An 894954-nucleotide genomic window follows, 5' to 3' on the forward strand; every position below is an offset into this window, starting at 1 on the left:
GATCAGATCGGTGTCGCGCTTCGCCACAGCTCGCGTGATACGACCGCGATCTATGCCAAGGTCGATATCGAGATGCTGGCAGGTGTGGCCCAGCCTTGGCCGGAGTGCGCATCATGATGCATTCCCATGTCGATCGCTTCGTTCAACTGAACCGCGCCCTTGGAAAGAAGTTTGCCGCGCAAGAGACGTCCTTGCGCTCTTTCGCGGATTTCGCTGCAGACCGATCAGCCAGCCACGTGACAACTACCCTGATATTGGAATGGGCTGGTGGCGCCTCGACGCCAGGTGCCGTGCAAATCCGGGTCGATCAAGCCCGGGCGTTAGCCGTATTCCTGCATGCGGAAGATGCGCATCACGAGATACCGCCGTTGAATCTGCTGGGCCGTTCACGACGGCGGCGGCCCGCCCCGTATATCATGACGCAGGGCCAGATCAGTCGGATCATGCGGGAAGCGCTTCTGGTGCCGGGCCTGACATCAATCAGCCCGCTGACTTACCACAATCTTATCGGTTTGCTTGCATCGACAGGTTTGCGGATTTCGGAGGCTTTGTCCCTCCGGTGCGACGACCTGACCGACGACGGTCTCATGATCCGGCATGGCAAGTTCGGCAAGAGCCGCCTCGTGCCGATACATGCTTCGACCCGCGCCGCGCTTGACCGCTATCTCGAAGCCCGAGGCGTCGTGCGCAATCCCGGCGATGATCTTTTCGTACTCGGCCATGGCCGTGCCCCGACGGCGACCAGGGTCCACGTGGTCTTCGTCCGGATCGTCCGCAAGCTCGGATATCGCACTCCGACTGGTCCCGGACCCCGGCTGCACGATCTGCGCCATACATTCGCGGTGCGATCTCTGGAAGCCTGCGGGAACGATCCGCAGGCGGTCATGCGGCACATGAAGGCCCTGAGCACGTATCTCGGCCATGTCGATATCGCCAACACCTATTGGTACCTTGAGGCCACGCCAGTGCTGCTGGAGATGATCGCCTCGACCGCCGAAGAGACCTGGATCGGAGGTGCAGCATGACCCCGCTCGCTCCCGATCTTTCGGCCTTCATGCAAACCCATCTTCCGGGCGAGTGCGGTGCAAGCCGACATACCATCGCAGCCTATGCCCACGCGTTCACCCTCTTGCTGCGGTTTGCCGCTGGACGGCTCAAGCGCTCCCCTTCGGAACTCGCAATCGAAGACCTCGATGTTCAGATGATCAGGGCGTTTCTTGAACACATCGAGGTAGGGCGCGCCAATTCCGTCCGGTCCCGCAACGCGCGGCTGGCGGCGATCAAATCGTTCTTCCGTTTCGTCGAACATCGCCACCCGGCCTGTCTCGAGCAGGCGCTGATGATCCGAGCCCTGCCCGTCAAGCGCACGGATACAAGGCTCATCGACTACCTGACCCGGGAAGAACTCCAGGCCCTGCTTGCCGCACCGAACCGCCATACGCTTGGGGGACTGCGTGACCGGGCGATGCTGCACCTGGCCTATGCTGCGGGCTTGAGGGCGTCCGAGCTGCTCGCAGTGCGAATGGGCGATTTTCCTGAAGGCTCGTTTTCCAGCGTGCGGATTCTTGGCAAGGGTCGGCGGGAGCGGATTCTGCCGCTCTGGAAAGAGACCCAGGCCGCCATTCGCGCGTGGCTGGCTGTCCGGCCAGGCGATGCGGGGCCGGAACTATTCCTGAACCGTGATGGTCGCCAGATGACACGGGACGGGTTCGCCTACAGGCTCCGGCAGCATGTGGTGACAGCTGAACGCTCGGCGCCGTCGATCGCCGCAAAGCACGTCACCCCGCATGTGCTACGACACAGCTGTGCGATGCATACACTTCAGGCAACCGGCGATGTCCGCAAGGTCGCGCTCTGGCTCGGTCATGCCAGCATCCAGACAACGGAGATGTATCTGCGCGCAGACCCGACCGAGAAGCTCGCGCTCTTGGATGCCCATCACGCACCGTTGATCAAACCGGGCAAGTTCCGGGAACCCTCGGACAAGCTGATGCAGATATTGGCGGCGGCCACGCAGCGTTCCTGACCGGACGCGTAACAACTGGCGTCCCGCGTCCGGCGGGGCGCTATTCCATCACATAGCCGAGCGCCCGATAGCCTGTTCGTCGCTTGGTCGCCATTCTGGACAGGACCGGAACCGAACTGTCGACATAGTCGACCACCAGGACGTCTTTCTTTCCGTCATGTTGCCGATGCAACCTGCCGACATATTGCGCCAGCGTGCCTTTCCAGGCGATCGGCATGGTCAGGAACAGGGTGTCGAGCCGCGCATCATCGAAGCCCTCACCGATGTAGCGCCCTGTCGCGAGGATCAGCCGTTCCTCATCGTCATCGACAGTCAGCCCCGCATGCGCTGCCTTCCGGTCCTTTGCGGACATGCCGCCGCGGAGCACGATAATGTTTTTCGCAAATCGGGAGAACCGGTCCTGAAGATACTGGAGGTGATCCTTCCGTTCGGTCAGCACGATCGGCGAGCGTTTGGCCTCCAGTGATTTCAGCACATCGTCGAAGATCAGATCGTTTCGAGCAGGGTCCTCCGCTAACGCGGCATAAATTGCAGGTATGGATGGGCGCTCCGCCATGGCGAGGGGCTCCGGCAAACGGAATCTCGTGTGACGTTCACGCGCCCGATGGTGAATGCCGCTTTCGGCGGCCTGCGATTTGGCGCTCACCTGATGGCGCACGGGGCCGCATTGCATGAAGATGATCGGATGATGTCCGTCTTTTCGGACGACGGTCGCCGACAACCCGGTGACGTAGCGCGCCTTCGATCTGCGGGCGACCAGTTCAAAGCTTGACGCAGACAGATGATGGCATTCATCGACGATAAGGTGTCCGTAGTCGGCAACAATGTCGTCTACTTCGCCTTTGCGGACCAGGCTCTGGATCAGCGCCACGTCGATCACACCGGTAGGTTTGCGTTTGCCGCCGCCGATGGTGCCGATCAGCTTCGGGTCGATCTGCAGAAAGGACTTCAGCCGCTCGACCCATTGGTTTAGCAGTTCCCGGCGGTGAACCAGCACCAGTGTATTGCGTGCACGATGTGCGATCAGCGCCGCGGCCACGACCGTCTTGCCGAATGCGGTCGTGGCGGCAAGCACACCGGTATCATGTTCGGCCAGGGCGTCAAACGCGCGCGTTTGCGGCGGGCGAAGTTCGCCACGGAAGCGGACCGTCTCCGGCAAGCGGGTTCCGTCTGCACGTAAATCGTCCAGGTCGGCTGTCGCACCGTGATCGGACAGGAACCCGATCGCTTCGTCGAAGCAGCCGCGCGGCAGGGCGACGTGTCGGGGATGTAGTTCGGCACAGGACACAATTCGCGGCTTGCCGAATGTCGGCAGCCGCATCGCCTGGGCGCGATAGAATTCGGGGTTCTGGAACGCGGCCAGCCTGACCAGTTGGGCAATCATGGCCGAAGGCAGCTCTGACCGGTCGAGATAGATCTGGTCTGCGACTGTCACCTTGATGGTTTGCGGGATGGGCACATCCAGACGTCGTGGCGTGCTGTGGCGTGACGGAGACATCTTCCAGGGCTCATTCGCCTGTTCGTCATCCACCGGCATGCGCACGCCCAACACCCGCCCGGAAAGCTCCGCCGTTTCGACGAGGTCACTCACCGCTGACGCCGACATTCTCGGCAGGGAAGACAAAAAGGCCCACTGATCGTCAAATGGCCGCATTCCCGCGTCCACAAAGACGCTGTTGCCAGCCTTGCGCGCAGTGTTCTGAAGCGGCAGTGCGATCAGATTGCCGAAACCGCCGAGCGGCATGATATCCTGGTTTGGAAACAGCCGGTCATAGGAGGCAAAGCCAATCTCCGGCCGCCTTTCCATCGTTTCCGTGATCAAAACCGATCCGAGCTGGCGCGCCAGACGGGCGGACACGGGTTCTGAGAAGAAGATCCAGACATGACCGCCGTTGCCCGATCTCGACCGCTCCAGCGCTGCAGGGACTCCCTTTGCTCGGCAGGTTTCCAGCAGCGCACTGGCGTCTTCCGCCCAGGATGCCTTGTCAAAATCCGCAGCAAGAAACCAGCATGTATCACCCTGGAGCAGCGGGTAGACGCCCGCGACAAAATCCCCGCTGCGTCCATCATCACCGCGCAGGTGTTTTTCCATGATGCACTCATTCGGAGGGATGAATTTCTGATGTGGGCACTCGCCGCATTTGACCTTCGGCTTGCCGCAAATGCCTTTCACCCATTCGTTGGCACAAGCAGGCGAATATCCTGAGCGTTCGGTCTTCCTGTTTTCCCACCGCACAGGAAACACGTCAGGCCGACCGGCGAATAGACTTCGGAACAGATCGACCTTTTCATGCGACGGCGAACTGTTCGTCACCGGAGCGTCCTCGAAGGAAGGCTGTTTCACGGCTGGCGCGTGCTCAGCGGCGAGGCGAACCTCGAGGGACGCCATCTCGCGCTGAAGCTGCTGCCGTTCGGCATCCAGATTGGCTAGACGCGCTCGAACCCGCGCCATTTCCGCCTCGATGTTGCTCTTTTCTGCCACCGCGGTTTCCACCCAATCCTTTCCGTCCCGTCCAGCATAAAGCGGGAAAGCGGCTCGCGTAAGCAGGCTTTCTCGATCGTCAGCACGGCCGCCGAGCGGAGAGTTGGAGGGGGAGTTCATGGGGGATGTCCTTCTGCGGTTGAGAGCAGAGGCATCATGATTATCCAAAGTGGAAACCCGAAAATGAATCAGCAGAACAACAGGTTGAAATCCCGAACTCCGCATAACGGTGACGCGGCATATTATGTTCTGGGCTACCTCGAACAGGCATTCCCGATCCACGCGCAAAAGCTCGTGGAGATCGACGGCAACATGGTCGCGGAACCCTTGCGGGATGAGGCGGGCGCGCTCGTTGTCTCGCGCGAGGCGCTCGCTCTGCGGGATGCGGCCATGATGGAATTGATGGCGCTGGCCCCGATCCCCTCGGCGCTCGATCAGATCCTATGGGCCTTTGGTGAAGAGGCTGTCTCCGAAGTCACGGGCCGGTCCATCCGGCCCCTCAAGGCCGAGGATGGTCATCTCTTCATCGAAAAGCGCGCCGCCAGCAGCAATTCCTCCGAAACCCAAGCCTTCATGGACGCCGAAAAGGATATCCTGATCTTCTCCGATGCGGGCGGCACGGGCCGGTCCTATCACGCGGCGCAAACGGCGAAGAACCAGAAACGGCGGCGGCACTACCTGCTGGAGCCCGGCTGGCGCGCGGATGCGGCCATCCAGGGGCTGGGACGCACGCATCGCTCTGCCCAGGTCAGCGCGCCGTTCTTCCGGGTCTGCACCTCCGATGTGCATGGCGAGAAACGCTTCACCTCAACTATAGCCAAGCGCCTCGACCAGCTGGGGGCCTTGACCAAGGGTCAGCGCGAGACCGGCTCGCAGGGCATGTTCCGCGAGGAGGACAATCTCGAAAGCCCGATCGCACGGGCCGCGCTGCGTGGGTATTTCGCCGATCTTGCCGCCGGGCGCGCCGAGGCGATGAGCTACGAGAGCTTCACCGACTGGACGGCCCTGCGGCTGATCGACAAGGACGGGGTGCTCCTTGAGGAGCTTCCCCCGATCCAGCGGTTTCTGAATCGGGTGCTTGCCCTTCCCATCCACATGCAGAACGCGCTCTTTGCCGAGTTCATGAGGCGGATTGCCGATCAGTCTGAGCGGGCGCGCGCGGCGGGCACGCTCGATCTCGGCGTGGAAACCCTGCGCGGCGAAAAGATCGAACAGGTCTCCACAGAGGATCTCTGGACCTGCCCGAAATCCGGCGCCGTGACGCGGATCATCGGACTTGAGGTGACGGACCCGGTCCACGTCCTTGGGGCAGAAGAGGCCATGTCGCGCAATCCCGACAAGCTGCCGATGGTCAATCGCGCTTCAGGTCGGGCGGCGCTCCTCTCGGCACGGCCCATGCAGATGTATGACGAGGACATCGTCACGCTGATGCGGAAGGCGGTGCGGCCAAGCGGCTCGAGCTACCTCGAGGAGACACGGTTCGAGGCCTCGGCTTGGGAAGAGATCGGCAAGCCTGAGTTCGCACGGCTTTGGGATGCGGAGGCTGCGTCCCTGCCAAAAACCACCACGACCAAGCTCTACCTGTTGACTGGGCTGCTGCTGCCGATCTGGAAGGATATCCCGACCACGAATGAGCGCATCTACCGTGTGACGCCAGACGGAGCGATAGCGATGATCGGGCGCACGTTGAGCGAAGAAGGGGCGGCCGCGCTCCGCGCCCGCTTCCTCGTCTGCAATCCGCAAACGCCGCAAGAGATGCTGACTGCCGCCTTCGGCACCTCCGCGCCGGTCGATCTGGGCCGGGGTCTGACGCTGACCCGTCGCCGGGTCGCAGGCGAGATGCGCCTCGAGTTCTCTGGTGCGGATCGGGGCATGATTGAGGGTCTCAAGGCCCTCGGCTGTTTCACCGAGATCATCGCTTTCCAGCTACGGGTGTTCCTGCCGCATGGGGACGGGATCGACACGGGAAGCATTCTGGCCCGGATCGTGGGGCAGAGGCCTGCCATCACGGCAGACCAACCCGCCTGAAAAGCCAAAGCAGGCTTTGGGTGGGGCGTCGCGGATCGGGATTTGACCGGTCTGCGCGTTCCTGGTGCGCGGGCAGGCCAATGGCACGCCTGCGCGCGCCCCAAATTCAGACAAGAGGACAGACCCATGACCAATCCCCAGATCGACTATGCCGCGCTTGCGGCTCAGTGGCGCGCGGAGCGTGAAACCACCTTGAAGGCATCCCGAACGGAGCTGCTCGCGCAACTACGTGCGCTTGGCATCAGCGAGGTCACTGCCGAATACGAAGGCTATGGCGACTCCGGCAATGTCGAGGATGTGACGGTGCAGCCTGCAGAGGTCAAACTGCCGGAGGCGCTTGCCACAGAGGTTAGCGACTTCGCCTGGTCGCTCGCCTATCACCATCACCCGGGGTTCGAAAACAACGAGGGCGGCTATGGCACGCTGACCTGGGACATCACCGCCGACAGTGTCACCTTGGATCACGCGGACCGCTATGTCGAATGCTCGCACAGCTATGTCGAGGGTCTTTGAGATGGCGCATCCGCTTCATCATGCTGAAAGCTCTGCCCGAAAATTCGGCGGGGTGCCATCTGACTATCAGTCTGTGCACGATTGGTTTGACGCCTCGAAAGAGCACCTCGCGCTCTTCACGCACCGAGCCATGCGCCACCACGCTCAAGGCCTATTCGAGGCCGAACGTGTCTTCGGCCTGACCCTGACCAATAGCGCGGGTCGGGACATACCCGTGCGCTGGATCGGCGAGCAGCATATCCGCGAAGACTGTCAGGGCCGTATCCCGAGCATGGCGGACTGGCTGCGACGGATCCAGCCCGAGCCATGGATGGCCAATGGCCACACCGGCATGCCGGCGATGAGCCCTGCGGCGACCCAAGGGTTGCCTGGGCCTCCGAGGTTGCCGCCGGAAGAACGGTTCTTGGCCTGAAGGATTGGATGGCGGCGCGCGCGACGCAAGCCACGCAAGGTGCCTGACAGCTCTCGGCCGTTGGCCAAACAAATGCTGCATGGAAGCCCGGTTGGACGACCGGGCTTCTTGCGTCGTTTCCCCACCATTCTTCTTGAGGAGGTTCGCATGACATTCGAAGACATCAAGGCCGCCGTCGATGCCGGCCAGACCGTGCACTGGGCCAATACCGGCTACGTTGTCCACAAGGACCGGTTCGGTCAGTACCTCATCACCTATGTGCCGAATGGTAGCTGCATCGGTCTGACCGACCGGGGCGGGCACCGGTTGAACGGAAAAGAGGCGGAGTTCTTCATCGCGCGATTGGAGGACGGCGCGGAAAATCCGGGCAGCCAATCAAGACCAGACCGGCACGGGAGGGGCGTAGCACCCGGAGGCGCGGGGGCATTACCACTCGGACGGCAGCTCTGACCCGTGGGCGGGGCTGAAAGGAAAGCAGGCTTTCTGATTTGTGATCCCACGAGGGGTCGAGAATGCAATCCCGGATGCGCTGGCAAGGACGTCAGACACCGGCCAATCCAAAAGGAACCATCCCATGTTCGCAGGAACCCTCACCCGCAATGTCGAGACCGCAGCCGCTCAGTACACCGGCATGATCCACTCGACGCGCTTTGACATCGCCATCCAGTTGGAGGCGCGGGCCAAGATGTCCGAACGCAGCCCGGATTTTGACGTGACGGCAGTCAACAAATCAGGCCGCAAGGTGCGCATCGGCACGGCCTGGAACGAGACCGGCAATACCAGCGGCAACCCCTACATCTCGATGCAGATCGATGTCGGCTTCGGCCCGTTCCGGGTCAACGCGGTGCAGACGAAAGAGGCGCGTGCGGCCCAGAGCGGCGAATTCGAGATCATCCCGCTGGTCTCGAACGGCCTGATGAAATCCGGCTCGATCTCGGGCGAGCTCACCGCCATGGACGCCGACAACGCATTCACCGGCTACATCGCCAACATGATGTTCGATCTGGAGTTCATGCTGATCGAGAACGGCTACAAATCCGAGGAGACTCACCCTGATTATCGCATCGAGGTCAGCTCGCCCCGGGGCACGCCGATCCGCGTCGGCTCGGCGTGGATGGCCAAAAGTAGCCGCACGGGCAATGACTACTTGTCACTGCTGATCAACACGCCTGATGGCGACCTGCGCGTCAACGCCGTGCAGAACGAAGAGCAGCGCGGCGGGCAGACCTTCTCGATCATCCCGTTCATCGACAGCGGTGAGCAGCCGCAGGACGCGGGCGCGGGGTTGTCGCTGGTCGCATGATCAACGCGCGAGGTTAGACGAACCGCACAGAAAGGGGAGCCGTGGGATCACGGTTCCCCTTTTTCTGTACTGGTGTGGTTGAATGAACCCGGCGTACATTGCAGATGTTCGTGTCGCCCGCAGCTAATGCAACCGAAGAGCCCGAGTCGGCCATTGTGATTTTGTGCTGCGTGCGCTCGCAGCGTGATAAATGCGGCATGAGCGAAAAAGTTCGTGCTGCCGCGCAGCGGTTCAACCGGCCATTCGTGGATGTCGCGGCATAGATCAGGCGTCGAATTTACAAGATGCCGGACAAAACCGACCATGGAACTCTTCTGATGAGCGACCGCTTTCACTATGTTGCACTCTAAGTGAAGTGTTGCATTGCGCTGTACCGCCGTTCGCTGCTTCCAAAACAAATGACTGCGTTCTTGTGTAAAGCCGACATGGTCACTTTTTCCCTTGACCTGTCTATAGCTTCACACTTTAGGACGACCACAACGGTCAAGAATCGGTGTGAATGGACAAAGAAGCGGATGGTGCAGATTTCGGAACTGGCGGAGAGTGTGGGCCTGTCGCGCGCGACGCTACTCTACTACGAGAAGCTCGGTCTGCTGAAGGGCAAGCGGCAGGCGAACGGCTATCGTGTCTACACCGATGCCGACCGGCAGCGGCTACGGCTGATGCAGCAGCTTCAGGCGGGTGGATTGAGCCTGGAGGAATGCCGAGCCTGCCTTGATGGCAAGCTCGATCACGATGTTTTGGAACAACGGCTAGAGACCCTCGAGCGTGAGATCGCCGAGAAGACACGGTCGCGCGATCTGCTTGCGGCACTTCTCGGGCGTTCGAGCCTGAAGGGATGGCATGAGGAGGTTGAGCGGGTCGCGCCTGACCTGCATCGCGCCTGGCTGATGACACAAGGATTTTCCAGCGAGGAGGCCGCGCGTGTCGCGTGGGTATCGAAGGACATGAACGCACACGATGATTACATGGCCAGCTTCATGGAGGTGTTCTCCGAGCTCGACTGGTGGGGACCGGCAACACCAGCGGCGACGCGACGCGCACTTGGAATGGTGCCCTTCGCGCCACAAACGATCCTCGAGATCGGGTGCGGCCCCGGCATGGCGACGATGACACTAGCGGAAGCGACGACCGCCCAGATCACTGCAATCGACACGGACGACGGCGCATTGGATCGACTGCGGGCCCGGGTGGCGACACGGGATCTGGGCGAGCGGGTCACGGTGCGCAATCTGGATATGGCACAGCTTCCAGTGCCGGATCAGCCTTGGGATGTCATTTGGGCCGAGGGCAGCGCCTATATCATCGGTGTTGAGCGCGCGTTGACCGACTGGCGCAAGCTCCTGCGCCCCAACGGCGTATTGGTTTTTTCCGAGATGATGTGGCGCACACAGACGCCGTCGGACGAGCTGCGCGCCTACTGGGCCTCGGAATACCCAGCCATGACGCATGTTCCGGAGCGGCTCGCCCAGGCAAAGCACGCCGGTTACCGCGTGCTCGGCCATTTCGACATGGGGCGAGAGGCGATGGACACCTACTACCGCCCGCTGGAGGCACAGGTCGCGGCAATGGAGGCGCGTCTCGCGGGAAGCCGTGTGCTTGAAGACCTGCGCGCAGAACTGGCCGCCTATTACGCTTGCGACGGCCTCGTGAGTTTCGAGATGTTCGTGCTGCAGAAGCCCTGAAAAGGTGGCGCGATCTGAATTTCAAATACAACTGGGCGGGTCTCACCCCGCCAACGGAGAGAAGACAATGGAGTTTTCAACGGACTACGAGACCCACGCCGAGAGGATCGTGGACCTCTTCGGGGCGACCTTCACGGCGTCAGAGGGCGCGGAAGAAGGCGCGCTGATCGGCGGCCTAGTGCGTCGCCTGATCGCAGAGACACCCGGTGACGACCTTCGTGTGTTCACCGCATGGGAAGACCGCGCGCTCCTCGGCGGCATCCTCTTCTCACGTCTGGCTTACGAAGGCGATCCGCGCACGGTCTTCATGATGGCACCCGTGGCGGTGGCCACCGAGCATCAAGGCAAGGGCCTTGGGCAGCAGTTAATTTCCCACGGCCTCGACGTGCTCAAGCAGGAGGGTGTGGATATTGAACCGCCCCGGGTTTACCGGAGAGTTTGTGGTTCAATGATTACGCTGCTTTTTCGTCAACGTTCAAGTTTGCGTAGAATGCCTCCTCTGCTTCGTTCGGTGTAATGTATCCGATGGCGCTGTGCAGGCGCGTTTTGTTATACCAGTCGACCCACTTGAGAGTTTCCCATTCGACTTGGCCGACCGATTTCCATGGACCGAGAAACTTGATGACCTCGGTCTTGAACAGGCCGATGATGCTTTCGGCCAGGGCGTTATCGTAGCTGTCACCAACGCTGCCCACCGAAGTATCAATCCCAGCCTCGGCCAGCCGTTCGGTGTATCGGATCGACAGGTATTGGCTGCCACGATCGCTGTGGTGGATGAGCTTGTCCGCCTCGGACGGGGCGCGCTGGCAGATGGCCTGGTTCAAGGCATCGAGCACGAAACCGGTGGTCATCGAGGTCGAGACGCGCCAGCCGACGATTTTGCGGGCGAAGACGTCGATGACGAAGGCCACATAGACCATGCCCTGCCAGCTGGAGACATAGGTGAAGTCACTGACCCAGAGCTGGTTCGGCATAGCGGCCACGAAAGCCCGGTTCACCTTGTCGTCCGGGCAAGGTTGTGCCGTATCGGGGTTGGTCGTGGTCACTTTCTTGCCCCGCACAACCCCTTGTAATCCCATAGCCTTCATAAGCCGCTCCACAGTGCAGCGAGCGATATCGTGCCCGCTGCGGCGTAACTGGTGCCAAACCTTGCGCGCGCCGTATCGGCCCCGACTGCCATCGAAGGCCTCTTTTATGGCGGCCATGTCCAGTTGATCCTGCTTAGCCCGATCCGATGCCAGGTCCGGATCACGCTCCACGGCCTTGAGGGCGTAATACGTCGATGGTGCGATCCCCAGAACCCGGCAGATCGGCTCGACACCATGGACACGACGGTGATCGTCGATGAACACGATCATTTGCGAAACGGGCGGTCGAGCTCCGCCGCTGCGAAATATGCGCTGGCCTTCTTCAGGATCTCGTTGGCCTGGCGCAGTTCACGGACCTCACGCTCAAGTTCCTTGATCCGATCCTTCTCGGCAATTGTCAGCCCAGCCCGCTGCCCGGCATCGCGTTCGGCCTGCTGACACCAGACGCGCAGGCTGTCCGGTGAACAGCCAAGCTTCGGCGCAATTGCCTTATAGGCTGCCGTGTCGCTGGCATAGTCAGCACGGTTCTCTCTGAAAAGCCGAACACCACGTTCACGCAGTTCGGCAGGATAGGCGGGGGTATGTCGATTCTTTGTCATAGGGTTCATCCTTTGAGTGTTTTACTCTCCGGTAAACCCAGGGCGGTTCATATCGCCGTCACCTATGGCGATCCAGCTTTCTACGGTAGGGTCGGGTTCGCACCCGTCTCGGAGGTTGTCTTGTCCGCGCCCCACACGCTCCAGCAGCCGGAAGGCTGGATTGCCCAATCCCTGACTGACGCGCCGTTGACGCCAGTGAATGGTCCGGTGCGCTGTGTCGCTGCCTTCAACGATCCGGCGTTGTGGTAGCGTGATGGTCCGTGATTACTCGGCCTTCTTGCTTGGCGCGAAGACGACGCAGCGCACACCCACCGTCTTGGAGGGGCTGGGCTGGAGTCCGGTCTTCGCCAGGCAGATCGACGCCGACGCGCTGACCGCGACGCCTCCTGTACGTGTGCTCTCTGTGCATCGCAGCGGCTTGCAGGTGGCGGGCGATGGTATCGAAGAGACAATTCCACCGGGACCAGAGGCCACAGTGGGCGACTGGCTCCTTATGGAACGCGCACGTCCCCGCTCAAGCCAGGTGTTGGACCGCAAGAGCCTGATCAAGCGTCGCGCGCCGGGCACGGGGCGCGAAGTGCAACTGATCGCAGCGAACATCGACACGGTTTTCGTGGTCACTTCCTGCAACACCGATTTCAACATCGCCCGGCTAGAGCGCTATGTCGCGCTGGCCTTTGAGGCCGATATTGAGCCTGTGATCGTGCTGACCAAGGCGGATCTCGCAGAGGATCCCGCGTCCTATGTCACTGCCGCTCGAGCCATATCGGACCGGGTTCCGGTGGTGGCGCTCGACGCCCGCGGCGACGAACCTGCTCAGGCGCTCGTCGACTGGTGCAAGCCCGGCCGTACGGTCGCCTTTCTCGGCTCATCCGGCGTGGGCAAATCCATGCTCTCCAACGCGCTTCTCAGTGCGCAGGCCATCGCCACCCAGGGCATCCGGGAGGACGACGCGAAGGGCCGACACACGACGACACGCCGTGAACTGCACGTGACCCCGGGCGGTTGCCTCGTGCTTGACACGCCAGGCATGCGCGAGCTGCAACTGACTGAAGCCGCAGAGGGGATCGCAGGTGTCTTCGAAGACATCGAGGCTATGGCCGCGCAATGCCGCTTTGCCGATTGCCAGCATGAGACAGAGCCGGGCTGTGCCATCCGAACCGCTGTCGACGATGACAGGCTAGACCCCGCCCGCCTCGCGCGCTGGCGTAAGCTTCAGGCCGAGGACGCCTTCAACTCCGCCAGCCTAGCAGAGCGTCGTGAAAAGGACCGGGCATTCGGAAAAATCGTGCGCAGCGCGGTAGGGGCAAAACCGCGCAATAAAAAATAATCTGTCGCGTCGCTGTCCATACTTGCAAAGGCGCGCAACCAAGCCAGAATTTCGAAAAATGCCATACGGTCGCTCCCTCAATGTGAGCTTTGGGGGCCTAAGTGCAAGAGTTGTTGACGGTCTGAGAGTTCCGCTAAGGTCTGTGAGTTCTGAAGCGATTTCGCGGTCTACCCGTAGGCGGCCATTCGTTCACCGCGCAGCATCGGTCATTCTGGGCTCACTGCCGACTTTCGCTGCATTTTTGCCCAATGGCTGCTTTGGCGCAACGGTCAAACTTTGCGAACTCCGCTCCCTGCGCATAGCGGACATTCAAATTATTTGACGTTGCACGTGCAGCAAACGTCTGCCGGCAATCATGCCGAGCGGATCAATCTTGAAACACGGATACCCTCAAAAAGCCGCCCAATCGCGCGGACCATTGGGCGGCTTGTCCGGGGACGTTACCGCGTCTCCGATCGCATCTGGTGCTGTGCGGCCCAGTCAGCATACCCCAGCGTGGTCTGACGCGCGGCGACAGCCTGACGCCATGCCGTGATATCGGCATCGGTGATATCCATCTCGACATCCGGCAAGATTGCACCGTTCACCATCCAGCTTTCGATGGGCAGGTTTTTCAGCCAATCCGAAACCGTGGGGATGCACCGACAATCCTCGCGGACATGTTGCTCGCCGATGAACCGCACCGGCACAACGCGTCCGGCACTATTGGTTATGGTCGCGCCAAAGACCTGCTCGCTTTCCCATATGCCACTGGCATGATGACGCAATGCGCGATGACCCGGCAGGGCTAGGTGCTGCTTTGTTGCATCGAACCACGCGTGCACGGCAAGGTAATCATCGGGTTGGCCGCTGAACTTGCGGGCCGAGCTCTCCGCGTGATGATAGGAATGCGCCATCATCACAGGTCCTCATATGTGTAGAGGTTGTAATCGGTGAACCGTTCGCGGTGCTCGATCTGGATCTTGTCTGCGTCGATCTCCCAGACCACTTCGCCATCACCGCCGTCGTTGTTTTCGAAGCCGGGGTGAAGCGCATAGGCCATCGACCAGATAAAATCCCGCAATGCCTCTTCCTGTGCCGTCTCGATCATCGCGGTGACCGGGGTGAACGTGATATCTTCGACATTGCCGCTATCACCATAGGCATCGTATTGCGCGTCGACGCGCGTCACACCTTTGCTTTGCAGAAACGCGTGCAACACGGCGCGATCCTTGGCATTGCGGGCATCCCGTACCGCCTTGTCCTTCTCCATGAACGCCATGATATCGATCGCATCGATCATCGGTGTATCGGTTGGTGTTTCGTTCTCGCTGGTCATGTCCGGGTCTCCTTCAAAATGGACTGTTGAACACCCTGACACGAAGAAAACTTTCACCTTTCCAACCACGGCTCCGCCAAAGCCTGCGGGTTTTTTTGTTGCGCAAAAGATAGTTTACGCTCTAGCGTTTGTCCCGAGATCGGCCGTTCAGCCGATGGATGGACGAGTGCCGCCTTATGTCAGTTTTAACAATCAGACAGACCGTCATGATGTGGGGTGGATTTGGGCGTGGATTTCCAGTGACCCCCGCTGTACGCGCGATGGATGTAACGGCAGTTATTCGCGAGGTGCGGCCTTCCTGGGGACCAGCCAATCGCATTGCCAGTGTTCATATCGGGGTTGAGAAGTTTTTCTGGCCACGGCCCAAGGCAGACGAAGTTGCACTTCGGCGTCAGATTATCGATGCTCGCCGTGTTCTGCGCGAACAGGGCTTCACTCACATCGCAGTCACAGGACCTTTCCTGATCGATGTTCGCAGCCGGACGCTACTTGCAGAAGCAACAGCGTTTCGCAATGCGCGCGCGGTCGCCAAGCCGGTGCAATGGATATACCAAGCGCGCCTTTGGGGCGCCTGTCGGTTAAACCCGCGCAGGGCCAAAGCCCAAGGCGAACGCCTGCGCCAACTGAGGGCTTTTGCAGGACCCGGCTTTGCGACTTACGGAGTGTTCTGCCTGTAGCGGCTCTGGCGTCGGCGGTTGTTCACCGCAGTTTGGGCAATCCGCGGCGTCATCGGGGCGAACCCCGCCACAATACGGACATTTCACTGCGTCAGCATTATTGTGTGATCGTCACCTCAAAAGATATAGTAAATATACCTTTATCATCTTATGTAGAACAGATGAAGTTCGAGTATGACCCCGACAAGAGCACCGCGAACCGTGAAAAGCACGGGATCGACTTTGATGAGGCCCAGGCTCTCTGGAATGATCCTTATCTGATCGAGGCCCCTGCCAACGTCACGGATGAGCCACGCTTTCTGGCGGTTGGCATGATCGGGGCCAGACACTGGACGGCTGTCTACACATACCGGAGCGACCGGGTGCGGATCATCTCCGTGCGCCGCGCTCGCAAGCAGGAGATTGACCACTATGAAGGCGACTGAATTCGACGAACGCTTCGACGCGGGCGAAGACATGTCCGCCCATGTCGATTGGACAAAGGCGCGCCGCCTCAATGTCGAGGCAAAGCGGGTGAACGTGGATTTCCCGACCTGGGTCGTCGCCGGTCTGGACCGGCAGGCTCAGAAGCTCGGCATCACCCGTCAGGCGCTGATCAAGATGTGGATCGCAGAACGCCTCGAATGAGGGCCGTTGCGATCAGGCACGAATAAAGCCAAGGCTTGTCGCCATCCACAAGACAGCATCGTAAAGCCGACCGATGGCGGCAAGAAAGACCGATAGTTCATGAATTTGTTCAACCGTAAGACTCTGAAGCGCCACATCAAAGCCGATCCGATCCCGTCAGACCATCTGGCTGCGCTGGAAGCCTGGGCAGAGCTGATCAGCTCGGGCCGGATTGGGCGTCTGAAGGAAACCGCCCTGCATGGGCAGTTCGCCTCCAAGATCGTTGAAGATGTTCTCGGCTACCATGGTCCGGCTGGCGGGGCAGATTACAACGTCTCAACCGAACAAAATATTCTGCGCGGCAGCGTCGATCTGGCGCTTGGCCGCTTTGGCGGCAAGACGCCAGACATCGTGGCACCATTCGAGCTGAAGGGCGCGGATACCCGCGACCTCGATGCAATCATGCCGGGCCGGAACAAGAGCCCTGTTCAACAGGCGTGGGAATACGCCATGAACGCGCGCGGCGTGAAATGGGTGCTGGTCTCGAACATGATCGAGCTGCGCTTCTACGGTTTCGGGGAAGGCACCTCGGCCTATGAGGAATTCCGCCTCGACCAACTGACAGACCCCTCAGAATACGCGCGCTTCATGCTGCTTCTGTCGGCGGAAAATCTGCTGTCTGGCCGCACGGCTGATCTGCTGAAAGAAAGCCGCCGCGAAGACAAAGACATTACCGACAGCCTGTATCAGGATTACAAGGACCTGCGCCTCAAGCTCCTGAGTGCTGTCCAAAAGGCCGATGTCGCGATTGCGCCTCTCGATGCGATCGCCCTCGCGCAGAAGATCCTTGATCGGGTGCTGTTTATCGCCTTTGCCGAAGACACCGGCCTTCTGCCAGACAACACGCTGGAAAATGCGTTTGTCGCCCGTGACGCTTACAATCCCCGCCCCGTCTGGGACAATTTCAAAGGGCTGTTCCGCGCCATCGACGAGGGCAACAGCAATCTGAAAATCCCGCGCTACAACGGGGGGCTGTTCCGCAAAGACCCTGTGATCGACGGGCTGAACATACCCGATGACATCTGCGAAGGGTTCAAAACCCTGGGCGAGTATGACTTCGCCTCCGAGGTCTCGGTCACGGTCCTAGGCCATATCTTTGAACAGTCCATCGCGGACGTTGAACGCCTGCAAGCGATCGCGCGCGGTGAAGAGGAAGAGCCCGAGAAAACCACCGGCACAAGCGGGCGGCGCAAGCGCGACGGGGTGGTCTACACCCCTGATTACATCGCGCGCTTCATCGTGGCCGAAACCCTGGGAACGCATCTGCGGGAAATTTTTGAGGACACCTTGCGCGCTCACGCCAAGAAGGGCGCGGATGTCACCGACTACGAAAACATCCCCTGGCGGAAAAAGTCGGCCGAGCTGGAAGCCTGGCAAGCCTATCGCGATCGCCTGAAAACCTTGCGCATTGTCGATCCCGCCTGTGGCTCCGGTGTGTTCCTGATCATGGCCTTTGACTTCATGAAGGCCGAACTGACCCGCGTGAACGACAAGATCAAAGACCTGCTGCCCAAGGCCGAACATTTTGGCGATCTGCTCGACTATGTCCCAGACAGCGAAATTCTGACCGACAACCTCTTCGGCGTGGACGTAAACGAGGAAAGCATCGAGATCACCAAGCGTCGCTCTGGATCAAGACCGCCCGGCGCGGCAAGGTGTTGGACAGCCTGTCGGGCAGCATCCGCGTCGGTGACAGCCTGATCGAGGATAGCAACTTCGCCTATCTCGACCACGCCTTCACCTGGGAAACGGCCTTCCCCGGCGTCTTTGCCGAAGGCGGCTTCGACGTGGTCCTGGGCAACCCGCCCTATGTGCGGATGGAATTTCTGAAGCTGCTGAAACCCTATCTGGAAAAGCGCTATGAGGTCGTTTCCGACAGGGCCGATCTTTACTGCTACTTCTTCGAACGTGGCCTGCGCCTGCTGAAACCGGGCGGGCGCTTGGGCTATATTTCCTCAAACACCTTCTTCAAGACCGGATCGGGCAAGCCCCTGCGCGAATATCTGCGGCGCGAGGCGATCCTCGAATGCGTTGTCGATTTTGGCGACCTCCAGGTCTTCGAAGGGGTCAACACCACACCCGCCATTCTGACCATGAAGCGTGGATCGGCACCGAAGGGGCATGACCTGCGGTTCTGGCAACTGGACGCCCTGCCAGAAACCAACTTTCAGGCCACATGGGAAAAGGCCGCAGGGCCATATCCGCAGGCCGCCCTTGGGGCCGGTTCATGGGAACTGGAAAACACCGCCTTGCGCACCCTGCGCGACAAGATCAGAACAGGTAAAAGGACCCTGAAGGACGTCTACGGATCACCGCTCTACGGAATCAAGACGGGCCTAAACGCCGCCTTTGTGATCGACAGCGCCACCAAGGAACGCCTCTGCGCCCAGGACCCCCGGTCAGCTGATCTTCTGAAGCCCTTCCTTGAAGGCAAAGACCTTCAACGCTGGCGGGCGGTCCCGCGCGGTCTTTGGCTGATCTACATTCCCAAGAACCGGATCGAGATTGACGACTACCCGGCCATCCGCGACTGGCTACTACCCTTCAAGGCCGGTTTGGAAGCCCGCGCCACAAAACAGGAATGGTTCGAGCTGCAACAGGCGCAAGAAGCCTATGCGCCCCACTTCGCTGCGCCCAAGATCAGTTATCCCCACTTCTCGCAGGGCCGGAAGTTTTCCTTTGAGCCGCAAGGCTACTTTTCAAACGACAAAACCTATCTCATTCCATCTGAAGACAAGGCACTTCTAGGATTGTTGAACTCTACCCTGATCTGGGGTGTGCTACGCGGCATTTGCACCGCAATGCGCGGGGGCGAGTGGCGCTTAGAGCTACGGGTTCAGTATCTGGAACAAGTGCCCATCCCGGCGTGGAACGATAAGGCGCGGGCCGATCTCGCCGTAGCAAGTGAACGAGCCAGCAAGGCGGCACAGGAACGCCTGACCCTGCAAACCGCCTTGACCCGCCGCATCCCCGATCTCTGCCCGCCTGAACGCGAATTCAAGCTGACCAACAAACTCAAGGAATGGTGGACCATGCCCGACTTCGCCGCCTTTCGCGCCGAGGTGAAGAAAGTGTTCAAGGCCGACATCCCGCTGGCCGATCGCTCCGACTGGGAAGACTGGATCAACCGCGACCGCGCCGAGATCGCCCGCCTGACCGCCGAAATCGCCCAGGCCGAAGCCCAGATCGACAGCATCGTCTATGACCTGTTCGATCTGACCGAAGACGAAATCGCGCTGCTAGAGGCTGCAATATGACCGATACGCCAGCACGAAGTGATACAGCTCTCTATGCTGATGCTGTCGCAGCGATCACAGCACATCAACACCGCGCAACCGTAACAAAAATAAACTCGTGTGAGGGGCAGTAGTGGATTTTGCTCTCGCGCAATTGGCGCTTATTTTCATGCCCGGCATTATTTGGGCGACTATTGATGCAAAGTACGGCGCAGGCTTGAAGCCCCAGCAAACGACGCTTCTGATCCGGGCCTTCATGTTTGGAATGGCAACATACGCTGTTCTGTTCCTGATTTATCTAGTATTCGGAAAGTCTTTTGGGTATCAGGATTTGGTAAACGGCCCAGAAAGTGTGAATTTCTTCGAGCTGAAGGATGAAATCGCGTGGTCGGTTCCGCTTTCATTCTCCCTCGCGGTCTGTTGGTTGTGGATTGTCAAATTTCGGCTTTTGGTAAAGCTTCTGCATAAGATCGGAGCTACTCGACGCTATGGTGATGAAGATGTGTGGAGCTACACTCTCAACTCTGATCAAGCGAACGTGGAATACGTTCACTTCCGAGACCTTGAGAACGGATTCATTTTCGCGGGCTGGGTGAACGCATATTCGGAAAGCGAAGATTTTCGCGAGATTTTGCTCGCAAGCGTGATCGTGTATGATGAAGCCGGAAACGAGATTTCACGCCCCCCGTTTCTCTACCTGTCGCGCCCAAAAAACAGCATCTGGATGGAATTTCCCTACCGAGCTGAAGGATACAAAGATGTCAGAGAAGAAAATAATCATCAGAGATGGCAGCATCCAAAAGGGTGGGCAAAACGTGGCGACTTCACAAGTGACGTCACGCCCCCCACCTCCTACCCCGACTCGTCCGGCGGGCGGCTCTGATAAGAAATAGATTTAGCACCGCCCGGGGGCGTCTGCGGCAAGCGCTAGGCGTGTAAGTTTGTGACCTTCAGGTAGAGCTACCCACCCTGAAACAGCCCACATCCTCGCACTTATAGTCTGTGTGCTCTTTAGCACGATAGGGTATGCCGTGCAACTATGCAATGAAACGTACAGTTTTTTAACAATTCATAGTTGCGGCGCATAATAATGATTATGTTATTTAAGACGGTTCACCTGCGTAGCCGCGGCACCAAAGACACGCTCATCTGCTTGCATAAATCGCTATCACGCTCTATGTGGTCCCATGAACAACAAACATCGCAGGACACTTGATAACGTCTTTTCAGACCCAGTGTCTGGAACGATCGAATGGTTGGCAATCGAAAAGCTGCTTATTGCGGCAGGCGCTGAAATAATCGAGGGCAACGGTTCCCGGGTGCGCTTTGTAAAGGACGGTGTCGTTGAGACGTTCCATCGTCCGCACCCAGCGAAGGAAGCAAAACGTTATCAGGTTCGTTCCGCACGCGCGTTTTTGGAAAGGATTGGGGTTACTCCATGACAAATACTATGACTTACAAAGGCTATGCTGCCCGCGTGGTTTACGACGACGAAGACGGGATCCTGACGGGTCAGATTGCTGGCATTCGTGACGGTGTTGGCTTTCATGCCGACAGCGTCGAAGAGCTAAAAGAAGCGTTCTATGAGGCCGTCGATGATTACGTTGAGACCTGTGCGAAGATTGGGAAAGAACCACAAAAGCCCTACTCCGGCCGCGTCATGTTCCGCGTTGACCCAGAAGTTCACCGGAAGGCTGCATTGGCGGCGGAACTGTCAGGTAAGAGCCTCAACCAATGGGCCGAAGAAGTGCTGAACCGTGCAGCACAAGGCCATCCAGGTTAACATCTTCCCCATTTATCAAACGGAAGATGTCAGTTAGTGTATCAGGTCAACGCTGCTCACTGTTGGGTTCTGTCTCTGTATAGCGCTCGAGTAACGCCTCAATCACCTTCCAGTACGGCTGGTTAGTCTCAATACTAATAGTTCTTAACTGAGCCAATATACGTTCGGGTCCAGTTATTAGGATTTTGCCTTGCGGCTCCTTGTTCAACTGCCGTCGATCCTTGGGTTCGTGCGTACCAACGCTTGCAGTATCTCTTGGAATAAAGCCGATTTCTTGCCCCGCCTTTACAGCAGTTTGAACATTCTGTTTCGAAGTATTGCTGGTTCGCTTGGGCAATTTCGGAGGTGTAAATGTTTCGTCAGTCTCATCGAAGCCATAGTCAGACATTGTTTATCTCCGCCAGTTCTAGGATGATTTCTTTGGTGAATGCGTTAGCATTTTGAATTGCTTTGTCTACGTTTGCTACTTTTTTGTCAAAAAGTTCACTAAGCAGGTCAGCCTCACGGAATATCCGTGTGTACGCCGATCGTCTGACGATTGACGTTTTCAGAATTTCTACATTTGGTAACGATCGGCGCACATCCCGCTCATCATTTGTTTGAAATGCTGCATTTGTCCTTGTAAACACGAGTCTGTACTTCACTTCACGTCCAATCATTTTCGACGTTCGTTTCACCAGTTGGAGCGCCCTCCCCGCTTGCCTGGTCTCCATTGGCGTTGGTTCAAACGGAATCACACACATGTCACTTTGTGACAGAGCAAAGGTTACCAATTGACTGGCAGTCCCCTCCATATCCAAGCAGACAATATCGTATTTTGCTGATAATCGCTCTACAACTTCGATGATTTCATCTTCTGATCGACATGACTCAACGTGAAATGGGACCCCCCTATCCTCTTCTCTACGTTTCTTAGCCCATCCGACGAGATTTAGATTTGGGTCACAATCCAGGAGTGCCACGGTGTACCCCATCTGAGCAGCAGCTTCTGAAAAGAGCAGACACGTTGTTGTTTTGCCTGTGCCACCCTTGGGGTTAGCGAATGTAACGACTGACATGAAGTTAACCTCATTTTGATATCATATAATGATACTAGCACCTGCATATTAATGTCAATATAATATTAATCGCATAGCATCAAGAATATCATATTAATATTATAACGGTTCGATAAGATATTGCTATCATGTTGGTATTAGGTCAATATGAATGTAATATGCCTGAATGACACGTGAAACTGGGGATATAACCCCCCCCCTGCCCCAGCCTTGCAACACTTCCTCGGACCATAATTGGGTCATATATACAAAATGCGAACCCAAAATCGTTGTTCGCGTGTCGTGGGGAGAGCGATGCGCAGCGCCGTGTAAAACACGAGCGCTCCTTCGCTAATGGCCATCTCAGGCGGCACCGGCAGACCGCTTCATCAGCCCGTTCAGCAGGTTACGCCAGCCGTCCGCGTTATCTCACCTGGAACCCGTCGCTACTCATCCGTACGGCATTGCCAAGTTGTTTGTGCTGCTCGACTTGGGTAGAGGTGCAGCATGCAAATCCCATCGTCCATGCCGCGCCTGAAGGGCTTTCGTTATCCGCGTGAGGTCGTTGCTTATGCGGTTTGGGCGTACCACCGCTTTGCCCTGAGCACGGCGGATGTGGAAGACCTGTTGGCGGAGCGCGGCGTGATTGTCAGCCGCGAAGCTATCCGCCTTTGGGTCAACCGGTTTGGCACGCATTTTGCGGGCTGTATCCGTCGGGATCGATTACGTCCGAACGACAAATGGCACATGGACGAGGTTGTGATCACGATCAATGGCGTGAAGCACTGGCTGTGGCGTGCGGTGGATGCCAACGGCGACACACTTGATATTCTTATGCAAACACGGCGCAATGCCAAAGCCGCAAAGCGCTTTCTGGCAAAGCTGATTGCTCAATTTGGCCAACCGAGGGTGATCATCACCGACAAACTGCGTAGCTACATCAAACCAATCGCACGCCAGGCACCGGGAGCCGATCACCGTGCCCACAAGGGGCTTAACAATCGAATAGAAGGCAGCCACAGGCCGACGCGGCGACGAGAGAAAATCATGGGCCGATTTAAATCGCCAAGACAAGCGCAACGTTTCCTTGCAGCCCATGACCAGATCAACACGATCTTCAAACCTCGCCGCTATCGCCTCACCGCTAACTCCTATCGTCATGCAAGGGCAGATGCGTTCAACCTCTGGGCCGACTATGCCCGCGAGATGACCGCCTGACGGGCTTGGCTCAGGTTGCATTCGGTTCGGTAAAAATAACTTGGCAACGCCCTTGGGGGTCCAGCCCAACCGGCCTATCCGCGCGGAAGCCAGCAATTTGCGCGGCGTGCCGTCGGGTTTTGTGCTGTCGCAGACAATCTGGCCGGTGAAGCCTGTGATATCGGCGATCATCCGGGCCAGATCGAGGATGCTGATATCGTGCCCTGATCCGATGTTCAGATGGCTTTGCGTGGGCTGGGTTTCGGCGGCCAGCGCATCGGCATCCAGCCCCATCACAAAGACGGCGGCCGCAGCCAGATCATCGACATGCAGGAATTCGCGCCGGGGCGTGCCACTGCCCCAGATCGTCACGCGGTCAGCCCCGCTTTGCGCCGCCGCATGGAACCGCGCCAGCAGGGCGGGCAGGACATGCGCATTCTGGGGGTGAAAATTATCGCCCGGTCCATAAAGATTGGTCGGCATGATCGACCGGTAATCGGTGCCATATTGCTGGTTATAGCTTTCGCATAATTTGATCGCGGCGATCTTGGCCACCGCATAGGGGGCGTTCGTGGGTTCCAGCGGACCGGTCAGCAAGGCCTCTTCGGTGATCGGCTGGGGTGCATCGCGCGGATAGATGCAGGATGATCCCAATTGCAGCAGATGCTGCACGCCTGCGGCATGGGCGGCATGGATCACATTGGCGGCGATCATCAGGTTGTCATGGATGAAATCCGCCGGATAGGTGGCATTTGCCATGATCCCGCCGACACGGGCAGCGGCCAGCACCACCGCATCGGGGCGCTGGGCCTGCATGAAATCGCGCACCGCGCGCTGGTCGGTCAGGTCCAGCTGCTGCCGGTCCGCCGTGATCAGATCATGCCTGCCGGTCACCGCCAGTTGCCGCAGGATCGCGCTGCCGACCATGCCGCTGTGACCCGCGATATAGATGCGCATCCGTCTAACCCTGCATCGCCATCGGCAGGTCCAGCCCATAATCGCGCAGCACCGCCTGCCTGCGGGCGGCGCGGTAATCTTCGGCGACCATTTCGGCGCACATCTGGCGCGCGCTGATCTGCGGGGTCCAGCCCAGCTGTCTGCGCGCCTTGGACGGATCGCCCAGCAGCGTATCGACCTCGGCGGGGCGGTAATAGCGCGGATCAATCCGCATGATCGTATCCCCGACGCGGATCTTGGGGGCCAGATCGCTGCGCACGGCGGTGACGACGGCGGTTTCCGTGCGCCCCTTGCCGGTAAAATCCAGATCAAGGCCCAGTTCCGCCGCAGACCAGCGGATGAAATCGCGCACCGAATGCTGCACACCTGTCGCGATGACGTAATCCTCGGGCTGGTCTTGTTGCAGCATCATCCACTGCATCCGGACGTAATCCTTGGCATGGCCCCAATCGCGCAAGGCGTCGATATTGCCCATATAAAGGCAGTTTTCCAACCCCAGCGCGATATTGGCCAGACCGCGCGTGATCTTGCGGGTCACAAAGGTTTCGCCGCGCCTTGGGCTTTCGTGATTGAACAAGATGCCGTTGCAGGCATGCAGGCCATATGCCTCGCGGTAGTTCACGCAGATCCAATAGGCATAGAGCTTTGCCACCCCATAAGGGCTGCGCGGGTGAAACGGCGTGGTTTCGGTCTGCGGCGATTGCGTGACCTGCCCGTATAATTCCGAGGTCGAGGCCTGATAGAACCGTGTTTTGGACTCCAGCCCCAGAAACCTGATCGCTTCAAGCAGGCGCAGCGTGCCCAAGGCATCCACGTCGGCGGTATATTCGGGGGCTTCAAAGCTGACAGCGACATGGGATTGCGCGGCAAGATTGTAAATCTCGTCCGGCTGCACCTGTGCAATGATCCGGGTCAGGTTGGAGGCATCGGTCAGATCGCCATAATGCAGCATGAAACGGGGATGATCGGTTTGCGGGTCCTGATAGATGTGGTCGATCCGTGCCGTGTTCAGGCTAGAGGCGCGGCGCTTGATTCCATGTACCTCATAGCCCTTGGCCAGCAGGAATTCCGCAAGATAGGACCCGTCCTGCCCCGTCACACCCGTGATCAGCGCGCGTTTTGTCATCAGCCGGCCCCATTGCAAGGTTCAGTCACCACTTTGTCGCCAAGCAGGCTTAAGGATTGATTAACGCCGTAACGGTGCTGCAGCGGGGATTTAAGCATTTGGGCGTAGATTGCGGCTTCCCCCTTCAGAAAGGTGCCAGCTGATGTCTGACCAATCCCCCCGCCTGTCCTTGCCGTTCATCCTGCCCGCCCAAGCGCAAAAGCATGTCACCCATAACGAGGCGATCGAATTGCTGGACCTGATCGTGCAGCTGACGCTGCTGTCGGTGTCGCAGGCCACGCCGCCCGCCGCCCCGCAGGAAGGCCAGGCCTGGGCCGTGCCTGCCGGTGCCACGGATGACTGGGCAGGGCAGGAGAGTATGATCGCCACTTGGCGTGGTGGCGGCTGGCTGTTTGTCGCGCCGCAGGATGGCTGGGTGGCCTGGGTTGCGGATGCGGCGGCTATTCATGTGCGCGCAGGCGGGGTCTGGGTCGCGCAGGGCGATTTGCAGGATCTGCCCGGCATCGGGATCAATACCACCGCCGATCCGGTCAACCGGCTAAGCCTGCGCGCGCCCGCTGCCTTGTTCGACAATGAAGGTGGCGGCCATCAGATCAAGATCAACAAGGCGGCAGCGACCGATACCGCCGCCATGGTGTTTCAGACAGGCTATGGCGGGCGGGCCGAAATGGGGCTGGCGGGCAGCGATGATTTCAGCATCAAGGTCGCGCCCGATGGTGCAACCTGGCGACCCGCGATCACCATTGCCGCAGCCACGGCGCGCGTGCAGCTGGCCGAGGCTCTGCAGCTGGCACCGGGGGCTGAGCCTGTGACGGCTGCGGCAGGCGATATCTATTTTGATTCTGCAACTGCAAAGCTGCGCTGCTTTGACGGAACCGGCTGGCACGATCTGTTTTGAACCGATCATATGGCCAGACTGCATTGGGGCCGGATCGGTGACGGTGTGGCCTGCGGGATTTTGCGTCGAATTTATCAGAAAAATGACACAGATGCGCGCAAATCGCGGCCCGCATGCGTCATGCCGTCCTTATCGGGGCTTCGCGACCCGATTCTGGTCGCATGGCGCTTGCGACACCGTAGGACGTCTGCTACATCGCGCAAGATTTTGATGCTTTCGTGTAAACGAAGGCTTAATGAGCTGCCCCTTTGCTGTCCTTTTTCGGGTCGTCGTAAAGCTGGGCCAAGACATCGGAAGGGTGGACGTGTCCGAAACTGCTGGTATCTCCACAGGCATCGCCGCGCGCTATGCGACGGCCGTGTTTGACCTCGCCAAGGAAGGCAAGGACATCAAGGCATTGGAAACGGATGTCGCGGCGCTGCAAGCCGCGATCAATGACAGTGCGGATTTCAATACATTGCTGACATCGCCCCTGTATAACCGCGACGAACAGGGTGCGGCCGTTGCGGCCATCGCGAAAAAGATGAAACTGTCGAAAACCGTCGGCAATGTGCTGTCTTTGCTGGCGGCCAAGCGGCGGTTATTCGTGCTGCCACATATGCTGGCCGTGTTGCAGGATCGTCTGGCCGAAGAACGCGGCGAGATTACCGCCGAAGTCACGACCGCGAAATCCTTGACCAAGGCGCAGAGCGACAAGCTCGCCAAGACGCTTTCGGGCCAGGTGGGCAAGACCGTTACCATCAAGCAAACCGTCGATGAAAGCATCATCGGCGGTCTTATCGTAAAAGTGGGCTCTCGGATGATCGACACGTCGATCGCCGCCAAGCTCAACGCACTCCAGAACACCATGAAAGAGGTCGGATAATGGCGATCCAAGCGTCGGAAATCTCTGCGATCCTGAAGGACCAGATCAAGAACTTCGGTCAAGAAGCCGAAGTGGCCGAAGTCGGCCGTGTGCTGAGCGTCGGCGACGGGATTGCCCGCGTCTACGGGCTGGACAATGTGCAGGCCGGTGAGATGGTCGAATTCCCCGGTGGTATCCGCGGAATGGCATTGAACCTTGAGACCGACAATGTCGGTGTCGTGATCTTCGGGTCCGACCGCGAGATCAAGGAAGGCGATGTCGTCAAGCGCACCAAATCCATCGTGGACGTTCCCGTCGGTGATGAATTGCTGGGTCGCGTTGTGGACGGTCTGGGCAATCCGCTGGACGGCAAAGGCCCGATCAAGGCGAAAAAGCGCGCTGTCGCTGACAGCAAGGCCCCCGGCATCATCCCGCGCAAATCGGTGCATGAGCCAATGGCAACCGGCCTGAAATCGGTCGATGCGATGATCCCGATTGGCCGTGGCCAGCGCGAATTGATCATCGGTGACCGTCAGACCGGTAAAACCGCCGTGGCGCTGGATACGATCCTGAACCAGAAATCGTATAACGACGCCGCCACCAACGAATATGACAAGCTTTACTGCGTTTATGTCGCCATCGGCCAGAAACGGTCCACCGTGGCGCAGCTGGTGAAAAAGCTCGAAGAATCGGGTGCCATCGAATATTCGATCGTCGTGGCTGCCACCGCATCCGACCCCGCGCCAATGCAGTTTCTGGCACCCTATGCCGCAACCGCCATGGCCGAACATTTCCGCGACAATGGCCGTCATGCGCTGATCATCTATGACGATCTGTCCAAACAGGCCGTGTCCTACCGCCAGATGTCGCTGCTGCTGCGCCGCCCACCAGGGCGCGAAGCCTATCCCGGCGACGTGTTCTATCTGCACTCGCGCCTGCTGGAACGTTCGGCCAAGCTGAACGAGGATAACGGCGCCGGGTCGCTGACCGCGCTGCCGATCATCGAAACCCAAGGTGGTGACGTGTCTGCGTTTATTCCGACCAACGTGATTTCGATCACCGACGGTCAGATCTTCCTTGAAACCGAATTGTTCTATCAGGGCATCCGCCCTGCCGTGAACACCGGTCTGTCGGTGTCGCGCGTGGGTTCCTCTGCCCAGACCAATGCGATGAAATCCGTGGCTGGTCCGGTGAAACTGGAACTGGCACAATACCGCGAAATGGCGGCCTTTGCGCAGTTCGGGTCCGATCTGGATGCCGCAACCCAGCAATTGCTGAACCGTGGCGCACGCCTGACCGAATTGATGAAGCAGCCGCAATATGCGCCGCTGACCAATGCGGAAATCGTCTGCGTGATCTATGCCGGCACCAAGGGCTATCTGGACAAGATCGCCATCAAGGATGTCGGTCGCTTCGAGGCTGGTCTGCTGAAATATCTGCGCACCACCGGCAAGGACGTGCTGGACATGATCACCAAGGAAGATCCGAAAATCAAAGGTGACGCCGAAGCCAAGATCAAGGCCGCTCTGGACGCATACGCCGCCGACTTCGCGTAATCCTAAGATAAGGAGACGAAAACGTGCCTAATCTTAAGGATCTGAAAAATCGGATCGCGTCGGTCAAATCGACCCGCAAGATCACCAAGGCCATGCAAATGGTCGCGGCTGCAAAACTGCGCCGCGCCCAGGATGCGGCCGAGGCGTCGCGCCCTTATACCGAACGGTTCACAGCCGTGATGGCGCAGCTTGCGGCCTCGGTCGGCGGGTCGGATACCGCGCCGAAATTGCTGTCGGGCACCGGCAGCGATCAGGTGCATCTGTTGGTCGTGATGACCGCTGAACGCGGTTTGTGCGGCGGTTTCAACGGCAACATCACCAAGCTGGCGAAAACCCATGCGCAAAAGCTGCTGGCCCAAGGCAAGACCGTCAAGATCCTGACGGTCGGCAAGAAAGGCCGCGACGCGCTCAAGCGGGACTTTGGCAGCTATGCGGTGGGCCATGTCGATCTGTCGGCTGTCAAACGCGTAGGCTATATCAACGCGCAGGACATCGCACGCGACGTGCTGGCCCGTTTCGATGGTGGCGAATTCGACGTTGCGACGATCTTTTTCGCGCGCTTTGAAAATGTCGTCACACAGCACCCGACGGCGCAGCAGATCATCCCCGCCAAGTTCGAACAGGACGCGGATGCGGATGTGACGCTTTACGATTACGAACCCGGTGAAGAGGAAATCCTTGCCGATCTGTTGCCGCGTGGCGTGGCCACGGCGATTTTCAGCGCTTTGCTGGAAAATGCGGCGTCCGAACAGGGCGCGCGGATGTCCGCCATGGACAACGCCACCCGCAACGCTGGCGACATGATCGACAAGCTGACCATCCAATATAACCGTTCCCGTCAGGCCGTCATCACGAATGAGCTGATTGAAATCATTTCGGGCGCGGAAGCGCTCTAGACCCCGGAGAAAACCACTATGGCAAATGCAAAAGGCAAGATCACGCAGGTCATCGGCGCTGTCGTTGACGTGCAGTTCACCGATCACCTGCCCGAGATTCTGAACGCCCTGATCACCGATAACAACGGCAAGCAACTGGTGTTGGAAGTGGCGCAGCACCTGGGTGAAAACACAGTGCGTGCCATCGCCATGGACAGCACCGAAGGTCTGGTCCGCGGTCAGGAAGTGATTGACCAGGACAACACGATCACCGTGCCCGTGGGCGACGCCACCCTTGGCCGCATCATGAACGTCGTCGGTGCCCCCATCGACGAAAAAGGCCCCATCGGCGAGACCGAGCGCCGCTCGATCCATGCAGATGCGCCCCCTTTCGAGGCCCAGTCCACAGCATCCGAAGTGCTGGTCACCGGCATCAAGGTCATCGACTTGCTGGCCCCTTACGCCAAAGGCGGCAAGATCGGCCTGTTCGGCGGTGCCGGCGTGGGCAAGACCGTTCTGATCCAGGAATTGATCAACAACATCGCCAAGGTGCATTCGGGTTATTCCGTATTCGCGGGCGTGGGTGAGCGGACCCGTGAAGGCAACGACCTTTACTATGAATTCATCGAATCCGGCGTTATCAACATCGACGACCTGACCAAATCCAAAGTGGCGCTGGTCTACGGCCAGATGAACGAACCACCCGGTGCGCGTATGCGCGTCGCGCTGTCAGGTCTGACCATGGCGGAATCCTTCCGTGACCAATCCGGTTCCGACGTGTTGTTCTTCGTCGACAACATCTTCCGCTTTACGCAGGCCGGGTCCGAAGTGTCGGCGCTGTTGGGCCGTATCCCGTCCGCCGTGGGCTATCAGCCGACGCTGGCCACCGATATGGGCCAGATGCAGGAACGCATCACCTCGACCAAATCCGGTTCGATCACATCCGTGCAGGCGATCTATGTGCCTGCCGATGACTTGACCGACCCTGCGCCAGCGACCTCGTTTGCGCACCTCGATGCGACCACCGTTCTGAACCGTGCGATCTCGGAAAAGGGTATCTACCCCGCCGTTGACCCGCTCGATTCCACCTCGCGCCTGCTGGACCCTGCGATCGTGGGCGAAGAGCATTACCGCGTGGCAGCCGATGTGCAGAACATGTTGCAGCGGTACAAGTCGTTGCAGGACATCATCGCCATCCTCGGGATGGACGAATTGTCCGAAGAGGACAAGTTGACCGTGGCCCGCGCGCGCAAGATCGAACGCTTCCTGTCGCAGCCGTTTGACGTGGCGCAGGTCTTCACCGGTTCGCCCGGTGTGCAGGTGCCGCTGGAAGACACGATTGCATCGTTCAAGGCCGTGGTTGCGGGTGAATACGATCACTTCCCCGAAGGTGCGTTCTACATGGTCGGTGGCATCGAAGAAGTGAAAGCCAAAGCCGAGAAAATGGCCGCCGCCGCCGCATAAGGAGCTGCCGATATGGCAAATGTACAATTCGATCTCGTCTCGCCAGAGCGCCGTCTGGCCTCTGTCGCGGCGAGCGAGGTACGCATTCCCGCAACGGAAGGCGACATGACCGCGATGGCAAACCACTTGCCCACGATCACCACCCTGCGCCCCGGCCTTTTGGTGGTGGTGCATGATGGTGGCGCGGACGAATATGTCGTCTCTGGCGGTTTTGCCGAGATCAACGCGGAATCGGTCTCCGTGCTGGCGGAACAGGCGCTGCCCCGGTCCGAGGTCACGCAAGAGGTCTATGATCGCATGATCGCAGAAGCGCATGACACGCTTCGCAAGGCCCGCGACGCCCAGAACGAGGATGCCGATGTTGTGGATGCTGCCGCCAAGCTGCTGGCCGATATGGTCGCAGTGGGCACCCATATTGGTCTGGACCCCAATCAATCCAGCTTTGGTTGAACGGATCACAGACAGAAAAAGGCCCCGCATTGCGGGGCCTTTTTGCATTTCCGGGGGTCTTTATTCGGCGGCGTAAAGGCCTTCGTAGATCGGCCCCAGCGTCTTGTGATCGAACAGTGACGACACCGATGTGCCATTGGCCGTGTTCAGGATCGCTTGGGCGAACATCGGCGCGGTGGGCACGATGCGGATATTCGCACAGCCCCGCACGGCGGCATTGGGGGCAATCGTATCTGTGATAACAAGGCTTTTCATCACGGATTTGGAAATCCGGTCCACCGCAGGGCCGGACAGGACGCCATGGGTGATATAGGAATGCACCTCGCGCGCGCCGTTATCCATCAGCACTTCGGCGGCCTTGCACAGGGTTCCGGCGGTATCGACAATATCGTCCACGATCACGCAGACCTTGTCTTTCACCTCGCCGATCACGGTCATTTCGGCAACTTCGCCGGGCTTGCCGCGCCGCTTGTCCACGATGGACAAAGGCGCGTCGATCCGCTGCGCCAGATCGCGCGCGCGCGCCACGCCGCCAACATCGGGCGAGACCACCATCACATCATCCATCACGTCGCGGAAATGGTGTTTGGCATCCAGCGCATAGATCGGCGAGGCATAGAGGTTATCGACCGGGATATCGAAAAAACCCTGAATCTGCGTGGCGTGCAAATCCAGGGTCAGGATACGTTCGATACCGGCTTCGACCAGCATATTGGCCACCAGTTTCGCGGTGATCGGCGTGCGCGCCTTGGACCGGCGGTCCTGGCGGGCATAGCCGAAATAGGGGATCACGGCGGTAATCCTTGCCGCAGATGACCGGCGCAGCGCATCGGCGATGATCAGCAGCTCCATCAGATTGTCATTGGCGGGGTTCGATGTGGGCTGGATGACGAACATATCCTCGCCACGGACATTTTCGAAGACTTCGACGAAAATCTCGCCGTCGTTGAACCGTTCGACGCGGGCATCGACCAGGCTGACCTCGCGGCCACGGTGCATCGTCATCCGGCGGGCGATGGCGGTGGCCAGCGGCAGGTTTGCATTCCCGCTGATCAACTTGGGTTCCATTATGATGGGCATCGGAAAGGTCCTTTGGCAGCTGGGACAGACATGTCGGTCAAAGATTCGGAGCGTTGACACCGACTAGCACAGGCGTACCGTCGCGCATAGATTCTGCTAGCCAAGGATAGCCAAATTGCCACATATCGACTGCTACTTCGCCACAATGTCGCCCTACACCTATCTGTGTGGCCTGCGTCCCGCTGAAATTGCCCGTAAACATGGCGCGACGATCACCTATAAGCCGCTCGATATCATGGCGCTGTTTGCGCGCACGGGGGGTGTGCCGCCCAAAGACCGGCATCCGAACCGGCAGGCCTATCGTCTGCAAGACCTCGAACGCCGCGCCAGGGTGGCCGGGCTGCCGTTGAATGTGAAACCGGCTTTCTGGCCCACGAATCCCGCGCCATCCTCATTCGCGATCATTGCCGCGCAAAATACCGGCGCCGATGTCGGCGGGCTGGTCCATGCGATCACCCGCGCCTGCTGGGCCGAGGATCGCGATATCAGCCAGGACGACGTGATCCGCGCATGTCTGGAGTCTGAAGGCTTTGACCCCGCCTTGGTGGACCGCGACATGATGACCAGCGCTGATACCTATGCGCAGAACCTTGAACATGCCGTGCTGGCCGGGGCCTTTGGCGCGCCGTTCTTCATCACCGATACCGATGCCCGTTTCTGGGGCGAGGATCGCCTGACCGATCTGGATATGCATCTGTCCGGCAAGATCTGATGCATAAGGTCACGCTTGGTCGTGGCGCGCCTGTCGTCATGGTCCATTGCATGCTGGCGCGGCATGAAAGCTTGCTGCCGCTGGCGGGGGCCATTGGCGGGCAGGCCCGGTTGTTCGATCTGCCGGGCCATGGCCGCAGCCCGGATTGGGACGGCGCGCAGGATTACCAGGCGCAGGCCGTGGCCTGGGCTGCTGCCTGTTGCGATGGTCCGGCCCATCTGATCGGTCATTCCTTTGGCGCGACCGTGGCCTTGCGGCTGGCGCTGGACCGGCCCGATCTGGTTACCCGCCTGACCCTGATAGAACCTGTCTATTTCGCCGCCGCCCGTGGCACGCCGGCCCATGCCGATCACGCCGCCGGGTTCCGGCCATTTCTGGATGCGATGGCGGCGGATGACCATTCCCGCGCCGCCGCGACATTCAACGCGCTTTGGGGCGCGCTGCCCTGGGACAGGCTGCCGCCGCGCACCCAAAGCTATCTGATGGACCGGATCCATCTGGTCAGGGCCAGCGCCAGCGCGATCGAGGATGACAGGGGCGGGATCACGACAGCGGCCTGTCTGGCGCAGGTGACGGTTCCGGTGACGCTGATCCGCGGGGCGGACAGCCCGCCGGTGATTGCCGCGATCCATGCCGCCTTGGCAGATCGTCTGCCGGATGCGGTGGATCATGTCGTGGCGGGGGCAGGGCATATGCTGCCCTTGACCCATATAGCCGAGGTGGCCGCCCTTATCCGTGCAGCAGACCAAGGAACTGGCTGACCCCATCCGCCGTCATCGACCAATCGGTGACCAGACGGGCGGTCAGCATTTCATCGGGATCGCCCTGATCGGGATCGCCCGACATGACGTAATAGACAGCCCCCGCAGCCAGCATCCGCTGATGATCCTGGCGGGGCATCTCGAAAAAGATGATATTGGCAGCGGGGTCGCACAGCATCCGCGCCACGTTGTGTCGCCGCAGCCCTTCGGCCAGTTGCGCACACCGCGCATTGGCCGCGCGCGCCATGTCAAGCCAGAGCCCGTCCGCCAGATAGGCCTGCATCTGCGCTGACAGATAGCGATGCTTGGACAGCAGATGCCCACCGCGTTTGCGGCGCAGCTCGAATTCCCATGCCAGTTTGGGGTCAAAGATCACGCAAGCCTCGACGCCCATCGCGCCATTCTTGGTGCCGCCGAAACTGACCGCGTCAATGCCCGCTTTCCATGTCATTTCCGCAGGTGTGCAATCGAGGGCGACCAGCGCATTGGCAAAACGCGCGCCGTCCAGATGGGCGGGCAGGCCGTATTCGCGCGCGATATCGGTCAGCGCCTTGATCTCAGCCAAAGAATAAACGGTGCCTTTTTCCGTCACCTGTGTCACCGACACAGGCCCCCGCTGCGGCCCGTGAACGCCGCGCGTTTCCTCGGCCTTGATCTTGGCGCGCAGGGCGTCGGCGGTCATTTTACCAGCCGTTGTGGGTACCAGGGTCAGTTTGGCCTGGGTGTAGAATTCGGGCGCGTTGCATTCATCTTCGTGGATATGGGCGACATCGGTGCAGAAAATCGTCTGCCAGGGCTGGCACATCGTGGCCAGCAGCAGCGCATTGGCCGATGTGCCGTTGATCACCAGATAGACCGCCGCCTCGGGGGCTTCGAAAATATCGCGGATCTGCTGGCGCACCTCGGCCATGATCGGGTCGGCACCATAGCCCAAGGCATAGCCGGAATTTGCCTTGACCAGCGCATCCATCACCTTGGGATGCGCGGGGCCTGCATTGTCAGAGGCGAAAAACATCTACAGCGGCTCCTCGATAATGTAATCTTCCCAATCGTCTTCATCGACTTCGAATTCGGGGATGGTCATGCCCTGCACCGACACGCCCGCGCGATGCACGGACTGCGGATCGCCCGACACCAGCGGATGCCAGTCGAACAGGTCGCGCCCTTCCGCGACAAGGCGATAGGCGCAGGTCTGCGGCAGCCAATACATGTTGTCGGCCAGGGTTTTGGGCGTCAGCACGATACATTCGGGCACAAATTGGTGCCGGATCGCGTAATTGGCGCAAAGGCAGCTTTCATTATCCAGCAGGCGGCAGGCGACGCGGGTCATCGCGACCTCGCCTGTGTCTTCATCCTCGAGCTTGTTCAGGCAGCATTTGCCGCAGCCGTCGCAAAGCGCCTCCCATTCTTCACGGTTCAGCTTGTCCATCGGCTTTTTGGTCCAGAACCGGGGGGCAAGGCCGGTGCGGGCGATATCAGCGCACATCGGTCAGGATATCCCGCGCTGTCGCGCAATCAGCGTCCATCTGGGTAATCAGCGCATCAAGGCTGTCGAATTTCAGTTCCGGCCGCAGGTAATCGACCAAGGCGACCGACAGATGGGTGCCGTAAAGATCGCCCTTGAAATCAAAGATGAAGGTTTCGCAATTGGGTATATTTTCCCCGAACATCGGGCGCACGCCGATGGATGCGGCACCGGAATATGTGCCTTTGAACGCCCCTTCGAGCACATCGACCTTGACCGCATAGACCCCGAATTTCGGCGGATGCAGCCCGGCAATCGACATATTCGCGGTCGGATAGCCCAGTTCGCGCCCGCGTTGATGGCCGCGGATCACCGCGCCTTCGATCCGGTGCCAATGGCCCAGCATGGCCGCGGCATCGCGCGGGCGGCCATCGGTCAAGGCCGCACGGATCGCGGTGGATGAAATATTCGCCCCCGCGATCGCGATGATCGGGGCGATGGTCACGCCAAACCCCATTTCCGCGCCAAAGGCCTGTAGATCAGCGACCGTGCCTTTGCGGTCCTTGCCGAAACAGAAATCCGCACCCACGACGACATGGACCAGACCCAGCTGGTCATGGATGATCTTTTGTGCGAAATCACGCGGTGTCAGGCTGGCAAGGGCGGTGTTGAACGGCACTTCATAGAGCTTTTCGACACCCAGTTTCGCCAGACGGTTGGCGCGGGCCTCGGCGTTCATCAGCCGGAACGGCGCAGTGTCGCGGGCGAAATAGCTGCGCGGATGCGGCTCGAATGTCATGATCCCCAAGGGCGCTTTGGCCGCATCGGCCGCAGCACGGGCGATATCAATCACCGCGCGATGCCCGATATGCACACCGTCGAAATTGCCAATGGCCGCGGCGGCGCCACGGTCGGCTGGATCAATGAAAACGCTGTCGCGGATGATACGCATAAAGCTGCGTATCCCGACAGGCAGGGCCGTGCAAGATCAGTCGAACTTACGCGACGGCGCCAGCACGGTGGCATCGCCTGTCAGCACCTTTTTGTTGTTCACGATGCAGCGCGTGTTCATCGTCACGCGGCGGCGGGAATGGTCGATCTCGGTCACCTCGACCTCGGCTGTGACCAGATCGCCGGGGCGGACAGGGGCAAGGAATTTCAGGCTTTGCCCCAGATAGACCGTGCCATGGCCGGGCAATTGTTCCCCGATCACCGCCGAGACCAGCCCCGCCGTCAGCATCCCATGCGCGATGCGCCCGCCAAAGATCGTGTCCTGCGCATAATCTTCGTCCAGATGCACAGGGTTCCGGTCGGTCGATACCTCTGCAAAGAGTTCGATATCCCGGTCGGTGATGACCTTGGACAAAGACCGGACCATGCCGATTTCGATATCTTCGATACAGATCGTGCCGCGCGGTGCATTGTCCAACATGTCCGGTCCTTCAAGTAACAAAAAGCCATATAAAAGCTAGATATTGAAACTTTATTACTTTGCAAACGCAGAAAGATCAAGGGGTCTAGCGCAGGAAACCGATCGCATAGGTGGCGGATGTTTGTGCCAGCGTCAGAAACTGGTCCAGGGCCTTGGCCTCTGGCTGCGTTTTGGTCTGGGTTTCAACCATCGCCAGACCGCCGGTGATGAACAGCGAATCGATCTCTTCCTGCATCGCGCCCAGAATATCGGTATGCACACCATCGCCGATGGCGATGATGCGCGGGTCTTGGGGCAAGTCCGCCAGCTGCGCCATCCTGCGCCGTGCCAGATCATAGATCGGCGGATGCGGCTTGCCGAAATAAAGGCTCTCGCCGCCCATTTCGGTATAAAGCGCGGCCAGCGCGCCGGCGCACCATTCGCGCACCTCGCCCCGGTCCACCACGATATCGGGATTGGCGCAGAGCAGTTTCAGCCCCTTTGTTTTCGCATAAAGAAAATCGGCACGGTTCACGGCGATATCGGCCATCGGATCGAACGGGCCGCAGCAGACGATGCCTTCGGCCTGATCCAGCGGCACGCGCTGGATATCAACGGGGTTTTCGATGATCCGCAGCGGCGTGAAGAAATCATCATCACGCGGGCTTTCGCCCATGAAATAGACCTTTTGACCGACGATGCCGCGAAACATCGCCGCGCGCGCGCTGTCGCCCGATGTGGCGATAGCGTCCCAGGCATCCTCGGGGACGCCCATTGCGAAGATCTGCCGCGCGACCGATTCCCATGGGCGCGGCGAATTGGTGACCAGCACCACCTTGCCGCCGCCCGCGCGAAAGGCCTGCATCGCCGCGACCGCCTCGGGGAAGGCGCTGATCCCGTTATGCATACAGCCCCAGAGATCGACAAAGGCGACATCATATTGGTCCGCAATCGCGGCGAAATTGTCGATAATCCGGGTCATGGTGGGCCTTTACAGGGTCAGGGCAGGAATGATCTGCAATTTGCGGCTCATGATGCCGGGCAGGACAACAATGTCGCCATCCACGGTTGCGCCGAATGACTTTTCCGCCAGCACCTTGGTCAGATCATTGGGGACCAACAATGTGGCTTCTTCGTTCAGGATATCGACGATGAACAGCACGACCTGATCGACACCATCGGCCGCAGCCACGCCGGGCATGGCGGCCATCAGGCTGTCCTTGCGGTCCAGCAGCACGCGCGGCGAGGTGGTTTCCAGAACGGAAATCCGGAATTTGGTGCCTGCGACGGCATATTCCTTGCTGTCCATGCGCAGCAATTCTTCGTCGGAAAAGGCAGAGACATCGGATTTCGCGGTGAACATCTCATCGGCATAGCCGTTCAGGTCAAGCCCCAGATCGGCGGCCAGCTGTTCGGCCAGTTCCTTGTCCACCGGCGTTGTCGTGGGCGACCGGAACGCCAGCGTATCGGACAGGATGCAGGACAGCATCAGCCCTTTGATACCTTCGGGCATATGGGCCGCGTGATCGCCCATCATCTGATGCATGATCGTCGCGGTGCAGGCCAGCGGGCGGATCGTGATGTTGATCGGCGCTTTGGTTTCCAAACCCCCGACCAGTTTATGATGGTCGATGATCGCCACCACATCGGCGGCATTGATCCCTGCGGGCAATTCGGCAGGGTTGTTGGTGTCCACGATCACGCATTTCTGGCCTGCCTCCACATCACCGATGATCTGCGGCAGATCGAAACCCCAGCGTTTGGCAACAAAGGCGGCCTCGGTATTGGGATTGCCCAGCAGGACGGCCTTGGCGGGGATGCCGGTATGGTTCAGGAACCAGTCCCAGATCAGCGGCGATCCGGTGCTGTCGGTGTCAGGGGATTTATGGCCGAAAACGAGCGTTGTCATGATCAGGACTTTCATTGGATACGGATTTGGCCCGTATATAGAAGCGACGGCAGGCAGTGTCACCCCATGCAATCCTTGTTATAGAAGCCTTTGATGACACTTGTGCAGGTGCCTTCCATGTCCCCCAACGCCCCGCGAGAGGCCGATCTTTACCCGCCCGTCAAAGCCTATCTTCAGGCCCGCGGCTATGATGTCAAAGGCGAGGTGGGGGCCGCCGATATTGTGGCGCGGCGCGGCGATGATCTGCTGATCGTGGAATTGAAACGCGGCTTCACCTTGGGGCTGTTCCATCAGGCGGTGGACAGGCTGGCGCTGACCGATCTGGTCTATGTCGCAGTGCCTGCGGGCGGGCGGGCCAAGGCGCTGGCGGCCAATGTCAAACTGGCGCGGCGGATCGGGTTCGGGGTGATGACGGTGCGCTTGCGCGACGGGTTCGTGACGGTGCTGGCCGATCCCGGCCCCTATGCCGCGCGGTTGTCAAAGCCGAAACGCGCGCGGCTGTTGCGTGCTTTTGACCGCTTGCAGGGCGATCCGAACGCAGGCGGTGCGACGCGCCACGGCATCATCACCGGCTACCGGCAGGATGCTTTGCGCTGCGCGCGGTTTCTGGCAGTGCATGGCCCGTCACAGGGCGCCAAGGTCAAGACCTGGGCCGAGGTGCCGCAGGCCACGCGGATCATGGCGGATAATCACTATGGCTGGTTTCACAGGGTCGCGCGCGGCGTGTTCGATGTGACGCCTGCAGGGCGCAAGGGGCTGGCCGATTACGGTGATGAACTGGATGATGCGGCAGGCTGATCCGGTCAGTCGCGCCGTGCCAGATCCCAGCCATCGTTTTCCAGCAATTGCAGCACGCCGAAATCGCCGAACAGATGCGCCGCACCAAAGGCAAGGACTGCGCGGTCATGGTCGGCCATCGCCTGTGCGATCACGGGCATCCAGTTGCGGTTGCGCTGGACCAGCAGCATGTCTTCCATCTCGGCAAAGATCGCGGCACCGGTTGCGGGATCAAGCCCCGGTGTATCAGCCACCGCAAGGCGCGACATTTCCCACAGCCGCCCGATCTGATTGCTGAAATAGCTGTCCAGCATGGCGACGAACATCTGTTGTTGCATCTCGGGGCTGACAAGGCTGAGCCGCAGCATGTCGATCTGTTCCTCCATTGTGCCGGTCTGGAACATCTCGAACAGGGTCGTATAGGGTTCCAGCGCCTGCATCGGAATGTCATTTGCGCTGGCCAGATCGCTGATCATGGCGTCCAGCCCCCTGATCCCCTGCGCCAGATCCATCATCGCGCAGGGCGGGATGGCCAGCAGCAGCGACAGATACCAAGGCTGCATCTGCGCAACCATGAACCCCGGCACGCCCCGGTCGCTGGCCGCTTTGGACAGCTGCGCCCAGGTCTGCGCATCCAGCAGGTCGGGCAGGGTCGGGCCGTGCGTGATCATGACCATCTCGGGCCGTGCGGCCAGCATGGTTTCCAGCGCGCGCTGGTCGTCGGGGGTTGCTTCGAGCAGGACGACATCGGCAGCCAGCACATCCGCCGCGATCATGTCAAAGATCGGTTCCAGCCGCGCGTCGTAGATATGCATCGTGCCGACCAGGGTGATGGCCTTGCCATCTCGCGTGGCATCCCAGATCAGCCCTTCGGCATAGGGCAGATCGGCGGTGGCCTGATCCAGCTGCGCCAGCTGATCCTGGGTCAGCAGGTCGATATAGCTGGTGCCGACGCATTGCGCCGCTGCATGGCTGGCCGTCAGCAGCAGGGCGGCGGCAAGGGCGTGTCGAAACATTGCGTCATTCCTCTGGGTTGTGGCGGGGTCAGTTTAAAACAGGCGCGGGCCGGGTCAATTGCCCTGCGCGCGCCCGCCCGTTATTCCGCCGGATCGGCCCAGGGGGCGGCAACATCAACGGATAGCAGCGGCATGGCCCCCTGCCGTGCGGTCAGGCCGATCCTGCCGTGATGCGTGACACCGGGCAGATGCAGCGGCGCCAGCGCGTCCAGCAGCGCACTATATCCATGCAGCCGCGCGCCGCCGCAGGCCTTGATCCGCCGGGCGATCCTGGCATCGCAGCCCAGCAGCTCTGCCGCGCCAAGAAAGAGCGTCAGCACAGGTGGCTGTGCGGCCTTATGGCGGGTCGCCAGCGCGAAATGCAGATCGCCCAGCGGCAAGGGCGCGCCGGGTGCCGCATCGGCCAGCCCCTCAATCGCCCGCGCCAAAAGATCGGGCGAGACCTGCGCGATCTCGGCCAGCAAGGGCAGATGCGCCAGCGTCGCGCGCTTGATCGTGCCGTGCAACGTCCTGATGCCCGTGCTGCCATCACAGGCAAGCTGCGTCAGCCTGACATCATGCCTGCCGATCCCCGACAGGGCGGTGCTGATCGCGGGGGTCAGCAGCGCGCCCAGATCCGCCGCCGCCGCGGGCAGTTCGACAAGCAGGCGCATCTCGCGCTTTTGCGCATGCTGCGTGATGGCAAGCCGCGCGCCATAGATCAATGGCCCCGCACCCTGCGCCGCCGCCAGCACGTCGCGCAGCGCCGGTTGGGGCAGCGGATAACCTAGATCGGCCATGATCCGGCAGGCTTTGTCCAGCCTGTCCTGTGCCGGTTTGCCGGGATCGTCGATTTCCGTGGTGATTTGCAGGCCCCGCCTGCCGCTGGCAAAGACCACATTGGTTGGCGCGCCGGTGCGGGTCAGCGCGCTGGGCTGCCAATCGGCCCAGCCCGAATGATCCATGACGCCCAGATCATGCAGCAGCCTTTCCATGGCGTCGCCCGTGGTCCCGAACCGGCGCAGATAGGAACACCATTCAAAGTCCCGGCGCGACGGAATGGCAGGTGCAAAATTGAACATCACGACACCTTCGTCTATTGGCGGCAGATCATGCGCCTGATCAATCTGGCCAGCCTGCCATCGCGATCACGGCCATCATCATGCCGTCGGGGTGGCGGGTCGGCCACGCTGTCTGGGATCTTTGTATGTGTGCAAGATCGCGCGGCGCGATGCGATATTTTATCGCAGCCCTGCCCCCGGCGGCCATGGCGGGGGCCGCCATTTACCAATTTTTCACAATTTCCGGTGTTCCGATTGCATGCGCAGAGATGATCATGAATGATACATTATCCGCTGCTTGCCGATTGTCCTGACCGCAAGCATCCCGCACCGGCCTTGCAACCTGCTTTACAATTGTGACGTTAATCATGCGCATTCTCTTGGTTGAAGACGAGCCCATGCTCGCGCAGCAGATCAATACCGTTCTGGTGACCGAAGGCTATGCCGTGGATATCGCCGATGACGGTATCACCGCCGAGCGTCTGGCCCTCTTGCAGTCCTATGATACGATCGTGCTGGATATGGGGCTGCCCGGCCGCGACGGGATGCAGGTGCTCAGGAACTGGCGCGCTGCTGGTATGCGCGCCCCGGTCCTGATCTTGTCGGCGCGCGATGGCTGGACCGAACGGGTCGATGGGCTGGATGCCGGTGCTGACGATTATCTGACCAAGCCATTTCACATGCCAGAACTTTGCGCCCGGCTGCGGGCGATGATCCGGCGCAAATCCGACCAGCCCAGCCCGGTTTTCGAACAGGGTGATGTCCTGTTCGATTCGCGTATCAATCAGGTCATGCGCGCCGGAAAAAGCGTCAGGCTGACCGCGCAGGAAATGGTGGTCCTGGCCTATCTTTTCCATAACGCGGGGCGGTTGGTGTCGCGCAGTGAATTGTCACAGCATCTCTATCATCATGATGGCGAGCGCGAGTCCAATACGATTGCCGTCTTTATCAACCGTCTGCGCAAGAAACTGGGTGACAGCCTGATCGATACGGTGCGGGGCCGGGGCTATATGATCAAGGCGCCCGAATGACATCTTTGCGCGGTCGGGCCGTGATCGGCGGCATTCTCTGGGCGGCGGTGACAATCTCTTTGGGGTTCGCCGGGCTGCAATCCTTCATTGATCAAGGCGCCGAAGAACGGTTCGACGAATTGCTGCTGGCCCGCCTGTCACAGGTGGTCGCGGCCGTCGAAAATGTGGCCGACACCCCCGAGGCAATCGCGGGCGCGGTGGGTGATCCGATGTATCTGCGCCCGATGTCGGGGCTTTATTGGCAAGTCGAAAACGAAGCCGGTCAGCTGTTCCGCTCGCAGTCTTTGGGCGATCATATCTTGCCGCGCCCTGCGATGGCCGTTGACGGGATCATGACAGAGCGCTTGCTGGGCCCGCTGCGTGACCCGCTGCGCGGCATGTCCCGCCGCCTGGTGCTGGATGATGGCAATATCTGGCATGTGCAGGTGGCAAAATCGCTGCGCAGCCTGCAAAGAGAATTGGCCCAATTGCGTGAAATCATGCTGACGGCCTTTACCTTCGTCGTGGTGATCGGTGTCGTCGGCGCCTTGTTGCAGGTCACCGTCGCGCTGCGCCCCATCGAAAAGCTGCGCCGCGATGTGCAGCAACGCTGGACCAGCGAGGGTGGCATGGACCACGGCAAATACCCAGAGGAAGTCGCCCCGCTGGTCTATGATATCGACACGCTTCTGACCCGCAACCGCGAGATCGTGCAGCAATCGCGCAAACAGGCGGCCGATCTTGGTCATGCGATCAAGACCCCCGCCGCGATCATGCGCAACGAACTGGACGCGCTGGCGCGTCAGGGCCAGCCTGTGGATGCGGCGATTGCCGCGCTGGACCGTCTGGATGCCCAGCTGAAACGGGCCTTTGGCCGGATGCGCGCGCAGACCGGCATCGCCGCCTTGCCCGCCGTCACCGAGATGGACCGGTCCTTGGGTCGGATGGTCTGTGCTTTCACCGATATGGCGGCGCAGCGCGGCCTGACGCTGACCGCGCATTATCCACCCGGCCAGCGGCTGCGGATCGACCCGACCGATCTGGATGAAGTGCTGGGCAACCTGCTGGACAATGCGCTGAAATGGGCTGACAGCACGATCCGTTTGACGGCCAGCCCGCAGGCGGATGGCGTGGTCATCACGCTGGAAGATGACGGGCCGGGGATTCCGGCGGACCAGATCGCGCTTGCGATGGGCAGTGGCCAGCGGTTGGACAATGCCAAACCGGGGACCGGCCTTGGCCTGTCGATCGCGGCGGATCTGTTGCAGGCCTATGGCAGCGCGCTGGTGCTGGATCGCTCTGTGAATTTGCATGGGCTGCGTGCGGCGTTCCGGCTGCACAGCGTCCAGCCGCAGGGTTGACAAGCGGGCGTTTTCCCCTTGCATGTCCCGACCAGGACAATGCGCCAAAACGGAGACCGCCCATGCCCCGCCTGACCAAGATCCTGATCCTGGCCGTGCTGCTTTTCGGCGGTTACTGGTTTGCCGGATCGCAGCTGCTGCAAGCCGCACCCGACAGGGCGGCCCGCCTTTTGGCGGCGCAAGGTGTCGATATGCAGGTCGGCTCTGTCGCGACAACCGGTTTCCCCGCAAGGTTCGAGACAAGGCTTGGCGATCTGCAGCTGACCCATGCTGCATGGGCATGGCAGGGCACGGGGCTAGAACTGCAGGCCGATAGCCTGCGCCCGCTGGCGGTCAATGTCACTTTGCCGCCGGAACAGGATCTGCGCATCGCGGGCCAATCCTTGCAGATCACCAGCGCGGCATGGCAGATCGCAGCCGCGCTGCGCCCCACGACACGGCTGCCCTTTGATCGCGCCAGCCTGCGGATGGACCGGTCCGAAATCGTGTCGCAGGCCGGTTGGCAAATGGGGCTGCGCGCATTGGTCATGACCCTTGCGCTGGCCCCGGATCAAGAGACGATCTATGATGCCACGCTGACCGCCGAGGCCATCACCTTTCCCGCCTTGATGCGCGACCAGATCGACCCGCAAGGCCAGCTTGGCCCGCAATTGGACGCTCTGCGCGGTGCGGCCCGCCTCACCCTTGCCCGCCCGCTTGATCGTAATCTGCAAGGGCAGCTGCCGGATCTGGACCATATCGCGCTGGATGATCTGCAAATCGACTGGGGGCCGGTCACCGTGCAGATGTCGGGCGATATCGCGGTGGATGCGGCCGGTATGCCCACGGGGGTGATCATGCTGCGCACGCGGCAATGGCAAACCGTCATTGATCTGTTGATTGCCTCTGGCGTCATTGACGCGGGGCTGGCCCAGACCGTCACCCGGTTTGCGGGCTTCATGGTGGATGGCGAAGGCGTGCTGAACCTGCCCCTGACGTTTCAGGACGGGGTCGCGCTGGTCGGGCCGGTGCCGGTTGGCCCTGCCCCACGTTTGCGCTAGGCGGGGCTGAACAAGCCTGTCAGCGCGCGGCGCACCAAGGCGGTAACGGATGGGCGCGGGCTGGCGTGAAACGGCAGTGGGCGGCAGACCTCGATCGCCGCGACCCCGACACGGGCGGTCAATGCGCCGTTGACCACGCCTTCGCCGAACCGCCGCGACACTTTGGCCAGCAGCCCGCCCCCTGCGATGGTGCCGATCAGATCATCCCCCACCGCCAGGGCCCCTGTCGCCAGCAGATGTGTCAACACCCCGCGCGTCAGCCGCCAGCTGCCCAATGTGCCCGAGCGCCCGCCATAGATTTCCGCGATCCGCCGGATCATCCGCAAATTCGCGCTCAGCGCGGTGATCAGATCGGCCAGCGCCAGCGGCACAAAGGCCGTGACCATCGCGACTTGGCGGGCCGCGCCTTCCACCTCGCGCAGGGCGCGCTGGTCCAAAGGGTGCAGCAGCGTGGTTTCCGCCAGCCCCAGCAGCGCATCGGCATCCAGCATATCGCCCTGCCTTTGCGCCAGTTCTGCCTTGCCCCAAGCGGTGTCGTCACGCCCGGCATAAAGCTGGTCCAGCGCGCCGATCACCTGCCGCGCGCTGTGAAGGTCATTGCTGACCAGCGCATCCCGCGCGCTGATCTGCAGGGCGTCCAATTTGCGCAAGCGGCTAAAGGCCGATAATTCACGCAGCCCGATGATGACCAGCACCAACAGCAAAAGCCCGATCAGGACGGTCGCGATCCCGCCCAGCACCGGCGCGCGCGCCAGCAATCCGGTGACGTAATCCCACGCCGCCAGCGACACGACAAAGCCTGCCAGCAGCAGGGCAAGGCCCCAGAACCAGCGCGCCAGCGGCGATGGCGGGCGGCTGGCGACCACGGCAAGGCGTTGCATCGCGGCGCCCTGCACTGCGTCGGGGACAGCGGGGGCGGTGTCGGGGCGGGCCATGTCCTGCCCGTCAAGATCAATCAGAACCGGTTTGCGGGTCATAGCCTGTCGCCCAGCAGGAATTGCGCGGCCCGGTCCAGCCGGATATGCGGCGGCCCGTCACCGGGGCGCAGGGTCAGCCGGGCAGGCGCGAAATTCATCACGCTATAATCGGCATCGAGCCATTTACCCGCGCCTTCGCGTGCGGGGGCCAGCAGATGCGCGGGATCATCGGGCAGTTTGCCGGGATAGAACGCTGCCTGCTTGCCGCCCTCCAGCAACCGGCCGCGCACGACATCAAGGCGGCCATCCGCATGATCGACGGTATCCTCGACCGTGGTGCGCAGGGCGGCAATCGCCATCGCGGCGGTCTGCGCGCCCGCAAAATCCGCACGGTCGCGCGCATCGCGCAGCAGGGCCTGCGTGATCGCGGTCAATTGCGGATGCTGGGAATGGTGCAGATGATCGGCCTTGGTCGCGGCGAAAAGGATCTTTTCCACCCGCCGCCCTTTGAAGATCCGCGTCAGAAAGGCATTCCGCCCCGGTTTGAAGGCCGACAGGACAGCCGCCATCGCGCGGCGCAGATCCTCCAGCGCGGCAGGCCCCGCATGGATCGCGCCCAGCACATCGACCAGCACGATCTGCCGGTCGATTTTCGCGAAATGGTCGCGAAAGAAGGGGCGCACGATATTGGCTTTATAGCTGTCAAACCGCCGCGCCATTTCGCGCCCCAGGGATTTGCGCGCGAAACCGTCGCCCGGCAGCGGGGCAAAGGTCAGCACGGGCGATCCGGCCAGATCACCGGGCAACAGGAACCGCCCCGGCGTGCAATCGGAAAATCCCGCCGCGCGCGCGGCATTCAGATGCGCTGTAAAGGCAGCGGCAAGTTCAGCGGCCTGCGGTTCTGCCAAAGCCGCATTGCCATCGGTCTGCCCCGCCAGCGCCAGATAGGCATCACCGCCGGGGCGGCCCTTGGCGCGGTCCAGTGCTGCCTTGGACCATTGCGCATAGCTCAGATCCAGCAAGCCAAGGTCCAGCAGCCATTCGCCCGGATAATCCACGATATCGAGATGCACCACACGCGGCCCTGACAGCCCCGCCAGTAATCCACCCGGCTGCACCCGCAGCGACAGGCGCAATTCGCTGATCTGGCGTGTGCCTTCGGGCCAGCTGGGGTCCGGCGCGGTCAGACGGGCGAGATGCGTTTCATAGGCAAAGCGCGGCAATGTATCATCGGGCTGCGGTTGCAGAAAGGCAGTCTTGATCGCACCATTGGCGGCGGCGGTCAGCTGCGGCATCCGCCCGCGATCCATCAGATTGGCGACCAGCGAGGTGATGAACACGGTCTTGCCGGCCCGCGACAGGCCAGTGACACCCAGCCGGATCACCGGTTCGGTGAAAGGCGCGCTGAGCGTGCTGGTCACACCTTCGACGCCCCGTGTGATCTGATCGGCGATTGCGGCGATACCCAAGACCGGCCCTTTCCTCGTTCGCAAACAGATAAGCATGGCATGCGCGGATGTGTAGGGATTGATTTTGCGCACCGGCTCGCCTAATCGGGGACCTATGCCGCGTTATGCCCTTCTTGTTGAATATCACGGCGCGCCGTTTGCGGGATGGCAGCGGCAGACCAGCCTGCCATCCGTGCAAGGCGCGATCGAGGCGGCTTTGGCCAAACTCGAACCCGGCCCCCATACAATCGCCGCCGCAGGGCGCACCGATGCGGGGGTTCATGCGACAGGGCAGGTCGCGCATTGCGATCTGGCGCGCGACTGGGACCCGTTTCGTCTGTCCGAGGCGTTGAATTACCATCTCAAGCCCGATCCGGTCGCGATCCTTGATTGCGCGGTCGTTGCTGATGATTGGCATGCGCGGTTCGATGCGGTGGAACGGCGCTATCTGTTCCGGCTGATATCGCGGCGCGCGCCGCTGACGTCCGAGGCGGGGCAGATGTGGCGGGTCAATCACGATCTGGACGCAGAGGCGATGCAGGCGGGGGCGGATCACCTGCTGGGCCAACATGATTTCACGACGTTCCGGTCGTCGATCTGTCAGGCGAAAAGCCCGGTCAAGACGCTGGATGAATTGCGTATCGAGGTCGTGCCGCGCCCTGTGGGCACCGAATACAGGTTTCATGTGCGCGCGCGGTCGTTCCTGCATAATCAGGTCCGCAGCTTTGTCGGCACGCTGGAACGGGTCGGCGCGGGGGCTTGGCAGCCGGGTGATGTGGCCCTTGCCTTGGCTGGGCGGGACCGTGCCGCCTGCGGGCCGGTCTGTCCGCCGCAGGGGCTGTATCTGGCAGGGGTGCGCTATCCCACCGACCCTTTCGCCCGGGGCTAGGCGGTGCCGGAACCAATCGGCGCAGCGGACGTTTGCTTGGGGGATTGGTCAAGCCGGACCCATTGGGCTAGGTCTATCGTCAGAGGCGACCAAAGCTTTGAGAAAGGCGCTGCGTGAAAAGCAAGCTCTGGATAGCAATTGCCCTTGTTCTTGGCGCGAGCGGGGCCATTGCGCAGGATATCCGCCTGATCGCGACCACCGCGCGCGAGGCGTTGAACCGCGCCTCGCTGTTGCGCGCGCTGGACGAGACCGCGGTGCCGCAGGATTATATCGCCGCCGCGCGCGCGGATTACCGCCGCCTGCTGACAGCGCTTTATGCCGAAGGATATTATGGCGGCACGATCTCGATCACGATTGACGGGGCCGAGGCTGCGAACCTTGCGCCTTTGGCTGCCCCCGCCAGCATTGGCGAGATCGTGATCACTGTTGACGCAGGTGTCCCATTCACCTTTGGCGAGGTCGCCATTGCGCCTTTGCCGCCCGCTGCTGATATCCCCGCCGATCTTGGCCCGCGCGTGCAGGCCCGGTCGGGGGTGATACGCGCGGCGGCGCAGCAATTTTTGCGCAGCTGGCGCGATCTGGGCTATCCGCTGGCGCAGCTGGACAGCCAGCAGATCATCGCCCGACACCCGGATGCAAAGCTTGATGTGACCATCGGGCTTGATCCCGGACCGCAGCTGCGGTTCAGCGCGTTGGAGGTTTCGGGCAACCGGCGGGTGCGCAGCGAACGGGTGCGCGCCATCGCGGGGCTGCCCGAAGGTGCGATCTATTCCCCCGCCGCCGTGGATCAGGCGCAGGCGCGTCTGCGCCGGACAGGGACGTTCAACAGCGTATCGTTGATCACCGCCGATCAGGCTGGCCCGGGCGATACGATCGGATTGCGCGCGCAGTTGGACGAGGCCAAAAGGCGGCGGATCGGCTTTGGTCTGGAGCTGTCGTCGGTCGAAGGGGTGACGGTGTCCAGCTTTTGGCTGCATCGCAATCTGCTGGGCGGGGCCGAACGGTTGCGCGTCGAAGCGGTCGTGTCGCAGATCAATGCCGATGCGGAAGGTATGGATTACGCGCTGCGCGGCAGCTTTGGCCGCCCCGCGACATTCGGCCCTGATACCGATTTCTTTATCAACGCCGAAGCCTCGCGGCAGGATGAAGACACTTTCCTGATCGATGCGGTCGAGGTTGAGACTGGCCTGACCTGGTATCTGCGCGATGATCTGACCCTGCAGGGCGGGATCGGCGTGCTGACCGCGCGTGAAGACACCGATCTGGGGAAACGCGATTACACTTTGCTGACCCTGCCGCTGCGCGCCACGCTTGACCGGCGCGATGCGCCCTCTGACGCCAGCGCGGGCTATTACCTTGACGCGCGCGTGACGCCTTTTGCCAGTTTTGACCGCGATCTTGACGGCGCGCGGTTTTATGGCGACGCGCGGGTCTATCGGTCTTTTGGTGCTGATGACGGCTTTACCCTTGCCGCGCGCGGCCTTGTCGGCAGCCTGCTGGGGGCGCCAATAGCCGAGGCCCCGGCGGATTTTCTCTATTTCTCGGGCGGGGGCGGCACCGTGCGCGGGCAGCCCTATCAATCGCTGGGCGTGCAGCGGCAGGTCGGCGGGCAAACCGTCACAAGCGGCGGGGCGTCATTTCTGGCCGCACAGCTAGAGGCGCGCTATGCGATCCGCGACAAGATCGCGCTGGTCGGGTTCTACGATACCGGTTTTGTCGGAGAGACCGCCATCCCTGGCGAAACTGGCGATTGGCATGCGGGTGCAGGCGTTGGTCTGCGCTACAAGACCGGCATCGGCCCAATCCGGCTGGATATCGGCACACCCGCCAGCGGCGATGATGCGGGCGACAGCGTGCAGGTCTATATCGGCATAGGACAAGCGTTTTGAAGCATCTTTGCCTGATCTTGCTGCTGCTGGTCCTGCCTGTGTCCTTGGTCGCACAGACCGCGCAGGATGACCGCGGCTATCTGACCCGCCTGATCGAGGACAACCTGTCAGGCGCGGATCGTAATGTCACGATCACCGGTTTCGAAGGCGCGCTCAGTTCCGAGGCGCGGATCGCGCAGATGACCATTGCCGATGCCGAAGGTATCTGGCTGACGCTTGAGGATCTGGTTTTGCAATGGAACCGCGCATCGCTGTTGCGCGGCGCGATCAGCGTGCAGCAATTGCGCGCGGGCCGCGTGATCCTGTCGCGCGCGCCGCTGGGCGGTGACACTGGCCCCTCGCCCGAGGCGCAGCCCTTTGCCCTGCCGGACTTGCCGGTCAGCCTGTCGATTGACGTGCTGGACATCGCCCGGATCGAGATCGCCGAGGTCTTTCTGGGCGAACCTGTTGTCGCCAGCCTGCAAGGATCGGCGCAGCTGGCGGGCGGCGAAGGCAGTGCGGATATTCTGGCGACCCGGCTGGAGGGCAAGCAAGGTGCGTTCCAGATCGCGGGCAGCTATTCCAATGAAACCGATATCCTGTCGCTTTTGCTGGACCTGAACGAAGGCCCCGACGGGATCGCGGCGCGCCTGCTTGATTTGCCGGGGCGGCCCTCGGTCGCGCTGACGGTGCAGGGCGCGGGGCCGCTGGATGATTTTGGCGCAAGCCTGGCGCTGGCGACGGATGGCCAGGACCGTCTGGCGGGGGATTTCCGCCTGGCGACGCAGGATGATGGCCGCCAGCAAGTGCGGCTGGATGCCGGGGGGGACATTTCCGCGCTTTTCGCGCCGGAATACCGTGATTTCTTTGGCAGTGACGCGCAGGTGCGGGTGGCGTTCAACCGGGCTGCCGACGGCCGCATCGATATCCCGCAGATCACGCTGGATGCAGGCCGCGCGCGCCTGTCCGGCAGCATGCGGATCGGGGCGCAGGGCTGGCCAGAGGTGATCAATATCACCGGCGGCATCACCCCTGCTGCGGGCGAGGCTGTGCTGTTGCCGCTGCCGGGGCCGCGCAGCTTTGTCGATGGTGTCACGCTGGAATTGGCCTATGACGCGGCCATATCCGACGCCTGGACCCTGGATATGACGATCAACGGGCTGGCACGGCCGGGCCTGTCGATTGCACGGCTGGGCCTGCAGGGGGGTGGTATCCTGCAATCCGGCGAGGGCGATCTGGAGGGGCGGGTCACCGCCGATCTGACCTATGGCGCGCAGCGCCTTGCCTTTGACGATAGCGCGGCGGCGCAGGCCCTGGGTGATGCGGTGCAAGGCGCGCTGGCGCTGGAACGGATCGAAGGGCGCCCGATGAACATCACCCGCCTGTCGCTGGCAGGGGCGGGTATCGATCTGTCGGCCGAGGCCGAAATCGCAGGCGCGGGCCAGGGTTTTCAGACCGAGGCTGCCATCGCCTTGCAGGTGGCCGGGCTTGACCGCTTTGCCACGCTGCTGGGTCAGGATCTGGGCGGCAGCGCCCGTTTCGATATCGCCGCCGATCTGACCCCGCTGGACGGGCTGTTCCGCATCGGCCTGACAGGCAGCACCGAGGATCTGCGCATCGGGGTGGCGCAGGCCGATGCGGTGCTGGCCGGCAATGGCAGCATCGCGGCCACGCTGGTGCGCGATCGTGACGGGACACGGCTGCAAGATCTGCGCGTGGCAACTGACGCGGCAGAGATCACCGCCAGCGCCACCGCGACCAGTGCCGGATCGGTGGCGGATGTCACCGCGCGGCTGCGGGATCTGTCGGTCGTGCTGCCTGAACTGTCCGGCGCGGCCTCGACAAAGGGGCGGGTGACGCTGTCGGCGGATGACCAGATCGCGTTCACGCTGGCGGGTGATGCGCCTGCTGCAACCTACCGGATGACCGGCACGGTTGCGCCGCTGGCTGATGAGAGGCAAAGACTGGATATCGCGCTTGCCGCCGATGTCAGCGATCTGTCGCTTTATGCCGGTGTCGCGGGGCGCCCGCTGGCGGGGGCAGCGGCGGTGCATGTTGAAGGTTTCGTGCTGGATGATGGATCGCGTTTCACGTTGGATCTGCGCGGCGACACAGATGACCTGATCACCGGGGTCACGCGGCTTGACCCGCTTTTGGCGGGAACGGGCGAGATCGCCGCCCAGATCGTGCGCCCTGCGGATGATGCGCTGCAGATTTCGGATCTTTCGGTGCAGACCCCGGCCATGACCCTGCGCGGCGCGGCAGATGTGCGGCGGGACGGGCCGATGACGGCCGATCTTGCGCTGCAGATCGCGGATGCCCAGCTGATCGATCCTGCGCTGCAAGGGCCGCTGGCCCTGACGCTTGACGCCGCGCCGACCGCTGACGGGCAAACGGCGGCGCTGTTGCAGATCGCGGGGCCTGATACCGCCCTGCGCTTTGATGCGGTTGTGGCTGGTCGCGCCGCCGATTTCGTCACCACCGGCGCGCTGACGGCGCAGGTGGCCGATCTTGCCGCCTATGCCGGGCTGGCCGGGCGGCCCTTGCGGGGCAGTATTGACCTGAGCGCAGAGGGCCGCGTGGTGCCTGACCTGAGCGCATTTGATGCGCAGGTCAGTCTGCGCAGCGAAGATCTGGCCATCGGCAATCCGACGGCGGATGCGCTTTTGGCCGGAACCGGCCGGATCACCGCCGATATCGGCCGGGCCGATGGCGTGCTAGAGGTGCGCACGCTTGAGATCTCGACGCCGCAAGTGTCCTTTGTCGGCGCGTTGAACAGCAATGCGGGGTTCCGGCAGGGCCGGTTCAACGCCAGTTTGCGCGACGTGGGCCTGTTGACCGACCAGATCAGCGGGCCGGTGCGCGCCACCGGCAGCGCATCGCTGGATGCGGCGGGCAATTGGGGTGTGGATGCCACCGGCACCGGACCCGGCGGGCTGACCGCGCAGGTGCAGGGCACAGTCGCGCAATCGGGTGCGCTGTCACTGGCGATCACGGGCGCGGCCCCCTTGGCGCTGGTCAATACCGCGATCGAGCCGCGCCGGTTAAGCGGGACCGCCAATTTCGACCTGCGCGCAGAGGGGCCACCGGGGCTTGATGCGTTCAGCGGGCAGATCACCTTTGCCAATGGTCGCCTTGCCGCGCCGACGCTGGGGCAGGCATTAAGCGCGATCACGGGGGCGGTGCGGCTGGATAACGGGACAGCGCGTGTTGATCTGCGCTCTGGCGTCGAGGGCGGCGGCAATCTGGCGATCACCGGCCCTGTCGGGCTGGGCGAGGGCAATCAGGCCGATCTGACCATCCGCCTGAATGATGTCGTTTTGCAAGACCCGCAGCTATACCGGACCAGTGTCGCGGGCATGATTACCCTGCAAGGCCCGTTGCGGGGGGGCGCGCGGATCGACGGACAGCTGGCGCTGGGCCAGACCGATGTGCAAGTGCCGTCCTCGACGATCAGCACGCTGGGCGCCTTGCCCGAGGTTGTCCATTTGCAGCCTGACCGCGCAGCTGTGACCACGCTGGCCCGCGCGGGCCAGTTGCCAAGCGGGGCGCAGGCCAATGGCACCGGCACCGGCACGCGGCGCGCCTTTCCGCTTAATATCGTGATTGACGCGCCGTCGCGGATTTTCATCCGCGGTCGTGGGCTGGATGCTGAACTGGGCGGCCGGCTGACCATCGGTGGGACCAGCGCCGAGGTGATCCCCGTCGGACGGTTCGATCTGTTGCGCGGGCGGATCGACATCTTGCAACAGCGCTTTGAGCTGACCGAAGGCAGCGCGTCGCTACAGGGGGAATTTGAACCCTATATCCGGCTGGTCGCCTCGACCACCAGCGCGACTGGGACCCAGGTCAGCATCGTCATTGAAGGCCCCGCCAGTGAACCGCAGGTCAGTTTTGAATCCGTGCCCGACCTGCCGCAGGATGAAATACTGGCGCAGCTGATTTTCGGCCGCGATCTGCAAAGCATCAGCCCCTTGCAGGCGGTGCAGCTGGCGGGGGCGATCAGCACGCTGGCGGGCGGCGGTGGCGGCGCGGTTGACCAGCTGCGCCAGAGCCTGGGGCTGGATGATTTCGACGTCACCACCGACGAGCAAGGCAATGCCGCCCTGCGCGTCGGGCGCTATCTGTCCGAAAACGTCTATACCGATGTCACCATCAGCAGCGATGGTGGCACCGAGATCAATCTTAACCTCGATATCACCGATGAAATCGTGGCCAAGGGCGGCGTTGACGAGGAAGGTGACACCGGTATCGGGATTTTCTTTGAGCGGGACTATTAGCAATCGTGCGTGCTTGCCGGACCAGACCTGCGCCTGTGAACAGCGCCGGGACTGGTCAGGGCGGCGCGCAGGTATTAGCTGTCGATGACGCCAAGAGGAATGACTGATGTCCGATGAACTTTCCCTGATCAGCCGTGAAAAACTGCCCGATGCCTTGCGCGTGCTGCTGGCGGATTACCCGCGTGAGGCCTGGGAAAATGACCCCGGTTTCGATGGGCTGATCCGTTTTTGGCTGGACCGGCACCTGATGTTCCGTCGCCTGATGGCCGAGATGGGCAGCGTCACGGAAAAGCTGCTGGACCGCAAACTGGCCCCCGACCAATTTGCCGCGAATCTGTCGCGCTATGGCGGCATGTTCGTCAATGGCCTGCATGAACACCACACGATCGAGGATAGCGTCTATTTCCCCAAGCTGATGCAAAAGGACAAGCGGATCAGCCGTGGCTTTGACATTCTGGATGCCGACCATCACGCGCTGGACGAGTTTCTGGCCTCTTTTGTCACCAGCGCCAATGGCGTGTTGCAGGCGGCTGGCCCGCGCGATGCCTTGCAGGACAAGGCCGCTGCGTTTCAGGCAGAGCTGACCCGGCTGGAAAAGCTGCTGAACCGCCATCTGGTTGACGAGGAAGAACTGGTCGTGCCGGTGCTGCTGCGCTACGGCAGCCCCGATATGGGCTGATCATCTCAACCGAAAGGCGGCAGAGCGGCCAGCGCCCTGATCCACGGTGAAACGGATCAGGTCGTCGTTGATCTCGACCAATTGGCAATTATAGGGGATCAGCGATCCGCCCCAGTAAAGCTCGCGGCAGAAATAGCCGTCCTGCCAGCTCCAGGTGCCTTCGACGCCCCAGCCGATAGCGCTGCCGATCACCTGGCCGCTATCGAGAACATTCAGCGTGATCCCGTAAAAGCGGTGGCGCAATTCCTTGCCGTTGACCAGCGACAGAAATGTTTGCTCGTCGGTCACGGGCGCATAACTTGCCGATGCTGCGCCGGCTGTCAGCGACAGACCAAGCGCCAAAATCAATCTCTTCATGGTCACCCTCGGATGCATTCCTTGGTTTTACGCAAGGATGATCCGGTCGGTTCACTCGGGCCGGTTGTTTTGGCGGATCTTGGCCTGTGCGGCGCGTTACAGCCCCAGCACATCCATCATGTCATAGGCGCCGGGGGCCTTGTCCTGCCCCCAAAGTGCGGCCTTGAGCGCGCCCCGCGCAAAGATCGCACGGTCGGTCGCCAGATGGCGCAGCACGATCCGTTCGCCGGCGGCGGCAAAGATCACGTCATGTTCGCCGACGATGTCACCGCCCCTGATCGCGGAAAACCCGATATCGCCGCGTTTGCGCGCGCCGGTCATCCCGTCGCGGCCTGCGTCGCGGACATCGGACAGCGTCACGCCGCGCCCCGTGGCCGCAGCCTCGCCCAGCATGAGCGCCGTGCCAGAGGGTGCATCGACCTTTTGATTGTGATGCGCCTCGACGATCTCGATGTCGAAATCGGGGTCGAGGGCTTCGGCCACCTTTTGCGTCAGCTTGACCAGCAGGTTGACGCCCAGTGACATATTGCCCGCCCGCACGATCACCGCATGGCGTGCGGCGGCGTCGATGGCCTTGATGTCGGCGTCCGACAGGCCCGTGGTGCCGATCACATGCACCGCGCGCGCCTGTGCGGCCAATGCGGCAAAGCCCAGGGTCGCGGCAGGTGCGGTAAAGTCGATCACGGCCTGCGCGCGGGCGAACGCCTCTAGCGCGTCATCGGTGACGGCAACACCTACAGGTTGGCCGCCCATCGCCGTGCCGATATCCTGCCCGATCCAGTCGTGGCCTGCGCGTTCCAGCACGCCCGCCAGATGGCATTTGTCGGACGCCAGCACCGCCTTGACCAGCATCTGGCCCATGCGCCCCGATCCGCCTGTGATCACGATTCCCGGTGTGTCGGTCATATCCGCCCCCAAATTGTTCGTCCCGTCTTAGCGGCGCTTTGCCCCCGGTGCAAAGCCTTGCTTGGCTTTGCCGGTCACAGTGATTACATGCGGGGCATGGCAAAGAACACACAACGCGATGGCAAGGCCCCGACGCAGCGCATGTTGCGCGTGGGCGAGATGATCCGCCGGACCCTGTCCGAAATCCTGCAACGGGGCGAGGTTCACGACCCCGACCTTGCGCGCATGTCCATCACCGTGGGCGAGGTGCGGATGTCACCCGACCTGCGGATCGCGACCGCCTTTATCCTGCCGCTTGGCGGGATCGGCAAAGAAGAAGCGCTGGACGCCCTGCGCCGCAACCGTCACGAGGTTCGGCATCTGGTGGTCAAGGGCGGCACGATGAAATTCGCGCCCGAATTGCGGTTCCAGCTGGATGGCACCTTTGACCAGATGGATGCGACCCGCGCCCTGCTGGCCGAGGATCACGTCAGGCAGGATCTGGACGAGTGAGACTGGCGCTGGCGTTGCTGATCGGTTGGTTTGCCCTGCCTGCGGCGGCTGTGACCTGCGAGAACATCACCTATCTGGGCAAAAGCTATACCGCCTGCGATGTCGATCCGGCAGTGGATGATCTGCGCCTGTTTCTAAAGGATGAGGATCGCATCCTTGGCAGTTTCCGCGCCATCGAAGGCTTGGCCGGTGTGACCGCGCTGCCTTTTGCGATGAATGCGGGCATGTATCATGCCGACCGCGCGCCCGTGGGCCATTACGTCGAAAACGGGGTGCAGGTGATGCGCGTCATCCCCAATGCCGGGCCCGGCAATTTCGGCCTTTTGCCCAATGGCGTCTTCTGCATCACCGATACCACCGCGCAGGTGATCGAAACGCTGCGCTATGTCGCCGAATCGCCTGCCTGCCGCGATGCGACGCAATCAGGCCCGATGCTGGTGATCGATGGCGCGCTGCATCCACGGTTTCTGCCCGATGGCACGTCGCGGTTTTTGCGCAATGGTGTCGGCACGAGCGTTGACGGGGACCGCGCGGTTTTCGTGATCTCGAACGAGGCGGTCAGTTTCCACGAATTTGCCAGTTTTTTCCGCGATCATCTGCAATTGCCCAATGCGCTCTATTTCGATGGCAAGGTGTCGCGGCTGCATGCGCCCGCGCTGGGACGGTCGGATTTTGGCGCTCAGATGGGGCCGATCGTAGGCGTGGTCGAATAGGCCAAGGCGATGATGCGGTCTACATCCGCGCTGCTGGGCAAGGTGCGCACATCTGCAACAGCGATCCAGCCCGCATCCGTCACATCATCGGCGGCAACAGGCGTGCCGCTGACGTAATCACATAGCACCACTGCCAGCAGGAAATGGAACTGCAAGGCGCCCGCAGCATCGTGCAGGATGATGTCGAGATTGGTCAGATAGCGGACCGGGCGCGCGATCACGCCGGTTTCCTCGGCCAATTCGCGCGCGGCGGCGGCCAGCGCGGTTTCGCCCGCATCCACATGCCCGCCCGGAAAGCCCCATAACCCCGCATCCGGCGGGTTCTTGCGGCGCACCAGCAGGACCTTGCCCTGATGCAGGACAACAGCAATCGCACCAAGGCGGGGCAGCGCAGGTTCTTTCATGCCCGCAGCCTATGCTTGCCGCGGCCCAAGCGAAAGCGACATTGCCCCTTGGCGCGCGATGTGATTGCACACATATATACCGCAAGCCCGCTGAAGGAGACCGCCATGCTCGAATTGAACGCCCAACCACAGGCCCCAGTTGACCTGATCAAGGACGGCACCGATGCCAGTTTCCCGCAGGATGTGATCGCGGCCTCGCAGGATGTGCCGGTCATCGTGGATTTCTGGGCGCCATGGTGCGGCCCCTGCAAGACGCTTGGCCCCGCCATCGAGGCCGCCGTGACCAAGGCCGGCGGGCGCGTCAAACTGGTCAAGATCGACGTGGACCGCAACCCGGGCTATGCCGGTCAGCTGCGGGTGCAGTCGATCCCCACGGTCTATGCGTTCTATCAGGGCCGTCCGGTGGACGGGTTCCAAGGCGCGCTGCCGCCTTCCGAGATCAACGCTTTCGTGGATAAGATCGCGGCTTTGGCGGGCGAGCCTGACAACGGGCTGGCCGATGCGATTGCGGCCGCCGACCAGATGCTGACCGAAGGTGCCGTGACCGATGCGGCCGAAACATTCGCCGCGATCCTGCAAGAAGACCCCGCCAATGCCGCCGCCTATGCCGGGCTGGTGCGCTGCTATCTGGCGCTGGATGATATCGATCAGGCCGAGGCGGCGCTGAACGGCGCACCTGCCGAAATCTCGACCGATCCCGCGCTAGAAGCCTTGCACGCCCAGATCATCCTGCTGCGCGAGGCGGCGAATGCCGGACCTGTCGGTGAATTGCAGGCGCTGGTCGATGCGGACCCCGCCAACCATCAGGCGCGGTTTGATCTGGCCGTGGCGTTGCATGCCAATGGGCAGGTGGAACAGGCGGTGAATGAATTGCTGGACCTGTTCCGCCGCGACCGTGACTGGAACGACGGGGCCGCAAAAACCCAGCTGTTCAAGATTTTCGACGCCCGCGATGCCAAGGACCCGATCGTGCTGGCCGGGCGGCGCCGGTTGTCGTCGATGATATTTGCCTGAGGGCAAAGGCGGACTATGTCATGCCAATGATATCATCAACTGATCTGCCGGAGACGATTCCGGTATTCCCCCTGCCCGGCGCGCTGCTTTTGCCGCGTTCGCGCTTGCCGCTGCACCTGTTCGAGCCGCGCTATCTGGCGATGCTGGACGATGTGATGAAAACATCCTCGCGGTTGATCGGGATGGTGCAACCCTATGACGCCCCCGGCGCGGCGGGCAAGCTGCACAGCATCGGCTGCGCGGGCAAGCTGACCGCGTTTTCGGAAACCGAGGATGGGCGCTATATGATCACCCTGTCGGGCGCGTCGCGGTTCCGCATCGTCGAAGAGGTCGAGGGTTTCACCCCCTATCGCCGCTGCAAGGTGAACTGGAACGGGTTTTCGCGTGATCTGGGTCCAGTGGAAAAGGATGAAAACTTTGACCGCGACAGTTTCATGAAAGCATTGAACCGCTTTCTGGTGGATCATGGGTTATCGACCGATTGGGACAGTCTGAGCGAGGCAGAGGATGAATTGCTGATCAATTCGCTGTCGATGCTCTGCCCTTTCACCCCCGAGGACAAACAGGCCCTGCTGGAAGCCCCGTCGCTGTCCACGCGGCGCGAAACCCTGCTGACGCTGATGGAATATTCCCTGCGCGGCGGCAATGGCGAAGGTGTGATGCAATGAGCGATACCGGTTTCGACCCCAAGATGCTGGAGGCGCTCGTCTGTCCCATCACCCACGCCACCCTGCGCTATGACGCCGAGCGGCAGGAACTGGTCAGCGAGAACGCCCATCTGGCCTTTCCGATCCGCAACGGGATTCCGGTGATGCTGGTGGATGAGGCGCGACAGCTCGCGTAATCTGCCAGCGCTATATGCCGGGCGGTCGATGTCGTTGACAATGCTTGGTCCCTATCCGTAGACCTAGCCACAGTGTTTGCAGTGGTGTCAGGGTTAAGGTTGTGGATTTTCAAGTTGCGAGTTTCTGGTTCGGATCGCCTTTGTCATATGTGGAAAGAGTCTGCATCCAGTCCTTCCTGGACCATGGCTATACGTTCAATCTCTATGTTCTCGACCTGCAGATGGAGGTGCCAGAGGGTGTGATCCTGCATGATGCAAGGACCATCTATTCGGATGCGGAATTCCAGAAAGAACCCACATCCCGGCGGCGGGCGGCGGTTTATTCCGATGTGTTTCGTATATATCTTTTGCAAAAGACCGATCATGTCTGGGTCGATCTGGACATCTATTGCGTCAACCCGTTGGATTTTTCGTCCGATTACCTATTCGGTGTCGTCAGGCGCAAAAGCGCGGTCAACAATTGCGTCCTGCGCCTGCCGCGAGATTCGCTGGCGTTGAAACTGATCCTGACATTCCTTGCCTCAGAGGCACCGCTGCCCCATTGGCTGGGGCCTGACAAGATCAAGTCGCTTGTCACCAAATATCAGACTGACGGACAGCTTTCGCTTTATGATCTGCCCTGGACAACAACCGGTCCCAGCGTCACCCGTTGGGCATTGAACATGACTGGTGAAATCGGGCGCGGACAGCATTGGCATACATATTGGCCAGCGCGGGGATTCCTAGACCCCGAAAGACCGATTGACAGCTATGAGCAACCCTGGGTGCGGTTTCACCATTTCCAGGGCGAGACACGCACCGATCTGCGCCATCACTGCGGCGGCATCCCGCCGCGCGGAAGCTATATCGATATGATCTGTCAGCGGCACCAGATCGACGTGAACCGCTATCCCGTGACCTAACCCTGCATCAGCCGTGGCAAATCGCCGTTCAGCCCGGCCGCCTGCCGCATGAAGCCGCGGCGCAGGCGGGGGGCGCTGTTGACCAGCCCCATGCCGATATCGCGTGCGGCGCGGATCAAAGGATTGTCATTGGAAAACAGCCTGTTGAACGTATCTGTTGCCAGCGCCAGCGTCGTCGTATCGAACCGCCGCCATGCCTGATAGCGCTGCAAGGTCTGGGCGCTGCCGATATCCTCGCCCCGGCTGCGGGCCTGCGCCAGCACATCGGCGAGTGCTGCCACATCGCGCAGACCGGCGTTCAGCCCTTGGCCGGCAATCGGATGGATGCCGTGGGCCGCATCGCCGACCAGCGCCAGACGGTCGGCAATCAGGCTGTTGGCCAGTGTCAGGTTCAAAGGATAGCTGAAGCGTGCGCCGGTCAGGCTGATCTGTCCCAGAAAGCTGCCAAAGGCGGGTTTCAGCGCGTCCAGAAACGCCGCATCATCCATTGCGATCAGCTCTTGTGCGCGGGCGCGCCCTTCGCTCCAGACGATGGAGGAGCGGTTTTCCGTCAGCGGCAGGATCGCAAGCGGGCCTGCGGGCATGAAAAACTGATGCGCGATCCCGCCATGCGGTTTGTCATGCGCCACAGCGCAGACCACGGCGGTCTGCCCGTAATCCCAGCCGCTGCGCTTGATCCCGGCGCGTTCGGCGGTGCCGCTTTTGCGCCCATCCGCGCCGATCAGCAGGCTGGCGTCCAGCCTATCGCCATTGGCCAGCGTGACCTGCACGCCGCCCGGCGTCACCGTCTGCGCCACCACGGTTTGCCCTGCCAGATGGGTGATCCGGTCATCTGCTGCCAGCGCATCAAGGAAAGCGCGGCGCAGATGCCGGTCCTCGACAAGGTATCCCATCGGGCCTTCCTCGATCTCGGCATGGTCGAAATGCATCATCCAGGGGCTGGGGCCTTCGCCTGCGCGCCCGTCGGTGACCTTGATTTCCAGCATCGGCTGGGCATGGGCGGCGATCTCGGGCCAGATGCCGATGCCGCGCAGCAACCGCATCGAGGTCAGCGCCAGCGCATAGGACCGCCCGTCAAAGCCGGGGTCCTTGTGGATAGGCAGGGGCTGGCTGTCGATCACCGTGACGGTGAACCCCGCCTGTGCCGCAGCCAAAGCCAAGGCAGGCCCGTTCAACCCGCCGCCCACGATAAGGATATCTGTTTTCATAAGGCGCAATATGGGCGCTTGCGCGGGATTGTCCATGCGCCTTTGCGCCGCTACGGTCCCGCCAAACAGGAGTTTGAATGATGCAGGACTGGCGCTGGATGACTGCCGCGGATCTGGGGCGCGGGATTGCAGCGGGGGCGATTGACCCCGTGGCGCTGACCGAGGTCTATCTTGCCGCCATTGATGCGCATGAATACCGCGACCGGATCTATGCCCGCGTCACCCATGCCCGCGCCCGCGCCGAGGCGAAAGCGGCGGCAGAGCGCGCGGCCTCGGGGTTCCGGCGCGGGCCTTTGGACGGTGTGCCGGTGTCGTGGAAGGATCTGTTCGACAGCGCCGGTATCGGGACCGAGGCAGGCACCGCCCTGATGGCGGGCCGCGTGCCCATATCCGATGCCGCCGTGCTGGACACCGCGACGGCGGCGGGGCTGGTCTGTCTGGGCAAGACCCATATGTCGGAAATTGCCTTTTCCGGGCTGGGGTTGAACCCGATCACCGCCACGCCGCCTTGTGTCAATGACGTGGCTGCCGTGGCGGGCGGGTCGTCATCGGGGGCGGCGGCCTCGGTGGCCTTTGGCCTTGCTGCGGCGGGGATCGGCACGGATACGGGCGGGTCGGTGCGCATCCCTGCGGCCTGGAACGATCTTGTGGGGCTGAAAACCAGCCATGGCCGGCTGTCGCTGGAGGGGGTCGTGCCGCTCTGCCTGACCTTCGACACGGTCGGCCCGCTATGCCGGTCGGTCGAGGATGCCGCATTGCTGCTGGCCGCATTGGAAGGGTCGGGCCCTGTCGATCTGGGCGGCGCTGATCTGACCGGCATGCGGTTGATGGTGCTGGACACAATCGTGCCCGAGGATATGCGCGACGCCCCCCGCGCGGCATTCGCGGCGAGTGTCGCGAAATTGCGCGCAGCAGGCGCGCAGATCGAGCATCGCTATTTTTCGCAGCTTTTCGATGCGTTCAATATCGCGGGCAATCTTTATGCCGCTGACAGCTATGGCTGGTGGCGTGACCGGGTCGAGGCGCATCCTGAAAAGATGTTTCCCCAGATCCTGGAGCGGGTGCGCGGCGGCAAGACAGTCTCTGGTCCCGATTTTGTCGAGGGCTGGAACATCTTGCGCCGGATCCGCAAAGAATATGCCGCCGAGACCGCGCCATTCGATGCTGTCATCATGGCCACCGCGCCGATGCTGCCGCCGCAGGCTGCGCGATTATTGACCGATGATGCCTATTACAAATCCGAAAACCTGCTGGCCTTGCGCAATACACGCGTGGCGAACCTGTTGGATGTCTGTTCGATCACGCTGCCCACGGGTGTGCCGTCCTGCGGGATCATGTTCAACGGGCAGACCGGGTCCGAGGCGCGGCTGCTGCGGCTGGCGGCAGCGGCGGCGCGGGCGTTGCGATAAAAGATGTTGGGATAAAAGATTTTGGCCTCCGGCGGGGATATTTGGGCTCGGAAGAGGGGCAAAGCCGTCTGAAAAGCCACAAATTCCGGTTCCTGCAAGGCTAGTTCTGGACACAAGCGCCTTTGCTGCGTTAGTTTGCTTTGAAAGCGGGGCGAAATGATCCCGCGAATTGAGGCAGTTATGGATTTCCCCGCGCGGTTCTCGGATCTTCCGGTCGCGACCTGGCCACGCTTGCGTGCGCTGTTGGACGTGCCGACACAGGCCCCCGACGTCATCAACATGACGATCGGAGAGCCGCGCCATGCCTTTCCCGGCTTTGTCGGTCCGCTGCTGGAACGGCATCTTGGCGGGTTCAACAGCTATCCCAGCAATGAAGGCCAGGCCGATCTGCTGGCGGCGATGGCGGGGTTCTTGCAGCGCCGTTACGGGCTGGATCTGCCGGTTGATTGCATCATCGCGCTGAATGGCACGCGCGAGGGGCTGTATAATGCCGCGATGGCGCTCTGCCCTGAAACCAAGGCCGGCCAGCGCCCTGTCGTGCTGATGCCCAATCCGTTTTATCCCGTCTATGGTGTGGCCGCCCTGTCCGTGGGGGCCGAGCCTGTCTATGTCGCCGCCACATCGGCCAGCGGCCATCTGCCCGATTTTGCCAGCCTGCCTACCGAGACGCTGGACCGCACGGCGATTGCCTATATCTGTTCACCCGCCAACCCGCAGGGGGCTGTCGCCTCCGAGGCCTATTGGCGCGCGCTGATCGGGCTGGCGGAAAAGCATGATTTCATGATCTTCGCCGATGAATGTTATTCCGAGATCTACCGCGATGCGCCGCCGCCCGGTGCGTTAGAGGTCGCCATGGCGATGGGGGCTGATCCTGACCGCGTGGTGATTTTTCAATCCTTGTCGAAACGATCAAACCTGCCCGGTCTGCGCTGCGGGTTTGCCGCGGGTGGCCCGAATGCCATCGCGCGGCTGCGCCAGCTGCGTGCCTTTGCCGGTGCGCCTTTGCCCGGCCCTTTGCAATCGGTTGCGGCGGCCGTTTGGGCGGACGAAGCCCATGTTGTGGAGAACCGGGCGCTCTATCACCGCAAATATGAAATTGCCGATGACATCCTTGGCCATGTGCCGGGCTATCAATCGCCGCAGGCGGGGTTTTTCCTGTGGCTGCCGGTGGATGATGGTGCCGCGGCGGCGGTCAAGCTGTGGCAGCAGACCGGCGTGCGGGTGCTGCCGGGGGCCTATCTGAGCCGCGATGTCGCCGGCCAGAACCCCGGTCACGGCTATATCAGGGTCGCCATGGTGGCCCCGACACAAGAAATGCAGCGCGGTCTGACTTTGATCCGCGACTGTCTATACACATAGGAGATCCCCGATGGCATCTTATCAGTCCCGGCAGCGCGATCCGCTTTTCGACAGCAATACGCAGGCCGCGTTGGAAAAACGCAGCCGCGAATTGGTGGGCCTTGCACTGATCGTGGTGGGGGCCTTGTTCTCGGTGGTGATCGGGACCTATTCGCCCGATGATCCAAGCTGGATTTCCGCGACCGATGCGCCGGTGCAGAACTGGCTGGGCCATGTCGGGGCCTCGGTTGCGGCGCCTTTGATGATGGTGATCGGGCTGGGGTCGTGGATCATTGCCGCGACGCTGATTGCGGCGGGCCTGCGGTTTTTGTTTCATTACGGCCAAGACCGTGTGATCGGCCGCGCCATGTTTACCCCCGTGGTTGTCGTGGTGGCCTCTGTCTATGCCGCGACGCTGGCCCCATCGCAGGATTGGCCTGCCAATTTCGGCATGGGTGGGTTGTTTGGCGATACCGTGCTGGGCGTTTTGCTGACGGTTCTGCCGTTTGGCACCGTGTTCGGGGTCAAGTTTCTGTCGTTGCTGACTGCGATCGTGCTGGTGGCGCTGTTGACTTTCCTGCTGGGTTTCACCCGCCCCGAATTGCGCAAGGGGCTGCGCTTTGTCATGCGCGGGACGGTGTTGATCTATGATTTCGCGCTGCGGATGATGGGCAAAGGTGCGGTTTTGTCGGCGCAGGGCGCGCATGTGGCGACGGCGGCTGTGCAGGCCCGCCGGGCGCAAAGCCGGATGTTTGCTGATCCGCAGGTGACTGATGAGCGCATCAGCCCGCAGGACCCCGCGATGGTCTCTGACTTCGAGAGCCGCTTGCGCGCGGCTGCCGTGGTGCGCGCGCGTCCCGCCTTTGCGACCGAGGAACCGCCTGTCACCGCCTCGCAGATCCCTGCCGCGCCGCCGCCGCTGACAGCGCCGGCGCGTCATATGGCCCCCGAAGCCCCCCCCGCTGCGGGCGGGTTCCTGTCTGGCCTGTTGCGCCGCAATGACCCGATGCCGCCGCCTGAATTGGTCACGCCTGAACCGCGTCTGACGGATGCCGAACCTTTGGCCGATACCGCCCGCGTCAGCGCGCGCATCGCCGATGCCATCCGCAGCCGCACCGCGCCTCCACCCGCGCCGACCGGTCTGCGGATCGAGCCGTCCCTGACCGCCGGGCGCGGGCCGAAGCCGCTGGTTTATGCGCCTTACCCGCCGCTGGTCGTGCCTGAACCGCAACAGGATGATGCGTTGTTCGACGATGCGGATGATGATGAGGATGATCTGTCCTATATGGCGACTCCGCATATGCCGGTTCCGCCTGCGCCAGCCTTTGTCGCGCCACATGCTGTCGTGCAACACCCGCCCAAACGCGCTGTGCAACCGTCGCGTCAGGCCGTGGCCGAGGCGCAGCCTGCGCTGAATTTCGATGATCCCTATGCCGATTACGAACGCCCGCCGCTGTCGCTGTTGACCAATCCGATCGAGATCCAGCGCCACCATCTGAGCGACGAATCGCTGAGCGAAAATGCCCGCATGCTGGAAAGCGTGCTGGATGATTACGGCGTCAAGGGCGATATCATCGCCGTGCGCCCCGGCCCTGTGGTCACGATGTATGAACTTGAACCGGCGCCGGGCCTCAAGGCTAGCCGCGTGATCGGGCTGGCCGATGATATCGCGCGGTCGATGTCGGCTTTGTCCGCGCGGGTATCGACCGTGCCGGGCCGGTCGGTGATCGGCATCGAATTGCCCAATGAGAACCGCGAAAAGGTGGTGCTGCGCGAGATCCTGTCGCATCGCGATTTCGGTGATGGCAACCAGAAACTGCCGCTGGCTTTGGGCAAGGATATTGGCGGCGAGCCGATTATCGCGAACCTTGCCAAGATGCCCCATCTGCTGATCGCGGGGACCACGGGGTCGGGCAAATCGGTCGCGATCAACACGATGATCCTGTCGCTGCTGTATAAGCTGACGCCGCAGGAATGCCGGATGATCATGATCGACCCCAAGATGCTGGAACTGTCGGTCTATGACGGCATTCCGCATCTGCTGTCGCCCGTTGTCACCGACCCCAAAAAGGCGGTTGTCGCGCTCAAATGGGTCGTGGGCGAGATGGAAGAACGCTATCGCAAGATGTCCAAGATGGGCGTGCGCAATATCGACGGTTTCAACGGCCGCGTGAAAGAGGCGCTTGCCAAGGGCGAGATGTTCAGCCGGACCGTGCAGACTGGTTTCGACGATGAAACCGGTGATCCGATCTTCGAGACAGAGGAATTCCAGCCGGAACTGCTGCCCTATATCGTCGTCATCGTGGATGAGATGGCCGATCTGATGATGGTCGCGGGCAAGGAAATCGAGGCCTGTATCCAGCGCCTTGCGCAGATGGCGCGCGCCTCGGGTATTCACCTGATCATGGCCACGCAGCGCCCCTCGGTCGATGTCATCACCGGGACGATCAAGGCCAATTTCCCGACCCGGATTTCGTTTCAGGTGACCTCGAAAATCGACAGCCGCACCATCTTGGGTGAAATGGGGGCCGAACAATTGCTGGGCATGGGCGATATGCTTTACATGGCGGGCGGGTCCAAGATCACCCGCGTCCACGGCCCCTTTGTCAGCGATGAAGAGGTCGAGGAAATCGTCAACCACCTCAAAGGCTTTGGGCCGCCTGAATATATGTCCGGCGTGGTCGAAGGGCCGTCAGATGATCACGAATCCAGCATTGATCTGGTGTTGGGTCTGGGCGACGGGTCCGATCTGGAAAACGCGCTTTACGACACTGCCGTGGCAATCGTGATCAAGGATCGCAAATGTTCCACCAGCTATATCCAGCGCAAATTGGCCATCGGCTATAACAAGGCCGCGCGTCTGGTCGAACAGATGGAAGAAGAAGGCGTGGTCAGCGCCGCCAACCATGTCGGCAAACGCGAGATTCTGGTGCCGGAGCAGCATTAACGGATCGTTAAGCCATATTAATGCCATCAACCTCGCGTTTCATAGTGGATGGGTCCGCATGAAAGATGCGGCCTGCCAGTGTTGCTGCGTGAGGGTAAGGTTTTGGTTGATCGGACAATTTTTATTCTGCCAACGGCGCATGTCGCTGTTTCGAGTGGGCAACTGTCGGGCGTGACGCAAGGGACGGGGGCCCACCTTCTGGGCCAGACCATCACGCTGAAAAACAATAAGTGGGAAGCGGTGAACCTGACCGACAGCACGGTCGATTCCGGGCGTGGTTCGAGCGCCTCGCGGACCGGATTGGAATTCAGCGATAACGACGGCCGGCAGCGGTTGAATGGCGAGCAAACCATCGATGGCGCCACTTATGCCGATCGACTGGTCATCGAGAACGAATTTGCTCTGATAGTGCGTGACCCGGATGGCAATCTATACCGCCTGCTTGTCGTCAATATTCGTGAACCCCAGCCTTCATCGGCCACTTTTGCAACCGTCGAAGGGCTGGCCTTTGTCTCCAGCAGCACCGGCGGTTCTGCGGGGGGCTTTCCGCCGATCAATGTGCCGCTGACGGTTTTTCAAAATATTGAAACGCCCTCTGACACTTATGCCAGCCTTGCCGCGCCGCCCTGTTTTGTCGCAGGCACGCAGGTGCTGACGCCTGACGGATATCGTTTGATAGATGATCTGGCTGTCGACGATCTGGTCATGACGCTGGATCACGGGGCGCAGCCGATCCGCTGGGTCGGTGTCGCGCGCCTGCCGATGGCGGTGCTGGTCAATGAACCAAAATTCCGGCCCGTGACAATCAAACAAGATGCCTTTGCGGCGGGCTGCCCGCATTGTGACCTGCGGGTCTCACCCCAGCACCGCATTCTGGTCACAGGCTGGCAGGCTGAATTATTGTTTGGCGAGGGCGATGTTCTGGTGCCCGCGATCAAGCTGGTGAATGACGGCACGATCCGCTCGGCCGGACCGGATGGGGATGTCACCTATATCCACCTGATGTTTGACTGCCACGAGGTGATCTGGGCCGATGGTCTTGCCAGCGAAAGTTTCTTGCCCGGACTTGTCGGCGCCACTGATGCGCCTGACACAAGGGCCGAACAGGATGCATTATTCCCGCAGATGGCGACAGAACAGGTGCCGCATCTGACCGCGCGGCCCTGTATCTCGGATAAACGCACGCGGTTGCTGCGTGACAGCCTGACCCACTGACCACAGCGTCAGGATACGAAAAAACCCCCGCTGCTTGCGCAATCGGGGGTCAATCGTTTCAACAATCGGGGATGCTTTACAGCATGCCTTCGCGTTGCAGTTTCTTGCGCGCCAGCTTGCGCTGACGGCGGATCGCCTCGGCCTTTTCACGGGCTTTGCGGATCGACGGCTTTTCGAAATGTTGCTTGAGCTTCATTTCACGAAAAACGCCTTCACGCTGAAGCTTTTTCTTCAGAGCGCGCAACGCCTGATCGACGTTGTTATCACGAACACTTACCTGCATGTGGTTTTCACCACCTCTCTAAGTTGGATTTGCATAATTGCAGGAATTGGCCGTCTAGCAAAGTTGGGCTAGTTTGTCCAGTATGCCAACGAAGAGGAGGACCGCCATGACACCGACCCCCACCCAATCGGTCAAGATCCAGCTGCTGGATGCGATCATACCGCATGTGGCATTCGACGGCTGGGCGCCGGCCGCCTTTGACGCGGCCATCGCCGATAGCGGCGTGGACCCGGCTTTGGCGCGCAGCTTATGTCCGCGCGGTGCGATTGATCTGGCCATCGCCTTTCACGAACAGGGCGATCAGGCGATGGTGGCGGCGCTGCATGCGGCGGATCTGACGCATATGCGGTTTCGTGACAAGGTCGCCCATGCGATCCGCCTGCGCATCGCGGCCATCCCCGACAAAGAGGCGGTGCGGCGCGGGACGGCGCTCTTTGCCTTGCCGCATATGGCCGCCGATGGGGCAAGGCTGATCTGGGGCACGGCGGATCAGATCTGGACCGCGCTGGGCGACACATCCGAGGATGCGAATTGGTATACCAAGCGGCTGACCTTGTCGGGTGTCTATGCGTCGGTCGTGCTGTATTGGCTGGGCGATGACAGCACCGGCGGCCAGGCCACGGATGCTTTTATCGACCGGCGGATCGATGATGTGATGCAGGTCGAAAAGGTCAAGGCGCGGCTGCGCGACAATCCGGTGCTGAAGCCGCTGACATTGCCGTTTGGCCGGTTGATGGCGGGGATCAAGGCGCCACGCCGCAATATCGACCCCGACCTGCCGGGTATTTGGCGCGACCCGACATGATGCAGGCCGTCGAGATTACCCAGCCGGGCGGGCCAGAGGTACTGGCCCTGACCGAACGGTCGATCCCGCAGCCGGCCCATGATCAGGTCGTGATCAAGGTTGCCTATGCGGGTGTGAACCGGCCTGATGCCTTGCAGCGCGCGGGCCTCTATAATCCGCCCGCCGGTGCCAGCGACTTGCCCGGTCTTGAAGCCGCGGGCGAGATTGCGGCCCTGGGGGCGGGTGTGACCGGTTGGAAGATCGGTGACAGGGTCTGTGCCCTGCTGCCCGGTGGCGGCTATGCCGCCTATGTTGCAACCGCTGCCGCGCATTGTCTGCCAGTGCCGGCCGGGCTGACGCTGGCGCAGGCGGCTTGCCTGCCCGAGACGTTTTTTACCGTCTGGTCCAATGTGTTTCAGCGCGGCCGCCTGCAGGCGGGGGAACGGTTTCTGGTCCATGGTGGCAGTTCCGGCATCGGGACCACGGCAATCCAGCTGGCGCATGTGTTCGGGGCGCGGGTTTTTGCCACGGCGGGATCTGACGATAAATGTGCCGCCTGTCTGGCTTTGGGGGCCGAGGCCGCCTTGAACTATCGCGAGGTCGATTTCGTCGCGCATATGAAACAGGCCGGGGGTGCCGATCTGATCCTTGATATGGTTGGTGGTCCCTATATCCAACGCAATCTGGCGGCTTTGGCGGATGATGGTCGGCTGGTGCAGATCGCATTCCTGCAAGGTCCCAAGGTGGAACTGAACCTTGCGCAGATGATGACGCGTCGGCTGACCCTCACCGGATCAACGCTGCGCCCGCAATCCGACCTGGCCAAGGCGCGGATCGCCCAGGATTTGCGTCAACATGTCTGGCCATTGATCGCCGCAGGGCGGGTGCGCCCGGTCATGGATCAGGCTTTCGCCCTGGCCGATGCTGCCGCCGCCCATGCGCGGATGGAAAGCAGCGCGCATATCGGCAAGATCGTGCTGCAGGTTGCGGGGGAGCGCTAAAATTTTTCGCAGAAAAATTTCATGCGGGCGGCAGCAAAATTTTTCGTAGAAAAATTTCCCGCCCGCGGCACCTGACAGATGTTTCCGCAGAGGGGCTTCAACCTGTCAGGGCAAAGCCAACCAGCGCCGCATGATCGCAAACCATCAGCTGGGTCATCTTTTGTAAGGGGCCATGCCTGCACGGGCCAGCGCATCGGCGCGTTCGTTTTCGGGGTGGCCCGCATGGCCCTTGACCCATTCCCAGCGGACCTGATGCCGCGCGGTGGCGAGGTCCAGTCGCTGCCACAGATCGACGTTCTTCAGCCCGCCTTTCTTGGTCCAGCCATTGCGTTTCCAGCCGTGAATCCACTTGGTGATCCCGTCTTTGACATAGGCGCTATCGGTGACGATCGTGATCTCTGATTGGCGCGCCAGCGCCTCTAGCGCTGAAATGGCGGCCAGCAATTCCATCCGATTGTTGGTTGTCAGCGCCTCACCGCCCGAGAGCGGACGTTCTTTGATCACGCTATCGCCCTCGCGCGCGATCAGCAGCGCACCCCAGCCGCCGGGGCCCGGATTGCCTGAACAGGCACCGTCCGTATAGGCGTAAAGATCCGCCATCACAGCACCAGCGGCAGGAAGGACAGCACCACCAGCGCCGTCAGCAGGCTGCGCAGCTGCATCCACCAGCGCGGCGCAAGCCCCATCTGCCAGAAATGCCAATCCAGCAGCAGCAGGGCCAGAAACCCGACGATCAGGTTGACAGCCGCCCCCGTCGGCCCGCCCCCTGTCATGAAAAAGGCCCAAAGCGCGGGGATGACGGACAAGATATAGCTTGCGGTGGCAAGCCGGCCCGTGGCCTTGGTGGCAAAGCCCCATAACACGCCCGACATGAAGGACAGGATCACCGCACCATAGAATAATTGCACATAGGGGCCGATGAACCGCGGCCCAAACAGGGCTGCCCCCCAGAGACCCAGATCGGGGCGCAACAATGTCAGCGCGCCCCAGAAAAACGGGATCAGCCCGGCAAGGCCAAGCAAAAGGGCGGATCGGGGAATGGTCTGCATCCGCTTAGGCCGGTTCCCGCAGCACGCGCGGCACTTTGAATTCGACGTCTTCCTTGGCGGTTTCCACCATTTCGACCGTCACGTCATAGCGGTCGCGGAAAGCGTCGATCACCTCGTTGATCAGCACTTCGGGCGCGGATGCCCCCGCGGTGATACCCATCGAGGCGATGCCTTCCAGCGCGCGCCAGTCGATATCGGCTGCGCGCTGCACCAGTTGGGAATAATTGCAGCCTGCCCGCGCGCCGACCTCGACCAGCCGTTTGGAGTTGGATGAATTGGGCGCGCCCACGACCAGCATCGCGTCGCATTTCGGGGCCATGGCCTTGACCGCTTCTTGTCGGTTGGTAGTGGCGTAACAGATGTCTTCTTTATGCGGGCCGATGATCGCGGGGAAACGGGCCTGCAGGGCCGCAACGATATCGGCGGTATCATCGACCGACAGCGTGGTTTGCGTCACGAAGGCAAGGCGCGCGGGGTCGCGGACCTGCACATGGGCCACATCCGCGACGGTTTCGACCAGCAAAACCTCGCCTTGCGGCAATTGCCCCATCGTGCCGATGGTTTCGGGATGGCCGGCGTGGCCGATCATGAGCATCTGCAACCCGTTATCGGCGTGGCGCTGTGCTTCGATATGGACCTTGCTGACCAGCGGGCAGGTGGCGTCGACATAGATCATCTCGCGCTGGGCGGCGGCGGCGGGCACGGCCTTGGGCACGCCATGCGCGGAAAAGATCACCGGGCGGTCATCGGGGCAATCATCCAGTTCTTCGACAAAGACGGCCCCCTGGTCGCGCAGCGCATCGACGACGAATTTGTTATGCACGATCTCGTGGCGAACATAGACCGGCGCGCCCCATTTCTGGATCGCCATTTCAACGATCTTGATGGCGCGGTCCACGCCCGCGCAAAAGCCACGGGGTGCGGCCAGATAAAGGGTAAGGGGCGGTTTGGTCATCGCTTTCTCCTGCTGGTGCCAGAGGTAAAGCCTGATGCCCTGCGGGTCCAGCCCTTGCCGCGCGCAATCAGCGATTTGCCGCAGCGGTCAGCCGCCAGAACCGCAGCGGCAGGATGATGGCGACAAGGGTGATGCCGATCCCATAGCCGGCCCAGATGCCCAGCGGGCCAAGCTCTGCCCAGAACCCCAGCAGGGCTGCCAGCGGCAGCGCAAAGAACCAGTAGCTGGCCAGCGTCAGCCGCGTCGGCCAGACGAAATCCATGATCCCGCGCAGCGCACCCAGCGCGGTCGATTGCACCCCATCCGCGACCTGGATCAGGGCCACGATCACGAACATCGCGGTGGCAAGGGCAACAACCGCGCTGTCAGTCGATAGCGCAGCGGCGATCCGGCTGCCTGACAGGATCAGCGTGATCGTGACCGCGATCATCCAGGTCGTGACAACGCCGATGGCGGCTATGGCGATGGGGCGCAGCCGTGTGGGATCACCGGACCCGCTGGCCTGTCCGATGCGGATGGCGACGGCCGCCGCCATGCCAAGGGGCAGCATGTAAAGCACGCCACCAACGGCCTGCACGATCTGGTTGGCGGCCAAGGCGGTGGCGCCAAAGATGCCCAGCATCAGCCCGATCACGGCAAAGGCGGCCCCTTCACCGGTATATCCGATGGCCAGCGGCAAACCGTCCCGGGCCAATCTGCGGCGCAAGGCCGGATCGGGCCGCGCGCGCAACAGCCCGTGCCGCGCCAGCCAGCTGATCGCGACCAGCAAAGCCAGCGTTTCCGCGATCAGGCTGGCCAGCCCCGCGCCGATCAGCCCCAGCCCCGGCCAGTCGCCAACCCCCCAGATCAAGAGATAATTCAGCGGGATGTTCAGAACGACAGCCAGAAAGGCGAAACCGGCGGCTGTCCAGGGTCTGTCCATCGCATTCAGCACCTGCGCGATGACCATCAACAGCGCCACAGGCACCAGCAGCGCCGCCATCGCCAGCCAATAGGGGGTGATGATGGCCAGCACATCGGGCGGTTGGCCGATGAATGGCAGGCTGACAAGGATCAGCCCCATAAAGACCGCCGCGACCAGGCCCATCAGCGGGGCCAGAACCAGCCCCGCGCGCAGCGCAGCAGCCACCGCATCCGCCTGTGCGCCGCCATGCCGATGCGCCGCCTCGATCCCGACGGCAGAGACGAAACCATAGATGGCCGAATAAAAGATGATCATCGCCGCCGTCGTCAGCGACGCCGCCGCCAAAGGCAATGTGCCCAAAGGCGCGATCATAAGTGTATCGACCACGCCGATCAGCGTCGATGCGGCAAGCCCCGCCACGATCGGCAAGGCCAGGCGCAGCAATGGCGCGACTTCGGTCTGCGCGATGGCGGCGCTGGGCTGGGTTGGCATGGTCAAGGTCCGATGCGGAAATCAGACGCATCTTCTGGCGATGCCACAGCAACATGCAAGCCACAGGTTAACGCATACCCCCAGATTGTGCCGCCCAAGGGAAAAACCAGCCATGCGCGGCGATGATCGGTGCCGACCGCCGCTGCGCATGGTGCGTTTGCTGCATTTTTGGACGCTTGGCCGCGGCTATCCTAGCTATCGGTGCTACTGGCCTCGGCCATGTCGGTGCGTGGTTCGCGGGTGGGCCGGCCGATGACCTCGCGCAATTCGTCAAGCTCGATGAAATTATCCGCCTGACGGCGCAATTCATCGGCGATCATCGGCGGCTGGCTGCGGATCGTAGAGACGACGGACACCCGCACGCCCTTGCGCTGCAAGGCTTCGATGAGCGGGCGGAAATCGCCGTCGCCGGAAAAGATCACCGCGTGGTCCAGATGCGGCGCCAGTTCCATCGCATCCACCGCCAGCTCGATATCCATATTGCCCTTGACCTTGCGGCGGCCCATGCTGTCCGTGAATTCCTTGGCCGGTTTGGTGACCATGGAATAGCCGTTGTAATGCAGCCAGTCGACCAGCGGGCGGATCGGCGAATATTCGTCATTTTCCAGCAGCGCGGTATAATAGAAAGCGCGCAGCAGCTTGCCCCGCCGCATGAATTCTTGACGCAACAACTTGTAATCTATGTCAAACCCCAGCGCGCGCGCCGCCGCATAGAGGTTGGACCCATCAATAAAGAGCGCAAGACGCTCGTCTCGGTAAAACATGAAACACCTTTCGACTATTATCCTTGATCATCGTTGTGATGCGAGTGGAGGTTGATCAAGTAAACGCCGATCTTATATAGCGGTTCCATTGTGACAAGAGGCGCATTGCGGGATGATCGGCCAGATTGCGCTTATTGCTTTGGGCAGCAACGACGATTCCTTTCAAGGTGCCGTGGCGGAAAATGTCGCTTGGGCCGTGGGGCGCGTCAGCGCGATGGCCCAGGGTCCGGTGCGCGTCAGCCCGTTCTATGCAACCCCGGCCTATCCTGCGGGGTCAGGCCCTGATTTTGTCAATGCGGCGATGGCCTTTACAACCGTGTTGGATGCCGAGGCCATGCTTGCCGGGCTGCATGCCATCGAGGCAGAGGCTGGGCGTTTGCGCAGGATCCGCTGGGGGCAGCGCAGCCTGGACCTTGATCTGATCGCGCTGGGGGATCAGGTGCTGCCCGATGCCGCCACGCAGGCCCATTGGCGCCAATTGCCACCCGATGCGCAGGCGCAGATCGCACCTGACCGTCTGATCCTGCCGCATCCGCGCCTGCAGGACCGCAGTTTCGTCTTGGTGCCGCTGGCCGATGTCGCCCCTGATTGGCAGCATCCTTTGCTGGGGCTGAACGTGCTGCAAATGCGCGACCGGCTGCCAGAGCCCGACCGCGCCAGCGTTGTCGGCATCGCAAGACCATCGGCCAAAGGTTGAAAATACAGGCAACCCGCCGCCGCTGACCCTTGTCAATCCCTTTTGAACGCACTAGGGATGCAGCTTCCGAAGCTTCCTGTCCGGAGATCTGTCATGGCCCGCGTTACCGTCGAAGATTGCGTCGATAAAGTCCCAAACCGTTTCGAGCTTGTCATGCTTGCAGCGCATCGTGCGCGTGAAATCGCCGCCGGCTCGATGATCACGGTGGCCCGTGACAACGACAAGAACCCTGTCGTCTCGCTGCGCGAAATCGCCGAAGAAACCCAACAGGCGGATGATCTGCGCGAACGCATGATCGAGGCCAACCAGACCCAGATCGAGATCGACGAACCCGAAGAGGACAGCATGTCCTTGCTGATGGGCGCCGAAGCCGACCGCCCGGTCGAGGACGATATGTCCGAGGAAAAACTGCTGCGCGCGCTGATGGAAGCGCAAGGCCAGCGCTAGGGCGGGCTGTTCAGCCTGCCAATGATAGGCGCGGAACCAGATGACGAATGCTGACAGTCTGATCTCTCTGGTTCGCGCCTATAACCCGAAAACAAACCAAGCCCTGCTGCGCGATGCTTTTGCCTTTGGTGCCGATATGCACGAAGGCCAGTTTCGCCATTCCGGCGAGCCTTATTTCACCCATCCCGTCGCGGTCGCCCATATCCTGGCCTTGCAGCAGATGGATGATGCGACGCTGGTCACCGCCCTGCTGCATGACACGATCGAGGATACCAAGGCATCCTTTGCGATGGTCGAAACCCGATTCGGCCGCGAGATCGCCGAATTGGTCGATGGTGTAACGAAGCTGACCAACCTGCAATTAACCTCGACCCAGACCAAGCAGGCGGAAAATTTCCGTAAACTTTTCATGGCGACCAGCCGCGATCTGCGCGTCACCTTGGTGAAACTGGCCGACCGTCTGCATAATATGCGCACGATCAAATCCATGCGCCCCGAAAAGCAGGCCCAGAAAGCCCGCGAAACCATGGAAATCTTTGCGCCGCTTGCTGGCCGCATGGGGATGCAATGGATGCGCGAGGAATTGGAGGATCTGTCCTTTCGCGTGCTGAACCCCGAGGCGCGCAATTCCATCATCCGCCGTTTCATCACCTTGCAGCGCGAGACCGGCGATGTGGTGCAGAGAATCACCGCCGATATGCGGGTGGAGCTGGAAAAATCCAATATTCTGGCCGATGTCGCGGGCCGCGCCAAGAAACCCTATTCGATCTGGCGCAAGATGCAGGAAAAGGATCAGGGTTTCAGCCGTCTGTCCGACATCTATGGGTTTCGCGTGATCGTCGCGACAGAGGCCGATTGCTACCGCGTGCTGGGCACGATCCACCAGCGCTGGCGCGCCGTGCCGGGGCGGTTCAAGGATTACATCAGCCAGCCGAAATCCAACGGCTACCGCTCTATCCATACCACCGTATCGGGCCGTGACGGCAAACGGGTCGAGGTGCAGATCCGCACCCGCGAAATGCATGAAGTCGCCGAAACGGGTGTCGCGGCGCATTGGTCCTATAAAAACGGTGAACGTGTCGAAAACCGCTTTGCGGTGGACCCGGTGCGCTGGATTGCGTCGCTGACCGACCGGCTGGATGATGACCAGAACCACGAGGAATTCCTCGAGGCCGTCAAGCTAGAGATGTATCAGGATCAGGTCTTTTGCTTCACCCCCAAGGGCGAGGTGATCAAGCTGCCGCGCGGCGCGACGCCGATTGATTTCGCCTATGCGATCCACACCCGCATCGGGTCGGCCTGCGTGGGTGCCAAGGTGGACGGGCTGCGGGTGCCGCTTTGGACGCGGCTCAAGAACGGCCAATCGGTCGAGATCATCACCGCCGAAGGCCAGACCCCGCAGGCGACATGGATCGACATCGCCGTGACAGGCCGCGCGAAAACCGCGATCCGCCGGTCCTTGCGCGAGGAAGACCGCGAACGCTATGTCCGGCTGGGCCGCGAACTGGCGCGCGTGGCGTTTGAAAACGTGCGCAAGAAATCCACCGAAAAGGCGCTGCGCACTGCCGCCAAGGCGCTGGCCATCGACAGTGTCGCGGAATTGCTGGCCCGCCTGGGCAGCGCCGAGGTGACAGGCAGCGAGGTCGTGCGCGCGATCTATCCCGAGCTGGCCCATGTCACTGGCGACGAGGTCGATCAGGGCCGCGCTGTCGTGGGTCTTAGCCCCGATCAGGTCTATAAGCGCGGGGCTTGCTGTCAGCCGGTGCCCGGAGAGCGTATCTTGGGCATCACCTTTCGCGGCCAAGGCGTCACGATCCATGCCATCGATTGTGCCGCCTTGGTCGATTACGAAGACCAACCCGAACGCTGGATCGACCTGCATTGGCAAGAAGGCACCCATGCCGCCGTCAATACCGTGACCTTTGACGCGACGATCACCAATGACATGGGCGTGTTGGGGCGTATTTGCACATTGATCGGCGAACAGAACGCCAATATCTCTGACTTGAAATTCATCGACCGCAAGCCTGATTATTTCCGCTTGTTGATCGATGTCGATTTGCGGGATGCTGAACATCTGCACCGTGTGATGACCGCGCTCGAGGCGGAAAGCAACGTGTCATCCATCATCCGGCATCGTGATCCGGGCCTTGCGGGGACAATGCGTGGCTGACAGGCCAGAAGGGAAGTCGTGTCTTGGTATTCAAGCGCAGGGATAGGCGGCCGATCTGGAAGATCGTGCTGGACTTTGTCTATCCGCGCGGCGGCTGGGCGCGGGCCTTTGGCTATGTAAAGCACCGGTTGCGCCGGTTGCCCGACACCCCGGAAAAGATTTCCCGTGGCATCGCTGTGGGTGTCTTTGCGGCCTTTACGCCGTTCTATGGCCTGCATTTTGTGATTGCGATCCTGCTGGCGCGGATTGCGCGCGGCAATATGCTTGCGGCGCTGCTGGGGACGTTTGCGGGCAACCCGCTGACCTATATCCCGATCGGGATCGCCTCGCTGGGGACAGGGTATTGGTTGCTGGGCCGGCCTTTCAACGCCGCCGTCTTCGGATTATACACCAACGGCCCCAAGGATTACTGCACGCTTGGCTGTCAGTTCAGCAATGCGTTTTCGGATATCACCCATAATTTCATGGCGATCTTCACGATTGCCACCGCCGATTGGACCGGTCTGATCGCCTTTTATCACGAGGTTTTCGTCCCCTACCTGATCGGCGGCATCGCGCCGGGCTTGTTCTTTGGGCTTCTCAGCTACTATCTGTTCGTGCCGATCATCGCGGTCTATCAAAAACGGCGCCGCAAAGTGTTGCAGGCCAAGCTGGACCAATTGAAGAAATGACCTCTCTCGGCTGAAAGGGAAAACCATGACCAATCTGCGGCTCGGCGTGAATATCGACCATGTGGCAACCGTGCGTAACGCGCGCGGCGGGGATGTGCCTGATCCGGTGCGCGCCGCGCTGATGGCGCAGGATGCGGGGGCCGATGGCATCACCGCCCATCTGCGCGAGGATCGCCGCCATATCATCGACGCCGATATTGAACGGCTGATGGCCGCATTGCGCGTGCCGCTGAACTTTGAGATGGCGGCCACGGCCGAAATGCAGGCGATTGCCCTGCGCCACAAACCCCATGCTGTTTGTCTGGTCCCCGAAAAGCGCGAGGAACGCACAACCGAAGGCGGGCTGGAAGTTGCCGCGCAGCAAAGCGCGCTGGCAGATTACATCACCCCTCTGCGCGATGCCGGATGCCGCGTGTCGCTGTTCATCGCCGCCGACGAGGCGCAGATCAGGGCCGCGCACCGTATTGGCGCGCCGGTGATCGAATTGCATTCAGGCGCCTATGCCGATGCTTGGGCCGAAGGCGACTGGGCCACGCGCGACGATGAATTGCGCAAGATCACAGATATGACCGCCTTTGCCACCGATCTGGGGCTAGAGGTCCATGTCGGCCACGGGCTGACCTATGATTGCGTCACGCCCATCGCCGCCTTGCCGCAGGTGGCGGAACTGAATATCGGGCATTTCCTGATCGGCGAATCCATCTTTCGCGGTCTTGCCCCCGCGATTGCCGAAATGCGCCGCTTGATGGACGCCGCGCGCGCATGATCCTGGGCATCGGCACCGATCTTGCGAATATCGACCGGATCGCGGCCACGCTGGACCGGTTCGGCGACCGGTTCCGCAACCGTGTCTTTACGCCCGTCGAACAGGCCAAATCCGAGGCCCGCCATGACACGCCCGGCACCTATGCCAAACGCTGGGCCGCGAAAGAGGCGTGTTCCAAGGCGCTGGGCACCGGGTTGCGCATGGGGATCGCGTGGAAAGACATGGCGGTGTCGAACCTGCATACCGGCCAGCCCGTGATGGCCGTGACCGGCTGGGCGCGCGACAGGCTGGACCAGATGACCCCGCCCGGCCACGAGGCGGTGATCCATGTCACGCTGACCGATGATCACCCTTGGGCACAGGCCTTTGTGGTGATCGAGGCGCGGCCCATCGCTTGACTCCACCCCTTTGCGGGATCATGTAGCGTCAAACCCAAAAAGGAACGGAAAATGGCCGAAAAGACAGGCTTTGTCAGCAGCGTGAAAGAGACGATCAAGACGATCTTTTGGGCGCTGATCATCGCGGGCGTGTTCCGCACCCTGTTCTTTCAACCCTTCTGGATTCCGTCGGGGTCGATGAAGGACACCTTGCTGATCGGGGATTTCCTCTTTGTCAACAAGATGGCTTATGGCTATTCCTATGCGTCCTGCCCGTCGGTCCGTGTGCCGGCGGTCGGGATCGACATCGGCGCGGATGATTTCTGCGGCTGGTTCGCCGATAGTGACGACCGGCTGTTCGGGTCCGATCCGGAACGCGGCGATGTCGTGGTCTTCCGGCATCCGGTGACGGGCATGGATTTCATCAAACGCGTCGTCGGTGAGCCCGGTGACCGTATCCAGATGATCGACGGCGTGCTACATATCAATGATACCGCTGTCGGTCTGGCCGATGCGGGCCTCTTTACCGAGATCATGGAACCCCAAGGCCCGATGGGTGGCCGCCCGATGTGCGCCAATGACCCTGTCGGCATGGGCGCTGAATGTCTGAAACCGCGCCAGATCGAAACGCTGCCCAATGGCACCAGCCATGCGATCCTGAACATCGGCACGCGGGCCACCGACAATACCGGCGTGTTCACCGTGCCTGCGGACCATTTCTTTTTCATGGGTGACAATCGCGACAATTCCATCGACAGCCGCGTGCCGCAAACGCTGGGCGGTGTCGGTTTCGTGCCGCGCAGGGATATCGTGGGCCGCGCTGATCGGGTGTTGTTCTCATCCGCGGGCCGGTCGATGCTGGCCTTCTGGACATGGCGCAGCGACCGTTTCTTCAAGGCGGTCGAGTGAAACTCTCGGCTGATCTGGCTGCCTTTTCGCAGCGTCTGGGCTATCACTTCGTGAGGCCGGAATTGCTGGTGCGGGCGGTGACCCATTCATCCATGGTCAGCGTGCACCGCGATGATAACCAGCGGCTTGAATTTCTGGGCGACCGCGTGCTGGGCCTTGTGATGGCCGAGGCCTTGCTGAAGGCTGATCCCTCTGCCCCCGAAGGCCTGCTTGCGCCGCGCTATAACGCGCTGGTGCGCCGTGAAGCCTGCGCTGATGTCGCCCGGCAGATCGACCTTGGCGCGGTGATCAAACTGGGCCGCTCCGAGATGAAATCGGGGGGCCGCCGTAAAGAGGCTTTGCTCGCCGATGCGATGGAGGCGGTGATCGCCGCGATCTATCAGGACGGCGGGTTCGAAGCAGGGCGCAAGGTCGTGCTGGATCTCTGGGGCGCGCGCATCACCGATGTCGCCGATGATGCCCGCGACGCCAAGACCGCCTTGCAGGAATGGGCGCAGGCGCGCGGCGAAGCCCCGCCCAGCTATACCGAGGTGGCGCGCACCGGCCCTGACCATCAACCCGCCTTTACCATTGCGGTGCAGCTGGCCTCTGGCCAGTCCGAAACAGCGACCGCAGGGTCGAAACGGCAGGCGGAACAAGCCGCCGCCGCCGCCCTTTTGAAGAAAGTTGACCCATGACCGATGCAGCGACCAAAGCGGGCTTTGTCGCCCTGATCGGCGAACCGAATGCAGGCAAATCCACCCTGCTGAACCGGATGGTCGGCGCCAAAGTGTCGATCGTCACCCATAAGGTCCAGACCACCCGCGCGCGGATTCGCGGTGTCGCCATGGCCGGGCAGGCGCAGCTGATTTTCATCGACACGCCCGGCCTGTTCAAACCCCGCCGCAGGCTGGACCGCGCGATGGTCGCGGCTGCCTGGGGCGGAGCTGCGGATGCCGATGTCGTCGTCTTGATGATCGAGGCCCATCGCGGCATGAGCGAAGGCGTCAAGGCGATCCTGGCCAATCTGCCCGACCGTATGGGCAAGACCAAGGTCGCGCTGGCGATCAACAAGATCGACAAGGTGAAATCCGAAAGCCTGCTGGCCCTGACCCGCGACATGAACGAGGCGTTTGCTTTCGCCGAAACCTTCATGATTTCCGCCGAACGCGGCCATGGTTGCGATGACTTGCGCGCTTGGCTGGTCGAACAGGTGCCCGAAGGGCCGTGGCTTTACCCCGAAGACCAGATCGCCGATCTGCCGATGCGTATGATTGCTGCGGAAATGACCCGCGAAAAGCTGACCCTGCGGCTGCATCAGGAATTGCCCTATGAGCTGACCGTCGAGACCGAGAATTGGGAAGAACGCCCCGATGGGTCTGCGCGGATCGACCAGCTGATCTATGTTGCGCGTGATGGCCATAAAGGCATCGTGCTGGGCAAGGGCGGCGAGACGATCAAAGCCGTCAGCCAGGCCGCGCGCGCCGAGATCACCGAGTTTCTGGGCCGTCCCGTGCATCTGTTCCTGCAGGTCAAGGTGCGTCCGAACTGGCTGGAAGAAAAAGAGCGCTATTCCGAAATGGGGCTGGATTTCAAAGACGGCAACGCATGAGATTGACCGCCGACATCTGGGTGTCGGCCTATCTGACACGGCTGCGGCTGGCGGCGATCCCGGCCTTTGTCGTCGCGCGCGGCGATGCCACGGCGGGGGCAGTCATGGTCAAGCTGAACATGCTGGACGGGCGGGCCTGTTGTTACCAGCGCAGTTTCGATCTGATGACGGGCGCGCGGTCCTGGGTTGTGCTGGCCGAAGGGCCAGAGCCGGAGGTCGATCAATCGATCCAGCGCCAGCGCGGTTTTGATCCGGATCTTTGGGTGATCGAGGTCGAGGACCGGCAGGGCCGGCATCTGCTGGAGGAGGACGGGTTATCATGACTTTTATGCCTCTGGCAGGAGTATTTTTGGAAAAAAGAAGGTGCTGGCGCGATGATTTCATGGCGCGATGAAGCCGCGATTTTGGCGATGCGCCCGTTTGGCGAAAGCAGCGCCATTATCGAGGTGTTCAGCGCCGATCATGGCCGTCATGCCGGTGTGGTGCGCGGCGGGACCAGCCGCAAGATCGCGCCGCTGATCCAGCCCGGCGCGCAGGTGATGGTCAGCTGGACAGCGCGGCTGGATGATCATCTGGGCAGTTTCACGGTAGAGCCTGTCCGGTCACGCAGTGCCGCAGCCATGGCGGACCGGCTGTCGCTGGCGGGATTGAACGCGGTTTGCGCCTTGTTGCTGATGGTTTTGCCCGAACGCGAAAGTCATCCGCTGCTGTATCAGCGCAGCATCGCCTTGCTGGATTTGCTGGGCCAAGGCGCGCTATGGCCTTTGGCCTATCTGCGCTGGGAACAGGCCTTGCTGGAAGAGATGGGATTCGCGCTGGATCTGTCGGCCTGCGCCGCCAGCGGTGTGAACGAGGATCTGGCCTTTGTATCACCCAAATCCGGCCGCGCGGTCAGCCGCGATGCCGCCGGGGTCTGGGCGGATCGCTTGCTGCCCTTGCCCCCGGTTCTGGCTGGCAAGGGTGATGCCTCGGCGGCAGAGATCGCCAAGGCGCTGGGCACGACCGGGTTTTTCATTGAAAACCGTCTGATCAAGGGTTTGGGCGACCGCCCGATGCCAGCTGCCCGCGCGCGGTTGATCGATGCGATCCTGCGGCTGGAGGGCTAGGCGCGCCCCGGGCGGCCGACATGTTACCCCAACAAGCGCCGCGCGATCACCTGGGCCTGGATTTCAGCCGCCCCTTCGAAGATGTTCAGGATGCGCGCATCACACAGGATGCGGCTGATCTTATATTCCAGCGCGAAACCATTGCCGCCGTGGATTTGCAGCGCATTATCCGCACAGGCCCAGGCGACCCGTGCGCCCAAAAGCTTGGCCATGCCTGCTTCTAGGTCACACCGCCGGTCGTTGTCTTTTTCATGCGCGCTGAAATAGGTCAGCTGCCGCGCGATGGTGATTTCCACCGCCATCATCGCCAATTTACCCGCAACACGCGGGAAATTGATCAGCGCCGCGCCGAATTGCTTGCGGTCCTGGGCATATTGCATGCCCACATCCAGGGCCGATTGCGCCACACCCACGGCGCGCGCGGCGGTTTGGATGCGCGCGGATTCGAATGTCTGCATCAGCTGTTTGAAGCCTTTGCCGGTCTCGCCGCCCAAAAGGTTATCGCCTTTGACCATGAACCCGTCGAAGGCCAGTTCATATTCCTTCATGCCGCGATAGCCCAGCACCTCGATCTCGCCGCCGGTCATGCCTGGCGTGGGAAAGGGGTTTTCTTCGGTGCCGGGGGTCTTTTCGGCCAGAAACATCGACAGGCCGCTGTAATCGGTTGTCGCGGGATCGGTGCGTGCCAGCAGGGTCATCACATGGGTGCGGGTGGCATGGGTGATCCATGTCTTGTTGCCGGTGATTTCCCAATCATCGCCCTTTTTGACCGCGCGGGTGCGCAAGGACCCAAGGTCTGATCCTGTATTGGGTTCGGTGAACACGGCCGTCGGCAGGATTTCGGCCGAGGCCAGACCGGGCAGCCAATGCTGTTTTTGGTCTTCCGTGCCGCCGCACAAGATGAGCTCGGCTGCGATTTCGGTGCGTGTCGCCAATGACCCCACGCCGATATAGCCGCGCGAGAGTTCTTCGGACACCACGCACATCGAGGCTTTGGACAGTCCGAAACCGCCGTATTCTTCGGGAATGGTCAGACCGAAGACGCCCATTTCGGCCATCTCGTCGATGATCGCCAGCGGGATCAATTCATCCTTGAGGTGCCAATCATGCGCATGCGGTTCGACCTTTTCCAGGCTGAAACGCCGGAATTGCGCGCGGATCATTTCCAGTTCCTCATCAAGGCCAGAGGCCCCGACCGTCAGATTTGCCGCCTGATCCTGCATCAGCGTGACAAGGCGCATCCGCGCGGCCTGAGTATTGCCTTGCGCGCAAAGGGTCATCACGGCGGGGATCATCATCGCGCGCATCTGGTCGGGTGCCAGGCCGATATCTTGCGGGCGCAGAATCTCGCCCTGGCTCATCGGGATGCCGCCGCAGATCTGCGAGAGATATTCACCAAAGGCGATCTGGTGGATCAATTGTTCCACCTCGCCGCATTTGCCATCGGCGGCCAGACGCCCCGCCCAATCCTGCATCTGGTGCAAGGATTGCGCATAGGTCGCAAGCCAGGCCAAGCCATGCGCCGCCGTTTGATGCGTATCGAGCAGCGCGCCCGAGATACGCCCCTCTTGGCTGACCTTGGCGCGCAGGATGTCTTTGGCCTGCGCCAACAGCTTGTCCACGGCGGGCAGGGCCGCGCCGGTCAGATCCAGCAGGTCATCCAGAATCGGGTTCGAGGTCAGATGCAGGTCCTGTCCGTCATGGGGCATGGCATGTCTCCGGTTCATGTGCAGGTGCAGAGATAATCACTTTGCAGTCGCAGCGCAATATTAATTCGAAAAAAGCGATTGCGTTGAATGAAAATGTCGCACCCGATTTGGTGATGCCAAGCGTCGCAGAACGGCATATGACGCAGCATGTCACATTTTTTCGCGGCTATCACGCCTGAATTATTCGTCTTTGCCTGTGTCGTCACCTTCCTTGGCGGGTTCGTGAAGGGCGCGGTGGGTTTTGCCATGCCGCTGATCATGGTCTCGGGGATGGGGATCGCCATCGCGCCTGAACTGATCATCGCCGGAATTGTCCTGCCGATCGTGGTCAGCAATATCTTGCAGGTCGGGCGCGCCGGTCTGGGCCAGGCCCGTGATGCGGTGGTAGAACATTGGCGCTATATCGCGGCGGTCTGTGTGATGATCCTTGTTTCGGCGCAATTCCTGCGCCGTATCCCGACCGATACGCTGTTCATCGTGCTGGGCGTGCCTGTGGTGATCTTGTGCCTGATCCAGATCGCGGGCTGGCGTCCGGTCATACCGGCGCGGATGCGGCGTCCGGTGGAATATGTGGCGGGGATTCTGTCTGGGGTTCTCGGCGGGCTGACCGGCACTTGGGGGCCGCCCACGGTGTTGTATCTGCTGGCGCTTGGCACGCCGCGCGACCGGCAGATGTCGGTGCAGGGGGTGATTTACGGGCTGGGGTCGGTGATGCTGTTTCTGGGCCATGTGCAATCAGGCGTGCTGAATGCGCAGACATGGCCGTTTTCGGCGGCGCTGGTGGTGCCGGGGATGTTGGGCATGTGGGTCGGGTTCCGGTTGGGCGACCGTTTCGATGCCGATAGGTTCCGGCAGGTCACGCTTTGGGTGCTGGTGATCGCGGGGGTGAACCTGATCCGGCGCGGGGTGATGGGCTAGGACAGCAGATCGTCGTCGCCGCAAGCTGCGGCCAGACCGGGCAAGGCGCTGGGTGGGACCACCTCGAAATTGACGGAAAAGAGCTGCTCATCCCCCAGAACCGCCGTGAAGGTCCATGTGCCGGTGATGCGTTCGTAATCTTCGTCGAATTGGTAAAAGGTTGTCGATGGCCCGGTCCCGCTGATCCAGGAGTGATAGCTTTGCCGGGTCACCCCCGCATCGCCCATTGGCGGATGGGTCACGATGATCGTCACATCGGACAGACCTAGGGGGTCCACCGCCTGCACCTTGACCCCAAAGCCGACGCCAATGACTGCGGGGACCTGGGTGATTTCGGCGATGAAGGGCGGGGTTTGTGCGATCAGCTGCGTGCTGCCAGCGATCGTATCCGGTGCCGGCGCGGTGCCCGTGACAGGCGGGCCGCAAATGACGCCCGCGCGCAGCGAGGCAATCGCATCTTGCGCGACAGCGGCGGGCGGCAGCGACAGGGCGAACAGCAGGGCGAGCATCAGGCGCATGGCGCAACCATAGTCGGATGCGCCGCGATGTCGAGATGGTCGTAAGGTGGAACAGGTTCCACCTTACCCGTGTCAGCCGATGGCGGCTGCTTTCACATCATCATCAATAAAGGGCACATATTTCGCGAAATTATCGCTGAACATGCCCACAAGCTTGGCCGCCTGCGCATCATAGGCCGCCGCATCCGCCCAGGTCGCGCGCGGATCAAGCAGGCGCGCATCCAGACCCTCGACCGCCACCGGCACTTCGAACCCGAAATGCGGGTCCTTGCGGAAGGTGCTTTCGATCAGCGTGCCATCCAGCGCCGCCGCCAGCAGGGCGCGCGTCGCCTTGATCGGCATCCGGCTGCCAGTGCCATAGGCGCCACCGGTCCAGCCGGTGTTCACCAGCCAGCAGGTCGCGCCATGGCTTGCGATCTTGGACCGCAGCAGATTGCCGTAAACCTCTGGCCTGCGCGGCATGAAAGGCGCGCCGAAACAGGTGCTGAAGGTCGGTTCCGGTTCGGTCACGCCGCGTTCGGTGCCCGCCACCTTTGACGTGAACCCCGACAGGAAATGATACATCGCCTGCGCCGGTGTCAGCCGCGCGATGGGGGGCAGCACGCCAAAAGCATCGCAGGTCAGCATGATGATATTCTTGGGATGCCCGCCCAGCGCCGTGTCAGAGGCATTGGCGATATAATTCAGCGGATAGGCGCAGCGCATATTCGCGGTCAGGCTGTCATCCTCGAAATCCAGATCAAACGTTTCGGGATCGAAGACCATGTTTTCGATCACCGTATGCGGCATGAAACAGGTGGCGTAGATATCGGGTTCCGCCTCGGCGCTCAGGTTGATGGTCTTGGCATAGCAGCCGCCTTCGAAGTTAAAGGTGCCGCGATCCGACCAGCCATGTTCGTCATCCCCGATCAGCACGCGGCTGGGGTCAGCCGACAGCGTGGTCTTGCCGGTGCCGGACAGGCCAAAGAACACGGCCGTATCGACAGGATTGCCGGGCGCATGGTTGGCGCTGCAATGCATCGGCATGATGCCTTTTTCGGGCAGCAGGTAGTTCAGCAGGGTGAAGACGGATTTCTTGTTCTCGCCTGCATATTCGGTGCCGCCGATCAGGATCAGCTTGCGGTCGAAATTCAGCGCGATCACCGTGTCGGTCCGGCAGCCATGGCGCGCAGGATCGGCCTTGAAGCTGGGGCAGTTGATGATCGTGAATTCAGGGGTGAAACCGGCCAGCTCGGCCGCATCGGGGCGGCGCAGCAAATGCCGGATGAACAGCCCGTGCCATGCCAGTTCGGTCACGACGCGGACATCCAGACGATGCGCCGGATCCGCCCCGCCGAACAGGTCCTGCACATGATAGGTGCCGCCCTGCATATGCGCGATCATATCAGCATAAAGAACGTCGAAATCCGCAGGCGCCATCGGGGCGTTATTGTCCCACCAGATCGTGTCCTCGACAGATGGCGTGCGCACGACGAATTTATCCTTGGGCGACCGGCCTGTGTGTTTGCCCGTCGTCACCAGCAGGCTGCCACCCTTGCCTGTGACACCTTCGCCAGCGGCCACGGCCGCATCATGCAATGCGGCAGCAGAGCTGTTGTAATAGACAGAACCCAGCCCTGTGATGCCTTGGTCCTCAAGTTTCATCTGCGGGTTGACCGTACCTTGGTCCATGGGTTCGCTCCTTTTCGAATGGGCAATCCTGCCCGCGATGGGCTTGCATACCACCAAGCTTTCCTGCCTTGATAGGGGGTGAGCGAAGCGTTAGCGCAACCAAATGCATGTTAGCGCAACCAAATGTGTCTGGCCCCGCCAGGCGGCCCGCGGCATGGTAAATTTGGTGCGATCACAGGCGATCCTGCCGCGCGCAAAGCTTTGGGGATTGATTCGCCTCGTTAAACAGCGGAAAATCGCGGCGTGTTATGAGTTCGCTAAATACATAAAGGTAGTATGTCCATGTCGAGAATTGCCCTGGTTGACGATGACCGCAACATATTGACATCGGTGGCGATGACGCTGGAAGCGGAAGGGTTCGAGGTTGAGACCTATAATGACGGGCAGGCGGCATGGGATGCATTCAACAAGCGGATGCCCGATATGGCTGTGCTTGACATAAAGATGCCCCGGATGGACGGGATGGACCTGTTGCAACGGCTGCGACAGAAAACCTCGATGCCGGTCATTTTCCTGACCTCCAAGGATGATGAGATCGACGAGGTGCTGGGCCTGCGGATGGGCGCCGACGATTACGTCAAAAAGCCGTTTTCGCAGCGTCTGCTGGTGGAACGTATCCGGTCGCTGCTGCGCCGTCAGGATGCGATCGCCGGCGAAGAGATCGAAGAAACCGAAGAGACCAAGGTCATGGTGCGCGGTGATCTGGTCATGGACCCGCTGCGCCATGCGGTGAAATGGAAAGGCCGTGACGTGTCATTGACCGTCACCGAATTTCTGCTGTTGCAGGCTCTGGCCCAGCGCCCCGGTTTCGTCAAAAGCCGCGATCAGCTGATGGATGTGGCCTATGATGATCAGGTCTATGTCGATGACCGCACCATTGACAGCCATATCAAACGTCTTCGCAAGAAGATGCGCAACACCGATGACCAGTTTTCCGCGATCGAGACATTGTATGGCATTGGTTACCGCTACAACGAAGACTAGGGGATGACCTCTGTCCCCGAGATTGACGTCCGCGACCTCAAATCGGTGCGCCGGGCGACGCTGCCGCCCGATATCGTGCTGGGCGAGGATTGGGTCGATCCCGAGGTTACGCGCGGCGGCATGCCCTATCTGGATGCGCCAAAGCGCGGGATCATCGCGCTGCGCAAATCCCCCATCGCGCGCAAGATCGTCGTTTTCAACCTGATCGCGATGTTCATGATGATCGCGGGGGTGTTGTATCTGAATGCATCGCGCGACACGCTTGCCTTGCAGCGCGCCAATGGGCTGATCTCCGAAGCCCAGCTGATCGCCGATGTGTTCGAGGTGCAATTGCCCCGCCGTGCCGCCGTGAACCTGGTCTCGGGCCATGGGATAAACGCCGCCGACACCCTGGCCAGCCTGCACCTGCGCGGCGGGATGGAGGTGTCGGTCTTTGCACCTGATGCCACGCTGGTCGCGCGCACAGCCGGCCCGCTGGCCGAAACCGCCAATCCCGACGCGCGGATCGGCCGGACCTTTATCAGCGATTTTCTGGGCACAATGACGGGCGGGCTGTTTGGCCTGTTCAACACGGCTGCGCCAGCGCCTGACCAGCAGATGCTTGCCACCGCAACGCCCGAATTGATCGCGGTTGCGGTGCAGGGCAAGACCCAGCTCAATATCACCGAGGTCCGGGGCAGCTCGGTGCTGGTCGTGGCCACGCCCATCATGCAGGCTGGCACGCCGGTCGGTGTGATCGTGGCGGCCACGGCGGCGGGTGAAGTGGACGGCCTTGTGCGCCGCGAACGCGAAGAGGTGCTGCGTCTGCTGATTGTCGGGATCGCGGTCAGCATCGGGCTTAGCCTTGTGCTGGCCTCGACCATCGCCAATCCGCTGGCCGATCTGGCCACGGCCGCCGAAGCGAGCCATCAAAAGAATGCGCGCAGGCTGGCCCCGGTCCGCGTGCGCATCCCCGATCTGACCGCCCGCCCGGACGAGATAGGCCGCCTGTCGGGGGCGCTGCGCGGGATGGTCTCGGCGCTTTATGACCGGATCGAAAGCAACGAACAATTCGCCGCCGATGTCGCCCATGAAATCAAGAATCCGCTGGCCTCGCTGCGGTCGGCTGTCGGAACGATGCGTATCGCCAAACAGCCCGCCCAGCGCGAGCGTATGCTTGACCTGATCGAACATGATATCAAACGCCTTGACCGTCTGATCAGCGATATTTCCAACGCCTCGCGTCTGGACAGCGAATTGGTCAAGGAAAAAGAGGAAACCTTTGACCTGATCAACATGCTGCATCATGTGAACGCCCATCTGGGCAAGGATGCAGAGTCCCGTGGCATCGCCTTTATCGCCGATGTGCCGCGCAGGCCGATCTTGGTGCAGGGGCTCGAAGGACGGCTGGCGCAGGTCTTTGTGAACCTGATCAGCAATGCAATTTCCTTTTGTGAAGACGGGGATGCGATCCGCGTCTGGACCCGCACCCGCGAAAACCGCGTGCTGGTCGTCGTCGAGGATACTGGCCCCGGCATCCCCGATGCTGCGCTGCGCAAGATTTTCCAGCGGTTCTATTCCGAACGCCCCGCCGGACAATTCGGCAATAATTCTGGGCTCGGCCTCGCGATTTCGAAACAGATCGTCGAGGCCCATGGCGGCGTGATCTGGGCCGAAAACATTCGCCCGCCCGACAGCGACCCCGATTGCGCGCCCGATGGTGCAAGGTTCGTCGTTGGATTGCCGCTGTGACGGATCGTCATGATGCCGCCTGAAACGCATCACGCCAGCTGCGTTGCGCTGGGCGACAGCGCAGTGTTGATCCTTGGCGCGGCGGGGCGCGGCAAATCCACGCTGGCGCTGCAATTGATGGCGCTGGGCGGGGTGCTGGTCGCGGATGACAGGGTGCGGCTATGGGCCGACGGCGACCGGCTGCTGGCGGCATCGCCGCCCGCCATCGCAGGGCTGATCGAGGCGCGCGGCGCAGGCATTCTCAAAGCCGCCTGTCAGCCGCGCGCAGAGGTCGCACTGGTCGTCGATCTTGACCAGACCGAGGACCAGCGCCTGCCGGACCGGGACCAGATCCGCCTCTGCGGCTGCGACATTCCCTTGATAAAACGGATCGACGGGCCACATTTCCCAGCGATCATTGTACAAATCCTCAAGGCCGGCTGGAGCGACCGATGACAGATACCCCCCGGATATTGCCGATGACGGTCCTTGTGACCGGGCCGTCCGGTGCGGGGCGGTCCACCGCGATCAATGCGCTCGAGGATCTGGGCTATGAGGTGATCGACAACCTGCCGCTGTCGCTCTTGCCGCGTCTGCTCGACGGGCCGCCGCCGGGTCGGCCGCTGGCGCTGGGTCTGGACGTGCGCAACCGCGATTTCGGCACCGATGCGCTGATCGCCACCATTGACCAGCTGGCCGCGCGCAGCGATCAGGTGATGCAGGTGCTATATCTGGATGCCGCCGAGGAAGAGCTGGTCAAACGCTATTCCGAAACCCGCAGACGGCATCCGCTGGCACCTGCGGGCCCGCCCATGGCCGGGATCGCGCGCGAACGCGACCTTCTGGTGCCAGTGCGCAGCCGTGCCGATGTGCTGATCGACACCACGGGCCTGTCGCCACATGATCTGCGTGCGGAAATCGACCGCTGGTTCGCCACCGCCGAAGGGCGCAATCTGGGTGTCACGCTGCATTCGTTTTCCTATAAGCGCGGGCTGCCACGCGGCATGGATATCGTCATGGATTGCCGATTCCTGCGCAACCCGCATTGGGACCCGGATCTGCGCGCGCGTGACGGGCGCGACGATGATGTGGCGGCCTATGTCGCCGCCGATCCGCGATTCGACGACTTCTTCACCCGGGTCAAGGCGCTGGTCGATCTGGTCCTGCCCGCGCATAAAGACGAAGGCAAAAGCCACCTCTCCATCGGCTTTGGCTGTACCGGAGGGCAACATCGTTCCGTCATGATCGTCGAACGCATGGCACAGGCCCTTGCGAAAGACGGGTGGCATGTGTCTAAACGGCATCGAGAGATGGAAAGGCAGGACAGATTGCTCAGCAAGGAACGACAGGCTTGATCGGGATCGTCATCGTCGCACATGGCGGGCTGGCGCAGGAATACCTGTCCGCCGTCGAACATGTCGTGGGGCGCCAGTCGGGGATGGTCAGCATCGCCATCGGGCCGGATGACGACCGCGCGCTGAAACAGGCCGAAATCTGCGAGGCTGCCGATGCCGTCGATGCGGGCGCGGGTGTCATCATCGTGACCGATATGTTCGGCGGATCGCCCTCGAACCTGTCGCTGCGCGCCTGCAGCCCGGCCAACCGCAAGATCCTTTATGGCGCGAATCTGCCGATGCTGATCAAACTGGCCAAATCGCGCAAACGTTCGGTCCCCGATGCGGCCGAGGCGGCGATTGCCGCGGCGCATAAATATATCAACAGCCACAATGGCGGCCTTTCCCAATGACGACAGCGGTCCTGAAGATCGAGAATATCAAGGGGCTGCACGCCCGCGCCTCGGCCAAGCTGGTCGAGGTTGTCGAACGATTCGATGCCGATGCCACCGTGCGCAAGGATGGCGAAACCGCCAGCGGCGACAGTATCATGGGGCTGCTGATGCTGGCCGCCTCGATCGGCACCTATATCGAGGTCGAAACCCGCGGTCCGGACGCAGAACCTCTGCTGGCGGCGATCACAGCGCTTGTCGCGGATAAATTCGGCGAAGGCGACTGAGCGCCCAAACCCCCATCTTCCGAGCGTAAATATCCCCGCCGGAGGCATCAAATCTTTTTACGACAGACCGGCTCAGCGCGTCGGCACCGGTGTCTCGCCCCGGTAATCATAGAACCCGCGCTGGGTCTTGCGGCCCAGCCAGCCGGCCTCGACATATTTGGTCAGCAAAGGGCAGGGGCGGTATTTGGTATCGGCCAGCCCGTCATGCAGCACGTTCATGATCGCCAGACAGGTATCCAGCCCGATGAAATCCGCCAGTTCTAGCGGCCCCATCGGATGGTTCGCGCCCAGTTTCAGCGATGTGTCAATGGATTGCACCGATCCGACGCCTTCGTATAGCGTATAGATCGCCTCGTTGATCATCGGCATCAGGATGCGGTTGACGATGAAGCCGGGGAAATCCTCTGATGCGGTGCTGGTCTTGCCCAGCCGTTCGACGACCTGCTGACAGGCGCGAAAGGTCGGCTCGTCCGTGGCGATCCCGCGGATCAATTCGACCAGCTGCATGATCGGCACCGGGTTCATGAAATGAAACCCCATGAACCGCTCGGGCCGGTCCGTGCGCGAGGCCAGCCGCGTGATCGAGATGGACGAGGTATTCGACGTCAGGATCGTCTCGGGCTTCAGATGCGGCAGCAGGTCCTCAAAGATCGCGGCCTTGATCGTTTCGCGCTCGGTTGCGGCCTCGATGATCAGATCGCTATCGCCCAGATCGGTCAGGGTCTGGGTCGAGGCGATCCGGCGCATCGCCTGGGCCTTGGTCTCGGCGGTGATCAGCTCGCGGCTGACCTGGCGTTCAAGGTTCCGGTCGATCTGGGCCAAAGCGGCCGCCAGCGCATCGGCGCTGATATCGGTCAACAGCACGTCATAGCCCGCCACGGCAAAGACATGGGCGATGCCATTGCCCATCTGCCCAGCCCCTACAATTCCCACACGTTCGATCGCCATGACTTTTCCTTTACGGGTTCGCTCGCACCATAGGCCGCGCGACGGGCAGGCTTCAAGCCGGACAGATGCAGGAAATTTGTCAGAAATCCAAACATTAGCCTTTTGGCAAACCTATTGCGCGACTTTGGGTCAGCGCAACAACGGGGGCACAGATGCGGCACGACTCGATTGATATGGGCGATCTGTCCTATTCGCCCTGCCGATACGGCAATTCGCGAATCCTGTTCCGGGGGCCGCGCAAGCCATTGGACCGGCCCTATCTTGCCTTCATCGGCGGCACGGAAACCTATGGAAAATTTATCGAAAAACCATTTCCAACGCTGGTGGAAACCGCGCTGCGACAGCCCAGCGTGAATTTTGGCTGCGTGAATGCCGGGCTTGATACTTTCGTGAATGACCCCACGATCATGAAAATCTGCAATGGGGCGGATATGACGGTGGTGCAGGTGCTGGGGGCCGATAATCTGTCAAACCGGTTCTATGCGGTGCATCCACGGCGCAATGACCGGTTTCTGCGCGCGTCAAGCGTGTTGCAGGCGCTTTATCCCGAGGTTGATTTCAACGATTGCGCCTTTACCAGCCAGCTGCTTGCGCGCCTTTTCGCGACATCGCCAGACCGGTTCGACATCGTGGTGCATGAATTGCGTCAGGCCTGGCTGGCGCGGATGCAGACCATGCTGCGCCAGATCGGCCCGCAATGCATTTTGCTATGGTTCTCGGATGAACCGATCGACAATGCCGATTGGATGGGGCGTCCGGCCCAATTGCGCGCCGCCCCCTTGTTCATCACTGCCAACATGATCGATGCGCTGACACCCTTGGTGCGCGCGGTGGTGACGGCCATTCCCTCGCCAGAGGCTTTGGCCCAGGGTGCGAATGGCATGCATTATCCGCCCTCGCAGGCATCTGCGGCCGCCGAAATGCTGGGCCTGCGCTGCCATGTCGAAGCCGCGTCCAAGCTGGTCATGGCGCTGCGCGACGAAATGTTCGCGATCTGAAACGCGCAAGGGCCGGTGTTGCCACCGGCCCTTGCAGCATGCCCCAGCGCCGGGGTCACAATTTGCCGGTCAATTCCGGCAGCGCCTCGAACAGATCGGCGACCAGACCGTAATCGGCGACCTGGAAAATCGGTGCTTCTTCGTCTTTGTTGATGGCGACGATGACCTTGCTGTCCTTCATCCCGGCAAGATGCTGGATCGCGCCGGAAATCCCGACCGCCACATAAAGATCAGGTGCCACGACCTTGCCGGTCTGGCCGACCTGCCAATCATTGGGCGCATAGCCGCTGTCCACGGCGGCGCGCGATGCACCGACAGCAGCGCCAAGCTTATCCGCCAGCTTCTCGATCAGGGCGAAATCGGCCTGCGATCCCAGCCCGCGCCCGCCCGAGACGACAACGCCGGCCGATGTCAGCTCTGGCCGGTCAGAGGCGGCAACCTTGTCTTCGACCCATTCCGACAATCCCGCATCGCCGGTTGCCGTGATGGCGTCGACGCTGGCCGCGCCGCCCATATCCGCGGCGTCGAAACCCGCGGTGCGGATCGTCATCACCTTGGTTGCATCCGTCGATTTGACGGTCTGGATCGCATTGCCCGCATAGATCGGACGCTCGAATGTGTCGGCATCGATGATGCCCGTCACTTCGGAAATGACCATCACATCCAGCAAGGCCGCAACGCGGGGCATCACGTTTTTCGCATCTGTCGTGCCGGGGGCGGCGATATGGGTGTAATCCCCCGCCAGTGACACGATCAATGCGGCGGTCGGTTCGGCCAGACGGTGGCCAAGGGCCGCGTCTTCGGCGCAAAGCACGCGGGTCACGCCTGCGATCTTTGCGGCTTGCTCTGCCGCCGCCTTGGCCGAGGCACCGGCGCAAAGCACGGTCACATCACCCAAAGCCTTGGCCGCGGTCACGGCCTTTGCGGTGGCATCAAGGGCCAGCGTGCCGTCAGTCACTTCACCAATCAACAGAACAGCCATTACACAGCCCCCGCTTCTTTGAGTTTCTCGACCAGTTCATCCACCGATTTGACCATGATCCCGGCCTTGCGCGTGCCGGGTTCGACGGTTTTCACCACGCTCAGGCGCGGGGTGATATCGACACCGTAATCGGCGGGCGTCTTTTCATCCAAAGGCTTTTTCTTGGCCTTCATGATATTGGGCAAAGAGGCATAGCGCGGTTCGTTCAGACGCAGATCGACGCTGATGATCGTGGGCATCTTGACCTTGATGGTCTGCAAGCCGCCGTCGACTTCGCGGGTGACGGTCGCATGATCGCCGTCGATGCTGACCTCGGATGCAAAGGTCGCCTGTGACCAGCCCAGCAATGCCGACAGCATCTGGCCAGTCGCATTCATGTCATTGTCGATGGCCTGCTTGCCGCAGATCACCAGACCGGGGTTTTCCTGCTTGACGATACCGGCAAGAATTTTCGCAACGGCCAAAGGTTCGATATCCTGATGCACGTCTTCGCTGGCCACGACCAGGATGGCGCGGTCGGCCCCCATGGCAAGGGCGGTGCGCAGCGTTTCCTGGGCCTGCTTGACGCCGATGGACACGGCCACGACCTCTTCGACCTTGCCGGCTTCGCGCAGGCGGATCGCCTCTTCGACGGCGATTTCGTCGAACGGGTTCATGGACATTTTGACATTGGCAAGATCGACACCGGAACCATCCGCCTTGACGCGGACCTTCACGTTATAGTCGATCACGCGCTTGACAGGTACGAGCACCTTCATCTGCGTTTCTCCCATAGAATAATTCATGCGGTCTGCTGCACTTGTTATCCGCTACCGTCCGGTGACAACAGTGCAAAATCGACGCGGCAAGTGTCAGGGACGCCACGTTTGTGAGGTGCGGGTCAAGTAAGGTGGGTTTAAACCCACCTTCGCTTAGCGGTTCGCCCCCGGAATCCACAGCACATCGGCCCGCCCGTCGTCATTGGCGATGCGCGAGGCCTGAAAGAACCAATCCGACAGCCGGTTCAGATATTTTGCCGCCGCCGGATTGACCGCCTCGGCCCCGGCCAGTTCCACCGTCAGTCGTTCCGCGCGCCGCGACACTGTCCGGCACAGGTGCAGATGCGCCGCCAGCGCCGATCCGCCCGGCAGCACGAAACTGCGCAAAGGTGCGACCTTGGCGGTCATCGCGTCGATCTGGCTTTCCAGCCGCGCGACCTGTGTATCGCTCATGCGCAGCACCGGATAACCCGCCTCGCCATCCTTTTCCATGTCGGGGCGGCACAGATCCGCACCCAGATCGAACAGATCGTTCTGGATCATCGCCAGATGGCTGTCCATCTCGCCGGTCGCATGCAGGCGCGCCATGCCGACAGTGGCGTTGGTTTCATCCACCGTGCCATAGGCGTTCACCCGCAGCGCATGTTTGGCCACACGATCACCATTGCCCAGTGCCGTCTGCCCGGCATCACCGGTTTTCGTATAGATCTTGTTCAGCACCACCATGTGGTCAGCCCCCTTGTCCGCGAAGATAAACGAATAGCACGAGCAGGATCACCGCCACGAATTGCGCACCGATCCGCCAGCGCATGATCTTGTTTGCATTCTTGCGATAGAAATCGCCGCCCTTGCCGAAGGACCCGATGCCCAACAACAAGATGCCCAGCACCAGCAGCACCGCGACAGCCACAAGCCAGAAAAGAGGGTCGTTTGCCATGATGGTCTTCCTTTGATCCTGTCAGCGCGACCTAGCGCCACGCGCAAAGATAGCAAACCCCTATCCGCGCAACAGCACCGCATCAAGCAATCGCGTCGGCAGCATCCGCCGCATCAGCCCCGCCAGATAGGTGGGTCGCGTGACATAATAGCGCGGCTTCGGCTTGGCCGCCGTCACCGCATGCAGCAATTTGGCGGTCACCGCACTGGCGGGCAGTTCAAACCGGTCGGGCCCGCTGTCGGTATAAAGCCGCGCCAAGAGGGTCTTATATTCATCCGCGCGGGCCGATTCTTGCCAATTGATCCAGCGTTCGAAATGCGGGATCGCATTCTTGCGGATATCCGATGTGATCGGGCCGGGCTCGATCAGGATCACCTTGATCTGCGTGCCCGCCATTTCCAGCCGCAGCACATCGGTCAACCCTTCGAGCGCGAATTTACTGGCGACATAGGCCCCTCGCCAGCGGATGCCGACCAGCCCCAGCACCGACGAACAATGCACGATCCGCCCATGTCCCTGCGCGCGCATCACCGGAATGACCGCGCGGGTCAGCGCATGCCAGCCAAAGAAATTCGTCTCGAACAGGGCGCGCAATCCATCAACCGGCAGATCCTCGACAGCGCCCGGCAGCGCATGGGCGCCGTTGTTGAACAGCGCATCCAGCGTGCCGCCTGTCGCCGCCAGCACCTCGGCCAGACCTGCGGCGATACTGGTCTGGTCTGTGTAATCGATGCGGGGGCTTTCAAACCCCAGCGCCACCAGCCGCGCGCAATCCTCGGCCTTGCGGCAAGATGCGAAGACGCGCCAGCCCGCCGCCCGCATGCCCTGCGCCGCGTCAAGCCCGATGCCCGAAGAGGCGCCCGTGATCAGGATGGATTTCTGCACCATGGCGCAGCTTTGGCGAAACCCGCGCAAAAGGGCAAGCAGCCCGGCATTGCCATTTCCCCGCTTTACGGGTGAATCCTTGATCGCTACACCCCCTTGCATGAGTGATGAGAACGAGACCGCCCCCGGCCCCAATGACGTGACCGAATCGCTGCGCAGCGCGATCGGCGACCGCTATCTGACCTATGCTTTGTCCACGATCATGCACCGCGCGCTGCCCGATGCGCGCGACGGGCTGAAACCGGTCCACCGCCGCATCCTTTACGCGATGTCGCGGCTGCGCCTGTCACCTTCGGGCGGCTTTCTGAAATCCGCCAAGATCAGCGGCGACACGATGGGCGATTTCCACCCCCATGGCGATGCCGCGATCTATGATGCGATGGCGCGTCTGGCGCAGGATTTCAACGTCCGCTATCCGCTGGTCGACGGGCAGGGCAATTTCGGCAATATCGATGGCGACAACCCCGCCGCCTCTCGGTATACCGAGGCGCGGATGACCGCCGCCGCCGAGGCGCTGCTCGAAGGTCTGTCCGAAGATTCGGTCGATTTTCGTGACAATTACGATGGCCGCCTGACCGAACCCTCGGTGCTGCCCGCCAGTTTCCCCAACCTGCTGGCCAATGGGTCCAGCGGCATCGCCGTCGGCATGGCCACGAATATCCCGCCGCATAACCTGCATGAATTGATCGACGCCTGCCTGCATCTGATCAAATCGCCGGGTGCCGCCGATGACAGCCTGCTGACGCATATCCTCGGCCCCGATTTCCCCACCGGCGGCGTCATCGTCGAACCGCCAGAGAATATGGCCGAGGCCTATCGCACCGGGCGCGGCTCGTTCCGCCTGCGCGCCAAATGGGAGGTCGAGGATCTGGGCCGCGGCCAATGGCAGATCGTCGTGACCGAGATCCCCTATCAGGTGCAGAAATCGAAACTGATCGAAAAACTGGCCGAGGTGATCCAGACCAAAAAGGTCCCGCTGCTGGCTGACGTGCGCGACGAATCGGCCGAGGATCTGCGCGTCGTGCTGGAACCGCGCGCGCGGTCGGTCGATCCCGAGATGCTGATGGGCATGCTGTTTCGCAATTCGGACCTCGAAATCCGGTTCAGCATGAACATGAACGTGCTGATCGACGGGCTGACGCCCAAGGTCTGTTCGCTGAAAGAGGTTTTGCGCGCCTTTCTGGATCACCGCCGCGATGTGCTCTTGCGCCGCTCGCGCCACCGGCTGGGCAAGATCGACCACCGGCTTGAAGTGCTCGACGGCTTCATCATCGCCTTCCTGCATCTGGACCGGGTGATCGACATCATCCGCTATGACGACGACCCCAAATCCGCCCTGATGGCCGAGGATTGGGCGCATGCGCATATCCGCGCGACATCCGAAAAGGATTATGTCGGGCCAAAAGCCACCGACCCCGAAATCGCCCTGACCGAAGTGCAGGCCGAAGCGATCCTGAACATGCGGCTGCGGTCGCTGCGACGGCTGGAAGAACTCGAACTGATCGCCGAACGCGACGCGCTGGCCGCCGAACGCGCGGGGATCGTGGCGCTTCTGGGGGATGAGGCGCTGCAATGGGCGCGGATCGCGGATGAATTGCGCGAAACCCGCAAACAATTCGGCCGGACCAGTGCCGGTGGCGCGCGCCGGACGCAATTCGCGCTGGCCGCCGAAGTGGCCGATGTGCCGATCGAGGCGATGATCGACCGCGAACCGATCACCGTGGTCTGTTCGCAGATGGGCTGGGTGCGGGCAATGACCGGCCATATCGACCTGACCCGTGATCTGAAATTCAAGGATGGCGACGGACCCCGTTTCACCTTTCACGCCGAAACCACCGATAAATTGCTGGTCTTCGGTGCGAATGGGCGGTTCTACACGGTCGCGGCGGCCAATCTGCCGGGTGGGCGCGGCATGGGCGAACCTTTGCGCCTGATGATCGACCTGCCGAACGAGGCCGAAATCATCGACATCCTGATCCATAAACCGGGTGAAAAGCTGCTGGTCGCCTCGGCCGATGGCAATGGCTTTATCGTGCCCGAGACCGAGGTCGTGGCCCAGACCCGCGCCGGCAAACAGGTGCTCAACCTTGGCAGCAGCACCGCGCGGCTCTGCCAGCGGATCAGCGGCGATCATGTCGCGGTGGTCGGCGAAAACCGCAAAGTGCTGGTCTTCGGCATCGATGAATTGCCCGAAATGACCCGTGGCAAAGGCGTGCGGCTGCAAAAGTACAAGGATGGCGGGCTGTCGGATGCCACGACATTCACATTGGCAGAGGGGCTGATATGGCTGGACCCCGCCGGACGGACGCGCACGCAGACAGAGCTGGATGAATGGATCGGCAAACGCGCCAGCGCCGGACGGATGGCACCTCGCGGCTTTCCACGCGACAACCGCTTTACCTGATCATCTTCCGAGCTGAAATATCCCCGCCGGAGGCATAAAAGTCAAAAGCACCGCGCGCGGCGCATTGCGCTTGATTTCCCGCCCGTTTCCCAATACATCGCCCGCGATGTTGAAACGGGCCGCCGCGGCCCCTCTGAAATTAAGGTCCTGAAGAATGGCAAAGGCAAAGTTTGAACGCAACAAGCCGCATGTGAACATCGGCACGATCGGCCATGTTGACCACGGCAAGACGACGCTGACGGCGGCGATCACCAAGTATTTCGGCGATTTCAAAGCCTATGACCAGATCGACGGCGCGCCCGAAGAAAAGGCCCGTGGGATCACGATCTCGACCGCGCATGTGGAATACGAATCCGAAGCGCGTCACTACGCCCACGTCGACTGCCCCGGCCACGCCGATTATGTGAAGAACATGATCACCGGTGCGGCACAGATGGACGGTGCGATCCTGGTGGTGAACGCCGCTGACGGCCCGATGCCACAGACCCGCGAACACATCCTGCTGGGCCGTCAGGTCGGCATTCCTTACATGGTCGTCTATATGAACAAGGTCGACCAGGTGGATGACGCCGAACTGCTCGAACTGGTCGAGATGGAAATCCGCGAACTTCTGTCCAAATACGACTACCCCGGCGATGATATCCCCGTCATCCCCGGCTCTGCCCTGGCAGCGATGGAAGGCCGCGATCCTGAAATCGGCGAAAACTCGATCCGCGCGCTGATCGCGGCTGTCGACGAATATATCCCGACACCAGCACGCGCAGTTGACCTGCCGTTCCTGATGCCGATCGAAGACGTGTTCTCGATCTCGGGCCGTGGTACGGTTGTGACCGGCCGTGTGGAACGCGGGATCATCAACGTTGGCGACGAAATCGAAATCGTCGGTATCCGCGACACCAAGAAAACCACCTGTACTGGCGTGGAAATGTTCCGCAAATTGCTGGACAGCGGCCAGGCTGGCGACAACATCGGCGCGCTGCTGCGCGGTGTTGACCGTGAGGGCGTGGAACGCGGCCAGGTGCTGTGCAAGCCCGGTTCGGTCAAGCCCCACACCAAATTCGAAGCCGAAGCCTATATCCTGACCAAGGAAGAAGGCGGCCGTCACACGCCGTTCTTTGCGAACTACCGCCCGCAGTTCTATTTCCGCACCACGGACGTGACCGGCACGGTTGTTCTGCCTGAAGGCACTGAAATGGTGATGCCGGGCGACAACCTGAAGTTCGAAGTCGAGCTGATCGCGCCAATCGCGATGGAAGACGGCCTGCGTTTCGCGATCCGCGAAGGCGGCCGGACCGTCGGCGCCGGTGTTGTGGCGAAGATCCTGCTGTAAGCAAAGGTAAGGTGGGTCAAGACCCACCCGACACCAAACGAAAGGCCGCCCCGCAACGGGCGGCCTTTTGCATGTCACCGCCATGGCAATCTGGCCGCGCTTGAAAAAGCCGCTAGCGCCGGATCAAAGCATCGGCCCGCGCGGTTGTGGCATCGATGAAAAGGCGCATCCGTTCGCGCAGCGCGGCGCGCGCGGCCTCATCGGATTTGCGCGGGATCTTTTCGTCAAACCGCGCAAAGACCACCGCCCCGCGCCCGAACAGACGCGGCACCAGCATCCTGTCCCAGCTGTTCAACCGCCGTCCGCGCGTCGTCGCAAAAGCATAGCAGAACACCGGCACGCCCGTCACCCGCGCCCATTCCAGCGGCGCATCCTTGACCAGCTGCGCCGGACCCAGCGGCCCGTCGGCTGTCAACCCGATGCTGACCCCCGCGCGCACCCGTTTGAGCACGATGCGCGAGGCGGCCAGATTTGCGGTCTTGCGCGACATTTGTATCGATTGCAGCCCGACACGGCGTTGCAGCGCACCCGACACGCGCCCGATGGGCGAGGCATCGTAAAGGCTGGTCAGCGGACCATCCGCCACCGGCCAATGCAAGGCGCCCATGACCGAGCGGCCATGCCACATGACTAGCAGGACAGGCCCCTGCGCAAGCGCCGCGCGCAGATCATCCAACCCGGCGACCTGCCAGCGCGTCGTGCGATTGCACAGCGCCAGATAGCTGCCCGCCAGCCAAGCCAGCGCCGTGGCCAGCATGTGTGATTTTTCGATCCGTCTGCGCAGGGACAAAGGCAGCCTTTCGGTCTTGGGTTGATCCTCTGTTTCGACATTTCTGCCGCCGAAGACAAGTCTGCGCGACCTTGGCTCTTGATCCTGTCCGGATTTGCGACTAATCCGACAAGCGGCCATAGGGGTATAGCTCAGTTGGTAGAGCGACGGTCTCCAAAACCGTAGGTCTGGAGTTCGAGTCTCCATGCCCCTGCCAGGCCCAGATCGGACCGCATCGGCGCGGACCGGTCCAGATCGGCCAAGACGGCCAAGATCGGCCAAGATCGAACAGGCCCGTGCCGAAGGATCACCGCCGCCATGTTGAACCCCGCCTTGTCCGTGGCTTTCCATATCGGGGCGCATAAGACGGCGACATCGCATTTGCAGCGGTCCATCGGGGCCGAGGCGGATGCGCTGGCCGCACAGGGTGTGCACTGGTTCGGTCCGCGTTACCTGCGCAAATGGGACCAGACGCTGCCCGATCTGGCGCGCCTGAACGATGGCCATGCCCTGTCCGGCCCGTTGGGGTCATTGCTGCAGACAGCGCAGCGCGTGGTCTTGAGCGAAGAAAACCATATCGGCGTGCTGAACGATCCGCGCCGCAAGCCCGTCACCTGCCGCTATCCCAAAGCGGCGCAACGGATCGGCGCGGTGGCACAGGGCCTTGGCCGCGATATCGATGTCTTTCTGGCAATCCGGCAGCCGACCCGCTTTGTCAACGCGGCCTATTGCCAGCAATTGATGGGCGGCAAGGTGATTCCGATGGCGCAATATCGCAAGATCAACCCGCTGCAATCTGTCGATTGGGCCGATCTGGTCGCGCGGCTGCGCGCCGCCTCTGGCGTGGGGCGGCTGGTCGTGTGGTGCTATGAGGATTACGCTACCCATTTCAACGCGATCTGTGCGGGTTTGCTGGGGCCTGCCGCTGCGGCGCTGGTGCGCCCGATCGCGCATCATATCCACCGCAGCCTGTCCGCCGCCGCCGTGGCCGAGATTTTACATCGGCATGCGCTGGGTGGTTCGGGCGATCTGGGCGTTGGTCTGCGCGGGCTTTTGCCGGTCGAGGACGGCTATCCGCCCTTTGACGGTTTCACCCGCGCCGAACATGCGGCAGGCGACGCCAGCTATCGTGCGCAGATCGCCGCCATCGGCGCGATGCCAGGGGTGACATTGCTGGACCCGCTTTGGGCGGCTGGCCCCATGCGGGCTTGAATTCGGCCCCGCGACCCCGTATGTCGCACCCAGTTTCGATAAAGGACCGTGCCGATGGCCATCGCCAATCCCGTGAAGTTCATTCAAGAAGTCCGCGCCGAGGTGGCCAAGGTCGTCTGGCCCACCCGCCGCGAGGTGGTGCTGACCACGATCATGGTCTTTATCCTTGCCGCGTTGACGGCCGTGTTTTTTTCGCTGGTCGATTTCGTGATCCGCTTTGGCCTGTCCGGCGTGCTGGGCTACTTCGGCGGCTAGGGCGTCGCGGCTTATTCTGCCCCGCCCCTCTTGAAAACGGGTGATGGCGGCGGTAAAGGCAGGCAACTTCGGAAATATGGCGTGCGGCGAATCGAGTTGCACGCCGCTTTTATTTTCGACACCGGCGCAGGCGTCGGATCAATGTGAACCAGGGGCCGGTCCGGTCTCGTGACGACAAGGTGCTCTGACAGATGGCTAAACGCTGGTATTCGGTAAGCGTTCTTTCGAACTTCGAAAAGAAGATCGCAGAGGCAATCCGCGCAAAGGCGGAAGAAAAAGGCCTGTCCGACCAGATCGACGAAGTCTTGGTGCCCACCGAAGAAGTCATCGAAGTGCGTCGCAACAAGAAAGTGACGACCGAACGCCGTTTCATGCCCGGCTATGTGCTGGTCCATATGGAAATGTCGGATGAAGGCTATCACCTGATCAACTCGATCAATCGCGTCACCGGGTTTCTGGGGCCACAGGGCCGCCCGATGCCGATGCGCGACGCCGAAGTGCAGGCCATCCTTGGCCGCGTTCAGGAAGGCGAGGATAGCCCACGCACCCTGATCCATTTCGAGATCGGCGAGAAGGTCAAGGTCAACGACGGGCCGTTCGAGGATTTCGACGGCATGGTCGAATATGTCGACGAAGAACATCAGCGCCTCAAGGTGACGGTGTCGATCTTTGGCCGGGCCACCCCGGTCGAGCTGGAATTCACGCAGGTTTCCAAACAATAACCTTGCGTGTTCAGACGTGGGAGGCAGCGGATCATATCCGGGCCGAACCACGGCATCACCGCCCCGATGGGGCAAATGTAGGGTGGGCTTCAGCCCACCGCTGAAAAAAGGAGAGGCCAGATGGCCAAGAAAGTAGTCGGCATGCTCAAGCTGCAAGTTGCAGCTGGCGACGCCAAGCCAAGCCCGCCGGTCGGCCCAGCATTGGGTCAGCGCGGCATCAATATCATGGAATTCTGCAAGGCGTTCAACGCCAAGACCGCAGATATGGAAAAAGGCGCGCCTTGCCCGACCGTGATCACCTATTACGCGGACAAGTCCTTCAGCTTCGAGATCAAGACGCCGCCTGCGTCTTATTACATCAAGAAAGCGGCCAAGCTGTCCTCGGGGTCCAAGACCCCCGGTCGTGCAACCGCCGGTTCGATCACCGCCAAGCAGGTGCGCGAAATCGCCGAAGCCAAGATGAAAGACCTCAATGCGACATCCATTGAAGGTGCAATGCAGATCATCATGGGCTCTGCCCGTTCGATGGGCGTGGAGGTCAAGTAATGGCAAAGCATGGTAAGCGCACAACCGCAGCCCGCGCCGCCTTTGACGGCAAAGTGAATGTGTCGGTCGCCGAAGCGATAGCGCTGGTCAAAGGTAATGCATCCGCAAAATTCGACGAAACCGTCGAAATCGCGATGCAGCTGGGTGTTGACCCGCGTCACGCCGACCAGATGGTCCGTGGCACGGTGACCCTGCCCAACGGCACCGGCAAGACCGTCCGCGTGGCTGTTTTCGCCCGTGGCGACAAGGCCGAAGAGGCGAAAGCCGCTGGTGCCGATATCGTTGGCGCCGAGGATCTGATGGAAACCATCCAATCCGGCAAGATCGATTTCGACCGTTGCATCGCGACCCCTGACATGATGGCCATCGTCGGCCGTCTGGGCAAGGTGCTTGGCCCCCGCAACCTGATGCCAAACCCGCGCGTCGGCACTGTGACCATGGATGTCAAGGAAGCTGTCGAAGCAGCCAAGGGCGGCCAAGTGCAGTTCAAGGCCGAAAAAGCAGGCGTCGTGCATGCCGGTATCGGCAAGGCGTCGTTTTCTGCCGAACAGCTGCAGGAAAACATGCGCGCTTTCGTGGATGCCGTCGGCAAGGCCCGTCCAACGGGCGCCAAGGGCACCTATATGAAAAAGATCGCCGTCAGCTCGACCATGGGCCCCGGCGTGACGGTTGATGTTGCCTCGGCGACCGGCAACCTCTGATCCGATTGTCGGGTTAATCGCAGAACGGCAGGTCATCACGGCCTGCCGTTTTCTTTTTTGTCGCCATTTTTTGGTGTGACAGGAATGCGATGAAAGCTGGTTCTTGCAGCGGCGGGGCCAGCAGCTTGCCCTGATAATAGACGCAGCCGATGCTGCGCACGGCGGCGATATCATCGGCGGTTTCGACACCTTCGGCGGTGGCCGCAATGCCCAAGGCGCGGGTCATTTCAAGGATGGCCGCAACCACCTTGCGTTTGCGCGGATCGCGCAGCGCCGTGCGGATCATGCTGCATTCAATCTTGAGCCGGTCTGGCTGCACCTTCAGCAAGCCGATGATCGACGCCCGCCCGCTGCCAAAATCATCGGAATGTATTTCGACCCCCATGTCGCGCAGCTGTTGCAGATTTTCCTTGATCTGCGGCACTTCGCGCCGGTCGTCGAAATAGATCGTTTCCAGCAATTCGATCGACAGGCCGCATCTGCGATCAATCCAGGAACTGGCCACATCAGCGGGCAGGCGCGGGTCCATCAGGCGCGGTGCGCTGATGTTCACCGACATTGATGGCAGGTTAATCCCGCGCGCCTGCAATTTATCCACCGCCGCCAGCGCCAGGCGCAGCACCTGCCGGTCGATATCTTCGATCATGCCCATTTCGGCGGCGATATCCAGAAAATCGGCCGGATACAGCAAGCCGCATGCGGGGTGATGCCAGCGCACCAGCGCCTCTGCGCCGACGATTTCGCCGGTGTTGATATCGGCCTGCGGTTGGAAATAGGCGGTAAATTCGCCGCGGGCCAGCGCGCCCGGGATGGTGGCTGCAATCTGGCGTTTGACCTGCATCCGCTGGGTGATTTGCGGTGTGATCTGGCAGACCTGGTTGCGCCCGTTGCGTTTCGCCTCGTAAAGCGCGACATCGGCATGGGCGATCACCGTGGCGGCGGTATCCTGCCCCGCGATGCCGGGGGCGATCCCGATGCTGATGCCGATCGTGACCTGCCGCTGCGCCAGATCGATCGGGCAGGTGAGGGCGGTGACGATCGCAGTCCCGATCTCATGGGCGAGATCGGCCGCGATATCCTGCGTCAGCAAGACCATGAATTCATCGCCGCCCACGCGGTAGGCTTGCCCCCGGTCGCCCGCCGCCGCCGAGATCCGTTGCGCGGCGGTGACCAGCACCGCATCCCCGCTTTGGTGCCCGAGCGTGTCATTCACCCATTTGAACCTGTCCAGATCAAGGTGCAGCAAGGTCACCTGCCCACCCGCCAGACCCAGACAATGTTCCAGCGCGCGTTCAAAGGCACGCCGGTTCGGCAGCCCTGTCAACGGATCGTGATAGGCCGCCTGTTCCAAGGCCTGCCGCGCGGCGTCAAGTTCGCGATTGCGGATGGCCAGCGCGGCATTGCTTTGTTCCAGCTGCATCATGGCCATCTTTTCGCGGGTGATATCGTGCCCGGTGCCGCGATAGCCGGTAAATTCCCCCGCCTGGTCAAACTGCGGTTGACCGGCGATGCGCAGCCACATCACCGACCCGTCCGTCGGCCGGATGATGTGATATTCGAAATTGCGAAATGCACGATGCGCCCGCAAATCATCGAGATGCGCCTGCCATGCCGGGCCAGAAGGTTCTGCCGCAAAGATATCACGTTCGCGCCCCAGGATATCCGCCCTGCGCAGCCGGGTGACCTGTTCCATCTGGTTGGAAAAATAAATGAACCTGTGCCGACGGTCGGTTTCCCAGAACCAGTCAGAGGCAATTCCTGCAAAATCTTCGAGGTTGCGGAAATAGGGTGGGTTCTGCGTTGTCATCCGCTGGACCATAGAGCGTATTTCTTGCACAAAGGTTTACCCCGCGCGGCTGCCGGCCGGCGCTCTGGCCCAAATCGGCCCTTGGCAAACAGGCGTTCAGACGATAACCACCCGTTAGGCCCGAAAGTTTGATTCGTTCGGGCCTTTATTCGTCCGAGACGGTGGGTTGGTCGCAAGACCGTTAATTCCTGCCTGAGACGGGATAGACCAGAATTTTTCGAGGCTCTCCTCGGTTCAACTTGGCTCGCCCCGTTTACGTGGACACCGACTGTCGGGTGGTCCGCTGCCCGGCAAAAACGAGAGCCGGTGCCAGACTATTTGGCACCTTAATTGGAGTGAAACTGTGGATAGAGCACAAAAAGAACAATTGGTCGATGAACTCGGCCAGATCTTTGAAAGCTCTGGCGTTGTAGTGGTCGCCCACTACGAAGGCATGACAGTTGCTGAAATGCAGGACCTGCGGGCGCGTATGCGTGACGTCGACGGGGCCGTACGCGTTGCCAAGAACAAGCTCGCCAAGATCGCCCTTGAGGGTAAGCCATGCGCAAGCATCGCCTCTTACCTGACGGGCATGACCGTGATCGCCTATTCCGAAGACCCTGTCGCAGCAGCGAAAGTGGTCGATGCCTTTGCCAAGACGAACGATAAATTGGTCGTTCTGGGCGGGGCAATGGGTGACACGGCACTGGATCCAGCTGGTGTGAAAGCCGTTGCCGGGATGCCAAGCCGCGAGGAGCTTATTGCTTCCATCGTGGGCTGCATCGGGGCACCTGCCGCCAACCTTGCCGGGGCCATTGGCGCGCCTGCTTCGAACATCGCGAGCATTCTTTCGACCATCGAAGAGAAAGCTGCGTAAAGCATCTGAATTGACTTGGGGTGATCGCCTCACGTTGGAACACACTTAAAACGAACGGAAAGCATAAAATGGCTGATCTGAAAAAACTGGCTGAAGAGATCGTTGGTCTGACCCTTCTGCAAGCACAAGAACTGAAAACCATCCTGAAGGATGAATATGGCATCGAGCCCGCTGCTGGCGGCGCTGTGATGATGGCTGGTCCTGCTGCTGGTGCAGCAGAAGCTGCCGAAGAAAAGACCGAATTCGACGTCGTCCTGAAAGACGCCGGCGCACAGAAGATCAACGTGATCAAAGAAGTGCGCGGCATCACCGGTCTGGGCCTGAAAGAAGCAAAAGACCTGGTCGAAGCTGGCGGCAAGGTCAAAGAAGGCGCTTCCAAAGCCGAAGCCGACGAAATCAAAGCCAAGCTGGAAGCAGCTGGCGCGACCGTCGAACTGGCGTAAGGCGGGGTTAACCCCGCCCTACGGTGATTTCCGATCATCGTGGGCGATTGAAAACGGCTGGACCTGCAATTTGCGGGTCCAGCCAAACCTGTCTTAGCGGTCGGCCATGCGTGGCCCACCCCTTGGGCTAGGTTGAAAAGTCGGGAGGCAGCCGGTGGGACGGCAGCCACGAATAGACTTGAAACCCCCGGTCAAATGGATGTGGCGGCGCAGCCCGGGCGCGGCACGTTCGAGAGACAAACAAAAGGTGATATCGCACATGGCTTCCTCCTTCCTTGGTCAGAAACGCCTGCGCAAGTATTACGGCAAAATCCGTGAAGTGCTTGAAATGCCGAACCTCATCGAGGTTCAGAAATCTTCCTATGATCTGTTCCTGCGTTCCGGCGACAGTGACGCGCCGCTGGACGGCGAAGGCATCAAAGGTGTGTTCCAATCGGTTTTCCCGATCAAGGACTTCAACGAAACCGCCGTGCTGGAATTCGTGAAATACGAGCTGGAAAAGCCCAAATACGACGTCGAAGAATGCATGCAGCGCGACATGACCTATGCCGCACCGCTGAAGGTGACGCTGCGTCTGATCGTGTTCGAAGTGGACGAGGACACAGGGTCCAAATCGGTCAAGGACATCAAGGAACAAGACGTGTTCATGGGCGACATGCCCCTGATGACGCCGAACGGCACATTCGTCGTGAACGGCACAGAGCGTGTGATCGTGTCCCAGATGCACCGCAGCCCCGGCGTGTTCTTTGACCATGACAAGGGCAAGACCCATTCGTCTGGCAAATTGCTGTTCGCCTGCCGCATCATTCCCTATCGCGGCAGCTGGCTCGATTTCGAATTCGACGCCAAGGATCTGGTGTTCTGCCGGATCGACCGTCGTCGCAAACTGCCTGTGACCACCCTGCTTTATGCGCTGGGGCTGGACCAGGAAGGCATCATGAATGCCTATTACAACACCGTCGATTACGCGCTGGACAAAAAGGCGAATGCCTGGACAACCAAGTTCTTCCCCGAGCGCGTGCGCGGCACCCGTCCGACCTATGACCTGGTCGATGCCGATACCGGCGAGATCATTGCAAAGGCCGGCGAAAAGGTGACCCCGCGGTCGGTCAAGAAGATGATCGACGAAGGCAAGGTCAAGAACCTGCTGGTGCCTTACGAACATATCGTCGGCAAATATGTCGCCCGCGACATCATCAACGAAGAAACCGGTGCGATCCATGTCGAGGCCGGTGACGAGCTGACGCTGGAAATGGACAAGACCGGCGATGTGATCGGCGGCACCCTGAAAGACCTGATCGATGCGGGCATCACCTCGATCCCCGTGCTGGACATCGACAACATCTCTGTGGGTGGCTACATCCGCAGCACGATGGCGGCCGACAAGAACATGAACCGCGAAACCGCGCTCATGGATATTTACCGCGTCATGCGCCCTGGTGAACCACCGACCGTGGATTCCGCATCGGCGCTGTTCGACACGCTGTTCTTTGACGGTGAACGCTATGACCTGTCCGCCGTGGGCCGCGTCAAGATGAACATGCGTCTGGACCTTGATGCCGATGACACGATCCGCACATTGCGCCGTGAAGATATCGTCGCCTGTATCAAGGCGCTGACCGAATTGCGCGACGGCAAGGGCGACATTGACGACATCGACCACCTTGGCAACCGCCGTGTGCGGTCCGTGGGCGAGCTGATGGAAAACCAGTATCGCGTCGGCCTGCTGCGCATGGAACGTGCGATCAAGGAACGCATGTCCTCGGTCGAGATTGACACGGTGATGCCGCAGGATCTGATCAACGCGAAACCTGCTGCCGCTGCGGTGCGCGAATTCTTCGGCTCTAGCCAGCTGTCGCAGTTCATGGACCAGACCAACCCCTTGTCCGAGGTGACGCATAAGCGTCGCCTGTCCGCACTTGGGCCCGGCGGTCTGACCCGCGAACGTGCCGGGTTCGAGGTCCGTGACGTTCACCCGACCCATTATGGCCGGATGTGCCCGATTGAAACGCCCGAAGGTCCGAACATTGGTCTGATCAACTCGCTGGCCACTTTCGCCCGCGTGAACAAATACGGCTTCATCGAAACGCCCTACCGCAAGGTCGTCGACGGCAAGGTGACGGATGATGTGCAATACATGTCCGCGACCGAGGAAATGCGCCACACCGTGGCACAGGCCAACGCGTCGATGAATGACGATGGGTCGTTCCGCAACGATCTGGTCTCGACCCGCGTGAACGGCGATTACACGCTGGCCCCGCGCGAAAATGTGGACCTGATCGACGTGTCGCCGAAACAGCTGGTTTCGGTCGCCGCCTCGCTGATCCCGTTCCTTGAAAACGACGACGCCAACCGCGCGTTGATGGGCTCGAACATGCAGCGTCAGGCTGTGCCTTTGCTGCAGGCCGAGGCGCCATTGGTCGGCACCGGCATCGAAGAAGTCGTGGCGCGCGATAGCGGCGCTGCGATCATGGCGAAACGTGCCGGTATCATCGACCAGGTCGATGCGCAGCGGATCGTGATCCGTGCGACATCCGATCTGGAACTGGGTGATGCGGGCGTCGACATCTACCGGATGCGCAAATTCCAGCGGTCCAACCAGAACACCTGCATCAACCAGCGTCCGCTGGTGAAGGTCGGCGATCTGGTCCAGAAAGGTCAGGTCATCGCCGATGGCCCGTCCACCGATCTGGGTGAATTGGCGCTGGGCAAGAACGTGGTCGTCGCCTTCATGCCGTGGAACGGTTACAACTACGAAGACTCGATCCTGATCTCCGAACGCATCGTGCGCGATGACGTCTTCACCTCGATCCATATCGAGGAATTCGAAGTCGCCGCGCGTGACACGAAGCTTGGGCCAGAGGAAATCACCCGCGACATCCCCAATGTCGGCGAGGAGGCTTTGCGCAACCTCGACGAAGCGGGCATCGTCTATATCGGGGCCGAGGTTGGGCCTGCGGATATTCTGGTCGGCAAGATCACCCCAAAAGGCGAAAGCCCGATGACGCCGGAAGAAAAGCTGCTGCGCGCCATCTTTGGTGAAAAGGCATCTGACGTGCGTGACACATCCTTGCGCCTGCCGCCCGGTGACTTTGGCACCGTGGTCGAGGTGCGTGTGTTCAACCGTCACGGCGTGGAAAAAGACGAACGCGCGCTGCAGATCGAGCGTGAAGAAGTCGAACGCCTGTCGCGCGACCGCGATGATGAACGTGTCATTCTGGACCGCAACATCTATGCCCGTCTGTGGGATATCATCGGGGGCAAGACAGCTGCCAAAGGGCCAAAAGGCTTCAAGGCGGGGTCTGTCGTCACCGAAGAGAGCGTGTCCGAGCTGAGCCGTGGCCAGTGGTGGCAGCTGGCGATGGAAGACGAGGATGACGCGAAAATCGTCGAGGCGTTGAACCAGCAATATGAAATCCAGAAACGCGCGATGGATGCACGGTTCGAGGATAAGGTTGAAAAGGTCCGTCGCGGTGACGATCTGCCGCCGGGTGTGATGAAGATGGTCAAGGTCTTCGTCGCGGTGAAGCGCAAGCTGCAACCGGGCGACAAGATGGCCGGTCGTCACGGCAACAAGGGCGTCATTTCCAAGGTTGTGCCGATGGAAGACATGCCGTTCCTTGCGGATGGGACACCGGTGGATTTCTGTTTGAACCCGCTGGGCGTGCCGTCGCGCATGAACGTCGGTCAGATCCTTGAAACCCACATGGGCTGGGCCGCACGCGGTCTGGGTATCCATATCGACGAAGCTTTGGGGGAATACCGCCGGTCCGGCGATCTGACCCCTGTGCGCGAGGCCATGAAGATCGCCTATGGTGATGATGTCTATGACGAGGGCATCGCCGGCATGGGCGAGGATGATCTGGTCGAGGCTGCGGGCAATGTCACGCGCGGTGTGCCGATTGCGACCCCCGTTTTCGACGGGGCGAAAGAGGCTGACGTGAACGATGCGCTGCGGCGTGCCGGTTTCGACACTTCGGGTCAGTCGGTCCTGTTCGACGGTCGCACTGGTGAACAATTCAGCCGCAAGGTGACGGTGGGTGTCAAATACCTGCTGAAACTGCATCACCTTGTGGATGACAAAATCCACGCGCGTTCCACCGGGCCTTACAGCCTTGTCACGCAGCAGCCTCTGGGTGGTAAAGCCCAGTTCGGCGGCCAGCGTTTCGGGGAAATGGAAGTCTGGGCATTGGAAGCCTATGGCGCGGCCTACACGTTGCAGGAAATGCTGACGGTCAAGTCGGACGACGTGGCCGGGCGGACGAAAGTCTATGAAAGCATCGTCAAGGGCGAGGATAATTTTGAGGCTGGCGTGCCTGAATCCTTCAACGTGCTGGTGAAAGAAGTCCGTGGTCTCGGGCTCAACATGGAACTCCTGGATGCGGAGGATGAGGAATAGGTGCGCATGAATGCACACCCTACGGATGACACGTAGGGTGTGCGCTTTGCGCGCACCACGACCTGCCCCACCGCACCCCAATTCAAGGAATTGAAGATGAACCAGGAACTGACAAACAACCCGTTCAACCCGGTTGCCCCGGCGAAGACGTTTGACGAAATCAAGGTGTCTCTGGCATCGCCCGAACGGATCCTGTCGTGGTCCTTTGGCGAGATCAAGAAGCCCGAGACCATCAACTACCGCACGTTCAAGCCTGAACGGGACGGTCTGTTCTGCGCGCGGATCTTTGGCCCGATCAAGGATTACGAATGCCTCTGCGGCAAATACAAGCGCATGAAATATCGCGGCGTCGTCTGCGAAAAATGCGGCGTGGAAGTGACCCTGCAAAAGGTCCGCCGCGAACGCATGGGCCATATCGAACTGGCCGCACCTGTTGCGCATATCTGGTTCCTGAAATCGCTGCCAAGCCGCATCGGCCTGATGCTGGATATGACGTTGCGCGATCTGGAACGGATTCTGTATTTCGAAAACTACGTCGTGATCGAACCCGGCCTGACGGACCTGACCTATGGCCAGCTGCTGACCGAGGAAGAATTCAACGACGCGCAGGACCTTTATGGCATGGACGCGTTTCAGGCCAATATCGGCGCCGAAGCGATCCGCGAAATGCTGGCCCAGATCGATCTGGAATCCGAGGCTGAACAGCTGCGCGCCGATCTGAAAGTGGCGACAGGTGAACTCAAGCCCAAGAAGATCATCAAGCGCCTGAAGATCGTCGAGAACTTCCTTGAATCTGGCAATCGCCCGGAATGGATGGTTCTGACCGTGATCCCCGTGATCCCGCCGGAACTGCGCCCGCTGGTCCCGCTGGATGGCGGCCGTTTTGCGACCTCTGACCTGAACGATCTTTATCGTCGTGTCATCAACCGCAACAACCGCCTGAAGCGCCTGATCGAACTGCGCGCGCCTGATATCATTGTGCGCAACGAAAAGCGCATGCTGCAGGAATCCGTCGATGCTTTGTTCGACAACGGCCGTCGTGGCCGCGTGATCACGGGTGCCAACAAGCGTCCGCTGAAATCGCTGTCCGATATGCTCAAGGGCAAGCAGGGTCGTTTCCGCCAGAACCTTTTGGGCAAGCGCGTCGACTTTTCGGGCCGTTCGGTCATCGTGACCGGGCCAGAGCTGAAGCTGCACCAATGCGGGTTGCCCAAGAAGATGGCGCTCGAATTGTTCAAACCGTTCATCTATTCGCGGCTGGAGGCCAAAGGCCTGTCCAGCACCGTGAAACAGGCCAAGAAACTGGTCGAAAAAGAACGGCCAGAGGTTTGGGATATCCTGGATGAAGTCATCCGCGAACATCCCGTCATGCTGAACCGGGCGCCCACGCTGCACCGTCTGGGCATTCAGGCGTTCGAACCGGTCCTGATTGAAGGCAAGGCGATCCAGCTGCACCCGCTGGTCTGTACTGCTTTCAACGCCGACTTTGACGGCGACCAGATGGCTGTGCATGTGCCCCTGAGTCTCGAGGCGCAGCTGGAAGCCCGCGTGCTGATGATGTCCACGAATAACGTGTTGTCGCCTGCCAACGGCGCGCCGATCATCGTGCCATCGCAGGATATGATCCTTGGCCTTTATTACACGACCATCATGCGCGAAGGCATGAAGGGCGAAGGCATGTCGTTCAGCAATATCGACGAGGTTGAACATGCGCTTGCTGCGCGTGAAGTGCATCTGCACGCCAAGATCACCGCGCGGATGATCCAGATCGACGACGAAGGCAACGAAGTGCTGGAACGGTTCGAGACAACACCGGGCCGTCTGCGTCTGGGTGCCTTGTTGCCGCTGAACGCCAAGGCGCCTTTCGCGCTGGTCAACCGCCTGTTGCGCAAGAAAGAGGTGCAGCAGATCATCGACACCGTCTACCGCTATTGCGGCCAGAAGGAATCGGTCATCTTCTGCGACCAGATCATGACCATGGGCTTCCGCGAGGCGTTCAAGGCGGGCATTTCCTTCGGCAAGGACGACATGGTCGTGCCGGATACCAAATGGACGCTGGTCGATGAAACCCGCGATCAGGTCAAGGATTTCGAACAGCAGTACATGGACGGTCTGATCACCCAGGGTGAAAAGTACAACAAGGTCGTCGATGCCTGGTCGAAAGCCAACGATAAGGTCACCGAGGCGATGATGACCACCATTTCCACCGCCGGCCGTGATGCCGATGGATCGGAAAGCGAGCCGAACTCGGTCTATATGATGGCCCATTCCGGTGCGCGTGGCTCGGTCACGCAGATGAAACAGCTGGGCGGGATGCGCGGCCTGATGGCCAAGCCGAACGGCGAGATCATCGAGACGCCGATCATCTCGAACTTCAAGGAAGGTCTGACCGTTCTTGAATATTTCAACTCGACCCACGGTGCCCGCAAGGGTCTGTCGGATACCGCGTTGAAGACAGCGAACTCGGGGTATCTGACGCGTCGTCTGGTGGATGTCGCACAGGATTGCATCGTCCGTCAGGTCGATTGCGGCACTGACCGTGCGATCACCGCCGAAGCGGCCGTGAATGACGGTGAGGTCGTGTCCTCGCTGGCCGAACGTGTGCTGGGCCGTGTGTCCGCCGATGACGTGCTGAAGCCCGGCACCGACGAGGTGATCGTCCACGCAGGCGAGCTGATCGACGAACGCAAGGCCGATATGATCGACGCCGCTGCCATCGGCAAGATGCGCATCCGTAGCCCGCTGACCTGCGAGGCCGAGGATGGCGTTTGTGCCATGTGCTATGGCCGTGATCTGGCGCGCGGTACCCGCGTGAACATCGGTGAAGCGGTCGGCATCATCGCCGCCCAGTCCATCGGTGAACCCGGCACCCAGCTGACGATGCGGACCTTCCACATCGGCGGCGTCGCACAGGGTGGGCAGCAGTCCTTCCTCGAAGCATCGCAGCCCGGCAAGGTTACTTTCCGCAATGCCATGTTGCTGGAAAATGCCGCTGGTGAAAACGTCGTCATGGGCCGGAACATGGTCATCGCGATCGTTGGACCCGAAGGCGAGGATCGCGCGACCCATAAGGTCGGTTACGGTTCCAAAGTCTTGGTCAAGGAAGGCCAAGAGATCCTGCGCGGCGACAAGATCTTTGAATGGGATCCTTATACCCTGCCGATCATCGCTGAAAAATCGGGAACGGCGAAATATGTCGATCTGATCAACGGGATCGCCATGCGCGAAGACACCGATGATGCAACGGGCATGACCCAGCGCATCGTGTCCGACTGGCGCGCTGCCCCCAAGGGCAACGAGCTGGCGCCGAAGATCATCGTCGTCGGTGCGGATGGTGAAGTCGTGCTCAAGGATGACGGCAACCCCGTATCCTATGGCATGTCGGTTGATGCCGTCCTGTCCGTCGAAGACGGCCAAGAGGTAAAAGCCGGTGACGTGATCGCCCGTATCCCGCGCGAAGGTGCCAAGACCAAGGACATCACCGGTGGTCTGCCGCGTGTGGCCGAATTGTTCGAAGCCCGTCGTCCCAAGGATCACGCGATCATCGCCGAAATCGACGGCTATGTGCGCTTTGGCAAGGACTACAAGAACAAGCGCCGCATCGCGATTGAAAGCGCCGATGATCCGGATCTGAAGGTCGAATACATGGTGCCCAAGGGCAAGCACATTCCCGTCGTGGAAGGTGACTTTGTCCAGAAGGGTGATTACATCATGGATGGCAACCCAGCCCCGCATGATATTCTTGCGGTCATGGGGGTCGAGGCCCTGGCAGTCTATATGATCGACGAAGTGCAGGACGTGTATCGTCTGCAGGGCGTCAAGATCAACGACAAGCACATCGAAGTCATCGTGCGCCAGATGCTGCAGAAATGGGAAATCCAGGACAGCGGCGATACGGTTCTGCTGAAAGGCGAAACCGTGGATAAGGCTGAATTCGACGAAGCCAATGCCAAGGCGCTCAAGCGCGGCGACCGTCCGGCAACGGGCGAGCCGATCCTGCTGGGCATCACCAAGGCATCCTTGCAGACACGGTCCTTCATCTCGGCGGCCTCGTTCCAGGAAACCACGCGCGTGCTGACCGAAGCATCGGTGCAGGGCAAGCGGGACAAGCTGATCGGCCTGAAGGAAAACGTCATCGTCGGCCGTCTGATCCCGGCAGGCACAGGCGGGGCGACCCAGCAGATGCGCAAGATCGCCGCCGACCGCGACAATGTCGTGATCGAGGCGCGCCGCGAAGAGGCCGAACAGGCCGCAGCGCTGGTCGCACCGGTGCGCAACGAGGAAACCGATGTTTTCGGTGCCCGCAGCGAAGCGTCCGACGACAACGACGCATAAACGCGCCTTAGGCTTGTCCAAGGGGCCCCCGGAACTGCCGGGGGTCCCTTGTTTTACCCAGTAAAGTAGGCAGTTATGGCCTTATTCGTCAGACGACTTCTTGTCCGCGCCGGCCTGTGCGCAAAGAAAACCACGGCCGTCGGCAGGAGTGTTTTTCCACTGACGTTTCCGCCGGATGTGGCGGAGCATGTGCGCGAATGCTATCAACAGGCGCAGGGCATTGTTGAATATGGCAGCGGTGGTTCGACCAAGCTCGCGGCAGAGCTGGGCGTGTCATGCCTCTCGGTCGAATCTGATCCTGACTGGGCTGCCGCATTGACGCGTCATCTTGATTCTATGTCGGATGAACCAGCGTCAGCGCAGGTCATGCATATCGATATCGGCACCACAGAGGCCTGGGGCTATCCGACTGATCCGTCGCACTGGGATCAATATTGGCGCTATCCGTTGCAAGTCTGGGAACAGGATCCCGCGCCCAGCCATGTTCTGATCGACGGGCGTATGCGCAAGGCGTGCTTTGCGGCGACCCTGCTGAACATCCGGCGCGAAACAACGATCCTGTTTGACGATTATACAGACCGTCCGTTTTATCATGGGGTCGAAGACATCCTCGCGCCGACCCTTACGATTGACCGTATGGCAGAGTTTCACGCAAGACCCGGAATGCTGGACCAGGCAGGGTTCGCGGCTTTGATCTCGTGGTTCTTTGACCTGAGATAATCGCAGCCTGAACAATCTCTCTGGTGGCGGTCATGCGACGCTGATACCTCCATCCGATGAAGGTCGTTTCAGATAATATCCGCGGCGCGCTGCTGATGACGGGGGGCATGTGCGCCTTTACCGTCAACGATGCTTTCATGAAATCCGTCTCTGATCAGATCCCGCTGTTTCAGGCGGTTTTCTTGCGGGGAATCGGCGCGATCATCTGCCTGACCTTCATGTGTCGCGTGATGAACCAGCTGCATTTCAACCTGCTACGGCGCGATTGGGGACTGATCGTATTGCGCACTTTGGGCGAGGTTGGCGGCACCTATTTCTTTCTGACCGCGCTGTTCCATATGCCCATCGCCAATGTCAGCGCGATCCTGCAGGCGCTGCCGCTGGCCGTCAGCCTGGCCGCGACGCTGTTTCTGGGCGAGGCGCTGGGGTGGCGGCGGCTGGTGGCGATCACCATCGGCTTTGTCGGTGTGCTGTTCATCATCCAGCCGGGCGGCGCGGATTTCAGCAGCTACAGTATCTATGCGCTGATCGCGGTCGGCTGCATCACATTGCGCGACCTGGCGGTGCGACGGATGTCCGTGCGGGTGCCGGTGGTTTTCGTGGCGCTGATCGCGGCAATCGGTGTTACGGCCTTGGGCGCCATCGGGTCGCTGTTCATCACATGGGCACCGATGGCGACGACATCGGCCTTGCAAATCGGCGGGGCCACGATCTGCCTGATCTTTGGCTATATCTTTTCGGTCAGCGCGATGCGGTCGGGCGAGATCAGCTTTGTCGCGCCCTTCCGCTATACCAGCCTGCTCGTGGCGCTGCTTCTTGGGATGGCGGTGTTTGACGAATGGCCGAATGCGCTGACGGTCATCGGTGCGTCAATCGTGGTTGCCACCGGGCTTTTCACGCTCTGGCGCGAAAGACGGCTGCGGATCCGGCACAACCTGTCGCCCGATCGCATTCGCTAGACCCCGGCGGGAATCGTTGTGCTGCCGCGCGGGGCCAAAGACCTGGCGCAGGGGGGTGGCGCGCTGCCATAACCTCTTTTTTTATGGGCGATGGCTGCGCCCGCTGGCCCGATCCGGCCCTGTTGACAGCCCCAGCGCAAGGGCCTATACGCCGCTCATCCGGGCGGGGTTTTCCCATTTGTCCCGATATCACATCTGTCGTGGCCAAGAACCGGGCGCTTATTGCCTTGTTCCTCTGGATACAGACCGCACCGAACCTCCGGTAAGGGTTCGACGCGGAATTTTTGTGCTTTTCATAGGTGAAAAGCATGTTTTGAAACCCGCGTTTGCCGGACGCATAAATGTGAATAGATGGGAACATCACACGATGCCAACGATTCAGCAGCTGATCCGCAAACCGCGCCAGCCAAAAGTCATGAAATCCAAGTCGCAGCACTTGGAATCCTGCCCTCAGAAACGCGGCGTCTGCACGCGCGTTTACACCACCACACCAAAGAAACCGAACTCGGCCATGCGGAAAGTCGCCAAGGTGCGTCTGACCAACGGCTTTGAGGTGATCTCTTACATCCCCGGTGAAAGCCACAACCTTCAGGAACACTCTGTCGTCCTGATCCGTGGCGGCCGTGTAAAAGACCTTCCCGGTGTGCGTTATCACGTCCTGCGCGGTGTTCTGGATACCCAAGGCGTCAAGAACCGCAAACAGCGCCGTTCCAAATATGGCGCGAAGCGTCCGAAGTAAGGGAAAGATCACATGTCACGTCGTCACGCCGCTGAAAAGCGCCAAGTTCTGCCAGACGCCAAGTTTGGTGATATCGTTCTGACCAAGTTCATGAACAACCTGATGGTCGATGGCAAGAAAGCTGTCGCCGAACGGATCGTCTACAACGCGTTTGATCGTGTTGAAGGCAAGCTGAAAAAATCGCCTGTGGAAGTGTTCCACGAGTGTCTGGACAACATCAAACCATCCGTCGAAGTGCGTTCGCGCCGCGTCGGTGGTGCGACCTACCAGGTGCCCGTCGAAGTCCGCCCCGAGCGTCGCGAAGCGCTGGCAATCCGCTGGCTGATCGCCGCTGCGAAAAAGCGCAATGAAAACACCATGGAAGAACGTCTTGCAGGCGAATTGCTTGACGCGATCCAGGGCCGCGGCACGGCCGTGAAAAAGCGCGAAGACACCCACAAGATGGCCGACGCGAACAAAGCGTTCAGCCATTACCGCTGGTAAGAGGGACGATCTGACATGGCACGCGACTATCCACTGAACCGCTACCGCAACTTCGGTATCATGGCGCATATCGATGCGGGCAAGACGACCTGTACCGAACGGATCCTGTATTACACCGGCAAGTCCCACAACATCGGCGAAGTGCATGATGGCGCGGCGACCATGGACTGGATGGAACAGGAACAGGAACGCGGCATCACGATCACATCCGCTGCGACCACCACATTCTGGCAGCGTCAGGACGATCCCTCCGCTGACGGGATTTCCGACACCAAGTTCCGCATGAACATCATCGACACCCCCGGCCACGTTGACTTTACCATTGAAGTCGAACGTTCGCTGGCTGTGCTTGACGGTGCGATCTGTCTGCTGGACGCCAATGCCGGTGTCGAACCCCAGACCGAAACCGTCTGGCGTCAGGCCGACCGTTACAAGGTGCCGCGGATCGTTTTCGTCAACAAGATGGACAAGATCGGCGCTGATTTCTTCAACTGCGTGCGGATGATCGCTGACCGGACAGGTGCTGTGCCTGCCCCGATCCAGCTGCCCATCGGTGCGGAAACCGAACTTGAAGGCATCATCGACCTCGTGACCATGGAAGAATGGGTCTATCAGGGCGAAGATCTGGGTGCATCCTGGGTCCGTCAGCCGATCCGTGACAGCCTGAACGATATGGCGCTGGAATGGCGCGGCAAGCTGATCGAGCTGGCCGTGGACATGGATGACGACGCCATGATGGCCTATCTCGAAGGGCAAGAGCCTGACGTGGACACATTGCGCAAGCTGATCCGCAAGGGCACGCTGGCGATGAAATTCGTCCCCGTTCTGGCTGGTTCCGCCTTCAAGAACAAAGGTGTGCAGCCGCTGCTGAACGCTGTCATCGACTATCTGCCCAGCCCGCTGGACGTGGTCGATTACATGGGCTTCAAACCCGGTGACGAAACCGAAACACGCTCCATCCCGCGCCGCGCGGATGACAGCATGCCGTTCTCGGGCCTTGCGTTCAAAATCATGAACGACCCCTTTGTGGGTTCCTTGACCTTTACCCGGATCTATTCGGGCAAGCTGGGCAAGGGCGATGCGATGCTGAACTCCACCAAAGGTGGCAAGGAACGTGTCGGTCGCATGATGATGATGCATGCCATCAACCGCGAAGAAATCGACGAAGCCTGGGCCGGTGACATCATCGCGCTGGGTGGTCTGAAGAACACCACGACCGGCGACACGCTGTGTGATCCGTCCGAACCCGTCGTGCTGGAAACGATGACCTTCCCAGAGCCGGTGATCGAAATCGCGGTCGAGCCAAAGACAAAGGCCGACCAGGAAAAAATGGGTATCGCGCTGGCACGTCTGGCCGCCGAGGATCCATCCTTCCGCGTCGAAACCGATTTCGAATCCGGTCAGACCATCATGAAGGGCATGGGCGAATTGCATCTCGACATTCTGGTCGACCGCATGAAGCGCGAATTCAAGGTCGAGGCCAATATCGGTGCGCCACAGGTGGCTTATCGTGAAACTATCGGCCATGAAGTCGAACATACCTATACTCACAAGAAACAATCCGGTGGGTCGGGCCAGTTCGGCGAAGTGAAGCTGCTGATCCAGCCCACAGCCCCCGGCGAAGGTTACTCGTTCGAGTCCCGCGTTGTTGGTGGTTCGGTGCCCAAGGAATACATTCCCGGCGTCGAAAAAGGGATCAAATCGGTCATGGATTCCGGTCCATTGGCAGGCTTCCCCGTGATCGACTTCAAAGTGGCTTTGCTGGAAGGCAAATATCACGATGTGGATTCCTCGGTCCTCGCCTTCGAGATCGCAGCACGGATGTGTATGCGTGAAGGGATGCGTAAGGCCGGTGCGAAACTGCTGGAACCGATCATGAAAGTCGAAGTTGTGACCCCCGAGGAATATACCGGCGGGATCATCGGCGACCTGACATCGCGTCGGGGCATGGTGCAGGGGCAGGATAGCCGCGGCAATGCCAATGTGATCGAGGCTTTCGTGCCGCTGGCCAATATGTTCGGCTACATCAACACCTTGCGGTCGATGTCGTCGGGGCGCGCCAACTTTACGATGATCTTCGATCATTATGAACCGGTGCCGCAGAACATCAGCGACGAGATCCAGAAGAAATACGCTTAACGGTGCGGCGGGGATAACCCCGCCCTACCACCCCCCGTAGGGCGGGGTTATCCCCGCCGCCCAATCATCAAGTTGAAGGAGCCAGCAAAATGGCAAAGGCAAAGTTTGAACGCAACAAGCCGCATGTGAACATCGGCACGATCGGCCATGTTGACCACGGCAAGACGACGCTGACGGCGGCGATCACCAAGTATTTCGGCGATTTCAAAGCCTATGACCAGATCGACGGCGCGCCCGAAGAAAAGGCCCGTGGGATCACGATCTCGACCGCGCATGTGGAATACGAATCCGAAGCGCGTCACTACGCCCACGTCGACTGCCCCGGCCACGCCGATTATGTGAAGAACATGATCACCGGTGCGGCACAGATGGACGGTGCGATCCTGGTGGTGAACGCCGCTGACGGCCCGATGCCACAGACCCGCGAACACATCCTGCTGGGCCGTCAGGTCGGCATTCCTTACATGGTCGTCTATATGAACAAGGTCGACCAGGTGGATGACGCCGAACTGCTCGAACTGGTCGAGATGGAAATCCGCGAACTTCTGTCCAAATACGACTACCCCGGCGATGATATCCCCGTCATCCCCGGCTCTGCCCTGGCAGCGATGGAAGGCCGCGATCCTGAAATCGGCGAAAACTCGATCCGCGCGCTGATCGCGGCTGTCGACGAATATATCCCGACACCAGCACGCGCAGTTGACCTGCCGTTCCTGATGCCGATCGAAGACGTGTTCTCGATCTCGGGCCGTGGTACGGTTGTGACCGGCCGTGTGGAACGCGGGATCATCAACGTTGGCGACGAAATCGAAATCGTCGGTATCCGCGACACCAAGAAAACCACCTGTACTGGCGTGGAAATGTTCCGCAAATTGCTGGACAGCGGCCAGGCTGGCGACAACATCGGCGCGCTGCTGCGCGGTGTTGACCGTGAGGGCGTGGAACGCGGCCAGGTGCTGTGCAAGCCCGGTTCGGTCAAGCCCCACACCAAATTCGAAGCCGAAGCCTATATCCTGACCAAGGAAGAAGGCGGCCGTCACACGCCGTTCTTTGCGAACTACCGCCCGCAGTTCTATTTCCGCACCACGGACGTGACCGGCACGGTTGTTCTGCCTGAAGGCACTGAAATGGTGATGCCCGGCGACAACCTGAAGTTCGAAGTCGAGCTGATCGCGCCAATCGCCATGGAAGACGGCCTGCGTTTCGCGATCCGCGAAGGCGGCCGGACCGTCGGCGCCGGTGTTGTGGCGAAGATCCTGCTGTAAGCACAGGTAAGGTGGGTCAAGACCCACCCGACACCAAACGAAAGGCCGCCCCGAAACGGGCGGCCTTTTGCATGTCACCGACGCTTGCGGTCTTTGACGTCATCAAAAACAGGCGTGATCGCCGTGGCGACCAAAGCCGCGGCCAGCGGCAAAGTCGCGGCATAGCCCAGCGCCTGAAACCCGATTGCCCCGGCCAGCCCGCCCACAAAGAACGCGATCAGCAGGATCGCCAGCATCGGCATGCGCTGCGGTGTCGGGGCAAAGGCGGTGCCTGTCGCGGCTTTGCGAAATACCCAGCGTCCCATATCAATCCCCAGATCCGTGGCGATGCCGGTGATATGCGTGGTGCGGATCACGGCGCCGGAAATCTTGGTAATGACGGCATTTTGCAGACCCATGACAAAGCACAACAGCAAAATGGTCACGGTGACAAAGACGCCCTCGATATCGGCAATCTGACTGCCCAGAAGGCCGAAGGCCATCAGCAGCGTTGCCTCGAGCAGCAGCGGGATCGCGAATTCGCTTTGGAGCTGGCGGCTGCGGGCATAATTGACCAACAGGGCGGTGCAGGCCGCGCCGCTGATGAATGTCGCCAGACAGGCCAGCCCGAAGAGCGCGATCCGGTACTGTCCCAAGGCAATGAGATCGGCCATTTCCGACACGATCCCCGTCATATGCGAGGTATATTGCTGCACCGCAAGAAACCCGCCCGCGTTGATGGCACCGGCCACGAAGGCCAGCAGATAGCCCAGGCCACGATTGCCCGATTCGGTGCGCGATGTCCCGGTCAGATGCCGCGACAGATTCCTTACCATCGTGCTGCCTTTCGTGCTGCATCCGGCCCCCAAATGGCAGCGGATGCCGGCAGACAGCACCACCATTAGTGTTGAAACGCAAGGCCGCGTGGATCGCGCGGATTTCTGCAATCAGCCCTTGCCAGCTTGGGCGCAACCCCCTATACGGCCCCAATCCGACAAGGGTACGCGATGCGTGCCCTTTTTACGTTGGACCAAAAGACGCGACGAGGGTTCTGGATGAGCCATGATCCTCCTCTCCGATCTGGACCCTATTCAAAAGGGTGATGAAATGGCAGCCAGCCAAACCATCCGTATCCGCCTTAAGGCGTTTGATTTCCGCGTGCTTGACGCAAGCACCGCCGAAATCGTCAGCACAGCCAAGCGCACAGGCGCTTCTGTTCGCGGCCCGATCCCATTGCCGAACAAGATCGAAAAGTTCACTGTTCTGCGCGGCCCGCATATCGACAAGAAATCCCGCGATCAGTTCGAGATCCGCACGCATAAGCGCCTTCTCGACATCGTTGACCCGACACCGCAGACCGTGGACGCGCTGATGAAGCTCGACCTGGCCGCTGGCGTCGATGTCCAGATTTCCGTGTAAGGAGGATTATTGATGCTCCGTACAGGACTTATCGCAAAGAAACTGGGCATGACCCGGTTGTTCATGGAAGACGGCAAGCAGATCCCTGTGACCGTTCTTTCGCTGGAAAACCTGCAGGTTGTCGCACAACGCACCGCTGAAAAAGACGGCTATGTCGCTGTCCAGCTGGGTGCCGGTGCTGCCAAGGCCAAGCGCACAAGCCAGGCCATGCGTGGCCATTTTGCCGCTGCCAAGGTCGAACCAAAGCGCAAGGTTGCCGAATTCCGCGTGGCCCCCGAGAACATGATCAACGTCGGTGAAACCATCACCGCGAACCATTATTTCGAAGGCCAGTTCGTGGACGTGTCCGGCACATCCATCGGTAAAGGTTTTGCCGGTGCGATGAAGCGGCACAATTTTGGCGGTCTGCGTGCATCGCACGGCGTGTCCGTCAGCCACCGTTCGCACGGGTCCACCGGCCAGTGTCAGGACCCTGGCAAGGTGTTCAAAGGCAAGAAAATGGCCGGCCACATGGGCTCTGCCCGCGTGACGACCCAGAACCTGCAAGTCGTGCGCACCGATGCCGACCGTGGCCTGATCATGGTCAAGGGCGCGGTTCCCGGGTCGCGTGGCGGTTGGGTGACGTTGAAGGATGCGGTCAAAAAGCCGACACCTGAAAACGTGATCTATCCCGCAGGTCTGAAGTCGCTGGATGAAGAAGCCAAGCGTCTGGCCGAAGAAGCTGCCGCAGCCGCCGCCGCTGAAGAAGCCGCAGCCGCAAAGGCCGCTGCCGAAGCAGAACAGGCCGCGCTGGAAGCTGCTGAAGCCGCCGCAAACGAAGCCCCGGCTGATGCCGATACGACAGAGGGTGATAAAAATGAAGGCTGATGCAATCAAACTGGATGGCGGCAAGGCTGGCTCGGTCGAGCTGAATGACGCGATCTTCGGTCTGGAGCCTCGCAAGGACATCCTGCACCGTGTCGTCCGCTGGCAGCGCAACAAGGCCATGGCAGGCACACATGACGTGCTGGGCCGGTCGGAAGTGTCCTATTCCACCAAGAAGATCTATCGTCAAAAAGGCACCGGCGGCGCACGTCACGGGTCCAAAGGCGCGCCGATCTTCCGTCACGGTGGTACCTACAAGGGCCCGACCCCGCGCAGCCACGCCCATGACCTGACCAAAAAGTTCCGCGCCTTGGGGCTGAAGCATGCTTTGTCCGCAAAAGTCGCGGCAGGTGAGCTGGTCATCGTGGACAGCATCGATGTGAAAGACGCCAAAACCTCGGCGCTGGCCAAAATGGTCGGCAGCTTGGGCTGGAAGCGCGCGCTGATCATCGACGGGGCCGAAGTGAACGCAAACTTCGCCCGCGCTGCTGCAAACATTGAAACCATTAACGTTCTCCCATCCATGGGTGCCAACGTTTACGACATCCTCAAGTCGGACACGCTGGTCCTGACCAAGGCGGGTGTCGCAGCACTGGAGGCTCGTTTGTCATGAGCGTGAAAGCTGAACATTACGACGTGATCCGCAAGCCGATCATCACCGAGAAAGCAACCATGGCCTCCGAGGCCAATGCGGTTGTGTTTGAGGTCGCGATCGACGCCAACAAACCGCAGATCAAACAGGCCGTCGAGGCGCTGTTCGGTGTGAAGGTCAAGGCCGTGAACACGACGATCACCAAAGGCAAGGTCAAGCGTTTCCGCGGTGCCCTGGGCACCCGCAAGGACGTGAAAAAGGCCTATGTGACCCTGGAAGCAGGCAACACGATCGATATCTCCACCGGGCTGTAAGGCTTAGGCGAGGTCGAAGAAAGAAAGCCCTCGCGGGAACGCGGGGGCTTTTTTGTTGGGTGCGCATCCTGCGCACCGATGCGGAAGGTTGGTGCGCATAATGCGCACCCTACCTCTTGCCACCCTCACCCCTCCCCGCTATACGCCACCAATCACGGCCTCGGATTCGTTCCGGGGCCTTGTGTCCTATGCGCAGGCCAGGGTTTACCCCGGCAAACGTAGGTCGGGGGTCACCCCGACAACCCTTCACTTGGGGACCTTCGGGGCCCTGTAAACCATAGTCCCGGACCTGTCCGGGACGCCAAGCAAACGGAAGAAGCAAACATGGCACTCAAGTCGTACAAACCGACGACGCCGGGCCAGCGTGGGCTGGTGCTGATCGACCGTTCGGAGCTTTGGAAAGGTCGCCCTGTCAAGGCCCTCACAGAGGGTCTGACGAAATCGGGCGGACGGAACAACACCGGACGGATCACAATGCGTCGCATTGGTGGGGGCGCAAAGCGTCTTTACCGCATCGTCGATTTCAAGCGCAACAAGCTGGATATGCAAGCTGTCGTTGCCCGCATTGAATATGACCCGAACCGGACAGCATTCATTGCGCTGATCCAGTACGAGGACGGCACACAGACCTACATCCTGGCCCCGCAGCGTCTGGCAATCGGTGACAAGGTCATCGCCTCGGCCAAGGCTGACATCAAGCCCGGCAATGCGATGCCTTTCTCGGGCATGCCTATCGGGACAATCGTCCATAACATCGAGCTGAAAGCAGGCAAAGGCGGCCAGATCGCCCGTGCAGCCGGCACCTATGCCCAGTTCGTTGGTCGCGATGGCGGCTATGCGCAGATCCGCCTGTCATCCGGCGAATTGCGTCTGGTCCGCCAGGAATGCATGGCCACCGTCGGTGCCGTGTCGAACCCTGACAACAGCAACCAGAACATCGGTAAAGCCGGTCGCAACCGTCACAAGGGCATCCGCCCATCTGTGCGCGGTGTCGCGATGAACCCGATCGACCACCCGCATGGTGGTGGTGAAGGCCGCACATCCGGTGGTCGGACGCCTGTGACCCCATGGGGTAAGGATACCAAAGGTACCCGCACCCGTAACAAGAACAAAGCATCGCAGCGCCTGATCGTGCGCACGCGTCATGCCAAGAAGAAGGGTCGGTAATTATGGCTCGTTCCGTCTGGAAAGGCCCGTTCGTCGACGCCTATGTCTTGAAAAAGGCAGAAGCAACGCGCGAAAGCGGCCGCAACGAAGTGATCAAGATCTGGTCGCGTCGTTCCACTATCCTGCCTCAATTCGTTGGCCTGACCTTCGCGGTCTACAACGGCAAGAAGCACATCCCTGTCAACGTCACGGAAGACATGATTGGTCAGAAGTTCGGTGAATATTCGCCAACCCGCACCTATTACGGTCACGCCGCCGACAAAAAAGCGAAGCGGAAATAAGCCATGAGCAAGGATAAGAATCCCCGCCGCGTGGCTGATAACGAAGCAATGGCAAAACTGCGCATGCTGCGTACTTCCCCGCAGAAACTGAACCTTGTTGCTGCGCTGATCCGCGGCAAGAAAGTCGAAAAGGCCCTGCAGGACCTGACTTTCTCTAAAAAGCGGATCTCGGACGATGTGAAGAAATGTCTTCAATCGGCCATCGCCAATGCCGAAAACAACCACAACCTGGATGTTGACGCGCTGGTCGTAGCAGAGGCTTATGTCGGCAAGAACCTGATCATGAAACGCGGTCGCCCCCGGGCCCGTGGCCGTTTCGGCAAGATCGTCAAGCCGTTTTCAGAACTGACCATCAAGGTGCGTCAAGTTGAGGAGCAATCATAATGGGTAACAAAGTCAACCCAATCGGGATGCGTCTTCAGGTCAACCGCACCTGGGACAGCCGCTGGTTCGCAAACACCAAGGAATACGGTGATCTGCTGCTGGAAGACCTCAAGATCAAGGCGTTCATCCGCAAGGAATGCGCACAATCCGGCGTCAGCCGCGTGATCATCGAACGCCCGCATAAAAAGTGCCGCGTCACGATCCATGCCGCCCGTCCCGGTGTGATCATCGGCAAGAAAGGTGCGGACATCGAAGGTCTGCGTCAGAAGCTGGCGAACCTGACCAAATCGGAATTGCACCTCAACATCGTTGAAGTTCGCAAGCCCGAACTGGACGCAGCGCTGGTCGCTGAATCCATCGGTCAGCAGCTGGAACGCCGGGTGTCTTTCCGTCGTGCGATGAAACGTGCCGTGCAGAACGCGATGCGCATGGGCGCCCTGGGTATCCGGGTCAACCTTGCCGGTCGTCTGGGTGGTGCTGAAATCGCGCGGACCGAATGGTACCGCGAAGGTCGCGTGCCGCTGCATACTTTGCGTGCGGACATCGACTATGCGCTCTACGAAGCCATGACGCCCTATGGCATCATCGGCATCAAGGTCTTCATCTACAAAGGTGAGATCATGGAGCATGACCCGCAGGGCCACGACCGTAAACATGCCGAGCTTCAGGAAGGCGCTATCCCGCGCGGTCCTGGCGGCCCGCGTCGCGACAGGTAAGGAGTAGACAAGATGCTGCAACCAAAGCGCACGAAACACCGCAAGCTGCACAAAGGCCGGATTCGTGGTGAAGCAAAGGGCGGGTCTGACCTGAACTTTGGCACCTATGGCCTGAAAGCGACCGAGCCAGAGCGGATCACCGCTCGCCAGATCGAGGCGGCACGCCGCGCCATGACGCGTCACATGAAGCGTCAAGGCCGCGTCTGGATCCGGATTTTCCCGGATCTGCCCGTGACCTCCAAGCCCATCGAAGTGCGTATGGGTAAAGGTAAAGGTTCGATCGACTTCTGGGCATGCAAGGTCAAACCCGGCCGTGTGATGTTCGAAATCGACGGCGTCAGCGAAGAAATCGCCCGCGAGGCCCTGCGCCTTGCTGCGATGAAGCTGCCGATCAAGACACGCACCGTGGTGCGCGAAGATTGGTAAGTCGGGGTTAACCCCGACCTACGTCACTGCATGAAGCCCCCGTCGAGACATCGGCGGGGGCTTTTGCGTGGTCATGCTGTATCGGGGCGCAGTGGGCCGAATGTCAGGCTTGCCCGCGCGGGGCACGGCGATCTTGCAAGAAGGCCGCGCGCGTGCGCTGGAAGGCGGCGATCAGCCGTTCATCATTGCGGCAGATATCTTGCAGCTGCTGGGCAAAGGCGGCGTCGGTCTGGCCGTAAAACGCCTCTGCGGCGCGGTCTGCTGCGGTGTTGCGGGGGGCTTGCGGCATTGTCAGATTCCTTCACGCGGTCATTGGCGTCACATTGCGCGGACCGTCAGTCCATCATAGGCAGACCACCAAAAGATTAACGCGGGCCTGCCCCGTGGCGAAGATATCTATAGTTAAGCCCAGGCGTAGTTAAAGCTGACGCTGATCCGCTCTTCTTCCTCGGCCATGTTCATTGGCACCTCGTGGCGCAGCCAGCTTTCCCATAGCAAGACGTCACCGACGGCGGGGGCGACATAGACAAACTGGCGCAATTCCTCACGCGCGGCTTTCTGGCGGGGTGGGGCGGCCATCATCATCGCCAGGCGCGGATCTTCGAATTTGATTGCGCTGGCGCCCTGCGGCATCGCCACATAGGTGGTGCCGCTGATCACAGCATGGGGATGGATATGGCCGGTGTGGATACCGCCGGGGGGCAGGATATTGATCCAGATATCTTCCAGCTTCAGCATCTTGTCGCCCAGATCGAAATCGAGATCCTTTGCAAAGGCCGCGACATGTTTGTCCAGCAAGGCGACCAGGTCCTTGAAGATCGGGAACCGCCAGGGCAGATCGGTCAGCGAGGCATAAGAGGTATAACCCGGATAGCCCTGTTCTTCGCACCATTGCTGGCCGGCCTCGTCATCATCGGCGATGACCAGGCAAGAGTTTTCCAATTCCACCGGGTCGATCGCGCCATGGGCGGATAGCGGGGCATGATAAAGGCGGGTGGCGAACAGCGATCTGATATGGGTCATGGGCCTGTCTTATCCGCTTTGCCCGCAGCGGTATAGAGCAGGCATCACCGGCCTTGCCCTGCCTTGCGCGATTTGCGCAAACCGCTGTGCTGCAAGGGGTTGCTTTATCGCGGAATGGGGTCTAAACGGCGCACTTCTACCCCCACTCCATCGGGAATCGGGTAACGCTTTGCGCGGCCTGCCGATGATGTTGAAAAAGGAAAATGGCATGGATGCCACTGAACTGCGGGCTAAAACGCCCGATCAGCTGCGTGAAGAGCTGGTCAAACTGAAAAAAGAATCGTTCAACCTGCGCTTTCAGCAGGCCACCGGCCAGCTTGAAAATACCGCTGGTTTCCGTGCGGCCCGTCGCAATGCCGCACGCGTCAAAACAATTCTGAACGAAAAGGCCGCTGCTGCGGCTTCGGAGGCTTAAGAGAATGCCTAAGCGTATCCTTCAAGGTGTTGTCACAAGCAACCAGAACGCCCAGACCGTGACCGTCCAGGTCGAGCGTCGCTTCAAGCACCCTTTGCTGCAGAAAACCGTCCGTAAGTCCAAGAAATACCGGGCGCATGACGAAAACAACGCATTCAACGTCGGTGATCAGGTCCGCATTCAGGAATGTGCGCCGAAATCGAAAACCAAACGCTGGGAGGTTATTGCTTCTTAAGCGGTAACCCTACAGCTCAACGAAACCCTGGGGCTCCGGTCGGAAATCGGAAAATCCCCAAAGGTCGGAAGGAAACCAAATGATCCAGATGCAGACCAATCTGGATGTAGCTGACAACAGCGGCGCTCGCCGTGTTCAGTGCATCAAGGTTCTGGGTGGTTCCCACCGCCGTTACGCCAGTGTCGGTGACATTATCGTCGTATCGGTGAAGGAAGCCATCCCACGCGGTCGCGTGAAAAAAGGTGACGTGCGCAAAGCCGTCGTCGTGCGCACCGCCAAAGAAGTGTTCCGTGAAGATGGCACCGCCATCCGCTTTGACAGCAATGCCGCTGTCATCCTCAACAACAACAACGAGCCGATCGGCACCCGTATCTTCGGGCCAGTTGTTCGCGAGCTGCGCGCAAAGAACTTCATGAAAATCATCTCGCTTGCTCCGGAGGTGCTGTAACCATGGCTGCGAAACTCCGTAAAGGCGATAACGTGATCGTTCTTGCCGGCAAAGACAAAGGGATGAAGGGCACGATTGCTGCCGTTGACCCCAAGTCCGGCAAAGCTGTTGTTGATGGTGTCAACATGGCGATCCGTCACCAGAAACAATCCCAGACCAGCCAGGGTGGCCGCACGCCAAAAGCGATGCCGATCCAGCTGTCGAACCTGGCGATCGTTGACAAGAATGGCAAACCGACCCGCGTTGGTTTCCGCATGGACGGCGAAAACAAAGTGCGTTTCGCCAAGACGACAGGGGATGTGATCTGATGCTTGACGCTGCAAACTACACCCCCCGCCTGAAGGCTGAATATGTCTCCAAGATTCGCGCCGCGATGAAGGAAGAATTCGGCTATAAAAACGAGATGCAGATCCCGCGTCTGGACAAGATTGTCCTGAACATCGGCTGCGGCGCAGAAGCTGTCCGTGACAGCAAGAAAGCCAAATCCGCGCAGGAAGATCTGACAACCATCGCCGGTCAAAAGGCGATGACCACGAAGGCCAAGAAATCCATCGCTGGTTTCCGCGTGCGTGAAGACATGCCATTGGGCGCGAAAGTCACCCTGCGCGGTGACCGGATGTATGAATTCCTTGATCGCCTGATCACGGTCGCAATGCCCCGTATCCGCGACTTTCGTGGTGTCTCTGGTAAATCCTTTGACGGTCGCGGCAATTACGCCACCGGCCTGAAGGAACATATCGTATTTCCCGAAATCAACTTCGACAAGATCGATGAGATGTGGGGAATGGACATCGTTATCTGCACCACAGCGAACACTGACGCTGAAGCAAAGGCATTGTTGAAGCTCTTCAACATGCCATTCAACAGCTAAGCGTTAGGGAGATTTGACAAATGGCTAAGAAATCCATGATCGAGCGCGAGAAAAAGCGCGAAAAGCTGGTGGCGCAATATGCTGGAAAGCGTGCGGCGTTGAAGGCAATCATCAACGACCAGTCCAAGCCGGTCGAAGAGCGTTTTAAGGCGACGATGCAACTTGCAAAATTGCCGCGCAATTCCTCGGCTGTGCGTCTGCACAACCGTTGCCAGCTCACCGGGCGTCCACATGCCTATTACCGCAAACTCAAGATCAGCCGGATCGCGCTGCGGAACCTTGGTTCCAATGGCGAAATCCCCGGCATGGTCAAGTCGAGCTGGTAAGGAGAATTTGATATGAACGATCCTATCGGTGATATGCTGACACGCATCCGCAATGGCCAGATGCGCGGCAAGGCTGCGGTGGAAACACCGGCGTCGAAACTGCGCGCTTGGGTGTTGGATGTGCTGGTCGCAGAAGGCTATATCCGCGGTTATGACAAGAAGGACGGCAAAGACGGCCATCCTGCTTTCAATATCGAACTGAAATATTACGAAGGCACACCTGTCATTCGCGAAGTGAAGCGGGTCTCCAAGCCCGGTCGCCGCGTTTATCTGGGTGCCGATGACCTCCCATCCGTCCGTCAGGGCCTGGGTGTGTCGATTGTCTCCACCTCCAAAGGTGTGATGACGGACGCGAATGCACGGGCGGCCAAAATCGGCGGCGAAGTGCTTTGCACAGTGTTCTAAGGGGAAAACATGTCTCGTATTGGTAAAAAACCGGTTGAGCTGCCCTCTGGCGTCACTGCCTCGGTGTCCGGTCAAACCGTCGAAGTCAAAGGCCCCAAAGGGACCCGCAGCTTCAAGGCAACGGATGATGTCACCATCACCGTTGATGGCAATATCATCACTGTCAAACCACGCGGCACGTCCAAGCGGGCGCGCCAGCAGTGGGGCATGTCGCGCAGCCAGGTCGAAAACCTGGTGACCGGCGTGACCACGGGTTTCAAGAAAGAGCTTGAAATCAGCGGTGTGGGTTATCGTGCGCAGATGCAGGGCAATACCCTGAAACTGGCACTGGGCTACAGCCATGATGTGAATTTCGACGTGCCCGCGGGTGTCACCGTGACAGCCCCCAAGCAGACCGAAATCATCGTGGAAGGGATCGACCAGCAGCTTGTTGGCCAGGTCGCGGCGAATATCCGTGAATGGCGCAAACCCGAGCCTTACAAAGGCAAGGGCATCAAGTACAAAGGCGAATTCATCTTCCGCAAAGAAGGCAAGAAGAAGTAAGGAACGCACAAATGGCAAACAGCAAAAGAACACTGTTTCTGAAGCGCCGTATGCGCGTTCGGAACAAACTGCGGGGCGTAACAGCCAACCAGGGGCGCGCGCGTCTTTCGGTACACCGCAGCAACAAGAACATCAGCGTCCAGCTGATCGACGATGTGAATGGTGTGACGCTTGCGTCGGCATCCTCGCTCGAAAAGGATCTGGGCGTTGTCGGCAAGAACAATGTCGAAGCCGCTGCCAAGGTGGGTGCCGCGATTGCGGAACGCGCCAAGAAGGCGGGCGTCGAACAGGCCTATTTCGACCGTGGCGGTTTTCTGTTCCACGGCAAGATCAAGGCCCTTGCCGATGCGGCCCGCGAAGGCGGGTTGAAGATCTAATGTGGCGGTGCGCAGGAATGCGCACCCTACGCAGCTCTGTAGGATGTGCCTGTGGCGCAGCCTCGATGATCCGGCTTCGACCGCGATTGGATAACGCCCTCGGGCATCAAGATAAGGACGCCACCTATGGCAGAACGTGAAAACCGCGGGCCACGTCGCCCCCGTGAAGAACAAGCACCCGAGTTTGCCGACCGTCTGGTCGCGATCAACCGGGTGTCCAAGACCGTCAAAGGTGGTAAGCGTTTCGGCTTTGCCGCGCTTGTCGTCGTCGGTGACCAGAAAGGCCGCGTCGGTTTCGGCAAAGGCAAAGCCAAGGAAGTCCCCGAGGCGATCCGCAAGGCCACCGAACAGGCCAAGCGTCAGATGATCCGCGTCGCCCTGCGCGACGGCCGCACGCTGCACCACGACATCGAAGGTCGCCATGGTGCTGGCCGCGTCGTGATGCGCACAGCCCCAGCCGGTACCGGTATCATCGCCGGTGGTCCAATGCGCGCCGTGTTCGAGATGCTGGGCGTGCAGGACGTTGTGTCCAAGTCGATCGGGTCGCAGAACCCTTATAACATGATCCGCGCCACGATGGATGGCCTGCAAAAAGAGCAATCTCCGCGCAATGTGGCCCAGCGCCGCGGCAAGAAAGTCGCTGACATTCTGCCCAAGCGCGAAGATGCCGCCGACACATCCGCACAAGTCGCCGAGGAGGCTTAAACCATGGCAAAAACGATCGTCGTCAAGCAGATCGGTTCCCCGATCCGCCGCCCCGAAAAACAGCGTGCTACGCTGATCGGCCTAGGCCTGAACAAGATGAACCGCACCCGCGAGCTGGAAGACACACCTTCCGTGCGCGGCATGGTCAACAGCATCCCCCATCTCGTCGAGATCATCGAAGAGCGCGGGTAAGCGATAGGTCTGGTGGATCAGAATCCACCTTACAAGTTTGAAAACGCCCTCGGGAAACCGGGGGCGTTTTTTATTGGCAGCTTTGGATCTATGCGTGAAACAGGCGGATCGCATCGCAGGGGGCCGTGCCGCAGGCTGATGAAAGCCTTTGCGCGGCATCTGCGGCATCAGCTGATCCTTGGCAGATCTATGCGGGGCGCGCATTGCTGCGCGCGCCCGGTTCTTATTGGGCAATCAGATTGCGCAATCAGATATCGAACCGCAGGGGTTTGACCTGCTTGAACTTGCCCGTGGCCTCCAATTCGGCAATCGCCTTGGCGGGCAGCGGCGCGTCGAGATAGAGCAGGGCAATCGCCTCGCCTTTGGCCTCTGACCGGCCAAGGGTGAAGTTGGCGATATTCACCTCATTGGCCCCCAAGGTGCTACCCAGCACACCGATGATGCCCGGCACGTCGTTATTGGTGGTATAGACCATGTTTTCGCCGACCTCGGCATCAATATTGATGCCTTTGATCTGGATGAACCGTGGCTTGCCATCGTTGAACACGGTCCCTGCGATCGAGCGCTCGCGGCTTGGCGTGACGACGGTGACCTTGATATAGCCCTCGAAGGCGCCGGATTGATCCTGCTTGGTGGTGGAAATCTTCACGCCGCGTTCCTTGGCGATCACCGGGGCAGAGACCATGTTCACGTCAGGGTTCGTCGCCTTCATGATGCCCGCAACGGTAGAGGCCGTCAGCGCCTTGAGGTTCATTTCCGAGGCCGTGCCGTCGAACAGGATATTGATCGCGACGATGGGTTCATCCGTCATCTGGCCGATGAAATTGCCCAGATGGCCGGACAATTTGATCCATGGGCCCATGACCTTTGCTTCTTCGGCCGTGACCGATGGCATGTTCAGCGCGTTGCTGACGGCACCGGTCAGCAGGTAATCCGACATTTGTTCGGCGACCTGCAGGGCCACGTTTTCCTGCGCCTCGGTGGTGGCGGCACCCAGATGCGGGGTGACCACGACATTGGGCAGGTTGAACAGCGGGCTTTCGGTGGCGGGTTCCACCGCGAAGACGTCAAACGCGGCACCGGCGACATGGCCCGCCTTCAGCGCATCGGCCAAGGCTTCTTCATCGACCAGACCGCCACGGGCGCAATTGACGATCCGCACGCCTTTTTTCAGCTTTGCGATATTGTCGCGCGACAGGATATTGCGGGTCTGCTCGGTCAGCGGGACATGCATCGTGATGAAATCGGCCCGCGCCAGCAGATCATCCAGTTCGAGTTTCTCGACCCCCAGTTCGGTGGCGCGGTCTTCGGACAGGAAGGGGTCATAGGCCACAACCTTCATCCGCAGACCCAGCGCGCGGTCGATCACGATAGACCCGATATTGCCCGCGCCGATCACGCCCAGCGTCTTGTTGGTCAACTCGACCCCCATGAAACGCGACTTTTCCCATTTGCCGGCATGGGTGGATGCGTTGGCTTCGGGGATTTGACGCGCGACAGCCATCATCAGCGAAATCGCATGTTCGGCGGTGGTGATCGAATTGCCGAAAGGGGTGTTCATCACGATGATCCCCTTTTTCGACGCGGCGGGGATATCGACGTTATCGACACCGATTCCGGCGCGGCCGATCACCTTGAGGTTGGTGGCGGCGGCGATGATCTTTTCGGTCGCCTTGGTTGCGGACCGGATCGCCAGACCATCGTAATTGCCGATGATTTCAAGCAGCTTTTCCTTGTCATTGCCAAGTTTCGGCTGGAAATCCACGTCGATGCCGCGATCACGAAAGATCTGCACGGCGGCTTCGGACAATTCGTCAGAGATAAGTACTTTGGGTGCCATCTTGGGCGCTCCTTAAAAATGGGGGTATCCGCGCCCCGGATATGATCCGGGGCCTTTGGTGAAGGTCCCGGGTCACGCCCGGGACGGGGTCATTGGTTTGAAATCTCGGCGTGATAGGCCCATTCGAGCCAGGGCAGCATCGCCTCGATATCCGAGGTTTCCACCGTGGCACCGCACCAGATCCGCAGACCGGCAGGCGCATCGCGATAGGCCCCGATATCGAGCGCGATGTTTTCCGCCTCCAGCCGCTTGGCCACGGCCTTGGCAAAGGCTTCGCCATCACTGATGCGCGGATCGGTGAATTTCAGACACACCGATGTGTTTGACCGTGTGGCCGGATCAACGGCCAGATTGTCGATCCAATCATGCGCGGCGCAGAAATTCCAGATCGCACGCGCATTGGCATTGGCGCGGTGGATCAGCGCATCCAGCCCGCCGATGGACCGGCCCCATTTCAGCGCGACAAGGTAATCCTCGACCGCCAGCATCGAGGGCGTGTTGATCGTCTCGCCTTTGAAGATGCCCTCGATCAGCTTGCCTTTGGATGTCAGGCGGAAAATCTTGGGCAGCGGCCAGGCAGGGGTGTAGCTTTCCAGCCGTTCCACCGCGCGCGGGCTGAGGATCAGCATGCCATGCGCGCCTTCGCCACCCATCACCTTTTGCCAGCTGAAGGTGGTGACATCCAGTTTGTCCCAGGGCAAGTCCTGCGCAAAGGCGGCAGAGGTGGCATCGCAGAGCGTCAGGCCCGCCCGGTCGCCGGGGATCATCTCGCCATGCGGCATCCGCACGCCTGATGTTGTGCCGTTCCATGTGAAACAGACGTCATTGTCATAATTCAGCGCGGCCATATCGACGATTTCGCCGTAAGGGGCTTCATGCACGGTCGCTGCGATTTTCAGCTGCTTCACCACATCGGTGACCCAGCCTGCGCCAAAGCTTTCCCAGGCGACCATATCCACATGGCGTTCGCCCAAAAGCGACCACATCGCCATTTCATAAGCGCCGGTATCCGATGCCGGCACGATCCCGATGCGGTAATCCGCGGGCACGCCCAGAATCTCGCGGGTCAGGTCGATGGCCTCGGCCAGTTTGGCCTTGCAGATGCTGGCACGGTGCGACCGACCCAAAGGGGCGTCGCGCAAAGCATCCAGTTTCCAGACGGGGGGTTTGGCACAGGGGCCGGACGAAAAACGCGGGTTGGCCGGCCGCGATGCCGGTTTGGTCGTAACCATTGCTGGTATCCTCTCAGATAATCGCCCTTCGTTGGGGAAGGGTGTCCCACCGCCGCAGATAGAGTGTGTCGCGCACTTTCACAATCCGGAAAATACAGCTAGACCGCCGCTTGACCCGCTTTTTGCGACATCGCTGCCGCCAATCGGAAACTACGTCTCAAAGGACAAGATCATGTTCACCGCAACTTTGCTGACCAATCCCGTAAGCCGTGGTCTTGACCCGGCCTTGGTCGAGAATCTGCGCAATGCATGGGGCGGCGGTGACGCGCTCTGGCTGGCCCCCGACGAGGCTGCCGAATTCATGCTGCCGGTCGTGCCCGCCAATCGCTGGGAGATCTGGGCCGATCTGCAAGGCCATGGCGTCGATCTGGTGGTCCAGCCAGCGCGGAACCGCCGCAAAAAGATGCTGCTGGCCGATATGGACAGCACGATGATCCAGCAAGAATGTATCGACGAGCTGGCAGATGAGGCGGGCGTCGGTGCCCATGTCGCAGGGATCACCGCGCGCGCGATGAACGGCGAGCTGGATTTCGAGGCCGCCTTGCTGGAACGCGTCGGCCTGTTGCGCGATCTGCCAGAGCCGGTGATCGCGCAGGTGCTGGCCAGCCGGATCACCTATATGCCCGGCGGCGCGGTGCTGGTCGCCACGATGAAGGCGCAGGGCGCTTATGCGGCGCTGGTGTCGGGCGGGTTCACGGCCTTTACCGCGCAGGTTGCCGCTGCTTTGGGTTTTGACGAAAACCGCGCCAATACCCTGTTGGTGGCGGATGGCAAGCTGACCGGCGATGTCGCGCGCCCGATTCTGGGCAAGGCCGCCAAGGTCGCGGCGCTGGATGAGATCACCGCCCGACTGGGCATTGCCGCAGCTGATGTGCTGGCTGTGGGCGACGGGGCCAATGATCTGGGGATGCTGTCGCGCGCGGGCGCAGGCGTGGCGCTGCATGCAAAACCCGCCGTGCAGGCGCAATGCGATATCCGCATCAATCATGGCGACCTGACGGCGCTGTTGTATCTGCAAGGGTATGGCAAGGATGACTTTGTCGTCTGACGCCCCTTGTGCTGGGTTGTCTCTTTCCGCCAGATAGCGCCATGAAAAAGCCATTGCACCCCGCCACCATCGCCGCCCATGCCGCAGGCGCGCTTGACCCGCAATCAGGTGGTGTCGTGCCGGCCTTGCAGCCCTCGACCACCTTTCTGCGTGACGAGGATTATGCGCTGGTCCGTCCCGACAATATCTATTCGCGCGACAATTCCGACAATTTGCGCCAGGCTGAGGCGGTGATCCGCGCGCTGGAACATGCGCAGGACACGCTGCTGTTTCCCTCGGGCATGGCTGCCATTGCCGCCGTGTTCCGCGCGCTGCCGAACCGTGCCACGGCGATTGTGCAATCGGGCATCTATTGGGGCACCACCGCCTGGGTGCGTGACTTTTGCGCCCGCCGCGAGATCAGCTTGATCGAAGTGCCTGCCGCCGATCTGATCACCACCTGTCAGGGCCAAGCCGCCGATCTGGTGCTGATCGAGACACCCTCGAACCCGTGGCTGCTGACGGTCGATATCGCCGCCGTGAAGGCCGCGACCAAGGGTCTGTTGCTGGTCGATGGCACTGCGGCGACGCCGATCCTGACCCGCGCGCTGGATCACGGCGCCGATATCGTGATGCATTCCGCGACCAAGGCGATCAATGGCCATTCCGATGTGCTGGCGGGGGTTTTGTCCACTGCCGCCCCCGAGACAGGCGTCTGGCAGGCGATCAAGGCCGACCGCAAGATGGCCGGCGCGATCCTTGGCCCGTTCGAGGCGTGGTTGCTGACCCGCGCCATGCGCACCCTGCCTTTGCGCGTTGAACGCATGTCGCAGAATGCGCTGGCGCTGGCGCAGCACCTGATGGCGCATGAGGCGGTCGCGGATGTCTTTTATCCCGGTCTGCCGCATCATAGCGGCCATGATATCGCGCTGCGCCAGATGCAGGGCGGGTTCGGCAGCCTGTTGTCGGTGCTGGTCAAAGGCGGGCGCACGGATGCGCTGCGTGTGACGGGCAAGCTGGATCTGTTCTTGCGCGCCACGTCACTGGGCGGCGTGGAAAGCCTTGTCGAACACCGGCACACGATTGAACCGCATACCGGCATTCCCGAAAACCTGATCCGCGTCAGTACCGGGATCGAACATATCGCCGATCTGATCGCGGATTGGGACCAGGCGCTGGCTTAATCCTCGACCGGGCCGCCTGCCTCTTTCCATGCGCCGATCCCGCCGACATTGATGACATTGGGATAGCCCATATCCTTGAGCGTCTTGCCCGCAAGAGCCGCCTGTCCGCCAAGGCCGCAGACCAGATAGAAGGTGGCATCCTTGTCAAAGATCGGCTTGTGAAACTGCGATGTCGGATCGGCGGCGAATTCGAGAAAGCCGCGCGGCACGCGGTGCGCGCCTTCGATCGTGCCTGATTTCATGATATCGCTGCTGTCGCGCACGTCGATGAAGGTGCCGCCACCTGCGGCATGTTTGGTGATCGCATCTTCGCTGCTGATGCGGGTGACGATGGCATTGGCTTCGTCAAGATAGTCTTGTGCGGTTTTCATCATTTTATCCTGTCTGTTTGTGACGTTGAAAAAAACGCCCGGGCACAAGGCCCGGGCAAGTCCAACAGGGAGGGTGGTGATATGACCCGATCACCGGCGGGATATTCATGAAACGAGCCGATAGCCGCCTTGTTCCGTCACCAGCAAACGCGCATTGGATGGATCGGGTTCGATCTTTTGGCGCAGCCGGTAGATATGGGTTTCCAGCGTATGGGTGGTGACACCGGCATTATAGCCCCAGACCTCGTGCAGCAGCACGTCGCGGGCGACGACGCCATCGGTCGCGCGATACAGGTATTTGAGGATATTGGTTTCCTTCTCGGTCAGGCGCACCTTCTTGTCATCTTCGGTGATCAGCATCTTCTGCGCGGGCTTGAACGTATAGGGCCCTAGCTGAAAGATCGCATCCTCGGATTGTTCATGCGTGCGCAGCTGGCTGCGGATACGGGCCAGCAGGACCGGAAACTTGAACGGTTTGCTGACGTAATCATTGGCCCCGGCATCCAGACCCAGAATCGTATCGGCATCGCTGTCCTGCGCGGTCAGCATGATGATCGGGCATTTCACGCCCTGTTTGCGCAGACGACGACACAATTCGCGCCCGTCGGTATCGGGCAGGCCGACATCCAGAATCATCAGATCGTACAGACTTTCCTTGGTCTTGACGATGGCGCTGGCCCCGTCGTCCGCCTCGAACACGTCGAAATCTTCGGTCATCAACAATTGTTCGCCCAGCGCCTCGCGCAGGTCGTCGTCGTCGTCCACCAGCAAAATCTTTTTGAGTTGCCCCATGACAGCCTCCATCATTACATCATCGATTTGTGAACAGATACGGATCAAACAAGATTTCCGGCCGATGGTTCACACGGACGTGTCATCAGGCGGGGTTTTGTTTCACTTTGCGTCGAAACGGGCTATCAGGTGAAACAATTGACAGGTGCATGATGACAGGTTTTTCCCCCGATATCACCGAACGGCTGGCCCGCGCGCGGGCTGACCTGCGCATGGGCGTGCCCGTGGTGCTGGATGGCGGGGCGGTCATGCTTGCCGCCGAGACGCTGGATGCCGACAGGCTGGCGCATCTGCGCAGCTTGGGCGGTGCGCCCGTGCTGGCCATCACCGGCTGGCGGGCGCAGACGCTCAAGGCGCGCGCCTATGACGGCGATCTGGCGCGGATTGCGCTGCCTTGCGATGTCGGGCTGTCATGGGTCCGGTCTGTTGCTGACCCTGCCGATGATCTGCGCGCGCCGATGAAAGGCCCGCTGCGCAGCCTGCGCGAGGGCGATGCCGCGCTACACCGCGCCGCCATCGCCCTGACCAAGGCCGCGCGGTTGCTGCCCGCCGCCTTGGTGCTGCCGGTCGATGATGCGGCCGGTTTCGCCAAGGCGCATGACCTGACCCTGATCCCAGGTGCCGCCGCGCTTGACCTGACCCTCAGCCCGCTGCGCCCCGTCATCAGCGCCCGCCTGCCGCTGGATGTCTCCGAGGCAGGCCGGTTGCACATCTTTCGTCCCGACGACGGGGCCGAGGAACATTACGCGGTCGAGATCGGCCAGCCTGATAGGTCACAGCCGGTGTTGTCGCGGCTGCATTCTGCCTGTTTCACCGGCGATCTGCTGGGGTCGCTGAAATGCGACTGCGGCCCGCAATTGCGCGGCGCGCTGGCCCAGATGGGCGCCGAAGGATCGGGCGTGCTGCTGTATCTTAACCAAGAAGGGCGTGGGATCGGCCTTGCCAACAAGATGCGCGCCTATTCCTTGCAGGATCAGGGGTTCGATACGGTCGAGGCCAACCACCGGCTGGGTTTCGAAGATGATGAACGCGATTTCCGTATTGGCGCAGAGATTTTGAAGAAAATGGGTTTTAGCGCAGTGCGGCTGCTGACAAACAACCCCGCCAAGGTCGCGCGGATGCAAAGCTGCGGCATCACGGTGTTCGAGCGGGTCCCGCTGAAAGTGGGCGAGAACCGGCACAACACCGGCTATTTGGCGACCAAGGCCGCGAAATCAGGACATTTATTGTAATCGGGCGCGCTTTGCCGGACAAAGCCGCGCTGCGATGACGCGTGAACGCGGCTGTGGCGTGGGCTTGCGCTGGGCGGATGATTGCTGACATCGGCCTTGCGCATAAAAGTGTTATAATATAGCATAAATCTGGATTGCTGAAGCCGGACCTCTCCAATGCCAGATTTGTTTCCCGTTATGTTTTTCACCGGTTGTCGGCATGGGTTCAGGCCGCCCTTTTTTCACCGTCTAGGCGGCATGGTGGCGGCGCATAAAGACCGCGCTGCGACAGGGCGCTGCGCTGCGGTTCTTGCGCCTTTGCTACCGCTTGGCAGCGATCTTGGCCCGCCCGCAAGCGCCAAGGTGATCGCATGAGCTGCCCGCCCGGGACACCGGCGACCTTGGCGCTTGAAAGGCTATGCTGGGGCGACGGTATTCTGCATCCGGTCACCCTGCGGCTTGGTGCGGGCCGGGTTCTGGCCGTGCTGGGGGCCAATGGCGCGGGGAAATCGACGCTGCTGCGCCTGATCTATCGCTATAACCACCCGCAAGCCGGGCGCGTGCTGGTCGATGGGGACGATATCCACCGCCTGCCGGCGCGCCGCGTGGCCCAAAGAATTGCCGCCGTCCTGCAAGAACAGCCGACCGATTTAGCCCTGACCGTGGCCGAGATTGTGGCGCTGGGGCGTGCGCCCCACCGGCGGGGGTTTGCCGGTCCTTCCGCGCGCGATCTGCATCTGGTGGACCATGCGCTGGAACGGCTGTTGTTGCAGGATTTCGCGCATCGCGCCTTTGGGACATTATCCGGCGGTGAACGCCAGCGCGTCATGGTCGCCCGCGCGCTTGCGCAGGAACCGGGGCTGATCGTGCTGGACGAGCCGACCAATCATCTTGATATCCGCCACCAGCTCGAGGTGCTGCGGCTGGTGCGCGATCTTGGCGTGACCGTGGTGGCGTCCTTGCATGATCTCAATCTGGTGCATGGCTTTGCCGATGATGTGCTGGTGCTGGCAGAGGGCCATCCGCTGGCATTCGGTCCGGTGGATGCCGTGCTGACGCCTGATCTGATCGCCCGCGCCTTTGGTGTCGTTGCCACACGGCGCGGCACTGCGCGGTTTGATTTTTCCCTTCCCGACAGTGTTCAAAAGGAACATATCGCATGAAATATCTGCCCTTCGTTGCCGTGCTTCTTGGCCTTGCCGGACCCGCGCTTGCCCATCCGGTCACCGTGCAAAGCTGTGACCGCGAGGTCACCTTTGACGCGATCCCGCAAAGAGCCGCCTCTAACGATGTGAACCTGACAGAGATGATGCTGGTGTTGGGGCTGACAGATCGGATGGTCGGCTATACGGGCATTTCCGGCTGGAACAAGCTGGACGCGGATATGCGCGCCGGAATAGCGGCCTTGCCGGAACTGTCCGAAAAATACCCCTCCAAAGAGGTGCTGATCGGCGCCGATCTCGATTTCTGGTTTGCAGGCTGGAATTACGGCATGCGCATCGGTGGCGAGGTGACGCCCGAGACGCTCGCCCCGTTCGGCATTCCGGTCTATGAGCTGACGGAAAGCTGCATCCACATCATGGCGCGTGACGGGATCGCGGTTGATGACATGTTCACCGATATCCGCAATCTTGGCACGATCTTCGGCGTGGCTGACCGGGCCGAGGCCCTGATCACCGGCTGGCAGAGCGAACTGGACGCGATCGCCGCCACGCTACCGCAGCAGGACCCGCTGCGCGTCTTTGTCTATGACAGCGGCGAGGATACGCCCTTTACTGCGGGGCGCTATGCGATGCCCAGCGCGATGATCGCGGCAGCGGGTGGGCGCAACATCATGGAGGATGTCGACAGCAGCTGGACCCGCGTTGCATGGGAACCCGTGGTAGAACGTGATCCGCAGGTCATCGTGATCGTCAACTACGGCGATGTGACGGCAGAGCAGAAGATGGATTTCCTGCGCAATACGCCCGCCTTTGCCGGTATCGATGCTGTGGTGAACAATCGCTTCGTCGTGCTGGATTATGTCGAGGCGACGCCGGGGCCGCGCAATATCCGGGCCATCCGCACACTTGCCCAAGCCTTTCACGGTCAATGACGATGCGCGGCACCCCGGGGCCTGACACTGCGGTGCCGCTGCTGGCGGCGCCGCCTGCGCGCTTATCTGTGCTGGCGCGTCCGGTCAGGGCGGGCGTCTGGTGCTTTGGGCTGGCTATGTTGGTGGTGTCGCTGTCGGCGGCGGTCAGCATCGGGGCTGTGCCGGTGCCACTTGCGACCGTCTGGGGCGTGATCCTTGACCGGCTGGTGCCGGGGATCGTCACGCCGGACTGGACGGCAGGGCGCGCGGCGATCGTTTGGGATATACGATTGCCGCGCGCTTTGCTGGCGGCGCTTGTCGGCGCCGGATTGGCGCTGGTGGGGGCCGTGTTGCAGGCGGTGACGCGCAATCCGCTGGCCGATCCGCATCTGCTCGGGATTTCCTCGGGGGCTGCCTTTGGCGCTATTCTGGCCTTGCTGCATACAGGGATGTTCCTTGGCGGTGCGACCGTGCCTTTGCTGGCCTTTCTGGGGGCGCTGGCTGCGACGCTTTTGGTGCTGGCAGTGGCCAGTTTCGCGCAGGCGACCAGTGCCGACAGGCTGGTGCTGACGGGGGTGGCGGTGTCGTTCATTGTCATGGCGCTGGCGAATGTGCTGATCTTTCTGGGCGATCCACGCGCCGCGCATACGGTGGTTTTCTGGATGCTGGGCGGGCTTGGCCTTGCGCAATGGGCGCATCTGGTGTGGCCGTTTCTTGTGCTGACAGGGGCAGCCCTTTGGTTCCGGATGGTGGCCGGGTCGCTGAACGCCATGAACATCGGCGACGAGACAGCCACGACCCTGGGCATCGCCGTGGCGCGTTTCCGATTGGCCGCCTTTGTCGTCGCGGCGCTGGTGACGGGGGTCATGGTCGCTTTTTCCGGGGTGATCGGTTTTGTCGGGCTGATGATCCCGCATATCATGCGGCTGGTTGTCGGCGGCGATAATGCCCGCCTGCTGCCTGCGTCGATGCTGGCGGGGGCGATCTTTCTGATCTGGGCCGATATCGCCGCGCGCACTATCATGCGCCCCGAGGATATGCCCATCGGTATCGTCACAGGCCTTGTGGGCGGGCTGTTTTTCGTCTGGCTGTTGCGGCGAAAAGGGGCGCAGCGTTAGCGCGCAGGGCGAAACGCGCTTCACATCATGCTGAGATTTATGTTATATGACAACATTAATGCGGCGGTGGATCACATGTCCCGCCCGCCCTGACACCAAAGACCGGAGTATCCCGCAATGGCTGCGTCAAATCTTGTTCCTGTTACCGTGCTGGCCGTCTGTTGCTGGCAGAGGATGAAGGGCGCGTGATGTGGGCCGATCTGTCTGCGATCTGAACAGCGCTTGCGCCATTGATCACGAATAGCGAAAGGCGCTACTGCCAGTCATCACCGCTGATCTGCATTTTCTTAATTCTTGAATAGAGCGTCGTTGGCTGGATCCCCAGCAATTGCGCCGCGCCATCCTCGCCTGCGACCTTGCCGCTGGTGCGCCGCAGCGCCGAGATCAGGTTATTGCGCTGCGCGGCGGCCATTTGTGCTTCGGACAAGACGGTCAGATCCGGGCCAAGCGCCTGGGGTGGGGCGACAGCCAAGTCGATCTGCAACTTGCCCCCAGTGGATAGAATGCTGCCGCGGTCCATCACGTTTTGCAATTCACGCACATTGCCGGGCCAATCATAGGCGACCAGCTTTTCCATTGACAGCTTGGAGACGACGGGCGGTTTGATGTTCAGCCGCTTGCAGGACAGTTTCAGGAAATGTGTGGCCAGCGCGGGGATATCCTCGCGCCGGTCGCGCAGCGGCAGGCAGGTGATCGGAAAGACGTTGAGAAACATCCATAGTTCCTCGCGAAACCTGCCGCGCCGGGCGAGCGTTTCCAGATTGCGGCGGCTGGCGGCGATGACGCGCAGGTCGATCGCGCGGGCGCGGGAATCGCCAAGCCGGGTGACGCTCTTTTCCTGCAAAGCATGCAAAAGCCGCCCCTGCAGGTTCAGCGGCAATTCATCCACATCATCCAGAAACAATGTGCCGTTATGGGCCAGTTCCAGCACCCCCGGTTTATCGCGCAGCGCCCCCGGAAAGGCGCCGCGGATCTGGCCGAACAATTCGGCCTCGATGGCGTCAGTGGTCATTGCGCTGCATTTGAAATGGATCAACGAGCGCCTGCGCCGCGGGCTGCCCTTGTGAATGGCAGAGGCCACAAGCGCTTTGCCGGTGCCCGCCTCGCCAGAGATAAGAACCGATGCTTCGGTCCCCGCGACAAGGTCGATCTTGCTAAGCAATTGCAGGATCGCGGGTGAACTGCCGATGATTTCGTGATGCGCGCGTTCGGTGGCGATCGTTTCCTGCAGATAGGCGTTTTCCTGTTCCAGCTGGTCGCGCAGGGCCTGCACCTGTTCCATCGCATTGCGCAGCTTGCTTTCGTTTTCCTTGCGTTCGGTGATGTCGCGAAAGATCACCACCGCCCCCGCAAGCACGTTCTGGTCATAGATCGGGGTCGAGACATATTCGACGCGGATCGGCTTGCCATCCTTGCGCCAAAAGACTTCATCCTCGATCCGGTTGACCTGTTCAAAGCGGAATGATTGGTAGATCGGGCAATCATGGGCGGGATAGATTTCGCCGCTCAGATGATGATGGTGGATCATCGAATGGATGTCGCGGCCCAGCAGGTCTTGCGCGCTCCAGCCCAGCATTTCGCGGGCGGCGCGGTTGACGAAGGTGGTCTTGCCATCGGCATTGACGCCATAGATGCCTTCGCCCGCGGCATTCAGGATCAGCTGGTTCTGGCGTTCCAATTCGCTGAAAAACGCCTGCGCACGCTGCCATTCCAGCAGGCCAAGGCGCTGCACCTCGCTGGCCTCGGCGATCTGGTCGTGGCGGGACATCTCATTCAGGTCGATCAGGGTCAGCATGACCATATGCGCGCCCTGACCGATCAGCGTGCCGCGCAATTCGCACGACAAGGGCAATTGGTCACTGTCCTGCAAGGGAATGTCGCGCCGCCATGCGCGATGACGATGCGCCACCTCGTCCAGAAACACGACAAAGCCTGCGAAATTCCCCGCGATATGGGGCGCAAAGCGAAAACCATGGTCTTGTGGTTGGGTGAACAGGCGCATGGCCAGCCGGTTCGCCGCGACCACAACATCGCGTTCGGTATCCAGCACCAAGGCGGCATGCGGCACCGCCTCGAGCAGCGAATCAAGTCCAAGCGTGGGTATATCCATGACCCGGACGATGCCCGCGCTGATATGCGCAGCGCAATACGATATTTCGTAAATTATGAAATATCGTAAGTGGATATCTTGGGATGTGACATTAAATCACTGTTAATAAACATTTTTATAATATGAAAAAACGCAGCGACATATATTTCGCTGCGCTGCGGCACGCGTATCCTTGGCCTCAAGTGACCGAATTCACAAAAAAGAGGGACAGCATGTCGAATAAAAGCCTTGGAAATCCGTTCTCGCACAAGACCGATCTCAGACATGGCGCAGGATGCGGATGTGACAGCTGTGCGGCGGATAAACACGCCTCTGCCGAAGCGCCCACCACAAGCGAGGCCATGCTGGAACGCGCGGTCGAAAGCGCGATTGTCCGGTCCGTGTTCGGACATAACGACATCAGCCGCCGGTCGATGATGGGCATGCTGGGTGGTGGGGCCTTTGCGGCCGCGCTCGCCTCGGTCTTTCCGATGGATCAGGCCAAGGCGATGATCCTTGACGAACTCGGCCCCCCGGAAAAGCCCGATCTGCGGGTGGGTTTCGTGGCCATCACCTGTGCCACGCCGATCATCATGGCCGAACCGATGGGGTTCTACAGCCGCTATGGCCTGAACGTCGAAGTCGTCAAAACCGCTGGCTGGGCCGTGGCGCGCGACATGTCGCTGTCGGGCGAATATGATGCCAGCCATATGCTGACGCCGATGCCTTTGGCGATGACGCTGGGCGCGGGGTCGACGGCGACGCCCTACATCATGCCCGCGGTCGAAAACATCAACGGCCAGGCCATCGTGCTGTCAAACGAACATCTGGACAAGCGCGATCCGCAGCAATGGAAGGGCATGACCTTTGGCGTGCCGTTCGAATATTCCATGCATAACTTTCTGCTGCGCTATTACGTGGCCGAACATGGGCTGGACCCCGATCAGGATATCCAGATCCGCGTGGTGCCGCCGCCTGAAATGGTCGCCAACCTGCGGGCAGGAAATCTGGATGGCTATCTGTCCCCCGACCCGTTCAACCAGCGCGCCGTCTGGGAAGGCATTGGTTTCATCCACATGCTGACCAAGGATATCTGGGAAGGCCATCCTTGCTGCGCCTTCGCCGCGCCGCGCAAGTTTGCAACGGAAATGCCCAATACCTATGGCGCGCTGCTGAAATCCATCATTGACGCGACGCAATATGCCTCGAACCCTGATAATCGTGTCGAGATTTCGGCCGCGATTGCGCCGACCAATTACCTGAACCAGCCTGTCGAGGTGATCCAGCAGGTGCTGACCGGCACCTATGCCGACGGTCTGGGCAATGTGCAGCGCGTGCCTGACCGGATCGATTTCGACCCGTTCCCGTGGCAGTCGATGGGGGTCTGGATTCTGACCCAGATGAAACGCTGGGGCTATATCGAGGGCGATGTCGATTACAAAGCGATTGCCGAACAGGTCTATCTGGCCTCTGACGCGCGCAAGGTGATGACCGACCTGGGCTATGACGCGCCAGAGGTGAATTACAAATCCCACATGATCATGGGCAAAACCTTTGATCCCGACCAACCCGAGGCTTACGTCGACAGCTTCGCGATCAAGCGGGGTTGATGATGCGGACCCTGTCCCTGAATGCGCGCGCCGCGATCCTGTCTGCTGTGCTATTGGTGGTCTTTCTTGGCGCATGGGAGGCATCGGTCACCCGGCAAGTCATGGGCGAGGCCCTGACCGAATATGACATTCTGATGGGGGTCGGCCAGCCGCGCGCTGCCGTGCCGCCGCCCAGCGATGTTCTGGTCAAGGCATGGGAACAGCTTAGCGATCCATTCTATGATGCCGGTCCCAATGATAAAGGGATCGGTATCCAGCTGGCCTATTCGGTCGGTCGCGTGCTGTCGGGGTTCGGGCTGGCCGTGATGGTCGCCCTGCCGCTGGGGTTCCTGATCGGCATGTCGCCTGTCGCCTATAAGGCGCTGAACCCGTTCATTCAGGTGTTACGCCCGATTTCACCCCTGGCATGGATGCCACTGGCTTTGTTCATCATCCAGGATGCCAATGCCAGTGCGGTTTTCGTGATCTTCATCTGTTCGATCTGGCCGATGCTGCTGAACACCGCCTTTGGCGTCGCGGGCGTCCGGCAGGATTGGGTCAATGTCGCGCGCACGCATGAACTGGGCAGCTTGCGCACGGCTTTCACCGTGATCCTGCCAGCCGCAGCACCCACCATCCTGACCGGGATGCGCATTTCCATCGGCATCGCCTGGCTGGTGATCGTCGCGGCCGAGATGCTCGTGGGGGGGACAGGCATTGGCTATTACGTCTGGAACGAATGGAACAACCTCGATCTGACCTCGGTCATCTTTTCGATCCTGATGATCGGGCTTGTGGGCATGTTGCTGGATGCGTTTTTCGCCGCATTGCAACGCGCCGTCACCTATGCCGAATGAAAGGCCGCTATCATGAGCAAACATTTCCTGAGTATCGAACGGCTGACCCAGACCTTCCCCGACGGGGCAGGCGGCACGCTGACAGTGTTTGAAAACGCAAGCTTCGGCATCGACAAGGGCGAATTCGTCTGCATCCTTGGCCATTCGGGCTGCGGCAAATCCACCATCATGAATGTGCTGGCGGGCCTGGCCGAACCCACATCCGGCGTGGTCAAGATGGACGGTTTCGAAGTCGCAGGCCCCAGCCTTGACCGTGGGGTCGTGTTCCAGAACTATTCGCTGCTGCCATGGCTGTCGGCGCTGAAAAACGTGACCTTCGGCGTCAAGGCGCGGTATCGCGACTGGTCGCAGGATAAGGTCGTGGACCATGCCACCAAATATCTGGCCATGGTCGGTCTGGAAGGCGACGTCATCCACCGCAAACCCAGCCAGTTGTCGGGCGGCATGCGCCAGCGCGTGTCCATCGCGCGGGCCTTTGCCAACCAGCCCAAATTGCTGCTGCTGGATGAACCTTTCGGCGCGCTGGATGCCCTGACGCGCGGCACCATTCAGGAAGAATTGCTGAAAGTCTGGAGCCAGACCGAACAGACCGTGTTCATGATCACCCATGACATCGACGAAGCGATCCTGCTGGCCGACCGTATCCTGTTGATGACGAACGGCCCTTTTGCACGCGTCGCGGAATCGGTGGAAATCACCATCCCGCGCCCAAGGGTGCGCACCGATATCGTGAACCACCCCAATTATTACGCGATCCGCAACCATCTGGTGCAGTTCCTTGGCAAGCGATCAAAAGAACTCGCAGGCCAGCAATCAGATGGTGCAACCCAAAGCCCAGCACCCGTGCGCATCGATATGACCCAGCCCGCAGCTGACGCAGATCCAAAACCCGGCCCTTCCCGTCTTCAGGCGGTCAACGGCTGAATCCGCCCAGATTTCAATAAAAGGAAACGCATGATGAAAGACCTGATTACCGCCGCCGAGATGCTGACAAAGGAAGATGTCACCAGCCTGATCCTGCTTGCGAAAAAGCGCAAGAAACTGACCTGGGACGCCATCGCCCAAGGGATCGGCCTGTCGCCGGTGTTCACCCATTCCGCCTGCATGGGCATGAACGCCATGCCCGCTGACAAGGCTGCTGCGCTTGTCGCCTTTCTGGACCTGCCCGCCGAGGCGCAGGACGTGCTGGAGGAATACCCCACCAAGATCTGGGAACAGGCCGTGCCGACGGACCCCTGCATCTATCGCCTGTATGAAATTGTCGGCGTTTACGGCCCGACCATGAAGGCGCTTATTCAAGAAGAATTCGGCAATGGGATCATGTCTGCCATCGACTTTGACATGGTCATCAGCCGCGTCCCCAGCCCCAAAGGCGACCGGGTAAAGGTCGAGATGTCGGGCAAATTCCTCGCCTACGCCAATTGGTGATCATGCGGGGGTCTGGCCCTCTGACACATTTGGGTGGCCAGACCCCGTAATGCTGCCGACGAACGCCGCAACAGCCGCATGTCATCAGACTGGCGGTTGCCGCTCATCCACGCCTCGTCGCGCAAGATAGAGATGAGACTCCCCTTTACACCTTGTCGCGAAAGCCGCAGGCTAGGCCCGCAATGCAAGATGTTGCCAAACGTTCACCAGTCGCTCTTTGCGTTGGATTGGTGAAGAACCACGGGAGCAAAGTGAATGAAATATATCAAAACAGCAGTTTTTTCCACAATGATGGCGGTCGGCATGGCCAGCGCATCTTTCGCGCAGGACTTGGAGTTCTTTACAATCGGCACCGGCGGCACGGCGGCCACCTATTATCCCGTGGGCGGTGTGATCGCCAATGCGATTTCCAACCCACCAGGGTCGCGCGGCTGCGATGAAGGTGGCAGCTGCGGCGTGCCTGGCCTGATCGCCTCGGCCGTGTCGTCGCGCGGATCGGTTGATAACGTCAACGCGATCACATCTGGTTTGCGAAACTCGGGTTTTGCCCAGTCTGACGTGGCGTACTGGGCTTACACAGGCACCGGCACCATGGAAGGTCAGGCGCCAGCGGAAAATCTGCGCGCGATCGCGGCCCTGTTCCCAGAGCATATCCACCTTGTCGTTCTGGCCGATAGCGGCATCGATTCGGTCAATGATCTCGAAGGCAAACGCGTTTCGCTTGATGAGCCCGGATCGGGGACATATGTCGATGCCAACCTGATCCTTGAAGCCTATGGTCTGTCCAACGAAATGGTGACGGCCGAAGCGCTGAAGCCTGATGCAGCCGGTGACGCGCTGCGCAATGGCCAGATCGATGCCTTCTTCTTTGTCGGTGGCTATCCAACCGGTGCGATTGTCGAACTCGCCTCGGCGGTCGATATCAAACTGGTGCCGATTGATGGTGACGGCGCTGCTGGCCTGACCGAGGAATACGGGTTCTTCTCTGTCTCGGACATTCCCGATGGGGCCTATGACGGTGTCGCCGCGACAACAACCGTTGCTGTGGGCGCGCAGTGGATCACCTCTGCCGAGCAGGATGAAGAGCTGATCTATCAGATCACCGCTGCCTTGTGGAATGACAAGACCCGCGTGTTGCTGGATGTTGGCCACGCCAAAGGTGCCTCGATCAACAAGGACACTGCGCTGGACGGTATCGGCATTCCGCTGCACCCCGGTGCCGAACGTTTCTACCGCGAAGCCGGTTTGTTGGACTAAGCTTTCACACATAACGACGGGCGGCCCTGATCATGCGGGGCCGCCTTTTTTTGTGGCGCCCCATTGCCACCACAAGGACAGTCCCGATGAAGACCACAGAACTCACTGCCGCCGAACTGGCCGAGATCGAGCGTAAATATGATCCCGAGACGGCATTTCGCGCGACAGGGTGGTATCTGGGTGTCGTTGTATCGGCTTTGCTTGTGGCAATGTCGGTTTACCATTTCTACGCGTCAGGCTTTGCGCTGATCCCAGAGCTGATGCACCGTGGCATTCACATCTCATTTGTTCTGGGTTTGGTTTTCATCCTCTTTGGCTGGCGTAAAGCGCCGACAACACAGGTGGCCCCAGCGCGCTGGTGGCGCTTTCAGGGCGTGCCTTATCTTGACCTGCTTTGGGCTGTTCTGGCGATATCCGCCGCGATGTATCTGCCGCTGCTGCCGCCGGAAATCGTTGCGCAGCGCGTGGGCAATCCCAACCAGACGGATATTTTCATGGGCACGGCGCTGCTGCTGCTGACGCTCGAGGCTGCGCGGCGCTCTGTCGGGCCGACATTGCCGATTATCGGCATCGTTTTTATCCTGTTTGCGCTTTTCGGCCCCTATGCTCCGGGTGCGTTGAAACATGGCGGCACAAGCTGGCTGGGATTGATCAACCATCTTTATATGACCAATCAGGGCATCTACGGGATCGCCATCGGGGTCATGGCGAAATATGTCTTCTTGTTCATCCTGTTCGGCGTGCTTGCGACCCGCATCGGGTTGGGGCAGCTTTTTATCGACCTCGCGATGGTGATCGCTGGGCGCTATGCGGGCGGCCCTGCAAAAGTGGCCATCTTTTCGTCGGCCTTCATGGGCACGATTTCCGGCTCTTCAATCGCCAACACCGTGACGACAGGCGCTTTGACGATCCCCGCAATGAAGAAAGTCGGCTATTCGGGCCGTTTCTCTGCCGCGGTAGAGGCCACCTCGTCAACAGGTGGGCAGATTACGCCGCCGATCCTTGGGGCGGCGGCGTTTATCATGGTCGAATATCTGGAAATCCCGCTGCGCGACATTCTGGCCGCGGCACTGTTTCCGGCGCTGCTGCATTATTTCGGCATTTTCATCATGGTGCATCTCGAGGCAAAGCGGCTTGGTCTGCGTGGCCTGACTGCCGAGGAAATGCCCAAGCTGGGGCTGGTTCTGAAACAGCATTGGCTGTCTGTCATCCCGCTGATCATTCTGGTTTACATGATCCTTGCCGGGCGGACGCCCGATTATGCCGCTGTCTATGGCATCATCGCTTGTGTCGTGGTCGGTGTGTTGAACCCGGTCAACCGGCTGACCCTGTTGGATTTTTGGAATGCGCTGGCTGACGGTGCCAAAAACACGCTTGCGGTCGGGGCTGCGGCCGCCACCGTGGGGATCGTGGTCGGTGTTGTGACATTGACCGGCGTTGGCTTTCGGCTTGGCTATGTGGTGGTGCAGACAGCGTCAGATATGGGCGCTTTCATCGGGCAGATCTGGCCGTTCTCGATTGCGACCGTCGCGCAATGGTCGCTGTTTTTGTCACTGGTCCTGATCGCTGTGGCCTGCATCATCATGGGGGCAGGGATCCCGACGACAGCCACCTATATCATCCTTGTGGCCGTCGCGGCACCTGCACTGGCCGTGCAGAATATCGAACCCATCGTGGCGCATTTCTTTGTCTTCTATTACGGGGTGTTGGCGGATATCACGCCGCCTGTCGCGCTTGCCGCTTATGCGGCCGCAGGCATCGCGGGGTCCAATCCGTTCCAGACCGGAAATACCGCCTTCCGTTTGGGTATCGCCAAGGCGCTGGTGCCTTTTGTCTTTGTCTATTCGCCAGCCTTGTTGCTGGTGGCTGACGGCTTTACCTGGTCCGCCTTCACCATCACGCTGATCGGCGCGATGCTGGGCATTGCAAGCCTGGGCGTAGCCTTTTCCGGCTATCTGTTGACCACCTTGCGTCTATGGGAACGGTGGTGGGTCGCTGTCGTGTCATTGCTGTTCATTGCGCCGGGCATTTTGACGATGGGCCTGGGGATCGCGTTGATGTTGCCGATCCTCTTGCTGCAAGTCAGCCGCGCAAAGGCGGTGCCGCAAGCCAAAGTGCAAAATACCGACTGAAAGAAATCCAAGGCGTCACCACCGCCAAGATGAACGGCCAGGGCCGCCGCCTGTGACCATTGCCAAAGATTGTTGACAATCGACAATTTTAGCGCAGTGTAGATTTCAGACAGAAGGAGTGGTGCTCAAATGGTCTCGTCACCGGTCAAGCGCGAAACGATGAGCGCGCAGATTTCCGTGCTGTTGCGACGCGCGATCCTGACAGGTGAACTTGGTCCCGGCGAACCTGTCGTGGAAAGCGCGCTTGCCTTGCGTCTTGGCGCCAGCAGGGGGCCGCTGCGCGAAGCCATGCGCCAGCTGATTGACGAAGGCTTGCTGGTCAACGTGCCCTATACCGGGACCCGCGTTGTCGATATTTCAGTGCAGGACGTGAATGACATTTACGCCATGCGCACCTGTCTGGAACAATTCGCCTTCGCGCAGATCTGGGACCGGCGCAGCGACGCATTCAAGGCCGAATTGATCGCGTTGAACCGCGCGCTGAAATCCGCAATCGACCGGCAGGATCATGTTGCAGCCATCGAGGCCGAGCTTGATCTGCACGGGCTTGCCTATGCTTATGCGGGCAACCGGCTGCTGCTGAATAGCTGGACGGGACTTCGCGGGCATCTGCAGATGTATTGGGCCGCGCATCACAATGCGCATGGCACGACCGGCCCCAAGCGCGAAAGCCATGATGATTATGTAAAACATGCTTTGGGCGACAGTCTGGCGGCGATGCAGCAGGAATTGAGCGCACATATGCGCCGCGGGCTGGAGACCACGAAAGCCTTTGTGGAAAGCCGCAAAGAGAGTCTGAAAGACAATGGACCATCATAAACCAGCAAGGAGAAAACGATGCAAAGACGGATGATATTCAGCGCTGCGATTGCAGCCGTTACGCTAGGCTTTGGCACGCTTGCCCAGGCCCAAGACAGCACGATGGATCAGGTGCGCGACAGCGGTGTTCTGCGGGTTGGCGTGACCCAGGCGCCGCCTTGGTACGCCAAGGATATCACCAGCGGCGAATGGACCGGCGGGCTTGGCGTGTCCATGGGCAAGGCGATGGCAGAAACCTTGGGCGTCACCTTCGAACCCGTCGAGGTCACATGGGGCACTGCCGTTGCGGCCTTGCAGGCAGACCGGATCGACATGATGTTCGTGCTTGATGCAACGGATGAGCGCAAAGCAGCTGTCAACTTTCCCGACACACCGCTGCTTTATTATTCGCTTGCCGTTCTGGCCCGTGATGACCTTGAGATCACCAATTGGAGCGATCTGAACTCCCCTGAGATCAGCATCTCTGTTCCGCAGGCCACAAGCATGGATGCCTTTCTGACCGAAAATGCACCGGATGCCGACATTCAGCGTTTTCCCGGTAATGCCGAGGCCATCGCCGCCTTTCAGGCGGGGCGTGTCGATGCGGTGACGCTGTTCCATCCGCCATTGATTGCTGCACGTCAAAAGCTGGGCGCAGGTCAAATCATCGTGCCGCAGCCGGTTGAATCGCGCCCCTCTTCTGTGGCTGTTCGTCAAGAAAGCGACACCACTTTCGTGGATTGGGTCGATGAACAGATCGACGGCTATTACAAATCGGGTCAGACCCAGGTCTGGTACGAAGAATTCCTCAGCGACTTTGGTCTCGATCCGTCCACCGTTCCCGCCATCATCCGCGAACGGCTCTGATCACAGTGGCAGGGCAAACCAGAGATGTATGAATGGGACTTCACTGTCGTCATCGAGAACGCTGATCTGTTATGGCAGGGGCTTCTCGGGACGTTGAAGATCACGGGCACAGCGCTGGCCTTCGGGCTGCCGCTGGGTCTGGCGCTTGCGCTGTCACGCCTGTCACCGCGCAAGTGGCTGGCCTGGCCCGCGGGCTTTGTGATCGAATTCTTTCGCACGACACCCCCGCTGGTACAATTGTTCTGGTTCTTTTTTGCCCTGCCGATCCTGATGGATATTCGCATGACGCCCTATCTTGCGGCGGCGATCACTTTCTCGATCCAGTCCTCTGCCTTCTTCGCCGAAGTGTTCCGCGCCGGGATTGTGTCTATCGAACGCGGTCAATGGGAAGCGGCCCGCGCGATTGGTATGGAACGCCCGCAGGCCATGCGCCGCATTATCCTGCCGCAAGCAATCAAACGCATGATTCCCGCCTTCACCGAGCGGTCAATCGAGCTGATGAAGACCACAACGCTGGTGGCGACAGTATCTTATGCGGATCTGCTGTATCAGGCCAACGAATTGGCGCAGAAATCCTTTCGCCCGATCGAGGTTTTGACGGCAACCGCATTGATCTATTTCGTCGTGATCTTCGGGGCGAGCCTGTGCGTCCAAGCCGTCGAACGCAAACTGGCGATCAGCGGCGACAGCACGGTGCGCTGATATGGACTATATCTGGGATTTTGGATCGGTCTGGGACTATCGCGCGGCCCTTTGGGTCGGGCTGGTGAATACGCTGCGCATTTTCGCCATTTGTCTGGTCGCGGGGCTGTCCTTGGGCCTTGCGATTGGTTTGGCGCGCTATTCCACACGGCGCTGGCTGCGCTGGCCCGCCGCCTGTTTCATCGAATTCTTCCGCAACACGCCGGTTCTGGTGCAGATCTTTTGGTTCTACTTCGCATTCCCAATCCTTGCGCCCTTTGAGATATCGGCGCTGATGGCCGCAGCCCTTGGTATCACGCTGAACTCTGCCGCATTTTCTGCCGAGATTTTTCGCGGCGGCATACAGACAATCGACCCCGGCCAATGGGAGGCAGGGCGCGCCATCGGGATGCGCTATCGCGACATCATGGCCCGCATCATCCTGCCGCAAGCCGTGCGCCGGATGCTGCCTGCGCTGACCAATCGGGGCATCGAAATCTTCAAGATGACAACGCTCGCCTCTGCCATCGCCTATGCCGATGTTTTGCATCAGGCGCGGTTGATCGCTTCGGTCAATTTCAACCCGATCGAGGCCTATACCGTCGTCGCGCTGGCGTTTTTCGTGATCCTCTACCCGATTGTGCGCGCCACCTATGTGCTTGAACGGCGTCTGGCCAAAGGAGACTGACAGCATGACCCAGCAGCCGATCCTCAAGATACGGGGGCTACACAAGTCCTTTGGCGACAACCATGTGCTGCGCGGCATTGATCTGGATGTCAATCAGGGCGATTGCATTGCGATTCTAGGGGCGTCCGGCTCTGGCAAAAGCACGTTTCTGCGCTGTTTGAACTTCATGGAAATCCCCTCGGACGGCGAGATTACCCATGCCGGCAAAACCATCGGCACGATGCGCGCGGGCAAATCCCGCATCTATCCGGAAAGCGAATTGACCAAGCTGCGCCAAAAGGTCGGGATGGTCTTTCAGCAGTTCAACCTGTTCCCCCATATGAATGTTTTGGGCAACATCACCGAAGGCTTGCGGATCGTGCAGCGCATGGACAAGACCAGCGCCGAGGCCCGTGCTTATAACGAGCTGACCCGCGTGGGCCTGGCCGAAAAGGCACAAGAATATCCCTCGCGCCTGTCGGGCGGTCAAAAGCAACGCGTCGCCATTGCCCGTGCGCTGGCCCTCGCGCCGGATCTGATGCTTTTTGACGAACCGACATCGGCGCTTGACCCGGAACTGGTCGGCGAGGTTCTCAACGTCATTCGCGGCATTGCTGATGAAGGGCGCACCATGTTGCTGGTCACCCACGAGGTGGGGTTTGCCTATCACGTCGCCAACCGGGTCATCTTTATGGCCGAGGGCCTTATCCAGGAAGAGGGCCCCCCGAGCAGGTTTTGAAAAACCCGCAGAACCCCAAGACCCAGGCGTTTCTCGCACGCCACAAGCAATTCGCATTCTAGGCAGGACCAACATGACCAACACATCCCAGGAAAGCGCCCAAAGCTACGCGCCCGACGCCCGCAACGACAGCGTCGAAGTCTATGTGAACGGGTCGTTTTTTGCCCGCGACAAGGCCATGGTGCCTGTCTTTGATAGTGGCTTCGTGCTCGGCGATGGCGTGTGGGAAGGGATGCGCCTGGTCAAAGGACAGCTTGTGGCCATCGATGATCACATGGCCCGCCTCTATGAGGGCGCGAATGCAATCCAGCTGGATATCGGGATGCAACCCGACGCCCTTGTCGGCGAGATTTGGAAGACGTTGCACCATAACAACATGCAGGACGGGGTGCATATCCGCCTGATGATCTCGCGGGGGCTGAAATCGACGCCAAATCAGGACCCCCGCTTTATCATCGGTTCCGCGACCATCGTGATCGTTGCCGAATATAAACGCCCCAATGCCGCCCTCAAGGCGGTTGGCCTCAAGCTGATGACCTCGACCACGCGCTGCTCTACGCCGGATGTCTTTGATCTGCGGCTGAATTCCCATTCGCGGCTGAACTTTATCCAGGCCCTGTTGCAGGCGATCAATATGGGCGCAGATGAAGCATTGATGCTTGATGACCGCGGCTTTGTGGCCAGCTGCAATTCGACCAACTTTTTTATCGTCCGTGGCCAGGAATTATGGACATCGACAGGCAGTACCTGTTTCAACGGGATCACACGGTCAAAGGTGATCAAGCTTTGGCGCGATGCCGGAAAACCGGTGTTCGAAAAAGACTATACACTTGCCGAAACCTATGCCGCCGACGAAGCCTTCGTGACAGGAACTTTGGGGGGGATCACGCCTGTCTCTCGCATTGATGGGCGCAAGATTGGTCAGGGGCAGCCGGGGCCGGTCACGTCCGAAATCTCGGACCTCTATCGCAGGTCTATTGGCGAATGACGCCATAGACGCCGCGCTGGCAAGCTGACCTTGGCATATTCCTGCTGACACAAGCAGCACGGCCCGCTATCCCTGCGCCCATGAAGCCCACCGACCTTGTCCTGACCCCCAGCCATCTGCGTTTTCTCAACCGGCGCTTTCCCTGCACCATCGGGCGGGGCGGGCTTGCCAAGCGCAAGAAAGAAGGCGACGGGGCCACGCCCCTTGGCACGCACCGGCTGGTGGGGATGCTCTACCGTCCCGACCGGATGGCGCGGCCTGCCGATTGGGCGCTGCCGATCAAGCCCGGTGATCTGTGGTCTGACGATATCCGCGACCCCGATTACAATATGATGTTGCGCGCGCCGCACCCCTTTCGCCACGAACGCCTGCGCCGGGCCGATCCGATGTATGATCTGATCATCCTGACCGACTGGAACTGGCCCTATGCGGTCAAGGGGCGCGGATCGGCCATTTTCATCCATCAATGGCGGGGCAAGGGGCGGCCCACGGCGGGCTGCATCGGGCTTGACCGGCATCACCTGCGCTGGATCGCCGCGCGTATCCGGCACGAAACACGGCTTGTTATCGCATAACCGCTGGACCTTATGGCTATCTCTTGATCAAAGAAACAGGAGCAGCCCGTGACACATCAAGGCCCTTTCATGACCATCGACGAAATCGCCAATCTTCCCTACCGGCCCTGCGTCGGGATCATGCTGATCAATCCGCGCGGCCATGTCTTTGTTGGCCAGCGCCTTGATCGTGATAGCGATGCCTGGCAAATGCCCCAAGGCGGCGTCGATCCGGGCGAAAACACCCGCAGCGCCGCCCTGCGCGAGCTCGAGGAAGAAACCGGCATTCCCCCCAATCTGGTCAGCATAGAGACCGAAACCACCGGGCTGATCCCCTATGATCTGCCGGTCGAACTGGTGCCCCATATCTGGAAAGGGCGCTATCGCGGGCAGGAACAGAAATGGTTCCTGATGCGGTTCCACGGGCAGGACAGCCAGATCAATCTGCAAACCGCCCATCCCGAATTTTCTGCCTGGAAATGGGTGCCACCCGCCGATCTGGTCGCGGGAATCGTGCCGTTCAAACGGGCGGTCTATGAACGGGTCCTCGCGGAATTCGCATCCCATCTTTGACCCGGCCGCCGCCCTGATGGCGGCGCCGGGCTTGATCATCTTCCGAGCCCAAATATCCCCGCCGGAGGCATAAAAGTCCTTATTTGCGGCTGCGCTTGACCTTGCGGGCGATCTTGGCGGCCTTCGCCTTGGTGCCCGCCTGTTTGCGGCGGGCAGGCTTGCCACGGGTCAGGCCTGGGCCGCGCGGCATGTCGCGCTCATCCAGCGTCAGCAATTCCACGATCAGACCGCCGGTCACGGGGGCGGCCTCGATCAGTTTCACCGTCACCCGCTGACCCAGCCGGATCAGAATGCCGCTATCCGACCCCATCAGCGTCTGGCTGTCGGGATCGTAATGGAAATATTCGCGCCCCAGACTGCGGATCGGGATCATGCCATCGGCACCGGTCTCATCCAGTTTCACAAAGACACCGAATTTTGCGATCCCGCTGATCCGCCCGCCCATTTCCACCCCGATCCGGTCGGACAGAAAGGCCGCCAGATAACGGTCGGTGGTGTCACGTTCGGCCGCCATCGACCGGCGTTCGGTATCGGAAATCTTTTGCGCGGTATCGCCCAGGTTCTCGACATCCCAGGGCGACAGCCCGTCCTGGCCCCAGCTATGGGCGGCCACCAGCGCGCGGTGCACGATCAGATCGGCATAGCGGCGGATGGGCGAGGTGAAATGCGCATAAGACCGCAACGCCAGCCCGAAATGGCCGAAATTGTCGGGGCTGTAATAGGCCTGCGTCATCGACCGCAGCGTCGCCATATTGATCAACTCGGCTTGCTCGGTCTCGCGCGCGGCTAGCAACAGCCGGTTCAGATGCGCGGTTTTCAACACCTGCCCCTTGGCCAGCACCAACCCCGAGGCTTGCACAACCTCGCGCAAGGCATCCAGCTTGTCGGGGTTCGGTTCTTCATGGACGCGGAACAGCAGCGGAGATTTCCTGTCGATCAGCGTCTCGGCGGCGGCGACATTGGCCAGCACCATGAATTCCTCGATCAGCCGGTGCGCGTCCAGCCGTTCCTTGAACTGCACCGAGGTCACCTTGCCCGCATCATCCAGCACGATCTGGCGTTCGGGCAGGTCCAGCTCCAGCGGCTGGCGCTGGGCGCGCGCTTTGACCAGCGCGGCATAGGCGGCATAGATCGGCTGGATGATATCCGTCAGCAGCGGTGCCGTCTTGTCATTCGGCTGGCCGTCGATTGCATCCTGCACTTCTTCATAATTGAGCGAGGCCACCGATTTCATCAGCCCACGATGGAATTCATGCCCGATCTTCTGTCCATGCGCGTCGATCCGCATGGCCACAGCGATACAGGCCCGGTCCACACCTTCGTGCAAAGAACATAGATCACCCGACAACCGGTCCGGCAGCATCGGCACCACGCGGTCGGGGAAATAGGTGGAATTGCCACGCTTGCGCGCCTCATGGTCCAGCGCGGTATTGGGCCTGACATAGGCGGCCACATCGGCGATGGCGACCCAGATGATGAACCCACCGGCATTCTTGGGGTCGGGGTCCGGTGCGACATAGCAGGCATCGTCATGGTCGCGCGCATCCCAGGGATCGATGGTGATCAAGGGCAGATCGCGCAGGTCCTTGCGGCCTTTGATGCCCATTGGCTTGGCGGCATCGGCCTCGGCCACGGCATCATCGGGGAAATGGTCGGGGATGCCATGCTGGTGGATCGCGATCAACGACACGGCACGCGGGGCAGTGGGATCACCCAGCCGCGCTACAATACGGGCTTTGGGCAGGCCAAGGCGGCCTTTGGGACCGGCCTGTTCGGCCTCGACCAGCTCGCCGTCCTTGGCGCCACCCGTGGCACCGGCGGCGACGACCCATTGTCTATCCGCACCCTTGTCGATGGGCAGTACGCGCCCGCCTTCGGAGCCTGCACGAAACACGCCCAGGATACGCATCGGATTGGCCCCGATCCGGCGGATCATGCGCGCGGTATGGGTGTGATCCTCGGTCTTGTCGACCGTCAGCCGCCCCAATATCCGGTCGCCCGCGCCCAAGGCCGGATCGCTGGAGCGCAGCATCATCAAGACACGCGGTTCCGGCCCTTGGCCTGTCCATTCCAGCGGGCGGGCAAAGAGATCGCCATCCGCATCGGGTGCCATGATTTCCAGCACGGCCACAGGCGGCAGGTCTTCGACATCGCGGTAAGAGGACCGGCGCTTGGTCAGCTTGCCCGCCTCTTCCAATTCCTTGAGAACGCGCTTGAGGTCGATCCGCGCCGCGCCCTTGATCCCGAACGCGCGCGCGATGTCACGCTTGGCGGTCTGGGTCGGGTTATCGGCGATGAAGGCGAGGATTTCGGATTTCGAGGGGATCTGTGTCATCTCGCTGCCCTAGCATGGCGCAGGCAGGGCGTCATCACATTTACCTGTAAGGTGGATTCAAATCCACCTTACGCGGTATTGCGCATGACCAACGGCCTGTTACTTACGCGAAGTGCGGGGCATGTTACGCAACAGATACATGCCTGTTTCCACCGGGTCTGTCGTCCGTGACACGAAGGACAGCTTGTCAACAATACATCCGGTCGGTTCGACAAGGCGCGATGCATCACGTCGCCACCACCCCTGCTCTTGCGGGTTGTTGAAATAAAGATGGTTCGCAATCACATATCGCTCATCCAGAAGCGTCTGTGCCTGCGCCACCCGGGCCAGCGCATTGTCTGCAAGACAGGTCATTTCATAGGTCACATCAAGAATAGCGGCACTCCGCCCCGCTGGGGTCGTGTTATAGGACCCGCTCACCCCCCGCAGAAAGCTGTCGTCCGTAAACGAAAACGCGACGGTTGCAGCGCCTTCGGGCAAAGCGGGTTCTTCAACCGCAGGTCCGGTGCAGGCTGTCAGGCCAAGAGCAGCGGCGAATACCAGATAGAATTTCATTCTATGCCTGCTTGATAGGGATGTCCGCTGAAAGCTTGCTGTGACATCCCCCGCTGGGCAATATGTGAGAGATATTATTCTCCCTCAGGTTGCAAAGTAATCACGCAGGATGCGGCTGTAGATCGCCTTGAGCTGCAGGATCTGGTCCACCGCCACCCGTTCATCGACCTGATGCATCGTCTGACCCACCAGCCCGAATTCCACGACAGGGCAATGATGCTGGACAAACCGCGCATCCGACGTCCCGCCCGAGGTCGACAGCACCGGATCGCGGCCGGTTTCGGCCTTGACCGCGCGGCCCACCAGATCGGACAGCGCGCCGGGCGGTGTGATAAAGCTTTCGCCCGAGACTTTGACCTGCATCGCGATCCGCACGCCGAAATCGGCGGCGACCTGATCGGCGATGCCCTGCATCCAGTCCGTCAGGCTGGCCCCGCTATGCAAGTCGTTGAACCGGATATTCACCCCCGCCCACGTCTGCGCGGGGATCACATTGGTCGCTGCATTGCCGGTGTCGATTGTCACCACCGCAAGGGTCGAGGGATCAAAATGCGCGGTGCCTTGGTCCAGCGGGTGGCTGGCCAGAATATCTACCAGCCGCGCGATCGCCGGCAGCGGATTTTTCGCGCGATGCGGATAGGCAGAATGGCCCTGCACACCGGTCACGGTAAAGGTGGCGTTCAGCGACCCGCGCCGCCCGATCTTCATCGCCTCGCCCATGACATCGGGGCAGGTCGGCTCGCCCACCAGACAGACCGACATGGTTTCGTTATTGGCGGCCATCCAGTCCAGCAGGGCGGTGGTGCCATCGCGCGCGTCGCCTTCCTCGTCCCCGGTGATCGCCAGAATGATTGCGCCATCGGGGGGCGTGTCGGCCACGAAATCCAGTGCTGCGGCGGCAAAGGCCGCGACGCCCGATTTCATATCGGTGGACCCGCGCCCGTAAAGATAGCCGTCCTTGATGACCGCGCCGAAAGGCGGCACCGTCCATGCGGCCGCGTCCCCCAAAGGCACGACATCGGTATGGCCGTTGAAGCCAAAGGTCCGGTTCGCGCCCTGCCGCCCCCAACGCGCGAAAAGGTTGGACACATCGCCCCGATCAACGCGGGTGCAGGTAAAGCCGCCCTCGGTCAGCAGCTTTTCGAGCAAGACCAGCGCGCCGCCTTCGACGGGCGTGACGGATGGGCAGCGGACCAGATCGGCGGTCAGGGCGACGGGATCAATCATGGGATTTCTTGAACGCTTGTTGCGCGGCGGGGCTGGCCTCTGTCTGGTACTGGGCGCGCCAGTCGTCATAGGGCATGCCATAGAAAATTTCGCGGCCTTCATCCTTGGTCATGGCAATGCCGCGCGCGTTCGCGGCTTCTTGATACCAGCGCGACAGGCAGTTCCGGCAGAAACCGGCAAGGTTCATCATGTCGATATTCTGCACGTCCACGCGGTCGTTTTGCAGATGCTGGCGCAGGCGGCGAAAGGCGGCGGCCTCCAGTTCGATCCGTGTCTGGTCGTCCATATTTATCTCCTTCATAGCTGGCTGTCTTTGAGGACATCTTGCAGGATCGGCGCGAGCCTGTCGGCCCAAGCCATCTGGCCCGCCTCATCCGCGATCAGGTCTTGGCGCAATTCGATCAAGACATTGGGGCGGCCATGTTGCAAGGCGTGCCGGTCAATCGCATCGCCGGGCAAATGACCTGCATAGGGTTCGTTTTCGCCGGTGCACCAGCCCTGCGCGCGGCAGGCGGTGATAAAGGGCTTTGCCAATCTTTCGTCATGCGCGAAGAGAACGCCAACCTCCCACGGACGCGGTGCGCGCGACCGCAGGCGCGGGGTAAAGCTGTGGATCGCGCAGATCACCGGGGCCTGCATCTTTGCGGCCAGATCGGCATAGGCGTCATGATAAGGCCGGTAGAGCCGGTCCAGCCGTTCGGACAAATCCTGCGGCCCCGCATGGCGGTTGGCCGGAATGATCGTGCCATCGTAAAGGCGCATCAGCAGGGTCGGGTCATCCTCGCCCCGGTTGGGGTCGATCACCAGCCGCGAAAACCGCGACAGGATCGCGGGGCTGTCCAGCAAGGCCGCCAGATGCCGCGTCACCCCCGCCGCCCCGATGTCATAGGCGATGTGGCGGCCCATATCGGCGGCGGGCAGGCCCAGATCACCGCCATTGACCCAATCGGGCACATGATTGGTCGCGTGATCGCAGCTAAGCAGCCAGCGACCGGCGCGACCGGCGCCCTCGATCTGATAGGCGGGGTGTGTCATTCTCATGTCACTGCATTTAGGCTAGTTGTCGCCGGAAGGGAATTGCGCAATAAGGGCACAAAGACTGCCGTTACCGCTAACGGGCATTACCAAAGGGATTGAGTATGAAACGCCACCGCAATGTCAAGATCGTCGCCACGCTTGGCCCAGCTTCCAACGATTACGCGATGATCCGAGCCTTGCACGAGGCCGGCGCCGATGTGTTCCGCCTGAACATGTCGCATGGCGATCACGCAGAAATCCGCGCGCGGCATGCGATCATCCGGCAGGTGGAAAAAGACCTCGACAGCCCGATTGCCATTCTGGCGGATTTGCAGGGGCCGAAACTGCGCGTCGGCGTCTTTGCCAAGGGCGAGGAAGAATTGGTCCCCGGTGCCGCGTTCCGGCTTGATCTGGACAAGGCCGAAGGTGATGCGACCCGCGTCTGCCTGCCGCATAAGGAAATCTTTGACGCGCTGGAACCGGGCGCGCATCTGCTGGTCAATGACGGCAAGATCAAGCTGCGGGTAAAAGATTGTGGCGCGACCTTCGCCGATTGCGAGGTTATCGTCGGCGGCACTATTTCAAACCGCAAGGGCGTGAACGTGCCGGATGTGGTGCTGCCGCTGGCGGCATTGTCGGACAAGGACCGCAAGGATCTGGAATTCGTCTGCGAATTGGGTGTCGACTGGCTGGCGCTGTCCTTCGTGCAGCGCCCCGCCGATGTGGACGAGGCGCGCGCGCTGGCCAAAGGCCGTGCCGCGATCCTGTCCAAGATCGAAAAGCCCGCAGCGGTCAAGAATTTCGACGACATCCTTGCCGTCAGTGACGGGATCATGGTCGCGCGTGGCGATCTGGGGGTGGAACTGCCGGTCCAGAACGTGCCGCCGATCCAGAAACAGCTGGTGCGCAAATGCCGTGCTGCGGCCAAGCCCGTGATCGTGGCCACACAGATGCTCGAATCCATGATCGAAAGCCCGATGCCGACCCGCGCCGAAGTCTCTGACGTGGCCACCGCAATCTATGAAGGCGCCGATGCGATCATGCTTTCGGCGGAATCGGCGGCGGGGTCTTATCCGATCGAGGCGGTGACCACGATGGATAACGTGGCGACCGAAGTCGAAGCCGACCCCACCTATACCGAGATCATCGAAGCCTCGCGCCGGGCCGTGCGCACCAGCGTCGCCGATGGCATCGTCTCAGCCGCCCGCGAAATCGCCGAAGCGACCAACGTCAAGGCGATCTGCTGCTTTTCGCAATCGGGGACCACGGCGCTGCTTGTGGCGCGGGAACGTCCGCGCGTCAGGATCATCGCGCTGACCAGCAATATCGGCACCGCGCGGCGGCTGTGCCTGTCATGGGGGACCAATTGCGTGGTCACCGGCGAGGTCAACCGCTTTAAGGATGCGGTCATTGCCGCCGTGCGCGCGGCGCTTGCGCAGGGCATGGCGACCAAGACCGATATGATCGTGGTCACCGCCGGTGTGCCTTTCAACACGCCCGGATCGACCAATATCGTGCGCGTCGCACCTTGCGAGGAACGTCTGATCTATGCGTCCGAAACCGAATAAGACGTGGCCCCGGTGACCGGCAGGGTGATCGTTTCGGTCATCCGCTGTGATCTGGGCTGAACTGGCTTGCACCTTGGGCGGTTGCGTCATATAGGACAGCCTTCACCCGCGCGTCCGGCCAGTATGGCATGCCGAGTCGCGCGTAAGACCGACCTTAAGAGGAGACGGAAATGCCGAAGATGAAAACGAAATCGAGCTGCAAAAAGCGGTTCAAGGTGACGGCCACGGGCCGCATTCTGGCCGGTCAGGCCGGAAAGCGCCACGGCATGATCAAGCGCACCAACAAATTCCTCCGCAACGCGCGTGGCACCACGACGTTGAGCAAACAAGACGAAGGTATCATCAAGCCGATGATGCCTTACGCACGTTAATTAGAGGGATTTGAGATATGCGCGTTAAAGGCGGAACCGTCACCCATCGTCGTCACAAGAAAGTTCTTGATGCGGCAAAAGGTTATTATGATCGCCGGTCCAAGACCTTCAAGGTCGCCAAGCAGGCCGTCGACAAAGCCAACCAATATGCCACCCGCGACCGGCACAACCGCAAGCGCAATTTCCGCGCTTTGTGGATCCAGCGGATCAACGCCGGTGTGCGTTCGGTCGATGCGACCCTGAACTATTCCAAGTTCATCAACGGTCTGGCGCTGGCCGGTATCGAAGTCGACCGCAAGGTTCTGGCCGATCTGGCCGTGAACGAACCCGAAGCGTTTGCGACAATCGTTGGTCAGGCAAAGGCAGCGATGCCTGCATAAGGTTCGCTGCTGTGTGATACGAAAGGCCGCCCTGTGATGGGGCGGCCTTTTGCGTTTGCGCCCCACACCTTGCGCGAACCCCGCCCTTTCGCTAACCCCTGCACAACCAGATCAAGAGGCGCGACATGGACGACCTGAAAGCCAAATACCTTTCCCTGATTGCCGCCGCCGGTGACGAGGCCCAGATCGAGGACCTGCGCGTCAGTGCCTTGGGCAAAAAGGGCGAGATCAGCCTGCAGATGCGCGAACTGGGCAAGATGACCCCCGAGGAACGCCAGAAAGCCGGCCCCGCGCTGAATGCGCTCAAAGACGAGATCAACAGCGCCTTGGCTGCGAAAAAAGCTGCCCTTGGCGATGCCGCCCTTGATGCGCGGCTGCGCGGCGAATGGCTCGACGTGACCCTGCCATCGCGCCCCCGCCGTCAGGGGACGATCCATCCGATCAGCCAGGTCACCGAAGAAGTCACCGCGATTTTTGCCGATATGGGGTTCAGCGTGGCCGAAGGGCCGCAGATCGAATCGGATTGGTATAATTTCGACGCGCTGAACATCCCCGGCCACCACCCCGCGCGGGCGGAAATGGACACGTTCTACACCCACCGCAGCGAGGGCGATAACCGCCCGCCGCATGTGTTGCGCACCCATACCAGCCCCGTGCAGATCCGCAGCATGGAGGCGTCAGGCGCCCCCACCCGCATCATCTGCCCCGGCCGTGTCTACCGCGCCGATTACGACCAGACCCACACGCCCATGTTCCATCAGGTCGAAGGGCTGGCCATCGACAAGGACATCTCCATGGCCAACCTGAAATGGGTGCTGGAGGAATTCGTGAAATCCTATTTCGAGGTGGACCACGTCGATATCCGCTTCCGCGCGTCGCATTTCCCCTTCACCGAACCCTCAGCCGAGGTGGACATCCGCTGTTCATGGGAAGGCGGCACGCTGAAAGTGGGCGAAGGCGATGACTGGCTCGAAATCCTTGGCTCCGGCATGGTGCATCCCAAGGTGCTGCAAGCGGCAGGCGTGGACCCGACCCAATGGCAGGGCTTTGCCTTCGGCATGGGCATCGACCGGATCGCGATGCTGAAATACGGCATCCCCGATCTGCGGGCGTTCTTTGATAGCGACCTGCGCTGGCTGCGGCATTATGGCTTTGCGGCGCTGGATGTGCCGACACTGCATGGTGGGTTGAGTAGGTGAAACGGCTAGTTGCAATGACCGTTGCTGTGCCTAATATACCTTTGTAGCGAAAGGTTGCGTCAATGTTTGGATGGCTGAGAAAGAGAGAAAGGCGTGAGCATATCAAGCTTCTGAAACAGAATGTGCTGGCTGCTCAGTACCTCTCGGAGTTTCAGTCGCAGCGACTGGCCATGGATCCGTCGGCAGACACCGACTTTTTGTCTACTTTAAAACTCGCCGCATTTTCTTCGGATCAGTATCTGTTCGATTTGGAGAGCTATAGGTTGATGGATCCAGATCGTTTCAACGAACAGTACGGAGCAAACAAAAATTTTCGGCGGCTCTACGACCAAATACTCTATGGCAGGAAAGCGTTTGCCCGCCAGTTTGGAAAAGCCGCAGAGAAACTTGAGCCATTTGACCAAAAATTTCAGCCTAATGAGGGATGGGACATTTTTCTTGAGAGATTTCCCACGTCAATGGAGGAAAGGTTTAAGGGTCAGTAGCAAGTTAATCGTCGTCTGCTAACACTTCTCGGCACATTGTAGCAGAAGTCCGAAACTCTACTTTTCCTGCGCCGCCGCCCTGACCGCGCTCAGCGTGGCGCCTGTGCTCAACGCCTCTTCATCCACCTTGCAGGCGATGATCGCAAAGGTGCCTGCGGCCTGCGCGCGCGCGAAAGCGGCGGCGAAATCGGCAGAGGTCGTGACCGTCTCGCCATAGCCGCCATAGGCACGGGCGAGGGTGGCGAAATCGGGGTTGGCCAGCATCGTGCCGGACACGCGGCCGGGATAATGCTTTTCCTGATGCATCCGGATCGTACCGTAACGGCCGTTATCCATCACCACGATGATCGGTGTCGCGCCGTGCTGCGCGGCGGTGGACAGCTCGTTGCAGGTCATCTGGAAACAGCCGTCGCCCGCAAGGCAGACCACCGTCCGGTCGGGATATTCCAGCGACGCCGAAATCGCCGCCGGAAAGCCGTAACCCATCGACCCAGACGTTGGTGCCAGCTGTGTGCCGTGTTTCTTGTAGACGAAATAGCGGTGCAGCCATGCCGCGTAATTGCCCGCGCCGTTAGTGACAATCGCATCATCGGGCAGATGATCCGACAGCCAAGTGATGACCTGTTCCTGTTTCAACGCGCCGGGGCTTTCCTGCGGGCTGATCCAGGTGTCGTAATCGGCGCGCGCGGCGGCGGTCCAGTCGGACCAGCCACCCACAGGGCTGGCCGCGACCAGCGCGCGCAGGGCGGCGGGGGCGGTTGCCACCACGCCGATATCGGGGGCATAGACGCGCCCGATCTCATCCGCATCGGCATGGATATGGATGATGGTTTTCTGCGGGGCGGCGGGATCGACGAGCGTGTAGCCCTGCGTCTCGATATCGCCGAAACGCGTGCCGATCAGCAGCAGCAAATCCGCCTCGCGCAGACGCGCGGCAAGGCGCGGATTGATCCCGACGTTCAGATCACCGGCATAGCAGCCATGCCGGTTGTCGATGTAATCCTGCCGGCGGAAACCCACCGCGACAGGCAGCTGCTGCTGTTCGGCAAAGGCTTGCAGATCGGCCTGCGCCTGCGCGTCCCAATGCGGCCCACCCACCACGACCAGCGGGCGTTTGGCCTGTCCTAGCGCTTGCAGGATGGCCTCTGTTGCCGCGCTGGGCATCTGGGCCTCATGCACCTCGCCCAGCCGGATATCGGGCACATCGGCCATATCGCTCAGCATGTTTTCCGGCAGGGCCAGCACGACAGGGCCGGGCCTGCCAGACATGGCCACACGAAAGGCGCGGCCAATATATTCGGGCAGCCGGTCGGTGTCGTCGATCTGGGCGACCCATTTGGCGATGGGGCCGAACATGGCCTTGTAATCAACCTCTTGAAAGGTCTCGCGGTCGGTGTGGCGGTTGTCGATCTGACCCACGAACAGCACCATCGGCGTGCTGTCCTGCATCGCGATATGGATGCCCGCACTGGCATTTGTCGCCCCCGGTCCGCGGGTGACGAAACACACGCCGGGCTGGCCTGTCATCTTGCCATAGCTTTCCGCCATCATCGCGGCCCCGCCTTCCTGACGGCAGACGATATTGGTGATGCCGCTGTCATAAAGCCCGTCGAGGGCGGCGAGAAAGCTTTCGCCCGGCACCGAAAACACGCGCCGCACCCCCAGTTTCACCAATTGATCGCTGAGTATCTTGCCGCCGTGCCGTTCCATGATCTGCTCCTTGCCGTTTTGGCCGGATCATCTGTGAAAGCCGCGCCTTGCGCAATCGCACAATCGGGTTAGGTCTAGGCGCGAACAAGGAAAGATGAACAGATGACGACATTACTTGGCATTTCGGGATCGCTGCGCAAGGCGTCGACCAACACCATGCTGATGCGCAATGCTGCAGATATTTTTGGGGCTGACAGCTTTGTCGAAGGCAACATCCGCTTCCCGCTTTATGATGGTGATCTGGAACAGGCCGAGGGTATCCCCGCCGCTGTCCAGACACTTGCCGACCAGATCGCTGCCGCCGATGCAGTGATCATCGCGACACCCGAATATAACAAGGCCATTTCGGGCGCGCTGAAAAACGCGCTCGACTGGGTCAGTCGGACCAAGGGCGGCGTCTGGAAAAACAAGCCGCTGGCGATCATGTCCGCGACAGGCGGGCGGGCAGGCGGCGAGAGGTCGCAGTTTTCGCTGCGCTTGGCGATGATGCCGTTTCGCCCGCATATCCTGCAGGGGCCAGAGGTGCTGGTCGCCAATTCCGCGCAGGAATTCGACGAGAATGGCAAGCTGACCGGCGAGATCTATATCAAGCTTTTGACGGAATTGATGGGTGATCTGCGCGCATTGACCTGATCCGCACGACAGCACTGGCAATTATGCCATGCGCCACCTACATCGGCCAGAACCACAGTAAAAGGTGATTGGTGATGGGTGCAGGTGGCAGCGATGGCGGAACGGGGCAATTTCTGATCGGTCTGATCATGATGATTGGCGGCGGTTATCTGCTGCTGAACGGGATCGTCATACGGCCCAGTCTGGGCGGGCGAATCTTCGGTCTGGGTGGTATGCCGGTCACATCGGGCATGATCCTGATCCCGCTGATGTTCGGAATCGGGCTGATCTTTTACAATGCCAAAAGCCGGATCGGCTGGATCATCGCGGGCGCATCGCTGATCGCGCTGATTTTCGGCGTGATCGCCAATACATCCGTGCAATTCGCAAGGCTGAGCGTGTTTGACCTGTTGGTCATTATGGTGCTGCTGGTGGGCGGTCTGGGCCTGTTCCTGCGCAGCTTGCGCAAATCGGGCTGACCGTGCCTGCCATCAATCAATAACCCAGCGCGCACCCATCCTTGCGCGGGTCACTGCCGCCTTCCAGCACGCCATCCGCATGGATCATGATCGCCTGTGATCCGCCGATCGCTGTGTCCGGCTTCTGCAGCTGATGGCCCATCGCGGCCAGTTCCGCCTTGACCGGATCGCTATAGCCGTTCTCGACATTCAGCACAGCGCCTTCGGCAAAGCTGCGCGGCGCGTCAATCGCGGCCTGCGGCGACAGGCCGAAATCGGTGACATTGGACACGAACCGCGCATGGCCGGTCGCCTGATATTGCCCGCCCATCACGCCAAAAGGCATGATGACCTTGCCGTCTTTTTTCAGCATGGCCGGGATGATCGTATGCATCGGGCGCTTGCCGCCGCCGACCTCGTTCGGATGCCCCTGTTGCAGGGTAAAGCCCGCGCCCCGGTTGTGAAACAGAATGCCGAACTTGTCCGAGGCAATGCCCGACCCAAAGGCATGGAACACCGAATAGATCAGCGACACGGCCATCCGGTCCTTGTCGACGACGGTGATATAGATCGTGTCTTTATGCACGGCCTCTGCGCCCGGCAAACCTGCGGGCATGGCGCGTTTGGGGTCGATTAGCGCTGCCAGCTTTGCCGCCGTTTCGGGCCCGGTCATGTGATCCAGCCGCGTCATGTAATCCGGATCAGCCATAAAGCGGTTGCGCGTGTCATAGGCAAGCTTGGTCGCCTCGGCCTCGATATGTGCGCGCTGGGCGCCCCAAGGGTCCATCGCGGCGATATCGAACTGCTTGAGGATGTTCAGCAGCAGGATCGCGGTCGCCCCTTGGCCATTGGGTGGATGCTCGCACAGCTCTAGCCCGCCATAGCCGCCGCTGATCGGATCGGTGTAATCGCTTGCGGTGGCGGCGAAATCTTCCAGCTGATGGGTGCCGCCTTGGGCGCGCAGGGCGGCGACCATATCCTCGGCCACCTCGCCTTCATAGAAACCGGCGCGGCCTTCCATGGCGATACGGCGCAGGGCCTCGGCCTGGCGGGGGGCGGCAAAGACCTGACCGGGGCGCGGCGGCTTGCCGTCCAGCAAAAACAGATCGCGCGCTGTGCCCGACAGGTTGCCATCGGCCCTGGCCCAGTCGGATGCGACACGTTCCGCCACCGGCACGCCGGTTTGCGCATAATGGATCGCGGGGGCGAGCACGGCTTTCAGCCCCAGCTTGCCCCAATCTTTGGACAAACGACAAAAGGCATCCACCGCCCCCGGCACGCTGACAGCATCGGCACTATAGGGCGCGATGACCGGACCCTTGGCGCGCAAGGCATCCGCATCAATACCCGCAGGCGCACGGCCCGATCCGTTCAGCGCCAGCACGCGGTCTTCACCCGGAGGGGTGAAAAGCACAAAGCAATCGCCGCCGATACCTGTCATCTGCGGCTCGCAGATACCCAGCAGCACCGCCCCCGCGATGGCCGCATCCATGGCATTGCCGCCTGATTCCAGCATCTGCACCGCGACCTTGGCCGCCAAGGGATGCGACGTCGCACACATGCCATTGGTGGCGTAAACGGCCGACCGGCCCGGTTTGTGAAAATCGCGCATCTGCTGTCTCTCCCTGCGATATGCTGGCGAGCCTACGACAATCGCGGCGGTCTGCAACGGCAAACTGGGGGCTTTTCCTTTGGGCGGCGGGGGCCTAGTTTCGGGGCAATCAAGGAAAGGTTCACCGATGCAGGATGTCGTGATCACCGGGGCCGCGCGGACGGCAATGGGCGGCTTTCAAGGCGTTTTCGCGGCTGTCGACGCGCCGACATTGGGCGGTGCCGCGATTCGGGCCGCGCTGGAAAATGCGGGCCTGGCCGCGGTGGACGAGGTGCTGATGGGCTGCGTCCTGCCCGCGGGTCTGGGCCAGGCCCCGGCGCGACAGGCCGCCTTTCTGGGTGGATTGGGCGAAGAGGTGCCCGCCACCACGCTCAACAAGATGTGCGGATCGGGTATGAAGGCTGCGATGATGGCCTATGACCAGATCGCGGCAGGCGGTGCCGATGTGATGATCGCAGGCGGCATGGAAAGCATGACCAACGCCCCCTATCTGATGCCGAAACTGCGCAGCGGTGCGCGGATCGGGCACGCCCAAGTGATCGACAGCATGTTCCTCGACGGGCTCGAAGACGCCTATGACAAGGGCCGCCTGATGGGCACCTTCGCCGAGGATTGCGCCACGACCTATCAATTCACCCGCGCGGCACAGGATGAATATGCGCTGCAATCGCTGGCGCAGGCGCTGGCCGCCCAGGACAGCGGGGCCTTTGATCATGAAATCACCCCCGTCACGCTGAAATCCCGCGCGGGCGAGATCAGGGTCACCGCTGACGAACAACCCGCCAAGGCGCGGCCCGAAAAGATCCCCACGCTCAAACCCGCCTTCCGCGAGGGTGGCACGGTGACAGCGGCCAATGCATCGAGCATTTCCGACGGTGCCGCCGCCCTCGTGCTGGCGCGCGGCGATACGGCCACCAACATCCGCGCGCGGATCATGGGCCATGCCAGCCATGCGCAGGCCCCCGGTCTTTTCACCACGGCTCCCGTGCCAGCGGCGCAAAAACTGCTGGCGCGGCTTGGCTGGACCACCGATGATGTCGATCTGTGGGAAGTGAACGAGGCTTTTGCCGTGGTCCCCATGGCCTTCATGCGCGAAATGAATATCCCCCGCGACCGCGTCAACGTGCATGGCGGCGCCTGTGCGCTGGGCCATCCGATTGGGGCCTCGGGTGCGCGGATCATCGTGACCTTGCTCAACGCGCTGGAAACCCGCGGCTTGCGGCGCGGGATCGCTGCGATCTGTATCGGCGGTGGCGAAGGCACGGCGATTGCCATCGAACGCCCGTAACATCTTTCGAGATTAAATATCCTCCGGGGGACATGCCGCAGGCATGGGGGGTGGAAAACCCCCTGCATCATCAGATCAGGACACAGAATGCGCGTTGATTACCCAAGCTTGCAGAAAACCATCGCCGCCCTCACCGCAGGCGAGACCGATAGCGTGGCGCTGATGGCCACTGTCGCCTGCGAGGTCCATCACAGCGATGAGCGGTTCAACTGGACGGGGTTCTACCGGGTTGTCGCCCCTGAATTGCTCAAGATCGGTCCTTATCAAGGCGGGCATGGCTGCCTGGTGATCCCCTTTGCGCGTGGCGTCTGCGGCGCTGCGGCGCGCACGGGGGCGGTGCAATTGGTGCCGGATGTCGATGCCTTTCCGGGCCATATCGCCTGCGCCAGCAGCACGCGGTCGGAAATCGTGCTGCCGGTTTTTGATGGCAGCGGTGCCCTGATCGGGGTGTTTGATATCGACAGCGACCAGCCCGATGCCTTTTGTCAGGCGGATGCCGATGCGCTGACTGACATCCTGCACAGCGTCTTTGCGCGCTAAGGCATTTGCCGCGGCCAAGGCCGCGTCAAGCCTCCGGCGGGGATATTTGGGCTCGGAAGATGTCGGGGATGGGCGCTTTTTTGGCGCAAAAGGCGTTTGCAGAATGGTGGGAACCCCCTAGCGTGAAAATTGATGGAAGATTTTCACGCCCCCGCGTCGTTTGACCTGCAAGGAGCCGATCTGCGGGCCCTGCGCCGGGCGCGCGGCCTGACGCTGGCGGCGCTGGCGCAGCGCGTTGACCGCTCTGTGGGGTGGCTCAGCCAGGTTGAACGTGATCGGTCCAATGCCAGCCCCGATGATCTGGCTGCGCTGGCCGATGTGCTGGATGTCTCGACATCCAGCCTGCTGGCCGTTTCTGGCAGCACCGAAGAGGCGGGCAAAATTGTCCGCCCGCATACCCGCCGCCCGATCGGTAACCGCACCGCGGGTTTGACCGAGGCCTTGCTTTCGCCCGATCTGACCGATGATTTCGAGGTGATCCATTCCCGCTTTGCCCCCGGCGCGCGGCTGGATCATGCCGTCAGCCGTCCAACGCAAGAGATCGGTTATGTCGTTGCCGGTCGCTTTGATCTGTGGATCGACGGCACGCTGTTCCAGCTGTCGCCGGGCGACAGTTTCCGGCTGCGCGGCGATCTGTTCCGCTGGGCCAATCCCTATCCCGAAACCTGCGAGATCATCTGGGTGATCTCTCCGCCCGTTTATTAGAAAGGTGCCGCCCATGTCCGATTTTCCCACTTCGGCCCGTGTGGTCATCATCGGCGGCGGGGTCGTGGGGGTGTCCACGCTCTATCATCTGGCCAAGAAGGGCTGGACTGATTGTGTCTTGCTGGAAAAGAACGAATTGACCGCAGGGTCCACCTGGCATGCGGCGGGCAATTGTCCGTCCTTCAGCACGTCCTGGGCGGTGATGAATATGCAGCGCTATTCGCTGTCGCTGTATAAAAATCTGGCGGCAGAGGTCGATTATCCGATGAATTACCATGTCACCGGATCGATCCGGCTGGCGCATTCCAAGCAGCGGATGCAGGAATTCGCCCGCGCCCGCGCGATGGGCAATTACCAGGGGCTGAACCTTGCGCTGATGACACCCGAGGAGGCGCAGGCGGCCTATCCGTTCCTTGAAACCCATGATCTGGCGGGGGCGCTTTATGATCCCGATGATGGCGATATCGATCCCGCGCAGCTGACCCAGGCGCTGGCCAAGGGTGCGCGGCAGATGGGCGCGCGGATCGAACGGTTCTGCCCTGCGACAGGTGTGACGCAGACGCCGGATGGCTGGATCGTCCACACCGACAAGGGCGATATCGCCTGCGAAAAGGTGGTCAATGCCGCGGGGTATTATGCCCAGCGTGTCGGCGAATGGTTCAAGCCATATGGCGGGCGCACCGTGCCGATGGTGACCATGTCGCATCAATATTTCCTGACCGATGAAATCCCTGAACTGGCCGCATGGACCGCTGCCAATGGCCGCAAAGTGCCTTTGCTGCGTGATGTGGACAGCAGCTATTACCTGCGCCAGGACAAGAACGGGCTGAACCTTGGCCCTTACGAGCGGAACTGCCGCGCGCATTGGGTCACGCCTGACGACCCGCAGCCTGATGATTTCAGTTTCCAGCTTTACCCCGACGATCTGGACCGTCTGGAATGGTATATCGAGGATGCGATGGCGCGCGTCCCGATCCTTGGCACCGCTGGCGTGGGCCGCGTGATCAACGGCCCGATCCCCTATGCGCCCGATGGTCTGCCTTTGCTGGGTCCGATGCCCGGCGTCAAGAATGCCTATGAGGCTTGCGTCTTTACCTTTGGCATCACCCAGGGCGGGGGCGCGGGCAAGGTGGCGGCGGAATGGATCGTGGATGGCCAGCCCGAATGGGACATGTGGTCTTGCGATCCGCGCCGCTATACCGATTACACTGATCAGGATTATTGCCATGCCAAGGCCGTTGAAACCTATGGCCATGAATATGCGATGCATTTTCCCTATCATGCCTGGCCTGCGGGGCGCGACAAGCGCCTGTCGCCTTTGCATGCCAAGATCAAGGCTCTTGGCGGTGTGATGGGGGCTTATAACGGCTGGGAACGGGCCAATTGGTTTGCGGGGCCGGGCGATGACCTGTCCGAGGACGCCACCCAGACATGGGGCCGTGCTGGCCCTTGGCAGCCGCGCATCGCCGCCGAATGTGCCGCCGTGCGCGACCATGCCGGTGTGATCGCCATATCCGGTTTCACGCGTCTGGCTGTGACAGGTCCGGGCGCGCGGGCGCATGTGGACCGGCTGACAGCCTCGACCCTGCCCAAACCGGGGCGCGTGGGCCTTGCCTATTTCCCCGATGATCGGGGGCGTATCCTGACGGAAATGTCGGTGATCCCGCAGAGCGATGATGAGATCTGGCTGATCACCGCCTCGGTGGCACAATGGCATGACCGCGATGTCTTGCTGCGCGATCTGCCCGATGGTGTCACTGTCCACGACCGCAGCGACAAATACGAATGCCTGCTGGTGACCGGGCCAAAGGCGCGCGCCATGCTTGCACCGCTGACCGATGCCGACCTGACCCTGCCCTGGCTGTCGTTCCAGAAGGCGCAGGTCTGCGGCAAGCCCTGCCACCTGCTGCGCGTGTCCTTTGCGGGCGAGCTGGGCTGGGAGGTTCATTGCGCCAATGAAGATGCCGCCGCGATCTATGAGGCGATCCTTGGAAATGGCGCTGTCCCCTTTGGCATGTTCGCCTTGAACGCGCTGCGGATCGAAAAAGGCTATCGGGCGTGGAAAGGCGATTTGTCGACCGATTATTCCCTGCTTGAAGGCGGGCTGGACCGCTTTGTCAATTTCGACAAGCCCGATTTCGTGGGCAAAGCCGCCTTGCTGGCGGAAAAACAGCGCGGCGTGGCCAAACGCTTTGTCACGCTGGTGCTGGATGATGCGGGCGCATATGACGCGCCATATATGGCGACGATTTCGCATGATGGTGCCGTCGTGGGTGAAACCACGTCAGGCGCCTTTGGCTACCGCGTGGGCAAATCTATCGCGCTGGGGATGCTGCGCGCCGATCTGGCGGTGGCAGGCACCAAGGTTGCGATTGATATCTACGGCACGCAGGTCAGCGCCACGGTGCAAGCTGATGCGCCGTTGTGGGACCCTGCCAATGCAAGGATCAGGGCGTGATATTGAAAGTTTGGAACAGGTAGAAAAAATGACGAAAATCACGCTTCTTGACGGTGGGATGGGGCAGGAACTGATCCGCCGATCAGGCGAAGCGCCAACGCCCCTCTGGTCCACGCAGGTCATGATCGACCATCCGGGGCTGGTGGCGCAGGTGCATGAAGATTACCGCGCAGCGGGGGCAACAGTGCATACCACCAACAGCTATGCCGTGCACCGCGACCGGCTGGCAGGTACCGGATACGAGGATCACTTCGAAGCCCTGATCGCCGCCGCCTTGGAAGAGGCGCAGGGTAGCGGGCGCATCGCAGGATCGATCGGGCCTTTGATCGCAAGCTACCGCCCCGACATTCACCCCGCGCATGATGTCGCTGTACCGCTTTATGCCGAGGTGGCGACCTTGCTTGCGCCCGGTGTCCAACTGCTGCTTTGCGAAACCGTGGCCTCTGTCGCCCATGCCCGTGCGGTGCTGGCCGCAACCCTGCCTTTGGGCAAACCCGTCTGGCTGTCGGTGACCATTGATGACGAGGACGGCAGCCGCCTGCGTTCGGGCGAGCCTGTGGCTGACGTGCTGGAGGCAGCGCAGGGCGCAAGCGCGCTGCTGGCGAATTGTTCCGCGCCAGAGGCGATGGCCGCCGCGATGGCCGCCTTTGCCAAAGGCGATCTGCCCTTCGGGGCCTATGCCAACGGGTTCACCCAGATCACCAAGGATTTCCTGAAAAACAAACCCACCGTGGATGCGCTATCGGCGCGCCGTGATCTGGGGCCAGAGGCCTATGCCCATTTCGCGCTGGGCTGGATCGACCAAGGGGCCACCATCGTCGGCGGCTGCTGCGAGGTCGGCCCTGCCCATATCGCGCGACTGGCGCAGGCGATTGTTGATGCCGGACATGAGGTGATTTGATGCTGCCCAAACATGCGCGCGTGGTGATTATCGGCGGTGGGGTGATCGGTTGTTCGGTCGCCTATCATCTGACCAAACTGGGCTGGCAGGATGTGGTCCTGCTGGAACGCAAACAGCTGACATCGGGCACCACATGGCATGCTGCTGGGCTGATCGGGCAGTTGCGGGCGACCGCCAATATGACGCGTCTGGCGAATTATTCTCAAGAGCTTTATGGCGGGCTAGAGGCGGAAACCGGCATTGCCACGGGGTTCCGGCGCGTCGGCTCGATCACCGTCGCCCTGACCGACGAGCGGCGCGAAGAGCTTTTCCGCTCTGCCGGTATGGCGCGCGCCTTCGGGGTCGAGATCGAGGAGATTTCACCAGCCGAGGTCAAGAACCGCTATCACCATCTGAATATCGACGGGGTGACGGCGGGGGTGTTTCTGCCCAAGGACGGGCAGGGTGATCCGGCCAATATCACGCGGGCCCTGGCCAAGGGCGCACGGATGCGCGGCGCGGTGGTCGCCGAACAGACCAAGGTCACGGCGATCAACCGCAGCGGCCGCCGGGTCACCTCGGTCGATTGGCAATCGGGCGAGGATAAAGGCCAGATCAGCTGTGACATGGTCGTCAATTGCGCGGGTATGTGGGGCCATCAGGTCGGCCGCATGGCGGGCGTCAATGTCCCGCTGCATGCCTGCGAACATTTCTATATCGTCTCTGAACCGATCTCTGGGCTGACCCAGATGCCCGTGCTGCGCGTGCCCGATGAATGCGCCTATTACAAGGAAGACGCGGGCAAGATCATGCTGGGCGCCTTCGAGCCGAACGCCAAACCCTGGGGCATGGCAGGCATTTCCGAGGATTTCGAATTCGACCAGCTGCCCGAGGATTTCGACCATTTCGAGCCGATCCTTGAAATGGCCGTGAACCGGATGCCGATGCTGGCCGATGCGGGGATACATACATTCTTTAACGGGCCGGAAAGTTTCACCCCCGATGACGCCTATCATCTGGGCCTTGCGCCAGAGATGGACAATGTCTGGGTCGCCGCCGGTTTCAATTCCATCGGGATTCAATCGGCCGGTGGCGCGGGCATGGCACTATCGCAATGGATGGACGGGGGCGAAAAACCCTTTGATCTGGGCGATGTCGATATTTCGCGGATGCAGCCGTTTCAGGGCAACAAGACCTATCTGTTTGAACGTTCCAAGGAAACGCTGGGTCTGCTTTACGCGGATCATTTCCCCTACCGCCAGAAAGCCACCGCGCGCGGCATCAGGCGCACGCCGTTCCACCGGCATTTGCTGGATCAGGGCGCGGTCATGGGCGAATTGGCGGGGTGGGAAAGGGCAAATTGGTTCGCCACGCCGGGGCAAGCCCCGGCCTACGCCTATTCCTGGCAGCGGCAGAATTTCTTTGCCAATGTGGGTGCGGAACTGGCCGCTGTGCGCGGCAATCTTGGCATGTATGACATGTCGTCTTTTGGCAAGATCAGGGTCGAAGGGCGGGATGCCTGTGCCTTTCTCAACCATATCTGCGGCGCGCAGATGGATGTGGCTGTGGGCCGGATCGTCTATACCCAGTTTCTGAATGCCAAGGCGGGGATCGAGGCCGATGTCACCGTCACCCGCCTGTCGGAAACCGCCTATCTGGTGGTCACCCCTGCGGCGACGCGGCAGGCCGACCAGATATGGATGCAGCGCCATCTGGGCGATTTTAATGCGGTCATCACCGATGTGACAGCGGGCGAGGGCGTGCTGGCCGTGATGGGCCCCAACAGCCGTGCGCTGCTGCAAAAGGTCTCGCCCAATGATTTTTCCAACGACCACAACCCCTTTGGCACCGCGCAAGAGATCGAGATCGGCATGGCGCTGGCCCGCGTCCACCGCGTGTCCTATGTCGGCGAGCTTGGCTGGGAAATCTATGTCAGCGCCGATATGTGCGGGCATGTCTTCGAGGTGCTGCACGCCGCCGGGCAAGATATGGGGCTAAAGCTGTGCGGGATGCATATGATGGATGCCGCGCGGATGGAAAAAGGTTTTCGCCATTTCGGCCATGACATCACCTGCGAGGATCATGTGCTGGAGGCGGGCCTTGGCTTTGCCGTCAAGACCGACAAGCCCGCCTTTATCGGCCGCGACGCCGTGCTGCGCAAACGCGATGCGGGGCTGGCACGGCGGTTGGTGCAGTTCAAACTGACCGATCCTGCGCCGCTGCTTTATCACAATGAACCTGTGCTGCGCGACGGGCAGGTGGTCGGGCATCTGAGCTCTGGCGGCTATGGCCACCACCTCGGCGCGGCGGTTGGCATGGGCTATCTGCCCTGCGCGGGCGAAAGCGTCGATGACCTGCTGGCCAGCCGCTATGAGATTGACGTGATGGGTGTTAAGGTGATTGCTCAGGCGCAGATGAGACCGTTTTACGATCCATCTGGCGCGCGGGTGAGAATGTGAGCGACAGGCCAAAGCCAGCCATCCGCAAGGCCGTTTTGGCCGATGTCCCCGCAATCGTCGCTTTGCTGGCCGATGACGACCTGGGCCAGCACCGCGAAATGGTGACTGATCCTGTCGATCCTGCCTATCTTGCGGCTTTTGCCCGGATCAGTGCCGATCCCAATCAGGTGTTGGCCGTGATGGTAGGCGCGGACGGAGTGATCCTCGGGACATTGCAGATAAGCTTTCTGCATTATCTGACCCATCGCGGTGCAACCCGTGCTCAGATCGAAGGTGTCCGCATCGCCAGCGGCGCGCGGGGGATGGGCGCGGGCGAGGAGCTGATGCGCTGGGCCATCGCGCAAGCACGCGACAACGGGTGCCGCGTGGTGCAACTGACGACCGACAAAAGCAGGCCTGCAGCGCATGCGTTTTACAGCAAGCTCGGGTTTGCACCGTCGCATCTTGGGTTCAAGTTGGCGTTGTAGAAGTTACCGCAGCACGAACCCGCCGGGCCAGCGCAGGGTGGTTTCCATCACGACCTCTTGTTCGCTGCCCGCAGGCACGCGCAGGTCCCATTCCACGATGCCGCGCTGCCCTTCGGGGTCGCGGCGGGTGACGGCGGGGGTGGCGGTCAGGCTGACTTGCAGATCGTCTTGTTCGGAATAGGGCACAGCATCGCGCAGCAGCACGTCCCAATCCTGCCCGGTCAGGTTTTCCACCGTCAGGATCGTGCGTTCGACCAGCTGGTTGGACGCGGAAAAGACGCCCCTGTCGCCTTGGGACCGCTCTGGCGTGATCCGTGTCAGGTGCAGGCCATCCAGCGGGCCAAAGCCCAGCTCCAGATCGGCCCCCGCCGCCAGAAGGGGCAACTGGCTGAACCCGATCATCGTGCCATCGGCATGCAGCATCACGCGCCCCGGCAGCAGCATTTCGTCGGTCAAGTTGGTGAATTCCGCCATACGGTAGGCATTGGCATCGGTCATCGGCGTCGCCTCGGCCCAGATATCGGCGTCAAAACGCAGCTGATCCAGCGGCAGGCGCAGATCCTCGACCCCGTTGCGGATATCGACGCGGTCTGGATAGACATAGGTCACCGCCGCGCCGCTGAAATCGGCCTGCGCGGTGATGGGTTCTGCCTGCATCATCGGGGCGGGCATCATGGCGCTGTTACGCTGCAAGGTCATCGCATCGGCGGCCATGCCCTCGGCGCGTTCGCGTTCCAGCGCCTCTTCGGAAATGATCCGGCGCAGTTCGGCCCAAGCCCCGCCGGGGGCGATCTGCTCGCCGGGGCGGGCGGTGGACAGGATCAGCTGCACATCCAGCCAATCCTGCCCCGTCGCCTGACTGATGACGACCGCGCGGTCGATGTCCAGCTGCGGATCATCGCCCGTGGTCAGGCGCAGGTCATAGACCGGTGACCAATTGGCGAAACCTTCGGTCGTGGCGATTTCCAACGTGACCTCGCCTGCCTCGGCGGCGTCGAGCGTGAAGGTCAGGACCGAGCCCTGATCCTCGGGGGCCAGCAAGGCGGCCAAGGCGCGGCGGGCCTCTTCCAACGCCTCGGCATCATCTTTGCGCGCGCGGATCGCGGCTTGCGCCTCTTGTTCGGCGGCAAAAGCGGCCATCCGCAGGGCCAGCGCCTCTGATCCGACCATCTGTGCCAGGGCCTGCACATCGGCGATGCTGGTCAGGGCCTCGCCCGCGCTGGCCTGCCCAAGGCTTTGCAAAAAGGCGATCTGATCCTCGGCGGCCTGCGCGCGCAGCCGGATCGCGGCAATCGCGACATCGGTTTGGCGCAGCACCTCTTCCAAGCGATCAACCTCGGCGCGGGCGGCGATGATGGCGGGGCTGGACTGGTCGGGCGTCACCGGCAGACGGTCAAAGGCAAGGTTCACCGCCCCCAGCCTGACCTGCCCCGGCGCGGCAATGCGCAGACCATCGGCGGACAGGTTCTGCGGCAGACCGGGGATGATGATATCATGCTGGCCCGCAGGCAGATCAAGCGTCACCAACCGCGTGACGCTGGCCAGACCGGGATAGATCGTGACGGTATCGACACGGGCAGCGCCGGTCATCGTTTCGGCAAAGGCGGGTGCGGTCACGGCGATCAGGCTGGTCGTGATAAGAAGGCGGATCATAGCAAATCTCCAGGATGTTTGCTTGAACCCTACAAGGCGGCGCGGCCCCTCGCATGCCCCGAAATCAACCATCGGCAGATTTCGCCGCATTAAAAAAGAGGCGCTGGATCAGCGCCTCTTTCGGTTGGATCTATCCGGCGATCAGCCTTTTTTCAGACATTCGCGGCCCAGCACTTCGGCGATCTGCACCGCGTTCAGCGCAGCCCCCTTGCGCAGGTTGTCGGACACGCACCACAGGTTCAGCCCGTTGTCGATCGTGCTATCCTGCCGGATGCGGCTGATGAAAGTCGCGTAATCGCCGACACATTCGATCGGCGTGACGTAGCCGCCGTCTTCGCGCTTGTCGATCACCATGATACCGGGGCTTTCGCGCAGGATGTCGCGGGCCTCGTGTTCATCAAGGAAATCCTCGAATTCGATATTGATCGATTCCGAATGGCCCACGAAAACCGGCACGCGCACGCAGGTCGCGGTGACCTTGATCGCGGGATCAAGGATCTTCTTGGTCTCTGCGACCATTTTCCATTCTTCCTTGGTCGAGCCATCGTCAAGGAACACGTCGATATGCGGGATCACGTTGAAGGCGATCTGCTTGGTGAATTTGGTGGGCGGCTTGCTGTCAGTGGGGTTGTAGATGCTTTTGGTCTGGTCCCACAGCTCGTCAATGCCGTCCTTGCCGGCACCGGATACCGATTGATAGGTGCTGACAACGACCCGCTTGATCCGCGCGCGGTCATGCAGCGGCTTCAATGCCACAACCATCTGGGCGGTCGAACAATTGGGGTTGGCGATGATGTTTTTCTTGGCATAGCCGTGAATCGCCTGCGCGTTCACTTCGGGCACGATCAGTGGCACATCGGCGTCATAACGATAAAGCGAGGAATTATCGATCACCACGCAGCCGGCCTTGGCGGCCTTGGGCGCATAGGTCTTGGTCGCCTCTGATCCCACGGCAAACAGCGCCATGTCCCAGCCGGTGAAATCGAAAGTCTCAAGATCCTTGGTCTTGAGGGTGGTATCGCCAAAGCTGACTTCGGTGCCCAGCGACCGGCGGCTGGCAAGTGCGACGATTTCATCCACCGGAAAAGTCCGTTCGTGGAGGATGTTCAGCATTTCGCGGCCCACGTTGCCCGTGGCGCCGACAATGGCGATTCGATAGCCCATTTGGCTGGCTCCTTGTTTGCAAGTGCTGCCTCTTACCGCGTGTTTTCCCTAAGGAAAAGGGCCGTTGCCAAGTGTAAATCAAACTGGACAGGGGGACATGGCAGGGTAAGGTCGCCAGATGACGATCAGCACGCCCGATTTTGCCCTTCCGGCCCCGCGTGGGCTTTGCACCGATTGCGGCGTGTCGCGGATGGCGGATGCCAGTGCCTGTGGGCGGGCCTGCCAGTTCATCAAGCCCGATTATCCCGCGCTAGAGGCCCGCGTGCATGGCCGCGCCGCTGGCCCGGATGGGGATGAGCCGTTCTTTGGCGTCACCGGGGCGATGTATCGCGCGGCGCTGACACAGCCCCGCCAAGGCGCGCAATGGACCGGCCTGACCACGCGGCTGGCCGAACGCTTGCTGGAAACCGGCGCTGTCGATGCGGTGCTGACGATGGTGCCCGATCCCGCCGACCGCTGGCGCCCGCGTCCCGCGATCATCACCGAGGCCGCCGAGATGGCCGAAGCGCGGGGCATGCGCATGGGCTATGCGCCTTTGCTGGCCCTGTTGGAACCGGCGCATGCGGCGGGGCATCGCCGGATGGGCGTGATCGGGATACCTTGCCAGATCTACGCGCTCCGCGCGCTAGAGGCGGAATTGGGGTTTGATCGCATCTATGTCATCGGCACGCCCTGTTCGGATAATACCACGACCGAGAATTTCCATGGCTTTCTGGCCCGGCTGACCGATGCGCCCGACACGGTGACCTATCTGGAATTCCGCGCCGATTATCATGTCGAATTGCGCTTTACCGATGGCAGTCGCCGGCTGATCCCGTTCCTGAAACTGCCGATTGCCGATCTGCCGCGCGATTTCTTTCCCACCACCTGCCGGACCTGCGTGGATTACACCAACCGGCTGGCCGATATCACCGTGGGCTATATGGCGGGCGAGGGGGAGCAATGGCTGATCGTTCGTAACGCGCGCGGGCAGGAAATGCTGGATTGCTTGGGGTCCGAGGTTACGCTGACCGCCCCCGGATCGCGCGGCAAGCGGGCGGGGGCGGTCAAAGGCTTTGTCGCAAATACGCGGCTGGCGGCGGGGGGCCTGCCTTTGCGCCGGATGCCGGATTTCCTGCGCGGGATCATGGGTTGGCTGATGCCCAAGATCGGGCCGCGCGGGCTGGAATTCGCCCGTGCGCGGGTCGAGATGAAAGCAGCGGAAACCATTCTGCACCTGCGCCGCGAAGAACCGGCCAAGATGAAGAACATGGTTCCCGCCCATGTCTGGAACCTTGCCGCCCCTTACGGGCTGACGCCAGAGGCGGGCGAGACCCCATCCCCACCCGCGAATGACGGTGATCCGCGCTGAATAGCGTGCGCTTGCGTCAAAATGCCTAGACCGGCAGCGCCGTGGTCTGGCGCACATTGCGCAGCGCAAAGGATGATTGCATCTGCGCCACACCCGGCAAGGTCGCCAGATGTTTGCGGTGGATGCGGGCGAAATCTTCGGTATCGCCGGCCACGACCTTCAGCAGGTAATCCGCCGTGCCGGCCATCAGGTGACATTCCAGCACATCGGGCACTTTGGCGACGGCCTTTTCAAAAGCATCCAGCAATTCATCGGCCTGACCGCTGAGCGTGATTTCGACAAAGACGGTCGTGGGCCGCCCCATCTTGCGCGGGTCCAGAAGCGCGACATAATCGCGGATATAGCCGTCTTTTTCCAGTCGCTGCACCCGCCGGTGACAGGCCGAGGGCGACAGGTTCGCGACCTCTGACAGCTCTGCATTGGAAATGCGCCCCGATTTTTGCAGAACCTCGAGGATTCGGCGGTCGATGCTGTCAAGCTCCATGTGATGCACGATCCTTTCGTCTAACGCCCGTCTGGCGCGTGATCCTAGCGTGAAACAGCCTTTGACCCAAGAGAAGATTCCAAGAAATTGCAACCACAGCCGCGCAGGATGAACCCATAACGCGGGAGGTGTGCAATGCTGATTGGCTGTCCGAAAGAAATCAAACCACAGGAATTTCGTGTCGGGGTGACGCCCGATGCGGCGCAAGAGGCGGTCGCCCATGGCCATAAGGTCATGATCGAGACCGGCGCAGGCGATGGCGCGGGGTTCAGCGATGCGGATTATACCGCGGCCGGGGCGCAGATCGCGGGAACGGCGGCGGATGTATTCGCCAGCGCCGATATGATCGTCAAGGTCAAGGAACCGCAGGCCGGTGAACGCAAGATGCTGCGCGCAGGGCAGATCCTGTTCACCTATCTGCACCTTGCCCCCGATCCCGACCAGACGCGGGATCTGATGGCCTCGGGCGCGACCTGTATCGCTTATGAAACCGTCACTGATGATCGCGGTGGCTTGCCGCTGCTTGCGCCGATGTCCGAGGTTGCGGGCAGGCTCGCGCCGCAGGTCGGCGCTTGGACGCTGCAAAAGGCCAATGGCGGGCGCGGCGTGCTGATGGGCGGTGTGCCGGGTGTCGCACCTGCGCGGGTTGTCGTCATTGGCGGCGGTGTCGTGGGGACCCATGCCGCGCGCATCGCGGCGGGGATGGGCGCGGATGTCACCGTGCTGGACCGGTCACTGCCGCGTCTGCGTTATCTGGACGACAGCTTTGGTGGCCAGTTCAAGACCAGCTATGCCAGCAAGGCCAATACGATCGCTTTGGCGCGCGCGGCGGATATGATCATCGGGGCCGTGCTGATCCCCGGTGCCGCGGCGCCCAAGCTGATCTTGCGCGCGCAACTGGCGGAACTGAAACCGGGGGCGGTGCTGGTGGATGTGGCCATTGACCAAGGCGGCTGTTTCGAGACATCCCGCGCCACGACGCATCACGACCCGATCTATGAGGTGGACGGGATCATGCATTATTGCGTGGCCAATATGCCCGGCGCTGTGGCGCGCACATCGACCATCGCGCTGGGGAATGCGACCATGCCATTCATGCTGGCATTGGCGGATAAAGGCTGGCGTCAGGCCTGCGCCGATGATCCGCATCTGCTGGCGGGATTGAACGTGCATGCGGGGCAGCTGACCTATGACGCCGTCGGTGCCGCGCTGGGGATTGCGGTGCTGTCGCCCGCGCTGGCCTTGAAGGCGTGACGCCAAAGGCCCGCTGACCGGCGGGCCTGTCGCGGGTCGTCTGTCGCGGATCAGGGGCGCTTGGCCAGCGCGTCGCGGATCTCGATCAGGATATCCAGTTGCGACGGGCCGGTCTTGACCTCTGGCGCGATGTCATCGGGCTTGTCCGCGATGGATTTGATGCGATTGACCGCCTTGACCAGCATGAACACCACGAAAGCGATGATCAGGAAATTGATCGTTGCGGTGATGAAATTTCCATACATGAATTGCGCGTCGCCCAAGCCAAAGCTGAGACCGCTAAAGTCGATCCCGCCGATGATCAGCCCGATCAGCGGCTGGATCAGATCATTGACAAGGCTGCTGACGATGGCGGTAAAGGCCGCGCCGATGATGATACCGACGGCCAGGTCCATCACGCTGCCCTTGGCGATGAAATCCTTGAATTCGTTAAGCATGGGATAATCCTCTGATTGACTCGTTCTGCGCATAACTGGGGCGTATGTTAACGACACCGCATCAGAAAGCCACGGGTTTTGCCGTGGCCTAGGCCGGGCTTAACCCCGGCTTACGCGGGGCAAATGACTGGCCAGCCTGCCGCCCGACATCGCGCCGGTTTACGCCCGCGCGGGGGGCAGGCTGCCATGCAGCACATAGATCAGTAGATCGACCACCTGCTGCGGCGTTTCCACCACGGCCAGCGCTGCGGCATCGACCTCTTTGAGCGCATGTTGATGATCCGGCCCATGCATCACGATCAGTGATTTCCCCATCGCCGCCGCATAGCCCGCGTCAAAAGCCGCGTTCCATTGCTTATATTGATCCCCAAAGCGGACCACGACGATATCGGCGGTTTCAATCCCGTGTCTGGTGCGGATCGCGTTGAGCTTGGCGCCTTTATGATCATGCCAGACCTTCTGCGTCTCTGGGCCCATGATTGCCACGCCGCAATCGTCGGATGCGGCATGATCGGTCACAGGACCCGAAAAAGCGACGTCAAGGCCGGCGGCCCCTGTCACGATATGGTCGCGCCAGTCGGTGTGGATTTCGCCGGACAGGTAGATGTGCAGTGTCATTGATCGTGCTCCTTTGCTCGTCCCCGACACTAGCGCCTTATGCCGTGCTGGCCACCCCCGGCTTGCGCGCCACTATATAGCGTGCGGGGGTTGCGAAATCTCCGCTCTCGACAATCTCGAACCCTGCATCGCGCACGGCCTGTTCCAGCTCTGCGGCACTGAACTTGCGCAGATAGGGGGCCTTGCCGACCAACTGCGCTAGCGGAATCACCGCGCTGATCAGGGTCCACTTCAAACCGCGCCCTTTCAGCGTCGCGGTCTTGGAAATGAAAAAGCCGCCCGGCGTAAGCAGGTCGTAAATCCGCGCCATGCGCCGTTCCATATCGGGAACGAGGTGGAAAAACGAATGCGCAAGTATCGCGTCGAACTGGCCCGTTTCCGGCAGATCGCCCGTCACATCGAAGCTCAGATCAGCGCCCGCAACGGGTAGTTTGCCCCGCGCGATGCGGATCATCTCGGGCGAGATGTCGGTCCCAAGATAGCTTGCCACATCAGGCGCCAGCAAAACGGCGGTCGATCCGGTGCCGCAGGCGATTTCCAGCACATTGTCCGTCGGTCGCAGATAACTGCGGGTGCGGCCAAGCGTGTATTCATAGGCGGCAGGATTGCCGATCTTCGACGCCTCATATTTATCAGCGGCGCGGTTCCAGAATGTGGCGGTGTCGATCATCGGTGGCTCCTACTTCCTGTCTGGTTGGTCAGCCATGGCGACCTTTACACACCAGCCCGCGGATCAGGCTGGTGTTCGATGTGCTGGCAGACCACTTAGCCGCGTAGGTTGCCGCCGGTCGCCTTGGTGACCTTGTCCACGATCCTCGCGCTGACAGCCTCGATCTCGGCTTCCTTCAGCGTTGCGGTCGTGGGTTGCAGGCGCACGGTGACAGCGATGGATTTCTTGCCCTCACCCAGATTGCCGCCGATGAATTGGTCAAAGACCCGCACATCGCTGATCAGCGCCTTATCAGCACCAAGCGCGGCATTGACCAGCGTCAGGGCCTCTATCTCGGCATCGACGACGAAGGCGAAATCGCGTTCGACCGCTTGCAGATCGGCGGCGATCAAGGCAGGGCGCGTCGCGGTCTTGGTTTTCGGCACAGGCACCTCGTCGGGCCAGATCGTAAAGCCGACGGCGGGGCCTTTGATATCCATCTCGCGCAGCACCTTGGGATGCAATTCGCCAAAGACTGCCAGCACCTTTTTCGGGCCAAGGCAAATCATGCCGTGCCGTCCGGGGTGCCACCAATCTGCCGCGCCGCGCAGGATTTGCACCTTGGCGGGCGCGCCGATGGCGGCCAGCACGGATTCCGAATCGGCCTTGGCGTCGTAAAGATCGACGGCGCGCGATGTGCCATGGACCTCTTTGCTGGCGGTCTTGCCGATCAACACGCCGGTGATCAGGTTGTGCTGGTCTCCCGGCTCGCCGCCGTGGAAACCGGCACCGACCTCGAACAGGGCGATATCCATGAAACCGCGCGCCTGATTGCGGGCAGCGGCGCGCAAAAGGCCGGGCAGCAGGTTGGGGCGCATATGCGACAATTCGCTGGAAATCGGGTTTTCCAGCATGGTTGCATCATCGCCGCCACCAAACAGCGCCGCCGCCTGCGCATCGACGAAACTATAGGTGACGCATTCATTATACCCCAGCGCCGCCATGGTCCGGCGCGCGGCCTGCTGACGCTGCTGGCCGGTGGTCAGGATCGGTTTGGGGACGCCGGCATCCATGCGCGGCAAAGGCTTGCCTTCCAGCTTGGTCAAGGATGCGATGCGCGCGACCTCTTCGACCAGATCGGCATCGCCCAGCACATCGGGGCGCCATGACGGGACATGGGCCATGTCGCCTTCGAGACGAAAGCCAAGTGCGGTCAATGTCTGGCGCTGGGTGCTTTCGGGAATATCCATGCCGACAAGGCTGATGACACGCTCCGCATCCAGACGGTAGGCGCGGGATGTGTCGGGCACCGCGCCTGCGATGATCAGCTCTGACGCCTCGCCGCCCGCGTGATCGACGATCATCCGCACGGCATGTTCCAGCCCTTCGGGGGTGAAGGCAGGATCAATGCCACGTTCAAACCGGTAGCGGGCGTCGGAATTGATCTTGAGCGCGCGGCCGGTATAGGCGATCTGGACCGGGTCCCAATAGGCGCTTTCGACAAAGACATTGACCGTCTCATCGGTGCAACCCGTGGCATCGCCACCCATGATGCCCGCGATGCTTTCCACGCCCTGATCGTCGGAAATGGCGATCTGACCGGCCTGCAAAGTATAGGTCTTGTCGTCGAGCGCCAGGATCGTCTCGCCGCCCTTGGCGCGGTGGACGCGCAGGTTGCCCTGCACCTTGTCGGCATCAAAAACATGCAGCGGGCGGTTCAGGTCATAGGTGAACCAATTGGTCACATCGACAAGGAAACTGATGGGCCGCAGGCCGATGGCGCGCAGCTGCGTTTGCAGCCATTCCGGGCTGGGCCCGTTCTTGACGCCGCGGATCAGGCGGCCACAGAAAACGGGGCATCCGTCGCGCGTATCGTCATCAATGGATACGGTCATATCGGCGCTAAAGCTGGCAGGCACCGGATTGACGCCCAGCGGCTTCAGCGTCCCCAGCCCCCGCGCCGCCAGATCGCGCGCAATGCCGCGCACGCCCAGCGCATCGGGGCGGTTGGGGGTGATCGCGATCTCGATCACCGGGTCGACGCGGTCGGGCTGGTTGGCGGACAGCCAATCGGTGAACCGCTGGCCGACGCTGCCCGAAGGCAATTCGATGATCCCGTCATGTTCCTCGGACAACTCCATCTCGCGTTCGGAACACATCATGCCATGGCTTTCGATGCCCCGGATCTTCCCCACGCCGATGGTGGTGTCGATGCCGGGGACATAGGTGCCGGGGCTGGCGATAACGACGGTGATGCCCGCGCGCGCATTGGGCGCACCACAGATGATCTGGGTCAGACCGTCCTTGGTCTGCACTTGGCAGACACGCAGCTTGTCGGCATCGGGATGCTTTTCCGCGCTTTCCACATAGCCGATGGTGAAATCGGCCAGACGTTCGGCGGGGTTTTCCACGCCTTCGACCTCTAGCCCGAGATCGGTCAGGGTTTCGGCGATCAAATCGACCGAGGCATCGGTTTCAAGGTGGTGTTTCAGCCAGGACAGCGTGAATTTCATCTGTTCATCCAAGAAAAGTCATTTGCAAGCGATCTAGCCGATCTCGCCGCAATGCGAAAGGCCCGTAGGGTGGGTCATGACCCACCTTACCGTCGCCGATGCGCCGCCGCCCATTTGCTGACCGCCCAGGCGGGCAGCAGGATCACCGCCCAGCCCGCCGCATTGATGATCGTCAGTCGCAAGGCCAGATCGCGCGGCATATCCGATGTCCACATCGCGATATGCGCGCCGATGATCAGGATCAGCAGGCAGGCGATCCACAGGCGCATGTCAGAGCGCGCGCCCGGCCAGATCCTCGACCAGCGTGAAATGCTCGAACACCAGCATCATCTCGGGATCGAAACCGCCGTTACGTTTGAAATAGGCCTTGTGATCCTTGCGCCAGCCCAAAAGGCTGTCATTCTCGCCCTCGGCCAGCGCCATCTCTTCGGTCACGTCGCAGAACCGGATATGTTGCACTTTGGTCGTGCGGATCACCAGCGCGGGCGTGCCATCCCAATTGGCGGCAATGTCGCAGCGCCCGACGACCGGCATGGAATCGGGATCATCGGCGAATTCCGAGGCCGCCCCGCAGGTCGCGGTTTTCTTGCGCTGTCGGACAAGGCCGATCAGATATTGGCATAATTCGGGCGTATCGCCGAAACGGAACGTGCCCGCGCCGGGATAGATGTCTTGCAGGTCTTCGGTATCATCGGTCATGGGTGTCTTTCGGGGCTGTCGCGATGGTCTGTTCTACGCTGTAACGCCTGGACAGCCAAGCCACCTAGCTGGGCAGCGCGAATTGCCGCGCCTTTGGGTCCCAGCGCAGCCCGGTATTGCGGGCCAGCCGCTTGCAGCTGTCGTCCAGCCCGATCCGGTTGGACCAGCGCGCCATCGACCGCACGGGGATTGCGTGGATATCGCCGAACCCGTCCACCAGGACGCATTCTTCGGGGCCGGGACCGGTGCCATTGTCACGATGGCCAAAGACGAAATTTGCGGGGTTCATGTCGCTGGCGCGGATGTCATTGGCATAGATACGGGCGATCGTGTCGTTCAACAGCGCCAGTTGCGCGGGTGTCAGACTGCCTGCCTGCGCCTTGGCCCCCAGCGTTTCGCCAAGCCGGCCATCGGGCTGCATGACCCGTTCGGTGATGCAGCCCAGACCTTCATTCGTGGGGGTAAAGCCGAACATATGGGCGATGGGCGCGTGAAAATCCGGCTCTGGATGGGTCAGCATGACGCGCAGATATTCGGCATATTCCTTGCGGATCTGGCGCAGCCGGGTGCTGGGCAGCAGCCGGTCCATGATCCCGTTGAAATTATTGCGCCGCGGCATCGTGGTGGCGGGCCGCAGCACCTTGATCAATTTGGTCGGATCAAGCGGATGCAGATAGACCGCGCGCTGCACGCCCTTTGCGACAAGATCCGAGGATCGAAGAACCATTGCACCCATCGCCTGTCTATATCTGAACCGGTCGGTTCAGTGCAAGCGATGTAACGATTTTATGCCCGATTTGTGACGCTAGAATTCCACACCGATCTGCGCCTTGATGCCCGATCGGAACGGATGTTTGACCAGTTCCATCTCGGTCACCAGATCGGCCAATGCGATCAGATCCTCATGCGCGTTGCGCCCCGTCAGCACGACATGGGTCATCGGCGGTTTGTGGTCGCGCAGAAAGGCCACGACATCGCCGATGGCGACATAATCATAGCGGATCGCGATGTTGATTTCATCCAGCAGAACCATGGTATTGGTCTCGTCCAGGATCAGCTCTTTGGCCTTGGCCCAGGCAGCCTGCGCCATTTCGATATCGCGCGATTTATCCTGCGTTTCCCAGGTAAAGCCTTCGCCCATCGTGTGAAACGCGCAGATATCGCTGAATTTTGCCAGAATCAGATCGCGTTCCCCGGTGGACATGCCCCCTTTGATGAACTGGACGACGGCGCATTTCATATCATGCGCAATACAGCGAAAGATCATCCCGAAGGCCGCCGAGGATTTGCCCTTGCCCTTGCCGGTATGGACGATGACCAGACCTTTCTGGTCGGTCTTGGTCGCCATGATCTTGTCGCGGGCGGCCTTTTTCTTGGCCATTTTCATCGCGTGGCGGTCGGGGTCATCGGTCATTGGCTGTCTCCTTTGCGCAGATCATAGCAGGCCCGCGATGCGCGCGCGCGCAGAATTCGAGGCGGGCTGCCACAGGTTGCGGTCAATCGCCTCTTGCAGGCGTTCGGCTATCTCGCGCAATGCGGGGGCATTGGCATCGGCGATGAAGGTGCGGGTGGCGTCATCGGCCAGAAAGGCGGCCTCGACCAGGTCGAAATGGTGGTTGCGCACGGCCCCGGTAGTGGCGGCGAAAGCGAAAAGGTAATCGACCGTCGCCGCGATCTCGAAAGCACCTTTATAGCCGTGGCGTTTTACCCCTTCGATCCATTTGGGATTGACCACGCGCGACCGCACAACGCGGCCGATTTCATCATCCAGCGTGCGGATGACAGGGCGTTCGGGGCGGGAATGGTCATTGTGATAGATCGGCCGGTCGCGCCCTTGCAATGTGCTGACGGCGGCGGCGGCCCCGCCTTCGAATTGGTAGTAATCGTCGCTGTCCAGAATGTCGTGTTCGCGGTTGTCCTGATTTTGCACGATGGCGTCGACCTGGGACAGGCGCGCCTTGAAGGCGGCCTCGCGCCGGTCGCCGCTGGCCTTGGCACCGTAAGCATAGCTGCCCCAGGTCAGATAGGCGGCGGCGAAATCGGTTTTATCCGACCAGATCCTTTCGTCGATCAGCGCTTGCAGCCCCGCGCCATAAGCGCCGGGTTTGGACCCGAAGACGCGGGTGGGGTCCTCGCCCGCTTTGCTGCGCGCGGCGGCAGGGTTCAGATCGGCGGGCTCGTCGAGGTCCTGCACCGCGCGCGCGGCACTGTCGACCAGCGCGATCAGCTGCGGAAAAGCGTCACGGAAAAACCCCGAGATACGCAGGGTCACATCGACGCGCGGGCGGCCCAGCACGGATTGCGGCAGCACCTCGAACCCCGTCACACGCCGGTTGGCGCTGTCCCATGTCGGCTTGACGCCCATCAGCGCCAAGGCTTGCGCGATATCATCGCCGCCGGTGCGCATATTGGCGGTGCCCCAAGCGGTGACCAGCATGGCGCGCGGCCAGTCACCATGGTCCTGAAGGTGCTTTTCGATCAGCAGGTTTGCCGATTTCCATCCCAAGGCCCAGGCCGTCGGTGTGGGCACGGCCCGGCTGTCGACACTGAAGAAATTGCGCCCCGTGGGCAGCACATCAAGCCGCCCGCGTGTGGGCGCACCCGACGGGCCGGGGGGGACAAAATGGCCGGCAAGGGCGGTCAGCAGGGCCGATCCTTCGGCAGGGCCGCAAGCGCGGACCCTGGGCAGGATATCGTCGTGGATGGTTCGGAGAACGGCCTGCGCCGCGCCAGGGGTAAACCCCGGGACGCCCCGCCCGCCGTCCCGCACAAGCCGCTGCGACAGGTTTTCCAGCCGTTCGACGGTATCGCCATTGCTGCGCCATGTCGTGTCATCGGCCAATGCCTCGGGCTTTTCCGCCGCCGGGGCTGCCATATCACAATCCAGCGGGTCGATGCTCAGGCCAAGATCCGCAGCCAAGGCCCGCAGCAAGGATGCATTCTGCCCCTTGCCATCGCCACGCGGCACCCGGGCGAGGGCGATGGCCAGGTCCAGTTCCTGCTGGCCTGAGGGCGATTGGCCAAAGATATGCAGCCCGTCCCTGATCTGCGCCTCTTTCAAATCGCAAAGGTAGGCGTCGAGCTTGCCAAGATCGCCATCCTTGTCGCCGGTGAAACCCACATCCCGCGACAGCCCCGTCGCATCCGACAGCGACAGGATCTCGCGCCGCAGATGGGTCATGCGGCGCGGATCGACGCCTGCGGCCTCGTAATATTCATCAACCAAGGCTTCCAGATCGCGCATCGGCCCATAGCTTTCGGCGCGGGTCAGTGGCGGGGTCAGGTGGTCGATGATGACGGCGGACGTGCGCCGTTTGGCCTGTGTCCCTTCGCCCGGATCATTGACGATGAAAGGATAGACATGCGGGGTGGGGCCAAAGACCGCCTCGGGCCAGCAGGTTTCCGACAGGGCGACGGATTTGCCGGGCAGCCATTCCAGATTGCCATGCTTGCCCATGTGGACGATCGCATCGGCGCCCCAATGGTGCCGCAGCCAGAAATAGAAGGCGAGGTAATTATGCGGCGGGACCAGATCGGGGGAATGATAGGTATCGGCCGGGTCGATATTATAGCCGCGCGCGGGCTGCAGCCCTACGATCACATTGCCGAAAGCGTGGATGGAGAGCGCGAAACCTGCGCCGCTGGCGCGGCTTGCGGCCTCCGGCGGGGATATTTCGGCTCGGAAGAAAGGGTCGTCTTCGGGTTGACCCCAGCGGGTGGTGATCTGTTCCTTGATATCCCACGGCAGGGCGTCGAAATGCTGGCGGTATGTGTCGAGGGCGAGCAGCTCGCCGCCCGCTTTGTCGGCGCGGTCGGTCAGCCAGTTGGTGGGGCCTGCCATGATCTGCGCCATCAGCGCGGCGCTGTCGGCGGGTGGGGTGGTCTGGTAGCCCGCCTGCGCCAGCAGGTGCAGCGTGTGGATCGTGGCCGCAGGCGTGTCGAGGCCGACGCCATTGGCCAGACGTCCGTCCTTGTTGGGGTAATTGGCGAGGATCAGGGCGACTTTTTTATCCTTGGTGGGGGTTTGCCGCAGGCGTGCCCAGTTGCCGGTTAGCTGCGTGACGAAATCGACGCGGTCGCCGCGCGCCTGATAGGTGGCGATGGGGCATTCGGTGGCGTCGTCGAAAAACGCCTCGCCCTTGAAGCTGATCGCGCGCGACAGGATGCGCCCGTCAACTTCTGGCAGGGCCACGTTCATGGCGATGTCGCGCGCGGTCAGGCCGTGCAGGCCCTCGGCCCATGACGCCTCGGAGGCACCCGACAGGATCACCTGAAAGATCGGCGCATTGTTGGCCAACAGCGGGTTTTGCGGGCTGTCGTCGCCGTCATGTGGGCTGCCCACCGCAAATGCGGTGCAGTTCAGGATCACATCGGGCGGGGCAATGGTGAACAGATGGTCCAGCGTTGCGGTGCTAACGGGGTCTTTCAGGCTGGCCACGAAAATGGGCAGCGGGTTCAGGCCGGCGCGCGACAGGCTGCGGGTCAGGCGGTTGATCGGGTTCAGCCCGCCGCCCTGCACCAAGGCGCGGTAGAAGATGATCGGCACGACGGGCGCGTCAGCGGTCCATGCCGCCTGTGCATTCGTCAGATCGGCGATGCCCGCCCCCGGCCAGTAGACGCCGGCGCGCAGCAAGGGGGCAGCGGCGGCGGGTTTTTCGGTGCTGTCCAGCATCGCCTTTGCATAGGCCAGCGCATTGATACTGTTCTGCGGCCCGCCTTCGACCAGATAGGACCAGAGCGCGTCGTAATCCGTGCCGCTGACGGTGGACAACCCGCGCAATTCGGGGTCGGGTTTATCGTCGCCAGGCAGGAACGCCACCGGCACGCCCGCATCATGCAGTCGCGCGGCATATTGGGTCAGGCCGTATTTCCAGTAGGCTGCACCACCCAGCACGCGGGCGATCACCAGACGCGATTTGGTGGCGCAATCGTCAAGATGCAGATCGACCGACATCGGATGTGCCAGATGCAGCATATTGGCCAGCCGCAAGGTAGGCGGGTTGGTCATTTCGGCCCGTGCTTCGGCCAGGGCGGCCAGTTCGGTATCGGCAGCAGAGATGATGACTACATCGGCAGGCGTCTGGCCCAGATCGACCGGTTCGGTCCCGTCCGAAATCGCACCGGGGGTGGCGGCGAGCAGGTGCATCAGCTTTTGCCCTGTGCTAAGAGGCGGTCAAACACGAGGATAGACCCATGGATTACAACGCTGCAGGAGCACCGAAGATGGCGAAAAAAGGCCCCAAGCACGAGGAACACAACGCGCCGGGATCGAAGAAAAAGCCCTTTGGCGCGCGTCCCGACAAGGCCGAATTGCTGGCGCGGATGAAAAAGGCCGCCGAGGAAAAGAAGGGCTGAGATCACAGCCGCTTTTCCATGAAAACCGAACTGGCGATCTCTGGATAGTCGCCGAACGGTCCGCAAGGCGTGAACCCATGCCTTGCGTAAAGCCTGTGTGCTGCATGCAGGATGTTGCCGGTTTCCAGTTTCAGTAGCGGCAATGATAGGCTGCGCGCCTGATCCTCGATCTGGCGCAGGATTGCATCAGCGATACCTTTGCCGCGCGCAGTCTCATCCACGAACATCGACTTGATCTCGCCATAGCCGTCGCAGACCCGCAGCGCGCCGGTGCCCAGAATCGTGTCACCAATACGGCCGGTGTAGAAATGGATGTCGCTGGCCACCAGATCGTCGATGGACAGGTAGAAATTATCCTCTGGCGGGAACAGCGCCTGCATCAGCGCATGGCTTTGCTGTAGCAGGGCTGTGGCCTGCGCATCATGCGGATCTGTGATGCTGACGATGATCATGCTTGCAGGGCGGCGGTGATGGCGGATTGGTTCAGCCCGGCCTCGCCGATCACGACAAGCCGGGTTTGCCGGGGGGCATCGCCGAAGGGCTGGTCGAAATAGGTTTCCACGCGGGGGCCGACGGCCTGCAGTGTCATTCGCATCGGTTTGCCCGTGATTGCGACGAAACCTTTCAGGCGCAGGATGTTATTGGCCTTGATCGCGGCGCTGACCTGGGCGGCAAAGGCTGCGGCATCGGCTACCTCGTCACGGGTGACGATAAAGGATTCAAACTCGTCATGGCCGTGGTCATGGTGGTGATCGTCGTCGTGGTCATCCGCGTCATCATCATGGTGGTGATGGTGGTGGTGGATTTCGTGGCGGGATTCCAGATCAGCCTCTGCCCCGATCCCTTGGCCCAGCAGCACATCGACAGGCAGCGCACCCATGCTGGTTTTCACTACCTGCACACCGTCGCGGCTGTCGGTGCGCAATTGCGCGGCAAGGCTGTCGGCCTCGTCTGCCGTCAGCAGGTCGGTCTTGTTCACCACGATCATATCGGCGCAGGCGATCTGGTCCTCGAAGAGTTCCGACAAAGGCGTTTCATGGTCGAGGTTGTCATCGGCGGCGCGCTGGGCATCGACGGCGGCGATGTTATGGGCGAATTGGCCGTCCTGCACGGCGCGGCCATCGACGACGGTGACAACGCCGTCCACGGTGACGCGGGTGGAAATGCCGGGCCAGTTGAAGGCGCGCACCAAGGGTTGCGGCAGGGCAAGCCCCGAGGTTTCGATCACGATATGATCGGGGGCGGGATTGCGCGCCAAAAGCGCCTCCATCGTGGGGATGAAATCATCGGCGACGGTGCAGCAGATGCAGCCGTTGGACAATTCCACGATATCATCCTTGGCGCAGACCTCGTCGCCGCAGCCTTTGAGGATGTCGCCATCCACGCCCAGATCACCGAATTCGTTGATGATCAGCGCGATGCGCTTGCCTTGGGCGTTTTGCAGCATGTGCCGGATCAGCGTGGTTTTGCCAGAGCCGAGAAAGCCGGTGACGATGGTGGCGGGGATTTTGGCGGGCATGGGGTATCCTTGGCGGCGGGGAACAGAAAAAGGGACGGCCCTTGCGGGCCGCCCGATAAATCGCGGAACGCGGCTTTAGCCGGTGATCGCAGAGACGATCGGCCCTTCGATGATTTCCAGCGCAAGGAACAGGCCGACGCCTGCGACCATCGCGCCACCCAGACGGGCGGTCATCGCGCTGGCGTCGACCGCGCCCAGTTTGCGCGTGGCCCAGCCTGCGCCGATGGCGATCAGATATTGGATCGCGCCCAGCCCGATCAGATAGCCGACCAGCACAGCGCCGCCGACGCCGCCTTCTTGTCCGGCAATCGACCCGCCGAAGGCAGAGCCGTGGAACAGGCCGAATGTCGCGAAGACCAGCAGCGCATTTGTCGTCGACAGGGTTTTGCCCGACAGGACGATCCCGCCGATGACCAGAAGCGACAGCACGATCACGGTTTCAGCGAGCGGCAGGGCGATCCCCGCATACATCAGGCCACAGCCCGCCAGCATCGCGCCGATATAGGCGGCAGGCGTCAGCAGACGGTTGGCGGTAAAGGTTGCAGCGATGCCCATCGCCGCGACAAAGAACAAATGGTCAAAGCCCAGCACCGGATGGCCGACGCCCGACAGCAGCCCATGGGTGAAGGTTTCCATTGGCAAGCCACCCAGCGGGTGATGCGCAAGGGCTGGCGATGCCGCAAGGCTGAGGCCTGCGATGGTCAGAAGTTTTTTCATTTTCGTCCCCTTTGGATCGACTAAAGGGGGGATTTCATGGGAAGCACGACCCTCCGGCCAATGCAGAACCCCCACGGAACACCCCGTCCGTTGTTGTTGGCCGAGGCGGTCGCCCCGGTGCATGGCTGGTCTCCTGGCTTGCGGGTCGATGCGCCTTGTTGCCTTCCCGGGCGGACCCAGTGGCGTTTCAACAAGGCACTCTCCGCATACAGTCGCGGGGGCGGCTGTGGCTTGGCATCTCCCTGACAGGATCGGTGCGTCCACATTCCCATTTGATCCCCTGACGCTGCGCGCCGTGCGGGGAACCATGCCTGTCCGTTGTGCCTGCATCGGCGGCCCGCGGTCAAGGCCGTAAACCGACGTTGACAGGGCCAATAGCGCCTCCGGCGCTGCCTCCGGCGGGGATATTTTGGCTCCAAAGAGGGGAATTTCACAATATCTTGTGGATAAAAGGCTGCAAATGACCTGATCTAGACAGGTTTCGTTGACTCGCACCCGTGTCAGGCGTCAGGCTTTCTGGCAGCGGAGAATCAAGGGCAGCGGATAGTGCGTTTCAGCAAACTGCGATTGAATGGCTTCAAAAGCTTTGTCGATCCCACGGATCTGATCATCGCCGATGGTCTGACCGGGGTGGTCGGCCCGAATGGCTGTGGCAAGTCCAACCTGCTGGAAGCCCTGCGCTGGGTGATGGGCGAACATCGCGCCTCGGCCATGCGGGGTGGCGGCATGGAGGATGTGATCTTTGCTGGTGCCGCGACCCGCCCTGCGCGCAATTTTGCCGAAGTTTCGCTGATCATCGACAATGCCGAACGGCTGGCGCCCGCTGCCTTCAACGATGCTGACCAGCTGGAGATCATCCGCCGCATCACCCGCGATGCCGGATCCGCCTATAAGGTCGGTGCCAAGGATGTGCGCGCGCGCGATGTGCAGATGCTGTTTGCCGATGCCTCGACGGGTGCGCATTCGCCCGCCTTGGTCCGGCAGGGCATGATTTCGGAGCTGATCAACGCCAAGCCAAAGTCGCGCCGCCGTATTCTAGAGGAAGCGGCCGGGATTTCCGGCCTGTATCAGCGCCGCCACGAGGCCGAGCTGAAGCTGAAAGGCGCGGAAACCAACCTGACCCGTGTCGATGACGTGATCGACCAATTGGCCGCACAGCTGGCACAATTGGCGCGTCAGGCGCGGCAGGCGGCGCGCTATCGCGAGATCGGTGAAAGCCTGCGCCGCGCCGAAGGCATGTTGCTGTTTCGCCGCTGGAAAGAGGCCGATGATGCCTTGCTGGAGGCCACGACCCTGTTGCAAGACCGCACGACCGCCGCCGCGCAGGCCGAACGTGCCGCGCGCGATGCGACCAAGGCGCGTCAGGGGGCCGAGGATGCTTTGCCCGCCCTGCGCGAGGAAGAGGCGATTGCAGCGGCCGTCTTGCAGCGCCTGCAGGTCCAGCGCGATGCTTTGCAGGATCAAGAAGACCGCGCCCGCGACATGATTGCCACCCTGCGTGCGCGCATCGACCAGCTGACCCGCGATATCGACCGCGAGGCCGGGCTGAACAAGGATGCCGGTGAAACCATCGCCCGGCTGGAATGGGAAGCCCGCGAGATCGCCAAGGCAGGTGAAGGCCACGAGGCCCGGCTGGAGGCCGCACAAGGCGCTGCGCGCGCGGCGGCGGGTGTCTTGCAAGAGGCCGAGGCGGCCTCGGCGCAATTGGCCGAAGATGTCGCCCGTCTGGCTGCGCGCCACCAATCGACGCAGCGCCTGATCGACGACCATCGCGCGACCATGGCCAAGAACGAGGCCGAGGCCGCCAAATCCAAGGCTGCATCACAAGAGGCCGCGACCGCCTTGGCCAAGGCCGAGGCGGATTTTGCCGCCGCTGGTCTGGCCGAAGCCGCAGCCCTTGCCGCCGCCGATGCCGCCGAAGAGGCGTTGGCCGCTGCCGAAGCCGCCCGTGCCGTGACCCAGACGCAGGAAAGCGAGGCCCGCGCCGCCCGCTCCGAGGCCGAAGGCGAGGCGAATGCCCTGCGCGCCGAGGTGACCGCATTGGCGCGTCTGGTGGATCGCGACCGTGCCGAGGGCGGGCAGGTGCTGGATCTTCTGTCGGTGCAAAAAGGCTATGAAAAGGCGCTGGGTGCGGCGCTGGCCGATGATCTGCGCGCCCCTGCGGTGGCGGGGGATGCGCCGACCGGCTGGGCCAGCCTGCCCGATTATGCGCAGGCGCAGCCCTTGCCTGCGGGTGTGTCGTCTTTGGCGGATGTCGTCACCGTGCCGCAGGTGCTGGCCCGCCGCATAGCGCAGATCGGTCTGGTCGATGCTGCCGATGGTGCGCGTTTGCAGGCGGATTTGCAGCCCGGTCAGCGGCTTGTCTCGCTGGCGGGTGATCTGTGGCGCTGGGACGGGTTCCGGTCGGGGGCCGAAGATGCGCCTTCGGCGGCGGCGCTGCGGTTGCAGCAGCTTAACCGGCTGGCCGAATTGCAGCGCGATCTGGATGCCGCGGCCGCCAAGGCGCAGCAGGCGGTGGCGGCGCATGACGCGCTGACCCATGCTTTGCAGGATGCGACTGCTGCCGACCAGGCTGCCCGTGCTGCCCGCCGCGATGCTGATCGTGCCGTGGCCGATGCCAATCGTGCCGCCAGCCGTGCCGAGGCGGATCGCAACCTGTCGCAGGGGCGGCTGGAAAGTCTGGGTCTGGCCCTGCGCCGGATCGAGGAAGAGGCGATGGGCGCGCGCAAATCCTTGGCCGAGGCCGAACAGGCCGCCGCCGCATTGGGCGATCTGGCAGCCGCGCGCGCATCGGTCGAGGATGTCAAGATGACGGTCGAAGCCGCGCGTATCACGATGATGTCGCGCCGGTCCGCATCCGAGGAATTGCGCCGCGAGGGCGACGCCCGCCTGCGCCGCGCGCAAGAGATCACCAAGGAAATCAGCGGCTGGAAACACCGGCTGGAAACCGCAACCAAGCGCAGCGCCGAGCTGGCCGAGCGCAAGGCCGCATCCGAGGCGGAACTGGCCGCAGCCTCTGCCGCACCAGAGGAGATCGCCGCCAAACGCGCCGAACTGGCCGATGCGATCGACACGGCAGAGATCCGCCGCCGTGCCGCGGCCGACAAGCTGGCCGCGGCCGAGACCGTGCTGCGCGATGCAGGCCATGCCGAGCGTGATGCCGAACGTCTGGCGTCAGAGGCGCGCGAGGCCCGCGCCCGTGCCGAGGCCCGCGCTGATGCCGCGCGTGAAACCATCGCCTATGCCGCCGAGCGGATCATGGAAGCGCAAGAGGTCACGCCTGCGCAATTATTCGCGGCTTTGGGCGTGCCGGTAGAAGATATGCCCCCCGTCGCCACGGTCGAGGCCGAGGTCAATGCGCTGAAGCGCCAGCGCGATGCATTGGGGGCGGTCAACCTGCGCGCCGAAGAAGACGCCAAGGATGTGCAGGTCGAACATGACGCGCTGGTGGGCGAAAAGGCCGATTTGCTGGCTGCTATCGCCGCGCTGCGCACCGGGATTGCCAGTCTGAACAAGGAAGGCCGCGAACGCTTGTTGACGGCTTTTGAACAGGTCAATGACAGTTTCGGGCTGCTGTTCACCCATCTCTTTGGCGGGGGCGAGGCCAAACTGGTGCTGGTCGAATCCGATGATCCGCTGGAGGCGGGGTTGGAAATCATGTGCCAGCCGCCCGGCAAGAAGCTGAGCACCTTGTCGTTGCTGTCGGGGGGTGAACAGACGCTGACGGCGCTGGCGCTGATCTTTGCGGTGTTTCTGGCGAATCCCGCGCCGATCTGTGTGCTCGACGAGGTGGATGCGCCGCTGGATGATGCCAATGTCACCCGGTTCTGCGATCTGCTGGACGAGATGTGCCGCCGCACCGATACGCGGTTCCTGATCATCACCCATCATGCCGTCACCATGAGCCGGATGGACCGGCTGTTTGGCGTGACCATGGGCGAACAGGGCGTGTCGCAGCTGGTGTCGGTCGACCTCAAGCGGGCGGCGGCGATGGTGGCCTAAGGACTTTTATGCCTCCGGCGGGGATATTTAGGCTCGGAAGATGGGTTAGAGGCGGTTCAATAGATCAAGCGTCGGCCAGGCATCTGCCGGAAGGCCGAGGCGGACCTGTTCTGCCTGCACGGCGTTGCGCGTCATGGCCCCGAGAATCCCGTCGATGCCGCCCACATCATGGCCCCGTGCTGTCAGCCGTTGCTGCAACAGCCGCATCTGGTCACCCGTCAGCGCGGGCGACGGATTGCCTGCGTCATAGACCGGCGCGCCGCTGAGCCGGGTGGCGAAATAGGCGGCGGTCGTCACATAGACAAAGCTGCGGTTCCAGTCGAAATAGACGTCGAAATTGGGATAGGTCATGAAGGCCGGTCCGTTGCGCCCCATCGGCAGCAGGATCGCCGCAGGCAGGTTGGCGGGGCCAAGCCCGCCTTGGCGTGCGGTCACGCCCATGGCGGCCCAGTCGCTGACCGGGCGTTTTTTCGTCAGGCCGGTCTGTGACCAGTCCAGATTGGCGGGCACCACGATTTCCTGCATCCATGGTTCATTTGGCCGCCAGCCGAGCGAGGACAGCACATTCGCGCCGGTCATCAGCGCGTCAGGGGCGGAGTTTTTCAGGTCGACCACGCCGTCCCCGTCGCCATCCATGCCTTTTTCGACAATCTCGCGCGGGAGTTTCTGCAGCTGGCCGATTTCACCGGCCCAAGCGCCCAAAGTGGTTGCAGGGTCCATGCCCCCGCCCCGGTAAAGTTCGATCCCGGCGATCAGTTGCGGGCGGAACAGCTCTGGCCGGCGGCAATCATGCGCCAGCGTCAGTAGGGCGTTGCGGGTGTTGAAGTTGCCCTGCACCGCGCCGTAATCGGTCTCGAAGGCCCAGAAGGCCAGCAGCACGCCGCGCGGGATGCCAAAGCGGTTTTCGATCTGGCGGAAGGTTGCATCGAACCGCTGGCTGTTGCGCGCGCCGTTATCGATCCGGTTCTGGCTGATCAGATTGCGCGAGAACTGGATGAAATCCTGTTGGAACACGCCTTGCGCGCGGTCGGCGCGCAGCACGGCATCGTCAATCTGCGCGCCTGCGAAAAACGCATCCGCGGTGACGGCGGGGATGCCTGTCGCCACGGCCTCGGCTTTGACGCCTGCGATGAAGCTGTTGACATCGCCGCCGCAGGTCTGGGCTGTTGCGGCCCCTGTCAACAGGGTCAGGGCGGTGGCAAGGGCAAGGCGCATGGCGGGCTCCGGGTCTTTGGGTCGGCGCGAGCCTAGCAGGGCAGACAGGTGGTGCAAGATGCCGGTGGCCCGATCGGCGGAAACCGGTCAGGCGGCGGTGATCAGCGCCAGGACCAGCATCACCGCCCATGTTTTCCACAAGATGGTGACAGCGCGGTCGATGTCATCGGGGGTCAGGTCGTGTTCACCGCCTGCGTTGACGAAAGGATAATCGCGCAGCTGCCCGTCATAGCTACGCGGCCCGCTGAGCGCGATATCCAGCCCATGCGCCATGGCGGCCTCTGGCCAGCCGGCATTGGGCGAGCGGTGCAGCGGCGCCTCGGCCAGGATACCGCGCGGGTCGGGGCGGTGTGTGACGGCCCAGATCAGAGCAGCCGTCAGCCGCGCGGGGATCAGGTTGAGCAGGTCGTCGAACCGCGCCGCCGCCCAGCCGAAATCGGCGTGGCGCGGTGTGCGGTAGCCGATCATGCTGTCGGCGGTATTGACGATCTTGTAGATCAACAGCCCCGGCAGCCCGGCGATCAGGAACCAAAAGGCCGGCGCGATCACCCCGTCAGAGAGGTTTTCCGCCGCACTTTCGATGGCCGAACGGGCGACGGCGGGCCGGTCCATGCCGCGCGTGTCCCGCCCCACGATCATCGCCACCGCGCGTTTGCCATCGCCCAGCGACAGCCGCAAAGCATCGCCGACCGCACGGACATGATCGGCCAGCGATTTTTGCGCCAGCAGCATGGCGATGACCAGAATGTCGATGATCTTGCCGGGCAGCGCGTCAAGGACCAGCCCCAGCAGCCCCGCGCCGATGACCAGCCCCGCCAGCACCGCGCTGCCTTTGGCCTTGCGGTCGGGGCCTGCGTTGAAACGCAGGTCACACCAGCCGATCAGCCGCCCCATCAAAACAGCCGGATGGGGATAGCGCGACCAGAGCCATTTCGGCTCTCCAAACAACGCATCCAGGATCATGCCAAGAAACAGGGTCACAATGCGGCCTCGAGTTGCGCCCAGCGGTCGGGGGCGGGCAGGCCAAGGCGCAGCCAGTCGCGTGCATAGGGAAAGACGCGCGACCAGACATGGCCTTTTGCCAGCCGGTCCTGCCAGCGTGCTGCGTCATCCACCTGGTAAAGCCGGAACAGGGATGTGCCGCCCAGCAATGTGGCACCCTTGGCCGCCAGGCAATGATCAAGCCTGTCCGCATCCTGCGCCAGCCTTGCCCGTGTCGCATCGGCCCATTGTGGATCGGCCAGCGCCTCTGCCCCGATCGTCAGCGCGGGGCCGGACACTTGCCACGGACCCAAGATATCCGCCAGCCGCGCGATCACGGCAGGATCCCCGATGGCAAAGCCGAGCCGCAGGCCCGCCAGCCCCCAGAATTTGCCAAAGCTTTTCAGCACAAGCGTATTCGGGCGGCTGGCCAGATGGACCAGTGATCTTTCCGGCATCACGTCGCAGAAGCTTTCGTCGATGATCGTGATCGGGGTGGTGAAATCGGCCGCGCGCCAGATCGCCCCGTCGGGGTTGTTGGGATGTACGGCCACCAGCGCCTGGCGCGGCACCTTGCCAATGGTCCAGCCCGCGGCGCGAAAAGCGGCTTCATGTTCGTTATAGGTGGGGCCGGGGATGCAAACCTCGCCCTGGGCAAAGACGCGTGGCAAGGCCGCGATGATGGCCGAGGCCCCGGTTGCCGCAAGAACACCCGCCTCTGCAGGCACGCCCCAAAAGCCGCGCGCCAGATCATGCAGGCGCGCAAAGGCGGCCTTGTCGGGCAGCGCGGTCCAGCTATCGGCGGCGAATTGTGGCAGCGGGTATGGCTGCGGGTTGATCCCCGTGGACAGATCGAGCCATGTCGCCCGGCTGCCGCCATAGCGCGCAATGGCGGCATCAAGCCCGCCGCCATGATCGCGCGCCATATTCATTCGCTGTCGGGCAAGGGCGGGTGGCGTGTGACGAAATGGCCTTTGATGCTGTGTGGCCAGTCGCGGAACGGGACCTGACCTGTCGCACTTTGGGCATGGGCCTGCGCATAGGCCACGATGCCTGCTGCGGCCTCGTCATCAGGGATAAAATCGCCCAGCGTGTAATTCAGCTTGTCACGGGATTGAATGGCGACGTTGCAGCCGGACTTGCAGCCCATCAGGCACGACACCCGGCGTGTTTTCACCCCTGCCACCCCAGAGGCTGCTGCCTCGATCAGCCCTGCCAGCGCTTCGCCGTCGGTCTGGGCCATCGCGGCCGCATCCCAGCCTTCGCGCTTGCACGTGTCGCAAATGGTTATCCAAGTCGTCATTTTTCGCAGCCTTTTTTGATCCTCGCCTTTCAAGCGGATAATCGCATGATCCGCAAGGTCAGTCGAAAGATACTATCTTTTGACAAGATAGTATGTTCGTGGATGATGGGTCCGCGCTTGGGGACGGCTGGCCCCCCGTCATCCGGATTCGCCGGAGAACCAGCAAGGATCGACCCAATACATGCATGTTCTGATCATTCATGGCAATGGCGGGCTTGCTGCAATCTGGCAGCGGCATCTGGAAATGCTTGGTGCGCAAGTCACGCAGGCGCCGACCAGCGCGGCGGCGCTTGGCGCGCTGGAAACAATCGGTTTCGACGTCATCGTTTTGGATGTGATGCTGGACGGCGGCAGCGCGCTGGCGGTCGCCGATATGGCGCAGTTTCGCCAACCATGGGCCAGCGTGGTCTTTGTCACCGATACGACCGTTTTCTCTGACGGCTCTATTTTCGGCTATAGTGGCAATGCGCGCGCTTTTATCCAGACCGCGACCCCGCCTACAGACCTGGCCGCGATCGTCTATCATTACGGCGGTCTTAGCTCCGGCCGTGCGGCGCTGAAAGATCGATGACCGGGTTGATCGGGATGATCCGGTTCGGATTGATCGTGTCATGGCTGTAATGATAATGCCGCACGATATGATCCATATTCACCGTCGCAGCCACACCCGGCACTTGGTAAAGGTCGCGCAGATAGCCTGACAGGTTTGGATAATCCGCGATCCGCTTGCGATTGCATTTGAAATGCAGGTGATAGACCGGATCGAACCGCAACAGCGTGGTCCAGAGCCGCCAATCCGCCTCGGTCAGCCTATCGCCCATCAGATAGCGGGTCTTGCCCAGCCGGTCTTCGAGCCAGTCGAGGCTGTCGAACAGCGGATAGACCGCGTCTTCATAGGCTTGCTGCGTGGTGGCAAAGCCGGATTTGTACACGCCGTTATTGACCGTGTCATAGATCCGGTCGTTCACGGGGGCGATGGCGTCGCGCAATTGCTCGGGCCAGTAATCATCAGTATTGCCGGTGATCCCGTCAAAGGCTGAATTGAACATGCGGATGATTTCCGACGATTCGTTGGACACGATGGTTTCGCGCTTTTTGTCCCATAGGATCGGCACGGTGACGCGGCCGGTCATATCGGGCAGGGCGCGCAAATAGATCTCGCGGGCGTAATCATAGCCGAACAAAGTATCGCCGGTCGCGCCCTTGTCGTCCTTTTGAAAGGTCCAGCCATCGCCCAGCATATCAGGATGCACGGCAGAGATGCTGATGTGATCCTCCAGCCCTTTGAGGCTGCGAAAGATCAAGGTCCGGTGCGCCCAGGGACAGGCATAAGACACATAAAGATGATACCGCCCTGTTTCTGCGGCAAAGCCACCCTCGCCCGAGGGTCCGGCAGATCCATCCGCCGTGATCCAGTTGCGAAATGACGCGACACTGCGTTCGAATTTGCCGCCGGATGTCTTGGTATCGTACCAGACGTCATTCCAGACGCCGTCAACCAATTGGCCCATGATGATGCTCCTTTGTTGGCCCCGACCTAACCGCTTGGCGGCAATGAACCAAGCCGAATGATGGCGCAGCGATGGTGCGTCTGCGCACAGTGAGGCGCATTGCCGGGCAGGTCGTCTCACGCCCGCTTTGCGTCGCTTAACCGTTTGCCCCCTCTGCATGGGACGTCTATACCGCCCCCAGACGACGCCCTTACAGGGCCAGAGCGGTTGGAGACAGCGCGGTCGACCCAAACGGGGACCAGCCTGTCGCATCGTCGCACCCGTGGCTTGCGGGTCTCTGGTCGTATTGGGCACAGAAAACGCGGTCAACCGCAAGCGGCAAGGGAAAACGGCATGAAAACAGGCGTGATGATTTGTGGCCATGGCTCGCGCAGCCAATCGGCCGTTGATGAATTCGCCGTGCTGGCGGAAAAGCTGCCGGCCTATCTGCCAGACGATTGGATCACCGATTACGGCTATCTGGAATTCGCCAATCCGGTGATCCGCGACGGGCTGGACCGGCTGCGCGCAGCCGGTTGTGACCGGATTCTGGCGGTGCCGGGGATGCTGTTCGCCGCGATGCATGCCAAGAACGATATCCCCACCGTGCTGAACACCTATGCCGCCAAGCATGGCATCAGCGTGAATTATGGCCGCGAATTGGGCATCGACCCCAAGATGATCGCCGCCGCCGCTGGCCGCGTGCAAGAAGCCGTGGACCGCGCCAATGTCAAACACGGGCCAGTCGCGCTGACCGATACCTGCCTTGTCGTCATCGGGCGCGGGGCCTCTGACCCTGACGCCAATGGCAATGTCGCGAAAATCGCGCGGATGCTGCAGGAAGGCATGGGCTTTGGCTGGTGCGAAATCGGCTATTCCGGTGTCACCTTTCCCCTGGTTGAACCCTGCCTGCAACATGCCGCAATGCTGCCTTACAAGCGGATCATCGTCTTCCCCTATTTCTTGTTCTCGGGCATCCTGATCGACCGGATCTACGGGTTCACCGATCAGGTCGCCGCCGAACATCCGGGCATCCAGTTCGTCAAAGCCGGCTATCTGGGCGATCATCCCAAGGTGCTGGAAACCTTTGCCGAACGGATCCTGGAACAAGACAGCGCCACCCCGCCGCCCAATTGCGGCATCTGCGGGTATCGCGCGCAGGTCTTGGCGCTCGAGGATGGCCACAGCCACAAGATCAGCGCCGCCGACCGCAGCCATCCGGCCTTTGGCGCGGTGCCGCCCGCAACTTGCGTTTTGTGCAAATACCGCACGCAGGTGCTGGGCTTTGAATCCGAGGTCGGCGCCGTGCAGGAAAGCCACCACCACCATGTCGAAGGCCAAGGCGCCAGCGCGCCGGGGTCGAACGTGGCCGATTGCGCGCTGTGCGATACGTTCTGCACCGGCATGTGCCGCCTGATCGCGCAGGACCATCACCACGATCACCACCACCATGACCATGACCACCACCACGCGCCTTACCCCCATGCCAAACACCCGCATGGACCCGAAAGCGCGCGCAAGACGCTAAAGCGTTGAGCGGGAAAGGTATCGCCTTGCGCCCCTATGAAACCGACCCCAAGGCGATCTATGCGCAAAGCTTTGCCACCGTGCGGACCGAGGCGCGGCTGGACCGTTTCGCGCCTGCGCTGCATCCGCTGATGACGCGGCTGATCCATGCCTGCGGGATGGTGGAAATCGTCGACAGGCTCGCCTATTCCGCGCAGGTCGCCGAGGCAGGGCAAGCCGCCCTGCGTGCGGGCGCGCCTGTGCTGTGTGATTGCGAAATGGTCGGCGCGGGGATCATCCGGCGCTATCTGCCTTCAGGGAACGAGGTGATCGTGACGCTGAACGATGCATCCGTGCCCGCGCTTGCCGCCAAGATCGGCAATACCCGTTCCGCCGCTGCCGTGGAATTGTGGCGCGACCGGATCGAGGGCGCGGTGGTCGCCATCGGCAATGCGCCCACGGCGCTGTTTCACCTGCTGGAGCTGCTGGATGCGGGCTGGCCGAAACCGGCGGTGATCCTTGGCTTTCCCGTGGGTTTCGTGGGGGCGGCAGAAAGCAAGGCGGAACTTGCCCGCGATGCGCGGGGCTGCGATTACATCGCCCTGCGGGGCAGGCGCGGTGGCTCGGCCATGGCCTCTGCGGCGGTTAATGCTCTGGCAGCGGGATTGCCCGAAGATGTCTGATCCATGGCTGCATATCGTCGGGATCGGCGAGGATGGCATGGCCGGGCTTTTGCCCGCCACCCGCGCCGTGGTCGAAGCGGCCGAGGTCATCATCGGTGGCGACCGGCACCATGTGCTGGCCGAAAATTTAGCGGCAGAGCGGTTGGCATGGCCGCATCCGTTTGATGCGCTGATCACGACGATCAAGGGGCTGCGCGGGCGGCGGGTGGTCGTGCTGGCAACGGGGGATCCGTTGTGGTTTTCCGTCGGCGCAAGGATCGGGCGCGCGATTGATCCGGCCCAGATCGTCTATCACCCGCAATTATCGGCCTTCCAGCTGGCGGCGGCGCGGATGGGCTGGTCGCTGCCGGATGTCGAAACACTGACCGTGCATGGCCGCCCCGTGGAACAGATGATCGCCTTCATCCAGCCCGACGCGCGGCTGTTGATCCTGACGACGGGGGCTGAAACGCCCGCCCAGATTGCGGCCTTTCTGACTGCGCGCGGCTTCGGGCAGTCGCGCATGACGGTGCTGGCCGCGATGGGCGGCAAGGACGAGGCGCGCTTTGACGGGCTGGCCGAAAGCTGGGCGCATGAGGTGCCGGCCTTCAACACGCTGGCGGTTGACTGCATCGCCGCCCCTGATGCCGCGCTTTTGCCGCGTGTGCCGGGGCTGGCGGATGAGTTGTTTCAATCCGACGGCACCATGACCAAGCAAGAGATCCGCGCCGTGACGCTCGCCAAGCTGATGCCGATGCGCGGGGCGCTTTTGTGGGATATCGGCTGCGGCTGCGGCTCTGTGGCCATCGAATGGATGCGTGCTGCGCGCTATGCCCGCGCCATCGGGATCGAGCCGCGCGCCGATAGACGCGCCTTTGCCGCGGCCAATGCGCTGGCCTTGGGCGCGCCGAAACTGGAACTGATCGACGGGCTGGTGCCAGCGGCGCTTGATGGATTGGACGCCCCCGACGCGATCTTCATCGGTGGCGGGCTAAGCCGTGTGACATTCGAGGCCGCTTGGGCCGCCCTGCGCCCCTTGGGCCGGTTGGTCGCCAATGCGGTGACGCTTGAAAGCGAGGCCGAACTGATCGCCTTGCACAAGGCCTATGGTGGCGATCTGGTCAAACTCGCGGTGCATCGGGCCGAACCTGTTGGGCGGCTGACCGGCTGGCGGCCATTGATGCCGGTCACACAATGGAGCCTGGTGAAAAGATGATATGCATGGACAGGAAGGAATGATCATGCCTCTTGATCTTTGCGACTTCTTTTTTCCAAAAATACTCCGGGGTGAGGCGCGCAAGCGCCGAGGGGCTGCGCCCCTGAAGCGGCTCCGCCGCTTGCCTCCGGCGGGGATATTTGGGCTCGGAAGATGGGTGAAATGACGGGCGTGCTTTATGGCGTGGGTGTGGGACCCGGTGCGCCTGACCTGATCACCTTGCGCGCCGCGCGGCTGATCGCTGGGGCCGGGGTCATCGCCTATCCGACATTGGCGGGGGCGGCGAGTTTCGCGCGTGCGATCGCGGCCGATCTGATCGCGCCTGCCGCCCGCGAGATCGTGATGGATGTCCCGATGAGCGTAGAGCGCGCGCCCGCGCAAGCCGCCTATGACGCCGGCGCGGCAGAGATCGCGGCGGCGCTGGATGCGGGGCAGGATGTGGTCTGCCTTTGCGAAGGGGATCCGTTCTTTTACGGGTCTTTCATGTATCTGTTCGCGCGCTTGTCGGGGCGCTACCGCGTCGAGGTTGTGCCGGGTGTGACATCGATCACGGCATGTGCGGCGCGTGCGGGCAAGCCACTGGTGGCGCGCAATGAGCGTTTGACCGTCTTGCCCGGCCCCTTGCCGCAAGATGAATTGCGCGCCCGCATCGATGGCGCGGAAAGTGTCGTCATCATGAAGGTCGGCCGCCATTTGCCCAAGATCCGCGCGGTGATTGCGGATCTGGGGCTGACGGAGATGGCGGTCTATGTCGAACGCGCCACCCTGCCGGACGAGGTCGTGTTGCCTTTGGCTGATGCGCCCGAACGCGCACCTTATTTTTCGATGATCCTGCTGACCAAAGGGGCTGATCCATGGCTGTGAAACCGGTTGTTCTGACGCTCTCTGCCGCGGGCGAGGAGGTGGCGCATCGTGTCGCCGCTGTTCTGGGCGCGCAGGTGCATGGTCGCGCAGGGCGCGTCGCGCAGGCGGATGCGTTTTTCCCCAATGCGCTGGATCACGCGCGCGGTCTGTTTGCGGCGGGTGTGCCTATCGTGGGGGTTTGTGCGGCTGGTATCCTGATCCGTGCCGTCGCACCCTTGCTGGCGGACAAGACGGCGGAACCACCTTTGATTGCGGTGTCCGACGATGGCGCGGTGGTGGTGCCTCTTTTGGGCGGCCATCGCGGGGCGAACCGTTTGGCGGCGCAGATCGCCGACGCGCTGGGCGCTGTGGCGGCGGTGACGACGGCGGGCGATGTGGCGCTGGGCGTGGCGTTGGATGAACCCCCCGCAGGCTGGCGGCTGGTCAATCGCGCGGATGCCAAAGGGGCGATGGCAGCGCTCTTGGCGGGGGGCGGGGCGCAGGTCGTGGGCGAGGCAGCTTGGCTTGCGGATTTGCCCAAAGGCGATGCCGTCCGCCTGTCCGGCACGATGCAAGCGCAGCCCGATCTGGGCGCGGATCATCTGCAATTCGCGCCGCAGCGTCTGACACTGGGTCTGGGCTGTGCGCGTGATTGTCCCCCGGCCGAGATGGCGGCTTTGGTGGCCGAGGTGCTGGCCGAGGCCGGTGTCGCGCCCGAGGCGGTGCAATCCGTCAACACGATCACGCTGAAGGCGGATGAGCCGGCGATCATCGATCTGGCGCGGGCGCTTGATGCGCCTTTGCGCCTGTTCGAGGCGCCAGAGCTCGCGGCATTGACCCCGCGTCTGGCCAACCCGTCCGAGGCGGTTTTCGCCGAGGTCGGCACCCATGGCGTGGCCGAGGCGGCGGCACTGGCGCAGGCGGGCGCGGAGGCGACATTACTGATCGCCAAGCGCAAGACCGCGCATGCGACCTGTGCGCTGGCGATCGCACCCACCCCGATCACTGCGCTGGCGGGCCGCGCGCGCGGGCGGCTATCCGTTGTCGGGATCGGGCCGGGGCAGGCGGCATGGCGCACGCCCGAAGTCTCGCGATTGGTGGCCGAGGCCGAGGAATTGGTGGGCTACGGGCTATACATCGATTTGCTCGGGCCTTTGGCTGTGGGCAAGCAGCGGTCGGATTTCCCGCTGGGGGGCGAGGAGGATCGCTGTCGCTATGCGTTGGAACAGGCAGGCCAGGGCAAGAATGTGGCTCTGGTCTGTTCGGGCGATGCAGGAATTTACGCGATGGGCGCGCTGGTGTTCGAATTGCTGGATCGCAGTGCTGACCAGATGGGCGTGTCAGATGCCGCGCGGCGGGTCGAGGTGATCTGTTCGCCCGGTGTCAGCGCCTTGCAAGGGGCGGCGGCGCGCGCGGGCGCGCCTTTGGGCCATGATTTCTGTGCGATTTCGCTGTCGGATTTGCTGACGCCGCGCGGTGATATCATCAAGCGCTTGCAGGCCGCCGCCGAGGGCGATTTTGTCATCGCCTTCTACAATCCGGTGTCGCTGCGCCGTCGCACCCTGCTGGCCGAGGCGCGCGATATTTTGCTGCAACATCGCCCTGCCGATACGCCGGTGATGCTGGCCTCGTCGCTGGGCCGGCCGGAAGAACATATCCGCTATCGCCGTCTGGATCAGCTGGATGTCGACGAGGTCGATATGCTGACGGTGGTGCTGGTGGGGTCGTCGCATTCAAAGCTGGCGCAGCTGGGAACCGGGCCGCGCATGTATACGCCGCGCGGTTATGCGCGCAAGATTGATGGCGATCTGGCGGCAGGATGACATATTCCGCCTGCCGGCGGGAGTATTTGGGGAAAAAAGAAGATGACGGTCTATTTCATTGGGGCAGGCCCCGGCGATCCGGAATTGCTGACGCTGAAAGCGGCGCGGGTGATCGGGGCATGTCCGGTCTGTCTTTATGCCGGATCGCTGGTGCCCGAGGCTGTTGTCGCCTGCGCGCCTGCGGATGCGCTGGTGATGGATACCGCGCCGATGACGCTGGATGATACCCATGGCGTGATATTGGCGGCCCATGCCAAGGGGCAGGATGTGGCGCGGGTGCATTCGGGTGATCCGTCGCTTTATGGCGCCATTGCCGAACAGATCCGCCGGTTGAAGGCGGATGGGATCGATTACCAGATCATTCCGGGTGTGCCGGCCTATGCCGCGGCGGCGGCGGCGCTGGGCACGGAACTGACCGTGCCGGAAGTTGCGCAATCCATCATCCTGACGCGGATGTCGATGAAATCCACGGGCATGCCTGCAGGCGAGACGCTAGAGAATTTCGCGCGGTCCGGGGCCACGCTGGCGATCCATCTGGGCATCCGCGCGCTGCGCGAGATCGAGCGGCAGCTGGTTCCGTTTTATGGCGCGGATTGTCCGGTGGCGGTGATCTACCGCGTCGGCTGGCCGGATCAGATGATCCTGCGCGGCAGGCTGAGCGATATTCATGCCCAGGTCCGGGCTGCGAAAATCACGCGCACGGCGCTGATCCTGGTGGGACCGGCACTGTCGGAAAACCACGGCTTTCCGGATTCCGCGCTTTATGATGCCGCCAAACCGCATGTGCTGCGCCCGCGCGTCAAGGCGGATTGACTGGCGCGTGCCTGCATCACGCTGCGCTGCGGCGGATCGCGTTACTTGATTTTTACCTTTCTGTGCGCAGACTTAGCGCATCAGGGGGGATTCGAATGTATACGTTTTTACCGGAAGCCGTGCGCCAGGGATTGGAAGATGCCCGCAAAGCCGCCTTGCGCCGCAAGGACAGGTTGTCGGTCTGCGATGGTGATGCAACCTATCGGATCAGGCGGTTCTGGGACGGTGGATTTGCGCTGGATCTGAAAGGGTCCGACAAATTGCGCGGCCATGTGGATATCTATGATGGCCCCCGGCATCTTTACCAATGTCTTGTGGTCTCTGCCGTCGCGGATGACGAGGAACGCGTGTTCGAGTTCAAATGGCTGACCCCTGTCGCCGACCGTCCCGCCGCCGATTTCGTGCAGCCCGATTTCGTGCCCGCCGCCCTGATCGAAAGCCGCAATTGACGCCTGTCACTGCAGGTCGCGGAAGGCCTGTTGTAGCCGCTGCACCGCCTCTTCGACCACATGGCGTTGGGTGGCGAAATTGATCCGCATGAAGCTTTCGCCACCCGTGCCAAAGGCCGGGCCGGGCGAGACGGCGATTTTCGCATCATCGCGGATGCGCGACACGATCTGCGCGTGATCCATGCCCGTGCCCGAAAAATCCACCCAGGCCAGATAGGTCGATTGCAGCGGCATCGACCAGATTCCGGGGATCGCGCGCAGACCGTCCTGCAACAGGTCCCGATTGGCCTGCAGGTGATCCATTTGCGCATCGGCCCAGGCCGCGCCTTCGGGGGAATAGGCGGCGGTGATCATCGCGATGGCAAGGCTGCCGGGTTTGTAATCCATCATCGCCTGCCAGGCCTGCGCCTGCCCGCGCAGATGCGCATTCGGGATGATCATATTGCCGGTGCGCTGGCCTGCGATGTTGAAGGTCTTGGACGCCGCCGTCAGATAGACGGTATTATCGGCGAAATCGGGGGCGGCCACGGCCATCGGCACGAAATCATGGTCGCGGTAGACCAGATCGTGGTGAATCTCGTCGCTGATCAGTAGCATCCCGTTGTCGCGCGCAAAACCCGCGACGGCGCGCAGTTCATCGCTGGTCCAGACCCGGCCCGAGGGGTTTTGCGGCGAACACCAGATCAGCAGCTTTTCGCGGCCGGTCAGCCGCGCCTTGGCGTCATCAAGGTCAAGCGCATAGCTATCGCCGTCGCGCACCAGCGGGCAGGTGGTCACGACACGGCCCGCGCGGGTGATCTTATGCGCGAATTCATGGTAAACGGGGGTAAAGATCGCGGCCGCATCGCCCGGTTCGGACCAGAGTTGCAGCGACAGCGCGATCGCATTGCCCAGACCTTGGGTCGTGACGATCCAGTCAGGGTCAACGGTCCAGCCATGCCGGTTCTGCATCCACCATGTGATCGCATCGGTATAATCCGTCCCGTCGATCCCGTAGCCGAACACGCCATGGTCGCGGGCCCGGTCGATGGCGGCCAGCACGCAGGGTGCGGTCTGGTAATCGCTGTCGGCGGTCCACATCGCCAGCCCGTCCTGCGGCGAGACCCCAAAGAGTTTCTCCATCAGGTCCCATTTGGAACTATTGGTGTTGCGGCGGTCGATGGGCGTATTGAATGACATGCGCGGTTCCTTTTGCTTGGGCGCAGCCTATCCCGCTGGTGGCGCTGTGCAAGCGGTCCGCGTTGCATTTCTGCCCGCCGCGGCCTAAATGCGCTGGCATGAGTATTCGCCCCATTCTGATTCATCCCGATCCGCGCCTGAAAAAGGTGACAGCCCCTGTTGCATCCATTGATGATGATCTGCGGCGGCTGGCCGATGACATGCTTGAAACGATGTATGACGCGCCCGGTATCGGGCTGGCCGCGCCGCAGGTTGCCGTGATGCGCCGCGTCATCGTCATGGATTGCCAGAAAGATTCCGAGGCGACGCCCGAACCCATGGTGCTGATCAACCCCGAGATCGTCTGGACCTCGGAGACGACATCCGTCTATGACGAAGGCTGTTTGTCGATCCCCGAACAATATGCCGAAGTCACCCGTCCGGCGGAGGTCGAGGTGGCGTGGCTGGGTCTTGACGGCAAGCCGCAGCGCGCCCGCTTTGACGGGTTATGGGCGACCTGCGTGCAGCACGAGATCGACCATCTGGATGGCAAGTTGTTCATCGATTACCTCGGCCCGCTGAAACGCCAGATGATCACCCGCAAGATGCAGAAACTGAAACGCGAAATGGCCCGGGGGTAACGGCATGGCACTGGATTTGCGGTTTGACGGCGATCCGGTGCTGCGTGCCGTGGCAGCGCCCGTGCTGGCCTTCGATGATGATCTGGAACTGCTGGTGGCTGAAATGCTGGCGTCCATGTATGCCGCCCCCGGTCGCGGGCTGGCCGCCCCGCAGGTGGGGGTCTCGCAGCGGGTCTTTGTCATCGACACGACATGGAAAGACGGCGATGCCAATCCGCAGGCTTTCGTCAATCCGCAGATCATGGCACGGTCCGACACCACCGCCACCGGGGTCGAGGCCTGCCTGTCGATCCCCGGACGCAGCTTTGCCGTCGCCCGTCCGACTTGGGTTGAATTGCGTTGGCAGGATATCGGCGGCGCGGTGCAGCAAGGCCGCTTTGACGGGGTCGCGGCGATCTGCATCTGCCATGAATATGACCATCTGGATGGTGTGCTGATCAGCGATATCGGGGTGGCGCAATGATTCATCGCCCTTATGTCCCTTGGCCGCATCCGGTGCTGCGCAGGCCCGCGCAGTCTGTTGCCGCGATCACGGATGAGATCCGCGCGCTGTGGGATGAGATGATCGTGGCGATGGATGAGATGCCCGGCGTCGGGCTGGCCGCACCCCAGTTGGGCGTCGGGCTGGCCTTGGCGGTCGTCGATGCCTCGACCGCGCGGGGGCAGGCGGTGCGCATGGCGAACCCAAAGATCCTGCATAGTTCGGTGGAATTTCGCGACCACGAGGAAGGCTCGCCCAATCTGCCCGGCGTCTGGGCGCGGATCAGCCGTTCGCGCGCGGTGACGGTGCAATATCTGAATGCGGATGGCGCGGTTGAAGACCGCGATTTCGTCGGTCTCTGGGCGACGTCGGTGCAGCACCAGATCGACCATCTGGCGGGTCAGATGTTCTTTGACCGCATGACCAAGATGCGCCGGGACATGCTGATCAAGAAAGCGCATAAAATCGCGGCCAAAACGGCCATCTAAAGCAAGGGAAACGCCATGCGCATCATCTTTATGGGCACGCCCGCGTTTTCGGTCCCGGTGCTGGAGGCGCTGGTCGCCGCAGGCCATGACATCGCCGCTGTCTATACGCAGCCGCCGCGCCCTGCTGGGCGTGGCAAAAAGGACCGCCCGCAGGCGGTGCATCTGCGCGCTTTGGATCTGGGCCTGCCGGTCCGCCACCCTATATCCTTGCGCAACCCCGATGATCAGGCCGACTTTGCCGCGCTGCAGGCCGATATCGCCGTTGTCGTGGCTTACGGGTTGATCCTGCCGCAGGCGGTGCTGGATGCGCCGCCTCTGGGGTGCCTGAATATTCATGCGTCACTGCTGCCGCGCTGGCGCGGTGCGGCCCCGATCCACCGCGCGATCATGGCGGGGGATGCGCAGACCGGCGTCTGTATCATGCAGATGGAGGCCGGGCTGGACACCGGCCCCGTGCTGCTGCGCGAAACGACTGATATTGCGCCCGATGACACGACCGGTGCCCTGCACGACCGGCTGTCCGCGATGGGCGCGCGGTTGGTCGTCGACGCGTTGAACCGCTTGCCCGATCTGACATCGGAACCACAGCCCGAAGATGGCGTCACCTATGCCGCCAAGATCGACAAGGCCGAAGCACGCGTGGATTGGGCGCAGCCCGCCGCAGCCGTGGCGCGCCAGATCAACGGGCTGTCGCCCTTTCCAGGTGCCTGGTGCGATGTGGCGGGCGAAAGGGTCAAGCTGTTGGGCGCTGTCGTGACAGATGGCGATGCCGCCCCCGGCACGGTGCTGGACGGGTTTACCATCGCCTGCGCCACGGGCGCTGTCAGCATCACCAGCGCCCAGCGCGAAGGCAAGCGCGCCATGCCCGTGGCAGAGGTTTTGCGCGGGCTGACCTTGGATGACAGGCTGGCTTGATTGACTGGCTTGATCGGCCGCGCGGGCTGGGCTAGCAATAGCGCGTGGCGATGGCGTCGCTACCTTTGGCTTTGTCCGTCCTGAACGCCGGGACCCATAAGGAAAGGGTCCGCCATGACAGCGCGTCCACAATTCTATAAATTCCACCAAGGTGAAAAAACCCTGCCTTTCGCCCCTGCCGAATATGAGGCACGGCTGGCAGGTCTGCGGGCCATCATGGAAAAGGCCGGGGTCGAGGCGGTGTTATTCACCTCGATGCAGAATATCGCTTATTATTCCGGTTTTCTTTATTGCAGCTTTGGCCGCCAATACGGGCTGGTGGTGACGCCAACCGATTGCGTGACGATCAGCGCAGGCATTGACGCCGCCCAGCCGTGGCGGCGGTCCTATGGCGATGCGATCACCTATACTGATTGGGACCGCAGCAATTACTGGCGCGCGGTGCGGTCGGTGACGGGCTTGGGCAAGGTGCTGGGCTACGAATCGGACCATCTGACCGTGGCGGTCCGGATGGCGCTGCGCGACAATCTGCAACCCTCGCGGCTGGTCGATATCGCAGCGCAGACCATGGCGCAGCGGATGCGCAAATCGCCTGCCGAACTCGATCTGATCCGCGCCGGTGCGGCCGTGGCCGATGTCGGCGGCTATGCGATCCGCGATGCGATCAAACCGGGTGTACGCGAGATTGATGTGGCGATGGCGGGCCGCGACGCGATGGAACTGGAAATCGCCGCCCGTTTTCCGCAGGCCGAATACCGCGATACCTGGGTCTGGTTTCAATCGGGGATCAACACCGATGGCGCGCATAATCCGGTGACATCGCGCCGGTTGGAACGGGGCGATATCCTGTCGCTAAACACCTTTCCAATGATCAGCGGCTATTACACAGCGCTGGAACGCACGCTTTTCGTGGGCGAGGCCGATCCCGCCAGCCTGGCGATCTGGGAAGCAAATGTCGCCGCCCATGAATATGGCATGTCGCTATTGGTGCCGGGGGCCGTCTGTGCAGAGGTGACCACCAAGATCAACAGCTTCCTGGCTGACCGCGACCTGCTGCAATATCGCACCTTTGGCTATGGCCATTCCTTTGGCGTGCTGTCGCATTATTATGGCCGCGAGGCGGGGCTGGAACTGCGCGAGGATATCCCCACCGTGCTGGAACCGGGCATGGTCATCTCGATGGAACCAATGCTGACGATCCCCGAGGGCCAGCCGGGGGCGGGTGGCTACCGCGAACATGATATCTTGTTCATCACCCCGGATGGCAACGAGGATATCACCCGCTATCCCTATGGTCCGGCCTTCAATATCGTCGCATGATATCGGCGCAGAATGGTTTGCCCCCCGGTTGAGGGGGTAAACTGTCACGCAAAATCACGATTTGTCGATCAATGGCACCTTTTTGCCTGTCACGCGTTTCGTTCTCTGGCGCGGCGGTGGTAACACTCTGCCTGACACAGAAGGAATGCCGGATGACCTTGTCCTATGATATCAGCCGCCGCGCTTTTGGGGCGATGTTGCTTGGCACGACCGCCGCTTGTGCGCCACGGATCGACGATGCCATCGCCGAACCTGCCGTGCCAGTGCAGCAAGATTGGGTCGCAGGCTATGGCCCGATCTTTGATGCGGGCTACAACCTGCCGGGGATTCCTTCGCGCTATCTAGAGGGCGTCAACCGCCGGATGACAGGGCTTTATCAGGGCGAGGCACCGCCGAATTCGCTTGATGTCGATCCCTATGCCAAGTTTCTGTATCATGTGAAGGACGATGGCACCGCGACACGGTATCCTGTGGGCGTGGGCCGTGCGGGCCGGTCGATCCGGGGGCGTGCGACGATGCAGTTCATGCGCGCATGGCCCGGCTGGACACCGACGCAGAACATGCTGCGCACCGAACCCGAGGTTTACGGCGATTTTCGTGCGGGCATTCCCGGTGGGTTGCGCAGCCCGCTGGGGGCGCGCGCGCTCTATCTGTTTCGCGGCGGGCGCGATACATATTACCGCATCCATGGCACCAATGATCTGCCGTCGATCGGCAATTCGGGCTCGGCGGGATGTATTCGGCTGTTCAATCAGGACATCATCCACCTTTATGACCAGATCACCGCCCCGATGCCGGTGCTGATCCGCACGCCAGAGGAATCCCTGCGCGTCGATCCCGAGAATTACAATCGCGGGGTGGAACTGCCGCCCACCGTGATTTCAGCCGAAGAGCTGCTTGGCCCCGAAGCCGACGCCCTGGCCCGGCCGCCCGATCTTGACGCTTTGTCGCCGGGCATGATCTGAGGGCGGGCTAAAGCCGGATCACATAATCCTTGACCGTTGTCTCCACGACCTCCCATGTGCCGGTGAAACCGGGGCGGATGATATAGCTGTCACCTTTGGTCAAGACCAAAGGATCGCCACCATCGGGCGTGATGATGGATGTGCCAGCGGTCAGGCTGAAATATTCCCATTCGTCATAGGCGATACGCCATTTGCCCGGTGTCGCTTGCCAGATCCCCGCGTAAAGACCATCGGCCTCTTCGATGCTCCAGGTCGTGAACACCGGATCGCCCGCGATCAGCCTGTCGGCGGCGGGCTTGCCGGTTTCGGGAATAATGTCGTCCTTGGTCACCTTTGCGATGGCGGCTGGCATCATGGGGTCCTTTCATGGCAAGACTGCCACAGCATTGGGTGGCATCGGCCCGCCCTGTCAAGAACCGGTGCAAGCGGAAAGGCATCAGACGCATGGGCAGCATCATGTCGGACGGGTTGGTCCTGCCTGCGGTGCTGCTGGCGCTGCTGGCCTATGTCGTGCCACGCCTGATCGCCCCTCTCCTGCCCGAAGGCCTGCCCGCCCTGATGGCGAATGCGGTCCTGTCCGCTTTGTCCATGTGCATCCTGAGCGGAGTTTTCTTTTTCGGCCTTTATGTCTGGCAAGGCGTGCCCGCGCGCGAATTGCTGGCCCATGGATGGGGGCGCAATCTGGCGACCTTTGGCAGGCTGGGCGTGATCTCGGGGATCATCTGGGCGCCGATCATGGTGCTGTCGGTTGCGGGTCTGCCGCGCAAATGGGTCCACAAGACGTGGTAAGCTGGCTATGCTATCTTGGCATCGGGCAAAGCGACATTACTTGTCACCGCAGTGACACAGGACGGGACAGCAGGATATGGCATTCATCAAACTGGTGATTTTCGGCTTCATCGCATTGACGGTGATCTATTGGTCCATCGCGATCTATGCGCGGTCGGTGCGCAAAGAGAACCTTGAAAAATCCTTTGACGCCGCCAATCCGGGCAGCCTTGACCTTGCTGCGCGGGACGCGTTTGTCAGCGCGGGCATGACCGCCTATAACGCGTCGATCCGCCCGAAACTGGTGGGGTTGGTCTATGTGGTGCCGACGCTTGTGATCGGATCCATCATCTATCTGATCAACCTGAACTGAGGATCGCCATGGCCCGCGTCAAATTTGTCTTTCGTCTGCTGGTTCTGGCAGCTGTGGCCATGTTCCTGCATTACGTCCTGCCCCAGCATGATGTGGTCAAGGTGACCTCGACCGAGGTAATCCGCACCGATGTGGGGGCGTTCAACCGCATCTTCTTTGCCAGTGCCGACAGCGGGTCCGCGACCGCCGATACCCGCGACTTGCGGCTGATCAATACCCAAAAACAGAACACGTTCCTGCTGGGGTTTATCCCGCGCGATTCGTCGCGGGTCATGGTCTATCGCAATGAAGATACCGGCTGGATCTGGCCGCCTTATTTCAAGTTCAATTCCGCCGATCTACAGGCCGAGGCCGCCAATCTGGCGCGCGGTGACGCTTGGGTCGTGGTCACGCATTATGGTTGGCGCAATCGTTGGCTCAGCATCTATCCGAACGCCGTGGGTCTGCGCGTCGTCGACAGCCCCGATGTGACGATCATCCCGTGGTTCAATATCGCCTTTTTCGTCTTTCTGCTGATCGCCCTGCTGATGCTGCGCGCCATGTGGCGGCAGCTATGGGAACGCGCGGTCGATCCGGTGCTCGATTCCGCGACCCATCGCATCGACGAGGCGCAGGCCGGTCTGGCCGAACGCCGCAACCGATGGTTCGGGCGCAAATAGCTATTCGCCGTAGGGAATCCAGATATTCTTGACCTCGGTCGCCGCCGCCAGCCAGTCGCGCGCGGTCGGGGCGATGGACGTGCCGTTATTGACCCATGTCCGCTTGAGGTTGCTGGCGCTGCCCTTTTCGATCACGGCTGAAATATCCGTGCCTGAAAATGACCAGACCGCGTCGATGTCGTGATGCTTGGCGGCATGGCCCGCCAGATCGGCATGATCGCCGGTCAGGATATTGACGACACCGCCGGGCAGATCGGAGGTTTCCAAGATCTGGTAGATCTCGGCCACGATCAGCGGGAAGGGTTCGGACGCCACCAAGGTCACGCGGTTGCCCATGCTGATCGCCGCCGCCATCGGTGTGACCAGCCCCAGCAGCGGCGATGCATCCTCGCAGAACACCGCGATATTGCCGACCGCTTCATGCATCGCCAGCGCCACGCCCCTTATCGGCACGCCGTGGACCTTGCCGTCGTATTTGTCAGCCCAGGCGGCAAAGGTGAACAGCGCGTGGATGGTCTGTTCTACCTCGTCCGTGCCGGATTTGCCGGTCAGGTCCTTGATGCGCTTGGCCAGTTCATCGCCCCGCGCCGACAGGTTTTCAGCGATGTAATACAGGATTTGCGCGCGCAGATGGCCGGTGGATTTGGTCCAGCCTTTCGCCGCATTCATCGCCTCGACCGCATTGCGCAAATCCTTGCGGTTTGCCTCTGCCACATGGCCCAGCAATTTGCCGCGCGGGTTGAACACCGCATGCGAATAGCCGCCATCAGGCCGCGCCTGTTTGCCCCCGATGTATAGCTTCGCCGTCCGGTCCAGCGGGTCGGTGGCTGTGCCGCCAGCGGAGCCAAAGGGCGCGATGCGTTTGACCGGCTTGGCGCTGGTCTTGGGCCGGGTATAGCCTGCCAGCCCTTCCCAGCCGCCTTCGCGCCCAAAGCCGCTTTCGCGGATACCGCCGAAACCGGCAGCCGCATCCATCATATTGGTCCCGTTGACCCAGACGATCCCCGCCGCCAGCTTTGGTGCGATATCCAGCGCAAGGTTGATATTCTCTGACCAGACCGAGGCCGCAAGGCCATAGCGCGTGTTATTGGCGATCTCGACCGCCTCGACCGGGGTGCGAAAGGTCGTTGCCACCAGCACGGGGCCAAAGATTTCTTCTTGCATCAGATGGGACGCGGGCGACAGGCCGGTGATCAGCGTGGGGGGATAGAAACAGCCCTCGGGGGCCTTGGTCTGATAGGTCTCGCCTTCACGATTGCCGCTGACCATCGCGGTGATCTGCGCCAATTGCACCGGATCGACGATCGCGCCGATGTCGATGCATTTATCCAGTGGATCACCGATGCGCAGCCCGTCCATGCGCGCTTTCAGCTTGGCATAGAAACGATCTGCGATGCCTTCTTGGACCAACAGGCGCGACCCGGCGCAGCAGACCTGACCCTGATTGAACCAGATCGCATCGACCAGGCCTTCGACGGCGCTATCCATATCGGCATCGTCGAACACGATATATGGCGACTTGCCCCCCAGTTCGAGCGATAGCGCCTTGCCTGTCCCCGCCGTGGCCTGCCGGATTTTGCGGCCGACCTCGGTTGATCCGGTAAAGGCGATCTTGTCGACATCTGCCGTGACCAGCGCGGCACCTGTTTCGCCATCACCCATGACGATATTGACGACACCGGCAGGCACGCCCGCCTGCATGCAGATATCGGCGAAAACCATCGCGGTCAGCGGGGTATATTCGGCAGGTTTGAGCACCACCGTGTTGCCCATCGCCAGCGCAGGCGCGATTTTCCATGCCAGCATCAGCAGCGGGAAATTCCACGGGATGATCTGGCCGCACACGCCGAGCGCTTCGCGGTCGGGCAATTCGTCCTGCATCAACTGCGCAAAGCCCGCGTGGTGATAGAAATGCCGGATCGCGAGTGGTGTGTCGATATCGCGCGCCTCGCGGATCGGCTTGCCGTTATCCAGCGTTTCCATCACCGCCAGCAGGCGCGCATGTTTCTGCATCAGCCGCGCGATGGCATAAAGCACGCGGGCACGTTTGTGGCCGGATTTGGCCCAAGCCGGTTGCGCCTTGCGCGCGGCCGCCACGGCAGCGGCGATATCGGCGGGGGTGCCTTTGGTGACACCGGCTAGCTTTTCGCCCGTCGCGGGGTTGGAGGTCGCGAAATCATCGCGCGCGGCGGTCCATTTGCCATTGATGAAATGGCCGACAAGATTGTCATGTTGGGCCAGCCACGCCAGCGCCTCGGATTTGCTCTCAAGCGCGGGGCCGTAATCCATCGTGGTAAAGATATCCTTGATCGTCATGGCCTTATCCAATCGCGTGCCGCCACTGGGCGGAATAGCCCCCCGTGACGTGGTGTTCGAGTTGCCGTTCGATATCGCCCAACAGGCTGGATGCGCCAAAGCGGAACAGATCGGGTTGCAGCCAGCGGTCGCCCAATTCCTCCTTGATCATCGATAGATACACCAGCGCATCCTTGGCCTTGCTGATCCCGCCCGCAGGTTTGTAGCCGACCATCACGCCGGTCCGGTCATGATAATCGCGGATCGCGCGGATCATCGTCAGGGTGACGGGCAGGGTGGCGTTGACGGGTTCCTTGCCGGTCGAGGTCTTGATGAAATCCGCCCCCGCCATCATGCAGACCAAGGATGCCCGCGCGACATTGCGCAATGTGCCCAGCTCGCCCGTGGCCAGGATCGCCTTGACATGGGCGTCACCGCAGGCCGCGCGCATTTGCTGCATTTCATCATAAAGCGCTTGCCAGTCGCCAGTCAGCACATGGCGGCGGCTGATGACGATGTCGATTTCCTGCGCACCGGCGGCAACGCTTTCGCCGATTTCCGCGATGCGCAGATGAAACGGCGACAGGCCAGCGGGGAAACCGGTGCTGACAGCCGCAACCGGAATGCCCGAGCCTGCCAGCGCATCCACAGCCGTGGCGACCATGTCGTGATAGACGCAGACTGCCCCCGTGGTCAGGCCCTGCATGCCCAAAGCGTCCAGAATATCCGCGCGCACCGGCTGGCGCGCCTTGGCGCACAGGCGGCGCACGCGGCCCGCGCTGTCATCGCCCGACAATGTGGTCAGGTCCATCAGGCTGATCGCCTTGCATAGCCACGCCGCCTGATAATCCTTCTTCACGCTGCGCCGCCCCGGCAGGCTTGCTGCGCGCCGTTCGATGGCCGATGTATTGGCCTGCACCGCCATGACCCAATCAAGGTCAAGGGTGGTGCCTGCGTTACGGGCAAGATGCAATTGCGGCAGATGGGTCACGGTGGGCGGGGTGGTGGTTTGGTGCAAGGGAGCCTCCTGCATTGTCATAGATAGGTGGCACTTTGCGGATGACTTGGCAAGTTTTGACCAGCTGGTCAAACACTATGACGGCTGCACGACCCGACGTTGCCGTTTCTGGCGATATTGCAGCGGGGTGTCGCCATAGGCGGCGCGGAAGAGTTTGTGAAAATGCGACATGTTCGGGATGCCGCAATCGGCGGCGATCTGGCTTACTGTATCGGCATCGGTGGTCAGCGCGCGGGCGGCGTGATCCATGCGGATCTGGTTCATGAAATCGGACGGGGTCATGCCGAAATGCTTGCGCATGCTGCGGCTGACATGCGGATGCGCCTTGCCGGTCAGCGCCACCAACCCCGCCGCCCCGTCGCGGAACACGGCCGGATCACGCGCCGCGCGGCAGGCCCGCAGCAGCCAGTCGGGGGCATCGGCCGGAAAATTGTCGCGGGTCAGATCAGCACAAAGCGGCAGCAAGAACGCCTCGGCCGCGATCGTGTCACAGCGGCTGCGTTCCAGCTGCACGGCGGCATGGTTCAATGCCGCCAGTTCGCGCATGTCGCGGTGATGCTGGGCGATGCCATTGGCGGACCAGAACAGATGCCCCGCCAGCGACGGATGCCGCTGCGCCAGCGCCTGGACCAAGCCCGGATGCAGGCAGAGCGAGACCACCAGCGCATGGTCGCCGCGTCCTTGCAGCGCATGGCTCTGGCCGGGGCCGATGAAAACAACGCTGCCTTCGGCCAGGGTTTGCGCGCCCTCGGGCAGGTGATGGCGGACCTTGCCATTCTGCACCCAGAACAATTCGTAAAAATCATGCCCATGCAGCGCGCGTGGCCGTTCCGCCGTCAAGGTGGCCCTTGTCAGATGGACTTGCGCATCAAGGCGCAGGATATCGGCATGGCGCAGGACCGGGTTCATACCGCGAGGCTAGCACAGGTTTTTCTGCGGCGCAGCATTTATTCACGGCTGCATCCGGGGCGTGACAAGCCCGCCGCCGCGGTCTATGTCGCTGCCCAGATAGCAAAGGGGCCTGCGCCATGACTTTCGACCGTTCCATCAAGATCGCGCCGTCGATCCTGTCGGCTGATTTTGCCAATTTCGGCGCGGAATGCCGCGCGATCGAGGCGCAGGGCGCCGATTGGGTCCATGTCGATGTGATGGATGGCCATTTCGTGCCCAATATCACCTTTGGCCCTGCCACCTGTGCCGCGATCCGCCCCCATATCAAGGGCGTGATGGATGTGCATCTGATGATCGCCCCCGTCGATCCTTATATCGAGGCTTTTGCCAAGGCCGGGGCCGATATCATCACCGCTCATGTCGAGGCAGGCCCCCATATCCACCGCAGCATGCAGGCGATCCGCGGCGCGGGGGCCAAGGCCGGTGTGGCCTTGAACCCCGCCACGCCCGCCGCTGCGGTGGAATATCTGCTTGATATGGTCGACCTGGTCTGCGTGATGACGGTGAACCCCGGTTTCGGCGGGCAGAAATTCATCCATAGTCAGGTGGACAAGGTCCGCCAGCTGAGCGCCATGATCGGCGACCGCCCCATCCATATCGAGATTGATGGCGGCGTCGATCCTGTGACTGCGCCATTGGTCGCTGCAGCCGGGGCTGATGTGCTGGTCGCCGGATCGGCGGTGTTTCGCGGCGGGTCGGTCAGCGATCCGGCCCCCTATGGTGCCAATATCCGCGCGATCCGTGACGCGGCAAGGGTCTAGGGGGCTGCCGCCCCCGCGGATTTACGTCAAATCGCGCCTAGCGCGAATTGACGGACTCGAACGATGATCAGTCTGTTGCGGCGCGGTACCATGCGGCGAGCGTGGCGCGGTCCTCATCCGGCAGGCCGGTGATGTTGGCGGGCGGCATCGCATGGCTGATCCCCGATTGCACATAAATCGCGCGGGCGTGGTGGGCGATATCGGCTTCGGTTTCCAGAAACACGCCTTTGGGCGCCCAGTGCAGATTGCCCCAGACCGGTTCGCGCGCATGGCACATCGAACAGCGCCCGATGACGATGTCATGCGCCTCCTCGAAGCCCGCCGCAGAGGCGAAGCGTTGTTCATAGGCTGTCAGCGCGCGCGCCTCGGCCTCTTCATAGCTGTCGTGGCCGGGGAAGGTCGACAGCCACGCGATCGCGATGAATAGGATCACGGTGACCACCCATGTCCATGTCGGCTTGCCTTTGCGCGCATGCATGGAATTGAAATAATGCCGGATCGTGACCCCCATCAGGAACACCAATGCTGCGATGATCCAGGCGTATTGCGTCCCGAACGCCAGCGGATAATGGTTCGACAGCATCAGAAAGATCACCGGCAGCGTCAGGTAATTGTTATGGGTCGAGCGTAATTTCGCGATCTTGCCATATTTCGGATCTGGCTTGCGCCCGGCCTTGAGGTCCGCGACCACGATTCGCTGGTTCGGCATGATGATGGCGAAGACATTGGCCGTCATGATCGTCGCGGTGAAGGCCCCCAGATGCAGCAAGGCGGCCCGTCCAGTGAAGACCTGGTTATAGCCCCAGGACATCACCACCAGCAGCGCGAAAAGCAGCAGCATCAAAGTTGTTGGTGTTTCTCCCAGCCGCGATTTGCAAAGCTGGTCATAGATCACCCAGCCGATCCCCAGCGAGGCGGCCGAGATCAGCACGCCCTGCCAGATCGCCAGATCCGCCTTGGCCGGATCGATCAGGTATAATTCCGCCCCGACCCAATAGACCACCGCCAACAGGGCCGCACCCGATAGCCATGTCGCATAGCTTTCCCATTTGAACCAGGTCAGGTGGTCGGGCATCGCATCGGGGGCGACGAGGTATTTCTGGATATGGTAGAACCCGCCGCCATGGACCTGCCATTCCTCGCCATCGGCGGGGCCTTGGATGTTGCGGTTCAGCCCCAGATCAAGTGCGATGAAATAGAACGACGACCCGATCCAGGCGATGGCCGTGATCACATGCAGCCAGCGCAGGGCAAAGGCCAGCCATTCCCACAAGATCGCCACATCATACATCTGTCGGCTCCTTTTAGCGTCAGCACCCGATCTTGTCGCCTTGTGCCGCCTTGTGCCAGCGGAAAATGCCTGCGGCGGCACTGTGCCGATGCGGGCTTGCAAAACTGCCCAAAGCTCCGGCACAAAGCTTGTGACTGATCCTGCAGGAGGCCCAGGTGCAACGCTACCCCCGTGATATGACCGGCCATGGTGCCGAACCGCCCGTCGCCAACTGGCCCGGTGGCGCGCGCATCGCCGTGCAGATCGTGCTGAATTACGAAGAGGGCGGCGAGAACAACATCCTGCATGGCGATGCCGCGTCAGAGGCCTTTTTGTCCGAGATTGTTGGCGCCGCCGCCTGGCCCGGCCAGCGGCATTGGAACATGGAAAGCATCTATGAATATGGCGCAAGGGCCGGGTTCTGGCGCTTGCACCGGATGCTCGCTGATCTGCCGGTCACGGTTTACGGCGTGGCGACAGCCTTGGCCCGCGCCCCCGAACAGGTCGCGGCCATGCAGCAGGCAGGCTGGGAAATCGCCAGTCACGGGCTGAAATGGATCGAATACAAGGACGCCCCCGAAGATGTCGAACGCGCCGATATGCTGGCGGCGATCCGCCTGCATACCGAGGTCACAGGCAGCCCGCCGCGCGGCTGGTATACGGGGCGCTGTTCGGTCAATACCGTGCGCCTTGCCGCCGAGACCGGACAATTCGCCTATGTTGCCGACAGCTATGCCGATGATCTGCCCTATTGGATGGAATATGGCAGGCGCGACCAGCTGATCGTGCCTTATACGCTCGATGCCAATGACATGCGTTTCGCCACGCCGCAGGGGTTCAACGCAGGCGGGCAGTTTCTGGATTACCTCAAGGCCAGTTTCGATACGCTCTACCGCGAAGGCGGGCGGATGTTGTCCATCGGTCTGCATTGCCGCCTGATCGGCAGGCCCGGCCGGGCCGAGGCGTTGCGCCAGTTCATCGACTATGCGCAGGGGCATGAGGGCGTCTGGTTCGCGACCCGCGCCCAGATCGCCGACCATTGGGCGGCGACGCAGCCACATGTCCGGTTCGCCCGCCCGTCACAGATGGACCGCGACGCCTTTGTCGCGGCTTACGGCGGCATCTTCGAACATTCGCCCTGGATCGCCGCAGAGGCGCATGCGCTGGAACTGGGGCCTGCGCATGACACGGCGCTGGGCCTGCACAACGCGCTCTGCCGCGTGTTCCGGTCAGCAGGTGACGACGCGCGGCTGGCCGTGCTGAACGCGCATCCTGATCTGGCAGGCAAGCTTGCCGCCGCCAAACGCCTGACGCCTGACAGCACGGCCGAACAGGCCAGCGCGGGGCTTGATGCGCTGACCGATGCCGAACGTGCGGGCTTTCAGGCGCAGAACGCGGCCTATCTGGACAGGTTCGGCTTTCCCTTCATCATCGCGGTGCGCGACCATGACAAGGCCGGGATCATGGCGGCCTTTGCCGCGCGGTTGCAAAACGACCGCGCATCAGAACTGGCCGAGGCCTGCCGCCAGGTCGAACGGATCGCGCTGCACCGCTTGCGCGGGCTGTTGCCACGATGACGGATATCCGTGTCCAGCCGCTGACCGCCGCCGCCTTTGCGCCTTACGGTGATGTGCTGGATTGCAAGGGCGCGCCTGACCGCATCATCAATGCGGGGCTTTGCGGCCGGTTTCATGACCGCGCGCAGATGGATATGGGCGATGGGCGGGCGGGCATCAGCCTGTTCCGCTCAGAGCTGCGGGCCTTGCCCTATCAGCTGGATCTGATCGAACGGCATCCCCTGGGATCGCAGGCCTTCATCCCGATGAGCATGGATGGCTTTCTGGTCGTGGTCGCGGGCGATGATCTGGTGCCGCAGGCCTTTGTCACGGCACCGGGCGAAGGGATCAACTTTCACAGGGGCACATGGCATGGCGTGCTGACGCCGCTTGCGGGGCCGGGGCTCTTTGCGGTGATCGACCGGATCGGCGCAGGGGCCAATCTGGAAGAACACCACTTTGCCGCGCCTTACCGGATCATTCCCTAGAAATCGACGATTGTCGCAACGCCCTTGGCCACCGCCAGATCGACGACGGCGGAGGCAACCGCCAGATCCTGCAAGCCGACACCCGTGCCGTCGAAAATCGTGATCTCATCTGCGCTGGTGCGGCCTGGATGGGTGCCGTTGATCACCGCGCCCAAAGGCGTGATCTTATCCGCAGCAACGATCCCCGCGGCCACCGCATGCTGCGCTTCACCGATGGTCACGGATTGTGCGATCTCGTCGGTAAAGACCGTTGCGCGGCCAAAGATCGCCGCTTCCAGTTCTTGCTTGCCCTTGGTGTCGGTCCCCATGCAGGCGATATGCGTGCCGGGGCGGACATGGGCATCCAGCAAGGATGGGGCATGGGCAGAGGTGATAGAGATGATGACATCGGCCTCTGCCCCCAGCCTGTCAAGGTTGACCGCCTCGAAAGGCAGATCAAGCTCTGCCGCGACAGATGCAAGGCGCGCCAGCATTTCGGGGTGGTAATTCCAGCCGATGATCCGCTCAAAGGCGCGCTGTTCCACGGCGGCACGCAGCTGGAACAAAGATTGATGACCCGCGCCGATCATGCCCAGCACCCGCGCATCCGTTCGCGCCAGATGGTTGATCGACACCGCCGATGCCGCCGCCGTGCGCAGCGCGGTCAACAGATTGCCCCCCACGATGGCACGGCACTTGCCGGTATCGGCATCGAACAGGAACACCGTGGATTGATGGTTGGTCAGGCCCTTTGCCTCGTTGCCAGGCCAATAGCCGCCCGATTTCAGCCCAAGCGCCAGCCCATCGCGATCAAAGCCCGATTTGAACCCGTAAAGCGCATCGGCATGGCCGATCGCCTCGCGGATCACCGGAAAATTATAGGCGCTGCCCTTGGACATCGACGCGAAAACCTGTTCGACCGCGCGATAGGCATCGGCGCGGGTCATCAGGCCAGCGATTTCTTTTTCGGGAACGATGATCATGGGGCACCTCTTGCGCCGGGGTGCTGCTGCGCCCCCGGCTTCTTTTTTCCAAAAATACTCCCCGCCGGGAGGCCGCCTACGTCAGTAGGCCTTCCCACGCGCGGAAACAGGCCAGACCACCTCGACCTTGCCGCCGCGCAGCCCGACATACCAGTCATGGACGTTGCAAGTCGGGTCGCAATGGCCGGGAACCAGTTTCAGCTTGTCATTGACCTTCAGCACACCGCCCGGATCCGCAACAACGCCGTGTTCATCGGAACATTTGACATAAGTCACGTCATCGCGGCCATAGATCAGGGGCAGGCCGCTATCGACCGACTGCACCTTCAACCCTGCATCGACGATGGCCTTGTCGGCCTTGGCGTGGCTCATCACGGATGTCAGGATGAACAAAGCGTTTTCCCATTCGCCCTTGTCGATCCGCTTGCCGTCCTTGTCCAGGATGCGGCCGTAATCGGCATCCATGAAGGCATAGGACCCGCATTGCAATTCGTTGAACACGCCCGATGCGCTTTCGAAATAATAGGATCCGGTCCCGCCGCCGCCGACGATATCGCTCTCGATGCCTTCGGCTTTCAACAGATCAAGCGTCTCGCGGACCTGCTCGATGGCGATCTGCGTCTTGGCCTGCCGTTCGTCGTATGAATCGAGATGCTGCATCGCCCCCTGATAGGCCTGAATGCCTGCATATTTCAGGCCGGGTGCGGCATTGATCGCTTTGGCCAGTGTGACAACAGGCGCGCCATATTGCACGCCGCAACGGCCGGCGCCCACGTCGATTTCAACCAGACATTCGATCTGGGTGCCATGTTTCTGCGCAGCCGCCGACAGATCGGCGATATTTGCGATGTCATCGACGCAGCAGATCGCGCGCGCGCCCAATTTGGGGATGCGCGCCAGACGGTCGATCTTGGCCGGGTGGCGGACCTGGTTGCTGACCAGCACATCCTTGATGCCGCCACGGGCGAAAACCTCGGCCTCGGATACTTTCTGGCAACAGACACCGACCGACCCGCCCAGTTTTTCCTGCAACAAGGCCACATCGACGGATTTATGCATCTTGCCATGCACGCGGTGGCGCATGCCGTGGGATTTGGCGAAATCGCCCATCTTCTTGATGTTGCGTTCCAGCGCATCCAGATCCAGCACCAGGCAAGGTGTCTGGATATCGGCCTCGTCCATACCGGGCAGGGCGGGGATGTCATAGCCGACATCGAGATTCTTGAGGTTGCTCATATCGTTCATGTGGTGCTCCCTTCGCCTTAGATCCAAGGCAGTTTATCAAGATCGACATTGCCGCCGGTGATGATGACACCGACACGTTTGCCTTTGAAAAATTCGCGGTTCTTGATGATCGTGGCCAGCGGCACTGCACAGCTGGGTTCCATCACGATCTTCATCCGTTCCCAGGTCAGTTTCATCGCGGCGATGATTTCCTGCTCTGATGCGGTGAAAATATCCGTGACATGATTGCTGACGAAATGCCATGTCAGGTCTTTCAGCGGCACTTTCAGGCCGTCGGCAATGGTGACCGGCGCATCATCGGCGATGATATGGCCTGCCTTGAAACTGCGATAGGCATCATCGGCCTGTTCAGGTTCCGACGCGATGATCTGCACCTCGGGCGCGATATGCGACAGGGTCAGGCAGGTGCCCGAAATCATGCCGCCGCCACCGATGGGGGCGACCATCATGTCCAGACCGTCGGTCTGTTCCATGAATTCGCGGCTACAGGTGCCTTGGCCTGCGACCACGCGGGGATCGTTATAAGGATGCACGAAATCGCCACCCGTGCGGGCCTGCACCTGCGCGAAAACTTCCTCGCGCGATGTGGTGGAAGGTTCGCATTCCGTGATGATCCCGCCATAGCCGCGCACGGCGGCCTTTTTCGCGTCAGGTGCGGTGCGTGGCATGACCACATGGCAGGGGATACCCCTGCGCCCTGCGGCATAGGACAGCGACAGCGCATGATTGCCCGATGAATGGGTGCAGACACCTTTGGCAGCCTCCGCATCCGACAGGCCGAACACGGCGTTCGACGCGCCGCGCACCTTGAAAGCGCCGGCTTTTTGAAAATTCTCGCATTTAAAGAATAATTGCGCGCCGATCAGATCATCCAGATAGCTGGATGTCAGGACCGGCGTGCGGTGGATATAGGGCCGGATCCGGTCATGGGCGGCGATCACATCGTCATAGGTCGGGATATACATATCAAGGTCTTTCATCACGCGGCAACCTGCAAGGCCTGGCCTGTCGTGCGGCGGTAATGGTCTTGCGCCGCCGCCACGCCGGACCCCAGCTTGATATCAAGTCCCAGATCGACCATGCACATTTCCGCCGTGGCAATGCCGGACAGCGCCATCACATCCGTCATGCTGCCCAGATGGCCGATGCGGAACACCTTGCCCGCAACCTCGCCCAAGCCGGTGCCGAAAGCCACACCATAGGCGCTGGCCGCATGGTTGACGATGCTGGTCGCGTCAAAGCCTGCGGGCGTCTTGATCGCGCTGACAGTGTCGGAATAAAGATCCGGGCGCGCGGCGCATAACTCCAGCCCCCAGCCATGCACCGCCGCCCTGATGCCCGACGCGATGCGCGTATGGCGGGCAAAGACATTGTCCAGCCCTTCGCGCAGCAGCATGTCAGAGGCCAGCAGCAAACCGTTCATCAACCCGACAGGCGGCGTATAGGGAAAGGCGCTGTTGTCATAGCCTTTGGCCATATCGTTCACGTCGAAAAAGGTGCGCGGCAGGGTCGCGGTTTTCGTCGCGGTCCGCGCCTTGGCGCTGAAGCCGAGGATTGCCAGACCCGCTGGCAGCATGAACCCCTTTTGCGATCCGGTCACGGCGATATCGACGCCCCATTCGTCAAAGCGGAAATCCATCGACCCGATGGAACTGACGCCATCGACCATCAGCAGCGCCGGATGAGACGCCGCATCAAGTGCGGCGCGTACGGCCGCGATGTTGGATTTCACACCGGTGGCGGTCTCGTTATGGGTGGCCAGAACGGCCTTGATCTTATGGGATTTATCGGCGGCCAGCGCCTCGGCATAGCGGTCGGCAGGCAGGCCCTGACCCCAAGGCGTTTCCACGATCTGCACATCCAGCCCATGGCGCTGGCACATGTCGATCCAGCGGTGGCTGAACATACCGTTGCGCGCGGCCAGCACGGTGTCACCAGCCGACAGCGTATTGGTGATCGCGGTTTCCCAACCACCGGTGCCGGTCGATGGAAAGATGAACACATCGGCGCTGTCAGATTTCAAAACCTTTTGCACATTGGCGCGGGCCGGATGCAGGATCTGGCCGAACAAGGGCGAGCGGTGGTCGATCGTCGGCATGTCGCAAGCCTTGCGGATCGATTCCGGCATATTGGTTGGGCCGGGGATAAAGACCGGATTCTGAAAGCTCATCGCCTATCCTCCATTAGGGTTGGTCTCTTTGTCGCAGACCCTGCGCTGCGGCTCAATTTTTTTGAAAAACCTCTGCCCTGCGGGACATATCATGGAAAAACAAGCGTTGCCATGGGGTTACATTTTTCATATAGTGAAAATGTATTTCAGAAAGTTTCGCACTTGCAGCATGACGCCCGTAAAACCCGTGGTCGGCCCAAGGCTTGGGATGATAAGGCCGCGCAGAACACGGTCAAATCGCTGGACCGCGCGCTTGAGGTTTTGATCGCGCTGGGCGAGATGCAGGGCGGCACCCTGTCGGAAATCGCAAGCCAGCTGCGCCAGTCGCCTGCCACGGTCTATCGCGTGCTGACCACGTTCCAAGGGCGCGGTTTTGTCGATTTCGACCGGCAGGCGCAGGTCTGGTCCATTGGCGCGGCTGCCTTTCTGACCGGATCGCAATTCCTGCGCCGCACCTCTTTGGTCGAACGCGCCCGCCCGATCATGCGCGACCTGATGGAGGCGACGGGCGAGACCGCCAATCTGGGCATCGAACGCGATGGTAAGGTCCTGTTTCTGGGGCAGGTCGAAACCCATGCGACGATCCGGGCGTTCTTTCCGCCCGGCACGGTCTCGGCGATGCATGCGTCTGGCATTGGCAAGGCGTTGCTGGCGCATATGGATGATGCGCGCCAGCGGCGGGTGCTGGTGGCGGGCAAGCTGGAACAATTCACGCCCCATACGCTGATCGACCCCGAGGCGATGATCGCCGATCTGCATGCAGCCCGGCTGCGGGGCTATGCCTTTGACGGTGAGGAACGTAATCTGGGGATGCGCTGCATCGCGGCGACCGTGCATGACGTCTCGGGCGATGCCGTGGCGGGCTTGTCGGTCTCGGGCCCTACCAGCCGGATCACCGATGACAAGATCGCCCCATTGGCCGATGCCGTGACCGAGGCCGCGGCCCGCCTGACAGCGGCCATCGGCGGCGCGGCGCGCTAGGCGGCAAACCAATGCCGCGTGCGGTTGGCGAACCAGACAAGGGTCAGCATCACCGGCACTTCAACCAGCACACCGACGACGGTGACCAGCGCCGCGATGGAATTCAGCCCGAACAGCCCGATGGCGACCGCGACGGCCAGTTCAAAGAAATTTGACGTCCCGATCAGCGCGCAGGGCGCGGCCACGTTATGGGGCACCCGCCAGACCTTGGCCGCCCAATAGGCCAAGGCGAACATGCCATAGGATTGGATCAGCAAAGGCACCGCGATCAGCGCGATGATGAAAGGCTGGGACAGGATCACCTCGCCCTGAAAACCGAACAGCAAGACGATTGTCGCCAAAAGGCCGATGATCGAAAAAGGTTTCACCCTTGCGGTAAAGCCCGCAACAGTACTGGCCGCGTCACTGCGCCCCCGCGTCAGCCAGACCCGCGTCACGATACCCGCCGCCAGCGGGATCACGACGTAAAGAACGACCGACAGCACCAATGTGTCCCATGGCACGGTGATATCCGTCACCCCCAGCAGCAGCGCGACGATGGGCGCATAGGCAAAGACCATGATCGCGTCGTTCAGGGACACTTGGGCCAGCGTATAATTCGGATCGCCCTTGGTCAGCTGCGACCAGACAAAGACCATCGCCGTGCAAGGGGCCGCCCCCAACAGGATCAGCCCGGCGATATATTGGCCCGATGTGTCGGGCGCGATGAAAGGCGCGAAAAGATAGTCAAAAAACACGACCCCCAACAGCGCCATCGTGAAAGGCTTGATCAGCCAATTCACCGCCAGCGTGATGATCATGCCCTTGGGCCGTTCATGCACCCGCGCCAGTGACGCGAAATCAACCGAGACCATCATCGGATAGACCATCGCCCAGATCAGCACGGCCACCACGAAATTGACCGACCCATATTCAAGCGCCGCCAGAAACCCCACAAGGCCGGGGGCCAGCTGCCCAAAGGCGAGGCCCATGATGATCGCAAGCGCCACCCAGATGGACAGAAACCGTTCAAAAACTGGCATATGACCGATCCTTTGCCGCGACAGCCCAGCGATAGAGGGGCCGCCGTGCTGCGTCAACCAAACCGCAAAGCCCGAGTCGCGCCGGTGGTGAACACCCAGTTTCTGCATCGCAGCGTAAAAATTGTGCAGCCGCCGCATTTTCTGTCCGATTTAACGGCAGACTGCCGATGCATCCTCTGGCCGGGCAGGCCCTGATTGCAAGCCCGCCGCCGAGCACGAATGTTAAGATCACGAAATCGTCACAATGCATGTCCGGCATCACGATCCTCCCAGACTCGGCGCCGGACATGCGCAACATCACTGCTGCTGACCGAGGATATGGTTTGAACAGACCATTTAGCAACCGCCTCATCCTGCGGACCAGAGCACAACCGCTGGAGCCTTCTTCATGATTAAAAAAACTTTATTATCGGCAGTGGCTGTCACTGCCCTGACCACTGCGGCCAATGCACAGGCCGCATGCCCGATCAAGGTGGGCGTCTTGCACTCGCTTTCGGGCAGCATGGCCATTTCCGAAACCACCCTGCGCGATGTGATGCAGATGCTGGTCGCCGAACAAAACGCCAAGGGTGGTGTGCTGGGCTGCGAACTGGAAGCCGTGGTCGTGGACCCGGCCTCCGACTGGCCCTTGTTCGCCGAACTGACCCGCCAGCTGCTGACCGTGGACGAAGTTGACGTGATCTTCGGCGCATGGACATCGGTCAGCCGCAAGGCGCTGTTGCCGGTGCTCGAAGAATTGAACGGCCTGTTCTTCTATCCGGTGCAATATGAAGGGCAGGAAAGCTCGCGCAACGTGTTCTATACGGGGGCCGCGCCAAACCAGCAGGCCATTCCGGCGGTTGATTATTTCATCGACGAATTGGGCGTGGAAAGCTTTGCGCTGCTGGGCACCGATTATGTCTATCCGCGCACCACGAATGCCATTCTGGAATCCTATCTGCTGTCCAAGGGCATCGCGCCCGAAGATATCTTCGTCAACTACACCCCCTTTGGTCATGCTGACTGGTCGACCATCGTGTCGGATGTCGTGGCCTTGGGGGCCGGTGGCAAACAGGTCGGCGTGATTTCCACGATCAACGGCGATGCCAATGTGGGCTTTTACACCGAACTGGCCGCTCAAGGCGTCAGCGCCGATGATATCCCCGTCGTCGCGTTTTCGGTCGGCGAAGAGGAATTGTCGGGTCTCGACACTTCGCGTCTGGTCGGCCATCTGGCGGCGTGGAACTATTTCATGTCCGCCGATACGCCCGAAAACGAGGCCTTCATTTCCGCATGGCATGACTTCATCGGCAGCACCGATCGCGTGACCAATGACCCGATGGAAGCGCATTACATCGGCTTTAACATGTGGGTGAACGCGGTCGAAGCGGCGGGCACCACCGATGTTGATGCCGTGCGCGCGGCGATGTGGGGGCAGGAATTCCCCAATCTGACCGGCGGTATGGCGGTGATGAACGCCAACCACCACCTGTCCAAACCCGTGCTGATCGGTGAAATCCGCGCCGACGGCCAATTCGACATCATCAGCCAGACACCTGAGGTCGCGGGCGAGGCTTGGTCGCCTTTCCTGACCGAAAGCGCGACCTGGACCAGCGATTGGCAGACCCTGGAATGCGGCATGTATGACACCGCGACCAGCACCTGCGTGCAGCTGACCTCGAACTACTAAAGCTGTGTTGGGGGCGCGACCTGCGCGCGCCCCCGATCCGATGACCCGTAACCGAAAGTGCCCCATCATGTTGCGACGCCTTTGCGCCCTTGCCCTGCTGTGGCCATTGCTGATTGGTCCGGCGCTGGCGCAGGATGCCGCCGAAACGCCTTTGCAGGATGTGCTGCAAAATGTGCAGGAAGATGTCGCCAATCCGTCGCGGTCTACCGTGCCGGATGTGTTGCGCGCCCTGCTTGCCGCAGATGCGCCGGGCACGGTTGATTTTCTACGCCTCTGGTCCGACCGCGCGGTGTATGAACGCCCCGGTGACGGGCTGTTCTTTTATGCCACGCCCGCTGGTGGCGATCTGACCCTGATCGACATCGACAGCGGCGCAGAGCTGGCGATTGTCGGCACCCGCGAGGTCAACCAGATCCGCCCCAATGCCGGTGTGCGCCGTGAAATCGGCGCGGCTTTGGTCGCCTTCGAGCTGATGCATCCCGACCCTGCCCGCCGGATCGCGGCCCTTGATGCCGCCGCCCGCAGCCCCGACGCCGATCAGATCGCCGCCATTCGCGCCGCCCGCGCGACCGAGGATGACGCCGCCATCGCCGCCCGTATGGACCGGCTGATCGCCCTGCTGGTCGCGCGGTTTGACCCTGACAGCGCTGCGCGGATCGCCGCGATTGACGCTTTGCGCGGCGATGTCAGCACGCCCGCCCGGTCTGTCCTGAACCAATTGCTGCAAAGCCGCGCCGATGTCGCCCCCAGCCTGCCTGCGGATGTGAACGTCGCCTTGGTCAAGACACCGGGGCAGGACATCACCCTTGCCGCCGCCTATGATGCGCTGGTCGCCGCGGGCCTTGCCCCTGCCGCACCGGGGCGCAATGCGATCCGCGACGCGCTGCGCGTTAATGTGGTCGATGGGGCGGTGGGCGGCGTGCCTGTCCACCAGCTTGACACCGATGCCAACCGGATCATCGCCTATCAGGCGCTGCAGGATGCAGGCACCGTGCCGCCTTTGGTGACGCAGGCCGATATGCAGGCTGCCGTCGCGCAATATGTCTTTTTCGACGCCTATCTGGAACCCGATCCCGCCGTGACCAGTGCCGCCGCCACAGCACAGGCGGCCACCACGACCAAAGTCGCGCTGTTCCAATTCCTCAGCCTGGGTTTTGACGCGCTGTCGCTGGCCTCGATCTTCTTTCTGGCGGCCATCGGGCTGGCGATCACCTTTGGCGTGATGCGGGTCATCAATATGGCGCATGGCGAATTCATCATGATGGGGGCCTATACTGGCTATGTCGTCCAGACGGTCATTCCCAATTACACCACCTCGCTTGTCGTCGCGCTGCCACTGGCTTTTGCGGTGACTTTTCTGGCGGGTGTGGTGATGGAAAGGCTGGTGATCCGGCATCTCTACACCCGCCCGCTGGAAACGCTGCTGGCGACCTTCGGGATATCCATCGCCTTGCAGCAACTGGCGAAAAACATCTTTGGCACGCAGGCCCGCCCGTTGACCGCCCCCGATTGGCTGGCCGGCGCGATACAGATCAACGATCTGGTCTCGGTCGCCGCTGTGCGGGTCGCCATTGTCGTGATGGCGGCGCTGTTTTTGCTGCTTTTGCTTTATATCCTGAACCGCACCCGTCTGGGGCTAGAGGTCCGCGCCGTCACCCAGAACCCCGGCATGGCGGCCAGCATGGGGATCAACCCCGACCGGATCAACATGCTGACCTTTGGTCTGGGGTCGGGCATCGCCGGTGTGGCGGGTGTCGCCATCGGGCTGGTCGCGCAGGTCACATCCGAGATGGGGGCGAATTATATCGTGCAAAGCTTCATGACCGTGGTTGTCGGCGGTGTCGGGTCTGTGTTCGGCACGCTGGCGGGGGCCGCGCTGATCGGGTCGCTGCAAAAGGGCATCGAATGGTTCAACCCCGCCAATACGCTGGCCGCCCAGACCTATATGGTGCTGTTCATCATCCTGTTCATCCAGTTCCGGCCCAAGGGCATCGTCGCCCTCAAAGGCCGCGCGGCAGGGGATTGATCCGATGACGATGGACAGCACCGCCACCCCGCCCAACCGCAGCTTTCTGCGCGATAACCCTTCGGTCCCGTGGTTCATGGGGCTGCTTGGTCTGTTCACCCTGATCGTGACCCTTCTGTCCGAGGGCATGGGGGCGGGCGTGATTTCAACCAATCTTGTGAAGATCCTTGGCATGACCCTTTGCCTCTGCCTGATCGCCATCGCGATGGATGTGGTCTGGGGCTATTGCGGCATCCTCAGCCTTGGGCATTTCGCCTTTTTCGGGCTGGGCGGCTACGCCATCGGGATGTGGCTGATGTATGCGCGCACCGAGATCGTGATCCGCGACAACCTGGCCCAAGGGGCGATCCCCGCGACCGAAACCGAAGTGGCCGAGGCTGTCGCGGCCCAGATTTTCGGCGTTGTCGGCAGTTCTGATCTGCCGCTGATCTGGACCTTTGCCGGATCGCTGCCCGCACAGCTGGCGCTGGTCGTTCTGGTGCCGGGTCTGCTGGCGCTGGTCTTTGGCTGGCTGGCGTTCCGCAGCCGGGTGACAGGCGTCTATCTGTCGATCCTGACACAGGCGATGACATTGGCGCTGTCGCTCTATCTGTTTCAGAACGACACCGGATTGCGTGGCAATAATGGGCTGTCCGGTTTGCAGAATATCCCCGGCGCGCTGGATGTGCCGCAGGCGGTGATATCCGTCTGGTTCTTCTGGGCATCGGCACTGGCGCTGGGGCTTGGCTATCTGCTGTTCGCTTGGGTCGTGTCGGGCAAGTTCGGCTCTGTCATCCGCGCGATCCGCGATAACGAGGCGCGGGTGCGGTTTCTGGGCTATCATGTCGAAAGCTACAAGCTTTTCGTTTTCACCATCACCGCCGTCGTCGCGGGCATTGCAGGCGCGCTTTATTATCCGCAGGCGGGCATCATCAACCCCGCCGAGATTGCGCCCATCGCCTCGATCTATCTGGCGGTCTGGGTCGCGATTGGCGGGCGCGGGCGGCTTTATGGCGCGGTGATCGGGGCGGCTTTCGTGTCGCTGCTGTCCAGCTGGCTGACCGGCGGTGGCGCGCCGAATGTCGATCTGGGGCTGTTTCGCATCGTCTGGACCGATTGGTGGCTGGTGCTGCTGGGGCTTGGGTTTGTCGCCGTCACGCTGTTCTTTCCCAAGGGCATCGGCGGATTGTTCGATTATCTGGTAAGGAAAAAATCATGACCCTGCTGGAAGTCTCGGGCGTTTCGGTCACTTTCGACGGGTTCCGCGCGATCAACAATCTGTCCATTGCGATAGGAGAGCCGGAATTGCGCGCCGTGATCGGCCCCAATGGCGCGGGCAAGACCACGTTCATGGATATTGTCACCGGCAAGACGCGCCCCGATGAAGGCCGCGTGCTGTGGGGCGAGCTGTCCACCGATCTGGTCAAACTGTCCGAAAGCCAGATCGCCAAGGCCGGCATCGGGCGCAAGTTCCAGAAACCCACCGTGTTCGAGGATCAGACCGTGCGCGCCAACCTGTCGATGGCGCTGAAAAACAAACGCGGCCCCTTTGCGGTGCTGGCGTGGAAGGCAGGTGCCGCCGATAATGCCCGGATCGTCGATCTGGCCGCAGAGGTCGGGCTGGCCGACCGCCTTGACCACCGCGCGGGTGACCTGAGCCATGGACAGAAACAATGGCTGGAAATCGGGATGCTGCTGGCCCAAGACCCGCGTCTATTGCTGGTCGATGAACCCGCCGCTGGCATGACCCCTGCGGAACGCGAACATACCACGGATCTGTTGAAACGTGCCGCCCAGACGCGGGCGGTGGTGGTGATTGAACATGACATGGACTTCATCCGCCGCTTGGATTGCCGCGTGACCGTGCTGCACGAAGGGTCCGTGCTGGCCGAAGGGTCACTCGATCATGTGACCCAGAACCAGCAGGTGATCGATGTTTATCTGGGGCGCTGAACCATGCTGAAAGTTGAAAACCTGACATTGCATTATGGCGCATCGCAGATCCTTTGGGGCGTGTCGCTGGATGCGCCGGCGGGGGCGGTCACGGCGGTGATGGGCACCAATGGCGTGGGTAAGACCAGCCTTTTGCGCGCCATCGCGGGGCGGCATCCCTATTCGGGCGGTACCATCACGCTGGACGGGCAGATGCTGCACCACCCCCGCGCGGCACAGGCCGCTCAGGCGGGCATCGCCTATGTGCCGCAGGGGCGCGAGGTATTTCCGCTGCTGAGTGTGACCGAAAACTTGCAAACCGGTTTCGCGTGTCTGCCGCGTAGCGAGCACAAGATCCCCGACCGGATCTATGAGCTGTTTCCGGTGCTGTTCGACATGCGCGACCGGCGCGGTGGCGATCTGTCGGGCGGGCAGCAACAGCAGCTGGCCATCGCGCGCGCGCTGATCGCGCGGCCCAAGGTGCTGTTGCTGGATGAACCGACCGAAGGTATCCAGCCCAATATCATCAAGCAGATCGGCAAGGTGATCGCGCTTTTGCGCGACGAGGGCGAGATCGCCATCGTGCTGGTCGAGCAATATTTCGATTTCGCCTATAGCCTCGCCGACCAGTTCTGCGTGCTGAACCGGGGCGAGGTCGTGCTGTCGCAACCCGCCAGCGCCGTGACGCGGGATGCGATCTTGCAACAGGTGTCTATCTGACGTCTGCGCCCGTGACGGCCAGCATATCCTGCTTTTCCTCGAAATGGCAGGCAACCAGATGGCCGTTCTCGGCATCAATCATCGGCGGGCGGATCTCGGCGCAGAGGGCCTGCGCCTTGGGACAGCGCGTGCGGAACACACAGCCCGAGGGCGGGCGCAGCGGAGAGGGCAATTCGCCTTCCAGCACAGGCCGTTTGCGCGCGCGTTCCAGCACCGGATCGGGGATCGGCACCGATGCGATCAGCGCCTGACTATAGGGATGGCGCGGCCCGGTGGTCAGCGGTTTGCTGGCGGCCATTTCCATCATCCGGCCCAGATACATGACCATCACCTTGTCGGACACATGTTTCACCACGCTCAGGTCATGCGCGATAAAGATCATCGACAGCCCCATATCCCGCTGCAATTCGCGCAGCAGGTTCACCACCTGCGCCTGCACCGACACATCGAGCGCGGAGACAGGTTCATCGCAGATCAGCAATTTGGGTTTCAGGATCAGCGCACGCGCGATCCCGATGCGCTGGCATTGGCCGCCGGAAAACTCATGCAGATAGCGGTTCACCAGATTGGGCAGCAGACCCACACGCTCCATCAGCGCCTGCACCCGTTTGCGGACCTCGGCGCGGGGGACTTTTGGTTCATGCGTGATCAGCGGTTCGGCGATGATATCGCCCACGGTCATGCGCGGGTTCAGGGCCGCCAGCGGGTCCTGAAAGATCATCTGCACATCTTTGCGATGCACGCGGCGTGCCGATGCGGACATCGCCGCCAGATCGTGGCCTTCGAACAGGATCTTGCCCTGGCTTGATGGCACGGTGCCGACGATGGCGCGCGCCAGGGTGGATTTGCCCGACCCGCTTTCGCCGACAACGCCAAGGCATTCACCCGGCGCCAGATCAAGGCTGATCCCGTTCACGGCATGCAGTTTTTGCGGCTTGGTCCAGGGCCAGGCGCCTTGGGAATGGATGTCAAAGGTGACGCTTAGGTCCTGCACGGAAAGGATCGGTGCCATCATGCGACCTCGTCTTTTGGCAGGTGGCAGGCGCGGCGGCGATTGCCGTCGAAACCGTCCAAGCGGGGTTTGTCGGTGGGGCAATGCGGCATCACGGCGGCACAGCGCGGCGAGAACGGGCAACCCGCAGGCAGGCGCGACATATCGGGCGGTTCACCCGCGATGGTCAGCAAGGCGTCATCATCGCGGTCAAGGCGCGGCACGGCGCGCAGCAACCCCGCCGTATAGGGATGCGAGGGGCGTGCGAAGACATCATCGGTCGGCCCTTCTTCCATGATCTGCCCACCATAAAGCACCAGTGTGCGGTCGCAGGCATCGGCCACGATCCCCAGATCATGGGTGATCAGGATGATCGCCGTGCCGAAATCGCGGCGGATATCGGCCAGCACCCGCATGATCTGGGCCTGCACCGTGACGTCCAGCGCGGTTGTCGGTTCATCCGCGATCAACAGGCGCGGTTCGCAGAGCAGCGCCATGGCGATCATGATCCGCTGGCGCATGCCGCCGGAAAATTCATGCGGAAAACTGCTGATCCGCGCTTTGGCATCGGGGATGCCGACCGCATCCAGCATCCGCACGGATTGCGTGATGGCGTCGCCTTTGCTGATCCCTTTGTGCAGGGTCAGCACTTCGGCCATCTGGTCGGAAATGCGGATATAGGGGTTCAGCGATGTCATCGGATCCTGAAAGATCATCGCGACATCATTGGCGCGGATCTTGTTCAGCGCCTTTTGCGGCATCGCCAGCAGGTCCTGCCCGTCGAACAAGGCCTGCCCAGAGGCGCGGCCATTGCGCGCAAGCAGGCCCATGATGGCAAAGGCGGTCTGGCTTTTGCCCGACCCGCTTTCGCCGACGATGGCCAATGTCTCGCCTTTGTCGATGCTGAAATTCACGCCATTCACCGCGTTTACGGGGCCATCGGCCGTCTGGAAGGTGACGGTCAGGTCTTTGGTCTGCAGGAGGGTCATGTCAGCGGTCCTTGGGGTCGAGCGCGTCACGCAGCCCGTCGCCCACGAAGAAGAACGCAAAAAGCGTCACGATGAAGAAAAACAGCGGAAAGGCCAGTTGCCAGATGACGCCATATTGCATCTGGCCCGCGCCCGCCGAAATCAGCGCGCCCAGCGATGTGGCGGGTTCCTGCACGCCCAGCCCCAGAAAGCTGATGAAGCTTTCGGTGATGATCATGGTCGGCACCAAAAGCGTGGCATAGACAATGACCAGCCCCAGCAGGTTCGGCACGATATGGCGCAGGATGATGGTCATCGGGCGCACGCCGATGGCAATGGCGGCCTCGACGAATTCCTTGTTTTTCAGGGTCAGGGTCTGGCCCCGCGCGATCCGCGACATATCCAGCCATGAAATCAGCCCGATCCCGATGAACAGCATCAGGATCGACCGACCAAAGATCACCAGCATCAGGATCAGCACGAACATGAAGGGGATCGCCATCAGGATATCGACGATCCGCATCATGATCCCGTCGGTGCGGCCGCCAAAATAGCCCGCGATGGCCCCGTAAAGCGTGCCGACAATCACCGCGATGGCGGCACCGACAAACCCGACCAGCAGCGAAATCCGCGTGCCCTGCACCGTGCGCGCATAAAGATCGCGGCCCAGTTCATCGACGCCGAAATAATGGCCGTTCGACAGGCTTGGCCCGCCGGCCTGCGCGACATTGCCCATCATCGCCCAGTCGATTTCCTCGGCGCTCCACCTTGCCAGAAGCCCGCCGAAAAACGCAAACAGCGTGATCAGGATCAGCGCGACCAATCCGGCCACTGCCGCCTTGTTGCGCATGAACCGCTGGCGCGCGTCTTTCCACAGCGACCGGCCTTGCACCTCGGCCAAATGGACGGCATCGACCAAACCAGCGCCGGTTGTCTTGTCGGGATACATTGGGCGCCCCTCAATACCGGATCTTGGGGTCGATCCATGCGTAAAGCACGTCGACCAGAAGGTTGAAAACAATGGTCAGCACGCCCACCAGAATGGTGATCCCCATGATGACCGCATAATCGCGGCTAAAGGCCGAATTGACGAAAAACTGCCCGATGCCACCGGTCGAGAAATAGACGTCGATCACGACCGATCCCGTGATCATCAGCACGAATGCAGGCCCCAGATAGGACAAGACCGGCAGCATCGCGGGTTTGAGCGCATGGCCCAGAATGATCCGCCATGTTGGCAGACCCTTGGCACGCGCCGTGCGGATGAAACCGGCGTTCAGCACTTCGAGCATGGATGATCGCGTGATCCGCGCAATCGACGCCATGTAACTGGTGGACAGCGCGATCACCGGCAGGATCAGATATTGCCATTGGCCGCCTTGCCAGCCACCGCCAGGCAACCAGCCCAGCCACAGCGTAAAGACCAGCACCAGAATAGGCGCCATGACGAAATTGGGCAGCACCTGCGCGCCGACCGAAATGCCCACGGCAAGGTAATCCAGCCATGTGTTGTGTTTGATCGCGGCAACCACGCCCAGCGACACACCGACGATCACCGCGACGACGAAGGACCAGAACCCATAGGTCAGCGTGACCGGAAAGCCTTGCATGATGACATCTGTCACCGTCCGGTCGCGGTATTGAAACGAGGGGCCGAAATCAAACCGCGTGACCACGTTCACGACGTAATCATACATCTGTTTCCAATAGGGCTGGTCCAGCCCGTAACGCGCCTCCAGATTGGCCAGCACCTGCGGCGGCAAAGGGCGTTCGCTGTTGAACGGCCCGCCGGGGGCTGCAAACATCAGCATGAACGACAAGATCACGAGGATCAGAATTGTCGGCACGGCAATCGCAAGCCGTTTCAGCACGAAATTGAACATGGCTGTCCCTGTGGTCGAAAAGAGAATACCTGCGCCCCGGTCGCAGGGCGCAGGTCTGATACCGCAAGATCGGCTTATTCGCTCGCGACGAAATAAAGCTCGCGGCTGTACCAATTCTGTTCGACGTTATCGACGGGCCAGCCCTTCAGCGTCGGGTTGAACATGTAGCCATCGGCATAATGATAGATCGGGATGATCGGCACTTCTTCGGCGATGATCTGTTCGACGCGGGTATAATTCGGCTGTGGGTCTTCGGCGGTCTTGGCCGCGGCCATCAGTTGATCGACCTCGGCGTTGGAATATTTCGCATCGTTATAGCCCGAATTGGTGGTGACCAGATCAAGGAAGGTCGAGGCTTCGTTATAATCGCCACACCATGCGCCGCGCGCCATTTCAAAGTTCTGGTTGCCGCGGGTCTGCAAGAATGTCTGCCATTCCTGATTGGCCAGCGTCGTCTGGATGCCCAGCGTCTGCTGCCACATCTGGCCAAGCGCCACGGCGATGTTCCGATGCGCCTCGTCCGTGTTGTAAAGCAATTCGATGCTGAGCGGCTCACCACCGATGCCGTAACCGGCCTCTGTGATCAGCGTGACGGCCATTGCGTTGCGGTCTTCCTGCGTCATGGCGGCAATCGGCAGATCGGGCAAGGTGAAATCAGCTGTGCGCACGGGGGTAAAGTTATAGGCCGCCGTCTGGCCCGCACCCAGCACGTTATTCACGATCACATCGCGGTTCACGGCCAGGTTCATTGCCTGACGGACGCGGACATCTTGAAACGCCTCTGGCCCACCTTCGGACAGGTTGAAGTTATAGTAATAGGAACACAGGCGCGGAATGCTGATCGCCTGATCGGGGTATTCGGCGGACAGACGCTGGAACTGGCCGGGGGGCACCTCGGTCCGGTCAAGCTCGCCGGCCAGATAGCGGGTCAGGCTCTGATTGACATCATTGATGACCAAGGCGGTCACTTCGTCGATGATCGTGTTTTCATTGTCCCAATACATCTCGTTGCGCACACGGACCAGACGTTCCTGCGGGACATGTTCTTGCAGGATATAGGCCCCGTTCGACACGATGTTTTCCGGGCGGGTCCAGGCATCGCCATGCGCCTCGATGGTGGCGGGATGGACGGGGAAGGTGGTGGAATGCGTTGTCATCTGCGCAAAATAGGGCAGGGGCTGGGACAGGGTGACGACAAAGGTGCTGTCATCGGGGGCGGTGACGCCCAGATCGTCCTTGTCCATCTCGCCCGCGATGATGGCCGCGGCGTTTTCGATCGACATCAATTCCATGAACCAGGCATATTCCGATGCGAGTGCGGGATCGACAGCCCGTTTCCACGCATAGACGAAATCGCTGGCCAGCACCGGGTCGCCATTGGACCAGCGGGCATTGTCACGCAGGGTGAATGTATAGGTCAGCCCGTCATCCGAGACCTCGAATCCTGTGGCGACACCGGGGATCAGCTCGCCTTGGGCATTCTGGTTCATCAGGCCTTCGAAGAGGTCGCGCACGACCTCGGCACCGGTCACATCCTCGACCACCTGCGGATCGACGGAGGAATGTTCGTCCAGCACGCGGTAGGTAAAGCTTTGCACCTCGGCCAGCGTTTCGCCGGTTTCGGGATGCGTCGCCTGCGCATTGGCGGCGATGGCCGATAGCAGGACAATGGCGCTGCTGGCCTTGAGTAGCGTTGTAAGTGTCACGAGAATCTCCCTGTTGCCTTTGTTGGAAAGGGCTGCTGTTGGAAAGGGCTGGTGGCGCCTGCCGCAGATTGGTTGTGCCCCGCTTTTGACGGCTGGCCGCGCAACCCTTAGATGTAAAAATTGGATTGACAAGCCCGCATTGCGGGTGTCGCCACGGCATTCCCCGCCAACAAAGTGACCGATGCCTGCAAATGCTCCGACGCTGCCTTGTTAACGGGCAAGATAAATATGCACATGCACCAAGTTTCCTTTTTTCAGAGGTTGTGGCCTGTTGCTGTGCAACATGCAGCGGCGGGCAATGTTCCGCGGATCACGCCGAATATGCGCGGCCCGTCCATCGCGGCGCTGGCCCGTGGCACCTGTCCGGCAGGTGCGCATGGGTCTGCGGCGTCAAAAAACTGACAGAGAGGGGCCATTGCGTGGTGACACGCGCGCCCTTTGGCAAATGAATGACGGATGAATGAAACAGCCCGTCACCCCGCGCCTGTCCAAGCTGCAAGAGGGCGGGATCAGCCTGTTCGCACCAATTGATGCGCTGAATTCATTTCAAAAGGCCAGCGGGCGGCGGCAGGGCGAGGGCGTTTCATGGCCCAGCTTTTGTCGCAAACCGCCTGGCCGCGATCACGCTTAGTGATCGACAATCCCCATATCGCGGCCGATCATGGCCGCATGGGCGCGGTTGCGCGCATCAAGCTTGCGGCAGATCGTGCGCATATGCATCTTGATCCGGGCTTCGTTCATATCAAGGTTATTGGCGATATGCTTGTTGGTCATGCCCGATGCCGCCATCTGCAACACCGCCAGTTCGCTTTCGCTTAACAGGGATTGGCCGCGGGCATCGCCGGGGGCGACGCGGTTTTCGGCGGGGATGAACATCTGGCCCGATTGGATCAGCCGCAGCACGCTGCCCAATGATTGCAGCGGCAGGGTCTTTGGCACCAGACCGCGCACGCCGACCTCGATCGCGCGGGTGACGGTATGGGTGTCGGCATTGGCCGAGAACAGCACGACATTCGCGTCACCAGCGGCCTCGACCACCTTTTTGATGCTGTTGATCCCGTCCATGCCGGGCATGCGCAGGTCCAGCATGACAATGGCATAGGGCGGTTCCGACACGATTTTTTCCAGCGTCGAGGACAGGCTGTCGGAAACTTCGACCTCGAATCCCTCGCTCATCGAAAGAGACAACGAGACAGATTCCGCGATCAATCGGTGGTCGTCAGCGACAAGTATGCGGGTCATGATTGCTGACCTGCGAGAAAACGTATTTGTATCACTAAACGTGCCTCCCTTGATATTTCCACACAGCCGATGCGTGCGTCGAAAGATATTTCTAACCCTATAAAGTGATTTTTCTAAGTCGCGTCTCGCGTTGCCCCGTGTAAAGTTCTTAAACTACCAGAAGGAAAAGTAACACAATAACTTAAGATAACTTTGTATCGAAAGTTATCTTTCTATTGCTTTTGGCCACTGTTACCGCTTTGTTGGGGGGAGTACTCGTGCCGGGGCAAACCTTTCATCGATCATGTGGCGTTTTTGCCACGTTGGCTGTAACCCCGGCAGCGGTCACTGCATGGTATGGTGATATTCCCGCAGTTTTTAAAGGCAAGATCTGTGCCAATCTGCCCTGCACCGGCCTGCGGGCATGCGTGATTTCATGGCGCGGCCGCTTGGTTCGCGGGGCCGCGATCACGGCAGGGCCGGTGGCGTGTTTTGTGTGCGTGGCAAAATAATGGAAATGGTGGATTATCCGCGTGATCGCACCATTTGGTATCTGACCGGTAAATTTTTAGCGTTAAGAATTTCGTAACAAACTCAGGCCGAGGGTCTTTCGGACTGAAAGGGTGTCATGGCGTCCGCTACATCCAATATCTTTGCGCCCGTGAAATCACGTCGTTCTGTCGTCGTGTCGCTTGTTCTTTTGCTGCTGTTATCGACCGGGGCGATGCTTTTGAATGCGGCGTCATTGCATGACCGCCTAAAAGTGATGCGCAGCGCGGCTGTCGAAGGCGGCGCATGGCATCTGGCCGATCTTGACGCGGCCTATCGCGCGCTGGTGATGGCGGCCGATGATCTGTCTGCGCGCCCTTCCGATCCTCTGGCCGACCAAGAAAGCGCCGTGGCCCGGTTGCAGGCTGCGTCCGACCGGTTTTCCCAACATGCTGCGACGGCGCGGCTCATCTTGCCTGACCCTGCCGCCGCATCCGGTCTTGGCGAAAGGCTGATGGCGCTTGATGCGGCGCGCAGCGCGGTTGCGGATCATGTCGCTGCGATCACGCCTGCGGATAGGGCCAGGCTGCCGGCATTGCTGGCGCGCCTAGAGGCGGCAGCGCCGATCATCCGCGATATCACCGCGGCCAGTGCGGCGCAGGCCGCCCGCGCGCGCGATGCGGAACGATCGATGCTGCGCGCAATCTGGGTCCAGACCATCATGGCATCCGCGGCCCTGCTGGGGGGGGCGGTCTGGCCCTGTGGCTGTGGTATGGGGCGGCAAGGCGGATGCCGCATCTGCCCGGCCTTGCGGGCCAGGTGTTTGATGCGTCTTCAGAGGCGATCCTGATCGCCGACGCCGATGGCCGGATCATGCTGACAAATCCGGCAGCGCCCCGCCTCTTCGGGCGGCCGGGTGACGGGCTGACCGGCCTTCACATCGCGGCGCTGATCGCGCTGGATGCAGGTGATGGGCCTGATCTGGCCGCCTTGCCGCCGCAGATGATCGGCGCGGGGGCGCTGCGTGTCACGGCGCGCCGGCCGAACGGGCCGTCTTTTCCGGCTGAAATCTCGGTGACGGCGCAGCCCGGCCCTGATGGCCGCCCGATCCTGATCGCCTTCATCCGCGACGTGACCGGCGTTGCCGCAGCCGAGGACCAGCTGCGCACCGACCGCGAGACCGCCGAGCGCAACGCCGAGGCCAAATCGACCTGTCTGTCGATGATGAGCCATGACATGCGCACCCCCTTGCAAGGGATGATTGCCGCGCTTGACCTGTTGGACCGGGCCGGGATGGACCAGACCGAACGCAATCTGGTGCAGACCGCGCGCGATTGCAGCCTGCGCGCCCTGCAACAGATCAATGACGTGCTCGAGACGACACGGCTGAACTGGCAGCGCCAAGAGGCCCCTTTTGACCCCAAGGCCATCGTCTCTGATATCTTGTATGAATTGACCCCGCTGGCCGCGGCGCAGAATAACCAGCTTAACCTGCGTCTTGATCTCGGCGACCGGCCGCTGCCGTCATTTACCGGCGAGCCTGCCGCCTTTGCCCGTGCGATTTACAACCTTGTGGGCAATGCCGTCAAATTCACGACAAACGGGCGCGTCACGGTCGCGCTGACCTTCCGCGAGACCGCCACCGGAAAGTTCCGGCTTGACGTGGCGGTTGTAGACACAGGTGTCGGAATCGCGTTAGACAAGCAAGATCGTATGTTTAAAGAGTTCAAAATGTTAAATGGTGATCGTGCGCATCAGCGCGAGGGTGCCGGGCTTGGCTTGATTATTGCCAGCGCGGCTGTCCGGCAGATGAATGGCGCCTTGGGCCTCAAAAGCAGGCCGGGCGAAGGCAGCACCTTCAGTTTCAGCATCGATCTGGCCACGGCGGCGATGTCTGGCGCGGCGCCGGCCGCATCCACACCGACCGCAGATGACCCGCGTGATCAACCGCCTGTCAGGTGCGCGAATATCCTAGTCGTTGACGATAATGCCATCAATCTTGGGCTGCTTGCGGCGGTGGTCCGCAAGCTTGGCCATAGCGCTGATGAAGCAACCGATGGCAGCATGGCTGTCGGTCTTGCCGCCATGCGCGCCTATGATGTCATCTTGATGGATGTCAGTATGCCGGTCATGGATGGCTATACCGCGTCTCGCATCATCCGCGCGGGTGGCCCGTCCAGCGCGGCAATGATCGTCGCGGTCACTGCCTATTCCGACATCGAAGACAGCGAGGATGTGCGCGCCGCAGGCATTGACGCCGTCTTGACCAAACCGGCGACACAGGCCGAGATTGCGGCGGTTCTGGATGGGTATTTCCAGCAGAAAACCGCACCCGCTGGCCTGCCTGCCGCGCCATCTCTGGCTGCTGATCCTGCCGGGACAGAGGTGCAGCGCGCCCTTGTCTCCTTGTCGGAAACGCTTGGGGGGGACAATGCGATCAGGTTGATCAAGGCCGGGCTGACAGAGGTCGCCGATCTGCTGAACATGCTGGACGCCGATCCCGATGTGGATGATCAGGTCGCGGCCGCGATCCACCGCGTCGTCGGATCAACCGCCGTTCTGGGGCTATCGGAATTGTCGCAGGCGCTCTCTGCGGCAGAGCAGGCCGCCCATCAGCGCGACCGCCAACAGCTGTTGGCCCTGCGCACAACAATCAAGACCAACAGGGACCGGATATCCGGGGCCTTGGCCGCCTATATCGCCTGATAAATCGCTGTGAATGCCGGGTCTTAGCGGTAAGTGCCGCCCCGGCTTTTGTTGTTCAAAATCCCGCTTTCGATGGCCAGCGCAAGCGACACATCCGTGCAGGGCAGGCGCAAGGATGCATCCGCGATCGCACGTCTTTGCAGCGAGAAATTGTTTTTTGCGAATGTCCGGCTACAGATGATCACCGGCACATCCGGCAAGGCCAGCTTGACCGCGAGCAATTGTTCCACGGCGTCATGCATATCCGCGATCAGGTCGATGTTCAGGACCAAGGCCACATTTTCATCGGGATTATCCATCGCGGTTGCGACCGCCGCATCAATGCTGGCAAAGCTTGTGACCGATTTCGCCGTCAGCGCCACATGGCTGACCTTGGCGGATAACGTCCCGCCGCTCTGATCGACGATATAGATCGCGCTGTCATCAATCAGATCGGGCGCGATCAGATCAAAGCTTGCATGCGTCGCGTCAGAGGACGGATCATCAAGCCGCGTTTGATTGCAGGTTGCGACCTCGCCATCCACCCAGCGCAGGATATCATGCATGACACCGCGCAGACCGCTGGGCCTGTTCAGCTTTGCGTCCAAAGAGTTGATGTTGATAAACGACATGGTCAGATCGGCTCTATCCGTTCATCATCCGCTTTCATTCCGCTGAAAGACACGTTATTTTTACCATCTTACCATCGGATACATCATCAATCCGGAAGTATGGTTTTGCTATCTTTCGACATGTATCGCGCCAAAGATCATCTGATTTGCGGTCTGGACCCGTGCCCAGCGTGGCTTTGCGCAGGCCGCCGCTCATCGCCATGATGGCCCTTGACCTTCCATCTGCTGGAACGCCCATGTTGCTGGGAATGATATCAACCGCCTTGGAGGACAGATGCAGTTCCAGATCGACAATATGGGATGCGGCGGCTGCGCCAGATCCATCACCACGACCATTCAGGCGCATGACCCCGCAGCACAGGTCATGATCGACCTGCCGGCCAAGCGCGTCACGGTGACAACGCAGGCCGATGTCACGGCGATAGAACAGGCGCTGTTGCAGGCCGGTTTCCCACCACAGCGCATCGCATGACCCGCATCGCCCCACCCCACGTGATATTGCGGGTGGCGATGCTGCCGGTCTTGTTGCTGGTCGCGCTATGCGTTTGGCTGCCCGCCGAGGCTGCCGCATCACCCCGCCATGACCGGGCTTTGCATCTGTCCCATGCGCTGCACCATGATGCTGCTGGCGCAGATAGCCAGCAGGGGCCGTCCGTCGTCGCCGATTGCCCGGGGGCTGCGTTTTTCTGCGCGATGATGGGCCTGTGCCATCCGGCCCTGTCGCCTTTCGTTTTTGTCATGCCAGAGCGGTCGGATCGCACCGATCCCGCCGCGCTGGCCGTTGCAGGCAGTTCTGGCCGTGATCCTGCAATCATCACCCCGCCACCCCGGCCTGTGTTCATTTGACCATCCCTGACATTCCGAAACCGAGGAGAAAACAAATGAACACTTTCAAAACACTGCTGGCGAGCGTCATCGCGGCAACCACATGCGCATCTGTGGCATTCGCGCAGGACGCAGCTTTCCAGCTGCCCCAAGAATGCACGACCGTCGCTGCGCCGGGTGCTATGGGTCATGGTGCTATGGACCACGGCGCAATGGACCACGGCGCAATGGGTCACGGGGCAATGGACCACGGGGCCATGGGACATGGCGCGCCATCCGCTGGCATGATGGGCATGGGCGATGCCGGTCTGTAATCCATGCCCGAACATGTGCAGGACAACATGCGCCGCATGATGATCAGCATGCCCGCCATGCGGGATGGCATGATGCATGAAAACGCCGATGTGGCCTTTGCCTGCGCGATGATCGCCCATCACCAAGGGGCCATCGATATGGCACAGGTCTTGATCGCCCATGGCGAAGATCCGCAGATGCTGGCCCTTGCTGATGCGATTATCGCCGCACAGCTGGTCGAGATGGACGAGATGCGCGATTGGCTGGCTGAAAACGCCAAGTGACGCATCGCGCACCGCGCGGCCCCAAACCGCGCGGTGTTGCCCCGACTGCCACGGGATGCCAAGGGGCGCGCAAGGCCGGATGCCCGCATTGGCTGCGCGGCAAAAGTAAAGGATCACCGCTGAAAGCCGTTACTGTCACAAAGGAGGCAGCTTTCACTTGGTTGACATCAAAGCCCATTCCTTGGCCGATGGCGCGCTTTCGGAACGGCGCATGCCGACGGGTCCGTCCGTGCCGGTGCTTTGCGCGGTCGCTGCGGCGGACCGTAATTCCGCGCTGACAGAGCGGTCGGTTGCCAGCGTGCAAACGGCGATCTCGGTCAAGGCGCAGATCATGCAGGCTTTCAGCGGCCTGAGGGCCTCGCTTGAAACGTTGGCCAAGGCGGGGCAGTCGCCGTCCGGCACCGCGGCTGCCGCGCCCAGCCAGACGGCGCTGTCGGCAGGCGATGGCGCGCGGCCGCAAGGCACGGCGCAGATCATTGTCGCCAGATTTGCCCCCCATGTCCGGGCGGATACCCTTTTGCAGCCGCCAACGGGCCCCGTCAAACTGTCCACCGCCCTGTCGGACCATCTGTTGACGATGGGACCGGGCAAACAGACGCTGACATCTGTGGTCCAGAGCCTGAACAGCATCCCCGGTCTAAAGGCCTGGCTTTTGCCGACACAACAGGGCCTTGCATTGGTCGTGAAAAGCCTTCCGGGCACGGCAAATGCGCTGCAACCGGCATCACTCCGGACCCTGTGGGGGCTGTTGCAGGCCTTGTCGCCGCAGGATCAGCCGCTGGTGGTTGCGATGGACGACATCCCCGCCACGGATCGCAGCCCGGCGACCCTGCAGACCCAATTGCCCGGCAAAGAGACGGTTGCCGCCTTGCAAGTCAAGGTCGCGGCCTTGATCCGTGAAATGAACGCGATCATCACCTTTCTGGCGAGCTTCGCCAAACGCGGGGCCAGCAACGGCACCCCGATCAGCGCGCAAGACCGGATATTCGCGCAAGCTCTGCTTGACCGGCTGCGCAAGATCGCGACCCGCCCGGTCTATGGTTTTGCGTCAGATCCTGTCTTGCCCGCCGATGTCGGGGTCGATCTTGGCGCGGATGGGTTGCTGGTTTTCAACAAGGCCTGTTTCAACAGCTTTGCCAGCCATCGCCAGGACCTGCTGGCCGCGATGATCGGCCCGGATGGCGGTCGCGATGATAGGGTCCCATCCCTGACACCCGCAGATCTGCTGGACAAGGGCGTCTATCGGTTGATCTATGACCCGACGCAAAGACCTGTCATCGCAACTTTGGGCGGGGCTGCGCTGCCATTCTGCCATGATCCGCAGGGGCGGCCGGTTCTGACCCTTGGCGCGCCGGATCAGGCGCTTGGCATCGTGCTGGCCAAGGATGCGCCGATGGCAACAGACCTTGTCTACCGGCTCAGCCTGTTTGATCAGCTGGCCGGTATCGCGGGCGCTGCGCAGGACGGCAGCCGCGCCTCTGCCCCCAGCGATCACGCCGCATCCGAAAACCTGATCCTGGCTGTTCTGGCGCAAGCCGCCGATACATCCGATATCACCGCGCCGGCCGTGCAAGACACATTGCCCCCGCAGCTGGCCGAGCTGTTGTTCTACCTGCTGTGGATCGGTCTGTTTGTGCCCCGGGTGGATCGTGACCGGCGCAAGAGGCCGCATCGCAGCCGGGGCCCCATGCCCGATGGCGCATCGCTGCCCATGTTCTGGCAGCCGCTGCCGCAGCCGCAGCCCGATGATCCCTAAACCGCCGAACGCGCGATCACAGATGCGGATATCACGCACCAGCCGCCGGTGACGGCGCGGGCAACCCGCAAAGTGCGGCCATATGCCAGGCAAGGCATTGGTTGGAACTCAGCACGGGCAGCCCCAATTCCTGCGTCAGCGGATCAAGAATATCGCGCGTGCGCAGATTGGTGCAGGACAAAAAAAGCCCGTCCAGCGGCGTCTGCCGCGCCAGCGCGCGGGCGGCATCGGCGATGGATGCGGGGGCGATGCGGGCGACCTTGGCCTCGACATCTTCGCCGAATGACAAGGTTGCAGGCACGGCGATGCCCTTTGCTTCAAAGGCGGCACGGATCGGCGCGGCAACCGATGCGATATAGGGCGAGACAATCCCGATCCGGCCCAGCCCCAGGGCATGGCATTGCGCCAGCGCCGCTGTCAGCGGGTCGGTGACATGGCGGCTTTGCGTTGCGGGGCTGATCAGATCGCGCACCCTTTGCGCCCCGATCAACGTCGTGCCAGAGGTGCAGGCATAGCCGACGACATCCAGCCCGCTTGGCAACAGGCTGGCCGCCGCCGGCAGCGCGGTTTCCATCTGGGCAATGCTGTCGGGTGTCAGCTCTGCGCCCGAGGGAATCCGGCTGATATGCAGCTTGGTGCTTTGCGGGGGAAAAAGGTGGCGGAAATCCTGCTCGATGGTTTCATCGACCTGCAACACGATCAGCCCAAGGCGCGGCAGGCTGTCATCCTCCAGCAGATAGGGAAAGGCGGTCATGCCGCGATCTCTGGCAGGTCAAAAGCGGCGCGGGGGGATAATATTTCCGCGCCCTCTGCATGCAGCAGGATGTTTTCCTCATGCACCATGATCCGCCCTTCGGCTGTCACGCAGCCCGGTTCCAGTGTCAGCACCATGCCTGCGCGCAAAATGGTGTGATCCAGCGGCGTGAATGATGGCCATTCGGTCAGCGTGACCCCAAGACCATGGCCCAATCTGCCGCCCGAGGGTGTCGCGCCATGGCGGCGCAGGCTGTCACAAAGCAGCCCATGCACATCACTGGCCCGCAAGCCCGGGCGCAGTGCGGCCAGCGTGTCCTCGGTCGCCTGCCACAGCGCGGCATGGTTGCGTTTTGCGATATCCGAAGCCGGGCCAATGGCAAAATTGCGGTCGAAATCGCAGAAATAGCCGTCTTTCACCGCGCCCGTGTCCAGCATCAAGACATCACCGCGCCGCAGCGGCGCTGGCCCTGCGGGCGAGATGACATCGCCATAGCCATCCGGCCCAGCGCCGCCTGCGACATAGCTGACCCATTCCGCGCCCTCGGTCAAAAGCGCGATCTGGAAGTCGCGGAAAACAGCTGAAAGCGGGCGGCCCTCGGCCACGAAATCGGGCACGCGGGCGAAGGCGCGGCCTGCAATGGCACAGATCTCGCGGATCTTGGTGACCTCGGCTGCGGATTTGACCTCGCGCACGCGCTGGACACAGGCGGTCGCATCGACAAGCTGACGTGGCGCAAGTGCTGCGCCCAGCCGCGCATAATCTGCCAGCGGCATGCGCAGATGCGTCTCTTGTCCCATGGGCAGGCCGATCCGGCCCTTTGCGGGGACATGTTCGGCCAGAACCCCGGCCAAGAGGCTGACCCCGTCATCATGCGGGTCGGGCGCATCCCAACTGCGGATATCCTGCAACCATGTCCGGCCCATCAGCTCTGCCCCGATCGCGGGGATCACCGCCACCGGATCACCGCTTGGCGGGACCACCACGAACCAGGGCCGCGCTGGGCTTTCCCAGAACCGGGTCAGAAAACCGGTGGTATAGAAAACATCTGCGGGCGTTGTCAGCAAAAGCGCGCCCAGCCCCTGTGCCGCCATCTCTGCTTGCAGCCTGGCCAGGCGGTCCCGGTATTCTTGTGCTGCAAAGATCATCGCGCGGTCAGCCATCCTCTGGCCCTTCGCTGAGGATGGCCATGACGCGGGCCGTGCGCGGCAGTTCCAGCCCCGCCAGCAAGGCCGCGATGCCCGCCGCGCCAGATGGGGTGGTGGGCAGATCATGTTGCGCCAAAAGATCAACCGCGCGCTGGGCCTCATCCTCGGACAGCGTCATAAAGCCATCCGCATCATGCGCCAGACCATGCAGCGCGATCATCGACGGGGTCTTGCAATCCAGCCGTCCCATGCAAGACACGGGGCCGGTGGTCGTCACCAGCGTGCCCGCGCGGATGCTGTCGATCAGGGCAGGGGCGGCTTGGGGTTCGACCACGATGATCTGCGGGCCATCGCCCCAGATATGGCGGGCATGGGCCGCGACCGCCGCCGCCAGCCCACCGACACCCGCTTGCAGCAGGATATGGGTCGGGGGCTGGTCGATCTGGGTTGCGGCCTCGGCGGCCAGTTGCAGATAGCCTTCCATCACGCGCAGCGGCAAAGCACTATAGCCCGGCCAAGAGCTGTCAGACAGCAGCGTCCAGCCATTGGCCTGTGCGGCCTGCGCCGCGGCCTGCATGCTGGCCTCGTAATCGGCGCCGTCACGGATCACCTCGGCACCTTTGGCCCGCAGACGGGCGGCAAAAGGCTCTGGCACGGCGCGGGCCAGATAGATCACCGCGCGCGCGCCAAAGATCTGCGCCCCCGCCGCCACCGACAGCCCGTGATTGCCTGCGCTGGCGGTGACATAGACCCGGCCTTGCAGCGCATGGCGCAGGTCGGGCGCCTGTGTCGCCGCCGCTTCGCGGGCAATCGCATAGGCCGCACCAAGCGCCTTGAAACTGCCCAGGCCCATGCGCCCACGTTCATCCTTCAGCCAGAGCTGGGCGATACCCAGCCGGGCGGCCAGTGCCGGTTCGTTGCGCAGCGGCGTCGGCATATGGGCCGGACAGCGCTGCAACAGCTGGGCGACATCGCTTGCATCGGCCAGCGGCAAAAGCGCCGTCGCCTCGGGCGGCTGCCCGCGCCAGTGATTTTTCGCATATTGGCCCATGCGCGCCCCCTATCCTGCGGCCAGATTAATGCCGATCACAGCCGCGCGGGCATAAATCTTGCGCCGGTTTGCCCCTGTTTTCCGACAGATCAGCGCCATGCGGGCCGGTTTTCGGACCGGGGGTTAAAATCTGCTTCGCTTTGGGCCGGTTTCGCGCGATGCCTGTCGGCATGGATAGATTCGATGCCCGCATTCTAGAAGCTTTGCAGCTGAACGCCCGCGCCACGGCCGAGGCTTTGTCGGACCATGTCGGCCTGTCCGCGGATGCCTGCCGCAAACGTCTGGCACGGCTGCGCGCTTCTGGCGTGATCGAAGCCGAGATCGCGGTGCTGGATCCGGCCTCTGTCGGGCGCGGTCTGATCCTGATCGTCGAGGTCACGCTGCAACATGAACGCAAGATCGCGCTTGACCGGTTCAAGGCCGCCATGCAGGCCGCGCCGGAGGTGATGCAATGCTATTACGTCACCGGACATGCCGATTTCATCCTGATACTCTCGGCGCGCGATATGGCCGATTACGAAGATTTCACCCGACGCCATTTCTTTGCCGAAGATAACGTCCTGCGGTTTCGGACCAGCGCGGTGATGGACCGGGTCAAGACCGGCTTTGCGCTGCCGGTTGATGCGGCATGACGGCACGGATCAGCGCTGCGCGGCATCTGGGGTTCGCGGTCTGAACCGGTCCTGCGGCCGGGGTCAGATAATCTCGTTTTCGGGCAGAAAGCGCTGGGTCAGCACCGTTTCCTGCATCAGCATCAGGCGATGCGCATTCTGCATATGATCAGACAGTATCTGCCTTGCGGCAATGGCATCACCGGCGCGCAGCGCGGCGATCAGGCGCGACTGGTAATCAAGCCCGCTGGACCAAAGCTCGCGGTTGGGCTGGACATACAGGCGGCGTGAAACGGTGATCTCGGCCAGCATATTGGCGGTGAAGCGGATCAGAAACCGCAACAGCGCATTGCCGGACATTTCGGCCAGCAAGGCATGGAACCGCAGCGAGGCAAGATGCTGTTCGCGTTCTTCCTCGGCGGTGCGGGCGGGGTCGGAATAGCAGGTCATCACCTCTTGCAGCGCGGCCAGCTGGGTCTCGCTCAGGCGGCCGGCCAGCGTGGCGGCAAGTTCAGGTTCCAGCGCCTGCCGGATCTGGTAGATATCGTCGATGGTCAGATGTTCGAAATAAAAGTAATTGCCCAGCAGGGCGGTTGCGCGTTCCTCGGACACTTGATGCACGAAAACGCCGCCGCCGGGGCCGGTGCGGGATTTGACCAGCCCCTGTGCCTCTAAGATGCGGATCGCCTCGCGGATCGTGCCTTTGGCCATGCCAAAGCGGTCGATCAGCTCGGTTTCCGAGGGCAGGCGCATACCCGGCCCCCAGCCGTTCTGCATGACCCAGGATTTGATCGCCTCGGCCACCTGTTGCGGCCGGGACAGGCGATCATGGGTCGAGCGGGTGGTGGCAGGCGGCAAATTGGTCTCCTTCAACAACGCGCAATGCGGGCATGACGCTTTTGCACAGATCAGATGCGCGCGGGCATCGTGTGGCAAAGGCGCAGCCCGGCGGCGGGTTCAGCGGATCGGGCAATTCCCCTGACTGCGCCCCCCCCAGCGGTCGGCCCACGACCGGCGCCGAGTCCGCCAGAAGCTTGGTATAGGGATGGCGCGGCGAGGCAAAGACTTTTTCCGCAGGGCCGGTTTCCACCAATGAGCCGAAATACAGCACGGCAATGCGGTCGCTGACCGCCTCGACCACGGCAAGGTCATGGCTGATGAACAGATAGGTCAGGTTCAGCCGCGCCTTGAGATCCGCCAACAGGTTCAGAACCTGCGCCTGCACCGAGACATCCAGCGCCGAAACAGGTTCATCCAGGATCAAGATACGCGGGCTGGCTGCCAGCGCCCGGGCGATGCCGATCCGCTGCGCCTGCCCGCCAGAAAATTCATGCGGATAGCGCGTCAGGAATTCAGGGCGCAGATTGACCGCGTCAAAAAGCTCCGCAATGCGCGCGTCCAGCGCGGCACCTGTCATCGCATGCAGGTTGCGCAGGGGGGCTTCGATGATCTGCCGGATGGTCTTGCGCGGGTTCAGGCTGGAAACCGGGTCTTGGAAAACATATTGGATCAGCCGACCAAAGGCCGCAGGATCGGCGCGGTCCAGCGCGCGGCCTTCAATCTCGATCTGGCCCGATGAGGGCGGCAAAAGCCCGACCAGCATCCGCGCCAGCGTGGATTTGCCGCAACCGGATTCGCCGACGATCCCCAGCGTCTCGCCTGTGTGCAGCTCGAATGACATCGGGTTGACGGCATGGACCCGCGCGCGGGGCGCGCCGAACAGCCGCTTGCCGATGTCGAATGTCCGGGTCAGGTCGGTGGTTTTCAGCGCGGGCGTCATGGGGCGATCTCCGGGAACAGGCAGCGGACCTGACGATCTGCGCCGGTCAGCGGCACATCCTGCGCGCGGCAGGCCTCTTGGGCCTTGGTGCAGCGCGGGGCAAAGGCGCAGCCGGTGGGCAAGGCATCGACGGCGGGCGGCAGGCCGGGGATTGCCGCCAGCGCACGACGCCCGCCGCCCAAGGCGGGAACGCAGGCGATCAGGCGCTTTGTATAAGGATGCGCCGGGGCGGCCAGAACAGCGGCCGTTGGCCCGGTTTCCACGATGCGCCCGCCATACATCACCGCCACGCGGTCGCATAATTGCGCCACAACGCCGAAATCATGGGTGATGAACAAGATCGCCAGCCCGCGACTGCGGCGCAGATCATCCAGCAGGGCAAGGATCTGCGCCTGCACCGTCACATCCAGCGCCGTGGTCGGTTCATCCGCGATGATGACGTCAGGATCATTGGCCAGCGCCATGGCGATACCCACACGCTGGCGCATCCCGCCCGATAATTCATGCGGAAAAGCCTTTGCGCGCTGCGCGGGATTGGGGATGCGCACATCCTCCAGCAGCTTGATCGCCCGACGCTCTGCCGCGGCATGGCTGATGGGGTCATGGACGCGGATCGCCTCGATCAGCTGGTCTCCGATGCGGTATAGCGGATGCAGGGTCGATAGCGGGTCTTGGAAAATATAGGCCACTTTGCGGCCCCGGTAAGCGCGCAGCATGTCATAAGGCGCGCCGATCAGGTCCTGACCGTCAAACCGCACCGCCCCGCCGGCGATCACCCCGGGCGGAGAGGCGACCAGCCCCATCACCGATAGCGCTGTCACCGATTTGCCAGAGCCGGATTCGCCGATCAGGCCCAGACATTCGCCGCGACCCAGATGCAGCGTTACATCATTGACGGCGCGGTAAATGCGCGGGCCGACATGGAACTGCGTTTCCAGCGCGTCGATCTGCAACAGGCTCTTACCCTGCGCGGGGGGCACTTTGGACCGGTCCACCCGCGTTGCAGCTTGCGGGCGGGTCAAGGCCCCCGCACGCAGCCGCGGGTCCAGCGCATCGCGGATACCGTCGCCCAGCAGATTGACCGACATCACGATCAGCAGGATCATCACCCCGGGCACGATGGATGTATGGGGTGCGGAAATCAGCGCCGCGCGGGCCTCGCCCAGCATGGACCCAAGATCCGCCTGCGGGGGCTGGCTGCCCAGCCCCAGAAAGGACAGACCCGCCGTTTCAAGGATCATCCAGCCGATGGTGGTGGACATGGCGATCACGATCACGGGGATGATATTGGGCACCACCTCGGTCAGCAGGATGCGGGTATTGCCCATGCCCGCCAGCCGCGCGGCATCGATGAATTCGCGATGCGCGATGCCCACGGTCACACCCCGGATATTGCGCGCAAAGAACGGGATATTGACGACCGCCACCGCCACCAGCGCGTTAAACAGCCCCGGCCCCAGCACGGCGACAATGGCCAAGGCCAGCAGGATATAGGGAAAGGCCATCAGCATATCGATGCCGCGCATGGTCACATTATCCGTGCGGCCGCCGTAAAAGCCCGCGATCACCCCGATCATGGCCCCCAGAAGCCCCGCCACCAATGCGGCGGCGAAGCCCACCGCCAGCGACAGCCGCGTGCCCCACATCAGGCGCGACAACAGATCCCGGCCCAGATGGTCCGTGCCCAGCCAATGCCCCTCTGACAATGGCCGCAGAAAGCGGTTGGCAGTATTGGTCTCATTCGGCGGATGCAGCGGCAAGAGCGGCGTCAGCAGTGCCAGAACCACGATCACCCCCAGCACCACGGCACCAAAGCCCGCAAGGCGGTTGCGAAAGACAAGTCGCAGAAACAGGGTCATGTGCGGATCCTCGGGTCCAGCAGGCTTTGCGCCACATCGACCAGAATGTTGAAGCCCACATAGCAGGCCGCAACGAAGACCACGCCACCCTGCACCAACAGGATGTCACGTTTCAGGATGGCATCAACCAGCATGCGGCCCACGCCGGGCCATTGAAAAACCATCTCGATATAGACCGCGCCCGACAGCACGAACCCGGCCTGAATGCCCAAGACCGGAATGATGCCCACCATCGCCGCGCGCAGCGCATGGCGCCAGATCACGCGCCGTTCATGCACGCCCTTGGCGCGGGCGGTGCGGATGAAATCCTGGCGCAGCACCTCCAGCATCGCGCCGCGCGACAGCCGCGCGATCACCCCAGTCGCCACCACCGCCAGCGCCAGGGCTGGCATGGTCAGGTGGCGGATCAGGTCCCAGACCCCGCCGCCGCCCCAGACCGCATACATCCCCGAGGCCGGCAACCAGCGTAATTGCACCGCAAACAGCAGGATCATCATCATGCCCAGAAAGAAAGACGGCACCGAGATACCAAGGATCACCACAAAGGTGATCGCCCGATCCGCGAACCCATATTGCCGCGCGGCAGAGACAACACCCGCCGCGATGCCAAGCGCCGAACAGAGCACAAAGGCCGTCCCCGCAAGGATCAGGGTGGCCGAAAAGCGGTCGAGGATTTCATCCAGCACCGGCCGGTTCAGGGCAAAAGAGCGCCCGAAATCGCCTTGCAGCAGATTGCCCAGCCAGATGAAATATTGCTGCCACAGTGGCCGGTCCAGGCCAAGCTGGCGGTTCAGCCGTTCGACATTTTCCGGCGTGGCATAGGCCCCCAGGATCGCGGTCGCCGGATCGCCGGGGATCATCGCCATGATCAGGAAGACGATGATGGTGATGCCGAAAAGCACCGGCACCGCCGAGACCAAGCGTTTCAAGATATAGCTGCCCATTGCGCCTTGATCCCTTTTATTCTCTTTACCAAAGCCGCGCATGGCATGGCCATGGCCATGTCACGGTTTGGCCATGGCCCAGTTTGGCGGGGGCCAGAGGCCCCCGGTCCTGTCAGGTCAGTTTTTGACCACATCCTTGAGCAGCAAGAAGAACGACGGCTCTAGCGCGAAATTCGCCACTGCAGCCGAGGTCACGGCATTCTGTTTCCAGTTTGCCACAAAGACCCAGGGCGCGTCTTCCTGTACGATCACCTGCATTTCCTGGTAAAGCCGGGCGCGTTCCTCTTGATCGGTGGCCACGCGGGCGGCCTCTAGCAGGGCATCGACCTCTGGATTGGAATAATAGCCAGAGTTGAACCCGCCTTCTTCGGGCCAGGCTTGGGTGCGCAGCGCAAGAAATGGCAGCGTGTCGGGATCATTCGTCATCCAGGCCATCTGCGCCATATCGGCCTTGCCTTCCATCCCCGGATTCACCCGGCCAAGAAAGGTATTCCATTCGTAGGTTTCGATCTTCACGTCAAAGCCGACAGCGGCCAGATCGGCCTGGATCGCCGTGCCCATCGGCACCGGGTCCAGCATCCCCGATCCGCCTTCGGTGACATAAAAGGTCAGCGTGGCGCCCTCGGCCCCGGCCTCTGCGATCAGGGCGCGGGCGCGGTCAGGGTCATAGGGATAGGGTTCCAGCGTCTCGTTATAGGCCCAGGCAAAGGCGGGTGGCGTCGGGCCTGCGGCGATTTCGGCAGTGCCTTCGAGCACGTCATTCACCAATGCTTGCTTGTTGATGGCGTAATTGGCCGCCTGGCGCACGCGCTTGTCGGCAAAAGGGCCTTCCTTGGTGTTCAGGATCAGGAACCAGACATGCGGGCCTGCCTGTTCCACCATCTGATAGCGGGCGTCCTGAAACTGCGACAGCGCCACGGGCGGCACCTCGACCATCATGTCGATCCCGCCGGACAGCATTTCGGCGACGCGGGTATTGGCATCGGTGATCGGGCGAAAGACCACGGCCTCGGATGCGGCCACGCCATCCCAGTAATCATCGTTGCGGGTGATGACCACCGCCTCGTTCGAGCGCCATTCGGCAAAGCGGAACGGCCCGGTGCCCGACGGGTTGCGGCCGAAATCCGCGCCATGCTGCATCACGGCGGCGGGCGACACGATCAGGCCGGTCGGATAGGCAAGGTTCGACAAAAAGGGCGCATAGGGTTCGTTCAGGGTAAAGCGCACATTGCGCGCATCCAGGGCCTCGACCTGCTGCACCGCGCTAAAGAAGAACGACAGCGGAAAGGGGCCGGTGTTGTGATATGGGTGATCTTCCTTCAGCATCCGGTCAAAGTTGAACACCACCGCTTCAGCGTCAAAGGCGCTGCCGTCATGGAAGGTCACACCCTCGCGCAGGGTGAAAGTATAGACCGTGCCATCCTCAGAGATCGTCCAGGATTCCGCCAGGGCGGGTTCGACCTCCAGCGTGCCAGAGGCATAGCGCACAAGGCCGTCATAGATATTCATCAAGATGCGGAAATCGTTGACCGCTGTCACGGCATGCGGGTCAAGCGCCTGCGGCTCTGCGATCTGGCCCACGACAAGCACGCCGGCCGGTGTCTGGGCGGCAGCCGGCGTAACCAATGCCGAACTTGCCAGAAGTGCGGCTGTCAGTACCCCAAAGCCACGGCGGGTCAGTGATGAAAAGGCCATATCCGGCGCTCCCTGTTGGTTTGATTATTCTTGGCTATTTATCATGATAAATTGCATTCGTCAAAATTTTCATGATAGATTGGCAAGATAAGGGGAAACAAACAGATGACTTTCTCGATTCTTGCACAAGATTTGAACAGTGGCGCTTTCGGGGGCGCTGCGGCGACCGGGTCGCTTTGTGTGGGCGGCTGGGTGCTGCGGGGCGATTCGCGCGCCGGGATGTCCGCCTCGCAAGGGGCGGCGCCATCGACGATGTGGGGCGAAGATACGCTGCTGCGGATGCGCGCAGGGGACAGTGCCGAACAGGCGATTGCGACCGTGACCTGGCCGGATGAAGGGCGCGCCTGGCGACAATTGGCGGCGCTGGACCGCGCGGGCGGCACGGCCTGCCACACCGGATCTGCCAATACCGCATGGCGCGGGGCGCTGATGGCACCGGGGCTGGTAGTCTCGGGGAATATGCTGGCTGGCCCACAGGTGCTAGAGGCGTTGCGCGGCGGTTTCCTGGCCGCGCCCGGCACGCTGGCAGAACGCCTGCTGGCGGCGCTGGCGGCGGCCGAGGCGGCAGGCGGCGATACCCGCGGCCTGCAATCGGCGGCGCTTTTGGTGGTGTCCGACGATGCGCCCACGCTGACCCTGCGGGTGGATTATTCCGAAAACCCGGTCGCCGCGCTGGACGATCTGCATAGACGCAGCCAGAGCGGTGATTACGCGGCCTGGCTGCCCAGTGTGCCGACCCGCAACAACCCCTGGCGCGGCCATGATTGAGACCGATTGGGGCGCGCTGGCGCAGGATTGGCTGGACCGGCTGGCGGGCTGCTCTGAACCCGGCCCCGGCGTGACGCGATTGCCTTTTACCGGCGCACATCGCAGCGCCTTGGCGCTTTTGACCGCCTTGATGGAACAGGCGGGGCTGGTGGTGCATCTGGATGCCGCCGGAACCTTGATCGGATGCTGCGATGGCCCGGATGATGCGCCTGTTCTTTTGATGGGGTCGCATCAGGATTCGGTGCGCGAAGGTGGGGCCTATGACGGGATCATGGGCGTGGTCTTGCCGGTGCTGGCGCTGCAAAAGCTGCGGCAGGCGGGGGTGACGCTGCCCTTCGCGGTCGAGGTGATGGCCTTCGCCGATGAAGAAGGCGTGCGCTTTCCCACGGCGCTGATGGGGCCGCGCGCCCTTGCCGGGACGTTCGATATGGCCGCGCTGGACCTGCGCGATCGCGATGGGATCACCCTGCGCCGCGCGATGGCAGATTTCGGTCTGAACCCCGATGCCCTGCCGCAATTGCGACGCCACCCGGCACAGGTGCTGGGCTGGGTGGAAATCCATCTTGAACAAGGCCCTGTTCTGGAAACCGCAGCGCAGGATATCGGGATCGTCACCGCGATCTGCGGGATCGAACGCCATATGGTCACATTGACCGGCAAGGCCGCGCATGCCGGCACCCAGCCCATGGATCTGCGCCGCGATGCGCTGGTCGGTGCGGCAGAGCTGACGCTGGCCGCCGAAACACTGGCCCGCAAAACCGAGGGGTTGCTGGCCACGGTCGGGGCCTTGCAGGTCCGCCCCGGCGTGGTGAATGCCGTCCCCGGCGAGGTGACGCTGACCCTTGAAATCCGCGCGCCCGATGATGCGTTGCGCGAACGGGCCGGGGCAGCGCTGACCCAGGCTGCCCGTGATATCGCCACCCGCCGGGGCCTGACCCTGCAGATCCTGCGCAGCTATGCCCAACCGGCCACGCCCTGTTCGCCGCAGATGATCGCAGCGCTGTCCAATGCGGCCGCGTCCGATGGGCGTGCTGGGGCGGTGCAAAGATTGGCCTCTGGTGCGACGCATGATAGCTCTGCCATGGCCGCGCTTTGTCCGGTGGGCATGGTATTTACGGCCTGTCGGGACGGGGTCAGCCATCACCCCGACGAGCATGTCCCCCCCGCCGCCATGGCCGCAGGTATCCGCACCATCGCGCGGTTTCTGCAGCAAATGCAGCCAAGCGATCAGGCGGGCGCATAGCCTGCGGCGATGACGGGCGCACGGCGCTGTTTGGCAAAGGTTCAAGCCTCTTGTCGGGCTCTGCCATGTCACCAGCCCAAGCCAGCCGATTTGTCCGTTGCAAATAATTCATGCGCGCTTTGCGTGATTGTCACACTCACAGGCCATTCATTCGGATGACTGATCACTGGAGGGTGTCATGAGATTGAATTCACTTATTTTGGGGCTCGGCCTGGTGACGGTGTCGGCCCTTGGCGCAGCGGCGGCAGATTGGAAAATTGCCGTAACCGATGTGGAAGGCATGGAACGCCTGCAATTGGAATGGGGTCCGTTCAGAGACGCGCTTGAAACCGCAACAGGTGACACATTCGCATTCTTTCCGGTGAATTCGCGCACCGCTGCCGCAGAGGCGCTGCGCGGCGAGACAGTTGATTTCGTCATCTCTGGGCCTGCCGAATATGTGGTCATCAACACGCTGACCGATGCGACCCCGCTGATCGGTCTGGGCCGCCCGGATTACCATTGCGCGATCATCGTGCGTGCGGATAGCGGCATCAACACACCATCGGACCTTGTCGGGCGGCAGGTCGCCTTTGGCGATATCGGCTCGACCTCGAATATGTTGTGCCCGATGCAATTGCTTGCCGATTACGGCATTGATCCCGTCAACGATATCGAAAAGATCCACACATCGCGCAACATTGCCCATGAAGCGCTGAAAAGTGGCGATATCGATGCCATCGGGATGAACGCCGGCACTTTCATGGGCATCCGCAGCACCGAGACAGAGCTGCCTTACGGGTTCTTCAAGATGATCGCGCGCTCTGGCGATCTTCCCAACGACATGATGATGGTTGGCGCCCATGTCCCACAAGACGCGGCAGTGGCTGTGCGCGACGCAATTCTGGCAAACAAGGCCTTGGTGATCGCGGGGATCACGGCGCATGAGGAGAACGATAAATACATCGGTATGGATCTGGTTGCGATCGATGACAGCGCCTATGATTACGTCCGGTCGATGTATACCAACGCCGGCTATCCCCAGTTTGACAGCTTTATCGGTGACTGATCTGTCGGTTCAGAACGCGGTCGCGCCGATAGCGCGGCCGGACCGGGTTTTGCCACGCAATCTGTCGATTTCGCCGGTGGATATCGAGGCGCGGACCATCGCAAAGACCTATGGTGACACACCGGTTTTTGCGAATGTCAGCTTTCGTTTGGCGCGTGGCGAAGCCGTGGCACTTGTTGGGGCGAATGGCGCGGGAAAATCGACACTCTTGCGCTGTCTCATGGGCCTGATCCCGGTCAGTGATGGTCAGATCACGCTGCTTGACGTTGCCGCGCATAGGGCCAGGGGCCGCGAATTGCGGGCGCTTCGGGCCCGCCTGGGGCTGGTGTCGCAAAAGCATAATCTGGTTCCCCGCATGTCCGTGCTGTCGAATGTGGTGCATGGCTTGCTTGGCAAGGCGCCGGGCCTGCGGCACTGGAACCACGGCTTGGCCCCGAAACCTTCGCGCGATGCGGCCATGACCGCGCTTGAAAAGGTCGGGCTGGCGGATGTCGCGCTGCGCCGCGCCGACAGATTATCTGGCGGGCAGTCACAACGGGTGGCCATCGCACGGGCCATCGTCAGCGCGCCCGAGATCCTTTTTGCGGACGAGCCTTGCGCCTCGCTGGATCCTGCGGCCGGCGAAGACGTGATGGAGCTGTTTTTCCGGCTGGCAAAGGACGAGGGCGTGACGGTCATCTTTACGTCGCATAATGTCGATCATGCCCTGCGATATGGCGACCGGGTGCTGGGCCTTGCGGGCGGAGCGTTGAAACTCGACGTCACAGCCGCATCGCTGAGCCGCGCCGATCTTCGGGGGCTTTATGACTGATCTCACCCCGGCACGTTTTGAACGCCCGACGGCGCTCGCTTTTCTGGGATATGCTTTTGGCATCACCATCGTCTTTTGGTGTCTGGCCGGTGCGGGATTTTCGATCGACAAGGTCGTGTCTTCGCCACCGCGCTTTGCAGATTTTGCGGCGCGGGCATTTCCGCCCAATCTTGACCCTCAGGTCCTGTCCCGGCTTGGCTGGAAAATGGTCGAGACCCTGCAAATCGCCGTCGCAGGGGCTGCGATCGGTGTGATCCTTTCCCTGCCGGTCGCTTTGTTGGCTGCGCGCGGCCTGATCGCGGGGCCTTGGGCGAACCAGATCACCCGGACCCTGCTGAGCTTTATCCGCGCTGTCCCTGATATTGCCTGGGCCTTGGTTTTTGTGGTGGCCGTGGGCCTTGGCCCCTTTGCCGGCATGCTTGCAATTGTCGTCGATACCATCGGGTTTTGCGGCAGGTTCTTTGCCGACGACATGGAAAGTGCAGAGAAAGGCCCCGCGGAATCGCTGACCGCAACGGGGGCACGCAAGATGGATGTGGTCGTCTGCGCGACCATCCCGGCCGCCACACCGGCGTTCATTTCCACCTCGCTTTATGCGCTGGAAAAGGCGGTGCGGTCATCCACGATCCTTGGCCTGGTGGGCGCGGGCGGGATCGGGATCGAACTGAAGGTCGGGTTTGACCTGTTCGACTATCCGACCGCGATGACCGTCATTTTGATGATCGCGGTCGTGGTGATCGGGATCGAACAGGTCAGCGGTTGGGCCCGGACAAGGATCATTGGAGAAGAACGTTGAAGACAGATACAGCAGACCAGCATTGGAATGACCAATGGGCCGGGATCGCTCCGGACAGCAAATGGTTGATCCCTGAACCCGATGTCACGACCTGGGCCAAAGGGCTGGCCGCAGGTGCGCGCATCCTTGATCTGGGGGCGGGCGTCGGGCGGCACGCGCTGTGGCTGGCGGGGCAAGGGTTCAATGTGACGGCGCTTGACAGCGCCCCCGATGGTCTTGCCCAGATCGACAAGACCGGCGGCGTGAAGACCGTGCTGGCGCGGATGGACGCGCTTCCGTTTCCCGATCAGGCGTTTGACCATATCCTCAGCTGGAACGTCATCTATCATGGCGACGAAGACGTGCTTTTGCGCACCATCGCTGAAATCCGGCGGGTCCTGCGGCCGGGCGGCTCTTATCTTGGGACAATGCTGTCCAAACGGCGCCTGCCGCACGAGAAAGCCGCCTATCAAGGCCGCGAGATCAGCCGCAATTCATGGGTGTTCGACGCGCCGGGCACGGACAAGATGCACCCGCATTACTTTTGCTCGGCCGCTGAATTGCTCGCGCTGTTCTCGGGTTTCGAACTGCTTGGCCTGAAAGACCTGGAACATGAGACCCCGGGGTCGTTTCACTGGCACATGATCATGGAACGACTCTGATGGTGATGACATTCCAAGGGGCGCAGGTGTTCCTGCCCGGCGATATTGTCGAAACGAGCGTGACGGTTGACGACGGGCTGATCACACAGATCGGCGGCCCGCCGCAGGGGCGGGTGATCGACGCGCGGGGGATGTATCTTGCGCCCGCGATGATCGATGTGCATGGCGATGCCTTCGAGCGGCAGCTGATGCCACGTCCGGGCGTCTATTTCCCGACAGAGGCCGCCGTGATCGACACCGATCGCCAGCTTGCCTGCAATGGCATCGCCACCGCCTATCATGCGGTCACGCTCAGCTGGGAACCGGGTTTGCGTGACATCGCCCGCGGGCGTGACATGATGCAGGCCCTGCGCGACCTTGCGCCGCGATTGCTGGTCGAAAACCGCATGCAGTTGCGCTGGGAAACCTTTGCCTTTGAGGCGCTAGAGACGATTGAATGGGCCCTCGCCGGACCGCTTTTGCCTGCGCTTGCGTTCAACGACCATACCTCGATGACGATGCGGGCCTTTGACGTCTCCATGCAGGATCGTGCGTTCGAGTTCAGCCCCGATTTCAGCATCGCCGCATTGGATGATGCGCGCATGAAAAAGCGCACGGCGTCCAAGGCCCATCGCGCAGGTTTGACCGATGACGCCTATATCGCGCTTTTGGACAAGGTCTGGGACCGGCGCAGCGCTGTGCCTGACATGATTGAACGGGTTGCCGCCCTGGCCCGCGCCGCAGGGGCGCCGATGCTCAGCCATGACGACACCAAAGCCGAGACCCGTCACTGGTTTCGGGGGCATGGTGCCCATGTCGCAGAATTTCCCATGGTGATGGAAGCGGCAGAAGCGGCGCGCGCGCATGGCGATCTGATCGTCTTTGGTGCGCCGAATGCGGCCCGTGGCGGCAGCCATATCGGCTCTTTGTCGGCGGGTGACATGGTCGAGGCCGGGCTATGCGATGCGCTGGCATCCGACTATTTTTATCCCGCCATGCTGGCCGCTGTCGCACGGCTCGATCTGGACAGGCGCGCGGAGCGCAGCCGCCTGTGGTCCTTGGTGTCGCAAGGGCCTGCGCAGGCGATGGGCCTTGGCGACCGCGGCGAAATTGCCTTGGGCAAGCGCGCCGATCTGGTGCTGATGGACTGGCCAGAGGGTCACATGCCGTCGATCCGTGGAACTTGGGTCGCGGGGCGGGCCGCCTATCTTGGTTTGCCGCGCGGATGATCCACCGCGACTATCTGCCCGCCATCGGTCTGGGGTTCACCCAGATCATGGGCTACGGCACGCTGATGTATGCCTATGCGATCCTGTTGCCCGCGATGGCCGCAGATCTTGGCCTGTCCTTGTCGAACATCTTTGGAATATTGTCGCTTGGGCTGTTCTTTGGCGGGCTTGTCGCCCCTCTGGCCGGGGGTCTGGTCGACCGCATCGGTGGCCGTTGGGTAATGACGGTGGGGACCATCGTGGCGGCCTGTGCGATCATGTCGCTGAGCGCCGTCAAAAGCGTTGCAGGGCTATGCATGGCCATTTTTCTGGCCGAGGCTGCGGGCATGTTCGTCCTTTATAACGTGGCCTTCGCATCGGTCGCGCGGCTGGACCTCAGCGTGCCGACGCAAAGATCCATTTCGATCATCACGCTGTTCGGTGGCGTGGCCTCGACGATTTTCTGGCCCGTGACCCTGGGGCTTTACACGGCATTCGGATGGCAGATGACCTGGGTGTTGCTGGGGGCTGCCTTCCTGATCACATGCACCCCAATCAGCTTTCTATGCTTGCGCGGTGCAGAGATCACACCTGACAGCCCGCGCCGCGACACAGCGCCGAATTGGCCGGAACTGACCGGTGCCGCGCGGCGACGCGGCATGTTCTGGATGGTGGTGTCTTTCGTGTTCTCTGGTTATCTGATGGGGGCCGTGATGACGCTTTGGGTGACCAATGTGCAGGACCTGGGCCATTCTGCTGTCATGGCGGCCCTCGCAGGGGCATTGATTGGGCCATTCAAGACGGTGGGCCGGCTTTTTGAGATGCTGGTCAGCCGGATGATGTATCCGCTCTTTACCTATGCGCTGAGCCTTGGCTTGATGTTGACGGGTTTTGCCGTGCTGCTTGGTGCAGGCTTTACGCTGCCCGGTGTCATGATCGCGGCCGCGCTTTACGGGATGGGTGACGGGATCAAGACCATCGCGCGTGGCACATTGCCCCTGGCGCTTTTCGGCGCCAAAGGCTACGGCGCGCGGCTTGGCTGGATTTCCTTTGCCCAGATGAGCGTCAACGCCTCGGCCCCTTTCGCTTTTGCATGGGTGACACAAGCCTACGGCGGCTGGTGGTCCTTTGCGGCGATGAGCTTGTGCCTATGCGCCGCCCTCGCAACCTTCATCTGCATTCCAGACCCAAGGAGAGACCAAGATGACACAGCTCAAGATCGGCGCATGTCTGAAAATAGCTGAGATCGGCACATACCGCGACTGGTTGTTCGATACAGGCCGCGACATCGAATTGCAGGATTTCATGTCGCATGCCGCACTGACCACTGATCTGGAAGACATGATCGTCGCGGCAAGATCTGCGCTTGCGGGCTATGCGGGGCGGATCGGCATTCACGGCCCCTATGAAGGGCTTGATATCGACAACAAGGATGCGGAATTGCGCCCGCTTATCACGGCGCGGTTCCTGACAGCGCTGCAAGCCGCAGACCGGATCGGGGCGCGGCAGATGGTGCTGCATTCGCCCTATACGCTCTGGTATCAAAACAATATCTTCAGCTCGCCGGATTATGCCACGTCCAAGCTGGGCCGGATTCACGACATCCTGGGACCGGTCGTGCGGGCCGCAGAATCGATGGGGATCACGCTTGTCATCGAGAACATCCATGACGTGCGCCCCGAAACCCGCCGCGCGATGGTCGATAGCTTTGGCTCGAAGGCGATCGCGCTATCCATCGACACCGGCCATGCGCAGCTTGCGCGCGCGATGTCGGGCGCGCCGCCGGTCGAGGATTTTGTGCGTGACGCGGGCCAGCAGCTTGCCCATGTGCATCTTCAGGATGTGGATGGGCATGCAGATCGTCACTGGGCCCCGGGCCGAGGTCAGATCGAATGGACCGCCGTTTTCCGTGCGCTGGCCGATTGCGACAACGCCCCGCATCTGGTGTTGGAACTGCGCGACAAGGCTGAGATCCCCAAGGGTTTTGCCTGGTTGCAAGCTTTGGGACTTGCCGTCTAGCAAGTGCAGGCGCCCGTCACGACCCCGCGAAACCGGATCGGGCCGCCGTCACAGCGCATAGGCAAATGCTGCGACGACAAACGGCACCGGCAGGCTGATCAGGATGCGGGTCAGCGTGGCCTTGCGCCCCATAAAGGACAATTCATAAGCGAAGATCTTGGTCATCGAAAAAAGTGACCAAGAGGTGACATAGCCAATTGTCGCCACAGGCGAAGCCCCGGCCTTGAGCGCTGCGGCACCGATTGCAAAACTGACAAAGGCACCGCCCGGCGTCAGCGGCCCCAGCGCAATAGCCAACACGATCGCAGCGATGCCAGCATCCTCGCCCAGCAGTGCGCGCACCTGGTCTGCGGGCAGCAATTCGGCAAAGAAACCTGCGCCCAGCAGGGCCACCAGCACGCGTGGCGCGGTGAACATAAAGGTATCGAGTGCCGCGCGATAAGATGCGCGCCGCCAGGTCTGATTGGGCAGCCGCCACCACAGCACAAGCGCCGCTCCGCCGATCAGGATGGTGCCGATCAGGATATTCATACCGGCCGCCTGCGCGTGATGGCCCGCGCCACAAGCCCCAGCAGGACCGGAACAGGCAGACAAAGCAGATAGCGGGTCCAGACCAGATGGCTTGGCAGAAATGAAAACTCCCAGATCAATGTCCGGTTCAGGCCCAACAGGCTCCAGCCCGAGACAAAAGCGACCATTGCCCCGAAATCGGCCCCCGCAACGGTCAGGCCCGCCGCAAGGGGAAAGGTCATCATGGGTCCGCCGGGAATGGCGGCGCCGCAGGCTGCCGCGACGGCAAGACCTCGCAGACCGCTTTCCTGGCCGATCAGACGACCCACCCTGTCACGCAGCAGCAGCATCGGTAATGTGGCGGCAATATAGATGCCTGCCGCGATCTTTGGCGCCAGAATGCCCAGCAAACCAAAGGTTTCCGCGATGATATCCAGGGCGCGCGCCACCCCTGCAATCCACAGGACCGCCGCAGCACCGGCCAGCGTGAACCCCAGCAGCACAAGCAAACTGCCGTCAATGACTTTGCGGGGGTGACGCTCTGCAGGCGGATCAGCCGCGATATTTTTCAATGAAAGCATCAATTTCAAGCGTCCGGATATCGGGGAGTGCAGCACGATAAGCGTCGCGGGACCAATCCCAGACGGCTATTTCCATCAGCGCCTCGGCTTGGGGCGGGGTGAACCCGCGCTTGATAAGCCGGGCCGGCACACCGCCCACAACCGTGTAGGGGGCGACATCGCGCGTCACAACGGCCCCCGCACCGATGACGGCACCTGTCCCGATCACAACACCTGCCGTCACCGTCACCCCGTGGCCGATCCAGACATCATGCCCGATGGTCACCCAATCAGCCTTGCGCCATGCAAAGAAGTCCTGGTCGTCGTCGCCCAGCCCGTAAGCCTCTGCCCGGTAAACCGAATGATGCTGCACAGCGCGCCAAGTGGGGTGATTTCCCGGGTTGATCCGCGTTGCATTTGCGATGGAACACATTTTGCCGATGGTCGTCCAGACGATGTGGCAATCCTGGGTGACATATGACCAATCGCCCATCGTGGTTGCGCGCAATACCGTCCCTTTGCCGACCTCGGTCCATGCGCCCAGCTCACAATCGACGACATGGGCGTCGGGGTGGATAGTGGGGGCGGGGTTCAGCCGCTTTTTCGGGGCTGCGGCGCTCATCGTGCTTGCTCTGACTTGCCGATCAGGCGTTGACGGATCATCGCGGACAGCCAGTCGATAAGATAGACCATGGCGATGATCAGGAAGATGATCGACCATGCCTCGTCCCACCGATAGGCCGAAATGCGGTCCGACAGCAAAAACCCGATGCCGCCTGCGCCGACGATGCCCAGAATGGTGCCGGATCGGACATTGGATTCAAAATTGTAGAGCAGGATTGACAAGATCACCGGGTTGACCTGCGACATGATTCCAAAACGCACCTGCTGCAGCCTTGATCCGCCAGAGGCCTTGACCCCTTCGACAGGCTTTTCTGATGTGTTTTCAATGGCCTCGGAAAATAACTTGGCGAAAGTACCGATTTCGCTGACCGCAATGGCAAGAATCCCCGCCAGCGGCCCCAGCCCGAAGGCGCGGATGAAGATCAGCGCCAGGATCAGCGTCTCGAAGGCGCGGATCACATCGTAACCACGGCGCACCCCAAGCCGCAAAAAGTTCAGGCGGTTGATATTCTTGGCCCCCAGAAAGGACAAGGGAAAGGCCACGACAGCCCCCAGCACGGTGCCTAGAAAAGCGATCGCCAGGGTTTCCCCCAGACCGGTCAGGATCGGCGCGAATTCGGCCCAGCTGGTCCAGATATGGGGTGGAAACATGAAGGCCAAGACAGACCCAAGACGCTCTAACCCGACCCAGATGCGCTGTGGCGTGATGTTGAAATCGTAGAGGCACCAAGAAAAGAGCCCAATGAACAAGCTCCATAACGCATAGCGCCGAAGCCGCACAGGCAGCGGCGCACGAAACGCCAGCGGCACGCGCGCGCGGGCGGCATCAATGTCTTTCGGTGTTGGGGTCATGGGTGTTTCTCCATTCCGATGACCCGGTGGCGCAGCTTTTCCGACCCATAATCAATCACCATGACAGTGACGAAAATGATGACGAACAGGGCCGAGAGGTCTGTATATTCCTGCAAGCTCATCGCTGTGCGAAATTCCTGCCCCAGACCGCCGGCACCGACATAGCCGATGATGGACGAGGCACGCACATTGATTTCAAAGCGTAAGAGCGTGTAGCTGATGATATTGGGCAGAATTTGCGGCACCGCCCCATAGCGGATCTGGTCGAACCATGTGCCACCCGCGGCCTTGACCCCGTCAAGCGGCCGCATGTCGATGTTTTCGTTCACCTCAGAGTAAAGCTTGCCCAAAGCGCCGGTCGCATGCAGCCCGATCGCAAGGACGCCCGCCATCGGGCCGACAGAAAAGCAAAAGACAAAGATCAGCGCCCAGACCAGTTCGGGCACGGTGCGCGCAATTTCGAGATAGCGGCGGCTGATCCAAAGCACCCATTTGTTCGGAGACAGGTTGCGCGCGGCGGGAAAGGACAGCAAGAACCCGCCAACAACGCCCAGAACGGTCGCCATGAAAGCGATCAGAATGGTTTCGATCAGCAAGACCAGCCAGATACGCCACCGCCAGAACCATTCGGCCAGATCGCTGCCCAGGGTCTCCCACCGCAGGGTCGGGATCATGTTGACGAGATAATCACCCAGGCGCGGGATACCCGCAGGGATGATCCAGCGCCAGTCGCGTGACCCGTCGGGCAAAGTGACCTGCGTGACCTTAAAGAAATCCCCCAGCCAGGCCGTGATCATGAACAGCACCACAAAGATGGCGCTGCCCAAGAACCAGTTCAGCCGCGCGCTGCGCCTTTTCGCGGCGAATTCCGTCTCAAAACGCGAGATCGCATCGCCTTGCACATCGGACGGGTCGGTCACTGCGGTCATGGTCTGATCCCCGTGGTTATTGGATGGGGCGCGCTTGTGCACGCGCCCCTTGATCGACAGCTGCGGTCTAGCCGCGGCGCTGCGCGCGCAGCCAAGCGCGCATGTCGATGATCCACTGATAGCGGTCATGATCGACGCGCACATAGCCCACTGTCGGGTTGTCGTCCTCGGGATCGTAGGAGGTGTAGAAATTCCATCCCTCGGGATCGGCGCTGGGGAATGCTTCCACCGCGGCGGTAATCTCTTCGATCATCTCTGCGGGCAAGTTGGCGCGCGCGGTCAATGGGCCCGAGGTGATCTCGGGGGATTGCCAGATGACGCAGACTTGACCGGGCTCGATCATCCCCTTGAGCTCCATCCGCTGATAAACGCCGGACAATGCGGAATCTTGCCATGTCGCTGCGGCATCAAAGGTGCCGTTGACGACACCCTGGACACCGGCCTCGTGGCTGCCGGAAAATGGAACCGCCGCGAAATAGGTCGTAGGATCAAGGTCTTCGCGTTCAACAAGGTTGAAATAGGGGACAGCATAGCCACTGGTGGAATCGGGGTCAGCAAAGGCCAGAACCTTGCCTTGCAGATCGGCCAAAGAGGTCAGACCGCTGTCACAGCGCGTCGTGATGATCGAGTAATAGCCGGTCGAGCCGTCCTTGTTCTGCGTGGTCAGCAGCGGGATGATGTTGCCATCTGTCGCCGTATAGGCCGCCGCATAAGAGGATGAGCCGTGAAACGCGAATTCGATCTGGTCGGCGGCCATGGCCTGGATCACGCCATCATAACTTCCGGCAAGGAAAATCTCGATCTTCACGCCAAGCGTGCGTTCAAGGTGGTTTTTCAACGGTGCTGTGCGGGTCAGGCGGTCTTGTTCATTTTCGCCAGACAGGAACCCGATATTCACAGTCTGGTAATCCTCCTTCCAGCCCTCGGCAAATGCCGGAGCCGCGATCAGCGTTGCAAGAGCAGTCACAGTGATGAAACGCATGGTGATATCCCTTTTGGTTGCGTTGTCAGTTGCTTCAAACCGTTTCATTCACGCGCCCCGTGGCGCGCGCGGTGGTCGAGGTGACGGCTTCGTTGAACTCGGCAAAGCCATCGAGCCCGTAGATGTCGCGCACCACGTCGTCGGTGAGCTGTCTGGCTGTGCCATCGAACATCACGCGTCCGGCGCGCATCGCGATGATGCGGTCGCAATAGGCGCGGGCGGTATCGAGCGTATGCAGGTTGACCATGACGGTAATGCCGTCGTCGGTATTGATCCGTTTGAGACCATCCATCACGCGCGTGGCATTGGCCGGGTCAAGCGATGCGATGGGTTCGTCCGCAAGCATGATCTTTGGCCGCTGGACAAGGGCCTTGGCGATTGCGACGCGCTGCTGTTGGCCCCCTGACAATGTGCCGGCCCGCTGCAGCGCCTGTGGCACAAGGTCGAGCCGGTCCAGCGCCTCGATCGCCATGGTGCGTTCGGCGTCGCTGAATTGCATCGCCATCGAACTCAGAAACCCATGTTCGGCCAGCCGCCCGATCAGCACATTGGTCAGCACATCTAGCCGGTCAACAAGATTGAACTGTTGAAAGATCATCGCACAGGACCGCCGCCAATCCCGCAGCGCCTTGCCCCGCAGTGCGGTGATCTCTGTCCCATCAAATGACACCGACCCCGAGCTGGGGTCGATCAGCCGATTGATCAGGCGCAGCATCGTGGATTTTCCGGCGCCAGAGCGCCCGATCACACCGACAAACTGGCCGGGGTTGATCGTCAGACTTACGTTATCGACCGCCTTTGTTTCGCCAAAGCTGCGCGACAAGGAGGTCAGGGTCAAAGAGGCTGTCATGGCAATTCATCCGAATGATTCTGATGCCACCATCGGCCTTGCCGGTAACAGCTAGCTAACTGCTGTATGAAGGTTCCGTGAATGCAGCAGCGTCGCTGTGCGGGTCGAATGAAAGCAGGCCTTTGCTAAAGATCAGCTGCCCGCCGCGCAGGCTGGCAACGACATGGTGGCCTGCCACAATGGCCAGATCGGCGCGTTTGCCCAGCCCGATCCGTCCGCGGTCTGACAGCCCCAGCGCCTTTGCCGGGTTGGCGGTGGCCAATCGTGCGGCACCGGCCAAACCCTCTGGGTTGCTCTCGGCCAGAATCCGGATCGCGGGCAAGATCGTGGCCGGATGATAATCCGCCGCCAGAATATGCAGCAATCCGGCGGCATGGGCCTCGCGTGCGGATAGATTGCCGGAATAGCTTTGGCCGCGCATCGCATTGGGCGCGCCCATGGCGATCATCATGCCGCGCGCAGCACAGGCGGCTGCGGCGTCTTTCGTGACCGGAAACTCCGACAGGATCGCGCCAAGGTCTGCCATCAGGTTGGCCTTGTCGGGCGAATCGTCATCATGGCTGGCCAATGGCACGCCATGGTCGCGGCACAATTGCGCGACAGTCCGCATATTCGTCAAAAGGTCTTCTTGCGGGCGGCTTCGTTCCGCAATCGCCGTGCTGATCATCTGGCGGGCTTCGGTTTCGGACACACCGTGAAAGGCGGCCTTGTTCCGGATATGAACTTCGAGGTTGCGGTATTGCCCCTGGCCTGGCGTGTGGTCCATCAAGGATACCAGATCGACGCTTCCGTCCCCAAGCAGACCAGCCAGCACATTGACGGCATTGTCGAAGGTGATGTCAAATCGTGCATGGATCCGGTGATCGACACGGGCTTGCCCGCGCGCCTTTGACAGGTCACGGATCACTTGGCTGGTATGTTCGAATGACCGGCGCTCGCCCGCGCGAACACCGCGCGAGAATGACACCGCCGCATAAGCCGTTGTCACACCCGAGGCGGCCAGCCGCATATCGAGATGGTGCAGCGCGACATCCATCGGAAAATCCACAAGTGCGCGCGGCTCAAGCTCGACCTCGATCATGTCGCCATGCATGTCGATGAAGCCGGGAAAGATTTCCATTCCCTGCCCCTCGACGCCGCCTTTGACCGGGCCTTCGACGATGTCGGTGATGATGCCATCCTCGATCCGCAAAGAGCCATGCGGCATCACCCTGTCAGGCAGGACAAGCGCGAAATCAGATAACCACATCTTGCCGGTCCTCGTGGCGTGCCGCATCAGGGGTCAGGTCGATCACGCGATCTATCAGATGCGCGACATCATCAGGGTGGTGAAAAACGCCAATCATCGCCGTGCCTTGCGCCTTGAGGTCGGCCAGACGCTGCACCAGCGCCGCGCGGGCATTGGCATCCAGCGACGCGGTCGGTTCATCAAGCAAAAGCAACTTTTGCGGGCGGATCAAGGCACGGGCAAGATTGACCTTTTGCTGTTCACCGCCCGAAAAGGTGGTCGGATAGGCCGGCCAGAGATTTGCCTTGACCCCAAAGGTTTTCAGCCAGTGCCGGGCCTCGGTCAGGCTTTCGTCGGCATCGACACCGGCCAGCCGCAACGGCTCTGCGACCAATGCTTCGGCGCTGACCCGAGGCCGTGCGACCAGAAATTGCGTGACAAAGCCGATTTCGGTCTGGCGCAGATAGGTGATATCGACATCCGCGGCGCGGGCCAGATCGATCTGGCCATGATCGGACCGGAACAGGATCTGTCCGGCCTGCGGCAGATAGCTGCGATAAAGCGTGCGCAGCAGCGTGGATTTGCCCGCGCCATTGGCCCCTTTCAGTAGAACGAATTCCCCCGCCGCCACAGCAAAGGAAACATCATCGAAGGCCGCGAAACCCTGACCCAGATGATGCATGGTAAAGCCTTTTTGGAGGCCGCGAATGTCCAGAACGGGGGTCATAATTTTGCATGCACCAATTGTTGCGTATACGCATGTTGCGGATCCTGAAAGACTTGGTCGGCCAGCCCGGCTTCGACCACTTCGCCGCGCCGCATGACCATCACACGATCCGCCAAGGTCCGGATCACGCCCAGATCGTGACTGACGATCACCATGGTGATCTTGCGGTCCTGTTGCAGCCGTTTCAGCGTATCCAGCACAAGCGCCTGCACACTGACATCCAGCCCCGTTGTCGGTTCGTCCAGCAACAAGAGTGCGGGTTCAAGGGCGATGGCCTTGGCAAGCTGGACCCGCTGCTGCATCCCACCCGACAATTCGATCGGCGGCGCATCAAGCCGTTCAAGCGGAAATTCCGATGCCGCCAAGGCGCTTGTCGCCTTTGCCCGCAGCACGGCAAAGCGTCGCTCGCCCGCCACCAACAGGCGTTCGGCCACATTGCCAGAGCTGGAATGCGTCATCAAAAGCCCAAGATGGGGGTTCTGATAGACAATGCCGATCCGCGTCGCACAGAGCATGCGGCGCGAAAACCGGTCAAGGTCAAAGAGGTTTCCATCCACATCCGGCAGGTCCAGCGTATAGCTGCCGCTTTGTGGCGTTTCTTCCAGGTTCATCATGCGCAGAAGGGTGGATTTGCCAGAGCCGCTTTCCCCCACGATGCCCAGCACTTCACCGGGATAGACGGCGACATGCACATCGCGCAGCGCGACAACCGGCCCGTAGGATTTGTTCACACCGTGCATCTGCACCAAAGGGGCGGCGGTGACGATCCGCGGCGGATCGCGTTCCAAGATCATTTTGACAATTCTCCGTCCTTGTACCAGGTCTCGCCCTGATGTGTCTGTTCGCCCATGCGGTGCTGGATCGCTTTCACGCCGAACTGGCTGTCGGATATCTCAAAGGTGGATGACCCGTCGGCCTGTGGGATTTCATTCATGAAATAGCCCTTCGCCCCCGAGCGCGCGCAAACCAGCTTGCCGTGGTCTTCGACCCGATAGGGCACATCGTCGAAAACCAGCGGTTCGACCCGACAATATGGCGGTACCGCAAAGATGCGCTTTTCGCGGCCAGCAGACAGGATCGTCAGATGCTGCGCCATATGCAGCTTGGGCACATCCCAACGCGGGATCGGCGAGGGTGTCATGACATGGCGTCCATTGACCATCGACGGATAGCTTGCGCCCTGCATGACGCGCCCTGATCGCACGATCTGTTCATAAAGCTGCAACCACATCCGCCCGTAATCGGCATCGGCATGCATCTGTCGCGCAATCGACATATTGGGCTGCACGCCGCGCAAAGGTTCGGGGTTGGGCACCTGCAGCACGAGGATCTGATCCTCGCGCAGGATTTCTTCGGGGATGCGGTGCCGCGACTGGATCAGATCAGCCTGCAACGTGTCCAAGGTCACCGGCGCGCCCGATACCCGTGCCAGAAACCCCCGGATCGAGGCTGCGTTGACGCTGTCATCGGCCCCTTGGTCGATTACTTTCACGCAGGTCCGCGGGTTGATCAAGGTCAACGAAACCTGCAAGCCACCGGTGCCCCACCCCCGCGCCATCGGCACTTCGCGGCTGGCATAGGGCATCTGGCAGCCGGGCACGCAGACCGCCTTTATCATCTTGCGGCGCAATTCACGTTTGGCAGAGGCGTCCAGAAAGCCGTAACTCATCGGCGCCCAAGGCTTTGTCAGGCTGGCAAGGGTCATTCTGCTGGCTCCTGTGCGGCTGCGCGTTTTGCCTTGGCATCCCGCATCGCGTCCAATGATGATTGGAAGGTGACGTAATGGGGCAGTTTGAAGTGGATGCAAAAGCCCGATGCTTCGACGCCTTCGGTGTGATAAAGAAAGAATTCTTCTTCTGTCGCAGAGCCTTTGGGCGCATCTTTGCTGTTCAGGTCGAGTGTCGCGGCCGCGATACATTTTACCTCGTTCCACCCAAGTGTCGCCGCAAAACCCAGACGCAGCTTTTCACCTTGCTTGGATACCACTTCGGCTTGGGACACTTTGACCCGGCCGGCCGAGAATTTTGTGCCATTGGGATGGGTGACGACGACCTCCGCTTCGGCCAAGCGCAATTCGTTGACCGTCGGATGGGCCTGTCCGTAACCGCGCATAGCGGCATAGCCCAGCGCCAGCACACCGCCGGTTTCGGCCCGTGCAAGGCTTTGCAATGTATGGGCGCGCTTGGCAGGAAACAGAAGTGGTTCGCGGGTCAGATCGGCAATCTGCTCTCCTGCGATGGTATCGGGTTTGGGGATATCAACCAGATCGTTTGCCGCCTGCCATGCGCTGACCGACGGCTGCTGCGCAGGGGCCGGATCGGCCGCCGGTTCCACCTGCGGGGGATCAAATGGGGTGCCGGTCAGAACATCCGTCGCCAGCACCCGGTGCGTGTAATCCAGCGTCGGCCCAAGCAGCTGGCCCCCCGGAATATCCTTGAATGCCGCTGAAATCCGGCGATGGGTAAACAGGCTGTCTTGTTCCACCGGCGCCGCGACGCTCAGGCGGGGTTGGGTCGTGCGCCATGCGCGCAAGACCAGCACCGCCTCGTAAAGTTCGCCGCCCGTTTGCGCCAGGGCAAGCGATGCCAGGTCCTCGTCGTAAAGCGATGCTTCGCCCATGACCCGGTCAACCAGATAGGGCAGTGCCTGTTTGATCTCTGCGACGCGGTCCGCGCTGATCTGTCCCAATGCCGCGCGAAACAGACGTTCGGATTGTTCGATTGCCCGCTCGCCGCCGCGGGTTGCCACATATGCCATCAGGCGACCTCTACCTTGGTTGATCGCGGCAAACCGACCAGACATTCGCCGTCGAGGAAAAAGATGTCGAACCCCATCGGATACCGGATCAGCCTGGCCCGTTCCTGCCAGAAGCCCGCAGGCAAACCGTCAAGCTGGATCACCACGGCGCCGTCCACACCGGGGCCGGTCAGGCGTATCCTTGGGCCTTGCGCGAACTTTGCGCGGATCACCAAGGTCGCCCCCTGATCGGGATAGAGGTCGGATCCGGTCCGGCATTGCCCCAAAAGGGTGATATCCTGAAGCCTGCCCAGAAACGCATGATCCGCCTGACACAGATCGACCAATCCGGCCCCGGTCTGCGCCAGAACGGGGATCAGCAAAGGATCGCCAGCATAGGCGGCACATTCACGGTCCAGCAAGGCCGCGATCAAGGCAGCTTCGCCCGGTGCTGGCAGCTGTCGCGGCAGCCCCGGCCGACTGCAAGCCCAAAGGGCGGCCTCGAACGCGGCATTGGCTTGTGTTTCTTCTGCGTCGGGCGCGGGGGTGGTCAGCATCAGAATGTCTCCATATCGACGCGGGTTGCTTGGATGCGGCGCAGCCTGTCGTGGTCATCTTCTGTCTGGCGCGTGGCCTCTTGCTGACAAAAGGCCCTGCATCGTGTGACCTCGATGCCGCTGGCGATGGCCAGATCGACCAGTGCCATGGCCATCGCCGCCTCTAGATCACGGCCGCGGCGCATCCCGTAGCCGTCAATGCCGTCACGCGACACATGCGCCTGGCTGACCAGAACCTCGCCAAGGTGGAACGTGGCCCCGCCAGCGGTATCGCGCATCGGCAACATGACCAGGCCGGTACGGCTTTGCTGCACGTTGATCGGCCCAAGCGGCGCAATCAGGGTTTCGGCAAATTGCTTGATCCGCGCGGCATCTGCACGCGCCAGCGTGGACAAGGTGTGACTGTCGGTTTTCGGGGTCATGCTTGATTACCTGCAACACTGAACCGGACCCGCGACGCGGCCCAGACGACATCGGAAAAAGAAATCGGCGTGCCATCTGGCAGGGCATCGACGGCACGGATGATCGTGACGGATAAATCAGGATGCTGTTGCAGCAGCCGGGCCTCTTGCTGATCGGCTTGGCGGGAATGAAAGCTGGTCTCGGCGCGGATGTAATCCGCGATCCCGTAAGAACGGTAGGTTTCCGTTATCGACCCAAAGACCGCACGCCTGTCAAGAAAGGCCGGAAACCGGTCGACCGCGTGAAAGATTGTGCCGAACGCAATGGGCAGACCATCCGCGAGCGTCAACCGATGCGCGAAATACACCTTTGCATCCGTCGCAAGGCCAAGCGCCTCGCGCACCCGTTCAGGTGCAGTGATGATCCCCGACCTCAGCAACTCGCGCGAGATATCGATCGTCTGGGACGCCAGGTTTTGGCGCAGGCGTGTGCGTTTGCCCAATTCGTAATGCAGCATTTTCGGCGCGCTCACAAAAGTGCCGCGGCCCTGTTCGACGCGGAGCATGCCCTGTTTGGCCAGTGCCGCGATCGCGCGGCGCAGACTATGCCGCCCCGTCCCATATTGCTTGACAAGCTCGGGTTCTGTCCCGATCTGGTCGCCAGGTTGCAGGTGCCCAGCCGCAATATCTTGTGCGATGGCGTCTCGGACATATGTCCAGTCAATCGTTGTCACATCAGCCTCAAATTCATTCGAATGACTTTGCGATATCGCAGGCGTGTAACGCAGGTGTGACGGCGTGATGGCGATTTGACAGAGATCTGGCCCTATAGAGGCGCTGTGAATGTCACGGGATCAAAAAGCAGCGTGATCATTGGACCAGAAACTCTCTGGTAAACCCGTGGCGGCGACGACTGATGGCGCGACCGACCCGCGGCATTGGCGCGCGCCTGCCGGTCTTGGGGCGCGGCGCGGATCCGGGCGGATTTTTTTGGCTGGCTTCGCGGGGTGCCCCAACGATATCATGCGAGCGACATTCACGCATCGATGGGGGGCGACGCCGATGGCCAAAAGACAAACAGACGCTGTGACGCAAACGATCCTGCATCGGATCGAAAACGGATCCCTGATGCCCGGCGATTTGATCGAGGAAAAGGATCTGATCGAGACGTGTAACGTGTCACGCACACCCGTGCGCGAGGCGATGATCCAGCTAGAGACAGACGGGCTGATCGTGCGGCACCCCCGCAAGGGTGTGACCCTGTTTCAGCCGAACACGGACCAATTCCTCGCCATTCTTGAGGTCCACGCCACGCTCGAAGCGCAGGCGGCAGAGCTTGCGGCGGAACGGCTGTCACCGGACACCGAAGCGGTGATCGAAAGTTGCACCCGCGCATGCGAGGCCTTTGCCGAAACCGCCGACCCCGATCAGCACACGACGTATTACGACCTCAACAGGGTCTATCACGCCGCCATCGCAGAGGCGTCTTGTAACCCCTACCTTCTTGAAATGATCAAGCTGAATGCGCGAAAGTTGATGGCGCATTACCGTCTGCGCTACCGCACGCCCGGGACGATTGAGCAATCCGCGCAGGAGCATCGTGCGATCACAGATTCGATCCGTGCCCGCGACAGTGCCGCGGCGCGGACGCAGATGCTTGCGCATTTCAATTACGAACGTGAGACGGTCATGCATATGATCGCGTCGGTCAGGTAGGCGCGGTCTCTGCGACTGCGGCCTCAAAGAAGGCGGCGATGGATTGCGCGAAAACCTCTGTATCGGCGCGCTGTTTCAAAGAGGCGCGCGCGCGGCTGATGACGTCGGTGTCCATCTTGGTGGCATATTCCTCGACCAGGGCCGCGACAAACTCCGGTGTCATTTCGGGGTGGTTTTGGGTGGTATAGACCCGATCGCCAATCGCAAAGCCCGCCACATCGCAATGGGGTGAGGTGAAGAGGCGGCGCGCGCCCGTGGGTAGTTGCGTGACGTGTTCCACATGGGCGCCATACTGCAGCAGCCGCGCGTCACCGTCGTACCACGGGGCCTTTTCGACCACCGCCATTTCGATCAGCCCGAACCCCCAGCCGTTCGGATTTTTTTCGACCGTGCCGCCAAGGGCCAGTGCAATCGCCTGATGACCAAAGCAGGCCCCGAAAAGCGGCAGCCCGGCTGCGTAGGCGATGCGAATCTCCTCGAGAAGACGCGCGACCCAAGGCTGGCTGTCCAACACAGAGGCGGGGCTTCCAGTGATCATGACACCATCGAAGGCAAGGAGATCATCCGGGAAGATATTGTCTTTTACGCGGAAGGACGTAACCGCCCAATCGGGGCGAACACTTTGAATCAACACCTTAAATTTCTCACCATCCTTCGGGTGTTTCTGCGCGAAATCGCTTTCGTCGGTATTTGTCATCAGAACGGCAAGGTGCATTGTTTTTCCTTGGTGGGTCAAATTTTTGTATATTTATATATTGCTCAGGTATACATTACAACAAACAAGGAGACCTCCATGACGATTTGGACCCCCACCGACGACGGACATGCCGATCTGACCAGCCACGACACTTTTACCGCCGGCGCACCGCACAACACGTTCAAAAGGCTGCGTCACGAAGACCCCATTCACTGGACAGAATGGGATCAGGGTAAAGGTTTCTGGTCGATTACGCGGCACGCCGACATCATGGAAATGAACCGCAACACGGCGGTCTTTTCGTCGGAACACGGCATCCGCATGGAGGATCAATCCCCCGAAGAGGTCATCGCGCGCCGCACCTTTCAGGAGATCGATCCGCCAGAGCATATGAAAACCCGCATCAAGCTGGCGAAAGCCTTTTCCAAGGGCGTGATCGAGGGGTTCAACAGCGACATTCGTGACCTCTGCGTCACCATTCTGGACGATGTGCTGCATGAGCGGGAATTCGACGCCACCAAGCGGATCGCGCGCGTTCTGCCCATGCTGATGCTGGGCCGGATCATCGGCACACCAGAGGATGATCTGCCTTGGCTGGTCGAAAAGGGTGACGAGCTGATCGCCAACACCGACCCCGATTTCACGGACCACGTCCTCGACAAGATCACAACGGACGAATTCCGCATGATGCCATTCAACTCCCCCGCAGGTGCAGAGTTATTCGCCTATGCCAAGGAGATGTTGGAGCGTAAAAAGCGCGAGGGCGACACCTCTGGCGTGCTGCACATGATCCTGCAACCCGGCCCCGACGGCGATGTGATCTCGGAAACCGAGTTCCGCAATTTCTTTTGCCTGCTGGTCGCTGCGGGCAACGACACGACGCGCTATTCCATCGCGGGCGGTATTCAGGCGATGTGTCACCAGCCTGAACTGCTGGCCCAGATGCAAGCAGGCGGTGACATCTGGGAAACAGCACCGGATGAGATCATCCGGTGGGCCACTCCTGCGCTTTACTTCCGGCGCACGGCGCTGTCGGATTATGAGATCCACGGCAAGACGATCAAGGCGGGGGACAAGGTTCTGTACTGGTTCTCGTCTGCCAACCGCGATGAGGCGGTGTTTGACGACCCGTTCCGCGTGGACCTGTTCCGCACGCCCAACAAGCACCTGTCCTTTGGGCAGGGCGGCCCGCACCTGTGCCTTGGCATGTGGCTGGCGCGGCTTGAAGTGCGCGTGCTGTTTCAGGAATTGTCCAAGCGCATCACCCATATCGAGGCCGCAGGCCCCCACCAATTCCTGCGGTCCAATTTCGTGGGCGGCATCAAATCCCTGCCGGTCCGCGTCACGCTGGCCTGAGAAAAGAAAATAAAACCACAAAGAACAAACCAACACGGAGAGACCCCATGGCCGAACGACTAAGAGCGATGTTCTGCGATCACCTGAGCATCATGCGCGGCAAATACCTGCCCGCCTCAAAAATCCGCGACGACGAGACACGGTTTTGCCGATCGACCTTCGGGGTCCATTACGACAAGGACTTGCTGCCCGCGCCGGGGTCCATGATGCTCGAAGGTTTGCCGGATATGGCGCTGCACTGGATCCATGACGAAATCCGCGAAGGCTGGGAACGGGACACGAAAATTGTGTTGGGCGATCTCTATGACCACAACGGCCAGCCGCTGGCGCTATGCCCACGCGGTGCGCTGAAACGGGCGGTTGCGGCCTGGGGTGCGCGGGGGCTGTCGCCCAAAGTCGGGATCGAGTTGGAGGCTTTCGCCTTCATCCATAACGAAGACGGCGCGCTGGTCCCTTATAACAGCCGGGGTGCGGTGGTTTATGGCACGGGGCCGTTTACCGACCCGCTGGGGTTCAACGACCAGATCTGGGACATGGCGGACAAGCTGGGCTTCCGGCTGGACATGATCACCGCCGAATACGACACGCCGCAGTTCGAATACACGCTGACCTTCGATGACGCCGTGAAGGCTGTCGATGACATCGTGCTGTTCCGCCAGATGGCGCGGGAAATCGCATTGCAGGCCGGTGTGATCCTGACCTTCATGCCTAAACCGATCCCCCAGGCGGGCGGGTCGGGCATGCATATCAATTTCTCTTTCGTGGATGAAACGGGTCGCAATGCCGTGGCTGGGCAGGGCGGCGGCGGGCCGGAGCACCTTAACGATTTGGCGAAGGGCTGCATCTCTGGCCTGTTGACCCACCACAAGGCGCTGGCCGGGCTGATCGCGCCGACGGGCACATCCTACAGGCGTTTGGCGCCTGCATCCTTGTCGGGCTATTGGCGCAACTGGGGCGGGGACCACCGCAACGTGACCACGCGGATCAGCGCCGAAGGGGGGGCCAAGGCGCGGCTGGAACACCGGATGGCCGATGCCTCTGCCAATCCCTATACTGCCGTGGCCGCCGTGTTGCAGGCCGCCTTGCTGGGGCAGGACCAGACGGCAGAGCTGCCCCCGATTGAGACCGGCGACGGGTTCGAGACGACGGATGCCACCGAAGGCACCGCGACTGATCTGGGCGCTGCGATTGCCGATCTTGCGGCTGACACGGCGCTTTGCGGGGCGGTCGGCGATCTACTGACGCAGAACCACATCTTCATGAAATCGCAGGAGGTCGAGAAGACCGCCGATCTGGACGATGCGGCGCTGCGCGATTTCTACATTTACTACGTTTGAGGAGGCCGCCATGAAAGTCACCTGGACCTTGCAAGACGGCGGGACCCGCACCGCCGACGTCGCCCCCGGCACCAACATGATGGAGGCCGCCGTGGCCAATGGCATCAATGGCGTGGTCGGAGAATGCGGCGGCTGCCTGTCTTGTGCCACCTGCCATGTCTATGTCGCCGACGATTGGGCGGATAAGACCGGCGGGCCGGAGGATTTCGAGGACGCGATGCTGGACGCCACAGAGGCCGAGAGGAAGGCCACCAGCCGGTTGTCCTGCCAGATCGTGGCCGATGACAGCCTTGACGGTCTGCACCTGATCGTTCCCACACCCTGACCGGACTGGGGCGAGAGATGCAGCGCATTGTCATCATCGGGGCCGGGCAGGCGGGATGTTCCGCCGCCTTCGGTTTGCGCAAACACGGGTTTGAGGGAGAGGTGATCCTGCTGGGGGCGGAGGCCGATCCCCCCTACCAGCGCCCGCCTTTATCCAAGGCCTATCTGCTGGGCGACATGGCGCGCGAGAGGCTGTACCTCAAACCACCCGACGCCTATGCCGCCGCGGGGATTGATCTTCGCACGGGCTGCGCCGTGACCGGGATTGATCCGGCGAATATGCGGGTTGAGACAGCGCAGGGGACGCTCGCGGCCGATGCGATCATCCTCGCCACCGGGTCGGACCCGATCCGCCTGCCTCAGGCAGTGACGGGCGGTTTGGCGGGCATTCACTCTGTTCGCGGGCTGGCCGATATTGATGCCATTCGCGATCGGGTCGCCACCAGCACCCACGCCGTGATCATCGGCGGCGGCTACATCGGGCTTGAGGCTGCCGCCGTGGCGACCAAGGTCGGGTTGCGGACGACGGTCGTCGAAATGGCGCCGCGTATCCTGCAACGGGTGGCGAGCGAGCAAACCTCTGACGCGATCCGCGCCCTGCACCAGCACCACGGGGTGACGATCCGCGAGGGGGTTGGGCTGGCCCGGTTTGAAGGCGACGGTGCGGTGACCAGGGCGGTGCTGAGCGACGGGACAGCGCTGCCCTGCGATCTGGCCATCGTCGGTGTCGGCATCCGCCCCAATACCGCCCTGGCAGAGGCCGCAGGTCTGCGGATCGACAACGGCATCTGGACGGACGCGCGGGGACAGACATCGGCCCCGGGCATCTGGGCGGTGGGCGATTGCGCGTCCTTCCCCCACGGCGGTGCATGGCTGCGTCTTGAAAGCGTGCCCCATGCGATTGATCACGCGGATACCGTGGCGGCCAATGTGATGGGGCAGGGCAAAGACTATGCCGCGCGGCCCTGGTTCTGGTCGGACCAGTTTGACGTCAAACTGCAGATCGCGGGGCTGAACAATGGCTATGACGCGGTGGTGACGCGGCGGGGCAACACAAACTGGTCGCTGTCGCATTGGTATTTTGGCGCCGGGCGGCTGCTGGCGGTCGATGCCTTGAACGCGCCGCGCGACTATATGACCGGCAAGCGCTGGATCGAGGCGGGGCAGACACCGGACCGAGCGGGTCTTGCGGACCCTGCGACGGACCTCAAAACCTTGGTTTAACGAAAAAGGGCGCGGCTGGATTGCCGCGCCCTGATCCGTGTTAGGGCAGGCTGATCCGTAGCCCATCCTTGCCGATCCAAAGCGTGCCGGACCAATCGTCCTTCACCGCCGCTGTCCAATCGCTTTCGTTATAAGACGGATCATCCGACGGGATCAGATGCGACAAGGCGAGCGCTTTGACGCCGGCGGCCGTCGCCGTGCGGGCCGCATCATGGGCAAAGGAATGGGACCGCAGCCAATGGGCGTAAAGCTTGTCACTGCCGTTGCCGATGCGCGACATCAAGGCGGGCAGCGCGCTTTCGAGCATCGCCTCGTGGATCAGCAGGTCCGCGCCCTTGGCAAAGTCGGCGAGCCTATCCAGCGGGGCCGTATCGCCCGAGAATACGACATGATGCTCCGCCGTCCGAAACGACAGCGAAAAGCAATCAACCAGCGGCGGGTGGATCGTGCGGATCGCGGACACGGTCAGGCCGCCCGTTTGCATCACGGTGCCCGCGTCGATGGTGTGGAAGGTGACAAGATCGGCAAGCGGTGGCCGCCCCTCGTCCTCTGTGCGCAGGTCGATGTCGCATTTCATCGAGGCAAGGAAACCTGTCCAGTAGGCGTCCAACCCCGGCGGGCCGTAGACCGCGACAGGAGTCTTGAGGCCCGCGGTCCAAGCGGTGTGGATCAGCGGGCCGAGTTCAAGGAAGTGATCCGAATGCAGATGCGTGATGAAGATCAAAGACAGATCCTTCAGCGACATCCCCTGATCGACCAGCCCCCGCGTCACGCCGAGGCCGCAATCGACCACAATCTGCCGCCCCTTGGTGACGTAGAGGTTTGATGTCGGCATGGACGATCCCGGCCGGATCGCAGGCCCGCCCTTGGTACCCAGAAGGGCGACAAAGCTGTCTGACGTAGCGGTGCTCATAGCGCGGCGAAGCCTTTGTCCAGTGCGTTGAGGATCGTGGTGGCGTCGGCCTCTGTCAGCACCAGCGGTGGCGACAGGATCAGGTTCGGGCCAGAGACGCGGACCATCGCGCCGGATTGATAGGCGACCTCTTGCACATTTGTGGCGCTGGCCGCGTCGATGGGTGCTTTGGTGGCGCGGTCACTGACCATTTCGATGGCGGTCATCAGCCCGTGGCCCCCGCGCACGTCTCCGATGACGTCGTATTTTTCCTGCAAAGCCAGGCAGCCTTGATACAGCTGATCGCCCCGCGCGGCGGCGTTGTCGACCACGTTAAGGCGCTGCGTTTCCGCCAGACAGGCCAGCGCGGCGGCGGCCCCGACCGGGTGGCCGGAATAGGTATAGCCGTGGCCGATCTTGGCGGATGGGTTGTTTTCGAACACCTCCTGCATGCGTTGGCCGATCATCAGCGCGCCGAAAGGGAAATAGCCGTTGGTGATGGCCTTGGCGGTGCACATCATATCGGGCTGGATGCCCCAGAGCCGCGCGCCAGACCAAGCACCGGTGCGGCCATAGGCGGTAATGACCTCATCGGTGATCAGCAGGATGCCGTTGCGCGCGCAAACCTCGGCCACCATGGGCGCGAAGCTTTTGTGCGGTGGGATGACGCCGCCCGCACCAAGGATCGGTTCCATGATCATGGCGGCGATGGTGCTGGCACCCTGAAACGCAATCTCGTCCTCCAAAGCGGCAACGCATAAATGCGCCAGCTTTTCGGGATCACTTTCGTTGAACGGGTTGCGGTAGGTGTAGGGCGCGGGGATGTGATGGCAGCCGGGCATCAGCGGCTCATATGCCGTGCGGAAATTGGCATTGCCGTTCACACTGGCACCGCCGAAATGCGTGCCGTGGTAACCCTTTTTCAGGCTGAGGAACTTGATCCGCCCCGGCTCGCCGCGCAGCTTGTGATACTGCCGCGCCAGACGCAGTGCGGTTTCGACGGAATCCGATCCGCCGGAGGTAAAGAAGGCGCGGGTCACGCCGTCGGGGGCGAAAAACGCGCCCAGCTCATACGCAAGCTCGATCGCGACATCGTTGGAAGACCCGCGGAAGGTGGAATAATAGGGCAGGCGGTCCAGCTGGCTGGCGATGGCCTCTTTCACGGGGGCGCAGGAATAGCCGAGGTTGACGTTCCACAGCCCGCCGACCGCATCGACGACTTCGTGACCGTCGATGTCGGAAATGCGCACGCCGTTGGATCCGGTGATGATCTTCGGCGGGTTCTTGATGCTGTCGTCAGGCGACGTCATCGGGTGCCAAAAGCCGCGCCCGTTGTTTTCCTTTAGGAAGTTTGAATCCTTCATGTGGTCTGCTCCGTCCCTGTTTGGCCGCCAAGGGTGGCGTCCCATCTGTCTATGAGGTGTGGGGGGATGCGTCCGCCCCAGTTTCGGGTGATCTCCTTGGACGCCGCGACAAGGCCCTCCATGATTGTGCGTTCGAGTGCGTCGTCGAACCGGGTCGCCACGCTGGCGACCGACACAGAGCCGGCAAAGTGGCCGTCTTGATCAAACAGCGGGGCCGACATGCTGTAGATGTCAGCCTCGAAGGTGCCCATCGACCGGCTGAACCCGGACTGGCGCGCATGGGCCACGGCGCTGGCCAGCGCCTCCTCGGTCATCGGGGTTGAGGCGGTAAACTGTTTCAGCTCTGCCTGCGCGAGGCCGACGAGATCGGCACTGCCGAACGCGAGCGCGCAGAGGCCCGATGCGGTGGCGTGCAGCGGAAAGATGGTGATGTCGATGATCGCCCGCGTGCTGTGTTTTTCCGATTCGCAGGAGTCGAGCGCATAGAGCGTGGAGCCCGACATGACGCTGACGTGGGTCGTTTCCCCCGTGACATTGGCGAGGGTTTGAATGGCGGCGCGGGCGGCGGCCTTGCGCGGGACCGTCTGTTCGCGCAGCTGTGCCAATTGCAACAGGGCTGGGCCAAGGCGGTAATTCTTCGTCTCTGGGTTTTGTTCAATGAGACCAGCGGACTGTAGCGCCTGAAGGTGGCGGTAAGTCGTCGCCTTATCCCGCCCGGCAAGGCGGCGCATTTCGGATAATCCGATTTCGGGGCGGGTGGCGGAAAAGAAGGTCATAAGCTCAATCGCATTTGAAACAGACGACATTTGTACTCCTCTCTGGCGACCTGATTTGGCCCGATCTTAAAAAAGATTTGACAGGTGAAGCCGCGCAAGGCAAGCTTTTTTATGAACCGATGGTTCAATATATGAACCGATTGTTCTACAAGATAAAGAAACCCACAACAGGAAGTTCCAATGTTCAGACTCGCAAAAACAATGACAGCGCTGTCGCTCTCTCTTGCCGCTTTCGCGGGGCCGGTCCTCGCTGAATATCCCGAAAAGCCCGTTGAATTTGTCGTGCCGTGGCCTCCCGGTGATCTAGAGGACGTGCTGACCCGCATGATCGCGAACGACTTTCAAGAAACTTACGGCGTGCCTGCGGCGGTCGTGAACAAGCCCGGCGGCGGCGGTGGCCCCTTCCCCGGTGCCATCGAAGTGGCGAACGCGCCCGCGGATGGCTACACGATCGGGTCTTTCATCATCGCGGTGCCGGTTGTTGGCCCGACCATCGGTATTCCTGAACTGAACCCCGATCCGTTCATCCCGCTGGGCAACTTCCTCACCTATCCTTTCGTGATCGCCGCTGCGGGTGACGCGCCTTATGATGACATGGAAGGTCTGGCGGCCTATGCGCAGGACAATGACGTTGTTCTGGGCCACTTCGGTGCACCGCTGACACCGACGCAGGTGACCATGGCGCTGGCAGGTGAGCTGGGCTTTTCCTACGCCTCTGATGCGCCGTTTGATGCACTGGATTGCAACACGCTGGCCTCTGGCGATGTGGATGTGATCAACACCACGCTTCAGCTGATTTTGCCCTGTCTTGACGACGTCAAAGTGCTCGCCTCCATCGGGGCAGAGCGGATTTCCCTGACGCCGGATACGCCCACCGTGGCCGAACTTGCCCCCGCTCTGAACGTGGCGCTGTGGAACGGTTTGTTCGTGCACAAGGACACGCCCGTTGACGTGCAGGAAAAGATCATCGCCGTCGCCCGTGAGACGGTGATGTCCGAAAAGGCACAGCAGCTGGCCGCCGAAACCGGCGCGCTGGTCTACTGGCAGGACGCAGAGGCCGCCGCCGCACAGATCGCCCAAGACATCGAGACGATGGCGAACATCGGTCAGATGCTGGGCAACTGATCCAACACGATGCGGGCGACCCCGGTCTGGGTCGCCCGCCTTTCACTTGCCAAGGATCGGCCATGCTCAGATTTCAGACGCTTCAGCAAATGTTTCAGCGCAATCGCCGTCCGGGGGATATCGTCTTTGCCTGGTTCGCGCTGATTGTTGCGTTGTTTTTGCTGTCGCAGCTTTGGGATCAGACCGCCTGGCGCAATGGGCAAAAGCTGATCGCGCAGCCGCGGTTCTGGCCTGCCGTATCCTTGGGCGGGATGGTCTTTTTCGCAGCCCTGCACCTGATCGGGTCGATGGTATCGGAGCGGATTGAAGGTCGCTGGCGTGAGGTGTTCACATGGATCCGCGCGGTGGAATTCGCGCTGTGGTTCATCGCCTACGCCGTTATCGTCCCCTACATCGGCTACCTATTGGGGACCGTGGGGTTTGTCGTCTTGCTGAGCTTGCGCATGGGCTATCGCAGCCGGTTTATCCTGATCGCCGCCACCCTATGCGCCGTGCTGATCGTCGTGGTGTTCAAATCACTTCTCCATGTGAGCCTACCGGGCGGCCAAATCTACGAGGTGCTGCCTGGAGGGCTGCGCCAATTCATGCTGACATATTTCTAGGCAGGATCGCTGAGCATGGAAAATCTTTTGGCCGGTGCCGAAATGCTGATGCGCTGGGACGTGGTGCTTGCGCTGTTCATCGGGTCTATCGGGGGCGTCGTGATCGGCGCGATCCCCGGCGTGGGGCCCGCCGTGGCCATCGCCATCCTCTTGCCCGCAACCTTTTCGCTGGACCCTATCGTGGGGCTGACGATGCTTTTGGGGATTTACGGCTCGTCCATGTATGGCGGCGCGATTCCGGCGGTGCTGATCAACACGCCGGGCACGGCGGTCAACGCGCTGACGTCCTATGATGGTTTCCCGATGACCCAGAAGGGCGAGGCGCACCGCGCCGTGTCCATCGCCTATTCCGCATCTTTCTGGGGCGGCATTTTCGGCATCCTGTGCCTGATCCTGCTGTCACCCGTGCTGGCCTGGATCGCCCCGATGTTCGGCAGCCGAGAGATTTTTCTGGCGGCCCTGCTGGGCATCATCCTCGTGATCTTGGCTCACCGGGGGCAGATCATGGTGGCGGGGATGCTGGCGATGTTCGGGATCTTCCTGCAAACGATCGGGCTCGACTCGGTCACTTACACGCAGCGCTACACCTTCGGGCTGTCGTTCCTGAGTTCGGGGATCAACCTGATCGTTGTGGTCCTTGGCCTTTTTGCGCTGAGCCAGGCGTTCTTTCTGCTAACGATGCCGGACAGCACACCCGATGCAAAGCCCGTGACCGGCCGGATGAGCGCAGGCATCAAGGAACTGTTGAAGCACAAGCGCGTCGCCACGGTCGCATCCAGCTTTGGCGTGATCCTTGGCATGATCCCCGGCACCGGCGAATTCACCGCGCAATTCATGAGCTATACCTACGCGCAGAAAACATCGAAAACGCCGCAGTTGTTCGGCAAGGGATCGCCCGAGGGTTTGATCGCCTCCGAGGCTGCGAATAACGCCGTGCCCGCCGCCGCGATGATCCCACTGCTGGCCCTTGGCATCCCCGGTGAGGCGCTGACGGCGATGATGCTGTCGGTGTTCTACGTCCATAACGTCATCCCCGGACCGCAATTGTTTCAGAACAATATCGACCTTGTATATGGCCTTTATATCGCGCTGATCCTGCTGAACGTGATCGTGTTCGTGTTCCTGCTGTTCTCGACCAACCTGATGACAAAGATCATCCGCGTGCCGACACGGTTTCTGGGCGTGATGATCCTCGTGCTGTCGTTCGTTGGGGTCTATGCCCTGCGCAATTCCCTGACCGACTGCATGATCGCCGCGGGGTTCGGCGTGCTGGGGCTGGTGCTGAAAAGGCTGAACCTGCCGATTGTGCCGATCATCCTCGGCATGGTTCTGGGCGGCATCATGGAGGTCAAGCTGCGCTCTGCCATGCCGCGATTGAAGACGCCACTGGACATGATCGACCGGCCCATCGCCTTTATTCTGTTCGTGATGATCCTCTTGGTCATTGCGATGCACATCCGGACCCTTCGCCGCGAATATCGCGCGGACCGGGCCGACGGCGATCATGGCATTCACGACACACACCAAAGGTAGACCAATGGATCAAGCCTCAATCGACGCGCTGCGCACCGCAGCCGTGCCCATGCAAATGCATATCATCAACGGGCAGTCTGTGCCGGCCTCTGACGGACAGCAGATGGAGGTGCTGTCGCCCCTGAACGGCCAGCGCCTGACGATGGTTGCCAAAGGCACAAAGGCAGACATGGACGCCGCCATCGCCGCCGCCCGCGCCGCGTTCGAGGACCGTCGCTGGGCCGGGCAACCGCCCGCCGCCCGCAAGAAGGTGCTGCTGCGATGGGCCGATCTGGTCGAGGCGCATGCGCTTGAACTGGCGGTCTTGGGCGTGCGCGACAACGGCACCGAGATCGGCATGGCCCTGAAGGCAGAGCCGGGATCTGCGGCGGCGACCATCCGTTACTACGCCGAGGCCATCGACAAGAACTACGGAGAAATCGCGCCAACCCAAGAGGGCTTTCTGGGCCTGATCCACAAGGAACCGGTTGGCGTTGTCGGCGCGATCATCCCGTGGAACTTTCCGCTGATGATTGGTGCATGGAAACTCGCGCCCGCGCTGGCGATGGGCAATTCCGTGGTACTGAAACCGGCCGAGACCGCATCGCTGTCGCTCATGCGTCTGGTTGAGCTTGCCCATGAGGCCGGGTTGCCCGCCGGTGTTTTGAATGCCGTCACGGGCGAAGGCCCTGTGGTGGGCGAGGCGATGGCGCTGTCGATGGATGTCGACGTCTTGGTCTTTACCGGGTCTGGCGCGACAGGGCGACGGCTGTTGACCTATGCCGCGCAGTCCAACCTGAAACGGGTCTATCTGGAACTTGGAGGTAAATCCCCTAACATCGTCTTTGCTGACGCCCCCGATCTGGCAGAGGCCGCGAAGGTCACGGCCTTTGGCATCTTCCGTAATGCGGGGCAAGTCTGTGTCGCGGGATCGCGGCTTTTGGTTGAGGCGTCTATCCACGACGATTTCGTGGCCGAGGTCGCCCGAATTGCCGAAGCGATGAAGGTCGGAGACCCGCTCGATTTGTCCACCGCGATTGGCGCGGTCAATTCAGACTCTCAATTGCGCCAGAACCTGCAATTCGTCAGGGCCGCAGTGGACGAGGGGGGCACGCTCGCCAGTGGGGGCAGCCAACTTTTGCAGGGCACCGGCGGATACTTCATGGCGCCGACCATCGTCACCGGTGTCGCGCCCAAGGCAACGCTCGCCCAGAAAGAAGTCTTCGGCCCGGTTCTGGCCGTCACCTCGTTTGAGGACGAAGCCGATGCGGTGCGGCTGGCGAATGATTCCATCTACGGGCTGGCGGGCGGTGTCTGGACGTCGAACCTGTCGCGCGCGCACCGGATGATCGGGGCCGTGCGCACCGGGGTGATGCATGTCAACACCTACGGCGGACCGGATATGACCGTGCCCTTGGGCGGCGTCGGCCAGTCCGGCAACGGTCACGACAAATCGCTGCACGCGCTGGACAAATACACAAATCTAAAGACCGCTTGGATCAAGCTGTAGCGCCTGAGGAGGCACCACATGTCTGACAAAACCATTCTTGTGATCGGCACCTACGACACCAAGGACGATGAGTTGGGATATCTTGCACAGGTCCTGCGCGATCAGGGCGGGCAGGTCGTGACGATGGATGTGTCGGTTCTGGGCGATCCGTCCAGCCCCACGGATTATTCAAAACACGCGGTGGCTGAAGAAGGCGGCAGCAGTATTCAGGCGGCGGTTGACGCAGGCGATGAAAACCACGCCATGCAGATCATGGCAAAGGGTGCCGCGATGATGACCGCGCGGCTTTATGCCGAAGGCCGCTTTGACGGGATGATCGTGTTGGGTGGCACAATGGGCACCGATCTGGCGCTTGATGTCTGCACGGCGCTGCCCTTGGGCGTGCCGAAATACGTGGTCTCGACCGTGTCCTTCTCTCCGCTGATCCCGGCGGAACGTCTGGCGGCGGATACGCAAATGATCCTGTGGGCGGGCGGGCTTTATGGGTTGAACTCGGTCTGCAAAGCCTCTCTCAGCCAAGCCGCCGGGGCGGTGTTGGGGGCGGCCCGCGCGGTGGATGCTCCCGATCTGTCCAAGCCTCTGATCGGCATGACATCCTTGGGCAAATCGGCGTTGAAATATATGGTCCCGCTGAAGCCTGCGCTGGAAGAGCGCGGCTATGAGGTGGCCGTGTTTCACGCCACGGGCATGGGCGGGCGCGCGTTTGAAAGCCTTGCGTCGCAGGGGGCCTTTGCCTGTGTCTTTGATTTTTGCACGCAGGAACTGGGCAATCACCTGCATGGGTCGAACATCTCTGCCGGGGCGGACCGCCTGACGAACGCGGGCAAGGCGGGCATCCCGCAGATCGTCGCGCCGGGGTGCTATGATCTGGTCGATATCGTGGGCTGGCAGGACGTGCCGGACAAATGGTCGGACCACATGATGCACGCGCATAACCGCCTGCTGACCTCGATCGTTCTGAACACGTCCGAACGCCAAGAGGTCGCCCGCGCCCACGCCAGACAATTGGCAACAGCGCAAGGACCGGTCGCGATGATCCTGCCCGACCGGGGCTTGGGAGAATGGGACCGAGAAGGGGAACATCTGCATGACAAAGCAGGGCTCGACGCGTTCCTGACCGAGCTGCGCAAGACACTGCCCGCCAATGTCACGCGTCACGACCTTGACGCGCATATCAATGACGCCGCCTTCGCGGATAAAGCGCTAGAGATATTTGATGTCTGGCGGGCGAAGGGGATCGTGCCATCCGCCTGATAGCGGCTCTGCCATATCGCCACGCCGGCCCGCGCCAGACCCGGTGGCAGCCTGCGCCTGCGCGGCAGGGGGAAGGATCGCCAACGCAAAGGGCTGATCGCCTAGATCTGGTCCTTCAGCAAGGCTTCCAGACCAACCTCCAGTTTGCGAAAGGCCAAGCCGAGCCTGTTTTCAAGATCCTGTTGATGCGCCTTGGCCATTGGCAGCAGGTCGGCCATCATCGCGTGCCCCTTGGGCGTCAGCGACATAATCACAAGTCGCCGGTCGGCGGGGTTTTCCCGGCGTTCGATCAGCCCCTCTTCGCGCAGGCGTTTCGCGGCGCGGCTGACCTCATATTTCTCCATCGCGACGCGGGCTTCAATGTCACGGACGGACACTTCGCCCGAATGGGCCAGATGCACCAGCACGCGCCATTCGGGGATCGAGATGCCGAACCGGTCCCGGTACTGGCGGGCCAGCTCCTCGCTCGTGCGTTTGGCCGCGACCGCCAGCCGATAGGGCGTAAATCCGTATAGATCAAACTCGGGCAGGGGGGGCATGTCCGTGGTCATCGCGCGTCCTTTCGCATCTGCCCATTATCCCCGCCTGGGCGGTTCTTCGCAAGCCTTCATTGCAAATGCTACGAGTCTCTTGACATCGTAGCATTTGCAACGTTTAGTCACATCAAAGATTGAAGCGCCCGTTTTCACGCGCTGGGCGTCACATTCAGGAGGTTTTGACATGACCAAACACGCGCTTCCACAGGACATGATCCGCGCAACCGGCACCACGGGCCCGCATGAGGGGTATATGCCCGGTTTCGGCAACGATTTTGAATCAGAGGCGCTGCCCGGCGCGCTGCCGCAAGGCATGAACTCTCCCCAGAAATGCAACTACGGGCTTTATGGTGAACAGCTGTCCGGCACCGCCTTTACCGCCCATCCGCCAGAGCGGACGTGGACCTATCGCATCCGGCCATCTGTCAAACACTCTGCCCGCTATGAACGCATCGACCTGCCGTATTGGAAATCCGCACCGCATCTGCCCGAAGGGGTTACGTCGCTGGGCCAGTACCGCTGGGATCCGGTAGAACCCGTGGGCGCGGATCTGACATGGCTTACCGGGATGCGCACCATGACGACGGCGGGCGATGTGAACACGCAGATCGGCATGGCGGCCCATGTCTATCTGGTGAATGCCTCGATGGAGGACAGTTATTTCTATTCCGCCGATAGTGAATTGCTGGTCGTGCCCCAGCAAGGCATGCTGCGCTTTGCCACGGAACTGGGCGTGATCGATGTCGCCCCGCAGGAAATCGCGATCATCCCGCGTGGGCTGGTTTACCGCGTCGAAGTGCTGGACGGCCCGTGTCGCGGTTTTGTCTGCGAAAACTATGGCCAGAAATTCGAACTCCCCGCCCGTGGCCCGATCGGCGCAAATGCGATGGCGAACCCCCGTGACTTCAAGGCGCCCGTCGCCGCCTTCGAGGACCGTGAGGTGCCCTCGACCCTGACGATCAAATGGTGCGGGCAATTCCATGCGACCAAGATCGCCCAATCGCCGCTGGATGTCGTCGCGTGGCACGGCAATTACGCGCCCTACAAATACGACCTGAAAACCTATTGCCCCGTGGGTGCGATCCTGTTCGATCACCCGGATCCGTCGATCTTTACCGTGCTGACCGCCCCGTCTGGCGTGCCGGGCACCGCGAACATCGATTTCGTGCTGTTCCGTGACCGCTGGATGGTGGCCGAAAACACTTTCCGCCCGCCGTGGTACCACAAGAACATCATGTCCGAACTGATGGGCAACATTCACGGTCAGTACGACGCCAAGCCTCAGGGCTTTGTGCCCGGCGGCATGAGCCTGCACAACATGATGCTGCCCCACGGGCCGGATAAACAGGCGTTCGAGGGGGCGTCGAATTCCAACCTCGGGCCGGAGAAATTGGAAAACACGATGTCCTTCATGTTCGAAACCCGTTTCCCCCAGCATCTGACGGAATATGCCGGCAAAGAGGCCCCCTTGCAGGACGATTACATTGACTGCTGGGACAGCCTCGAGAAAAAATTCGACGGCACGCCGGGGTTGAAATGATCGCGCGCGGGCGGGTCTGACATGGCGCTGACGCTCTATTCCTACTGGCGGTCCACGACGTCGCTGCGCGTGCGCGCGGCGTTGAACCTGAAGGGCATCGCCCATGACATCCGGCCGGTCGATCTGTTGAAGGGTGACCAGCATGGTGAGGATTTTCGCCAGATTAACCCGCTCGCGGGCGTTCCCGTGCTTGTGCTGGAGGATGGCACGGTGCTGACGCAGTCCATGGCGATCCTCGACTGGATCGAAGAGACCTATCCCGACCCAAAGCTTCTGCCCGCAGACACAACCGACCGCGCCCGCGTGCGTGCAGCTGCACAGGTCATCGCGATGGACGTCCATCCGGTGAATAACCTGAAGGTTCTGCGCCGGTTGAAAGCCATAGGGCAGACGCAGGACGATTGCACAGCCTGGATGCAGCACTGGATGCAGGACGGTTTTGCCGCCTATCAGGCGATGCTGCCAGAGGGCACCAAATACAGCTTTGGCGACACGATCACCCAGGCCGACCTGTGCCTTGTGGGGCAGATGGTGAACGCCCGCCGCTGGGGGCTGGACCTTGCGCCTTTCGACCGCCTCGTCGCCCTTGATGCGGCCGCCCGCGTCCTCCCCGAAATCGCCGCAGCGCTGCCAGAGGCGCAGCCCGACGCCACATTCTGACCAAAAGGATAAACACCTTGGCCTTGATGAAAAGCTGGGTTGCCAGCGCCAATTCTCCCAACACCGATTTTCCGCTGAACAACCTGCCCTACGGCGTGTTTTCCTGCGGCAATGACACGATGCCCCGCTGCGGAGTGGCCATCGGCGACATGATCTTCGATCTGTTCAAAGCCGAAAGCGACGGCCTGCTGGGCGACCTCGCCCCGGTGTTCGACGTGCCCTACTGGAACGACTTCATGGCGCTTGGGCCGGACGCCTGGGCCGGCCTGCGCGCCACGCTGATGGACCTGTTGAAAGACGGGGCAGAGGAACGCCCCGACTATCTGGTCGCGCAATCGGATGTGCGGATGGTGCTGCCGTTTCAGGTTGCCGAATACACCGATTTCTACGCCAGCAAGGACCACGCGACCAATGTCGGCACGATGTTCCGAGGGCCGGAAAACGCGCTGCCGCCGAACTGGCTGTCGATCCCCATTGGCTACAACGGGCGGGCGTCCTCGGTCGTTGTCTCCGGCACGGATGTGCGTCGCCCTTGGGGCCAGATCAAAGGGCCGGATGATGATCTGCCCCGGTTTGAACCCTGCAAGCGGTTCGATCTGGAACTGGAATTCGGCGCCATCGTGGGCCAGCCGTCGGACGGACCTGTCACAGTGGCAGAGGCCGACGCGATGATCTTTGGCTATGTCCTTTTGAACGACTGGTCCGCGCGGGACATTCAGGCCTGGGAATACCAACCACTCGGGCCCTTTCAGGCCAAGGCGACGGCCACGACGATCAGCCCGTGGATCGTGACCAAAGAGGCTTTAGAGCCGTTCCGCACCGCGACCCCCGACCGTGAACGGGATCTGCTGCCCTATCTGCAAGAACCCGGCCCGATGCTCTATGATATTGATCTGGACGTCGCGCTGGCCCCCGATGGTGGGCCGGAAACGGTGCTGAGCCGGACGAACTACAGCGTCATGTATTATTCCTCTGCCCAACAGCTGGCGCACCACACGACGTCCGGCTGTCCAATGCGGGTGGGCGATTTGCTCGGCTCTGGCACGATTTCCGGGCCGCAAAAACACCAGCGCGGCGCGCTGCTTGAACTGACCTGGGGCGGAAAAGAGCCTGTGACGCTCGACGGCGGGGAAATCCGCACCTTCCTTGAAGACGGCGACACCCTGACCCTGCGCGGCGCGGCCAAAGGCGACGGATACCGCGTGGGCTTCGGCGATTGTGCGGGCAAGGTTCTGGCCGCATTTGCCGCCCCCTACAGCCGCTAACACATAGGCGCCGCCAACCGCGCGGCGCAAGAGCAGACAGATTTGAAAGGACACAACATGGCCAAGGCATTCGCATCCGCAGGCGATATGGAAGAAAAGAAGATCAGCTTCACCCAGGTGGGCGAGGGGCTTTATGCCTTCACCGCAGAGGGCGATCCCAACACCGGCGTGATTATCGGCGACGACAGCGTGATGATCGTCGAGGCGCAGGCAACCCCGCGTCTGGCCCGCATGGTGATCGAAAAGGTCCGCGAGGTAACGGACAAGCCGATCAGCCATCTGGTGCTGACCCATTACCACGCCGTCCGCGTGCTGGGCGCCAGCGCCTATGGCGCGCGCGAAATCATCATGTCCGACGTCGCCGCCGCCATGGTCGAAGAACGCGGACAGGAAGACTGGGACAGCGAATTCGACCGCTTCCCGCGCCTGTTTCAGGGGCACGAGGAAATCCCCGGCCTGACACGGCCCACCACAACATTTTCCGACAGCATGACCGTCTATCTGGGCAAGCGCCGCGTCGACATCATGAAGCTGGGTCGCGCCCACACCGCGGGCGATGCGGTCGTCTGGGTGCCCAATCAAGAGGTCATGTTCACCGGCGATATCGTGGAATACCATTCTGCATGCTACTGCGGCGACGGGCATTTCAACGACTGGGAAGAGACGCTCCAAAACATCGCGGCCTTTGAACCCAAATCCATCGCGCCGGGCCGTGGCGATGCATTGCTGGGCGAAGAGATGGTCGCCAAGGCGCTGGAAAGCACAGCTGATTTCGTCCGCTCCACCTATCAGCCCATCGCGAAGGTCGTGGCGCGGGGTGGCACCATGAAAGAAGCCTGGGACGCCTGCCGCGCGGCTTGCGACCCGAAGTTCAGCGATTACGCGATCTATGAACATTGCCTGCCGTTCAACGTGGCGCGCGCCTACGACGAAGCGCGCGGGATCGACACGCCCCGCGTCTGGACCGCAGAGCGGGACAAGGAGATGTGGAACGCCTTTCAGGGCTGAACCACGCGCGAACGGCCTGACCGGTGCAATCCCGGTCGGGCAGGGGCCCCTAGGCCCTAATCTGATGAGGAGAGACCGATGCCGCTTGACGACCGATACCAACTCGCATTCAAACTCTATCCCTACGCGCGGTCTGCCGATCAGGACGCCAAGACGCCCGTGCGCCATCCGGTCGTCGTGGTGGGCGGTGGTCCCGTCGGGCTGGCAACAGCGCTGGATCTTGGGTTGCAGGGCGTTCCGGTCGTGGTGCTGGATGATCACGAAGGCATCGGGCAGGGTAGTCGCGCCATCTGCTTTGCCAAGCGCAGCCTTGAGATTGCCGACCGCTACGGCTGTGCCGGCCCGATGCTGGACAAGGGCGTTGTCTGGAACCTCGGCAAGGTGTTCCATGAGGACCGCAAGGTATTCGAATTCAACCTGTTGCCAGAGGACGGACACAAGTTTCCCGCCTTCATAAACCTTCAACAGCCCTATTTCGAAAAGTTCCTGTTCGAACGCATCCAGGCCGCGCAAGCCGAAGGTGCGCCGATCGAAGTGCGCGGCAAGAACCGCGTGGCCAGCGTTGAAATCCACGACGACCACAGCGTGCTCAGCATCCAGACACCAGAGCAGGACTACACCCTGCACGCCGACTGGCTGATCGCCGCAGACGGTGCGGGGTCTCCGCTACGTGGCATGATGGGCCTCGATTTTGACGGGCGCGTGTTCAAGGACAGTTTCCTGATCGCCGACATCAAGATGCTCAGCGGCAACTTTCCCACCGAACGCTGGTTCTGGTTCGAACCCAGCCACAAGGCCGGGGCATCGACACTGCTGCACAAACAGCCCGACGACATCTGGCGCGTCGATTTTCAGATCGGCTGGGACGTGGACCGCAAGGAAGAGCTGAAGGAAGAAAACGTGCGCAAACGGCTCGACGCGATGCTGGGGGCAGAGGTGGACTACGACATTGTCTGGTCGTCGATCTATACGTTCCAGTGCCGTCGGATGGACAAATTCCGCCACGGCCGGGTGCTGTTTGTCGGGGATAGCGCCCATCAGGTCAGCCCCTTTGGCGCACGCGGGGCCAATTCGGGCATGCAGGACGCCGACAACCTGGGCTGGAAACTGGGCATGGTGGTGCGGGGCGAAGCGCCTGACACGCTGCTCGACAGCTACCATGACGAACGGGCCTACGGGGCGGATGAAAATATCCTCAACTCGACCCGCGCGACGGATTTCATCACGCCAAAATCCAAGGTCAGCCATATCTTCCGCAACGCGGTGCTGGAACTGGCAGAGCAGTTCGAATTCGCCCGCCCGCTGGTCAATTCCGGCCGCCTGTCGATGCCCTGCACCTACGACGGCCTGCCATTGTTCGGGGAGGACAGGCTGGACGGCGGCCCGGACCGCACCCGCCCCGGCAGCCCGTGCCCGGATGCGCCGCTTGGCGATGGGTTTCTTCTCGATGCTCTCGGAAGTGGCTTCACGATCCTGACCCTCAATACAGATGCGCCGACCACCGTGACCGAAGGAGGCGTGACCGCCGCAGCCGTGGCGCTCTCTACTGATGACGACGCAACCGGCGCGCTCTTCGCGCGGTATCTGGGCGATGCGGACAGTGCCGTCTACCTTATCCGGCCCGACCAACATGTGGTTGCCCGTTGGCCTCATTTCGATGAAACCGCCCTGCGCGCCGCCCTGCGCCGCGCCTGCGGCATGGAGTGACCGCCATGACCCTGAACACCAAACCCAACATCTCTGGCCCCGATGAATTCTACGCGGACCTGATCCAGTGCCACGACGGATTGTCCGACGACGAAAGCGCCGCCTTCAACGCGCGGCTGGTGCTGCTGCTGGCCAACCACGTCGGCGACCGCGCAGTTTTGTCCCGCGCATTGGTGGCGGCGAAAGCCCCCCGGCGGTCGTGACGCCAGCGGGATAGCCGAAGAGCAGCAGTGAACTGATGCGGGTTTACCAGAGAGCTTCTGGTCCAATGATGACGCTGCTTTTTCGTCAAGGTTCAACTTTGCGTAGCCTGGCAGGCCGCCCTCGCATCAGTTCGCGGCGTGTAAAGCTGGCAGCTACGATCTGCCGCGTCATGGCTAAGTTACACTTGAATCACATCCGTAAGTCATTGAAATTATTATATCAAAATATTGTTCGACATCCCAGGCGCTTCAAATGCGACTGCAGTCCAACTCTGCCACTGGGTGGTATCCTTTGCCTCTCAAGACGCTTCGAGAAGAAACGCGCAGGCTTCTGCCAAACTAGCGGAAAAACCCGGCCGCGGCGGGATCGCGAGAACGCTTTCTCAAGGGCAAGTGGCGGAGACGAAGGGATTCGAACCCTCGAGACGGTTTCCCGCCTACTCCCTTAGCAGGGGAGCGCCTTCGACCACTCGGCCACATCTCCGCCGCGGGGTCTAGCAGGTATGAAGCGCCAAGAACAAGCGGAAATTGTCGCGGCGCGCGTTTGTTTCACTCCGGCGCAACAAGGCTTTCGCCTGCGGCATTGCGTGGCACTGGTGGCGGGCGGATTGTCAGAATCAATGTGATGAAATAGAACAAAGCATGAACATTTTGATCACAAATTAGGTGCATCGTGTATGGCGTTGCTTCATATGCAGAAAACCGCGACAGGCCAGCTGCCCCCGCCGGGGCTGTCCCGCCTGACCCTGTCCGAAATATTTGTCGAAACGGCGGCGGATGCGGCCGCTTTGGGCTTTGCGCTGGCGCGGTTGCCGCAGGGTCAGCGGCCTGTCCTATGGGTGCAGGATCGCCTGTCGCGCAAGCAAACCGGATTTCCCAGCCTGGCAGGGGCAGGCCCGCGGCGCCCGATCATCTTGGTCAGCCTGTCACGCGCTGTCGATGTGCTTTGGGCGCTGGAGGAAGGTCTGCGCTGCCGCAGCCTTGGTGGTGTGATCGGCGAGATCTGGGGCGATCCGGCGGCGCTGGATTTCACCGCGACCAAGCGGCTGGCCTTGCGGTCCGAGGCCGCCGCCGTGCCTTGCTGGCTGATCCGGCGCGCGGCGCATCCCAATCTGAGTGCCGCGCGCGACCGCTGGCGCATTGGCGCGCGCCCCTCCGCGCCGCATCCGCACGACCGCCAAGCGCCCGGTGCGCCGCGCTGGGCGGTGGAATTGTTCCGCTCGCGCGATGCAAGGCCGGGCCAATGGGTGGCCAGCTATGACCGGGCGGCGGATCGTGTCGATCTGGTTGCCGCAATTTCCGATGGAACGCTGGACGCGGGTGATGGAAAGGCAGGGCAACGCGCCGCCGGATGACATCGCGCTGGTGCTGGCGCGCGAGGGACATCACGGCCCTGTCGTGCATGCCGCCAACCGCCCGGCACGGCTGGCGGGGATCAGGGCGGGGTCGCGCCTGGTGGATATGCGCGCGATCTGCCCTGATTTGCAGGTCGCCTATGCCGATCAGGCGGGGGATCTTGCCGCGCTCGACCGGCTGGTGCTTTGGGCGCGGCGCTGGTGTCCGTGGACCGTGCGCGACGGCGAGGACGGGCTGATCCTTGACACCACGGGGTCCGATCACCTGCTGGGCGGCGAGGCGGCGATGCTGGTCAAGATGGAAACGCAATTGGCCTTGCTGGGTCTGGGCGCGCGTTTGGCCGTGGCCCCTACCTGGGGGGCGGCCTGGGCGCTTGCGCGGTTTGGTCCGGTGCGCGCGATCTGTGGTGCGGATGATCTGGCGGTGAAACTGGGGACTTTGCCTGTCACCGGATTGCGGCTGGATGGTGCGACGGTGCTGCTGTTGCGCCGTCTGGGGTTGAAAACCATCGGCGCGGTGATGGATGTGCCGCGCCTGTCGCTGACCCGCCGTTTCGCCAAGGCCGCCTTGCCCGCCAATCCGCTGCTGCGGCTGGATCAGGCTTTGGGTCAGCTGGCGGAACCTGTGTCCAGCGTCGATCCCGCGCCCCGATTCATGGCGCAAAGCCGCCTGGCAGAGCCGATTTTCGACCCAAGCCCCTATCTGCCCGCGCTTTGCGCCGATCTCTGCGACCAGTTGGATCAGGCGGGCCAAGGCTGCCGGCGACTGCATCTGACCATCTATCGCAGCGATGGCGATATCAGCCATCTCTCGGTGGCTATATCCGCGCTGTCGCGTGATCCTGTGCATCTGCACGGGCTGTTTCGCGACAAACTGGACCGGATCAACCCCGGTTACGGCTTTGATCTGATCACGCTCGCGGCCGCCGATCTGGGCGCGATGCCGCAGGTCCAAAGCCGCCTTGATGGTGGTGCGGATGATGATCTGCAATTGGCGCATCTGCTGGACCGGCTGACCGCGCGTTTCGGGGATCGTGCCGTGACCCGCCCCGTCCTGCGCGCCAGCCACATCCCCGAACGGGCCGAGGCGCGCCTGCCCGCCATGGCCGATATGCCCGCCGATATGCCTGTGCCCGCCAGCGAACGCCCGCTGCGCCTGCTGGACCAGCCCGAAGAGGTGCGCGTGCTTTACGCCGTCCCCGAAGGCCCGCCCGCGCAATTCATCTGGCGCCGCCAGACCCACCGCGTGACCCGGTATGCTGGCCCCGAACGTATCGCGCCCGAATGGTGGCGCGACCGCCCCGGCACCCGCCTGCGCGATTATTTCAAGGTCGAGGATCAGGCGGGCCGCCGCTTGTGGCTTTACCGCGAAGGGCTGCACACGGACGGGCGCGGCGGTGATCCGCGCTGGTTTATCCACGGGGTCTTCGTGTGATGGGCACGGGTTGCGCTGCCTCCGGCGGGAGTATTTCTGGAAAAAAGAAGTTGCTGTGTCATGCCGCAGAATGACCACCAGCATCCCAGACGGGAATTGGAAGGCGGCGGTTTTGCCCCCAATCCGCGCGCGGATTTCGTCGAACTGGGGGTGACGACCTGCTTTTCGTTCCTGCGCGGGGCCTCTGATGCCGTGGATCTGGCGACGACCGCGCATGGCTTGGGCTATGACAAGCTGGGCTGTGCTGATCTTAATACCATGGCCGGGGTCGTGCGCCTGCATGCGGCGGCGCGCAAGGCGGGGATCACCCCTGTGATCGGTTGTCGTTTGGCATTGGTCACGGGCGAGGTATTTCTGGCCTATCCGCGCGATCGCGCCGCTTATGGGCGGCTGTGCCGGTTGTTGTCCAAAGGCAAGATGCAGGATGCGGGCGGCGATTGGCAGGCCAAGGGGGTCTGCGATATCAGCCTTGATGATCTGGCCGCCCATGGTGCAGGCGTCCAGCTGATCGCCGTGCCGGGGGCGGATCTGGGGCATTTCGCTGCCCTGCTGCCGCGTCTGGCGCGCGCCTTGCCGGGGCTGCGCCATATCGCGGCCAGTTATCTGTATCGCGGCGATGACCGCGCGCGGATCAACCGTCTGGATGCTTTGGCGCGCAGGCATGGTCTGTCCATTCTGGCGACCAATGATGTGCATTATCACGCGCCCGACCGTCGCCCTTTGCAGGATGTGATGACCTGCATCCGCCACAAGACCACGATTGCCAAGGCGGGGTTCCTGCTGGATGCCAATGCCGAACGCCATCTGAAATCGCCCGCGCAGATGGTCCGGCTTTTCGCCGATTGGCCCCATGCGATCCGTGCGACCCGTGATGTGGCTGATGCCTGCACCTTTGATCTGCGCGATCTGGCCTATGAATATCCGCATGAAACCGTCCCCGAAGGGCGCAGCGCGCAGGAATATCTGGAGGAATTGACATGGCGGGGGGCGGCGGCGCGCTATCCGGGCGGGGTGCCTGCGGCTTTGCAGGCGACGTTGCGCAAGGAACTGGCGCTGATCGCCAAGCTTGATATCCCGCAGTATTTCCTGACCATCCACGAGATCATCGATTTCGCCCGCAACCAATGCAAGCCGCCGATCCTGTGTCAGGGGCGCGGGTCTGCCGCCAATTCCGCCGTCTGCTATATGCTGGGCATCACCGCCGTGGACCCCGCCAAGAACGACCTGCTGTTTGAACGTTTCATCAGCGAGGAACGCAAGGAACCCCCCGATATCGACGTGGATTTCGAACATGAACGCCGCGAGGAGGTGATCCAGCATATCTATGCCAAATACGGCCGCAACCGTGCCGCATTATGCGCCACCGTGATCCATTACCGCCCGCGCATGGCCGTGCGCGAGGTGGGCCGCGTCATGGGCCTGTCCGAGGATGTCACAACTGCGCTGGCCAAGACGATCTGGGGGTCATGGGGCCGCGAGATCGGGGCCGCGCAGGCCGCCGAGGCGGGGATCGATCTGCGCGATCCGCTGATGGCGCGCACGATCAAGCTGGCCGATCAGATGATCGGCATGCCGCGCCATCTGGGCCAGCATGTGGGCGGGTTCATTCTGACCGAAAAGGCGCTGACCGAAACCGTGCCCATCGGCAATGGCGCCATGCCGGATCGCAGTTTCATCGAATGGGACAAGGATGATATCGACGAATTGCGCATATTGAAGGTCGATGTGCTGGCTTTGGGCATGTTGACCTGCATCCGCAAGGCGTTCGATCTGATCGCCGCGCATCACGGCCAGCGGTTCGATCTGGCAAGCGTCCCGCAGGAGGACGCGGCCGTCTATGACATGCTGTGCAAGGGTGACAGCCTTGGCACGTTTCAGGTCGAAAGCCGCGCGCAGATGAACATGCTGCCGCGTCTGCGTCCGCGCCAGTTTTACGATTTGGTCATTCAGGTCGCCATCGTCCGCCCCGGCCCGATCCAAGGCGATATGGTGCATCCTTACCTGCGCCGCCGCAGCGGGGCCGAACTGGTGGAATATCCCAGCCCCGGCCCGCAGCATGACCCTGACGAGCTGAAAAAGGTGCTGGGCCGCACGCTGGGTGTGCCGATCTTTCAGGAACAGGCGATGAAGATCGCCATGGTCGCCGCCGAATTTTCCACCAAGGAAGCCAATGAACTGCGCAAGGCCATGGCCACCTTCCGGTCGCATGGCACCATCGGCGCGCTAGAGGAAAAGATGGTCGGCCGCATGATCAGGCGCGGCTATGATCCCGAATTCGCGGCGCGTTGTTTCAACCAGATCAAGGGCTTCGGCGATTACGGCTTTCCCGAAAGCCATGCCGCCAGTTTCGCGCTGCTGGTCTATATCTCTGCTTGGATCAAATGCCATTATCCGGATGTCTTTTGTGCCGCGCTGCTGAATTCCCAGCCGATGGGCTTTTACGCCCCCGCCCAGATCGTGCGTGATGCCCGCGCACATGGGGTGATCCTGCGCGCGGCGGATGTGAATTATTCCGATTGGGACAACAGCCTTGAACCGCTGGCGCCCGGTGTCTTTGCCGTGCGGCTGGGTCTGCGCCAGATCGACGGGATGCGCCGCGATATGGCGCAGCGGATCATGGATGCGCGCGGGCGGCCTTTTGATGATCTGAAAGATATGAAAACCCGCGCGAAACTGGATGCAGGCACGGTGCAAAGGCTGGCGGCGGCGGATGCGCTGCGCTCGATGAAGCTGGACCGCAGGCAGGCGTTATGGGAGGCGCGGGCCCTGCGCGATGCGCCCGATCTGCCGCTTTTTGCCGATACCCGCGACGAAGGGGCAGAGGTCCGGTTCGATCTGCCGCAGATGCCCATCTGCGAACAGGTGGTCGCTGATTACCAGACCCTGCGCCTGTCGCTGAAGGCGCATCCTTTGTCCTTCTTGCGCCGCAGCATGACGCGACAGGGCTATCGTCCGGCGGCCGATCTGGCGCAGATGCGCAGCGGGCAGCCGGTGAAACTGGCGGGCGTCGTGCTGATCCGCCAGCGCCCCGGCAGCGCCAATGGCGTCTGCTTCATCACGCTGGAGGATGAAACCGGTGTCGCCAATCTGGTCGTCTGGCCCAAGGTGATGGAGGCCAACCGCAAGACCGTGATGCAGGCGCGCCTGATCGATGTGCATGGCGTGGTGCAGCGCGATGGTGACGTGATCCATGTGGTCGCCCATGTGTTGACCGACCGCAGCGATGCGCTGGAACGGCTGTCCGAGGATCGCATGAACCCGCCCCTGGCCCATGCCGATGAGGTGCGCCGCCCCATCGGGGGTGATCCGCGCGCAAGCCATCCGCGCGATCTGCGGGTGATCCCCAAATCGCGGGATTTCCACTAGGCTCAGATGCCGCGGTTCTGGTCCAGATAGGCCCTGATCTTTTCCAGCTGCGGGATCAGATCGCTGATCATGTCATCGCCCAGATCATCGGTGATCTTGCGGATCGGGTCGGCCATGCTGGCAATCGCTTCGGCATGCAGCTTGCGGCCAGCCTCGGTCAGAAAGACGATCTTGCTGCGCCCGTCGCTGGGATGCGGGGCCAGCCGGATCGCGGCGCGCTTTTCCAGCACGGCGATCGTATGGGTCATCGTCGTTTTGGGCACCTGAAAGGCCGAGGCCAGCGCCAGCGGGGTCTTTGCATCGCCCAGCCGGACCAGATGGTTTAGCAGGGCGAAATGCGACACATGCAACCCGCCGGGTAGCCGGGCCGCAAAGATCGCCCCGGCCAACTGGTTGATGATCCCGATTTCATTGAAGAACCGGAATACGCCTCTGCCTTTTTCGTTCATGTCGCCCTCAGATCAGCTTGGCCTCCAGCGGCCAACGCGGGCTGGGGGCGATGGTCGGACCATAGCCCAGACGGCACAGCATCTGAAGGGTTTCCCCGTCCTGCGCCAGCAGCGCATGTGCGGCGCTGTAATGCAGGGCCATTTCGGGGAATTCCTGCAAGGCCTGGCTGAGCGGTTGCATATCCACGCCCACAGCCGTGGCCGCAAGGTTCAGCCGCAGCCAATCGCGCCCCGCGATGATCTGGTCGGCGCGGCTATTGCCACGGGTTGCCTGCCACAGATGGCCCATGGCGGTTTGGGTATTGGCCAGCACGGCCGCCTTGCCTTGGGCGAACATGCTGGTGGTGGGGTCCGCCATCGCTTCGCGGGTCATCAGGCCGAAAGTGCCCAAAGTCTCGAACAGGGGGCCGGAAAAGTCGATGCCGTCGGGGTTCGCCTCGACCTCGGCCTTGCCGATGCGGAACAGGTCCACACTTTCCTGAAAGGTGTGCGGCGTGTCGATCTCGACGATCATCGCGTCGGTGGTCAATTGGCGCAGCATGGCGATGCTCGGCTCTGATGCATCGCCTGTGACCCGGCTGCCATGGATCGCGGCGCTGGCGATCTGGGCAATCGTCTCGGGCGCGACAGGGCGATTGGTGTCGAAAGGGTCCTTGTTTGACCGGCGCGTCATGACATGGGCGAACAGCGGATCGGGCATTGCGGCACCGGCGCGGAAGGTCGCGATGGCGACAGGGCGGTCGTCCAGCGCCAGATCGTCAGAGCCTTGCGGGAACACCTCAAGGTCCACGGCGAATCCGTCCTGCGCCGCGGCCATGACCAACAATTCCAGAAAACAGCCCAGCCCCACCGTGATCTGGCGGTTGAACGGATCGGTATCGGGCAGCAGGCGGTCGGTATCGACGCGCAGCACCACCTGGCCGGGCCGGGACAGATCGACCAGCCATGGCTGGCGGTTATGCGGATTGGGCGCAAGGATCGCATAGGACAGCGCGCGCATACGCGGCTCTTCATACATCTGGCCCGCGCGGTCCCAAGGTGCCAGGGCGGCGGCGGGCGTTCTGCTGGCGATACTGCCAAGGGTCGCGGTCGCGGCAAGGATGATGCCACCACCGGACAGGGCAAGGAATTTGCGACGGTTCATGTCTGGTCTCCTGTGATTCTGTTAAATGATACGATGTCGTACTAAGTAATGCGATATCGAACTAAATGCAAGCACGCAGCTTGCCCTGTGCCGGTCATCGGCTGTATCCCTGCCGGACATCCGGTGCGAAAGGTCCGCCATGCGGCTTAATCTCAAACAGCTTGAAGCCTTCGTCTGGGTCGCTGATCTGCAAAGCTTTCGCGGTGCCGCCGACAGGCTGGGCACGACGCAGCCCAATATCTCGGCGCGGATCGCGGGGCTGGAACAGGCGCTGGGCACGGTGCTGATGACGCGCGATGCAGGGTCGGTGGTGCTGACGGCCAAGGGGCGTGACCTGCTGGCCCATGCCCGCCGCGTGCTGGATGCCACCGATGCGTTGATCGCGGCGGCGGATCAAAAGGCGCTGATCGACGGCACTTTGCGGCTGGGTGTGACCGAGATGATCGTCCACACCTGGCTGCGCGATTACCTGCGGCGTCTGAAAGAGACCTATCCCCAGCTGAGCGTCGAATTGACCGTCGATCTTTCCGTCAATCTGGAAACCATGCTGGCCGAAAGGCGCATTGATCTGGCGGTGCAGAACGGGCCTTTTACCCGGTTGGTGACCGGCGAGATTGATCTGGGCGCTTACGGGTTGATCTGGGTCGCCAGCGCCAGCCTTGGCCTGCCGGCTGTCGTGTCATCCCAGGCGCTGGCCGCCCATCCGATCCTGACCCATGCGCGCGATACGCATCTGTTCGCGCAGGTCGCTGACCATTTTGCAGCGGCAAAAGTCCCGGTCCGTCTGGTCCCGTCCAGCAATCTGGCGGCCTGTCTGCATATGACCATCGACGGCATGGGCGTGGCGACCCTGCCCGAAGCGATGGCCGCCGATGCGCTGGCGCGCGGTGATCTGGTGCGGGTCGGCTATGACTGGACGCCAGCACCTTTGCATTTCTTTGCCCGCTACGATGTCGGACGCACGCCGCGCGTCGTGGCCGATGCGGCCTTTGTGGCGGCGCGGGCCGCACAGGTCTTTGATCAGGAATCCTGATCCAATCAATCGCATAAAATAATTGGATGTGATGCATTCACGCGCTTAACCTGCCGGTGGCAGCAAAGGGGCAGATCATGCAGCATGCAATCCGGCTTGGTGTCGATATCGGCGGCACTTTCACCGATGTGGTGCTGGAACTGGCGGGCGCCAGCCATTCCACCAAGGTGCTGACCACCTATGCCGCCCCCGAGGATGCGATCATCGCGGGGATGCACCAGGTCTGCGCCAAGGCGGGGATCAGCCCGGCGCAGATCGGCCAGATCATCCATGGCACGACACTGGCCACCAATGCGCTGATCGAACGGCGCGGCGCGCGCACGGCGCTGATCACGACGACAGGCTTCCGCGATGTGATCGAGATGCGCACCGAAAGCCGGTTTGAACAATATGACCTGAACCTGCAATTGCCCGAACCCTTGCTGCCACGCCAGCACCGCTTTACCTTGACCGAACGGGTCGATGCGCAGGGCAAGGTCCTGATCCCGCTGGACCGCGAAGAAATCATCGCCTTGGCCGAGGATCTGGCCAGCTATCATTTCGACTCCATCGCCGTGGGCCTGATCCATGCCTATCTGAACCCCGCCCATGAACGCATGATCCGCGAGGTGCTGGCCGCGCAGCTGCCGGGGGTGATGATATCGCTGTCATCCGAAGTCTCGCCGCAGATGCGCGAATATGAACGGTTCAACACAACCGTGGCCAATGCCTATATCAAGCCTTTGATGAAATCCTATCTGGGCCGCCTGAAATCGCGGCTGGCAGATGAGGGCGCGGATTGTCCGGTCTTTCTGATGCATTCGGGGGGCGGGATCATCAGCCTTGAAAACGCGGCGGAATTTCCGGTCCGGCTGGTGGAATCGGGGCCAGCGGGCGGGGCCGTTTTCGCCGCCCATATCGCGGCGCGTTACGGTTTGGACAAGATCCTGTCCTTTGACATGGGCGGCACCACGGCCAAGATCTGCCTGATCAAGAACCAGACCCCGAAAACCGCCCGTGTGTTCGAGGTCGCGCGCAGTTACCGGTTCAAGAAAGGATCGGGCATGCCGATCTCGATCCCGGTGATCGATATGGTGGAAATCGGCGCAGGCGGCGGCAGTCTGGCCCATGTCGATAGCCTGCGGCAAATCCGCGTCGGGCCGGAAAGTGCGGGGTCCGAACCCGGCCCTGCCTGTTACGGCCGCGGCGGGCAGCGCCCTGCCGTGACGGATGCCGATCTGGTGCTGGGCAAGCTCGACCCCGATAATTTCGCGGGCGGGTCGATCAAGCTGCACAAGGATGCGTCTGACGCGGCGCTGACAGCGCTTGGCGCAGAGCTGGAGATGGACGCGCTGACCGCCGCTTATGGTCTGGCCGAGGTGGTGGATGAAAACATGGCCAATGCCGCCCGCGTCCATGCCGTGGAAAACGGCGAGGATCTGGCCGGCTACACGATGATCGCCTTTGGCGGGGCCGCGCCGCTGCATGCGGGCCGGTTGTGCGAAAAGCTGGGGGTGGCGCGTTTGCTGGTGCCGACGGGGGCCGGTGTCGGCTCTGCCATCGGGTTTCTGCGCGCGCCGTTCAGTTTCGAGGCGACCCGCAGCGCCTATATGAAATTATCCGCCTTTGACGCGGATCAGGTCCGCGATCTGCTGGCCGCCTTGGCGACAGAGGCGACAGGGTTCGTGCGCAATTGCGATGCCGCAGCCGCGATCACGGCGCAATATAAGGTCTATATGCGTTATTCCGGCCAAGGCTGGGAAATTCCTGTCAGCCTGACCGCCGATCAGGCCGCCAATCCCGATGCGGCGCGTTTTCAGGCGCTGTTCGAGGCGGATTATACCGCCCTGTTCGGCCGCATCGTCACTGGTATGGATATCGAAATCACCGTCTGGGCGGTCAATGCGACCACGGCGCGCGCTGCCGCTGATCCGCTGGCCGCCACCCCCGCAGGCCGCGTGATCACGGGCTATCCCACCCGCGCCCTGTTTGACCCGGCTTTGGCGCAGATCGTGCAGGCGCAAATCGCGCCGCGCGCGCAGCTGGCGCCGGGCGACCTTGTCGCTGGCCCGGCGCTGATCACCGAGGATGAAACCACAATGGTCATCCCCGCCAGCCGACATGCCATTGCCCGCCCCGATGGCAGTATCGACATCACGGAGGCGCAATCATGAGCAATGTTGCCAATCAGGTCATGTGGAACCGTCTGATTTCCATTGTCGAGGAACAGGCGCAGGCGCTGGTCCGCACGGCCTTTTCGACATCGGTGCGCGAGGCGGGTGATCTGTCCGCAGGGGTCTATGATGCCGCCGGCCTGATGCTGGCGCAGGCGGTCACCGGCACGCCCGGTCATGTCAACGCGATGGCCGATGCCGTGCCGCATTTCATCCGCCGGATTGGCCGCGACACGATGCGCGAAGGCGATGTCTATATCACCAATGATCCATGGGAAGGCACCGGCCATCTGCATGATTTCACCGTTGTGACGCCGTCTTTCTATCAAGGAAACCATGTCGGGTTTTTCGCCTGCACCGCCCATGTCGTTGATGTCGGCGGGCGTGGCTTTGGCGCGGATGCGGCCAGTGTCTATGAAGAAGGCATCCATATCCCGATCATGCGTTTCGCCCATGCGGGCCGCGTCGATGAGACGCTGATCGCGATCATTCGCGGCAATGTGCGTGAACCGGATCAGGTGGTCGGTGATCTTTATGCGCTGGCGACCTGTAACGAGATCGGCCAGCGGCGGCTGGCGGAAATGCTGGCGGAATTCAGCCTGTCGGATCTGGACGGGATCAGCGATTTCATCCTGACCAATTCGCGCCGCGCCACGCTGGAACGGATCGCCGCCTTGCCGCGCGACAGCGCCACAGGGGCGATGCGGATCGACGGGTTTGATGTGCCGATTGACCTTTGTGTCAGTCTGAAAATCGCGGCGGACCGGATCATCTGCGATTTCACCGGCACATCGGGTGTGGACAAAAAGGGCATCAACGTGCCGCTGGTCTATACCAAGGCCTATGCCTGCTATGCGCTGAAATGCGCGATTGCGCCGGAAATACCCAACAACGCCGCCTCGCTCGCCCCGTTCGAAATCACCGCACCCGAAGGCAGCATCGTCAATGCGGTCCATCCCGCCCCTGTCGCGCTGCGCCATATCATCGGGCATATGATCCCCGATGTGGTGTTCGGCGCGCTGGACAAGATCTTGCCTGCCACGGTCCCTGCCGAAGGGGCGGGCTGTCTGTGCAATTTTCAGGTCAGTCTGCGCCCCGCCAGCGGCCAAGGGCGCAGGGCCGAGGTGCTGACCTTCAATTCCGGCGGGGCTGGCGCGCGGCCAGCCGTGGACGGGCTGAATGCCACCGCCTTTCCGTCCGGCGTGATGACCATGCCGGTGGAGGCCACCGAACATACCGGCCCCGTCATCATCTGGCGCAAGGAATTGCGCCCCGATAGCGGTGGCGCGGGCCAGTATCGCGGCGGGCTGGGCCAGTTCATGGAGGTGGGTCCCGCGCAAGGGTTCGAGGCTGATTTTTCCGCCATGTTTGACCGTGTGCAGCATCCTGCACGCGGACGGCAGGGGGGGGCGGATGGCGCAGCCACAACGATTGCGCTGGATGATGGCCGCGCGATGCAGGGCAAAGGCAAGCAATTCGTCTCTGCCGGGCGGCGCGTTGTGCTGGGCCTGCCGGGCGGTGCGGGATACGGGCCTGCGGCAGAACGCGACCCAGCCCTGATCAAGCGCGATCTTGCGCGCGGCTATATTTCTGCGAAAGCTGCGATGCGCGATTATGGCCTGACCGAGGCCGACGTCGCCGCCGTGCAAGCCCAGGTCACCAAGGGAGAAACCGCCTGATGCAGACCCACGCCAAATCCAGTTACGACGTGGTCATCATCGGCGGCGCGATGCTGGGGTCGGCGGTGGCGTGGTTTCTGACGGATAACCCCGATTTCGACGGCTCCATCCTCGTCGTGGAACGCGACCCGACTTACGCGCAGGCCGCCACATCGCTGACCAATTCCTGCATCCGCCAGCAATTCAGCGCCGCGATCAACGTGCAGATTTCGCAATTCGGCGCGGATTTCGTCAAGAATTTCCCCCGCTATATGGGCAACGACCCCCGCGTGCCGCAGCCGCGCCTGCACAGCTTCGGCTATCTCTATCTGGCTGATACGCCTGCATTCGCCGCCGCCTTGCGCGATGCGCAGGTGGTGCAGGCGGCATGCGGGGCTGGCACCCGCCACATGACCCGTGATGAAATTGCCGCCGCCTATCCGTTCTACCAGCTGGGTGACATCATCGCGGGCAACCATAATCTGGTGGATGAGGGCTATTTCGACGGCAATACCCTGTTCGACTGGTGGCGGCGGTCCGCGCGTGAACGCGGCGTGGACTATGTCACCAACGAGGTCACCGCGATCACCCGCGATGCCAGCGGCACCCGCGTGCAAAGCGTCACGCTGGCCAGTGGCGAGACTATCGCCTGCGGCCAAGTCGTCAATGCCGCTGGCACGCGCGGCGCGCAGGTGGCGGCGATGGCGGGGATCAGCATTCCGGTGGAACCGCGCAAACGTTATACCTTTATCTTCGAGGCGGCCCAAAGGCTTGACCGTGATCTGCCGCTGACGATTGACCCATCAGGCGTGCATATGCGCACCGACGGGCAATATTACATGGCCGGTTGCCCGCCCGAGGATGACCAGCCCGTCGATCCGACGGATTTCACCGAAGATCACAGCATCTGGGAAGATCACGTCTGGCCCATCATCGCCACCCGCATCCCGCAATTCGAGGCGATCAAGCTGCGCAATTCATGGGCGGGGCATTACGATTACAACACGCTTGACCAGAATGCGATTGCGGGGCCGCATACGCAGGTGGAAAACTTCATCTTTGTGAACGGGTTTTCCGGCCACGGTTTCCAGCAATCGCCCGCCATGGGGCGGGGCATCGCGGAATGGATCACCTATGGTGCCTACCGCACGCTGGACTTGACCCCGTTCGGCTATACCCGCATCGCCAAGGGCGAAAAGTTTATCGAAAAAGCGGTGATCTGAACCGCGACGAAAGGAAATGCCATGAAGAAACTTGTCCTGACAGGGGCTGCGGGCCGGCTTGGGTCTTATCTGCGTGAACCGCTGACGCGGATGTGTGACGAACTGGTTTCCACCGATATCGTGGCGGATATCGGCAAGCTCTATGACGGTGAAAGCTATGTGCAGGCCGATCTGACCGATCTGGCCGCGATGGAAGCTATTGTCAAAGATGCCACGATGGTCGTGCATTTTGGCGCCATCGGGGACGAGGCACCATGGGACGATATCCTGCGATCCAACATCATCGGGGCCTATAACGTCTGGGAAGCGGCCTATCGTCAGGGCGTCAAACGCGTGGTCTATGCCAGTTCGGTCCATGCGGTGGGGATGCATCTGAAAACCGACACGATCGGCCTAGACGCGCCGCATCGGCCCGACACCTATTACGGTCTGGCCAAATGTTTTGCCGAGGATCTGGCGAGCCTTTATTGGGACAAGCGCGGCATTGAATCGGTCTGCATGCGGATCTTTTCCTGTGCGCAGGCGACGAATGCGCGCAGCATCGGCACTTGGCTATCCTATGACGATCTGATCCATCTGGTGGAACGGTCCATCGACAGCGCTGTCGTGGGCTTTACCAAGGTCTGGGGCCTGTCGAACAATGACCGCGCAGTGGTGGATAATAGCAAGGCGGGGCATCTGGGGTTCCGGCCCAAGGATAATGCCGAGCAATTCGCCAAGGATGTCTTTGCCAAGACGCCGCCTTTGGACAACAAGGATCTGGCCAATCTGTGCATCGGCGGCCCCTTTGCCACGGTCGAGCTGGGCAATTCCGGCGTCGCGGCGCTGGGCGTGGTCAACGACAAGAAAACCACCTGAGCCTGCGCGCGGTCAGTCCCTGGCCGACCGCGCCACCCACATGCCCGCAAGGATCAGGGTCACGCCGGTGACGCGCGCCCATGTGTTGCCTGCCGTGCCCATGATGATGTCGATCACCACGCCCGAAATCATCTGCCCCGCGATGATCAGCAGCGCGGTCTGCGCCGCACCGATCCGCGCGATCAGCCATGATCCTGCGGCGATAAAGACCACGCCGACCGGCCCGCCCAGATAGGCCCACCAGGGCGCGTCTTGCGGCGCGCCTGCGAACAAGCCGCCAAAGACCAAGGCCGCCAGCGTGATGAACCCCAGCCCCACGATGTGATTCCAGAATGACGATTCCCAGGCCGATGTGGACAGCGCCAGCCGCCCGTTAATCTGGCGCGACAGCGACACCAGCATCCCCGCCAGCAAGGCAAGGGCGGCAAAGCCGATCATGCCGCACCGCCAAGAAAGATCAGCACCAGACTGCCCGCGATGATCAGCGCCAGCGCCAGATAATCACGCAGCTGCGGCAGCCGCCGCGGCAGGCCGAACAGCCCGCGGATGTCTGCAAACAGGCTGAACAGCATCTGCCCCGCCAGCCCCAGCGCGATCGTGCCCGACAGCGCCAATGCCGTGTTCATCGTGGCCGAGGTCAGCATCACGGTCACACCCCCCGCAATCCCGCCCAGATAGGCCCAAAGTGGCGGGCGCTGCCGGCTTGCGCGGGCCGGGCGCAACGCCAGCAGGATCACCACCGCCAGCATTGTGCCCGTCAGATGCGGCACCCAAGAGGCAAAGAGCAGCGATCCATAGCCCGCCAAAGTGCCGTTCAACAGCACCATCAACGACAATAACCCACCCGCGCCAAAGGCGGCGGCGATATGCAAAAGACGCGGGGCAGGGGCGGGGCTGGACATGGTGTGATCTATCGGCCGATCTTTGGGCAAAGGCAATCGGATCTGGCTTTGCGCTGGATCAGGTGGGACAGCAAGCAATAACTGGCAAGCGGCGTGCAATCCGCTGCGCCACGTGCGGAACCAAGGTTCCGCGACCGCAGCACGAGCCAAAGGTCTGCCAACTCATGAAACAAAAACCACGGTACAAAAGGCGCTCGGGTTATCGTTGCTGTCCCGGGATCATCATGACCGGGACTTGTGGTGACAATTTGGCGAAACTTTTACTTTCCTGCGTTCGAGGTAAAAAGAACTGCGAAAAGACGGGCCGTTGACACCACCCGATTCCTGTCTATAAGCCGCGACTTCATTGGTGTTGGTGGACCGTGCAAGCGGAACCCTGTCGGCGTGGCAAAATCCACGCAAAGGACAACGCCCTTCGCAACATAAAGAAGGAGATCAGCGCGTGACCAAACGTACCGCTGCCAAGTATAAAATTGACCGCCGGATGGGTGAAAACATCTGGGGCCGTCCGAAATCCCCCGTCAACCGTCGTGAATATGGCCCCGGCCAGCATGGTCAGCGCCGCAAGGGCAAATTGTCCGATTTCGGCACCCAGCTGCGCGCCAAGCAAAAGCTGAAGGGCTATTACGGCGATCTGACCGAAAAGCAGTTCCGCCGCATCTATGCCGAGGCCGAGCGCGTCAAGGGCGACACCGGCGAGAATTTGATCGGTCTGCTGGAGCGTCGTCTGGATGCTGTCGTTTACCGCGCCAAATTCGTGCCGACTGTGTTTGCGGCCCGCCAATTCGTGAACCACGGCCATGTGACCGTGAACGGCCAGCGCGTGAACATCCCGTCCTACCGCGTGAAAGAAGGCGATGTGATCGAAGTTCGCCAGAAATCCAAGCAGCTGGAAATCGTCCTGGTCGCCGCACAATTGCCAGAGCGTGACGTGCCCGATTACATGGATGTCGACCACAACAAGATGACCGCGACTTTCGTGCGCACCCCCACGCTGGGCGATGTGCCTTATCCGGTCACGATGGAACCGAATCTGGTCGTCGAATTCTACGCCAAGAACTGATCCGACGCTGACGTCGCGATTGCAAAGCCGCCCTTCGGGGCGGCTTTTTCGTTTTGTGCCGCGATCTGCCAAGGTTTCTTTTCCGGCCATGATCCGCTATCCCTTTGTAATGAAAAACAAGGGGATGATGATGGCGCACCCAATCCATGGCCGGATCGACGGGCCGATCGTGATGATCGGTTACGGCTCGATCGGCAAAGGCAGCTTGCCGCTGATCCAGCGCCATATCGCCCATGATCCGGCTTTGCTGAGCGTTATCGAACCCAATCCCGCCGCTGCCCCCCTGCTGGCCGCGCAGGGGATCACGCATCACCAGATTGCGCTGACACCGGATAATTACCGCGCCGTGCTGGGCGGGCTGTTCCCCGACGGGCGCGGCTTTTGCGTGAACCTGTCGGTGGATACATCCTCGCTTGATCTGATGAAATTCTGCCGCGCGCTGGGCGTGCTTTATATTGATACCGTGGTCGAGCCTTGGGCCGGTTTCTATTTCGACACCAATGACAATGCGCAGCGCACGAATTACGCCCTGCGCCAGCAGGTCCGCGATGAAAAAGCCGCCAATCCCGGCGGCACGACTGCGGTGTCCTGCTGTGGGGCCAATCCCGGCATGGTCAGCTGGTTTGTCAAAGAAGGGCTGATGATCCTGTCGCGCGATCTGGACCGCGACGATCCTGTGCCCGCTGATCGGGCCGGTTGGGCGCGGCTGATGCAGGATCTGGGCGTCAAGGGCGTGCATATCGCCGAGCGGGACACGCAGGCCCGCGCCAAGCCGCGCCCGCGCGACGTGTTCGTGAATACATGGTCGGTCGAAGGCTTCATCGCCGAAGGCTTTCAGCCCGCCGAATTGGGCTGGGGCACGCATGAGACGTGGTTTCCCGATGGCGCCCATCGCCATGCGACGGGCTGTCAGGCGGGGATCTGGATCGCGCGGCCCGGCGCCATCACCCGCGTGCATAGCTGGTGCCCGACACCGGGGCCGCAATTCGGCTTTCTGGTCACCCATAACGAGGCGATCAGCATTTCGGATTATTATACCCTTGGCGATCCGGCGGCCCCCGATTTCCGCCCGACCTGCCATTATGCCTATCACCCCTGCGATGATGCGGTCCTGTCGCTGCATGAGATGTTCGGCGCGGGCCGCCAGCAGCTGGTGCATGAGATATTGGACGTGGATGAGATCGTCACCGGCATCGATGAATTGGGTGTGCTGATCTATGGCCACGCGAAAAACGCGCTTTGGTTCGGCTCGCGCCTGTCCAATGCAGAGGCCAAGATGCTGGCCCCTGATCAGAATGCGACGGGGTTGCAGGTGACCTCGGCCGTGCTGGCGGGGATGGTCTGGGCGCTGGAGAATCCGCAAGCCGGGATTGTCGAGACCGATGAGATGGATCACGCCCGCTGTCTGCAGATCCAGCGCCCCTATCTTGGCCCGGTCGAGGCGCATTATACCGATTGGACCCCGTTGCAGGACCGCTGGGAGCATTTCCCCGAAGATATCGACGACACAGACCCGTGGCAATTCCGCAACGTGCTGGCAAGCTGATCCGGGTTTTGGCAAACCCGGAGGCGCTCCGCGCGGGGATATTTTTACTCGGAAGATGATCGCGCTGTCTTGTCTCTGGTCACGGCGTGGTGGCGCGGGTAGAACGTGCCAAACGTTACGCGGAAGACTTTGACATGGCGACTGGCATTCAACCCCAACCCGGCATTCTGGATATCGCGCTTTATGTGGGCGGGGCATCGCAGCTGGATGGGCAGAGCAATGTGCTGAAACTCTCCTCGAATGAGAACCCGCTGGGGGCGAGCCCTGCGGCGGTGCAGGCCTTTGCGCGCGCTGCCCATGATTTGCATCGCTATCCGTCCACCGATCATGCCGAGCTGCGCGCCGCGATTGCCGATATCTGGGCTGTCGATGCCGCGCGGGTGGTGTGTGGCGTCGGCTCGGGCGAGATCCTGAAGCTGTTGGGCGAAGCCTATGCCGGGCCGGGCGCGGAGGTGGTTTTCACCGAACACGGCTTTTCGATGTATCCGATCTATGCCCATGCCTGCGGGGCCACGCCGGTGATCGTGCCTGAGCGCGACCGCGTGGTCGATGTCGATGCGATCCTTGCGGCCTGCACGGATCGCACGCGGCTGATCTATCTGGCAAATCCGGCCAATCCGTCGGGCACGATGATCCCCGAGGCCGAGGTTGCGCGCCTTGCCGCCGGTCTGCCGCCGCAGGCATTGCTGGTGCTGGACGGGGCCTATGCCGAATATGTCGCGGATTTCGACGCAGGCCGCGCCTTGGTTGAGGCGCGCGAGAATGTTGTCATGACCCGCACCTTTTCCAAGATCTACGGTCTGGGCGGGATGCGTGTTGGCTGGGCTTATGGCCCGCAGCCGGTGATTGATGTGCTGAACCGGCTGCGCGGCCCGTTCAACCTGTCGGCACCCGCCCTTGCCGCCGCCGAAGCCGCGATGCGCGACACTGCCCATACCGAGCGTTGCCGCGTCGAAAATGCGCGCTGGCGTGATTGGCTGGCGGCGGGGCTTGCGGAATTGGGCGTGCCGTCCGACCCGTCCAGCGCGAATTTCATCCTTGCGCGGTTTGCCGATACCGCCGAGGCGCAGGCCTGCGATGCCTATCTGCGCTCTCAGGGGATCATCGTGCGGCAGGTGGCGGGTTACGGCTTGCCGCATTGCCTGCGGATCACGGTTGGCGACGAATCCGCCTGTCGCCGGGTTGTCCATGCGGTGGGTCAGTTCAAGGGGTCGCGCTGATGGCGGTGATCTATGACAGGGTCGCGCTGATCGGGCTGGGCCTGATCGCGTCATCCATGTGCCACGCGATCCGGCGCGCGGGTCTGGCGCGCGAGATCGTCGGCTATGCGCGCTCTGCCGAGACCCGCGCCACGGCGCGTGAGATCGCGCTATGCGACCGCGTGACCGAAACCGCGGCAGAGGCGGTGGCCGAGGCCGATCTTGTCGTTCTTTGCGTGCCGGTCGGCGCGATGGAAGCAATCGCCGCCGAGATCGGACCGCATCTGAAGCCCGGCGCCACGCTCAGCGATGTCGGGTCTGTCAAACGGGCCGTGATCGACGCGGTTGCGCCTTTTGTCCCCGCAGGCGTGCATTTCATCCCTGCCCATCCTTTGGCCGGGACCGAACATTCCGGGCCGCGTGCGGGGTTTGCCGAATTGTTCGACAACCGCTTTTGCATTCTGGTGCCGGTGGCGGGCAGTGATCCGGCCGCTGTCGCCCGTCTGGCCGATCTGTGGCGCGGCATCGGCAGCAATGTCGATGAAATGGACGCCGACCACCATGATCTGGTGCTGGCCGTGACCAGCCATACGCCGCATCTGATCGCCTATACGATGGTCGGTGTCGCCGATGAATTGCGCCGGGTGACCGATAGCGAAGTCATCAAATATTCCGCCGCCGGTTTTCGTGATTTCACCCGGATCGCGGCCTCTGATCCGACCATGTGGCGCGATGTCTTCTTGCACAACAAGGACGCGACGCTGGATATCCTTGGCCGCTTTACCGAGGAATTATTCGCCCTGCAACGCGCCATCCGGCTGGGCGATGGCGATCATCTTCACGCCTATTTCACCCGCACCCGGTCTATCCGCCGGTCCATCATCGAGGCCGGGCAGGATACCGACGAGCCCAATTTTGGCCGGAGCAAGGCGAAAAAGACCTGATCCATGCGCCTTTACCCGCCCAACCTGCAGTTCTATAAGGCCCGCATGCAGCGCCTGAAGAACATCGTCATTACTTGCCCGGCGGCCTGAGATCGGGCTGGCCGGGAAAAGGTGTCTGCGCCAGCGCACCGCTTTTCATCTGCATTCTGACCGAAGGACACGCGATATGTGCGCCGAAACCAATGATTACAAAGACACGCTGAACCTGCCGCAGACCGATTTCCCGATGCGCGCAGGCCTGCCCAAGCGCGAACCCGAATGGCTGGCCCGCTGGGCGCAGATCGGCGTTTACGACAAGCTGCGCGCCAAGGCTGCAGGCCGCAAGCCTTTCACCCTGCATGACGGCCCGCCCTATGCGAACGGCAACCTGCATATCGGCCACGCGCTGAACAAGATCCTGAAAGACATGGTCGTGCGCAGCCAGCAGATGATGGGCCGTGATGCACGCTATGTGCCGGGCTGGGATTGCCACGGCCTGCCCATCGAATGGAAGATCGAGGAAAAATACCGCGCCAAAGGGCAGGATAAAGACGCGATCAATGTCGTGGATTTCCGCCAGGAATGCCGCAAATTCGCCGAAGGCTGGGTCGATATCCAGCGCGAGGAATTCAAACGCCTGGGCATCACCGGCAATTGGGACGACCCCTATCTGACGATGGCCTTTCACGCCGAACGGGTCATCGCGGAAGAATTCCAGACATTCCTGATGAATGGCACGCTTTATCAAGGCTCCAAGCCGGTGATGTGGTCGCCTGTGGAAAAGACCGCCCTGGCCGAGGCCGAGGTTGAATATCACGACCGCCAGACCGATGCGATCTGGGTCAAGTTTCCCGTCGTTTCCGCCGCCTCGGCGGAGCGCGACAATATGGCCGCCCTTGCCAATGAGGAAGAAACCCCCGAAGCCCGCCACGCGATCATGGCCGCAAGCATGACCCGCGAGGCGCAGCTGCTGGCCGCCAAAGTGGTGATCTGGACCACGACGCCCTGGACCATCCCGCAGAACCGCGCGATCTGTTTTGGCCCCGGCATCGGTTATGGCCTTTACGAGGTGACAGGCGTGCCCGACGAAAGCTGGGCAAAGGTCGGCGATACCTATCTGCTGGCCGATGCTTTGGCCGCGGATGCGCTGGCGGCGGCAAGGCTGGATGACACGATGTATCGCCGCATCCGCAATGTGCAGATCGACGAACTCGAAGCTTTGGTCTGCGCCCATCCTCTGCGCGGGGTAGATGGCGGCGCGGGCGAATGGGATTTCGACGTGCCCTTGCTGCCCGGCGATCATGTGACCGACAGCGCCGGCACCGGCTTTGTCCATACCGCGCCCAGCCACGGCGATGACGATTATGCCATCGGGGTCAAACATGGCCTGCCGATGACCTATAACATCCTTGATGACAGCTCCTACCGCGCAGATCTGCCGTTCTTTGCGGGCGAGGCGATCCTGAAACCCAATGGCAAACCGGGCGGGGCCAATAAGGTCGTCATCGACAAGCTCAAAGAGGTCACAGCTCTGATCGCGACCCGGCGCATCACGATTTCCGATGCACATAGCTGGCGGTCCAAAGCCCCCGTGATCCGCCTGAACCGCCCGCAATGGTTTGCCGCCATTGACCGCGCCGTGGGCGACGGGAACGACACCTATGGCACCACGATCCGCGAACGGGCTTTGCGGTCCATAGATGAATTGGTGACATGGACGCCCAAGACCGGGCGCAACCGGCTTTATTCCATGATCGAGGCGCGCCCCGATTGGGTGCTGTCGCGTCAACGCGCCTGGGGCGTGCCGCTGACCTGTTTCACCAAGAAAGGCGCGCAGCTGAGCGATGCCGACTTCCTGCTGCGCAATACCGAAGTGAACGCCCGCGTGCTGGCAGCTTTTGAGGCCGAAGGCGCGGATGCCTGGTACAAGGACGGGGCCAAAGACCGGTTCCTGTCCGGCATCGTGGACCCTGACGCCTATGATCAGGTCTTTGATATTCTGGATGTCTGGTTCGATTCCGGATCAACCCATGCTTTCGTGCTGCGCGACCGCGCGGATGGGTCGACCGATGGCATGGCCGATCTTTACCTCGAAGGCACCGACCAGCATCGGGGCTGGTTCCATTCCTCGATGTTGCAGGCCTGCGGGACCAAGGGGCATGCGCCTTATCGCGGGGTGCTGACGCATGGGTTCACGCTGGACCAGAAGGGCATGAAAATGTCCAAATCCATCGGCAATACCATCGCGCCCGAAAAAGTCGTGCAGCAATATGGGGCCGATATCCTGCGGCTCTGGGTGGCGCAGTCGGATTACACGGCCGATCTGCGGATTGGGGATGAAATCCTCAAAGGTGTGGCCGATAGCTATCGCCGCCTGCGCAATACGATGCGCTATATGCTTGGGTCGCTGGCCGATTTTTCAGAGGCTGACCGCGTGGCCCCTGCCGATATGCCCGAACTGGAACGCTGGGTGCTGCACCGTCTGGCCGAACTCGACGAGACCGTGCGCGAAGGTTATGCGCGTTACGATTTCCAGGGCGTGTTCCAGGCGATCTTTACCTTCGCCACGGTGGATCTGTCGGCCTTTTATTTCGACGTGCGCAAGGATGCGCTTTATTGCGACGGTGACACCGCGCGCAGGCGGGCCGCGCGCAGTGTGCTTGATATCCTGTTCCACCGGATCACCCGCTGGCTGGCCCCGATGCTCTGCTTTACAATGGAGGAAGTCTGGCTCGAACGTTTCCCCGGCGACCAAAGCTCTGTCCATCTGGAAGATTTCGCCGAAACCCCCGCCGATTGGCGCGATGATGCGCTGGCCGCGAAATGGGCCATTGTCCGGCGCGCCCGCCGTGTCGTCACCGGCGCATTAGAGGTCGAACGCACCGCCAAGGTGATCGGCGCCTCGCTGGAGGCCGCACCCACCGTCCATGTCAGCGCAGATGTGGCGCGGGTGCTTGACACCACCAGCTTTGACGATCTGTGCATCACATCCGCCATCACGATCAGCACCGATGCCGCCCCCCAAGGCGCATTCTGGCTGGATGACGTGGCCGATATCGCCGTGGTCTTTGGCCATGCGCAGGGTGCGAAATGCGAACGCTGCTGGAAAATCCTGCCCGATGTCGGCACATATGCGCATCCGGGTGTCTGCGGGCGCTGCGATAGCGCTTTGGGATAAAACACAAAAAGGGCGGCCCCAAGTGCCGCCCTTCATTATCTTCCGAGCTCAAATATCCTCGCCGAAGGCCTAAAAGTTCTTTCTTCAGCCGTCCTTGCCATAGATGATCTGCTGCGCGATCCCTGCGAATAACAGATAGACCGATGTGATAATCAGCCCCCAATGCGCCAGCGTTTCGGGGTGGAAATCGACCCAGGCCGCCCAGCCCGCAAAGAATGTCCAACCCAACGCCATCGGCAAGGTCACGTTCCGCCACCGTTTCGTGCGGACGGGATGGACGAATTTCAGCGGGGCGAACATCGCCATCGCCAGCGACGAGACCAACAAAAGCGAGACCCAGAAATTCGGCTCCAGCGCGAAGATCACCAAGACCAGCATATTCCAGCATCCCGGAAAGCCCGAAAAGGAATAATCCTTGGTCTTCATCCGGGTATCGGCGAAATAAAGCGCCGAGGCAAAGGTGATCACGATAATCGCCGTCCAGCCGGTCCAGCCCGGCAAGAGGCCGGATTTGAACAAAGCATAGGCCGGCACGAAGACATAGGTCAGATAATCGATGATCAGATCCAGCAGCACGCCATCAAATACGGGCGCGTTGCGCGTGACAGCGTATTTGCGGGCCAATGGTCCGTCGATCCCGTCCACGAAAAACGCCACGACCAGCCACAGGAACATCAGGTCCCATTTCTGATCCACCGCCGCCAGCATCGCCAGCATGGCGAAAACAGCGCCCGAGGCAGTCAGAAAGTGAACGGAAAGGGCCTTGGCGCGTAAATTCATCGGACCGTCATAGCCAGTTTTCATCATAGGGCAACGGCAATCTTGGGCATTGGCTCAGGCTTTGGGATGGGCGCGGTCATAGACGGCCATCAATTGGGCGGCATCGACGGCCGTATAGGCCTGGGTTGTCGAAAGCGAGGCATGGCCCAGCAATTCCTGGATACTGCGCAGATCACCGCCTGCCGCCATCAGATGGGTGGCAAAGGAATGGCGCAGCGCATGTGGCGTGGCGGTTGCGGGCAGGCCCAGTTGCAGGCGGGTCTGTTCCACGACCTTCTGGATCGCACGCGGCGCAAGCGGACCACCACGGATCGCGCGGAACAGCGGCGCATCGGCGGTCTGCGCGTGGGGGCAAAGCCGCAGATAGCCCGCGACAGCCTCGCGCGCGATATCAAGCACCGGCACGATCCGCGTCTTGCCCCCTTTGCCGGTGATCCGCAGCACGGGCGGCAGCGGCGCATCGCGGCCTTGCAGCGACAGCGCCTCGGAGATCCGCAAACCGCAGCCATAAAGCAGGATGACAACAGCGGTATCGCGCGCCGCCACCCAAGGCGCGCGCGCCTGCAATCCGATCCGGTCGATCATATCGTTGGCGGCCGGGGCCGTCAGCGGGCGGGGCAATTTGGGCTGGAATTTGGGCGCGCGGGTGGACAGCACCGCCGTTGGTTCGAATCCCTCACGCGGGGCCAGCCAGCGATAGAACGATTTCACCGCCGAGAGCGACCGCGCCAGCGAGCGTGCCGCCACACCGCGCCCGCGTTCATGCGCCATCCAGGCCCGCATATCGGACAGGGTCACGCGGGCCAGCGGTGCCAACCCCTGCGCTTCCCCGTTGTGTTGCGTCAGAAACGCCATGAAGCCCAGCACATCGGCGCGATAGGCCTTGAGCGTGTTCTCGGCCACCCCGGCCAGCGCGCGTTCATGGTCCAGCCAGCGATCCAGCGTCACGGTCAGCGCAGGCGAGATGAAAGCCATCAGGCCAGCCAGCGGCGCAGCACCCGTTCCAGAACGCCGGTGAAAAAGGCCAGCAGATCGGTGCCTTGCGACGGGCCGAATTGCGCGGGGTTTTCGCTGCCCATGACCAGCATCGCGGGGCGGCGGCCCTCGCCCAGGTCGAGTTTCAGGCAGGCTTCGGATTGAACAAAGGGCGCGCGGTCGCCGTAAAGGCTGGCCCCGACATTGTGGAATTTACGCAAAGTGACCTGCCGGGCAGGCATGTTGCGGCCCAGCTTGATATAGCTATCGACAAAGCCCGCCTCGACCACGACGATGGCCGGGTCCATGTCGGGATGATCCGCGGGTGTATCCGTTTCCAGCGCCAGCCGGATCGCATCGACGCGCAGCGTATCGGCGACATCGCCGCTCAGATCGGCCAGAAAACCGGCAAAGGTCTGGGCATCCAGCATCCGCAGGATCGCGCGATGCACCTGGTTGGTGCCGGCCAGATTGTCATAGGCGGCGGCGATCACATTGCGATGGGTGTCTTCGAGCCGGTCGAATCGCGCCTCGAGCCGTTCCATCGCGATGCTGCGCAGATCGACGATATTGCCGTTGCGCGCATCGCCATTCGCGCCGACAAGCGCCCGCATCACATCATGGTCGTCCAAGAGGAAATCGGGATTGGCGATAATTTTGGCGCGAAGATCATCCGCCAGTAAAGGGTCTGTCATAGGCCTGCTCTGCTTTTGTTTTGTCACAAACTAGCAGGTCTGCGGGCAGGATGCCGCAACTTTTTTCGGCATTCCGCCAGGGCGTGGCGTTTTTGCCAAGCGGGCAGGTAAGGTGGGTCAAGACCCACCCTACGGCTGTCGCGTCACAGGATCTTGATACCTGCTTTTTCCACATCGGCCATGAACCCTGCCAGACCCTTGTCGGTCAGGATATGGTTCGCCATCGCCTTGATCACCGCAGGCGGTGCAGTGGCCACATCAGCCCCGATTTTGGCGCAATCGGACATATGGTTGGCGGTGCGGATCGAGGCGGCAAGGATCTGCGTCTTGAACCCGTAATTGTCATAGATCGTACGGATATCCTCGATCAATTCCAGACCGTCGATATTGATATCATCCAGCCGCCCGATAAAGGGGCTGATGAAAGTCGCCCCCGCCTTGGCCGCCAGCAGCGCCTGATTGGCCGAAAAGCACAGGGTCACATTGACCATGATCCCCTCATCCGACAAGGTCTTGCAGGTTTTCAGACCGGCCCAGGTCAGCGGCACCTTGACCGCGATATTATCGGCGATCTTGGCCAGCTTGCGGCCTTCGGCCAGCATCGTTTCTGCATCCAATGCGACGACTTCGGCCGATACCGGACCTTTGACAAGATCACAGATTTCCTTGGTGACCTCGAGGATATTGCGCCCCGATTTCGCGATCAACGACGGGTTCGTGGTGACCCCGTCCACCATGCCGAGATCGTGCAGTTCCTTGATCTGGTCAAGCTCGGCCGTGTCGACGAAAAACTTCATAACTTCCCTCCGGGGATGGGTTGGTGTTTGTTGGTCCAGCGTTTACCTGAGGACGCAAGCAGCGTGAACCCTCAAAAGGCGGATATGATCCCTAGCTATTTCCCCCAAGGCGATCTGGTCGGCGTGCTGACGACCCAACCGCTTGACCGGCTGTTGGATTACAAGGCCCCCGAAGGCGGCTGCCATCTGGGTGCCTTTGTCGAGGTGCCGCTGGGGCCGCGCAAGGTGTTGGGCGTCGTCTGGGGGCCGGGGCAGGGCGATTACGACCATGCAAAGATCCGGTCGGTGATCCGCGTGCTGGACGTGGCACCGATGCGCCAGGAAATGCGCGATTTCCTGACCCGTGCCGCCGATTACACGCTGACGCCGATGCCGGCGATGCTGCGCCTTGGCACCCGCGCGCCGGGGCTTGGCGATGCGCCTTCCATGCGCAAGGTTTACCGCCTTGGCCCCCGCGACCCCGACCGCAAAACCGCCGCCCGCGACAAGGTGCTGGGGGTGCTGCGCGATTATGGCGGGCTGGCCTTTACCCTTGGCGAATTGGCCGAGGCGGCGGATGTCGGCACATCGGTGGTCAAGGGGCTGGTCGCCCAAGGGGCGGTCCTAGAAGAAGACGCACCGCGCGACACGCCCTATCCGCGGCTTGATCCCGATTATGGCGGCAAGGCGCTGAACCCCGATCAGGCCGCGGGCGCCGCAGCTTTGCGCACGGCTTTGCGCAAGGATGGCTATGGCACGACCCTGCTGAAAGGCGTGACCGGATCCGGCAAGACTGAGGTCTATCTCGAGGCCGTCGCCGAAGCCCTGCGCATGGGCAAACAGGCGCTGGTGCTTTTGCCCGAAATCGCCCTGTCAGGCGAATTCATCGAACGGGTCGAGGCACGTTTCGGGATGCGGCCCGCCGAATGGCATTCGGGCGTGACCATGACCGAGCGGCGGCGCTGCTGGCGGATGGTCGGGCAGGGCGATGCGCAGCTGGTGGTCGGCGCAAGATCGGCCCTGTTCCTGCCGTTCCAGAACCTGGGGCTGATCGTGGTCGATGAAGAACATGACACCTCTTATAAACAAGAAGACGGCGTGCTTTATAACGCCCGCGACATGGCGGTGCTGCGCGCCGCGCTTTGCGGGGCGCAGGTGGTGCTGGCCTCGGCCACACCCAGCCTTGAAAGCTGGGCCAATGCGCAGGCGGGCAAATATGCGCGGCTGGACCTGACCGCACGGTTCGGCGCAGCTGTCATGCCGGAAATGGCCGCCATTGATATGCGGGTCGAGGAATTGCCGCAGGGGCGGTGGGTTTCACCCACCCTACGCGATGCCATCGCCGACCGTCTGGAGAAAGGCGAACAATCGCTGATCTTTCTGAACCGGCGCGGCTATGCGCCGGTCACGCTCTGCCGGGCCTGCGGGCATCAGATCGGCTGCGATCATTGCGATGCGCGGATGGTCGAACACCGGTTTCAAAACCGGCTGATGTGCCATCAATGCGGCGAAACCAAACCGATCCCCGTGATCTGCCCCGCCTGCGGGGCCGCCGACAAACTTGCCGCTGTCGGCCCCGGCGTGGAACGGATGGGCGAAGAAGTCGCCGCGCTCTTCCCCCAAGCGCGGATCGCGGTGCTGTCATCGGATCTCTATGGATCGGCCCGCGCGATGAAGGCCCATATCGCCGAGATCGCCCAAGGCGGCACCGATATCATCATCGGCACGCAATTGGTCGCCAAAGGGCATAATTTTCCGCATCTCACGCTGGTCGGGGTGATCGACGCCGATCTTGGGCTGCAAGGCTCCGACCTGCGGGCGGCTGAACGGACCTTCCAGCTGATGCGACAGGTCGCAGGCCGCGCCGGGCGCGCCGCAACGCCCGGTGCGGCGCTGTTGCAGACCTATCAGCCCGATCATCCGGTGATCCATGCGATCCTGAACGGGGATGAGGAAAGCTTCTGGTCGGCCGAGGCGACTGAGCGCCGCGCCGCAGGCGTGCCGCCTTACGGGCGGATGGCGGGGATCATCCTCAGCGGGCCGGATCTCAAGGCGCTCTTCGATCTGGGCAATGACATGGCGCGGCGCGACGCGCCCTTGGCCCGGATCGGGGCGCAGGTCTTTGGCCCGGCCCCCGCCCCGATCGCGCGGGTGCGCGGCAAACACCGCCTGCGGCTGCTGGTCAAGGCCGATAAATCCGCGCCACTGCAGTCAGCCCTTGCACAATGGGTCGCGCAATTCCGGCTGCCCGCGAACCTGCGTCTTGCAATCGACATCGACCCGCAAAGCTTCTACTAGCCCATCTTCCGAGCCTAAATATCCCCGCCGGAGGCTGAAAAGTTTTTCTTTTCCGGCACGACCTCGCCCATTTCCTGCCGCCAGTGACGACGGCAGAGCGACACATAGCGATCATTCCCGCCAATGACGATCTGGTCGCCGGCTGTCATCACGCGGCCTTGGGCATCCTTGCGCACAACCATCGTCGCCTTCTTGCCGCAATGGCAGATCGTGCGGACCTCGCGCATTTCATCCGCCAGCGCCAGCAGCGCGGCAGAGCCGGGAAACAGCGCGCCCAGAAAATCCACGCGCAGGCCAAAAGTCATGATCGGCACGCCCAGATCATCCACCGCGCGGGCCAGTTGCCAGACCTGATCGGGGTCCAGAAATTGCGCCTCGTCGATGAAGACGCAGGCGCAGGGGCCAGAGTCCAGCCGGGCCTTGATCTTGGCAAACAGATCCTCGCCGGGGGCGAAAGTATCGGCATCGGCACCAATCCCGATCCGGCTGCCGATCCGGCCACGCCCGGCGCGATGATCCAGCTGCGCGATCATCAGATAGGTCTGCATCCCGCGTTCGATGTAATTATGCGACGCCTGCAACAAGACAGTCGATTTGCCCGCATTCATGGTGGAATAATTGAAATAAAGCTTGGCCATCGCGTTGATTTGCCTTGCCCGCGCCGCCTTGGCAAGACCCTGCGCCCTGTTCAGCCGCGACGGGTGTGATAGATCTTCTGACACGCCCCAGCGAAAGAGACGCCGATGGACCTGTCCGACCTGCCCAATATCACACAAGGCGCCTTGCAGCCCTTGGACCATGCCGCCCTAGCGGGGCCGGATGATGCGGGCCATCCGCCGCGGATCTTGTTGCTCTATGGATCGCTGCGCCCGCTGAGCTATTCGCGGCTCTGCGCCGAAGAAGGCGCGCGGGTGCTGCGCGCGCTGGGCTGCGAGACGCGGTTTTTCGACCCTGCGGGCCTGCCATTGCCCGATGACGGCGTCGATGCCGACCATCCCAAGGTCGCCGAATTGCGCGCGCTTGCGCTTTGGTCCGAGGGCATGGTCTGGTCCAGCCCCGAACGGCATGGCGCGATGACGGGTATCATGAAAACCCAAATCGACTGGCTGCCGCTGTCGCCCATCGGTGGCATCCGCCCGACGCAGGGCAAGACGCTGGCGCTGATGCAGGTTTCGGGCGGGTCGCAATCCTTCAACACGGTCAACCAGATGCGGATTCTGGGGCGCTGGATGCGGCTGATCACGATCCCGAACCAATCATCCGTCCCGATGGCATGGAAGGAATTCGAGGATGGGCGGATGAAGCCATCGCCGCTGTACAACCGGATCGTCGATGTGATGGAGGAACTGGCCCGCTTTACCCTGATGACCCGCAGCCGCGACAAGATGCTGACGGATCGCTATTCCGAACGGGTCGAGAGCTTGCAGGATGTGCATCAGCGGGTCAGCGGTTAGGCCCGTTCCACGATCACCGATCCCACCGAATAGCCGGCCCCGAAGGAACAGATCAGCCCTTTGTCACCTGCCACCAGATCGGCGGAATGTTTGGCAAAGGCGATGATCGACCCCGCCGATGACGTATTGGCGTAATCTTGCAGGATATTGGGCTGCTCATCCGCTGTGGGCACGCGGCCCAGCACTTTGCGGCCGATGTAATCATTCATCGTCTTGTTGGCCTGATGCAGCCAAAGACGGCGCAGGCTGTCGGCAGCCACGCCTTCGGCCTGCAGATGGTCGGCGATATGCTGGCTGACCAGCGGCAGCACCTCTTTAAAGACCTTGCGCCCGTTTTGCATGAATTGCATGTCGCGGCGGTCCTCCATCGCGTCATGGGTGCGGCGCAGATAGCCGTTGTTGTTGCGGATATTGTTGCTGAATTGCGTGGCGCAGCGGGTGGATCGCAGTTTGAAATGCGGGGCGGTCAGGCCCTCGTCGCGTTCCAGCAAAGTCGCTGTCGCCACATCGCCAAAGATGAAATGGCAATCGCGGTCGCGCCATTCCAGATGGGCGCTGCAAATCTCGGGGTTCACCACCAGCGCGCGGCGGATTGAGCCCGCGCGGATCATATCGGCGGCGGTCTGGATGCCGAAGGTCGCGCTTGAACAGGCGACATTCATGTCAAAGGCAAAGCCGCCCGCGCCCAAAAGCTGCTGGATTTCCACCGCAATCGCCGGATAGGCGCGTTCCATATTGGATGCAGCACAGATCACCAGATCGACGTCGGCGGCATCGACGCCCGCCGCCGCCAGCGCCTTTTGCGCGGCGTCCAGACCGATTTCGGCCATATAGCCCGGCGCGTCATCGGGGCGTTGCGGCAGACGCGGAAACATGCGCGCGGGGTCCATCAGCCCGGATTTGTCCAGCACATAGCGCTGTTCGATCCCCGAGGCGGCAAGGATGAAGTCTGCCGAGGAATGCGGTTTCGCCGCAACCGCGCCCGCCGCGATGGCATCTGCATGTTGCGCGTTCCACAGGTCGGCATGGGCGTTGAAGGCCGCGACCAATTCGTCATTGGTAATGGCCTGTGACGGGGTGAAAACCCCGGTTCCGGTGATGGCTGCCTTGTACATATCCGCTCTCGTAAATCCTGCGCCAACCTAGGGCTGCGCGGGCCGGATTGTCCAATGGAACGCGGCGTCGTCTTAGCCCTGCAAGGCGCGCACGCCGATATCGCCCTCTTCGCGGGCCTGCATGGCCAGCACGGCGGCATGGCTGGCGGCGGCGGTGGTGAAATAGGGGATCTTGTCATACAGCGCGACGGCACGGATGTCGCGGCTGTCCTCGACCGCCTGGGCGCCTTCGGTGGTGTTGAAGACCAGCGCGATATGGCCGTCTTTGAGCCGATCAACGATGGTCAGCCCGCCTTCATAGACCTTGTTGACGATCTCGCACTCAATCTGCTGTTCGGTCAGCCAACCGGCGGTGCCGCGCGTCGCCACGATCTGAAACCCAAGCGATAGCAGGATTTTTCCCGCTTCGACCATATCGGCCGTCTTGTCTTCGTCACGGATCGAAATGAACACGGTCCCTGTCGTGGGCAGGTTGGTGCCCGCACCCATCTGCGCCTTGAGGAAGGCACGCGGAAAGGACCGGTCCCAGCCCATGACTTCGCCGGTAGACCGCATTTCGGGGCCAAGGATCGTGTCAACGCCGGGGAAACGGGCAAAGGGCAGCACGGCCTCTTTCACCGAAAACCACGGGGTGTTGGGGTCGGCCAGCGTGAAGGCATCGCCCAAAGGCAGCACATCCATCGGGTTTTCGGTGACCGGATAGGGCGCGCGCAGCGGGAAATTGGACAAAGGCTCGCCCGCCATCAGCCGTGCGGCGATGGATGCAATGGCGCTATCGGTGGCCTTGGCCACGAAAGGCACGGTGCGCGAGGCGCGGGGGTTCACCTCGATTAGATAGACTTCTTCGTTCTTGACGGCGAATTGGATATTCATCAGCCCGACGACATTCAGCGCCTTGGCCAGTTTTTCGGTCTGGCTGCGGATTTCCGCGATCATCGCCGCCGACAGCGAATAGGGCGGCAGCGAACAGGCGCTGTCACCGGAATGCACACCCGCTTCTTCGATATGCTGCATGATGCCGGCAACATGGGTGGCATTGCCGTCGGACAGACAATCGACATCCACCTCGACCGCGCCCGACAGATAGCTGTCAAGCAAGACCGGGCTGTCACCCGATACGACCACGGCGTCCGAAATATAGCGTTCCAGCTGCGCCTGATCGCGCACGATTTCCATCGCGCGCCCCCCCAACACATAGGATGGGCGGATCACCAGCGGGAAACCGATGGTCTTGGCGATCTCGAAGGCCTCGGCGTCGGAATGGGCGATGCCGTTGACGGGCTGTTTCAGCCCCAGTTTCTGCACCAGCTGCTGGAACCGTTCGCGGTCTTCGGCCAGATCGATGGCATCGGGCGTGGTGCCAAGGATCGGGATCCCCGCATCATGCAAAGCATTGGCGAGCTTCAGCGGCGTTTGCCCGCCGAATTGCACGATCACACCATGCAGCACGCCGTTTTCCTGTTCGACCCGCAGGATTTCCATCACATGTTCAAAGGTCAGCGGCTCGAAATAGAGCCGGTCCGATGTGTCGTAATCCGTGGAAACGGTTTCGGGATTGCAGTTGATCATGATCGTCTCATAGCCCTGATCGGTCAGGGCATAGCAGGCATGGCAACAGCAATAATCAAATTCGATCCCCTGCCCGATCCGGTTCGGGCCGCCGCCAAGGATGACGACCTTCTTGCGATCCGATGGGCGGGCCTCGCATTCGACCTCGCCCATGACGGGGGTTTCATAGGTGGAATACATATAAGGCGTCTGCGCCTCGAATTCCGCGCCGCAGGTGTCGATGCGTTTGAACACGGCCGTGACGCCCAGATTATGGCGCGCGCGGCGGACGTTATCCTCTGACCGGCCGGTCAGATTGGCCAGACGGGCATCGGTGAAACCCATCATCTTGATACGGCGCAGGCCGGTTTCGGTCACCGGCAGGCCGGATTTGCGGATCTCGGCCTCGGCGTCAATAATCTCGCGGATGCGGGCTAGGAACCATGGGTCAAATTTGGTGACCGCATGGATATCCTCATCCGACATGCCGTGGCGCATGGCCTGCGCAATGACGCGGATACGGTCCGGGGTCTGCTGGGCCAGTGCCTTGGTGATGGCGGCGGCGTCGGGCGCGCCGGGGATGGCGATTTCGTCGAACCCCGTCAGGCCGGTTTCCATAGAGGCCAGCGCCTTTTGCATCGATTCGTGGAAGGTGCGGCCAATGGCCATCGCCTCGCCCACGGATTTCATCGCCGTGGTCAGATGCGGTTCGGAACCTGCGAATTTTTCAAAGGCAAAGCGCGGGATTTTCGTGACGACATAATCAATCGTCGGCTCGAAAGACGCGGGCGTGACGCCGGTGATATCATTGTCCAATTCATCCAGCGTATAGCCCACTGCCAGTTTCGCCGCGATTTTCGCAATCGGGAAACCGGTGGCCTTGGACGCAAGCGCCGAGGACCGCGATACCCGCGGGTTCATCTCGATCACGACCATGCGGCCATCGGCGGGGTTGATCGCCCATTGCACGTTGGACCCGCCGGTTTCGACGCCGATTTCGCGCAGAACGGCAATGCTGCCGTTGCGCATGATCTGGTATTCCTTGTCGGTCAGGGTCAGGGCAGGGGCGACAGTGATACTATCGCCGGTATGCACGCCCATCGGATCGACGTTTTCGATGGCGCAGACGATGATGGCGTTGTCGGCCTTGTCGCGCACGACCTCCATCTCGAATTCTTTCCAGCCCAGCAGGGATTCATCGACAAGAATCTGCCCAACGGGTGACGCCTCCATCCCCGTGCGGCAATAATATTCATATTGTTCACGGTTATAGGCCACGCCGCCGCCGGTGCCGCCAAGGGTAAAGGCGGGGCGGATGATCGCGGGCAGGCCGACATATTCGATGGCGTCGATGGCCAGTTGCAGCCCCGCCTTGATGTCGCGCTTGCCATTGTCGCCCTTGGGCGCGGTGATGATCGTGGCCTTGGGGTTTTCGATGCCGAGACGGTCCATCGCCTCGCGGAAAAGTTTGCGGTCTTCGGCCATCTCGATGGCTTCGCGTTTGGCGCCGATCATCTCGACCCCGAATTTTTCCAGCACGCCCATATCGGCCAGCGCCAGCGAGGTGTTCAGCCCGGTTTGCCCGCCCATCGTGGGCAACAAAGCATCGGGGCGTTCCTTTTCGATGATCTTGGCGACGATTTCCGGCGTGATCGGTTCGATATAGGTGGCATCGGCCAGGCCCGGATCGGTCATGATCGTGGCCGGGTTGGAATTGACGAGGATCACCCGATAGCCTTCTTCGCGCAGGGCCTTGCAGGCCTGTGCGCCGGAATAATCGAATTCGCAGGCCTGCCCGATAATGATGGGACCCGCGCCAATGATCATGATTGATTTGATGTCGGTCCGCTTTGGCATCGTCCTGCCCCCTGATGTGCAAATTGTCGTGGGTTATAGGGATGACGCGCACATGTGCAAGGGCTTGTCTGGCTGATCCGGCGCAAAGTGAAAATCAGGCTATTTTGACGCCGCAGGCGGGGATACTTGGCCTTGGATTAAGCAGTGGTTGACACGGGCGGGCCAAAGGGGTGTATCGGGCGGGCCTGTATTTTCGCCAAAGGACACCCATCATGCACGCTTATCGCAGCCATACCTGTGCCGATCTGACCGCCGCCGATGTCGGCAAAACCGTGCGTCTGTCCGGTTGGGTCAATCGGGTGCGCGACCATGGCGGGATTTTGTTCATTGATCTGCGCGACCATTACGGGATCACGCAGGTGCTGTGCGATCCCGATTCCGCGGCCTTTGCCGATGTCGAAAAGCTGCGGTCGGAATATTGCATCCGGATCGACGGCGAGGTGAAGGCCCGCGATGCTGCATTGGTGAACCCCAAACTGCCCACCGGCGAGATCGAGGTCTTTATCCGCGAGATCGAGGTTTTGGGCGCGGCCAAGGAATTGCCGCTGATGGTGTTCGGCGATCAGGAATATCCCGAGGAAACGCGGCTGAAATACCGTTACCTCGACCTGCGCCGCGAGGCGATGCAGACCAATATGAAACTGCGGTCCGATGTCGTGGCCTCGATGCGGCGGCGGATGTGGGACAAGGGGTTCCGCGAATATCAGACGCCGATCATCACCGCCTCCAGCCCCGAAGGTGCACGCGATTTTCTGGTGCCAAGCCGCCTGCATCCGGGCAAGTTCTATGCGCTGCCGCAGGCGCCGCAGCAATTCAAGCAGCTGATCATGGTGTCGGGCTATGATAAATATTTCCAGATCGCGCCCTGTTTCCGCGACGAAGACCCGCGTGCCGACCGCAGCCCCACGGATTTCTACCAGCTTGATCTGGAAATGTCCTTTGTCACCCAGCAGGATGTCTTTGACACGATCCAGCCGGTGATTGGCGGGATTTTCGAGGAATTCGGCGGCGGCCGCAAAGTCGACCAGACATGGGAACAGATTTCCTATAAAGATGCCGCCCTGTGGTATGGCACCGACAAGCCCGATCTGCGCAACCCGATCAAGATGCAGGTGGTGTCCGACCATTTCCGCGATTCTGGCTTTGCGATCTTTGCCAAGCTTCTGGAACAGGACGGCACCGAGATCCGCGCCATCCCCGCCCCTACCGGCGGGTCGCGCAAATTCTGCGACCGTATGAATGCCTTTGCCCAGAAAGAGGGTCTGCCCGGCATGGGCTATATCTTCTGGCGCGATCAGGGCGAAGGCATCGAAGCCGCAGGCCCCCTGGCCAAGAACATCGGGCCAGAGCGGACCGAGGCGATCCGCCAGCAGCTGGGCCTCGGCCTTGGCGATGCGGCGTTTTTCCTTGGCGGCAAGCCCAAGGCCTTCGAGGCTGTCGCGGGCCGTGCCCGCACAGTGATCGGCGATGAATTGGGCCTGACCGACAAGGACCGGTTCGCCTTTGCCTGGATCGTGGATTTCCCGATCTACGAACAGGATACTGAGACCGGCAAGATCGATTTCGAACATAACCCGTTTTCCATGCCCCAAGGCGGGATGGACGCTTTGCTGGGTGATCCTTTGGCGGTGCGCGGCTATCAATATGATCTGGCCTGCAATGGCTATGAACTTGTGTCCGGCGCGATCCGTAACCACAAGCCCGAGATCATGTTCAAAGCCTTCGAGATTGCAGGTTACGGCGAAGACGAGGTGCGCAAGCGGTTCGGCGGCATGGTCAATGCGTTCCAATATGGCGCGCCGCCCCATGGCGGTTGTGCGGCGGGGATCGACCGGATCGTGATGTTGCTGGCCGATGCATCCAATATCCGCGAAGTCATCATGTTCCCGATGAACCAGCGCGCCGAAGACCTGATGATGGGCGCCCCGTCAGAGCCGATGAACGAACAATTGCGCGAATTGCGCCTGCGCGTGCTGCCCCCCGAAAGCTAAAGCGGCCCGCTGGCTGCCAGGCGCTGTTGCACCAGCTGCGACAGCGCTGCGATATCGGCGTGCGGGTTCTGCGACCGGTTGCGTGTGATTTCCACAGCGCGCACCGCACGCGACAGGTCATTATCCTTACCATTGCGCGCCACGTCGCCCAGAAATTGCATGACATAGGACAGCGACCGGTCTGGCTGGGGCTGGCCCAGCAGCCGCGCGATCTGCGACAGGTCATCGCGCAGCGCAATCCGGTCCGGTTCCACCCGTTCGTCGGGCAAGGCGCGGGGCCGGGGCGGTTGCCGGTCTGCGGGCAGATGTTGCAGGATCGCCGTCTGAAAAGCTGCCAGATTATCGATCGGTTTGGCCAGGAACCCGTCAGCGCCGGCGCGGATCACCGCATCATGCGCCGTTTCATCCCCGCTGGTGCCAATGATCACCGGAATGCGCGGGCCGCCGCGCGCCAGATCGCGGATCAGGTCCAGCCCCGACCCATCCGGCAGCCCCAGATCGACCAGGCAGACAGAGGGCCGGTAGACGGCCAGATGCCGCTGCGCCGTTTGCAGGCTGTCGGCGCGGCGGATGCGCGCGCCTGACCGCAGGCATAGCAGGCGCACGGCTTCGCTGGCAAAACGGCTGTCTTCGACAAGCAGCACGGTCAGCCCCAGCAAGGGCCGTTGCGCGGTTGGTGTGCGGGTCAGCAAAACGCTGTCGGTGGTATCCATGGCGATTCGTCCTTTCACTGGCGGCCCCGCAGTTTGGACAGGTTAGGGTGAACAGAGCCTTAAGGCGGACATGCGTTGCGCGCTGCGCCGCGCTGCGGCATAAGAAAGCCAGATAGAGGAGGATCGCCATGATCGGACGCCTGAACCATGTCGCCATTGCCGTGCCGGATCTTGCGGCGGCCAGTGATCAATATCGCCAGATGCTGGGGGCCGAGGTCGGCGCGCCGCAGGATGAACCCGATCACGGGGTCACGGTGGTTTTCATCACCCTGCCGAACACGAAGATCGAATTGCTCTATCCTCTGGGCGCGCAATCCCCGATTCAGGGCTTTCTGGACAAGAATCCATCAGGCGGCATTCACCATATCTGCTATGAGGTCGATGACATCCTGATCGCCCGCGACCACCTGCTGGCCCAAGGCGCGCGCGTGCTGGGTGGCGGCGACCCCAAGATCGGCGCCCATGGCAAGCCGGTCCTGTTTTTGCACCCCAAGGATTTCAACGGATGTCTGATCGAGCTTGAACAGGTCTGAAATCGGCGTATCTGAAGCAGAGCAGCGAAAGGAAGCGCCTTGGCTATTACATCTGGAATCGTTCTGTTCATGGTCATCTGGTCGATGGTGTTTTTTATCGTCCTGCCGCTGCGCATGGTCAGCCAGGGTGACACCGGCGAGATCGTGCCGGGCACCCATGCCTCGGCCCCGGCGGATGCGCAGATCGGCCGCAAGGCGAAGATCACCACCTATTGGGCCGTGCCTTTGTGGTGCATCGCCACGGCGGTCATCCTGTCTGGTGTGATTTCCGTGCGGGATATCGATATGTTTGACCGGATGGCCCCTGCCGCTGTCAGCGATTAAGCTTGTGGAACAGCTGGGTAAAGGTTGCAGCCCCCAGCACCGGGATCAGCAGGTTGACAAAGGGGAATGACAGCGGCACCGCCATCAGGCAACCGGCCAGCCAGATCGTCCCTTGGTGCCGTTTGACCATGTTGCGGGCCGCGACCCGCCCGATCCGGCGCATTGCGGCAAGCTGGAAATATTCCCGCCCCAGCAGGAACCCGTTGAGCGCATAAAAGATGAAAAACGCCGCGAATGGCAGCATCACATAAAGGGCAAAGGCCGCCAGATTGGCCATGATCAGCAGGCCAAGAAAGCTGAACGTGTCGCGCAACCCCTCGGCCAGGCCGGTGGCGGGGACCGGGGACAGCTCTGGGTAATGGGTGTCTTCGACCGCTGCGGCGACCTCGTCCAGAAACAGCGATGTGATGGCAGAGGCGACGGGCACCATCAAAAAGACCGACAGCACGATCATCAGCCCCAGCGATCCCCAGCTCAGCAGGTCACCCAGCCAGGTGATCTGCCCGACGCCGGGCAAGGTGATTGGTGCGGCGGTCAGCACACCGATCAGCCAAAGCAGACCGGCATAGATCCCCACCAGCAGCGCAATCGTCAGCCCGATCCCCCGCCACAGCACATTGCGAAACCGCGGATCCGCCATCTGTGCCAGCGCCAGCAGGAAGGACGACAGGATCATGCGGTCATCCAGCGGGTGATCGCGGCGATATCGGGGCGTGGCCGGTCGGGCGGCGCATTGGTTTCGCTGCCCAGATGGATCAGCCCGGCGATGCTTTCGTGATCGGCCAGATCCAGCCCGTCGCGGATGAAATCGCGGTCATGGCTGGGCCAGCCCGATAACCAATTCGCCCCCCAGCCCGCCGCCAGTGCGGCATTGACCAGCGACAGACAGACCGCACCGGCGGAATAGACCTGCTCGATCTGGGGGATCTTGTCGGATGGCTTGGGGCTGCTGACCACGGCGACCACCAGATCGGCCTGCGCATATTGGTCCTGCGCCTTGGCGCTGCGGTCGGGGTCGATACCCAGCGCCGCGCCGCGACTGGCCACCAGACCGGCCAGACGCAGCAAGGCGGGCTTGGTCAGGACGATGAACCGCCAGGGTTCCAGCTTGCCATGATCGGGGGTCCGGGCGGCGGCGGTCAACAGGGTGTCCAGCATGGCCGCATCGGGCACCGGTGTCGTCAAGGTCTTGGCCGGCCGCGACCGGCGCGACAACAAAAAGGCAAGCGCTTCGGGGTTCTGTTCGGGCATGCTGGCTCCTGCGGATGGGTGCCGAAGTGATAGGGCCTCTCTGCGCGACTGGCAACGGGACAGCGGATCTGGCCGCTGATCCGCGCCAGAGGGGCCGATCACCTTTGGGTGTGTTTTTCGTGAGCGCCACATCGGGAACGGATCGGCGCGCTGTCTGTTGTTACCCCAGCTGCGCATGACGCAGACCAAATCGAGACGGAGAAAAGACATGACCAAGATTTTCGCAACAACCGCCCTCGCCCTGACCTTTGCTGCTGGCGCTGGTATGGCGCAGACATTGTCAAACGCCGATGAAATCACCTGCGTGCAATTCCTGGCGATGCCGCTGCTGGAACAGGAGACGATGCTGAGCGAGATCGTCGCCCTGTCGGAGGGCGGCTCTTTGCAAGAGACAACCACAGCCGATGTCGAAATCCTGTGCACCGGCAATGACATGATGCCGGTCGTCGAGGCGCTGGAGACCTCTAGCGATACCTGATGCGGCCAATCATTGATCAAGGCGCGCCCCTTGCGGGTGCGCCTTTGTCATGCGCGTAGCTGGGTTTCCATCTGCGCGATCACATTGTCCAGATAGGCATCGAACCCGGCATCGGGCTGGCGCAGCGGAAACACCCCGGCAAAGGGATCGGCGGCGCAAATGGCGCTGCCCGCCATCTGTTGCAGCACCGCATGTCCGCAAAACGGCACATAGGTTTCGGAATAGCCGCCTTCATGGACCATCACCAGCCGCCCGCCGCAGGTATCACGCGCAAGCGCCATCACCTGTCCGGTCATCTGCGCGAATGTATCCGCCGTGGCCAGCATCCGCCCCAAAGGATCATTCGCCGCTGCGTCATAACCGCAGGCGATGATCAGCACATCAGGCGCGAAATCGCGGATCGCGGGCAGGGCAAGCCGGTCCATCGCGGCCAGATATCCGATATGCCCGGTGCCGGGGGGCAGCGGGATATTGAGGTTGCACCCCGCCCCCGCGCCCGTGCCACGGTCGGCAAAAGCGCCGGTATCCATCGGATAATTGCGGTCTTGATGGATCGAAACGGTCAGCACATCGGCGCGGTCATAAAAGACAGCCTCGGTGCCATTGCCGTGATGCACATCCCAATCCAGCACGGCGAAACGCTGCGCCAATCCGGCGGCGCGCGCCGCTTCGATCGCGATGCCGATATTGTTGAGAAGACAAAACCCGTTGGGAAAATCCGGCAGGCAATGGTGGCCGGGCGGGCGCGACAGCGCATAGGCATTGTCCATCTCGCTGCGCAGCACCGCAAATAGCGCGGCCTTGGCCAGCCCCGCGGACAGGGCCGCAATCTCGTATCCGCCGGGGCCAAAGGGCGTGCGCCGCCCCAATTCGCCGCCACCAGCGTCCGAGAGCGCCTTGAACTGGTCCAGATAATGCGCCGGATGCACGCGCAGCAGATCAGCTTTATCCGCAGGATCTGCGCCTTGCATCACCAGATCGAGGGCCAGACCGGTCACCTCGATCAGGTTCTTCAACCGGCGCTTGGTTTCGGGGCTTTCGGGCAGGCCGCCATCCAGAGGCTGCACCAGCCCGCCCACCGGCAACATGCCCGCGTAATTCCCGCCGCCATGCCAGAAACAGCGTTCGTCCCAGAAAAAGCCTGTCGTCATGACTTGCGCAGCCGGTAGATGCCTTCGGGCAAATCGAGCGCGGCTTGCAGGTCGCGCAGCTGCGTCATGGACATGGTGATCTGCACGTCGCGGTCGTTGCGCGGGTCATATTGGGTCAGGGTCACGCAATCATCAAAAGCATTGATGATCACATCCTCGCGCAACGGTGCCTTGCCCTCGTCGACAAGGGTGACCACGGTCGCGTCATAATCGTGTTCGATGCTAAACATGGACCCAGCCTAGCGGGACATCGGGGCCCAGGCAATCGTCACTGGCAGGACCGGTCCAACATGCTATGATCCGTGCTGATCCCATCAGCAACCGGAGCAAATGCATGCGTCTTGTCGCGGTTCTTGTCGCCTTTGTCCTGGCCGGTTGCGCGCCTATGGGCACAGTCTCGCAGTCGTCCGGTGGGGCGGCTGTCAGCCCGCCTGCCGTAGACAGCGGCCCCTTGCTGCCCGCGGGTCAGACGATGGCGCATTTTCGCATTGCGGTGACACGAATCGAACCTGTGGCCGAACAGATTTGCCGGCAGCGCGGCAATAACAGCAATTGCGATTTCCTGATCCTGGTGGATGACCGGCCCGGCGCGCCGATGAACGCCTATCAGACGCTGGACCGCAATGGCCGCCCTGTCATCGTCTTTACCGCGCGGCTGATTGCCGAGGCGCGCAATGTCGATGAAATCGCCTTTGTTCTGGCGCATGAGGCCGCCCATCACATCGAAGGCCATCTGGCGCGCCAGCAACAAAACGCCGTTCTGGGGGCGACGCTGATCGGCAGCTTGGCCGGGGCCTTGGGCGGCAATTCGCCCGATGCTGTGCAGACCGCCCAGCAATTGGGGGCAACCGTCGGCGCGCGCGCCTATTCGCGCAATTTTGAACTCGAGGCCGATGCCACCGGCACCCGGATTGCCCATGCTGCGGGGTTCGATCCGTTGCGGGGATCGGAATTCTTTTTCCGAATCCCCGATCCGGGCAACCGTTTCCTTGGCACGCATCCGGCCAATGCCGACCGGTTGCGCGTGGTGCGTGCGGTGGCGGCCACGCTTTAGCCCTGTGCCGCCACGCCGGTCGTGATCGCGATGTAAAAGCAGGCCGAGGCGACAAGGACAAACCCGTGCCAGATCGCCGTCGCATAGGATAGGCGCTGGGTGGCATAGAACGGCACGCCGGCGGTATAAAGAAGCCCGCCCAAGGCGATCAGCACGATCGTTGCCAAGGGCACCACCGGCCAGAGCGACCAGATCAGCGCCAGGCTCAGCCAGCCCATGACCAGATAGAGCGCCGGGCCGAACCGCCCCGGCGCGCGCCAGAAAAACAATTTCAGCACCACACCGATCAGCGCCAGCGCCCAGACTAAGGCCAGCACCAGATAGGCAAAGCCGCTGCCGATCATCACCACCAGCGGCGTATAGGTCCCCGCGATCTTGAGATAGATCGCGGCATGATCGACGCGGCGCAACAAGGGCCGGACCTGGTGCCAAGGTGTCAGGTGATAGGCGGCCGAGGCGACAAAGGTCGCCATCAGCGTGGCCGCATAAATCGCGATGGCGGCGATCTGCGCGGTTTCTGCCGTGCCTGCCGCCCAGCCCAGCAACATGATCCCGCCCGCCACGGCACCGATCACGCCGATCACATGGACCGTCCCATCGGCGATACGTTCGGATCTGACTTGGGTCGGGTACATGGCGCTTTCTCCGGGGGGTGTCTTAAAACTGGACGATTCCGCGCGCGGGTCAAATGTTCCGTCAGGTCACGGCCCGGCGCTGGTCTGATCCCGCCCATTTGATCCAGAGCAAGGACCGCAGGACCAACCCGTGCCAGCCTGGCTGCAATGAATGGAGGTTCATGATGCAAATATTGGGTGATATGCGCGCACATTTCCTGCGGGTGATCAAGATGTCCAAGGCCTGCGGGGTCGATCTGTCGACCGCGCTGGACGCACGCCAGATCGCCGCCCCAGAATACGCCGATATGGTCACGCGCTGCCGAGGCTGTAGCCAGGTCGGCAAATGCGACAAGCTGCTGGCCGCGATCCCGGCCCTGCCACAAGCGCCGGACTATTGCGAAAACCGCGATGAATTCGCCAAATTGCGCGGCGTTCAGGCGCTCTGACAGCGCCGTTTGGGGGTGCGACGATCTGAAAGCTTTGTGCCGCGCGCAAAGCGTCCTAAGGTTGATCCATCGTCAACCAAGGGAGACTGACATGCGTGCTATCATCTTCGCCTGTGTGATGCTGCCCGGTGCGGCTTTTGCGCAGGAGACAAAATTGCCGACCCCGACCGACACGCTGGCCCAAAGCTGCCCTATCGGCATGAGTTTCAACGCCACCACGCAAAGCTGCGGCATCATGCCCGCCGCAACGCCCGTGCCCGCCGCCAGCGGTGGGGCCGATTGCGGCTTTTCGGCGGCACGCGAGGTCACGTCCTAAGCCAAGCCAGCCGGAAGGGAACAAAAGCGCATCGCGAGAGCGGTGCGCTTTTTTGTCGGGGTGCCGTGACTTGGGCAGAGCGCAGCGCCGTTCTTCTGGCGGCCTGCCCGAGATAGCAATCCTGCGGTGATGTTGAAACAGGATCGAAAACTACCCGCTCAAACCACCCCACAAATCATATTCCCCCGCCTCCTCCACCACAACCTGCACGATATCACCCACGGACAACCCTTCTGTTCCTTCGTCGATGAACAGGTTGCCGTCGATCTCTGGCGCATCGGCCCAGGTGCGGCAGGTCGCGATGCCGTCTTCGTCGATGTCGTCCACGATGACCTCCAGCCGTTTGCCGACCTTGGCGTCCAGTTTGGCGGCGGAAATCGCTTGCGCCTTTGCCATGAAACGGTCCCAGCGGTCCTGTTTCACCTCGGGGGCCACATGGTCGGGCAGGGCGTTGGAGCGCGCGCCGGCGACGTTTTCATATTGAAAACACCCCACACGGTCGAGTTGCGCCGCGTCCAGCCAATCAAGCAGATGCTGGAATTCCGCCTCTGTCTCGCCGGGGTAGCCGACGATGAAGGTGCTGCGCAGGGTGATATCGGGGCAGATGGCGCGCCAAGCGGCGATTTCATCCAGCGTTTTCGCCCCCGCCGCAGGCCGCGCCATGCGCCGCAGCACATCGGGATGGCTGTGCTGGAACGGAATGTCGAGGTAGGGCAATACGCCATTGGTCGAATCCGCCATCAGCGGGATCAGGTCGCGCACATGCGGATAGGGATAGACGTAATGCAGCCGCACCCAAGCGCCAAGCTGCCCCAGCTCGCGGGTCAGGTCGGTGATATGGCTGCGCAGCTCGCCCCCTTTCCACGGGTTCAGATCGTATTTGCGGTCCAGCCCGTAGGCGGACGTGTCCTGCGAAATGACCAGCAATTCGCGCACCCCTGCCTGCACCAGCTTTTCGGCCTCGCGCAATACCGCATGGGCGGGGCGGCTGGTCAAAAGCCCGCGCATATCGGGGATGATGCAGAATTTGCACTTGTGATTGCAGCCTTCGGAAATCTTCAAATAGCTGTAATGGCGCGGTGTCAGGCTGACGCCGGTCGCAGGCAGAAGGTCGATGAACGGGTCGGGGCTGGGTGGCACCGCCAGATGCACGGCGTCGAGCACTTGTTCATATTGATGCGGCCCCGTCACCGCCAGAATCCGCGGGTGATGTTCGCGGATATAATCGGGTTCGGCGCCCAGACAGCCCGTGACGATGACCTTGCCGTTTTCGCGCAGGGCTTCACCGATGGCATCAAGGCTTTCGGCCTTGGCGCTGTCCAGAAAGCCGCAGGTGTTGACGATCACCGCCTCGGCACCGGCATAATCGGCAGAGATCGCATAGCCTTCGGCGCGCAGGCGGGTCAGGATACGTTCGCTATCAACCAGCGCCTTGGGGCAGCCAAGGCTGACCATGCCGATGGTCGGCTGGCCGTCGCGGCGGATGTCGGTCACCTGCGCGCGGGCAAGATCGGGGCGGAGAGAAGGCGGATTCTGTGTCATAGCCCCCTATAGACGGTCCTGGAGGCGCTGGTAAGGTGGGTCTTGACCCACCTTACGGGGATTTTAGCGCCGCCGGTCGCGCCGGGCCGACATCGGCTGGAACGCGACGCCGACATGCGCCTCGCAATAGGGTTTGCCCTGCTGGACCGGCAGGCCGCAGAACCAGAAATCTTCGGTCGCGGGATCGCCCACGGGCCATTTGCAGGTTTTCTCGGTCAATTCCATCAAGGTCAGCCGTTTGGCGGTCTTTTCGACCTCGTTGACCTTGGCCAGCGCCTCGGGGCTGATTTCATTGGCCGAAGGCTGCGGCGGCAGCGGCTGGCCTGCGGGAATGATCGCACGGCGGGCGGCGGAAATCGGGATTCCGTTTTCGTCCAGCTCCAGCTCTTCCTTGATGGCGACGGCCATGCTTGGCTTGGCCTTGGGGGCGGGCTTGCTGACCGGCTTGGCGCTGGGCGCTTCGGCGGTTTCGGCGGGCTTTTCCTTGGGCGCGGGTTTGGCGGCAGGTGCGGCTGCACCGGTGCCCGCGCGGTTGGACAGGCCCAGCCTATGGACCTTGCCGATCACCGCATTGCGGGTGACGCCGCCCAATTCCTTGGCGATCTGGCTGGCCGACTGTCCGTCGCCCCACATCTTCTTGAGCGTCTCGACGCGCTCGTCTGTCCAGGACATATGACTTCCTTCGGTTTCGCGGGCCAGATACCCCTCGGGGTCGCGCCACGCCATGTCTAGCCCCCCATACTAGTCACTGCCACGGGTGATGTGAAGGCGCTCAAGCAGCTTTTGCACAAGTTCCGGCAGGGTGTTGCGTCAACAGAGCTGTGCCAGCCACCGCGCCGATCGCGGCCGGGCCAGCGGGCGCATGACAAACCTGTTGCGGGCCGCCGGATCGGGGTGGCCACGGGGGCTGGATAGGATATGTCTTGGCCCGAGGCAAAGGACCGATGATATGAAAACCAAGACCGAGATGGGTGTGCGCCGTTTTGGCCGCGTGAACTGGCTGGGGGCCTGGACCCTGACGCTCCGCGAGATCCGGCGCTTTTTGAATGTCTGGTTGCAGACGGTGATGGCACCGCTGATCAATGCCGGCCTGTTCTTGATGATCTTCACCATCGCCATCGGGTCGCAGCGCGGCGATGTGATGGGCGTTGCTTTCATGACCTTCCTGGTGCCGGGCATCCTGACCATGACGGTGATCCAGAATGCTTTTGCCAATACCTCTTCCAGCCTTGCCTCTGCCAAGGTGCAGGGCAATATCGTGGATACGCTGATGCCGCCCCTTTCGGCGGCAGAGCTGGTGGCGGGCTATATCGGCGGGGCGGTTGCGCGCGGGGTCTTGGTGGGCGTCGTCATTGCGGCGGGGTCTTTCATCTTGCTTGACGTGGGGCTGGTCCATGCCGGTTGGGCGGTGGTCTTTATGCTGCTTGGGTCGGTCTTGATGGGGGGGCTGGGGATCATCGCGGGGATTTATGCCAATAAGTTCGACCAATTATCCGCGATCACGAATTTCCTGGTGACCCCGCTCGCCTTTCTGTCGGGCACATTCTATTCCATCGATGCCTTGCCGCCGTTCCTGCAAAGCCTGAGCCATGCCAACCCGTTCTTTTACATCATCGACGGGGTGCGGTTCGGCATGATCGGGGTCAGCGATAGCAGCCCCTGGACCGGGCTTTGGGTCGTGACCGGCAGTTGCATCGTCGTCTTGATGATCTGCCACCGCTGGATGCAATCGGGCTATCGGCTGAAAGCCTGACCGTCCGCATAGATGCCGCGCACCGGAATGCCGCGCACCGCCATGACCGCGACCAGCGTGACGAGGTCGGGCATGTCACGGCTGAGCATCTTTTCCTCGGTCCCATCGGTGCAGATGATGATGGCGGCGGTTTCGGGATCGCCTGGCGTCGCCCGCAGAAACGCAATCTTGTCCAAGGCCACGGCGCGCGGCTGATGCCAGGCCGATAGCACCAGATAGGTGTCATCAACCCTGATCCCGGTCACTGGACGCGGCACCAGCATCAGCGCCAGGGTCAACATGCCCAAGGCCCAGACCAGCCAGATCAGATCCGGCGCATCGGCCACGGAAATTGCGGCCAGCAAAATGACGACGCTGATGCCGCTGAGCCAGATCAAACCCTTACCGCGGGCGCGGCGATACTCGTAAACTTCGTTCATCCCGCAGCGCATAGCATTGCATCATGGCTGCATTTTGTCTGGCGCCGCGTCGATTAGATCGAAATCCCGCGTTTTCTTTCGCGCAAGGCCAGCAATGTTGCGCCGCTGAGGATAATAAGCGCCCCCAGCATGCTGACCCGGTCGGGGATCACCGCAAAGACCATGCCATCATAAAGGGCGGCGAAGACCAGCGTCAGATAGCTGAAGGGCGTGACAAAGCTGGCATCCGCACGCGCCATCGCATTCACGAAACAAGCCTGTGCCGCAGCCATCAACAGGCCGATCCCGGCCAAAGCGGCCCATTGCCCTGTGGTCGGCATCGTCCAGACTGGCACAACGGCCAATGTCGCGATGCAAAGCCCGATGGCATTATTGATCAGCAGGATCTGGAAGGGCGGCTCGCGATTGGCCAGCTTTTTGATAAAGATCAGCTCCATCCCCATCAGGCAGGCCGCCCCCAGCGCCAGCAGCCCCGCGATCTGAAAAGTCTCTGGCCCCGGCCGCAACAGGACCAGCGCCCCGATCAGCGCCGTCGCCGCCGCCAGCCAGCGCCAAGGCCCGACTTTCTCGCCCAGAAGCGGGATCGCCAGCAGCATTCCGAAAACCGGGTTCAGAAAACTGATCGCGGTTGCATCGGACAGCGGGATATAGGCCACTGCCGCGAACATCAGCGTCACGCCGCCCCAGCCAAACGCGGTGCGCCCGACATGCAGGCGCAGGTCTGGCCGCCGGATCTGGGGCCGCAGAACCGCCGCCATGGTCCCCAGCGCCAGAAAAGCGAAGAGAAACCGCCCATGGCTGACTTGCAGCGGATGAAACGGTGTGCCCAGTGCCCCGGTGCCCAGCAGTTTGGCCAGGATCATCGTGCCCGCGATGAAGGCGGTCGCGGTCAGCATGAAGCCAATGGCCAGGGGTGGATTCGGCGCGCGCAGGGTCATGGACAGCCTTGTGATCCGCCGCTTCGGCAATGGCAATCGGCAAAGCCTGCCGCGCGGGCTGCACGGGGTATGTGCCGGCCACCGGCTGTTTTTTGTGCGATCGTGCCCCAAATGCGGGATGGCTGCGGTTTTCGGCTTCTCTTGGTCGCGGTGACGCGCTAGCATGAACCTATGACGCATTGCTTTGACCAGAGCCTTCGACGCCGACGCGATTTCGCGCGCGCCTAAGTTACGTCTGCCACCTACCCCCAAATAAATTGACTCTGCTGTATTGGTCCTGCACCAATCCGGCGTATTGAAAAGGATGATCCCATGATCGCATCTGTTTTGCCGACCTATTCGCGTGCGCCTTTGACATTCACGTCAGGGTCCGGGTCGTGGTTGACCGAGGCAGACGGGCGCCGCTTTCTGGACCTTGGCGCAGGGATCGCGGTCAATGCTTTGGGCCATGCCCATCCCGCATTGGTCGAGGCATTGACGACGCAGGCGCAATCGCTGTGGCATGTGTCCAATCTCTACAACATTCCCGCCCAGCAAAAGCTGGCGGATATGCTGGTGGACCAGACCTTTGCCGATACGGTGTTCTTTACCAATTCCGGCACCGAGGCCTGTGAATTGGCCGTCAAGATGGCGCGCAAATACTGGTATGACAAAGGCCAGCCCGCGCGGACCGAGATCATCGCCTTTACCGGATCATTCCATGGCCGGTCCAGCGCGGGGATCGCGGCGGCGGGGTCGGAAAAGATGACCAAGGGCTTTGGCCCCCTGCTGCCCGGTTTCACCCATCTGGATTTCGGCGATCATGATGCGCTGAACGCCGCTGTCAGCGACAAGATCGCCGCGATCATCGTTGAACCCGTGCAGGGCGAGGGCGGTATCCGCCCGCTGCCCGATGTCTGCCTGAAAGGGCTGCGCGATCTCTGCGATCAGCACGGTATCCTGATGATCTTGGACGAGGTGCAATGCGGCATGGGCCGGACCGGCAAGCTGTTCGCGCATGAATGGGCGGGGATCACGCCTGATATCATGATGGTCGCCAAGGGGATCGGCGGCGGCTTTCCTTTGGGGGCGGTGCTGGCCACGGAAAACGCGGCATCGGGCATGAGCGCGGGCACGCATGGGTCCACCTATGGCGGCAATCCGCTGGCCTGCGCGGTCGGTTGCGCGGTGATGGAGATCATCGCCACGCCGGCCTTTCTGGCGGAGGTGTGCCGCAAGGCAGGCCTGCTGCGCCAAAAGCTTGAAGGATTGGTCGCGGCCTATCCTGATGTTTTCGAGGCGGTGCGCGGATCGGGCCTGATGTTGGGGCTGAAATGCAAGGCCACCAATAGCGATGTCGTCAAGGCCGGATATGATCAGGGCGTGCTGACCGTGCCTGCGGCGGATAATGTGATCCGCTTGCTGCCGCCCTTGACTATCACCCAGGACGAGATCGGGCAGGCCGTGGCGCGGCTGGATGCGGCAGCCGCGCAGATCCAAAGCAATCTGGGTTGATGCGCAGTCCCGCATCAAAGCGGTGGATTTGCCATTGCGCGATTGTGGCGGTTTGCCATGATGCGTCATGGCGATCTGACCCGGCCCAATCAAAGCGAATAAAGCGAATAATATGACCCATTTTCTTGATATCAATGTCACCCCGGCTGATGATCTTTCTGCGATTATCAGCAATGCCCGCCGGATGAAGGACGCCCGCGCGGGGCTGCCCAAAGGCATGCCCGATGCCGAACAGCCGCTGGCGGGCCATATGGTCGCGTTGATTTTCGAAAAGCCCTCGACCAGGACCCGCGTGTCTTTTGACGTGGGCGTGCGCCAGATGGGTGGGCAGACCATGGTCCTGTCGGGCACCGATATGCAGCTGGGCCATGGCGAGACCATCGCCGATACGGCGCGCGTGCTGTCGCGCTATGTCGATCTGATCATGATCCGCACCTTCGAGGAACAGACGCTGCTGGATATGGCCGAATATGCATCGGTGCCGGTGATCAACGGGCTGACCAACCGCACCCATCCTTGCCAGATCATGGCCGATATCATGACATTCGAGGAACATAACGGCCCGATCAAAGGTAAAAAGGTGGTTTGGTCGGGCGATGGCAATAATGTATTCGCAAGCTTTGCCCATGCGGCCAAGCAATTCGATTTCGATCTGGTCTTTACCGGGCCGCCGCCGCTGGACCCTGATCCGGCGCTGGACGGGTTATACACCATCATGCGCAATCCCAATGAGGCGGTGCAGGGCGCTGATCTGGTTGTCACCGATACTTGGGTCAGCATGCATGATCCGCAATCGGCCCGCGAACGCCGCCACAACCAGCTGCGCGGCTATCAGGTCAATGATGCGCTGATGGCACGCGCGAAACCGGATGCTTTGTTCATGCATTGCCTGCCTGCCCATCGCGAGGATGAGGCGACCAGCAGCGTCATGGACGGCCCCCATTCGGTGATCTTTGACGAGGCGGAAAACCGGCTGCATGCGCAAAAGGCGATCATGCGCTATTGTCTGGGGCGGTGAGCCGAAAAGATTTAAGGCCTCCGGCGGGGATATTTAGGCTCGGAAGATGGTATCAGCTGCCGCGCGGTTTGGCGCGCAGCGTGGGGTCGGCCTCGGTCGGGTCTTCGGGCCAGGGGTGGCGCGGATAACGCCCGCGCATATCGCGCCGCACATCTGCGTATGATGTGGCCCAAAAGCCCACGATATCCTGTGTTACCTGCACCGGTTTTTGTCCGGGTGACAAGAGCGTGATCCGCAAGGGCACCCGCCCCACCATCGGATGCCGCGTCGTGCCGAACATTTCTTGCAGCCGCAGGGTGATCGCGGGCGTCGCATCGTCATAATCGATCGGGATCTTGCGCCCCAAGGGTGTCTCAAAGCTGGCGGGGGCGGCGGCGTCTAGCCGCTGCATCTCGTCCCAGTCCAGCATCGCGCGCAGGGCGGGCAGCGCGTCAAAGCGTTTCCAATCCTCGGCGCTGCGTATGCCGGATAGATGCGGCAGCAGCCAGTCGTCGAGCGTGTCTATCAGCGTTGCGTCATCCATCGCGGGCAGCCCATCGACCAGGGCGACCCGCGCCTGAAACCGCCGTGCGGCGGCTGAGAAATGCAGCCCCAGCTGGCGCACACCGTCCAGCATGGCGCGCGCCATTGCGTCATCGGGCGCATCCGTCCAGGCGCGGTCATCCAGCACCAGCGCGCCCAATCGTTCCTGTTTGCGCGCCAGCACTTTGCCGTCGCGCCGCGACCATTGGCAGAGGTCGTGCCAGGCGATGCGGTCGCCGAAAAGCCCGCGCAATGCGGCATCCGTGATCGCGCTGGCCTGCCTGACGCGCGCTTCGAGCTTGTCGCCGTCCAGATCGGTCGCCACGATCAACCTTTGCCCTGCCAGCGGATCGGCGCTGTCGATCACGGCGCCTTTGCCGCCCGACAACAGATAGCGTGGCGCGTCGCCTTTGCGCCGCAGCCCGATCCGGTCGGGATAGGCAAGGGCGGCCTGTTCGGCCAGCGTCATGGGGGCTGCCTTGGGCAGGCCTTTGGCAAGGCGCGCGATTTCGGGTTTGATCTGGGCCAGCGCTGCGGGATTGACCTGCCCCGGTCCGTCATAGCGCCCTGCCAGCGCCTGTATCCGCAGCGCCAGATCGGCAGGCGCACCGCGCAAAGGGTCGCGCGCGGCCAGCAATGCGGCAAGGGGTGCTGCCTGCGCGCCCGCCGTTTGCAGCATATGCCCAAGGCGCGGATGCAGCGGCAGCGCCGCCAATGCGCGCCCATGTGCCGTGATCCGCAGATGTCCATCCAGCGCGCCAAGGCTTTGCAGCAGGGCGCGCGCCTCGGCCAGGGCGGCGGCGGGTGGCGGGGTCAGAAAGGCCAGATCATCGCTGCCCCAAAGGGCCAGTTCCAGCGCAAGGCCTGCCAGATCGGCGGCCTCTATTTCCGCAGGGGCGAAGGCGGGCAGGGCGCCATCCTCGCCTTTGGTCCAGAGCTTATAGGCGTCACCGGGGGCGACACGGCCTGCGCGGCCTGCGCGTTGGGTCGCCTCGGCCCGGCTGACCCGTTCGGTGACCAGCCGCGACATGCCAGAGCCGGGGTCGAACCGTGCGCGGCGTGCGCGCCCTGTATCGACGACGACGCGGATATCGGGGATCGTCAGCGAGGTTTCGGCGATGGATGTGGACAGCACGATCTTGCGCCCCGCGCTGACAGGGGCGAGCGCTGCGCGCTGGTCCTTGAACGGCAGCGCGCCGTAAAGCGGGCGGATCACGCAGTCATGGGGCAGGCGGCCGGACAGGGCGGCCATGGTCGCGCGGATCTCGCCTTCGCCGGGCAGAAAGACCAGCACGCCGCCATTGGTGTCCTGCAATGCGCGGATCACCAGATCGGCGGTGGCCTGCGGCAGGCGGGTGGTTTTGGGCAGGGCGGTGTCCAGAAAATGCGCGGTGACGGGATAGGATTGCCCCGCAGAGGTGATGATCGGCGCGTCATCCAGCATGGCCGCGACCGGGGCCGCGTCGAGCGTGGCGGACATCACCAGCAAGATCAGGTCGGGGCGCAGCACGCTGCGGGCTTCCCAGGCCAGCGCCAGCCCCAGATCGGCGTTCAGGGACCTTTCGTGGAATTCGTCAAAGATCACCGCGCCGATGCCGGTCAGCGCGGGGTCGGATTGGATCATGCGGGTCAGGATGCCTTCGGTGACGACCTCGATATGCGTGCCGGGCTGGTTGTCGCCGCGCATCCGGTAGCCGACACGCTGGCCCGGCCCTTCGCCCAGCGAATCCGCCAGCCGTTCGGCGGCGGCGCGCGCGGCAAGGCGGCGGGGTTCGAGCATGATGATCTTGCCCCTGGTCAGCCCGGCCTGCAGCATGGCCAGCGGGACGCGGGTGGTTTTGCCCGCACCGGGTGGCGCTTGCAGCACGGCGCGGCCATGCTGGCCAAGCGCTGCGACCAGATCGGGCAGGATGATGTCGATGGGCAGATCGGTCATGGTGATGGTCTGACGCGGGGGGCAGGCGCGGTCAAGGTCGGGTTGCGCAACGCAAAACGCGGCCGTTTGCACGACCGCGTTCAAACCATCTGCCTTGCGTCGCGCCTTTAGGCTGCGGTTGCCTTGGCGATTTCTTTCTTGATCTTCAGCGCATCTGCCGACAGTTCTGCGTCTTTGGCTTTGGCCATGAACGCGTCCAGACCACCGCGGTGATCGACGGTGCGCAGGGCAGCATTCGAGATTTTCAGCTTGAACGAGCGACCCAGCACATCGGATTGCAGCGTGACGTCCTGCAGGTTCGGCAGGAACCGGCGGCGGGTGTGGTTCTTGGCGTGGCTGACATTGTTGCCAGACATCGGGCCTTTTCCGGTCAGTTCGCAACGGCGCGACATGGGCGTTTTCCTTGTTCTGAGGGATATCGCCGGCCAAATGGCGGGACATCCTGCATACGGGTTGGAACCCCGCAATGCAGGGTCGGTATAAGATCAGCGCGAGATAGGCGGATTCCCGGACAGCGTCAACCCGCTTTGCCATCGTGCCTGCATCAATTCAGCTGTCGCGCAGCGGGTCCAGCACCTGGGCAACGGCGGCGGTCGGCGACAGGGTGCCAGCGGCCACCGCATCCTGCGCGGCCTTGACCCGCGCGCGGGTCGCCGGATCATCCAATTGCAGCTGCAGCAGCCCTTGCCGGACGTCTTCGGTGAACCAGAAACTGGCCTGATCCTTGCGCAGCTGGTCCCAAAGCCCCTGCGCACGCCGCCAATCCGCCAGATGCTGCATATCGTCCCAAGCCGCCGCCAGCCCGTGCTGTTCCAGCGCCGAGACCGTCATTGCCTTGGGAAACCCTTCGGGGTCTTGCGGGCGTTTGCGCAGCAGGCGCAAGGCACCGGCATAATCGGCGCAGGTGCGGGTTGCCTGGCTTTTCAGATCGCCATCGGCCTTGTTCACCACGATCAGATCGGCCATTTCCATGATGCCGCGCTTGACGCCTTGCAATTCATCGCCGCCCGCAGGGGCCAGCAGCAGCACGAAGAGATCGGCCATCTGCGCGACCATGGTTTCGGATTGGCCGACGCCGACGGTTTCGATCAGCACGATGTCGAATCCGGCCGCCTCGCATAAAGCCACGGCCTCGCGGGTGCGGCGGGCGACACCGCCAAGCTGTGTCTGGCTGGGCGAGGGGCGGATGAAGGCCATCGGATCGCGCGCCAGATGATCCATCCGGGTCTTGTCGCCCAGGATCGACCCGCCCGACCGGGCCGAGGAGGGATCGACCGCCAGCACCGCGACACGTTTGCCCTGGCCGGTCAGCATCAGGCCGAAACTTTCGATGAAGGTCGATTTGCCGACACCCGGCGTGCCCGACAGCCCGATGCGCAGCGCCTGCCGGTCGGTGCCAAGCGCGGTCAGCAAGGCGATTGCTGCGGCACGGTCATCGGCGCGGCCGCTTTCGACCAGGGTGATCCCCTTGGCCAGCGCACGTCTGTCGCCCGCACGGATGCGGCGGGCAAGGTCATCGGGGGCAGGGTGCCTGATCATGCCGTCTTCATATCTGGCAGGGCGGCGCTGTCCAGTCTGTTGGGGCTAAGAGGCGACAGGGCGACAGACCTGTGTGGCAAGATCGGCAAAGGCGCGGTAGCGCCGCCAGAATGCCTCGTCATTGCGGTTGTCGGATTGGCGCGTATCCTGTGCGCGCTCCGGATCGGCAAAGAAGGTCGCGGCGCGCGCCTGATCGCGCCCTGACAGCGATTGGTTGGCGACCTGCTGGACGCAGGAACATAATTGTGGCGATGCTGCGACACGGCCCGCGCTGTTGCAGGCCGCGCTGATATCTCCGGACACGCGCCCGCCACCACAGGCGGCCAGTGTCGCGACCGCACCTATCACCAGAAAAATACGCATCCTGCCCTCTGTCGCCTTGGCCTATCGCAGGATCGCCCTGCCTTGCTGGGGCGCAATATGCAAGCTTGGGCGCGGCAATGCAATTCACGAAGGCGAGGTGGTCTTTCCGGCGTTCCGCATGCGACGGCGGAAACCGACCGCGGCCTTTTGGCACAGCCCCGTCCCGGTCATGTTCCGGGACCCCTGAGCGTCAATCCCCGAGGTCCCGGAGCAAGTCCGGGACGGGCGCAACATCGCGATTGACGGGAACCGGAATCCACATCATATCCCAGCCATGACAGACCTTTCGCATATCCGCAATTTCTCGATCGTGGCGCATATCGACCACGGTAAATCGACGCTGGCCGACCGGCTGATCCAGTCGACCAACACCGTGTCCGCGCGCGAGATGAAAGAACAGATGCTCGACAGCATGGATATCGAGCGGGAACGCGGCATCACGATCAAGGCCAACACCGTGCGGATCGATTATGTCGCTGAAAACGGCAAGAAATATATCCTTAACCTGATCGACACCCCCGGCCATGTCGATTTCGCCTATGAGGTGTCACGGTCCATGCGCGCCGTCGAAGGCTCGCTGCTGGTCGTGGACAGCACCCAAGGGGTCGAGGCGCAGACGCTGGCCAATGTCTATCACGCGCTGGACGCCGACCACGAAATCGTCCCCGTCCTGAACAAGATCGACCTGCCCGCGTCGGAATGCGATCAGGTCGCGGCCCAGATCGAGGATGTGATCGGGCTGGATGCCTCGGGCGCGATCCGGGTCTCGGCCAAGACCGGTGTCGGCATCAAGGAAACGCTGGAAGCCATCGTCAACCTGCTGCCCGCCCCCACAGGCGACCGCGAGGCGCCGCTGAAGGCGATGCTGGTCGACAGCTGGTATGACAGCTATCTGGGCGTGATCGTGCTGGTGCGGGTCATCGACGGCACGATGAAGAAAAACGACCGTCTGCGGTTCATGTCCAATGGCACCATCCACCAGATCGACAAGATCGGTGTGTTCCGCCCCAAGATGCAGGATGTCGAGGTGCTGGGTCCCGGTGAGATCGGGTTTATCACGGCGTCGATCAAACAGGTCCGCGACACCCGCGTCGGCGATACGATCACCTCCGAGAAAAAGGGCTGCGACACCGCATTGCCCGGTTTCAAACCCGCGCAGCCCGTGGTGTTCTGCGGCCTCTTCCCGGTCGATTCCGCGCAATTCGAGGATCTGCGCGACGCGATCGAGAAGCTGGCGCTGAATGACGCCTCTTTCAGCTTTGAGATGGAAACATCCGCCGCCCTTGGTTTCGGGTTCCGCTGCGGCTTTTTGGGCCTGCTGCATCTGGAGGTCATCCGCGACCGGATCGAGCGCGAATATGACATCGACCTGATCACCACCGCGCCTTCGGTGGTCTACCACCTTTACATGCGCGACGGCGAGATGCGCGAATTGCACAACCCCGCCGATATGCCCGACCTGACCCATGTCGACCATCTGGAAGAACCGCGCATCAAGGCCACGATTCTGGTGCCCGATGATTACCTTGGTGATGTGCTGAAACTGTGCCAAGACCGGCGCGGCGTGCAGCTGGACCTGACCTATGCGGGCAGCCGCGCGATGGTGGTTTACGACCTGCCGCTGAACGAGGTGGTCTTTGACTTCTATGACCGGCTGAAATCGGTGACCAAGGGCTATGCGTCCTTTGACTATGTCCTGACGGGCTATCAGCAGGATCATCTGGTCAAGATGTCCGTGCTGGTCAACGATGAACCGGTTGATGCGCTATCGATGATGGTCCACCGCGACCGGGCCGAAATGCGTGGCCGCGCGATGGTGGAAAAGCTCAAGGACCTGATCCCGCGCCATATGTTCAAGATCCCGATCCAGGCGGCCATCGGCGGCAAGGTCATCGCCCGCGAAACGCTGTCGGCGCTCCGCAAGGACGTGACCGCGAAATGCTACGGCGGCGACGCCACGCGCAAGCGCAAGCTGCTGGACAAGCAGAAGGCCGGGAAAAAGAAGATGCGGCAGTTCGGGAAAGTTGATATACCTCAGGAGGCATTCATCTCTGCGTTGAAAATGGACGGATAAGTAACTTAGTTGCCCAAGACTTACGTGCTAGCTTTAGATGACTCAGGAACAAGACATCCCGACAGAAAACCCGGTAAGAAGCCGGACCACGGTTATGACTGGTTTGCACTCGGTGGAATCATCTTCGACGAAGATGACGAGAATGAGATCCGTGATTTACACAGCACGTTTATGGACCGCTGGGGCATTACAAAGCCACTACACTCTGTCGAGATTAGAGCAAAAACTAGTAACTTTGCTTTTTTAGGAGTTCTCGAAAGTACCGAAGCGGTTCGGTTTTACGAAGAGTTGTATCAGTTGATGCGCTCTGTTCCTGTCCTCGGCCACGCTTGTGTGGTGGATAGACCTCAGTACAACGCTCGATACTTTGAAAAGTATGGTTCGCAGCGTTGGCTTCTCTGTAAATCCGCGTTCGCAATTGTCTTAGAGAGATCAGCGAAGTACGCACGGACAAAAGAGGCTAAACTGAGGGTGCAGATTGAGCAGTCCGATAAGTTCACTGACAAAACAATTAAATCTTACTATGATGACATTAAGGCTGAGGGTATGCCCTTCGCCAAAGATACATCATCAAAGTATAAACCTGCTAACCAATCTGATTTAGGTAGCACGTTATATGAGTTCAGAACCAAGAAGAAGACATCTCCCTTGATGCAGCTGGCAGACTTGTTCCTTTGGCCACTTTGTATGGGGGGATATAACGCAGAATGTCGCCCATACGCTAGGTTGGTTGCCGACAAAAAGGTTATTGACTGCGTGTTGGAGCATCAAGACTTAGACGGCCTTGGGGTGAAATATTATTGTTTTGATAACAAAAAACCCGGCTGAAACCGGGTTTTTGCAGCCATCCTATCGATGACCTCTTAGGCTAGGCCTACCCCCCATATAACTTCAACAAGTTTATAAACAATAAATATTATCACTTGACAGGAGCAACGTCAGGAGTGTATCGAGATATATCTCGATACACTCCTGACGTTGACTTATTGTTACAGCCGTTGATTCCGCTATCGGACGTAACAGTGTAGTCGGCTTCAACAAAGATCTTGTGCCGGTGCCGTACGGGTAAGCGCCCCCCACTTGACCCACATCAAGGCAGCCTCTCGCCGCGCCTACTAGCTCTTTGCCAGCACAGCGCATCCAAAGAGGTAATCCATGTTCCGCCTTGCATCCATGCTCTACAGCATCATCGGCTCCAGCCTTGCGGGGTCGTTCGTCATCGCGGCTTTGGCCACGGGGCATGACACGCTGGTCCCGATCCTGATCGCCGCCGCAGTGGGCGCGGTGCTGGGGATTCCCGCCAGTTGGGTCGTCGCCCGCGCGATCACGCAGAATATCCGCTAGCGCCGAGCGATCAAAATGCGGGGTTCCTGCGTTTAACCATCATCAACCTGATGGAGATGACGATGCATTACCTGCCCCATGGCTTTGCGGTGTTCCTGGGTGGCACCTGTCTGGCGACAATCCTGACCTCGGCCCAGCTCTGGTAGATCAAAAGGCGTTTTCGACCGTTTGCGCCGCGCTTGTGATATCGCGCCCGACGCCTTGCACGGTGTTGCAGGCAGACAGGCCAAGGATGGCGGCAAGGGCAAGCAGACGGATCATCGGGAACACTTTCGCTGTTGATGCGCCGATCCTAGTGGAGCGCGCCGCGGCGTGCAAGAATTTGCCCTAGCCCAGAAAAGCCGCGACCGACCCGATAAAGGCGCGCGGCTGTTCGGCATGCAGCCAATGCCCGGCCTCGGGGATTTTCGCAAATCGCGCATTGGGAAACAGCGCCTTGATCGGTGCGCGGTGGTCAGGGCGGATGTAATCGGATTTGGCCCCAGACAAAAACAGCGTCGGCCCGTCGAACTGCCCCGAAAGCTGTGGAAAGCCGATGATCCGATCCATCTCGGCCTGCAGCACATCAAGGTTCAGCCGCCAGCATCTGTCTTTCATATCCAGACTTTGCAGCAGGAAATCCGCAACCCCCGGCCCCAGATCGCCCAGTTGGGCCTTGGCCTCTGCCCTGGTGGTGACCGTGTCGAGCCGCACCTGCCGCATGGCGTTCAAGGGCCCGTGCTGGTCATGTTTATAGGTCACGGGGGCGATATCGGCGACGATCAGTTTGCGCACCAGATCTGGGTGCTGCACCGCCAGCACCATGGCGGCCTTGCCCCCCATTGAATGGCCCAGCACATCCATCGGCCGGTCCATCACCTGCGCCAGATCGGCGGCCATATCGGGATAGCTGTGGCTGTCAAACCAGGGGCTGTCCGCGTGGTTACGCATATCCACCGTGATGACAGGCCGCGTTTCGGAAAGCTTTTTCGCGATGACCCCCCAGTTGCGGGCCGAGCCGAACAAGCCATGCGCGATCAGCAGGGGGGTGGTATCGGGGCCGTCATGCAGGATCATGTTCAACATGCAGCTGTTGCTAACCTGCCTTGCCCGCGCTGGCCAGAGGGATTGCAGGGGCCGCGCGCGCGTGATCTGACGGGGTAAGGTGGGTCAATGACCCACCCTACGCGCTGGTTTACAGGTTGGTATAGATCGGGAATTGGTCGCAGAGCGCCTCGACCTCGGCGCGGACCTTGGCCTCGACCGCGTCATTGCCATCCTCGCCATTGGCGGCCAGACCTTCGGTCACCTCGACGATCCAATCGGCGATCTGGCGGAATTCAGCCTCGCCGAACCCGCGCGTCGTGCCTGCGGGCGTGCCCAGACGGATGCCGGAGGTGACCATCGGCTTTTCGGGATCAAAGGGGATGCCGTTCTTGTTGCAGGTGATATGCGCGCGGCCCAGGGCCTTTTCGGTGGCATTGCCCTTGACGCCCTTGGGGCGCAGATCGACCAGCATCACATGGGTGTCGGTGCCGCCGGTCACGATGTCCAGCCCGCCTTTCATCAGCTGATCGGCCAGCGCTTGGGCGTTCTTGATCACCTGCGCCTGATAGGTCTTGAATTCGGGCCGCAAAGCCTCGCCGAAGGCCACGGCTTTACCGGCGATCACATGCATCAGCGGGCCACCCTGAATGCCGGGGAAGATGGCGGAATTGAACTTTTTCGCCATCTCTGCATCATTGGTCAGGATCATCCCGCCACGCGGGCCGCGCAGGGTTTTATGGGTTGTCGTCGTGGCGACATGGGCATGGGGGAAGGGCGAGGGGTAAAGCCCTGCCGCGACCAGACCCGCGAAATGTGCCATATCGACCAGCAGATAGGCCCCGACGCTATCGGCAATCTCGCGCATCTTGGCGAAATCGATGATGCGGGGGATGGCAGAGCCACCGGCGATGATCATCTTGGGCTGGTGTTCGGTGGCCAGGCGCGCGACCTCGTCATAATCCAGCAGATTGTCCTGACGGCGCACGCCATACTGGATCGCGTTGAACCATTTGCCGGATTGGTTGGGCTTGGCGCCATGCGTCAGGTGGCCGCCTGCATCCAGCGACATGCCAAGGATCGTATCGCCGGGCTGCAACAGCGCCTGGAACACGCCCTGATTGGCCTGGCTGCCCGAATTGGGCTGCACATTGGCGAAACCGCAATCGAACAGCTGGCAGGCGCGTTCAATCGCCAGGTTCTCGGCCACGTCCACATGCTCGCAGCCACCGTAATAGCGCCGGCCCGGATAGCCTTCGGCGTATTTATTGGTCATCACGCCGCCTTGGGCCTCCATCACGGCGGCAGAGACGATGTTTTCCGAGGCGATCAGCTCGATCTCTTTGCGCTGGCGCTTCAGCTCGGCCTGCATGGCGGCATGCAGCACAGGGTCGCGCGTGGAAAGGGTTTCGGTGAAAAAGCCATTGTCGCGGATCGTGATATTCATGGTTTGCATCCTCTTTGCAGGCGCCAGATGGGGGTGGTTGCGCCCCGTTTACCCCAGAAAACGTGGTATCAGAAGCATCAAAACGACCATGATCTTTATGAGCGCGTCATGCATGTTTCGTATCGGCGGCTTGCGTTTCGGGTGTGATCGCCCCACAAGTCTGGGGAAACTAAGGGGAAAACGCCGATGCCAGCCGTCAAGATCGCCTTTGTCGCCAGTTCCGTGCCGATCGCGCAATCGGCGCTGCGTGCCTTGGCGCAGGCATATGGCGATGTGCCGCAGGCCAAGGCCGATGTGATCGTGGCCCTGGGCGGTGACGGGTTCATGTTGCAGACCTTGCATGCGACCCAAGGCCTGGATGTGCCGGTCTATGGGATGAACCGTGGCACGGTAGGGTTCCTGATGAACGAATACCACGATACCGACCTGCTGGCGCGTCTGGCCGTGGCCGAGGAAGAGGTCATCAACCCCCTGCATATGACCGCCCTGACCGTCGATGGCGCCATGCATGAGGCGCTGGCGATCAACGAGGTCAGCCTGCTCCGCGCCGGACCCCAGGCCGCCAAGCTGCGCATCACCGTGGATAGCAAACTGCGGATGCCGGAACTGGTCTGCGACGGCGCGCTGCTGGCGACACCGGCGGGGTCCACGGCCTATAATTATTCCGCCCATGGCCCGATCCTGCCCATCGGGTCCGACGTGCTGACCCTGACCGCCATGGCGGCCTTTCGGCCCCGCCGCTGGCGGGGAGCATTGCTGCCGAAAAAGGCGGTGGTGCGGTTCGACGTGATCGACCCCGGCAAACGGCCGGTGATGGCGGATGCCGACGGCAAGTCCGTGCGCGACGTGGTGAGCGTGGAGATCCGGTCGGAACCGGGGATCAGGCATCGGATCCTGTTCGATCCGGGGCATGGGTTGGAGGAGAGGTTGATCAGGGAGCAGTTTGCTTGATCCCCCACCGACCCAGTGCGGCGATGCGCGGCGGCCTAGGTTCTGCGCGGGTGATGGGTCCCTAAACCCCCAACCGATCCCTCAACGCATAATACCACGACCCCATCATCGAATAGGGCACGCGGAACATGCGGCCACCCGGGAACGGATACCACGGCACCTTGGCGAAAACGTCGAAACGGGCGCGGTCGCCTGCGACAGCTTCGGACAGGATGCGCCCGAAGGTGTGCGACCCCGTCACCCCGTGCCCGCTATAGCCATGCGCGAAATAGGTGTTGTTCCCCAGCCGGCCCATCTGCGGGACGCGGCTGAAGGACAGGGCGAAATTCCCGCTCCAGGCGTGGTCGATTTTCACGCCTTTGAGCTGCGGATAGACCTTTTCCATCGCAGGCCGGAGTTTGGCCACCACATCAGCCGGATCAGTGCCGCCATAGACGGTGCCGCCGCCAAAGATCAGCCGTTTGTCGGCGGACAGGCGGAAATAATCCAGGATGTAGCGGACATCCTCGACGCATTTGTCGGTCGGCAGCAGTTCATGCGCTTTGTCGCCCAAGGGCACGGTCGCCATCATCTGCGTCGACACCGGCATCACCCGCGCGGTCAGGGCAGGGACCACATGGCCCAGATAGGCATTGCCACACAACAGCAGCGTGTTGCAGGTCATCGTGCCGTCGCGGGTGCGCACGACGGGTTTGTCAGCCTCGGTATCGCAGCTGATGACGGGGGATTGTTCATAGATCACGCCACCCAGTTTTTCGAACGCCGCAGCCTCGCCCAGGCACAGGTTCAACGGGTGCATATGCCCGCCGGTGTGGTCGATCATGCCGCCAGCATAGACATCCGACCCGATATGGTCGCGCAGTTCGGATTTGGACAGCATGTCCTGATTGTGCAACCCGTAGCTGGCCCAGAGCGCGCGGCGTTCGTCCAGCTCGCGCATATGCGCGGCGGTCAGGCCGGTGAAAATATTGCCATGTTTCAAATCGCATCGGATGTCATAGGTGGCGACCCGTTCGCGGATGATCTCGCCGCCTTCCTGCACCAGACCGGCCACGAAATTCGCCGTGTCCTGCCCGTAGCGGCGTTTGATCGTCTGCAGGCTGGCGTTCAACCCGTTCACGATCTGCCCGCCATTGCGCCCCGATGCGCCCCAGCCGACCCGCGCGCCTTCGATGATCGCGACCTTGAAGCCTTTTTCCGCCAGATGCAGCGCCGCCGACAGCCCGCTATAGCCCGCACCGACCACGCAGATGTCGATCAGCTGGTCGCCTTTCAGCTTTGGCCGTTCCGGTGACGGATTGGCGCTGGCGGCGTAATAGCTGGTTGTGTGTTTGGTCTCGCCCGATGTGGCGAAGGTTTCGATAGGCATCACAGGCTCCGGTTTCACGCCACGATTGGCGGCGCGCCCTGTTATGGGCCGCGCCGCGCCGTATTGGCAAGAGCCTGCGCCGTCGCGTCTGATCAGCCGCGCGCATAACCCAAAGGTTGCAACGCCGCGCGGATTTCATCAAGGATCGCGGGGTCGTCGATGGTGGCGGGCATCTTGAAATCCTGCCCATCCGCGATCTTGCACATGGTGGCGCGCAAAATCTTGCCCGACCGGGTTTTTGGCAGGCGGTCCACCACGGCCACCAGCTTGAACGCGGCGACGGGGCCGATCGTGTCGCGCACGGCGGTGATCACTTCTTTGGCGATCTCTTCATGGGGTTTGTTGCAGCCTTTGTTCAGACAGACGAACCCCAAGGGCAATTGGCCTTTCAGCTCATCCGCGACGCCGATCACGGCGCATTCGCCGACATCGGGATGGTTGGCCAGCACCTCTTCCATTGCGCCGGTGGACAGGCGATGCCCCGCCACATTGATCACGTCATCGGTGCGCGCCATGATGTAAAGATAGCCGTCCGCGTCGATCATCCCGGCATCGCCAGTTTCGTAATAGCCGGGGAAGGTGGTCAGATAGGATTTGCGGAAACGGTCTTCGGCATTCCACAGCGTCGGCAGCGTGCCGGGGGGCAAGGGCAGTTTGACCGCAATCGCCCCCAGCGTGCCGGGCGCGACGGGATGGCCCGCTTCGTCCAGGATCCGCACGTCATAGCCGGGCATCGGCACGGTGGGCGATCCGATCTTGACCGGCAAAGCCTCGATCCCCGCGGGGTTGCCTGCGATGGTCCAGCCGGTTTCGGTCTGCCACCAATGGTCATAGACCGGCACTTTCATCACGTTTTGGGCCCAAAGGATCGTGTCAGGGTCTGCCCGTTCGCCCGCCAGATACAGCGCGCGCAGGCAAGAGATGTCATAATGCTTGATCATCTCGCCCTTGGGGTCCTCGCGCTTGATCGCGCGGAACGCCGTGGGGGCGGTAAAGAACGACCGGACGTTATGTTCCTCGATCACCCGCCAGAATGTGCCCGCGTCCGGCGTGCCGATGGGCTTGCCTTCAAAGACAACCGTGGTGTTGCCATGGATCAGCGGCGCATAGCAGATATAGGAATGGCCGACGACCCAGCCAACATCAGAGGCCGCCCAGAACACATCGCCCGGATCGACGTTATAGATCGCCTTCATGGTCCAGTTCAGCGCGACCAGATGGCCCGCCGTGGCGCGCACGACACCTTTGGGCGCGCCGGTGGTGCCAGAGGTATAAAGGATATAGGCCGGATGATCGCCCGCAACGGGGACGCATTCGGTCGGCGTTACGCCTTGCTGGACCTCGTGCCAATCATGATCGCGGCCGGGGATCAGATCGGCGCGCCCTTCGTCGCGTTGCAGGATCACGCAGAAATCGGGCTTATGCGTGGCTTCGGCGATGGCGGCATCCAGCAGGGGTTTGTATTTCACCACCCGCCCCGGCTCGATCCCGCAGGACCCCGCGATGATCGCCTTGGGCGTGGCGTCATTGATCCGCACCGCCAGCTCATGCGCAGCAAAGCCGCCAAAGACGACAGAATGCACCGCCCCCAGCCGCGCGCAGGCCAGCATCGCCATCAACGCCTCGGGGACCATCGGCATGTAAATGATGACGCGGTCGCCCTTTTCCACGCCTTTGGCGCGCAACGCCCCGGCAAGCGACGCGACATTATCCAGCAATTGCGCATAGGTGATGGTGCGTTTGGTCTCGGTGACAGGGCTGTCATAGATGATCGCCGCCTGCTCGCCACGGCCCGCCGCCACATGCCGGTCGACGGCATTATAACAGGTGTTCACCTCGGTATCGGCAAACCAATGATAAAGCGGGGCCGCGCTGTCATCCAATGCCTTGACCGGGGGTGTGACCCAATCGATGGCCTTGGCCTGTTCCAACCAGAACCCTTCGGGGTCCTTTTGCCACCCTGCGTAAACCTCTGCATACCCCATCCCGCGTTCCTCCCAAAACCGCTGTGTTGCGGTCTTGTTACGCGCAGCCAGCCGGTCAGGCAACATGACAGGGGCGCGGCTATGCTTTGGAGTCAAGGAATTTACACCTCATCTTCCGAGGATAAATATCCCCGCCGGAGGCCAGAAGTTCTTAGGACAACAGATCATCACCGGTCACTCGGGCGCGCATAGCGGGTCCAGTAATCCTTGATCCAGCGCACCGGGAAATAGCCGAATTTCTCGGGCGAGCCCCAGCGCTTGAAAGGGCGCTGGACCATGTCTTCGGGGTTCGGGATGCCGTGAAAGATCACGACAAAAGCCTGCGGCCTGCGGATCGGGCGGACAAGATTGACCGGAAAATGAAAGGCGCAATCTTTCTTGAAACTGATCATCCAGCCAATCGGCCAATGCTGCCGGTCTTGGGCGTGATGGTGAATGAAATCCTGATCATTGCGCAAATGCTGGACCTGCGCATAGCTTTTGTCGCGGAACATCTCGAACAGGTGATCCTGCGTGCCGGCAATGAACCCCACCACGGATGAATTTGACCGCAGGGGTTTTCCAAAGACCGAAGGAAACCAGCGGGGCAAAGTATCGGGGATCTCGCGGATGATATGCAGGCCGCCCTTGGCGCGCAGATGGTCAAACAGCGGTGTCAGGTCGCGCAGCACGACAACATCCACATCCATCATGATGATCGGCGTGCCGGGGACGAAGAGGCCGGGGGCAAAGGCGGATAGTTTCGGCCACATCCCCTTTTGCCAATCGGCGCGGTCCATCGCGAAGGCCGGCAGCGGCATCGTCTCGATCCCCTCGGCCAGCCCTTCGGGATCATCGGTCAGACAGACAAACCGAAAGTCGGATTGCATCTGATCGGTCAGCGCCCGGAACAGGATATTGGTATAGCGGCAGGGATATCCCTTGCCCCATTTGAAGCAGAGGAAAACCGGTGTCGCCTCAGCCATAATGCGCCACCGGCGTGCCTGCGATGGCGGACATGTTCAGCAGCCCGCGCGCGGTGATCGAGGGGGTCACGATATGGCAGCGGTTGCCCATGCCCATCAGGATCGGCCCGACCTCGAGCCCGCCGCCCTTCATCTTGAGGATATTGCGCACGCCCGATGCCGCATCGGTATTGGCAAAGATCAGCGTATTGGCCGGCCCCGGCAAATGCGCGCCCGGGAAAATTCGGCTGCGCAGATCGACATCAAGCGCGGAATCGATATGCATCTCGCCTTCATAGGCGAAATCGCGGGGCGCGCTGTCCAGAATGGCCATTGCCGCGCGCATCCGCCGCCCGGTGTCGCAATCAAGATTGCCGAACTGGCTGTGCGAACACAGCGCGATCTTGGGTTCCAAACCAAAGCGGCGGACATGGCGCGCCGCCCCGATCACCGATTCCGCGATTTGCGCGGGTGTGGGTTCGGGATGGACCTGTGTGTCCGCGATGAACAAAGGCCCGTCTTCGAGGATCATCAGCGACAGCGCCCCCACAGGGTGCAGCGCAGGAGTGCCAAGGATCTCGGTCACATATTTCAGGTGCCACAGGAATTGGCCGAACGTGCCGCAGATCAGGCTGTCGGCCTCGTCGCGCTGGACCATGACCGCGCCGATGGCGGTTGTATTGGTGCGCATGATCGCCTTGGCCAGATCGGGCGTCACGCCGCGCCGCGCCATCAGGGCATGATAGGTTTCCCAGTAATCGCGGTAGCGCGGGTCGTTTTCGGGGTTCACCACGTTGAAATCCACACCGGGGCGGATTTTCAGCCCGGCCCGTTCGCAGCGGTTTTCGATGACATCGGGGCGACCGATCAGGATCGGGGTTTCGGTGGTATCCTCGATCACCGCCTGCGCGGCGCGCAAGACGCGTTCATCCTCGCCCTCGGCAAAGACGATGCGGCGCGACGCCGTGCGCGCGGCCTCGAACACCGGGCGCATGATCAGCGCGGATTTGAACACCGAGCCGTCGAGCTTGTCCTTATAGGCCCTCAGATCCGCAATCGGGCGCTTGGCCACGCCGGTTTCCATCGCGGCCTTGGCCACGGCGCAGGCGACAACGCCCATCAGCCGGGGATCGAAGGGTTTGGGGATCAGGTAATCCGCACCAAAGGTCAGTTTCTCGCCGCTATAGGCAGCGGCGGCCTCGGCGCTGGTGGTGGCGCGGGCGAGCGCGGCGATACCTTCGATACAGGCGATTTTCATCTCATCGTTGATTTCGGTCGCACCCGCATCCAGCGCGCCGCGAAAGATGAAGGGGAAACACAGCACGTTATTGACCTGATTGGGGTAATCGCTGCGCCCCGTCGCGATGATCGCATCGGGCGTGACCGCACGAGCGGCGTCGGGGTCGATTTCGGGATTGGGATTGGCCAGCGCAAAGATGATCGGGCGCGGCGCCATCCGTGCCACCATCTCGGGTTTCAGCACGCCGGGGCCGGAAAGGCCCAGAAACAGGTCCGCGCCATCAATGACATCGGCCAGCGTCGCGGGTGTTGTGCCTTGGGCATATTCCGCCTTTTGCGGGGTCATGTCCTTTTCGCGGCCGTGATGGACCAGACCTTCGATATCGCAAAGCCAGACGTTTTCGCGTTTCACGCCCAGTTTCAGCAGCATGTTCAGACAAGCGATCCCCGCCGCCCCGCCACCGGTGCTGACGATCTTGATATCCTCGAACCTCTTGCCCGCGACATGCAGCGCATTGACCGCCGCAGCACCCACGACGATGGCCGTGCCGTGCTGGTCGTCGTGAAAGACGGGGATATTCATCCGCTCGCGGCAGAGCTTTTCAACGATGAAACAATCCGGGGCCTTGATATCCTCAAGGTTGATCGCGCCAAAAGTCGGTTCCAGCGCGCAGACGATATCGGCCAGCTTATAGGGGTCGGCCTCGTTCAGCTCGATGTCGAAACAATCGATATTGGCGAATTTCTTGAACAGGACGGCCTTGCCTTCCATCACCGGCTTGGACGCGAGCGCCCCGATATTGCCCAGCCCCAGCACCGCCGTGCCATTGGTGACAACCGCGACCAGATTACCGCGCGCGGTGTAATCGCGGGCGGTGTCGGGATCGGCCTTGATTTCCAGACAGGCCTCGGCCACGCCGGGCGAATAGGCGCGGGCCAGATCGCGGCCATTGGCCAGCGGCTTGGTGGCGCGGATTTCCAGTTTTCCGGGCTTGGGAAACTTGTGATAATCAAGGGCAGCCTGTCGCTGGCTATTCGCTGTTTCATCGACCATCATCATCTCCACTCAATATGGTTTAACGTTAAACCATTTCACTGCCGCAAGGGAAAGCCTGCGGCGCGGTTAATCACGCTTTGGGCAATCTTGCAAATCTTTCGCGCGGGGCACAATGTGCCAGACATGACACAGAGACATGAAATCCGCGCTGAAATCCGCCTGTCCACCAGCGACCTGCGTGCCGATCTGCCATTCTTTGGCAAGGTGCTGGGGATGCGGCTGGATATGATCTATCCCGCCGACGATCCCAATGTGGCCGTTTATTTGGGGCTTGGTCTGCGGTTGCGGCTGGAACAGGGGGCCGGGGTGAACCCCGGCTTACGGATCTTGACCGATGATCCGGGTTTTGCCGATGGGCGTCAGGAACTGACCTCGCCCGGTGGCACATTGGTCAGTGTGCATCCGCTGAACCCGCCTTTGGTGCTGCCGCCCACGGATCATGCCTTTGTCGTGCGCCGTCTGGCGGATCAGGCCCCTTGGGTGATCGGGCGGGCGGGGATGCAGTATCGCGACCTGATCCCGACACGGTTGGGCGGGTCGATCATCGCAAGCCACATCCGTATCCCCGATGGCGGTCCCGTCCCCGATATGGTGCATTTCCACAAGGTCGGGTTTCAGCTGATTTTCTGCATCAAGGGCTGGGTCGATGTTGTCTATGAAGACCAAGGCGGCCCGATCCGCCTGACTGCGGGCGATTGTTTCATCCAGCCGCCCGAAATCCGCCACCGCGTGCTGCAAGCCTCTGACGGGATCGAGGTGATCGAGATCGGCGTGCCCGCCGAACATGTGACCGAGATCGACCACGACATGACCTTGCCGACGCCGCATCTGCGCCCTGACCGCGAATGGCAGGGGCAAAGGTTTGTCTATAACAAGGCCGCCGATGCCGCTTGGCAGCCTGCGCGCCTGCCCGGATTTATCGCGCGCGACACCACGATTGCCGCCAATACCAAAGGCGTCGCCGCTGTGCAGGTGATCCGGCGTGGCACGGGTGATCCGCAATGGTGCGCGCATGACGCGGATATCCATTTCACCTTTGTCATGGCCGGCGAGATGCTGCTGGAAGGCGAGGGCAAAGAGCCCTTCATCCTGACCGCAGGCGATGCTTTCGTGATCCCGCCGGGGATGCGGACGCGTTACACCAAGCCAAGCGACGATCTGGAATTGCTCGAGGTCATGTTACCGGGGGCGCCGGGCTAAAGCCCAGCCTACGGGTCTTGCATTGCGCTGCGGGCCGCACCAATCTGATCTGACCCAACCGGAGGTTTCCATGTCGCTGATCGACGATGCCCGCGCCGTGCGCGAAAACGCCTATGCCCCCTATTCCAAGTTCAAGGTCGGTGCTGCGATCCGGTCGGCATCTGGCACCATTTACACCGGCTGCAACGTCGAAAACGTGGCCTATCCCGAAGGTACCTGCGCCGAGGCCGGGGCCATCGCCGCGATGATCGCAGGCGGTGATACCCGCATCGCCGAGGTTGCGGTGATCGCCGACAGCCCCAAACCCGTCAGCCCCTGTGGCGGCTGCCGCCAGAAGATCGCGGAATTCGCGGATGGTGATGTGGCCGTGACACTCGCCACGATGGACGGGATTGTGCAGCGCACCACGGTCGCGGACCTGCTGCCCGGCAGTTTTGACGCCGATTACATGAGCCGCGTCTGACCCTTGGACGCCCGCGCGATCATAGTCGCGATCCGCAACCGGCAGACGCCAGATGCGGAGGCCCTTGCATGGTTCGCGCAAGGCTTGGCCAATGGCGCTGTCAGTGACGCGCAGGCTGGGGCCTTTGCCATGGCGGTTTGCCTGAACGGGCTGTCCGACCAAGGCCGCGTGGCGCTGACCGCAGCGATGCGCGACAGCGGTGATGTGCTGGCATGGGACCTGCCGGGGCCGGTCTTGGACAAACATTCCACCGGTGGCGTGGGCGATTGCGTCTCGTTGATCGCGGCCCCGGTGCTGGCGGCCTGCGGGGCCTATGTGCCGATGATCTCGGGGCGGGGTTTGGGGCATACGGGCGGCACGCTCGACAAGCTGGAATCGATCCCCGGCCTGTCCACCCAAGTCACCGAAACGCGCCTGCGCCAGATCACCCGCGAGGTGGGCTGCGCCATCGTCAGCGCCACGGGCCAGATCGCGCCTGCCGACCGCAGGCTATATGCGATCCGCGATGTCACCGCGACGGTGGATTCCATCGACCTGATCACCGCCTCGATCCTGTCCAAGAAACTGGCGGCGGGGCTCGATGGCCTGATGCTGGATGTCAAATGCGGGTCAGGCGCTTTCATGAAAACGCCGGGTGACGCGCGCGCGCTGGCGCAGGCGCTGGTTGATGCGGCCAATGGCGCAGGCTGCCCCACGGCCGCGCTGATCACCGATATGAACGCGCCGCTGGCCCCCGCGCTGGGCAATGCGGTCGAGGTTGCCATCTGCATGGAGGTGCTGGAAGGCAATAGCGCCGCCGCCCCCCGCCTTGTGGATTTGACCAAGGCGCTTTGCGTGCATCTGCTGACCCTGCAAGGTCGGACCGCGCCCGAGGCCAGCGCGCAGGTCGCCCTTGCCCTGTCCTCGGGCGAGGCGATGGACCGTTTCGCCCGCATGATCGCCGCGATGGGTGGCCCCCCCGACATGGCCGAGGATTGGCGCACCCATCTGCCCACTGCCCCTGTCGTGGGCGAGGTCATGGCACCTGACAGCGGCCATATCACCGCAATTGATGGCGAGGCGCTGGGGCTGGTCGTCGTGGGCTTGGGCGGCGGGCGGCGGGTGGAAACCGACCGGATCGACCCTGCCGTCGGGTTGACCGAGATGATCGGGCTGGGTGCGCCGGTGACGCGCGGCCAGCCGCTGTGCACGCTGCATGCCGCGACCGAGCAGGCCGCGACCGAAGCCGCCCGCGCCGTGCAGGCGGCGATCACCATTGGCGATGCGGCTGTGCCCGGCCCGCTGGTTCTGGAAAGGATCGGCTGATGGCGCGCGCAATCCTGATCGTGATCGACAGCGTGGGCATCGGCGGCGCGCCGGATGCCGCACATTATTTCAACGGCGATCTGCCCGATACCGGCGCGAATACGCTGGGCCATATCGCGCAGGCGGTGCCGCTGCATCTGCCGCATCTGGATGCGCTGGGGCTGGGGTCGGCGGTGCAGCTGGCCTCGGGGCTGGTGGCGCCGGGGCTGGGCGCTGTGCCGACAGGCGCTTGGGGGGCCGCGACCGAGGTATCGCGCGGCAAGGACACCCCGTCGGGCCATTGGGAATTGGCGGGCGTGCCGGTGCCTTGGGATTGGCACCATTTCCCCGATAGGGTGCCCGCCTTTCCCGCCGATCTGACCGCCGCGATCTGCAAGGCGGCAGGCACGGACGGCATCCTGGGCAATTGCCATGCCTCTGGCACCGCGATCATCGCCCGCGAGGGCGCGGCGCATATCCGCTCTGGCTGGCCGATCTGTTATACCTCTGCCGATAGCGTCTTGCAGATCGCAGCGCATGAGGATCATTTCGGGCTGGACCGGCTATACCGGCTTTGCGCCGATCTTGCGCCCATGCTGCACGCGATGAAAGTCGGGCGTGTGATCGCGCGGCCTTTCGTGAGCGAGGTCGGGGCCTTTACGCGCACCGCCAATCGCAAGGATTACGCGATCCCTTTGCCCGGTCCCTCGATCTGCGATGATGTGCAGGCGGCGGGCGGCAGGGTGCATGCGGTGGGCAAGATCGGGGATATCTTTTCGATGCAAGGCATCGACACTTTGCGCAAGGGCAAGGATGCCGCGTTGATGGATCATCTGCGCGATCTGCTGGACGAGGCGACAGATGGCGATTTCATTTTCGTCAATCTGGTCGAATTCGACAGCGATTACGGTCACCGGCGCGATGTTGCGGGCTATGCTGCGCATCTGGCGTGGTTTGACGCGGCATTGGGCAGGCTTTTGCCGCATCTGGCAAAGGATGACCTGTTGATCGTCACCGCTGACCATGGCAATGACCCGACATGGCCCGGCACCGACCATACCCGCGAAAGGGTGCCGGTGCTGGTGCATGGCATCGGGGACGCAGCTTTGGGGCATCTGGCCTTTTCGGATGTCGCGGCCAGTATCGCGGATCATTTGGCAGTGCCCTATCGCGGCGCAGGAAAGAGTTTTCTATGAGTTTTCAGCATATCCCCAAGGTCGAACTGCACACCCATCTGGAAGGCTGCGCGCCGCCCGATTTCATCCGCATGTTGGCGGCCGAGAAAAAGATCGACATCAGCGGGATTTTCACGCCGCAGGGCGGCTATGATTTCCGCGATTTCGACCATTTCCTGAAGGTCTATGAGGCCGCCTGCACCACCCTGCAAACGCCCGATGATTTCCGCCGCCTGACGCTGGCGGTGCTGGAAGAAACCGCCGCCCATGGCGTGGTCTATATGGAAACCTTCGTTTCGCCCGATTTCTGCGGTGGCGGTGATCTGGCGGCTTGGAAAGACTATCTTGCCGCCATGTCTGACGCCGCCGACGAGGGCGAGGCGCGGTTCGGTATCACGCTGCGCGGGATCGTCACCGGCATCCGCCATTTCGGGCCAGAGGCTTGCAAGCCTGCCGCGCGCTGTGCGGCGGAAACCTTTGGCGGTTTTGTCGTGGGCTACGGCATGGCGGGCGGTGAAATGGCGGGGCGGCCTGCGGATTACGCCTATTCTTTCGACTTGGCACGCGAAGCGGGCATGCCGCTGACCTGTCATGCGGGCGAATGGGGCGGGGCGGCGATGGTCGCGGAAACCATCCGCGATCTGAAAGTCGCCCGCATCGGCCACGGGATCGGGGCCATCGACGATCCCGCCTTGCTGCGCGAGATCGTGGAAAAAGATATCGTGCTAGAGGTCTGCCCCGGTTCCAATGTCGTGCTGAAAGCGGTGCCCGATTGGGCCAGCCATCCCATCGCCCGGCTGCGTGATGCGGGCGTCAAGGTCACCGTTTCGACCGATGATCCGCCGTTCTTTCACACCACGATGAGTGCGGAATGCGACATGCTGCACCGGACCTTTGGCTGGGACGAGGCCGATTTCACGGCGTTGAACCAGACCGCCCTTGCCGCCGCTTTCTGCGATGATGCCACCCGCGCCCGTGTGGCCAAACGACTGGAGCCTGCCCGATGAACGACCATGTCACCCATGTCACCCACCCTTTGGTGCAGCACAAGCTGACGCTGATGCGCCAAAAGGATACCTCGACCGCCCTGTTTCGCCAATTGCTGCGCGAGATCAGCCAGCTGCTCGCCTATGAGGTCACGCGCGGTTTGCCGATGACCACCCGCCGGATCGACACGCCGCTGGAACCGATGGATGCGCCGGTGATTGATGGCAAGAAACTGGCGCTGGTCTCGATCCTGCGGGCGGGCAATGGCTTGCTGGACGGGGTGCTGGAACTGATCCCCTCGGCGCGGGTGGGTTTTGTCGGGCTTTACCGCGACGAGGCGACGCTGCAACCCGTGCAATATTATTTCAAAGTCCCGACAGAGCTGGAAGACCGGCTGGTCATCGCCGTTGATCCGATGCTGGCCACGGGCAATTCATCGGTGGCCGCGATTGATCTGCTGAAACAGGCCGGGGCCACGAATATCCGGTTTCTCTGCCTGTTGGCCGCCCCCGAAGGTATCGCGCGGATGCGCGAGGCGCATCCCGATGTGCCGATCATCACCGCCGCTATCGACAGCCATCTGAATGATCACGGCTATATCGTGCCGGGTCTGGGCGATGCGGGCGACCGGATGTTCGGCACCAAATAGCCGCTAGCGGTTGCAGATATTCTGCAAGCTGATCCATTCGCTATCGGTCAGCACCGGCGCAGAGGGCTGCCCGTCCAGCGGATCGCGCCCCAGATCGGGCATCGTGCCGCTGCGCTGGTCGGCCAATATCTGATAGGGCCGGTGCGGCAGGCTCGCCCGTTGAAAGGCGTGGCGCAGATCGCCAGCCTCGGCCTGCGGTGCGGGTTCGGCCAGACGCTCATCGGCATGGCGCTGCAAGATATCGCGCGGGATATCGCCGGTGGTCAGCAAGCCAAAGGTCGCGGCAAGACCTGCCTCTTTGAGAACGGGTTCCAGCGGATCGCGGCCAGCGACAGCCTCGCGGCTGGCCAGCACGTAACCCGCCACGGCGACAGGATCATCGGCGGCCTGCAACAAGCCCGCATCCAGAATGATCAGCCCGCCCGGCATCGCCAGCGCGCCTTGGTCCAAGACCGGCACGACCACGATATGCAGCGGTGTTCCCGCCCCAAAGACGCGGCTGGCCAGCCTGCCGGCTGCCGCCTGCGCCGCGGCATCGCGGCAAACCGGCCCGGTCCGGGTCTGGATATGCGCCAGGATCGTCGCGCCGATCTCGGCCCGTTTCGCCGGCGGCACAATCGCCAGCGTCTGCCGCATCAGCGCGCCGGGCAGCCAGAACACCGCCAGCGCCAGCGTCACGCTGATGATCCCCGCCGTGATCCAATGCCGCAGCTTGCCGGGATGGGGACGCGCCTTGGCCAGCGCCTTGCGGACTTCTTCGATCGCGTCGATCATCGTGTCATCGGCGATTTCCAGCTCTTCGCTGGCTTCTTCGTCGGGGGCATAGATCGCGGGGCGTTCGCCGGGGTTAAGCCGGATCAGCGCGGGCAGCGACCAATGGGCCAGCGGGCGCGCCACCCCGTCGGCGATGACCAGCGTCGCATCGCCAAAAGAGATCATCACCTGTCGGCGCTGCTGGTCCGGCGCAGGCCGCCACAGCCCGTCGCTTTCCAGCCGCACATATCGATCCAGCGCTGTCATCTGCCCATATAGCCTTTTTGCAGCTACCTTACGCCCAGAGCTGCAGGTTGTCATGCCCCAAAGGGCGGCCCGGCGCGGTCAGAAGGTCTTGGCGATCAGGCGCAGTTCGAATTTCTGGATCTTGCCGGTCGAGGTCTTGGGCAGGTCCTGAAACACCACGCGTTTGGGGCATTTAAACCCCGCCAGCCTGTCGCGGGCAAAACCGATGATCTGGGCCTCGGTGGCGGTGGCGCCATCCTTCAATTCGACAAAGGCGCAAGGGGTTTCGCCCCATGTCTCGTCGGGCTGCGCCACCACCGCGCAGAGGTTCACGGCCGGATGGTTCATCAACGCCGCCTCGACCTCGACCGAGCTGATATTCTCGCCGCCGGAAATGATGATATCCTTGGCGCGATCCGAAATCTGGATCATGCCGCCGGGATGCTGGACCGCCAGATCCTCGGAATGGAAATAGCCACCGGCAAAGGCCTTTTCGGTGGCCTCCGGGTTCTTGAGATATCCTTTCATCACCGCATTGCCGCGCATGACGATTTCGCCCTGCGTGCTGGCGTCCCATGGCACGGGGGTCATGTCTTCGTGGACCACGGTCACCTCTTCCATCATCGGCATGCTGACACCTTGGCGCGCCTTGATCGCGGCCTGTTCAGCCTCTGGCAGGGCGTCCCATGCGGCATCCCAGATGCATTCGGTGACATGGCCGAAGGTTTCGGTCAGCCCATAGACCTGTTTGACGTCAAACCCCAGCTTGCCAATCGCGGCCAATGTTGCGGGGGCAGGGGGCGCGCCTGCGGTGAAGACCTCGACCACATGGGTGAAAGCGCGGCGATGGTCCGGCTTGGCATTGACCAGCAGGTTCAGCACGATGGGTGCGCCGCCGAAATGCGTGGCCCCGTGATCGGCGATGGCGTCATAGATCGCCTGCGCCGTGATATCACGACAGCAGATCGCGGTGCCACCCAGCGCGGGCAGCATCCAGGTATGGTTCCAGCCGTTGCAATGAAACAGCGGCACGATTTGCAGATATCGCACGAAGCTTGGCATCTGCCATGACATCGCCGTGCCCATCGTCATCAGATAGGCGCCGCGATGGTGATAGACGACGCCCTTGGGCCGCCCCGTCGTGCCAGAGGTGTAATTCAGCGCAAGGCTTTCCCATTCATCGCGCGGCAAGATCCATGCGAAATCGGGATCGCCACTGGCCAGAAAATCCTCGTATTTCTGCTGGCTGCCGATGGCATGGACGCCCGCCTCATCATCGGGCACTTCGATCACCAAAGGCGCAGGCCCCTGCATCTGGTCGATGGCGGCCATCGCCTGCGGCAGGAATTGGCTGTCGACCAGCACAACCTTTGCCTCTCCATGATCAAGGATATAGGCGATGGTGTCCACATCCAGCCGGATGTTGATCGTGTTCAGCACCGCGCCGCAGGCAGGCACGGCAAAACCGGCCTCGGATTGCGCGGGGATATTGGGCAGGATCGTGGCGACCACATCGCCGGGCTGCACGCCTGCCTTGGCCAAGGCCGAGGCCAGCTGTGACACGCGCCGGTAATATTGCGCATAGCTCAGACGGGCTGTGCCATAGATCAGCGCTTCGCGGTTGGCAAAGACATGTGCTGCGCGTTGCAGATGCGACAAAGGCGTCAGCGGCACATGATTGGCGGCCCGTTTGCCGAGCCCCGTCTCGTCGCGCATCCAGCCCATGTCGCCCTCCCGCTTTTTGGGTCGCTATCTGGACAGAGTATTGCGGCGCATCGGTGACTTTGAAAGCGGAATTCCGCTGAAAGCTGCCCGATGACGCCCCAGATCGCCTTGCCTGACCAGATCATATCGCCGCGTGCGGTGCTCTATATCATCGCGGGGATGGCGGTCTTGGGGCTGAACGACAATTTCATCCCCTATATCGCGCCAGAAGGATCTTTGTGGCAGTTCCACCTGCTGCGCGGGCTGCTGGCGCTGGGGGTGCTGGGGGTGATCGGCTGGGGCAGCTTGCGGCCCAAGCGTCTTTGGGCCGTGGTCGGACGCAGCCTGTTTCAGGCGGGGTCGATGCTGATCTATTTCGGCTGTCTGGCCATCCTGCCGATCGGGATCGTCGTGGCGGGGCTGTTCACATCGCCGATCTTCGTGCTGCTGATCGCCGTGATTTTCCAAGGCAAACGTGTCGGCTGGGTCCGCAGCCTTGCCATCGTGACGGGGTTCGCGGGTGCGCTGCTGGTGATCCGGCCAGACCCTGCGGCGCTGGATCTGGTGGTGTTCCTGCCGATCCTCGCGGGGCTGCTTTATGCCATCGGGGCCATTGCCACCCGCGCATGGTGCGAAGGCGAAACCACCCTGACGCTGAGCGCGGGTTTCTTTGCGATGCTGGCCATCTGCGGTGCGCTGGGCTGTCTGTTGCTGCCTGCTGGCGCGCCGGGTGCCGAAGGCTTTGCCAGCCGTGGCTGGATGCCGTTGACCGCTGATCTGTTGTTCTGGATATCGGTGCAGACCGCCCTCGCGCTGGTCGGTATCTTCTGCCTGTTTCGCGGTTATCAGCTGGGCGAGGCCAGTCAGGTCGCCGTCTACGAATATGCGCTGCTGATCTTTGCCAGCGGCTGGGCGTGGTATCTATGGGGGGATCTGGTCAGCCCTGTGGCGATGGCGGGGATGGCGCTGATCGCGCTGGCAGGCATCATCATCGTGTCGCGCCGCAGCGTGTAAGGGCTGGCGCATCCCCGCGAAGGGATGCGCCTAGATAGTCAGGCCGCTTTCGCGCCGGTGGCGAAGCGTTTGTAAAACTCCTGCCCCTTATCGGCCATGTCGCGCAGCAGGTCAGGCGCGCTGAACCGATCCCCGAATTCTGCGGTCAACTGGTCGCAGCGTTCGGCGGCATAGGGCGCGCCGATGATATCCAGCCAGCTGAACGGCCCGCCCGACCAAGGCGCAAAGCCCCAGCCAAGGATCGCGCCGACATCGCCTTCGCGGATATCGGTCAGCACGCCGTCTTCCAGCGCGCGCACGGCTTCCAGCACTTGGGCGAACAGCAGGCGGTGCTGCACGGTCACCAGATCGGGCTGGTCATCCGCGACAGGGTATTGCGCGGCCAGATTGTCCCAGAGGCCAAGGCGCTTGCCCTTGTCGTCATAGGCATAAAAACCGGCATTGGATTTGCGGCCCAGACGGTTTTGATCGGCCATCCAGAACAGCACCTCGTCCACCGCACCGTCGGGATAGGCATCGCCCATCGCGGCGCGCGTCGCCTTGGCGATTTTCACGCCCAGATCGATGCTGGTTTCATCCACCAATTGCAGCGGACCCAGCGGCATGCCGACCAGTTTGGCCGCGTTTTCGATCAGGGCGGGTTCGACCCCTTCGCGGACCATGCGGATGCCTTCGTTGATATAAGGAATGATGCAGCGGTTGGCGTAGAAGAACCGCGCGTCATTGACCACGATCGGCGTCTTGCGGATCTGGCGCACGAAATCGAGCGCTTTGGCCACCGCGACATCGCCTGTTGCCTCGCCTTTGATGATCTCGACCAGCATCATCTTGTCCACGGGGGAAAAGAAATGGATGCCGATGAAATTCGCCGGATCATTGCTGGCTTTGGCCAGTTCGGTGATCGGCAGGGTCGATGTGTTGGTCGCAAAGATGCAGTCAGGACCCGTCACCGCCTGCACCTTCTTGGTGACCTCGGCCTTGACGCCCACATCCTCGAACACGGCCTCGACGATCAGATCGCAATCTTTCAAGGCGGCATAATCGGTCGTGGCGTTGATCAGCCCCAACACGGCGGCTTTCTTGTCCTCGGTCGCCTTTTTGCGGGCGATGCCTTTGTCCATGTAAGCGGCAGTATATGATTTGCCTTTGTCGGCGGCCTCTTGTTTGGCGTCGATCAGCACGACCTTGATGCCTGCAAGCGCAGAGACCAGCGCGATGCCCGCCCCCATCATGCCCGCGCCGATGACACCGACCTGTTTGACCTTTTGATCGGGCGCATCAGGGCGGTTGGCGCCTTTTTCCAGCGCTTCCTTATTGATGAACAGGCTGCGGATCATGGCCGAGGAGCTGGGGTTCATCAAGATATTGGTGAACCAGCGCGCCTCGATCTTCAGCGCGGTATCGAAAGGCACCAAGGCCCCTTCATAGACCGCCGATAGCAAGGCTTTCGCGGCAGGATAGACCCCCATCGTCTTGCCGTTGACCATGGCAGATGCGCCGACAAAGGTCATGAAACCGGCCGGATGGTAGGGCGCGCCACCGGGCATTTTATAACCCTTTTCGTCCCAGGGTTTGACGATGGACGGGTTCGAAAGGATCCATTCCTTGGCGGCGGCGACAGGGTCGGCCACAACCTCGTCGACCACGCCTGCACGTTTGGCCCCTTGCGGATCGTTCAGCTTGCCTTCGAGCAACAGGGGTGATGCGGCCATGGCCCCCAGCTTGCGCACCAGACGCGTCGTGCCACCGGCACCGGGGAAAATGCCGACCATGATTTCGGGCAGGCCGATTTTCGCCTTGGGGTTATCGGTGGCAAAGATGCGGTGACAGGCCAGCGGGATTTCCAGCCCGATGCCCAGTGCCGTGCCGGGCAGGGCGGCGGCGATGGGCTTGCCGCCTTTGTTGGTCTTTGGGTCCATGCCCGCGCGTTCGATCTTGCGCAAAACGCCATGCATCGCCATCACGCCGTCGAACAGCCCGCGCGCGGGATCATCACCGGCGCTGTCTTTCATCCGCGCGATGATGTTCAGGTCCATACCCCCGGCAAAAGACCCGTCCTTGCCCGATGTGATGATGATGCCTTTGACGGCATCATCCGCCAGAGCCTGATCAATCAGCGCATCCAGATCGGTGAACCCTTGCTGGTTCATCACATTCATGGATTTGCCGATTGTGTCCCAAGTGATGACTGCCACGCCATCGGCGTCGGTTTTAAGTGTGAAATCAGTCATGATCGCCCCCTTACACGCGTTCGATAATCGTTGCGGCACCCATGCCCGATGCGATGCAGAGCGTCGCCAGACCGGTGGATTTGCCAGAGCGTTCCAATTCATCCAGCAGGGTGCCGATGATGATCGCACCGGTGGCCCCCAAAGGATGCCCCATCGCGATGGACCCGCCGTTGACGTTGACGCGGTCATGATCGACGTTGAACGCCTGCATGAACCGCAGCACGACGGAGGCAAAAGCCTCGTTCACCTCGAACAGGTCGATATCGCTGATCGCCATGCCGGCATCCCGCAGGATTTTCTCGGTCACGGGCACCGGGCCGGTCAGCATGATCGTCGGATCAGTGCCGATTTTCGCAGTCGCACGGATCACCGCGCGGGGTTTGAGGCCCATCGCCTCGCCCCATTCCTTCGACGCAACCAGCACGCCAGCGGCACCATCGACGATGCCCGATGAATTGCCCGCATGGTGGATATGGTTGATCCGTTCCAGATGGGGGTATTTCATCAGCGCGATCTTGTCGAAGCCGGGCATCACCTCGCCCATGGCGGCAAAGGCGGGGTTCAGCGACCCAAGCGTTTGCATATTCGTTTCTGGTCGCATGTATTCGTCATGGTCCAGAATGGCCAAACCGTTGATATCGCGCACCGTCACGACGGATTTGGCGAAACGGCCTTCGTCCCACGCGGCCTTCGCGCGTTTCTGGCTTTCGACGGCCAATTGGTCGGCCGCGTCACGGCTGAAACCGTATTCAGTGGCGATGATATCGGCGGAAATGCCCTGCGGGACGAAATAGCTGTCCATCGCAATCGACGGATCAACCGCAATCGCCGCCCCGTCGCTGCCCATGGCGACGCGGCCCATCATTTCAACGCCGCCCGCGATATAGGCCTGACCGGCCCCGCCGCGCACCTGATTGGCGGCAAGGTTCACCGCTTCCATGCCAGAGGCGCAGAACCTGTTGATCGCCAGACCGGGGATGGATTCGTCCAGATCGGACGCCAGCACCGCCGTGCGCGCCAGACAGCCGCCCTGTTCGCCAACCTGTGTGACATTGCCCCAGATCACATCCTCGACCGCGTGGCCTTGCAGGTTGTTGCGCTCTTTCAGCGCGTTCAGCACACCGGCGGACAGGCGGGCGGATGTCACCTCGTGCAGGCTGCCATCGGCGCGGCCTTTGCCGCGCGGCGTGCGGATCGCGTCATAGATATAGGCGTCGGTCATCATATCCTCCGTTCAGGCCGCGCCGGATAGCGCGCGCGGCATCAAGTCATAGGGGTGTTTCCAACCGGGGCGGGCGGCGATGGCGTCCAGCCAGCGGTCGATCTGCGGGTAATCGGTGCGCGCAAAGGTAAAGGGTTCGGTGTAGAACAGGTAACCGGCGCAGGCGATATCGGCGATGGTCATATCCTCGCCCGCCAGCCAGTTGCGCCCCGTCAGATGGGTTTCCATCACCTTGAGCGCCGAGGCCAGACGCATCGCCAGAAAGCCGTTCACATCGGCGTTGCGCTTGTCCTCGGGCAGGAAATTCATGTTGAACCGCAAAGGCCCGGCCACGCCGCTGACCTTGTGATTGTCAAAGAACATCCAGCGCAACACCTCGCGGCGTTCGGCGGCGGACCTTCCCCCCAGCTTGCCCGATTTAGAGCTGATGTAATCCTGCATGACCGCCGATTGGGTCAGCACCAGATCGCCGTCTTCCAGAACCGGCACCTCGCCCATCACGTTGAGCGCGCGGAATTCCGGCGTGCGGGTCGCGCCGTTGAAGAAATCGACAAAGACCGGGTCCCAGTCCTGATTGGTCAGGGTCAAGGTAAGGGCCACTTTATAGGCGTTTCCGCTTTCGCCGAAGCAGTGCAGTTTCATGGGCATGGTGCAGGCCTCCCAACCTGGGGCCGAAATCCTTGTGAAATCGGATAGGGACGCCGCAGGATCGCGGCGCCCATCTGAACCCTAGAAGTTCGCGGCCTGCAACGCCATGACAGTATCAGCCCCGGTGTTGATCCGGGCCAGATGCATCCCTGTCGCGGGCAATTGGCGCGCCATGTAATAACGGCCGGTTGCGATCTTGGTTTCATAGAATGCGGTATCGGATGCCCCGCTGTCCAAAGCCTCCATCGCGGCCTTGGCCATGCGTGCCCACATCAGACCCAGACAGACATGGCCCATCATATGCATGAAATCATAAGACCCCGACAAAGCGTTATTGGGGTTTTTCATGCCGTTTTGCATGAAATACATCCCCGCCGCCTGCAGGTCTTCGCTGGCGGCTTTCAGCGGCACAAGGAAATCCTTGTTCAGCGCCTCATTGCCTTCGTTTTCCTTGATGAAGCTTTTGATCATCTCGAAAAACGCCATGACATGTTTGCCGCCATCCAGCGCGAGCTTGCGCCCCACAAGATCCAGCGCCTGAATGCCATTGGCCCCTTCATAGATCATCGCGATCCTTGCGTCGCGGGCATATTGGGACATGCCCCATTCCTCGATATAGCCATGGCCGCCGTAAACCTGCTGCGCGGCGGTGGCATATTCAAAGCCTTTGTCGGTCAGGAACCCCTTGATCACCGGCGTCATCAGCGAGATCAGGCCGTCGGCGTCCTTGTCGCTGTTGCGATGCGCGCGGTCGATCAGATAGGCGCCCCAATAGGTAAAGGCGCGCGCCCCTTCGACAAAGGACTTCTGGTCCATCAGGTTGCGGCGGATATCGGGATGCACGATCAGCGGATCGGCAGGACCGTCAGGGTTTTCCGCACCCGTGACAGCGCGCCCTTGCAGGCGGTCATTGGCATAGGCGACAGCGTTCTGATAGGCGCTTTCGGCTTGGGCATAGCCTTGCAGGCCGACGCCCAGACGGGCCTCGTTCATCATGGTGAACATGGCGCGCATGCCTTTATGGGCTTCACCCAGCAGGAAACCCGTCGCTGCGTCATAATTCATCACGCAGGTCGAATTGCCGTGGATGCCCATCTTTTCTTCGATCTTGCCGACGCTGACGCCGTTGCGCGCGCCAAGGCTGCCGTCATCATTGACCATGAACTTGGGCACGATGAACAAGGACACGCCCTTGATCCCGTCAGGCCCGCCCTGAATTTTCGCCAGCACCAGATGGATGATGTTGGAGGCCAGATCGTGATCGCCTGCCGAAATGAAAATCTTCTGGCCGGTGATCTTATAGGTGCCATCGTCCTGCGGGACGGCCTTGGTGCGCATCAACCCCAGATCGGTGCCGCAATGCGGTTCCGTCAGGTTCATCGTGCCGGTCCATTCGCAGGTCGTCAACTTGGGCAGGTATGTCTGTTTCTGGTCGTCCGAGCCATGCGCATAGATCGCGGAATAGGCACCATGGGTCAGACCCTGATACATGTTGAACGCCATATTGGCGGACACGAAAGGTTCCTGCGCGGCGGTATGCATGACGTAAGGCAGGCCCTGACCGCCATAGGCGGGGTCGCAATCCATCGCGGTCCAGCCGCCGTCTTTCATCGCCTCAAACGCGTCCTTGAACCCGGTCGGCGTGCGCACGACACCATTTTCCAAAACGCATCCTTCGCGGTCGCCCACGGCGTTCAGCGGATGCAGCACGGCTGTGGCGACCTTGCCGGCCTCTTCGACCACGGCGCCGGTGAAATCACGGTCAAGGTCTTCGAACCCCGGAATATCCTGTTCACTGACGCGCAGCAGGTCATGCAGCACGAACTGGATGTCTTTGACGGGGGCGTTATAGATCGGCATTTGGTCTGTCTCCCTGGGGTCGTGGCGTGGATGGTGCCGGCTCAGGCGGCGGCGGATTTCTTTTTGGCAAGGCTGGCGAGCTTTTCGGCACCCCAAGCCATCTGGGCCTTCAATTCGCCGATCGCCTCGTCAAGCTCGGCTTTCTGGGCTTGCATATCGGCCAGATGGCGTTCGGCCAGTTCATAGGTCTTGGACAGCTGGGTCTCTTGCCCGTCGTCCATGTGATAAAGGTCCAGCAATTGCCGGATTTCCTCGAGCGAGAAGCCAAAGCGCTTGCCGCGCAAGATCAGCTTGAGCCGGGCGCGGTCGCGCTTGGTGAACAGGCGCTTTTGACCCTGGCGGATCGGGAACAGCAGTTCCTTGGCTTCGTAGAAACGCAAGGTGCGGGGCGTGACATCAAAGGCCTCGCACATCTCGCGGATGTTCATTGTATCTGTCGTCATGGCTTTTCCTCATGCGGATGGCTGCTGCCACGCAATTGCGGATCACATTGGCAGCTTACAAGCAAAGGTGACGTTAACGTAAACAGAACGTCGCGTCACGAACAGGGTGACGAAAGGTCAGCAAAAATCTGGCGAATTTGGTGTAATTTTCTGACGCGAGGGCAGGCGCGCCTAGGCTAGGGTCTTGGCGGTATGGTCCCGCAGCTGCTGTAGTTCGGCCATCGTTTCATCCAGCTGCGCGCGCTGCTGGCGCAGTTCTTCCATCTGCCGGTCGGCCAGCGCGACCCATTCGCGCATCTGCGCATGGGTGCCTTCTTTTTCGTATATCAGCAGCCATTGCCGGATGTCTTCAAGCGCAAAGCCAAACCGCCTGCCCCGCAGGATCAGCGTCATCCGTGCCAGTTCGCGTGGGCCATAGAACCGCGCCCGCCCTTCCTTTTCGGGGGTCAGCAGTTCGATATATTCGTAATAGCGCAACGTCCGAGGCGTGACGTCGAATTTCGCACACATCTCTTTGAACGACAGGCGCTTTTCGGTCATCGGTTTCTCCTCGCCGTTAACCTATCGCCATCGCTGGGGCGGGGCAACAGATGGATCGATCATGTTTGCAATGACAATCGGGTAACGCTACTGCGGTGGGGGAGTTCCAGCCATGCAGGAGAAGCCATGTCAGACGATCAGGCCAGCCGCCGCGACAAGATCGCCGCGCAGTTCATCGCGTCGATCCCGCATGCGCAAGCGCTGGGCATGACCCTGACCGAGGTCGGTGACGGCCGGGCAACCATCACGATGGATTATGACGCGCGTTTCATCGGCGATCCCGATACCGGCGTCATTCACGGCGGGGCGGTATCGGCCTTGATGGATACCTGCGCCGGGGCGGCGGTGATGGCGCATCCGGCGGCGGCGCTGGCCACGGCGACGCTTGACCTGCGGATTGATTACATGCGCCCGGCCACACCTGGCGAGCGGATCACGGCCACGGCGGAATGTTATCACGTCACGCGGTCTGTCGCCTTTGTGCGGGCGACGGCGGTTGACAATGATGCGCACCGGCCTGTCGCTTCGGCCACCGGGGCCTTTACCATCGAAAGGGGCAAGGCATGACCACCCGTCCCGAGCCCGTCCAGGTGATCAAGCAACGCCGCGATGCGATGTTGCAAAAACTGGTGGCCCGCGTGCCCTATATGCAATTTCTGGGCATCCAGATCGACCGGCGCGGCGATGAATTGACGGCGGTGCTGCCCTATGCGGACCGGCTGATCGGCAATCCGATGTTGCCGGCGCTGCATGGTGGTGCGACGGCGGCCTTTCTAGAGGTCACCGCCATCATGGAACTGACCTGGGCGATGATCTGGGAGGATATGGAGGCTGGCCGCATCACCGATGACGCCCCGGCCATCACCCTGCCCAAGACAATCGACTTTACCGTTGATTACCTGCGCAGCGGGCTGCCGCGCGATGCCTATGCACGCGCGCGGGTCAACCGGTCGGGGCGGCGCTATGCCTCGGTGCATGTGGAAACATGGCAGGACAATCGTGCGCGGCTGTTTGCACAGGCGACGGGGCATTTCCTGATGCCCCCGCGCAATGGCTGACAGGCTGACGCATCGCCGCGTGCTGCGGATCGCGCTGCCGATCGTGCTGGCCAATGCGACGGTGCCGCTGCTGGGCTTGGTCGATACCGGCGTTGTCGGGCAATTGGGTGCGGCGGCGCCGATTGGCGCAGTGGGCCTTGGCGCGGTGATCCTGACCGCCGTTTACTGGATCTTCGGCTTTCTGCGGATGGGCACCACCGGGCTTGCCGCGCAGGCCAGCGGTGCGGGGGACAGCGACGAGGTGGCCGCGCTATTGTCGCGCGCGCTGTTGATCGGTTTTGGCGCGGGGGCGGTGTTGATCGCCGCGCAATGGCCGATCTTCAACGGCGCCTTTCGGCTTGCCCCCGCCAGCGCCGAGGTCGAGGCCTTGGCCCGCGATTACATGGCGATCCGCATCTGGTCGGCCCCTGCGACCATTGCGCTTTACGGCATCACCGGCTGGTTGATCGCACAGGAACGCACCGGCGCGGTGCTGGCGATCCAGCTATTGATGAACGGGCTGAATATCGGGTTGGACCTTGTCTTCGTGCTGGGCTTTGACTGGGGCGTGGCGGGGGTGGCTTGGGCCACGTTTATCGCGGTCTGGGCGGGGCTGGTGCTGGGGTTATGGTATTGCCGCGACGCCTTTGCCGGGGTCGCATGGCGGACAGCGGCGCGGGTGTTTGACCTGATCCGGCTGCGGCGCATGGCGGTGGTAAACAGCGATATCATGATCCGATCGGTGCTGGTGCAGGCGATTTTCGTCAGCTTCCTGTTCTATGGGGCAGGTTTTGGCGATGTGCCTTTGGCCGCGAACCAGATTCTGGTGCAGTTCCTGCACCTGACGGCCTATGCGCTGGACGGTTTCGCCTTTGCCGCCGAGGCGCTGGTGGGCAAGGCCGCAGGTGCGCGGGCGCGCGGTCTGCTGCGCCGGGCGGCGATCCTGACCAGCCTTTGGGGGCTGGGGGCCTGTGCGGTCATGGCGGTGTGTTTCGCGCTATTCGGCGGCATCATGATCGACATCATGACCACCGCAGCCGAGGTGCGCGCGGCAGCGCGTCTTTATCTGCCCTATGTTATCGTCGTCCCCTTGGCGGGGGTGGCGGCATGGATGCTGGACGGCATTTTCATCGGCGCGACGCGGACAGCGGATATGCGCAACATGATGATCGTCTCGGCGGCAGTCTATTTTACCAGCGTCATTCCCTTGATGGCGCTGTTTGGCAATCACGGGCTGTGGCTCGGGATGCTGATCAGCTTTGTGGTGCGTGGCGTGACGCTGGGGCTGAAATATCCCGCGCTGGAGGCTGCAGCCTCAGGTCCAGTCCGCGCGGCCTGATCCGACCGCATCGGCCAGCGTGGCGAACCCGTCGCGCAGCAACAGCATATCCAATCCGCGCGCGATTTCATCGACCAAGGACAAACCGCCATAGACCAAGGCGGTATAGAGCTGCACAGCCGAGGCCCCGGCGCGGATTTTCTGATAGGCCTGTTCTGCGGTGGCGACCCCACCAACCCCGATGATCGGCAGATCGGTCAGACCCGCCAATTGCGCCAGCACGCGGGTCGATTTTTCGAACAAAGGCTGGCCGGATAGCCCGCCTTTTTCCTGCGCATGCGGGCCGTGCAAGCCGCTGCGGTCCAGCGTGGTATTGGTGGTGATGATGCCTGCAATCGCGGCGGTCTGGGCGACTTCGGCGATTTCGGCAATCTCGTCCAGCGTCAGATCCGGCGCGATCTTTAGAAAGACGGGGATCGGGCGCGCCATCTTTGCGCGTTTGTCCATCACACCGGCCAGCAAGGCCGCCAGCGCTGCCTTGCCTTGCAGGTCGCGCAGCTTTTCGGTGTTGGGCGATGAGACATTCACCGTGGCGAAATCCACATGCGGCCCGCAATAGGCCAGCACGGTCGCGAAATCGGCGGCTTTGTCGGTGCTGTCCTTGTTCGCGCCAAGGTTCAGGCCGACCACGCTGCCGACTGGGCGCTGCGCCAAGCGCTGGGCGATGGCCTGCATCCCGTCATTGTTGAACCCGAAACGGTTGATCACGGCGCGATCACCGGTCAGCCGGAACAGGCGCGGCTTGGGGTTGCCGGGCTGGGCGCGCGGGGTGGCGGCGCCGACCTCGACAAAGCCGAAACCTGCGCGCGCCAGCGGCGCAAGGGCGGTCGCGTTCTTGTCAAACCCCGCGGCAAGGCCGATGGGATTGGGCAGCGCCAGCCCGGCCAGATCGCAGCGCAGACGCGGCGATGTGAAAGGGGTGGTCTTTGGGCCAAGCCCTTTGCGCAAAGCGGTGATCGCCACGCCATGCGCGGTTTCGGGATCTATCCGGCGCAGCGCCGCCAACCCGATCTGTTCCAGCGCCTTCATGCAAGATCCGGCAGCTGATGCGCGCCATCCGACAGCGGCAGGTCGCGAACCCAGACGACATCGGCCAGCGTCAGGTCGCGGTAAAGATGCGGAAACAGCACGCCACCGCGCGCGGGTTCCCATTTCAGCGGGTCCAGGCCATCGGCGGCGACTGCCAGCACAACAAGACCGGTTTCGCCTGCGAAATACTTGGTCAATGTTTCGGCCAGGGTCGCGGCGGTGGAAAAATGGATATAGCCATCGGCCAGATCGACAGGCGCGCCCGCCGTCGCGCCATCGCGTTGCAAGGCGGCCCATTCATCGGCGCGGAAAATCTTGTAAATCAACATGGCAGCGTCATGGGGCCTGCGCAAAAAATGGTCAAGTGTCTTGGCCGGGGCCGTTGACGTTGCGGTAAGGTGCCGACAATCGGCTGTTGTGTTTGACTCCCGTCACATCTGGCGGCCAATCTGGCCTAACGAAACCTTAAGGGATAAGTCCATGACATTGCGACTGTTGACGACAAGCTGCGCCTTGGCGCTGATCGCGGGGTCGGCTGCGGCCGATTACACGCTGCATATCATCCACACCAACGACCTGCACAGCCGGATCGAGCCGATCAGCGCGTTTGATTCCACCTGCAACGCCGAGGCGAATGCCGCCGGTGAATGCTTTGGCGGCGTCGCACGCGTCATCACCCAGATCAACGCCCTGCGCGACGAACTGGCAGGTCAGAATGTCATCGTTGTCGATGCGGGCGACCAATATCAGGGCAGCCTGATGTACACGACCTATAAGGGCGATGTCGAAGCCGAGTTCATGAATGTCATCGGCTATGATGTCATGGCCGTCGGTAACCATGAATTCGACGATGGCGACGAAGGCCTGCGCAAGCTGACCGATCTGGTGTCTTTCCCCGTCATTTCCGGCAATATCGACGTGTCCGGTTCCAACATCTTGGCTGGTCAGGTCGAAAACCACATCGTGCTTGAAGTCGGCGGGCAGCGGATCGGCATCATCTCGGCTTTGGCCGGGGACACGGTCGAAACATCCAGCCCGTCGGATGCTGTCATCTTCACCCCCGAGGTCGCCAGCCTGAGTACGGATGTCGCAGCATTGCAAGGCGAGGGTGTCACCAAGATCATCGCGCTGACCCATGTCGGCCTGTCCAAGGATATGGAAATCGCCGCCGCGGTTGACGGGATCGACGCCATTGTCGGCGGGCATTCGCATACGCTGATGTCCAACACCGAAGACGGCGCGCTGGCCTATCCCACGATGGTCGGCACTGTGCCTGTGGTGCAGGCCTATGCCTATTCCAAATATGTCGGCCATCTGACGCTGGTCTTTGATGACGCGGGCAATGTGATTTCGGCCACCGGCGATACGATCCTGCTGGATGCCAGCGTGGCCGAGGATGAAGCGGCAGTCGCGCGGATCGCCGAACTCGCCGGGCCGATCGAAGAGATGAAGACGCGCATCGTCGCTGAAACTGCCGCGGCGATTGATGGTGACCGCACTGTCTGCCGTGCGATGGAATGCCCGATGGGATCGCTGATCGCCGATGCGATGCTGGACCGCGTGCGTGATCAGGGCGTCCAGATCGCGATCCAGAACGGGGGCGGCATCCGCGCCTCGATCGACGCGGGCGAGGTGACGATGGGCGAAGTGCTGGGCGTGCTGCCGTTCCAGAACACGCTATCCACCTTCGAGGTCACCGGCGAGACTCTGCTGGCCGCGCTTGAAAACGGTGTCAGCCAGATCGAGGACGGGGCTGGCCGTTTTCCGCAGGTCGCGGGGATGAGCTTTGCCATCGACAGCGCAGCGCCGGCGGGTCAGCGTATCTCGGAGGTCATGGTCGGCGATGCGCCGCTTGATCCGGCCATGGTCTATGGGGTGGTGTCCAACAATTACGTCCGCAATGGCGGTGATGGCTATTCGATGTTCGAGGATGCCGCCAATGCCTATGATTTTGGCCCTGACCTGGCGGATGTGCTGGCCGAATATATGGCCGCGCAGGGTGTCTTCACGCCCTATACCGATGGCCGGATCACCGTGAACTGATGCAAACACATTGCGCGCCGCTGCAAGTGGCGGCGCGCAAGGCGATGTCAGCTGCGCTCCGCGCGGGGGATATTTATGCTCGGAAGATGCGGGCTGTTCCTTGACGGGGCGGGCCGCGTGACTTAATCCCAACACTGCGCGGGCGTTGTGTAATGGTAAGACCCTTGCCTTCCAAGCAAGAGACGCGGGTTCGATTCCCGCCGCCCGCTCCAATCTTGCGACAGCTGCGGATTTCGCATCGGCGATCCCGGCTTGTGCAAATGGTGGCCCCGTTTTACATCAGGCCCTGACAGACAAAGGACGCCCGATGGCCGAAACTGTGCAGACCAAAGCAGAAGACCGGCCAGCCAGCAAAAAGATCAGCGCGCTGCAGGCGCTTTGGCCGTTCATCAAACCCTATAAATGGAACCTGATCGGGGCGGGATTCGCGCTTGTCTTTACCGCAATGGTGGCGTTGAGCCTGCCGGTGATCGCGCGTCTGGTGGTCGATAATTTCGGGCTCGACAGTGTCGCGATCAGCCGCCATTTCATGGCGCTGCTGGCCTTTGCCGTGCTTCTCGCCTTTGGAACGGCGCTGCGATATTATCTGGTCACGCGTCTGGGCGAACGTGTCGTGGCCGATATCCGCAAGGCGGTGTTCAACCGCATGATCAGCATGAGCCCCAGCTTTTACGAACGGATCATGACGGGCGAGGTGCTGAGCCGGATCACCACCGATACGACGCTGATCCTATCGGTGATCGGCAGTTCCGCCTCGATCGCGCTGCGCAATATCCTGATCTTTATCGGTGGCGTGGTCCTGATGCTGCTGACCTCGGTCAAGATGAGCATGATGGTTCTCTGGCCGATCCCGGTCGTGCTGTTCCCGATCCTGTTTCTGGGCCGCCGGGTGCGCAGCCTGTCGCGCGAAAATCAGGACCTGATCGCGGAATCCAGCGGCGATGCTTCCGAGCTTTTGACCTCGGCCCAGACGGTGCAGGCCTTTACCCACGAAGAGCTGAGCCGCGCCAAATTCGACGCGGTGACAGAGCAAAGCTATCGCTCGGCGCGGCGGCGCATCCTGACGCGGGCGTTTTTGACGGCGGTCGTGATCTTCATGGTTTTCGCGGCCATCGTTTTGTTCCTGCAGATGGGATCGCAAGATGTCGTCGCGGGCGAGATCACCGAAGGCGGGCTGGTGCAATTCATGATCTACACGATCATGGTCGGCGGTGCCGTCGCCGCCCTGTCAGAGGTCTGGGGCGAATTGCAGCGTGCGGCGGGGGCGACCGAACGGCTGGTCGAATTGCTGACGATCGAGGATAGCGTGACCGACCCGGCACAGCCGCGCCGCTTGGCGGCCCCCGTCCGTGGCGCGCTGCGCTTTGAAAACCTGCGCTTCAGCTATCCGTCGCGGATGTCGATTTCCGCGCTGGACGGCATCAACCTGCATATCGCGCCAGGCGAAACCGTGGCATTGGTTGGCCCGTCCGGCGCGGGCAAAAGCACGATTATCCAGCTTGTCCAGCGGTTCTATGATCCGCAGGAAGGACAGGTCACATTGGACGGAATCGATCTGCGTGACCTGACGCGCGCCGAATTTCGCAAGCATATCGCCTTGGTGCCGCAAGATCCGGTGATCTTTGCCGATACGGCGCGCGAAAACATCCGCTTTGGCCGCCCCGATGCAACCGATGCCGAGGTCGAAGCCGCCGCCAAAGCCGCTGCCGCGCATGATTTCCTGACCGCCTTGCCCGACGGCTATGAAAGCTATGTCGGGGAACGTGGCGTGATGCTGTCGGGCGGGCAAAAGCAGCGGATCGCCATCGCGCGGGCCATCCTGCGCGATGCGCCGGTCCTGTTGCTGGACGAGGCGACAAGCGCGCTGGACGCCGAAAGCGAATATGCCGTGCAACGCGCGGTCGAGGATCTGGCCAAGACCCGCACAACGCTGATCGTGGCGCATCGGCTGGCCACGGTGAAAAAGGCGGACCGGATCGTCGTCTTTGACGCGGGCCGGATTGTCGCGCAGGGCACGCATGATGCGCTGGTGGCACGAGGCGGCCTATATGCGCGGCTGGCAAGGTTGCAATTCACCGAAGGCGTCGCGGCGGAATAGCCCGATTTGCGCAGCGTCAGGCTTGCACCGCGCGCCGGGTTTGATCAACCTTTCGTCCTGAAGGGGTGCGGCCAAAACCGCGCACCAGACAATCGGGAGGATTGGGATGGCTTTTGCGACAATGGCGGATCGCGACGCGATTCATAATGAAATGCCCTGGGCAGAACGTAGCCTGCCACGGACGACTTTTGCGCTTTTGTCGCAGACGGCGGCCGCGCATGGCGATCGCAAGGCGGTCAGCTTTAGCCTGCTGTCCGACCCGGAGTCGTTTTGTGAAACGCTGACTTGGTCCGCCTTACAGGCCAAGACGGCGCAAGCCGCCAATCTGTTCCGCGACCTGGGGATCGGGGAAACCGATGTCGTCGCCTTCATTTTGCCCAATGCGACCGAAACGATCCTGACCTATCTGGGTGGTCAGGTCGCGGGGATCGTGAACCCGATCAACCCGCTGCTGGAGCCCGAACAGATCGGCGCGATCCTGCGCGACACAAAGGCCAAGGTCGTCGTCACCCTGCGCGCCTTTCCCAAAACCGATGTTGCCCAGAAAACCGCCGAGGCCGTGCGCCTGGCCCCCAATGTCACCACCGTGCTGGAGGTCGATCTGCACCGCTACTTGACCGGGGTAAAACGATTTGTGGTGCCGCTGATCCGGCCACGGAATCCGGTGGCGCATCAGGCCAAGGTGTTGGATTTCAACGCCGAACTGGCCAAGCGCCCGGTCAGCCTGACCTTTGCCGATTCGGATAAGGACCGGGTGGCGGCCTATTTTCACACCGGTGGCACCACCGGCATGCCCAAGGTCGTGCAGCACCGCTATTCCGGGATCGTCTATAATGCCTGGCTGGGCGCGCGGCTGCTGTTTACCGAAAAGGATGTGCAGATCTGCCCGCTGCCCTTGTTTCATGTGTTTGCGACAATCGTGTCGCTGGGCGCCTCGCTTGGGTCGGGGGCGCAGGTCGTGTTTCCGACGCCACAGGGCTATCGCGGGGCCGGCGTGTTCGACAATTTCTGGAAATTGATCGCCAAGCATAAGGTCAGCTTTATGATCACCGTGCCAACAGCGATGGCGGCGCTGATGCAGCGCAAGGTCGATGCGGATATATCGTCGTTGCGATTGGCCTTTTGCGGGTCCGCGCCCTTGCCGCTCGAACTTTACAAAAGATTCGAGGCGGCGGCCGGGGTCACCATCTGCGAAGGCTATGGGCTGACCGAGGCGACCTGCCTGGTGTCGATCAACCCGCCCGATGGCGAAAAACGGGTCGGCTCGATCGGTCTGCCCTTCCCCTATACGGATGTGAAGATCGTTTCGGCGGCGACGGGCAAGCCATGCGGCATCGACGAGATCGGCGAGATCTGCGTGGCCAGCCCGGGTGTGTTCAGCGGCCAGACCTATACCGATGCCGACAAGAACCGCGACATGTTCTACGCCGATCACCTGCGGACCGGGGATCTGGGGCGGATCGATGCGGATGGATATCTGTGGATCACCGGCCGCGCCAAGGATCTGATCATCCGTGGCGGCCATAATATCGACCCCGCCGAAATCGAAGAGGCTTTGGCCGGGCATCCTGCTGTCGCATTCGCGGGGGCAATCGGGCAGCCCGATGCGCATGCCGGCGAGGTGCCTTGTGTCTATCTTGAACTGGTCGCCGATGCGGATGTGACCGAAGCGGCGCTGCTGGATTACGCCAAACAGCATATTCACGAACGCGCGGCCCATCCTAAACATCTGGAAATATTGGCGGAACTTCCGAAAACCGCGGTTGGCAAAATCTTTAAGCCCGATCTGCGCAAGCGCGCGATCACCCGGGTCTATGCCGCCGCCCTTGCCGATCTGGCGGCAGAGGTCGATTGCGTCGTCGAGGATAGTAAACGCGGGCTTGTCGCGCAGATCAGCGCCGATCCGGCGATTGCAGACAAGATCACCAGCGCGCTGGGCCTTTATACCATCCCTTGGGATATCGTTGAAGAATAGCGCAGTCATCCTGGCCCCTGCATCAGAAAAGCGTGATCTCGGGCGCGGCGCGCGGGCGTATGACCGGTGTTTCGATAGCTGGCGATTCAGAGATTTGCATCTGGCGCGCTGCACCGGTTGTCGGCGTGAACTGGACGCGGCGGGCCATGGTGCCGCCCAAGCTCTGCGAGAGGCAGGGGATGCCTTCGCGTTCCAGAAACCCCAGGGCGAATTCACCATTGGACTGGCCGATGTCGCGGGCATGGACGGTCATGCGCGCACCGCCGAAAATCTTGGCTTGGAGCCTGCGCCTGTCACCGCCCGCGCGCAAGATGCGGTTGATCAGCAATTCCATCGCATTGACGCCATATTTCAGGTCGGTGGTATTTGAATCACCGCCGCTGGCCAGCAGAAAATGGTTCATGCCCCCGACTTTCGCCTGAAGGTCAAAGATACAGACCGCGACGCAAGACCCCAGGACGGTCGACATCACCACCTGCGCATCATTTGACACGGCAAAGTCGCCTTGCACGATGGTCATCATTTTGGGCGATGTGGTGTTCAGATCACTCATGCGCGCTGCCTTTGCTGTGATGCCCGCAGCAAGCTGGGACCGATCTGATGGATCGGCAGTTCGGTTTCGATGCCACCCAAGGATTTCGCCACGCGTGGCATCCCGTAGACGATACAGCTCGCCTCATCCTGACCAAAGGTGCGGGCACCTGCGGCACGCAATGCTGTGATCCCTTCGGCACCATCACGGCCCATCCCCGTCAGGATCGCGGCGGTCACATGCGATGCAAGCGGGACGGCCGAGAGAAACAGCGTATCCACCGAAGGCCGGTGGCCGGATCTGCGGGGTGCCTCGTCCAGTTTGATCCGCGCCGGAGACCCGTTGATCAGGCGGACGTGATGCGTGTCACCGGAGGCCAGATAGACATGACCGCGCTGCAATGCCGTATCCGGCGTTGCGGCCACGACTTTTGCAGTGGTGACCCCGTCAAGCAGCCTAATCAGGCTTGCCGCAAAGTTGCCACCGGTATGTTGGACGATGACAGTCGGCGGCGCGCCCGGATGAAAATGGGGCAAGATCTGCATCAAAGCATCGATCCCGCCCGTCGAAGAGCCGATCAGAATGGTGCTGCGAGGGTCGACGCGCCCGGCTGGTGCCGGTGCGACCGCCGGTGCCTTGGGGTGCTGACGGCGCCCGCTGGGCACCAAGGCTGCGATCAGGTCGCTATCCGAGACATTGGCCGGCAGAACGCGGATCGCCGGATTGGCCTTGAGCGCGGCATTGGTCAGCTGCGCCTGATTTGGGGTCGCCAGCACGACGCAGCCGATGCCCATGATGCCGAAAAGCGTTGCAAGCAATTCGAATTCGGGACAATCCGCAATATCGGTTGTCAGCAAGACGCAATCAGGCTCGTGATGTTCCGCAAAATCATAGACTTCCGTCAGCTCGGTGGCGGCGCGCATCACGTCGATCTTAAGCCGCTCCAGCCGGCGTTGTAGCTGGCCCAGCAGGATGACGGATCGATGGGCGATCAAGATGCGCATGATCGGATGCCTCTTGCTGCGAAGACCTGCCAGATGCTGCCATCTTTGCTGTCGCAATCCGCCAAAGGACTGGCAGCAAGGGCATGGCTGCTTGCGGGCGCGCTGTGTTGGGCAAAGACATGTCGCATCAGAAGATCGCTATCTGGGTCCGGTCGTGATCGACAGGATCAGGGGCATCGCCAATCAGGTCGCGTAGCCAGGCCAGACGCATCTGCGCGATCCATTTGCCACAATCGGGTGTGGCTTGGTCGATGCCATGGTGGCCCATCGCCTCGATCAAGGTTGCAAGATCGGCAAGTGACTGCAGGACAAGATCAAAGTCCTGCAATGATCGGGTTTTTTGCGGCATGTCGGCAGCGCAAGCGCAGCTATGCAAGGCGGCATCTTCAAGGCGAGTAACGATCGTCGCGACCTCGCGTAGGGCGGTGCCGACATTGGTGAGCGTCCGCGCTGGCGCGGGCCGGTGCGTGGCGGGTGGCGTTGTCATAGCTTGCCCACCACGGTTTCGATGCATTGCTTCATGCTGGCGGTTGAAAAGGGCTTTTTGATGATATTGTTCAGGCCAAGTGCCTTGCCCTTGGCGACCAGGTCGGGGGTCGGGTTGCCGGTCACGAGAATGAACCCGATCCGTGCGGTGGCCTTGTGCTGGCGCAAGGCGCGGAGCAGTTCGAGCCCGTCCATGCCCGGCATGTTGTAATCGGACAGGACCAGATGAACGGGGTCGGCGATCAGCTTGTTCAGAGCGGCACGTCCGTCGTTTTCCGCCTGATTTTTCCATATTCCCATCTCTTCGATGGCTTGTACAAGCAGCCCCCGGCTGACGCCCATGTCGTCTACGATCATCACGCGCAATGTGTCTTTCAAGCTCATGGGTCAGTCTTTCGTTTGAGGTCGGCTCGGGGCCGCGTTGCGGGGCAGCCGCTGGTAAGTGGTAATGGCGGTGCTGCGGAAATCGCTTTGTGCAGGGCCGGTCAGCCGTTCGGAATGCCCGATCATCAAATGGCCGTCGTCCTGTAAGACATCCGCGAACCGTTGCCAGAGACGGACTTGCGTGTCCTTGTCAAAATAGATCGCCGCATTCCGACAGAAAATGACATCGAACCGCCGGCGCATCGGCCAATCCCCGATCAGGTTCAATTCGCCGAATGACACCAGCGAGGCCAGATCCTGCCGGATCCGGAATTGCGGCCCATCACTGTCCTCGATCATCAGCTTTTTGTATTCATTGGGGATCGCCTCGGCCTGATCTTGGTCATATTGCGCTTGCCGGGCCTTTTGGATCATTTGAGGATCGACATCCGTGGCGAGCAATTTTATGTCCAGGCGCGCCGCTTCGGGGCATGCATCGCGGATCATTGCGGCAATGGAATAAGCCTCTTGGCCGGCCGAGCAGGCCGAGGACCATATTCTGACCGGAGCGCCCTTTTTCGCTTTTTCCACGAGATCGGGAAGGATGTTTTCGCGCAGATAGGTGAAATGGTGGCGTTCACGAAAGAAATGCGTGACATTGGTGGTCAGCGCAGAGAGCAGATGCGATTGTTCCGCATGACCGCGCGGGTCCGACAGCAGGGCGCAATAGCTTTCGAAGTCGGGAAGGTTCAAAGCCCGCAATCGTTTCGTCAGCCGAGAATAGACAAGCGGCTTTTTGGACGGTTGCAGATGCAGCCCATACCGCTGATGCGCCAAGGCTGCGATTGACTGAAAATCATGATCGGTAAATTGATATTCGCGCATGTTCTGGTCGGATCGCGCGGTCTGATCGGGCAGGGTCATGCAGCCACCTGATTTGCCGGAGCCAGCAAGGCCGAGAGACTGATGACTTTTGTCATGTCATCGCCAAGCGGGATGATCCCGAGAATGGCGCGGGTGGTCGTGTCCTCGGGCCCTCTTGGGGTTTCGCGGACGGTATGGGCATCGACCCCGAGGATCTCGGACACGGATTCGACCAGAAGGCCAATGATCCTGTCCTCGACAGCGATGATGATGATGACATGCCGTTCCGTGGGCATGATCTTGGCGAAACCGAGTTTCGCGGCAAGATCAATAATCGGAATGACAGCGCCCCGCAGGTTGATCACGCCAAGGACGTGATCGGGCGAATGCGGCAGCACCGTGACCGGGGTCCAGCGACGAATCTCTCTGATTTGTTTGATTTCAATACAGAAATTCTGACCGCCGGCCACCAGGGTGACGAATTCCAGCCGTTCGGATTTTTGCAGTTCAGCAAGCTGCGACATAATTGACATCCCTTCCATTTTGGCTGTTGGTGACCGCATAGACCGCGTTGCCTTGCGCGACGGCCTCGGGGTCGATGATGAGCGCGATCTTGCCGTCGCCCAGGATTGTGGCGCCCGAGATTCCAGATATTTCGCCGTAATTTCCCTGCATGCTTTTGACGACGACCTGGCGCTGGTCGAAGATATCATCGACGGCCAGCGCGCATTGCGGGACGCTGTCGGTCTGGATCAGCAAAAGCACCCTGTCGGTCATGTCGCGCAGCGTTGCGACTTGCCCCATGCGTTCTGCCAGATCGATAATCGGCACATATTCGCCGCGGATGCGCAGCAATGTATTGTTCAGCCCCAGCTGCGACAGGTCGGCCGCTTTGGGCCGGATCGTTTCCACGATGCTGGAGATGGGGACAACCATTGTCTGCCCGCCAAGGTTGATGATCATGCCATCCATCACCGCCAGCGTCAGTGGCAGGGTGATGGAAAACGTCGTGCCCTGGCCAAATTGACTGCTGATCGCGACGCGCCCGCCAAGGACGGTGATCGCTGTCTTGACCACATCCATGCCAACGCCGCGTCCCGAGAGATTGGTCACCTCTTTGGCGGTGGAAAAGCCGGGGGCGAAGAGCAAGTGGTCGATTTCGGTTTCGGACAATTGCGCATCCTCGGCGACGAGCCCTTTGGAGACGGCAATTTCCCTGATCCGCGGACGGTTGAGGCCAGCCCCGTCATCTGCGATTTCGATCACGATGCTGCCAGACCTTTGACGTGCCGCAAGGCGCAGCCTGCCTTGCCGGTTCTTTCCGACGGCTTCGCGCTGATCGGGGGCTTCGATCCCGTGGTCGATGGCGTTGCGGATCATATGCGTCAGCGGATCGGCGAGCCGTTCGATGACGGTTTTATCGACTTCTGTCGCCTCGCCCTCGGTGATCAGTTCGACCACCTTGCCGGTGGCATCCGCAGCCTCGCGTGCAATGCGCAACATGCGCTGGAACAGGGGTTTGACGGGCTGCGCGCGGATCGCCATCACGCCTTCCTGGATTTCGCGGGCCAGCAGTTTGTAATCGTCAAGATCGGCAAACAATTCCGCCGTATTGGGCAGATTGGCATGTTGCAGCCTTTGCGAGATCACGGATTGGTTGATGATCAATTCACCCACCGCATTGATCAGGCGGTCAATGCGTTCAGGATCGACGCGGAGCGAACTGGCGGCGCGGGTGTTGCCCTTGTCGGCCGCATTGCGCGTTTTCTGATCGGATATGTCGCCCACCGTACCGGCCACGGTTTCCATTGTGTCCTCCTCGGTTGGGTTGCCGGGTGTGTCGTCCGCTGCAATGGCGGGGGCGGTGTCGTCGTCGTCGCGCAATTTGACCTGCAATGCGCAAAGGTCGTCGACGAATTCGAAGACTTCGAGGATCGGGAGATCCGACCCCAGACCGTCGATTTCGACATGCCAGGACAACAGCCCATCGCGCCAGTTCAGATCGTCCAAACCGTTTGGCAGCCGCGACAGATCGACCGTGACGCGGGTTGTGCCCAGTGATTGCAATGCGGCGATGATCAAGACCGGATCGTTGCCGCTAGTGTAAAAGGCTTCATTGGGCGTAAAATCGACCGTATAGGTCGCGCCCGCATCGGCCGGCCCGTCGAAGGCCAGCGTCAGCGCCTCGAAGACGAATTCCTCTGCCTCGGCCGGGGCGTCGCCCAGAAAGGATTGCAGATCTGCCAGGACCGGGTCCACCTGGGCAGAGTTTGTCGGCAATTCCTCTCTCGCGGTTTCGATGAGATCGGCAAGGATATCGCCCGACCGTTGCAGCACATGCAGGATGCGGTCATCAAGGGCCAGCCGCTGAGAGCGGACGTGATCCAGAACCGTTTCGAATGTATGGGCAAAGCCCACCAGATCATCGAGCGCAAAGGCACCGGCCGCCCCTTTGACGGAATGGACAGCACGAAAGACGGCATTGAGCGTTTCGCTATCGGTGCTGCCATCGCGCATGGCTGTCAGCCCTTCGGTCAGGGCGGCAATCAGGTCTTCGCATTCTTCGAAGAAAACGTCGCGCATTGTCATATCGGCGGTCATCACGCGGCTCCTGTCAGGCGGCGGATGACGGCGACCAGCGCTTCGTCATCGAATGGCTTGACGATCCAGCCGGTTGCCCCGGCCTGCCGCGCGCGTTCTTTCAGCGCAGCCCCGCTTTCCGTGGTCAGGACCAGAACGGGCACCGTGCGGTTGCGGGTGCCCCCGCGGATATCGGCGATCACCCCGAAACCGTCCTTGTTGGGCATGTTCACATCGGTAATCACCAGATCGGCGTCTTCATGCTGGAACTTTTCGATCCCATCGACGCCGTCCACGGCTGTCGACACCTCGAACCCGGCGTTTTGCAGGGTCTGGGTCAGCAGGCTGCGGATGGTCCGCGAATCGTCGATAGCCAGAATGCGTTTCGTCATCACAGGACCCTTTTTTGTTGCGGCAGCGGCCAAAGCGCGAGGTTTTCCAGCGCCTGGCGCAGGTCATCGGATTCGTTGACAAGGGTCAGGCACCGCCCGCTGGCCGCCCATGTCAGGCTGGCCGTGGCCAGGATCTGGGCCGCAAGACCCCCAAGACGGCCGACATTGCTGCCATCAATGATCAGGTCGCCGTCTTGCGCCGCCTTGAGCGCGGTGAACAGATCTTCGCAGGCTTCGAATGTCAGCACGGAAGGCAGGGTGATTGTGGCGGTATCGGCCGGCATATAAAGTGATCCTTCGTTACGTGTCGAAAGGTCTTATGGGCTGGCACGCCTTAAGATCATGTAAACGGCGCAGCCTCTTCATCACCCCGGCGGCGGCGTTCAAATCTGCGTGTGGCGTGGCACATCTGCGGCCATGTCATGCTAAATGCGGCGCATCGGACATATCGATAGGCTTGACCGCGCAGAGCGCGTAATGTCAGTGACGATTGAGAAAGATGAGGCCAGAATGACCAAGACGACCCCCAAGACCCCGTCACGCCGCGCTGTGCTGGTCGGGGCGACCGCAGCGACCCTTTTTGCGCCATCCATTTTACGCGCGCAGACCCAGCAGGCCCCGGTCGATCGCAATATCGCCGCGTTTCGCGTGCATGAATGGCGCGACCATTTCGATTCGCTGGGCGTGGGGGCGATTCTCGCGGATACCAAATCGATGTTTCTGCAGCATTGGACGCCCGATGGTGACATGCGGATTTATCCGACCTCGGTCCCGCTCTCTGATGATCTGACGCGCACCGGCTTTACCGAGGTGATCGACAAGCGCGTCGCCCCCAGCTGGTCGCCGACACCGGCGATGCGCGAACGCAACCCTGAATGGCCCGCTTTCATTCCCGGTGGTGACCCGCTGAACCCGATGGGATCGCATGCGCTGTATCTGTCGTGGCAATTCTACCGGATCCATGGCACGCAGGACACGCGCAAGATCGGACGCAAATCATCGAACGGCTGCATCGGTCTTTACAATGAACAGATCGCCGAAGTGTATGACCGCGCCCCGATCGGGACCAAGGTCCGTCTGATCTGACTGTTTCCCGCCGCTTGCCTTGAAAGGGACAGCATGAATATGACAAGACTTTTCAGCATTGCGGCGATCTGCGCCTTGCCTTTGTCGCTGGGCGCGCAGAGCCTGACCGAAGATCAGGTCCGCGATCTTGTGCTGGACACGATCCGTGCCAATCCCCAGATCATCGTCGAAGCCTTGCAGATCCTCGAACAAGATCAGCAAGAGGCGCAGGCCACAGCGGCGCGGGCCGCATTGGATGATCAGCGCATGGTGCTGGAAAATGACCCCAATGCACCCGTCATCGGCAACCCCGATGGCGATGTGACCGTGGTCGAATTCTTTGATTACAATTGTCCTTATTGTCGGAACGCCAAGCTGGAACTTGACGGTTTGCTATCGGCCGATTCCAACGTCCGGGTGGTCTTGCGCGAATGGCCCGTCCTTGGCGAAGGATCGGTCTTTGCCGCGCGGGCCGCCTTGGCATCGCGGGCGCAGGGCAAATATGCGGAATTTCATACCGCCTTGATGACGATGCAGGGGCGGGCCGAGGAACAAAGCGTCATGCGCGTGGCGCAAAGCCTGGGGCTGGATCTTGATCAGCTGCGCCGCGACATGCAGGCCCCTGCGGTGACAGAGCATCTGCAAATGTCTAACGGGCTGGGCCGCGCGCTTGGCTTTACCGGCACACCGTCATTCGTGATCGGTGAAAATCTGGCACCCGGCATGATCCGCGCCGACCAGATGCAAAGGCTGGTCGCGGCCGCGCGCGCCGCGGAATAGGCCTCGGGGCCTGATGCGCGCATCGCGGCTGCCAGCTGGCCATTGCTGATCGCGCCGGTGGTGTGGCCGCAGGGTTGACCCGCGACATCGCATTTCATGCGGTTGCGCCTTGTTGCGCGCCTGCCATGGCCGCGCGTTCCAGCGCAAAAGCAAGGATTTGCGGTTTTTTCCACAAGGGGCTTGAGCTTCCAGTGACTGGAATGCCTATGTTGGGGGTAATCAAGAAAGGTCTTTTCCCATGACAGAACCCGCAACACGACGATTGGCGATTGATGGCATGTCCTGCGCATCTTGTGTGGGGCGCGTGGATCGCGCCTTGGCGGCGGTTCCGGGGGTCCGGTCCGTTGCGGTCAATCTTGCGACGGAAACCGCGACCATCACGCTGGATGATCGCAGCATCACCGCGGCAGAGCTGGCCGCGATCAGCACCGAGGCCGGCTATCCGGCAACGCCCGCCGAGCCCGACCAGACCAGCCTGACCGCCGCGCGCAAGGCGGATGAGGCGGATGCATTGGCGCGGAGCACCTTGATCGCTGCCATCTTGGCGCTGCCGGTGTTCATTTTGGAAATGGGCGCGCATCTGGTGCCTGCATTCCACCATGTGATCGCCGATACGATTGGCACGCAAAGCTCTTGGATCATCCAGTTCATGCTGACGACGCTGGTGCTGTTTGGCCCCGGCCGCGTGTTTTTCGCCAAAGGTCTGCCGGCGCTGGTCAAAGGCGCGCCCGATATGAACAGCCTTGTGGCGCTGGGCACCGGTGCGGCCTATGTCTATTCTGTCGTCGCGACCTTCCTGCCCGGGCTGATCCGCGCCGATGTCCGCGCGGTCTATTTCGAGGCGGCGGCGGTGATCGTCGTGCTGATCCTGTTGGGGCGGCTTCTCGAGGCGCGGGCCAAGGGGCGCACGGGGGCGGCGATCAAGGCGCTTTTGGGCCTGCAGGCGCGGCAGGCGCGGGTGATGCGCGATGGCGCATTGGTTGCGGTCGATGTCGATAGGCTGGTGGTGGGCGATGTCATCACGCTGCGTCCGGGCGAACGCGTGCCGGTTGATGGCCGCGTGATCGAGGGCAGCAGCCCCGTGGATGAAAGCATGATGACAGGCGAGCCCGTACCTGTGGTCAAGACCACAGGCGACGCGTTGACCGGCGGCACGGTGAACGGGCAGGGCGGGCTGACCTTTGCTGCGACCCGCGTCGGTGCGGATACCACGCTGGCGCAAATCATCCGCATGGTGACCGAAGCGCAGGGCGCAAAACTGCCGATCCAGGATGTGGTGGACCGGGTGACGCTTTGGTTCGTGCCTGCGGTGCTGGTGCTGGCCATGCTGACCGTGGCGGTCTGGCTGGCGATTGGCCCGGATCCGACGCTGGCGCTGGTTGCGGGGGTTTCGGTGCTGATCATCGCCTGTCCCTGCGCGATGGGTCTGGCCGTGCCGACCTCGATCATGGTGGGCAGCGGGCGGGCCGCCGAGATGGGCGTGCTGTTTCGCAAGGGGGCGGCGCTGCAACAGCTGAGCAATGTCGATGTGATCGCCTTTGACAAGACCGGCACGCTGACGGCGGGCAAGCCGCATCTGACCGATCTTGTGCTGGCCGAAGGGTTTGATCATGCCGATGTGCTGCGCCTTGCTGCCGCCATCGAGGCCAAGTCTGAACATCCCATTGCCGATGCCATCGTCAGCGCCGCCCGCGCCGAGGGGCTGGGCGATGCTGCCGTCAGTGATTTTCAAGCCATCGCCGGTTTTGGCGTTTGCGCGACGGTCGATGGGCGGCGTGTCCTGATCGGTGCCGACAGGCTGCTGGCGCAGCACGGGATCGCGCCCGGACCATTGGCGGCTACCGAGACCGACCTTGCCCGACGCGGGCGCACCGCGCTTTTCGTGGCGATTGACGGGCAGGCCGCCGCCGTGATCGCGGTTGCTGATCCGGTCAAGCCGGGCTCTGCTGCGGCCATTGCCGCGCTGCGGGCCAAGGGGCTGAAAGTCGCGATGATCACCGGCGACAAACGCGAAACAGCCGAGGCCATTGCCCGCGAGATCGGCATCGACCATGTCGTCGCCGGGGTTCTGCCGGATGGCAAGGTCGCGGCGCTTGACCAGTTGCGGGCGCAGGGTCAGATCGGTTTCGTCGGCGACGGGATCAATGATGCGCCCGCGCTGGCCCATGCCGATATCGGGATCGCCATCGGCACCGGCACCGATGTGGCCATTGAGACGGCGGATGTCGTGCTGATGTCGGGTGATCTGCGCGGCGTGGTCAATGCGGTCGCGGTGTCGCAGGCGACGATGCGCAACATCCGCCAGAACCTTGGCTGGGCGTTCGGGTATAATGTCGCGCTGGTGCCTGTGGCAGCGGGGGTGCTTTACCCTGTTTTCGGGCTGCTCTTGTCGCCGGTCTTTGCCGCCGCTGCGATGGCGCTCTCCTCGGTGTCGGTCGTGTCGAATGCGCTGCGCCTGCGTGGCTTGCGCCGCGCCATGCAAGACAGCGCGCCACATCCCCCCGCCGCCGCGGCCCGCAATCCCCAGCCGGCAGAATAGGAGAGCCGCCCTATGAATATCGGAGATGCCGCCGCCAGATCCGGCCTGCCCGCCAAGACCATCCGCTATTACGAAGACATCGGCCTGATCCGGCCGGACCGGCATGCCAATGGCTATCGCCAGTTCCGCCAGACGCATCTGCATAAGCTGATGTTTGTCGCACGCGCGCGGTCCTTGGGTTTTTCCATCGATGATTGCCGCGTGCTCTTGGCGCTTTATGACGATGACAGCCGCGCCTCGGCGCAGGTCAAGGCGCTGGCGCAGGACCATCTGGCGCAGATCGATGCCAAGATCGCAGGGCTGCGCGCCATGCGAGAGACGCTGGCCGATCTGGTCGCGGCCTGCCATGGTGACAACCGCCCCGATTGCCCGATCCTCAAAGATCTGGCGGCCGCGCAAGACGGATAGGCGCTGTCCGCCCCGGTGCCCGGGACGGGCGCTCCGCGCGGGGATATTTAGGCTCGGAAGATGGCGGGATGTCGCGCAAGCTTGCTTTGACGCGCTGGGGCACCTCTGTCATGTAGGCCGAAAGCGGCGGGCTTGCGCAGGAGAATGCAATGAAGTTTCGATTCCCCATTTTCATCATCGACGAGGATTTCCGGTCGGAGAATTCCTCTGGTCTGGGCATCCGCGCCATGGCCGAAGCGATCGAGAATGAAGGTTTCGAGGTCGTCGGTGTCACCAGCTATGGTGACCTGTCCCAGTTTGCGCAACAGCAGTCGCGGGCAAGTGCCTTTGTGTTGTCGATTGATGACGAGGAATTCAGCCCCGGGCCGGACCTTGACCCCGCCGTCCTGAACCTGCGCCATTTCATCGAAGAAGTGCGCCGCAAGAACGAGGATGTGCCGATCTATCTGCATGGCGAAACCAAGACCAGCCGCCACCTGCCCAATGATATCCTGCGCGAATTGCATGGATTCATCCATATGTTCGAGGATACGCCCGAATTCGTCGCCCGCCATATCGTGCATGAGGCGAAGAAATATCTCGAAGGCATCCAGCCGCCGTTTTTCAAGGCGCTGCTGGATTACGCCGAGGATGGGTCTTATTCTTGGCATTGCCCCGGCCATTCGGGTGGCGTCGCCTTTCTGAAAAGCCCGATTGGCCAGATGTATCACCAGTTTTACGGTGAAAACATGTTGCGCGCCGATGTGTGCAATTCGGTCGAGGAATTAGGCCAGCTGTTGGACCATAACGGTGCCATCGGCGCCTCTGAGCGCAATGCCGCGCGGATTTTCAACGCCGATCATTGTTTCTTTGTCACCAACGGCACCTCGACCAGCAACAAGATGGTCTGGCATCACACGGTCGCCCCCGGCGATGTCGTCGTCGTGGACCGCAATTGCCACAAGTCGATCCTGCATAGCATCATCATGACCGGGGCTATTCCGGTTTTCCTGAAACCCACGCGCAACCATTACGGCATCATCGGGCCGATCCAGCAAAGCGAATTCGAACCCGAGGCGATCAAGGCCAAGATCCGCGCCAATCCGCTGTTGGCCCATGTCGATCCCGAGACGGTCCAGCCGCGCATCATGACGCTGACGCAATCGACCTATGACGGGGTGCTGTATAATACCGAAACCATCAAGGGTCTGCTGGACGGCTATGTCGAGAATTTGCATTTCGACGAGGCCTGGCTGCCCCATGCTGCGTTTCACAGCTTTTATAGCGATTTTCATTCGATGGGCCGCAAGCGCGAACGCCCGCGCCATTCGGTGACCTATGCCACCCAATCCATCCACAAGCTGCTGGCGGGGATTTCACAGGCAAGCCATGTGCTGGTGCAGGATAGTCAGGATACGCAACTCGACCGGCATCTGTTTAACGAAGCCTATCTGATGCATACCAGCACCAGCCCGCAATATAGCATCATCGCCAGCTGCGATGTGGCGGCCGCGATGATGGAACCGCCGGGCGGCGTGGCCTTGGTCGAGGAAAGCATTATGGAAGCGCTGGATTTCCGCCGCGCCATGCGCAAGGTCGATGCCGAATTCGGCGATGACGAATGGTGGTTCGAGGTCTGGGGGCCCGATGCGCTGGTCGAGGAAGGCATTGGTGATCCCAAGGATTGGGTTCTCAAGAAAACCGATGCCGATGGTGTGCAGGCCTCGGATGGGGCGGATTCGTGGCATGGCTTTGGCGATATGGCGCGCGGGTTCAACATGCTGGACCCGATCAAGACCACCATCGTGACACCCGGCCTGAACCTTGATGGCCGCTTCGAGGAGATGGGGATTCCCGCCTCTATCGTGACCAAATATCTGGTTGAAAATGGCGTCGTCGTGGAAAAGACCGGGCTTTACAGTTTCTTCATCATGTTCACCATCGGGATCACCAAGGGCCGGTGGAATTCGCTGCTGGCGGCACTGCAACAGTTCAAGGATGATTACGGGCGCAACCAGCCTTTGTGGCGCGTCATGCCCGAATTCATCGCCAAACATCCGCATTACGAAAAGATGGGCCTGCGCGATCTGTGCCAGCATGTCCACAGGCTCTATGCGAAATACGATATCGCGATCCTGTCGACAGAGATGTATCTGAGCGATCTGCAACCCGCGATGGCCCCGAATGACGCCTATGCCCATATCGCGCGGCGCACGACGCAACGTGTGCCGATTGACGATCTGGTGGGGCGCATCACCACCTCGCTGGTCACGCCTTATCCGCCGGGCATCCCGCTGCTGATCCCCGGTGAGGTGTTCAACACCAAGATCGTGGAATACCTCAAGTTCAACCGCGAGTTTGAGCGCCTATGCCCGGGGTTCGAGAATGACATCCACGGGCTGGTGGTGGAAACCGGTGCAGACGGCGTGAAACGCTATTACGCCGATTGCGTCGCGGTCTGAATGGGGCAGGTAAGGTGGATCAAGATCCACCTTACGCGTTCTTTGTCACATGACGGCCGCAGGGTTGATCTTGATCCGATCCTGATCCGATCCGGCCCGTGCCTGTCACTTTATCCCAAGACCTGCGCCACGGCGTCTTTGGTCACGGTCACGATTTCATCCGCCTGCGCGCGGGTCAGCGGGAAGGGCGGGGCAAAGCCGATGATATCGCCCTGCGGCATGGCGCGGGCGATCACGCCGCGATCCAGCATGGCAGCCACGACACGCGGGGCCACCTTGTCGGCGGGGTCGAAAAACACGCGGTCATCGCGGTCCTTGACCAGCTCGACCGCGCACCACATGCCTTGCCCGCGCACATCGCCGACATGGGCGTGCCCGCCCATCGCGGCAGCCATGGTTTCGTTCAGATAGGCCCCGACGCTGCCCGCATTGGCGACAAGGTTCTGATCGTCCAGCAGTTTGAGGTTCGCGACACCCGCCGCCGCACAGATCGGATGCGCCGAATAGGTCCAACCATGGCCGAAGGGGCCGAATTCATCGGTGCCCTTTTCCAGCACGTCCCACATGCGGTCCGACACGATGGACCCCGACAAAGGCGCATAGGCCGAGGTCAGACCTTTGGCGATGGTGATCAGATCGGGTTTCAGCCCGTAATGGTCCGACCCCATCATCGTCCCTAGGCGGCCAAAGCCGGTCACGACCTCATCCGCGATCAGCAGGATGTCGTATTTGCGCAGCACCGTCTGGATCGCCTCCCAATAGCCCGCAGGTGGCGGCACGATCCCACCGGTGCCCAGCATCGGCTCGCCGATAAAGGCGGCAATCGTGTCGGGGCCTTCGCGCAGGATCAATTCCTCCAGCTTGGCCGCGCAATGGGCGGTAAAGGCGGCCTCGTCCATGTCGCGATCTGCACGGCGGTAGAAATAGGGCGCTTCGGTATGCAGCACCTGCGCAAGCGGCAGGTCGAATTTCTTGTGGAACAGTTCCAGCCCGGTCAGCGACCCGGTGACCAGCCCCGAGCCGTGATAGCCACGCCAGCGCGAGATGATCTTTTTCTTCTCGGGCCGGCCCAGCACGTTGTTGTAATACCAGACCAATTTGACATTGGTTTCATTCGCATCCGACCCGCTGAGGCCATAATAGACGTGGTTCATCCCCTCGGGCGCGCGTTCCGCAATCATCCGCGACAGGGTGATCGAGGCCTCGGTGCCATGGCCGACATAGGCGTGGTAATAGGCCAGCTCATGCGCCTGTTTGGCGATGGCTTCGGCGATTTCGGGGTGGCCATAGCCGATATTGACGCAATAAAGCCCCGCAAAAGCATCCAGCGACCTGCGCCCTTCGCGGTCGGTGATATGCACGCCTTTGGCCGATTGGATGATCCGGTTGCCCATCTCGCGCCGTGCGAACTGGCCCAGATGGGTGGAGGGATGGAAGAAATGGTCGTGATCCCATTGGGTCAACTGGTCATTGGCTAGCTGGTCGGTCATCGCATTCTCCATCAGATTTGCGCGCAGTCTAGGCGGGATGGGCCGCAGCCTCCAGCCTGTTGGGGACGCTCTTTGTCGGAAAGCGACATGCTTTGCCGGTGTTGGGGTATAGAGCGAGGGGCCAAAACAGCCCAGCCTTGGCCGGAATGCGATAATCAAAGGCCAGCTGATGACCACTTTCGAGGCGAATTTCCCAACCAGCGAATACCAGCGCCGGATCACCAAGACCCGCGCCGAGATGGCGCTGCGCGGGTTGGACGCGATCTTTGTCACCGACCCGTCGAACATGTCATGGCTGACGGGCTATGACGGCTGGTCCTTCTATGTCTTTCAAGGCGTGATCCTGACCCATGACGGCGATCCTGTCTGGTGGGGCCGGGCGATGGATACATTGGGCGCGCGGCGCACCGTATTCATGGAAAGCGACGACATGATCCGCGGCTATGACGATACTTTCGTGCAGAACCCCGCCAAACACCCGATGCAGGAATTGGCGAAATTGCTGGACGAACTCGGGTTGGCCAGTGCGCGGATCGGCGTCGAGATGGATAATTACTATTATTCCGCCGCCGCCCATGCTGCCTTGTTGGCGGGGCTGCCGCAGGCCAAGATCAGCGATTGCACCGGGCTGGTGAATTGGCAGCGCGCTGTCAAATCCGACCGCGAGATTGATTACATGCGCCGCGCCGCGCGGATCGTGGAAACCATGCATGCCCGCATCGTCGAACTGGCCGAACCCGGCCTGCGCAAGAATGACCTGATCGCTGATATCTATGCCACGGGGATCAGGGGGGCCGATGGCCATTGGGGCGATTATCCCGCCATTGTGCCGATGGCTCCGTCTGGCATGGATGCCACCGCGCCCCATCTGACATGGGACGACCGCCCGATGAAAACCGGCGAAGCCACGTTTTTCGAGATTGCAGGCGCGCACCGCCGCTATCAATGCCCGCAATCGCGCACCTTGTTTCTGGGCAAGGTTCCTGACAAATACCGCGACGCCGAAACCGCCGTGCTGGACGCGGTCGAGGCCGGGCTGGAACAGGCCCGCCCCGGCAATCAGGCGCAGGATATCGCCAATGCTTTCAACGCCGCGCTGAACAAGGCGGGCTATATCAAGGACAGCCGTTGCGGCTATGCTATCGGGATCAGCTATCCGCCTGATTGGGGCGAACGTACGATATCGTTCCGCAAGGGCGACACGACCATTCTGGAACCGGGAATGACCTTCCATTTCATGCCCGCGCTCTGGCTCGACGATGGCGGGCTCGAGATTACTGAACCGATCCTGATCACCGAGACAGGCTATGAATGTTTCTGCACGACGCCCCGCGCGCTGGTGGTCAAGGCATGATTACCCCGACCATCCCGCTTGATGCACAAGGTGTCCACCACGGTTTCCTGAAACTGCCCTATAGCCGCGATGACAGCGCTTGGGGGTCCGTCATGACCCCGATCACGGTGATCGCCAATGGGGATGGGCCGACGGCTTTGCTGACGGGGGCCAATCACGGTGATGAATACGAAGGCCCTGTCGCCTTGCAGGAACTGGCCGCTACCTTGCAGCCCGACCAGATCACCGGGCGGGTGATCATCCTGCCGATGATGAACCTGCCGGCCTTTGCCGCGGGCGCGCGCTGTTCGCCCATTGATGGCGCGAATATGAACCGCAGCTTTCCGGGCCGTGCCGATGGCAGCGTGACGCAGAAGATCTGCCATTATATCGCGACCGAGCTGGTGCCTGTGGCCGATATCGTGCTGGATTTCCATTCCGGCGGGCGCACGCTGGATTTCCTGCCTTTCGCTGCTGCCCATATCCTGCCCGACAAGGTGCAAGAATCCGCCTGCATGGCCGCGATGCAGGCCTTTAACGCGCCATATTCGGTGCGGATGCTGGAAATCGACGCGGTCGGCATGTTCGACACAGAGGTCGAAAATCAAGGCAAGACCTTTGTCACAACCGAGCTGGGCGGGGCGGGCACGGCCACTGCGCGCAGCGTGGCCATCGCGCGCAAAGGTATCCGCAACCTGCTGATCCATTCCGGTATCATGCCGGGCGCGTTGCAGCTTGGCCCCACGGTTCAGCTGGATATGCCCGATGACAGCTGCTTTGTGTTCGCGCAACATGCGGGGTTGATCGATTATCTGGTCGATCTGGGCGATGCCGTCAATCAGGGCCAACCCATCGCGCGGATCTGGCCCGCCGACCGGACCGGCGTGCCGCCTGTGATGTGCCATGCCGCCTGCACCGGTATCCTGACCGCGCGGCATGTGCCGGGGCTGGTCAAGCTGGGGGATTTCGTCGCCTTGGTGGCCGTCGTCACCGGAACGCCGCCACAAGGGTGATCACATGGCCCGCGCGACCCGCACCGCTGCGGGCCATTGATCAGCCTGTCCGCGTGACACTTTGCACGCGGCGGGATTTCAGCCAGTTCCAGCCCAGCAGCCCCAAGACCACCATCGCCCCTGCTGTCTCGATCATCGTGTCGGGATTGAAGATCGCGATCACCCCGGGCACCACCAACAGGCGCGACAGATTATCCATCCATGTGAACAGATAGCCTTCGATCGCGGCGGCAAAGCCGACCAGACCGATCACGATGATGATGCCGGTCCAGATCACATACCATGTCTCGCCGCCCATGATGATCTCGGGGTTGAAGACCATGAAGGCGGGGATCAGATAGAGGCCCTTGGCATATTTCCACGCCTGCATGCTGGTTTCCATCGGCTTGGACCCCGCAATCGCCGCCCCGGCAAAGCCCGCAAGGGCAATCGGCGGGGTGACATTGCTGTCCTGCGAATACCAGAACACCACCAGATGCGCGATCAACAGCGGCACGCCGAATTCGTTATGTAGCGCCGGTCCGACCAGCACGATCAGCACGATATAGGCGGCTGTCACCGGCAGGCCCATGCCAAGGATCAGGCTGGCCAGCAGCACGAAGATCAGCGCCAGCGGCAGGCTGCCCCCCGAAAGTGAGATCATCATGGACGAGAATTTCAGCCCCAGACCCGTCAGGCCGACGACACCAACGATAATGCCCGCGACCGCACAGGCCACGCTGACCGCCACCGCATTGCGCGCGCCCAGTTCCAGCGCCTGAGCGATCAATCGGATCCCGCGCCAGAGCGCGTCGCGCAGGCGCTCTGCCGTCAGGGGCTTGCCGTTTTGCGGATCAAGCAGGATCAGCGTGACCCCCGCGCGCAAGGCGGTGACCGCGATCACCGACAGGATCGCCCAGAACCCCACCCGCGTCGGCGAGATGTTATTGACCAGCAGATAGATCAGCACGACCAGCGGCACGATGAATTGCCAGCCCGCCGCCAGCACATGGCGCACGATCGGCAGGTCGGCCGCCGACAGCCCTGTCATGCCCGCCTTCATCGCGACCAGATGGACGAACAGATAGACCGTGCCCAGATACAGGATCGCCGGAAAGATCGAGACCATGACGATGTCGATATAAGGCACGTTGGTATATTCCGAGATCAGGAAAGCCCCGGCCCCCATCAAAGGCGGCGTGATCTGCCCGCCGGTGGAGGCCGCAGCCTCGATCCCGCCGGCCTCTTTGGGTTTGTAGCCCAGCTTTTTCATCAGCGGGATCGTGAAAGCCCCGGTTGTGACGACATTGGCGATGGCCGAGCCTGAAATCGACCCCATGCCAGCAGAGGCGATGACCGCCGCCTTGGCAGGCCCACCCGCTTTGCGGCCCGTTGCGGCAAAGGCCAGATCGATGAAAAACTTGCCCGCGCCGGTGACTTCCAGAAAGGCACCGAACAGCACGAACATGAAGACATAGGTCGCAGCGACCCCCAATGGCAGGCCAAAGATCCCTTCCTGTCCCAGATAAAGCTGGCCGACCAACCGGTCGACGCTGGCGCCGCGATGCGACAGGATACCGGGCATCCATTCGCCCAGCCAGGGCAGCGCGCCGCGTGGTCCGGCCAGCGCATAGGCGATGGCGATCAGGCCGATGATGGTCATGCCCAGACCCACGACACGGCGGCTTGCCTCAAGCACGGCCAGCGTGGCGATGATCCCCATGACGATATCGGTGCGCGACCACCAGCCCGCCCGGTTGATGATATCGTCAAGAAAATAGAAGATGTAGAACCCGCTCAGAAAGGCAGCGGTCAGGCAGATAGCATCAATGATCCAGCCGATGCTGCCGCGCGGCCGCGTGGTGCCGGTGACCGGAAAGATCAGAAAGGCCAGAAACAGAACAAAGCCCAGATGCGCCGAGCGTTGATAGAACAGCCCCAGCGGTTCGATCCCCGCCGTATACATCTGGAACAGCGACATGGTGATCGCAACCAGCGTGATCGTCCACAGGATCGGGCGCGGCTGGACCGCATCAGCCGAGCGCAGCGTCGGCGGCAGGTCGCTGTCCGCCTGATCTGTGTGGGACGTGTCGGATGTCTGGCTGGTCATGGCGTCTATGTCCTGTCGATGCGGATTGCGGCTTTCAGTCGGGATACAGGGTCAGCCGCACGGCGGTCTGCGGCGCCATCCGGCTCAGACGCAGCGATTGGTCGGTGCCGGTCAGCCGGTGGTCAACCGCCGTGGACCCGACCCGCAAGGCCAGCGTATTACCCGGGATCGGTTCGGCGATATCGACGATCCAATAGCCGCCCGTGGGCGAGGGAATGATCCGGCCGCGTCCTGCGACCTCGCCCAATCCGGCGGCGAAATCATGTAGAAAAGAGCGCGTCAGCGTCAGCTTGCCCGCGATATTTTCAAAACAATCTGCAACCGCCCCGCCGGTGACGGAATGGTTCCAGGTCAGGCAGATTTCCTCGCCCTGACGGAACGGCAATTCACCCAGCGGGGGGCCGGTGGTTTCGACCACCAACAAGGGTTGCGCCAGGCTTGGCGTGCCTGAAAAAAGTGTCGTGAAAAGAAGGGCGACACAGATGTGCCGCCCTGCCATTATTGCCATCATGGGCGCTGGTGATCCTGCACCGCGGCACCCACTTCTTCGAGGTAACGCAACGCGCCGGGGTGGAACGGGATCGGCGTCGAGGCGACCGAGAAGTCGATCGTCGTATCATTCGCCGCCGGATGGATCGCGATCAATTCTGCCACGTTTTCATACATCGCCTTGGTGATGTTATAGGCCAGTTCCTCGTCCATATCGGCATGCACGATCAGCACATTGGGCGTCGAGATCGTCTGCACGGCTGCGGCCATCCCGTCATACAGGCCTTCGCGCAGGGTAAAGGGCGCAAAGGTCGGCTCTGCGGCGCGGGCATTGGCGATTTCATCTGCGGACAGGCCGATGATCGCAATCTCGCGCGTGGCGGCAAGGTTCATGATCGAGGATGTCGGCGGTCCCACGCTCCAGAAACCGGCGACGATGTCACCGTCGCGGATCGCATCGGCGGTTTCATTGAAGTTCAGGCGCTGCGCATCGAAATCGTCATAGGTGATGCCATTGGCCGCCAGGATGATCTGCGCGCTCAGTTCCGTGCCCGACCCCGGTGCGCCGACCGAGACGCGTTGGCCGCGCAGGTCTTGCATGCTGGTGATCCCGCTGTCGGCCAGCGTGACCAATTGCACGGCATTTGGATAGATCGATGCCAATGCGCGGGCCTCGCCGATCTGGCGGCCGTCGAATGCGCCGGTGCCGGTAAAGGCCTGATAGACGGTATCCGCCAGGGCAATCGCGATATCGCTGTCGCCGCGCTGGACCAGGGCCATGTTCTCGACCGAGGCGCCGGTCACTTCGACGCTGGCGGAATAGCCGTCCACATGATTGTTGATGACTTCGGCCAAGCCGCCGCCATAGGGGTAATAGACGCCGCCTGTGCCGCCTGTGGCGATAGAGAGTTCCTGCGCCTGTGCGGCGGACCCGATCCCGAATGCCACGATGGCCATAGGTGCGATCAGGGCTTTTAGCCCGCTGCCGATATGTCTCGTCATGATGTCTCCTCCATTTGTGGGCCTTTTGCCCTCCCTTGCCCGGTATGTCGCCGGGTTGCTGCCTATGTAGCGCAAGCTGCCGCATGAGGACAGTTTTTTGGGCCGGGCCGCCGCATTTTTCAGGCAGGGCGCGCGCCAGCGGGCGATTGCTGCTGGTTAAATGGGCGGCTTAGCCCGCGCGCGCCCGCCAGTCCGAAACGCCATGGCCTGTCGCGCGCCTTGGTGATCCCGATCCGCGGGCCGATCAGCAAAGCGGGCGGCGTCAGCGGCAGGAGGATCGCAAGCTCGGTTCCGTCAAAGGGCGCATTGTTGTCTTGCAGCGTGATGCCAAGCGCGGCCCCCAGCCGTCCGGGGCCATTGCACAAAGTGGCGGCACCGCGCCTTTGCCGCATGGCATCGATACCGATCTGCGGCTGGATCGCGCGGATCAGCACTGCCGCGCCGGGCTGCGCCACGACATTCAGGCACAGATGGATGCCATAGGACCGGTAAACATAGGCATGGCCCGCAGGTCCGAACATCGCGGCATTGCGCAAGCCGGGGCCGCGAAAACTATGCGAGGCGGGATCGTCGCGGCAATAGGCTTCGGTCTCGATGATCGTGCCGCCACTGCCGCGTATGACCAGAACCGCCCCGATCAGCCGGCGGGCCAGCGCGGGCGCGTCCAGCCCGGCGATCTGTTGGCGAAAATCCATCTGCATGCTCGCATCCTGGCTAGCGCGCCAAGGTCGGGTCCTTGGTCGCAAGGTCGGTCGTGCTGGGCGTGTCGGTGCGACCACTGAGAAAGTTGCCGAATGTCGCCAGCGTCGGAACATGATCACAGATCACCTTGATCAGAACAAGGATCGGCACCGCCAACAACGCCCCCGGAATCCCCCAAAGCCAGGTCCAGAAGATCACCGATAAAAACACCGCCACGATATTCAGCTGCAACCTGACCCCCAGAAACCACGGCGTCACGAATTGCCCCTCGATCGCGGTCAGGGCCTGATAGGCGAGCGGTGCGAGCAAGGCGTAATAGACGCTGTCGAAATGCACGATGGCAAAGGCGCCCACACCCAGCGTGCCGATGATTCCTCCGAGAAAGGGCAGGTAGTTCAGGCAGAATGCCGCGACGCCCCAGACGAAGGGAAACGGCATGTCCAGCAGAAACAGCACGCCGGCGATCCCCGCCCCAAGCGCTGCGTTGATAAAGGTGATGGCGACTAGATAGCGCGACATCCGCCGTTCGATTTCATGGATCACCGTCAGAGCGCGTTTCTTGTCGCCGAACCGCGAAAAGGATTCGACCACCTTGATGTAGAACATATTGCCCGCCGCCAGCAGGAACAGCGCAAGGATCAGGCCAACGACCAGCGATGTCACGAAACTGGTCAGATTGCCCACCGCCGTCGTCAGCAGGCCGGGCTGCTGCATCACGACCGTATCGACATCTTCGGCCCCGCCCTGCGCGATTTCGCCGACCTGTTTGGTCGCGTCCTGAAATGCCAAGACAGATTCGCTGAACCCGCGCAATTTGCTGCGCAATTCAAAGGTGATCCGCGGAATATCGTCGAACCAGCTGGCGACCGATCCGCCCAGCAGCGTCACACCCGCCGCGATCAGTGCGACCAATCCCAAGATCGTCACCGATGCAGCCAGGCTTGGCGGGATGCCGCGCTGCGACAGCCAGCGCACCCAAGGCCCAAGCGTCAGGGCCAGCAAGACGCCCAGCACGACAGGCAGCACGATATCCTTGGCAAAATAGAGCGCGGCCAGCGTCATCAGGGTGACCATCGCCGCCAGCAGCCTGTTGGTCGTGCGAATATTGTCCAAAGTGTCCATGCCTGCCCAGTCTGTCTGCCCAGTCTGTTTGCCCAGTCTGTCTGTCAAGACGACAGGCCCATTGCCTGCGCGCGCCGTTGCCGCCGTCACATCCTCAATGGTGGCGGTATCCAACGCCGCCGCTCTGGCAAGGTTCCCTGCCATGTCAACGGCCAGACAGCTTGCGCCGCACAGGCCGCAGCCGCGGATATGCGCCCCCGCCCGCAGGGTGTGACTGCCCCCCGGCGGTGCCCTTCTTTCCAAAGCGGCCCAAACAGAGTAGGCAACACGATCCTTCAAGGTTGGGACCTGATCATGGCGCAAAATGCCACTATTTACAAAGTCGAGCTTTCGGTCGCGGATATGGATCGTCACTATTACGAGACCCATAAACTGACGCTGGCCAAACATCCGTCAGAGACCGATGAACGGCTGATGGTCCGCATCATCGCCTTTGCGCTGAATGCCCATGCGCAGCTGGAAATGACCAAGGGCCTGTCGACCGATGACGAACCCGACATCTGGCAGAAAAGCCTGAGCGGCGAGCTTGAACTCTGGGTGGCTTTGGGGCTGCCAAGCGAAAAGCTGTTGCGGCAATCCTGCGGCAAGGCTGCCAAGGTGGTGGTCTATCCCTATGGCGGCAGACCCGCCGAGATCTGGTGGGACAAGATCAAGAACAGCACCACCCGTTTCGACAATTTGCAGATCGTCAATCTTCGGCAGGCCGACACCGATGCAATCGCGGCTTTGGCCAGCCGCGCGATGAAGTTGCAGATCAATATCCAGGATGGCGAGGTGATGATCAATCTTGATGATAGCAGCGTCTATATCTCGCCGCAGCCATGGAAAACGCTGGCCCCTGCCGCTTAGACCAAGGTCAAGCGCGCGGTGCCGTGATGCGGCGCTGGCAGTGCCATCCCGGCGCGCGGGGCTTGTTGTGACAAGCGGATTGCTGCTAAGGCACGCCAGCGGTGCAGGGGGTGCTGTCGCGTTCGGGCATTCGGGGGTGGCATCGGCGATGGAATACTGATGAGCGATATTGCAGATGGCTTTGCCACGGCTGCCCAGCTGGTTTTGTCGCTGGACGCTGAATTGATCGAGATTACGCTACGCTCGCTTCAGGTGACGCTCAGCGCGACCGCCATTGCCTCGATCATCGGGTTGCCGCTGGGGGCCTGGCTGGCGATCACGCGTTTCCCCGCACGGCGTTATGTGATCGCGCTGCTGAATGCGCTGATGGGGCTGCCCCCGGTCGTTGTCGGGCTGATCGTCTATATCTTGCTGTCGCGCTCTGGCCCTTTTGGCGTGCTGGGCCTTTTGTTCACGCCAACGGCGATGATCATCGCGCAGGTCATCATCATCACGCCCTTGGTCGCGTCGATTGCCCATCAGGCGATGCGCGAATTATGGGCGGATTATCATGATCTGCTGATCTCTCTCCATGCGTCGCGCAGACAGCGGATCGCCACGCTGGTCTGGGACGGGCGGCGCACCTTGTTGACGGCGCAGCTGGCCGGTTTCGGGCGCGGCATCGGCGAGGTCGGGGCGATCATGATCGTCGGCGGCAATATCGACAATGCGACGCGGGTGCTGACCACGGCAATCTCGCTCGAGACAGGGCGCGGGCAATTCGCGCTGGCGCTGGCCTTGGGGTTCATCCTGATCGGGCTGGCCGTTGTGGTCAATCTTTGCATTCATGTCCTGTCACGGACGGAACAGGGCAGCCGATGGTAAACGATCACGATATCCTGCCGCTGCGCCTGCAAGAGATCATGGTCAAGCGGCGTGGCAAACGCATTCTTGGGCCGGTGTCCTTGGTCTTGCAAGGCAAGGGGATCAGCGTGGTCGTCGGGCCAAATGGCAGCGGCAAGACCACATTGCTGCGCGCGATGCACGGGATCGACCGGATCTCGGAGGGGCGCAAAAGCTGGTCGATCAGCGATGCGCAGGCCCATGCGGCGCAATCTTTCGTCTTTCAAACCCCGATCATGATGCGGCGCAATGTGCGCGACAATATCGCCTATCCGCTGGTCTTGCGCGGCATGGCGCGCAGCGAGGCGCGCGCCGCCGCCGATATCCGGGCCGCGCGGGTCGGGCTGGGGGCCGCAGTTTTGCGTGCGGCGCGGGTGCTGTCAGGGGGCGAAAAGCAGAAACTCGCCTTGGCGCGCGCCTTGGTCACGGCCCCGCAAGTTCTGTTCCTGGACGAGCCTTGTGCCAATCTGGACGGCCATGCCACCCAGGAAATAGAGACGATCCTGCATGCCGCCAGTGCCGCTGGCACCAGGATCGTGATGTCCACCCATGATCTGGGCCAGGCCCGTCGCCTTGCCGATGAGGTGCTGTTCCTGCATGACGGCCATGTCGTCGAGATGCTGCCCGCGGCGGCATTCTTTGCCGGGCCTGCATCGGCGCAGGCACTGGCCTTTCTCAAGGGTGATCTGGTTTTGTGACGCGGCTTCTCTGCCGCTTGGGCCTCGGAGCGCAGCCTTGGCCGCGCCCGCCGGAACCCTGCGCTGCGCGCTGATCAGCTATCGGCCTTTTCATGCGGATCAAAGCCGGCCATCACGACCTCGCGGGTGCGGCAATCGTCGCACATCGACAGCAGCCGGCGACGCTCTGCCCCGGTCTCACCGGCGAACATCCAATGATCTTCCAGCTTTTGCATGACCCGCTCGATGCTGGATTTGGTGCCGAATGGCTTGGCGCAGGATGTGCAGGCGAAAGGCTCTTCCTGTTTCAAGACGCGGCGCGGTGCGGCCCAGGCGGCAAGGTCGATTTGCGGGGTCAGCGACAAGGCATCTTCGGGGCAGGTCGCCACGCAGATGGAACATTGCACACAGGCGCTTTCGGTAAAGCGCAGCATCGGCAGATCGGGATTGTCGGACAAGGCCCCCGCAGGGCAGGCCCCGACACAGGCAAGGCAAAGCGTGCAGGCATCGTGATCCAGCGTGACGGTGCCAAAAGGCGCGCCCTGTGGCAGCGCGATGAAATCGGTCGGCAGGGGGGCTGTCCGGTTCATTTCTTCCATCGCCAGCAGCAGCAAGCCACGTTTGTCATCCTGGGGCATAAAGCTGGACCGCATCGGGCGTGCCGTGGCCGCAGGCTGCCAAAGCGCAAGTTCCAGCGCATCAGGATCGTCGATTGCAAGCAAGGCGCAGGAAGCCGGATCATGGCCGGTCTGCGTGCAGATGACCGCCATCAGATCCAGACTGTCCTGCAACCCGTCCAGCGGATGGGCGGGGCGTTCCTTGGCCAGCACGCGCAGGCCGCCCGCGCCATAGGCCAACGCTGCCGCCATGATCTCTGGCCCGATCTGCGAGGGTTCATTGACCTGCACCGGGATCACATGCGCGGGCAGACCCTTGCCGAACCGCGCCATTGCGTCAATCAGGGCGGCGCCGTGATCGGCATCATGAAACAGCATGATCGGCGCATGTTTGCCGCCTGCTGTGAAATAGGCCGCAAGGCCTGCGCGCAGCCGGGCGGCGATGTTTTCGGTCACCGGCAGGGCATAGGCGGCGGCCCCTGTCGGGCAGGCCGCTGCGCATTGCCCGCAGCCCGCGCAGATATTGGGATCAATCGCCACGGTGTCGCCATTGGACGTGATCGCCCCCGTCGGGCACAGGTTCAGACAGCGGGTGCAGCCGGTCAATGTATTGCGCGAATGGGCGCAAAGCTCGGCTGTGAAATTGATGTATTTCGGCTTGTCGAAGGTCCCGACCATCTGGCTGGCCTCGGTCACCAGTCTGGCCAGCGCCACCGGGTCACGCGGATCGGCCCGCAGATAGCCTGGACGGGTTTCATGGAACAAGGGTTGCCCGCCGGTCACGTCGATCACCAGATCACAGGCCGAGATCGCGCCATTGCGCGCCGTGTCGAATGTCAGCCGCGCGCGCGATGACGCATGCGGGGCGGCATAATCATCAACCGTCAGCTCGAACGCGCCCAGATGCCCGGTCGCATTGCGCACCCGCCCTTGCAGCACCGGCCAGGTCGTTTGCGGGCGCGGCACGACATCGGCACCCGGCAGCAACAGCACGGTGATATCGAGCATGTCGGACAGGTTTTGCGCCAGATCCAGCGCTGCCTGATCGCGCCCGAGAATCAGGGTGATCCCGTTGCTTTCCAGACTGACGACATCAAAAGGAGTGGCGGCGATTTCGGCCATCGCAAGCAGGGCCGCCATTTTGGGCGTGGCATCTTGCCCCGCCTCGGACCAGCCTGCTGTTTCGCGGATATTGGCGAAATGCAGCGTCCCTTCATAGCCCATATCCTCGGCCACTTCTGTAAACAGCGGGGCTTCTTGGGTGCAGGCCACGGTGATTTCGCCGAATGCGCCCAAGGCTTTGCGGAAATGATCAAGCTGGCTACGACACAGGTGATTCGCGCCATCGCCCTGTCCCCCCAAGGCCTGGGCTGCGACTTTCATGCTGCCTTCGCAGCTGCAAATCAGGCGGGTTTTGTCGTGCTGGGGCATTGGTGTCTCGCCTCTGGCTAGATATGGCTGGAACTTGACCGGTTCTGGCCGATATACGCGTCATTGATTGCAAAGCCTAGAGTCCGGCACGCGATAATCGGGGAGGCAACATGGACGACAGATCACAGACCCACGGCTTGGGGCACATTGCGTTGCCGCCGCCCTATACATTGCATGCCGGCACCGGGCCGGATGTGCTGGAACAGGCAATCAGGCTTGCGCCGGAGCACGGGGCCGGCACCTTGGTGTGCCATGCCTCTGCCGGCGTGCTGGCATTTGCCGTGGTGCTGGAACCGACGCAACCGCTGCAAGAGGCGCAGATGGCCTTTCCGCTGGGCATGGTCGCCGTGGCGGATGCGCTTGCGGCGCATTGTCCGCCCGAACGCGCGGTGCGGCTGCATTGGCCGGATGAAATCCGCTATGACAAGGCGCGGATCGGCGGCGGGCGCTTTGCCGTCGCCCCCGGAACCGGACCGCAGGATGTTCCCGATTGGATGGTGTTCGCGGCCGAGCTGATCTCGGAACGCGACCATCTGCCGGAACCGGGCCAGTTTCCCGACTCGACATCGTTGAAAGAAGAAGCCTTTGATCCGCACGAGGATATCATCGCCACTTTCGCCAGCTACATGATGCTCTATTTCGACCGCTGGCTGCATGACGGTCTGGATGCGGTGACCAACCGCTATCTGATGCGCATCGACCCGCCGCTTTTGCGGGGGGTGCGGCGGATCGAGGGCGACCGCCTGGTCGAGATCACGCCCGCGGGCGGCGGCAAAAGATCGGACCCATTGCTGCAATCCTTCAACGCCTCTGGCTGGCGCGATGCCAAGGGGCCGAAATTGTGATCCGTCTGCCCCGGACCATCCAGCTGGATGCCTCGGACAAGGTGGTGTTCAGCAATGCCGCCCAGCCCGGTGAATGGGCCGTGCCGGGCACGTTTTTGTTCTGGGGGCGTGCCCCCGATGATCTGACCCGCAAAGAGGCGATTGCCTTTCGGTCCGGGTTTCTGGGGGTGGACAGTTTTGGCCATGCGACCTTGGTCACGGTGCAAGAGGCCCGGCCCGAGGAACGCGAAGCCATGGTGCTGACATTGGCCCAGCAATTGGTGACCCATCTGGGCGCCCCATCGCTAGAGGCCGCCCGCCCCGCCGCCGAAGAAGAGGTCGCATTGGCCGAAAGCCTGTGCCGCGCGCATCCGCTGAACACGCTGATCGCGCTGCACCGCAAACATGATGCCGGCGATATCCGCGAACAATTCCGCACGCTGAAACCGCGTGACGAGACGGCTTTTTCGGGGTCGCATTTGCAAGGCCATGATCGCGCCTTTCAATTCTTCGAGGAAACCGAAGACAGCCTGCCCGAAGATCATGTCGATCTATTTGCCCTGAGAGGAAAAGTCTGATGCCTGAATTCTGGGTCGCCTCGGGCCATCACCTGACACGGCTGGATGACGCGGGCCGCATGATTGTCACCGACGAGCTGATCGTCGCATGGCTTGCGCGTCCCGAGGTGCTGCCCCCGCCCGAGGCTTGCGCCGCCGAACGCACCTTGCACAAGCGCCTGATGGACCAGCCGCGCGCAAAAGTGTCGGATATGGAACTGATCGCGCTGCAAGACCCCGATGCGCGCGAAAACTGGCGCTTTCTTTTGACATTGCGTGACCGGCTGATCGCCGCAGGCACGGTCGAAGAGGGCTATGCGCAGATCGTGCGCGACGGGGTCACCCTGCCGGTCGTCTTCATGTCGCAGCTGGTGCAGCTGATCCTGCGCAACGCGCTGGATGGGTGCAGTGACCCGCAGGTCCTGCGCGCGGCGGAATGTTTCTTTCGCCCGCAGCGCAGCCATATCCAGAACGATACCCTGTTTCTGGCCGATGAAGAATTGGTGCAGCTGCTGGAACAAGAGATGCACAGCTCGCCCCTGACGGCGATGCTCTCGGGGGGGATCGACGGGCTGGATGTGCTGGGGGACGGCAATGACTGGACCTATTGGTCGCGCTCTGACGCCCATACGATGGTGCTGAATTTCGGCGGTGATGCCGCGGCGCGCGCGGGCATGGCCACGGCGATTGCCGCCTATCTGCGTCATATGCTGGGACTTGACTGCAATGTGACGGCGCAGGCCTCGGCCGATAACACCGACCTGCGCTGGTTCGTGGGGCTGGATCAGGCAGGCACGGCAATCGGCAACGCGCTGTGGAACAAGCAGCCGCTGCCTGCTACACTTGTGGGGTTGTTCCGGCTGGACATCGCCGATCATGCCCGCGTGACGCCTGATCTGCGCGGAGAACCGATCTGGCTGTTCCTGGGCTTGGGGGCCGATGGCGCGGTGCGGATCAAGCCGCAGAACCTGCTGACCGGGCTGCCGCTGGCCGCGCCCGTGCTGAACTGAAAGGATAGCCATGCCGATCAAGACCCTGCGCATTTCGGTTCTCGCGATCAGACGGCCTGCGGTCACGAAATGGGGTGCTGGTGAATTGCGGCCCTGTTCGGTCTTGCCACAGGAACCTGACGCGGCGCCCCATACGCTGCTTTACGCCGAAAACGGGGTCGAGACCTGGTATCTGGGCGGCCGCGATCTGGCGCTCTATTCTGGTGACACGCTGCACCATCAGGACAATCTGGTCTCGGGGCGTCCGGCGCTCTGGGTGGCGTTGCGCGGGCAGGACCCCAAAACGGCCGAGATCGTGAATGTCACCGCCGACCCTTACGAAGGCGAAGGCTATGCATCCGATCTGGACCTATTCGTCGAGCCGGTGCCGATGCCTGCGGTGATAGAAGCGCAGATCGCGGAATTCGTGGCGAAATACCATGTCGATATGCCCTTCAAGAAACGCAAACGCCATGTGATCGACCCCAATGCCCCACCGGCGCGCGCGCCGCGGGTTTTGCAAGATGCCGATAAATGGGCGCATCGCCCCGCCAAGAGGTAAGCCATGCCCAAACCCACCGATCAGGGCGAATCTTTTCTGGGCCGCTGGTCGCGCAACAAGCGCGCGCAACCCGCCGCGCCCGAACCCGTGGCAGAGCCTGATGCCAGTGCCGATATCGCGGCCCCGGACCAAGAATCACTGACCGAAGAAGAAATCGCCGCATTGCCGGATGTCGATGATCTGACCCCGCAGAGCGATATTCGCGTCTTTTTGCAAAAAGGCGTGCCGCAGGTCCTGCGCAATGCGGCTTTGCGCCGCAAATGGATGCTGGTTCCCGGCATCAGGGATCACAATGATCCGGCTGTGGATTACGCTTGGGACTGGAACACACCAGGCGGCGTGCCGGGCGACGGGGCTGCACCCTCGCCGGAACGGGCGGCACAAATGCTGCGCGATCTTTTCGCGCCTCGCCGCGATGCAGAAACCACGCAGACCGCTGAAACAGGGGCGGATGCGGCCGATCCGGCCATCATTCCGGCCCAGGATATTGCACCGCAGCAAACCGATTTGGCGCTGACCCAGCCGCAGGCCCCACAGGATAAGGCCGAGGCCGAAGGCAGCGCAGCGTCGCAAGATCAGCAGCAGCAAGCGGCAGGTCCGGACAGCGACGCGGTCCCCCCCGCACGCCGGCGTCATGGCGGGGCTTTGCCCGGCTAGGTGGTTGCGCCTGTTTGTGATAAATTGTGTGCGAACATATGCAAAGATTCTGGACAGCCACCACTTGCCTGCGTAAAGCTATTGCATGTGGTATCATTTTCTTACCACTCGGGAGTGAGACTAGGTAACATGACGGATAGCCAGCCCATCAACGGGCGAGCCAACGATCCTCTAGAGGCGTCGCGAAGCGATCAATATCGTTTCATGGCGCGCATGTTGTCGAGCGCGCCTGACCAGGCCTTGCTGGATCATGTATCCCGCCTGCAAGGCGATGATGGCCCGCTGGGCCTTGCTTATGGCGCTTTGGCGCAGGCGGCCAAGCGGTGTGACGCGGCCCGCGTCGAACGCGAATTTTTCGAATTGTTCATCGGGGTCGGGCGCGGCGAATTGCTGCCCTATGCCAGCTTTTACCAGACCGGATTTCTGAACGAACGCCCCTTGGCGATTCTGCGCGATGATCTGTCCCGTCTGGGTGTGGCGCGCGCCGCCGGCCGACACGAGCCCGAAGATCACATCGCTTTGCTGATGGATGTCATGGCCGACATGATTTCGGGCGAGATCGCGGCAAGCGATGATATCCAGCGCGCTTTCTTCAATCGTCATATCGCGCCTTGGGCGGGGCAATTCTTTGACGATCTAGCGATTGCACCAAGCGCAGATTTTTACCGACCGCTGGCCGAAATTGGCCGGTTATTGACCGATATCGAGGCACGGGCATTCGCGCTCGCCGCCTGACAGACCAACCTTTACCCCGGTAAGCCAGCCAGCTTGCCGTAGCCGCCACCAGGGAGATCCAGATGACGAAAGACAAACACGATCCAATGAGCCGCCGTGCGTTTTTTGGCGTCGCGGCGACAGGCGCGTCGGCCGCAGCGCTGACAATGGGCGGCGCGCGCCCTGTCATGGCCCAGCAAACCGGGGATGAGCGCACAAAGGCGCGGTACCGCGAGACAGAACATGTCGCCGCGTTTTACCGCACAAATCGTTATTATGATCGGGGAGAAAACTGATGCTGGTCAAACGCAGATCACGCGAGGCGGTAGCGACAGGCCGCTTGTCGCAGCTGGCCGCAGGCGTCGCCGCCAAACCAATCGACCGGCGCAGCTTCTTGCGCGCCTCGGGGATGAGCATCGGTGGCCTTGCGGTCATCGCCACGGTCGGATCCGGGCTGACACAGCGCGTCGAGGCCGCCGGTTTCACCGATCCGGCGCAGCCGATCGAGATCAAAAAGAACATGTGCACCCATTGTTCGGTTGGCTGCTCGGTCGTCGCCGAAGTGCAAAACGGCGTTTGGGTTGGGCAAGAGCCTGCCTATAACAGCCCGATCAACCGCGGCACGCATTGCGCCAAGGGCGCATCGGTGCGCGAAGTCGTGCATGGTGATCGTCGCCTGAAATATCCGATGAAAAAAGTCGGTGGCGAATGGCAGCGGATCAGCTGGGATCAGGCGCTGGATGAAATCGCCGCCAAGATGGGCGAGATCCGCGAAACGTCCGGTGCGGATTCGGTCTATCTGCTGGGTTCGGCCAAGTTCAGTAACGAAGGGTCTTACCTCTTCCGCAAGCTGGCGGCATTCTGGGGCACCAATAACGTCGACCACCAGGCGCGGATCTGCCACTCGACCACTGTGGCCGGTGTTGCGAATACCTGGGGCTATGGTGCGATGACCAATAGCTACAACGACATCCGCAATTCCAAGACCGTGATCTTCATGGGCTCGAACGCGGCCGAGGCGCATCCCGTCTCGATGCAGCACATCCTGACCGGCAAGGAAACCCAGCGCGCCAATGTGATCGTGCTGGACCCGCGCTTTACCCGCACGGCGGCCCATGCCACCGAATACATCCGTTTCCGTCCCGGCACCGATATCGCCGTGATCAACGGGATGCTTTACCACATCTTTGAAAACGGCTGGGAAGATACCGAATATCTGGCACAGCGCGTCTATGGCATGGACCAGGTGCGCGAAGTGGTGAAAGCCTATACGCCCGAAGTCGTCGAAAAGATCGCAGGCGTTGATGGCGACACGCTCAAGCGCGCTGCCGAGAAATTTGCAAAGGAACGCCCCTCGACCTTTATCTGGTGCATGGGTGGCACGCAGCATACTGTCGGCACGGCCAATGTCCGCGCTTACAACATTCTGCTGCTGGCGACGGGCAATGTCGGCGGCCAGGGCAATGGCGCCAATATTTTCCGGGGTCACTGCAACGTGCAGGGTGCGACGGACTTTGGTCTCGATGTCGGCAACCTGCCTTGCTACTACGGCCTTGGCGCCGGTGCATGGCAGCATTGGTCGCGCGTCTGGGACGTGCCTTACAACTACTTCGTCAACCGTTTTGACAATGTGCCGGCCAAAGGCGGACGCGATGCGCGGACAGCCGAGGAAAACATGACCATTCCGGGCATCACCTCGACCCGTTGGTTCGATGCGGTCACGATGGACAGCGATGACGTTGACCAGAAAGACAACATCAAGGCGATGCTGGTCTTTGGTCACGGCGGTAACACTGTTCCCCGGATGCAGGATGCCCGTCGCGGCATGGATGCGCTGGACCTGCTGGTCGTCGCCGACCCGCATCCAACCACCTTTGCCGCGTTGCATTCGCGCACCGACAACACCTATCTGCTGCCGATCTGCACGCAGTTTGAATGTTCCGGCTCGCGCACCGCATCCAACCGGTCGGTGCAATGGGGCGAAAAAGTTGTCGAACCGATTTTCGAATCCGACAATGATTACGCGGTCATGTATGGGCTGTCGCAGCGGCTTGGCTTTGCTGACGAGATGTTCAAGAACTTCGAACTGGTCGAAGGCAAGTTCGGCCTGGAGCCGACGCCGGAATCCATCCTGCGCGAAATCAACCGTGGTGGCTGGTCTGTCGGTTATACCGGCCAAAGCCCAGAGCGGCTGAAAGCCCATATGGCCAACCAGCAGCATTTCGATCTGGTCACGCTGAAGGCGCTGCCCGACGCACCCGCCGAGGTTGCTGGCGATTTCTACGGTCTGCCTTGGCCATGCTGGGGCACGCCCGAGTTCCGGCATCCGGGCAGCCACATCCTCTACAACACCAATATCCCTGTGATGGAAGGTGGCGGCGCGTTCCGTCCACGTTTCGGGCTGGAACGTGACGGCGAGACATTGCTGGCCGAAGGCAGCTGGAACCCCGGTTCCGAGATCCAGGACGGCTATCCCCAGTTCACGATGGGCATGCTGAAAGAGCTGGGCTGGGATACCGATCTGACCGCACGCGAACGCGCCGTGATCGAACGGATCGGCGGCGGTGATGAAGAAAAGATCAACGGCGTCAGCTGGTCGCTCGACCTGTCGGGCGGCATCCAGCGGGTGGCGATCGAACATGGCTGCGTGCCTTACGGCAACGGCAAGGCCCGGGCGGTTGCCTGGAACCTGCCCGACCCGATCCCTGTGCACCGCGAACCGATCTATTCGGCACGCCCTGAACTGGTGGCGGAATATCCGACCAATGACGACCGTCGTCAGCAGCGGATGCCGAACATCGGCAAAGTGGTGCAGCAAAGCGCGGTGGACCGGAACCTTGCAGCGGACTTCCCGATCATTCTGACCTCTGGTCGCTTGGTGGAATATGAAGGCGGCGGCGAGGAAACACGGTCCAACCCATGGCTGGCCGAATTGCAGCAGGACATGTTCGTCGAGATCAACCCCGCAGACGCAGCGGCCCGCGGCATCGTCGATGGCGATTGGGTCTGGGTCTACGGCCCCGAGAACGAGTCCAAGGCACGGGTCAAGGCGATGGTGACCGAGCGTGTGAATTCTGGTCTGGCCTTCATGCCATTCCACTTCGCAGGCTGGTTCCAGGGCGAAGATCAGCGCGGCAATTACCCCGCTGGGACTGACCCGATCGTTCTGGGCGAATCCGTCAACGTTATCACCAGCTACGGCTATGACCCGGTGACCGGCATGCATGAAGGCAAAGTCACGCTTTGCCAAATCGCAGCGGCATAAGGGAGGATCAAAAAAATGGCACGCATGAAATTCCTTTGTGACGCGGATCGCTGCATTGAATGCAACGCTTGTGTTACGGCCTGCAAAAACGAGCATGAAGTCCCGTGGGGCATCAACCGCCGCCGGGTCGTGACGCTGAATGATGGTCTGCCGGGTGAACGGTCGGTCTCGATGGCCTGTATGCATTGCACCGACGCGCCTTGTGCTGCGGTCTGTCCGGTGGATTGCTTTTACACCACCGATGATGCGGTCGTGTTGCACAACAAAGACACCTGTATCGGTTGTGGCTATTGCAGCTATGCGTGCCCCTTTGGCGCGCCGCAATATCCGCAAACCGCCAATTTCGGCACGCGCGGCAAGATGGACAAATGCACCTATTGTTCGGGTGGTCCAGAGCCGGACATGTCGCAGGCCGAATATGTGAAATATGGCGCAAACCGTCTTGCCGAAGGCAAACTGCCGCTTTGTGCGGAAATGTGTTCAACCAAGGCGTTGTTGGCGGGGGATGGCGACATCATCGCTGACATCTACCGCGAACGGGTTGTCACACGAGGCTATGGATCGGGTGCCTGGGGTTGGCGCACGGCTTATGGCGAAACGGTAGCGGTTTAAGGAGGATATGAAGATGCGATACGTCTCTCAATTTATGATCGCTCTCGCGGTTCTCGTGTTTGTCGGGCAGGCCTCTGCGCAGGTTAACCCGACGCAAAGCGCCGTCACCGAAGACTCCATGTTCGAGGCATTGGGCAGTAATTCCAACGCTGTGGCGGGGCGCGTGTCGATCCCGGATACCAGCGCCGGGAACCTGATCAAGCCCGATAACAAGGCATGGGCTGCTTTGCAGGATGGCACGATCCAGACGCTTTCCGTTGTCGCTGTTGTGGGGATGGTGGGTCTGCTGGCGCTGTTCTACATGGTCCGTGGCCGTATCCAGGTGGATTCCGGCATGTCCGGTCTCAAGATCCTGCGTTTTGGCGCGATCGACCGTTTTGCTCATTGGACGCTGGCGGCGACCTTTATCATCCTGGCGATCAGCGGGCTGAACTTGATCATCGGCAATGCCGTGATCCTGCCGCTCATCGGGGAAAATGCGTTTGGGGCTTTGTCGGCTTTTGGCAAGATCGCGCACAACTACCTGGCCTGGCCGTTCATGCTGGCGCTGGCGTTGATCTTCGTGCTTTGGGTGATCGACAACATCCCCGACAAGGTTGACCTGGAATGGATCAAGCAGGGTGGTGGCCTTCTCAAGAAAGGCGTGCACCCGCCTGCCAAAAAGTTCAACGCTGGTCAGAAAGTCATTTTCTGGTCCGTGATCCTTGGTGGCGCTGGTCTGTCCTTCACAGGTGTCATGCTGCTGTTCCCCGGCTTTGCTGGCGCACCGGCTGATTGGCAGCTCTATCAGACGATCCATGCCCTGATCGCGGCGGCTCTGTCGGCCATCATCATCGCGCATATCTATATCGGCTCTGTCGGGATGGAAGGCGCGTTCGATGCGATGGGGTCCGGCGAGGTTGACGTCAACTGGGCCAAGGAACACCATGGTCTGTGGGTCGAGCAAGAAAAAGCAAAGCCCGCCAAGGACGGCGCCTTGTCGACACCTGCCGAGTAATCGGGCGTTCGACCATTAACAGATACGACCCAGCCTTGATCCAGAGGCTGGGTCGTTTGCCCTGAAATACGTTGTGAGAAATATGTCCCAAGGCGACCGCGATCTCGATGATGACATATCCGGGGTTCTGGTAGAGATGCTTTTGCCGGACGGCAAACCCTTGGGCACGTCGGGGCGGATTGCCGGGCTGAACCAATCGGGCGGCCGGGTCAGCCTGTCGATCCAGATCAGCCCCGATGAAGCCACGGCCTTTGCGCCGCTGCGCGATAGGCTCGAAGCGCGCTTGCGGGCTTTGGAGGGGGTCACATCGGCCTTTGTCGTGCTGACCGCCGAACGGGCAGCACCACCGAAACTGGTTGAAAAGACGCCATCAAAGACGGACCCTTTGGAAAATGTCGGTCATGTGATCGCCGTGGCCTCTGGCAAGGGCGGGGTCGGCAAATCGACCACGACGGTCAATCTGGCGCTGGCGCTGGTGGCCTTGGGCCTGCGGGTCGGCATTCTGGACGCGGATATCTATGGCCCGTCCTTGCCGACCTTGTTGGGATTGCATGGCAAACCCGGCATGGGCGAGGGGCGCAAATTGCGCCCGATGCGGGCCTATGGGTTGCAAGCGATGTCGATGGGCCTGCTGGTCGAGCCAGAGACTGCGATGGTCTGGCGGGGACCAATGGTGATGTCGGCGATCACGCAGATGATGGCCGATGTGGAATGGGGCGCGCTGGATGTGCTGCTGGTCGATATGCCGCCCGGCACCGGCGATGCCCAGCTGGCGCTGGCACAGGGCACAAGGCTGGCGGGGGCGGTGATCGTCTCGACCCCGCAGGACCTGTCGCTGATCGACGTGCGGCGCGGCATTGCGATGTTCCGCAAGGTGGATGTGCCGATCCTTGGGGTGATCGAGAATATGGCCCAATTCATCTGCCCCGATTGCGGCAGCAGCCATGCGATCTTTGGCGAGGGCGGCGCGAAAACAGAGGCCGGGCGGCTGGGTGTGCCGTTCCTGGGGGCGGTGCCGCTGACCATGGCGCTGCGCGCGGCCTCGGATGCGGGGCAACCGATTGTCGCGCGCGATCCCGACGGTCCCTTGGGGCAGATTTACAAGGATATCGCGCAGACCATGCTTGATGGGCTGGGCGCAGAAAAGCCGGGGCTTTCCCCGCGCATGATGTAACAAACGAAAACAGACAGGAGAACCGATATGAAAGCCTTTATTTTTGCCGTGATCTTTGCCGGTGTCATCGCCTTTGGCGCGGCGTCGGTGTTGCAGGGCTCGTTCCAGCAGCCAAGCTATTCCGCCTATGCGACCGAGGGCGCGCGGGTCGATGCGCCCGGAACAAATCTGGTCACCTATTGATCCTGCGCGGATCGTGCGTCAGGGGCTGATACCGCTGATCACGGCGCTTGGCCTGATCGGGCCTGCCGCTGCGCAGGATCTGGTCGGGCATGGCGGGCCGGTGGGTGCGTTGGATGCGGGACAGGGCCTGCTGGTTTCTGGCGGCTTTGACACGCGGGCGATCCTGTGGACATTGGACGCGGCAACCGCGCGCAATGTCACCCGGTTTCACACCGGCAATGTCACCGCTGTCCGGCTTTTGCCGCATGGCGGTTTCATCACCGCAGGGCAGGACGGGCGTCTGGCGGTCTGGCAGCTGGACGGACGCATGCCCGATTTTGCCACGCCAGCGGGGCAATCCGCCGTGGCCTCGCTTGCCGTCAGTGCCGATGGGACGCAGGCCGCCGCTGGCTATTGGGACGGGCGCGTGATGCGCCTTGATCTTGGCAGTTTCGAAACACAGATTTTCACGGCCCATAGCGACCGGGTGACGGGCCTTGGCTTTTTGCCGGATGGGCAGCTGGTCACATTGGGCGGCGACTTGCTGCTGACTGGCTTGACTGCGTCATCCACGTTGGCATTCAGGGTGGGGCTGCCCGCGCTGCCAAATGGTCTGGCGCGCGTGGATGATGGCGTTGCGGTGATCTTTGCCGATGGCGCGCTGCGGCGTTACGATGCGGCCGGCGCCTTGACGGCAGAGCGGTTTCTGACCGACCGCCCGCTGCTGTCGGTGGCGTCCGGCGCAGATCATATCGCGGCGGGAACGCTGGATGGGACGGTCTGGCTGGTGCAGGGCGATAATCTGGTGCCGCGCCATTCCTTTACCGCTGCGGCCGGTCCGGTCTGGGGCCTGGCCATCACGCAGGCGCAGCTATTCACCGCGGGCGCGGACGGCACGATCCGCCGCTGGTCGCTTGATGGTGATGCTTTGGGGGGCGGTCTGGCCCCGGCGGTCGCCGCTGCGCATGACAATAGCCGTGGCGCCGAGATCTGGAACAATTGCGCCGTCTGCCATTCACTCGAACCGGATGACCACAGCAGGGCAGGCCCCAGCCTTTACGGCATTTTTGGCCGCAAGATCGGCTCGCAGTCGGGGTATGATTATTCCGAAGCCTTGCAAGAGATGGCGATCATCTGGACCCCGCAAACGCTGTCCGACCTGTTCACCTACGGCCCCGAGGCCTATACCCCCGGTTCGCGGATGCCCGAACAGCGCATCGCCGCACCCGAGGACCGCGCGGCCCTGGCCGATTATCTGGAACGTGTTGTCGCGGATCCCGAGTAGCCCCCAAGCCCTGCCATGATCGCCCCGAACCCTGCCGCAGGGAACGAAGCCCCGCGCGCGGCGTTCTGTGCCTATACGTCAGGGCCGCCGCTTGACATCAGGCGGGGCGGGTTGCGCAAGGCGGCCCCCCATTCACCCGTCCCATGGCGACAGGAGAAGATGATGCAATTCAAAAATATCACTGCAACTGGCGCAATCGGGTTTTGCCTCTCTGTGATGCCAGCCGTCAGCCATGCGCAAAGCAATCATGCCGCAGCCCAGGACGAGGCGCTTTTCGTGCCGATGGTCGATGAATGCGTGGCGATGCCCAGTGCCGAAACCTGCGGGCGGGTGCGTGCCGTGATCATCGAATGTGCCGAAGAGCTTGAACGCGCGCTTTGCGATGTCCTGTTCACCCAGCCGAGCGCGGTCTTTGATCGGCCGCAGATGCAGGCCGAGGCGCAGATCTTGTTGTCCGCTACGCGTGACGCCATCGCGGATATCGCCTTTGCGGAGATCGAGACCCCCGAAAACGATGGCATTATCGCAGAAAGCCGCGCCGATGCAGAACGCGAGATGCTGCGCGGAGATGCCAATCCCATGTCGCATTCCGGCCCGCCCGCCGTCGTGGCCCCGTGATCGCGCAATTTCTCTGACGCAAAGGGGCGCAGACCAAGCCCGCCAAGGCCTGACGCGCGCGCAACAGCCCGCCCGGCGCAATAAAAAGTGATTATCTGGGTAAGCTGGCTGGGATGGTAGGATTCGAACCTACGATACACGGTACCAAAAACCGATGCCTTACCACTTGGCTACATCCCAACAGCGTGGCGCTGGATACTGCGAAGCGCAGGGCGGTTCAAGCCCCGTTTTGCCAAAAAGCCGACTATTCCTTTTGGCGGTCCGGGCGCGAAAACTTTCTGCTGACGTGGCGGGGGCATGCATCCGCATGGCGGCGCATGTGCCGGGCGGTTCATGCCGCCAAGCTGCGTGTTTTGCGCGTTGTTTTGTGGGGTATAAGCGGCGTCTGCGCGCAAGGCCCTGCCGGTCAGCCTCGGCCTGCGCTTTGTCAGACCCGGATCGGGTCTGCCTTTGCCAGCGCGTCGAAATCCATCAGGCTTTGGACCAGCGCGTCCATCTGCGCCAGCGGGATCATGTTCGGCCCGTCGGATGGCGCAATGTCGGGGTCTTCATGGGTCTCGATAAAGACTGCGGCGATCCCCAGCGATACTGCGGCCCGTGCCATCACCGGGGCGAATTCGCGTTGGCCGCCCGATGATCCGCCTTGCCCGCCCGGTTGCTGCACCGAATGGGTCGCATCCATCACGACAGGATAGCCCATCCGCGCCATCGTCGGCAGCGACCGCATGTCGGCCACCAGCGTGTTATAGCCAAAAGACGTGCCACGATCCGTCACAAGGATGCGCCGGTTGCCGGTGCTTTCGATCTTGGCCACGACATTGGGCATGTCCCAGGGGGCCAGGAACTGGCCTTTCTTGACGTTAATGACTGCGCCGGTTTCGCCTGCCGCGATCAAAAGGTCGGTCTGCCGGCACAGGAAAGCGGGGATTTGCAGCACGTCGCAGACCGCAGCGACCGGGGCGCATTGATCAGCCGTGTGGATATCGGTCAGCACCGGGCAGCCGATGCTGTCCTTGACCGATTGCATCACCTTCAGCCCGCCATCGATGCCAAGCCCGCGCTTGCCACCGACCGAGGTGCGATTGGCCTTGTCGAAACTGCCTTTGAACACGAATTGCGCGCCATGGGCCGCACAGATTTCCGCCATCCGCCCCGCGATCATCTGGGCGTGATCGGTGCTTTCCAACTGGCAAGGACCAGCGATCAGCAGCAGCGGCAGATCATTGCCGACCTTCAGTTTTCCGATTTCAACGATATGCATCAAGAGCTGACCTGTTCGCGAAGGATAGAGGCTGTCAACGAGATCATCAGGTAAATGCCCGAGAATATCAAAAAAGCCAGTATCGTGTTTTCAAAAGCACGCGGATAGGTCGCCTGATCGGGCAAGACAGGCCGCACGCTTTCTGACAGGTAGCGCACCTGCCGGTTCGCTTCAATCCGGGCTGTTTCCATCTGGGTCAGCGCCTGTTGCACCATGACTGTCTGAAAGGTGTAATTTTCTTCGGCGGTCAGCAATTCGGTGTTGCGCGCGGCCAGTGACCCTTGATCATTGTTCTTGCCGATCAGCTCGCCGCGCAATTCACTGATCAAGGCGTTGATATTCGCGATCTGGTCGCGCAGCGTCTGGACCTGCACCTGGCTGGGCCGGTCCACGTTCAGCCGCGATTGCAGCACCAGTTCCAAGCGCTGCCTTTCGCCTTCCAATGTCGAAATCTGGCCAAGGCGGCTGGCGGATTCGCTGACCGGGTCGATCTGCTGAACCTCTTGCTGGATCGCGAGCCATGCCGCCAGCGCCTCTGCGCGGCGTCGTTCGGCGGCTTCATAGCTTTCCTGCGCGCCCTGCATCTGGTCGCCGCGCATGCGGCGGGTCAATTGATCAACCTGTTCTTCGGCATAGCCGATCAGCGCTTGCGCAAATTCATAGGCCTTGTCGGGCGCGGCTGCGATGACCTCCATCCGGATCAGGCCCTCGGTCGGGTCATAGCTGATGATGACATGGCGCTTGAACAGTTTGAACGCGGCCTCATTGGTGGCATCCGGGGCAAGGCGCTGGATCGGGTCGATGGCGGGGTCGCTGAAATGCGCCTTAAAGCCGTGATCGGCATCCAGCCGCAACATCGCCTCGCGCGAGGCAAGATAGGATTGCACGGCGATACTGTCTTGTTGGGTGGCCATCGAGGTGCCTTGAAACATATTGGCAAAGCCGCCGGCCCCGGCTTGGGCGGGCTGCGCCTGCTGGATCACGATTTCGGATTTGGTGGCATACATCGGCGTGGCAATCGTGTAGTAATACCAGCCCGCCAGAAAGGTCGGCAGCAAGATAAAGACCGCCAGACGCACCGTCAGCAATGCCAGCTTGCGCCGCCTGCGGCGGGCAATGTCGCGCTGGATCTTGACGATCTCAGAGGCATTCTTGTTGGCCCGCTGGATCGCCTTGGATTCGGGCAGCGTATTGCCCTGGGCAATCGTGTCGGGCAATTGGATACGCCCGGCGGCATCGGGTTTGGGCTGCACCAGTTCCAGCACAGATTGCCGCTGGAACGGGTCGATCCCGGCCAGGCGCAGCTGGCGCACGGCGTCGTAATCGGACCCGACGGTCAAACCCTGTTTCTGGGCGACACGGCGCGCCATGCGCAGCTGGCGGCCGGTCAGCCCTTCTTGGGCGATGGCATCCAGCTGCTCCTGCAGGCTCTGGGCGGGTGCGGCCGGCGCGGCGGGTTGCGCGGCCTCGGCCTGTGGCGCGGGCGCTGCATCTGCCTGCGCATCGCGCCGGATGCGGAATTTCTGGACCCTAGGTTTGGTAGTCATATAGCGCCTTTGCCTCTTCGAGTGTATCGAACATGTAAAGCTGCCCGTTGCGCAGCACGGCGGCAGAGCGCGCGAACCGTTCCAGCGTCGCCGCCTGATGCGATACGATGATGATCGTCGTGCTTTCCAGCCGTTCGCGCAGGATATCGCCCGCCTTGCGATTGAATTCCGCATCCGTGGCGCTGGGCATGCCTTCGTCGATCAGGTAGATGTCGAAATCCAGCGCCAGCATCAGCGCAAAGGTGAACCGCTGTTTCATCCCGCTGGAATAGGTGCCGACGGGCATGTCGAAATATTCCTCGATCCCGCAGAGCCAGCGACAGAAGCTTTCGACATAATCAGGATCAAGCCCATAGATCCGCGCGATATAGCGGCTGTTTTCCATCGCGCTCAGCTTGTTGATCACCCCGCCCATGAACCCCAATGGAAAGGAAATGCGGCAATTGCGGGTGATCATGCCTTCATCGGGTTTTTCCAGCCCCGCCATCATGTTGATCAAGGTGGTCTTGCCGGTCCCGTTGGGCGCAAGAATGCCCAGCGAATTGCCCAGTTCCACGCGAAACGACACGCGGTCAAGGATCACCTTGCGCTGTGTGCCGGTCCAGAATGATTTGCTGACATGCGCAAATTCCAGCATTTGGGTCCTGTAACTACCTGTCAGAACGTTGTGCGACAGGATGCCCGCTAAAAGGTTAACAGGCCCTGATGATCGGGATTCATAGTCACAAAATGCGGCCTGATTGCGACGACAACGCCATGATCAGGGCAAAACTGCGCCCATGGGCGGGCTTGCCCTTCCGGCATGGTCTGACATGATGCACGGGCAGCTTTGACGGGCGGCGGGATTGACCCCGCGTGCCACGCGCTATCTTTGCCAAAATGAATAGGACTATGGATCATGACAAAACTTGCTTTTCTCGGCCTTGGGGTGATGGGTTTCCCGATGGCGGGCCATCTGGCCGCCGCCGGGCATGAGGTGACCGTCTATAACCGGACCCGCGCCAAGGCCGATGCCTGGGTCGCCAAACATGGGGGCACTGCCGCCGACACACCCGCCGCCGCCGCCAAAGGCGCCGATATCGTGCTGGCCTGCGTGGGCAATGACGATGATCTGCGCGCGGTCTGCACCGGCGCTGATGGGGCCTTTGCGACCATGGGCAAAGGCGCGATCTTTGTCGATCATACCACCGTCTCCGCCAAGGTCACGCGCGAGCTTTACGCCGCCGCCAAGGACAAGGGTCTTGGCTTTGTCGATGCGCCGATCTCGGGCGGCCAGGCCGGTGCGGAAAACGCGCAATTGTCGATCATGTGTGGCGGTGACCAGGCCGATTACGATGCGATCAGCGCGGTGATCGACGTCTATGCCAAGCTCGCCCGCCGGATCGGCGACAGCGGTGCTGGCCAGATGACCAAGATGTGCAACCAGATCGCCATCGCGGGGCTTGTGCAGGGCCTGTCCGAGGCGATGCATTTCGCCGATAAGGCCGGGCTTGACGGGCATGCGGTGATCGAGGTGATCAGCCAGGGGGCCGCGGGCAGTTGGCAGATGAACAACCGCTATAAAACCATGCTGGACGATCATTTCACCCATGGTTTCGCCGTGGATTGGATGCGCAAGGATTTGGGCATCTGCCTTGATACGGCAGATGAAAACGGCGCCAGCCTGCCTGTCACCGCGCTTGTGGATCAATTCTACAAGGATGTGCAGAAAATGGGTGGCGGGCGCTGGGATACCTCTGCCTTGTTCAAACGGTTGCAGGCGCTCTAGGCAATGACCGATCTCGACAATGCCCATGCGGCGATGGAGGCAGCACCCGAGGATGATGCCGCCCGTTTGCGGTTCTACGAAAGGCTGGCCGATAGCGAAATCTATCTGCTGCTGGGCGGCGAGGCGGATGGCGACCAGATCACGCCGGCGCTCTTTGATGTCGAGGACGGGCAATATGCGCTGATCTTTGACCGCGAAGAACGGCTGTCGGATTTCGTGGGCCGGATCGCGCCCTATGCAGCCTTGCCGGGGCGGGCGCTGGTGCAGATGCTGGCGGGGCAGGGGGTCGGGCTGGGGCTGAACCTTGACGTGGCCCCCTCTGCCATGCTGATCCCTGCGGATGCGGTGGATTGGCTGGCGCAGACGCTGTCACATGCCCCCGCCGAGACCGAGGCGCGGTTGACTGCCATCGCTGCCCCGCGCCACCTGCCGCAAAGCGTGATCACAGGGCTTGACCGCAAACTGGCGATTGCCGCCGGGCTGGCGCGGTTGGCCTATCTGGCCGAAGTCACCTATGACAGCGGCGCGAAAGGCCATATTCTGGCCTTTGTCGATACAGTGGACGGTGCCGAAAAGGCGCTGGCCTCTGCGGCAGGCGAGGCGCTGACCTTTTCAGGCATCGCGGCGGGGATGATGGATGTGCTGTTCCTGCGCGCCAGCGACCCGATGGCAGCACGCTTGGCAAAGGTCGGCCTGCGCTTTGACCTGCCCGAACCCCCCGTCGCTGCCTCCGGTCCCGCCGCCCCTGGCATGGACCCGACAAAGCCGCCCAAATTGCGCTGACGCGATCCCATCTTCCGAGCCCAAATATCCCCGCCGGAGGCATCGTATTCCGCAGGAATGCGACCCTAATACCCCAACTGCCGGTCGACGACGTTCAGAAACGGCAGCCCTGCCTCGCCCCGCCTGATGTTCTCGGCGATGATCTTGGCGGCGGTTTCGGGGCGCGTGGTGGCGGCAATGTGGGGGGTGACGGTCACTTGGGGATGCGCCCAGTACGGGTGATCGGCGGGCAAGGGTTCGCGGCGGAACACATCCAGCGTGGCATGGGCGATCTGGCCGCTGTCCAGCGCCTGCAACAAGGCGGCATCGTCGATCAGCGGACCGCGACCGGGGTTGATGACGCAGGCACCCGGTGCCAGCAGCGCCAGATTTTGCGCATCAAGGATATTTTGCGTATCCGCCGTCTGCGGCAACAAGGTCACGACGATCTGCGCCGCGCGCAGCGCCTCTTGCAAGCCGGCCGCGCCATGCAGACAGCGCAGGCCCGGCACGTCTTTTGGTGATCTGCTCCAGCCGGTCACCGCGAAACCCAGACCGGCCAGGGCCTGCCCGCAAGCCGCCCCCAGCGCGCCGATGCCCAGGATTGTCACTGGTCTTTCCGCGGCCAGCGGTGGGCTGATCTCATCGCGCCAGATGCCATCCTGGCCCAGGATATGCGCATCCATCCCCAGATGATGGCGCAGCACATGGCCTGTCACCCATTCCACCATCCCCCGCGTCAGGCCGGGATCGACAAGCCGGCATAAAGGCTGGGTCAGGGTGGGGTTGTCCACGACAGTCTCGACCCCGGCCCAAAGGCTCAACACGGCTTTGGTATTCACATAGGGCGCAAAATCGCGCACCGGCCCATTGGGGGCAAAGACGATGTAATCGGTCTTGGCGGGGGCGTGGTCGCGCGCCAGCGCAACAGCCAGCCCGGCCTTGGCAAATGCATCCGACAAGGGGGCTTGATAGGCGTCCCATGCCTGCGGCTTGGCGGAAAACAGAACATTCAACATCAGCGTGGCCTATGCACATGGGCGCTTTGGATCAGCCCGAAAGCGCCCATTAGCACCAGCATCGCCGATCCGCCATAGCTGACCAGCGGCAAGGGCACGCCGACCACCGGGGCCAATCCCGTGACCATCGCCATATTCACGGCGAAGAACAAAAAGAACGTCAGCGCGATCCCCAGCGTCAGCAAGGCCCCAAAGCGGTCCTTGTTCGACAGCGCAGAGGCGATGCAGAACAGGATGATCAGCGTATAGAGCACCAACAGGGTCATTGCGCCGACAAAACCGAATTCTTCGGCCAGGGTGGTAAAGATGAAATCGGTATGCTTTTCGGGCAGAAAGTTCAGCTGCGATTGGGTGCCTTGCATGAACCCCCGCCCGGTCCATCCACCAGAGCCAAGCGCGATCTTGGCCTGGGTGATGTTATAGCCCGCGCCCAGCGGGTCGTTGGTCGGGTCCAGAAAAGTGTCGATGCGCCGGTATTGATAATCTTGCAGGATTTGCCAGGCTGTGCCGCGGCTTTGGAATACCGCCATGACAAGGCCAAGCCCCGCGGCAATCACCGTGGCGAAATAGGCCCAATGCACGCCCGCCAGAAACATGATCGCGCCCCCGCCGATCAAAAGCAGCAAGGCCGTGCCAAGGTCGGGCTGTTGCAGCACCAGCGCCACCGGCACAAGGATCACGACCACCGGCACCATGACCCAGACAGGATGCGATTTGCGCTCTAGCGGCAGCCAGTCGTAATAGGCCGCCAGAAACATCACCAGCGTGATCTTTGTCAGCTCCGAGGGTTGCAGCCGCATGAAACCCAGATCGATCCAGCGTTGCGCGCCCATCCGCACATCGCCGAATAATTCCACCCCGATCAGCAGCAGAACGGACCCGCCAAAAGCCACAAAGGACATGTTCCGCCAGAACCAGATCGGCACCATCGCCACGCCGATCATGACGCAAAGCCCAAGGGCGAACCGCTTCATCTGGGGTTCCACCCATGGAGTGATCGACCCGCCGCCCACCGAATACAACATCACGAAACCGGCCGAAGCGACCGCGATCAGCAACAAGACCACCGGCCAGTTGAGATACAGCAATTTGCGCAGGCCGACCGGCACGGATTTGGTGTTATATTCAAGATAGCTCATGCGCGGCTCTGACTGCGGGTGCCGGCGGGGATGCGGTCCGCGATGCGGCGCTGCTGGGCGGCGATCTGCTCGCGCAGGTTGGCGGGATAGGCCGTCAGCGGCGGCGGGCCACCATATTGGGCCTGCAACAGGATGTCACGCGCCACCGGGGCGGCCGCCGCCGCGCCGCCGCCGCCATGTTCGACCACGACCGAGACGGCATAGCGCGGATTATCCAGCGGCGCATAGCCCACGAACAAGGCATGGTCGCGGCGTTCCCAGGGCAGGTCTTCGTTGCGGATCACCCCTGCGGCGCGTTCTTCGGGGGTGATGCGGCGGACCTGGCTGGTGCCGGTCTTGCCCGCCATCTTGCGCCCCTCGGCCAGGATGCGTGATCCATAGGCGGTGCCACGGTTGTGATTGCAGACCGCATCCATCGAGGCGCGCACCCGGCGCAGGGTGTTTTCATTCAACCCCAAGCTTGGCCCGATCCCGCCGGGCTGGGCGACCCCGTCGATCAGCCGGATCAGCCGGGGCGTGATCTCGTGGCCAGTGGCAAGCCGGGCCGTCATCACCGCCAGCTGCATCGGCGATGTCAACACATAGCCCTGGCCGATGGATGCGTTGACCGTATCGCCGATCCGCCAGGTCTCGCCGCGCACCGATGTTTTCCAATCGCGGTCGGGTGCGATGCCTGTCGCCACGGCGGATAAGGGCAGGTCATGGCGGACGCCAAGGCCCAGCTTGCGGGCCATTTCTGCCATTTTGTCTATGCCGACGCGCTGCGCGATATCGTAATAATACACATCGCAGCTTTGTTTCATGGATTCATGCAGGTTCATATTGCCATGACCGCCGCGTTTCCAGCAATGAAACCTTGTGCCGCCCACATCGGCATGGCCCGGACAATAGACAGTGTCCTCTGCGGTGATCACGCCAGCCTCCATCGCGGCGAGCAGCGTGACCATCTTAAAGGTCGATCCGGGCGGATAGGTGCCTTGCACCGCCTTGGCCGCCAGCGGGCGATATTTGTTTTCCATCAGCGCCTGCCAATCCGCCACCGAAATGCCGCGCACGAACATGTTCGGATCGAAGGAGGGCGATGAGACCACCGCGCGCAGATCGCCGTTTTCAAGGTCGATCACCACCGCGCTGGCGGATTCGCCATCCAGCCGCGCCTGCACATAAGATTGCAGCCGCGCGTCGATGGTCAATTGCACATCCTTGCCGGCGATACCGTCCTGCCGGTCAAGTTCGCGGATGATCCGGCCTGCGGCGCTGATCTCGATGCGGCGGGTGCCGCCCTTGCCGCGCAGATCTGTCTCGAGCCGGTTTTCCGCGCCGGTCTTGCCGTATTCGAAACGCGGGATCTGCAACAGCGGGTCGGGGTTCTCGATCTGGCTGAGGTCGAAATCGCTGACCGGGCCGACATAGCCGACGACATGGGCCATATCCTCGCCCATCGGATAATAGCGGCTAAGCCCGACCTCGGCCTGCACACCGGGCAGAACCGGCGTGTTCAGATTGATCTGTGCGACATGGTCCCAGGACACGCGTTCAAGGATCGTGACCGGCACAAAGGGCGCGCGGCGGCGCATTTCCTCGATCGCGCGGGTCAGCGCATCGGGGGGGATGTCGATGATCTCGGTCAGGCGCGCGAGCACTTTTTCGATATCGCCCGCATCCTCGCGGACCATGACGACGCGGTAATTCTGTTCATTGGCGGCAATGGCGATCCCGTTGCGGTCAAAGATCATGCCGCGTGCGGGCGGCAGCAGGCGCATGCTGATGCGGTTTTCCTCGGCCAGCATCCGGTATTGATCGGCCTGTTCGACCTGCATGTCGCGCAGCCGAAAACCGATCGCGCCCAAGACGCCCAATTGCAACCCGCCGACGACCAGCGCGCGCCGCCCGATGATGCGCGTGCTCTGGATCACGTCCTTGGGAGGGCGTCTCATGGGCGTTGTCCAATCTTGCGCATATCGCCCGGCGCGGCATAGGCCACGCCAAGCAGGTAATGGGCGACGAATACCACCAGCGGATAGATCAGCACAGTGCCGCCCAATTGCATCATCGTCAGCCCCAAAGGTGCCAAAGGTGTCATCACAATAGCAAGCACGACCCGGTTCGCCAATGTGATCGTGACCAGCCCCAGCGCGACAAAGGCCCATTCCGCCGCGAAAGACATGCTGCGCAATTCGCGGTGTCGGGTGCGGATCGCCTCGGACAGCAGCACCACCAGCGCCGCCCAGAGACCGGGTGGCCGCTGGAACAGCAGATCGGTGGCGAAAAACACTGCAGCAACGATGTAGACTGGCACATAGCTTGGCCGACGCGCGACCCAGACGCAGGTCATGGCCAGCAGCAGGTCAGGGGCGGCCCAGCCTGCCGGTTCCAGGTTCAGCGGCACCAGCTGGGTGATCGTCACGATGCTCGCCAGCAGCACGAATACCGCCCGCCGCGCCCAGGTTGATGGCTCGGCAAAATCAGCCATCACTGGCCCCGGCTGTGCCGGCTGTCGCGGGGTTAAGCGCGGATGGCCCGTAGATCTCTGGCAAAGGTGTCAGCAAGCGGCCCGGATCATGGATCACCTCACGCGGATGTGCCCGCAGGACGCGCAGGAATTCCAGCCGCTGGTAATCGGCCGCCAGACGCACGCGCAGCCGGTTGTCGGTGCCCAAGGCCACTTGTCCCACCAGCAGATCGGCGGGAAAGACCCCGCCATCGCCCGAGGATACGACCCTGTCACCAGGGCGCACGACGGCGCGGTCTTCGAGAAACTCGATCAGCGGGTTCGGGGTGCTGTCACCGGCAAGGATCGCGCGCTGCCCCGAGGGCAGGATCGTGATCGGTATCCGGCTGGATGTATCGGTCAGCAGTAGCACCCGGCTTGTCTGGCGGCCGACGCCCGCGATCCGGCCGACCAGCCCGATACCATCCATCGTGGGCCAGCCATCAATGATCCCGTCGCGTGTCCCGACATTCAGCAGCACCGATTGCCGGAAAGGCGATCCGCTATCGGTCATCACGACACCGGTCACGAAGGTCAGCTGCGGGTCGATCCGGACATTGTTCAGATCCAGCAGCTTTGCATTCTCTTGTTCCAGCTGCAGCGCGGCCTCGCGCCAGGCTTTCATCTGTTGCAGTTCGCGGCGCAGATCCTGGTTCTGCGCAGCAAGCCGCTGATAGCTTTGGAAATCGGCCAGCAGATGGGCGGCCCCTTGGACCGGGGCCATCGCCCATTCGACCGAGGGCACGACGCGGTCGATCACCGCCATGCGCAAGCGTTCCACGCGCGGGCTGTCGATCCGCCAGACAGCAAAAACCGCCAGCAAGGCCAGCACCAACACCCCCACCAGCAGGTTGCGGACGGGGGCGATATAGGTCTCGCTGGTCTTGTCGCGTGCCAAGGGGCGGATGTCCTCAGGCCGGAGTTAGCTGTCGTAGTCGATCACATGCCGCAGTTGCTTTTCGTATTCGAGCGCGCGCCCGGTCCCCAGCGCCACGCAATTGAGCGATTCATCCGCGACCGAAATCGCAAGGCCGGTCTGTTCGCGCAGCGCCAGATCCAGCTGGCCCAGCAGCGCACCACCCCCGGTCAGCATCACGCCGCGATCGACGATATCGGCCGCCAGATCGGGGGGCGTTGCTTCCAATGCGGTCATCACCGCCTCGCAGATTTGCTGGACCGGTTCGGCCAAAGCCTCGGCCACTTGCGCCTGGTTGATCTCGGTTTCCTTGGGCACACCGTTCAGCAGGTCACGGCCGCGGATCATCATCGACTGGCCACGGCCGTCGTCGGGCATCCGCGCGGTGCCGATGCTGGTCTTGATCCGCTCAGCGGTGGATTCCCCGATCAGCAGGTTATGCTGGCGGCGCAGGTAGTTGATGATCGCCTCGTCCATGCGGTCGCCACCGACGCGCACGGACCGCGCATAGACGATATCACCCAGCGACAGCACCGCCACTTCGGTTGTGCCGCCGCCGATATCCACGACCATATTGCCGGTGGGGTCCGTGATCGGCATCCCCGCCCCGATGGCCGCCGCGATGGGTTCGGCGATCAGCCCCGCGCGCCGTGCGCCTGCCGACAGAACCGATTGCCGGATCGCGCGCTTTTCGACGGGGGTTGCGCCATGCGGGACGCAGACGATGACCTTGGGTTTGCGAAAGGTGGACCGTTTATGGACCTTGCGGATGAAATGCTTGATCATTTCCTCGGCCGTGTCGAAATCCGCGATCACCCCGTCACGCATCGGGCGGATCGCCTCGATACTGCCGGGGGTGCGGCCCAGCATCAGTTTCGCATCCTCGCCCACGGCCAGCACTTTGCGCACGCCGTTCTTGACCTGATAGGCCACCACCGAGGGTTCCGACAGGATGATGCCCCTGCCTTTGACATAGACCAATGTATTGGCCGTGCCCAAGTCGATCGCCATATCCGAGGAAAAAATACCGCCGAAGCCAAACATGCTGTGGCCTTCCTATTCAAAAATCACTGTCCCGCGCCGTCCCGCTGCGCCCGGTTGCAACGGTTATAAAGATTGCGGCGCAGGGAGAGAAGCCCTCGTTTCTGTCATGGTGGCGGTCGGGCGCTGATTGATCTAATGCAATGTATCGTTTCTATTTTAGCTAAAGTAACAACAATAGATATAACTTTTGCAACATCGCCTTATATCCCGCCCGATACCCGGCCCTGCAAAGACAACAGGCGGCCCCGTTGCGGGGGCCGCCTGTTGCACGCATCCGAGTCGTTTGGCTTAGCTGTCTTTGTAGCTGACACCCTTGGTGTCATAGCCCGGCTGTGAATGGGCGCGCCGCACCAGCAGCCGGTTCAGCGCGTTGATATAGGCTTTGGCGCTGGCCACGACCGTATCGGTATCGGCGGATTGGCCGGTTGCGATGCGGCCGTCCTCTTCCATCCGGACCATGACGGTGGCCTGTGCATCGGTGCCTTCGGTCACGGCCTGCACCTGATACAATTGCAACCGCGCGCCATGCGGGAACAAAGCCTTGACCGCGTTGAAGGTCGCATCCACAGGGCCGTCGCCCGTGGCCGTTGTGGTGGCATCTTCGCCGTCGATATCCAGCACCATATCCGCCTGCTGCGGCCCTTCGGTGCCACAGACGACGCGCAGGGATTTCAGCTTGATCCGGTCCTCGCCGCTTTCGTTTTGATAGACCAGCGCCATCAGGTCATCGTCAAAGACTTCCTTTTTGCGGTCGGCCAGATCCTTGAACCGCACGAAGACATCATTCAGCTGGTTATCGGCCAGATCAAAGCCAAGCGCGGCCAGTTTCGCGCGCAGGGCGGCACGGCCCGAATGTTTGCCCAACGGCAGGCTGGTGCCCGACAGGCCCACATCCTCTGGGCGCATGATCTCAAACGTTTCGGCGTTCTTCAGCATCCCGTCCTGATGGATGCCGCTTTCATGGGCAAAGGCGTTCTTGCCCACGATGGCCTTGTTGAACTGCACGGCAAAGCCCGACACGGTCGCCACCCGGCGCGAGATGTTCATGATCTTGCGCGTGTCGATCCCCGTCTCATAGGGCATGATATCGCCACGGATTTTCAGGGCCATCACGACCTCTTCCAAGGCGGTGTTGCCCGCGCGTTCGCCCAGACCGTTGATCGTGCATTCGATCTGGCGCGCGCCGCCGATCACAGCGGCCAGCGAATTGGCCGTCGCCATGCCAAGGTCATTGTGGCAATGGGTGGCGAAAATCACATCATCCGCGCCGGGCACAGTGGCGATCAGCCGCTTGATCAGATCGGCACTTTCGGCAGGGGCGGTATAGCCCACGGTGTCGGGGATGTTGATCGTCGTCGCCCCCGCCTTGATCGCGATCTCAACCACGCGGCACAGGTAATCCCATTCCGTGCGCGTCGCATCCATCGGCGACCACTGCACATTGTCGCACAGATTGCGCGCATGGGTCACCGTGTCATGGATGCGTTCGGCCATCTGGTCCATGTCAAGGTTCGGGATCGCGCGGTGCAACGGCGAGGTGCCGATGAAGGTATGGATGCGCGGCGATGCGGCGTGTTTCACCGCGTCCCAGCAGCGGTCGATATCCTTGTAATTCGCCCGCGCCAGCCCGCAGATCGTGGCGCGTTTGGCCCGTTTGGCGATTTCGCTGACCGCGTTGAAATCCCCCTCAGAAGCGATGGGGAAACCGGCCTCGATGATATCGACGCCCATATCATCCAGCAATTCCGCGATTTCCAGCTTTTCGGCATGGGTCATCGTCGCACCGGGGCTTTGTTCGCCGTCGCGCAGGGTCGTGTCGAAAATCAACACTTTGTCTTTGGTCATGTCATTATTCCTTTGATCTTTGGCAGGTATCGGCGCTGTCCCATCCGAGCGGTCGCGCCGACAGGCACGCTCAGGCGCTGCTAAGAAGTAGCAGGGCGGGGGCAGTGCCGAATGTCTGTGCCATCGTGATCATGGCGGTGACTATACAAATCTGATCCGCGATGAAAAGTGCTTATTTGTCGTCAAGGCGGGGCAGGGCCTGGTCGCGATTGGGCGGCGTCCTAATCTCATGCGTATGGAAAATGCATTGATCATCGGCGCCTCGGGCGGCATTGGCGCGGCGGTTGCGCTGGCACTGGAAAACCGCGGCATTGCGGTCACGCGCCTGTCGCGGCGTGGCGACGGGTTCGACGTGACCGATCCCGCCTCGGTCGATGCGCATCTTGGCGCGCTGGCGGGACCGTTCGATCTGATCTTTGTCGCAATCGGCATTCTGGCCCCGCAAGGCAGCAGCCCGGAAAAGGCGCTGGCAGCCATCGACGCAGGCACGATGGCGCAGGTCATGGCGGTCAATACCATCGGCCCCGCGCTGATCCTGCGGCATGTGCCGCGCCTTTTGGCCAAGGACGGTCCGGCCGTGACAGCCATCCTGTCCGCGCGGGTGGGGTCTATCGGCGATAACCAGATCGGCGGTTGGCACAGCTACCGCGCGTCCAAGGCAGCGCTGAACCAGATCATCCGGGGTGCCGCGATCGAATTGGGCCGGTCGCATAAACAGGCCGCCTGCGTGGCGCTGCACCCCGGCACGGTGGAAACGCCATTCACTGCCAATTACGCGGGCCGTCATAAGACCATGCCTGCATCCGAAGCGGCGGCGCATCTGCTGGCGGTGATCGATGGGCTAATGCCCGCACAGACAGGCCGGTTTTTCGATTATGCTGGCATCGAGGTGGCGTGGTGAGGCTGGTTCTGGTGCTAGGTGACCAGTTGTCGCCCAACCTGTCGGCCCTGCGCAAATGCGACAAGGCCAGCGATATCGTCGTCATGGCCGAGGTCGCAGACGAGGCGTCTTATGTCCCGCACCACCCCAAAAAGATCGCCTTTCTCTTCGCCGCGATGCGCAAATTCGCGGATTATCTGCGCCGCGATGGCTGGCAGGTCGCCTATACGCGGCTGGATGATCCCAACAACACCGGCACGATCACGGGCGAGCTGATCCGGCGCGCGAGCGAACACAAGGCGGCGGGTGTGGTCTATACCGAACCCGGCGAATGGCGGTTGATCGCGGCTTTGGGGGACATGCCGATCAAATCGCACAGCCTGCCCGATGATCGCTTTATCGCGTCGCACGCCGATTTCGACGCTTGGGCCGAGGGGCGCAAACAGTTGCGGATGGAATATTTCTACCGCGACATGCGCCGCAAGACCGGCCTTTTGATGGATGGTGACCAGCCCGCAGGCGGCAAGTGGAATTACGACCACGACAACCGCAAACCGGCCCCCGACAGCGTGGATTACGCAGGCCCGATGCAATTCACCCCCGACGACACCGTCGAGGAGGTGCTTGATCTGGTCGCGCGCCGTTTCGGCAATAATTTCGGCGATCTGCACCCGTTCTGGTTTGCCACCGACACCGGTCAAGCCCGCCAGCATCTGGCGCATTGGATCAAAGGGGGGCTGCCCAAGTTCGGCGATTATCAGGATGCGATGCTGAACGATCACAAGTTCCTTTATCACGGGATTGTCGGGCTTTATCTTAACGCCGGTCTGCTGGACCCGCTGGAGGTTTGTCAGGCTGCCGAGGCGGCCTATCGCGTGGGCGATGCACCGCTGAACGCGGTCGAAGGTTTCATCCGCCAGATCATCGGCTGGCGCGAATATGTGCGCGGTATCTATTTCCGCGAAGGGCCGGATTATGTGACCCGCAACGCGCTGGGCCACAGCCGCAAATTGCCCGCGATGTACTGGGGCGCACCGACCAAGATGAACTGCATCGCCAAAGCCGTGGGTCAGACCAGGACCGAGGCCTATGCCCACCACATCCAGCGCCTGATGGTCACCGGCAATTTCGCGCTGCTGGCGGGGCTCGCCCCCGCAGAGGTCCATGAATGGTATCTGGCCGTCTATGCCGATGCCTATGAATGGGTCGAGGCGCCCAATGTCATCGGGATGAGCCTGTTCGCCGATGACGGGATCATCGCGTCGAAACCCTATATTTCGTCAGGCAATTACATTCACAAGATGTCGGATTACTGCGGCACTTGCGCCTACCGCGTGCAGGACAAGACCGGCGCGGATGCCTGTCCGTTCAACCTGCTTTACTGGCATTTCCTCGACCGGCACCGCGACCGGTTCAAGGGCAATCCCCGGATGGGCAATATGTACAGGATCTGGGACAAGATGGACGCGGAACGTCGCGATCAGGTGCTGTCAGAGGCGGCGGATTTTCTGTCGCGGATGGACGACGGGCAACCCGTCTGAGCGTGAAAGGATCACTCGCCCGCTGTTTGTCCCACAAAGGCCCCGTCCGACCAGAGGCCGGTGGCCTCTTGCCCCGTGGCATAGCGCATCCTGCCTTGGCCTTCGCGGCGGCCACGCAGGAAATTGCCCTCGTATAAATCGCCATTGGCATAGGTTGCGATGCCATAGCCGCTGATCTCGCCATCCTGCCATGCGCCAGCATAGCTGAAGCCGTCGGGCAGGGTGATCTCGCCCTGTCCGCTGCGCTGGCCACCCACGAATTCGCCGACATAGATTGTGCCGTCGGCATAGGTTGCCCGGCCAATGCCGTTGCGCTGGCCTTCGGCCCATGCGCCTTCGTAGACATAGCCATCGCTATAGGTCATCTTGCCTTGGCCGTGGTTCTGGGCGTTCAGAAACCCGCCTTCATAGACCAGCCCATTGGCATAGGTCGCGACACCCTTGCCGCTGATCACACCGGCAACCCAATCGCCTTCATAGGTCGACCCGTCGGGATAGGTGATCTTGCCGGTCCCGTCGGCCCGATCATTGGCAAAGGTTCCGACATAAACAGACCCGTCGGGATAGGTGACCTCGCCCATGCCGGACATCTGGCCGCCGACCCAATCACCGACATAAACATAGCCATCCGCGCCACGGAACATGCCGGTGCCTTCGCGGCGGTCATTCACAAAGCCGCCTTCATAGCTGTCGCCATTGGCATAGGTGATGCGGCCCTGTCCTTCGCGGCGGCCCGCGATCAATGTGCCCTCATAGATATCGCCATTGGCTTGGGTCAGACTGCCTGTCCCCTCGATCTGGCCAGCGACCCAGTCACCGCTATAGACCAGCCCGTCCGCCATGGTCAGCGTGCCGGTCCCGTCGCGTTCACCCGCGCGCAAACTGCCTTCATAGAGCGCGCCATCGGGATAGGTGATGCGGCCGTCGCCCTCTTTGACGCCATTGACCCATGCGCCTTCGTAGATATAGCCGTCGGGGCTGGTCATGATCCCGTTCCCGTGATGCATCGCATTGCGGAATGCGCCTTGATAGACGACCCCATTGGCATAGGTCGCCACGCCATTGCCGGTGATGTTGCCATCGACCCAGTCACCCTCGAAAGTGCCGCCATCGGCAAAGGTGATCTTGCCCTGGCCTTCGGGCTTGCCCGCCACAAAGCTGCCTTCATAGACTGATCCGTTGGGAAAACGCGCAACACCCTGTCCGCGAATTTCGCCTGCGACCCATTCGCCGGTATATTCATAGCCATTGGGCAGCCGGTAGGTGCCGGTTCCGTCCTGCAACCCATCCACAAAGCTGCCTTCGTAGACGCCACCATCATCATATTGCTTGGTCTGGACGTCCTGCGCCTGCGCGCTGGCAGCTGATCCGGCCACCAAGAGGGCCAAGGCCATCCTGGCAGGTAAACCAAACATCTTCATCCGCGTCTCCGATCCCTCAGCTTGGCGCAGCTTAAAAGAGCCACGGGCAGGTGACAACGTGTAAGACCGCAACAGCGGCGAATGTCGCCATTGGTCTTTCCCCCGCGCTCTGTTGTGCTAGACGATTGTCAGGATATTGGGACAAAACTATGACACGCATCTTTCGCCTGACCATGGCGCAGCTTAATCCCACATTGGGTGATCTGGCCGGCAATGCGGCGCTGGCGGCAGAGGCATGGGCCGCAGGCAAAGCTGCGGGTGCCGATCTGGTGGTCTTGCCCGAAATGTTCCTGACCGGTTACCAAACGCAGGATCTGGTGCGCAAACCTGCCTTCTTGGCCGATGCCGCGATCCAGCTTGACGCGCTGGCGCAGACCTGCGCGGACGGTCCTGTGCTGGGGATCGGGCTGCCCATGGTCGAGGGTGACGGGCTCTACAATTGTTATGTCTATCTGGCCAGTGGCCGCATCACCGCGCGGTTCCGCAAGCATCTGCTGCCCAATTTCAACGTCTTCGACGAACGCCGCCTGTTCACAAGCGCCGATATCTCTGGCCCTGTCACGCTTGCGGGTGGTCCGCGGATCGGCACGCCCATCTGCGAGGATGCCTGGTCGCCCGATGTCTGCGAAACCATGGTCGAAAGCGGCGCGCAGATTTTGGTGGTCCCGAACGGGTCGCCCTATTTCCGCGCCAAATACCCGATCCGCATGCAGACCATGATCGCGCGGGTCGTGGAAAACGAGGTCCCGCTGGTCTATCTGAACATGATCGGCGGGCAGGATGACCAGATGTTCGACGGCGGGTCTTTCGTGCTGAACCGTGGTGGACAGCTGGCGGTGCAGCTGCCGGTCTATGATGCCGCGATCACCCATGTCGATTTTCAGGAAACCGCCGATGGCTGGGTCGCCCTTGATGGGCCCAAGGCGCTGTTGCCCGATGATCTGGAACAGGATTACCGCGCCATGGTCGAGGCTTTGCGCGACTATATGCGCAAGACCGGTTTCAGCAAGGTGCTGCTGGGCCTGTCGGGCGGTGTCGATTCCGCCATCGTCGCGGCCATCGCCGTTGATGCGCTGGGGGCCGATCAGGTGCGCTGCGTGATGCTGCCCTCGGAATATACCTCGCAGGCGTCGCTTGATGATGCGGCGGCGGCGGCGCAGGCGCTGGGCTGCCGCTATGACACGATCAACATCACTGGCCCGCGCGCCGCCGTGACCGAAGCGCTGGCGCCCCTGTTCGGCGACAGGCCCGCCGATCTGACCGAGGAAAACATCCAATCCCGCATCCGTGGCCTGCTCCTGATGGCGCAATCCAACAAATTCGGGGAAATGCTGCTGACCACCGGCAATAAATCCGAGGTCGCGGTCGGCTATGCCACGATCTATGGCGATATGGCGGGCGGCTATAACCCGATCAAGGATATGTATAAAACCCGTGTCTTTGAAACTTGCCGCTGGCGCAACGCCAATCACCGCGACTGGATGCAGGGCCCAGCCGGCGAAGTGATCCCTGTCGCGATCATCGACAAGCCGCCATCAGCCGAATTGCGCCCCGATCAAAAGGACGAAGACAGCCTGCCGCCCTATGACGTGCTGGACGGTATTCTTGCGCTGCTGGTGGATGGCGATGCCTCGGTCGCGGATTGCGTCGCGGCGGGCTATGACCGCGACATCGTCAAGCGGATCGAACATCTGATCTATATCAGCGAATACAAACGCTTTCAGGCCGCCCCCGGCCCGCGCCTGTCGGATCGCGCCTTTTGGCTGGACCGGCGGTATCCGATCGTCAACCGCTGGCGCGATCCAAGATGATCAGATCAGCTGATAGGAATGCGGCACGAAATGGAACCTGTCATCCGCGCGGGTGTCAATGAACCCAAGACCGGGGAAGGGCATGTGATAGCCGATCAGCGGGATACGGTCGGCAGCGGCCATGCCCATGATCCGACGACGGGTCGCGGCGGCGGCGGCTTTGTCCATGTCGAACCGGACCTCCCAATCGGGATAGGCCACGGACCAGACATAATGATTGGCGGTATCGGCCATCAGCAATAGCTGCGATCCACCGCTTTCCAGCATATAGCCCATATGGCCGGGGGTATGGCCAAAGGCCGCCATCGCGGTCACCCCACCGCGCACAGCATCGCCGTCACCGAGGAAGCTCATTTTTTCGGCCAGCGGACGGACCTTGGCGTCAAAGCCTTCGTTTCCGGCGGCGGCCCAATGGTCGAATTCCACCTGACCGGTGACATAGGCGGCATTGGCAAAGGTTTCGGCACCGGCCTCATCGGTCAGACCGCCGATATGATCGCCATGCATATGGGTGATGACGACATGGGTGATCTGATCGGGGCTGTAACCGGCACCGGCCAGCGCTGTGGTGATCCCGGCGGCATCATTGCCGGTGTCGAACAGGATGATCTCTGATCCGGTGTTCAGCACGGTTGGCGTGAAAAAGAATTGCGCCGCATCGGTGGGGATGAAGTTTTCCGCGCTGACCGCGGCAAAGGTATCAGCATCGACATTCATGCCGAAAATACCTTGCGGGTTCTCGACCCGGCGGCTGCCCGACAACAGGGTCGTCACCCGGAAATCACCCAAGGTGAAATCGCGGTGCGTGGGCAGCGTGGCGGTGGTGGCGGCCTGTGCCTGCACCAGCGACGGGGCAGAGGCGGCCAGCGGCAAAGCGGCCCCTGACAGCAGGGCCTGACGACGCGAAATCAGCATGACGATATCCTTCATTGGTTCAGATGCCATTGAACTAGCCCCCGCGCCCCTGCCAGCAACCAACGGTTTTGTGATCGCCCTGCCTTGCATGGACAAAACGCCCCCGACATGACAAAGCGTGCCGCAACAGGAGTATATCGCATGACCACGACAAGATTCGCCCCTTCCCCGACCGGCTGGCTGCATATCGGCAACCTGCGCGCGGCGTTGTTCAACTATGCGATTGCACGGCAGAACGGCGGCACCTTTGTGCTGCGGATCGACGATACCGATCCCGAGCGGTCCAAGGATGAATATGTCGAAGGCATCAAGGCCGATCTGACATGGCTGGGCCTGACATGGGACCGGATGGAATACCAGTCGCGCCGCATGGACCGTTATGCCGAGGCCAAGCAACGGCTGATCGACATGGGCCGGCTCTATGAATGTTTCGAGACGCCTGTGGAACTCGACCTCAAGCGCAAAAAGCAGCTGAACATGGGCAAGCCACCGGTCTATGACCGCGCGGCATTGGCGCTGTCCGAGGATGAAAAGACCGCCCTGCGCGCCGAACGCGGGTCGCATTGGCGGTTCAAGCTGGATCAGCAGCGCATCGAATGGGCGGATGGGATCATCGGGGATATTTCCATCGACGCGGCCTCGGTCAGTGATCCGGTCCTGTTCAAGAATGACGGGCAGATCCTTTATACTTTGGCATCCGTGGTCGATGACGTGGAAATGGGGATCACCGATATTGTGCGCGGGTCGGACCATGTGACCAATACCGCGACCCAGATCCAGATCATTCAGGCGCTGGGCGGCACCGTGCCCCGCTTTGCGCATCATTCCCTGCTGACCGGTCCCAAAGGCGAGGCGTTGTCGAAACGCCTTGGCACGCTGTCCTTGCGCGATCTGCGCGCCCAAGGCATCGCCCCGCAGGCGATCCTGTCGCTGATGGCGCGGCTGGGGTCGTCCGATCCGGTCGAATTGCGCGCCAATGTGGCCGAGGTGGTCGCCGGTTTCGATCTGTCGAAATTCGGATCTGCGCCCACAAAATTCGACGCCGAGGATCTTGGCCCGCTGACCGCGCGCCATCTTGCCACGCTGTCGGTGGATGACGTGGCCGATGTTCTGACATCGGCAGCCGTGCCTTCCGACCTGTGGGTGCCATTCTGGACGCTGGTGCGCGACAATATCACGACGCTGGATGATGTGGCGGGCTGGTGGGCAATGTTCCGCGACGGCGCGACCCCGCTGGTGGCGGATGAAGACCGCGATTTCATCGCCAAAGCCTTGTTCCTGCTCGATAACCCGCCCTATACGGCGGACACTTGGGCCAATTGGACAACGCTGGTCAAGGACGAGACTGGCCGCAAGGGCAAGGCCCTCTTCATGCCTTTGCGCAAGGCGGTCACGGGGCTGGAACGCGGGCCGGAAATGGCTGAGGTCATGCCATTGTTGCAGGTCAAGCCCAAGCTTTGACGTTATTCCCGCGCGCGCAGCACGCGTGCGGGTTTCGCCGCCAAGGGGCGCAAGGCAAAAGCCAGCCCCGCCAGCAGCGAGGCCATGATCCCGCCGCCGATGATCAGCAGGGCATTGGCCCAGATCACGGTATAGCTGGTGTCCATAATGAACGTGGCCACGGCCCAGCCGCCCAGAATCCCCGCACCAAGTGCGACCACCCCCGCCGCCAGCCCCAGAAGCGCCGACCGCAGCGCGAAACTGGCCAGGATACTGCGCCGCGACGCGCCCAGCGTTTTCAGCACGGCGGCTTCATAGGTGCGGGTGCGTTCGCCTGCCGCCGCCGCCCCGATCAGCACCAGAAACCCGGTGATCAACGTGATCAGCGCGCCATAGCGCGTCGCCGCCGACAGCCCGCCGACAAGGGCGATGACCTGATCAATCGCATCGCGTACGCGGATCGCGGTGATATTGGGATAGGCGCTGGCAAGGTCGCGCAGGATCGCGGCCTCGGCCTCTGGCGTGGCATAGACGGTGGAAATCCAGCTATGTGGCGCGCCTTGCAGCGCGGATTGGTTCATCGCCAGCACGAAACCGATGCCTGCATCTTCCCAGCTGACATTGCGAAAACTGGTGACCTCGCCGGTGATGTCGCGGCCAAGGATGTTCACGGTCATCGTATCGCCTAATTGCAGGCCGATTTCGGCGGCTTCCTCGGCCGCGAAACTGATCTGTGGCGGGCCGTCATAGCCTGCGGGCCACCATGCGCCTGCGGTAATCTCGGTTCCGGATGGCTGCGCATCGGCATAGGTCACACCGCGATCACCGCGCACGACCCAATGGCCGCCTGCGAATTCAGTGGCAGGGATGCCATTGATCTGGGTGATGATGCCGCGCAGCATGGGGGCGGTGTCATAGCGGCTGACGGCTTCGTCCTGATCCAGACGGTCGCGGAACCCAGCAATCTGGTCGGGCTGGATATCGACGAAGAAATAGCTTGGCGCCACCGCAGGCAGGTCATCGGCAAAGGCATTGCGCAGGTTGCCGTCGATCTGGCCCACGGCCGCCAGCACTGTCAGCCCCAAGCCAAGCGACAAGACAACAGAAGTGGATTCCCCCCCGCGCGCCCCGATCGACCCCAGCGCCATGCGCAGCGATGTGTTGCCCCGTGCCGCCAGTCGTGATTTTCGCGCGACCCAGCGGATCAGGGCGGCGGCAAGGATCAGGATCAGCAAAGATCCGGTGATCCCGCCTGCGGTCCAGAGCGTCAGGAAAATAGTGCCGGAGAACCAGACAGCCGCACCCACCAGCAGCGCCACCAGCCCTGCAATGACCGCCAGATAGGTCGCACGCGGCAGGGTGCGTGACGCGGCGAATGCATCGCGGAACAGGGTCGCGGCGCGGATATCCTCGGTCTTGGCTAGGGGCCAGAGGGTGAATATCAGCGCGGCCAGAACGCCGTAAACCGCCGCCTCGACCAAGGGGGCCGCATAGATGGTGAACACCGCTGGCACTGGCAAACGCGCCTCGATCAAGGGGGCGGCCAGCACCGGCAGCCCCGCACCGATGATCAAGCCCAGCGTCACGCCCGCCAGCGTCAGCACGCCGATCTGGATGAAATAGGTCAGAAAGATCGTGGAGCGCGTCGCCCCCAGCGTTTTCAGCGTGGCGATCACGCTGGTCTTGCCCGCCAGATAGGCGCGCACCGCCGCCGAGACACCGACACCGCCCACCGCCAAGCCCGAGAGCCCCACAAGGATCAGAAACGCCCCGATCCGGTCCACGAATTGTTCGGCCCCGCCTGCACCGCGCCTGCTGTCGCGCCAGCGCATCCCTGCGTCGCGGAATTGATCCTCTGCCTGTTGTTCCAATGCGGCCAGATCGGCGCCTTCGGGCAGGTCCAGCCGGTATTGGGTGGAAAACAGCGTGCCTTCGACGATCAGCCCGGAATTGGCCAGGCTTTCGGTCAGCACGATGCTGCGCGGGCCAAGGCCAAAGCCAGCCGAGGCATTGTCGGGATAGCGTTCAAGGATCGCGCGCAGGGTAAAGGTGGCCTCGCCCAGCCGGAAGCTATCGCCCGGCACCAGCCCCAGCCTGTCGGCCAGCACCCGTTCCATCACGCCGCCCTGACCCGCGAGCGCCTCGGCCAGCGGCATGTCGGGGGCCAGCTGCACCGCCCCGACCAAAGGATAGACATCATCGACCGCGCGGATCTGGGTCAGGCCACGTTCAACCGTGCCGTCGCGGTCCACCACAACCATTGACCGGAAATCGACGGTTTCGGAAATCCGGTCCGCGATCCTGTTCAGAAAGGCCAGTTCTTCGTCGCGGGCGAAACGATAGGTGAATTCTACCTCGGCATCGCCGCCCAGAAGGGCCGCGCCGTCGCGGGTCAGCCCCGCCTCGATCCCGGCGCGCACGGTGCCAACGGCGGCAATGGCTGCGACACCCAGCGCCAGACAGGCCAGAAACACGCGAAAACCGCGCAGCCCGCCGCGCAATTCGCGCAAGGCAAAACGGGACGCGATGCGCAGGCTCATTCGGCGGCCTTTGCCATGCTGTCGATCCGGCCATCGCGCAGGTTGACCACGCGGTCACAGCGCGCGGCAAGGTCATTGGCATGGGTTACCATGATCAGCGTCGCGCCATGCCGGTCGCGCAGATCAAACAGCATGTCGATGATCGCAGCGCCGTTCGTGGCATCAAGATTGCCGGTCGGTTCATCCGCCAGCAAGATCTTGGGGCGCGGCGCAGAGGCGCGCGCCAAGGCCACGCGCTGCTGTTCGCCGCCCGACATCTGGCTGGGGTAATGGGTGATCCGGTCGCCCAGACCCACGGCGCGCAATTCCGCCTCGGCCCGCGCAAAGGCATCGCGCACCCCCGCCAGTTCCAGCGGGGTCGCCACGTTTTCCAGCGCGGTCATCGTCGGGATCAGGTGGAAAGATTGGAACACCACCCCCATATTGTCCCTACGAAAGCGGGCCAGCTGGTCCTCGTTCATCGCGGTGAGGTCCTGGCCAAGCGCCATGATCCGCCCCGATGTCGCCTGTTCCAGCCCGCCCATCAGCATAAGGAGCGATGATTTGCCCGACCCGCTTGGCCCGACCAGCCCCAAGGTTTCCCCCTGCCTGACCGTCAATGAAATATCATGCAGGATATCCACCCGCCCCGCATTGCCGTCGAGCGACAGGTTGGCATCGGTGATGGTCAGAACGGGGTCGGTCATGGGCAAAGCCTTTGGTCGCGGGGTCAGTTCTGCATATGGGGTGATCCGTTGGCTGCGCAACATCGCCGGGGCGGTTTTGCTGACGATGACAGCAGCCTCGGCCGAAACGATGACGATTGCGGCGCTTGGGGACAGTTTGACCGCAGGCTATGGGTTGGAACAGGGGCAGGGATTCGTGCCGCAACTGGAACAATGGCTGCGTGATCAGGGGGCGGATGTGACGATCATCAACGCGGGCGTGTCAGGTGATACGACAGCAGGCGGGCTTGCGCGGGTGGGCTGGACCCTGACGCCGGATGTGGATGCGATGATCGTGGCCTTGGGGGGCAATGATTACCTGCGCGGGCTGGACCCCGCCGTCAGCCGCGCCAATCTGGACGGAATTCTTGCCGCAGGGCAGCAGGCCAATCTGCCGATGCTGCTGGTCGGGCTGGAGGTCGGCACCAATTACGGGCTCGCCTACAAGCGCGAATTCGAGGCGACTTATACCGATCTTGCCGCCCGCTATGATGTGCCGCTCTATCCTGACATGTTTGCGGGGATACGCGCGGAAAACAGCGATCTGCTGGCTTTCATGCAAAGTGACGGCATTCATCCCAGCGCTGCCGGTGTCGCGCTGATCGTGGCGGCCATCGGGCCAGCCGTTCTGGCGTTGATTGCGGATACGCCGCAATAATGGCCACCGGATGTCACCAGCCGGAGGCCTGATCGGGGGACGCGTGACCGCTGGCTTAATCGGCCAGTGTCAGGTTGACGGCGCTTTCACGCCCATCGCGGCTGGCTTCGATATCGAAATTCACCTTTTGGTTGTCTTTCAGACCGGTCAGGCCTGACCGTTCGACGGCAGAGATATGCACGAAAACATCCTTGGACCCGCCATCGGGTGCGATGAAACCATAGCCTTTGGTAGTGTTGAACCACTTGACAGTGCCTGAAGCCATGTCCTTGTCTTTCCTCTATTTTTTCCGCTCGCATTGTGCAGCGGACCGGCTCGGTCAAAGTAAGATCGAATGACTGGGCCGAAAGGAGACAGTGGTCGATTTATCAACGTCGCAAGGTCATGTTGCCATGATCTGCCGTAAAATCAACAAAATTTGGAAGCTGGGCCAATTGCGGCAGGCCCTTGCCGAAAAAAATGGCGCACGGAAACCGCGCGCCATTTCTAGATCGAGATCTTATGCGAGCGCGAGGTTGATCGCGGATTCGCGGCCATCACGGCCGGATTCGATGTCGAAAGTGACCTTCTGGTCATCTTTCAGGCCGGTCAGGCCGGAACGTTCCACGGCAGAGATGTGAACGAAAACGTCCTTGGATCCACCTTCAGGAGCGATAAAGCCGAAGCCTTTAGTTGCGTTGAACCACTTTACGGTGCCATTGGCCATCGTATTATTCCTTTTTGATGCTGCCCGCGAGATTGCGGCAGCGCGGCTTAGTCAGAACTTGATCGAGTGACTGTGGCCGAAAGGAGAACAGTGGGTCGAAAAGAATAACGTTTGCAGCCCCTACATGGGGCTTGCACCGCAATAAAGCAAGGGAAACTTTGAAAGCAGGCGGTTTGCGCGGCGCGGCATCGGGGTGGCGCCGCGCAATCCGGCAGGCTTAGCGCACGAATTTCTTGTGCTTCATCCGCTTGGGTTCCAGCGCGTCAGCGCCCAGACGGGCCTTTTTGTCTTCCTCGTAATCGGTGAACCCGCCTTGGAACCATTCGACATGCGCATCGCCTTCAAAGGCCAGGATATGCGTGCAGATCCGGTCAAGGAAGAAACGGTCGTGCGAAATGACCACGGCGCAGCCCGCGAAATCGACCAGCGCATCTTCGAGCGCGCGCAGGGTTTCAACGTCCAGATCGTTGGTCGGCTCGTCCAACAGCAAGACATTGCCGCCGGATTTCAAGAGCTTGGCCATATGCACGCGGTTACGTTCCCCGCCCGACAACAGGCCGACCTTTTTCTGCTGGTCGCCGCCTTTGAAGTTGAAGGCAGAGCAATAGGCGCGGCTGTTCATCTGCGCATCGCCCAGCATGATGATTTCCGCGCCACCGGTGATTTCTTCCCAGACGGTGGCATCGGGGGCCAGCGCGTCGCGGGATTGGTCGACATAGGATAGTTTCACGGTGTCGCCATAGGTGACAGAGCCTTCATCGGGCTGGGCCTGACCGGTCAGCATCGAAAACAGCGTGGATTTACCTGCACCGTTCGGCCCGATCACGCCGACAATGCCGCCCGGCGGCAGATCGAATGTCAGATCCTCGATCAACAGCTTGTCGCCCATCGCCTTTTTCAGGCCCTCGACCTCGATCACCTTGTTGCCCAGACGGGGACCGTTGGGGATGATGATCTGCGCGCGGCCCATCTTTTCGCGTTCGGATTGGTTGGCCAGATCGTTATAGGCGCTGATCCGCGCCTTGGATTTGGCCTGCCGTGCCTTGGCGCCTTGGCGCATCCATTCCAATTCGCGTTCCAGCGTGCGCTGTTTGGATTTGTCTTCCTTGGCTTCGCGTTCCAGCCGCTTGGCCTTGGCTTCCAGCCAGCTGGAATAATTGCCTTCATGCGGGATGCCCGACCCACGGTCGAGTTCCAGAATCCAGCCTGTGATCGCATCAAGGAAATAGCGGTCATGCGTGACGATCAGGATCGTGCCTTTATACTCGATCAGATGCTGTTGCAGCCAGGCGATGGTTTCGGCGTCCAGATGGTTGGTCGGTTCGTCCAAGAGCAGCATGTCGGGCGCTTCGAGCAGCAGTTTGCACAAAGCGACACGGCGCTTTTCACCGCCTGAAAGGGTGGTCACATCGGCATCATCGGGGGGGCAGCGCAAAGCCTCCATCGAAATGTCGATCTGCGCATCCAGATCCCACAGGTTCTGCGCGTCGATTTCATCCTGAAGCGCGGCCATTTCATCGGCGGTTTCTTCGGAATAATTCATCGCCACTTCGTTGTAGCGATCCAGAATGGCCTTTTTGCCCGCCACACCCAGCATGACGTTTTCACGCACGGTCAGCGCGGGGTCGAGTTCGGGTTCCTGCGGCAGATAGCCGACGCGCGCGCCTTCGGCGGCCCAAGCCTCGCCTGCGAAATCCTTGTCCTGTCCGGCCATGATCCGCATCAGCGTGGATTTACCCGTGCCGTTGACGCCGACGACGCCGATTTTCACACCGGGCAAAAAGTTCAGGCGGATGTTCTCGAACACCTTTTTGCCGCCGGGATATGTCTTGGACACGCCGTCCATGAAATAGACGAATTGATAGGCTGCCATTGGCGCTGCTCCGCTGTTCTGATCAGGATCAGCCCTGTCGATAACGCAAGCCCGCGCGGGGGGCAATCGGTGATGCAGGCCCAAGCTGGCGCGACCATGCCCGGCATGTTTGATCCCGCAATCGCCATTATGCAGTCGATCTGATTAGTTTTGCGCCCATGCGGCAGACACTTTTCCCAAAATTGCGCAACCCTGCCGTTTTTTCGCCAAAAATGCGCAATCTTCCCTATGGTTGTGGAAGGCAGGCACCCGAACCTGCCCATGCGACGCCTGTGCCGCAGGCGATACAGCAACATTAACCAACGGGGTATCACCATGGAGAAAACCACCTTCATCGTCGGCCTTGACGGGTCCGAGACGGGCGCGCGCGCGCTTGCCTTCGCCAAGGACCGCGCCACGGCCATCGGCGGTTGTGCCATTGTCATCTGCTATGTGATCGAATGGTCGCCATTCACCTTTCAGACAGCCGAGGAAAACCGCGAGCGGCACAAGCGCCGCGAGGCCGAGATCGCCATGGCGCATGAACGCGTGCTTGATCCGGCGCTGACCATGTCCAAGGCCGAAGGCTTTGACATGGAAGGGATCGTGCGCCATGGCGACGCGGCCGAGATCCTTGACACTCTGGCCCGCGATCACGGGGCCAAGCAGATCATCGTCGGGCGCATCGGCGCGCGCGGGCTGAAATCGCGGCTGTTCGGCGGTGTCGCGGCCCGGTTGGCCGCCACGGCCAGCGTGCCGGTCACGATCATTCCATGAAAGGGTCCATCATGCATAGATTTCATCACATCATGGCCACGCTCTTTGCCTGTCTGCTGCCCGGACTGGCCAGCGCGCAACAGAATCTCAGCCTTGACGAGCGGATCAACACATTGTTTGCCGATTATACCGGCTGGTATGTCGGCTTTATCTTTGCGCCGCTGCCCGGCACGAGCTTTTCATGGATCGCTTTGTGGCTGGTCGTGGGGGCGGTCGTGTTCACCGTCTATTTCGGCGCGATCCAGTTCAGCGGCTTTGCCCATTCGATCCGGCTGGTGAAAGGCGATTATTCCGATCCCAATGACGCGGGCGAGGTCAGCCATTTCCAGGCGCTTGCCACGGCGCTGTCGGGGACGGTCGGCCTTGGCAATATCGCAGGCGTCGCTGTCGCGGTCAGTATCGGCGGAGCCGGGGCCACGTTCTGGATGATCGTGGCGGGGCTGTTCGGGATGGCCACGAAATTCACCGAATGCACCTTGGGCGTCAAATACCGCAACGAATATCCCGATGGCAGCGTGTCCGGCGGGCCGATGTATTACATGGTCAAAGGTTTTCAGGAACGCGGCCTGCCTTTGGGTGGCGCGATGGCGGTGCTGTTTTCGGTGTTTACCATTCTGGGCGCTTTGGGTGGCGGCAATATGTTTCAGGCCAATCAGGCCCATGCGCAGATTTCAACCGTGGTCGGGGATTATCCGGGCTGGATCACCGGGGTTGCGCTGGCATTGCTGACCTTTGCGGTGATCGCGGGTGGCCTGAAATCCATCGCACGGGTCACCGAAAAGATCGTGCCCTTCATGGGGATTTTCTATGTGCTGGTCTCGGTGATGATCCTGCTGATCAACTATGACCAGATCCTCTGGGCCTTTGGCCAGATCATCGAGGGTGCCTTTACCGGGCTTGGTGTCGTCGGTGGTTTCACCGGCGCGCTGATCCAGGGCTTTCGGCGCGCGGCCTTTTCGAACGAGGCTGGCATCGGGTCTGCCGCCATCGCCCATTCGGCGGTGCGCACCAAGGAACCCGTGACCGAAGGCTATGTCGCATTGCTGGAACCTTTCATCGACACGGTGGTGATCTGCACCATGACCGCGCTGGTGATCGTGATCAGCGGCGTGCTGGCACAAGACCCCGCAACGGGCCTTTATATCTGGAGCGCCGAATTGGGCCGGATCACCACCGCAGGCGATGTCGGCGGCGTGGCGCTGACCTCGGCGGCCTATGCGACCGCGTTTTCGTGGTTTCCGGTGCTGTTGATGGTGGCCGTGGTGTTGTTCGCCTTTTCCACGATGATCAGCTGGTCCTATTACGGGCTGAAGGCCTGGACCTATCTGTTCGGCGAAGGGGCGGTGAAGGAGCTGATCTTCAAGATCATCTTTTGCCTCTTCATCGTGATCGGGGCTGCCGCCAGCCTTGGGCCGGTGATCGATTTTTCCGATGCCATGCTGTTTTCCATGGCGATCGTGAATATCATCGCGCTCTATTTCCTGATGCCGATCGTCAAGCGTGAATTGCACAGCTATCGCAGCCGGCTAGCCTCGGGCGAGATCGCCAAACAGCCCAAATAAACGCAAAAGGCCCCGCCAATTGGCGGGGCCTTTCACCAAGTTCAGACCGCTTATTGCGGAATGTCGCCGGTCAGACCTTCGACGTAGAAATTCATCCCCAGCAGGTCCGCATCGCTGGCGACCTCCCCTTCGGCCAGCCAGACCGACCCGTCCTGACGGTTCAGCGGACCGGTGAACGGGTGGTATTCGCGGTTGCGGATCGCTGCGATCATCGCCTCGGCAGAGGCTTTGACATCGGCAGGCACAGCCTCGGTGATTTCACCGATGGCCACCATGCCTTCGGGGATCCCGTCCCAAGTGTCGGTGCTTTCCCATGTGCCATCAATCACGGCCTGGGTGCGGGCGATATAGTAAGGTGCCCAATCGTCGATGATCGACGACACGCGCGGGAAAGGCGCGAATTCGGACATATCGGATGCCTGACCAAAGGTGACCACATTGCCGGCGGCCTGTGCAGCAGCCTGCGGTGCGGTCGAATCGGTGTGCTGCAGGATCACATCAGCGCCCTGTTCGATCAGCACGGTCGCGGCCTCGGCCTCTTTGGCGGGGTCGAACCAAGTATAGGCCCAGACGACGCGGAATTCGACATCGGGGTTCACTTCACGCGCATGGATAAAGGCAGAGTTGATGCCCTGGATCACCTCGGGGATCGGGTAGGACCCGATATAGCCGACGATATTGCTTTCGGTCATCTGGCCCGCGATATGGCCCTGAATGGCGCGGCCTTCGTAGAAACGGGCATTATAGATCGCCACGTTATCGGCGGTCTTGTAACCCGTCGCATGTTCGAATTTCACGTCCGGGAAACGTTCAGCCACGTTGATCGTCGCGTCCATATAGCCAAAGGACGTGGTAAAGATCAGGTCGGCACCCTGTAATGCCATCTGCGTCATGACGCGTTCGGCATCGGGGCCTTCGGGCACGCTTTCGACAAAGACGGTTTCGACAGCGTCGCCAAAATGGGCTTCGACAGCCTGACGGCCCTTGTCATGTTCATAGGTCCAGCCGCCGTCGCCGACGGGGCCCACATAGACGAAACCGACGGTGGTCGTGTCCTGCGCAAACGCGCCGGTTGCCAAGGCAAGCGCAATGCCCGTCCCGGCCAGTAAGTTCTTGATAATCATGTTCATCCCCTTGGTGGTCAAAGCCTCAACGCGAGGCGTGGAAAGACTGGGCCAGCGACCCCGGTGCCCGTCCAGCACGCATCATAACCAGAACCAGAATAGTTGCCAGATATGGTGCCATGGAAAGATAAGCCACCGGGATCGCCATCCCCGCCGCCTGTAGATTAAGCTGCAAGACGGTCACACCGCCAAATAAATAAGCACCCAGCAAAAGCCGCCATGGCCGCCAGCTGGCGAAAACGACGATGGCCAGCGCGATCCAGCCGGCACCGGCGGTCATGCCTTCGGTCCATTGCGGCACGCGCACAAGGCTCAGATAGGCCCCGCCCAGCCCGGCGCAGGCCCCGCCGAACATGATCGCCAGCAGGCGCACGCGAATCACATGATAGCCCAGCGCATGGGCCGCTTCGTGGTTTTCGCCGACCGCGCGCAGGATCAGTCCCGCGCGGCTGTAGCTTAGAAAGACCCAGACCGCCGCGACGATCAGGATGCCCAGATAGACAATGGGATCATGGTTGAACAGGATCGGCCCGATCACGGGAATATCGCTCAATACCGGCACGGGCCATTTGGGAATGACCGGGGCCTTGATCCCGATATAGCCTTGCCCCAGCAACGCCGCGAGCCCCAGCCCGAACAATGTCAGCGCCAGCCCGGTCGCCACCTGATTGGACAGCAGAATCTGCGTCAGCACGCCAAAGACCAGCGCCAGCAGCGCGCCGCCAATTGCGGCCCCCGCGAAACCGATCAAGGGAGACCCCGCATTGATCGTCACGATAAAGCCGCAGACAGCGCCGGTGATCATCATCCCCTCGACACCAAGGTTCAGCACGCCCGCGCGTTCGACCACCAGCTCGCCGATGGCGGCCAGCAGGATCGGGGTCGCCGCCACCATCAGCGAGGCCAGCAAAAGGATCGGGTTGATTGCGGATAGATCCATCATGCGAGCCTTTGTGTGCTGAACCGAAGCCGATAATGCGTCAGCACATCTACCGCCAGCAGGAAGAACAACAGCATCCCCTGTAGCAATTGAATGGCCGCCGCAGGCAGGCGCAGATTGGCCTGTGCGATCTCGCCGCCGATATAGGTCAGCGCCATCAACCCCGCCGCCAGCAAGATGCCTACCGGATGCAACCGGCCCAGAAAGGCCACGATGATCGCGGTGAACCCATAGCCTGCGTTGAAATCAATGCTGATCAACCCCGATGGCCCCGCCACTTCAAACAATCCTGCCAATCCCGCCAGCGCCCCTGAAATCCCCATACAGATCAACACCAACAGGCCGGGGTTTACGCCCGCGAACCGCGCCGCGCGCGGGCTTTGCCCCGACAGGCGCACATGAAACCCGAAAATATGCCGCGACAGGGTGATATAGGCGAAAATCACCGCGATCAGCGCAAAGACAACCCCCCAATGCAGCCCGGCACTTTCATTGATCCAGCTTGTCGCGGATGGATAGCGCGCAAGGTTCCGGCTGCCCGGAAACCCGCTGGCATCGGGGTTGCGCAAAGCCCCCAGCGCCATCGAGGCCAGCAGGTTCTGCGCCACATAGACCAGCATCAAGGACACAAGGATTTCATTGGTCCCGAACCGGACCCGCAGAACGCCGGGTATCATGGCCCAGGCCCAGCCGCCCAAAGCCCCCGCCATGATCATCAGCGGAAAGATGAACGGGCTTTCAGTTGGATAAAAGGCCAGCCCCACCGCCGCCCCGCAGATCGCGCCCAGAATATACTGGCCTTCCGCCCCGATATTCCACACCCCCGCACGAAACCCGAAGGACAGGCCAATGGCAATCAGCACCAAAGGCGCCGCCTTGATCAACAACTGCGGGCGGTAATACCACGAGAATTCAGAAAACAGCGGGTCCCAGAAAATTGTGCGGATCGTCACGAAAGGATCATTGCCCAAGGCGGCAAACAACAGCGCGCCGCAAACCATGGTCAGCACCACCGCCAGCACGGGGGCGGCATAGGTCCAGAACCGCGAGGGGGCCGTGCGTTTCTCAAGCCTGATCATGCGATCCCCCCATCTTCCGAGCGCGGTGAATTGTTGCACAATTCACCGTGATCCCCGCCGGAGGCATCAAAGTCAGGCCTCCACATGCGCCACCTCCATATCATGCGCACCGCCCAGCATCAGCCCGATCTGTTCCACGCTCAGCCCCTGCGCAGGACGGGGTGCTGACAACCGCCCGCCGTTAAGGGCTGCGAACCTGTCCGAAATTTCCATCAATTCATCCAGATCCTGACTGATACAGATCACCGCCGCCCCCTTGGCCGCGAGATCCAGCAAGGCCTGCCGGATCGCCGCCGCAGCCGAAGCATCGACGCCCCAGGTCGGCTGGTTCACTACCAGCACGGCGGGGTCTTGCATGATCTCGCGGCCGATCACGAATTTCTGCAGATTGCCGCCCGACAGCGACCGCGCGGTATTGCCCGCCCCCGGCGTGCGCACGTCGAATGCGGCAATCACGCTGCCCGCGAATGCACGCGCCTTGCCCCAGCGCACGAACCCGCGCGCGGTCAGATCCTGCCGGACAGCGGCTGTCAGCAGCGCATTTTCGGTCAAGGACATATCGGGGGCGGCGGCATGGCCCATCCGTTCCTCGGGCGCGGCCAGCAGCCCCAGATGGCGGCGCGTATTGGGCGCCAGATGCCCGATGCCCTGGCCGTCAAACTGCACCATATCGCGCGCCGTGCGAATCTCGCCCGACAAGGCCGCGACCAGCTCGTCCTGACCATTGCCCGCCACCCCGCCGATGCCCAGAATCTCGCCGCGCCTGACCGTCAGGTCGATGTCGCGCAGCGCGGTGCCAAAGCGGTGCGGAGCCTTGGCGCTTAGCCCTTGCAGGGTCAGGATCACGTCGCCTTCGGGGCGCGCGGCCTTATGCGGCACATGCAGGCTGCTGCCGACCATCAATTCGGCCATCGCGCGGGCCGATGTCGCGCGCGGCTCGCAGCTGCCCACGACACGGCCCAAGCGCAGCACGGTGGCCGCATCACACAGCGTGCGGATTTCCTCCAGCTTATGCGAGATATAAAGGATCGCCGTGCCCGCCGCGCGCAACCGGCGCAGGGTCTCGAACAGGATCGCCACCTCTTGCGGGGTCAGCACCGATGTCGGTTCGTCCATGATCAACAGCTTGGGGTCCTGCAACAGGCAGCGCACGATCTCGACCCGCTGGCGTTCGCCCGCCGAAAGCTCGCCCACGATCCGGGTCGGGTCCAATGGCAGGCCATAATGATCCGACACAAGCCGCACCCGCGCCGCGATCTCGCGCTGGGGCGGCGGGTTTTCCATGCCCAGCGCAATGTTCTCGGCCACATTCATCGCATCGAAAAGCGAAAAATGCTGGAACACCATCGCCACGCCAGCGGCGCGTGCCGCCCGCGGCTCGGCCGGGGCAAAGGGCGCGCCTTGCAGCTCCATCTGTCCCGCATCGGGTTTGACAAGGCCATAGATCGTCTTGACCAAGGTCGATTTGCCCGCGCCATTCTCGCCCAGAAGCGCGTGGATCTCGCCCGGCTGCACGTCGAAAGACACATCCTGATTGGCCACGACGCCGGGATAGGCTTTGGTCAGGCCGCTCAGTCGCAGCAAAGCTGTGGTCATGCCCGGCGTTCCTTGCTGTGGCGCGTCTCGGTGCTGATCATGGCAATTGCGACGCCAAGCGCAAGGGCTGCGGGATGTTTCCCCAATGCCGGATCACCGATCGGGCAGGCGATGCGGTCGATTTGGGCAGAATGATGCCCCAAGGCGGCCAAGCGCTTACGAAACCGCGCCCATTTGGTCGCCGATCCGATCAGCCCCGCGCGCGCGAAAGGACGCGACAGGATCGCATGGCACAGGGCCAGGTCTAGCGCATGGCTATAGGTCAGGATCAGATGATCGGCGTCATCGGGCGCATGGCGCACGACCTGCGCGGGATCGACGGCCACCAGCGTGGTGACATCGGTTTGCGGAAACCTGTCAGCGGCCACATCGACCCAGGTGATCGCGACATCCGGCAAAGGCTGCATCACATGCACGATGGCGCGGCCCACATGGCCTGCGCCGTAAATCCACAGCGGGCGGCGCGGTTGCTCTGCCAGCGCCTCCGCCACCTCCCACAACAATGTCACCGACCCACCGCAGCACTGGCCCAAGGCAGGCCCCAGCGGGATCGTCGCGCGATGCTCTGCGCGCCCATCCGCCAGCATCCGGCGCGCCTCGGCAATGGCCTCCCATTCCAGCGCGCCACCGCCGATCGTGCCTTCGCTGCGATCCGGCCAGACCATCATCTGCGCGCCCGGCTCGCGCGGGGCCGATCCCGCAATCTGCGCGACAGTGATGCGAATGCCCGTCATCCGCGCGCCCTATGGATTGCGCGCAATACTTCCTCGGCCGTGGCGGGCGCCTGCAGATCGGGATAGCGCGGCCCGCAAGCCTGCACCGCCGCTGACAAGGCCAGAAAGGCGGAAATCCCCAGCATGAAAGGCGGCTCGCCCACGGCCTTGGACCGATAGATCGTCTGCGCTGGATTGGGCTGATCCCAGAGCGCCACGTTGAAAACATCAGGCCGGTCCGAACAGGCGGGGATTTTATAGGTCGCCGGCGCATGGGTGCGCAGACGCCCCTTGGCATCCCAGACCAGTTCTTCGGTGGTCAGCCAGCCCGCGCCTTGCACATAGGCGCCCTCGACCTGCCCGATATCCAGCGCAGGGTTCAAGGATGCGCCCGCATCATGCAGCAAATCCGCGCGCAAAATCCGGTTCTCGCCGGTCAGCGTGTCAATCACCACCTCGGTCACCGCCGCGCCTTGGGCGAAATAGAAAAACGGTGTGCCTTCGCCCTTGATCCGGTCCCAGCTCAGCCCCGGCGTCTTGTAGAACCCCGTGGCCGACAGGCTGACGCGCTGGAAATAGGCGGTCTGCGCGGCCTTGGCGAATGTCATCACATCACCGCCGACATGGACATGACCATCGGCGAAATGCACATCCTCGATGCGGGCCTGATGCAGCTGCGCCAGACAGGCCGCAATGCGGTCGCGGATCGTGTCGCAGGCAGCGGCCACCGCCATCCCGTTCAGATCCGACCCCGAAGAGGCCGCCGTCGCCGATGTATTGGGCACCTTGCCAGTATCCGTCGCGGTGATTTTGACCGCCGCGACATCAATCCCGAACCGGCTGGCCGCCACCTGCGCCACTTTCTGGAACAGGCCTTGGCCCATCTCGGTGCCGCCATGGTTCATATGGACCGACCCGTCCTGATAGACATGCACCAGCGCGCCCGCCTGGTTGAGATGCGACAGGGTGAAGGAAATCCCGAATTTCACCGGACTGAACGCGATCCCGCGTTTCAGCACCGGCTGGCGCGCGTTCCATTGCGCAATCGCCGCGCGCCGCGCGTGATAATCAGAACTCTGCAACAACCGCTCTGCCAAGCCATGCAGGATGAAATCCGTGACCGGCATATGATAAGGCGTTGTCTGTGCTTCCATCTTCCGAGGTGAAATATCCTCGGGGGGCAGGTGCGCAGCACCCTGGGGGGCAGACAGCCCCCCATCCGCCATCTCCACATAGAAATTACGTTGCCGGACGATGGCCGGATCCAGCCCCAGCGCGGCCGCGATATGATCCATCACCCGCTCGATCCCCAACACCCCCTGCGGCCCGCCAAAGCCGCGAAACGCCGTGGCCGATTGCGTATTGGTCTTGAGCCTGTGCGAGGTGATCCGCGCGGCGGGCAGATGATAGGCATTATCGGCATGCAGCATCGCGCGGTCGGCCACCGGCAGCGACAGGTCCAGCGCCCAGCCGCAACGCGTCATCTGCACGAAATCCACGGCGAGCAACCGGCCATCCGCATCCACACCCACGTCATAGGTGATGCGGAAATCATGCCTTTTGCCGGTGATCATCATATCATCGTCGCGGTCATAGCGCATCTTGCAAGGCCGCCCCGTCAACCGCGCCGCCACCGCACAGGCCACCGCCAAGGCATTGCCCTGGCTTTCCTTGCCGCCAAACCCGCCGCCCATGCGGCGCACCTCGCAGCGCACGGCATGCATCGGCAGACCCAGGGCATCCGCGACCTTGTGCTGGATTTCCGTGGGGTGCTGGGTGGAACTTTGCACCACCATATCCCCGCCTTCTTGCGGCAGGGCGAGGGCGGCTTGCCCTTCAAGATAGAAATGTTCCTGTCCGCCCATATCGATCCGGCCTTTGATGCGGTGCGGCGCTGCGGCAAGGGCTGCGTCCACATCGCCCTTGGTCCAGATACGTGGACCATCCTCGAACCGGCTATCGGCGGCCAAAGCCTCCTCGATGGTCAGGATCGGCGATTCGGGCTTGATGCTGATCTTGCCCAGCCGTGCCGCCTTGCGCGCGGCAAGGTGGGTGCCCGCCACGACCAGAAACAGGGGCTGGCCCAGATAATGCACCGCGCCCGTGGCCAGCAAAGGTTCGTCATGCACCGAAGGGGACACGTCATTGGCAAACGGCAGATCATCCGCCACCAGCACCGCGACCACACCGGGGGCGGCACGCACGGCGGCAAGATCCATCGCGGTGATGGTGCCTTTGGCCACATCCGACAGGCCAAAGGCCAGATGCAGCGTGCCTGCAGGCGTGGGGATATCGTCGATATAGCGCGCCTGACCGGTCACATGCAGATGGGCGGCATCATGGGGCAGGGGTTTGGCGACGCTCATGCCGAGACCTCCAGCACATTGGCGGCTTGGCCGGTGCTTTGCGCGAAATAGCGGTGCAGCAGGTTCTGCGCGACCTCCAGCCGGTAATCGGCACTGGCGCGCATATCCGACATGGGCGTGAAATCGCTGGCAAAGGCGCGGGCGGCCTTCGTGACCACCTCTTGCGTCCAGGGCTGGCCGATCAGGGCCGCCTCGACCGCCGCGGCGCGTTTCGGCACGCCCGCCATGCCGCCAAAGGCGATCCGCGCGGATGTGACCACGCCCTCCACAACGCCAATATTGAAACAGCCGCAGACGGCGGAAATATCCTGATCGAAGCGTTTGGAAATCTTGTAGCAGCGCAGATCAGGCGCGCGGCGTGGCAGGGTCACGCCCGTCACCAATTCGCCGGGCTTGCGGTCCTGCTTTCCGTAATCAAGGAAGAAATCCGCGATCGGCATCTGCCGCATGTCATCCCCGTGCCGCAGATGCAATGTCGCGCCCAGTGCGATCAAGGCCGGTGGATTATCCCCGATGGGCGAGCCATTGGCGATATTGCCGCCGATGGTTGCCGCATTGCGCACCTGATCGGACCCGTAGCGCCGGATCAATTCCGCGTAGGATGGGTGATATTCACCCATCTTGCCCAAAACCGTGGCCATGGTCACACCAGCACCAATGTGGATGGCGTCATCCGTCACCGAGATTTGCTGCAAATCCACGCAGCGATGCAGGAACACCGGCTTTGGCAGGTCGCGCAATTGCTTTGTCACCCATAGCCCCACATCGGTCGCCCCCGCGACAATCGTCGCCTCGGGGTTGGCGGCGTAATATGCGGCCAGCTCGTCCAAAGTTTCGGGCGCATAGGGGGCGGCATCCACCGCAGGCGGGATGTCCTTGACCCAATCGGGGCTGGGCAAAGCCTCTGCCGCCTTGGCTGCGCGGATGATCGGGGCATAGCCGGTGCAGCGGCACAGATTGCCCGCCAGCACATCGTCATGGTCTTTCCGGCCCGCCAGATGGGCGGTTGCCATGGCGGCGATGAAACCGGGGGTGCAGAACCCGCATTGCGACCCGTGATGATCGATCATCGCCTGTTGCACGGGATGCAGACTGCCATCGGGTGCGGCGATCCCTTCGACGGTGCGGATGGCCTTGCCATGCAGCTGGGGCAATAACAGGATACAGGCATTCAACGCCTTGGCGCCGCTGGCATCCGTCACCATCACGGTGCAGGCGCCGCAATCGCCCTCGTTGCAGCCTTCCTTGGTGCCGCAAAGGCCGCGCGCGTGGCGCAGCCAGTCCAGCAATGTCGTGGTGGGCTGCGCTGTGACGCGCATGGTTTCCCCGTTCAGAAGAAACGTGATTTCCATTGGTGTAGACCTGCCGCCTTACCAGATCAAAAGGATGCAGATGTCGATGCGGCGTAGACATCTGCCCATAGTCACAAGGTATCAAACCGGCCCGCCCGCCGCTTTGCAAGGGTTTTCGCCGCCAATCCGCCCGCTGCGGCAGCTTCGCTGAAAAATTGGGCGAGGTTCAGCGCGGGTCCTGGGCGCGGTTTTCCCAGATCGTGCGTTGCCATGCCAGCCAGCCCTGGACTTCGATCAAGGGCGCTGTTTCCAGCTGGCAGATCCGCACGCGGCCTTTCTTGACAGACCGCAACACGCCGCTGTCTTCAAGCACTTTGAGATGCCGCATGAAGGTGGGCAGGGCCATCTTATGCGGGCGGTGCAATTCGCCGACGCTGGCCGGGCCAGCGGCCAACCGTTCCAAGACCGCGCGGCGCGTTGGATCGGACATCGCCCCAAAGAATTTATCAAGTTTCGCCGTCATCGGCGCCTAGTGGCAGTCTTCGGCGGTCCAAGTCAAGGCAAGGGCCGCGCGCCACCTTGTGCCTGCGCGCCCATCCGCTAGTTTCGTCAAATGACAGACAGCCCCCGATTCATCCATCTGCGCACCCATACCGAATATTCCCTGCTCGAAGGGGCGGTGCCGGTCAAATCGCTGGCGCCTTTGGCGGCGGGGATGGGCATGCCTGCGGTCGCGGTGACCGATACCAACAACATGTTCTGCGCGCTGGAATTTTCCGAATACGCGGTCAAGGCAGGTGTCCAGCCGATCATCGGCTGCCAGATCGATCTGGGCTATGCGACCCCCGAACCCGGCAAAAGGCCCGAACCACCCGCCCCAATCGTGCTGCTGGCGCAGAATGAGACCGGCTATCTGAACCTGATGAAACTGAATTCCTGCGCCTATCTGGATGCTGCGGGGGAATTGCCGCAGGTCACGGTGGATGAACTTGGGCAATATGGCGCGGGGCTGATCTGCCTGACAGGTGGTCCTGACGGCCCCATCGGGCGGCTATTGCGGCATGGCCAACAGGCCAAGGCCGATCTGTTGCTGGACCAATTGGCCGCGATCTATCCGCAGCGGCTCTATGTCGAATTGCAGCGCCATCCGGTTGATAATGGCCTGCCCGATGCGGAACGCCTGTCCGAACGCGGCCATATTGAAATGGCCTATGCCAAGCAATTGCCTTTGGTGGCGACCAATGATGTCTATTTCCCCAAATCGGCCTTTTACGAGGCGCATGACGCGCTGATCTGCATCGCCGATGGGGCCTATGTCGATCAGCAGGAACCCCGCCGCCGCCTGACGCCGCAGCATTATTTCAAGACGCCGCGCGAAATGGCGACCCTGTTCGCGGACCTGCCCGAAGCGCTGGAAAACACCATCGAGATCGCGCAGCGCTGCGCCTTCAAAGCCTATAAACGCGCGCCGATCCTGCCCAAATTCGCCGATGACGAGGTCGCCGAACTGCGCCGCCAAGCCCAAGAAGGGCTGCGCGCACGGCTGGCCGTGATCCCGCATGCGGCCCCTGTCGAGGATTATGAAAAACGGCTTGATTTCGAACTGGGCATTATCGAGGGCATGGGCTTTCCCGGCTATTTCCTGATCGTGGCCGATTTCATCAAATGGGCCAAGGATCACGCAATTCCGGTAGGGCCGGGGCGGGGGTCGGGGGCAGGCTCGCTGGTGGCTTATGCGCTCTTGATTACCGATCTGGACCCTTTGCGCTATAGCCTGCTGTTTGAACGCTTCCTGAACCCAGAACGCGTGTCGATGCCCGATTTCGACATCGATTTTTGCATGGACCGCCGCGAAGAGGTGATCCGCTATGTGCAGGAAAAATACGGCCGCGACCGTGTGGGGCAGATCATCACCTTTGGCGCGCTTTTGTCCAAGGCCGCCGTGCGCGATGTGGGGCGCGTGTTGCAGATGCCCTATGGGCAGGTGGACCGCCTGTCCAAGATGATCCCCGTCGAAGGCGTCAAGCCGGTCAGTATCGAAAAGGCGCTGGCCGATGAACCGCGCCTGCGCGAAGAGGCCAAGAATGAAGAGGTCGTCCAGCGCCTTCTGACCTATGCCCAACAGGTCGAAGGGCTGCTGCGCAACGCATCGACCCATGCCGCTGGCGTGGTGATCGGCGACCGTCCGCTGGATGAATTGGTGCCTTTGTATCAAGACCCGCGGTCGGACATGCCCGCCACCCAGTTCAACATGAAATGGGTCGAACAGGCGGGGCTGGTGAAATTCGACTTTCTGGGGCTGAAGACCCTGACCGTGATCCAGAATGCGGTGGAGCTGATCCGCAAGGCGGGACGCAGCCTGAATGTCACGGCGGATGGCGATGTGCTGTATCAGCCGCCCGTGGGTTTCGAATACGACATCGGAGCGATCCCGCTGGATGATCCGAAATCCTATGCGCTTTACGCCAGCGCCAAGACCATCGCGGTGTTCCAGGTGGAAAGCTCTGGCATGATGGATGCGCTCAAGCGCATGAAACCGACCTGTATCGAGGATATCGTGGCACTTGTGGCGCTCTATCGTCCCGGCCCGATGGAGAATATCCCTACCTATTGCGAGGTGAAAAACGGGATCAAGGAGTTAGAATCGATCCATCCGTCGATCGACCATATTCTGGCCGAAACCCAAGGCATCATCGTTTATCAGGAACAGGTGATGGAAATCGCGCAGGTCATGGCGGGCTACAGCCTTGGCGGGGCCGACCTGTTGCGCCGCGCGATGGGTAAAAAGATCGCCGAGGAAATGGCCAAGGAACGCCCCAAATTCGAGGCGGGCGCCAAGGCCAACGGGGTCGAGCCGAAAAAGGCGCGCGAGGTTTTCGACCTTCTGGAAAAATTCGCCAATTACGGCTTCAACAAATCCCATGCTGCCGCCTATGCCGTGGTCAGTTACCAGACGGCATGGCTTAAGGCCAATCATCCCGTCGAATTCATGGCTGGTGTGATGAATTGCGATATCCATCTGACCGACAAGCTGGGTGTCTATTTCCAAGAGGTCAAAAAGGGCCTTGGGATCGATTATATCCCGCCCTGCGTGAACCGGTCCGGTGCGACATTCGAGGTGCAGGATGGCAAGCTGGTCTACGCGCTGGGTGCTTTGAAGAACGTGGGCGTCGAGGCGATGAAACTGATCGTCGCGGGCCGCGAGGGTCACCCCGGGCTTGACCCGGCGCCGCGCTCTGCCGGAGGCCCCGGATCGGGGTCCGGGGCGGGATCGAAACCGTTTGTGAACCTGTTCGATTTCGCCCGGCGCTGCGATCTCAAACGGATCGGCAAACGGTCGCTGGAAATGCTCGCGCGCGCGGGCGCGTTCGACGTGCTTGACCGGAACCGGCGGCGCGTGATGGATAGCCTTGATGCGTTGACCGCCTATTCGGCGGCGATCCATGACCAGAAATCATCCAATCAAGTGTCGCTGTTCGGGGATGCGGGCGAGGATCTGCCCGAACCGCGCCTTGCCTTTGGCGATGACTGGCTGCCTGCTGAACGGCTGGCCGAAGAATTCAAGGCCATCGGATTCTATCTGTCGGGTCACCCGCTTGATGATTACATGTCCGCGCTCAAGCGCAAGCAGGTGCTGACGCTGGACGAGGTGATCGCCAAGGCCGAAAGAGGTGCGGCCATCGTCAAGATGGCGGGCACCGTATCGGGGCGGCAAGAGCGCAAATCGGCGCGCGGCAACCGCTTTGCCTTTGTGCAATTGTCCGATCCCACGGGGCAATACGAGGTCACGATGTTTTCGGACACGCTGGAAACCGCCCGCGTCCATCTGGAGACCGGATCGCAGATCGTGCTGCAATGCGAGGCGACGATGGAGGCGGATCAGCTGAAGCTTTTGGGCCGGTCGGTATCGCCCATCGACGCCGTGGTGGCGGATGCAGGCTCTGCCGGATTGCGCGTTTTCATTGACAGCCCCGGCGCTATCGACACGATTGCCAGCATCCTGGCCAATGCGGCCCGCGACGGGGTGCGCGCGGCGCGCGGGCCGGTCTATATCTGCCTGACAAATGCCGAGCTGCCCGGCGAGGTCGAGCTGGAGCTGGGCGAGCCTTTCCCCGTCAATCCGCAGATCAAGGGCGCGCTTCGCAGCCTTGGCGGGGTGATCGAGGTCGAAGACGCATAGGGTGGATCATGATCCACCCTACCAATGCGGCGGGCGCTGGTCGGTCAAGACAATACTGCTGCCCGTATCCTGATCGCGCGCCATTTCCCGTTCGATCAGCAAGGCCACGCGCCGCGTCAACAGGGCCAATTCCTTGTCCTGCCGCGCGATCACTTCGGATAGATCATCGACGCTGCGCGTCAGATGGGCAATTTTTTCTTCAAGCTGGTCGATGCTGTTCATAGCCTGTGATACACCGCCCGACCGCAGAGCGCAAAGCCTGTGGCGCGGTCGCGCTTTGAGTATTTTTGGAAAAAAGAAGCGAAAGGGTGACGCCCGCTGCCGTGCATTGCATTGCCCCTGTCATGCTTGCGGGGTAAACCGCGCCAAAGCAAAAGGACATCGCGATGGCCAGTGACAAAAAGCAACCGCGCCCCAAGGCGGTGACGCCCAAGGGGTTTCAGGATTATTTTGGCGCGGATGTGACCGAACGGGCCGCGATGCTGGCCAGGATCGCGGCGGTCTATCATCGCTATGGGTTCGATGCTTTGGAGACATCCGCCGTCGAGACGGTCGAGGCTTTGGGCAAGTTCCTGCCCGATGTGGACCGTCCCAATGAGGGTGTATTCGCGTGGCAGGAAGATGCTGATTGGCTGGCTTTGCGCTATGATCTGACCGCGCCCTTGGCGCGGGTGGCGGCGCAATATCGCAATGATCTGCCAAGCCCTTACCGTCGCTATGCGATGGGGCCGGTCTGGCGCAATGAAAAGCCGGGGCCGGGGCGGTTCCGGCAGTTTTACCAATGCGATGCCGATACTGTGGGCGCCGCCAGTGTCGCCGCCGATGCCGAGATTTGCGCGATGCTGGCGGATTGTCTGGAAGAGGTCGGTATCGCCCGCGGCGATTATGTGATCCGGGTGAATAACCGCAAGGTTTTGAACGGTGTGCTGGAGGTTGCGGGCCTGTCGGGCGATGACAAGCACGCCGAGCGCGGGATCGTGCTGCGCGCCATCGACAAGCTGGACCGTTTGGGTGTGGCAGGTGTGCGCGCGCTCTTGGGCGCAGGCCGCAAGGATGAGAGCGGCGATTTCACCAAGGGCGCGGGGCTGAGCGCGGCGCAGGCGGATGTCGTGGTCGGGTTCATGGAGGCCAGGCGCGAGAGCGGTGCCGCCACGGTCGCCCGTCTGGCGGAACTGGTCGCAAGGTCGCAGATTGGCGTTGCGGGTGTTGCAGAGCTGGAAGAGATTGCAACGCTGCTGTCGGCCCAAGGCTATGGCCCTGACCGCATCATCATCGACCCATCCGTCGTGCGCGGTCTGGGCTATTACACCGGCCCCGTTTTCGAGGCTGAACTGACCTTCGAGGTCACCGATGAAAAGGGACGTCCGCGCAATTTCGGCTCGGTCGCGGGGGGCGGGCGGTATGACGATCTGGTCAAGCGGTTCACTGGGCAAGAGGTCCCTGCGACGGGTGTTTCCATCGGGGTGGACCGGTTGCTGGCCGCTTTGCGCGCGACGGGCCGGATCGGTACGCAGGCCGCTGGTCCTGTGATCGTCACCGTCATGGACCGCGCCCATATGGCCGATTACCAAAGCATGGTCGCCGAATTGCGCAAGGCGGGGATCAGGGCAGAGGTCTATCTGGGCAATCCCAAGAATTTCGGCAATCAGTTGAAATATGCCGATAAGCGCGCATCGCCCGTGGCGATTATCGCGGGGGGCGACGAATTCGCCAAAGATGTGGTGCAGATCAAGGATTTGATCCTAGGCGCGCAGATCGCCAAGAATGCCACGCTGGATGAATGGAAAGACCGCCCCAGCCAATACGAAGTGCCGCGTGATGCGCTGGTCGCAAAGGTGCGCGCCATTCTGGACGGGCAGGGCTGATGCCGACCTCGCCCGCGACCCTGACCGAGGCGCGCCGCCTGCGGGACCATTTCGCAGCGCAGGGGGCTGTCGTGGTCAAGGCCGATGTGCTGCAACCCGCCGATCTGCTGCTGGACCTTTATGGCGAGGATATTCGCGCGCGCGCCTATCTGACCGCCGATCCTTTGCGCGGGGAAATGGTGCTGCGCCCTGATTTCACCGTGCCGGTCGTGCAGATGCATATGGAAACCTATGCCGATCCTGCCCGCTATACCTATGCGGGCAAGGTGTTTCGCAAACAGGAAACCGACGAGACCCGCGCCAATGAATATGTGCAGGTCGGATACGAGGTCTTCGACGGCCAGAACCCCGCTGCCGCCGATGCCGAGGTCTTTGCCGTGATCGCCGCAGGGCTGGCGGGTTTGCCGTTGCGCGCGGCGACCGGCGATATCGGTGTGTTGATGGCGGCGGTGCGCGGCTTGCGCACGACCGACGACCGCAAGGCGGCTTTGCTGCGCCATATCTGGCGGCCGAGCCGGTTTCGCGCGCTTTTGCGCCGTTACGGGGCAGGCGAGGTGCCGCCTTTGCGCGCGGCCTTGCTGGCGGCGGATGATCCTTTTGCCGCGGCCGGTCCTGATATTGGCCTGCGCAGCCGGGCCGAGGTTGCCGCACGCATTGCCGCCTTGCGTGCCGATGCGGCTGCAGCGCCCTTGTCATCAGATGAAACCGCGCTGATCGACGCGATCCTTGGTCTGCGTGCGACCAGCCCCGATGCGCTGAGCGTGTTGCGCGATATCGCCGTGGATATGCCCAGCATCGGCAGTGCCGTGCGCCGGATGGAGGCGCGGCTTTCCGCGATGGCCGCGCGCGGGATCGATGTGGACAGGCTCGATTTCGAAGGCAGCTATGGGCGCACCTCGCTGGAATATTACGATGGTTTCGTTTTCGGCTTTTACGCCAGCGACCGGCCTGACCTGCCGCCCATTGCCACGGGGGGGCGTTATGACGCGCTGACCGCGCGGCTGGGGCAAGGGCGTGCGGTGCCTGCCGTGGGTGGCGTGATCCGCCCCGATCTGGCGCTGGAGGTGGGCAAATGCTGAAACTTGGCGTGCCGTCCAAAGGGCGGTTGATGGAAAAGACCTTCGACTGGTTCGGCGCGCGCGGCGTGACCCTGCGCAAAGCGGGGTCGGAACGTGAATATGCCGGTGCTGTCGATGGGATCGCGGGCCTGGAACTGGTGCTGTTGTCGGCGGGCGAAATCCCGCGCGAACTGGCGCTGGGCAATATCCATCTGGGGGTGACCGGGTCGGACCTCGTGCGCGAAAAGCTGGTGAATTGGGACAGGCGCGTGCGGGAAATGGCGCTGATGGGCTTTGGCGGGGCCGATCTGGTGATCGCCGTGCCGCAGGCTTGGGTCGATGTGGATACGCTTGATGATCTTGATGCAGCAGCGGCAGCGTTTCGCGCGCAGCACGGGTTCCGGCTGCGCATTGCCACCAAATACCACCGGCTGGTGCGCGAATTTCTGCGCGACAATGGCGTGGCCGATTACCAGCTGATCGACAGCCAGGGTGCCACCGAAGGCACGGTCAAGAATGAAACCGCCGAGGCGATTGCCGATATCACCTCGACCGGGGAAACGTTGCGCGCGAACGGGTTGAAAATCCTGTCCGACGGGTTGATCCATGCCAGTCAGGCGACGCTGTTTCGCGGCAGCCGCGCCAATTGGACGGCCGAGCAGCGCCAGATCCTCAAGGCGCTGGAACGGGTGCTGGACCTGTGATCATGCGGCGGCTGCGATCCTGATCCGTGCCCGCCCAAGGCGTGGATGCAGCTTGGCCGACAGCGCCCAAGCCGCCAGCAGGCTGGCCCCCGAGGCCACGAAAACCCCCGCGACCGGCGCGAACAGCAGCACCAGCCAAGCCGTGCCGGGGGTCAGGATGCCCGAGACATCCCGGAAACTGGCATAGACGGCGGCCATTTCGGTCCGCTCGGATGGTTTGACGGCCAGCAGGAACGGCAAACCGCCCGAGACGTCAAGCAAGATCAAGAAGAACGACCCGCCCACCAGCGCCAGCACCGTGACCCAAGGCCAGCCCGCAGCCAGCCCCGCGATGCTGAACAGGCACCCCGCCATGACGAAACCGGTGCGCACCGCATAGCGGATCGAGCGTTGCTGCATCCAGCGCAGCATCAGCGGCGTGATGAACAATGCCGCATTCGACATCGACAAAACGATGCCCGCGATCCGGTCGCCCAGCCCGTTTTCAATCGCATAGATCGGCAGATAGACGATATAGACCCACCAGCCCGCAGAGCGGATCACCGCGAAAAGCCAGCCCGCGATCAGGCGCGGTTGCCCTGCAAAACGTGGCAGATAGGCCAGCGGATTGGCCGGGGGGCGCGTCGCCTTGGTGATCAGCTTGCCATTGCCAAGGCGCATCCACAAAAACAGGCTCAGCATTGAAAAAGCGGCACAGGCCGCAATGAAGAAAGGCGCAGCGGGCCACCAGCTATATAAAAACACCCCCAGCGCGGGGCCGATTGTCCAGCCAAGCGCGCTGTAGAACAGGCGTGAGGTTTCCAGCCGACCCAATTGAATCTTGGCGATGTAATCCATCACATAGGCATTGAAACAGACGAAGGTGATGACCGTGGACATCGTGTTCAGCCCAAGGCCCAGAACCACCGCCAGCGGGTCGCCCGTCGCCGCAAGCAGCGATCCTGACACGAACAGGCTCGCCCCGATCACATAGACCCAGCGGCGCGGCAGGTAACGTGTCGTGAAAGGCACCATCAGCCCGACCGCCAGCGACAGCAGGCCGATCACGAAATAGGCCTCGGATATGATCTGCGCATCCTGCAAGGCATTGTACATGGCCAGCGGAAAGACGGAAATCAGGATGCCGCGCGCGACAGCCTCGGTGCCTGCAAGGGTGGCGAACCCCCGCACGCCGGGCGCCGGAGCATGGCGCAACCATTCGGGGATTCGGCGTTCGTGCATGGGACGGCCTTCTTGACTTGCCGCCAAGCTAGGCGCATCGCGCCTCAAGACTTGTCATATAGCGACGCCGCATGGCGTTTTCGGTCAGCCGGTTGCGCCGATTGCAATCCGGTCGCGTAACACCCGCCGCAATATCTTGCCCGAGGCCGATTTGGGAATTTCCGGCACGATATGGATCTGGTGCAATTGCTTGTAATGCGCCAGCGTCCGGCCCAGATGCGCCATGATCGCATCGGTATCGGGCGCGCCATCCCCCGCCACGACAAAGGCAATCGGCAATTCGCCCGCCTCGGCATCGGGCAGGCCGATCACGGCAGCGTCGCTGATCCCGTCAAGCGCGACCAAGGCGGCCTCCAGCTCGGCGGGGGCGACCTGAAAGCCTTTGTATTTGATCAGTTCCTTCAGCCGGTCGACGATGAACATATAGCCGTTTTCGTCAATCCGCACGATGTCGCCGGTGCGCAGCCAGCCATCTGCCGTGATCGTGGCGGCGGTCGCCGTGGGATTGTTCAGATAGCCCTGCATCACCTGCGGCCCCTTGATCCATAATTCACCATCTTCGCCAGCAGGCAGGTCCGCCCCCGTCTCGATATCGACGATCCGGCAGGAGGTATTGGGCACGGCCTGACCGGATGCGCCAGCCAGTGCCGCATTGGCAGGCGTGACATGGGACACCGGGGCAAGCTCGGTCATCCCGTAGCCTTGCAGGCAGATGCAATCCAGCCGCTTGCCCACGGCATCCGACAAGTCCGCCCCCATCGGGGCGGCACCGGAAAACACCTGCGCGACGCTGGACAGATCATATTGATCCACCAGCGGATGTTTGGCCAGCGCCAGCGCCACGGGTGGGACGATCCACATGCGCCGCGCCTTGTGGTCCTGAGAGATCTGCAAGAACAGCGGCAGATCGAAACGCGGCATCGTTACCACCGCACCACCGCCTGCCAGATGCACATTCATCAGCACGGTCATCCCGTAGATATGAAAGAAGGGCAGGAACCCCGCCGCGACCTCGCCCTTGCGGAAATCGGCGGCGGCGATGATCTGGTCCACGTTCACGACAAGGTTGCGATGCGACAGCATCACGCCTTTGGGCAGGCCCGTGGTGCCCGACGAATAGGGCAGCACGACACTATGCGCCACGATATCGACCGGCACCTGCGCGGGCAGAGGATCGCCCAGCAGCGCGTCATAAGCATCGGACCCGATAGCGATTACCTCCAGATCGCCCGCACCATCGCGGGCTGTGGCCAGAAAATCGGGGATGGTGATCAGCACATCCGCACGCGAATCCGCCAGCTGGTGGCGGATTTCGGTCGCGGTATAGGTCGGGTTCAGCGTGGTGATCGTGCCGCCCGCCCAAGCGACGGCATGAAAGATCACGCAATATTCGGGCATATTGGGGGCCATCAAAGCCACGACCTTGCCTTGCCCCAGCCCGGCCGCTGTCAGCCCGCCCGCCAGCCGCTTGACCCGATCCATGAAATCCGCGGCCGTCAGGCTGCGCCCGGTCGGCCCGTCGATCAGCACCACATCATCCGGGCGGCCCCGCAGCCCGTCAAACACGCGTTCGGTGATAGATTGATCGCGCAGAGGCACATCGGCAAAAGGCGTGTGGTAGATTGACATGCTTTCCTCCCCAGAAATGCTGGGGTCAGGATGCGCCAGGTGCTGTGCGAAAGCCAGTCACAAGTCCGGGCGTTTTAGCGCACCCCGATGGCGGCCAAGGCCTTGGACAATTCGGGGGGCAGCGCCTCTTCATGCTGGCGGCCTGCGGGCAGATCGGCGGGGGCATCCGCTGCGGGCAGATAGCGCCAGCCCTGAAAGGCGCGCTTGGGCGTTGCTGCCACACGGATCAGGCCGGGTTTGCAGACAATGGCGCAGCGGCGGATACCGTCGCCGCCGATATATTCGTCCAGCCGCAAGATCGGTTGGCGACACAGGATCACGCCCTTGATCACCCAGAATATCGACCCGCCGTTCAGGATTTCATCCTCACGCTTGGGCCACATGCGGGTGATGTGGCGCGGCATCCTATCCTCGGTCTGCGCGCGCCTATCCGCCTGCCATGCGGCAAGATCGGCCATATCATCCGTGCCGACCGATAGCTTAAGCAGATGGATAATCTTGGTCATCACTCCCCCCCGGGATAGCGGTGAATTAAGGCTGCCATGGGCAAAGACAAGCCTGCGACAAAATATACTTGGCAAATAGGTTGCGACCACAAGATGCAGCAGTCTAGAAGATCATTCCCGAATCCAGTCGCTCGTCATAGCATGGCGCAACAGCGTCGCGCCTGCCAGTCAGAAAGCCAGTCCCATGTCCCATTTCACAGCCCCCATCGCCGAACAGATCTGGGATATGAAATACCGTTTCAAACAGGCCGACGGCACGCCCATCGACGTATCGGTCGCGGATACATGGCAGCGGATCGCCAAATCCTTGGCCGCGGTCGAGGCCGACCCGCAGGCATGGGAAGGAAAATTCTATGACGCTCTGGCCGATTTCAAATACCTGCCCGCAGGCCGGATCACGGCGGGGGCCGGCACCGCGCGCTCGGTGACTTTGTTCAATTGCTTTGTCATGGGCACCGTGCCGGACAGCATGGGCGGCATCTTCGACATGCTCAAAGAGGCCGCGCTGACCATGCAGCAGGGCGGTGGCATCGGCTATGATTTCTCGACCATCCGCCCCAAGGGCGCGTCCGTGCTGGGTGTGGCCGCCGATGCCTCTGGCCCCTTGTCCTTCATGGATGTCTGGGATGCGATGTGCCGCACGATCATGTCGGCCGGGTCACGCCGGGGTGCCATGATGGCCACGATGCGCTGCGACCACCCCGATATCGAAGCTTTCATTGTCGCCAAATCCGACCCCGCGCGCCTGCGGATGTTCAACATGTCCGTGCTGATCACCGATCCGTTCATGGCGGCGGTGAAATCCGGTGGCGACTGGGATCTGGTCTTTGACGGGCAGGTCTACAAGACGCTGAAAGCGCGCGATCTTTGGGATGCGATCATGCAATCGACCTATGATTACGCCGAACCGGGCGTGATCTTCATCGACCGCATCAACCAGATGAACAACCTGAATTACTGCGAAACCATCGCGGCGACAAACCCCTGCGGCGAACAGCCCCTGCCGCCCTATGGCGCCTGTCTGCTGGGATCGATCAACATGGCGCGGCTGGTCAGCGACCCGTTCAGCGATCACGCGAAACTTGACGCAGATGCGCTGACCGATCTGGTCGCGACCGCCGTACGGATGATGGATAATGTCGTCGATGCCTCGCGTTTCCCGCTGCCCGCACAGCAACAAGAAGCGAAAAACAAGCGCCGCATCGGGCTGGGTGTCACTGGGCTTGCCGATGCCTTGCTGATGGTCGGGCTGCGCTATGGCTCTGAAGAGGCGGCAGCACAGACCGACGCCTGGATGCATGCGATTGCGCGGGCGGCCTATCTGGCTTCGGTCGATCTGGCCAAGGAAAAAGGCGCCTTTCCGCTGTTCGACGCCGACGCATACCTCGCCAGCGGTGCGATGCAGCAGATGGATACCGATGTGCGCGAGGCGATCCGCACCCACGGCATTCGCAACGCATTGCTGACCTCCATCGCGCCGACAGGCACGATCAGCCTTTATGCAGGCAACGTCTCATCGGGGATCGAGCCTGTCTTTGCCTATGCCTATACCCGCAAAGTGCTGCAAAAAGACGGCAGCAAGACCGAAGAAGAAGTCGTCGATTACGCCGTGCAGATGTGGCGCGACCTCAAAGGCGATGCGCCGCTGCCGGATTATTTCGTCAATGCGCAAACGCTGGCCCCGCTCGATCACGTCCGCATGCAGGCGGCCGCACAGAAATGGATCGACAGCAGCATTTCCAAAACCATCAACTGTCCCGAAGACATCAGCTTTGATGCGTTTAAAGAGGTCTATATGGCCGCCTGGGACCAGGGCTGCAAAGGCTGCACGACCTACCGGCCCAATGATGTGACCGGCTCGGTGCTGTCGGTCTCGGAAGAAAAACCGCAACTTCTTTTTTCTGAAAATACTCCCGCCGGAGGCGACCCGGCAGGGTCTGATGTCACCAGCCCCGGCGGCGAAGTGATCTATATGTCCGAACCGCTGGATCGGCCGCAGGAACTCGAAGGTGCGACCTATAAACTCAAATGGCCCGACAGCGAACATGCGATCTATATCACGATCAACGATCTGATCGTGGCGGGCCACCGCCGCCCGTTCGAGATTTTCATCAATTCCAAGAATATGGAACATTTCGCCTGGACCGTGGCGCTGACGCGGATGATCTCGGCGGTGTTCCGGCGCGGCGGCGATGTGACCTTCGTGGTCGAAGAATTGAAAGCCGTCTTCGATCCGCGCGGCGGGGCCTGGATGCAGGGCAAATATGTGCCGTCAATCCTTGCCGCCATCGGCGGGGTGATCGAGCGGCACATGGTCGCGATCGGCTTTCTCGCGGGCGAGGGCTTGGGGCTCAAGACTGACCCGACGGCAGATGTGGTCGCCTTGCAGGGCGGCAAGCGGGGCAAGGCCTGTTCGTCCTGCGGGTCCTATGATTTGCGGATGATCGAAGGCTGCATGACCTGTGCCTCTTGCGGCCACTCGAAATGCGGCTAAGGCGTGCCATGACCCGGATCACATCAACCAGGCATGGTCCGGATCGGCGATGAAACGCCATTTGCGCAACGGCCCGGCCATGACGTTGAGATAATACATCTCATAACCATGGGGCGCCGCGCAGGGGTGATGGCCACGCGGCACCAGAACGACATCATGGTTCTTGACGGTCATCGTTTCATCCAGCGTGCCGTCATCGGTATAGACGCGCTGGATGCCAAACCCCTGCGGCGGGTTCAGGCGGTGGTAATAGCTTTCTTCCAGATAGGTGATGCGGGGGTAATCATCCTCGTCGTGGCGGTGGCTTGGATAGCTGGACCAATTGCCCGCAGGGGTGAATACTTCGGTGACCAGCAGGCTTTCGGCCACATCGGCGTCTTCCATCGCGATATTGTTGATCCAGCGGGTGTTCGACCCGTCGCCGCGCTGGGTCAGGGTGATACCGTCAGGCCCAAGCCGGCGCGCGGGATAATCGCCCCGGCCCGGCGCAAGGCAGATGGCCACAGTGCAGGCGGTGGTTGCCGTGACCTCCCAGCTTTGCGCGGGAGGAATATAGAGACAATGCGGCGCAGTCTTTTCAAAGACATCCATCCGGTCGCCCAGAACGCCCCAATCCTGTCCGGCCGCCTGCACCTGCGCATGGCCTTCGACCATGACAAGGATCGCTTCGCGGTCTTTGGTCAGGCCAGTGGCCGCGGCCCCCGGCGCCAGCCGGTGCAGTTCAAACCCGACATAGCGCCAGCCTGCGTTTTCAGCTGTGATCGCATGGACCAGCCCCTCGCTTGCCAAGGGCTTGCGCAGCAAATCCGCCATTACACCGTTCCGCCCAATGATCCTTCGAGGGCGGCCATTTCCTGCCCGCCTGCCATCAGATCCTGCAGCGCCTCTGGCGTGATCTCGCCGCGTGCGGCCGTGCCCAGCGTCTTGCCGCGGTTCAGCACCGTGAACCGGTCGCCCACTGCCATCGCATGGCGCACGTTATGGGTGATGAAAACGATCCCGATCCCGGTCTTGCGGACGCGGTCGATGGTGGACAGCACATTGGCGGTCTGGCGCACGCCCAGCGCAGAGGTCGGCTCGTCCAGGATCAGCACCTTGGCGCCGAAATGCACGGCGCGCGCGATGGCGACCGTTTGCCTTTCACCGCCCGACAGGGTGCCAACCGCCTGATTGGGGGACCGCAGATTGATCCCCATCTTGCGCATTTCGGACATTGTCACGTCATTGGCGGCCTTGAAATCCATGAATTTGAACGGACCGACCTTGCGGATCGGTTCGCGGCCCATCCAGAAATTGCGGGTCACGCTCATCAGCGGGATCATGGCCAGATCCTGATAGACGGTGGCGATCCCCGCCTCCATCGCGTCGCGCGGGCTGTCAAAATGCATCGCCTTGCCGCCGAACAGGATTTCACCGCCCGTGGGCTTATGCACCCCGGCCATCGTCTTGATAAAGGTCGATTTGCCTGCGCCATTGTCGCCCAGCAAACAGTGACATTCACCGGGGCGGATGTCGAAGCTGACGCCGTTCAGCGCGATCACAGCGCCGAAATGCTTTTCGATATTGCGCATTTCGATGATGGGTTCGGTCGTCATATCAACGCTCTCCCGTGATGATGCGGCGGATATATGTGTTCAGGATCACGGCAAACAGCAAGATCACCCCCAGGAACACGCGGAACAGGCTGGATTCGACGCCGGCAAAGAACAGGCCCTGCTGCACCACGCCAAAGATCAGCGCGCCAAGGGCGGCCCCGATGACCGACCCATAGCCTCCGGTCAGCAAGGCGCCACCGATGACCACGGCGATGATCGCCTCGAATTCTTTCAGCAGGCCGCGATCCGCGCCCGCCGATCCGAATTCGATCACCTGACAGGTGGCAAAGACGCAGGCGCAAAAGGCGGTGAACATGAACATCTGGATTTTGACACGGTTGACGGGAACGCCGACATAGCGCGCGGCCTGCGCATCGCCGCCCGCGGCAAAGATCCAATTGCCGAATTGGGTGCGCGTCAGGATGATATGGGCGATGGCCACAAGCCCCAGCGCCCAGATGATCAGCATCGGGATCCCGTCGACGACCGGCTGCCCGGCGCGGGTACCACGCGAAAAGACTTCGATCACGCCCAGATCGCCCAGCCAGATGAAGAACCCGCCGCCCACCTTGCCGCCGAACAGCGGGGCAAGCCAATCGCCCTCGGCTGCCTCAGAGATGCCGCCGATGATGGTGCGGCGTTCGATCAGCTGGGGGAAAAAGATGGTAAAACCGCGCAGAATGAACAGAAAGGCCAGTGTCACGATAAAACTGGGCAGGCCGGTGCGCACGACGATGATGCCGTTCAGCGCGCCGATGGCAATGCACAGCACGAATGTCAGTATGATCGCGACCCAGATCGGCCAGCCCAAAGTGACCGAGATGATGGCAATCGACATGCCGGCAAAGCCGATCATGGACCCCACGCTCAGGTCGAATTCGCCCGCGATCATCAACATGCAAGCCCCGACGGCGATGATCATGAATTGCGCGGAAACGGTGGACCAGTTCAGCACGCCCTGTGCGTTGAACATGCCGCTGTCACCGGCAAAGATGATGAAAAAGGCGAAGACAGCGATCGTGCCGACAATCGCGCCCAGCTCTGGCCGGATCAGGGCTTTTCTGAGCTTCGAGGTTTCCTTGATACGTTCGTCGACGGTCGCGTCCGGATTGGACATCGTAAGACCCTTCCCTTTTTGCGCAATTGGAAAAGGCGGGCGCTGATGTCAGCGCCCGCCCTGATGTCGCGGTTTAGCGGTATTCGCCAGCCAGGTCAGCCACCAGACCCAGCGCATCGGCTGTCACGAAGCCGGGGCCAGAGTTGATGTTGTTGCCGGGCAGCACGCCAAAGCGGTGGTAATTGGTCAGCACCACGACCGGCAGATAGGCCTGCAGGAACGGCTGCTGGTCGATGCCCCATTGGATCACGCCATCGCTGATCGCCTGCACGATATCGCCACCCAGATCGAAGGTGCCAAAGTAGATATCACCGGCAAGGCCCATCTGGTCCAGCGCCAGAATGGTCGGATCAGCCGAGGTCGGCCCGAGTGTCAGAACCGCATCCGTATCGGGATTGGCGTTCAGATAGGCCATCACGCGGTTCTGGATTTCCGATGGATCCTGGCCGCTGTCGATCATCTGGTTGCCCAGCGGCACACCCAGACCATCGGCAAAGCCTTGGCAGCGTTCGGTCGAGGCAGGCTGCGCGATATAATGGTTCACGCAAAGGAAAGATCCGACCCCGTCGCCTGCGGCGCGCTGACCGGCGGCAAAACCTGCATCATATTCAGGCTGGCCGACATACATCATCGCGCCGACTTCGCGTGCCTGTGCGGGCGTGCCAGAGTTGATGATGATCACCTCGATACCGGAATCGACCGCATTGCGGATCGGGCCGGACAAGACGTCGAAATCCGCCAATGTGGTGATGATCCCGTCGGGCGCGCTCGCGGCGGCCTGTTCGATGATCCGCGCCATATCGGCAAGGTCACCAGTGGGCGGGTTGCGGTATTCGACCGTCACGCCCATCTGTTCGCCACCAAGGGCGAGACCGTTCTTGATTGTGTTCCACCAGCTGTCGCTGTCAGGCGCATGGCTGACCAGCACATAGCGTTCGCCCTCGGCCATCGCGGCATTGGCGCTGATCATCGTGGTAGCCGCGACCACAGCGATCGTCACTGTCTTCATGACTGCTTTCATAATGTCCTCCCAAACAGGTTGCGAGCGAATCTGGTTCCTCCCATGACGCCCGTCCAAAACTGTAGGAGTCTTTTTTATCAATTGCAACCGGTTGCAAAAAAGCATGGATAAATGTTTATTCTTGCATAGGCAGAGATGTATTAGAAACCTTCTGAGCCAGATGGATAGCCGGATATGACAGTAACGCTGAAAGAGGTAGCGCTTCGCGCGGGTGTATCGCGCTCTGCCGTGTCGCGCACCTTTACCGAAGGGGCGTCTGTGTCCACCAAGACCCGGGCAAAGGTCGAAAAGGCCGCGATTGAACTGGGATATAGCCCCAATGCTTTGGCATCCTCGCTGACCACCGGGCGGACCAAGCTGATCGGGCTGGTGTCCAACAACTTTCACAACCCGCTGTTTCTGGAAGTCTTCGATCTGTTCACGCGCGGTTTGCAGGAACGGGGCTTGCGGCCTTTGCTGGTCAATCTGAGCGCTGAAACCGATCCCGCAAATTCGGTGCGGATGCTGCGGCAATATTCCGTGGACGGGGTGATCGTCGCGTCATCGACCTTGCCGCCCAGCTTTGCCGAGGCCTTTCGCAACGTGGGCATCCCTGTGGTCCATTCCTTTGGGCGCTACACATCCAGCCCGCATGTGCATGTCGTGGGCATCGACAACATCGCCTGCGGGCGGATGGCGGCTGCGGCGCTGGTCGCACGCGGGCACAAACGTGTGGCCTTTTTGGGTGGTCCGAAAGGCGCCACATCGACCGAGGATCGCGCCAAAGGGTTTCTGGACGCGCTCTCTGCGCATCCTGATGTCGAGGTCGGGATCAGCTATGCCAGCGCCTATTCCTTCGATGCTGGCCGTGCAGAAATGATCCGGCTGCTGCAAGACACCCCCGCCGAGGCCTATTTCGGCGGCGATGACGTGCTGTCCATCGGGGCGCTGTCAGCGGTGCATGATGCCGGGTTGCGGGTGCCAGATGATATCGGTTTCATCGGTTTGAACGATATGGCCATGGCGCGCTGGCAGAACATCAACCTGACGACCATCCGCCAGCCGATCGCTGAAATCATTGCCTCGTCGATCGATCTGGTGATCGGGACCATCGCTGACCCCAACCGTCACCCAGAAACGCGGCTGTTTCCTTGCAGCATTGTGGAACGTGGCACGCTGCGTTTGCCCTAGCGAAACATCGGTGGGCGCGCATCGGTCCAAGCGCCATCCGCCTTGGCAGAGGCGACACTGGCATAAACCGCCGCCATCGAGCGCAAGCCGTCCTCGGCCAAGGGCAACCCGTCGCTGCTGCCGCCGCGGATCGCCGCTGCCAGATCGACATAGATATTGGCGACCGCCAGCGGGAACCCCTCGGGATGGGCAATCGCCACACGGCTCAGGCGCGCGGCATCCGAACAAAGCCCGGATTCGCCTTTTTCCATGATCTGGGTGCGCCCGCCCACTGGCGTGTAATAGACCTGATTGGGCTGTTCGGAGGCCCAGCGCATCCCGCCGGTTTCGCCGAAAATCTGGATATCGAAACCGTGCTGCCGCCCGATGGCCACGGAACTGGTCCATAACCGCCCGACCGTGCCGCCCGCCATGCGGAAATTGACCATGGCGTCATCTTCGAGCACGCGGCTGGCGATGGTCGATGCGAAATCGGCGGATACCTTTTCCACCTCATCGCCCACGATAAAGCTGGCCATATGCAGCGCATGGATGCCGCAATCGGCGAATTGCCCCGACACGCCCGCCATCGCGGGATCATAGCGCCAGCGCACGCGGGGGTTATCCGCATCCGTCGCGTCACCGTGGTGACCGTGGCTGAAATTGGTGACCACCAGCCGCACCTTGCCGATCTCGCCGGCGCGGACCATGGCGCGCATCTGGCGGACCATCGGATAGGCGGAATAACAATAATTCACCGCACAAATCTTGCCCGCCGCGCGGGCGGTGCGGACGATATCCTCGCCCTGTTCGACGGTCATTGTCATCGGCTTTTCGCACAAGACGTGAAAGCCGGCTTCCAGAAAGGCCTTGGTGATCTCGTAATGGGTGGCATTGGGGGTGGCGACGGTGACCAGATCAATCCGGTCCTCGCGCGCTGTTTCGCCCGCCAGCATTTCGCGCCAATCGCCATAGGCGCGGTCAGCGGCGACCCCAAGGCTTTGCGCATAAGCGCGGCCCTTGGCGGGGTCCGCATCAAGCGCTGCCGCCGCCAGATTGAAATTGCCGTCCGCCTGCGCGCCAAGCCGATGCGCCGGTCCGATCTGGCTGCCTTCGCCGCCGCCGATCATGCCCCAATTCAATTTCATCATTGCCCCTAGAACCCGATGCTTTGCAGATATTCGCGATTGGCCCGCGCATCCGTGACAGGCGAGACATCCAGCGTCGGGTCGCAATCCTGTTCCACCGTGCACCAGCCGCTAAACCCGTGATCCAGCAGGATCTGGCGGACAGACGCGAAATCCACATCGCCCTGGCCCAGATTGCAGAAAATACCCTGCCCGCAGGCCTCGTAGAAACCGGTGCCATTGGCGATGGCGGCGGCTTTGACTGCAGGGTCGATATCCTTGAAATGCATATAGGATATCCGGTCGATATGACGGCGCATGAACGCCACCGGATCAAAGCCGGCATAGGAATGATGGCCGGTGTCGAAACAGATTTTCAGGATGTCTTCGGGCACTTCATCCAGCAGGCGTTCCAGTTCCGGTTCGAAATCAATGAAACCGGCGGCATGGGCATGGATGCCCACGGTCAGCCCGTAATCCTCGGCTCCGATCCGCGCAACATGGGCGATCCGGTCACGAAAAGCGGCCCATTCGGCGGCATCCATCTGTTCGGCATCCGCCGCACGGCCCGCAGTTGGCGCGCGACGCGGCGAGATGCTGTCGATCAGCACAAGATGCTGCGCGCCATGCGCGACCAGCGCCTTGCAGGTGCGCACGGCCCCGTCCAGCACATTGTCCCATTGCGCGCGGTCATGAAAGGCGCGGAACACGACGCCGCCGATCAGTTCCAGTTCGTTTTCGGCCAAAGCATCGGCCAGCACGGCAGGGTCTTCGGGCATGAAACCGACAGGGCCCAGTTCGATCCCCTTATAGCCCGCCTGCGCACATTCGCGCAGCACGTTGCGCCAGGGCGGATTGCGCGGATCATCGGGGAATTCGACGCCCCAGGAACAGGGGGCATTGCCAATGCGGATCGTCATGAAGAAGGGGCCTTTCAGCTATGGGAAACGGAATGCCAGCGGCCATCAGCGGCCGAGGCGAAAGCGGTCTCGATCACCTGGGCGACGGCCAGACCGTCACGAAAGGTCGGCCAGACCGGCTGGCCGCTTTGGATCGCATACAGGAAATCGCGGGCCTCGATGGTGATCTGGTCCTGATAGCCGGTGCCATGCCCCGGCCCTTGGCAGAAGGGCAGATAATCGGGATGTGCGGGACCGGTCAGGATCTTGGTAAAACCGCGTGTCGGCTCTGGTCCTGTCGCTTGATACAGCCAGACCGCGTTCTGGTCTTCCTGATCGAAGCGGATCGCCCCTTTGGTGCCGTGGATTTCATAGGCATAGCCCATCTTGCGCCCTGTCGCCGCACGGCTGAAATACAAATGCCCCATCACGCCCGAGGCGAAGCGGACCATCATCTGGCCGTGATCATCATTATCGACGCTGACCGGCCCCTCCGGTCCGGGGCGGGTTGGATGGATGGTGTCGACCTTGGCCGAAAGCTCGGCGATATCGCCCAGCAGGGCGACCGCGCAATTGATCATATGCGGTGCCAGATCGCCCATGCAGCCATTGGGCCTGCCGAAACAGCGCCAATTGGCCTGCATGGTGGGATCAGCCAGAAAATCCTCGGTATGTTCGCCGCGAAACCATGTCACCTCGCCAATCGCGCCCTCGGCCAGCAATTGGCGCACGAATTGCGTCGCGGGCGTGCGGATATAATTGAACCCGACCATATTGGGCAGGCCAGAGGCCTCTGCCGCCGCGACCATCGCTTTGGCATCGGCCAGCGACGCGCCCAGCGGCTTTTCGCAGAACACCGGCTTGCCAGCGGCAAAGGCAGCTTCGGCGATGGCGCGATGCGTGGTCTGGGGGGATGCGATGACGACCGCCTCGACCTCGGGGTGGGCGACAAGGGCGCGCCAATCGTCAGCAGCATGGGCAAAGCCAAAGGCGGCGCGATACCTTTCGGACGATTCGGGTGTCGATCCGGCCACGACCGCGAGCCTGGGGCGCAGTGCCGTGTTGAAAACCGCCCCGACGGCGGACATTGCGACGGCATGGGCTTTGCCCATGTAACCGCCCCCGACAAGGCCGATCCCGATCTCTGTCATGATTCGTGCTCTCCCCACCATGATCCGGTTGCAACCGGTTGCAAAATTGTTATCTTGAGTCGCAAGGCGGCGCAACCAGCAATCCGCGCAGCACCTTGAGGGAGGATTATATGACCACCACCGGCGCGACCATCCGCCTGACGACCGCGCAGGCCATTATACGCTATCTCGTGAACCAGTTCATCGAGATCGACGGCGTCGAGACCCGTATCTGTGGCGGCGGCTTTGGCATTTTCGGCCATGGCAATGTCCCCTGTCTGGGCGAGGCGCTTTATCCTGTGCAGGATATCCTGCCGCTCTATCGCGGGCAGAATGAACAAAGCATGGGATTTGCCGCTGCGGCCTATGCCAAATACCATCTGCGACGGCGGTTCATGCTCTGCACCGCCTCTGCCGGGCCGGGGACGGCGAACCTGTTGACCGCAGCCGCGCTGGCCCATGCCAACCGCTTGCCGATGCTGATGCTATGCGGTGATACGTTTCTGACGCGCCTGCCGGACCCGGTGCTGCAACAGCTTGAACATTTCGGCAATCCGACGATGGGCGTCAATGATGCGTTCAAGCCGGTCAGCCGCTATTGGGACCGGATCACCCATCCCGCCCAGATCATCCAGTCGCTGCCCGCGGCATTGGCCACGATGCTGGACCCGGCCGATTGCGGGCCTGCCTTTCTGGCGCTGCCGCAGGATGTGCAGGGCTGGGCCTATGATTATCCGACCAGCTTTTTCGCGCGCCGTGTGCACCGCATCCGCAGCCAGATGCCCGATGCGCGTGAACTCGCCGATGCCGCAGCTCTGTTGGCGGGGGCCAAGCGGCCAATGATCATCGCCGGTGGCGGTGTGCAATATGGCGATGCTGTGGCGGAGCTGACCGCCTTTGCCCAAAGCCATGCCATCCCCGTGGTCGAAACCATCGCGGGGCGTGCCAATCTGCTGGCGGATCATCCGCTGAATATCGGGCCAATCGGTGTGACTGGGTCCGACAGCGCCAATGCGATTGCGGCGCAGGCGGATGTGATCTTGGCCGTCGGCACGCGCTTGCAGGATTTCACCACCGGATCATGGACCGCCTTTGCCAAAGAGGCGCAGATCATCGGGCTGAACGTGGGCCGCCATGATGCGATCAAACATCTGTCATTGCCCTTGGTGGGGGATGCAAAGGTGGCCCTGCCCGCGCTGGGCGCCGCGCTGGATGGCTATGTCGCGCCGCAGGGCTGGACCGCCGAGGCGCAGGACCACCGCAAGACCTGGGATGCTTACGTCGCGGATAATGTCGCCCATGGCAACCGGCCCAATTCCTATGCGCAGGCCATCGGCGTGGTGAATGCGCTTTGCGACAAACGCGACCGCGTGGTCACCGCCGCTGGCGGTCTGCCCGCCGAGGTGACGGCAAACTGGCGCACGCTGGATATCGGCACGGTCGATGTCGAATTCGGCTTTTCCTGCATGGGCTATGAAATCGCGGGTGGCTGGGGCGCGCGGATCGCGCAGGCCGAACAGGAACCCGATCATGATACCATCGTGCTGGTGGGGGATGGCAGCTATCTGCTGATGAATTCGGATATCTATTCATCCGTCCTGACCCAGAAAAAGCTGATCGTTCTGGTCTTGGACAATGGCGGCTTTGCGGTCATCAACAAGCTGCAGAACAACACCGGGCAGGATAGTTTCAACAATCTGATCGCGGATTGCCCGACCGTGCCCGCACCTTTCGCCGTGGATTTCGAGGCCCATGCAAGGTCCATGGGGGCCGATGCCGTGACCGTCGCCAACCCCGCAGAGCTGGGCGAGGCGTTCTTGCGCGCGAAAGCCGCTGACAAGACCTGCGTCATCGTCATGCAGGTCGATCCTTACGAGGGCTGGACCACCCAAGGCCATGCCTGGTGGGAGGTCGGCACGCCACAAGTGTCCGAAACCGCCTCTGTCCGCGCCAAACATGCCGAGACCGAGTCCGGCCGTGACCGCCAGCGGCAGGGGGTGTGACATGAAACTCAGCGGCAACCGCTTTGTTATCATCGGGCGGGCGGGGATGGATTTCTACCCCGACCCGCCCGGCACCAAAACCGAAGAGGCCACGCAATTCTTTGCCTGCCTTGGCGGATCATCCGCCAATATCGGCGTGGCGATCCGCAAATTGGGCGGGCAGGTGGATCTTGTCACTTGCGTATCCGACGATGCAATCGGGCGCTTTGCGCTGAACCAGCTGGATCATTACGGCATTGGCCGTGCCCATGTCCGGTCTGTGGGCGGCGAGGCGCGCAATTCGCTGGCCGTCGTCGAAACACGGATCGAGGATCATCAATCGGTGATCTATCGCAACGGGGCCGCCGATTTCGAGATGAATGACGCGGATGTCACCGCCGTGGATTACGCAGCCTATGATGCGCTGATCACCACCGGCACGGTCTTTGCGGCAGAACCGTCGCGCAATGCCACGTTTCTGGCCTTTGATCTGGCCAAGGCGGCGGGATTGCCGCTGATCCTTGATATCGATTACCGCCCCTATTCATGGGCATCGGCCGAAGAGGCGGCCCAGGTCTATTCCCGCGCCGGGGCCATGTGCGACGTGATCATCGGCAATGATGTCGAATTCGGGTTCATGGCGGGGGATTATGACCGCGGTCTTGATAAGGCCCGCGAATTGGTCGCCAAAGGCGCCAGCCTGGCCGTCTACAAAATGGGTGAAAAGGGGGCCATCACCATCACCCCGCAGGGCGAAGTGACCACCGGTATCTTCCGCACCAAGGCGCTGAAACCGACCGGTGCGGGCGACAGCTTTCTGGGTGGCTTTGTTGCGGGGCTGGCGGATGGCTTGGCCCTGCGCGACGCGGTGCTGCAAGGCTCTGCCGCGGCTGCGATGGTCGTGTCGCGCGTCGGCTGCGCCCCCGCCATGCCGACACGCGCAGAGCTTGACGCGTTCTTGCACGCCAATGCCGATAGAAAGGACGCCCATGCATATTCCACCCCATGACAATGCCAACCAGCCCATCGTGGATATCGATCACCCGCTGGTGCCTTATGTCTATTTCAACATCATCCGCCTGACAGCGGGGCAGCATTTCGACTATCGCGTGGCGGGCTATGAAACCTGCATCGTGCCTGCGACCGGCACGGTGACGGTGGAAACCGCAGGCGAAACATTCGCCGATATCGGCCATCGCGGTGCGGATGTCTGGGATGGTGATCCCGAAGGCGTCTATATCCCCACCGATGCCGCCGCACGGATCACCGCGCTGACCGATTGCGAGGTCTTTATCGCAGGCGCGCAATATGGCGAAACGCTGACGCCCTTCGCCGTGCGCGCCGCCGAGATCGACCTTGTCCAATATGGCAGCGACGACACAAAAACCCATCGCAAGATCAAACATATCCTTGGCGCCGCCCATCATGACCGCGTCGGCCGTTTGCTGGTGTCGGAGCTTTACACCGTGGGCGCGGGGGGCTGGTCGGGCTTTCCCAGCCATAAACACGACACTGACCGTCTGCCCGATGAAACCCGGCATGACGAATGCTATAATTTCCGCTTTAAGCCCGATTACGGATCGGGCCTGCAAATGCTGCAACGCCTCGATAATGAACCGGGGGATGCCTATCACATCATGAACCGGTCCACCGTGCTGATCGACAAGGGCTATCACCCCTGCTGCGTGCTGCCGGGATACGAGATGTATTATTTCACCATCCTTGGTGGGCAATCGCAGCGCAGCCTCAAGCAATATTTCCAACCCACGCATGCCGCGCAATTGCACACGATCCCCGGCATCATGGATATGGTGGCAAAGTTCAAATGACCCTCAAAACTCTGGCAGAGGTCCTGCAACCCGCCATCCGCGATGGCTATGCCGTGCCCGGTCTGGTCTGTCTGGGCTGGGAAGACATGCGCGCCTATGTGATGGCCGCCGCCGCCGAACGCGCCCCCGTGATCTTGCAGGCAGGGCCAAGCTGCCGCGCGCATACGCCACTGCCGGTTCTGGGTGCGATGATGCGCCATCTGGCGGCCAGCGTCGATGTGCCGGTGGTCGTGCATCTGGACCATGGCTATACCTATGACGAATGCCGCGCGGCGCTTGATGCCGGTTTCACCTCGCTGATGTATGATGGATCGCGCAAGCCCTTGGCGCAGAACATCGACGAGACCGCCCGCATCGCCGAACTGGCCCATGCGGCGGGTATTTCCTGCGAAGGCGAGATCGGTTTTGTCGGCTATGCGGGGGGTGAAAATTCCGCTGGCACCGATCCGGCCGAGGCGGCGATCTTTGCCCGCGACAGCGGGGTGGATGCGATGGCGATCTCTGTGGGCAATGTGCATCTGCAAACCGACCATGAAGGCGGGCTGGACGAACCCCGGATCCGCGCCATCGAGGCGCTAAGCGATGTGCCCTTGGTTATTCACGGCGGATCGGGCGTGCCCTATGCGCAGCGTCTGGCGCTGGCGACAGGGTCGCGGATCGCCAAATTCAACATCGGCACCGAATTGCGTGTGGCCTTTGGCACCGCCCTGCGCGATGCGGTGAACGCGGATCCCGCGCGCTTTGACCGGGTAAGCATATTGAAAGAAACACATGACCCCGTGATGACCGCCGCGCGCGCCGTCATTCGCGGGCTCGGCGCATCGGGGAGAGCGTGAGATGCTGAAGATCGGAATACTCGGCTGTGGCCGCATCGGACAGGTCCATGCAAGCAGCATCAAGGCGCTGGACGGCGCGCGTGTCGTGGCCGTGGCCGATGCGCTGCCCGCCGCCGCCGAGGCGCTGGCACAAAGTACCGGCGCGCAGATGCGCGATGTCGCGGCGATCATCGGGGCGGATGATATCGACGCCGTGGTGATCGGCACCCCGACCGATACGCATTTCGACCTGATCCAGCGCGCGGCCGCCGCCGGCAAGGCGATTTTCTGCGAAAAGCCTGTCGATATGTCCGTCGACAATATCCGCGCCTGTATCGATATGGTCGGGCAGGCGGGCGTGACCTTTCTGACCGGTTTCAACCGCCGCTTTGACCCCAATTTCGCCGCCCTGCGCGCCCGGATCAAGGCGGGCGATATCGGTGCGGTGGAACTGATCTGCATCACCTCGCGCGATCCCGCCCCGCCGCCTGTGTCCTATATCGCGCGCTCTGGCGGGTTGTTCCGCGATATGATGATCCATGATTTCGATATGGCGCGTTTCCTGATGGGCGAAGATTTCGTGCGCCTGCATGCGATGGGCAGCGCGCTGGTCGATCCCGCGATCGGGGCGGCGGGCGATGTCGATACCGCTGCCGTGATCCTGACCACGGCCAGCGGGCGCATCTGCCAGATTTCCAATTCGCGCCGCGCCAGTTATGGCTATGATCAGCGGATCGAGGTGCATGGCGCGCTGGGTATGTTGCGCGCTGAAAACCAGCTGGAATCCACCGTGGAAATCGCGACCAAGGCCGGTTTCCGCCGTGACCCCGCGCAGCATTTCTTTCTGGAACGCTACGAGGCGGCCTATCTTGCCGAAATGCGCGCCTTTATCGCGGCGGCCACGGGCGGTGCGCCTGCTGATCCGGGCATCGTGGACGGGTTGCAGGCGCAGATATTGGCGGATGCGGCCACGCTGTCGCGTGAAACCGGCCAGCCCGTGGATTTGCCCGCCGCCTAATCCTTGCTGTCTGGTCGCCAGTTCAGCACCAGATGCCAGACCAGATACCCGCCGATGGCCGCGAAAAGATAGGCCCAGATCATATTGCCAAGGTTCCATTCCACCCCCGCCCAGACAAAGGGCACCGCTACAATCAGATAGCGGCGCCAGGCGGGGCGGTAAAACGGATGGTTCGGGTCAATCAGGCGCATATCGCTTTGTCACATGACAGGGCCGCAGTGGCAAGCTGCGGCCCTGTTGCATCATGCGATCTGGCGTGCGGCCAAGGCATTCAGCGCATCATCCAGCGCCTCTGGCGTCCAGCCTTGCTGGACCGCATCGCGCAGGATGTCTTTTTGGGTGCGCGGGGCCAGCCCGCCAACAGGCGGGTCGCGGTCAAGATTGGTGGGGAAGGAATAACCTTCGGCCGTGGCGTTCAAGACCGCATCGCGGGCGGCCGGGGGCAGGTCCGTCTGGCAAAGGGCGGGAAAGACCGCGCGGCACATCGCGGCGCGATCCACGCTTTCCATGGCCCGTCCAAAGGCGGATGAGACCTGCAACAGATTGACCATCCGGTGGATATCGGCGCTGGCATTGCTGCCTGCCGCATGAAACAGCGCGGGGTTGAAAAACACCGCATCGCCCTTGTCCAGAGGCAGCTGGACGCAATGCGTCTCAAAATGGGCGCGGAAATCATCGCGCCGCCAGGCCGCATAGCCGGGACGGTAAAGCTGCGAGAACGGCAATAGCTTGGTGGGGCCGGATTCAATCGACATATCGCAATGCGCGATCCCGCCTTGCAGCGTCATCAGCGGTGACAGATCATGCACATGCGCGGGATAGGTCGCGCTGATATCGGCGGTCTGAAAACCCAGGTGATAGTCGCGATGCGCCCGCTGGGCCTGTCCGCCCGGATGCACAAGGTTGATCTGCGCGGTCATCTGATATTGCGGGCCAAGCCAGGCTTCGCAGGCGGCATCAATGGCGGGGCTTGCGAAATAGCGGGTGAAAACATCGGGGGCGGCGATGGCCAGCTTTTGCAGCGAATTCCAGATCCGGTCATTGCTGCCTGCCGCGGCGAAATGATCGGCAGCGGCACCACCCTCGGCGCGTTCGGCGGCGATGATCTGCATATAAGCCGCCGTGGCCGCATCAATCGCGGCATGATCGGTGCAGGCCTGGCGCAGTACGAACACGCCGGCGCCGCGCTGTAAGATCCCCGCCCATTCCGCCATCAGCACCTTGCGGGCCTGCGCGCTGTCCAGATGCGCGGCCAATGCCGTCATATCATAGACAGGTATATTCTTGGGGGCGGCGGTCGCATTGGGAATCGTGGACATATCGATTGTCTGTCCGGTCAATGCGGCGAAATCCGCCAGATCGCAGGCTGCTTGGTCATAAAAACCGGTTCCATGTGGTGTGGCATCCAAGGTCATCGCGCTCTCCTATGCGTGGGATAAGGGCAGCTTAGCGGATGCGGGCTTGTGCCGATCACAAAAACACATCAGAAACACATCAATGACACATCGTTTCCCGATCAAGGAAATCGCCCGCCAGGCCGGGCTGGGAACGGCGACCGTTGACCGCGTGCTCAATAACCGTGCCTATGTCAGCCCGCAAAGCCGCAACCGCGTGGCCGCCGCTTTGCGCGAATTGAAAGCACAGGAATCGCAGCTGGCCAGCCGCGGCCGCAGTGTCATTCTGGATGTGATCGCCGAAGCGCCGCTGCGGTTTTGCCGCGAGATCCGGATCGCGGCCCAAGCCGCCGCCAGCGCGATGCCGGGGGTCGCAGTGCGATTGCGTTTCCAGCTGCAAGAGACAATGACCGAGGCCGAGACCTTGGCGGCGCTGGCACGGATCGCAAAGCGGGGCAGCAGCGGCATTTGCCTCAAGGCGCGCGACACGCCGCCGCTGCGCGCGGCCATCGCGGATTTGGCCAGCGCGCGGATCCCGGTGTTCACGCTGGTCACCGATCTGCCCGGCAGCGCGCGGCATGGCTATTTCGGTCTGGACAATGCCGAGGCCGGGCGCACCGCTGCCTATCTGCTGGCGCAAAGCCTGCCCGATGACAGCGCCACGATCCTGACCTCGCGCAGCCAAGACGCCTTTCGCGGCGAGACGGATCGTTTTACCGCGTTTCGCGACCTGATCACGGCGTTGAAACCGGCGGTGCGGATCATTGACGCATCGGGCGGGGCGGGCATGACGGCCACGACCAGCGCGCAGCTGGACAAGATCCTGACAGGCCGCGTGCGTATTGATGGCGTCTACTCCATGGGCGGCGGCAATGCGGCGATCCTGCGCACGATGGCGGCGCATGGCCAGCGGCCACGGGCCTTTGTCGCGCATGATCTTGATCGCGAAAATACCCAGCTGCTGCGCAATGGCGCGATCGGTTATGTGTTGCACCACGACCTTGGTCGCGACATGGCGACCTTGTTCGAGGCGGCTATCAATGGGGCCAGCACCGCGATCCCGGTCGCAAGCGCATCCAGCGACTTGCAGATCATCACGCCTTACAACCTGCCGCGCTTTGCGTAACGCGGGCGCGGCGCCGATCTGCACCGCAAAGAGACAGGCTGAAAATTGCCGCATTTCGCGCCAGCCGCCGCAGTTTGCCACTTGGCAAGTCCGCCCCGAGCGGTCAAAGGACAGATATGATGCGGCGCCCTATCAGATATGCGTGGAACCAGTTTCGCTATGTGCCGTTGCTGTCGGTCCTGACGTGGTCGCGCGCGCGGCGGTTCGACAAAAGATCCCGTGCCTTGGGCGCGGCCATCGGTTTCGTGATGCGGTGGTTTCCGCCCGCGCGCTGGCGGTTTGACCGTCAGGTCCGGCGCGTGTTTCCCGATATGGATCGCCAGGCGCGCGCAAATCTGGGGCAGGCAATGGGCCGCGCCATGGGCCAGACATTGTTTGAAATCTATCATTGCGCCGAATTCCAGTCGCGTCAGGATAAATTCCATGCCGCAGGGCCGGGGCTTGCCGCGCTGGTCGCTGCGCGGGATGCAGGCAAAGGCGCGCTGATCGTCTCGGGGCATTTTGGCCAATGGGAAGCCGTGCGCGCGGTGCTGAAGATGCAGGGCATGGAAACCGGGGCGATCTATCGCCGCCAGCCCAATCCGCATTACCAGCGCCGGTTGCGCGCGGGCATCGAGGCGGGGGGCCTGCCGATCCTTGAAACCGGACGGGCGGGCACGAAATCGCTGATCCGGCATTTGCGGACGGGGGGGTTCATGGCGATCCTGCTGGATGAAAAACATGCCGACGGCACGGCGCTGCCATTTCTGGGCCATCCGGCGATGACCTCGCTTGCGGCGGCGGAACTGGCGCTGAAATACGACCTGCCGATGGTGCCGGCCTTTGGGTTGCGCCGGCCCGATGGCGAAAGTTTCGAGGTCATCTTCGAGACCCCGATCCCGCACAGCGATCCGGTGACGATGACACAGGCCTTCAACGACAGCCTGTCGGCGCGAATCCTGGCGCATCCGGACCAATGGTATTGGATGCTGCGGCGCTGGGACAAACCCCGCCGATAGGCTGCGGCGCGTGGCAGGCCGCGCCGACAGCAACGTTTTTTCAGTTTCTCATGGATAAAGCGGGCATTTTCCTGCATCATCGGCGCAGCCAGACCGACCAGGAACGAAATCTATGACACTCTCTGTCCCGAACATGAAATCATGTACGGATTGCCCGATCCGTTACAATGCGGTCTGTTCCAAATGCGAACCCGAAGAAATCGACCTTTTGGAACAGATCAAATATTACCGGTCCTATGCAGCAGGGCAGACCGTGTTTTTTGCGGGCGATCCGTTGGAATTCGTCGGATCCATCGTCTCGGGGGTGGCCAGCCTGACGCGCACCATGCCCGATGGGCGGGTGCAGATGGTGGGTCTTTTGTTGCCTGCCGATTTCATGGGGCGGCCCAATCGCGATACGATTGACAATGATATCGTCGCGGAAACCGACCTGATGCTGTGCTGTTTCCGGCGCAAACCGTTCGAAAAGCTGATTGAGCAAACCCCCCATGTCGGCCAGCGCCTGCTGGAAATGACGCTGGATGAATTGGACGCCGCGCGCGAATGGATGCTGGTGCTGGGGCGCAAAACGGCGCGCGAAAAGATCGCCTCGCTGCTTTATATGATCGCGACGCGCATGGTGAAGCTGAAACCCGGCGCGCCCGAAAAGGTCTCTTTCATGCTGCCGATCACGCGTGAGACGATGGCGAATTACCTTGGCCTGACGATTGAAACCGTCAGCCGCCAGATGACCGCGCTAAAGAAAGACGGCATCATCGCCTTTGATGATCGCCGCGATATCAAGGTGCCCGATCTGGACGCGCTCAAGGCCGAAACCGGCGAGGATGTCTATTCCTGATGCCTGAGGGCAGGGCGTGTCGCTGACCGCCCTTTTGCCGGGTGCGGCGGGGTGAACCCCGTCCTACCGTGACATCAAGATGGGCCGATCTGCCTGTTCCAGCAGGCTGCGGGTGGCGCCGCCGAACACGGCTTCGCGCAGGCGCGAATGGCCATAGGCGCCGCTGATGATCAGCTGCGCACCAACCTCGCGGGCGCGGCGCAGCAGGATTTCACCGACATGCGGTTCGGTCTTGGCCAGCACCGCGACCTCTGATCTGGTGCCGTGGCGCATCAGATATTGCGCCATCGCCCCGCCCGGATCGGACCGGTCGGCGGCATGCATCGGCGGGTCGATGATGCAGATATCGGCGACATCGGCCTGTTGCAGCAAGGGCAGCGCGGCGCGCGCAGCGGCCAAAGCCTCGGCCCCATCGTTCCAGCCCATCAGCACATGACCGCCCGCATCGGGGGCCTTGCAGCCTTTGGGGATCATCAGCACCGGGCGTTCAGCGGAAAAAAGGCAGGCCTCGACCAAAGCTTCGGCATCGGGATTGTCCTGATAGGGGCGCGGCAGCACCACCAGATCGGAAAACCGCAATTTGCGCGCCAGATAGGCGGTCAGCGCCGGCCCCTGCACGGTCGCGGATTGCAGCGCCCAGCGGACCGGTTCGCCCTGCATCCGGTCATTCACCCAAGCATCAAGCCGGATACGTTCGGCCATGGCGTCGCGGGTCTGACGTTCGATGTTCAGCGCCTCGGTGCCCATGTAATAGGTATTCGTCTCGCTGTGGCAGATGGTGACCACGAATATTTCCAGATGCGTATCCAGCCGCGCGGCCAGCGCAATCGCCGCGTCGAGCCCTTCGGTCGATGTGTCGCTATCCGTCAAGACGGTTGAAATGATCTTATATGCCATCGGTCTGGCCCTTCCCCGTCGCAATCCTTGTCAGGGGGCGATCGTTCGCGCAAACCGCTCCTTATCTTCGTCTATGACGCGTCGCGCGGCGCGATGCATTGATCCATATCAACCGCGATGTTGATCCACATCAACGACCGCCGCGGCAGAGAACCGCATAACCCCAGCATCGACAAAGGATCGGGCCGTGTTCGGGCGCGATGTATCAAGGGGAATTCCATGGGGAATTATTTCAAACTTGCGGCATTGGGGACCATCGCCCTGTTTGCGGCCATGGCAGCGAATTGGGGGCGTGACGCGGCCTATATCGTGCATGCCATCATCATTCTGGGCGTGTCCGGTTTCATGTTCATCCGCGTTCTGCGCCAGATGGAACAACCGGCCATGCCCACGCCGACCGGCTATATGGACGATGTGGTCCGGGCCGGGGTGGTGGCGACGACGCTTTGGGGTGTCGTCGGTTTTCTGGTGGGCGTGATCATCGCCTTCCAGCTGGCCTTTCCGCAGCTCAATTTCGAAGTGCTGCAACCCTATGGCAATTTCGGACGCCTGCGCCCGCTGCATACTTCGGCGGTGATTTTCGCCTTTGGCGGCAATGCGCTGATCATGTCATCATTTTACATCGTGCAGCGCACCTGTGGCGCGCGGCTTTGGGGCGGTAACCTCGCGTGGTTCGTGTTCTGGGGATATAACCTGTTCATCGTGCTGGCCGCGACGGGCTATCTTTTGGGGGCCACGCAATCCAAGGAATATGCCGAACCCGAATGGTACACCGACCTGTGGCTGACCATTGTCTGGGTTGCGTTTCTGGCGGTCTTCCTTGGGACTCTGTTCAAACGGCAGGAACGGCACATCTATGTTGCCAACTGGTTCCTGCTGGCCTTCATCGTCACCGTGGCGATGCTGCATATCGTCAATAACCTGAGCATCCCTGTCAGCATCTGGGGCAGCAAATCCGTGCAGATCTTTTCGGGTGTGCAGGATGCGATGGTGCAATGGTGGTATGGCCATAACGCGGTGGGCTTTTTCCTGACCGCCGGGTTCTTGGGGATGATGTATTACTTTGTCCCCAAACAGGCCGGCCGTCCGGTCTATAGCTACAAGCTGTCGATCATCCACTTTTGGGCGCTGATCTTTCTGTATATCTGGGCCGGTCCGCACCATTTGCATTACACGGCTTTGCCGGATTGGGCCTCGACCTTGGGCATGGTGTTTTCGATCATCCTGTGGATGCCCAGCTGGGGCGGCATGATCAACGGTCTGATGACCCTGCAAGGGGCCTGGGACAAGCTGCGCACCGATCCGATCATCCGCATGATGGTCATCAGCCTTGCCTTCTACGGCATGTCCACATTCGAGGGTCCGATGATGTCGATCCGCGCGGTCAACAGCCTGTCGCATTACACCGACTGGACCATTGGGCACGTGCATTCGGGGGCCTTGGGCTGGAACGGCATGATCACCTTTGCCGCGCTGTATTTCCTGACACCGAAACTTTGGGGGCGCGCGCAGATGTATTCCATGTCCGCGATCAACTGGCACTTCTGGTTGGCGACGATCGGCATCATCCTTTACGCCGCCTCGATGTGGGTGACCGGCATCATGGAAGGCCTGATGTGGCGTGAAGTCGATGCCAACGGGTTCCTGGTGAACAGCTTTGCCGACACCGTTTCCGCCAAATTGCCGATGTATGTGGTGCGAGGCTTGGGTGGGGTTCTCTACCTGGCAGGCGGGATCATCATGGCCTGGAACATCTACATGACGATCCGGGGTGGCGTGAAAGTCACCGCCCCGGTCGGCGTGCCAGCAGAATAGGAGACCGCCAAATGGCCAAGAATCCAAAAATCATGGATGCGGAAAAAGACCCCAAGGTCAGCACTTTGTCGGATTTCCCAGATGAAATTCCAAATGAACTGCCACATCAGACAGGGTTTCTGAACCGCCACCAGATCCTTGAACGCTCGCCCACCTTGCTGCTGGTCTCTTCGCTGGTGGTGGTGGCAATCGGTGGCCTGGTGGAAATCGTGCCGCTGTTCTATCTCGAAAACACCATCGAAAAGGTCGAAGGGGTACGGCCTTATTCACCGCTCGAACTGGCGGGGCGCGATGTCTATATCCGCGAGGGCTGTTATCTGTGCCATAGCCAGATGATCCGCCCGATGCGCGACGAGGTGGAACGCTACGGCCATTATTCGCTGGCGGCGGAATCGATGTATGACCATCCGTTCCAATGGGGGTCCAAACGCACCGGGCCCGATCTGGCCCGCGTGGGGGGAAATATTCGGATGCCTGGCATCTGGACCACCTGATCGCGCCGCAATCGGTGGTGCCGGAATCGATCATGCCGGGCTATGCCTATCTGCTCGATAGCTATGTCAACGCCGATTACACCGCCGATCTTGTGCGCACCCATAGCATCGTGGGCGTGCCCTATACCGAGGATATGATCACGCTCGCCGCCGCCGATGTGCTGGCGCAGGCGGATCCTGATACCGACGCTTATGACGATCTGCTGGAACGCTATCCCGGCGCGCAAATCCGCAATTTCGACGGCCGCCCCGGCGTGTCGGAAATGGATGCGCTGATCGCCTATCTGCAAATGCTGGGCACCACGGTCGATTTCTCGACCTTCACCCCAGACGCCAGCCGGTAAGGAGCGGATGATGGAAATGCCAACACTTTTGCAGCAGATCGCCGATAACTGGCTGCTGGTCTGGATGGGCACGTTCTTTCTGGGCGTGATCCTCTGGGTGATGCGGCCCGGCAGTCGCAAGCTTTATAGCGATACCGCCAATATTCCGTTCCGCAACGAGGACCGGCCGGTCAACCCAGACCACCCAAAGGAGCCGCAGCCATGAGCAACACCGACAAAAAAGACGTCGACGACGTTACCGGCACGGATACAACCGGCCATAGCTGGGACGGCATCAAGGAATTGAACAACCCGCTGCCGCGCTGGTGGCTCTGGACGTTCTATATCACCATCATCTGGGGGATCGGCTATACCGTGGCCTTTCCGGCCTGGCCGCTGATCAGTTCGGCCACATCGGGGATGCTGGGCTATTCGACACGCGGTGAAGTCGCGCAAGAGATTGCCCGCTTTCAGGATGCCAATGCCGATATCATGGCCGAACTTGCCGTCGCCGATCTAGAGACGCTGGACCAGAACCCCGAGCTGATGCGCTTTGCCACTTCGGCCGGGGCGGCGGTGTTCCGCAACAATTGTTCGCAATGCCACGGCTCGGGTGCAGCAGGCGCTGTGGGCTATCCCAACCTGCTGGATGATGATTGGCTGTGGGGCGGTGATTTTGAAAACATCGCCTATACGATCCGCCACGGCATCCGCAACGAGGAAGACTGGGACGCGCGCTATTCCGTCATGACCGCCTATGACGACATCCTGTCGAATGGCGAGATCGACGCCGTGGTGCACCATGTGCTGGCGATTTCGGGACAGAGCCATGACGCGACATTGGCCGCGGCTGGCAGCGAATTGTTCCTGGATAATTGTGCGGCATGCCACGGCGACGAAGGCAAAGGCGACCGCAACCAGGGCGCGCCCAATCTGACCGATGCGATCTGGCTTTATGGGGGCGATGCCGCCACGCTGGAAGAAACGATCCGCTATGCGCGCTTTGGCGTCATGCCGCCCTGGGGCAGCCGCCTGTCAGAGGCTGAAATCCGCGCTGTCACCGCCTATGTCCATCAGCTTGGCGGCGGTGAATAAGGTTCACGCGGGTTTCGCCACCTGTTCGCGCATCAGCGAAACCCAAAGTGAAGAGAAAGGCGTCCGGCGATCCGGGCGCCTTTCTTTTATCCAAAGCAAGGGGGGCAGTCGCGCCGCCTGTCAGGCCTGCTGGGCCAGCCGCGCTTCGAGCACGTCGAACGGCACGCCCGGTTCATCCTTGGCCCCGCGGATCACCAGCGATGTCTTGACCGAGGCGACATTATCCGCGCTCGTCAGCTCCTCGGTCAGGAACCGCTGAAAGCTGCGCAGGTCGGGGGCCACGCATTTGAGGATGAAATCCACCTCGCCATTCAGCATGTGGCATTCGCGCACAAGCGGCCAGTCGATGCATTTACGCTCGAAGGCGGAAAGGTCCACCTCGGCCTGACTGACCAGCCCGACCATGGCGAAAACCTGCACCTCGAACCCCAATTCGCGGGCGTTGACATCGGCATGATAGCCCGTGATAAACCCTTGCTCTTCCAGCGTGCGCACGCGGCGCAGGCAGGGTGGCGCGGAAATGCCGACGCGGCTGGCCAGTTCGACATTGGTCATGCGACCATCGGCCTGCAATTCGGCCAGAATCATCCGGTCAATTTCGTCGAGTTTCGTGCCTGGCATTGGGTTCCCCATCAATTTTGCCGAATACTACGTTTTTTGCTGCGGCTACGCAATAATATTTCACACTTCGGCAACAATAGAACGCGACGTCTGGCCCTTCCAACCTGTGGATCGGGGGGCTATATCGGGGGATATATTCAGCAAGAGGTCTGCCATGCCCGATACCCGTCATACCCGCGTTCTGATCATCGGCTCTGGTCCTGCGGGCTATACCGCGGGGGTCTATGCGGCGCGCGCGATGCTTGAACCTTTGCTGGTGCAGGGGATGGAACCGGGCGGTCAATTGACCACCACGACCGAAGTCGAAAACTGGCCCGGCGACACAGAGGTCCAAGGCCCCGACCTGATGCTGCGCATGGAGGCCCATGCCCGCGCCATGGGCTGCGAGATCGTGCAGGACATCATAACCTCGCTTGATCTGCAAAAGCGCCCCTTTACCGCCATGTCCGACAGTGGCACGGTCTATACCGCCGATGCGGTGATCCTGTCCACCGGCGCGCGCGCCAAATGGCTGGGCCTGCCGACCGAGGATAAATTCAAAGGTTTCGGCGTCAGCGCCTGTGCGACCTGTGACGGGTTTTTCTATCGCGGGCAGGAAATCGTCGTCGTTGGTGGCGGCAATACGGCCGTGGAAGAGGCGCTTTTCCTGACCAATTTCGCCTCTAAGGTGACGCTGATCCACCGCCGCGATGAATTGCGCGCTGAAAAGATCCTGCAACAGCGGCTGGAAAAGAACCCCAAGATCGAAACGCTCTGGTTTCACGAGGTCGCAGAGGTGTTCGGCACCGACAGCCCGCTGGGCGTCGAAGGGATCCGCGTGCGTGATGTGCGCAATGGGGCGATCACCGAAATCGCGGCCAAGGGCGTGTTCATCGCCATCGGCCATGCGCCTGCGTCCGAATTGGTGCAGGGCCAGCTGGAAACGCATAACGGCGGCTATGTCGTTGTCGAACCGGGCAGCACGCGCACCGCGATCCCCGGTGTCTTCGCAGCGGGCGATCTGACCGATCACGTCTATCGGCAGGCGGTCACCAGTTCCGGGATGGGCTGCATGGCGGCGCTGGATGCCGAACGCTTTCTGGCGGCCCAGCATGACCTGCAGGATGTCAAAGCCGCCGAATAGACGATCTGGATTTGCCCCGACCGGCCCGGCCGTGCTGGCGGCCTGCGCCTGCGGGGTGATCTGTTCGCGGATCCTCGGGCAGATTGGTCCAGCGTCCCGTTCCTGCCGCACCGGCTGGAAAAGCAGTCTTTTCGGCGCAGATTACTAGACAATGACGCGCCACGGGGTCTATGCCACGGCAACGGTAACCAGCGATGTCAGTGAAAATCATGCCGCAAGATTTGGCCCCTATCCCCGAACTTTATGTCTCTTACGAGAGCGCCCAGAAACTCAAGTCAGAGGCGGGCGATCTTGTCAGCCATGACATGACGCCGCGCCAGATCTGCGATCTGGAGCTCTTGATGAACGGCGGGTTCAACCCGCTGAAAGGGTTTCTATCCGAGGCCGATTACACCAGCGTCGTGGACAATATGCGCCTTGCCGATGGCGCGCTGTGGCCAATGCCGATCACGCTCGATGTCAGCGAAAGCTTTGCCGACAAGGTGACAATCGGGCAGGATATCGCGCTGCGCGATCAGGAAGGCGTGATCCTGGCGACGATGACCGTCACCGACAAATGGGTGCCGAACAAGGCGCATGAGGCCGAAAAGGTTTACGGCGCCGACGATTCGGCCCATCCGGCGGTGAATTACCTGCATAATACCGCGGGCAGCGTTTACTTGGGCGGCCCTGTCACTGGCATCCAGCAGCCGGTGCATTACGATTTCCGCGGTCGGCGTGATACGCCCAACGAATTGCGCGCGCTGTTCCGCAAATTGGGCTGGCGCAAGGTCGTGGCCTTCCAGACCCGCAACCCCTTGCACCGCGCGCATCAGGAACTGACCTTTCGCGCAGCGCGTGAAGCACAGGCCAATCTGCTGATCCATCCTGTCGTGGGCATGACCAAACCGGGCGATATTGACCATTTCACCCGCGTGCGCTGTTACGAAGCGGTGCTGGATCAATACCCATCTGCCACCACGACGATGTCACTGCTGAACCTTGCCATGCGCATGGCTGGCCCGCGCGAAGCGGTCTGGCACGGCCTCATTCGCAAGAACCACGGCTGCACCCATTTCATCGTCGGCCGCGACCATGCCGGGCCGGGCAAGAATTCCGCCGGGCAGGATTTCTATGGCCCCTATGATGCGCAGGACCTGTTCCGCCAGCATCAGGCGGAAATGGGCATCGAAATGGTCGATTTCAAACAGATGGTCTATGTACAGGACCGTGCGCAATATGAACCGGCCGATGAAATCGCGGACCGCGACAAGGTGACGATTCTGGATATTTCCGGCACCGAACTGCGCCGCCGCCTGGCCGAAGGTCTGGACATCCCCGAATGGTTCTCTTTCCCGCAAGTGGTGGAAGAACTGCGCAAAAGCCGCCCCGCACGCGCCAAACAGGGCTTTACCGTGTTTTTCACCGGCTTTTCAGGGTCCGGCAAATCGACCATCGCCAATGCGCTGATGGTCAAGCTGATGGAAATGGGCGGGCGGCCGGTCACATTGCTGGACGGCGATATCGTGCGCAAGAACCTGTCGTCCGAACTGGGGTTCAGCAAGGAACACCGTGACCTCAATATCCGGCGCATCGGCTATGTCGCGTCAGAAATCACCAAGAACGGCGGCATCGCGATCTGTGCGCCCATCGCGCCCTATGCGACAACACGGCGCGCCGTGCGCGAGGATGTCGAACAATTCGGCGCTTTCGTCGAGGTCCATGTCGCCACCTCGATCGAGGAATGCGAACGGCGCGACCGCAAGGGTCTGTATAAACTGGCCCGCGCGGGCAAGATCGCGGAATTCACCGGAATTTCCGATCCCTATGATGTGCCCGAACAGCCCGAACTGCGGCTTGATACCGAAAACCAAAGCGTGGATGCCTGCGCGCATCAGGTGATCTTGAAGCTGGAAAGCCTCGGGTTGATCAAGGGCTAAGCCAAGGTGTGGCCTGCATCATGATGCAGGTCACGGAAAATGCGGCTGCGGGTGGCGCCTTAATGCACGGTCACCGGGCGCATATGGTTTTCGCGCGCCAGATGGAACGCCAGATTGCGGTCCGCCACCAGCGCCAATTGCTCGCCCTTGGTGTTATGGACGGCGAATACCTTCTGCAGATCGCCGATTTCGGCGCGCAGATCATCGGGCAGGTCGGCGGTCAGCACGGGTTTGACATAGACGATATCCTGCCCCAGCGTTTTCAGATCGTATTTCATATTCATGGCTTACCCTTTCCTGATATTGATGGTCTGGACCACGCGGTCGGGCACGGACCGTGTCAGATCGACATGCAGCAGGCCGTTTTCCATCACCGCCTCGCCGACATCGACGCCGTCGGCCAGCACGAAAGACCGCTGGAACTGCCGCGCGGCGATTCCGCGATGCAGATAGATGCGCCCTTCGCTGTCGTCGCGCTGGCGGCCACGGATCACCAGTGAATTATCCTCGACCGTGATCGCCAGATCGCTTTCGGCAAAGCCGGCAACGGCCAGCGTGATCCGATAGGATGTCGCCGAGGTCTGTTCGATATTATAGGGGGGATACCCGTCATTGCCGGTTTTGGCAGTGCGTTCGACCAGCCTTTCCAGCTGTTCGAATCCCAAAAGGAACGGATGGGTTCCCAAAGCCATTTTCGTCATAAGACATGCCCTTCGTGCAAGCGACTGTCGGTGTGGCCCCATAGGCGGCGGCCTGTAGGAAATATGGGTGCCGATCCGGGCCTGATCAAGAGGAAGTATTAGTATGTTGGCCCGACATTGTTTATCTAGGGCAGATCAGCTGCGGGATGATGCCTTTCAATGACGACCTTTGCCAAGATGAATGAAATCGACGTCCTGCGCGTCAAGCTGGAAATGCTCAAGCACCAGCACCGCGATCTTGACGCCGCGATCGCTGCGCTGCACGAACGTGCCGCCACCGATATGCTGACGGTCAAGCGGCTGAAAAAGCAGAAACTGGCGCTGAAAGACCAGATCGTCGCGCTCGAAGACCGCATTCACCCCGATATCATCGCCTGATCTGGCGTTGCGGTGGCCCCGCGCATGGCTATAGTGCCGCTTCAAGTTTTGGGACGGGATCATCGCAATGACGCAACCACGGGTCGGGATTATCATGGGCAGCCAGTCGGACTGGCCCACCATGCGCGAGGCGGCGGATATGCTGGACCAGCTTGGGGTGGCCTATGAAAAACGCATCGTTTCCGCGCATCGGACACCTGACCGGCTGTGGGATTATGGCAAGGGCGCTGCGGCGCGCGGTTTGCAGGTCATTATCGCAGGCGCAGGCGGTGCGGCGCATCTGCCCGGCATGATGGCGTCGAAAACGCGGCTGCCGGTGATCGGCGTGCCGGTCCAGACCAAGGCGCTGGCCGGTGTGGACAGTCTTTATTCCATCTTGCAGATGCCGCGCGGCTATCCCGTGGCGACAATGGCGATTGGCGGCGCAGGGGCGGCGAATGCGGGGCTGATGGCGGCGGGCATCCTTGCCTTGCAGGATGCAGATCTTGCCGCGCGGCTGGATGCATGGCGCGCGGCCTTGTCTGCCTCGATCCCGGAAGAACCTGTCGATGAGTAATCCTTTGGCGGTCGGAGCGACCATCGGCATTCTTGGCGGTGGACAATTGGGGCGGATGCTGTCGGTGGCGGCGTCGCGGCTGGGGTTGAAAACACATATCTACGAGCCGGGCGCATCCCCGCCCGCAGGCGAGGTCGCGCATCGCGTCACAACGGCCAGCTATGACGATGTCGCCGCATTGACCGCCTTTGGTCAATCGGTCGATGTGATCACCTATGAATTCGAAAATATCCCTACCTCGGCGCTGGATCTTCTGGAACAGCTGGCCCCGATCCATCCTGGGCGACAGGCGCTGGCGACCAGTCAGGACCGGCTGACCGAAAAGAGCTTTCTGCAAGGGCTGGGCCTGACGACCGCCCCTTTTGCCGATGTGCCCGATATGGCGGCGCTAGAGGCGGCGCTTGCGGCCATCGGCGCGCCTGCGATCCTGAAAACGCGGCGCATGGGCTATGACGGCAAGGGGCAGACACGGATCAAGACGGCGGATGATGGCCCGCGTGCTTTCGCCGATATGGCGGGTGCGCCAGCGATCCTGGAAGGCTTTGTCAATTTCAGCCATGAAGTCTCGGTGATCGGTGCGCGCGGGCAGGACGGGTCCGTGGCCTGCTATGATCCGGGCGAAAACCTGCATCAGGATGGCATCCTGCGCATGACCAAGGTCCCGGCGAAACTGACCGCCAGCCAGCGCAGCGATGCGGTGCTGATCGCGGCGCGCATCCTGAACGCGCTGGATTATGTCGGCGTCATGGGGGTAGAGCTGTTCGTCACGCCAGAGGGGCTGATCGTCAATGAAATCGCCCCGCGCGTGCATAATTCCGGCCATTGGACCCAGAACGGCTGCACCATTTGCCAGTTCGAACAGCATATCCGCGCCGTGGCGGGCTGGCCTTTGGGCGACGGGTCACGCCATGCCGATGTCACCATGGAAAACCTGATCGGCGACGATATGGCAAAACTGGCCGATTACGCCAAAACCGATGCCGCCATCCATCTTTACGGCAAGGCAGAGGTGAAACCCGGCCGCAAGATGGGCCATGTCAACCGCATCTTCCGAGCCTAAATATCCCCGCCGGAGGCTTGTCGCCCCGCAGGGGCGGCAAACATCACTCGGTCCCGAGGATCACATCCGTCATCGTCAGGTCCGGGTCAAAGCGGCCATTGCGCAAAAATTCCAGCACCTGGGTGATGACCACCGGATTGTTCATCATGAACGTATGCGTCACCGGCAGCACGATATGATCGGCCATGCCGTCAAGACGCGTCGAAAAGACCGATACCTTGCCGTCATCTGGCCCTTCGATCAATGTGGAATAGACCGGGTTCAGGCTGCGGTTGCCCGCGATGATGCCGATCTCGAAGGGCAGGTAATCAAGCGTGTTGGGGTAACTGTCCGCTTCGGTGCCAAGCTGCAACCCTGCCGGGCCGTTGACCCATTGGAAGGGTTCGAAATCACCGAAGATATCGACCAGTTCCGACCCGGCATTGGGGGGCCCCAGCATGACGACGCGGCCCATCTTTTCGGGGCGGTTCGTGGTCAGCCAGGCGCGCGCAAGGATGCCGCCCATCGAATGGGTCACGAAATTCACGCGCCTGTCGCCGCAGGCGGCCACATCCTCGCTGACATGATCGGCGACAAGCTGCGGGATCGTGCTTTCGGTTGATGGATAGCCGCGGTTGATGACCCGGTAACCTTCGCCTTCAAGGACAAGCGCCATGGCGGTCATCGAAATCTCGGTCCGTGCAAGGCCGTGCAGCATGACGACGCAATCCTGCGCGGCTACAGGCGCGGCCACGAAGGCCATCATGACAGAGGCGACAATTGCTTTCATAATGGGGTAAGTAGGCATCGCCGTGCCGATGCGGAACCCCCGAACGGATCAGAACCTAACGTCGCGCGGGCAGGGCGATGGCGATCCCGCCCAGAACCAGCAGCCCCGCCAGGATCAGCCGCGCTGTCACCGGCTCTGCCAGCAGCAGCGCACCGGCGACGACGGTCAGGACCGGCACGCTCAATTGGGCGATACCGGCAAGCGTGGCGGCGATCTGCGGCAGAACCCGGTACCACAAAGCATAGCCAAGCCCCGAGGTGATCGCCCCTGCGATGACGGCGGTTGTGATACCGGCGGCGGATAGCTGGCCTGCATCCGACAAGGGCAGGGCCAGCAGCACCAGCGGCAGGCATAGCAGGAAATTCGCGGCACTCGCCCCCAGGGCATCCGGCTCTCTGCCCCCCAGCAGCGTATAGCCGGCCCATGCAAGACCCGCGATGATCATCGCGCTGGCACCGCCCCAAGGCAGCGCCTGCGCACCCGATGGCCACAGCAGAACACAAAGCCCGCCAAAAGCCACCAATGCCCCCAGCCAGCGCCGAGGCGGGATCGCCTGCCCCGCGGCGACGGACCAGCCAAAAATCACGACCTGGATGACACCGAACAGGATCAAGGCGCCGATGCCTGCCTCCAGGCTGAGATAGGCCCATGAAAAGCCGATCATATAGCCTGCAAGACAGCCAGCCCCCGCGATCCTGCGGCCCGACCATAATGCCGGGCGCGCGGTGCCGCGCAAACCGATCAGCGCCCAGAGCATCAGCCCTCCCGCCGCCACGCGGATCGCGGCGAAATCCATCGGATCCATGCCATAGCGCGCGACACCCAGCCGGGTCAGGACCGAATTTGCGGCAAAGGCGGACATCGTCACGACCAGCAAGACGAAAATTCTGATCACATCGCTGTCCCACATGCCGTGATGGATTGACCGCTGTCACTAGGTCAATCGCGCCGAAACGGCAATGGGGCGGATGCCCATGCGCGCTGTCAGCCGGCTTTGGATGCAGTTTTGGGGTCGATGAAAGCCGCTGTCACCAAGGGTTTGTTGTTGCGGACGTGACGTTCCACCAGCTTGCGGGCCTGTTTGCGTGCCAGGCTGGCGCGGGCGGGCTGGGGGTTGTCCAGCAGGCTCAGCAGCCGCGGGAAAAGCTGGAAAATGCGGGTCACTGACGACCAAGGCAGGCATTTATACATCTGCGGTGCGATCAGCAGGCTTTCCGCCCAGGCGCCATTGGCCATGACAATTTCATGCGCGTCGCAGAGGAAATGGTAATAGGTGACACCCTCTGGCGTGGCGGCGATTTCAACGCCCGGATGGCCCAGCAGATGTTTCGCCGCGACACAGACCTCTGGCACCTTGCACATCCGTTCCACAATCGCCGAGGCGACCAGGATACGGTGCTGCGGTGACACGGTCAGATCGGCCGATGGCATATGCGGCCCCAGCGCATTCTGGCGGATCAATATTGGCTGCGCCTGTGGTTTTGCCGCCAGCGTAGCCGCATCGGCATGCCAGCTGCCGATCCAGCGCAAGGGCTGATATCCGTGATCCAGCGTCAGCACCAGGTCACCGGTTTGCAGGTCTTCGACCGCTTTGAGGCCGGTTGCGGTGGTGATCAACGTGCCTTTGGCGAAACAGACGATCCGCCCGGACAGGGCAATATCATCGACCCAGACTTCACCGGCATTTAATCCTGTCCGTCCGGCAAACGAAAACCCCCAGTCGGACTGATCTGCAGATGTTAACCCCGAGCGTCCATCCACTTGCGGGATCTGGGCCGTCAGTTCCAGCTTGGTCGCCGTATTGAGCTCTTCATTCATGATCAACCTGACAAGGCCTGTCTCGCTGACCGATACGTTCATGTTCAAAACCCTCAGAAACTCCAGATTTGCCGCAAAATCACCGGAATTTTGCGAAACCATCTGGCTGAGGACCGTCCCGTTCCAGACGATCTGGACCCGGTCGCTGGCGGGCAGGACCCTGATCGCCAATCCTTCGGACACACCGTTTTCAAGCGCACCGCCGGTGCCGCCCGGCAGGGTCGATGTGTTGCCAAAGTTGAACGAGTAACCGTTAATCTTGCCATTGCCGGTCGAGGCACCGCTGTTGTCAATCAGGTCGACCCGCGCGTTCATCGTAAAGTCTGAAATGACCGGCTTGGCTGTTTCGTCTGAATCGGCACGGAACGGTTCGCGGAAAAATTCGGCAAAGCCGCCGACGTTGCGGCCGTCATACAGCACCAATTCCCGATCAGCGTCACCATCCTGACGACTCGCTTGGATCGTCGTGTTCAAGGCCGGAGCACCCCCCGGGTTCCCCGGGCTGGTTCCCGGCTGCGAGGTCGTGGTCAGGTTTCCCGAAACAGGAGATTCGGGATTATCGAAATCATTTGTATATGTGAATGTTTTGTCGGCCATATTGCGCACCTTTCCTTGTCGCAAACAAAGGCCTTGCGCGACAATTTACCCCCGAAACAACTCTGCCCGAAAATGCGGACAGACCCGTGACGGGTAATGTTACCAGACTTTCTGGCTTTTTTGAGGCGCGGCCCGGCGCAGGTCGGCGATATTCAAAGAAAGGTGATGTCCAAAGAAAAAGGGCGGGCCACGATGGGACCGCCCTTTCGCTGGTGCAATGGTGCTGCCAGCCCAAATCCTGATGGATCTGGACTTACATCATGCCGCCCATGCCACCCATACCGCCCATGTCACCCATGCCGCCGCCGGCATTGCCGCCGTCTTTCGACGGTTTGTCGGCGATCATGGCTTCGGTGGTGATCAGCAGGCCTGCGACGGATGCCGCATCTTGCAGGGCTGTACGGACAACTTTGGCCGGGTCGATGACGCCGAACTTGAACATGTCGCCATATTCTTCGGTCTGCGCGTTAAAGCCAAAGGACTTGTCGCTGCTTTCGCGGATCTTGCCCGCAACAACAGAACCGTCCACGCCCGAGTTTTCCGCGATCTGGCGCAGCGGTGCCTCGATCGCCTTGCGGATGATCGAAATACCGACGTCCTGGTCAGAGTTCGCACCCTTGAGACCTTCCAGCACCTTGCCGCCCTGGATCAGGGCCACACCGCCACCGACGACAACGCCTTCCTGGACAGCGGCACGTGTCGCGTTCAGCGCATCGTCAACGCGGTCTTTGCGCTCTTTCACTTCGACTTCGGACATGCCGCCGACGCGGATGACGGCCACACCGCCAGCCAGCTTGGCCACACGTTCCTGCAGTTTTTCGCGGTCGTAATCAGAGGATGTATCCTCGATCTGGCCACGGATCTGCGCAACGCGGGCTTCGATCTCGGCCTTGTCGCCAGCACCGTCAACGATGGTGGTCTCGTCCTTGGTGATCGAGATACGCTTGGCCGAACCCAGCATGTCGATGGTGACGTTTTCCAGCTTCATGCCCAGATCTTCGGAAATCACCTGACCACCGGTCAGAATGGCGATATCCTGCAGCATCGCCTTGCGACGATCGCCAAAGCCGGGGGCCTTGACCGCTGCGATTTTCAGACCGCCGCGCAATTTGTTGACGACCAAAGTCGCCAGCGCTTCGCCTTCGACATCTTCAGAGATGATCAGCAGTGGCTTGCCGGACTGGATCACGGATTCCAGCAGGGGCACCATTGGCTGCAGCGAGGACAGTTTCTTTTCGTGCAGCAGGATGATCGCATCCTCCAGCTCGACTGTCATTTTCTCTGGGTTGGTCACAAAGTATGGCGACAGGTAGCCGCGGTCGAACTGCATGCCTTCGACGACAACGGTTTCTGTTTCCAGACCCTTGTTTTCCTCGACGGTGATCACGCCTTCATTGCCGACTTTCTGCATCGCATCGGCGATCTGACGACCGATTTCAGCTTCGCCATTGGCAGAGATCGTGCCGACCTGCGCGACTTCGTCGCTGTCGTTCACGGGACGGGCTGCGGCCTTGATCGCTTCGACGACTTTCGATGTTGCCAGATCGATCCCGCGCTTGAGATCCATCGGGTTCATGCCGGCGGCGACAGATTTCATGCCTTCGCGGACAATCGCCTGTGCCAGAACGGTCGCAGTCGTGGTGCCGTCACCGGCTTCGTCATTGGTGCGGTTGGCCACTTCTTTGACCATCTGCGCGCCCATGTTCTCGAACTTGTCTTCCAGTTCGATTTCCTTGGCCACGGACACACCGTCCTTGGTGATGCGCGGTGCGCCAAAGGATTTGTCGATGACCACGTTGCGGCCTTTGGGGCCGAGGGTCACCTTGACGGCGTCGGCAAGGATGTTGACACCCTTGAGCATCCGGTTGCGCGCGTCGGTGCTGAACTTGACTTCTTTAGCAGCCATTTTCATGTGCTCCTTGAATTATTTGAAAGGGGAAAGGCGGCGCCGCAGGATCACATGATCCCGAGGATGTCGCTTTCCTTCATGATCAACAGCTCTTCGCCGTCGATGCGGACTTCGGTGCCGGACCATTTGCCAAACAGCACTTTGTCGCCTGCCTTGACGGCCATCGGGATCAGCTCGCCGCTGTCCTTGCGCGCGCCTTCGCCCACGCTGACGATTTCACCCTCTGCGGGCTTTTCCTTGGCGGTATCGGGAATCAGCAGACCGCCCTTGGTCTTCGCATCGCTTTCGATACGGCGGACCAATACGCGATCGTGAAGTGGTTTAAATGCCATTTCAGAACTTCTCCAGTTCGGTTAACCTTGCTGTTGGCACTCAGCGAGCCCGAGTGCCAACATCGGGTAGATATGAACCGATCACGCAGCTGTCAACAGCCCGCCAGCCGATGCGAAGATGTTTTTGTCAGGGCTTGTCGGGCGGTGTCTTGTCATCCTCTGACAGGATGCGCCATGCGTCGCCTTCAAGGTCTTCGTATTGATTGGCCCGCAAGCTCCACAAGAAGGCGGCAAGGCCCAAGGCCCCCAGCACCAGCGAGACGGGGATCAGGATCACAAGAACGTTCATACCCGTCCTTTCAGGCGTAGCGCGTTCACCAGCACGGTGATCGACGAGGTGGACATGGCAATCGCGGCCAGCAGCGGGGTGGCGAAACCGGCAACCGCAATCGGGATCGCGATGACATTATAGGCCGCCGAGATGGCAAAGTTTTCCACGATCCGTTTCTTGGCCGCCCGCGCGACCAATGGCAATTCGATCAGCGGGGTCAGGCTGTCGTTCAACAGCACGATATCGGATGCCGCGCGCGAGGCATCGGCGGCGGTGGCAGGCGACAGCGAGGCATAGGCCGCGCTTAACGCGCCGGTGTCGTTCAACCCGTCGCCGACCATCAAGACCTTGGCGCCGGCTTTGGACAGGGCCTCGATATAGCGGATCTTATCCTCGGGCTGGGTTTCGGCCTGCCAGCGGTCGATGCCCAAGACCCGCGCGACCCGCGCTGTTTCGCCCCGGTCATCGCCGGATACCAGATGCACGGCCAGCCCCTGTTTTTGCCATGCGGCGACCAAGGCCTGTGCGCCCTCGCGCAGACCGGCGTGCAGCGTGATCTTGCGCGGCGCATTCTCGCCGATCTGCAGATAGGTGCCCGTGCCAGCGCCCAGCCATGCGCCGGACCCAAGACGAACACTCTGGCCCTGCCAGATCGCGCCAAGGCCCTTGCCGGAATGTTCTTTCTGCGCGGTCAGGCTGGCGGGGGTCACGCCTTGCAATGCAGCGGCGATGGCCTGCGATACGGGGTGGCTTGCGTCTTGGGTCAGCGCAAGGGCCACGGCCTGTTCATCTGCCGTCAGCGCATCACGGCTGGCCACCGGCATGGTCAGCGTGCCGGTCTTGTCAAATACAACGGTATCCACTTCGGCTAACCGTTCCAGCGCTGTGCCGTCCTTGACCAGCAATCCTGCGCGGAACAGACGCCCCGCCGCGATGGTGGATACCGCAGGCACCGCCAGCCCCAAAGCGCAGGGGCAGGTGATGATCAGCACGGCCACGGCGATATTCACCGACAAACGGATATCGCCCGACCAGAACACCCAGCCCGCAAAGGTCACCAGCGCCAACAGATGCACCATCGGCGAATAGAATGCCGCCGCGCGGTCGGCGATGGCGGTGTATTTGTTGCGCAGGGCCTCGGCCGCATCGACCATGGTGACCATCTTGCGCAGCGTCGTGTCCATGCCCACGGTCGCCGCACGGATCGTCAGCGGGCCGGTCATATTGACCTCGCCTGCCGTGACCTGCGCGCCGGTGGCGGCATGGTGCAGGCGGCTTTCGCCGGTCAGCATGGACCGGTCGATCTGGCTGGCGCCCTCGGTCACGGTGCCATCCACGGGGATACGCCCGCCCGGCAGAACCAGCACCAGATCGCCGACGGCAAGATCGGCGAAATCGACCATCTCGCGCGCGCCATCCCGCAGGCGCATGACGCGCGGGACCTCTAACGCCGCCAGTTGTGCGGCGGCAGAGGCCGCGGCCTTGCGGCTGCGATGGTCCAGATAGCGCCCGATCAGCAGGAAGAACACCAGCGATACCGCCGCCTCGAAATAGGCGTGTTCGCCGCCATAGACGGTCTCGAACAGGGACATGCCCGTCGTCAGGATCAAGGCCAGCGAGATCGGCACATCCATGTTCAGCCGCCGCACGCGCAGCGCGGACCAGGCATGCTGAAAGAAAGGCTGGCCCGCATAGGCGACAGCGGGGATGGAAATCGCCGCACTGATCAGGTGGAACATATGCTGCGTCGCACCCATCGCACCGGACCAGATCGCCACCGACATCAGCATCACATTCATCATGGCAAAGCCCGAGACCGCGATGCGGGTCATCAGCGCGCTGCCGACAGGGTCTTTTTCCGCGCTCAGCAGGCTGGCATCAAGGCTGCGCGCCTCGAAGCCCGCCAGTTCCAGCGCATCGATCAATGTTTCGGGGGCCATGGGGCGGTCAAGACCAACCGTCACGCGTTTCATCGACAGGTTGACGCGGGCAGAGGCGACGCCGTCCAGCTGTTCCAGTGCGCGTTCGGCGCCGGTGATACAGGCGACGCAATGGATCGCGGGCAAGGACAGCATGACCTGTTCAACCCCGCGCGAGGCGGCCTTTTTCAGTGTGCCTTCGGGGATGCCGATACAGGCAGGGCAGGCGGCTGTATCGCTCATCTGTCACGCAACTGGATACGGCGGCGGAAAATCGTGCCATCCGCGGATTCCAGTTCCAGCCGCAGGTTCCAATAGCCATCGCGCGACGGCACCATCGCGGCCAGCGCCGTGCCATTCCATGCGAAATCGGGGGTATGATCCTCGCCGGTATGGGTGGCGCGGCCAAAGATCGCCTTGCGCACCTTGGGTTGGACCGGCGCGCCATCCGCATCATGGATCGCCAGCGTCAGCAAGCCATCATCCAGCGTGGCAACCACATCCCAGCCCAGCGCGTCCTGTGCGGTGCGGTTCACCTCGAAGGTCTGGCTGGCGACATAGGTGCTGCGCGCCTCGACGCCGGGAAAGGTAGATACCGCCATATAGGCCATGCCGAAATTGACGGTGATGATGATCCCGAACCCGCCGACCATGACGGCCAGCATATGTTTGCCGGTGAATTCACGGGGTTTTTGGATATCTGCGGTCATTGCGCGGCCCTTCCGTTGAAAATGGTATCGGTGAATGCCCGTTCGCCGGTGATCGCATCCTCGACCCAGAACCGCAGCTCGGTGCGATCAGCGCTGGCCGCAGGCGTGCCCGGCGCGGCAGAGACATAGACGCGCTGCAACATGGTTTCATTGGCAGGCACGGTGACGATGTCGCGGTCTTCCCCTTCCAGCGTGATATCAAGCGGCTGATCCGATACCAGCGACAAGGTAAAGGCCCGGTCATCGCCCAGTTTGTTCAACAGGCGGATGTCATAGATATTGCGCACGGTCCCGTCGCTGAGCACGACGAAGGTCGGGTTGCGCACCGGTGACACGGTCATTTCAAGATCGGCGCGGATGAACATCGCAAAGACCAGCCCCACGCCAATCAGCGCCCAAAGCGCGGTATAAAGCATGGTGCGGAACCGCAGCACATGCGCCCAGATCGGCTTGGCCGGTTTGCCTTGGGATTCCGCCTCTTGGTCGGACAGGGCCAGATAATCGATCAAGCCGCGCGGCTTGCCGATCTTGGCCATCACATCGTCGCAGGCGTCGATGCACAAAGCACAGGTGATGCATTCCATCTGCTGGCCGTCGCGGATGTCGATCCCCGCAGGGCAGACATTGACGCAGGCCATGCAATCGATGCAATCGCCGGCACCCGCGACGCGCTGCTTGCCGCGTGGTTCACCCCGCCAGTCGCGATAGGCGACGGTCAGCGTTTCAGGATCCATCATCGCCGCCTGAATGCGCGGCCAGGGGCACATGAAATTGCAGACCTGTTCGCGCATGAACCCGCCAAAGACAAAGGTCGTGGCGGTCAGCACGCCAATCGTGGCCCAGGCGATGAAGGGCGCCTGGAATGTCACCAGATCGCGCGCCAGCGTCGGGGCATCGGCGAAATAGAACACCCAAGCCCCGCCTGTCGCCACCGCGATCAGCAGCCAGACGATCCATTTCGTCAGCCGCAGCCGGATTTTATGGGCGTCCCATTTGGCCTTCCACAGGCGGACACGGGCGTTGCGGTCGCCTTCGATCCAGCGTTCCACTAGGATGAAAAGGTCGGTCCAGACCGTCTGCGGGCAGGTATAGCCGCACCAGACGCGGCCAAGCGCCGAGGTGAACAAGAACAGCCCCAGCCCCGCCATGATCAGCAAGCCTGCGACGAAATAGAATTCATGCGACCAGATCTCGATCCAGAAGAAATAGAACCGGCGATGCGCCATATCGATCAGCACCGCCTGATCAGGCAGGTTCGGCCCACGGTCCCATCTGATCCAGGGCGTCAGGTAATAGATGCCCAGCGTCACCGCCATGACCCACCATTTGAGATTGCGGTAAAAGCCTTTGACGCGGCGCGGAAAGATCGGCTCTCGCGGCGTGTAAAGCGGTTGGGTTTCTGAGGAAGACATCGGATACCTTGTCAAATCGGGTCTGTTCGCAGTTTCGGTTCTATAGACCGGGGCGCAAATATCCTTGATGTGGATCAAGCATCCCGCTCGCTTTTGGTTTTGAACGGGCGTAAGTCAGATCGCATGCAGATCATCCGCCTTGATAATACGCCCACCCTTCCGCCTTGGCGCAGGCCCATTGCGCTGTTGTTCGTGATGGCGATGGCCATGCCCGTGGCCTTTGCGACATGGTCGGCGCTGTTGAACAATTTCGTGATCGAGCTGGCCGCGTTCGACGGCGCAGACATCGGCTGGCTGCATTCGGTGCGCGAGATCCCGGGCTTTCTTGCCATCGGGGTGATCGCGCTGATCATGTTCATCCGCGAACAGGTGCTGGGGCTGGTGGCCTTGGTCATGCTGGGCGCGGCCACGGCGGTGACAGCGCAATTTCCCAGCCTTGCGGGTATCCTGACCGTGACGATGCTGTCCTCGATCGGGTTTCACTATTACGAGACCGTCAATCAATCGCTGCAATTGCAATGGATCGACAAGAAGAAAGCGCCGCAGACGCTGGGCTGGCTGTTGTCGGCGGGATCAGCCGCAACGCTGGTGGTCTATCTGCTGATCGTGCTGACATGGGACCGGCTGGGCCTGAGTTTCAGCCTTGTCTATTGGCTGTCTGGCGGGTTCACAGCCCTTGTCGCGGTCTTTTGCCTGCTGGCCTATCCGCAGTTTGAATCGCCCCATCCGCAGAACAAACGCATGGTGCTGCGCCAGCGGTACTGGCTTTATTATGCGCTGCAATTCATGTCGGGCGCGCGGCGGCAGATTTTCGTCGTCTTCGCAGGTTTCATGATGGTCGAGAAATTCGGCTTTACCGTGGCCGATATCACCCGGCTTTTCATGTTCACGCTGCTGGTCAACATGATCGCGGCACCTTTTCTGGGGCGGCTGGTGCAGGTGTTCGGCGAAAGGCGCGCGATGGTCATCGAATATGTCGGCCTGACCGGCGTGTTCTTTGCCTATGGCGGGCTTTATTATTTCGGCTGGGGTGTCGCGCTGGCGACCGGGCTTTATATCATCAACCACATCTTTTTCAGCCTTGCGCTGGCGATGAAGACCTATTTCCAGAAAATCGCCGACCCTGCCGATATCGCCCCCACAGCGGCGGTCGCCTTTACCATCAACCATATTGCGGCGGTGTTTCTGCCCGCGCTTTTGGGCTATGTCTGGCTGACTGATCCCGGCTATGTGTTCATGCTGGCCGCGGCCATGGCGCTGGCCTCGCTCGGGCTGTCGCTGCTGATCCCGCGCCACCCCGGCCCCGGACATGAGACCGTGTTCCAAAGCCGCCTGCTGGTCGCGGCAGAGTAGAAATCGACCAGTCCGCCCCTATATCTGAAGCACAGCACAGGAGCCCGCTATGTTTTTCATGAAAAGCGCCAAATCCGAAATGGTCACGCCCGATGCCGCCCTGAAAGGCCGCGCGCATCCGATCCCCACAGCCACGACACATTTTGTCTATGGCACACCGATCAGCGCGGATGTGCCTGCGGGGATGGAAGTGGCCATGTTCGGCATGGGCTGTTTCTGGGGCGTCGAACGCATGTTCTGGAAACTGGACGGCGTGCAATCGACGATGGTCGGCTATGCCGGCGGCTATACCCCCAACGCCATCTATGAAGAGGTCTGCACCGGCCAAACCGGCCATAACGAGGTGGTGCGCGTGGTCTATGACCCCAGCGTGATCAGCTACGACCAGCTGTTGCAAGTGTTCTGGGAAGGCCATGACCCGACCCAAGGCATGCGGCAGGGCAATGATCGCGGCACGCAATACCGGTCCGGCATCTATACGTTCAACGCGGCACAAAAACAGGCGGCAGAGGCCTCGCGCGACGCTTTTGCCCCGCGTCTGACACAGGCGGGCTATGGTGCGATCACCACGGAAATCATCGACGCGCCGACGTTTTACTTTGCCGAAGATTATCACCAGCAATATCTGGCCAAGAACCCGAATGGTTATTGCGGGATCGGCGGCACGGGTGTCACCTGTCCGATCGGTGTCGGTGCTTGACGGCGCGGTGGTGCGGACCTAAGCCGCACCATCCTTTGCGAAAGCGACAGCCATGACGACCTATACCGCCCTGACCATCATGCCCGGCGAAGATGCGGCCTATGCCCTGTCCGAGGCGCTGGAACAGCTTGACCCCGCACCTATCGGGACTGGCGTGTTCGAGATCGAGGACGGGTCCGGCCTGTGGGAAGTCGCGGCCTATACGACCGACCGCCCCGATGCCGGTGCGCTGGCGGTGCTGGCGGCGCTGCATGGGGCCAAGCCTTTCACGATCTCGGAAGTCCCCGATCAGGATTGGGTCTCCAAGGTGCAGCGCGATCTGGCACCGGTGCCTGCGGGGCGGTTTTTCGTTTACGGCGCGCATGATGCGGACAAGGTACCCGAGGGCAGTATCCCGCTGTTGATCGAGGCCGCGATGGCCTTTGGCACCGGCCATCATGGCACGACATTGGGCTGCCTGCTGGCCTTTGAAGAGGTGCTGGGCATGGGCTTCAGCGGCGGGCGCATCCTGGATCTGGGCTGCGGCACGGCGGTGCTGGCAATGGCGGCGGCCAAGGTGCTGGGCGGGCCGGTGCTGGCCAGCGATATCGACCCTGTCGCCATCGATGTGGCGCGCGCGAATGTCACGGCAAACGGCCTTGCTGGTCAGGTCGATTGCCTTGTGGCGGCGGGCTTTGGCGGAGGTGATCCGCGCATGACGGGTCCGTTCGATCTGATTTTCGCCAATATCCTCAAAGGTCCGCTGATCGCTCTGGCCCCGGAAATTGGCGGCAATACCCGGCCGGGGGGCTATCTGATTCTGTCGGGACTGCTGAATGAACAGGCGGCCGAGGTGGCCCGGGTCTATGCAAGCAATGGTTTCGATCTGTGCAAAACCTCTGGCATCGGCGATTGGGCGACGCTTGTTTTGCGGCGCAGCCTGCCGAATTGATCGGTATTTGATACAAAATACTTGTTTCCAAGCGGCTTTTTAGCGATCTTTGGGGCGTCTCTGTGGTGTAGTGGTAGGATTGTTTTTCATGGTGCAGGTGAACACCCCTTTTGAAAAGCGCTTGAAGCATATCATGCGCAAACATGACCAACTTGCCAAAGGTGCGGTCAAAACGGTGACCTCGGACGGGCTGATCGTGCTGAAGCCACGGGCCTACCGGCCAAAATTTCCGCTGCGCGGCATCATCGTCGTTTTGGTTGCGGGCTTTGCCTTCAAGGGTGTGTTATTGGCCAGCATTGGTGATGCGGCCTATGCCGCGCAGGTGGCGGATCTTGCGCAGGGCGGCATGGTGGACCGGATCGGGGCATGGGTCATGCAGATCGACGCCGCGACGATGCTGATCGCGGATTTCATATCCTCCCATCTGGGTGACATGATCTGAACGCAAAAAACCGCACTGTCACCAGCGCGGTCATGGCGGCGATGGCCTTGGGGTCAGCGGGCGGCGCGGGTCGCGATCATGTCGATGTCACCGATGCACAGACCGATATCATCAAGTTCGCGCGCCGACAGTTTGGACAGCGCGTTGCGGGTGATGCGGGCGTCGTTCCATGCGGCCAAAGTGGCGATGATGGAAACAAAGAAACGGATTGTGCGTCCGGCGGACAAGCCGACAGTCGCCCGGTTGGTTGCGTAAGTGGCCATGGCCATGATCCTTGTACATGCTGCTTTGCAGCGAAAATCTGATAGCCAGCATCTAGGAGCCTTTCGCGCACCGCACCAGAGTTGATTTTGCATAAGTCATATGCGTTTTTAGAATGCCTAATTTTTATGCAAAAGATCAGCCAAAGGGCTTTATTCATTGGGCTTGGGCGCATCGCGTAGACCGGTCAAAACCCGGCCCACTGGCGGCCTGCGCCGCGATGCCTTGGCAAAGGCGCTTGGTTTTTGTTCGCCTTTTGTGCTAGCCTTCGGCCAAGCAAGAACAAGGGGCAAGCAATGCGCGTATTGGGGATAGATCCGGGCCTGCGGAACATGGGCTGGGGGCTGATCGACGTGGCCGGATCGCGGATCACCCATGTCGCCAATGGCATCGCCCATTCGACGGGCGCTGATCTGGCGATGCGGCTGTTGTCGCTGCATGACCAGCTGAGCGCGATGATCGCCTTGCATGCCCCGACCGCGGCGGCTGTGGAACAGACATTCGTCAACAAGGATGGTGTCGGCACGTTGAAACTGGGGCAGGCGCGCGGCATCGCGCTGCTGGTCACGGCGCAGGCGGGGCTGACCATCGGGGAATATGCGCCCAATGCGGTGAAAAAGGCCGTGGTCGGTGTGGGCCATGCCGATAAGGTGCAGATCGCGCATATGGTGAAATTGCAACTGCCCGGCGTGGCGCTGGCGGGGCCTGACGCCGCCGATGCGCTGGCGATCGCGATCTGCCATGCGCATCATCTGCAATCGGCCAATCGGTTGACCCAAGCGCTTGCAAAGGCCAGCGCATGATCGGGAAAATCGCCGGACGGCTGGAATACCGCAGCACCGACCACGTGCTGATCGACGTGCGCGGCGTGGGTTATCTGGTCTATGTCTCTGAGCGCGTGATGGCCAGCCTGCCGCGCAACGGCGAGGCGGTGGCGCTTTATACCGACCTGCTGGTGCGCGAGGACCTGATGCAGCTGTTCGGGTTTACCACGCTGGTGGAAAAGGAATGGCACCGTCTGTTGATGTCGGTGCAGGGGATTGGGGCGAAAGCCTCGCTTGCGATCCTCGGGGCGCTGGGCGCGGATGGTGTCAGCCGCGCCATCGCACTTGGCGATTGGAATGCCGTGGCCAAGGCCAAGGGCGTGGGGCCAAAGACCGCGCAGCGCGTGATCATCGAACTCAAAGACAAGGCCCCCGGTATCATGGCGCTGGGTGGCAGCGTGACCGCCGCGACAGGCGATGAGGTGATCGAGGCCGACCCCGCCCCCGCGCCCCGCGCCACCCCGCAACCCGCCAGCACTGCGCAGGCCGATGCAATGTCGGCGCTGGCCAATCTGGGTTATGCGCCCGGTGATGCGGCCAGCGCTGTGGCGCAGGCTTTGGGCGCTGATCCGCAGGCGGATGCAGGTGCATTGATCCGCGCCGCCTTGAAGCTCTTGGCGCCTAAGGGCTAGATGGGCGGATGACCCAGCCCGACCCCACCCTGCGCCCCGACCGCCAGCCCGAGGATGCCGACCGCGCCCTGCGGCCGCAGACCTTGGACGAATTCATCGGCCAGCGCGAGGCGCGGGCGAACCTCAAGGTCTTTATCGAAAGCGCGCGCCGCCGGGGCGAGGCGATGGATCACACGCTGTTCCACGGCCCCCCCGGTCTGGGCAAGACGACGTTGGCGCAGATCATGGCGCGCGAATTGGGTGTCGGCTTTCGCATGACATCGGGGCCGGTCTTGGCCAAGGCGGGCGATCTGGCCGCGATCCTGACCAATCTCGAAGCCCGCGACGTGCTGTTCATCGACGAAATCCATCGGCTGAACCCTGCGGTGGAAGAGGTGCTTTATCCCGCATTGGAAGATTTCGCGCTGGATCTGGTGATCGGCGAAGGGCCTGCCGCGCGCACGGTGCGGATTGAACTCCAGCCTTTCACGCTGGTGGGGGCGACCACGCGGATGGGCCTGCTGACCACGCCTTTGCGCGACCGGTTCGGCATTCCGACACGGCTGGAATTCTACACGCAGGACGAATTGCACCTGATCGTCACCCGCGCCGCCCGCCTGCTGGGCGCGCCCGCTGCTGATGAGGGCGCGCGCGAGATCGCCCGCCGCGCACGCGGCACGCCGCGGATCGCGGGGCGGTTGCTGCGCCGCGTCGTGGATTTCGCCATCGTCGAGGGTGACGGCACCGTCACGCAGGAAATTGCCGATATGGCGCTGAACCGGCTGGGGGTTGATAATCTGGGGCTGGATCAGGCCGACCGGCGCTATCTGCGCCTGATCGCCGAAAGCTATGCCGGCGGGCCTGTCGGGATCGAGACCCTGTCCGCCGCCCTCTCTGAGAGCCGCGATTCTCTGGAAGATGTGATCGAGCCTTATTTGCTGCAAAAGGGCCTGATCCAGCGCACCCCGCGCGGGCGGATGCTGGCGCAGGCCGCTTGGACCCATCTGGGGCTGGATGCGCCGAAACCAGCGGGACAAGGCAGATTGTTCGATGAATGATCCACGCAGCATCGACGCGCTAAGTGATTTGTCCGAGGCCGTCTCTGACATTTATGCCAAGAGGTTTGGGATTGACCGCAATACTGTCTGGCACTTGGCCAAGCTGACCGAGGAACTGGGCGAATTGCAGGCAGCGTTTCTGAAACGGAACGGGCAGGGACGGACGGCGCAGGATGTGCAGGCGCTTCAAACCGCGATGGAGGATGAGGTCGCGGATCTGTTCGCGCAGATTCTGTTGTTCGCGCGGTGGCAGAATATCGATATTCCCACTGCAATTGCCCGCAAATGGGGCCAATACCTGCCCCCGCCGCGACAAACGGAAGAATGATGACCGACCTTACCCCCTATTTCACCCGCTCTGACGGTGCCTATGTCTTTGCCCGCTGGGGGCGGCCCATCGTGCCGGTGGTCTTTGGTGTCGATGATGCGACGCTGTCGCTGTTCAAAGGCGCGATCGAGGCGGTGGTCGTGCTGGCCAATCACAAGATGGACGAGGTCGATACCGAACTGGGTGCCAATCTGATGGTGTTTTTCTGCCGCGACTGGGCGGAACTGACCGAGGTGCCGCATCTGGACCGGCTGGTGCCTGACCTTGCGCCGCTGGTGACACGTTTGCAGCAGGCGGATGCCAACCAATACCGGATCTTTCGCTTTGATGATGCCGGCGGGATCAAGGCGGCCTTTGTCTTTCTGCGGCTCGATGCGCATCTGGAACAGGTGCCCGCCGATACGCTGGCGCTCAGCCAAGCGGCGCAGGTGATCCTGCTCTGGTCCGATCTGGCCTTTACCGACATCCCACCGCTGGCGCTGATCGATGGCAAGGCCGTGCTGCGCCCCGAGGTGGCGGATGTGATCCGTGCGGCCTATGACCCGGTCATGCCAATAGCCGCGCGCGACCCGGCCCATGCCCTGCGCCTTGCGGCCCGTGTCCAAAGGCCAAGCTGATGCATCTGTTCGATCTGCGCGTCTATTACGAGGATACCGATCTGGCGGGGATCGTCTATTACGCCAATTACCTCAAATTCATCGAACGCGCCCGCAGTGAATGGGTCCGCGCCCTTGGCATCGACCAGACACAGATGAAGGCCCAAGGGCTGGTTTTCGCCGTCCGCAGGGTCGAGGCGGATTACCTCTCGCCCGCATATTATGATGATCAGCTTTGCGTCGAAACGCATGTTCTGCCCGGTTCGGGTGCGCGCTTGGTCCTGCGGCAGGATGTCAAACGCGGCGAGGCCGTGCTGTTTTCGGCCGTCGTGACCATCATCTGCATGACCATTGATGGCACGATTACCCGGCTACCGGCGGCGATCCGCCAAGCCTTGGGGTTAAAATAGTGGCAAATTCGGCTTTGTGATGCCGGTTTGGTTGGATTTGCCTTATGCTTTGCGCTAATGATGGGCGTAATTGAGCCCGAACACGGGCCGTCAGGCAGAGCAGGCACATGGAAGTAGCACACGAATTCACAATGTGGGCGTTGTTCGCGCGCGCCACGATCATCGTCCAGCTGGTGATGATCATGCTGGTCCTCGCATCGGTGTGGTGCTGGGCGATCATCATTGACAAGACGCGCCAGTTTCGCGCCGCACGGGCCGAAGCGGATATTTTTGACCGGGCCTTTTGGTCGGGCGAGCCGCTGGACCAGCTGTTTGAACAGATCGGTCCTGATCCCGATGGGGCCTCTGAAAAGGTCTTTGCCGCTGGCATGAATGAATGGCGCCGGTCCCACCGGCAGGATGGCGGGCTGATCGCGGGGGCTACGGCGCGGATCGACCGGTCGATGGATGTGGCCATCGCCAAAGAAGCGGGCGCTCTGCAAAAAAGCCTGCCGGTGCTGGCCACGGTCGGGGCGGTTGCGCCTTTCGTGGGTTTGTTCGGCACGGTCTGGGGCATCATGAACGCCTTTATCGAGATCGCCGAGCAGCAGAACACCAGCCTTGCGGTCGTCGCGCCGGGGATCGCAGAGGCGCTTTTGGCGACGGGTCTTGGCCTTTTGGCGGCTATCCCGGCGGTGATCTATTACAACAAGCTATCTGCCGACAGCGACCGGATCGTGGCGGGCTATGAGGCTTTTGCCGACGAATTCTCGACCATCCTCAGCCGCCAGTTGGATAGCTGACATGGGGGCCGGGGTCATGAAGGCGCGTGGCGGTGGCGGCAGAGGCCGCAGGCGCAGCCGTGGCGGGCAGCCACCGATGTCCGAAATCAACGTCACCCCCTTTGTCGATGTGATGATGGTGTTGTTGATCATCTTCATGGTGGCCGCACCTTTGTCGGTTGTCGGCGTGCCGGTGGATTTGCCGCGCACGGCGGCCACGGCCCTTGCAGGTGATGAAGAAGAACCGCTGACCGTCACCATCACCGCCCAAGGCATCGTGATGATCCAGGAAACCGAAGTGCCGCCCGCCGATCTGGTCACCCGCCTGCGCGGAATCGCTGCGGAACGGACCAGCAACAAGATCTTTCTGCGCGCCGATGGCGCCAATGCATGGAACCGCGTGGCCGAGGTGATGGGCGCGCTGAATGCGGGCGGATTTTCCGACATCGGCCTTGTGACGGATATTGGCGGCCCAACCTTTGACGGTGCCGACGGATAAGATGCAGACGCCGGGCACGTATATCTCTGCGGTCGGTCATGTGGGGTTGATCGGCTGGCTTCTGCTGGGGTGGGGGATGCAATCGCAGCCACTGCCGATGCAGGTCATGGATGTCTCGGTCATGTCGGGCGAAGAATTTGACCAAATGATGGCGGCCCGCACGCCGGAACCGGGCGATGCCCCGCCCACAGACCCGCCCACAGACCCGGTGCAGCCTGTCATCGCAGAAACGCCGCCGCCCGTGGTGGACATGCCGCCGGAACCCGCGCCGCCGCCTGAACCGCAGCCCGCACCGCCCGTGCCCGCACCACCGCCCGCCGATGTGACAGATGCCGCACCTGTCGCGCCGCCGCCGCCTGCCGTGCCAGAGCCAGCGCCCGACCTGCCGCCCAGCAATGACCCGACCCAGGCCCCTGCGAACCGGATCGCCGCGACCCCGACAGCACCGCCGCCGCCCGATGCGCAGGTCTCTGACATCGCGCGCGATGCCGTGGTGCCCGATGACAGCGCTCCGGCCGAGGTCGCCATGCCCGAACAAGAGGCTACCGCCCCCGAACAGACCGCGACCGAGATCGTCATCGCCGATGAACGTCCGCGCGGTGCCGTGACAACATCCCTGCGGCCCATCGCGCGCCCCGCGCGTCCGGCGCCGCCTGTTGCCACGCCAGAGCCCCAGACAGCCACCGAACCGGCACCAGCGCCAGCACCAGTGCCGGACACCAGCGATGCCGTCGCCGATGCCCTGGCCGCCGCTGTCGCCAGCAGCGCCGCCCCCGCCGTGCAGGCTGGCCCGCCGATGACGGGGTCCGAGCGCGACAGTTTCCGGATCGCTGTGAACAGCTGCTGGAACGTGGACCCCGGCTCTGTCGCGGCGCGTGTGATCATCGAGGTCGGCTTTACCCTGACCCGCGAAGGGCTGATCGAGGGGGAGCCGCGTCTGTTATCGTCTGACGGTGACCAATCTGCCACAAATACGGCCTTCGAGGCGGCCCGCCGCGCGATCCTGCGCTGTCAACGTGGCGGATATCAGCTTCCGGCTGATAAATATGACCAGTGGCGCGAAGTTGTGATTACATTCGACCCCAGCGGTATGCGATTGAGATAACAGAACCACCAAGACGGGTGCGCGCCGCTTTGGCAGATCGCCCGTGACGACCAGGAATGATGCTTTCGGCACATAGAACCGGCAGCGAAAGAGGCAGAGATGATGAAAAGAATTTTGACGTTGCTGATCGCCCTGATTGTTGCGGGCCCCGCCTTGGCGCAGGGCGGCCCGTTGCGGCTGACGATCACCGATGGGGTGATCGAGCCGATCACCTTTGCCGCGCCGACATTCGAGGCGGAAACGCCGCAGGCGGGCCAGCTTGCCACCGAGCTGACGCGCCTTGTCGCGCAGAACCTGTCCGGCACCGGGCTGTTCCGCGAAGTACCGGCCAGTGCCTTCATCTCGCAGGTCAATGCTTTTGCGCAGCCGGTCGCCTTTGCCGATTGGCGTGCAGTCAATGCGCAGGCGCTGGTGATCGGCGCAGTCAGCGTCACTGGCGATCAGGTCAATGTGAAATTCCGCCTGTTCGATGTCTTTTCCGGCCAAGAGCTGGGCAGCGGGCTGCAATTTGCCGGCACGACCGCAGGCTGGCGGCGGATGGGGCATAAAGTGTCCGATGCCGTCTATAGCCGGATCACCGGCGAAGGCGGCTATTTTGACAGCCGCGTGGTCTTTGTCGCGGAAAGCGGCCCCAAGGATAACCGGCTCAAGCGGTTGGCGGTGATGGATTATGACGGCGTCAACATCCAGTTCCTGACCGACAGCAGCAGCATCGTTCTGGCGCCACGGTTTTCGCCGCGCGGTGATCAGGTGCTTTACACCAGTTTTGAATCCGGTTTTCCGCGCATCAACCTGCTGGATGTCGCCAATGTCGCGCGCCGCCAGATCGCCACAGCCCCTGGCGAGATGTCATTCAGCCCGCGGTTTTCGCGCGATGGGCGGCAGGTGATCTATAGCCTGTCCAATGGTGCGACGACCGATATCTACCGCACCGATCTGGACACGGGCCAGCATGTGCGCCTGACCGCGACACCCTCGATCGACACCGCCCCCAGCCTGTCGCCTGATGGATCGCAGATCGTGTTTGAAAGCGACCGTTCGGGCAGCCAGCAGCTTTATATCATGTCCTCCTCTGGCGGCGATGCGCGCCGGATCTCTTTTGGTGAGGGTCGCTATAGCACGCCGGTCTGGTCGCCGCGCGGTGACCTGGTGGCCTTTACCAAGCAGAATGCAGGGCGGTTCCACATTGGCGTGATGCGCACCGATGGGTCCGAGGAACGTTTGCTGACCTCGTCCTTTCTGGACGAAGGGCCGACATGGTCGCCCAATGGCCGCGTCATCATGTTCACCCGTGAAACCCAAGGGGCCGATGGGGCAAGCGCGCTTTACTCGGTCGATATCTCGGGGCGCAACCTGCGCGCTGTCCCGATCCAGAGCGCCGCATCCGATGCCTCTTGGGGACCGTTACAACCCTGACCGGACGGCACAAGCCGTTCCCAGACCCCGATTGCCATGCTATACTGATGAAAATGAGCAGATAAACAGGATCACCCTATGAAGATGATGACAAAGGCGACAATCTTGCTTTTGGTGCTGGCAACCGCAGCCTGTACCAACCCCAATCGTTTTGGGGCCGGTGGCGCAGGCGGTGCCGGTGCTGACGGTTTCGGCGCAGCGGCCGGGATGGCGGGGTCCGCCAGCGACCCGCGCAGCCCGATGTTTTTCAACCAGACCGTCGGGGACCGCGTCCTGTTCGCCGTTGACCAATCCACGATCAGCCCCGAAGGCCGCACCATTCTGGATGGGCAGGCGCAATGGCTGCTGACCAATGCCGATTACCGCGCAATCATCGAAGGCCATGCAGACGAGCAGGGCACACGCGAATATAACCTTGCCCTTGGTTTCCGCCGCGCCAATGCCGTGCGCGAATATCTGGTGTCGCGCGGCGTGCCGTCATCGCGCCTCGAAGTGACCAGCTATGGCAAGGAACGCCCTGTCGAGGTTTGCTCGAACGAGGCTTGCTATGCCAAGAACCGCAGGGCTGTGACAGTTCTGTCCTTTTCGGCCATGACCAGCTGATCCAGACCGGGGCCCCATGATGCTGCACCGTATTCTTGCCGTTTGTGCCGTTCTGCTGGCCCCTTTGCCTGCCGCAGCGCAGGACCAGACGCTGGCGGATATCCGCCAGCAATTGACCGCGCTTTATATTGATGTGCAGCGGCTGCGCACTGAATTATCCACGACCGGCAGCGTGCCCACTATGATTGCGGGCGCGACCCCGCTGGACCGGCTGGACGCGATCGAGGCAGAGCTGCAGCGCCTGACCTCCAAGGCCGAAGAGCTGGAATTTCGCGTCAACCGCATCACCGTGGATGGCACGAACCGTATCGGTGATCTGGAATTCCGGCTGTGCGAGCTGGAAACAACATGCGACATCGCCGATCTGGGCGATACGCCGTCGCTGGGTGGCGTGGATAATTCGGCCGGCGTGCCTGTCGCCAACCCGCCGCCTGCCACGGGCGGCCCGGCCGTTGCAATCGGCGAACAAGACGATATCCGGCGGGCGCAGGAGGCGCTCGCCGCAGGTGACTTTCGCGGCGCCGTGGATCAGCTATCGGCCTTTGGCGCGACCTATCCGGGAAGCCCGCTAGCGCCCGAGGCTGCCTTTATCCGCGGTCAGGCGCTGGAGGCTTTGGGCGAAAACACCGGCGCGGCCCGCGCCTTTCTGGAAAGCTTTTCGGCAGATCCCACAGGCCAGCGCGCCGCGCAATCGCTGGTCCGGCTTGGGGCGTCGCTGGGAGCGATCGGGCAGACGCAGGATGCCTGCCTGACGCTGGCCGAAGTGGGGGTGCGCTTTCCGGGCAATCCCGCCATCGCGGATGCGCAGACGGCGATGCAAAATCTGGGATGCCAGTAGCGCCGCGGCCTCCTGTGCTTGCGCCGCAGTTCGCCCAAGTGCTGCAAAGCGGTGCGCCGGTCGGGCTTGCGGTCTCGGGGGGCGGGGATTCCATGGCGCTGCTGCATCTGGCGGCGGCGATGGGCGGGCGGATCAGCGTTGCCTCGGTTGATCACGGCCTGCGACAGCAAAGCGCCGCCGAATGCGCGATGGTTGCCGAAATCTGCGCGGGTTATGGCTTGCCGCATCAGACCTTGGCATGGACCGGCTGGGACGGGCGCGGCAATCTGCAGGATCAGGCGCGCCGGGCGCGCTATGGCTTGCTGGCGGATTGGGCGCATGCGGCGGGGCTGGGTGATATCGCACTGGGCCATACGGCCGATGATCAGGCGGAAACTGTCATCATGGCGCTGTCGCGTGGGGCCGGGGTTGATGGGCTGGCCGGCATGGCGGAAGTGACCTGCCGCGATGGCCTGCGCTATCACCGGCCCTTGTTGCAGATCACACGCGCGGCACTGCGCGCCTATCTGCAGGCGACGGGGCGCGGCTGGTGCGATGATCCGGGCAATGATGATCCCGCCTATGAACGGATCAGGATCAGGCAAGCGGCGGATGTCTTGGCAACGCTGGGGCTGACGCCGCAGGCTTTGGGGCAGGTCGCGCGGCATATGGCGACAATCAGCGCCGCGCTGGAGCGTGGCACCGCCGAGATTGCCGCCGCTGTGACATTGCCGCAGGGGGGTGATGTGCTGGTCACATTGCCCCTGCGCGATCTGTCACGCGAACAGGCCCGGCGGCTGGTTCTGGCCGCGATGGCGCAGGTGCATCGGCAGATGCCCATGCCACGGCGCGATGAACAGCAACGCTTGATGCAGGGTTTGATGCAGGGGCAGGGCGGCACGCTTGGCGGTTGCCTGCTGACATTTGACGGACCGGTCCTGCGCATCAGCCGCGAACCGCAGGCCGTGGCGCAGCTGGTCACGCCGACAAATGCGCTTTGGGATGCACGGTGGCGGCTGTCGGGGCCGCATGCCCCCGATTTGCAACTGCGCGCGCTGGGGGCGGGGATCGACCTTTGCGGTGACTGGCGCGCCAGTGGCTTGCCGCGCCGATCCTTGCAGGCCACGCCTGCCGTCTGGCGTGCCGCGACGCTGATTTCTGCACCTTTGGCGGGTTTCGGGGCTGATTGGTCCGCGCAGATTGTCGCGGACTAGCCCTGCGCGCGGCTTTGCGCATTGAAGATCGGCGGTTTGTCCCTATTCTAGTGATAACCACGCAGGCACGAGTCTGTCGCCTGTTTGACGATGTGATAGGAGTCCCCCTTGGGTAACGCACGCAACATGGTCTTTTGGGTCGTCATGTTCTTGATGGTCCTGGCCTTATTCAACCTGTTCAGCAGCCCTGCCAGCACGACTGGCGGCGATGCGCGCAGCTTTTCTACCTTTGTCGAGGCCGTGCAATCCGGTCGCGTGACCGATGCCGTGATCGACGGCGAACGTGTCCGCTATTCCGAAGGCGGGCGGAACTATACCACCATCGCGCCATCGGATGCGGAAATCACCAATCTGCTGATCGGCGCCAATGTGCCCTTCGAGGCGCGCAGCCAGGAAACATCGGTATTCCAGTCCTTCCTTGTCAGCCTGTTGCCATTCTTGCTGCTGATCGGTGTCTGGATCTATTTCATGAACCGGATGCAGGGCGGCGGCAAAGGCGGGGCGATGGGCTTTGGCAAATCCAAGGCCAAGCTTTTGACCGAAAAATCGGGCCGCGTGACCTTTGACGATGTCGCGGGCATCGACGAGGCCAAGGAAGAGCTGGAAGAGATCGTCGAATTCCTGCGCAACCCGCAGAAATTCAGCCGCCTGGGTGGCAAGATCCCCAAAGGTGCCTTGCTTGTCGGCCCTCCGGGCACCGGTAAGACGCTGCTGGCGCGCGCCATCGCGGGCGAGGCGGGTGTGCCTTTCTTCACCATCTCCGGTTCTGATTTCGTGGAAATGTTCGTCGGTGTCGGTGCATCGCGTGTGCGCGACATGTTCGAGCAGGCCAAGAAAAACGCGCCCTGCATCGTGTTCATCGACGAGATTGACGCTGTAGGCCGTGCCCGCGGTGTCGGCATGGGCGGTGGGAATGACGAACGCGAACAGACGCTGAACCAGCTGCTGGTCGAAATGGACGGGTTCGAGGCCAATGAAGGTGTCATCATCGTCGCCGCCACCAACCGGCGCGACGTGCTGGACCCTGCGCTGCTGCGCCCCGGCCGTTTTGACCGTCAGGTCACCGTGCCGAACCCCGATATCAAGGGCCGCGAAAAGATTTTGGGCGTGCATGCGCGCAAGGTCCCGCTGGGTCCCGATGTCGATCTGCGGATCATCGCACGCGGCTCGCCCGGGTTTTCGGGGGCCGATCTGGCCAACCTTGTGAACGAGGCCGCCTTGATGGCCGCGCGCGTGGGGCGCCGCTTTGTCACGATGATCGATTTCGAATCGGCCAAGGACAAGGTGATGATGGGGGCCGAGCGCCGGTCCATGGTCATGACCGCCGAACAAAAGGAAATGACCGCCTATCACGAGGCGGGCCATGCGATCGTCGGAATCTCGCTGCCGAAATGTGATCCGGTCTATAAAGCGACGATCATTCCGCGCGGCGGTGCGCTGGGCATGGTGATGAGCTTGCCGGAAATGGACCGTCTGAACATGTTCAAGGATGAATGCCACCAGCGTCTGGCGATGACGATGGCGGGCAAGGCTGCCGAGATCATCAAATACGGACCCGATGCTGTCAGCAACGGCCCTGCCGGTGATATCCAGCAAGCCAGCCAGCTGGCCCGCGCCATGGTGCTGCGCTGGGGCATGTCCGACAAGATCGGCAATATCGATTATGCCGAGGCGCATGAAGGCTATCAGGGCAATACCGCCGGTCTGTCGGTATCGGCCGATACCAAGGTCATGATCGAGGAAGAGGTGCGCCGCTTCATTCAGGACGGCTATGAGCTTGCCTATAAGATCATCACCGAAAAGAACGAAGAGTTCGAGCGTCTGGCCCAGGGTCTGTTGGAATATGAAACCCTGACCGGCGACGAGATCAAGCGCGTCATGGCGGGTGAATTGCCGCAAGCCTCGGGCGATAACGGCGGCACGCCGCCATCGGCGGGGTCCTCGGTGACGGCGATCCCCAAGACCAAACCGAAAAAACCGCCAGCCTCGGGTAGCGGGATGGAACCGGAACCTTCTGTCTGAAGCCGCAAACGCCGCCCCAAGGGGCGGCGTTTCGCCTTGCTGATCCGGCCCCTGCGGCGCCGGATGCCTCCGGCGGGGATATTTTTTCTCGGAAGATGACTTGTCTTTTCGCGCCCTGCGCGGCCAATGTTGGCGCAGTAGCAGGAGGCCGACCATGCCCGCATTGAAGAAGACGCAGATCATCGGTGAAGTCGTCTGGCTGGGTCTGGTGCCCGACCGCGAGGCGGCGCTGACCTCGGTCGCGGTGCCGCAGGCGCAGCTGACCTATGCCGGCATTCCCGGCGAGGCGCATGGCGGTTTGACCCGCCTGTCGTGTTCGCGCGTCACCAGCCAGCATCCGCGTGGCACCGAGATCCGCAACGTGCGCCAGCTTTGCGTCATGTCTGCCGAGGAATTGGCGCTGATCGCTGCTGATTGCGGGTTGGATGATCTTGATCCCGCCTATGCAGGCGCGTCGCTGGTGCTGCGCGGTATTCCCGATTTCACCCATCTGCCGCCTTCATCGCGTCTGCAATTTCCCGACGGATCGGTGATTGTCGTCGATATGGAAAACCAGCCCTGCCACTTGCCTGCCAAGCCGATCAACGCCGATCATCCGGGGGCAGGCGACCGTTTCAAGGCGGCGGCCAAGGGCAGGCGCGGCGTCACCGCCTGGGTCGAGCGCGAAGGCCATGTGCATGTGGGCGATGCGGTCTCGCTGCATCTGCCCGGCCAGCGCGGCTGGCAGCCCTGACCCAAGCCGCTGGTGGGGCGGATTGCGTCGCAATCAGGGGACGGCAGGCGCAAGCGCCTCTTTAGAAAAGAGGACATGGAAAGACACAGGAAAGATCACATGGCCGTCAAATCCGATATCGAGATCGCCCGCGCCGCCCACAAGCGCCCCATTCAGGAGATCGGTGCCAAGCTGGGCATCCAGAGTGACGATCTGGTCCCTTACGGCCATGACAAGGCCAAGGTCAGCCAGCAGCTGATCGATGCCGTGCAGGACCGCCCCGATGGCAAGCTGATCCTGGTGACCGCGATCAACCCGACACCTGCGGGTGAGGGCAAGACAACCACGACTGTGGGTCTTGGTGACGGGCTGAATGCGATCGGCAAAAAGGCGATGGTCTGTATCCGCGAAGCCTCGCTCGGCCCCTGTTTCGGGATGAAGGGCGGCGCGGCGGGGGGCGGCTATGCGCAGGTGGTCCCGATGGAGGATATGAACCTGCATTTTACGGGTGATTTCCATGCGATCACATCAGCCCATAACCTGCTGGCGGCGATGATCGACAACCACATCTATTGGGGCAATGCGCTGGATATCGATATCCGCCGCATCGTCTGGCGCCGCGTCATGGATATGAACGACCGGGCCCTGCGCCAGATCACGGCATCTTTGGGCGGTGTTGCCAATGGATATCCGCGCGAGGCCGGGTTTGATATCACCGTCGCGTCCGAGGTGATGGCGATCCTTTGTCTGGCGCGCAATCTGGCCGATCTGCAAAAGCGGTTGGGCGATATCATCGTCGCCTATCGCCGCGACAAGACGCCCGTTTACTGCCGCGATCTCAAGGCGGATGGCGCGATGACGGTATTGCTGAAAGATGCGCTGCAACCCAATCTTGTGCAGACGCTGGAAAACAACCCCGCCTTTGTGCATGGCGGTCCTTTTGCCAATATCGCGCATGGCTGCAATTCGGTGACAGCCACGACCACCGCGCTGAAACTGGCCGATTATGTCGTGACCGAGGCCGGTTTCGGGGCCGATCTGGGTGCGGAAAAGTTCATGAATATCAAATGTCGCAAGGCCGGGATCGCCCCCGCCTGCGTTGTCGTGGTTGCGACCGTGCGTGCGATGAAGATGAATGGCGGCGTCGCCAAGGCCGATCTAGGGCTGGAGAATGTCGCCGCCGTGCAGGCGGGCTGCGCCAATCTGGGCCGCCATATCGAGAACCTCAAATCCTTCGGCGTGCCGGTTATCGTCGCGATCAACCATTTCATCACCGACACCGAGGAAGAGGTCGCGGCCGTCAAGGCCTATGTCGCGTCCCAAGGCTCTGAGGCGGTGCTGTGTAGACATTGGGCGCAGGGATCGGCGGGGATCATCGATCTGGCAACCCGGGTGGCCGAGATCGCCGATAAGGATGTGGCCAATTTCGCGCCGATCTATCCCGATACGATGCCCCTGTTCGACAAGATGCAGACCATCGCGCAAAAAATCTATCGCGCCGATGATGTGATTGCCGATGACAAGATCCGCGCCCAGCTGGCGCAATGGGAAGATCAGGGATATGGCCATCTGCCGGTCTGCATGGCCAAGACCCAATATAGTTTCACCACCGACCCCGACCGGCGCGGCGCGCCCACGGGATTCACCATTCCGCTGCGCGAGGTCCGCCTAAGCGCGGGTGCCGGTTTCATCGTCGCCATCTGCGGCGAGATCATGACCATGCCGGGCCTGCCGCGCGTGCCTTCGGCGGAAACCATCATGCTGAACGAGGATGGCCAGATCGAAGGCCTGTTCTAGGTCGGCTGTGCTGTTGTCATCGGATCGTGCAGCGCGTATCCGACCAGCGGGCCGCAGGCAAAGAGGACCGGATGTGAAGACACCGCAAGAGTGCAGCGACATGGCCGATATCAGGGCCGAGATTGACCGGATCGATGCCGCTTTGGTGCAGATCTTGGCCGAACGCGCCGCCTATATCGACCGCGCGGCGGCGATCAAGGCTGTCGCCGCTCTGCCCGCCCGGATCACGCCTCGGGTGGAACAGGTGGTGTCCAATGTACGCGATCATGCGCAGGCCCATGGCCTGTCGCCTGATCTGGTGGAAATGCTTTGGCGGCAGCTGATCGACTGGTCGATTGCGCGCGAGGAAACCCGGCTGGGGCCGGATAGCGACAGGGAAGATATGCGATGAAAGCTCATGTTCTGGACGGCAAGGCCTTTGCGGCCAAGCTTCGGGTCACCATCGCAGGCCATGTGGCGGCCTTGCATCAAGCGCAGGGTATCGTGCCGGGCCTGGCCGTTGTGTTGGTGGGCGAGGACCCTGCAAGCCAGGTTTACGTCCGCAGCAAAGGCAAGATGACGCGCGAGGTGGGGATGCAGAGTTTCGAGCATCGCCTGCCCGATACCACGTCAGAGGCCGATCTTCTGGCGCTGATCGCGCAGTTGAACGCCGATCCGGCGGTGCATGGCATTCTGGTGCAGCTGCCGCTGCCCGGCCATCTGAACAGTGATCTGGTGATCAACAGCATTGATCCGGCCAAGGATGTGGACGGGTTTCATATCTCGAATGTCGGGCTGTTGGGGACCGGGCAAAAGGCCATGGTGCCTTGCACGCCTTTGGGCTGCCTGATGCTGCTGCGTGATCACCACGGGTCTTTGGCAGGTAAACATGCGGTGGTGATCGGGCGGTCCAATATCGTTGGCAAGCCGATGGCGCAATTGCTGCTGGGCGACAGCTGCACTGTCACTATCGCGCATAGCCGCACGGCCGATCTGGCTGCCATGGTCCGGCAGGCCGATATCGTCGTGGCCGCCGTGGGCCGCGCGCAAATGGTGCCGGGCGATTGGATCAAGCCCGGCGCGACGGTGGTCGACGTGGGCATCAACCGGATTGCCACGGATGATGGCGGCACGCGGCTGGTCGGCGATGTGGATTACGATTCCTGCGCCGCCGTTGCGGGCGCGATCGCGCCGGTGCCGGGTGGCGTAGGTCCGATGACGATTGCCTGTCTTTTGGCCAATACCGTGACGGCCTGTTGCCGTGCCAATGGGCTGGCAGAGCCTGCGGGGCTGACGGTCTGATCCGCCTGCTGCGCAGACGGAGCCTCCGGCGGGGATCACGTCAAATCGCGCTTGCGCGAATTGACGCGCTCGGAAGATGGTGAAGGTCACGCCAAGGGGACGGCCAGCGCTTTATGCCCTGTCAGGATCGCAAAGGCGCGCGGGCCGAACAGCTGTCGGATCACCGGCGCCATGCAATCCAGCCCACCCGTATAGGCGCCATAGGCGGGCATGATCATGCGGGTGGCATCGACGACAAAGGCGGGGCGGCTGCGCCCGGCAAGCCGGTGCTTGGGGTGGTAATGGCCTGATACCTCGGCGGTGGCGCTGGTTGCGATATGGCGAAAGCTTAGCGTGCCCACCTGGATCTGCGCCAGATGGCTGCCGCCCAGATCGACGGGACCGGGGTCGTGATTGCCTTCGATCCATACCCAGTTCCGGCCCGCCTGCAGGCTGGTCAGTCGCAGGCGCATTGCATCATCCAGACTGCCTGCCGCGGTCAGATCGTCGAAACTGTCGCCAAGGCAGATCACCTGTCGCGGATCGGTTGCGCCGATATCGCCTGCCAGCCTGTCCAGCGTTTCCTGCACCTCATAAGGGGGCAGCATCACACCGCTGCGCCGCGCGATCCGGTCGGATTTGCCCAGATGCAGGTCAGAAACGCAGAGCGTGCCGGCCTCTGGAAGCCAGAGCGCGCCGCTGGCCAGGGCCTGGCAGCGCATGCCGCAAAAGGTGAAAGCATAGCTGTTCATGCGATTTTAATGGCCGATTTGCGCCGCGCTGCGCAAGGTTCAATCTATCGCCAATCCGACCTTGGCGATCAGCGCTGCGGCTGCGTCTTCCATCAGCCGTTCGCGCCCTGCACCGGCCAGCGCGATGCGCCCCTGTTCTAGTAAAAGCGGCATCGCAAGCGGGGTCACCCGGTCCAGCAGGATATGATCGACGCGGCCTGCGGTGCGCGTCAGCATTTCCTCGATCCGACCGAAATCCACCAGACCGCGCAGGGCCTCTTCACGGGTGATTTGCAGCATCAGGTGGTCGGGGTCGTATTTGGCCAAAGTGTCGTAGAGGATGTCGGAGGAAAACGTCGCCTGCCGCCCCGATTTGCGCGCCTGCGGCAGGTTGCGTTCGATCAGCCCCGCGATGGTCGCGGCCCCGCGAAAGGTGCGTTTCATGACGGCATTGCCGGACAGCCAATCCTCGAACCCGGCGCGCAGGTCGGGGGCGCGAAACAGGGGCGCCGCGTCAGTCACCGCATCGAGCCCCCAGATCAGCACCGCGTAATCGGTGGCGACGAAACCCAAAGGATGCAGGCCCAATTCCTCCATCCGCTGGGTCAAGAGCATCCCCAGCGTCTGCATCGCATTGCGCCCTGCGAAGCCGTAGACGCACAGATGCTGGCGCCCGTCATGGGGGAAGCTTTCGACCAGGATCCGGTCGGCCTGAGGCAGTTTGGACAGCTGCCGTTGTAGCCCCAGCCAATCGGCGGTGTGGGCGGGCAATTGCGGCCAGTCATCTTGCGCGAACATCCGCAGGATGCGCTGCGAGAGCTGCGTGGAATTGGCGAATTTCGTGCCCATGAAGGTCGCGATCTTGGGGGTTTTAGCGGCGTCGCGCGTGACCTCGACCGTCATTTCGCGCAGGCCTTCGTAGCGCACGATCTGGCCACCGATCAGGAAAGTGTCGCCTTGGGTCAGGGTGGCGGCAAAGGCTTCTTCGACCTCGCCCAGGGGTTTGAAATTGCCCTTCATGCGGACCTTGAGCGTGTCGGTGTCCTGAATCGTGCCGATATTCATCCGGATCCGCAGGGCCGCGCGCGGGTCGCGCAGCTGCCATTTGCCATCCGCGGTCTGCAACAGCCGTTTCCAGCGGTCATAGGCGCGCAAAGCATAGCCGCCGGTGGCGCAGAAATCGAGGCAGGCGTCGAACTCCGCGCGGGTCAGCCCGGCATAGGCACCCGTGCTGCGGACCTCGGCGAACAGATCATCGGCATGAAACGGCCCCGCGCAGGCCGCAATCAGGATATGTTGGCACAGCACATCGCGCGGGCCAGCGCCCTTGGGGTCGCCGTCAAGGTCATGGGCTTGCACGGCCTGCAAGGCGGCGACGCATTCGACAACCTCGAACCGGTTGGCAGGCACCAGCAGCGCCTTGGACGGCGCGTTATAGCGGTGATTGGCGCGTCCGATCCGCTGCACCAGACGTTTCACATTCTTGGGCGCGCCGACCTGAATGACCAGATCGACATCGCCCCAATCGATCCCCAGATCCAGACTGCCGGTGCAGACGATGGCGCGCAGCTGGCCTGCGACCATCGCGGATTCCACGCGTTCGCGCTGTTCGCGCGCCAGACTGCCGTGGTGGATGCCGATCGGCAGATCATCGGTATTGGCCAGCCAGAGATTGTGAAAGAAAATCTCGGCCTGGGCGCGGGTATTGTGAAAGATCAGCGTGGTTTTGTGCTGTTTCACGGCCTCCAGCACGGCGGGGATCGCATAGGTCGCCCCACCCCCGGCCCAAGGCGGGGGGGCGTCAGTTTGCAGCATGGCGATATCGGGGGCAGGGCCTGGATCGGCCAGCAGGATCGGGCAGGGGTCTGGGTGGCGCGCCAGCATCCGGGCGATGGCGGGCGGATCCTCGACCGTGGCGGACAGGCCGACACGGCGCAGGCCGGGGGCAAGGGTCTGCAAGCGGCTGAGCGCCAGCATCAGCTGATCGCCCCGTTTGCTTTCGGCCAAAGCATGGATTTCATCGACGATCACGCGCTGCAATCCGGCAAAGATGCGCGGCGCGTCCTCATAGCTGATCAACAGCGCCAGCGATTCCGGCGTCGTCAGCAAGATATGCGGCGGGTCGGCGCGCTGGCGGCGTTTTTGGGTATAGGATGTATCGCCGGTCCGATCCTCGATCCGGATCGGTAAAGCCATGTCATCGACGGGTCTGCGCAGATTGCGTTTGATATCCGCCGCCAGCGCCTTGAGCGGCGAGACATAGAGCGTGTGCAGCCCCTGATGCGTCCCATCCGCCAATTCTGCAAGGCTGGGCAGAAAACCCGCCAGCGTCTTGCCCCCGCCGGTGGGTGCGATCAGCAGCAGCGCGGGGTCGCCCGCGCGGTCCAGCATCGCCTGCTGATGCGGATGCACCGACCAGCCGCGGCCTGCGAACCAGTCGTGAAATAGCGCTGGCAGGTGGCGCGTGGCGTCCGGCATGGCTGTCCCGATGAAAAAGGCTTCCTCCTAGGTAGGGGGAAGCCTTTGGAATGCAAAGGGTGCTGGCATCTATCGCAGGATGTCTTCGTCCGCGACGAACATATTGGCCCATGCCCGGTCGATCAGCTCGGGCGACATCTGATAGGGGATGCCTTCGAATTCGCAGATCGCGATCATCTGGTCGATCAGAAAGACCGGCTGATAATTCGCATAGATATTGTCGATTTCGGGGTAGCGCCGGTTCAGCAGATGGACCAGCGTCTCCTCGTCCAGCGGCATCTTGCGCTTGCGCGCGACCATGGCGAAAATCTTGAGGTAATCTTCCTGACTGGGGCCGTCGATCTTGATCTTGTAGAAAATCCGCCGCAAGGCCGCCTTGTCGAAGATCGTATTGGGGTGGAAATTGGTCGAGAAGATTACCAGCGTGTCGAAAGGCACTTCGAACTTTTCGCCCGATTGCAGGGCCAGAATGTCCTTGTCTTCTTCCAGCGGCACGATCCAGCGGTTGACCAGCATCTGCGGCGGTTCGGCCTGACGACCAAGGTCGTCGACGATAAAGATGCCGCCGGTCGATTTCAGCTGCAAGGGTGCCTGATAGGTCCGCGCGGTCGGGTTATAGACAAGATCCAGCATCGCCAGCGACAATTCACCGCCGGTGATGACCGTGGGCCGTTCGCAGCGCACATAGCGCGTATCAAACCGCCCCGAGGTGCGGCGCAGGCTGCTGGGGTCATCCAGGTCATCTTCGGCTGCGGAATGCACGACAGGGTCATAGACGGTGATGACCTGACCGGAATATGCGATCGCGCGCGGCACATAGATCTTGTCCCCCAGCGCATCCCTGATCCCGTTGGAGATCGAGGATTTCCCGTTGCCGGGCGGCCCATACATCAGGATCGAGCGGCCGGCGCTGACAGCGGGGCCAAGGTTGGACAACAAATCGGCAGGCAGCACCAGATGGTCCATCGCGGTGGTCAGATGCTCGCGGGTGATCTGGGTGTTGCGGATCGACTGGCGCTTGACCTGTTCGGTATAAACCGACAGCGGCACCGGCATCGGCCCGTAATATTCCGACTGGTGCAGCGCATCAAGCGCGCGGGCGCGGCCCGTATCGGTCAGCCGATAGCCGATTTCGCCGCTGCTGTTGAGGTTCAGCGAGCCTGTCGCCTCTAGCAGCAGCTGGCCGCGCGCCAGATCGACCAATTGCTGTGTGACCGAGACCGGCAGGCAGATCGCCTGGCTGACCTGGGTGACCAGATCAAGGTTCATGCGGAACATCGTCTTGATCAGGATATCGCGCATCATCGCCATGGGCAGCAACATCGCATCCAGATCGCGCGGGGCGGGCGGTGCCATGACACTGGAAGCTTGCACATTCATCATTCGGCCTATCTGCTGGGCTGCAGCGCATAGCATAGGGGCCATTATGGCGAAATCGTGAACAAAGCCGTAAGAGTCCAAGGCATTGCAACAGATTCAGCGATAGATTGCCACCAGCGCCAGATAAAATACCAGCGTCATCGCCAGCGGAAATCCCATCGGAAAGCGGTGGGGCGTGGACCAGCTTGCCCAATGCGGCACCAGCCGGCGCAGGGGGCTGATTTGCACCAGCCGATGCGTCGCCAGACCCGCCATCAGACAGGCCGCGAATAAGGGCAGCACCAAAGGCAGATCCGCTGTGGCAATGAAAGGGGCCGCGGCCGCGGTGAATTTTGCATCCCCCGCCCCCAGCACGCGGGCCAAATTCAGGATGATCCCGACCCCCAGCATGACCGGCAGATGCAGCCAATGCCACAGATATTGGCTGAAGGGCAGGGCGATCAGGCCCAGCAGGGCAAAGCTGAACACCAGCGCATAAACCGCCATATTGGGGATTTTCATGCGCGCAAGATCGCTCCATGCGACATAGAGCGCAACGGGGATCACGGCAGGCAGGAACCAAGAGGCGGCAGTGGCGGTCAATCCCATCGGGTCAGTTCACAGCGTTGTTTTCAAGCGCTTCAAGCGCGCGGACCGCAGCCTCGAAATATTGCGGATGGGTGTTGATCGCGTCGTTCAACAAAGATTTGCCAATCGTGACGTCATTTTGCTTGATCGCGGTCAGCGCCATCGTGTGCAGCAATTGCGCGCGTTCGACCTGGGTCATGGCCACGACGGGCAGGGCGTAATTGCGTTGCGCACCGCGCGCCAGAACCAGGTTGTTCTTGGCGGTGAACAAGGCCGGGTTGAACCGCAAAGCATCGGCAAACAGCCGTTCGGCGGCGGGGTAATCGCCCCGCGTCAATTTGGAAAAGCCCCAGTTATTATAGACCGGTCCGGGTCGCGTGGTCAGCCCGACAGCGGTTTCATAGAAACTATCGGCCTTGTCCCATTGCTGGCGGCTGTCGGCGACCATGGCTTCTAGCCGGTAGCGTTCAAAGGTTTCAAAGGTCGGCGGAATCGTGTTCAAGGTCGCTGCCGCCTCGTCCCAAAGGTTGCTGCGGATATAGGCATCGGTCAGGTTCAGCCGGTCATCATGCGTGGCATCAGGATGCGCTGTGACGGCCTGCCAGGCGGCCACTGCCTCGGTTGGGCGGCGCGCGCGGACCAGCGACATCGCCAGCCCGCGTTGCAGATCAATGCGGCCGGGGTCGTTGTTATTGGCATTGGCAAAGTAATTCACGGCTTCGTCTGGATCGCCCACCGTCAGCATCACGTCATTGAGGTTGGTGTCATCAACCACGTTGATATCGCGCAGTGCCTGTTCCACATCCCCGGTGCCGGATTGGTCGCAGGCCGACAGGGCGATGGCGAAAAGCGGTATGAAAAAGAGATGGCGCATGTTTTCGCGTCCTTTGCTGCTCTGCCTAGAGATCCGACATCAACACGAAGTCACCGGCACCACGCCTGATCAGGCTGAAATTCTGAATGTCTTTTGCAATATCGTCATCGGAATCCTCGAATTGCGCGAGCGATAGGCGCAGATTCTCGCGGATTTCGTCCGAATTGCCGTTATCTGCAGCAAAAGCGCGGCGGAACGCCTCTGTCGCTTCGCCAAGCTTGCCGCGTTCTGTCAGGACCACACCCAGATTGTTCCAGGCGGGCGGAAAGCTTGGGTCTTCGGCGACAGCGCGCCGCAACCAGCTTTCTGCCTGCCCCAAGCGCCGCAGTTGCAGATTGGCCGAGCCGATGGCCGACATCGTATCGACGTTCAACCCTTGCTGGGCGGCGGCGCGATGATAGGCCTTCAGCGCCAGATCGAATTCCCCCGCCGCCATCAACCGGTGGCCCACGATCAGCCCGTCGATATTGCCAATCCCGGCAGTGCCCGGCGCGAAAGTGCCGTCACTGGACCGGTTCAGCTCGCCCGCGGTGCAGGCGGTCATCATGACCAATGCAAAGGTCAGCATGCCCGGATGAATGCCCATGATCCCTGTGGCCCCTATCCCAGGCTGGTTGCGATCGCATAGATCGACGGTCCGATCAGGATCGCCATCAGCGGCGGCACGGTCAGCATCATGGTGGCCAGCGTCATCTTGGTCGGCAGCTTGTTGGCGGCCTCTTCGGCGCGCATCACGCGTTTGTCGCGCATTTCAGAGGCATAGACCCGCAGCGCATCCGAAATGGACGTGCCGAATTGCGCCGATTGCACCATGACCGTCACAAAGCTGGCGATATCGGGCACGCCGCAGCGTTCGGACAGATCCTTGAGAACGGTGGTCTTGTCCTTGCCGGCCTTGGCCTCCTGGCTGACGATCTCGAATTCTGCGGCCAGTTCGGGATAGCCGGTGCGCAATTCATGCGAGACGCGCAAGATGGATTGGTCAAGCGATTGTCCCGCCTCGACGCAGACAAGCATCAGGTCAAGCGCATCGGGAAAGGCCTGGGTGATCGCCTCTTTGCGCAGTTCAACGCGGCGCGTGACCCAATATTTCGGGAACAGATAGCCGATGCCGCCGGGCACCAGGATCATCATGACCAGTTCTTGTGTCTCGACCGTGCGCTGCGCCATTTCGATCAAGGCATAGATACCGCCACCGAACAGGCCGGTGATGCCCAAGGCGAATTGCAGGAAATGGTAAATGCGCACAGCGTTCTTGCTGCGATATCCTGATTGCAGCAGCTTCAGCTTGACGGCGGAATATTCCTCGGCGTTCTGCGGTTCAAGAAAGTTGGAATATTTTTCCAGCGTATCCTTGCTGGATGCCGCGCGCAGACGTTCGGTCTTGTCTTTCTTGTCGGCCGGATTGGTCGCAGCCTTGAGCCGGTCAAGCGGGTCCTGTTCGCGCCGCAGCAGGACCGGCAAGGTTATCAGGATCATGAACAGCCCCAAAAGTCCAACCATGACCAAGGGACCGAAGGGGCCAAGAAGATCGAACATGAAGGTTTGGATGGCTTGCATGCGGCGTCTTTCAGACTTTGATGTTGGTGAGGCCGCGCATCACGATCAGGTTCAGCACCAAAAACGCAGCAACCACGAAACAGGCCGGAATGAACATCGGGCTTTCCATGACGTCGTCGAAATAATTCGGCTGCACAATATTGATCCCGATCAGCGCGAGGATCGGAAAACCCGACAGCAGATTGCCAGACCATTTCGCCTCGGCGGTGATGGCATTCACGCGGCGGAACAGGCGGAACCGGGCGCGGATCACCTTGGCCAGACCATCAAGAATTTCCACAAGATTGCCGCCCGAGGATTGCTGGATCGTCACCGCCACCGCCAGAAAGCGCAAATCCTGATTGTCCAGCCGTTCCGCCATCGCCTTGAGCGTTTCGCCCATGTCGCGCCCATAGGCGGTTTCATCAGCGATGATGCCGATTTCGGTGCCCAGCGGATCGGGAACCTCTTTGGCGACGATACTGATCGCCGTTGAAAACGGATGCCCCACGCGCAGCGACCGGACCATCAGTTCCACGGCATCGGGCAATTGTTCGGAAATCATGTTCATCCGCTGGGTCGCCTTGCGGCTGATCCACAGATAGACCCCGCCGACACCCATCAGCAGGCTGATCAGCGCGCGCACGGCGGTCGCCACCTCTGCGAAAAGCGTCAGCAAGATGAAAGCGGCGATGCTGACCGCGCCCATCATCATGATGATCTGCGCCGGCGAAAAGGCGATATTCGCTTTTTGTGCCTTGGTCGCCAGCAATGAATAGAGCGGGATGCTCTGCGATTTCATATGCTGCGTCATCTCTTTGCGCAGCTGGTCAAGCACCTGTTCGCGGTTGCCGCCCTTGTCGAGCATTTCAAGACGGCGGTTGACCTTGCCATCCATGCTGATCGACTTGCCGAAAATCACCAGATAGGCGCCCTGCACAAGCGCCAGAACCGCAATGAAAATCAGGACATAGATGATGGGTTCGATAGAAATCATATGACCTATTCCGCAACCATCGGTTCAAAGATCGCCGGTGGCAGGTCGTAGCCCCAGAGTTTGAACCGATCCGAAAAGTGGCTGCGCACGCCCGTTGCCGTGAAATGGCCGATGATCTTGTTGTCGGGGGTCAGGCCGACGCGCTGATAGCGAAAGATTTCCTGCATCGAAATCACATCGCCTTCCATGCCGGTAATTTCCGTGATCGAGGTCATGCGGCGCGATCCGTCCTGCAGGCGCGAGGCTTGCACAATCAGGTTCACAGCCGAGGCGATCTGGCTGCGCATCGCCTTGATCGGCATCTCGATCCCGGCCATGGCGATCATGTTTTCCAACCGGCTGATCCCGTCGCGCGCAGAATTGGCGTGGATCGTGGTCATCGACCCGTCATGGCCGGTGTTCATCGCTTGCAACATGTCGATCACCTCATCGCCGCGCGTTTCGCCGACGATGATCCGGTCAGGGCGCATCCGCAGGGCGTTTTTCAGACAGTCACGCTGTGACACGCCGCCTTTGCCCTCGACATTGGGCGGGCGGCTTTCCATCCGGCCGACATGGGTCTGTTGCAGCTGCAATTCAGCGGTGTCTTCAATCGTCAGGATGCGTTCGGCATCGTCGATGAAACCGGACAGCGCATTCAGCGTCGTGGTCTTGCCCGACCCCGTGCCGCCCGAAACGATGATATTCAGGCGGGTGGATACGGCGGCTTGCAGATAGGCGGCCATTTCCTCGGTAAAGGCGCCAAAGCGCACCAGATCCTCGACCCCCAGCTTGTCTTTCTTGAACTTCCGGATCGAGACCAGCGAGCCATCCACCGCGATCGGCGGCACCATGGCGTTGAAACGTGATCCGTCCGCAAGGCGGGCATCGACATAGGGGTTGCTTTCATCGACGCGGCGCCCCACGGCCGAGACGATCTTGTCGATGATGCGCAGCAGGTGGCGTTCATCCTTGAAGGTGACATCGGTCAGTTCCAGCTTGCCGTTGCGTTCCACAAAGATCTGCTGCGGGCCGTTGACCAGGATATCGTTGACTGAATCATCCTTCAGCAGGGTTTCCAGCGGGCCAAGGCCCGTCACCTCGAAAAACAGGTCCTGGCTGAGTGTCTGGCGTTCCTCGCGGCTGAGAACGACGCCCATTTCTTCGAGGGTTTCATTGGCGATCGCGTTGATTTCGGTGCGCAATTCCTGTTCGGTCGCGGTTTCCAGCGCGGCGAGGTTCAGGTTTTCCAGCAAGGATTTATGCAGCTCCAGCTTCAGCTCTTGCAAACGGTCCTTGCGGCGCTTGTCCTTGTCGGCTGGCCCGGCCTCGGCGGGTCTGCGCTGCGGCATGGTTTTCATCAGCGACTGGCCATCGGGTTTTGGCGCAGCCGCAGCGGGGCGTGGCCCCGTGGCCTGCGTCGCACCGCCAAGAGGCGCGCCGGGTTTTTTGTATTTTGAAAACATGGATCGCCTCTTATGCTCGGGCCTCGGCGGTCGCGGCCACGTTGACCTCGTGCACCGATTTTGCCAGTTTCATGATTTCTTTGCGCAGCGGGTTCTTTGCATTGCTTTCAGCCAGCGGCGTGCCGTGGTCGGCGCTTTGCATGACGGCCTTGCCGCCGTCGGGCATCAGCACCTCGATGGCGATGCCCAGGCTTTCCGACAGGCGTTTGACCCGGCTTTTGCCGTTCAGATCGGTAAAACCGGGGGCGCGGTTCAGGATGAAACGGATCTTTTCAAACGGCAATTCCTCGGATTGCAGCGCCCGTTTCAGCCGCAGCGTGTTCTGCGCCGAGCGCATTTCAAGCTCGATCATCGCGAAATAGACATGTGCGGCCTCCAGCACCGTCTGGGACCATTCCACCATCGTCGAGGGCATGTCGATCACGACATAATCAAAGTTCATCCGCGCCATCTCGATCACGCGGGTGATATCGGCGGGTGAAATCATATCGAGCGGGATCATATCGGTCGGCGCGGTCAGCACATGCAGTTTGTCGCCATAGGTCAGCATCGCCTGCATGAAGATTTCCGCATCCATCACCGCGGTATCCGTCAGCATTTCCAGCACCGATTCACGCCGTGGCAGATCCAGATAGGTCGAGGCCGTGCCGAATTGGAAATCCAGATCGATCAGGCAGACCTTGGGCGGGTCTTTGGGATCAACATTGGCCAATTCCCAGGCAAGGTTCACGGCCATCATCGTGGCACCGGTCCCCCCGGCCAGACCGTGGATCGGAATAACGACGCCGGATTTGTTGCCAGTCGCCTTGAACGGCACCCCCCCGCCCGAGGATTGCGCGGTCTCATCACTGGTCAGCACCCGCTCGATCGCGCGGGCCAGTTCGTTTTCGGGCAAAGGGTAGGGGACGAATTCGTCACCGCCTTCGCGCAGCAGCTTGTGCAGTGCGGCGGGTGTCAGGTCTTCGGCGATCAGGATCACCTTGATCCGCGCGGCCTTGGCGGCAATGATGATGTCGGAAACCTGGTCCAGATTGTCTTCGTCTTGCGCATCCAGCGCGATGGTCACGAATTGCAGCGTCCGGGCCTCGGGCTGCGCCAGAAAGGCGGCGGCATCGTCAATGCTCAGATCACCCCATGAATCCCCCAGCGCCGTTTCCATATCTTCGATTAGAAGATCGAAAATCTGCACATCGCGGCTGATCGTACAGGCAACGATCTGGATCGGGTCGGTCTGCGCGATGGGGCTGCTGCTCATAACTCTGGTCCTTGGTCAATTCTTGCAAAAATCCCCATGGCATGACCTATGCGCCCCCGCGACCTGCCACGGGGCGGTGCAGGCACAGACATCATCGCCGGTCATGAATATGGCGGGAAATCGTGTCGATAATTGGGCCAAAACCGCGTCATTGTGCGAAATATTGCGACGATCTTGCCAAATCTAAGGGAATGTTCACGCCGGACGCGGCCGGCGCAAACCCGGGCGCGTGCAATTAGCCACCGCCGGTCGAGATCGCGCCTTGTTGCACCGTGGTATCTGGCACTGCGCTGGCGACATATTCGCGAATGACCACGGCGGCATATTTGCCGTCCAGCAGCATCGGGTGGGTTTCGACAAAGCCCGACACTTCGGTGACGGTGCGCCGGTTGCGGCGTTCGGGTTCCGGCGTGGGGATCAGGGGCTGCGTCGCACCAAAGGACACGACCGCCTCGAGGCGGTCGCGGCTGATCCCTTGGGTGGCTAGATAGGCGACAACGGCCTGCGCGCGGCGCAAGCCCAGGCTGCGGTTATAGGCCGCCGTTCCGACAAGATCGGTATGGCCAAAGACCTTAAAGCGGACTTCGGGGAATTGACGGATCCAATCCGCCTGCTGGCGCAGCGTCGCCTGGGCCGAGGCATCCAGCACGGCGGAATCGAATGCGAAATTCACCATCGCCGTAACCTCGGTATTGAACCGGCGTGCCAGGTTGATGGTGTAATCCTGCTGGCCGGTCTGCACCAAGGCGTTGTTCATCGTGGCATTGCCGAAATCGCCCTGGTCAAGGTCTGATCCGGCCTCTGTAAAGAAGGACGAGGATGTCGAACCGGACGGGCCGCAGGCGGCGAGTGTTGCTGCAACAAGCGCAGTGATCATATGGCGTTTCATTGTCGCGTTCCAATCATTCATCCATGACATAGCCGTAGGATCCCATGAAATCCTGCCGTGCGACCTCGCCCGCGCCACCGCGTGTCGGCGCGCTGGCCGCTGTCACCCGCCCGAAAAGGAACAGGTCCTGTTCGGATGGTGGGCGCACCCGGTCTGTCGGCAGGGCCAGCGCCATGCCGCGTGTCGGCGAGACAAGATGCGGCGTCACGATGATGACCAGCTCGGTCTGGCGGCGGGAATATTCCGCACTGCGGAACAGGGCGCCCAGGATCGGCACGTCGCCGATCCATGGCACCTGCCCGCTAAGATCGGTAAAATCATCCGACAAAAGACCCGCGATGGCAAAGCTTTCCCCGTCGCGCATTTCAACCGTTGTCGATGTCTCGCGGCGGCTGAAGGCGCTGATCTCAAAGCCGTTTGCCGAAAAGCTGTTCGACGGATCGATCCCCGAGACCGCAGCCAGAAGTTCCAGGTTGATGATATCGCCATCCACGACGCGGGGCGTAAAGTTCAGCTCGACGCCAAAGGGTTTGTATTCCACGCTGATCGCGCCATCGTCGTTGGACACAGGCACCGGATATTCGCCGCCAGCCAGAAAGGTCGCCTGTTGCCCGCTGAGCGCGGTCAGGTTCGGTTCCGCCAGAGACCGGACAACGCCGCGCGCTTCCAGCGCTTCCAGCAGAACGCCGACCTCGACGCCACCGGCCCCGAAGCCCAGCAGGAAGGCCCCGTTGCTGTCATTGGCCGTGGGGATGATATTGTTCAGCGAATTGGTAATTCCTGTCTGCCCGACCGTCGTATTGGTCCCGCCCCGGATGTTCCGGCCGTTCTGCAAGGAAGAGCCGTTCAACGACAGCGATGACGACAGCGCCTTGCTGACCGAGCGTTGCATTTCCGCAAAGCGGACCTTGAGCATGACTTGCTGTGTGCCGCCGACCGACATCAGGTTCGACACCCGGTCCGGCGCATAGCGCTGTGCAAGATCCAGCGCGCGGTCCAGCCGGGCGGCCGAACTGACCGTGCCGGACAGAACGATGCCATCATTGGCGGTCCGGACCTCGATGTTTTCGCCGGGCAGGATCTGCGTCAGCCGTTCCTTGAACTCCGCCATATCAGGCGAGACATGCACATCGACATTGGTGATCAACCGCCCATCGGCCGCCAAAAGCGTCAGCGTGGTGCGGCCCGGCTCTTTGCCCAGCACATAGATCGTGCGGTCCGAGAGCGACGAAATATCCGCAATGCCGGGGTTGGCGATCGACAATTCGGTAAAGGGCACATCGCTTTCAACAACAACGGCCCGGTTCATCGGAATATCCAAGGCGCTGGATGCGGTACCGCGCAACACGCGCAAGGCGCTGTCCTGCGCCAGGGCCGATGCGGCGGCTGTCACCGACAAGGCAAAGCCCGCCAATGCGGCTTTCAGATATCTATCATAACTCATAAGTGACCTGCCTCTCCGATCACGCCTCGTTAACGTGGGTCTTGTTGCCCTTGATGGGGCGAACATGCGCTAAGGTTGCATTTATTGCAATAATCAATGCTTTGGAGGTCGAACCGAATGTGGGCATCGCGCAACACTTGCGCAATTAAACCCCAGATTGTTCCGCCGGTTCATCTGGCGCCGCCCTCTATATGTCGTAGGGCGACCGGTCGTTTCGGGGGTTTCTGTCCATATGAGGCAATTATGAAAGGAATTTATCCAGTCTAGAATTCACCTGGCACCGGCATGTCATTTGGCGTTTTTCTGGGCGGATTGTGATCTTGGCGCGTCATTCCGAGCATTCAATTTCAACCTCAACGCGTTGTGTTCCACTACGCTGGGTCACAAAACAGCGGCGTTTTTCCTCGATAACGGGGGCGGGGGCGGCCACGATATCCTGCTCACCAGTCAACGCAGAGTTGTCTACAGTGACAGGCCCGGTCTCTGACAGATCACCGGTGCCCACCAGCGCAAGGGTCAATTGTCCGCTGTTCTGCGCCTGCGTCAACAAGGCCACTTCTTCGGGGGTGACCTGGACCACAACGCTTTGCGGGCCGCCCCGGTTGCCGGCATCGCCCAGGACGGCGATGATCTGCAGACCGGATTTGATCAGGTTCGTCACCTCGCGGCCGTCGCGCAATCTGCCGGTCCAATAGACATCAATCCTGTCATCGGGGCGCAGGATCCCGAAACCCGCCGCAACGCGCCCTTCAACGGGAAACGCCCGAAAGCCGGGCTCGACCAAGGCGGTCAGGCCACGGCTGGCCCCCGGTTCCGAGACTTTGGTGGTCAGGACAAGCTCGTTTGTGATCATCGGCAGGACCACGACGCGCGGTATCTCTGGTCCTTGGGGGAACAGGGCCTGCTCTGTGGCAAAGCTGCCTTCGGGCAGGTAATCGCGCGGATAGGGGATCAAGCGGACATCATCCGCCGTCAGCTGTTCGCCATAGGTGACCGAACGTGTGGTGACATAGACATCCACCGTCGCAAGCGCCTGCGCCGCAATCTGGCGCGCCCGTTCAAGCTGTGTGGTCTGCGTCGCCATATATTGGTTCACCATATAGACGGCAAAACCTGCCAGCCCCATGCCGACCAGAAGGACCAGACCAAAAACTGCGCGCATGATGCAAACCTTGATTCGAGTTTCGCGCCAGTTCACGTTTGGCGGCCCGCCAAGAAAGTGACCCATGCGCAGCAATGCGACTGCACCGCAAGGCCACTTACAATGTGGGCAAGCTGGTTTGCAAGCAGGAGCTGAAAGAATTGCGCCGGAATGATCCTATAGGTGCATGGCGGTCACGCTGGAAACCTGTCTTGCAGGCGCTGCCGGGCCGCGCATCGGCACCGCGCGGGGCAGCTACATCATATTCGTCATCGTGTTTTGCAGGCGATCTGCCTGATCTTCAGCTGCGCCACCAATTGTCGCCATGATCAACGCCATCAGTGCCAGGGCCGCCGCAGAGAGCATGACCCAATCAACCGTGATTGCGCCACATTCGTCAGCGTGAAACATTTGCCACAGCTTGGTCATTCAGCAGCACTCCTGATGTTCAGCACGGATCGCTTTGTCGCGATGGTTCGCTATGGGTGAACAGGTTTCGCGCCCGCATGGGCCTAGACCGTCGCTGCCAAGATCAGCATCGCCGGGAAATAGGCCGCGCCACTTGGTCAGCGCAGCCTATGTTTTGCACGTCGCTTGCCGTTATGATCAGGCTTCGTTGAGAAGATTGTTTTCGATGCTATTGGCCAAAGTCCCGGCACCATTGCTGATCGCGGTGCCGACAGCCAGACCCAGCAGAACGATCGCTGCGGTCAGAACCACGAAATCGACTGTGACGGCGCCGTCTTCGTCATCGCGGAAGTTTTTGATAAAGTTAAGCATTGATAAGCCTCCTGGGGTATCATTGATGTTCAAGCCATTCCTCGCCGGGGCTGTGACAACCCTGGGGCGTCATGGTCCGTCTTGGATGTGGGCATTAGGTTGCAGGATTGGGGCGGTAGTTTGGCAACATCGGCACGTTTCTGGCCCTGAGCGGCTTTGCGCTGGGAGTTTTGGATTAAAGCATTGAAAAATAACAAAATAAAATGTTAACAATTGTTTATGTTTACTAATGCCGTTGCCAAAAGGCCCGCTGTCACGGGGTAAAATCGCGGTCTTTGCGCAAAATTGTGGCCTTTTGGCCGGTTTCTGCCATCTTTCCATGAACAAGAATGTCGGGCAGGACGCGCCATGTATCGTATCAGTGTGGCTTTTGCAGCCGCGATCGCGCTTTTTGCCGCGACAACAGTTTTCGCGCAGGTCGAACGCCTGCAACCGGATTTCACCTTCAAACGTGTGGGCTTGCCCAGCGAAGGCCAGACCAGCGGCCGGATCACCGTGCAGATTGATCCCGATGCGCCGCGTCGCAGCCCGGTTTATGCCGCGCCGCGCGCAGACCCTGTCGCGGCTCTGGCGGCACCACCGCAGCTGCGGTCCGGTTTTGGCTGGTTCTGGGACAATGTCCCCTCATCATTGGCCGGATCAAGCCCTGCGCGGCTGGAACTGGCGATCAGCCGGATCAATAATCCCCCTGCCGGTCAGCGCATCCCAGCGCCACGCCTGCAATTCTTGCAAGATATCGCCAGCGCGCAGGGCCTGCATATCCTGCGCGAAACGGTGGGCACCGATGTCTCGCCTGCTTTGGTGCTGGCGATCATCGCGATCGAAAGCTCTGGGCGGATCGATGCTGTCAGCAGCGCGGGTGCAGAAGGTCTGATGCAATTGATGCCTGCGACCGCGGCCCGCTTTGGCGTGACCGACAGCATGAACCCGGCGCAGAACATCAAAGGCGGCGTGGCCTATCTGGGCTGGCTGCTGGATCGTTTCGGCAATGATCCGGTGCTGGTATTGGCGGGCTACAACGCGGGCGAAGGCAATGTGCAACGCTATCAAGGCGTGCCGCCTTTCGCGGAAACCATGGATTATGTGCCCAAAGTGCTGGCGGCATGGCAGGTCGCCAAAGGGCTATGTCAGACACCGCCCGAGTTGATCACTGACGCCTGCGTGTTCAAAGTCAACGGATCGTGATGCCGCCAGAAAGGCCCTGCCGGATCACCCGGCAAGGCGTTTCTACTTAGCGCCAATTGTTAGACGATTGTCGCCTCGGTCGCGGCACGCAATTCGGCCTCGGTCACGCCATCGGCACATTCCACGATCCGCAAACCGCCCTCGACCACATCAAGAACACCCAGATTGGTGATGATCCGGTCCACCACACCCTTGCCGGTCAAGGGCAGGGTGCAGGATTTCAGCACCTTCGATTCGCCGTGTTTATTGGTGTGATCCATCACAACGATCACGCGGCCAACACCGGCGACCAGATCCATGGCCCCCCCCATACCCTTGACCAGCTTGCCCGGGATCATCCAATTCGCCAGATCGCCGTTTTCCGCGACTTCCATCGCGCCAAGGATCGCCGCCGCGATCTTGCCGCCGCGGATCATGCCAAAGGAGGTCGCAGAATCGAAATAGGCGGTGCGTTTGAGTTCGGTGATCGTCTGTTTGCCCGCATTGATCAGATCGGGGTCTTCATCGCCTTCATACGGGAAAGGGCCCATGCCCAGCATGCCGTTTTCCGATTGCAGGGTGATATCCTTGTCGCCGACGTAATTGGCGACCAGCGTCGGGATGCCGATGCCAAGGTTCACATACCAGCCGTCTTGCAGTTCTTCCGCGGCGCGCGCCGCCATCTGGTTGCGATCCCAAGGCATTATGCTGTCTCCCGCTTGCGCGTGGTGCGCTGTTCGATCCGCTTTTCATGCGTGCCCTGAATGATCCGGTGCACATAGATGCCGGGCAGGTGGATCATATCGGGGTCAAGGCTGCCGGTTGGCACGATCTCCTCGACCTCGACCACGCAGACCTTGCCGCACATGGCGGCAGGCGGGTTGAAATTACGCGCGGTCTTGCGAAACACCAGATTGCCGGTCTCATCGGCTTTCCACGCCTTCACGATGGACAGATCGGCAAAGATGCCATGTTCCAGAATATAGGTCTGGCCGTTGAAATCCTTATGCTCTTTCCCTTCTGCGATGACGGTGCCGACGCCGGTCTTGGTATAGAAACCGGGGATGCCGCAGCCGCCCGCACGCATCCGTTCGGCCAGCGTGCCTTGGGGGTTGAATTCAAGTTCCAGCTCGCCTGACAGATATTGGCGCATGAATTCGGCATTTTCGCCCACATAGGACGAGATCATCTTTTTCACCTGCCGCGTCTGCAACAAGATACCGATGCCAAAATCATCGACGCCCGCATTATTGGAGGCAAAGGTCAGGTCCTTGGTGCCCGCATCCTTGATGGCGGACAGCAAAAGTTCGGGGATACCGCACAGGCCAAAGCCGCCCGCCGCGATAAACATGCCGTCGTGCAAGAGCCCGTCCAACGCATCCTGTGCCGAGCCGTAGATCTTTTTCATGCCGCTCCCCTTACCGGTTTGCGTAAAACTGTCGCGGTCCCCGGACAAAGTCAATCGCCGCGCTGCAGCACGGCTATTTCGGCGGCGTTTTCTTGGCGGCGGGTTTTTTCGCAGCAGGCTTTTTGGCGGCAGGTTTCTTGGTGCCGGGCTTTTTCGCAGCAGGCTTTTTCGCCGCCGGTTTCTTGGCAGAAGGTTTCTTTTTCCCGGCCTTGGCCGCACGTTCATCGATCAGGTCGATGGCCTGCGCCAGCGTCAGATCATCGGGCGCGATGGTTTCGGGGATCGTCGCATTGATCTTGTCCCATTTCACATAGGGCCCGTATTTGCCGTCATAGATATTGACCGTACCGCCCGCCTGCGGGTGTTCGCCCAATTCGCGGATCGGGGTCGCAGCCTTGCCGCGCGCCCCCCGCGAGGCGACCTTTTCCGCCAAAAGCTGCACCGCGCGGTTCATGCCGACGGTCCAAACCTCGTCGATCCCATCAAGATTGGCATTGGTGCCGCCGCGATCCGATGTGCTGGGTGCATGTTTCAGATAAGGACCATAGCGCCCGATATTGGCCCAGACCATGATGCCATCCTCGGGATGTGGTCCGATGGGGCGGGGCAATTGCAACAGGCGCAAGGCCTGTTCAAGATCAACCTCTTCCGAGGGCCAATCCGCAGGCACGCCGGTGCGGTCGGGCTTGGGGTTGGCCTCTGACGTGGCGCCGCGCTGGACATAAGGCCCGAAACGGCCCTTGAAAATGCGGATTTCATCGCCCGCATCATGGCCCAGCAATTTGCCATCGGGGGGGATTGCGGATTTTTCAGCCTCTGGGTCGGGCGGGCCAAAGGGGCGGGTATAGCGGCATTCGGGATAATTCGAGCAGCCGATGAACGCACCACCCGACCGCGCGGTGCGCATCGACAACCGGCCTGCGCCGCAATTGGGGCAAAGGCGCGGGTCGGTGCCATCAGCGGTCGGCGGAAACAGATGCGGTTCCAACACCTCGTTGATTTTGTCGAGCACTTCGCCAATGCGCAGATCGGCGGTTTCCGCGATGGCGGCGGAAAAATCGCGCCAGAAACGGTGCAGGACCTTTTTATAATCGGCGTCGCCCGCGCTGACCTCATCCAGCTGGTTCTCCAGGTCGGCGGTGAAATCATAGCCGATGTATTTCTGGAAGTAATTCGTCAAAAAGGCCGTGACCAATCGGCCTTTATCCTGCGGGATCAGGCGGTTCTTGTCTTTTTCGACATAGCCGCGATCCTGAATCGTGGTGACGATCGACGCATAGGTCGATGGGCGGCCAATGCCCAGTTCTTCCATGCGCTTGACCAAGGTCGCCTCGGTGTAACGCGGCGGCGGCTGGGTGAAATGCTGCTCGGGATCGACCGATTGCTTGATGACATTCTCGCCCTGCGCCAGTTGCGGCAGACGCTTGTCATCATCATCGGCGGTATCGTCGCGGCCTTCTTCGTAGATCGCGATAAAGCCGTCAAACACCATGACCTGCCCATTGGCGCGCAAGATCACCTGGCCGTCGGCGCTGGCCACATCGACGACGGTGCGTTCCAGCTGCGCGGCGGCCATCTGGCTGGCCAGGGTGCGTTTATAGATCAGGTCATATAATTTGCGCTGATCGGCATCCTTGATATCGGCCTGATCGGCGGCGACCATCATATCGGTGGGGCGGATACATTCATGCGCTTCCTGCGCATTCTTGGCCTTGTTCTTATAGATGCGGGGCTGGTCGGGCAGGTATTTCGCACCGAATTTGGTCTTGATGGCGTCACGAGCACCGGTCACGGCCTCGGGCGCCATATCAATCCCGTCAGTCCGCATATAGGTGATCAGGCCCGATTCGTACAAACGCTGCGCCACGCTCATCGTCTGCTTGGCGCCCATCCCGAATTTGCGGCTGGCCTCTTGCTGCAGGGTCGAGGTCATGAAGGGCGGGCTGGGGTTGCGGGTGGCGGGTTTCGCTTCGACGGATGTGATCTTGAGATCGCGGGACGTCACCGCCTGCACCGCCATTTCGGCCTGTGTCGCATTGCCCAGATCGAATTTATCCAGCTTCTTGCCCGCCAGCGTGGTCAACCGCGCCTCGAAGACCTGGCCACGCGGCGATTGCAGCTGCGCCTTGACGGTCCAGTATTCCTGATTGCGAAAGGCCTCGATCTCCATCTCGCGCTCGACGATCAGGCGCAGGCAGACCGATTGCACGCGGCCGGCCGATTTCGCGCCGGGCAGCTTGCGCCACAAGACGGGCGACAGGTTGAAACCCACCAGATAATCCAGCGCGCGGCGGGCAAGATAGGCCTCGACCAAGGGCGCATCGACCTGACGGGGGTTTTTCATCGCCTCCAGAATCGCTGTTTTCGTGATCGCGTTGAATACCACGCGGCTGACAGGCGTATCCTTGCGGATCGCCTTCTTCTCGGTCAGGGCCTCGGTCAGATGCCAGGAAATCGCCTCACCCTCGCGGTCGGGGTCGGTGGCGAGGATCAGTTCATTATCGGCTTTCAGGGCATCGACGATGGCCTTGATATGCTTTTTGCTATCGGTCGCGATTTCCCATTTCATGTCGAAATCGTCGTCGGGCAGCACCGATCCATCCTTGGGCGGCAGATCGCGGACATGGCCATAGGATGCCAGAACCGTATAGCCGCGGCCAAGATATTCGTTGATTTTCTTGGCTTTTGCGGGGGATTCGACAACGACAACGGGCATGGGAATCCTTTATCTGCGCGGCTTTGTTCGAGTGGCGCAAGATGTGGTGACGACGGCGTGAATGTCAATGACGCGAAATTCCGCCCATCTTCCGAGCCTAAATATCCCCGCCGGAGGCTAGAAAGTCCTGTCGCTATACCGCCCGGGCCAGCAAACCACCGGCCTGGCGGGTGATCTTGCCGTCAAGTTCCAGATCGACAAGGGCAGGGGCCACATCGGTCGCGGCCACCGCCAGATCGCGCAGCAGCTGGTCCTCGGCCAGGGGGGCGGGGCCAAGGCGCTGCAGGATCATCGCATGCAGGGCGGCAATATTGCGCAGCGCCGGGCGCGACGGCTGGGCCTGTTGCGGCAGCATTGTTTCAACGGGTTTGGGGGCCAGCGCCTCCAGCACGTCATCGGCGGATCGCACCAGCGTCGCGCCGTCGCGCAGCAGCATGTTGCAGCCAGCCGCGCGCGCATCAAACGGATGGCCGGGCACGGCCAGCACGTCGCGTGCCTGATCCAGCGCATTGCGCGCGGTGATCAGGCTGCCCGATCTTGCCGCAGCCTCGACCACGACAACGGCCTGCGCGATGCCTGAAATGATCCTGTTGCGCGCCGGGAAATGGCGTGCCTGCGGTTGCAGCCCCATCGGCATTTCCGCGATCCGCAGACCCTGTTTGGCGATATCATGGGCCAGTTGGGTATTCTCGACGGGATAGATCACATCGACGCCACCGGCCTGCACGGCCAGCGTGCCACCCGCCAGCGCACCCAGATGCGCCGCTGCATCGATCCCGCGCGCCAGGCCAGAGACCACGACATAGCCCGCATCGGCCAGATCGCCCGCCAATTTGCGCGCCATCCGGCCACCAAGCGACGAGGCATTGCGCGCGCCGACAAGCGCGACCATCGGGCGCGTCAGCAATGCGGTCTGCCCCAGACACCACAAAAGCGCGGGCGCATCCGCGATATCGTGCAGGGCGGCCGGATAAAGCCCGTCGCTGTCCCAGATCAACCGCGCACCCGCGGCCTTGCCCGCCTGCAATTCGGCATGAATCACACCGATCGGACAAATCGTGTAATCTTGCACACCGGCGGCACGGGCGATGTCGGGCAGGGCATGCAGCGCTTCTGCGGCGGTGCCATATTCCGCCAGCAACCGCCGATAGGTGACGGGCCCGACGCGGCGCGAGCGCAATAGGCGAAGATGGCTGATCACATCCTCTTCCGTGGTGGGGGGGAGTCGGGGGGGGGTGGAAGATCGTGTTGGTTGGGTCATCCCTTGCTCCGCCTATTGCTGAACAAGGCCTACGCCCATGCCATTAACAAGCCGTGAATCGTCGCACGACCCCGGCCGCATGACGTTGAAACCTCTTATTTCACTGGCTTTATGCAATGCAGCCGGTCGGTTGCGCGGCGGTGCCGGTCGCAGGCAGGCCCGAATCGCGCGCTCTCAGGCGGCGGCACCGCCCACGGTCAGCCCGCCGATCAGCAGGCTGGGCTGGCCCACGCCCACCGGCACCCATTGCCCGGCCTTGCCGCAATTGCCGATACCGGGATCAAGCGCCAGATCATTGCCGATCCCACGGATCTTTTGCAGCGCCGTGGCGCCATCCCCGATCAGGGTCGCGCCTTTCACCGGCGCGCCGATGACGCCATTCCTGACGCGGTAGGCCTCGGTGCAGGAAAACACGAATTTGCCATTGGTGATATCGACCTGCCCGCCGCCGAAACCCACCGCATAGATCCCGTCCTTCAATTCCGAAACAAGGCTGTCGGGGCTGGCATCGCCTGCCAGCATATAGGTATTGGTCATGCGCGGCATCGGCGTATGGGCAAAGCTTTCACGCCGCCCGTTGCCGGTGGGGGCGACCCCCATCAGCCGGGCATTCTGGCGGTCCTGCATATAGCCTACCAGCACGCCATCCTCGATCAGCACATTGCGCGCGCTGGGCGTGCCTTCGTCGTCCACGGTGATTGATCCGCGCCGGTCGGGGATGGTGCCGTCATCCAGCACGGTCACCCCTTTGGCCGCGATCTGCTGGCCCATCAGCCCGGCAAAAGCGCTGGATCCCTTGCGGTTGAAATCGCCTTCCAGCCCATGCCCGATGGCTTCATGCAGCAAGATGCCGGGCCAGCCGGGGCCAAGCACGACATCCATGACGCCCGCAGGGGCGGGTTCGGCATCAAGGTTCACCAATGCAATCCGCAACGCCTCGCGCAGGATGGGTTCCCAATGATCGCGAGAGATCAGCCCGATCAGGCCAATGCGCCCGCCGCCGCCCATGCCGCCGCTTTCGCGTTTGCCGTTCTGTTCGACGATCACGCTGATATTGATCCGCGACATCGGGCGGGTATCCGTGACCAGCGTGCCGTCGGGGCGCAGGATCACCACCTCTTGATGCGAGGCACCAAGGCTGGCCGAGACCTGCACGACACGCGGATCCAGCGCGCGGGCACAGGCGTCGATGTCGCGCAACACGTCGATCTTGGCGGGGAATGTCGCTTGCAGCATCGGGTCATCATCGCTGTAAAGCTTGCGGTTGGTGCCCGCGGGCGCATCGGCCATCACCCCGCCACCATCGCCCACCGCCAGCCGCGCGGTCGCGACAGCACGGCGCAATGCATGTTCGTCGATCGTGGTCGCATGGGCATAGCCTGCGGTTTCGCCGCGCACCGCGCGCAGCCCGAATCCTTCAGAGGCATCGAAGCTGGCATTCTTGATGCGCCCGTCATCCAGCGACAGCATCTCGGATTTGCGCCTTTCGATGAATAATTCACCATCATCGGCCCCCGCCGTTGCCGCGCGCAGCAAATCAAGCGCGCGGTCCTGATCCAGATGGGTCTCGAACGGGCGAAAAGGGGTGGCGGTCATGGCAATATCCTTCGGCGGCGATGATCAGGGGCAAAAGCGTCTGTTTGCCGCAACAGCAGTTCTTGAGTTGTGCGTCAGGATATGGGACATGGGCGCATCAAGACAATGGGATTCCGCCCGTAGCCCGAGCGGAGTGACCGGGGATCGGGGCCGTCACGCCTCTTGAAGTTAGGGTACAACATGCGACTGAACACCTTTGCAACCTCTGTCTGGACCACGCTGGGTCTGGTTCTCGCAGGCAGCACGGCCATGGCACAACAGAATATCGGCCAGGACCTCGAAATCGTGGGTCAGCCGCTTCCCGGCGGGATGGGGTTCCAGCCCTCGGCGACGGAACTGGCGCGCGATGTGGTCTGGCTGGACACGCTGCTGCTGGTCATCATCACGGTGATCACCGTTTTCGTGACCGGCCTGCTGGCCTATGTCATTCTGCGCTATAATGCGCGCCGCAACCCAAACCCCGCCGGTTTCACGCATAATTCGCCGCTGGAAATTGCCTGGACCGTGGTGCCAATCGTGGTCTTGGTGTTCATCGGTGCGTTTTCGCTGCCGATCCTGTTCAAACAGCAGGAAATCCCCGAGGCGGATATCACCATCAAGGTGACCGGCTATCAATGGTATTGGGGCTATGAATATGTCGATGAAGGCGTCGTCTTTGACAGCTTCATGCTGACCCGCGAAGAGCTGGAACAATTCGGCTATACGCAGGATCAATACCTGCTGGCGACCGATACGGCCGTCGTCGTGCCGGTCGGTGCAACAGTCGTGATGCAGGTGACCGCCGCTGACGTGATCCATTCCTGGACGATCCCCGCCTTTGGCGTCAAGCAGGATGCGATCCCCGGCCGCCTGGCCGAATTGTGGTTCGCCGCCGAGCGTGAGGGCATCTATTTCGGTCAATGTTCGGAACTTTGCGGACAGGCGCATGCTTACATGCCCATCACCGTCAAAGTCGTCAGCCAGGAAACCTATGACGCATGGTTGGCCGACGAAAAGGGGCTGTCCTGATCGACGGGCGGATCGCCTTTCACCTGACGGATCGCCTATCCGCGTGATTGCACCGCGCCTTGCAAGGACAGATTGCCAATGACCGATTTCAGCGCCAACGACCACAGCACCCAAGAGGCAGGCATGGGCGATTATTTTGCCCTGCTCAAGCCGCGGGTGATGTCGCTTGTCGTGTTCACGGCCCTTGTCGGTTTGCTGGTGGCGCCTGTGGCGGTGCATCCTTTCGTGGGGTTCGTGGCGATCCTGTGCATCGCGGTCGGGGCCGGGGCATCCGGCGCGCTGAACATGTGGTGGGACGCCGATATCGACGCGGTGATGAAACGCACAATCGGCAGGCCCATTCCATCAGGGCGCGTCGCACCGGGCGAGGCGCTGGGCATCGGCGCTGCGCTATCGGGCTTTTCGATCCTGCTGCTGGGGCTGGCGACCAATTTTCTGGCCGCTGGCTTGCTGGCCTTCACGATCTTTTTCTATCTGGTCATCTATTCGATGTGGCTTAAACGTGCGACGCCGCAGAATATCGTGATCGGTGGCGCGGCGGGGGCTTTCCCGCCGATGATCGGCTGGGCGGTCGCCACCGGCGGCGTCAGCATCGAATCGCTGCTGATGTTCGCGCTGATCTTCATGTGGACGCCGCCGCATTTCTGGGCGCTGGCGCTGTTCGTGAAATCGGATTACGGGCGCGCCGGTGTGCCGATGCTGACCGAAACCCATGGCCGCGACGCAACCCGGCGGCATGTGCTGATTTACACGCTGCTTTTGGTGCCGGTCGCGCTGGGCCTTGGGCTGACGTCAATCGGCGGGCCGGTTTACATGGCGGTCGCCGTGGTGATGAACGCATGGTTCCTGAAAGGCGCCTATGACATCTGGCGGCGCGATGATGCCGCCTGCGAGGCCGATAAACACGGGGTCGAGATCAAGGTCTTCAAAGTCTCGCTTTACTATCTGTTCGCGCATTTCGGCGCATTATTGGCAGAGGCCGCCTTGCGGCTTTATGGATTAGGAGGCTGGTCATGGTGATCCGCGTCGAGCATGAACTGCACAGGCGTCGCAAAGGGCGCAATACCGGTGTTGGTCTGCTGCTGGTCGGCTTTATCGCCATCGTCTTTGGCCTGACCGTGGTCAAGGTTCTGCAACTGGATGATATCCGCCAGTTCGAAACCTTTGACCATGCGCCGCGTCCGCAATTGGTCCCTGTTCCGGAGGTTTCGCAATGACTTTGTTCCCGCGCTTGAAAGGCATCCATCGCAGCGCCGTCCAGGCCTCGGCATTGGTCGTGGTCATGGGCGGGCTGGCCTATGCATCGGTGCCGTTTTACGATTGGTTCTGCCGTGTCACGGGCTTTGGCGGCACCACCAGCGTGGCTGCGGGTGACAGCGATGTGATTCTGGATGAAACGATCAAGGTCCGTTTCGACGGCTCGCTGGGCCGCGACATGCCCTGGACCTTCAAGCCGGTGCAGCGCGAGGTCGAGGTCCGGATCGGGGAAACCGCGCTGGTATTCTACGAGGCGCATAACCCGCTGGACGTGCCGATTGCCGGGCAGGCATCCTATAACGTCACACCTTATGAAGCAGGCGGGTTCTTCGACAAGATCGAATGTTTCTGTTTTACCGAGCAGGTGCTGGCGCCGGGCGAAACGGTACTGATGCCGGTGTCTTTCTTCGTGCATCCCGATATCGTTGATGACCGCGAGGGACAATATGTGCATACGATCACGCTGAGCTATACGTTTTTCGAGATCGATGTGCCCTCTGATTACATGCAGGCCTCGGCCGATGCGACAGCTTTGACACCGGCGCCGCGAGACGCCATAGAGACTTACTGAAGACAGCCGATAGGGAACGCACCAGATGGCGCAAGCGAAAAACCACGATTACCATATTCTGCCACCATCTGTCTGGCCGTTCATCGCCGGCATAGGTGCTTTCGTCATGTTGTTCGGGTCCGTTTTGTGGATGCATGGATCGGGGCCGTGGATCTTCCTGATGGGTCTGATCGCCGTGCTTTACGTCATGTATGCATGGTGGGCTGACATGGTCGCAGAAAGCCGGGCTGGCGATCACACGCCGGTTGTGCGGATCGGCCTGCGCTACGGCTTTATCATGTTCATCATGTCCGAAGTGATGTTCTTCGCCGCCTGGTTCTGGTCTTTCTTCAAGCACCAGATGTATCCGATGGAAACCTATGTCGGCACCGAATATATCAAGCCTGAAATCTATGCGATCGACCCGTTCGGCCTGCCGCTGATCAACACGCTGTTGCTGCTGATCTCGGGCTGTGCCGCGACATGGGCGCATCATGCGCTGGTGCATGAAAACAACCGCAAAGACCTTAAACTCGGTCTGCAATTGGCGATTATCTTCGGCGTGATCTTCACGGGCTTTCAGGCTTATGAATATTGGATCCTGGTCACCCAGGACGGCTATACGTTCGGCGGTGAAATCCATTACGCCAACTTCTTCATGGCCACAGGCTTTCACGGCGCGCATGTGGTGATCGGTGCGATCTTCCTGCTGGTCTGCCTGATCCGGGCGGAACGGGGCGATTTCACCCCTGAAAAGCATGTCGGTTTCGAGGCCGCCATCTGGTATTGGCACTTTGTCGATGTGGTCTGGCTGTTCCTCTTCGCCGCCATCTATATCTGGGGCGCGTAGATCGGGGTTCACCCCGACCCACCCCAAAACCTCAAGCGCGCGGCACCCCCGCGCGTTTTTTCCATCAAGGGCCTGTCATGCTGCGCAAGATCTTCTTTCCCGTGCTGCTCGGCGTTGCCGGATGCGGCGTGCTGATCTGGCTGGCTTTGTGGCAGATCGACAGGCTGGCGTGGAAAGAGGATATCCTCGCCAATATCAACGCCCGCCTGGGTGCCGATCCGCGCCCTTTGGCCATCGATGTGACCGAGGCTGCGGATGAATATACCCGCGTGGCGCTGTCTGGCACCCCGACAGGGCAGGAATTGCATGTGCTGGTTTCGGGCACAGCAGCGGGGACCGGTTACCGCGTGATTTCGCGGTTCGAAACGGATGATGGCCATGCGATCTTGCTTGATCAGGGGCTGCTGCCGCTTGAGGCCAAGACCGCCGCAGCCTTGCTGGCCCCGATGCAGGTAACCGGCACGCTGCTGTGGCCCGATGACCAGACCAGCAGCACCCCCGATCCCGATCTGGCGGCGAATATCTGGTTTGCGCGCAATGTCGACACGATGGCCGCCGCATTGGACACATTGCCCTTGATGGTTGTCGCCACCGCGACCAGCCCTGCCGACCCGCGCCTGACCGCGCTGCCGGTCGCCACCGCCGATATCAAGAACGACCACTTTGCCTATGCGGTCACATGGTTCTTGCTGGCCATCGTTTGGGCCGTTATGTCCCTTTTCCTGATCATCCGCACTCTTCGGCCAAAGGACGCCTGACCCATGCGCTATATCTCGACCCGTGGCACGGCCCCTGTGCTGAGCTTTGAACAGGCAATGCTGACAGGTCTGGCGCGGGATGGCGGGCTGTATCTGCCCGAAGACATCCCGACGCTGACACAGGCCCAGATCGCGGCCATGGCGGGCAAATCCTATGAAGAGGTCGCTTTCGACGTGATGCGCCCCTTTATCGGCGACACTTTCACCGACGCGCAATTCCGCGATCTGATCGCGCGTGCCTATGCCGGTTTCGGCCATGCGGCCCGCGCGCCTTTGGTGCAGGTGGACAGTAATCACTATCTGCTGGAACTGTTCCACGGACCTACCTTGGCGTTCAAGGATTTCGCCATGCAGCTGATCGGCCAGATGTTTCAGGCCGCTTTGTCCCGTTCGGGCGACCGCGTGACCATCGTCGGGGCCACATCGGGCGATACTGGGTCCGCTGCAATCGAGGCATTCCGAGGGCTGAAGGCGGTCGATGTCTTCATCCTCTATCCGCATGGCCGCGTCTCCGAGGTCCAGCGCCGCCAGATGACCACACCGGTCGAGGCGAATGTCCATGCGCTGGCCGTGACCGGCGATTTTGACGATTGTCAGGCGCTGGTCAAAGACATGTTCAACGATTTCGCCTTTCGTGATGATGTGCGGCTGGCGGGGGTCAATTCGATCAATTGGGGCCGGGTGCTGGCGCAGGTGGTCTATTACTTCACCGCCGCCGTCAGCCTTGGCGCGCCGCACCGGCCCGTCAGTTTCACCGTGCCCACGGGCAATTTCGGCGATATCTTCGCAGGCTTCATCGCCAAACAGATGGGCCTGCCGATTGCTGATCTGGTGGTTGCGACCAACCGCAATGATATTCTGCACCGGACCTTGCAGACGGGCGCATATACCAAGGAAGGGGTCACCCCCACGATCAGCCCGTCGATGGATATTCAGGTCAGTTCCAATTTCGAACGCGCGCTGTTCTATGCTTACGGGCAAGACGGGGCCGCGGTCGCCAGCCAGATGGAAGACCTCAAATCCGGCGGGTTCAAAATCTCGCAAGGCGCCTATGACATGCTGACCGCGACCTTCAAATCCGGACGCGCGTCAGAGCAAGAGACCAGCGCGACGATTGCCGCCTATCTTGCGCAGCATGGCGAGCTCTTGTGCCCGCATACGGCCGTCGGTGCGCATGTGGCGCAGGCGCATCTGGGCAGCATCCCTATGGTGACGCTGGCCACCGCCCATCCCGCCAAATTCCCCGATGCGGTCAAGGCGGCCTCGGGCATCTCTGCCCCGCTGCCTGCGCGCATGGCGGACTTGTACGACCGCCCCGAAAGGGTCACACCAGTCGCAGCAGATTTGGCGGCGCTGCAAGCCGTCATCAAGGAACGGATCATAACTTGAGCATCCAGCAACACACCCTGTCCAACGGATTGCGCATCGTCACCGAACAGATGCCCGGTCTGAAATCCACCAGCATCGGCATCTGGGTGCTGGCGGGCGGGCGGCACGAACGGATCGAACAGAACGGCATCGCGCATTTTCTGGAACATATGGCGTTCAAAGGCACCAAGACCCGCAGTGCGCTGCAGATCGCCGAACAGATCGAGGATGTGGGCGGCTATATCAACGCCTATACCAGCCGCGAAATGACAGCCTATTACGCCCGCGTGCTGGAAGACGACGTGGCCCTTGGCCTTGATATCATCGCCGATATCCTGCTGAACCCGTTGTTCGAGGACAGCGAGATCGAGGTCGAACGCGGTGTGATCTTGCAGGAAATCGGCCAGACGCTCGACACGCCCGACGACATCATCTTTGACTGGTTGCAGGAAGAAGCCTATCCCGACCAACCCCTTGGCCGGTCGATCCTGGGCGAGGCCGCGCGCGTCAGCACCTTTGCCAAAGGCGATCTGGACCGCTTTGTCGGTGAACATTACGGACCGAACCAGATGATCCTCGCCGCTGCCGGTGCCATCGATCACGATGCCATCGTGCGGCAGGCCGAGGCGCTTTTTGGCCATCTGCCCCGCGTCGAACGTGCGGCGGGCCTGTTGCAGCCTGCCAAATTCATCGGCGGCGAACGGCGCGCGACCAAGGCGCTGGAACAGGTGCATTTCGCGCTGGCGCTGGAAGGGCCGACCTACCGCGACCCTGCGATTTACACTGCGCAGATCTACGCAACCGCCCTTGGTGGCGGCATGTCCTCGCGTCTGTTTCAGGAAATCCGCGAAAACCGCGGGCTGTGCTATACGATCTTTGCGCAGGCCGGCGCCTATGAAGACACGGGCATGACCACGATCTATGCTGGCACCAGCGCCGAACAGATCGCCGAACTGGCGAATATCACGATTGACGAGATGAAACGCGCCGCCGACGACATGTCCGCCGCCGAGGTCGCCCGCGCCCGCGCCCAGATGAAGGCCGGGCTGCTGATGGGCCTCGAAAGCCCGTCAAACCGCGCTGAACGGTTGGCGCGGCTCTTGTCGATCTGGGACCGGATACCGGGGATCGAGGAAACCATCGCCCATATCGACGATGTGACCACCGGCGATGTCAAAGCCTTCGCCGCGCAGATGGCGGGGCAGGCAGGCGCGGCCATGGCGCTTTACGGCCCCGCCGATCAGGCCCCGACGCTGGCGGCGCTGAAAGCACGGCTTGCCGCGTAATGCTCGGGATCAAGCGCAAGGTCCGGATCGAAACCGAACGGCTGACCCTGCGCGCGCCCATGCATACCGACTTTCGCCCCTGGGCGGCCTTGCGGCAGACCAGCGCCGAATTTCTGGTGCCCTGGGAGCCAAGCTGGGCCGCTGATCATCTGTCGCGCAAGGGGTTCACCAACCGCGTCTATTGGGCGCAAAGATCGATTGCCCAAGGCTCGGCCTTGCCCCTGTTCCTGATCCGCCGGTCCGATGATGCGCTTTTAGGGGCAATTACATTGGACCATATCAAACGTGGCCCGGCGCAATCGGGGATCACCGGCTATTGGATCGGTGCACCTTACGCGCGCCAAGGCTATATGCGCGAGGCTGTGCAGGCGGTCGTGCATCACGCCTTCACCGTGCTGGACCTCAGCCGGATCGAGGCGGGCTGTCTGCCCGAAAACACCCCGTCACGGCGGCTGCTGGAACAATGCGGCTATAAATACGAAGGTGTCGCGCAAAGCTATCTGCAGATCAACGGGCGCTGGCGCAACCATGTGCTATACGCGAACCTGCGCCATGACCGGCGCGGCAAGACGGATGTGGGCTAATGCTGAACGGGGTGACACCGGAGTTTGAGAACCGCTTGCGTGGGCTTGTCGATGCTGCCGCCTTTCGGGCCGACACTGCCCCCTATTTCACCGAACCGCGCGGGCGCTGGCAGGGGCAGGGGCTGGTCGTGGCCCCCGCCGATACCATAGCTGTCGCCGCCGTGGTCACGGCCTGCGCGCAGGCACGCGTGGCGATCGTGCCCTATAGCGGCGGGACCGGGTTGGTCGGCGGGCAGATCATGGAGGATGGCCCGGCCCCGGTGGTCTTGTCGCTGGAACGGCTGACCAAGATCCGCGCGGTCTATCCTTCCGAAAACGTGCTGGTCTGCGAGGCGGGCGTGATCCTCGCCCATGTGCAACAGGCGGCCGAGGATGTGGATAGGCTGTTCCCGCTCTCGCTGGCCTCCGAAGGATCGGCGCGGATCGGCGGGTTGCTGGCGACCAATGCGGGCGGGGTGAACGTGCTGCGCTACGGCAATGCGCGCGCGCTCTGCCTGGGGCTAGAGGTCGTGCGCCCGGACGGGACGATCTGGCACGGGCTGACGCGGCTGCGCAAGGATAACACCGGCTATGACCTGCGCAACCTGATGATCGGGGCCGAAGGGACGCTGGGCATCATCACCGCCGCCGCGCTGCGGCTGGTGCCGCGCCCTGTGCAGATCGGCGCGGCGCTGCTGGCGGTGCCATCGCCGCAGGCCGCATTGGACCTGCTGGCCATGGCGGGCGCGCAGATCGGCGACGGTCTGTCGGCTTTCGAATTGATGCACCGGCAAGGGCTCGATTTCCTGGCCGAGGTCGGGCCAGAGGTTCGGCAACCGTTCGAGACGATCCCCGCATGGAGCGTGCTGATCGACCTTGGCCTGCCCGCCAGTGGCGATCCTGATGCCGCACTGGAGCGGCTGTTTGCGGATGCGTTCGATGCAGGGCTGGTCAGTGACGGCGTCATCGCGCGTTCGGCCGCGCAGCGCCAGGCGCTGTGGGATATCCGCGAAAACATCCCCGAGGCAAACCGCCGGATCGGCTCGATCGCCTCGCATGACATCGCCCTGCCGCTGAGCGCTGTGCCTGATTTCATCGCTCAGGCAGAGGTCGCGCTGCGGGCCTTGGGCGATATGCGCATCAATTGCTTTGGCCATCTGGGCGATGGCAACCTGCATTACAATATCTTCCCCGCCAAGGACCGCGCGCGTGGCGCGGATGATGCATTGCGCCCTGCCGTGCAGAAAATGATCCATGATCTGGTGGCCGCGCTGGACGGATCCGTCAGCGCCGAACATGGGATCGGGCGCGCCAAGGTCGGCGATCTGCAGCTTTATGGCGATCCGGCAAAGCTTGCGATGCTGCGTGCGATCAAGGATGCGCTTGACCCGCAAGGGATCATGAACCCCGGCGTGATCCTGCCACAGCGATAGGGGCGGTGGGGCCGCGCCTCCGGCGGGAGTATTTTTGGAAAAAAGAAGTCGCAAGAGGCGCACCCGACCCCGCCGCCCGCTACAGGCTGACCTTTCTGGGGTCCGGGATCGGGCGACTTCTCATTTCACGGTCATCGGCTCTCCAGCCTGTACCGTGGCACGGATTTACCCGATCTTCCTTAACAACTTCTTTTTTCCCCAAATACTCCCCGCGCGGAGCGCATCAAAGTCCTTCGAAGGCGCAAAGGCTATGCACCTGCATCCCCAGTTTTTCCAGCCTTGCGGCCCCACCCAATGCGGGCAGGTCGATGATGAAGGCACAGCCCATCACCTGCGCGCCCAGCCGTTCGACCAGCCGGATGCCCGCCTCGGCGGTGCCGCCCGTCGCCAGCAGATCATCGACCAGCAGGACCTTGTCGCCCGGTTGCAGCGCGTCGTCATGCAATTCCATCACCGCCTCGCCATATTCGAGCTGATAGGCCTGTTCGATGGTTTTGCCGGGCAATTTGCCTTTCTTGCGGATCGGCACAAAACCGACCGATAGCTGATGCGCGATGGCACCGCCAAGTATGAAACCACGCGCTTCCAGCCCCACGACCTTGTCGATGGGCGTGCCGGCATAGGGGTGCAACAGCTGGTCGATCGCCATGCGAAAGCCGCGCGCATCGCTGAAAAGCGTGGTCACATCGCGGAACATGATCCCTTCATGTGGGAAATCGGGGATGGTGCGGATATAGTCGCGGATCGTTTTCATCTTGTTTCTTTCGCAAGGACACGGGCGGTGATCGCCTCAAGCTGCGCCATCAGCGCGGGATCACGTTTGTCGGGGGCGGTCATGATCGCATGATCCAGCGCGCGGTCGCAGCCATGCGGGCAGGGGGCGCGGTCACCCCCCAGCAGGGCAGGCAGCTTTGCGATCAGGTCGCGGGCCTTGGTCCCGTTGCCTTGCAGGGTGGCGATGATCGCGGTGATATCGACTGCCCCGTGATCGGGGTGCCAGCTGTCGTAATCGGTGATCATCGCGACCGAGGCATAGCAGATTTCCGCCTCGCGGGCGAGTTTTGCTTCGGGCATATTGGTCATGCCGATCACGTCGCAGCCCCAGCTACGGTAGAGCCTGCTTTCCGCCAGTGACGAAAACTGCGGCCCTTCCATGGCCAGATAAGTGCCGCCGCGATGCAGGGTGATCCCCGTAGCCTCGGCCGCCGTCGCGCAGGCCGCTGACAGGCGCGGGCAGGTCGGATGCGCAAGGCTGACATGGGCCACGCAGCCTGTTCCGAAGAAGGATTTTTCGCGCGCGAAGGTCCGGTCGATGAACTGGTCCACGATCACGAAATCACCCGGCGCCATCTCTTCGCGGAACGACCCGCAGGCGCTGATGCTGATGATATCGGTTACCCCCAGCCGTTTCAGCGCGTCGATATTGGCGCGGTAAGGCACGGTGGTGGGCGCATGCAGATGGCCGCGCCCGTGGCGGGGCAGAAAGACCATCTTGACCCCGTCCAGCCGCCCTGTCAGCAGCGCATCCGAGGGCGCGCCCCAAGGGCTGTCGACATTGACCCATGACGGGTCCTGCAGGCCATCCATCTCATAGAGGCCAGACCCGCCGATGATCCCCAGAACGGTTTGTGTCATGTTTTCTGGTCCGGACGGGTCAGGCTGAACACCTCGCGCACCACCGTGTAATCGCGATAGCCGAGCCGCGCCAGCGGCTGGAATGTCGTCACGTCGAAGATCCCGTCCACCAGGCAATTGTCGCGGATATGCACGCCTGTCACCTCGCCGAAGACGGCGAAATTGGCCGCACCGGGCAGGGTGACGATCTGGGTAAGCTTGCATTCCAGCGTGGCAGGCGCGCCGGCCACCCGCGCGCAGGCAATCGTTTCGCATGTGGCCTTGGTGATGCCTGCGAGCGCGAATTCATCTGTCGCGCGGTCCCATGGGCCGGATGTCTGGTTCATCACGTCGCGCATCGTATATTCCACGATATTGACCGCGAATACCCCTGTTTCGCGGATATTGGCGACGCTGTCCTTGGTGCCGTCGCGGTCGGGTTTTGCGCTGGTCGAGGCGAACATCACCTGTGGCGGTTCATAGGCAACCGCGTTGAAAAACGAATAGGGCGCAAGGTTGTCCTGCCCATCCGCCCCGCGTGTGGCGATCCAGCCAATCGGGCGCGGGCTGACGATGGCGTTGAACGGGTTATGCGGCAGATTATGGCCGTCTTTGGGGGCGTAAAACATTGCACGAGACCTTTTCCTGCGATCAGCCAAGGGGTAGCGTGACGCGACAGGCTTGGCCAGATGAAAGACGCATGCAAACACCCTCGATCACATTGGCCCATGAGACCCCTGCCGATCACTGGGAGGTCGAGGCGCTCTATGACTTGTGCTTTTCGCCGGGCCGCACGGCGCTGTCATCTTACCGTCTGCGCGAGGATGTCGCGCCCATTGCCGATCTGTGCTGGACCGCGCGTGACCCCGACGGCGTGCTGTCGGGGGTGATCCGCTGCTGGCCCTGTTATGTGGGCGATGTGCCGGTCGTTCTGCTGGGCCCGGTGGCGGTGCATCCGACGCGGCAGGGCGAGGGCATTGCGGGCCTGCTGATCTACCGCGTCACACAGGTCGCGCGCAAAGCGGGCTGGTCGCGCATCTTGCTGGTGGGTGATCTGCCCTATTACAGCCGCTTTGGGTTTCATCCATTATCGGCTGTGGTCATGCCGCCGCCGACCAACCCCGCGCGGGTGCTGGGGCTGGCGCTGACACAAGACGCATGGGCGGGCATCCACGGGCCTGTGCGCAAGGCGGATGATTGCATTTCGCCGCGCTAACCCCATCTAAACCTGATGACAGACAAGATCATTGGCCATGACGCGCTTTTGCTGCCGGTGCCTGCGCCGCTGGATGATCATGCGCGCGCGCGGGTTGCCGCATTGGCCTTGCGTCAGCGCCGGGCCAATGGCGTCTTGATGAAAGCGGTCAATTTTCTGGGTGGTCAGGTCGAAGACGGGCTGAAGGTCTTGCCCAAGCCCCTGCGCGATCAATTGAACGAGGTCACCCGCAGCGCCCTGCGCCGCAGCTATGATATCGCCGCGCGGTCGCGGGGCGGGATCGGCCAAAGCTTTGGGTCGGATCAGACCCACCGGATCATCGGCACATTGTCCGGCGCGATTGGCGGCTTTGGCGGCTTGCCCACGGCGCTGGCAGAATTGCCTGTCGCGACCACGCTGATCTTTCGCGCCGTGCTGCATGTCGCCGCCGAATATGGTGAAGACCCCGCATCCGAGGAAACCCGCATGGAATGTCTTGCGGTCTTTGGCTCTGGTGGGCCGGGCAGCGCGGATGACGGCGTCGATACCGCCTTTATCGGCGCGCGGCTTAGCCTGTCGGGGGCGGCGGTCAATGCCATGATCAGCCGTGTCGCGCCGAAATTCGCCGCTGTGCTGTCACAGAAACTGGCATCCCAGACCGTGCCTGTGCTGGGGGCTGTCGCGGGGGCGGGGACCAATTACGCCTTTGTCGATTACTACGTTGCGCTGGCGCATGTGCATTTCGGGCTGCGCCAGCTGGTGCGCGACCATGGCGATGTGGCGGTGCTGGATGAATTCCACCGCCAGCTGGCCGCGCAGCGCCTGCCTCAGACCTGATAGACCAGCCAGTCGGATACGGCGCGCCGCACCGATTGGTCGCCATTTGTGATGGCGGCATCCATCACGGCCCTGACCTCGTTCAGATCAATCCGGCGCAACAGATGTTTGACCGGCCCAACAGAGGCGGGGCGCATCGACAGCGTGCGCAGGCCAAGGGCTGCGAAACACAAGGCCTCGACCGGGCGGCCCGCATCCTCGCCACAAAAGGACAAAGGCGTGCCCGCCGCGTCGCAGCGTTTGATCACATGTTCCAGAAAGGCCAGAAAGCTGACGTCGAGCGTATCATAGCGCCGCCGGACCAATTCATTCTCGCGGTCGGCGGCGAAAAAGAATTGTTTAAGATCATTGCCGCCGATGCTGATGAAATCGGCCTCTTCAAAGAACACATCGGGCGCAAAGGCCAGCGAGGGGGTTTCCAGCATCGCGCCGACCTCGATCTCGGAGGGGATCGGGTGACCCAGCTTGATTTCGCGGTCGATGGCCTTGTCCATCTCGGCCTTGGCTGTGCGGAATTCGGCCAGCTGGGTGATGAACGGAAACATCACCGTCAAGGGCCGCCCCGCCGCCCCGCGCAACAAGGCCTGCAATTGCATCCGCAGCACGCCCGGTTTGTCCAGCCCCACGCGAATAGCCCGCCAGCCCATCGCGGGGTTGGGTTCATCATTGGCCTTCATATAGGGCAGCACCTTGTCTGACCCGATATCGAGCGTGCGAAACGCCACCCGCCGCCCGCCTGCCGCATTCAGCACGCGGTCATAAAGCGCGGATAATTCGCCCCGCTGCGGCATCTGGTTGCGGATCAGGAATTGCAATTCGGTGCGAAACAGCCCCACACCTTCGGCGCCTGACCCCGCCAGCGATGGCAAATCCGCGATCAGCCCCGCGTTCATTTGCAGCGACATGCGCGTGCCGCATTTCGTTTCCGCCGGGAGGTCGCGGATCGAGGCATAGCGTTCCTGCGCGCGGGCCTGCATCTCGATCTTGTCGCGGAACGCGGCCTGCACGGTATCGTCGGGGCGCAGATGCGCGATGCCCTGATCGCCGTCCACAAGGATGATATCGCCATTCAGCGCCTCGCGCGTGACACCTTTGGCATTGATTACCAGCGGGATCGCCCAAGCGCGGGCAACGATGGTGGCATGCGACCCGACGCTGCCTTCTTCCAGGACGATGCCGCGCAGTTTCTTGCCATATTCCAGCAATTCACCCGGCCCGATATTGCGCGCGACAAGGATCGGATCGTCGGGCATATCGCTGCGGTCTTCGCCTTGGCCGGTCAGGATACGCAGCAGGCGGTTGGACAGATCATCCAGATCATGCAGCCTTTCGCGCAAGTAAGGATCGGGCGAGCGGGACAGCCGCGCGCGTGCCAGCGATTGTTCCTTTTCAACGGCGGCTTCGGCGGATAGCCCGCTTTGCACATCGTCCTGCATCCGGCGCATCCAGCTGCTGGAATTGGCGAACATGCGGTACGCTTCAAGCACCTGCACCTGTTCGGGATCGACCGACCGCGCGCCGACCATCATGTTATCGACCGATTTGCGCAGGGTTTCGACCGCGTCATTCAGGCGGGTCTTTTCCTTTTCGGGATCGTCAGAGATCGGGTTGGTCACCACAACACGCGGTTCATGCAGATAGACACGGCCGGCGCTGGTGCCTTCCTGCGCGATTGAGCCGCGCAACAGCACCGGTTTCTGGTGCAGCGCCGACAGGGCCGCGCCTTCACCGACGAAAGCGCCCAATTCTGTCATCTCGGCAATGACCATGGCGACGATTTCAAGGGCGTAAACCTCGTCGGGGGTCATGATCCGTTCGGTCTTGGTCTGCACGACCAGCACGCCCAGCACATCTCCCAGCCGCTGGATCGGCACGCCGCAGAAGGATGAATAGCGTTCCTCGCCCGTTTCGGGCATGTAGCGGAACCCCTTTTCGGCGGGGGCATTGGCGGTATTGACGATATTGCCGGTCTTGGCGGTGCGCCCGACCAGACCTTCGCCAAGGCGCATCCGGGTCTGGTGGACCGACTCTTGTTCCAGACCTTGGGTAGCGCAAAGTTCCAGCGTTTCGGCGTCGCGGAACAGGTAGATCGAACAGACCTCGGCCTGCATCGACGAGGCGATCAGGTCCACCACACGGTTCAGCCGTGCCTGACCTTCGCTATCGCTGGCCAGCGCCTCGCGCAGGCGGCCCAGCAATTTGCGGCTTTCGCTTTCCAACCGTTCCGGCATGGGTCCCCCGATAGCAGCGGACCGATCCGTCAGGATCAGCCAGCCTTGTCCAATTCGAACGCATCATGCAGGGCCTGCACGGCAAGTTCCATGTATTTCCTGTCGATCAGCACAGAAATCTTGATCTCGGAAGTTGTAATCACCTTGATGTTGATTCCTTCAGCAGAAAGCACCTTGAACATCTTGGCGGCGACACCTGTGTGGCTGCGCATCCCGATGCCGACGACGCTGACCTTGGCCACGCCTTCATCGGCGACCAGATCGTGAAAATTGATCGCGCCTGATGTCTTGGCATCCTGCATCGCCTTTTCGGCGCGCAGAACCTGATCCTTGGGGCAGGAAAAGGTCATATCGGTGCGCCCTTCCTCGGAGATATTCTGCACGATCATATCGACATTGACCCCCGCATCCGACAGCGGGCCAAAGATCGCGGCGGCGATACCGGGGCGGTCGGCGACCGAGATCAGCGTCATTTTCGCCTCGTCGCGGGAATAGGCGACACCGGCCACAACATTGGATTCCATGATTTCCTCCTCATCGCAGACCAGCGTTCCGGCGCTGTCCGATGGTTCCTCGAATGATGACAGCACCCGCAGGCGCACCTTGTAGCGCATCGCCAGTTCAACGGACCGCGTTTGCAGCACCTTGGCCCCCAGCGAGGCGAGTTCCAGCATTTCCTCGAAAGCGATTTTATCGAGCTTGCGCGCCTTGGATGTGATCCGCGGATCGGTGGTATAGACCCCGTCCACATCGGTATAGATATCGCAACGTTCGGCACCGAAAGCGGCGGCAAAGGCGACAGCCGTCGTATCCGACCCGCCGCGCCCCAGCGTGGTAATCCGGCCTGCCGCGCTGACACCCTGAAAGCCCGCGACAACGGCAACCTTCATGCCTTCGCCGAATTTGGCGGTGATATTGGTGGTCGGGATTTCCTCGATCCGGGCGGATGCATGGGCATCGGTGGTCAGGACCGGCACCTGCCAGCCTTGCCAGCTGCGCGCGGGAATATCCATTTCCTGCAAGCGCAAGGCCATCAGCCCGGCGGTGACGTTTTCGCCCGAAGAAACGATCGCATCATATTCACGCGCATCATAAAGCGGCGATGTCTCTGACACCCAGCCCACCAGCTCATTGGTCTTGCCGGACATGGCCGAGACGATGACGATGACATCATAGCCATTGGCGACCTCGACGGCGACGCGTTTGGCCGCGCGCGCGATCCGGTCCAGATTGGCCACGGAGGTGCCACCAAATTTCATCACAAGCGTCGGCATGGGTCATCCTTGAAAACAAGCGGCATAGATCCGCGCCCGTTTACTGCTGCGCTGCGCAAAGCGCAAATGCTTAGTAAGGATGCGCGCGCCCGTCCCATGTCTCAAAACAGCCGGTGGTCGCAGGGCTTAGCGCGGCAAAGCGCGCCATCAGGCCCGCCGCACTTTCCGCCACGCTGATCTCGGCGGATGATCCGCCCATATCGGTGCGCACCCAGCCCGGATGATAGATGCCAACGCTGATCCCTTCGGGCGCCAGATCAGTCGCCAGATTGCGGCCAAGGTTCAGCGCGGCGGCCTTGCTTGCACGGTAGATATAGCTGCCGCCCGGCGCGCGGGTATGGGACGCCATCTGCGAGGATATGATCGCGATCTTGCCCGCCTTGGCACGGCGCAGATGCGGCAGAAACGCCTGCACGGTCAAAAACACGCCGGTGACATTGGTGGCAAACCCATCCGCCCACATCTGCGCAGGATAGCCCTGATCCAGCGGTTGATCCTTGTCGGCATAGACGCCCGCATTGCACACCAGAAGGTCAATCGCCTGATCGCCGATGCTTGCAGCCAAGGCCGCAACCGCCGCAGGATCGGTCACATCCAGCTTGTGCAACCCGGCACCTGTGCTGCGCTGGGTGCCCGTGACATGGGCGCCAGCACTGGCATAATTGTCGGCCAAAGCCTTGCCGATACCCCGGTTGGCCCCGGTGATCAGAACATGCATCAATGCGCTTTCTTTGCTGGAATGAAGGGTAAGGGCATAACCGGGATACCATCCTCGGCCAGCTTGCGCGCCTCGGTCAGATTGGCCTCGCCATAGATCGGGCGGTCCGGCGTCAGCCCGTCATGCATGGCGCGGGCTTCTTTGGCAAAAGCGGTGCCGACATAATCGGCGCTGCTTTCGATCTTTTTGCGCAGGGCGGCCACCTGGTTTTCGACCGGTGCCGGTGTCGTGGCGATCGCCGGCGCCATCACCGATTTCGTCACAACGCGCGATCCGCAGGCGGTGCAGGTCACCATCTTGGCGGCCACCAGCTTGTCAAAGGCGTCACCCGATTGAAACCAGCTTTCAAACTGGTGGTTCTGGTCGCATCGAAGGTGGAATCGGATCATCTTGGCCCGCCGGGAAAGGTTTTCTCACAATTAGGCTTTTCGCCCCTCCTTGCAAGTCAGCGCAGCAAGGCCGGGTCAAAGGTTGCCACGATCCGTTTCAGCGCGGGTTCTTCCAGCTTCTTGGCGGCCTTTTTGGGGCTGAACCATTTGCGCTTGCGCTGGCGCTTTTCGGGCCAGTCGCTCAGGACATCGGTGACATGCACCGGATAGACCATCGCGACGATCGGCGCGTTCACATTGCCCAACGGCTTGATATAGCTGTAAATCCCAAGGCAGACATCCAGCACCTCGCCGCGCAGCCCCGCCTCTTCATAGGCCTCCATCGCGGCGGCGGCGGCAGGGGTCTGTTTGTGCATCGGCCAGCCCTTGGGCAAGATCCAGCGGCCGCGCGTGCGGCTTGTGACCAGACATATCTCGACCTTGTCATCCACGATCCGCCAGCACAGGGCAGCGAATTGCGCGCGAATATCCGTCTTGCGCCCGGTCGCGAATTTCAATGGGATCTGTTGCGCAGGTAAATTGGTCATGGTTCCGATCTGAATCCGGGTTACATCCCGGTGATGAATGACGTTATGACCGCCCTGTCAGCACGAACAAGCCCCCTGCCGCAATTTATCGGCGCCGAAATCTATCGGGGCTCGACCTACGGGGCCTGGCATCCGCTGCGGGTGCCGCGGGTCTCGACGGTGATGGATCTCAGCCGGGCGCTGGGCTGGCTGCCAGCGGCGCAATTCATCACCAGCCCGCGGGCCAAGGTTGCGGCTCTGACGGGGTTTCACACCCCAGCCTATCTGGCCGCCCTGCAAGCCGCAGAGACCGCCCAAAGCGTCAGTCAGGCGGTGCGCGCGCGCCATGCGCTGGGCACGCCGTCCAATCCGGTCTTTCCCGAAATGTTCCGCCGGCCGGCCACGGCGGCGGGCGGGTCGCTGCTGGCGGGCGAATTGCTCAAATATGGCGGCATCATCTATTCGCCTGCAGGCGGCACGCATCACGGGCTGCCGGACCGGGCCAATGGCTTTTGCTATCTCAACGACCCGGTGCTGGCGATCCAGTCGCTGCGGCGCAACGGGGCGCAGCGGGTGGCCTATGTCGATATCGACGCGCATCACCCTGACGGTGTCGAACAGGCCTTCGCGCAGGATCCCGACACGCTGCTGATCTCGACGCATGAAATCAACCGCTGGCCGCGCAGCGGGGCGATCACCGATCAGGGGGCGGGGCAGGTGTTCAACCTGCCGGTGCCGGCAGGGCTGCATGACGACGACATGGCGCTGATCCTGCAGGCGCTGATCCTGCCTGCGGTCACCGGCTTCCGGCCCGATGCCATCGTGCTGCAATGCGGGGCCGATGCCGTCACCGAGGACCCGCAATCACGGCTCTGCCTGTCGAACAACGCGCATTGGGCGGTGGTGGCGGCCCTGCGCGACATCGCGCCGCGCTATCTGGTGCTGGGCGGGGGCGGCTATAACCCCTGGTCGGTCGGGCGGCTCTGGACCGGGGTCTGGGCGGTGCTGAACAAACGCGCGATCCCCGATCATCTGCCAGACCCTGCGGCAGATGTGCTGCGCGCGCTGCGCTGGGACGGCGCGCCCAAACGATTGCAGCCACAAGACCACTGGATGACCACTTTGCGCGACGCCCCCCGCCACGGCAAGGTCCATGACGCGGTGCGCGTTGGCGTGGCCCAACTCAAACCCCGCATCTTCCGAGCCTAAATATCCCCGCCGGAGGCCTCAACTGCGCCGCAAGGCGCAGGCAGATCAGCCAAGGCCTGCGGCAAGGCGGCAAGTGTCCGGTCCACAGCACCAGCATGATCGGCATAGAAAGCCGCGATCTGGTCGTCAGTCACAATCCTGGGTGCTTGGACTGCGTCCAGCAACTCTGCCTCGGTCTGCACATGATGACAGACGCCTGCCGCAATCGCCTCTTGCGCGGGATAGGCGATGGTCCAGATATGCGGGCCGACAATGACGGGTTTGCGCAGGGCCAGCGGTTCGATGATATTATGCGCGCCCTTGGTGACAAAACCGCCGCCGACGATAGCACGGTCGCAAAGCGCCAGATAGAAATACATCTCGCCCATGCTGTCGCCCAGCAACAGATCGATCTGCGGCAGGTCACGCGCCCCCAGGGCCGCATCCAGCAGCTCTGACCGCCGGGCAAAGCGCAGTCCGGCCTCGCGCAGCATCGCGGCGACCTCATCAAAACGTTCCGGCGCGCGCGGCACATAGATAAAAAACGCCCCCGGCACCTGGCGGATCATGGCAAGATAGGTGGCATCCTCGCCCTCGACGACGCTTGTCAGGGCAAAGGCCGGACGGTCGCCGATCAACCTGTCGCGCAGCCGTGCCGCGGCCTGCAGCTGCGCCTGCGGGATCGGCTGGTCAAAGCGCATCTCGCCGGTGATATGGATATTGCGCAGGCCGGCGGCGGCAAAGCGTTCCGCCTGCAAGGCCGATTTCACGAACCCGCCCGCAAAGCCGCCCGTCAGCGCCGCGCGCAGCCCCCAGCCCGCCATATCCTTGTCGAAACTTTTCTGCGGATATTGCGCGTTGCACATGAACAAAGGCACCCCGCGCGCGCGACAGGCCATGATCATGCGGGGCCAGATCTCGATCTCCATCACCAGCCCGTATTTCGGCGCAAAGCGGCGCAGAAAGGCCGCATAGGCCAGCCCCATGTCGAACGGCACCCAAGCGACCTGCACTTGGCCTGCGGCAATCTCGGCGGCGAATTCACGCATCGCCTCGCGCCGTCCGGCGGGGGTGAAATGGGTGGTCAGCACGCATTCGCCCTGCGCCAGCAGCGCGCGGATCAAGGGCGTGGCAGAGCGCATTTCGCCCAAGGATACCGCATGGACCCAGATCGGATTGCGCAGCACAGGCCGCCCCAGGCCAAAGCGTTCGGCCAGATGAGTGGCGTAAAGCGGGTCCTTGCGGGCGCGCAGCCGCAAATAAACCATCACGACAGGCAGCAAGACCACCCAGGCCAGCGCGTAAGCCAGCAGCGCGATCCGCAGGCGTAGGGGCGGGAAACGCGCGGTCATGGCGCTTTTACCAAGGCCAGCAGGGCGTGGGCCAGTTGATCGGTGGCGCGGCCTGCATCCTGCACATTCTGCTTTGCCTTGGCCGCCTGCATCGCCAGATCACCCCGCAACGCGCTGGCGATATTATCTGCGCCAGATACCGCGACAGCCCCGCCAGCCCCATCAAGCGCTGCGAAATCCGCTTTGAAATTGCCAGTTCTCGGCCCGTGCAGGACCGCGCAACCCAGTTGGCCGGCCTCCCAGGGGTTATGGCCTTCGGTCGCGTCAAATGTGCCGCCGATCAGCACCGCGCGGGCGCAGCGGTAGACCAGCCCCAGATCGCCCAAAGTATCGCAAAGCCAGACCGGATCGCCCTTGCCGGGCAGCGCGGCTTGCGATTTGCACGGCGGCGGGGCAGGGCAGGCGGCGCTGATCGCATCGCGCCTGTCGGGATGGCGGGGCGCGATGATCAGCAACGCATCCCGGACCTGCGCGCGCAGCGCCAGATGCGCGGCCAGTGCCGCAGCCTCATCCGCAGGATGGGACGGTGCCACCGCCCAGACGAACCGCGACCCGATGGCGGCCTGCAAATCGCGCAAGGCGCCGGCGTCACATTCCAGCGGCGGTGCGGCGGGTTTCAGCGACCCCGTGACCTGCGCTCTGGCCCCCAGTGCTGCCAGATGACTGGCGCTGTCGGCATCCTGCGCTGTCACCAGCGCCATGCGCGCATAAAGATCGCGGTAAAGCCCCGCCGCGCGTGTATGGCGCGCCAAAGAGCCGGCATTCATCCGCGCCGCGACCATTGCCTGCGCAATCCCGCGCTTGTCCGCTTCATAGACCAGCCCCGGCCAGAGATCCTGTTCGGCCCAGATGCACAGGTCAGGCTGGAAATGATCCAGAAACCGCCGCCGATAGGCCGGGGCATCCAGCGGCAGGAATTGATGGATCGTGCGCGGCGGCATCTGGGCCGCAAAGACCCGCGCCGATGCGGCGGTGGTCGAGGTGACAAGGAAATGCAGATCAGGTGCCGCATCCGCCATCCGCGCGATCAGACCGCGCAGCGACAGGATCTCGCCCAATCCCACGGCATTGATCCAGACCAAGCGCCCGTGGGCGCGCGGGGCCAGCCCGCGCCCTTGCTTTTCCATCCAACGCGTCGCGTGTTCCTTGCCGCGCTTGCGCCTGCGGGCCAGCACCGGCCCTGCCACCAGCGGGATCAGGTGGCTGGCCGCAAGATAGGCGCGCAGGGCCAGCCCGGTCTTAGGCATCATGGTCATGAAAGGTCTTTTGCAGCGATCCGGTCCAGAAACCGGGGTCCGCCAGCACCGCTGCAAACCGGCCCGCCGCCGAGCCGCCGCCAAAAGCATCGTGACGCGGATAGGACTTGCCCCATTGTGCCGTCAGGAAGGCGGCAATCGCCGCGCGATCGCCCGCATCTGCAAAGAAAACCGAGGGCGATTTCGCGCGGTTGGTCTGGCGGGTGCCGATATCCAGCGATGGCAGCCCCAGAAACGGGGCCTCGCGTACGCCTGCGGATGAATTGCCGACCATGACGGATGCGTTTTTCATCAATTCGCTGAAATGGGCGAAGCGCATGGAGGGCAGCACGCGGAAGCGGTCCTTGGGCAGGGTGTCGATCTCGGCAAAGATCGCCGCCGATCCGGGGTCATTATTGGGGGCGATCACGACGAAATTGCGCCCCGAGGCCACCAATGCGGCGAATAGCGCGCTGGCCTGCGCGCCCATGCTGGCGGCCTCTGACGTGACCGGATGGAACACGCAGATCCCGTAGCTGTCGAAGGGCAGGGCATAGCGGTCCTTGACCTGCGCGATTGTGACACCGGACGGGCCTGCGTGAAAATCCAACTCGGGCGAGCCGATGGCATGGATGTGGCTTGCCTGTTCGCCCAGCGACATCACCCGCCGCGCGGCATCCTGTGATGACACGAAATGATGGCTTGCCAGCTTGGAATTGCAGTGGCGGTAGATCTCGTCGATGGTGCCGCTGACCTCGCCGCCCTCGACATGGGCGCAGCGGATGTAATTGGTGGCGCAGACCAGCGCGGTCGCCAGCGCCTCGACCCGGTCGCCATGGATCACCACCAGATCGGGGCGGTGTTCGTGGATGAAATCGGAAAACCCGATCACCGTCTTGGCCAGGATCATATCCTGCGGATCGCCGGGCCGCTGGTTGAGGAATTCATGCACCGTGACACCCGCCATCCGGTGGACCTCGAGCTTGGTCAGCCCGTAGCTTTGCAGCATATGCATGCCGGTGACGAAAAACGCCACGGTAAAGCCGGCATCACGCGCGGCCACGGCCAGCGGTTCCAGCTTGCCGAAATCGGCACGGGTGCCTGTCACGAAAAGGATAGAGCGGGACATGAAGGTTCCGTCGCAAGGATGTTTGGCGGCCAAGACGCGGCCCTGCGCGACAGGTTATCGCCGCTGATGCGGAAAGGAAACCGGCATTGGCATCCGATCCAAGGGCCGCGACGCCGCTGCGGCGATTGCGACAGATTGATCGGACCGGCCGCGTTATCCGCTTGACGGCAAGTCCCGTGATCCTTAGGGAAACAGCCCATGAGGCGAGTGGGCAGGTAGGTTATGCAGCGGATTGCAAATCCGTGTAGACCGGTTCGATTCCGGTACTCGCCTCCAATAAAATCAATGACTTAGCCGGTTTTTTCTTCGCAAAATAGCGATACACACTTGATACACACTATACACACCAGAGCCTGCGTGCGTTTACGGTGTTGAACAGAGTGTTTTGGGTGCTGCCTGAATCGGTGCTTTCGGAGTCGTTTCTTGTGATGTGGTGCCCTGCTGAACACCGCAAAGGCTACAAAATTCTGCCCCCTCCGTAATATGCGCAGTTTTCCTTAGCCCGTATGCGCTGTATGCTGTTGATATGTCACAGGATGTCCAAACCATCCGCATCAGCGAATATGTGCGCTTGGACAAGCGACAACGCAGCGCCAAATGGCAAGCCCGCGTGAAGCTCGCAGACGGCAGCTGGCATCGGTTTTCTACAAAGACTGAGGATGTTGAGCGTGCCACAGATTTGGCGATGAAGTTCTTCTACACCGCTGAAGATCGCGCCAAGAACAACCTGCCGCAAAGCACCCGTAAGTTTAAGCGTGTGGCTGAGTTTGCGCGGGATCGCATGCAGGAAGAGCTGGATGCAGGCGGCGGACACATCGTGTTCAAAGATTACATCACCGCCATCGACAAATACCTCGTGCCCTATTTTGGAGGCTATGACGTATCCAGCATTGATGCCAAGGCACTGGTGGATTTTGGCAAGTGGCGCACAGAGAAGCTGGGACGCAAAGCACATCACAGCACGATCAACACGCACAACACTGCCTTGAACAGGGTGTTGGATGAAGCAGAGCAGCGTGGCTGGATCACGCATGCGATAAGACCCAAGCCCATAAACGATGGCATCAAGACCAAAAGCCGGGGCAGCTTTACCCGTGAAGAATACCGCATGATCTATGAAGAGCTGCGGGGCTACCACAAACTCACAGACAAACCCATCACGGCTGGCACACGGGAAGTTCTGCGCAACTATGTGCTGATCCTTGCCAACACTGGCATGCGGCACGGCACAGAAGCCCTAGATCTCAAGTGGAAGAACCTGCTTTGGCTGCAAGAGGAGGATCAGACCTATCTGGGACTGTTCGTAGACGGCAAGACAGGTCAGCGGCCTTTGGTTGCACGAGATCGCGCGATAAGGCCTTTTGAACGTCAGATTGAAATCAACCCTAAACTGATGGGCATGACGCTGAATGAAGTGATCGACGCCAAACTGGATGAGTATGTGTTTGTCACACGTTTGGGTCAGCGGGTGGCGCGGGCGAACCTATCGCGCAATTTCGAGAAGCTCCTAGAAAAGCTTGGGCTTACATACGGCGCAGATGGGAAGAAGCGAACGCTCTACAGCTGGCGTCACTTCTATGCGACACTGGACCTACAGCGCGGGCTTAGCACCCATGCACTCAGCAGGCAAATGGGCAACAGCACGGGCGTGCTCGACCGGTTTTACAGCAAGCTATCGCCCTTTATGAACCCAGGGCTGCACTCGGGGCGCGATTTGCGCAACGAGCAGCTTGAGCTGAAAAACACAGTGGCTGTGACTGAGCCAGTGCAACAGTCTGTAGCGCAGGTTGAGGCACAACAGGCCCCTGCTCTTTCTGCAGCCTCCAAAGCGTTTGATTTGTTCGAAGCTGGCAAGTTGAGCGAAAGCGCCCTGCTGATTGCCCTCGGTGTATCACGTGCTGGGTATGATCCGAGCGAGGAGCTGCGTTTGCGAGCGTTGACTGCGTTTGAAGCGGAGAAGTTAAGCGAAGACGGATTAACGCGGGTGTTGGGCGGCTAGTGGCCTAAAACGACAATCAAAGCAGCTCTACCGCTGCACTCAGCTGTTCTGCATTCACATCAATGTACCGCTGTGTCGTCGAAATGTGGCTGTGCCCTGCCAGAGCTGCCAGCAAGCGCACGCCTACGCCCTTGTTGGCCAGTCTAGTAATATATGTGCGTCTGCCCGAATGGCTTGATGCATCCTTGAGCCCCACAGCCTTGTAGATGTCGAGGAACAGCTGGCACATGGTGTTGGCCGAGAAATGCCCGCCCTTTTGGCTCTCAAACAGTGCTTTGTTGGGATCGCTCAAGTTCAAGCCAGCAGCATATTCCGCCAATGCCCTGCGCAAACGCTGGTTAAGATACACAGTACGTGTTTTGCCGCCCTTGCTTTGTGCTGCTGACAGGATGAACTGCTCACGCACGTTGCGCTCTTCATCGAACACATTCCCCCGCGTCAGCCCTGCCAGCTCCTTGGCCCGCAGCCCGGCGTAGAAACTGAACAGGATGATTGTTTCGTCACGAGCTGGATGACGACGACTGCGGCAGTACTGTATAACCCGGCGCAGTTGGGCTTCGTTTAGTGTTTGTGCTTGGCGCATGGTGCGATCCCCAAAAACCTAATCATTTGCTATAAATGACTGTAAAGTCTGAGGTTCCGGTTGGTCGACCAAAATCATGCCGCTCACGATCCCTATATTTTTCAATGACTTAGGCGAAAATCTCACACAATGCTGCTTCTATGAGATTTTCAGCTGTGTAGTGCAGTGCAGGTTAAACTGCGCGGTTATTGCAGCGTTGGCGGTCACTCCAGCAAAAAGCGTTGTCAAAAGATAGATGAATGCCGCAGCTTTTTAAAAGACACCCCCGCCACAAAATATATTGGAACCAAAATTTCATAACATGAGTTGAATGCTTTGGATGGCAGGTATATCAGCCCCCCAATAACGCAAACAAGGGATGCCAAATGTTTAAAGAAAATCTGGACAGCATGTCAGTTAATGAACTTAAGCACCTGCATAAAGACATCATCAAAACAATTTCCACTTTCGAAGACCGTCAAAAAGCTGAAGCCCGCGCGAAGGTTGAAGCGCTGGCAAAAGAGTTGGGCTTTTCGCTTTCTGAACTGATGAGCAGTGATAAAAAAGCAAGCCGCACTGCTGTTGCCCCAAAATATCAGCACCCTGAGAACCCGACCCTCACGTGGTCTGGCCGAGGACGCAAACCACTCTGGTTCATTGAAGCCCTTGCATCAGGCAAGACGCCCAAAGACTTAGCCATCGCCCAAGCAGCCAACTAAATCGCTGCGGACACCTGATCATAGACACGGGCGATATTCATACCAAATCATTTTGCTCTGCCGGTTTGGTTGATCTGCTTATTGCGCTTTTAGAAACATCATAGGCAGGCGCGGCTGTCAGCAACGTCCGCGCTTGCTCAGTTAACCCATACCTTTCGACATATTCCAACAATGCAGTTTCCAGACGCAGGATTAGCTGGCAATGCTGGTCTATGCTCATGTCTCCCCCCCCAATGACTATCTCGATATTTGATAGAATTGGTTAAGATTAGGTTAATGGCAAAGAAGCGCTGAAAGGGTTAGGGATGAAACAGGCATTTGACAGAGATATTGAGCGAACAGAATTACTTAGCAGACTTTCGAACATATCATCCAAAAAGCGTAAAGACCTGATAGACGAGTATCGCAGACGGTCAGAAGCTGCGTTTGCCCCTGAGACCTTGAGAAATTACCGCTTGATAGTGCGCACCTTCACCGAATGGTGCTGCAACAACGGGCATAACGCGACACCCCCTATTGAACCTGCAACAGTGGCCGCATGGGTAGACGACATGGGTGGTAAGCTTGCTGCCAATACGATTGAAACCAGACTGTGGGGGATCGCTGAGCTGCATCGCTCGCAGTTTCTGCCGTCACCAACCCGTCATCGTCTCGTTGAGCTTGCCTTGAAGGGCGTGAAGCGCCGCTATGGCAGCGCGCAAAGGCAGGCCCCGCCACTTGGTAAGCGCGAAGTGCTCGCAGTCATCGCTAAGCTGGGTGATGAACGGCGCGACATTCGAGACAAAGCACTGCTGTGGCTGGCAACGGATACGTGGTGCAGAGCATCAGAGCTGGTCGCATTCAAAGTCCGTGATCTGCAGCGCCAAGATGACGGAAGCAGCTTAATGTTTGTGGCCCGCTCTAAGACTGACCAAAATGGCGAAGGATCATACGCATTTTTGTCAGCAAAAGGCTCACAGGCGGTCGTGCAATGGATCGAGCTGGCTGGCAGAAAAGCAGATGATCCAATTTTGACAAAGTCGCAACGTGGCGGAAAAGTTGTGCCCATGGACCCGGCGACAGTCTCACGCATTATAAAACGCTGCGTTGGTCGGCCAGACGTTTCAGCGCATAGTACCAGAGTGGGTGGTGTGCATGATGCGTTTCGTCTTGGCTGCGATCTTTCATCGATCATGGTCGCAGGTCGCTGGACGTCGCCAGAAATGCCAGCGCGCTATGGGCGACGTATCCTCGCTTCTCAGTCAGCGGCAGCAAAGGTGTCCGAGGCTTTTGACAAGAACGGCGGCTCGTCGATGCCAGAATAGCCACTGTGATCTATGCGCATTAAATAGAACGTAATTAGCTTTGCAAACAGGCGGCCCAGTGACTGCGGCGAGATTGCCCCATGCCTAGTTACGCAAAACTGGTCTTTGTAATGCCACCTCAGCTTTAGTCGGGTTAGCAGAAAGTGCAGCGGCTAAATTTACAACCACACGCCTGAACGACTTGGTTGGGAGGAATATCCCACGTTACCGCGCATAGCGCATAGTCAGCAGTGCTGCCCGCAGCAATGGCGAGTGCTGCAGGCCAGAATGATCATCAGGCAGAAAACAAAACTCAATCATGCTTCGTTGATGGCTTGAATTACGTGCTTGTCTAAACTGAACTTGGCTGGTGATGATGCTGTAGGTAGTCCAGCATTGTTTCCGCAGAGGAAACCGCCATGGGCACGCCTGGTGGATTGTCTCGTAGTCCCGGCTCAGCAAATAGCTTTGTGATTGCACCATTCTCGACCAGCATTGAATAACGCCAGCTACGCATGCCCAGGCCCTGTGTGGACCGATCAACCAACATGCCCATTTTGCGCGTGAACTCTGCATTGCCGTCGGGCAGCATGAACACCTTCTGTATATTTTGAGATTTGGCCCACTGGAACATGACAAAAGCATCATTCACAGCAACGCAGACAACGCTGTCAACGCCTTGTGCAGTAAACTGGTCATGGAGCCGCTCATAGCCGGGTAAGTGACTTTCTGAACAGGCTGGCGTGAACGCACCCGGCAAGGCAAAAACCACGACACGCTTTCCTGCGAACACATCACCGGTCGAAAGCTGTTTCCACTCAAACGGATTATCGCCTGCAATATCGGGATTGCGCACACGCGTATGGAATACGGCTTCTGGCACTGATTGTGGGGTCATCTTGCATCGCTCCGCATTGGTTCATCCGTTCTGTTTGATACCGCTGCTCTGAGCAGGTAAACAACCCCACAGCAATGCTGGTTCCTTTAATACTCCTCGGCCAGCATGATGGTGAGCACACGTGCTGTGACCGTGGTGTCCGTGGGATCGGGCGAATGCATTGAGAAGTCTAGATCGCAGTAATCCCACTTCCAGAATACATCCTTACCTGCATAGGTGATCTTGCCAAAGTCATGCTCACCATATGGATCATTGTCCGCTGTGAATGCGTCAAACGATTGCACAGCAGACAAGATTTGCGCTGTGGCATCCTCACCCAACATCTGAATGCCCTGCGTGACGACAACACGACAATCCATGAAGGAGCGCCGTGCTCTATCATTAAGTGCAGCTATTTTTGCCGCATCATCAGTCATTTGCTGAGGCTTTCGCTGCACCTGGCTTGATGCGTGGTTGCCGCTCCGCTATCTTGGCCAATACAGTATCCAGTTCACCTGCATTAGCTGCCGCAACAAAAGCATCGAGAACTGGCGCTACATCCTTGAGCGTTCTGACGAACACAGCATTATTGACCCCATCAGCTGCGATCACACGTGCGCCATAACGGCACTGCACATACCAACCCTGGTCTTGTTGAAAGAACCACGCACGAGCACGTCGCTGTGTTTTGACCAAGACCCGTTCGCCCTGATCATTTGTCATCCACTTTGACCGCTCAATCATGTGCTGTTCACCACGCACAGCTGCTGCAAATACAACCTTCTGTTCCTCAAGTGCAGCAATGACCTTGTCACGACGAGCAATCACCGGATCACGTGCAGTGGCTTTGGATACTGACTTGAATGTCAATTTTGCAAGATGTGTCATATGCTTAGCGCTTCCTATATACACCCATAACGCGAACATATGGTCAACGAAGTTAGTGGACGACCGGAAAGACGGGATGATCTGGCAGAAAGATTTGATCAGCGAAAGGCACGGTGTAAACCGAAGCAACGCCCATAAAAAAAGCGTCTAACGGTATAACCCGCTGACGCTGTGTTTTGGCCTATCGCCCCTATATAAAAACTTATCTCTTATGATAACTTTCATCTCACTTGATGCTGTGTCTTGCATTCAACGTTGTTTAACAACTTGAGCACCTCTTCACTTAATATACTGTTTTTATCTATTTTTCGTCTTCCACTTGATGTTTTTCATCTGTTCTCTTTGACTTTATGTTGTTTGAACATTTGCTCGTGAACAAGGATGTGCCAAGAAATTCATCTACGACACCATCCTGTTCGAGTTGTCTGATATGTTGCAGTGCGCAGGGGCCTAGCCACGCTGCTCTACGAGGTCTCCGTCGTCTGCCGCATACGCTGCCTGTTGTGCCTGTAATGCCTCATGTGCTTGCCTAAGCCAGATTGGGCTGGCTGCCCTTTCAATGCGCTTTTGCTGAGCGTCATGCTCGTATTTAGCCATTTCAGCCAAATCGATGCTGTGCCAACTGATCCCGTCCAACCATGTGGCGCTGCCCATGCGCCAATATTCGCGCGTGCAATACTCGGCAGCCTTCCATCTGTTGATAACCGGTGTGATCCAGTTTTTGGCCAAAGGCGCTGTTTGCGCGTGATGCTGCGCCCAGATCGCGTTCAGCACAGTACAGGTGCGTTCCGTGTTGGTGGTGGGGGATTTCAGAAGGAAATGAATATGAAAGTTATCGCTGTCGCTGCCCTCATGCGCAAAACACCAACGCGGCACACGCACACCCTGTCGCTCAGCGGCATGGCCAAAGAACACACGGTCTGCCCTGTTCCAGTAGCTGCGCAGCAGCTTGGTGGCTGAGGTTCTGCCGATGTGTCTGCCGTTGACGAACTTGAGCGTGCCAAACACGTCCCAGTCGTGCGCCAGCAGATTGTCGATCAAAGCTCTGCGTTCCTGTTTGCGCTGCGCATATGTCATGCACTTCCTCCTCGTGTATTTATCAACGAGGGGCAGATGCTGGCGACAACTTGGCGGTTCAGTTTATTTTTAGACCGGCAGTGTGGGTGGGGACAGCGCGATCATATGCCCTCATCTTGCAGTCTTTTGGGCCACACTCCATCGGCGGCAGCTCACTATAGCCATTAAGCACGTAGAGCTGGACCTCTTCATCAAGCTGATCCCACATACCAAAAAAGGCATTGCGCTCCTCAGATGTCATCTCTGTGGATGCTGCCTGAATGGCCTCGCTGAGATGCTGCGCCACACGATCTTCCATGTCGCCAAAACAGGCAGTTTCCCGACGCAGACAGCAGTCAACGGCCCTTAACACCTGCAACTCAGCTGCATAGAAAGGAGCCTGCGAGCGCCACAACACGGGCAGGCCTGATGCTTCGAGCAAATCAGCCACGTCATCATCAATCACGATGTTTACTTTCTGAGGCACAGCGCCCCTGTATATGCCCAGCCTGACCGCTATCGGTCAGACCACAAGTTCCGGCATTTTCTTTTGGATCACAGAAACCGCTGGTTGAAGGCTTCCGGCAACATCACAAAGCGAGGTCAGTTTTGTGAAATTCAACTCACCACCGTGATCCAGATATTCGCAGATAGCGCGGAGGTGCTTGATCAGCAAGGCGTGCCTATTCTTATCTTCAAACTGATCCGCGATCGAGGCTCCATAATGAAACCAAGGCGCATAAATTTGAAGCTCAGTGGCCAGAGCAGCAGCATTCGTGCGAAACACAGTCTCGGAAAATGCACCCAGCCTGATGCCTCGGACCGCTCCGTGTAAGTACATCATCAAGGAGTAGTGTTCGACGTCAGGCAGATCGATCTTACAATCAAACTCGACATAATCACATGAGTGATCAAAAATTTCTTTGGATGCATGTTTCTCAAAGATCGTCTTCAACGGTTCTGGAAACTCAATGCGGATTGACGTTGAGATAATCCCAGCCCTGCCACCGTGGTCCGGCAGATTGATAACAGTGAGACTGCCTTCATCCCAGACAATACAATTGCCAAAATCGTGACTTTGGAACACGTCAGCCTGAAATCCAGTTATCATAGATGTGTATGGATTGGGATCATCGTCGCTATAGGTAAAGCAGAACTCGGCATCTAAATTTATGATGCACATCCAATCACGGATCATTTGATCCAAGACCGCATTTAGCTTTATCACTCCAGTGCTGTGATTGTTCATTTCGAAACACCTCGCACGTAGTTTTCGAGATACTGAAACTGCTCATGTACAGACATTTGGTGCCATTGATCTGCAAAGACTGAGCCCGCTTCACGCGAGAGATTTTCGTGGATAGAGCGATCGATTGCATGAATGAGATCACTTTCAAGGTGGTCCAGCATGTCGTGGAACGGGTTCACCGCCTCATATTCATCCGCCAAGGTGCTTACAGCTTGGCGCTTATAAACAAGCTCGCGTACATCAGCGTTCATCACCTGCGAAAGCCCCTTTAGCTCCAACATCAATGTTTGCCTATCCATGATCGTTCTCCAGCATGGTGCAGATTTGGATTTGTTCATCTGCGGTGAGTGTGGGCCAACGTGCAGCAAAGGCACGGGCTTGGTTTTCGGCGAGGATCGCTTCAGCGAGCGGCACAAACTCTGCTTTTGGCGTGTTTGAGGTTTTGGCGGCAGTGATGACTTCGCGGAGCCCATAGAGCTCAAACAGCCGAAACTCTGTTCGCATATCCTTGGCATGCTCGGTCATGGCGTGCCCCCTGACGCTTGGTTCAGGATGCTGGCCACTGTGCGAGGCTGAGCGGAGGCTGCAGGGGCAAATTGCCGTGCGGCATCGACTTGCTCTTCGAGGTAATCGATAAAGTCGCGTGCATCGCCCGCAAAGTTTGCCATGAGCTGCTGCACAATTGTGGTCGTGACGTTTGCACCCTCAGCGGTCAGGATCGCTTGGGCACGCGGCACCCAATCCATAGGCGCGGGTTTTTTGACTTCCACACAGCGCAAGCGGCTCTGAAGGGCAGGCTTCAGCTTTTTGATGTAATTGGTGCTGGCAAGAAGCTGCACGCTCTTATGCTGTTCGATGAAGGTGCGGGTTTTGCCCGGCAAGGCATCCTCGATCTCATCGATTTCATCAGCCACAATGATTGCAGGCGTACCCACAGGCCACATCTGCATCTGGGCCATGTTCAGCATTTTGTCATAAATGCCTTTATTGGCATCCGCGCCGTTCACGGTGAAGTCCTTGCATTCAATGCCTGCTTGGGCAAACTGTGTTTCTGCGATCAAGCGCAGGGCTTCTGACTTACCCGTTCCGGGTGCGCCATAGAGCAACAGTGGCTTAGAGGGGCGGGAATGGGCATAGCGATCAATGATCGCGGCGACGGTAGGATCGGCAAAAACTAGGTCATGCACAGACCGTGGCCTGTGACGTTCAGCGAAGGTCATGGGGTATCCTTTCGGGGGGAAGAGGGCTTGCGCTGCGGGACGTATTTACTCACGCCCCGCAACGAAGTTGATCATTCGGCTGCTGTGATGGCAGAGTCCGTGATGCGCACCTTGTGCGACATTGACGCAAAGAGCTTGGGCGCGAAGGTTTTGACATCCTCTGTACGCCGCTTGGCAACATCAGCTGCTTCAAGACCTTTCTGATCATCCTGTGCTTTTTGATCGAGATACTTGCCCGATGCGATCAGCACCGTATCGATCACCTTGGCATCGTTGTTGCCAAACAGGAGATCACCCGTGCCATCAGGATTGCAGCGGATAAGACCAACAACATAGTCCTCATCATATTCGCTGTTGGGTTGGATAAATTCCGGCAGAGGAAAAGACGCGACTGGGATGCGGGCCATATTGAGGCCCATAACAGCCATTTGCTTGTAATCCTCGGCAGTCATCGTCTTGCCATCTTTGATCTTTGACGTGCGGCGCACTTCTTCAACACCACCGCATTCCTCAATGTAGCTGGTCAAAGATTGGTCAGCAGGCTTAAGATCATAGGCAATGCCCAAGATCTTGGCATAGGCCTGTTCACGGTTGCCCTCTTTCCCGAACACGTAGCGGATCACCTTCAATCCAAGGCTTGTGTTGGAGCGGGGCTTCATCGCGCGGTCAGTCAGCAAAGCATTCAACGTGCGGCGCTTGGCTGTGTCTTCCTTCATCTCCACGAAGACAGCGAAGCAACGCTCAAGAATTGCATAGAGCTCTTCATTGGCAGCTTTGAGTGACCCGTCTTCCCAGACCGCCCGTGCATGGGCAATCTGATCGAGGGTGGTCTCCAGCGTTTTGCGATAATCATTTTGAGACATGTGATGTCCTTTTACAGATTGAGCTTGATGTGGCGCAGAGCCACGCGGACAGCCAACAGCGGGCTGATCTGTTCAATCTGTTCGACAAATGCTGATCTGGGACTAACTGACGAACATGCAGAGCTTCATGGAGTCACGTCCAGATCATCAAGCATCTGGGTGTTTCTCCCAGTCTTCTTTTCAGTGCGCTCCCCCCAAAATACTTGCACATCAAAAGGTTCGAAGCGCCCCAACACCCCCCTATAAAGGAGCGCCAGGGTACAAATGCTCCGTTTACTATTATTGGTGGCGCTTTTTGCAGCTGAGCTCAAATTACGACCAAACCTGTAAACAAGGTGGCATAGGTCCCTGTTCAAAACTTTATGAAGATTTTGGCGATCTCTACAAAACAGGTTTCAATGAATGGTGGCAGGAACGGTGGCAAATCTTTGCTGAGCGGCCAGCAGTGACTATTGCAGATGGTCAATCTGCCACGGGTGACCCAGAAAGCCTTTTGACAATTCAGCTAGATTTGAGCCGTGGCAAAGACGCAGTCATGCGTTCTTTTGAGGCGCTGCATTTGCAAATCCATTACCCCGAACGTATCGCGACAACATCACGTTCTACAGCCCGTTATGCTGTGTTTTCGCGTCCCATTCTGATGACATTGCATCGTCAGCTGCAAATTTATAGACACAAGACCCGCGATCCAAATGCCACTGATGCTGAAATCGCAGACCGCGTTGGCATTACCGTAAACAATCGCCTCGAAGGTCTAACAGAGCGGCAACTGATCAAAGCTGGCATCTCAACAGATCAGCTTCATGCCAACATGCGCAGGGCGAAAAATCGCGTGGTTCAGCGCGACTATCGAATGGCGTGCAGTCTCATCAAGAACGCTGAGCAAGGGATATTCCCCAAAGCTGACACACGCTAGGCGTCAGTGCATCAGCGAGATTCCATCTATGCGCTAGCGATGAGAATCTAACATATTGATTCTAAATGATTAAAAATAGTAACACAGTGTTTTTAAACACTGTGTTCTTGAGAGTAAACTTAATCACTGTGTTCTGCGAAGTAAACGCGAACACTGTGTTTCACCTGTAAAGTGCCGCAGAAAATCACGATAGCAGGTCCCGTATAGACCGGCATGCCAAGACGCTTGCCACACTGTCATGGCATCGCTGCGATATCGGATAAATATTTGTGAACGTTGGATATTTAGGAGGCTACATGAGCGTAATGCTACTTGAACACATGAGAGATGAGCTGATTGGGAGCGGCGCTGTGCGTAACACGCCGGAGTTTTGTCGAGCATGGCTTGGACGCAGTGAGGGATATATTCGGACGCTGCGCAATCATGGCACTGGGCCTAGTGTGGAGACACTGGCCATCTGTGCCCACAAGCTTGGCCACTATGCCGATCGACTGCGTGGCAGTGGCAAGTGCGATCATGCTGCAATGGCTGCTCAGTTTGATCGGCTGAAATCGCTCTGTGACCAAGCCATTGCCCGTCAGGCTGAGGCTGTTTGGCGAGACCCAGAAAGGATGTCGGCATGACGATGTGTCCGAAATGGGTCCTGCTGGCCAAAAAATCTGCCGCGCGGAATTTTCTAGGCCAGTACTTTTCAAGTCAGGCTGGTGATTTGGCATCACCTAACATTTGGCAGGACACTGATGCTGGTCAGTGAGATCGTTGACGAGGCTGTTTGGAGATACCATCCAAAGCCTAAGCCTTTGCCCATCCCGACGCAAACAAAAGCCAAGGCTCGCCCCAAGCCAAAGCCGCGCCACAAACCACGCCCGTTTAGCGAACCCAAGCCTGATGATTTGAGCTGATGGCGTCTACGACACGCTGCATGGGCCCTGTGTGGGGTGGATGGTGGTCAATGCAGGTCCATAAGCGTTACACTTGGGTTGATGCAGCACGCGGCTCTTACAGCTATTCTCCACACATCCTTCGATTTTATCGCACAAAAACAATTTCTTGACTGATCCAGAAACAGGCTATGCTGCGATACTCAGTCTGCATGGTTAAGCAACACTGCCACGTTTTATTTTTTCTTTAATCTCATCTTCGTTCAGTGCCAATGGTTGGAAGGCAAACCCTTTTTGGCGCGCTGTTTGTTTTGCATGATCAATTTCATCGGGGAGTAATTGCTCAAGTGCATGCGTTACAGTGACATAGTTTTCCAGCATCTCTCTCAGCATAAGGGCGGGCCCCGATTTATCACCCGGCGCAAAGTCTTTTAAATGCCATCGCTGGACATCCAATTGCTCAATGATCCCTATCTCTTCTAGTTTTTTGAGCTTGCGGCGAACTGTCGCGCGATTGATTCCCGTGAACTGCGATATCTCATAAACTGACGTTGTATAGCCTTTGTGCTCATTGATTTGTCGAATGACATTATCAGACAAATTATGACGCTCAATGTATGCAAACCAATCTGGCCGGGTTCGCAATACGACTGCAAAACCAATCAATCCAAGGTCTAAATCGTTGCCCAAATACCTTGCGATGGTCTGGAGTGAACCATAGGTCAGCTTGGCTACTCCTAGAGCAACCAAATTCATTGTTTTTGGGTCTGTACTCAGCATGGCGTCGTTCCTTATGCGTTTTTATGTTCTACCGCCGTCGGATCCTTAGATAAGGCGGCCCATTGAAGTGAACAGGTTCACTTTGAACATGGCAAAAATTGCCATCTTTCGCCTGTGACTGCGCTCAAGCATTTGTCGAGAGGTAAGCCCAGCCAGCTACTGGGTAGTCTTCATGAACGACACAAGTGAGCCTATGCGTACCCAATTCAAAAACCGGTTTTTTTCCCTTGGGAGCCTCAAAAACACCTTGTCGGCTGGTGCGCAACAAGCGCAGATCAAGTCATCCAAGGAGGCTCATCAATCCATTGCGCGCAGCTTAACGGCTGTCTCGTTATTGCCATTGGCGGCTTGTGGCAGTGACTCAGACGACCCAACTCCGCAGCCGCCTGCAGACAAATTAGTAACCCAGGCTTTCGCCGTCGTTGAGACCTCGCCAGGCCTATGGCAAGTGGCGTCTAACTTTGGAGCGGTAGACATCACCCGCTCTGAAGCCAATCAAGGCCAGGCCACATTTACAGCGGCTCAATCAAGCACTGCCGCAACAGCTGCTCTTGAAGCGATCACTCAATTACAGGTGGACAGCGCAACATCACTTGATGTGGCGATTGCGGATCAGCAAACTGGTGCCGGCTTCAAACTCATTGGTAGTGGCGATGTAACTTTTACATCCGCAGCGCTGAGAGATGGTTTTGAAGACAACACGTCGGCTTTACTCAATGTAGAGCTGACAGGCGGCGATTTGATGTTTGATTTGCCGTCGGATGATAATGACACTTTAACACTGCTTACGGGCTCTACGATTACGTTGAATGGTGGGCGCCTCATCATTGATGATGGCACTGTAGATGCCTCCGCCGCAATTGTATCTGGTGTCACGCGCAGTGATGGTATCGTGCTGAACTCCAAGCTTGTGCTCACCGCTAGCCAAGCCAAAGAGCTGACAGACGCTGGTGTGTCGATTACGCGTGGCGAGACGGATGATCCGATTGAGGCTGAAGAGGTCTCTGTCGTTGAAATCATTGTAAAATCAGCTGAAGACATCGAAGCATTAGAAGAGCTGGCTTCTGGCAACGGGGAACGTCTTGGACTGTTGGTTGCGCAAAACACACGTGGTGAAACACCCAACCTCGCGATCGCGGTTGATCAGCAGTTCGAACAGGCAGAAGAAAATGCCAACGCTGTTGAGCGTGTCTTCGAAGTACTCGAAACAAAGAAGGAAGTGATTGAGCAAGCAACAGGTCGCTCGGAGGCCAATGGGACACTCACACTTCCAAAACGTGGTAACAACGGGTCTTCTGATGAAGATACCGAAACTGGTGGCGGCACCACATCGACAACACCTGCCACGCCCTCTGGCCCGACGGCACAAGAAATTGCCAATAGCAAGGCAGAGGGTATAGGCGGTTTTGACGGCACAGGTGACGCGCCAACCGGTCAAGACTATGAAGATGCGGGCATTCCCGGTGCTGGCGACTGGGGCAAGGAAGTCGCGGAGGCCGTCAATGAAGCCATTGCAGGCAAGGCTGGTAAAGGTAGCGGGCAAGGCGGCAAGCTCACTGCGGAAGAAGTGCGCGACACGGCAAAAGCTGTAGAAAAAATCAATGAGGCGGGCGGCGCAGGAAAAGACAGCCCGACGGCAGAAGATTATGAAGATGCTGGCGTCACTGGGGTGACCGAGGGCAATGTAGATGGCGTCAATGAGATAGTCGAAAATAGCAGTGATAAAGGGCTCACGCCTACTGAGCTGCAAGGCATTGTTGACGCACTAAACAAGATCAATGCGTACGACGGCACCAATGTCGCACCAACAATTGCAGATTATCGGACAGTTGACGTTGCAAACGTCACAGAGGCCCTTTTGGGAGCGATGAACGCGCGTGTTGCCGCGAGTGCGAACGACAATCTCAAACCCTCTGACCTTACAACGATTATTGGCGAGATCGCTGCGGCGTCGACTAAGATAAATGGCTATACTGGGACAGGCGCAGCACCTGTGACCGCAGATTACGAAGCATTGAGCATTACCGGTGTAACAGCAGAAAATGTAGCCGCTGTGAATGCAATGATTGCGGGCGATGCCAAAGCCGATAAAACGCCTGAAGAATTGCAAACTCTTGCGTCGCAAGCAGCCGATATTAGCGCACGGATCAATGCATATGCTGGTGGGTCAGAACGCGCGCCGTCCCTGCTAGATTATAGTGATATCGGTATTACCGGTGCGAGCGACGCAGCAGATTTAGCCGTTCTTAATGCAGCGGTGGCAGCAAGCAGCGATGATAATCTTACACCAGCTGAGCTGCAAACATTGGCTGATGCCGCATTTGCCGCGGCCGATAAAATTGAGGCATATGATGGTACTAACTCTGCGCCCGCTGCAGAGGACTACGCACTTCTTGGGATCACGGGAATAGGAACTGGATCAGGTCAAGTGGATCTGGCGACGGTAAATGGGGAGGTGGCCAATAAAGCGTCCTACACCCCCGACATCATCCAGACTTTGGTCAACAAAGCGAACACAGCAATCTCGAAAATACAAGGTTATGCAGGTGGCATTGAGCAAGTGCCCACAGAAGCTGATTACGATGCTTTGCTTGCAGATGACACGCTTGTTACAAGTAGCAATGTAGATCTAGTCAACGCAGCAATTGCTGCGAACGGGACCACCACCATCGATGCCGCTGGTGTGGAGACCATAGCCAAAGACGCGATAGCGTCGGCGGGGGTCATTAATGCTTACGCAGCCGATGCAACGAACACTGCGCCCTCACAGAGTGATTATGACAATCTTGGCATCACGGGTGTAACGACTGCCGACACGCTGGCTGCGGCAAATGCAGGGCTAGCCGATTACAGCATCACGGCGCTTAGCGTGGCCCACATGCAAACGCGTGTGGATGAAGCACTGCAATCGCAATCTACCATTAATCTCTATGCAGGTGGCGGTATTTTTGCACCGACGCAGGCTGACTATACCACGCTTGGTGTGAGTGGTATCGATAACGCGACCAAGCTTGGCTACGTAAATGCGGCGGTGGCTGAAGCGCGAGACGACTCCCTTGTTCCATCCGAGATGCAGACGATCGCGGATGCAGCAATTAAACTTAACCTCTTTGATGGCCAAACTGCTGTGCCAACGCCAGCAGATTATCTCGCGCTTGGGGTAGGCGGGGTGACAACGGCAACAATCAACGCTGTGAACGCAGCGCTTGCCGATAGCACAGATGCATTACTGACGCCTACCGAGATCCAAGCTATCGTTGCAGAGTCGGCCCTGACCATCATCAGCGTCACTGCCCCATCTGCTGGCGGCTATGTGACAGGTGACACGCTCACATTTACCGTCAACACATCCAACCCAACCTCGGTAAACACATCTGATGGGACGCCACGTCTTGAGCTGACCATAGGCAGTAACACTGAGTATGCTACCTTCGTAAGTGGCAGTGGCACAACCGGTCTGACCTTCAGCTACACTGTTAAGGCAAATGATGCTGACAGTGATGGCATTGAGGTAAATAGCCTAGCAGCCAACGGTGGCACCCTCAAAGATGCAGCGGGTAATAATCTCAATACAACCCTTAGCGCGATCAGTGATACATCCGCTGTCTTTATCGACACCCAAGCGCCAACAGCCACCATGAGTGCGGGTCAGGTTGCATCGGCAACTGGCACTATCACTGTTCAAAGTAACGAAGTTGGTACTGCCTATTTGGTTGAGAGCAGTGAAACAGTTACGACAGTCGCTGAGATCACAGCCCTTGCTGATGCAAAATTTAACAGCGCCCCGATCACTGCTGCCAACACAGACACGCAGATTGCAGTCAGTGGCTTGGGGAGTGGAACCTACAAGCTCTATGTAGCCGATGCTGCGGGCAATCTCTCTGCTGGAACTGCACAGACCGCCACCCTCGACACAACCGCGCCCGCTGCACCGGCATCTTTGTTAGAGCCAGACACCTCAATTCTTGCAGACGGGTATTGGAATGACAGCGAAGCTTCGGCCACCTTGCGTGTCAGTCTGCCAACATCTGGGGAGCTTGCCGTAGCTGGAGACACTGTAGAGCTATTGTTGGACAGTGGATCTTTTGCGACCGCAAAAACCGCGACACTCGGCGCAGGCGATATCACAAACGGCTACGTAGACTTCACTGTGGCCAAGGCTGATATGGGGTCGGATGGCAGCAAAACCCTCACCGCTACCATCACAGATGCGGCGGGCAACACCAGTTCCGCAAGCAGCGGTCTTACAACAAACCTCGACACAACCGCGCCTACAACACCTACTGTAGATAGTCTGACTGCAAGCACGCTGACCCCCACGATCACGGGTACAGCACCCATAGGCACAGGAGAAAGCCTCACAGTCATTGTAGGTGGCGCGACCTATGACGAGGTCGCTGTGAACGGCGGCACGTGGAGCATCGATCTGAGCACAGCTAGCGCTGATAGCGGCACGCTAAGTTTGGCAGATGGAAACACATATGACGTGCAGGCCACCGTTACAGATGCGGCAGGAAATAGCTCAGACGACACCTCAACTGACGAGCTCAGTGTGATCATGATAAAACAAGTTATTGATTTGGGATCAGGAAAAGGCCAGCTCATATCCCCCTATCAGCTCAATGATAATGGCACGACTAGAGTATTCTATGTTTGGGATGCTGATAATGATGGGAATATTGATGGCGATGACGCGATCAATAGTGGTGAACTAGCCTCTTTAACAGGTGTTTTTGGTACAGCACCGCTAAAAGGCTTTTACACTTTCAATTCTACAACATTCCAAGTCCCAACCTTAACAACAATGCAGGACATCGCCACAGACAGTGGTAGCGGAATGCCCGCTGCTAATTGGTTTAATATTCGATACTACTATGAAATGGATGCATTTGTAAAAAACACAAGCGGGCACTATCAGGGTATTGGTCTTACCGATGGAACATTAGGGCACACGAGCACCGGTTTAGCATATGTGTTTGAGGTTGACCCTTTTATACCTGTCGCTCCCAATCTGACCCAAAATGGATCTGAGCTTACGGCAACCGGTGAGGCTGGCGCCACACTGACACTGTTTGATGGTTCCACCGACATCACAACAAAGTTTAACATCGTTGAAAATAGTGGAACCTATTTCGCAACTGCCAAAGCTGGGGAGTTTGATGGAACCGAAACCCTGTCGATAACGGCGATACTGACCGATGCATTCGGGAATGAAAGCGAAGCGTCGTCAGCTGTTACTGGGGCTATTGATACAACGGGACCCGGAGTGGAAAGCGTGACGTTTTCCAAGCCAGCAGATAACTTTTTTACCACGGATGACACTATCGAAATATCAGCCAAGTTCGAGGATGATGTTACGGTAAATGCGTCAAACTCAAAGCTACTTCTGGAGATTGACGACAATGATGCAGCAAGCCCGGATACGGCCGAGGCGTCATTTTCGAGCTTTGATGCAGATAGTAACACAATCATTTATCAATACATTGTGCAACCTGGTGATCTGGACGCGGATGGCATTACCGCTACCGAGATTACGCTTGCTAATGGTGAGACTATTACAGGCGGTGGTCTTGCCGCAGATTTAACGTTTACATCGATCTCCGATAGCGATGCAGTAGTAAATGTCATCGATCTCGGTGAAGGCCGAGGCAACTTGATCGAGCCTATTTCTATGAACGGGTCCACGTTTTTCTTTTGGGACAAGAATGGAGACGGTGTGTCTGACACTAACGACCGAGCTGATTTGGCTGATGCTATATCTGCTGGTGTGATAGGGAACAATTTTGTGGGAAGCTTTGCGGGATCATCAAGCGAAGATTATAAAATACCGTCGGCTACGACTCTTGAAGCTGTTTTTGGTGGTGGCAACTCTGATATCAAAAATGCTTTCGTTGATGAGTATTCGTTGTGGCAGGCAAATGACATTTACTACTCTCAAACGGAGTCTAGCAGTGCGGGCAAGTACAAGGCCTATAAGCTTTACAGTGACACGTCATATTCATATGCCGCAGATAGCTCGCCCTCGACGCAACAGCTGGCAATCATAGTTGAGCTTCTTTGACTAATATCCTTACTTGTCAGTCATCGAATAATTTGAAGCAGCCGGCATGATTAACGATTGCAACAAGCAAATTTTAATTAATCTGTGTAGAAACGGCGCGCTGACTGCTTGCAATTATCGGAGATTAGGGAACCTTGATATTTATAATAAAAGAAGCAACAAAGATTTAATGACAAGCCGTAGGAGCAAAAAACCACGAATAGAGATAAAGATTCTAGATTTTGTTATTAATGCTCCAGCTAGATCAAGGTTTTGCTACAGTCAGTCTGAAACTAATACTTCTTGGTTATTGGTGGAATTCGTCGATCAGCTTTATAGGCTTGGCTACGTACACAAGGAGCAGCAGAAATGCGCAGTTGGGCGCAATCATTACTTTATAGTAAGAACGCTGAAGCCGTTGGATTAAATCGTTCAAGTCAGTTGTGATGTGATCATCCTGAGAGGATATATCTCTTTTTTGATGAGTTCTCATAATGGTAGGCAAGTGAAAAACTCCAATATTCTAACCAGAATTTTTCGAGTGACATTCGGTCTGACGATAAGTTCGTCTCAATAGGCCCGCTGAACAAGCATTTTTCGTCGTCAGCGCCGTGTGCAGTCGCGCAGACAGTGGGAACAAGGCGGTTCAAGCCGCGCAGCCGTCGTTTTAATGCTTTAAATAGCCCTGATTTCATTGTGACATTTCATGGTGTTGAACACATCAAAACTGAATAAAGTTATGTAAACGGATTTACGCGTTTTGATACACACCAGCAATTCATTGAAGTAAAACTATTAAAAATCAATAACTTAAGTAAGAGTATATTATTTGCAAATCCGTGTAGACCGGTTCGATTCCGGTACTCGCCTCCATCTAAACTTGGATGAATGACCTGACGGGCTGTGCCACGGCACGGATGCCCCGCCATGTCCTGCGCCGCTGTTTCGGTCGGATTCAGATTTATGGGATGGTAGGGTGAGAGGTTGGACAACGACCCAAGTGGGGCTCGTTATGGCTGCTTCCTTCCGGACCTGACCAGGTTGGCGAGGCACTCGCCCGCGCCAACCTCTCAAGCCACCACATAAGACAAGACCCGGCCAAGTGCAAGATGTCAGAGCGCCAGGCGGTACCGCGTGAAACCGTCACCCTGTGCCTCGGCCGCGCGCATGCGCGCGCTCAGGTGATGCCTGCCTTCGGGGGCAGAGATGAAATCGGCGAATGTCTTGGCCAGCGGCGCAAAGCGCCACGATTGCGGGACCCGCGTTTCAATCACGGCTTGGCGCTGCACGGCTTGTGTCAGGATGTCGCGGATCGGCTGGTCGGGCATGGCCAGTACATCCTGCATCGGGATCGCGGGGAAACCGCCGCCGCCAAAGGCGCGATAGCTATTGGCGACAACCGCGAAACATTGGTCTGGCCGGACCTTTTTGCCATGATAGCGCAGATTGGTGATCCGGGCGGCTTGTGGCGCGACAATGCGGCCTGTCGCATCATGCCGGGGCGGTTGTGTCAGGTCGATTGCATAGCTCAGCCCGTGAAACGCATCAAAGACATAGCCAGCGAAAGCGGGGTTCAGTAAAGGTTGGTCCGCCCTGCCGGGGGCGATCTGATGATAGCCTGACACCGCCTGTTCTAGCCAATCCTGCAAGTCTGCGCCGCTGCGCCGGGCGATCACCGGCGTGTCGGCATAAGGATAGATTGCGCAGATATCGCGGCGCGTGATCGGCCCCGGCGGGATGGAAACGTAACATGCCGGCCCGTCCAAGCCCCCCGAGCGGACCGGCGATACTGCTGCGATGATCGGCAATCCACCATCCGGCAGGATCGATTCGGCATAGGCGATCAGCGCCTGCCCAAGGAGATAGCCGGGCAAATCGGGGCTGATGCGTGCGAAATAACTGTGGATCGGCACCGATGTGCGGGCGATGGGCTGCCTGATCTGCCGCAATGTCGCCTGATGGGCCTTTTGCACGGCTGCCAAGATCTTTTGGCTGACCTCGCTGACCGTGCGGGCGGGGGCGGCGGGCAGGACCGCGCTTGCATGGTCGGTGACATGCCAGCCATCCGCAGCGCGGCGCAGCCTCAGGGTGATCTTTCCCAATGCCTGCCCGTGAAAGCCTGCGCCGACCGCCGGTTTGCCGTGGATCCGCCCGGCGACCGGATCGACAAAAGGCGTGGCCGGATGTGCGGCCCCCGGAAAGACCTGATGGGTATGGCCGGTCAGGATCGCATCAATGCCCGGCACCGCCGCCAGCGGCACGGCGGCATTTTCCATACCGTCACGATGGTCTGCCGCACCGATGCCTGCGTGACACAGGGCGATGATGATATCCGCCCCGGCGGCCTTGATCTGCGGCACGATGTCTTGCGCTGCCGCGACGATATCGCAAGTGGCGATCGTATCGCCCAGCTTGACCCGGTCCCACCGGGTGACCTGGGGTGGCACGAAGCCGACAACGCCGATCCGCAGGGGATGGTCGCGGCCATCATCACAGCGGATCACCCGGTCGAGCAGGGCAAAGCGCCGCGCGATTGGCGGCTGATCGCGCCAGTCGATATTGGCACAGACCACCGGGCAAGAGGCATCCCGCAGAACCTGTCGCAGAAACGCCAGCCCGTAATTGAATTCATGATTGCCAAGCGTGATCGCATCATAGCCCAGCGCCGCAAAGGCCGCCATCATCGGATGCGCTGTGCCCGCCATGCCCGCCTGCGCCAAAGTATCGGCCAGCGGATTGCCTTGCAGGAAGTCACCATTGTCGAAAAGCAGCGTCAGCGCCGAAGGATCGGCCCGCAAAGCGGTGATCTGGTCTGCCAGCTGCACCAGCCCTCCGGTCGGCTCGGCGCGGTCGGCAAAGTAATCATAAGGCAGGATCCGCATATGCAGATCGGTGGTCGCCAAAATGCGCAAAGTGCCGTGACAGGCGTTCTGCCTGCTTGCCGACGCTATAGACCCCCTCGTCACCATGGCGCAACCATAGAGAGAAATTTTGTCATGGCCACAGCCTGCGGCCGGAAAAGTTTGAACTCTGCCCAGAGCCGTGTCATTTCGACCCGATGATGATCTCTGAAACAGTCACTTTTGGCGGCTCTGGGCTGGACCGGGCAGCGCATTTGCGGGGCGATCCGGCGATGGCTATGGCGCAGGGCGGGGCGCGCGCGATCCTGCTGTGGCGCGGCAAGCCGATGGTGATGGATGACGCTCTGGTGCAGGTGCCGCTGGATCATCCGGTGATGGCCGATACCGCGCCGGGGCTAATCTTGTTGGGGCGCGATGATGCCGGTCCGGTCTTTGCTGCGGATCTGTCGGGCTGGACGCCGCCCGATCTGGATATCACGCATCTGGACACATTCCTTGATCCTTCCGAGCAAAAGCATCCGGCCATGCCTGCAGATGCCGGTTTTTCCGAATTGCGCGCCATCATGACGCGGCTGACCCCGCGTGATGCCGAACTGGCGGTGACCGCCAAGGCGGTGCTGGGCTGGCACGAGACGCATGGCTTTTGCGCCAGATGCGGCACGCAAAGCGTGATCGCGATGGCGGGCTGGCAGCGCGATTGCCCGGCCTGTGGCGCGCATCATTTCCCGCGCACCGACCCTGTGGTCATCATGTTGATCACGCATGGCAATGATGTGCTGGTCGGCCGCTCGCCCGGCTGGCCCGAGGGCATGTATTCCCTGCTGGCCGGTTTCGTCGAACCCGGCGAGACGATCGAGGCCGCCGTGCGCCGCGAAGTGCTGGAAGAGGCGGGCATCCGCGTCGGGGCCGTGCGCTATCTGGCCAGCCAGCCCTGGCCGTTTCCGGCATCGCTGATGCTGGGCTGCGCCGGCGCGGCGCTGGACCAGGACCTGCGCATCGACCGCACCGAGATCGAGGATGCGCTTTGGGTCAGCCGCGAGGATATGGCGCTGTCTTTCGCGGGATTGCACCCAAGGCTCAAATCCGCGCGCAAAGGGGCGATCGCGCATTTCCTGATCGAAAACTGGCTGGCCGACCGCAGCTATGACGGGCCGGCCGACGCGTCTTGATGCCCGCAATGGGGCCGCTGCAAGGTGGTGGATCATGCCCCCTGCATGATTGATGATGACGGCCAGACCTGCTAGCCCGCTGCCGTTTCATGGCGACGGGCGGCGGCGGGATAGGTGCCCATCACCAGCAGGTGATCGGTGAAATAGCGCAATTCCTCCAATGCCAGCTGGACATTGCGATCCTCGGGATGGCCTTCGATTTCGGCATAGAACTGGGTTGCGGTGAACTGCCCGCCGACCATGTAGCTTTCCAGCTTGGTCATGTTCACGCCATTGGTCGCAAAACCGCCCATCGCCTTGTAAAGAGCGGCCGGAATATTGCGCACGCGGAACACAAAGCTGGTCACCATGCCGTAATCGCCGCGCCGGGTGGTATCGGCGTCGCGCGCCATGATCAAAAAGCGCGTGGTATTGCGGTCGTGATCCTCGATATGGCGGGCCAGAACCTGCAAACCATAGATTTGCGCCGCCAGTTCCGAGGCCAGCGCCGCAATGGTGTTATCCGTCCCCTGCGCCACTTCGCGCGCGGCGCGGGCATTATCGGTGCTGGTGTGGCCGGTGATTGCGTGGTCGCGCAGAAAACCCGTACATTGCGGCAAGATGACAGGATGGCCGACCGCGACCTTGATATCGGACAATTTTGCATCGGGTCTTGCCAGCAGATTGACATGCACCCGCACAAAGGTTTCGTCAACGATATGCAGCCCGCTTTCAGGCAGCAGCGAATGGACATCCGCGACCCGGCCATAGGTGGAATTCTCGACCGCGATCATGCCCAGATCGGCATCGCCATTGCGCACGGCGGCGATTGCATCCTCGAAAGTGGTGCAGGGCAGGGGGGTGTAATCGGGGCGGGCGCTGGCGCAGGCTTCGTGGCCATAGGCCCCCAATTCCCCCTGAAAGGCGATTTTGCGCGACATGATTGTGTCCTCCGGACGGCAAAGGCCAAAAATGGGCATTTCGTCGCGCCACTATACCTTGCAACGGCGGGGGGGAAGCGGATACACGTCTGCAGACTTTGAACTCTGGATGGACCGCGACATGTTCGACACAATGACAATCACCAAAGCCGTTGGTGCGCTCTGCGCGACTTTGCTTGTTTACCTATTGGGTGCGTGGCTTGCATCGTCGATCTATTTCGGCGGCGGGCATGGATATGGCGAGCAGGCCTATATCATCCCCGTTGAAGATGCCGAAGGCGCGCCGGAAGAAGCCGTCGAAGAAATCGATTTCGCGGTGGTCATGGCCTCGGCCAGCGCTGCGGATGGTGAAACATTGTGGCGCAATTGCCGCGCCTGTCATGTGCTGGAACCCGGCGTGCATGGCACAGGTCCGGCGCTGCACGGTGTCGTGGGCCGTCCCGTGCAATTCTATGACAATTTTTCCTATTCGGGCGCGCTGATCGCGGCGGCCGAAGTCTGGACCCCCGAGGCGCTGAACGGCTTTCTGGAAAACCCCCGCGGTTATGCCCCCGGCACCTCGATGGGGTATAACGGGATGCGGTCGATTGATGACCGCGCGAACCTGATCGCCTATCTGGCCACATTCGAGTGATCGCGCCAGCCATTTGATCAAGGGCCGCCCCGCTGGGCGGCCTTTTTTGTTGCGGGTGGCGGATGAACACGGCGCGATCACGCATTCTCAACTTGAATCTTTGCCGTTTCGCGCCGTAGCCTTATTTCAGTCAAAAGGCTTGTCGCAACTGGAGTTCACGATGTCTCAGCGCCCCAAGGTTCACGCTATGGCCCGACCCGATGCCGCAGGGCGGCTGCCTTTCTGGGCCATGGGGTCGCTTGCAGCGCTGCTGTTGCTGGGCGCCTATGAGGTAACGGCGCAGACCGCCCCCGCGGTGATCGTGTCGCATGGGTTCAACGAATATGGCGATCTGAAATATCCCGCCGATTTCGCGCATCTGGATTATGTGAACCCCGCAGCCCCCAAGGGCGGTGAGATCAGCATTTCCGCCGATGGATCATTCGACAGCATGAACCCTTTTGCGACCCTGTCGGGCACGCCGGGCAGCTTGTCCTCGGTCATGTATGAACGGATGATGGACAGCACCGATGACGAGGTCGGGTCTTATTACTGCCTGCTTTGCACGACACTGGAATATCCCGCCGACCAGTCTTGGGTCATCTTCAACCTGCGCGATGATGTGACCTTTTCGGATGGCACGCCGATGACAGCGCAGGACGTGGTCTTTACCCATAACCTGTTTGCCGAACAGGGCACGCCGTCGTTCCGTGCGGGGATCACCGCACTGGTGACAGGGGCAGAGGCGCTGGATGATCACACCGTCAAATTCACCTTCAACCCCGACTCGCCGCGCCGTGGCCGGGTCAGCCAGATGGCCAATACCCTTGTCATGCCGCAAGCCTGGTTCGCGCAAACCGGCGCGCGACTGGATGAAAGCCGTTTGGAAACCGCCCCCGGCACCGGCCCCTATATGGTCGGCAGCGTCGATCCGGGCCGCCAGATCATCTATCGCCGCAACCCCGATTACTGGGGGCAAACCCATCCGATCAATATCGGGCGCGCCAATTTCGACGCGATCCGTGTGGAATATTTCGCCGATAGTTCCGCCGCCTTCGAGGCGTTCAAGGCGGGTGAATTCACCTTCCGGCGCGAAAATTCCTCGATCAATTGGGCGACATCTTATGATTTTCCCGCGATCCGCAATGGCTGGGTCGTGCGGGAAACGCTGGCGGATGGCACTTTGCCCGCCGCCACCGGATTCGTGTTCAACCTGCGCCGTGACAAGTTTCAGGACCGCAACCTGCGCTTGGCGCTGGGGTTGATGTATAATTTCACCTGGACCAACGATAATCTGCAATATGGGCTGTTCCAGCAGCGCAACAGTTTTTGGGAAAATGACCGGCTGCGCGCGACCGGCCTGCCCCAAGGGCGCGAGCTGGAAATGCTCGACAGCGTGCGCGCCATGCTGCCAGAGGTGATTTTCACCGAAGACGCCTTTATGCCCCATAGCAGCGGCGACCGCCCGCTGGACCGCAGCAACCTGCGCCGGGCGCTCGATCTGATGGAACAGGCGGGCTATACGCCGGGCAATGATGGGCTGTTGCGCGATGCCGAGGGGCGCACATTGGACATCGATTTTCTGGAAACGCGTCAAGCCTTTGACCGGATCATCACGCCCTATATCGAAAATCTGCAACGTCTGGGCGTGAATGCGACCTATAACCGCGTCGATCCGCCCCAATATCAGGCGCGCACGCAATCCAATGATTTCGACATGATCTTTGGCGGCTATAACGCCGGCCTGCAAGAAGGGACCGGACTGACCCAGCGCTACGGCTGCGAAGACCGCGATGATGTGTTCAACCCTGCGGGTTTCTGTCTGGAGGCTGTCGATGCTTTGGCGGAATTCGTGATCAACGCCAGCGATTATGACGAAATGGCCGCCGGGGTCCGCGCCATCGACCGCGTGATGCGGCACGCATATTTCATGGTCCCGACATGGTATCTGGGTGCGAATTGGGTCGCTTATTTCGACATGTATGAATATCCCGAAAACCTGCCGGAATTCGGTCTGGGGCATCTGGATTACTGGTGGTTCAATCAAGACAAGGCCGATGCCTTGATCGCCGCCGGCGCTTTGCGGTAAGGCAGGTTCATGGGCGCCTATATCCTTCGACGGCTGTTGCTGGTCATCCCGACCTTGCTGGGGATCATGATCATCAACTTTGCGCTGGTGCAATTCGTGCCGGGCGGGCCGATCGAACAGATCCTTGCCAATCTCGAAGGGCGCGGCGATGTCTTCGAAAGCTTCTCTGGCGGGGGCGGCGACGCTGATTTCGGCAATGACAGCGGCAGCGATTACGTCGGCGCACGCGGTTTGCCGCCCGAATTCATCGCCCAGCTGGAACGCGAATTCGGCTTCGACAAACCGCCGCTGGAACGGTTCCTCAACATGATGTGGAATTATATGCGTTTCGATTTCGGCGACAGCTATTTCCGCTCGATCAGCGTGTTCGATCTGGTGCTGGAAAAGATGCCGGTCTCGATCACGCTGGGCCTGTGGTCCACGCTGATCGCCTATCTGATCTCGATCCCGCTTGGCATCAAAAAGGCCGTGCGCGACGGCACGCCGTTCGACACTTGGACCAGCGGGGCAATCATCATCGGCTATGCGATCCCCGGTTTTCTATTCGCGATCCTGCTGATCGTGCTTTTCGCGGGGGGGTCCTATTTCCGGATCTTCCCATTGCGCGGCCTGACATCGGCGAATTTCGCGGATCTGTCGCTGATCGGCAAGATCCTCGATTACCTCTGGCACATCACCCTGCCGGTGCTGGCCTCCACCATTTCGGCCTTTGCCACGCTGACGCTGCTGACGAAAAACAGCTTTCTGGACGAGATCAAGAAACAATATGTCATCACCGCCAAGGCCAAGGGGCTGTCGGAATCCCGCGTGCTTTACGGCCATGTGTTCCGTAATGCGATGCTGATCGTGATCTCGGGCTTTCCGGCTTTGTTCATCGGGGTGTTCTTCGGCGGGTCGCTGATCATCGAAACGCTGTTCTCGCTGGACGGTCTGGGGCGGCTGGGGTTCGAGGCGGCGGTGGCGCGTGATTATCCGGTGGTCTTTGGCACGCTCTTCGCCTTTTCGCTGATTGGGCTGGTGGTCGGGATTCTGACCGATATTACTTATGTCTTCATCGACCCGCGTATTGATTTCGAGGCGCGCAACACATGATGCGCCTGTCCCCCCTGAACCAGCGCCGCTGGCGCAATTTCAAGCGCAACCGCCGTGCGGTCTGGTCGCTGATCATCTTTGGCGTGCTGTTTAGCCTGTCGCTTTTTGCCGAACTGATCGCCAACGACAAACCGATCCTTGTCAGCTATCAGGGCGAATGGCGGATGCCCGTCGCGCAATTCTATTCCGAGCGCGATTTCGGCGGCGATTTCCCGACCCAGGCCCGCTATCAGGACATAGAGGTGCAATGCCTGATCAAGACCGGCGGGATGGAGATCTGCCTTGACGATCCGGACGGCACGCTGGCCGCGCTGGCGGCTGGCGAGGATCTGGGCGAAGATTTCCAGCCCGGCTGGATGATCTGGCCGGTGATCCCCTATTCCTACAACACCATCGTTGACCGGCCCGGCGTGGCCCCCGCGCCGCCCTCTGCGCTGAACTGGCTGGGCACCGATGACACCAAACGCGACGTGACAGCGCGGGTGATCTATGGCTTCCGGCTGTCGATTGTCTTTGCGCTGATGGTCACGATATCGGCCTCGATCATCGGGATCGCGGCCGGGGCGGTGCAGGGCTATTTCGGCGGCTGGACAGATCTGGCGTTCCAGCGCTTTATCGAGATCTGGACGGGGACGCCGTCGCTTTACGTCATCATCATCGTTTTCGCCATTCTGGGACGAAGCTTCTGGCTTCTGGTCTTTCTGACGGTGCTGTTCGGCTGGCCTGCGCTGGTGGGGGTGGTGCGGGCGGAATTCCTGCGCGCGCGCAACCTTGAATATGTGCGCGCGGCCAAGGCGCTGGGCGTGCCCGACCGCACGATCATGTTCCGCCATATGCTGCCCAATGCGATGGTCGCCACCGTGACGATGCTGCCGTTTCTGGTGACAGGGGCGATTGGCACGCTGGCATCATTGGATTTCCTCGGCTTCGGGCTGCCATCCTCGGCCCCGTCGCTGGGCGAGCTGACCTTGCAGGCCAAACAGAACCTGCAAGCGCCGTGGCTTGGCTTTACCGCCTTCTTCACCTTCGCGATCATGCTGTCGCTGCTTGTGTTCATCTTCGAGGGAATCCGCGACGCCTTTGATCCGCGCAAGACCTTCATCGCGGACGGGTCGGTGCCTGTGGTTGCCGCCCAAGACCTCGCCGCTGCGCAAAAGGCCCCCGTGAAATGACCAAAGCCATTCTTGATGTGCGCGACTTGGCGGTCGCCTTCCGGCAGGATGGTGCCACCACCCATGCGGTGCGCGGCGTGTCATTCCAGATTAATCGGGGCGAGACGCTGGCGATTGTCGGCGAAAGCGGGTCGGGCAAATCCGTCACCGCCCTGTCCACCGTGCAGCTGCTGGGCGATAGCGCGGTCATGGCAGGATCCATCACCTATAACGGGGTGGAAATGGTCGGTGCCGATGAAGCCGCCCTGCGCCGCGTGCGCGGCAATGACATCAGTTTCATCTTTCAAGAACCGATGACCTCGCTGAACCCGCTGCATACGCTGGAAAAGCAATTGGCCGAAAGCATCGAATTGCATCAGGGGCTGCGCGGGCCGGCGCTGCGCACAAGGATCATCGAGCTTCTGACCCGCGTCGGCATCCGCGACCCCGAAACCCGCCTTGGCGCCTATCCGCATCAATTATCCGGCGGACAGCGGCAGCGGGTGATGATTGCGATGGCCCTGGCCAATGGGCCGGAATTGCTGATCGCGGATGAACCGACAACGGCGCTTGATGTGACCATCCAGGCGCAGATCCTCGACCTGCTGGCTGATCTCAAACAGCGCGACAAAATGTCGATGCTGTTCATCACCCATGACCTGACCATCGTGCGCAAGATCGCCGACCGGGTCTGCGTGATGAAAGACGGTGTGATCGTCGAGGAAGGGCCAACCGCTGCATTATTCGCCAATCCGCAGCATGCCTATACGCAAAGCCTGCTTGCGGCGGAATCAACCGGCGTGCCCGCGCCCGTGCCCGCCGATGCGCCCATGGTGCTGGAAACTGATCAGGCGCGGATCTGGTTCCCGATCACGGCGGGCCTGCTCAAACGCACCGTGGGGCATATCAAGGCGGTCAATAGCGCCTCGCTGACGCTGCGCGCAGGCGAAACGCTGGGCATCGTCGGCGAAAGCGGGTCGGGCAAGACAACGCTGGCGCTGGCTGTGATGCGGTTGATCCGGTCGCAGGGGCGGATCAGCTTTGCAGGGCGCGACATCCACAGCCTGACGCAACGCCAGATGCGGCCCCTGCGCAGCGAGATGCAGATCGTGTTCCAGGATCCCTATGGCTCGCTCAGCCCGCGCATGACGGTCGAACAGATCATCGCCGAAGGTCTGGGGGTGCATGGTGTCGATCCGGGGCGCAACCGGCGCGAGATGGTCAGCGACATCATGGCCGAGGTCGGGCTCGACCCCGCGATGATGGACCGCTATCCACATGAATTCTCGGGCGGACAGCGGCAGCGGATCGCGATCGCACGCGCGATGATCCTGCGGCCCCGGCTCTTGGTGCTCGACGAACCCACCTCGGCGCTCGATATGACGGTGCAGGTGCAGATCGTGCAGCTGTTGCGCGACCTGCAACAAAGAAACGGGTTGGCCTATCTGTTCATCAGCCATGACCTGAAAGTCGTGCGCGCGCTGTCCCACAAGGTGATGGTGATGAAACAAGGCGATGTGGTCGAAGCAGGCGACGCCGCGGCGATCTTTGATGCGCCCCAAGACCCCTATACCCGTCAGCTGATGGCGGCGGCCTTTGAAGGGCGCGCCATTTCGGCCTGACCCCCACTTCTTTTTTCCAAAAATACTCCCGCCGGAGGCCCGAAAGTCCTTTTGCGACCGCGCAACCTAGCCGTCGGCCCCGATCATGAAACAGGTCGTGCCGCGCGCCTGCAACCGGCGACAGGCCAGATCAGCCGCGTCGCGGCTCAGCCCCATGAAATTGGCGTCAAACCCGCCAGAACGCTGCACGACACGGCGCAGCGCCCCGTCCAGCGTATTCATCTCGTTCAAGGCGACCTGCAGCAGCACCCGCTCGGCGTCAAAGCGGCTGGGATAACGGCCGACATTCACGCCCCAATGCCGCCCGCCAGAGGTGGACACGCGGGTGACAACTTCTGGCTCTGTGGCGGTGAAACTTTCAGCCAGAGGCGCCACCGGTGCTGTCGCGGCCATTGCGACCATCTGCATCTCGGCGGGTGGTTCGGGCCGGGGCTGCGGGGTGACGGTGGGACTGGCCTGAGCGACACTGGTCTCGGCGACTTGCGCGGACGGCTCTTCCGCCAGAACCTCCATCAAAGTGGCATTGACCGCATCGGCCAGCACCGCATTGATGATATCTTGTTCGACAACCACGGCGACATCGACCTCTGGCGCGGGGGCAGGGGCGGATTCCTGTGGCGCAGCGGATAGCAACATCTCGGCCTCTGGTTGCGTCGTGACGGGGCGGCCAACGGGGCGGTAGCTGCGGGTCACAAGCCCGTTGACACGGATCACCTTGCCCGCCGATCCGCGCACGCTATTGCCTGCGGCGATGGATCCGTCCGCAGGGGCTTCGGCCATCGCGCCGGGTGGTGTCGGGCGGTTCACATTGGCATGGCGAGGGGCCATGCTGAACCCCATATCCATCAGCTCTGTGATGCGCGCATTGCGCGCCGCGGTCGAGGTGCCACCAAACACGGTCGCGATGATCCGCTGATCGCCGCGCTGGGCCGAGGCGACCAGCGTGAAACCGGCCGCATTGGTAAAGCCGGTCTTGATCCCGTCACCGCCCGGATAGGAATCCAGCCAGCGGCGGTTGGTATGCTGCACCGTGGCCACGCCGGCATCGGCGGTGCGGCGCGAAAACAGGTTATAATATTGCGGGAAATCATAGATCACATGCCGCCCCAGGATCGACATGTCGCGCGCCGTCGACAAATGGCCCGATTGCGTCAGCCCATGGGCATTGCGAAAGGTGGTGTTGGACATGCCCATGGCGGCTGCTGTCCGGTTCATCCGCGTGGCAAAAGCCTCTTCGGACCCCGAGATCGCGATCCCGATCGCCGTGGCCGCGTCATTGGCGGATCTGACGGCAGCGGCCCGGATCAGATAGCGCAGGCGGATCCGCTGACCGGCGCGCAGCCCCAGTTTGGACGGCGGCTCATTGGCGGCATGGGATGTGATCGTCACCTCGGTATCAAGCGAAATCTCACCACGTTCAATCGCCTGAAAGGCCACATAAAGCGTCATCATCTTGGTCAAAGAGGCCGGATGCAGCCGTGTATCGGCATTGCGCGCATGCAGCACCTCGCCGGTGCGCGCATCCATGACCAATGCGGCATAGGGGGCGGCAAGCCCGCGCATCGGCGCAAGGGCCAGAATGAAAATCAGAACGCAAAAATACAGCCCGATATGGGCCAACTGTCCCGGACGACGTGCCATGTCGCGTGCCTCTTACTGCCTCTGGCCCCGGATTTTTCCGGTGACCTTATTATTATTTGCAAAGGCTAGCACAAGTTTGCTTGCCGGAAAACACCCTAAATTCAAAGACTTTCGGGGCGTTCATCGGGCAGGTTTCGAAGATGTGGTAGCTTTGCGCCGTCAAGCCGCTAGATAGGCGATTGGCGGGTTTTCCCTTTCTCGCATGATCCCCTTTTCTCTGGGCGGGCATGCTTTATATGTAGCGCTATGACAGGATCATTGATGCACGCCCCGTTCCACATGATGGCTGACAAAGAGGACCGCGACGACGGCAACCTTGGCATTGCGCTTGAGACAAAGCCAAAGACGAAACGGCCGCCGATGTATAAGGTGCTGATACTGAACGATGATTTCACGCCGATGGAATTTGTCGTGCATGTGTTGGAACGCTTCTTTGGGCTGTCCCATGCGCAGGCGTTCGAATTGATGCTGACGGTGCATAAGAAAGGCGTTGCCGTCGTCGGCGTTTTCAGCCACGAGATCGCTGAAACCAAGGTGGCGCAGGTGATGGATTTCGCGCAACGCCACCAGCACCCGCTGCAATGCACGATGGAGAAAGAATAGCGCGCCCGCGTTATTCGCGACAGATATGCCACAATCCCGCCTCAGCACGGCCATCCACGACGGCCTTCTTGTCCTGCGCGCAGGCGATATCGGCCTGATGCGCCCGCCTGCCAGCTATGACATTTCGGATTTGCCGCGCGAGGCTTTGCGCATTGTCCACGGCTTTTACCCCGATGTCGCCGATTGGCAGATTGCGGGGCATGCGGTCAGCCGGGACCTGCCGCGCTGCGCCACAGCCGTGGTCATTGTGCCGCGCGCCAAGGCGCTGGCGCAGGCGATGATCGCGCAGGCCTGCGCCAAGGCCGATCTGGTCATCGTCGACGGGCAGCGCACGGATGGCGTGGACAGCCTGTTCAAATCCTGCCGCGCGCGGCTGGGCGATCTGCCTTCTGTCACCAAAGGGCATGGCCGGCTGTTCTGGTTTGCCGCCAGCCCCGCCTTTGCCGATTGGGCGATACCGGGGCCGGTGCAGGGACCGCATGGGTATTTCACCACGGCGGGCGTGTTTTCCGATGGCGCGGTCGATGCAGGCTCTGCGCTGCTGGCCGCTGCATTGCCGCCGAAACTGCCCGCGCGCATGGCCGATCTGGGCGCGGGTTGGGGCTATCTGGCGCAGGCGGTGCTGGCGCGCGAAGGTGTGGCCGCGCTGGACCTGATCGAGGCCGAGGCCCTGTCGCTTGATTGCGCGCAATTGAACGTGACCGATCCGCGCGCGCGGTTCCACTGGGCCGATGCGCTGCGCTTTACCCCCGAAAAAGCCTATGACGGGATCGTCATGAACCCGCCTTTCCACACCGGGCGCGCCGCTGATGCCGGGTTGGGCCGTGCCTTTATCCAAGCGGCCTGCCGCCTGCTGGCCCCGCATGGCAAGCTGTGGATGGTCGCGAACCGGCATTTGCCCTATGAATCGGCCATGTCGGAAAGTTTCCGCAATGTCGACATAATCGGTGGCAACAACGCGTTCAAATTGTTCCACGCCACCAAACCGCTGCGCTTAGCGTAAGGGAGCATCGCCATGTCCTTTTCCATCAGCGGCAAGACCGCAATTGTCACGGGGGCGGCCAATGGCGTCGGGCTGGCCATCGCGCGGCATTTCGCCGAAGGCGGGGCCAATGTCGTCTTTGCCGATATGGATGAAAAGACCCTGCGCGCCCAGATGGGCGAAGAGGCCGAGAAAGAGGCCAATATCCGGCTGTTCGCGGGCGATCTGCGCAAGAAGCTGACCATCACCAACCTGTTATCCGCGACCATCGATGCATTTGAACGGGTTGATATTCTGGTCAATGCGTCTCGGCAGGTGATGATCACCGACCCGCTGGACCCCGATGACACGTCGATGGATGAATTGTTGCAGCAAAACATGCTGACCGCGATGCGCGTCAGCCAGGCCGTGGCGCGCCGGATGATCAAACAGGCAGGCAAGGGCGGCGGCGGCGCTGCTGTCGGGTCGATCGTGAACATCTCGTCCATTGCGTCACGGCGCACCCATGGCGACCTACTGGCCTATTCGGTCAGCACCGCCGCACTGGACCAGCTGACGCGGTCGATGGCCGTGGCCTTCGCGCCGCACGGTATCCGCGTCAATGCCGTGGCCTTCGGCAGCGTCATGAGCGCGAGCCTGATGGGCTCGCTCAAAGATGATGACGAAATGCGCGATGCGATCCTCGAAAACACCCCGCTGCACCGGATCGCAAGCCCCGGCGAGGTATCGGATGCCGTGCAATATCTGGCGTCAGATGCGGCCGGTTTCGTGACCGGCCAGATCATCACCGTCGATGGTGGGCGGACCCTGATCGACCCGGCCTGCGTATCGGCGCATTGATCATTCGGGGTGCATCGCGATGCATTGCAGCACCAGCTGATCCGATGATGCCTGTTGCTGGCTGCGCCGTTCGACCAGTGAATTGAGCTTGGCGCGTTCGGCGTTCAGATCGATGGCGACAGGGCGGTTCGTGGTGAATGTCTCGGTCTCGTCGCAGCGATAGCGGAATGTCGTGCCATCGCTGTTGGTGCCACGACAGGTCTGGCGGATCGTGCGGATGTCCTGATGTTCCGCGATCGCATAGCCGCGCGCCAGATTGCCCTGGGTTTCGGTGATCAGGCTGTTCAGCACGCGCAGATCGCGCGTCGCCTGCCCGATACAATCTTCGCGCGGTGTGGCGCAGGCGGTAAGTGCCACAAAAGGCAGGATGATCAGGGCAGGGCGCATCGTCTTCTCCGGTTTTGGTCTGGAACATCGGATCGTGTTCGGTATGGTATCTGCACATTATTACCAATCGCTATACAATATCAGGGGCTAAGCCGTCACATGGCAGAAGAATTCGCAGCACAAAAAGCCACGGCATCGGCATGGTTCCGCAGATTGCGCGACGATATCGTCGCAGCCTTCGAGGCGTTGGAGGACAGCCATGCAGGCGCGGCCCCCGCAGGCCGGTTCGCAGTGACCGAAACATCGCGGCATTCTGACGACGGATCGGACGCGGGCGGTGGGCTGATGTCGGTGATGCGCGGGGGGCGCGTGTTTGAAAAGGTGGGCGTCAATATCTCGACCGTCTATGGCCAGTTGGGTGATGCCGCACAGCGCGCCATGGCCGCGCGCGGTGTGCCTGGCATGGCGGATGATCCGCGGTTCTGGGCTTCGGGCATTTCGCTGGTGGCGCATATGCAAAACCCGCATGCGCCTGCGGTCCATATGAATACCCGCATGTTCTGGACCCCGCATGCCTGGTGGTTCGGCGGCGGGTCCGACCTGAACCCCTGCATCGAATATGCAGAAGATACCGCCCATTTCCACGCCACGCAAAAGGCGCATCTGGACCCGCATGGGGAAGATCACTACCCCAAGCTCAAGGCCTGGGCGGATGAATATTTCTATATCCCCCACCGCAACCGCGCGCGGGGCGTGGGCGGCATTTTCATGGATGATTATTGCACCGGCGATTGGCAGGCTGATTTCACCCTGACCCAGGATATCGGCCGCGCCTTCCTGCCCGCCTATGTGCCGTTGGTGGAAAAACGCCGCGATATGCCGTGGAATGACGCCGACAAGGACACGCAGCTGATCCACCGCGGGCTTTATGCGGAATATAACCTTGTTTACGACCGTGGCACCAAATTCGGGTTGACCACCGGCCATGATGCCAATGCCGTGCTGATGAGCCTGCCGCCATTGGCGAAATGGGTATGAGACGCAAGCGGCATCCCACAGGTGCCGCCCCCATCTTTCGAGCATAAATATCCCCGCGCGGAGCGCTTGCGGCAAAGCCGCAAAAGGGGCGCTGCCCCTCGCCCCGGACCATGTCCGGCGCTCACCCCGGAGTATTTTTGGAAAAAAGAAGTGGGGGGCGTCAGCCGCCCCGCAATGTGTCGATCATCAGTTGCACATTGGCGGGGTCGGCCTCTGGCGTGATGCCATGGCCAAGGTTGAAGATATGCGCCCCACCCGATAGCGCGTCGCGGATGCGGCGGGTTTCATCCACCAGCGCCTGCCCGCCGGTGACCATATGCGCGGAGGCCAGATTGCCCTGCACGCAGCCGTCTTTCTGGACGTGGTCCGCGACCCAGGCCGCATCGACACCGTCATCGACCGCCACGCAATCGGCCCCGGTCGCGGCATGCACGCCCGCGTATTTCGTGCCCGCCCCGCGCGGAAAGGCGATGACGGGAATGCCGGGGTGCTTTTGCTTGAGCGCGGCGGTGATCCGCTGCATCGGTTTGATCGAGAATTCGGTGAAATCGTCGCCTTCCAGCGATCCGGCCCAGCTGTCGAACAATTTGACGCATTCCGCCCCGGCCTCGATCTGTTTTGACAGATAGGCGATCGTGCCTTCGGTCAGCCGGTGCATGATGCCTTCAAAGACGGGCCGGTTTTCCGCCTTGAGCGCATGGGCGGGCCCTTGATCGGGCGTGCCTTTGCCGGCGATAATATAGGTGGCAACGGTCCAGGGCGCGCCGGCAAAACCGATCAGCGTGGTTTCCTTGGGCAGGTCTTGCGCCAGAATTTTTACCGTCTCATAGACGGGGTTAAGCGTGTCGTGGATTTCCTCGACGGGCTTCAGGCGCCCCAGTTCCTCGGGTGTTGTAATGGTGGACAGGCGCGGCCCTTCGCCGGTGACGAACCACAGATCCGCCCCCAAAGCCTGTGGCAACAGCAAGATATCAGCGAATAGAATCGCCGCGTCGAACCCATAGCGCCGGATCGGTTGCAGCGTGACTTCGGCAGCCAGTTCAGGGTTGTAGCACAGTGACAGGAAATCCCCCGCTTGGGCGCGCGTGGCGCGGTATTCGGGCAGGTAACGCCCCGCCTGCCGCATCATCCAGATCGGCGGGGTCGGAAGCGTTTCGCCCGCAAGGGCCCTGAGGATGGTCTTTTGCTGCGCCATGTCTTGTCCTTTTTCAACCTCTCTGTCGTCCCAATTGCGGAACATGTTGTCAAGGCAGTTGTCAGGCCAGATTGACACGTCTAACAATCGCGCCATGAACATTGCTTTGCCCACACCCGCCTCGCCTTTCAACATCGGAACCCGTGGATCGCCGCTGGCGCTTGCGCAGGCGCATGAGACGCGCGCAAGGCTGATGGCGGAATTTGATCTGCCCGAAGACGCCTTTGCCATCGTCGTGATCAAGGTCATGGGCGATGCTATTCAGGACCGCGCCTTGAAGGATATCGGCGGCAAGGGTCTTTTCACCCGCGAGATCGAAGAGGCGCTGCTGGACGGATCCATCGACATCGCGGTCCATTCGATGAAGGATATGCCCGTCGACCAGCCGGGTGGTTTGTTGCTCGATACATACCTTCCGCGCGAGGATGTGCGCGATGCGTTTGTGTCGCTGACGGCCAAGGGCTTGGATGATCTGGACCAGGGGGCCACCGTCGGCACCTCGTCCTTGCGGCGGCGCTCGCAGCTATTGGTGCGCCGCCCCGATCTGAATGTCGTGGAATTTCGCGGCAATGTGCAGACCCGCCTGATGAAGCTGGGCAATGGCGTGGCCGAGGCGACCTTTCTGGCCATGGCGGGGCTGAACCGGCTGAACATGACCGATGTGCCACGCAGCGCCATCGCGCCCGAGGACATGCTGCCCGCCATCGCCCAAGGTGCCATCGGGATCGAACGCCGCGCCGATGATACCCGCGCCGCCGCCATGCTGGAGGCGATCCACCACGGCCCCACCGGCCAGCGCCTTGCCGCTGAACGCAGCTTTCTGGCGCATCTGGACGGATCCTGCGAGACGCCGATTGGCGGGCTGGCCGATCTTGACGGTGGCAGCCTGCGCCTGCGCGGCGAAATCCTGCGCACCGATGGCAGCCAAGTGCTGGCCGATGACATGACCGGCGCGATTGCCGATGGCGCCGAGATGGGCCGCGAAATGGCGATCAAGCTTTTGGCGCAGGCGGGGCCGGGGTTTTTCGACCATATGTAGCGGTGGAACCTGCCGCGCCTTCGGACGTTTGCCTTTCAATCTGAAAGGAGACGTTATGGACCGTCTGAGCATCTATCTGACATTCATGGTCGGCAGCGTGACCACAGGGGCCTTGGTGATCGCTGTCATGACGCTGGGCTGGTATTCATGGCTGGCCATCGGCGGGGCGGCTGCGATTGGCTTTGTGATCGCCTGGCCGATCAGCTATGTGGTTTCGCGCCGGATCAAGCGGCAGGACAAAGGATGGGACGAGACCAAGGTCGAGGATGTCCCCAGTGTGATTCCCGACCCCTCTGGGCCCGAGGTCTGAGGGCCGCTCAACGCGCCGCGTCGCGCGCCATCCGTTGCAAGGTTTCGCGCAGGCTCTGCGCGATATCGGCCCGCGCGCCGGGATCGTCCTGCATGGCATGCGCTGATGCCGCCAAAAGCTGGGCCTGCCGCTTGCAGGCGGCAGTCACATCGTCTTTGCCCGCGGCAATGGCGATATCGGCCAGCATTTCCAAGCCGCGCAGGGTGACGCTTTGATCTTTTGCCACATATTGGCGCATCCCGTCCCATGATTGGTCCAGCATATCCTTGAAGGTCAGCCGCCGGTAGATCACCGGGTCCGCAGGATCTGCCTGCCGCGCGGGCGGGCGCTGGGCAAAGGCGGTCAGGCCGGGTTTGAGCCAGTGCAGGCACAGCATCGCCGTCATCGGATCATTCACGCCGGGTGACAGGGCGCGGCCGCAGACCTCGACCAATTGGTCCGACAGGAACAAGATGTCCTGATGTTCGGTCCGGTTCGCCCCGATCGTATAGCAATTCTGGATCTCGCCGATCACCTTGTCGGTGCTGCGCCCTGACGGACGGGCCGACAGGACCCGATCACCCGGCACCAGAAAATCCCCCGGTGCGCGGTGCAGGGCGATTTGAATGTCATTGGCCTTGGCGATGGCGCGCAGGTCTTTGTAGGTCACATGCTGCAAAAACCCCGCGCAATCGGCGGTGATGTGACGGCCGGGCGCATCGGTTTTTTCGGGGACGGGGGCCAGATCGACGGGCTTTTTGCCGGGGCTGGATTGCTCGGCCTGCAGCATCGCGATCACGGCGCGTTCCAGTTTGCCGCCGATATCGGACAGCAGGTTCATGATATTGATCGATTCAGGGATATGATGGATGTAGAAGATCAGCGCCCCCACGGTTGCCAGCATCAGCACCAGCGCGAACAGGATCGCGATCTGCGGCACGAAGGTTTGCAGCGTCAGATCGGGCAGCGAGGTATCCTGATTCACGGTGCTGAGCACGACCATGCTATAGGCGAAGGTCGCCACGAAGACCCCCAGCACCACCTGATTCTGGCGATTGGCCATGAAATTGCTGATCAGCCGCGGCCCGTAATTGGCACTGGCAAAAGAGACGGCAACCATCGTCACCGAAAAAGCCACACCCGCAACCCCCAGCGAGGCTGCCGCCAAGGTGGTCAGCACCGCGCGTGCGCCATCGACATCGGCAATCGGCACGATCCCAAGATCGCGCAGCCAGACAGCGCCAAGCTGCCGGTCCAGCATCGGCATCAGGATGCCCAGGACGACCGCGACACAGGTCATCATGCTGGGCCAGAACCAATAGTTCTGCCGGATTTGCAGGATCTTTGTCAGCGCCAGCTTGATCATTGGCGGCCCTTCCATCGGGTCAGGCGGGCGGGATCACCTTGCCCGGGTTCAGGATATCATGCGGGTCAAGCGCTGCCTTGACCGCGCGCATCGCGGCCAAGGCCACGGGGTCCTTGCGCCGTTTCATCGTGGCCAGTTTCGACAGGCCGATTCCATGTTCGGCGCTGAATGACCCGCCCAAGTCCTGCACCACATCCTCGACCGCTTCAAGCAATGCGGCCATCGCAGCGGGATCATTGCGGCTGACATAGCTGGTGTGGTGGATATTGCCGTCCCCCAGATGGGCGACCATGACTTCTTCGACATCCGGATCAATGGCGCGCAGGCGCGGTGTCACGGCGGCCTCGAAGGTGGCGATCTTGTCCAGCGGCAGGGCGATATCGGTATTCACGAAATGCCCGCCGAAAAAGGCAACATCGCCGGCATCTTCGCGGCGTTTCCAGATCTCGCGGCGCTGGGTCTCATTCTGGGCGATCACGGCGTCCAGCAGGGTGCCATCCTCGAGCATCTGGCCCAGTACATCCTCAAGCAGGGTGACGACGGGCCTTTGTCCGTCCGGGCCGGGCTGTGCATCACGGGCGGTGGTGGCGGCGACCTCGATCATGATATTGACGTCGTGGTCCTGCGCGAAAGGCGGGGGCATATCGGGGAACATCTGCCGGTGCTTGGCCATATAGCTGCGCGGCATATATTCAAACGCCTCGACCCCGCCGCCGGTTTCGTCTTGCAGACGGTGCAGCAGCGCCAGCGCATCGGCCAGCGAGGGCAGGGCGACCATTGCCGTGGCATAGGCCTGCGGCTTGGGCAGCAGTTTCAGCACGGCGGCGGTGATGATCCCGAGCGTGCCTTCGGCACCGATCATCAGGTTGCGCAGATCGAGGCCGGAATTGTCCTTGTGCAGCGCGCTCATCAAATTCATGACGCGCCCATCGGCCATCACGACCTCTAGCCCCAGACAGAGACCCCGCGTGCTGCCATAGCGCACCACATTGGACCCGCCCGCATTGGTGGACAGCAAGCCGCCGATCATCGCCGATCCGCGCGCGCCCAGGGTCAGCGGAAAGATCAGGCCATGTGCGGCGGCCGCATCATGCAGATTGGACAGGATCACGCCTGCGCCGACTGTGGCGGTGCGCCCGGTGGTGTTGATCTGGGTGATCTGGTTCAGCCGTTCGACCGACAGCATCAGCGCGCCATCGGCCATCGTGGCCCCGGTCAGACCGGTCCTGCCGGAACAGGGGACAACGGGTGTGCACGTGGCATGGGCGATGCGTATGATTGCCGCGACCTCGGCGGTGGATATGGGGCGCAGCACGGCCAGCGGGGTTGATGTATAGGCCCCCGTCCAGTCCTTGCCATAGGGGGCGGCGTCCTTGCCGGTCAGGATGCGATCCGCACCGATGGCGGCAGCGATCTGGTCGATGACGGACATGTGGCGCGGCCTTTCGTGCAAATCTGGCCGCAGGCTAATTCGGTTTTGATGCAGTGGAAAGGGTTGTGGTGGCGTGGGGGAGACTTGAACTCCCGACCTATCGATTATGAGTCGATCGCTCTAACCAACTGAGCTACCGCGCCTTACCATGAGCGTCCGATTACGCAAAGGGCGGGGGGGTGTCAAACCGATTCTGCCCGATTTCACCCCCGTAGGGTGGATCATGATCCACCCTGCATCAGTCATAGCGCAGTTCGGTCGCCTTGCCGCGGAACACGGTATAGGCCAGCACCGTATAAGCCAGGATCGTGGGCAGCACGAAAAGCGTGCCGATCAGGATGATGAACAGGCTTTCAGGCGCGCTGGCGGCCTCGTAGATGGTCAGCTGTTCGGGGACGACATAGGGATAAAAGCTATAGGCCATCCCGATGAACGCCATCACCCAGAGCGAGGATGCCGCAGCAAAAGGCAACCAGGACACCCGGTCATGCGTGAACGGCATCCGGCGCAGCATCCACCACAGCGCAAAGACCAGCAGCGCCGACAGGATCGGCAGGGGCGACAGCAACAGCGCCTCGGGCCAGCTGAACCATTTGTCAAAGATCCGCGTGCTGACCAGCGGCGTCGCCATCGACACCAGCCCGATGCCCAGCACCAGCCCCCAGATCCCGCCCTTGGCCCAATCGACGGATTTCGCCTGCAAGGCCCCGTCCGTCTTGTGGATCACCCATGTCGCGCCGATGAAACTATAGCCCACGGTCAGAAAGACCGCCGTCAGCAGGCTGAAGGCCGCATTCACCAGCGTCCATTCCAGCCCCATGATATACATGCCCAGCATGAACCCCTGCGAGAGCGAGGTCATCAGCGAGCCTGCGAAAAAAGCATTGTTCCATAAACGCTTATGCGGGGCGGGGGCCTTGGCGCGGAATTCGAAGGCAACGCCGCGAAGGATCAGCCCGACCAGCATGATCGCAACCGGCAGGTATAGCGCCGTCAGGATTGCGCCATGCGCTGCCGGAAAGGCCACCAGCAGCAGCCCGACCGCCAGCACCAGCCAAGTCTCATTGGCATCCCAGAACGGCCCGATCGTGGCGATCATCATGTCCTTTTCGTCCTCCTCGGCAAAAGGGAACAGGACCCCGACCCCAAGATCGAACCCGTCCAGCACGACATAGATCAGGATCGACAGGCCCATCAGCCCGGCAAAGACGAAAGGCAGCCAGATCGTCGGATCACCAAAAGTGTTCATCGTCGCTACTCCGCAGGGATGGCATTGGGTGCCGCCGCAGGCGCAGGTGCGATGCGGGTGCCGATATCTTCGCCGCGCGACATTTTGCGCGCCAAGTAGAAGATGACATAGATATAGGCCGACAAAAGCAGCGCATAGACCACCAGATAGGCGATCAGCGTGGACAGAACCATCGGCGCAGGCACATCGGCCACGGCCTCTGCGGTTGTCATCACGCCTTGCACCAGCCAGGGCTGGCGGCCGATCTCGGTTGTGTACCAGCCCGCAAGCGTCGCCAGCCAGCCGCTAAAGCTCATGCCGACCAGCGCATAAAGCACGGGCTTGGGCAGGCCCTCGACCCCGCGCTTGCGGCGCAGCATCATGAAAGACGCAGCCCAGCTAAGCAGCAGCATCGCCACGCCGGTGCCGATCATCACGCGGAACGACCAGAATACGGGTGCCACGCGCGGATGCAGGATCGTGCCATCCTCGGCCACGAAATCGTTCAGCCCCTGCACCACCCCGTCCCATTCATGGGTCAGGATGAAAGAGGCAAGGTTCGGGATCCCGATCTCGAAATGGTTCTCGCGCGCTTCCTGGTCAGGCAGGGCGAACAGGATCAACGGCACATTGCCACCGGTTTCCCAATGCCCTTCCATTGCGGCGACCTTGGCGGGCTGGAATTCCTTTGTGTTCAGCCCGTGCATATCGCCCACGAAAATCTGCACCGGCATCAGCAGTGCGGCCCCGAAGACAGCGGTTTTCAAGGCGACGCGCACGCCTTCGGTGCGTCCGCCGATCAGCCAGCGGAAGGCGCTGACACCGGCGATCAGGAAGCTGACGGTCAGGAAACTGGCCAGCACCATATGGGTAAAGCGATAAGGCATCGAGGGGTTGAAGATGATCGCGAACCAATCGGTTGCATGGGCGACACCGTCGCGCATCTCAAATCCTTGGGGGGTATGCATCCATGAATTCAGCACGATGATCCAGAAAGTCGACATCAGCGTACCAAAGGCCACAAGGAACGTCGCGCCCGTATGCACCCAATTGGGCACGCGGCGAAAGCCGAACAGCATGATGCCCAGAAACACAGCCTCCAGGAAAAAGGCCGTCATGATTTCATAGGCCAGCAATGGCCCTGCGATATTGCCGACCTTTTCCATGAAGCCGGGCCAATTGGTCCCGAATTGGAACGACATGGTGATCCCCGAGACCACGCCCATGGCAAAAGACAGCGCGAAAATCTTGACCCAGAAGCGATAGGCCTCCATCCAGCGGTCCTGGCCGGTCTGGTTATAGCGGATCTTGAAGAACAACAGGACCCAGCCCAATGCGATCGTGATCGTTGGAAACAGGATATGGAAAGAGATATTCGCCGCAAACTGGATGCGGGATAAAAGCAGTGTTTCCATCATTTGATTTCACCTTTACGCTGTCTGTGATCCTCATATAGCAGGAAGCGCGCCCCTGTCAGTGGGGTGCGACAGCAAGGCGCGGACAGGCCAAATGCTTGATTTCATGGCGACATGAATGGCAAGCTTGCCGCCTGTTACGCGCAATTTTAGGCAACGCGAGGGCCAAGATGACCGGATTTCTGACGACCCATGTGCTGGATACCGCAAATGGCGTGCCTGCGGCGGGGATGGCGGTCGATCTTTATCGGCTGGACGGGGATGCGCGGCGGCATCTTGCGTCAATGATCACCAATGCCGATGGGCGGACCGACAGCCCTATTTTGCCCGCTGCGGATTTCGCTGTCGGGCGGTATGAATTGCTGTTTCAGGCGGGGGCCTATTTCGGCCGCAGCGATGATCCGCGCTTTCTTGACGATATCCCGATCCGGTTTGGCATCAATGATCCCGGTTCGCATTACCATGTGCCGCTGCTTGTCTCGCCTTTCGGCTTTTCGACCTATCGGGGCAGCTGACCGCGCGCTGACCGGCCTCGCGCCGCGCCTTGCGGGCCACAGGCCTAGCCGCGGGCAAGAATATCCCGCAGCGCCGCCATATCCAGATCGACCGGATTGGCCTTGTAAGAGGATGCGGCCTTCGCCTCTTGGGCGATTGCGTCATGGCTGTCGGCGGACAGGCCAAGTGCGGTCAGGTACGGCAGGCCGTGGTCGCGGGTCCATGTGTCGAAATCGGACAGGCTGCCGAATTCATCCGCGATCTTGGTGATCACCCATCCGATCCGTCGTGCCGCATCGGGCGGGGCTGCGGCCAGATTGGCTTGCAGCACCGGCACCAGCAAAGTGCCGCAGATCGCACCATGCGCGGCACCGGTCCGCCCGCCGATCACCCCGGCAAAACCATGCACCGCCCCCAGCCCTGCATTGGCCAGCGCCAGCCCGCCGCAGACGCTGGTCAGCGCCATGTCATCCCATGCGCTGGCGTCACCATGATCCATGATCCGGTGCAGCGCCGCTAACCCACGCGGGATTGCGTCACGGCACAAGGCATCGGTGACCGGATTGGCGCGCGCGCTGGTGAAAGGTTCGATCACCTGGGTGATCGCATCCAGCCCCGATGCCAGCGTCACGGCCTTGGGGCAGGACAGGCACAGAGCCGGGTCCACCAGCGCCAGCGTCGGGTAAAGCCGTGGATCGCGCAAGGATACTTTGCGCCCGGCCTCTGGCACGCCGATCACCGCGTTACGGGTGACTTCGGTGCCGGTGCCTGCGGTCGTGGGGATCGCGATCAGGGGCAGGGGGGGCATGTCCAGCGGCTGACCCTCGCCCACCACCTCTAGATAGCGCAGCGCGTCATGCGGGGCGGGGATCAGCGCGGCCAGCGCCTTGCCATAATCGATCACCGCACCGCCGCCGATGGCGATGACCAGATCGGGGCCAAAGGGACGCGCGGTCACCAGATGGGCCGTGATCGCAGGCAGGTCAGGCTCGCCCTTGACGGTCAGGTCCAGCACGGCGCAGGTCTGGCGCAGGTCTTGCGCCAACCCATCCGCCGCCGCGACCGAGGCCGATCGTACCAGCAGCACGCGGGCAAAAGCTGCGGCAAAGGGCAGCGCTTCGGCCAGCACGCCGCGGCCAAAGCGGATCGTGCCCGCCGTGGCAAAGCCGAAAGGCGCGATCATCAGACCGCCAGCACCGCGTTGACCGCGCGCCCCCAGCGGGCATAACGGCTGTCGCGGGCTGCGGCATCCATGGCGGCGGTGAATTGGCGGTCCACGGCCCAGACCTTGGCGAATGCTTCCATATCGGGCCAGACGCCCGCGCGCATCCCGGCCAGCCATGCCGCGCCAAGCGCGGTGGTTTCCAGCACCTGCGGCCGGTCCACCGGCGCGCCGATGATGTCGGATAAAAATTGCATCGCGTAATCATTCGCCGCCATGCCGCCATCGACGCGCAAGGATGGCTGGGCCGCGTCACGGGTCCAGTCGGCCTGCATCGCCTCGAGCAGATCGCGGGTCTGGTAGCCCACCGATTCCAGTGCTGCGCGGGCAAATTCCGCAGGCCCTGAATTGCGGGTCATGCCAAAGATCGCGCCCCGCGCCTCGGGCGCCCAATAAGGCGCGCCGAGGCCCACGAAGGCGGGCACAAGGATCAGGTCCTGGCCCGGATCGGCGGTTTCGGCCAGCCCTTGGGTTTCAGGGGCGGCGCGGATCACCTTGATCCCGTCGCGCAGCCATTGCACCACGGCGCCGGCGATAAAGATCGACCCTTCGAGCGCATAGGTCGGCTTGCCATCCAGTTGATAGGCGATGGTGGTCAGCAGTTTATTGGTCGAGGCGACAGCCGTATCGCCGGTATTCAGCACCACGAAACAGCCGGTGCCATAGGTCGATTTGACCATGCCGGGCTGGAAACAGGCCTGCCCGATGGTGGCTGCCTGCTGGTCGCCCGCGACGCCTAGGATCGGGATTTCATGGCCGAACAGATCGGGCCGGGTCATGCCGAAATCGGCGGCGCAATCGCGGACATCCGGCAGCATTTCTTGCGGGATGTCGAAGAGAGCGCAGATTGTCTGGCTCCACCGTCCTTTGTGGATGTCATATAGCATGGTGCGCGCGGCATTGGTCGCATCGGTCACATGGCTGCGTCCGCCGGTCAGGTTCCAGATCAGCCAGCTGTCCACCGTCCCGAAGGCCAGTTCACCCCTGCGGGCACGGTCGCGCGCGCCTGGCACGTTATCGAGGATATATTTCAGCTTGGTGGCCGAAAAATACGGGTCCGCCAGCAGGCCGGTGCGGCGGGTGATCATATCTTCATGGCCGTCCGCACGCAGCTTGGCGCAGAAATCGGCGGTGCGGCGGTCCTGCCAGACGATGGCATTGTGAATGGGTTTGCCGGTCTTGCGGTCCCAGACCAGCGTGGTTTCGCGCTGGTTGGTGATGCCGATGGCGGCGATATCCTTGGCCTTCAGCCCGGCCTTTTCCAGCGCCGCCCGCGCGGTTGCCGCGGTCGAGGCCCAAAGGTCCGACGGATCATGTTCGACCCAGCCCGAGGCCGGGTAATGTTGCGGGAATTCTTCCTGCGCGGATGCGACGATCTTCATATCGGGGCCGAAGACGATCCCCCGGCTGGATGTGGTGCCCTGATCGAGTGCCAGAATATATCCCATTGTCGTCGGTCCCATGCTTGTCTTGGCAGCTTGTCATGAATGTGGCGAAGCAGCCAGAGGGCCGCTTCGCCACGGGATCGGGGGCCTGGAGGTCACCCCCGAATGGGGCTTATTCCGTCCAGCGGCGGATCAGCTCTTCATAGGCGATGGTCTGTGGCGCGCCCTTTTCGTCGTCCAGCTTGGGCCATGGGGCGCCGGGCTGTGCCAACCAATAGGATGCGTCCTGCGGCTCGTTCAGCAAGGGGCCGAATTCACCCTGAACACCGGCACGCTGCAGGCGTTCCATCACCGCTTCTTGTTCGGCGCAAAGCGCGTCCATGGCTTCCTGAGCAGTTGCCGCACCGGACGAGGCGTTGCCGATATTCTGCCACCACAATTGCGCCAGACGTGGATAGTCGGGCACGTTGAACCCTGTATCAGTCCACAATTCACGCTCGGGCGAGCGATAGAATTCCACCAGACCGCCCAAGGCAGGCGCACGATCCGTGAAACTGTCGTGGTTGATGGTGGAGTCGCGGATGAAGGTCAGACCGTAATGCGATTTGGCCACATCCACCGTCTTGGAGGCGATGAATTGCGCATAAAGCCAGGCGGCCTGTGCGCGGTCCACGGGGGTCGATTCCAGAATGGTGGCAGAGCCGACATCCTGATAGCCAACCTTCATGCCATCCTGCCAATAGGTGCCATGCGGGCTGGGGGCCATGCGCCATTTCGGCGTGCCGTCATCGTTCATCACCGGCAGATCAGGGGCGACCATATCAGCGGTAAAGGCGGTGTACCAAAAGATCTGCTGCGCGATTGCGCCCTGGGCAGGCACGGGGCCCGATTCCGAGAAATTCATGCCGTTGGCTTCTGGTGGGGCATAATTCTGCAGCCAATCGACATATTTCTCGATTGAATAGACAGCGGCGGGGCTGTTGGTGGCACCACCGCGTTCCATGCAGGATCCGACCGTCTGAAAGTTCTCGTTGACCCGCAGACCCCATTCATCGACCGGCACACCATTGGGCAGGCCAAGATCAGAGGCACCAGCCATCGACAGCCAGGCATCGGTGAAACGCCAGCCCAAGGACGGGTCACGACGGCCGTAATCCATATGGCCATAAACGGTCTGCCCGTCGATCTCGCGGCCGGTAAAGAAGGCGGCGATATCTTCATAGGCCGACCAATTCACCGGCACGCCCAGAGGATAGCCATATTCGGCCTCGAATGCGGCCATGATGGCGGGATCGGTGAACCAATCATGGCGGAACCAGTAAAGATTGGCGAATTGCTGGACTGGCAATTGGTAAAGCTTGCCATCCGGACCCGTGGCCGAGGCCAAACCGATGAAATCGTCCAGATCAAGGCCGGGGTTGGTCACGGAGGCGCCGTCACCTTCCATCCAATCGGTCAGGTTGCGTGCCTGCTGGTAACGCCAATGCGTGCCGATCAGATCGGCGTCGTTGATATAGAGATCAAAGACATTCTCGCCGGTCTGCATCTGGGTCTGCAAACGTTCGACCACATCGCCTTCGCCGATCAGGGTATGGGTAAAGTTGATGCCGGTGATCTCGCTGAACGCAGGGGCCAGCACATTGGCTTCCCATTCATGCGTGGTGATCGTTTCGGAAACGACATTGATCGTCATGCCACGGAACGGCGCGGCGGCGTCGATGAACCATTGCAGTTCGGCCTCTTGTTCGGCGCGGCTCAGGGCCGACATATCGCCGATATGTGCGTCAAGGAAAGCGCGGGCGGCGTCCATATCGGCGAATGCCGGCACACCTCCGGTCACGCTCAGCGCCAAAGCCAGCGCTGTGGATGTTTTAAATAAGCGGTTCATAGTATAAATCCTCCCATGGATTGAACCTACGTTTCAGTCTTGCATGACCGGCCCTATATCGTCGGGCCTCATCCCTTCGGGCCGGTCATGCCTCTACTTGCGGCCCTATACCCAGCGAAACACCGCTACGGCATAAAGCGCGCAAATTCCCAAAGCCCAATATTGCGGCAGCCCGGCCATCGCCAGCCAGCCTGCGTTGATAAAGGCCGATCCGAGAAGCGTGATGAACAAACGGTCCCCGCGCGTTGTCTCGATTGTCAGAATGCCGCGCCGTGGTGTTTCGGGGTATCTGATCCCCAGAAACGTGAACAAAAGCAGCAGGCAAGCGATCACACCAAAGAAGATCGCGGTCGGGCCGGTCCAGGCCATCCATGCAAGTGACATTGCGTCTCCTCCCTCTTATACGCGGCCCAGGGCAAAGCCCTTGGCGATGTAGTTGCGCACAAAGTAAATCACCAAAGCCCCCGGCACGATGGTCAGCACACCGGCCGCACAGAGCACGCCCCAATCCAGACCAGATGCCGATACCGTGCGCGTCATGATCGAGGCGATAGGCTGCGCGTCCACCGCCGTCAGCGTGCGTGACAACAGCAGTTCCACCCATGAAAACATAAAGCAGAAAAACGCCGCGACCCCGATGCCGCTGGCGATCAGCGGCATGAAGATCTTGATGAAAAAGCGTGGAAAGGAATAGCCGTCGATATAGGCGGTCTCGTCGATTTCCTTGGGCACGCCGCGCATGAAACCTTCGAGGATCCACACCGCCAGCGGCACGTTGAACAGCGTATGCGCCAGCGCCACCGCGATATGTGTGTCGAACAGGCCGACCGAGGAATACAGCTGGAAAAACGGCAGCGCAAAGACGGCGGGCGGGGCCATGCGGTTGGTCAAAAGCCAAAAGAACAGGTGTTTGTCGCCCAGAAACCTGTAGCGGCTGAACGCATAGGCGGCAGGCAAAGCCACGGCCAGCGACAGCACCGTGTTCATCACCACATAGGTGATCGAATTGACATAGCCCATATACCAGGACGGATCGGTCAGGATCACGCGGTAGTTATCCAGCGTCGGGTTCTGCGGCCACAGCGTGAAGCCGCCCAGAATTTCACGGTTGGTCTGCAGGCTCATCTTGGTCAGCCAATAGATCGGCACCAGCATGAACAAAAGATAGGCGACCATCACGACATGCCGGGCGCGCAGCTTGGGCAAGGCGGACCGGCGGGCGGTGGCCATATAGGTCTCTGATGTGGCAGCCATTCTACCGGCCCTCCGCTTTATCAAGGTTGGTCATGACAGTGTAGAAGACCCAAGAGACCAGCAGGATCACCAGGAAATACATCAGGCTGAAAGCCGCCGCAGGTCCAAGGTCGAACTGCCCCAGCGCCATTTTCACAAGGTCGATCGACAGGAAACTGGTGGCCGAGCCGGGCCCGCCGCCGGTCACGACGAAAGGTTCGGTATAGATCATGAAACTATCCATGAAACGCAGCAGGATCGCGATCAGCAGCACCCCCTGCATCTTGGGCAATTCGATGTAGCGGAACACCGACCAGCGGCTGGCCTGATCGATCTTGGCCGCCTGATAATAGGCCTGCGGGATGGATTGCAGACCGGCATAGGCCAGCAGCGCCACCAATGATGTCCAATGCCAGACATCCATCACCACCACGGTGATCCAGGCATGCAGCGGATCGCGCGCATAGTTCCAGTCGATCCCCAGCGCCGACAGGCCGTAACCCACCAACCCGATATCGCCGCGCCCCATGATCTGCCAGATCGTGCCGACCACGTTCCACGGGATCAGCAGGGGCAGGGCCATCAGCACCAGACAGACCGAGGCCCAGAACCCTTTTTTCGGCATGCAGACCGCAATCGCGATGCCAAGCGGGATCTGGATCGCAAGGATGATCCCCGAAAAGGCCAGTTGCCGCCCAAGCGCGCTATGCACGCGGCTGTCGGTCAGGACCTGTTCGAACCAGCCCAGACCTTCCCAGAAAAAGACATTATTGCCGAATGTGTCCTGCACCGAATAATTGACCACGGTCATCAAGGGGATGACGGCGGAAAAGGCGACCAGCACCAGCACCGGCAGGACCAGAAACCACGCCTTGTTGTTTTGAACCTTGTCCATCAGACGGCCTTTCGTTCGGGGGTTGCGACCGCCTGCAAGGGCGCGACACGCCAATCATCGGCATAGACGTTGATCCGCTCGGGCGCGAAATGCAGCCGGTTGGCACCGGCGGGCACAGCAAAGCCTTCGGGCAGGATCGCATTGACCGGCTTGCCTGCGAATTCGGCGCGCAGGATCTGGTGGCGGCCGACATCCTCGATCCGCTTGATGGTGACGGGCAGGCCGTGATCGCCTGTCGTCAGCGTGACGAATTCGGGGCGGATACCGATCTGGACGCGGCCCTGTGTGGCGCGGTAATGGCCGGCCAGGGGGATGGCGTGACCGCCGCAATGGGCCGTATTGCCTGCAATCTCTGCGTCGATCAGGTTCATGCCGGGCGATCCGATGAAATAGCCGACAAAAGTATGTTCGGGCCTGTCGAACAGATCCTCGGGCGTGCCCAGCTGGACGACGCGACCGTCATGCATCACCACCACCTTATCGGCAAAGGTCAACGCCTCGGTCTGGTCATGGGTGACATAGATCATTGTATGGCCGAATTCATTGTGCAGCGCCTTCAACTGCGTGCGCAATTCCCATTTCATATGGGGGTCGATCACGGTCAGCGGTTCGTCGAACAGGATCGCATTCACATCCTCGCGCACCATGCCGCGGCCAAGGCTGATCTTTTGCTTGGCATCCGCCGTCAGGCCGCGCGCCTTGTGTTTCAGCTGGTCTTCCATCCCGATCATGGCGGCGATCTTTTGCACCTGTGCGGCAATGGCGGCAGGGTCCATCCCGCGATTGCGCAAGGGAAAGGCCAGATTGTCGCCGACAGACATCGTGTCGTAGACCACGGGGAACTGGAACACCTGCGCGATATTGCGCGCCACGGTATCGTGATGCGTTACGTCGCGGTCGCCAAACAGGATGCGCCCACGCGAGGGCACCAGCAGGCCCGAAATGATGTTCAGCAGCGTGGATTTTCCGCAGCCCGACGCGCCCAATAGGGCATAAGCCTCGCCGTCTTTCCAGACATGGTCCAGCTGTTTGAGCGCGAAATCATCCTCGCCCTGCGGATTGGGTAGATAGGAATGTGCGAGATTATCAAGCGTGATCTGTACCATATCGCCCCCTTACGCCGCTGCCGCATAGGATGCGGGGGCGACCAGATCGCCGTTTTCGCCAAAGACATAGACATGCGCCGCATCCAGCCAGACGCTGATCGGCGTGCCGAAGTCCAGATGATGCACGCCGTGGATCAACCCGACCCAGCGGTCGCCTGTATGATCAAGATGAACAAAGGTTTCCGATCCGGTGATCTCGGTCACCCGCAAGGTGCAATCAAATTGCAGATCACCCGGCCCCTGCGCTGTCAGATGCAGATGGTCGGGGCGGAACCCGGCCGTATAGGTGCCATCGGCCAATTGCGCCAAAGCCCCCTGCGCCTTGGCCGGAGCATGGCCGAAATTGATCTGATCGCCCGATTTGACGAAAGTTGTGAAATTCATCGGCGGGTCGGAAAAGACCCGCGCGGTCGTGGCATCGCGTGGCTGGCGATAGACAGCCGGCGTCAGGCCGAATTGCGTGATCTTGCCCTGCCACATGGTCGCGACATTGCCACCCAGCAAAAGCGCTTCTTCGGGTTCGGTGGTGGCATAGACAAAGATCGCGCCGGATTCCTCGAAGATGCGGGGGATTTCGGCGCGCAATTCCTCGCGCAGTTTGTAATCGAGATTGGCCAGCGGTTCATCCAGCAAGACCAGCCCCGCGCCCTTGACCAGCGCACGCGCCAAAGCACAGCGCTGTTGCTGGCCGCCCGATAATTCCAGCGGCTTGCGGTCCAGCATCGGGGCAAGCTGCATCAGATCGGCAGCCTCGCGGACCTTGCGGTCGATCTCGGCCCGGTTCAGCCCCATCAGTTTCAAGGGCGAGGCGATGTTGTCATAGACGGTCATCGAGGGGTAATTGATGAATTGCTGATAGACCATCGCCACTTTGCGGTCCTGCACGCGCATGCCGGTCACATCGCGGCCTTCCCAGATGACGCGCCCTGTCGCGGGCACATCAAGCCCCGCCATCAGACGCATCAGCGTGGTCTTGCCCGACAATGTCGGCCCCAGCAGCACATTCATGGTGCCACGTTCCAGCGTCAGATCGGTGGGGTAGATATGGCTCTGCCCCTCGACCACCTTGCTGACGCCGTCCAAGACTAGCGACATGTTCTCTCCTCCTCGCATGCGCCTGCGTTATTCTGCGGCGCGCATCATTTCCCTTGCATGGCTGGCGATCCATTCTTGCAGATCGGCAACCTGATCCTGATCGAACCGCAGCCCCAATTTCGAGCGGCGCCACAGCACATCCTCGGCGCTATGGGCATATTCCTGCGTCAGCAGCCAGCGCAGCTCTGCCTCGGTCAGGGTCGCGCCGAAATCGCGACCCAGATCGGCGGCCTCGCTGGCCTCGCCCAGGATGTCGCGGGCTTCGGTGCCATAGGCGCGCACCAACCGCAGCGCCCAGCTATCGGTCAGGAACGGATAGCTGCGGCGCAGTTCCGAGACCAGCGCCGCGACCCCGTCATGCGGAAAATCGCCCCCCGGCAAAGGCACACCCGCGGTCCATTTGCCCCGCGCCAAAGGCAGCACCGCCCCGATCTTGTCCAGCGCGGATTCCGCCAGCCGCCGATAGGTGGTGATCTTGCCGCCAAAGATATTCAACACCGGCGCACCCGCCGATGTATCGACCTTGAGCGTGTAATCGCGGGTCGCGGCGGTGGCCGAGCTTGCCCCGTCATCATAAAGCGGGCGGACACCGGAATAGGTCCAGACGATATCATCCTTTGTCACCGGGCGCTGGAAATACTGGCTGGCGAAATCGCACAGATAATCGCGTTCGGCATCGGTGCACACAGGCGCGCGCGACGGATCGTCATGTTCGGCATCGGTCGTGCCGATCAGGGTGAAATCCTGTTCATAGGGGATCGCAAAGATGATCCGCCCGTCGGTGCCCTGAAAGAAATAGCATTTGTCGTGATCATATAACTTGCGCGTCACGATATGGCTGCCGCGTACCAGCCGCACGGTTTCGCGGCTGTTCAGCCGCAGCGCGCCGTGGATCACCTCGCCCGCCCAGGGGCCAGAGGCATTGACCAGCATCCGCGCCGCGATGATCTGTTCGCCCTGCGCGGTTCTGACGGTGACATGCCACAGCCCGTCGATGACCTGGGCGGACACTACCTCGGCGCGGGTCATGATCTGCGCACCGCGGGCTGCCGCGTCGCGGGCGTTCAGCACGACAAGCCGCGAATCCTCGACCCAGGCATCGGAATATTCGTATGCCTTGGTGAAACGATCCTCTAGCGGGCGCCCTTCGGGTGTGTCCGTCAGGCGCAGCGTCGTGGTGCCGGGCAGGATATCCCGCCCGCCCAGATTGTCATAAAGAAACAGGCCCAGCCGGATCAGCCAGGCGGGCCTGCGCCCTTTCATCCACGGCATGACAACGCCCAGCAGACGCGATGTCGGCGTGTCGCTGTCGAAGCGCATATCCTTGTGATAGGGCAGCACGAACCGCATCGGCCATGAAATATGCGGCATGGCGCGCAGCAAGGTTTCGCGTTCGATCAGTGCCTCGCGCACCAGCCGGAATTCGAAATATTCCAGATAGCGCAATCCGCCATGAAACAGCTTGGTCGAGGCCGAGGATGTGGCCCCCGCCAGATCGCCCTTTTCCGCCAGCACGACAGACAGACCGCGCCCCGCCGCGTCACGCGCAATGCCGCAACCGTTGATGCCGCCGCCGATCACCAACAGATCGTGGATGTCGGTCATGGTATCTGCAGATTGTGCCATTCGCCCTCCTCCAGCGCGGGTCGCCTCACCGACCACGGCAAAAGTAGACGCGCCAAAACGCCATGTGCAAGTTCTTTCGTTTTAACCGCATTATTTGTTCGCTTTTCGAAAAGCGAACACGAAAAGGCCATTTGTTTCTGTTATGTTCCGTGTTGCATGTTCGCGGCGGCGCAGCATATCATCAAAACGAACATTCCGCCGCGCGGGCACGATTCGAAAAGTCGCTGGCGATTGATACACTCTGACCCCGAAAGGGCTTGCGCCATGTCACAGGCCGAACGTTTGCGCGACATCCAGATCATCGCCCGCCGTGACGGGCGCGTCGGGGTCGAGGAACTGGCCGCGCATTTCGCTGTCACGATGCAGACGATCCGGCGCGATCTGGCCGATCTGGCCGATCAGGGCAAATTGCAGCGCGTGCATGGTGGCGCGATCCTGCCGTCAACCGTGGCCAATATCGGCTATCAGGACCGCCGCGACCTGAACGAGCCGGGCAAGGCCGCCATTGCCGCTGCCTGCGCGCGCGATATCCCGCAGGGCTGTTCGCTGTTCCTGAACATCGGCACCACGACCGAGGCCGTGGCCCGCGCCTTGTTGCACCACCGCGATATCATGGTGCTGACCAATAATCTGAACGTCGCCAATATCCTGATCGACAATCCGCATTGCGAGATCATCGTCGTGGGTGGCCTGTTGCGGCGCATGGATGCGGGGCTGGTCGGGACGGTGACCACGCAGGCCATCGGTCAATTCAAGTTCGATCTGGCCGTCATCAGCTGTTCGGCATTGGATGATGATGGCGATATGCTGGATTATGACATCCAGGAGGTCGGGGTCAGCCAGGCGATCCTGCGCCAGGCGCGGCGCAGTTTCCTGGTGGCGGATCATTCGAAATTCACACGCCGCGCGCCGGCGCGGATCGGTTCTCTGGCGCAGATGGACGGGTTTTATACCGACGCGCCGCTGCCGCCGAAACTGGCCGCTGATTGCCATGGCTGGAACACGGCCGTCACGATTGCGGGCCAATCACCCAGGCCGCTGGGCTGATCACCCCCAAGGCCCGCCGCGCCGCCTGCGCGTTGCCGGAACCCCCGCGCGCATGGGCTGTGGCGCTGGGGCGGCCCGGCCATGCCCCGCCATGGCGCGCAAGGCCGCGATGCGGTTTTCGGTCGCGGGATGGGTCGCGAACAGATTGTCATGCTTATGCGCATGCAGCGGGTTGATGATGAACATATGCGCGCTTGCGGGGTTGCGCTCGGCTGTGTGATTGTCGATCTGCGCGGCCCCGCGCGCGATCTTTTCCAGCGCGGCGGCCAGCCAGAGCGGGTTGCCGCAAATCTCTGCCCCGGCCTTGTCGGCGGCATATTCGCGGGTCCGGCTGATCGCCATCTGCACAAGCGCCGCAGCGAAAGGCGCCAGAAACATCAGCGCCAGCGTGCCGATCAGCCCCATCCTTTCGCGCGATCCGCCAAAGAATAGCGCGAAATTGGCCAGCATCGAAATCGCCCCGGCGAAGGTCGCGGTCACCGTCATGATCGCAGTATCATGGTTGCGGATATGGGCCAGCTCATGCGCGATCACGCCGGCCAGCTCTTCGCGGTCAAGGCTGCGCAACAGGCCTGTCGTCACTGCCACCGCCGCATGTGACGGGTTGCGCCCGGTTGCAAAAGCATTGGGCTGGGGCGTGTCGATCAGATAAAGTTTCGGTTCAGGCAGCCCCGCATTGCGCGCCAGCGCGGCGGTCATCGCATGCAGGCCCATCCGGTCGCCCCGCGTGACGGGTTCGGCACCATGCATCCGCAAGACCAGCTTGTCCGATTGCCACCAGGTAAAGACATTCATCGCCGCCGCGACCACAAATGCGATCACAGCACCGCCCGCCCCGCCCAGCAGAAAGCCGATCCCCATGAAAAGCGCGGTCATCGCTGCCATCAAGAATGCTGTTTTCACATAGCCCATCATGCACCTTGCCCGATTGCCCCGTGGTCTTATGCGCATATGGGAAACTTTGCGCCGGCGACAAGCCGGGCAAGAATTTACCCAAATTTAAGACCTCATGACGAATAATTGATCGGTGCGCATGCCGATTGTGGGGAATCGGTGGTAAATGCGGTGCAACGGGAGGGGCCTTTAAACCCATGCGTGTGTGTATTGTCGATGACGAACCGATCAGCCGGAGCGTGATCCGCGCCGTGCTGTCACGGTGCGAGGATTACGAGGTTGAATCTTTCTCTGACGGGATATCGGCGCTGACCCGCTTTCGTGATGTGGTGTTCGATCTGGTCCTTGTCGATTATCGCATGTCCGATATGGACGGGATCACCTGTATCACGCATCTGCGCGCGCTGGCTGATTACCGCTTTGTCCCCGTCATCATGCTGACCGCCGATCATGACCGCGAATTGCGGCTTTCGGCTGTGCGCTCGGGTGCGACGGATTTTCTGAACAAACCCTTTGATCCTGACGAATTGCGCGTGCGCGCGCAGAACCTGCTGTCGCTGCGCCATGCCCAGCTGGCGCTGATGGACCGGGCCCTGCACCTGGATGCCGAGGTGCAGCAGGCCACCCGCAAACTGGCCGAACGCGAAGAAGAATTGATCTGGCGGCTGGCCCGGGCCATCGAATTGCGCGATGGCACGACCCAGCAACATATCTCGCGGGTGGCGGCTGTTGCCGAAATCATTGCCCGCGCCCTGGGGCAAAGCAAAAGCTATTGCCGCACGATCTATCTGGCGGCACCGCTGCATGATACCGGCAAGATCGGCATCAGCGACGCCGTGCTGAACAAACCCTCGGCGCTGACCCCTGACGAACGGGTCGAAGTCCAGCGCCATATCGAGATCGGGGCGGAAATCCTCAAGGATGGCGACAGCGACCTGATCCGCATGGCCTATGAAATCGCGCTGTATCATCACGAAAAATGGGATGGCAGCGGCTATGGCAAGGGGCTTGTCGGGACGGATATCCCGCTGTCCGCCCGGATCACGGCCGTTGCTGATGTTTTCGATGCGCTCTGTTCTGAACGGCCCTATAAAAAGGCATGGTCTTTTGATGAAAGCTATGCTGAAATCCTGCGCCAGTCGGGGCGGCATTTTGATCCGCATTGCGTGCTGGCCTTCACGGCCGGGTTGGACGAAATCCGACGCTATTATTCCGATGTTGTCATGATCACCCATGTTGCCTGATCTTCTGCAAAACAAGGGCCCAAGATGAAATATCTGCTGCTGTTTGTCCTGACCATGGTCGTTTCCGTGGTGCAGGCGCATGAATTGCCCGCGCCGCAAGGTGACGTGATCCTGACGGTTTCGGGAAATATCACCCGAACCAACGGGGATGGCCTCGCACGCTTTGACCGCGCGATGTTGCACGATTTGCAACAGGGCACGATCACCACCGCCACCCCCTGGTTCGAGGCGGCGCATGATTTCTCTGGCCCGTTGGGCATGGCCCTGCTGGATGCGGTGGGCGCGCAGGGTGCCAATTTGCGGGTCATCGCGCTGAACGATTACGCGGCGAATGTCCCGACCAGTGATCTGCGCGATCTGGGGGTGGTGCTGGCGACCCGGCTGGACGGGCAGGTGATGTCGGTGCGTGACAAGGGCCCGTTATTCCTGATTTACCCGTTCGACGATAACCCTGACCTATTCCACGAGGTGTATTTCGGCCGATCCGTCTGGCAGATCGCGCGGATCGACGTCGGCAATTAAGATGGGCTCTCCCAAGGTCTTGGGTTGGACGGTCTCGGTGCGCTGGGTCACCTTTGCGCTGATGGTGCTGGGGGTGGCATTGATCGCGGCCACCGCCTATCTTTTCGCCAGTTTGCAGGATCGCCGGCAGGTCATGCTGCAAAGCGTGCGTGAAGATGCCATGTGGGCGGTGTTCCAGACCCACCGGCAGGCGTCACGCCTGGCCCAATCGGTGTTGGAGGCGCAGAATAATCCGACCCAAGAAACGGCCGATGCGGTCCTGCTGAGCTTTGATTTGCTTTATAGCCGGGTTGCCTTGCTGGACCGGGGTGTCTTTGCGGATTCGTTTCAGGCCTCTGGCGAATTGCAGACGATCGAGGCGGCCATCCGCCAGGATATTGACGACCTCGCACAGATGATCGACCTGCGTGCCGATGACCGCGCCGCACTTGAAGAGGCGCTGCCGCTGATCCTTGCCAAGGTCTGGCAGGTCAAATCGGCCAGCAACGATCTGGTCATCGCGACCAATGCGACGCTGAACGAGGCCCGTGTCGCAAGCCGGCAGCAGACATTTGCCTTGTACCAGCGGCTTGCCATGGCCGTGGCGGTCGCGGCGCTGGTGTTTATCTGTACGATCCTGCTGCAATTCCTTGACCTGCGCATCATTTCGCAAACCCAGCAGCAATTGCGCGACCTGTCGATCCGCAATTCGCGCAGCGCCGCCGCCGCCGAGGCTGCAAGCGCCGCCAAATCGATGTTCCTGGCCACGATGAGCCATGAAATCCGCACGCCGTTGAACGGGATCATCGGCTCGGCCGATCTTTTGCGCACCGATGATCTGGACCCCGCGCAATCGCGCCGCGTCTTGGCGATCTGGCGCTCGGGGCATGTGTTGCTGGATATCATCAATGATATTCTCGATTATTCGAACCTTGATGCCAATGGCGTCACCGTCAATGATGCGCCTGTGTCATTGCCCGATGTGGCCGGTCTGGTGCAGGATGTGTTTCAGGCGCGGATCGCGGATGCGGGGCTGTCGTTTGACATTGATCTGCCCGCCGTCACCGTCATGACCGATGAGGTCCGGCTGCGGCAGATCTTGCTGAACCTTGTGGCCAATGCGATCAAATTCACCCCGGCGGGCAGGATCTGTGTGCGCGGCACGCTTTTGCCGCAGGTCGGTTTGCGCATCGAGGTGCAAGATAGCGGCATCGGCATTGCGTCGGAAAATCATGACAAGCTGTTCCGCGATTTCAGCCAGATCGAAGACACGGCATCGCGCCGCTTTGGTGGCACCGGTCTGGGCCTTGCGATCTGCCGACGGATTGTCACCGGCATGGGCGGGCGGATCGGTGTCCAAAGCGCTATTGACCAGGGCAGCGTGTTCTGGGTCGAATTGCCGGTCGCGATCCTGGGTCCGGCGGCCCCCCTTGCGGCGCGCCCGGCCCCGATCCTGCCCGCGGTGCCGCGCGACATCCGGGTGCTGCTGGTCGAGGATAACGCCATCAACCGCGAGGTCGCGGCGGCCTTGTTGCAAAGTTTCGGCGCCAGGGTCGTCACCGCCAATGATGGCAGTATCGCGCTTGATCTTGTGCAGCTGGATGCTTTCGATCTGGTGATGATGGATTTGCAGATGCCGGTGATGGATGGTCTGGCCGCGACCCGCGCGATCCGCGCGCTTGGCATTGATCTGCCGATTATCGGCCTGACTGCCAATGCCTTTGCCGAGGATCGGCAGCGCTGCATGGATGCTGGCATGACCGATTTCATGGCCAAACCCGTGACCCGTGACAAATTGGGGGCGGTGCTGCGCGGCGCGATCTGCGCGCAAAGGCCGTCGCCCGCAGCCCCGGTGGCCGATGCTTTGCTGGATATGACGCAATTGCAATCGGTGCTGGACGAGCTTGGCCCCGGCCTGTTCTGCGATTTGCTGGGCCAGGTCCATAAGGATGCCGCGGCGCTGGCCGAGAAGGGGAAAACCGGCGCGGATGATGCGGCCATCCATCAGCTGGATGACCTGCTGCATGCGCTGAAAGGCGCGGTCATGACGCTGGGATTGCGCCATGCTGGCGACGAATGTGAAACCCTCTATGCGCAGCAGGCCAAAGATACCGCTGACTTTGCCGCGCTTTTCGCATCGATCAGCCACAGTATCGATGCCGCGCGCGCGGCGGTGCGTGACAGCCCCGCCGACCCGCGCCGGCTGTCGCGCCTGCCGGTCGATCAGCAACGATAAGATGCGGGCCCATGCCTGCGGGACCTCGGCGTGATCTGCACAGGCAGGCCGCGCAGCGGGGCATCGTAACACATCCCGCATCCTGATCAGCGCGGCGGCCATTTACTTTCATCACCAGTCGCATATCAGGTGATCAGCACGCCCCTTCAGGCCATCATGGCCGCCGCCGCATGGATCATTGCAGGGGCGACAGTCGCAAGATCGGGAAAAAGGACAAGCCAATGAAACTCCTGCGTTACGGCCCGCGCGGTCAGGAAAAGCCCGGATGTCTGGATGCGCAAGGCCGCGTGCGCGCCCTGTCCGCCCATGTGCCCGACATCGCCGCAGCCGCCTTGTTGCCCGACAGCATCGCGCGGCTGCAGGCGCTTGATATCGACAGCCTGCCGGTTGTGGATGGTATCCCCCAAGATGACCTGCGGCTGGGTGCTTGTGTCGGGCAGGTCGGCAAATTCATCTGTATCGGGCTGAATTACGCGGATCATGCCGCCGAAAGCGGCCTTGCCGTGCCGCCCGAACCGGTGATCTTTAGCAAATGGACATCTGCCATCACGGGGCCGGATGATGACATCCTGATCCCGCGCGGATCGGTCAAGACCGATTGGGAGGTCGAGCTGGGCGTCGTGATCGGGCAGGGCGGCGCCTATATCGCCGAATCTGACGCCATGGCCCATGTGGCGGGGTTCTGCGTGATCAATGATGTGTCCGAACGCGAATACCAGATCGAACGCGCGGGCACCTGGGACAAGGGCAAGGGCTGCGACACATTCGGTCCCATCGGCCCATGGCTGGTGACCCGCGACGAGATCGCCGATCATGACGCCCTGCGCCTCTGGCTAGAGGTGGACGGCCATCGCTATCAGGACGGCAGCACCGCGACGATGGTCTATAAAGTGCCGCATCTTATTGCCTATTGTTCGCGCTTCATGAGCCTGCAACCGGGCGACATCATCTCGACCGGCACACCGCCGGGCGTGGGCATGGGGCAAAAGCCGCAGCGCTATCTGGCGGGGGGCGAAACCATGCGCCTTGGCATCGCGGGGCTGGGTGTGCAGACCCAGAAAGTCGTCAATCAGGGTTAGGTATCGCTGCGGCCAAAGATCGCCTCGACCTCGGCCTTGCCTTTGGGCCGCAGGCTGAGCAAGCCATCGCGCCGTTCAATCAGGTCGCGGTCATGCGCGCGCAGCACGGCGGCACGGGCGCGCGGGGCGGGCCAGCGCAGGTGGTCGACCAAGGCGCGCAGGGTGTTTTCCTCGGCCATGGCGGGGGTGTCTTGATGGGTGAACAGATGCGCCACCAGCGTGCGGCAATCATGGTCCAGCCGCTCGCTCCGTGCGCGCAGCGCTTGGGCCAGTAACCCTTGGGCCGGGGCAAAGAGCAGCGCCAGCGCGAACCAGACCCCTGTCATGCTGGCCATCATCCCGCCGATCGACACGTTCCAATGCAGCGCCAGAAAATAGCCGCTGATCACCGCCGCCACCGCAAAGCCTACTGCCAGCAGCACCATCAGCCACAGCCGCCGGGTCAGCAGATATGCCGTCGCAGGCGGCACCACGACGAAAGCGATGAACAAGATCGCGCCGACCGCGTCGAAGGCCGCAACCGCCGTCACGCTGGTCAGCGTCAATATCGCGTAATGCAACACGCCGGGCAAAAACCCCAAGGCAGCGGCCAGCCCGGCATCGAAGGTCGCAAGCTTTAGCTCCTTCCACAGCAGCAGCACAAAGCTAAGGTTCACCACCAACACCGCCCCCAATGTCGCGACTGCGACCGGCACATCCACCCCCAACAGCGCCACGGTATTCAGCCAGACAAAGCCGATCTCGCCCAGCAGCACGCTGTCCACATCCAGATGCACATTGCGCGCATTGATCGAGATCAGGATCACCCCGGCGGCAAAGAGTGCGGGAAATACCAGCCCGATGGCCGCATCCATCTTGACCAGTTTTGAGCGCGCCAGAAGTTCCGACAAGACCACGGTCAACACGCCGGTGATCGCCGCCCCAAGCACCTGCACCGGCCCCGATGTCTGGCCGGTCAGCAGCCAGACGATGATGATGCCAAAGACGATGGAATGGCTGATCGCATCGGTCAGCATCGCATTGCCCCGCAAGATCAGGAACGACCCCAGCAGGGCCGCCGAAATCCCCGTCAGCACGCCGGTCAGCATGATCATCAAGGGGATTGCGGAAAAGAAGGCCTCGATCATTCGCTGGACTGCTTTTTATGGTCTGTGCCGGACAGGGTTGCGGCCTCGCTATGGCCTGCTTTGGTCAATTCCCAATGCGGCGTGGTTTCAGGCGGATGGGTGACCGACCGGATCAATCCGCGACTTTCCAATGATGCCAGCGTTGCGGCGGGTGGTTTGGCGCCCAAGGCCACCTGCAACATGCCCCGTTCGGACGGATAGCGCGCATCATCATGCATCTGCGCAAAGCCCTGCAAGGTGGCCAGCACCCGCCCGTCGCTGATCCGTGCGCGCGCGCGCCGTGTGGCGGCGGCCTGCCAGACCAGCCCGCGCCCGGGGGCGATCAGCAAAGAGATCATCACAATCACCGTGGCGATCAGCACGACGACCGGCCCGGTGGCCAGCCCGCGTGTCGTGGCGCTGACCAGCGCGCCGCCTGCACCAGACAGCGCCCCGATGGCCGCCGATAGCAGCACCATGCCGCCCAGCGAATTGGTCCATTGCCGCGCCGCCGCCGCGGGCGCGATCAGCAGGGCGACCATCAGGATCACGCCCACCAGCTGCAAACCCACCACGATAGCCAGCGCCACCATGACGGTCAGCACCGCCTCTAGCAGGGTGACCGGAAAACCTTGTGAGCGCGCGAAATCCGCATCGAAGCTGACCAGCTTGAATTCCTTCCACAAGGCCAGCACCAGCACCAGCGCGCCCAGCCCGACCCCGCCCATGATCCATAGATCGCTGCGCAGGATCGCTGCGGCCTGCCCGAACAGAAAGGTCATCAGCCCCAGGCTGCCGGACCCGCCCTGCGTCTGGATCACGGTCAGCAGCACGATCCCCACGGCGAAAAACACGCTGAGCACGATGCCAAGGGCCGCATCGGTTTTCAGCGTCGTGCGCCGCGCGATCAGCATCATGATCAAAGCGGCCAGCGCCCCCGTGACGAAAGCGCCCAGCATCACGCTGCCCAGATCACGCCCGCCTGCGACCAAAAACCCAAGGCAGACGCCGGGCAGGGCGGCATGGCTAAGCGCATCGCCCAGCAGGCTTTGGCGGCGCAGCACGGCAAATGTCCCCAGCATCCCCGAAATCGCCCCCAGCAGCGCCGCACCGATCAGCACGGTCTGGACGATATCGCTGGACAAAAGGGCGATGATGGCGCTCACCCTGCGGCCTGCGCGGCTGGCACGGCGATCATCGCCAGATGGCGGCCATAGGCGGCGCGCAGGTTCTCGGCCGAATAGGTCTGCGCGACGGGGCCTTGCGCGATGATGCGCACATTCAGCATGACCAGCCAGTCGAAATAGCTTTGGACCGTGGTCAGATCGTGATGCACGACGATCACGGTGCGCCCGGCATCGCGGAGTTTCTTCAACAAGGCGATGATGATCGCCTCGGTGCTGGCATCGACGCCGGCCATCGGTTCGTCAAGGATCAAGATCGGCGCGTCCTGCACCAAGGCGCGTGCGATAAAGACGCGCTGTTGCTGACCGCCCGACAATTGGCTGATCTGGCGGTCGGCGTAATCCTGCATCCCGACCTCGGCCAAAGCGGCCAAAGCGCGCGCATGTTCGGCCTTGCCCGGACGGCGCAGCCAGCCCAGATCGCGGTAAAGGCCCATTTCGACGACATCGCGCGCCGTTGTCGGGAAATCCCAATCGACGCTGTGGCGCTGCGGCACATAGCCGATCTGCCCGCGCATCTGGCCGATGGGACGCCCCAGAAACCGCACATGCCCGGCCACGGGCCGCACAAGGCCAAGCGCGGCCTTGATCAGCGTCGATTTGCCCGCGCCGTTCGGGCCGACGATGGCGCACATCACGCCGGGGGGGATATCAATATCGATATCCCACAAGACCGGATGCGCGCCATAGGTGACGGTCAGATCCTCGACATGCAGCGCCTGTTCAGGCTCGTGCAGGGTATCGTCACGCATCGTTGCCTCTTTTCTGCGGATAGGGCTGCGGGGGGATCACTCGATCTCCCAGTCGCGCGCCCAATCCTGCAATGTCTCTGGCCAATCCGGCACTGTGCCGCCCAAGGCGGTGGTCACTGTCACCGTATTGGCGCGCATCATCCCGATATAGGTGCCTTCGGGCGTGTCGTCATCACCCATCGCATCCGAAAACAATGCGCCACCGATGACAACCTCATGGCCTTGGCTGCGCAGCTCTGCAACCAGCGCCTCGATGGTGCGGGGGTTGATCGTGGTTTCGACAAAGACCGCAGGCACGCCATTGCTGGCGACAAAGGCCGCCACATCGCGGATATCGCCGATGCTGGCCTCGGCTTCGGTGCTGATGCCTTCGATCGCTTCTGACGCCTGCATCCCATAGCCCCCGGCGAAATATTCAAAAGCGTCATGCGCCGTGACCAGCAGGCGCTGGTTGGCAGGGATCGTGCTGATCGCCTGTGTTACCCAATCATGCAGCGCGTCAAGCTGTGCTGTATAGCCTGCCACATTCGCCGCCAGATCATCCGCGCAATCGGGGCGCTGGGCGGCGATGGCGTCACCGATCACCGGCGCGATCTGCGCCCAGAGGCTGACATTCATCCACAGATGCGGGTCGATCTGTGCGGTGTCCTCGGCGTCGCCCAGCAAGATGCTGTCGTCAAAGCTCGCGCGTGCAAGGCCGATGGTCGGTGTGCGGTCGGTGAAACCGGCCAGCACCTCGGCCAGCCGCGCTTCGAGGGCGGGATCGACATATAGGATCAGATCGGCACCAGACAGTTTTTGCACATCCGCCGCCGTCGGGCGGTAAAGATGCGGATCGCTGCCTGCCCCCAGCAACGGGGTCACAAGGGCGCAATCCCCCGCCACATTGGCAGCGACATCCGAAATCATGCTGACGGTGGTCAGCACATTCAGTGGCGCATCTTGCGGCCCATCCTGCGCAAGGCCCGGCGCGCTGGTCGCGATCGCCGCGGCTGTGCCGCAAAGCCAGTGTTTGACGCTTGGGATGGGCATGGGGACTCCTTTGATTCGCATCATGATTTTGCTCTTTATATGCAAATGAGAAGCGTTCGCAACTTATTTCCCGCGCCGTGACAGGGCGTCCCGCAGCGGCCCGCCGGGATGTCAGGCGCCAGTCTCGTGCTGCGAAAGCTCTGCCGTGCGGGGCGTTAAGGTATTATTAATGAACAGTTTTAATCGGTAATTTTGCTACATGAAGGCGAAACTTAACGTTCAGGCGCTTTGATCTTCTCGTTGTGGAACGGGGGTTCAGAACCATGAAAAAAGCACTTTGCCTTGTGCCGATACTGGTGCTTGCCGCCTGCAATCCAGATACGCCGTCCACCGATAATCCCTGGGGTGTGACGCGGGTGCCGCCTGTCAGTCGCCCGTCCGATGTCATTGGTCCGACCACGGGGGATAATGCCTTTCCATGGAATCGCTATTTCGTGACTGAATTCGATCAGGCGGCGCTGGGCCGTATCCGTGCGCTGCCCGGCTATGTTGCGAATAGGTTCAGTTTCAACCTCAGCGTCAGGGATCATCCTGTCTATGGTGGGTTCGGCGCGGTGGTGACGAGCAATCCGCTTGCTGCGGCGCGGCTTGATTATGCGCTATCCACGGGGCTGACCGGGGCAGGGCAGGTCGTGTCGATGATCGACAGCAGCCTGCGTTTGTCGCATGACCAATTCGCGGGCAAGACAATCTATAGTTCCGGCCAGCCCCCGCCAGCGGGCGAGTTTCACGGCACGGCGGTTGCTTCTGTCATGGTGGGCACCGGGCAGAACGGCGGCACGCTGGGTTTTGCGCCGGGGGCGGATCTGCATCAGGGCTATCTGAATTACAACGCGCCGGTGAATTGGCATACGCTGGGCCAATATATGCGCGATGCGGCAAGTATCGGCGCGATTGCCTCTAACAATTCTTGGGGGCTCAGGGATGCGACCCTGCGCAATACCGATGTCGGGAATTTTGTGCGCAATACGCAGCCCTATGTCGACGGGCTGCGCAGCTTTGCCGCTGATGGCGTCATCGTCTTTGCCTTGCAAAACGATTATGCGGCCGATAGCGCCAGCCTGATGGCGGGCCTGCCGCTGGGCGCCCCCGAGCTCGAGTCCAGCTGGATCTCTGTTATCAATGCCATCCCGACCTTTGATGACAATGGCATCACCAGTGCCGTGCGCATTTCGACAGCCTGCCTTGAAACCGGGCGGTTCTGCATGGCGGCGAATGGCCAGATCAAAGTCGCGACCGAAAGCAGTGACAGCGGCTATGCGATTGGCGTCGGCGCCTCCTTTGCCGCGCCGCAGGTTGCGGGGTCCATCGCGCTTTTGGCCGAGGCATTTCCCGACCTGACCGCCACCCAATTGCGCAACAGGCTGTTGGTGACAGCCGATAACGGGTTCTTTGATCATGATGATGTGGTCACTTTCGCGCCCGGGATCGTGCATGGCTATAATGCGGAATTCGGGCATGGGTTTCTTGACCTGCGGGCCGCCTTGCTGCCGATTGGGCAGGCGGTGGTGCCATTGGCGGATGGTGGCAGTGTCGATCTGGGCAATGCCGTGATCATCGCCGGATCAGCCGTTGGTGACAGCCTCGCGCAGGCCCTGGCGGCTGTGGATATCGTGACGACAGACCAGATGGCCGGGCATTTCATGGTTTCTGGCGCGGTTCTTGCGGCACCGGCGCGCCGCAGCGATCCGGCCGGGCTGGCGCTGATCGCAGGGCTGCGCGGTGACATGGGCGCGGGTCGTCGGGCCTTTTATGCCGCGATCCGGGACGGGACGGGATTGGTGGCCGACGGGGCCGGCTGGCACGCGCCAAGCGGTGCCGATTTGCTGGGGGCCGAGGCGGTGGCGCTGACCGCCCCCGGTGACGATTTTGGCGCGGCGGTGCTGATCGGGGATGCGCTAGCGGGGGTTGCGCTGCGCCAGAGCTTTGATCTGGGGCAGGCACAGGCGCAGGTCGGGGTGATGACGCTCCAGACTGACGGGTCGATCCTGGGCATCGCCGCCTCGCAGGATGCGGGCGATATCAGCGCTGTCACCCATGCGCTGCATCTGGATGTTGCCACAAAGCTTGCGGCGGGTGCCGCCCTGCGCCTGAGCGCCGAGATCGGCATGGCAGAGGGGCAGGGGGCGGGGGTTCTGGGCGATGTCAGCACGCTGGTCTATGACCGCATCGGCCTGTCGGTCGCGCGCGCCGATCTGGCCACCAAGGGCGATGTACTGTCCATTTTCGCGCGTCAGCCGATTGCGATCACCCAGGGCTCGGCAAGGCTGGATCTGCCGGTCCAGATGTCGGGCAATGCGATCGGCTATGCCAGCCATGATATCGGCCTTGCGCCCACGGCGCGGCAGCGCGACCTTGGCTTTGAATATCGCGCGCCGCTGTCCCGCTCTGGGGATCTGCGCATCGGCATGATGCACAGCCGCAACGAAGGCAATGTGACGGGTCAGAGCGTTCTGTCGGGCTTTGTCGGGGTGCAATTCCGGCACTGACACAAAGATGACCGATGGCGCATCTTGCCTGCATCGCCGCGGCGGGCCTGTCAGCGCGTCTTGTCAGGCAGGGCGGGGGGCGTGTCGGGATGGGGCGTTGCGCGGTCTGTTTCCGATCTGATCCTTTCGCGCAGCGAAGAGGTCAATTCATCAGTCAATTCAAAGCGTGTTTTCAAAGCCTCCAGCAGCGCCTCTTCGTCTTCTGTGATGACGCCATCTGCGAATGCTTTGCGCAGCTCTTGTTCATAGATGACTTTGCGACGGACCAGCTGTTTGTTGAACGAACTGGCAATGATCCCGGTAAAAAGCGCGACAGTGGCAACGCCCATGAAGGCGGTCAGCATCGAAATCACCTTGCCAGCGGGGGTTATCGGCGACACATCGCCATAGCCGACAGTGGTCAGTGAAATGACAGACCAATACATCGCGGCAGGTATTGATGACAATTTATCGGGCTGTGCTGCGCCTTCGACGTAATACATCAGCGCCGAGCTGGCGATGATGACAATCGCCAGAATATAGCCCACCGCCCCAAATGCGCGTCTTTCGTCATAGATGGCCTGCAACAGATCCTCGACCGCCGAGGAATAATGCGAAAGCTTCAGCAGCCGTAACAGACGCAGAATGCGCAAGATCCGCAGATCAAGGCCGGGTATCAGAAACTGAATGTAAAACGGCAGCACCGCCAGCAGATCGACCACGCCATAAAAGCTGAATGCATAATCACGCCGTCCCCGCGCGGGGCTATCCGGATCTACCGCGCCATAGGCCCAAAGCCGCAGCAGATATTCGATGCTGAAGAAGGCAATGCTGAAGATTTCAAATCCGTGAAACCACGCGCCATATGTCGTGTAAATCGCGGCAAAGCTTTCCAGAACAACAGCCGTGACATTCAAAAGAACCATGCTGGCGATCAGCAAATCACAATACCGGCCGATGCGATCATCGTCTTTGGTATGTTCAAGTATTTGCACAAGCCGCAGCTGTATGGGGCGCATGTCGAACCTCGTTCGCGAATAATCTGAACGATCATCATGATCAGAAACGTCCGGCGCGCCACATTCTTTAGTAAAAACGCAACAATCCGGCGGGGTGGGGCCGTATTTGCGGCCCTTTTATCACTGCAAATCAGGCGCGCGGCAGGCGTATTGCGCGGCAATTGACCTGTGCCGGATGACCAGCCCGATCACGATTATGACAACAATTGGTGGTATTCAGCCGTTGCTTTTGAAATACCCAGTAATGGTGATGCCATTCTTTCCATGCTTCGATTAACACCGCCTAACTTTTGTGCGATAATAGCCACAAAGTTGACACGCGGGAATATTGCCACAGTGAAGATTGGTCTAAAAGACGTGAAAAAACATCGGATAAGCGAGGTCACACTCCGCGAGGTGTCAACGGATGGATTCAGATTTTCCGAGTCCACCGGATTCACAAAGCTTTGCGGCACTGGCTCTGATCACCATACCCGGCTGCTGTGCGAGGCGCTTGCTTTGTCGCGTGGCTTTAGCGCGGCCTTTGTTGCAGAGCTGCTGGACACCGGCTGGTCGGTCGTTGGCGCATATCGGGATTCGGCGCATCGTGATGTGACGCTGCATGTGCCCGATCAGATGGAATTGGACCGCGACATCGAAACCCGCATTGGCAGCTGCTGCCAGCAGGATGCCAGTCACGCCGGGGCCTGCGCGCATTTCGTGCCGATTGCCGATCATGGCAAGCTGATTGGCGTCATCGGTCTGATTGATGAGACGGAAAAACGCCCGGCGACACCATCCGAACGGCTGGCCATGTTCCGCTTTGCGGAATTGGCGGGCCGCCGGATCATCGAAAGATCCTTGTTTCGTCTGCATGCCAGAGAAGCCTTTGCGCTTTTCGATGGCGATCTAGAGGGAACCAGAGCCGCGCGCACTGGCTGTCAATGATCCGCTGAATGGACGTCTCTTCGCTCTTGGATGCGCGAACGCTTGCCATTATGAGCGGCCTTTTCCGGTTTTCTGCCGGATTGATCGTGATTGCCTTTCAAAGCCATATGATTGTTTCGGCGACGGATCGGAACCGCAAGGTTCAAAACATATGGGGTATTGGCAATATCATCATCGGCGTTGGTATAACGCTGACCGGATTGCGCGATGTTCTACCTGATCTTGTTTCGATCAATATAGGAAACACTTTTATCATATTGGGCGCTGCCACGACAGCTTTTGCCTATTCTGTCTATAGTGACACTTTATTTCTGCGCAAGCTGGCCATTGTGGTGGGTATGCTCAGCGTCATGCTTTTCAATCTGATTGATTTCAGCTTGACCGACGACCGTGTTCTCGTGCGGTCCAGCGTGACCCTGTCTTCGCTTGTGGTGCTGCAGCTGATGATCATCATGGCCTTGCTGCGTGCGCAGCGGCCGAAAACCGGATTGCTGCTGTTTCTTGTGTTTGCTCACGCTATTTCGATATTGCCGTTTTGCGTGCGGCTTTATGAGGTCATCGTTTTGGGTTACGCCGATGCCTTGACACCCACTCTTGGCGTGGCGGCTTTGTTTCTGGGCGTCTCCATGATTGGTTTCATGATTGTGCCCACTTTCATCTTGTTGCTGAAAGAAGACAGCGACCGCAATCTGATCACCAAAGAGCGCGAGATCGTGAAAAAAGAGGCCGATGTCGCCCTGACCAAGCAGCGATTGCGCGCAGAAGAAAGCGAAAGGATCGCGCAGCTTGCCCGCGGGATTGCGCATGATTTCAACAACCTGCTGTCCATGATCAAATTTGGCCTGCGCCAGATCGAGGATGGCCTTGATACCCCCGCGCCAGAGAAATTGCGCAAAACCAGTTTTGACACCATTTACCGATCGCTTGAACAGGGGATTACCACGACTACCGGCCTGATGAGCCTTGGTCTGGATCAAAAGGTGGTCTGCAATAAAATCTCTATTACCGAAGCGTTGGAGGATTTGCGCTATTTGACCAGTTCGCGGCTGCCACGCAGTATTCAACAGGAATATAGCCTTGATACGGCGGTTGATCTTTCCGCGATCAGCAATCCGTCGCTTTTGAATATGTGCCTGATGAATCTGGTTTTGAATGCGCGTGATGCAATGCCCAATGGCGGGACGCTGCGGATTACGGCGCGCATTGTCGATTGGACAGGTGTGCCGCCGCTGATGGTCGGGCAGCTGGCGCCGAATAGCTATGTTCAAATCGATATTTCAGATACGGGCAGCGGCATTCCGCCCGCGCAAATGGCGCAGATATTCGATGCCAATTTCTCGCGGACGCGCAGCCGCCGTGGCATGGGCCTTGGCCTGTTCATGGTCCGGCAATTCATCGAGAAAACCGGCGCGGGGTTATTTCTACGCTCAAGCCCGACAGAAGGCACTATTGTCTCGCTGCTTTTGCCATGTTTCGGGGGTCATCAGGATCAGGCGGAAACCGGCGTTGTCGCCGATCCCCATGTGACCGTCCTGATCGTTGACGATGACGCCACCACCCGAAAGGCCGTGCAGCGTCTGTTTCTGGAACTTGGCGAGATCGCGGCCATTGCGGCCGATGGCACCGAGGCGCTGGCAAAGCTAGAGACATTGCCGAACCTTGGTTTGGTCTTGACTGATTTCGCCATGCCGGGTCTTGATGGCATGCAATTGCGGCAAGAAATCCAGCAGCGACGCATTGATCTGCCCGTCGTCATCATGACAAATACCCATCCGGATGATTTTACAGAGGCGATGTCGGACGGGGTTGTGATCCTGCAAAAGCCATTGGGGCTGGACGCGTTGCGCAAGCTGCAGTCTGATCTGCTGTTGGGGCCCTATGCCGAGGCTCGTGGAAAAGAGGTCTAGCGATGCTGCGTGTCTTGTTGGTTGAAGACGAACGTATGTTTGCCGAGATGCTGTCTTATAGCCTTGCCGCCCAACCATTTGCCGATCTCTATGCAATCGCCGCCAGCATTCAAGAAGCGCGCGATATCATCGCAAAAACGGTGCCCGATGTTGTTGTGCTTGATCTGGATCTGCCAGACGGGTCGGGGCTAGAGGTCGTCGATACGCTTTTGCAGGCAGGGCATGAGGTATCCGTGATCGTGCTGTCTGCAAGCGCTGAAACCTTTACCTGCGCGGATCGTTTCGCCCCCTCTATCAAAGAGGTCATTCCGAAATCGGCCGCCTATGACCGGCTGCGCGCCGCGATCCTGCGATTGATGGACCCCGCAGGCATCGACGGGGCCGATACAGGGTTCGAAAGCCTGACCCAGCGCGAATTGGAGGTGCTGGGCATGATCGGTGAGGGCATGACAAGCCAGCAGATTGCGACCAAGCTGACCCGCTCTGTCGATACAATCACCACGCATCGCAAGAATATCGCCGCAAAACTGCGGGTCAGCGGCGCAAAGCTGGTCATTCTGGCGCGGCAGCGGAATATCTTCCTGTCCAATCCGTTGCGCGCGACACCCGGCGGCCCGCCACATTAACCCGTTCAGGTCCGGCGCCTGTCAGCGTGTTACCCGCGCAGGCTGGCCAGCTGAGAATGCGCGCGCAGGTTGGATTGCTTGTAGCTGGCCATCAGGTCATTGAACTTGCTGCCCTGCACGGCGACATGCTCGCGCAGGATGACCTCTGCGGCGGTGCTGTCGCCGGCTTCCAAAGCGGTCAGGATCTCGCGATGTTCGGTCAGCGATTGTATCATCCGGCCGCGCACGCGCAATTGCATCCGCCGGAACGGTTGCAGCCGCTTGTGCAGACGCTGTGCTTCACCGGCAAGAAAATCATTGCCCGAGGCGGCATAGACCAATTGATGGAAATGTTCGTTTTCGCGGTAATAGCCGTCGCTGTCACCGGCATGGGCGGCGCATTCGCAGGCGATCACGGTGACCTTGATCCGCTCCAGCGTCTTGGGGGTAACGCGGCGCGCGGCCAGGCGCCCGCAAACGGCCTCTAGCTCTGCCATGACCTCGAACATCTCGATGATCTCGTGGAACCCGGGGTGGCGCACAAAAGCACCGCGGCGCGGAAACAATTGCACCAGCCCTGATGCGGCAAGCGCCTGAAAGGCCTCGCGCAGCGGGGTGCGCGATACGTTGAAACGTTCGGCCAAACGAATTTCATCAAGGCGTTCGCCATCGACGAAATCGCCTGTCACGATCATCTGTTCCAGCGCTTCGCGGACATGGTCGGCCAGTCGGGTGTTCATGGCAATATAGCTATCGTTAGATCAGGGACTGGGCAATGGTTTTTTGTATACAAAACGTTTGACATTGAATGCATAGCCGCGCAGCATCACGGCTGTTGCGGTTAAAAAGCCCGCAGCGCAGTTATCTGGGAGGATAAAATGACAATTCGAACGTATGCCGCTGCTGCGGCAATCGCCGTTTTCGGGATGGGCATTTCTGCAGCGAGCGCCGTGGAACTCCGCCTGTCGCACCAATGGTCAATCGGCGATGTGCGCCATAAAGTTGCTGAAATGATCGCGACCGATGTCGCTGCTGCTGGCGTTGATCTGGATATCCGGATTTTCCCATCGGAATCTTTGTTGAAAGCGCGCGAGCAATATAACCCCCTGTCGCGCGGTCAGGTGGATATGATCGTCTATCCGCTGTCTTATTCCGGCGGCCAGCGCGGCGAATATAACCTGACCCTGATGCCAGGAATGGTGAAGAATCACGATCATGCGGCGCGGCTGAACGAAAGCCCCTTCATGGCCGAGATCGAGAACCTGCTGGCCGAAGATGACATCATGGTTCTGGTGCATGGCTATCTTGCCGGTGGCTTTGCCAGCACCGGCGATTGCATCACCCGGCCCGAACATGTCAACGGCCTGAGCACGCGCGCGGCGGGCAAGTCGTTCGAGGAAATGCTGGCGGCTGCCGGGGCGTCGATTTCGTCCATGGCATCATCCGAGATTTACAACGCGATGCAGACCGGCGTGTTGCAGGCGGTGAATACGTCGTCCTCGTCTTTTGCATCGTTTCGTCTGCAAGAGCAGGTCAATTGCTACACCCCGGCCGGCGATGTTGCGCTGTGGTTCATGTATCAGCCTGTCTTGATGAACAAATCGACCTTTGACGGTTTGAACGACGCGCAAAAAGCAGCCCTGACCGAGGCCGCCGCGCGGGCAGAGGCCTTTTATCTGGAAGAAGCCAAGGCTGAAGATGCGGCCTCTGTCGCCGTGTTCGAGGCCGCCGGTGTCGAGATTGCGCAAATGACCCAGGACGATTTCAACGCTTGGTTGGAACTGGCGAAAAACAGCTCTTACAAGTCCTTCGTCGAGAGTGTCCCGAATGGGCAGGCATTGCTCGATATGGCGCTGGCGGTAGAGTGATCTAGCAATTCCAAGGCCATGACGGGTGGGCCGTCCAGCAGCGCTGGCCCGGCCCACCCAGACCCATCAAACCCCAAGCACCGGAGCCTGTACCATGGCAACCATGCCCAATACCCGTGCGATGCGCACGGGTGACTACATAATTTTGCGCCTGATCCACGGATTATCGACAGTTTGCGGCTGGATCGCGGCGGTGATGATCCTGGCCTCGGTGCTGATCACCTGCCAGATGATCTTTATCCGTTTCGTGCTGGAAAGCTCTACGATCTGGCAGACCGAAGCCGTGATTTATCTGATGATCGGCGCCACGCTTTTGGGGCTGCCTTACGTCCAAAGCCTGCGGGGCCACGTCAATGTCGATCTGATCCCGATCCTGGTCAAAGGACGCGCGCGCAAATATCTGGCGGGTCTGGTCCTGATCATGACCATGGCCGTGGTCAGCGTCATCTTGTTTTTCGCCTATGAAAACTGGCATTTCGCCTGGGAACGCGGCTGGCGGTCCGAAACTGTCTGGGCGCCCGCGCTTTGGATTCCCTATCTGGCGCTGCCGCTTGGCTTTGGCATCTATCTTTTGCAGCTGATGGCTGATTTCGCAGCACTGGTGCTGGGCGTTGATCGCCCCTTCGGCTTGGAGGATTAAGTCATGGAACCGCTTTCGCTGGGTCTTTTGGTCGCCGTGATGACCATTGTCGTCTTGTTCTCGGGGGTCTCTGTGGCCTCGGGGCTGTTGATCGTCTCGGCAGGATTTCTGCTGGTATTTGACGGGATGCGCTCGCTTGAACTGATGCCCGAGATATTTTTTGGCAAGCTGAATTCATTCGCGCTTTTGTCTATTCCAATGTTCATCATCATGGGGGCCGCGATTTCATCGACCCGCGCGGGTGCCGATCTTTACGAGGCGCTTGAACGCTGGCTGACGCGTGTGCCGGGCGGGTTGGTGATGTCCAACCTTGGTGCCTGCGCCTTGTTCTCGGCAATGTCGGGATCAAGCCCCGCCACCTGTGCCGCCATCGGCAAAATGGGCATCCCCGAGATGCGCAAGCGCGGCTATCCAGACGAGGTCGCCTCGGGGTCAATCGCGGCGGGCGGGACGCTGGGGATCCTGATCCCGCCATCGGTGACGATGATCGTCTATGGCATTGCAACCGAAACATCGATCGGGCGGCTTTTTCTGTCCGGTGTCATGCCGGGGCTGATGCTGGTCGGGCTGTTCATGGCCTGGTCCATCTTCCAGACATGGCGCTTTGGGTCCCCCGAGGTGCTGGCGCAGCGCAGCTATACGCTCAAGCAAAAGCTGGAGATCCTGCCGCGCGTCATCCCGTTCATCATCATCATCATCGGTGTGCTTTACGCGATGTATGGCGGGATCGCGACGCCATCGGAAACGGCGGCTGTCGGTGCGCTTATGTGTCTGGTCATTGCGATGGTCATCTACAAGCTGTGGTCGCCCAAAAAGCTCTGGACCATTCTTAGCGATAGTACGCGCGAATCCGTGATGATCCTGTTCATCATCGGGGCTGCGGGTGTGTTCAGCTATATGCTGTCATCGCTTTACATCACCCAATCCATCGCGGCATGGATTTCCGATCTGGATGTGAACCGCTGGGTATTGATGGGGATCGTGAACCTGTTCCTGTTGGTCGCGGGGTTCTTTTTGCCGCCGGTCGCGGTGATCTTGATGGCTGCACCCATTTTGCTGCCGATCATTCTTGCGGCTGATTTCGATCCTTACTGGTTCGCCGTGATCCTGACCATCAACATGGAGATCGGGCTGATATCACCGCCGGTGGGTCTGAACCTCTATGTGATCAATTCGATTGCGCCGGATATTCCGCTCAAGAAAATCCTGATGGGATCGCTACCCTATGTCGGCTGCATGGTGCTGGCGATTGTGATCCTGTGCTTCTTTCCGGGGATCGTGACATGGCTGCCGGATCTTGTGATGGGGCCGGTCTGATGGCACGCGGCTGGGGTCTTGGCGGTTGGGCGCTGGGGGATCTGTTGGGCACCCTGTTCGAACGGCGGGGTGCCGCAGATGTCACGGCCAGCGACAAACCATTGACCACCTTGTGCCGGGCGCTGTTGTCCGGGCAGGGCGAGGTCTCGGGCATGAAATGCGCAGCCGAGGTGTTGATGCGCTACCGTCTGGCCAGCCAGACCGAAAAAGCGGCCTTCTTTCGGTTTCTGGCTGATGACATGGATCTAGATCCTGCTGCCGTCATCGCGGCGGCGCAGGCCTATGCCGACAAGGCCGATGTTGGCACGATGGCGGCATTGCTGGATGTGGCTGAACCGCCGCGCCAGGAATTGCTGCGCCGGCTGAACCAGGCCCCGGGCGGCACCGCCGATCTGGTGGCGATGCGGGTCGATCTGATGGCGGCGATGAAGACCCAGCCGGATCTGGCGCGTGTCGATCTGGATTTCCAGCATCTGTTCGCCTCATGGTTCAATCGGGGCTTTTTGGTCCTGCGCAAGATCGGTTGGGAAAGCCCGGCCAATATCCTCGAAAAGATCATCGCCTATGAAGCTGTCCACGAGATACATAGCTGGGCCGATCTGCGCCGCAGGCTGGAACCACCGGACCGGCGCTGTTTCGCCTTTTTCCATCCCTCGATGCCCGATGATCCGCTGATCTTTGTCGAAGTGGCGCTGACGCAGGGGATACCGGGTGCGATCGGGCCGCTGCTGGCCGAGGATCGGGATGCCATGAGCCTGTCCCAAGTCGATACGGCCGTATTCTATTCCATCTCGAATTGTCAGGCAGGTCTGCGGGGGATTTCCTTTGGCAATTCATTGATCAAGCAAGTGGTCGATGTGCTGGGCCGCGAGGAACCGGGCCTGAAAACCTTTGTCACCCTGTCGCCCATTCCGGGCCTGTGCCGTTGGATCGATACAGAACAGCAGGACGGGCAAATGCCGCATCCTACCGACCCAGAGACGCTGCGGCGTGTCGCGGCGCGCTATTTGTTGCAGGCAAAGGTCGCCGACGGCCAGCCGCTTGATCCCGTCGCGCGGTTCCATCTGGGCAATGGGGCCGAGCTGCATGACATCCATGCCGCCGCCGATCTGTCCGACAAGGGGCAGCGGCAATCTTGTGGGGCAATGGTGAATTACCTTTATGATCCTGCAAAAGTCGAAAGCAACCACGAGGCATTCGCCAGCAAGAAAACCATCGCAGCGGCGCGCAGCGTAAAGGCGTTGGCCGTTGCGACAAAGGACCAGAATTAAAAGGACGAAACGACCCATGAGCAACTTGCTATATGACGTATTCTTTGCCCCACAAGCGGGGCGTTCGGGCGCGTTCTTGATCTTGCCTGACGGGGCAGAGATCAGCGGCGCCGCATTCCTCGATATGGTCCACCGCGTCGCCAATGCCTTGGTGTCCTGCGGCTTGCAGCCCGGCGACCGGATCGCTGTCCAGATTGAAAAGTCGCCCATGGCGCTGGCGATCTATGGCGGCGCGGTTGCGGCGGGGGTGGTTTTCCTGCCGCTGAACACGGCCTATCCAGCCGCCGAGATTGATTATTTCGTGGGCAATGCCCAGCCCAAGATCTTGGTGGCGGATGGCCGCCGCGCCGATGCGCTGGCCTCTGTGGCGCAGGCCCATGCGGCGCAGCTGATGGTGCTGAACGCCGATGGCTCGGGCAGTTTCGCCGAGCTTGTCGCCGGGCAAAGCGCCGATTTCACCCCCGTTGCGCGGGCTGCCGATGATCTGGCCGCGTTCTTGTATACGTCGGGCACCACGGGGCGATCCAAAGGCGCGATGCTGACACATGGCAATCTTTTGTCCAATGCCGAAGTCTTGACCCGTGAATGGCAATTTACCGACAAGGACGTGCTGCTGCATGCGCTGCCGATCTTTCATACGCATGGGCTGTTCGTGGCGACCAATGTCGCTTTGATGTCGGGGGCGGCGATGATCTTTCTGCCCGGCCTGAACATGGATGATATGATCCGGCTGATGCCACAAGCCACGACGATGATGGGCGTGCCGACATTCTATACCCGCTTGCTGGCCGACCCGCGGTTTACGGCCAGCCTGACCGCCCATATGCGGCTGTTCATCTCTGGCTCGGCCCCGCTTTTGGCGGAAACCCATGTGCAATTCGAAAAGCGGACCGGGCACCGCATCCTTGAACGCTATGGGATGACCGAAACCAATATGCTGACCTCGAACCCCTATGACGGCGAACGCCGGGCGGGCACGGTGGGGATGCCGCTTGCGGGGGTGGAATTGCGCATTGCCGATCCCGAAACAGGCGCTGCCTTGCCGCAAGGACAGACCGGCATGATCGAGGTGCGCGGCCCCAATGTGTTTCAGGGCTATTGGCAAATGCCCGAAAAAACCGCCGCCGAATTCCGTGATGACGGGTTCTTCATGACCGGCGATCTGGGGCTGATCGACGACAAGGGCTATGTAAACATTGTCGGGCGCGCCAAGGATCTGATCATTTCCGGCGGCTACAACATCTATCCCAAAGAGGTAGAGCTGGTCCTTGACGACATGCCCCAAGTGCTGGAAAGCGCCGTGATCGGGCTGCCGCATGCGGATTTCGGCGAAGCCGTCGTCGCGGTTCTGGTGGCCGCTGAACAGGCACCCGATCTTGCCGCAATCGAAAAAGCGCTGCAAAGTAAATTGGCGCGCTACAAGCAGCCCAAGGCCTATATCATCGTCCCGGAACTGCCGCGCAACAATATGGGCAAGGTGCAGAAAGCCGCGCTGCGCCAGCAATATGCAACCAAGTTCAAAGAGGCCGCGCTATGAGCACCACAAGAACCGTGATCTTTGACGCCCCCGGCGGACCCGAGGTGATGAAAATCGTCGAACGCCCTGTCGGTGATCCCGGACCCGGCGAGGTGCGCATCAGGCATCATGCCTGTGGTTTGAACTATATCGACATCTACCAGCGTGCGGGGGTCTATCCGCTTGCGCTGCCACATGCGCTGGGCATGGAAGGCGCCGGCGTGGTCGAGGCTGTCGGGGCCGAGGTGACGCATCTGGCACCGGGGGATCGGGTGGCCTATGCCGCGGCCCCGCCGGGGGCGTATTGCGATCTGCGGGTGATGAACGCCACCCAAGTCTGCCGCCTGCCAGAGTCGATCGATTTTCGCACCGGTGCGGCGATGATGCTGCAAGGGCTGACGGTTGAATATCTGTTCAACCGCACTGTGCCGCTCAAGGCGGGTGACACGGTGCTGTTTCACGCTGCCGCCGGTGGCGTCGGGCTGATCGCCTGCCAATGGGCGCGCGCGCTGGGGATCAGGCTGATCGGCACCGCTGGCAGTGATGAAAAATGTGCGCTTGCCCGTGAATATGGCGCATCCGAGGTGATCAATTACGAAAAAGAGGATTTCGTCACCCGTGTGCGGGAAATGACGGATGGGCGCGGCGTTGATGTGGTCATGGATTCCATCGGCAAGGCCACATTTGAGGGATCATTGGATTGTTTGCGGCCTGTGGGCATGATGATCAGCTATGGCAATGCCTCGGGCAAGGTGCCGCCGTTTGATCTGGGTATTCTGGGCGCAAAGGGCTGTCTGCAACTGACCCGGCCGACGATTTTCATGCATATCGCGCAGCGCGAAAAATGCCAGTCCATGGCATCGCATTTGTTCGACATGGTCGAGAGCGGGAAGATCAAGATCCATATCGGGCAGACATTCGCCCTTGAAAACGTCGTGCAGGCGCATCGCGCGATGGAAGCACGCAGCACAACTGGCAGTTCTGTTCTGACCCTGTGATCGCTGTGGCGCAGATGTGTTGCGCTGCCGTGTCAAATCGGCGGCGCTGCGCGTTCTGTCACCAATTGCTTGGCGGTCACCCTTTCGCGGTGGATCATGTAAAGACCCGCCCCGATGATGATCGTTATGCCGGTCAGGGTCAGCAGATTGGGGAAATCGCTGAACACCAGATAGCCCAGCAAAGTCGCCACCGGCAGTTCCAGATATTGCAGCGGGGCCAGCGTGGCAGAGGGGGCCAGCGACAGCGCATAGGTCATCATGATATGGCTGATCGTCGCGAAGAACCCGACCCCCAGCAGCCAGAGCCATGCAATCCCTTCGGGCCAGACCGGATCAAGCATCGGCGATCCTGACCCTTGGGCCAGCACCAAGACCGGCAGACATAGCAGACCGGCGACCAGCCCGGTGTGGAATTGCAAGGTCACCGGATGCATTCGCCGCGACAGCCCGCGCGTGACAAGAATATAAAAGGCAAATCCAACCGCCGTGCCCAGCGGAAACAAGGCCACTGCGCCAAATGCGGCAAAGCTTGGCTGAATAACCAGCAACACGCCGATGAACCCCACCAATGCGGCCCATGCCCGGCGCGGGCCGACATCCTCGCCAAGGTAATATTTGCCGACCAGCAGCACGATGAAAGGTGCCACGAAGACGATCGCCAGCGCATCGGCCAGCGGCATGACGCTGATCGCGGCGATAAAGCAAAAGGTCGAGATCAGCAAAAGCAGTGCCCGCGCCACCAGCGCTGGCCAGAGTGCGGGTCCAACCCGCAACGACAGCCCCAATATCCAGACAAAGGGCGCCATCAGCGCGCATTGCCCGATAAAGCGCGCCGCCGTGATTTGCCCCACCGGGACGCTGTCAGAGGCCAGTTTGGCCGCGACATCCAGCAATGGCGCTGTCACGCAAAACCCCAGCATCAGGGCGACACCCGTCAGAATGCGGTCGGTGGATACGGGGGGGTGGGTCGTTTCATTCATGCGTTACGCTTAGGATGTCGTCCCGCATGCGTCCAGTCGGAAGACCGATTGCTGATCGAATAATGCAGCGCGCCCGGCACTGGTCCGGGCCGCTGGCAGGGCGGCGCCGTGATGGCGACCGCCCCTTTGTTCACTGGGCGTTGGGAAAGAACAGCTGTTCGCCACCCACTTGATAAGCCGCAATCGCCTGCTGACCCGCGGCAGAGACAAGCCAGTCGATAAAGGCCTTTCCCTCTTGCGCTTTGACATGCGGATGGCGCGCGGGATTGACCAGGATCACGCCGTAAGGGTTGAACAGCACCGGATCGCCTTCATAGGTGATGGTCAATGCGCCGCGGTTCGCAAAGGACAGCCAGGTGCCCCGGTCGGTCAGCGTATAGGCCGGAACCTGCACCGCCGTGTTCAGCGTGGCACCCATGCCAGAGCCGGTTTCAAGGTACCAGGCCCCCTGTGGGACGATCCCTGCGGCGGACCATAATGCCAGTTCCGCCTTATGCGTTCCGCTATCATCACCGCGCGACGCAAAAGCCGTGCCCGCCTGTGCGATTGCGGTCATTGCATCCACGGCTGTCTGTGCGGCGCGGGTCTCGGCCGGGTCGGTCTCTGGGCCGACGATGACAAAGTCATTATACATCACATCGAAACGCGCCACGCCGTAGCCTTCTGCGACGAATTGCTGCTCTGCGGGCAGGGCGTGGACAAAGACCACATCGACATCGCCGCGCCGCCCGGTTTCCAGCGCCTGGCCGGTGCCCTGTGCGACGACGCGGACGGTGATACCTGTCTCTTCTGTGAAGATCGGCAAGATATGCCCGAAAAGCCCCGAGTTTTCGGTTGATGTGGTCGAGGCGACCGTGATGAACTCCTGCGCCACGGCCGGAACCGCTACGACAGTTCCAAGGCTGGTTAGCGCATAGAGTAAGGCTGTCCGGGTGATTGCAAGCATGGTGATCTTCTCCTTGATGATCGGTTGAAATTTACCAGATAAGCGCGCCGCCCAGAAAATCGCGGGCTTCGGCTGTCTGGGGCGCGTCGAAAAACGGGGCGGCGGGACCATGTTCGATCAACCGTCCGCGGTGCAGAAAGGCGATGTCCTGCGCAAGGCGACGCGCTTGAAACAGGTCGTGGCTGGTCATCACGATGGTGATGCCCTCATCGCTGAACTGCTGGATCAAGGCCTCGATGATGCGGGTTGCCGATGGATCAAGCGCGGCGGATGGTTCGTCCAGAAACAGGATCTGCGGGCGCATCGACCAGGCGCGCGCAAGCGCCAGGCGCTGCTGCTCGCCACCCGACAGCAGACGCGCCGGGCGCTCTGCCAGCGCGACCAGCCCGAACCGGGCCAAGGTTTTCTGAACCGTTTCATCACGCATGGCGCGCGTGTAACCGGCCAAAGCTAAAGGATAATCCAGATTGGCACGCACCGACCGGCGCAATAGCACCGGACGTTGCAAGACCATCGCCTGCGCTGCCGGTCGCGGGCCATGTGCCTGCCAAAAGATACCGCCCGTTGTGGGTGTGATCAGCCCATGGCACAGCCGCAGGAACAGACTTTTGCCCGCGCCATTCGGCCCCATCACAACCAATCGCCGCCCTGCATTGATCGTCAGATCGATCCCGTTGAGCAATTGCGTCTTGCCGACATGATACCCCACAGACCGCAGCTGCAGTGGAAGCACCGAGCCAGCCGCTGCGATGGACTTGTCCTGCTTCATCCCAGCCGCCCCCGCGCCGATTGCGCCAGCCCCCATGCCGCGGCATTCAGTGACAAGGTGATCAACAACAAGATGATCCCCAGCGCCACGGCCAGACCAAGGCTGCCGCGGCTTGTTTCCAAGGTGATTGCTGTCGTCATGGTGCGGGTATGTCCCGCAATATTGCCGCCAACGATCAGAACGGCGCCGACCTCGGCGCTGGCTCTGCCGAACCCGGCCAGGATACCGGTGACAAGGCTGACCCGCCCATCCCAAAGCAAGGTTGGCACAGCGCGCAAACGGCCCGCCCCAAGCGAGCGAAGCTGTTCGCGATATTCGGCCCAAAGATCTTCGACGACCGACCGCGTCAGCGAGATCACGATCGGCAGGATCAGGATCGTCTGGGCGATCACCATGGCCGTCGGCGTGAACAGAAGGGCAAGGTCACCCAGCGGGCCGGACCGTGACAATAGCAGGTAAACCAACAGCCCAGCCACGACAGGGGGCAGCCCCATCAAGGCATTGCAGGCCACGACAATCGCGCCCCGGCCCGGAAACCGCGCAAGCGCAAGCGCCGCGCCCAATGGCAGGCCGATCACGCAACCGATGCTGACGGCGGTCAACGTCACCTTCAAGGATAATGCGATGATGCCGGTCAAAGCGGGATCGCCAGCGACAATAAGACTGATCGCGATACCAAATGGGCCATCCATTGATGTCAAATCCTTCGAGAAATCGTAGACAATCAAACAGGATGCAGTTTATAGTGCAAGAACATAAATAACGCATGGATTTGCAGCATTATGCAGAAAACACCCGAGAAAGAGCCGATGCAATCTGATGTGCCCAGCCTGATGACCACCACCGAGGTGGCTGATTACCTGCGGGTCAAACAGCGGACCATTTACGAAATGGTCACGCGCCAGACGATTCCCTTTACCCGCGCGACCGGCAAATTGCTCTTTCCGCGCCGCTTGATTGATGTCTGGCTCGAGGCGCAGACCGAAGCCCCTGTCGCCGGGGGTTTTCGGGCCGCGCCGATCTATGCGGGGTCAAACGATCCGCTGCTTGAATGGGCGTTGCGGCAATCGGGCGCGGGGCTGGCGGTGCTGACGCATGGCTCGACACACGGCTTGCGCGAATTGGCGGATGGGCGTGCGATGCTTGCGGGCAGCCATCTGTTGGATGCGGCAAGCGGGGAATACAATCTGCCCAGCGTGCGCAGCTTCATGCCCGGCGGGGGTTTCGTCATGGTGCATTGGGCGCGGCGGGTGCAGGGGCTGTTGACCGCAGCTGGCAATCCACGGGCGATCCGCAATCTGGAGGATGTCGCCGCGCAGCGGCTGCGTTTCGTCGCCCGTACCGAGGGGGCCGGGTCGCAGCATTTGCTGGATGTCTTGCTGGCCCGCGCCGGGCTGACAGCGGATGCTTTGCAATTCGCGCCCCGGCAGGCCGAGACCCATGCCGATCTGGCCATGATGATCGAGACCGGCGAGGCGGATTGCGGCATCGGTCTGCAAGCGGTGGCGGGGCGGCTTGGTTTCGTGCCGCTGGTTGGCAATGAAAGCTTTGATCTGGTGATGCGGCGGCGCGATTATTTCGAACCTCAGATCCAGGCGCTGCTGACATTCGCGCGCAGCGACGCCTTTGCCGCAAGGGCCGGGCATCTGGCGGGATATGATGTGTCAGATCTGGGAAAGGTGCGCTGGAATTCCTGATCCCCGGCGGGTCTGGCCAAACATGGCGCGGGGCAGGTCGCGCCTTGCGCGCGCTGATGCCGCATCTTGTTGGGGCAGGTGGTGGCTACATCTGGGGGATTTTATCATTGCGCGCGGCATGATCCACGATCTGTTGGATCCGTTTGTCGCGGGTCGGCGCGGTCTTGGCCGATTTCAGCCAGCGCAGCAGATTGCGCTGATACGACGGGGCGCTATTTGCGAAATTTGCGGCGGCAGGCGCTTGTTGGGTCAATGCGCTTTGCAGATCGTCCGGCAGGATACCCGCATCCACATCCGCCCAATAATCCCACAGACCGCTTTCTTTTGAGGCGATGATCGACCGCAATCCGGCCTCTGTCATCCGCCCCTGCATGATCAGTTTTTCGGCGCGGTCCTTATAGCTTTTTGCCCAAGCCTGCGTTTGTCGTGGCGCGATCAGCTGCATGGTGCGGTCATCGTCAAGCTTGCGCCGCAGACCGTCGATCCAGCCAAAGGCAATCACCGCATCAAGGATATCCTGGGCCGAGACAAATTTGTCCGGCACGCTTTTCTTGAAGGTGACCAGCCAGACGCTTTCGGTCTGGGTATGATGGGCCGCCAACCATTCATGCAATTGAGCGATCGAGTTGACCTGCACCATGGCAAAGCGGTCGGTGGCAAGGCCCGCCATTATGCCGCCACCGCCGTGGCCGCGGCGGCGGCGCGGTCATCGGCCCGCCGCTCTTTGCGCAGATAGGTGTGGTAAAGCACCGGCACGCCGATCAGCGTCAGGATAGAGGCAAAGCCAAGCCCCGCCATGATCGTGACCGCCATTGCCGCAAAGAAAGCATCCGTCAGCAAGGGCAGCATCCCCAGGATCGTCGTGCCCGCGGCCAGAACCACCGGGCGCAGACGGCTGACACTTGCCGTGATGATGGCTTTGTCTTGTGGCAGGCCGATTTCCTTTTGCGCGTCGATTTCTTCGACAAGGACAATGGCGTTTTTGATCAACATGCCTGACAAAGACAGCAGCCCAAGCATCGCGGTGAAGCTAAAGGCAAGGTCGGTGTAAAGCAGCCCCAGCGCCGCACCATTGATTGCCATCGGCACAATCGTCCAGATCACTGCGGTTTGACGCAGCTTGCCGAACAACAGGACCGTGATCAGCAGCATCGTCCCAAATGCCAGCGGCATCTGGCGACCCAGTGACGCCTGTGCATCGCCGGAACTTTCATATTCACCGCCCCATTCCAGGCGGTAACCGGCGGGCAAGTCAATCGCTTCGATCAAAGGGCGCACTTGTCCAAAGACGCTGGGCGGGGTCAGCCCGTCAATGACATTGGCCTGCACCGTGATCGTCGGCACCCGGTTGCGCCGTTCGATCAAAGTGTCTTCGGCAATGATGTCAAACCCGTCAATCACCTGGCTGAGCGGCAGATAATCCCCGATCGCGGTGGAATAGACGATCTGATCCAACAGCTGGCCATCGCGGTCGGTCTCGCTGCGGGGGGTGCGCACGATGATGTCGATCAGGCGATCACGTTCGCGGTAAGTGCCGGCAGGGATGCCATTCGTGGCAAGCGCAATCGCATTGGCAACATCGGCACGCCCGATCCCCGCGGCCTGCGCGCGGTCTTCGGCATAGATGGGCCGTGTGACGATTTCCATTTCGCGCCAATCATTATGTTCGCTGTGCAGCAAGGGTGTCGCGTTGCGCAGGATATCCTCTGCCTGGGCAGCAAGGCTGCGCAGCACCGCGGCATCGGGGCCGTAAAAGCGGGCTTCGATGTCCGAACTGACAGGCGGGCCATAGATGATCCGCTTGGTCTGCAATTCGGCCCATGGCAAAGCCTGCACACCAAATTGGTCCAGATCCGCGCGCAGCGCCGGGATCGCATCATCGCTTGTGGCCCTGATGACCAGCTGGCCATAAGAACTGTCGGTACTGGGCGGATTATAGGTCAGGATAAAGCGGCTTACGCCCTGACCGATCGTGGCTGTCACGGCGGCGACGTCATCGCGTGCCAGCAGCCAGTCTTCGATCACCTTGAGATCGTCAGAGACCTTGCCAATCGCCGTGCCTTGGGCGGCCTTGTATTCAAGGTAGAACAGCGGCGTTGTCGCGGCTGGGAAAAACTGCTGCTTGACCTGGGCAAAGGCCAAGACGCAGGCAACCGTGGTGCCGATCAGCCCCGCGATGACCAGCCAGCGCAGCGCCAATGCCCGCCGCACAAGGCTGCCATAGGCGCGAAAAACCGGGCCGTTATAGCCGGTGTCGTCACCGTCAAGACCGCCGGTCTTGAACATGTAATGCCCCAGCAAAGGCGTCACCGTCACCGCCACAACCCACGACAACATCAGCGAAATCCCGATCACGGCAAAAAGCGTGAACATGAATTCGCCGGTTGCGTCAGGTGACAATCCGATGCCGGCAAAGGCCATGATGCCAATGATGGTCGCGCCCAACAGCGGGATCTGGGTTTTCTGCGTCGCAGTATCGGCGGCCGCGCGCGATGTGCGGCCTTTGCGCATTTCCTGCTGCATGCTTTCGGCGATCACGATCGCATTATCGACAAGCATACCCATCGCGATGATCAGTGCGCCCAGACTGATCCGTTCGACTTTGACCTCGAACAAATACATGAAAAAGAATGTCGCCATGACGGTCAGCAACAATGACAGGCCGACAACCACCGAGGCCCTGACCCCCATGAACACCGCCAAAACAGCGATCACAACGCTGACCGACAGCGCGAGCGACACAAGAAAGCTGCTATTTGCATCATCGACGACGTGATGTTGTTCATAGATCGGGGTCAAGGTGACACCAAGAGGCAGCTCTTTTTCGAGGTCTTTTAACGCGGCTTCGACCCGGTGACCGACCGCGATGATATTTTCCGAGGACAGCCCGGACACGCCCAGGGTAAAAACCTCTTGCCCGTTGTGGCGCAGGATATGCTCTGGGTTGTCAACGCGGGCGCGGGTGACCTGGGCAATGTCCAGCAGGTTCAAAACCTCGCCCTGCAGCCCGAAGGTCAGGCCGCTGATCTGGCTGACGCTATCCTTGGCAGAGGGGCCTTCGATCCGCAGGTTTGTGCTGTCATTCGTCACAAAACCCGTTGGATTGATCGCGGTCGAGGTATTGATGGCGCCGATGATCACATCCGGGTTGATCCCCAGTGACGACAGCACCTGCGAGGACGGCTCGACAAAAATCGCCTCTTCCGGAAGCCCTTTGATTTCGACATTCGCGACACCATCAACGGTCAGCAGGTCACGGCGCAAAAAGGTCGCGATGTCCCAGATTTCGGCATCCGAAAACCCCGGCGCGGATACGGCGTAAAGAATGCCGAAGACAGCGCCAAAATCGTCGTTGACAATAGAGGTCAAGGCTTCTGCCGGGAGCGATGCGCGCGCATCGGCCACGCGGGCGCGCAGATCGTCCCAGATCTGGGGCAGTTCATTCGGGCCATAGACGTCATCGACTTCGACCTCGATGACGGATGTGCCTTGGGTGTTGCGCGATGTGACGGTCTTGACCTCGTCCATCTGCTGGATCTCGGCTTCCAGCACTTCGGAAATCTCGGTGGCGACCTCAAAGGCTGTGGCGCCGGGATAGGGCGTGATGACCATTGCCGATTTCAGGGTGAAGGTCGGGTCTTCGAGCTTGCCGACCGACAGATAGCCATAGACCCCGCCAAAGATCGCAAACAGCATGAATATCCATGTATAGATCGGATATTCGATGGAAAAACGTGCAATTTTCATGGCGTTACCTCACGCTGAGGCTGGTAAAGGGCCGCACTGTATCACCAGCGCGCAACATCTGGATGCCCGCGCCCACGACCAAGGCGGCCGGGTCCAGCCCGCTGACGGTGATCTGGGTGCCATTGGCTGACGTCACGTCCACCACGCGCCAATCCACCGTGCCGCTTTGCCCGTCATCACCGGGGGTATAGACCATGACCCGCGCCCCATCTGTGCCGATTGCAACGGCGGATGGCGGCAAGATCGTCGCATGGGCATCGCCTGCGGACAGACGCGCCGTCACCGTCATCGACGCCCCCGGAATGATCGCCGGCGGGATCTGGTCTGGTGGCAGCGCAAAGGTCACACGATAGCTTTGCCCGATATTCTGCGTCTCGGCGTTGAATTCGCGCATTGCCAAAGGCACTTCGCCTTCGAACAGGGGGGATGTGCCGAAAAAGCTGATGCCATCGACATCTGCCAGGCTTTGGAACAAGCGTTCCGGCACATCAATTTCAACGCGGACCTCTGACATGTCATGCAGGCGCACGATCGGCTGGCCAGGGGTGACATTGGCGAAATTCGGGGTCAGCCGCGATGCGACAAGCGCGCGAAATGGTGCGGCCAAACGGGCGTCATCCAGCGCATCCGCCGCCTCGCGCCAAGAGACCGCGGCCAGATCGCGCGCGGTTTCGGCGTTTTCGGCCTGCGTGGCCGAGGCGGCATTGGATTGCACCAGCGTTTGCGCCCGCGTCAGGTCACGGTCGGCCTGGGCCAGTTCTAGCCTCGCCCGTTCGACCGCGCGTTCAAAAGGCGCAAGGTTCAATGCGGCGATCTGTGCACCCTGTTCCAGAAACTGACCTTCCTCCGCCTCGAACATGACCAGCCGACCGCCGACTTCGAAAGACAGATCCACCGTTTCCAGCGCGGCGACCTGGCCAAAAAACACGCGTTCGTTTTGTGTCGCATCGCCACCCGCCGTGATCAGTTTTACCGCGCGGATCGGGGCCGGGTCGCCCGAGGGGGTCAGCGCCACAGTATCTTGTGCGTGAAGGGGGGCTGCCAAGACAAATGCCGCGACGCAAGCAGTGATCAGTTTCATAAGGTGGCTCCGGTGTGGGTACTGGGTCGTACTTAGGGGCTGCGTTGCCGTTGGCAAGACAAAATGATACGGTTTAGTACCTTTATTTTCTTAATAGACCCTCTACGTTGGAAAAATGAGCAAAGCTTCTCCTCAAGCGCGGATCATGACCAGCGCACGTCGGCTGTTCTTTGAACATGGCTTTGAAAAGGTATCGACTGACCTGCTGGCGCGGGAGGCGGCGGTTTCAAAGGCGACGATCTATCGCCATTTCAAGAACATGGATGATATCCTGCGCTGCGTCACCGAAACCGAAGCGCTGAAATTTCGTGAAACAACGCCGCCCCAGACCACGACTTTGCAAGAGCTGCGCCGCGCGCTGGTGCAATATAGCACCAAATTGCTGACCTTTCTGAACCATTCCGATACGATGGAATTCACCCGCCTGATCCATGAAGAGGCGCGCGGCAATCCCGATATCGGCAAGACGTTTTTCGATGCAGCCTATGGCCGGACCCAGCTGGATTTCGCCAAGATGTTTCAGGCCGCGCAAGCCCATGGCGTCTTGTGCGACACGACCGATCCGATGGTGATGGCCGAGGATTTGATCGGGCTTCTGGAAGGGTTGGGGATCGTGCGGGTGCAATTGGGCGTGGTGAAAACGCCCTATCCGGATGTGGATCAACGCACCGAGCGCGCCGTCACCACGATCCTGCGGATGCATGCCAAAACCGCATGACTCCGGCCGGTCCGGCGCAGGCGCTGCCATGGCGGTTTTGCGAGGCTAGGGGGTCACGGACAGGTCCAGCAACAATTTTTGCAGCGCGGGATGGGGGAATTTTCGGGGCAGGGTCACCGCGAAAAACGGTTCCGTGATCCCCAAAGCGAAAGGCGCTGTTGCCAGCACGCCGCTGGCGATTTCATCGGCGACCACGACCGTTGGCGCAATCGCCAGCCCCACCCCTTCGCGCGCAAGAAGGCGGACCATCGCCATATCATCGACATGGGCCACGATACGCGGCTGCAAGCCCAACCGGGCCACCAGATTTTCAAACCCGGTGCGGATGACATGCTCGGTCGGCAATATCAAAGGCTCATTGGCCAGCATTGCGGCAAGGCTGTCATGGCGCAGCCGGTCGGGCCGGCCATGAATGCGCACCGCCTGTTCGGCAATCCGCTGCGCTGCGAAGGACCTGCCCGACAGTGTGTCGGGGGTCTGGGTCATCAGGACAACATCCAGCGCAAGGCTTTCAAGATCATCCAACAAGACTTGGGTATTGCCCGATTTCAGCCAGAAGCTGCCGGCATTCGACGCCAGCAGCGGCCGCAAAAACTGCATTTGAAAATTGCGCGACAATGTCGACAAGGCCCCGATCCGCAGCGGCGGCGCCATCGTGCTGTTTTGCTGGAGCGTTGCCAAAAGCTCGTCGCCGGTGGTGAAAATCCGCTCGGCATGGTCAAGGGCGATGCGCCCCGCTTCGGTCAAGACAAGGCTGCGTGCGACGCGGTCAAAGAGCGCATAGCCAAGGCGATCTTCCAATTGCTTGATCTGCACCGACAAAGCCGATTGCGCCACGTTCAGCCGTTCCGCGGCGCGGCCCAGATGGCCTTCGCGGGCGACTTCGCGGAAATAGCGCAGGTGATGATAATTCAGACGCGAGTTCATTCTGTTTTATAGACCAAAATCATCAGAATGATATATTTTTATTTCGCTTCCCGGTCCTCTATCCCGGCGCGGTAACCCGCAAGGAGCCCGCAATGGATATTCTCATCACGATCGCCAGCAGTTTTGTCGAACAGCTGCAAAAACCGACCTTGGCCTTTTTGATCGCAGGGATGCTGCTGGCGGCGGCTGGCAGCAAATTCGAAGTGCCCGAGCCGGTCTATAAGTTCATCGTGATCCTGCTTTTGCTCAAGGTCGGGCTTGGCGCGGGGATCTCGATCCGCGAGGCGGATGCGATCACGCTGATGGTGCCTGCAATCGGCGCGGCCTTTGTGGGGGTGGCGATTGTGATGCTGGGCAGCCAGACCTTGGCGCGCTGCCGGGGCGTGGCGCAGGTGGATGGGCTGGCGACGGCGGGCCTTTTCGGGGCGGTGTCGGCTTCGACCCTTGCTGCGGGGATGGCGGTGCTGGACGATAGCGGCATCGCCTATGAAGGGTTCATCGGCGCGCTCTATCCGTTCATGGATATCGCGGCTTTGGTGACCGCGATCTTATTGGCCAAACTGGCCGCCGCGCGCAGGGTGGGCGCGACAGGCACGCTGAACGCCGATGGAACGATCAGCGGCGGAACCCAAGGCCATGTTGTGTTCGATGACAGAACAGACAGGGCAAATCTGGTCAGCGGCATCTTGCTGGATACCTGCCGCAGTCCCGCGATCTCGGCTTTGCTGGCGGGGCTTGCGATTGGCATGCTGGCACAGCCGGACGCGATCTATCACAGCTTTTATGAACCGCTGTTCCGCGGATTGCTGTCGGTCTTGATGCTGATCATGGGGATGGAGGCCTGGAGCCGTCTGGCAGAGCTGCGTAAAGTGGCACATGTTTATATCGTCTATGGCGTCACGGCCCCGATCATCCACGGCCTGATCGGTTTTCTGGTCGGCATGCTGGCGCATGAGATGACGGGCTTTTCCGCCGGGGGTGTTGTGCTTCTTGCGGTGATGGCGGCTTCCAGCTCTGACATTTCCGGACCGCCGACATTACGGGCCGCTTTGCCAGAGGCGAACCCCTCGGCCTATGTCGGCACCTCGACGGGTCTGGGCACGCCCATCGCGATCTTGAGCATCCCCTTGTTCATCGCCTTGGCAGAGCTGCTGATATGAGGCAGGCGGGGGCATCTGGTGCGGGGGCTAACGGCTCTTTCAGGTTTTCGCGCGTTCAGTTAAACTGGCCTTATCACGCTGCGCCTTGCAGAATATCCGCAACGCCCGACTGGAAATGCGTCGTCTGATGAATGCAAAAATCAAGAACATGGAAGACTTTGCGCAGGTTTGCGGAATCTCGCGGCCGACGGTGTCAAAGTATTTCAACGATCCCACCAGCGTGCGAAAATCCACCCGCGCGCAGATCGAGGCGGCTTTGGATCGCTATGAATACCGGCCCAATATCTATGCGATCAACCAAAACCGCCGCCAGACCAAGAATATCGGGCTGGTTGTCCCGAACCTGACCGACCCGTTTTTCGCGGCAATTGCCCGCACGATCGAAAGCTTGATCGTGGATGCGGGGTTCAATCCGCTTTTGCTCAGCTCGCATGGCGGGCCGGATCAAGAGGTCGCCAATCTGAACTCTTTGCGCGCGATCAAACCGGCGGCGGTTCTGTTGGCGCCCTTGGGCCGGGCGTCTCATGCAGATATGCTGGCGGCTTTCGCGCAAGAGATCCCGACAGTTCTGTTTGACGCCAATATTGACAATGTAGGCGAAGCTTTCTTTGGGTCCGACAACCATCAAAGCATCGGCATCATTGTCGATTATCTGTGCGAAACCGGCGAGCCACCGGTGTTTTTCGAGATGAAGACACCGATCAACCCCAATGCGTTCAAACGGCGCGAGGCCTATCGCGCGGCCATGGCAAAACGCGGGCTAGAGGCGCATTTGATCCAGGTCGACGGGGATGGTTGGGGCTTCGAGGAAATCGGGTTCCGCGAAGGGTCGCGGATGATCGCGCAGCGCAACCTGCCCAGCAATACGGTGCTGTGTTCCAATGATCGCCTTGCCATCGGGCTGCTGTCGGCCGCTTATGAAAGCGGCTTGCGGGTCGGGGCGGGGGCGGGCAGCGCGCTGCGGATTGCGGGCCATGATGACCATCCGTTTTCACGCTACACATCCCCCAGCCTGACCACGGTATCGCAGGATTACGACGCGATTGCCGCGCGCAGCGTGGATACGATTCTGAACCTGATCGAGTCCGAAGATCGGTTGGACCAGCGCGAGGTGACGCTGTTCGAGGGGCGTTTGGTCAAAAGAGGCTCTGCCTAACATATTGTTTTCATTTCTTGAAAATACTTAATTTTGCGCGCGCAAAGTTTTTAATTGACGCATGGTGACTGTGCGCCTTAGGGTCTGGAAATCATCCAATCTAGGGAGGACAGGGGATGTCTCATAAGAATACATTGCTCGGCGCAACAGCGCTGACGCTTGCCACTGCTGTTGGTGCGTTTGCGGATGGTCATGCGCCCGCGCTGACCATCGCAATCGTGAACAACGGCCACATGATCAACATGCAGACCGTTGCCGAAGCCTATACCGAGCAAACAGGCGTTGCCCTGAATTGGGTGTCACTGGAGGAAGGCGTTCTGCGCGAACAGGTGACATCTGACACAGCCACCGGTGGCGGTCAGTACGACATCATCAACATCGGCATGCAAGAAGCCCCGATCTGGGGTCAGGCTGGCTGGATCGAACCGCTGAACTTTAGCGCAGATTATGACGTCAATGATATCCTGCCTGCCATGCGCGGCGGTCTGTCGGCGGATGGCACGCTTTATGCGGCGCCGTTCTATGGGGAATCCTCGATGGTCATGTACCGCAAGGATCTTGCCGATGCGGCCGGTGTCACGATTGCGGATAACGACAGCTGGGACAATATCATGACAGCCGCGGCTGCGATGCATGACCCGGCCAATGGCGTCTATGGTGCCTGCCTGCGTGGCAAGCCCGGTTGGGGCGACAATATGGCGTTTATCACCACTGTGGTAAATTCTTATGGCGGCGCGTGGTTTGATGCCGATATGCGGCCAGTGCTCGATTCCGCGGAATGGAACGCGGCGATCAACATGTATGTTGAATTGCTTGGCTCTTACGGACCTCCAGGGTCTGAAGGCAATTCCTTCAACGAGATCCTCGCGCTTTATAACGAGGGCAAATGCGGCATGTGGATTGATGCCACAATCGCGGCGTCTTTCCTTGAAGTTGACGGCGTCGCCTATGCCCAGTCGCCCAATGCGGGCAACCCGGTTGGGGCAAACTGGCTCTGGGCTTGGGCAATGGCGGTTCCTGCAGGCTCGCCCAACATGGAAGCGGCCATGGATTTCATCGCATGGGCCACGTCCAAAGATTACATCCAGGCCGTCGGCAACCACCCGGATTTCGGCTGGGGCTCTGTGCCAACAGGCACACGCGCATCCACCTATGCGATCCCTGAATTCCAGGCGGTTGCAGCCTTTGCAGAGGCGGAAATGATGGCGATTGAATCGGCGGCACCCGAAGCCACCGCCATCAAGCCATATGTCGGCGTGCAATTTGCAGCGATCCCCGAATTCCCCGAAGTGGGCTCGGCCGTTGCACAGGAAATGGCTGCCGCTTTGTCGGGCGCCAAATCGGTCGAGGCTGCCTTGGCCGATGCACAGGCAGCAGCTGATGCGATCATGCAAGAAGCAGGCTATTACTAAGCCGCGCGAAACCGGAAGGGCCGTCATCTGGCCCTTCCGACCCCTGACGGGTTGATTGGCCCCAATCGCACCGTCGCCAAACAGGCCAATTCTGGTTATTCAGATCCAAAACAGGTCCGCGACCTTTCGTCCGGCAGAGGGATTAGGTATGTCTGTCAGACGCATTCCAAGGCTTCTTCAAGCGCCCGCAGTGATCCTGCTTTTGATCTGGATGCTGGTGCCGCTCAGCATGACGCTGTATTTTTCGTTCATCCGTTATGTGCTGAACAGCATGCGGCACCCCGAATGGACAAAGCCCAGTATCGAAAACTGGCGCGGCTTTGGGAATTACCAGTTCGTCCTGAATAACAAGGACTTCTTGCTGGCCATCCAGAACAGCCTGCTGATTGTTTGCTCGATCCTGTTTCTGACAGTGATCCTGGGCGTGCTGATCGCGGTGCTGATCAACAAGACCTTTCCCGGACAAGGCATCGTGCGGGTGCTGTTGATTTCGCCCTTCTTTGTGATGCCTGCGGTGAATGCCGTGCTGTGGATCAATATGATCCTTGATCCGGTGCTTGGCCTGCAAGGCGTGGCGATCGGCGGCATCAACGAGCTGATCGCCACGCTGCGCGCCTTGCCTTTGCTGGGTGGGTTCTTTGCGATGTGGCCAGAGCTTGTGCCGATCTCTTTTCGCGCCACGCAGACATCGGCCTGGGCGGTGATCATCATGGTGACATGGCAATGGACGCCCTTTGCGGTCCTGATTTTCATGACCTCCCTGCAATCCGAGGATCAGCAACAAAAAGAAGCCGCCATTCTGGACGGGGCCAGCACCTGGTCACAGTTCCGGTTTCTGACCTTGCCGCATCTGGGCCGGCCGATTGCGATTGTCGTGATGATCCAGGCCATCTTTCATCTGTCGCTCTATGCCGAGATCGAGATCGTCAGCCGGGGCAATGGCAACAAGAACCTGCCCTATCTGATCGGGGAATTCGCCAATAACAACATCGGTGCGGCAAGTGCCACCGGTATTATCGCAGTCATCCTGGCCAATATCGTTGCAATCTTCTTGCTGCGCATGGTCGGCAAGACCTTGATGGAATAGGGGCAAACCAATGGCGATTGTTGCGCATAGCTCAAACTTGTCACGATATGGTCGGCCGGTCTTGGCATGGGCTGTCGGGCTTTTGTTCTTCTTTCCGATTTTCTGGCTGGTGCTGACCAGCTTCAAAACTGATGCGGATGCCGTCAAGCCAGAGCATCTGATCTGGTTCACGCCGACGCTGGATAATTATCTGAACATGACCGACAATTACGATTACTGGCGCTTTGCCCAGAATTCGGTGATCAGCTCGGTTCTGGCGACGCTGTTCACCCTCGGCGTGGGGATTCCGGCGGCCTATGCGATGGCATTCAATCCAACGCGCAGCACCAAGGATGTGCTGATGTGGATGTTGTCGACCAAGATGCTGCCCGCCGCGGCAGTGCTTTATCCGATGACGTTTCTGGCCAAAAGCCTGGGCATTTTCGATACGCATTTCCTGATCGTGCTGGTGTTGAGCCTGATCAACCTGCCGATTGTTGTCTGGATGCTGTTCACCTATTTCAAGGAAATCCCCAAAGACATCATCGAGGCGGGCAAGATGGATGGCGTCAATACCTGGGGCGAAATCCGCGAGATCCTGATCCCCTTGGCCTGGGGCGGGATCGCCTCGACCGCCTTGCTCTGCTTTATCTTTTGCTGGAACGAGGCCTATTGGACCGTCCGGCTGACCACCATTGATGCGGCGACCCTGTCCAAGCTGATCGAAGGCAACCGCGCCCCCGAAGGCCTGTTCTTTGGCCGCCTGTCTGCGGTCTCGACCGCCGCAATCGCGCCCATCGTCGTCTTGGGTTGGTTCTGTCAGAAACAATTGGTCCAAGGTCTGACCTTTGGCGCTGTGAAATAAGACTACCGCGCTGATCCAGCACAGCGGTAGCGCAAGAAAGGAAAGACCATGGGACGCATTGTACTTGAAAAAACCACCAAGAGCTTTGGCGAAACAAATGTGATCCCGCCGCTTGACCTGATCATCGAAGACGGGGAATTCGCGGTCTTTGTCGGCCCGTCGGGCTGCGGGAAATCGACGCTGCTGCGCATGATCGCGGGGCTGGAGGGGCTGTCCTCGGGCCGCATCTTGATTGATGGCAAGGACGTCACACAGGTGCCACCGGCCAAGCGCGGTCTGGCGATGGTGTTTCAATCCTATGCGCTTTATCCGCATATGAGCGTGCGCAAGAATATTGGCTTTCCGCTTCGGATGGAAAAGATGCGCCAGGCCGAGATCGACGCCAAGGTCGAAGCGGCGGCAAAATCGCTGAACCTGATGGATTACCTCGACCGCAAGCCGGGCCAATTGTCGGGCGGTCAGCGCCAGCGTGTCGCCATTGGCCGCGCGATTGTGCGCAACCCTTCTGCGTTTCTGTTCGATGAACCATTGTCCAACCTCGATGCCGCCTTGCGGGTCGGGATGCGCCTGGAAATCAGCGAAATGCACCAACGCATGCAGACGACGATGATTTATGTGACCCATGATCAGGTCGAGGCGATGACCATGGCGGACAAGATCGTGGTGCTCCAGGCCGGGGTGATCGAACAGGTCGGCTCGCCGCTGGACCTCTATCACAAGCCGCGCAACATTTTTGTGGCCGGGTTTATCGGCTCGCCCAAGATGAACATCTTTTCGGGGGCCGCAGCACAGGAGTTTGACGCGCATTCTGCGGGTATCCGCCCCGAACATATGGATGTCAGCGCGACACAGGGCTTGTGGAAAGGCACCGTGGGCGTGGCCGAGCATCTGGGGTCCGACACGTTTATCCATGTGCATGACACAGGCCTTGGCGACATGGTCACCGTGCGGATCAATGGCGATATCGCGGTGCGCCATGGGGATGAGATCTATCTGACACCGCAAGAGGGGCGGATGCATAGGTTCGACGCTGACGGGCTGCGGATCGACTGATGCAACTTTTAGGAAAAACAGCGCTGATCACGGGCGGCGCGCGCGGGATCGGCGCGGCATTTGCCGCCGCCTATATCCGTGAGGGCGCAAAGGTGGTCATTGCCGATCTGGATATCGACCGCGCAACCGCAACCGCGCGCGATCTTGGTGCGCAGGCCGTTGCGCTGGATCTGGCCGATCTTTCCAGCATCACCGCCGCGGTCGAGAATGCCGTGCAGGCCCTTGGGCAGATCGACATCTTGATCAATAATGCGGCCGTCTTTACCGCCGCGCCGGTCATCCAGATCACCGAAGCCGATTACACCCGCGCCTTTGACATCAATGTGAAGGGGACGTTGTTTACCCTTCAGGCTGTCGCGCGTCACATGATCGCGCACGGGCAGGGTGGCAAGATCATCAATATCGCAAGCCAGGCAGGGCGTCGCGGCGAAGCTTTGGTCGCTGTCTATTGCGCGACCAAGGCCGCCGTGATCAGCCTGACGCAAAGTGCGGCGCTGGATCTGATCAAACACGGGATCAACGTCAACGCCATTTCACCCGGCGTGGTGGATGGCGAACATTGGGACGGCGTCGACGCCTATTTTGCCAAATATGAAAACAAGGCACCGGGCCAGAAAAAGGCCGAAGTCGGGGCAGGGGTCCCGTTCGGCCGCATGGGGCGGGCCGAGGATCTGACAGGGATGGCCGTGTTTTTGGCCAGTGATGCGGCCCAATATATCCTGGGCCAGACTTATAACGTGGACGGTGGGCAATGGATGAGCTGATGAAAACGCAGGCAGAAAAAGCACCAATCATCCCGCTCAAGACCCGCCATCTGGCACAGCTGCCCGCCCATGTCTTGCGCCCCAATTACGACCGCAGCGCCCTGACCCCTGGCATCGTGCATATCGGCCTTGGGAATTTTCATCGCGGCCATCAAGCCTGGTATCTGCACCGTCTGATGCAAGCGGGCCATGCGATGGATTGGGCGATCATCGGGGCCGGTGTCCGGCAATATGATGCGGTGATGCGCGACAAGCTTTTGGCGCAGGATTGTCTGACGACCCTGATCGAACTGGACCCTTCGGGCAGTGCGGCCGAAGTCGTGGGCTCGATGATCGACTATCTGCCGATCGAGCAGGGCAACGCCGCGCTGATCGCGCAAATGGCGCGCCCCGAAATTCGCATCGTCGGGATGACGGTGACCGAAGGCGGCTATTTCATAGACCCCGCGACCAAGGGTTTCGACGCGGCCCATGCCGATATCATCCATGATGCAACCTATCCCGAAACGCCCAGAACAGCCTTTGGCGCGATTGTCGCCGCCCTGCGCCTGCGCCGCCAGGCTGGCACCGGCCCCTTTACCTGCCTGTGCTGCGACAACCTTTTGGGCAATGGGGATATCTTGCGCCAGACAATCGTCTCGCTTGCGCGGATGACAGATCCTGCCTTGGCCGATTGGATCGACGCGGAATGCAGTTTCCCCAATTCCGTGGTTGATTGCATCGTCCCCGCCACCGGCGCGACAGAGCTGGCTTTGGCCCACAGCTTCGGCATTGACGATCATGCCCCTGTGACCTGCGAGAACTTTCGCCAATGGGTGATCGAGGATGCATTCTGCGCCGGACGCCCCGATTGGGACCTTGCCGGTGCGACCTTTACGGATGATGTGCATCGCTATGAAGCGATGAAAATCCGTCTTTTGAACGGCGGCCATCAATTGCTGGCCGTTCCCGGAGAGGTGTTATCCGTCGCCACCATTGCCGGATGTATGGAACATCCGCTGATCGGCCCGTTCTTTGCCAAGGTCGCGCGCCAAGAGATCGCACCGCATGTCCAGCCGGTGCCGGACATGACGCCCGAGGCCTATGTCGCGCTGATCCATGCGCGCTTTTGCAACCCCAAGATCATCGACACCACGCGGCGCGTGGCCTTTGATGGCTCGTCCCGGCATCCGGGCTTTATCGTGCCCTCTATTCGCGACGGTTTGCGCGCGGGCACCCCGATCGAGGGGCTGCTGCTGGTCGAGGCGATCTGGGCGCGGATGTGCGCAGGCACAAGAGAGGACGGCAGCCAGATCACGCCCAATGACCCGTTCTGGTCCGATCTGACAATGCAGGCCATGAAAGCGAAAGACGACCCGCAGATCTGGATCAACATGCGCCAGATTTACGGCGATCTTGGGCAGAATGATCAGGTCTCGGCAACCTTTGCCAGATTGCTGCGCTCTGTCTGGGACGATGGGACAGCCAAGGCCTTGGCGGATTACCTTGCCGGTTGACGCGGCCAAGGCTGCGGCATGACAGGCGAGAGGCCGGGCAGCGCGCGCCCTATCGGCACGCCCGCCACCGCCCCGGCACAGCGGCCCCGATGCCTGCGGGGTCTTGGTGCCGGCGCGCGCGATTTGCGCAAATCCTGAAAAACGCAAGAAAATTAGACGTCAAAGCGTTGGCATTTGTCGCAAAGCGGGCCTGAAGTCATGCCATTTCGGGGTAGAGTTTTGAAAAAGACACATCCCTCTGTTCTTGAGAGCGTAAGGACAAATTGCATGAAACGACTAGCCCTTGATGCCGCGGACATTCGCATTCTCAGCGCCTTGCAACAGCATGGCCAGCTGAGCAAGGCAAGGCTGGCAGAGGTGTGCAGCCTGTCCGCGACACCTTGCTGGGCGCGGCTGACCCGGCTCAAGGCTGCCGGATATATTCGTGGCTACCGCGCCGAGATCGCATTGGGCCATCTGGCCGATTTCGCCCAGGTGATCATGACAGTCTCGCTCAGCCGGCATCGCAAAGCCGATTTTGACCGCTTCGAGGCCTATATCAACAGCCGTGACGAGATCATTGATTGCATCGCCACGGGGGGCGGGGTCGATTACATCATGAAGGTCATCAGCCCCAGCTTGACGGCGTTTCAGGCCTTCGTGGATGACATCCATGCCGAGGATCTTGGCATCGACCGCTATATGACCCATTTCGCCACGCGGCAGATCAAATCGGCCCTGCCCAATATCGCAAAGCTGGCGACGGCGCGCGCCAAATAGGGTGTTCAGCCCAAACGGGCCAGAGAGGGTTCATAAAACGGCCCGGTTGGTCTGCAAATGCGGAATCTTCAGTCCGCATTCTTTGCCGGTCTCAGACAATATCGCCGACAGAATTGACCAGTCTGTGGTCGCGATGACCACATGCAAAACGGGAGGAGGTTTCAATGCAAGCTGATGATTTTGGTTTTGGTACACAGATCCGCAAATCGCCCTATTTTGACGCAACACTGCGTTGGGGCGCCAAGGGATTTTCCGTCTATAATCACATGTATATCCCGCGTGATTTCGGCGACCCCGAACAGAATTTCTGGAACCTCGTGAACGAGGCGATCCTGTGTGATGTGGCGGTTGAACGTCAGGTTGAGATCACTGGCCCGGATGCGGCCAAATTCACGCAGATGCTGACCTGCCGTGATCTGTCCAAAATGGCCGTGGGCCAGTGCAAATATATCCTGATCACCAATGCCGATGGCGGCATTCTGAACGATCCGATCCTGCTGCGCCTTGCGGAAAACCATTTCTGGATTTCGCTGGCCGATAGCGACATCCTGCTTTGGGCGCAGGGGGTTGCGATCAATTCCGGCCTTGATGTGACGATCGGCGAACCCGACGTATCGCCGTTGCAGCTGCAAGGCCCGCGGTCCGGCGAGATCATGCAGGCGCTGTTCGGCGATGACATCATGGACCTGCGCTATTACTGGCTGCGCGAGGTCGAGCTTGACGGGATTCCGCTGATCGTTTCGCGCACCGGCTGGTCCAGCGAATTGGGCTATGAGCTCTATCTGCGCGACGGGTCCAAGGGTGATCTGCTGTGGGAAACCATCATGGCCGCAGGTCTGGAATTCGGGCTGAAGCCCGGCCATACCTCGTCGATCCGCCGTATCGAGGGCGGGATGCTGTCCTATCACGCCGATGCCGATGCAAGCACCAACCCGTTCGAGCTGGGTTTTGACCGGCTGGTCAATCTGGATATGGAGGCGGATTTCATCGGCAAGGCTGCGCTGCGCCGGATCAAGGCGGCAGGCGTCACCCGCCAGCAGATCGGCCTGATCATCGAGGGCGAGCCGCTGACCGGCCCCAATACGACATTTTGGGAAATCAACCTTGATGGCACCCCCATCGGCAAGGTCACCTCTGCGGTCTATTCCCCACGGCTCAAGCAGAACATCGCGCTGGCCATGGTCGCGGCGGAACATGCTAATATCGGCGCACAGGTCGAGGTCGTGACAAAATCCGGCCCGACCCGTGCCACGATCTGCGAACGCCCTTTCTATGACCCCAAAAAGCAGATCGCAGCCGCGTAACGCCTTTCCCGAAAGACAACAGAGATGTCAGACCTTGCGATCGCGCTGCATTGGCACCGCGCTTCACCGGTGTTGCAAACCGGTGCCTATTCGAACGAACATACGGTCCAATATAACAGCCGCTATGACTTGCTTGTGGATTCCGCCCCTGATTGGGGCGGCGATCCGGATAATACAAACCCCGAACAGGCGCTCGCCTCGGCGCTGTCCAGCTGCCATATGATGACATTTCTGGCGCTGGCCGCCAAAGCCGGCTGGCCGGTGGCCAGCTATCATGATTATGCAGAGGCGCATCTGGGCAAAAACCCCAAGGGCCAAATGTCCGTCACCCGGATTGATCTGCATCCTGTGGTCAGGTTCGACACCGGCTTTGTCGTCAGCACAGAAGAGCTGGCACAGATGCAGGACCGCGCACATCGCTATTGCTTTATCGCCAATACCTTGGCTGATAGCGTCGAGATCAATATCCTCTGATATCCGCAAAGGACCCGCCCGATGACATCTTCTGACATTTTGTTGCACGATCTGGATGCAAGCGGCATCCTGCGCCTGACGCTCAATGATGTGGGGCGGCGCAATGCGCTGTCCGAGGCGATGCTGGCCGCATTAGGCGCCAGTTTTGCTGATGCCGGGTCCGATCCTGCGGTGCGGGTCATCGTTCTGGCCGCCAATGGCCCGGCCTTTTGTGCCGGTCATGACTTGAAGGAAATGACCGCCGGGCGCGCGGCGGATGACGGGGGCAAGGCCTATTTTGCAAAGGTCATGTCCCTTTGCGCGGGGGTCATGCAGGGGATCGTCAATTGCCCGAAACCGGTGATTGCCGAGGTGACAGGTATCGCCACCGCCGCTGGCTGCCAGCTGGTGGCAAGCTGTGATCTGGCGATCGCGGCGGATGGCGCGCAATTCAGCACGCCGGGGGTGCATATCGGGTTGTTCTGTTCGACGCCCATGGTGGCGCTGTCGCGCAATGTGGCGGATAAACATGCAATGGAAATGCTGCTGACCGGCGATATGACCAGCGCTGCGCGCGCCGCCGAGATCGGGCTGGTCAACCGCGCTGTCGCCGCCGAGGCCCTGCCCGATGCCGTCATGACGATGGCGCGCAAGATCGCGTCGAAATCCAGCATGACGCTGGCCACCGGCAAACGCGCCTATTATGCGCAGCGCGAGATGACCCTGGCTGATGCCTATGATTATGCATCGGGGGTCATGGTGGAAAACATGCTGGCGCAGGATGCCAAAGAAGGTATCGGCGCCTTTGTTGAAAAACGCATGCCCCAATGGCAAGATGCCTGAGCCATGCAGATGACCCCCTATGACAAAGATCTGGACCGCAACCCGGCAAATTACCAGCCGCTGACGCCGCTGACATTTCTGGAACGCGCGGCATCGGTCTTTCCCGATCACACCGCGATCGTGCATGGCCCGTTGCGGCGCAGTTACGCGGAATTTTACGCGCGCGCCCGCCAGCTGGCATCGGCCTTGGCGCAGCAGGGCATCGGGCGGGGCGATACGGTCTCGGCGGTTCTGGCCAATACGCCCGCGATGCTGGAATGTCATTACGGCGTGCCGATGACGGGCGGCGTGCTGCATTCGGTCAACACGCGTCTGGATGCCTCGGTGATCGCGTTCCAGCTGGACCACGCCCTGTCCAAAGTCGTGATCGTGGACCGTGAATTCATGCCATTGGTCCAGGAGGCGCTGGCCTTGGCGACAGTGTCCCCCATGGTCATTCAATATGATGATGCGGAATTCACTGGCCCTGCCGTGCCGACAGATGCCGCTGATTATGAAACCTTTCTGGCCAAAGGCGATCCTGCATTCGACTGGCTGATGCCGCGCGATGAATGGGATGCGATTGCGATCAATTATACATCCGGCACGACAGGGGACCCCAAAGGTGTGGTGTCGCATCACCGCGGGGCCTATCTTTTGGCGCAGGGCAATGCGCTGACCACCTCGATGGCAAAACATGCGGTCTATCTGTGGACCCTGCCGATGTTTCACTGCAACGGCTGGTGCTTTCCCTGGACGCTCTCGGCGATCATCGGCACCCATGTCTGCCTGCGCCAGGTGCGCGCAGAACCGATCTGGACCGCCTTGGCCGAAGAGGGCGTGACCCATCTATGCGGCGCACCGATTGTCATGTCGCTGATGATCTCTGCGCCCGCCGCGCAAAAGCGCAAGCTCGATCACAAGGTGCAGGTCTTTACCGCCGCAGCGCCGCCGCCCGAAAAGCTGTTGGCGGATATGAAACTGGCAGGGTTTGACGTCACGCATCTTTACGGGCTGACTGAAACCTATGGCCCCGCCGTTGTGAATGACTGGCATCAGGATTGGTCCGACCTGCCGCCAGCGGAACAGGCCGCGCTGAAGTCACGCCAAGGCGTGCGCTATCTGCCGTTGGAGGGGCTGGACGTTCTGGACCCCGACACGATGCTGCCGGTCCCGCGCGACGGCAAAACCATGGGCGAGGTCATGTTTCGCGGCAATGTCGTGATGAAAGGCTATTTCCGCAACCCCAAAGCCACGCAAGAGGCCTTTGCAGGGGGCTGGTTCCATTCCGGCGATCTGGGCGTGCGGCATCCCGATGGCTATATCCAGCTCAAGGACCGGTCCAAGGATATCATCATCTCTGGGGGCGAAAACATCTCTTCGATCGAGGTGGAAGAGGCGCTCTATCGTCACCCCGCGGTCGAAATTGCCGCCGTCGTTGCCATGCCGCATGACAAATGGGGCGAAACGCCCTGCGCCTTTATCGAGCTGGCCGCGGGCCAAACCCTGGACGCAGCTGCGCTGGGCCAGTGGTGCAAGGGCCAGCTTGCGCCTTACAAAGTGCCACGGCATTTCGTTTTCATGCCTATTCCGCGCACCTCGACCGGCAAGATCCAGAAATTCGTCTTGCGCGACCAGGCCCGGCAGATCGCGAAAACAACACCAGCCGGCTAAAGGACCCCGGATATTGCCCGCGCCCAAGTGCCGTTATTCATGTGCGGCCAGATAGCCTTTGAGCATCTTTTTGAGCTTTTTATAATAGAACGGCGTTCCCCATAGGGCGCTGTCTTCAAGGCTTGCGTTCAGAATGGCCAGATCCAGATCTTTCAAGACGCCACCCAGCTCTTCAAGATCAATTTGCAGATGCTGCGTTTGCGGGTTCTGCGCAAGGTAGCGATGAATAACCGGCGCAAGCTCGGCAACATGCGGATGAAATGCGCTATGCGTCGTATAATGCTCGCGCCAGAGCATTTGCAGGATTTCATTGGGGATCGTGCAATTCGCCCCAAAGAAGACATCGGTGGTGAATGTGCAAAACTCGTCCAGGCTCAACTGTTGTTGCGCCAGATGCTTTGCATAGACCTTGGTCGAAAGAAGGCAGGTCAGCTGATAGCCTTTGAACAGAAAGCCGGTGTATCCCTCAAACAATCTGAAAAAGGTCGACCGCGAATAGCCCGCCTTTTCCACGACATCCATCAGGTTGAACCCTTTGAGGCTTTTGGATCGCGCGCCCAAGCGCAGCGCTGCGACCAGAAAGGCGATGAAACGGTCATCGGGCACATGGATCGCGGCCGCCTGTTCGATTTCGGGCATCCAGACTTGCGCCAATTCACCTGGATCGGCTGGATGCGCTGCAAAATCGAATTTCGTTATAGCAGGAAATTCGTTCATCTCTTTACGATCGCCCTTGCGTTGAGAGGCCAATAAATCAACAGACGACAGCTGTTGCGGAACTTTATTTCACTCACCAAGGAAATCGAGACTGGCTAAATTCCGATGCTCGCCTGCTGCGCCAGCGGTGTCAAGGGCAGGGCGGTTTCACTACTTTATATCGTAAAAACAATGATTTAAGTGGCAACCCCTTGACGGGGTTCCAGGCCTCTTTCAAAGGGTTGATCAAATGGTCAAATCTGTGGCCTTGGGTGTCGTGAAAGCAGCGACAGGATGCGGTGGGCTTTGCGGGTGATCGAAACGTCAATGTTACGAAACGCGCGTGATCTGGCAGGCAAACTGTTGGCATTGCACCATGAATTGCCCCGGTGCGGGGTTGGTCGCTTGGGTCGTGGGAGGGTCTGATAGATGAATCGTTTGATCAACGGGATGATCCACCGGATCGCGTGCCCCGCGATAAAGGCAGGCGCCTGTCCAAATGTCGCAATCGTCCTACGGACCACGCCTTTTGCGCCCGCGCCAAAGAAGACCTGATCAATGCGAAAGATCACTGATCATGAAAAGAAATTGCTGATCTTTGTGCTTCAGGCGTCACCTGGGGATTACATGCTATGCAGCTTGGGGAATTACAAGATCGCAAGCCAGTCCTCTGACTTCAGCGAAATGATCTATAAATTGGGTTATATTTATAAGGTGGTTGAAAAGGTCGATCACAGGATTATCGCGTTTTGGGGAAGAACATTAAAGCCATTGCATGATGATATCGCGCTGGCGCTCAATCGGACAGCATCGCCATGCTGAAAACCCGACTGGTCATGAAGGGAAGAAAATGTCGTTTCAAAAAAAGTTGAATGAGCATCCGGCCACAGAAGCGGATAATATGGACCAGGTTGTTGATGCGACAAAACACAAATACCCCCGCCAAGTGCTGCAAACCTTCATTCAGACTGCGCCGCGCGGGTCACAAGCCATATATTTTCGAGGCCCTTTCTTGAATTCCTATAGCCTTGCGGAATTTGTTAGGGAAATGCATCTGCGGGGCCAATGCGAATTGGTTCAGCGGCGGATCAAAATCGGGCGCACCGCGATTTATGAATATATGATGGTCAAGCGCTAGGTCATTCCAACATCATCCCAACCGCAAATGCGTATCCATCGGCAGAGGCTTTGTTTCTATGCCGACCGCCATCCGGCTTTCCGGCCATCGCGACCCGCCATGCGAGAGCACGCCTGCAGGGTCACCTCATCCACATCTTCCAACGCATCCCAAGCCACCGGCCTATTGATCGCCGTTGTCTGCCAGCGGCCCGTATGTTGTGGATGGATCGGGGATGTTTTCGAGCACGACGTCGATGAAGTGGCAGACAAGTGCCGTGCGCCCCGGCACATCCGCCTTGCGAAAGATCGCGTTCAGCTGGGATTTCACGGTGGCTTCGCTCTTGCCGCGGGCCTTGGCGATTTCGGCGTTGGAATAGCCGCGCACCGCAAAGAGCGCGACCTCGCGTTCCGCTGGGCTGAGGCCCCAGGCGCAAAACTGATCATGCAGCACATCGACGAACTGGCCCGAGGCCACCTTGACCTGCTTTTCAACGCGGTCGACCCGGTAAAGGGTCTGCCGCAAAAGCGTGAAAGAGGCGGCAGCGCCAAGGACCAGACCCAGGCTGGCCCCGATCTGCAGGAATTCGCGCATGGTCCAGCTGATCGCCCAATGCCGTAGGCCCAAGACTTCTGTCACCAATTCAGCCACAAAGAAGGCCGCACAGAGGCTTTGGAAAATCACGAGGATGACCAAGCGCAGAACAATGGATCTGCCAAAGATGCGTGGGTTGAGCATGGTTCCGTCCGTTCAGCCGCAGGGCACTGCGCGGGAATTCACTGCCTGCGCAGAGGTTTCGGTCAGTCTGACCTGTTTGCGCGGCCGGCACCACCGTTGTTGCCTGATCCGCCGCCCGCGTTGGACCTGCCGGTGGCATTTTCGGACCGGCCATTGCCCTGTGATCGCCCCCCGCCCGCACGCGCGCCGGTCTCGGGCGATGGGCCCGCGTTGTTGCCTGCATTGCCAGGGCGCGACGCGCTGCCCGTCAAATTCTGCGGCTCTGCGGTCAGGCCGTCATCAGGCGCGCGCAATCTGACGATATCAGAAAAGATTTCACCTGTCGTGCGGCTCATCACGATTTCACGGGTGGTTGTCGGATCGCTGGCAAAGACGCGGATCCGGCCCAGAAAACTGCGGGTAATGTCGTCGATCGTATATCCTGCAGCCTGAAGGTCGATCAGCAGATCGTCCAGATTGCGCACCTGCGCTGATGCAAGATTGTTGCCTTTTGCCGCGGCAGGCGGTGTATCCGCCGCAAGCGGCGTGCTGCACAAAGCTGCCGCACAAGCCAATAAGGTCAAAAAGATCTTCAAACCAATATGCTCCCAATAATCAGGCAATGCATGGGCGAGGCACTATAAATGACCTGCACCCCGAGTGACACGATAACAGGGTCGGCAACAATCAACCCCTCGGCTGAAACGGGCTGTTTCATCCGAAAGGTTGAAACTCTGTCGCAGCCTGCCTTGCCTGCAAGGATCGCGCAAGCACCAGCCGGGCGCCAGCTGACTGACGCCCGCTGATCAGGTCACCACAGACCCAAAAGCTGCATCAATTCCTCTTCGGCTTGCGGCGATAGCTGCACACCACCGGTCAGTTCCGCGTAGGAGTCCGTATAATCGGCACTTGCCTCGATCAGGGCCAGTTCGGCATCATTGACCGCCGCTTGCAAATCCGACAGCTCCGCCTGGTACAGGGCGAGATCCGCGTCATATTCCGGCGTGCCCTCTGCGAAGTCAGATGAAAACGCCGGGTAATCCGCCAGTTCCTGGGTCGCATCATTCAGCGTGACTGTCGCGTCATAGACTGACTGATACTCGTTCTTGAAGGTGGCGAGCCGTCCGGGCATGCTGTCCGGGGCAGCATTCGCCAATGCTTGCGGGCTGGCATTGGCTGCATTCAGACCTCTGAGCTCGGATGCCAGCGCGCCACGGTCGCGGGACTGCAAAGCCGCAGATGATTGGGCGCGCGCATTGGGCCGGTTCTCGGCGCCATTGGACCTGCGGTCGCTGTCTTGTCCACGGCCGCGCGCCTCAGCATTGCCCTTGCCACCTGATTGCCCCTGCGCATAGGCCGCATCGGTCATCAATGGCGTCACGATGGCAGCGCTGGACGTGGCCAATGCCATGGCCATCACGGCCGTTGAAAATAGGTTCTTTGATTGCATCGACATAGGGTTCCTCCATCCGTCAGTTCAAACGCGTTACATCGGACAGATGGCATCCGGCAGCGCGTTCAACCATCATCCTGACTGTCGAATTGCCTGCCTTCATCCCAAAGGTTGAAAGATCTGTTCTGCGCGGCGGGCAATAAGCGCCAATTGGCAAAGTGAATAGGGAAAGCGGTGTTTTTCCCACAGAAGCCGCCATCTATCGGCTGACGGATGCGCGATATGATCCCATTCTTCAGCCGCATCGCGCGCCCAATCACGCCGCCTGCCTGTGACCATATCTTTCTTGATGTGCCATGCTGTGTTCCTGCCCGTTTCGGCAAAGACTGCACTTGAAGAAGAGGTCAAATTGCTGTGATATTTCAATCAAGCATGTAAACCGGCGCATTTCGCTGGTCGAGGATGATATCCTGAAGAATTTTATCAAAACATTGGCAAGACAGCCGATACGCAATGCAATTTGGCGCATTTCACATTGCGAAATTGCCGATAGCCTGAGATCAGGATCAATGATCCAAACTGTCTATTGTTCCCCCATTATCCCACGGCGGGTGTTGACGCCTTTCAAAGTGAAACCAGCATGACATCCGGCCGGTTCCAAAACCCCGCGTCCTATGGTGTGGGCCTTGCTTTGGCGGGGGCGCTGTTATTGACGCCCGATGCTTTGTTGATGCGCATCTCCGGCATGTCTGCCTTTCAGATGCTTGGATGGCGGGGGCTGTGTCTGGGGCTGATCTTTGTCATCATCTGGGCGCTGACCAGTGCGGCGCGGCGGCGCGATCTGATGACGCTGGGCAGCAGCACCGCGCTGATTGTGGTGGCGTCGCAAGTGATGAACACAACGCTTTTTCCCGTCGGCATCGCAATAGCGCCGGTTGCCCCCGTTCTGCTGGGGGTCGCCACCGTGCCGGTCTGGTCGGCATTGCTGGCGCAATGGCTCTATGCAGAAAAAGCGACCCGCGCCACATGGGTTGCCATCGCGCTGGTCATGATGGGGCTGGCATTGGCCATATCGGACAAGGGCGAGGCGGCGCTGGATGCCTATGCGCTTGCCGGTGCGGCCTGCGGGCTTGGCGTGGCTTTCGCGCTGGCGATGATCTTTGTGACTTTGCGGCACAATCCCGGCTTGCCCTTGCTTTTGGTGATCGGTCTGGGGTCGCTGATATCGGGGATTTCGGGCTGGCTGATCACCGGGCCTGCGCAGATGGCCGATGGAACGCTATGGGCCGCATTGATCAGCGCCGTGATCATCCTGCCATTGTCCTTTTTCGCTTTGAACGAGGCCTCGCGCCATACCACCGCCGCCAATGTCAGCCTGCTGCTGCTGTTAGAGACGGTGCTTGCGCCATTCTGGGTATGGCTTGGCACCGGCGAAGCAGCCTCGCCACGCATGTTGATCGGCGGGGCAATCGTGATCGTGACGCTAGCGGCTTATGTGTTGCGCGGCCGCCGCCGCGCTGTTCTGGCAGCAGGCAAAGACTAGCCCGCAATGCTGTGTCGGTCGGGGTGGGCTGTGCCCGCATCACGCTGCCATTGGTTGCGACCGGCGCGGCAGGATCGTGCGGGTCAGGATCAGCAGCATGATCGCGACATTGATGGCGTTCCAGACGATCCCGTTAATGAAGGCAAGCTGATAAGATCCCGTCACGTCATGTATCCACCCCGAGAGCCAGCCCCCAAGCGCCATGCCAAGGATCGTCGCCATGATCACAAAACCAACCTGCGTGCCTGCTTCGCGGGCGGGCAGATATTCGCGCACGATCAGCGCATAGGCCGGAACAATACCACCTTGCGCCAATCCAAAGACCAGGCTGACCATGTAAAGTGACACAAGTCCTCCGGCCGGCAGATATAAAAACAGCGCCAGCATCTGCAGCGTTGACCCGATCAGCAGCGTCAGCACGCCGCCCAGCTGATCCGCCACCAGCCCCGAGATCAACCGCGACACCACGCCGCCAAGCAGCATCAGCGACAGCATTTCGGCCCCAACGGCTGGCCCATAGCCCCGGTCGACACAAAGCGCCACGATATGCACCTGTGGCATGGACATGGCGACGCAGCACCCCACGCCCGCCATCGCCAGCAACCAGCACAATTTGCGTGACGAGAACCGGCAGGCCGCCCGATTGACCGAAGAGATCTGTGCCGCGGCGGCCATCGTATATTCGGGTACGCGGCGGCGCAGCATCAACGCCAGCGGAATAAGCAATGTCGTCACAATGACCGCCAGCGCCAGACAGACCATCCGCCACCCGTGATCTGCCAATACCCCGGCCAGCGCGATTGGCCAGATGGCGCCTGACAGATAATTACCGCTGGCCGCGACAGCCACGGCAATGCCGCGCCTGCGTTGAAACCAATGCGAGACATCGGCGATCAACGGCCCGAAACTGGCAGCAGAGCCAAGCCCGATCGCGAAATGCACCGCAGATAAGATGATGATCGACGGGCTTGCTGCGGCTGCCAGATAACCGATCCCAGAGATCAGGCTCGCCCCGATCAGCGCGCTGGTGATGCCGAATTTATCGACCGCCCGCCCAATCAGCAGGTTACCAAGCGCGAACCCCAGCATCGTCAGCGTATATGGCAAGGCAGAATCCGCCCGCGAGACCCCAAATTCGGCCTGTACAGCCGGCATGATCACGATGACGGACCACATGCCTACATTGCCAATCGTGGCAATCGCAAGTGTCACAGCCAGCCGTGACCATGAATAGCGGCTGTCAAACACCAGTTGTTCAGACATGCCAGACCTCTGACGCGATGATCGCTTTTGTGGGCTGGAGCGCGCTTGCCCAGACAGGTGACGGGTTGTTTTTGATATTGTCCGGATTCGTCACCCGACCAACTCTGTCGCAAGATTGGTCATTTGCTGCGCAAAATCCAACATAAAACTTGCTCATTTGATCGCGTGATCAGCGATCTCCGCAAATCTTGCAGCGCAGAGGGCAATAAAACCGTATCAGCGCGCGCGGTCGCTGACTGAAAGACCTCCGGGCACCTGTCCTATCGTGTTGCCAGGCGCCGCGGCCGCCCATGGTTGTCGCATATGGCGTGCAGCTTGGTCTTGATGCCGCCCAGCGTGCGCCCGATCAGACGTCCGCGGACCCTTTTTCATGCTCATGCTCGGCGGCCAGGCCGACCGTGATCCTGACACAGACGTCTCTATCACTCCATTGCTTCCAACGGTTGTAGAGCGTCTTGTGCGGCCCGCATTTCCGAGGGCCGTCACGACATCGCCAGCCATGGCCATTTATGAAAATAAGCCCGCTCTATGTGCGTCGCCCATCCACCCGGGGCTTGTCGTGAGATTTCGTGAAATAAGGCGCCGGGCGCGCAATCTGCGCATCAGTCAGTCAAAAAAGATCAGACCTATCACCGCTCCGTTTCGGGCGGTGGATCACGCTCAGGAACGCAATGCAATGGAGCCTGAGCCTAGCAGAATGTTTGCCTTGCAAAGTAGCGCCAATAATGTGGTCCGCAATTGCGGTGAATGGCTGCGATTTCCAACGCTGACGCGGTGGCGCCATCTTAAAACAGGTTGTGGTCTCGCTCGAGCATGCTTAACACGGAGACAATGAGTTTTTTTCGCGTGCTCGAAATTCAACGGGCATTTTTCGTGGTCCCGTTCGGTCGTGAAATGGTGCCTGAAGTGATCATCCCAATTGGCGCTGACTTTGTGGCAGACACCAACACGCAGCTCTCCTTTGCGCCGCGTTTGATTTGTGAGCAGATCAAAAGCACCACCAAAACGTCTGACTGTGGCACAGGTGGTGAGCTTGGGTTCAGCAGCACCTCAGAAGATGGGCTAAGCTCCGCTGACATGCGCATTCTGTTAGACCGCATCAACGGTGGCACACGATCCAGCTTTGCGTTCAGTGTAGAGCATAAGTTCTGATCATCAGCCTTAAACACAAGCAACACAGTAGGGCGGCCTTCGGGTCGCCCTTAGTGATTGTGAGGCACAAAGAAGTTGCATAGCATTTGAACTATGCCTGCAGATGCTTTGAGCAACCAAAAAGCAGCTGACGCACTGTGATCCGTATTTGTGTGATCTAAGCTCAAAACGCAGCGTAGCGCAGTAACTAGCGCTGATTTTGATGCGAGCCACGGACAAACAAAGGTTGGCGCCAACACGATGCTTGTAAGCACTGTATGAGGCCAGCTGTTTATGATGTTGATATAGGCCCCTACACAGCAAAGGCTTTAACCTGCTCAGATCAAATTGAAGTTGGCTACAGAAATTGCAAGCTCAACCTTAATCCACAACCTCTGCCGCACCGTGAAACACGTAGCCCATGTTGCGAACAGATTTCACAGGAAAGGGCAGGCTATCAGTACTAAAGCGCTTTCTCATCCGAGAGAGCATCACTTCAAGTGATCTTCTGAAATTATGGCTGGGCGCTCCACCATTTTTGCGAGTATGTTGCTCTAATTCTGCCAAAGATATCGGGTTGGGAGACCCTAAGAAAAGCGCCTCTAATACCATGAACTCGGAATGTGATAGGCCGTAAGATTGTCCACACGGAGCAGTAAGCGCAAATCCTGAGGGGCTCAAAGTCCAAGCCTGTTGGTTCTGATCGTTGCTCCAAGTTCGACCAAGTGCACGCTGAACTATGAGCCCCACTTCACATAGATTAATTGGCTTTGATAAAAAATAATCGGCGCCATCAGTCAGCATCGATACTCGCGTGTCAACGTCGTGGTGAGAGGAAATCACTATTACCAGGGGCCGCTCGTCCTGAGGTATTTTTGATAGGATTTCAGATCCTGAAACGAACGGCATCTCTAAATCAAGCAGTACAACTTTGAAGTTTTTGAAGTCTAGGTTGGCGGCCAACGCAGGGTCATTAATTGTGGCTACACATAGACCTAACGCTTCAAGATGTGTCTTGAGGCAATCAGTGAAAATTTGATCATCGTCAATTGCGACAACTTGGAAGCTAGGGCTCATTGTGCCTGTCCTCTCTGAAACGGTAGGGCGAGACGTATCACTGATGGGGTTTGACTTAAGACACAACTGTGTCCGCCGTGGGCTTCAGCTATTTGTATCGATATATAAAGCCCTAACCCGGAGCCAGCTTTCGATGATTTCAGGGTAGATGGTGCCTTAAAAAACCGTTGAAAGATCTGCTGTTGATACTGTGGCAACACGCCTTCACCATCGTCTGATACATCAAAAAAAAGGTACTGATCATTGTGGCTAATTGTAAGCTTAACTTCCGAAGTTATTCTGCAAAACTTCAATGCGTTTTCAATCATATTGTCTAAAGCGATACTGAGCAAAAATATATCGGCCTCAAATACTTCGGTTTGCGACGCAATGGCCCCATCCACTTGTATGTTCCACTTACGTCGGATGTCCTGCAAAAAGTCACTGAGCTTGACGTTAGTTGGTTCACGGTTTGCAATCAGGTCAGAGATTTCATCATATTCTCCAATACCATCCAGATATCTATTGGCTTCTCCCACTAATAGTCTCAACTGCTCAAAGTGTTTCCTTTGAGCGAATTCGCCGTATCTTTGTGAATTTTGCAGCAACGTTGATATTGTGCTGATTGGGCGGCGGACCTCGTGCAGAATAAGTTTGCGCAGCGCATATTGCTCTTCAATCGAAACTTTGAGCTTTTGAGACAAGAGCCGTTGTTGGGATTCTGCTAACTTTGATTTTTCTAGTGTCAACCGTGCTCCACAGGTAAACACGCCTGCTGCAAAAATAAACGTAGCTGGCAGTGACCATAAGAAAAATACTTTATCCCAGAGCAATAGGTTTAGGTAACCTTGGGCGTCCTGCGCGACCGAAGCCATCAAGCGGCCGAGCGATACAGCCGTTCCAAATGCCCCAAAAAATAAAAAGATTACAGCGTCTGCCGTTACCGCCTTTTTCAATGCGCTGAACGCCAAGATTGCAATTGTACCACTATTCGCAATAATGAGGCCTGACATTAATGTGACGCGAATTTCGTAATTATTGTTTGGCCCCAAAACCACTACCGTCATCATCACAACGGTAAAAATCGAAAATGCCAAGTCAGCCTGCCACAAACGCCAGTCCCGATTTATAGAGCGAACAGTGGCGACCATTAAGCTCAAGCCAAAAGCAGTCATGAGATTACTTGCGATAAGAAACACAAGCTCAGAAAGAGTGCCTTGGATGCCTCGCAACAAAAGGCCTGCAGATAACATCAGATGTGCGCTGGCTGCTAATGGCCAAAATCGGATTTCTGCATGCATCCACCACAACAACGAAAACAAAATTGCCGGCGCAAAACTCGTTACAGCAAAGAAACTTGCAAATGTGATGAACTGAGTATCGAGCAACAGCAGGACTTTCCGTAGTTATTGACGGAAAATTATGTGCCTTAGGGTCAAAAGTCAATCAGCTTTAAGTTGTATACAGGCGGATCTAAAGTCCCATTTTCGTTGAGAAATTTTGAGAAATTGCAAGTTGAGTGAAGGTAGCAGTCTGTCTAGCCATAAAAGTGCTGGACTGTAAGTCCATGTGGCTGGGCAGCTATGTTCAAGTATTACACATCAGGATTAACAAGCCCAATTTTCGGCTCGCGATGCCATATATGGGCTTTTAGAGAACGCCAATGAAAACGCAAAAAAGCGAAACTAGCACTACAAGAAATCCATCACAATTTTATGTTTCACTCTCTGGCCAAACTAAGCCGTTAAAAAATTCGTATCGCTCTATCTTGAAAAGGTCGAGTCTTCTCACAGCTTTTCCCTTAGCCGCCTGTGGTATTAGCACAAATACTAAACAAGAATTTACGGTTTCCGAAACGAGTATAGGGCTTTGGCAAGTTGCTTCAAACTTTGGAGCCGTTGATGTCACTTTTTCAGAGGATGATGAGAGTAATCTTTTATTTAATGCGGCTGAGTCAGACACTGGTGTGTCTGTAGGTTCAGTTGAAATTTCCCAATTAAAAGTTGATAGTCCAACGTTTCTCGATGTAGCGATTGCTGATCAACAACACGATAATGGCTTCAAGATCATTGGCGTTGGGGATGTGACCTTTTCATCAACAGCACTTCGAGAAGGTTTTGAAGACAGCACATCGGCGCTCATAAATGTAGAATTGACCGGTGGGGACCTCATATTTGATTTGCCGCCAGACGATAATGACACTCTGATACTGATTGATGGATCTTTAATTACATTAAACGGTGGACGCCTAATTGTTGATGACGGCACTTTAGATGCTTCCGCTGCAGTCGTATCCGGTGTGACGCGGAGCGATGGTATCGTGCTAAACTCCAAGCTCATATTGACTGCAAGCCAAGCGAAAGAACTTACAGATGCAGGTGTGTCAATCACACGCGGCGAGACGAATGATCCCAACGAAATCGATGCAGTCTCTGTGGTTCAGATCTTAATAAAATCCTCTGAAGACACTGCAGCCTTAGAAGCGTTGACTTCTGGCAATGCAGATCGGCTTGGATTGTTAGTGTCGCAAAACACGTTCGGCGAAAAGCCGTGGTTGATCATTGCAGTAGATCCGGAGTTTGAACAGTCCGAGGAAAACGCTGCTGATGTTGAGCGGGTTTTCGATGTGATTGATACAAAGGCTGATGTTATTGAGCAAGCGACGGGCCGGTTGGAGGAGGATGGAACACTTACATTGCCTCAACGCGGCAGTGATAAAGCTGACGACGAAGCCACGTCGACAACGCCTTCCCCACCCCCGCCTGCACAGCCACAACTTTCCCTGTCCACCACATCTGAAAATATAACAATTACATCCGATTTAACGGCGGAACTATTGTTTTCGGATAACACAAAACTTTCTGACCTTGTTGGAGGCACACCAACAAACCTCACAACATTATCAGCCATTGCAACGGGCCAGATATATGCAAAGACAAGCAGCGGCGGTCAGAGTGCCACTTCCAACCAAACCATTACTTTAGGAACGACTGGAAATGACACGATAGATCTTTCAACTTTGGGAAGCGGCGTTGATTATATCCTCGCAGGTGATGGCGACGATATTATCACCGCAGGCGCAAGCAACGATCATGTAATTGCTGGCGATGGGAATGACATAGTAACCGGAGGACCGGGCGCAGATTCCTTGTATGGCGGAGCAAATAACGACATATTTTTGATTCTAGATGAAGATCATCATTCGGTTGGCGAGGTAATCAACGGTGGTGATGGATTAGACGTTATTCGTTATTCCGCAACTGATGGCGGCACATTAACCCTAACGGTGGGAACATCGGTTGAGCAAGTTTATATCTCGGATGCCAGCGGCGATAGAACTGGTACGACTAATGAAAATGTTGATGCTTCAAACTTACTGAGTGCCGTGTCTCTTTTGGGCAACGATGGTGATAATTCGTTAACAGGTGGCGCTGGTTCAGACACCCTATCAGGCGGCGCAGGCGCAGATACACTGATTGCAGATGACACAGATACCAACGTGGACGGTGGTGCTGATGCAGACGTGATGCAGCTGGCTCTTGATGCAAGTTTTCTTGCGAGTGAGCTGGCAAATATTGAAACAGTCGAACTTGTCGCAGATGCCGAAGTAACCGTCGATTATACCGATGTCATCGGAACCAGTAATATTGAAACGGTCACTGGCGTTAACGCCGGACCAGAAATTGAGAAGCTTATCATCATTGGCGCATCGGCTGGTGACGGTACAGTTACTCTCGACTATTCCACAAATCTGACGCTCACAGATGTGTTGCTTGAAGTCCAGGGTGGTACCGATGACGAGGCGATTACAGGGACAGCAGGAGATGATAAACTTGACGGTGGCGCTGGTTCAGACACCCTATCAGGCGGCGCAGGCGCAGATACACTGATTGCAGATGACACAGATACCAACGTGGACGGTGGTGCTGATGCAGACGTGATGCAGCTGGCTCTTGATGCAAGTTTTCTTGCGAGTGAGCTGGCAAATATTGAAACAGTCGAACTTGCTGCAGATGCCGAAGTAACCGTCGATTATACCGATGTCATCGGAACCAATAATATTGAAACGGTCACTGGCGTTAACGCCGGACCAGAAATTGAGAAGCTTATCATCATTGGCGCATCGGCTGGTGACGGTACAGTTACTCTCGACTATTCCACAAATCTGACGCTCACAGATGTGTTGCTTGAAGTCCAGGGTGGTACCGATGACGAGGCGATTACAGGGACAGCAGGAGATGACATTTTAAATGGTGGGGACGGCAATGATACGATTAATGCTCAAGAAACTGATACGATTGATGGCGGCAATGGTACGGACAGAGCTGTTTTTAGCGCTGCGGTAGGGGCGGCCCAATTACTGGACGAGGATCTTGAAAATGTAGAAAACGTCTCAGTTGAGGGATCATCGACATTTGATTTTAGTGCACAAACAGAAGCTTTAACTATTACTGTAGATGAATTTTTCCAAATCGTGACGGTTAATTCTGGGAATACAGAAATTAATCTTGGTGGATATTTCAACTCCATCTATGGATTGGGTGTTGGCTCCGACACTGTAATTCAAAACAGCGCACATTCATTTAATGCTATTTATGCATCAGGATCAAATACAGTCACCTTAAACGTGTTGGTTGGTACTGGTGTTATTGTATATGAAGACGATACGAAAGTTGCTGTCGATCTTGATATCAATGCAAGCCAGTCAGTAGAAAGGATAATATTTGCAACTGAGCAAGAACGAGATCGCACAGGAAGATCCGATAATCTTATTGGCGGTGCTGGGGATGACCGATTTCATTTTAAAAATAAAGATTATTTAGTTGGTTCTACCATATCAGGTGGAACTGGAAGCGATGGGATTAGATTGGAAACCACTGCTTCTAATTCTATAACCTTGTCTGACGCTGATTTCGTCAATATGACGCAAATGGAGATAATTGATAATGTTGGCGATGGCGCACTCGATGTCACTTTGGGAACTAATGCCAGCGCAGTGTTTAGCAACGGTATTGTTGTGCGGGCTACCAGTTATGACAATGGGACAGGAGACGACAAGGAGCTAACCTCTAATGCAACTACGTTAACATTAAACGCCACTGATCTTACCGTGCAGTTAACGGTCTATGGCACGAACGGTGACGATCAAATTACTGGAAGCGCTGGCGATGATACGATTGTGGGTGAAAATGGGCATGATACGATTAATGGTGGCGGAGGAGACGATAGGATCATTAGTGGCGCGGGAGATGACATAATTACTGGTGGTGTTGGAGCGGATACTTTTGTGATCACGTCTATCGTCAGTAACAACATCGACAGTATTACTGACTTCCAAACTACGATCGATGATATTGAGCTTTCCGCTACTGATTTAAATGATGAGATCGGGGCTGAAGTTTTCGCTGCCGGAAATGTGGTCGGAACAGACGCGGGTGCTTTCATTGAGTATCTTGACGGTGCAGGCGATGTGGCCGCAACCGGTGTACCTGGTACGTTCATCTATAACGCTGATAACGGTAGACTGAGTTTTGACAAAAACGGCGACACTTTTTATAATGATATGCATGGCGCCACATTCGATAACTCAGACGACATCTGGGTCGCAAATTTGGGTGCAGGCGCGACTGGCGATATTGTTGCAGCTGACTTTACCATCATCGCCTGATTGCAGGCTGACCTGTCCCCAGAGGCTCCCTTATTCATGACCAGGCTGAAGTGCTTGACTTAGACTTTGATAGTGGATCGCGCTAAGCAATGGATGTCCGTATCTTTCGTCTAGGCAATAAATTGGCTGCGCACGTAGTGCATTGGAAACCATGCATGGCTTTGGTTATCGGTTCAATTTAAGAGTGCAACTTCCTGTGTAGGGCACATCGCTCAGACGTAACTTTAAGAAAACACCAATCTATAGAAAAGAGAGAAGGATTGAGCTCAGCGGACATGCGCATTTTATTGGATCGCATCAACGATGGTACACGATCCAGCTTTATCTTAAGTGTAGAGCACAAGTTCTGAGCATCAGCCTTAAACACAAGCAATACGCGTGTTTGTGAGACACAAAGCAGCGCCTAGGCATTCGAGCTATGCCTGTCGGCACTTCGAGCAACCCCAAATGCAGCTGACGCACTGTGTTCCATATTCGTGTGAAAAAGGCTCAAAACTCAGCGTAGCGCAGTAACCCTAGTAGCTCGCTACACTTAGCGCCGACGCAACTTGGTCACCCTCTACAGCCTGCGCACAGACGGTGTGTGACACCACAATGTTCAGCTGCCGGATATTGGGCCCTGTGTGCCCTGTGGCTTGAGCCTGTCATAGTCCGCCTGTGATGTTGCAGTTGATGCAGCTGAGGGCATGCCGCCACCTGCAGAGTCTGGCGTAGCTTGTTGTGGCGTGGGCACATTTAGTTTTGGAGCAGGCGGAGCTGCAATAGCTTTGCCAATACGCGACTTTGGCTGTTTCTTTGCTTTGATGTCGCCGCCTTTGAGCCGTGTGTCCAGCTTGTTGACCAAGAAACTTGTGGTGTTGGAAAAAGTCTTAATGTCTTCAATAGCTTGATCCAGTTGAACACTAGCCGAAGCCTTTTCAATCACATCTATCAATCTGCGCAGTTCATCACGGTCATCCATGCGCAACACCCAGCATAGCAAAATGGGGTGATGTAAAATCATCACCAAGCTTCTGTAAGTACTTCCCGCTAAAAATCCGCAGCGCAGATTTTTGTGGCTGCAGAACCCATTTCGGGTAGTGGATCATACCGCCATCCGTTCTGGCGCACGCCATACTGCCTCTGACTGTTGCGCGATGGCCCTGTCACACAGCACCTTTAGGTTTGCCAAACGCTCACCCCATGCTTGATGGTCTGGCTGATCACTAGCCGCCAATCGCGCTGCATAATACCCAAGCTTGCTGGAGCAGATGCTCAGGGTTTCCACACTGGGTTCTGTGTTGTGATAGCGGAGTACGCGGATGTAGCCCTCACTTCGTCCCAGCCAACTGTGACAGAACTCCGGTGTGTTCTGCACAATGCCCGTTGCGATCAACTCATCGCGCATGTGTTCTAAAAGTCTGATGCTCATCCAATCCTCCAATGCGTTGTTTGCATTGTATTTATCTCATCGCTGCTGAGCCGGCGTATTTATCCAGCAGGCTTTCCATCCAATCTTCACACTGCCGTTTCTGCCCTGTTTTGCGTGTTCGTTGATAAATAAACACGGAGAACCACATGGGATTTGAGCAGCGCAAACAAGAACGACAGGCATTGGTACAGTATCTGCTGGCACAAAACTGGGATGTGTTCGGCACGCTCAAGTTTGTGAACGGCAGGACCATTGGCAGAGAAAGCGCCAACAAACTCCTACGCAGCTACTGGAACAAAGTGGATCGCGTGATCTATGGCAAAGCCGCTGAGCGCCAGAACATGCGGGTGCCGCGCTGGTGCTTTGCACATGAGGGCGCGGATCATGAGAACTTTCATGTGCACTTCGTAATGCCAAGCCCACTGCAGGACACGGAACAGACATGCTGTTTGCTCAATGCAATCTGGGCGCAGCATCACACTCAAACAGCGCCACTTGTTAAAAACTGGATCATGCCCGCGCAAGACCGCGCGGCTGTGACGAGCTATGTTACCCACGAGTATTGGCGCATGGGCAGCGAGACACTTTTGGACGAACTATGTTGGGACAGAACATCGGCCGATACCATGGCGCCGTATAATCATGCACAGCAGGCACATCGCATTACAAGGGCAGCCAGCCCACTCTGGCTACAGCAGGCACAACAGGCATTACACACACAACAGGCACAATATGAGGCAAGCGGTGATTTGCAGATGATGGAGCGTGGCTAAGCCCCTTCGCGCAGCAAACACCTGAGCAGCTTGAACAACACAGATGCCAAAGGCGCAGGTCTTGGCACATCCTTGTTCACGAACAGTTGTTCAAACACAGATGATAAGACGAAAATGTTCAAACACAAAACATCAACAAACGCTCAAACGAAGATGTTCAAACACAGTTGAAGTTATACAGCAGACACAGCGTCAGCGGACCGAACCGTTAGACGCTTTTTTTATGGGCGTAGCTTCGGTGCGGATCGCTGATCAACTATATGCAAATGAGGATGAACAACACCGCCAATGCTTAGAGCTGATCAATAATTATGCAGTAATATTAAATTAAATCAGATACTTGAAAGTCTTTCCGGTAGTCCAAGCATCAAAGTGAACATACGCTTTAGCTGTAAATACGCAGCAAGGAGCGCATATGACACATCTCGCAAAACTTACATTCAAAACAGTTGATCGCAGCACCAAACGCGATCCTATTATTGCCCGACGTGACAAACTGATGGCGGGGCTTAAAGAGCAAGTGTTGGTGCATGCAGCCGCACTCAAAAAAGAAGACCATCGCGTTGAACGGCATAAGTGGATGACCAACGACATAGGGGAACGTGTGATGGTCAAAGCCATGCGCACAGTGCGCCCTTGGTTCTTTGCACAAGATAGCGGTTGGTATGTGCAGTGCCGTTATGGGGCGCGTGTGATCGCAGCCGACGGTAACAACAACGCTGTGTTTGTGAAGTCATTGGCTGAGGTGATTACAGTTCTTGATGCATTCCTCAATGCAGCTGGGGCAGGGGAGCTGGATGCGGCCATTACCAAGGTCGCTGAGCGACAATCGCGCATAAAGCCCGGCGCTGCCAAGGCCGCTGCGAATGCCTGAGGTCAATGCGAGCAAAATAGCAGCACTTAATGATCAAGCACGGCGCACCTTTACAGGATGCCGGACTGTCATCACCCTAGGTGTGCAGGCATTAGACGATCTATCAGGCCTTTTGGATAAAGTTCGTCGCTTTGATGCATTTACGCCTGACAATGACCCATACGGTGAGCACGACTTTGGGTCATTTATCCATGGCGGCCAAACTATTTTTTGGAAGTTTGACTACTACGACTTGGACATCACCATGCATTCGCCAGACCCAAGCGATCTCACCGTGACCGCACGTGTGCTGACCATCATGCTAGCAGATGAGTATTGAGATCACGGATCATCCCGACACAAACACAGCATTTCTGCCCTGCACAAAGTCAGCACTATTCCCTGCGCCAGCAACACAAATACGACTCAAACACAGTGATCAGGTTTACAGTTCAAACACAGTGTTTTGATCTACTGCGTCAAACATACATGTTGCAAACACTGTGTTTGCCATCTTTGCCAAACATACCAAATCCAAACACAGTGTTTGCCTTATTACCTAATTCTATCAATTACTTAATCTTTATCGGCGCAGGGCTTTTGGGAATTCTCCCCGCCCTACGTTTTCAATATATTGCTCTGCAGTGCGCAAATATCGGTTGGTTTGGTTTGCGATACGGGTGCGGGCTTGCTTGTTGTGGGCATCCGTTTTGATCGCGGCGTGAGTGCGTGTTTCGCCATATTTTGGTGGTGCAAGAATGTTTGCGCGAAACCCAGCTAACACACCTAAATCGTATGCAGATGTGTCCGGGTGTGCGCAGCGTAAATCCCAAATAGTCAAAACCTTGTGCAGCGTATGCGCAGAAACATTTGTGTAAATTGGGTATTTTGCAGACGAAGTCTGCTTGGGTAGAGCTACCGGCACGATCGCATGTGCGTGCATGTGCAGGGCTTTGATCTCTTCTTGAATCTGGCTCAGCGGTCTTTTTGGATCAATGTGATACAATAAGGTAGAGCTCGAAGGGTCTGCGCCATCCTGCTCAATCAATGCCGTCTTTTCTGCAAACAGCCCTTGATGGCATTGCCACCACGTTAAAAAGTCGCGTTCAAAAATATTCCCAAAATCTTGATAAAGCCCCGCAAGTTCACCACGGCCTGATGTTGCACAAATTTGCTGATAGCCGGTGTTACGCATCAAAAAAGCCCACCACCAATAATAAATGGACGCCTTGTAGGGCTCAGCATCTCGATATGGCAGATTGCGCCCCCCTCGAAACCTTCGCTGTGACACCATGTGAATAATGGGTGGCGCTGTCTTGAAGCTCAGTATGTGCCGCGTTGCATTGGCCTTGTTTGTGACCATGACTCCATCTCCCTCCGGTGGAACATGGAGTCAAAATCTCGGCGATGCGGCGCAGGCCCTCGGCGGCGATCTGTGATCCATCGCGGTCGAAGACTTCCTTCAGCTTGCGGCGCGCGTGCGCCCAGCAATGGGCCACCTGAATGGGATCGCCGCCCTTGCGGGTCGGCTTGGTCAGCCGGTTGTAGCCCTGGTATCCGTCGATCTGCAGGATGCCGTCAAAACCTATCAGGAATGTTTCGGCATTCTCGCCCGCCCGACCGGGTGCATAGAAGTAGACCACACCGGGCGGGTCCTCACCGCCCCATGGCCGGTCATCGCGGGCAAGAGCCCAGAGATAGCCGGTTTTGGTCCTTCCGCGACCCGGATCCAGCACCGGGGCGGTGGTTTCGTCCATGAACAGCTTGTCTGATCGTTTCAGGTGTTCACCCAGCCGGTCGACGACGGGCTTGAGGTGGAATGCCGCCTTACCCACCCAATCGGCCAGCACAGCGCGGTGCAGATCGAGGCCTGCCCGCGCCAGGATCTGGCTCTGGCGATACAACGGCAGATGGTCGGCATATTTGCTGACCAGCACATGGGCGAGCGTCGCTTCTGTCGGCAACCCGCCCATGATTAGGTGGCAGGGCGCCGGTGCCTGGGTCACGCCGTTTGTGCAGGTCCGGCAGGCATATTTCGGGCGCACGGTGACAATCACACGCAACTGCGCTGGCACGATATCCAGCCGCTCGCTGCGGTCTTCACCGATCTTGTGCATGACGCCACAGCCACAAGGGCAGATCAGGCTGGCGGGTTCGATAATCTCTTCGATGCGCGGCAATGTGGCCGGTAGATTGCCGATGGTCCGCTTTGGCCCGGGCCTGGTTGCCGTCTTGCTATCTGCCTTGGCGGCAAGATGTTCCTTCTGCACCTCGACCTCGGCCAACGCGATGGACAGATCCTCAAACGCCAGCTGCCGTTCATCCTCGGTCAGCTTTTCCGACCGCTTCCCATGCAGGGCATGGTTCAACTCGGCAATCAGATGCTGTTGGCGTTGGGTAATATCCTGAAGTGCGGCGATCGTTTCCATCAAGGTCGCAACCACCGCGCGCTGCGCGGCAGGGATGGTGGAAAGGTCAATGACAGGCGTATCAATCATAGCCCGAGACTACGATTAAACCCCAGTAAAATCACGCAAAAACATATGGTTGATTCATTCTGCCGCAGCAGGTGGGCGCATCTCCAGCGCCTTGACCTTACGCCAGTCCAGACCGGCAAACAGGGCCTCAAACTGGGCGTGGTTCAGCGCCATCACCCCGTCTTTGATCGCAGGCCAGGTGAAGGTCATGTCTTCCAACCGCTTGTAGGCCATCACCAATCCGGTGCCATCCCAATACAAAAGCTTCAGCCGATCCGCCCGGCGCGACCGGAACACAAACACCGTGCCGGTGAACGGATCCTTACGCAGCACCGACGACACGATTGCCGCCAGACCATCATGACCTTTCCTGAAGTCCACAGGTTGCGTCGAGACCAGAACCCGCACGCGGTTTGACGGGAACATCATGGCCGCGCCCCGATTGCCCGCACGATCTCGGCAATCCGGTCAGAACTGGTGGTGCCATCGACCCGGATTGTCACACGACCTATCGCAATCTCGATGGGTTTACAGGACAACCCGTCAGGCTTTGTGAGCTGCCCGGCGACAGCCGGCACATCCGCACCGCCGCCACCATCCGACACGACGATCGGTGCAAAACAGAAGCTGTCATCTTCAACCGCAGGCAAAACCAACCGGCCGTCACGTGCCCGACTACGCCATTCCGATAAATGGTTCGCCCGCAGCCCATACCGCGCCGCAACTTCATTCACGCTCACACCTGGCTGCAAGCTCTCAGCAACGATCCGCGCCTTTATCTCTTCCGGCCAGCGTCGCTGTCCGTTGGTCCTTATGTCCACCCCGTAATCCCGGAGAAACTCCAACGTAGTCGCCATCGCGAAACTCCTGCACTGATCTCCATCGCACATGGAATCGCAGGTCAGACAATCTGTTGGAAGGTGAGGGCCAGCGACCGCTTACGATACAAACGATGTAATCCGCATAGACCTTACGCCCTAAACCCGCATCCAACTGCTTGCGCATATCCGCGATGGCCAGCTTGGCTACATCGGAGAACTTCTTAGTCACAACAGGCAAGTCGTTTTTATGGCGGAACTTATACTCAAGGAATGTGTCGCGTGCGTATTCTTTAGCTTCAGAAACGTCACGCTTGCCTGTGCTGATGCGGATGGTGTGCCCGTCGATGTTGAACGCCGCCTGCCAACGTTTACTGCGCTCGCGCCTGTACACGCGAACTTCGCCGTCTAGTATCAGATGTGTGTCGTCGCGCAGCTGCCGCATGTTCTGCTCCTTGCAGCAACACTATGGCTCACGACACTAACAAGTCTAGAAAAGTGTGTTTTTTGATTGCTTTTATTTTTGTTGGGCGACTACAAAGTTTGAGGATCGTCGGGACCGAATGCGAATTTGGGCCACATAATTTGCTTTATTAGTTGGTTGATGCCTTCGATTAAGACGGCACGTTCCGGAACAGCAATGCCGGCTTTAGCGAATTGAGGAATGATGTACGCATCTAGTGCGATGTCGAGGATGTAGTCCGGATCCATGTCGTCCGGTGCCCATTCGATTCCTGCGAGATCGTGATCAATATTAGACATAATCCAACCTACTGGGTCTGCTCTAAGGTTCTCAAAATCATCCATTACTCTCTCCAAGGGACATATGAGGTTTCAGGGTAATTCATCAGGCCGATTTACTTTCATCCATTCGTGCCATGCCTCATAACCTTCGAGGGCCATCATTTCATAAATATAGCCAAGGTTTTCGGGGTCTTGATTAGATTTTTTCAGAAGCTCGCATAATTTATCAAAATTCGGAATTCCCCGCTCAGATTTCATATCGGCTCCTATATGGCTACGAATTCGCTTGATAAAAAAATAGGTGAAACGCCCATCCTGTGTCTAGGTGTCACGGACCGTGTTCCCCCAAAACTCTGCCAACACAGTGTTTGCGACACAGCGCACGAACACTGTGTTCAACACAGCGAATCCGCGTATCAACACGGTAAAAAGTGTGTGTTTGGTGTGTTTTTGAAATACACACGCTGTGCGTGCATTTCGAAATGCTATGTTATTGATTTTATTGGTTTAAATGGTGCCCAGGGGCGGAATCGAACCACCGACACGAGGATTTTCAAGACTTGTGTTAATCGTAAGATATTGATCTTAAATAGATAATCAGCACGAAATAGCGGTGTGCTATATAATGTGCGATGTTGTTCAATTTGACCATAACCAAAAACGCTGTGTTCAACACAGTGTTTCAAACGTAGTCGCAAACATAGTGTTTGGCAACTTTGCAAATACGGCCGTAGCAGGGTAACACAAATATTACTCACCCCTTGAGAAAGCAAACCCTGATGCTACTAGCTGTTATTCGAAAGTACTTACTCATAAGCTTTGCTACGTTTCTACTTGTGTCATTCTCTGTAGTTGTGGCTGTGGCCGATACAGCTCAAATTAAAATCAACTACGTTATCGGTGATTATGAGATTGAAGAAATTGTAAGTCAGAAGAGCGTCACCTTCTCAAACTTCGACCTTGGAAAAAACTTAGGATTTCAAGATAAGCCAGTTTGGTTTCGTATCGATGTAGAATCAGATGATGTGGCTGACGAAGCAGCGTCAAGCAGCCAGGCACAGGTCTTGGATTATACCTGGCAAAATCCTTAGCAGAGGCTTTTGGGGCGAATCTAACTGTCAAAGAAAGCAATAATCAGTTTGTAGTGAGCCTATCACTCGTAAGCGCTATGTAGCATATGTAGCATTTGTATCCAGTTAGGCGCTATCTTAATCACATGAGGTGCCCATGACTACGATCGCTTTGGTAGAAGATAACGATGATCTAAGAGAGTTTACAGCTCTATTCTTAGAGCAACATGGCTATACTGTTCTACAGTGCGAGGATGCAGAGAGCTTCTTTGAAACAAACGTACCAGTGAGCATTTTTATCATTGACCTAAACTTACCTGAAATGGACGGCTATTCTTTAGTGCAATCAATTCGAGCGAGCGATCCTGAAGCCGCAATCATTATTCTATCTGCGCGTGATTGGGATGATGATATCGTGAGAGGATACGAACTTGGTGCTGACATTTATCTTACCAAGCCAACAAACCCAGCGATACTGTTGTCGACTGTGCGGCGGGTCGCGCAGCGCCATTCAGGACTAAATGCACAACAAGTGGGTTTGTGCGTAGATCGGAGTACTCAGGTTATGCAATTTGACCAAGCAAGCTGTTCGATATCTGCCAGCGAATTGGCTATTTTGCATCGTCTATCCATCGCTGGCGCACGTGGCTTAGAGCGGTTTGAAATGGCTGAAGTACTAGATCTCGATCTAGACCACGGCTCACGGAAGGCCATTGATGTGCGGATTGTCCGGCTTCGCAAAAAGCTTGCGGCACTTGGCTGTGCCAAAAGCACCTTGGAAACAATGCGAGGCTACGGCTATCGGTTAAACTTGCCGATGAAATTTACCAATTAGTTGGGATGTCTGAAGCGATACTCCCTTAGCAATAATTAAAGGAAAAATAATGGAAATAAAATTTAATATGATTGTCGTTTGTGCCGCGTTCGTGGGCTTGGTTGGCTGTGGCGGAGCCGACCTTGGTACTCGCATGGCGGGCTCAAAAATTGCAGGCGATGGCCTTGTAGCAGAGGGCCAACCAATCTCGGGCGCTGCAATACTTATGAAGCCTCGTGTTGAAGACTTGACTGACGAAAGCTTCAACATTCGGTATATTGAAATGGGATTTGGTTCAGGAACACCTGCGTCGGTTCGTGATCTTGCGGTTAGTCAATGCGCTGAATTTGGCAAGAACGCCGTATTCACAGCTGAAACGCGGGGCCTTTTGCAGCTAAACACCGTCAAAGCATACTATGAATGTATTTAATTTTACGTCAAAGTTCAATTACATACATGTAATCGCTAGTCGCCGATTGTGTCGCCTTTGCGATCAAAGCAAACAGTAATTTATTTTTATGATGACAGCCAGATTAAATTAAGTTCTTTTTACATGTCTATGCAGCGTGCGAAAGAAAGCGATAGTTTTTCGTTCTGCTGACCGTTAGATAACTTTAGGTGTTTGATCCCACGGTTTGATTGTGCGATCTGTTCATTAGAATAGAAGGAAGCATTATGGGACAAGTACTTAATGGCTGCGCCGCGACTACGCACGCGGTCAGAGCAGCAATACAGTGATCGCAAGCTACGAACGCGGCGCTAAGCTGGGAACTTGGGTTCAATGTCAAAAGAGTAGTCAAATGGCGCAAGCGCGTGACGCGAGAAGATCGCAACACTGGGCCAACTGAACCCAGTTCCACGGTTCTGAGTGCGAGTGAGGAAGCGATGGTCGTGGCATTCAGGCGTCATACGCTGCTTCCGCTCGATGATTGCCTCTACGCCTTGCAACCGTCCATCCCACATCTGACGCGCTCTGCCTTGCATCGTTGTTTGCAGCGGCATGGCATCTCTCGACTGCCAGATATGGAGGGTGACAAGCCCAAGCGGCAAAAATTCAAACGATATCCTATTGGCTATTTCCACATTGATATCGCTGAGCTTTATACAAATGAGGGCAAGCTGTATCTCTTTGTAGCCATTGATCGAACCAGCAAGTATGCCGTCGCGCAGTTGGTCGACAAAGCAAACCGCAAGACAGCCTGGGAGTTTTTAGAAGCTGTATTGGAAGCGGTGCGGTACAAGATTCACACGATCTTTACGGACAACGGCATCCAGTTTTGTGGGCAACTACGCAACCGGAGCACGCCCTATTCCCGGCCCATGCGGTTTGACATGATTTGCGCCGCAAATGCCATTGAGCATCGCCTGACCAAGCCGAACCACCCTTGGACGAACGGGTAGGTCGAGCGGATGAACCGCACGATTAAGGACGTTACCGTCACACGGTATCACTACCATAGCCGTGATTAACTCCGCACGCATCTCAGCGACTTCCTCGATGCCTACGGCTACGCGCGCCGCCTAAAGACGCTCAGCGGCCTCACACTTTACGAATACATCTGTAAAATCTGGACATTTGGGCCAGATCGTTTCATCCTAAATTCGATCCACCAGATGCCGGGGCTGAACACCTAGGCGATGAAGTTAGCGTCACTAAGTGCATTACTAGCAACACCAACCAGCACCGCTTCTACTGTAAGCTCACCGTCAAAGCTATCTGCTACATCATCGCCAGTAGCGCGAATAAGAACGGCGTCTCTAGTACCACCCTGTGAAGTCCATTCGTAAACGATGAACAGGAAGTCTTCACCGTTCGGACTTTCAACATATGCAGCACCAGTACCCCACACGGGAGAAGCAAACATGTTTTCTACTGCTGATACGATTTGAGCATCAGTTGATGCAGCGAAGTCCATATGCAAATAAAGGTTTTCCAACTCGATGATGACGACACCAGCTGACAGATCTGCAGAACCTGCTGTATTACTGCCATCTAAAATGATGCTGGCAAAGCTGCCTGCAACGATAGACTGTGCCGCAACAGCTGTACCAGCGTTATCAACCAAACCAGTAGTAGTGAGGATGAAGTCGTCATCAGCAACTGTAAAGTCAGTGATGGTGTCACCACTGTCTGTGGCTAGGTTGTGGTAAAATGTATCAGCCCCAGCTCCACCAGTCAGCGTATCCGCACCTGCACCACCCGTAATCGTGTCGTTGCCTGCCGTACCGACAATAACATTAGCAGTCGCACCGCCGGTAATGGTTAAAGCACCAGCTGTCATTGCGGCAGCGTTAACGTTCTCGAAGTTCGACTGCACCAGTGCGTCAGCGTTACCGTTGATTGTCATTAGCTGATCAGCATCCGCTGCAACCGACAGATCAACGACAACCGCACCAGCCGCAGCACCTGTCAGAATAAGAGTATCCGTATCAGCTCCGCCGTTGGCCGTATCAATATTCCCAGCCGAAACAAGCATCGCTATTTGGTCATTCCCTGCACCACCATCGATTGTATCCGCACCTGCACCACCATCGATTGTATCCGCACCTGCACCACCAGTGATTGTATTGCCTCCATCGTTGCCTATCAGGCTATTGCTCCCGTCATTGCCGATAAGGGTCACGTCTTCACTTGCGGCCATGTTACGAGCCTCAACGTTTAGCGCAGTTGTGCCAGTATTGTCGCCTGCAGCATCGCTGATCTCAATCGTCTCGACAGTGACGCCCGCATTGAGCGTCAGGGTCTCGTTCGCCGTTGTCGAGGTAAAACGAATTGTGTCTGTCCCAGCATTTCCATCGATATCCTCGCCAGCTGCGTGATCAGCTGCAGCCGCAATGATGAACACATCGTTCGGATTGCCTGTGCCGCCGCCGTCGCTGCCGTCCAGATCATCGGCTCCAGCGCCGCCAATTATTGTTACGCCGTTCATGTTATTCGTATTGGTGATGATGTCGTTGCCTGCAGATCCGACGTAGCTGCCTGTGGCTATGACGTCGACCAACATATGAAACCCGTCGGTCGCAGCGTTGGTAACCGATGCAAGCGACATGTCGACACCAGTCGCACCAATACCAGCTGTTACTCGCGCATCTGTGTTGGCTCCACCCAAGTTTTCGGTTGCGTTTGTTGCAGTGAATGCGCCGTTCACTGTTGCTCTGACCTTCGCGCCCGCCGCGACTGTGAACACATCCCCAGCCCCTAAGTCGCTTATCGTGTCTGTCCCTGATCCAATAGTGAAGATGTCATTGCCCGCACCACCACTCAGCGCATCATCGCCCTGGCCGCCATCAATCGCATCATCTCCGAATGATCCACTGATCGTGTCGTTGCCGGCTCCGCCAGTTATTGTGTCATTGCCACTTGTCCCCGTAATGGTGCTTGCCAGAACGGCGCCCCCATCGATCGTGAGGCCCACACCAAAATTTTGACCTGAGTAATTGACGGTAAGGTTGTTTGCTGTGATTTCAATTCGCTCGAACTCTGCGAACTGATTGATTGCATTTGGCGCAAAATTTGCCGCGACGGTTAGACTATCCGTTCCATTTCCACCGCGTACGGTCGCATCGTTTTCATCAGCAATCACCGTGTCATCTCCATCTCCGGCACGGATTACGTCATTGCCCGCACCCCCATCGAGGGTGTCATTTCCATCGCCACCGGCGATGTGGTCGTTTCCCGCTCCGGCGTCGATATTGTCGCTGCCGTCGCCGCCAAAAATGAAGTCGACACGATTACCCGCCCCGGAGGTGTCAATTGTATCATTGCCTGCGGTGCCGAGGGTGAATGTCTGCGCCGAGACGGCACTCGTCTGACCATTCGCACGGGCGAACAAGGTGCCTGTGGTGACAACCCCCTGCTGAACCAGCGTGAAAGCATTGCCGCCGACAAGGTTGGCCAGAACGCCACCGCCTGTCACCTCGAGCGTCGCGTCAATATCGGACTGAACGGTGAATGTGTCGGTCGGGTTGTTCACGGACAATACCGGTGCTGGGCCTGCGGGTGCGGGCGGCGCTGGTGGCGTGAAGCCGTTCTCGGCCAGTTGCCGTTCCAAACCTGCCCATGTGTCAAGAGACAGGCCGGGGTTGGCTTGGCCATTCGCGATTGCTGTCGCTGCATCCTTTACCTGGGCATAGAGGTCTGATGGTAACCCAAAGACCGCCCGCGCTTCGGTCGAGGTCAGGTTGCCAACCGCAAGGATACGCTGGTTCACGATGTCCATCGCGCTGTCTATCTCTGCCCGCAGCGCGTCAAAAACAGAAGTGGAATGGCCTGCCGCTTCAAGACCCGCCCGGTATGCGCTCAAAACCGCCCCAATGGTCGCATCCCCCCACAGATCCATCTCGCTCTTGGGGTTTTGGGCGACGTGCTGCACAAGGACCGTGTTCAAGGCGCTAGACGCGATATCAAAGGCTGGACGTGCGTCAAGTCCTGCCCCCTGACCAAGGCCGGTTAATGCGCGGGTGATATTGGCAAGTTGCTGGGCCACATGTTCGGCATCCCGAGCAGCTGCAGTGCTGATATTAGCTGCATCAAACGGATTGTAGCTCAACAGGTCGACTGACAGCCCCAAGGCCTGACGTAGCTCGGCCTCGGACAACGCAGTCTGAGTAAGAACCGTGGTCATCGGCGACATAACTGTCGCGCCAGCCGGTGCTGCCGCAAAGTGACCCGCAATAACACGCCCTGATGCTGCATCTATAGTTGTCGAGGTAACCTCGCCATGCAGCGTGTGACCTGCAGGCCCTCGCAGGCTGAAGGCACCGTCGGTGCCAGAAATGGCAACGGCCTCACCCGCATCATAGATGCCATTCAAGTTGCCATCGATGAATACGCGAAAATCATCGAGCGGCCCTTTGATAGCAAAGCCGCTTACCGTAGTCGTTGAAGCCTCCGTCGAACCTTCTGAGCTGCGGCAAGCGCCAAGCCCCAGCGCTGTAGCCATCACGACTGACCCGTTAATAACTTTCTGTTTTTGTAAAGAATATTTGGGGTTTAAAGGCTCTAGCCTACGAGTTGAACGCTGATATTCCATTGGAGCTCCAAATTTTTCCAATGGATAACGATGTAGAAATAGTGAATGCTACAAAGGTAACAAGGCTTCGCTGCTGTGGTGCCCTATGACAGCAGCAGAACGATACGCGCTGCCGACCCCAAATGGGCAACACTTCTTAAACCCTCTTGCGGGTCGGCAGGTCTTACCTAAAAATTGCCTCTTGGAATCTTGCCTTATCAAACCCCTCCAATTTTATAGAGTGAGCAATTTAAACTATGCCTGCCTGCCTTTTGAGCAATCAACATCTGCAAGCATTTTTTGCGGTAATCTGCATGGTTACGCCCAAAAACGCCGCGTAGCGCAGCAACTCGTGTTGCCAGCCACACTGATTGCAGAGCGACGTGCTCTGGGCCCTACAGCGTGCACACAGACGGTGTAAGACACCACAATGTTCAGCTGCTGGATATTGGCCCCTGCGCGCCCTGTGGCTTAAGCCTGTCAAAGTCAGCCTGTGAAGTGGCAGTTGTTACAGCTGCAGGCATGCCACTACCTGTAGCGTCCGGTTTAGCTTGTTGTTGCCTTTGAACATTTGGCTTTGGAACGGGCAGCGCCGCAATGGCTTTACCAATACGCGACTTCGGCTTCTTTTTGGTTTTTATCTCTCCACCCTTGAGGCGGGTCTCTAATTTGTTGACCAAGAAGCTGGTGGTGTTGGCGAAAATTTTTATGTCTTCAATGGCTTGATCTAACTGTACGTTACTTGACGCCTTCTCAATCACATCTATCAGTCGGCGTAGTTCTTCGCGGTCAGTCATGCGATGCCCCAAATACGGAGATGGGGTACACAAAAGACCACCCCAAAAGCATAAGTACTTTCCTACAAAAAACCGCAGCGCAGATTTTTGGGGCTGCAGAACCCATTTCAAACAAGCGGCTCATACTGCCATCCGTTCTGGCGCTCGCCACACTGCCTCTGCCTGCCGCGCAATTGCATCGTCACATAGCGCCTTGAGCTGATCAAACTGCTCCGCCATGGCAGCATGCTCAAAGACACCGCTGGCGCGCAGTCGTTGCGCATAATGTCCAAGCTTGTGCGCACAGATTGTCAGGGTTTCTACACTTGGCCCAGTGCCATGGTTGCGCAGCGTGCGAATGTACCCCTCACTCCGCCCGAGCCATGCACGGCAGAACTCTGGTGTGTTTGCCGCAGCTCCTGAACTGATCAGCTCATCTCTCATGTGTTCCAATAATTTTACACTCATAGGTTCTCCTAAAAATCTCATGTTCACAATTATTTAGCCAGAATAGGTTGGCCCACCCAAACAATCGCCATTAACATTTAGTCAAAAGAGACAGGCCATGCCCAGCTACAGCCCCAGCATGCGTTTATGCGCCACGTGCCAGCACTGGGCAGGTCAGAGAACCGTGAACTCAACGCGCGCTTTTGTCAGTACTGCGAGCGCAAGCACGCGCGGCGAATGAGTTGGGGGCGGGCATAACCATCACAAAACACCAGCGACTGGCACCTGCGCGAAGTACGTAAAATGGCCGGTGCTGCGGTAAGCTAGTGCGGACTGTATGGTCGAGCTGGACTGTGTTCACGTCCGAGCACTTCCGTCGCGACAAGCACGTAAAACTGCTGCGCAAATTTTCGAGTTTGGGGAAGATACGCAAAAAAACACAGTAAACGCGTTTACAGGTTTAACAGAGTAAACTTTTTTAGGCAGTTGGTTGAAGGTGTATGAGCAAGCGGCTGAAATACATACAGTAAGGAGTCATTTTTGACCGTTAGGCAAAACTGCTTATAGATGTTATTTCTGCATATTGCACAACTAAGAGCGCATCAGCCATACATAAGTTGCTCACCCATTGGTGCGCATTGGAAAGACGCCTTGCCCGACAGCCGCAATCAGTTGCTGAGCGCAGCGCAGGTCATGCTGGACCGCCTTGCGTTTTGCCCGCCTCAGTTCGATATCAATCTCGCGCGTGGAGTGCCCCATCCGCTGCATGTAGCTGCGTGAGATGCCATTGGCTTGTTCGGCAGCGTGATGACCCACGCGATCAGCGATCTCTTCGTCTGCCATGTCAGGACACCGCTTGCGCCATTTGTGAACGGCCAAGTGGCGATGCAGGTTCATCAGCACAGGGCGGCGCGCCACCGGATAGATGGCGGCTGATCGGTATAGGGCCATCCGCTGTGGAAAGAGCAGCTGTGTATGCAGTTCTTTCAGGCTGTGTTCAACTGCCTCGGCGCCTAGAGACAGATCGATCTGCACATCTACGATTTTTGCACCGTCACCAAAGTTGTGTTTGTCGCTCGTCAGTGCTGCCGCCGTGGGTTCGGTAAACAGAAAATCGTGGTCTGCCCACCATGCCCGAAAGGTTTGCCCGTATATATTGCCGAAATCCCGAAATAGCTTTGCGCAGGAACCAACGCCTCTATTTGCACATGTTTTACGATAGTCTTGGTTATGCCGCAGATAGAGCCACCAATAGTAATAGACTGAGCATTTCCATGCCGGTGCGCCGCGATATGGCGGGGTTGGCCCTTTCTGCGCGCTGGCGGTGTAATGGAATTGAGGCGCAGCGTGTTTGAAGGTCGGCGCGGAACGTGACCTGCTTTTGTGGCGAGAGCCACCTGACTCAACGAGTTCCGACATATTCGTTAGTTAAGACATGGACCTTGCTTTTGCACAATCTCGAAATTGCATAGCCGATTCTCGACTTTGTGAGGTCTTCGTCCCGAGGGCCTATTTCTGCTCAATAGAAAGGACAATCTATGTCTGACACCAATTACAAAGTTCAATTAGAACATACTCTTGATCAAATCTCAGCCGCTCGTGCTGTCTGGGAAGAAGGAACACTGAAATCATCCAATGACGAGCTTTACGCAATTCTTGAGCGTTGCTTTGAAATTTATAAAGAAATGAAGGAGGACACTGCCAAGCGCCGTTCTCTCAACTCATTGCTAACGGATCGTAATATGAAACCCCGGACTAGCACTAGCTTGGGTCTAAAGGTGATCCGGTATGTCTTCGGCAAAGAAGGCAATCGCGAAGCAGCCTATGCAAAGCTGCTTTCGGTGGCTTATGACCTCAAGCCTACCGAGCAAAGCTTGAGCAGCTACATCCAAGAATGTGGCGGTGTCGAAGAAGTGCGCCGCACGTCCAAGATTAAGGATGGCACTGCGATGACGGCTGAAGACTACAGAAAGATGGCGCTAGAGGGTCTGAGCATGGCCCGCATTGCGGTGGCGTCATTTAATTTGCCCGAGTTCATCCAGCCCAACCGGGAATATGATGAAGATTATGTGGTGGGACTGATCCGCTGCAATACTAATGGTACGGGCGATCTTCTATTTGGCAACAACGACGCCAAAGTGATCGATACGGTGCTAGTAGCATCCGGCAAGTACCTCGATCAAAAAGCGCAGGATGATCAAAAAGGTCTTGAGGCAGCGGATGTTGCCAAGCGGCGCACAGAAGATGTCAAAACCTTTGCGCCCAAGCTCTTTGCGTCAATGACGCACAAGTTGCGTATCACTGACGCGGCTATCACAGCAGCAGAGTAAAAAACTTTGGTGCGGGGCGTGAATACAGACGTCCCGCAGTGCAAGCCCGTCTTCCTCGAAAGGATATCCCATGACCTTCGCTGAACGTCACAGGCCGCGGTCTGTGCATGACCTTGTATTTGCAGATCCCAATGTTGCCGCGATCATCGACCGCTATGCCTATGCCCGCCCATCAAAACCACTCTTGCTTTATGGCGAACCTGGTACGGGCAAATCAGAAGCTTTACGTTTGATTGCACAAACCCAGTTTGCCCAAGAGGGCATTGGGTGTGTGGACTTTACAATCAATGGCGCAGATGCCGCAAAAGGCATCTATGATAAAATGCTGAACATGGCACAGATGCAGATGTGGCCAGTTAGTACGCCTGCCTTGATCGTGATCGATGAAATCGATGAGATAGAGGAAGCGTTCCCGGGCAAAACCCGCACCTTTATCGAGCAGCACAAGAGCGTTCAGCTTCTAGCCAGCACAAACTACATCAATAAGCTGAAGCCTGCCCTGCAAAGCCGCCTGCGGTGTGTGGAGGTGAAAAAGCCTGCTCCCACAGATTGGGTGCCACGTGCCCAAGCGATCCTGACTGCTGAGGGGGTAAATGTATCTTTTTCGCTCGTTCAACAGCTTATGGCAAATTTCACTGGCGATGCACGCGACTTCGTTGATTATCTCGAAGAGCAAGTCGACGCCGCACGGCAATTTGCACCTGCTGCATCCGTGCAACCTCGCACAGTCGCGAGCATCCTGAACCAAGCTGCAAGAGGCACGCCATGACGGATCACATCAAGGATATGCGGATGGAGTTCAGGTTTTTTGAGCTCTACGGCCTGCGCAAAGTGGTTGCTGCTGCAAAAACCTCAAACACTCCGAAGGCAGATTTTGTGCCCCTCGCTGAAACCCTGCTGGCCGAAAACCAAGCCCGTGCTTTTGCGGCTCGTTGGCCCACGCTCACCGTAGATGAACAAATCACCATCTGCGAAATGCTGGAGAGCGATCATGGATAGGCAAACATTGATGTTGGAGCTGAAGGGGCTTTCGCAGGTGGTCAATGCTGATGTACGCGACCTCGTTTACAAGCGCCATGCTGTAAGCACCTTGGCGGATGACTACGAGGCGGTGAATCCCTTTCATGAGATGTTGGATCACCTTGAAAGCGATCTTATTGGTGCAATCGATCTATCTATCTATGAAAATCTCTCGCGCGAAGCGGGCAGTGTCTTTGCAGCTCAATGGAACCAGATGTCTGTGTATCAGCAGTTTCAGTATCTTGAAGACTACGTGCGGGGTGTTTCCAAATGAACAAGCATTCCACACCAATTTCTGAGCTTAATGCCGTCGTAGAAGAACTTATACGTCTCTGGTCTATCATTGCGGAAGCCGATCTTGAGCTAGATTTGTTTACTGCGTCCGATGATCCTGACCCCGCACAAGAAAAAATCATTGAGTATCAAATAAGATCCACGGCTCACCCTAATTTTGGAGGTATCGAAACAAGCGATGAGGGAACCATCGAACAGCGTATTGACCATGAATTAAAAGAGTGCGCATTGATTATCACGACTGCGGTGAAGGTGTACTTGCCAACGCCCTTACACGATCTCTTCGCAAAACATCGCTCTGGCGCACTGTTCGAAGCTGAATTTAACTACCTTGGGCTCACTGCAGAACTGCGGTTTGATCATGTCGACGAGTACATTGTCATATCGTATTTCATCAACGCTGTGCACCAACTGCGGCTTGATGCTTTTACGGAGACCCTCCTCAGACCCAATGCAACGGCACTGATGACAGAGCTTTTGCCCTACATCCCTTGGTTTAAATATGCTGCGGCCCTTGCGGATCAGACGGATGATAGCGCACTTCGGGCCCAACTGATCACGGACATGAACCTTGTGCTCGCTTACCTATCAAAAGGTGGAGAGGTAAATTTCGCAAAGCTGAGGTCGCTGTGCGATGTTACGGGCAGCTTGCAGCCTGTATTTTCTCTCATTGTCAAAAACATGCCCGAACTGCTCGACAACTAAGAAGCAGGGCCATCTGTGCGGCCTGAACAGGGACAAGCGCGTCTCGGAGGGTTGATATTGTGATCGATGATAGTGTTGCCGACCTGCTTGAGGCAGCTTGCCTCAGTGTGTTGTGGTAGTCACAAGCGCCCTTTTATGCGGTGGAACTACAAGTCTTGCGGGCGGTCGATTGCTGCCTGCGCTACGAGACGGCCTGTTTTGGCGACATGGAAGACCGCGTGGAGCACATGCTGGTCATAAGTATCACGGCTGCTGCAGCACAGATGACCGAGGCGGAGCGAAGTGCGTTCTTTGCGATTTGGGATCAACTGGACGAGGCCACACAGCTCTACGTGCTCAACGGCTATAGCGCTCTGCCCCCTTATGGGATGTGGACCTAGCGACTGCAAAATGCGCCAGGGAGGCTGTGCCAAGCCGACCCATGCCAGCAGTGCCAACATAAACTGATCGCTCAGAAACGACCTGCATTTGCGTCCTCGTTGATAAATACACGAGGAGGAGAGTGCATGGTGTTGGCGGAGCGCAAACGTGAACGCAGAGCTTTGATGGACAATCTGCTGGCGCACGACTGGGACGTGTTTGGCACGCTCAAGTTCGTCAACGGCAGACGCATCGGCAGAACCTCAGCCACGAAGCTGCTGCGCAGCTACTGGAACAGGGCCGACCGTGTGTTCTTTGGCCATGCTGCTGAGCGACAGGGTGTGCGTGTGCCGCGCTGGTGTTTTGCGCATGAGGGCAGCGACAGCGATAACTTTCATATTCATTTCCTGCTAAAATCCCCCATTCGTGACACGGAACGCACCTGTACTGTGCTGAACGCGATCTGGGCGCAGCATCACGCGCAAACAGCGCCTTTGGCCAAAAACTGGATCACACCGGTTATCAACAGATGGAAGGCTGCCGAGTATTGCACGCGCGAATATTGGCGCATGGGCAGCGCCACATGGTTGGACGGGATCAGTTGGCACAGCATCGATTTGGCTGAAATGGCTAAATACGAGCATGACGCTCAGCGACAGCGCATTGAAAGGGCAGCCAGCCCAATCTGGCTTAGGCAAGCACATGAGGCATTACAGGCACAACAGGCAGCGTATGCGGCAGACGACGGAGACCTCGTAGAGCAGCGTGGCTAGGCCCCTGCGCACTGCAACATATCAGACAACTCGAACAGGATGGTGTCGTAGATGAATTTCTTGGCACATCCTTGTTCACGAGCAAATGTTCAAACAACATAAAGTCAAAGAGAACAGATGAAAAACATCAAGTGGAAGACGAAAAATAGATAAAAACAGTATATTAAGTGAAGAGGTGCTCAAGTTGTTAAACAACGTTGAATGCAAGACCCAGCATCAAGTGAGATGAAAGTTATCATAAGAGATAAGTTTTTATACAGGGGCGATAGGCCAAAACACAGCGTCAGCGGGTTATACCGTTAGACGCTTTTTTTATGGGCGTTGCTTCGGTTTACACCGTGCCTTTCGCTGATCAAATCTTTCTGCCAAATCATTCCGTCTTTCCGGTCGTCCACTTACTTCGTTGACCATATGTTCGCGTTATAGGTGTATAGCAAGGGAGCACTTACTCGATGACACATTTGGCAAAATTGACATTCAAGACAGTCTCAAAGAGCACCGCACGTGATCCAATGATTGCGCGTCGTGACAAGCTGGTTGCGGCTCTTGAGGAACAGAAGCTTGTATTTGACGCAGCTGTGCGTGGTGAACAGCACATGATTGAGCGGTCAAAGTGGATGACAAATGATCAGGGCGAACGGGTCTTGGTCAAAACACAGCGACGTGCTCGTGCGTGGTTCTTTCAACAAGACCAGGGTTGGTATGTGCAGTGCCGTTATGGCGCACGTGTGATCGCAGCAGATGGGGTCAATAATGCTGTGTTCGTTAAAACGCTCAAGGACGTGGCCACAGTGTTGGAGGCATTCGCAGCGGCAGCTGCGGCTGGTGAGCTGGATGCAGCCATTGCAAAGGCCACACAGCGCGAACCAGGCCTCAAGCCAGGTGCAGCACGAGCCATTGCCAATGAATGACGCGGCGAAAATAGCCATACTTAATGATAGAGCACGGCAAACCTTCATGGATTGTCGTGTTGTGATCACACAGGGCATTCAGTCGTTAGGTGAAACTGCCACTGCGGAAATCTTGTCTGCAGTGCAATCGTTTGATGCGTTCACAGCGGACAACGACCCATATGGTGAGCATGACTTTGGCAAGATCATCTATGCAGGTACGGATGTGTTCTGGAAATGGGATTATTACGATTTGGACTTCACTATGCACTCGCCTGACCCCACGGACACCACTGTCACAGCGCGGGTGCTTACCATCATGCTGGCCGAAGAGTATTGACGGAACTAGCATTGCGGTGGGGTTGTCTACCTGCTCAGAGCAGCGGTATCAAACAGAACTGATGAACCAACACGGAGCGACGCAACATGACCCCACAATCAGTGCCAGATGCCGTATTCCATACGCGTGTGCGCAATCCCGATATTGCAGGCGATAATCCGTTTGAGTGGAAACAGCTTTCGACCGGTGATGTGTTTGCAGGCAAACGTGTCGTGGTTTTTGCCTTGCCGGGTGCATTCACGCCAGCCTGTTCAGAAAGTCACTTACCCGGCTATGAGCGGCTCCATGACCAGTTTGCTGCACAAGGCGTTGACAGCGTTGTCTGCGTCGCTGTGAATGATGCTTTTGTCATGTTCCAGTGGGCCAAATCTCAAAACATCCAGAAGGTGTTCATGCTGCCCGACGGCAATGCAGAGTTCACGCGCAAAATGGGCATGCTGGTTGATCGGTCTGCACAGGGCCTGGGCATGCGTAGCTGGCGCTATTCAATGCTGGTTGAGAATGGTACAATCTCAAAGCAATTCGTCGAGCCAGGGCTACGAGACAATCCACCCGGTGTGCCGATGACGGTTTCATCTGCGGAAACGATGATGGACTACCTGCTGCATCATCACCAGCCAAGGTCAGTTTAGACAAGCACGTAATTCATGCCATCACGAAGCATGATTGAGTTTTGTTTACTGCCTGGTGATCATCCTGACGTGCAGCATTCGCCATTGCTGCGGGCTGCGCTGCTGACTTTGAATGATGCGCATGAACATGCGATGCTCTTCCAAACCAAGTCGTTCTGTCGTGTGATTGTAAATTGGGCCGCTGCGCTTTCTGCTAATCCTAATAAATCTGAGGTGGCATTGCAAAAACCAGTTTCGCGTAAAAAGTCACGGTTCAATTCTAGGCGCAGTCACTGGGTCGCCTGTTTGGAACGCTGATCCCGTTATATTTAATGTGTTTCGATCAAAGTAGCTATTCTGGCATCGATGAGCTATGTCTTAGAGAGTGGGGTTCTTGGCTCAATGGAATTATGGCACCATGATTTAATCGCATATAAGCTAAAGATTTAAAATGCAATATGTGAATTTAATTTAAATGGGAATTTAAAGAATATGACTGAAGCGCAATACTTAATTAACCTGCCAAAAACTGGATCGTTTGAGATTAAGATTCACAAAAATGGTCAAATCGCAAGTGTTCACACTCTTGGCGATCTTTGGGATATTTTAGAGCAAGATATTCAGAAAGGTGTTGATGCGGTGCTTATTTTGAGAAACGTCATAAAGCAGCAAAAAAAGTACTCCTTATCATCAATGATAAATAAAGCCATAATAGATGGTCATGCATTTTGTTTTGGTTTATACACTGTTGGCGTTGGTCAAAAGTTTTTGAAGTTCGACTTTTTCCGCACCATTGTTCTTGAAGAATTTAATGTTATTAGTGGGATAGTGGTTGATCTAACTGAATTTCAGCAAGTATCCTCTCATTATTATGATGTTCTTAATGCGAGTAAAGCATATACTTGGAGGCTTGATTTGCAATCAAACGAAGCCACATTTGCGCCAAGTTATTTAGAACATGCGATACACGGTCCAGGTAGCTTGAGTATCGCGTTGAACGACTGGATATCTATTTTGCACCCAGATGATGTTCAAGGTGCAAAAAAAGCACTGAAGCAACTGACCAGTTTGGAAAAAAGAAAGTTATTGTGGAGTATAGGCGAAAAGACAAATATGATAAATGGATTTGGCTTAGGGTTCATGCGAGTGTGAGCAAGTATGATTTTTCAGGAATGCCGCTTGAAATAAAAGGTATCAGTTTTAATATCACGTCAGAGCGCGAAGGTGACCTGATCAAGTAGCAAAATCACATGCCGTTCTTGTCAAAAGCCTCGGACACCTTTGCTGCCGCTGACTGAGAAGCGAGAATACGTCGCCCATACCGCGCAGGCATTTCTGGCGAGGTCCAGCGACCTGCGACCATGATCGATGTAAGATCGCAGCCAAGACGAAACGCATCATGCACACCACCCACTCTGGTACTATGCGCTGAAACCTCCGGCCGACCAACGCAGCGTTTCATGATGCGTGAGACTGTCGCCGGGTCCATGGGCACAACTTTTCCGCCACGTTGCGACTTTGTCAAAATTGGATCATCTGCTTTTCTGCCAGCCAGCTCGATCCATTGCACGACCGCCTGTGAGCCTTTTGCTGACAAAAATGCGTATGATCCTTCGCCATTTTGGTCAGTCTTAGAGCGGGCCACAAACATTAAGCTGCTTCCGTCATCTTGGCGCTGCAGATCACGGACTTTGAATGCGACGAGCTCTGATGCTCTGCACCACGTATCCGTTGCCAGCCACAGCAGCGCTTTGTCTCGAATGTCGCGCCGTTCATCACCCAGCTTAGCGATGACTGCGAGCACTTCGCGCTTACCAAGTGGCGGGGCCTGCCTTTGCGCGCTGCCATAGCGGCGCTTCACGCCCTTCAAAGCAAGCTCAACGAGACGATGACGGGTTGGTGACGGCAGAAACTGCGAGCGATGCAGCTCAGCGATCCCCCACAGTCTGGTTTCAATCGTATTGGCAGCAAGCTTACCACCCATGTCGTCTACCCATGCGGCCACTGTTGCAGGTTCAATAGGGGGTGTCGCGTTATGCCCGTTGTTGCAGCACCATTCGGTGAAGGTGCGCACTATCAAGCGGTAATTTCTTAAGGTCTCAGGGGCAAACGCAGCTTCTGACCGTCTGCGATACTCTTCTATCAGGTCTTTACGCTTTTTGGATGATATGTTCGAAAGTCTGCTAAGTAATTCTGTTCGCTCAATATCTCTGTCAAATGCCTGTTTCATCCCTAACCCTTTCAGCGCTTCTTTGCCATTAACCTGATCTTAAACAATTCGATTAAATGTCTAGATAGTCATTGGGGGGGAGACATGAGCATAGACCAGCATTGCCAGCTAATCCTGCGTCTGGAAGCTGCATTGCTGGAATATGTCGAAAAGTATGGATTAACTGAGCAAGCGCGGACGTTGCTGACAGCCGCGCCTGCCTATGATGTTTTTAAAAGCGCAACAAGCAGATCAACCAAACCGGCAGAGCCAAACGATTTGGTGTAAATATCGCCCGTGTCTATGAGCAGCTGACAGCCGCGATTTAGTTGGCTGGTTGGGCGATGGCCAAGTCTTCGGGCGTCTTGCCTGATGCAAGGGCTTCAATGTACCAGAGCGGTTTGCGTCCTCGACCAGACCACGTGAGGGTAGGGTTCTCAGGGTGCTGATATTTTGGGGCAGCAGCAATACGGCGGGACTTAGTGTTTGTGCCAATCAGCTCAGAAAGCGAAAAGCCCAACTCTTTTGCCAGCGCTTCCACTTTGCTGCGGGCTTCAGCTTTTTGACGATCTTCAAAAGTTGAAATAGCTTTGGTGATGTCTTTATGCAGCTGCTTGAGTTCATTAACTGACATGCTGTCCAGATTTTCTTTAAACATTTAGAATCCGTTGTTTGCGTTATTGGGGGGCTGATATACCTGCCGTCCACAACCTTCAACGCACATTGAGGTGGTTTGGTTCCAATATCTTCTGTAGCTGGGTTGTTTTTTAAAACGCTGCTGCATTCATCTATCTTTTGACAACGCTTTTTGCTGGAACGACCGCCAATGCTGCAATAACTGCGCAGTTTATCCTGCGCTGCGCGACACAGCTGAAAACCTCATAGAACTAGTATTCTATGAGGTTATTGCTTAACCAATTGAAAAGCATAGAGAAAGACGCTGGCTGGAAATCGGTCGACCAACCGAAACCTCAGACTTTATAGTCAAAGCAAGCAAAGCATTAGGTTTTTTGGGGGATTTTGGATGCGGCAGGCACAGACATTGAACGAGGCGCAGCTGCGCCGAGTATTACACTATACAGGCAGCAGGCGTCATCCGGTTCGTGATAGGACCATCATCATGGTCAGCTTCTATGCAGGTCTGCGCGCCAAAGAAATTGCTGCGCTCTCTGTTGGGAATGTGTTTGACGAAGCGGGTGCTGTGCGTGAGCAGTTCATCTTGAGTGCAGCACAGAGCAAAGGCGGGCAAACGCGCACGGTGTACCTGAACCAGCGCTTGCGGCGTGCGTTAGTGGACTATGGGGACACGATCAAATTGGTGGACCCGCAGCAGGCGCTGTTTGCAAGTCAAAAGGGCGGGCACTTCTCAGCCAACACGATGTGCCAGTTGTTCTTGGACATCTACAAGGCTTGTGGGCTCAAAGACGCCAGCAGCCACAGCGGTCGCAGGACCTACATCACACGCTTGGCCAACAAAGGGGTAGGGGTGCGGTTGCTTGCAGCTTTGGCGGGGCATGCGCATATTTCGACTACACAGCGGTATATCGACGTGAACGCCGAGCAGTTGGCGAATGCAGTTGAGCTGCTGTAAGCGGGACCCGTAGTCTTAGGATTATAGAAGCCCATCGCGTTGTGCTTTTTTGCGAGCTAGCTTCCGCTGACGGCTAATTGCTTCTTTTCTTTCGCGAGCCTTTTGAACGGACGGCTTTTCAAAATGCTCCTTCAAGCGCATTTCGCGGAAGACACCCTCGCGCTGCAGCTTTTTTTTCAGCACACGAAGTGCCTGATCAACATTGTTGTCGCGAACACTTACTTCCATTTTAGCTCTTCTATCTTACAAGGAAAATTTGGATGCATATTGTGTGGCAGCACAATATTATCAAGCGAAATGTTTACAGGGGAAAATTCCCCTTGGTGTCTTTTGTGCGTCAATCTGTTTTATCAAACTCATCACGGGACAACTCGTACCGCTTGCCGGTGAACATGTCCTTTTTCATACGCGGGGTCAGGTGGCTGTAGTGCCGCTCAATCATGCCAATCGATGTGCCCATCTGTTTGGCCAGAGCGTGGATTTCCATGCCATCGTTCACCAGTGCGAACGTGGCGTATGTGTGCCGCAGACTGTACAGCACGCGGTTTTCGCCGGTCTTGGGACACTTCAACAAGTCAGATGCAGTCAAAAATGCTTTGAAGGTCTGACGCAGGTGCTCAGTGACTGACCCGTCCGGTAGACAGAACACTGGCAGGTCCAGCTTCTGCTTGAGCATTACTTCAAAGGGGATGTGCTTGATGGCGTCTGTACGGGAGTGAATGCGCCGCAGATAGTCGATGGTGCCAGACCGACCGATGGCTTCACGTGGCTTGGTCTTGCCAGCAAGGTAGAATTCCACATAGTCCAACTGATTTTCTGTGAACACAGTCACATGTTTCCAGCGCAGGTTCTGATCCTCTGTTCCGGGCCGCATGCCTGTGTTGGCAACGATCAGCACATAGTCGCGCAGCAACTCGCGCATATCACGTGACTTGCCGCCTTTGCCCTGCTCAATCCAATGGGGCAGTTTGCGGATCATGGTGCGATAATCGGCTAAACTAAAGTCTGGCCTGCGCTGTGCACCCTCACCGTTGTTGGCCAAGATCGGCACCTTGGCCTGCATGACGAAACCGCGCGACACTGCTTCAGCATAGACCCTGTTCATGGCCGAGTTGTGTGTGTTCAGCGTTGACGCTTTTGGCTCATGACCGATCACACTCGTGCGCCACGCATTGAACGCCTGAATCCTGTCGTGGTCGATGCTGGTGATGAAAGTCTTGCCAAAGAACGGGATGAAATAGCGGTGCAGCGCTGTGATGTAATCCTTGAACACTTTGCGCCCTGCGCCCGCATCGAGTTGCCGCTGCATATCCACAATGGCCAGCCGCGCCACATCCTCAAAGCGCTTGGTCACAACGGGCAGATCGTGTTTGGCGCGAAACCTGTACTCAAGATACTGGTCACGCGCCGCAGTTTTGGCCTCTTCCAGATCCTGCTTGCCCGTGCTGATGCGCACCCAGTGCTGGTCGATCTTGAACGTGGCCTGCCACAGCCTGCTGTTGCCGCGCTTGTAGACCTTCACAGCCCCGTCCAGCAGCACATGTGTATCAGGTTTGAGTGCGACCATGCTGCTGTACCTCCAGCGTTATCGCACACTACGGTGTAGTGTTGAAGTTGTCAGCCGGAAAGATTGTGGCCAAATCAAGGCAGCGCAAGCACTGTGTCGCACAACTGTGTCCCAAACATTATGTTGCCAACACTGTGTTTGGCATTTTCAACTATACCGTAACCACCATTAAAAAGGTTCCCACTGAAGTTTCGGGGCAACCGCAAGGACAATTTCACACACACAGCCACACCCGTGCGTAATCCAGCTTTAATAATGCTTGATCCCCAATCGTCGTTAGGCGCTATACGCCCATGCACTGCACGGCCCGACATCTTCGCCCCGATAATATTTTCCCACCAGCAGCACGATGAACGGTGCCATGAACACGATCGCCAGCGCATTGGACAGTGGCATGACGCTAATGGCGGCGATAAAGCAAAAGGCCGCGACCAGCAAAAGCACCGCGCATCACCAGTGCGAGCCATAGGCAGTGCGCAACCCGCAACGATAACCCCATGATCCTGACAAACGGTGTCATCAGCGCGCATTGCCCGATAAAGAGCGCAGCGGTGATCTGTCTGGCTGGAATGCTACTCGATGCCAGTTTGGCAGCGACATCCAACAACGGTTCCGTCACACAAAATCCCAACATGAGGGCGACACCGGCAAGGATGTGGTCGGTGGGTGGCGTTGATAAGGAAGTGTCGGGCAGGCATTACGCTTAAGATGTCGTTCCGTGTGCATCCAGTTCCATCTACGCTTGCTGGTTTTAATGGTGCGAGGCACGTGACTGCCGCCATGCGATGAACCGGCTGGATCAGTGCCAGATCGTAATGTCATGCCTAGAACTATGCGCATTGGTGCCATGATGTTGGGCAAGTCTATAGCGGGTCACTAGCGGGTGGTATGTTGTGACGAGTCGTAATCTGTTCACCAGAAGACCCTTTGAACCAAGGGGCCTTAATGATTAAAAATACAGCAACTGGTGCTATTTGCGGCAAAATACTCCTTTGGTTTGGGCTTTTGTAAAAACTTCTTGACAGGAAGCGAACTGATATGGCCCTTTGGAAACAGCTTGTGCCTCAACAGTGAGGCCGCCTCGATAATGAGGCGTTGACTATAACTCCTACGACAGACGCTTTTAGCGAACGGCAGAATTGCCCCCTTGAACGACTTGACGGTCGCCTTGGGGGTTTTTTATTTGATGGATCTGGAAATGCGAAAAACCACACTTGATGTCGGTATCTTGTATTCAACAACAGGATCTTATGCAGCCGTAGGGCAATCAATGTCTGCCGGCGCGCATTTAGCGATTGCTAAAATCAACGCCAACCCCGACGAAGCTGTCACCTTACGACCCGTGGTAATCGATCCAAAAGGGATACCATCAGCCTATGCGGATGCCGTGCAGTGCTTGCTGTTAGATCATGGTTTGACCCATGTTTTTGGTTGCTATACTTCTTCCAGTCGAAAAGAAGTTCTACCAATCTTCGAAAAAAACGATGCTTTGCTATGGTATCCATCACATTACGAAGGTTTCGAGACCAGCGATAACATTGTCTATACAGGTGCAGCCCCAAATCAGCACATCATTCCACTAGCACGACATCTGCTTACGCATCACGGAAACCGTGGTTGGTTCGTTGGGTCCAATTATATTTGGGCGTGGGAAAACAATCGTATCTTGCGCGAAGCGCTGCTGGAAGCTGGCGGCTCTGTCATGGGCGAGCGCTATTTTGCGGTCGGAGACATTGATTTAGAGGGGCTAGCTGAGCAGATAGTGCATGATCACCCAGATTTCGTGTTTACGACGTTGATCGGTGAATCATCTTACGAGTTTATTCGTCTGTTGCGCGCCGCCTCTGAAAAAGCGGGAATTGATCAAGCTCGTAACCTGCCAATTGCAAGCTGTAGCCTATCAGAAGTCGAATTGCCCAAGATTGGCTCTTGCGCGGCCGGTCATCTATCCTCATCCGTATATTTCTCAACCATATCATCGCAAGAAAATATCCGCTTTACCGCTGAATGGGACCAATCCTACGGGTACTTGGGACGTGCCTCTGCGGATGCAGAAGCAGCCTATATTTCCGTTCACCTGCTGGCCCGCGCTGTAAAAAAGGCTAGATCTTCGGATTTTTCCGATGTGCGCAATGCTGTACGCGGGCTCAAGTTTGCAGCTCCGCAAGGTCTCGTTACGGTCGATCCGGATAATCTCCATTGTTACATGCGCCCCCGCATCGGACGTTCAACAATGGATGGGACCTTTGAAATACTGCACGAAGATCCTGCACCAGTGCGGCCAGACCCATATCTCGTTTGGGCAAATATCGGCGATCTGGATCTTAAACAAACTGCTCCGCGCCTTAAGGTCGTCAAATGAGAGTAGGGATTCAAAAGAATTTTCGCGGGCTGCGGGCGTTGGTGCTGCATTGCGATGATATCAATCGCCAAGTTCTTTTGAACGTTCTGGGCAAACTGGGCTTGGTCGCCAAGGCGTTCGATCCACTGGATGCAGATCTGCAGGTTGCACTTGCAGATTGCGAAATCATTTTTTTCGATGCCGATGTTCCGATTGAACCGCTACTTTTGCAAAACGCGCAGTCAAACGTGCCGTGCATTGCATTGATCGGTTCGGAAGCACCAAGCCATCTAGCGCGCATCCTGCGACAAAGATGTTGTAGCCACATCCTCAAGCCGATCCGCAACACGGGGGTTTATACGGCAATTCTTCTTGCCGTGAATGAACATTCCCAAAAACAAAAGGCAGAGCAGGAAATTATCACTTTGCGTCAGCGTCTTGCTGGACGCAGGATCGTGACGGCAGCGGTTATCGACATGATGACCACCCATGACCTTGACCAGGACGAAGCCTACGAAAAGCTTCGTCTGGCGGCCATGAATCGCCGTATTCCGATCGACGAGTTGGCGCGCGAATATCTCGCTCCTGACGACCGCGCGCAGGGTCCCCATCGACTCCCTGGAGCAAAAGCCGATGACTGCCAAAAAAAATATCCCCTCAACAGGAGACTTACACGATGAAAAAAATTGACAAACGCTGTCTTTTTACAGCGCTACTGGCCGGCAGCACATTTCTGGCACAGCCGGTGCTGTCGCAGGATGGCCCGATCAAAATCGGCGTTCTGGAAGATCAATCCGGTGACTTTGCTGCAGCAACGACTGTCAAAGTACATGCGATTGAACTGGCCACAAAGGAAATCAATGATGCTGGTGGCATTGCTGGCCGTCCGATCGAACTTGTCATCTATGATACGCAATCCGATAATCGCCGGTATCAGGAATTCATGCGCCGTGCGCTGCAACAAGATGAAGTTGACGTGGTCTTTGCGGGCTTCTCATCCGCTTCTCGCGAAGCCTATCGTCCGATTGTAAATCAGTTTGACGGTCTGGCTTTCTATAACAACCAGTATGAAGGCGGTGTGTGTGACGCCAACATGATCGTAACGGGTGCAGTTCCAGAGCAGCAGTTCTCGACCTTGATCCCGTGGATGATGGAGACTTACGGCAAGAATGTTTACACGCTTGCCGCCGACTACAACTTTGGCCAAATCTCTGCTGAGTGGGTGCGCCAGATCGTCGAAGAAAACGGCGGCACCATGGTGGGTGAGGAATTCATTCCGCTGGGCGTGTCGCAATTCTCACAAACAATACAGAACATTCAGGCGAGCGAAGCAGATTTTGTTGTGACGCTTCTGGTTGGCGCGGCACAGGCCTCTTATTACGAACAGGCGAATTCTGCAGATGTTGGCTTGCCGATGGCCTCGTCAGTAAATGTCGGGCAGGGCTATGAGCACAAGCGCTTTACTCCCCCCAGCCTGGCGGACATGTTTGTCACAACAAACTATATCGAGGAAATCGACACGCCCGCGTCGAATGATTTTGTCGAAAGGTTCAGGGCGATGTTCCCGGATGAACCTTACATCAACCAAGAAGCAGCGAACTCGTATATCGGTATCAACCTTTATAAGCAATTGGTCGAACGCGCAGGCAGCACTGATCATGATGCGATCCGGGCTGTAATAGCTGAAGGCGACGTTTGTTTTGACGGTCCGTCAGGCACAGTTTGCCTTGATCCCAAGAGCCAACATATGTCGCACACAATCTACCTCGCAAAAGTCGAAGCTGATCATTCGATCTCTTTCCCAGAGGTATGGGAAAATATTGCGCCCTACTGGTTGGGTGATGCTGGGTGTGATTTGACCCAGAATGACCCGAGTGCCCAATATTCACCATCAAGCCCACCGCCTGCACAGTAAAGCACACTTTGGGCGGGGCTATGGCTCCGCCCAGACAATTGAATCAATACGAGGGCGACACTAGTGGAATTTTTCGTAGCGACTTTCTCGATGATATACCAATTTGGTGATGCTTTCGCGTTTCTGGTGATTTCCTGCGCTGGGCTTGCCGTCATCTTCGGCATGATGGGGGTCATCAATCTTGCACATGGTGAATTCATCATGTGCGGGGCCTATGTCACCGCAGCAACCGCGCGTGCAGGTGTGCCATTGCCACTGGCGATGCTGTGCGGAGCCTTGGCTGCGGCGATTTTGGGAATGGTCCTTGAACGGACCATTATGCGTCACCTTTATCACCGCCCGCTAGACTCGATCATTGCGACCTGGGGTGTCAGTTTGATCGCGACACAAGGTGTCCTGATTTTACTTGGACCAACCATGCAGGGGATAGGCACGCCACTTGGCGGAATGGCTGTCGGGGATAGATCATATTCAATTTACAGGCTGGTGTTGTTCGCAGCAGCGATCGGTCTTTTGGCAAGCCTCTATGTCCTGTTCTATCGAACCCGGTTTGGTGTGATTGCGCGTGCAACCATTCAAAAGCCGGCAATGGCCAAAGCACTTGGTGTGGATACGCGTCGTGTTTACGGGCTGACCTTTGGGCTAGGTGCTGGATTGGCTGGTCTTGCGGGTGGGCTCTATGCGCCAACCATGACGATGGTGCCAACGATGGGCGCGACATTCATCGTCGAAAGTTTCGTCACCGTTGTTGTCGGGGGCGCGGATATCTTTGTCGGTGCCGCCCCAGCTGCGGCTATCCTTGCATTGATCAAAGCTGCCCTGACGGCTTGGTACGGGCAGTTGTTCGGGCAGATCGGGCTATTGATCGCGGTGATCGTCGTTATTCGGATCATGCCGGGCGGGCTTTCAGCTCTTGTAAAAAGGTGGCAAAAATGAACGGGCATCAAATCTCTGATGCGGTGCAAGCCCCGGCGCAGCGCGGACCGAAAGTCTGGCTTGCACGGCTTGAAGGGCCGCAGACGAAGGGAAGCGGCCTTGGCTTTTGGATTGCTGCTGCGCTCGTGCTTTTGGCCGGCTTGGTCTATCCGAATTTTACAAGCAGCTATACCGTCGGCAACGCCGCCTATTTCCTTGTCTGGACCTTTATGGCCATGGGACTTGGCGTTGTCTGGGGATATTGTGGGGCTTTGAGCTTTGGCCAGACGGCATTCTTTGGGCTAGCTGGATACGCTTATAGTGTCATCACCATCAATATCGGTTCAGCTTTTGGCCTGACCTGGCTTGCATTGATCCTTGCCGTGGCCCTTGCCGGGCTATTCGCCCTGCTGATTGGCTATTTTATGTTTTACGGGCGCATCAAAGGTGTGTTCGTCGGTATTGTGACGCTTTCGGTGACGCTGGTGTTTGAAACATTCATGGCACAGACGGCAGGGCCACAGTGGCGTATCGGTGATGCGCGGTTGAATGGCTTCAATGGCATGTCAGGTATGCCACCATTGACGGTGCCGTGGTTTGGAGGAGATGTGGCACTCTATTCCGGCACAGCGCTTTACTATGTGCTGCTTGTGATGGTGGTGTTGGTCTATCTCGGCCTGCGCATCATGTTGAACTCGCCCTTTGGCAACGTGCTTGTTGCGATCAGGGAAAATCCGGAGCGTACCGAAATGCTCGGGTATGACGTCCGGCTTTATCAAATGCTGGCTTTCGGGCTTGGCGGTGCGCTGGCTGGGGTATCCGGCGTGATGTATACCGCATGGGGGCAATATATCACACCTTCCAGCATGGGGCTGACATCGGCGGCCTTGCCGATCGTCTGGGTCGCTGTTGGTGGACGCCGTGATATCACAGCAACCTTGCTTGGCAGCCTTTTGGTTATCGCCGGATTTCAATACCTCACGATTTATGGAAGCCAATATGCCTTGGTCGTGATGGGGGCGCTGTTGTTGTTCACGGTTCTTGTGACCCCTGATGGCCTTGTCGCGACATTGATGGATCGCATCGGTCGCATGTTCCGAAAGGTCCGCAAATGACAAACATCCTTGAAGTCAGCAAGCTGAACAAAAGCTTTGGGGGCGTCACTGTGGCGCGTGACATCGACTTTACGCTCAAGCAAGGCGCGATGCATTGTCTGATCGGGCCAAACGGCGCGGGCAAATCCAGCTTTTTCCGGTTGCTGTTGGGCGAGCATGCGCCCGACGCTGGCACAATTACCTTTATGGGCGAAGACATCACGCCCCTGCGCTCGTCCCAACGCATCCGCAAAGGCATAAGCGTCAAGTTTCAGGTGCCTGGCATCTTCAAGGCGTTGTCTGTGCGGCAGAATTTGGAAATTGCCTTTCAGCATCATTTGCATGGGGCAAGCCTGAGCGAAACCGTCAGCCGCGTGTTGGAATTTACCAACCTGACAGAGGAGGTCGCAACGGATGCAGGCGTGCTGTCGCATGGCCAACAGCAATGGCTGGAAATCGGTATGGCAATCGGGGTCGAGCCAAAGCTGTTGTTGCTGGACGAGCCGACAGCGGGCATGTCACCCGACGAGACGCAAAAGACAGGCGAAATGCTGCATGCGCTGAATGCGCGCGGGATCACAATTCTGGCTGTTGAACATGATATGGCCTTTGTTCAGCAGATCGCTGACAGCGTGACAGTTTTACATATGGGCAGCATTTTTGCCGAAGGCGATATTGCCGAAATCACAGCACATCGCGGCGTGCAGGAAATCTACTTGGGGACAAGCAATGACTGACACTGTCCTCCTACAAACAAAGGGCCTGTTCTGCGGTTATGGTGGGGAACAAGTCCTGCAAGGTGTAGACCTGACGTTGAACGCTGGTGAAATCGTTGCTGTCATTGGCCGCAACGGTGTTGGCAAAAGCACGTTGATGCGCACACTGATCGGGCTTTTGTCCCCGAGCGCGGGCAGCATCCACTTTGCGGGCGAAGATGTCACGCGGCAAACGGCCAACCAACGCGCTCTCTGCGGCATGGGATATATCCCTCAGGGGCGCGAAGTCTTTCCAGAACTGACTGTGCGTGAAAACCTGATGGTCGGCGAAGTGGCTGGTGCGGGCCGTTTGGCTCCGGATTATGATACGATATATCGGTTCTTTCCGATCTTGAAAGACCGCGCCCGTCAGCGGGCGGGCACGCTTTCAGGCGGGCAACAACAGCAATTGGCAATCGGTCGCGCGATGGTGGCCCATCCGCAGCTGATGCTGCTGGACGAGCCTTCGGAAGGGATTCAGCCATCTATCATCAAGGACATCTCTCGTAACGTACGGGAGTTGAACGCACAGACAGGTGTGGCCGTGCTTTTGGTCGAACAGAACCTTGATCTGATCGTCTCTATGGCGCAGCGCGGATATGTTATGGAAAAGGGGCGCATCGTGGCAAGCCTGAGCCGTGAACAGATCACATCGCGTGATGAAGTCCGGCGCCACCTGACGATTTGATCGTGATACGAAAATAATTTGGAAGGAGACACAAAATGAGTTGGTTAGAAACGTCGATCATGGCACGCAAAGGCGTGGCAAAGGGCCAGGCTGGTCAAAGTCATACGATTTCAATCGAGGACCAAGGCCAGTTTCACTATGTTTATGGTCCCTATGCGGACCCGGTTCTGACGGTCGAGCCCGGCGCTGTTGTGACTGTGGAAACGCACGATGCTTTCGAAGGCAAAATCACGTCAGAAAATGATAAACCTTCTGAAATACTCAATTTTCCGTTTCTCAACCCGCAGACAGGCCCAATATTCGTGAAAGGCGCACAAAAGGGTGACGCCCTTGCCGTGCGTATCATCTCGATCACGCCGCGCGGTGCCCAGCCTGTTGGCACAACCTGTCTGATCCCCGAATTCGGTGGCTTGGTTGGTACCGGAAATACCGCGATGCTGAACGCACCGCTGCCAGAAAAGGTGAAAAAGGTGAACGTGGATACCAATGGTGTCTATTGGTCAGACACGCTGACCTTGCCATATGAGCCTTTTATCGGGACCATCGGCACATCGCCGGAAATTGAGGCGATTTCGTCCCTGCAGCCAGATTATTACGGCGGCAATATGGATATGCCAGATGTCGGCCCCGGTGCAATTATCTATCTGCCGGTCAACAAAGAGGGCGCTTATCTCTATCTGGGCGATTGCCACGCCATTCAGGGTGATGGCGAACTATGCGGTGTTGCCCTTGAGATACCGGCAACCGTGGAACTGCAGATCGATCTGATCAAGGGGCATGGCAATACATGGCCGCAGTTGGAAACAGAACAGATGATGATGTTCATCGGCTCTGCCCGACCGTTGGAGGATGCTTCGCGCATTGCATATCGTGAACTGGTGCGCTGGCTTGCCGCCGAAACTGGCCAAAGCGAAGCCGACGCTTATATGTTGTTGACGATGTGTGGCAAGGTTCGTCTGGGAAATATGGTTGACCCAAAATACAGTGTTGGCGCCTCGATCGCAAAAAAATATGTAAAGTGAACAGGAGCAAACGATGGATCTTGGACTGAATGGCCTGAAGGTACTGATCACTGGCGGCAGCAAGGGGATCGGCCGGCACTGCGCCGAAATCTTGGTTCATGAAGGCGCAAAGGTGTCCATTTGCGCGCGCACCGCAGCAGATGTGCAGCAGGCCGCCAGTGACATGGGCGTAGACGGGACTGCCGTGGATGTATCCGACAAAGCGGCGCTCGAAAACTGGGTCACATCCAGTGCCAAAAAGATGGGCGGGATCGACATTGTGATCGGTAACGTCTCTGCCCTGGCCGTGGCTGATGACGAAGCCGCATGGCAATCCGGATTCGACACCGACATGATGCATTCGGTCCGGTTGGTGAATGCAGCGATGCCTTGGCTCGAAAAATCAAAGGCCGCGTCGATTGTCCTGGTGTCATCCGTTTCGGGTCGTGAGATTGATTTCACCGGTCCGGCCTATGGCGCGTTCAAGGCGGCTTTGGTGCATTATGCACAAGGGCTGGCCTATAAACTGGCACCACAGGGAATCAGGGCCAATACAGTATCACCGGGAAATACCTATTTTGAAGGTGGCATCTGGAACCAGATCGAAACTGGCAATCCTGAGCTTTTTGCGAACGCTTTGGGGTTAAACCCGATGGGCCGCATGGCCAAACCGGAGGAGGTGGCGCGCGGCGTCGTGTTTCTAGCAAGCCCCGCATCCAGCTTTACCAGCGGTACGAACCTTGTGATCGACGGTGCTTTGACGAAAGGCGTCCAGCTTTGATGGACAGCGCAAAATGTAGAATATCACATTTTGTTTAGTCGTAGATCTTCTCAAATATCTAAACACGCACCACCGTGTTTATTATAATCTTTTTTTATTATGGAGAGGCCATCTGCCAGAATCGCAGAAATCTGACAAATAGAGAAAATAAAAGATATAAGAGAGGGTGACATTATCGTCGGAGGTGCATTGGTTGGTCGTACTGAAAAGCAATGTCCAGTTGAACAGGGAAATGTCATGATAATTAGTAAGGACTTTTTACTGCAAGATTACTTCAGTTTGCTCAGTTTGAAGGAAAGCTGTTAAGGACGCGGTACTGAAGGTACTGGTCACGCGCCGCTGTCTGGGCTTCTTCCAGATCACGCTTGCCCGTGCTGATGCGCACCCAATGCTCGCCAATCTTGAACGTGGCCTGCCAGCGCTTGCTGTTGCCGCGCAGGTAGACCTTTACAGCGCCGTCCAGCAGCGTGTGTGTATTTGCGCTGAGTGCAACCATACTGTGTGTTCCCAAGCTTCATCGCACAGTACGGTTTTGTGTTGGTGTTGTCAGCCTGAAAGAAGCGACTGAATGCAGCAAATATTTGAGTTGGGTCGTAAGCGTTCTCAGGAGAGCACTGTCGGTTCAGCTTGACGGCTTGAAGTTCCACGGGAGCAGATCATCGAGGCGGCTTTGCGGGTGGCCATTAGCGATCGCTGTGAGGGTTGCTTTGAGATAGGCGAAGGGCTCGACGTCGTTGATCTTGCAGGTCTCGATCAGTGAGGCGATGCGACCCCAAGCGATGCCACCTTCGTCATGACCGGCGAAGAGCGCGTTCTTGCGATTGAGAGCAATGGGGCGGATCAGGTTTTCGACGCGGTTGTTGTCAATCTCGACGCGGCCATCGGCCAAGAAGGTCTGCAGCCCATCCCAGTGATTATGGATGTAAGTCAGCTTTTCACCCAACCGGGATTTAGCGGAGATCTTGCGGCGTTGGGCCTGCAGCCAATCGCCGAAGGCCGCGACCAGTGGAGCACTGCGGGTCTGGCGGGCCGACAATCGCTGGCTGGGAGAGATGCCACGGATATCGGCTTCGACAGCATAGATCTCGGCGATGCGGCGCAGGCCCTCGGCGGCGATCTGTGATCCATCGCGGTCGAAGACTTCCTTCAGCTTGCGGCGCGCGTGCGCCCAGCAATGGGCCACCTGAATGGGATCGCCGCCCTTGCGGGTCGGCTTGGTCAGCCGGTTGTAGCCCTGGTATCCGTCGATCTGCAGGATGCCGTCAAAACCTATCAGGAATGTTTCGGCATTCTCGCCCGCCCGACCGGGTGCATAGAAGTAGACCACACCGGGCGGGTCCTCACCGCCCCATGGCCGGTCATCGCGGGCAAGAGCCCAGAGATAGCCGGTTTTGGTCCTTCCGCGACCCGGATCCAGCACCGGGGCGGTGGTTTCGTCCATGAACAGCTTGTCTGATCGTTTCAGGTGTTCACCCAGCCGGTCGACGACGGGCTTGAGGTGGAATGCCGCCTTACCCACCCAATCGGCCAGCACAGCGCGGTGCAGATCGAGGCCTGCCCGCGCCAGGATCTGGCTCTGGCGATACAACGGCAGATGGTCGGCATATTTGCTGACCAGCACATGGGCGAGCGTCGCTTCTGTCGGCAACCCGCCCATGATTAGGTGGCAGGGCGCCGGTGCCTGGGTCACGCCGTTTGTGCAGGTCCGGCAGGCATATTTCGGGCGCACGGTGACAATCACACGCAACTGCGCTGGCACGATATCCAGCCGCTCGCTGCGGTCTTCACCGATCTTGTGCATGACGCCACAGCCACAAGGGCAGATCAGGCTGGCGGGTTCGATAATCTCTTCGATGCGCGGCAATGTGGCCGGTAGATTGCCGATGGTCCGCTTTGGCCCGGGCCTGGTTGCCGTCTTGCTATCTGCCTTGGCGGCAAGATGTTCCTTCTGCACCTCGACCTCGGCCAACGCGATGGACAGATCCTCAAACGCCAGCTGCCGTTCATCCTCGGTCAGCTTTTCCGACCGCTTCCCATGCAGGGCATGGTTCAACTCGGCAATCAGATGCTGTTGGCGTTGGGTAATATCCTGAAGTGCGGCGATCGTTTCCATCAAGGTCGCAACCACCGCGCGCTGCGCGGCAGGGATGGTGGAAAGGTCAATGACAGGCGTATCAATCATAGCCCGAGACTACGATTAAACCCCAGTAAAATCACGCAAAAACATATGGTTGATTCATTCTGCCGCAGCAGGTGGGCGCATCTCCAGCGCCTTGACCTTACGCCAGTCCAGACCGGCAAACAGGGCCTCAAACTGGGCGTGGTTCAGCGCCATCACCCCGTCTTTGATCGCAGGCCAGGTGAAGGTCATGTCTTCCAACCGCTTGTAGGCCATCACCAATCCGGTGCCATCCCAATACAAAAGCTTCAGCCGATCCGCCCGGCGCGACCGGAACACAAACACCGTGCCGGTGAACGGATCCTTACGCAGCACCGACGACACGATTGCCGCCAGACCATCATGACCTTTCCTGAAGTCCACAGGTTGCGTCGAGACCAGAACCCGCACGCGGTTTGACGGGAACATCATGGCCGCGCCCCGATTGCCCGCACGATCTCGGCAATCCGGTCAGAACTGGTGGTGCCATCGACCCGGATTGTCACACGACCTATCGCAATCTCGATGGGTTTACAGGACAACCCGTCAGGCTTTGTGAGCTGCCCGGCGACAGCCGGCACATCCGCACCGCCGCCACCATCCGACACGACGATCGGTGCAAAACAGAAGCTGTCATCTTCAACCGCAGGCAAAACCAACCGGCCGTCACGTGCCCGACTACGCCATTCCGATAAATGGTTCGCCCGCAGCCCATACCGCGCCGCAACTTCATTCACGCTCACACCTGGCTGCAAGCTCTCAGCAACGATCCGCGCCTTTATCTCTTCCGGCCAGCGTCGCTGTCCGTTGGTCCTTATGTCCACCCCGTAATCCCGGAGAAACTCCAACGTAGTCGCCATCGCGAAACTCCTGCACTGATCTCCATCGCACATGGAATCGCAGGTCAGACAATCTGTTGGAAGGTGAGGGCCAGCGACCGCTTACGTTGGGTCGCGGCAAGCGACCGGCCCAAAGCCGCCTTTCGCTACTTATCTATATTCTGCGGCGCGACGGCAACGATAAGCCAAAAGATCAAAATTTTGCTGGGATTCACTCAAAGGGCCATCAAATAAGAAAAATATTAAAATGTATGCAGTGTTACCTATTGCCCTTGGCTCGATTGTGCGTCTTGCAAAGCATTTCGCAATTTGATGCTGCGGTCGCGCCGCCCTTGCTCCACGCGGAAACATGGTCGGCTTCCATCTCCTTGATGGACCAAATCTTCGCTTTGTTCGAGTCATGGCCCACTGCGCACAGAGAACAGTTGGACATCCCTTTGGAGTTCGCAGCCTTGGTCTGTGCTGCGTACACGGATCTTTTCGTCGCCTCATCAAAGACCCGGATGTCTAGTAGTCGAGGGTCTGCCGATCCTCCCAGAACATACTCGAAAACCCCACGCTTGTTCTTCACGAAGGGGTCACTGTAGAGCTTTTGCACTTCAGCCGAGACGGCACCGGGATCGTAGGATGTCTTGTGATGGGTTTCGTAGAGCCTTCCCCATTCAAGGCCCTGCATTTCCTTCTCAACATCGCTGAAGACGCTCGACACCCAATCAATGACACTGGCGAAGTAGTTCTTCAGTTCGGTGATGTTCTGGTCAGTCCGGTGCTGGCTCATGTAAGCACCGATATCGCCCTCGCTGACCCAATCCAGCGCCCGTTCGAGATAGTCTTGCCGGTTGGCGCTGCCTTTGATGTATGCGCTCCACTTTTGGATGTTTGCGTTCTGGCTGTTACTGAACTCAGCCTTTGCCATCGTGACAAAGGGGCCGGAATAGATCGCGTTCAGAAGCTCTTGAGGCTTCAGGGGAACGCCAGCTATGTTGATGGTCTCGAACCACTGCTTGATCTCGCTCTCTGTACCCTCGCAGATGTAGATGAGCATTTTAGAGTCGAGGATGATTACCTGCTGATCTTTTGGGAGACTGTCGAAGGTCTTTGGGTTACCGTCATCCATGATCGCGAACTTGTTCGTAACGAACCGCCCGATGCTAGTGATGCGTTGCTGACCGTCCAAAACCTCAAATTTTTTGTCTGCAACTTTGTTGAAGTAAATCAATCCAAGTGGATATCCTTTAAGCAGCGACTCAATGACTGCCTGCTCCCGCTTGCCGTTATCTTCTGCATAGATGTAGTTGCGTTGATATTCCGGTTGAATGGTGAGCTTTCCGGCCCACCCAAACAATCCTTTGCCTTCAAGCTGATTATATACGAACCCTTCGCAGAGGTTAGCGACGGTTACTTCGGTTTCAAGATTCGTTTGCAATCGATCGTCTTTCTTAGTTTTAGCGGCGGTGCCTAATAAGGATTCGTTTGTAGACTTTGGTGTCGTTGATGACGCCCGACATATTCAGCGGGATGCTTCCAGGTTTGCCAAAACGCCGAAAGTACGCATCTTTTTGATCTTGCGCAGAGTACCACCGTGTTCTGCAAGGGTTGTCTGGATCGCTAGAGTCAAGGGTGCCCAATATCTCGAACTGATCTGGATTGTACTTGTCCAAGAAAGTTATCGGCACGCCCATGACTCCATCGTAGTCACTGGGGATGGCGTCAGTGAAAGAAACCTCTATCGCGTCATAGTTTTCGTACCGCTCATAAACTGACTTGCCGCTTATCTTCTTGTTGAAGCGCAAATTGTCCTTCATCGGCATAAGTGGAAGGACTTGATGGCGGCGACCATGATCCAGATTTGTGTACCAGCGGACGCCTTTGACCCTAATGTATTTGTTTCCATTCTCGTCAGTTCGGTAACCTGAAGCATTTAGTGGGTAGTGGTCGGGCACGCGAAACTCACGATCTCCACTGTGAATTGTTACGCCCATCCAGAGTTTGTCTGCTTTGATTAAAGGGAAAATCGTTTTGTATGTGAGGGCTTGTAGGTTCCCGATGACAAGTAGCTTCTTTTCGTATTTGGTCATCAGTGCCATAAATTCTTTGAATAGTGAAAAGGGCGGGTTTGTCACTACGATGTCCGCCTCTTGCAGGAGCTCAATGCACTCTGGACTGCGAAAGTCGCCTCCTCCCTCGAGCGGTCTATGGGAATGCGGATTTTTTTCGAGAAAAAGTTTGACGTCCTCGATGCCTACAGCACCGTTGCCATCAACATCAGTAACCTCATCGATTTCAACGCAAATAGCTTTCGGTTTTGGGCGTATGCCATTCCCTGCGGTGTATTCGTCAAATGTGATTTGAGCCCCGGCAATAGATGATCCGTCAAAGCTTGTGGTGATCAGCTTACGCAGCCCCAAGCGATCGAAATTTGCCGCAAAATACTTGAAAAAGTTGCTCTCAAAAGGGTCGTCGCAATTACAGTAGACCGTCTTGTTCCGAAAGGTGTCAGGGTCAAACTCAAGATATGCTTCGACTTCTTTCTGAATATCGACGTATTGAGTATAGAACTCGTCCTTCTTGGCTTCCCGTGCAGCGGTTAAACCAAGGTTCATAGAGTTTCCTTCTGAAGCCATGATCGTTCCCACTTTTGCTCTTAGACCGCAACATAGATTAGCCCCCCAACCTGAGCAAAGCGTTTTTCCTCAGTTGACTCTGAAAACGAGAAACTTGCGTTCTCGCGGCCGCGGCGGATTCACACTTCCCACCCTTCTTGCCCCAAACATAATGATTGCCACCAACCTTGTCTTCACGAAACCGTTCCCAAACAGTGTGTTCTAAACCAAGTTCCAAAACAGTGTGTTCGTTTGCTGTGTTGCACTTGGTGTGGTTAACACAGCGATTCCGAGCACTGTGTTCAACACAGTGTTTCAGCCCACAAACGCAGCACAAAACTGTGCGATGAGTGTGCAGCACATATTGTAAAACTGTGCGATGCTTACAGCGTTGTTATTGTTGGTTTAAATGGTGCCCAGGGGCGGAATCGAACCACCGACACGAGGATTTTCAATCCACTGCTCTACCCCTGAGCTACCCGGGCACCGGGACGGAATATCCGTCGGGTAGCGCGCTTTTAGACGTGGCCCGCGCGGGTGTCCAGAGGGAAAGGCGGGCTTAGTGCAGTTTCCCGTCATCCTCGTCAAAGGGCCCCGGATCCGCGTCTTCGGTTTCGGCCGGACCTGCCGGAATGGCATAGCTGCCCGTCAGCCATTTGCCCAGATCGACATCGGCGCAGCGGCGCGAACAGAAGGGACGATAGGCCTTGTCTGTGGGCCGGTCGCAGATCGGGCAGGCCATTACAGACGCCTCAGCAGATCCGCAGGCAGGGGCAAACGTTCGCGTTTGCGCTGCAATTCAAACAGGCCCATGGGCGTCCAGCCGACCAGCGATGTCTCGACCGGGTCATTCTTGAAGGCGGCGCGCAAGGATTGTTCCACCTGTTTGCGATGGGTCTTGGACATCGAGACGAAATCCACGCTGATCTGCCCGCCCAAGCCGCGCAGCCGCAAGGCGCGGGGCAGGGCGCGCGCGGCGGCGAGGTTTGCCTTGAGCGCGGCAGCAGGGGTCGTGTCGCTGCCGGTATTCACATCCACGGCCACCAGCGCGCGGGTGGGTTCGACATACATCTGCCCTTCGCCCAGCGGCACCAGCGCCCGCCCCAAGGCGGCGATCTGGTCCAGCACGCCCTGTGCCGCAAAGCCGCCCGGTTCGGTGACGATCTCGCTGGCCCCGATCCAGTCGCGCCAGGCCAGCACATGCGGGCTGTCGCCTTCGGTCAGCGCCTCGGGCGCGTCACCCGCGGCATCGGCCAGCACCGCATCGGCCAGGGCCAGCATGGCGGCGATATCGTCGCTGATCTCATCCTCGGTCGCGGTGGCGCAAGAGGATCGCAGGATCAGCCCATGCGCGCCCTCATGCGCGGCATGGGCGATGGCCAGCAGGTTGTCGCGGATGTCTTCATCCAGGATCTGGCGCGAGATATTCAGCCCCGGCTTGCCCGGTGTGACAATCGCATAGCGGCTTTTGAACAGCACCCGGTCGGTGACGGGGACAGCCTTGCTGCCTTCCGAATAGCCCGTGACCTGCACCAGCAGCGCCTGTCCCTGCCGCAGCCCCTTGCCCGCGCGCAGAAAGGCGGTGTCGCCATCGGGCAGGCGCAGCATCATGCCGCCTTGCCCCTTGATCGGGCGGTCACAGATCGCGCGATAGATCGCACCGGGGCGCGGCGCATCGGTCTGGTCGATCAACAGATCATCCAGCTTGCCATCGACCAGATAGGCGGCAGCCTCTAGCCCGGCGACGTGATCGAGGATGATGCTGCGACCCTTCATGATGCGTCCTTATGCAATGGATAGCCCGCAGCCGTCAGCAGGCCTGCGGTTTCGGTCAGCGGCAGGCCGACGATGCCGGTATAGGATCCGTTGATCCAGGGGATAAAGGCACCTGCCGGTCCCTGGATCGCATAGCCGCCCGCCTTGCCCTGCCAGTCGCCGCTGGCCAGATAAGCGTTCACTTCGGCATCGGATAATTGCTTGAATGCCACCGTGCTTTGCACATCGCGCAGCCAGCTGCGGTTGCCGCGCTTGACGGCGACGGCGGTGATCACCTTGTGGCGGCGCCCCGACAGCGCGTAAAGAAAGGCCGCTGCCTCGCCTGCATCACGCGGCTTGCCCATGATCCGGCGGCCCAGCGCCACGGTCGTATCAGCGCAAAGCACCACGGTATCGTCATCCGCCACCATCGCGGCCAGTTTTTCGCGGGCGATCCGCTGGACGTAATCGCGCGGCAATTCGGCGCGGCGCGCGTCTTCGTCGATATCGGGCGGGCGCACGGCATCGGGGGTGACACCAAGCTGCGCCAAAAGCTCCAGCCGCCGGGGCGAGCCAGAGCCGAGGATCAGTTTCAAGCGAATGTCCGGGGGCAGGGTGGTCATGTGATCTCCGCAACCGCGACAGGGCCGCATTTCGCCTGCGGCCAAACGCTTATCCCTGCTGCGTGAAACTGTGTTTCACGCTATTTGAAACGGTAATTGATCCGACCCTTTGTCAGGTCATAGGGGGTCATTTCGACCTGTACCTTGTCGCCTGCCAGAACGCGGATGCGGTTCTTGCGCATCTTGCCTGCCGTATGTGCGATGATCTCATGGCCGTTTTCCAGCTCGACCCGAAATGTCGCGTTCGGCAGAAGTTCTTTCACGACACCTGGGAATTCGAGCAGTTCTTCCTTGGCCATGTGATCTCCTGTATATCTCGTCCGCTATTTGCGGACCGCTGCTAAATGCGCCTGTCCGGTCCGATTTTCAAGGGTAAATATGCGTCTGCGGCGAATGGAACCCGCGTCATTCGGCCAGATCATCACTTGCGGGACCAAAGCGCGCAACCAGCCGGTCGTGAATCTGGTCGCGGGCTTGCCGGTACAGCGCCAGACGCGCTTCGCGGTTGTCGCCCATGCCGGTGGGGTCAAGGATTGGCCAATATTCGACATCAAGATGAAAGAACTGGGTCAGATCCAATGCGCGCCGCTGGCTGGCAGGCGACAGCGCCAGCACCAGATCGAAGGATGACAGATCATCGCCCCATTGTTCCATCTCGTCAAAGGACCGCGACCGGTGGCGCGACACCTCGACCCCGATTTCGGCGCAGACGGTGACGGCGAAACCGTCGATCTCCATATCGTTCTTGACGCCGACCGATTGGACATAGCAGCGCTTGCCGTAAAGTTTCTTCATGATCCCCTCGGCCATGGGCGAGCGGACAGAATTATGATCGCAGCAAAACAGCACCGATTGGGGCAGGGGGGCATATTTGCCGGGATCACCCACATCAGCCCCCAAAATGCAGCACGCAGATCAAGGTAAACAGGCGGCGGGCAGTGTCATTATCGACCACGGCCTTGCCTTCCAGCCGTTCCTGCAACACCCGCGCGCCTTCGTTATGGATACCGCGCCGGGCCATGTCGATGGTTTCGATCTGGCTGGGGGGCAGGGTTTTCACCGCGTCGAAATAGCTGGCGCAGATCTGGAAATAATCCTTCACCACCTGCCGGAACGGCCCAAGCGACAGATGGAATTCGCCCGCAGGCGTGCCGTCTTCCAGCTGGATATCAAAGACCAGCCGCTTTTCGCGGATCGACAGGCCCAGCTGGAACGGCCCTTCCGGCACGGGGCGGTCATCGCGCGGCGGCATGGCAAAGCTGTTGTCTTCCAGCAGGTCGAACATCGCGACCTTGCGTTCCTGATCAATCTGGGGCGTGGGCGCGGGCAACCCGCTGTCATCAAGGATGATATTGACGATGCGCGCCATCTCAGCCCCCCCGGTTCAGCCGGTCAAGCCGCGCGCGTACGCTCAGCCCATGCGCTTGCAGGCTTTCGGATTTGGCCAGCCGTTCGGCGGCGGGGCCGATAGCGGCCAGCGCCTCGGGTGTCATGCGCGACAGGGTCGTGCGTTTGATAAAGTCCATCACTGATAATCCACTTGAAAAACGGGCCGACCTTGCCGTCGGCAGCACATGGTTCGGCCCGCCTATGTAATCGCCGATCGCCTCTGGTGTCCAACCGCCAATAAAGATGGCACCCGCATGGGTGATCCGGCCGGCCAGCGCCTCGGCATCCGTGGTGCATAATTCCAGATGTTCGGGCGCGATCCGGTCGGACAGGGCGACAGCCTCGTCCATATCCGCCACCGTGATGATCGCGCCGAAATCGCGCCAGCTGGCCCCCGCAATGGCGCGGCGTTCCAGCGTTTGCAGGCGTTTGTCCACCGCATCCGCCACCGCGCGGCCGAAATCGGCATCATCGGTGATCAGCAGCGATTGCGCGCTTTCGTCATGTTCGGCCTGTGATAGCAGATCAAGCGCGATCCAATCAGGGTCATTGTCGCGATCCGCGATGACCAGAATTTCCGACGGCCCTGCGATCATGTCGATGCCGACCTTGCCGAATACCCGCCGTTTGGCGGCGGCAACAAAGGCATTGCCCGGCCCGGTGATCTTGTCCACCGGCGGGATGGTCTGGGTGCCATAAGCCAGCGCCGCAATCGCCTGCGCGCCGCCGATGCGGTAAATCTCGTCCACGCCCGCGATCTGGGCCGCCATCAAGACCAGCGGATTGGTCACGCCGTCAGGCGTTGGCACGACGATCGCCAGACGCTGCACCCCCGCGACCTTGGCCGGGATCGCATTCATCAGCACGGATGACGGATAGCTGGCCAATCCGCCGGGCACATAAAGCCCTGCGGCCGAAACAGGCGTCCAGCGCCAGCCCAGCATGGCCCCTGTGTCATCCGCCCAGCTGGCATCCTCTGGCATCTGGCGGCTGTGATAGGCGCGGATGCGCGCAGCGGCCAGTTCCAGTGCGGCGCGATCATCGTCCGAGACCAGCGCGCATTCGGCGGCGATTTCTTCGGGGGTAAAGCGCAAGGTGGCGGGCGTCAGGTCCAGCCGGTCAAAACGCGCGGTCAGATCGATCACCGCCTGATCGCCGCGCGCGCGCACATCGGCGATGATCTCGGCCACGATATGATCGACATCGGGGCTGTCTTCGCGTTTGGCACCCAGAAGGGCGCTAAAGCGGGCCTCGAAATCGGGATCGGTCGTGGACAGGAATTGCGGCATGGATGTCTCCTTCGTGACAGGGGACATAGCGGGGACCGTGCGCCGCTTCAATGGTATCAGTCGGGATGCTTGGGGGCCTTGCCCGAGGGGGCGGCATAGGGTTGCGTGACATCGCGCAGCACGGCCTCTAACGCCTCGACCTGCAAGGCGATGGCGCCATCGCCTGCCAGCGTCAGTTCAACCCGCCCCGCGCCATCGGCGGCAGGGGTGAAATGGATCGACAAAAGCGAACAGACAAGGTCGCTCTCGGCCTTGTCGATGCCTTGGCTTTGCACGGCCATCACATCCTCAAAGGCCAGCACGGATTGCACGCGCTCTGGCTGCTGGCGGCCATTTTCCCAGCGAAAGCGGTTGATCAGCAAGGCAAAGCGGCGCGCCTTGCGGTCCCAGCGCATTTCCGACACGGGAAACACGGCATCCTGCGTGATCGCGGCAATCACCGCCAGATCCTCGGCATCCAGCGCGCGCAGGCGCAAGGGCTTGTCCGCCCCGTCGCGGAAACTGGCATCGCGGGTCATGTGGACACCCGTTCGATATTGGCGCCCACAGCGCGCAGCTTTTCCTCGACATGTTCATAGCCGCGATCCAGATGATAAACGCGGCTGACCAGCGTTTCGCCCTCGGCCGCAAGCCCCGCAAGGATCAGCGACACCGAGGCGCGCAGATCGGTCGCCATCACCGGCGCGCCTTTCAGACGGTCCACGCCCTGCACCGTGGCAGTGCCGCCCTGCACGTCGATTTTCGCCCCCATGCGGATCAATTCGGGGGCATGCATGAAGCGGTTCTCAAAGATCTTTTCTTCCAGCACCGATGTGCCTTGGGCCGTGCAAAGCATCGCCATCATCTGCGCCTGCAAATCGGTCGGAAAGCCGGGGAACACGGCGGTGGTGACATTCACGGCCTTGGCACGGCTGCCATTGCGCTTGACCCGGATGCCATCGGGGGTCTCGGTGATATCGACGCCCGCCTCGGCCAGCTTTTCGGCAAAAGACCCGACCAGATCAATGCGCCCGCCAAGACATTCCACCTCGCCGCCCGCGAAAACCGGGGCCAGCATATAGGTGCCCAGCTCGATCCGGTCGGTGACGACAGGATGGGTCGCAGCGCCCAGCCGGTCCACGCCATCAATCGTGATCGTGCTGGTGCCTTCGCCCTCGATCTGCGCGCCCATACGGCGCAGACATTGCGCAAGATCGACGATTTCAGGCTCGCGCGCGGCGTTTTCGATGATCGTCGTGCCCTTGGCCAAGGTGGCGGCCATCAGCACGTTTTCAGTGGCCCCGACACTGGCAAAGCGCAATGCGACCCGCGCGCCTTTCAGCCCGCCCTTGGCGGTGGCATGCAGATAGCCGTCCTTTAGCGCGATCGTGGCCCCCATGGATTCCAAGGCTGTGACATGAATATCCATCGGCCGCGCGCCAATGGCGCAACCGCCGGGCAAGGACACCACGGCCTGATGATGCCGCGCCAGCAGCGGACCCAGCACGAGGTTGGACGCCCGCATCTTGCGCACGATTTCATAATCCGCGCGGGTCGAGGTCATCGCATGCGACGACAGCACCTGCACCTTGCCGTCTTGTAATGCGGTCACCTCGACGCCCAAGGATTGCAGCAGGGCGGTCATCGTCTTGATATCCGACAGGCGCGGGGCATTGGTCAGGGTCAGCGGTTCTTCGGACAGCAATGTCGCGGGCATCAGCGCCAATGCGGCGTTCTTGGCACCCGCGATCTGGATCTTGCCGTTCAGCGGCGCGCCGCCCTTGACCAAAATGGAATCCATGCTGCCTAGTCTTTCTTTTGTTTGCCTGCATCCGCTGCGCGTGCGCGCGCCTGTGCCTTGCGCTTGGCCATATTGGCCTTCAGCGCGGCTTTCAACCGTTCTTCGCGGGTTGCGGCGGTCTTGACCGGCTGTGGCTTGCTGTCTTTGCTGTCCATGGCACCCTGTTAGCAAGACCCGCAAAAACCGTCCAGAGAGGGCTTGCACGCGCAGGCGAATGTCGCTAATCCCCCGCCTCACGGATGCTGTGGTAGCTCAGTGGCAGAGCACACCCTTGGTAAGGGTGAGGTCGAGAGTTCAATCCTCTCTCACAGCACCATCTTTACGCTTTGATTTCAGGATAGGGTGGCTTGCCGCGCGGCAAAGGCCGTGGCCAGCAGGTCACGCGGCAGCATGCGCAGATCAGAAGGCGGATGTGATCATCAGGCCGGTTGACAGGCTCTCGCTGGTGAAACGGGTGACATTGCTGTCGGTCTTGCTGCCCGTGATGGTCATCACCGGGGTGAAACCGGCATAGCTGATGTCGGGAAAACCGATATTGGCGCTATAAAACAGCGTGTTGTCGCGGCGCCCGCCGGCGACGACGAAAGGGCCGATAGCATAATCGGGATAGGCACGTTTGGCGATGCCGCCGCTGAACCCCAATGTGACCGGGCCAATCGGCTCTGCCCAATCATAGCTGATCTGGGCGGTCCAATCGGTGGATCTGTAATTGGGATTGCTGCTGCTTGCATCGCCATAACGGATGCTGGCCGCAAACTGGTCGCCTCTTGGCAAGGCATAGCCGTAAGATACAGCAAAGCTGCTGCGCTGCACATCGCTGATCGCGGCCAGTTCATAAACGGTCCAGCTGCGTCCGACCGTCAGGCCGATTTCCATATCCGCGCCAATCGGCACGCGCCGGTCGATCTCGATCTGCCATTCGCCATATCTCTGGCGGTCGGTTTGCAGCGTCACATTATCCAGATCGCGGTAATCGACCAGCATATAGGACAGCTGCGCCCCGATGCGGCCGCTGTCGAGGGCGCGATCATGGCGCAGGTGCAGCGTGACCTCATCTGTGGCCAGCGCCGCATCGGGGACAGCGACAGCATCGGTGATCCGCAGGCGGACGCCTTGATATCGCGCGCCGATCAGTGTGCGGCTGACCGGGCTTTGCCAGAGCCGATAGGTCGCGCCAAGCGCCAGCGCGCCGCGCCACCCCGCCAAGGCCTGCGCATCATCCGACAGCGTGCCGGTCGGGGTGCCGGGTGCGGCCGCCAGATTGCCCGATGCGCCGCCATTCACATTCGAGGATGGGGCCAGCGATGCCGCAAGATCAAAGGACCAGGGATTGCGGCGCCGCACCAGCCGGCCATCCGCCAGCACCTGTGCGCGTTCTGCATCATCAGGGGCCACGATCAGGGCACGCCGCAGCCAGAATGTCGCAAGATTGAACCGGCCCTCGGTGAAAGCGGCCAGCGCTGTCAGCCTTGCGGCCTCATAACGTTCCAGATCGGTTCCCGACAGCGCAAAGGCCCGCGCACCCGCCCTGCGGCCTGCGGCAGGATCGCCCTGCTGGGCCGCGGCGGCGGCGATAATGATCAATGCGCTCCTGTCATCGGGAAGCTGCGACAGGATCGCATGGGCAAGATCCAGCGCCAGCGCGCTCTCGCCCGCCAAAAGCGCCTGCATCGCGACCGCGCGGGCCTCTTGCATGGACAGGTTCACGGAGGTCTGCGCGCTTGCCGCTGTGCCGGTGATGAAAACCGCGCATATCAGGCCGATCATTCTGCGCATGATGACTGTCATCTTGGGCGCGGATGCGCGATCCTGCACGCCTGCGCCGGGGTGCCAGCACTGTCACCGGCACCCACATTGGCACCGGCGGATCGGGCGGCAAAGCTGGGGGCATGACAGGCAGCACGCATCATATCGAATGCCTCTGAGTGATATCTTTCGATAGCCTATCTGGCCTCGCTGCCGGATAGTCAACCGGCCAAGGCCGCCTTCTGCGCCGTTTTCACGCAGCAAGAGGTTTTGCCACAACAGGGCTTTGCCTATACTGCGGGCAGACTCATTCCCCAGACCGGAGACGCAGATGCCCATCACCCCCGACCAGCAGGCCGAAATCGACACGTTGCGCGCCAATCCACAGCCCACTTTGCGCGCGACCGCTCCGGGGATGGAGGCGCATCTTTACAAGGCTTATGACGTGCTGGACCACGGCTTCATCCGCGTGATCGATTATATGGGCGATGATGCCGCGATTTGTCAGGCGGCGCGGGTGTCTTATGGCAAAGGCACCAAGTCGGTGCAGAACGACGAAGGCCTGATCCGCTACCTGATGCGGCATTGGCATTCGACCCCCTTCGAGATGTGCGAGATCAAGCTGCATGTCAAACTGCCGGTCTTCGTCGCGCGCCAGTGGATCCGGCACCGGACCGCCAATGTGAACGAATATTCCGCGCGCTATTCGATCCTCGACCGCGAATTCTATATTCCGGCCCCCGAACATCTGGCCGCGCAATCGGTGATCAACAACCAGGGCCGGGGCGAGGCGTTGACAGGGGACGAGGCCGCGCGCGTGCTGGCCTATCTGAAAGACGATGCCGCGCGCTGTTACGACCATTACGCCGAGATGATCAGCGACGAGGGCCAGCAGGGCCTGGCGCGCGAGCTTGCCCGGATGAACCTGCCCGCCAATATCTATACCCAATGGTATTGGAAGGTGGACCTGCACAACCTGTTCCACTTCCTGCGGCTGCGCGCCGACAGCCATGCGCAATATGAAATCCGCGTCTATGCGGATGAGATCTGCAAGGTGGTCGCCGATTGGGTGCCCGCCGCCTATGGCGCCTTCGAGGATTACCGCATGGGCGGTGCCACACTCTCTGGCAAGGCGATTGATTGCGTGCGGCGGATGTTGAAGGGTGAGGTGGTAACGCAGGAGACCTCCGGCATGAGCAAAGGCGAATGGCGGGAGTTTGAAGGGGTGATTGGGTAGGGTGCGCATTTTGCGCACCCAATCGCACATCCCGCCCGTGGTGTGCGCATTTTGCGCACCATGCCCGCAACGCCTCGCATGGGTGCGCAGGATGCGCATCCTACGGGGACCATGCGCATTTCGCGCGCAACCCCGCAACCGGCAAAACCAGCGTAGGATGCGCATTTTGCGCACCTAATCGCATACCCCTGCCCACAGGTGCGCAAAATGCGCACCCTACCGGAATGAGCTGTAGGGCCAATCCGCGGGATCATCGACCAGACCGTGTTTCGCGGGGTTGATGCGGCAATATTCCATCAGTGCGGTATATTCGGCGTCATTGCGGATATGATGCTCCCAGAAACGGCGCTGCCATACACCCGCTTCGCGCCGCGCGATATGGCTTGGGCGTCGGTCGCCGTGGCCGACGGCACGCGAGAACCGCCCCTTGATCGCGCCCATGCGGGTGGAATAATCCGCATCCCCCGCAGGCAGCGTCCAGATGCAATGCATGTGATCGGGCAAGACCACCCAGGCATCCACCTTGAACGGGCGTTGCGCGCGGGTCTGCATCACGGCCAGACGCAGTGCCGCCACCTCGCGCACCAGCAGCGCGCTGCTGCGGTCCGCCAGATTGACAGTGAAAAAGACGGTTGCACCGGGCAGGCGCGGGCGGCGATAACAGGACATGCGGCGCAATATCGCGCGGCGTGGTTAACAAACTGGAACCGCGATGATCCTCTACGGCCTGCCCACCTGTTCGGATTGCAAGGCGGCGCTGCGGGCGCTGGCGGATCAGGGCGTGACCTTCCGCGATATCCGCGCCGACCCGCTGACTGCTGCCGAATGGGCGCCGCTGATCGCGGAATTTGGCGACATGTTAATCGACCGCAAATCGCAGATCTATCGCAACCTGAACGCCTGGCTGCGCGCATCCGAAGCCGAGGCGCAGCTGGACGCGCAGCCCGCCTTGATGGCCCGCCCGGTGATCACCGATGGCAGCCGCTGGACCCTGGGCTGGGACACCAAGGCACAGGCGGTCTGGCTGGGTTAATCGGCCTTGGCCAGATTGCCCGCCATCTTGCGCCCGTCGCGACCCTCGACCAGATCAAAGGTGATCTTCTGGTTATCCGCCAACCCCGTCATTCCGGCTTGTTCCACCGCCGAGATATGCACGAAGATATCATTGCCGCCATCATCGGGGGCGATAAAGCCGAATCCCTTGGTCGTATTGAACCATTTCACTGTGCCGCTTGGCATGTCGTCCTCTCCTTTTGTCGCCAGCACCCGGGCCCCGCGACAAGCGGTCTTCCCTTTGCCTTGTAATCCCCAGACTCAGGTGTTTTATGAAAAACGCAATTGACACGACGTCGCAGTTTGGCGGCAAAAGACGCAAAGGACCGGCGATATGCGGTTTTTCGGGCTGAAATCATGTGACACCTGCCGCAAGGCGCTGGCCGCCTTGCATGCGCAGGGCATCACCCCCCAGGTGATCGATGTGCGGTCCGACGGGCTGCATGTCGATGATATCCAGGCCATCGTCATGGCCTTTGGCGACGCGGCGATCAACCGGGCCTCGACCACCTGGCGCGGCCTGTCAGAGGATGCCCGCGCGCAAGATACAGCCGCGCTGCTGGCCGCCTATCCGACGCTGATGAAACGCCCGGTGATCGCCAGTGACGCAGGCTGGACCATCGGCTGGAAACCGGATGTGCAGGCAAAATACCTGCGCAGCTGATTACAGCAGATCAGGCGGCGTTGCGCGTTGCTTTAGCTCTGCCACGATCTCATCCATTGTGACGACGCGGGTCTGGGTTTCGCCCAATTGCCGCGCGGTGGCGCTGCGTTCCTCGACCTCGCGCGCGCCAACGGCAAGGATCACGGGGACCTTGCCGACGGAATGTTCGCGGACCTTGTAATTGATCTTTTCGTTGCGGGTATCCGCCTCGGCGCGCACACCGGCGGCGGTCAGCGCTGACACCAGTTCGCGCGCGTAATCATCGGCATCCGACACGATGGTCGCCACCACAACCTGACGCGGGGCCAGCCAGAACGGCAGCTTGCCGGCATGTTCCTCGATCAGGATGCCGATGAACCGCTCGAACGATCCCAAGGTGGCGCGGTGCAGCATGACGGGGCGGTGTTTTTCGCCATCCGTGCCGATATATTCCGCATCCAGCCGTTCGGGCAGGTTCGCATCCACCTGCAAAGTGCCGCATTGCCAGTTCCGCCCGATCGCATCGGTCAGGGTGAATTCCAGCTTTGGCCCGTAAAACGCGCCTTCGCCTTCCAGCACTTCGAAATCATAGCCTGCCGCGCGGCAAGCATCGCCCAAGGCCGTTTCCATCATATCCCAGGTTTCATCCGACCCGATGCGTTGTTCAGGGCGGGTGGACAGTTTGATGGTCCAATTGTGAAAGCCCAGATCGGCATAGACCTGTGACAGGAACGCGATGAAGCGCGCGGTTTCCGGTTCGATCTGGTCTTCGCGGCAGAAAATATGGCCGTCATCCTGCGTGAAGCCGCGCACCCGCATGATGCCATGCAACGCGCCCGAGGGTTCATAGCGTGCGCAAGACCCGAATTCGGCCATCCGCAACGGCAGGTCGCGATAGGATTTCAGACCCTGGTTGAAAATCTGCACATGGCAGGGGCAGTTCATCGGTTTGAGCGCATTGACCGCCTTTTCGCGGGCATGTTCCTCGTCCACTTCGACGATGAACATGTTTTCTTGATATTTGTCCCAATGCCCCGAGGCTTCCCAGAGCTTGCGATCCACGACCTGCGGGGTGTTGACCTCGACATAGCCGCCCGCGCGCTGGCGGCGGCGCATGTAATCTTGCAATTCGGTATAGATCGTCCAGCCATTGGGGTGCCAGAACACCTGACCGGGGGCTTCTTCTTGCATGTGGAACAGGTTCATCTCGCGGCCCAGTTTGCGGTGGTCGCGTTTGGCCGCCTCCTCCAGCCGGTGCAGATGCTCTTTCAGCCCTTCTTTATTGGTAAAGGCGGTCCCGTAGATGCGTTGCAGCATCGGGCGGCTGCTGTCGCCGCGCCAATAGGCACCGGCGATGGACATCAGCTTGAACGCATCGGCAGGCACTTGGCCGGTGTTCTGCAAATGCGGGCCACGGCACAGATCCTGCCACTCGCCATGCCAATACATGCGCAAAGGTTCATCGCCGGGGATGGCCGCGATCAGCTCGACCTTATAAGGCTCGCCGCGGTCGGTGTAATATTGCACGGCACGGGCGCGGTCCCAGATCTCGGTGCGGACATCATCGCGCTTGTTGATGATTTCCTTCATCTTTTTCTCGATCAAGCCCAGATCCTCGGGCGTGAACGGGTCCTTGCGGTCGAAATCGTAATACCAGCCATCCTTGATCACGGGGCCGATGGTGACTTGGGTGTCGGGCCAGATCTCTTGCACGGCGCGGGCCATGATATGGGCCAGATCGTGGCGGACGAGTTCCAGGGCCGGGGCCTCATCCTTCATCGTGTTGATGGCGATCTGGGCATCCATCTGGATCGGCCATTGCAGATCCCAATGCGCGCCATTCACGGTGGCGGAAATCGCCTTTTTGCGCAGCGAAGGGGAAATATCGCTGGCGACATCGGCGGCGGTCACGCCTGCATCATAGGACCGGCTATTGCCATCAGGAAATGTCAGGGAAATCTGTGCCATCAGGCAAGCTCCTCGTCGGTTTGGCGCCCACGGAACGCCCGGTTGCGGGTGATATGTGCCGCCTAGATGCCGCCGCGCCAGCCAATCGTCAAGCCGATTGAACGGGCTGCATGATTTGTATGCAGAGATATACGTTGACTGCGACGCCTTGCGCAGTAAAACCGACATCAGTTTCCGATACGAAACATGCACCAAGGGGATGGATCATGCCGAGCTATAACCGCACATTCGATCTGAGCATTGCCGATGTCGATCTGATCGAAGAGGCTTTGCGCGCGCGCGGGCGTGAATTGTCGCGGATGCGGCTGGCCCTGTCCGAGGAAAACCCCGCCCATCTGGAATCGATCCGCGTGATCGAACAGGACCAGCGCACCGGCGAGGAATTGCTGGGCCGGTTGCATGACCAGAAAATCTTTTACCGGCCGCGCAAAGCGGTCTATGTCGGGGGCTGACAGGCAGCGCGCGTCGGTGCCATGACCACAAAGGCCCCGACATGATGCCCAAGTTCCTGACAACGCCCGAGGGGCGCAAAATCGCCTATCACCTGACCGATGGGACAGGGCCTGCCATTATCTTCCTTGGCGGGTTCAAATCCGACATGGGCGGCACCAAGGCGGTCTTTCTGGAAAACTGGGCGCGGGGGCAGGGCAGGGCATTCCTGCGGTTCGATTATTCCGGCCATGGCGATAGCAGCGGCGCTTTCACCGATGGGGCAATCGGCGATTGGCTGCGCGATGCGCAGGCCGCCATCGGGCTGGTCGCGGGGCCTGTCGTGCTGGTCGGGTCCAGCATGGGGGGCTGGATTTCGTTGCTGCTGGCGCGCGCCATGCCTGACAGGGTGGCCGGTCTGGTGACCATCGCCGCCGCGCCCGATTTCACCGAAGACAGCATGTGGGCGGGGGCAAGTGACGCCCAACGCGCAGCGCTGATGACGGATGGGCAGATCGCGCTGCCGTCCGATTATGGCGATCCCTATATCATCACCCGCCGCCTGATCGAGGACGGGCGCGATCATCTGGTGCTGCGCGATCCATTGCCGCTGCCATTTCCGGTGCGGTTCCTGCAAGGGACGGCGGACAAGGATGTCGATATGGCCGTGGCGCTGCGGCTGCTGGATCATGCGCAGGGGGCTGACATGCGGCTGACGCTGGTGGACGGGGCCGATCACCGCTTTTCCGATGACAGCTGCCTTGCGCTGATCGCAGACACTATCACCGATGTGATCGCGCGCCGCTGACGCGTTGGGCGGTCGGGCGCCGATGGGTCTTGTGATGCGCGCTGCAGCAGGCCAAAAGGGCCGCAGCCGGAAAGATCAGGGATCATATCAATGTCGCAAGAGCCGATTGTCCTTGTGCCCCCCATGCTCTGTGATGTGGGGGTCTTTGGGCCGCAAATCCTTGATCTTGGCAATGATCATGCGGTGATGTTCGCGCCGACGACGCAAGGCGAGCGGATGGAAGAAATCGCCTCGCAGATCCTGACATGGGCGCCGGCGAAATTCGCGCTGGCGGGGATGGGGATGGGCGGCATGGTGGCGGCCGAAATCCTGCGCCGCGCGCCCGACCGTGTGACGCGGATCGCGCTGATCGCAACCAGCGCACAGGCCGAAACCCCCGAAGCCGCCGCCGCGCGTGAACCCCATATCATCGCGGCCAAAGGCGGCGGGCGCTGGCACGAGGTTTTGCAGCACGAGATCAATTCAACATGGATGGCCCCCAGCACCGACCGCGTCGCGCTGGTCCGGCATCTGCGCCAGATGGGCGAGGCGCTGGGCCCCGCCGCCTATGTCAGCCAATCGCGCGCGATGCAGCGGCGCAAGGACCAGCAATCGACGCTGAGCCAGATCAAACAGCCCGCCTATGTGATCTGCGGGCAGCATGACGGGCAATATCCGCTGCGGCGGCAGGAATTCATGGCGGAATTGATCCCCTATGCCACGCTCGAGGTGATCGCAGAGGCTGGCTATATGCCCACGCTCGAAGCGCCCGAACAGGTGACAGCCGCGCTGCGGCGCTGGATGAAAGCACCGCTGATGCTGCGGATGTAGATCAGGCGGCGGCGTTCTTGTTGGCGGGCTTTTTGGTATCGCCAGAATTGGCGTCGATGAAATCCAGCACAAGCGGGCGGATATTCTGCCTCCAGCTGCGGCCTGCGAAAATACCGTAATGCCCGGCACCGGGTTCCAGATGCGCCGCTTTCTTGCTGTCGGGCAGGCCGGTCAGCAGCGGCAAGGCGGCAAGGCACTGGCCGGGGGCGGAAATATCGTCCTTTTCGCCTTCGACGATCTTGACCGCGACGGTGGTGATCTTGCCCAGATCAACCGCCTTGCCGTTCACGGTAAAGCTGTTCTGCGCGATTTCGCGGTTCTTGAAGATCCGTTCCACCGTGGACAGGTAAAATTCCGCCGTCATATCCATCACGGCCAGATATTCGTCATAGAACACGTTATGTTTGTCATGTTCAGAGGCTTCGCCCTTGGCCGATTTGATGATCTGGTCGCGGAACGCGTCGGAATGGGTTTCCATATTCATCGAGATGAAAGAGGCCAGCTGCAACAGGCCGGGATAAACCGTCCGGCCGACGCCTGCATATTTGAACCCGACGCGCTGGATCATCGTCTGTTCCAGCTGGCCCATGGTGACCGAGCGGCCGAAATCGGTCACCTCGGTATGGTTCGCCTCGGGATCGACCGGGCCGCCGATCAGGGTCAGTGAACGGGGCTGCGCCTTGGGATCCTCGGCCGCCAGATAGGCAGTCGCAGCCAGCGCCAGCGGCACCGGCTGGCACACGGCGATCACATGGGTGTCGGGGCCAAGTTCGCGCATGAAATCGACCAGGTAAAGCGTGTAATCCTCGACATCGAATTTGCCGGCGCTGACGGGGATGTCGCGGGCATTGTGCCAGTCGGTGATATAGACATCGGCATCGGGCAGCAGGCTGATCACGGTCTTGCGCAACAGCGTCGCGTAATGGCCCGACATCGGCGCCACCACCAGCACGCGGCGTTTGCTGGCCTTGCGACCGGGCGTCGCGAAATGGATCAGATCGCCAAAAGGGCGTTCCAGCACGCGTTCGATGACAATCGTATGGTCCTTGCCCTTGTCATCGGAAATCGGCGGCAGGTTCCAATCGGGCTTGACCACCATGCGCGCGAAGGTGCGTTCCGTGACCTCGCCCCAGGCCTTGAGCCAATCCATCGCCGGATTTGCAGCCCAGGACATCATCGGATAGGATGCATAGGCGCGCGCACTGGCCCCCAGCCATTGATAGGTATTCCGCGTGCTTTCCATAAGGTCATAGGTCATCATATACTTCATCGAAAGCTCCGATCGGTCAGGCACATATGCTGCACTCGCAGCATACGCATAGGTGGATGAATATGACAACAAACGATTTAGACCCAGTGAATGAAGCGGGTAGCGGTGTTGCCAAGCTCGAAGCCAACCTTGCCCGCGTCGAGGAACTGACCCAGCGGCTGCTCAAGGTGATGGGTCAATCGCGCAAGGTCGCCCCCGCCTTGCAGGGGCCAAGCCAGGAACTCTATGTCAAAGCCGCCAGCGCCTATATGGCCGAGATGATGCAAAACCCCGCCAAGCTGATCGAACATCAGCTGGAATTCTGGGGCAAATCGGTCAAACATTATGTCGAGGCCCAGCATCTGCTGGCCCAAGGCAAACTGACCCCGCCGACCGATGAAACCCCCAAGGATCGCCGGTTCAGCCATGAATTATGGGATACCAACCCCTATTTCAACTTTATCAAACAGCAATATCTGATGAATGCCGCCGCCGTGCGCCAGGCGGTCGAGGATATCGACACGCTGGATGCCGACGAGAAAAAGCGCCTGCGCTATTTCAGCCAGCAGATGGTCGATATGATCAGCCCCACCAATTTCCTGCCCACCAACCCCGAGGCGCTGGCGCTGGCCGCCGAAACCGAAGGCGAAAGCCTTGTCGCGGGGCTGGAAAACATGATCGCCGATCTAGAGGCGAATAACGGCGATCTGGTCGTGACGCTGGCCGATAAAAAGGCGTTCACATTGGGCGACAACCTGGCCACCACGCCGGGATCGGTGGTGTTCCGCAACCATCTGTTCGAGCTGATCCAATATGCGCCCAGCACCGACAGCGTGCATGAAATTCCTTTATTGATCTTCCCGCCTTGGATAAATAAATTTTATATTCTGGACCTCAAACCACAAAACAGCCTGATCAAATGGGCGGTGGATCAGGGCCATACGGTCTTTGTCGTCTCTTGGGTGAACCCTGACGCGTCCTATGCGGATACATCCATGTCCGATTATGTCACGGATGGCTATCTGGCCGCCATGGCCGAGGTCAAAAAGATCTGCGGCGTCAAAAAGATCAATGCCGTGGGCTATTGCATCGCGGGCACGACGCTGTCGCTGACGCTGGCGCTGATGAAACAGCGCAAGGATACATCCGTCAACACGGCCACCTTTTTCACCACGCTGACCGATTTTTCCGACCGGGGCGAAGTGGGCGTCTTTCTGGACGATGATTTCGTCGATGGGATCGAGGCAGAGGTGGCGCAGAACGGTATCCTCGATTCCTTCTTCATGTCGCGGACGTTTTCCTATCTGCGCTCCAACGACCTGATCTATGGCCCCGCGATCAAAAGCTATATGCTGGGCAAGGCCCCGCCGGCCTTTGACCTGCTTTACTGGAACGGCGACGGCACCAATCTGCCTGCGAAAATGTCGGTCGAATATCTGCGCGGCCTGTGTCAGGGCGATTGTTTCGCCAATGGTGACGGGTTCGAGATCTGCGGCACCATGGTCCGGCTGAAAGACGTGACCGTCCCGCTTTGTGCCATCGCCTGCGAGACCGACCACATCGCCGCCTGGAAAAGCAGTTACAGCGGCGTGCAAAAGATGGGGTCCAAGGACAAGACCTTTATCTTGTCGGAATCGGGCCATATCGCGGGGATCATCAACCCCCCGAGCAAGAATAAATACGGCCATTACACCAATCCCGAACTGGGCTTGACGGTGGATGATTGGCGCCTGTCGGCAGTGCGTCACGACGGGTCCTGGTGGCCGCGCTGGGATGCCTGGCTGGCGCCGCAATCGGGCAAATCGGTCCCGGCACGCAGCCCCGGCGGTGCCGATCACCCGGTTTTGGCCCCGGCACCCGGGACATATGTTTCCGCTAAGTAACCCAAGGCAAAGCACTTTTCCGACGTTACAAAAAATTCATGCTGCAGTGCAGAAAAAAGACTTGAAATGCTGCACTGCAGCATGCATATTGGTGTCAGACGAAAACAGCGGATGTTGATCCGCGGATTTAAAGGATAACACCGATGGCTAAGACCCAAGATTTCACCGCCGTGTTCAAAGACATGATGGGCGCATTCCCCGTTGACACCAAAGCAATGGAAGATTCTTTCAAAAACCAGACCGCACTGGCCGAGAAAATGTCCGCCGTCGCCATTGATGCAGCTGGCAAATCCACCGAATTGTCCGCCAAATGGGCACAGGACACATTGACCAAGCTGCAGTCCATGGCATCCGCCAAGACCGAACCTGCAGATTACGCCAAAGCGATGACCGATTTCGCATCGGCTTCGGCTGAATCCGCTGCCGAACATATGGCCGCTTTCGCCGAGATCGCGAAAAAGGTCCAGACGCAGACGATGGAGCTGGTTCTGGCCGCTGGCAAGGACATGTCCGAAGAAATGACCGCCGCTGCCAAGAAAGCGACGAATGACGTGACTGCTGCTGCGAAAAAAGCGACAGCCGCGAAATAAGCGATACGAACGACCCCAAACCTCCCTTGGGGATTGTTCTGAAAACGGCCTGCATCGCGCGGGCCGTTTTTGGTTTGAGGTAACGCTTTCCTTTTTTGCAGACGCAGCCTAGGCTTCTCTGCAGTGCAACATGTCCAAGGGGGAGGGCGCGTCTTGGCTGATACCAACAAACCACTGCTTATCAAGCGCTACGCAAGCCGGCGTCTCTACAATACGGAAACCAGCGATTACGTCACGCTGGAAGACATCGCGCTGTTTATCCGCGAAGGCCGCGAGGTGCAGATCGTCGATCTGAAATCCGGCGATGACCTGACACGGCAATATCTTTTGCAGATCATCGCAGAACACGAAAGCCGCGGCGAAAGCGTGCTGCCCGTCGATGTGCTGACCGATCTGGTGCGCAGCTATACCACGCAGGCCGCATCGGTGGTGCCGCAATTCCTGCAAGCCAGTTTCGAGATGCTGCGCGATGGTCAATCCAAAGCGATGGAAAACATGACCAAGGCCAATCCGATGACCGCGATGCCGGGTTTTGATGCGATGCGCGCCCAACAGGCCGCGTTTTTCAAGGCCATGACGGGGGGGCTGGTCGGCGGTGCCTCTGGTCCGGCCAAGGATGGCGACGATCTGGACGAGATCAAGACCCAGCTGGCCGCCTTGCAGGAAAAGCTGGCCAAGATGGGCAAATAAGGTCTAGGCCCCCAGCCGGTCGCGCAGCGCGTAATATGTCATTGCCAGCGTCAGCAGCGGCGCGCGCAATGCGCGCCCGCCCGGAAAGCTGGGCACGTTCAGCCCTGCCAGCGTGTCGAAACGGCCGGCCTGACCGGCCACAGCCTCGGCCATGATCTTGCCGGCAAGCCCTGACAGCGCGACGCCATGCCCCGAAAAGCCGGCACCTGACAGCACATTGGGCGCGACCCTTTGGATCGCGGGCAGGCGGGTCATGGTGATCCCCAGCGTGCCGCCCCAGACGTAATCGACCTTGACGCCCTGCAATTGCGGAAACAGATTGGTCATCCGCTGGATCAGCGCCGTGCTGATATTGGCCGGAAAGCCGATGGAATAGCTTTCGCGCCCGCCGAACAGGAACCGGTTATCTTCGGACATGCGATAGTAATTCACCACGAATTTGCTGTCCGCCACCGCGATATCGCGCGCCAGCACGTCGCGCGCGCGATCGCCCAAGGGTTCGGTGGCGCAGATGAAGGAATTGATCGGCATCACCTTGGCCGCCACGGCCCGGTTGATATTGGGCATATAGCCATTGCCCGCCATGATCACATGCCGCGCCCTGACCCGGCCCTGACCTGTCTGCACGATGGCGGGATCGCCATTGACGATGCCGGTGACCTCGCTGCGGTCATAGATCCGCGCGCCTGCCGCTTCGGCCAACCGCGCCAGCCCCAAAGCATAGCGCAACGGATGCAGATGGCCCGCGCCCATATCGAGCAAACCGCCTTTGTATAAAGGCGATTTCACCAGATCGCGCATCGCATCGGGGGCCAGCTTTTCGATCTGGTCATAGCCATAGCTTTGCGCCAGATAATCGGCGTCGGCCTCATATTCCCGCGCTTCAGAGACGGAATAATAGCCATGCGCCACACCGGGTTGATAGCATGCCTCGGGGATGTGATCGGCACAGATCTGGCGGATATCGGCCTTGGCCTCTTCGGCCAGCGCCCAAAGGGCTGCGGCATTGTCTGCCCCCAATTTGCGCGCAAGGCTTTGCTGGCTGGCGTTATAGCCGCTGCCGACCTGCCCGCCATTGCGCCCCGAGGCGCCGAACCCCGTGCGATGCGCATCCAGCACGACGACATCAAGCCCCTTTTGCGCCAGATGCCATGCCGCCGACAGGCCGGTATAGCCCGCACCAATCACGCAGACATCGGCCACCACCTCGCCGAAAAGCGCCGGGCGTTCGGGCGGCAGGTCGCTGCTGGCGACATACCAGCTTTGCGGCATCTGGCCGGGGCGGTCGTTGCGGTAAAGCGGGTTCATACGTTCAACAACAAATGTTCGCGTTCCCAGGGGCTGATCACTTGCAGGAATTCCTTGTATTCCAGACGTTTGACGATGGAATAGACCCGCGCGAAATCCTCGCCCAGCACGGCGCGCAGTTCCGTGGCCTCGTCAAAAAGGTCCAGCGCGTCGGACAAAGATCCCGCAATCTCGGATTCGGATTCGTAGGCTTCCCCGACCCAGCGCTTGTCGGGGCGGATTTCGTTCTTCAGCCCCAGATAGCCGCAGGCCAATGACGCCGCGATGCATAGATAGGGGTTGCAATCCATCCCCGGCAGGCGGTTTTCGATCCGGCGCGCACCGGGGTCGGAAATCGGGATGCGGATGCCCGTGGTGCGGTTATCGCGGCCCCATTCAAGGTTCACGGGGGCGGCGGAATCCGGCACATAGCGACGATAGCTGTTCACATAGGGCGCGATCACCGCGATGGCGCTGGGCATATGTTCCTGCAAGCCGCCGATAAAATGGAAAAACGCATCGGTTTCCCCGCCCCCCGGCCCGGTAAAGATATTGCGGCCTTTCGCATCAATAACCGAATGATGCACATGCATGGCCGATCCCGGTTCGCCCTCGATCGGTTTGGCCATGAAAGTGGCGAAACAATCGTGTTTCAGCGCGGCCTCGCGGATCAGGCGTTTGAAATAGAACACCTCGTCGGCAAGCTTGATCGGGTCCCCGTGGCGCAGGTTGATTTCCAGCTGGCCAGCGCCGCCTTCCTGCGCGATGCCGTCGATCTCGAAGCCCTGGATTTCGGCATATTCATAGATATCGTCGATGACGGGGCCGTAATCATCCACCGCCGTCATCGAGTAGGCCTGCCGTCCGGCGGCAGGGCGGCCGGTGCGGCCCATCATCGGTTCAATCGCCTTGGCGGGGTCGATATTGCGGCCCACCAGATAGAATTCCATTTCCGGCGCGACAACGGGGGTCCAGCCTTCGGCCTTGTAAAGATCGACCACGCGGCGCAGCACGTTGCGCGGCGAAAAGGCGACAGGCTTGCCTTTCTGGTCATAGGCATCGTGGATCACCTGCAACGTGCCATCGGCGGCCCAAGGGGCGGCGGTTGCGGTGGACAGGTCAGGTTTCAGGATCATGTCGGGTTCAAGGAAACCGTCAGGCCCCGATGCTTCGCCCCAATCGCCGGTGATGGTCTGGAAAAAGATTGAATTGGGCAGGTGGAAATGGGTCTGCTTTTCCCATTTGCCCGCAGGCACGGCCTTGCCGCGTGCAATGCCGGGCAGGTCGGCGATAACGCATTCGACCTCGTCCAGGCGGTTGGCCTCCAGATAGGCTGTGGCGGCGGCGGGGATTTTATCTGTCCAGCTCATGCCAGTTCTCTTTCCTTGAAAAACCGCGCGATCTGCGCGGCGAGGCGGCCATTGTCGACGGGTTTGTCCAGATCGGCGCGGACCTGCGCCAGCTGCGCGTCTGGCACATTGCCGGGGCCGCGATAGGTGGCCAACCCGTCGATGACACGGGCGTCAAATTCGGGATGCGGCTGGACGGTAAATATCCGGTTGCCATAGACCAGCGCGGCATTGGCGCAAAAATCATTGCTGCCGACGATTGTGGCATCCTTTGGCCGGACCACGACCTGATCCTGATGCCAGGCGTTCAGCGCGTAATCATCGCCGTTGATCTGATAGCTTTGCCGCCCCACCGACCAACCGGCGTCAAATTTCATGACCCTGCCACCCAGCGCCTGCGCGATGATCTGGTGACCAAAGCAGACACCGACCAGCGGAATATCAGCGGCATAGATTTCGCGGATCATCGCCTCAAGCGGGGGAATGAACGGGTGATCCTCGTAAGCGCCATGTTTGGACCCGGTGATCAGCCAGCCGTTGCAATCGGTGATGGCCGCGGGAAAGTCCATGTCGACGACGTTGTAAACGGTGAAGTCAAACCCGTGACCGCCCAGCAGAGCTTGGAACAGATCGCTGAAATCGCCCGTGGTCGGGCGCAATTCGTCCGGCGCGTGCCCTGTTTGCAGGATACCGATTTTCATGTTTTCACCATGTGTTGGGTTTCAACGCCAGGTTATCCTGCCGTTGATAGCGCTGCAAGCGGCGAGGCTTAGACCGTATCGAGATACAGCTCTAGCTGCTGTTCTTCGCTGAGTTCCGCAAAATAATGCAGTTCTTGCCGCTTGGTCATGACAAAATTATCCACCAGCGTATTGTCGAAAATGCGCCGCACCAGCGGGCTGCTTTCGAAAGCATCGATCGCGGCGGCCCAGGTGTCGGGGATTTGCAGCATATCCTGTTCATAGGCATTGCCCGAAATCGGCGGGGGCGGGGTCAGGTCATCCTCGATCCCGATCAGGGCGGACCCCAGCACAGCGGCCAGGAACAGATAGGGGTTCACATCGCCGCCCGCGACACGGTGTTCGACGCGGCGCGCCTTGAAACTGCCACCCGGCACGCGCACCGATGCGGTGCGATTGTCATAGGCCCAGCAGACCCCCGTTGGCGCATGGCTTTCAGGCACCAGCCGTTCATAGGAATTGCCATGCGGCGCAAAGATCAGCGCCAGATCGGGGATGCCCTTGAGGCAGCCTGCAATGGCATTATGCAACAGCCGCGTGCCCTGGAACGTGTCATTGGCCATCAGGTTATTGCCATCGGCATCCATGACCGAAAAATGCGTATGCAGCCCAGAGCCTGCATATTCTTCGTAAGGTTTGGCCATGAAACTGGCGGCCATGCCGTGATTGCGCGCCAGCCCGCGCACCAGCATCTTGAAGAGCCAGGCATCATCCGCCGCCTTCAGCGCATCGGGCACATGTTCGAGGTTGATTTCGAACTGCCCCATCCCGACCTCGGATATCGCGGCCTCGGCAGGAATGTTCATCGCATCGCAGGCATCGTAAAGATCGTTGAAGAACACATCAAAGGCATCAAGTGCGCGCAAGGACAGGATTTCCGCCCCCGGACGGCGCTTGCCTGACCGTGGCGATCGTGGCTGGCGGATACCGTCGCCGCTGTCATCGACCAGATAGAATTCCATTTCCGTGGCCACCACCGGCGTTAGCCCGCGCGCCTTATAGCGGTCCAGCACGCGGGCCAGCGATTGCCGTGGATCACCGGCGAAAGGCGTGCCGTCTTCGTGGAACATCCACATCGGCAGCAGGGCAGAGGGGCTGTTCAACCAGGGCATCGGCACATAGCCACGCTCGGTCGGCATCAGCACGCCGTCGGGATCGCCCGCCTCGAAGACCAGCGGGCTGTCCTCGACATCCTCGCCCCAGATATCAAGATTGAGGATCGAGAAAGGAAAGCGCGTGCCTTCTTCTTCCAGCTTGGCGGCGAATTTGCGCGGCACCCGTTTGCCACGCGCTTGCCCGTTAAGGTCTGCCGCCCCGCACCGCACATTGCGGACCTCGGGACGGTCGTCAATCCAGCTCATCTGATTACCTGTGGTTTGAAACGCAGCTTTGCGCGCATGTTCTGGGGAAGGTGGCGGTTCAACCGGCCATTGACCAGCCCGAAAACGCCGATGATGACCAGCGTCAGCAGGATGAAATAGCCCGCCAGAATGGGATAGGGGATGAAGGGGTTGAAGGTCTTATCGGCAAAATAGCGTGCGTAATACAAAGCATCGCCTTTTTGCTGGATCGCGGGAAAGCCCGAAAAGAACACCAGCGTGGTGGCGTGGAACAGGAAAATAGCCTCGTTCGTATAGGCGGGCCAGCCAAGGCGCAGCATGGTGGGCCATGTGATCCGCCGGAACCGCGCCCAGCCCGACAGGCCATAAGCATCGGCGGCATCCATGTCGCCCTTGGGGATGGATTGCAGCGCGCCGTGGAAAATCTCGCCCGAATAGGCGGCGGTGTTCAAGAACAACACCACCAGCGCGCCCGCCCAGGCGGATGTGAACGGATCAAAGAAGGGCGAGACATTCTTGAGGCTGAGAAACAGGAAATAGGCAAAGAAGAACTGGATGAACAAGGGCGATCCACGGAACACGAAGATGAACCAGGCCGATGCCTTGCGCAGCAGCCTGTTCTGCGATGCCTTGCCCAGCGCCACGGCCGTGGCCAGAAAGAACCCTGTGCATAAGGCCACCAGACCGAAATAGATGTTCCAGATCATGCCTGACCCGATCAGCGTGAATTGCTGGCACAATGTGAAATCGCGCTGCGGCAGCAACCGTTCGCCGATGCCTTGGCTGCGCAGCCCGTAATCGAGGATCGTTTCCCAACAGCTCATGCGGCGGCCTTGCGCTGGGCTTCGCCGGCGGCGGTGGCCTGTCCGAATGTCAGCCGTGCCATGATCCGGTCCAGCACGATCTCGGATACTTTGGTAAAGCACAGATAGAAGATCAGCAGCGCCAGGAAATACCATTGCCGCCAATCGGGATGTGGGTAATCGGTGAAACGGGGCTGTGCGGCGCCGCCCAATTCGCGCGCCCAATAGACGATGTCTTCGATGCCCAGCAGGAACAGCAGCGGCGTTGCCTTGATCAGCACCATCCACAGGTTCGACAGGCCCGGTAGCGCATAGACCCACATCTGCGGCACCAGCACCCGCCAGAAGGTCTGGCGCTGGCTCATCCCATAGGCTTCGGCGGTTTCCAGCTGGCCGCGCGGCACGGCGCGCATCGCCCCGTAAAGGACATTGGCCGCAAAAGCCCCAAAGACGATGGCAAAGGTGAAGGCCGCAACCAAGAAGGCATAGGTGTCATGCACCCATTGCGCGGCATTGCCCAAGGGCAGTTTGGCGGCCTGACAGACCACGAAATCATTGCCCTGCCAGACGGGTTGGTCCCATGCGGGGCATTTGATCTGGTGGCGCAGATATTCCAGCGCCTGATCCAGCGCGATCACGAAGAACAGGAAAAACGCGATATCCGGCACGCCGCGCACGATGGCGATATAGGTCTTGCCGACCCAGCGCAGCGGGGCCAGCGCACTGCGCGCAGCGGCGGCACCGGCAAATCCAAAGGCCAGCGCGGCAGGTGCTGTCAGCGCCAGCAACAAAAGCACCGTCCCGACAGCATAATAGATCTGCATATGCTTGCCAGTCGTGAGGTAACAGGCAAACCATGACAGGGTTTCAAGTGTCGCGGGATCTGTGCAAAAGCTGAAAATGTTGCAACCTGAATGTCAGGAAAATGGAAAGGTCAGAAGAGGCCCCGGCACAATGGCCGGGGCGCGTGTCGCTTAGAACGTGGCCGAACCGGGCAGCCATTTGGTGATCAGCGCATTCAGGCTGCCATCATCTTTCATCGACTGGATCGCGGCGCTGAACGTGTCGCGCAGCTCGGTATCCGACTGGCGCACGCCCAGACCGATGCCACCGCCGATCAGCACATCTTCGCCGACAAAGGACAGATCGCCGCCTTCGGAATCGATGGGCTCAAGAAAGGCCTTGTCGGCCAGAACCGCATCCGCCTCGCCGTTGCGCACGGCCGAGATGGTTTCATCCGGTGTCGCGAATTCCAGCAATGTCGCACCTGCCATGCCGGTCACATAGCTGGCCTGGATCGTGCCGGATTGCGCCGCGATCACGGCGTTTTCAAGATCGACCTCGCCGAGTGCCAGAAACGCCGAAGGGTCGGGCTGGGTATAGGGGTCGGAAAAGTCGATGACTTGCTTGCGCTCATCGGTGATCGACATGCCGGCGATGATCGCATCGTAATTGCCCGACACGAGGTTCGGAATGATGCTGTCCCAATCATTGGTGACCCAAGTGCAGGTCAGTTCGGCGCGCGCGCAAAGCTCGTCGCCCAATTCACGCTCGAATCCGTCGACCTCACCGGCATCATTGATGAAGTTATACGGAGGATAGGCGCCCTCGGTGCCAAGGCGCACCACGTCTTGGGCCATCGCGGCACTGCCCAGAAGGGCGGCAGCAACACTGGTCACGATCAGTTTGTTCATCATACTTCTCCCGTTGATGATTAAGCGACTGTTGCGGATAGAAATCCGCGCAGTCTTTCCGTTGTCGGATTTCCAAAAAGCGCGTCGGGCGCGCCTTGTTCCTCGATGCGGCCTTGATGCAGAAAGACCACATGGTCGCTGACATCAGCCGCAAGGCGCATGTCATGGGTGACGATGATCATGGTGCGCCCTTCGGCGGCCAGATCCTTGATCACGCGCACGACCTCTTGTTCCAGTTCGGGGTCAAGCGCGCTGGTGGGTTCGTCGAACAACAGCGCCTTGGGTTCCATGCAAAGCGCACGCGCAATCGCCGCGCGCTGTTGCTGGCCACCGGACAATTGCGCCGGATAGGCATCGCATTTATCCCCGATCCCCACCTTGTCCAGATAGGCGCGCGCCGATGCCTCGACCTCGGCCTTGGGGCGTTTGAGAACGGTGACCGGCGCTTCCATCACGTTTTGCAGAATCGTCATATGCGCCCAAAGATTGAATTGCTGGAACACCATCGACAGGTTGGTGCGGATGCGGATCATCTGCGCATGGTCACCCGGACGGCGGTTCAGACCGCTGCCTTTCCAAGTCACGGCCTCGCCGCAGAACAGCACATCGCCTTGCTGGCTGTCTTCCAACAGGTTGGCGCAGCGCAATAAGGTCGATTTGCCAGAGCCGGACGACCCGATCAGCGACACGACATGACCGGCAGGGGCGGTGATATCGACGCCCTTGAGCACTTCGAGCGACCCATAGGATTTATGCAGGTCGCGAATCTCGATCACGGGGGCGGTGTTGGACACGTTGCGGCTTCTTTTCTTGTTCCGCCGCCGATTAGGCCCGCTTTTTGCGCCCTTTGCAACGGTTTGGTGAAGGTTGACGAAACGTCAGGCCAAAACCGCCTCTGGTTCGGGCGGCAAGGGGAGATCATAGGCAGCGGGCGAAAGCGGGATGATCCCGCGCAGGCCAAGCATCTGGCGGTGCGTTTCCGGCAAACTGCCAACCGCCGCTGTGATCGCGGCCAGATAGGGTGCGGGATCCTGCCCTTTGCGCGTGATCAGCGTCATGCAAGGGCTGGCGGGCGTGGTGCCGATGACCTTGACCTGTCCGGTCAGCGGATCATCCTGACGTGCCATCCACCATGTCTGCGCGTCGATGGTTGCGAAATCGGCCGCCCCGGTCGCCACGGCCTTGATGCTGGCGGCATGGCTGCCGGTGACCAGCGGGGCGGCAAAACGGCGCCCCTGATCCGCCGCCCATTGCTGCGCCGCGCCATAGCCCGATTGCGACAAAAGCGCATTCGCCGCCATGCGCCTGCCGCGTAGCTGGATGCGGTCGCTGATCGCACTGTCGCGATGCACGATGAAAACCGCATTATAATAGCCCGCCGCGCAGCCGGGCAGCGCGTAATCCATCGCCGCAATCGGTGTCACCCGGTCGCGGAATAGTGCGCGGTAGGGCAGGTTGCAGATCTGGCCCAGCACCAAATCGGGATGCGCCCAGCTGGCCTCGTGATCGATATCCTCGTCCAGATCATCGGGGGCGGGCAGGTCGCGGGCGCGCAGCCCATCGCGGATCCCGTGCCATAACGCATGATGCGCCGCGCGGTTGGCCGGGCGCAGATACATCGGCAGGCTGGCGATCATGACGCGGTGACGCGCAACCGGGCCGCATTGCTGTCTTGATCGGTGATCCCCAGCAAAGAGGCGGTCATCCGCATCATGCTGTCCTCATGCTGGTCGCGCTGACCGTCGGCCATGACGACAGCCCATAATGCCTCGATCACCGACAGGCGCTGTTCATAGGCGACCGCATCCTTGATCGCGCGGGTAAAGCGCACGGTATCGGGGGCCTCGGCCTCTAGCGCTTCGCAATCGGCGCGCAGGCTTGCGGCTTCGGTCTGGGAAAGCTGATAGCGTGCCATCAGGGTCCGGTCGATCTGGGCCTTTTCGGCAGGGTCATAATGGCCATCGGTGCGCGCGATCCGCACCAGAAGCGCGCCAAGCGCCAGGCGGGCATCAGGGTCGGACAAGGGCTGCGGGGCGGGGGCGGACATGCGCCGGATCAGGTCTGCGAACATGGCTCTGACATAAGCGGTTTTGGCGCAGGAACAAACATCAATTCTGCAAAAGGTGTTGGCGGAATATCGCTGACAGGCGCGCGCCTTCTTGCTCTAGCCCGTAAGGCGGGTTCACCACGAAAAGACCGGACCCCACCATCCGATGCCCGTCGCGCGCGGGCGCAAAGGCCACTTCATGGCGCAATCCTTCGGGGAATGTGTCCTGCAAGGTGCGCAGCATCGGGCGGTGCGGGCCATCGGTCAGGATCGGATACCATAACACCAGAACACCCACCCCCCATTTGCGATGCACCTTGGCCAGCAAGGGCGGGATCGTGTCGTAATCGGCCTTGACCTCGAAACTGGGGTCGACCAGCATCAGCCCCCGGCGCGGATCGGGTGGGCAGAGCGACAGCGCCATCTCGAACCCGTCGCGCTGGCGCAAGACCCCGCCATAGGGGGCCATATTGCTGGCCAGCGCAGCATATTCCTGCGGGTGCAATTCGGCCAGATGGATATTATCGACAGCGCGCAGCATATGGGCGGCCACCAGCGGCGAGCCGGGATAGGCATCGCGGCCATATTTCGCGCGGATCGCTGCCAGAACCGTGGCGTAAGGATGATCCGGCGCGAACCAGTCGGCGGCGATGGCGATGCCCTTGGCGGCCTCGCCGGTCTTGCGGGCGGCGGCATCGGTCAGATCATAAAGCCCGCGCCCGGCATGGGTTTCCAGATAGGACAGGGGTTTGTCTTTCTGGGTCAGATAGGCCAGCATCCAGGCCAAGAGGGCGTGTTTGTGGACATCCGCAAGATTGCCGGCATGATAGCCGTGTTGGTAGGACAGCATGATCTGAGACCTTTGGTGTGGCAAATGCCTGCCTAACCCTGTGGGGCCGTGGTGCCAAGTCACTTGCCTCGACGCGCGGGACGCGATTTGGTGGCCCCAGACGGATGAAAGGAAAGTTATGCGTGGTTTGATGATTCTGGCACTGGGTTTCCCGGTCACGGGGCTGGCGCAGGCCAATGATGATGCCGGCGTCTTTCTGGGCTTGGGCGCAAAATCTGCGCCGGCCTATTTCGGGGCGGATAGCGCCGAGACCGGCGTGACCGGACGTCTGCGTTTTGGCGAAACCTCGGTGGGCGATATCGCGCTGGGCGAGAGCGGGCTTTATGCGCTGGGCGTCGGCGGGTCGGTGCGGTTCATCTCGGAACGCAGTGCGGATGATCATGCCGCGCTGGCGGGGCTGGCCGATATTGACGCGACGCTGGAACTGGGGGGCAAGGTCACGTTCATCGCGCCCCAATATGACGTTTTCGCGGCTCTTCGCTATGGGTTTGGCGGGCATGAGGCCTTTGTGGCCGAGATGGGCGGTGATTTTGTCTATCGCCCCGGTGACGTCTGGTCGCTGCGCGGCGGCCCGCGCCTGTTATGGGGCAGTGACGATTATGCGCAGACCTATTTCGGTGTCACCGCAGCCGAGGCAACGGCCAGCGCCTTTGACGCCTATGATGCGGGCGCGGGGGTGATCAGCGCCGGGATCGCGGCAGAGCTGACCTATCAGGTCACGGCCGATTGGGGTGTTCTTGGCATCCTGCGCTATGACCAGCTGCAAGGTGACGCCGCCGATAGCCCCATCGTGCAAAGCAAGGATCAGACCAGCGTCAGCCTGATGGTCACCCGGCGGATCAGCCTCGGGTTCTGAGGGGGGATAAAATATTTTGTCAAAATATTTTATCCCGGGCCGAAATATTTTGACAAAATATTTCAGCGTGCCCCGCCGGTCGTTTTACACCAGGCGCGACATCTCGACCGCGGCGCGCACGAAATCGGCAAAGAGCGGGTGTGGCGCAAAGGGTTTTGACTTCAGCTCGGGGTGGAACTGCACGCCGATGAACCAGGGGTGATCCTGCCATTCCACGATTTCGGGCAATTTGCCGTCCGGCGACATGCCCGAAAACATCAGACCCACGCTTTCCAGCCTCTCGCGGTATTTGGTGTCTACTTCATAGCGGTGGCGGTGGCGTTCCTCGATCGTGGTGCTGGCATAGACCTCTGCGACCTTTGATCCGGGCTTGAGGCTGGCGGTATAGGCCCCCAGCCGCATCGTGCCGCCCTTGTCGTCATCGGCTTTGCGCGCGACGGTATGATTGCCCTGCACCCATTCTTTCAGGTGATAGACCACGGGTTCGAACCTTTTGCCGCCGGCCTCATGGTCGAATTCCTCGGACCCGGCCTTGGCCAGCCCCGCGACATTGCGCGCGGCCTCGATCACGGCCATTTGCATCCCCAGGCAGATGCCCAGATAGGGGATATTCTTTTCGCGAGCGAATTGCGCCGCCTTGATCTTGCCCTCGGTGCCGCGTTCGCCAAAGCCGCCGGGGACCAGAATGGCATGATAGCCTTCCAGATAGGGGGCGGCATCGGCACGGTCGAACAGTTCGGCATCGACCCATTCGATTTTGACCTTGACGCGGTTGGCCATGCCGCCATGGGTCAACGCCTCGGCGATGGATTTATAGGCATCCTCGAGCTGGGTATATTTGCCGACAATGGCGATTTTGACATGGCCTTCGGGGTTGTGGATGCGGTCGTAAACATCATGCCACATCGCAAGATTGGGCGCAGGCGCGGGCGAGATGTCGAAAGCATCCAGCACCGCCTGATCCAGACCCTGTTCGTGATAGGCCAGCGGCGCCTCGTAGATGGATTTCAGATCATAGGCCGCGACCACCGCTTCCTTGCGCACATTGCAGAACAGCGCGATCTTTTCGCGTTCTTTTTCGGGGATCGGATGTTCGGACCGGCAGACAAGGATATCGGGTGCGATCCCGATGGATTGCAATTCCTTGACGCTGTGCTGGGTCGGTTTGGTTTTCAATTCACCGCTGGCGGCCAGATAGGGCAGCAGGGTCAGATGCATGAAGATGCATTGGCCGCGTTTCTTGTCATGCGCGAATTGGCGGATCGCCTCGAAGAAGGGCAGGCCTTCGATATCGCCGACGGTGCCGCCGATTTCACAGAGCATGAAATCGACCTCGTCTTCGCCGATCTTGAGGAATTCCTTGATCTCGTTGGTGACATGGGGGACGACCTGAATGGTCTTGCCCAGATAATCGCCGCGCCGTTCTTTTTCCAAGACCGTCGAATAGATCCGCCCGGAACTGACCGAATCCGTCTGCCGCGCCGGCACGCCGGTAAAGCGTTCGTAATGCCCAAGGTCCAGATCGGTTTCCGCGCCGTCATCGGTGACGAAAACCTCGCCATGTTCAAAGGGCGACATCGTGCCGGGATCGACATTCAGGTAAGGGTCAAGCTTGCGCAGCCGGACCGAAAAGCCGCGCGCCTGCAACAAAGCCCCGAGTGCTGCCGAAGCCAGCCCCTTGCCCAGGGAAGACACAACGCCGCCGGTGATGAAAATGTAACGTGCCATAGGCGGCTGCCCCCGTGAAAAGTCCAGAAGTAAGTGGGAAAGCGACCGGTTAAAATCGCATCATCACGGGATTTGACCCATAGTGGATTCGGCGCGGCTGCGCAACCTCGTGACGCAAGATCATGTTGCCGACCGTTGCAGGTCGGCCATGGCTTGTGGTCAGTCGCCTGCTGGCAACAACGGCTCTTCGGCGGGCGAGGGTGGCAACAGGCTGTCGCCCAGCACTGGCGCGGGCGCGTCGTTCTGGTCCAGAGTGATGCCGCCAACGCGGTCGGCCACCGATGATCCAGCGGTATTGCCCGCCGCGATCAGCGTCAGCGTGATCGAGGTTGCGATGAAAGCCACAGCCAGCATCCATGTAAATTTGCTGATCGCCGAGGCAGGAGGCCGGCTGTTCGCCGTGCCGCCACCGCCGCCCATACCCAAACCGCCACCTTCGGACCGCTGCAACAAAACGGTCCCGATCAGGCTGAGCGCCAGGATCAGGTGGATGATAAGGACGACGTTTTCCATTTCTTGCCTTTCAGGGCTTGCGCACTGGCGCGTATCTAAAAGCAGACAGCGGCACCCGCAACCCCTGTTGTCTTTTCAGGCGCGGATGGGGCGGGCGCGGATGGGGGCGCTGGCCCCGCGCGGCGGCGCAACTTTCCGGTTTCGCGCCTGCGCGCGCATCGCTATAGGGGGCATCGGGTCAGGAAAGGACAGTTTTATGGCAAATGTGGTGGTCGTCGGTGCCCAATGGGGCGATGAAGGCAAAGGCAAGATCGTGGACTGGCTGTCCGAGCGGGCCGATGTCATTGCGCGCTTTCAGGGCGGGCATAATGCGGGCCATACGCTTGTCATTGACGGCAAGGTGTACAAGCTGTCGCTGCTGCCCTCGGGGATCGTGCGTGGCGGCAAGCTGAGCGTGATCGGCAATGGCGTGGTGCTGGACCCTTGGCATCTGATCAAGGAAATCGGCATTCTGCGCGACCAGGGTGTGACGATCACGCCGGACACGTTGATGGTGGCGGAAAATACCCCGCTGATCCTGCCGTTCCACGGCGAATTGGACCGCGCCCGTGAAGCCGCTGTCGGCATGGCCAAGATCGGCACCACCGGCCGTGGCATCGGCCCCTGCTATGAGGACAAGGTCGGCCGCCGCGTGATCCGTGTGGCCGATCTGGCCGATGATGCCACGCTGGAATTGCGGCTTGACCGCGCGCTGGCGCATCATGATGCATTGCGCCGCGGTCTGGGGCTGGACCCGATCGACCGCGCGGCAATCCTGGCCGATCTGCGGGCCATCGCGCCGCAGGTTCTGCCCTATGCGGCACCTGTGTGGAAAGTGCTGAACGAACAGCGCAAAGCGGGCAAGCGTATCTTGTTCGAAGGGGCGCAGGGCGCGCTGCTGGACATCGACTTTGGCACCTATCCCTATGTCACATCCTCTAATGTGATCGCAGGGCAGGCGGCGACGGGTGTCGGCATGGGGCCGGGCGCGATCGATTTCGTGCTGGGTATCGTCAAAGCCTATACCACCCGCGTCGGCGAAGGGCCGTTCCCGACCGAATTGCACGATGCCGATGGCGAACGGCTTGGCCAGCGCGGCCATGAATTCGGCACTGTGACAGGGCGCAAACGCCGCTGCGGCTGGTTTGATGCCTGCCTGCTGCGCCAGACCTGTGCCACATCGGGGATCAACGGGATCGCGCTGACCAAATTGGATGTTCTGGACGGGTTCGAGGTGCTGAAAATCTGCGTCGGCTATGAACTGGACGGCGAAAGGCTGGATTACCTGCCCACCGCCGCCGATCAACAGGCGCGCTGCACCCCGATCTACGAGGAAATCGAAGGCTGGTCACAATCGACCATGGGCGCGCGGTCCTGGGCCGATCTGCCCGCGCAGGCGATCAAATACGTCCGTCGCATCGAAGAGTTGATCGATTGCCCGGTCGCGCTAGTTTCCACCTCGCCAGAGCGCGAGGATACGATCCTCGTGACCGACCCTTTCGCTGATTGAGGACAATGACCTACAAGAACCGCAAACGCCTGTCCTTATTCGTGCTGGTGATCGGCCTGCCGGCCTATATCGTGCTGGCCGTCACCATCATGTCCGAGGCAACCCGCTTTCCCAAGATGATCGAATTCCTGATCTATGTGATCTTGGGGATCGCATGGGTCTTTCCGCTGAAATGGGTGTTCAAGGGGATCGGGCAGCCCGACCCCGATGCGCCTGACGGAAAATGATGTGGGGCGGGGCTGTCCCCGCCTGTCATATCATCAGCGCGGCGCTGTCATGCATCCGCGCGAAACCGGGTGCTGCTGGCCACTGCAAAACGGCCGTTGTCCAGCTTGATGATCCGGTTCTTGCGCAGCAAGCGGCCAAAACAGCGCAGCCCGTCCTCGCGTGAAATCTCGGATTGGGTCAGGCTCTGGACCAGTTTCATCACCTGCGGCCGCGAGAAATCTGCCTGCGCCATCACAAAGCTGATATAGGCCGCTGCCGCCTCGATCTGGTCTTCCAGGCCGGTTGCGGCATATTCATCCGCGAATTGCGCAAAGCGCATCACGGGCTGCGCCGCATCCCTCGCCTTGGCTGCGATCTGGCGCAGACGCTGAGAGGCCGGATCGGGCAATATCTCGGGGCTGATATCGGCGCGCTGGGAGGCAACAAGGCGCAGCGGCGGCGGGTTGCGCGGCGGGGCGGCGGGATCATTGCGCTGTGCGCCAGCGGAATCATTGGCGCGGGCAACCGGACCGGTCGGGGCGGTCCCGTCCTGATTGGCATCCTGATCGGCGTCCTGTTCGGGGTCTTGCGGGTCTGCGGCGGCGGCGAATTCCCCCAGATCATGGCGGTAAGCCTCGCTTGGGCGGTGCTGGGGGCTGCCGTCATCGCCCAGCTGGCGCGCGGCCTCTGTCGCGGCCACGGCGGCCTTGAGCTGTGCGAAGGCGTCTTGCTGGCGGCGGTGTTCGGGCTGGTTCAGCGCGGCATCTGTATGTGACAGGATCCGGCTGATCGCATCATCGGCATTATGCGACAAGGCATAGCGCTTGTTGCGATCCTCGATGACGCGCCCGATCTCGGCCACCTCGGCATGCAAATCCAGCCCGTCATCCGCCACAAGATTGGCCAGATGCAGGCTTTTGTCCTTTGTCTCTGGCGCTTGCGGCTGGGGCGCGTCTGGCGGTGCTGCGGCGCTGTCCTGCGCCTCGTCAGGGGCGGGCTGCGCGCGGGCAAGATCAGCCTGCAAGGCGGCGCGTTCGGCATTGCGCCGTGCCAAAGCGGCCAGACGCAGGGCCAGCGGGTTCTGCCCGGCCTGCGCGGCGGCGGAATCTGTCAGGTCTTCGGTATCGGGGACTATGGTCTCGGGGGCATGACCGCGACCGACGACATTGCGGACCCGGTCGAGCCTGGCCGCCACGCTCTCGTCATAAAAGGCGTCCTCCATGGCATCCGACGCCAGATCTGGCGCGGCAGCGGATTGCGGCGTTTCGCGCAGGCGCAGCCGCAGCTTGCCGCCCGCCACGGTCGTTTGCACATCGCCATCCGCCGCGGCCTGGGTCAACCGCGCCAATTCCGCCAGATCCGGTGCGGGCTGGGCTGCGTTCAGAAACTGCGCATGGCCCGCCAGATCGTGGAAATAGCCGACGACCAGCTTCATCATCGCCAGGCTGTCGTCGAAACCTTCAAGACGGCAAGAAAACGTGCCAAAGGTCACATCAAGGATCTGTGTCTTGTCGGTCATGGCTGCTGTCTTTCGTCGTTGATCTGCCACAAGCCGACGGAATCGGGCAGAAGGGTTGCCAGCCGCAGATTGCTCGGCCATTCAGGATGATAATGTGACCCTTTTGGGGAATGTTTGTGAATTGGGCTGAATGTGATGTTACATCCAAATATTGTTTCCAGCGCCAGCGCGATCTGTCTTGTCGGCGGCGCGGCGCTGCGTAGGACTGCCTTTGCAACGGTTGCGCCTTATGTGGGCGGATTTGTCGGGGTCGATAGCGGGGCAGATCACCTGCTGGCAGGTGGCATTACCCCGCTGGCGGTGATCGGCGATCTGGACAGTGTCTCACCGCAGGCCCGTGCGGCCTTTGCCGATCGTCTCTGGCAGATCCCCGAACAGGAAACCACGGATTTCGAAAAGGCGCTGACAAGGGTGACGGCCCCCTTTGTGATCGCGCTGGGCTTTACCGGCGGGCGGATGGATCATGCGCTCTCGGTGCTCAATGTGATGGCGCGCAGGCCCGACAGGGGGGTCTTTTTGGTGGATGGCGATGATGTGTCCTATCTGGCGCCGCAGGGCGATAGCGTCGTGGATTTGCCCGCAGGCACGCGGGTCTCGCTGATGCCGCTGGGCGATGTGCGGGCCTCTGTCGCGGGGGTGGCCTGGCCGTTCACCGATTGGGCGCTGCATCCTGTCGGGCGCAACAGCGCCTCGAATATGGCGACCGGCGGGCCGGTGCGGGTCAGCGCCCAAGGCCCGCTTTTGGTGACACTGCCACAGAGCTGTCTGGCGGCGGCTTTGACAGGCGGCCTTCGCGCAGGATGATGTAAAGCCCGGCCGCTATGGTGACACAGATACCAAGCGCGGCCAGCCCGTTGGGCAGATCCGAAAAGATCAGCCAGCCAAAGGCAGTGCCCACCGGAATTTCCAGATATTGCATCGGTGCAAGGGTCGAGGCGGGGGCAAAGCGCAGGCTCCATGTCATGGCCAAATGCGCCAATGTGCCGATCACGCCCAAAGCTGCCAGCAGACCCCAGCCGCTGGGCGCCAGCGCGATCGCGCCGCGCGCATCCGGCAGCAGCAACACGACAGGCGCCAACAAAAGCACTGCCTGCAGCCCGCTGATCGCCTGCAAACGGATCGGGTCCAGCAGGCGCGCCAGACGGCGGGTGACCATCATGAACAGCGCGAAAACCAGCGCGACACCCAGCGGCAAAAGCGCGGGCGCGCCGACATCAACAAAATTCGGCTGGATCACCAGTAACGTGCCGGCAAACCCCAGCGCACAGGCGGCCAGGCGCTGGCGGCCGACCTCTTCACCCATGAAAAAGTGACCAAGGATCAGCATGATAAACGGCATGACAAAGGCGATGGCCAGTGCATCGGCCAAAGGCAGATAGCGCAGCGCGGAAAACATCAGCCCGATACCAAGGATATGCAAGATACTGCGCAGCAGCGTCAGCCCCAGCAAACCGGGCGGCAAACGCAGGCTTTGGCCGCCCGCCCAGACCAGCGGGACCAGGATCAGCGCCTGCACCGCAAAGCGCGCAAAAACCAGCAAACCCAGCGCGACAACCCCGCCCAGCAGTTTCGCGATACTGTCGCCCAAAGGGGCCAGCACACAAAAGGCCAGCATCAAAAGCACGCCCAGAAAAGGCCGGTCATCTGTCATGCGATCAGGCTAGCGCGCGCCTTCTGGCAAGACAACGCATCATCTTCCGAGCCTAAATATCCCCGCGCGGCGCGCTCCCCGATTGCCTAGCAATTGGGGACATTCACGGCCAGCCCACCCAGCGCGGTTTCCTTGTATTTCTCGGACATGTCGGCGCCTGTCTGGCGCATCGTCTCGATCGCGACATCAAGTGCGACCAGATGCTGGCCATCGCCGCGCAGCGCCAGTGACGCCGCCGAGACCGCCTTGATCGCGCCCAGCCCGTTGCGTTCGATGCAGGGCACCTGCACCAGCCCTTTGACCGGATCGCAGGTCATGCCAAGGTGATGCTCCAGCGCGATCTCGGCGGCATTTTCCACCTGTTCGGGGCTGCCGCCCAGCACGGCCGCCAGCCCTGCGGCGGCCATGGCGGCGGCGCTGCCCACCTCGGCCTGACAGCCGCATTCCGCCCCCGAGATCGAGGCATTGGTCTTGATCAACCCGCCCACCGCCGCTGCCGTCAGCAGGAAATCCCCCACGCGCGACGGGGTGGCACCGGGGACATGGTCCAGCCAATAGCGGATCGTGGCCGGCACCACACCGGCAGCGCCATTGGTGGGGGCGGTGACGACCTGCCCGCCGGCGGCGTTTTCCTCGTTCACGGCCATCGCATAGGTGGACATGTAATCGTTGATCGTATGGGGGGCCGTCATGTTCAGCCCGCGTTCGGCCATCAAGGCGGTGTAAATCCCCTTGGCCCGCCTGCGCACGAACAAGCCGCCCGGCAAGATCCCGTCAGTCGCGAGGCCCCGGTCGATACAGGCTGTCATCACCTCCCAGATCCGCGCAAGGCCACGGTCCAGATCGGCGGCGGATATGCGCGTCAATTCATTGGCGCGTTTCATCGCGGCGATGCTTAGCCCGCTTGCCTGCGCCATCTGCAACATCTCGGCGGCGGTGCGGAACGGATAGGGGATTGCGGGGCCGGTTGCGGCATCGCGCCCTGCGGCCAGTTCATCCGCCGTCAACACAAAGCCGCCGCCGATGGAATAATAGGTCACTTGGGTGATCACATCGCCTTGCGCATCGGTGCCCGACAGGATCAGCCCATTGGCATGGCCGGGCAGGGCGGGGCCGTAATCGAAAAGGATATCACCGGCCGGATCAAAGCGCAGCAGGCCCAGACCTGCGGGGGCGACAGTGCGATCGGCCTTGATGCGGGCCAGTTCGGCCTCGGCGCGGGCCGCATCGTAATCATCCGCGCGCATCCCCGCCAGCCCCAGGATCACCGCGCGGTCGGTGGCATGGCCGACACCGGTAAAGGCCAGCGAGCCATGCAAAGAGGCCCGCAGCCCGGCAACGCCGAAAGGCAGGCCGCGCAGATGGTCCAGAAACCGGGCGGCGGCGACCATCGGGCCGATTGTATGCGACGATGACGGGCCGATGCCGATCTTGAACATATCGAAGACGGACAGGAACATGGATGCGTCCTTGCTGATGCCTGCTCTTGCTAGCGGCTTTGTCGGGCGGGCCATCCACCAAAAGCGACAGCCGCCCTGCGGGTTGCGGCAGCGGGGCATTTGGGTCTCGCACCTGATGGGCAAACTGCTTATAAGCAGCGCAACAAAATCGGAGACCCGTGCATGACCATCGAATTGTCCCCCATGGATACGGCCAAATTCGTCGCGGCCAAACAGGCGACGGCCTATGTGGAATCGGGCATGAAGATCGGTCTGGGGACCGGGTCCACCGCCGCTTGGTTGGTGCAATGCCTGGGCGAATTGGTCCGCGATCACGGGTTGCAGATCAAGGGCGTGCCGACCTCGAACCGCACCGCCGCCTTGGCCCGCGAAGAGGGGATCGAGATCATCACCCTTGATGAGGCGAAATGGCTGGATCTGACCATTGACGGGACCGATGAATATGATGCCGATCTGAACCTGATCAAAGGCGGCGGCGGCGCGCATCTGCGCGAAAAGATCGTGGCAAGCGCCAGCGACCGGATGATCGTGATCGCCGATGCCTCTAAGAAAGTGGCGACGCTGGGGGCCTTTCCTCTGCCGGTCGAGGTGCTGCCTTTCGGGATGCAGACCACCCGCGCGCTGATCGCGGATACGCTGATCGGGGCCGATGTGCTGGGGCACGATGTGATCCAGCGGATGCAGGGCGATGCGCCCTATGTCACGGACGAAGGCAATTTCATCTTTGATCTGCATCTCAAAAGGATCGGCAATCCGCGCCAGCTGGCGATGGTGCTGAACCAGATCCCCGGTGTCGTGGAAAACGGGTTGTTCATCGACATTTGTGATGTTGTGATCGTGGGCCATGGTAATGGCAGGGTCGATGTGCGCGACATCACCAATGACAGCAATGACGTGGTGCAATTCGATCTGCAGGACGATGCCAACCTGTTCGCAGAGCTGGCGAAATGATCGCCTGAACCGACCCAAGGACCAGATATGACTTTTGACTATGACCTTTTCGTAATCGGCGGCGGCTCTGGCGGGGTGCGGGCCGCGCGCGTGGCGGCCGCGACCGGTGCCAAGGTCGCCTTGGCCGAGGAATTCCGCATGGGTGGCACTTGTGTCATCCGGGGCTGCGTGCCCAAGAAGCTGATGGTCTTCGCCTCGGGCTATTCCGAGATGTTCGCCGATGCCCGCGCCTATGGCTGGGATCTTACGGATGGGCCGTTCGACTGGCCACGGTTTCGCGCGAAACTGCATGACGAACTGGACCGTCTGGAAGGGATCTATCGCAAGCTGTTGGACAATTCCGGCGTCGAAATCTGCGATGCCCGCGCCAGTTTGAAGGATGCGCATACAGTGGCCTTGTCCAGCGGCCGGACGGTGACGGCGAAACATATCCTGATCGCCACCGGCGGCCGGCCTGTCGTGCCGGATATTCCTGGGGCAGAACTTGGCATCACCTCGAATGATATTTTCCTGCTGGATGAATTGCCCAAGTCGATCCTGATCATCGGCGGCGGGTATATCGCCTCGGAATTTGCGGGCATCCTGAACGGGCTGGGCGTGCAGGTTTCGCAATTCTATCGGGGCGCACAAATCCTGCGCGGCTTTGACGACGAGGCGCGCGGCCTTGTCGCCGAAGGCATGCGCGAAAAAGGCGTGAACCTGCATCTGGGCACCAATATCGTCGAAATGCGCGCCGCCACCGAAGAGGATCTGCAAAACAACGGGATCGGTGCCGCCGTCGAACAGGGCAAGCCTGTGTCCTTTCCCTCGGGCAAGCCGACCAAGGGGATCTGGGTCAAGGCGACCAATGGCACCGAGGCGATCTTTGACCAGGTCATGTTCGCCACCGGCCGCGCCCCCAATACCGAAAACATCGGGCTGGCCGAGGCGGGCGTGCAGATCGGGCGGCGCGGCGAAATCGTGGTGGATGCGTACAGCCAGACCGGCGTGCCTTCGATCTATGCGATCGGTGACGTGACCGACCGTGTCCAGCTGACCCCGGTGGCGATCCGCGAAGGCATGGCTTTCGTTGAAACCGTGTTCAAGGGCAATCCGACCAAGGTCGATCACAAGCTGATCCCCTCGGCGATCTTTACCCAGCCCGAAATGGGCACCATCGGCCTGACCGAGGAAGAGGCCCGCGACATCGAACCGGTCGAGATTTACTGCACCTCTTTCAAGCCGATGAACCATGCCTTTGCGGGCCGCACCGACCGTGTCATGATGAAACTGGTCGTCAGCAGCGCAACCCGCAAGGTGCTGGGCTGTCATATCGTCGCAGATCACGCGGGCGAAATGATTCAGCTGGCCGCGATCGCGATCAAGATGGGCGCCACAAAAGAGGACTTTGACCGCACTGTGGCCGTTCATCCGACCATGGCCGAGGAATTGGTCACCATGAAGGACCCGGTCCGCCGCGCTTGATTTTGCGGCGCCAGGACACACATGTCCAACAAGACCCCGGCGCGCCGGGATAGATGGAAAGGAAGCATAGGGAACCGATGGCAGGAAATTCAGGAGGCCCGTGGGGCGGTGGCGGCAATAAGGGCGGGAACGGCGATGACGACCGCAACCGTGGCGGCGGGCGCAGACCCGGCAATGACGGCCCCAATATCCCCGAAATCGACGAATTGGTGAACAAGGGCCGCGAACAGCTGCGCGTCCTGATGGGCGGCGGCGGCCGTGGTGGGTCGCGTGGTCCAGGTGGCGAAGGCGGCGGCGGGCAAGGTCCGCAACTGACACGCGGCACCGTTGGGTTGGGCCTGCTTGGCCTGGTGGCCCTGTGGCTTTTCGCCTCTTTCTATACGGTCCGCCCCGAAGAACGCTCTGTCGAATTGTTCCTGGGCAGCTATTACAAGACCGGTGAGCCGGGCTTGAACTTTGCCCCCTGGCCCGTCGTTACCCGCGAAGTGCTGGCCGTCTCGACCGAACGGACCATTGACGTGGGCGCAAGTGCCACGCGCCGCGATCCCGGCCTGATGCTGACCGGTGACGAAAATATCGTCGATATCGACTTCCAGATCGTCTGGAACATCATTGATCCGCAGCTGTACCTGTTCAGCCTGGCCGATCCGCCCCAGACCATCGCGGCGGTGTCTGAATCCGCGATGCGCGAAATCATCTCGCAATCGCAGCTTGCACCGATCCTGAACCGTGACCGTGGTGCGATTGCCGACCGTTTGCGTGACGATATTCAGGCATCGCTGGACAGCTTTGATTCCGGCGTGAACGTGATCCGCGTCAACTTTGACAAGGCCGACCCGCCAGAGCCCGTGATCGCGGCCTTCCGGCAGGTGCAGGATGCCCGTCAGGAACGCGACCGTCTGCAAAACGTGGCAGATGCCTATGCCAACCGCGTGGTTGCCGAAGCCCGCGGTCAATCGGCACAGGTGCTGGAACAGGCCGAAGGCTACCGCGCCCGCGTGGTCAACGAAGCCTTGGGTGAGGCCAGCCGCTTCTCGGCCATTCTGGCGGAATATGTGCAAGCGCCGGATGTAACGCGCAAGCGGATCTATCTGGAAACACTCGAAGGCGTTCTGGGCGATGTCGATATCATCATGATGGATGAAAACGCCGCTGGCGGCCAAGGCGTCGTGCCTTATCTGCCGCTGAACGAAATGCGGCGGACCCCCGCTGCGACAGGAGGTAACAACTGATGCGGAAAACAGCTCTTCTCATTCCCGCATTGGTGGTCATCATCGGCGTGGCCTTGTCTTCGATGTTTATCGTGGATGAACGCGAAAAGGCGCTGGTCTTGCAATTCGGCCAGATCGTCCGTGTCAAAGAAGACCCGGGCCTGGGCTTTAAAATCCCGCTGATCCAGGAAGTCGTGAAATACGACGACCGTATCCTCAGCCGTGATCTGGACCCGATCGAAGTCACCCCTGCCGATGACCGCCGTCTGGTTGTCGATGCCTTTGCGCGGTTCCGGATCGCGGATGTCGAACAATTCCGCCGCGCCGTGGGTGCCGGTGGCTTGCCGGCCGCGTCGCAGCGGCTGGACAGCATCCTGCGCGCTGGCACGCGCGAGGTATTGGGTTCGGTGTCATCCAATGACATCCTGTCCACCGACCGTGCCGCGCTGATGCTGCGCATCCGCAATGGCGCGATCACCGAGGCCCGTGCCTTGGGGCTGCAAGTGCTGGATGTGCGCCTGAAACGCACCGACCTGCCAGAGGCCAACCTGAACGCCACCTATGAGCGGATGAAGGCCGAACGCGAACGCGAAGCTGCCGATGAAATCGCCCGTGGCCGCGAAGCCGCCCAGCGTATTCAAGCGCAGGCCGACCGGACCGTGATCGAGCTGGTCTCCGAGGCGGAACGCGAAGCCCAGGTCATCCAGGGTGAGGCCGATGCGCTGCGCAACGAGATCTTTGCGACGGCCTTTGGTGCGGATCCGGAATTCTTTGAATTCTACCGCTCGATGACGGCCTATCAGCGCGCCTTGCAGGGTGGGAACACGATGATGGTGATGTCGCCTGAAAGCGAGTTCTTCAATTACCTGCGCTCGGCCCAGGGGGCGCAATCTTTGCGCGCCACGGCCAATGGCGCGGCGGGCGCTGCAGTGCAAAGCCTGCCCGCGATCGAGGACGAAACCGCCCTGCGCTGATCTTGCGCAGGCATATGCGATGGCAAAGGCCGGCCCCTGGGTCGGCCTTTTGCATGCGATCACTTGCCGGTGATGGGGATTGTGCTGATCCGTTGATGCGCTAACTTGGTGTTAGATATTTTGCGGGACATTGGTCCTGCCCATCCCCAAGGAGATGACCGTGCAAGCCAAGGCAATCGCTATCCACAAAAACCCGTATCCTATGCGCCGCATGGCGGTCGGATTTGTCAGCGCCGTTCTGCTGGCCCTGTCCGCCCTGGTCATGCAGGCGACCGCCGCGCTGTCACAGGACCGCCCGCCCAGCTTTGCCGATCTGGCCGAATTGGTCAGCCCCTCGGTGGTGAATATCACGACCAGCACGACCATCGCCGAACGCACCATGCCGCGCGGTGTCGTGCCCGAAGGATCCCCTTTCGAGGATTTCTTCAACAACGGCCCTCGCGGCGGGCCGCAGCGGTCATCTGCCTTGGGATCAGGCTTTGTGATTTCGCCCGATGGGTTCATCGTCACCAATAACCACGTCATCGAAGGCGCGGATGAGATCCTGATCGAATTCTATTCCGGTGTCGAATTGCCGGCCGAATTGATCGGCACCGACCCCAACACCGATATTGCCGTGCTCAAAGTGGATGCCAGTGATCTGCCATTCGTGGCCTTTGGCGACAGCAATGCCGAAGGGGCGCGGGTCGGGGACTGGGTCATGGCCATGGGCAACCCGCTGGGGCAGGGGTTTTCGGTCTCTGTCGGGATCGTCTCGGCGCGCAACCGGGCGCTGTCGGGCACCTATGATGATTACATCCAGACCGATGCTGCGATTAACCGTGGCAATTCAGGGGGGCCATTGTTCAACATGGATGGCCAGGTCATCGGCGTGAATACCGCGATCCTGTCGCCCACCGGCGGGTCGATCGGGATCGGCTTTGCGATGTCCTCTGAGGTGGTGGTCAATGTCGTCGATCAGTTGATCGAATTCGGGGAAACCCGCCGTGGCTGGCTGGGTGTGCGGATCCAGGATGTGACGCCCGACATGGTCTCGGCCATCGACGGGCTGGATGCGGCGCGCGGCGCGCTGGTCACGGATGTCCCCGCCGGACCGGCAGAGGAATCGGGCATGTTGTCAGGTGATGTCATCTTGATCTTCGACGGGATCGAGATCGAGGATACCCGCGAATTGGTCCGCATCGTCGGCAATTCGCCGGTCGGCAAGCAAGTGCCGGTCGAGGTGTTGCGCGATGGCGAGATCGCAGCATTGACCGTGGTGCTGGGACGGCGCGAAACATCAGAGGCCGTGGCCTTTCCCGCCGCCGCACCAGAGGCCCCTGCCACCGAACCCGATGAGGTGCTGGGCCTGACGCTGGAACCTGTCACCCCCGAATTGATGGAACAATTCTCGCTCAATATTGATCAGGGGCTGGTCATCACCGGCATCGCGCCTGACTCGGATGCCGCCTCCAAGGGTCTGATCGAAGGCGATGTGATCACCGAAGCCTCGCGCCAGCCTGTCGGCACCATCGCAGAGCTGGAAGAGCAGATCACCCTTGCGACCGAGGCCGGGCGCAGCTCGATCCTGATGCTGGTCCGGCGTGGCGGCGATCCGCGTTTCGTGGCGCTGGTGCTGGAACAGGAATAATCCTGGCGCGCAACATTGATCAAGGGCGGTCCTCCGAGGCCGCCCTTTGCCGTTTTGGGGGGCTTTTTGCACTGGTCCCAGCGCGATGCGTCATTTAGGAATGCGGGCACAGATCATGACAGCACAGGGGAAACGATAGAATGGCGAAAATCACTTATGTCGAACATGGCGGCAAGGAACATGTGGTTGATGTGGCCAATGGCCTGACCGTCATGGAAGGCGCGCGCGACAACGGCATTCCGGGGATCGAGGCCGATTGCGGCGGGGCCTGCGCCTGTTCGACCTGCCATGTCTATGTCGATGATGCCTGGGTGGACAAACTGCCCGCCAAGGACGCGATGGAAGATGATATGCTCGATTTCGCCTATCAGCCCGACCCTGTCAAATCGCGCCTGACCTGCCAGTTGAAGGTCAGCGATGCGCTTGATGGTCTGCGCGTGCAGATGCCTGAAAAGCAGATTTGATCAGCAGGCCTGCCCGCTGGCCTTGGCACCATGTCCGGGGCTGGCGCGGGCCGCGCTTTTGCCGCCGCCCGATCAGGCCAGCGCCGTGACCACCGCGATCAGCAGCGCCAGCTCTGCCCATTGTTGCGTGGCGCCCAGGATATCGCCGGTCTGCCCGCCGATCTTGGCCCGCGCGATCAGCGCCCAGAGGCACGCTGCGGCGGCTGCCACGATCACCAGCCCCAGATATCCCGTGACCAGCGCCAGACCCGCGCCGATGCCCACCGCGACCCAAGCGACGCGCGGCGCAGGGCGCCCGACCGCGCGGCTGAGCCCATCCTCGCGGGCATGGGGCAGGGCGGCCATGACGCCCACCATCGCCGCACGGCTGAGCGCCGCAATGACGACCAGCACCAGCGCAAAACCCCCCGCGCTGGCGATCATGCCCAGCGCTGTCCAGCGCAGCAAAAGCGTCAGCACCAGCGCGATCACGCCATAGGTGCCGATATGGCTGTCTTTCATGATCGCCAGCCTGCGCGTCTTGTCCCAACCACCCCATAGCCCGTCGATACTATCGGCAAGGCCATCCTCATGCATCGCGCCGGTGACGATGATCGCCAGCGCCAGCACCAACGCTGCGGTGATCGCGACCGGCACATCAAGCCATAGCAGCAGCCCCATGGCCAGCGCCTGCAGTCCCCCCAACACCACGCCCGCCAGCGGATAGGCCCAGACCGCCGCCGCCCCGCGCGCGGTCGCCGCTGCGCCATCCACCGGCACCGGCAGCCGCGTCAGCAGGCCCAGCGCCGCGGGCAGGTCGATGGCCGCAAACAGGCGATTGTCGGGATTGGTCACTGCTTTGCCCCTTGCGGCTCTTTTCATCTGTGCCCTGATCGTTAGACAGTCAGGGCAGATTACGCAACGAGGACCTTATGACCGCGCCATTCACCAGCCTTGCCGATTTTCGCAGCCTCTGTGCCGCGCTATCCACCCCCGATAAGGCCGCCATCGCCGGGGCCACCGCGCGCAATGCGCAGCTGACCAAGCCCCAAGGTGCCTTGGGCCGGCTCGAGGATCTGGCGATCTGGTATGCAGGCTGGCGCGCCGATCCGCGCCCCGCGATCCGCGCGCCGCAGGTCATCATCTTTGCTGGCAATCACGGGGTCTGCGCGCAGGGTGTTTCCGCCTTTCCGCCCGAAGTGACGGTGCAGATGGTCGCCAATTTCGAACATGGCGGTGCGGCGATCAACCAGCTGTCCAAGGCGGCGGGGGCGCGGATGGATGTGCATGCGCTGTCGCTTGCGACGCCCACGGCGGATTTCACCCTGGCCCCCGCCATGACCGAATCTGAATTGCTGGACGCTTTGCAAAAGGGCTGGAGCGCGGTTGATCCTCCGGCTGATCTGCTGGTCACCGGCGAGATGGGGATCGGCAATACCACATCGGCGGCGGCCCTTGCCGCGGCCTTGTTCGGCGGCACCGGTGCCGATTGGGCCGGGCGCGGCACTGGTGTCGATGATGCGGGCCTTGCGCGCAAGGTCGCGGCGGTGGATGCCGGGCTGGCCCTGCATGATCCGCGCGACCCTCTCGAGGCGCTGCGCTGTCTGGGTGGCCGCGAGATTGCCGCGATGGCAGGGGCTATGGCCGCCGCACGGGCGCTGCGGATCCCGGTGATCCTTGACGGGTTCATCTGTTCGGCAGCGGCGGGCGTGCTGCACCGGCTAAACCCTGCCGGGCTGGATCACGCCGTCGCCGGGCATCTGAGCCTGGAGGGCGCGCATCAGAGGCTGCTGGATGCTTTGGGCAAACAGCCGCTTTTGTCGCTGGGTCTGCGGCTGGGCGAAGGATCCGGGGCCGCGCTTGCGATCACCATCCTGCAAGGTGCTGTCGCCTGCCATTCCGGCATGGCCACATTCGCCGAAGCCGGTGTCAGCGACGCCTGATCCCGTCGCGCGGTCCTGATTGGCCGATGGCAATAGCGGATCAGCCCTGCGGGATCTGCAAGGCATAGGTGGTGCCGCGCTTGACATAGTTCAGCGCGTTTTCACCGATTGCCGTGACCTGGCCACCGTCCAATTCGCTGCCGACCTGCACCCGGACAAATTGCCCATTGCTTAACCGGACCAGCGCGCGCCTTGCGCTGGGTTGTCCGTAGACGCCGATCAGGTTGATCTCGCGCAGGCGGATCGCGCTGTCTTGCGTGGCGGCGCGGGTCACGCCACCGGGGACGGGTTCGTAATTCTGCGGGGCGACGGGGGCCGCGGCCTGCACCTGCTGCGGCGCCGGGGCTGCCGCGATTGCACCGGGCGTGGGCGTGGCGGCGGGCCGCTGGCTGCTGCGCGCGGCGGCCACGACGCGGTCGAAATTGGCGGGCCGGCGGGTCGGCCGCAAGGATGTCGCCACCGCAAAGGCCGAGCCTGTGGCCCGCATATCCGGCGCGGCCAGCGCGATGCCGCCCAGAACGGCCTCGATCTCGCTGGCGCTATTGGCGACATCGGGCAGGGCGGGTCGTGCTCTTGGGCGGATCGCACCGGGGGGCGGCGTCAGATCGTCAACCGCAGTCGCGCCGCTGGCCCCCGGCTGCAACCCGGCAAGGGATACCCCGCCCGGTGTCGTCTGGTCCAATGTGGCAGGCCGCAGGGGTGGAACCACGGGCGGCGGCCCGGGGATCACGGTGATCTCAACCTCGGCTGATGTTGTAGCGGGATCCACGGGCCGCGCAGGCCGCGCGCGAAACGGCAGGTCCGGCAGCCCCGCGTAAACCACCGCACCTTCGGGGGTCAGCGCGCCTTCGGGAGTGGCGCGCACAAAACCTTCGGCATCAAGATCGAACAATGTGTCAGCCGCAGGCGGGATCGCCAGCGGCACAAAGGCCAGATCGGTGGCCAGCGCCGCGCTTGTCGGCAGGCGTGGTGCGGCCAGCGGTGCGGCGGCGGGGGGCGTGTCCGGCCAGATCACATCCGCGGTCGTGACGGCAGAGGGCAGATCGACAAAACGCGGTGGCCGCTGCCAGACGCCGGTCGCGGCATAGACGGCCTGCGCCTCATCCGGGGTCAGCACGCGCCCTGTTGCCGGCGCAGAGCTGATTTGCGGCACAAGGTCGGGGCTGTCGGCCACATCGGGCGTCAATGGCCCAGGCGGCGGGCTGGCGGCAAAGGCGGTTTCGCTATCAGGCAAGCGTTGCGCTGCGAGCGGCTGATCGCGGCCCGGATCGGGCGGCGTGATCGCGATATCAAGCTGCGCAGATGTGGGCGGCGCGGCCTGCGCTAGTTCGGTGACCGGCAGGGGCGCGTCAACCGGCGCGGGACCGGATTGCAGCCACCAGATCAGGCCCAAAGCGGCAAGGCTGGCAGCAATCGCGCCCGGCAGCGCATAGGCGGGGCGGCGCAAACGGGCCTGCGACACCGCAGCCATTACCCCGCCCAGCACCACCGGCCGGGTCGATCCGGGTGCGGCCACGGCGATCAGCGGCACCTCGGTCTGGGTGGTGGGCGCGTCATAGTGCGGGATGATCCGGTCAAGATGGCGCGGCGCTGCGGGGGGGATGTCGGAGAGAACGATCCGCGCAGGCACAGGCATGACAGGCACAGGCACCAAAGGCGCAGATTGCCGTGGCGGGTGATATTCGCCGATGATCCGGTCAACCCGCAGCGCGGGGACAGGCCGGTCAGCCTGCGCCGGATGCGTCTTGGCCTGCGTGCTGGGCAATTGCACGGGCTGGCTGTCGCGGGTGACGATGATGCCGGGGCCAAGGGCGCGGGCGGCCATGGTGGTCGGACCAAAGAAGATTTCCTGCGCAAAGGTGCCGGGGGACGGCACCGCGACAAAGGCAACAGGGTTGAACCCATGCGCCGCGGCGAAATCTTCGGCCTCGCGCAGGGTTTCTTGTGCGACGGCGGCAATATGGGTGCGCCCGTTGCTGCGTTCGAAATCAATCGCCAGCGCGTCCAGCGCATAGGGTGTGGCCCCGTCCAGCGCAGCGGTGATATCGGCCAAGCTGGTCTGCGCCGTATCAAGCGCCAGATATTTCACCTGTTCCATCGGGATCAAAAGCTTGGTGAAAAACCCCTCTGGCGCCAGCGCCTGCCCTGTGGCGCGCAGATCGGCCAGTGCTGCGGCGATATCGCTGGCCCCCAGTGATGCCGTGCCGACATGCCGCCAGCCATCATCATTGCGTTGCAGCAGATCAATGCCTGCAAGGGAAAGCGAAAGGGCAAAATCGGGTGTCATATACCGCGTCTAGCAGGTTGAAGGCCGCATCTGAACGCCATTGCGCAGATCCCGAAATCCTAAAGCAAAAACCCGCCCAAGCCAAGGGCATGGACGGGTTTTGCGCCAGAAGTAGGCCCGCGCAGGTGGCCCTGGCGGCTGGCCTTAGCCGACGGCTTTGGTCAAGGCCTGATCCAGATCGGCGATCAAATCGCGGGCATCCTCGATCCCGATGGACAGGCGCACGATATTCGGCCCGGCCCCTGCGGCCTTTTGCTGGTCAGCGGTCAGCTGCCGATGCGTTGTGCTGGCGGAATGGATCACCAGCGACCGGGTGTCGCCAAGGTTAGCCACATGGCTAAATATTTCCAGGCTGTCGACCAGCTTGACGCAGGCGTCATAGCCGCCCTTGACCGCGATGGTGAACAAGGCACCCGCACCCTTGGGGCAGATCTTGGGGACCAGATGCGCATAGGGCGAGCTATCCAGCCCGGCATAGGTCACATCATCAATGCGCGGATCATCTTGCAGCCATTTGGCGATGGTCTGTGCATTCTGCACATGCCGGTCCATGCGCAAAGACAGCGTCTCGATCCCCATCAGCGTGTAATGCGCGGCCTGCGGGTTCATCGTCATCCCCAGATCACGCAGCCCGATGGCGATGCCGTGAAAGGTAAAGGCCAGCGGGCCAAAGGTTTCCGCGAATGTCAGCCCGTGATAGGCGGGTTCGGGCTGTGACAGGGACGGGAATTTGTCATTGGCGCGCCAGTCGAATTTGCCGCTATCCACGACGCAGCCCCCCGTCACAGTGCCATTGCCGGTCAGGTATTTCGTGGTCGAATGCACGACCAGCGTCGCGCCATGTTCGATCGGGCGGCACAGATAGGGGGTCGCGCTGGTATTATCCACGATCAGCGGAATACCCGCCGCATCCGAGATCGCGGAAATCGCGTCCAGATCGGTGATATGCCCGCCGGGATTGGCGATGGCTTCGCAGAATACGGCGCGGGTATCATCGTCGATGGCGGCGGCAACGGCGGCGTGATCATCGAAATCGACGAATTTGGCCGACCAGCCAAAGCGTTTGATCGTCTGGCTGAATTGCGTGACCGTGCCACCATAAAGCCGGCTTGACGCCACGATATTGCGCCCCGGCTGCATCAGCGGAAACAGCGCCATGATCTGGGCCGCGTGACCCGACGAACAGCAGACCCCGCCAACACCGCCTTCGAGCGTGGCGATACGTTCCTGCAAGGCCGCGACCGTGGGATTGGTCAGGCGCGAATAGATATAGCCGACCTCTTGCAGGTTAAACAGCGCCGCCGCATGTTCGGCGTCGCGGAAGACATAGGCGGTGGTCTGGTAGATCGGCACCTGCCGCGCGCCGGTGGCCGGATCGGGGCGCGCGCCCGCATGGACCTGCAATGTGTCGAAACCGTAGCTGGGGGCGTCTGTCATCATCTCTCTCCCTTTGGATCATCTGCCGCAGGTGTAGGGGCAAAGCGGCGGGCAAACAACATGGCAGCGCAGGAAAAGACCGGTGCTGCGCGGCAAAACTTACGGCTTGGACTTTGCGGGACAGAATGTGTAAATCATCCGCGCAGAACCCAAGGAGACGCCCATGCCCGTGCCATTCCATTTCGCCTATCACGTCACCGATCTGGACGAGGCCCGCGCATTCTATACCGGTGCGCTGGGCGCTGTCGAAGGCCGGTCCACCGAGACATGGGTCGATTTCGACTTTTTCGGCCATCAGCTCAGCCTGCATCTGGGCGCACCTTTCGCCAATGCGCCGACCGGCAAAGTGGGCGATCACATGGTGCCGATGCCCCATTTCGGCGTGGTGCTGCCGCTGGATGAATGGACCGCGCTTGCCGGTCGTCTGGAAGACCGGCAGACCGATTTTATCCTGGCCCCCTCGGTCCGCTTCAAGGGCGAGCCAGGCGAACAATGGACCATGTTTTTCCGTGATCCTTCGGGCAATCCAATCGAGATCAAGGGCTTTGCCGCCGAAAGCGGTGTTTTCGCCGCCTGATCCGGCCTTGCAGGCGCGCTGGCCGCAGGGAACATGCAGCGATGCGACGGGTTAAAGCGGTGGTGTCACCTCTTTGAACGGATGCGCGCATGTTGCACGATATCGGGTCCACGATCATGGCCGAATTCGGGGATCTGCCGGATATTGCGGCGATCACGGTCATTACGCTGCGCTTGTTGACGGCGGCCGCATTGGGCGGCGTGCTGGGCTATGACCGCGAACGCAAGGCGCGCAGCGCCGGGGTGCGCACGCATATGCTGGTCGCGGTGGGCGCGGCCTTATTCGTGATCGGGCCGATACAGGCGGGGATGCCGATCGAACAGGTCTCGCGCGTTCTGCAAGGCATTGTCCAAGGCATCGGGTTTCTGGGGGCAGGGGCCATCATCGTGCGCAGATCGCGCCACGAGGTCGAAGGCCTGACGACCGCCGCCAGTATCTGGGCCACGGCGGGGATCGGTGTGATCGTGGGCCTTGGCCTCGAGGCGACGGCCATCCTGACAACCGCTGTCGTGCTGGCGATCCTTGTGGTGATGCCGTTTCTTGTGCCGCAATGCGCGCCCGGCGATACCGATATCGACGATCCGCGCAGCTGAACAGGCGCCGACCGATCAGGGCGCGGGTCTGTCCTGCACGGTCTGGTCTTCATCCTCGACCACGACGCGTGGATCATCCACCGCCTCCTGCGTCAGCACCCCTGACAAGATCAAGACCAGCACCAGCAACAAAAACCCGATGGGGATCATCGCATAGATCAGGCTGCGCGGCATTGCGCGGGTGGATTTGGGATCTTGTGTCATGCTGGCGGCTCCTTCGTGTGTCTGGGTGTGTCTCTGGGGCTCAACGCGGCCATCTGTGCTGGGTTCCGGGCTTGGGCTGGAACTATCGCGCGAGTGGGCGCGTTTGTGCAGGACGGGGCACCCAAGCCGCCCCCGCAGCACAGGAAGCCGTCGATGGACAGGATTTACTGCGGCCCGCCGCCGCTCCCCGATCAGCTATGGTCCAGCTGGAACCTTGATCCGCCATTGCTGCTGGCCTTGGCGCTGATGGGCTGGCTGCTGCGGCGCGATCTGGCAGGGCTGCTGGCGGTTGCGGTGCTGATCCTGGCCTTTGTCTCGCCGCTTTGCGCGCTGTCCTCGGCGCTGTTTTCGGCGCGGGTGGTGCATCATGTGTTGCTGGTCGCGGTTGCGGCACCGCTTTTGGCCTGGGGGCTGCGCGCCCAAACGGCAGGCGGGCCGGCGCTGCCCTTGGCGGTGGCGAGCGTGATCTTATGGGCATGGCATCTGCCCGCCGCCTATGATGCCGCGCTGTCGCATGTCGGAGTGTACTGGCTGATGCAGATCACCCTGCTGGCAAGCGCGGTCTGGTTCTGGCGCGCGGCTTTTGCGCGCAACGGGGCGCCGGTGCTGCAACTGGCCGCGATCATCGCCAATTTCGCGCAGATGGGGATGCTGGGCGCGATCCTGACTTTCGCGCCAGCCGCGCTTTATGCGGCCCATGCCATCGCGCCGTTTGACTGGGGTATCAGCGCGCTGCGCGACCAGCAGCTGGGCGGGCTGATCATGTGGGTGCCTGCGGGGCTGCCCTATGCGGTGGCCGCCGTGACGCTGGCGCGCCAAAGCTGGACCCGGCTGCGGGGGGATCTGTCGTGGTAGAATGGATCACGCCTCTGGTGCCGCTCTTCAAGGCGGTGCATATCGCGGCGCTGCTGATCTGGTGCAGCGGGTTGCTGATCCTGCCGATCATGCTGGCGCGCCATGAACCGGCCATCGGGCCGGATGATTACATCCATATCCGCCGCGCCGCCCATCTGACCTATACGCTTTGCGTCACACCTGCGGCGGTGGTGGCGGTGATCGCGGGCACCTGGCTGATCTTTCTGCGCGAGGTCTTTGTGCCCTGGTTCTATGCCAAGATGGTCTTTGTGGCGCTGCTGGTCGCGCTGCATGCCTGGATCGGGCATGTGCTGGTGCTGACGGCCGAAAAACCCGGCACGCACCGCCCACCCCATCCCGCCTATGGGGTGGGCGGCGTTTTATGCGTGGCGGTGGTGATCCTTGGTCTGGTGCTGGCCAAACCTGCCGCCGATTGGGTCAGCATGCCGCAATGGCTGCTGGTGCCGCGCGGTCACGATTTTCCCTTCGAGGTGCCCAGTTGATAATCAAAGACAAGCTTGCCCCCATGCCATCCCGTGAACATGACCATCAGCACGCTCAGCCCCGACAAAAGCAGCCCATAGGGCAGCACGGCGGCTTCATAGCCCGACAGCCGATGCCCCCAATTCGCCCCCAGGATCGCCAGCAGCGTGACCGCGATGATGAAATGCGTCCAGGCGGGCGCGCGGGCGCGGATCCCCGAGACCAGCAGCAATTCCGCCGCCCCCGACAAGCCAGCGATCATCCCCAGCACAAAGCCGGTGCCCGCCGCCCAGACAGCGGCGCGCGCCCAGAACAGATCGCCCGTGATCCAGTAAAAGACATCCGCACCCAAGGTGCAAAAGGTCAGCGCGACCGGGAAAGCGACGCTCATCGCGTGGATCGGATGTCCCGCCAAGGCCATCCGCGATTCCGTCTTGTTGAAATCCGGCATTTCCCCGATCGGGTCGATCAACGCGTCGGATTCAGTCTCGACTTTTTCTTCAGGCATGGGGGGCTGGCTCCTCGTTTTGTGATATTGGCAACAACGCTTTTGGCGCTGAATGGTTGCGCGGGCGACATGTCGACCCTCGATGCAGCAGGGCCTGCGGCGTGGGCCATCGCCGCGCTGTGGTGGGCCATGCTGATCGGATCGGTGCTGATCTTTGCGCTGGTCATGGGCTTGGTGGCGCTGGCTTTCTGGCGGCGCAGGCCCGCCGCACCCGGCGATGAGGATCGCCAGCTGCGGGTCTGGATCATCGGCTTTGGCCTTGGTTTTCCGATGATCGTGCTGGCGATCTTGCTGGGCTTTGGGCTGGTGATCGGTGAACGGCTTTTGCCGCGCGATGACGGCAATGTCGTGCAGGTCGGCGCGCAGGGGCAGCGCTGGGTCTGGACCTTTACCTATCAGGATGCGCCGGGGCAGATGACACAGGATATCTTGCACATTCCCGCAGGCCGGCCGGTCGATGTCGCGGTTACCACGGCGGATGTGATCCATAGTTTCTGGGTGCCGCGCCTTGCAGGCAAGCGCGACGCCATCCCCGGCCGCGCCAATCTGCTGCGGATCGAGGCCGATGCGCCGGGCGATTACCAAGGTCTGAGCGCGGAATTCAGCGGCACGAATTATGCCGGTTTCGGCTTTACCGTCCGGGCGCATGACGCCGCAGGCTGGGCCGCTTTCATCGCAGGAGGCACCCAATGAATGTCGTTGCACGCCATCGCAGGCTTGATGCGATCTGGGCCTCGCAAAAGGGGTTTCGCGGCTGGTTTTCCACCGTGAACCATAGCGATCTGGGGCGGATGTTCCTTGTCACCTCGTTTTTCTTTTTCATCGTGGGGGGCATCCTTGCGATGCTGATCCGCGCGCAGCTGGCCAGCCCGCATGCGGCCTTTGCCGGGCCAGAGATCTATAACCAGATCTTTACCATGCACGGGACGATCATGATGTTCCTCTTCGCGATCCCCGCATTCGAGGGGCTGGCGATCTATCTTTTGCCCAAGATCCTTGGCACCCGCGATCTGGCCTTTCCGCGCCTGACGGCTTACGGCTATTGGTGTTACGTCTTCGGCGGGTCGATGCTGCTGGTGGCGATGCTGCTGGGGCTTGCGCCCGACAGCGGCTGGTTCATGTATACGCCGCTGTCCAATGCGATCTATGCGTCCGGCATCAACACCGATTTCTGGCTGATCGGGATCACCTTTGTCGAGATTTCGGCCATCGCGGCAGCGGCTGAAATCTGTGTGTCGATCCTGAAATTCCGCGCCCCCGGCATGACGCTGGCGAAAATGCCGATCTTTGCCTGGTATGCGCTGGTCACGGCACTGATGATCCTGACGGGGTTCCCGCCGCTGATCCTTGGCTCGATCCTGTTAGAGGTGGAACGCGCCTTTGGCTTTCCGTTCTTTCAGGTCGACCTGGGCGGAGACAGCCTGCTGTGGCAGCATCTGTTCTGGCTGTTCGGCCATCCCGAGGTCTATATCATCTTTCTGCCTGCGGCTGGCATCGTATCCACCGTGCTGCCGGTGATGTGCCGCACGACGCTGATCGGCTATGGCTGGATCGTGGCGGCGATTGTGGCACTGGCGTTTTTGTCCTTCGGGCTCTGGGTGCATCACATGTTCACCACGGGCATTCCGCATATGGCGCTGGCCTTCTTTTCGGCAGCGTCAACGCTGGTGGCGGTGCCGACGGCGGTGCAGATTTTCGCCTGGATCGGCACGATGTGGAAAGGCCGGCCCGAATTGCATATGCCGATGCTGCATATCATGGGCTTTTTCGCGACTTTCGTGATCGGCGGGCTGACCGGCGTCATGGTGGCGATGGTGCCGTTCAACTGGCAGGTCCATGACACGGCCTTTATCACCGCGCATCTGCATTATGTGCTGTTTGGCGGTTTCGTCTTTCCGGTCTTCGCGGGGATTTATTACTGGCTGCCGCATGTGACCGGGCGCAAGCGGTTCTTTCGCTTGGGCGAATTTGCGTTCTGGCTGATCTTTGCAGGCTTTCACGTCACGTTTTTCGCGATGCATTGGGTGGGGCTTTTAGGCCAGCGCCGCCGGATCGACAGCTATACCCCCGAGGATGGCTGGACCCTGATCAATCTGATTTCATCCGTCGGCAGTTTCGTTCTGTCCATCGGGATCGCCATGGTCCTGCTGGATGTGATCCTGCATGTCTGGTCGCAGCGCAGGATTAGGCGTAATCCCTGGCAGGCAGGCACGCTGGACTGGGCGACACTGACGCCCGCGCCATCCTATAATTTCGCCAGCCTGCCGCATGTGACCAGCCGCGACCCGCTGGCAGATGATCCGGACCTGCCGGTCAGTCTGGCGCAGGGCAAAGGCTATCTGGGCACACCCCGCCATCATTGGCGCGAGACCTTGATGGTCGATGTCGCCACAGGCCGCCCCGAAGCGCATGTGATCTATCCCGCCAATACCCGCCTGCCGATTGTGATGTCGGCGGTGACGGGTATCTTCTTTCTGGGGCTTTTGCTGAAAACCTATTGGATGGTCCCGATCGGGATCGTCGGGGTGGCGGCGCTGGCGCTGCACTGGGTCTGGGTTACCGGGCGCAAGGATGATCCGGGCGCGCAGGATGTGGGGCAGGGCGTGACCTTGCCACATACCAGCGCCACCGACCGCGCGCCGGGCTGGTGGGGCTCGCTGTTTTTGCTGGTGGCCAATGCCACCTTGTTTGGCTGTCTGCTGTTCGGTTTCGGCTTTTTATGGACCGTCGCCCCCGGCTGGCCGCCTGCCGTCCGGTTTGTGCCGTCCTTCATCGAACTTGGCGTGGGCGTGGCGGGCGCGCTGGGCACGGCACTTGCGCTGCGGCTGGCGCTGGCAGCGGTGCGCAACGCGCGCGCGACCCTGCCTGCGCTGGGCATCGCCTTGACCGGCGCGCTGGTTTTCGGGGCCTGCTGCGCCATCATGCTGTGGCGCATGCCGCCGCCCGTGGACCATGCCTATGCCGCGACCTTGTTCGTGCTGGGCAGCTACGGGCTGTTCCACGCGGGGCTGATGGTGCTGATGACCGGCCATCTGATCGCGCGGGTGACGCAGGGCTATATCTCGCCCGTCCGCCGGTCGGAATTTGCGGTGGTCAGTCTTTGGGCCGATTACCTCGCCATCAGCGGATCGCTGGTGCTGCTGGTCGGGCATCTGTCGGGGCTGACGCTATGATGGATCTGCTGCGTATCCTGATCGCCCCGCTGGTCTGGCTGGCCGCGTTCAGCGCCATTTACGCGCTGCACGGGGTGATCTGCGGTTTCGGTATCGCGGGCAGCCTTTTTGGGCTGTCGCTGGCGCGCGGGCTGCTGGTGGCGGCCTTTGCGCTGGCGATCATGGCGCAGGTCGCGCTGTTATGGCTGTTAGCGCAGGCGCGGTTCCGCTCTGACGCGCAGTTCGTCAATGTCACGGCGCGCGCGACGGCCTGGGTTGGTCTGGTCGCGACCCTCTGGACCCTGTCGCCCATCGTGCTGACCAGCGCTTGCATCTAGGCTGCGATCCGGTCCGGAACATTCCCCGCGCGCGCCGGTTGATCCTTTATCGCAACCAAGAGGACAAAAGCCATGGCTGACCCTATGAACACCGAGACGCGGTCGCTGGCCGAAAATGCCGATTCCATCGACGAGACGCATCGTCTGATCGCATCCAACAAGGTGGAAGGCACGCATGTCTATAATCACGACGGCGAAAACATCGGCAGCATCTATAATTTCATGGTCGATAAACACAGCGGCAAGGTTTCTTATGCCGTGATGTCATTTGGCGGCTTTCTGGGGCTGGGCGAACGCTATCATCCGCTGCCTTGGGATACGCTGACCTTCGATCCCGATCTGGGTGGCTATATCGTCAATGTCACCCGCGAACAGCTGGACCAGGCCCCAAGCTATGCGCCCGATGAAGACCCCTGGCAGGACCCCGGCTATGGGCGCAATGTCTATGGCTATTACGGCGTGCCCTATGTCTGATGGGGCAGGCGGGCGCGCTGGTGCCCGCTGATCCACCCAGGCCAACCCCGCCCACCGTGGCGGGGTGTTTTCGTTTTCAAACTGCACAAATGATAGGCGATCACCGCGATCCGGCATCGCCTTGGCCCGCAAGGCCGGGGTTTGCCCGCGATCCGGGGTGGTGAACTGGACCTCTGGCCCCCGCCCATGTTACGCCCTGTTGCAGGGGCAAAGACTGGCCGGTGCCCATAGCGCCGTGATGTCCTGGCCCTTTTGCGGATGGCCGGTGACGGTGACAATGCCGGGGATGATGCCAGACAGGGTGCCAGACAGGGTGCCAGACAGGGTGCCAGACAGGGTGCCAGACAGGGTGCCAGTCACGGTGACATTGATTGGCCTTTGACGGGATCGCGTGCAGGGCGCGCAACCAAGCGCCCTTTGGCGCGTTGATCCGGTGCCGCAACAGATTACAAAGGACTGCATGTGACTGAAATTCTTCAGCCTTCGCTGGTATTGGCGCCGGCCCGCACCGCGTTTTTCCTCGATGTGGACGGGACATTGGCCGAGATCGTCGCCGATCCGCAACAGGCGCGTGTCGCGCCGCCGGTGCGCGATGTGCTGCACAGGCTGGCGCTGGGGACCGGCGATGCGCTGGCGCTGGTCTCGGGGCGGTCGCTGGCGCAGATCGACAGGATGCTGGCCCCGCTGATATTGCCCGCCGTGGGGGTGCATGGGCTGGAACGGCGGCTGCAGGACGGGGCCGTGACGCGGTTTGACTATGACGCGCAGGCCCATGCCGGGCTGGTCGCCGCAGTGACCGATTTCGCGGCCCGCCATGACGGGCTGGAGCCCGACCCCAAGCCCGGCGCAGTCGCTTTGCATTACCGCAAGCGGCCCGCGCTTGCAGCGCAATGTCACGCCTTCATGCAGGGCCTTTGCGAGGCCGATCCGGCGCTGTCGCTGCTGTCTGGCAAGATGGTGCTGGAATTGATCTATGGCCGCCAGACCAAGGGCGAGGCGGTGCAAAGCCTGATGCAGCAGCCGCCTTTTGCCGGGCGCATCCCGTTTTTCGCAGGCGATGACGTCACGGACGAGACCGGCTTTGCCGCCGTCAACCGCATGGGCGGCCTATCGGTCAAGGTCGGTGAGGGGGCGACAGCCGCGCGCTATCGCGTGGCGGATATCGCCGCGCTGGTCCATTGCCTTGATCTGGCGGCGCGACAGGGCGCACCGCAGCGGGAACAATCACAACGCAGGGATGTTTCATGAGACAGAGAAATCGCAAGACAGGGTGTGCCGCATGACCATTCAATCCCCTCCGCCCCGGATCAACCTTGGCCAAGGCTTGCGCAAGGATGCCGATGACGACCCGTCGTCTTCGCAGGGCAGCGGCAAGCAGCGGCTTGTCGTGGTGTCCAACCGTGTTGCCGATCTCAGCGCGCAGGTGCAGACCGGCGGTCTGGCCGTGGGTCTGGCCGATGCGGTGCGCAAACGCGGCGGGATCTGGTTTGGCTGGAACGGCGACCGCAAAGGCCAGACCGGCGACCCTGTCACGATCAGCGAACACGGGCCTGTCACCTGTGTCGGCATCCCGATCACCCCCGCCGATTTCACCGAATATTATTCCGATTATTCCAACAGCGTGCTTTGGCCCTTGTTTCACTACCGGCTGGATCTGGTCCATATCACCGCGACGGCCTTTGACGGCTATATGCGCGTGAACGAGGCTTTTGCCCGCCAGCTTTTGCCGATGCTGCAGCCTGATGATATCATCTGGATTCACGATTACCACCTGATCCCGCTGGCCGGTATCCTGCGCCGGATGGGCTGTCGCCAGCGGATCGGCTTCTTTTTGCACATCCCGCTGCCGCCGCCCGAACTGTTGTCGGCAACGCCACATCATCTTGAATTGATGCGCGGTTTTCTGGATTACGACCTGCTGGGGTTCCAGACCCAGACCGATGCCAATAACCTGAAATCCTATATGGCGGCCCATGCGCCCGAGATCCGCGTGGCGGCGGATCATTTGCAGGCCAAGGATCGCCAAGTGCGGGTCGGCCGCTATCCGATCGGCATCGATGCGGCCGAATTCACCCGTCTTGCCAGTGCCGAGCGCGCGGAATCCGTGCCGCCCACGCCGGTCGGGGCCGCGCGGATGCAGCGGATCATCGGGGTCGACCGGCTGGATTATTCCAAAGGCCTGCCCGAACGGTTCCGCGCCTTCGATACGTTGCTGCATCAGCATCCGGACCTGTCCAAACATGTCAATTTCGTGCAGGTCGCGCCACCCTCGCGCGGCGAGGTGGATGCCTATGCCGATATCCGCGCCGAGCTGGAACAGATGGCCGGGGCGGTGAACGGACGGCTGGCCGATCTGGATTGGACGCCGCTGCAATATATCTGCCGCCCCTTGCCGCGCGACGTGCTGGCCCCCTTGATGCGCAACAGCGATATCGGCTTTGTCACGCCTTTGCGCGACGGGATGAACCTTGTCGCCAAGGAATTCGTCGCAGCCCAGGACCCCGAAGACCCCGGCGTGCTGATCCTGTCGCAATTCGCCGGTGCCGCCGAGGAAATGCAAGATGCGTTGATCGTCAATCCCTATGATGTCGAGGATATGGCCGAGGCGCTCTATCGTGGGTTGACTATGCCGCTGGATGAAAGGCGCGCGCGCCATGCGGCCTTGCTGCATAATGTCACCACCTGCGGGGCCAAGGATTGGGCGGCGGCCTTTCTGGCCGATCTGGCCCCTGCGCGCTGACCCGGCCAGCCCGTCAAATGAACCGTCAAGCGCCAGTTATTTGCCGGACCGCAAGCGTGATCACGGCGGCATAAGGTACCAGCGCGATGACAAATAACCGCCCGTCGCGCACCAGCAGCGACAGCGCCAGCAAAAACACGCCCGTCGCCACGATGGACGAGGTGAAGGGGATGAATTCCAGAAATGGCATGACCATCCCCGACAACAGGCACAGCCCCTGCGGCAGCCAGATGATCGGCCGTTTGAACAGCAGATGCCAGCGCCGCCGCGTGTGCCGGTCGATCCAAGCGACGAAAGGCTGAAGCTTACGCAACGCCTTGTCCAGCTTGTGCGCATCGACGCTGCGCGATGCGATGAAACCGGGCAGGCGGATGCCGTCGCGGTTCAGCAGCATATAGACCGATACAATCGTGATGATCACCCCCGCCGTGGCCGAAAAGCCGGGCAGGCCCGACAGCGGCGACATCGTCAGCAAGGCCGGGACCAATAGAAACGGGATGATCCCGCGCCCGCCGATTGCGGCCATGGCATCCGCGATTGACACGCTGTCCTGCGCGGTGGTGGCGCGAAGCCGGTCAATCAGATCGCCCAGTTTGTGGTCTTCGCCCTTGGCCATGTCGCCTGCCTTTGCGCCTGTGGTTGTGCGGGTCAACCCCTTACCACGGGCGCGGTTCCGGTCAAGACGACCGCCCCGCCCCCTATGATTGCCCCAATATTCAGCCGCGTGATCAATGGAACAAGCCCGCCTTGCGCGTTGTTGTCTGTGCATTACCAGACCGAAAGGAAAGCTGTCATGTCATCTTCTTCTGACGATCACGACACTGCGGCCAATGACAAGCTGCGCCATCCCGCGCCCGATGTCATCGACCAGCGCCAGCAACAGATCGACCCCGCAGGCACGCATCGCGCCGATGTGAACCCGCCCTCTGCCGCTGGGATGAAACAGCCCGGCGGGGCAGGGGGCGGCGGGCTGGCGCAAAGCCGCAGGGGCGATGCGCCATCCTATCCGCGCCCGCCTTTTCCCGAACAGACCCAGCCGCTGCCCGGCAGTTTCGCCGCGATGGAACCGCGCCCTGATCATGGCGAGACATCATGGCACGGGTCCGGGCGGTTGCAGCGCCGTGTCGCGCTGATCACCGGCGGCGATAGCGGGATCGGGCGCGCCGTCGCCATCGCCTATGCCCGCGAAGGGGCCGATGTCGCGATCAGCTATCTGAGTGAGACCGAGGATGCCAAGGATACCGAACGCCTGATCCTTGAATGCGGCCAGCAATGTCTGTTGCTGCCGGGCGATATTTCTGACCCCGCCCATTGCCGCGCGATCGTCGCCGATGTGGTCGAGGAATTCGGCCGGATCGATATTCTGGTCAATAACGCCGCCCATCAGCAGACCTTTGACGCGATCGACGAGATCACCGATAGCGAATGGCAGCGCACCTTTGCCGTCAATATCCATGCGATGTTCTATCTGGCCAAGGCCGCTGTGCCGCATATGAAAAAGGGCGGCTCGATCATCAACACCGCCTCGATCAATTCCGACCAGCCCAGCCCGGCGCTGCTGGCCTATGCAGCCACCAAGGGGGCGATCCAGAATTTCACGATGGGGCTGGCGCAGATGCTGGCGGATCAGGAGATCCGCGTGAATTGCGTGGCCCCCGGACCGGTCTGGACCCCGCTGATCCCCGGCAGCTTTGATGGTGAAAAAGTATCGCAATTCGGGGCCAATTACCCGATGCAGCGGCCTGCGCAGCCGGTCGAGCTGGCCTCGGCCTATGTGATGCTGGCGGAACCGATGTCGAGCTATGTCTCTGGCGCGACCATCGCTGTTACCGGCGGCAAGCCGATGATCTGACCAAAAAGGCACCCGCCCGGATCGGGGCGGGTGCTGGGCTTAGGGATAAAGCACGATCAGCACGGCCAGTGCCACCAATGCCAGCACCGCAACCATCGTCAATGCGGCATTGCTGGGCCGCGACGGGGCGATCTTTGGCTCTGGCTGCGCGCCGGGATGGACCCCGGTCCCGGGATGGGCCGCGGGATGGGCGCTGTCCACACCGGGCACATGCACTGCCTCCTGATCATCGTGGCCGTCATCATCAGCATCATCGCGGCGATGTTCCTGTTGCTGCGCCATGCGCAGCTGCGCGGGGCTGGCGGGGGTGCCTGCGGCCTCGTCGTCAGTGCCAAGCGGGGCGGCTGCGGGATCGGGATAGGCGACCTTGTCGCGGCCTTCGCCGGCATCCAGATCGGCGCGCAGACGCGCGGCATTCTGGGCTTTATCCGTTGGATCTGCCATTTAAGCCTCCTTCATGTGATGCGGTTTCAACCCGCCGCAAAGGGCTTTGTTCCGCGCGCCAAAGGCACCGCAGCGCAGCATCAGTCAAAGGTGATATGCTTGCGCACACCGCGTTTATCGGGGCTGTCGTCTGTGGCTGCGGGGACATGCCAGGCGTGATGCGACCCGCCCTGGGGCTGCGCCCATATCGCCGCGCTTTCAAGGTCGAGCGCGATCAGCATCAAGGCGGGATCATCCTTGCCATCCACGAAATGATCTGCGGCCGATGTCTGCCACAGGGCGTCAAGAACGGCTTTGTCCTGGCGCTGCGCAATCGGGCCGGACATGCAGGCATAAAAATCCTGCGCGCCTGAGATGATGACAAAATGCGCAACGCTGTCAGGGTGCAGCGCCTTGGCAAGATCAGTGTCGCTGGTGGTAAGAAACCACAGACAGCCAGCCTTGGCATCGACATGATGCGCCATCGGCTGCATATGCTGCCCGCTGCCGGTGATGCCCAGCATCCCGGCCTCGACCTGGGTGAGTTCGTGCCACAATGTGTCCTTGGGGTCGCTGCTTGCGCGGTCTAGATCGGTCATCTGCTTGCCTCCTTGGGGTCATAAACTGTCGTCATCAAGGTTTGCCACAGCGACGATACTGGCCAAGGTGCCGAACAGAACCGCGCCTTGCACGAAGAACAGCAAGGTGGGCCAGCTGCTGTCATGGGCATGCAGCATGGTGCCGATACGGCCCGTATCGGTGCGGATCAACACAAGCCCAAAGGCGCAGCCCGCGACGGCACCGCGCATGAAATAGGTGATCAAAAAGCGCATCACCCGTGGCAGGGCTTCCCATTTGCGTCCGACCATCACCAGCATCCTTTCGCTATGGTCCTTGGGGCTTAACGCGGCGGGCAGGGGGATGTTCCGCAGCGCGGCAGGCGCAAAAAGGGGGAACTTCCCCCCCGCCTGCGGGTTGGGGGGATGAGTGGCGCGCATGTGTCAACCGGACGTGATGGCATGAAGAACAAGGATGGTTTTTCCGGTTTCACGCCTTGGCCGAAGACAGCGCAATGGCTGCGATGTTTCGGAAAGCTTCTGTCCCATCCATGTGCGCCGCTCGTCTTTGCCAAGCTGAAAAAGGCACCCCTGCGCTGGCAAGGGTGCCCTTTTTTCATGGCGATGACAGCGGATCAGTTGTCGCTGTCGGTCGCGTCATCGGCGTCTGTATCATCGCTGTCTGTATCATCGGCGTCCGAGGCGTCCGACTGGGCCTCGGCATCCACGACCAGCGTGACGCTGCCATCGCCGGTTTGATCCATCAGCGCTGCGACCACATCCTCGTTGGCATAGCCCTCTTGGTCCAGCGCCCCGCGCAGGGCCTCGTTCTGTGCGATCGCGCGGCGCAGATTGTCGCGGTCATTGTCGAAATTGACCATGGCCTGATCCAGCATCGGTGCTGCGGGATCATCGGCATCGGCCAATGCGGATAGGGTGACGATGGTCACGTCGCTATCCTCGGGCAGGTCCGAGAAGGCGGATTCCCAATCCACATCTGCCGCCGAGGGCAGGCTTAGCTGTGCGATGATCACAAAGAAATCCATGTTTTCGCGATCAGCGCGGCGATCCGACGCCGTGTCAGTATCGTCGCCAGTATCATCGCCAGTGGCGTTGCCAGTAGCGTTGCCAGCATCGTCGCCCGCATCATTGCTGTCGGTCTCATCGGCCTGATCGCCCGGCATCGGCGCGGGCATGATGTCGCTGGGCGAGGATCCCGGCAGCGGGGTTGGCTCGCTCGTCTGGCCTATGGCCATGGGCGATGTGGTGGCCATCAGAAAAGCGGCAAGTAGCAATCCATTCGTCTTGGTCATGTCAGTCTCTCCTTGGTTCGGGGGATCATGTGGTCCCGCGCCTAGAAACCTGCGCAGGGCCGGGCAGTTCCCGCGATCGGGCGCTGCAGGACAGATATCGCCGATGCCGCCAGCTTGCGCGGCAGGCGGGAACATCGCGCAAGCCATCAGGTTGAGGGGCACCGGGCGCAGGCAATCCCGCCCGCGCCGTTGAAACGAAAAGGTGGACAAACATGGGTCTGTTTACAAAAGACATCCAATCGATGGACGATCTCTATCTGCACACGCTCGAAGACATCTATTACGCCGAACAGCAGATCGAAAAAGCGCTGCCCAAGATGATCGACAAAGCATCCTCGGATACGCTGCGTCAGGCGTTCGACGCCCATTTGCACGAAACCAAGGAACAGATCGCGCGGCTGGAACAGGTCTTTGCCGAACTTGGCCAGCAGCCTAAAGGCGTGACCTGTCCGGCCATTGACGGGATCATCAAGGAAGCCAACGAGATTTCCAAGGAAATCGGCGATGCGCAGGTGCTGGATGCCGCCCTGGCCGCTGCCGCGCAGGCGGTCGAGCATTACGAGATCACCCGCTACGGGACGCTGATTGCCTGGTCAAAAGAACTAGGCCACACATCCTGCGCCGATATCCTGCAACAGACGCTGTCCGAAGAAGAGGCGACAGATGAAAAGTTGACAAAGATCGCAACCGCACGGCTGAATCCCGCCGCCTGACGCCCGTGATCAGAACCTTGTGACACTAACTGGCAGCCGGGCGGCAACAGATCCGCCGCCCGGCCGCGCTGCATTTAATCGGCGGTGGCGGGGTTCTGCGCTGGCACGGTGGCGGTTGTCGGATCATCCGGTGCGGTGATCGACAGTGCCGGGTCCGTGGCTGGTGCCTGCGCATCTGTGGCATCTTGCGCATCGGTGACGACACCGCCCAGCCACCAGACCAACAGAATCGCAACGAAAGCCCCCAGCGCGATAAAGCCGATCAGCGGGCCTCTGTGGCGTTTGACCTGGCGGTTCATGTTGTTTTCGGAATGGCTCATGCAATGCTCCTGTCTGTTTGCTGCGCGCGAAAGCATCGCAGCTGATCAGGATAAAACCGCCGCAGGCCGCGAAGGTTCCGTGACGGGCATGGCGCAACCGGGGCGCTGGAACCTTTCTTGCCAGCGCTGGTTGACCCGCTGACCCACAGCAGAAAGGAGATCATCATGGAACCGGGCTATTTTTTGGCGGCGCTGTCGCTTTTCACCTTTGTTGCCGTCATCATCGTGGCGATGGTCAGCAAGAAAAAGACCCAAGACCGGCTGCATGACCCTGCGGCCCACCAGACCAAGAATAAATCCACCCTTGCCAAGGATGCACCGAACGAACATCGCTAAGGCCCGATCAGTTTTCGTGATCTGGCCGCGACCGCGCGACCCGCAGGCGTGGCAGGGCCTGTGGATATTCTGCCTGGATCCAGGCAATCAGCTTTTCGCGGATCTCGCAGCGCAGGTCCCAGACCAGGGGCGATGTTCGCGCGCTCATCAAGCCGCGCAGCGTCAGGGTGTCCGGCTCCGCTTCGGTCACTTGCAGATTGACGACATTGCCATCCCAATGCGGCGATGCCTTGACCAGGTCTTCAAGCTTGGCGCGGACCTTGGCGACCGGCACGGTGTAATCAAGATGCCATGTCACCGCGCCGATGATCGAGGCGCTTTCGCGGGTCCAGTTCTGAAATGGCTGTTCGATGAAATAGGAAAGCGGCACGACCATCCGCCGCCAATCCCAGATGCGCAGCACCACATAGGTGGCCGAGATTTCCTCGATCCAGCCCCATTCGCCCTCGACGATCACCACATCATCCAGCCGGATCGGCTGGGTCAGGGCGATCTGGATGCCCGCGATCAGATTGGCCAGCACCGGACGCGCGGCAAAGCCGACCACCAGCCCTGCGGCCCCCGCCGAGGCAAATAGGCTGACCCCATATTGGCGCACGCCCTCGAAGCTCAGCAGCACGGCCCCTGTCGTCAGGATCACCACCACGATGTCGATGACGCGGCGCAGCACGCGGACCTGCGTGACATATTTGCGCGCTGCCAGGTTGTCCTCGGTGTCGAACCGGTACCGCAGAACCGATCGCTCGGTATAAAGATTGGTCAGCAGCAGGATCGTCCAGCCGATCAGGATGATCAGCATCACCATGCCCAGATGCTGCAAGCGGCTTTCCCAATTGCCGGGCAAGGACACATTGGGCAGCACCGTGATAAGCGCAATCAGCACAAAGCCCAGCCGCAAGGGCCGCCGGGCAGAGCGCAGCAAGCTGTCTGATATTCCCTGTTTGCTGCCGATCACGCGGGTCAAAAAGCGAAACACCAGCCGGTGCAGCACCAGCCCCGCCGCGATGCCAAGCAAGATCACCGCCAGCGGATAGATGCTGTCGGGCAGGGCTGCGAATAGCTGCGCGGCCTGGGCCATGATTTGTGTTGCTGTGTCCACGCGCGTCCTTGCTGCTGGCCTTGGGTGCTTGCGGCCATCCGGGCCGCTGTGACCAAGCCAACGCGGCAAAGCGCGCCAAGGTTTCAGCAAAGATGCGATTTGCCATTTTGATGGCACCGGCCCGCCCGATGGCGCGCAGAATTGTCGGAACATCCGCCGCCACCGCAGGTTGCTGTGACCAGATGAAACGCAGCTTGGGAGTAACCGCATCATGAACGCAATCATCTATCTGACGGGCCTCATCGTGGTGGTCCTTGCCGTTCTCTCGTTTGTCACCTGACCCAGAAGGAGCCGAGATATGACACAATCCCCATCGCCAAAAAGACCTGCCACCCAGCCTGCCGACAAAACCGGCGCGCAGACCGCAAAGGCGCTGCGCGACAAGGCGCAGGATGCCGCAGGCAAAGTATCTGACGATCTATCCGACGCCGCCGACAAGACCCGCAGCGGCGCGGCGCGCAACGTCAAGGACATGGCCGACGCGCTGTCCACCGCCGCCGATCAACTGGACGACAATTCCACGCAAAGGCGGGTTTTCGACAGCCTGTCGGATCAATTGGACCAGGTCTCTGATGCGCTGCATCAAAAGGACATGGGCGAGATGATGCGCGATCTAAACGATCTGGCGCGCAATCATCCTGTGGCCTTTCTGGGCGGGGCCGCATTGCTGGGTTTCGCCGCCTCGCGCGTGATGACCGCTGGCGGCTCTGGCCGCGATAGCCGCAGCCGCGCGGGCAGGACCGCAGCCAAGCGCGCGGATACCCAGCCCCCCATGTCCACGCCCCCCACGACAGGAGTATGATCATGACAAATGAAAAAACCGCCGGCGCAATCTTGAACGAGGCCATGACCCGCGTCAGCAATCTTGTGCGGGGCGAAATCGACCTTGCCCGCGCCGAATTGAACGAAAATGTCCGCGGTGCAGGCACGGCGATCGGCATGATCGTCGCGGCTGCCGTGGTGGCGCTGACCGCGCTCAATGTGCTGACCGCAGCACTGGTCGCGGCCTTGGCCGAGCTGGGCATTCCGGGCGGCTGGTCTGCGCTGATCGTGGGCGTGGCGCTGGCCCTGATCGCCTACCTGATGCTGCAAAAGGGCAAATCCGATTTGCAGCTTGCCTCGCTTGCGCCGACCCGCACGGCGGCGAATGTCAAACGTGACGCCCAGACCGTAAAGGAATCCTACAATGACTGATCACCGTTCCCCCAAGGATATCGAACGCGAATTGGAACAGCAGCGCGAAGGGCTGGCGGATAGTCTTGACGATCTCAAGGACAAGGTCTCGGTCGAGACGATGCTGCGCGAGGCGGCAACCCAGATCCGCGAGCACAGCGGCGAGATCGGCCATTCCGTCACTCGCGCGGTCAAGCAAAACCCGTTGGGCGTCGCGCTGACCGGTATCGGGCTGGCCTGGCTGATCTTTGGCGAAAGACGCAGCCCGTCGCCGCGCCGCGATGATGCCGCTGCCGCGCGGACGACTGATGCGCGCGACAGCCGGCATGACAGCGATGCCCCCTCTTGGGCGCGCATGACCGCCGCAATGGGCGCGGATGACAGCGATGACAGCCCGGCAGAGCGCGCCCGCGACGGGCTGAAAGACAGCGCAACGGCCCTGCGTGACCGTGGCGCCGATCTGCGCGCGCGTCTGTCCGAAGGCACCGAACAGCTGTCCGAAGAAGGCCGCGCCCGTGTTCTGGCCGCGCGCGAAAAAGCCTATGAAGCCCGCGCCACCCTGCGTGCAGGCATGGCAGAAACGCGTGACAAGGCGGCAGAGCTTTTCACCGAACAGCCGCTGATCGTGGGCGGTCTGGCGCTGGCTGTCGGTGCGGCGATCGGGGCGGCCTTGCCACAGACCCGCATCGAACAGGACCATTTTGGCGACACCGCCGATGAACTGTTGCAAGAGGCTGAACGCATCTATGCCGAGGAACGCGCAAAGCTTGGCGCCGTCGCGCAAAAGGCGGCCAAGGATATGGGCGAGGTGGTCGAGAAAGCCGCCTCTGACGCGGTTGACACTATCCGCCCGGCCGAGGATGGCACGGGTCCGGATCACGGCTCTGGCAAGCCTGCAAATCAGGCGGGCAAATCCGCGCAACAGGATGCATACATGCCGCCATCCGGGCCGCGCAAGGCCACGCCGGGCGATATTCCATCCTAAGATGACACCACCGGCGCGGCGCAATGGCGGCGCGCCGGTGGCCTTTGAAAAAGCGCAAGCTCAGGTGACGTGAGGTCGCGTGAATACAGGCAAAAGTTGAGACAGCCAGAGGAACCCGCAGCACCGCAGCGACGTTATACCCATGTCAAAAGGGAGTAGCCCGATGCAGCCTCACAGAACGAATACCCCCGCCGACACAGATGATGTCGACGACGTTCTGACGCATCTGCCCGCCCTGCGCGCCTATGCCCGCAGCCTGACCAGACAATATGACGACGCCGATGATCTGGTGCAGACAACGCTGGTCAAGGCGATTGCCAATATCTCTAAATACCAGCCGGGCACGAACCTGCGGGCGTGGCTGTTCACGATCATGCGCAACACTTTTCTGACCGATGTGCGCAAACGGACCCGCGAACAACCCGGGCTCAGCGATTGCGCCTCGACGCTGTCAGTCAGCCAGCCGACCCATGACGAACATATCGCCGGGCAACGGCTGATGCGTGCGATTGGCAATCTGCCACGGCATTACCGCGAAATCTTGTTGCTGGTCGTTGTGCTGGGCGAAAGCTATGAAGAGGCGGCCCGGATATGCGATTGCGCCATCGGCACCGTCAAAAGCCGCGTCAACCGCGCGCGCAACCTGCTGATCGAGGATCTGGGGACAAGCGATTTTTTCGACGTGATCGAAGCCCGCCGGTAAAGACGGGCCGCCGTGGCGCGGATGATCGGCGCGGGCTGTGCCCTGCGATCATGCTTTCGCAATGGCGGCAGTCTGGCGTTGATCTAGCTGTTTTTGCAGCCGCAGCGCCAGCGCACGCAATTCATCGGACACCGGTTCATCTGCGATCCCCGCCAGAAGATCGCGCAAGAGCGCATCCAGCTGCGGCTCTGGCTTGTCGTGCTGATCCATGGGCAGGCGTCCTTGTTGCGCGGCTTTTGCGGGATACGGATGATCCGGCGGTCCGGATCACATATGCCGCGCGGCTGCGGCGCCTGCATGGCAGCCATGTGGCAAGGCCAAGGCCAGTTCTGTCCGGTCCGGACATGACGCAGGGTCAATCCTCGTGGCGGTTGCGATTGCGGTTCCAGGGCCAGCGCCCTTCGATTTCGACCTCGAGGCTAAAGCTCAGGAAGGTGCGGATCAGCACGATCAGCGCCAGCACCGCCAGGCTGTCGAGTGACGGATCGACAATCACCGTGCCGATAATATCGGCGGCGATCAGGAATTCGACGCCGATCAGAATGCTTTTGGCCAATTCTGTGCGGAACCGCTCGAACAGTTTTTCGCCGTCATCACGGCGCAAGATGCCGCCGATCACATGGGCCAGCGCGATGGCCGCCCCCAACAGGATCGCCGCAACGCCCGCCGCTTCGAGAACGCGCGCCGCGCCGTCAAGAATTGCATGTGACAAGGTGCCAGCCATGCAGGGCGAACGGCTGTGGCATCACATTGTTCCGCGCGGCCATGGATCGCGGGCCTGCGCTGGCTGTCACCTCAGGTGGCGCCCCGGTGCTGTCATGACACCCGTGTCACGATCTCGCGGGTGTCGGGCAGCACGAACCTGTCAGGGTCAAGCGGTTCGACCTCTGCGCCATTGCCAAGCACATAGCGGTCAATCGTCTTATGCCGTGCTTCCATCGCCAAAGTGGCGCTGGTCCGGTCGGCGCGTGATTGTTTGATCACGGATAATGTTTCACCAGACCGACCGACACATGAAATCACACTGATATTTTTCCAGTCACTCATCGTGGTGCCCTTTCCAGTTTCAACACAACCAGACCATCATGTAATCGTGATTCATGACAGCGCTTTGAAGCGGCTGTCATTGCCTCGGCGGAAAATGGCTGGTGTCGGAATTGCGCGCGAAAGTGATGCAACCCCGTTTCCCGCCAATGCCAACGGGAACTGTTATGCGCCCCGCACGTTGCCTTTTATCACAGCAAAGGAGCGCGATATGACCCATTCCCATGGCAACGACGACCAGCCGCAAAAAGAGCGCGGCCTTCCCGGCACGCCCGCGCATCAGCGCGAGGATCAGCCGCTGAAAGAAATGAACGAAGACCCCGAAGAATCCCAGGACAGCGAAAACGGGACCGACGATGTCGCAAAGCAAAACGCGCAGGGCGATCATGCGGGATCAGCGCATGACCCTGCGGCCTTTCATCCCGGCGGGTCTGCGCGGCCCGATGTGGAAAAGTGACGTGGACAAGTGACGCGTCTTGCCCCCGCCTTGGCCAGATGCGGCGGGATCACCCCTATCGCGGCCCGCAAAGCTGCGCCGTCAGGACGGATAAGCCATCATGACCGGATCAGAAACTGCGCAGGATTGCATCCGCTTGGCCGACCGGCCCGTGGTGGTCTTTTTGCGCGCGGCGATCTGGCTGCTGGCAGGGCTGGCGGTGATTGCGCTGCCTTTCGCCGTGATCATCACCAGCCGCGACCTGCCCGCCCCGGTTGCGCTGCTGTGGGATTTCGCGATGGGCTGCGGCTTTGCCGCGCTGGCGCTGGCGGCGGTGCAATTCGCGCTGACCGGCCGGATCAAACTGCTGACTGCCCCGTTCGGGGCCGATATCATCTATGTCTTTCATCGCTTTCTTAGCTGGGGTGTTTTGGGCCTGATGCTGCTGCATTTCGCGGTGCTTTATATCTGGTATCAACCCGCCTTGGGCGATCTGAACCCGCTGAGCGCGCGTTGGGAACTGACAATCGGGCGGTTCGCGCTGGCCTGTTTCGTGCTGCTGATCGTGACCTCCGAGCTGCGCAAATGGCTGCGGCTGGATTATCATTGGTGGCGCGTGATGCATGTCGCGCTGGCGGTTGCGGGCTTTGCCGCTGCCGTGGCGCATGTGCTGGGGGTTGGCAAATATACCGGGGCCGATCAAACCCGCGCCCTGTGGCTGGGGGTGACGCTGGTCTGGGCGGGGTTCATCCTGTGGGCGCGGCTGCTGCGTCCGGCGATCCTGTGGCGCAATGCCTGGCGGGTGACACGCAATAGCGCGGAACGCGGCGGGGTGCATCGGCTGACCCTGCGCCCCGAAGGCCGCCCGCTGCGCGCTTGGAAAGCCGGGCAATTCGCTTGGCTGTCGATCGGCGATACGCCCTGGGCGATGAAAGAGCATCCGTTCACCATTGCCACCGCCCCCGAGCTTGGCCCCGAGATCGCCTTTGCGATCAAGCCATTGGGCGACGATTCCGAACGGCTGACCAAGGTCAAACCGGGCAGCCGCGCCTATGTCGACGGCCCTTTCGGCACCTTCTCGGTTGATCGCGAGGCCGATGCCGCCGGTTTCGTGATGATCGCAGGCGGTGTCGGGATCACGCCGGTGATCGCCAATCTGACGGCGTTGCAGGCCCGCAACGACCCGCGCCCGGTGATCCTGATCTATGCCAATCCGACGCTGGAGGCGGCGCCTTTTCGCGAAGAGCTGGATGCGCTGGCCGCAAGGATGAACCTGACCGTCGTGCATGTTCTTGAAACCCCGCCTGCCGATTGGCGCGGCGAAAGCGGCTATATCGACGGCGATCTGCTGGCGCGCCATCTGCCGGAACAAACGCGGCATTGGCCGCATATGCTTTGTGGTCCGGCACCGATGCTTGATGCCACCACCGCCGCCTTGCGCCAAAGTGGCGTCAGCGCGCGGCGGATCAGTTTTGAAATTTTCGAAATGGTGTGACGGATGCGACAGACCTATGCCCGCCTGCTGGCCTTGGCCTTGATCATGCTGGCGCTGCTTCTGGCGCTTGGTTTTGCGGCCTATGTCAATGCGGCCACCCCGCCGCATGCGGCCTCGCTGGGATTTTTTCGGGGCATGGCCGGAACATGGCCGGGGCCTTGGTGTTGACCCCGTAACCCGCCGCAAGGGGGATGATCCTCGCAAAGGAGCTGCTATGCCTGTTATGTTTTCCCGCCCCGCGCCAAGCGATCTGCCGCCCAACGACCTGCCACCGCCGCAGGAACGGCCAGATCCCGATCCCGATCCCGATCACTTTCCTGACCCGATGCCCGACCCGGACCCCGGTGACGTGCCGCCTGATACGCGGCCACCGCCGCCGCACCCCGGTGATCCGACACCGCCCCTGCGCGCGGTCTAGGGCATGACGGAACGGCGTGCCTTTCAGCTGCCCTCGGGCAAGGCTTTGGCTTTGGCTGCGGCTGGTTTTGTCGCCATCGCAGCACTGCCTGCGGTCGCACAGCCCGATGCGCCCAAGGATGCCGCGATGGCGCAGATCGCGCGCGGTGCCTATGTCGCGCGGGCTGCGGGCTGCATGTCCTGCCACGCAGAGGATCTGTCCGGCGGCTATGCGGTCGAAACCCCGATGGGCACCATCGTCGCCAGCAATATCAGCCCCTCTATCCGCTATGGCACGGGCGATTACAGCCGCGATGATCTGGCCGATGTGCTGCGCAAGGGTGTGGCCCCCGACAGGCGGCTTTATCCGGCGATGCCATATGCGTCCTATCGGGGCATGCGTGATGCCGATATCGACGATCTTTACGTCTGGTTGCAGGCCCAGGACCCGGTCGAGCGCCCGACAGAGGCCCAGACCGATCTGCCGTTCCCGTTCAATATCCGCACCGGGGTGCTGGCCTGGAACTGGCTGCAGCTGGATACGCGCAATCTGCCGCAAAGCGATGATCCCATCCTGGCACGGGGGGCCTATCTGGTGAACCATCTGGGGCATTGCGGGGAATGTCATACCCCGCGCGATGATCTGTTCGGGATGCGCGACGATCTTTATCTTGCGGGCGCAACCATGGACGGCTGGCATGCGCCCAATCTGACCGGCGATCCTGTGACCGGGCTGGGTGAATGGTCCGCGCAGGATCTGATTGATTATCTGGGGCGCGGACAGGCCGCCGACAGGGTGCAGGCCGCAGGGCCGATGGCGGATGTCGTGCAACATGCAACGCGCCACTTGCATCAGGACGACCTTGCCGCGATGGCGGCTTATCTCAAGGCACTTGCGCCGATCCCGCGCGGCAATCAGCAGATGCCGGTTCTGCTGCCAGAGCCTGCGCGGCGCGATCCGGTCTATCGCTATGGCCAGATCCGCGCAGAAATGGAGGCGGCGCTGGGCCGCGCCGATCTGACGCCGCCTGAACAGCTCTATCTTGCCAATTGCGCCGCCTGTCACGGGGTCAGCGGGCAAGGGCAGGCGCAGGCCTATTACCCGCCGCTTCAGCAGAATGCGGCATTGCGCCGAACCGATCCGATGAACCTGTTGCAGGTGCTGCTGCACGGCGTGCCTGCGGGCAAATTGCACGGCGCGCCCGCGATGCCGGGTTTTGCCAATGAGCTATCGGCTGCGCAGATCGCGATGCTGGCCAATTACACGCGCACGACCTTTGGCGATCACGCTGACAGCGATGTGACCGCGGCCGATGTGACGCGGATCGCGGCTTTTGCGCCGCCGATGTCGCCCGCCTTGCGGATGCTGCAAATCGGGGCCTGGGTCGGCGTTGCGCTGCTGCTGATCCTTGTGCTGCTGGCGGGTTGGTGGCTGCTGCGCCGCCGTCGCCGCCACTTGCGCGCGGCAGAAAGGACAAAACCATGACATCATTCACCCCGACCCGCCGCCAATTGCTGACCATGATCGGTCAGGTCGCAGGCAGTGCGGCGATGTATCAGGCGATGACCAGCCTGGGGTTCGCGCAGGATTCGGGCTATACCCAGCCCATCCGCCTGCAAGGGCCACGGCAAGGGCGGCGTGTCCTGATCCTGGGCGCTGGTGTCGCGGGCATGAGCGCGGCCTATGAGCTGCGCCAGGCCGGCTATGAGGTGAAGATCCTCGAATATCAGGACCGCCACGGCGGCCGCTGCCTGACCATCCGTGGCGGTGACCGCTTTACCGAAATGGGCGGGCATGAAATCACCTGCGATTTCGAAAGCGACGGCTATTTCAACCCCGGCCCGTGGCGGCTGCCGGTGCATCATCGCGCGGTCATGGAATATTGCAGGCGGCTGGGCGTGCCGTTGCAGCCTTTCATCATCAAGAACAACAAGGCATTCCTGCATGCGCCCGATGCTTTCGGGGGCCAGCCGCAGCGGGTGGGCCATGTCGAAAAGGATATGCGCGGGCATATCGCGGAATTGCTGGCCAAATCGCTGGATCAGCGCCATCTGGACGATATGGTCACCCATGAGGACCGCGAAAAGCTGCTGGAAGGCTTGCAGGCATGGGGTGTGCTGAACAAGGATCTGCGCTATCGGGCCAGCGATGATCTGGGCGGCGTGCGCGGCTGGGATGTGCGCCCGCCGGGGGGCTTGATGCCCGACAAGCGCCCGTCAGAACCGGTCGATCTATCGCCGCTGCTGCAATCGGGGCTTTGGGATCAGCTGTTCAATTTCAACGGCTATTCATTCGAGCCGCCGATGTTCGAACCTGTGGGCGGCATGGACGCAATCGCCGATGCCTTCGCGCGCGAGGTCGAAGAGGTGATCCAGCTGGGCGCGCGTGTCACCCGCATCGCGCAGGAGGATGACGGCGTCACCGTCACCTATGAGGATGCCAATCGTGGCGGGTCCATCCAGCAAGAAACCGCCGATTGGTGCATCTGCACGATCCCGCTGTCGGTTCTGGCCCAGATCGAGGTGCAATGCAGTGACCGGATGCAAAAGGCCATTGCCGCCGTGCCCTATGCCTCGGCCTTCAAGGTCGCGCTGGAATTCCGGCGCCGGTTCTGGGAACAGGATGATTGGATCATGGGCGGGATCAGCTATACCGACCTGCCGCTGGTGCAGATTGCCTATCCCAATTACGGCTTTATGACCGATGGGCCTGCGGTCTTGCAGGCGGCCTATGATACCTCGACCGCGGGGCGCAATTTCACCTATTCCTGGTCCAGCATGACCCCGCAGGAACGGATCGAGGCAGCCTTTGCCCTGGGCCGGCAGATCCATCCGCAATATGATGCCGAATTCATGTCCGGCACATCATGGGTCTGGCACCGGGTCGACTGGTCGCTGGGATGTTATGGCCAATGGACCGAGGATCTGCGCGATCAGCATTACCGCGCGCTTTGTGAAATCGACAACCGTCTGGTGCTGGCGGGGGAACATTGTTCCGAAATTCCCGCCTGGCTCGAAGGGGCGCTGCTGTCCTCACTGGATGCGATCAAGCGGCTGGATCAGAGGGAGAATGCAGCATGAGCGCGCGCCAGCTTTGTGCCTTGTTTGCGATGATGGCCGCCTTGGGCACGGCCAAGGATGCGCGCGCCCAAGACCAGCCCGGCGATCCGGTCGCGGACCTGCTGGCGCGGTTTTCCGACCAGCCGGGGCCGTTCACCCAGACCGACGGGGCGGCGCTTTATCGCACGATCTGCCAGGCCTGCCACATGCCCGATGGGGAAGGGGCGGCAGGCGCGGGGGCCTATCCGCCGCTGGCGGGCAATCCCAAGATGAATTCCAAGCATTTCGTGGCGGGGGTGATCCTGAACGGCTATCACGGCATGCCCGATTTCGCGGCTGAACTGGATGATGCGCAGGTCGCGGCGCTGACCGATTATGTGCGCATGGCGTTGGGCAACGCCTATCAGGACCCGATCACGCCCGATCAGGTTTCCGCCTTGCGCCCGCCTGACGGGGGCGACAGCACCGGCCATTAGGGGGACGTGCGGCGGGCAGCGACCAGCCTAGCGCATCGAATATCCCGCCGCCCTGATCCGGTTGCGGATCGCGCGTTCATGCGGTGGCAGGTTGGCCCTGTCGAACAGGGCGCGCACTTTCTGGCCTTGCCCCTGATAGACCATCCGCTTGAACGGCATATGCTGGCGCAGGTGTTTCTTGATCTTGTTGGGCGCGCAGACCTGTTCCAGTGCCGCGATCTGCGCATCAGAGCCGCGCGCATAAAGCAGCGGCAACAGCCGGTAATGGCAGCTCAGATCACCATCCAGCCCCGCCAGCGCCGCATCCGGCCTGCCGCCGCCAAAGCTGTGGATCACCAGCGGCAAAGCCACCTGATCAAGCCAGGGATCAAGCGGCTGGATCACCAGTTCGGGCGGCGGCGCAGCGCGGATCGCCACCGCGTAATCGGTGAACCGCTCGCCAAAAGCAGCCGGATCAGCCCCGAAGAACCAGCCCGCGTTAAAGTAGAGATAGCGTTTCCAGAATTCATCGGGCTGCGACAGATCCAGCGATGACGCGAAATCCAGCCCGAATTTGTCATAAAGCGATTTCCAGATCGCGGTATAGCCGGGCCAATACAATTCCTCGACCGGCCAGGTGCCTGTGCGGTTCATCGAGGCGGCAGGGCGCGTGAAATCAAAGGGCAGGGCGCTGATATCGCCGGTGATCAGCGTATCGCTGTCGAAAAACACGAATGGGTCGCCCGCAGGCAGGACCTGCAACCCTTCGATCTTGTTGCCATGCGGATAGCTTTGCCCGAAATGGCGCGCGGGGAAGGGGATCACCTCGGCCCCCAGATCTGTCAGCGCGGCCTTGATATCGGGGGTCATGCGCGGATCATCCTGCCACAAAGGCCCCGGCTGCGGTTCCGCCACGATCATCCGCCGGGCAAACCCCGGCGCATGGGCGCGCAGGCTGGCCACAAAGACCAGCGCTTCGTATTGCAGCCGCCCGCCCTGACCCACGATCATGATATTGAACGGCTGCGGCATGGGGAATCCTGACACTCTTTACCCGCTTTTCCTAAGAGAAAAGGCGCTGTCGCAACAATAGGGAAAAAGGGTAAAGTGGTGGGCGACCCAGGAATCGAACCTGGCGTGCGTCTCCGCGAGGGAGTTACAGTCCCCTGCCACACCTTGCGGCCTGTCGCCCACTGCGGCGGTGATTACCTGCGGCCCCGATTGGCGTCAACAGCAAAAGTCGCGGCTTTCGGCCTGCCTCTTCACAGCGCGGGCAATGTCGCGTATCGGCTAGCAAAAGCAAGGACGGGTGCCAAAATGAAAAAGCCGACATGGGTGATTGCCAAGGAACAGGCCAAGCGTGTGGCGGCCAATGAAACCGTCTGGCTGTTCGGCCTGCATGCGGTGCGCGACGCGCTGGAAAATCCCAAGCGCGAGAAACTCCGCCTGGTCGTGACGCGCAATGCGCTGGAACGTCTGGGCGAGGCGGTGACGACGGGCGGGATCGCGCCTGAAATCAGCGATCCGCGCAAATTTGCAGCACCGCTTGACCCGCAATCGGTGCATCAGGGGGCCGCGCTCGAGGTCAAACCGCTTGATTGGGGCAGTTTGCAGGATGTCGCTTTGCGTGACGGTCCGATGCCGCCGCGTATCGTGCTGCTGGACCGGGTGACCGACCCGCATAACGTTGGCGCGATCCTGCGGTCGGCGGAAGTGTTCGGCGCGCGGGCCGTTGTTGCAATGCAGCGCCATGCAGCGCCTGAAACCGGCGCTTTGGCCAAGACCGCCAGCGGCGCGCTGGAACGCCAGCCTTACCTGCGGGTGCGCAATCTGGCCGATGCGATCGTGGAATTGCAGCAGATGGGCTATCTGGTGCTGGGCCTGGATGGCGAGGCCGAGACCACGATCGAAGCCGCCGTCGAAGGCAAGCGCGACCGTGCCGTCGCGCTGGTCATGGGCGCCGAGGGGCCGGGGCTGCGCGACAAGACGCGCGAGACCTGCGACATCTTGGTGCGGATCGACGCAAGTGCGGATTTCGGCTCGCTCAACGTTTCAAATGCGGCCGCTGTCGCCCTATATGCAGCACGGGGCTGATAAAAGGGACTTGCCATGGCCGGAACGAAGATCGCGACCTGCTGTTATTGCGGGACACGCGCAGCCTTGGTGCTGCGCGGCCAGAGCCGGCATGAATTGAGTTGCAGCAATTGCGGCGCGCCATTGCATGCGATGAAGATGCTGCCCAGCACCCCCGCGCCCGCGCGGCAAAAGCGCCCCTATACCCCGCCCCATCCCGAGCGGATGCAACCCGCCCGCCCGCAAAAGCGGCGCAAGGGCAAAAGCTTTGGCCGCAAGGTGTTTTCAGAGCTATGGGACATTATCGAGGACGTCTTTGACTGAAAATCCAGCAGTCACGCATGATCACGTCTTGCTGAGGGAACCTTTTGTTGTCTCAAGCGCTTACCATTGACGATCTGTGGCGCGGCTTTTGGAACCTGCCGTGCCAAACTCACTGTCCCTCGTTCCATAACTTGCGCCCAAGGCTTCCTTGGGCGCTTTTTTCTTGGCGCAGACTGGGTTAGAGATGCTGCATGACACTGAGTGATGACAGCCTGCGCGCGATCCTGAAACGCACCCGCACCATCGCGGTGGTCGGCGTATCGGCCAATCCGGTGCGCCCCAGCTATTTTGTGGCGCGCTATCTGGGGCTGAAGGGCTTTCGCGTGATCCCGGTCAATCCCGGTCTGGCGGGGCAGCGCCTGTTTGGCGAAACTGTTTATGCCAGCCTGGCCGATATCCCGCATGATGTGGATATGGTCGATATCTTTCGCAAACCCGACGCCGTGCCCGCGCTGGTTGATGAGGCGCTGGCGCGCTGGCCCAAATTGCAGACGGTCTGGATGCAGATCGGCGTGACCCATGCCGAGGCCGCCGCCAAGGCCGAGGCGCGCGGCGTGACCGTGGTGCAGGACCGGTGCCCCAAGATCGAATACCAGCGGCTATTTGGTGAATTGCGCATGGGTGGCTTTGCGACGGGGATTATATCGTCCAAGCTTTAGCGCCCCGATCCCGGACGATGTCCGGGACAAGATGAGTATTTTTGGAAAAAAGAAGTCGAAGGATCAGGGGCGACGTGCGGCTTTTTCGTCGATGCCCGAGGTGCCTTGGCGGCGGGCGAGTTCTGCCACGACCTCGGCCAGGGTCACATCGCGGGCGGTCAGCATGACGAGCAGATGGTAAAGCACATCTGCCGCCTCTGATGTCAGCTTGTCGCGGTCGCCTTTGACGGCTTCGATAATCGCCTCGATGGCCTCTTCGCCGAATTTCTCGGCGCATTTTTCGGGGCCTTTGGCAAGCAATTGCGCGGTCCAGCTGCTGGTGGGATCGGCGTTTTTGCGCGCGGCAATCAGGTGGGCAAGATCATCCAGCGTCATGGTCGCACCGCGATGCCCGCTGCGGCCATATGCGCCTTGGCCTGCGCGATAGTGTAGGTCCCGAAATGAAAGATCGAGGCGGCCAGCACCGCCGAAGCCCCGCCGATGGTCACGCCTTCGACAAGGTGATCCAGATTGCCGACCCCGCCCGAGGCGATCACCGGCACATCGACCGCATCCGCGATGGCGCGGGTCAGTGGCAGGTTGAACCCCGCCTTGGTGCCGTCGCGGTCCATCGAGGTCAAAAGGATCTCGCCCGCGCCTTTTGCGACGACCGTGCGGGCAAAGTCCACCGCGTCGATGCCGGTCGCGCGCCTGCCGCCATGGGTAAAGATTTCCCATTTGCCGGGGGCGGTTGTTTTGGCATCAATCGCCACGACGATACATTGCGAGCCAAAGCGCATCGCGGCCTCGGCCACCACATCGGGGTTGGCCACGGCGGCGGAATTGAAGCTGACTTTGTCTGCCCCCGCCAGCAGCAGGTCGCGCACATCGTGATGCGTGCGCACGCCGCCGCCGATGGTCAGCGGCATGAAACATTGTTCCGCCGTCCGCGTCGCCAGATCGAACATCGTGCCGCGGTTTTCATGCGTGGCCTTGATGTCGAGAAAGACCAGCTCGTCCGCGCCGGCCGCATTATAGGCCATCGCCTGTTCCACCGGATCGCCCGCATCGACCAGATCGACGAAATTCACGCCTTTCACGGTGCGCCCTTCGGCGACGTCGAGGCAGGGGATGATGCGAACCTTGAGCATGGCCCTGTTTAGGCCTGCGGGCCGGGTTCGGCAAGCATGCGCAGCGCCTGCGCCAGATCCAGCGCCCCATCATAAAGCGCGCGGCCCGAAATCGCCCCCGCGATCACGCCGGTGTCGCGCAAGGCCGTCAGATCCGCCAGCGACGATACCCCGCCAGAGGCGATGACCGGAATGCTGACCGCGCGGGCCAGGGCGGCGGTGGCGTCGATATTGGGCCCTTTCATGGCGCCATCGCGCAGGATATCGGTATAGATGATCGCGGCAATGCCCGCATCTTCAAAGCTGCGCGCCAGATCGGTGACCATGACATCGGTTTCCTCGGCCCAGCCGCGTGTCGCCACACGTCCGTTCCGCGCATCAAGGCCCACGGCGACTTGCCCCGGAAATGCGCGCGCCGCCTGCCGCACCAATGCCGGGTTTTCCACCGCCACCGTGCCCAGAATCACCCGCGCGAGGCCTTTGTCGAGCCAGGCCTCGATCGTGGCCATATCGCGGATGCCGCCGCCCAGCTGCGCAGGGACGGGACAGACTTTCAAGATCGCCTCGACCGGGGCGGCATTGACGGGCGTGCCAGCAAAAGCGCCGTTCAGATCGACCAGATGCAGCCAGCCGCAGCCCGCATCCACGAAGGCGCGCGCCTGTGCGGCAGGGTCATCATTGAACACCGTGGTCTGGTCCATATCGCCATGCACCAGCCGCACGGCCTGTCCATCCTTGAGGTCGATCGCGGGGTAGAGGATCATCGGGGCGGCCTTTCGCATCTTTGCGCCCGTTATGCATGGCGCGTGCGGGAATGCAACGCGCCGTCCCGACCCAACGTCAGACTTGATTGCGCAAATGGCTCCGGATCAAACTGCCCCATCTTCAGGGAGGAGATCCATATGAAACACCTAATCCTGGCCGCCGCTGCGGCCTTTGCCTTGGCGGGGGGCGCCAGCGCGCAGGATGCCGCCATCGGCACCTGGCAGACCGAGGTCGATGATGGCGCTTTTGCCTATATCACCATCGCACCTTGCGGCACCGCCGTTTGCGGCGCGATTGCGCGCACCTTTAACAGCGAGGGCGAATACGATTCCCCCAACCTGGGCCGACAGATTGTCATTGATATGGCCCCGAATGGGGACGGGACCTATAATGGACAGGTCTGGCGTCCGTCGAATGACCGCATCTATGTGGGCAAGATGGATGTTGCGGGCGATGCCTTGCGGCTGCGCGGCTGCGTGGCGGGCGGGTTGATCTGCGCCAGCCAGAATTGGGTCCGGATCGAGTGAGCATGCTGGCCCCGGCATGCGGGGTCATTTCGCCTTAGGCGGGCGCGCGCAGGCCGGTTTCGACCAGCATATTGCGCCGTTTCGCCTCGTAATAATAGCCGCGGGCGTACCAGCGCACGGCCGTGGCCTCGTCACCATCCGACAGCAGCCATGCGCCGCGCAGATAGCGGCCCGCATAGCGCAGGTTGGTTTCCGCATCCAGCAGATCGCGCGGCTCGCCGCTGAACCCCATGCTGCGGGCCGTCTGCGGCAGGATCTGCATCAGCCCGTAATAAGGCCCGTTGCGCGCGGCGGGGTTATGCGTGCTTTCGCGGATGATCACCCGGTGCAGCAGCGTGACCGGGATATCATGGATATCGGCATATTGATTGATCAGCGCGCGCAATTCGGGGGTTTCATTGGGATGTAGCGGGATAGCGCTGGTATCAGCGCGGCTGACACCTGCATCGCCACCGCGCGCGCAAGCGGCAAGTGCTGCCCCTGCACCCAGCAAAAGCGCGCGCCGGCACAGGGTTTGGTTTGTCATCTTCAGGGTCTCCAGCGCAGGAAATTGGCGATCATGCGCAGGCCCGCATGCTGGCTTTTCTCGGGGTGGAACTGCGTGCCGATGATATTGTCGCGCCCGATGATGGCGGTCACATCGCCGCCATAATCGACATGGGCCAGCCGTTCGGCGGGGTTGCTGACCTGCATCGCATAGGAATGGACGAAATAGGCATGCTCGCCCGTGGCGATACCGTCCAGCACCGGATGGGGATTGTCGATCACCAGATCGTTCCAGCCCATATGCGGCACTTTCAGCGCGGGATCGGCGGGGGTGATCCGGCGGATATCGCCCGCGATCCAGCCAAAACCGGGGGTATCGGCATGTTCGTGGCCGGTGGTTGCCAGCATCTGCATGCCCACACAAATGCCAAAGAACGGCACGGCGCGGCGGGTGACAGACTCGGTGATCGCCTCGGCCAGACCGGAATGGGCATAAAGCTGGCTGCGGCAATGCGGAAAGGCGCCGTCGCCGGGCAGCACGATCCGGTCGGCGCGCGCCACGACATCAGGATCGCCGGTGACGATGATCGGGCCTGCGCCGACCTCTGCGGCCATCCGCTCGAATGCTTTTTGCGCCGAATGCAGGTTGCCGCTGTCGTAATCGACCAGAGCCGTGGTCATAAGCTGCCCTTGGTAGAGGGGATCGCATCGCTTTTGCGCGGGTCGGTTTCCACCGCGTCACGCAATGCGCGCGCCACGGCCTTGAAGGCGGCTTCGGTGATGTGATGGGCGTTGAACCCGTGCAGCCGGTCGATATGCAGCGTGATCCCGCCATGGGTGGACAAAGCCTGAAAGAATTCGCGCACCAATTCGGTGTCGAAACTGCCGATCTTGCCGAAGGGCAGATCAAGGTTGCAGATCAGGTAAGGCCGTCCCGACAGATCGAGTGCTGCGCGCAGCTGCGCATCATCCATCGCCAGATGGCAGGACCCATAGCGCCGGATGCCGCGCTTGTCGCCCAAAGCCTGCGTCAACGCCTGGCCAAGGGCTATGCCCACATCCTCGACCGTGTGGTGATCGTCGATATGCAGATCGCCGGTGGCGCGGATGGTCATGTCGATCAGCGCATGGCGCGCCAGCTGGTCCAGCATGTGATCGAAGAAACCGACGCCGGTGACATTGTCATAGATCCCGCTGCCATCCAGATTGATGGTCACCGTGATATCGGTTTCCGCAGTCTTGCGGGTGATTGTGGCTGTGCGCATGTTCTGCTGTCCCTTGGCCCTGCTGGCGATGTCTATAAGGGCATCCGCCCCGACCGCCAAGGCCGCAGGGCTGTTGGTGGTGCTTTTCAGCAAGTTTTAAGCATTTGCTGTCATTCAGCTGGTGATGAAGCCTTGTCAGGAGAATCCGATGAAAGCAATGATCTTGCGCGACGACGCCGCTGATGCGGTGCAAACGGCCCATATTCTGGTCAGCAAAGGGTTCCAGACCCTTTGTGTGACCAACCGCGATATCGCGCAGGCAATGATCCGCGCCGATGTGATCGACCTGATCGTGATGGATGAACGGGTCGGCACGCAGCTGACCCATACGCTGGCCCTGTCCGCCGAAAGGCGCAACCCCTATGTCAGCACCATCATCATGACCGATGAAGGCCGGCAGATGACGGATGATCTTTATGGCTTGATCCCCAGTCTTTACGCGCTGATCGGCACGCGGACAGAAACGAATTTGATGGGCCAGATTTTCGTCTCGGCCATGGCCAATGCGGATGAAATCGCCCGCCGCATCGACCGCCAGCTTGCCGCGGATGCGGCGGATATGGCGCCGGATTCGGATGATGACGCGTTGGATGCGCTGGATGACGCGGCGGCATTTTGGGATGATGATGATGATGATACGGCCGACGCGGCCTTTGCCATGCCCGCCTTGCATGACATCGCCGCAGAGGCGCGGCGCAGCTGGGGCGATTATGCCGATATCCGCCCGCATCCGGTGCTGAACCCACCCGCGATGCCGCCGCGTGACGGCGCGATCAAGGCTTTTGCCTGATCCATCACGCAAAAGGCCGCCCTGAAAGGCGGCCTTTGCAACTGGCGCGCTGGCCAGTGAACCAATTGGAGCGGGCGAAGAGATTCGAACTCTCGACCCTAACCTTGGCAAGGTTATGCTCTACCCCTGAGCTACGCCCGCATCCGTTGGTGAGGCGTGGATTACAAACACTTGGCCCGGTCTGCAAGGCCAAAATTGCAGCGCCTGGTGTTTTTGTTGTCCTGCACCGCAGCGGCGGGTGGGGCGGGGTGAACCCCGCCTTACGGCGCAGACCCCGGGCGGAGTGCATTGGGCAAAGGGGGGCCTCCGGCGGGAGTATTTTTGGAAAAAAGAAGCGGGGAGAGGGGGGCAGAGGCGGGTGTTGCGCGCCATTCTGGGCCATATCTACCCCTGCGGCCAATCATCTTTGGCGGCTTTTCACCTTTGCCTTGGTCCTGTCACGCTGGTGGGCGCGCAATGGATCAGGTCCCACCGATTGCCGAACGGATCAGTGAAGACGGCAACATGGCCATAGGGTGCGTCGCGCGGCGGGCCTACGAAGCGGAGACCGCTTGCCTGCATCTTTGCGTGATCTTTGTCGAAATCATCCGCCTGCAAGAACAGCCAGACGCGCCCGCCGCCTTGGTTGCCGATGGCGGCGCGCTGCCTTTTATCGACTGCGCGGGCCAGCAGGAACGCGGTCTATGCGCCTTTCGGGGCGACCCCCAGCCAACGCTTGGCGCTGCCAAGATCGGTGTCTTCCAGCAGATCAAAGCCCAGCGCCCCCGCAAAGAACGCGATGGCGCTGTCATCGTCGGGGACAAGACGCGCAACAAGCGACAGGTGCTGTGGCATGAGAATGGCCTGTCCCCGTCTGTTATGGTGCCGCGGTCAGAGGGGGCAGGGTGGTCATTACTCTAGCTCCACCAGCAGATCCTTGGCGTCGATCTGGCTGCCTGGCTGCACATGCACGGCCTTGATCACCGCGTCGCGTTCGGCATGGATGCCGGTTTCCATCTTCATCGCCTCGATCGTCAGCAACAGATCGCCTGCCTTGACCGCTTTGCCCGCCACAGCCGCCACGCTGGCCACGACACCGGGCATCGGCGCGCCGATATGGGCTGCATTGCCAAGCGTTGCCTTGGGGCGCTGCACCTTGTCGGCAGCGGCAAGCCGGTTCATCACCCTGATCGTGCGGGGCTGGCCGTTGAGTTCGAAGAAGACTTTGACCTCGCCATCCTCGTTCATGTCGGCCACCGCCTGCATGCGGATTTCGAGCGTCTTGCCGGGGTCGATCTCGGCGGCGATTTCCTCGCCCGGTTCCATCCCGTAAAAGAAAGTCCGCGTCGGCAGGGTGCGCACGGGGCCGTAAATCTCGTGCCGTGCGGTGTAATCAAGAAAGACCTTGGGATACATCAGATAGCCGTTCAGATCCTCGTCATCGATGATGACATCCTCGAATTTCGCCTGCAATTCGGCCTTGGTCTTGGCCAGATCCACCGGCGGCAGCGATTTGCCGGGGCGGTCGGTCTGCGCTTTTTCGCCTTTGAGGATCTTTTTCTGCAAGGCCGCAGGCCAGCCACCCGGCGGTTGGCCCAGATTGCCGCGCATCATGTCGATCACGCTGTCAGGGAAAGAGACATCGGCCTTGGGGTCTTCGACCTGGGCGCGCGTCAGGCCCTGGCTGACCATCATCAGCGCCATATCGCCCACGACCTTTGACGAAGGCGTGACCTTGACGATATCGCCGAACATCTGGTTCACATCGGCATAGGTCTGGGCCACCTCGTGCCAGCGGTCTTCCAGCCCCAAGGACCGCGCCTGCGCCTTGAGATTGGTGAATTGCCCGCCGGGCATTTCGTGCAGATAAACCTCGGAGGCGGGGGCCTGCAGCCCTGATTCGAAGGCCGCGTAATGGGCACGGACCTGTTCGAAATAATTGCTGATCTCGCGGATCGCCGCGACATCAAGGCCGGTGTCGCGGTCGGTGCCGCGCAATGCCTCGACAATCGAGCCGAGCGTTGGTTGCGATGTATTGCCCGAGAATGAATCCATCGCCGCATCGATGCAATCCACACCAGCCGCCGAGGCCGCCAGCACGGTGGCAATCGCCGCCCCCGATGTGTCATGCGTGTGGAAATGCACGGGCAGGCCGATTTCGTCCTTCAGCGCCTTGATCAGCACGCTGGCGGCGGCGGGTTTCAACAGCCCCGCCATGTCTTTGAGCCCCAGCACATGCGCGCCTGCGGCTTCCAGTTCCTTGGCCATGCCGATGTAATATTTCAGGTCATATTTGCTGCGCGCAGGGTCCAGCAGGTCGCCGGTATAGCAGATCGTGCCTTCGCAGACCTTATTGGCGTCGATCACCGCATCCATCGCGATGCGCATGTTATCCACCCAGTTCAGGCTGTCGAAGACCCGGAACACATCGACGCCGGATTTGGCGGCCTGTGCCACAAAGCTTTGCACCACATTATCGGGGTAATTGGTATAGCCCACCCCGTTGGAGGCCCGCAGCAGCATTTGCGTCATGATATTGGGCATGGCGGCACGGATATCGCGCAGCCGCTGCCAAGGGCATTCCTGCAAGAACCGGTAAGCCACGTCAAAGGTCGCACCGCCCCAGCATTCGACGCTGAACAGCCCGTGCATTTTCGCGGCATAGGCAGGGGCGGCATTGATCATGTCGATCGACCGCATCCGTGTTGCCAGCAAGGATTGATGCCCGTCGCGCATCGTCGTGTCGGTGATCAGCACCTGTTTCTGGTCGCGCATCCATTGCGCCACGGCGGCGGGGCCTTGTTCGTCCAGGATATTGCGGGTGCCGGGGGTCAGGTTGCTGGTCGGTTTCACGGGCGGGCGCGGCAGCCGGATCTCGGCGGCGGGGCGCGGGCGGCTGGCGGTTTCGGGATGCCCGTTGACGGTGATATCCGCGATATAGGTCAGGATTTTCGTCGCCCGGTCGCGGCGTTTGGTAAAGTTGAACAGATCCGGCGTCTCGTCGATGAATTTGGTGTGATATTCATTGTTCAGGAACGTGGGATGTTTCAGCAGGTTTTCGACAAAGGCGATATTGGTGCTGACGCCGCGGATGCGGAATTCGCGCAAGGCGCGGTCCATCCGTGCAATCGCCATTTCGGGCGTGGGGGCGCGGGCCGTGACCTTGGTCAGCAGGCTGTCGTAATAGCGCGTGATCACGGCGCCCGAATAGGCGGTGCCGCCGTCCAGCCGGATGCCCGGGCCGGTGGCGCTGCGATACATCTGGATGCGCCCGTAATCGGGGATGAAATTGTTCTGCGGGTCTTCGGTTGTCACGCGGCATTGCAGGGCATGGCCGTCAAGTTTCACATCATATTGCGAGGCGCAGCCTGTCGCCTCGACCAGTGATTTGCCCTCGGCAATCAGGATTTGCGCGCGCACGATGTCGATGCCGGTGACTTCTTCGGTGACCGTATGTTCAACCTGCACACGCGGATTCACCTCGATAAAATAGAATTCGCCTGAATCCATATCCATCAGGAATTCGACGGTGCCCGCGCATTCGTAATTCACATGGGCGCAGATCTTTTTGCCCAGATTGCACAGCTGTTCGCGTTGGGTGCCGGACAGATAGGGGGCGGGGGCGCGTTCCACGACCTTTTGATTGCGGCGCTGCACCGAGCAATCGCGTTCCCACAGATGATAGATCTGGCCGTGGCTGTCACCCAGGATCTGCACCTCGACATGGCGGGCGCGCATGATCATCTTTTCCAGATAGCCTTCGCCATTGCCAAAGGCGGCCTCGGCCTCGCGCCGGCCTTCGCGGACTTTTTCTTCGAGTTCCTTTTCGGACATGATCGGGCGCATCCCGCGCCCGCCGCCGCCCCAGGACGCTTTGAGCATCAGCGGATAGCCGACCTCGGCCGCCTGTTGGCGGATCGCATCCATGTCATCGCCCAAAACGTCGGTTGCGGGGATGACAGGCACGCCTGCGGCCATGGCCACCCGGCGCGCAGAGGCCTTGTCGCCCAATTGGCGCATGGTCTGGGCCTTGGGGCCGATGAAGGTGATTCCATTGGCGGTGCAGGCATCCACGAAATCGGGGTTTTCCGACAAAAGCCCGTATCCCGGATGGATCGCATCCGCGCCCGACATCTTGGCCACGCGGATGATTTCATCGATCGACAGATAGGCCGCAACCGGCCCCATGCCTTCGCCGATGCGGTAGGCTTCATCCGCCTTGAAACGGTGCAGGCCAAGCTTGTCTTCTTCGGCAAAGACGGCGACGGTCTTTTTGCCCATCTCATTGGCGGCGCGCATGATGCGGATCGCAATTTCGCCACGGTTGGCAATCAGGATTTTCTTGAAATCGGCCATTGTCGTTCCTTTCGCAGTTGCAGCATTGGTAAGCGGCAAATTGCGGGGCGTCTAGAACGATTACGGGGTCTGGCGCAGGCAGGCGGGCAGATCTTTGAGGTGGCGCGCGCCCAGCTGGCCCATGTTGGAAATCATGTCCTGGCGCAGGATATCCAGCACATGCGCCGCCCCCGGCTCGCCCATCGCGGCCAATCCGTAATGAAAGGCGCGTCCCAGCATCACGAAATCCGCGCCCAGCGCCAGCGCGCGCAAAACGTCCAGCCCGCCTTCGATACCGCTGTCGAAGATCACGGGCAGGGGGGTGGCCGCGCGGATCGCGGGCAGCGTTTCGATACTGGCAGGGCCGCCGTCGAACTGGCGGCCGGCATGGTTGCTGACCCAGATCGCATCGGCGCCTTCATCGGTCAGCCGGGCGGCATCATCGGCGCGCCCCACGCCTTTGACCACCAAAGGGCCGTCCCATGCATCGCGCAGGGCTTTGAAATAATCCCAATCGGGCGAGGTCCGCAAAAGATAGCCGATATGCTGGGTCGAGGGCAGGGTGCCTTTGACCTGGCTATAGCTTTCCATCAGCCGCAGCCGTGGCATGCCGGTGCGCCGGATCCCCATCAGCCAGGCCGGACAGCGCGCCGCCTGCAAGGCCAGCCGCGGCGTCAGTTTCGGTGGCTGCGTCAGCCCGCCCCGCGTTTGCCGTTCGCGCCGCGAGGCGACGGGCACATCGACCGTCAGGACCAGCGTGTGAAAACCCGCGCCCTTGGCCCGGTTCAGGATATCATCCCGGATCACCGGATCGCGCGGCGGGTAAAGCTGGAACCAGCCCTGATCGCCCGCATGAGGCCCGACATCTTCGGGCAATTGGCTGGCGACGGTGGAAATTGTATAGGGGATCGCTTCGCGCGCCGCCATGCGCGCCAGCATCTGTTCCGCGCCCGGCCAGATCAGCCCCGACATCCCCAAAGGGGCGATGCCGATCGGCAATGGGTAATCGCGCCCCAGCAGATTGGTGGACAGATCGGGCGTAAATTCGCCATGCAGGATCGAGGGGGTCAGCAATACCTGATCAAGCGCTGTGCGGTTGCGCTTTTGCGTGGCCTCAACTCCTGTGGCGCTGTCGAGATATTCCCAGACGAAATGCGGGATACGCGCGCGGGCGCGGGTCTTGAGGTCTGAAATCGCGGGATATCTTGCATGGGCGTTCATGCCCGGACGTTAGGAGAGTTTTCCCGCCATTTGCAATGGCTGGGAGGCCTCCGGCGGGGATATTTTTGCTCGGAAGATGGGATGGAACGGAAGTAGAACAAGGCTTTTCATGGGGCATCGTTGGCGCTATGTCTGGGGGATGAGTGATTATTCCGAAGATGACGCCTTTGAGGCGGCGGTCCCTTTGAGCCAGCGCGCCATGGCGCGACCGGCGATGCCCTATCTTGACGGGCTGAACCCCGCACAGCGCCAGGCAGTGGAAACGCTGGACGGGCCTGTGCTGATGCTGGCAGGCGCGGGGACCGGCAAGACCAAGGCGCTGATGACGCGTATCGCTCACCTTATTTTTAAAGGTCGCGCAAATCCTGATCAGGTTTTGGCTGTGACCTTCACCAATAAGGCTGCCAAGGAAATGCGGGCGAGGCTCGAGAAAGAGCCCTTCGGCATCGAAACACCAATGAGATGGATGGGCACTTTTCATTCAATCAGCGCGAAATTGCTGCGCCGCCACGCGGAATTGGTCGGCCTGCAATCGAGTTTTACCATTCTGGACAGTGATGACCAATTGCGGCTGCTCAAACAATTGGTGGTGGCCTCGGATCTGGATGAAAAGCGCTGGCCGCCGCGCATGCTGGCGGGGATCATCGATGGCTGGAAGAACAAGGCGCTAACGCCTGACAAGGTGCCTGTTGCGGAAAGCGGCGCTTTTGATGGCAGGGGCGTGGATCTTTATGCCGCCTATCAGCGCCGGCTGCGCGATCTCAATGCTGTCGATTTCGGCGATATCCTGCTGCATATGGTCACGATTTTCCAGACACATCCCGATGTGCTGCACCAATATCAGACGCGGTTTCGCTATATTCTGGTGGATGAATATCAAGATACCAATGTGGCCCAATATCTCTGGCTGCGCCTGCTGGCGGCGGGGCATAAGAATATCTGCTGTGTGGGTGATGATGACCAGTCGATCTATGGCTGGCGCGGCGCCGAGGTCGGCAATATCCTGCGGTTCGAGGCGGATTTCCCCGGCGCCCATGTAGTGCGGCTGGAAGAAAATTACCGGTCCACCCCGCATATCCTTGCCGCTGCTTCTGGGGTGATTGCCGCCAATAAAGGGCGCTTGGGCAAGACCTTGTTCACCTCCGTCAAAGAGGGCGAGAAGGTCCGCCTGATCGGCCATTGGGATGGCGAGGAAGAGGCCCGCTGGATCGGCGAGGAGATTGAAGCCAGCCAGCGTGGCACCCGTGGCATGGCGCCCTTGGGGCTGGACAATATGGCGATCCTTGTGCGCGCCAGCCACCAGATGCGCGCTTTCGAGGATCGGTTCCTGACCATCGGCCTGCCCTACCGCGTCATCGGGGGGCCGCGATTCTATGAACGAATGGAAATCCGCGATGCGATGGCCTATTTCCGGCTGGCCGTGTCGCCCGCCGATGATCTGGCCTTTGAACGCATCGTGAATACGCCAAAGCGGGGCTTGGGTGACAAGGCGGTTCAGACGATCCAACGGACCGCCCGCGCCAATGACGTGCCGCTGGTTGAAGGCGCGCGGCTGGTCTGCCAAGGGCGGCTGCTGGGCGGGAAAGGGTTGAAAGAGCTGACCGAATTGGTCGCAGGTCTGGACCGTTGGCATGCGCAGGTCCGCGCCGAGGCGGATACCCATGTGGAACTGGCGGAGATGATCCTCGACGAATCCGGCTACACCGGGTTTTGGCAGAATGACAAGACGCCAGAGGCGCCGGGCCGGCTTGAAAACCTCAAGGAACTGGTCAAGGCGCTGGAGAATTTCGAGAATCTGCAAGGGTTTCTCGAACATGTCAGCCTGATCATGGACAATGAAACCGAGGAGCAGGGCGAAAAGGTCAGTATCATGACCCTGCATGCGGCCAAGGGGCTGGAATTTCCCGCCGTATTCCTGCCGGGCTGGGAAGACGGGCTGTTCCCCTCGCAGCGGTCTATGGATGAAAGCGGGCTGAAAGGGTTGGAGGAAGAGCGCCGCCTGGCCTATGTCGGCATCACGCGCGCCGAAGAGCTATGCACCATCTCTTTCGCCGCCAACCGCCGGGTTTATGGCCAATGGCAATCGCAGATGCCGTCGCGGTTCATCGACGAATTGCCCGCTGATCATGTCGAGGTGCTGACCCCGCCCGGTCTTTATGGCGGCGGTTACGGGGCGGCGGGGATGGCGGCCAGCGCCTCGCCCGCGATCATGGGGGCGGCGGGGTCGGATCTGCACCAAAAGGCGCATGATGCCGATGTCTATAATTCACCGGGCTGGCGGCGGTTGCAGACCCGCAGCCAGCAGCGCGGCATGGCCATGCCGTCCGAGGCGCGCAACATGACCATCGACGCCACCGCCATATCGGCCTTTTGCGTGGATGAAAGGGTGTTTCACCAGAAATTCGGCTATGGCAATGTGCTGGCAATCGAAGGTGACAAGCTCGAAATCGCGTTTGACAAGGCGGGCACCAAACATGTGGTGGGCCGTTTCATCGTCAGCGCCGATGCGGCGGATGATGTGCCGTTCTAACCCAGCAGCATCGGCCAAAGTGACGCGACCAGCAGCAAAGCCATGCTGATGTTGAACACCCGCAACCGGCGTGCCGTGCCCAGCCAGCGGCGTAGCTGCACCCCGATCCAGGCCCAGATCGTGACAGCGGGCAGGTTGGTCGTGGCGAAAATTCCTGCCACCATCAGCGATCCCAGAACCAACCCGCGGTCTTGCGGCGCATAGGCGCTGATCGCGGTTGTTGCCATGAACCAGGCCTTGGGATTGACCCATTGAAACGCGGCGGCCTGCAAAAAGGTAAACGGCTTGCCGGTGACTTGCTTCATCTCGGGCGGCACTGCATTGGCGATTTTCCACGCCAGCCACAGCATATAGGCGGCGCTGACGATCTTGAGCAGGATGTTCAGCGCGGGATAGGCCAGAAAGACCCCCAACAGCACAACGCCGACCATGAAGACCATGAACGCATGCCCCATCGAGATGCCCAGCATATGCGGCACCGTCCGGCGCAGCCCGTAATTGGCCCCCGAGGCCATCAGCATCACGTTATTCGGCCCCGGCGTGACCGAGGAGGCAAAGGCAAAGCCGACAAGGGCGATCAGGATTTCATAGGTCATCGCGCAATAATAGTGGGCAGATCGCGCAATGTAATTGCCAAGTTGCGCCATTGCGGGTTATTTCTGCAACCTATGACGCAAAGTGACCAGATAAACGCGCATATATTGCGCATCCTGTCCCGCGATGGCCGGATCAGCAATCTGCAACTGGCCGAACAGGTCGGGCTGTCAGCCTCGGCCTGCCTGCGCCGGGTGCAGGATCTTGAACGCAGCGGCGTGATCAAAGGCTATCGCGCGCGGCTTGATCCCGCGCAGACCGGCCGCGCCTATGTGGTCTATGTCGCGGTGGGGCTGTCGGAACATACAAAGGCCGCGCAGGCGGGGTTTGAACGCGCGATGCAAGGCGCGCCACAAGTCACCGAATGCCACAATGTCGCGGGTGCGTTCGAATATATGCTGCGGGTCGAGGTCGCCGATCTGCCTGCCTATAAAGCGTTCCACACCGATATTCTGGGCACCGTGCCGCATGTGCGGTCCATCACCAGCTATATGGTCATGGGGTCGCCGAAAGATACGCGCGCCTAAGCCTTTCGACTTCTTTTTTCCAAAAATACTCCGGGGTGAGCCCCGGATTTGATCCGGGGCGAGGGGCAGCGCCCCTGCAACCGCGCATCAAGAACAACCGCGCATAAAAAAACGGCCATGCCCGGGAGGAGGTGGACATGACCGTTCTTTTTATCAGCGCCTCCTTGCGTCTCGGGAGGAGAAGAAGCAAGGCGCGTCCTCGCCAACTTTGCCCGGGAGGAGGTGGGCGCCATCGGCGGTATCATCGGTCCCAACCCGGGAGGAGGTGGGCGGTCCCGAAACTTGTTTCATAAAGCGGCGGCACCCGGGAGGAGGTGGATGCCGCCGCCTTAATCATGACCCCGTACCCCGGGAGGAGGTAGGGCGTGGGGTCTGTCAGATCTGCCTTTTCAGGGAGGAGGCGGCAGATCCGATTCTTGAATTACTTGCCGTAGGCGGCTTCCATGGCGATGCCCCGCAATGCGGCGCGCGACAGGCCCAGATCAGCCAGGTCGCGGTTGGACAAGGATTGCAATTCCCGCAGCGTGGTCAGAAAGACTTTGCGCTTGGCCATCTTGTCGGACAGGGTGGCATGGACACCGGACAAACGGTCCATGAAGGGGATGCTTGCTGGAAGCGTGATGTTAAATGATGTCATGTCACTACTCGTTTCGTCCTGGTGGTTGCGGCAGGCTTGCCGTTCTCTTGTGACCATCATGTAAGATAATGCTGCGCCTGCACAATGGCTGATCAGTCAATGCTGCTATGCAGAAAATGCATAAGTTATGCTGACCTAAAGTCATCTGACTGTTACAAATTTGGGCAGGTAGGGCTGTGCTCTTGCGTCTTGCCCAAAACGTGCCAGAAGTTGACCGAAAAAGAGGCGTATTTGAAAAGGAACACGCGCATGGCCGCAACCCGAGACACCATCATGACCGCCCTTGCCCGCATCGCGCTGCCAGAGGGCGGCGATCTTGTCGGGCGTGACATGATCCGCGCGCTGACGATTGACGCAGGCAAGGTCAGTTTCGTGATCGAAGCCGAAAGCCCCGCTGCGGCGGCGCGGTTGGATGGCTTGCGCCGGGCGGCCGAACAGGTCGTGCTGGCCTTGCCCGGCGTCGACAGCGTCACCGCCGTGTTGACCGCGCATGGTCCCGCGCCGAAACCGGCAGAGCCGCCCCAGCTCAAGATCGGGCGTCATCCGACCCCGCAGGTCGGCCCTGCCAAGGTCAGCGGCGTGGACCGCATTCTGGCCATCGGGTCGGGCAAGGGCGGCGTGGGCAAATCGACCGTTTCGTCGAACCTTGCTGTCGCATTGGCGCGGCAGGGGCGGCGGGTCGGTCTGCTGGATGCCGATATCTATGGTCCCAGCCAGCCGCGCATGATGGGGGTGAACAAACGTCCGGGCAGCCCGGATGGCAAGACGATCATTCCGCTCCAGGCGCATGGGGTGACGATGATGTCCATCGGCCTGATGATGGACCCCGACAAGGCCGTGGTCTGGCGCGGCCCGATGCTGATGGGCGCGCTGCAGCAGATGCTGGGGCAGGTGGCTTGGGGCGAACTTGACGTCTTGCTTGTCGATCTGCCCCCCGGCACCGGCGATGTGCAGCTGACCCTGTGCCAGCGCGCCGAACTGACCGGGGCCATCGTGGTCAGCACGCCGCAGGATGTGGCGCTGCTGGATGCGCGCAAGGCGCTGGATATGTTCAACACGCTGAACACGCCGGTGCTGGGCCTGATCGAGAATATGTCCACCTATATTTGCCCCAATTGCGGGCACGAGGCGCATATCTTCGGCCATGGCGGTGTCGCCGCCGAGGCCGACAAGATCGGTGTGCCGTTCCTTGCGGCTTTGCCCATCGACCTTGATACCCGGCTGGCTGGCGATGCAGGCACGCCGATTGCGGCAGGATCTTCGCCCATGGCCGAGGCCTATGCCGCCATCGCCCGCCGTCTGGTCGCGGGTGGCATGGCGTGATCATCCGCCTCGCCACAAAGGCGGATTTCCCGGCGCTCTGGCCGATCCTGCGCGATGTGTTTCGCGCGGGCACGACCTATGCCGTTGATCCCGCGATCAGCCGGGACGCGGCCTATGACTATTGGATGCAACAGCCCGCCGCGACCTATGTGGCGCTGGCGGATGATGCTGTTGTCGGCACCTATTACCTTCGCACCAACCAGCCCGGCGGCGGCGCGCATATCTGCAATTGCGGCTATATCGTCGCCCCTGCGGCGCGCGGGCAGGGGCTGGCGGCGCAGATGTGCCTGCATAGCCAGGACCAGGCCCGCGCGATGGGCTATCTTGCGATGCAGTTCAATTTCGTGCTGGCCAGCAATGCGGGCGCGCTGCGGCTGTGGCAGCGCTTGGGCTTTGCCACGATCGGCACGATCCCCGATGCATTCCGGCACCCCGAACAGGGGTTTGTCGCGGCGCATGTGATGCACAAACGCCTGACCTGACGCACTGCCGGGAATTCATGGAATCAATCACATATCCGAATCATTTTCGTGAGGTGTATGTGAAGATTGCCCCGGATCACGTTGCAAACCGGGTGCCAAAACCAGAAAAAGCGCGGTTTTTCAGCATCAGGCCCGAAACGCGGATTTCTCCTCTATCTAGTGGTCCATTTCACGGCAGCCCCAACATCTGTGCAAATTTTGCCAGCGCCGACGCCAAATCACCGCGTTTGCGGCGGCCGACTGCCCATCAAGTTCCATGAAATCCCAGAAAATGCTTGATCACAGCATCGCGCGATGGCAAAACGACTGCACGGTGATGACGGACAAGACTTCAAAGGGGCAGCTCAAGAACCCCAACCGGCAAAAGCAGGTTTCATACAGGCTTCGGCATCACTTCAAAAACGATCCGGCGCGTGAGCGAGCAGACATCCCCCCAGGTGGCACGCGCAGTCGGACTTTCCCAGCAATGGGACGAGGGCGGCGGATTGTGCAGTGGCAGCAGCACAATCCGCCGTTTTCACATCCGGATGCGATGTCCGGGCGACAAGGTGAGGCCGAGGGCGTTGGAACTGAATTTCACGGGCGAACACACCCAAAAGGTGGACAGCAAGGGGCGCATGTCGATCCCGGCTGATTTTCGTCGCGTGCTGGAATCCGGTGACCCCGAATGGACCCCTGATCGCACGCCGCGCATGTATCTGCTTTATGGTGACCACCTCAAGAACCAGCTGCAAGGGTATAGTGTGGCCGAATTCGGCAAGGTCGTGGCGCAGATCAATGCCCTGCCGCGCGGGTCCGAGCGCAAGCAGATCCTGTCGCGCCTGATCATCGGCCAGTCGATCCGTCTGGATGTCGACAAGGATGGGCGCACCGTGATGCCGATCAAGCAGCGCCAGAAACTGGGCATCACTGATGGCGAGCTGACCTTCAGCGGCCTTGGCGATCATTTCGAGATCTGGAAAGCCGAAAGCTATGACAGCGATGTTTCCAGCACGTTGACAGCCTATCTTGCGGACAAGCCCGAAGGCTATGATCCGCTGATCCTGCTGGACGGATAGGGTCGCCATGTCCGCTGCCGCAGATCAGACCCCGCATATCCCCGTGCTGATCCGGCCCTTGATCGGGGCGGTCAGCCCGGTGTCGGGGCGCTGGCTTGATGGCACATTCGGCAATGGTGGTTATACCCGCGCGCTCTTGGCTGCGGGCGCGGATCAGGTCATTGCGGTGGACCGTGATCCGCTGGCATTCCAGATGGCCGCCGATTGGGTCGCGGATTATGGCGACCGGATCGTGATGCAGGAAGGCGTGTTTTCGCAGCTTGATACCTATGCGCAGGATCTGGACGGCGTGGTGCTGGATCTTGGGGTCAGTTCGATGCAGCTTGATCTGGCCGAACGCGGCTTTTCTTTCATGCGCGACGGCCCGCTGGATATGCGCATGTCGCAATCGGGCCTGTCGGCGGCGGACCTGTGCAACACGGCAGACGAGGCTGAACTGGCCGATATCATCTATCTTTACGGTGAAGAACGCGCCTCGCGCCGGATCGCCAAGGCGATTGTCGCCGCCCGGCCGGTGACCACGACGGGCCAGCTGGCCAAGATCGTCGAAAGCTGCCTGCCGCGCGCCAAACCGAACCAGTCGCATCCCGCCACCCGGAGCTTTCAGGCGCTGCGGATCGCGGTGAATAATGAATATGGCGAATTGGCCGAGGGGCTGATGGCCGCCGAACGCGCGCTGAAACCCGGCGGGCAGCTGGCTGTCGTGACCTTTCATTCGGTCGAGGACCGGATGGTCAAACGGTTCTTGCAGGCAAGGTCCGGCAATATTGCCAATGCCAATCGCTATGCACCGGAAACTGCGCAGATCACCCCCGCCTTTCGCATCGAAAAGCGCAAGGCGATCGGGCCGGATGATCAGGAATTGGCCGAAAATCCGCGGTCACGCTCGGCCAAGCTGCGGGTCGCGATCCGCACCGATGCGCCCGCGCAAAGCCTTGATCCGGCCGATCTGGGCATGCCGATGATGCGCAAGAAAGGGGGCCGTTGATGCGGGGCTTTCTGTTTGTTTTCGCGGCTGTGGCGGTCATTGCTTCGGCGTTCTGGGCCTATCAGGAAAATTATACCACCCAGGCCGCCGTGCGCGAGGTGCGCGGGCTTTATACCGAGATTGGCGCCGCGCATGACCGGTTGCAGATGCTGCGCGCGGAATGGGCCTATCTGAATCGGCCGGACAGGCTGGCGGATCTGGCCGATCTGAATTTCGACCGGCTGGGCCTGTTGTCCTTGCGGCCAGAGGCTTTTGGGCAGGTGGACCAGATCATCTATCCGATCCCGCCGATCCTGCCGATCACCGATCCGATCGAGATTTCAAACGACACGCTTGACCTTGACGAGGAGCCTTTGTGATGCGCACGCCGCTGCGGCCTCTGGCCCGGATCCTCAAGGCCCGCGAAACGGGCGAAAACCCCGATATGATCGAGGCTGAAAACCGCGCGCGCCGCCATGCTGCCGCGCAGGACAAGGCCCGCAGCCGTGCCGAAGGGCGCTTGCTGTTGCTGGGGCTGATGTTCTTTTGCGCTTTCATCGTGATCGCGGGCCGCATGGGCACGCTGGCCTCATCTGTCCCCGAAGAGCCGCGCGCCGCCGCCGAAGGCAATCCGATCATCGGCCAGCGCGCCGATATCGTGGACCGCAACGGGCGTTTGCTGGCGACCAATCTGGATACATTCTCGCTTTATGCGCATCCGCGCCAGATGATCGACCCCGCGCGCACCGCGTCCCAGCTGGCGGCGATCTTTCCCGAAATGGATGCTGACAGGCTGCTGGCCAATTTCACCGGCGAAAGGCGCTTTTTGTGGCTGCGTCGCCAGATGAGCCCCGAACAGATGCAGGCCGTGCATGATATCGGCAGCCCCGGCCTGCTGTTTGGTCCGCGCGAAATGCGGCTTTATCCGAATGGATCATTGGCCGCGCATATCCTTGGCGGCGCGCGCTATGGCCGCGAAGGCGTGTCCAGCGCCGAGGTGATTGGCGTGGCTGGCGTGGAACGCCAGTTCGACACTTTCCTGCGCGACCCCGCCAATGAGGGCGCGCCGCTGCAATTATCCATCGACCTGTCCATTCAAGCTGCCACCGAACGGGTGCTGGCCGGCGGCATGGCGCTGATGAATGCCAAGGGGGCCACGGCCGTCCTGATGGATATCCATTCGGGCGAGATTATCGCCATGGCCTCTTTGCCCGATTTCGACCCCAACAACCGCCCACAGATCGCTACCACGGGCGACCAGTCCGACAGCCCGCTGTTCAACCGCGCGGTGCAGGGGGTCTATGAGCTGGGATCGGTGTTCAAGATCTTTACCGTCGCGCAGGCGATGGAACTGGGCCTTGTCACCGCCGATACGCTGATCGACACCACCAACCCGCTGACCTGGGGCCGGTTCCGGATCCGCGATTTCCGCAATTACGGGCCGCAGAACAGCGTCACCAATGTGATCGTGAAATCCTCTAATGTCGGCACGGCGCGGATCGCGATGCAGATCGGCGCGGATCGGCAGCGTGCGTTCCTCGACCAGCTGGGCTTGCTGCGCGCGACATCGGTCGAAATGATCGAAGCCCCGACCGGCACGCCCTTGTTGCCGCGCAACTGGTCGGAAATCTCGACCATGACGATTTCCTATGGTCATGGGCTGTCCTCCTCGCCTGTGCATCTGGCGGCGGCCTATGCGGCGATGGTCAATGGCGGCACGCGGGTTGAACCGACACTGCTGCGCAACCCCGACCCGCAACCCGGCCCCCGCGTGATCAGCGCGGCTGTCAGCCGGGCGATGGTCGATATGCTGCGCGATACCGTGACCCAGGGCACTGCCTCGATGGGTGATGTCGCGGGCTATCAGGTCGGCGGCAAGACCGGCACCGCCGACAAGCCGCGCGCCGCGGGCGGCGGCTATTACGAGGACAAGGTCATTTCCACCTTTGCCGCGGTGTTTCCGGCCAGCGATCCGCAATATGTGCTGATCACCACGCTGGATGAACCGGTCGAGACATCCGGCAGCGAGCCACGCCGCACCGCAGGCTGGACCGCCGTGCCCGTCGCCGCCGAGATCATCCGCCGCACCGCCCCTTTGCTGGGTCTGCGCCCGCAGATGGACATGGACGAAGCTGTCGGTGTAACACTCACCTCGAACTAAAGGGGCATGTGATGACGACATTGACGGCGCTGGGATTGACGGCAGCGCAGGGGCGCGACGCAACCATCACTTCCCTGGCCGTGGACAGCCGCGATGTGATCAAGGGCAGCCTGTTCGCCGCCCTGCCGGGGGCCAAGGTCCATGGCGCGGAATTCATCCAATATGCGCTGCGCATGGGCGCTGCCGCCGTGCTGACCGATGCCGCAGGCGCGCGGATCGCTGCCGATGTCTTGGCCGCCAGCGATGCCGCGCTGATCGTGGCCGAAGACCCGCGCCAGACGCTGGCGCAGACAGCATCGCTGTGGTTCGGGGCGCATCCGGGGACGGTCGTCGCCGTGACGGGGACCAATGGCAAGACATCGGTGTCCAGCTTTTGCCGCCAGATCTGGGAAGCAATGGGGCTGGCAGGCGTGAACCTTGGCACCACCGGTGTCGAAGGCGCCTGGGCCTATCCGCTCAAACACACAACCCCCGAACCCATCACCCTGCACCGCGTGCTGGCCGAGGCCACAGGCCAGGGTGTCACCCATGTCGCGATGGAAGCATCGTCGCATGGGTTGGATCAGCGTCGCTTGGATGGCGTGGTGCTGGCGGCGGCCGGTTTCACCAATTTCACGCAGGACCATCTGGATTATCACGGCACGTTCGAGGCTTATTTCGCCGCCAAAATGGGTCTTTTCACCCGCGTTCTGGCCGAGGATGGCGTGGCCGTTGTGAACCTCGATGATCCTAAGGGGCCTGTCGTCGCCGCCCTTTGCACCCAGCGCGGTCAAGAGGTGATCGGCGTCGGGCGCAGCGATGATGCCCGCCTGCGCCTGACTGGTCAGCGGTTCGATGCCACGGGGCAGGACCTTTTGTTCACATGGCAGGGCCGCCCGCATCATGCGCGTCTGGCGCTGATCGGCGGGTTTCAGGCCGAAAACGTACTGCTGGCGGCTGGGCTGGTCATCGCCGCAGGGGCTGATCCGCTCGAGGTCTTTGCCGCCTTGCCGCATCTGGGCACCGTGCGCGGCCGGATGGAACTGGCCGCGACCCGCGCCAATGGGGCGGCGGTCTTTGTCGATTACGCCCATACGCCCGATGCCGTGGAAACCGCGCTGAAAGCGCTGCGCCCGCATGTCATGGGCCGGATCGTGGCGATCATCGGTGCAGGCGGCGACCGCGACAGCACCAAACGCCCTTTGATGGGCGCGGCAGCGGCGGAATTTGCCGATAGCGTGATCGTGACCGATGATAACCCCCGCAGCGAAGACCCCGCCAGCATCCGCGCCGCCGTGCTGGCCGGTGCGCAGGGCTGCGACAGCCTGTCCGAGGTCGCCGACCGCGCCGAGGCGATCCTGCGCGGCATCGACATGTTGCAACCGGGCGATGCGCTGCTGATCGCGGGCAAGGGCCATGAAAGCGGGCAGATCATTGGCGATACGGTGATGCCTTTTGACGATGTCGAACAGGCCAGCGTCGCCGTCGCAGCCTTGGAGGGACGCATATGAGCGCGCTTTGGACCGCCGCCGATGCCGCTACCGCGACGGGCGGTGCCACCAGCGGTGACTGGACCGCGACAGGCGTGTCGATCGACACCCGCAGCTTGCAAAAGGGCGATCTGTTCGTGGCTTTGACCGATCAGCGCGACGGGCATGATTTCGTCGCCATGGCGCTGGAAAAAGGCGCTGCTGCCGCTTTGGTCAGCCGCCGCCCTGATGATGTGCCTGCCGATGCGCCTTTGCTGATCGTGCCAGACGTGCTGGCCGGGCTAGAGGCGCTGGGCATCGCCGCGCGCGCCCGCAGCACAGCCAAAATCGCGGCAATCACCGGATCGGTGGGCAAGACATCCACCAAGGAAATGCTGCGTACCGTGCTGGGCCGCCAAGGCAAATGCCACGCCGCCGAGGCATCTTATAACAACCATTGGGGCGTGCCGCTGACGCTGGCACGGATGCCCGCCGATGCCGATTTCGCCGTGATCGAGATCGGGATGAGCAATCCGGGCGAGATCACGCCCCTGTCGCGCATGGCCCGCCCGCATGTGGCCATGGTCACCACCGTGGCGGCGGCGCATCTGGCGTCATTCGAAAACCTTGCCGGGATCGCGCGCGAAAAGGCCACCATCGTTGACGGGCTGGAACCGGGCGGGATCGCGGTGCTGAACGGCGATGTCGAAACGACGGCGATCTTGCAGGACCGCGCGCGACAGATCGGCGCGCAGATCGTGCTGTTCGGCGAAAATTCTGGTGCATGGCGGGTCAATGACCTGCGCATCGGGCGCGATGTCACGGTGATTGGCGCAGGCTCTCCGGGGCATGATTACCTGTTCAAACTCTCGGTGCCGGGGCGGCATTTCGGGTTGAATGCGGTGGGGGTGCTGGCGGTTGTCGCAGCCCTTGGGGCCGATCCTGTCGCAGCCTCGCTGGATCTGGCGCTTTGGGTGCCGCCTGCGGGGCGCGGCACGCGCGAGATCTTGCAGCTTGATCCGGCCAATGAATTCGAAACGCTCGACCTGATGGATGATGCGTTCAACGCCAACCCGACATCGCTTGCCGCCGCGCTGGAGGTGATCGCCGCCGGCCAGCCGCGCGACGGGGTGGGCCGGATCGTCAAGGGACGCCGGGTGGCCATTCTGGGCGATATGCTGGAACTGGGTAGCGAAGAGGTCGCGATGCATGCCGCCATGGCGCAGAACCCGCATTTGCAGCAGCTTGACCTGATCCATTGTGCCGGGCCCTTGATGCGGCATCTATGGGAGGCTTTGCCGCAGGGCAAACGCGGCCAATGGGCCGCCACCGCAGCCGAGCTTGCCGCGCAGGCCACGCGTTTGGTCGACACCGGCGATGTGGTGCTGGTGAAAGGGTCAAAAGGCAGCAAAGTATCGCTGGTCGTTGACGCGATCCGCAAACTGGGGCATCGCCGCGGTGATGAATAACAGGACCACATCATGTTTTATTGGCTGACGGCACTTTCGGATGGCGGCGACGTCTTCAACCTGTTCCGCTATATCACCTTTCGTGCCGGTGGGGCCTTTCTGACCGCGCTGATCTTTGGTTTCATCTTTGGCCGCCCGCTGATCAATGTGCTGCGCCGCAAGCAGGGCAAGGGCCAGCCGATCCGCAGCGACGGCCCCGAAGGCCATTTCGCCAAGGCGGGCACGCCGACCATGGGCGGGCTGTTGATCGTGGGCGCGCTGACCTTTTCCACGCTGCTATGGGCGCGGCTGGACAATCCTTTCGTCTGGATGGTGCTGTTCGTCACCCTGTCCTTTGCCGCCATCGGTTTTGCCGATGATTATGCCAAAGTGTCCAAGCAGAATACTTCGGGCGTGTCGGGCAAGCTGCGTATCCTGCTGGGGATCACGATTGCGGGCATCGCGGCCTATTGGGCGGCGCAATATCATCCCGATGATCTGACCAACCAGCTGGCGGTGCCGATCTTCAAGGATACACTGATCAATCTTGGCCTGCTCTTCGTGCCTTTCGCGGTGATCGTGATCGTCGGCTCTGCCAATGCGGTGAACCTGACCGATGGTCTGGACGGTTTGGCGATCATGCCGGTGATGATCGCGGCAGGCACTTTCGGGGTGATCGCCTATGCCGTGGGGCGGGTCGATTTCACGCAATATCTGGATGTGCATTACGTCCCCGATACCGGCGAATTGCTGATCTTCACCATGGGTCTGATCGGCGGGGGCCTTGGGTTTTTGTGGTATAACGCGCCGCCCGCCGCTGTCTTTATGGGCGATACCGGATCGCTGGCCTTGGGCGGCGCGCTGGGGGCCATTGCCGTGGCCACCAAGCACGAGATCGTTCTGGCCATCGTCGGTGGTTTGTTCGTGGTCGAGGCTTTGTCGGTGATCATTCAGGTCTTGTATTTCAAACGCACCGGCAAGCGGGTGTTCCTGATGGCCCCGATCCATCACCATTACGAAAAACAAGGCTGGTCGGAACCGCAGATCGTGATCCGCTTCTGGATCATCGCGCTGATCCTTGCGATGATCGGTCTGGCAACACTGAAAGTGCGGTGATCCGATGATTCCAGTGCAGGGTTTTGCCGGCAAAAGCGTGGCGGTGCTGGGGATGGGCCGGTCGGGGCAGGCTGCGGCGCGGGCCTTGCAGGCCGGTGGCGCGCAGGTCGTGGTCTGGGATGACGGACAGGCCGGGCGTGATCTGGCCGAAGCCGCAGGGCTGGTCTTGCGCGACCTGACCAAGCCCGCATCCTATGCCGGCATCACAGCCCTGATCGTCAGCCCCGGTATTGCCCATCTCTACCCTGCGCCGCATCCTGCCATCGCCGCTGCCTGGGCCGCAGGCGCGCCGGTCGATAATGATATCGGGCTGTTTTTCCGGTCTTTTGCGACGGATGATTGGGACGGCTTTGCCACCACCCCCCGCGTCGTTGCCGTGACCGGATCGAATGGCAAATCCACCACCTCGGCGCTGATCCATCACATCATGGCCGAAAGCGGACGTCCGGCGCAGCTGGCGGGCAATATCGGGCGCGGCGTGCTTGATATCGACCCCGCGCGCGATGGCGAGGTTGTGGTGCTGGAACTCTCTTCCTACCAGACCGATCTGGCGCGCGCGATGACGCCCGATGTGGCGGTGCTGACCAATCTGACGTCCGATCATCTGGACCGGCACGCCGGGCATGGCGGGTATTTCGCCGCGAAACGGCGGCTTTTTGCCGAAGGCGGTCCCGACCGTGCGGTGATCGGTGTCGATGAAAACGAAGGCCGCTATGTCGCCAACCAGCTGTCCCAAGGACCGGGCGACGACCGTGTGGTGCAGGTCTCATCAGGGCAGAAACTGACCGAGGCCGCTTGGTCGGTTTTCGCGCGCAAGGGGTTTTTGGCGGAATACCGGCATGGCCGGCAGGTCGGGTCCATCGATCTGCGCGCGATTGCGGGCTTGCCCGGTGCGCATAACCATCAAAATGCCTGTGCCGCTTATGCGGTCTGCCGCACGCTGGGTCTTGGCCCGCGCACGATCGAGGCGGCGATGCAATCCTACCCCGGCCTGCCGCACCGCAGCCAGCTGGTCGCGGAACGCAATGGCGTGCGTTTCGTCAATGACAGCAAGGCCACGAATGTCGATAGCGCGGCCAAGGCGCTGCAAGCCTTTGCGCGGATCCGCTGGATCTGTGGTGGCTTGCAGAAAGACGGCGGGCTGGACGCGTTGTTGCCGCATCTGCCCCATGTCGCCAAGGCCTATGTCATCGGCCGCGAGGCGGCGGATTTCGCCCGCCAATTGCCGGGCATTCCGGCCGAGATTTGCACGACCATGGCACAGGCCGTCGCGCTTGCCGCCGCCGAGGCCGAACCGGGCGATGTGGTGCTGCTGGCGCCTGCGGCGGCCTCTTTTGACCAATATGACAATTTCGAACAGCGCGGTGCGGATTTCATCGCCTGTGTGGCCGCGCAGATTGCGGATCAGCCCGGCTAGGCGGCAAAGCCTGCAACGAATTGTTTACGCTTTGGCCTGTAGATGTGCTGAGTTCACCAGCACAGGTTTGCCCGCATGTCCGATACAGTCGATCAGGTTTTGACGAAATTCGATCTTGACCGCGATAGCGTCAGGACCGCCGGATTGCATGTCTTGCCGCTGCTGGATCAGGTGCTGGATCATTTTTACGATTTCGCCGCATCGGATGGTGATACATTGCAGTTCTTTTCCGACCGTGCGCTGATGGCCCATGCGCGCCATGAACAAAAACGGCATTGGGCCTTGCTGTTGTCGGGGCGGTTCGATCAGGCCTATCTGACATCGGCTGACCGCTTGGGCCGGGTGCATTTCGATATCCAGGTGCCGTTTCTGCTGTATATTTCGGGCTATAGCCATGCGACATCGCAGATCCAGTCACTGCTGCTTGGCAATGCACGCGGGGTGACCCGTGCCGCGCGCCGCGCGCAGCTGGCCCATGTTCTGCCGCTGCTGACCCGGGTCTTTGGGCTGGATATGCATTATGTGATCAAGGCCTATTTTGCCGCGCAGACGGATGAACAGACCCGCGCTTTTGATCATATCCGGACAGGGATTGACCGCGCGCAGGCGATCCCCGATCCGACGGCCAGCGGCTATCCCGCCCGCTATGATGATATCCGCCTGGCGTTCAACGGGTTGATCGGGACGTTCCGCGATGTGCTGGGCCGTATCCAGACGGCCAGCGCGACGATTGACCAGCATGCGCAGGAAATGACCGTCGCGGCAGAGGATCTGTCGCGCCGGACCGAAACGCAGGCCGCGACCCTGGAACAGACGGCAGCGGCGGTCGAACAGATCACCGTCACCGTGCGGTCCTCGGCCGCGGCCACGGTGGAAACCGATCAGGTCGTGGCCCAAGCCCAGAATAACGCCGTGCGGGGCAATGATGTCGTGCAACAAAGCGTGCAGATGATGCGTGATATCGCCCAGGCCTCGGCGCAGATTACCGCCATCGTCACGGTGATCGACGATATGGCGTTTCAGACCAATCTTCTGGCCCTGAACGCCGGGGTAGAGGCCGCGCGCGCAGGCGATGCCGGGCGCGGTTTTGCTGTTGTCGCGTCAGAGGTGCGCAATCTTGCCCAAAGGGCATCCGAATCCGCCAAGGAAATCAAGGTCCTGATCCAAAGAAGCACCGATCTGGTCGATCATGGCGTGCAATTGGCCGATCAGGCCGGCGCCGCGCTGGGCAGTATCGTGACCGAGGTTGGCCGCGCCAGCGTGCTGATGTCGCAGGTCGCCAGTTCCTCGCAGGAACAATCAACCGGGCTGAGCGAGATCGCAACCGGCGTGGCCCAGCTGGATCAGGTGACGCAGCATAATGCCGCCATGGCCGAGCAGACGGCGGCCGCGATCACCTCGATGCAGCATTCGGCGCGCGCCTTGACGCAGCTGGTCAATGAATTCGTCCAGCAGGATCTGACCCGCGCGGGGGCGGCTGCGGCGCGCGCTGCCTAGGGTGGGTCAAGACCCACCTTACCCCTGCCGGATCGCCTGGCCTGCCGCCCAGCCAGAGGACCAGGCCCATTGAAAATTATACCCGCCCAGCCATCCCGTCACATCGACCGCTTCGCCGATGAAATACAGGCCGGGCACGGATTTGGCCGCCATTGTCTGCGACGACAGGGCATCGGTATCGACGCCGCCCAGGGTGACCTCGGCGGTCCGGTACCCTTCGGACCCGGACGGCGTGATCTGCCAATCCGCCAAAGCGGCGCAAAGCGCGGCAAGGCGCGCATCGCTTTGATCGGCCATGGTCCCGGTCAATTGCATCCCCCCGGCCAGGTAATCGACCAGCCGCGCGGGCAGATACAGCGCCAAGATCGTGGTCAGCGCCTTGCGCGGATCGCTGCGCCTATGGCCTTGCAGGGTGGCCAGCAGATCGGTGCCCGGCGTCAGGTTCACGCTGATCGGATCGCCCTCGGCCCAATAGGATGAGGCCTGCAGCACCGCCGGTCCCGACAGCCCGCGATGGGTGAAAAGCAGCGCCTCGTCAAAGCCAGTACCGCCCGCCGTGACCCGCACTGGTGCCGCCACCCCGGCCAGCGGCTTGAAACGTTCATCCGAAAAGGTCAGCGGCACAAGGCCCGGACGCGGTGTCACCAAGGGCAAGCCAAAGCGGGCCGCGATCTGATAGCCAAGCCCGGTCGCCCCCATCTTGGGGATCGACTTGCCGCCGCTGGCCACCACCAGGTTGCGGGCCGTCACCGCCATATCGCGCCCCTCGCGGGTCAGCGTCACGGTAAAAGCGCTGCCATCATGGCCGATCTCGCCGATCTGCGTGTCTAGCCAGAGCCTGGCCCCGGCACGCGTCATTTCGGCGCGCAACATGGCGATGATATCCTTGGCCGATGTATCGCAGAACAATTGCCCCAGCGTCTTTTCATGCCAGGGAATGCGGTGCGCCTCGACCAGCGCGATGAAATCCCATTGCGTATAGCGCCCCAGCGCGGATTTCGCGAAATGCCGGTTCTGGCTGATGAATTGATCGGCGCTTGTGTGCAGATTGGTGAAATTGCACCGCCCGCCGCCTGAAATGCGGATCTTTTCGCCCGCCGCGCGCGCATGGTCCACGACCAGCACGTCCGGCCCCGCATGGGCCGCGCACATCATGCCCGCAGCACCGGCACCGATGATCAAGGTCTGCACTTTCATGCCCCGCGATGTCGCGCGGATCGCCGCCGGGCGCAAGAGCGCAGTTTTGCGGTAGAATCACGCGCAAATGCGGTCTATGCTGGGGGCAGACCCGGAAAACGGGCGATCGAGGCAAATTGGCGGTGATCCATGACGGAAATGGTCTATGGCGCGGTTCCGGTGCGGTCCGGCGACGCAGTTCTTCCACGTTGGTGGCGGACGATTGATAAATGGACCTTGTCCTGTGTGCTGATCCTGTTCGGGATCGGGCTTTTGCTGGGCTTTGCCGCATCGCCACCGCTGGCCGCCAAGAACGGGCTGGAGCCGTTTCATTATGTGATCCGCCAGACCGTCTTTGGCGGCACGGCCATCGTGGTGATGATCATCGTGTCGATGATGTCGCCGGTGATGGTCCGCCGCCTTGCAATCTTGGGGTTTTTCGCGGCTTTCGTGTCGCTTTTGCTGCTGCCGGTCTTTGGCACCGATTTCGGCAAGGGGGCGACGCGCTGGTATTCGCTGGGTTTCGCATCGGTGCAGCCTTCGGAGTTTCTCAAGCCCGGTTTCATCGTCATGACCGCCTGGCTGCTGGCCGCATCGACCCAATTGGGCGGCCCGCCGGGCAAGCTTTATTCCTTTGTTCTGACAATGATGGTTGCGCTGCTTTTGGCGTTTCAGCCTGATTTCGGGCAGGCGGCGCTGATCATGTTCGCCTGGGGGGTGATGTATTTCGTGGCAGGCGCGCCGATGACGCTGCTGATCGTGCTGGCTGTGGCGGTGTTTTTCGCAGGCACGCTGTTTTATGCCAATTCCGAACATTTCGCCCGCCGGATCGACGGGTTTCTCTCGCCCGATGTGGACCCGACAACGCAGCTGGGCTTTGCCACCAATGCGATCCGCGAGGGGGGCTTTTTCGGGGTCGGCGTGGGCGAGGGGCAGGTCAAATGGTCGCTGCCTGATGCGCATACCGATTTCATCATCGCTGTCGCCGCCGAGGAGTACGGGCTGGTCTGTGTCGTGGTGATCATCGCGCTTTATGCCACCATCGTCGTGGGGTCGCTGTTGCGCCTGATGAAGGAACGCGATCCGTTCATCCGGTTGGCCGGAACGGGGCTGGCTTGTATCTTTGGCGCACAGGCGATGATCAATATGGGCGTGGCTGTGCGCCTGCTGCCTGCCAAGGGGATGACCTTGCCTTTCGTATCCTATGGCGGTTCCTCGCTGATCGCGGGCGGGATTGCCATCGGCATGCTGCTGGCCTTCACCCGGTCGCGCCCGCAAGGCAAGATCGGCGATATCCTGATGCGGCGTGCCAACCGATGAAAGCACCGCTGTTGATCATCGCGGCCGGTGGCACGGGTGGGCATATGTTCCCCGCGCAGGCCTTGGCCGAGGCGATGCTGGCGCGCGGATGGCGCGTGAAACTCTCGACCGATGCGCGCGGCGCGCGGTATACCGGCGGCTTTCCCGCTGCGGTCACGGTCAGCACGGTGGGCAGCGCCACTTTCGCCCGGGGCGGTCTGGCGCAAAAGGCGCTGGTGCCCTTGCGCATCGCCGGTGGCATTGCGGCTGCCAAATGGCGGATGCTGCGCGACCGGCCCGCGGTTGTCGTGGGCTTTGGCGGCTATCCGGCGATCCCGGCAATGACCGCCGCCTGGGCCTTGCGCATCCCGCGCATGATCCATGAACAAAACGGCGTGCTGGGGCGCGTGAACCAGATTTTTGCGCGGCGTGTCGATCAGGTCGCTTGCGGGACATGGCCGACCGCGCTGCCGGCGGGTGTGACCGGCATCCATACCGGCAATCCGGTGCGCGCGGCGGTGCTGGACCGTGCGGGCGCGCCCTATATTGCGCCGGGCGATTATCCGATGGCGATCTTGGTGCTGGGCGGATCGCAGGGCGCGCGGATCATGTCCGATGTCGTGCCTGCCGCCATCGCTGCCTTGCCGGATCATCTGCGCGGCAATATCCGCGTCAGCCATCAGGCAAGGGCCGAGGATATGGACCGCGTGGTGCATTTCTATGCCGAGGCCGGTGTTTCCGCCGATGTGCAGAGCTTTTTCACCGATATCCCCGCAAGGATGAGCGAGGCGCAATTGGTCATCTCCCGCTCTGGCGCGTCCACAGTGGCCGATGTCAGCGTGATCGGACGCCCCGCGATCTGGGTGCCATTCGCCGCCGCGCTGCGGAATGAACAGACCGCCAATGCGCGCCAGCTGGTGGATGCAGGTGCCGCGCTGATGATGACAGAGCCGCAATTTGACGCGCCCACCTTGACGATGGCGCTGCAAAACCTGCTGTCAGATGATGCGCTGGCGGCGGATATGGCGACCAAGGCCGTGCAATGCGCCGTGCCGGACGCCACGGACCGGCTTGTGCAATTGGTTGAAAATCTGGCAGAGGCGCGCAAAAGATGATGGATGGGACCCCGGTGATGAATGCAGCAACCAAACTGCCCCTTGATGTGGGGCCGATCCATTTCGTCGGTATCGGCGGCATCGGCATGTCCGGCATCGCCGAGGTGCTGCTGAACCACGGCTACCGCGTCCAAGGGTCCGACCTGAAGGCGACCAAGATCACCGACAGGCTGCGCGCGCTGGGCGCTGTCATCTTCGAAGGCCAGCGCGCCGAGAACCTGACTGGGGCCGAGGTTGTCGTGATCTCATCCGCGATCAAGCCGGGCAATCCCGAATTGGATGCCGCGCGCGCCACAGGGCTGCCTGTTGTGCGCCGCGCGGAAATGCTGGCCGAATTGATGCGCCTGAAATCCAACGTGGCCGTGGCTGGCACCCATGGCAAGACGACGACAACCACCATGGTTGCGGCCCTGCTGGACGAAGGCGGCATTGACCCCACGGTGATCAACGGCGGGATCATCCATGCGTATGGGTCCAACGCCCGCATGGGGCAGGGCGAATGGATGGTGGTCGAGGCGGACGAAAGCGACGGCACCTTCAACCGCCTGCCAGCGACGATTGCCATCGTCACCAATATCGACCCCGAACATATGGAACATTGGGGCAATATCGAGAACCTGCGCAAAGGCTTCTATGATTTCGTCTCGAATATCCCGTTTTACGGTCTGGCCGTCTGCTGCACCGATCATCCCGAAGTCCAAGCGCTGGTGGGCAAGATCACCGACCGCCGTGTCATGACATTCGGGTTCAACGCGCAGGCTGATGTCCGCGCGATCAACCTGACCTACAAGGCCGGTGTCGCGCATTTCGACGTGGCCCTGCAATCGGAGGATCAGGTGATCACAGGGTGCAGCCTGCCGATGCCCGGCGATCACAATGTCTCCAACGCTTTGGCCGCTGTCGCCGTGGCGCGCCATCTGGGGATGAAAAAGGATGAAATCCGCGCCGCCTTGGCTGGTTTCGGGGGGGTGAACCGCCGTTTCACCAAAGTGGGCGAGGTTGGCGGCGTCACCATCATCGACGATTATGGCCATCATCCGGTGGAAATTGCCGCCGTGCTGCGCGCCGCGCGTCAGGCCACCACGGGCCGCGTGATTGCCGTGCATCAGCCGCATCGTTTCAGCCGGTTGTCGCATCATTTCGACGAATTCTGCGCCTGTTTCAACGATGCCGATGTCGTCGGTATCTCGGAAGTTTACGCCGCCGGAGAAGACCCTATTCCGGGCGCCAGCCATGCCGATCTGGTCGCGGGCCTGATCCGGCACGGCCATCGCCACGCCCGTATCGTCGTATCCGAGGATGATCTGGAACGCCTGGTCCGCGAACAGGCCAGGCCGGGTGATATGGTTGTCTGCCTTGGCGCGGGCACGATCAGCACTTGGGCCAATGGCCTGCCCGCAAGGCTGCAAGGCTGACCCATGATGGCCTCTGCATGACCCGCAGCCTGAATGCCGCCTGCCTGCCTTTGCTGGCGCAGGGCCTGTGGCGCGCGCGCTGATGGGCGGTTTCTGGATCATTGCGGGCATGGCAATCTGCGCTTTCTTGCCGTTTTTCATGCAGCTGCGCTGGGCGCGGGCGGGCAAATTCGGGCTTGTCCTGTCGGTTTTGGCGGTGCTGGGCGCGCTTGCGATGATCCTGCTTTACGCCACGGCCAGACCCTTCGGGCTGGATCCGGTGCAGGCCATGGCGATCTTGTTGCTGGGTGTCGTGCCGGCGGGGCTGGGCGGCGGGGCAGGGGCGCTTTTGGGCAAGCTGCTGCGCAACCGCGACGACCGAAAGTAACGTTGATCTTTACATCTGCGGCCGTTCTTGCGCAAAACACCCACCATAAGGATAGACCCGGTGATAGAGACCCTTCCCTGCGTGCGTGGCACATTGACGGCGGACCGGCCGCTGGCGGATCTGACATGGATGCGTGTCGGCGGCCCGGCGCAGGTCTTGTTCCAGCCTGCCGATACGGATGATCTGGCGGCATTTCTGGCTGCACTCGACCCGTCGGTGCCGGTCTTTACGATGGGGGTCGGCAGCAATCTGATCGTGCGCGATGGTGGCATTCCGGGCGTGGTGATCAGGCTGGGGCGGGGGTTCAATAGCATCACCATCGACGACAGCAGCGTGACTGCGGGGGCTGCGGCCTTGGACAGCCATGTTGCGCGCCGCGCGGCGGATGCCGGGCTGGATCTGACATTCCTGCGCACCATCCCCGGCAGTATCGGCGGCGCGGTGCGGATGAATGCGGGCTGCTATGGGTGCTATGTGGCCGATGTCCTGACATCGGTCCGCCTGATGCTGCGCGACGGGACCATGCACGACCTGCCCGCCGCCCAGCTGCACCTGGCTTACCGCCAAAGCCAGCTGCCCGATGGTGCCATCATTCTGGCCGCGACCTTTGCGCCGCCTGCGGGTGATCCGCAAGCGCTTGGCGCGCGCATGGACGACCAACTTGCCAAGCGTGACGCGACCCAGCCCACCAAGGACCGCACGGCGGGATCGACCTTTCGCAATCCGGCGGGGTTTTCCTCGACCGGGCGGGCCGATGATACGCATGAGTTGAAGGCCTGGGCCGTGATCGATGCCGCAGGCCTGCGCGGTGCCACGCTGGGCGGGGCGGTGATGAATACCAAACACCCCAATTTTCTGACCAATGCAGGCGGTGCAACTGCCGCCGATCTGGAAGATCTGGGCGAGATGGTGCGGAAAAAGGTTTACGATTCCCAAGGGATCACGCTAGAATGGGAAATCATGCGGGTCGGGTTGCGGCACGCGGATTAATGGTCGCAAAGACCGGCGCCTCGCACAGGGGCAATATAAATGACGGGTCGCCAAAGGCCCGCGTAAAAGGCGGTGGGTATGTCGAGCAGGGCAAACCCGAAAGTTGTTGTTCTGATGGGCGGTCCATCGGCTGAACGCGAGGTCTCGCTCAGCACGGGCCGTGAATGTGCGGCGGCTTTGCGGGCAGCAGAATGTGACGTGATCGAGGTCGATGCCGGCCCCGACCTTGCCACGCGTTTGATGCAGATCGCCCCCGATGCCGTGTTCAACGCGCTGCATGGCCGCTGGGGTGAAGACGGCGCCGTGCAGGGCCTGCTGGAATGGCTGCACATCCCCTATACCCATTCGGGCATCCTGGCCTCGGCGCTGACGCTGGACAAGGAACGCACCAAGGATATCTACCGCGCGGTCGGCCTGCCTGTGGTGGATAGCATTCTGGCCGATGCCGATGACGTGCGCGCGCGCCATGTGATGCCGCCGCCCTATGTGGTCAAACCCTATAACGAAGGCTCTAGCGTCGGCATTTACATCGTGCATGATGCCGCCGATGCCCCGCCGCAATTGTCCGATGACATGCCCGCGCGGGTGATGGTGGAAACCTATGCGCCGGGGCGCGAATTGACGGTGACCGTCTTGGGCGACCGCGCGCTGACGGTCACCGATATCATCACCGATGGTTGGTATGATTATCACGCCAAATATGCCCCCGGCGGGTCGCGCCATGTGGTGCCTGCGGAGATTCCCGCGCAGATTTTCGATGCCTGCATGGATTATGCCCTGCGCGCCCATCGCGCCTTGGGCTGTCGCGGGATCAGCCGCACCGATTTTCGTTGGGATGAAAGCCGCGGCCTGGACGGGTTGATCCTGCTGGAAACCAATACCCAGCCCGGCATGACACCCACCTCGCTGGCCCCCGAACAGGCCGCCAAGGTCGGGATCGGCTTTCCCGAACTCTGCCGCTGGCTGGTGGAGGATGCCTCATGCGATCGTTGATCCGCCGCCGTGCCATGGCCGATCTGCCGCATGATCCGGCCCCGTCCAAATGGGGCTATCGCTATCAGCGGCTGATGCTGACGCCGGGGGTGCGTGCGGCGCTGCGCATCGGCCTGCCGGTCTTGCTGATCTCGATCAGCGCGGGGGCATGGTTCGCCAAGCCCGACAACCGCGCCATGCTGGATCAGAAAATCGCGCAGACAATTCGCGGCTTTCAGGAACGCCCGCAATTCATGGTGCAAACCATGGCTGTGACCGGCGGTGATGCGGCCATTCAAGCCGCGGTCACGGATCTGCTGCCCAAGACCTTTCCGCTGTCGTCTTTCGATCTTGACCTGATCGCATTGCGCGCCGAGATCGAGGCGCTGGATGCCGTGCGTTCCGCCAGCGTGCGCGTCGGGCCGGGTGGCGATCTGCAGGTCGATGTGACCCCGCGCGATCCCGTGGCTTTGTGGCGTGACGGGCCGGTGCTGCGGCTGATTGATGCCGAGGGTGTGCAATCGGGCACGGTCATGTCGCGCGTTGACCGGCCCGGCCTGCCGCTGATCGCGGGTGACGGGGCCGAAAAGCATATTGCCGAGGCGCTGGACCTTTATGCCCGCGCCGGGCCTTTGCGCGACCGCGTGCGCGGGCTGGTGCGGATGGGCGAGCGGCGCTGGGATATCGTGCTGGACCGGGATCAGCGGATCTTGCTGCCAAGCGCCGGAGCGGTGGCGGCTTTTGACCGGGTGATTGCGCTGGATCTGGCGCAGGACATGCTGGAACGCGACGTGACCATTGTGGATATGCGCAATGCCGAGCGTCCCACCTTGCGCATGAACGAAGATGCAGCGGCCGCTTTGCGCCGCGTAACAACAACAACACCAAACGGGGCGGGCAATTGATGGGCGATCTTTACGACAGTCAACGGGCGATGCGGCAGATGCGCAAAGCCGCGATGCAGCGCGGCGTTGTGGCGGTGCTGGATGTTGGCACATCCAAGATCGCCTGCCTTGTGCTGCGGTTCGACGGGCCGGAACGGGTCCGTTCTGTCGATGGTGTCGGCTCGATGGCGGGGCAATCGCAGTTCCGCGTGATCGGGGCGGCCACCACGCGGTCGCGCGGCGTGCGCTACGGCGAGATCGACGCGATGCAGGAAACCGAACGCGCGATCCGCACGGCGGTGCAGGCGGCCCAAAAAATGGCCAATGTCCGCGTCGATCACGTCATCGCCTGCCTGTCGGGCGCGCGGCCCCGGTCCTATGGGCTTGCGGGTGAATTGGACGTCTCGGGCGGCACTGTCACCGAACAGGATATCAGCCAGGTCATGGCCAATTGCGATGTGCCCGATTACGGGGCCGACCGCGAAGTGCTGCATGCCCAGCCGGTGAATTTCGCGCTGGATAACCGCAGCGGCCTGGCCGATCCGCGCGGCCAGATCGGCAACAAGCTGACCACCGATATGCATATGCTGACGGTGGATGCCGCAGCGATCCAGAATATCTTTTACTGCATCAAGCGCTGCGATCTGGAACTGGCCGGGCTGGCCTCTTCGGCCTATGTTTCGGGCATGTCCACGCTGGTCGAGGATGAACAGGAACTGGGGGCCGCCTGCGTCGATCTGGGCGGCGGGTCGACGGGCATTTCTGTCTTTATGAAAAAGCATATGATCTATGCGGATTCGGTGCGCATGGGCGGTGATAATGTCACCTCTGACATCTCGATGGGATTGCAGATACCCGCCACCACCGCCGAGCGGATCAAGACCTTTTATGGCGGCGTTGTCGCCACCGGCATGGATGACCGCGAAATGATCGAGATCGGCGGCGATACCGGCGATTGGGAACGCGACCGCCGCACGGTCAGCCGCGCCGAATTGATCGGGATCATGCGCCCGCGCGTCGAGGAAATATTGGAAGAAGTCCGCCTGCGTCTGGACGCGGCCGGTTTCGAACATCTGCCCAGCCAGCAGATCGTGCTGACAGGCGGGTGCAGCCAGATCCCCGGTCTGGACGGGCTGGCCAGCAAGATCCTGGGCCAGCAGGTCCGGCTGGGCCGCCCCTTGCGGGTGCAGGGCCTGCCGCAGGCCGCCATCGGCCCCGCCTTTTCGGGCGCTGTGGGGCTGTCGCTGTTTGCCGCAAACCCGCAGGACGAATGGTGGGATTTCGAAATTCCCGCCGACCGCTATCCGGCCCGATCGCTGAAACGGGCGGTGAAATGGTTCAAAGACAACTGGTGATGCGCAACATCTTGCCGATTGGCCGATATCGAGCGGAAAAGTTGAAATAACCGTCAAGATTTGGTGGTCCGTTTGTGTTTTTTCCGTGACCTTTCGGCACCATAGGGCTATGCTGGGGGGTAATAGGCAGCAGTCGCCCGGTGGGACGGGCTAAAACAAAAACAGGCGGACAGAGTTATGACACTGAACCTTTCCCTTCCCGGGCACGATGAACTGAAGCCACGGATCACCGTTTTCGGCGTTGGCGGCGCTGGTGGTAATGCCGTCAATAACATGATCGAAAAAGCGCTCGACGGTGTGGAATTCGTTGTGGCCAATACCGATGCGCAGGCGTTGCAGCAATCGCGCGCCCCCGCGAAAATCCAGATGGGCCTGAAAGTCACCGAAGGTCTGGGCGCCGGTGCGCGCGCCAGCGTTGGTGCGGCGGCGGCCGAGGAAAGCATCGAACAGATCGTCGATCATCTGGCCGGTGCGCATATGTGTTTCATCACCGCAGGCATGGGCGGCGGCACCGGCACCGGCGCGGCCCCGATCATCGCGCAGGCCGCGCGTGAATTGGGCGTGCTGACCGTTGGCGTCGTGACCAAGCCGTTCCAGTTCGAGGGCGGCAAGCGGATGCGCCAGGCCGATGAAGGCATCGAAGCCCTGCAAAAGGTCGTCGATACGCTGATCATCATCCCCAACCAGAACCTGTTCCGTCTGGCCAATGAAAACACCACCTTTACCGAAGCTTTCGCTTTGGCTGATGACGTGCTGTATCAGGGCGTCAAAGGCGTGACCGATCTGATGGTCCGTCCCGGCCTGATCAACCTTGATTTTGCCGATGTGCGCGCCGTGATGGACGAGATGGGCAAGGCCATGATGGGCACCGGCGAGGCCGAGGGCGAGAACCGCGCCATTCAGGCCGCCGAAAAGGCCATCGCCAACCCGCTTCTGGACGAAATCAGCCTCGAAGGCGCGCGCGGTGTGTTGATCAACATCACTGGCGGCTATGATCTGACGCTGTTCGAACTGGACGAAGCCGCCAACAAGATCCGCGAAAAGGTCGATCCAGAGGCGAATATCATCGTCGGGTCCACGTTGGATACCAGCATGGAAGGCCGGATGCGTGTGTCGGTCGTGGCCACTGGCATCGACGCCAAAGCCAAGCGCGCCGAGGATGCACCATCGCGCCGGTCGATGTCTGCACCTTTGCCGCAGGCCCATCAGGCCCCGGCACCTGCCGCGCCTGCGGCTCTGGCCCCTGCGCCAATCGCTGCTGAACGCGTGGTGGCCGAAACCCCCGCGCAGCCGGAACCCAGCCTGTTTTCAGATCTCGAAACCGATATGGCCCCGGCCATGACACAGCGCCGCGACGCGCCTGCCGCGCAGAGCCATGCCGATGATCTGCCACCGCCAGCCTATACGCCGCGCCCCGAACCGACCTTGGCAGAGCCTGATGCTTTCGTCGCACCGCGCGCACCGGCCCCCGGCACACCTTCGCCAGAGGCGCTGGCCCGGCTGCAAGCCGCCGTCAACCGCGTGCCCAAGCCCGCAGATCAGCAGCAGCGCCCCGCGCCGCGCCCTGCCGAGGCTGAAAAGCCGCGTTTCGGGATCAACTCGCTGATCAACCGGATGACCGGCGCACAGGCCGAAGCAAGCCCCGCGCCGCAGCCATCGCGCAGCCAGCCGCAGGTCACGGCGCTGCGCCCCGAACAAGAGACCGATGAAGATCAGGATCGAATCGAAATTCCGGCTTTCCTGCGCCGTCAGGCGAATTGATCACGGCCTCGCTGGGCGTTACAGCGCTGTTACAAGACTGACAAAGGGCCGCAGCAATGCGGCCTTTTTCATTTTTATCAACAGCTTATGCACTGTTAACCTGCGTGAAATGTCATGTTTCAGTCCGTCGCAAAGAGTGAATTGAGCATGCTGCACCTGCACAGTACCAAGGGCGGAACACTTCTTATCTTGCAAAGTTTGGTCTGACCTCGTGCAAAACAGCGTCAAATCTCCGATCGTTTTCGAAGGTATCGGTCTGCATACGGGCATGCCCGCGCGGGTCGTCTTGCGTCCGGCACCGGCGGGTGCGGGCATTGCGTTTCGGCGGGTGGATCTTGCCGGGATGCCGGTGATCGCGGCTTTGTGGCAGAATGTCATCGTCTCGCCGCTGAACACGCGGCTGGCCAATGCCGATGGCGTCTCGGTCTCGACTATCGAACATCTGATGGCGGCGCTGGCGGGGTGCGGTGTCCATAACGCGCTGATCGATATCGACGCCGCCGAAGTGCCGATCCTTGACGGCAGTGCCGCAGCCTTTGTGCGCGGCATCGTGGCGACCGGTTTGCAGACCGAGGCGGCACCGCTGCACGCGATTGAAATCCTGCGCGAGGTAACGGTCACGCAGGGGGCTGCGACCGCCAGCCTGCGCCCGGCAACCACGTTGCAGATCGATTTCGCGATTGATTTCACCGATGCGGCGATCGGGCGGCAACATAAGACATTGAACATGGCAAACGGCGCTTTCGTGCGCGAATTATGCGATAGCCGGACCTTTTGCCGGTCCTCGGATGTGGATGCGATGCGCGCGCAGGGGCTGGCGCTTGGCGGCACGGTCGATAATGCGGTTGTGGTGGATGGCGACAAGATCCTGACGCCGGGCGGTCTGCGTCACGCGGATGAGGCCGTGCGCCACAAGATGCTGGATGCTTTGGGTGATCTTTACACCGCGGGCGCGCCTATTCTGGGGCGCTATAGCGGGTCCCGCGCCGGTCACGCGATGACCAATCTGTTGCTGCGCGCCCTGTTCGACCAGCCTGATGCCTGGCGCATGGTGCGCTGCGACAGCAATATCGTGGCCCGTTTGCCGGGCGTTGGCGTCAGCAAGGCCGATCTGGTCGCGGTTGCCTGACAGGGTGCCTGACGGACTGCCTGATGGGCGGTCTCGTCGTGTTGATCATCACCGGATCAAAAGGCATTTTGCCCCCCAATTTTGTATGCTAGACCCATGCGGGACCGCAATGCGCCGCCTGCCTTGCGGCGCCCGTCAGGCAAGAGGACAGCAGAGGTGACAAGCAACATGACAAACAAACGCGTTCTGGGCGCGGTTGCCGCCCTGATGTTGTTGGTGGCTTGCAGCGGCAGCGGCAGCAATGTTCCGATGGAAGACCTGAGCGCGCAGCAGATATTCGAACTGGGCGAACGCCAGATCGAAGCAGGCAATCCCGATGATGCCGCCGTCACCTTTGGCGAGATCGAGCGTCTTTACCCCTATTCCGAATTCGCGCAGCGCGCGCTGATCATGCAGGCCTTTGCCTATCACCGTGACCGCGATTATCCCAACAGCCGTGCTTCGGCGCAGCGGTTCCTTGATTTTTACCCCGCCGAACAAGATGCGCCCTATGCGGCCTATTTGCTGGCCCTGTCCTATTACGACCAGATTTCCGACATCGGCCGCGATCAGGGGCTGACCTTTCAGGCATTGCAATCATTGCGCCGCGTGATCGAAACCTATCCAGACAGCCCCTATGCCGCTGCCTCGGTGGCGAAATTTGATCTGGCCTTTGATCAGCTGGCCGCCAAGGAAATGGAAATCGGGCGCTATTACCTCAAGCGCGCCAATTATGCTGCCGCCGCCAATCGTTTCCGCACTGTGGTCGAGGATTTTCAGACCACGACCCATACGCCAGAGGCCTTGCACCGTCTGGTCGAGGCCTATCTGTCGCTGGGTCTGACCGATGAGGCCCAGACCGCAGGCGCGATCCTTGGCTATAATTACCAGTCCAGCGACTGGTATGCGGCCAGTTTCGCCTTGCTGACCGGCCGTGGCCTTGTGGCCGAGGCGGCGGGCGACAATTGGCTGGCGTCGATCTATCGGCAGGTGATCCGGGGTGAGTGGCTTTAACCAAGCGGGGGTTTTCCCGCTCTTCGGGGTGCGACATGCTGCGCGGATTAGACATCAGGGATATGCTGATCATCGACCGGCTGGAATTGGCGTTCCAGCCCGGATTGAACGTGCTGACCGGCGAAACTGGCGCGGGCAAGTCGATCTTGCTGGATTCGCTTGGTTTTGTGCTGGGCTGGCGCGGGCGTGCCGAATTGGTCCGCCAAGGCGCTGATCAGGGCGAGGTCACGGCCTGGTTTGATCTGGCCGCCGATCATCCGGCCCGCGCGATCCTGCAAGACGCCGGTCTAGAGGTCGAGGATGAACTGATCCTGCGCCGCATCAACACCCGCGACGGGCGCAAGACCGCTTGGGTCAATGATCGCCGTGTCAGTGGCGATGTGCTGCGCGCGCTGTCGGAAACCTTGGTTGAACTGCATGGCCAGCATGATGATCGCGGCCTGCTGAACCCGCGCGGCCACCGCCAGATGCTGGATGCTTTTGCCGGGGCTGATGCCGAATTGGCCACCACGCAGGCCGCATGGCGCGCCTTGGCTGCCGCGCGCAAGGCTTTGGCCGCCGCCGAGGCCAAGATCGCCGAAACCCGCGCCGAGGAAGGTTATCTGCGCCATGCGGTTGCCGAATTGGACGCTTTGGCACCAGAGGCGGGCGAAGAGGCCGCACTTGATGCGCAGCGCCGGTTGATGCAAGCGGCCGAGAAAATCCGCACCGATATCGCCCGCGCGCATGAGGCATTGGGGCTGCAAGGTGCCGAAGGCTTGATCAATGACGCCTCGCGCTGGTTGCAAGGGGCCGCCGACAAGGCCGAAGGCCAGCTTGATCCCGCGCTTAGCGCGATCGAGGCGATGATGCTGGCGCTGGACGATGCGCAGCGCGGGATTGAAACCTGTCTGGACGCGCTGTCCTTTGATCCTTTCGCGCTGGAACAGACCGAAGAACGGCTTTTTGCCATTCGTGCTCTGGCGCGCAAACATGATGTCTTGCCCGACGATCTGCGCGGCTTTGCCGATGATGTGCGCGGGCGGCTGGCGGTTTTGGATGGATCAACCGGCGATTTGCAGGCGCTGGCCGCGCAGGTGCAGGCCGCACAGACTGCCTATGATGCGGCAGCGGCCAATCTGCGCGCCAAGCGGCAGGGCGCGGCGCAGCGGCTGGACCTTGCCATGGCGGCGGAACTGGCCCCGCTGAAAATGGAACGCGCCGTGTTCACCACCGAAATCACCACTGCCGACCCCGGCCCCGAAGGCGGCGATGCCGTCGCCTTTACCGTCGCCACCAACCCCGGCGCGCCGACCGGCCCGATCAACAAGATCGCCTCGGGTGGCGAACTCAGCCGGTTTTTGCTGGCGCTCAAGGTCTGCCTGACCCAAGAGGCCGAGGGCCTGACCATGATCTTTGACGAAATCGACCGGGGTGTTGGCGGTGCGACAGCCGATGCCGTAGGCCGGCGGCTGGCGGAATTGGCGCAGGGCGGGCAGGTGCTGGTGGTGACCCATTCGCCGCAGGTCGCAGCCTTGGGCGGGCATCATTGGCGGGTCGAAAAACATCAACAGGCGGATGCGACCCTCTCGACCGTGGTGCCCCTGGATGCGGGCGCGCGGATCGACGAAATCGCGCGGATGCTGTCGGGCGACAAGGTGACAGAGGCCGCGCGCGAAGCCGCCAAAGCCTTGATCAAGGCGTAAACCGGCAGCGGCCGGGCCGGATCTGCCGATATCAGGGCTTGGAGCGGCCCCACGGTCTCGTTATCAAGGGGATAACCTTCACGTCCGGTCGGCGGGCAAAGTGCAATCACGGCGGAGACGGATGCGCGCAGCTGTCAGATTGACCCTGCAAAAAGGGGTGGCGCAGCTGCGGCAGGCCAGCCTTGACGCATTGCAGGTGATGAAAACCCATGGGCCGACCCAGATCCAGTTCTGGTTCATCGCATTGGCCATCGGGATTGCGGCAGGCGGGGCGGCGGTGCTGTTCCGGCTGGGGATTTCAGTGATCCAATCCGCCGTCTACGGCACCGATGATTTCCTGATGTTGCATACGTTCGCGGCCAATCTGGCCTGGTATCATGTGCTGGCCGTGCCGATCTGCGGCGGGCTGATCGTCGGGCTGATCCTGCACCATTTCACCGATGATGGTCGCGTGCGCTCGGTCGCGGATGTGATCGAGGGGGCGGCGCTTGCGCGCGGGCGGGTCGAGGTGCGGCGCGGTCTGGCCTCGGCGGCGGCTTCGTTGATCACGCTATCGACCGGCGGGTCCAGCGGGCGCGAAGGCCCGGTGGTGCATCTGGCCGCCGTTTTATCCACTATCGTCTGCCGCTGGATCAAGGCCAATGGGATCACCGGGCGCGATCTGCTGGGCTGTGCGGTGGCCGCCGCCGTTTCCGCCAGTTTCAACGCGCCCATCGCCGGGGCCTTATTCGCGCTAGAGGTCGTGCTGCGCCATTTCGCGGTCCATGCCTTTGCGCCGATTGTCATCGCCGCCGCCGTGGGGACGGTCATCAACCGGACGGTTTTTGGCGATGTGGCCGAATTCGTGCTGCCGGTGCAGAATGCGCTGGCCTTTTATGTCGAGCTGCCGGCCTT

At 60.8% G+C, this 894954-nt stretch carries 894 protein-coding genes, 10 tRNA genes, 1 other RNA gene, 7 pseudogenes, 1 riboswitch and 1 other annotated feature (2 of these 914 running past the window's edge); of the genes and pseudogenes, 502 read left to right on the top strand and 410 right to left on the bottom strand.

Going from position 1 to position 894954, the window contains the following annotated elements:
- The 3 genes in view from LOKVESSMR4R_RS00535 to LOKVESSMR4R_RS00545 are tightly spaced (each overlapping or abutting the next) and all read left to right on the top strand, a layout consistent with a single transcriptional unit that may run on beyond the window.
- On the top strand, positions 1–117 hold the 3' portion of the coding sequence (locus tag LOKVESSMR4R_RS00535; RefSeq protein WP_087205766.1) for a tyrosine-type recombinase/integrase. It extends 1410 nt beyond the left edge of the window; only the last 117 of its 1527 coding nucleotides appear in the window; its start codon lies beyond the left edge, outside the window; its stop codon occupies positions 115–117.
- The gene (locus LOKVESSMR4R_RS00540) at positions 114–1025 is read left to right on the top strand and encodes a tyrosine-type recombinase/integrase (protein WP_087205768.1); all 912 of its coding nucleotides are present in this window, start codon (positions 114–116) and stop codon (positions 1023–1025) included. Before LOKVESSMR4R_RS00535 ends, LOKVESSMR4R_RS00540 begins: the two co-directional genes overlap by 4 nt.
- Positions 1022–2026, top strand: a complete 1005-nt coding sequence (locus LOKVESSMR4R_RS00545; protein WP_087205770.1) for a tyrosine-type recombinase/integrase — start codon at positions 1022–1024, stop codon at positions 2024–2026. Before LOKVESSMR4R_RS00540 ends, LOKVESSMR4R_RS00545 begins: the two co-directional genes overlap by 4 nt.
- A gap of 40 nt (positions 2027–2066) precedes the next feature.
- Here the strand turns inward: LOKVESSMR4R_RS00545 and LOKVESSMR4R_RS00550 are convergent, their stop codons facing one another.
- Complete coding sequence (locus LOKVESSMR4R_RS00550) at positions 2067–4628, bottom strand: TOTE conflict system archaeo-eukaryotic primase domain-containing protein (protein WP_237331869.1); 2562 nt, start codon at positions 4626–4628, stop codon at positions 2067–2069.
- A gap of 123 nt (positions 4629–4751) precedes the next feature.
- Here LOKVESSMR4R_RS00550 and LOKVESSMR4R_RS00555 point away from each other — a divergent pair.
- The 7 genes and pseudogenes from LOKVESSMR4R_RS00555 to LOKVESSMR4R_RS00585 all read left to right on the top strand — a co-directional run.
- A pseudogene (locus LOKVESSMR4R_RS00555) lies at positions 4752–6536 on the top strand (strawberry notch C-terminal domain-containing protein); the annotation flags it as partial.
- 126 nt (positions 6537–6662) lie between these two features.
- A complete protein-coding gene (locus tag LOKVESSMR4R_RS00560) occupies positions 6663–7049 on the top strand; it encodes a DUF6878 family protein (RefSeq protein WP_087212286.1) in 387 nt (128 codons plus the stop codon).
- A gap of 1 nt (position 7050) precedes the next feature.
- A complete protein-coding gene (locus tag LOKVESSMR4R_RS00565; protein WP_237331870.1) occupies positions 7051–7461 on the top strand; it encodes a DUF6915 family protein in 411 nt (136 codons plus the stop codon).
- A 147-nt stretch (positions 7462–7608) separates the two neighbouring features.
- Complete coding sequence (locus LOKVESSMR4R_RS00570) at positions 7609–7911, top strand: hypothetical protein (RefSeq protein ID WP_087205774.1); 303 nt, start codon at positions 7609–7611, stop codon at positions 7909–7911.
- Between the two features lie 124 nt (positions 7912–8035).
- Complete coding sequence (locus LOKVESSMR4R_RS00575; RefSeq protein WP_087205775.1) at positions 8036–8764, top strand: DUF736 family protein; 729 nt, start codon at positions 8036–8038, stop codon at positions 8762–8764.
- Positions 8765–9279: 515 nt separating this feature from the next.
- The gene (locus tag LOKVESSMR4R_RS00580; RefSeq protein ID WP_087212290.1) at positions 9280–10449 is read left to right on the top strand and encodes a methyltransferase domain-containing protein; all 1170 of its coding nucleotides are present in this window, start codon (positions 9280–9282) and stop codon (positions 10447–10449) included.
- 67 nt (positions 10450–10516) lie between these two features.
- Positions 10517–10966, top strand: coding sequence for a GNAT family N-acetyltransferase (locus tag LOKVESSMR4R_RS00585; RefSeq protein WP_087212295.1), 450 nt, complete (start codon positions 10517–10519; stop codon positions 10964–10966).
- On the opposite strand, the gene LOKVESSMR4R_RS00590 is transcribed toward LOKVESSMR4R_RS00585, so the two are convergent.
- Positions 10902–12136 (bottom strand): IS3 family transposase gene (locus LOKVESSMR4R_RS00590; protein ID WP_420645897.1). Its coding sequence is split into 2 segments (ribosomal slippage): positions 10902–11839 and positions 11839–12136, totalling 1236 coding nucleotides; the frame shifts between segments, so codons are not numbered across the junction. The genes LOKVESSMR4R_RS00585 and LOKVESSMR4R_RS00590 overlap by 65 nt on opposite strands.
- Positions 11733–11849 (bottom strand) — a sequence feature (AL1L pseudoknot). (Overlaps the previous gene by 117 nt.)
- Before the next feature lie 253 nt (positions 12137–12389).
- Here LOKVESSMR4R_RS00590 and rsgA point away from each other — a divergent pair.
- A complete protein-coding gene (gene rsgA / locus LOKVESSMR4R_RS00595) occupies positions 12390–13466 on the top strand; it encodes a ribosome small subunit-dependent GTPase A (RefSeq protein WP_087205777.1) in 1077 nt (358 codons plus the stop codon).
- A gap of 440 nt (positions 13467–13906) precedes the next feature.
- On the opposite strand, the gene LOKVESSMR4R_RS00600 is transcribed toward rsgA, so the two are convergent.
- Both LOKVESSMR4R_RS00600 and LOKVESSMR4R_RS00605 read right to left on the bottom strand, forming a co-directional pair.
- On the bottom strand, positions 13907–14365 hold the full coding sequence (locus LOKVESSMR4R_RS00600) for a DUF6915 family protein (protein ID WP_420645898.1): 459 nt from the start codon (positions 14363–14365) through the stop codon (positions 13907–13909).
- Positions 14365–14784, bottom strand: a complete 420-nt coding sequence (locus tag LOKVESSMR4R_RS00605; RefSeq protein ID WP_087205779.1) for a DUF6878 family protein — start codon at positions 14782–14784, stop codon at positions 14365–14367. The genes LOKVESSMR4R_RS00600 and LOKVESSMR4R_RS00605 overlap by 1 nt, the downstream gene beginning before the upstream one ends.
- Before the next feature lie 176 nt (positions 14785–14960).
- On the opposite strand from LOKVESSMR4R_RS00605, the gene LOKVESSMR4R_RS00610 reads away from it, so the two are divergent.
- From LOKVESSMR4R_RS00610 to LOKVESSMR4R_RS00645, 8 genes are all read left to right on the top strand, one after another.
- A complete protein-coding gene (locus LOKVESSMR4R_RS00610; protein ID WP_157898091.1) occupies positions 14961–15461 on the top strand; it encodes a hypothetical protein in 501 nt (166 codons plus the stop codon).
- Between the two features lie 161 nt (positions 15462–15622).
- A complete protein-coding gene (locus tag LOKVESSMR4R_RS00615; RefSeq protein ID WP_087205783.1) occupies positions 15623–15886 on the top strand; it encodes a BrnT family toxin in 264 nt (87 codons plus the stop codon).
- Positions 15873–16088 (top strand): type II toxin-antitoxin system BrnA family antitoxin, encoded by a 216-nt coding sequence (gene brnA, locus LOKVESSMR4R_RS00620; RefSeq protein WP_066009074.1) that lies wholly within the window; start codon positions 15873–15875, stop codon positions 16086–16088. Before LOKVESSMR4R_RS00615 ends, brnA begins: the two co-directional genes overlap by 14 nt.
- A gap of 99 nt (positions 16089–16187) precedes the next feature.
- Complete coding sequence (locus LOKVESSMR4R_RS00625) at positions 16188–17828, top strand: DNA methyltransferase (RefSeq protein ID WP_087205784.1); 1641 nt, start codon at positions 16188–16190, stop codon at positions 17826–17828.
- Positions 17783–19384, top strand: coding sequence for an Eco57I restriction-modification methylase domain-containing protein (locus LOKVESSMR4R_RS00630; protein WP_157898092.1), 1602 nt, complete (start codon positions 17783–17785; stop codon positions 19382–19384). The genes LOKVESSMR4R_RS00625 and LOKVESSMR4R_RS00630 overlap by 46 nt, the downstream gene beginning before the upstream one ends.
- A 112-nt stretch (positions 19385–19496) precedes the next feature.
- Entirely contained in the window at positions 19497–20246 is a 750-nt protein-coding gene (locus tag LOKVESSMR4R_RS00635; RefSeq protein ID WP_157898093.1) for a DUF6338 family protein, read from the top strand.
- A gap of 304 nt (positions 20247–20550) precedes the next feature.
- Positions 20551–20805 carry a type II toxin-antitoxin system HicA family toxin gene (locus tag LOKVESSMR4R_RS00640; RefSeq protein WP_087205790.1) on the top strand — a complete coding sequence of 85 codons (255 nt, stop codon included), beginning with the start codon at positions 20551–20553 and terminating at the stop codon, positions 20803–20805.
- Positions 20802–21146, top strand: coding sequence for a type II toxin-antitoxin system HicB family antitoxin (locus LOKVESSMR4R_RS00645; RefSeq protein WP_087205792.1), 345 nt, complete (start codon positions 20802–20804; stop codon positions 21144–21146). The genes LOKVESSMR4R_RS00640 and LOKVESSMR4R_RS00645 overlap by 4 nt, the downstream gene beginning before the upstream one ends.
- A gap of 46 nt (positions 21147–21192) precedes the next feature.
- On the opposite strand, the gene LOKVESSMR4R_RS19985 is transcribed toward LOKVESSMR4R_RS00645, so the two are convergent.
- Positions 21193–21534, bottom strand: a complete 342-nt coding sequence (locus LOKVESSMR4R_RS19985) for a hypothetical protein (protein WP_157898094.1) — start codon at positions 21532–21534, stop codon at positions 21193–21195.
- On the bottom strand, positions 21527–22204 hold the full coding sequence (locus LOKVESSMR4R_RS00650) for a ParA family protein (RefSeq protein ID WP_087205794.1): 678 nt from the start codon (positions 22202–22204) through the stop codon (positions 21527–21529). The genes LOKVESSMR4R_RS19985 and LOKVESSMR4R_RS00650 overlap by 8 nt, the downstream gene beginning before the upstream one ends.
- A 486-nt stretch (positions 22205–22690) precedes the next feature.
- Here LOKVESSMR4R_RS00650 and LOKVESSMR4R_RS00655 point away from each other — a divergent pair, with 486 nt between their 5' ends.
- A complete protein-coding gene (locus LOKVESSMR4R_RS00655; RefSeq protein ID WP_087212131.1) occupies positions 22691–23401 on the top strand; it encodes an IS6 family transposase in 711 nt (236 codons plus the stop codon).
- Positions 23402–23452: 51 nt separating this feature from the next.
- Here the strand turns inward: LOKVESSMR4R_RS00655 and LOKVESSMR4R_RS00660 are convergent.
- Both LOKVESSMR4R_RS00660 and gmd read right to left on the bottom strand, forming a co-directional pair.
- Positions 23453–24337 (bottom strand): annotated as a pseudogene (locus LOKVESSMR4R_RS00660) (GDP-L-fucose synthase family protein); the annotation flags it as partial.
- A gap of 4 nt (positions 24338–24341) precedes the next feature.
- The gene (gene gmd / locus LOKVESSMR4R_RS00665; protein ID WP_087205796.1) at positions 24342–25463 is read right to left on the bottom strand and encodes a GDP-mannose 4,6-dehydratase; all 1122 of its coding nucleotides are present in this window, start codon (positions 25461–25463) and stop codon (positions 24342–24344) included.
- 142 nt (positions 25464–25605) lie between these two features.
- On the opposite strand from gmd, the gene LOKVESSMR4R_RS00670 reads away from it, so the two are divergent.
- The 6 genes from LOKVESSMR4R_RS00670 to LOKVESSMR4R_RS00695 all read left to right on the top strand — a co-directional run bounded on the left by LOKVESSMR4R_RS00670 (position 25606) and on the right by LOKVESSMR4R_RS00695 (position 31550).
- On the top strand, positions 25606–26361 hold the full coding sequence (locus LOKVESSMR4R_RS00670; protein ID WP_087205798.1) for a DUF2793 domain-containing protein: 756 nt from the start codon (positions 25606–25608) through the stop codon (positions 26359–26361).
- Between the two features lie 304 nt (positions 26362–26665).
- On the top strand, positions 26666–27226 hold the full coding sequence (locus LOKVESSMR4R_RS00675; protein WP_204248702.1) for a F0F1 ATP synthase subunit delta: 561 nt from the start codon (positions 26666–26668) through the stop codon (positions 27224–27226).
- Positions 27226–28761: a F0F1 ATP synthase subunit alpha gene (gene atpA, locus LOKVESSMR4R_RS00680; RefSeq protein ID WP_087205800.1), complete on the top strand. Its 1536-nt coding sequence runs from the start codon at positions 27226–27228 to the stop codon at positions 28759–28761. The genes LOKVESSMR4R_RS00675 and atpA overlap by 1 nt, the downstream gene beginning before the upstream one ends.
- Positions 28762–28784: 23 nt before the next feature.
- Positions 28785–29657, top strand: coding sequence for a F0F1 ATP synthase subunit gamma (locus LOKVESSMR4R_RS00685; protein ID WP_087205802.1), 873 nt, complete (start codon positions 28785–28787; stop codon positions 29655–29657).
- A gap of 18 nt (positions 29658–29675) precedes the next feature.
- Positions 29676–31100 (top strand): F0F1 ATP synthase subunit beta, encoded by a 1425-nt coding sequence (atpD, locus tag LOKVESSMR4R_RS00690; RefSeq protein WP_087205804.1) that lies wholly within the window; start codon positions 29676–29678, stop codon positions 31098–31100.
- Between the two features lie 12 nt (positions 31101–31112).
- Entirely contained in the window at positions 31113–31550 is a 438-nt protein-coding gene (locus LOKVESSMR4R_RS00695) for a F0F1 ATP synthase subunit epsilon (RefSeq protein ID WP_087205806.1), read from the top strand.
- Between the two features lie 60 nt (positions 31551–31610).
- Here LOKVESSMR4R_RS00695 and LOKVESSMR4R_RS00700 read toward each other — a convergent pair whose 3' ends face one another.
- Positions 31611–32630, bottom strand: a complete 1020-nt coding sequence (locus LOKVESSMR4R_RS00700; RefSeq protein ID WP_087205808.1) for a ribose-phosphate pyrophosphokinase — start codon at positions 32628–32630, stop codon at positions 31611–31613.
- A gap of 115 nt (positions 32631–32745) precedes the next feature.
- On the opposite strand from LOKVESSMR4R_RS00700, the gene LOKVESSMR4R_RS00705 reads away from it, so the two are divergent.
- Both LOKVESSMR4R_RS00705 and LOKVESSMR4R_RS00710 read left to right on the top strand, forming a co-directional pair.
- Positions 32746–33342 carry a 2-hydroxychromene-2-carboxylate isomerase gene (locus LOKVESSMR4R_RS00705; protein ID WP_087205810.1) on the top strand — a complete coding sequence of 199 codons (597 nt, stop codon included), beginning with the start codon at positions 32746–32748 and terminating at the stop codon, positions 33340–33342.
- Positions 33342–34103, top strand: a complete 762-nt coding sequence (locus tag LOKVESSMR4R_RS00710) for an alpha/beta fold hydrolase (RefSeq protein ID WP_087205811.1) — start codon at positions 33342–33344, stop codon at positions 34101–34103. Before LOKVESSMR4R_RS00705 ends, LOKVESSMR4R_RS00710 begins: the two co-directional genes overlap by 1 nt.
- Here LOKVESSMR4R_RS00710 and LOKVESSMR4R_RS00715 read toward each other — a convergent pair.
- From LOKVESSMR4R_RS00715 to LOKVESSMR4R_RS00740, 6 genes are all read right to left on the bottom strand, one after another.
- Positions 34072–35118 (bottom strand): threonine aldolase family protein, encoded by a 1047-nt coding sequence (locus LOKVESSMR4R_RS00715; protein WP_087205813.1) that lies wholly within the window; start codon positions 35116–35118, stop codon positions 34072–34074. The two genes, LOKVESSMR4R_RS00710 and LOKVESSMR4R_RS00715, sit on opposite strands and share 32 nt — an antisense overlap.
- Positions 35119–35589 (bottom strand): YcgN family cysteine cluster protein, encoded by a 471-nt coding sequence (locus LOKVESSMR4R_RS00720; RefSeq protein ID WP_087205815.1) that lies wholly within the window; start codon positions 35587–35589, stop codon positions 35119–35121.
- Positions 35579–36520 (bottom strand): bifunctional riboflavin kinase/FAD synthetase, encoded by a 942-nt coding sequence (locus LOKVESSMR4R_RS00725; protein ID WP_087205817.1) that lies wholly within the window; start codon positions 36518–36520, stop codon positions 35579–35581. Before LOKVESSMR4R_RS00725 ends, LOKVESSMR4R_RS00720 begins: the two co-directional genes overlap by 11 nt.
- 36 nt (positions 36521–36556) lie before the next feature.
- Positions 36557–37000, bottom strand: coding sequence for a MaoC family dehydratase (locus LOKVESSMR4R_RS00730; protein ID WP_087205820.1), 444 nt, complete (start codon positions 36998–37000; stop codon positions 36557–36559).
- An 85-nt stretch (positions 37001–37085) separates the two neighbouring features.
- Positions 37086–37961, bottom strand: a complete 876-nt coding sequence (locus LOKVESSMR4R_RS00735; RefSeq protein WP_087205823.1) for a TIGR01459 family HAD-type hydrolase — start codon at positions 37959–37961, stop codon at positions 37086–37088.
- A 9-nt stretch (positions 37962–37970) separates the two neighbouring features.
- Positions 37971–38888, bottom strand: a complete 918-nt coding sequence (locus tag LOKVESSMR4R_RS00740; protein ID WP_162290718.1) for a manganese-dependent inorganic pyrophosphatase — start codon at positions 38886–38888, stop codon at positions 37971–37973.
- A gap of 117 nt (positions 38889–39005) precedes the next feature.
- Here LOKVESSMR4R_RS00740 and LOKVESSMR4R_RS00745 point away from each other — a divergent pair, with 117 nt between their 5' ends.
- Positions 39006–39686: a DUF2161 domain-containing phosphodiesterase gene (locus tag LOKVESSMR4R_RS00745; protein ID WP_237331871.1), complete on the top strand. Its 681-nt coding sequence runs from the start codon at positions 39006–39008 to the stop codon at positions 39684–39686.
- A 5-nt stretch (positions 39687–39691) separates the two neighbouring features.
- Here the strand turns inward: LOKVESSMR4R_RS00745 and LOKVESSMR4R_RS00750 are convergent, their stop codons facing one another.
- Positions 39692–40681 (bottom strand): TraB/GumN family protein, encoded by a 990-nt coding sequence (locus LOKVESSMR4R_RS00750; RefSeq protein ID WP_087205828.1) that lies wholly within the window; start codon positions 40679–40681, stop codon positions 39692–39694.
- Positions 40682–40761: 80 nt separating this feature from the next.
- On the bottom strand, positions 40762–41742 hold the full coding sequence (locus LOKVESSMR4R_RS00755; protein ID WP_087205829.1) for a hypothetical protein: 981 nt from the start codon (positions 41740–41742) through the stop codon (positions 40762–40764).
- Between the two features lie 347 nt (positions 41743–42089).
- Here LOKVESSMR4R_RS00755 and LOKVESSMR4R_RS00765 point away from each other — a divergent pair, with 347 nt between their 5' ends.
- The 3 genes from LOKVESSMR4R_RS00765 to LOKVESSMR4R_RS00775 all read left to right on the top strand — a co-directional run bounded on the left by LOKVESSMR4R_RS00765 (position 42090) and on the right by LOKVESSMR4R_RS00775 (position 45132).
- Positions 42090–42752 (top strand): response regulator transcription factor, encoded by a 663-nt coding sequence (locus LOKVESSMR4R_RS00765; protein WP_087205833.1) that lies wholly within the window; start codon positions 42090–42092, stop codon positions 42750–42752.
- Positions 42749–44092 (top strand): sensor histidine kinase, encoded by a 1344-nt coding sequence (locus LOKVESSMR4R_RS00770; RefSeq protein WP_087205835.1) that lies wholly within the window; start codon positions 42749–42751, stop codon positions 44090–44092. Before LOKVESSMR4R_RS00765 ends, LOKVESSMR4R_RS00770 begins: the two co-directional genes overlap by 4 nt.
- 62 nt (positions 44093–44154) lie before the next feature.
- On the top strand, positions 44155–45132 hold the full coding sequence (locus tag LOKVESSMR4R_RS00775; RefSeq protein ID WP_087205837.1) for a DUF2125 domain-containing protein: 978 nt from the start codon (positions 44155–44157) through the stop codon (positions 45130–45132).
- Here the strand turns inward: LOKVESSMR4R_RS00775 and LOKVESSMR4R_RS00780 are convergent.
- Both LOKVESSMR4R_RS00780 and LOKVESSMR4R_RS00785 read right to left on the bottom strand, forming a co-directional pair.
- Entirely contained in the window at positions 45129–46109 is a 981-nt protein-coding gene (locus LOKVESSMR4R_RS00780) for a YcjF family protein (protein ID WP_087205840.1), read from the bottom strand. The two genes, LOKVESSMR4R_RS00775 and LOKVESSMR4R_RS00780, sit on opposite strands and share 4 nt — an antisense overlap.
- On the bottom strand, positions 46106–47518 hold the full coding sequence (locus tag LOKVESSMR4R_RS00785) for a YcjX family protein (RefSeq protein WP_087205842.1): 1413 nt from the start codon (positions 47516–47518) through the stop codon (positions 46106–46108). Before LOKVESSMR4R_RS00785 ends, LOKVESSMR4R_RS00780 begins: the two co-directional genes overlap by 4 nt.
- 94 nt (positions 47519–47612) lie before the next feature.
- Here LOKVESSMR4R_RS00785 and truA point away from each other — a divergent pair, with 94 nt between their 5' ends.
- From truA to LOKVESSMR4R_RS00805, 4 genes are all read left to right on the top strand, one after another.
- Entirely contained in the window at positions 47613–48386 is a 774-nt protein-coding gene (truA, locus tag LOKVESSMR4R_RS00790; protein ID WP_087205844.1) for a tRNA pseudouridine(38-40) synthase TruA, read from the top strand.
- Between the two features lie 113 nt (positions 48387–48499).
- Positions 48500–50275 carry an autotransporter assembly complex protein TamA gene (locus LOKVESSMR4R_RS00795; protein WP_237331872.1) on the top strand — a complete coding sequence of 592 codons (1776 nt, stop codon included), beginning with the start codon at positions 48500–48502 and terminating at the stop codon, positions 50273–50275.
- Positions 50272–54534 (top strand): translocation/assembly module TamB domain-containing protein, encoded by a 4263-nt coding sequence (locus LOKVESSMR4R_RS20735; protein ID WP_087205846.1) that lies wholly within the window; start codon positions 50272–50274, stop codon positions 54532–54534. The genes LOKVESSMR4R_RS00795 and LOKVESSMR4R_RS20735 overlap by 4 nt, the downstream gene beginning before the upstream one ends.
- 106 nt (positions 54535–54640) lie before the next feature.
- Positions 54641–55213: a hemerythrin domain-containing protein gene (locus LOKVESSMR4R_RS00805; protein WP_087205848.1), complete on the top strand. Its 573-nt coding sequence runs from the start codon at positions 54641–54643 to the stop codon at positions 55211–55213.
- Here the strand turns inward: LOKVESSMR4R_RS00805 and LOKVESSMR4R_RS00810 are convergent, their stop codons facing one another.
- Both LOKVESSMR4R_RS00810 and dapB read right to left on the bottom strand, forming a co-directional pair.
- On the bottom strand, positions 55214–55570 hold the full coding sequence (locus LOKVESSMR4R_RS00810; protein ID WP_087205850.1) for a dihydrodipicolinate reductase: 357 nt from the start codon (positions 55568–55570) through the stop codon (positions 55214–55216). It abuts the gene before it with no gap.
- A gap of 96 nt (positions 55571–55666) precedes the next feature.
- A complete protein-coding gene (gene dapB, locus LOKVESSMR4R_RS00815) occupies positions 55667–56476 on the bottom strand; it encodes a 4-hydroxy-tetrahydrodipicolinate reductase (protein WP_087205852.1) in 810 nt (269 codons plus the stop codon).
- A 96-nt stretch (positions 56477–56572) separates the two neighbouring features.
- Between dapB and rbfA the strand changes: the two genes are divergently transcribed.
- Entirely contained in the window at positions 56573–56968 is a 396-nt protein-coding gene (rbfA, locus tag LOKVESSMR4R_RS00820) for a 30S ribosome-binding factor RbfA (RefSeq protein WP_087205854.1), read from the top strand.
- Positions 56965–57681, top strand: coding sequence for a phosphodiester glycosidase family protein (locus LOKVESSMR4R_RS00825; RefSeq protein WP_087205858.1), 717 nt, complete (start codon positions 56965–56967; stop codon positions 57679–57681). The genes rbfA and LOKVESSMR4R_RS00825 overlap by 4 nt, the downstream gene beginning before the upstream one ends.
- Here the strand turns inward: LOKVESSMR4R_RS00825 and LOKVESSMR4R_RS00830 are convergent.
- Positions 57648–58085 (bottom strand): NUDIX hydrolase, encoded by a 438-nt coding sequence (locus LOKVESSMR4R_RS00830; protein ID WP_087205860.1) that lies wholly within the window; start codon positions 58083–58085, stop codon positions 57648–57650. The two genes, LOKVESSMR4R_RS00825 and LOKVESSMR4R_RS00830, sit on opposite strands and share 34 nt — an antisense overlap.
- A gap of 105 nt (positions 58086–58190) precedes the next feature.
- Here LOKVESSMR4R_RS00830 and LOKVESSMR4R_RS00835 point away from each other — a divergent pair, with 105 nt between their 5' ends.
- The 4 genes from LOKVESSMR4R_RS00835 to LOKVESSMR4R_RS00850 all read left to right on the top strand — a co-directional run bounded on the left by LOKVESSMR4R_RS00835 (position 58191) and on the right by LOKVESSMR4R_RS00850 (position 60845).
- The gene (locus LOKVESSMR4R_RS00835; protein ID WP_087212307.1) at positions 58191–59099 is read left to right on the top strand and encodes a thioredoxin family protein; all 909 of its coding nucleotides are present in this window, start codon (positions 58191–58193) and stop codon (positions 59097–59099) included.
- Between the two features lie 26 nt (positions 59100–59125).
- On the top strand, positions 59126–59767 hold the full coding sequence (locus LOKVESSMR4R_RS00840; protein WP_087205862.1) for an LON peptidase substrate-binding domain-containing protein: 642 nt from the start codon (positions 59126–59128) through the stop codon (positions 59765–59767).
- A complete protein-coding gene (locus tag LOKVESSMR4R_RS00845; protein WP_087205864.1) occupies positions 59764–59943 on the top strand; it encodes a Trm112 family protein in 180 nt (59 codons plus the stop codon). Before LOKVESSMR4R_RS00840 ends, LOKVESSMR4R_RS00845 begins: the two co-directional genes overlap by 4 nt.
- Before the next feature lie 101 nt (positions 59944–60044).
- Positions 60045–60845 carry a hypothetical protein gene (locus LOKVESSMR4R_RS00850; protein WP_157898095.1) on the top strand — a complete coding sequence of 267 codons (801 nt, stop codon included), beginning with the start codon at positions 60045–60047 and terminating at the stop codon, positions 60843–60845.
- On the opposite strand, the gene LOKVESSMR4R_RS00855 is transcribed toward LOKVESSMR4R_RS00850, so the two are convergent.
- Positions 60842–62089 carry a UbiH/UbiF/VisC/COQ6 family ubiquinone biosynthesis hydroxylase gene (locus tag LOKVESSMR4R_RS00855; RefSeq protein ID WP_087205868.1) on the bottom strand — a complete coding sequence of 416 codons (1248 nt, stop codon included), beginning with the start codon at positions 62087–62089 and terminating at the stop codon, positions 60842–60844. The genes LOKVESSMR4R_RS00850 and LOKVESSMR4R_RS00855 overlap by 4 nt on opposite strands.
- Before the next feature lie 44 nt (positions 62090–62133).
- Between LOKVESSMR4R_RS00855 and LOKVESSMR4R_RS00860 the strand changes: the two genes are divergently transcribed.
- The 4 genes from LOKVESSMR4R_RS00860 (at position 62134) to LOKVESSMR4R_RS00875 (ending at position 68962) form a co-directional block, all read left to right on the top strand.
- A complete protein-coding gene (locus LOKVESSMR4R_RS00860; protein ID WP_087212308.1) occupies positions 62134–63462 on the top strand; it encodes an amidase in 1329 nt (442 codons plus the stop codon).
- A gap of 180 nt (positions 63463–63642) precedes the next feature.
- Positions 63643–64821: an aminotransferase class I/II-fold pyridoxal phosphate-dependent enzyme gene (locus LOKVESSMR4R_RS00865; protein WP_087205870.1), complete on the top strand. Its 1179-nt coding sequence runs from the start codon at positions 63643–63645 to the stop codon at positions 64819–64821.
- 10 nt (positions 64822–64831) lie between these two features.
- A complete protein-coding gene (locus tag LOKVESSMR4R_RS00870) occupies positions 64832–67747 on the top strand; it encodes a DNA translocase FtsK (RefSeq protein ID WP_087205872.1) in 2916 nt (971 codons plus the stop codon).
- Between the two features lie 171 nt (positions 67748–67918).
- Positions 67919–68962: a Hint domain-containing protein gene (locus LOKVESSMR4R_RS00875; RefSeq protein ID WP_157898096.1), complete on the top strand. Its 1044-nt coding sequence runs from the start codon at positions 67919–67921 to the stop codon at positions 68960–68962.
- Between the two features lie 76 nt (positions 68963–69038).
- On the opposite strand, the gene rpsU (LOKVESSMR4R_RS00880) is transcribed toward LOKVESSMR4R_RS00875, so the two are convergent.
- Complete coding sequence (gene rpsU / locus LOKVESSMR4R_RS00880; protein WP_007206547.1) at positions 69039–69245, bottom strand: 30S ribosomal protein S21; 207 nt, start codon at positions 69243–69245, stop codon at positions 69039–69041.
- A 106-nt stretch (positions 69246–69351) separates the two neighbouring features.
- Here rpsU (LOKVESSMR4R_RS00880) and LOKVESSMR4R_RS00885 point away from each other — a divergent pair, with 106 nt between their 5' ends.
- Complete coding sequence (locus LOKVESSMR4R_RS00885) at positions 69352–70050, top strand: COQ9 family protein (protein ID WP_087205877.1); 699 nt, start codon at positions 69352–69354, stop codon at positions 70048–70050.
- On the top strand, positions 70047–71030 hold the full coding sequence (locus LOKVESSMR4R_RS00890; RefSeq protein WP_087205879.1) for an NAD(P)H-quinone oxidoreductase: 984 nt from the start codon (positions 70047–70049) through the stop codon (positions 71028–71030). The genes LOKVESSMR4R_RS00885 and LOKVESSMR4R_RS00890 overlap by 4 nt, the downstream gene beginning before the upstream one ends.
- A gap of 153 nt (positions 71031–71183) precedes the next feature.
- Here the strand turns inward: LOKVESSMR4R_RS00890 and rnhA are convergent, their stop codons facing one another.
- The 5 genes from rnhA to LOKVESSMR4R_RS00915 all read right to left on the bottom strand — a co-directional run bounded on the left by rnhA (position 71184) and on the right by LOKVESSMR4R_RS00915 (position 75194).
- Positions 71184–71630 carry a ribonuclease HI gene (rnhA, locus tag LOKVESSMR4R_RS00895; RefSeq protein WP_087205881.1) on the bottom strand — a complete coding sequence of 149 codons (447 nt, stop codon included), beginning with the start codon at positions 71628–71630 and terminating at the stop codon, positions 71184–71186.
- Positions 71630–72079: a DUF3429 domain-containing protein gene (locus LOKVESSMR4R_RS00900; protein ID WP_087205883.1), complete on the bottom strand. Its 450-nt coding sequence runs from the start codon at positions 72077–72079 to the stop codon at positions 71630–71632. The genes rnhA and LOKVESSMR4R_RS00900 overlap by 1 nt, the downstream gene beginning before the upstream one ends.
- Before the next feature lie 4 nt (positions 72080–72083).
- Positions 72084–73034: a 4-hydroxy-3-methylbut-2-enyl diphosphate reductase gene (ispH, locus tag LOKVESSMR4R_RS00905; protein ID WP_087205885.1), complete on the bottom strand. Its 951-nt coding sequence runs from the start codon at positions 73032–73034 to the stop codon at positions 72084–72086.
- Positions 73035–73101: 67 nt separating this feature from the next.
- Entirely contained in the window at positions 73102–74430 is a 1329-nt protein-coding gene (locus tag LOKVESSMR4R_RS00910; protein WP_087205887.1) for an MATE family efflux transporter, read from the bottom strand.
- 191 nt (positions 74431–74621) lie between these two features.
- On the bottom strand, positions 74622–75194 hold the full coding sequence (locus tag LOKVESSMR4R_RS00915) for an NYN domain-containing protein (protein ID WP_087205889.1): 573 nt from the start codon (positions 75192–75194) through the stop codon (positions 74622–74624).
- Between the two features lie 112 nt (positions 75195–75306).
- Between LOKVESSMR4R_RS00915 and folK the strand changes: the two genes are divergently transcribed.
- The 11 genes from folK (at position 75307) to recO (ending at position 83931) form a co-directional block, all read left to right on the top strand.
- Positions 75307–75891 carry a 2-amino-4-hydroxy-6-hydroxymethyldihydropteridine diphosphokinase gene (gene folK, locus LOKVESSMR4R_RS00920; RefSeq protein WP_087205891.1) on the top strand — a complete coding sequence of 195 codons (585 nt, stop codon included), beginning with the start codon at positions 75307–75309 and terminating at the stop codon, positions 75889–75891.
- A 93-nt stretch (positions 75892–75984) separates the two neighbouring features.
- Positions 75985–76338, top strand: coding sequence for a DNA-directed RNA polymerase subunit omega (rpoZ, locus tag LOKVESSMR4R_RS00925; RefSeq protein ID WP_087205893.1), 354 nt, complete (start codon positions 75985–75987; stop codon positions 76336–76338).
- A 40-nt stretch (positions 76339–76378) separates the two neighbouring features.
- A complete protein-coding gene (locus LOKVESSMR4R_RS00930) occupies positions 76379–78511 on the top strand; it encodes a RelA/SpoT family protein (RefSeq protein ID WP_087205895.1) in 2133 nt (710 codons plus the stop codon).
- A gap of 23 nt (positions 78512–78534) precedes the next feature.
- The gene (locus LOKVESSMR4R_RS00935; protein WP_087205897.1) at positions 78535–79182 is read left to right on the top strand and encodes a DUF2062 domain-containing protein; all 648 of its coding nucleotides are present in this window, start codon (positions 78535–78537) and stop codon (positions 79180–79182) included.
- Positions 79183–79207: 25 nt separating this feature from the next.
- A complete protein-coding gene (locus LOKVESSMR4R_RS00940) occupies positions 79208–79948 on the top strand; it encodes a pyridoxine 5'-phosphate synthase (protein WP_087205899.1) in 741 nt (246 codons plus the stop codon).
- On the top strand, positions 79945–80346 hold the full coding sequence (gene acpS, locus LOKVESSMR4R_RS00945; RefSeq protein ID WP_087205901.1) for a holo-ACP synthase: 402 nt from the start codon (positions 79945–79947) through the stop codon (positions 80344–80346). Before LOKVESSMR4R_RS00940 ends, acpS begins: the two co-directional genes overlap by 4 nt.
- Positions 80347–80397: 51 nt before the next feature.
- Positions 80398–81234, top strand: a complete 837-nt coding sequence (gene lepB, locus LOKVESSMR4R_RS00950; protein ID WP_087205902.1) for a signal peptidase I — start codon at positions 80398–80400, stop codon at positions 81232–81234.
- Complete coding sequence (gene rnc / locus LOKVESSMR4R_RS00955) at positions 81231–81911, top strand: ribonuclease III (protein WP_087205905.1); 681 nt, start codon at positions 81231–81233, stop codon at positions 81909–81911. The genes lepB and rnc overlap by 4 nt, the downstream gene beginning before the upstream one ends.
- The gene (gene era, locus LOKVESSMR4R_RS00960; RefSeq protein WP_087205907.1) at positions 81908–82825 is read left to right on the top strand and encodes a GTPase Era; all 918 of its coding nucleotides are present in this window, start codon (positions 81908–81910) and stop codon (positions 82823–82825) included. The genes rnc and era overlap by 4 nt, the downstream gene beginning before the upstream one ends.
- Positions 82822–83148 (top strand): DUF1491 family protein, encoded by a 327-nt coding sequence (locus LOKVESSMR4R_RS00965; RefSeq protein WP_087205909.1) that lies wholly within the window; start codon positions 82822–82824, stop codon positions 83146–83148. The genes era and LOKVESSMR4R_RS00965 overlap by 4 nt, the downstream gene beginning before the upstream one ends.
- 51 nt (positions 83149–83199) lie before the next feature.
- A complete protein-coding gene (recO, locus tag LOKVESSMR4R_RS00970) occupies positions 83200–83931 on the top strand; it encodes a DNA repair protein RecO (protein ID WP_087205911.1) in 732 nt (243 codons plus the stop codon).
- 23 nt (positions 83932–83954) lie between these two features.
- Here the strand turns inward: recO and LOKVESSMR4R_RS00975 are convergent, their stop codons facing one another.
- Complete coding sequence (locus LOKVESSMR4R_RS00975; RefSeq protein WP_087205913.1) at positions 83955–85640, bottom strand: acyl-CoA dehydrogenase family protein; 1686 nt, start codon at positions 85638–85640, stop codon at positions 83955–83957.
- 147 nt (positions 85641–85787) lie between these two features.
- Here LOKVESSMR4R_RS00975 and LOKVESSMR4R_RS00980 point away from each other — a divergent pair, with 147 nt between their 5' ends.
- Positions 85788–86558 (top strand): sulfite exporter TauE/SafE family protein, encoded by a 771-nt coding sequence (locus tag LOKVESSMR4R_RS00980; RefSeq protein WP_087205914.1) that lies wholly within the window; start codon positions 85788–85790, stop codon positions 86556–86558.
- On the opposite strand, the gene LOKVESSMR4R_RS00985 is transcribed toward LOKVESSMR4R_RS00980, so the two are convergent.
- Positions 86555–87076 (bottom strand): DUF3859 domain-containing protein, encoded by a 522-nt coding sequence (locus LOKVESSMR4R_RS00985; protein WP_087205915.1) that lies wholly within the window; start codon positions 87074–87076, stop codon positions 86555–86557. The two genes, LOKVESSMR4R_RS00980 and LOKVESSMR4R_RS00985, sit on opposite strands and share 4 nt — an antisense overlap.
- Positions 87077–87148: 72 nt before the next feature.
- Positions 87149–88747 (bottom strand): phosphoenolpyruvate carboxykinase, encoded by a 1599-nt coding sequence (locus LOKVESSMR4R_RS00990; protein ID WP_087205916.1) that lies wholly within the window; start codon positions 88745–88747, stop codon positions 87149–87151.
- A gap of 282 nt (positions 88748–89029) precedes the next feature.
- On the opposite strand from LOKVESSMR4R_RS00990, the gene LOKVESSMR4R_RS00995 reads away from it, so the two are divergent.
- From LOKVESSMR4R_RS00995 to LOKVESSMR4R_RS01020, 6 genes are read left to right on the top strand one after another with little or no spacing between them, the layout of a single operon-like run.
- A complete protein-coding gene (locus tag LOKVESSMR4R_RS00995; protein ID WP_087205917.1) occupies positions 89030–89731 on the top strand; it encodes a response regulator transcription factor in 702 nt (233 codons plus the stop codon).
- Positions 89732–89734: 3 nt separating this feature from the next.
- Positions 89735–91462, top strand: coding sequence for a sensor histidine kinase (locus LOKVESSMR4R_RS01000; protein ID WP_087205918.1), 1728 nt, complete (start codon positions 89735–89737; stop codon positions 91460–91462).
- 9 nt (positions 91463–91471) lie between these two features.
- Positions 91472–91897, top strand: coding sequence for an HPr kinase/phosphorylase (locus LOKVESSMR4R_RS01005; protein WP_087205919.1), 426 nt, complete (start codon positions 91472–91474; stop codon positions 91895–91897).
- Positions 91894–92796: an RNase adapter RapZ gene (gene rapZ / locus LOKVESSMR4R_RS01010; RefSeq protein WP_087205920.1), complete on the top strand. Its 903-nt coding sequence runs from the start codon at positions 91894–91896 to the stop codon at positions 92794–92796. Before LOKVESSMR4R_RS01005 ends, rapZ begins: the two co-directional genes overlap by 4 nt.
- On the top strand, positions 92793–93188 hold the full coding sequence (locus LOKVESSMR4R_RS01015) for a PTS sugar transporter subunit IIA (RefSeq protein ID WP_087205921.1): 396 nt from the start codon (positions 92793–92795) through the stop codon (positions 93186–93188). The genes rapZ and LOKVESSMR4R_RS01015 overlap by 4 nt, the downstream gene beginning before the upstream one ends.
- Positions 93185–93454: an HPr family phosphocarrier protein gene (locus LOKVESSMR4R_RS01020; protein ID WP_087205922.1), complete on the top strand. Its 270-nt coding sequence runs from the start codon at positions 93185–93187 to the stop codon at positions 93452–93454. Before LOKVESSMR4R_RS01015 ends, LOKVESSMR4R_RS01020 begins: the two co-directional genes overlap by 4 nt.
- A gap of 72 nt (positions 93455–93526) precedes the next feature.
- Here the strand turns inward: LOKVESSMR4R_RS01020 and LOKVESSMR4R_RS01025 are convergent, their stop codons facing one another.
- Positions 93527–94402, bottom strand: coding sequence for a 3-hydroxybutyryl-CoA dehydrogenase (locus LOKVESSMR4R_RS01025; RefSeq protein WP_087205923.1), 876 nt, complete (start codon positions 94400–94402; stop codon positions 93527–93529).
- Between the two features lie 152 nt (positions 94403–94554).
- On the opposite strand from LOKVESSMR4R_RS01025, the gene LOKVESSMR4R_RS01030 reads away from it, so the two are divergent.
- Positions 94555–95400 (top strand): DUF6473 family protein, encoded by an 846-nt coding sequence (locus LOKVESSMR4R_RS01030; protein ID WP_087205924.1) that lies wholly within the window; start codon positions 94555–94557, stop codon positions 95398–95400.
- A gap of 55 nt (positions 95401–95455) precedes the next feature.
- Here LOKVESSMR4R_RS01030 and LOKVESSMR4R_RS01035 read toward each other — a convergent pair whose 3' ends face one another.
- The 5 genes from LOKVESSMR4R_RS01035 to LOKVESSMR4R_RS01055 all read right to left on the bottom strand — a co-directional run bounded on the left by LOKVESSMR4R_RS01035 (position 95456) and on the right by LOKVESSMR4R_RS01055 (position 98965).
- The gene (locus LOKVESSMR4R_RS01035; RefSeq protein WP_087205925.1) at positions 95456–96382 is read right to left on the bottom strand and encodes an electron transfer flavoprotein subunit alpha/FixB family protein; all 927 of its coding nucleotides are present in this window, start codon (positions 96380–96382) and stop codon (positions 95456–95458) included.
- On the bottom strand, positions 96382–97140 hold the full coding sequence (locus LOKVESSMR4R_RS01040; protein ID WP_087212311.1) for an electron transfer flavoprotein subunit beta/FixA family protein: 759 nt from the start codon (positions 97138–97140) through the stop codon (positions 96382–96384). Before LOKVESSMR4R_RS01040 ends, LOKVESSMR4R_RS01035 begins: the two co-directional genes overlap by 1 nt.
- Positions 97141–97293: 153 nt before the next feature.
- Positions 97294–97866 (bottom strand): cob(I)yrinic acid a,c-diamide adenosyltransferase, encoded by a 573-nt coding sequence (locus tag LOKVESSMR4R_RS01045; protein ID WP_087205926.1) that lies wholly within the window; start codon positions 97864–97866, stop codon positions 97294–97296.
- Positions 97867–97870: 4 nt separating this feature from the next.
- Positions 97871–98077 (bottom strand): twin transmembrane helix small protein, encoded by a 207-nt coding sequence (locus LOKVESSMR4R_RS01050; RefSeq protein WP_087205927.1) that lies wholly within the window; start codon positions 98075–98077, stop codon positions 97871–97873.
- A 60-nt stretch (positions 98078–98137) separates the two neighbouring features.
- Positions 98138–98965 carry an SDR family NAD(P)-dependent oxidoreductase gene (locus LOKVESSMR4R_RS01055; protein ID WP_087212314.1) on the bottom strand — a complete coding sequence of 276 codons (828 nt, stop codon included), beginning with the start codon at positions 98963–98965 and terminating at the stop codon, positions 98138–98140.
- Between the two features lie 97 nt (positions 98966–99062).
- Here LOKVESSMR4R_RS01055 and LOKVESSMR4R_RS01060 point away from each other — a divergent pair, with 97 nt between their 5' ends.
- Both LOKVESSMR4R_RS01060 and tuf (LOKVESSMR4R_RS01065) read left to right on the top strand, forming a co-directional pair.
- Positions 99063–101366, top strand: coding sequence for a DNA topoisomerase IV subunit A (locus LOKVESSMR4R_RS01060; RefSeq protein WP_087205928.1), 2304 nt, complete (start codon positions 99063–99065; stop codon positions 101364–101366).
- A 154-nt stretch (positions 101367–101520) separates the two neighbouring features.
- Positions 101521–102696, top strand: a complete 1176-nt coding sequence (gene tuf / locus LOKVESSMR4R_RS01065) for an elongation factor Tu (protein ID WP_087205929.1) — start codon at positions 101521–101523, stop codon at positions 102694–102696.
- Positions 102697–102808: 112 nt separating this feature from the next.
- On the opposite strand, the gene LOKVESSMR4R_RS01070 is transcribed toward tuf (LOKVESSMR4R_RS01065), so the two are convergent.
- The gene (locus LOKVESSMR4R_RS01070; protein WP_157898097.1) at positions 102809–103486 is read right to left on the bottom strand and encodes a lysophospholipid acyltransferase family protein; all 678 of its coding nucleotides are present in this window, start codon (positions 103484–103486) and stop codon (positions 102809–102811) included.
- Between the two features lie 120 nt (positions 103487–103606).
- Between LOKVESSMR4R_RS01070 and LOKVESSMR4R_RS01075 the strand changes: the two genes are divergently transcribed.
- The 6 genes from LOKVESSMR4R_RS01075 to rplA all read left to right on the top strand — a co-directional run bounded on the left by LOKVESSMR4R_RS01075 (position 103607) and on the right by rplA (position 106901).
- A tRNA-Trp gene (locus LOKVESSMR4R_RS01075) sits at positions 103607–103682 on the top strand.
- A 101-nt stretch (positions 103683–103783) separates the two neighbouring features.
- The gene (locus LOKVESSMR4R_RS01080) at positions 103784–104677 is read left to right on the top strand and encodes a hypothetical protein (protein ID WP_087205931.1); all 894 of its coding nucleotides are present in this window, start codon (positions 103784–103786) and stop codon (positions 104675–104677) included.
- Between the two features lie 54 nt (positions 104678–104731).
- Positions 104732–104932: a preprotein translocase subunit SecE gene (gene secE, locus LOKVESSMR4R_RS01085; RefSeq protein ID WP_087205932.1), complete on the top strand. Its 201-nt coding sequence runs from the start codon at positions 104732–104734 to the stop codon at positions 104930–104932.
- A gap of 191 nt (positions 104933–105123) precedes the next feature.
- Positions 105124–105654 carry a transcription termination/antitermination protein NusG gene (gene nusG / locus LOKVESSMR4R_RS01090; protein ID WP_007206590.1) on the top strand — a complete coding sequence of 177 codons (531 nt, stop codon included), beginning with the start codon at positions 105124–105126 and terminating at the stop codon, positions 105652–105654.
- 120 nt (positions 105655–105774) lie between these two features.
- A complete protein-coding gene (gene rplK, locus LOKVESSMR4R_RS01095; protein WP_087205933.1) occupies positions 105775–106200 on the top strand; it encodes a 50S ribosomal protein L11 in 426 nt (141 codons plus the stop codon).
- Entirely contained in the window at positions 106200–106901 is a 702-nt protein-coding gene (gene rplA / locus LOKVESSMR4R_RS01100; RefSeq protein ID WP_087205934.1) for a 50S ribosomal protein L1, read from the top strand. The genes rplK and rplA overlap by 1 nt, the downstream gene beginning before the upstream one ends.
- Positions 106902–106914: 13 nt before the next feature.
- Here rplA and LOKVESSMR4R_RS01105 read toward each other — a convergent pair whose 3' ends face one another.
- Positions 106915–108708 carry a putative bifunctional diguanylate cyclase/phosphodiesterase gene (locus LOKVESSMR4R_RS01105; protein ID WP_087212318.1) on the bottom strand — a complete coding sequence of 598 codons (1794 nt, stop codon included), beginning with the start codon at positions 108706–108708 and terminating at the stop codon, positions 106915–106917.
- Between the two features lie 343 nt (positions 108709–109051).
- Here LOKVESSMR4R_RS01105 and rplJ point away from each other — a divergent pair, with 343 nt between their 5' ends.
- From rplJ to tuf (LOKVESSMR4R_RS01155), 10 genes are all read left to right on the top strand, one after another.
- Complete coding sequence (rplJ, locus tag LOKVESSMR4R_RS01110) at positions 109052–109564, top strand: 50S ribosomal protein L10 (protein WP_087205935.1); 513 nt, start codon at positions 109052–109054, stop codon at positions 109562–109564.
- 68 nt (positions 109565–109632) lie between these two features.
- A complete protein-coding gene (gene rplL / locus LOKVESSMR4R_RS01115) occupies positions 109633–110007 on the top strand; it encodes a 50S ribosomal protein L7/L12 (protein WP_087205936.1) in 375 nt (124 codons plus the stop codon).
- A gap of 259 nt (positions 110008–110266) precedes the next feature.
- The gene (gene rpoB, locus LOKVESSMR4R_RS01120; RefSeq protein WP_087205937.1) at positions 110267–114406 is read left to right on the top strand and encodes a DNA-directed RNA polymerase subunit beta; all 4140 of its coding nucleotides are present in this window, start codon (positions 110267–110269) and stop codon (positions 114404–114406) included.
- A gap of 96 nt (positions 114407–114502) precedes the next feature.
- Positions 114503–118741: a DNA-directed RNA polymerase subunit beta' gene (gene rpoC, locus LOKVESSMR4R_RS01125; protein ID WP_087212321.1), complete on the top strand. Its 4239-nt coding sequence runs from the start codon at positions 114503–114505 to the stop codon at positions 118739–118741.
- A gap of 75 nt (positions 118742–118816) precedes the next feature.
- Positions 118817–119461, top strand: a complete 645-nt coding sequence (locus LOKVESSMR4R_RS01130) for a hypothetical protein (protein WP_157898098.1) — start codon at positions 118817–118819, stop codon at positions 119459–119461.
- 56 nt (positions 119462–119517) lie between these two features.
- Positions 119518–120420, top strand: a complete 903-nt coding sequence (locus LOKVESSMR4R_RS01135) for a DMT family transporter (protein WP_087205939.1) — start codon at positions 119518–119520, stop codon at positions 120418–120420.
- Positions 120421–120787: 367 nt separating this feature from the next.
- Positions 120788–121159, top strand: coding sequence for a 30S ribosomal protein S12 (gene rpsL / locus LOKVESSMR4R_RS01140; RefSeq protein ID WP_087205940.1), 372 nt, complete (start codon positions 120788–120790; stop codon positions 121157–121159).
- Between the two features lie 12 nt (positions 121160–121171).
- Positions 121172–121642 (top strand): 30S ribosomal protein S7, encoded by a 471-nt coding sequence (gene rpsG / locus LOKVESSMR4R_RS01145; protein ID WP_087205941.1) that lies wholly within the window; start codon positions 121172–121174, stop codon positions 121640–121642.
- Between the two features lie 15 nt (positions 121643–121657).
- A complete protein-coding gene (gene fusA, locus LOKVESSMR4R_RS01150; RefSeq protein WP_087205942.1) occupies positions 121658–123781 on the top strand; it encodes an elongation factor G in 2124 nt (707 codons plus the stop codon).
- An 89-nt stretch (positions 123782–123870) separates the two neighbouring features.
- The gene (gene tuf, locus LOKVESSMR4R_RS01155) at positions 123871–125046 is read left to right on the top strand and encodes an elongation factor Tu (protein ID WP_087205929.1); all 1176 of its coding nucleotides are present in this window, start codon (positions 123871–123873) and stop codon (positions 125044–125046) included.
- A gap of 74 nt (positions 125047–125120) precedes the next feature.
- On the opposite strand, the gene LOKVESSMR4R_RS01160 is transcribed toward tuf (LOKVESSMR4R_RS01155), so the two are convergent.
- A complete protein-coding gene (locus LOKVESSMR4R_RS01160; protein WP_087212323.1) occupies positions 125121–125861 on the bottom strand; it encodes a YoaK family protein in 741 nt (246 codons plus the stop codon).
- Between the two features lie 271 nt (positions 125862–126132).
- On the opposite strand from LOKVESSMR4R_RS01160, the gene rpsJ reads away from it, so the two are divergent.
- The 9 genes from rpsJ to rplP all read left to right on the top strand — a co-directional run bounded on the left by rpsJ (position 126133) and on the right by rplP (position 131188).
- Positions 126133–126444, top strand: coding sequence for a 30S ribosomal protein S10 (rpsJ, locus tag LOKVESSMR4R_RS01165; RefSeq protein WP_087212326.1), 312 nt, complete (start codon positions 126133–126135; stop codon positions 126442–126444).
- 12 nt (positions 126445–126456) lie between these two features.
- Entirely contained in the window at positions 126457–127311 is an 855-nt protein-coding gene (gene rplC / locus LOKVESSMR4R_RS01170; RefSeq protein WP_087205943.1) for a 50S ribosomal protein L3, read from the top strand.
- Positions 127301–127921, top strand: coding sequence for a 50S ribosomal protein L4 (rplD, locus tag LOKVESSMR4R_RS01175; RefSeq protein ID WP_087205944.1), 621 nt, complete (start codon positions 127301–127303; stop codon positions 127919–127921). Before rplC ends, rplD begins: the two co-directional genes overlap by 11 nt.
- Positions 127918–128214 carry a 50S ribosomal protein L23 gene (locus LOKVESSMR4R_RS01180; RefSeq protein ID WP_087205945.1) on the top strand — a complete coding sequence of 99 codons (297 nt, stop codon included), beginning with the start codon at positions 127918–127920 and terminating at the stop codon, positions 128212–128214. Before rplD ends, LOKVESSMR4R_RS01180 begins: the two co-directional genes overlap by 4 nt.
- A 324-nt stretch (positions 128215–128538) precedes the next feature.
- The gene (gene rplB / locus LOKVESSMR4R_RS01185; RefSeq protein ID WP_019953312.1) at positions 128539–129381 is read left to right on the top strand and encodes a 50S ribosomal protein L2; all 843 of its coding nucleotides are present in this window, start codon (positions 128539–128541) and stop codon (positions 129379–129381) included.
- Between the two features lie 2 nt (positions 129382–129383).
- The gene (gene rpsS / locus LOKVESSMR4R_RS01190; RefSeq protein WP_007206609.1) at positions 129384–129662 is read left to right on the top strand and encodes a 30S ribosomal protein S19; all 279 of its coding nucleotides are present in this window, start codon (positions 129384–129386) and stop codon (positions 129660–129662) included.
- A 3-nt stretch (positions 129663–129665) separates the two neighbouring features.
- Positions 129666–130046: a 50S ribosomal protein L22 gene (gene rplV / locus LOKVESSMR4R_RS01195; protein WP_007206610.1), complete on the top strand. Its 381-nt coding sequence runs from the start codon at positions 129666–129668 to the stop codon at positions 130044–130046.
- Positions 130046–130762, top strand: coding sequence for a 30S ribosomal protein S3 (gene rpsC / locus LOKVESSMR4R_RS01200; protein WP_087205946.1), 717 nt, complete (start codon positions 130046–130048; stop codon positions 130760–130762). Before rplV ends, rpsC begins: the two co-directional genes overlap by 1 nt.
- A gap of 12 nt (positions 130763–130774) precedes the next feature.
- On the top strand, positions 130775–131188 hold the full coding sequence (rplP, locus tag LOKVESSMR4R_RS01205) for a 50S ribosomal protein L16 (protein ID WP_007206612.1): 414 nt from the start codon (positions 130775–130777) through the stop codon (positions 131186–131188).
- A 103-nt stretch (positions 131189–131291) separates the two neighbouring features.
- Here the strand turns inward: rplP and LOKVESSMR4R_RS01210 are convergent, their stop codons facing one another.
- Both LOKVESSMR4R_RS01210 and LOKVESSMR4R_RS01215 read right to left on the bottom strand, forming a co-directional pair.
- Positions 131292–131477 (bottom strand): hypothetical protein, encoded by a 186-nt coding sequence (locus LOKVESSMR4R_RS01210; RefSeq protein WP_087205947.1) that lies wholly within the window; start codon positions 131475–131477, stop codon positions 131292–131294.
- A gap of 113 nt (positions 131478–131590) precedes the next feature.
- Positions 131591–132211, bottom strand: a complete 621-nt coding sequence (locus LOKVESSMR4R_RS01215; protein ID WP_087205948.1) for a 2OG-Fe(II) oxygenase family protein — start codon at positions 132209–132211, stop codon at positions 131591–131593.
- A 208-nt stretch (positions 132212–132419) separates the two neighbouring features.
- Here LOKVESSMR4R_RS01215 and rpmC point away from each other — a divergent pair, with 208 nt between their 5' ends.
- The 11 genes from rpmC (at position 132420) to rpmD (ending at position 136728) form a co-directional block, all read left to right on the top strand.
- Entirely contained in the window at positions 132420–132626 is a 207-nt protein-coding gene (rpmC, locus tag LOKVESSMR4R_RS01220) for a 50S ribosomal protein L29 (RefSeq protein WP_087212329.1), read from the top strand.
- 4 nt (positions 132627–132630) lie between these two features.
- Entirely contained in the window at positions 132631–132861 is a 231-nt protein-coding gene (gene rpsQ / locus LOKVESSMR4R_RS01225) for a 30S ribosomal protein S17 (RefSeq protein WP_087205949.1), read from the top strand.
- Between the two features lie 79 nt (positions 132862–132940).
- Complete coding sequence (gene rplN, locus LOKVESSMR4R_RS01230) at positions 132941–133309, top strand: 50S ribosomal protein L14 (protein WP_019953318.1); 369 nt, start codon at positions 132941–132943, stop codon at positions 133307–133309.
- Positions 133310–133311: 2 nt separating this feature from the next.
- Positions 133312–133617: a 50S ribosomal protein L24 gene (gene rplX / locus LOKVESSMR4R_RS01235; protein WP_087205950.1), complete on the top strand. Its 306-nt coding sequence runs from the start codon at positions 133312–133314 to the stop codon at positions 133615–133617.
- The gene (gene rplE, locus LOKVESSMR4R_RS01240; RefSeq protein ID WP_087205951.1) at positions 133617–134180 is read left to right on the top strand and encodes a 50S ribosomal protein L5; all 564 of its coding nucleotides are present in this window, start codon (positions 133617–133619) and stop codon (positions 134178–134180) included. The genes rplX and rplE overlap by 1 nt, the downstream gene beginning before the upstream one ends.
- A 20-nt stretch (positions 134181–134200) precedes the next feature.
- Positions 134201–134506 (top strand): 30S ribosomal protein S14, encoded by a 306-nt coding sequence (gene rpsN / locus LOKVESSMR4R_RS01245; RefSeq protein WP_087205952.1) that lies wholly within the window; start codon positions 134201–134203, stop codon positions 134504–134506.
- A 12-nt stretch (positions 134507–134518) separates the two neighbouring features.
- Positions 134519–134911 (top strand): 30S ribosomal protein S8, encoded by a 393-nt coding sequence (gene rpsH / locus LOKVESSMR4R_RS01250; protein WP_087205953.1) that lies wholly within the window; start codon positions 134519–134521, stop codon positions 134909–134911.
- A 9-nt stretch (positions 134912–134920) separates the two neighbouring features.
- Positions 134921–135454 (top strand): 50S ribosomal protein L6, encoded by a 534-nt coding sequence (gene rplF / locus LOKVESSMR4R_RS01255; RefSeq protein WP_087205954.1) that lies wholly within the window; start codon positions 134921–134923, stop codon positions 135452–135454.
- Between the two features lie 11 nt (positions 135455–135465).
- Positions 135466–135831 carry a 50S ribosomal protein L18 gene (rplR, locus tag LOKVESSMR4R_RS01260; protein ID WP_087205955.1) on the top strand — a complete coding sequence of 122 codons (366 nt, stop codon included), beginning with the start codon at positions 135466–135468 and terminating at the stop codon, positions 135829–135831.
- A gap of 126 nt (positions 135832–135957) precedes the next feature.
- Positions 135958–136536 (top strand): 30S ribosomal protein S5, encoded by a 579-nt coding sequence (gene rpsE / locus LOKVESSMR4R_RS01265; RefSeq protein WP_087205956.1) that lies wholly within the window; start codon positions 135958–135960, stop codon positions 136534–136536.
- 3 nt (positions 136537–136539) lie between these two features.
- Positions 136540–136728 (top strand): 50S ribosomal protein L30, encoded by a 189-nt coding sequence (gene rpmD, locus LOKVESSMR4R_RS01270; RefSeq protein WP_019953326.1) that lies wholly within the window; start codon positions 136540–136542, stop codon positions 136726–136728.
- Positions 136729–136975: 247 nt separating this feature from the next.
- On the opposite strand, the gene serA is transcribed toward rpmD, so the two are convergent.
- Together serA and LOKVESSMR4R_RS01280 are read right to left on the bottom strand one after the other, a co-directional pair.
- Entirely contained in the window at positions 136976–138568 is a 1593-nt protein-coding gene (gene serA / locus LOKVESSMR4R_RS01275) for a phosphoglycerate dehydrogenase (RefSeq protein ID WP_087205957.1), read from the bottom strand.
- Positions 138569–138657: 89 nt separating this feature from the next.
- Positions 138658–139800, bottom strand: coding sequence for a phosphoserine transaminase (locus tag LOKVESSMR4R_RS01280; RefSeq protein WP_087205958.1), 1143 nt, complete (start codon positions 139798–139800; stop codon positions 138658–138660).
- Between the two features lie 172 nt (positions 139801–139972).
- Between LOKVESSMR4R_RS01280 and serB the strand changes: the two genes are divergently transcribed.
- Together serB and LOKVESSMR4R_RS01290 are read left to right on the top strand one after the other, a co-directional pair.
- A complete protein-coding gene (serB, locus tag LOKVESSMR4R_RS01285) occupies positions 139973–140848 on the top strand; it encodes a phosphoserine phosphatase SerB (protein ID WP_087205959.1) in 876 nt (291 codons plus the stop codon).
- 41 nt (positions 140849–140889) lie between these two features.
- A complete protein-coding gene (locus LOKVESSMR4R_RS01290) occupies positions 140890–142011 on the top strand; it encodes a trans-sulfuration enzyme family protein (protein WP_087205960.1) in 1122 nt (373 codons plus the stop codon).
- On the opposite strand, the gene LOKVESSMR4R_RS01295 is transcribed toward LOKVESSMR4R_RS01290, so the two are convergent.
- Positions 142008–142382: a rhodanese-like domain-containing protein gene (locus tag LOKVESSMR4R_RS01295; protein WP_087212331.1), complete on the bottom strand. Its 375-nt coding sequence runs from the start codon at positions 142380–142382 to the stop codon at positions 142008–142010. The two genes, LOKVESSMR4R_RS01290 and LOKVESSMR4R_RS01295, sit on opposite strands and share 4 nt — an antisense overlap.
- A gap of 105 nt (positions 142383–142487) precedes the next feature.
- A complete protein-coding gene (locus tag LOKVESSMR4R_RS01300) occupies positions 142488–143174 on the bottom strand; it encodes a response regulator transcription factor (protein WP_087212334.1) in 687 nt (228 codons plus the stop codon).
- 152 nt (positions 143175–143326) lie between these two features.
- Between LOKVESSMR4R_RS01300 and ribA the strand changes: the two genes are divergently transcribed.
- The 4 genes from ribA (at position 143327) to LOKVESSMR4R_RS01325 (ending at position 147577) form a co-directional block, all read left to right on the top strand.
- Entirely contained in the window at positions 143327–144406 is a 1080-nt protein-coding gene (gene ribA, locus LOKVESSMR4R_RS01305) for a GTP cyclohydrolase II (RefSeq protein WP_087212338.1), read from the top strand.
- A 350-nt stretch (positions 144407–144756) separates the two neighbouring features.
- The gene (locus tag LOKVESSMR4R_RS01315) at positions 144757–145548 is read left to right on the top strand and encodes an ABC transporter ATP-binding protein (RefSeq protein WP_087205962.1); all 792 of its coding nucleotides are present in this window, start codon (positions 144757–144759) and stop codon (positions 145546–145548) included.
- A complete protein-coding gene (locus LOKVESSMR4R_RS01320) occupies positions 145545–146480 on the top strand; it encodes an ABC transporter substrate-binding protein (protein ID WP_087205963.1) in 936 nt (311 codons plus the stop codon). The genes LOKVESSMR4R_RS01315 and LOKVESSMR4R_RS01320 overlap by 4 nt, the downstream gene beginning before the upstream one ends.
- A gap of 2 nt (positions 146481–146482) precedes the next feature.
- A complete protein-coding gene (locus LOKVESSMR4R_RS01325; RefSeq protein ID WP_087205964.1) occupies positions 146483–147577 on the top strand; it encodes a FecCD family ABC transporter permease in 1095 nt (364 codons plus the stop codon).
- A 253-nt stretch (positions 147578–147830) separates the two neighbouring features.
- Here the strand turns inward: LOKVESSMR4R_RS01325 and LOKVESSMR4R_RS01330 are convergent, their stop codons facing one another.
- Positions 147831–149687, bottom strand: a complete 1857-nt coding sequence (locus LOKVESSMR4R_RS01330) for a sigma 54-interacting transcriptional regulator (protein WP_087205965.1) — start codon at positions 149685–149687, stop codon at positions 147831–147833.
- Between the two features lie 212 nt (positions 149688–149899).
- Between LOKVESSMR4R_RS01330 and LOKVESSMR4R_RS01335 the strand changes: the two genes are divergently transcribed.
- The 14 genes and pseudogenes from LOKVESSMR4R_RS01335 (at position 149900) to LOKVESSMR4R_RS01400 (ending at position 162796) form a co-directional block, all read left to right on the top strand.
- Positions 149900–151276 carry a CmpA/NrtA family ABC transporter substrate-binding protein gene (locus tag LOKVESSMR4R_RS01335; RefSeq protein ID WP_087212341.1) on the top strand — a complete coding sequence of 459 codons (1377 nt, stop codon included), beginning with the start codon at positions 149900–149902 and terminating at the stop codon, positions 151274–151276.
- Positions 151276–152112 (top strand): nitrate ABC transporter permease, encoded by an 837-nt coding sequence (gene ntrB, locus LOKVESSMR4R_RS01340; RefSeq protein WP_237331873.1) that lies wholly within the window; start codon positions 151276–151278, stop codon positions 152110–152112. The genes LOKVESSMR4R_RS01335 and ntrB overlap by 1 nt, the downstream gene beginning before the upstream one ends.
- Positions 152113–152124: 12 nt before the next feature.
- Positions 152125–153036 (top strand): ABC transporter ATP-binding protein, encoded by a 912-nt coding sequence (locus LOKVESSMR4R_RS01345; RefSeq protein WP_087205966.1) that lies wholly within the window; start codon positions 152125–152127, stop codon positions 153034–153036.
- A 30-nt stretch (positions 153037–153066) separates the two neighbouring features.
- Complete coding sequence (gene cynS / locus LOKVESSMR4R_RS01350; protein ID WP_237331874.1) at positions 153067–153540, top strand: cyanase; 474 nt, start codon at positions 153067–153069, stop codon at positions 153538–153540.
- Between the two features lie 255 nt (positions 153541–153795).
- Positions 153796–154797, top strand: coding sequence for a TAXI family TRAP transporter solute-binding subunit (locus LOKVESSMR4R_RS01355; RefSeq protein WP_087205967.1), 1002 nt, complete (start codon positions 153796–153798; stop codon positions 154795–154797).
- Positions 154798–154883: 86 nt separating this feature from the next.
- The gene (locus LOKVESSMR4R_RS01360) at positions 154884–156929 is read left to right on the top strand and encodes a TRAP transporter permease (RefSeq protein ID WP_087205968.1); all 2046 of its coding nucleotides are present in this window, start codon (positions 154884–154886) and stop codon (positions 156927–156929) included.
- 129 nt (positions 156930–157058) lie between these two features.
- Positions 157059–157748 carry a GntR family transcriptional regulator gene (locus LOKVESSMR4R_RS01365; RefSeq protein ID WP_087205969.1) on the top strand — a complete coding sequence of 230 codons (690 nt, stop codon included), beginning with the start codon at positions 157059–157061 and terminating at the stop codon, positions 157746–157748.
- A gap of 18 nt (positions 157749–157766) precedes the next feature.
- Positions 157767–158594, top strand: coding sequence for a transporter substrate-binding domain-containing protein (locus tag LOKVESSMR4R_RS01370; RefSeq protein ID WP_087205970.1), 828 nt, complete (start codon positions 157767–157769; stop codon positions 158592–158594).
- A 24-nt stretch (positions 158595–158618) separates the two neighbouring features.
- The gene (locus LOKVESSMR4R_RS01375; RefSeq protein ID WP_087205971.1) at positions 158619–159296 is read left to right on the top strand and encodes an amino acid ABC transporter permease; all 678 of its coding nucleotides are present in this window, start codon (positions 158619–158621) and stop codon (positions 159294–159296) included.
- A gap of 1 nt (position 159297) precedes the next feature.
- Positions 159298–159963: an amino acid ABC transporter permease gene (locus LOKVESSMR4R_RS01380; protein WP_087205972.1), complete on the top strand. Its 666-nt coding sequence runs from the start codon at positions 159298–159300 to the stop codon at positions 159961–159963.
- A gap of 4 nt (positions 159964–159967) precedes the next feature.
- Positions 159968–160743: pseudogene (locus LOKVESSMR4R_RS01385) on the top strand (amino acid ABC transporter ATP-binding protein).
- An 11-nt stretch (positions 160744–160754) separates the two neighbouring features.
- Positions 160755–161669 carry an aminotransferase class IV gene (locus LOKVESSMR4R_RS01390; protein ID WP_087205973.1) on the top strand — a complete coding sequence of 305 codons (915 nt, stop codon included), beginning with the start codon at positions 160755–160757 and terminating at the stop codon, positions 161667–161669.
- An 80-nt stretch (positions 161670–161749) separates the two neighbouring features.
- Entirely contained in the window at positions 161750–162244 is a 495-nt protein-coding gene (locus LOKVESSMR4R_RS01395; protein ID WP_087205974.1) for a L,D-transpeptidase family protein, read from the top strand.
- Between the two features lie 69 nt (positions 162245–162313).
- Positions 162314–162796, top strand: coding sequence for an RNA pyrophosphohydrolase (locus tag LOKVESSMR4R_RS01400; protein WP_087205975.1), 483 nt, complete (start codon positions 162314–162316; stop codon positions 162794–162796).
- A 79-nt stretch (positions 162797–162875) separates the two neighbouring features.
- On the opposite strand, the gene rnr is transcribed toward LOKVESSMR4R_RS01400, so the two are convergent.
- From rnr to LOKVESSMR4R_RS01425, 5 genes are all read right to left on the bottom strand, one after another.
- Positions 162876–165131, bottom strand: a complete 2256-nt coding sequence (gene rnr, locus LOKVESSMR4R_RS01405) for a ribonuclease R (RefSeq protein WP_087205976.1) — start codon at positions 165129–165131, stop codon at positions 162876–162878.
- A gap of 99 nt (positions 165132–165230) precedes the next feature.
- Entirely contained in the window at positions 165231–165686 is a 456-nt protein-coding gene (locus LOKVESSMR4R_RS01410; RefSeq protein ID WP_087205977.1) for a hypothetical protein, read from the bottom strand.
- 84 nt (positions 165687–165770) lie between these two features.
- The gene (gene dapE, locus LOKVESSMR4R_RS01415) at positions 165771–166913 is read right to left on the bottom strand and encodes a succinyl-diaminopimelate desuccinylase (protein WP_087205978.1); all 1143 of its coding nucleotides are present in this window, start codon (positions 166911–166913) and stop codon (positions 165771–165773) included.
- Positions 166906–167199: a DUF1244 domain-containing protein gene (locus LOKVESSMR4R_RS01420; protein ID WP_087212352.1), complete on the bottom strand. Its 294-nt coding sequence runs from the start codon at positions 167197–167199 to the stop codon at positions 166906–166908. The genes dapE and LOKVESSMR4R_RS01420 overlap by 8 nt, the downstream gene beginning before the upstream one ends.
- A gap of 11 nt (positions 167200–167210) precedes the next feature.
- Positions 167211–167948, bottom strand: a complete 738-nt coding sequence (locus LOKVESSMR4R_RS01425) for an N-formylglutamate amidohydrolase (RefSeq protein ID WP_087205979.1) — start codon at positions 167946–167948, stop codon at positions 167211–167213.
- 104 nt (positions 167949–168052) lie between these two features.
- Here LOKVESSMR4R_RS01425 and pyk point away from each other — a divergent pair, with 104 nt between their 5' ends.
- The 5 genes from pyk (at position 168053) to LOKVESSMR4R_RS01450 (ending at position 171933) form a co-directional block, all read left to right on the top strand.
- Entirely contained in the window at positions 168053–169498 is a 1446-nt protein-coding gene (pyk, locus tag LOKVESSMR4R_RS01430; RefSeq protein WP_087205980.1) for a pyruvate kinase, read from the top strand.
- A gap of 170 nt (positions 169499–169668) precedes the next feature.
- Entirely contained in the window at positions 169669–169869 is a 201-nt protein-coding gene (gene rpmI / locus LOKVESSMR4R_RS01435) for a 50S ribosomal protein L35 (protein ID WP_055686928.1), read from the top strand.
- Positions 169870–169886: 17 nt separating this feature from the next.
- Positions 169887–170249 carry a 50S ribosomal protein L20 gene (gene rplT, locus LOKVESSMR4R_RS01440; protein ID WP_087205981.1) on the top strand — a complete coding sequence of 121 codons (363 nt, stop codon included), beginning with the start codon at positions 169887–169889 and terminating at the stop codon, positions 170247–170249.
- A gap of 125 nt (positions 170250–170374) precedes the next feature.
- Positions 170375–171448 carry a phenylalanine--tRNA ligase subunit alpha gene (pheS, locus tag LOKVESSMR4R_RS01445; RefSeq protein WP_087205982.1) on the top strand — a complete coding sequence of 358 codons (1074 nt, stop codon included), beginning with the start codon at positions 170375–170377 and terminating at the stop codon, positions 171446–171448.
- A 62-nt stretch (positions 171449–171510) separates the two neighbouring features.
- Entirely contained in the window at positions 171511–171933 is a 423-nt protein-coding gene (locus LOKVESSMR4R_RS01450) for a hypothetical protein (protein WP_087205983.1), read from the top strand.
- A 57-nt stretch (positions 171934–171990) separates the two neighbouring features.
- Here the strand turns inward: LOKVESSMR4R_RS01450 and LOKVESSMR4R_RS01455 are convergent, their stop codons facing one another.
- Positions 171991–173643: a thiamine pyrophosphate-binding protein gene (locus tag LOKVESSMR4R_RS01455; protein ID WP_087205984.1), complete on the bottom strand. Its 1653-nt coding sequence runs from the start codon at positions 173641–173643 to the stop codon at positions 171991–171993.
- Between the two features lie 102 nt (positions 173644–173745).
- Between LOKVESSMR4R_RS01455 and LOKVESSMR4R_RS01460 the strand changes: the two genes are divergently transcribed.
- A complete protein-coding gene (locus LOKVESSMR4R_RS01460; RefSeq protein WP_087205985.1) occupies positions 173746–174276 on the top strand; it encodes an NADPH-dependent FMN reductase in 531 nt (176 codons plus the stop codon).
- Between the two features lie 74 nt (positions 174277–174350).
- Positions 174351–174734: a hypothetical protein gene (locus LOKVESSMR4R_RS01465; RefSeq protein WP_087205986.1), complete on the top strand. Its 384-nt coding sequence runs from the start codon at positions 174351–174353 to the stop codon at positions 174732–174734.
- A 16-nt stretch (positions 174735–174750) separates the two neighbouring features.
- Here LOKVESSMR4R_RS01465 and LOKVESSMR4R_RS01470 read toward each other — a convergent pair whose 3' ends face one another.
- Positions 174751–176325, bottom strand: coding sequence for a gamma-glutamyltransferase family protein (locus LOKVESSMR4R_RS01470; protein WP_087205987.1), 1575 nt, complete (start codon positions 176323–176325; stop codon positions 174751–174753).
- A 127-nt stretch (positions 176326–176452) separates the two neighbouring features.
- Here LOKVESSMR4R_RS01470 and LOKVESSMR4R_RS01475 point away from each other — a divergent pair, with 127 nt between their 5' ends.
- The 7 genes from LOKVESSMR4R_RS01475 to LOKVESSMR4R_RS01505 all read left to right on the top strand — a co-directional run bounded on the left by LOKVESSMR4R_RS01475 (position 176453) and on the right by LOKVESSMR4R_RS01505 (position 185122).
- Entirely contained in the window at positions 176453–177613 is a 1161-nt protein-coding gene (locus LOKVESSMR4R_RS01475) for a thiolase family protein (protein ID WP_087205988.1), read from the top strand.
- Between the two features lie 87 nt (positions 177614–177700).
- Positions 177701–178153, top strand: a complete 453-nt coding sequence (locus LOKVESSMR4R_RS01480; protein ID WP_087205989.1) for a GAF domain-containing protein — start codon at positions 177701–177703, stop codon at positions 178151–178153.
- A gap of 132 nt (positions 178154–178285) precedes the next feature.
- Positions 178286–178858, top strand: coding sequence for a helix-turn-helix domain-containing protein (locus tag LOKVESSMR4R_RS01485; RefSeq protein WP_087205990.1), 573 nt, complete (start codon positions 178286–178288; stop codon positions 178856–178858).
- A 13-nt stretch (positions 178859–178871) separates the two neighbouring features.
- A complete protein-coding gene (locus tag LOKVESSMR4R_RS01490; protein WP_087205991.1) occupies positions 178872–181316 on the top strand; it encodes a GcvT family protein in 2445 nt (814 codons plus the stop codon).
- A gap of 28 nt (positions 181317–181344) precedes the next feature.
- Complete coding sequence (locus tag LOKVESSMR4R_RS01495; RefSeq protein ID WP_087212357.1) at positions 181345–182217, top strand: homocysteine S-methyltransferase family protein; 873 nt, start codon at positions 181345–181347, stop codon at positions 182215–182217.
- The gene (locus tag LOKVESSMR4R_RS01500; RefSeq protein WP_087205992.1) at positions 182217–184655 is read left to right on the top strand and encodes a GcvT family protein; all 2439 of its coding nucleotides are present in this window, start codon (positions 182217–182219) and stop codon (positions 184653–184655) included. Before LOKVESSMR4R_RS01495 ends, LOKVESSMR4R_RS01500 begins: the two co-directional genes overlap by 1 nt.
- A complete protein-coding gene (locus tag LOKVESSMR4R_RS01505) occupies positions 184652–185122 on the top strand; it encodes a GNAT family N-acetyltransferase (RefSeq protein WP_237331876.1) in 471 nt (156 codons plus the stop codon). The genes LOKVESSMR4R_RS01500 and LOKVESSMR4R_RS01505 overlap by 4 nt, the downstream gene beginning before the upstream one ends.
- Before the next feature lie 3 nt (positions 185123–185125).
- Here LOKVESSMR4R_RS01505 and LOKVESSMR4R_RS01510 read toward each other — a convergent pair whose 3' ends face one another.
- Both LOKVESSMR4R_RS01510 and LOKVESSMR4R_RS01515 read right to left on the bottom strand, forming a co-directional pair.
- Positions 185126–186775 (bottom strand): DUF4139 domain-containing protein, encoded by a 1650-nt coding sequence (locus LOKVESSMR4R_RS01510; RefSeq protein ID WP_087205993.1) that lies wholly within the window; start codon positions 186773–186775, stop codon positions 185126–185128.
- Between the two features lie 141 nt (positions 186776–186916).
- Entirely contained in the window at positions 186917–187939 is a 1023-nt protein-coding gene (locus LOKVESSMR4R_RS01515; protein WP_087205994.1) for an aspartate-semialdehyde dehydrogenase, read from the bottom strand.
- 118 nt (positions 187940–188057) lie between these two features.
- Between LOKVESSMR4R_RS01515 and LOKVESSMR4R_RS01520 the strand changes: the two genes are divergently transcribed.
- Entirely contained in the window at positions 188058–189290 is a 1233-nt protein-coding gene (locus LOKVESSMR4R_RS01520) for a Coenzyme F420 hydrogenase/dehydrogenase, beta subunit C-terminal domain (protein ID WP_087205995.1), read from the top strand.
- Between the two features lie 25 nt (positions 189291–189315).
- Here LOKVESSMR4R_RS01520 and LOKVESSMR4R_RS01525 read toward each other — a convergent pair whose 3' ends face one another.
- A complete protein-coding gene (locus LOKVESSMR4R_RS01525; protein ID WP_087205996.1) occupies positions 189316–189774 on the bottom strand; it encodes an Lrp/AsnC family transcriptional regulator in 459 nt (152 codons plus the stop codon).
- Positions 189775–189909: 135 nt separating this feature from the next.
- Between LOKVESSMR4R_RS01525 and ald the strand changes: the two genes are divergently transcribed.
- Positions 189910–191028: an alanine dehydrogenase gene (ald, locus tag LOKVESSMR4R_RS01530; RefSeq protein WP_087205997.1), complete on the top strand. Its 1119-nt coding sequence runs from the start codon at positions 189910–189912 to the stop codon at positions 191026–191028.
- A 50-nt stretch (positions 191029–191078) separates the two neighbouring features.
- On the opposite strand, the gene mscL is transcribed toward ald, so the two are convergent.
- From mscL to cobN, 9 genes are all read right to left on the bottom strand, one after another.
- Entirely contained in the window at positions 191079–191465 is a 387-nt protein-coding gene (gene mscL, locus LOKVESSMR4R_RS01535) for a large conductance mechanosensitive channel protein MscL (RefSeq protein ID WP_087205998.1), read from the bottom strand.
- 159 nt (positions 191466–191624) lie between these two features.
- Complete coding sequence (locus tag LOKVESSMR4R_RS01540) at positions 191625–192083, bottom strand: YtoQ family protein (RefSeq protein ID WP_087205999.1); 459 nt, start codon at positions 192081–192083, stop codon at positions 191625–191627.
- A gap of 37 nt (positions 192084–192120) precedes the next feature.
- On the bottom strand, positions 192121–192753 hold the full coding sequence (locus LOKVESSMR4R_RS01545) for a class I SAM-dependent methyltransferase (RefSeq protein ID WP_087206000.1): 633 nt from the start codon (positions 192751–192753) through the stop codon (positions 192121–192123).
- A gap of 95 nt (positions 192754–192848) precedes the next feature.
- Positions 192849–195245, bottom strand: a complete 2397-nt coding sequence (pheT, locus tag LOKVESSMR4R_RS01550) for a phenylalanine--tRNA ligase subunit beta (protein WP_087212365.1) — start codon at positions 195243–195245, stop codon at positions 192849–192851.
- Positions 195246–195331: 86 nt separating this feature from the next.
- On the bottom strand, positions 195332–195514 hold the full coding sequence (locus LOKVESSMR4R_RS01555) for a phenylalanyl-tRNA synthetase subunit beta (RefSeq protein ID WP_087206001.1): 183 nt from the start codon (positions 195512–195514) through the stop codon (positions 195332–195334).
- A gap of 1 nt (position 195515) precedes the next feature.
- Positions 195516–195944 carry an ASCH domain-containing protein gene (locus LOKVESSMR4R_RS01560; protein WP_087206002.1) on the bottom strand — a complete coding sequence of 143 codons (429 nt, stop codon included), beginning with the start codon at positions 195942–195944 and terminating at the stop codon, positions 195516–195518.
- A gap of 64 nt (positions 195945–196008) precedes the next feature.
- Positions 196009–196671: a YrbL family protein gene (locus tag LOKVESSMR4R_RS01565; RefSeq protein ID WP_237331877.1), complete on the bottom strand. Its 663-nt coding sequence runs from the start codon at positions 196669–196671 to the stop codon at positions 196009–196011.
- Positions 196672–196749: 78 nt separating this feature from the next.
- Positions 196750–197358 (bottom strand): cob(I)yrinic acid a,c-diamide adenosyltransferase, encoded by a 609-nt coding sequence (cobO, locus tag LOKVESSMR4R_RS01570; protein ID WP_087206004.1) that lies wholly within the window; start codon positions 197356–197358, stop codon positions 196750–196752.
- Between the two features lie 21 nt (positions 197359–197379).
- Positions 197380–201090: a cobaltochelatase subunit CobN gene (gene cobN, locus LOKVESSMR4R_RS01575; RefSeq protein ID WP_087206005.1), complete on the bottom strand. Its 3711-nt coding sequence runs from the start codon at positions 201088–201090 to the stop codon at positions 197380–197382.
- A gap of 77 nt (positions 201091–201167) precedes the next feature.
- Here cobN and LOKVESSMR4R_RS20690 point away from each other — a divergent pair, with 77 nt between their 5' ends.
- A complete protein-coding gene (locus LOKVESSMR4R_RS20690) occupies positions 201168–201299 on the top strand; it encodes a hypothetical protein (protein WP_257790143.1) in 132 nt (43 codons plus the stop codon).
- Positions 201300–201301: 2 nt separating this feature from the next.
- Here the strand turns inward: LOKVESSMR4R_RS20690 and LOKVESSMR4R_RS01585 are convergent, their stop codons facing one another.
- From LOKVESSMR4R_RS01585 to LOKVESSMR4R_RS01595, 3 genes are all read right to left on the bottom strand, one after another.
- On the bottom strand, positions 201302–201751 hold the full coding sequence (locus tag LOKVESSMR4R_RS01585) for a GNAT family N-acetyltransferase (RefSeq protein WP_087206006.1): 450 nt from the start codon (positions 201749–201751) through the stop codon (positions 201302–201304).
- Positions 201748–202818 (bottom strand): cobalamin biosynthesis protein CobW, encoded by a 1071-nt coding sequence (gene cobW / locus LOKVESSMR4R_RS01590; protein ID WP_087206007.1) that lies wholly within the window; start codon positions 202816–202818, stop codon positions 201748–201750. Before cobW ends, LOKVESSMR4R_RS01585 begins: the two co-directional genes overlap by 4 nt.
- A 75-nt stretch (positions 202819–202893) precedes the next feature.
- Positions 202894–203535 carry a HupE/UreJ family protein gene (locus LOKVESSMR4R_RS01595; RefSeq protein ID WP_087206008.1) on the bottom strand — a complete coding sequence of 214 codons (642 nt, stop codon included), beginning with the start codon at positions 203533–203535 and terminating at the stop codon, positions 202894–202896.
- A 120-nt stretch (positions 203536–203655) separates the two neighbouring features.
- A riboswitch (cobalamin riboswitch) is annotated at positions 203656–203845 on the bottom strand.
- A 236-nt stretch (positions 203846–204081) separates the two neighbouring features.
- Between LOKVESSMR4R_RS01595 and smc the strand changes: the two genes are divergently transcribed.
- On the top strand, positions 204082–207537 hold the full coding sequence (gene smc / locus LOKVESSMR4R_RS01600; RefSeq protein ID WP_087206009.1) for a chromosome segregation protein SMC: 3456 nt from the start codon (positions 204082–204084) through the stop codon (positions 207535–207537).
- 45 nt (positions 207538–207582) lie between these two features.
- On the opposite strand, the gene LOKVESSMR4R_RS01605 is transcribed toward smc, so the two are convergent.
- From LOKVESSMR4R_RS01605 to LOKVESSMR4R_RS01620, 4 genes are all read right to left on the bottom strand, one after another.
- Positions 207583–208752, bottom strand: a complete 1170-nt coding sequence (locus LOKVESSMR4R_RS01605; protein ID WP_087206010.1) for a lytic murein transglycosylase — start codon at positions 208750–208752, stop codon at positions 207583–207585.
- 87 nt (positions 208753–208839) lie between these two features.
- Positions 208840–209733: an adenosylcobinamide-phosphate synthase CbiB gene (gene cbiB, locus LOKVESSMR4R_RS01610; protein ID WP_087206011.1), complete on the bottom strand. Its 894-nt coding sequence runs from the start codon at positions 209731–209733 to the stop codon at positions 208840–208842.
- Entirely contained in the window at positions 209730–210665 is a 936-nt protein-coding gene (locus LOKVESSMR4R_RS01615; protein WP_087206012.1) for a threonine-phosphate decarboxylase, read from the bottom strand. Before LOKVESSMR4R_RS01615 ends, cbiB begins: the two co-directional genes overlap by 4 nt.
- The gene (locus LOKVESSMR4R_RS01620) at positions 210662–211036 is read right to left on the bottom strand and encodes a DUF1636 family protein (RefSeq protein WP_087212368.1); all 375 of its coding nucleotides are present in this window, start codon (positions 211034–211036) and stop codon (positions 210662–210664) included. The genes LOKVESSMR4R_RS01615 and LOKVESSMR4R_RS01620 overlap by 4 nt, the downstream gene beginning before the upstream one ends.
- A gap of 181 nt (positions 211037–211217) precedes the next feature.
- Between LOKVESSMR4R_RS01620 and LOKVESSMR4R_RS01625 the strand changes: the two genes are divergently transcribed.
- A complete protein-coding gene (locus LOKVESSMR4R_RS01625) occupies positions 211218–211607 on the top strand; it encodes a response regulator (protein ID WP_087206013.1) in 390 nt (129 codons plus the stop codon).
- On the opposite strand, the gene LOKVESSMR4R_RS01630 is transcribed toward LOKVESSMR4R_RS01625, so the two are convergent.
- Entirely contained in the window at positions 211573–212547 is a 975-nt protein-coding gene (locus tag LOKVESSMR4R_RS01630) for a glutathione S-transferase family protein (protein ID WP_087206014.1), read from the bottom strand. The genes LOKVESSMR4R_RS01625 and LOKVESSMR4R_RS01630 overlap by 35 nt on opposite strands.
- Before the next feature lie 333 nt (positions 212548–212880).
- Between LOKVESSMR4R_RS01630 and LOKVESSMR4R_RS01635 the strand changes: the two genes are divergently transcribed.
- The 7 genes from LOKVESSMR4R_RS01635 (at position 212881) to LOKVESSMR4R_RS01665 (ending at position 219838) form a co-directional block, all read left to right on the top strand.
- Positions 212881–214062, top strand: a complete 1182-nt coding sequence (locus LOKVESSMR4R_RS01635) for a sirohydrochlorin chelatase (protein WP_087206015.1) — start codon at positions 212881–212883, stop codon at positions 214060–214062.
- Positions 214063–214079: 17 nt separating this feature from the next.
- On the top strand, positions 214080–214715 hold the full coding sequence (locus LOKVESSMR4R_RS01640; protein WP_204248704.1) for a precorrin-8X methylmutase: 636 nt from the start codon (positions 214080–214082) through the stop codon (positions 214713–214715).
- Positions 214708–215910 carry a precorrin-6y C5,15-methyltransferase (decarboxylating) subunit CbiE gene (cbiE, locus tag LOKVESSMR4R_RS01645; RefSeq protein WP_087206016.1) on the top strand — a complete coding sequence of 401 codons (1203 nt, stop codon included), beginning with the start codon at positions 214708–214710 and terminating at the stop codon, positions 215908–215910. The genes LOKVESSMR4R_RS01640 and cbiE overlap by 8 nt, the downstream gene beginning before the upstream one ends.
- 162 nt (positions 215911–216072) lie before the next feature.
- Positions 216073–216774 (top strand): precorrin-2 C(20)-methyltransferase, encoded by a 702-nt coding sequence (gene cobI / locus LOKVESSMR4R_RS01650; RefSeq protein WP_087212374.1) that lies wholly within the window; start codon positions 216073–216075, stop codon positions 216772–216774.
- Positions 216765–218576 carry a precorrin-3B C(17)-methyltransferase gene (cobJ, locus tag LOKVESSMR4R_RS01655; protein WP_087206017.1) on the top strand — a complete coding sequence of 604 codons (1812 nt, stop codon included), beginning with the start codon at positions 216765–216767 and terminating at the stop codon, positions 218574–218576. Before cobI ends, cobJ begins: the two co-directional genes overlap by 10 nt.
- A gap of 42 nt (positions 218577–218618) precedes the next feature.
- Complete coding sequence (gene cobM / locus LOKVESSMR4R_RS01660; protein WP_087206018.1) at positions 218619–219389, top strand: precorrin-4 C(11)-methyltransferase; 771 nt, start codon at positions 218619–218621, stop codon at positions 219387–219389.
- Between the two features lie 95 nt (positions 219390–219484).
- Positions 219485–219838, top strand: coding sequence for a hypothetical protein (locus LOKVESSMR4R_RS01665; protein WP_087206019.1), 354 nt, complete (start codon positions 219485–219487; stop codon positions 219836–219838).
- Positions 219839–219844: 6 nt separating this feature from the next.
- On the opposite strand, the gene LOKVESSMR4R_RS01670 is transcribed toward LOKVESSMR4R_RS01665, so the two are convergent.
- Entirely contained in the window at positions 219845–221017 is a 1173-nt protein-coding gene (locus LOKVESSMR4R_RS01670; protein ID WP_087206020.1) for a MalY/PatB family protein, read from the bottom strand.
- A 98-nt stretch (positions 221018–221115) separates the two neighbouring features.
- Between LOKVESSMR4R_RS01670 and def (LOKVESSMR4R_RS01675) the strand changes: the two genes are divergently transcribed.
- The 6 genes from def (LOKVESSMR4R_RS01675) to LOKVESSMR4R_RS01700 all read left to right on the top strand — a co-directional run bounded on the left by def (LOKVESSMR4R_RS01675) (position 221116) and on the right by LOKVESSMR4R_RS01700 (position 225806).
- Positions 221116–221637, top strand: coding sequence for a peptide deformylase (gene def / locus LOKVESSMR4R_RS01675; RefSeq protein WP_087206021.1), 522 nt, complete (start codon positions 221116–221118; stop codon positions 221635–221637).
- A gap of 4 nt (positions 221638–221641) precedes the next feature.
- Positions 221642–222100, top strand: coding sequence for a peptide deformylase (def, locus tag LOKVESSMR4R_RS01680; RefSeq protein ID WP_087206022.1), 459 nt, complete (start codon positions 221642–221644; stop codon positions 222098–222100).
- Entirely contained in the window at positions 222097–222606 is a 510-nt protein-coding gene (gene def / locus LOKVESSMR4R_RS01685; RefSeq protein ID WP_087206023.1) for a peptide deformylase, read from the top strand. Before def (LOKVESSMR4R_RS01680) ends, def (LOKVESSMR4R_RS01685) begins: the two co-directional genes overlap by 4 nt.
- A gap of 15 nt (positions 222607–222621) precedes the next feature.
- The gene (gene fmt, locus LOKVESSMR4R_RS01690; protein WP_087206024.1) at positions 222622–223521 is read left to right on the top strand and encodes a methionyl-tRNA formyltransferase; all 900 of its coding nucleotides are present in this window, start codon (positions 222622–222624) and stop codon (positions 223519–223521) included.
- A gap of 114 nt (positions 223522–223635) precedes the next feature.
- Complete coding sequence (locus LOKVESSMR4R_RS01695) at positions 223636–224841, top strand: aminopeptidase P family protein (RefSeq protein WP_087206025.1); 1206 nt, start codon at positions 223636–223638, stop codon at positions 224839–224841.
- 152 nt (positions 224842–224993) lie between these two features.
- Positions 224994–225806, top strand: coding sequence for a L,D-transpeptidase (locus tag LOKVESSMR4R_RS01700; protein ID WP_087206026.1), 813 nt, complete (start codon positions 224994–224996; stop codon positions 225804–225806).
- Positions 225807–225813: 7 nt separating this feature from the next.
- Here the strand turns inward: LOKVESSMR4R_RS01700 and LOKVESSMR4R_RS01705 are convergent, their stop codons facing one another.
- On the bottom strand, positions 225814–226158 hold the full coding sequence (locus tag LOKVESSMR4R_RS01705) for a cupin domain-containing protein (RefSeq protein ID WP_087212378.1): 345 nt from the start codon (positions 226156–226158) through the stop codon (positions 225814–225816).
- Between the two features lie 92 nt (positions 226159–226250).
- Here LOKVESSMR4R_RS01705 and LOKVESSMR4R_RS01710 point away from each other — a divergent pair, with 92 nt between their 5' ends.
- The 3 genes from LOKVESSMR4R_RS01710 to LOKVESSMR4R_RS01720 all read left to right on the top strand — a co-directional run bounded on the left by LOKVESSMR4R_RS01710 (position 226251) and on the right by LOKVESSMR4R_RS01720 (position 227606).
- Positions 226251–226595, top strand: coding sequence for a hypothetical protein (locus LOKVESSMR4R_RS01710; protein ID WP_204248705.1), 345 nt, complete (start codon positions 226251–226253; stop codon positions 226593–226595).
- Between the two features lie 76 nt (positions 226596–226671).
- Positions 226672–226947, top strand: coding sequence for a hypothetical protein (locus LOKVESSMR4R_RS01715; protein WP_087206027.1), 276 nt, complete (start codon positions 226672–226674; stop codon positions 226945–226947).
- 8 nt (positions 226948–226955) lie between these two features.
- On the top strand, positions 226956–227606 hold the full coding sequence (locus LOKVESSMR4R_RS01720) for a DUF1523 family protein (protein WP_087206028.1): 651 nt from the start codon (positions 226956–226958) through the stop codon (positions 227604–227606).
- On the opposite strand, the gene LOKVESSMR4R_RS01725 is transcribed toward LOKVESSMR4R_RS01720, so the two are convergent.
- The 3 genes from LOKVESSMR4R_RS01725 to LOKVESSMR4R_RS01735 are packed head-to-tail and all read right to left on the bottom strand — an operon-like array spanning position 227607 to position 231828.
- The gene (locus LOKVESSMR4R_RS01725; RefSeq protein ID WP_087206029.1) at positions 227607–229922 is read right to left on the bottom strand and encodes an aldehyde dehydrogenase family protein; all 2316 of its coding nucleotides are present in this window, start codon (positions 229920–229922) and stop codon (positions 227607–227609) included.
- Positions 229923–229926: 4 nt separating this feature from the next.
- Positions 229927–230934, bottom strand: a complete 1008-nt coding sequence (deoC, locus tag LOKVESSMR4R_RS01730) for a deoxyribose-phosphate aldolase (RefSeq protein WP_087212382.1) — start codon at positions 230932–230934, stop codon at positions 229927–229929.
- Positions 230935–230994: 60 nt separating this feature from the next.
- Positions 230995–231828, bottom strand: coding sequence for a helix-turn-helix transcriptional regulator (locus LOKVESSMR4R_RS01735; protein WP_087206030.1), 834 nt, complete (start codon positions 231826–231828; stop codon positions 230995–230997).
- Positions 231829–231947: 119 nt separating this feature from the next.
- Between LOKVESSMR4R_RS01735 and rpe the strand changes: the two genes are divergently transcribed.
- Complete coding sequence (rpe, locus tag LOKVESSMR4R_RS01740) at positions 231948–232631, top strand: ribulose-phosphate 3-epimerase (RefSeq protein WP_087206031.1); 684 nt, start codon at positions 231948–231950, stop codon at positions 232629–232631.
- 67 nt (positions 232632–232698) lie between these two features.
- Here rpe and LOKVESSMR4R_RS01745 read toward each other — a convergent pair whose 3' ends face one another.
- Positions 232699–233922: a urate hydroxylase PuuD gene (locus LOKVESSMR4R_RS01745; protein ID WP_087206032.1), complete on the bottom strand. Its 1224-nt coding sequence runs from the start codon at positions 233920–233922 to the stop codon at positions 232699–232701.
- Positions 233923–234077: 155 nt separating this feature from the next.
- On the opposite strand from LOKVESSMR4R_RS01745, the gene puuE reads away from it, so the two are divergent.
- On the top strand, positions 234078–235478 hold the full coding sequence (puuE, locus tag LOKVESSMR4R_RS01750) for an allantoinase PuuE (protein WP_420645899.1): 1401 nt from the start codon (positions 234078–234080) through the stop codon (positions 235476–235478).
- Entirely contained in the window at positions 235475–235945 is a 471-nt protein-coding gene (locus LOKVESSMR4R_RS01755; protein ID WP_087206033.1) for an ureidoglycolate lyase, read from the top strand. Before puuE ends, LOKVESSMR4R_RS01755 begins: the two co-directional genes overlap by 4 nt.
- Here LOKVESSMR4R_RS01755 and bhcD read toward each other — a convergent pair.
- The 4 genes from bhcD to bhcA all read right to left on the bottom strand — a co-directional run bounded on the left by bhcD (position 235942) and on the right by bhcA (position 240322).
- Positions 235942–236907 (bottom strand): iminosuccinate reductase BhcD, encoded by a 966-nt coding sequence (gene bhcD, locus LOKVESSMR4R_RS01760; protein ID WP_087206034.1) that lies wholly within the window; start codon positions 236905–236907, stop codon positions 235942–235944. The two genes, LOKVESSMR4R_RS01755 and bhcD, sit on opposite strands and share 4 nt — an antisense overlap.
- An 81-nt stretch (positions 236908–236988) precedes the next feature.
- Complete coding sequence (bhcC, locus tag LOKVESSMR4R_RS01765) at positions 236989–238152, bottom strand: 3-hydroxy-D-aspartate aldolase BhcC (RefSeq protein ID WP_087206035.1); 1164 nt, start codon at positions 238150–238152, stop codon at positions 236989–236991.
- A gap of 17 nt (positions 238153–238169) precedes the next feature.
- Positions 238170–239132 (bottom strand): beta-hydroxyaspartate dehydratase BhcB, encoded by a 963-nt coding sequence (gene bhcB, locus LOKVESSMR4R_RS01770; protein ID WP_087206036.1) that lies wholly within the window; start codon positions 239130–239132, stop codon positions 238170–238172.
- Positions 239132–240322, bottom strand: coding sequence for an L-aspartate--glyoxylate aminotransferase BhcA (gene bhcA / locus LOKVESSMR4R_RS01775; RefSeq protein WP_087206037.1), 1191 nt, complete (start codon positions 240320–240322; stop codon positions 239132–239134). Before bhcA ends, bhcB begins: the two co-directional genes overlap by 1 nt.
- Before the next feature lie 162 nt (positions 240323–240484).
- On the opposite strand from bhcA, the gene bhcR reads away from it, so the two are divergent.
- Entirely contained in the window at positions 240485–241303 is an 819-nt protein-coding gene (gene bhcR, locus LOKVESSMR4R_RS01780; protein ID WP_087206038.1) for an HTH-type transcriptional regulator BhcR, read from the top strand.
- Here the strand turns inward: bhcR and arsB are convergent.
- The gene (gene arsB / locus LOKVESSMR4R_RS01785; protein WP_087212387.1) at positions 241300–242325 is read right to left on the bottom strand and encodes an ACR3 family arsenite efflux transporter; all 1026 of its coding nucleotides are present in this window, start codon (positions 242323–242325) and stop codon (positions 241300–241302) included. The genes bhcR and arsB overlap by 4 nt on opposite strands.
- A 388-nt stretch (positions 242326–242713) precedes the next feature.
- Between arsB and urtA the strand changes: the two genes are divergently transcribed.
- From urtA to urtE, 5 genes are all read left to right on the top strand, one after another.
- Positions 242714–243994, top strand: coding sequence for an urea ABC transporter substrate-binding protein (gene urtA, locus LOKVESSMR4R_RS01790; RefSeq protein WP_087206039.1), 1281 nt, complete (start codon positions 242714–242716; stop codon positions 243992–243994).
- Positions 243995–244061: 67 nt separating this feature from the next.
- A complete protein-coding gene (gene urtB / locus LOKVESSMR4R_RS01795) occupies positions 244062–246020 on the top strand; it encodes an urea ABC transporter permease subunit UrtB (RefSeq protein WP_087206040.1) in 1959 nt (652 codons plus the stop codon).
- A 10-nt stretch (positions 246021–246030) separates the two neighbouring features.
- Positions 246031–247218: an urea ABC transporter permease subunit UrtC gene (gene urtC, locus LOKVESSMR4R_RS01800; protein ID WP_087212394.1), complete on the top strand. Its 1188-nt coding sequence runs from the start codon at positions 246031–246033 to the stop codon at positions 247216–247218.
- Complete coding sequence (gene urtD, locus LOKVESSMR4R_RS01805; RefSeq protein ID WP_087212391.1) at positions 247212–247952, top strand: urea ABC transporter ATP-binding protein UrtD; 741 nt, start codon at positions 247212–247214, stop codon at positions 247950–247952. The genes urtC and urtD overlap by 7 nt, the downstream gene beginning before the upstream one ends.
- A 3-nt stretch (positions 247953–247955) precedes the next feature.
- Entirely contained in the window at positions 247956–248651 is a 696-nt protein-coding gene (urtE, locus tag LOKVESSMR4R_RS01810) for an urea ABC transporter ATP-binding subunit UrtE (RefSeq protein ID WP_087206041.1), read from the top strand.
- On the opposite strand, the gene LOKVESSMR4R_RS01815 is transcribed toward urtE, so the two are convergent.
- The 5 genes from LOKVESSMR4R_RS01815 to LOKVESSMR4R_RS01835 form a co-directional block, all read right to left on the bottom strand.
- Positions 248644–249663, bottom strand: coding sequence for an oligopeptide/dipeptide ABC transporter ATP-binding protein (locus LOKVESSMR4R_RS01815; protein WP_087212399.1), 1020 nt, complete (start codon positions 249661–249663; stop codon positions 248644–248646). The genes urtE and LOKVESSMR4R_RS01815 overlap by 8 nt on opposite strands.
- Entirely contained in the window at positions 249663–250631 is a 969-nt protein-coding gene (locus LOKVESSMR4R_RS01820; RefSeq protein WP_087206042.1) for an oligopeptide/dipeptide ABC transporter ATP-binding protein, read from the bottom strand. The genes LOKVESSMR4R_RS01815 and LOKVESSMR4R_RS01820 overlap by 1 nt, the downstream gene beginning before the upstream one ends.
- A 1-nt stretch (position 250632) precedes the next feature.
- Positions 250633–251559, bottom strand: a complete 927-nt coding sequence (locus LOKVESSMR4R_RS01825; protein ID WP_087206043.1) for an ABC transporter permease subunit — start codon at positions 251557–251559, stop codon at positions 250633–250635.
- A 10-nt stretch (positions 251560–251569) separates the two neighbouring features.
- The gene (gene oppB, locus LOKVESSMR4R_RS01830; RefSeq protein WP_087206044.1) at positions 251570–252493 is read right to left on the bottom strand and encodes an oligopeptide ABC transporter permease OppB; all 924 of its coding nucleotides are present in this window, start codon (positions 252491–252493) and stop codon (positions 251570–251572) included.
- Between the two features lie 74 nt (positions 252494–252567).
- Positions 252568–254199 (bottom strand): peptide ABC transporter substrate-binding protein, encoded by a 1632-nt coding sequence (locus LOKVESSMR4R_RS01835; protein ID WP_087206045.1) that lies wholly within the window; start codon positions 254197–254199, stop codon positions 252568–252570.
- A gap of 460 nt (positions 254200–254659) precedes the next feature.
- Here LOKVESSMR4R_RS01835 and LOKVESSMR4R_RS19990 point away from each other — a divergent pair, with 460 nt between their 5' ends.
- Positions 254660–254830: a hypothetical protein gene (locus LOKVESSMR4R_RS19990; protein ID WP_157898099.1), complete on the top strand. Its 171-nt coding sequence runs from the start codon at positions 254660–254662 to the stop codon at positions 254828–254830.
- Here LOKVESSMR4R_RS19990 and LOKVESSMR4R_RS01840 read toward each other — a convergent pair.
- A complete protein-coding gene (locus LOKVESSMR4R_RS01840; RefSeq protein WP_087206046.1) occupies positions 254827–255441 on the bottom strand; it encodes a response regulator transcription factor in 615 nt (204 codons plus the stop codon). The genes LOKVESSMR4R_RS19990 and LOKVESSMR4R_RS01840 overlap by 4 nt on opposite strands.
- A 403-nt stretch (positions 255442–255844) precedes the next feature.
- Between LOKVESSMR4R_RS01840 and LOKVESSMR4R_RS19995 the strand changes: the two genes are divergently transcribed.
- Genes LOKVESSMR4R_RS19995 through LOKVESSMR4R_RS01850 form a run of 3 tightly spaced genes read left to right on the top strand, consistent with a single transcriptional unit; the run spans position 255845 to position 258615 of the window.
- Positions 255845–256009 (top strand): hypothetical protein, encoded by a 165-nt coding sequence (locus LOKVESSMR4R_RS19995; RefSeq protein ID WP_157898100.1) that lies wholly within the window; start codon positions 255845–255847, stop codon positions 256007–256009.
- A gap of 39 nt (positions 256010–256048) precedes the next feature.
- Positions 256049–256759, top strand: a complete 711-nt coding sequence (locus tag LOKVESSMR4R_RS20000) for a hypothetical protein (RefSeq protein WP_157898101.1) — start codon at positions 256049–256051, stop codon at positions 256757–256759.
- Positions 256699–258615 (top strand): PAS domain-containing hybrid sensor histidine kinase/response regulator, encoded by a 1917-nt coding sequence (locus LOKVESSMR4R_RS01850; RefSeq protein WP_087206048.1) that lies wholly within the window; start codon positions 256699–256701, stop codon positions 258613–258615. The genes LOKVESSMR4R_RS20000 and LOKVESSMR4R_RS01850 overlap by 61 nt, the downstream gene beginning before the upstream one ends.
- A gap of 23 nt (positions 258616–258638) precedes the next feature.
- Here LOKVESSMR4R_RS01850 and LOKVESSMR4R_RS01855 read toward each other — a convergent pair whose 3' ends face one another.
- Together LOKVESSMR4R_RS01855 and LOKVESSMR4R_RS20005 are read right to left on the bottom strand one after the other, a co-directional pair.
- Positions 258639–259226 carry a hypothetical protein gene (locus LOKVESSMR4R_RS01855; protein ID WP_087206049.1) on the bottom strand — a complete coding sequence of 196 codons (588 nt, stop codon included), beginning with the start codon at positions 259224–259226 and terminating at the stop codon, positions 258639–258641.
- Between the two features lie 34 nt (positions 259227–259260).
- Positions 259261–259428 carry a hypothetical protein gene (locus LOKVESSMR4R_RS20005; protein ID WP_157898102.1) on the bottom strand — a complete coding sequence of 56 codons (168 nt, stop codon included), beginning with the start codon at positions 259426–259428 and terminating at the stop codon, positions 259261–259263.
- Positions 259429–259500: 72 nt separating this feature from the next.
- On the opposite strand from LOKVESSMR4R_RS20005, the gene LOKVESSMR4R_RS01860 reads away from it, so the two are divergent.
- The 5 genes from LOKVESSMR4R_RS01860 (at position 259501) to LOKVESSMR4R_RS01875 (ending at position 262385) form a co-directional block, all read left to right on the top strand.
- Positions 259501–259698, top strand: a complete 198-nt coding sequence (locus LOKVESSMR4R_RS01860) for a heavy-metal-associated domain-containing protein (RefSeq protein ID WP_087206050.1) — start codon at positions 259501–259503, stop codon at positions 259696–259698.
- Complete coding sequence (locus LOKVESSMR4R_RS01865) at positions 259695–260072, top strand: hypothetical protein (protein ID WP_087206051.1); 378 nt, start codon at positions 259695–259697, stop codon at positions 260070–260072. Before LOKVESSMR4R_RS01860 ends, LOKVESSMR4R_RS01865 begins: the two co-directional genes overlap by 4 nt.
- 35 nt (positions 260073–260107) lie before the next feature.
- Positions 260108–260365: a hypothetical protein gene (locus LOKVESSMR4R_RS20545; RefSeq protein ID WP_237331878.1), complete on the top strand. Its 258-nt coding sequence runs from the start codon at positions 260108–260110 to the stop codon at positions 260363–260365.
- Positions 260366–260368: 3 nt separating this feature from the next.
- Entirely contained in the window at positions 260369–260629 is a 261-nt protein-coding gene (locus LOKVESSMR4R_RS20550; RefSeq protein ID WP_335673972.1) for a DUF305 domain-containing protein, read from the top strand.
- Positions 260630–260786: 157 nt separating this feature from the next.
- Positions 260787–262385 carry a hypothetical protein gene (locus LOKVESSMR4R_RS01875; protein ID WP_087206052.1) on the top strand — a complete coding sequence of 533 codons (1599 nt, stop codon included), beginning with the start codon at positions 260787–260789 and terminating at the stop codon, positions 262383–262385.
- A 31-nt stretch (positions 262386–262416) separates the two neighbouring features.
- On the opposite strand, the gene LOKVESSMR4R_RS01880 is transcribed toward LOKVESSMR4R_RS01875, so the two are convergent.
- From LOKVESSMR4R_RS01880 to LOKVESSMR4R_RS01890, 3 genes are read right to left on the bottom strand one after another with little or no spacing between them, the layout of a single operon-like run.
- Complete coding sequence (locus tag LOKVESSMR4R_RS01880) at positions 262417–263139, bottom strand: aspartate/glutamate racemase family protein (RefSeq protein WP_087206053.1); 723 nt, start codon at positions 263137–263139, stop codon at positions 262417–262419.
- On the bottom strand, positions 263136–264302 hold the full coding sequence (locus LOKVESSMR4R_RS01885; protein ID WP_087206054.1) for a M24 family metallopeptidase: 1167 nt from the start codon (positions 264300–264302) through the stop codon (positions 263136–263138). Before LOKVESSMR4R_RS01885 ends, LOKVESSMR4R_RS01880 begins: the two co-directional genes overlap by 4 nt.
- A complete protein-coding gene (locus LOKVESSMR4R_RS01890; RefSeq protein ID WP_087206055.1) occupies positions 264295–265338 on the bottom strand; it encodes a pyridoxal-phosphate dependent enzyme in 1044 nt (347 codons plus the stop codon). The genes LOKVESSMR4R_RS01885 and LOKVESSMR4R_RS01890 overlap by 8 nt, the downstream gene beginning before the upstream one ends.
- Before the next feature lie 170 nt (positions 265339–265508).
- Between LOKVESSMR4R_RS01890 and LOKVESSMR4R_RS01895 the strand changes: the two genes are divergently transcribed.
- On the top strand, positions 265509–265970 hold the full coding sequence (locus LOKVESSMR4R_RS01895) for an Lrp/AsnC family transcriptional regulator (RefSeq protein WP_087212402.1): 462 nt from the start codon (positions 265509–265511) through the stop codon (positions 265968–265970).
- Positions 265971–266033: 63 nt separating this feature from the next.
- On the opposite strand, the gene LOKVESSMR4R_RS01900 is transcribed toward LOKVESSMR4R_RS01895, so the two are convergent.
- The 5 genes from LOKVESSMR4R_RS01900 to LOKVESSMR4R_RS01920 form a co-directional block, all read right to left on the bottom strand.
- Positions 266034–266807 carry a FadR/GntR family transcriptional regulator gene (locus tag LOKVESSMR4R_RS01900; protein ID WP_257790135.1) on the bottom strand — a complete coding sequence of 258 codons (774 nt, stop codon included), beginning with the start codon at positions 266805–266807 and terminating at the stop codon, positions 266034–266036.
- A complete protein-coding gene (locus LOKVESSMR4R_RS01905; RefSeq protein ID WP_087206056.1) occupies positions 266776–267729 on the bottom strand; it encodes an ABC transporter ATP-binding protein in 954 nt (317 codons plus the stop codon). Before LOKVESSMR4R_RS01905 ends, LOKVESSMR4R_RS01900 begins: the two co-directional genes overlap by 32 nt.
- The gene (locus tag LOKVESSMR4R_RS01910) at positions 267726–269588 is read right to left on the bottom strand and encodes a dipeptide/oligopeptide/nickel ABC transporter permease/ATP-binding protein (protein WP_087206057.1); all 1863 of its coding nucleotides are present in this window, start codon (positions 269586–269588) and stop codon (positions 267726–267728) included. The genes LOKVESSMR4R_RS01905 and LOKVESSMR4R_RS01910 overlap by 4 nt, the downstream gene beginning before the upstream one ends.
- Positions 269585–270532, bottom strand: a complete 948-nt coding sequence (locus tag LOKVESSMR4R_RS01915) for an ABC transporter permease (RefSeq protein WP_087206058.1) — start codon at positions 270530–270532, stop codon at positions 269585–269587. The genes LOKVESSMR4R_RS01910 and LOKVESSMR4R_RS01915 overlap by 4 nt, the downstream gene beginning before the upstream one ends.
- A gap of 117 nt (positions 270533–270649) precedes the next feature.
- Entirely contained in the window at positions 270650–272227 is a 1578-nt protein-coding gene (locus LOKVESSMR4R_RS01920) for an ABC transporter substrate-binding protein (RefSeq protein WP_087206059.1), read from the bottom strand.
- A 105-nt stretch (positions 272228–272332) separates the two neighbouring features.
- Between LOKVESSMR4R_RS01920 and LOKVESSMR4R_RS01925 the strand changes: the two genes are divergently transcribed.
- From LOKVESSMR4R_RS01925 to LOKVESSMR4R_RS01965, 9 genes are all read left to right on the top strand, one after another.
- On the top strand, positions 272333–272995 hold the full coding sequence (locus tag LOKVESSMR4R_RS01925) for a DUF1028 domain-containing protein (RefSeq protein WP_087206060.1): 663 nt from the start codon (positions 272333–272335) through the stop codon (positions 272993–272995).
- Entirely contained in the window at positions 272988–274238 is a 1251-nt protein-coding gene (locus LOKVESSMR4R_RS01930; protein WP_087206061.1) for a M20 family metallo-hydrolase, read from the top strand. The genes LOKVESSMR4R_RS01925 and LOKVESSMR4R_RS01930 overlap by 8 nt, the downstream gene beginning before the upstream one ends.
- A 178-nt stretch (positions 274239–274416) precedes the next feature.
- Complete coding sequence (locus tag LOKVESSMR4R_RS01935; RefSeq protein ID WP_087206062.1) at positions 274417–275286, top strand: phosphate/phosphite/phosphonate ABC transporter substrate-binding protein; 870 nt, start codon at positions 274417–274419, stop codon at positions 275284–275286.
- 49 nt (positions 275287–275335) lie between these two features.
- Positions 275336–276097 (top strand): phosphonate ABC transporter ATP-binding protein, encoded by a 762-nt coding sequence (locus LOKVESSMR4R_RS01940; RefSeq protein ID WP_237331880.1) that lies wholly within the window; start codon positions 275336–275338, stop codon positions 276095–276097.
- A complete protein-coding gene (gene phnE / locus LOKVESSMR4R_RS01945; RefSeq protein ID WP_087206064.1) occupies positions 276090–276893 on the top strand; it encodes a phosphonate ABC transporter, permease protein PhnE in 804 nt (267 codons plus the stop codon). Before LOKVESSMR4R_RS01940 ends, phnE (LOKVESSMR4R_RS01945) begins: the two co-directional genes overlap by 8 nt.
- Positions 276890–277534, top strand: a complete 645-nt coding sequence (locus LOKVESSMR4R_RS01950; protein WP_087206065.1) for a class I SAM-dependent methyltransferase — start codon at positions 276890–276892, stop codon at positions 277532–277534. Before phnE (LOKVESSMR4R_RS01945) ends, LOKVESSMR4R_RS01950 begins: the two co-directional genes overlap by 4 nt.
- Positions 277534–278742: an alpha-D-ribose 1-methylphosphonate 5-triphosphate diphosphatase gene (locus LOKVESSMR4R_RS01955; RefSeq protein ID WP_087206066.1), complete on the top strand. Its 1209-nt coding sequence runs from the start codon at positions 277534–277536 to the stop codon at positions 278740–278742. The genes LOKVESSMR4R_RS01950 and LOKVESSMR4R_RS01955 overlap by 1 nt, the downstream gene beginning before the upstream one ends.
- The gene (locus tag LOKVESSMR4R_RS01960) at positions 278739–279965 is read left to right on the top strand and encodes an MFS transporter (protein WP_087206067.1); all 1227 of its coding nucleotides are present in this window, start codon (positions 278739–278741) and stop codon (positions 279963–279965) included. Before LOKVESSMR4R_RS01955 ends, LOKVESSMR4R_RS01960 begins: the two co-directional genes overlap by 4 nt.
- Positions 279925–280740, top strand: coding sequence for a sugar phosphate isomerase/epimerase family protein (locus tag LOKVESSMR4R_RS01965; protein ID WP_087206068.1), 816 nt, complete (start codon positions 279925–279927; stop codon positions 280738–280740). The genes LOKVESSMR4R_RS01960 and LOKVESSMR4R_RS01965 overlap by 41 nt, the downstream gene beginning before the upstream one ends.
- A gap of 48 nt (positions 280741–280788) precedes the next feature.
- Here the strand turns inward: LOKVESSMR4R_RS01965 and LOKVESSMR4R_RS01970 are convergent, their stop codons facing one another.
- From LOKVESSMR4R_RS01970 to phnF, 15 genes are all read right to left on the bottom strand, one after another.
- Complete coding sequence (locus LOKVESSMR4R_RS01970; RefSeq protein WP_087206069.1) at positions 280789–281271, bottom strand: hypothetical protein; 483 nt, start codon at positions 281269–281271, stop codon at positions 280789–280791.
- Positions 281268–281822 carry a hypothetical protein gene (locus tag LOKVESSMR4R_RS01975; RefSeq protein WP_087206070.1) on the bottom strand — a complete coding sequence of 185 codons (555 nt, stop codon included), beginning with the start codon at positions 281820–281822 and terminating at the stop codon, positions 281268–281270. Before LOKVESSMR4R_RS01975 ends, LOKVESSMR4R_RS01970 begins: the two co-directional genes overlap by 4 nt.
- Entirely contained in the window at positions 281803–282432 is a 630-nt protein-coding gene (locus LOKVESSMR4R_RS01980; protein WP_087206071.1) for a DapH/DapD/GlmU-related protein, read from the bottom strand. Before LOKVESSMR4R_RS01980 ends, LOKVESSMR4R_RS01975 begins: the two co-directional genes overlap by 20 nt.
- Complete coding sequence (phnE, locus tag LOKVESSMR4R_RS01985; protein WP_087206072.1) at positions 282429–283286, bottom strand: phosphonate ABC transporter, permease protein PhnE; 858 nt, start codon at positions 283284–283286, stop codon at positions 282429–282431. The genes LOKVESSMR4R_RS01980 and phnE (LOKVESSMR4R_RS01985) overlap by 4 nt, the downstream gene beginning before the upstream one ends.
- The gene (gene phnE / locus LOKVESSMR4R_RS01990) at positions 283283–284215 is read right to left on the bottom strand and encodes a phosphonate ABC transporter, permease protein PhnE (RefSeq protein WP_087212409.1); all 933 of its coding nucleotides are present in this window, start codon (positions 284213–284215) and stop codon (positions 283283–283285) included. Before phnE (LOKVESSMR4R_RS01990) ends, phnE (LOKVESSMR4R_RS01985) begins: the two co-directional genes overlap by 4 nt.
- 67 nt (positions 284216–284282) lie before the next feature.
- Positions 284283–285197 carry a phosphate/phosphite/phosphonate ABC transporter substrate-binding protein gene (phnD, locus tag LOKVESSMR4R_RS01995; RefSeq protein WP_087206073.1) on the bottom strand — a complete coding sequence of 305 codons (915 nt, stop codon included), beginning with the start codon at positions 285195–285197 and terminating at the stop codon, positions 284283–284285.
- 34 nt (positions 285198–285231) lie between these two features.
- Positions 285232–286047 carry a phosphonate ABC transporter ATP-binding protein gene (gene phnC / locus LOKVESSMR4R_RS02000; RefSeq protein ID WP_087206074.1) on the bottom strand — a complete coding sequence of 272 codons (816 nt, stop codon included), beginning with the start codon at positions 286045–286047 and terminating at the stop codon, positions 285232–285234.
- Between the two features lie 55 nt (positions 286048–286102).
- Positions 286103–287296, bottom strand: coding sequence for an alpha-D-ribose 1-methylphosphonate 5-triphosphate diphosphatase (locus LOKVESSMR4R_RS02005; protein WP_087206075.1), 1194 nt, complete (start codon positions 287294–287296; stop codon positions 286103–286105).
- Positions 287283–287957, bottom strand: a complete 675-nt coding sequence (locus tag LOKVESSMR4R_RS02010; protein ID WP_237331881.1) for a phosphonate C-P lyase system protein PhnL — start codon at positions 287955–287957, stop codon at positions 287283–287285. The genes LOKVESSMR4R_RS02005 and LOKVESSMR4R_RS02010 overlap by 14 nt, the downstream gene beginning before the upstream one ends.
- Before the next feature lie 41 nt (positions 287958–287998).
- The gene (locus LOKVESSMR4R_RS02015; RefSeq protein WP_087206077.1) at positions 287999–288796 is read right to left on the bottom strand and encodes an ATP-binding cassette domain-containing protein; all 798 of its coding nucleotides are present in this window, start codon (positions 288794–288796) and stop codon (positions 287999–288001) included.
- The gene (locus LOKVESSMR4R_RS02020; protein ID WP_087206078.1) at positions 288793–289707 is read right to left on the bottom strand and encodes an alpha-D-ribose 1-methylphosphonate 5-phosphate C-P-lyase PhnJ; all 915 of its coding nucleotides are present in this window, start codon (positions 289705–289707) and stop codon (positions 288793–288795) included. Before LOKVESSMR4R_RS02020 ends, LOKVESSMR4R_RS02015 begins: the two co-directional genes overlap by 4 nt.
- Complete coding sequence (locus LOKVESSMR4R_RS02025; protein WP_087206079.1) at positions 289704–290759, bottom strand: carbon-phosphorus lyase complex subunit PhnI; 1056 nt, start codon at positions 290757–290759, stop codon at positions 289704–289706. The genes LOKVESSMR4R_RS02020 and LOKVESSMR4R_RS02025 overlap by 4 nt, the downstream gene beginning before the upstream one ends.
- The gene (gene phnH / locus LOKVESSMR4R_RS02030) at positions 290759–291295 is read right to left on the bottom strand and encodes a phosphonate C-P lyase system protein PhnH (RefSeq protein ID WP_087206080.1); all 537 of its coding nucleotides are present in this window, start codon (positions 291293–291295) and stop codon (positions 290759–290761) included. Before phnH ends, LOKVESSMR4R_RS02025 begins: the two co-directional genes overlap by 1 nt.
- A complete protein-coding gene (locus tag LOKVESSMR4R_RS02035; protein WP_087206081.1) occupies positions 291295–291717 on the bottom strand; it encodes a phosphonate C-P lyase system protein PhnG in 423 nt (140 codons plus the stop codon). Before LOKVESSMR4R_RS02035 ends, phnH begins: the two co-directional genes overlap by 1 nt.
- On the bottom strand, positions 291714–292430 hold the full coding sequence (gene phnF / locus LOKVESSMR4R_RS02040; protein WP_087206082.1) for a phosphonate metabolism transcriptional regulator PhnF: 717 nt from the start codon (positions 292428–292430) through the stop codon (positions 291714–291716). The genes LOKVESSMR4R_RS02035 and phnF overlap by 4 nt, the downstream gene beginning before the upstream one ends.
- 328 nt (positions 292431–292758) lie before the next feature.
- Here phnF and LOKVESSMR4R_RS02045 point away from each other — a divergent pair, with 328 nt between their 5' ends.
- Positions 292759–293412, top strand: coding sequence for a GntR family transcriptional regulator (locus LOKVESSMR4R_RS02045; RefSeq protein ID WP_087212411.1), 654 nt, complete (start codon positions 292759–292761; stop codon positions 293410–293412).
- Here LOKVESSMR4R_RS02045 and LOKVESSMR4R_RS02050 read toward each other — a convergent pair.
- Positions 293405–294127: a type 1 glutamine amidotransferase gene (locus LOKVESSMR4R_RS02050; protein WP_087206083.1), complete on the bottom strand. Its 723-nt coding sequence runs from the start codon at positions 294125–294127 to the stop codon at positions 293405–293407. The genes LOKVESSMR4R_RS02045 and LOKVESSMR4R_RS02050 overlap by 8 nt on opposite strands.
- A gap of 78 nt (positions 294128–294205) precedes the next feature.
- Between LOKVESSMR4R_RS02050 and LOKVESSMR4R_RS02055 the strand changes: the two genes are divergently transcribed.
- The 4 genes from LOKVESSMR4R_RS02055 to LOKVESSMR4R_RS02070 are packed head-to-tail and all read left to right on the top strand — an operon-like array spanning position 294206 to position 298350.
- Complete coding sequence (locus LOKVESSMR4R_RS02055; protein WP_087206084.1) at positions 294206–295465, top strand: cytochrome P450; 1260 nt, start codon at positions 294206–294208, stop codon at positions 295463–295465.
- A gap of 47 nt (positions 295466–295512) precedes the next feature.
- The gene (locus tag LOKVESSMR4R_RS02060) at positions 295513–296802 is read left to right on the top strand and encodes a glutamine synthetase family protein (RefSeq protein WP_087206085.1); all 1290 of its coding nucleotides are present in this window, start codon (positions 295513–295515) and stop codon (positions 296800–296802) included.
- Positions 296803–296812: 10 nt separating this feature from the next.
- Positions 296813–297127 carry a 2Fe-2S iron-sulfur cluster-binding protein gene (locus LOKVESSMR4R_RS02065; RefSeq protein WP_087206086.1) on the top strand — a complete coding sequence of 105 codons (315 nt, stop codon included), beginning with the start codon at positions 296813–296815 and terminating at the stop codon, positions 297125–297127.
- A 17-nt stretch (positions 297128–297144) separates the two neighbouring features.
- Positions 297145–298350, top strand: coding sequence for an NAD(P)/FAD-dependent oxidoreductase (locus tag LOKVESSMR4R_RS02070; RefSeq protein ID WP_087206087.1), 1206 nt, complete (start codon positions 297145–297147; stop codon positions 298348–298350).
- 40 nt (positions 298351–298390) lie between these two features.
- Here LOKVESSMR4R_RS02070 and LOKVESSMR4R_RS02075 read toward each other — a convergent pair whose 3' ends face one another.
- Genes LOKVESSMR4R_RS02075 through LOKVESSMR4R_RS02085 form a run of 3 tightly spaced genes read right to left on the bottom strand, consistent with a single transcriptional unit; the run spans position 298391 to position 301412 of the window.
- Positions 298391–299263: an MBL fold metallo-hydrolase gene (locus LOKVESSMR4R_RS02075; protein WP_087206088.1), complete on the bottom strand. Its 873-nt coding sequence runs from the start codon at positions 299261–299263 to the stop codon at positions 298391–298393.
- Positions 299260–300606, bottom strand: coding sequence for an aminotransferase class III-fold pyridoxal phosphate-dependent enzyme (locus LOKVESSMR4R_RS02080; protein ID WP_087206089.1), 1347 nt, complete (start codon positions 300604–300606; stop codon positions 299260–299262). Before LOKVESSMR4R_RS02080 ends, LOKVESSMR4R_RS02075 begins: the two co-directional genes overlap by 4 nt.
- On the bottom strand, positions 300603–301412 hold the full coding sequence (locus LOKVESSMR4R_RS02085) for an IclR family transcriptional regulator (RefSeq protein WP_087206090.1): 810 nt from the start codon (positions 301410–301412) through the stop codon (positions 300603–300605). The genes LOKVESSMR4R_RS02080 and LOKVESSMR4R_RS02085 overlap by 4 nt, the downstream gene beginning before the upstream one ends.
- A gap of 150 nt (positions 301413–301562) precedes the next feature.
- Here LOKVESSMR4R_RS02085 and LOKVESSMR4R_RS02090 point away from each other — a divergent pair, with 150 nt between their 5' ends.
- From LOKVESSMR4R_RS02090 to LOKVESSMR4R_RS02110, 5 genes are all read left to right on the top strand, one after another.
- Positions 301563–302507 (top strand): tripartite tricarboxylate transporter substrate-binding protein, encoded by a 945-nt coding sequence (locus tag LOKVESSMR4R_RS02090; RefSeq protein WP_087206091.1) that lies wholly within the window; start codon positions 301563–301565, stop codon positions 302505–302507.
- Between the two features lie 62 nt (positions 302508–302569).
- The gene (locus LOKVESSMR4R_RS02095) at positions 302570–303109 is read left to right on the top strand and encodes a tripartite tricarboxylate transporter TctB family protein (RefSeq protein ID WP_087206092.1); all 540 of its coding nucleotides are present in this window, start codon (positions 302570–302572) and stop codon (positions 303107–303109) included.
- 15 nt (positions 303110–303124) lie between these two features.
- A complete protein-coding gene (locus tag LOKVESSMR4R_RS02100; protein ID WP_087206093.1) occupies positions 303125–304642 on the top strand; it encodes a tripartite tricarboxylate transporter permease in 1518 nt (505 codons plus the stop codon).
- Between the two features lie 4 nt (positions 304643–304646).
- Complete coding sequence (locus LOKVESSMR4R_RS02105) at positions 304647–306131, top strand: aldehyde dehydrogenase family protein (RefSeq protein WP_087206094.1); 1485 nt, start codon at positions 304647–304649, stop codon at positions 306129–306131.
- 18 nt (positions 306132–306149) lie between these two features.
- Positions 306150–307385 carry a Tm-1-like ATP-binding domain-containing protein gene (locus tag LOKVESSMR4R_RS02110; protein ID WP_087206095.1) on the top strand — a complete coding sequence of 412 codons (1236 nt, stop codon included), beginning with the start codon at positions 306150–306152 and terminating at the stop codon, positions 307383–307385.
- Positions 307386–307486: 101 nt separating this feature from the next.
- Here the strand turns inward: LOKVESSMR4R_RS02110 and LOKVESSMR4R_RS02115 are convergent, their stop codons facing one another.
- Positions 307487–307936, bottom strand: a complete 450-nt coding sequence (locus LOKVESSMR4R_RS02115) for a MarR family winged helix-turn-helix transcriptional regulator (protein ID WP_087206096.1) — start codon at positions 307934–307936, stop codon at positions 307487–307489.
- A gap of 169 nt (positions 307937–308105) precedes the next feature.
- Between LOKVESSMR4R_RS02115 and hmgA the strand changes: the two genes are divergently transcribed.
- From hmgA to LOKVESSMR4R_RS02145, 6 genes are all read left to right on the top strand, one after another.
- Positions 308106–309461 carry a homogentisate 1,2-dioxygenase gene (hmgA, locus tag LOKVESSMR4R_RS02120; RefSeq protein ID WP_087206097.1) on the top strand — a complete coding sequence of 452 codons (1356 nt, stop codon included), beginning with the start codon at positions 308106–308108 and terminating at the stop codon, positions 309459–309461.
- Between the two features lie 21 nt (positions 309462–309482).
- Entirely contained in the window at positions 309483–310121 is a 639-nt protein-coding gene (gene maiA, locus LOKVESSMR4R_RS02125) for a maleylacetoacetate isomerase (RefSeq protein WP_087206098.1), read from the top strand.
- Between the two features lie 17 nt (positions 310122–310138).
- Positions 310139–311386, top strand: coding sequence for a fumarylacetoacetase (gene fahA, locus LOKVESSMR4R_RS02130; RefSeq protein WP_087206099.1), 1248 nt, complete (start codon positions 310139–310141; stop codon positions 311384–311386).
- A gap of 57 nt (positions 311387–311443) precedes the next feature.
- Positions 311444–312394: an MBL fold metallo-hydrolase gene (locus LOKVESSMR4R_RS02135; RefSeq protein ID WP_087206100.1), complete on the top strand. Its 951-nt coding sequence runs from the start codon at positions 311444–311446 to the stop codon at positions 312392–312394.
- Positions 312395–312472: 78 nt separating this feature from the next.
- Complete coding sequence (locus LOKVESSMR4R_RS02140) at positions 312473–314101, top strand: FAD-dependent oxidoreductase (RefSeq protein WP_087206101.1); 1629 nt, start codon at positions 312473–312475, stop codon at positions 314099–314101.
- A 5-nt stretch (positions 314102–314106) separates the two neighbouring features.
- Complete coding sequence (locus tag LOKVESSMR4R_RS02145; RefSeq protein ID WP_087206102.1) at positions 314107–314304, top strand: DUF2783 domain-containing protein; 198 nt, start codon at positions 314107–314109, stop codon at positions 314302–314304.
- A 394-nt stretch (positions 314305–314698) separates the two neighbouring features.
- Here LOKVESSMR4R_RS02145 and LOKVESSMR4R_RS02150 read toward each other — a convergent pair.
- Positions 314699–314788: transfer RNA gene (locus LOKVESSMR4R_RS02150), tRNA-Ser, on the bottom strand.
- 193 nt (positions 314789–314981) lie between these two features.
- Between LOKVESSMR4R_RS02150 and LOKVESSMR4R_RS02155 the strand changes: the two genes are divergently transcribed.
- The 3 genes from LOKVESSMR4R_RS02155 to LOKVESSMR4R_RS02165 are packed head-to-tail and all read left to right on the top strand — an operon-like array spanning position 314982 to position 320460.
- The gene (locus tag LOKVESSMR4R_RS02155; protein ID WP_087206103.1) at positions 314982–315659 is read left to right on the top strand and encodes an ImuA family protein; all 678 of its coding nucleotides are present in this window, start codon (positions 314982–314984) and stop codon (positions 315657–315659) included.
- Positions 315628–317094, top strand: coding sequence for a Y-family DNA polymerase (locus LOKVESSMR4R_RS02160; RefSeq protein WP_204248752.1), 1467 nt, complete (start codon positions 315628–315630; stop codon positions 317092–317094). The genes LOKVESSMR4R_RS02155 and LOKVESSMR4R_RS02160 overlap by 32 nt, the downstream gene beginning before the upstream one ends.
- Positions 317095–317154: 60 nt before the next feature.
- Positions 317155–320460, top strand: a complete 3306-nt coding sequence (locus LOKVESSMR4R_RS02165) for an error-prone DNA polymerase (protein WP_087206105.1) — start codon at positions 317155–317157, stop codon at positions 320458–320460.
- A gap of 2 nt (positions 320461–320462) precedes the next feature.
- Here LOKVESSMR4R_RS02165 and LOKVESSMR4R_RS02170 read toward each other — a convergent pair whose 3' ends face one another.
- Positions 320463–320909, bottom strand: coding sequence for a MarR family winged helix-turn-helix transcriptional regulator (locus LOKVESSMR4R_RS02170; protein WP_087206106.1), 447 nt, complete (start codon positions 320907–320909; stop codon positions 320463–320465).
- Between the two features lie 7 nt (positions 320910–320916).
- Positions 320917–322053, bottom strand: a complete 1137-nt coding sequence (locus tag LOKVESSMR4R_RS02175; RefSeq protein WP_087206107.1) for an Acg family FMN-binding oxidoreductase — start codon at positions 322051–322053, stop codon at positions 320917–320919.
- Between the two features lie 139 nt (positions 322054–322192).
- Between LOKVESSMR4R_RS02175 and LOKVESSMR4R_RS02180 the strand changes: the two genes are divergently transcribed.
- The 5 genes from LOKVESSMR4R_RS02180 to LOKVESSMR4R_RS02200 all read left to right on the top strand — a co-directional run bounded on the left by LOKVESSMR4R_RS02180 (position 322193) and on the right by LOKVESSMR4R_RS02200 (position 328978).
- On the top strand, positions 322193–323086 hold the full coding sequence (locus LOKVESSMR4R_RS02180; protein ID WP_087206108.1) for a LysR family transcriptional regulator: 894 nt from the start codon (positions 322193–322195) through the stop codon (positions 323084–323086).
- A gap of 77 nt (positions 323087–323163) precedes the next feature.
- Positions 323164–325239: a hydantoinase/oxoprolinase family protein gene (locus tag LOKVESSMR4R_RS02185; protein WP_087212413.1), complete on the top strand. Its 2076-nt coding sequence runs from the start codon at positions 323164–323166 to the stop codon at positions 325237–325239.
- Entirely contained in the window at positions 325236–326918 is a 1683-nt protein-coding gene (locus tag LOKVESSMR4R_RS02190; RefSeq protein WP_087206109.1) for a hydantoinase B/oxoprolinase family protein, read from the top strand. Before LOKVESSMR4R_RS02185 ends, LOKVESSMR4R_RS02190 begins: the two co-directional genes overlap by 4 nt.
- A complete protein-coding gene (locus LOKVESSMR4R_RS02195) occupies positions 326918–328120 on the top strand; it encodes an NAD(P)/FAD-dependent oxidoreductase (RefSeq protein ID WP_087206110.1) in 1203 nt (400 codons plus the stop codon). Before LOKVESSMR4R_RS02190 ends, LOKVESSMR4R_RS02195 begins: the two co-directional genes overlap by 1 nt.
- Before the next feature lie 21 nt (positions 328121–328141).
- A complete protein-coding gene (locus LOKVESSMR4R_RS02200) occupies positions 328142–328978 on the top strand; it encodes an NAD-dependent epimerase/dehydratase family protein (protein ID WP_087206111.1) in 837 nt (278 codons plus the stop codon).
- Positions 328979–328990: 12 nt separating this feature from the next.
- Here LOKVESSMR4R_RS02200 and LOKVESSMR4R_RS02205 read toward each other — a convergent pair whose 3' ends face one another.
- Positions 328991–329416: a DMT family transporter gene (locus tag LOKVESSMR4R_RS02205; protein WP_087206112.1), complete on the bottom strand. Its 426-nt coding sequence runs from the start codon at positions 329414–329416 to the stop codon at positions 328991–328993.
- Entirely contained in the window at positions 329413–329880 is a 468-nt protein-coding gene (locus tag LOKVESSMR4R_RS02210) for a DMT family transporter (protein ID WP_087206113.1), read from the bottom strand. The genes LOKVESSMR4R_RS02205 and LOKVESSMR4R_RS02210 overlap by 4 nt, the downstream gene beginning before the upstream one ends.
- 442 nt (positions 329881–330322) lie before the next feature.
- Between LOKVESSMR4R_RS02210 and rpsD the strand changes: the two genes are divergently transcribed.
- From rpsD to ileS, 5 genes are all read left to right on the top strand, one after another.
- A complete protein-coding gene (gene rpsD, locus LOKVESSMR4R_RS02215; protein ID WP_087212417.1) occupies positions 330323–330943 on the top strand; it encodes a 30S ribosomal protein S4 in 621 nt (206 codons plus the stop codon).
- Positions 330944–331067: 124 nt separating this feature from the next.
- Positions 331068–332489 carry a homospermidine synthase gene (locus LOKVESSMR4R_RS02220; protein WP_087212420.1) on the top strand — a complete coding sequence of 474 codons (1422 nt, stop codon included), beginning with the start codon at positions 331068–331070 and terminating at the stop codon, positions 332487–332489.
- A gap of 134 nt (positions 332490–332623) precedes the next feature.
- Entirely contained in the window at positions 332624–333709 is a 1086-nt protein-coding gene (gene hisC, locus LOKVESSMR4R_RS02225; RefSeq protein WP_087206114.1) for a histidinol-phosphate transaminase, read from the top strand.
- Positions 333709–334632 carry a prephenate/arogenate dehydrogenase family protein gene (locus LOKVESSMR4R_RS02230; protein ID WP_204248706.1) on the top strand — a complete coding sequence of 308 codons (924 nt, stop codon included), beginning with the start codon at positions 333709–333711 and terminating at the stop codon, positions 334630–334632. Before hisC ends, LOKVESSMR4R_RS02230 begins: the two co-directional genes overlap by 1 nt.
- 166 nt (positions 334633–334798) lie before the next feature.
- Positions 334799–337789 (top strand): isoleucine--tRNA ligase, encoded by a 2991-nt coding sequence (gene ileS / locus LOKVESSMR4R_RS02235; RefSeq protein ID WP_087206115.1) that lies wholly within the window; start codon positions 334799–334801, stop codon positions 337787–337789.
- An 84-nt stretch (positions 337790–337873) separates the two neighbouring features.
- Here ileS and LOKVESSMR4R_RS02240 read toward each other — a convergent pair whose 3' ends face one another.
- The 4 genes from LOKVESSMR4R_RS02240 to fsa all read right to left on the bottom strand — a co-directional run bounded on the left by LOKVESSMR4R_RS02240 (position 337874) and on the right by fsa (position 341036).
- Entirely contained in the window at positions 337874–338569 is a 696-nt protein-coding gene (locus tag LOKVESSMR4R_RS02240; RefSeq protein WP_087212426.1) for a CDP-alcohol phosphatidyltransferase family protein, read from the bottom strand.
- 54 nt (positions 338570–338623) lie between these two features.
- Positions 338624–339544, bottom strand: coding sequence for a tyrosine recombinase XerC (locus LOKVESSMR4R_RS02245; RefSeq protein ID WP_087206116.1), 921 nt, complete (start codon positions 339542–339544; stop codon positions 338624–338626).
- Positions 339544–340239: a DUF484 family protein gene (locus tag LOKVESSMR4R_RS02250; RefSeq protein ID WP_087206117.1), complete on the bottom strand. Its 696-nt coding sequence runs from the start codon at positions 340237–340239 to the stop codon at positions 339544–339546. The genes LOKVESSMR4R_RS02245 and LOKVESSMR4R_RS02250 overlap by 1 nt, the downstream gene beginning before the upstream one ends.
- Before the next feature lie 143 nt (positions 340240–340382).
- A complete protein-coding gene (gene fsa, locus LOKVESSMR4R_RS02255) occupies positions 340383–341036 on the bottom strand; it encodes a fructose-6-phosphate aldolase (RefSeq protein ID WP_087206118.1) in 654 nt (217 codons plus the stop codon).
- Between the two features lie 84 nt (positions 341037–341120).
- Here fsa and LOKVESSMR4R_RS02260 point away from each other — a divergent pair, with 84 nt between their 5' ends.
- Positions 341121–343313, top strand: coding sequence for a primosomal protein N' (locus tag LOKVESSMR4R_RS02260; RefSeq protein ID WP_087206119.1), 2193 nt, complete (start codon positions 341121–341123; stop codon positions 343311–343313).
- A gap of 14 nt (positions 343314–343327) precedes the next feature.
- On the opposite strand, the gene LOKVESSMR4R_RS02265 is transcribed toward LOKVESSMR4R_RS02260, so the two are convergent.
- Positions 343328–343951, bottom strand: coding sequence for a thymidine kinase (locus LOKVESSMR4R_RS02265; protein WP_087206120.1), 624 nt, complete (start codon positions 343949–343951; stop codon positions 343328–343330).
- A 105-nt stretch (positions 343952–344056) separates the two neighbouring features.
- Between LOKVESSMR4R_RS02265 and arsH the strand changes: the two genes are divergently transcribed.
- The gene (arsH, locus tag LOKVESSMR4R_RS02270) at positions 344057–344767 is read left to right on the top strand and encodes an arsenical resistance protein ArsH (protein ID WP_087206121.1); all 711 of its coding nucleotides are present in this window, start codon (positions 344057–344059) and stop codon (positions 344765–344767) included.
- Here the strand turns inward: arsH and LOKVESSMR4R_RS02275 are convergent.
- A complete protein-coding gene (locus LOKVESSMR4R_RS02275) occupies positions 344764–345882 on the bottom strand; it encodes a beta-ketoacyl-ACP synthase III (protein ID WP_087206122.1) in 1119 nt (372 codons plus the stop codon). The genes arsH and LOKVESSMR4R_RS02275 overlap by 4 nt on opposite strands.
- A 72-nt stretch (positions 345883–345954) precedes the next feature.
- Positions 345955–349287 (bottom strand): carbamoyl-phosphate synthase large subunit, encoded by a 3333-nt coding sequence (gene carB, locus LOKVESSMR4R_RS02280; RefSeq protein WP_087206123.1) that lies wholly within the window; start codon positions 349285–349287, stop codon positions 345955–345957.
- A gap of 212 nt (positions 349288–349499) precedes the next feature.
- On the opposite strand from carB, the gene aspS reads away from it, so the two are divergent.
- Positions 349500–351278, top strand: coding sequence for an aspartate--tRNA ligase (aspS, locus tag LOKVESSMR4R_RS02285; protein WP_087206124.1), 1779 nt, complete (start codon positions 349500–349502; stop codon positions 351276–351278).
- Here aspS and LOKVESSMR4R_RS02290 read toward each other — a convergent pair.
- The gene (locus LOKVESSMR4R_RS02290) at positions 351275–351991 is read right to left on the bottom strand and encodes a response regulator (RefSeq protein WP_087206125.1); all 717 of its coding nucleotides are present in this window, start codon (positions 351989–351991) and stop codon (positions 351275–351277) included. The two genes, aspS and LOKVESSMR4R_RS02290, sit on opposite strands and share 4 nt — an antisense overlap.
- Before the next feature lie 128 nt (positions 351992–352119).
- Here LOKVESSMR4R_RS02290 and mce point away from each other — a divergent pair, with 128 nt between their 5' ends.
- Positions 352120–352524, top strand: coding sequence for a methylmalonyl-CoA epimerase (mce, locus tag LOKVESSMR4R_RS02295; RefSeq protein WP_087206126.1), 405 nt, complete (start codon positions 352120–352122; stop codon positions 352522–352524).
- 39 nt (positions 352525–352563) lie between these two features.
- Positions 352564–352848, top strand: coding sequence for a DUF1467 family protein (locus LOKVESSMR4R_RS02300; RefSeq protein WP_087206127.1), 285 nt, complete (start codon positions 352564–352566; stop codon positions 352846–352848).
- Here LOKVESSMR4R_RS02300 and LOKVESSMR4R_RS02305 read toward each other — a convergent pair.
- Together LOKVESSMR4R_RS02305 and LOKVESSMR4R_RS02310 are read right to left on the bottom strand one after the other, a co-directional pair.
- Positions 352838–353524 (bottom strand): EI24 domain-containing protein, encoded by a 687-nt coding sequence (locus LOKVESSMR4R_RS02305; protein ID WP_087206128.1) that lies wholly within the window; start codon positions 353522–353524, stop codon positions 352838–352840. The two genes, LOKVESSMR4R_RS02300 and LOKVESSMR4R_RS02305, sit on opposite strands and share 11 nt — an antisense overlap.
- The gene (locus LOKVESSMR4R_RS02310) at positions 353521–354099 is read right to left on the bottom strand and encodes a nitroreductase family protein (protein WP_087206129.1); all 579 of its coding nucleotides are present in this window, start codon (positions 354097–354099) and stop codon (positions 353521–353523) included. Before LOKVESSMR4R_RS02310 ends, LOKVESSMR4R_RS02305 begins: the two co-directional genes overlap by 4 nt.
- A 208-nt stretch (positions 354100–354307) precedes the next feature.
- On the opposite strand from LOKVESSMR4R_RS02310, the gene LOKVESSMR4R_RS02315 reads away from it, so the two are divergent.
- Positions 354308–354577, top strand: coding sequence for a hypothetical protein (locus tag LOKVESSMR4R_RS02315; protein ID WP_087206130.1), 270 nt, complete (start codon positions 354308–354310; stop codon positions 354575–354577).
- 47 nt (positions 354578–354624) lie between these two features.
- On the opposite strand, the gene LOKVESSMR4R_RS02320 is transcribed toward LOKVESSMR4R_RS02315, so the two are convergent.
- On the bottom strand, positions 354625–355728 hold the full coding sequence (locus tag LOKVESSMR4R_RS02320) for a class II histone deacetylase (protein ID WP_087206131.1): 1104 nt from the start codon (positions 355726–355728) through the stop codon (positions 354625–354627).
- Complete coding sequence (locus tag LOKVESSMR4R_RS02325; protein ID WP_087206132.1) at positions 355725–355958, bottom strand: hypothetical protein; 234 nt, start codon at positions 355956–355958, stop codon at positions 355725–355727. The genes LOKVESSMR4R_RS02320 and LOKVESSMR4R_RS02325 overlap by 4 nt, the downstream gene beginning before the upstream one ends.
- A 104-nt stretch (positions 355959–356062) precedes the next feature.
- Here LOKVESSMR4R_RS02325 and LOKVESSMR4R_RS02330 point away from each other — a divergent pair, with 104 nt between their 5' ends.
- A complete protein-coding gene (locus LOKVESSMR4R_RS02330; RefSeq protein ID WP_087212429.1) occupies positions 356063–356782 on the top strand; it encodes a M48 family metallopeptidase in 720 nt (239 codons plus the stop codon).
- Here the strand turns inward: LOKVESSMR4R_RS02330 and trhA are convergent.
- Entirely contained in the window at positions 356779–357417 is a 639-nt protein-coding gene (gene trhA / locus LOKVESSMR4R_RS02335) for a PAQR family membrane homeostasis protein TrhA (RefSeq protein WP_087206133.1), read from the bottom strand. The two genes, LOKVESSMR4R_RS02330 and trhA, sit on opposite strands and share 4 nt — an antisense overlap.
- A gap of 161 nt (positions 357418–357578) precedes the next feature.
- Between trhA and LOKVESSMR4R_RS02340 the strand changes: the two genes are divergently transcribed.
- On the top strand, positions 357579–357845 hold the full coding sequence (locus LOKVESSMR4R_RS02340; RefSeq protein WP_237331883.1) for a DUF6455 family protein: 267 nt from the start codon (positions 357579–357581) through the stop codon (positions 357843–357845).
- A 91-nt stretch (positions 357846–357936) separates the two neighbouring features.
- Positions 357937–358161 carry a hypothetical protein gene (locus LOKVESSMR4R_RS02345; RefSeq protein WP_087206134.1) on the top strand — a complete coding sequence of 75 codons (225 nt, stop codon included), beginning with the start codon at positions 357937–357939 and terminating at the stop codon, positions 358159–358161.
- Positions 358162–358311: 150 nt separating this feature from the next.
- On the opposite strand, the gene rimO is transcribed toward LOKVESSMR4R_RS02345, so the two are convergent.
- Both rimO and LOKVESSMR4R_RS02355 read right to left on the bottom strand, forming a co-directional pair.
- Positions 358312–359703: a 30S ribosomal protein S12 methylthiotransferase RimO gene (gene rimO, locus LOKVESSMR4R_RS02350; RefSeq protein ID WP_087206135.1), complete on the bottom strand. Its 1392-nt coding sequence runs from the start codon at positions 359701–359703 to the stop codon at positions 358312–358314.
- Between the two features lie 63 nt (positions 359704–359766).
- Positions 359767–360375, bottom strand: coding sequence for a GcrA family cell cycle regulator (locus tag LOKVESSMR4R_RS02355; protein ID WP_087212435.1), 609 nt, complete (start codon positions 360373–360375; stop codon positions 359767–359769).
- 277 nt (positions 360376–360652) lie between these two features.
- Between LOKVESSMR4R_RS02355 and LOKVESSMR4R_RS02360 the strand changes: the two genes are divergently transcribed.
- On the top strand, positions 360653–361456 hold the full coding sequence (locus LOKVESSMR4R_RS02360) for an ABC transporter permease (RefSeq protein ID WP_087206136.1): 804 nt from the start codon (positions 360653–360655) through the stop codon (positions 361454–361456).
- On the opposite strand, the gene LOKVESSMR4R_RS02365 is transcribed toward LOKVESSMR4R_RS02360, so the two are convergent.
- Both LOKVESSMR4R_RS02365 and LOKVESSMR4R_RS02370 read right to left on the bottom strand, forming a co-directional pair.
- A complete protein-coding gene (locus LOKVESSMR4R_RS02365) occupies positions 361438–361875 on the bottom strand; it encodes a hypothetical protein (RefSeq protein WP_087206137.1) in 438 nt (145 codons plus the stop codon). The genes LOKVESSMR4R_RS02360 and LOKVESSMR4R_RS02365 overlap by 19 nt on opposite strands.
- Before the next feature lie 53 nt (positions 361876–361928).
- Positions 361929–362813 carry a DMT family transporter gene (locus LOKVESSMR4R_RS02370; protein WP_087206138.1) on the bottom strand — a complete coding sequence of 295 codons (885 nt, stop codon included), beginning with the start codon at positions 362811–362813 and terminating at the stop codon, positions 361929–361931.
- Between the two features lie 312 nt (positions 362814–363125).
- Here LOKVESSMR4R_RS02370 and LOKVESSMR4R_RS02375 point away from each other — a divergent pair, with 312 nt between their 5' ends.
- Positions 363126–364307, top strand: coding sequence for an aspartate aminotransferase family protein (locus LOKVESSMR4R_RS02375; protein WP_087206139.1), 1182 nt, complete (start codon positions 363126–363128; stop codon positions 364305–364307).
- A gap of 112 nt (positions 364308–364419) precedes the next feature.
- Positions 364420–365325, top strand: coding sequence for an ornithine carbamoyltransferase (gene argF, locus LOKVESSMR4R_RS02380; RefSeq protein WP_087206140.1), 906 nt, complete (start codon positions 364420–364422; stop codon positions 365323–365325).
- 52 nt (positions 365326–365377) lie between these two features.
- On the opposite strand, the gene hrpB is transcribed toward argF, so the two are convergent.
- The 4 genes from hrpB to LOKVESSMR4R_RS02400 all read right to left on the bottom strand — a co-directional run bounded on the left by hrpB (position 365378) and on the right by LOKVESSMR4R_RS02400 (position 369685).
- A complete protein-coding gene (hrpB, locus tag LOKVESSMR4R_RS02385; RefSeq protein WP_087212438.1) occupies positions 365378–367783 on the bottom strand; it encodes an ATP-dependent helicase HrpB in 2406 nt (801 codons plus the stop codon).
- A gap of 107 nt (positions 367784–367890) precedes the next feature.
- A complete protein-coding gene (gene rpmB / locus LOKVESSMR4R_RS02390; protein ID WP_026352628.1) occupies positions 367891–368175 on the bottom strand; it encodes a 50S ribosomal protein L28 in 285 nt (94 codons plus the stop codon).
- 157 nt (positions 368176–368332) lie between these two features.
- Positions 368333–369322, bottom strand: a complete 990-nt coding sequence (meaB, locus tag LOKVESSMR4R_RS02395) for a methylmalonyl Co-A mutase-associated GTPase MeaB (RefSeq protein ID WP_087206141.1) — start codon at positions 369320–369322, stop codon at positions 368333–368335.
- Between the two features lie 45 nt (positions 369323–369367).
- Positions 369368–369685, bottom strand: coding sequence for an arginine transporter (locus LOKVESSMR4R_RS02400; RefSeq protein ID WP_087206142.1), 318 nt, complete (start codon positions 369683–369685; stop codon positions 369368–369370).
- Positions 369686–369959: 274 nt separating this feature from the next.
- On the opposite strand from LOKVESSMR4R_RS02400, the gene lepA reads away from it, so the two are divergent.
- From lepA to LOKVESSMR4R_RS02415, 3 genes are all read left to right on the top strand, one after another.
- Positions 369960–371759 (top strand): translation elongation factor 4, encoded by a 1800-nt coding sequence (gene lepA / locus LOKVESSMR4R_RS02405; protein WP_087206143.1) that lies wholly within the window; start codon positions 369960–369962, stop codon positions 371757–371759.
- Between the two features lie 9 nt (positions 371760–371768).
- A complete protein-coding gene (locus tag LOKVESSMR4R_RS02410; RefSeq protein WP_087206144.1) occupies positions 371769–372587 on the top strand; it encodes a DUF3800 domain-containing protein in 819 nt (272 codons plus the stop codon).
- Positions 372588–372914: 327 nt separating this feature from the next.
- Positions 372915–373103 carry a CTP synthetase gene (locus LOKVESSMR4R_RS02415; protein ID WP_087206145.1) on the top strand — a complete coding sequence of 63 codons (189 nt, stop codon included), beginning with the start codon at positions 372915–372917 and terminating at the stop codon, positions 373101–373103.
- A gap of 147 nt (positions 373104–373250) precedes the next feature.
- On the opposite strand, the gene LOKVESSMR4R_RS02420 is transcribed toward LOKVESSMR4R_RS02415, so the two are convergent.
- The 3 genes from LOKVESSMR4R_RS02420 to glyA form a co-directional block, all read right to left on the bottom strand.
- Positions 373251–373364 (bottom strand): entericidin A/B family lipoprotein, encoded by a 114-nt coding sequence (locus LOKVESSMR4R_RS02420; RefSeq protein WP_087206146.1) that lies wholly within the window; start codon positions 373362–373364, stop codon positions 373251–373253.
- A 66-nt stretch (positions 373365–373430) separates the two neighbouring features.
- The gene (locus LOKVESSMR4R_RS02425; RefSeq protein WP_087206147.1) at positions 373431–374168 is read right to left on the bottom strand and encodes an alpha/beta fold hydrolase; all 738 of its coding nucleotides are present in this window, start codon (positions 374166–374168) and stop codon (positions 373431–373433) included.
- A 109-nt stretch (positions 374169–374277) separates the two neighbouring features.
- A complete protein-coding gene (gene glyA / locus LOKVESSMR4R_RS02430) occupies positions 374278–375573 on the bottom strand; it encodes a serine hydroxymethyltransferase (RefSeq protein ID WP_087212441.1) in 1296 nt (431 codons plus the stop codon).
- A 186-nt stretch (positions 375574–375759) separates the two neighbouring features.
- Between glyA and LOKVESSMR4R_RS02435 the strand changes: the two genes are divergently transcribed.
- Positions 375760–376524 (top strand): NAD kinase, encoded by a 765-nt coding sequence (locus LOKVESSMR4R_RS02435; protein ID WP_087206148.1) that lies wholly within the window; start codon positions 375760–375762, stop codon positions 376522–376524.
- A 61-nt stretch (positions 376525–376585) separates the two neighbouring features.
- On the opposite strand, the gene LOKVESSMR4R_RS02440 is transcribed toward LOKVESSMR4R_RS02435, so the two are convergent.
- The 4 genes from LOKVESSMR4R_RS02440 to LOKVESSMR4R_RS02455 form a co-directional block, all read right to left on the bottom strand.
- The gene (locus LOKVESSMR4R_RS02440) at positions 376586–377893 is read right to left on the bottom strand and encodes an NAD(P)/FAD-dependent oxidoreductase (RefSeq protein WP_087206149.1); all 1308 of its coding nucleotides are present in this window, start codon (positions 377891–377893) and stop codon (positions 376586–376588) included.
- 92 nt (positions 377894–377985) lie between these two features.
- Positions 377986–379878, bottom strand: coding sequence for a propionyl-CoA synthetase (locus tag LOKVESSMR4R_RS02445; RefSeq protein ID WP_087212444.1), 1893 nt, complete (start codon positions 379876–379878; stop codon positions 377986–377988).
- A 167-nt stretch (positions 379879–380045) separates the two neighbouring features.
- Positions 380046–380843: a hypothetical protein gene (locus LOKVESSMR4R_RS02450; protein WP_087206150.1), complete on the bottom strand. Its 798-nt coding sequence runs from the start codon at positions 380841–380843 to the stop codon at positions 380046–380048.
- A complete protein-coding gene (locus LOKVESSMR4R_RS02455; protein ID WP_087212447.1) occupies positions 380836–383115 on the bottom strand; it encodes an NADP-dependent malic enzyme in 2280 nt (759 codons plus the stop codon). The genes LOKVESSMR4R_RS02450 and LOKVESSMR4R_RS02455 overlap by 8 nt, the downstream gene beginning before the upstream one ends.
- A 126-nt stretch (positions 383116–383241) precedes the next feature.
- Here LOKVESSMR4R_RS02455 and LOKVESSMR4R_RS02460 point away from each other — a divergent pair, with 126 nt between their 5' ends.
- From LOKVESSMR4R_RS02460 to upp, 6 genes are all read left to right on the top strand, one after another.
- A complete protein-coding gene (locus LOKVESSMR4R_RS02460; RefSeq protein ID WP_087206151.1) occupies positions 383242–384318 on the top strand; it encodes a cupin domain-containing protein in 1077 nt (358 codons plus the stop codon).
- A 70-nt stretch (positions 384319–384388) separates the two neighbouring features.
- Positions 384389–384781: a cytidine deaminase gene (locus tag LOKVESSMR4R_RS02465; RefSeq protein ID WP_087212451.1), complete on the top strand. Its 393-nt coding sequence runs from the start codon at positions 384389–384391 to the stop codon at positions 384779–384781.
- Positions 384782–384784: 3 nt separating this feature from the next.
- Complete coding sequence (locus LOKVESSMR4R_RS02470) at positions 384785–386086, top strand: thymidine phosphorylase (RefSeq protein ID WP_087206152.1); 1302 nt, start codon at positions 384785–384787, stop codon at positions 386084–386086.
- Positions 386086–387261, top strand: a complete 1176-nt coding sequence (locus LOKVESSMR4R_RS02475) for a phosphopentomutase (protein ID WP_087206153.1) — start codon at positions 386086–386088, stop codon at positions 387259–387261. Before LOKVESSMR4R_RS02470 ends, LOKVESSMR4R_RS02475 begins: the two co-directional genes overlap by 1 nt.
- Complete coding sequence (locus LOKVESSMR4R_RS02480) at positions 387258–388247, top strand: adenosine deaminase (protein WP_087206154.1); 990 nt, start codon at positions 387258–387260, stop codon at positions 388245–388247. The genes LOKVESSMR4R_RS02475 and LOKVESSMR4R_RS02480 overlap by 4 nt, the downstream gene beginning before the upstream one ends.
- Positions 388244–388876: a uracil phosphoribosyltransferase gene (gene upp, locus LOKVESSMR4R_RS02485; RefSeq protein ID WP_087206155.1), complete on the top strand. Its 633-nt coding sequence runs from the start codon at positions 388244–388246 to the stop codon at positions 388874–388876. Before LOKVESSMR4R_RS02480 ends, upp begins: the two co-directional genes overlap by 4 nt.
- Before the next feature lie 3 nt (positions 388877–388879).
- Here the strand turns inward: upp and LOKVESSMR4R_RS02490 are convergent, their stop codons facing one another.
- Complete coding sequence (locus LOKVESSMR4R_RS02490; protein WP_087206156.1) at positions 388880–389896, bottom strand: hypothetical protein; 1017 nt, start codon at positions 389894–389896, stop codon at positions 388880–388882.
- Between the two features lie 78 nt (positions 389897–389974).
- Positions 389975–391600, bottom strand: a complete 1626-nt coding sequence (locus LOKVESSMR4R_RS02495; RefSeq protein ID WP_087206157.1) for an AMP-binding protein — start codon at positions 391598–391600, stop codon at positions 389975–389977.
- A gap of 90 nt (positions 391601–391690) precedes the next feature.
- Here LOKVESSMR4R_RS02495 and LOKVESSMR4R_RS02500 point away from each other — a divergent pair, with 90 nt between their 5' ends.
- On the top strand, positions 391691–392593 hold the full coding sequence (locus LOKVESSMR4R_RS02500; RefSeq protein ID WP_087206158.1) for a DMT family transporter: 903 nt from the start codon (positions 391691–391693) through the stop codon (positions 392591–392593).
- A gap of 38 nt (positions 392594–392631) precedes the next feature.
- Here LOKVESSMR4R_RS02500 and LOKVESSMR4R_RS02505 read toward each other — a convergent pair whose 3' ends face one another.
- From LOKVESSMR4R_RS02505 to LOKVESSMR4R_RS02530, 6 genes are all read right to left on the bottom strand, one after another.
- The gene (locus tag LOKVESSMR4R_RS02505) at positions 392632–394824 is read right to left on the bottom strand and encodes a 3-hydroxyacyl-CoA dehydrogenase NAD-binding domain-containing protein (RefSeq protein WP_087206159.1); all 2193 of its coding nucleotides are present in this window, start codon (positions 394822–394824) and stop codon (positions 392632–392634) included.
- Between the two features lie 10 nt (positions 394825–394834).
- A complete protein-coding gene (locus tag LOKVESSMR4R_RS02510; RefSeq protein WP_087212456.1) occupies positions 394835–396046 on the bottom strand; it encodes an acetyl-CoA C-acetyltransferase in 1212 nt (403 codons plus the stop codon).
- A 12-nt stretch (positions 396047–396058) separates the two neighbouring features.
- The gene (locus LOKVESSMR4R_RS02515; RefSeq protein ID WP_087206160.1) at positions 396059–396694 is read right to left on the bottom strand and encodes a glutathione S-transferase family protein; all 636 of its coding nucleotides are present in this window, start codon (positions 396692–396694) and stop codon (positions 396059–396061) included.
- An 81-nt stretch (positions 396695–396775) separates the two neighbouring features.
- Positions 396776–398554 carry an acyl-CoA dehydrogenase C-terminal domain-containing protein gene (locus tag LOKVESSMR4R_RS02520; protein ID WP_087206161.1) on the bottom strand — a complete coding sequence of 593 codons (1779 nt, stop codon included), beginning with the start codon at positions 398552–398554 and terminating at the stop codon, positions 396776–396778.
- 41 nt (positions 398555–398595) lie between these two features.
- Positions 398596–398997: a MerR family transcriptional regulator gene (locus tag LOKVESSMR4R_RS02525; protein WP_087206162.1), complete on the bottom strand. Its 402-nt coding sequence runs from the start codon at positions 398995–398997 to the stop codon at positions 398596–398598.
- Positions 398998–399168: 171 nt separating this feature from the next.
- Complete coding sequence (locus LOKVESSMR4R_RS02530; RefSeq protein WP_007205813.1) at positions 399169–399537, bottom strand: MerR family transcriptional regulator; 369 nt, start codon at positions 399535–399537, stop codon at positions 399169–399171.
- 126 nt (positions 399538–399663) lie between these two features.
- Between LOKVESSMR4R_RS02530 and LOKVESSMR4R_RS02535 the strand changes: the two genes are divergently transcribed.
- Genes LOKVESSMR4R_RS02535 through LOKVESSMR4R_RS02545 form a run of 3 tightly spaced genes read left to right on the top strand, consistent with a single transcriptional unit; the run spans position 399664 to position 401913 of the window.
- A complete protein-coding gene (locus tag LOKVESSMR4R_RS02535; protein WP_087206163.1) occupies positions 399664–400104 on the top strand; it encodes a PaaI family thioesterase in 441 nt (146 codons plus the stop codon).
- Positions 400101–400595: a PaaI family thioesterase gene (locus LOKVESSMR4R_RS02540; protein ID WP_087206164.1), complete on the top strand. Its 495-nt coding sequence runs from the start codon at positions 400101–400103 to the stop codon at positions 400593–400595. Before LOKVESSMR4R_RS02535 ends, LOKVESSMR4R_RS02540 begins: the two co-directional genes overlap by 4 nt.
- Positions 400588–401913, top strand: coding sequence for an MATE family efflux transporter (locus LOKVESSMR4R_RS02545; RefSeq protein ID WP_087206165.1), 1326 nt, complete (start codon positions 400588–400590; stop codon positions 401911–401913). Before LOKVESSMR4R_RS02540 ends, LOKVESSMR4R_RS02545 begins: the two co-directional genes overlap by 8 nt.
- Here the strand turns inward: LOKVESSMR4R_RS02545 and LOKVESSMR4R_RS02550 are convergent.
- Complete coding sequence (locus LOKVESSMR4R_RS02550) at positions 401890–402942, bottom strand: quinone-dependent dihydroorotate dehydrogenase (RefSeq protein WP_087206166.1); 1053 nt, start codon at positions 402940–402942, stop codon at positions 401890–401892. The two genes, LOKVESSMR4R_RS02545 and LOKVESSMR4R_RS02550, sit on opposite strands and share 24 nt — an antisense overlap.
- On the bottom strand, positions 402939–403271 hold the full coding sequence (locus LOKVESSMR4R_RS02555) for a DUF952 domain-containing protein (protein WP_087206167.1): 333 nt from the start codon (positions 403269–403271) through the stop codon (positions 402939–402941). Before LOKVESSMR4R_RS02555 ends, LOKVESSMR4R_RS02550 begins: the two co-directional genes overlap by 4 nt.
- A 151-nt stretch (positions 403272–403422) precedes the next feature.
- On the opposite strand from LOKVESSMR4R_RS02555, the gene LOKVESSMR4R_RS02560 reads away from it, so the two are divergent.
- The 4 genes from LOKVESSMR4R_RS02560 to LOKVESSMR4R_RS02575 all read left to right on the top strand — a co-directional run bounded on the left by LOKVESSMR4R_RS02560 (position 403423) and on the right by LOKVESSMR4R_RS02575 (position 409058).
- Positions 403423–404985 (top strand): bifunctional metallophosphatase/5'-nucleotidase, encoded by a 1563-nt coding sequence (locus LOKVESSMR4R_RS02560; protein WP_087206168.1) that lies wholly within the window; start codon positions 403423–403425, stop codon positions 404983–404985.
- A 138-nt stretch (positions 404986–405123) separates the two neighbouring features.
- A tRNA-Gly gene (locus LOKVESSMR4R_RS02565) sits at positions 405124–405197 on the top strand.
- 95 nt (positions 405198–405292) lie between these two features.
- Positions 405293–407083, top strand: a complete 1791-nt coding sequence (locus LOKVESSMR4R_RS02570; protein ID WP_087206169.1) for an ABC transporter transmembrane domain-containing protein — start codon at positions 405293–405295, stop codon at positions 407081–407083.
- A gap of 106 nt (positions 407084–407189) precedes the next feature.
- Positions 407190–409058 carry an acyl-CoA synthetase gene (locus tag LOKVESSMR4R_RS02575; RefSeq protein WP_087206170.1) on the top strand — a complete coding sequence of 623 codons (1869 nt, stop codon included), beginning with the start codon at positions 407190–407192 and terminating at the stop codon, positions 409056–409058.
- A gap of 22 nt (positions 409059–409080) precedes the next feature.
- Here the strand turns inward: LOKVESSMR4R_RS02575 and LOKVESSMR4R_RS02580 are convergent, their stop codons facing one another.
- The 9 genes from LOKVESSMR4R_RS02580 to LOKVESSMR4R_RS02620 form a co-directional block, all read right to left on the bottom strand.
- Complete coding sequence (locus tag LOKVESSMR4R_RS02580; protein WP_087206171.1) at positions 409081–409611, bottom strand: chemotaxis protein CheD; 531 nt, start codon at positions 409609–409611, stop codon at positions 409081–409083.
- Positions 409608–410594, bottom strand: coding sequence for a CheB methylesterase domain-containing protein (locus LOKVESSMR4R_RS02585; protein ID WP_087206172.1), 987 nt, complete (start codon positions 410592–410594; stop codon positions 409608–409610). The genes LOKVESSMR4R_RS02580 and LOKVESSMR4R_RS02585 overlap by 4 nt, the downstream gene beginning before the upstream one ends.
- Positions 410595–410721: 127 nt before the next feature.
- Positions 410722–411081: a chemotaxis protein gene (locus LOKVESSMR4R_RS02590; RefSeq protein WP_087206173.1), complete on the bottom strand. Its 360-nt coding sequence runs from the start codon at positions 411079–411081 to the stop codon at positions 410722–410724.
- On the bottom strand, positions 411078–411464 hold the full coding sequence (locus LOKVESSMR4R_RS02595; RefSeq protein WP_007205801.1) for a response regulator: 387 nt from the start codon (positions 411462–411464) through the stop codon (positions 411078–411080). The genes LOKVESSMR4R_RS02590 and LOKVESSMR4R_RS02595 overlap by 4 nt, the downstream gene beginning before the upstream one ends.
- 3 nt (positions 411465–411467) lie before the next feature.
- Positions 411468–412367, bottom strand: a complete 900-nt coding sequence (locus LOKVESSMR4R_RS02600; RefSeq protein ID WP_087206174.1) for a CheR family methyltransferase — start codon at positions 412365–412367, stop codon at positions 411468–411470.
- A complete protein-coding gene (locus LOKVESSMR4R_RS02605) occupies positions 412364–412831 on the bottom strand; it encodes a chemotaxis protein CheW (RefSeq protein ID WP_087206175.1) in 468 nt (155 codons plus the stop codon). The genes LOKVESSMR4R_RS02600 and LOKVESSMR4R_RS02605 overlap by 4 nt, the downstream gene beginning before the upstream one ends.
- Positions 412815–414908 (bottom strand): chemotaxis protein CheA, encoded by a 2094-nt coding sequence (locus tag LOKVESSMR4R_RS02610; RefSeq protein WP_087206176.1) that lies wholly within the window; start codon positions 414906–414908, stop codon positions 412815–412817. The genes LOKVESSMR4R_RS02605 and LOKVESSMR4R_RS02610 overlap by 17 nt, the downstream gene beginning before the upstream one ends.
- Complete coding sequence (locus LOKVESSMR4R_RS02615) at positions 414908–415279, bottom strand: response regulator (RefSeq protein WP_087206177.1); 372 nt, start codon at positions 415277–415279, stop codon at positions 414908–414910. Before LOKVESSMR4R_RS02615 ends, LOKVESSMR4R_RS02610 begins: the two co-directional genes overlap by 1 nt.
- Positions 415279–415563, bottom strand: a complete 285-nt coding sequence (locus LOKVESSMR4R_RS02620; RefSeq protein ID WP_087206178.1) for an STAS domain-containing protein — start codon at positions 415561–415563, stop codon at positions 415279–415281. Before LOKVESSMR4R_RS02620 ends, LOKVESSMR4R_RS02615 begins: the two co-directional genes overlap by 1 nt.
- 226 nt (positions 415564–415789) lie before the next feature.
- On the opposite strand from LOKVESSMR4R_RS02620, the gene LOKVESSMR4R_RS02625 reads away from it, so the two are divergent.
- The 5 genes from LOKVESSMR4R_RS02625 (at position 415790) to LOKVESSMR4R_RS02645 (ending at position 422512) form a co-directional block, all read left to right on the top strand.
- Entirely contained in the window at positions 415790–416365 is a 576-nt protein-coding gene (locus LOKVESSMR4R_RS02625; RefSeq protein ID WP_087212459.1) for a L,D-transpeptidase, read from the top strand.
- Positions 416366–416398: 33 nt separating this feature from the next.
- Positions 416399–417124 (top strand): DsbA family protein, encoded by a 726-nt coding sequence (locus LOKVESSMR4R_RS02630; protein ID WP_204248707.1) that lies wholly within the window; start codon positions 416399–416401, stop codon positions 417122–417124.
- 238 nt (positions 417125–417362) lie between these two features.
- The gene (locus tag LOKVESSMR4R_RS02635; protein ID WP_087206179.1) at positions 417363–419663 is read left to right on the top strand and encodes a heavy metal translocating P-type ATPase; all 2301 of its coding nucleotides are present in this window, start codon (positions 417363–417365) and stop codon (positions 419661–419663) included.
- 12 nt (positions 419664–419675) lie between these two features.
- Entirely contained in the window at positions 419676–420071 is a 396-nt protein-coding gene (gene cueR, locus LOKVESSMR4R_RS02640) for a Cu(I)-responsive transcriptional regulator (RefSeq protein WP_087206180.1), read from the top strand.
- A 149-nt stretch (positions 420072–420220) separates the two neighbouring features.
- Positions 420221–422512, top strand: a complete 2292-nt coding sequence (locus tag LOKVESSMR4R_RS02645) for an arginine/lysine/ornithine decarboxylase (RefSeq protein ID WP_087206181.1) — start codon at positions 420221–420223, stop codon at positions 422510–422512.
- Between the two features lie 110 nt (positions 422513–422622).
- Here the strand turns inward: LOKVESSMR4R_RS02645 and LOKVESSMR4R_RS02650 are convergent, their stop codons facing one another.
- Complete coding sequence (locus LOKVESSMR4R_RS02650) at positions 422623–424002, bottom strand: aspartate aminotransferase family protein (RefSeq protein ID WP_087212466.1); 1380 nt, start codon at positions 424000–424002, stop codon at positions 422623–422625.
- Between the two features lie 169 nt (positions 424003–424171).
- Between LOKVESSMR4R_RS02650 and LOKVESSMR4R_RS02655 the strand changes: the two genes are divergently transcribed.
- Together LOKVESSMR4R_RS02655 and doeB are read left to right on the top strand one after the other, a co-directional pair.
- Positions 424172–425356: a M24 family metallopeptidase gene (locus tag LOKVESSMR4R_RS02655; protein WP_087206182.1), complete on the top strand. Its 1185-nt coding sequence runs from the start codon at positions 424172–424174 to the stop codon at positions 425354–425356.
- On the top strand, positions 425314–426348 hold the full coding sequence (gene doeB, locus LOKVESSMR4R_RS02660; RefSeq protein WP_087206183.1) for a N(2)-acetyl-L-2,4-diaminobutanoate deacetylase DoeB: 1035 nt from the start codon (positions 425314–425316) through the stop codon (positions 426346–426348). The genes LOKVESSMR4R_RS02655 and doeB overlap by 43 nt, the downstream gene beginning before the upstream one ends.
- 40 nt (positions 426349–426388) lie before the next feature.
- Here doeB and LOKVESSMR4R_RS02665 read toward each other — a convergent pair whose 3' ends face one another.
- The 5 genes from LOKVESSMR4R_RS02665 to LOKVESSMR4R_RS02685 all read right to left on the bottom strand — a co-directional run bounded on the left by LOKVESSMR4R_RS02665 (position 426389) and on the right by LOKVESSMR4R_RS02685 (position 431896).
- Positions 426389–428437, bottom strand: coding sequence for a TRAP transporter permease (locus LOKVESSMR4R_RS02665; protein ID WP_087206184.1), 2049 nt, complete (start codon positions 428435–428437; stop codon positions 426389–426391).
- A 34-nt stretch (positions 428438–428471) separates the two neighbouring features.
- A complete protein-coding gene (locus LOKVESSMR4R_RS02670) occupies positions 428472–428948 on the bottom strand; it encodes a DUF1850 domain-containing protein (protein WP_237331884.1) in 477 nt (158 codons plus the stop codon).
- On the bottom strand, positions 428945–429928 hold the full coding sequence (locus LOKVESSMR4R_RS02675; RefSeq protein ID WP_087206185.1) for a TAXI family TRAP transporter solute-binding subunit: 984 nt from the start codon (positions 429926–429928) through the stop codon (positions 428945–428947). Before LOKVESSMR4R_RS02675 ends, LOKVESSMR4R_RS02670 begins: the two co-directional genes overlap by 4 nt.
- Before the next feature lie 119 nt (positions 429929–430047).
- Positions 430048–430629, bottom strand: coding sequence for a DNA-3-methyladenine glycosylase (locus tag LOKVESSMR4R_RS02680; protein WP_087206186.1), 582 nt, complete (start codon positions 430627–430629; stop codon positions 430048–430050).
- A 13-nt stretch (positions 430630–430642) separates the two neighbouring features.
- Entirely contained in the window at positions 430643–431896 is a 1254-nt protein-coding gene (locus LOKVESSMR4R_RS02685) for an AI-2E family transporter (protein WP_237331885.1), read from the bottom strand.
- A gap of 150 nt (positions 431897–432046) precedes the next feature.
- Here LOKVESSMR4R_RS02685 and LOKVESSMR4R_RS02690 point away from each other — a divergent pair, with 150 nt between their 5' ends.
- The 3 genes from LOKVESSMR4R_RS02690 to LOKVESSMR4R_RS02700 all read left to right on the top strand — a co-directional run bounded on the left by LOKVESSMR4R_RS02690 (position 432047) and on the right by LOKVESSMR4R_RS02700 (position 434181).
- The gene (locus tag LOKVESSMR4R_RS02690; RefSeq protein ID WP_087206187.1) at positions 432047–432601 is read left to right on the top strand and encodes a YaeQ family protein; all 555 of its coding nucleotides are present in this window, start codon (positions 432047–432049) and stop codon (positions 432599–432601) included.
- Positions 432602–432760: 159 nt separating this feature from the next.
- Complete coding sequence (locus LOKVESSMR4R_RS02695; protein WP_087206188.1) at positions 432761–433465, top strand: ABC transporter permease; 705 nt, start codon at positions 432761–432763, stop codon at positions 433463–433465.
- Positions 433459–434181, top strand: coding sequence for an ABC transporter ATP-binding protein (locus tag LOKVESSMR4R_RS02700; RefSeq protein WP_087206189.1), 723 nt, complete (start codon positions 433459–433461; stop codon positions 434179–434181). Before LOKVESSMR4R_RS02695 ends, LOKVESSMR4R_RS02700 begins: the two co-directional genes overlap by 7 nt.
- Positions 434182–434255: 74 nt before the next feature.
- On the opposite strand, the gene LOKVESSMR4R_RS02705 is transcribed toward LOKVESSMR4R_RS02700, so the two are convergent.
- A complete protein-coding gene (locus LOKVESSMR4R_RS02705; RefSeq protein WP_204248708.1) occupies positions 434256–436160 on the bottom strand; it encodes a 4Fe-4S dicluster domain-containing protein in 1905 nt (634 codons plus the stop codon).
- A gap of 158 nt (positions 436161–436318) precedes the next feature.
- On the opposite strand from LOKVESSMR4R_RS02705, the gene LOKVESSMR4R_RS02710 reads away from it, so the two are divergent.
- The 14 genes from LOKVESSMR4R_RS02710 to LOKVESSMR4R_RS02770 all read left to right on the top strand — a co-directional run bounded on the left by LOKVESSMR4R_RS02710 (position 436319) and on the right by LOKVESSMR4R_RS02770 (position 448624).
- Positions 436319–437053 carry a biotin/lipoate--protein ligase family protein gene (locus LOKVESSMR4R_RS02710; RefSeq protein ID WP_087206191.1) on the top strand — a complete coding sequence of 245 codons (735 nt, stop codon included), beginning with the start codon at positions 436319–436321 and terminating at the stop codon, positions 437051–437053.
- The gene (locus LOKVESSMR4R_RS02715) at positions 437050–437610 is read left to right on the top strand and encodes a DUF6505 family protein (RefSeq protein WP_087206192.1); all 561 of its coding nucleotides are present in this window, start codon (positions 437050–437052) and stop codon (positions 437608–437610) included. Before LOKVESSMR4R_RS02710 ends, LOKVESSMR4R_RS02715 begins: the two co-directional genes overlap by 4 nt.
- Positions 437610–438599: a DUF6352 family protein gene (locus tag LOKVESSMR4R_RS02720; RefSeq protein ID WP_087206193.1), complete on the top strand. Its 990-nt coding sequence runs from the start codon at positions 437610–437612 to the stop codon at positions 438597–438599. Before LOKVESSMR4R_RS02715 ends, LOKVESSMR4R_RS02720 begins: the two co-directional genes overlap by 1 nt.
- Before the next feature lie 10 nt (positions 438600–438609).
- Positions 438610–439140, top strand: coding sequence for a DUF3305 domain-containing protein (locus LOKVESSMR4R_RS02725; RefSeq protein ID WP_087206194.1), 531 nt, complete (start codon positions 438610–438612; stop codon positions 439138–439140).
- Positions 439141–439143: 3 nt separating this feature from the next.
- Positions 439144–439797, top strand: a complete 654-nt coding sequence (locus LOKVESSMR4R_RS02730; protein ID WP_087206195.1) for a DUF3306 domain-containing protein — start codon at positions 439144–439146, stop codon at positions 439795–439797.
- Between the two features lie 129 nt (positions 439798–439926).
- Complete coding sequence (locus tag LOKVESSMR4R_RS02735; protein ID WP_237331886.1) at positions 439927–440532, top strand: TorD/DmsD family molecular chaperone; 606 nt, start codon at positions 439927–439929, stop codon at positions 440530–440532.
- 62 nt (positions 440533–440594) lie between these two features.
- On the top strand, positions 440595–440807 hold the full coding sequence (locus LOKVESSMR4R_RS02740) for a hypothetical protein (protein ID WP_087206196.1): 213 nt from the start codon (positions 440595–440597) through the stop codon (positions 440805–440807).
- Complete coding sequence (locus LOKVESSMR4R_RS02745; protein ID WP_087206197.1) at positions 440807–443776, top strand: formate dehydrogenase subunit alpha; 2970 nt, start codon at positions 440807–440809, stop codon at positions 443774–443776. Before LOKVESSMR4R_RS02740 ends, LOKVESSMR4R_RS02745 begins: the two co-directional genes overlap by 1 nt.
- Before the next feature lie 15 nt (positions 443777–443791).
- The gene (fdh3B, locus tag LOKVESSMR4R_RS02750) at positions 443792–444388 is read left to right on the top strand and encodes a formate dehydrogenase FDH3 subunit beta (protein ID WP_087206198.1); all 597 of its coding nucleotides are present in this window, start codon (positions 443792–443794) and stop codon (positions 444386–444388) included.
- A gap of 7 nt (positions 444389–444395) precedes the next feature.
- Positions 444396–445385 carry a formate dehydrogenase subunit gamma gene (locus tag LOKVESSMR4R_RS02755; protein WP_237331887.1) on the top strand — a complete coding sequence of 330 codons (990 nt, stop codon included), beginning with the start codon at positions 444396–444398 and terminating at the stop codon, positions 445383–445385.
- A gap of 82 nt (positions 445386–445467) precedes the next feature.
- Positions 445468–446559: an Mrp/NBP35 family ATP-binding protein gene (locus LOKVESSMR4R_RS02760; protein ID WP_087206200.1), complete on the top strand. Its 1092-nt coding sequence runs from the start codon at positions 445468–445470 to the stop codon at positions 446557–446559.
- A 27-nt stretch (positions 446560–446586) separates the two neighbouring features.
- Positions 446587–446742 carry a hypothetical protein gene (locus tag LOKVESSMR4R_RS20400; RefSeq protein ID WP_204248709.1) on the top strand — a complete coding sequence of 52 codons (156 nt, stop codon included), beginning with the start codon at positions 446587–446589 and terminating at the stop codon, positions 446740–446742.
- Positions 446711–448006, top strand: coding sequence for a c-type cytochrome (locus LOKVESSMR4R_RS02765; protein WP_157898104.1), 1296 nt, complete (start codon positions 446711–446713; stop codon positions 448004–448006). The genes LOKVESSMR4R_RS20400 and LOKVESSMR4R_RS02765 overlap by 32 nt, the downstream gene beginning before the upstream one ends.
- 159 nt (positions 448007–448165) lie before the next feature.
- The gene (locus tag LOKVESSMR4R_RS02770; RefSeq protein WP_157898105.1) at positions 448166–448624 is read left to right on the top strand and encodes a hypothetical protein; all 459 of its coding nucleotides are present in this window, start codon (positions 448166–448168) and stop codon (positions 448622–448624) included.
- 105 nt (positions 448625–448729) lie between these two features.
- Here the strand turns inward: LOKVESSMR4R_RS02770 and LOKVESSMR4R_RS02775 are convergent.
- The 4 genes from LOKVESSMR4R_RS02775 to LOKVESSMR4R_RS02790 all read right to left on the bottom strand — a co-directional run bounded on the left by LOKVESSMR4R_RS02775 (position 448730) and on the right by LOKVESSMR4R_RS02790 (position 452069).
- A tRNA-Gln gene (locus tag LOKVESSMR4R_RS02775) sits at positions 448730–448804 on the bottom strand.
- Between the two features lie 247 nt (positions 448805–449051).
- On the bottom strand, positions 449052–449885 hold the full coding sequence (kdsA, locus tag LOKVESSMR4R_RS02780; protein WP_087206203.1) for a 3-deoxy-8-phosphooctulonate synthase: 834 nt from the start codon (positions 449883–449885) through the stop codon (positions 449052–449054).
- A complete protein-coding gene (locus tag LOKVESSMR4R_RS02785) occupies positions 449885–451432 on the bottom strand; it encodes a capsule biosynthesis protein (RefSeq protein ID WP_087206204.1) in 1548 nt (515 codons plus the stop codon). Before LOKVESSMR4R_RS02785 ends, kdsA begins: the two co-directional genes overlap by 1 nt.
- Positions 451416–452069: an ABC transporter ATP-binding protein gene (locus LOKVESSMR4R_RS02790; RefSeq protein WP_087206205.1), complete on the bottom strand. Its 654-nt coding sequence runs from the start codon at positions 452067–452069 to the stop codon at positions 451416–451418. Before LOKVESSMR4R_RS02790 ends, LOKVESSMR4R_RS02785 begins: the two co-directional genes overlap by 17 nt.
- Before the next feature lie 261 nt (positions 452070–452330).
- Between LOKVESSMR4R_RS02790 and LOKVESSMR4R_RS02795 the strand changes: the two genes are divergently transcribed.
- Together LOKVESSMR4R_RS02795 and LOKVESSMR4R_RS02800 are read left to right on the top strand one after the other, a co-directional pair.
- Positions 452331–453200, top strand: coding sequence for an NAD(P)-dependent oxidoreductase (locus LOKVESSMR4R_RS02795; protein WP_087206206.1), 870 nt, complete (start codon positions 452331–452333; stop codon positions 453198–453200).
- A gap of 3 nt (positions 453201–453203) precedes the next feature.
- Positions 453204–453983: an SseB family protein gene (locus LOKVESSMR4R_RS02800; protein WP_087206207.1), complete on the top strand. Its 780-nt coding sequence runs from the start codon at positions 453204–453206 to the stop codon at positions 453981–453983.
- Between the two features lie 65 nt (positions 453984–454048).
- On the opposite strand, the gene LOKVESSMR4R_RS02805 is transcribed toward LOKVESSMR4R_RS02800, so the two are convergent.
- The 7 genes from LOKVESSMR4R_RS02805 to LOKVESSMR4R_RS02835 form a co-directional block, all read right to left on the bottom strand.
- Positions 454049–454981 (bottom strand): 2-hydroxyacid dehydrogenase, encoded by a 933-nt coding sequence (locus tag LOKVESSMR4R_RS02805; protein ID WP_087206208.1) that lies wholly within the window; start codon positions 454979–454981, stop codon positions 454049–454051.
- Positions 454981–456120, bottom strand: a complete 1140-nt coding sequence (gene rodA / locus LOKVESSMR4R_RS02810) for a rod shape-determining protein RodA (protein ID WP_087206209.1) — start codon at positions 456118–456120, stop codon at positions 454981–454983. The genes LOKVESSMR4R_RS02805 and rodA overlap by 1 nt, the downstream gene beginning before the upstream one ends.
- Entirely contained in the window at positions 456117–458057 is a 1941-nt protein-coding gene (gene mrdA / locus LOKVESSMR4R_RS02815) for a penicillin-binding protein 2 (protein WP_087206210.1), read from the bottom strand. The genes rodA and mrdA overlap by 4 nt, the downstream gene beginning before the upstream one ends.
- Positions 458054–458593 carry a rod shape-determining protein MreD gene (locus LOKVESSMR4R_RS02820; RefSeq protein ID WP_087206211.1) on the bottom strand — a complete coding sequence of 180 codons (540 nt, stop codon included), beginning with the start codon at positions 458591–458593 and terminating at the stop codon, positions 458054–458056. The genes mrdA and LOKVESSMR4R_RS02820 overlap by 4 nt, the downstream gene beginning before the upstream one ends.
- The gene (mreC, locus tag LOKVESSMR4R_RS02825; protein ID WP_087206212.1) at positions 458586–459509 is read right to left on the bottom strand and encodes a rod shape-determining protein MreC; all 924 of its coding nucleotides are present in this window, start codon (positions 459507–459509) and stop codon (positions 458586–458588) included. The genes LOKVESSMR4R_RS02820 and mreC overlap by 8 nt, the downstream gene beginning before the upstream one ends.
- A gap of 24 nt (positions 459510–459533) precedes the next feature.
- Positions 459534–460571: a rod shape-determining protein gene (locus LOKVESSMR4R_RS02830; protein ID WP_087206213.1), complete on the bottom strand. Its 1038-nt coding sequence runs from the start codon at positions 460569–460571 to the stop codon at positions 459534–459536.
- A 288-nt stretch (positions 460572–460859) separates the two neighbouring features.
- A complete protein-coding gene (locus LOKVESSMR4R_RS02835; protein ID WP_087206214.1) occupies positions 460860–462416 on the bottom strand; it encodes a 2-isopropylmalate synthase in 1557 nt (518 codons plus the stop codon).
- Positions 462417–462651: 235 nt separating this feature from the next.
- Here LOKVESSMR4R_RS02835 and LOKVESSMR4R_RS02840 point away from each other — a divergent pair, with 235 nt between their 5' ends.
- A complete protein-coding gene (locus tag LOKVESSMR4R_RS02840) occupies positions 462652–463317 on the top strand; it encodes an SDR family oxidoreductase (protein ID WP_087206215.1) in 666 nt (221 codons plus the stop codon).
- Positions 463314–464837: a cryptochrome/photolyase family protein gene (locus LOKVESSMR4R_RS02845; RefSeq protein WP_204248710.1), complete on the top strand. Its 1524-nt coding sequence runs from the start codon at positions 463314–463316 to the stop codon at positions 464835–464837. Before LOKVESSMR4R_RS02840 ends, LOKVESSMR4R_RS02845 begins: the two co-directional genes overlap by 4 nt.
- 11 nt (positions 464838–464848) lie before the next feature.
- On the opposite strand, the gene LOKVESSMR4R_RS02850 is transcribed toward LOKVESSMR4R_RS02845, so the two are convergent.
- Positions 464849–466258, bottom strand: coding sequence for an MORN repeat-containing protein (locus LOKVESSMR4R_RS02850; RefSeq protein ID WP_237331888.1), 1410 nt, complete (start codon positions 466256–466258; stop codon positions 464849–464851).
- A gap of 149 nt (positions 466259–466407) precedes the next feature.
- On the opposite strand from LOKVESSMR4R_RS02850, the gene LOKVESSMR4R_RS02855 reads away from it, so the two are divergent.
- Positions 466408–468069 (top strand): NAD+ synthase, encoded by a 1662-nt coding sequence (locus LOKVESSMR4R_RS02855; RefSeq protein WP_087206218.1) that lies wholly within the window; start codon positions 466408–466410, stop codon positions 468067–468069.
- Here the strand turns inward: LOKVESSMR4R_RS02855 and LOKVESSMR4R_RS02860 are convergent, their stop codons facing one another.
- Entirely contained in the window at positions 468070–469014 is a 945-nt protein-coding gene (locus LOKVESSMR4R_RS02860) for an MBL fold metallo-hydrolase (RefSeq protein WP_237331889.1), read from the bottom strand. It abuts the gene before it with no gap.
- Positions 469015–469125: 111 nt separating this feature from the next.
- Between LOKVESSMR4R_RS02860 and gltX the strand changes: the two genes are divergently transcribed.
- Entirely contained in the window at positions 469126–470445 is a 1320-nt protein-coding gene (gene gltX / locus LOKVESSMR4R_RS02865) for a glutamate--tRNA ligase (protein WP_087206219.1), read from the top strand.
- A 2-nt stretch (positions 470446–470447) separates the two neighbouring features.
- Here gltX and LOKVESSMR4R_RS02870 read toward each other — a convergent pair whose 3' ends face one another.
- Both LOKVESSMR4R_RS02870 and LOKVESSMR4R_RS02875 read right to left on the bottom strand, forming a co-directional pair.
- Positions 470448–472964: an ABC transporter permease gene (locus LOKVESSMR4R_RS02870; protein ID WP_087206220.1), complete on the bottom strand. Its 2517-nt coding sequence runs from the start codon at positions 472962–472964 to the stop codon at positions 470448–470450.
- Positions 472961–473650 carry an ABC transporter ATP-binding protein gene (locus LOKVESSMR4R_RS02875; RefSeq protein ID WP_087206221.1) on the bottom strand — a complete coding sequence of 230 codons (690 nt, stop codon included), beginning with the start codon at positions 473648–473650 and terminating at the stop codon, positions 472961–472963. The genes LOKVESSMR4R_RS02870 and LOKVESSMR4R_RS02875 overlap by 4 nt, the downstream gene beginning before the upstream one ends.
- On the opposite strand from LOKVESSMR4R_RS02875, the gene LOKVESSMR4R_RS02880 reads away from it, so the two are divergent.
- Complete coding sequence (locus LOKVESSMR4R_RS02880; protein ID WP_087206222.1) at positions 473649–474326, top strand: arylesterase; 678 nt, start codon at positions 473649–473651, stop codon at positions 474324–474326. The genes LOKVESSMR4R_RS02875 and LOKVESSMR4R_RS02880 overlap by 2 nt on opposite strands.
- A gap of 55 nt (positions 474327–474381) precedes the next feature.
- On the opposite strand, the gene LOKVESSMR4R_RS02885 is transcribed toward LOKVESSMR4R_RS02880, so the two are convergent.
- The 3 genes from LOKVESSMR4R_RS02885 to ettA form a co-directional block, all read right to left on the bottom strand.
- Entirely contained in the window at positions 474382–474591 is a 210-nt protein-coding gene (locus LOKVESSMR4R_RS02885; protein ID WP_026352368.1) for a cold-shock protein, read from the bottom strand.
- Between the two features lie 234 nt (positions 474592–474825).
- Positions 474826–475032 (bottom strand): cold-shock protein, encoded by a 207-nt coding sequence (locus tag LOKVESSMR4R_RS02890; RefSeq protein WP_007205742.1) that lies wholly within the window; start codon positions 475030–475032, stop codon positions 474826–474828.
- A gap of 217 nt (positions 475033–475249) precedes the next feature.
- A complete protein-coding gene (ettA, locus tag LOKVESSMR4R_RS02895; protein WP_087206223.1) occupies positions 475250–476905 on the bottom strand; it encodes an energy-dependent translational throttle protein EttA in 1656 nt (551 codons plus the stop codon).
- A 315-nt stretch (positions 476906–477220) separates the two neighbouring features.
- Between ettA and LOKVESSMR4R_RS02900 the strand changes: the two genes are divergently transcribed.
- Together LOKVESSMR4R_RS02900 and LOKVESSMR4R_RS02905 are read left to right on the top strand one after the other, a co-directional pair.
- A complete protein-coding gene (locus LOKVESSMR4R_RS02900; protein ID WP_087206224.1) occupies positions 477221–477661 on the top strand; it encodes a universal stress protein in 441 nt (146 codons plus the stop codon).
- A gap of 11 nt (positions 477662–477672) precedes the next feature.
- Positions 477673–479223, top strand: coding sequence for an alanine/glycine:cation symporter family protein (locus tag LOKVESSMR4R_RS02905; protein WP_420645900.1), 1551 nt, complete (start codon positions 477673–477675; stop codon positions 479221–479223).
- Between the two features lie 50 nt (positions 479224–479273).
- On the opposite strand, the gene LOKVESSMR4R_RS02910 is transcribed toward LOKVESSMR4R_RS02905, so the two are convergent.
- From LOKVESSMR4R_RS02910 to LOKVESSMR4R_RS02945, 8 genes are all read right to left on the bottom strand, one after another.
- Positions 479274–480347 carry a BMP family ABC transporter substrate-binding protein gene (locus LOKVESSMR4R_RS02910; protein WP_087212482.1) on the bottom strand — a complete coding sequence of 358 codons (1074 nt, stop codon included), beginning with the start codon at positions 480345–480347 and terminating at the stop codon, positions 479274–479276.
- A gap of 25 nt (positions 480348–480372) precedes the next feature.
- The gene (locus tag LOKVESSMR4R_RS02915) at positions 480373–481287 is read right to left on the bottom strand and encodes an ABC transporter permease (protein WP_087206226.1); all 915 of its coding nucleotides are present in this window, start codon (positions 481285–481287) and stop codon (positions 480373–480375) included.
- Positions 481287–482366 (bottom strand): ABC transporter permease, encoded by a 1080-nt coding sequence (locus LOKVESSMR4R_RS02920; protein WP_087206227.1) that lies wholly within the window; start codon positions 482364–482366, stop codon positions 481287–481289. Before LOKVESSMR4R_RS02920 ends, LOKVESSMR4R_RS02915 begins: the two co-directional genes overlap by 1 nt.
- Before the next feature lie 72 nt (positions 482367–482438).
- Positions 482439–483962, bottom strand: a complete 1524-nt coding sequence (locus LOKVESSMR4R_RS02925; protein WP_087206228.1) for an ABC transporter ATP-binding protein — start codon at positions 483960–483962, stop codon at positions 482439–482441.
- Positions 483959–484696 (bottom strand): xanthine dehydrogenase accessory protein XdhC, encoded by a 738-nt coding sequence (gene xdhC / locus LOKVESSMR4R_RS02930; protein ID WP_087206229.1) that lies wholly within the window; start codon positions 484694–484696, stop codon positions 483959–483961. Before xdhC ends, LOKVESSMR4R_RS02925 begins: the two co-directional genes overlap by 4 nt.
- Positions 484693–487041, bottom strand: coding sequence for a xanthine dehydrogenase molybdopterin binding subunit (xdhB, locus tag LOKVESSMR4R_RS02935; RefSeq protein WP_087206230.1), 2349 nt, complete (start codon positions 487039–487041; stop codon positions 484693–484695). Before xdhB ends, xdhC begins: the two co-directional genes overlap by 4 nt.
- Positions 487038–488393: a xanthine dehydrogenase small subunit gene (locus tag LOKVESSMR4R_RS02940; RefSeq protein WP_087206231.1), complete on the bottom strand. Its 1356-nt coding sequence runs from the start codon at positions 488391–488393 to the stop codon at positions 487038–487040. Before LOKVESSMR4R_RS02940 ends, xdhB begins: the two co-directional genes overlap by 4 nt.
- Positions 488394–488559: 166 nt before the next feature.
- A complete protein-coding gene (locus LOKVESSMR4R_RS02945) occupies positions 488560–488856 on the bottom strand; it encodes an ArsR/SmtB family transcription factor (RefSeq protein WP_087206232.1) in 297 nt (98 codons plus the stop codon).
- Between the two features lie 90 nt (positions 488857–488946).
- Between LOKVESSMR4R_RS02945 and dnaE the strand changes: the two genes are divergently transcribed.
- Entirely contained in the window at positions 488947–492513 is a 3567-nt protein-coding gene (gene dnaE, locus LOKVESSMR4R_RS02950; RefSeq protein WP_087206233.1) for a DNA polymerase III subunit alpha, read from the top strand.
- Positions 492514–492531: 18 nt separating this feature from the next.
- Here the strand turns inward: dnaE and LOKVESSMR4R_RS02955 are convergent, their stop codons facing one another.
- A complete protein-coding gene (locus tag LOKVESSMR4R_RS02955) occupies positions 492532–492735 on the bottom strand; it encodes a SlyX family protein (RefSeq protein ID WP_204248711.1) in 204 nt (67 codons plus the stop codon).
- 164 nt (positions 492736–492899) lie between these two features.
- Here LOKVESSMR4R_RS02955 and hisS point away from each other — a divergent pair, with 164 nt between their 5' ends.
- The 3 genes from hisS to hisG are packed head-to-tail and all read left to right on the top strand — an operon-like array spanning position 492900 to position 496140.
- Positions 492900–494378: a histidine--tRNA ligase gene (gene hisS / locus LOKVESSMR4R_RS02960; RefSeq protein WP_087206234.1), complete on the top strand. Its 1479-nt coding sequence runs from the start codon at positions 492900–492902 to the stop codon at positions 494376–494378.
- Positions 494378–495457 (top strand): ATP phosphoribosyltransferase regulatory subunit, encoded by a 1080-nt coding sequence (locus tag LOKVESSMR4R_RS02965; RefSeq protein WP_087206235.1) that lies wholly within the window; start codon positions 494378–494380, stop codon positions 495455–495457. Before hisS ends, LOKVESSMR4R_RS02965 begins: the two co-directional genes overlap by 1 nt.
- Positions 495451–496140 (top strand): ATP phosphoribosyltransferase, encoded by a 690-nt coding sequence (hisG, locus tag LOKVESSMR4R_RS02970; RefSeq protein WP_087206236.1) that lies wholly within the window; start codon positions 495451–495453, stop codon positions 496138–496140. The genes LOKVESSMR4R_RS02965 and hisG overlap by 7 nt, the downstream gene beginning before the upstream one ends.
- On the opposite strand, the gene LOKVESSMR4R_RS02975 is transcribed toward hisG, so the two are convergent.
- The 3 genes from LOKVESSMR4R_RS02975 to LOKVESSMR4R_RS02985 form a co-directional block, all read right to left on the bottom strand.
- Entirely contained in the window at positions 496141–497361 is a 1221-nt protein-coding gene (locus LOKVESSMR4R_RS02975) for an MFS transporter (protein WP_087206237.1), read from the bottom strand.
- Positions 497362–497445: 84 nt separating this feature from the next.
- Complete coding sequence (locus tag LOKVESSMR4R_RS02980; protein ID WP_087206238.1) at positions 497446–498990, bottom strand: AMP-binding protein; 1545 nt, start codon at positions 498988–498990, stop codon at positions 497446–497448.
- Positions 498991–499064: 74 nt separating this feature from the next.
- On the bottom strand, positions 499065–499496 hold the full coding sequence (locus LOKVESSMR4R_RS02985; protein ID WP_087206239.1) for a DUF1489 family protein: 432 nt from the start codon (positions 499494–499496) through the stop codon (positions 499065–499067).
- Between the two features lie 184 nt (positions 499497–499680).
- Between LOKVESSMR4R_RS02985 and LOKVESSMR4R_RS02990 the strand changes: the two genes are divergently transcribed.
- Positions 499681–501990: an adenosylcobalamin-dependent ribonucleoside-diphosphate reductase gene (locus tag LOKVESSMR4R_RS02990; protein WP_087206240.1), complete on the top strand. Its 2310-nt coding sequence runs from the start codon at positions 499681–499683 to the stop codon at positions 501988–501990.
- 18 nt (positions 501991–502008) lie between these two features.
- Here the strand turns inward: LOKVESSMR4R_RS02990 and iolB are convergent, their stop codons facing one another.
- The 4 genes from iolB to LOKVESSMR4R_RS03010 form a co-directional block, all read right to left on the bottom strand.
- Positions 502009–502803, bottom strand: a complete 795-nt coding sequence (gene iolB, locus LOKVESSMR4R_RS02995; protein WP_087206241.1) for a 5-deoxy-glucuronate isomerase — start codon at positions 502801–502803, stop codon at positions 502009–502011.
- Entirely contained in the window at positions 502803–503585 is a 783-nt protein-coding gene (locus LOKVESSMR4R_RS03000) for an ATP-binding cassette domain-containing protein (RefSeq protein ID WP_087206242.1), read from the bottom strand. The genes iolB and LOKVESSMR4R_RS03000 overlap by 1 nt, the downstream gene beginning before the upstream one ends.
- A gap of 1 nt (position 503586) precedes the next feature.
- Complete coding sequence (locus LOKVESSMR4R_RS03005; protein WP_087206243.1) at positions 503587–504702, bottom strand: ABC transporter permease; 1116 nt, start codon at positions 504700–504702, stop codon at positions 503587–503589.
- 73 nt (positions 504703–504775) lie between these two features.
- The gene (locus LOKVESSMR4R_RS03010) at positions 504776–505723 is read right to left on the bottom strand and encodes a sugar ABC transporter substrate-binding protein (protein WP_157898106.1); all 948 of its coding nucleotides are present in this window, start codon (positions 505721–505723) and stop codon (positions 504776–504778) included.
- A 174-nt stretch (positions 505724–505897) separates the two neighbouring features.
- Here LOKVESSMR4R_RS03010 and LOKVESSMR4R_RS03015 point away from each other — a divergent pair, with 174 nt between their 5' ends.
- On the top strand, positions 505898–506893 hold the full coding sequence (locus tag LOKVESSMR4R_RS03015; protein WP_087206244.1) for a LacI family DNA-binding transcriptional regulator: 996 nt from the start codon (positions 505898–505900) through the stop codon (positions 506891–506893).
- On the opposite strand, the gene LOKVESSMR4R_RS03020 is transcribed toward LOKVESSMR4R_RS03015, so the two are convergent.
- The 3 genes from LOKVESSMR4R_RS03020 to LOKVESSMR4R_RS03030 are packed head-to-tail and all read right to left on the bottom strand — an operon-like array spanning position 506890 to position 510049.
- On the bottom strand, positions 506890–508023 hold the full coding sequence (locus LOKVESSMR4R_RS03020) for a Gfo/Idh/MocA family protein (RefSeq protein ID WP_087206245.1): 1134 nt from the start codon (positions 508021–508023) through the stop codon (positions 506890–506892). The genes LOKVESSMR4R_RS03015 and LOKVESSMR4R_RS03020 overlap by 4 nt on opposite strands.
- A 5-nt stretch (positions 508024–508028) precedes the next feature.
- On the bottom strand, positions 508029–508919 hold the full coding sequence (locus LOKVESSMR4R_RS03025) for a TIM barrel protein (RefSeq protein ID WP_087206246.1): 891 nt from the start codon (positions 508917–508919) through the stop codon (positions 508029–508031).
- A 14-nt stretch (positions 508920–508933) separates the two neighbouring features.
- A complete protein-coding gene (locus LOKVESSMR4R_RS03030) occupies positions 508934–510049 on the bottom strand; it encodes a Gfo/Idh/MocA family protein (protein ID WP_204248712.1) in 1116 nt (371 codons plus the stop codon).
- A gap of 110 nt (positions 510050–510159) precedes the next feature.
- Here LOKVESSMR4R_RS03030 and iolD point away from each other — a divergent pair, with 110 nt between their 5' ends.
- The 5 genes from iolD to iolG are packed head-to-tail and all read left to right on the top strand — an operon-like array spanning position 510160 to position 515672.
- Positions 510160–512031, top strand: coding sequence for a 3D-(3,5/4)-trihydroxycyclohexane-1,2-dione acylhydrolase (decyclizing) (iolD, locus tag LOKVESSMR4R_RS03035; protein WP_087206248.1), 1872 nt, complete (start codon positions 510160–510162; stop codon positions 512029–512031).
- Between the two features lies 1 nt (position 512032).
- Entirely contained in the window at positions 512033–513019 is a 987-nt protein-coding gene (gene iolC, locus LOKVESSMR4R_RS03040; RefSeq protein WP_087206249.1) for a 5-dehydro-2-deoxygluconokinase, read from the top strand.
- Positions 513000–513839 (top strand): 5-deoxy-glucuronate isomerase, encoded by an 840-nt coding sequence (locus LOKVESSMR4R_RS03045; RefSeq protein ID WP_087206250.1) that lies wholly within the window; start codon positions 513000–513002, stop codon positions 513837–513839. Before iolC ends, LOKVESSMR4R_RS03045 begins: the two co-directional genes overlap by 20 nt.
- Complete coding sequence (locus LOKVESSMR4R_RS03050) at positions 513836–514675, top strand: class II fructose-bisphosphate aldolase (protein WP_087206251.1); 840 nt, start codon at positions 513836–513838, stop codon at positions 514673–514675. The genes LOKVESSMR4R_RS03045 and LOKVESSMR4R_RS03050 overlap by 4 nt, the downstream gene beginning before the upstream one ends.
- A gap of 1 nt (position 514676) precedes the next feature.
- On the top strand, positions 514677–515672 hold the full coding sequence (gene iolG / locus LOKVESSMR4R_RS03055; RefSeq protein ID WP_087206252.1) for an inositol 2-dehydrogenase: 996 nt from the start codon (positions 514677–514679) through the stop codon (positions 515670–515672).
- On the opposite strand, the gene LOKVESSMR4R_RS03060 is transcribed toward iolG, so the two are convergent.
- Together LOKVESSMR4R_RS03060 and LOKVESSMR4R_RS03065 are read right to left on the bottom strand one after the other, a co-directional pair.
- Positions 515669–515863 (bottom strand): hypothetical protein, encoded by a 195-nt coding sequence (locus tag LOKVESSMR4R_RS03060; protein WP_087206253.1) that lies wholly within the window; start codon positions 515861–515863, stop codon positions 515669–515671. The genes iolG and LOKVESSMR4R_RS03060 overlap by 4 nt on opposite strands.
- A 51-nt stretch (positions 515864–515914) precedes the next feature.
- Positions 515915–517087: a phytanoyl-CoA dioxygenase family protein gene (locus LOKVESSMR4R_RS03065; protein WP_087206254.1), complete on the bottom strand. Its 1173-nt coding sequence runs from the start codon at positions 517085–517087 to the stop codon at positions 515915–515917.
- Positions 517088–517169: 82 nt separating this feature from the next.
- Here LOKVESSMR4R_RS03065 and LOKVESSMR4R_RS03070 point away from each other — a divergent pair, with 82 nt between their 5' ends.
- The 3 genes from LOKVESSMR4R_RS03070 to fnrL all read left to right on the top strand — a co-directional run bounded on the left by LOKVESSMR4R_RS03070 (position 517170) and on the right by fnrL (position 520028).
- Positions 517170–518192: a LacI family DNA-binding transcriptional regulator gene (locus LOKVESSMR4R_RS03070; protein WP_087206255.1), complete on the top strand. Its 1023-nt coding sequence runs from the start codon at positions 517170–517172 to the stop codon at positions 518190–518192.
- 116 nt (positions 518193–518308) lie between these two features.
- The gene (locus tag LOKVESSMR4R_RS03075) at positions 518309–519190 is read left to right on the top strand and encodes a lysophospholipid acyltransferase family protein (RefSeq protein WP_087206256.1); all 882 of its coding nucleotides are present in this window, start codon (positions 518309–518311) and stop codon (positions 519188–519190) included.
- A gap of 112 nt (positions 519191–519302) precedes the next feature.
- On the top strand, positions 519303–520028 hold the full coding sequence (gene fnrL, locus LOKVESSMR4R_RS03080) for a transcriptional regulator FnrL (protein WP_087206257.1): 726 nt from the start codon (positions 519303–519305) through the stop codon (positions 520026–520028).
- Positions 520029–520091: 63 nt separating this feature from the next.
- Here the strand turns inward: fnrL and LOKVESSMR4R_RS03085 are convergent, their stop codons facing one another.
- Positions 520092–520925, bottom strand: a complete 834-nt coding sequence (locus LOKVESSMR4R_RS03085; RefSeq protein ID WP_087206258.1) for a universal stress protein — start codon at positions 520923–520925, stop codon at positions 520092–520094.
- Positions 520926–521144: 219 nt separating this feature from the next.
- Here LOKVESSMR4R_RS03085 and ccoN point away from each other — a divergent pair, with 219 nt between their 5' ends.
- The 4 genes and pseudogenes from ccoN to ccoP all read left to right on the top strand — a co-directional run bounded on the left by ccoN (position 521145) and on the right by ccoP (position 524652).
- Complete coding sequence (gene ccoN, locus LOKVESSMR4R_RS03090) at positions 521145–522740, top strand: cytochrome-c oxidase, cbb3-type subunit I (protein ID WP_087206259.1); 1596 nt, start codon at positions 521145–521147, stop codon at positions 522738–522740.
- 11 nt (positions 522741–522751) lie between these two features.
- A pseudogene (ccoO, locus tag LOKVESSMR4R_RS03095) lies at positions 522752–523578 on the top strand (cytochrome-c oxidase, cbb3-type subunit II).
- A gap of 10 nt (positions 523579–523588) precedes the next feature.
- Positions 523589–523783 carry a cbb3-type cytochrome oxidase subunit 3 gene (locus tag LOKVESSMR4R_RS03100; protein WP_087212491.1) on the top strand — a complete coding sequence of 65 codons (195 nt, stop codon included), beginning with the start codon at positions 523589–523591 and terminating at the stop codon, positions 523781–523783.
- Positions 523780–524652, top strand: coding sequence for a cytochrome-c oxidase, cbb3-type subunit III (ccoP, locus tag LOKVESSMR4R_RS03105; RefSeq protein ID WP_087206260.1), 873 nt, complete (start codon positions 523780–523782; stop codon positions 524650–524652). Before LOKVESSMR4R_RS03100 ends, ccoP begins: the two co-directional genes overlap by 4 nt.
- A gap of 120 nt (positions 524653–524772) precedes the next feature.
- Here ccoP and LOKVESSMR4R_RS03110 read toward each other — a convergent pair whose 3' ends face one another.
- Positions 524773–525273 (bottom strand): Lrp/AsnC family transcriptional regulator, encoded by a 501-nt coding sequence (locus tag LOKVESSMR4R_RS03110; protein WP_204248713.1) that lies wholly within the window; start codon positions 525271–525273, stop codon positions 524773–524775.
- A 154-nt stretch (positions 525274–525427) separates the two neighbouring features.
- On the opposite strand from LOKVESSMR4R_RS03110, the gene trxB reads away from it, so the two are divergent.
- Together trxB and LOKVESSMR4R_RS03120 are read left to right on the top strand one after the other, a co-directional pair.
- Positions 525428–526396 (top strand): thioredoxin-disulfide reductase, encoded by a 969-nt coding sequence (gene trxB, locus LOKVESSMR4R_RS03115; RefSeq protein ID WP_087206261.1) that lies wholly within the window; start codon positions 525428–525430, stop codon positions 526394–526396.
- A 194-nt stretch (positions 526397–526590) separates the two neighbouring features.
- On the top strand, positions 526591–528315 hold the full coding sequence (locus LOKVESSMR4R_RS03120; RefSeq protein WP_237331890.1) for a bifunctional sulfate adenylyltransferase/adenylylsulfate kinase: 1725 nt from the start codon (positions 526591–526593) through the stop codon (positions 528313–528315).
- A 59-nt stretch (positions 528316–528374) separates the two neighbouring features.
- Here the strand turns inward: LOKVESSMR4R_RS03120 and LOKVESSMR4R_RS03125 are convergent, their stop codons facing one another.
- On the bottom strand, positions 528375–528599 hold the full coding sequence (locus tag LOKVESSMR4R_RS03125) for a DUF1150 family protein (RefSeq protein ID WP_087206262.1): 225 nt from the start codon (positions 528597–528599) through the stop codon (positions 528375–528377).
- Positions 528600–528602: 3 nt separating this feature from the next.
- Positions 528603–529016: an Hsp20 family protein gene (locus tag LOKVESSMR4R_RS03130; RefSeq protein ID WP_087206263.1), complete on the bottom strand. Its 414-nt coding sequence runs from the start codon at positions 529014–529016 to the stop codon at positions 528603–528605.
- Positions 529017–529175: 159 nt separating this feature from the next.
- Here LOKVESSMR4R_RS03130 and LOKVESSMR4R_RS03135 point away from each other — a divergent pair, with 159 nt between their 5' ends.
- The 3 genes from LOKVESSMR4R_RS03135 (at position 529176) to LOKVESSMR4R_RS03145 (ending at position 531010) form a co-directional block, all read left to right on the top strand.
- Positions 529176–529394, top strand: a complete 219-nt coding sequence (locus LOKVESSMR4R_RS03135) for a YdcH family protein (protein ID WP_087206264.1) — start codon at positions 529176–529178, stop codon at positions 529392–529394.
- Positions 529395–529461: 67 nt separating this feature from the next.
- Complete coding sequence (purE, locus tag LOKVESSMR4R_RS03140) at positions 529462–529950, top strand: 5-(carboxyamino)imidazole ribonucleotide mutase (RefSeq protein ID WP_087206265.1); 489 nt, start codon at positions 529462–529464, stop codon at positions 529948–529950.
- Entirely contained in the window at positions 529943–531010 is a 1068-nt protein-coding gene (locus LOKVESSMR4R_RS03145; RefSeq protein WP_087206266.1) for a 5-(carboxyamino)imidazole ribonucleotide synthase, read from the top strand. The genes purE and LOKVESSMR4R_RS03145 overlap by 8 nt, the downstream gene beginning before the upstream one ends.
- Before the next feature lie 43 nt (positions 531011–531053).
- Here LOKVESSMR4R_RS03145 and LOKVESSMR4R_RS03150 read toward each other — a convergent pair whose 3' ends face one another.
- The 9 genes from LOKVESSMR4R_RS03150 to ccoG all read right to left on the bottom strand — a co-directional run bounded on the left by LOKVESSMR4R_RS03150 (position 531054) and on the right by ccoG (position 540747).
- A complete protein-coding gene (locus LOKVESSMR4R_RS03150) occupies positions 531054–531779 on the bottom strand; it encodes an alpha/beta fold hydrolase (RefSeq protein WP_087206267.1) in 726 nt (241 codons plus the stop codon).
- A 55-nt stretch (positions 531780–531834) separates the two neighbouring features.
- Complete coding sequence (locus tag LOKVESSMR4R_RS03155) at positions 531835–532671, bottom strand: DMT family transporter (protein ID WP_237331953.1); 837 nt, start codon at positions 532669–532671, stop codon at positions 531835–531837.
- A 92-nt stretch (positions 532672–532763) separates the two neighbouring features.
- The gene (locus LOKVESSMR4R_RS03160; protein ID WP_087206269.1) at positions 532764–534194 is read right to left on the bottom strand and encodes a Hint domain-containing protein; all 1431 of its coding nucleotides are present in this window, start codon (positions 534192–534194) and stop codon (positions 532764–532766) included.
- 253 nt (positions 534195–534447) lie between these two features.
- Positions 534448–536100 carry a chaperonin GroEL gene (gene groL / locus LOKVESSMR4R_RS03165; RefSeq protein WP_087212500.1) on the bottom strand — a complete coding sequence of 551 codons (1653 nt, stop codon included), beginning with the start codon at positions 536098–536100 and terminating at the stop codon, positions 534448–534450.
- Between the two features lie 50 nt (positions 536101–536150).
- Positions 536151–536435: a co-chaperone GroES gene (locus LOKVESSMR4R_RS03170; protein ID WP_087206270.1), complete on the bottom strand. Its 285-nt coding sequence runs from the start codon at positions 536433–536435 to the stop codon at positions 536151–536153.
- Positions 536436–536562: 127 nt separating this feature from the next.
- Positions 536563–536724 (bottom strand): cbb3-type cytochrome oxidase assembly protein CcoS, encoded by a 162-nt coding sequence (ccoS, locus tag LOKVESSMR4R_RS03175; RefSeq protein WP_087206271.1) that lies wholly within the window; start codon positions 536722–536724, stop codon positions 536563–536565.
- A complete protein-coding gene (locus tag LOKVESSMR4R_RS03180; RefSeq protein ID WP_087206272.1) occupies positions 536721–538868 on the bottom strand; it encodes a heavy metal translocating P-type ATPase in 2148 nt (715 codons plus the stop codon). Before LOKVESSMR4R_RS03180 ends, ccoS begins: the two co-directional genes overlap by 4 nt.
- Complete coding sequence (locus LOKVESSMR4R_RS03185; RefSeq protein ID WP_087206273.1) at positions 538865–539335, bottom strand: FixH family protein; 471 nt, start codon at positions 539333–539335, stop codon at positions 538865–538867. Before LOKVESSMR4R_RS03185 ends, LOKVESSMR4R_RS03180 begins: the two co-directional genes overlap by 4 nt.
- Entirely contained in the window at positions 539332–540747 is a 1416-nt protein-coding gene (gene ccoG / locus LOKVESSMR4R_RS03190; protein WP_087206274.1) for a cytochrome c oxidase accessory protein CcoG, read from the bottom strand. Before ccoG ends, LOKVESSMR4R_RS03185 begins: the two co-directional genes overlap by 4 nt.
- 123 nt (positions 540748–540870) lie before the next feature.
- Here ccoG and LOKVESSMR4R_RS03195 point away from each other — a divergent pair, with 123 nt between their 5' ends.
- From LOKVESSMR4R_RS03195 to LOKVESSMR4R_RS03210, 4 genes are all read left to right on the top strand, one after another.
- Positions 540871–542100 carry an MFS transporter gene (locus LOKVESSMR4R_RS03195; protein ID WP_087206275.1) on the top strand — a complete coding sequence of 410 codons (1230 nt, stop codon included), beginning with the start codon at positions 540871–540873 and terminating at the stop codon, positions 542098–542100.
- A 49-nt stretch (positions 542101–542149) separates the two neighbouring features.
- Positions 542150–542800, top strand: coding sequence for a peptide-methionine (S)-S-oxide reductase MsrA (gene msrA / locus LOKVESSMR4R_RS03200; protein ID WP_087206276.1), 651 nt, complete (start codon positions 542150–542152; stop codon positions 542798–542800).
- A 52-nt stretch (positions 542801–542852) separates the two neighbouring features.
- The gene (locus LOKVESSMR4R_RS03205; protein ID WP_204248714.1) at positions 542853–543731 is read left to right on the top strand and encodes a 50S ribosomal protein L11 methyltransferase; all 879 of its coding nucleotides are present in this window, start codon (positions 542853–542855) and stop codon (positions 543729–543731) included.
- 133 nt (positions 543732–543864) lie between these two features.
- The gene (locus tag LOKVESSMR4R_RS03210; protein WP_237331891.1) at positions 543865–544173 is read left to right on the top strand and encodes a hypothetical protein; all 309 of its coding nucleotides are present in this window, start codon (positions 543865–543867) and stop codon (positions 544171–544173) included.
- Positions 544174–544226: 53 nt separating this feature from the next.
- Here LOKVESSMR4R_RS03210 and LOKVESSMR4R_RS03215 read toward each other — a convergent pair whose 3' ends face one another.
- On the bottom strand, positions 544227–544442 hold the full coding sequence (locus tag LOKVESSMR4R_RS03215; protein WP_087206277.1) for a DUF1127 domain-containing protein: 216 nt from the start codon (positions 544440–544442) through the stop codon (positions 544227–544229).
- 288 nt (positions 544443–544730) lie between these two features.
- On the opposite strand from LOKVESSMR4R_RS03215, the gene ruvC reads away from it, so the two are divergent.
- From ruvC to folD, 18 genes are all read left to right on the top strand, one after another.
- On the top strand, positions 544731–545237 hold the full coding sequence (ruvC, locus tag LOKVESSMR4R_RS03220) for a crossover junction endodeoxyribonuclease RuvC (protein ID WP_087206278.1): 507 nt from the start codon (positions 544731–544733) through the stop codon (positions 545235–545237).
- Positions 545234–545890, top strand: a complete 657-nt coding sequence (gene ruvA / locus LOKVESSMR4R_RS03225) for a Holliday junction branch migration protein RuvA (RefSeq protein WP_087206279.1) — start codon at positions 545234–545236, stop codon at positions 545888–545890. Before ruvC ends, ruvA begins: the two co-directional genes overlap by 4 nt.
- Before the next feature lie 8 nt (positions 545891–545898).
- Positions 545899–546927 carry a Holliday junction branch migration DNA helicase RuvB gene (ruvB, locus tag LOKVESSMR4R_RS03230; RefSeq protein WP_087206280.1) on the top strand — a complete coding sequence of 343 codons (1029 nt, stop codon included), beginning with the start codon at positions 545899–545901 and terminating at the stop codon, positions 546925–546927.
- Positions 546920–547255 carry a MazG nucleotide pyrophosphohydrolase domain-containing protein gene (locus tag LOKVESSMR4R_RS03235; RefSeq protein ID WP_237331892.1) on the top strand — a complete coding sequence of 112 codons (336 nt, stop codon included), beginning with the start codon at positions 546920–546922 and terminating at the stop codon, positions 547253–547255. The genes ruvB and LOKVESSMR4R_RS03235 overlap by 8 nt, the downstream gene beginning before the upstream one ends.
- Positions 547255–547872 (top strand): hypothetical protein, encoded by a 618-nt coding sequence (locus tag LOKVESSMR4R_RS03240; RefSeq protein WP_087212510.1) that lies wholly within the window; start codon positions 547255–547257, stop codon positions 547870–547872. The genes LOKVESSMR4R_RS03235 and LOKVESSMR4R_RS03240 overlap by 1 nt, the downstream gene beginning before the upstream one ends.
- Positions 547872–548261 carry a tol-pal system-associated acyl-CoA thioesterase gene (ybgC, locus tag LOKVESSMR4R_RS03245; protein ID WP_087206282.1) on the top strand — a complete coding sequence of 130 codons (390 nt, stop codon included), beginning with the start codon at positions 547872–547874 and terminating at the stop codon, positions 548259–548261. Before LOKVESSMR4R_RS03240 ends, ybgC begins: the two co-directional genes overlap by 1 nt.
- A 107-nt stretch (positions 548262–548368) precedes the next feature.
- Complete coding sequence (tolQ, locus tag LOKVESSMR4R_RS03250; protein WP_087206283.1) at positions 548369–549043, top strand: protein TolQ; 675 nt, start codon at positions 548369–548371, stop codon at positions 549041–549043.
- Position 549044: 1 nt separating this feature from the next.
- Positions 549045–549521, top strand: a complete 477-nt coding sequence (locus LOKVESSMR4R_RS03255; RefSeq protein ID WP_087206284.1) for an ExbD/TolR family protein — start codon at positions 549045–549047, stop codon at positions 549519–549521.
- Between the two features lies 1 nt (position 549522).
- Positions 549523–550626 carry an energy transducer TonB gene (locus tag LOKVESSMR4R_RS03260; protein ID WP_087206285.1) on the top strand — a complete coding sequence of 368 codons (1104 nt, stop codon included), beginning with the start codon at positions 549523–549525 and terminating at the stop codon, positions 550624–550626.
- Between the two features lie 99 nt (positions 550627–550725).
- A complete protein-coding gene (tolB, locus tag LOKVESSMR4R_RS03265) occupies positions 550726–552042 on the top strand; it encodes a Tol-Pal system beta propeller repeat protein TolB (RefSeq protein WP_162290719.1) in 1317 nt (438 codons plus the stop codon).
- Between the two features lie 78 nt (positions 552043–552120).
- On the top strand, positions 552121–552645 hold the full coding sequence (gene pal / locus LOKVESSMR4R_RS03270; RefSeq protein ID WP_087206286.1) for a peptidoglycan-associated lipoprotein Pal: 525 nt from the start codon (positions 552121–552123) through the stop codon (positions 552643–552645).
- 16 nt (positions 552646–552661) lie between these two features.
- A complete protein-coding gene (gene ybgF / locus LOKVESSMR4R_RS03275; protein ID WP_087206287.1) occupies positions 552662–553483 on the top strand; it encodes a tol-pal system protein YbgF in 822 nt (273 codons plus the stop codon).
- Positions 553474–554676: a tRNA lysidine(34) synthetase TilS gene (gene tilS / locus LOKVESSMR4R_RS03280; RefSeq protein WP_087206288.1), complete on the top strand. Its 1203-nt coding sequence runs from the start codon at positions 553474–553476 to the stop codon at positions 554674–554676. Before ybgF ends, tilS begins: the two co-directional genes overlap by 10 nt.
- 108 nt (positions 554677–554784) lie before the next feature.
- Complete coding sequence (gene ftsH, locus LOKVESSMR4R_RS03285; protein ID WP_204248715.1) at positions 554785–556698, top strand: ATP-dependent zinc metalloprotease FtsH; 1914 nt, start codon at positions 554785–554787, stop codon at positions 556696–556698.
- A gap of 154 nt (positions 556699–556852) precedes the next feature.
- The gene (locus LOKVESSMR4R_RS03290) at positions 556853–557431 is read left to right on the top strand and encodes an MOSC domain-containing protein (RefSeq protein ID WP_087206290.1); all 579 of its coding nucleotides are present in this window, start codon (positions 556853–556855) and stop codon (positions 557429–557431) included.
- A 99-nt stretch (positions 557432–557530) separates the two neighbouring features.
- A complete protein-coding gene (locus LOKVESSMR4R_RS03295) occupies positions 557531–559207 on the top strand; it encodes a formate--tetrahydrofolate ligase (protein WP_087206291.1) in 1677 nt (558 codons plus the stop codon).
- 73 nt (positions 559208–559280) lie between these two features.
- Positions 559281–559598 carry a chorismate mutase gene (locus tag LOKVESSMR4R_RS03300; RefSeq protein WP_237331893.1) on the top strand — a complete coding sequence of 106 codons (318 nt, stop codon included), beginning with the start codon at positions 559281–559283 and terminating at the stop codon, positions 559596–559598.
- The gene (folD, locus tag LOKVESSMR4R_RS03305) at positions 559595–560488 is read left to right on the top strand and encodes a bifunctional methylenetetrahydrofolate dehydrogenase/methenyltetrahydrofolate cyclohydrolase FolD (protein WP_087206293.1); all 894 of its coding nucleotides are present in this window, start codon (positions 559595–559597) and stop codon (positions 560486–560488) included. Before LOKVESSMR4R_RS03300 ends, folD begins: the two co-directional genes overlap by 4 nt.
- A gap of 86 nt (positions 560489–560574) precedes the next feature.
- Here the strand turns inward: folD and pdeM are convergent, their stop codons facing one another.
- The 15 genes from pdeM to LOKVESSMR4R_RS20010 all read right to left on the bottom strand — a co-directional run bounded on the left by pdeM (position 560575) and on the right by LOKVESSMR4R_RS20010 (position 576020).
- Positions 560575–561219 carry a ligase-associated DNA damage response endonuclease PdeM gene (gene pdeM / locus LOKVESSMR4R_RS03310; RefSeq protein WP_087206294.1) on the bottom strand — a complete coding sequence of 215 codons (645 nt, stop codon included), beginning with the start codon at positions 561217–561219 and terminating at the stop codon, positions 560575–560577.
- Between the two features lie 39 nt (positions 561220–561258).
- A complete protein-coding gene (locus LOKVESSMR4R_RS03315) occupies positions 561259–563676 on the bottom strand; it encodes a ligase-associated DNA damage response DEXH box helicase (RefSeq protein WP_087206295.1) in 2418 nt (805 codons plus the stop codon).
- A gap of 69 nt (positions 563677–563745) precedes the next feature.
- Positions 563746–565056 (bottom strand): ATPase, encoded by a 1311-nt coding sequence (locus tag LOKVESSMR4R_RS03320; RefSeq protein WP_087212515.1) that lies wholly within the window; start codon positions 565054–565056, stop codon positions 563746–563748.
- A gap of 96 nt (positions 565057–565152) precedes the next feature.
- Positions 565153–565644, bottom strand: coding sequence for a prepilin peptidase (locus LOKVESSMR4R_RS03325; RefSeq protein WP_087206296.1), 492 nt, complete (start codon positions 565642–565644; stop codon positions 565153–565155).
- Between the two features lie 4 nt (positions 565645–565648).
- Positions 565649–566497: a tetratricopeptide repeat protein gene (locus LOKVESSMR4R_RS03330; protein ID WP_087206297.1), complete on the bottom strand. Its 849-nt coding sequence runs from the start codon at positions 566495–566497 to the stop codon at positions 565649–565651.
- Between the two features lie 25 nt (positions 566498–566522).
- Complete coding sequence (locus LOKVESSMR4R_RS03335) at positions 566523–567083, bottom strand: tetratricopeptide repeat protein (RefSeq protein WP_087206298.1); 561 nt, start codon at positions 567081–567083, stop codon at positions 566523–566525.
- Between the two features lie 14 nt (positions 567084–567097).
- Positions 567098–568057 carry a type II secretion system F family protein gene (locus LOKVESSMR4R_RS03340; RefSeq protein ID WP_087206299.1) on the bottom strand — a complete coding sequence of 320 codons (960 nt, stop codon included), beginning with the start codon at positions 568055–568057 and terminating at the stop codon, positions 567098–567100.
- Between the two features lie 10 nt (positions 568058–568067).
- Entirely contained in the window at positions 568068–569033 is a 966-nt protein-coding gene (locus tag LOKVESSMR4R_RS03345; protein ID WP_087206300.1) for a type II secretion system F family protein, read from the bottom strand.
- Between the two features lie 5 nt (positions 569034–569038).
- Positions 569039–570478: a CpaF family protein gene (locus LOKVESSMR4R_RS03350; RefSeq protein WP_087206301.1), complete on the bottom strand. Its 1440-nt coding sequence runs from the start codon at positions 570476–570478 to the stop codon at positions 569039–569041.
- Between the two features lie 10 nt (positions 570479–570488).
- Positions 570489–571733: an AAA family ATPase gene (locus LOKVESSMR4R_RS03355; RefSeq protein ID WP_087206302.1), complete on the bottom strand. Its 1245-nt coding sequence runs from the start codon at positions 571731–571733 to the stop codon at positions 570489–570491.
- A gap of 235 nt (positions 571734–571968) precedes the next feature.
- Positions 571969–572622: an OmpA family protein gene (locus LOKVESSMR4R_RS03360; RefSeq protein WP_087212518.1), complete on the bottom strand. Its 654-nt coding sequence runs from the start codon at positions 572620–572622 to the stop codon at positions 571969–571971.
- Positions 572623–572635: 13 nt separating this feature from the next.
- Entirely contained in the window at positions 572636–574066 is a 1431-nt protein-coding gene (locus tag LOKVESSMR4R_RS03365; protein WP_087206303.1) for a type II and III secretion system protein family protein, read from the bottom strand.
- A gap of 328 nt (positions 574067–574394) precedes the next feature.
- Entirely contained in the window at positions 574395–575228 is an 834-nt protein-coding gene (gene cpaB / locus LOKVESSMR4R_RS03370) for a Flp pilus assembly protein CpaB (protein WP_087206304.1), read from the bottom strand.
- Positions 575229–575462: 234 nt separating this feature from the next.
- Entirely contained in the window at positions 575463–575636 is a 174-nt protein-coding gene (locus tag LOKVESSMR4R_RS20405) for a hypothetical protein (protein ID WP_204248716.1), read from the bottom strand.
- 177 nt (positions 575637–575813) lie between these two features.
- Entirely contained in the window at positions 575814–576020 is a 207-nt protein-coding gene (locus LOKVESSMR4R_RS20010; protein ID WP_157898107.1) for a hypothetical protein, read from the bottom strand.
- A 315-nt stretch (positions 576021–576335) separates the two neighbouring features.
- On the opposite strand from LOKVESSMR4R_RS20010, the gene LOKVESSMR4R_RS03375 reads away from it, so the two are divergent.
- A complete protein-coding gene (locus tag LOKVESSMR4R_RS03375) occupies positions 576336–577172 on the top strand; it encodes a lytic transglycosylase domain-containing protein (protein WP_087206305.1) in 837 nt (278 codons plus the stop codon).
- 59 nt (positions 577173–577231) lie between these two features.
- Here LOKVESSMR4R_RS03375 and LOKVESSMR4R_RS03380 read toward each other — a convergent pair whose 3' ends face one another.
- The 5 genes from LOKVESSMR4R_RS03380 to tldD form a co-directional block, all read right to left on the bottom strand.
- Positions 577232–577855 carry a CoA transferase subunit B gene (locus LOKVESSMR4R_RS03380; protein WP_087206306.1) on the bottom strand — a complete coding sequence of 208 codons (624 nt, stop codon included), beginning with the start codon at positions 577853–577855 and terminating at the stop codon, positions 577232–577234.
- Complete coding sequence (locus tag LOKVESSMR4R_RS03385; RefSeq protein WP_087206307.1) at positions 577855–578559, bottom strand: CoA transferase subunit A; 705 nt, start codon at positions 578557–578559, stop codon at positions 577855–577857. Before LOKVESSMR4R_RS03385 ends, LOKVESSMR4R_RS03380 begins: the two co-directional genes overlap by 1 nt.
- Before the next feature lie 73 nt (positions 578560–578632).
- Positions 578633–581275 carry a type I DNA topoisomerase gene (gene topA, locus LOKVESSMR4R_RS03390; RefSeq protein ID WP_087206308.1) on the bottom strand — a complete coding sequence of 881 codons (2643 nt, stop codon included), beginning with the start codon at positions 581273–581275 and terminating at the stop codon, positions 578633–578635.
- 133 nt (positions 581276–581408) lie between these two features.
- On the bottom strand, positions 581409–582536 hold the full coding sequence (dprA, locus tag LOKVESSMR4R_RS03395; RefSeq protein WP_204248717.1) for a DNA-processing protein DprA: 1128 nt from the start codon (positions 582534–582536) through the stop codon (positions 581409–581411).
- Between the two features lie 174 nt (positions 582537–582710).
- The gene (gene tldD / locus LOKVESSMR4R_RS03400; protein ID WP_087206309.1) at positions 582711–584132 is read right to left on the bottom strand and encodes a metalloprotease TldD; all 1422 of its coding nucleotides are present in this window, start codon (positions 584130–584132) and stop codon (positions 582711–582713) included.
- A 180-nt stretch (positions 584133–584312) separates the two neighbouring features.
- Here tldD and coxB point away from each other — a divergent pair, with 180 nt between their 5' ends.
- The 10 genes from coxB to LOKVESSMR4R_RS03450 all read left to right on the top strand — a co-directional run bounded on the left by coxB (position 584313) and on the right by LOKVESSMR4R_RS03450 (position 593205).
- The gene (gene coxB, locus LOKVESSMR4R_RS03405; RefSeq protein WP_087206310.1) at positions 584313–585140 is read left to right on the top strand and encodes a cytochrome c oxidase subunit II; all 828 of its coding nucleotides are present in this window, start codon (positions 584313–584315) and stop codon (positions 585138–585140) included.
- A gap of 78 nt (positions 585141–585218) precedes the next feature.
- On the top strand, positions 585219–586160 hold the full coding sequence (gene cyoE, locus LOKVESSMR4R_RS03410) for a heme o synthase (RefSeq protein WP_087206311.1): 942 nt from the start codon (positions 585219–585221) through the stop codon (positions 586158–586160).
- The gene (locus LOKVESSMR4R_RS03415) at positions 586154–586357 is read left to right on the top strand and encodes a hypothetical protein (protein ID WP_087206312.1); all 204 of its coding nucleotides are present in this window, start codon (positions 586154–586156) and stop codon (positions 586355–586357) included. Before cyoE ends, LOKVESSMR4R_RS03415 begins: the two co-directional genes overlap by 7 nt.
- On the top strand, positions 586354–586968 hold the full coding sequence (locus tag LOKVESSMR4R_RS03420; protein ID WP_087206313.1) for a cytochrome c oxidase assembly protein: 615 nt from the start codon (positions 586354–586356) through the stop codon (positions 586966–586968). Before LOKVESSMR4R_RS03415 ends, LOKVESSMR4R_RS03420 begins: the two co-directional genes overlap by 4 nt.
- Positions 586969–586993: 25 nt before the next feature.
- Positions 586994–587797, top strand: coding sequence for a cytochrome c oxidase subunit 3 (locus LOKVESSMR4R_RS03425; protein ID WP_087206314.1), 804 nt, complete (start codon positions 586994–586996; stop codon positions 587795–587797).
- Between the two features lie 77 nt (positions 587798–587874).
- Positions 587875–588555, top strand: a complete 681-nt coding sequence (locus tag LOKVESSMR4R_RS03430) for an SURF1 family protein (protein WP_087206315.1) — start codon at positions 587875–587877, stop codon at positions 588553–588555.
- A gap of 3 nt (positions 588556–588558) precedes the next feature.
- Positions 588559–589944 carry a threonine synthase gene (gene thrC, locus LOKVESSMR4R_RS03435; RefSeq protein WP_087206316.1) on the top strand — a complete coding sequence of 462 codons (1386 nt, stop codon included), beginning with the start codon at positions 588559–588561 and terminating at the stop codon, positions 589942–589944.
- On the top strand, positions 589941–591209 hold the full coding sequence (locus tag LOKVESSMR4R_RS03440; RefSeq protein ID WP_087206317.1) for a M16 family metallopeptidase: 1269 nt from the start codon (positions 589941–589943) through the stop codon (positions 591207–591209). The genes thrC and LOKVESSMR4R_RS03440 overlap by 4 nt, the downstream gene beginning before the upstream one ends.
- Positions 591209–591793: a GNAT family N-acetyltransferase gene (locus tag LOKVESSMR4R_RS03445; protein WP_087206318.1), complete on the top strand. Its 585-nt coding sequence runs from the start codon at positions 591209–591211 to the stop codon at positions 591791–591793. Before LOKVESSMR4R_RS03440 ends, LOKVESSMR4R_RS03445 begins: the two co-directional genes overlap by 1 nt.
- The gene (locus LOKVESSMR4R_RS03450; RefSeq protein WP_087206319.1) at positions 591793–593205 is read left to right on the top strand and encodes an FAD-binding oxidoreductase; all 1413 of its coding nucleotides are present in this window, start codon (positions 591793–591795) and stop codon (positions 593203–593205) included. Before LOKVESSMR4R_RS03445 ends, LOKVESSMR4R_RS03450 begins: the two co-directional genes overlap by 1 nt.
- A 223-nt stretch (positions 593206–593428) precedes the next feature.
- Here the strand turns inward: LOKVESSMR4R_RS03450 and LOKVESSMR4R_RS03455 are convergent, their stop codons facing one another.
- From LOKVESSMR4R_RS03455 to LOKVESSMR4R_RS03465, 3 genes are read right to left on the bottom strand one after another with little or no spacing between them, the layout of a single operon-like run.
- Positions 593429–593959, bottom strand: coding sequence for an adenine phosphoribosyltransferase (locus LOKVESSMR4R_RS03455; protein ID WP_087206320.1), 531 nt, complete (start codon positions 593957–593959; stop codon positions 593429–593431).
- On the bottom strand, positions 593956–594840 hold the full coding sequence (locus LOKVESSMR4R_RS03460) for an S-methyl-5'-thioadenosine phosphorylase (protein WP_087206321.1): 885 nt from the start codon (positions 594838–594840) through the stop codon (positions 593956–593958). The genes LOKVESSMR4R_RS03455 and LOKVESSMR4R_RS03460 overlap by 4 nt, the downstream gene beginning before the upstream one ends.
- On the bottom strand, positions 594837–595448 hold the full coding sequence (locus tag LOKVESSMR4R_RS03465; protein ID WP_087206322.1) for a flavin reductase family protein: 612 nt from the start codon (positions 595446–595448) through the stop codon (positions 594837–594839). Before LOKVESSMR4R_RS03465 ends, LOKVESSMR4R_RS03460 begins: the two co-directional genes overlap by 4 nt.
- A 71-nt stretch (positions 595449–595519) precedes the next feature.
- Between LOKVESSMR4R_RS03465 and LOKVESSMR4R_RS03470 the strand changes: the two genes are divergently transcribed.
- On the top strand, positions 595520–596035 hold the full coding sequence (locus LOKVESSMR4R_RS03470) for a GNAT family N-acetyltransferase (protein WP_087206323.1): 516 nt from the start codon (positions 595520–595522) through the stop codon (positions 596033–596035).
- Positions 596036–596050: 15 nt separating this feature from the next.
- A complete protein-coding gene (locus LOKVESSMR4R_RS03475) occupies positions 596051–596851 on the top strand; it encodes an EcsC family protein (protein ID WP_087206324.1) in 801 nt (266 codons plus the stop codon).
- Here LOKVESSMR4R_RS03475 and ptsP read toward each other — a convergent pair.
- The 5 genes from ptsP to LOKVESSMR4R_RS03500 form a co-directional block, all read right to left on the bottom strand.
- Positions 596842–599082, bottom strand: coding sequence for a phosphoenolpyruvate--protein phosphotransferase (gene ptsP / locus LOKVESSMR4R_RS03480; protein ID WP_087206325.1), 2241 nt, complete (start codon positions 599080–599082; stop codon positions 596842–596844). The genes LOKVESSMR4R_RS03475 and ptsP overlap by 10 nt on opposite strands.
- Positions 599083–599117: 35 nt before the next feature.
- On the bottom strand, positions 599118–600356 hold the full coding sequence (locus tag LOKVESSMR4R_RS03485; RefSeq protein ID WP_087206326.1) for an aspartate kinase: 1239 nt from the start codon (positions 600354–600356) through the stop codon (positions 599118–599120).
- Positions 600357–600426: 70 nt separating this feature from the next.
- Positions 600427–601074: an SDR family NAD(P)-dependent oxidoreductase gene (locus tag LOKVESSMR4R_RS03490; protein WP_087206327.1), complete on the bottom strand. Its 648-nt coding sequence runs from the start codon at positions 601072–601074 to the stop codon at positions 600427–600429.
- Positions 601074–601463, bottom strand: a complete 390-nt coding sequence (locus tag LOKVESSMR4R_RS03495) for a DUF1178 family protein (protein ID WP_087206328.1) — start codon at positions 601461–601463, stop codon at positions 601074–601076. Before LOKVESSMR4R_RS03495 ends, LOKVESSMR4R_RS03490 begins: the two co-directional genes overlap by 1 nt.
- Before the next feature lie 56 nt (positions 601464–601519).
- Entirely contained in the window at positions 601520–601990 is a 471-nt protein-coding gene (locus LOKVESSMR4R_RS03500; RefSeq protein ID WP_087206329.1) for an NUDIX hydrolase, read from the bottom strand.
- A gap of 33 nt (positions 601991–602023) precedes the next feature.
- Here LOKVESSMR4R_RS03500 and LOKVESSMR4R_RS03505 point away from each other — a divergent pair, with 33 nt between their 5' ends.
- Positions 602024–603178 (top strand): acetoin utilization protein AcuC, encoded by a 1155-nt coding sequence (locus tag LOKVESSMR4R_RS03505; protein WP_087206330.1) that lies wholly within the window; start codon positions 602024–602026, stop codon positions 603176–603178.
- On the opposite strand, the gene LOKVESSMR4R_RS03510 is transcribed toward LOKVESSMR4R_RS03505, so the two are convergent.
- From LOKVESSMR4R_RS03510 to neuC, 3 genes are read right to left on the bottom strand one after another with little or no spacing between them, the layout of a single operon-like run.
- Entirely contained in the window at positions 603175–604509 is a 1335-nt protein-coding gene (locus LOKVESSMR4R_RS03510; protein ID WP_087206331.1) for a 3-deoxy-D-manno-octulosonic acid transferase, read from the bottom strand. The two genes, LOKVESSMR4R_RS03505 and LOKVESSMR4R_RS03510, sit on opposite strands and share 4 nt — an antisense overlap.
- Positions 604506–605765, bottom strand: coding sequence for a 3-deoxy-D-manno-octulosonic acid transferase (locus tag LOKVESSMR4R_RS03515; RefSeq protein ID WP_087206332.1), 1260 nt, complete (start codon positions 605763–605765; stop codon positions 604506–604508). Before LOKVESSMR4R_RS03515 ends, LOKVESSMR4R_RS03510 begins: the two co-directional genes overlap by 4 nt.
- On the bottom strand, positions 605749–606873 hold the full coding sequence (gene neuC, locus LOKVESSMR4R_RS03520; protein WP_087212524.1) for a UDP-N-acetylglucosamine 2-epimerase: 1125 nt from the start codon (positions 606871–606873) through the stop codon (positions 605749–605751). The genes LOKVESSMR4R_RS03515 and neuC overlap by 17 nt, the downstream gene beginning before the upstream one ends.
- A 202-nt stretch (positions 606874–607075) precedes the next feature.
- Between neuC and LOKVESSMR4R_RS03525 the strand changes: the two genes are divergently transcribed.
- Both LOKVESSMR4R_RS03525 and LOKVESSMR4R_RS03530 read left to right on the top strand, forming a co-directional pair.
- A tRNA-Cys gene (locus LOKVESSMR4R_RS03525) sits at positions 607076–607149 on the top strand.
- A 250-nt stretch (positions 607150–607399) separates the two neighbouring features.
- Positions 607400–608872: a tyrosine-type recombinase/integrase gene (locus LOKVESSMR4R_RS03530; protein ID WP_087206333.1), complete on the top strand. Its 1473-nt coding sequence runs from the start codon at positions 607400–607402 to the stop codon at positions 608870–608872.
- Positions 608873–608888: 16 nt separating this feature from the next.
- Here LOKVESSMR4R_RS03530 and LOKVESSMR4R_RS03535 read toward each other — a convergent pair whose 3' ends face one another.
- Positions 608889–609455, bottom strand: coding sequence for a tyrosine-type recombinase/integrase (locus LOKVESSMR4R_RS03535; protein ID WP_087206334.1), 567 nt, complete (start codon positions 609453–609455; stop codon positions 608889–608891).
- Between the two features lie 365 nt (positions 609456–609820).
- Here LOKVESSMR4R_RS03535 and LOKVESSMR4R_RS03540 point away from each other — a divergent pair, with 365 nt between their 5' ends.
- Positions 609821–610153 (top strand): H-NS family nucleoid-associated regulatory protein, encoded by a 333-nt coding sequence (locus tag LOKVESSMR4R_RS03540; protein ID WP_087206335.1) that lies wholly within the window; start codon positions 609821–609823, stop codon positions 610151–610153.
- A 37-nt stretch (positions 610154–610190) separates the two neighbouring features.
- Here the strand turns inward: LOKVESSMR4R_RS03540 and LOKVESSMR4R_RS20015 are convergent, their stop codons facing one another.
- Positions 610191–610373: a hypothetical protein gene (locus LOKVESSMR4R_RS20015; RefSeq protein WP_157898108.1), complete on the bottom strand. Its 183-nt coding sequence runs from the start codon at positions 610371–610373 to the stop codon at positions 610191–610193.
- A gap of 85 nt (positions 610374–610458) precedes the next feature.
- Here LOKVESSMR4R_RS20015 and LOKVESSMR4R_RS03545 point away from each other — a divergent pair, with 85 nt between their 5' ends.
- Positions 610459–611457, top strand: a complete 999-nt coding sequence (locus tag LOKVESSMR4R_RS03545; protein ID WP_087206336.1) for a tyrosine-type recombinase/integrase — start codon at positions 610459–610461, stop codon at positions 611455–611457.
- Between the two features lie 331 nt (positions 611458–611788).
- On the opposite strand, the gene LOKVESSMR4R_RS03550 is transcribed toward LOKVESSMR4R_RS03545, so the two are convergent.
- The 10 genes from LOKVESSMR4R_RS03550 to LOKVESSMR4R_RS03595 form a co-directional block, all read right to left on the bottom strand.
- The gene (locus LOKVESSMR4R_RS03550) at positions 611789–612334 is read right to left on the bottom strand and encodes a peroxiredoxin (RefSeq protein WP_087206337.1); all 546 of its coding nucleotides are present in this window, start codon (positions 612332–612334) and stop codon (positions 611789–611791) included.
- Between the two features lie 86 nt (positions 612335–612420).
- Positions 612421–612750: a DUF3768 domain-containing protein gene (locus LOKVESSMR4R_RS03555; RefSeq protein WP_237331894.1), complete on the bottom strand. Its 330-nt coding sequence runs from the start codon at positions 612748–612750 to the stop codon at positions 612421–612423.
- Entirely contained in the window at positions 612743–613201 is a 459-nt protein-coding gene (locus LOKVESSMR4R_RS03560; protein WP_087212527.1) for a DUF6641 family protein, read from the bottom strand. Before LOKVESSMR4R_RS03560 ends, LOKVESSMR4R_RS03555 begins: the two co-directional genes overlap by 8 nt.
- A 450-nt stretch (positions 613202–613651) precedes the next feature.
- Positions 613652–614278: a hypothetical protein gene (locus tag LOKVESSMR4R_RS03565; RefSeq protein ID WP_087206339.1), complete on the bottom strand. Its 627-nt coding sequence runs from the start codon at positions 614276–614278 to the stop codon at positions 613652–613654.
- Between the two features lie 58 nt (positions 614279–614336).
- Positions 614337–614723 (bottom strand): hypothetical protein, encoded by a 387-nt coding sequence (locus LOKVESSMR4R_RS03570; RefSeq protein WP_157898109.1) that lies wholly within the window; start codon positions 614721–614723, stop codon positions 614337–614339.
- Positions 614724–614780: 57 nt separating this feature from the next.
- Positions 614781–615506, bottom strand: coding sequence for a hypothetical protein (locus LOKVESSMR4R_RS03575; protein ID WP_087206341.1), 726 nt, complete (start codon positions 615504–615506; stop codon positions 614781–614783).
- Positions 615503–615805 (bottom strand): hypothetical protein, encoded by a 303-nt coding sequence (locus LOKVESSMR4R_RS03580; protein WP_087206342.1) that lies wholly within the window; start codon positions 615803–615805, stop codon positions 615503–615505. Before LOKVESSMR4R_RS03580 ends, LOKVESSMR4R_RS03575 begins: the two co-directional genes overlap by 4 nt.
- Positions 615798–616031: a hypothetical protein gene (locus LOKVESSMR4R_RS03585; protein WP_087206343.1), complete on the bottom strand. Its 234-nt coding sequence runs from the start codon at positions 616029–616031 to the stop codon at positions 615798–615800. The genes LOKVESSMR4R_RS03580 and LOKVESSMR4R_RS03585 overlap by 8 nt, the downstream gene beginning before the upstream one ends.
- Entirely contained in the window at positions 616028–616726 is a 699-nt protein-coding gene (locus LOKVESSMR4R_RS03590; protein ID WP_087206344.1) for an AAA family ATPase, read from the bottom strand. Before LOKVESSMR4R_RS03590 ends, LOKVESSMR4R_RS03585 begins: the two co-directional genes overlap by 4 nt.
- 71 nt (positions 616727–616797) lie before the next feature.
- On the bottom strand, positions 616798–617589 hold the full coding sequence (locus LOKVESSMR4R_RS03595; protein ID WP_087206345.1) for a hypothetical protein: 792 nt from the start codon (positions 617587–617589) through the stop codon (positions 616798–616800).
- 115 nt (positions 617590–617704) lie between these two features.
- Here LOKVESSMR4R_RS03595 and LOKVESSMR4R_RS20020 point away from each other — a divergent pair, with 115 nt between their 5' ends.
- Both LOKVESSMR4R_RS20020 and LOKVESSMR4R_RS20775 read left to right on the top strand, forming a co-directional pair.
- A complete protein-coding gene (locus LOKVESSMR4R_RS20020; RefSeq protein ID WP_157898110.1) occupies positions 617705–618505 on the top strand; it encodes a winged helix-turn-helix domain-containing protein in 801 nt (266 codons plus the stop codon).
- A gap of 320 nt (positions 618506–618825) precedes the next feature.
- The gene (locus LOKVESSMR4R_RS20775) at positions 618826–619128 is read left to right on the top strand and encodes a DUF6626 family protein (protein WP_420645905.1); all 303 of its coding nucleotides are present in this window, start codon (positions 618826–618828) and stop codon (positions 619126–619128) included.
- 474 nt (positions 619129–619602) lie between these two features.
- Here the strand turns inward: LOKVESSMR4R_RS20775 and LOKVESSMR4R_RS03610 are convergent, their stop codons facing one another.
- A complete protein-coding gene (locus LOKVESSMR4R_RS03610) occupies positions 619603–620166 on the bottom strand; it encodes an HTH domain-containing protein (protein ID WP_087206348.1) in 564 nt (187 codons plus the stop codon).
- 172 nt (positions 620167–620338) lie between these two features.
- On the opposite strand from LOKVESSMR4R_RS03610, the gene LOKVESSMR4R_RS03615 reads away from it, so the two are divergent.
- Positions 620339–626227 (top strand): beta strand repeat-containing protein, encoded by a 5889-nt coding sequence (locus LOKVESSMR4R_RS03615; RefSeq protein ID WP_157898111.1) that lies wholly within the window; start codon positions 620339–620341, stop codon positions 626225–626227.
- A gap of 953 nt (positions 626228–627180) precedes the next feature.
- On the opposite strand, the gene ffs is transcribed toward LOKVESSMR4R_RS03615, so the two are convergent.
- Together ffs and LOKVESSMR4R_RS03630 are read right to left on the bottom strand one after the other, a co-directional pair.
- Positions 627181–627279: signal recognition particle sRNA small type (ffs, locus tag LOKVESSMR4R_RS03625), an RNA gene on the bottom strand.
- Positions 627280–627318: 39 nt separating this feature from the next.
- Positions 627319–629175 (bottom strand): bifunctional 2',3'-cyclic-nucleotide 2'-phosphodiesterase/3'-nucleotidase, encoded by a 1857-nt coding sequence (locus LOKVESSMR4R_RS03630; RefSeq protein ID WP_257790136.1) that lies wholly within the window; start codon positions 629173–629175, stop codon positions 627319–627321.
- Between the two features lie 89 nt (positions 629176–629264).
- On the opposite strand from LOKVESSMR4R_RS03630, the gene nudC reads away from it, so the two are divergent.
- Positions 629265–630236: an NAD(+) diphosphatase gene (nudC, locus tag LOKVESSMR4R_RS03635; protein WP_087206351.1), complete on the top strand. Its 972-nt coding sequence runs from the start codon at positions 629265–629267 to the stop codon at positions 630234–630236.
- Positions 630237–630307: 71 nt separating this feature from the next.
- On the opposite strand, the gene LOKVESSMR4R_RS03640 is transcribed toward nudC, so the two are convergent.
- Positions 630308–631156, bottom strand: a complete 849-nt coding sequence (locus tag LOKVESSMR4R_RS03640; protein ID WP_087206352.1) for a prephenate dehydratase — start codon at positions 631154–631156, stop codon at positions 630308–630310.
- Between the two features lie 121 nt (positions 631157–631277).
- Between LOKVESSMR4R_RS03640 and LOKVESSMR4R_RS03645 the strand changes: the two genes are divergently transcribed.
- The 5 genes from LOKVESSMR4R_RS03645 to LOKVESSMR4R_RS03665 all read left to right on the top strand — a co-directional run bounded on the left by LOKVESSMR4R_RS03645 (position 631278) and on the right by LOKVESSMR4R_RS03665 (position 637723).
- Positions 631278–631790: a c-type cytochrome gene (locus LOKVESSMR4R_RS03645; RefSeq protein ID WP_087212533.1), complete on the top strand. Its 513-nt coding sequence runs from the start codon at positions 631278–631280 to the stop codon at positions 631788–631790.
- A 187-nt stretch (positions 631791–631977) separates the two neighbouring features.
- Complete coding sequence (locus LOKVESSMR4R_RS03650) at positions 631978–633858, top strand: extracellular solute-binding protein (RefSeq protein ID WP_237331896.1); 1881 nt, start codon at positions 631978–631980, stop codon at positions 633856–633858.
- A 9-nt stretch (positions 633859–633867) separates the two neighbouring features.
- Entirely contained in the window at positions 633868–634950 is a 1083-nt protein-coding gene (locus LOKVESSMR4R_RS03655) for a microcin C ABC transporter permease YejB (RefSeq protein WP_087206353.1), read from the top strand.
- On the top strand, positions 634947–636122 hold the full coding sequence (locus LOKVESSMR4R_RS03660) for an ABC transporter permease (RefSeq protein ID WP_087206354.1): 1176 nt from the start codon (positions 634947–634949) through the stop codon (positions 636120–636122). Before LOKVESSMR4R_RS03655 ends, LOKVESSMR4R_RS03660 begins: the two co-directional genes overlap by 4 nt.
- Positions 636119–637723, top strand: a complete 1605-nt coding sequence (locus tag LOKVESSMR4R_RS03665; RefSeq protein WP_087206355.1) for an ABC transporter ATP-binding protein — start codon at positions 636119–636121, stop codon at positions 637721–637723. Before LOKVESSMR4R_RS03660 ends, LOKVESSMR4R_RS03665 begins: the two co-directional genes overlap by 4 nt.
- A 66-nt stretch (positions 637724–637789) precedes the next feature.
- Here LOKVESSMR4R_RS03665 and LOKVESSMR4R_RS03670 read toward each other — a convergent pair whose 3' ends face one another.
- The gene (locus tag LOKVESSMR4R_RS03670) at positions 637790–639364 is read right to left on the bottom strand and encodes a D-alanyl-D-alanine carboxypeptidase family protein (RefSeq protein WP_087206356.1); all 1575 of its coding nucleotides are present in this window, start codon (positions 639362–639364) and stop codon (positions 637790–637792) included.
- A 261-nt stretch (positions 639365–639625) separates the two neighbouring features.
- On the opposite strand from LOKVESSMR4R_RS03670, the gene clpS reads away from it, so the two are divergent.
- Genes clpS through LOKVESSMR4R_RS03685 form a run of 3 tightly spaced genes read left to right on the top strand, consistent with a single transcriptional unit; the run spans position 639626 to position 641789 of the window.
- Positions 639626–639967, top strand: a complete 342-nt coding sequence (clpS, locus tag LOKVESSMR4R_RS03675; RefSeq protein WP_157898112.1) for an ATP-dependent Clp protease adapter ClpS — start codon at positions 639626–639628, stop codon at positions 639965–639967.
- A gap of 25 nt (positions 639968–639992) precedes the next feature.
- Positions 639993–640970: a class I SAM-dependent methyltransferase gene (locus LOKVESSMR4R_RS03680; protein ID WP_087206357.1), complete on the top strand. Its 978-nt coding sequence runs from the start codon at positions 639993–639995 to the stop codon at positions 640968–640970.
- Positions 640971–640982: 12 nt separating this feature from the next.
- On the top strand, positions 640983–641789 hold the full coding sequence (locus LOKVESSMR4R_RS03685; protein WP_087206358.1) for an SDR family NAD(P)-dependent oxidoreductase: 807 nt from the start codon (positions 640983–640985) through the stop codon (positions 641787–641789).
- Here LOKVESSMR4R_RS03685 and LOKVESSMR4R_RS03690 read toward each other — a convergent pair whose 3' ends face one another.
- The gene (locus LOKVESSMR4R_RS03690; protein ID WP_087206359.1) at positions 641790–642176 is read right to left on the bottom strand and encodes a hypothetical protein; all 387 of its coding nucleotides are present in this window, start codon (positions 642174–642176) and stop codon (positions 641790–641792) included.
- Between the two features lie 99 nt (positions 642177–642275).
- Here LOKVESSMR4R_RS03690 and hemF point away from each other — a divergent pair, with 99 nt between their 5' ends.
- A complete protein-coding gene (hemF, locus tag LOKVESSMR4R_RS03695; RefSeq protein ID WP_087206360.1) occupies positions 642276–643154 on the top strand; it encodes an oxygen-dependent coproporphyrinogen oxidase in 879 nt (292 codons plus the stop codon).
- A gap of 160 nt (positions 643155–643314) precedes the next feature.
- On the opposite strand, the gene hemE is transcribed toward hemF, so the two are convergent.
- Positions 643315–644349: a uroporphyrinogen decarboxylase gene (gene hemE, locus LOKVESSMR4R_RS03700; protein WP_087212544.1), complete on the bottom strand. Its 1035-nt coding sequence runs from the start codon at positions 644347–644349 to the stop codon at positions 643315–643317.
- Between the two features lie 94 nt (positions 644350–644443).
- On the opposite strand from hemE, the gene hemC reads away from it, so the two are divergent.
- Complete coding sequence (gene hemC / locus LOKVESSMR4R_RS03705) at positions 644444–645388, top strand: hydroxymethylbilane synthase (RefSeq protein ID WP_087206361.1); 945 nt, start codon at positions 644444–644446, stop codon at positions 645386–645388.
- A 55-nt stretch (positions 645389–645443) separates the two neighbouring features.
- Positions 645444–645698 (top strand): hypothetical protein, encoded by a 255-nt coding sequence (locus LOKVESSMR4R_RS03710; protein WP_087206362.1) that lies wholly within the window; start codon positions 645444–645446, stop codon positions 645696–645698.
- A 7-nt stretch (positions 645699–645705) separates the two neighbouring features.
- On the opposite strand, the gene LOKVESSMR4R_RS03715 is transcribed toward LOKVESSMR4R_RS03710, so the two are convergent.
- The 5 genes from LOKVESSMR4R_RS03715 to LOKVESSMR4R_RS03735 all read right to left on the bottom strand — a co-directional run bounded on the left by LOKVESSMR4R_RS03715 (position 645706) and on the right by LOKVESSMR4R_RS03735 (position 651121).
- Positions 645706–647043 carry a DUF2254 domain-containing protein gene (locus LOKVESSMR4R_RS03715; protein ID WP_157898113.1) on the bottom strand — a complete coding sequence of 446 codons (1338 nt, stop codon included), beginning with the start codon at positions 647041–647043 and terminating at the stop codon, positions 645706–645708.
- Between the two features lie 19 nt (positions 647044–647062).
- Complete coding sequence (locus LOKVESSMR4R_RS03720; RefSeq protein WP_087206364.1) at positions 647063–648475, bottom strand: FAD-binding oxidoreductase; 1413 nt, start codon at positions 648473–648475, stop codon at positions 647063–647065.
- A gap of 66 nt (positions 648476–648541) precedes the next feature.
- A tRNA-Met gene (locus tag LOKVESSMR4R_RS03725) sits at positions 648542–648618 on the bottom strand.
- A 95-nt stretch (positions 648619–648713) separates the two neighbouring features.
- On the bottom strand, positions 648714–649724 hold the full coding sequence (locus LOKVESSMR4R_RS03730) for a cytochrome d ubiquinol oxidase subunit II (RefSeq protein WP_087206365.1): 1011 nt from the start codon (positions 649722–649724) through the stop codon (positions 648714–648716).
- Between the two features lie 5 nt (positions 649725–649729).
- Entirely contained in the window at positions 649730–651121 is a 1392-nt protein-coding gene (locus LOKVESSMR4R_RS03735) for a cytochrome ubiquinol oxidase subunit I (RefSeq protein WP_087206366.1), read from the bottom strand.
- Between the two features lie 167 nt (positions 651122–651288).
- On the opposite strand from LOKVESSMR4R_RS03735, the gene uraH reads away from it, so the two are divergent.
- Positions 651289–651633, top strand: a complete 345-nt coding sequence (gene uraH, locus LOKVESSMR4R_RS03740; protein WP_087206367.1) for a hydroxyisourate hydrolase — start codon at positions 651289–651291, stop codon at positions 651631–651633.
- A gap of 44 nt (positions 651634–651677) precedes the next feature.
- On the opposite strand, the gene LOKVESSMR4R_RS03745 is transcribed toward uraH, so the two are convergent.
- The 9 genes from LOKVESSMR4R_RS03745 to glpD all read right to left on the bottom strand — a co-directional run bounded on the left by LOKVESSMR4R_RS03745 (position 651678) and on the right by glpD (position 662063).
- On the bottom strand, positions 651678–652796 hold the full coding sequence (locus LOKVESSMR4R_RS03745; protein ID WP_087206368.1) for an iron-containing alcohol dehydrogenase: 1119 nt from the start codon (positions 652794–652796) through the stop codon (positions 651678–651680).
- The gene (gene glpK / locus LOKVESSMR4R_RS03750) at positions 652796–654283 is read right to left on the bottom strand and encodes a glycerol kinase GlpK (RefSeq protein ID WP_087206369.1); all 1488 of its coding nucleotides are present in this window, start codon (positions 654281–654283) and stop codon (positions 652796–652798) included. Before glpK ends, LOKVESSMR4R_RS03745 begins: the two co-directional genes overlap by 1 nt.
- Positions 654284–654392: 109 nt before the next feature.
- Positions 654393–656108, bottom strand: a complete 1716-nt coding sequence (locus LOKVESSMR4R_RS03755; RefSeq protein WP_087206370.1) for an ABC transporter substrate-binding protein — start codon at positions 656106–656108, stop codon at positions 654393–654395.
- A 105-nt stretch (positions 656109–656213) separates the two neighbouring features.
- Positions 656214–656492 (bottom strand): DUF2160 domain-containing protein, encoded by a 279-nt coding sequence (locus LOKVESSMR4R_RS03760; RefSeq protein WP_087206371.1) that lies wholly within the window; start codon positions 656490–656492, stop codon positions 656214–656216.
- A gap of 15 nt (positions 656493–656507) precedes the next feature.
- The gene (locus LOKVESSMR4R_RS03765; RefSeq protein WP_420645906.1) at positions 656508–657338 is read right to left on the bottom strand and encodes a carbohydrate ABC transporter permease; all 831 of its coding nucleotides are present in this window, start codon (positions 657336–657338) and stop codon (positions 656508–656510) included.
- 25 nt (positions 657339–657363) lie between these two features.
- Positions 657364–658236 (bottom strand): carbohydrate ABC transporter permease, encoded by an 873-nt coding sequence (locus tag LOKVESSMR4R_RS03770; RefSeq protein WP_087206373.1) that lies wholly within the window; start codon positions 658234–658236, stop codon positions 657364–657366.
- Positions 658236–659342 carry an ABC transporter ATP-binding protein gene (locus LOKVESSMR4R_RS03775; RefSeq protein WP_087206374.1) on the bottom strand — a complete coding sequence of 369 codons (1107 nt, stop codon included), beginning with the start codon at positions 659340–659342 and terminating at the stop codon, positions 658236–658238. The genes LOKVESSMR4R_RS03770 and LOKVESSMR4R_RS03775 overlap by 1 nt, the downstream gene beginning before the upstream one ends.
- 9 nt (positions 659343–659351) lie before the next feature.
- On the bottom strand, positions 659352–660437 hold the full coding sequence (locus tag LOKVESSMR4R_RS03780; RefSeq protein ID WP_087206375.1) for an ABC transporter ATP-binding protein: 1086 nt from the start codon (positions 660435–660437) through the stop codon (positions 659352–659354).
- A gap of 27 nt (positions 660438–660464) precedes the next feature.
- A complete protein-coding gene (gene glpD / locus LOKVESSMR4R_RS03785; RefSeq protein ID WP_087206376.1) occupies positions 660465–662063 on the bottom strand; it encodes a glycerol-3-phosphate dehydrogenase in 1599 nt (532 codons plus the stop codon).
- Positions 662064–662327: 264 nt separating this feature from the next.
- Between glpD and LOKVESSMR4R_RS03790 the strand changes: the two genes are divergently transcribed.
- Positions 662328–663110, top strand: coding sequence for a DeoR/GlpR family DNA-binding transcription regulator (locus LOKVESSMR4R_RS03790; RefSeq protein ID WP_087212547.1), 783 nt, complete (start codon positions 662328–662330; stop codon positions 663108–663110).
- Here LOKVESSMR4R_RS03790 and htpX read toward each other — a convergent pair whose 3' ends face one another.
- The gene (htpX, locus tag LOKVESSMR4R_RS03795; protein ID WP_087212550.1) at positions 663111–664022 is read right to left on the bottom strand and encodes a zinc metalloprotease HtpX; all 912 of its coding nucleotides are present in this window, start codon (positions 664020–664022) and stop codon (positions 663111–663113) included.
- Positions 664023–664201: 179 nt separating this feature from the next.
- Between htpX and LOKVESSMR4R_RS03800 the strand changes: the two genes are divergently transcribed.
- The 4 genes from LOKVESSMR4R_RS03800 (at position 664202) to LOKVESSMR4R_RS03815 (ending at position 669064) form a co-directional block, all read left to right on the top strand.
- Positions 664202–665248, top strand: a complete 1047-nt coding sequence (locus LOKVESSMR4R_RS03800; protein WP_087206377.1) for an HD domain-containing phosphohydrolase — start codon at positions 664202–664204, stop codon at positions 665246–665248.
- 24 nt (positions 665249–665272) lie between these two features.
- Entirely contained in the window at positions 665273–665770 is a 498-nt protein-coding gene (locus LOKVESSMR4R_RS03805; protein ID WP_087206378.1) for a hypothetical protein, read from the top strand.
- 1 nt (position 665771) lies between these two features.
- Positions 665772–667985, top strand: a complete 2214-nt coding sequence (locus LOKVESSMR4R_RS03810; protein ID WP_237331897.1) for a hybrid sensor histidine kinase/response regulator — start codon at positions 665772–665774, stop codon at positions 667983–667985.
- Between the two features lie 221 nt (positions 667986–668206).
- A complete protein-coding gene (locus tag LOKVESSMR4R_RS03815) occupies positions 668207–669064 on the top strand; it encodes a fumarylacetoacetate hydrolase family protein (RefSeq protein WP_087212556.1) in 858 nt (285 codons plus the stop codon).
- Here LOKVESSMR4R_RS03815 and LOKVESSMR4R_RS03820 read toward each other — a convergent pair.
- From LOKVESSMR4R_RS03820 to LOKVESSMR4R_RS03835, 4 genes are read right to left on the bottom strand one after another with little or no spacing between them, the layout of a single operon-like run.
- A complete protein-coding gene (locus tag LOKVESSMR4R_RS03820; protein WP_087206379.1) occupies positions 669061–670191 on the bottom strand; it encodes a metal ABC transporter permease in 1131 nt (376 codons plus the stop codon). The two genes, LOKVESSMR4R_RS03815 and LOKVESSMR4R_RS03820, sit on opposite strands and share 4 nt — an antisense overlap.
- Positions 670188–671336, bottom strand: coding sequence for a metal ABC transporter permease (locus LOKVESSMR4R_RS03825; RefSeq protein WP_087206380.1), 1149 nt, complete (start codon positions 671334–671336; stop codon positions 670188–670190). Before LOKVESSMR4R_RS03825 ends, LOKVESSMR4R_RS03820 begins: the two co-directional genes overlap by 4 nt.
- Positions 671333–672106, bottom strand: a complete 774-nt coding sequence (locus LOKVESSMR4R_RS03830; protein ID WP_087206381.1) for a metal ABC transporter ATP-binding protein — start codon at positions 672104–672106, stop codon at positions 671333–671335. The genes LOKVESSMR4R_RS03825 and LOKVESSMR4R_RS03830 overlap by 4 nt, the downstream gene beginning before the upstream one ends.
- Positions 672107–672142: 36 nt before the next feature.
- Positions 672143–673138 carry a metal ABC transporter solute-binding protein, Zn/Mn family gene (locus LOKVESSMR4R_RS03835; RefSeq protein WP_087206382.1) on the bottom strand — a complete coding sequence of 332 codons (996 nt, stop codon included), beginning with the start codon at positions 673136–673138 and terminating at the stop codon, positions 672143–672145.
- Positions 673139–673401: 263 nt separating this feature from the next.
- Between LOKVESSMR4R_RS03835 and LOKVESSMR4R_RS03840 the strand changes: the two genes are divergently transcribed.
- A complete protein-coding gene (locus LOKVESSMR4R_RS03840) occupies positions 673402–675627 on the top strand; it encodes a S8 family peptidase (protein WP_087206383.1) in 2226 nt (741 codons plus the stop codon).
- A gap of 50 nt (positions 675628–675677) precedes the next feature.
- Here LOKVESSMR4R_RS03840 and LOKVESSMR4R_RS03845 read toward each other — a convergent pair whose 3' ends face one another.
- Complete coding sequence (locus tag LOKVESSMR4R_RS03845) at positions 675678–676625, bottom strand: ion transporter (RefSeq protein WP_087206384.1); 948 nt, start codon at positions 676623–676625, stop codon at positions 675678–675680.
- Positions 676626–676982: 357 nt separating this feature from the next.
- Here LOKVESSMR4R_RS03845 and LOKVESSMR4R_RS03850 point away from each other — a divergent pair, with 357 nt between their 5' ends.
- From LOKVESSMR4R_RS03850 to LOKVESSMR4R_RS03860, 3 genes are all read left to right on the top strand, one after another.
- Positions 676983–677552, top strand: coding sequence for a hypothetical protein (locus LOKVESSMR4R_RS03850; RefSeq protein WP_087206385.1), 570 nt, complete (start codon positions 676983–676985; stop codon positions 677550–677552).
- Between the two features lie 377 nt (positions 677553–677929).
- Positions 677930–679459 (top strand): ATP-binding protein, encoded by a 1530-nt coding sequence (locus tag LOKVESSMR4R_RS03855; RefSeq protein WP_162290720.1) that lies wholly within the window; start codon positions 677930–677932, stop codon positions 679457–679459.
- Positions 679460–679461: 2 nt separating this feature from the next.
- On the top strand, positions 679462–680085 hold the full coding sequence (locus LOKVESSMR4R_RS03860; protein WP_087206387.1) for a response regulator transcription factor: 624 nt from the start codon (positions 679462–679464) through the stop codon (positions 680083–680085).
- Between the two features lie 29 nt (positions 680086–680114).
- Here LOKVESSMR4R_RS03860 and LOKVESSMR4R_RS03865 read toward each other — a convergent pair whose 3' ends face one another.
- Positions 680115–680804, bottom strand: a complete 690-nt coding sequence (locus LOKVESSMR4R_RS03865) for a GntR family transcriptional regulator (protein ID WP_087206388.1) — start codon at positions 680802–680804, stop codon at positions 680115–680117.
- Positions 680805–680942: 138 nt separating this feature from the next.
- Between LOKVESSMR4R_RS03865 and dctP the strand changes: the two genes are divergently transcribed.
- The 6 genes from dctP (at position 680943) to LOKVESSMR4R_RS03895 (ending at position 687674) form a co-directional block, all read left to right on the top strand.
- A complete protein-coding gene (gene dctP / locus LOKVESSMR4R_RS03870; protein ID WP_087206389.1) occupies positions 680943–681932 on the top strand; it encodes a TRAP transporter substrate-binding protein DctP in 990 nt (329 codons plus the stop codon).
- 94 nt (positions 681933–682026) lie between these two features.
- Positions 682027–682572, top strand: coding sequence for a TRAP transporter small permease subunit (locus LOKVESSMR4R_RS03875; protein ID WP_087206390.1), 546 nt, complete (start codon positions 682027–682029; stop codon positions 682570–682572).
- Positions 682573–682575: 3 nt separating this feature from the next.
- The gene (locus LOKVESSMR4R_RS03880; RefSeq protein ID WP_087206391.1) at positions 682576–683889 is read left to right on the top strand and encodes a TRAP transporter large permease; all 1314 of its coding nucleotides are present in this window, start codon (positions 682576–682578) and stop codon (positions 683887–683889) included.
- Entirely contained in the window at positions 683889–685160 is a 1272-nt protein-coding gene (locus tag LOKVESSMR4R_RS03885) for a malonyl-CoA decarboxylase (RefSeq protein ID WP_087212559.1), read from the top strand. Before LOKVESSMR4R_RS03880 ends, LOKVESSMR4R_RS03885 begins: the two co-directional genes overlap by 1 nt.
- 16 nt (positions 685161–685176) lie before the next feature.
- A complete protein-coding gene (locus LOKVESSMR4R_RS03890; protein WP_087206392.1) occupies positions 685177–686697 on the top strand; it encodes a malonate--CoA ligase in 1521 nt (506 codons plus the stop codon).
- A complete protein-coding gene (locus LOKVESSMR4R_RS03895; RefSeq protein ID WP_087206393.1) occupies positions 686694–687674 on the top strand; it encodes a quinone oxidoreductase family protein in 981 nt (326 codons plus the stop codon). Before LOKVESSMR4R_RS03890 ends, LOKVESSMR4R_RS03895 begins: the two co-directional genes overlap by 4 nt.
- 32 nt (positions 687675–687706) lie before the next feature.
- On the opposite strand, the gene LOKVESSMR4R_RS03900 is transcribed toward LOKVESSMR4R_RS03895, so the two are convergent.
- The 4 genes from LOKVESSMR4R_RS03900 to LOKVESSMR4R_RS03915 form a co-directional block, all read right to left on the bottom strand.
- Positions 687707–688654: a DMT family transporter gene (locus tag LOKVESSMR4R_RS03900; protein WP_087206394.1), complete on the bottom strand. Its 948-nt coding sequence runs from the start codon at positions 688652–688654 to the stop codon at positions 687707–687709.
- 130 nt (positions 688655–688784) lie between these two features.
- On the bottom strand, positions 688785–689600 hold the full coding sequence (locus LOKVESSMR4R_RS03905; protein WP_087206395.1) for a substrate-binding domain-containing protein: 816 nt from the start codon (positions 689598–689600) through the stop codon (positions 688785–688787).
- Between the two features lie 31 nt (positions 689601–689631).
- Positions 689632–690369, bottom strand: a complete 738-nt coding sequence (locus LOKVESSMR4R_RS03910) for an ATP-binding cassette domain-containing protein (RefSeq protein WP_237331898.1) — start codon at positions 690367–690369, stop codon at positions 689632–689634.
- Positions 690366–691061: an ABC transporter permease gene (locus LOKVESSMR4R_RS03915; RefSeq protein WP_087206396.1), complete on the bottom strand. Its 696-nt coding sequence runs from the start codon at positions 691059–691061 to the stop codon at positions 690366–690368. Before LOKVESSMR4R_RS03915 ends, LOKVESSMR4R_RS03910 begins: the two co-directional genes overlap by 4 nt.
- Before the next feature lie 90 nt (positions 691062–691151).
- Here LOKVESSMR4R_RS03915 and LOKVESSMR4R_RS03920 point away from each other — a divergent pair, with 90 nt between their 5' ends.
- Positions 691152–692066 carry a helix-turn-helix transcriptional regulator gene (locus LOKVESSMR4R_RS03920; protein ID WP_204248720.1) on the top strand — a complete coding sequence of 305 codons (915 nt, stop codon included), beginning with the start codon at positions 691152–691154 and terminating at the stop codon, positions 692064–692066.
- 85 nt (positions 692067–692151) lie between these two features.
- Here LOKVESSMR4R_RS03920 and LOKVESSMR4R_RS03925 read toward each other — a convergent pair whose 3' ends face one another.
- Genes LOKVESSMR4R_RS03925 through LOKVESSMR4R_RS03935 form a run of 3 tightly spaced genes read right to left on the bottom strand, consistent with a single transcriptional unit; the run spans position 692152 to position 696894 of the window.
- Entirely contained in the window at positions 692152–692736 is a 585-nt protein-coding gene (locus tag LOKVESSMR4R_RS03925) for a YdeI/OmpD-associated family protein (RefSeq protein WP_087206397.1), read from the bottom strand.
- Positions 692736–695813 (bottom strand): efflux RND transporter permease subunit, encoded by a 3078-nt coding sequence (locus LOKVESSMR4R_RS03930; protein WP_087206398.1) that lies wholly within the window; start codon positions 695811–695813, stop codon positions 692736–692738. Before LOKVESSMR4R_RS03930 ends, LOKVESSMR4R_RS03925 begins: the two co-directional genes overlap by 1 nt.
- Before the next feature lie 4 nt (positions 695814–695817).
- On the bottom strand, positions 695818–696894 hold the full coding sequence (locus LOKVESSMR4R_RS03935; RefSeq protein WP_087206399.1) for an efflux RND transporter periplasmic adaptor subunit: 1077 nt from the start codon (positions 696892–696894) through the stop codon (positions 695818–695820).
- A 145-nt stretch (positions 696895–697039) separates the two neighbouring features.
- Between LOKVESSMR4R_RS03935 and LOKVESSMR4R_RS03940 the strand changes: the two genes are divergently transcribed.
- Entirely contained in the window at positions 697040–697612 is a 573-nt protein-coding gene (locus LOKVESSMR4R_RS03940) for a TetR/AcrR family transcriptional regulator (protein ID WP_237331899.1), read from the top strand.
- A gap of 45 nt (positions 697613–697657) precedes the next feature.
- On the opposite strand, the gene LOKVESSMR4R_RS03945 is transcribed toward LOKVESSMR4R_RS03940, so the two are convergent.
- Entirely contained in the window at positions 697658–698539 is an 882-nt protein-coding gene (locus LOKVESSMR4R_RS03945; RefSeq protein WP_087206401.1) for a LysR family transcriptional regulator, read from the bottom strand.
- Positions 698540–698631: 92 nt separating this feature from the next.
- Between LOKVESSMR4R_RS03945 and LOKVESSMR4R_RS03950 the strand changes: the two genes are divergently transcribed.
- The 13 genes from LOKVESSMR4R_RS03950 (at position 698632) to LOKVESSMR4R_RS04010 (ending at position 712523) form a co-directional block, all read left to right on the top strand.
- On the top strand, positions 698632–699699 hold the full coding sequence (locus LOKVESSMR4R_RS03950) for a sodium-dependent bicarbonate transport family permease (RefSeq protein ID WP_087206402.1): 1068 nt from the start codon (positions 698632–698634) through the stop codon (positions 699697–699699).
- 124 nt (positions 699700–699823) lie between these two features.
- On the top strand, positions 699824–700855 hold the full coding sequence (locus tag LOKVESSMR4R_RS03955; protein ID WP_087212569.1) for a LacI family DNA-binding transcriptional regulator: 1032 nt from the start codon (positions 699824–699826) through the stop codon (positions 700853–700855).
- Between the two features lie 116 nt (positions 700856–700971).
- The gene (locus LOKVESSMR4R_RS03960; protein ID WP_087206403.1) at positions 700972–702267 is read left to right on the top strand and encodes an ABC transporter substrate-binding protein; all 1296 of its coding nucleotides are present in this window, start codon (positions 700972–700974) and stop codon (positions 702265–702267) included.
- Positions 702268–702415: 148 nt separating this feature from the next.
- Positions 702416–703354, top strand: coding sequence for a carbohydrate ABC transporter permease (locus LOKVESSMR4R_RS03965; protein WP_087206404.1), 939 nt, complete (start codon positions 702416–702418; stop codon positions 703352–703354).
- A gap of 10 nt (positions 703355–703364) precedes the next feature.
- The gene (locus tag LOKVESSMR4R_RS03970) at positions 703365–704198 is read left to right on the top strand and encodes a carbohydrate ABC transporter permease (RefSeq protein ID WP_087206405.1); all 834 of its coding nucleotides are present in this window, start codon (positions 703365–703367) and stop codon (positions 704196–704198) included.
- A gap of 48 nt (positions 704199–704246) precedes the next feature.
- Positions 704247–705251 carry an ABC transporter ATP-binding protein gene (locus LOKVESSMR4R_RS03975; RefSeq protein ID WP_087206406.1) on the top strand — a complete coding sequence of 335 codons (1005 nt, stop codon included), beginning with the start codon at positions 704247–704249 and terminating at the stop codon, positions 705249–705251.
- Complete coding sequence (locus LOKVESSMR4R_RS03980; protein WP_087206407.1) at positions 705248–706015, top strand: L-iditol 2-dehydrogenase; 768 nt, start codon at positions 705248–705250, stop codon at positions 706013–706015. Before LOKVESSMR4R_RS03975 ends, LOKVESSMR4R_RS03980 begins: the two co-directional genes overlap by 4 nt.
- Positions 706015–707511: a mannitol dehydrogenase family protein gene (locus LOKVESSMR4R_RS03985; RefSeq protein WP_087212571.1), complete on the top strand. Its 1497-nt coding sequence runs from the start codon at positions 706015–706017 to the stop codon at positions 707509–707511. The genes LOKVESSMR4R_RS03980 and LOKVESSMR4R_RS03985 overlap by 1 nt, the downstream gene beginning before the upstream one ends.
- A 267-nt stretch (positions 707512–707778) precedes the next feature.
- A complete protein-coding gene (locus LOKVESSMR4R_RS03990; RefSeq protein WP_087206408.1) occupies positions 707779–708270 on the top strand; it encodes an Lrp/AsnC family transcriptional regulator in 492 nt (163 codons plus the stop codon).
- 164 nt (positions 708271–708434) lie between these two features.
- The gene (locus LOKVESSMR4R_RS03995; protein WP_087206409.1) at positions 708435–709574 is read left to right on the top strand and encodes a glycine cleavage T C-terminal barrel domain-containing protein; all 1140 of its coding nucleotides are present in this window, start codon (positions 708435–708437) and stop codon (positions 709572–709574) included.
- Positions 709575–709598: 24 nt separating this feature from the next.
- A complete protein-coding gene (locus LOKVESSMR4R_RS04000) occupies positions 709599–710048 on the top strand; it encodes an OsmC family protein (RefSeq protein WP_087206410.1) in 450 nt (149 codons plus the stop codon).
- A 21-nt stretch (positions 710049–710069) separates the two neighbouring features.
- Complete coding sequence (locus LOKVESSMR4R_RS04005) at positions 710070–710870, top strand: enoyl-CoA hydratase (RefSeq protein WP_087206411.1); 801 nt, start codon at positions 710070–710072, stop codon at positions 710868–710870.
- 3 nt (positions 710871–710873) lie between these two features.
- A complete protein-coding gene (locus LOKVESSMR4R_RS04010; protein WP_087206412.1) occupies positions 710874–712523 on the top strand; it encodes an acyl-CoA synthetase in 1650 nt (549 codons plus the stop codon).
- A gap of 33 nt (positions 712524–712556) precedes the next feature.
- Here LOKVESSMR4R_RS04010 and LOKVESSMR4R_RS04015 read toward each other — a convergent pair whose 3' ends face one another.
- A complete protein-coding gene (locus LOKVESSMR4R_RS04015; protein WP_087206413.1) occupies positions 712557–713240 on the bottom strand; it encodes a hypothetical protein in 684 nt (227 codons plus the stop codon).
- 537 nt (positions 713241–713777) lie between these two features.
- Here LOKVESSMR4R_RS04015 and LOKVESSMR4R_RS04020 point away from each other — a divergent pair.
- The gene (locus LOKVESSMR4R_RS04020; protein ID WP_087206414.1) at positions 713778–714041 is read left to right on the top strand and encodes a hypothetical protein; all 264 of its coding nucleotides are present in this window, start codon (positions 713778–713780) and stop codon (positions 714039–714041) included.
- On the top strand, positions 713995–714357 hold the full coding sequence (locus LOKVESSMR4R_RS04025; RefSeq protein WP_157898116.1) for a hypothetical protein: 363 nt from the start codon (positions 713995–713997) through the stop codon (positions 714355–714357). Before LOKVESSMR4R_RS04020 ends, LOKVESSMR4R_RS04025 begins: the two co-directional genes overlap by 47 nt.
- Positions 714358–714519: 162 nt before the next feature.
- Here the strand turns inward: LOKVESSMR4R_RS04025 and LOKVESSMR4R_RS04030 are convergent, their stop codons facing one another.
- The 4 genes from LOKVESSMR4R_RS04030 to LOKVESSMR4R_RS04045 form a co-directional block, all read right to left on the bottom strand.
- On the bottom strand, positions 714520–715074 hold the full coding sequence (locus tag LOKVESSMR4R_RS04030; RefSeq protein ID WP_087206416.1) for a helix-turn-helix transcriptional regulator: 555 nt from the start codon (positions 715072–715074) through the stop codon (positions 714520–714522).
- A 62-nt stretch (positions 715075–715136) separates the two neighbouring features.
- Positions 715137–715649 (bottom strand): hypothetical protein, encoded by a 513-nt coding sequence (locus LOKVESSMR4R_RS04035; protein ID WP_087206417.1) that lies wholly within the window; start codon positions 715647–715649, stop codon positions 715137–715139.
- A gap of 215 nt (positions 715650–715864) precedes the next feature.
- Positions 715865–716509, bottom strand: coding sequence for a hypothetical protein (locus tag LOKVESSMR4R_RS04040; RefSeq protein ID WP_087206418.1), 645 nt, complete (start codon positions 716507–716509; stop codon positions 715865–715867).
- A gap of 96 nt (positions 716510–716605) precedes the next feature.
- Positions 716606–716872, bottom strand: coding sequence for a hypothetical protein (locus LOKVESSMR4R_RS04045; protein ID WP_087206419.1), 267 nt, complete (start codon positions 716870–716872; stop codon positions 716606–716608).
- Positions 716873–717086: 214 nt separating this feature from the next.
- On the opposite strand from LOKVESSMR4R_RS04045, the gene LOKVESSMR4R_RS04050 reads away from it, so the two are divergent.
- The gene (locus LOKVESSMR4R_RS04050; protein ID WP_087212574.1) at positions 717087–717989 is read left to right on the top strand and encodes a DMT family transporter; all 903 of its coding nucleotides are present in this window, start codon (positions 717087–717089) and stop codon (positions 717987–717989) included.
- 39 nt (positions 717990–718028) lie between these two features.
- Here LOKVESSMR4R_RS04050 and LOKVESSMR4R_RS04055 read toward each other — a convergent pair whose 3' ends face one another.
- Together LOKVESSMR4R_RS04055 and LOKVESSMR4R_RS20555 are read right to left on the bottom strand one after the other, a co-directional pair.
- Positions 718029–719252 carry an MFS transporter gene (locus LOKVESSMR4R_RS04055; RefSeq protein WP_087206420.1) on the bottom strand — a complete coding sequence of 408 codons (1224 nt, stop codon included), beginning with the start codon at positions 719250–719252 and terminating at the stop codon, positions 718029–718031.
- Between the two features lie 281 nt (positions 719253–719533).
- Positions 719534–719862, bottom strand: a pseudogene (locus LOKVESSMR4R_RS20555) (transposase); the annotation flags it as partial.
- A gap of 221 nt (positions 719863–720083) precedes the next feature.
- Here LOKVESSMR4R_RS20555 and LOKVESSMR4R_RS04060 point away from each other — a divergent pair.
- Complete coding sequence (locus LOKVESSMR4R_RS04060) at positions 720084–720404, top strand: hypothetical protein (RefSeq protein ID WP_157898117.1); 321 nt, start codon at positions 720084–720086, stop codon at positions 720402–720404.
- A 360-nt stretch (positions 720405–720764) separates the two neighbouring features.
- On the opposite strand, the gene LOKVESSMR4R_RS04065 is transcribed toward LOKVESSMR4R_RS04060, so the two are convergent.
- Both LOKVESSMR4R_RS04065 and LOKVESSMR4R_RS04070 read right to left on the bottom strand, forming a co-directional pair.
- Complete coding sequence (locus LOKVESSMR4R_RS04065; RefSeq protein ID WP_087206422.1) at positions 720765–721460, bottom strand: response regulator transcription factor; 696 nt, start codon at positions 721458–721460, stop codon at positions 720765–720767.
- Positions 721457–722827 (bottom strand): sensor histidine kinase, encoded by a 1371-nt coding sequence (locus LOKVESSMR4R_RS04070; RefSeq protein WP_087206423.1) that lies wholly within the window; start codon positions 722825–722827, stop codon positions 721457–721459. Before LOKVESSMR4R_RS04070 ends, LOKVESSMR4R_RS04065 begins: the two co-directional genes overlap by 4 nt.
- 275 nt (positions 722828–723102) lie before the next feature.
- Between LOKVESSMR4R_RS04070 and LOKVESSMR4R_RS04075 the strand changes: the two genes are divergently transcribed.
- Positions 723103–727107, top strand: a complete 4005-nt coding sequence (locus LOKVESSMR4R_RS04075) for a beta strand repeat-containing protein (protein ID WP_087206424.1) — start codon at positions 723103–723105, stop codon at positions 727105–727107.
- Between the two features lie 598 nt (positions 727108–727705).
- On the opposite strand, the gene LOKVESSMR4R_RS04080 is transcribed toward LOKVESSMR4R_RS04075, so the two are convergent.
- Both LOKVESSMR4R_RS04080 and LOKVESSMR4R_RS04085 read right to left on the bottom strand, forming a co-directional pair.
- On the bottom strand, positions 727706–728068 hold the full coding sequence (locus tag LOKVESSMR4R_RS04080) for a hypothetical protein (protein WP_157898118.1): 363 nt from the start codon (positions 728066–728068) through the stop codon (positions 727706–727708).
- Between the two features lie 123 nt (positions 728069–728191).
- Positions 728192–728518: a DUF6626 family protein gene (locus LOKVESSMR4R_RS04085; protein ID WP_087206426.1), complete on the bottom strand. Its 327-nt coding sequence runs from the start codon at positions 728516–728518 to the stop codon at positions 728192–728194.
- 146 nt (positions 728519–728664) lie between these two features.
- Here LOKVESSMR4R_RS04085 and LOKVESSMR4R_RS04090 point away from each other — a divergent pair, with 146 nt between their 5' ends.
- The 3 genes from LOKVESSMR4R_RS04090 (at position 728665) to LOKVESSMR4R_RS04100 (ending at position 730484) form a co-directional block, all read left to right on the top strand.
- A complete protein-coding gene (locus LOKVESSMR4R_RS04090; RefSeq protein WP_087206427.1) occupies positions 728665–729291 on the top strand; it encodes a hypothetical protein in 627 nt (208 codons plus the stop codon).
- Positions 729292–729706: 415 nt separating this feature from the next.
- Positions 729707–730165, top strand: a complete 459-nt coding sequence (locus LOKVESSMR4R_RS04095; RefSeq protein ID WP_087206428.1) for a hypothetical protein — start codon at positions 729707–729709, stop codon at positions 730163–730165.
- Positions 730158–730484: a DUF3768 domain-containing protein gene (locus LOKVESSMR4R_RS04100; RefSeq protein ID WP_087206429.1), complete on the top strand. Its 327-nt coding sequence runs from the start codon at positions 730158–730160 to the stop codon at positions 730482–730484. Before LOKVESSMR4R_RS04095 ends, LOKVESSMR4R_RS04100 begins: the two co-directional genes overlap by 8 nt.
- Positions 730485–730727: 243 nt before the next feature.
- On the opposite strand, the gene LOKVESSMR4R_RS20025 is transcribed toward LOKVESSMR4R_RS04100, so the two are convergent.
- The 7 genes and pseudogenes from LOKVESSMR4R_RS20025 to LOKVESSMR4R_RS20035 form a co-directional block, all read right to left on the bottom strand.
- Positions 730728–731339 carry a hypothetical protein gene (locus LOKVESSMR4R_RS20025; RefSeq protein WP_157898119.1) on the bottom strand — a complete coding sequence of 204 codons (612 nt, stop codon included), beginning with the start codon at positions 731337–731339 and terminating at the stop codon, positions 730728–730730.
- Between the two features lie 202 nt (positions 731340–731541).
- Positions 731542–732573 (bottom strand): annotated as a pseudogene (gene tnpC, locus LOKVESSMR4R_RS04105) (IS66 family transposase); the annotation flags it as partial.
- A 123-nt stretch (positions 732574–732696) separates the two neighbouring features.
- Positions 732697–733050 (bottom strand): IS66 family insertion sequence element accessory protein TnpB, encoded by a 354-nt coding sequence (gene tnpB, locus LOKVESSMR4R_RS04110; RefSeq protein WP_087206430.1) that lies wholly within the window; start codon positions 733048–733050, stop codon positions 732697–732699.
- Positions 733047–733478 (bottom strand): IS66-like element accessory protein TnpA, encoded by a 432-nt coding sequence (tnpA, locus tag LOKVESSMR4R_RS04115; RefSeq protein ID WP_087206431.1) that lies wholly within the window; start codon positions 733476–733478, stop codon positions 733047–733049. The genes tnpB (LOKVESSMR4R_RS04110) and tnpA (LOKVESSMR4R_RS04115) overlap by 4 nt, the downstream gene beginning before the upstream one ends.
- Positions 733378–733884: a hypothetical protein gene (locus LOKVESSMR4R_RS20560; protein ID WP_087206432.1), complete on the bottom strand. Its 507-nt coding sequence runs from the start codon at positions 733882–733884 to the stop codon at positions 733378–733380. The genes tnpA (LOKVESSMR4R_RS04115) and LOKVESSMR4R_RS20560 overlap by 101 nt, the downstream gene beginning before the upstream one ends.
- Before the next feature lie 89 nt (positions 733885–733973).
- Complete coding sequence (locus LOKVESSMR4R_RS04125; protein ID WP_157898121.1) at positions 733974–734246, bottom strand: hypothetical protein; 273 nt, start codon at positions 734244–734246, stop codon at positions 733974–733976.
- Positions 734247–734273: 27 nt separating this feature from the next.
- Positions 734274–734441, bottom strand: a complete 168-nt coding sequence (locus tag LOKVESSMR4R_RS20035; protein WP_157898122.1) for a hypothetical protein — start codon at positions 734439–734441, stop codon at positions 734274–734276.
- 521 nt (positions 734442–734962) lie between these two features.
- Here LOKVESSMR4R_RS20035 and LOKVESSMR4R_RS04130 point away from each other — a divergent pair.
- The 4 genes and pseudogenes from LOKVESSMR4R_RS04130 (at position 734963) to LOKVESSMR4R_RS04140 (ending at position 737702) form a co-directional block, all read left to right on the top strand.
- The gene (locus LOKVESSMR4R_RS04130) at positions 734963–735274 is read left to right on the top strand and encodes a hypothetical protein (RefSeq protein ID WP_087206434.1); all 312 of its coding nucleotides are present in this window, start codon (positions 734963–734965) and stop codon (positions 735272–735274) included.
- 136 nt (positions 735275–735410) lie between these two features.
- Positions 735411–736088, top strand: coding sequence for a response regulator transcription factor (locus LOKVESSMR4R_RS04135; protein WP_087206435.1), 678 nt, complete (start codon positions 735411–735413; stop codon positions 736086–736088).
- A 49-nt stretch (positions 736089–736137) separates the two neighbouring features.
- Positions 736138–736497: a hypothetical protein gene (locus LOKVESSMR4R_RS20040; protein ID WP_157898123.1), complete on the top strand. Its 360-nt coding sequence runs from the start codon at positions 736138–736140 to the stop codon at positions 736495–736497.
- A 245-nt stretch (positions 736498–736742) separates the two neighbouring features.
- A pseudogene (locus LOKVESSMR4R_RS04140) lies at positions 736743–737702 on the top strand (IS481 family transposase).
- On the opposite strand, the gene LOKVESSMR4R_RS20740 reads toward LOKVESSMR4R_RS04140, so the two are convergent.
- The 4 genes from LOKVESSMR4R_RS20740 to LOKVESSMR4R_RS20045 all read right to left on the bottom strand — a co-directional run bounded on the left by LOKVESSMR4R_RS20740 (position 737699) and on the right by LOKVESSMR4R_RS20045 (position 743721).
- A complete protein-coding gene (locus tag LOKVESSMR4R_RS20740) occupies positions 737699–741010 on the bottom strand; it encodes a beta strand repeat-containing protein (protein ID WP_162290721.1) in 3312 nt (1103 codons plus the stop codon). The pseudogene LOKVESSMR4R_RS04140 and the gene LOKVESSMR4R_RS20740 sit on opposite strands and share 4 nt — an antisense overlap.
- Positions 741011–741513: 503 nt before the next feature.
- Positions 741514–741876: a hypothetical protein gene (locus tag LOKVESSMR4R_RS04150; RefSeq protein WP_087206437.1), complete on the bottom strand. Its 363-nt coding sequence runs from the start codon at positions 741874–741876 to the stop codon at positions 741514–741516.
- A gap of 120 nt (positions 741877–741996) precedes the next feature.
- Positions 741997–742323, bottom strand: a complete 327-nt coding sequence (locus LOKVESSMR4R_RS04155) for a DUF6626 family protein (protein WP_087206438.1) — start codon at positions 742321–742323, stop codon at positions 741997–741999.
- Positions 742324–742923: 600 nt separating this feature from the next.
- The gene (locus LOKVESSMR4R_RS20045) at positions 742924–743721 is read right to left on the bottom strand and encodes a hypothetical protein (protein WP_157898124.1); all 798 of its coding nucleotides are present in this window, start codon (positions 743719–743721) and stop codon (positions 742924–742926) included.
- Between the two features lie 119 nt (positions 743722–743840).
- Here LOKVESSMR4R_RS20045 and LOKVESSMR4R_RS04165 point away from each other — a divergent pair, with 119 nt between their 5' ends.
- The 12 genes from LOKVESSMR4R_RS04165 to LOKVESSMR4R_RS04210 all read left to right on the top strand — a co-directional run bounded on the left by LOKVESSMR4R_RS04165 (position 743841) and on the right by LOKVESSMR4R_RS04210 (position 750777).
- Positions 743841–744632 carry a hypothetical protein gene (locus tag LOKVESSMR4R_RS04165; protein ID WP_087206440.1) on the top strand — a complete coding sequence of 264 codons (792 nt, stop codon included), beginning with the start codon at positions 743841–743843 and terminating at the stop codon, positions 744630–744632.
- A 70-nt stretch (positions 744633–744702) separates the two neighbouring features.
- The gene (locus LOKVESSMR4R_RS04170) at positions 744703–745401 is read left to right on the top strand and encodes an ATP-binding protein (protein ID WP_087206441.1); all 699 of its coding nucleotides are present in this window, start codon (positions 744703–744705) and stop codon (positions 745399–745401) included.
- Positions 745398–745631: a hypothetical protein gene (locus LOKVESSMR4R_RS04175; protein WP_087206442.1), complete on the top strand. Its 234-nt coding sequence runs from the start codon at positions 745398–745400 to the stop codon at positions 745629–745631. The genes LOKVESSMR4R_RS04170 and LOKVESSMR4R_RS04175 overlap by 4 nt, the downstream gene beginning before the upstream one ends.
- Positions 745632–745641: 10 nt before the next feature.
- Entirely contained in the window at positions 745642–745926 is a 285-nt protein-coding gene (locus LOKVESSMR4R_RS04180; protein ID WP_157898125.1) for a hypothetical protein, read from the top strand.
- A complete protein-coding gene (locus tag LOKVESSMR4R_RS04185) occupies positions 745923–746651 on the top strand; it encodes a hypothetical protein (RefSeq protein ID WP_087206444.1) in 729 nt (242 codons plus the stop codon). The genes LOKVESSMR4R_RS04180 and LOKVESSMR4R_RS04185 overlap by 4 nt, the downstream gene beginning before the upstream one ends.
- A gap of 155 nt (positions 746652–746806) precedes the next feature.
- Positions 746807–747031 carry a hypothetical protein gene (locus tag LOKVESSMR4R_RS20050; protein WP_157898126.1) on the top strand — a complete coding sequence of 75 codons (225 nt, stop codon included), beginning with the start codon at positions 746807–746809 and terminating at the stop codon, positions 747029–747031.
- Between the two features lie 126 nt (positions 747032–747157).
- A complete protein-coding gene (locus LOKVESSMR4R_RS04190; protein WP_087206445.1) occupies positions 747158–747784 on the top strand; it encodes a hypothetical protein in 627 nt (208 codons plus the stop codon).
- A gap of 452 nt (positions 747785–748236) precedes the next feature.
- Positions 748237–748695 carry a hypothetical protein gene (locus LOKVESSMR4R_RS04195; protein WP_087206446.1) on the top strand — a complete coding sequence of 153 codons (459 nt, stop codon included), beginning with the start codon at positions 748237–748239 and terminating at the stop codon, positions 748693–748695.
- Positions 748688–749014 (top strand): DUF3768 domain-containing protein, encoded by a 327-nt coding sequence (locus LOKVESSMR4R_RS04200; protein WP_237331900.1) that lies wholly within the window; start codon positions 748688–748690, stop codon positions 749012–749014. The genes LOKVESSMR4R_RS04195 and LOKVESSMR4R_RS04200 overlap by 8 nt, the downstream gene beginning before the upstream one ends.
- Before the next feature lie 86 nt (positions 749015–749100).
- Complete coding sequence (locus LOKVESSMR4R_RS04205) at positions 749101–749646, top strand: peroxiredoxin (RefSeq protein ID WP_087206447.1); 546 nt, start codon at positions 749101–749103, stop codon at positions 749644–749646.
- A 15-nt stretch (positions 749647–749661) separates the two neighbouring features.
- Complete coding sequence (locus tag LOKVESSMR4R_RS20055) at positions 749662–749943, top strand: hypothetical protein (protein ID WP_157898127.1); 282 nt, start codon at positions 749662–749664, stop codon at positions 749941–749943.
- A gap of 174 nt (positions 749944–750117) precedes the next feature.
- Entirely contained in the window at positions 750118–750777 is a 660-nt protein-coding gene (locus LOKVESSMR4R_RS04210; protein ID WP_087206448.1) for a hypothetical protein, read from the top strand.
- A 94-nt stretch (positions 750778–750871) separates the two neighbouring features.
- On the opposite strand, the gene LOKVESSMR4R_RS04215 is transcribed toward LOKVESSMR4R_RS04210, so the two are convergent.
- Positions 750872–751855, bottom strand: coding sequence for a tyrosine-type recombinase/integrase (locus tag LOKVESSMR4R_RS04215; RefSeq protein WP_087206449.1), 984 nt, complete (start codon positions 751853–751855; stop codon positions 750872–750874).
- 84 nt (positions 751856–751939) lie between these two features.
- Here LOKVESSMR4R_RS04215 and LOKVESSMR4R_RS20060 point away from each other — a divergent pair, with 84 nt between their 5' ends.
- Positions 751940–752122: a hypothetical protein gene (locus LOKVESSMR4R_RS20060; protein ID WP_157898128.1), complete on the top strand. Its 183-nt coding sequence runs from the start codon at positions 751940–751942 to the stop codon at positions 752120–752122.
- A gap of 37 nt (positions 752123–752159) precedes the next feature.
- Here LOKVESSMR4R_RS20060 and LOKVESSMR4R_RS04220 read toward each other — a convergent pair whose 3' ends face one another.
- Positions 752160–752492: an H-NS family nucleoid-associated regulatory protein gene (locus tag LOKVESSMR4R_RS04220; RefSeq protein ID WP_087206450.1), complete on the bottom strand. Its 333-nt coding sequence runs from the start codon at positions 752490–752492 to the stop codon at positions 752160–752162.
- Between the two features lie 366 nt (positions 752493–752858).
- On the opposite strand from LOKVESSMR4R_RS04220, the gene LOKVESSMR4R_RS04225 reads away from it, so the two are divergent.
- Complete coding sequence (locus tag LOKVESSMR4R_RS04225; protein ID WP_087206451.1) at positions 752859–753425, top strand: tyrosine-type recombinase/integrase; 567 nt, start codon at positions 752859–752861, stop codon at positions 753423–753425.
- A 21-nt stretch (positions 753426–753446) separates the two neighbouring features.
- On the opposite strand, the gene rpsU (LOKVESSMR4R_RS04230) is transcribed toward LOKVESSMR4R_RS04225, so the two are convergent.
- The 3 genes from rpsU (LOKVESSMR4R_RS04230) to LOKVESSMR4R_RS20745 form a co-directional block, all read right to left on the bottom strand.
- Positions 753447–753653: a 30S ribosomal protein S21 gene (gene rpsU, locus LOKVESSMR4R_RS04230; protein WP_087206452.1), complete on the bottom strand. Its 207-nt coding sequence runs from the start codon at positions 753651–753653 to the stop codon at positions 753447–753449.
- A 109-nt stretch (positions 753654–753762) separates the two neighbouring features.
- A complete protein-coding gene (locus LOKVESSMR4R_RS04235; protein WP_087206453.1) occupies positions 753763–754992 on the bottom strand; it encodes an integrase in 1230 nt (409 codons plus the stop codon).
- A gap of 276 nt (positions 754993–755268) precedes the next feature.
- Positions 755269–755436, bottom strand: a complete 168-nt coding sequence (locus LOKVESSMR4R_RS20745; protein WP_335673974.1) for a hypothetical protein — start codon at positions 755434–755436, stop codon at positions 755269–755271.
- A 703-nt stretch (positions 755437–756139) separates the two neighbouring features.
- On the opposite strand from LOKVESSMR4R_RS20745, the gene LOKVESSMR4R_RS04245 reads away from it, so the two are divergent.
- The 9 genes from LOKVESSMR4R_RS04245 to LOKVESSMR4R_RS04285 all read left to right on the top strand — a co-directional run bounded on the left by LOKVESSMR4R_RS04245 (position 756140) and on the right by LOKVESSMR4R_RS04285 (position 764482).
- Positions 756140–757354, top strand: a complete 1215-nt coding sequence (locus tag LOKVESSMR4R_RS04245) for a transporter substrate-binding domain-containing protein (RefSeq protein WP_237331901.1) — start codon at positions 756140–756142, stop codon at positions 757352–757354.
- Complete coding sequence (locus LOKVESSMR4R_RS04250) at positions 757351–758013, top strand: ANTAR domain-containing response regulator (protein WP_087206454.1); 663 nt, start codon at positions 757351–757353, stop codon at positions 758011–758013. Before LOKVESSMR4R_RS04245 ends, LOKVESSMR4R_RS04250 begins: the two co-directional genes overlap by 4 nt.
- The gene (locus LOKVESSMR4R_RS04255; RefSeq protein ID WP_157898129.1) at positions 758010–759248 is read left to right on the top strand and encodes an urea ABC transporter substrate-binding protein; all 1239 of its coding nucleotides are present in this window, start codon (positions 758010–758012) and stop codon (positions 759246–759248) included. The genes LOKVESSMR4R_RS04250 and LOKVESSMR4R_RS04255 overlap by 4 nt, the downstream gene beginning before the upstream one ends.
- Before the next feature lie 63 nt (positions 759249–759311).
- Positions 759312–760184, top strand: a complete 873-nt coding sequence (locus LOKVESSMR4R_RS04260; RefSeq protein WP_204248721.1) for an ABC transporter permease subunit — start codon at positions 759312–759314, stop codon at positions 760182–760184.
- Positions 760181–761278, top strand: a complete 1098-nt coding sequence (locus tag LOKVESSMR4R_RS04265; RefSeq protein ID WP_087206456.1) for an ABC transporter permease subunit — start codon at positions 760181–760183, stop codon at positions 761276–761278. The genes LOKVESSMR4R_RS04260 and LOKVESSMR4R_RS04265 overlap by 4 nt, the downstream gene beginning before the upstream one ends.
- On the top strand, positions 761275–761994 hold the full coding sequence (locus LOKVESSMR4R_RS04270; RefSeq protein WP_087206457.1) for an ABC transporter ATP-binding protein: 720 nt from the start codon (positions 761275–761277) through the stop codon (positions 761992–761994). The genes LOKVESSMR4R_RS04265 and LOKVESSMR4R_RS04270 overlap by 4 nt, the downstream gene beginning before the upstream one ends.
- Positions 761987–762700, top strand: coding sequence for an ABC transporter ATP-binding protein (locus LOKVESSMR4R_RS04275; protein ID WP_087206458.1), 714 nt, complete (start codon positions 761987–761989; stop codon positions 762698–762700). Before LOKVESSMR4R_RS04270 ends, LOKVESSMR4R_RS04275 begins: the two co-directional genes overlap by 8 nt.
- A gap of 35 nt (positions 762701–762735) precedes the next feature.
- Positions 762736–763722, top strand: coding sequence for an acetamidase/formamidase family protein (locus tag LOKVESSMR4R_RS04280; RefSeq protein ID WP_087206459.1), 987 nt, complete (start codon positions 762736–762738; stop codon positions 763720–763722).
- A gap of 13 nt (positions 763723–763735) precedes the next feature.
- Entirely contained in the window at positions 763736–764482 is a 747-nt protein-coding gene (locus LOKVESSMR4R_RS04285) for an SDR family NAD(P)-dependent oxidoreductase (RefSeq protein WP_087206460.1), read from the top strand.
- A 283-nt stretch (positions 764483–764765) separates the two neighbouring features.
- Here LOKVESSMR4R_RS04285 and LOKVESSMR4R_RS04290 read toward each other — a convergent pair whose 3' ends face one another.
- The 17 genes from LOKVESSMR4R_RS04290 to LOKVESSMR4R_RS20410 all read right to left on the bottom strand — a co-directional run bounded on the left by LOKVESSMR4R_RS04290 (position 764766) and on the right by LOKVESSMR4R_RS20410 (position 777073).
- Complete coding sequence (locus tag LOKVESSMR4R_RS04290; RefSeq protein WP_087206461.1) at positions 764766–764978, bottom strand: hypothetical protein; 213 nt, start codon at positions 764976–764978, stop codon at positions 764766–764768.
- A 126-nt stretch (positions 764979–765104) separates the two neighbouring features.
- Entirely contained in the window at positions 765105–766595 is a 1491-nt protein-coding gene (gene tnpC / locus LOKVESSMR4R_RS04295; RefSeq protein ID WP_420645907.1) for an IS66 family transposase, read from the bottom strand.
- A gap of 123 nt (positions 766596–766718) precedes the next feature.
- Positions 766719–767072, bottom strand: coding sequence for an IS66 family insertion sequence element accessory protein TnpB (gene tnpB / locus LOKVESSMR4R_RS04300; protein ID WP_087206430.1), 354 nt, complete (start codon positions 767070–767072; stop codon positions 766719–766721).
- Positions 767069–767500 (bottom strand): IS66-like element accessory protein TnpA, encoded by a 432-nt coding sequence (tnpA, locus tag LOKVESSMR4R_RS04305; RefSeq protein ID WP_087206431.1) that lies wholly within the window; start codon positions 767498–767500, stop codon positions 767069–767071. The genes tnpB (LOKVESSMR4R_RS04300) and tnpA (LOKVESSMR4R_RS04305) overlap by 4 nt, the downstream gene beginning before the upstream one ends.
- Before the next feature lie 238 nt (positions 767501–767738).
- Entirely contained in the window at positions 767739–768905 is a 1167-nt protein-coding gene (locus tag LOKVESSMR4R_RS04315) for a GmrSD restriction endonuclease domain-containing protein (protein WP_087206463.1), read from the bottom strand.
- Positions 768906–768924: 19 nt separating this feature from the next.
- A complete protein-coding gene (locus LOKVESSMR4R_RS04320) occupies positions 768925–770082 on the bottom strand; it encodes an adenine-specific methyltransferase EcoRI family protein (protein WP_087206464.1) in 1158 nt (385 codons plus the stop codon).
- Between the two features lie 410 nt (positions 770083–770492).
- Positions 770493–770567, bottom strand: a tRNA-Phe gene (locus LOKVESSMR4R_RS04325).
- Positions 770568–770641: 74 nt separating this feature from the next.
- A complete protein-coding gene (locus LOKVESSMR4R_RS04330) occupies positions 770642–770824 on the bottom strand; it encodes a DNA gyrase inhibitor YacG (protein WP_087206465.1) in 183 nt (60 codons plus the stop codon).
- Positions 770824–771858 carry a ribonuclease E/G gene (locus LOKVESSMR4R_RS04335; protein ID WP_087206466.1) on the bottom strand — a complete coding sequence of 345 codons (1035 nt, stop codon included), beginning with the start codon at positions 771856–771858 and terminating at the stop codon, positions 770824–770826. The genes LOKVESSMR4R_RS04330 and LOKVESSMR4R_RS04335 overlap by 1 nt, the downstream gene beginning before the upstream one ends.
- Positions 771855–772460 carry a Maf family protein gene (locus LOKVESSMR4R_RS04340; protein WP_087206467.1) on the bottom strand — a complete coding sequence of 202 codons (606 nt, stop codon included), beginning with the start codon at positions 772458–772460 and terminating at the stop codon, positions 771855–771857. The genes LOKVESSMR4R_RS04335 and LOKVESSMR4R_RS04340 overlap by 4 nt, the downstream gene beginning before the upstream one ends.
- Before the next feature lie 80 nt (positions 772461–772540).
- The gene (gene infA / locus LOKVESSMR4R_RS04345; RefSeq protein ID WP_007205486.1) at positions 772541–772759 is read right to left on the bottom strand and encodes a translation initiation factor IF-1; all 219 of its coding nucleotides are present in this window, start codon (positions 772757–772759) and stop codon (positions 772541–772543) included.
- Positions 772760–772865: 106 nt separating this feature from the next.
- Positions 772866–773348 carry a low molecular weight phosphatase family protein gene (locus LOKVESSMR4R_RS04350; RefSeq protein ID WP_087206468.1) on the bottom strand — a complete coding sequence of 161 codons (483 nt, stop codon included), beginning with the start codon at positions 773346–773348 and terminating at the stop codon, positions 772866–772868.
- Between the two features lies 1 nt (position 773349).
- Positions 773350–773829 carry a UPF0262 family protein gene (locus LOKVESSMR4R_RS04355; protein ID WP_087206469.1) on the bottom strand — a complete coding sequence of 160 codons (480 nt, stop codon included), beginning with the start codon at positions 773827–773829 and terminating at the stop codon, positions 773350–773352.
- Between the two features lies 1 nt (position 773830).
- Entirely contained in the window at positions 773831–775138 is a 1308-nt protein-coding gene (hisD, locus tag LOKVESSMR4R_RS04360; protein ID WP_087206470.1) for a histidinol dehydrogenase, read from the bottom strand.
- 56 nt (positions 775139–775194) lie between these two features.
- Positions 775195–775656, bottom strand: a complete 462-nt coding sequence (locus LOKVESSMR4R_RS04365) for a DUF2948 family protein (RefSeq protein ID WP_087206471.1) — start codon at positions 775654–775656, stop codon at positions 775195–775197.
- Entirely contained in the window at positions 775653–776918 is a 1266-nt protein-coding gene (gene murA, locus LOKVESSMR4R_RS04370) for a UDP-N-acetylglucosamine 1-carboxyvinyltransferase (protein ID WP_087206472.1), read from the bottom strand. Before murA ends, LOKVESSMR4R_RS04365 begins: the two co-directional genes overlap by 4 nt.
- Positions 776919–776923: 5 nt before the next feature.
- Positions 776924–777073 carry a hypothetical protein gene (locus LOKVESSMR4R_RS20410; RefSeq protein ID WP_204248722.1) on the bottom strand — a complete coding sequence of 50 codons (150 nt, stop codon included), beginning with the start codon at positions 777071–777073 and terminating at the stop codon, positions 776924–776926.
- 86 nt (positions 777074–777159) lie between these two features.
- On the opposite strand from LOKVESSMR4R_RS20410, the gene LOKVESSMR4R_RS04375 reads away from it, so the two are divergent.
- A tRNA-Thr gene (locus LOKVESSMR4R_RS04375) sits at positions 777160–777234 on the top strand.
- Between the two features lie 83 nt (positions 777235–777317).
- Here LOKVESSMR4R_RS04375 and LOKVESSMR4R_RS04380 read toward each other — a convergent pair.
- Positions 777318–778694, bottom strand: coding sequence for a surface lipoprotein assembly modifier (locus LOKVESSMR4R_RS04380; RefSeq protein ID WP_087212590.1), 1377 nt, complete (start codon positions 778692–778694; stop codon positions 777318–777320).
- A 301-nt stretch (positions 778695–778995) separates the two neighbouring features.
- On the opposite strand from LOKVESSMR4R_RS04380, the gene thyX reads away from it, so the two are divergent.
- A complete protein-coding gene (thyX, locus tag LOKVESSMR4R_RS04385) occupies positions 778996–779901 on the top strand; it encodes an FAD-dependent thymidylate synthase (protein ID WP_087206473.1) in 906 nt (301 codons plus the stop codon).
- 216 nt (positions 779902–780117) lie between these two features.
- Here thyX and LOKVESSMR4R_RS04390 read toward each other — a convergent pair whose 3' ends face one another.
- Positions 780118–780570 carry an REP-associated tyrosine transposase gene (locus LOKVESSMR4R_RS04390; protein WP_087206474.1) on the bottom strand — a complete coding sequence of 151 codons (453 nt, stop codon included), beginning with the start codon at positions 780568–780570 and terminating at the stop codon, positions 780118–780120.
- A 43-nt stretch (positions 780571–780613) separates the two neighbouring features.
- Between LOKVESSMR4R_RS04390 and LOKVESSMR4R_RS04395 the strand changes: the two genes are divergently transcribed.
- Positions 780614–780934: an arsenate reductase family protein gene (locus LOKVESSMR4R_RS04395; RefSeq protein ID WP_087206475.1), complete on the top strand. Its 321-nt coding sequence runs from the start codon at positions 780614–780616 to the stop codon at positions 780932–780934.
- On the opposite strand, the gene LOKVESSMR4R_RS04400 is transcribed toward LOKVESSMR4R_RS04395, so the two are convergent.
- Positions 780931–781140, bottom strand: coding sequence for a cold-shock protein (locus LOKVESSMR4R_RS04400; RefSeq protein WP_157898130.1), 210 nt, complete (start codon positions 781138–781140; stop codon positions 780931–780933). The two genes, LOKVESSMR4R_RS04395 and LOKVESSMR4R_RS04400, sit on opposite strands and share 4 nt — an antisense overlap.
- 148 nt (positions 781141–781288) lie before the next feature.
- Here LOKVESSMR4R_RS04400 and LOKVESSMR4R_RS04405 point away from each other — a divergent pair, with 148 nt between their 5' ends.
- A complete protein-coding gene (locus LOKVESSMR4R_RS04405; protein ID WP_087206477.1) occupies positions 781289–781618 on the top strand; it encodes an arsenate reductase family protein in 330 nt (109 codons plus the stop codon).
- Here LOKVESSMR4R_RS04405 and thrS read toward each other — a convergent pair whose 3' ends face one another.
- Positions 781619–783565 carry a threonine--tRNA ligase gene (gene thrS / locus LOKVESSMR4R_RS04410; RefSeq protein WP_087206478.1) on the bottom strand — a complete coding sequence of 649 codons (1947 nt, stop codon included), beginning with the start codon at positions 783563–783565 and terminating at the stop codon, positions 781619–781621.
- Between the two features lie 206 nt (positions 783566–783771).
- On the opposite strand from thrS, the gene LOKVESSMR4R_RS04415 reads away from it, so the two are divergent.
- From LOKVESSMR4R_RS04415 to LOKVESSMR4R_RS04425, 3 genes are all read left to right on the top strand, one after another.
- Positions 783772–784017: a hypothetical protein gene (locus LOKVESSMR4R_RS04415; RefSeq protein ID WP_087206479.1), complete on the top strand. Its 246-nt coding sequence runs from the start codon at positions 783772–783774 to the stop codon at positions 784015–784017.
- Positions 784018–784061: 44 nt separating this feature from the next.
- Positions 784062–784802, top strand: coding sequence for an alpha/beta hydrolase (locus LOKVESSMR4R_RS04420; protein ID WP_087212594.1), 741 nt, complete (start codon positions 784062–784064; stop codon positions 784800–784802).
- A 90-nt stretch (positions 784803–784892) separates the two neighbouring features.
- Entirely contained in the window at positions 784893–785612 is a 720-nt protein-coding gene (locus tag LOKVESSMR4R_RS04425) for an alpha/beta fold hydrolase (RefSeq protein WP_087206480.1), read from the top strand.
- Between the two features lies 1 nt (position 785613).
- On the opposite strand, the gene phaZ is transcribed toward LOKVESSMR4R_RS04425, so the two are convergent.
- On the bottom strand, positions 785614–786882 hold the full coding sequence (gene phaZ / locus LOKVESSMR4R_RS04430; RefSeq protein WP_087206481.1) for a polyhydroxyalkanoate depolymerase: 1269 nt from the start codon (positions 786880–786882) through the stop codon (positions 785614–785616).
- A gap of 62 nt (positions 786883–786944) precedes the next feature.
- Between phaZ and LOKVESSMR4R_RS04435 the strand changes: the two genes are divergently transcribed.
- The 3 genes from LOKVESSMR4R_RS04435 to phaR all read left to right on the top strand — a co-directional run bounded on the left by LOKVESSMR4R_RS04435 (position 786945) and on the right by phaR (position 790024).
- Positions 786945–788744, top strand: a complete 1800-nt coding sequence (locus LOKVESSMR4R_RS04435; protein WP_420645901.1) for a PHA/PHB synthase family protein — start codon at positions 786945–786947, stop codon at positions 788742–788744.
- A gap of 143 nt (positions 788745–788887) precedes the next feature.
- Complete coding sequence (locus LOKVESSMR4R_RS04440; protein ID WP_087206483.1) at positions 788888–789334, top strand: phasin family protein; 447 nt, start codon at positions 788888–788890, stop codon at positions 789332–789334.
- 153 nt (positions 789335–789487) lie between these two features.
- Positions 789488–790024, top strand: coding sequence for a polyhydroxyalkanoate synthesis repressor PhaR (gene phaR / locus LOKVESSMR4R_RS04445; RefSeq protein ID WP_087206484.1), 537 nt, complete (start codon positions 789488–789490; stop codon positions 790022–790024).
- Between the two features lie 3 nt (positions 790025–790027).
- Here phaR and LOKVESSMR4R_RS04450 read toward each other — a convergent pair whose 3' ends face one another.
- From LOKVESSMR4R_RS04450 to LOKVESSMR4R_RS04500, 11 genes are all read right to left on the bottom strand, one after another.
- Complete coding sequence (locus LOKVESSMR4R_RS04450) at positions 790028–791332, bottom strand: NAD(P)/FAD-dependent oxidoreductase (RefSeq protein ID WP_087206485.1); 1305 nt, start codon at positions 791330–791332, stop codon at positions 790028–790030.
- The gene (locus LOKVESSMR4R_RS04455) at positions 791329–792681 is read right to left on the bottom strand and encodes a glutamine synthetase family protein (protein ID WP_087206486.1); all 1353 of its coding nucleotides are present in this window, start codon (positions 792679–792681) and stop codon (positions 791329–791331) included. The genes LOKVESSMR4R_RS04450 and LOKVESSMR4R_RS04455 overlap by 4 nt, the downstream gene beginning before the upstream one ends.
- Positions 792678–793361: a type 1 glutamine amidotransferase gene (locus LOKVESSMR4R_RS04460; protein ID WP_087206487.1), complete on the bottom strand. Its 684-nt coding sequence runs from the start codon at positions 793359–793361 to the stop codon at positions 792678–792680. Before LOKVESSMR4R_RS04460 ends, LOKVESSMR4R_RS04455 begins: the two co-directional genes overlap by 4 nt.
- A gap of 68 nt (positions 793362–793429) precedes the next feature.
- The gene (locus LOKVESSMR4R_RS04465; protein WP_087206488.1) at positions 793430–794761 is read right to left on the bottom strand and encodes a glutamine synthetase family protein; all 1332 of its coding nucleotides are present in this window, start codon (positions 794759–794761) and stop codon (positions 793430–793432) included.
- Positions 794758–795564: an ABC transporter permease gene (locus tag LOKVESSMR4R_RS04470; RefSeq protein ID WP_087206489.1), complete on the bottom strand. Its 807-nt coding sequence runs from the start codon at positions 795562–795564 to the stop codon at positions 794758–794760. The genes LOKVESSMR4R_RS04465 and LOKVESSMR4R_RS04470 overlap by 4 nt, the downstream gene beginning before the upstream one ends.
- Positions 795561–796445: an ABC transporter permease gene (locus LOKVESSMR4R_RS04475; RefSeq protein ID WP_087206490.1), complete on the bottom strand. Its 885-nt coding sequence runs from the start codon at positions 796443–796445 to the stop codon at positions 795561–795563. Before LOKVESSMR4R_RS04475 ends, LOKVESSMR4R_RS04470 begins: the two co-directional genes overlap by 4 nt.
- A gap of 72 nt (positions 796446–796517) precedes the next feature.
- Positions 796518–797240 carry a transporter substrate-binding domain-containing protein gene (locus LOKVESSMR4R_RS04480; protein WP_087206491.1) on the bottom strand — a complete coding sequence of 241 codons (723 nt, stop codon included), beginning with the start codon at positions 797238–797240 and terminating at the stop codon, positions 796518–796520.
- 17 nt (positions 797241–797257) lie between these two features.
- The gene (locus tag LOKVESSMR4R_RS04485; protein ID WP_087206492.1) at positions 797258–798031 is read right to left on the bottom strand and encodes an ABC transporter ATP-binding protein; all 774 of its coding nucleotides are present in this window, start codon (positions 798029–798031) and stop codon (positions 797258–797260) included.
- An 84-nt stretch (positions 798032–798115) separates the two neighbouring features.
- Positions 798116–798874 (bottom strand): phosphate/phosphite/phosphonate ABC transporter substrate-binding protein, encoded by a 759-nt coding sequence (locus tag LOKVESSMR4R_RS04490; RefSeq protein WP_087206493.1) that lies wholly within the window; start codon positions 798872–798874, stop codon positions 798116–798118.
- Positions 798871–799308, bottom strand: coding sequence for a TerB family tellurite resistance protein (locus LOKVESSMR4R_RS04495; RefSeq protein WP_087206494.1), 438 nt, complete (start codon positions 799306–799308; stop codon positions 798871–798873). Before LOKVESSMR4R_RS04495 ends, LOKVESSMR4R_RS04490 begins: the two co-directional genes overlap by 4 nt.
- 37 nt (positions 799309–799345) lie before the next feature.
- Complete coding sequence (locus LOKVESSMR4R_RS04500; protein WP_087206495.1) at positions 799346–800134, bottom strand: 23S rRNA (adenine(2030)-N(6))-methyltransferase RlmJ; 789 nt, start codon at positions 800132–800134, stop codon at positions 799346–799348.
- Between the two features lie 118 nt (positions 800135–800252).
- On the opposite strand from LOKVESSMR4R_RS04500, the gene LOKVESSMR4R_RS04505 reads away from it, so the two are divergent.
- On the top strand, positions 800253–800990 hold the full coding sequence (locus LOKVESSMR4R_RS04505; RefSeq protein WP_087206496.1) for a MipA/OmpV family protein: 738 nt from the start codon (positions 800253–800255) through the stop codon (positions 800988–800990).
- Between the two features lie 84 nt (positions 800991–801074).
- Here the strand turns inward: LOKVESSMR4R_RS04505 and LOKVESSMR4R_RS04510 are convergent, their stop codons facing one another.
- Positions 801075–802718, bottom strand: coding sequence for a CTP synthase (locus tag LOKVESSMR4R_RS04510; protein WP_087206497.1), 1644 nt, complete (start codon positions 802716–802718; stop codon positions 801075–801077).
- A 159-nt stretch (positions 802719–802877) separates the two neighbouring features.
- Positions 802878–803231, bottom strand: a complete 354-nt coding sequence (gene secG, locus LOKVESSMR4R_RS04515; protein ID WP_087206498.1) for a preprotein translocase subunit SecG — start codon at positions 803229–803231, stop codon at positions 802878–802880.
- A gap of 196 nt (positions 803232–803427) precedes the next feature.
- Between secG and LOKVESSMR4R_RS04520 the strand changes: the two genes are divergently transcribed.
- Positions 803428–804720 carry an adenylosuccinate synthase gene (locus LOKVESSMR4R_RS04520; RefSeq protein ID WP_087212597.1) on the top strand — a complete coding sequence of 431 codons (1293 nt, stop codon included), beginning with the start codon at positions 803428–803430 and terminating at the stop codon, positions 804718–804720.
- A gap of 5 nt (positions 804721–804725) precedes the next feature.
- Entirely contained in the window at positions 804726–804947 is a 222-nt protein-coding gene (locus LOKVESSMR4R_RS04525; RefSeq protein WP_087206499.1) for a DUF2842 domain-containing protein, read from the top strand.
- Positions 804948–804994: 47 nt separating this feature from the next.
- Here LOKVESSMR4R_RS04525 and LOKVESSMR4R_RS04530 read toward each other — a convergent pair whose 3' ends face one another.
- Positions 804995–806446: a hypothetical protein gene (locus tag LOKVESSMR4R_RS04530; protein WP_087206500.1), complete on the bottom strand. Its 1452-nt coding sequence runs from the start codon at positions 806444–806446 to the stop codon at positions 804995–804997.
- A 135-nt stretch (positions 806447–806581) separates the two neighbouring features.
- Between LOKVESSMR4R_RS04530 and LOKVESSMR4R_RS04535 the strand changes: the two genes are divergently transcribed.
- Entirely contained in the window at positions 806582–807250 is a 669-nt protein-coding gene (locus LOKVESSMR4R_RS04535; protein WP_087206501.1) for a thiamine diphosphokinase, read from the top strand.
- On the opposite strand, the gene LOKVESSMR4R_RS04540 is transcribed toward LOKVESSMR4R_RS04535, so the two are convergent.
- The gene (locus LOKVESSMR4R_RS04540) at positions 807168–808097 is read right to left on the bottom strand and encodes a DMT family transporter (RefSeq protein ID WP_087206502.1); all 930 of its coding nucleotides are present in this window, start codon (positions 808095–808097) and stop codon (positions 807168–807170) included. The genes LOKVESSMR4R_RS04535 and LOKVESSMR4R_RS04540 overlap by 83 nt on opposite strands.
- 86 nt (positions 808098–808183) lie before the next feature.
- Positions 808184–809557, bottom strand: a complete 1374-nt coding sequence (locus LOKVESSMR4R_RS04545; RefSeq protein WP_087206503.1) for an L-serine ammonia-lyase — start codon at positions 809555–809557, stop codon at positions 808184–808186.
- A 162-nt stretch (positions 809558–809719) separates the two neighbouring features.
- Between LOKVESSMR4R_RS04545 and rpiA the strand changes: the two genes are divergently transcribed.
- From rpiA to LOKVESSMR4R_RS04575, 6 genes are all read left to right on the top strand, one after another.
- The gene (gene rpiA / locus LOKVESSMR4R_RS04550) at positions 809720–810508 is read left to right on the top strand and encodes a ribose-5-phosphate isomerase RpiA (RefSeq protein ID WP_087206504.1); all 789 of its coding nucleotides are present in this window, start codon (positions 809720–809722) and stop codon (positions 810506–810508) included.
- 27 nt (positions 810509–810535) lie between these two features.
- Positions 810536–811972, top strand: a complete 1437-nt coding sequence (gene gor / locus LOKVESSMR4R_RS04555) for a glutathione-disulfide reductase (protein WP_087206505.1) — start codon at positions 810536–810538, stop codon at positions 811970–811972.
- A gap of 77 nt (positions 811973–812049) precedes the next feature.
- On the top strand, positions 812050–813204 hold the full coding sequence (gene hflK / locus LOKVESSMR4R_RS04560; RefSeq protein WP_087206506.1) for an FtsH protease activity modulator HflK: 1155 nt from the start codon (positions 812050–812052) through the stop codon (positions 813202–813204).
- Positions 813204–814157 (top strand): protease modulator HflC, encoded by a 954-nt coding sequence (hflC, locus tag LOKVESSMR4R_RS04565; RefSeq protein WP_087206507.1) that lies wholly within the window; start codon positions 813204–813206, stop codon positions 814155–814157. Before hflK ends, hflC begins: the two co-directional genes overlap by 1 nt.
- Positions 814158–814368: 211 nt before the next feature.
- Complete coding sequence (locus LOKVESSMR4R_RS04570) at positions 814369–815787, top strand: Do family serine endopeptidase (protein ID WP_420645902.1); 1419 nt, start codon at positions 814369–814371, stop codon at positions 815785–815787.
- Between the two features lie 140 nt (positions 815788–815927).
- Positions 815928–816251 carry a 2Fe-2S iron-sulfur cluster-binding protein gene (locus LOKVESSMR4R_RS04575; RefSeq protein WP_087206508.1) on the top strand — a complete coding sequence of 108 codons (324 nt, stop codon included), beginning with the start codon at positions 815928–815930 and terminating at the stop codon, positions 816249–816251.
- 72 nt (positions 816252–816323) lie between these two features.
- On the opposite strand, the gene cobS is transcribed toward LOKVESSMR4R_RS04575, so the two are convergent.
- Entirely contained in the window at positions 816324–817112 is a 789-nt protein-coding gene (gene cobS, locus LOKVESSMR4R_RS04580) for an adenosylcobinamide-GDP ribazoletransferase (protein ID WP_087206509.1), read from the bottom strand.
- Between the two features lie 50 nt (positions 817113–817162).
- On the opposite strand from cobS, the gene cobT reads away from it, so the two are divergent.
- On the top strand, positions 817163–818173 hold the full coding sequence (gene cobT / locus LOKVESSMR4R_RS04585) for a nicotinate-nucleotide--dimethylbenzimidazole phosphoribosyltransferase (RefSeq protein ID WP_087206510.1): 1011 nt from the start codon (positions 817163–817165) through the stop codon (positions 818171–818173).
- A gap of 40 nt (positions 818174–818213) precedes the next feature.
- On the opposite strand, the gene LOKVESSMR4R_RS04590 is transcribed toward cobT, so the two are convergent.
- Positions 818214–820460: a hypothetical protein gene (locus LOKVESSMR4R_RS04590; protein ID WP_087206511.1), complete on the bottom strand. Its 2247-nt coding sequence runs from the start codon at positions 820458–820460 to the stop codon at positions 818214–818216.
- A 144-nt stretch (positions 820461–820604) separates the two neighbouring features.
- A complete protein-coding gene (locus tag LOKVESSMR4R_RS04595) occupies positions 820605–821897 on the bottom strand; it encodes an O-acetylhomoserine aminocarboxypropyltransferase/cysteine synthase family protein (RefSeq protein WP_087212603.1) in 1293 nt (430 codons plus the stop codon).
- A gap of 163 nt (positions 821898–822060) precedes the next feature.
- On the opposite strand from LOKVESSMR4R_RS04595, the gene LOKVESSMR4R_RS04600 reads away from it, so the two are divergent.
- Entirely contained in the window at positions 822061–822474 is a 414-nt protein-coding gene (locus LOKVESSMR4R_RS04600) for a VOC family protein (protein WP_087206512.1), read from the top strand.
- Between the two features lie 89 nt (positions 822475–822563).
- Positions 822564–823067 (top strand): MgtC/SapB family protein, encoded by a 504-nt coding sequence (locus LOKVESSMR4R_RS04605; RefSeq protein WP_087206513.1) that lies wholly within the window; start codon positions 822564–822566, stop codon positions 823065–823067.
- Between the two features lie 15 nt (positions 823068–823082).
- On the opposite strand, the gene LOKVESSMR4R_RS20065 is transcribed toward LOKVESSMR4R_RS04605, so the two are convergent.
- Positions 823083–823271: a hypothetical protein gene (locus LOKVESSMR4R_RS20065; RefSeq protein WP_157898131.1), complete on the bottom strand. Its 189-nt coding sequence runs from the start codon at positions 823269–823271 to the stop codon at positions 823083–823085.
- 153 nt (positions 823272–823424) lie between these two features.
- On the opposite strand from LOKVESSMR4R_RS20065, the gene LOKVESSMR4R_RS04610 reads away from it, so the two are divergent.
- Both LOKVESSMR4R_RS04610 and LOKVESSMR4R_RS04615 read left to right on the top strand, forming a co-directional pair.
- A complete protein-coding gene (locus tag LOKVESSMR4R_RS04610) occupies positions 823425–824126 on the top strand; it encodes a cytochrome c oxidase assembly protein (protein ID WP_087212605.1) in 702 nt (233 codons plus the stop codon).
- Entirely contained in the window at positions 824120–824629 is a 510-nt protein-coding gene (locus LOKVESSMR4R_RS04615; RefSeq protein WP_087206514.1) for a CopD family protein, read from the top strand. Before LOKVESSMR4R_RS04610 ends, LOKVESSMR4R_RS04615 begins: the two co-directional genes overlap by 7 nt.
- Here LOKVESSMR4R_RS04615 and LOKVESSMR4R_RS04620 read toward each other — a convergent pair.
- Positions 824599–825117, bottom strand: coding sequence for a DUF2231 domain-containing protein (locus tag LOKVESSMR4R_RS04620; RefSeq protein WP_087206515.1), 519 nt, complete (start codon positions 825115–825117; stop codon positions 824599–824601). The genes LOKVESSMR4R_RS04615 and LOKVESSMR4R_RS04620 overlap by 31 nt on opposite strands.
- A 69-nt stretch (positions 825118–825186) precedes the next feature.
- On the opposite strand from LOKVESSMR4R_RS04620, the gene LOKVESSMR4R_RS04625 reads away from it, so the two are divergent.
- From LOKVESSMR4R_RS04625 to LOKVESSMR4R_RS04640, 4 genes are all read left to right on the top strand, one after another.
- Entirely contained in the window at positions 825187–825810 is a 624-nt protein-coding gene (locus LOKVESSMR4R_RS04625) for a cytochrome c oxidase subunit II (RefSeq protein ID WP_237331902.1), read from the top strand.
- The gene (gene ctaD / locus LOKVESSMR4R_RS04630) at positions 825807–828290 is read left to right on the top strand and encodes a cytochrome c oxidase subunit I (protein ID WP_087206517.1); all 2484 of its coding nucleotides are present in this window, start codon (positions 825807–825809) and stop codon (positions 828288–828290) included. Before LOKVESSMR4R_RS04625 ends, ctaD begins: the two co-directional genes overlap by 4 nt.
- A complete protein-coding gene (locus LOKVESSMR4R_RS04635; RefSeq protein WP_087206518.1) occupies positions 828287–828607 on the top strand; it encodes a hypothetical protein in 321 nt (106 codons plus the stop codon). The genes ctaD and LOKVESSMR4R_RS04635 overlap by 4 nt, the downstream gene beginning before the upstream one ends.
- 72 nt (positions 828608–828679) lie before the next feature.
- The gene (locus tag LOKVESSMR4R_RS04640) at positions 828680–829081 is read left to right on the top strand and encodes a PRC-barrel domain-containing protein (RefSeq protein WP_087206519.1); all 402 of its coding nucleotides are present in this window, start codon (positions 828680–828682) and stop codon (positions 829079–829081) included.
- Positions 829082–829270: 189 nt separating this feature from the next.
- Here the strand turns inward: LOKVESSMR4R_RS04640 and LOKVESSMR4R_RS20070 are convergent, their stop codons facing one another.
- Positions 829271–829441: a hypothetical protein gene (locus LOKVESSMR4R_RS20070; RefSeq protein ID WP_157898132.1), complete on the bottom strand. Its 171-nt coding sequence runs from the start codon at positions 829439–829441 to the stop codon at positions 829271–829273.
- Positions 829442–829543: 102 nt separating this feature from the next.
- On the opposite strand from LOKVESSMR4R_RS20070, the gene otsB reads away from it, so the two are divergent.
- Entirely contained in the window at positions 829544–830329 is a 786-nt protein-coding gene (otsB, locus tag LOKVESSMR4R_RS04650) for a trehalose-phosphatase (RefSeq protein WP_157898133.1), read from the top strand.
- A 31-nt stretch (positions 830330–830360) separates the two neighbouring features.
- Positions 830361–831821 (top strand): alpha,alpha-trehalose-phosphate synthase (UDP-forming), encoded by a 1461-nt coding sequence (locus LOKVESSMR4R_RS04655; protein ID WP_157898134.1) that lies wholly within the window; start codon positions 830361–830363, stop codon positions 831819–831821.
- Positions 831822–831846: 25 nt separating this feature from the next.
- Here the strand turns inward: LOKVESSMR4R_RS04655 and LOKVESSMR4R_RS04660 are convergent, their stop codons facing one another.
- Positions 831847–832437 (bottom strand): exopolysaccharide biosynthesis protein, encoded by a 591-nt coding sequence (locus tag LOKVESSMR4R_RS04660; protein WP_087212607.1) that lies wholly within the window; start codon positions 832435–832437, stop codon positions 831847–831849.
- 354 nt (positions 832438–832791) lie between these two features.
- Between LOKVESSMR4R_RS04660 and LOKVESSMR4R_RS04665 the strand changes: the two genes are divergently transcribed.
- Entirely contained in the window at positions 832792–833673 is an 882-nt protein-coding gene (locus LOKVESSMR4R_RS04665) for a glucose 1-dehydrogenase (protein ID WP_420645908.1), read from the top strand.
- A 39-nt stretch (positions 833674–833712) separates the two neighbouring features.
- On the opposite strand, the gene LOKVESSMR4R_RS20075 is transcribed toward LOKVESSMR4R_RS04665, so the two are convergent.
- From LOKVESSMR4R_RS20075 to LOKVESSMR4R_RS04685, 4 genes are all read right to left on the bottom strand, one after another.
- Positions 833713–834117: a hypothetical protein gene (locus LOKVESSMR4R_RS20075; protein ID WP_157898135.1), complete on the bottom strand. Its 405-nt coding sequence runs from the start codon at positions 834115–834117 to the stop codon at positions 833713–833715.
- 80 nt (positions 834118–834197) lie between these two features.
- The gene (locus LOKVESSMR4R_RS04675; protein ID WP_087206523.1) at positions 834198–834695 is read right to left on the bottom strand and encodes a pyridoxamine 5'-phosphate oxidase family protein; all 498 of its coding nucleotides are present in this window, start codon (positions 834693–834695) and stop codon (positions 834198–834200) included.
- An 18-nt stretch (positions 834696–834713) separates the two neighbouring features.
- The gene (locus LOKVESSMR4R_RS04680) at positions 834714–834965 is read right to left on the bottom strand and encodes a hypothetical protein (RefSeq protein ID WP_157898136.1); all 252 of its coding nucleotides are present in this window, start codon (positions 834963–834965) and stop codon (positions 834714–834716) included.
- A gap of 323 nt (positions 834966–835288) precedes the next feature.
- Positions 835289–835966, bottom strand: a complete 678-nt coding sequence (locus LOKVESSMR4R_RS04685) for a hypothetical protein (RefSeq protein ID WP_157898137.1) — start codon at positions 835964–835966, stop codon at positions 835289–835291.
- Positions 835967–836178: 212 nt separating this feature from the next.
- On the opposite strand from LOKVESSMR4R_RS04685, the gene LOKVESSMR4R_RS04690 reads away from it, so the two are divergent.
- Positions 836179–836679 carry a ferritin-like domain-containing protein gene (locus LOKVESSMR4R_RS04690; RefSeq protein WP_087206526.1) on the top strand — a complete coding sequence of 167 codons (501 nt, stop codon included), beginning with the start codon at positions 836179–836181 and terminating at the stop codon, positions 836677–836679.
- 74 nt (positions 836680–836753) lie between these two features.
- Here the strand turns inward: LOKVESSMR4R_RS04690 and LOKVESSMR4R_RS04695 are convergent, their stop codons facing one another.
- On the bottom strand, positions 836754–836999 hold the full coding sequence (locus LOKVESSMR4R_RS04695) for a hypothetical protein (RefSeq protein ID WP_087206527.1): 246 nt from the start codon (positions 836997–836999) through the stop codon (positions 836754–836756).
- A 165-nt stretch (positions 837000–837164) separates the two neighbouring features.
- On the opposite strand from LOKVESSMR4R_RS04695, the gene LOKVESSMR4R_RS04700 reads away from it, so the two are divergent.
- Entirely contained in the window at positions 837165–837335 is a 171-nt protein-coding gene (locus LOKVESSMR4R_RS04700; RefSeq protein WP_157898138.1) for a hypothetical protein, read from the top strand.
- A 7-nt stretch (positions 837336–837342) separates the two neighbouring features.
- On the opposite strand, the gene LOKVESSMR4R_RS04705 is transcribed toward LOKVESSMR4R_RS04700, so the two are convergent.
- Positions 837343–838434, bottom strand: a complete 1092-nt coding sequence (locus tag LOKVESSMR4R_RS04705) for a mechanosensitive ion channel family protein (protein ID WP_237331904.1) — start codon at positions 838432–838434, stop codon at positions 837343–837345.
- Between the two features lie 298 nt (positions 838435–838732).
- Between LOKVESSMR4R_RS04705 and LOKVESSMR4R_RS04710 the strand changes: the two genes are divergently transcribed.
- From LOKVESSMR4R_RS04710 to LOKVESSMR4R_RS04725, 4 genes are all read left to right on the top strand, one after another.
- Positions 838733–839236, top strand: a complete 504-nt coding sequence (locus LOKVESSMR4R_RS04710) for a hypothetical protein (protein ID WP_087206529.1) — start codon at positions 838733–838735, stop codon at positions 839234–839236.
- Between the two features lie 2 nt (positions 839237–839238).
- Positions 839239–839628, top strand: a complete 390-nt coding sequence (locus LOKVESSMR4R_RS04715) for a phage holin family protein (protein ID WP_087212616.1) — start codon at positions 839239–839241, stop codon at positions 839626–839628.
- A complete protein-coding gene (locus tag LOKVESSMR4R_RS04720; protein ID WP_087206530.1) occupies positions 839621–840592 on the top strand; it encodes a DUF3618 domain-containing protein in 972 nt (323 codons plus the stop codon). Before LOKVESSMR4R_RS04715 ends, LOKVESSMR4R_RS04720 begins: the two co-directional genes overlap by 8 nt.
- Before the next feature lie 163 nt (positions 840593–840755).
- A complete protein-coding gene (locus LOKVESSMR4R_RS04725; protein ID WP_087206531.1) occupies positions 840756–841295 on the top strand; it encodes a sigma-70 family RNA polymerase sigma factor in 540 nt (179 codons plus the stop codon).
- A gap of 48 nt (positions 841296–841343) precedes the next feature.
- On the opposite strand, the gene LOKVESSMR4R_RS20080 is transcribed toward LOKVESSMR4R_RS04725, so the two are convergent.
- The 3 genes from LOKVESSMR4R_RS20080 to LOKVESSMR4R_RS20085 all read right to left on the bottom strand — a co-directional run bounded on the left by LOKVESSMR4R_RS20080 (position 841344) and on the right by LOKVESSMR4R_RS20085 (position 842342).
- Positions 841344–841505: a hypothetical protein gene (locus tag LOKVESSMR4R_RS20080; protein WP_157898139.1), complete on the bottom strand. Its 162-nt coding sequence runs from the start codon at positions 841503–841505 to the stop codon at positions 841344–841346.
- 145 nt (positions 841506–841650) lie between these two features.
- Complete coding sequence (locus LOKVESSMR4R_RS04730) at positions 841651–842007, bottom strand: DUF1622 domain-containing protein (RefSeq protein ID WP_237331905.1); 357 nt, start codon at positions 842005–842007, stop codon at positions 841651–841653.
- A 104-nt stretch (positions 842008–842111) separates the two neighbouring features.
- The gene (locus tag LOKVESSMR4R_RS20085) at positions 842112–842342 is read right to left on the bottom strand and encodes a hypothetical protein (protein ID WP_157898140.1); all 231 of its coding nucleotides are present in this window, start codon (positions 842340–842342) and stop codon (positions 842112–842114) included.
- Positions 842343–842550: 208 nt separating this feature from the next.
- Between LOKVESSMR4R_RS20085 and LOKVESSMR4R_RS04735 the strand changes: the two genes are divergently transcribed.
- The 7 genes from LOKVESSMR4R_RS04735 to LOKVESSMR4R_RS04760 all read left to right on the top strand — a co-directional run bounded on the left by LOKVESSMR4R_RS04735 (position 842551) and on the right by LOKVESSMR4R_RS04760 (position 848202).
- A complete protein-coding gene (locus LOKVESSMR4R_RS04735) occupies positions 842551–842796 on the top strand; it encodes a hypothetical protein (protein ID WP_157898141.1) in 246 nt (81 codons plus the stop codon).
- A gap of 100 nt (positions 842797–842896) precedes the next feature.
- Positions 842897–844270, top strand: a complete 1374-nt coding sequence (locus LOKVESSMR4R_RS04740) for a ferric reductase-like transmembrane domain-containing protein (protein ID WP_087206534.1) — start codon at positions 842897–842899, stop codon at positions 844268–844270.
- Between the two features lie 3 nt (positions 844271–844273).
- Entirely contained in the window at positions 844274–844438 is a 165-nt protein-coding gene (locus LOKVESSMR4R_RS20090; protein ID WP_157898142.1) for a hypothetical protein, read from the top strand.
- Between the two features lie 46 nt (positions 844439–844484).
- On the top strand, positions 844485–844688 hold the full coding sequence (locus tag LOKVESSMR4R_RS04745) for a hypothetical protein (RefSeq protein WP_157898143.1): 204 nt from the start codon (positions 844485–844487) through the stop codon (positions 844686–844688).
- Positions 844689–844691: 3 nt separating this feature from the next.
- Positions 844692–846152, top strand: coding sequence for a c-type cytochrome (locus LOKVESSMR4R_RS04750; protein ID WP_087206536.1), 1461 nt, complete (start codon positions 844692–844694; stop codon positions 846150–846152).
- Positions 846149–847747 (top strand): flavin monoamine oxidase family protein, encoded by a 1599-nt coding sequence (locus tag LOKVESSMR4R_RS04755; RefSeq protein WP_087206537.1) that lies wholly within the window; start codon positions 846149–846151, stop codon positions 847745–847747. Before LOKVESSMR4R_RS04750 ends, LOKVESSMR4R_RS04755 begins: the two co-directional genes overlap by 4 nt.
- On the top strand, positions 847744–848202 hold the full coding sequence (locus LOKVESSMR4R_RS04760) for a c-type cytochrome (protein ID WP_087206538.1): 459 nt from the start codon (positions 847744–847746) through the stop codon (positions 848200–848202). The genes LOKVESSMR4R_RS04755 and LOKVESSMR4R_RS04760 overlap by 4 nt, the downstream gene beginning before the upstream one ends.
- Positions 848203–848229: 27 nt before the next feature.
- Here LOKVESSMR4R_RS04760 and LOKVESSMR4R_RS04765 read toward each other — a convergent pair whose 3' ends face one another.
- On the bottom strand, positions 848230–849213 hold the full coding sequence (locus LOKVESSMR4R_RS04765) for a hypothetical protein (protein WP_087206539.1): 984 nt from the start codon (positions 849211–849213) through the stop codon (positions 848230–848232).
- Positions 849214–849289: 76 nt separating this feature from the next.
- Positions 849290–849373, bottom strand: a tRNA-Tyr gene (locus tag LOKVESSMR4R_RS20095).
- A 125-nt stretch (positions 849374–849498) separates the two neighbouring features.
- Between LOKVESSMR4R_RS20095 and rlmB the strand changes: the two genes are divergently transcribed.
- The 3 genes from rlmB to LOKVESSMR4R_RS04780 all read left to right on the top strand — a co-directional run bounded on the left by rlmB (position 849499) and on the right by LOKVESSMR4R_RS04780 (position 851237).
- On the top strand, positions 849499–850275 hold the full coding sequence (gene rlmB / locus LOKVESSMR4R_RS04770; RefSeq protein WP_087206540.1) for a 23S rRNA (guanosine(2251)-2'-O)-methyltransferase RlmB: 777 nt from the start codon (positions 849499–849501) through the stop codon (positions 850273–850275).
- Between the two features lie 15 nt (positions 850276–850290).
- Positions 850291–850578 (top strand): hypothetical protein, encoded by a 288-nt coding sequence (locus LOKVESSMR4R_RS04775; protein WP_087206541.1) that lies wholly within the window; start codon positions 850291–850293, stop codon positions 850576–850578.
- A 191-nt stretch (positions 850579–850769) separates the two neighbouring features.
- Positions 850770–851237: a CoA-binding protein gene (locus tag LOKVESSMR4R_RS04780; protein WP_087206542.1), complete on the top strand. Its 468-nt coding sequence runs from the start codon at positions 850770–850772 to the stop codon at positions 851235–851237.
- Between the two features lie 63 nt (positions 851238–851300).
- Here the strand turns inward: LOKVESSMR4R_RS04780 and LOKVESSMR4R_RS04785 are convergent, their stop codons facing one another.
- The 3 genes from LOKVESSMR4R_RS04785 to hisA are packed head-to-tail and all read right to left on the bottom strand — an operon-like array spanning position 851301 to position 853110.
- The gene (locus LOKVESSMR4R_RS04785) at positions 851301–851612 is read right to left on the bottom strand and encodes a phosphoribosyl-ATP diphosphatase (RefSeq protein WP_087206543.1); all 312 of its coding nucleotides are present in this window, start codon (positions 851610–851612) and stop codon (positions 851301–851303) included.
- Complete coding sequence (gene hisF, locus LOKVESSMR4R_RS04790; protein WP_087206544.1) at positions 851609–852367, bottom strand: imidazole glycerol phosphate synthase subunit HisF; 759 nt, start codon at positions 852365–852367, stop codon at positions 851609–851611. The genes LOKVESSMR4R_RS04785 and hisF overlap by 4 nt, the downstream gene beginning before the upstream one ends.
- A gap of 8 nt (positions 852368–852375) precedes the next feature.
- A complete protein-coding gene (gene hisA / locus LOKVESSMR4R_RS04795) occupies positions 852376–853110 on the bottom strand; it encodes a 1-(5-phosphoribosyl)-5-[(5-phosphoribosylamino)methylideneamino]imidazole-4-carboxamide isomerase (protein ID WP_087212619.1) in 735 nt (244 codons plus the stop codon).
- Positions 853111–853248: 138 nt separating this feature from the next.
- Here hisA and LOKVESSMR4R_RS04800 point away from each other — a divergent pair, with 138 nt between their 5' ends.
- On the top strand, positions 853249–853638 hold the full coding sequence (locus LOKVESSMR4R_RS04800) for a DUF2147 domain-containing protein (RefSeq protein WP_087206545.1): 390 nt from the start codon (positions 853249–853251) through the stop codon (positions 853636–853638).
- A 34-nt stretch (positions 853639–853672) separates the two neighbouring features.
- On the opposite strand, the gene LOKVESSMR4R_RS04805 is transcribed toward LOKVESSMR4R_RS04800, so the two are convergent.
- Genes LOKVESSMR4R_RS04805 through hisB form a run of 3 tightly spaced genes read right to left on the bottom strand, consistent with a single transcriptional unit; the run spans position 853673 to position 855389 of the window.
- A complete protein-coding gene (locus LOKVESSMR4R_RS04805; RefSeq protein ID WP_087206546.1) occupies positions 853673–854164 on the bottom strand; it encodes a lytic transglycosylase domain-containing protein in 492 nt (163 codons plus the stop codon).
- Between the two features lie 2 nt (positions 854165–854166).
- Positions 854167–854805: an imidazole glycerol phosphate synthase subunit HisH gene (gene hisH / locus LOKVESSMR4R_RS04810; protein ID WP_087206547.1), complete on the bottom strand. Its 639-nt coding sequence runs from the start codon at positions 854803–854805 to the stop codon at positions 854167–854169.
- Positions 854802–855389 carry an imidazoleglycerol-phosphate dehydratase HisB gene (hisB, locus tag LOKVESSMR4R_RS04815; protein ID WP_087212622.1) on the bottom strand — a complete coding sequence of 196 codons (588 nt, stop codon included), beginning with the start codon at positions 855387–855389 and terminating at the stop codon, positions 854802–854804. The genes hisH and hisB overlap by 4 nt, the downstream gene beginning before the upstream one ends.
- Before the next feature lie 148 nt (positions 855390–855537).
- Here hisB and LOKVESSMR4R_RS04820 point away from each other — a divergent pair, with 148 nt between their 5' ends.
- A complete protein-coding gene (locus tag LOKVESSMR4R_RS04820; RefSeq protein WP_087212625.1) occupies positions 855538–856179 on the top strand; it encodes an imidazoleglycerol-phosphate dehydratase in 642 nt (213 codons plus the stop codon).
- A 66-nt stretch (positions 856180–856245) separates the two neighbouring features.
- On the opposite strand, the gene LOKVESSMR4R_RS04825 is transcribed toward LOKVESSMR4R_RS04820, so the two are convergent.
- The 5 genes from LOKVESSMR4R_RS04825 to LOKVESSMR4R_RS04840 all read right to left on the bottom strand — a co-directional run bounded on the left by LOKVESSMR4R_RS04825 (position 856246) and on the right by LOKVESSMR4R_RS04840 (position 861714).
- Positions 856246–856320: transfer RNA gene (locus tag LOKVESSMR4R_RS04825), tRNA-Gly, on the bottom strand.
- Positions 856321–856596: 276 nt separating this feature from the next.
- On the bottom strand, positions 856597–856851 hold the full coding sequence (locus LOKVESSMR4R_RS20750; protein WP_335673976.1) for a VOC family protein: 255 nt from the start codon (positions 856849–856851) through the stop codon (positions 856597–856599).
- A gap of 9 nt (positions 856852–856860) precedes the next feature.
- Entirely contained in the window at positions 856861–857013 is a 153-nt protein-coding gene (locus tag LOKVESSMR4R_RS20755; RefSeq protein WP_335673975.1) for a hypothetical protein, read from the bottom strand.
- Positions 857014–857070: 57 nt separating this feature from the next.
- Positions 857071–860514, bottom strand: a complete 3444-nt coding sequence (gene pyc, locus LOKVESSMR4R_RS04835) for a pyruvate carboxylase (protein ID WP_087206548.1) — start codon at positions 860512–860514, stop codon at positions 857071–857073.
- Between the two features lie 60 nt (positions 860515–860574).
- Positions 860575–861714, bottom strand: a complete 1140-nt coding sequence (locus tag LOKVESSMR4R_RS04840; RefSeq protein WP_087206549.1) for an alpha-hydroxy acid oxidase — start codon at positions 861712–861714, stop codon at positions 860575–860577.
- A gap of 139 nt (positions 861715–861853) precedes the next feature.
- On the opposite strand from LOKVESSMR4R_RS04840, the gene LOKVESSMR4R_RS04845 reads away from it, so the two are divergent.
- Entirely contained in the window at positions 861854–864244 is a 2391-nt protein-coding gene (locus LOKVESSMR4R_RS04845; RefSeq protein ID WP_087206550.1) for an ATP-dependent helicase, read from the top strand.
- Here LOKVESSMR4R_RS04845 and LOKVESSMR4R_RS04850 read toward each other — a convergent pair.
- Positions 864241–864840: a LysE family translocator gene (locus LOKVESSMR4R_RS04850; RefSeq protein WP_087212628.1), complete on the bottom strand. Its 600-nt coding sequence runs from the start codon at positions 864838–864840 to the stop codon at positions 864241–864243. The two genes, LOKVESSMR4R_RS04845 and LOKVESSMR4R_RS04850, sit on opposite strands and share 4 nt — an antisense overlap.
- A gap of 72 nt (positions 864841–864912) precedes the next feature.
- Between LOKVESSMR4R_RS04850 and LOKVESSMR4R_RS04855 the strand changes: the two genes are divergently transcribed.
- Positions 864913–865365: an Lrp/AsnC family transcriptional regulator gene (locus tag LOKVESSMR4R_RS04855; protein WP_087206551.1), complete on the top strand. Its 453-nt coding sequence runs from the start codon at positions 864913–864915 to the stop codon at positions 865363–865365.
- 421 nt (positions 865366–865786) lie between these two features.
- Here LOKVESSMR4R_RS04855 and LOKVESSMR4R_RS04860 read toward each other — a convergent pair whose 3' ends face one another.
- Positions 865787–866002 carry a DUF1127 domain-containing protein gene (locus LOKVESSMR4R_RS04860; protein ID WP_087206552.1) on the bottom strand — a complete coding sequence of 72 codons (216 nt, stop codon included), beginning with the start codon at positions 866000–866002 and terminating at the stop codon, positions 865787–865789.
- 249 nt (positions 866003–866251) lie between these two features.
- Here LOKVESSMR4R_RS04860 and LOKVESSMR4R_RS04865 point away from each other — a divergent pair, with 249 nt between their 5' ends.
- The 13 genes from LOKVESSMR4R_RS04865 to LOKVESSMR4R_RS04915 all read left to right on the top strand — a co-directional run bounded on the left by LOKVESSMR4R_RS04865 (position 866252) and on the right by LOKVESSMR4R_RS04915 (position 878919).
- Entirely contained in the window at positions 866252–867325 is a 1074-nt protein-coding gene (locus LOKVESSMR4R_RS04865; protein ID WP_087206553.1) for an Mrp/NBP35 family ATP-binding protein, read from the top strand.
- Entirely contained in the window at positions 867322–867807 is a 486-nt protein-coding gene (locus tag LOKVESSMR4R_RS04870) for a GNAT family N-acetyltransferase (RefSeq protein WP_087206554.1), read from the top strand. The genes LOKVESSMR4R_RS04865 and LOKVESSMR4R_RS04870 overlap by 4 nt, the downstream gene beginning before the upstream one ends.
- A gap of 17 nt (positions 867808–867824) precedes the next feature.
- Positions 867825–868067 (top strand): hypothetical protein, encoded by a 243-nt coding sequence (locus LOKVESSMR4R_RS20415; RefSeq protein WP_204248723.1) that lies wholly within the window; start codon positions 867825–867827, stop codon positions 868065–868067.
- A complete protein-coding gene (locus LOKVESSMR4R_RS20385; protein ID WP_162290715.1) occupies positions 868064–868441 on the top strand; it encodes a hypothetical protein in 378 nt (125 codons plus the stop codon). Before LOKVESSMR4R_RS20415 ends, LOKVESSMR4R_RS20385 begins: the two co-directional genes overlap by 4 nt.
- Positions 868425–868865: a division/cell wall cluster transcriptional repressor MraZ gene (locus LOKVESSMR4R_RS04875; RefSeq protein ID WP_237331906.1), complete on the top strand. Its 441-nt coding sequence runs from the start codon at positions 868425–868427 to the stop codon at positions 868863–868865. Before LOKVESSMR4R_RS20385 ends, LOKVESSMR4R_RS04875 begins: the two co-directional genes overlap by 17 nt.
- 7 nt (positions 868866–868872) lie before the next feature.
- Complete coding sequence (gene rsmH / locus LOKVESSMR4R_RS04880) at positions 868873–869853, top strand: 16S rRNA (cytosine(1402)-N(4))-methyltransferase RsmH (RefSeq protein WP_087206556.1); 981 nt, start codon at positions 868873–868875, stop codon at positions 869851–869853.
- A complete protein-coding gene (gene ftsL / locus LOKVESSMR4R_RS04885; RefSeq protein ID WP_087206557.1) occupies positions 869853–870212 on the top strand; it encodes a cell division protein FtsL in 360 nt (119 codons plus the stop codon). Before rsmH ends, ftsL begins: the two co-directional genes overlap by 1 nt.
- Complete coding sequence (locus tag LOKVESSMR4R_RS04890) at positions 870212–871993, top strand: peptidoglycan D,D-transpeptidase FtsI family protein (RefSeq protein ID WP_087212631.1); 1782 nt, start codon at positions 870212–870214, stop codon at positions 871991–871993. Before ftsL ends, LOKVESSMR4R_RS04890 begins: the two co-directional genes overlap by 1 nt.
- 11 nt (positions 871994–872004) lie before the next feature.
- On the top strand, positions 872005–873483 hold the full coding sequence (locus LOKVESSMR4R_RS04895; protein ID WP_087206558.1) for a UDP-N-acetylmuramoyl-L-alanyl-D-glutamate--2,6-diaminopimelate ligase: 1479 nt from the start codon (positions 872005–872007) through the stop codon (positions 873481–873483).
- Complete coding sequence (locus LOKVESSMR4R_RS04900; protein WP_087206559.1) at positions 873480–874910, top strand: UDP-N-acetylmuramoyl-tripeptide--D-alanyl-D-alanine ligase; 1431 nt, start codon at positions 873480–873482, stop codon at positions 874908–874910. The genes LOKVESSMR4R_RS04895 and LOKVESSMR4R_RS04900 overlap by 4 nt, the downstream gene beginning before the upstream one ends.
- 12 nt (positions 874911–874922) lie before the next feature.
- Positions 874923–876005 (top strand): phospho-N-acetylmuramoyl-pentapeptide-transferase, encoded by a 1083-nt coding sequence (gene mraY, locus LOKVESSMR4R_RS04905; RefSeq protein ID WP_087206560.1) that lies wholly within the window; start codon positions 874923–874925, stop codon positions 876003–876005.
- A gap of 4 nt (positions 876006–876009) precedes the next feature.
- Positions 876010–877422: a UDP-N-acetylmuramoyl-L-alanine--D-glutamate ligase gene (gene murD, locus LOKVESSMR4R_RS04910; protein ID WP_087206561.1), complete on the top strand. Its 1413-nt coding sequence runs from the start codon at positions 876010–876012 to the stop codon at positions 877420–877422.
- 75 nt (positions 877423–877497) lie between these two features.
- A complete protein-coding gene (locus LOKVESSMR4R_RS04915; protein ID WP_087206562.1) occupies positions 877498–878919 on the top strand; it encodes a globin-coupled sensor protein in 1422 nt (473 codons plus the stop codon).
- 18 nt (positions 878920–878937) lie between these two features.
- On the opposite strand, the gene LOKVESSMR4R_RS04920 is transcribed toward LOKVESSMR4R_RS04915, so the two are convergent.
- Positions 878938–880116: an NAD(P)/FAD-dependent oxidoreductase gene (locus tag LOKVESSMR4R_RS04920; protein WP_087212634.1), complete on the bottom strand. Its 1179-nt coding sequence runs from the start codon at positions 880114–880116 to the stop codon at positions 878938–878940.
- A gap of 129 nt (positions 880117–880245) precedes the next feature.
- Between LOKVESSMR4R_RS04920 and ftsW the strand changes: the two genes are divergently transcribed.
- The 13 genes from ftsW to LOKVESSMR4R_RS04985 all read left to right on the top strand — a co-directional run.
- Positions 880246–881415, top strand: a complete 1170-nt coding sequence (gene ftsW / locus LOKVESSMR4R_RS04925) for a putative lipid II flippase FtsW (RefSeq protein WP_087206563.1) — start codon at positions 880246–880248, stop codon at positions 881413–881415.
- A complete protein-coding gene (locus tag LOKVESSMR4R_RS04930; protein ID WP_087206564.1) occupies positions 881412–882509 on the top strand; it encodes a UDP-N-acetylglucosamine--N-acetylmuramyl-(pentapeptide) pyrophosphoryl-undecaprenol N-acetylglucosamine transferase in 1098 nt (365 codons plus the stop codon). Before ftsW ends, LOKVESSMR4R_RS04930 begins: the two co-directional genes overlap by 4 nt.
- Before the next feature lie 17 nt (positions 882510–882526).
- On the top strand, positions 882527–883924 hold the full coding sequence (murC, locus tag LOKVESSMR4R_RS04935; RefSeq protein WP_087212637.1) for a UDP-N-acetylmuramate--L-alanine ligase: 1398 nt from the start codon (positions 882527–882529) through the stop codon (positions 883922–883924).
- 67 nt (positions 883925–883991) lie between these two features.
- Positions 883992–884291 carry a UDP-N-acetylmuramate--alanine ligase gene (locus LOKVESSMR4R_RS04940; protein WP_237331907.1) on the top strand — a complete coding sequence of 100 codons (300 nt, stop codon included), beginning with the start codon at positions 883992–883994 and terminating at the stop codon, positions 884289–884291.
- A 60-nt stretch (positions 884292–884351) separates the two neighbouring features.
- A complete protein-coding gene (murB, locus tag LOKVESSMR4R_RS04945; RefSeq protein WP_087206565.1) occupies positions 884352–885281 on the top strand; it encodes a UDP-N-acetylmuramate dehydrogenase in 930 nt (309 codons plus the stop codon).
- A gap of 114 nt (positions 885282–885395) precedes the next feature.
- Positions 885396–886274, top strand: a complete 879-nt coding sequence (locus LOKVESSMR4R_RS04950; RefSeq protein WP_237331955.1) for a D-alanine--D-alanine ligase — start codon at positions 885396–885398, stop codon at positions 886272–886274.
- The gene (locus tag LOKVESSMR4R_RS04955) at positions 886262–887158 is read left to right on the top strand and encodes a cell division protein FtsQ/DivIB (RefSeq protein WP_087206567.1); all 897 of its coding nucleotides are present in this window, start codon (positions 886262–886264) and stop codon (positions 887156–887158) included. The genes LOKVESSMR4R_RS04950 and LOKVESSMR4R_RS04955 overlap by 13 nt, the downstream gene beginning before the upstream one ends.
- Positions 887158–888492 (top strand): cell division protein FtsA, encoded by a 1335-nt coding sequence (gene ftsA, locus LOKVESSMR4R_RS04960; RefSeq protein ID WP_087206568.1) that lies wholly within the window; start codon positions 887158–887160, stop codon positions 888490–888492. The genes LOKVESSMR4R_RS04955 and ftsA overlap by 1 nt, the downstream gene beginning before the upstream one ends.
- A 177-nt stretch (positions 888493–888669) precedes the next feature.
- The gene (gene ftsZ / locus LOKVESSMR4R_RS04965; protein ID WP_087206569.1) at positions 888670–890253 is read left to right on the top strand and encodes a cell division protein FtsZ; all 1584 of its coding nucleotides are present in this window, start codon (positions 888670–888672) and stop codon (positions 890251–890253) included.
- A gap of 211 nt (positions 890254–890464) precedes the next feature.
- Entirely contained in the window at positions 890465–891382 is a 918-nt protein-coding gene (gene lpxC, locus LOKVESSMR4R_RS04970; protein WP_087206570.1) for a UDP-3-O-acyl-N-acetylglucosamine deacetylase, read from the top strand.
- Positions 891383–891550: 168 nt separating this feature from the next.
- Positions 891551–892375: an outer membrane protein assembly factor BamD gene (locus tag LOKVESSMR4R_RS04975; protein WP_087212642.1), complete on the top strand. Its 825-nt coding sequence runs from the start codon at positions 891551–891553 to the stop codon at positions 892373–892375.
- A 35-nt stretch (positions 892376–892410) separates the two neighbouring features.
- Positions 892411–894060, top strand: coding sequence for a DNA repair protein RecN (recN, locus tag LOKVESSMR4R_RS04980; protein ID WP_087206571.1), 1650 nt, complete (start codon positions 892411–892413; stop codon positions 894058–894060).
- 121 nt (positions 894061–894181) lie between these two features.
- A protein-coding gene (locus tag LOKVESSMR4R_RS04985) for a chloride channel protein (protein ID WP_157898144.1) crosses the window boundary here: on the top strand, positions 894182–894954 show its start. The gene runs 901 nt beyond the window's last position; the window shows 773 of its 1674 coding nt (coding positions 1–773); the start codon lies at positions 894182–894184; its stop codon lies off the right edge, out of view.

Origin of the sequence: Yoonia vestfoldensis (assembly GCF_002158905.1) — a bacterium.
Taxonomy (GTDB): domain Bacteria; phylum Pseudomonadota; class Alphaproteobacteria; order Rhodobacterales; family Rhodobacteraceae; genus Yoonia; species Yoonia vestfoldensis_B.

Coding starts and splice junctions, on each gene's coding strand:
- LOKVESSMR4R_RS00540 (WP_087205768.1), top strand. CDS start 114: ATGATGCATTCCCATGTCGATCGCTTCGTTCAACTGAACCGCGCCCTT.
- LOKVESSMR4R_RS00545 (WP_087205770.1), top strand. CDS start 1,022: ATGACCCCGCTCGCTCCCGATCTTTCGGCCTTCATGCAAACCCATCTT.
- LOKVESSMR4R_RS00550 (WP_237331869.1), bottom strand. CDS start 4,628: ATGAACTCCCCCTCCAACTCTCCGCTCGGCGGCCGTGCTGACGATCGA.
- LOKVESSMR4R_RS00560 (WP_087212286.1), top strand. CDS start 6,663: ATGACCAATCCCCAGATCGACTATGCCGCGCTTGCGGCTCAGTGGCGC.
- LOKVESSMR4R_RS00565 (WP_237331870.1), top strand. CDS start 7,051: ATGGCGCATCCGCTTCATCATGCTGAAAGCTCTGCCCGAAAATTCGGC.
- LOKVESSMR4R_RS00570 (WP_087205774.1), top strand. CDS start 7,609: ATGACATTCGAAGACATCAAGGCCGCCGTCGATGCCGGCCAGACCGTG.
- LOKVESSMR4R_RS00575 (WP_087205775.1), top strand. CDS start 8,036: ATGTTCGCAGGAACCCTCACCCGCAATGTCGAGACCGCAGCCGCTCAG.
- LOKVESSMR4R_RS00580 (WP_087212290.1), top strand. CDS start 9,280: ATGGTGCAGATTTCGGAACTGGCGGAGAGTGTGGGCCTGTCGCGCGCG.
- LOKVESSMR4R_RS00585 (WP_087212295.1), top strand. CDS start 10,517: ATGGAGTTTTCAACGGACTACGAGACCCACGCCGAGAGGATCGTGGAC.
- rsgA (WP_087205777.1), top strand. CDS start 12,390: ATGGTCCGTGATTACTCGGCCTTCTTGCTTGGCGCGAAGACGACGCAG.
- LOKVESSMR4R_RS00600 (WP_420645898.1), bottom strand. CDS start 14,365: ATGATGGCGCATTCCTATCATCACGCGGAGAGCTCGGCCCGCAAGTTC.
- LOKVESSMR4R_RS00605 (WP_087205779.1), bottom strand. CDS start 14,784: ATGACCAGCGAGAACGAAACACCAACCGATACACCGATGATCGATGCG.
- LOKVESSMR4R_RS00610 (WP_157898091.1), top strand. CDS start 14,961: ATGTCAGTTTTAACAATCAGACAGACCGTCATGATGTGGGGTGGATTT.
- LOKVESSMR4R_RS00615 (WP_087205783.1), top strand. CDS start 15,623: ATGAAGTTCGAGTATGACCCCGACAAGAGCACCGCGAACCGTGAAAAG.
- brnA (WP_066009074.1), top strand. CDS start 15,873: ATGAAGGCGACTGAATTCGACGAACGCTTCGACGCGGGCGAAGACATG.
- LOKVESSMR4R_RS00625 (WP_087205784.1), top strand. CDS start 16,188: ATGAATTTGTTCAACCGTAAGACTCTGAAGCGCCACATCAAAGCCGAT.
- LOKVESSMR4R_RS00640 (WP_087205790.1), top strand. CDS start 20,551: ATGAACAACAAACATCGCAGGACACTTGATAACGTCTTTTCAGACCCA.
- LOKVESSMR4R_RS00645 (WP_087205792.1), top strand. CDS start 20,802: ATGACAAATACTATGACTTACAAAGGCTATGCTGCCCGCGTGGTTTAC.
- LOKVESSMR4R_RS19985 (WP_157898094.1), bottom strand. CDS start 21,534: ATGTCTGACTATGGCTTCGATGAGACTGACGAAACATTTACACCTCCG.
- LOKVESSMR4R_RS00650 (WP_087205794.1), bottom strand. CDS start 22,204: ATGTCAGTCGTTACATTCGCTAACCCCAAGGGTGGCACAGGCAAAACA.
- LOKVESSMR4R_RS00655 (WP_087212131.1), top strand. CDS start 22,691: ATGCAAATCCCATCGTCCATGCCGCGCCTGAAGGGCTTTCGTTATCCG.
- gmd (WP_087205796.1), bottom strand. CDS start 25,463: ATGACAAAACGCGCGCTGATCACGGGTGTGACGGGGCAGGACGGGTCC.
- LOKVESSMR4R_RS00670 (WP_087205798.1), top strand. CDS start 25,606: ATGTCTGACCAATCCCCCCGCCTGTCCTTGCCGTTCATCCTGCCCGCC.
- atpA (WP_087205800.1), top strand. CDS start 27,226: ATGGCGATCCAAGCGTCGGAAATCTCTGCGATCCTGAAGGACCAGATC.
- atpD (WP_087205804.1), top strand. CDS start 29,676: ATGGCAAATGCAAAAGGCAAGATCACGCAGGTCATCGGCGCTGTCGTT.
- LOKVESSMR4R_RS00695 (WP_087205806.1), top strand. CDS start 31,113: ATGGCAAATGTACAATTCGATCTCGTCTCGCCAGAGCGCCGTCTGGCC.
- LOKVESSMR4R_RS00700 (WP_087205808.1), bottom strand. CDS start 32,630: ATGCCCATCATAATGGAACCCAAGTTGATCAGCGGGAATGCAAACCTG.
- LOKVESSMR4R_RS00710 (WP_087205811.1), top strand. CDS start 33,342: ATGCATAAGGTCACGCTTGGTCGTGGCGCGCCTGTCGTCATGGTCCAT.
- LOKVESSMR4R_RS00715 (WP_087205813.1), bottom strand. CDS start 35,118: ATGTTTTTCGCCTCTGACAATGCAGGCCCCGCGCATCCCAAGGTGATG.
- LOKVESSMR4R_RS00720 (WP_087205815.1), bottom strand. CDS start 35,589: ATGTGCGCTGATATCGCCCGCACCGGCCTTGCCCCCCGGTTCTGGACC.
- LOKVESSMR4R_RS00725 (WP_087205817.1), bottom strand. CDS start 36,520: ATGCGTATCATCCGCGACAGCGTTTTCATTGATCCAGCCGACCGTGGC.
- LOKVESSMR4R_RS00730 (WP_087205820.1), bottom strand. CDS start 37,000: ATGTTGGACAATGCACCGCGCGGCACGATCTGTATCGAAGATATCGAA.
- LOKVESSMR4R_RS00735 (WP_087205823.1), bottom strand. CDS start 37,961: ATGACCCGGATTATCGACAATTTCGCCGCGATTGCGGACCAATATGAT.
- LOKVESSMR4R_RS00740 (WP_162290718.1), bottom strand. CDS start 38,888: ATGACAACGCTCGTTTTCGGCCATAAATCCCCTGACACCGACAGCACC.
- LOKVESSMR4R_RS00745 (WP_237331871.1), top strand. CDS start 39,006: ATGTCCCCCAACGCCCCGCGAGAGGCCGATCTTTACCCGCCCGTCAAA.
- LOKVESSMR4R_RS00750 (WP_087205828.1), bottom strand. CDS start 40,681: ATGTTTCGACACGCCCTTGCCGCCGCCCTGCTGCTGACGGCCAGCCAT.
- LOKVESSMR4R_RS00755 (WP_087205829.1), bottom strand. CDS start 41,742: ATGTTCAATTTTGCACCTGCCATTCCGTCGCGCCGGGACTTTGAATGG.
- LOKVESSMR4R_RS00765 (WP_087205833.1), top strand. CDS start 42,090: ATGCGCATTCTCTTGGTTGAAGACGAGCCCATGCTCGCGCAGCAGATC.
- LOKVESSMR4R_RS00770 (WP_087205835.1), top strand. CDS start 42,749: ATGACATCTTTGCGCGGTCGGGCCGTGATCGGCGGCATTCTCTGGGCG.
- LOKVESSMR4R_RS00775 (WP_087205837.1), top strand. CDS start 44,155: ATGCCCCGCCTGACCAAGATCCTGATCCTGGCCGTGCTGCTTTTCGGC.
- LOKVESSMR4R_RS00780 (WP_087205840.1), bottom strand. CDS start 46,109: ATGACCCGCAAACCGGTTCTGATTGATCTTGACGGGCAGGACATGGCC.
- truA (WP_087205844.1), top strand. CDS start 47,613: ATGCCGCGTTATGCCCTTCTTGTTGAATATCACGGCGCGCCGTTTGCG.
- LOKVESSMR4R_RS00805 (WP_087205848.1), top strand. CDS start 54,641: ATGTCCGATGAACTTTCCCTGATCAGCCGTGAAAAACTGCCCGATGCC.
- LOKVESSMR4R_RS00810 (WP_087205850.1), bottom strand. CDS start 55,570: ATGAAGAGATTGATTTTGGCGCTTGGTCTGTCGCTGACAGCCGGCGCA.
- dapB (WP_087205852.1), bottom strand. CDS start 56,476: ATGACCGACACACCGGGAATCGTGATCACAGGCGGATCGGGGCGCATG.
- rbfA (WP_087205854.1), top strand. CDS start 56,573: ATGGCAAAGAACACACAACGCGATGGCAAGGCCCCGACGCAGCGCATG.
- LOKVESSMR4R_RS00830 (WP_087205860.1), bottom strand. CDS start 58,085: ATGAAAGAACCTGCGCTGCCCCGCCTTGGTGCGATTGCTGTTGTCCTG.
- LOKVESSMR4R_RS00835 (WP_087212307.1), top strand. CDS start 58,191: ATGCTCGAATTGAACGCCCAACCACAGGCCCCAGTTGACCTGATCAAG.
- LOKVESSMR4R_RS00840 (WP_087205862.1), top strand. CDS start 59,126: ATGATATCATCAACTGATCTGCCGGAGACGATTCCGGTATTCCCCCTG.
- LOKVESSMR4R_RS00845 (WP_087205864.1), top strand. CDS start 59,764: ATGAGCGATACCGGTTTCGACCCCAAGATGCTGGAGGCGCTCGTCTGT.
- LOKVESSMR4R_RS00855 (WP_087205868.1), bottom strand. CDS start 62,089: ATGGACAATCCCGCGCAAGCGCCCATATTGCGCCTTATGAAAACAGAT.
- LOKVESSMR4R_RS00860 (WP_087212308.1), top strand. CDS start 62,134: ATGCAGGACTGGCGCTGGATGACTGCCGCGGATCTGGGGCGCGGGATT.
- LOKVESSMR4R_RS00865 (WP_087205870.1), top strand. CDS start 63,643: ATGGATTTCCCCGCGCGGTTCTCGGATCTTCCGGTCGCGACCTGGCCA.
- LOKVESSMR4R_RS00870 (WP_087205872.1), top strand. CDS start 64,832: ATGGCATCTTATCAGTCCCGGCAGCGCGATCCGCTTTTCGACAGCAAT.
- rpsU (WP_007206547.1), bottom strand. CDS start 69,245: ATGCAGGTAAGTGTTCGTGATAACAACGTCGATCAGGCGTTGCGCGCT.
- LOKVESSMR4R_RS00885 (WP_087205877.1), top strand. CDS start 69,352: ATGACACCGACCCCCACCCAATCGGTCAAGATCCAGCTGCTGGATGCG.
- LOKVESSMR4R_RS00890 (WP_087205879.1), top strand. CDS start 70,047: ATGATGCAGGCCGTCGAGATTACCCAGCCGGGCGGGCCAGAGGTACTG.
- rnhA (WP_087205881.1), bottom strand. CDS start 71,630: ATGGCGGATCTTTACGCCTATACGGACGGTGCCTGTTCAGGCAATCCG.
- LOKVESSMR4R_RS00900 (WP_087205883.1), bottom strand. CDS start 72,079: ATGCAGACCATTCCCCGATCCGCCCTTTTGCTTGGCCTTGCCGGGCTG.
- ispH (WP_087205885.1), bottom strand. CDS start 73,034: ATGACCAAACCGCCCCTTACCCTTTATCTGGCCGCACCCCGTGGCTTT.
- LOKVESSMR4R_RS00910 (WP_087205887.1), bottom strand. CDS start 74,430: ATGCCAACCCAGCCCAGCGCCGCCATCGCGCAGACCGAAGTCGCGCCA.
- LOKVESSMR4R_RS00915 (WP_087205889.1), bottom strand. CDS start 75,194: ATGTTTTACCGAGACGAGCGTCTTGCGCTCTTTATTGATGGGTCCAAC.
- folK (WP_087205891.1), top strand. CDS start 75,307: ATGATCGGCCAGATTGCGCTTATTGCTTTGGGCAGCAACGACGATTCC.
- rpoZ (WP_087205893.1), top strand. CDS start 75,985: ATGGCCCGCGTTACCGTCGAAGATTGCGTCGATAAAGTCCCAAACCGT.
- LOKVESSMR4R_RS00930 (WP_087205895.1), top strand. CDS start 76,379: ATGACGAATGCTGACAGTCTGATCTCTCTGGTTCGCGCCTATAACCCG.
- LOKVESSMR4R_RS00940 (WP_087205899.1), top strand. CDS start 79,208: ATGACCAATCTGCGGCTCGGCGTGAATATCGACCATGTGGCAACCGTG.
- acpS (WP_087205901.1), top strand. CDS start 79,945: ATGATCCTGGGCATCGGCACCGATCTTGCGAATATCGACCGGATCGCG.
- lepB (WP_087205902.1), top strand. CDS start 80,398: ATGGCCGAAAAGACAGGCTTTGTCAGCAGCGTGAAAGAGACGATCAAG.
- era (WP_087205907.1), top strand. CDS start 81,908: ATGACCGATGCAGCGACCAAAGCGGGCTTTGTCGCCCTGATCGGCGAA.
- LOKVESSMR4R_RS00965 (WP_087205909.1), top strand. CDS start 82,822: ATGAGATTGACCGCCGACATCTGGGTGTCGGCCTATCTGACACGGCTG.
- recO (WP_087205911.1), top strand. CDS start 83,200: ATGATTTCATGGCGCGATGAAGCCGCGATTTTGGCGATGCGCCCGTTT.
- LOKVESSMR4R_RS00975 (WP_087205913.1), bottom strand. CDS start 85,640: ATGCCCCATGACGGACAGGACCTGCATCTGACCTCGAACCCGATTCTG.
- LOKVESSMR4R_RS00980 (WP_087205914.1), top strand. CDS start 85,788: ATGTCACATTTTTTCGCGGCTATCACGCCTGAATTATTCGTCTTTGCC.
- LOKVESSMR4R_RS00985 (WP_087205915.1), bottom strand. CDS start 87,076: ATGCGCCTGATGCTCGCCCTGCTGTTCGCCCTGTCGCTGCCGCCCGCC.
- LOKVESSMR4R_RS00990 (WP_087205916.1), bottom strand. CDS start 88,747: ATGGACCAAGGTACGGTCAACCCGCAGATGAAACTTGAGGACCAAGGC.
- LOKVESSMR4R_RS00995 (WP_087205917.1), top strand. CDS start 89,030: ATGTCGAGAATTGCCCTGGTTGACGATGACCGCAACATATTGACATCG.
- LOKVESSMR4R_RS01000 (WP_087205918.1), top strand. CDS start 89,735: ATGACCTCTGTCCCCGAGATTGACGTCCGCGACCTCAAATCGGTGCGC.
- LOKVESSMR4R_RS01005 (WP_087205919.1), top strand. CDS start 91,472: ATGATGCCGCCTGAAACGCATCACGCCAGCTGCGTTGCGCTGGGCGAC.
- rapZ (WP_087205920.1), top strand. CDS start 91,894: ATGACAGATACCCCCCGGATATTGCCGATGACGGTCCTTGTGACCGGG.
- LOKVESSMR4R_RS01020 (WP_087205922.1), top strand. CDS start 93,185: ATGACGACAGCGGTCCTGAAGATCGAGAATATCAAGGGGCTGCACGCC.
- LOKVESSMR4R_RS01025 (WP_087205923.1), bottom strand. CDS start 94,402: ATGGCGATCGAACGTGTGGGAATTGTAGGGGCTGGGCAGATGGGCAAT.
- LOKVESSMR4R_RS01030 (WP_087205924.1), top strand. CDS start 94,555: ATGCGGCACGACTCGATTGATATGGGCGATCTGTCCTATTCGCCCTGC.
- LOKVESSMR4R_RS01035 (WP_087205925.1), bottom strand. CDS start 96,382: ATGGCTGTTCTGTTGATTGGTGAAGTGACTGACGGCACGCTGGCCCTT.
- LOKVESSMR4R_RS01040 (WP_087212311.1), bottom strand. CDS start 97,140: ATGAAGGTGCTCGTACCTGTCAAGCGCGTGATCGACTATAACGTGAAG.
- LOKVESSMR4R_RS01045 (WP_087205926.1), bottom strand. CDS start 97,866: ATGGTGGTGCTGAACAAGATCTATACGAAAACCGGTGATGCCGGGCAG.
- LOKVESSMR4R_RS01050 (WP_087205927.1), bottom strand. CDS start 98,077: ATGGCAAACGACCCTCTTTTCTGGCTTGTGGCTGTCGCGGTGCTGCTG.
- LOKVESSMR4R_RS01055 (WP_087212314.1), bottom strand. CDS start 98,965: ATGGTGCAGAAATCCATCCTGATCACGGGCGCCTCTTCGGGCATCGGG.
- LOKVESSMR4R_RS01060 (WP_087205928.1), top strand. CDS start 99,063: ATGAGTGATGAGAACGAGACCGCCCCCGGCCCCAATGACGTGACCGAA.
- tuf (WP_087205929.1), top strand. CDS start 101,521: ATGGCAAAGGCAAAGTTTGAACGCAACAAGCCGCATGTGAACATCGGC.
- LOKVESSMR4R_RS01080 (WP_087205931.1), top strand. CDS start 103,784: ATGTTGAACCCCGCCTTGTCCGTGGCTTTCCATATCGGGGCGCATAAG.
- secE (WP_087205932.1), top strand. CDS start 104,732: ATGGCCATCGCCAATCCCGTGAAGTTCATTCAAGAAGTCCGCGCCGAG.
- nusG (WP_007206590.1), top strand. CDS start 105,124: ATGGCTAAACGCTGGTATTCGGTAAGCGTTCTTTCGAACTTCGAAAAG.
- rplK (WP_087205933.1), top strand. CDS start 105,775: ATGGCCAAGAAAGTAGTCGGCATGCTCAAGCTGCAAGTTGCAGCTGGC.
- rplA (WP_087205934.1), top strand. CDS start 106,200: ATGGCAAAGCATGGTAAGCGCACAACCGCAGCCCGCGCCGCCTTTGAC.
- LOKVESSMR4R_RS01105 (WP_087212318.1), bottom strand. CDS start 108,708: ATGACAACGCAGAACCCACCCTATTTCCGCAACCTCGAAGATTTTGCA.
- rplL (WP_087205936.1), top strand. CDS start 109,633: ATGGCTGATCTGAAAAAACTGGCTGAAGAGATCGTTGGTCTGACCCTT.
- rpoB (WP_087205937.1), top strand. CDS start 110,267: ATGGCTTCCTCCTTCCTTGGTCAGAAACGCCTGCGCAAGTATTACGGC.
- rpoC (WP_087212321.1), top strand. CDS start 114,503: ATGAACCAGGAACTGACAAACAACCCGTTCAACCCGGTTGCCCCGGCG.
- LOKVESSMR4R_RS01130 (WP_157898098.1), top strand. CDS start 118,817: ATGGCCTTATTCGTCAGACGACTTCTTGTCCGCGCCGGCCTGTGCGCA.
- LOKVESSMR4R_RS01135 (WP_087205939.1), top strand. CDS start 119,518: ATGAAGGTCGTTTCAGATAATATCCGCGGCGCGCTGCTGATGACGGGG.
- rpsL (WP_087205940.1), top strand. CDS start 120,788: ATGCCAACGATTCAGCAGCTGATCCGCAAACCGCGCCAGCCAAAAGTC.
- rpsG (WP_087205941.1), top strand. CDS start 121,172: ATGTCACGTCGTCACGCCGCTGAAAAGCGCCAAGTTCTGCCAGACGCC.
- fusA (WP_087205942.1), top strand. CDS start 121,658: ATGGCACGCGACTATCCACTGAACCGCTACCGCAACTTCGGTATCATG.
- tuf (WP_087205929.1), top strand. CDS start 123,871: ATGGCAAAGGCAAAGTTTGAACGCAACAAGCCGCATGTGAACATCGGC.
- LOKVESSMR4R_RS01160 (WP_087212323.1), bottom strand. CDS start 125,861: ATGGTAAGGAATCTGTCGCGGCATCTGACCGGGACATCGCGCACCGAA.
- rpsJ (WP_087212326.1), top strand. CDS start 126,133: ATGGCAGCCAGCCAAACCATCCGTATCCGCCTTAAGGCGTTTGATTTC.
- rplC (WP_087205943.1), top strand. CDS start 126,457: ATGCTCCGTACAGGACTTATCGCAAAGAAACTGGGCATGACCCGGTTG.
- rplD (WP_087205944.1), top strand. CDS start 127,301: ATGAAGGCTGATGCAATCAAACTGGATGGCGGCAAGGCTGGCTCGGTC.
- LOKVESSMR4R_RS01180 (WP_087205945.1), top strand. CDS start 127,918: ATGAGCGTGAAAGCTGAACATTACGACGTGATCCGCAAGCCGATCATC.
- rplB (WP_019953312.1), top strand. CDS start 128,539: ATGGCACTCAAGTCGTACAAACCGACGACGCCGGGCCAGCGTGGGCTG.
- rpsS (WP_007206609.1), top strand. CDS start 129,384: ATGGCTCGTTCCGTCTGGAAAGGCCCGTTCGTCGACGCCTATGTCTTG.
- rplV (WP_007206610.1), top strand. CDS start 129,666: ATGAGCAAGGATAAGAATCCCCGCCGCGTGGCTGATAACGAAGCAATG.
- rpsC (WP_087205946.1), top strand. CDS start 130,046: ATGGGTAACAAAGTCAACCCAATCGGGATGCGTCTTCAGGTCAACCGC.
- rplP (WP_007206612.1), top strand. CDS start 130,775: ATGCTGCAACCAAAGCGCACGAAACACCGCAAGCTGCACAAAGGCCGG.
- LOKVESSMR4R_RS01210 (WP_087205947.1), bottom strand. CDS start 131,477: ATGCCGCAAGCCCCCCGCAACACCGCAGCAGACCGCGCCGCAGAGGCG.
- LOKVESSMR4R_RS01215 (WP_087205948.1), bottom strand. CDS start 132,211: ATGACCCATATCAGATCGCTGTTCGCCACCCGCCTTTATCATGCCCCG.
- rpmC (WP_087212329.1), top strand. CDS start 132,420: ATGGATGCCACTGAACTGCGGGCTAAAACGCCCGATCAGCTGCGTGAA.
- rpsQ (WP_087205949.1), top strand. CDS start 132,631: ATGCCTAAGCGTATCCTTCAAGGTGTTGTCACAAGCAACCAGAACGCC.
- rplN (WP_019953318.1), top strand. CDS start 132,941: ATGATCCAGATGCAGACCAATCTGGATGTAGCTGACAACAGCGGCGCT.
- rplX (WP_087205950.1), top strand. CDS start 133,312: ATGGCTGCGAAACTCCGTAAAGGCGATAACGTGATCGTTCTTGCCGGC.
- rplE (WP_087205951.1), top strand. CDS start 133,617: ATGCTTGACGCTGCAAACTACACCCCCCGCCTGAAGGCTGAATATGTC.
- rpsN (WP_087205952.1), top strand. CDS start 134,201: ATGGCTAAGAAATCCATGATCGAGCGCGAGAAAAAGCGCGAAAAGCTG.
- rpsH (WP_087205953.1), top strand. CDS start 134,519: ATGAACGATCCTATCGGTGATATGCTGACACGCATCCGCAATGGCCAG.
- rplF (WP_087205954.1), top strand. CDS start 134,921: ATGTCTCGTATTGGTAAAAAACCGGTTGAGCTGCCCTCTGGCGTCACT.
- rplR (WP_087205955.1), top strand. CDS start 135,466: ATGGCAAACAGCAAAAGAACACTGTTTCTGAAGCGCCGTATGCGCGTT.
- rpsE (WP_087205956.1), top strand. CDS start 135,958: ATGGCAGAACGTGAAAACCGCGGGCCACGTCGCCCCCGTGAAGAACAA.
- rpmD (WP_019953326.1), top strand. CDS start 136,540: ATGGCAAAAACGATCGTCGTCAAGCAGATCGGTTCCCCGATCCGCCGC.
- serA (WP_087205957.1), bottom strand. CDS start 138,568: ATGGCACCCAAAGTACTTATCTCTGACGAATTGTCCGAAGCCGCCGTG.
- LOKVESSMR4R_RS01280 (WP_087205958.1), bottom strand. CDS start 139,800: ATGGTTACGACCAAACCGGCATCGCGGCCGGCCAACCCGCGTTTTTCG.
- serB (WP_087205959.1), top strand. CDS start 139,973: ATGTTCACCGCAACTTTGCTGACCAATCCCGTAAGCCGTGGTCTTGAC.
- LOKVESSMR4R_RS01290 (WP_087205960.1), top strand. CDS start 140,890: ATGAAAAAGCCATTGCACCCCGCCACCATCGCCGCCCATGCCGCAGGC.
- LOKVESSMR4R_RS01295 (WP_087212331.1), bottom strand. CDS start 142,382: ATGAAAACCGCACAAGACTATCTTGACGAAGCCAATGCCATCGTCACC.
- LOKVESSMR4R_RS01300 (WP_087212334.1), bottom strand. CDS start 143,174: ATGGGGCAACTCAAAAAGATTTTGCTGGTGGACGACGACGACGACCTG.
- ribA (WP_087212338.1), top strand. CDS start 143,327: ATGACAGGTTTTTCCCCCGATATCACCGAACGGCTGGCCCGCGCGCGG.
- LOKVESSMR4R_RS01315 (WP_087205962.1), top strand. CDS start 144,757: ATGAGCTGCCCGCCCGGGACACCGGCGACCTTGGCGCTTGAAAGGCTA.
- LOKVESSMR4R_RS01320 (WP_087205963.1), top strand. CDS start 145,545: ATGAAATATCTGCCCTTCGTTGCCGTGCTTCTTGGCCTTGCCGGACCC.
- LOKVESSMR4R_RS01325 (WP_087205964.1), top strand. CDS start 146,483: ATGCGCGGCACCCCGGGGCCTGACACTGCGGTGCCGCTGCTGGCGGCG.
- LOKVESSMR4R_RS01330 (WP_087205965.1), bottom strand. CDS start 149,687: ATGGATATACCCACGCTTGGACTTGATTCGCTGCTCGAGGCGGTGCCG.
- LOKVESSMR4R_RS01335 (WP_087212341.1), top strand. CDS start 149,900: ATGTCGAATAAAAGCCTTGGAAATCCGTTCTCGCACAAGACCGATCTC.
- ntrB (WP_237331873.1), top strand. CDS start 151,276: ATGATGCGGACCCTGTCCCTGAATGCGCGCGCCGCGATCCTGTCTGCT.
- LOKVESSMR4R_RS01345 (WP_087205966.1), top strand. CDS start 152,125: ATGAGCAAACATTTCCTGAGTATCGAACGGCTGACCCAGACCTTCCCC.
- cynS (WP_237331874.1), top strand. CDS start 153,067: ATGATGAAAGACCTGATTACCGCCGCCGAGATGCTGACAAAGGAAGAT.
- LOKVESSMR4R_RS01355 (WP_087205967.1), top strand. CDS start 153,796: ATGAAATATATCAAAACAGCAGTTTTTTCCACAATGATGGCGGTCGGC.
- LOKVESSMR4R_RS01360 (WP_087205968.1), top strand. CDS start 154,884: ATGAAGACCACAGAACTCACTGCCGCCGAACTGGCCGAGATCGAGCGT.
- LOKVESSMR4R_RS01365 (WP_087205969.1), top strand. CDS start 157,059: ATGGTCTCGTCACCGGTCAAGCGCGAAACGATGAGCGCGCAGATTTCC.
- LOKVESSMR4R_RS01370 (WP_087205970.1), top strand. CDS start 157,767: ATGCAAAGACGGATGATATTCAGCGCTGCGATTGCAGCCGTTACGCTA.
- LOKVESSMR4R_RS01375 (WP_087205971.1), top strand. CDS start 158,619: ATGTATGAATGGGACTTCACTGTCGTCATCGAGAACGCTGATCTGTTA.
- LOKVESSMR4R_RS01380 (WP_087205972.1), top strand. CDS start 159,298: ATGGACTATATCTGGGATTTTGGATCGGTCTGGGACTATCGCGCGGCC.
- LOKVESSMR4R_RS01390 (WP_087205973.1), top strand. CDS start 160,755: ATGACCAACACATCCCAGGAAAGCGCCCAAAGCTACGCGCCCGACGCC.
- LOKVESSMR4R_RS01395 (WP_087205974.1), top strand. CDS start 161,750: ATGAAGCCCACCGACCTTGTCCTGACCCCCAGCCATCTGCGTTTTCTC.
- LOKVESSMR4R_RS01400 (WP_087205975.1), top strand. CDS start 162,314: ATGACCATCGACGAAATCGCCAATCTTCCCTACCGGCCCTGCGTCGGG.
- rnr (WP_087205976.1), bottom strand. CDS start 165,131: ATGACACAGATCCCCTCGAAATCCGAAATCCTCGCCTTCATCGCCGAT.
- LOKVESSMR4R_RS01410 (WP_087205977.1), bottom strand. CDS start 165,686: ATGAAATTCTATCTGGTATTCGCCGCTGCTCTTGGCCTGACAGCCTGC.
- dapE (WP_087205978.1), bottom strand. CDS start 166,913: ATGATTGATCCCGTCGCCCTGACCGCCGATCTGGTCCGCTGCCCATCC.
- LOKVESSMR4R_RS01420 (WP_087212352.1), bottom strand. CDS start 167,199: ATGGACGACCAGACACGGATCGAACTGGAGGCCGCCGCCTTTCGCCGC.
- LOKVESSMR4R_RS01425 (WP_087205979.1), bottom strand. CDS start 167,948: ATGACACACCCCGCCTATCAGATCGAGGGCGCCGGTCGCGCCGGTCGC.
- pyk (WP_087205980.1), top strand. CDS start 168,053: ATGAAACGCCACCGCAATGTCAAGATCGTCGCCACGCTTGGCCCAGCT.
- rpmI (WP_055686928.1), top strand. CDS start 169,669: ATGCCGAAGATGAAAACGAAATCGAGCTGCAAAAAGCGGTTCAAGGTG.
- rplT (WP_087205981.1), top strand. CDS start 169,887: ATGCGCGTTAAAGGCGGAACCGTCACCCATCGTCGTCACAAGAAAGTT.
- pheS (WP_087205982.1), top strand. CDS start 170,375: ATGGACGACCTGAAAGCCAAATACCTTTCCCTGATTGCCGCCGCCGGT.
- LOKVESSMR4R_RS01450 (WP_087205983.1), top strand. CDS start 171,511: ATGTTTGGATGGCTGAGAAAGAGAGAAAGGCGTGAGCATATCAAGCTT.
- LOKVESSMR4R_RS01455 (WP_087205984.1), bottom strand. CDS start 173,643: ATGGAACGGCACGGCGGCAAGATACTCAGCGATCAATTGGTGAAACTG.
- LOKVESSMR4R_RS01460 (WP_087205985.1), top strand. CDS start 173,746: ATGACGACATTACTTGGCATTTCGGGATCGCTGCGCAAGGCGTCGACC.
- LOKVESSMR4R_RS01465 (WP_087205986.1), top strand. CDS start 174,351: ATGGGTGCAGGTGGCAGCGATGGCGGAACGGGGCAATTTCTGATCGGT.
- LOKVESSMR4R_RS01470 (WP_087205987.1), bottom strand. CDS start 176,325: ATGCGCGATTTTCACAAACCGGGCCGGTCGGCCGTTTACGCCACCAAT.
- LOKVESSMR4R_RS01475 (WP_087205988.1), top strand. CDS start 176,453: ATGCAGGATGTCGTGATCACCGGGGCCGCGCGGACGGCAATGGGCGGC.
- LOKVESSMR4R_RS01480 (WP_087205989.1), top strand. CDS start 177,701: ATGCGCGTTGATTACCCAAGCTTGCAGAAAACCATCGCCGCCCTCACC.
- LOKVESSMR4R_RS01485 (WP_087205990.1), top strand. CDS start 178,286: ATGGAAGATTTTCACGCCCCCGCGTCGTTTGACCTGCAAGGAGCCGAT.
- LOKVESSMR4R_RS01490 (WP_087205991.1), top strand. CDS start 178,872: ATGTCCGATTTTCCCACTTCGGCCCGTGTGGTCATCATCGGCGGCGGG.
- LOKVESSMR4R_RS01495 (WP_087212357.1), top strand. CDS start 181,345: ATGACGAAAATCACGCTTCTTGACGGTGGGATGGGGCAGGAACTGATC.
- LOKVESSMR4R_RS01500 (WP_087205992.1), top strand. CDS start 182,217: ATGCTGCCCAAACATGCGCGCGTGGTGATTATCGGCGGTGGGGTGATC.
- LOKVESSMR4R_RS01510 (WP_087205993.1), bottom strand. CDS start 186,775: ATGATCCGCCTTCTTATCACGACCAGCCTGATCGCCGTGACCGCACCC.
- LOKVESSMR4R_RS01515 (WP_087205994.1), bottom strand. CDS start 187,939: ATGGGCTATCGAATCGCCATTGTCGGCGCCACGGGCAACGTGGGCCGC.
- LOKVESSMR4R_RS01520 (WP_087205995.1), top strand. CDS start 188,058: ATGACGATCAGCACGCCCGATTTTGCCCTTCCGGCCCCGCGTGGGCTT.
- LOKVESSMR4R_RS01525 (WP_087205996.1), bottom strand. CDS start 189,774: ATGGAGCTTGACAGCATCGACCGCCGAATCCTCGAGGTTCTGCAAAAA.
- ald (WP_087205997.1), top strand. CDS start 189,910: ATGCTGATTGGCTGTCCGAAAGAAATCAAACCACAGGAATTTCGTGTC.
- mscL (WP_087205998.1), bottom strand. CDS start 191,465: ATGCTTAACGAATTCAAGGATTTCATCGCCAAGGGCAGCGTGATGGAC.
- LOKVESSMR4R_RS01540 (WP_087205999.1), bottom strand. CDS start 192,083: ATGACACTGCACATCTACCTGTCCGGCGAAATCCACACCGACTGGCGC.
- LOKVESSMR4R_RS01545 (WP_087206000.1), bottom strand. CDS start 192,753: ATGATCGACACCGCCACATTCTGGAACCGCGCCGCTGATAAATATGAG.
- pheT (WP_087212365.1), bottom strand. CDS start 195,245: ATGAAATTCACGCTGTCCTGGCTGAAACACCACCTTGAAACCGATGCC.
- LOKVESSMR4R_RS01555 (WP_087206001.1), bottom strand. CDS start 195,514: ATGCGCCTGTGGATCGCCTGCCTGCTGATCCTGATCATCGGCGCGCAT.
- LOKVESSMR4R_RS01560 (WP_087206002.1), bottom strand. CDS start 195,944: ATGACCGATGATACCGAAGACCTGCAAGACATCTATCCCGGCGCGGGC.
- LOKVESSMR4R_RS01565 (WP_237331877.1), bottom strand. CDS start 196,671: ATGGTTCTTCGATCCTCGGATCTTGTCGCAAAGGGCGTGCAGCGCGCG.
- cobO (WP_087206004.1), bottom strand. CDS start 197,358: ATGACCGATGACCCCGACCGCCACGCGATGAAAATGGCCAAGAAAAAG.
- cobN (WP_087206005.1), bottom strand. CDS start 201,090: ATGCACCTGCTCGCCGCCACCCCCGGTGCGATTTCGGACGGGACCGAA.
- LOKVESSMR4R_RS20690 (WP_257790143.1), top strand. CDS start 201,168: ATGGCGAAAAAAGGCCCCAAGCACGAGGAACACAACGCGCCGGGATCG.
- LOKVESSMR4R_RS01585 (WP_087206006.1), bottom strand. CDS start 201,751: ATGATCATCGTCAGCATCACAGATCCGCATGATGCGCAGGCCACAGCC.
- cobW (WP_087206007.1), bottom strand. CDS start 202,818: ATGCCCGCCAAAATCCCCGCCACCATCGTCACCGGCTTTCTCGGCTCT.
- LOKVESSMR4R_RS01595 (WP_087206008.1), bottom strand. CDS start 203,535: ATGAAAAAACTTCTGACCATCGCAGGCCTCAGCCTTGCGGCATCGCCA.
- LOKVESSMR4R_RS01605 (WP_087206010.1), bottom strand. CDS start 208,752: ATGCGCCTTGCCCTTGCCACCGCCCTGACCCTGTTGACAGGGGCCGCA.
- LOKVESSMR4R_RS01615 (WP_087206012.1), bottom strand. CDS start 210,665: ATGAATATGGCGCGCGATCATGGCGGCGGGCTTGATGCCGCCATTGCG.
- LOKVESSMR4R_RS01620 (WP_087212368.1), bottom strand. CDS start 211,036: ATGACGACTTGGATAACCATTTGCGACACGTGCAAGCGCGAAGGCTGG.
- LOKVESSMR4R_RS01625 (WP_087206013.1), top strand. CDS start 211,218: ATGCATGTTCTGATCATTCATGGCAATGGCGGGCTTGCTGCAATCTGG.
- LOKVESSMR4R_RS01630 (WP_087206014.1), bottom strand. CDS start 212,547: ATGGGCCAATTGGTTGACGGCGTCTGGAATGACGTCTGGTACGATACC.
- LOKVESSMR4R_RS01635 (WP_087206015.1), top strand. CDS start 212,881: ATGAAAACAGGCGTGATGATTTGTGGCCATGGCTCGCGCAGCCAATCG.
- cbiE (WP_087206016.1), top strand. CDS start 214,708: ATGTCTGATCCATGGCTGCATATCGTCGGGATCGGCGAGGATGGCATG.
- cobI (WP_087212374.1), top strand. CDS start 216,073: ATGACGGGCGTGCTTTATGGCGTGGGTGTGGGACCCGGTGCGCCTGAC.
- cobJ (WP_087206017.1), top strand. CDS start 216,765: ATGGCTGTGAAACCGGTTGTTCTGACGCTCTCTGCCGCGGGCGAGGAG.
- cobM (WP_087206018.1), top strand. CDS start 218,619: ATGACGGTCTATTTCATTGGGGCAGGCCCCGGCGATCCGGAATTGCTG.
- LOKVESSMR4R_RS01665 (WP_087206019.1), top strand. CDS start 219,485: ATGTATACGTTTTTACCGGAAGCCGTGCGCCAGGGATTGGAAGATGCC.
- LOKVESSMR4R_RS01670 (WP_087206020.1), bottom strand. CDS start 221,017: ATGTCATTCAATACGCCCATCGACCGCCGCAACACCAATAGTTCCAAA.
- def (WP_087206021.1), top strand. CDS start 221,116: ATGAGTATTCGCCCCATTCTGATTCATCCCGATCCGCGCCTGAAAAAG.
- def (WP_087206022.1), top strand. CDS start 221,642: ATGGCACTGGATTTGCGGTTTGACGGCGATCCGGTGCTGCGTGCCGTG.
- def (WP_087206023.1), top strand. CDS start 222,097: ATGATTCATCGCCCTTATGTCCCTTGGCCGCATCCGGTGCTGCGCAGG.
- fmt (WP_087206024.1), top strand. CDS start 222,622: ATGCGCATCATCTTTATGGGCACGCCCGCGTTTTCGGTCCCGGTGCTG.
- LOKVESSMR4R_RS01695 (WP_087206025.1), top strand. CDS start 223,636: ATGACAGCGCGTCCACAATTCTATAAATTCCACCAAGGTGAAAAAACC.
- LOKVESSMR4R_RS01700 (WP_087206026.1), top strand. CDS start 224,994: ATGACCTTGTCCTATGATATCAGCCGCCGCGCTTTTGGGGCGATGTTG.
- LOKVESSMR4R_RS01705 (WP_087212378.1), bottom strand. CDS start 226,158: ATGCCAGCCGCCATCGCAAAGGTGACCAAGGACGACATTATTCCCGAA.
- LOKVESSMR4R_RS01710 (WP_204248705.1), top strand. CDS start 226,251: ATGGGCAGCATCATGTCGGACGGGTTGGTCCTGCCTGCGGTGCTGCTG.
- LOKVESSMR4R_RS01715 (WP_087206027.1), top strand. CDS start 226,672: ATGGCATTCATCAAACTGGTGATTTTCGGCTTCATCGCATTGACGGTG.
- LOKVESSMR4R_RS01720 (WP_087206028.1), top strand. CDS start 226,956: ATGGCCCGCGTCAAATTTGTCTTTCGTCTGCTGGTTCTGGCAGCTGTG.
- LOKVESSMR4R_RS01725 (WP_087206029.1), bottom strand. CDS start 229,922: ATGACGATCAAGGATATCTTTACCACGATGGATTACGGCCCCGCGCTT.
- deoC (WP_087212382.1), bottom strand. CDS start 230,934: ATGCAGGAGGCTCCCTTGCACCAAACCACCACCCCGCCCACCGTGACC.
- LOKVESSMR4R_RS01735 (WP_087206030.1), bottom strand. CDS start 231,828: ATGAACCCGGTCCTGCGCCATGCCGATATCCTGCGCCTTGATGCGCAA.
- rpe (WP_087206031.1), top strand. CDS start 231,948: ATGACTTTCGACCGTTCCATCAAGATCGCGCCGTCGATCCTGTCGGCT.
- LOKVESSMR4R_RS01745 (WP_087206032.1), bottom strand. CDS start 233,922: ATGTATGATGTGGCGATCTTGTGGGAATGGCTGGCCTTTGCCCTGCGC.
- LOKVESSMR4R_RS01755 (WP_087206033.1), top strand. CDS start 235,475: ATGACGGATATCCGTGTCCAGCCGCTGACCGCCGCCGCCTTTGCGCCT.
- bhcD (WP_087206034.1), bottom strand. CDS start 236,907: ATGATCATCGTTCCCGAAAAAGAAATCGCTGGCCTGATGACCCGCGCC.
- bhcC (WP_087206035.1), bottom strand. CDS start 238,152: ATGAACGATATGAGCAACCTCAAGAATCTCGATGTCGGCTATGACATC.
- bhcB (WP_087206036.1), bottom strand. CDS start 239,132: ATGAAAGACCTTGATATGTATATCCCGACCTATGACGATGTGATCGCC.
- bhcA (WP_087206037.1), bottom strand. CDS start 240,322: ATGAGCTTTCAGAATCCGGTCTTTATCCCCGGCCCAACCAATATGCCG.
- arsB (WP_087212387.1), bottom strand. CDS start 242,325: ATGCCAGTTTTTGAACGGTTTCTGTCCATCTGGGTGGCGCTTGCGATC.
- urtA (WP_087206039.1), top strand. CDS start 242,714: ATGATTAAAAAAACTTTATTATCGGCAGTGGCTGTCACTGCCCTGACC.
- urtB (WP_087206040.1), top strand. CDS start 244,062: ATGTTGCGACGCCTTTGCGCCCTTGCCCTGCTGTGGCCATTGCTGATT.
- urtC (WP_087212394.1), top strand. CDS start 246,031: ATGGACAGCACCGCCACCCCGCCCAACCGCAGCTTTCTGCGCGATAAC.
- urtE (WP_087206041.1), top strand. CDS start 247,956: ATGCTGAAAGTTGAAAACCTGACATTGCATTATGGCGCATCGCAGATC.
- LOKVESSMR4R_RS01815 (WP_087212399.1), bottom strand. CDS start 249,663: ATGGCACCGATCCTTTCCGTGCAGGACCTAAGCGTCACCTTTGACATC.
- LOKVESSMR4R_RS01820 (WP_087206042.1), bottom strand. CDS start 250,631: ATGACCCTCCTGCAGACCAAAGACCTGACCGTCACCTTCCAGACGGCC.
- LOKVESSMR4R_RS01825 (WP_087206043.1), bottom strand. CDS start 251,559: ATGTATCCCGACAAGACAACCGGCGCTGGTTTGGTCGATGCCGTCCAT.
- oppB (WP_087206044.1), bottom strand. CDS start 252,493: ATGTTCAATTTCGTGCTGAAACGGCTTGCGATTGCCGTGCCGACAATT.
- LOKVESSMR4R_RS19990 (WP_157898099.1), top strand. CDS start 254,660: ATGAAACAGCCCGTCACCCCGCGCCTGTCCAAGCTGCAAGAGGGCGGG.
- LOKVESSMR4R_RS01840 (WP_087206046.1), bottom strand. CDS start 255,441: ATGACCCGCATACTTGTCGCTGACGACCACCGATTGATCGCGGAATCT.
- LOKVESSMR4R_RS19995 (WP_157898100.1), top strand. CDS start 255,845: ATGCGTGATTTCATGGCGCGGCCGCTTGGTTCGCGGGGCCGCGATCAC.
- LOKVESSMR4R_RS20000 (WP_157898101.1), top strand. CDS start 256,049: ATGGCGTCCGCTACATCCAATATCTTTGCGCCCGTGAAATCACGTCGT.
- LOKVESSMR4R_RS01850 (WP_087206048.1), top strand. CDS start 256,699: ATGCCGCATCTGCCCGGCCTTGCGGGCCAGGTGTTTGATGCGTCTTCA.
- LOKVESSMR4R_RS01855 (WP_087206049.1), bottom strand. CDS start 259,226: ATGTCGTTTATCAACATCAACTCTTTGGACGCAAAGCTGAACAGGCCC.
- LOKVESSMR4R_RS20005 (WP_157898102.1), bottom strand. CDS start 259,428: ATGGCGATGAGCGGCGGCCTGCGCAAAGCCACGCTGGGCACGGGTCCA.
- LOKVESSMR4R_RS01860 (WP_087206050.1), top strand. CDS start 259,501: ATGCAGTTCCAGATCGACAATATGGGATGCGGCGGCTGCGCCAGATCC.
- LOKVESSMR4R_RS01865 (WP_087206051.1), top strand. CDS start 259,695: ATGACCCGCATCGCCCCACCCCACGTGATATTGCGGGTGGCGATGCTG.
- LOKVESSMR4R_RS20545 (WP_237331878.1), top strand. CDS start 260,108: ATGAACACTTTCAAAACACTGCTGGCGAGCGTCATCGCGGCAACCACA.
- LOKVESSMR4R_RS20550 (WP_335673972.1), top strand. CDS start 260,369: ATGCCCGAACATGTGCAGGACAACATGCGCCGCATGATGATCAGCATG.
- LOKVESSMR4R_RS01880 (WP_087206053.1), bottom strand. CDS start 263,139: ATGACCGCCTTTCCCTATCTGCTGGAGGATGACAGCCTGCCGCGCCTT.
- LOKVESSMR4R_RS01885 (WP_087206054.1), bottom strand. CDS start 264,302: ATGGCTGACCGCGCGATGATCTTTGCAGCACAAGAATACCGGGACCGC.
- LOKVESSMR4R_RS01890 (WP_087206055.1), bottom strand. CDS start 265,338: ATGGGCCAATATGCGAAAAATCACTGGCGCGGGCAGCCGCCCGAGGCG.
- LOKVESSMR4R_RS01895 (WP_087212402.1), top strand. CDS start 265,509: ATGGATAGATTCGATGCCCGCATTCTAGAAGCTTTGCAGCTGAACGCC.
- LOKVESSMR4R_RS01905 (WP_087206056.1), bottom strand. CDS start 267,729: ATGACGCCCGCGCTGAAAACCACCGACCTGACCCGGACATTCGACATC.
- LOKVESSMR4R_RS01910 (WP_087206057.1), bottom strand. CDS start 269,588: ATGACCCTGTTTCTGCGACTTGTCTTTCGCAACCGCCTTGCGGGCTTT.
- LOKVESSMR4R_RS01915 (WP_087206058.1), bottom strand. CDS start 270,532: ATGGGCAGCTATATCTTGAAACGCTTGGTCTCGGCGGTGCCGGTGCTT.
- LOKVESSMR4R_RS01920 (WP_087206059.1), bottom strand. CDS start 272,227: ATGGCCTTTTCATCACTGACCCGCCGTGGCTTTGGGGTACTGACAGCC.
- LOKVESSMR4R_RS01925 (WP_087206060.1), top strand. CDS start 272,333: ATGACTTTCTCGATTCTTGCACAAGATTTGAACAGTGGCGCTTTCGGG.
- LOKVESSMR4R_RS01930 (WP_087206061.1), top strand. CDS start 272,988: ATGATTGAGACCGATTGGGGCGCGCTGGCGCAGGATTGGCTGGACCGG.
- LOKVESSMR4R_RS01935 (WP_087206062.1), top strand. CDS start 274,417: ATGAGATTGAATTCACTTATTTTGGGGCTCGGCCTGGTGACGGTGTCG.
- phnE (WP_087206064.1), top strand. CDS start 276,090: ATGACTGATCTCACCCCGGCACGTTTTGAACGCCCGACGGCGCTCGCT.
- LOKVESSMR4R_RS01955 (WP_087206066.1), top strand. CDS start 277,534: ATGGTGATGACATTCCAAGGGGCGCAGGTGTTCCTGCCCGGCGATATT.
- LOKVESSMR4R_RS01960 (WP_087206067.1), top strand. CDS start 278,739: ATGATCCACCGCGACTATCTGCCCGCCATCGGTCTGGGGTTCACCCAG.
- LOKVESSMR4R_RS01965 (WP_087206068.1), top strand. CDS start 279,925: ATGACACAGCTCAAGATCGGCGCATGTCTGAAAATAGCTGAGATCGGC.
- LOKVESSMR4R_RS01970 (WP_087206069.1), bottom strand. CDS start 281,271: ATGAATATCCTGATCGGCACCATCCTGATCGGCGGAGCGGCGCTTGTG.
- LOKVESSMR4R_RS01980 (WP_087206071.1), bottom strand. CDS start 282,432: ATGAGCGCCGCAGCCCCGAAAAAGCGGCTGAACCCCGCCCCCACTATC.
- phnE (WP_087206072.1), bottom strand. CDS start 283,286: ATGACCCCAACACCGAAAGACATTGATGCCGCCCGCGCGCGCGTGCCG.
- phnE (WP_087212409.1), bottom strand. CDS start 284,215: ATGACCGCAGTGACCGACCCGTCCGATGTGCAAGGCGATGCGATCTCG.
- phnD (WP_087206073.1), bottom strand. CDS start 285,197: ATGCGTTTCATCACTGTGACTGCTCTTGCAACGCTGATCGCGGCTCCG.
- phnC (WP_087206074.1), bottom strand. CDS start 286,047: ATGACAGCCTCTTTGACCCTGACCTCCTTGTCGCGCAGCTTTGGCGAA.
- LOKVESSMR4R_RS02005 (WP_087206075.1), bottom strand. CDS start 287,296: ATGTGGTTATCTGATTTCGCGCTTGTCCTGCCTGACAGGGTGATGCCG.
- LOKVESSMR4R_RS02010 (WP_237331881.1), bottom strand. CDS start 287,957: ATGCATCATCTGGGTCAGGGTTTCGCGGCCTTCGATGATGTTTCCTTT.
- LOKVESSMR4R_RS02015 (WP_087206077.1), bottom strand. CDS start 288,796: ATGATCTTGGAACGCGATCCGCCGCGGATCGTCACCGCCGCCCCTTTG.
- LOKVESSMR4R_RS02020 (WP_087206078.1), bottom strand. CDS start 289,707: ATGACCCTTGCCAGCCTGACAAAGCCTTGGGCGCCGATGAGTTACGGC.
- LOKVESSMR4R_RS02025 (WP_087206079.1), bottom strand. CDS start 290,759: ATGGCATATGTGGCAACCCGCGGCGGCGAGCGGGCAATCGAACAATCC.
- phnH (WP_087206080.1), bottom strand. CDS start 291,295: ATGCTGACCACCCCCGCGCCCGACGCAGAAGAAACACAAGCCAATGCC.
- LOKVESSMR4R_RS02035 (WP_087206081.1), bottom strand. CDS start 291,717: ATGACCCCGAAAACCGACAGTCACACCTTGTCCACGCTGGCGCGTGCA.
- LOKVESSMR4R_RS02045 (WP_087212411.1), top strand. CDS start 292,759: ATGGCCAAAAGACAAACAGACGCTGTGACGCAAACGATCCTGCATCGG.
- LOKVESSMR4R_RS02050 (WP_087206083.1), bottom strand. CDS start 294,127: ATGCACCTTGCCGTTCTGATGACAAATACCGACGAAAGCGATTTCGCG.
- LOKVESSMR4R_RS02055 (WP_087206084.1), top strand. CDS start 294,206: ATGACGATTTGGACCCCCACCGACGACGGACATGCCGATCTGACCAGC.
- LOKVESSMR4R_RS02060 (WP_087206085.1), top strand. CDS start 295,513: ATGGCCGAACGACTAAGAGCGATGTTCTGCGATCACCTGAGCATCATG.
- LOKVESSMR4R_RS02065 (WP_087206086.1), top strand. CDS start 296,813: ATGAAAGTCACCTGGACCTTGCAAGACGGCGGGACCCGCACCGCCGAC.
- LOKVESSMR4R_RS02070 (WP_087206087.1), top strand. CDS start 297,145: ATGCAGCGCATTGTCATCATCGGGGCCGGGCAGGCGGGATGTTCCGCC.
- LOKVESSMR4R_RS02075 (WP_087206088.1), bottom strand. CDS start 299,263: ATGAGCACCGCTACGTCAGACAGCTTTGTCGCCCTTCTGGGTACCAAG.
- LOKVESSMR4R_RS02080 (WP_087206089.1), bottom strand. CDS start 300,606: ATGAAGGATTCAAACTTCCTAAAGGAAAACAACGGGCGCGGCTTTTGG.
- LOKVESSMR4R_RS02085 (WP_087206090.1), bottom strand. CDS start 301,412: ATGTCGTCTGTTTCAAATGCGATTGAGCTTATGACCTTCTTTTCCGCC.
- LOKVESSMR4R_RS02090 (WP_087206091.1), top strand. CDS start 301,563: ATGTTCAGACTCGCAAAAACAATGACAGCGCTGTCGCTCTCTCTTGCC.
- LOKVESSMR4R_RS02095 (WP_087206092.1), top strand. CDS start 302,570: ATGCTCAGATTTCAGACGCTTCAGCAAATGTTTCAGCGCAATCGCCGT.
- LOKVESSMR4R_RS02100 (WP_087206093.1), top strand. CDS start 303,125: ATGGAAAATCTTTTGGCCGGTGCCGAAATGCTGATGCGCTGGGACGTG.
- LOKVESSMR4R_RS02105 (WP_087206094.1), top strand. CDS start 304,647: ATGGATCAAGCCTCAATCGACGCGCTGCGCACCGCAGCCGTGCCCATG.
- LOKVESSMR4R_RS02110 (WP_087206095.1), top strand. CDS start 306,150: ATGTCTGACAAAACCATTCTTGTGATCGGCACCTACGACACCAAGGAC.
- LOKVESSMR4R_RS02115 (WP_087206096.1), bottom strand. CDS start 307,936: ATGACCACGGACATGCCCCCCCTGCCCGAGTTTGATCTATACGGATTT.
- hmgA (WP_087206097.1), top strand. CDS start 308,106: ATGACCAAACACGCGCTTCCACAGGACATGATCCGCGCAACCGGCACC.
- maiA (WP_087206098.1), top strand. CDS start 309,483: ATGGCGCTGACGCTCTATTCCTACTGGCGGTCCACGACGTCGCTGCGC.
- LOKVESSMR4R_RS02135 (WP_087206100.1), top strand. CDS start 311,444: ATGGCCAAGGCATTCGCATCCGCAGGCGATATGGAAGAAAAGAAGATC.
- LOKVESSMR4R_RS02140 (WP_087206101.1), top strand. CDS start 312,473: ATGCCGCTTGACGACCGATACCAACTCGCATTCAAACTCTATCCCTAC.
- LOKVESSMR4R_RS02145 (WP_087206102.1), top strand. CDS start 314,107: ATGACCCTGAACACCAAACCCAACATCTCTGGCCCCGATGAATTCTAC.
- LOKVESSMR4R_RS02155 (WP_087206103.1), top strand. CDS start 314,982: ATGGCGTTGCTTCATATGCAGAAAACCGCGACAGGCCAGCTGCCCCCG.
- LOKVESSMR4R_RS02160 (WP_204248752.1), top strand. CDS start 315,628: ATGGAAAGGCAGGGCAACGCGCCGCCGGATGACATCGCGCTGGTGCTG.
- LOKVESSMR4R_RS02165 (WP_087206105.1), top strand. CDS start 317,155: ATGCCGCAGAATGACCACCAGCATCCCAGACGGGAATTGGAAGGCGGC.
- LOKVESSMR4R_RS02170 (WP_087206106.1), bottom strand. CDS start 320,909: ATGAACGAAAAAGGCAGAGGCGTATTCCGGTTCTTCAATGAAATCGGG.
- LOKVESSMR4R_RS02175 (WP_087206107.1), bottom strand. CDS start 322,053: ATGAACCGTCGCAAATTCCTTGCCCTGTCCGGTGGTGGCATCATCCTT.
- LOKVESSMR4R_RS02180 (WP_087206108.1), top strand. CDS start 322,193: ATGCGGCTTAATCTCAAACAGCTTGAAGCCTTCGTCTGGGTCGCTGAT.
- LOKVESSMR4R_RS02185 (WP_087212413.1), top strand. CDS start 323,164: ATGCAGCATGCAATCCGGCTTGGTGTCGATATCGGCGGCACTTTCACC.
- LOKVESSMR4R_RS02190 (WP_087206109.1), top strand. CDS start 325,236: ATGAGCAATGTTGCCAATCAGGTCATGTGGAACCGTCTGATTTCCATT.
- LOKVESSMR4R_RS02195 (WP_087206110.1), top strand. CDS start 326,918: ATGCAGACCCACGCCAAATCCAGTTACGACGTGGTCATCATCGGCGGC.
- LOKVESSMR4R_RS02200 (WP_087206111.1), top strand. CDS start 328,142: ATGAAGAAACTTGTCCTGACAGGGGCTGCGGGCCGGCTTGGGTCTTAT.
- LOKVESSMR4R_RS02205 (WP_087206112.1), bottom strand. CDS start 329,416: ATGATCGGCTTTGCCGCCCTTGCCTTGCTGGCGGGGATGCTGGTGTCG.
- LOKVESSMR4R_RS02210 (WP_087206113.1), bottom strand. CDS start 329,880: ATGTCCAGCCCCGCCCCTGCCCCGCGTCTTTTGCATATCGCCGCCGCC.
- LOKVESSMR4R_RS02220 (WP_087212420.1), top strand. CDS start 331,068: ATGATGATGGCGCACCCAATCCATGGCCGGATCGACGGGCCGATCGTG.
- hisC (WP_087206114.1), top strand. CDS start 332,624: ATGGCGACTGGCATTCAACCCCAACCCGGCATTCTGGATATCGCGCTT.
- LOKVESSMR4R_RS02230 (WP_204248706.1), top strand. CDS start 333,709: ATGGCGGTGATCTATGACAGGGTCGCGCTGATCGGGCTGGGCCTGATC.
- ileS (WP_087206115.1), top strand. CDS start 334,799: ATGTGCGCCGAAACCAATGATTACAAAGACACGCTGAACCTGCCGCAG.
- LOKVESSMR4R_RS02240 (WP_087212426.1), bottom strand. CDS start 338,569: ATGAATTTACGCGCCAAGGCCCTTTCCGTTCACTTTCTGACTGCCTCG.
- LOKVESSMR4R_RS02245 (WP_087206116.1), bottom strand. CDS start 339,544: ATGGCTTTCATCTCGCCTGCGCTGACCGTGACGCTGGATCGCTGGCTG.
- LOKVESSMR4R_RS02250 (WP_087206117.1), bottom strand. CDS start 340,239: ATGACAGACCCTTTACTGGCGGATGATCTTCGCGCCAAAATTATCGCC.
- fsa (WP_087206118.1), bottom strand. CDS start 341,036: ATGAAGTTTTTCGTCGACACGGCCGAGCTTGACCAGATCAAGGAACTG.
- LOKVESSMR4R_RS02260 (WP_087206119.1), top strand. CDS start 341,121: ATGATCCCTAGCTATTTCCCCCAAGGCGATCTGGTCGGCGTGCTGACG.
- LOKVESSMR4R_RS02265 (WP_087206120.1), bottom strand. CDS start 343,951: ATGGCCAAGCTTTATTTCAATTATTCCACCATGAATGCGGGCAAATCG.
- arsH (WP_087206121.1), top strand. CDS start 344,057: ATGGACCTGTCCGACCTGCCCAATATCACACAAGGCGCCTTGCAGCCC.
- LOKVESSMR4R_RS02275 (WP_087206122.1), bottom strand. CDS start 345,882: ATGTACAAGGCAGCCATCACCGGAACCGGGGTTTTCACCCCGTCACAG.
- carB (WP_087206123.1), bottom strand. CDS start 349,287: ATGCCAAAGCGGACCGACATCAAATCAATCATGATCATTGGCGCGGGT.
- aspS (WP_087206124.1), top strand. CDS start 349,500: ATGCACGCTTATCGCAGCCATACCTGTGCCGATCTGACCGCCGCCGAT.
- LOKVESSMR4R_RS02290 (WP_087206125.1), bottom strand. CDS start 351,991: ATGGATACCACCGACAGCGTTTTGCTGACCCGCACACCAACCGCGCAA.
- mce (WP_087206126.1), top strand. CDS start 352,120: ATGATCGGACGCCTGAACCATGTCGCCATTGCCGTGCCGGATCTTGCG.
- LOKVESSMR4R_RS02305 (WP_087206128.1), bottom strand. CDS start 353,524: ATGATCCTGTCGTCCTTCCTGCTGGCGCTGGCACAGATGGCGGATCCG.
- LOKVESSMR4R_RS02310 (WP_087206129.1), bottom strand. CDS start 354,099: ATGCCCGAACAGAACCCCGAAGCGCTTGCCTTTTTGTTGTCGCGCCGG.
- LOKVESSMR4R_RS02315 (WP_087206130.1), top strand. CDS start 354,308: ATGACCAAGATTTTCGCAACAACCGCCCTCGCCCTGACCTTTGCTGCT.
- LOKVESSMR4R_RS02320 (WP_087206131.1), bottom strand. CDS start 355,728: ATGACGACAGGCTTTTTCTGGGACGAACGCTGTTTCTGGCATGGCGGC.
- LOKVESSMR4R_RS02325 (WP_087206132.1), bottom strand. CDS start 355,958: ATGTTTAGCATCGAACACGATTATGACGCGACCGTGGTCACCCTTGTC.
- LOKVESSMR4R_RS02330 (WP_087212429.1), top strand. CDS start 356,063: ATGCGTCTTGTCGCGGTTCTTGTCGCCTTTGTCCTGGCCGGTTGCGCG.
- trhA (WP_087206133.1), bottom strand. CDS start 357,417: ATGTACCCGACCCAAGTCAGATCCGAACGTATCGCCGATGGGACGGTC.
- LOKVESSMR4R_RS02340 (WP_237331883.1), top strand. CDS start 357,579: ATGATGCAAATATTGGGTGATATGCGCGCACATTTCCTGCGGGTGATC.
- LOKVESSMR4R_RS02345 (WP_087206134.1), top strand. CDS start 357,937: ATGCGTGCTATCATCTTCGCCTGTGTGATGCTGCCCGGTGCGGCTTTT.
- rimO (WP_087206135.1), bottom strand. CDS start 359,703: ATGACACAGAATCCGCCTTCTCTCCGCCCCGATCTTGCCCGCGCGCAG.
- LOKVESSMR4R_RS02355 (WP_087212435.1), bottom strand. CDS start 360,375: ATGTCCTGGACAGACGAGCGCGTCGAGACGCTCAAGAAGATGTGGGGC.
- LOKVESSMR4R_RS02360 (WP_087206136.1), top strand. CDS start 360,653: ATGAAAACCAAGACCGAGATGGGTGTGCGCCGTTTTGGCCGCGTGAAC.
- LOKVESSMR4R_RS02365 (WP_087206137.1), bottom strand. CDS start 361,875: ATGAACGAAGTTTACGAGTATCGCCGCGCCCGCGGTAAGGGTTTGATC.
- LOKVESSMR4R_RS02370 (WP_087206138.1), bottom strand. CDS start 362,813: ATGACCCTGCGCGCGCCGAATCCACCCCTGGCCATTGGCTTCATGCTG.
- LOKVESSMR4R_RS02375 (WP_087206139.1), top strand. CDS start 363,126: ATGATCGCATCTGTTTTGCCGACCTATTCGCGTGCGCCTTTGACATTC.
- argF (WP_087206140.1), top strand. CDS start 364,420: ATGACCCATTTTCTTGATATCAATGTCACCCCGGCTGATGATCTTTCT.
- hrpB (WP_087212438.1), bottom strand. CDS start 367,783: ATGACCGATCTGCCCATCGACATCATCCTGCCCGATCTGGTCGCAGCG.
- rpmB (WP_026352628.1), bottom strand. CDS start 368,175: ATGTCGCGCCGTTGCGAACTGACCGGAAAAGGCCCGATGTCTGGCAAC.
- meaB (WP_087206141.1), bottom strand. CDS start 369,322: ATGATCAGGCACCCTGCCCCCGATGACCTTGCCCGCCGCATCCGTGCG.
- LOKVESSMR4R_RS02400 (WP_087206142.1), bottom strand. CDS start 369,685: ATGCGTATTTTTCTGGTGATAGGTGCGGTCGCGACACTGGCCGCCTGT.
- lepA (WP_087206143.1), top strand. CDS start 369,960: ATGACAGACCTTTCGCATATCCGCAATTTCTCGATCGTGGCGCATATC.
- LOKVESSMR4R_RS02415 (WP_087206145.1), top strand. CDS start 372,915: ATGTTCCGCCTTGCATCCATGCTCTACAGCATCATCGGCTCCAGCCTT.
- LOKVESSMR4R_RS02420 (WP_087206146.1), bottom strand. CDS start 373,364: ATGATCCGTCTGCTTGCCCTTGCCGCCATCCTTGGCCTGTCTGCCTGC.
- LOKVESSMR4R_RS02425 (WP_087206147.1), bottom strand. CDS start 374,168: ATGTTGAACATGATCCTGCATGACGGCCCCGATACCACCCCCCTGCTG.
- glyA (WP_087212441.1), bottom strand. CDS start 375,573: ATGAATATCACGATCCGCGACAATGGCTTTTTCACCGAAACCCTTTCC.
- LOKVESSMR4R_RS02435 (WP_087206148.1), top strand. CDS start 375,760: ATGCCAGCCGTCAAGATCGCCTTTGTCGCCAGTTCCGTGCCGATCGCG.
- LOKVESSMR4R_RS02440 (WP_087206149.1), bottom strand. CDS start 377,893: ATGCCTATCGAAACCTTCGCCACATCGGGCGAGACCAAACACACAACC.
- LOKVESSMR4R_RS02445 (WP_087212444.1), bottom strand. CDS start 379,878: ATGGGGTATGCAGAGGTTTACGCAGGGTGGCAAAAGGACCCCGAAGGG.
- LOKVESSMR4R_RS02450 (WP_087206150.1), bottom strand. CDS start 380,843: ATGGCTGAGGCGACACCGGTTTTCCTCTGCTTCAAATGGGGCAAGGGA.
- LOKVESSMR4R_RS02455 (WP_087212447.1), bottom strand. CDS start 383,115: ATGGTCGATGAAACAGCGAATAGCCAGCGACAGGCTGCCCTTGATTAT.
- LOKVESSMR4R_RS02460 (WP_087206151.1), top strand. CDS start 383,242: ATGACACAGAGACATGAAATCCGCGCTGAAATCCGCCTGTCCACCAGC.
- LOKVESSMR4R_RS02465 (WP_087212451.1), top strand. CDS start 384,389: ATGTCGCTGATCGACGATGCCCGCGCCGTGCGCGAAAACGCCTATGCC.
- LOKVESSMR4R_RS02475 (WP_087206153.1), top strand. CDS start 386,086: ATGGCGCGCGCAATCCTGATCGTGATCGACAGCGTGGGCATCGGCGGC.
- LOKVESSMR4R_RS02480 (WP_087206154.1), top strand. CDS start 387,258: ATGAGTTTTCAGCATATCCCCAAGGTCGAACTGCACACCCATCTGGAA.
- upp (WP_087206155.1), top strand. CDS start 388,244: ATGAACGACCATGTCACCCATGTCACCCACCCTTTGGTGCAGCACAAG.
- LOKVESSMR4R_RS02490 (WP_087206156.1), bottom strand. CDS start 389,896: ATGACAGCGCTGGATCGATATGTGCGGCTGGAAAGCGACGGGCTGTGG.
- LOKVESSMR4R_RS02495 (WP_087206157.1), bottom strand. CDS start 391,600: ATGGGCTGGATGCGCGACGAGACGGGGCTCGGCAAACGGGCCGCCAAT.
- LOKVESSMR4R_RS02500 (WP_087206158.1), top strand. CDS start 391,691: ATGACGCCCCAGATCGCCTTGCCTGACCAGATCATATCGCCGCGTGCG.
- LOKVESSMR4R_RS02505 (WP_087206159.1), bottom strand. CDS start 394,824: ATGACTGATTTCACACTTAAAACCGACGCCGATGGCGTGGCAGTCATC.
- LOKVESSMR4R_RS02510 (WP_087212456.1), bottom strand. CDS start 396,046: ATGACCGACGCCTATATCTATGACGCGATCCGCACGCCGCGCGGCAAA.
- LOKVESSMR4R_RS02515 (WP_087206160.1), bottom strand. CDS start 396,694: ATGCCCATGAAACTGCACTGCTTCGGCGAAAGCGGAAACGCCTATAAA.
- LOKVESSMR4R_RS02520 (WP_087206161.1), bottom strand. CDS start 398,554: ATGCCGATCTATAACGCCCCCGTCAAAGACATCCAGTTCGTGCTGCAT.
- LOKVESSMR4R_RS02525 (WP_087206162.1), bottom strand. CDS start 398,997: ATGACGACAGATACAATGAACATCCGCGAGATGTGCGAGGCCTTTGAT.
- LOKVESSMR4R_RS02530 (WP_007205813.1), bottom strand. CDS start 399,537: ATGACCGAAAAGCGCCTGTCGTTCAAAGAGATGTGTGCGAAATTCGAC.
- LOKVESSMR4R_RS02535 (WP_087206163.1), top strand. CDS start 399,664: ATGTCAGACGATCAGGCCAGCCGCCGCGACAAGATCGCCGCGCAGTTC.
- LOKVESSMR4R_RS02540 (WP_087206164.1), top strand. CDS start 400,101: ATGACCACCCGTCCCGAGCCCGTCCAGGTGATCAAGCAACGCCGCGAT.
- LOKVESSMR4R_RS02545 (WP_087206165.1), top strand. CDS start 400,588: ATGGCTGACAGGCTGACGCATCGCCGCGTGCTGCGGATCGCGCTGCCG.
- LOKVESSMR4R_RS02550 (WP_087206166.1), bottom strand. CDS start 402,942: ATGAAGGCGCTGGAACAGATCGGGTTGGCGGCGCTGCGCCGGATAGAT.
- LOKVESSMR4R_RS02555 (WP_087206167.1), bottom strand. CDS start 403,271: ATGTTGATTTACAAGATTTTCCGCGCCGATGAATGGGCCGCCTTGCAA.
- LOKVESSMR4R_RS02560 (WP_087206168.1), top strand. CDS start 403,423: ATGACATTGCGACTGTTGACGACAAGCTGCGCCTTGGCGCTGATCGCG.
- LOKVESSMR4R_RS02570 (WP_087206169.1), top strand. CDS start 405,293: ATGGCCGAAACTGTGCAGACCAAAGCAGAAGACCGGCCAGCCAGCAAA.
- LOKVESSMR4R_RS02575 (WP_087206170.1), top strand. CDS start 407,190: ATGGCTTTTGCGACAATGGCGGATCGCGACGCGATTCATAATGAAATG.
- LOKVESSMR4R_RS02580 (WP_087206171.1), bottom strand. CDS start 409,611: ATGAGTGATCTGAACACCACATCGCCCAAAATGATGACCATCGTGCAA.
- LOKVESSMR4R_RS02585 (WP_087206172.1), bottom strand. CDS start 410,594: ATGCGCATCTTGATCGCCCATCGATCCGTCATCCTGCTGGGCCAGCTA.
- LOKVESSMR4R_RS02590 (WP_087206173.1), bottom strand. CDS start 411,081: ATGACAACGCCACCCGCCACGCACCGGCCCGCGCCAGCGCGGACGCTC.
- LOKVESSMR4R_RS02595 (WP_007205801.1), bottom strand. CDS start 411,464: ATGAGCTTGAAAGACACATTGCGCGTGATGATCGTAGACGACATGGGC.
- LOKVESSMR4R_RS02600 (WP_087206174.1), bottom strand. CDS start 412,367: ATGACCCTGCCCGATCAGACCGCGCGATCCGACCAGAACATGCGCGAA.
- LOKVESSMR4R_RS02605 (WP_087206175.1), bottom strand. CDS start 412,831: ATGTCGCAGCTTGCTGAACTGCAAAAATCCGAACGGCTGGAATTCGTC.
- LOKVESSMR4R_RS02610 (WP_087206176.1), bottom strand. CDS start 414,908: ATGACCGCCGATATGACAATGCGCGACGTTTTCTTCGAAGAATGCGAA.
- LOKVESSMR4R_RS02615 (WP_087206177.1), bottom strand. CDS start 415,279: ATGACGAAACGCATTCTGGCTATCGACGATTCGCGGACCATCCGCAGC.
- LOKVESSMR4R_RS02620 (WP_087206178.1), bottom strand. CDS start 415,563: ATGCCGGCCGATACCGCCACAATCACCCTGCCTTCCGTGCTGACATTC.
- LOKVESSMR4R_RS02625 (WP_087212459.1), top strand. CDS start 415,790: ATGACCAAGACGACCCCCAAGACCCCGTCACGCCGCGCTGTGCTGGTC.
- LOKVESSMR4R_RS02630 (WP_204248707.1), top strand. CDS start 416,399: ATGAATATGACAAGACTTTTCAGCATTGCGGCGATCTGCGCCTTGCCT.
- LOKVESSMR4R_RS02635 (WP_087206179.1), top strand. CDS start 417,363: ATGACAGAACCCGCAACACGACGATTGGCGATTGATGGCATGTCCTGC.
- cueR (WP_087206180.1), top strand. CDS start 419,676: ATGAATATCGGAGATGCCGCCGCCAGATCCGGCCTGCCCGCCAAGACC.
- LOKVESSMR4R_RS02645 (WP_087206181.1), top strand. CDS start 420,221: ATGAAGTTTCGATTCCCCATTTTCATCATCGACGAGGATTTCCGGTCG.
- LOKVESSMR4R_RS02650 (WP_087212466.1), bottom strand. CDS start 424,002: ATGACCGACCAGCTAGCCAATGACCAGTTGACCCAATGGGATCACGAC.
- LOKVESSMR4R_RS02655 (WP_087206182.1), top strand. CDS start 424,172: ATGACCACTTTCGAGGCGAATTTCCCAACCAGCGAATACCAGCGCCGG.
- doeB (WP_087206183.1), top strand. CDS start 425,314: ATGTTTCTGCACGACGCCCCGCGCGCTGGTGGTCAAGGCATGATTACC.
- LOKVESSMR4R_RS02665 (WP_087206184.1), bottom strand. CDS start 428,437: ATGACCAGCCAGACATCCGACACGTCCCACACAGATCAGGCGGACAGC.
- LOKVESSMR4R_RS02670 (WP_237331884.1), bottom strand. CDS start 428,948: ATGATGGCAATAATGGCAGGGCGGCACATCTGTGTCGCCCTTCTTTTC.
- LOKVESSMR4R_RS02675 (WP_087206185.1), bottom strand. CDS start 429,928: ATGACGAGACATATCGGCAGCGGGCTAAAAGCCCTGATCGCACCTATG.
- LOKVESSMR4R_RS02680 (WP_087206186.1), bottom strand. CDS start 430,629: ATGCAGATGGATTTTCGCCAACAGATCGCCGGGCTGGACGCGCCCGCG.
- LOKVESSMR4R_RS02685 (WP_237331885.1), bottom strand. CDS start 431,896: ATGGCAGGGAACCTTGCCAGAGCGGCGGCGTTGGATACCGCCACCATT.
- LOKVESSMR4R_RS02690 (WP_087206187.1), top strand. CDS start 432,047: ATGGCGCAAAATGCCACTATTTACAAAGTCGAGCTTTCGGTCGCGGAT.
- LOKVESSMR4R_RS02695 (WP_087206188.1), top strand. CDS start 432,761: ATGAGCGATATTGCAGATGGCTTTGCCACGGCTGCCCAGCTGGTTTTG.
- LOKVESSMR4R_RS02700 (WP_087206189.1), top strand. CDS start 433,459: ATGGTAAACGATCACGATATCCTGCCGCTGCGCCTGCAAGAGATCATG.
- LOKVESSMR4R_RS02705 (WP_204248708.1), bottom strand. CDS start 436,160: ATGAAAGTCGCAGCCCAGGCCTTGGGGGGACAGGGCGATGGCGCGAAT.
- LOKVESSMR4R_RS02710 (WP_087206191.1), top strand. CDS start 436,319: ATGGACGACAGATCACAGACCCACGGCTTGGGGCACATTGCGTTGCCG.
- LOKVESSMR4R_RS02720 (WP_087206193.1), top strand. CDS start 437,610: ATGCCTGAATTCTGGGTCGCCTCGGGCCATCACCTGACACGGCTGGAT.
- LOKVESSMR4R_RS02725 (WP_087206194.1), top strand. CDS start 438,610: ATGCCGATCAAGACCCTGCGCATTTCGGTTCTCGCGATCAGACGGCCT.
- LOKVESSMR4R_RS02730 (WP_087206195.1), top strand. CDS start 439,144: ATGCCCAAACCCACCGATCAGGGCGAATCTTTTCTGGGCCGCTGGTCG.
- LOKVESSMR4R_RS02735 (WP_237331886.1), top strand. CDS start 439,927: ATGACGGATAGCCAGCCCATCAACGGGCGAGCCAACGATCCTCTAGAG.
- LOKVESSMR4R_RS02740 (WP_087206196.1), top strand. CDS start 440,595: ATGACGAAAGACAAACACGATCCAATGAGCCGCCGTGCGTTTTTTGGC.
- LOKVESSMR4R_RS02745 (WP_087206197.1), top strand. CDS start 440,807: ATGCTGGTCAAACGCAGATCACGCGAGGCGGTAGCGACAGGCCGCTTG.
- fdh3B (WP_087206198.1), top strand. CDS start 443,792: ATGGCACGCATGAAATTCCTTTGTGACGCGGATCGCTGCATTGAATGC.
- LOKVESSMR4R_RS02755 (WP_237331887.1), top strand. CDS start 444,396: ATGAAGATGCGATACGTCTCTCAATTTATGATCGCTCTCGCGGTTCTC.
- LOKVESSMR4R_RS02760 (WP_087206200.1), top strand. CDS start 445,468: ATGTCCCAAGGCGACCGCGATCTCGATGATGACATATCCGGGGTTCTG.
- LOKVESSMR4R_RS20400 (WP_204248709.1), top strand. CDS start 446,587: ATGAAAGCCTTTATTTTTGCCGTGATCTTTGCCGGTGTCATCGCCTTT.
- LOKVESSMR4R_RS02765 (WP_157898104.1), top strand. CDS start 446,711: ATGCGCCCGGAACAAATCTGGTCACCTATTGATCCTGCGCGGATCGTG.
- LOKVESSMR4R_RS02770 (WP_157898105.1), top strand. CDS start 448,166: ATGATGCAATTCAAAAATATCACTGCAACTGGCGCAATCGGGTTTTGC.
- kdsA (WP_087206203.1), bottom strand. CDS start 449,885: ATGCATATCGTTGAAATCGGAAAACTGAAGGTCGGCAATGATCTGCCG.
- LOKVESSMR4R_RS02785 (WP_087206204.1), bottom strand. CDS start 451,432: ATGACTACCAAACCTAGGGTCCAGAAATTCCGCATCCGGCGCGATGCG.
- LOKVESSMR4R_RS02790 (WP_087206205.1), bottom strand. CDS start 452,069: ATGCTGGAATTTGCGCATGTCAGCAAATCATTCTGGACCGGCACACAG.
- LOKVESSMR4R_RS02795 (WP_087206206.1), top strand. CDS start 452,331: ATGACAAAACTTGCTTTTCTCGGCCTTGGGGTGATGGGTTTCCCGATG.
- LOKVESSMR4R_RS02800 (WP_087206207.1), top strand. CDS start 453,204: ATGACCGATCTCGACAATGCCCATGCGGCGATGGAGGCAGCACCCGAG.
- LOKVESSMR4R_RS02805 (WP_087206208.1), bottom strand. CDS start 454,981: ATGTTGAATGTTCTGTTTTCCGCCAAGCCGCAGGCATGGGACGCCTAT.
- rodA (WP_087206209.1), bottom strand. CDS start 456,120: ATGAGCTATCTTGAATATAACACCAAATCCGTGCCGGTCGGCCTGCGC.
- mrdA (WP_087206210.1), bottom strand. CDS start 458,057: ATGAGACGCCCTCCCAAGGACGTGATCCAGAGCACGCGCATCATCGGG.
- LOKVESSMR4R_RS02820 (WP_087206211.1), bottom strand. CDS start 458,593: ATGGCTGATTTTGCCGAGCCATCAACCTGGGCGCGGCGGGCGGTATTC.
- LOKVESSMR4R_RS02830 (WP_087206213.1), bottom strand. CDS start 460,571: ATGTTTGGCTTCGGCGGTATTTTTTCCTCGGATATGGCGATCGACTTG.
- LOKVESSMR4R_RS02835 (WP_087206214.1), bottom strand. CDS start 462,416: ATGACCAAAGACAAAGTGTTGATTTTCGACACGACCCTGCGCGACGGC.
- LOKVESSMR4R_RS02840 (WP_087206215.1), top strand. CDS start 462,652: ATGGAAAATGCATTGATCATCGGCGCCTCGGGCGGCATTGGCGCGGCG.
- LOKVESSMR4R_RS02850 (WP_237331888.1), bottom strand. CDS start 466,258: ATGAAGATGTTTGGTTTACCTGCCAGGATGGCCTTGGCCCTCTTGGTG.
- LOKVESSMR4R_RS02855 (WP_087206218.1), top strand. CDS start 466,408: ATGACACGCATCTTTCGCCTGACCATGGCGCAGCTTAATCCCACATTG.
- LOKVESSMR4R_RS02860 (WP_237331889.1), bottom strand. CDS start 469,014: ATGGCATCTGAACCAATGAAGGATATCGTCATGCTGATTTCGCGTCGT.
- gltX (WP_087206219.1), top strand. CDS start 469,126: ATGACCACGACAAGATTCGCCCCTTCCCCGACCGGCTGGCTGCATATC.
- LOKVESSMR4R_RS02870 (WP_087206220.1), bottom strand. CDS start 472,964: ATGAGCCTGCGCATCGCGTCCCGTTTTGCCTTGCGCGAATTGCGCGGC.
- LOKVESSMR4R_RS02880 (WP_087206222.1), top strand. CDS start 473,649: ATGGGCAAAGCCTTTGGTCGCGGGGTCAGTTCTGCATATGGGGTGATC.
- LOKVESSMR4R_RS02875 (WP_087206221.1), bottom strand. CDS start 473,650: ATGACCGACCCCGTTCTGACCATCACCGATGCCAACCTGTCGCTCGAC.
- LOKVESSMR4R_RS02885 (WP_026352368.1), bottom strand. CDS start 474,591: ATGGCTTCAGGCACTGTCAAGTGGTTCAACACTACCAAAGGCTATGGT.
- LOKVESSMR4R_RS02890 (WP_007205742.1), bottom strand. CDS start 475,032: ATGGCCAATGGCACCGTAAAGTGGTTCAACGCAACTAAAGGCTTCGGC.
- ettA (WP_087206223.1), bottom strand. CDS start 476,905: ATGGCAGCCTATCAATTCGTCTATTTCATGGACGGCGTGTCCAAGACA.
- LOKVESSMR4R_RS02900 (WP_087206224.1), top strand. CDS start 477,221: ATGGAGAAAACCACCTTCATCGTCGGCCTTGACGGGTCCGAGACGGGC.
- LOKVESSMR4R_RS02905 (WP_420645900.1), top strand. CDS start 477,673: ATGCATAGATTTCATCACATCATGGCCACGCTCTTTGCCTGTCTGCTG.
- LOKVESSMR4R_RS02910 (WP_087212482.1), bottom strand. CDS start 480,347: ATGATTATCAAGAACTTACTGGCCGGGACGGGCATTGCGCTTGCCTTG.
- LOKVESSMR4R_RS02915 (WP_087206226.1), bottom strand. CDS start 481,287: ATGGATCTATCCGCAATCAACCCGATCCTTTTGCTGGCCTCGCTGATG.
- LOKVESSMR4R_RS02920 (WP_087206227.1), bottom strand. CDS start 482,366: ATGATCAGGCTTGAGAAACGCACGGCCCCCTCGCGGTTCTGGACCTAT.
- LOKVESSMR4R_RS02925 (WP_087206228.1), bottom strand. CDS start 483,962: ATGACCACAGCTTTGCTGCGACTGAGCGGCCTGACCAAAGCCTATCCC.
- xdhC (WP_087206229.1), bottom strand. CDS start 484,696: ATGACGGGCATTCGCATCACTGTCGCGCAGATTGCGGGATCGGCCCCG.
- xdhB (WP_087206230.1), bottom strand. CDS start 487,041: ATGAGCGTCGCCAAACCCCTGCCCCATGATGCCGCCCATCTGCATGTG.
- LOKVESSMR4R_RS02940 (WP_087206231.1), bottom strand. CDS start 488,393: ATGGAAATCACGTTTCTTCTGAACGGGGAAACCATGCGCGTCACAGCG.
- LOKVESSMR4R_RS02945 (WP_087206232.1), bottom strand. CDS start 488,856: ATGACGGCGAAACTTGATAAATTCTTTGGGGCGATGTCCGATCCAACG.
- dnaE (WP_087206233.1), top strand. CDS start 488,947: ATGACAGACAGCCCCCGATTCATCCATCTGCGCACCCATACCGAATAT.
- LOKVESSMR4R_RS02955 (WP_204248711.1), bottom strand. CDS start 492,735: ATGAACAGCATCGACCAGCTTGAAGAAAAAATTGCCCATCTGACGCGC.
- hisS (WP_087206234.1), top strand. CDS start 492,900: ATGGCCAGTGACAAAAAGCAACCGCGCCCCAAGGCGGTGACGCCCAAG.
- LOKVESSMR4R_RS02965 (WP_087206235.1), top strand. CDS start 494,378: ATGCCGACCTCGCCCGCGACCCTGACCGAGGCGCGCCGCCTGCGGGAC.
- hisG (WP_087206236.1), top strand. CDS start 495,451: ATGCTGAAACTTGGCGTGCCGTCCAAAGGGCGGTTGATGGAAAAGACC.
- LOKVESSMR4R_RS02975 (WP_087206237.1), bottom strand. CDS start 497,361: ATGCACGAACGCCGAATCCCCGAATGGTTGCGCCATGCTCCGGCGCCC.
- LOKVESSMR4R_RS02980 (WP_087206238.1), bottom strand. CDS start 498,990: ATGTCAATCTACCACACGCCTTTTGCCGATGTGCCTCTGCGCGATCAA.
- LOKVESSMR4R_RS02985 (WP_087206239.1), bottom strand. CDS start 499,496: ATGACCAAGATTATCCATCTGCTTAAGCTATCGGTCGGCACGGATGAT.
- LOKVESSMR4R_RS02990 (WP_087206240.1), top strand. CDS start 499,681: ATGTCCCATTTCACAGCCCCCATCGCCGAACAGATCTGGGATATGAAA.
- iolB (WP_087206241.1), bottom strand. CDS start 502,803: ATGGCGGATTTGCTGCGCAAGCCCTTGGCAAGCGAGGGGCTGGTCCAT.
- LOKVESSMR4R_RS03000 (WP_087206242.1), bottom strand. CDS start 503,585: ATGACGACCGAACCCATCATCGAAATGCGCAATATCGAAAAGCATTTC.
- LOKVESSMR4R_RS03005 (WP_087206243.1), bottom strand. CDS start 504,702: ATGTCCAATCCGGACGCGACCGTCGACGAACGTATCAAGGAAACCTCG.
- LOKVESSMR4R_RS03010 (WP_157898106.1), bottom strand. CDS start 505,723: ATGAAAGCAGTCATGAAGACAGTGACGATCGCTGTGGTCGCGGCTACC.
- LOKVESSMR4R_RS03015 (WP_087206244.1), top strand. CDS start 505,898: ATGACAGTAACGCTGAAAGAGGTAGCGCTTCGCGCGGGTGTATCGCGC.
- LOKVESSMR4R_RS03020 (WP_087206245.1), bottom strand. CDS start 508,023: ATGATGAAATTGAATTGGGGCATGATCGGCGGCGGCGAAGGCAGCCAG.
- LOKVESSMR4R_RS03025 (WP_087206246.1), bottom strand. CDS start 508,919: ATGACGATCCGCATTGGCAATGCCCCCTGTTCCTGGGGCGTCGAATTC.
- LOKVESSMR4R_RS03030 (WP_204248712.1), bottom strand. CDS start 510,049: ATGACAGAGATCGGGATCGGCCTTGTCGGGGGCGGTTACATGGGCAAA.
- iolD (WP_087206248.1), top strand. CDS start 510,160: ATGACCACCACCGGCGCGACCATCCGCCTGACGACCGCGCAGGCCATT.
- iolC (WP_087206249.1), top strand. CDS start 512,033: ATGAAACTCAGCGGCAACCGCTTTGTTATCATCGGGCGGGCGGGGATG.
- LOKVESSMR4R_RS03045 (WP_087206250.1), top strand. CDS start 513,000: ATGCATATTCCACCCCATGACAATGCCAACCAGCCCATCGTGGATATC.
- LOKVESSMR4R_RS03050 (WP_087206251.1), top strand. CDS start 513,836: ATGACCCTCAAAACTCTGGCAGAGGTCCTGCAACCCGCCATCCGCGAT.
- iolG (WP_087206252.1), top strand. CDS start 514,677: ATGCTGAAGATCGGAATACTCGGCTGTGGCCGCATCGGACAGGTCCAT.
- LOKVESSMR4R_RS03060 (WP_087206253.1), bottom strand. CDS start 515,863: ATGCGCCTGATTGACCCGAACCATCCGTTTTACCGCCCCGCCTGGCGC.
- LOKVESSMR4R_RS03065 (WP_087206254.1), bottom strand. CDS start 517,087: ATGACCTTGGATGCCACACCACATGGAACCGGTTTTTATGACCAAGCA.
- LOKVESSMR4R_RS03070 (WP_087206255.1), top strand. CDS start 517,170: ATGACACATCGTTTCCCGATCAAGGAAATCGCCCGCCAGGCCGGGCTG.
- LOKVESSMR4R_RS03075 (WP_087206256.1), top strand. CDS start 518,309: ATGATGCGGCGCCCTATCAGATATGCGTGGAACCAGTTTCGCTATGTG.
- fnrL (WP_087206257.1), top strand. CDS start 519,303: ATGACACTCTCTGTCCCGAACATGAAATCATGTACGGATTGCCCGATC.
- LOKVESSMR4R_RS03085 (WP_087206258.1), bottom strand. CDS start 520,925: ATGGCATATAAGATCATTTCAACCGTCTTGACGGATAGCGACACATCG.
- ccoN (WP_087206259.1), top strand. CDS start 521,145: ATGGGGAATTATTTCAAACTTGCGGCATTGGGGACCATCGCCCTGTTT.
- LOKVESSMR4R_RS03100 (WP_087212491.1), top strand. CDS start 523,589: ATGGAAATGCCAACACTTTTGCAGCAGATCGCCGATAACTGGCTGCTG.
- ccoP (WP_087206260.1), top strand. CDS start 523,780: ATGAGCAACACCGACAAAAAAGACGTCGACGACGTTACCGGCACGGAT.
- LOKVESSMR4R_RS03110 (WP_204248713.1), bottom strand. CDS start 525,273: ATGCCAGGCACGAAACTCGACGAAATTGACCGGATGATTCTGGCCGAA.
- trxB (WP_087206261.1), top strand. CDS start 525,428: ATGCCCGATACCCGTCATACCCGCGTTCTGATCATCGGCTCTGGTCCT.
- LOKVESSMR4R_RS03120 (WP_237331890.1), top strand. CDS start 526,591: ATGTCAGTGAAAATCATGCCGCAAGATTTGGCCCCTATCCCCGAACTT.
- LOKVESSMR4R_RS03125 (WP_087206262.1), bottom strand. CDS start 528,599: ATGAATATGAAATACGATCTGAAAACGCTGGGGCAGGATATCGTCTAT.
- LOKVESSMR4R_RS03130 (WP_087206263.1), bottom strand. CDS start 529,016: ATGACGAAAATGGCTTTGGGAACCCATCCGTTCCTTTTGGGATTCGAA.
- LOKVESSMR4R_RS03135 (WP_087206264.1), top strand. CDS start 529,176: ATGACGACCTTTGCCAAGATGAATGAAATCGACGTCCTGCGCGTCAAG.
- purE (WP_087206265.1), top strand. CDS start 529,462: ATGACGCAACCACGGGTCGGGATTATCATGGGCAGCCAGTCGGACTGG.
- LOKVESSMR4R_RS03145 (WP_087206266.1), top strand. CDS start 529,943: ATGAGTAATCCTTTGGCGGTCGGAGCGACCATCGGCATTCTTGGCGGT.
- LOKVESSMR4R_RS03150 (WP_087206267.1), bottom strand. CDS start 531,779: ATGAAAGCAATTGTCGCCTCTGTCATGATGGCCTTCGTGGCCGCGCCT.
- LOKVESSMR4R_RS03160 (WP_087206269.1), bottom strand. CDS start 534,194: ATGGCCGACAAAACATTCACATATACAAATGATTTCGATAATCCCGAA.
- groL (WP_087212500.1), bottom strand. CDS start 536,100: ATGGCTGCTAAAGAAGTCAAGTTCAGCACCGACGCGCGCAACCGGATG.
- LOKVESSMR4R_RS03170 (WP_087206270.1), bottom strand. CDS start 536,435: ATGGCATTTAAACCACTTCACGATCGCGTATTGGTCCGCCGTATCGAA.
- ccoS (WP_087206271.1), bottom strand. CDS start 536,724: ATGAACGTTCTTGTGATCCTGATCCCCGTCTCGCTGGTGCTGGGGGCC.
- LOKVESSMR4R_RS03180 (WP_087206272.1), bottom strand. CDS start 538,868: ATGAGCGATACAGCCGCCTGCCCTGCCTGTATCGGCATCCCCGAAGGC.
- LOKVESSMR4R_RS03185 (WP_087206273.1), bottom strand. CDS start 539,335: ATGACCGCAGATATCCAAAAACCCCGTGAATTCACCGGCAAACATATG.
- ccoG (WP_087206274.1), bottom strand. CDS start 540,747: ATGTCTTCCTCAGAAACCCAACCGCTTTACACGCCGCGAGAGCCGATC.
- LOKVESSMR4R_RS03195 (WP_087206275.1), top strand. CDS start 540,871: ATGCAGATCATCCGCCTTGATAATACGCCCACCCTTCCGCCTTGGCGC.
- msrA (WP_087206276.1), top strand. CDS start 542,150: ATGTTTTTCATGAAAAGCGCCAAATCCGAAATGGTCACGCCCGATGCC.
- LOKVESSMR4R_RS03205 (WP_204248714.1), top strand. CDS start 542,853: ATGACGACCTATACCGCCCTGACCATCATGCCCGGCGAAGATGCGGCC.
- LOKVESSMR4R_RS03210 (WP_237331891.1), top strand. CDS start 543,865: ATGCGCAAACATGACCAACTTGCCAAAGGTGCGGTCAAAACGGTGACC.
- LOKVESSMR4R_RS03215 (WP_087206277.1), bottom strand. CDS start 544,442: ATGGCCATGGCCACTTACGCAACCAACCGGGCGACTGTCGGCTTGTCC.
- ruvC (WP_087206278.1), top strand. CDS start 544,731: ATGCGCGTATTGGGGATAGATCCGGGCCTGCGGAACATGGGCTGGGGG.
- ruvA (WP_087206279.1), top strand. CDS start 545,234: ATGATCGGGAAAATCGCCGGACGGCTGGAATACCGCAGCACCGACCAC.
- ruvB (WP_087206280.1), top strand. CDS start 545,899: ATGACCCAGCCCGACCCCACCCTGCGCCCCGACCGCCAGCCCGAGGAT.
- LOKVESSMR4R_RS03235 (WP_237331892.1), top strand. CDS start 546,920: ATGAATGATCCACGCAGCATCGACGCGCTAAGTGATTTGTCCGAGGCC.
- LOKVESSMR4R_RS03240 (WP_087212510.1), top strand. CDS start 547,255: ATGACCGACCTTACCCCCTATTTCACCCGCTCTGACGGTGCCTATGTC.
- ybgC (WP_087206282.1), top strand. CDS start 547,872: ATGCATCTGTTCGATCTGCGCGTCTATTACGAGGATACCGATCTGGCG.
- tolQ (WP_087206283.1), top strand. CDS start 548,369: ATGGAAGTAGCACACGAATTCACAATGTGGGCGTTGTTCGCGCGCGCC.
- LOKVESSMR4R_RS03255 (WP_087206284.1), top strand. CDS start 549,045: ATGGGGGCCGGGGTCATGAAGGCGCGTGGCGGTGGCGGCAGAGGCCGC.
- LOKVESSMR4R_RS03260 (WP_087206285.1), top strand. CDS start 549,523: ATGCAGACGCCGGGCACGTATATCTCTGCGGTCGGTCATGTGGGGTTG.
- tolB (WP_162290719.1), top strand. CDS start 550,726: ATGATGAAAAGAATTTTGACGTTGCTGATCGCCCTGATTGTTGCGGGC.
- pal (WP_087206286.1), top strand. CDS start 552,121: ATGAAGATGATGACAAAGGCGACAATCTTGCTTTTGGTGCTGGCAACC.
- ybgF (WP_087206287.1), top strand. CDS start 552,662: ATGATGCTGCACCGTATTCTTGCCGTTTGTGCCGTTCTGCTGGCCCCT.
- tilS (WP_087206288.1), top strand. CDS start 553,474: ATGCCAGTAGCGCCGCGGCCTCCTGTGCTTGCGCCGCAGTTCGCCCAA.
- LOKVESSMR4R_RS03290 (WP_087206290.1), top strand. CDS start 556,853: ATGCCCGCATTGAAGAAGACGCAGATCATCGGTGAAGTCGTCTGGCTG.
- LOKVESSMR4R_RS03295 (WP_087206291.1), top strand. CDS start 557,531: ATGGCCGTCAAATCCGATATCGAGATCGCCCGCGCCGCCCACAAGCGC.
- folD (WP_087206293.1), top strand. CDS start 559,595: ATGAAAGCTCATGTTCTGGACGGCAAGGCCTTTGCGGCCAAGCTTCGG.
- pdeM (WP_087206294.1), bottom strand. CDS start 561,219: ATGAACAGCTATGCTTTCACCTTTTGCGGCATGCGCTGCCAGGCCCTG.
- LOKVESSMR4R_RS03315 (WP_087206295.1), bottom strand. CDS start 563,676: ATGCCGGACGCCACGCGCCACCTGCCAGCGCTATTTCACGACTGGTTC.
- LOKVESSMR4R_RS03320 (WP_087212515.1), bottom strand. CDS start 565,056: ATGAATGTGCAAGCTTCCAGTGTCATGGCACCGCCCGCCCCGCGCGAT.
- LOKVESSMR4R_RS03325 (WP_087206296.1), bottom strand. CDS start 565,644: ATGGGATTGACCGCCACTGCCGCCTCTTGGTTCCTGCCTGCCGTGATC.
- LOKVESSMR4R_RS03330 (WP_087206297.1), bottom strand. CDS start 566,497: ATGCGCCATCTCTTTTTCATACCGCTTTTCGCCATCGCCCTGTCGGCC.
- LOKVESSMR4R_RS03335 (WP_087206298.1), bottom strand. CDS start 567,083: ATGGGCATTCATCCGGGCATGCTGACCTTTGCATTGGTCATGATGACC.
- LOKVESSMR4R_RS03340 (WP_087206299.1), bottom strand. CDS start 568,057: ATGCAAGCCATCCAAACCTTCATGTTCGATCTTCTTGGCCCCTTCGGT.
- LOKVESSMR4R_RS03345 (WP_087206300.1), bottom strand. CDS start 569,033: ATGATTTCTATCGAACCCATCATCTATGTCCTGATTTTCATTGCGGTT.
- LOKVESSMR4R_RS03350 (WP_087206301.1), bottom strand. CDS start 570,478: ATGTTTTCAAAATACAAAAAACCCGGCGCGCCTCTTGGCGGTGCGACG.
- LOKVESSMR4R_RS03355 (WP_087206302.1), bottom strand. CDS start 571,733: ATGAGCAGCAGCCCCATCGCGCAGACCGACCCGATCCAGATCGTTGCC.
- LOKVESSMR4R_RS03360 (WP_087212518.1), bottom strand. CDS start 572,622: ATGAAACGCCATATGATCACTGCGCTTGTTGCAGCAACACTCGCCGCC.
- LOKVESSMR4R_RS03365 (WP_087206303.1), bottom strand. CDS start 574,066: ATGAGTTATGATAGATATCTGAAAGCCGCATTGGCGGGCTTTGCCTTG.
- cpaB (WP_087206304.1), bottom strand. CDS start 575,228: ATGCGCGCAGTTTTTGGTCTGGTCCTTCTGGTCGGCATGGGGCTGGCA.
- LOKVESSMR4R_RS20405 (WP_204248716.1), bottom strand. CDS start 575,636: ATGACCAAGCTGTGGCAAATGTTTCACGCTGACGAATGTGGCGCAATC.
- LOKVESSMR4R_RS03375 (WP_087206305.1), top strand. CDS start 576,336: ATGTATCGTATCAGTGTGGCTTTTGCAGCCGCGATCGCGCTTTTTGCC.
- LOKVESSMR4R_RS03380 (WP_087206306.1), bottom strand. CDS start 577,855: ATGCCTTGGGATCGCAACCAGATGGCGGCGCGCGCCGCGGAAGAACTG.
- LOKVESSMR4R_RS03385 (WP_087206307.1), bottom strand. CDS start 578,559: ATGAAAAAGATCTACGGCTCGGCACAGGATGCGTTGGACGGGCTCTTG.
- topA (WP_087206308.1), bottom strand. CDS start 581,275: ATGCCCGTTGTCGTTGTCGAATCCCCCGCAAAAGCCAAGAAAATCAAC.
- dprA (WP_204248717.1), bottom strand. CDS start 582,536: ATGACCCAACCAACACGATCTTCCACCCCCCCCCGACTCCCCCCCACC.
- tldD (WP_087206309.1), bottom strand. CDS start 584,132: ATGACCGCCACCCCTTTTCGCCCGTTCGAGACCCATCTGGATCAGGAC.
- coxB (WP_087206310.1), top strand. CDS start 584,313: ATGCGACTGAACACCTTTGCAACCTCTGTCTGGACCACGCTGGGTCTG.
- cyoE (WP_087206311.1), top strand. CDS start 585,219: ATGACCGATTTCAGCGCCAACGACCACAGCACCCAAGAGGCAGGCATG.
- LOKVESSMR4R_RS03415 (WP_087206312.1), top strand. CDS start 586,154: ATGGTGATCCGCGTCGAGCATGAACTGCACAGGCGTCGCAAAGGGCGC.
- LOKVESSMR4R_RS03420 (WP_087206313.1), top strand. CDS start 586,354: ATGACTTTGTTCCCGCGCTTGAAAGGCATCCATCGCAGCGCCGTCCAG.
- LOKVESSMR4R_RS03425 (WP_087206314.1), top strand. CDS start 586,994: ATGGCGCAAGCGAAAAACCACGATTACCATATTCTGCCACCATCTGTC.
- LOKVESSMR4R_RS03430 (WP_087206315.1), top strand. CDS start 587,875: ATGCTGCGCAAGATCTTCTTTCCCGTGCTGCTCGGCGTTGCCGGATGC.
- thrC (WP_087206316.1), top strand. CDS start 588,559: ATGCGCTATATCTCGACCCGTGGCACGGCCCCTGTGCTGAGCTTTGAA.
- LOKVESSMR4R_RS03445 (WP_087206318.1), top strand. CDS start 591,209: ATGCTCGGGATCAAGCGCAAGGTCCGGATCGAAACCGAACGGCTGACC.
- LOKVESSMR4R_RS03450 (WP_087206319.1), top strand. CDS start 591,793: ATGCTGAACGGGGTGACACCGGAGTTTGAGAACCGCTTGCGTGGGCTT.
- LOKVESSMR4R_RS03455 (WP_087206320.1), bottom strand. CDS start 593,959: ATGAAAACGATCCGCGACTATATCCGCACCATCCCCGATTTCCCACAT.
- LOKVESSMR4R_RS03460 (WP_087206321.1), bottom strand. CDS start 594,840: ATGACACAAACCGTTCTGGGGATCATCGGCGGGTCTGGCCTCTATGAG.
- LOKVESSMR4R_RS03465 (WP_087206322.1), bottom strand. CDS start 595,448: ATGTTTTACGCCCCCAAAGACGGCCATAATCTGCCGCATAACCCGTTC.
- LOKVESSMR4R_RS03470 (WP_087206323.1), top strand. CDS start 595,520: ATGCAAACACCCTCGATCACATTGGCCCATGAGACCCCTGCCGATCAC.
- LOKVESSMR4R_RS03475 (WP_087206324.1), top strand. CDS start 596,051: ATGACAGACAAGATCATTGGCCATGACGCGCTTTTGCTGCCGGTGCCT.
- ptsP (WP_087206325.1), bottom strand. CDS start 599,082: ATGCCGGAACGGTTGGAAAGCGAAAGCCGCAAATTGCTGGGCCGCCTG.
- LOKVESSMR4R_RS03485 (WP_087206326.1), bottom strand. CDS start 600,356: ATGCCGACGCTTGTGATGAAATTTGGTGGCACCTCCGTGGCCAATCTG.
- LOKVESSMR4R_RS03490 (WP_087206327.1), bottom strand. CDS start 601,074: ATGCATGTTCTGATCACCGGGGCCAACCGGGGTATCGGCAAGGCTTTG.
- LOKVESSMR4R_RS03495 (WP_087206328.1), bottom strand. CDS start 601,463: ATGATCCGATTCCACCTTCGATGCGACCAGAACCACCAGTTTGAAAGC.
- LOKVESSMR4R_RS03500 (WP_087206329.1), bottom strand. CDS start 601,990: ATGACCAATTTACCTGCGCAACAGATCCCATTGAAATTCGCGACCGGG.
- LOKVESSMR4R_RS03505 (WP_087206330.1), top strand. CDS start 602,024: ATGAATGACGTTATGACCGCCCTGTCAGCACGAACAAGCCCCCTGCCG.
- LOKVESSMR4R_RS03510 (WP_087206331.1), bottom strand. CDS start 604,509: ATGACCGCGCGTTTCCCGCCCCTACGCCTGCGGATCGCGCTGCTGGCT.
- LOKVESSMR4R_RS03515 (WP_087206332.1), bottom strand. CDS start 605,765: ATGACCATGATGCCTAAGACCGGGCTGGCCCTGCGCGCCTATCTTGCG.
- neuC (WP_087212524.1), bottom strand. CDS start 606,873: ATGTCCCGCTCTATCCTTTTCGTGACAGGCACCCGTGCCGATTTCGGC.
- LOKVESSMR4R_RS03530 (WP_087206333.1), top strand. CDS start 607,400: ATGTCACAGGATGTCCAAACCATCCGCATCAGCGAATATGTGCGCTTG.
- LOKVESSMR4R_RS03535 (WP_087206334.1), bottom strand. CDS start 609,455: ATGCGCCAAGCACAAACACTAAACGAAGCCCAACTGCGCCGGGTTATA.
- LOKVESSMR4R_RS03540 (WP_087206335.1), top strand. CDS start 609,821: ATGTTTAAAGAAAATCTGGACAGCATGTCAGTTAATGAACTTAAGCAC.
- LOKVESSMR4R_RS20015 (WP_157898108.1), bottom strand. CDS start 610,373: ATGAGCATAGACCAGCATTGCCAGCTAATCCTGCGTCTGGAAACTGCA.
- LOKVESSMR4R_RS03545 (WP_087206336.1), top strand. CDS start 610,459: ATGAAACAGGCATTTGACAGAGATATTGAGCGAACAGAATTACTTAGC.
- LOKVESSMR4R_RS03550 (WP_087206337.1), bottom strand. CDS start 612,334: ATGACCCCACAATCAGTGCCAGAAGCCGTATTCCATACGCGTGTGCGC.
- LOKVESSMR4R_RS03555 (WP_237331894.1), bottom strand. CDS start 612,750: ATGACTGATGATGCGGCAAAAATAGCTGCACTTAATGATAGAGCACGG.
- LOKVESSMR4R_RS03560 (WP_087212527.1), bottom strand. CDS start 613,201: ATGACACATCTTGCAAAATTGACATTCAAGTCAGTATCCAAAGCCACT.
- LOKVESSMR4R_RS03565 (WP_087206339.1), bottom strand. CDS start 614,278: ATGACATATGCGCAGCGCAAACAGGAACGCAGAGCTTTGATCGACAAT.
- LOKVESSMR4R_RS03575 (WP_087206341.1), bottom strand. CDS start 615,506: ATGAACAATCACAGCACTGGAGTGATAAAGCTAAATGCGGTCTTGGAT.
- LOKVESSMR4R_RS03580 (WP_087206342.1), bottom strand. CDS start 615,805: ATGGATAGGCAAACATTGATGTTGGAGCTAAAGGGGCTTTCGCAGGTG.
- LOKVESSMR4R_RS03585 (WP_087206343.1), bottom strand. CDS start 616,031: ATGACCGAGCATGCCAAGGATATGCGAACAGAGTTTCGGCTGTTTGAG.
- LOKVESSMR4R_RS03590 (WP_087206344.1), bottom strand. CDS start 616,726: ATGACCTTCGCTGAACGTCACAGGCCACGGTCTGTGCATGACCTAGTT.
- LOKVESSMR4R_RS03595 (WP_087206345.1), bottom strand. CDS start 617,589: ATGTCTCAAAATGATTATCGCAAAACGCTGGAGACCACCCTCGATCAG.
- LOKVESSMR4R_RS20020 (WP_157898110.1), top strand. CDS start 617,705: ATGCAGAGCTTCATGGAGTCACGTCCAGATCATCAAGCATCTGGGTGT.
- LOKVESSMR4R_RS20775 (WP_420645905.1), top strand. CDS start 618,826: ATGAGAGATGAGCTGATTGGGAGCGGCGCTGTGCGTAACACGCCGGAG.
- LOKVESSMR4R_RS03610 (WP_087206348.1), bottom strand. CDS start 620,166: ATGCTGAGTACAGACCCAAAAACAATGAATTTGGTTGCTCTAGGAGTA.
- LOKVESSMR4R_RS03615 (WP_157898111.1), top strand. CDS start 620,339: ATGAACGACACAAGTGAGCCTATGCGTACCCAATTCAAAAACCGGTTT.
- LOKVESSMR4R_RS03630 (WP_257790136.1), bottom strand. CDS start 629,175: ATGGTGACGAGGGGGTCTATAGCGTCGGCAAGCAGGCAGAACGCCTGT.
- nudC (WP_087206351.1), top strand. CDS start 629,265: ATGATGATCTCTGAAACAGTCACTTTTGGCGGCTCTGGGCTGGACCGG.
- LOKVESSMR4R_RS03640 (WP_087206352.1), bottom strand. CDS start 631,156: ATGTCGCGCAAAATCGCCTTTCAGGGGGAATTGGGGGCCTATGGCCAC.
- LOKVESSMR4R_RS03645 (WP_087212533.1), top strand. CDS start 631,278: ATGTTCGACACAATGACAATCACCAAAGCCGTTGGTGCGCTCTGCGCG.
- LOKVESSMR4R_RS03650 (WP_237331896.1), top strand. CDS start 631,978: ATGGCCCGACCCGATGCCGCAGGGCGGCTGCCTTTCTGGGCCATGGGG.
- LOKVESSMR4R_RS03655 (WP_087206353.1), top strand. CDS start 633,868: ATGGGCGCCTATATCCTTCGACGGCTGTTGCTGGTCATCCCGACCTTG.
- LOKVESSMR4R_RS03660 (WP_087206354.1), top strand. CDS start 634,947: ATGATGCGCCTGTCCCCCCTGAACCAGCGCCGCTGGCGCAATTTCAAG.
- LOKVESSMR4R_RS03665 (WP_087206355.1), top strand. CDS start 636,119: ATGACCAAAGCCATTCTTGATGTGCGCGACTTGGCGGTCGCCTTCCGG.
- LOKVESSMR4R_RS03670 (WP_087206356.1), bottom strand. CDS start 639,364: ATGGCACGTCGTCCGGGACAGTTGGCCCATATCGGGCTGTATTTTTGC.
- clpS (WP_157898112.1), top strand. CDS start 639,626: ATGCACGCCCCGTTCCACATGATGGCTGACAAAGAGGACCGCGACGAC.
- LOKVESSMR4R_RS03680 (WP_087206357.1), top strand. CDS start 639,993: ATGCCACAATCCCGCCTCAGCACGGCCATCCACGACGGCCTTCTTGTC.
- LOKVESSMR4R_RS03685 (WP_087206358.1), top strand. CDS start 640,983: ATGTCCTTTTCCATCAGCGGCAAGACCGCAATTGTCACGGGGGCGGCC.
- LOKVESSMR4R_RS03690 (WP_087206359.1), bottom strand. CDS start 642,176: ATGCGCCCTGCCCTGATCATCCTGCCTTTTGTGGCACTTACCGCCTGC.
- hemF (WP_087206360.1), top strand. CDS start 642,276: ATGGCAGAAGAATTCGCAGCACAAAAAGCCACGGCATCGGCATGGTTC.
- hemE (WP_087212544.1), bottom strand. CDS start 644,349: ATGGCGCAGCAAAAGACCATCCTCAGGGCCCTTGCGGGCGAAACGCTT.
- hemC (WP_087206361.1), top strand. CDS start 644,444: ATGAACATTGCTTTGCCCACACCCGCCTCGCCTTTCAACATCGGAACC.
- LOKVESSMR4R_RS03710 (WP_087206362.1), top strand. CDS start 645,444: ATGGACCGTCTGAGCATCTATCTGACATTCATGGTCGGCAGCGTGACC.
- LOKVESSMR4R_RS03715 (WP_157898113.1), bottom strand. CDS start 647,043: ATGATCAAGCTGGCGCTGACAAAGATCCTGCAAATCCGGCAGAACTAT.
- LOKVESSMR4R_RS03720 (WP_087206364.1), bottom strand. CDS start 648,475: ATGTCCGTCATCGACCAGATCGCTGCCGCCATCGGTGCGGATCGCATC.
- LOKVESSMR4R_RS03730 (WP_087206365.1), bottom strand. CDS start 649,724: ATGAACACTTTTGGTGATCCGACGATCTGGCTGCCTTTCGTCTTTGCC.
- LOKVESSMR4R_RS03735 (WP_087206366.1), bottom strand. CDS start 651,121: ATGATGGAAACACTGCTTTTATCCCGCATCCAGTTTGCGGCGAATATC.
- uraH (WP_087206367.1), top strand. CDS start 651,289: ATGACCGGATTTCTGACGACCCATGTGCTGGATACCGCAAATGGCGTG.
- LOKVESSMR4R_RS03745 (WP_087206368.1), bottom strand. CDS start 652,796: ATGATCGCGCCTTTCGGCTTTGCCACGGCGGGCACGATCCGCTTTGGC.
- glpK (WP_087206369.1), bottom strand. CDS start 654,283: ATGGGATATATTCTGGCACTCGATCAGGGCACCACATCCAGCCGGGGG.
- LOKVESSMR4R_RS03755 (WP_087206370.1), bottom strand. CDS start 656,108: ATGAACCGCTTATTTAAAACATCCACAGCGCTGGCTTTGGCGCTGAGC.
- LOKVESSMR4R_RS03760 (WP_087206371.1), bottom strand. CDS start 656,492: ATGTCACTTGCATGGATGGCCTGGACCGGCCCGACCGCGATCTTCTTT.
- LOKVESSMR4R_RS03765 (WP_420645906.1), bottom strand. CDS start 657,338: ATGGCCACCGCCCGCCGGTCCGCCTTGCCCAAGCTGCGCGCCCGGCAT.
- LOKVESSMR4R_RS03770 (WP_087206373.1), bottom strand. CDS start 658,236: ATGGACAAGGTTCAAAACAACAAGGCGTGGTTTCTGGTCCTGCCGGTG.
- LOKVESSMR4R_RS03775 (WP_087206374.1), bottom strand. CDS start 659,342: ATGGTACAGATCACGCTTGATAATCTCGCACATTCCTATCTACCCAAT.
- LOKVESSMR4R_RS03780 (WP_087206375.1), bottom strand. CDS start 660,437: ATGTCGCTAGTCTTGGACGGCGTCAGCAAGGTGGTCGAGGGGCAGAGC.
- glpD (WP_087206376.1), bottom strand. CDS start 662,063: ATGGCACAATCTGCAGATACCATGACCGACATCCACGATCTGTTGGTG.
- LOKVESSMR4R_RS03790 (WP_087212547.1), top strand. CDS start 662,328: ATGTCACAGGCCGAACGTTTGCGCGACATCCAGATCATCGCCCGCCGT.
- htpX (WP_087212550.1), bottom strand. CDS start 664,022: ATGGGCTATGTGAAAACAGCATTCTTGATGGCAGCGATGACCGCGCTT.
- LOKVESSMR4R_RS03800 (WP_087206377.1), top strand. CDS start 664,202: ATGCGTGTGTGTATTGTCGATGACGAACCGATCAGCCGGAGCGTGATC.
- LOKVESSMR4R_RS03805 (WP_087206378.1), top strand. CDS start 665,273: ATGAAATATCTGCTGCTGTTTGTCCTGACCATGGTCGTTTCCGTGGTG.
- LOKVESSMR4R_RS03810 (WP_237331897.1), top strand. CDS start 665,772: ATGGGCTCTCCCAAGGTCTTGGGTTGGACGGTCTCGGTGCGCTGGGTC.
- LOKVESSMR4R_RS03815 (WP_087212556.1), top strand. CDS start 668,207: ATGAAACTCCTGCGTTACGGCCCGCGCGGTCAGGAAAAGCCCGGATGT.
- LOKVESSMR4R_RS03820 (WP_087206379.1), bottom strand. CDS start 670,191: ATGATCGAGGCCTTCTTTTCCGCAATCCCCTTGATGATCATGCTGACC.
- LOKVESSMR4R_RS03830 (WP_087206381.1), bottom strand. CDS start 672,106: ATGCGTGACGATACCCTGCACGAGCCTGAACAGGCGCTGCATGTCGAG.
- LOKVESSMR4R_RS03835 (WP_087206382.1), bottom strand. CDS start 673,138: ATGCCCATCCCAAGCGTCAAACACTGGCTTTGCGGCACAGCCGCGGCG.
- LOKVESSMR4R_RS03840 (WP_087206383.1), top strand. CDS start 673,402: ATGAAAAAAGCACTTTGCCTTGTGCCGATACTGGTGCTTGCCGCCTGC.
- LOKVESSMR4R_RS03845 (WP_087206384.1), bottom strand. CDS start 676,625: ATGCGCCCCATACAGCTGCGGCTTGTGCAAATACTTGAACATACCAAA.
- LOKVESSMR4R_RS03860 (WP_087206387.1), top strand. CDS start 679,462: ATGCTGCGTGTCTTGTTGGTTGAAGACGAACGTATGTTTGCCGAGATG.
- LOKVESSMR4R_RS03865 (WP_087206388.1), bottom strand. CDS start 680,804: ATGAACACCCGACTGGCCGACCATGTCCGCGAAGCGCTGGAACAGATG.
- dctP (WP_087206389.1), top strand. CDS start 680,943: ATGACAATTCGAACGTATGCCGCTGCTGCGGCAATCGCCGTTTTCGGG.
- LOKVESSMR4R_RS03875 (WP_087206390.1), top strand. CDS start 682,027: ATGGCAACCATGCCCAATACCCGTGCGATGCGCACGGGTGACTACATA.
- LOKVESSMR4R_RS03880 (WP_087206391.1), top strand. CDS start 682,576: ATGGAACCGCTTTCGCTGGGTCTTTTGGTCGCCGTGATGACCATTGTC.
- LOKVESSMR4R_RS03885 (WP_087212559.1), top strand. CDS start 683,889: ATGGCACGCGGCTGGGGTCTTGGCGGTTGGGCGCTGGGGGATCTGTTG.
- LOKVESSMR4R_RS03890 (WP_087206392.1), top strand. CDS start 685,177: ATGAGCAACTTGCTATATGACGTATTCTTTGCCCCACAAGCGGGGCGT.
- LOKVESSMR4R_RS03895 (WP_087206393.1), top strand. CDS start 686,694: ATGAGCACCACAAGAACCGTGATCTTTGACGCCCCCGGCGGACCCGAG.
- LOKVESSMR4R_RS03900 (WP_087206394.1), bottom strand. CDS start 688,654: ATGAATGAAACGACCCACCCCCCCGTATCCACCGACCGCATTCTGACG.
- LOKVESSMR4R_RS03905 (WP_087206395.1), bottom strand. CDS start 689,600: ATGCTTGCAATCACCCGGACAGCCTTACTCTATGCGCTAACCAGCCTT.
- LOKVESSMR4R_RS03910 (WP_237331898.1), bottom strand. CDS start 690,369: ATGAAGCAGGACAAGTCCATCGCAGCGGCTGGCTCGGTGCTTCCACTG.
- LOKVESSMR4R_RS03915 (WP_087206396.1), bottom strand. CDS start 691,061: ATGGATGGCCCATTTGGTATCGCGATCAGTCTTATTGTCGCTGGCGAT.
- LOKVESSMR4R_RS03920 (WP_204248720.1), top strand. CDS start 691,152: ATGCAGAAAACACCCGAGAAAGAGCCGATGCAATCTGATGTGCCCAGC.
- LOKVESSMR4R_RS03925 (WP_087206397.1), bottom strand. CDS start 692,736: ATGGCGGGCCTTGCCACCGACCGCTTTGCCATGGTGCAGGTCAACTCG.
- LOKVESSMR4R_RS03930 (WP_087206398.1), bottom strand. CDS start 695,813: ATGAAAATTGCACGTTTTTCCATCGAATATCCGATCTATACATGGATA.
- LOKVESSMR4R_RS03935 (WP_087206399.1), bottom strand. CDS start 696,894: ATGAAACTGATCACTGCTTGCGTCGCGGCATTTGTCTTGGCAGCCCCC.
- LOKVESSMR4R_RS03940 (WP_237331899.1), top strand. CDS start 697,040: ATGACCAGCGCACGTCGGCTGTTCTTTGAACATGGCTTTGAAAAGGTA.
- LOKVESSMR4R_RS03945 (WP_087206401.1), bottom strand. CDS start 698,539: ATGAACTCGCGTCTGAATTATCATCACCTGCGCTATTTCCGCGAAGTC.
- LOKVESSMR4R_RS03950 (WP_087206402.1), top strand. CDS start 698,632: ATGGATATTCTCATCACGATCGCCAGCAGTTTTGTCGAACAGCTGCAA.
- LOKVESSMR4R_RS03960 (WP_087206403.1), top strand. CDS start 700,972: ATGTCTCATAAGAATACATTGCTCGGCGCAACAGCGCTGACGCTTGCC.
- LOKVESSMR4R_RS03965 (WP_087206404.1), top strand. CDS start 702,416: ATGTCTGTCAGACGCATTCCAAGGCTTCTTCAAGCGCCCGCAGTGATC.
- LOKVESSMR4R_RS03970 (WP_087206405.1), top strand. CDS start 703,365: ATGGCGATTGTTGCGCATAGCTCAAACTTGTCACGATATGGTCGGCCG.
- LOKVESSMR4R_RS03975 (WP_087206406.1), top strand. CDS start 704,247: ATGGGACGCATTGTACTTGAAAAAACCACCAAGAGCTTTGGCGAAACA.
- LOKVESSMR4R_RS03985 (WP_087212571.1), top strand. CDS start 706,015: ATGAAAACGCAGGCAGAAAAAGCACCAATCATCCCGCTCAAGACCCGC.
- LOKVESSMR4R_RS03990 (WP_087206408.1), top strand. CDS start 707,779: ATGAAACGACTAGCCCTTGATGCCGCGGACATTCGCATTCTCAGCGCC.
- LOKVESSMR4R_RS03995 (WP_087206409.1), top strand. CDS start 708,435: ATGCAAGCTGATGATTTTGGTTTTGGTACACAGATCCGCAAATCGCCC.
- LOKVESSMR4R_RS04000 (WP_087206410.1), top strand. CDS start 709,599: ATGTCAGACCTTGCGATCGCGCTGCATTGGCACCGCGCTTCACCGGTG.
- LOKVESSMR4R_RS04005 (WP_087206411.1), top strand. CDS start 710,070: ATGACATCTTCTGACATTTTGTTGCACGATCTGGATGCAAGCGGCATC.
- LOKVESSMR4R_RS04010 (WP_087206412.1), top strand. CDS start 710,874: ATGCAGATGACCCCCTATGACAAAGATCTGGACCGCAACCCGGCAAAT.
- LOKVESSMR4R_RS04015 (WP_087206413.1), bottom strand. CDS start 713,240: ATGAACGAATTTCCTGCTATAACGAAATTCGATTTTGCAGCGCATCCA.
- LOKVESSMR4R_RS04020 (WP_087206414.1), top strand. CDS start 713,778: ATGCGAAAGATCACTGATCATGAAAAGAAATTGCTGATCTTTGTGCTT.
- LOKVESSMR4R_RS04025 (WP_157898116.1), top strand. CDS start 713,995: ATGATGATATCGCGCTGGCGCTCAATCGGACAGCATCGCCATGCTGAA.
- LOKVESSMR4R_RS04030 (WP_087206416.1), bottom strand. CDS start 715,074: ATGCTCAACCCACGCATCTTTGGCAGATCCATTGTTCTGCGCTTGGTC.
- LOKVESSMR4R_RS04040 (WP_087206418.1), bottom strand. CDS start 716,509: ATGTCGATGCAATCAAAGAACCTATTTTCAACGGCCGTGATGGCCATG.
- LOKVESSMR4R_RS04050 (WP_087212574.1), top strand. CDS start 717,087: ATGACATCCGGCCGGTTCCAAAACCCCGCGTCCTATGGTGTGGGCCTT.
- LOKVESSMR4R_RS04055 (WP_087206420.1), bottom strand. CDS start 719,252: ATGTCTGAACAACTGGTGTTTGACAGCCGCTATTCATGGTCACGGCTG.
- LOKVESSMR4R_RS04060 (WP_157898117.1), top strand. CDS start 720,084: ATGAGTTTTTTTCGCGTGCTCGAAATTCAACGGGCATTTTTCGTGGTC.
- LOKVESSMR4R_RS04065 (WP_087206422.1), bottom strand. CDS start 721,460: ATGAGCCCTAGCTTCCAAGTTGTCGCAATTGACGATGATCAAATTTTC.
- LOKVESSMR4R_RS04075 (WP_087206424.1), top strand. CDS start 723,103: ATGAAAACGCAAAAAAGCGAAACTAGCACTACAAGAAATCCATCACAA.
- LOKVESSMR4R_RS04080 (WP_157898118.1), bottom strand. CDS start 728,068: ATGGATGACCGTGATGAACTGCGCAGATTGATAGATGTGATTGAAAAG.
- LOKVESSMR4R_RS04085 (WP_087206426.1), bottom strand. CDS start 728,518: ATGAGCATCAGACTTTTAGAACACATGCGCGATGAGTTGATCGCAACG.
- LOKVESSMR4R_RS04090 (WP_087206427.1), top strand. CDS start 728,665: ATGGGATTTGAGCAGCGCAAACAAGAACGACAGGCATTGGTACAGTAT.
- LOKVESSMR4R_RS04095 (WP_087206428.1), top strand. CDS start 729,707: ATGACACATCTCGCAAAACTTACATTCAAAACAGTTGATCGCAGCACC.
- LOKVESSMR4R_RS04100 (WP_087206429.1), top strand. CDS start 730,158: ATGCCTGAGGTCAATGCGAGCAAAATAGCAGCACTTAATGATCAAGCA.
- LOKVESSMR4R_RS20025 (WP_157898119.1), bottom strand. CDS start 731,339: ATGCGTAACACCGGCTATCAGCAAATTTGTGCAACATCAGGCCGTGGT.
- tnpB (WP_087206430.1), bottom strand. CDS start 733,050: ATGATGTTCCCGTCAAACCGCGTGCGGGTTCTGGTCTCGACGCAACCT.
- tnpA (WP_087206431.1), bottom strand. CDS start 733,478: ATGGCGACTACGTTGGAGTTTCTCCGGGATTACGGGGTGGACATAAGG.
- LOKVESSMR4R_RS20560 (WP_087206432.1), bottom strand. CDS start 733,884: ATGCGGCAGCTGCGCGACGACACACATCTGATACTAGACGGCGAAGTT.
- LOKVESSMR4R_RS04125 (WP_157898121.1), bottom strand. CDS start 734,246: ATGGATGATTTTGAGAACCTTAGAGCAGACCCAGTAGGTTGGATTATG.
- LOKVESSMR4R_RS20035 (WP_157898122.1), bottom strand. CDS start 734,441: ATGAAATCTGAGCGGGGAATTCCGAATTTTGATAAATTATGCGAGCTT.
- LOKVESSMR4R_RS04130 (WP_087206434.1), top strand. CDS start 734,963: ATGCTACTAGCTGTTATTCGAAAGTACTTACTCATAAGCTTTGCTACG.
- LOKVESSMR4R_RS04135 (WP_087206435.1), top strand. CDS start 735,411: ATGACTACGATCGCTTTGGTAGAAGATAACGATGATCTAAGAGAGTTT.
- LOKVESSMR4R_RS20040 (WP_157898123.1), top strand. CDS start 736,138: ATGGAAATAAAATTTAATATGATTGTCGTTTGTGCCGCGTTCGTGGGC.
- LOKVESSMR4R_RS20740 (WP_162290721.1), bottom strand. CDS start 741,010: ATGGCTACAGCGCTGGGGCTTGGCGCTTGCCGCAGCTCAGAAGGTTCG.
- LOKVESSMR4R_RS04150 (WP_087206437.1), bottom strand. CDS start 741,876: ATGACTGACCGCGAAGAACTACGCCGACTGATAGATGTGATTGAGAAG.
- LOKVESSMR4R_RS04155 (WP_087206438.1), bottom strand. CDS start 742,323: ATGAGTGTAAAATTATTGGAACACATGAGAGATGAGCTGATCAGTTCA.
- LOKVESSMR4R_RS20045 (WP_157898124.1), bottom strand. CDS start 743,721: ATGTCGGAACTCGTTGAGTCAGGTGGCTCTCGCCACAAAAGCAGGTCA.
- LOKVESSMR4R_RS04165 (WP_087206440.1), top strand. CDS start 743,841: ATGTCTGACACCAATTACAAAGTTCAATTAGAACATACTCTTGATCAA.
- LOKVESSMR4R_RS04170 (WP_087206441.1), top strand. CDS start 744,703: ATGACCTTCGCTGAACGTCACAGGCCGCGGTCTGTGCATGACCTTGTA.
- LOKVESSMR4R_RS04175 (WP_087206442.1), top strand. CDS start 745,398: ATGACGGATCACATCAAGGATATGCGGATGGAGTTCAGGTTTTTTGAG.
- LOKVESSMR4R_RS04180 (WP_157898125.1), top strand. CDS start 745,642: ATGTTGGAGCTGAAGGGGCTTTCGCAGGTGGTCAATGCTGATGTACGC.
- LOKVESSMR4R_RS04185 (WP_087206444.1), top strand. CDS start 745,923: ATGAACAAGCATTCCACACCAATTTCTGAGCTTAATGCCGTCGTAGAA.
- LOKVESSMR4R_RS04190 (WP_087206445.1), top strand. CDS start 747,158: ATGGTGTTGGCGGAGCGCAAACGTGAACGCAGAGCTTTGATGGACAAT.
- LOKVESSMR4R_RS04195 (WP_087206446.1), top strand. CDS start 748,237: ATGACACATTTGGCAAAATTGACATTCAAGACAGTCTCAAAGAGCACC.
- LOKVESSMR4R_RS04200 (WP_237331900.1), top strand. CDS start 748,688: ATGAATGACGCGGCGAAAATAGCCATACTTAATGATAGAGCACGGCAA.
- LOKVESSMR4R_RS04205 (WP_087206447.1), top strand. CDS start 749,101: ATGACCCCACAATCAGTGCCAGATGCCGTATTCCATACGCGTGTGCGC.
- LOKVESSMR4R_RS20055 (WP_157898127.1), top strand. CDS start 749,662: ATGCCATCACGAAGCATGATTGAGTTTTGTTTACTGCCTGGTGATCAT.
- LOKVESSMR4R_RS04210 (WP_087206448.1), top strand. CDS start 750,118: ATGACTGAAGCGCAATACTTAATTAACCTGCCAAAAACTGGATCGTTT.
- LOKVESSMR4R_RS04215 (WP_087206449.1), bottom strand. CDS start 751,855: ATGAAACAGGCATTTGACAGAGATATTGAGCGAACAGAATTACTTAGC.
- LOKVESSMR4R_RS20060 (WP_157898128.1), top strand. CDS start 751,940: ATGAGCATAGACCAGCATTGCCAGCTAATCCTGCGTCTGGAAGCTGCA.
- LOKVESSMR4R_RS04220 (WP_087206450.1), bottom strand. CDS start 752,492: ATGTTTAAAGAAAATCTGGACAGCATGTCAGTTAATGAACTCAAGCAG.
- LOKVESSMR4R_RS04225 (WP_087206451.1), top strand. CDS start 752,859: ATGCGGCAGGCACAGACATTGAACGAGGCGCAGCTGCGCCGAGTATTA.
- rpsU (WP_087206452.1), bottom strand. CDS start 753,653: ATGGAAGTAAGTGTTCGCGACAACAATGTTGATCAGGCACTTCGTGTG.
- LOKVESSMR4R_RS04235 (WP_087206453.1), bottom strand. CDS start 754,992: ATGGTCGCACTCAAACCTGATACACATGTGCTGCTGGACGGGGCTGTG.
- LOKVESSMR4R_RS04250 (WP_087206454.1), top strand. CDS start 757,351: ATGAGAGTAGGGATTCAAAAGAATTTTCGCGGGCTGCGGGCGTTGGTG.
- LOKVESSMR4R_RS04255 (WP_157898129.1), top strand. CDS start 758,010: ATGAAAAAAATTGACAAACGCTGTCTTTTTACAGCGCTACTGGCCGGC.
- LOKVESSMR4R_RS04265 (WP_087206456.1), top strand. CDS start 760,181: ATGAACGGGCATCAAATCTCTGATGCGGTGCAAGCCCCGGCGCAGCGC.
- LOKVESSMR4R_RS04270 (WP_087206457.1), top strand. CDS start 761,275: ATGACAAACATCCTTGAAGTCAGCAAGCTGAACAAAAGCTTTGGGGGC.
- LOKVESSMR4R_RS04275 (WP_087206458.1), top strand. CDS start 761,987: ATGACTGACACTGTCCTCCTACAAACAAAGGGCCTGTTCTGCGGTTAT.
- LOKVESSMR4R_RS04280 (WP_087206459.1), top strand. CDS start 762,736: ATGAGTTGGTTAGAAACGTCGATCATGGCACGCAAAGGCGTGGCAAAG.
- LOKVESSMR4R_RS04285 (WP_087206460.1), top strand. CDS start 763,736: ATGGATCTTGGACTGAATGGCCTGAAGGTACTGATCACTGGCGGCAGC.
- LOKVESSMR4R_RS04290 (WP_087206461.1), bottom strand. CDS start 764,978: ATGGTTGCACTCAGCGCAAATACACACACGCTGCTGGACGGCGCTGTA.
- tnpC (WP_420645907.1), bottom strand. CDS start 766,595: ATGGAAACGATCGCCGCACTTCAGGATATTACCCAACGCCAACAGCAT.
- tnpB (WP_087206430.1), bottom strand. CDS start 767,072: ATGATGTTCCCGTCAAACCGCGTGCGGGTTCTGGTCTCGACGCAACCT.
- tnpA (WP_087206431.1), bottom strand. CDS start 767,500: ATGGCGACTACGTTGGAGTTTCTCCGGGATTACGGGGTGGACATAAGG.
- LOKVESSMR4R_RS04320 (WP_087206464.1), bottom strand. CDS start 770,082: ATGAACCTTGGTTTAACCGCTGCACGGGAAGCCAAGAAGGACGAGTTC.
- LOKVESSMR4R_RS04330 (WP_087206465.1), bottom strand. CDS start 770,824: ATGGCCTGCCCGATCTGCGACCGGCCCACAGACAAGGCCTATCGTCCC.
- LOKVESSMR4R_RS04335 (WP_087206466.1), bottom strand. CDS start 771,858: ATGAAGGGTCGCAGCATCATCCTCGATCACGTCGCCGGGCTAGAGGCT.
- LOKVESSMR4R_RS04340 (WP_087206467.1), bottom strand. CDS start 772,460: ATGACCACCCTGCCCCCGGACATTCGCTTGAAACTGATCCTCGGCTCT.
- infA (WP_007205486.1), bottom strand. CDS start 772,759: ATGGCCAAGGAAGAACTGCTCGAATTCCCAGGTGTCGTGAAAGAACTT.
- LOKVESSMR4R_RS04355 (WP_087206469.1), bottom strand. CDS start 773,829: ATGGCGCGCATCGTCAATATCATCCTTGATGACAGCGGGTTGCCCGCG.
- hisD (WP_087206470.1), bottom strand. CDS start 775,138: ATGCCGCAATTCCTGTCCACGACCGATCCCGATTTCGAGGCCCGCTTT.
- LOKVESSMR4R_RS04365 (WP_087206471.1), bottom strand. CDS start 775,656: ATGACCCGCGATGCCAGTTTCCGCGACGGGGCGGACAAGCCCTTGCGC.
- murA (WP_087206472.1), bottom strand. CDS start 776,918: ATGGATTCCATTTTGGTCAAGGGCGGCGCGCCGCTGAACGGCAAGATC.
- LOKVESSMR4R_RS20410 (WP_204248722.1), bottom strand. CDS start 777,073: ATGGACAGCAAAGACAGCAAGCCACAGCCGGTCAAGACCGCCGCAACC.
- LOKVESSMR4R_RS04380 (WP_087212590.1), bottom strand. CDS start 778,694: ATGCGCAGAATGATCGGCCTGATATGCGCGGTTTTCATCACCGGCACA.
- thyX (WP_087206473.1), top strand. CDS start 778,996: ATGCCCATCACCCCCGACCAGCAGGCCGAAATCGACACGTTGCGCGCC.
- LOKVESSMR4R_RS04390 (WP_087206474.1), bottom strand. CDS start 780,570: ATGTCCTGTTATCGCCGCCCGCGCCTGCCCGGTGCAACCGTCTTTTTC.
- LOKVESSMR4R_RS04395 (WP_087206475.1), top strand. CDS start 780,614: ATGATCCTCTACGGCCTGCCCACCTGTTCGGATTGCAAGGCGGCGCTG.
- LOKVESSMR4R_RS04400 (WP_157898130.1), bottom strand. CDS start 781,140: ATGCCAAGCGGCACAGTGAAATGGTTCAATACGACCAAGGGATTCGGC.
- LOKVESSMR4R_RS04405 (WP_087206477.1), top strand. CDS start 781,289: ATGCGGTTTTTCGGGCTGAAATCATGTGACACCTGCCGCAAGGCGCTG.
- thrS (WP_087206478.1), bottom strand. CDS start 783,565: ATGGCACAGATTTCCCTGACATTTCCTGATGGCAATAGCCGGTCCTAT.
- LOKVESSMR4R_RS04415 (WP_087206479.1), top strand. CDS start 783,772: ATGCCGAGCTATAACCGCACATTCGATCTGAGCATTGCCGATGTCGAT.
- LOKVESSMR4R_RS04420 (WP_087212594.1), top strand. CDS start 784,062: ATGCCCAAGTTCCTGACAACGCCCGAGGGGCGCAAAATCGCCTATCAC.
- LOKVESSMR4R_RS04425 (WP_087206480.1), top strand. CDS start 784,893: ATGTCGCAAGAGCCGATTGTCCTTGTGCCCCCCATGCTCTGTGATGTG.
- phaZ (WP_087206481.1), bottom strand. CDS start 786,882: ATGAAGTATATGATGACCTATGACCTTATGGAAAGCACGCGGAATACC.
- LOKVESSMR4R_RS04435 (WP_420645901.1), top strand. CDS start 786,945: ATGACAACAAACGATTTAGACCCAGTGAATGAAGCGGGTAGCGGTGTT.
- LOKVESSMR4R_RS04440 (WP_087206483.1), top strand. CDS start 788,888: ATGGCTAAGACCCAAGATTTCACCGCCGTGTTCAAAGACATGATGGGC.
- LOKVESSMR4R_RS04450 (WP_087206485.1), bottom strand. CDS start 791,332: ATGAACCCGCTTTACCGCAACGACCGCCCCGGCCAGATGCCGCAAAGC.
- LOKVESSMR4R_RS04455 (WP_087206486.1), bottom strand. CDS start 792,681: ATGAGCTGGACAGATAAAATCCCCGCCGCCGCCACAGCCTATCTGGAG.
- LOKVESSMR4R_RS04460 (WP_087206487.1), bottom strand. CDS start 793,361: ATGAAAATCGGTATCCTGCAAACAGGGCACGCGCCGGACGAATTGCGC.
- LOKVESSMR4R_RS04465 (WP_087206488.1), bottom strand. CDS start 794,761: ATGAGCTGGATTGACGACCGTCCCGAGGTCCGCAATGTGCGGTGCGGG.
- LOKVESSMR4R_RS04470 (WP_087206489.1), bottom strand. CDS start 795,564: ATGAGCTGTTGGGAAACGATCCTCGATTACGGGCTGCGCAGCCAAGGC.
- LOKVESSMR4R_RS04480 (WP_087206491.1), bottom strand. CDS start 797,240: ATGATGAACAAACTGATCGTGACCAGTGTTGCTGCCGCCCTTCTGGGC.
- LOKVESSMR4R_RS04490 (WP_087206493.1), bottom strand. CDS start 798,874: ATGATCGCCAGCCTGCCGATGTATCTGCGCCCGGCCAACCGCGCGGCG.
- LOKVESSMR4R_RS04495 (WP_087206494.1), bottom strand. CDS start 799,308: ATGTTCGCAGACCTGATCCGGCGCATGTCCGCCCCCGCCCCGCAGCCC.
- LOKVESSMR4R_RS04500 (WP_087206495.1), bottom strand. CDS start 800,134: ATGCTGTCCTACCAACACGGCTATCATGCCGGCAATCTTGCGGATGTC.
- LOKVESSMR4R_RS04505 (WP_087206496.1), top strand. CDS start 800,253: ATGCGTGGTTTGATGATTCTGGCACTGGGTTTCCCGGTCACGGGGCTG.
- LOKVESSMR4R_RS04510 (WP_087206497.1), bottom strand. CDS start 802,718: ATGGCACGTTACATTTTCATCACCGGCGGCGTTGTGTCTTCCCTGGGC.
- secG (WP_087206498.1), bottom strand. CDS start 803,231: ATGGAAAACGTCGTCCTTATCATCCACCTGATCCTGGCGCTCAGCCTG.
- LOKVESSMR4R_RS04520 (WP_087212597.1), top strand. CDS start 803,428: ATGGCAAATGTGGTGGTCGTCGGTGCCCAATGGGGCGATGAAGGCAAA.
- LOKVESSMR4R_RS04525 (WP_087206499.1), top strand. CDS start 804,726: ATGACCTACAAGAACCGCAAACGCCTGTCCTTATTCGTGCTGGTGATC.
- LOKVESSMR4R_RS04530 (WP_087206500.1), bottom strand. CDS start 806,446: ATGACCGACAAGACACAGATCCTTGATGTGACCTTTGGCACGTTTTCT.
- LOKVESSMR4R_RS04535 (WP_087206501.1), top strand. CDS start 806,582: ATGTTACATCCAAATATTGTTTCCAGCGCCAGCGCGATCTGTCTTGTC.
- LOKVESSMR4R_RS04540 (WP_087206502.1), bottom strand. CDS start 808,097: ATGACAGATGACCGGCCTTTTCTGGGCGTGCTTTTGATGCTGGCCTTT.
- LOKVESSMR4R_RS04545 (WP_087206503.1), bottom strand. CDS start 809,557: ATGTTCCTGTCCGTCTTCGATATGTTCAAGATCGGCATCGGCCCGTCA.
- rpiA (WP_087206504.1), top strand. CDS start 809,720: ATGACCATCGAATTGTCCCCCATGGATACGGCCAAATTCGTCGCGGCC.
- gor (WP_087206505.1), top strand. CDS start 810,536: ATGACTTTTGACTATGACCTTTTCGTAATCGGCGGCGGCTCTGGCGGG.
- hflK (WP_087206506.1), top strand. CDS start 812,050: ATGGCAGGAAATTCAGGAGGCCCGTGGGGCGGTGGCGGCAATAAGGGC.
- hflC (WP_087206507.1), top strand. CDS start 813,204: ATGCGGAAAACAGCTCTTCTCATTCCCGCATTGGTGGTCATCATCGGC.
- LOKVESSMR4R_RS04570 (WP_420645902.1), top strand. CDS start 814,369: ATGGCGGTCGGATTTGTCAGCGCCGTTCTGCTGGCCCTGTCCGCCCTG.
- LOKVESSMR4R_RS04575 (WP_087206508.1), top strand. CDS start 815,928: ATGGCGAAAATCACTTATGTCGAACATGGCGGCAAGGAACATGTGGTT.
- cobS (WP_087206509.1), bottom strand. CDS start 817,112: ATGAAAAGAGCCGCAAGGGGCAAAGCAGTGACCAATCCCGACAATCGC.
- cobT (WP_087206510.1), top strand. CDS start 817,163: ATGACCGCGCCATTCACCAGCCTTGCCGATTTTCGCAGCCTCTGTGCC.
- LOKVESSMR4R_RS04590 (WP_087206511.1), bottom strand. CDS start 820,460: ATGACACCCGATTTTGCCCTTTCGCTTTCCCTTGCAGGCATTGATCTG.
- LOKVESSMR4R_RS04595 (WP_087212603.1), bottom strand. CDS start 821,897: ATGACAGACGCCCCCAGCTACGGTTTCGACACATTGCAGGTCCATGCG.
- LOKVESSMR4R_RS04600 (WP_087206512.1), top strand. CDS start 822,061: ATGCCCGTGCCATTCCATTTCGCCTATCACGTCACCGATCTGGACGAG.
- LOKVESSMR4R_RS04605 (WP_087206513.1), top strand. CDS start 822,564: ATGTTGCACGATATCGGGTCCACGATCATGGCCGAATTCGGGGATCTG.
- LOKVESSMR4R_RS20065 (WP_157898131.1), bottom strand. CDS start 823,271: ATGACACAAGATCCCAAATCCACCCGCGCAATGCCGCGCAGCCTGATC.
- LOKVESSMR4R_RS04610 (WP_087212605.1), top strand. CDS start 823,425: ATGGACAGGATTTACTGCGGCCCGCCGCCGCTCCCCGATCAGCTATGG.
- LOKVESSMR4R_RS04620 (WP_087206515.1), bottom strand. CDS start 825,117: ATGCCTGAAGAAAAAGTCGAGACTGAATCCGACGCGTTGATCGACCCG.
- LOKVESSMR4R_RS04625 (WP_237331902.1), top strand. CDS start 825,187: ATGTCGACCCTCGATGCAGCAGGGCCTGCGGCGTGGGCCATCGCCGCG.
- ctaD (WP_087206517.1), top strand. CDS start 825,807: ATGAATGTCGTTGCACGCCATCGCAGGCTTGATGCGATCTGGGCCTCG.
- LOKVESSMR4R_RS04635 (WP_087206518.1), top strand. CDS start 828,287: ATGATGGATCTGCTGCGTATCCTGATCGCCCCGCTGGTCTGGCTGGCC.
- LOKVESSMR4R_RS04640 (WP_087206519.1), top strand. CDS start 828,680: ATGGCTGACCCTATGAACACCGAGACGCGGTCGCTGGCCGAAAATGCC.
- LOKVESSMR4R_RS04655 (WP_157898134.1), top strand. CDS start 830,361: ATGACCATTCAATCCCCTCCGCCCCGGATCAACCTTGGCCAAGGCTTG.
- LOKVESSMR4R_RS04660 (WP_087212607.1), bottom strand. CDS start 832,437: ATGGCCAAGGGCGAAGACCACAAACTGGGCGATCTGATTGACCGGCTT.
- LOKVESSMR4R_RS20075 (WP_157898135.1), bottom strand. CDS start 834,117: ATGGCAGATCCAACGGATAAAGCCCAGAATGCCGCGCGTCTGCGCGCC.
- LOKVESSMR4R_RS04675 (WP_087206523.1), bottom strand. CDS start 834,695: ATGACCGATCTAGACCGCGCAAGCAGCGACCCCAAGGACACATTGTGG.
- LOKVESSMR4R_RS04680 (WP_157898136.1), bottom strand. CDS start 834,965: ATGGTCGGACGCAAATGGGAAGCCCTGCCACGGGTGATGCGCTTTTTG.
- LOKVESSMR4R_RS04685 (WP_157898137.1), bottom strand. CDS start 835,966: ATGACCAAGACGAATGGATTGCTACTTGCCGCTTTTCTGATGGCCACC.
- LOKVESSMR4R_RS04690 (WP_087206526.1), top strand. CDS start 836,179: ATGGGTCTGTTTACAAAAGACATCCAATCGATGGACGATCTCTATCTG.
- LOKVESSMR4R_RS04695 (WP_087206527.1), bottom strand. CDS start 836,999: ATGAGCCATTCCGAAAACAACATGAACCGCCAGGTCAAACGCCACAGA.
- LOKVESSMR4R_RS04700 (WP_157898138.1), top strand. CDS start 837,165: ATGGAACCGGGCTATTTTTTGGCGGCGCTGTCGCTTTTCACCTTTGTT.
- LOKVESSMR4R_RS04710 (WP_087206529.1), top strand. CDS start 838,733: ATGACACAATCCCCATCGCCAAAAAGACCTGCCACCCAGCCTGCCGAC.
- LOKVESSMR4R_RS04715 (WP_087212616.1), top strand. CDS start 839,239: ATGACAAATGAAAAAACCGCCGGCGCAATCTTGAACGAGGCCATGACC.
- LOKVESSMR4R_RS04720 (WP_087206530.1), top strand. CDS start 839,621: ATGACTGATCACCGTTCCCCCAAGGATATCGAACGCGAATTGGAACAG.
- LOKVESSMR4R_RS04725 (WP_087206531.1), top strand. CDS start 840,756: ATGCAGCCTCACAGAACGAATACCCCCGCCGACACAGATGATGTCGAC.
- LOKVESSMR4R_RS20080 (WP_157898139.1), bottom strand. CDS start 841,505: ATGGATCAGCACGACAAGCCAGAGCCGCAGCTGGATGCGCTCTTGCGC.
- LOKVESSMR4R_RS20085 (WP_157898140.1), bottom strand. CDS start 842,342: ATGAGTGACTGGAAAAATATCAGTGTGATTTCATGTGTCGGTCGGTCT.
- LOKVESSMR4R_RS04735 (WP_157898141.1), top strand. CDS start 842,551: ATGACCCATTCCCATGGCAACGACGACCAGCCGCAAAAAGAGCGCGGC.
- LOKVESSMR4R_RS04740 (WP_087206534.1), top strand. CDS start 842,897: ATGACCGGATCAGAAACTGCGCAGGATTGCATCCGCTTGGCCGACCGG.
- LOKVESSMR4R_RS20090 (WP_157898142.1), top strand. CDS start 844,274: ATGCGACAGACCTATGCCCGCCTGCTGGCCTTGGCCTTGATCATGCTG.
- LOKVESSMR4R_RS04745 (WP_157898143.1), top strand. CDS start 844,485: ATGCCTGTTATGTTTTCCCGCCCCGCGCCAAGCGATCTGCCGCCCAAC.
- LOKVESSMR4R_RS04750 (WP_087206536.1), top strand. CDS start 844,692: ATGACGGAACGGCGTGCCTTTCAGCTGCCCTCGGGCAAGGCTTTGGCT.
- LOKVESSMR4R_RS04755 (WP_087206537.1), top strand. CDS start 846,149: ATGACATCATTCACCCCGACCCGCCGCCAATTGCTGACCATGATCGGT.
- LOKVESSMR4R_RS04760 (WP_087206538.1), top strand. CDS start 847,744: ATGAGCGCGCGCCAGCTTTGTGCCTTGTTTGCGATGATGGCCGCCTTG.
- LOKVESSMR4R_RS04765 (WP_087206539.1), bottom strand. CDS start 849,213: ATGCCGCAGCCGTTCAATATCATGATCGTGGGTCAGGGCGGGCGGCTG.
- rlmB (WP_087206540.1), top strand. CDS start 849,499: ATGAAAAAGCCGACATGGGTGATTGCCAAGGAACAGGCCAAGCGTGTG.
- LOKVESSMR4R_RS04775 (WP_087206541.1), top strand. CDS start 850,291: ATGGCCGGAACGAAGATCGCGACCTGCTGTTATTGCGGGACACGCGCA.
- LOKVESSMR4R_RS04780 (WP_087206542.1), top strand. CDS start 850,770: ATGACACTGAGTGATGACAGCCTGCGCGCGATCCTGAAACGCACCCGC.
- LOKVESSMR4R_RS04785 (WP_087206543.1), bottom strand. CDS start 851,612: ATGACGCTGGATGATCTTGCCCACCTGATTGCCGCGCGCAAAAACGCC.
- hisF (WP_087206544.1), bottom strand. CDS start 852,367: ATGCTCAAGGTTCGCATCATCCCCTGCCTCGACGTCGCCGAAGGGCGC.
- hisA (WP_087212619.1), bottom strand. CDS start 853,110: ATGATCCTCTACCCCGCGATCGACCTCAAGGATGGACAGGCCGTGCGG.
- LOKVESSMR4R_RS04800 (WP_087206545.1), top strand. CDS start 853,249: ATGAAACACCTAATCCTGGCCGCCGCTGCGGCCTTTGCCTTGGCGGGG.
- LOKVESSMR4R_RS04805 (WP_087206546.1), bottom strand. CDS start 854,164: ATGACAAACCAAACCCTGTGCCGGCGCGCGCTTTTGCTGGGTGCAGGG.
- hisH (WP_087206547.1), bottom strand. CDS start 854,805: ATGACCACGGCTCTGGTCGATTACGACAGCGGCAACCTGCATTCGGCG.
- hisB (WP_087212622.1), bottom strand. CDS start 855,389: ATGCGCACAGCCACAATCACCCGCAAGACTGCGGAAACCGATATCACG.
- LOKVESSMR4R_RS04820 (WP_087212625.1), top strand. CDS start 855,538: ATGAAAGCAATGATCTTGCGCGACGACGCCGCTGATGCGGTGCAAACG.
- LOKVESSMR4R_RS20755 (WP_335673975.1), bottom strand. CDS start 857,013: ATGCCACAGCACCTGTCGCTTGTTGCGCGTCTTGTCCCCGACGATGAC.
- pyc (WP_087206548.1), bottom strand. CDS start 860,514: ATGGCCGATTTCAAGAAAATCCTGATTGCCAACCGTGGCGAAATTGCG.
- LOKVESSMR4R_RS04840 (WP_087206549.1), bottom strand. CDS start 861,714: ATGAACGCCCATGCAAGATATCCCGCGATTTCAGACCTCAAGACCCGC.
- LOKVESSMR4R_RS04845 (WP_087206550.1), top strand. CDS start 861,854: ATGAGTGATTATTCCGAAGATGACGCCTTTGAGGCGGCGGTCCCTTTG.
- LOKVESSMR4R_RS04850 (WP_087212628.1), bottom strand. CDS start 864,840: ATGACCTATGAAATCCTGATCGCCCTTGTCGGCTTTGCCTTTGCCTCC.
- LOKVESSMR4R_RS04855 (WP_087206551.1), top strand. CDS start 864,913: ATGACGCAAAGTGACCAGATAAACGCGCATATATTGCGCATCCTGTCC.
- LOKVESSMR4R_RS04860 (WP_087206552.1), bottom strand. CDS start 866,002: ATGACATCATTTAACATCACGCTTCCAGCAAGCATCCCCTTCATGGAC.
- LOKVESSMR4R_RS04865 (WP_087206553.1), top strand. CDS start 866,252: ATGGCCGCAACCCGAGACACCATCATGACCGCCCTTGCCCGCATCGCG.
- LOKVESSMR4R_RS20415 (WP_204248723.1), top strand. CDS start 867,825: ATGGAATCAATCACATATCCGAATCATTTTCGTGAGGTGTATGTGAAG.
- LOKVESSMR4R_RS20385 (WP_162290715.1), top strand. CDS start 868,064: ATGAAATCCCAGAAAATGCTTGATCACAGCATCGCGCGATGGCAAAAC.
- LOKVESSMR4R_RS04875 (WP_237331906.1), top strand. CDS start 868,425: ATGTCGATCCCGGCTGATTTTCGTCGCGTGCTGGAATCCGGTGACCCC.
- rsmH (WP_087206556.1), top strand. CDS start 868,873: ATGTCCGCTGCCGCAGATCAGACCCCGCATATCCCCGTGCTGATCCGG.
- ftsL (WP_087206557.1), top strand. CDS start 869,853: ATGCGGGGCTTTCTGTTTGTTTTCGCGGCTGTGGCGGTCATTGCTTCG.
- LOKVESSMR4R_RS04890 (WP_087212631.1), top strand. CDS start 870,212: ATGCGCACGCCGCTGCGGCCTCTGGCCCGGATCCTCAAGGCCCGCGAA.
- LOKVESSMR4R_RS04895 (WP_087206558.1), top strand. CDS start 872,005: ATGACGACATTGACGGCGCTGGGATTGACGGCAGCGCAGGGGCGCGAC.
- LOKVESSMR4R_RS04900 (WP_087206559.1), top strand. CDS start 873,480: ATGAGCGCGCTTTGGACCGCCGCCGATGCCGCTACCGCGACGGGCGGT.
- mraY (WP_087206560.1), top strand. CDS start 874,923: ATGTTTTATTGGCTGACGGCACTTTCGGATGGCGGCGACGTCTTCAAC.
- murD (WP_087206561.1), top strand. CDS start 876,010: ATGATTCCAGTGCAGGGTTTTGCCGGCAAAAGCGTGGCGGTGCTGGGG.
- LOKVESSMR4R_RS04915 (WP_087206562.1), top strand. CDS start 877,498: ATGTCCGATACAGTCGATCAGGTTTTGACGAAATTCGATCTTGACCGC.
- LOKVESSMR4R_RS04920 (WP_087212634.1), bottom strand. CDS start 880,116: ATGAAAGTGCAGACCTTGATCATCGGTGCCGGTGCTGCGGGCATGATG.
- ftsW (WP_087206563.1), top strand. CDS start 880,246: ATGACGGAAATGGTCTATGGCGCGGTTCCGGTGCGGTCCGGCGACGCA.
- LOKVESSMR4R_RS04930 (WP_087206564.1), top strand. CDS start 881,412: ATGAAAGCACCGCTGTTGATCATCGCGGCCGGTGGCACGGGTGGGCAT.
- murC (WP_087212637.1), top strand. CDS start 882,527: ATGAATGCAGCAACCAAACTGCCCCTTGATGTGGGGCCGATCCATTTC.
- LOKVESSMR4R_RS04950 (WP_237331955.1), top strand. CDS start 885,396: ATGGGCGGTCCATCGGCTGAACGCGAGGTCTCGCTCAGCACGGGCCGT.
- LOKVESSMR4R_RS04955 (WP_087206567.1), top strand. CDS start 886,262: ATGCGATCGTTGATCCGCCGCCGTGCCATGGCCGATCTGCCGCATGAT.
- ftsA (WP_087206568.1), top strand. CDS start 887,158: ATGGGCGATCTTTACGACAGTCAACGGGCGATGCGGCAGATGCGCAAA.
- ftsZ (WP_087206569.1), top strand. CDS start 888,670: ATGACACTGAACCTTTCCCTTCCCGGGCACGATGAACTGAAGCCACGG.
- LOKVESSMR4R_RS04975 (WP_087212642.1), top strand. CDS start 891,551: ATGACAAACAAACGCGTTCTGGGCGCGGTTGCCGCCCTGATGTTGTTG.
- recN (WP_087206571.1), top strand. CDS start 892,411: ATGCTGCGCGGATTAGACATCAGGGATATGCTGATCATCGACCGGCTG.